This window comes from Persicimonas caeni (assembly GCF_006517175.1).
GTDB classification, from domain to species: Bacteria; Myxococcota_A; Bradymonadia; order Bradymonadales; family Bradymonadaceae; genus Persicimonas; species Persicimonas caeni.
Genome location: NZ_CP041186.1, coordinates 114785 through 1037530 on the forward strand (window position 1 = coordinate 114785; position 922746 = coordinate 1037530).

Annotated in this window: 680 protein-coding genes, 2 tRNA genes and 6 pseudogenes (2 of these 688 only partly in view); 327 read left to right on the forward strand and 361 right to left on the reverse strand. The window is 63.6% G+C overall.

Annotated features, from left to right (window positions below):
* Positions 1–8, reverse strand: a tRNA-Ser gene (locus tag FIV42_RS00490); it reaches 81 nt to the left of the window's first position.
* A gap of 300 nt (positions 9–308) precedes the next feature.
* Between FIV42_RS00490 and FIV42_RS00495 the strand changes: the two genes are divergently transcribed.
* From FIV42_RS00495 to FIV42_RS00525, 7 genes are all read left to right on the forward strand, one after another.
* Entirely contained in the window at positions 309–1565 is a 1257-nt protein-coding gene (locus tag FIV42_RS00495) for a porin (protein WP_168210298.1), read from the forward strand.
* A 56-nt stretch (positions 1566–1621) separates the two neighbouring features.
* Entirely contained in the window at positions 1622–5296 is a 3675-nt protein-coding gene (locus FIV42_RS00500; protein WP_141195765.1) for a CehA/McbA family metallohydrolase domain-containing protein, read from the forward strand.
* Between the two features lie 68 nt (positions 5297–5364).
* Positions 5365–6012 (forward strand): hypothetical protein, encoded by a 648-nt coding sequence (locus FIV42_RS00505; protein WP_141195766.1) that lies wholly within the window; start codon positions 5365–5367, stop codon positions 6010–6012.
* 333 nt (positions 6013–6345) lie between these two features.
* Positions 6346–8697 (forward strand): thrombospondin type 3 repeat-containing protein, encoded by a 2352-nt coding sequence (locus tag FIV42_RS31350; protein ID WP_222615349.1) that lies wholly within the window; start codon positions 6346–6348, stop codon positions 8695–8697.
* A 158-nt stretch (positions 8698–8855) separates the two neighbouring features.
* Positions 8856–10466, forward strand: a complete 1611-nt coding sequence (locus tag FIV42_RS00515; RefSeq protein WP_141195768.1) for a thrombospondin type 3 repeat-containing protein — start codon at positions 8856–8858, stop codon at positions 10464–10466.
* Between the two features lie 507 nt (positions 10467–10973).
* Positions 10974–12308, forward strand: a complete 1335-nt coding sequence (locus FIV42_RS00520) for a lytic transglycosylase domain-containing protein (protein WP_141195769.1) — start codon at positions 10974–10976, stop codon at positions 12306–12308.
* A gap of 155 nt (positions 12309–12463) precedes the next feature.
* Complete coding sequence (locus tag FIV42_RS00525) at positions 12464–14092, forward strand: acyl-CoA carboxylase subunit beta (RefSeq protein WP_222615350.1); 1629 nt, start codon at positions 12464–12466, stop codon at positions 14090–14092.
* A 166-nt stretch (positions 14093–14258) separates the two neighbouring features.
* Here FIV42_RS00525 and corA read toward each other — a convergent pair whose 3' ends face one another.
* The 3 genes from corA to FIV42_RS00540 are packed head-to-tail and all read right to left on the reverse strand — an operon-like array spanning position 14259 to position 17090.
* Positions 14259–15389, reverse strand: a complete 1131-nt coding sequence (gene corA, locus FIV42_RS00530; protein WP_141195770.1) for a magnesium/cobalt transporter CorA — start codon at positions 15387–15389, stop codon at positions 14259–14261.
* Positions 15390–16280: a ParB/RepB/Spo0J family partition protein gene (locus tag FIV42_RS00535; protein WP_141195771.1), complete on the reverse strand. Its 891-nt coding sequence runs from the start codon at positions 16278–16280 to the stop codon at positions 15390–15392.
* A gap of 12 nt (positions 16281–16292) precedes the next feature.
* A complete protein-coding gene (locus FIV42_RS00540; protein WP_141195772.1) occupies positions 16293–17090 on the reverse strand; it encodes a ParA family protein in 798 nt (265 codons plus the stop codon).
* Positions 17091–17300: 210 nt separating this feature from the next.
* On the opposite strand from FIV42_RS00540, the gene FIV42_RS00545 reads away from it, so the two are divergent.
* The 3 genes from FIV42_RS00545 to FIV42_RS00555 all read left to right on the forward strand — a co-directional run bounded on the left by FIV42_RS00545 (position 17301) and on the right by FIV42_RS00555 (position 19960).
* Positions 17301–17374, forward strand: a tRNA-Pro gene (locus FIV42_RS00545).
* Positions 17375–17554: 180 nt separating this feature from the next.
* On the forward strand, positions 17555–18961 hold the full coding sequence (locus FIV42_RS00550; protein WP_141195773.1) for a tyrosine-type recombinase/integrase: 1407 nt from the start codon (positions 17555–17557) through the stop codon (positions 18959–18961).
* 18 nt (positions 18962–18979) lie between these two features.
* Entirely contained in the window at positions 18980–19960 is a 981-nt protein-coding gene (locus FIV42_RS00555) for a hypothetical protein (RefSeq protein ID WP_141195774.1), read from the forward strand.
* On the opposite strand, the gene FIV42_RS00560 is transcribed toward FIV42_RS00555, so the two are convergent.
* The 3 genes from FIV42_RS00560 to FIV42_RS00570 form a co-directional block, all read right to left on the reverse strand.
* A complete protein-coding gene (locus FIV42_RS00560; RefSeq protein WP_141195775.1) occupies positions 19949–20371 on the reverse strand; it encodes a KH domain-containing protein in 423 nt (140 codons plus the stop codon). The genes FIV42_RS00555 and FIV42_RS00560 overlap by 12 nt on opposite strands.
* Positions 20372–20516: 145 nt before the next feature.
* Positions 20517–21041 carry an HNH endonuclease gene (locus FIV42_RS00565; RefSeq protein WP_141195776.1) on the reverse strand — a complete coding sequence of 175 codons (525 nt, stop codon included), beginning with the start codon at positions 21039–21041 and terminating at the stop codon, positions 20517–20519.
* Positions 21034–21327, reverse strand: a complete 294-nt coding sequence (locus FIV42_RS00570) for a hypothetical protein (RefSeq protein ID WP_141195777.1) — start codon at positions 21325–21327, stop codon at positions 21034–21036. The genes FIV42_RS00565 and FIV42_RS00570 overlap by 8 nt, the downstream gene beginning before the upstream one ends.
* 197 nt (positions 21328–21524) lie before the next feature.
* Here FIV42_RS00570 and FIV42_RS29905 point away from each other — a divergent pair, with 197 nt between their 5' ends.
* Positions 21525–21683, forward strand: coding sequence for a hypothetical protein (locus FIV42_RS29905; protein ID WP_168210299.1), 159 nt, complete (start codon positions 21525–21527; stop codon positions 21681–21683).
* Between the two features lie 176 nt (positions 21684–21859).
* Here the strand turns inward: FIV42_RS29905 and FIV42_RS00575 are convergent, their stop codons facing one another.
* The 4 genes from FIV42_RS00575 to FIV42_RS00590 all read right to left on the reverse strand — a co-directional run bounded on the left by FIV42_RS00575 (position 21860) and on the right by FIV42_RS00590 (position 25436).
* The gene (locus tag FIV42_RS00575) at positions 21860–22141 is read right to left on the reverse strand and encodes a hypothetical protein (RefSeq protein WP_141195778.1); all 282 of its coding nucleotides are present in this window, start codon (positions 22139–22141) and stop codon (positions 21860–21862) included.
* Between the two features lie 184 nt (positions 22142–22325).
* A complete protein-coding gene (locus FIV42_RS00580) occupies positions 22326–23714 on the reverse strand; it encodes a hypothetical protein (RefSeq protein ID WP_141195779.1) in 1389 nt (462 codons plus the stop codon).
* Complete coding sequence (locus FIV42_RS00585) at positions 23704–24120, reverse strand: SPFH domain-containing protein (RefSeq protein WP_141195780.1); 417 nt, start codon at positions 24118–24120, stop codon at positions 23704–23706. Before FIV42_RS00585 ends, FIV42_RS00580 begins: the two co-directional genes overlap by 11 nt.
* Positions 24121–24413: 293 nt before the next feature.
* Entirely contained in the window at positions 24414–25436 is a 1023-nt protein-coding gene (locus FIV42_RS00590; protein ID WP_141195781.1) for a hypothetical protein, read from the reverse strand.
* A 277-nt stretch (positions 25437–25713) separates the two neighbouring features.
* Between FIV42_RS00590 and FIV42_RS31355 the strand changes: the two genes are divergently transcribed.
* Positions 25714–25944: a helix-turn-helix domain-containing protein gene (locus tag FIV42_RS31355; RefSeq protein ID WP_222615351.1), complete on the forward strand. Its 231-nt coding sequence runs from the start codon at positions 25714–25716 to the stop codon at positions 25942–25944.
* 11 nt (positions 25945–25955) lie between these two features.
* Here the strand turns inward: FIV42_RS31355 and FIV42_RS00600 are convergent, their stop codons facing one another.
* From FIV42_RS00600 to FIV42_RS00615, 4 genes are all read right to left on the reverse strand, one after another.
* Positions 25956–26897, reverse strand: a complete 942-nt coding sequence (locus tag FIV42_RS00600) for a hypothetical protein (RefSeq protein WP_141195782.1) — start codon at positions 26895–26897, stop codon at positions 25956–25958.
* A 257-nt stretch (positions 26898–27154) separates the two neighbouring features.
* Entirely contained in the window at positions 27155–27853 is a 699-nt protein-coding gene (locus tag FIV42_RS00605) for a hypothetical protein (RefSeq protein WP_141195783.1), read from the reverse strand.
* A 15-nt stretch (positions 27854–27868) separates the two neighbouring features.
* Positions 27869–28297: a Panacea domain-containing protein gene (locus FIV42_RS00610; RefSeq protein WP_141195784.1), complete on the reverse strand. Its 429-nt coding sequence runs from the start codon at positions 28295–28297 to the stop codon at positions 27869–27871.
* 370 nt (positions 28298–28667) lie between these two features.
* The gene (locus FIV42_RS00615) at positions 28668–29429 is read right to left on the reverse strand and encodes a metallophosphoesterase family protein (RefSeq protein WP_141195785.1); all 762 of its coding nucleotides are present in this window, start codon (positions 29427–29429) and stop codon (positions 28668–28670) included.
* 322 nt (positions 29430–29751) lie between these two features.
* On the opposite strand from FIV42_RS00615, the gene FIV42_RS00620 reads away from it, so the two are divergent.
* Together FIV42_RS00620 and FIV42_RS00625 are read left to right on the forward strand one after the other, a co-directional pair.
* Positions 29752–30108 carry a hypothetical protein gene (locus FIV42_RS00620; RefSeq protein ID WP_141195786.1) on the forward strand — a complete coding sequence of 119 codons (357 nt, stop codon included), beginning with the start codon at positions 29752–29754 and terminating at the stop codon, positions 30106–30108.
* A gap of 43 nt (positions 30109–30151) precedes the next feature.
* Positions 30152–30784 (forward strand): hypothetical protein, encoded by a 633-nt coding sequence (locus tag FIV42_RS00625; protein ID WP_141195787.1) that lies wholly within the window; start codon positions 30152–30154, stop codon positions 30782–30784.
* Here the strand turns inward: FIV42_RS00625 and FIV42_RS00630 are convergent.
* The 23 genes from FIV42_RS00630 to FIV42_RS00740 form a co-directional block, all read right to left on the reverse strand.
* The gene (locus FIV42_RS00630) at positions 30781–30960 is read right to left on the reverse strand and encodes a hypothetical protein (RefSeq protein WP_141195788.1); all 180 of its coding nucleotides are present in this window, start codon (positions 30958–30960) and stop codon (positions 30781–30783) included. The two genes, FIV42_RS00625 and FIV42_RS00630, sit on opposite strands and share 4 nt — an antisense overlap.
* Before the next feature lie 4 nt (positions 30961–30964).
* Positions 30965–31288 (reverse strand): hypothetical protein, encoded by a 324-nt coding sequence (locus tag FIV42_RS00635; protein ID WP_141195789.1) that lies wholly within the window; start codon positions 31286–31288, stop codon positions 30965–30967.
* 101 nt (positions 31289–31389) lie between these two features.
* Positions 31390–32634 carry a hypothetical protein gene (locus FIV42_RS00640; RefSeq protein ID WP_141195790.1) on the reverse strand — a complete coding sequence of 415 codons (1245 nt, stop codon included), beginning with the start codon at positions 32632–32634 and terminating at the stop codon, positions 31390–31392.
* Positions 32619–33443 carry a hypothetical protein gene (locus FIV42_RS00645; RefSeq protein ID WP_141195791.1) on the reverse strand — a complete coding sequence of 275 codons (825 nt, stop codon included), beginning with the start codon at positions 33441–33443 and terminating at the stop codon, positions 32619–32621. The genes FIV42_RS00640 and FIV42_RS00645 overlap by 16 nt, the downstream gene beginning before the upstream one ends.
* Positions 33440–34348, reverse strand: a complete 909-nt coding sequence (locus FIV42_RS00650; protein ID WP_141195792.1) for a hypothetical protein — start codon at positions 34346–34348, stop codon at positions 33440–33442. The genes FIV42_RS00645 and FIV42_RS00650 overlap by 4 nt, the downstream gene beginning before the upstream one ends.
* Positions 34341–36689: a hypothetical protein gene (locus FIV42_RS00655; RefSeq protein ID WP_141195793.1), complete on the reverse strand. Its 2349-nt coding sequence runs from the start codon at positions 36687–36689 to the stop codon at positions 34341–34343. The genes FIV42_RS00650 and FIV42_RS00655 overlap by 8 nt, the downstream gene beginning before the upstream one ends.
* Positions 36689–37582 (reverse strand): hypothetical protein, encoded by an 894-nt coding sequence (locus FIV42_RS00660; RefSeq protein WP_141195794.1) that lies wholly within the window; start codon positions 37580–37582, stop codon positions 36689–36691. The genes FIV42_RS00655 and FIV42_RS00660 overlap by 1 nt, the downstream gene beginning before the upstream one ends.
* A complete protein-coding gene (locus FIV42_RS00665; RefSeq protein WP_141195795.1) occupies positions 37579–39945 on the reverse strand; it encodes a hypothetical protein in 2367 nt (788 codons plus the stop codon). The genes FIV42_RS00660 and FIV42_RS00665 overlap by 4 nt, the downstream gene beginning before the upstream one ends.
* Positions 39946–39981: 36 nt before the next feature.
* A complete protein-coding gene (locus tag FIV42_RS00670) occupies positions 39982–40224 on the reverse strand; it encodes a hypothetical protein (RefSeq protein ID WP_141195796.1) in 243 nt (80 codons plus the stop codon).
* A gap of 110 nt (positions 40225–40334) precedes the next feature.
* The gene (locus FIV42_RS00675; RefSeq protein ID WP_141195797.1) at positions 40335–40862 is read right to left on the reverse strand and encodes a hypothetical protein; all 528 of its coding nucleotides are present in this window, start codon (positions 40860–40862) and stop codon (positions 40335–40337) included.
* A gap of 22 nt (positions 40863–40884) precedes the next feature.
* Positions 40885–41871 carry a hypothetical protein gene (locus FIV42_RS00680; RefSeq protein ID WP_141195798.1) on the reverse strand — a complete coding sequence of 329 codons (987 nt, stop codon included), beginning with the start codon at positions 41869–41871 and terminating at the stop codon, positions 40885–40887.
* A 78-nt stretch (positions 41872–41949) separates the two neighbouring features.
* Positions 41950–42516, reverse strand: coding sequence for a hypothetical protein (locus FIV42_RS00685; protein ID WP_141195799.1), 567 nt, complete (start codon positions 42514–42516; stop codon positions 41950–41952).
* A gap of 9 nt (positions 42517–42525) precedes the next feature.
* Positions 42526–43074, reverse strand: a complete 549-nt coding sequence (locus tag FIV42_RS00690) for a hypothetical protein (RefSeq protein WP_141195800.1) — start codon at positions 43072–43074, stop codon at positions 42526–42528.
* Positions 43067–43342 carry an SAP domain-containing protein gene (locus tag FIV42_RS00695; RefSeq protein WP_141195801.1) on the reverse strand — a complete coding sequence of 92 codons (276 nt, stop codon included), beginning with the start codon at positions 43340–43342 and terminating at the stop codon, positions 43067–43069. The genes FIV42_RS00690 and FIV42_RS00695 overlap by 8 nt, the downstream gene beginning before the upstream one ends.
* Positions 43343–43345: 3 nt before the next feature.
* On the reverse strand, positions 43346–43786 hold the full coding sequence (locus FIV42_RS00700; protein ID WP_141195802.1) for a hypothetical protein: 441 nt from the start codon (positions 43784–43786) through the stop codon (positions 43346–43348).
* A complete protein-coding gene (locus tag FIV42_RS00705; RefSeq protein WP_141195803.1) occupies positions 43786–44133 on the reverse strand; it encodes a hypothetical protein in 348 nt (115 codons plus the stop codon). The genes FIV42_RS00700 and FIV42_RS00705 overlap by 1 nt, the downstream gene beginning before the upstream one ends.
* Positions 44134–44177: 44 nt before the next feature.
* The gene (locus tag FIV42_RS00710) at positions 44178–44417 is read right to left on the reverse strand and encodes a hypothetical protein (RefSeq protein WP_141195804.1); all 240 of its coding nucleotides are present in this window, start codon (positions 44415–44417) and stop codon (positions 44178–44180) included.
* A 113-nt stretch (positions 44418–44530) separates the two neighbouring features.
* Positions 44531–45451: a hypothetical protein gene (locus FIV42_RS00715; RefSeq protein ID WP_141195805.1), complete on the reverse strand. Its 921-nt coding sequence runs from the start codon at positions 45449–45451 to the stop codon at positions 44531–44533.
* A 121-nt stretch (positions 45452–45572) separates the two neighbouring features.
* Positions 45573–46670 (reverse strand): phage protease, encoded by a 1098-nt coding sequence (locus tag FIV42_RS00720; RefSeq protein WP_141195806.1) that lies wholly within the window; start codon positions 46668–46670, stop codon positions 45573–45575.
* Positions 46663–49056, reverse strand: a complete 2394-nt coding sequence (locus FIV42_RS00725) for a phage portal protein family protein (RefSeq protein ID WP_141195807.1) — start codon at positions 49054–49056, stop codon at positions 46663–46665. Before FIV42_RS00725 ends, FIV42_RS00720 begins: the two co-directional genes overlap by 8 nt.
* Before the next feature lie 3 nt (positions 49057–49059).
* On the reverse strand, positions 49060–50301 hold the full coding sequence (locus FIV42_RS00730) for a terminase large subunit domain-containing protein (RefSeq protein ID WP_141195808.1): 1242 nt from the start codon (positions 50299–50301) through the stop codon (positions 49060–49062).
* A gap of 6 nt (positions 50302–50307) precedes the next feature.
* Positions 50308–50709, reverse strand: coding sequence for a terminase small subunit (locus tag FIV42_RS00735; RefSeq protein WP_141195809.1), 402 nt, complete (start codon positions 50707–50709; stop codon positions 50308–50310).
* On the reverse strand, positions 50693–51097 hold the full coding sequence (locus tag FIV42_RS00740) for a hypothetical protein (protein WP_141195810.1): 405 nt from the start codon (positions 51095–51097) through the stop codon (positions 50693–50695). Before FIV42_RS00740 ends, FIV42_RS00735 begins: the two co-directional genes overlap by 17 nt.
* Before the next feature lie 102 nt (positions 51098–51199).
* On the opposite strand from FIV42_RS00740, the gene FIV42_RS00745 reads away from it, so the two are divergent.
* Positions 51200–52171: a hypothetical protein gene (locus FIV42_RS00745; protein ID WP_141195811.1), complete on the forward strand. Its 972-nt coding sequence runs from the start codon at positions 51200–51202 to the stop codon at positions 52169–52171.
* A 612-nt stretch (positions 52172–52783) separates the two neighbouring features.
* Here the strand turns inward: FIV42_RS00745 and FIV42_RS00750 are convergent.
* Positions 52784–53260, reverse strand: coding sequence for a phage tail protein (locus tag FIV42_RS00750; protein WP_141195812.1), 477 nt, complete (start codon positions 53258–53260; stop codon positions 52784–52786).
* Between the two features lie 209 nt (positions 53261–53469).
* Between FIV42_RS00750 and istA the strand changes: the two genes are divergently transcribed.
* Both istA and istB read left to right on the forward strand, forming a co-directional pair.
* Entirely contained in the window at positions 53470–55041 is a 1572-nt protein-coding gene (gene istA, locus FIV42_RS00755; protein WP_168210300.1) for an IS21 family transposase, read from the forward strand.
* A complete protein-coding gene (istB, locus tag FIV42_RS00760; protein ID WP_141195814.1) occupies positions 55028–55780 on the forward strand; it encodes an IS21-like element helper ATPase IstB in 753 nt (250 codons plus the stop codon). Before istA ends, istB begins: the two co-directional genes overlap by 14 nt.
* A 102-nt stretch (positions 55781–55882) precedes the next feature.
* Here istB and FIV42_RS00765 read toward each other — a convergent pair whose 3' ends face one another.
* The 4 genes and pseudogenes from FIV42_RS00765 to FIV42_RS31540 form a co-directional block, all read right to left on the reverse strand.
* Complete coding sequence (locus tag FIV42_RS00765) at positions 55883–56266, reverse strand: hypothetical protein (RefSeq protein ID WP_141195815.1); 384 nt, start codon at positions 56264–56266, stop codon at positions 55883–55885.
* Between the two features lie 145 nt (positions 56267–56411).
* Entirely contained in the window at positions 56412–57452 is a 1041-nt protein-coding gene (locus tag FIV42_RS00770; RefSeq protein WP_141195816.1) for a hypothetical protein, read from the reverse strand.
* 148 nt (positions 57453–57600) lie between these two features.
* A complete protein-coding gene (locus FIV42_RS00775; RefSeq protein ID WP_141195817.1) occupies positions 57601–58110 on the reverse strand; it encodes a hypothetical protein in 510 nt (169 codons plus the stop codon).
* Positions 58111–58250: 140 nt separating this feature from the next.
* A pseudogene (locus FIV42_RS31540) lies at positions 58251–58556 on the reverse strand (hypothetical protein); the annotation flags it as partial.
* A gap of 102 nt (positions 58557–58658) precedes the next feature.
* On the opposite strand from FIV42_RS31540, the gene FIV42_RS00780 reads away from it, so the two are divergent.
* Both FIV42_RS00780 and FIV42_RS00785 read left to right on the forward strand, forming a co-directional pair.
* A complete protein-coding gene (locus tag FIV42_RS00780) occupies positions 58659–59705 on the forward strand; it encodes a hypothetical protein (protein ID WP_141195818.1) in 1047 nt (348 codons plus the stop codon).
* A 619-nt stretch (positions 59706–60324) separates the two neighbouring features.
* Positions 60325–60933, forward strand: a complete 609-nt coding sequence (locus FIV42_RS00785) for an SHOCT domain-containing protein (protein ID WP_168210301.1) — start codon at positions 60325–60327, stop codon at positions 60931–60933.
* 350 nt (positions 60934–61283) lie between these two features.
* Here FIV42_RS00785 and FIV42_RS00790 read toward each other — a convergent pair whose 3' ends face one another.
* Positions 61284–61703, reverse strand: a complete 420-nt coding sequence (locus FIV42_RS00790; RefSeq protein ID WP_141195820.1) for a VOC family protein — start codon at positions 61701–61703, stop codon at positions 61284–61286.
* Between the two features lie 1115 nt (positions 61704–62818).
* Between FIV42_RS00790 and FIV42_RS00795 the strand changes: the two genes are divergently transcribed.
* Positions 62819–63634: a hypothetical protein gene (locus FIV42_RS00795; protein ID WP_141195821.1), complete on the forward strand. Its 816-nt coding sequence runs from the start codon at positions 62819–62821 to the stop codon at positions 63632–63634.
* Between the two features lie 399 nt (positions 63635–64033).
* Here FIV42_RS00795 and FIV42_RS00800 read toward each other — a convergent pair whose 3' ends face one another.
* Both FIV42_RS00800 and FIV42_RS00805 read right to left on the reverse strand, forming a co-directional pair.
* Positions 64034–65143, reverse strand: a complete 1110-nt coding sequence (locus tag FIV42_RS00800; protein ID WP_141195822.1) for a tetratricopeptide repeat protein — start codon at positions 65141–65143, stop codon at positions 64034–64036.
* 120 nt (positions 65144–65263) lie between these two features.
* Positions 65264–65578, reverse strand: coding sequence for a hypothetical protein (locus tag FIV42_RS00805; protein ID WP_141195823.1), 315 nt, complete (start codon positions 65576–65578; stop codon positions 65264–65266).
* 356 nt (positions 65579–65934) lie between these two features.
* On the opposite strand from FIV42_RS00805, the gene FIV42_RS00810 reads away from it, so the two are divergent.
* Positions 65935–66438: a PARP-type zinc finger-containing protein gene (locus FIV42_RS00810; protein WP_141195824.1), complete on the forward strand. Its 504-nt coding sequence runs from the start codon at positions 65935–65937 to the stop codon at positions 66436–66438.
* A 212-nt stretch (positions 66439–66650) separates the two neighbouring features.
* Here the strand turns inward: FIV42_RS00810 and FIV42_RS00815 are convergent, their stop codons facing one another.
* The 4 genes from FIV42_RS00815 to FIV42_RS00830 form a co-directional block, all read right to left on the reverse strand.
* Positions 66651–67496 carry an RIO1 family regulatory kinase/ATPase domain-containing protein gene (locus FIV42_RS00815; protein WP_141195825.1) on the reverse strand — a complete coding sequence of 282 codons (846 nt, stop codon included), beginning with the start codon at positions 67494–67496 and terminating at the stop codon, positions 66651–66653.
* Between the two features lie 274 nt (positions 67497–67770).
* A complete protein-coding gene (locus FIV42_RS00820; RefSeq protein ID WP_141195826.1) occupies positions 67771–68649 on the reverse strand; it encodes a hypothetical protein in 879 nt (292 codons plus the stop codon).
* Positions 68650–69463: 814 nt separating this feature from the next.
* A complete protein-coding gene (locus FIV42_RS00825) occupies positions 69464–70039 on the reverse strand; it encodes a hypothetical protein (protein ID WP_141195827.1) in 576 nt (191 codons plus the stop codon).
* A gap of 325 nt (positions 70040–70364) precedes the next feature.
* Positions 70365–71504, reverse strand: a complete 1140-nt coding sequence (locus FIV42_RS00830) for a hypothetical protein (RefSeq protein ID WP_141195828.1) — start codon at positions 71502–71504, stop codon at positions 70365–70367.
* Between the two features lie 334 nt (positions 71505–71838).
* On the opposite strand from FIV42_RS00830, the gene FIV42_RS30470 reads away from it, so the two are divergent.
* Positions 71839–73017: a hypothetical protein gene (locus FIV42_RS30470; protein ID WP_174769483.1), complete on the forward strand. Its 1179-nt coding sequence runs from the start codon at positions 71839–71841 to the stop codon at positions 73015–73017.
* A 95-nt stretch (positions 73018–73112) separates the two neighbouring features.
* Positions 73113–74063 (forward strand): hypothetical protein, encoded by a 951-nt coding sequence (locus tag FIV42_RS00840; protein WP_141195829.1) that lies wholly within the window; start codon positions 73113–73115, stop codon positions 74061–74063.
* Positions 74064–74149: 86 nt separating this feature from the next.
* Here FIV42_RS00840 and FIV42_RS00845 read toward each other — a convergent pair whose 3' ends face one another.
* Both FIV42_RS00845 and FIV42_RS00850 read right to left on the reverse strand, forming a co-directional pair.
* A complete protein-coding gene (locus FIV42_RS00845) occupies positions 74150–74692 on the reverse strand; it encodes a hypothetical protein (RefSeq protein ID WP_141195830.1) in 543 nt (180 codons plus the stop codon).
* Between the two features lie 103 nt (positions 74693–74795).
* Positions 74796–75521 carry a YebC/PmpR family DNA-binding transcriptional regulator gene (locus FIV42_RS00850; RefSeq protein WP_168210302.1) on the reverse strand — a complete coding sequence of 242 codons (726 nt, stop codon included), beginning with the start codon at positions 75519–75521 and terminating at the stop codon, positions 74796–74798.
* A 294-nt stretch (positions 75522–75815) separates the two neighbouring features.
* On the opposite strand from FIV42_RS00850, the gene FIV42_RS00855 reads away from it, so the two are divergent.
* From FIV42_RS00855 to FIV42_RS00865, 3 genes are read left to right on the forward strand one after another with little or no spacing between them, the layout of a single operon-like run.
* On the forward strand, positions 75816–75998 hold the full coding sequence (locus FIV42_RS00855; RefSeq protein ID WP_141195832.1) for a hypothetical protein: 183 nt from the start codon (positions 75816–75818) through the stop codon (positions 75996–75998).
* A gap of 5 nt (positions 75999–76003) precedes the next feature.
* Positions 76004–76183, forward strand: coding sequence for a CPXCG motif-containing cysteine-rich protein (locus FIV42_RS00860; protein WP_141195833.1), 180 nt, complete (start codon positions 76004–76006; stop codon positions 76181–76183).
* Between the two features lie 48 nt (positions 76184–76231).
* The gene (locus FIV42_RS00865; RefSeq protein WP_141195834.1) at positions 76232–76858 is read left to right on the forward strand and encodes a hypothetical protein; all 627 of its coding nucleotides are present in this window, start codon (positions 76232–76234) and stop codon (positions 76856–76858) included.
* A gap of 138 nt (positions 76859–76996) precedes the next feature.
* On the opposite strand, the gene FIV42_RS00870 is transcribed toward FIV42_RS00865, so the two are convergent.
* The 4 genes from FIV42_RS00870 to FIV42_RS00885 are packed head-to-tail and all read right to left on the reverse strand — an operon-like array spanning position 76997 to position 87235.
* Entirely contained in the window at positions 76997–77563 is a 567-nt protein-coding gene (locus FIV42_RS00870) for a hypothetical protein (RefSeq protein WP_141195835.1), read from the reverse strand.
* 14 nt (positions 77564–77577) lie between these two features.
* Positions 77578–79647 (reverse strand): hypothetical protein, encoded by a 2070-nt coding sequence (locus FIV42_RS00875; RefSeq protein WP_141195836.1) that lies wholly within the window; start codon positions 79645–79647, stop codon positions 77578–77580.
* The gene (locus tag FIV42_RS00880) at positions 79644–83168 is read right to left on the reverse strand and encodes a C-type lectin-like domain-containing protein (protein ID WP_141195837.1); all 3525 of its coding nucleotides are present in this window, start codon (positions 83166–83168) and stop codon (positions 79644–79646) included. The genes FIV42_RS00875 and FIV42_RS00880 overlap by 4 nt, the downstream gene beginning before the upstream one ends.
* Positions 83169–83182: 14 nt before the next feature.
* Complete coding sequence (locus tag FIV42_RS00885; RefSeq protein WP_141195838.1) at positions 83183–87235, reverse strand: hypothetical protein; 4053 nt, start codon at positions 87233–87235, stop codon at positions 83183–83185.
* 257 nt (positions 87236–87492) lie between these two features.
* Here FIV42_RS00885 and FIV42_RS00890 point away from each other — a divergent pair, with 257 nt between their 5' ends.
* Positions 87493–88578: a sodium:calcium antiporter gene (locus FIV42_RS00890; protein ID WP_168210303.1), complete on the forward strand. Its 1086-nt coding sequence runs from the start codon at positions 87493–87495 to the stop codon at positions 88576–88578.
* Between the two features lie 18 nt (positions 88579–88596).
* Here FIV42_RS00890 and FIV42_RS00895 read toward each other — a convergent pair whose 3' ends face one another.
* Entirely contained in the window at positions 88597–89904 is a 1308-nt protein-coding gene (locus FIV42_RS00895; RefSeq protein WP_141195840.1) for a hemolysin family protein, read from the reverse strand.
* Between the two features lie 109 nt (positions 89905–90013).
* On the reverse strand, positions 90014–90703 hold the full coding sequence (locus FIV42_RS00900; protein WP_141195841.1) for a porin family protein: 690 nt from the start codon (positions 90701–90703) through the stop codon (positions 90014–90016).
* Positions 90704–90897: 194 nt separating this feature from the next.
* Between FIV42_RS00900 and FIV42_RS00905 the strand changes: the two genes are divergently transcribed.
* Positions 90898–91455, forward strand: a complete 558-nt coding sequence (locus FIV42_RS00905; protein ID WP_141195842.1) for a hypothetical protein — start codon at positions 90898–90900, stop codon at positions 91453–91455.
* A 151-nt stretch (positions 91456–91606) separates the two neighbouring features.
* Positions 91607–93511, forward strand: a complete 1905-nt coding sequence (locus FIV42_RS00910) for an APC family permease (RefSeq protein WP_141195843.1) — start codon at positions 91607–91609, stop codon at positions 93509–93511.
* Here the strand turns inward: FIV42_RS00910 and FIV42_RS00915 are convergent.
* Positions 93463–94131: a glutathione S-transferase family protein gene (locus FIV42_RS00915; RefSeq protein ID WP_141195844.1), complete on the reverse strand. Its 669-nt coding sequence runs from the start codon at positions 94129–94131 to the stop codon at positions 93463–93465. The two genes, FIV42_RS00910 and FIV42_RS00915, sit on opposite strands and share 49 nt — an antisense overlap.
* A gap of 327 nt (positions 94132–94458) precedes the next feature.
* Complete coding sequence (locus FIV42_RS00920) at positions 94459–95604, reverse strand: heparin lyase I family protein (RefSeq protein ID WP_168210304.1); 1146 nt, start codon at positions 95602–95604, stop codon at positions 94459–94461.
* Between the two features lie 216 nt (positions 95605–95820).
* Here FIV42_RS00920 and FIV42_RS00925 point away from each other — a divergent pair, with 216 nt between their 5' ends.
* The 3 genes from FIV42_RS00925 (at position 95821) to FIV42_RS00935 (ending at position 98982) form a co-directional block, all read left to right on the forward strand.
* Entirely contained in the window at positions 95821–96009 is a 189-nt protein-coding gene (locus FIV42_RS00925; RefSeq protein ID WP_141195846.1) for a YqaE/Pmp3 family membrane protein, read from the forward strand.
* A gap of 442 nt (positions 96010–96451) precedes the next feature.
* Positions 96452–97822, forward strand: a complete 1371-nt coding sequence (locus tag FIV42_RS00930) for a hypothetical protein (protein WP_141195847.1) — start codon at positions 96452–96454, stop codon at positions 97820–97822.
* Between the two features lie 86 nt (positions 97823–97908).
* Positions 97909–98982, forward strand: coding sequence for a TIGR04552 family protein (locus FIV42_RS00935; RefSeq protein ID WP_168210305.1), 1074 nt, complete (start codon positions 97909–97911; stop codon positions 98980–98982).
* A 212-nt stretch (positions 98983–99194) separates the two neighbouring features.
* On the opposite strand, the gene FIV42_RS00940 is transcribed toward FIV42_RS00935, so the two are convergent.
* Complete coding sequence (locus FIV42_RS00940) at positions 99195–99728, reverse strand: IS630 family transposase (protein WP_246099076.1); 534 nt, start codon at positions 99726–99728, stop codon at positions 99195–99197.
* A gap of 11 nt (positions 99729–99739) precedes the next feature.
* Positions 99740–100264, reverse strand: coding sequence for a helix-turn-helix domain-containing protein (locus FIV42_RS00945; protein ID WP_168210306.1), 525 nt, complete (start codon positions 100262–100264; stop codon positions 99740–99742).
* 880 nt (positions 100265–101144) lie between these two features.
* Between FIV42_RS00945 and FIV42_RS00950 the strand changes: the two genes are divergently transcribed.
* The 5 genes from FIV42_RS00950 to FIV42_RS00970 all read left to right on the forward strand — a co-directional run bounded on the left by FIV42_RS00950 (position 101145) and on the right by FIV42_RS00970 (position 106863).
* Positions 101145–101936, forward strand: a complete 792-nt coding sequence (locus FIV42_RS00950) for a hypothetical protein (RefSeq protein ID WP_141195851.1) — start codon at positions 101145–101147, stop codon at positions 101934–101936.
* Positions 101937–102477: 541 nt separating this feature from the next.
* A complete protein-coding gene (locus FIV42_RS00955; protein WP_141195852.1) occupies positions 102478–104121 on the forward strand; it encodes a hypothetical protein in 1644 nt (547 codons plus the stop codon).
* Positions 104121–104927 (forward strand): hypothetical protein, encoded by an 807-nt coding sequence (locus tag FIV42_RS29910; RefSeq protein ID WP_168210307.1) that lies wholly within the window; start codon positions 104121–104123, stop codon positions 104925–104927. The genes FIV42_RS00955 and FIV42_RS29910 overlap by 1 nt, the downstream gene beginning before the upstream one ends.
* An 11-nt stretch (positions 104928–104938) precedes the next feature.
* Positions 104939–105418 carry a cupin domain-containing protein gene (locus tag FIV42_RS00965; RefSeq protein WP_141195853.1) on the forward strand — a complete coding sequence of 160 codons (480 nt, stop codon included), beginning with the start codon at positions 104939–104941 and terminating at the stop codon, positions 105416–105418.
* Between the two features lie 644 nt (positions 105419–106062).
* On the forward strand, positions 106063–106863 hold the full coding sequence (locus FIV42_RS00970) for an MOSC domain-containing protein (RefSeq protein WP_141195854.1): 801 nt from the start codon (positions 106063–106065) through the stop codon (positions 106861–106863).
* Between the two features lie 125 nt (positions 106864–106988).
* Here FIV42_RS00970 and FIV42_RS00975 read toward each other — a convergent pair whose 3' ends face one another.
* The 7 genes from FIV42_RS00975 to FIV42_RS01010 all read right to left on the reverse strand — a co-directional run bounded on the left by FIV42_RS00975 (position 106989) and on the right by FIV42_RS01010 (position 121173).
* Complete coding sequence (locus tag FIV42_RS00975; RefSeq protein WP_141195855.1) at positions 106989–109148, reverse strand: c-type cytochrome; 2160 nt, start codon at positions 109146–109148, stop codon at positions 106989–106991.
* Positions 109149–109252: 104 nt separating this feature from the next.
* On the reverse strand, positions 109253–111439 hold the full coding sequence (locus FIV42_RS00980; RefSeq protein WP_141195684.1) for a hypothetical protein: 2187 nt from the start codon (positions 111437–111439) through the stop codon (positions 109253–109255).
* A gap of 231 nt (positions 111440–111670) precedes the next feature.
* Complete coding sequence (locus FIV42_RS00985; protein ID WP_141195856.1) at positions 111671–115114, reverse strand: ComEA family DNA-binding protein; 3444 nt, start codon at positions 115112–115114, stop codon at positions 111671–111673.
* Between the two features lie 123 nt (positions 115115–115237).
* Entirely contained in the window at positions 115238–116449 is a 1212-nt protein-coding gene (locus FIV42_RS00990) for a hypothetical protein (RefSeq protein WP_168210308.1), read from the reverse strand.
* Between the two features lie 153 nt (positions 116450–116602).
* Positions 116603–116977: a hypothetical protein gene (locus tag FIV42_RS01000; protein WP_141195858.1), complete on the reverse strand. Its 375-nt coding sequence runs from the start codon at positions 116975–116977 to the stop codon at positions 116603–116605.
* Between the two features lie 217 nt (positions 116978–117194).
* Positions 117195–117785: a DUF938 domain-containing protein gene (locus tag FIV42_RS01005; protein WP_141195859.1), complete on the reverse strand. Its 591-nt coding sequence runs from the start codon at positions 117783–117785 to the stop codon at positions 117195–117197.
* 37 nt (positions 117786–117822) lie between these two features.
* A complete protein-coding gene (locus FIV42_RS01010; RefSeq protein ID WP_141195860.1) occupies positions 117823–121173 on the reverse strand; it encodes a hypothetical protein in 3351 nt (1116 codons plus the stop codon).
* Between the two features lie 342 nt (positions 121174–121515).
* On the opposite strand from FIV42_RS01010, the gene FIV42_RS01015 reads away from it, so the two are divergent.
* The gene (locus FIV42_RS01015; protein ID WP_168210309.1) at positions 121516–122889 is read left to right on the forward strand and encodes a nitrilase-related carbon-nitrogen hydrolase; all 1374 of its coding nucleotides are present in this window, start codon (positions 121516–121518) and stop codon (positions 122887–122889) included.
* Between the two features lie 28 nt (positions 122890–122917).
* On the opposite strand, the gene FIV42_RS01020 is transcribed toward FIV42_RS01015, so the two are convergent.
* Positions 122918–124408 (reverse strand): amidase, encoded by a 1491-nt coding sequence (locus FIV42_RS01020; RefSeq protein ID WP_141195862.1) that lies wholly within the window; start codon positions 124406–124408, stop codon positions 122918–122920.
* Between the two features lie 17 nt (positions 124409–124425).
* Complete coding sequence (locus FIV42_RS01025; RefSeq protein WP_141195863.1) at positions 124426–125421, reverse strand: archaemetzincin; 996 nt, start codon at positions 125419–125421, stop codon at positions 124426–124428.
* A 194-nt stretch (positions 125422–125615) separates the two neighbouring features.
* Here FIV42_RS01025 and FIV42_RS01030 point away from each other — a divergent pair, with 194 nt between their 5' ends.
* The 4 genes from FIV42_RS01030 (at position 125616) to FIV42_RS01045 (ending at position 129846) form a co-directional block, all read left to right on the forward strand.
* Positions 125616–127067 carry a flavin-containing monooxygenase gene (locus tag FIV42_RS01030; RefSeq protein ID WP_141195864.1) on the forward strand — a complete coding sequence of 484 codons (1452 nt, stop codon included), beginning with the start codon at positions 125616–125618 and terminating at the stop codon, positions 127065–127067.
* Between the two features lie 76 nt (positions 127068–127143).
* Positions 127144–128523 (forward strand): TolB family protein, encoded by a 1380-nt coding sequence (locus FIV42_RS01035; protein ID WP_141195865.1) that lies wholly within the window; start codon positions 127144–127146, stop codon positions 128521–128523.
* Positions 128520–129071: a hypothetical protein gene (locus tag FIV42_RS01040; protein WP_141195866.1), complete on the forward strand. Its 552-nt coding sequence runs from the start codon at positions 128520–128522 to the stop codon at positions 129069–129071. Before FIV42_RS01035 ends, FIV42_RS01040 begins: the two co-directional genes overlap by 4 nt.
* A gap of 262 nt (positions 129072–129333) precedes the next feature.
* Positions 129334–129846: a DUF4442 domain-containing protein gene (locus FIV42_RS01045; protein WP_141195867.1), complete on the forward strand. Its 513-nt coding sequence runs from the start codon at positions 129334–129336 to the stop codon at positions 129844–129846.
* A gap of 109 nt (positions 129847–129955) precedes the next feature.
* On the opposite strand, the gene sfsA is transcribed toward FIV42_RS01045, so the two are convergent.
* A complete protein-coding gene (gene sfsA / locus FIV42_RS01050; protein WP_168210310.1) occupies positions 129956–130687 on the reverse strand; it encodes a DNA/RNA nuclease SfsA in 732 nt (243 codons plus the stop codon).
* A gap of 139 nt (positions 130688–130826) precedes the next feature.
* On the opposite strand from sfsA, the gene FIV42_RS01055 reads away from it, so the two are divergent.
* The 9 genes from FIV42_RS01055 (at position 130827) to FIV42_RS01095 (ending at position 143425) form a co-directional block, all read left to right on the forward strand.
* Positions 130827–132983 carry a hypothetical protein gene (locus FIV42_RS01055; protein ID WP_141195869.1) on the forward strand — a complete coding sequence of 719 codons (2157 nt, stop codon included), beginning with the start codon at positions 130827–130829 and terminating at the stop codon, positions 132981–132983.
* Between the two features lie 28 nt (positions 132984–133011).
* Positions 133012–133512, forward strand: a complete 501-nt coding sequence (locus tag FIV42_RS01060) for a hypothetical protein (protein ID WP_141195870.1) — start codon at positions 133012–133014, stop codon at positions 133510–133512.
* A gap of 119 nt (positions 133513–133631) precedes the next feature.
* Entirely contained in the window at positions 133632–137465 is a 3834-nt protein-coding gene (locus tag FIV42_RS01065; RefSeq protein ID WP_141195871.1) for an Ig-like domain-containing protein, read from the forward strand.
* A 76-nt stretch (positions 137466–137541) separates the two neighbouring features.
* Entirely contained in the window at positions 137542–138699 is a 1158-nt protein-coding gene (locus FIV42_RS01070; protein WP_168210311.1) for an XdhC family protein, read from the forward strand.
* Positions 138696–139280 carry a nucleotidyltransferase family protein gene (locus tag FIV42_RS01075; RefSeq protein WP_141195873.1) on the forward strand — a complete coding sequence of 195 codons (585 nt, stop codon included), beginning with the start codon at positions 138696–138698 and terminating at the stop codon, positions 139278–139280. The genes FIV42_RS01070 and FIV42_RS01075 overlap by 4 nt, the downstream gene beginning before the upstream one ends.
* A gap of 8 nt (positions 139281–139288) precedes the next feature.
* Positions 139289–139801, forward strand: a complete 513-nt coding sequence (locus tag FIV42_RS01080; RefSeq protein WP_141195874.1) for a hypothetical protein — start codon at positions 139289–139291, stop codon at positions 139799–139801.
* 256 nt (positions 139802–140057) lie between these two features.
* The gene (locus FIV42_RS01085) at positions 140058–140522 is read left to right on the forward strand and encodes a (2Fe-2S)-binding protein (RefSeq protein WP_141195875.1); all 465 of its coding nucleotides are present in this window, start codon (positions 140058–140060) and stop codon (positions 140520–140522) included.
* Complete coding sequence (locus FIV42_RS01090) at positions 140519–142735, forward strand: xanthine dehydrogenase family protein molybdopterin-binding subunit (protein WP_141195876.1); 2217 nt, start codon at positions 140519–140521, stop codon at positions 142733–142735. The genes FIV42_RS01085 and FIV42_RS01090 overlap by 4 nt, the downstream gene beginning before the upstream one ends.
* A gap of 3 nt (positions 142736–142738) precedes the next feature.
* A complete protein-coding gene (locus FIV42_RS01095) occupies positions 142739–143425 on the forward strand; it encodes a hypothetical protein (protein ID WP_141195877.1) in 687 nt (228 codons plus the stop codon).
* 647 nt (positions 143426–144072) lie between these two features.
* Here the strand turns inward: FIV42_RS01095 and FIV42_RS01100 are convergent.
* A complete protein-coding gene (locus tag FIV42_RS01100; RefSeq protein ID WP_141195878.1) occupies positions 144073–145725 on the reverse strand; it encodes an amidohydrolase family protein in 1653 nt (550 codons plus the stop codon).
* A gap of 167 nt (positions 145726–145892) precedes the next feature.
* On the opposite strand from FIV42_RS01100, the gene FIV42_RS01105 reads away from it, so the two are divergent.
* Complete coding sequence (locus tag FIV42_RS01105) at positions 145893–146915, forward strand: metal-dependent hydrolase (RefSeq protein ID WP_168210312.1); 1023 nt, start codon at positions 145893–145895, stop codon at positions 146913–146915.
* Positions 146916–146934: 19 nt separating this feature from the next.
* On the opposite strand, the gene FIV42_RS01110 is transcribed toward FIV42_RS01105, so the two are convergent.
* From FIV42_RS01110 to FIV42_RS01150, 9 genes are all read right to left on the reverse strand, one after another.
* The gene (locus FIV42_RS01110) at positions 146935–151236 is read right to left on the reverse strand and encodes an AAA domain-containing protein (protein ID WP_168210313.1); all 4302 of its coding nucleotides are present in this window, start codon (positions 151234–151236) and stop codon (positions 146935–146937) included.
* A 119-nt stretch (positions 151237–151355) separates the two neighbouring features.
* Complete coding sequence (locus FIV42_RS01115) at positions 151356–152240, reverse strand: LysR family transcriptional regulator (RefSeq protein WP_141195881.1); 885 nt, start codon at positions 152238–152240, stop codon at positions 151356–151358.
* Positions 152241–152278: 38 nt separating this feature from the next.
* Positions 152279–153277, reverse strand: a complete 999-nt coding sequence (locus FIV42_RS01120) for a tetratricopeptide repeat protein (RefSeq protein WP_168210314.1) — start codon at positions 153275–153277, stop codon at positions 152279–152281.
* Positions 153274–155037 carry a serine/threonine-protein kinase gene (locus tag FIV42_RS01125; RefSeq protein ID WP_141195883.1) on the reverse strand — a complete coding sequence of 588 codons (1764 nt, stop codon included), beginning with the start codon at positions 155035–155037 and terminating at the stop codon, positions 153274–153276. The genes FIV42_RS01120 and FIV42_RS01125 overlap by 4 nt, the downstream gene beginning before the upstream one ends.
* A gap of 90 nt (positions 155038–155127) precedes the next feature.
* Positions 155128–156003, reverse strand: coding sequence for an EB domain-containing protein (locus tag FIV42_RS01130; RefSeq protein ID WP_141195884.1), 876 nt, complete (start codon positions 156001–156003; stop codon positions 155128–155130).
* Between the two features lie 119 nt (positions 156004–156122).
* The gene (locus FIV42_RS01135; RefSeq protein WP_141195885.1) at positions 156123–157223 is read right to left on the reverse strand and encodes a hypothetical protein; all 1101 of its coding nucleotides are present in this window, start codon (positions 157221–157223) and stop codon (positions 156123–156125) included.
* A gap of 68 nt (positions 157224–157291) precedes the next feature.
* Positions 157292–157921: a class I SAM-dependent methyltransferase gene (locus FIV42_RS01140; RefSeq protein WP_141195886.1), complete on the reverse strand. Its 630-nt coding sequence runs from the start codon at positions 157919–157921 to the stop codon at positions 157292–157294.
* 2 nt (positions 157922–157923) lie between these two features.
* The gene (locus FIV42_RS01145; RefSeq protein ID WP_141195887.1) at positions 157924–159837 is read right to left on the reverse strand and encodes a diguanylate cyclase; all 1914 of its coding nucleotides are present in this window, start codon (positions 159835–159837) and stop codon (positions 157924–157926) included.
* Between the two features lie 293 nt (positions 159838–160130).
* Positions 160131–160961 carry a CPBP family intramembrane glutamic endopeptidase gene (locus FIV42_RS01150; protein ID WP_141195888.1) on the reverse strand — a complete coding sequence of 277 codons (831 nt, stop codon included), beginning with the start codon at positions 160959–160961 and terminating at the stop codon, positions 160131–160133.
* Positions 160962–161065: 104 nt separating this feature from the next.
* On the opposite strand from FIV42_RS01150, the gene FIV42_RS01155 reads away from it, so the two are divergent.
* Together FIV42_RS01155 and FIV42_RS01160 are read left to right on the forward strand one after the other, a co-directional pair.
* Positions 161066–161842, forward strand: coding sequence for a hypothetical protein (locus FIV42_RS01155; protein WP_141195889.1), 777 nt, complete (start codon positions 161066–161068; stop codon positions 161840–161842).
* Positions 161843–161952: 110 nt separating this feature from the next.
* Positions 161953–162243: a hypothetical protein gene (locus tag FIV42_RS01160; RefSeq protein ID WP_141195890.1), complete on the forward strand. Its 291-nt coding sequence runs from the start codon at positions 161953–161955 to the stop codon at positions 162241–162243.
* 22 nt (positions 162244–162265) lie between these two features.
* On the opposite strand, the gene FIV42_RS01165 is transcribed toward FIV42_RS01160, so the two are convergent.
* Together FIV42_RS01165 and FIV42_RS01170 are read right to left on the reverse strand one after the other, a co-directional pair.
* Positions 162266–164866: a polynucleotide kinase-phosphatase gene (locus tag FIV42_RS01165; protein ID WP_141195891.1), complete on the reverse strand. Its 2601-nt coding sequence runs from the start codon at positions 164864–164866 to the stop codon at positions 162266–162268.
* Positions 164859–166286, reverse strand: a complete 1428-nt coding sequence (locus tag FIV42_RS01170) for a 3' terminal RNA ribose 2'-O-methyltransferase Hen1 (protein ID WP_141195892.1) — start codon at positions 166284–166286, stop codon at positions 164859–164861. The genes FIV42_RS01165 and FIV42_RS01170 overlap by 8 nt, the downstream gene beginning before the upstream one ends.
* Before the next feature lie 347 nt (positions 166287–166633).
* Between FIV42_RS01170 and FIV42_RS01175 the strand changes: the two genes are divergently transcribed.
* The 4 genes from FIV42_RS01175 (at position 166634) to FIV42_RS01190 (ending at position 170138) form a co-directional block, all read left to right on the forward strand.
* The gene (locus tag FIV42_RS01175; protein ID WP_141195893.1) at positions 166634–167431 is read left to right on the forward strand and encodes a hypothetical protein; all 798 of its coding nucleotides are present in this window, start codon (positions 166634–166636) and stop codon (positions 167429–167431) included.
* A 209-nt stretch (positions 167432–167640) separates the two neighbouring features.
* A complete protein-coding gene (locus FIV42_RS01180) occupies positions 167641–168498 on the forward strand; it encodes a hypothetical protein (RefSeq protein ID WP_141195894.1) in 858 nt (285 codons plus the stop codon).
* Between the two features lie 22 nt (positions 168499–168520).
* Complete coding sequence (locus tag FIV42_RS01185) at positions 168521–168880, forward strand: hypothetical protein (RefSeq protein WP_141195895.1); 360 nt, start codon at positions 168521–168523, stop codon at positions 168878–168880.
* Between the two features lie 142 nt (positions 168881–169022).
* Positions 169023–170138, forward strand: coding sequence for a transglutaminase-like domain-containing protein (locus FIV42_RS01190; protein WP_141195896.1), 1116 nt, complete (start codon positions 169023–169025; stop codon positions 170136–170138).
* Positions 170139–170161: 23 nt separating this feature from the next.
* Here FIV42_RS01190 and FIV42_RS01195 read toward each other — a convergent pair whose 3' ends face one another.
* Positions 170162–171112, reverse strand: a complete 951-nt coding sequence (locus FIV42_RS01195; RefSeq protein ID WP_141195897.1) for a class I SAM-dependent methyltransferase — start codon at positions 171110–171112, stop codon at positions 170162–170164.
* Here FIV42_RS01195 and FIV42_RS01200 point away from each other — a divergent pair.
* The 9 genes from FIV42_RS01200 to FIV42_RS01240 all read left to right on the forward strand — a co-directional run bounded on the left by FIV42_RS01200 (position 171096) and on the right by FIV42_RS01240 (position 184084).
* The gene (locus tag FIV42_RS01200; protein ID WP_141195898.1) at positions 171096–171506 is read left to right on the forward strand and encodes a hypothetical protein; all 411 of its coding nucleotides are present in this window, start codon (positions 171096–171098) and stop codon (positions 171504–171506) included. The two genes, FIV42_RS01195 and FIV42_RS01200, sit on opposite strands and share 17 nt — an antisense overlap.
* A 480-nt stretch (positions 171507–171986) precedes the next feature.
* Positions 171987–174620, forward strand: a complete 2634-nt coding sequence (locus FIV42_RS01205) for a LamG-like jellyroll fold domain-containing protein (RefSeq protein ID WP_141195899.1) — start codon at positions 171987–171989, stop codon at positions 174618–174620.
* A gap of 325 nt (positions 174621–174945) precedes the next feature.
* Positions 174946–175428 (forward strand): hypothetical protein, encoded by a 483-nt coding sequence (locus FIV42_RS01210; RefSeq protein WP_141195900.1) that lies wholly within the window; start codon positions 174946–174948, stop codon positions 175426–175428.
* A gap of 348 nt (positions 175429–175776) precedes the next feature.
* Positions 175777–176109, forward strand: coding sequence for a DUF6176 family protein (locus tag FIV42_RS01215; RefSeq protein WP_141195901.1), 333 nt, complete (start codon positions 175777–175779; stop codon positions 176107–176109).
* Between the two features lie 481 nt (positions 176110–176590).
* Positions 176591–177082, forward strand: coding sequence for a hypothetical protein (locus FIV42_RS01220; RefSeq protein ID WP_141195902.1), 492 nt, complete (start codon positions 176591–176593; stop codon positions 177080–177082).
* Positions 177083–177148: 66 nt separating this feature from the next.
* Entirely contained in the window at positions 177149–177823 is a 675-nt protein-coding gene (locus FIV42_RS01225) for a hypothetical protein (protein ID WP_141195903.1), read from the forward strand.
* 287 nt (positions 177824–178110) lie between these two features.
* Complete coding sequence (locus tag FIV42_RS01230) at positions 178111–179274, forward strand: HlyD family secretion protein (RefSeq protein ID WP_141195904.1); 1164 nt, start codon at positions 178111–178113, stop codon at positions 179272–179274.
* A complete protein-coding gene (locus tag FIV42_RS01235; protein ID WP_141195905.1) occupies positions 179274–181952 on the forward strand; it encodes an ATP-binding cassette domain-containing protein in 2679 nt (892 codons plus the stop codon). Before FIV42_RS01230 ends, FIV42_RS01235 begins: the two co-directional genes overlap by 1 nt.
* Positions 181949–184084, forward strand: coding sequence for an ATP-binding cassette domain-containing protein (locus tag FIV42_RS01240; protein WP_141195906.1), 2136 nt, complete (start codon positions 181949–181951; stop codon positions 184082–184084). Before FIV42_RS01235 ends, FIV42_RS01240 begins: the two co-directional genes overlap by 4 nt.
* Positions 184085–184844: 760 nt before the next feature.
* Here FIV42_RS01240 and FIV42_RS01245 read toward each other — a convergent pair.
* Complete coding sequence (locus FIV42_RS01245; RefSeq protein WP_141195907.1) at positions 184845–186038, reverse strand: GNAT family N-acetyltransferase; 1194 nt, start codon at positions 186036–186038, stop codon at positions 184845–184847.
* An 83-nt stretch (positions 186039–186121) separates the two neighbouring features.
* Here FIV42_RS01245 and FIV42_RS01250 point away from each other — a divergent pair, with 83 nt between their 5' ends.
* On the forward strand, positions 186122–187006 hold the full coding sequence (locus FIV42_RS01250) for an alpha/beta fold hydrolase (RefSeq protein WP_141195908.1): 885 nt from the start codon (positions 186122–186124) through the stop codon (positions 187004–187006).
* 128 nt (positions 187007–187134) lie between these two features.
* Here the strand turns inward: FIV42_RS01250 and FIV42_RS01255 are convergent, their stop codons facing one another.
* The 8 genes from FIV42_RS01255 to FIV42_RS01290 all read right to left on the reverse strand — a co-directional run bounded on the left by FIV42_RS01255 (position 187135) and on the right by FIV42_RS01290 (position 203524).
* On the reverse strand, positions 187135–187797 hold the full coding sequence (locus FIV42_RS01255; RefSeq protein WP_141195909.1) for a hypothetical protein: 663 nt from the start codon (positions 187795–187797) through the stop codon (positions 187135–187137).
* Between the two features lie 294 nt (positions 187798–188091).
* The gene (locus tag FIV42_RS01260) at positions 188092–188904 is read right to left on the reverse strand and encodes a hypothetical protein (RefSeq protein WP_141195910.1); all 813 of its coding nucleotides are present in this window, start codon (positions 188902–188904) and stop codon (positions 188092–188094) included.
* Between the two features lie 728 nt (positions 188905–189632).
* Positions 189633–191342: a hypothetical protein gene (locus tag FIV42_RS01265; protein ID WP_141195911.1), complete on the reverse strand. Its 1710-nt coding sequence runs from the start codon at positions 191340–191342 to the stop codon at positions 189633–189635.
* 613 nt (positions 191343–191955) lie between these two features.
* The gene (locus FIV42_RS30625) at positions 191956–195690 is read right to left on the reverse strand and encodes a thrombospondin type 3 repeat-containing protein (protein WP_222615352.1); all 3735 of its coding nucleotides are present in this window, start codon (positions 195688–195690) and stop codon (positions 191956–191958) included.
* 505 nt (positions 195691–196195) lie between these two features.
* Positions 196196–197206: a hypothetical protein gene (locus tag FIV42_RS01275; RefSeq protein WP_141195912.1), complete on the reverse strand. Its 1011-nt coding sequence runs from the start codon at positions 197204–197206 to the stop codon at positions 196196–196198.
* Between the two features lie 278 nt (positions 197207–197484).
* Entirely contained in the window at positions 197485–200481 is a 2997-nt protein-coding gene (locus FIV42_RS01280) for a hypothetical protein (protein WP_141195913.1), read from the reverse strand.
* Between the two features lie 134 nt (positions 200482–200615).
* Positions 200616–202421, reverse strand: coding sequence for an integrin (locus tag FIV42_RS01285; RefSeq protein ID WP_141195914.1), 1806 nt, complete (start codon positions 202419–202421; stop codon positions 200616–200618).
* A 257-nt stretch (positions 202422–202678) separates the two neighbouring features.
* Complete coding sequence (locus FIV42_RS01290; RefSeq protein ID WP_141195915.1) at positions 202679–203524, reverse strand: hypothetical protein; 846 nt, start codon at positions 203522–203524, stop codon at positions 202679–202681.
* 313 nt (positions 203525–203837) lie between these two features.
* Here FIV42_RS01290 and FIV42_RS30630 point away from each other — a divergent pair, with 313 nt between their 5' ends.
* A complete protein-coding gene (locus tag FIV42_RS30630; RefSeq protein WP_141195916.1) occupies positions 203838–205103 on the forward strand; it encodes a helix-turn-helix transcriptional regulator in 1266 nt (421 codons plus the stop codon).
* Positions 205104–205224: 121 nt separating this feature from the next.
* Positions 205225–206490: a helix-turn-helix transcriptional regulator gene (locus tag FIV42_RS01300; protein ID WP_141195917.1), complete on the forward strand. Its 1266-nt coding sequence runs from the start codon at positions 205225–205227 to the stop codon at positions 206488–206490.
* Here the strand turns inward: FIV42_RS01300 and FIV42_RS01305 are convergent.
* On the reverse strand, positions 206480–207727 hold the full coding sequence (locus FIV42_RS01305; protein WP_141195918.1) for a sterol desaturase family protein: 1248 nt from the start codon (positions 207725–207727) through the stop codon (positions 206480–206482). The genes FIV42_RS01300 and FIV42_RS01305 overlap by 11 nt on opposite strands.
* Positions 207728–208066: 339 nt before the next feature.
* The gene (locus tag FIV42_RS01310; protein ID WP_168210315.1) at positions 208067–209029 is read right to left on the reverse strand and encodes a transposase; all 963 of its coding nucleotides are present in this window, start codon (positions 209027–209029) and stop codon (positions 208067–208069) included.
* 320 nt (positions 209030–209349) lie between these two features.
* On the opposite strand from FIV42_RS01310, the gene FIV42_RS01315 reads away from it, so the two are divergent.
* Both FIV42_RS01315 and FIV42_RS01320 read left to right on the forward strand, forming a co-directional pair.
* Positions 209350–212889 carry a serine/threonine-protein kinase gene (locus FIV42_RS01315; protein WP_141195920.1) on the forward strand — a complete coding sequence of 1180 codons (3540 nt, stop codon included), beginning with the start codon at positions 209350–209352 and terminating at the stop codon, positions 212887–212889.
* A gap of 189 nt (positions 212890–213078) precedes the next feature.
* A complete protein-coding gene (locus FIV42_RS01320; protein WP_141195921.1) occupies positions 213079–213546 on the forward strand; it encodes a hypothetical protein in 468 nt (155 codons plus the stop codon).
* A 138-nt stretch (positions 213547–213684) separates the two neighbouring features.
* On the opposite strand, the gene FIV42_RS01325 is transcribed toward FIV42_RS01320, so the two are convergent.
* Both FIV42_RS01325 and FIV42_RS01330 read right to left on the reverse strand, forming a co-directional pair.
* Positions 213685–213864 carry an MBL fold metallo-hydrolase gene (locus tag FIV42_RS01325; protein WP_141195922.1) on the reverse strand — a complete coding sequence of 60 codons (180 nt, stop codon included), beginning with the start codon at positions 213862–213864 and terminating at the stop codon, positions 213685–213687.
* Between the two features lie 80 nt (positions 213865–213944).
* Positions 213945–215066, reverse strand: coding sequence for a citrate synthase (locus FIV42_RS01330; protein ID WP_222615353.1), 1122 nt, complete (start codon positions 215064–215066; stop codon positions 213945–213947).
* A 178-nt stretch (positions 215067–215244) separates the two neighbouring features.
* Here FIV42_RS01330 and FIV42_RS01335 point away from each other — a divergent pair, with 178 nt between their 5' ends.
* Complete coding sequence (locus FIV42_RS01335; RefSeq protein WP_141195923.1) at positions 215245–216474, forward strand: citrate synthase family protein; 1230 nt, start codon at positions 215245–215247, stop codon at positions 216472–216474.
* Here the strand turns inward: FIV42_RS01335 and FIV42_RS01340 are convergent.
* Together FIV42_RS01340 and FIV42_RS01345 are read right to left on the reverse strand one after the other, a co-directional pair.
* Positions 216463–218418 carry a hypothetical protein gene (locus FIV42_RS01340; protein WP_141195924.1) on the reverse strand — a complete coding sequence of 652 codons (1956 nt, stop codon included), beginning with the start codon at positions 218416–218418 and terminating at the stop codon, positions 216463–216465. The two genes, FIV42_RS01335 and FIV42_RS01340, sit on opposite strands and share 12 nt — an antisense overlap.
* Positions 218419–218574: 156 nt before the next feature.
* Positions 218575–218811 carry a hypothetical protein gene (locus tag FIV42_RS01345; RefSeq protein ID WP_141195925.1) on the reverse strand — a complete coding sequence of 79 codons (237 nt, stop codon included), beginning with the start codon at positions 218809–218811 and terminating at the stop codon, positions 218575–218577.
* A 261-nt stretch (positions 218812–219072) separates the two neighbouring features.
* Between FIV42_RS01345 and FIV42_RS01350 the strand changes: the two genes are divergently transcribed.
* Together FIV42_RS01350 and FIV42_RS01355 are read left to right on the forward strand one after the other, a co-directional pair.
* Positions 219073–219750 (forward strand): DUF2293 domain-containing protein, encoded by a 678-nt coding sequence (locus tag FIV42_RS01350; RefSeq protein ID WP_141195926.1) that lies wholly within the window; start codon positions 219073–219075, stop codon positions 219748–219750.
* A gap of 91 nt (positions 219751–219841) precedes the next feature.
* Positions 219842–220165: a hypothetical protein gene (locus tag FIV42_RS01355; protein ID WP_141195927.1), complete on the forward strand. Its 324-nt coding sequence runs from the start codon at positions 219842–219844 to the stop codon at positions 220163–220165.
* A 38-nt stretch (positions 220166–220203) separates the two neighbouring features.
* On the opposite strand, the gene FIV42_RS01360 is transcribed toward FIV42_RS01355, so the two are convergent.
* Complete coding sequence (locus FIV42_RS01360; RefSeq protein ID WP_174769484.1) at positions 220204–220434, reverse strand: hypothetical protein; 231 nt, start codon at positions 220432–220434, stop codon at positions 220204–220206.
* Between the two features lie 273 nt (positions 220435–220707).
* Here FIV42_RS01360 and FIV42_RS01365 point away from each other — a divergent pair, with 273 nt between their 5' ends.
* Positions 220708–222267 (forward strand): vitamin K epoxide reductase family protein, encoded by a 1560-nt coding sequence (locus FIV42_RS01365; protein WP_141195929.1) that lies wholly within the window; start codon positions 220708–220710, stop codon positions 222265–222267.
* Between the two features lie 22 nt (positions 222268–222289).
* Here the strand turns inward: FIV42_RS01365 and FIV42_RS01370 are convergent, their stop codons facing one another.
* Positions 222290–222988 carry a hypothetical protein gene (locus FIV42_RS01370; protein ID WP_141195930.1) on the reverse strand — a complete coding sequence of 233 codons (699 nt, stop codon included), beginning with the start codon at positions 222986–222988 and terminating at the stop codon, positions 222290–222292.
* Between the two features lie 232 nt (positions 222989–223220).
* Here FIV42_RS01370 and FIV42_RS01375 point away from each other — a divergent pair, with 232 nt between their 5' ends.
* Both FIV42_RS01375 and FIV42_RS01380 read left to right on the forward strand, forming a co-directional pair.
* The gene (locus FIV42_RS01375) at positions 223221–223703 is read left to right on the forward strand and encodes a deoxycytidylate deaminase (RefSeq protein ID WP_141195931.1); all 483 of its coding nucleotides are present in this window, start codon (positions 223221–223223) and stop codon (positions 223701–223703) included.
* 7 nt (positions 223704–223710) lie between these two features.
* Positions 223711–224283, forward strand: coding sequence for a TVP38/TMEM64 family protein (locus FIV42_RS01380; protein ID WP_141195932.1), 573 nt, complete (start codon positions 223711–223713; stop codon positions 224281–224283).
* A gap of 770 nt (positions 224284–225053) precedes the next feature.
* Here the strand turns inward: FIV42_RS01380 and FIV42_RS01385 are convergent.
* The gene (locus tag FIV42_RS01385; protein WP_141195933.1) at positions 225054–227375 is read right to left on the reverse strand and encodes a hypothetical protein; all 2322 of its coding nucleotides are present in this window, start codon (positions 227373–227375) and stop codon (positions 225054–225056) included.
* 65 nt (positions 227376–227440) lie between these two features.
* Positions 227441–228919 (reverse strand): phytoene desaturase family protein, encoded by a 1479-nt coding sequence (locus tag FIV42_RS01390; protein ID WP_141195934.1) that lies wholly within the window; start codon positions 228917–228919, stop codon positions 227441–227443.
* A 519-nt stretch (positions 228920–229438) separates the two neighbouring features.
* Between FIV42_RS01390 and FIV42_RS01395 the strand changes: the two genes are divergently transcribed.
* The 4 genes from FIV42_RS01395 (at position 229439) to FIV42_RS01410 (ending at position 234144) form a co-directional block, all read left to right on the forward strand.
* On the forward strand, positions 229439–229651 hold the full coding sequence (locus tag FIV42_RS01395) for a cold-shock protein (protein ID WP_141195935.1): 213 nt from the start codon (positions 229439–229441) through the stop codon (positions 229649–229651).
* A gap of 215 nt (positions 229652–229866) precedes the next feature.
* Complete coding sequence (locus FIV42_RS01400; RefSeq protein ID WP_168210316.1) at positions 229867–231657, forward strand: VanW family protein; 1791 nt, start codon at positions 229867–229869, stop codon at positions 231655–231657.
* A gap of 97 nt (positions 231658–231754) precedes the next feature.
* Positions 231755–233218: an MDR family MFS transporter gene (locus tag FIV42_RS01405; protein WP_141195937.1), complete on the forward strand. Its 1464-nt coding sequence runs from the start codon at positions 231755–231757 to the stop codon at positions 233216–233218.
* Positions 233219–233301: 83 nt separating this feature from the next.
* The gene (locus FIV42_RS01410) at positions 233302–234144 is read left to right on the forward strand and encodes a hypothetical protein (RefSeq protein ID WP_141195938.1); all 843 of its coding nucleotides are present in this window, start codon (positions 233302–233304) and stop codon (positions 234142–234144) included.
* Between the two features lie 917 nt (positions 234145–235061).
* On the opposite strand, the gene FIV42_RS01415 is transcribed toward FIV42_RS01410, so the two are convergent.
* Positions 235062–235622: a pentapeptide repeat-containing protein gene (locus FIV42_RS01415; protein WP_141195939.1), complete on the reverse strand. Its 561-nt coding sequence runs from the start codon at positions 235620–235622 to the stop codon at positions 235062–235064.
* Between the two features lie 130 nt (positions 235623–235752).
* Between FIV42_RS01415 and FIV42_RS01420 the strand changes: the two genes are divergently transcribed.
* The gene (locus tag FIV42_RS01420; RefSeq protein ID WP_168210317.1) at positions 235753–237192 is read left to right on the forward strand and encodes a tetratricopeptide repeat protein; all 1440 of its coding nucleotides are present in this window, start codon (positions 235753–235755) and stop codon (positions 237190–237192) included.
* A 12-nt stretch (positions 237193–237204) separates the two neighbouring features.
* On the opposite strand, the gene FIV42_RS01425 is transcribed toward FIV42_RS01420, so the two are convergent.
* From FIV42_RS01425 to FIV42_RS01435, 3 genes are all read right to left on the reverse strand, one after another.
* The gene (locus FIV42_RS01425) at positions 237205–239241 is read right to left on the reverse strand and encodes a carboxypeptidase regulatory-like domain-containing protein (RefSeq protein WP_141195941.1); all 2037 of its coding nucleotides are present in this window, start codon (positions 239239–239241) and stop codon (positions 237205–237207) included.
* Positions 239242–239329: 88 nt separating this feature from the next.
* The gene (locus tag FIV42_RS01430; protein ID WP_141195942.1) at positions 239330–240430 is read right to left on the reverse strand and encodes an NAD-dependent epimerase/dehydratase family protein; all 1101 of its coding nucleotides are present in this window, start codon (positions 240428–240430) and stop codon (positions 239330–239332) included.
* A complete protein-coding gene (locus FIV42_RS01435; protein ID WP_168210318.1) occupies positions 240430–241215 on the reverse strand; it encodes an SDR family NAD(P)-dependent oxidoreductase in 786 nt (261 codons plus the stop codon). The genes FIV42_RS01430 and FIV42_RS01435 overlap by 1 nt, the downstream gene beginning before the upstream one ends.
* Before the next feature lie 189 nt (positions 241216–241404).
* On the opposite strand from FIV42_RS01435, the gene FIV42_RS01440 reads away from it, so the two are divergent.
* Genes FIV42_RS01440 through FIV42_RS01450 form a run of 3 tightly spaced genes read left to right on the forward strand, consistent with a single transcriptional unit; the run spans position 241405 to position 245820 of the window.
* The gene (locus FIV42_RS01440) at positions 241405–244089 is read left to right on the forward strand and encodes an AAA family ATPase (RefSeq protein WP_141195944.1); all 2685 of its coding nucleotides are present in this window, start codon (positions 241405–241407) and stop codon (positions 244087–244089) included.
* Positions 244070–244966, forward strand: a complete 897-nt coding sequence (locus FIV42_RS01445; RefSeq protein WP_141195945.1) for a mechanosensitive ion channel family protein — start codon at positions 244070–244072, stop codon at positions 244964–244966. Before FIV42_RS01440 ends, FIV42_RS01445 begins: the two co-directional genes overlap by 20 nt.
* A complete protein-coding gene (locus FIV42_RS01450) occupies positions 244960–245820 on the forward strand; it encodes a mechanosensitive ion channel family protein (RefSeq protein WP_141195946.1) in 861 nt (286 codons plus the stop codon). Before FIV42_RS01445 ends, FIV42_RS01450 begins: the two co-directional genes overlap by 7 nt.
* Here the strand turns inward: FIV42_RS01450 and FIV42_RS01455 are convergent.
* From FIV42_RS01455 to FIV42_RS01470, 4 genes are all read right to left on the reverse strand, one after another.
* Entirely contained in the window at positions 245817–246617 is an 801-nt protein-coding gene (locus FIV42_RS01455) for a hypothetical protein (protein WP_141195947.1), read from the reverse strand. The two genes, FIV42_RS01450 and FIV42_RS01455, sit on opposite strands and share 4 nt — an antisense overlap.
* Complete coding sequence (locus tag FIV42_RS01460; protein WP_141195948.1) at positions 246618–247469, reverse strand: TIGR02147 family protein; 852 nt, start codon at positions 247467–247469, stop codon at positions 246618–246620.
* 119 nt (positions 247470–247588) lie between these two features.
* Complete coding sequence (locus tag FIV42_RS01465; protein WP_141195949.1) at positions 247589–248650, reverse strand: MXAN_6577-like cysteine-rich protein; 1062 nt, start codon at positions 248648–248650, stop codon at positions 247589–247591.
* A gap of 212 nt (positions 248651–248862) precedes the next feature.
* Positions 248863–249261, reverse strand: a complete 399-nt coding sequence (locus FIV42_RS01470) for a TIGR02266 family protein (RefSeq protein WP_141195950.1) — start codon at positions 249259–249261, stop codon at positions 248863–248865.
* 163 nt (positions 249262–249424) lie between these two features.
* On the opposite strand from FIV42_RS01470, the gene FIV42_RS01475 reads away from it, so the two are divergent.
* Positions 249425–250570 carry an acyl-CoA dehydrogenase family protein gene (locus FIV42_RS01475; protein WP_141195951.1) on the forward strand — a complete coding sequence of 382 codons (1146 nt, stop codon included), beginning with the start codon at positions 249425–249427 and terminating at the stop codon, positions 250568–250570.
* A gap of 27 nt (positions 250571–250597) precedes the next feature.
* On the opposite strand, the gene FIV42_RS01480 is transcribed toward FIV42_RS01475, so the two are convergent.
* A complete protein-coding gene (locus FIV42_RS01480) occupies positions 250598–250837 on the reverse strand; it encodes a hypothetical protein (protein ID WP_141195952.1) in 240 nt (79 codons plus the stop codon).
* A gap of 10 nt (positions 250838–250847) precedes the next feature.
* Complete coding sequence (locus FIV42_RS29920; protein ID WP_168210319.1) at positions 250848–251018, reverse strand: hypothetical protein; 171 nt, start codon at positions 251016–251018, stop codon at positions 250848–250850.
* 285 nt (positions 251019–251303) lie between these two features.
* Here FIV42_RS29920 and FIV42_RS01485 point away from each other — a divergent pair, with 285 nt between their 5' ends.
* Positions 251304–252752 (forward strand): MATE family efflux transporter, encoded by a 1449-nt coding sequence (locus FIV42_RS01485; protein WP_141195953.1) that lies wholly within the window; start codon positions 251304–251306, stop codon positions 252750–252752.
* Here the strand turns inward: FIV42_RS01485 and FIV42_RS01490 are convergent.
* The 4 genes from FIV42_RS01490 to FIV42_RS01505 form a co-directional block, all read right to left on the reverse strand.
* On the reverse strand, positions 252749–254674 hold the full coding sequence (locus FIV42_RS01490; protein WP_141195954.1) for an AAA domain-containing protein: 1926 nt from the start codon (positions 254672–254674) through the stop codon (positions 252749–252751). The two genes, FIV42_RS01485 and FIV42_RS01490, sit on opposite strands and share 4 nt — an antisense overlap.
* Before the next feature lie 117 nt (positions 254675–254791).
* On the reverse strand, positions 254792–256264 hold the full coding sequence (locus tag FIV42_RS01495; protein WP_141195955.1) for a tetratricopeptide repeat protein: 1473 nt from the start codon (positions 256262–256264) through the stop codon (positions 254792–254794).
* The gene (locus FIV42_RS01500) at positions 256257–257774 is read right to left on the reverse strand and encodes a tetratricopeptide repeat protein (protein WP_141195956.1); all 1518 of its coding nucleotides are present in this window, start codon (positions 257772–257774) and stop codon (positions 256257–256259) included. Before FIV42_RS01500 ends, FIV42_RS01495 begins: the two co-directional genes overlap by 8 nt.
* Positions 257775–257789: 15 nt before the next feature.
* Positions 257790–258413 carry a DUF2059 domain-containing protein gene (locus tag FIV42_RS01505; protein ID WP_168210320.1) on the reverse strand — a complete coding sequence of 208 codons (624 nt, stop codon included), beginning with the start codon at positions 258411–258413 and terminating at the stop codon, positions 257790–257792.
* A 339-nt stretch (positions 258414–258752) separates the two neighbouring features.
* Between FIV42_RS01505 and FIV42_RS01510 the strand changes: the two genes are divergently transcribed.
* The 5 genes from FIV42_RS01510 to FIV42_RS01530 all read left to right on the forward strand — a co-directional run bounded on the left by FIV42_RS01510 (position 258753) and on the right by FIV42_RS01530 (position 264284).
* Positions 258753–259682: a hypothetical protein gene (locus FIV42_RS01510; RefSeq protein ID WP_141195958.1), complete on the forward strand. Its 930-nt coding sequence runs from the start codon at positions 258753–258755 to the stop codon at positions 259680–259682.
* Positions 259683–259848: 166 nt separating this feature from the next.
* Positions 259849–261693 carry a hypothetical protein gene (locus tag FIV42_RS01515; RefSeq protein WP_141195959.1) on the forward strand — a complete coding sequence of 615 codons (1845 nt, stop codon included), beginning with the start codon at positions 259849–259851 and terminating at the stop codon, positions 261691–261693.
* Between the two features lie 232 nt (positions 261694–261925).
* On the forward strand, positions 261926–262138 hold the full coding sequence (locus FIV42_RS01520; RefSeq protein ID WP_141195960.1) for a cold-shock protein: 213 nt from the start codon (positions 261926–261928) through the stop codon (positions 262136–262138).
* Between the two features lie 187 nt (positions 262139–262325).
* Positions 262326–262967, forward strand: a complete 642-nt coding sequence (locus tag FIV42_RS01525; protein WP_222615354.1) for a trimeric intracellular cation channel family protein — start codon at positions 262326–262328, stop codon at positions 262965–262967.
* Positions 262968–263027: 60 nt separating this feature from the next.
* The gene (locus tag FIV42_RS01530; RefSeq protein WP_141195962.1) at positions 263028–264284 is read left to right on the forward strand and encodes a hypothetical protein; all 1257 of its coding nucleotides are present in this window, start codon (positions 263028–263030) and stop codon (positions 264282–264284) included.
* Between the two features lie 154 nt (positions 264285–264438).
* On the opposite strand, the gene FIV42_RS01535 is transcribed toward FIV42_RS01530, so the two are convergent.
* The 5 genes from FIV42_RS01535 to FIV42_RS01555 form a co-directional block, all read right to left on the reverse strand.
* Positions 264439–264963, reverse strand: a complete 525-nt coding sequence (locus tag FIV42_RS01535) for an SLOG cluster 4 domain-containing protein (protein ID WP_141195963.1) — start codon at positions 264961–264963, stop codon at positions 264439–264441.
* A 184-nt stretch (positions 264964–265147) separates the two neighbouring features.
* Positions 265148–265708 (reverse strand): protein N-terminal glutamine amidohydrolase, encoded by a 561-nt coding sequence (locus FIV42_RS01540; protein WP_141195964.1) that lies wholly within the window; start codon positions 265706–265708, stop codon positions 265148–265150.
* A 1162-nt stretch (positions 265709–266870) separates the two neighbouring features.
* Positions 266871–267404 (reverse strand): IS630 family transposase, encoded by a 534-nt coding sequence (locus FIV42_RS01545; RefSeq protein WP_246099065.1) that lies wholly within the window; start codon positions 267402–267404, stop codon positions 266871–266873.
* An 11-nt stretch (positions 267405–267415) separates the two neighbouring features.
* On the reverse strand, positions 267416–267940 hold the full coding sequence (locus FIV42_RS01550) for a helix-turn-helix domain-containing protein (RefSeq protein WP_168210306.1): 525 nt from the start codon (positions 267938–267940) through the stop codon (positions 267416–267418).
* A 564-nt stretch (positions 267941–268504) separates the two neighbouring features.
* The gene (locus FIV42_RS01555; protein WP_141195966.1) at positions 268505–268984 is read right to left on the reverse strand and encodes a DUF427 domain-containing protein; all 480 of its coding nucleotides are present in this window, start codon (positions 268982–268984) and stop codon (positions 268505–268507) included.
* 228 nt (positions 268985–269212) lie between these two features.
* Between FIV42_RS01555 and FIV42_RS01560 the strand changes: the two genes are divergently transcribed.
* Positions 269213–269983, forward strand: a complete 771-nt coding sequence (locus FIV42_RS01560) for an SDR family NAD(P)-dependent oxidoreductase (RefSeq protein ID WP_141195967.1) — start codon at positions 269213–269215, stop codon at positions 269981–269983.
* 77 nt (positions 269984–270060) lie between these two features.
* On the opposite strand, the gene FIV42_RS01565 is transcribed toward FIV42_RS01560, so the two are convergent.
* Both FIV42_RS01565 and FIV42_RS01570 read right to left on the reverse strand, forming a co-directional pair.
* Positions 270061–273825: a serine/threonine-protein kinase gene (locus FIV42_RS01565; RefSeq protein WP_141195968.1), complete on the reverse strand. Its 3765-nt coding sequence runs from the start codon at positions 273823–273825 to the stop codon at positions 270061–270063.
* 21 nt (positions 273826–273846) lie between these two features.
* Positions 273847–274269 carry a hypothetical protein gene (locus FIV42_RS01570; RefSeq protein ID WP_141195969.1) on the reverse strand — a complete coding sequence of 141 codons (423 nt, stop codon included), beginning with the start codon at positions 274267–274269 and terminating at the stop codon, positions 273847–273849.
* Between the two features lie 278 nt (positions 274270–274547).
* Between FIV42_RS01570 and FIV42_RS01575 the strand changes: the two genes are divergently transcribed.
* From FIV42_RS01575 to FIV42_RS01600, 6 genes are all read left to right on the forward strand, one after another.
* The gene (locus FIV42_RS01575) at positions 274548–275036 is read left to right on the forward strand and encodes an RNA polymerase sigma factor (protein ID WP_141195970.1); all 489 of its coding nucleotides are present in this window, start codon (positions 274548–274550) and stop codon (positions 275034–275036) included.
* A 7-nt stretch (positions 275037–275043) separates the two neighbouring features.
* Positions 275044–275880 carry a hypothetical protein gene (locus FIV42_RS01580; RefSeq protein ID WP_141195971.1) on the forward strand — a complete coding sequence of 279 codons (837 nt, stop codon included), beginning with the start codon at positions 275044–275046 and terminating at the stop codon, positions 275878–275880.
* Positions 275880–277967, forward strand: coding sequence for a caspase family protein (locus FIV42_RS01585; protein ID WP_141195972.1), 2088 nt, complete (start codon positions 275880–275882; stop codon positions 277965–277967). Before FIV42_RS01580 ends, FIV42_RS01585 begins: the two co-directional genes overlap by 1 nt.
* 221 nt (positions 277968–278188) lie before the next feature.
* Complete coding sequence (locus FIV42_RS01590) at positions 278189–279364, forward strand: LA_2272 family surface repeat-containing protein (protein WP_141195973.1); 1176 nt, start codon at positions 278189–278191, stop codon at positions 279362–279364.
* A gap of 101 nt (positions 279365–279465) precedes the next feature.
* Positions 279466–282942, forward strand: a complete 3477-nt coding sequence (locus tag FIV42_RS01595) for a DUF4215 domain-containing protein (protein WP_141195974.1) — start codon at positions 279466–279468, stop codon at positions 282940–282942.
* A 132-nt stretch (positions 282943–283074) separates the two neighbouring features.
* On the forward strand, positions 283075–284748 hold the full coding sequence (locus FIV42_RS01600) for a GAF domain-containing sensor histidine kinase (RefSeq protein WP_141195975.1): 1674 nt from the start codon (positions 283075–283077) through the stop codon (positions 284746–284748).
* A gap of 56 nt (positions 284749–284804) precedes the next feature.
* Here FIV42_RS01600 and gpt read toward each other — a convergent pair whose 3' ends face one another.
* Positions 284805–285317, reverse strand: coding sequence for a xanthine phosphoribosyltransferase (gene gpt, locus FIV42_RS01605; RefSeq protein WP_141195976.1), 513 nt, complete (start codon positions 285315–285317; stop codon positions 284805–284807).
* A gap of 90 nt (positions 285318–285407) precedes the next feature.
* Between gpt and FIV42_RS01610 the strand changes: the two genes are divergently transcribed.
* Both FIV42_RS01610 and FIV42_RS01615 read left to right on the forward strand, forming a co-directional pair.
* Positions 285408–286187 (forward strand): methyltransferase domain-containing protein, encoded by a 780-nt coding sequence (locus tag FIV42_RS01610; RefSeq protein ID WP_141195977.1) that lies wholly within the window; start codon positions 285408–285410, stop codon positions 286185–286187.
* A 72-nt stretch (positions 286188–286259) separates the two neighbouring features.
* Positions 286260–287069 carry an exodeoxyribonuclease III gene (locus FIV42_RS01615; RefSeq protein WP_222615355.1) on the forward strand — a complete coding sequence of 270 codons (810 nt, stop codon included), beginning with the start codon at positions 286260–286262 and terminating at the stop codon, positions 287067–287069.
* A gap of 24 nt (positions 287070–287093) precedes the next feature.
* On the opposite strand, the gene FIV42_RS01620 is transcribed toward FIV42_RS01615, so the two are convergent.
* Positions 287094–288563 carry a hypothetical protein gene (locus FIV42_RS01620; RefSeq protein WP_141195978.1) on the reverse strand — a complete coding sequence of 490 codons (1470 nt, stop codon included), beginning with the start codon at positions 288561–288563 and terminating at the stop codon, positions 287094–287096.
* Positions 288564–288763: 200 nt separating this feature from the next.
* Here FIV42_RS01620 and FIV42_RS01625 point away from each other — a divergent pair, with 200 nt between their 5' ends.
* Complete coding sequence (locus FIV42_RS01625; RefSeq protein WP_141195979.1) at positions 288764–289324, forward strand: DUF1360 domain-containing protein; 561 nt, start codon at positions 288764–288766, stop codon at positions 289322–289324.
* 13 nt (positions 289325–289337) lie between these two features.
* Here FIV42_RS01625 and FIV42_RS01630 read toward each other — a convergent pair whose 3' ends face one another.
* Together FIV42_RS01630 and FIV42_RS01635 are read right to left on the reverse strand one after the other, a co-directional pair.
* Positions 289338–289592 carry a hypothetical protein gene (locus tag FIV42_RS01630; protein WP_141195980.1) on the reverse strand — a complete coding sequence of 85 codons (255 nt, stop codon included), beginning with the start codon at positions 289590–289592 and terminating at the stop codon, positions 289338–289340.
* Between the two features lie 76 nt (positions 289593–289668).
* The gene (locus FIV42_RS01635; protein ID WP_168210321.1) at positions 289669–290688 is read right to left on the reverse strand and encodes an Acg family FMN-binding oxidoreductase; all 1020 of its coding nucleotides are present in this window, start codon (positions 290686–290688) and stop codon (positions 289669–289671) included.
* Between the two features lie 152 nt (positions 290689–290840).
* On the opposite strand from FIV42_RS01635, the gene FIV42_RS01640 reads away from it, so the two are divergent.
* Positions 290841–291230 carry a group II truncated hemoglobin gene (locus FIV42_RS01640; RefSeq protein WP_141195982.1) on the forward strand — a complete coding sequence of 130 codons (390 nt, stop codon included), beginning with the start codon at positions 290841–290843 and terminating at the stop codon, positions 291228–291230.
* On the opposite strand, the gene FIV42_RS01645 is transcribed toward FIV42_RS01640, so the two are convergent.
* Complete coding sequence (locus FIV42_RS01645) at positions 291221–292471, reverse strand: MFS transporter (RefSeq protein WP_168210322.1); 1251 nt, start codon at positions 292469–292471, stop codon at positions 291221–291223. The two genes, FIV42_RS01640 and FIV42_RS01645, sit on opposite strands and share 10 nt — an antisense overlap.
* Positions 292472–292608: 137 nt before the next feature.
* Here FIV42_RS01645 and FIV42_RS01650 point away from each other — a divergent pair, with 137 nt between their 5' ends.
* The 9 genes from FIV42_RS01650 to FIV42_RS01690 all read left to right on the forward strand — a co-directional run bounded on the left by FIV42_RS01650 (position 292609) and on the right by FIV42_RS01690 (position 303290).
* Positions 292609–293010, forward strand: a complete 402-nt coding sequence (locus FIV42_RS01650) for a BlaI/MecI/CopY family transcriptional regulator (protein ID WP_222615356.1) — start codon at positions 292609–292611, stop codon at positions 293008–293010.
* Positions 293011–293015: 5 nt separating this feature from the next.
* Positions 293016–293996, forward strand: coding sequence for a M56 family metallopeptidase (locus tag FIV42_RS01655; RefSeq protein WP_141195984.1), 981 nt, complete (start codon positions 293016–293018; stop codon positions 293994–293996).
* 19 nt (positions 293997–294015) lie between these two features.
* A complete protein-coding gene (locus FIV42_RS01660) occupies positions 294016–295344 on the forward strand; it encodes a TolC family protein (protein WP_141195985.1) in 1329 nt (442 codons plus the stop codon).
* Between the two features lie 4 nt (positions 295345–295348).
* Positions 295349–296998: an efflux RND transporter periplasmic adaptor subunit gene (locus tag FIV42_RS01665; protein WP_141195986.1), complete on the forward strand. Its 1650-nt coding sequence runs from the start codon at positions 295349–295351 to the stop codon at positions 296996–296998.
* A 33-nt stretch (positions 296999–297031) separates the two neighbouring features.
* Positions 297032–300172: an efflux RND transporter permease subunit gene (locus FIV42_RS01670; RefSeq protein WP_141195987.1), complete on the forward strand. Its 3141-nt coding sequence runs from the start codon at positions 297032–297034 to the stop codon at positions 300170–300172.
* Positions 300169–300672, forward strand: a complete 504-nt coding sequence (locus FIV42_RS01675) for a hypothetical protein (RefSeq protein WP_141195988.1) — start codon at positions 300169–300171, stop codon at positions 300670–300672. The genes FIV42_RS01670 and FIV42_RS01675 overlap by 4 nt, the downstream gene beginning before the upstream one ends.
* A gap of 246 nt (positions 300673–300918) precedes the next feature.
* Positions 300919–302094 (forward strand): serine/threonine protein kinase, encoded by a 1176-nt coding sequence (locus FIV42_RS01680; protein WP_168210323.1) that lies wholly within the window; start codon positions 300919–300921, stop codon positions 302092–302094.
* Positions 302095–302154: 60 nt separating this feature from the next.
* The gene (locus FIV42_RS01685) at positions 302155–302736 is read left to right on the forward strand and encodes a pyridoxamine 5'-phosphate oxidase family protein (protein ID WP_141195990.1); all 582 of its coding nucleotides are present in this window, start codon (positions 302155–302157) and stop codon (positions 302734–302736) included.
* 107 nt (positions 302737–302843) lie between these two features.
* A complete protein-coding gene (locus tag FIV42_RS01690; protein WP_141195991.1) occupies positions 302844–303290 on the forward strand; it encodes a rhodanese-like domain-containing protein in 447 nt (148 codons plus the stop codon).
* A gap of 19 nt (positions 303291–303309) precedes the next feature.
* Here FIV42_RS01690 and FIV42_RS01695 read toward each other — a convergent pair whose 3' ends face one another.
* The 3 genes from FIV42_RS01695 to FIV42_RS01705 all read right to left on the reverse strand — a co-directional run bounded on the left by FIV42_RS01695 (position 303310) and on the right by FIV42_RS01705 (position 306898).
* Positions 303310–305340 (reverse strand): Ig-like domain-containing protein, encoded by a 2031-nt coding sequence (locus tag FIV42_RS01695; protein WP_141195992.1) that lies wholly within the window; start codon positions 305338–305340, stop codon positions 303310–303312.
* A gap of 92 nt (positions 305341–305432) precedes the next feature.
* Complete coding sequence (locus FIV42_RS01700; RefSeq protein ID WP_222615357.1) at positions 305433–306389, reverse strand: DODA-type extradiol aromatic ring-opening family dioxygenase; 957 nt, start codon at positions 306387–306389, stop codon at positions 305433–305435.
* 236 nt (positions 306390–306625) lie between these two features.
* Positions 306626–306898 (reverse strand): hypothetical protein, encoded by a 273-nt coding sequence (locus FIV42_RS01705; protein ID WP_141195993.1) that lies wholly within the window; start codon positions 306896–306898, stop codon positions 306626–306628.
* A 149-nt stretch (positions 306899–307047) separates the two neighbouring features.
* Between FIV42_RS01705 and uvsE the strand changes: the two genes are divergently transcribed.
* The 4 genes from uvsE (at position 307048) to FIV42_RS01725 (ending at position 311392) form a co-directional block, all read left to right on the forward strand.
* On the forward strand, positions 307048–307929 hold the full coding sequence (gene uvsE / locus FIV42_RS01710; RefSeq protein ID WP_141195994.1) for a UV DNA damage repair endonuclease UvsE: 882 nt from the start codon (positions 307048–307050) through the stop codon (positions 307927–307929).
* Positions 307930–308028: 99 nt separating this feature from the next.
* Positions 308029–309138, forward strand: coding sequence for a TPM domain-containing protein (locus tag FIV42_RS01715; RefSeq protein WP_141195995.1), 1110 nt, complete (start codon positions 308029–308031; stop codon positions 309136–309138).
* A 100-nt stretch (positions 309139–309238) separates the two neighbouring features.
* Complete coding sequence (locus FIV42_RS01720; RefSeq protein WP_141195996.1) at positions 309239–309817, forward strand: LemA family protein; 579 nt, start codon at positions 309239–309241, stop codon at positions 309815–309817.
* A gap of 18 nt (positions 309818–309835) precedes the next feature.
* Positions 309836–311392 (forward strand): L-lactate permease, encoded by a 1557-nt coding sequence (locus FIV42_RS01725; protein ID WP_141195997.1) that lies wholly within the window; start codon positions 309836–309838, stop codon positions 311390–311392.
* Positions 311393–311440: 48 nt separating this feature from the next.
* Here FIV42_RS01725 and FIV42_RS01730 read toward each other — a convergent pair whose 3' ends face one another.
* The 3 genes from FIV42_RS01730 to FIV42_RS01740 form a co-directional block, all read right to left on the reverse strand.
* Complete coding sequence (locus FIV42_RS01730; protein ID WP_222615358.1) at positions 311441–317770, reverse strand: HAMP domain-containing protein; 6330 nt, start codon at positions 317768–317770, stop codon at positions 311441–311443.
* On the reverse strand, positions 317754–319418 hold the full coding sequence (locus tag FIV42_RS01735; protein ID WP_168210324.1) for a response regulator: 1665 nt from the start codon (positions 319416–319418) through the stop codon (positions 317754–317756). The genes FIV42_RS01730 and FIV42_RS01735 overlap by 17 nt, the downstream gene beginning before the upstream one ends.
* Positions 319419–319623: 205 nt before the next feature.
* Complete coding sequence (locus tag FIV42_RS01740) at positions 319624–321429, reverse strand: glycoside hydrolase family 88 protein (protein WP_141195999.1); 1806 nt, start codon at positions 321427–321429, stop codon at positions 319624–319626.
* Positions 321430–321712: 283 nt separating this feature from the next.
* Here FIV42_RS01740 and FIV42_RS01745 point away from each other — a divergent pair, with 283 nt between their 5' ends.
* Positions 321713–322786, forward strand: coding sequence for a squalene/phytoene synthase family protein (locus FIV42_RS01745; RefSeq protein WP_168210325.1), 1074 nt, complete (start codon positions 321713–321715; stop codon positions 322784–322786).
* Here FIV42_RS01745 and FIV42_RS01750 read toward each other — a convergent pair whose 3' ends face one another.
* Both FIV42_RS01750 and FIV42_RS01755 read right to left on the reverse strand, forming a co-directional pair.
* Entirely contained in the window at positions 322787–323626 is an 840-nt protein-coding gene (locus FIV42_RS01750; protein WP_141196001.1) for a tetratricopeptide repeat protein, read from the reverse strand.
* A gap of 27 nt (positions 323627–323653) precedes the next feature.
* A complete protein-coding gene (locus FIV42_RS01755) occupies positions 323654–324346 on the reverse strand; it encodes a hypothetical protein (protein ID WP_141196002.1) in 693 nt (230 codons plus the stop codon).
* 323 nt (positions 324347–324669) lie between these two features.
* Between FIV42_RS01755 and FIV42_RS01765 the strand changes: the two genes are divergently transcribed.
* Positions 324670–326334 (forward strand): ATP-binding protein, encoded by a 1665-nt coding sequence (locus FIV42_RS01765; protein WP_141196003.1) that lies wholly within the window; start codon positions 324670–324672, stop codon positions 326332–326334.
* 102 nt (positions 326335–326436) lie between these two features.
* Complete coding sequence (locus FIV42_RS01770) at positions 326437–328143, forward strand: cellulase family glycosylhydrolase (RefSeq protein WP_141196004.1); 1707 nt, start codon at positions 326437–326439, stop codon at positions 328141–328143.
* 246 nt (positions 328144–328389) lie between these two features.
* Here FIV42_RS01770 and FIV42_RS01775 read toward each other — a convergent pair whose 3' ends face one another.
* From FIV42_RS01775 to FIV42_RS01795, 5 genes are all read right to left on the reverse strand, one after another.
* Positions 328390–328686 (reverse strand): hypothetical protein, encoded by a 297-nt coding sequence (locus tag FIV42_RS01775; RefSeq protein WP_141196005.1) that lies wholly within the window; start codon positions 328684–328686, stop codon positions 328390–328392.
* A 103-nt stretch (positions 328687–328789) separates the two neighbouring features.
* Positions 328790–330280 carry a hypothetical protein gene (locus tag FIV42_RS01780; RefSeq protein ID WP_141196006.1) on the reverse strand — a complete coding sequence of 497 codons (1491 nt, stop codon included), beginning with the start codon at positions 330278–330280 and terminating at the stop codon, positions 328790–328792.
* Between the two features lie 568 nt (positions 330281–330848).
* Positions 330849–331916, reverse strand: a complete 1068-nt coding sequence (locus tag FIV42_RS01785; RefSeq protein ID WP_141196007.1) for an IS110 family transposase — start codon at positions 331914–331916, stop codon at positions 330849–330851.
* Between the two features lie 481 nt (positions 331917–332397).
* Positions 332398–333576 carry a hypothetical protein gene (locus FIV42_RS01790; protein ID WP_141196008.1) on the reverse strand — a complete coding sequence of 393 codons (1179 nt, stop codon included), beginning with the start codon at positions 333574–333576 and terminating at the stop codon, positions 332398–332400.
* Positions 333566–334081: a DUF4365 domain-containing protein gene (locus FIV42_RS01795; protein ID WP_168210326.1), complete on the reverse strand. Its 516-nt coding sequence runs from the start codon at positions 334079–334081 to the stop codon at positions 333566–333568. The genes FIV42_RS01790 and FIV42_RS01795 overlap by 11 nt, the downstream gene beginning before the upstream one ends.
* A gap of 508 nt (positions 334082–334589) precedes the next feature.
* On the opposite strand from FIV42_RS01795, the gene FIV42_RS01800 reads away from it, so the two are divergent.
* Positions 334590–336062: an HTH domain-containing protein gene (locus tag FIV42_RS01800; protein ID WP_141196010.1), complete on the forward strand. Its 1473-nt coding sequence runs from the start codon at positions 334590–334592 to the stop codon at positions 336060–336062.
* Between the two features lie 45 nt (positions 336063–336107).
* Entirely contained in the window at positions 336108–337283 is a 1176-nt protein-coding gene (locus FIV42_RS01805) for a hypothetical protein (RefSeq protein WP_141196011.1), read from the forward strand.
* Between the two features lie 199 nt (positions 337284–337482).
* Here FIV42_RS01805 and FIV42_RS01810 read toward each other — a convergent pair whose 3' ends face one another.
* The 4 genes from FIV42_RS01810 to FIV42_RS01825 all read right to left on the reverse strand — a co-directional run bounded on the left by FIV42_RS01810 (position 337483) and on the right by FIV42_RS01825 (position 342400).
* Entirely contained in the window at positions 337483–338706 is a 1224-nt protein-coding gene (locus FIV42_RS01810) for an IS256 family transposase (protein ID WP_141196012.1), read from the reverse strand.
* A gap of 269 nt (positions 338707–338975) precedes the next feature.
* Entirely contained in the window at positions 338976–340220 is a 1245-nt protein-coding gene (locus FIV42_RS01815) for a DUF4427 domain-containing protein (protein WP_141196013.1), read from the reverse strand.
* Positions 340221–340330: 110 nt separating this feature from the next.
* Positions 340331–341299 carry a DUF805 domain-containing protein gene (locus tag FIV42_RS01820; protein ID WP_141196014.1) on the reverse strand — a complete coding sequence of 323 codons (969 nt, stop codon included), beginning with the start codon at positions 341297–341299 and terminating at the stop codon, positions 340331–340333.
* Positions 341300–341386: 87 nt separating this feature from the next.
* Positions 341387–342400, reverse strand: coding sequence for a restriction endonuclease (locus FIV42_RS01825; RefSeq protein ID WP_141196015.1), 1014 nt, complete (start codon positions 342398–342400; stop codon positions 341387–341389).
* A 173-nt stretch (positions 342401–342573) separates the two neighbouring features.
* On the opposite strand from FIV42_RS01825, the gene FIV42_RS01830 reads away from it, so the two are divergent.
* The gene (locus FIV42_RS01830) at positions 342574–342858 is read left to right on the forward strand and encodes a hypothetical protein (RefSeq protein ID WP_141196016.1); all 285 of its coding nucleotides are present in this window, start codon (positions 342574–342576) and stop codon (positions 342856–342858) included.
* Positions 342859–343575: 717 nt separating this feature from the next.
* On the opposite strand, the gene FIV42_RS29925 is transcribed toward FIV42_RS01830, so the two are convergent.
* The 3 genes from FIV42_RS29925 to FIV42_RS01845 all read right to left on the reverse strand — a co-directional run bounded on the left by FIV42_RS29925 (position 343576) and on the right by FIV42_RS01845 (position 347430).
* Entirely contained in the window at positions 343576–344205 is a 630-nt protein-coding gene (locus FIV42_RS29925) for a hypothetical protein (RefSeq protein WP_168210327.1), read from the reverse strand.
* A 142-nt stretch (positions 344206–344347) separates the two neighbouring features.
* Complete coding sequence (locus tag FIV42_RS01840) at positions 344348–346309, reverse strand: hypothetical protein (RefSeq protein WP_141196017.1); 1962 nt, start codon at positions 346307–346309, stop codon at positions 344348–344350.
* Positions 346310–346632: 323 nt separating this feature from the next.
* Complete coding sequence (locus FIV42_RS01845) at positions 346633–347430, reverse strand: extensin family protein (protein ID WP_141196018.1); 798 nt, start codon at positions 347428–347430, stop codon at positions 346633–346635.
* 103 nt (positions 347431–347533) lie between these two features.
* Here FIV42_RS01845 and FIV42_RS01850 point away from each other — a divergent pair, with 103 nt between their 5' ends.
* The gene (locus FIV42_RS01850; RefSeq protein ID WP_141196019.1) at positions 347534–347824 is read left to right on the forward strand and encodes a hypothetical protein; all 291 of its coding nucleotides are present in this window, start codon (positions 347534–347536) and stop codon (positions 347822–347824) included.
* Between the two features lie 365 nt (positions 347825–348189).
* On the opposite strand, the gene FIV42_RS01855 is transcribed toward FIV42_RS01850, so the two are convergent.
* On the reverse strand, positions 348190–349566 hold the full coding sequence (locus tag FIV42_RS01855; RefSeq protein ID WP_141196020.1) for an AgmX/PglI C-terminal domain-containing protein: 1377 nt from the start codon (positions 349564–349566) through the stop codon (positions 348190–348192).
* A gap of 296 nt (positions 349567–349862) precedes the next feature.
* Between FIV42_RS01855 and FIV42_RS01860 the strand changes: the two genes are divergently transcribed.
* The 7 genes from FIV42_RS01860 (at position 349863) to pdeM (ending at position 359483) form a co-directional block, all read left to right on the forward strand.
* Complete coding sequence (locus tag FIV42_RS01860) at positions 349863–351026, forward strand: PAS domain-containing sensor histidine kinase (RefSeq protein WP_141196021.1); 1164 nt, start codon at positions 349863–349865, stop codon at positions 351024–351026.
* Between the two features lie 41 nt (positions 351027–351067).
* Positions 351068–351547 (forward strand): response regulator, encoded by a 480-nt coding sequence (locus FIV42_RS01865; protein ID WP_141196022.1) that lies wholly within the window; start codon positions 351068–351070, stop codon positions 351545–351547.
* 31 nt (positions 351548–351578) lie between these two features.
* On the forward strand, positions 351579–353600 hold the full coding sequence (locus tag FIV42_RS01870) for a response regulator (protein WP_141196023.1): 2022 nt from the start codon (positions 351579–351581) through the stop codon (positions 353598–353600).
* 124 nt (positions 353601–353724) lie between these two features.
* Complete coding sequence (locus tag FIV42_RS01875) at positions 353725–354789, forward strand: ligase-associated DNA damage response exonuclease (protein WP_141196024.1); 1065 nt, start codon at positions 353725–353727, stop codon at positions 354787–354789.
* A complete protein-coding gene (locus FIV42_RS01880; protein ID WP_141196025.1) occupies positions 354786–356432 on the forward strand; it encodes an ATP-dependent DNA ligase in 1647 nt (548 codons plus the stop codon). Before FIV42_RS01875 ends, FIV42_RS01880 begins: the two co-directional genes overlap by 4 nt.
* A gap of 4 nt (positions 356433–356436) precedes the next feature.
* Positions 356437–358851: a ligase-associated DNA damage response DEXH box helicase gene (locus tag FIV42_RS01885; protein WP_141196026.1), complete on the forward strand. Its 2415-nt coding sequence runs from the start codon at positions 356437–356439 to the stop codon at positions 358849–358851.
* The gene (pdeM, locus tag FIV42_RS01890; protein ID WP_141196027.1) at positions 358833–359483 is read left to right on the forward strand and encodes a ligase-associated DNA damage response endonuclease PdeM; all 651 of its coding nucleotides are present in this window, start codon (positions 358833–358835) and stop codon (positions 359481–359483) included. The genes FIV42_RS01885 and pdeM overlap by 19 nt, the downstream gene beginning before the upstream one ends.
* Before the next feature lie 252 nt (positions 359484–359735).
* Here pdeM and FIV42_RS01895 read toward each other — a convergent pair whose 3' ends face one another.
* The 15 genes from FIV42_RS01895 to FIV42_RS01965 all read right to left on the reverse strand — a co-directional run bounded on the left by FIV42_RS01895 (position 359736) and on the right by FIV42_RS01965 (position 375126).
* Positions 359736–361058 carry a serpin family protein gene (locus FIV42_RS01895; protein WP_141196028.1) on the reverse strand — a complete coding sequence of 441 codons (1323 nt, stop codon included), beginning with the start codon at positions 361056–361058 and terminating at the stop codon, positions 359736–359738.
* A 431-nt stretch (positions 361059–361489) separates the two neighbouring features.
* A complete protein-coding gene (locus FIV42_RS01900) occupies positions 361490–362344 on the reverse strand; it encodes a mechanosensitive ion channel family protein (RefSeq protein WP_141196029.1) in 855 nt (284 codons plus the stop codon).
* A gap of 111 nt (positions 362345–362455) precedes the next feature.
* On the reverse strand, positions 362456–363937 hold the full coding sequence (locus tag FIV42_RS01905) for an NHL repeat-containing protein (protein ID WP_141196030.1): 1482 nt from the start codon (positions 363935–363937) through the stop codon (positions 362456–362458).
* Between the two features lie 226 nt (positions 363938–364163).
* Positions 364164–365195: a hydrogenase expression/formation protein HypE gene (gene hypE, locus FIV42_RS01910; protein ID WP_141196031.1), complete on the reverse strand. Its 1032-nt coding sequence runs from the start codon at positions 365193–365195 to the stop codon at positions 364164–364166.
* A gap of 43 nt (positions 365196–365238) precedes the next feature.
* On the reverse strand, positions 365239–366324 hold the full coding sequence (hypD, locus tag FIV42_RS01915; RefSeq protein ID WP_141196032.1) for a hydrogenase formation protein HypD: 1086 nt from the start codon (positions 366322–366324) through the stop codon (positions 365239–365241).
* The gene (locus FIV42_RS01920) at positions 366321–366584 is read right to left on the reverse strand and encodes a HypC/HybG/HupF family hydrogenase formation chaperone (RefSeq protein ID WP_141196033.1); all 264 of its coding nucleotides are present in this window, start codon (positions 366582–366584) and stop codon (positions 366321–366323) included. Before FIV42_RS01920 ends, hypD begins: the two co-directional genes overlap by 4 nt.
* 47 nt (positions 366585–366631) lie before the next feature.
* Positions 366632–368935 (reverse strand): carbamoyltransferase HypF, encoded by a 2304-nt coding sequence (hypF, locus tag FIV42_RS01925; protein ID WP_141196034.1) that lies wholly within the window; start codon positions 368933–368935, stop codon positions 366632–366634.
* 2 nt (positions 368936–368937) lie between these two features.
* Positions 368938–369192, reverse strand: coding sequence for a hydrogenase/urease maturation nickel metallochaperone HypA (locus tag FIV42_RS01930; RefSeq protein WP_222615359.1), 255 nt, complete (start codon positions 369190–369192; stop codon positions 368938–368940).
* 92 nt (positions 369193–369284) lie between these two features.
* Positions 369285–370010 (reverse strand): hypothetical protein, encoded by a 726-nt coding sequence (locus tag FIV42_RS01935; protein ID WP_141196036.1) that lies wholly within the window; start codon positions 370008–370010, stop codon positions 369285–369287.
* 28 nt (positions 370011–370038) lie between these two features.
* On the reverse strand, positions 370039–370533 hold the full coding sequence (locus FIV42_RS01940; RefSeq protein ID WP_168210328.1) for a hydrogenase maturation protease: 495 nt from the start codon (positions 370531–370533) through the stop codon (positions 370039–370041).
* Positions 370511–371830, reverse strand: coding sequence for a Ni/Fe hydrogenase subunit alpha (locus FIV42_RS01945; RefSeq protein ID WP_141196038.1), 1320 nt, complete (start codon positions 371828–371830; stop codon positions 370511–370513). The genes FIV42_RS01940 and FIV42_RS01945 overlap by 23 nt, the downstream gene beginning before the upstream one ends.
* A gap of 21 nt (positions 371831–371851) precedes the next feature.
* On the reverse strand, positions 371852–372655 hold the full coding sequence (locus FIV42_RS01950; protein WP_141196039.1) for an NADH-quinone oxidoreductase subunit B family protein: 804 nt from the start codon (positions 372653–372655) through the stop codon (positions 371852–371854).
* Positions 372655–373512, reverse strand: a complete 858-nt coding sequence (locus tag FIV42_RS01955) for an FAD/NAD(P)-binding protein (RefSeq protein ID WP_141196040.1) — start codon at positions 373510–373512, stop codon at positions 372655–372657. Before FIV42_RS01955 ends, FIV42_RS01950 begins: the two co-directional genes overlap by 1 nt.
* Complete coding sequence (locus tag FIV42_RS01960; protein WP_141196041.1) at positions 373505–373954, reverse strand: Crp/Fnr family transcriptional regulator; 450 nt, start codon at positions 373952–373954, stop codon at positions 373505–373507. Before FIV42_RS01960 ends, FIV42_RS01955 begins: the two co-directional genes overlap by 8 nt.
* Positions 373951–375126, reverse strand: a complete 1176-nt coding sequence (locus tag FIV42_RS01965; RefSeq protein WP_141196042.1) for a 4Fe-4S dicluster domain-containing protein — start codon at positions 375124–375126, stop codon at positions 373951–373953. The genes FIV42_RS01960 and FIV42_RS01965 overlap by 4 nt, the downstream gene beginning before the upstream one ends.
* Before the next feature lie 188 nt (positions 375127–375314).
* On the opposite strand from FIV42_RS01965, the gene FIV42_RS01970 reads away from it, so the two are divergent.
* Together FIV42_RS01970 and FIV42_RS01975 are read left to right on the forward strand one after the other, a co-directional pair.
* The gene (locus FIV42_RS01970; protein ID WP_141196043.1) at positions 375315–377714 is read left to right on the forward strand and encodes an efflux RND transporter permease subunit; all 2400 of its coding nucleotides are present in this window, start codon (positions 375315–375317) and stop codon (positions 377712–377714) included.
* A gap of 170 nt (positions 377715–377884) precedes the next feature.
* A complete protein-coding gene (locus FIV42_RS01975; protein ID WP_168210329.1) occupies positions 377885–379123 on the forward strand; it encodes a multiheme c-type cytochrome in 1239 nt (412 codons plus the stop codon).
* A gap of 75 nt (positions 379124–379198) precedes the next feature.
* Here the strand turns inward: FIV42_RS01975 and FIV42_RS01980 are convergent, their stop codons facing one another.
* Both FIV42_RS01980 and FIV42_RS01985 read right to left on the reverse strand, forming a co-directional pair.
* A complete protein-coding gene (locus FIV42_RS01980) occupies positions 379199–380248 on the reverse strand; it encodes an MYXO-CTERM sorting domain-containing protein (protein WP_141196045.1) in 1050 nt (349 codons plus the stop codon).
* 98 nt (positions 380249–380346) lie between these two features.
* The gene (locus FIV42_RS01985) at positions 380347–381243 is read right to left on the reverse strand and encodes a DMT family transporter (protein WP_246099091.1); all 897 of its coding nucleotides are present in this window, start codon (positions 381241–381243) and stop codon (positions 380347–380349) included.
* 131 nt (positions 381244–381374) lie between these two features.
* Between FIV42_RS01985 and FIV42_RS01990 the strand changes: the two genes are divergently transcribed.
* The gene (locus FIV42_RS01990; protein WP_141196047.1) at positions 381375–382127 is read left to right on the forward strand and encodes a VIT1/CCC1 transporter family protein; all 753 of its coding nucleotides are present in this window, start codon (positions 381375–381377) and stop codon (positions 382125–382127) included.
* Between the two features lie 37 nt (positions 382128–382164).
* Positions 382165–382557 carry a thioesterase, FlK family gene (locus FIV42_RS01995; RefSeq protein WP_141196048.1) on the forward strand — a complete coding sequence of 131 codons (393 nt, stop codon included), beginning with the start codon at positions 382165–382167 and terminating at the stop codon, positions 382555–382557.
* A gap of 243 nt (positions 382558–382800) precedes the next feature.
* Here the strand turns inward: FIV42_RS01995 and FIV42_RS02000 are convergent, their stop codons facing one another.
* Positions 382801–383040 (reverse strand): hypothetical protein, encoded by a 240-nt coding sequence (locus tag FIV42_RS02000; RefSeq protein WP_141196049.1) that lies wholly within the window; start codon positions 383038–383040, stop codon positions 382801–382803.
* Positions 383041–383943, reverse strand: a complete 903-nt coding sequence (locus FIV42_RS02005; RefSeq protein ID WP_141196050.1) for an ATP-grasp domain-containing protein — start codon at positions 383941–383943, stop codon at positions 383041–383043.
* Positions 383944–384092: 149 nt separating this feature from the next.
* On the opposite strand from FIV42_RS02005, the gene FIV42_RS02010 reads away from it, so the two are divergent.
* On the forward strand, positions 384093–384635 hold the full coding sequence (locus FIV42_RS02010; protein WP_141196051.1) for a hypothetical protein: 543 nt from the start codon (positions 384093–384095) through the stop codon (positions 384633–384635).
* Between the two features lie 15 nt (positions 384636–384650).
* Here the strand turns inward: FIV42_RS02010 and FIV42_RS02015 are convergent, their stop codons facing one another.
* Positions 384651–385334: a hypothetical protein gene (locus FIV42_RS02015; RefSeq protein WP_141196052.1), complete on the reverse strand. Its 684-nt coding sequence runs from the start codon at positions 385332–385334 to the stop codon at positions 384651–384653.
* A gap of 297 nt (positions 385335–385631) precedes the next feature.
* Here FIV42_RS02015 and FIV42_RS02020 point away from each other — a divergent pair, with 297 nt between their 5' ends.
* Positions 385632–386345, forward strand: a complete 714-nt coding sequence (locus tag FIV42_RS02020) for a penicillin-insensitive murein endopeptidase (protein ID WP_141196053.1) — start codon at positions 385632–385634, stop codon at positions 386343–386345.
* 188 nt (positions 386346–386533) lie between these two features.
* Positions 386534–387400 carry a hypothetical protein gene (locus FIV42_RS02025; RefSeq protein ID WP_141196054.1) on the forward strand — a complete coding sequence of 289 codons (867 nt, stop codon included), beginning with the start codon at positions 386534–386536 and terminating at the stop codon, positions 387398–387400.
* A gap of 283 nt (positions 387401–387683) precedes the next feature.
* Here the strand turns inward: FIV42_RS02025 and FIV42_RS02030 are convergent, their stop codons facing one another.
* Entirely contained in the window at positions 387684–388709 is a 1026-nt protein-coding gene (locus tag FIV42_RS02030) for a M28 family peptidase (protein WP_141196055.1), read from the reverse strand.
* A gap of 123 nt (positions 388710–388832) precedes the next feature.
* On the opposite strand from FIV42_RS02030, the gene FIV42_RS02035 reads away from it, so the two are divergent.
* Positions 388833–389843 (forward strand): archaemetzincin, encoded by a 1011-nt coding sequence (locus tag FIV42_RS02035; RefSeq protein ID WP_141196056.1) that lies wholly within the window; start codon positions 388833–388835, stop codon positions 389841–389843.
* A 462-nt stretch (positions 389844–390305) separates the two neighbouring features.
* Here the strand turns inward: FIV42_RS02035 and FIV42_RS02040 are convergent, their stop codons facing one another.
* From FIV42_RS02040 to FIV42_RS02055, 4 genes are all read right to left on the reverse strand, one after another.
* Complete coding sequence (locus tag FIV42_RS02040) at positions 390306–390722, reverse strand: PilZ domain-containing protein (protein ID WP_141196057.1); 417 nt, start codon at positions 390720–390722, stop codon at positions 390306–390308.
* A gap of 97 nt (positions 390723–390819) precedes the next feature.
* On the reverse strand, positions 390820–391830 hold the full coding sequence (locus FIV42_RS02045) for a hypothetical protein (protein WP_141196058.1): 1011 nt from the start codon (positions 391828–391830) through the stop codon (positions 390820–390822).
* A 213-nt stretch (positions 391831–392043) separates the two neighbouring features.
* Complete coding sequence (locus tag FIV42_RS02050) at positions 392044–393156, reverse strand: hypothetical protein (RefSeq protein WP_141196059.1); 1113 nt, start codon at positions 393154–393156, stop codon at positions 392044–392046.
* Positions 393157–393539: 383 nt separating this feature from the next.
* The gene (locus FIV42_RS02055; protein ID WP_141196060.1) at positions 393540–395423 is read right to left on the reverse strand and encodes a receptor L domain-containing protein; all 1884 of its coding nucleotides are present in this window, start codon (positions 395421–395423) and stop codon (positions 393540–393542) included.
* A gap of 735 nt (positions 395424–396158) precedes the next feature.
* Here FIV42_RS02055 and FIV42_RS02060 point away from each other — a divergent pair.
* Positions 396159–397352 carry a DUF3095 domain-containing protein gene (locus tag FIV42_RS02060; protein ID WP_168210330.1) on the forward strand — a complete coding sequence of 398 codons (1194 nt, stop codon included), beginning with the start codon at positions 396159–396161 and terminating at the stop codon, positions 397350–397352.
* Positions 397353–397377: 25 nt separating this feature from the next.
* Here the strand turns inward: FIV42_RS02060 and FIV42_RS02065 are convergent, their stop codons facing one another.
* Positions 397378–398142: a metallophosphoesterase family protein gene (locus FIV42_RS02065; protein ID WP_141196062.1), complete on the reverse strand. Its 765-nt coding sequence runs from the start codon at positions 398140–398142 to the stop codon at positions 397378–397380.
* Between the two features lie 245 nt (positions 398143–398387).
* Here FIV42_RS02065 and FIV42_RS02070 point away from each other — a divergent pair, with 245 nt between their 5' ends.
* The gene (locus FIV42_RS02070) at positions 398388–399206 is read left to right on the forward strand and encodes a nucleotidyltransferase (protein ID WP_141196063.1); all 819 of its coding nucleotides are present in this window, start codon (positions 398388–398390) and stop codon (positions 399204–399206) included.
* Positions 399207–399225: 19 nt separating this feature from the next.
* On the opposite strand, the gene FIV42_RS02075 is transcribed toward FIV42_RS02070, so the two are convergent.
* From FIV42_RS02075 to FIV42_RS02085, 3 genes are all read right to left on the reverse strand, one after another.
* Complete coding sequence (locus FIV42_RS02075; RefSeq protein WP_141196064.1) at positions 399226–399738, reverse strand: hypothetical protein; 513 nt, start codon at positions 399736–399738, stop codon at positions 399226–399228.
* A gap of 196 nt (positions 399739–399934) precedes the next feature.
* Complete coding sequence (locus FIV42_RS02080) at positions 399935–400153, reverse strand: hypothetical protein (RefSeq protein ID WP_141196065.1); 219 nt, start codon at positions 400151–400153, stop codon at positions 399935–399937.
* A 159-nt stretch (positions 400154–400312) separates the two neighbouring features.
* Positions 400313–400699, reverse strand: a complete 387-nt coding sequence (locus FIV42_RS02085; protein WP_141196066.1) for a hypothetical protein — start codon at positions 400697–400699, stop codon at positions 400313–400315.
* Positions 400700–400991: 292 nt separating this feature from the next.
* On the opposite strand from FIV42_RS02085, the gene FIV42_RS02090 reads away from it, so the two are divergent.
* Complete coding sequence (locus FIV42_RS02090) at positions 400992–401459, forward strand: hypothetical protein (protein ID WP_141196067.1); 468 nt, start codon at positions 400992–400994, stop codon at positions 401457–401459.
* Between the two features lie 67 nt (positions 401460–401526).
* On the opposite strand, the gene FIV42_RS02095 is transcribed toward FIV42_RS02090, so the two are convergent.
* Positions 401527–403008: a diadenylate cyclase gene (locus tag FIV42_RS02095; protein WP_141196068.1), complete on the reverse strand. Its 1482-nt coding sequence runs from the start codon at positions 403006–403008 to the stop codon at positions 401527–401529.
* 237 nt (positions 403009–403245) lie between these two features.
* On the opposite strand from FIV42_RS02095, the gene FIV42_RS02100 reads away from it, so the two are divergent.
* The 3 genes from FIV42_RS02100 to gap all read left to right on the forward strand — a co-directional run bounded on the left by FIV42_RS02100 (position 403246) and on the right by gap (position 406158).
* On the forward strand, positions 403246–403620 hold the full coding sequence (locus tag FIV42_RS02100) for a DUF4398 domain-containing protein (protein ID WP_141196069.1): 375 nt from the start codon (positions 403246–403248) through the stop codon (positions 403618–403620).
* A gap of 76 nt (positions 403621–403696) precedes the next feature.
* The gene (locus FIV42_RS02105; protein WP_141196070.1) at positions 403697–404950 is read left to right on the forward strand and encodes an OmpA family protein; all 1254 of its coding nucleotides are present in this window, start codon (positions 403697–403699) and stop codon (positions 404948–404950) included.
* A 200-nt stretch (positions 404951–405150) separates the two neighbouring features.
* Positions 405151–406158: a type I glyceraldehyde-3-phosphate dehydrogenase gene (gene gap / locus FIV42_RS02110; RefSeq protein WP_141196071.1), complete on the forward strand. Its 1008-nt coding sequence runs from the start codon at positions 405151–405153 to the stop codon at positions 406156–406158.
* Positions 406159–406507: 349 nt separating this feature from the next.
* Here the strand turns inward: gap and FIV42_RS02115 are convergent, their stop codons facing one another.
* Positions 406508–407047 (reverse strand): helix-turn-helix domain-containing protein, encoded by a 540-nt coding sequence (locus tag FIV42_RS02115; RefSeq protein WP_141196072.1) that lies wholly within the window; start codon positions 407045–407047, stop codon positions 406508–406510.
* Positions 407048–407285: 238 nt separating this feature from the next.
* Here FIV42_RS02115 and FIV42_RS02120 point away from each other — a divergent pair, with 238 nt between their 5' ends.
* The 5 genes from FIV42_RS02120 (at position 407286) to FIV42_RS02140 (ending at position 413552) form a co-directional block, all read left to right on the forward strand.
* Positions 407286–407678, forward strand: a complete 393-nt coding sequence (locus FIV42_RS02120) for an encapsulin-associated ferritin-like protein (RefSeq protein ID WP_141196073.1) — start codon at positions 407286–407288, stop codon at positions 407676–407678.
* Entirely contained in the window at positions 407675–408484 is an 810-nt protein-coding gene (locus FIV42_RS02125) for a family 1 encapsulin nanocompartment shell protein (RefSeq protein WP_141196074.1), read from the forward strand. Before FIV42_RS02120 ends, FIV42_RS02125 begins: the two co-directional genes overlap by 4 nt.
* A gap of 110 nt (positions 408485–408594) precedes the next feature.
* Positions 408595–408948, forward strand: coding sequence for a hypothetical protein (locus tag FIV42_RS02130; protein ID WP_141196075.1), 354 nt, complete (start codon positions 408595–408597; stop codon positions 408946–408948).
* 93 nt (positions 408949–409041) lie between these two features.
* On the forward strand, positions 409042–410505 hold the full coding sequence (locus FIV42_RS02135) for a hypothetical protein (protein ID WP_141196076.1): 1464 nt from the start codon (positions 409042–409044) through the stop codon (positions 410503–410505).
* A gap of 14 nt (positions 410506–410519) precedes the next feature.
* A complete protein-coding gene (locus FIV42_RS02140; protein WP_141196077.1) occupies positions 410520–413552 on the forward strand; it encodes an AMP-binding protein in 3033 nt (1010 codons plus the stop codon).
* A 13-nt stretch (positions 413553–413565) separates the two neighbouring features.
* Here FIV42_RS02140 and FIV42_RS02145 read toward each other — a convergent pair whose 3' ends face one another.
* Positions 413566–414726 (reverse strand): alpha/beta hydrolase, encoded by a 1161-nt coding sequence (locus tag FIV42_RS02145; RefSeq protein ID WP_141196078.1) that lies wholly within the window; start codon positions 414724–414726, stop codon positions 413566–413568.
* Positions 414727–415073: 347 nt separating this feature from the next.
* On the opposite strand from FIV42_RS02145, the gene FIV42_RS02150 reads away from it, so the two are divergent.
* Positions 415074–415667, forward strand: a complete 594-nt coding sequence (locus FIV42_RS02150; RefSeq protein ID WP_141196079.1) for a hypothetical protein — start codon at positions 415074–415076, stop codon at positions 415665–415667.
* A 122-nt stretch (positions 415668–415789) separates the two neighbouring features.
* Here the strand turns inward: FIV42_RS02150 and FIV42_RS02155 are convergent, their stop codons facing one another.
* On the reverse strand, positions 415790–417145 hold the full coding sequence (locus FIV42_RS02155; protein WP_141196080.1) for a putative metal-binding motif-containing protein: 1356 nt from the start codon (positions 417143–417145) through the stop codon (positions 415790–415792).
* A gap of 1628 nt (positions 417146–418773) precedes the next feature.
* Between FIV42_RS02155 and FIV42_RS02160 the strand changes: the two genes are divergently transcribed.
* Both FIV42_RS02160 and FIV42_RS02165 read left to right on the forward strand, forming a co-directional pair.
* Positions 418774–419817 (forward strand): AgmX/PglI C-terminal domain-containing protein, encoded by a 1044-nt coding sequence (locus FIV42_RS02160; protein ID WP_168210331.1) that lies wholly within the window; start codon positions 418774–418776, stop codon positions 419815–419817.
* 229 nt (positions 419818–420046) lie between these two features.
* Positions 420047–422395 (forward strand): GspE/PulE family protein, encoded by a 2349-nt coding sequence (locus FIV42_RS02165; protein WP_141196082.1) that lies wholly within the window; start codon positions 420047–420049, stop codon positions 422393–422395.
* On the opposite strand, the gene FIV42_RS02170 is transcribed toward FIV42_RS02165, so the two are convergent.
* Positions 422392–422922, reverse strand: coding sequence for a DoxX family protein (locus tag FIV42_RS02170; RefSeq protein ID WP_141196083.1), 531 nt, complete (start codon positions 422920–422922; stop codon positions 422392–422394). The genes FIV42_RS02165 and FIV42_RS02170 overlap by 4 nt on opposite strands.
* Before the next feature lie 132 nt (positions 422923–423054).
* Positions 423055–429024 (reverse strand): tetratricopeptide repeat protein, encoded by a 5970-nt coding sequence (locus FIV42_RS02175; RefSeq protein WP_168210332.1) that lies wholly within the window; start codon positions 429022–429024, stop codon positions 423055–423057.
* 217 nt (positions 429025–429241) lie between these two features.
* Here FIV42_RS02175 and FIV42_RS02180 point away from each other — a divergent pair, with 217 nt between their 5' ends.
* Positions 429242–433006: a serine/threonine-protein kinase gene (locus FIV42_RS02180; RefSeq protein WP_141196085.1), complete on the forward strand. Its 3765-nt coding sequence runs from the start codon at positions 429242–429244 to the stop codon at positions 433004–433006.
* A gap of 209 nt (positions 433007–433215) precedes the next feature.
* Positions 433216–434193 (forward strand): transposase, encoded by a 978-nt coding sequence (locus FIV42_RS02185; RefSeq protein WP_141196086.1) that lies wholly within the window; start codon positions 433216–433218, stop codon positions 434191–434193.
* 294 nt (positions 434194–434487) lie between these two features.
* Here FIV42_RS02185 and FIV42_RS02190 read toward each other — a convergent pair whose 3' ends face one another.
* Positions 434488–434949 (reverse strand): hypothetical protein, encoded by a 462-nt coding sequence (locus FIV42_RS02190; protein ID WP_141196087.1) that lies wholly within the window; start codon positions 434947–434949, stop codon positions 434488–434490.
* 252 nt (positions 434950–435201) lie between these two features.
* Positions 435202–436854 (reverse strand): thrombospondin type 3 repeat-containing protein, encoded by a 1653-nt coding sequence (locus FIV42_RS31360; RefSeq protein WP_141196088.1) that lies wholly within the window; start codon positions 436852–436854, stop codon positions 435202–435204.
* Positions 436855–437142: 288 nt separating this feature from the next.
* Here FIV42_RS31360 and FIV42_RS02200 point away from each other — a divergent pair, with 288 nt between their 5' ends.
* On the forward strand, positions 437143–438390 hold the full coding sequence (locus FIV42_RS02200) for a GGDEF domain-containing protein (RefSeq protein ID WP_141196089.1): 1248 nt from the start codon (positions 437143–437145) through the stop codon (positions 438388–438390).
* A gap of 55 nt (positions 438391–438445) precedes the next feature.
* Here the strand turns inward: FIV42_RS02200 and FIV42_RS02205 are convergent, their stop codons facing one another.
* On the reverse strand, positions 438446–441217 hold the full coding sequence (locus tag FIV42_RS02205) for a cation-translocating P-type ATPase (protein WP_141196090.1): 2772 nt from the start codon (positions 441215–441217) through the stop codon (positions 438446–438448).
* 219 nt (positions 441218–441436) lie between these two features.
* Between FIV42_RS02205 and FIV42_RS30570 the strand changes: the two genes are divergently transcribed.
* The 3 genes from FIV42_RS30570 (at position 441437) to FIV42_RS02220 (ending at position 446377) form a co-directional block, all read left to right on the forward strand.
* Complete coding sequence (locus FIV42_RS30570; RefSeq protein ID WP_187027617.1) at positions 441437–443956, forward strand: hypothetical protein; 2520 nt, start codon at positions 441437–441439, stop codon at positions 443954–443956.
* Between the two features lie 195 nt (positions 443957–444151).
* Positions 444152–445333 carry a sphingomyelin phosphodiesterase gene (locus tag FIV42_RS02215; protein ID WP_141196091.1) on the forward strand — a complete coding sequence of 394 codons (1182 nt, stop codon included), beginning with the start codon at positions 444152–444154 and terminating at the stop codon, positions 445331–445333.
* Between the two features lie 141 nt (positions 445334–445474).
* Positions 445475–446377: a hypothetical protein gene (locus FIV42_RS02220; RefSeq protein WP_141196092.1), complete on the forward strand. Its 903-nt coding sequence runs from the start codon at positions 445475–445477 to the stop codon at positions 446375–446377.
* Here the strand turns inward: FIV42_RS02220 and FIV42_RS02225 are convergent.
* From FIV42_RS02225 to FIV42_RS02250, 6 genes are all read right to left on the reverse strand, one after another.
* Complete coding sequence (locus tag FIV42_RS02225; RefSeq protein ID WP_141196093.1) at positions 446370–449414, reverse strand: thrombospondin type 3 repeat-containing protein; 3045 nt, start codon at positions 449412–449414, stop codon at positions 446370–446372. The genes FIV42_RS02220 and FIV42_RS02225 overlap by 8 nt on opposite strands.
* A 113-nt stretch (positions 449415–449527) precedes the next feature.
* Complete coding sequence (locus FIV42_RS02230) at positions 449528–449980, reverse strand: CBS domain-containing protein (protein ID WP_141196094.1); 453 nt, start codon at positions 449978–449980, stop codon at positions 449528–449530.
* Between the two features lie 51 nt (positions 449981–450031).
* Complete coding sequence (locus FIV42_RS02235; protein ID WP_141196095.1) at positions 450032–450982, reverse strand: hypothetical protein; 951 nt, start codon at positions 450980–450982, stop codon at positions 450032–450034.
* Between the two features lie 73 nt (positions 450983–451055).
* On the reverse strand, positions 451056–451700 hold the full coding sequence (locus tag FIV42_RS02240; protein ID WP_168210333.1) for an outer membrane beta-barrel protein: 645 nt from the start codon (positions 451698–451700) through the stop codon (positions 451056–451058).
* A 107-nt stretch (positions 451701–451807) separates the two neighbouring features.
* A complete protein-coding gene (locus FIV42_RS02245) occupies positions 451808–453070 on the reverse strand; it encodes a pyridoxal phosphate-dependent aminotransferase (protein WP_222615360.1) in 1263 nt (420 codons plus the stop codon).
* 23 nt (positions 453071–453093) lie between these two features.
* Positions 453094–453687: a GNAT family N-acetyltransferase gene (locus FIV42_RS02250; protein WP_141196097.1), complete on the reverse strand. Its 594-nt coding sequence runs from the start codon at positions 453685–453687 to the stop codon at positions 453094–453096.
* A gap of 195 nt (positions 453688–453882) precedes the next feature.
* On the opposite strand from FIV42_RS02250, the gene FIV42_RS02255 reads away from it, so the two are divergent.
* On the forward strand, positions 453883–454491 hold the full coding sequence (locus tag FIV42_RS02255; protein ID WP_141196098.1) for a general stress protein: 609 nt from the start codon (positions 453883–453885) through the stop codon (positions 454489–454491).
* Positions 454492–454498: 7 nt separating this feature from the next.
* Here the strand turns inward: FIV42_RS02255 and FIV42_RS02260 are convergent, their stop codons facing one another.
* The 3 genes from FIV42_RS02260 to FIV42_RS02270 all read right to left on the reverse strand — a co-directional run bounded on the left by FIV42_RS02260 (position 454499) and on the right by FIV42_RS02270 (position 461042).
* Positions 454499–458752 (reverse strand): MopE-related protein, encoded by a 4254-nt coding sequence (locus FIV42_RS02260; RefSeq protein WP_141196099.1) that lies wholly within the window; start codon positions 458750–458752, stop codon positions 454499–454501.
* Between the two features lie 100 nt (positions 458753–458852).
* Positions 458853–459851: a hypothetical protein gene (locus tag FIV42_RS02265; protein WP_141196100.1), complete on the reverse strand. Its 999-nt coding sequence runs from the start codon at positions 459849–459851 to the stop codon at positions 458853–458855.
* A gap of 45 nt (positions 459852–459896) precedes the next feature.
* Positions 459897–461042: a BamA/TamA family outer membrane protein gene (locus tag FIV42_RS02270; protein ID WP_141196101.1), complete on the reverse strand. Its 1146-nt coding sequence runs from the start codon at positions 461040–461042 to the stop codon at positions 459897–459899.
* 97 nt (positions 461043–461139) lie between these two features.
* Between FIV42_RS02270 and FIV42_RS02275 the strand changes: the two genes are divergently transcribed.
* On the forward strand, positions 461140–461520 hold the full coding sequence (locus FIV42_RS02275; RefSeq protein WP_141196102.1) for a DUF2784 domain-containing protein: 381 nt from the start codon (positions 461140–461142) through the stop codon (positions 461518–461520).
* A 91-nt stretch (positions 461521–461611) separates the two neighbouring features.
* Here the strand turns inward: FIV42_RS02275 and FIV42_RS31275 are convergent, their stop codons facing one another.
* Positions 461612–462976 (reverse strand): thrombospondin type 3 repeat-containing protein, encoded by a 1365-nt coding sequence (locus tag FIV42_RS31275; protein ID WP_141196103.1) that lies wholly within the window; start codon positions 462974–462976, stop codon positions 461612–461614.
* A 280-nt stretch (positions 462977–463256) separates the two neighbouring features.
* Here FIV42_RS31275 and FIV42_RS02285 point away from each other — a divergent pair, with 280 nt between their 5' ends.
* Complete coding sequence (locus FIV42_RS02285) at positions 463257–464693, forward strand: protein kinase domain-containing protein (RefSeq protein WP_141196104.1); 1437 nt, start codon at positions 463257–463259, stop codon at positions 464691–464693.
* Between the two features lie 1854 nt (positions 464694–466547).
* On the opposite strand, the gene FIV42_RS02290 is transcribed toward FIV42_RS02285, so the two are convergent.
* The 5 genes from FIV42_RS02290 to FIV42_RS02310 all read right to left on the reverse strand — a co-directional run bounded on the left by FIV42_RS02290 (position 466548) and on the right by FIV42_RS02310 (position 472619).
* Positions 466548–466916: a response regulator gene (locus FIV42_RS02290; protein WP_141196105.1), complete on the reverse strand. Its 369-nt coding sequence runs from the start codon at positions 466914–466916 to the stop codon at positions 466548–466550.
* 76 nt (positions 466917–466992) lie between these two features.
* Complete coding sequence (locus tag FIV42_RS02295; protein WP_141196106.1) at positions 466993–468453, reverse strand: methyl-accepting chemotaxis protein; 1461 nt, start codon at positions 468451–468453, stop codon at positions 466993–466995.
* A 124-nt stretch (positions 468454–468577) separates the two neighbouring features.
* On the reverse strand, positions 468578–469489 hold the full coding sequence (locus FIV42_RS02300; RefSeq protein WP_141196107.1) for an alpha/beta fold hydrolase: 912 nt from the start codon (positions 469487–469489) through the stop codon (positions 468578–468580).
* Between the two features lie 181 nt (positions 469490–469670).
* Positions 469671–470444, reverse strand: coding sequence for an alpha/beta fold hydrolase (locus FIV42_RS02305; protein WP_141196108.1), 774 nt, complete (start codon positions 470442–470444; stop codon positions 469671–469673).
* A complete protein-coding gene (locus FIV42_RS02310; RefSeq protein WP_141196109.1) occupies positions 470445–472619 on the reverse strand; it encodes a response regulator in 2175 nt (724 codons plus the stop codon). It lies immediately after the preceding gene.
* 315 nt (positions 472620–472934) lie between these two features.
* Here FIV42_RS02310 and FIV42_RS02315 point away from each other — a divergent pair, with 315 nt between their 5' ends.
* The 3 genes from FIV42_RS02315 to FIV42_RS02325 all read left to right on the forward strand — a co-directional run bounded on the left by FIV42_RS02315 (position 472935) and on the right by FIV42_RS02325 (position 476561).
* Entirely contained in the window at positions 472935–474215 is a 1281-nt protein-coding gene (locus FIV42_RS02315; RefSeq protein WP_141196110.1) for an NAD(P)/FAD-dependent oxidoreductase, read from the forward strand.
* A complete protein-coding gene (locus FIV42_RS02320) occupies positions 474215–475363 on the forward strand; it encodes a 4Fe-4S binding protein (RefSeq protein WP_141196111.1) in 1149 nt (382 codons plus the stop codon). The genes FIV42_RS02315 and FIV42_RS02320 overlap by 1 nt, the downstream gene beginning before the upstream one ends.
* A gap of 439 nt (positions 475364–475802) precedes the next feature.
* Positions 475803–476561, forward strand: coding sequence for a hypothetical protein (locus tag FIV42_RS02325; protein ID WP_141196112.1), 759 nt, complete (start codon positions 475803–475805; stop codon positions 476559–476561).
* A 410-nt stretch (positions 476562–476971) separates the two neighbouring features.
* Here the strand turns inward: FIV42_RS02325 and tpx are convergent, their stop codons facing one another.
* The gene (gene tpx, locus FIV42_RS02330) at positions 476972–477469 is read right to left on the reverse strand and encodes a thiol peroxidase (protein WP_141196113.1); all 498 of its coding nucleotides are present in this window, start codon (positions 477467–477469) and stop codon (positions 476972–476974) included.
* A 378-nt stretch (positions 477470–477847) separates the two neighbouring features.
* Between tpx and FIV42_RS02335 the strand changes: the two genes are divergently transcribed.
* Positions 477848–479296: a multicopper oxidase family protein gene (locus tag FIV42_RS02335; RefSeq protein ID WP_141196114.1), complete on the forward strand. Its 1449-nt coding sequence runs from the start codon at positions 477848–477850 to the stop codon at positions 479294–479296.
* A gap of 196 nt (positions 479297–479492) precedes the next feature.
* Here FIV42_RS02335 and FIV42_RS02340 read toward each other — a convergent pair whose 3' ends face one another.
* The 5 genes from FIV42_RS02340 to FIV42_RS02360 all read right to left on the reverse strand — a co-directional run bounded on the left by FIV42_RS02340 (position 479493) and on the right by FIV42_RS02360 (position 488209).
* Positions 479493–480452: a PEGA domain-containing protein gene (locus tag FIV42_RS02340; RefSeq protein WP_168210334.1), complete on the reverse strand. Its 960-nt coding sequence runs from the start codon at positions 480450–480452 to the stop codon at positions 479493–479495.
* 41 nt (positions 480453–480493) lie between these two features.
* Positions 480494–482203 carry a serine/threonine-protein kinase gene (locus tag FIV42_RS02345; protein WP_141196116.1) on the reverse strand — a complete coding sequence of 570 codons (1710 nt, stop codon included), beginning with the start codon at positions 482201–482203 and terminating at the stop codon, positions 480494–480496.
* A gap of 36 nt (positions 482204–482239) precedes the next feature.
* Entirely contained in the window at positions 482240–485074 is a 2835-nt protein-coding gene (locus FIV42_RS02350) for a vWA domain-containing protein (RefSeq protein ID WP_141196117.1), read from the reverse strand.
* A 119-nt stretch (positions 485075–485193) separates the two neighbouring features.
* The gene (locus tag FIV42_RS02355) at positions 485194–485715 is read right to left on the reverse strand and encodes a metallophosphoesterase family protein (protein WP_141196118.1); all 522 of its coding nucleotides are present in this window, start codon (positions 485713–485715) and stop codon (positions 485194–485196) included.
* Positions 485716–485806: 91 nt separating this feature from the next.
* Positions 485807–488209, reverse strand: coding sequence for a sigma factor-like helix-turn-helix DNA-binding protein (locus FIV42_RS02360; protein WP_141196119.1), 2403 nt, complete (start codon positions 488207–488209; stop codon positions 485807–485809).
* A gap of 473 nt (positions 488210–488682) precedes the next feature.
* Between FIV42_RS02360 and FIV42_RS02365 the strand changes: the two genes are divergently transcribed.
* Positions 488683–489921 (forward strand): alpha/beta hydrolase family protein, encoded by a 1239-nt coding sequence (locus FIV42_RS02365; protein ID WP_141196120.1) that lies wholly within the window; start codon positions 488683–488685, stop codon positions 489919–489921.
* A gap of 28 nt (positions 489922–489949) precedes the next feature.
* Here FIV42_RS02365 and FIV42_RS02370 read toward each other — a convergent pair whose 3' ends face one another.
* From FIV42_RS02370 to FIV42_RS02390, 5 genes are all read right to left on the reverse strand, one after another.
* On the reverse strand, positions 489950–490228 hold the full coding sequence (locus FIV42_RS02370) for a hypothetical protein (RefSeq protein ID WP_141196121.1): 279 nt from the start codon (positions 490226–490228) through the stop codon (positions 489950–489952).
* 77 nt (positions 490229–490305) lie between these two features.
* Positions 490306–491604, reverse strand: coding sequence for a TRAP transporter large permease (locus FIV42_RS02375; protein ID WP_141196122.1), 1299 nt, complete (start codon positions 491602–491604; stop codon positions 490306–490308).
* Positions 491601–492659, reverse strand: a complete 1059-nt coding sequence (locus FIV42_RS02380) for a TRAP transporter small permease (RefSeq protein ID WP_141196123.1) — start codon at positions 492657–492659, stop codon at positions 491601–491603. The genes FIV42_RS02375 and FIV42_RS02380 overlap by 4 nt, the downstream gene beginning before the upstream one ends.
* Positions 492660–492708: 49 nt before the next feature.
* A complete protein-coding gene (locus tag FIV42_RS02385; protein ID WP_141196124.1) occupies positions 492709–493725 on the reverse strand; it encodes a TRAP transporter substrate-binding protein in 1017 nt (338 codons plus the stop codon).
* Between the two features lie 32 nt (positions 493726–493757).
* Positions 493758–494720 carry a TRAP transporter TatT component family protein gene (locus FIV42_RS02390; RefSeq protein WP_141196125.1) on the reverse strand — a complete coding sequence of 321 codons (963 nt, stop codon included), beginning with the start codon at positions 494718–494720 and terminating at the stop codon, positions 493758–493760.
* A gap of 204 nt (positions 494721–494924) precedes the next feature.
* Between FIV42_RS02390 and FIV42_RS02395 the strand changes: the two genes are divergently transcribed.
* Both FIV42_RS02395 and FIV42_RS02400 read left to right on the forward strand, forming a co-directional pair.
* Entirely contained in the window at positions 494925–495119 is a 195-nt protein-coding gene (locus FIV42_RS02395) for a Flp family type IVb pilin (RefSeq protein WP_141196126.1), read from the forward strand.
* 258 nt (positions 495120–495377) lie between these two features.
* A complete protein-coding gene (locus tag FIV42_RS02400) occupies positions 495378–495686 on the forward strand; it encodes a hypothetical protein (RefSeq protein WP_141196127.1) in 309 nt (102 codons plus the stop codon).
* 89 nt (positions 495687–495775) lie between these two features.
* Here the strand turns inward: FIV42_RS02400 and FIV42_RS02405 are convergent, their stop codons facing one another.
* The 3 genes from FIV42_RS02405 to FIV42_RS02415 all read right to left on the reverse strand — a co-directional run bounded on the left by FIV42_RS02405 (position 495776) and on the right by FIV42_RS02415 (position 503509).
* Positions 495776–496627: a hypothetical protein gene (locus FIV42_RS02405; RefSeq protein ID WP_146983761.1), complete on the reverse strand. Its 852-nt coding sequence runs from the start codon at positions 496625–496627 to the stop codon at positions 495776–495778.
* 78 nt (positions 496628–496705) lie between these two features.
* The gene (locus tag FIV42_RS02410; protein ID WP_141196129.1) at positions 496706–502114 is read right to left on the reverse strand and encodes a diguanylate cyclase; all 5409 of its coding nucleotides are present in this window, start codon (positions 502112–502114) and stop codon (positions 496706–496708) included.
* Positions 502115–502546: 432 nt separating this feature from the next.
* Complete coding sequence (locus FIV42_RS02415; protein ID WP_141196130.1) at positions 502547–503509, reverse strand: transposase; 963 nt, start codon at positions 503507–503509, stop codon at positions 502547–502549.
* Between the two features lie 306 nt (positions 503510–503815).
* Here FIV42_RS02415 and FIV42_RS02420 point away from each other — a divergent pair, with 306 nt between their 5' ends.
* Positions 503816–505504, forward strand: a complete 1689-nt coding sequence (locus tag FIV42_RS02420) for a class I adenylate-forming enzyme family protein (protein ID WP_168210335.1) — start codon at positions 503816–503818, stop codon at positions 505502–505504.
* A gap of 3 nt (positions 505505–505507) precedes the next feature.
* On the opposite strand, the gene FIV42_RS02425 is transcribed toward FIV42_RS02420, so the two are convergent.
* Positions 505508–506560 (reverse strand): YihY/virulence factor BrkB family protein, encoded by a 1053-nt coding sequence (locus FIV42_RS02425; RefSeq protein WP_246099092.1) that lies wholly within the window; start codon positions 506558–506560, stop codon positions 505508–505510.
* 55 nt (positions 506561–506615) lie between these two features.
* Between FIV42_RS02425 and FIV42_RS02430 the strand changes: the two genes are divergently transcribed.
* From FIV42_RS02430 to FIV42_RS02440, 3 genes are read left to right on the forward strand one after another with little or no spacing between them, the layout of a single operon-like run.
* On the forward strand, positions 506616–507611 hold the full coding sequence (locus tag FIV42_RS02430; protein ID WP_141196133.1) for an NAD-dependent epimerase/dehydratase family protein: 996 nt from the start codon (positions 506616–506618) through the stop codon (positions 507609–507611).
* Complete coding sequence (modB, locus tag FIV42_RS02435) at positions 507612–509186, forward strand: molybdate ABC transporter permease subunit (protein WP_141196134.1); 1575 nt, start codon at positions 507612–507614, stop codon at positions 509184–509186.
* Positions 509176–509826 carry an ATP-binding cassette domain-containing protein gene (locus FIV42_RS02440; protein WP_222615361.1) on the forward strand — a complete coding sequence of 217 codons (651 nt, stop codon included), beginning with the start codon at positions 509176–509178 and terminating at the stop codon, positions 509824–509826. Before modB ends, FIV42_RS02440 begins: the two co-directional genes overlap by 11 nt.
* Here the strand turns inward: FIV42_RS02440 and FIV42_RS02445 are convergent.
* Positions 509819–510241 (reverse strand): DoxX family protein, encoded by a 423-nt coding sequence (locus FIV42_RS02445; RefSeq protein ID WP_141196135.1) that lies wholly within the window; start codon positions 510239–510241, stop codon positions 509819–509821. The genes FIV42_RS02440 and FIV42_RS02445 overlap by 8 nt on opposite strands.
* 80 nt (positions 510242–510321) lie before the next feature.
* Between FIV42_RS02445 and FIV42_RS02450 the strand changes: the two genes are divergently transcribed.
* The gene (locus FIV42_RS02450) at positions 510322–511383 is read left to right on the forward strand and encodes a putative metal-binding motif-containing protein (protein ID WP_141196136.1); all 1062 of its coding nucleotides are present in this window, start codon (positions 510322–510324) and stop codon (positions 511381–511383) included.
* A gap of 96 nt (positions 511384–511479) precedes the next feature.
* Here FIV42_RS02450 and FIV42_RS02455 read toward each other — a convergent pair whose 3' ends face one another.
* On the reverse strand, positions 511480–512115 hold the full coding sequence (locus FIV42_RS02455) for an L-threonylcarbamoyladenylate synthase (RefSeq protein ID WP_141196137.1): 636 nt from the start codon (positions 512113–512115) through the stop codon (positions 511480–511482).
* A 10-nt stretch (positions 512116–512125) separates the two neighbouring features.
* Entirely contained in the window at positions 512126–512452 is a 327-nt protein-coding gene (yhbY, locus tag FIV42_RS02460) for a ribosome assembly RNA-binding protein YhbY (protein ID WP_141196138.1), read from the reverse strand.
* Between the two features lie 321 nt (positions 512453–512773).
* Between yhbY and FIV42_RS02465 the strand changes: the two genes are divergently transcribed.
* Positions 512774–515800, forward strand: a complete 3027-nt coding sequence (locus FIV42_RS02465; RefSeq protein WP_141196139.1) for a protein kinase domain-containing protein — start codon at positions 512774–512776, stop codon at positions 515798–515800.
* An 84-nt stretch (positions 515801–515884) separates the two neighbouring features.
* Here FIV42_RS02465 and FIV42_RS29935 read toward each other — a convergent pair whose 3' ends face one another.
* The 3 genes from FIV42_RS29935 to FIV42_RS02475 form a co-directional block, all read right to left on the reverse strand.
* Positions 515885–516040: a hypothetical protein gene (locus FIV42_RS29935; protein ID WP_168210337.1), complete on the reverse strand. Its 156-nt coding sequence runs from the start codon at positions 516038–516040 to the stop codon at positions 515885–515887.
* A 280-nt stretch (positions 516041–516320) separates the two neighbouring features.
* Complete coding sequence (locus FIV42_RS02470) at positions 516321–518387, reverse strand: sialidase family protein (protein WP_141196140.1); 2067 nt, start codon at positions 518385–518387, stop codon at positions 516321–516323.
* A gap of 114 nt (positions 518388–518501) precedes the next feature.
* Complete coding sequence (locus FIV42_RS02475) at positions 518502–519614, reverse strand: hypothetical protein (RefSeq protein WP_141196141.1); 1113 nt, start codon at positions 519612–519614, stop codon at positions 518502–518504.
* Positions 519615–519803: 189 nt separating this feature from the next.
* Here FIV42_RS02475 and FIV42_RS02480 point away from each other — a divergent pair, with 189 nt between their 5' ends.
* Entirely contained in the window at positions 519804–522638 is a 2835-nt protein-coding gene (locus FIV42_RS02480; protein ID WP_141196142.1) for an ATP-binding protein, read from the forward strand.
* Here FIV42_RS02480 and FIV42_RS02485 read toward each other — a convergent pair.
* Positions 522616–523395: a CvpA family protein gene (locus FIV42_RS02485; RefSeq protein ID WP_141196143.1), complete on the reverse strand. Its 780-nt coding sequence runs from the start codon at positions 523393–523395 to the stop codon at positions 522616–522618. The two genes, FIV42_RS02480 and FIV42_RS02485, sit on opposite strands and share 23 nt — an antisense overlap.
* Positions 523396–523437: 42 nt before the next feature.
* A complete protein-coding gene (ftsH, locus tag FIV42_RS02490; protein ID WP_141196144.1) occupies positions 523438–525462 on the reverse strand; it encodes an ATP-dependent zinc metalloprotease FtsH in 2025 nt (674 codons plus the stop codon).
* Positions 525463–525619: 157 nt separating this feature from the next.
* Between ftsH (FIV42_RS02490) and FIV42_RS02495 the strand changes: the two genes are divergently transcribed.
* A complete protein-coding gene (locus FIV42_RS02495; RefSeq protein ID WP_141196145.1) occupies positions 525620–526297 on the forward strand; it encodes a hypothetical protein in 678 nt (225 codons plus the stop codon).
* A 91-nt stretch (positions 526298–526388) separates the two neighbouring features.
* Here the strand turns inward: FIV42_RS02495 and rpsT are convergent, their stop codons facing one another.
* Entirely contained in the window at positions 526389–526661 is a 273-nt protein-coding gene (gene rpsT, locus FIV42_RS02500) for a 30S ribosomal protein S20 (RefSeq protein ID WP_141196146.1), read from the reverse strand.
* Between the two features lie 175 nt (positions 526662–526836).
* Positions 526837–529035, reverse strand: a complete 2199-nt coding sequence (locus FIV42_RS02505) for a hybrid sensor histidine kinase/response regulator (protein ID WP_141196147.1) — start codon at positions 529033–529035, stop codon at positions 526837–526839.
* 254 nt (positions 529036–529289) lie between these two features.
* Here FIV42_RS02505 and FIV42_RS02510 point away from each other — a divergent pair, with 254 nt between their 5' ends.
* The 6 genes from FIV42_RS02510 to FIV42_RS02535 all read left to right on the forward strand — a co-directional run bounded on the left by FIV42_RS02510 (position 529290) and on the right by FIV42_RS02535 (position 537030).
* The gene (locus FIV42_RS02510) at positions 529290–529832 is read left to right on the forward strand and encodes a hypothetical protein (RefSeq protein WP_141196148.1); all 543 of its coding nucleotides are present in this window, start codon (positions 529290–529292) and stop codon (positions 529830–529832) included.
* An 82-nt stretch (positions 529833–529914) separates the two neighbouring features.
* Positions 529915–530976 carry a DNA polymerase III subunit delta gene (gene holA / locus FIV42_RS02515; RefSeq protein WP_141196149.1) on the forward strand — a complete coding sequence of 354 codons (1062 nt, stop codon included), beginning with the start codon at positions 529915–529917 and terminating at the stop codon, positions 530974–530976.
* A gap of 12 nt (positions 530977–530988) precedes the next feature.
* A complete protein-coding gene (locus tag FIV42_RS02520) occupies positions 530989–532293 on the forward strand; it encodes a hypothetical protein (RefSeq protein WP_141196150.1) in 1305 nt (434 codons plus the stop codon).
* A gap of 23 nt (positions 532294–532316) precedes the next feature.
* Positions 532317–532754, forward strand: a complete 438-nt coding sequence (locus tag FIV42_RS02525; RefSeq protein WP_141196151.1) for a J domain-containing protein — start codon at positions 532317–532319, stop codon at positions 532752–532754.
* Positions 532751–535384 (forward strand): Hsp70 family protein, encoded by a 2634-nt coding sequence (locus FIV42_RS02530; RefSeq protein WP_141196152.1) that lies wholly within the window; start codon positions 532751–532753, stop codon positions 535382–535384. Before FIV42_RS02525 ends, FIV42_RS02530 begins: the two co-directional genes overlap by 4 nt.
* Positions 535381–537030 (forward strand): hypothetical protein, encoded by a 1650-nt coding sequence (locus FIV42_RS02535; RefSeq protein ID WP_141196153.1) that lies wholly within the window; start codon positions 535381–535383, stop codon positions 537028–537030. Before FIV42_RS02530 ends, FIV42_RS02535 begins: the two co-directional genes overlap by 4 nt.
* 837 nt (positions 537031–537867) lie before the next feature.
* Here FIV42_RS02535 and FIV42_RS02545 read toward each other — a convergent pair.
* Both FIV42_RS02545 and mgtE read right to left on the reverse strand, forming a co-directional pair.
* Entirely contained in the window at positions 537868–538974 is a 1107-nt protein-coding gene (locus FIV42_RS02545; RefSeq protein ID WP_141196154.1) for a hypothetical protein, read from the reverse strand.
* A 2-nt stretch (positions 538975–538976) separates the two neighbouring features.
* A complete protein-coding gene (mgtE, locus tag FIV42_RS02550) occupies positions 538977–540329 on the reverse strand; it encodes a magnesium transporter (RefSeq protein WP_141196155.1) in 1353 nt (450 codons plus the stop codon).
* Positions 540330–540524: 195 nt separating this feature from the next.
* On the opposite strand from mgtE, the gene FIV42_RS02555 reads away from it, so the two are divergent.
* From FIV42_RS02555 to FIV42_RS02575, 5 genes are all read left to right on the forward strand, one after another.
* Complete coding sequence (locus FIV42_RS02555) at positions 540525–541481, forward strand: TRAP transporter TatT component family protein (RefSeq protein WP_141196156.1); 957 nt, start codon at positions 540525–540527, stop codon at positions 541479–541481.
* Positions 541482–541543: 62 nt separating this feature from the next.
* Positions 541544–542542 carry a TRAP transporter substrate-binding protein gene (locus tag FIV42_RS02560; RefSeq protein ID WP_141196157.1) on the forward strand — a complete coding sequence of 333 codons (999 nt, stop codon included), beginning with the start codon at positions 541544–541546 and terminating at the stop codon, positions 542540–542542.
* A gap of 209 nt (positions 542543–542751) precedes the next feature.
* Complete coding sequence (locus FIV42_RS02565; protein ID WP_141196158.1) at positions 542752–543843, forward strand: TRAP transporter small permease; 1092 nt, start codon at positions 542752–542754, stop codon at positions 543841–543843.
* Entirely contained in the window at positions 543843–545912 is a 2070-nt protein-coding gene (locus FIV42_RS02570; RefSeq protein ID WP_222615362.1) for a TRAP transporter large permease, read from the forward strand. Before FIV42_RS02565 ends, FIV42_RS02570 begins: the two co-directional genes overlap by 1 nt.
* A gap of 166 nt (positions 545913–546078) precedes the next feature.
* The gene (locus FIV42_RS02575) at positions 546079–550437 is read left to right on the forward strand and encodes an FG-GAP-like repeat-containing protein (protein WP_141196159.1); all 4359 of its coding nucleotides are present in this window, start codon (positions 546079–546081) and stop codon (positions 550435–550437) included.
* Positions 550438–550445: 8 nt separating this feature from the next.
* Here FIV42_RS02575 and FIV42_RS02580 read toward each other — a convergent pair whose 3' ends face one another.
* Positions 550446–551027, reverse strand: coding sequence for a GNAT family N-acetyltransferase (locus tag FIV42_RS02580; RefSeq protein WP_141196160.1), 582 nt, complete (start codon positions 551025–551027; stop codon positions 550446–550448).
* A 410-nt stretch (positions 551028–551437) separates the two neighbouring features.
* Here FIV42_RS02580 and FIV42_RS02585 point away from each other — a divergent pair, with 410 nt between their 5' ends.
* Positions 551438–553003: an aldehyde dehydrogenase family protein gene (locus tag FIV42_RS02585; RefSeq protein ID WP_141196161.1), complete on the forward strand. Its 1566-nt coding sequence runs from the start codon at positions 551438–551440 to the stop codon at positions 553001–553003.
* A 206-nt stretch (positions 553004–553209) separates the two neighbouring features.
* On the opposite strand, the gene tnpA is transcribed toward FIV42_RS02585, so the two are convergent.
* The gene (tnpA, locus tag FIV42_RS02590) at positions 553210–553719 is read right to left on the reverse strand and encodes an IS200/IS605 family transposase (protein WP_168210338.1); all 510 of its coding nucleotides are present in this window, start codon (positions 553717–553719) and stop codon (positions 553210–553212) included.
* 461 nt (positions 553720–554180) lie between these two features.
* Between tnpA and FIV42_RS02595 the strand changes: the two genes are divergently transcribed.
* From FIV42_RS02595 to FIV42_RS02610, 4 genes are read left to right on the forward strand one after another with little or no spacing between them, the layout of a single operon-like run.
* Positions 554181–555644, forward strand: a complete 1464-nt coding sequence (locus FIV42_RS02595) for a hypothetical protein (RefSeq protein WP_141196163.1) — start codon at positions 554181–554183, stop codon at positions 555642–555644.
* 46 nt (positions 555645–555690) lie between these two features.
* Complete coding sequence (locus tag FIV42_RS02600; protein WP_390619382.1) at positions 555691–556257, forward strand: beta-lactamase hydrolase domain-containing protein; 567 nt, start codon at positions 555691–555693, stop codon at positions 556255–556257.
* Between the two features lie 39 nt (positions 556258–556296).
* Positions 556297–557565 carry a DUF58 domain-containing protein gene (locus tag FIV42_RS02605; protein WP_141196165.1) on the forward strand — a complete coding sequence of 423 codons (1269 nt, stop codon included), beginning with the start codon at positions 556297–556299 and terminating at the stop codon, positions 557563–557565.
* Positions 557562–559697 carry a transglutaminase TgpA family protein gene (locus FIV42_RS02610; RefSeq protein ID WP_141196166.1) on the forward strand — a complete coding sequence of 712 codons (2136 nt, stop codon included), beginning with the start codon at positions 557562–557564 and terminating at the stop codon, positions 559695–559697. The genes FIV42_RS02605 and FIV42_RS02610 overlap by 4 nt, the downstream gene beginning before the upstream one ends.
* 8 nt (positions 559698–559705) lie before the next feature.
* On the opposite strand, the gene FIV42_RS02615 is transcribed toward FIV42_RS02610, so the two are convergent.
* Complete coding sequence (locus tag FIV42_RS02615; RefSeq protein ID WP_141196167.1) at positions 559706–560605, reverse strand: hypothetical protein; 900 nt, start codon at positions 560603–560605, stop codon at positions 559706–559708.
* 196 nt (positions 560606–560801) lie between these two features.
* Here FIV42_RS02615 and FIV42_RS02620 point away from each other — a divergent pair, with 196 nt between their 5' ends.
* Positions 560802–561707, forward strand: a complete 906-nt coding sequence (locus FIV42_RS02620) for a YihY/virulence factor BrkB family protein (protein ID WP_141196168.1) — start codon at positions 560802–560804, stop codon at positions 561705–561707.
* A gap of 11 nt (positions 561708–561718) precedes the next feature.
* Here the strand turns inward: FIV42_RS02620 and FIV42_RS02625 are convergent, their stop codons facing one another.
* Complete coding sequence (locus FIV42_RS02625; RefSeq protein ID WP_390619386.1) at positions 561719–562636, reverse strand: AAA family ATPase; 918 nt, start codon at positions 562634–562636, stop codon at positions 561719–561721.
* 273 nt (positions 562637–562909) lie between these two features.
* On the opposite strand from FIV42_RS02625, the gene FIV42_RS02630 reads away from it, so the two are divergent.
* Both FIV42_RS02630 and FIV42_RS02635 read left to right on the forward strand, forming a co-directional pair.
* Complete coding sequence (locus FIV42_RS02630; RefSeq protein WP_141196170.1) at positions 562910–565366, forward strand: penicillin-binding protein 1A; 2457 nt, start codon at positions 562910–562912, stop codon at positions 565364–565366.
* Positions 565367–565411: 45 nt separating this feature from the next.
* On the forward strand, positions 565412–568891 hold the full coding sequence (locus FIV42_RS02635) for a serine/threonine-protein kinase (protein WP_141196171.1): 3480 nt from the start codon (positions 565412–565414) through the stop codon (positions 568889–568891).
* A 17-nt stretch (positions 568892–568908) separates the two neighbouring features.
* Here FIV42_RS02635 and FIV42_RS30475 read toward each other — a convergent pair whose 3' ends face one another.
* The 5 genes from FIV42_RS30475 to htpG form a co-directional block, all read right to left on the reverse strand.
* A complete protein-coding gene (locus tag FIV42_RS30475; protein WP_174769485.1) occupies positions 568909–570420 on the reverse strand; it encodes a hypothetical protein in 1512 nt (503 codons plus the stop codon).
* Positions 570421–570428: 8 nt separating this feature from the next.
* Positions 570429–571868 carry a FecR domain-containing protein gene (locus tag FIV42_RS02645; protein WP_141196172.1) on the reverse strand — a complete coding sequence of 480 codons (1440 nt, stop codon included), beginning with the start codon at positions 571866–571868 and terminating at the stop codon, positions 570429–570431.
* Positions 571865–572461, reverse strand: a complete 597-nt coding sequence (locus tag FIV42_RS02650) for an RNA polymerase sigma factor (protein WP_168210339.1) — start codon at positions 572459–572461, stop codon at positions 571865–571867. The genes FIV42_RS02645 and FIV42_RS02650 overlap by 4 nt, the downstream gene beginning before the upstream one ends.
* Before the next feature lie 281 nt (positions 572462–572742).
* Positions 572743–573798, reverse strand: a complete 1056-nt coding sequence (locus FIV42_RS02655) for a hypothetical protein (RefSeq protein WP_141196174.1) — start codon at positions 573796–573798, stop codon at positions 572743–572745.
* A gap of 717 nt (positions 573799–574515) precedes the next feature.
* Complete coding sequence (htpG, locus tag FIV42_RS02660; RefSeq protein ID WP_141196175.1) at positions 574516–576441, reverse strand: molecular chaperone HtpG; 1926 nt, start codon at positions 576439–576441, stop codon at positions 574516–574518.
* Between the two features lie 173 nt (positions 576442–576614).
* On the opposite strand from htpG, the gene FIV42_RS02665 reads away from it, so the two are divergent.
* Both FIV42_RS02665 and FIV42_RS02670 read left to right on the forward strand, forming a co-directional pair.
* Complete coding sequence (locus FIV42_RS02665; protein ID WP_141196176.1) at positions 576615–577184, forward strand: hypothetical protein; 570 nt, start codon at positions 576615–576617, stop codon at positions 577182–577184.
* Positions 577185–577265: 81 nt separating this feature from the next.
* Positions 577266–577907 carry a hypothetical protein gene (locus FIV42_RS02670; RefSeq protein ID WP_141196177.1) on the forward strand — a complete coding sequence of 214 codons (642 nt, stop codon included), beginning with the start codon at positions 577266–577268 and terminating at the stop codon, positions 577905–577907.
* A 126-nt stretch (positions 577908–578033) separates the two neighbouring features.
* Here FIV42_RS02670 and FIV42_RS02675 read toward each other — a convergent pair whose 3' ends face one another.
* From FIV42_RS02675 to FIV42_RS02700, 6 genes are all read right to left on the reverse strand, one after another.
* The gene (locus tag FIV42_RS02675; protein ID WP_141196178.1) at positions 578034–578678 is read right to left on the reverse strand and encodes an L-threonylcarbamoyladenylate synthase; all 645 of its coding nucleotides are present in this window, start codon (positions 578676–578678) and stop codon (positions 578034–578036) included.
* 92 nt (positions 578679–578770) lie between these two features.
* Complete coding sequence (locus FIV42_RS02680; RefSeq protein ID WP_141196179.1) at positions 578771–579559, reverse strand: sulfite exporter TauE/SafE family protein; 789 nt, start codon at positions 579557–579559, stop codon at positions 578771–578773.
* A 23-nt stretch (positions 579560–579582) separates the two neighbouring features.
* Positions 579583–581388: a translational GTPase TypA gene (gene typA, locus FIV42_RS02685; protein WP_141196180.1), complete on the reverse strand. Its 1806-nt coding sequence runs from the start codon at positions 581386–581388 to the stop codon at positions 579583–579585.
* Positions 581389–581558: 170 nt separating this feature from the next.
* Positions 581559–583799: a tetratricopeptide repeat protein gene (locus FIV42_RS02690; protein ID WP_141196181.1), complete on the reverse strand. Its 2241-nt coding sequence runs from the start codon at positions 583797–583799 to the stop codon at positions 581559–581561.
* A gap of 26 nt (positions 583800–583825) precedes the next feature.
* Entirely contained in the window at positions 583826–585739 is a 1914-nt protein-coding gene (locus tag FIV42_RS02695) for a serine/threonine-protein kinase (protein WP_168210340.1), read from the reverse strand.
* Positions 585740–585908: 169 nt separating this feature from the next.
* On the reverse strand, positions 585909–587711 hold the full coding sequence (locus tag FIV42_RS02700) for a transglutaminase domain-containing protein (RefSeq protein WP_168210341.1): 1803 nt from the start codon (positions 587709–587711) through the stop codon (positions 585909–585911).
* Positions 587712–588122: 411 nt separating this feature from the next.
* Between FIV42_RS02700 and FIV42_RS02705 the strand changes: the two genes are divergently transcribed.
* Positions 588123–593291, forward strand: coding sequence for a dickkopf-related protein (locus tag FIV42_RS02705; RefSeq protein WP_141196184.1), 5169 nt, complete (start codon positions 588123–588125; stop codon positions 593289–593291).
* Between the two features lie 89 nt (positions 593292–593380).
* On the opposite strand, the gene FIV42_RS02710 is transcribed toward FIV42_RS02705, so the two are convergent.
* Positions 593381–594937: an MlaD family protein gene (locus tag FIV42_RS02710; RefSeq protein WP_141196185.1), complete on the reverse strand. Its 1557-nt coding sequence runs from the start codon at positions 594935–594937 to the stop codon at positions 593381–593383.
* 5 nt (positions 594938–594942) lie between these two features.
* A complete protein-coding gene (locus tag FIV42_RS02715; protein ID WP_141196186.1) occupies positions 594943–595728 on the reverse strand; it encodes an MlaE family ABC transporter permease in 786 nt (261 codons plus the stop codon).
* Positions 595729–595975: 247 nt separating this feature from the next.
* On the opposite strand from FIV42_RS02715, the gene FIV42_RS02720 reads away from it, so the two are divergent.
* Entirely contained in the window at positions 595976–597892 is a 1917-nt protein-coding gene (locus FIV42_RS02720; protein WP_141196187.1) for a LysM peptidoglycan-binding domain-containing protein, read from the forward strand.
* Between the two features lie 10 nt (positions 597893–597902).
* On the opposite strand, the gene FIV42_RS02725 is transcribed toward FIV42_RS02720, so the two are convergent.
* The 3 genes from FIV42_RS02725 to FIV42_RS02735 form a co-directional block, all read right to left on the reverse strand.
* Positions 597903–598469, reverse strand: a complete 567-nt coding sequence (locus FIV42_RS02725; RefSeq protein ID WP_141196188.1) for a peroxiredoxin family protein — start codon at positions 598467–598469, stop codon at positions 597903–597905.
* A gap of 43 nt (positions 598470–598512) precedes the next feature.
* Positions 598513–599355, reverse strand: coding sequence for an MBL fold metallo-hydrolase (locus FIV42_RS02730; protein ID WP_168210342.1), 843 nt, complete (start codon positions 599353–599355; stop codon positions 598513–598515).
* Between the two features lie 85 nt (positions 599356–599440).
* Entirely contained in the window at positions 599441–599854 is a 414-nt protein-coding gene (locus tag FIV42_RS02735) for a hypothetical protein (RefSeq protein WP_141196190.1), read from the reverse strand.
* Positions 599855–600183: 329 nt separating this feature from the next.
* Here FIV42_RS02735 and FIV42_RS30575 point away from each other — a divergent pair, with 329 nt between their 5' ends.
* The 3 genes from FIV42_RS30575 to FIV42_RS02750 all read left to right on the forward strand — a co-directional run bounded on the left by FIV42_RS30575 (position 600184) and on the right by FIV42_RS02750 (position 606408).
* Complete coding sequence (locus FIV42_RS30575; protein ID WP_168210343.1) at positions 600184–602982, forward strand: thrombospondin type 3 repeat-containing protein; 2799 nt, start codon at positions 600184–600186, stop codon at positions 602980–602982.
* 138 nt (positions 602983–603120) lie between these two features.
* Complete coding sequence (locus tag FIV42_RS02745; protein ID WP_141196192.1) at positions 603121–605181, forward strand: serine/threonine protein kinase; 2061 nt, start codon at positions 603121–603123, stop codon at positions 605179–605181.
* Between the two features lie 21 nt (positions 605182–605202).
* Entirely contained in the window at positions 605203–606408 is a 1206-nt protein-coding gene (locus tag FIV42_RS02750) for a PEGA domain-containing protein (protein ID WP_141196193.1), read from the forward strand.
* Positions 606409–606420: 12 nt separating this feature from the next.
* Here FIV42_RS02750 and FIV42_RS02755 read toward each other — a convergent pair whose 3' ends face one another.
* Positions 606421–606708, reverse strand: coding sequence for a YbeD family protein (locus FIV42_RS02755; RefSeq protein WP_168210344.1), 288 nt, complete (start codon positions 606706–606708; stop codon positions 606421–606423).
* 101 nt (positions 606709–606809) lie between these two features.
* Here FIV42_RS02755 and FIV42_RS02760 point away from each other — a divergent pair, with 101 nt between their 5' ends.
* From FIV42_RS02760 to FIV42_RS02770, 4 genes are read left to right on the forward strand one after another with little or no spacing between them, the layout of a single operon-like run.
* The gene (locus FIV42_RS02760; protein WP_141196195.1) at positions 606810–607406 is read left to right on the forward strand and encodes a Maf family protein; all 597 of its coding nucleotides are present in this window, start codon (positions 606810–606812) and stop codon (positions 607404–607406) included.
* Positions 607387–608328: an RsmB/NOP family class I SAM-dependent RNA methyltransferase gene (locus tag FIV42_RS02765; protein WP_141196196.1), complete on the forward strand. Its 942-nt coding sequence runs from the start codon at positions 607387–607389 to the stop codon at positions 608326–608328. Before FIV42_RS02760 ends, FIV42_RS02765 begins: the two co-directional genes overlap by 20 nt.
* 1 nt (position 608329) lies before the next feature.
* Entirely contained in the window at positions 608330–608869 is a 540-nt protein-coding gene (locus tag FIV42_RS29945; RefSeq protein WP_168210345.1) for a hypothetical protein, read from the forward strand.
* 13 nt (positions 608870–608882) lie between these two features.
* Positions 608883–613043, forward strand: coding sequence for a serine/threonine-protein kinase (locus FIV42_RS02770; RefSeq protein ID WP_168210346.1), 4161 nt, complete (start codon positions 608883–608885; stop codon positions 613041–613043).
* Between the two features lie 22 nt (positions 613044–613065).
* On the opposite strand, the gene FIV42_RS02775 is transcribed toward FIV42_RS02770, so the two are convergent.
* Positions 613066–614457, reverse strand: coding sequence for a sigma 54-interacting transcriptional regulator (locus FIV42_RS02775; protein WP_141196198.1), 1392 nt, complete (start codon positions 614455–614457; stop codon positions 613066–613068).
* Positions 614458–615039: 582 nt separating this feature from the next.
* Here FIV42_RS02775 and FIV42_RS02780 point away from each other — a divergent pair.
* The 3 genes from FIV42_RS02780 (at position 615040) to FIV42_RS02790 (ending at position 626702) form a co-directional block, all read left to right on the forward strand.
* On the forward strand, positions 615040–624288 hold the full coding sequence (locus FIV42_RS02780; protein WP_141196199.1) for a type I polyketide synthase: 9249 nt from the start codon (positions 615040–615042) through the stop codon (positions 624286–624288).
* A 106-nt stretch (positions 624289–624394) separates the two neighbouring features.
* A complete protein-coding gene (locus tag FIV42_RS02785; protein ID WP_141196200.1) occupies positions 624395–624922 on the forward strand; it encodes an acetyl-CoA carboxylase biotin carboxyl carrier protein subunit in 528 nt (175 codons plus the stop codon).
* Positions 624923–625130: 208 nt separating this feature from the next.
* On the forward strand, positions 625131–626702 hold the full coding sequence (locus FIV42_RS02790) for an acyl-CoA carboxylase subunit beta (protein WP_141201261.1): 1572 nt from the start codon (positions 625131–625133) through the stop codon (positions 626700–626702).
* A 189-nt stretch (positions 626703–626891) separates the two neighbouring features.
* Here FIV42_RS02790 and FIV42_RS02795 read toward each other — a convergent pair whose 3' ends face one another.
* From FIV42_RS02795 to ltrA, 3 genes are all read right to left on the reverse strand, one after another.
* A complete protein-coding gene (locus FIV42_RS02795) occupies positions 626892–627419 on the reverse strand; it encodes a hypothetical protein (protein ID WP_141196201.1) in 528 nt (175 codons plus the stop codon).
* Positions 627420–627932: 513 nt separating this feature from the next.
* Entirely contained in the window at positions 627933–628229 is a 297-nt protein-coding gene (locus FIV42_RS30635; protein ID WP_222615316.1) for a group II intron maturase-specific domain-containing protein, read from the reverse strand.
* A 13-nt stretch (positions 628230–628242) separates the two neighbouring features.
* Positions 628243–629190 (reverse strand): group II intron reverse transcriptase/maturase, encoded by a 948-nt coding sequence (ltrA, locus tag FIV42_RS02800; RefSeq protein WP_222615315.1) that lies wholly within the window; start codon positions 629188–629190, stop codon positions 628243–628245.
* A gap of 759 nt (positions 629191–629949) precedes the next feature.
* Between ltrA and FIV42_RS02805 the strand changes: the two genes are divergently transcribed.
* Positions 629950–630573, forward strand: a complete 624-nt coding sequence (locus tag FIV42_RS02805; protein WP_141196202.1) for a hypothetical protein — start codon at positions 629950–629952, stop codon at positions 630571–630573.
* A 4-nt stretch (positions 630574–630577) separates the two neighbouring features.
* On the opposite strand, the gene FIV42_RS02810 is transcribed toward FIV42_RS02805, so the two are convergent.
* Positions 630578–631582 carry an MBL fold metallo-hydrolase gene (locus FIV42_RS02810; RefSeq protein ID WP_141196203.1) on the reverse strand — a complete coding sequence of 335 codons (1005 nt, stop codon included), beginning with the start codon at positions 631580–631582 and terminating at the stop codon, positions 630578–630580.
* 361 nt (positions 631583–631943) lie between these two features.
* Here FIV42_RS02810 and FIV42_RS02815 point away from each other — a divergent pair, with 361 nt between their 5' ends.
* The 8 genes from FIV42_RS02815 (at position 631944) to FIV42_RS02850 (ending at position 643084) form a co-directional block, all read left to right on the forward strand.
* Positions 631944–632372, forward strand: a complete 429-nt coding sequence (locus tag FIV42_RS02815; protein ID WP_141196204.1) for a PilZ domain-containing protein — start codon at positions 631944–631946, stop codon at positions 632370–632372.
* 49 nt (positions 632373–632421) lie between these two features.
* On the forward strand, positions 632422–633720 hold the full coding sequence (locus FIV42_RS02820; RefSeq protein ID WP_141196205.1) for a CDP-alcohol phosphatidyltransferase family protein: 1299 nt from the start codon (positions 632422–632424) through the stop codon (positions 633718–633720).
* A gap of 148 nt (positions 633721–633868) precedes the next feature.
* A complete protein-coding gene (locus FIV42_RS02825; protein ID WP_141196206.1) occupies positions 633869–634636 on the forward strand; it encodes a hypothetical protein in 768 nt (255 codons plus the stop codon).
* A gap of 173 nt (positions 634637–634809) precedes the next feature.
* Entirely contained in the window at positions 634810–635163 is a 354-nt protein-coding gene (locus FIV42_RS02830; RefSeq protein ID WP_168210347.1) for a hypothetical protein, read from the forward strand.
* Between the two features lie 1295 nt (positions 635164–636458).
* Complete coding sequence (locus FIV42_RS02835; protein WP_141196208.1) at positions 636459–637349, forward strand: transporter; 891 nt, start codon at positions 636459–636461, stop codon at positions 637347–637349.
* A 9-nt stretch (positions 637350–637358) separates the two neighbouring features.
* The gene (locus tag FIV42_RS02840) at positions 637359–638531 is read left to right on the forward strand and encodes a molybdopterin-dependent oxidoreductase (protein ID WP_141196209.1); all 1173 of its coding nucleotides are present in this window, start codon (positions 637359–637361) and stop codon (positions 638529–638531) included.
* A 65-nt stretch (positions 638532–638596) separates the two neighbouring features.
* A complete protein-coding gene (locus tag FIV42_RS31365) occupies positions 638597–642223 on the forward strand; it encodes an amidohydrolase family protein (RefSeq protein WP_141196210.1) in 3627 nt (1208 codons plus the stop codon).
* 297 nt (positions 642224–642520) lie between these two features.
* Entirely contained in the window at positions 642521–643084 is a 564-nt protein-coding gene (locus tag FIV42_RS02850; RefSeq protein WP_141196211.1) for a hypothetical protein, read from the forward strand.
* Here FIV42_RS02850 and FIV42_RS02855 read toward each other — a convergent pair.
* Entirely contained in the window at positions 643072–645930 is a 2859-nt protein-coding gene (locus FIV42_RS02855) for a glycoside hydrolase family 78 protein (protein ID WP_141196212.1), read from the reverse strand. The two genes, FIV42_RS02850 and FIV42_RS02855, sit on opposite strands and share 13 nt — an antisense overlap.
* A gap of 120 nt (positions 645931–646050) precedes the next feature.
* On the opposite strand from FIV42_RS02855, the gene FIV42_RS02860 reads away from it, so the two are divergent.
* On the forward strand, positions 646051–646920 hold the full coding sequence (locus FIV42_RS02860; RefSeq protein WP_141196213.1) for an ATP-binding protein: 870 nt from the start codon (positions 646051–646053) through the stop codon (positions 646918–646920).
* 89 nt (positions 646921–647009) lie between these two features.
* On the opposite strand, the gene mnmG is transcribed toward FIV42_RS02860, so the two are convergent.
* Positions 647010–648908 (reverse strand): tRNA uridine-5-carboxymethylaminomethyl(34) synthesis enzyme MnmG, encoded by a 1899-nt coding sequence (mnmG, locus tag FIV42_RS02865; protein ID WP_141196214.1) that lies wholly within the window; start codon positions 648906–648908, stop codon positions 647010–647012.
* Between the two features lie 278 nt (positions 648909–649186).
* The gene (locus FIV42_RS02870; protein WP_141196215.1) at positions 649187–651169 is read right to left on the reverse strand and encodes a lamin tail domain-containing protein; all 1983 of its coding nucleotides are present in this window, start codon (positions 651167–651169) and stop codon (positions 649187–649189) included.
* 132 nt (positions 651170–651301) lie between these two features.
* Here FIV42_RS02870 and FIV42_RS02875 point away from each other — a divergent pair, with 132 nt between their 5' ends.
* The 5 genes from FIV42_RS02875 to FIV42_RS02895 all read left to right on the forward strand — a co-directional run bounded on the left by FIV42_RS02875 (position 651302) and on the right by FIV42_RS02895 (position 660878).
* Entirely contained in the window at positions 651302–653356 is a 2055-nt protein-coding gene (locus FIV42_RS02875; protein WP_141196216.1) for an ATP-dependent helicase, read from the forward strand.
* Between the two features lie 139 nt (positions 653357–653495).
* Entirely contained in the window at positions 653496–654260 is a 765-nt protein-coding gene (locus FIV42_RS02880) for a DUF4159 domain-containing protein (protein WP_168211043.1), read from the forward strand.
* A 3-nt stretch (positions 654261–654263) separates the two neighbouring features.
* Positions 654264–656603, forward strand: coding sequence for a glutamine amidotransferase (locus FIV42_RS02885; RefSeq protein WP_141196218.1), 2340 nt, complete (start codon positions 654264–654266; stop codon positions 656601–656603).
* A gap of 181 nt (positions 656604–656784) precedes the next feature.
* Entirely contained in the window at positions 656785–660054 is a 3270-nt protein-coding gene (locus FIV42_RS02890) for a hypothetical protein (RefSeq protein ID WP_141196219.1), read from the forward strand.
* Between the two features lie 125 nt (positions 660055–660179).
* Positions 660180–660878 (forward strand): DUF72 domain-containing protein, encoded by a 699-nt coding sequence (locus tag FIV42_RS02895; protein ID WP_141196220.1) that lies wholly within the window; start codon positions 660180–660182, stop codon positions 660876–660878.
* 96 nt (positions 660879–660974) lie between these two features.
* Here the strand turns inward: FIV42_RS02895 and FIV42_RS29950 are convergent, their stop codons facing one another.
* From FIV42_RS29950 to FIV42_RS30640, 5 genes are all read right to left on the reverse strand, one after another.
* Positions 660975–663329, reverse strand: a complete 2355-nt coding sequence (locus tag FIV42_RS29950; RefSeq protein ID WP_168210348.1) for a hypothetical protein — start codon at positions 663327–663329, stop codon at positions 660975–660977.
* Positions 663330–663458: 129 nt separating this feature from the next.
* On the reverse strand, positions 663459–664226 hold the full coding sequence (locus tag FIV42_RS02910) for a hypothetical protein (RefSeq protein WP_141196221.1): 768 nt from the start codon (positions 664224–664226) through the stop codon (positions 663459–663461).
* 81 nt (positions 664227–664307) lie between these two features.
* Positions 664308–665336: a hypothetical protein gene (locus FIV42_RS30490; RefSeq protein ID WP_174769486.1), complete on the reverse strand. Its 1029-nt coding sequence runs from the start codon at positions 665334–665336 to the stop codon at positions 664308–664310.
* Positions 665337–665419: 83 nt separating this feature from the next.
* A complete protein-coding gene (locus FIV42_RS02920; protein WP_141196222.1) occupies positions 665420–666517 on the reverse strand; it encodes a hypothetical protein in 1098 nt (365 codons plus the stop codon).
* A gap of 163 nt (positions 666518–666680) precedes the next feature.
* Positions 666681–667646, reverse strand: coding sequence for a hypothetical protein (locus tag FIV42_RS30640; RefSeq protein WP_222615365.1), 966 nt, complete (start codon positions 667644–667646; stop codon positions 666681–666683).
* Between the two features lie 340 nt (positions 667647–667986).
* Between FIV42_RS30640 and FIV42_RS02930 the strand changes: the two genes are divergently transcribed.
* The 5 genes from FIV42_RS02930 (at position 667987) to FIV42_RS02950 (ending at position 672977) form a co-directional block, all read left to right on the forward strand.
* Positions 667987–668448 carry a hypothetical protein gene (locus FIV42_RS02930; RefSeq protein WP_141196223.1) on the forward strand — a complete coding sequence of 154 codons (462 nt, stop codon included), beginning with the start codon at positions 667987–667989 and terminating at the stop codon, positions 668446–668448.
* Between the two features lie 16 nt (positions 668449–668464).
* Positions 668465–668650 (forward strand): hypothetical protein, encoded by a 186-nt coding sequence (locus FIV42_RS02935; protein WP_141196224.1) that lies wholly within the window; start codon positions 668465–668467, stop codon positions 668648–668650.
* A 105-nt stretch (positions 668651–668755) separates the two neighbouring features.
* Positions 668756–669748, forward strand: coding sequence for a galactose-1-phosphate uridylyltransferase (galT, locus tag FIV42_RS02940; protein ID WP_141196225.1), 993 nt, complete (start codon positions 668756–668758; stop codon positions 669746–669748).
* Positions 669749–669766: 18 nt separating this feature from the next.
* Entirely contained in the window at positions 669767–671311 is a 1545-nt protein-coding gene (gene glgA, locus FIV42_RS02945; RefSeq protein WP_141196226.1) for a glycogen synthase GlgA, read from the forward strand.
* Positions 671312–671432: 121 nt separating this feature from the next.
* Entirely contained in the window at positions 671433–672977 is a 1545-nt protein-coding gene (locus FIV42_RS02950) for an acyl-CoA carboxylase subunit beta (protein WP_141196227.1), read from the forward strand.
* Between the two features lie 244 nt (positions 672978–673221).
* Here FIV42_RS02950 and FIV42_RS02955 read toward each other — a convergent pair whose 3' ends face one another.
* The gene (locus tag FIV42_RS02955; RefSeq protein WP_141196228.1) at positions 673222–673611 is read right to left on the reverse strand and encodes an endonuclease domain-containing protein; all 390 of its coding nucleotides are present in this window, start codon (positions 673609–673611) and stop codon (positions 673222–673224) included.
* 254 nt (positions 673612–673865) lie between these two features.
* Here FIV42_RS02955 and FIV42_RS02960 point away from each other — a divergent pair, with 254 nt between their 5' ends.
* Both FIV42_RS02960 and FIV42_RS02965 read left to right on the forward strand, forming a co-directional pair.
* Positions 673866–674291, forward strand: coding sequence for an MAPEG family protein (locus tag FIV42_RS02960; RefSeq protein ID WP_141196229.1), 426 nt, complete (start codon positions 673866–673868; stop codon positions 674289–674291).
* 85 nt (positions 674292–674376) lie between these two features.
* Entirely contained in the window at positions 674377–674634 is a 258-nt protein-coding gene (locus FIV42_RS02965) for a cation transporter (protein ID WP_168210349.1), read from the forward strand.
* A 74-nt stretch (positions 674635–674708) separates the two neighbouring features.
* On the opposite strand, the pseudogene FIV42_RS02970 reads toward FIV42_RS02965, so the two are convergent.
* Positions 674709–675032 (reverse strand): annotated as a pseudogene (locus FIV42_RS02970) (citrate/2-methylcitrate synthase); the annotation flags it as partial.
* A gap of 62 nt (positions 675033–675094) precedes the next feature.
* On the opposite strand from FIV42_RS02970, the pseudogene FIV42_RS02975 reads away from it, so the two are divergent.
* The 3 genes and pseudogenes from FIV42_RS02975 to FIV42_RS02985 form a co-directional block, all read left to right on the forward strand.
* Positions 675095–675724: pseudogene (locus tag FIV42_RS02975) on the forward strand (IS3 family transposase); the annotation flags it as partial.
* A 12-nt stretch (positions 675725–675736) separates the two neighbouring features.
* A pseudogene (locus tag FIV42_RS31370) lies at positions 675737–675928 on the forward strand (IS3 family transposase); the annotation flags it as partial.
* Positions 675929–675983: 55 nt separating this feature from the next.
* On the forward strand, positions 675984–677573 hold the full coding sequence (locus FIV42_RS02985; protein WP_141196232.1) for a hypothetical protein: 1590 nt from the start codon (positions 675984–675986) through the stop codon (positions 677571–677573).
* A 153-nt stretch (positions 677574–677726) separates the two neighbouring features.
* On the opposite strand, the gene FIV42_RS02990 is transcribed toward FIV42_RS02985, so the two are convergent.
* Positions 677727–678992, reverse strand: coding sequence for a citrate synthase (locus FIV42_RS02990; protein WP_141196233.1), 1266 nt, complete (start codon positions 678990–678992; stop codon positions 677727–677729).
* A gap of 174 nt (positions 678993–679166) precedes the next feature.
* Complete coding sequence (locus FIV42_RS02995) at positions 679167–681446, reverse strand: ArnT family glycosyltransferase (protein ID WP_168210350.1); 2280 nt, start codon at positions 681444–681446, stop codon at positions 679167–679169.
* A gap of 308 nt (positions 681447–681754) precedes the next feature.
* Here FIV42_RS02995 and FIV42_RS03000 point away from each other — a divergent pair, with 308 nt between their 5' ends.
* The 4 genes from FIV42_RS03000 to FIV42_RS03015 all read left to right on the forward strand — a co-directional run bounded on the left by FIV42_RS03000 (position 681755) and on the right by FIV42_RS03015 (position 685967).
* Positions 681755–684010 carry an RCC1 domain-containing protein gene (locus FIV42_RS03000; RefSeq protein WP_168210351.1) on the forward strand — a complete coding sequence of 752 codons (2256 nt, stop codon included), beginning with the start codon at positions 681755–681757 and terminating at the stop codon, positions 684008–684010.
* A 155-nt stretch (positions 684011–684165) separates the two neighbouring features.
* Positions 684166–685032, forward strand: a complete 867-nt coding sequence (locus FIV42_RS03005; protein ID WP_141196236.1) for a DUF5602 domain-containing protein — start codon at positions 684166–684168, stop codon at positions 685030–685032.
* A gap of 193 nt (positions 685033–685225) precedes the next feature.
* A complete protein-coding gene (locus FIV42_RS03010) occupies positions 685226–685702 on the forward strand; it encodes a hypothetical protein (protein ID WP_141196237.1) in 477 nt (158 codons plus the stop codon).
* Positions 685703–685706: 4 nt separating this feature from the next.
* A complete protein-coding gene (locus tag FIV42_RS03015) occupies positions 685707–685967 on the forward strand; it encodes a hypothetical protein (RefSeq protein ID WP_141196238.1) in 261 nt (86 codons plus the stop codon).
* A 34-nt stretch (positions 685968–686001) separates the two neighbouring features.
* Here the strand turns inward: FIV42_RS03015 and rlmD are convergent, their stop codons facing one another.
* Entirely contained in the window at positions 686002–687456 is a 1455-nt protein-coding gene (rlmD, locus tag FIV42_RS03020) for a 23S rRNA (uracil(1939)-C(5))-methyltransferase RlmD (RefSeq protein WP_141196239.1), read from the reverse strand.
* A gap of 74 nt (positions 687457–687530) precedes the next feature.
* Between rlmD and FIV42_RS03025 the strand changes: the two genes are divergently transcribed.
* Entirely contained in the window at positions 687531–688157 is a 627-nt protein-coding gene (locus FIV42_RS03025; RefSeq protein WP_141196240.1) for an AgmX/PglI C-terminal domain-containing protein, read from the forward strand.
* A gap of 7 nt (positions 688158–688164) precedes the next feature.
* Here the strand turns inward: FIV42_RS03025 and FIV42_RS03030 are convergent, their stop codons facing one another.
* From FIV42_RS03030 to ald, 8 genes are all read right to left on the reverse strand, one after another.
* Entirely contained in the window at positions 688165–689718 is a 1554-nt protein-coding gene (locus FIV42_RS03030) for a hydantoinase B/oxoprolinase family protein (protein WP_141196241.1), read from the reverse strand.
* Positions 689715–691766, reverse strand: coding sequence for a hydantoinase/oxoprolinase family protein (locus FIV42_RS03035; RefSeq protein WP_141196242.1), 2052 nt, complete (start codon positions 691764–691766; stop codon positions 689715–689717). Before FIV42_RS03035 ends, FIV42_RS03030 begins: the two co-directional genes overlap by 4 nt.
* A complete protein-coding gene (locus tag FIV42_RS03040) occupies positions 691763–693118 on the reverse strand; it encodes a Glu/Leu/Phe/Val family dehydrogenase (protein WP_141196243.1) in 1356 nt (451 codons plus the stop codon). Before FIV42_RS03040 ends, FIV42_RS03035 begins: the two co-directional genes overlap by 4 nt.
* A 226-nt stretch (positions 693119–693344) precedes the next feature.
* Complete coding sequence (locus FIV42_RS03045; protein WP_141196244.1) at positions 693345–694346, reverse strand: hypothetical protein; 1002 nt, start codon at positions 694344–694346, stop codon at positions 693345–693347.
* A gap of 11 nt (positions 694347–694357) precedes the next feature.
* Complete coding sequence (locus tag FIV42_RS03050; protein ID WP_141196245.1) at positions 694358–695269, reverse strand: hypothetical protein; 912 nt, start codon at positions 695267–695269, stop codon at positions 694358–694360.
* A gap of 127 nt (positions 695270–695396) precedes the next feature.
* Positions 695397–696188, reverse strand: a complete 792-nt coding sequence (locus FIV42_RS03055) for an anti-sigma factor family protein (protein ID WP_141196246.1) — start codon at positions 696186–696188, stop codon at positions 695397–695399.
* Positions 696189–696263: 75 nt separating this feature from the next.
* Positions 696264–696932 carry a sigma-70 family RNA polymerase sigma factor gene (locus tag FIV42_RS03060; RefSeq protein WP_141196247.1) on the reverse strand — a complete coding sequence of 223 codons (669 nt, stop codon included), beginning with the start codon at positions 696930–696932 and terminating at the stop codon, positions 696264–696266.
* Positions 696933–697333: 401 nt separating this feature from the next.
* Positions 697334–698449, reverse strand: a complete 1116-nt coding sequence (gene ald, locus FIV42_RS03065; protein WP_141196248.1) for an alanine dehydrogenase — start codon at positions 698447–698449, stop codon at positions 697334–697336.
* A 224-nt stretch (positions 698450–698673) separates the two neighbouring features.
* Between ald and FIV42_RS03070 the strand changes: the two genes are divergently transcribed.
* Positions 698674–699243: a nitroreductase family protein gene (locus tag FIV42_RS03070; RefSeq protein ID WP_141196249.1), complete on the forward strand. Its 570-nt coding sequence runs from the start codon at positions 698674–698676 to the stop codon at positions 699241–699243.
* A gap of 34 nt (positions 699244–699277) precedes the next feature.
* Here FIV42_RS03070 and FIV42_RS03075 read toward each other — a convergent pair whose 3' ends face one another.
* The 8 genes from FIV42_RS03075 to FIV42_RS29960 all read right to left on the reverse strand — a co-directional run bounded on the left by FIV42_RS03075 (position 699278) and on the right by FIV42_RS29960 (position 706639).
* Positions 699278–700276, reverse strand: coding sequence for a peptidylprolyl isomerase (locus tag FIV42_RS03075; protein ID WP_141196250.1), 999 nt, complete (start codon positions 700274–700276; stop codon positions 699278–699280).
* 8 nt (positions 700277–700284) lie between these two features.
* A complete protein-coding gene (locus FIV42_RS03080) occupies positions 700285–700485 on the reverse strand; it encodes a hypothetical protein (protein ID WP_141196251.1) in 201 nt (66 codons plus the stop codon).
* A 33-nt stretch (positions 700486–700518) separates the two neighbouring features.
* The gene (locus tag FIV42_RS03085) at positions 700519–701310 is read right to left on the reverse strand and encodes a hypothetical protein (RefSeq protein WP_141196252.1); all 792 of its coding nucleotides are present in this window, start codon (positions 701308–701310) and stop codon (positions 700519–700521) included.
* A gap of 21 nt (positions 701311–701331) precedes the next feature.
* On the reverse strand, positions 701332–701910 hold the full coding sequence (locus FIV42_RS03090; protein WP_141196253.1) for a hypothetical protein: 579 nt from the start codon (positions 701908–701910) through the stop codon (positions 701332–701334).
* A 14-nt stretch (positions 701911–701924) separates the two neighbouring features.
* Positions 701925–703295: an FAD-dependent oxidoreductase gene (locus FIV42_RS03095; protein WP_141196254.1), complete on the reverse strand. Its 1371-nt coding sequence runs from the start codon at positions 703293–703295 to the stop codon at positions 701925–701927.
* A 96-nt stretch (positions 703296–703391) separates the two neighbouring features.
* Positions 703392–704486, reverse strand: a complete 1095-nt coding sequence (locus FIV42_RS03100) for a hypothetical protein (protein ID WP_141196255.1) — start codon at positions 704484–704486, stop codon at positions 703392–703394.
* A 47-nt stretch (positions 704487–704533) separates the two neighbouring features.
* Complete coding sequence (locus tag FIV42_RS03105) at positions 704534–706363, reverse strand: M3 family oligoendopeptidase (protein WP_141196256.1); 1830 nt, start codon at positions 706361–706363, stop codon at positions 704534–704536.
* Positions 706364–706462: 99 nt separating this feature from the next.
* A complete protein-coding gene (locus FIV42_RS29960) occupies positions 706463–706639 on the reverse strand; it encodes a hypothetical protein (protein WP_168210353.1) in 177 nt (58 codons plus the stop codon).
* Between the two features lie 216 nt (positions 706640–706855).
* Between FIV42_RS29960 and FIV42_RS03110 the strand changes: the two genes are divergently transcribed.
* Entirely contained in the window at positions 706856–709855 is a 3000-nt protein-coding gene (locus tag FIV42_RS03110) for a fused MFS/spermidine synthase (protein ID WP_141196257.1), read from the forward strand.
* Positions 709856–710052: 197 nt separating this feature from the next.
* On the opposite strand, the gene FIV42_RS03115 is transcribed toward FIV42_RS03110, so the two are convergent.
* From FIV42_RS03115 to FIV42_RS03145, 7 genes are all read right to left on the reverse strand, one after another.
* Positions 710053–712260 (reverse strand): amino acid permease, encoded by a 2208-nt coding sequence (locus FIV42_RS03115; protein WP_141196258.1) that lies wholly within the window; start codon positions 712258–712260, stop codon positions 710053–710055.
* A 294-nt stretch (positions 712261–712554) separates the two neighbouring features.
* On the reverse strand, positions 712555–713331 hold the full coding sequence (locus FIV42_RS03120; RefSeq protein WP_141196259.1) for a hypothetical protein: 777 nt from the start codon (positions 713329–713331) through the stop codon (positions 712555–712557).
* A gap of 675 nt (positions 713332–714006) precedes the next feature.
* Positions 714007–715455 carry a sensor histidine kinase gene (locus FIV42_RS03125; protein WP_168210354.1) on the reverse strand — a complete coding sequence of 483 codons (1449 nt, stop codon included), beginning with the start codon at positions 715453–715455 and terminating at the stop codon, positions 714007–714009.
* Positions 715448–716191: a response regulator transcription factor gene (locus FIV42_RS03130; RefSeq protein ID WP_141196261.1), complete on the reverse strand. Its 744-nt coding sequence runs from the start codon at positions 716189–716191 to the stop codon at positions 715448–715450. The genes FIV42_RS03125 and FIV42_RS03130 overlap by 8 nt, the downstream gene beginning before the upstream one ends.
* Before the next feature lie 14 nt (positions 716192–716205).
* Positions 716206–719280 carry an efflux RND transporter permease subunit gene (locus FIV42_RS03135; RefSeq protein ID WP_141196262.1) on the reverse strand — a complete coding sequence of 1025 codons (3075 nt, stop codon included), beginning with the start codon at positions 719278–719280 and terminating at the stop codon, positions 716206–716208.
* Positions 719281–719312: 32 nt separating this feature from the next.
* A complete protein-coding gene (locus tag FIV42_RS03140) occupies positions 719313–720446 on the reverse strand; it encodes an efflux RND transporter periplasmic adaptor subunit (RefSeq protein ID WP_141196263.1) in 1134 nt (377 codons plus the stop codon).
* Positions 720447–720455: 9 nt separating this feature from the next.
* A complete protein-coding gene (locus FIV42_RS03145) occupies positions 720456–721721 on the reverse strand; it encodes a TolC family protein (protein ID WP_141196264.1) in 1266 nt (421 codons plus the stop codon).
* Positions 721722–721962: 241 nt separating this feature from the next.
* Between FIV42_RS03145 and FIV42_RS03150 the strand changes: the two genes are divergently transcribed.
* From FIV42_RS03150 to FIV42_RS03170, 5 genes are all read left to right on the forward strand, one after another.
* Entirely contained in the window at positions 721963–722628 is a 666-nt protein-coding gene (locus tag FIV42_RS03150; protein ID WP_141196265.1) for a PilZ domain-containing protein, read from the forward strand.
* Between the two features lie 109 nt (positions 722629–722737).
* Positions 722738–724192, forward strand: a complete 1455-nt coding sequence (gene mpl, locus FIV42_RS03155) for a UDP-N-acetylmuramate:L-alanyl-gamma-D-glutamyl-meso-diaminopimelate ligase (protein ID WP_141196266.1) — start codon at positions 722738–722740, stop codon at positions 724190–724192.
* 150 nt (positions 724193–724342) lie between these two features.
* Positions 724343–724807: a hypothetical protein gene (locus FIV42_RS03160; RefSeq protein ID WP_141196267.1), complete on the forward strand. Its 465-nt coding sequence runs from the start codon at positions 724343–724345 to the stop codon at positions 724805–724807.
* Positions 724804–725514, forward strand: coding sequence for a hypothetical protein (locus FIV42_RS03165; protein ID WP_141196268.1), 711 nt, complete (start codon positions 724804–724806; stop codon positions 725512–725514). Before FIV42_RS03160 ends, FIV42_RS03165 begins: the two co-directional genes overlap by 4 nt.
* 2 nt (positions 725515–725516) lie before the next feature.
* A complete protein-coding gene (locus FIV42_RS03170; RefSeq protein ID WP_168210355.1) occupies positions 725517–726254 on the forward strand; it encodes a lamin tail domain-containing protein in 738 nt (245 codons plus the stop codon).
* Positions 726255–726260: 6 nt separating this feature from the next.
* On the opposite strand, the gene FIV42_RS03175 is transcribed toward FIV42_RS03170, so the two are convergent.
* From FIV42_RS03175 to FIV42_RS03185, 3 genes are all read right to left on the reverse strand, one after another.
* Entirely contained in the window at positions 726261–727484 is a 1224-nt protein-coding gene (locus FIV42_RS03175) for an OmpP1/FadL family transporter (RefSeq protein WP_168210356.1), read from the reverse strand.
* Between the two features lie 207 nt (positions 727485–727691).
* The gene (locus tag FIV42_RS03180) at positions 727692–728936 is read right to left on the reverse strand and encodes an OmpP1/FadL family transporter (protein ID WP_141196271.1); all 1245 of its coding nucleotides are present in this window, start codon (positions 728934–728936) and stop codon (positions 727692–727694) included.
* An 87-nt stretch (positions 728937–729023) separates the two neighbouring features.
* Positions 729024–731528 carry an Ig-like domain-containing protein gene (locus FIV42_RS03185; RefSeq protein WP_141196272.1) on the reverse strand — a complete coding sequence of 835 codons (2505 nt, stop codon included), beginning with the start codon at positions 731526–731528 and terminating at the stop codon, positions 729024–729026.
* 287 nt (positions 731529–731815) lie between these two features.
* Between FIV42_RS03185 and FIV42_RS03190 the strand changes: the two genes are divergently transcribed.
* From FIV42_RS03190 to FIV42_RS03210, 5 genes are all read left to right on the forward strand, one after another.
* On the forward strand, positions 731816–732157 hold the full coding sequence (locus FIV42_RS03190) for a bactofilin family protein (RefSeq protein WP_141196273.1): 342 nt from the start codon (positions 731816–731818) through the stop codon (positions 732155–732157).
* A gap of 66 nt (positions 732158–732223) precedes the next feature.
* On the forward strand, positions 732224–732541 hold the full coding sequence (locus tag FIV42_RS03195; protein WP_141196274.1) for a bactofilin family protein: 318 nt from the start codon (positions 732224–732226) through the stop codon (positions 732539–732541).
* Between the two features lie 3 nt (positions 732542–732544).
* Positions 732545–733255, forward strand: coding sequence for a polymer-forming cytoskeletal protein (locus FIV42_RS03200; protein ID WP_141196275.1), 711 nt, complete (start codon positions 732545–732547; stop codon positions 733253–733255).
* A 190-nt stretch (positions 733256–733445) separates the two neighbouring features.
* Positions 733446–734024, forward strand: coding sequence for an orotate phosphoribosyltransferase (gene pyrE / locus FIV42_RS03205; RefSeq protein WP_141196276.1), 579 nt, complete (start codon positions 733446–733448; stop codon positions 734022–734024).
* Entirely contained in the window at positions 734011–734877 is an 867-nt protein-coding gene (locus tag FIV42_RS03210) for an alpha/beta fold hydrolase (protein ID WP_168210357.1), read from the forward strand. The genes pyrE and FIV42_RS03210 overlap by 14 nt, the downstream gene beginning before the upstream one ends.
* A gap of 66 nt (positions 734878–734943) precedes the next feature.
* Here FIV42_RS03210 and FIV42_RS03215 read toward each other — a convergent pair whose 3' ends face one another.
* Positions 734944–735963 (reverse strand): FHA domain-containing protein, encoded by a 1020-nt coding sequence (locus tag FIV42_RS03215; RefSeq protein ID WP_168210358.1) that lies wholly within the window; start codon positions 735961–735963, stop codon positions 734944–734946.
* Between the two features lie 296 nt (positions 735964–736259).
* Here FIV42_RS03215 and FIV42_RS03220 point away from each other — a divergent pair, with 296 nt between their 5' ends.
* Positions 736260–736955 (forward strand): hypothetical protein, encoded by a 696-nt coding sequence (locus FIV42_RS03220; protein WP_141196279.1) that lies wholly within the window; start codon positions 736260–736262, stop codon positions 736953–736955.
* A 173-nt stretch (positions 736956–737128) separates the two neighbouring features.
* Here FIV42_RS03220 and sctV read toward each other — a convergent pair whose 3' ends face one another.
* Positions 737129–739240 (reverse strand): type III secretion system export apparatus subunit SctV, encoded by a 2112-nt coding sequence (gene sctV / locus FIV42_RS03225; RefSeq protein WP_141196280.1) that lies wholly within the window; start codon positions 739238–739240, stop codon positions 737129–737131.
* 460 nt (positions 739241–739700) lie between these two features.
* On the opposite strand from sctV, the gene FIV42_RS03230 reads away from it, so the two are divergent.
* Positions 739701–740987 (forward strand): IS4 family transposase, encoded by a 1287-nt coding sequence (locus FIV42_RS03230; protein WP_168210359.1) that lies wholly within the window; start codon positions 739701–739703, stop codon positions 740985–740987.
* A 437-nt stretch (positions 740988–741424) separates the two neighbouring features.
* Entirely contained in the window at positions 741425–741970 is a 546-nt protein-coding gene (locus FIV42_RS03235; protein ID WP_141196282.1) for a hypothetical protein, read from the forward strand.
* Between the two features lie 248 nt (positions 741971–742218).
* On the opposite strand, the gene FIV42_RS29965 is transcribed toward FIV42_RS03235, so the two are convergent.
* Positions 742219–742953, reverse strand: coding sequence for a hypothetical protein (locus FIV42_RS29965; RefSeq protein ID WP_168210360.1), 735 nt, complete (start codon positions 742951–742953; stop codon positions 742219–742221).
* Between FIV42_RS29965 and FIV42_RS03245 the strand changes: the two are divergent.
* Positions 742952–743371: pseudogene (locus tag FIV42_RS03245) on the forward strand (transposase); the annotation flags it as partial. The gene FIV42_RS29965 and the pseudogene FIV42_RS03245 overlap by 2 nt on opposite strands.
* A 553-nt stretch (positions 743372–743924) precedes the next feature.
* Positions 743925–744458: a hypothetical protein gene (locus tag FIV42_RS03250; protein WP_141196285.1), complete on the forward strand. Its 534-nt coding sequence runs from the start codon at positions 743925–743927 to the stop codon at positions 744456–744458.
* A gap of 545 nt (positions 744459–745003) precedes the next feature.
* Here the strand turns inward: FIV42_RS03250 and FIV42_RS03255 are convergent.
* On the reverse strand, positions 745004–746296 hold the full coding sequence (locus FIV42_RS03255; RefSeq protein WP_141196286.1) for a hypothetical protein: 1293 nt from the start codon (positions 746294–746296) through the stop codon (positions 745004–745006).
* Between the two features lie 361 nt (positions 746297–746657).
* The gene (locus FIV42_RS03260; protein ID WP_168210362.1) at positions 746658–747797 is read right to left on the reverse strand and encodes a serine/threonine protein kinase; all 1140 of its coding nucleotides are present in this window, start codon (positions 747795–747797) and stop codon (positions 746658–746660) included.
* Positions 747798–747912: 115 nt separating this feature from the next.
* On the opposite strand from FIV42_RS03260, the gene moaD reads away from it, so the two are divergent.
* Positions 747913–748626, forward strand: coding sequence for a molybdopterin converting factor subunit 1 (moaD, locus tag FIV42_RS03265; protein WP_168210363.1), 714 nt, complete (start codon positions 747913–747915; stop codon positions 748624–748626).
* 98 nt (positions 748627–748724) lie between these two features.
* On the opposite strand, the gene rpoD is transcribed toward moaD, so the two are convergent.
* The 8 genes from rpoD to FIV42_RS03305 all read right to left on the reverse strand — a co-directional run bounded on the left by rpoD (position 748725) and on the right by FIV42_RS03305 (position 757712).
* Entirely contained in the window at positions 748725–750350 is a 1626-nt protein-coding gene (gene rpoD, locus FIV42_RS31280) for an RNA polymerase sigma factor RpoD (RefSeq protein WP_141196289.1), read from the reverse strand.
* Positions 750351–750771: 421 nt separating this feature from the next.
* Entirely contained in the window at positions 750772–751497 is a 726-nt protein-coding gene (locus tag FIV42_RS03275; protein WP_141196290.1) for a MerR family transcriptional regulator, read from the reverse strand.
* A gap of 94 nt (positions 751498–751591) precedes the next feature.
* The gene (locus FIV42_RS03280) at positions 751592–751879 is read right to left on the reverse strand and encodes an integration host factor subunit alpha (protein WP_222615367.1); all 288 of its coding nucleotides are present in this window, start codon (positions 751877–751879) and stop codon (positions 751592–751594) included.
* A gap of 296 nt (positions 751880–752175) precedes the next feature.
* A complete protein-coding gene (gene pheT / locus FIV42_RS03285) occupies positions 752176–754656 on the reverse strand; it encodes a phenylalanine--tRNA ligase subunit beta (RefSeq protein ID WP_141196291.1) in 2481 nt (826 codons plus the stop codon).
* Between the two features lie 51 nt (positions 754657–754707).
* Positions 754708–755739 carry a phenylalanine--tRNA ligase subunit alpha gene (pheS, locus tag FIV42_RS03290; RefSeq protein WP_141196292.1) on the reverse strand — a complete coding sequence of 344 codons (1032 nt, stop codon included), beginning with the start codon at positions 755737–755739 and terminating at the stop codon, positions 754708–754710.
* 133 nt (positions 755740–755872) lie between these two features.
* Positions 755873–756229 (reverse strand): 50S ribosomal protein L20, encoded by a 357-nt coding sequence (rplT, locus tag FIV42_RS03295; protein WP_141196293.1) that lies wholly within the window; start codon positions 756227–756229, stop codon positions 755873–755875.
* A gap of 18 nt (positions 756230–756247) precedes the next feature.
* Positions 756248–756445 (reverse strand): 50S ribosomal protein L35, encoded by a 198-nt coding sequence (gene rpmI, locus FIV42_RS03300; RefSeq protein WP_141196294.1) that lies wholly within the window; start codon positions 756443–756445, stop codon positions 756248–756250.
* A gap of 175 nt (positions 756446–756620) precedes the next feature.
* Positions 756621–757712: a fatty acid desaturase family protein gene (locus FIV42_RS03305; protein ID WP_141196295.1), complete on the reverse strand. Its 1092-nt coding sequence runs from the start codon at positions 757710–757712 to the stop codon at positions 756621–756623.
* 236 nt (positions 757713–757948) lie between these two features.
* Between FIV42_RS03305 and FIV42_RS03310 the strand changes: the two genes are divergently transcribed.
* From FIV42_RS03310 to FIV42_RS03320, 3 genes are all read left to right on the forward strand, one after another.
* Positions 757949–758386: a DciA family protein gene (locus tag FIV42_RS03310; RefSeq protein WP_141196296.1), complete on the forward strand. Its 438-nt coding sequence runs from the start codon at positions 757949–757951 to the stop codon at positions 758384–758386.
* A gap of 267 nt (positions 758387–758653) precedes the next feature.
* Positions 758654–760873, forward strand: a complete 2220-nt coding sequence (locus FIV42_RS03315) for a DEAD/DEAH box helicase (protein ID WP_168210364.1) — start codon at positions 758654–758656, stop codon at positions 760871–760873.
* Between the two features lie 43 nt (positions 760874–760916).
* On the forward strand, positions 760917–761471 hold the full coding sequence (locus tag FIV42_RS03320) for a hypothetical protein (protein ID WP_141196298.1): 555 nt from the start codon (positions 760917–760919) through the stop codon (positions 761469–761471).
* A gap of 235 nt (positions 761472–761706) precedes the next feature.
* Here the strand turns inward: FIV42_RS03320 and FIV42_RS03325 are convergent, their stop codons facing one another.
* Both FIV42_RS03325 and asd read right to left on the reverse strand, forming a co-directional pair.
* Positions 761707–763605, reverse strand: a complete 1899-nt coding sequence (locus tag FIV42_RS03325; RefSeq protein ID WP_141196299.1) for a class I SAM-dependent methyltransferase — start codon at positions 763603–763605, stop codon at positions 761707–761709.
* A gap of 256 nt (positions 763606–763861) precedes the next feature.
* A complete protein-coding gene (gene asd, locus FIV42_RS03330) occupies positions 763862–764710 on the reverse strand; it encodes an archaetidylserine decarboxylase (protein WP_168210365.1) in 849 nt (282 codons plus the stop codon).
* A gap of 271 nt (positions 764711–764981) precedes the next feature.
* On the opposite strand from asd, the gene FIV42_RS03335 reads away from it, so the two are divergent.
* The 4 genes from FIV42_RS03335 to FIV42_RS03350 all read left to right on the forward strand — a co-directional run bounded on the left by FIV42_RS03335 (position 764982) and on the right by FIV42_RS03350 (position 769548).
* Positions 764982–765170 carry a hypothetical protein gene (locus tag FIV42_RS03335; protein ID WP_141196301.1) on the forward strand — a complete coding sequence of 63 codons (189 nt, stop codon included), beginning with the start codon at positions 764982–764984 and terminating at the stop codon, positions 765168–765170.
* A 209-nt stretch (positions 765171–765379) separates the two neighbouring features.
* On the forward strand, positions 765380–767023 hold the full coding sequence (locus FIV42_RS03340) for a class I SAM-dependent methyltransferase (protein WP_141196302.1): 1644 nt from the start codon (positions 765380–765382) through the stop codon (positions 767021–767023).
* A gap of 90 nt (positions 767024–767113) precedes the next feature.
* Positions 767114–768493, forward strand: coding sequence for an OmpP1/FadL family transporter (locus FIV42_RS03345; protein ID WP_141196303.1), 1380 nt, complete (start codon positions 767114–767116; stop codon positions 768491–768493).
* 23 nt (positions 768494–768516) lie between these two features.
* Positions 768517–769548: an ATP-binding protein gene (locus tag FIV42_RS03350; RefSeq protein WP_141196304.1), complete on the forward strand. Its 1032-nt coding sequence runs from the start codon at positions 768517–768519 to the stop codon at positions 769546–769548.
* Between the two features lie 78 nt (positions 769549–769626).
* Here the strand turns inward: FIV42_RS03350 and FIV42_RS03355 are convergent, their stop codons facing one another.
* Complete coding sequence (locus FIV42_RS03355) at positions 769627–770010, reverse strand: hypothetical protein (RefSeq protein WP_141196305.1); 384 nt, start codon at positions 770008–770010, stop codon at positions 769627–769629.
* Between the two features lie 53 nt (positions 770011–770063).
* Positions 770064–771758, reverse strand: a complete 1695-nt coding sequence (locus FIV42_RS03360; protein ID WP_168210366.1) for a DUF4388 domain-containing protein — start codon at positions 771756–771758, stop codon at positions 770064–770066.
* 156 nt (positions 771759–771914) lie between these two features.
* On the opposite strand from FIV42_RS03360, the gene FIV42_RS03365 reads away from it, so the two are divergent.
* The 6 genes from FIV42_RS03365 (at position 771915) to FIV42_RS03390 (ending at position 777760) form a co-directional block, all read left to right on the forward strand.
* Positions 771915–773519 (forward strand): M61 family metallopeptidase, encoded by a 1605-nt coding sequence (locus FIV42_RS03365; protein ID WP_168210367.1) that lies wholly within the window; start codon positions 771915–771917, stop codon positions 773517–773519.
* Positions 773520–773532: 13 nt separating this feature from the next.
* On the forward strand, positions 773533–774264 hold the full coding sequence (locus FIV42_RS03370) for a tetratricopeptide repeat protein (RefSeq protein ID WP_141196308.1): 732 nt from the start codon (positions 773533–773535) through the stop codon (positions 774262–774264).
* A gap of 39 nt (positions 774265–774303) precedes the next feature.
* Positions 774304–775614 carry an ATP-binding protein gene (locus FIV42_RS03375; protein WP_141196309.1) on the forward strand — a complete coding sequence of 437 codons (1311 nt, stop codon included), beginning with the start codon at positions 774304–774306 and terminating at the stop codon, positions 775612–775614.
* Entirely contained in the window at positions 775611–776186 is a 576-nt protein-coding gene (locus FIV42_RS03380) for a response regulator transcription factor (protein WP_141196310.1), read from the forward strand. The genes FIV42_RS03375 and FIV42_RS03380 overlap by 4 nt, the downstream gene beginning before the upstream one ends.
* A gap of 117 nt (positions 776187–776303) precedes the next feature.
* Complete coding sequence (locus FIV42_RS03385) at positions 776304–776747, forward strand: FixH family protein (protein WP_141196311.1); 444 nt, start codon at positions 776304–776306, stop codon at positions 776745–776747.
* Between the two features lie 20 nt (positions 776748–776767).
* Entirely contained in the window at positions 776768–777760 is a 993-nt protein-coding gene (locus tag FIV42_RS03390) for a hypothetical protein (protein WP_141196312.1), read from the forward strand.
* Between the two features lie 18 nt (positions 777761–777778).
* On the opposite strand, the gene FIV42_RS03395 is transcribed toward FIV42_RS03390, so the two are convergent.
* Positions 777779–779902, reverse strand: a complete 2124-nt coding sequence (locus FIV42_RS03395; RefSeq protein WP_141196313.1) for a GYF domain-containing protein — start codon at positions 779900–779902, stop codon at positions 777779–777781.
* A gap of 236 nt (positions 779903–780138) precedes the next feature.
* On the opposite strand from FIV42_RS03395, the gene FIV42_RS03400 reads away from it, so the two are divergent.
* Positions 780139–780690, forward strand: coding sequence for a hypothetical protein (locus FIV42_RS03400; protein WP_141196314.1), 552 nt, complete (start codon positions 780139–780141; stop codon positions 780688–780690).
* Between the two features lie 72 nt (positions 780691–780762).
* Here FIV42_RS03400 and FIV42_RS03405 read toward each other — a convergent pair whose 3' ends face one another.
* The 5 genes from FIV42_RS03405 to FIV42_RS03425 are packed head-to-tail and all read right to left on the reverse strand — an operon-like array spanning position 780763 to position 784920.
* The gene (locus FIV42_RS03405; protein ID WP_168210368.1) at positions 780763–782133 is read right to left on the reverse strand and encodes a short-chain fatty acid transporter; all 1371 of its coding nucleotides are present in this window, start codon (positions 782131–782133) and stop codon (positions 780763–780765) included.
* On the reverse strand, positions 782130–782378 hold the full coding sequence (gene xseB, locus FIV42_RS03410; protein ID WP_141196316.1) for an exodeoxyribonuclease VII small subunit: 249 nt from the start codon (positions 782376–782378) through the stop codon (positions 782130–782132). Before xseB ends, FIV42_RS03405 begins: the two co-directional genes overlap by 4 nt.
* Positions 782379–782414: 36 nt before the next feature.
* The gene (xseA, locus tag FIV42_RS03415; RefSeq protein WP_168210369.1) at positions 782415–784163 is read right to left on the reverse strand and encodes an exodeoxyribonuclease VII large subunit; all 1749 of its coding nucleotides are present in this window, start codon (positions 784161–784163) and stop codon (positions 782415–782417) included.
* 26 nt (positions 784164–784189) lie between these two features.
* The gene (locus tag FIV42_RS03420; protein WP_168210370.1) at positions 784190–784582 is read right to left on the reverse strand and encodes a fluoride efflux transporter FluC; all 393 of its coding nucleotides are present in this window, start codon (positions 784580–784582) and stop codon (positions 784190–784192) included.
* Entirely contained in the window at positions 784579–784920 is a 342-nt protein-coding gene (locus tag FIV42_RS03425) for a hypothetical protein (protein WP_168210371.1), read from the reverse strand. The genes FIV42_RS03420 and FIV42_RS03425 overlap by 4 nt, the downstream gene beginning before the upstream one ends.
* Here FIV42_RS03425 and FIV42_RS03430 point away from each other — a divergent pair.
* Positions 784919–786712, forward strand: a complete 1794-nt coding sequence (locus FIV42_RS03430) for a S49 family peptidase (protein WP_168210372.1) — start codon at positions 784919–784921, stop codon at positions 786710–786712. The two genes, FIV42_RS03425 and FIV42_RS03430, sit on opposite strands and share 2 nt — an antisense overlap.
* Positions 786713–786815: 103 nt before the next feature.
* On the opposite strand, the gene grxC is transcribed toward FIV42_RS03430, so the two are convergent.
* Together grxC and FIV42_RS03440 are read right to left on the reverse strand one after the other, a co-directional pair.
* On the reverse strand, positions 786816–787076 hold the full coding sequence (gene grxC / locus FIV42_RS03435; RefSeq protein WP_141196321.1) for a glutaredoxin 3: 261 nt from the start codon (positions 787074–787076) through the stop codon (positions 786816–786818).
* A 239-nt stretch (positions 787077–787315) separates the two neighbouring features.
* Positions 787316–788521 carry an AgmX/PglI C-terminal domain-containing protein gene (locus FIV42_RS03440; protein WP_141196322.1) on the reverse strand — a complete coding sequence of 402 codons (1206 nt, stop codon included), beginning with the start codon at positions 788519–788521 and terminating at the stop codon, positions 787316–787318.
* Positions 788522–789176: 655 nt separating this feature from the next.
* On the opposite strand from FIV42_RS03440, the gene FIV42_RS03445 reads away from it, so the two are divergent.
* The 11 genes from FIV42_RS03445 (at position 789177) to FIV42_RS03495 (ending at position 803236) form a co-directional block, all read left to right on the forward strand.
* Complete coding sequence (locus tag FIV42_RS03445) at positions 789177–790025, forward strand: hypothetical protein (RefSeq protein WP_141196323.1); 849 nt, start codon at positions 789177–789179, stop codon at positions 790023–790025.
* Positions 790009–791478 (forward strand): tRNA lysidine(34) synthetase TilS, encoded by a 1470-nt coding sequence (gene tilS, locus FIV42_RS03450; protein ID WP_168210373.1) that lies wholly within the window; start codon positions 790009–790011, stop codon positions 791476–791478. The genes FIV42_RS03445 and tilS overlap by 17 nt, the downstream gene beginning before the upstream one ends.
* 126 nt (positions 791479–791604) lie before the next feature.
* The gene (gene ftsH, locus FIV42_RS03455; RefSeq protein ID WP_246099079.1) at positions 791605–793581 is read left to right on the forward strand and encodes an ATP-dependent zinc metalloprotease FtsH; all 1977 of its coding nucleotides are present in this window, start codon (positions 791605–791607) and stop codon (positions 793579–793581) included.
* Between the two features lie 67 nt (positions 793582–793648).
* Positions 793649–794521, forward strand: a complete 873-nt coding sequence (gene folP / locus FIV42_RS03460) for a dihydropteroate synthase (RefSeq protein ID WP_141196325.1) — start codon at positions 793649–793651, stop codon at positions 794519–794521.
* A 52-nt stretch (positions 794522–794573) separates the two neighbouring features.
* Complete coding sequence (gene cdaA, locus FIV42_RS03465; protein WP_141196326.1) at positions 794574–795452, forward strand: diadenylate cyclase CdaA; 879 nt, start codon at positions 794574–794576, stop codon at positions 795450–795452.
* Positions 795452–796429 (forward strand): CdaR family protein, encoded by a 978-nt coding sequence (locus FIV42_RS03470; RefSeq protein WP_141196327.1) that lies wholly within the window; start codon positions 795452–795454, stop codon positions 796427–796429. Before cdaA ends, FIV42_RS03470 begins: the two co-directional genes overlap by 1 nt.
* Before the next feature lie 171 nt (positions 796430–796600).
* Complete coding sequence (gene glmM, locus FIV42_RS03475; protein ID WP_141196328.1) at positions 796601–797974, forward strand: phosphoglucosamine mutase; 1374 nt, start codon at positions 796601–796603, stop codon at positions 797972–797974.
* A gap of 243 nt (positions 797975–798217) precedes the next feature.
* Positions 798218–798985: a pyridoxine 5'-phosphate synthase gene (locus FIV42_RS03480; RefSeq protein WP_141196329.1), complete on the forward strand. Its 768-nt coding sequence runs from the start codon at positions 798218–798220 to the stop codon at positions 798983–798985.
* Positions 798986–799330: 345 nt separating this feature from the next.
* Positions 799331–800890 carry an NAD(P)H-hydrate dehydratase gene (locus FIV42_RS03485; protein ID WP_141196330.1) on the forward strand — a complete coding sequence of 520 codons (1560 nt, stop codon included), beginning with the start codon at positions 799331–799333 and terminating at the stop codon, positions 800888–800890.
* 226 nt (positions 800891–801116) lie between these two features.
* On the forward strand, positions 801117–801905 hold the full coding sequence (locus FIV42_RS03490; RefSeq protein WP_141196331.1) for a hypothetical protein: 789 nt from the start codon (positions 801117–801119) through the stop codon (positions 801903–801905).
* Between the two features lie 83 nt (positions 801906–801988).
* Positions 801989–803236 carry a hypothetical protein gene (locus FIV42_RS03495; protein ID WP_141196332.1) on the forward strand — a complete coding sequence of 416 codons (1248 nt, stop codon included), beginning with the start codon at positions 801989–801991 and terminating at the stop codon, positions 803234–803236.
* 283 nt (positions 803237–803519) lie between these two features.
* Here FIV42_RS03495 and FIV42_RS03500 read toward each other — a convergent pair whose 3' ends face one another.
* The 3 genes from FIV42_RS03500 to FIV42_RS03510 all read right to left on the reverse strand — a co-directional run bounded on the left by FIV42_RS03500 (position 803520) and on the right by FIV42_RS03510 (position 806512).
* On the reverse strand, positions 803520–803963 hold the full coding sequence (locus FIV42_RS03500) for a hypothetical protein (protein ID WP_141196333.1): 444 nt from the start codon (positions 803961–803963) through the stop codon (positions 803520–803522).
* Between the two features lie 393 nt (positions 803964–804356).
* Positions 804357–805562 carry a DUF3078 domain-containing protein gene (locus FIV42_RS03505; RefSeq protein WP_141196334.1) on the reverse strand — a complete coding sequence of 402 codons (1206 nt, stop codon included), beginning with the start codon at positions 805560–805562 and terminating at the stop codon, positions 804357–804359.
* A gap of 182 nt (positions 805563–805744) precedes the next feature.
* Positions 805745–806512: a hypothetical protein gene (locus tag FIV42_RS03510; RefSeq protein ID WP_141196335.1), complete on the reverse strand. Its 768-nt coding sequence runs from the start codon at positions 806510–806512 to the stop codon at positions 805745–805747.
* A gap of 317 nt (positions 806513–806829) precedes the next feature.
* Here FIV42_RS03510 and trkA point away from each other — a divergent pair, with 317 nt between their 5' ends.
* Positions 806830–808188 carry a Trk system potassium transporter TrkA gene (trkA, locus tag FIV42_RS03515; protein WP_141196336.1) on the forward strand — a complete coding sequence of 453 codons (1359 nt, stop codon included), beginning with the start codon at positions 806830–806832 and terminating at the stop codon, positions 808186–808188.
* A gap of 6 nt (positions 808189–808194) precedes the next feature.
* A complete protein-coding gene (locus tag FIV42_RS03520; RefSeq protein ID WP_141196337.1) occupies positions 808195–809643 on the forward strand; it encodes a TrkH family potassium uptake protein in 1449 nt (482 codons plus the stop codon).
* On the opposite strand, the gene FIV42_RS03525 is transcribed toward FIV42_RS03520, so the two are convergent.
* The 4 genes from FIV42_RS03525 to FIV42_RS03540 form a co-directional block, all read right to left on the reverse strand.
* On the reverse strand, positions 809560–810663 hold the full coding sequence (locus tag FIV42_RS03525) for a hypothetical protein (RefSeq protein WP_141196338.1): 1104 nt from the start codon (positions 810661–810663) through the stop codon (positions 809560–809562). The genes FIV42_RS03520 and FIV42_RS03525 overlap by 84 nt on opposite strands.
* 190 nt (positions 810664–810853) lie before the next feature.
* Positions 810854–811687, reverse strand: a complete 834-nt coding sequence (locus tag FIV42_RS03530; protein ID WP_141196339.1) for a hypothetical protein — start codon at positions 811685–811687, stop codon at positions 810854–810856.
* Between the two features lie 84 nt (positions 811688–811771).
* The gene (locus tag FIV42_RS03535) at positions 811772–812623 is read right to left on the reverse strand and encodes a LolA family protein (protein WP_141196340.1); all 852 of its coding nucleotides are present in this window, start codon (positions 812621–812623) and stop codon (positions 811772–811774) included.
* Positions 812624–812709: 86 nt separating this feature from the next.
* The gene (locus tag FIV42_RS03540; RefSeq protein ID WP_168210374.1) at positions 812710–814005 is read right to left on the reverse strand and encodes a hemolysin family protein; all 1296 of its coding nucleotides are present in this window, start codon (positions 814003–814005) and stop codon (positions 812710–812712) included.
* 250 nt (positions 814006–814255) lie between these two features.
* Here FIV42_RS03540 and FIV42_RS03545 point away from each other — a divergent pair.
* The 17 genes and pseudogenes from FIV42_RS03545 to FIV42_RS03620 all read left to right on the forward strand — a co-directional run.
* Positions 814256–815482 (forward strand): annotated as a pseudogene (locus tag FIV42_RS03545) (MFS transporter); the annotation flags it as partial.
* Positions 815483–815634: 152 nt separating this feature from the next.
* Positions 815635–820401, forward strand: a complete 4767-nt coding sequence (locus tag FIV42_RS03550) for a chemotaxis protein CheB (RefSeq protein ID WP_141196343.1) — start codon at positions 815635–815637, stop codon at positions 820399–820401.
* 321 nt (positions 820402–820722) lie between these two features.
* Positions 820723–821256: a cytochrome c3 family protein gene (locus FIV42_RS03555; RefSeq protein WP_222615368.1), complete on the forward strand. Its 534-nt coding sequence runs from the start codon at positions 820723–820725 to the stop codon at positions 821254–821256.
* 105 nt (positions 821257–821361) lie between these two features.
* The gene (locus tag FIV42_RS03560) at positions 821362–824691 is read left to right on the forward strand and encodes a 4Fe-4S dicluster domain-containing protein (protein WP_141196344.1); all 3330 of its coding nucleotides are present in this window, start codon (positions 821362–821364) and stop codon (positions 824689–824691) included.
* 73 nt (positions 824692–824764) lie between these two features.
* Positions 824765–826213: an NrfD/PsrC family molybdoenzyme membrane anchor subunit gene (nrfD, locus tag FIV42_RS03565; protein WP_141196345.1), complete on the forward strand. Its 1449-nt coding sequence runs from the start codon at positions 824765–824767 to the stop codon at positions 826211–826213.
* Entirely contained in the window at positions 826206–827165 is a 960-nt protein-coding gene (locus tag FIV42_RS03570; protein ID WP_141196346.1) for a DUF3341 domain-containing protein, read from the forward strand. Before nrfD ends, FIV42_RS03570 begins: the two co-directional genes overlap by 8 nt.
* A 2-nt stretch (positions 827166–827167) precedes the next feature.
* Positions 827168–827794 carry a c-type cytochrome gene (locus FIV42_RS03575; protein ID WP_141196347.1) on the forward strand — a complete coding sequence of 209 codons (627 nt, stop codon included), beginning with the start codon at positions 827168–827170 and terminating at the stop codon, positions 827792–827794.
* A gap of 59 nt (positions 827795–827853) precedes the next feature.
* On the forward strand, positions 827854–829146 hold the full coding sequence (locus FIV42_RS03580) for a hypothetical protein (RefSeq protein ID WP_141196348.1): 1293 nt from the start codon (positions 827854–827856) through the stop codon (positions 829144–829146).
* A gap of 57 nt (positions 829147–829203) precedes the next feature.
* Complete coding sequence (locus FIV42_RS03585; protein ID WP_141196349.1) at positions 829204–830736, forward strand: c-type cytochrome; 1533 nt, start codon at positions 829204–829206, stop codon at positions 830734–830736.
* Between the two features lie 510 nt (positions 830737–831246).
* The gene (locus FIV42_RS03590) at positions 831247–832824 is read left to right on the forward strand and encodes a cytochrome c oxidase subunit II (RefSeq protein ID WP_168210375.1); all 1578 of its coding nucleotides are present in this window, start codon (positions 831247–831249) and stop codon (positions 832822–832824) included.
* A 76-nt stretch (positions 832825–832900) separates the two neighbouring features.
* A complete protein-coding gene (gene ctaD, locus FIV42_RS03595) occupies positions 832901–834571 on the forward strand; it encodes a cytochrome c oxidase subunit I (RefSeq protein ID WP_141196351.1) in 1671 nt (556 codons plus the stop codon).
* 87 nt (positions 834572–834658) lie between these two features.
* Positions 834659–835294, forward strand: coding sequence for a cytochrome c oxidase subunit 3 (locus FIV42_RS03600; protein WP_141196352.1), 636 nt, complete (start codon positions 834659–834661; stop codon positions 835292–835294).
* Between the two features lie 107 nt (positions 835295–835401).
* Positions 835402–835746, forward strand: a complete 345-nt coding sequence (locus tag FIV42_RS03605; RefSeq protein WP_141196353.1) for a cytochrome C oxidase subunit IV family protein — start codon at positions 835402–835404, stop codon at positions 835744–835746.
* A 52-nt stretch (positions 835747–835798) separates the two neighbouring features.
* Positions 835799–836833, forward strand: coding sequence for a heme o synthase (locus tag FIV42_RS03610; RefSeq protein ID WP_141196354.1), 1035 nt, complete (start codon positions 835799–835801; stop codon positions 836831–836833).
* Between the two features lie 57 nt (positions 836834–836890).
* A complete protein-coding gene (locus tag FIV42_RS03615) occupies positions 836891–837538 on the forward strand; it encodes a cytochrome c oxidase assembly protein (RefSeq protein ID WP_141196355.1) in 648 nt (215 codons plus the stop codon).
* A gap of 30 nt (positions 837539–837568) precedes the next feature.
* The gene (locus tag FIV42_RS29970) at positions 837569–837730 is read left to right on the forward strand and encodes a hypothetical protein (RefSeq protein WP_168210376.1); all 162 of its coding nucleotides are present in this window, start codon (positions 837569–837571) and stop codon (positions 837728–837730) included.
* Positions 837727–838527, forward strand: a complete 801-nt coding sequence (locus tag FIV42_RS03620; protein WP_168210377.1) for an SURF1 family protein — start codon at positions 837727–837729, stop codon at positions 838525–838527. The genes FIV42_RS29970 and FIV42_RS03620 overlap by 4 nt, the downstream gene beginning before the upstream one ends.
* A 631-nt stretch (positions 838528–839158) precedes the next feature.
* Here the strand turns inward: FIV42_RS03620 and FIV42_RS03625 are convergent.
* The 10 genes from FIV42_RS03625 to FIV42_RS03670 form a co-directional block, all read right to left on the reverse strand.
* Complete coding sequence (locus tag FIV42_RS03625) at positions 839159–839938, reverse strand: hypothetical protein (RefSeq protein WP_141196357.1); 780 nt, start codon at positions 839936–839938, stop codon at positions 839159–839161.
* Between the two features lie 393 nt (positions 839939–840331).
* Positions 840332–841345, reverse strand: a complete 1014-nt coding sequence (locus FIV42_RS03630; RefSeq protein WP_141196358.1) for an XdhC family protein — start codon at positions 841343–841345, stop codon at positions 840332–840334.
* 6 nt (positions 841346–841351) lie between these two features.
* The gene (locus FIV42_RS03635; protein WP_141196359.1) at positions 841352–843673 is read right to left on the reverse strand and encodes a xanthine dehydrogenase molybdopterin binding subunit; all 2322 of its coding nucleotides are present in this window, start codon (positions 843671–843673) and stop codon (positions 841352–841354) included.
* Positions 843674–843728: 55 nt separating this feature from the next.
* Positions 843729–845171 carry an FAD binding domain-containing protein gene (locus FIV42_RS03640; protein WP_168210378.1) on the reverse strand — a complete coding sequence of 481 codons (1443 nt, stop codon included), beginning with the start codon at positions 845169–845171 and terminating at the stop codon, positions 843729–843731.
* A 63-nt stretch (positions 845172–845234) separates the two neighbouring features.
* Positions 845235–846710 (reverse strand): hypothetical protein, encoded by a 1476-nt coding sequence (locus tag FIV42_RS03645; RefSeq protein WP_141196361.1) that lies wholly within the window; start codon positions 846708–846710, stop codon positions 845235–845237.
* A gap of 278 nt (positions 846711–846988) precedes the next feature.
* The gene (locus FIV42_RS03650; RefSeq protein WP_141196362.1) at positions 846989–847996 is read right to left on the reverse strand and encodes a hypothetical protein; all 1008 of its coding nucleotides are present in this window, start codon (positions 847994–847996) and stop codon (positions 846989–846991) included.
* Positions 847997–848236: 240 nt separating this feature from the next.
* Positions 848237–849292 carry a hypothetical protein gene (locus FIV42_RS03655; RefSeq protein WP_141196363.1) on the reverse strand — a complete coding sequence of 352 codons (1056 nt, stop codon included), beginning with the start codon at positions 849290–849292 and terminating at the stop codon, positions 848237–848239.
* A 1359-nt stretch (positions 849293–850651) separates the two neighbouring features.
* Positions 850652–851401 (reverse strand): outer membrane protein assembly factor BamD, encoded by a 750-nt coding sequence (locus FIV42_RS03660; RefSeq protein ID WP_141196364.1) that lies wholly within the window; start codon positions 851399–851401, stop codon positions 850652–850654.
* Positions 851402–851430: 29 nt separating this feature from the next.
* Complete coding sequence (locus tag FIV42_RS03665; RefSeq protein ID WP_141196365.1) at positions 851431–852792, reverse strand: putative metal-binding motif-containing protein; 1362 nt, start codon at positions 852790–852792, stop codon at positions 851431–851433.
* Between the two features lie 14 nt (positions 852793–852806).
* On the reverse strand, positions 852807–854105 hold the full coding sequence (locus tag FIV42_RS03670; protein WP_141196366.1) for a putative metal-binding motif-containing protein: 1299 nt from the start codon (positions 854103–854105) through the stop codon (positions 852807–852809).
* Between the two features lie 445 nt (positions 854106–854550).
* Between FIV42_RS03670 and FIV42_RS03675 the strand changes: the two genes are divergently transcribed.
* From FIV42_RS03675 to FIV42_RS03690, 4 genes are all read left to right on the forward strand, one after another.
* Positions 854551–855687, forward strand: a complete 1137-nt coding sequence (locus tag FIV42_RS03675; protein WP_141196367.1) for a hypothetical protein — start codon at positions 854551–854553, stop codon at positions 855685–855687.
* A gap of 33 nt (positions 855688–855720) precedes the next feature.
* Complete coding sequence (locus FIV42_RS03680; protein WP_141196368.1) at positions 855721–856875, forward strand: hypothetical protein; 1155 nt, start codon at positions 855721–855723, stop codon at positions 856873–856875.
* Positions 856876–857115: 240 nt separating this feature from the next.
* Entirely contained in the window at positions 857116–860595 is a 3480-nt protein-coding gene (locus FIV42_RS03685) for a VWA domain-containing protein (RefSeq protein WP_168210379.1), read from the forward strand.
* Between the two features lie 229 nt (positions 860596–860824).
* The gene (locus FIV42_RS03690) at positions 860825–864349 is read left to right on the forward strand and encodes a vWA domain-containing protein (RefSeq protein WP_168210380.1); all 3525 of its coding nucleotides are present in this window, start codon (positions 860825–860827) and stop codon (positions 864347–864349) included.
* Positions 864350–864355: 6 nt separating this feature from the next.
* Here the strand turns inward: FIV42_RS03690 and radA are convergent, their stop codons facing one another.
* From radA to FIV42_RS03705, 3 genes are all read right to left on the reverse strand, one after another.
* Positions 864356–865777, reverse strand: a complete 1422-nt coding sequence (gene radA / locus FIV42_RS03695) for a DNA repair protein RadA (protein ID WP_141196371.1) — start codon at positions 865775–865777, stop codon at positions 864356–864358.
* Between the two features lie 117 nt (positions 865778–865894).
* On the reverse strand, positions 865895–868150 hold the full coding sequence (locus FIV42_RS03700) for an OmpA family protein (RefSeq protein ID WP_141196372.1): 2256 nt from the start codon (positions 868148–868150) through the stop codon (positions 865895–865897).
* 226 nt (positions 868151–868376) lie between these two features.
* Positions 868377–868763 carry a DUF4234 domain-containing protein gene (locus tag FIV42_RS03705; protein WP_141196373.1) on the reverse strand — a complete coding sequence of 129 codons (387 nt, stop codon included), beginning with the start codon at positions 868761–868763 and terminating at the stop codon, positions 868377–868379.
* Between the two features lie 158 nt (positions 868764–868921).
* Between FIV42_RS03705 and FIV42_RS03710 the strand changes: the two genes are divergently transcribed.
* The 4 genes from FIV42_RS03710 to FIV42_RS03725 all read left to right on the forward strand — a co-directional run bounded on the left by FIV42_RS03710 (position 868922) and on the right by FIV42_RS03725 (position 874751).
* Positions 868922–869350 carry a hypothetical protein gene (locus FIV42_RS03710; RefSeq protein ID WP_141196374.1) on the forward strand — a complete coding sequence of 143 codons (429 nt, stop codon included), beginning with the start codon at positions 868922–868924 and terminating at the stop codon, positions 869348–869350.
* Between the two features lie 164 nt (positions 869351–869514).
* Complete coding sequence (locus FIV42_RS03715; RefSeq protein ID WP_141196375.1) at positions 869515–870450, forward strand: prolipoprotein diacylglyceryl transferase; 936 nt, start codon at positions 869515–869517, stop codon at positions 870448–870450.
* A gap of 22 nt (positions 870451–870472) precedes the next feature.
* Positions 870473–873445 (forward strand): heavy metal translocating P-type ATPase, encoded by a 2973-nt coding sequence (locus FIV42_RS03720; RefSeq protein WP_141196376.1) that lies wholly within the window; start codon positions 870473–870475, stop codon positions 873443–873445.
* Positions 873446–873602: 157 nt separating this feature from the next.
* Positions 873603–874751 carry an NAD-dependent epimerase/dehydratase family protein gene (locus tag FIV42_RS03725; protein WP_141196377.1) on the forward strand — a complete coding sequence of 383 codons (1149 nt, stop codon included), beginning with the start codon at positions 873603–873605 and terminating at the stop codon, positions 874749–874751.
* Here FIV42_RS03725 and FIV42_RS03730 read toward each other — a convergent pair whose 3' ends face one another.
* From FIV42_RS03730 to galU, 3 genes are read right to left on the reverse strand one after another with little or no spacing between them, the layout of a single operon-like run.
* Positions 874752–875294: an O-acetyl-ADP-ribose deacetylase gene (locus FIV42_RS03730; RefSeq protein WP_141196378.1), complete on the reverse strand. Its 543-nt coding sequence runs from the start codon at positions 875292–875294 to the stop codon at positions 874752–874754.
* 50 nt (positions 875295–875344) lie between these two features.
* Positions 875345–875950 carry a hypothetical protein gene (locus FIV42_RS03735; protein WP_141196379.1) on the reverse strand — a complete coding sequence of 202 codons (606 nt, stop codon included), beginning with the start codon at positions 875948–875950 and terminating at the stop codon, positions 875345–875347.
* A gap of 1 nt (position 875951) precedes the next feature.
* Positions 875952–876836, reverse strand: coding sequence for a UTP--glucose-1-phosphate uridylyltransferase GalU (gene galU, locus FIV42_RS03740; protein ID WP_141196380.1), 885 nt, complete (start codon positions 876834–876836; stop codon positions 875952–875954).
* A gap of 172 nt (positions 876837–877008) precedes the next feature.
* Between galU and FIV42_RS03745 the strand changes: the two genes are divergently transcribed.
* The 7 genes from FIV42_RS03745 to FIV42_RS03775 all read left to right on the forward strand — a co-directional run bounded on the left by FIV42_RS03745 (position 877009) and on the right by FIV42_RS03775 (position 887015).
* Positions 877009–877899: a J domain-containing protein gene (locus FIV42_RS03745; RefSeq protein WP_168210381.1), complete on the forward strand. Its 891-nt coding sequence runs from the start codon at positions 877009–877011 to the stop codon at positions 877897–877899.
* Between the two features lie 63 nt (positions 877900–877962).
* On the forward strand, positions 877963–878799 hold the full coding sequence (locus FIV42_RS03750) for a phosphatidate cytidylyltransferase (protein WP_141196382.1): 837 nt from the start codon (positions 877963–877965) through the stop codon (positions 878797–878799).
* Between the two features lie 54 nt (positions 878800–878853).
* Positions 878854–880572 (forward strand): RIP metalloprotease RseP, encoded by a 1719-nt coding sequence (rseP, locus tag FIV42_RS03755; RefSeq protein ID WP_141196383.1) that lies wholly within the window; start codon positions 878854–878856, stop codon positions 880570–880572.
* Complete coding sequence (gene tsaB / locus FIV42_RS03760) at positions 880569–881318, forward strand: tRNA (adenosine(37)-N6)-threonylcarbamoyltransferase complex dimerization subunit type 1 TsaB (RefSeq protein ID WP_168210382.1); 750 nt, start codon at positions 880569–880571, stop codon at positions 881316–881318. The genes rseP and tsaB overlap by 4 nt, the downstream gene beginning before the upstream one ends.
* Positions 881319–881488: 170 nt before the next feature.
* Entirely contained in the window at positions 881489–883267 is a 1779-nt protein-coding gene (locus FIV42_RS03765) for a hypothetical protein (protein WP_141196385.1), read from the forward strand.
* A 407-nt stretch (positions 883268–883674) separates the two neighbouring features.
* A complete protein-coding gene (locus FIV42_RS03770) occupies positions 883675–884910 on the forward strand; it encodes an amidohydrolase family protein (protein WP_141196386.1) in 1236 nt (411 codons plus the stop codon).
* On the forward strand, positions 884907–887015 hold the full coding sequence (locus tag FIV42_RS03775; RefSeq protein WP_141196387.1) for an ATP-dependent DNA helicase RecG: 2109 nt from the start codon (positions 884907–884909) through the stop codon (positions 887013–887015). Before FIV42_RS03770 ends, FIV42_RS03775 begins: the two co-directional genes overlap by 4 nt.
* 398 nt (positions 887016–887413) lie before the next feature.
* On the opposite strand, the gene FIV42_RS03780 is transcribed toward FIV42_RS03775, so the two are convergent.
* Both FIV42_RS03780 and FIV42_RS03785 read right to left on the reverse strand, forming a co-directional pair.
* Complete coding sequence (locus tag FIV42_RS03780; RefSeq protein ID WP_146983763.1) at positions 887414–888856, reverse strand: IS701 family transposase; 1443 nt, start codon at positions 888854–888856, stop codon at positions 887414–887416.
* A gap of 298 nt (positions 888857–889154) precedes the next feature.
* Positions 889155–890606: an IS701 family transposase gene (locus tag FIV42_RS03785; protein WP_449304753.1), complete on the reverse strand. Its 1452-nt coding sequence runs from the start codon at positions 890604–890606 to the stop codon at positions 889155–889157.
* A gap of 275 nt (positions 890607–890881) precedes the next feature.
* On the opposite strand from FIV42_RS03785, the gene FIV42_RS03790 reads away from it, so the two are divergent.
* Positions 890882–891394: a CAP domain-containing protein gene (locus FIV42_RS03790; RefSeq protein WP_141196390.1), complete on the forward strand. Its 513-nt coding sequence runs from the start codon at positions 890882–890884 to the stop codon at positions 891392–891394.
* Between the two features lie 37 nt (positions 891395–891431).
* Positions 891432–891965, forward strand: a complete 534-nt coding sequence (locus FIV42_RS03795) for a DUF1415 domain-containing protein (protein ID WP_222615369.1) — start codon at positions 891432–891434, stop codon at positions 891963–891965.
* 966 nt (positions 891966–892931) lie between these two features.
* Here the strand turns inward: FIV42_RS03795 and FIV42_RS03800 are convergent.
* From FIV42_RS03800 to FIV42_RS03810, 3 genes are all read right to left on the reverse strand, one after another.
* Positions 892932–893933 carry a hypothetical protein gene (locus FIV42_RS03800; protein WP_141196392.1) on the reverse strand — a complete coding sequence of 334 codons (1002 nt, stop codon included), beginning with the start codon at positions 893931–893933 and terminating at the stop codon, positions 892932–892934.
* Positions 893934–894214: 281 nt separating this feature from the next.
* Entirely contained in the window at positions 894215–895090 is an 876-nt protein-coding gene (locus FIV42_RS03805) for a M48 family metallopeptidase (RefSeq protein WP_168210385.1), read from the reverse strand.
* Between the two features lie 4 nt (positions 895091–895094).
* Positions 895095–896165 carry a DNA topoisomerase IB gene (locus FIV42_RS03810; RefSeq protein WP_141196394.1) on the reverse strand — a complete coding sequence of 357 codons (1071 nt, stop codon included), beginning with the start codon at positions 896163–896165 and terminating at the stop codon, positions 895095–895097.
* 179 nt (positions 896166–896344) lie between these two features.
* Here FIV42_RS03810 and priA point away from each other — a divergent pair, with 179 nt between their 5' ends.
* Positions 896345–898795: a primosomal protein N' gene (priA, locus tag FIV42_RS03815; RefSeq protein WP_141196395.1), complete on the forward strand. Its 2451-nt coding sequence runs from the start codon at positions 896345–896347 to the stop codon at positions 898793–898795.
* 99 nt (positions 898796–898894) lie between these two features.
* On the opposite strand, the gene FIV42_RS03820 is transcribed toward priA, so the two are convergent.
* The 9 genes from FIV42_RS03820 to FIV42_RS03860 form a co-directional block, all read right to left on the reverse strand.
* Complete coding sequence (locus FIV42_RS03820; RefSeq protein WP_141196396.1) at positions 898895–900007, reverse strand: hypothetical protein; 1113 nt, start codon at positions 900005–900007, stop codon at positions 898895–898897.
* A 101-nt stretch (positions 900008–900108) separates the two neighbouring features.
* Positions 900109–901497 (reverse strand): M12 family metallopeptidase, encoded by a 1389-nt coding sequence (locus FIV42_RS03825; RefSeq protein ID WP_141196397.1) that lies wholly within the window; start codon positions 901495–901497, stop codon positions 900109–900111.
* A gap of 9 nt (positions 901498–901506) precedes the next feature.
* Positions 901507–902652, reverse strand: coding sequence for a UTP--glucose-1-phosphate uridylyltransferase (locus tag FIV42_RS03830; RefSeq protein ID WP_168210386.1), 1146 nt, complete (start codon positions 902650–902652; stop codon positions 901507–901509).
* Between the two features lie 199 nt (positions 902653–902851).
* Positions 902852–903286: a T9SS type A sorting domain-containing protein gene (locus FIV42_RS03835; RefSeq protein WP_141196399.1), complete on the reverse strand. Its 435-nt coding sequence runs from the start codon at positions 903284–903286 to the stop codon at positions 902852–902854.
* A gap of 124 nt (positions 903287–903410) precedes the next feature.
* Positions 903411–904535 carry a quinone-dependent dihydroorotate dehydrogenase gene (locus tag FIV42_RS03840; protein ID WP_141196400.1) on the reverse strand — a complete coding sequence of 375 codons (1125 nt, stop codon included), beginning with the start codon at positions 904533–904535 and terminating at the stop codon, positions 903411–903413.
* 23 nt (positions 904536–904558) lie between these two features.
* Positions 904559–905053, reverse strand: coding sequence for a Fur family transcriptional regulator (locus tag FIV42_RS03845; protein WP_141196401.1), 495 nt, complete (start codon positions 905051–905053; stop codon positions 904559–904561).
* 10 nt (positions 905054–905063) lie between these two features.
* Positions 905064–906572 (reverse strand): SpoVR family protein, encoded by a 1509-nt coding sequence (locus FIV42_RS03850; RefSeq protein WP_141196402.1) that lies wholly within the window; start codon positions 906570–906572, stop codon positions 905064–905066.
* 4 nt (positions 906573–906576) lie between these two features.
* Positions 906577–907692 carry a DUF444 family protein gene (locus FIV42_RS03855; protein ID WP_141196403.1) on the reverse strand — a complete coding sequence of 372 codons (1116 nt, stop codon included), beginning with the start codon at positions 907690–907692 and terminating at the stop codon, positions 906577–906579.
* 85 nt (positions 907693–907777) lie between these two features.
* On the reverse strand, positions 907778–909841 hold the full coding sequence (locus FIV42_RS03860) for a PrkA family serine protein kinase (protein ID WP_141196404.1): 2064 nt from the start codon (positions 909839–909841) through the stop codon (positions 907778–907780).
* A gap of 476 nt (positions 909842–910317) precedes the next feature.
* Here FIV42_RS03860 and FIV42_RS03865 point away from each other — a divergent pair, with 476 nt between their 5' ends.
* Positions 910318–910974 (forward strand): endonuclease III domain-containing protein, encoded by a 657-nt coding sequence (locus tag FIV42_RS03865; protein ID WP_141196405.1) that lies wholly within the window; start codon positions 910318–910320, stop codon positions 910972–910974.
* A 4-nt stretch (positions 910975–910978) separates the two neighbouring features.
* Here the strand turns inward: FIV42_RS03865 and mce are convergent, their stop codons facing one another.
* A complete protein-coding gene (mce, locus tag FIV42_RS03870) occupies positions 910979–911392 on the reverse strand; it encodes a methylmalonyl-CoA epimerase (RefSeq protein WP_141196406.1) in 414 nt (137 codons plus the stop codon).
* 213 nt (positions 911393–911605) lie between these two features.
* Between mce and FIV42_RS03875 the strand changes: the two genes are divergently transcribed.
* The 5 genes from FIV42_RS03875 to FIV42_RS03895 all read left to right on the forward strand — a co-directional run bounded on the left by FIV42_RS03875 (position 911606) and on the right by FIV42_RS03895 (position 918652).
* On the forward strand, positions 911606–913792 hold the full coding sequence (locus FIV42_RS03875; RefSeq protein ID WP_141196407.1) for a TIGR04551 family protein: 2187 nt from the start codon (positions 911606–911608) through the stop codon (positions 913790–913792).
* A 3-nt stretch (positions 913793–913795) separates the two neighbouring features.
* Complete coding sequence (locus FIV42_RS03880; RefSeq protein ID WP_141196408.1) at positions 913796–914593, forward strand: fibronectin type III domain-containing protein; 798 nt, start codon at positions 913796–913798, stop codon at positions 914591–914593.
* Positions 914594–914685: 92 nt separating this feature from the next.
* Positions 914686–915633, forward strand: a complete 948-nt coding sequence (locus tag FIV42_RS03885) for a hypothetical protein (RefSeq protein ID WP_141196409.1) — start codon at positions 914686–914688, stop codon at positions 915631–915633.
* Positions 915634–915651: 18 nt separating this feature from the next.
* Positions 915652–917460 (forward strand): gamma-glutamyltransferase, encoded by a 1809-nt coding sequence (gene ggt / locus FIV42_RS03890; RefSeq protein WP_141196410.1) that lies wholly within the window; start codon positions 915652–915654, stop codon positions 917458–917460.
* Positions 917461–917476: 16 nt separating this feature from the next.
* Positions 917477–918652, forward strand: coding sequence for a serine/threonine protein kinase (locus FIV42_RS03895; protein ID WP_141196411.1), 1176 nt, complete (start codon positions 917477–917479; stop codon positions 918650–918652).
* A gap of 964 nt (positions 918653–919616) precedes the next feature.
* On the opposite strand, the gene FIV42_RS03900 is transcribed toward FIV42_RS03895, so the two are convergent.
* Both FIV42_RS03900 and FIV42_RS03905 read right to left on the reverse strand, forming a co-directional pair.
* On the reverse strand, positions 919617–920849 hold the full coding sequence (locus FIV42_RS03900; RefSeq protein ID WP_141196412.1) for an aspartate kinase: 1233 nt from the start codon (positions 920847–920849) through the stop codon (positions 919617–919619).
* Positions 920846–922746: the 3' portion of a zinc ribbon domain-containing protein gene (locus tag FIV42_RS03905; protein ID WP_168210387.1), read on the reverse strand. Its footprint extends 145 nt past the window's final position; the window shows 1901 of its 2046 coding nt (coding positions 146–2046); its start codon lies off the right edge, out of view — the gene reads right to left on this strand; it ends in the stop codon at positions 920846–920848. Before FIV42_RS03905 ends, FIV42_RS03900 begins: the two co-directional genes overlap by 4 nt.

The window sequence follows — 922746 nt, forward strand, 5'->3', positions numbered from 1 at the left end:
ACTCCTCCCAGGTCTGCGACCGGCCATCGGCGCGGTCAAACCCCGTGAGGGCCAGCGATTCTACATATGACCTGCCCCTCGTCAAGTCCATTTTGAGGATTTTTTGGGGAGGTTGGATGCGTCGTGCGCAACCAGCCTTTTAACCCACTGAAACAGCACGACATTCCGCCGACGAAAAATTTCCAGATACCGGATGCCGGATACCTGATACCGGATCACCAAGATGTAACACGCGCGAGTGGACGCCCTCCCCCGCATGCATGTATAACTCGCCGCGTAATGTTCAATCTTGCCGATTCGAGGAAGTGATGATGTCTCGACGCCGCACGCTCAATGTTTGTCTGTTTGGAGCGCTGGCCTCCAGCCTTTTCGCCCTGCCCGCCGCAGCCCAAGACACCGACTCCGAGGAAGATGTCCGCCCGGAGATGAAGGAAATGCTCGAAGACGACGAGGGCTCCGAGGCCCGAGGCATCGTCGTCAGTGACAATTTCCCGGGCGAGGATGATGAGGAGCCCGCCGGGTGGACCGTCGAGTTCTTCGGCTATCTGCGCACGCAGTACACGGCCATTCAAGACGATCCCAACCTCGAAGAGTTCGGCCGCAACGACGGATTCATCATCGCCGACGCGCGCTTTGGCTTTTTGGGCTACCTGGACAACGGTCTCGGCTTCGAGCTCGAAGTCGACGCCGGCGTGCCTCGCCCCACTGAAGAGGCCAACACCGCCATCGGTGAGGTGGTCACGCGCTTGCGAGACGGCTACGTGTTCTACCAACCGCACCCGCTGTTTCGCGCCTCCGCCGGTCAGTTCAAGGTCCCCTTCGACATCGAAGAGTTGCTCTCCACGGCCAATATCCTCTTCGTGGAGCGCTCGGTGGGAAGCCGCGGCGTCGAGGGCGTCGAGGGTCCCAACCGTGAAGGACTGTCAGTGGGCCGCCAGGTCGGTGTGCGCATCGACTCGGATCCGTTCTTCTTCGTGACCGAGGACGACGGCCCGGGCGTCAGCTACGCCCTCGCCGCGACCAACGGCCAGAGCGCCAATCGCAGCCTCAACGACAACGACCAGGCCGCCTTCTATGGGCGCGTCAACTTGCACTGGGGTGAGATCGCCCGGCTCGGCGGCGGCGCGTACTACAACGACCGCACCATCGGCGAGCTGCCCGACCTGATCGGCGAGACCCAGACGGGCTGGACGGCCGACCTGACGGTGGCCGCCGCCGGCTTCTCGCTTCTGGCAAACGTCGTGCAGGTCGAGTTCGAGCCGCCCGAAGAGGTCGGCGCCGAGCCCGCCCGCACCGGCTTGAGCTATCAGGCCCAGGTCGCCTACGAAGAGCCCTTCTTCGGGCTGCAGCCGGCTTACCGCTTCGCTTACCTCGACCCGGACACTGACCGCGAGGGCGCCGAAGCAGGCATCCGCTTCGAATCGCTGACCTATCACACCGTCGGCCTCAACTATAACGCCAAGACCTATCCGCTTCGATTGATGCTCAACTACACGATCACTGCCGAGGAGCAGCTCGAGATCGATAACGATCGCTTCGATGCTCTCGTTCAGGTAGAGTGGTAGGCCGAAAGCAAAGCATTACAAGCGGTTGAGCAACGCAGTACCCAAGCGAGCAGACGATGAACTCGACCAAACGTGGACTCTTTACAGCGATCGCCCTGGCCTTTTTGACCCTGGGCGGCGCCGCCATCTACACCGCCTGTATTCCCGACGGTGACTCCAAGGCGCAACTGCGCGCCAAGCGCGTCACCACGCGCGACGAGCTCATCGGCGGGCCGGTGGCCCTCGGAGAAATCGGCGACTACATCCTCGAGAACGACCAGATCCGCGTGGTGATCGAGGATGTCGGCTATGCGAGCGGTAGCGGTCTCTTCGGGGGATCGCTCATTGACGCCGACCTCATCCATCAGAACGCCAAGGGTGATATCTTCGGCGGAAACGGCAAAGACACCTTCGGAGAGTTCTTCCCGGCTTATTTCCTCGAGATGCTCGACCCCGAAGAGATCGAGGTCATCAACGATGGCAGCGACGGCAAGGCCGCCATCGTCGAGGTGCGCGGGCGCGGCGGCGAATTCGTCACCATGCTGCGGTTCATCAACCAGGCGATGATCAACAGCTACGACGCCGAACTCGGCAAGGTCATCCAGGGCGTGCCCGCCGACTCTGACGGCGAGCCGCTGGTGACGTTCTCGGTGCGCTACATTTTGGAGCCGGGCGCGCGCCATGTGCGCGTGGAGAGTACGCTCGAGAACGTCTCCGACAGCGAGCTCACCTTCCCCGATCGGGGCATCGTCTCGACGATCCAGTCGTTCATGGGCATCGACCTGAGCGGCTTCAGCGTGCCGCTCGGCGGCGTGCTCGGCTTCGGCAAGCTCAACAGCCTCTTCGTGCCCGAAATCGGCTACGATCTTCGCTGGGGTCTCGAGGACACTTACCGTACCCCGATTGAGTTGCCCGCCTTCCCCGGCAAGATCACCGACTTCATCGGCTCGTCGAACACCAACGGGACGAATTACGGGTTCATCGCCGGCGCCTCCGAGGAGCGCAACTTCGTCAACAACAAGAGCGACATCTACGGGGATACAGGCCCCGTAGATATGCTCCTGCTGTTCTATGCGTCGGGCTTTGGCGGCGTGCTCACCCACGACATGCCCGCCACCCTCGCTCCCAACGAGACCTTCACGTTCACCAACTACCTCATCGTCGGCGAAGGTGACGTGGCGAGCCTGGTCGACGAGGCGCTCGCCATCCGCGAGATCGACACCCAGCGTGTCGCCGGACGCGTCGTCGACGATCTCTCCGGCGAGCCGGTGGGCGAGAACGTGTCGGTGTTGATCTACCGGGCGCGCGAAGACGTCAGCGACCCCGCCACCAACGGCTGCACGGTCGACGGCGAAGGCTTCGAGGCGAAAAAGCCTCTGGTCTACAGCCAGGCGTTCACCAACAAAGAGGGCATGTTCGACTTCCGGCTGCCCACCGGCCACTACTGCTATCGCACCCGCGACAGGGGCCGCCCGCTCAGCGATTACGTGCACTTCGAGGTCGCAAACAAAGAGGTCATCCTGAAGCCGGAAGCCAAGGCGTACGCCACGATTCAAGCGCGCATCGTCGACCAAAATGGCACGCCAGTGCCCGCCAAGATCATGCTCGTGGGCACCCACGAGCATCGCGAAGGCATGCTCAAGCGCCACTTCCTGTTCGATCTGGAGGCCGGTGAACCCTGGCGCACCACGGACATGATTCCGGACACCGAGGATCCGGCCACGCGTAAGTACCTCGAGGCGATCGACTACGCCTCGGCCGATGGCATGGTCACCATGCACGCGCGCCCGAACACCTACGACGTCTACTTCAGCCGCGGCACCGAGTACGAACTGGTCAAGCGCGAGGGCGTCCAGCTCGAGCCGGGCAAGATCAAACGCCTCCAGATCTCGCTCGAGCGCCAGATGAATCCCAAAGGATACCTCAGCGGCGACTTCCACATGCACGCACGCGGCTCCATCGACAGCGGACTCGACTTCAACAGCCGAGTCGTGAGTATCGCGGCCGAAGGCGTCGAAGTTGTAGCCTCGACCGACCACAACCACGTGTCCGACTACCGCCCCTACATCTACCGCAACGAATTGCACCCCTGGCTCAACTCGGTGGTGGGCGTCGAGCTGACGACCTTCGAGTTCGGTCACTTCAACGCCTTCCCCCTCGACTACGAGGTCGGCAGCGTCAACGGCGGCGCGGTGCCCTGGCAGCGGCTTCCGCCCCAGAAGATCTTCGACGAGCTTCGCTCCCACGGCGCGGTCTCCGAGGAAGACACCATCATCCAGATCAACCACCCGCGCGATTCGATCCTGGGCTACTTCGGCCAGTACAACGTCGACCCGTTCACCACCGAAGTCACCCTGCCCTTCCAAGAGGCCTCCGGTCAGGACAAGCTCATCGCCACCCTGTCGACCTCGTCGGGCAACGCCTACATGCGCGACTGCCGCAAAGAGGACGTCGACTGTCGCGGCGACAAGGACTTCGAGAGCACCTTCAGCTGGGATTTCGACGCCATCGAGATCTTCAACGGAAAGCACCTCGAGCAGCTTCGCCACTACCGCATCCCCTACGGCGCCGGTGAGTGGCCCGAAGAGGTCTCCAGCAAGATCATCGAGACGGTGTGCACCGACGAATTCGCCGACGAGCTCGAGACCTACTGCGACGACAACGGCATTGACACCGACGCGTGCGAGCATCCGCTCGACGGCCACAGCATCGACGACTGGTGCTCGTTCGACCTCGACGAGCTACACGCACGCTACGGCAAGGGCGACGTGATGTGCGACGGCGACGAGGTCGCCTTCGCCGGCGCGCTCGACGACTGGTACAACCTGCTCAACTACCCGCGCTCGTTCGTGCGCGGCGACGACATGAACCCGGGCGAGCCGGTCTACAAGCGCTACACCGCCACCGGCAACTCCGACAGTCACACCGACGGCAAGCCCGAGTTCCGCCAGCCGGGCAGCCCGCGCAACTACTTCTACGTCGGCCACGACGACCCGGCCCAGATGCAGCCCGCCGAGCTGGCGCGCGCGCTCAAAGAACGCCGCAACATCGTGACCAACGGCCCGTTCGCCGCCATGAAGATCGCCGACGCTGGAGTCGGCGAAGAGATCAAAGTCGACGCCGGCACCGTCTCGATTGAGGTGACCGTGCGCGCGGTCGACTGGGTCGGCGCCGATCGCTTCCGCATCGTCGCCAATGGCGAACCGACCGAGATCGACGACGACGAGACACCCACCGAGTACGAGTTCGAGCTCGACGAAAACGGCGAGTTCACCACCACGGTGTCGGTCGACATCGAAAAGGACACCTGGTTTGTCCTCGAGGTCGAAGGCGACAACAGCATGTTCCCGGTCTACACCCCGCAGGAGATCCCTCAGGTCAACTTCGAGGCGGCGATCGGCAGCCTGGCCGGCTCGTTCGGCTTCGGCGGTTCGGTCGAGGGCCTGTCGCCCACCGAGGTCTTCCCGCTGACCCCGTTCGCCTTCACCAACCCCATCTGGGTGGTCTACGACCAGGGCGCGGACACCGACGGCGAGTTCACTCCTCCGGCACCGCCGCACCGCAGTTGCTCGCAGAACCAGTTCCAGCCGGGCGCGCTGTTGAGCGCCGACGACTTCAATAAGAAGAAGCTGCGCCTCGACGCGGTGCAGATGCCGTTCGAGGTCAAGCCGCACAAGCACACGCCGTTCGAGCGCGCCCCTGGTGCCCAGCGTGACGTGCGCATCCTCTTCGAGAACTGGCACACGCACTGAGCCGGCACACGCACTGAGCCGGCACACGTACTGAGCCGGCACACGCACTCAGCAGGACCCCGAGCGCTATGCTTCGTTTTCCGACCTCCGATTCGACTCCCGCCACCGCCAGGCGAGCCCTCGCCCTGGCGGTGGTCGCAGCGCTGGGGCTTGTCCTGAGCACGGCCCACGCCCACGATCTGCCCCAGGAGCGCACCGCTCTGGTGCAAGTCTCCAAAGACCGCGTGGAGGTCATGATCGTCTATCTCGAGCCGCCCGGAGCCACCGTCGATCTGCTCATGAAGCGCTTCGACCTCAACGGCGACGGCGCCCTGACCGGCCCGGAGGCGCGCCTGGCCGGCGGTGAGTGGATGCCCCGGGTGCTACGCGGCCTGCAATTCGAGGTCGCTGGCGAGAAACCGCGAGCTCGTGAACCCGAGATCAAGTTTCGCGTCGAGAAGAAGGGCTCGTTGTCGGCCGCGGTGTACGCGCGCTGGGACCTCGAGCCGCTCGACGCCGGGGAATCACGCACGGTCCACGTGCGAATGCTCCGACAGCCCGAGGTGGTCCCGACCGAGGTCACTTTCCAGAGCGCGTCGATGACGACCATCACCGACATCGCGCTGCCGCCTCGCTTCGGTGGCGCGCCTACCCGCCCCCTGCTGGCTTCCGGCGAGCAAGCTTCTGTCAGCGTGCTCGCCGTGCAAGCCCCGCCGTCGCCCGCGAAAGACGAGTGAGCGTTGCTTTTTTTGGCGATCCTCATTGACGAGGCGGCGGGCTTCCTTAGCTTCAAAAACAGAACGAATCACAGACAAATTGGTATGTGGGAAGCAGTCGGCCACCCCGGAGCCCTCGGGGGCTGAATACTGTTGTATGTGTCGTACGGCGCCACTGTGAGGCGATGGCCGCGACGTACTTCCCAGCGATTCGATGTTTGCTAATTCAGGGGAAGGCTGCGCCGTCCGTGGGGACGGACACCGGCGCCTAGCCTGATTTCAACACGCTCTTACACTCGAAGAGAGCAAGGGGAGGAACCAATGGTCAGGATGTCTCGGATACCGAGATGGTCGATGTTTGTATGTGTGTCAGCACTGCTGATGCTGGCGGGTTGCGCCGAAGACGCCGCGTTCAACAACGACGGCACCGGGCGCGCCAGCGACGGCCCGGACGCACCGTCACTCGAAGATGCCTCGTTCGACACGGGCTTAGCCCAAAGTGACACCAAAGAGGACACCGGGGGCTCGACGCCAATCTTCGAGGCCGAAGTCCCGGAGTTGGAGGGCGGAGGGACGCTCCCTGACGACGGTGACGGTGACGGAATCCTCGACCCCAACGACAACTGCCCGACGATCGCCAACCCGGATCAGACGGACACCGACGGCGACGGTCAGGGTGACGCGTGCGACGCGGACGACGATAACGACCGGGTCGACGACGTCGACGACAACTGCCCGCTGAATCCGAACCCGGCCCAGATCGACACCAACGGTGACGGCATCGGCGATGCCTGCGATCCGGACAACGATGGGGACGGGGTCAACAACAGCGGCGACAATTGCCCGAGCGTTGCCAATCCCGACCAGACGGATACCGATGGCGATGGCATCGGCGATGCGTGTGACGCGGACGACGACGGCGATGGAGTCAACGACAACACCGACAACTGCCAGACGAGCAGCAACGCCGACCAGACCGACACCGACAGCGACGGCCAAGGCGACGCGTGCGACTCCGACGACGACAACGACGGCGTCGACGACGGCGCCGACAACTGCCCGCTCGTCGACAACCCGCTACAGACCGACACCGACGGCGACGGCATCGGTGATGCCTGCGACAACGACGACGACGGTGACGGTGTCGACGACGGCGTCGACAACTGCGCCTATGTCGCCAACCCCGACCAGATCGACCTCGATGGCGACGGCATCGGCGACGTATGCGACTCCGACGTCGACCGCGACCACGACGGCGTCGACGACCCCAACGACAACTGTCCGGACGTGGCCAACCCGTCTCAGGATGACCGAGACGGCGACGGCATCGGTGATGTGTGCGATACCGACAACGACAACGACGGGATCGACGACGGCGCCGACAACTGCCCGACGACGGCCAACGGCTCGCAGGCCGACAACGACATGGACGGCACCGGCGACGCCTGCGACTCCGACGATGACAACGATGGCGTCGACGACGGCTCGGACAATTGTCCCATGGTCGACAACCCGCTGCAGATCGACACCGACGGCGACGGCATCGGTGACGCCTGCGACTCCGACGACGACGGTGACGGCGTCGATGACGGTTCCGACAACTGCCCGCTGGTCGCCAACCCCGGCCAAGCCGACTCCGACGGCGACGGCATCGGTGACGCCTGCGACAACGACAACGACGGCGACGGCACCGACGACTCGGTCGACAACTGCCCGGGCGTTAGCAACCCGTCGCAGAGCGACTTCGACGGCGACGGCATCGGCGACGCCTGTGACAACTGCTACGTCACGCCCAGCCAAGACCAGACCGACTCCGACGGCGACGGCGTGGGCGACATCTGCGACGGCGCTGACGCCGACGGCGACGGCTGGACCGACGCGATCGACAACTGTCCGACGGTGCCCAACAAGCACCAAGATGATTGGGACGGAGACGGTGTGGGCGACGCGTGCGACAACTGCCCGTCGGTGGCCAATGCCGGTCAGACCGACTCCGACGGAGACCTCATCGGCGACGCCTGCGAAGACCTGACGCTCTGCCAGGAGTTCTACGATGCCCGCGTCGACTTGTGGGACCAGTACCGCTGCCACGACTGGGGCGGCACCTCCACGTGTTGTGACGGTATCGACAACGACGGTGACGGGTTTGTCGACTTCGGGCCCGGCGAGTGCCAGAGCGAGTGCACCGACGGCATCGACAACGACGGCGACGAGTTGTTCGACGAGAACGACCCCGGCTGCGCCAGCCCCTGCGACATCTCGGAGAGCGACGACGTCACCGGCAGCCACCCGACATGTCTGCCCGGCGACAACGCCTGCGCCGACAGCAACGACAGTTGCGCTCGAGAGTGCTTGTTTGACGGCTCCTCGGGCACGGGCAACGACTACCGGTGCGACCCGATCCCCGGCTGTGACTGCTGGGGCTGCTGTGGCGGACGCCACCTGTTGACCAACGAGACGTGCACCGTCGACTACGGGTGCTACGACAACGGCACCGATGCCTGCTCGGGCTACGGCACCAACTGCAGCCAGACGACCTGTGCGCAAGCCGACGAGCAGTGCGACGGCATCGACAACAACTGCGACGGCCAGATCGACGAGGGCTGTGTGCCCGGCTGCATCGCCCGCGACGAAGTCTGCGACGGCTTCGACAACGACTGCGACGGCGTCGTCGACGACAACTGCTCGAATATGTGTGTGCCGTAACCAAGCTTGCGGCCGCGTCCGAAACTCTTGGCAGTATGCGGCCCCCACGTACTGAGTGGATCTGAACCAACAGCTGGAGGTGAGCGCGGCAGCGGGGGCTGTCGCGCTCACCCAGGCGGTTCCAGCACCAACTACTTTCGACGATTTTGGGGGAAAGAATGAAACGCGATAGCTATCGCGGTACCTGGATGATTGTTTGTCTCTTCACGCTCGTCACTGCGCTGGCCGCTTGCAGCGACAATGTCGAGGGCAGCGACCAAGGCGACCGCACCACCGGCCCTGACGTGGGCACCGACGTGGAGCTCGACACCGACCTGGTCGAAACCGACACGGGGGAGCCATTCGACTTCGGCGCGACCGAACCGAATGTCGATTGGAACGCGCGGCTCCCCGAACCCGCCGAGGATAGCGACGGCGACGGCGTCGCCGACGACGTCGACAACTGCCCGACGATCGCCAACGCGCCCCAGAAGGACCACGACGGCGACGGCGACGGCAACGCCTGCGATCCCGACGATGACAACGACGGGATCAACGACGCCTACGACAACTGCCCTTATAACGCCAACCCCGCTCAAATCGACACCGACGGCGACGGCCACGGCGACGCCTGCGACCCGGACAACGATGGCGACGGCCTCGCCGATGGCTCCGACAACTGCCCCAACGTGAGCAATCCCGACCAGGCCGACGCCGACAACGATGGCGTGGGTGACGCTTGCGATGCCGGTACGGATACCGACGGCGACGGCGTCAACGACGAGGACGACAACTGTCCGCACGTCGACAACCCGAGCCAAGACGACCTCGACGGCGACGGGATCGGCGACGCCTGCGACAACTGCGACTACCTTTCGAGCCCGAATCAGACAGACTCCGACGGCGACGGCGTGGGCGATATCTGTGACGGCACCGACTCCGACGGCGACGGCTGGGCCGACGGCTTCGACAACTGCCCCACGGTGCCCAACCTGCACCAGGAGGACTGGGACGGCGACGGACTCGGAGACGCCTGCGACAACTGCCCGTCGATCGCCAACCCCGCCCAGGCGGACGCCAACGGCGACGGCACCGGCGACGCCTGCGAGGGCCTGCCGCTCTGCGAGGACTTCCAGGACAATCGCCTCGACCTTTGGGGCCAATATCGCTGCCACGACTGGGGCGGCACCTCCACGTGCTGTGACGGCATCGACAACGACGGCGACGGCTACGTCGACTTCGGCGCCAACGAGTGTGGCACCGAGTGCACCGATGGTATCGACAACGACGGCGACGGCGTCTTCGACCAGAACGACCCCGGCTGCGCCAGCCCCTGCGACATCAGCGAGACCGCCGGAATCTCCGGCAGCCACCCCACGTGCATCGCCGGCGACAACGCCTGCGCCGACAGCAACGACAGCTGTGCTCGAGAGTGCTTGTTCGACGGCAGCTCCGGCCCGGGCAACGACGCGCGCTGTGATCCGTTCCCTGGTTGTGACTGCTGGGGCTGCTGCGGCGGCACGCACCTGCTGACCGGCGAGTCGTGCACGGTCGACTACGAATGCTACGACAACGGCTCGAGTGAGTGTGACGGGTTGGGTATCGACTGCAGTCAGACGCTCTGCGCGCAGGCCGACGAGCAGTGCGACGGCGTCGACAACAACTGCGACGGCCAGATCGACGAGAACTGCTCGGCCGGCTGCATCGCCCGCGACGAAGTCTGCGACGGCTTCGACAACGACTGTGACGGCCAAGTCGACGAAGAATGCGCACAAGTCTGCTCGCCGTGACTTTTTCTGCAGCCGAGGCGCAAACGGTCGCAAGGCCGCGCCTCGGCTGCATCAGCGATGACTTCCGGTCTTCTGGTTGAGCACTTTTTTGACAGTTTCTTCGACCTTTTTTTCTTTTAGCTGTTGACCTACTTCCCCATCTGCCTACTTTCCAACTAAGCAAGGGGACAATCCTTAATGATTCTAAGAATTTGCGCCACGGCGCTCGAGGCCGATTTCACCTCGTAACACGACGAGCAAATCGCGCCGACATGCCGCAGTATGTGGCGACAACAAGTGGACACGCGCTAGCGCCTGGGGGCGTTCCAGCCCGCCGAATTGGAGCTGGGACGGACTAGCGGCGAGGCTACCGGCATACTACCGGTAGCCTCGTTGTCCTTCTTGGCGGTAAAATTGGTGCGCGGGCATCTTGCCCTCTTAGTCAATCCGAACTGTTTTTTAGATCCATTTCCTGTTGAGCCCGTTTGTGTTTGTATCGAACACAATGTCCACTGACGGAATGATACGATGAAGCTGCTTCGATTCGTGGCACGGGTCACCAAGGGAATCTACGACATTCTGGCGACCTACCTACTCGCCTGGGTTCTCTTCTTCGCGCTGACCGCCTTCGGCTTCCACTTCGGCCTGGAGGCCGCCGCTCGAGCGTTGGGCTTCGACTCGCCGGACGTCTGGTGGCGGAAACTCGCCGGGCCGCTGGGCGAGACCGGCGTAGTCTGGTTCCGGCTGCTCGCCTTCGGCAGCTTGCACGCGGCCATCGTCTACTTTCTTCGTGGTCCGCTGGGCGTCATCCAAGAGAAGCTCGAAGCCGGCTTCGACCGCGTCGCCGACCTCTTCAAGTACATCACGCGCGAGCGCGGAAAGCTCCGCGTCGTCGGCCACATCGTCTTCACCCTCGTGGTGACGCTGCTTCTCGTCCCCTTCGTCCTCCAGCCCACGCTTGTGCCGCAATACACCACCGGCCAGGCGTGGCTCGAGCGCGGCGCCAACCTCGCCGACGGCACGGCGAGCCGGTTTGTAGCCGACTCGGTGGTCGGTCTGTACCGCAAGCTCTACGCCGATCCGGTCGAAGCCGAAGGCGGTGTATCGAGCGCCGAGGTCGACGCAGCTCAAGCCGCACACGACGCTCGCCCTCCCCTGCCCGATGATCCCGATGGTACCGACGGACCGACGACGCCCCCCATCCCCACCGGCGACCAGCCGCTGATGGACCGCTGGGACGACCAGATTCGAGGGGCAGCCGGTGGCGACCCGGTCAAATTCGCGCAAATCAAAGCGTTCATGTGGGTCGAGTCCGCCGGGCGCCAATTCGCCGTGAGCCACACCGGATGCAGCGGGCTCATGCAATTTTGCGCCGGCACCGCCCGCAGCCGCCCATATCGCAAGGTCTTCGGCGTCGGCCGCGTCTACACCTGCAACTGCGACGGCCCCTGCCGCATCGACCGCCAGACTCGCCGCGACATCGAAACCGGCATCGCCAATCCGGGCGAACTCGCCGACAAGTTCCCGTGTGACCTCACCGACGCCCGCTTCGACGCCGCCCGAAGCATCCGCGCCGGCGCCCTCTACATCGACCGGCTCTCGAAGCGCTTCGGCGGCAATCTCTACCTGATGTATATCGGCTACAACTCCGGCCCCGCCGTCGCAGGCGAGGTCTACAAACGCCTCGGCCGCAGCAACACCGCAAGCCTCGACGAAATCGAACTCCACCTCGCCGACGCTATGCGCCCCCACTACGGCGCAGGCTCCGAGCGCCGCGCCCGCTCGCTGCTGCGCACGCACCTTCCGAAGATCAAGCGCGCCTACGATCGCTACTACGAACCAACGACGCTTGCCGCAAAATAGGAGGCAGACCTTCCAGGTCTGGACCAGCGCTCGAAGCGCTGCCTCCAAATGCTCCCCTTGCCATTAAGTGAGCGTTTACTAACTTCACCTCAGGTGTTATATCCACCCACGTACGAATTGATCACATCTGATGCGAAGCCGAGGGAGACCTACCTATGGGCAAGGACAAGAAGAACGAAACGATGCGCAAGCTCGTCGAGGAGCTGCAGGAAAAGCGTGAGGACGCCCACCAGATGGGCGGCGAGCGGCGGGTGAACCGCCAGCACGAAAAGGGCAAAATGGACGCCCGCCAGCGCATCGACTACCTGTTCGACGAGGACACCTTTACCGAGTTCGGCCTGCACGCCTTCTTCCACTCCAACGGCAAGCCGATCTCGCAAGACGAGGTACGCTCGCCCGCCGACGGAGTCATCACCGGCTGGGGCGAGATCAACGGACGCGTCGCCGTGTGCGCCGCGTACGACTTCACCGTACTCGGCGGCTCGATTGGCGACGTCAACGAGGCCAAGGTCACCCGCTGCCGCGAGTTCGCGCTGAAGAACCGCGTGCCGATGATCTGGCTGATCGACTCGGCCGGCGCTCGCGTGCACGGCGGAAGCGGCATCGACTTCGATCAGATCACGCTCTTTAGCGGCTCGGGCTACCTGTTCCGCGAGCAGGTCACGATGTCGGGCGTGGTGCCCCAGATTGCCGCGATGGTCGGCCCCGGCGCTGCCGGCACCGCCTACGTGCCCGGCCTGGCCGACTTCGTGCCGATGGTCAAAGACACCAGCTTCATGGCGCTCGGCGGCCCTCCCCTGGTCAAGGCGGCCGTCGGCGAGGACATCGACGAGCAAGAACTCGGCGGCGCAAAGGTGCACAACAAGGAATCGGGCGTGGCCGACCAGATGTACAAGTCGGACGAGGAGTGTCTCGACGCCATCAAAAAGTACCTGAGCTACTTCCCGCAAAACTGCGAGGAGAAGCCGAAGGCCATCGAGTTCTCGGGCGACCCCGAGCGTGAAGAAGGCGGCGAGCTACGCGAAAAGCTCCTCGACGTGCTCCCCGAGAGCCGTCGTCGCGCCTACGACATGCGCACGCTGCTGAGCTACGTCGTCGACGACGGCGAGCTCTTCGAGATGAAGCCAAAGTTCGCCCGCCAGCTCGTCACAGCCTTTGCCCACATCGGCGGCCAGCAGGTCGGCGTCATCGCCAACAACCCAAAGTACATGGGCGGCGCGCTCGACAACGACTCGGCCGACAAGGCCGCGCGCTTCGTCAACCTGTGCGACTCGTTCAATATCCCGCTCGTCTTCTTCCAGGACGTGCCCGGCTTCATGGTCGGAAGCCGCGTCGAAAAGGCCGGCATCATCCGCCACGGCGCCAAGATGCTCTACGAGGTGTCGAAGGCGACCGTGCCCAAGATCACCGTCATCGTGCGCAAGGCCTACGGCGCCGGCTACTACGTCATGTGCGGCAAGGCCTACGAGCCCGACCTTCTGGTCGCCTGGCCCACCGCCGAGATCAGCGTCATGGGCCCCCAGGGCATGGTCGAGATCTTCGCGCGCGGCATGATGAACAAGATGGGCGGCGAAGTCGACGAAGAGGCCTTCGCCCAGCAGAAGAAGCAGATGGTCCAGATGATCGAGCCGCATATCGACATCTACAAGGTCGCCGGCCGCGGCATCATCGACGAGGTCATCGACCCGCGCGAGACCCGCGACTACATCCTGCGCGGCTTGAAGCTGTCGCGTAACAAGCACGTCGAGCGACCGTGGCGTAAGTCGGGCGTGCGCCCTGTGTAAACCAGGGGTAACTTAGGGCGACTAAGTCACTCGCTTTGCTCGCTAGTTACTAAGGGTAACTTAGGGCGACTAAGTCACTCGCTTTGCTCGCTAGTTACTAAGGGTAACTTAGGCAGCCACGCTCAACCCGGCTGCCTTAGTCCCCCTTAGTCCCCTTTAGCCCCCCTCAATCCCCCCACCCAATCCAACCCTTGCGCCAAAAGAACGCCACCAACGCCACCCCGATCGCGAACATCAACACCAGCACGAACGGATACCCGTACGCCCACTCGAGCTCGGGCATATTCCACTTGCTCGCCTGGGGATTGAAATTCATGCCGTAGATCCCGGCGATGAAGGTCAGCGGGATGAAGATCGTGGCGATGATCGTCAGGACCTTGGTGATCTCGTTTTGGCGGTGGCTCGAGATCGACAGGTGGAAGTCGAGAATCTGCACGCCCAGCGCGTGGTAGCTCTCGGAGAGTTCCGCGACGTGGGCGGCGTGGTCGTAGCAGTCGCCCAAGAACGGAATGACTTCCTCGGAGAAGACCGTCTCGGGGTGGCGCCGAAGCGTCTGGAGGATCTCGCGGTGGGGGGCGACGGCGCGGCGCAGGACCAGAAGCTGGCTGTTCATCGCGTGGATGCGCGTGATCAACTGGCGAGACGACGGCTCGAGCACTTCGGCTTCGAGTTCGTGGTAGGTCTCGGCGACCGCCTCGAGCACGGGCAGACCCGCATCGATGACCCGGTCGATGATCGCATAAGCCAGGTAATCGGCCCCACTCGTTCGAATCTGCCTTCGCCCCGACAGGATGCGGCTTCGAATCGGCTCGAAGTAGTCGGTGGGTCGGTCGGCGAGCTGGAAGGTGACGACGAAATTCGGCCCCACAAAGAGGTTCACCGGCTCGAGCTCGATGCGCTCTTCACGCCAATGAGCCATGCGCAAGATCAGATGCATGCGCTCGTCGAAGAACTCGAGCTTGGGCCGGTGCGCCGGGTTCTGGACGTCTTCGAGGGCGAGCTTGGGGATCTGGAACACCTCGCCGACGTGCTCGAGCAGACGTGAGTCACCGGTCCCCTCGACGTCGAGCCAAACGACGTCCCATTTTTCGAGGTATTGGGGAAGCTCGTCGAGCGTCTCGAGCTTCTGTTCGACATGATCGTCGGCGTTGTAGGCGAGCAGCCGAACGTCTGGCGGAGGGGCCTCGGGAAGGTCGGCCAAGAGGCCCGGAGGTGCCCCGGGCCGCGAGCGCATCAGGCGCGGCACGCGCATGTGCGACAGGAGTTGCGCCAGAATCTCCGACGGTTTCTCGGCCATCTACTCGATCCCGAGCCGGTCGAGCACCGCCTGCAAGACCTCGTAATCCTCGTAGAAGATCTCGACCTTCCCTTTGCCGTGCTTGTCGCGGAGCTTGACCTTCGTGCCCAGCGCGTGCTGCAGCTGGTTGGTGATCTGGCGGGTCTGCGCGTCGTCCCGGTAGGTCGGCTTCTTCTTGGGCTTCGCCTGCGCCTCGCCCTGCTCTTTCATCGACTTGGCGAGCTGCTCGGCCTCGCGCACCGACAAGCCCTTCTTGACGATGCGGGTAGCCAACCGAAGCGCGATGTCGGACGGAAGGCCCACCAGCGCGCGGGCGTGGCCGGCCGAAAGATCGCCGCTGGCGACCATGTCGCAGACCTTCTGCGGCAACGTGAGCAGACGCACCGAGTTGGCGACCGACGAGCGCGACTTGCCGACCTGCTGGGCGAGCTCCTCTTGGGTGAAGTCGAACTCCTCGAGCAAGCGCGCGTACGCGGCGGCCTCTTCCATCGGGTTGAGGTCCTCGCGCTGGACGTTCTCGACGAGCGCGATGGCATACGCCTCGGCGTCGGTCACGTCTTTGACCACCGCCGGCACCTGCTCCTCGCCGGCCATCTGCGCCGCCCGCCAGCGGCGCTCGCCGGCGATCAACTCGTAGCCGTCGTCGACTTGTCGGACGACCAGGGGCTGGATAACCCCGCTCTCCTCGATGCTCTCGGACAACTGGCGAAGCGCCGCCTCGTCGAAATCACGCCGCGGCTGTGACTCGGCCGGCTGGATATCCTCGACGGCCAGATACTGGTACTCGCGCGGATTGCCCCCCTGCTGCTGGCGCGGGATGAGCGCGCCGAGGCCTCGTCCGAGGGCACGGCGTCGTTGGCGGCTCGGTGTATTGTCGTTCGAATCAGTCATGAGTTGGTGAGTTTAGGCGCGAGCGGACACACCGCTCGACGGCCGGAAGTGGTTGCGATTCAGAAACTCTTGGGCCAAACGCCGGTAGGTCTTCGCCCCGCGCGAGCTGTCGTCGTACGAGATGATCGGCTCGCCGTACGACGGCGCCTCGCTCAAGCGTACGTTCCGCGGGATCTTGGTCTTGAAGACCAGATCCCCAAAGTGACGGTTGACCTCGTCGGCGACCTGCTCGCTCAGGTTGGTGCGCCCGTCATACATCGTCAGGAGCACGCCCTCCCAGGTGAGCGTCGGGTTCAAAAAATCTTGGACGAGCTGGACGGTCTCGCTGAGCATGCCCACGCCCTCGAGCGCGTAATACTCGGCCTGGATGGGCACGAGCACCGTGTTGGCCGCGGCGAGCGAGTTGATCGTCAACAGCCCCAGGCTCGGCGGGCAATCGACGATGATGAAGTCGTACTCGAGCTCGGCCGCACGAATCTCATCGCGCAAGCGGTACTCGCGCGTGTTGTGCGACACCAACTCGATCTCGGCGCCGGCCAAGTCGGTGGTGCTGGGCACCAGGTCCAGATTCTCCATGCTCGTCGGCATCGTGAGCTCCTCGAGGGCGACGTCGCCCATCAAAAGCTCGTAGGTCGACATCTCGAGCTGCGCACGGTCCACGCCCAACCCGCTGGTCGCGTTGCCCTGCGAATCCATGTCGATCAGCAGCACCCGGCAACCCTCGTCCGCCAGACACGCCGCCAAATTCACCGATGTCGTCGTCTTGCCCACGCCCCCTTTCTGGTTGGCAATTGCTACAACCTTGTTCACGTCTATGTCCCCATGCACTTCAAAAAAACCGCCATTTGCGCGATCACTATCGCGTCTGAGTGCCCAAACTTCAACACCGATTTCGGCACGCGAAACCAGCGGGAATTCCGCCGCACTCAACAATGTTTCGATAACGACTTGACAGCCGCTAGAACACGGGCTAAACAACGCGTCCCTCGTGGGAGACACCTCCCACCCAAGGGCACAAATCGGAGCGTGGCGCAGCATGGTAGCGCACTTGCATGGGGTGCAAGGGGTCCCCGGTTCAAATCCGGGCGCTCCGACTCGAAGAAACCCGCTAATCTTCAATAGGTTAGCGGGTTTTCTCGTTTCTTGCCCCTCCTCCGACTCCGGCCCAAACAACGATCTGACAAGTTATCTGCCAAGTTTCACTTGCAACCCTGGATCGACGGATAATAACCTAGAGTTCACGACTACGATTGATACGAATACGAGGGCCCGCCATGGGGAAAGCGATTGAACCCTGCATCTATCCCGTCAAAGCCACCAAGCGCTACCCTGCGGGCTTCCGCGTGCGGAAGGTCGTTGTAGATCAATGGGGAGAGCAACGGCAGATCACCGAGATCATTCGCCCGATCGACGAATCGAGCGAAGCGAAGGCTGAAGCGCTCGAGCAGGCGCGCGCCCTGGTTAAGACGCTCGAGCGCGACAAGAGAACCGGCCGAATCTTTCGACGCTTCGACGATCCTGTGAAGCGAGATCTCCCCAACGTCGGCTACGGAATCAACTGGAGCGAGTACACCCCCGAAGAGGCACTCGCGCTCAACCGCGAGCTCAAGGAAGAAGCGCTCGAGTATCAGAAGGACGCTGGCTCCGCCACAATGCGTGAGTTCGCCGAGGAGACGTTTCTGCCTTGGTACGAGGCCAACACCTCCAAGTCGAACTTCCAGAAGAAGCGCGCGGCTTGGAAGGCTGTTCTCGCGTATGACAAGGCCACCGCCGCCGGTCTCGGCCACCGCAAGTTATCGAGCCTCCGTCCGTCGGAGATCGACGATTTCGTGTCGTGGCTGGCCGGCCGCCAGAAGAAGGACGGCTCGTCGTACTACTCCAAGTCATCAATCAAAGGCTACTTCGCCGTGGTGCGATCACTGGTCAAGCAGTGGGCCGCCGACGAAGGCAAGGCCAACCCAGCTGATCCCGCGAAGCTCAAGACAGACCCTGCCAAGATCAAGGGCCGAAACAAAACCGAGAAGGTCGCTGGCGAGGGGCAACTCGCAAAGCTCGAGAAAGGCATCGAACTCGCGATCAGCAAGTCCCAGAAGCGCTATCTCTACTGCCGCGTCATCCTTCGGTATCTGCACCGGGTTCTGACGGGGACCGGGATGCGCGTGTCCGAGGCCCTTTTCCTCCGAACCGAGCATGTGGATTGGGACGGCGGCACCATCACGATTGAAGGCGCGGCTGTCGATGGGGTCCCCGGCCCAACCAAGACAGGCAAGAAATTAGGCGACCCCGCCAAGGGGGTGCGAGTCATTCCGATGTCTGAGGCCGTGGCCAGCACGCTTCGCGAGTGGCTCGACCTACGAGAGCAGTACGACTACCCCAGCGCAGACGAGTGCCCCACTATCTTTTGCACGATCGACGGCGGCTACTATACTGACGACCAGGTGCGTGACTACTACAAGCGCGCTCGCAAGATGTTCAACAAGCACACCGGCGGCGACCGACTTGAGAAGGCCATCACGCCCCATGACCTGCGTCACACGTTCAACGACCGCCTGAGAAAAGCTGGCGTGCCATCTGAGGTAAGGGAGGCCATCCTTGGCCACGCCGATGGCGAGACTAACCGCGGATATACAAATCCCAAGGCGCTCGAAGGCCGTGATGCCATTGAAGCCGTCACGAGTTAAGGGCCAGGACGAAGAGAAATGGAAACCTGCGCTTTCTGTCAGAAACGGCGATCTCTTGAGGAGAGCCACATCATCCCGAAAGCGGTCGGCCGCGCAGCCAAGAGGCGACTACTGGAGGAGCACCCGACATTTGTGACAACCTCGGGTGAACGAAATGTTCAGGACATCGACAAGCTCGACTTGCTGTGCCGGGAATGTGAGCGGCTACATGCAGAGCTCGGCGATGATCCGTTTCTACGATATTTGTTCCATCCATTTTTTGGGCAACCAGTTGGCCTATCGGCGCAAGAGAACAGCGAAAGGCTCGCCTTCATCAAGTACGGGGAGTGGCTGCGTCGTTTTGCCGCGTCGGTTTCTTGGCGAGTGATCGCCGCTGCGTCCAAGAGAGGGGAGCTCAGTGATGAATTCGGCCCTGCCGATCTGCGCCGAATCGGACGTGCGAAGCAAGTCTGGAAGCAGTACCTCAACGGCAGGCGAGATGATGTCGGCCCGTTCCATCACTACGCCCTCCCGCTGCATGTCGTCTTTGAATGGGAGCTGCTGGACGTTCAGCCTTCGAGCTACCTCAACCGGTTCTTGGGATTGAGCTTTCACACAGCGGTGAAGAGAGTCGCCGGCACTCTGTGCACCTATGTAAAGATGCCCCGCTTTATCTTCATCGGCAAAATTCATCCCACTTCCGCCACAGCGATTGACGTCTGCCCGCGAATACATGCAGACGGTACGCTGCGACTCGACGGGTGGCACACTCTACCCGAGGCATTGCTTCGCTACCTGAATGAGCAAGCAGAATGGCATAGTCAGGCCCACGATAATCCGCCTGAGTACTTCCGCGAGAAGAGCAAAGCTAACGCGCAAAGAGTTCTAAGAAAACGCACCCGCGATGAGATCTTCGACTCGGACGAAATTCGCCTGTTCGCCATGGATGAAGAGCTTCAACGGAACTGGACCAAAGCAAGTCCCCTTGGTTTGCAATCGGCTTCTGGGTCAGACCAGTAGTTCGACGCGACAACGAACCGAGTGCTTACCGGCCAACGCGCCGGCGAGAGCCTTGAGCGCCTCAATGACTCGTCCGCCCTTCCCCACCAGTTTCGGAGCGTCATCCGGGTGACATGTGATCTCGATGAGGTGAGTGTCCGATGTCGATACGAGCGCGACGTCGATGGCGTCGGGCTTCGAGACGAGACTCCGCACCCATAGCTCGATCGAGGCGCGAATCGTCTCAGCGGCAAGCTGGTCGGGCCGCAGCGCCTCTTTGTTTGTGCGATCATGCCTGTTGAAGAGAGCGAAGAGCACCTCGTCGAATTCTCGGCTGGCTTGAAGCCGGAGTTGGTCAAAGCGGTCCTGCCGGTCAACGTGGCGGTCCAGTTTGTCGAGGTGGCGTTCGATTCGTTCGTCGGTCGTCGTCATCGTCGTGTCCTGGTCGTTATCGTGGTTGCAATCGGTTGCAGTTGCAATAAGGGAAGGGGCGCCCGCCGAGGTTGGAGACCGATTCGGCCTCCCGGGCGCCCCCTTCACTTCTATCTGGTGAAGATCGGGGGGCGCGAATCCGGGCTCATTCTCCCCCCCACGTCTTGCCACGCAACGCCCGACTCATGGTCGAGCTGTCCACGCCGGCCGCGCGTGCGAGTTGGTTTACCGAGTAGCCCCTCGCGCGCCGGAGGCAGCGCATCGTGCTTACGACGCTCTGTGTGAGCTTGCCGCGCCTGCGATTCCTGTAGGCATCCCGCAAGTTGTCACCACGAGTACCGTACTCAAGGTTCTCGAGTCGGTTGTCGGCGGGGTTGTCGTTCGCGTGCAGAACGATTTGATCGTCTGGCCGCGGCCCTACGAATGCTTCCATGACGATTTCGTGCACTCTCGCGCGCGCTTTTCGGCCATCATGGCGAAGGGTTACCTGCGGATAGCCGTGCCCGTCGGTCCCCGTTCCGACCCATTGACTGCGGTGGGTCGACCACAAGCGGCCCTCCGAAGTGATGTAGTAGATCCCCTCGAATCCAGGCACGTGACGCACCTGTTCGCCCGGCTGGAGCTTGGCGGCGAGAGTCTTAGGGAGAGTGCTTCTGGAAAGATCATTCATCGTCGTACTCCTCGTTGAAGAGCGCCTGCAGTTCGTTATCGTCGAGCCCGTACTGGCGGCGCAGATACCAGCGCAGCTCGTTGTCTTCGTCGTTCTTCCGCTCGTTGTCGTTATCGAAGGCCTCTCGCACCATCACCGAAACTCGTCGCCGCGTGCGCTGCCCGTGCCTGTAGAGCTCGACGGTGCGGTGGCCGTGCTCTGTCCAGACCGCCTTCCGCTGCCACTCACCACTCTTGATCGACCAGACCGCGCCGTCGGTGCAGATGGCATAGTCTCCGCCGTGCACGAGTCGGCACTCCGCCGATGTCGGTGGGAAATCCTTCACTAGCGCCCCCCTTCGTCTAGGTGATGCGAGTCCATCATGCCGCGGCGCGCGAGCACCCAAGCGAGCACGTCCCGGCACTCAATGATCCAGTCGGACATTGTGCTCGTGCTGACACCCTCGTCTTCGGCAAGGTGGGTCTGAGGCACACCTTGGAGATCATGCTGGCCCCAGCGCCAAAGACGGTGCTCGTCGACGTGCTCGGCGGCGTCGAGAAGAACGGCGCGTACCGTAGCGAGGTGGTCCACCACTACGGGCTCGTAGGCCCCGACCGGCGGCATCGAAGTGTCAACGCGCGTCCCGAGCCGTTCGAGCTCTAGAAAAGCGGCCGTAGGCGAGGATACGCCGGGCACCTGCCATCGATCGGCCGCGTAACGGGCGAAAGCCGCGAATTCTTCGACCGACTGGAAGCGCGGCCGACGGCGGTAGATAGCCCGCTCGACCCGCCTCATGTCCACATGGGCATGATCGACTGCGGAGGTGTCGTCTTGGTATCTCACGACTCCACCTCATCGTTGTCGAGGAGGGATAGGTCGAGGCCACATCCCTTGAGCAGGTGGCGACGATCCGCGCGGAAGTTGCCCGTGCGATCGTACTGAAGCGGGCGGCGGGCAGCCCGGTTGTCCTCGAGCTTTCGCTCAAGCCGCTTGGGCATGCGCACGGCGCCTTTGCGGACAAGCTCGTCCCACTCCGCGTAGAGTTCGCGACGCTCACCCTCGAGTTCGAGCAAGCGCCGGTCTTCGGCAGATATTCTCGGTCGTTGGTCGTTTTCAGACATGGTCATCTCCTATTTCCTTTTCGTCAGCTTCGACGATCCGGGAGGAGCGACCACGGTTGGGCGGGGCCGGAATCCTTACGCGCCGTTCTGGGGCCTCGGTCCCAGAGTGGAATCGGCGCGCTGGATCAATGTTCTACAGCTATTCTGACATGGTTAGATCTCGAATCAAGGCCTTTTTCGAGAATCAATTCCAGTCGATTTCGTCGGGCGTCGCATCCGGGTGCTCGCCCCGGTTGACCGCCCGGCGGCGGCGTCTTTCGCGCCGGCTCGGCGGCGTTATCCGGCCGGTCTCGGCCCACCTAGATACCAGGGTGGCTCGCCATACAAGAAGATTTGCGTCTACACTTTTGTCAGCCCCCAAAAATCCAGTGGTGTAGTGGTGCTCGAGCACCGCCGTGAGCATGCTTACGGCGGCGTCGACGCCGCCGAGCAGCTCGATCGCTTCCGCTATCTCTTCGCGATACTTTGGCTTCGGTGGGCCCTGCATCTGGAAGACGCCGGTGGCCGGCCATTCGGCGCGCAGCCTCGAGTCGAGCTCGGCGGCCGGGTCCGCCGCGGGGGCGGGGGTTTGGGGGTGGGGGCCAAGACTCGCCTTCGACGCGATCTCGCTACGCTCGATCTCATCTTCGGCTTGGACCCTATGGTCGGGGGGGAGGGGGTCGTCAGAGGGCGAGTCGCCAGCGTGCGAGGCGTGAGGCGAAGCCGAGCGGCGACGCCGCTGGTGGGTGGGTGGTGAATCCTCATGGGGACCCTCATAAAGGCCATCATCGAGATCCTCATGTAGGAGACCGACAGATTCTGCCACCACCCCGTCAGATTTTGCCACCATACCGACAGATTCTGCCACCACCCCGTCAGATTTTGCCACCAGCATTTTGACGCTTGTCAGATCGGCAATCTCGAGCTCGTCGAGGCGTATTGACCAGCAGCCGGAAGCTGGCTTCACGAGGATGCCGGTATCGACCAGATCAGCGAGTGATCCGTCGATAGAGGGCCTCGACCACGGCAGCTTTCGAGCAAGCGCCCTCCGGCTGTCCCACGTCACGAGCCAGCCGGAGACCCGGTCCTGGTCCCTACGCTGGCATATGCCCCAGAAGATTTCTTGGAGGATGACGGCCTTTCGCAGTCCTTTGGACCCGCCGCCCATGGCATCGACAAGGGACGGGAGGATGGGGATGGAGGGAGCGTCGAGGACGAGGGGGGCGCGCGGCTGAACGCCGCCGACGAGCTCGTCGAGCGCCTCGTAGTCCACTCTGTACCACACCGTACGGTCGCGCGACCGGCGGTTGTATTCGCCGACGACCAGCACGCCGGCCTCGCGGAGCGACCGCGCCAGACGCTCGTTCGTCCGCTCTGACCAAAGCCCGATGTCGTCGGCCCACTGGGCGTGGGTCCGATAGGTCCACCAGGAGCCATCCTGCTGGGCATGGCTGGTCCGGGCCAGCCGATTTTTGCGCGCGTAGTAGTGCACTTGCTGGAGGAAAATGGCCTCTTTGCGGCCCAAGGCGTCGGCCAGCTTGGGGATGAGCATGCCGCAGGGGGCTTCGTCGACGATCCGTGCCTTACGAGTCATGGCGCCCCCCTTCGATGACTTCGAGGTCGACGCCGGCTCGGTGCTCCGACCGACGCTTGAGGGCACGCGGCCCCGTCTCCTCGGCGAGGATGCGATCGAGGCGACGAGCCTCTTGCTCGCGCCGCTCGATGAGGACGCTCGACAGGGATGATGCCCTCTGCAGTGCGTCTTGCGCGGACAGGTGCGGCCAGAAGGCGACGCGCCAGTCGCCGTCGTCATCCTTGAAGACCCGGAAGCCGGCCGCTTCCATGGTGAGCTTTTGACTGCTCCAGGCCGACCAAAAAAGCGTGTTGGGGGGCGCGTAGTACACCTCGCGCGGACCCTGCTTGGTGTCCACGCCTTGGGGCGCGCCGAAGTCGAGATTGAACAGGTAGCCGGTACGGCTACTCGATGGGTGGTCAGACATAGCGAATCCTCAATCAACGATAACGAGTTGACTGAGAATCTGCCGTCTGGGATGATGTGGGCGAGCGAGGGGCGTCTCGCTCAAATCACCGAGAAGGCGAATTCTCGGTATTTTTCGCCCGGCCAGCCTCTAACTGGTCGGGCTTTTTCCTTCTTGCCGGATTCACCAACCTACCTCGAAAAGCGGTTGGGGTCGCTGCCCCTCAGATGCGGGAGAGTCCGGCGCAAGAACGAGTTTATCGCCTGACGATCGCGATGCAACCCCATTTTTTAACGATTGCAATCGGTTGCAGTTCAGGGACTGAATTCAGCCTGTCCCTGTATCTTCTCGCCGGTCAGCGCTTTGAAGGTAACAAGTAGGCGCATGGGTCCGACGCGCCCTCCGTACTTCACCTCTCTTGCCTGCTCGGCGCCCATGAACGGGAGGTTGTAGTAGAACTTGCCGAACGGCACATGAGTCAGAAACGCCACGGTCTTCTCTCTTCGCAGACCAACCCTGCCAGCCTTGTAGTCGCCCTCGCGCACCCACTTTCGCGCAATGGCGTGATACCGGCCATATACCTCTAGGCCGAACTCAACCCGGCCCGGCACCTTCACGAACTCACCGTCATCGTCGACCAGGCTGAAGTACATCTCATAGCCGGACGCGTCTCTCGTCGTGGCAAAGTGCTTGACCCGCGCCGGCCGCACTGAGGCTAGCGCGGCGTCCAGCTTGCCCTCGAGCTCGGTGCACCCTTCGTGTCCCGGCTTCTTCTCTTGGCAGTCTCGAATAGCTCGGTACGCCTTGACGTATCGGCCCGCCGACAAGTGCGCCGTGGCATCCGTCATCTTCTCGTTGGCCTTCTCGAGAGCCTTCTCTTTCGCTTCGGACAGTCCCGTTCTCACGTTGGCCGCGAGTTCGTGATCCGGGTAGGTTCGGAGCCACTGCTCATACGCGCTTGGGGTGCCGCGAAATCGCGCCAAGTTGGCGGCTGTCTCGGCCGGCAGCTTCACACTGGCGGGAGAGCAGCTCGACTCCCCCCTGCACTCTACCGATGCGAAAACAGAATCGATCGGAAACTCATCTTCCCCGAATTTCTGAAAGCCAAACAGGGCTTCACCGTCCTCGTCTAGCGTCCCAAGGAAGCGGTGACTGGTCCCCCCGCTCTTCACCACAAGATACAGATCACCAGCAGGCTCGGTGCCACAGTCGACTTCACCCACTGACTCGCTGAAGTGGTCTTTTTGGCTTCCGTTGACTGTCTCGACGTGCCGTATCTTCTCGCACCTTAGAATTCGACTGCCTTTGACCTGAACCGTGTGTTTGTCGAATGCCATCGACAGTTCCACCCGGCCCTTTTGGCGGTCTAGTGGCTTCTCCTCAAAGGTGACATTCTGCTGCGTCATCGGCCGCGGCTGACTTGCGCAACTTGCCACACCGACAATCAGTACGATCACAGTGGTCCAGGTCTTCGCGCGTTCTCGCATTTTCTCCCTCCGCATCTTGTCGTTTTTGGTTACCGGCCCAATGTACCAAATCTGATACATACGTCCAGGCAACACCGCCCTACTCTCCCGCTCACGAGTTCGTATCACGATCACTCGCGCGGGAACGATGGCCGAAGATGTAGGCATAAAGGGGCGGAAGCTAGTCGCGGACAACGTCCGTCGGTTACGGAAGGAGAAGGGCCTGTCTCAGCAGGAGCTCGCCGAGCGCGCAGACATGCACCGCACCCACCTGGTGAAATTCGAGAACTACCACGTGAGCCCGTCGATCGACGTGCTGTTTCGGTTGGCCCACGCTCTTGGAGTACAGCCAGCTGCCTTACTCTCGAAAGACGACTGACGCGTCCGAGTTCATTCTTCAAATTCAACCGACGGCTCATTTCCGAGCGAGCCAAGAGTCCAAAGTGAGCCCTTACCGGAAAACTCACGGGATATGCTGAAGCCGATTGGCGCCGCGGAATCTCCGGTGACGCTGAGATTCGTGCACTCTTGAAATGTCCTTTCCACCAATTTTCGGAGCATTGGCGGTGTTTCGGTGCTGCTGCCGCTTTCCAGATACTCCTGGACACGTTTTTCAAGCGTCGACACCGCAATTTCCGCTGCGGCTTCTTTGTCGGTGATTCCGAAACCACGTAGGTAGATCGCGGCGTTGGCGATCACCATTTTCCCAGGCTCCACAACCGTGACCGCAATACAGCGCGAGGATTCATCTTTGGCCGTAGCTTGAATGAGGAGTGGCGAAGCATGTTGGATCCGCCCTTGTTCACTCAATCGCCTGAGAAACAGCCGCGAGTTGTGAGATATCCACAACGGGAATCCTCCGTGAGTTCCCATCATCGACATCGGGTCAACGTACTCGAACGCCGGGATAGTGCCGTTTTCATATGCTTCGTCAATTGCCCGTTGCGCGAAGTACATCTCAGCCAGCCATTCCACGTAGCTGTAGCCGCGCACTTGCTCGAATACATGCCTCCGAGTGACCCGAGCAAGAGGCAGCTCAAGTTCACGGCAAGCCATGTTCGTGAACCGCGAAACTTCCGGGTCCTGTGGTTGGGCGCGCCTGTCCGCACCCTCGTACTCCACCGCAAAGAGCGGTGACCACTCGTCGTCGATCACAACAAAGTTGACGTCTGAGTCTCCGAGGCGCGCCAGCCGATCTTCATCGGCGGTAGCATCGTCAAACAGGTACTTGAGCTTGGGCCGTGCGATCAGATGTGCCCGGTGCTCACCGGCCAGTGGCTCCAGAGTCTTCCAAATCTTGAACTCACTTAGGCTTCGCAGATTTCCCGCCATAACCGTCCCAATACGTAATCGCTATCTTAGTTCACGATGAGGTAAGACTACGGGCAATGCGTTCCTCGCGCAAGTTGCTGGCGGTGATGAGTGGATGTTACCTGGAAGACGCGAAATGGCCGAGCGGCACGCGTAGGCGCCACCCGGCCGGTAAAATACGGGAGTCTTGCGGCCCTCCAGTTGTTCAGCTCGCGAGAATGTGCCTTCGATCTGTCAAGTCAGAAGCGGACCTGTTCGAGAGTATGCCCTGGAGTTGCCTACTGGTCTCGTTTGGAGTCAAATACGAAGTGGTCTGGATCATACCAAAGGACATTCAGGTGAGGAGAATCTCCCGCGAAGAAGCCCCACAGACGCGTGGGACCATTGATTCGAAGTTGGACTAACTGATCGATCATATCGAGCTTTAATGCTTTCAGTCGGTCGTGCGCTGGCGTAACGATCTTATCGAGCGCAGTGAAGTGGTTGCTCCCTCTATCTCCGAACAAGATCTCATTCCACGTTCGCTGCTCAAACGACCTGAGCCGCTCTAGCAATTCGTCATACTGTTGTTTATCCAGCACAAACCCAAACTGGTCAGGTTCGGGATCCACCCTATGGAATCGCCACGTAGGCTTCTGATTCCTGATAACGTCGAACTCGGCATTGTCGGGAATCTTAGGCTGTTTTTCCGAACGCGGAACGATTTCGGAGGCGTATTTGGGACCCTGTTCCGATTTGAGAAAGTCTCGATAGGATTTTTCAACGCCTTGGATTTGCTCAAGGACGTTATCTCTTTCAGCCTTATACTGATCCAGGTCGCCCGGCTCGCCACCGTCCGCCAGCAAGCCGCTCCACTCGAGGAAGTCAGGACGTAGAGCTTTGTACGGCTCAATAAATGCACGAAAGCGGCTGAGTTCGTTTTCTAACGATCTGCACTTCTCAAAGAGGTCTTCGAGAATCCGGGGCAACTCCCCCACAACAACCTCGTCCACTCACAGAGAAGCGTAGTACTGTTGCATCGTCTCAAGAGAGATGGGCTTCTTGCCGCGCTCAGTAGGATCGAGTCCCTTGCGTGCCTCTTTCCACGGCAACTCTTGATGAGTGAGTTGACTGAGCCATTGACCGGATTTATCGCCATAAAACTTGATAACAGCGGTCACTGTCTTTCTTTCCTCATCCGTGAGGTTGGTACAGTCTCCTTCTTGCCACGAATCTACGGTAAATTGGCCAGCGTGCCAGTTATAAAGCTCACGCACGACAGGCCCGTTAATCCACGCCTCAATATCAGCGTCGAAAATTGGCTTTCCGTCCCATACCAGCGACCATGCTTGGCAGTAATAGACGAGCTTTTGGAGCTTCATCGTCGTGAGCTCCCCCGCTTCTTCTAAAATGCATGCAGCGACATCGTGTACGCTAGCCATGACAACCTCCGTGTTCCTCGTATTGGAGGTAAACTCGTAAAATGGCCGTTACTCCGTGGCCACAACTTGACATCCGTGTCAATTTCAAAGCGAAGGTAGGTGCGAACTTGACACCTGTCAATCTCTCTAGATTTGCCGGTTTCCGACCTCACTGGAGGACCTCGCTACCTCAATAAGAACAGAAATGTCGGAAACATTCCACCTTCCATGCCCATTCTGACAGCTTGAATCATAGAAGAACGATCGTAGCTCGAACGAAGTTTGCACCCTGGAAAGTTCTGAATGCTCTGCCGCCTCCATCTCAATGGTCGTCCTGTCGATTCTGAGAGTAGATCACGAAAACACGAAACTCTGCTTCGCGACAACCTGCTCAGACGCTGGAGCCATCCAGAGCGATCCGATTGCCCCGGTAGTTAACGATGCCAGCTTCGAGCTCAAATACACGACAATGGAGATGGCTGGCGTCTGCCCTGGTACTCTTACCGGCGGCCACAATCCAACCAACTCCGAACACTTCGCTCCAAACCGCCGAAACGTGACGGTGTCCGAACAGAAGCAAGTCGCACCGACCCGCCAGCGTGGCCAGCAGCTCGTCCGCGTCGACGAGTTCGAGCCCCAGATCTCGGTAGAACGGATGGTGGTGCAACATCACCACGCGGGTGTGCGGCGAACCCATCTCGAGATAGTCGGCGACCTGCATTCGCTGCGCGTACCCTATCTTTCCGCGGGCCAAGTCAACGGTATCGTTGGCGGCCATGCACGAGTCGAGCGCAATCAATTGCACACCGTTGATCTCCATCACGTAGGGATAGCCCGCCCTCGCCTTCGTCAGCTTCTCGCGAAACTCGAAGAATCGCTCCGGCCCGCCGTCTGACTCGACGTTCCCCCATAGCTTGTAGTCGTGGTTGCCCGGCATCGTCATCACGAGACGGCAGTGCTCTGCGAGCGGCGCCAGCGCTTCCCTGACAACCTCAAATTCCGACGCCTTGGCGCTGTTCACGAAGTCGCCAGTGATCACTATCGCGGCGTCCTGGTGGTGCCGCGTGATGTGGTCGACGATGTGCTGAAGGTTGCGGTACTCGGGATCGTCGCGGGTGGAGACGTGGAGGTCGGAGAGATGGATCAGCTTCATTTGATCTCCAAGAAATGGAAATGGACCCCGAAGGGTCCGTGACAGCAAGACAATATCGATCTCGTACCAGCGCCAGCCGAGATACGGCGTGGGGGATTGACGCTAAGCCGTCATGCTGCTGCGGCGGTTGCAGCATAGGCGGTCGACCCTGGTCAAGCCGACTCGGTAAGGAGCGCACATGTGTGCACGATATTCGTGCGTCCTGTTCCACCAGCTCGGTTGATCGCGCTGCGAGGGAGAATGATGTCGCGTAAATTGACGGCTCGCTTCTCTGCCTGCTAGCGTCTCGGCATTCACAAGACCCGACTGCGATGGGGGCACGATGAAGACAAAGGATATGGTTTGGCTGGGCGTTCTCGGCGTGTGCTTTCTGGTGTTGTTCGGCGCTGTGCTCGCCAGTAGCGACTGCAGCTTCGAGGCCCGACCGAGCGCGGGAGACGCGCAAGAGTTGTGCGAGGAGAGAATCAAGGCCCGCCTGAAGGCGCCGTCAACGGCGGAGTTCGGCACCGACCCGGTCATCGAGACTGAGGAGGACGGCACCAATGTGACGATCGAGTCTTGGGTGGACGCGCAGAATCCGATGGGCGCGATGCTCCGAAGCGACTGGACGTGTGAGGCCACGTACGATGAAGCTTCCGGGAAGTGGCGACTAGATGAGCTGAACCTACGTTCACGCTGACGTCTGGCACCTGTTGGTGCTGTTTGGGTGAAGGAGTAGAAGAGTGAAGGGATGTCTTGTAAACGTAGTTCTGATAGCTGTTATTTTTGGCGCGCTTGGATTTGCGGCAACTGAGCTCGAGCCGAAGATAACGGCAGCTTTGGTAGCGGGAGTTGCCACGGTACTCGTGGCTGTTTGGACTAAGTATCGCGAGACGATGCACGAAGTGGAAGTGGACCTTCGGAAGCGCAGAATCGAAGTCTACGAGAATCTTCTCGAAGTCATCTTCGATATGTACCGAAAACAGCAAAAAGACGAACCGGTTGATCAGGAGGGCCTAGCTGACCGAGTTGCCGCCTTCACACGCGACCTGACTCTTTGGGGAAGCGACGACATTGTACGGGCGTGGCAGGAGATTCAGTTGAAGGAATCGCACGGCGCATATGAAGGGTTCAACGAAGAACGCGTTGTTGACTTGGACAAGCTATTGCTCGCGATTCGGCGCGACTCAGGGCATCAAGACACCACACTTGGCCCCGGCGACCTCACGTCGCTCTATGTTACTGACGCTGTTCAATTGTTTCCGTCCATCATTGAACGTAGAAAATCGGCGTTCGAGTTGATCACTCAACGGCTTAAAGAGCGAGAGGAAACTGAACGCGCTCCTGACGAGTCTTCAGACGCCGGCGAAGACTAAGTGCCGCGCTGTACCCACCACTCCCCGACGTTCCCGCCGCAGTAGGCGGTGTACGCGCCGATGAGAAACCCCGCCGCGGTCGCGTCGAGCATCCCATTGAAGGCGAGCGCCACCCCGACACCGATCACCACCATCACGAGCAACAGCTTTCGACTCAGAAACTTCTTGAAGTTCATCGGTTCATCCTCCGGCAAATTTGAGTAGGAATTGAAGTGCGGCCATCGCGGCAACGATGCCACCGGCCCATTTCGCGAGTTTGAGCGCGAGGTCATCGACCTTCGTTTCGAGGATGTCGATGTCGGCGCGGGTTGCGTGACCGTCTGACTCCAGCCGACTGACCCTTTCGTCCAAGCGAATGACGTCGTCGAAGCGATCCGCCAGACGGTCGATGCGGTCGGGAAGCTCGGCGAGTGACACGAGGGCTTGCTCGACGGTACGAAGCCGTTCAGCATGGCTCTCGTCGCGTCGCTCCAGCCCCTGAACTCGGCGCTCTAGATCGGACATTGTAGCTCTCTCATCGGACACAGTTCGGCCCCGTCTTCGCAGTGGTGCTCAAAGTTGGTCGGTACGTCGAGGGATAGGTTGGTGTGGCGTGTTCTCTCAATTCAATAGAGCCCGTGAATTGATCGCCGCCACTGCATGAACCGCTCGACCTGCCGTCGTGAAAACGCACCGTCGAGCACAATCGGCATCGCCATCACGCCATCGACGTGAAAGCCGTTGTTGTAGCGCTTGCCCAAAAACACCCGCCAGTCCTCCGCAAGTGACGTAGCGCCGATGAACCATGAGCCTATCTCCGAGCCGTTCTTGAACAGCCGTAAATCGGCCCCGTCGTACCACGCAAGAACGTCCATCCACCCCGCATGGGCGTCGCTGATCGACCCGCCCAAATAGGTCGACCCGTCGTTGATGAATACGGCTATTTGATTGGTTGGCGCGCGCAGTTGAACGGCCTCGCCAGTCTGCGACTGCAAATCCATGAGCCAGTTGTAGTCAGATGCCGACGCCTGATCGACGGCGACCCCGAGCAGGAACCCTTCGTCGAGCGTCATCGGGTCGAACTCGGTCACCAAGTAGTCGTTCGAACCATCGAACTCGGCGGCGTGAACACCTGCCGCCACTGCGTCTCGCCGCATCAACGGTGCGTACGCCGAAGACGTTGCGAATGCCTTCGATGCCCCGTCTTCGTCCCAGGCTCTGACCACCACACCCTCGGGATACGCACCGATCCACTCGCTACCGTAGGCTTTGAGCGAAGGAAGCTGCTCGTAGGCCAAGTTGACGTAGCGAATCTCCTCGAGAGTCGCCGCGTAGAGCTCGCCCCGATCGCTGCCGCCGCTTTCGTTCCACTGGAATTCGAGCTTCGTCTTGAAGGCCGATGCGTTGCTGTCGTCGACGACAATGACGGCGCGTTGCCACGATGTAGACTCCCCGAATGAGAGCATCGCTTGCGCCTCCTGCGCTCCCGGTGCGTAGCCGTTGCGGCAGCCGTCGAGGGAAATCCTCAGATCGAGCGCTGAACCGAACGCTTCGAACACCAACACGAACGCCTCGGTGCCGCCGGAGGGGTCGAGCCCACCGATCTCAGCGCGAGAAGGCCGAATCGTCGTGTTGTAATCGTCGAGGTCGTCTTGGTTGGTCGCATTCTGTTGCGTCCAGGTGGTCGACGTGGTCCAGATTGGAATGGTCCAAACGCCGATATTGGTCTTGAGCCCCGACGTCGCAAAGCCGTGGTTGACGGCCTCGACAATGGCGTCGATACCGCGCTCATCAATAGCCTCTCCGTAGGTGTACGATGCCTGCCCAGGCAGCGTGATTGCTTGCTGTAGCTGAATCATGAAATGCCCCACGCGCTGAATCCGAGCATCCAAAGGTGCATGTTGCTCTTCATCGGAAGCCCTTCGTTATCGGCCGGCAGATTCGCGCCGTTGCCGCCGTCGTCATTCCAGCCGGAGTGCTCGGTGAAGGGATAGCCGGGGTCGCCGCCGTCGCCCTTCACCCACACCTCGACGTTCATGTTGATTCTGAGCGGCAACTCGGGGTTGTAGGCGCCGGTGAGGCCGAAGGATATCCTTGCGGGAACGGTCTCGACACTGGCGTCGAGAACTCGGTCCCAGGTCCCCTCCTGGTAGGCGAACGAAGTCCCGTCTTCCGATTCCTCGAAGAGCAAGAACATATTGCGAAGAACGTGACTCTCGGCGAGGAGATTCGTCGGCGTGTAGACCACGGTCTTGTAGAGCCATTCTGAGAGGCTGCCGCCCACCGTCGACCAAGACGTCTGCCCGTCGTCGATTTGCTGGGCTTCGGCCGAAAAGCGGATGACTCCCTTGGCCCCCTTCTGCTTGGAATCGGAGAAGGACTCAGCCTGAGCGTAGCGCCCGTAGTAGATCGGCAGGATGTCGGCGTAGACCTCGACCTGAGACAGTGACTGCCGAGGCGGAGCTGCCACTTCGTAGACATAGAGCGACTTGCTCGCGTTCGTGCCGTGCCAGTTCCAGTGATAGTCCCGGTAACTCCAGTCATATGGTGCGTTGTATTGCTCGCGGCCCAGGACAAGACATTGACGTCTCTGCGAGACCCGGTTGATTTCCGAAGCCATCTTTGACGGCGTCTGGCCCTTCGTCGGCTGCAGAGGCTTGATTTCGAGATCATCGATCATGCGTAGACCTCGCGGACTTCGAATGAGACAGGCTGGATGTAGGAGGCCACGAGCCGATACGCCTTGCTGTACCCGCCGACTTCGAGACCGGGCGACGAGACGTATAGACCCTGCCCCGACACGTTGGACTGGCGCCGCTGCGCGTCTGCGAACCTCCCCGAGAGGGTGTGGTTTCCATCCGCTCCGACGATCCCTGTACCGAAGCAACAAACCTCGTTCGCCTTGTGAGCGGGCGCGGAGCTCGACGACCCTTCGTCAAATGCGCCGGTTTGCTGGACCTTGAGCCGGTGGTTTGAGGCTCGGCTATCGATGTCGTAGGCGTTCAGCACCGCGTCGTGGTAGGTCCCATCCTTGACGTCGTAGACTTTGTCACCGGGGTTGATCGGGCAGCGGCTCTTGATCGCAAGATGCAGGTGCGAATAGCCGCCCTCACCACCTGCGGAAGTCAGGACTTCCGACGAGAGGTCATAGTACCACGAGGCCCATTGCCAATAGACTTCGTTGCCGCTCAAGACAGGCACGATCGTCTGCGTGCCCGACCCGCTGTCGGTCTCGAAGAAGGTCCGCACGTCGAGCCCCAGCCCCTGGTAGAGGGAATCAGAACCGATGTCGTCGAGGTCCGTGTTCGAGACCCTGCACAACAGGCCGCATTCGAGGCGCTGGAGCCCCGCCGGCACGAAGTACGGCGCTCGAAAGATCGTGAGCCAGCGACTCACCGAGCAATATGGCCGGATGTGGTCTTTCTGTGTGTCGCTCGACGATGACGTCTTGAAGTTGTGGACAATGTGGTTGCCCCGGTTCTGACGCACCCATCCGGCGTTGTCCTTCAGCCGGTTCAACAGAAGCGTATCGTAGGGTCGGTCGGGGTCGTGCCCCTGACCTTCCCACCATCTGAATTCAGGCATATTTATCCCCTTCATCGAGGGCGGAACCGAGAGTCCCGGCCTCGTCAGAAATGAATGCTGTGCGCCGCTCCGCGGCCTTACCGTGGTTGTAGTACGCGTTGCCGACAGCCGGATTGCTGTAGTCGTCGTAGTCAGCGAGACGGACGTAGAGCCTCTCGGTCGAACCGATGGTGTAGCCAATCCCCGAGACCGTCAGAGTCTTCGTCGAATTGTTCACCGCCGAAACCGTCAGGGACCCGGGGTCCTTGAACGAATGCCTTCCGCTTTCTTCGACGAGCACAATCTCGTCTCCGGCGGTGAAGCCTGTGTCTCCCGAGACGGTCTCGTAGTCCCCGGCCAGAACCATCTCGTCGGTGCTGGTGCTGTACGAAATGACTCGATCGGCCGGTGCGATGAGCATCGACGGATGGTCATTCATCGACCAGTTCACGAGAAGAACATCGACGTCGACGCGCTGGTCTTTGAACCGGAGCGTTCGCGCGATCACGAGGCCGATGAAGGTGATGTCGGTGTCGCGTGGGCTTACGCGACTCCCATCGGGGCCGATCAGCTCGGGACTGTCACCGGCGAGGTTGTCGGTGGAAACGGCGACCCACTGGAGAAGCTGAGGAACCCGGCCCCGTTCGCCCAATGAGCGGTAGCTATCGCGTGTATGAAGCGGCAGCACGCATTGAAGAACCGGCGGCGTCTCCCGGCGCTTCTTGCTTTGCTCGTCGAGCCAGATTTGGACTTCATCACGTCTGCTCTTGAACCTGAGCGACATGTCGAATTTGAACGGAGACTGGTTGCCCTGATAGTCGGTTCTGTTTCCGACCAACTGAGTTGAGGTCACTGCATCCGGCTCCGCACCGTAGGGTGTGCCTCCGAGCTTGGCTCGGACCTGAGCGTTCACCTCGTTCACTCGCCAATCAGTCTCGATCCGCTCCGGCAGCAGGTAGGCAAACGAGCCGGTGCCGTCATCGTTCGTCAGCTCTTCGATGGTCGAGTGAGTCCACGTCTCGAGATGGCGTAGCGCGAGCTTCCCTGCTTCGGTCGGGACAGGCCGGAAGCCGTAGGGAATCAGTAGCTGATTGAGAATCACGTCTTCGAGGCTGAACCGCTCATCCCAATTCAAGACGAGCCGATCGACCGGTGCCGGTACGGTGTCGATGCAACGCTTCCATGACTCGGCGTCGATCATGTCGACGGGGATCCCCATCCCCCACGACTGACCGAATACGTCGAAGACGAGATACTGACCGTCGACGACCGGGTTGTTGTCGGACGTCCCGCCGTTGGACAGCATCAGAGCAAGCGCGATCGCGGCGGCATGACCCTCGGGCCCGTAGATGGCCGAGAAGACATTTTGTACGAAAGTGTCAGCGGGTTGACCGTTGTCTTGCTCGCGAAGCAGGCAGAGCACCTCTCTGACCGTCTTGTCTCGGACCGGTGTCCCCTCTTCCTCGTCATGCGTGGTGAGGTCGAGCGGTACCAACGGAGTCAGGCTCCCGCCCTCCTGCCGGAAGCGGTAGAGTTGGTCTCCGACCTGAAAGACCTTCGACGATGACGACGTCGCCCAATCTGGCTCACTCCCTGAGTAGGACAGCGAGCCGCTGAGTTCCCCGTTCTTTGCGTAGTGGAGGTCCGTCGTGTCCCAGGGGTGGTCGGTGCCGCCCTCCGCCCCGTATAGCGTGACCAATGCGTCAGATCCGCCGATCTCAATCAAAGTCTGTTGGTCGTTCGAGCGGATGGAGTCGAGAAAGCCGTGCCAGACCCGCTCCTTCGTACCCCGGAGATTGTCGAAGAGGTACAGCCACAGACGTCGGTGCTTGTAGTACGGCGGCCGCCAGTAGACCTTGTCCCCCGCGAGGTGACTTTGCCCTGGTGACTCGGCGACATCCCGCCAGACGGTGCACTCGTGCTCGATGCCAGCCGATGAGACGGCTCGCACGTAGACGGTCTCGTCACCGATGTAGAGGTATTCCCCGGCCTCGGGGATGCGGGAGCTCGTGACGGTGATCGTCTGGGTCGAGCTGGTGACGTCGGCCGTCACGTACCCTTCGGCCCGCGGCGATGCACACAGCCTCTTGGTCACTGCCTCGGAAGCGACGAGCCGGAACGTGCCCGCCTGGAGCCCGAGTCCCCCTTCCCAGAAGTCGGCAGACCCGTCGATATTGTCGGGAATCATCTCCTCGGAGAGCGGCTGTGCTTCGACCCCGTAGCTCGGAACGAGGTCGCTATCTGGAATCCCCCAGGTGAACAGAGCGCCGAATGGCTTGTAGTCGTCGAGGTAAGGCACCCCTTCGATTTGAAGCCCGAGCGCGACGCTCTGAAACGCGGTATTTTGAGTGTTGAGAGCCATTATCCCACCCCGTAGTTGCCGATGGTCGGGTGACGCTCGACAACAAGGTCGATCGTCCAGAAGTCGGCCAGTTCGCCCCGCTCCTGGAGGGTCTCACCGAAGTCACTCGCGAATGCCGACTCGGCTCCGGCGTAGACGATCTCGAATGGATGAGAGGCTACTTCGAGGTCGTCTGCGCCTTCGTCGTGAATAAGAATCGAGTGCCGATAGGTCGACAGCCCGTGCTCCCACACATCAAACCAGAGATTCCCCTCGTCGCCCTGAGCGAGACGAGCAACTTCCGCATATCCGGGCTCGCTGACCTTGCCTTCATGGACATGCGCCGCCGGTATCCAGCCATAGCGAACGCGGCGGACCCTCAAAGAGCCCCATCGCGTGTTCTGGATGGTTCTCGAGGTGTGGCCAGGATTGCGGAACTGGATCTTCTTGGCGTTGCCTCGCTTCTTTCGAAAGCTAATCTCCGGTTCGAGCCAACATCCCGAGCGAGCGAGGTCGCCAACGAGCTCGGTGCCGCTGGTGAAACGGTTGGAGTCGGCCCCGGCGAACCCGAGCACATCCTTGAGCGTGTCGTCGAATGTGCCGTAGCTGAAGGCCCACCCGAAGTTGCTGACGGACCCGCTCGTCTTGACGAGCTTGATGCCCCCGTCGCTGAAGTCGCTCGACAATGTCGGTGTCGCGACCTGGAACTCGTAGTTTCCGGTCAGCACCCCGCCGTTGAGATTCCCTTCGATGACGTCGAAGAGGGACGGATACTCGGCGCTGAACTCATTTCGATAGGCGTAATAGATGCCCGCGGGAATCACGAAGAGGTAGACCGCGCCCGACTCGATGAAGCGAAAGGAGACGTTCTCGGCGAACTCGATAGGATAGAGCCACAAGTCACGTTTAATCATGCGCGACCTCCACCAAGTTGCAGACGTCGTCGGCGCTGCATGGCCGCATCGACGCGCCGCTGGGTTGCCACATTGCCGTCGAGCAGCGTGGCCCCTTGGAAGTTGTAGTTGTTGACCACGCGGGCCTCTCGACGTGCCTCTCGCAAGGCTTCGAGGTTGGCGCGCTTCATCGATTCAAAGGCTGCGCGCTGATCGATACCGGCACGAATCGACGGGGACGTGCTTCCACCACCGGCGGACCCGCCCGAGGCTCCCGATCCCGTCTTCACGTTGGGTGCAGTCCCGGCAATGATCCCGAACATGCCCGCGGCAACGCCGTGTTGCGCCGCACTCGCCCAGAACCCCGGATTCGCCGGGAAGAAATACGCGGCTGCGGCAGCAGCAGCGGCGGAAGCCGCTTCAAAGGCCGCCCGGATCGCGGCCTGTTCTTTGACTGAATCGCCTAGGATACCGGCGGCTGCACCTCCGGCCGTTGCCAGCGCATCGATACCGGCCGTCGTAGCATCAACGGCCTTGCCAAAGTCCCACTGCTTGTTGAAGGCTTCATCGATCGCGCCTGCCATCGTGCCGACTTCACTCGACAGATCGCCGACGAGTGAGACCTGCTCGGCGAGTCGGTCGTTGTACTGACCGATGAGGTCTGCCCCGGCCTGCGTGAACCCGCCAATCTCGAAACTGGAGGTCAGGGTCTCTCGTCTGGCCGCTACTGCGTCGAGAGTCTCACGCGTCCGTTCCCGGTGGCCTTCCAGCCACTCATCGTGCGTGCGCTTGATCTCATCGATCTCAGCGTCATATCGGGCCCGCATCGCCTCGATGGCTTTCTGACGATTCTCCTTCCGCCTCTCGGCTCGAAGGTCAGCCAAACGCTCTTGTAGCCGCTGTTGCGCCTCGAAGCGGATGTCGGCCTTTCGGCGCTCCATCTCCTCTTCGGAGAGCCCTTGGTCGGTCTCTGTGGCCTTTTCGCGAGACTCGGCTATCCGGTCCCATTCGTCGCCACGCTTGCGCAGTAGGTTGTTGACCTTGAGCGAGTAGAAGGTCCTGAGCTTCTCTCTTTCCGCCTCTGCTGCGGCAGCGTTGAGATCCTTCTGACGCTGGTAGTAAATCTCTTGCAGCAGCTTCTGCGTTTTAAGGTCGAAGCGCTCCTGTTCGGACTTTGCCTCGAGGATATCGCGTTCGAGTTCCGCGAGCTTGATCTTGGCGTCGAGGTTGGCGGTGGTGCCCACACGCTCGACTTGATAGCGTTCGCGAATTTCAGCAATACGGTCCTGCTCAAGCTGATTGACTCGTTCGAGCGCCGCCTCTTCACGAGCCCACCCGAGATTGCTCTCCTTGATGAGGCGTCGACGCTGGTCGGCTTGCCACTTTGCGCCCTTGATGAGCTTCTTTTGGAGATCGCGGCGAAACTCGTAGGAGTCTGTGTCGATCTCACCGGCGCCCTCTTCCCCTTCCTTCTTCGGGAGCTTGTCGATCTCCTTGCCGACGTCGCGAATCCGCTCCGGCGCCTTTTCCCATGCCTCGACGAACTCTTCGACCCAACCGGCGGCGCCTTCGACGGCCGTGGCCATGCCGCCGACAATCTCGTCGACACCCACAAGGTCGGAGAAGGCAACCTCCAGACGCTCCAATGAGGCGTCCAGACGACCGGCCGCCTTTGCACTCTCGGGCAGCCCCTTGGCAAAGCCGCGGGTCTTCTGGTCGAGCACGTCCAGGGCACGCGCGACACCTTCGCCCCGGTCGGCCATCCCCTTGAAATTCTGGATTTGAGCATCCGACAGGATGCCCATCTCTTTGAGGGGACCGAGGTCGCCGGTGATCGCCTGCCCGAGCGCCTTGGCGACTTCGGTGTAGTCCTTGCCCGACTGGTGAGACAGCGCGAGGATGCGGTTCAGGTTCTTCGAGGAGTCCTCGACGGTGTCTGTGCGAGTCGTCAGTTCGCGCATCGCGGCCGACAGTTCGGTGACCGACGCGCCGACGTCCTCGGAGACGTCGCGAATCTCACCACGCATCGACTCGAAGTGACCTTCGGCGACTTGGGCACCGAGACCGGTATTCTCGATCGACTGACGCAGGTCCCCCTGGACGGCCTGATAGTCGGCCAGCTTCTCGTTGAGCTCGATGGTCTTCTGGAGCCCCTGTTGGAAGAGCACAAGCCCGCCAGTGGCGGCCGCAAGCGGCCCGGCAAACTTGGTGACCGCCCCGCCAAGGGATCCGAACGAGCCGCCAAGGCCCTTCGTCGCGCCCTTGCTCTTGACCGCCTGGACGTTCCACTCGTCGGCCTCCTTGTTGAGGTCGCGGAACTCCCGGCGGTTGCGCCTCAGCCCATTCTCGACGTCCTTGAGCGCCGCGGTGGCTTTGTCTCGCACCTCGTAGTCAATTGTGAGTTCTTCATTTGCCATATGTCACGTCGGGATACCGGCCTTCTGGAGCATCTCTCGCGACTTTCGTTGTTCCTTCTCGTCGCGGAGCTGCTCGGTCTGGGCTTGGGCGCGAAAGTGATCGACCAGTTGGGCGACCTCTCGCATGTAGTAGGGCAAGTCGATGAGGTTGGTGCGCGGGGATGCCACCGGCTGATAGGGGCTCATCGGCGGCGGGTCGAGATAGACGCGGTAGGCGTCGTGCAGTCGAACGACGTCGGGGCGCACGTCCGTGTACTTGCAGCCGAACCGCTCACGGTGTTCTGGCGTATCTGGATGGCTGCCTCGGCAAATAGGGCACCGGCAGCCGTCGGCGTAGAGCAACTCCAGATACGCCCTCAGTCGTTTTTTTGGTCGACCGTCAGCGCGATGGTCTTGCGAATCTCACCGTACAGCGAGGCGATCTCGTGCGGCGGGATGTCGGCGAGCACTTCGAGCCGATCGGCCTTGGGGATGTCGTCCCACTCGGTCACCGGTTCGCCCTGCCGATCGCGGATGCCGTCGACCTTCATGATGTGGTCGTCGATGAAGTCGAGAACGGGCTCGACGTCCTTCGAGGTGATGCCGCTCTTGAGCGTGGTGAACTCGTCGAGCCACTCGTCACGAAGATCGTCGGGCAATCGAGCGAGAAGCTCCGCCGTCTTGATGTCGGCGGCGTCGTCGCTCTCGATGTAGGGTTCGAGCTCGTCGAACAGACGGGACTTCGCCCTGGACCAGTCGGTCCACTTCTGCTCGAACTCCGCCGCGTGAATCTCGATGTCGAGCAGTTCGGGGTGCGACGTCTTTCGGTACTTCAGCGTGATTTCGAGCTGCGAGACGTCAAAGGCTCCGGCCACGCGCTCTCGTTGTCCAAGCTGGTATGCCATAGGGGCACTCCGGGAGTCAGAATCAGGTGAAGGTGATGGACAGGCCGTCGAGGAACGTCAGCGGCACGTCGAAGGTGTAGTTGCTGCCCGCGAGGTTCTTGGCATAGGCGCCAAGCGCGCACCCGCTGCCGACGATCTCGATGGTGTCGGAGCCGTGCGACAGCGTAATGGTGAGCGTCCCCTTCGGCACGACGTTATCGGCGGGAACCTGCACCTTCGGCAGGATGTTGGTCATCTCCTGCGAGCGGGCCTTGAAAGTGGTCGACCCGCCGGGCTTGTTGCCGTTCGGAAGATAGAGCCCGACCTCGTCGACGGCGTTGTCGGCGGTGAGGTTGCGGTCTTCGTCGACCTCCATTCCGGTGACGATTTCCAAGGCAGTGATGTCGTACTGCGTGCCGTCGAGGTCGAAGACGATGCCCTGGACCTTAAAGCGGTCTTTGCCGCCACTGTAGCCCGTCGGGTTATTGATCGCGGTGGTCGCGGCCGACAGCTCCGAGTACAGGCCGGTTCCGCTGAACTGGACGCGCACGTCTTGGCCGTCCTCAAACGTGATGGTCGGTGTTCCGCGCACGCCCTTCACCAGTCGGATGAAGTAGTCGCCGGACTCGTCGTCGCGGATCGCCTCGTAGACTGTCATCGACGGCACCAGACTCATTGAGCGGCCGAAGGCGAGGTCGTATGTGACGTCCGTACTGGCGTTGACGGTCTCGGCGAGGTTGCACGCCTTGAACAGGTCGGCGAGCACCGACGGCGGCGGGTCACCGGCGGCCGAGTCCTTACCGACCAGATAGGTCGTAAACTGCACGTCCGTCTTCTCGCCGTAGCGAAGGATTTGGCCGCCCAGGCCGTCGGCGGTCTTCTCCTCCGGGCCGACTTCGACTACGGACTCTTGGATGGAGGGCTCGCCGATGATGCCCAGCCATTCGGAAGGGGTAGAGCCGGTAAAGGCGTCGTCGCCATAGGCCGGTTCGGCTTTGACGGCGAGGAGATGTCTGTCGGTGAGTGCCATATGTAGCCTCTAGGGGTGACGTGGGTGCGTTCAGGCGTGTGCAATCGATTGCACTTTCAGCGGGTGCACACGTTTGCATTAGTGCGGAATCTTCACGGCGACGTGCTGCGTGCATTCGATGAGCACGGCCGCTTCGCGATAGGTCTCGTTGTCCTGGTTGATGGGCGGCGATACGGCCGACCGAACGAGCTCGGTCTTCTGGATGACGTCGAAGTCGGTCACATGCTCGGTCAGCACGTCGGTCACCGCCCCGCGGTACAGCTCGGTGCGATGCCGCATCCAGTCCTTCATCAAGAGCTTGCGGCCGTTTCTGGTAGGCAGGTTGAACCCGGCCGGTTGCTTGAGCACGATCGAGACGGCGACCCGCGTGAGCTGGTTGTAGGTCTCGGCGGTCCCGTCCCCTGAGCCGCGGGCTTCGAGTTCGGACGGCTCGTAGACGATCGAACAGTACAGCTCCGGGCCGCCCAACTGTCGGAAGGCTTCGGAGATGGTCTCGTCGCCAACGATGTAGTTGTGCTCGTCCGGCACCGGCAGCGGGTACTCGGGCGTGTCCTTGGCGTCCAAGGGCGCCGGTAGCTCCGCCTTCACCACGGCCTCGATCCGGTCCGTCAGTTGGATGATGCTGTCGGCGATGGGTATTGGCATGAACGACTCCTACAGGTTGCTTCGCACGTCGCCGATACGAAGGCCCCGACGGGCCAGTCGCTGCTTCAGGCGGCGTTGCATATTCGTGGTCAGGCGCTTTCCGTGTGTGGGTCGCATAGCGAGCACGTCGCGCCCTGGAGACGGTTCGCCGAACGGCCCTTCGGTGTCTGTCGTCAGGCTGTAGGCGTGGTCGACGGCGGAGCCGATGCTCACCGACGTCCGTCCGACTCGGAAGATGTGCAGGTCGTGGTTCGGGTCGGTCAGCGACGGGTAGAGCTGCTCGAAGGTGCCGCCCTTCTGCCACCGGAGTAGGTCGAGGTGCCCGACCTTCATGAGCTTGTACGCTGCGTAGAGCGGCTCCTGCGAGTAGTCGGCCCACGGCCTGCCGCCGTGGCGGCCCTCGGTCGCAAACTGCTTCTTGGAGTGCGCCAACATGAACGGGTGAACCACCTCAGTTGCGAGGTCGGGCCATACCCGCTCGATGTGAAGGTCGTTGGTCACGCCCAGCAGCCGCGCGAAGGCGTCCTCGGTTCCGGCGCCGATGCGGACTTCAAGCATGGGTCAACCGCTCGATGAGCTCGGGCTTGTTTCCCGACGTGGCAAGGTCGCGCTCGCGAAGGTGCTCTTTGAGTTCGTCGACGGTCAGCTCTTCCAGGGCTTCGGCCGGACGGTCTTCGACCGGCACGTCTTCGATGAGCTGGAACCAGTCGGGATGCGCCTCGTAAAGATCGTTGGGAATCACCGCGTAGTCCCGGTGACCCTTGGGCTCTTCGCCCTTCTCGAGGACGAGTTGCATCTGACGAGTGATGACGACGTTCTTCGGCATGGGCTACCACCCTGTGAACCCGTCCGTGTCCCACCTTTTCGGGGTGGGGTTGGCCGGGTCGACGTTGGAAGCGATCTGATTCTCGGCTTTCTGGCTGTCTCCGAGGTCCTGTGGCGAGTCGCGCAGGGTCTTGCGAACCGAGCCCCACGTTTCCCACTGGCGGCGCACGTCGGCATCTGAGGCGTTCGTGCGCGTGAGGCTCTTGGCCGCTGCGAAGGCGATGATGCCGCTTCGCACGAGCTCGGACTCGTCGTCGCCCAACGTGGTTGGTTCGATGCCGTGCCGCGCCATGATGGCGTTGAGCTGGCCGGACGCCTGCGCGACCCACCGTTCGATCTGCGTCGTGTTCAGGGGCTCCGATGTCGCGTCCACATGCGCGGTGCGCTGCGGCAGCTCGTCGAGTACGTCCTGAGCAGTGACGCTATGCGTGGTGGACACGGTCATTACTGAGCCTCAATGAAGTCTCGGAGAGCCTGTTTGCGGTCTTCGGTGCCCTTCGGCGTGGGCTCCTCACGATGCTCGGCGAGGAAGCTGCCCATCTCGCGCCAGTCTTCACGCTCGAGAACGCCGCGGGCTTCGGCCACCAGTCGCTTCTGTTCGAGGTCATCGGTGGGCGGCCCCAGCTCGATGGCGTCCGGCGGGGTGTCCTGCTCACTGTCGTCGGTCGCCGGCGGGGTGTCGGGCCCCCCTTCGCGGTCCTGACTCGGTGGGTCGGCATTGGTCGCCGTCAGCTTCTCGAACTCCTCGAGAGTTACCCATTTGCCCTTATGCTTGCGGTATGTCTTACCCATGAAGGCCTCGTGTACTCTTGTGGTGATGCGTGTTTCTGCGTTGGTCAGTTCGGCAGTGCGGCTTTCGGCTGCAGCGTCGCCCGCACAGCGCAGTCCTTGGCCTCCAGCAGCTTGCGCAACGCCGCGGTCAGCTCCGGGTTACTCGGCAGTTCAGCTGCCAGCTCTTCGGCCAGTTCACAGAACGGACGAGAGACCGCCTGGAGGTGCTCCGGCAAGTGCTCGTAGGTGAAGAACTCGAGAAGGTGCGCGACCGACGGATGATGGTCTGTGGCTTCGTTCGCCATCTGTTGCTCCGGTAGTGTTGATGAGTGCGGCAGATGAAGAAGGGAGAGGGGGAGTCGAACCCCCTCCGAGGCTACCCGCTCCCTTGGTTCGGTGTGACGTCAGCCGCGGGGGCTTATGCGACGTCCTGGAAGGCGATGAAGAAGTCCGGGACGACAACGATGATGGAGCCGTGCACGATGCCGTGGAGCTTGCGCACGTTGTCCGACTTGACGTCCTCGGTGACGAACTCCATGTCGCTCCAGTCGAGGTACAACAGGTTCGCCGAGTTGTAGGCGCACGCCTGGTCGGCGTTCAGCCGCTTGACGTCGGCCGTGTCGGTGATGGCGCCGTTCTGATAGACGACGTCGTTCAGGATGACCCGCTGGACCTTGAGGTAGTCCTCCAGGAAGCTCGCGATCTGACTGGAGGTCGCGTACTTCCAGCCGGTCTGGCTCTGGAACTGGTCGTGGTCTTGAAGCTGGTTCTGTTTCGTGGTGCCCAGGTAAACCGTGTCGGCCAAGCTATCCTGCACGGCGCTTCGCAGGTCACCCAACGGGTCGGAGTTGGGGTCGTCCCAGGTCTCGCTCGCGCCCGCCGAGAGCTGACGGACGGTGACGTCCTGCGCGTTGGTCACGGCGGTGCCGCTACCGGACAGGATGGTGTTGAGTTCGAAGTCCTTCTCGAAAGCCGCCTGCGTGTCGAGGTGCGGGACGAAGCTCTCTTTGATCTTCTGGAAGAGCTGGTCGCCCTCTAGGCCGCGGGCGTACGACTTGTGATTCTGGATCTTCTGAATCTTGAAGTCGCGGTCGCTGACCGGGGTCCCCATCTCCTCGGACGTGGCGTCGAGCGCGCGGAAGCCCGACAGGCTGTTGGTGGCGACGATGGCCTGAAAGTCGAGGGACTTGATTTTCCCCTCGATGCCGGGGATGGCCGACTTCGGCACCTTCTGGCACATGACGTCGACCATGCTGGTCTTGAGTTCGCCCTCTTCCTTGAGGCCCTTGTAGACCTCTTTGGCGCGGGCGTCGTTGATTTGCGTCTGATCGAAAGGCATAGATCCTCCAAAGGACTGGAGGCCCCTTTCGTGGTCGTATCAATCGTGGTCGTGGGTGGAGCCGTGATTCACTGTTAAATGGCTGGTGGTACGGGTTAGCGGGCCTCGTCAGCCCTTGGGGCTACTGGTTCATCTCGAGCTCGATCGCTTCGAGCCGCGAGCAGTCGTGCTTCTTCATCAGGCTGTCGATCTTCTTCTCGTAGCTCAGGTTGACCGCCGGTGCCTCGGGGTCGCCCTGGTGACCGAGCTCTTCGGTCTTGAGCTTCGACAGCCGGGGGATCGTCTTGTCGTGCCCGGCGAGCTTCTCGAAGCCGGAGTTGACCTTGTCGACCAAGTTGGCGAGCTTCGACAGCTTGGCTTCGGCCGCACTCGTGTCGACGTCCAGAACGGTCGTGGTGCTGCCGGGCCCGGCGTCGCTGTCATCGGTCTCCGACTCGTCTTCGGAGGCGGACTCGTCGTCGCTGGCGCCCTCCTCTTCGGGCTCTTCGTCGGTGGCGCCGACGTCTTCGGTCTCTTCGGACTCGTCGACGTCGGGCTCGGGGTCTTCGTCGGCCTCCAGGGCGTCGAGACGAGCGGCCACCGAGTCGACGGTCTTACCCATCTGGTCGACGGTCTTGGTCAGGGCTTCGAGCTTCTTGAGTAGTTCTTCCATGTCATCTGCTCCCAGTTGGATGGAGAGTTGCGTGAGTGCGTCTTGCGACAGGTTGACGGCCAAGGTGTCTTGAATGGTGCCGATCGACTTCAGAAACGGGTCGGCCGTCAGCGACACCTCACGGATGACCGGCCCGAAGGACTCCCCGCTCTCGACGGTGTACTCGGGGACGATGCCCGCGGAGACGTACTTGATCTTTCCGGCGTCGATGGCCTTCTGAGCGTCTTCGGTGCGACTGAGCTTGACCCACACGCCGTTGAACCCGCCGTGCTTCGTGAGCTTCACGTCGTCGACGGAGCCGTCGCGCTCGGTCTTGGGTTGGTGCTCCCTCCAGATCGGTTGGCGGTAGGCTTCCCCGCCCCCTTCTCGAGCCTTCTGGTCGAAGTAGGCGTTGAGCCGCTGCGTCTCCGACACGAGATTGGTGAGGTAGTCGGCCGACAGCTCGATGGTGCGGCCGTGGTAGTCGATGGTTTCCCCCAGGGGGAGCACCTTGACCCACGAGGTGCGCTTGCCCTCCGCGTCGGCGAGCTTGATCCAGTAGTTGAGCTGTTCGGGTGCCTTAGTCATGGGCGGTGTCCTGCGTCAGCGTGATGACGTGGCGGAGGTAGGGGTCGGCGAAGCCTGTGACCTTGCTGCCGCCGGCGTCGAGCTCGGCGAGGATATCGCGGTAGCCCTGCTCCGCCGGCAAGATCGCGTTCATCAGGCACAGGCAGGTATCCGACGGCCCCTCGTGGTTTCGGTACGGCGGCTTGTCGCGCTGGTACGGCTTGGAGTTCAGGAAGTAGCGGCGGCCGTCGTTCTGGCGGCACGGCTCGCACGAGTCCTCTTCCATCACCGAGCTGAACTCCATGACGATACGGGTGTCCCCGATGCCGCGGGCTTCAGCCTCGTTGCGGATGCGCTGGACGATCTGCTCGCGCCCGTAGTTGAACGTTCGCTGGGTGTAGCGTTGGGCGTGCTTGGCAAAGGCGGACGCCGTGGGAATCTGAGGCTTGAGCTTCTCCGGGGCGTCCTCGGGGAGCTCCACCACGGCGTTGCTGTCCAAGTAGCTCTGCGTCACGTTGATCGCGTGCTGGGCGATCCGCTGGGCCTGCATGTCGATGTGGCGGTGGAACTGGTCAGACAGGCGCTTGAGGCCGTAGACCTTGTCGGGGTTGCCCGCCGACTTGGACACACGCGGCAGCGGCAGTTGGCCCTGCTCGACTTCGAGCGCCCCGAGCTGGCGGAGCTGTGCCGCGCTACCCTTGAGGGCCAGACGGTTGAGCTCGAACTTGATGGTATCGGCGTACCGATCGAGGTACTGATCTCGGACGGCCCGGCTCATGCGCATCAGTCGTTGCGGGTCCGAGACGTTGCGCGTCAGCTCGACGTACCGGTCACGATATTCGGCCGCGGTCTTTCTGAGCGCCCGACCGATCTCGTTGTTGCTCTCCAAGACCCACTTTCGCAGCTTCTCCGGGTCGTAGTTGAGCTCCGTCGGCCGCTCCAGTAGTACGAAGTCACCGACGCGGATGGCGCGTTCTGCGTGCGACTCACCGGGCCGCGGCGGCTCATGCGAGAACTGACTCTCTTGGTCGTCCGTCGCGTCTTCTTCGTCCCCGTCGGGGTTGGTCGGAGGCGTCTTGCTCTCGTCGACCGGAGCGAGGTCGAGATACTCTCGCACCTTGTTCTGGACCTCGGTGTCATTCGGGTCGATGAAGCCCGCCTGCGTCGCTTTGGTCAGATTCTCCAGCCAGTCGGGGTCCTTGGTATCCGAGCCCAGCGAGAACGTGAGCTTGGGCATGAACCGCGGATTGATCGGCGCGCCGAACGCGTTGCGGATGATGCGCGGGACAATGTGCTCGTTGATGAGCGCACACACCTGCTCGCCGAAGTAGCGGATACGCCGGATGTTCTCGACGTTGTCCTTGATTTCGGCGAGGTTGTACGTCCCGGTGTCCCCCAGCCCCACGAGTGAGCCCGTCGACTTGAGCGCGAGGCTGATTTGCTCGTCGCAGTAGCGGCGAAGGGCCTCGAAGTCGGGCAGGTTCCCGTTCGGGGAGATGCGCTCGTAGAGAAAGCGCCCGATGTAGACGATGGGATCGTCGGAGGCCGCGGCCGCCTCGAGCTCGGCGATGACCTTCTTGAGGTCGTCGGTGTCGGCCTTGCCCTCGGGGTCTCGAACGACGCCGGTGCCGTTTCCGTGGGACTCGGCAGCAGCCGTCTCGATCTGCGTGATGAGCTGCTTGATTTCGACCCAGCGCACCACCGGCCGAAGTGCCGATAGTCCCTCCAGGTCGAGCCCGATACCCGTCGAGTACAACAGCAGGTGCTCAGACGAGATCGTGACGTCCGGGAAATTGGAGCCGTCGTACTCGAAGGACGTACCGGCCCAGTCGCGCCCATCCTCGGTAAACAGCCACTTTCCGACGGTGCCCGGCCGACGGTACTTGAGCGCGTTGATGCCGCCGTCGGTGGCGTCAACGATCTCCCACAGGCTGAAGCCGTAGACGCGGTCGCCGAACGTCCAGCCCTTGAGGAAGTCCGACCAGTGCGACGGTCTGGAGTCGATCAGCGTGTGCTGGCAGAACTTCGCGTGGCGCTCTACACTCTTGCGAATGCCCGCCGGGGTCTTCTCGGGAACGACGAACGTCCACTGCCCGCTCGCAAGCCCCTCGTGGGTCGCGTCGACCGATGACTTGACCAGCGGATCGCTCACATACGTCTGCCACAGGACGCCGGGGTCGCCTTTGACGCCGCGGGCCCGATAGCTGAAGTCGGGCGTGTTGTCTTTGCCCCGCGGCAGCCCGCGCTCGTAGCGCACGTTCGGGTAGCCCTGCTCCTCGAGGTTCTGAACGAGCGTGAAGGCTTTGCCCCCGTCGATGACCTCCCACGCGGGGTTGTCGTCGGCCTCGTGCAGACGTTTGCACAGCTTGGTGACGCCGTACTTCTTGTGAAGGTCGGGAGCTCCCATTGGCTACCACTTTTTGGACATACGCCCGCGGTTCGGCAGCGTGCCGACCGTGGTGGGCTCGGGTTGGTTCTTCTTGACTCGGTACAGGCCGTCGAAGTGCTTCCAGGCAAGAGCGAGCGAGCAGACGCAGTCGTCGTGCAGGCCCTCCGGCGCCGAATACTTCACGCCGTTGCGGCGGTACTCGTACTCGAAGGTGTCGAGCTCGGCCTTGATCTCGTTGTCGGGAAAGCTCGTCTTGTGGCCCTGGATGGCCGTCGACAGCCCCTCCATGAGGTACTGCTTGGACTTCGGGGTAAACGTGTACCCCTCGAAGTTGCGGCCGTTGCGTTGCAGGTACTGAATGAGAACGTCGCCCACGCCGGTCGAGTCGACCAGTGCGTCGACGCCGTCGGTCAGGCGAACAATGGCTCGCTCGGTCGCTGGCCAGTCCTTCTGGAAGCGGTGGAACTCACAGACCTTGCCCTCGGAGTTCAGGGCGATGCCTACCGTCCAATCCGTCGAGCGTGCGAGGTCCCAGCCCCAGACGACCGGCGGGCCGGGGGCGAGTTGGGCGACGCAGTCGTCGATGGCTTTCATGCCGAACGGATTGCCGCCGTCGTCACTTGGCTCTGCGAGGTAGAGCTCCCGGAAGACGTGCTCGGGAAGCGCCTCTCGGGCGTCCTCGATCTCTTCACGAGGAATGATGCCCGCGTCGACCGCATCGTAGGCGGTGAGCTTGGCGTAGGCGTGTCCCTTGGCGCCCTGCTCTGCCCGGCGGCAGCCTTTGTAGAACCAGTTCGACCGGCCCTTGACGTTGCCGATGATGCGAATCGGCCCCTGCGTCGCCGTCAGCGTCGAGCGAACGGCCGTCCAGGCGTCCTCTTTGACGCGGGAGGCTTCGTCGATGACCGCGGCGTGGACGTCTTCGCCGTACAGCGAGTCGGGCTTGTCCGCCGACTTGAACCAGAGCTTGCCAGCGCCCTTGATGGCGATGGACTTCTCGGACAAGTTCTCGCGGTAGATGGCCCGCGGCAGGTACTTGCGCAGTCGGTCGAAAGCGATCTGCGCCTGTGAGCCAACCGGGGCGACCCACCACACGTTCTGTCCGTCCGCGCAACGCAGCGCCTGGACCAAGAGCCAGACGAGACAGCCAAAGGTCTTACCGGCCTTCGTCGACGCCTCGATCCACGCGTAGCGCGTCCCAGTGAAGATCGCCCGGCGCTGCTTGTCGTACAGCTCCGGGATCTGAATTGTTATCTCAGGCACGCCCCTTTACAACGACTCGGCATCGTCGCCCTTCTCCCACGGCACGTCGAGCTTGTAAGTCACTTCGCCCTTGTGTTCGGTGATGGTCCGATCGACGAAGTCGCCCTGGCTCTTGGCGAGCAACGTGGAGGCTTTGAGGCGGTCGGACATGGTCGCGTTGGGGTCATACATCACGCCCGTCCAGAACCGCTGTCTGTCGATCCTGTCGGCGACCAGCGGGTCTTCGTCGGTACGTTCGTCGATAGCCTCCTGAATCTGAGGTTTTCTAAGGTTCTCGTAGCCGGTCGACGAAAGGGTATCGTCGTCCCCGGAGTAGCCAGCGATCCTTGCGGCCTCAGTGGCATTGCCGCACGCCTTCCCCAGGTAGGCTTCGACAAACCGACGCTGTTTCTCAGTCAGCTTCGTCATCTTTGGGCTCGACGTCGTCATGGGTTACAAAGCAGCGGTTGTCGTCGATCTTGACCAGCGGTGCGGTCTTGACGGGACGGCCGTCGTCTACGGTGATGAAGTCGGCGGCGTCATAGGGGTTGTAGCGCACGGCCACCGGCAACGCGGGCTCGTCGTCTGGCTCGACCCAGCTCCCATGCACCTTGGCATGGACGTTCCGGCAGCCGGTCAATACGACGCGGTCGCGCATCTTCTCACTGACTCGGAACTGGGCCTTCTCCAGGAAGGCGGTTTCGCACCGGTAGATGACGCGCCCCTTCGTATTGGTCACGGAGAGCCCGCCGACGTGCAGGTTGTAGTGCACCCGCACCCATTGGCCGGGCTCCGGCTTCTGGTCGTAGTCGCCCATGGCACCCCTTGGGTATGAAGTGCAATCGATTGCACTCGTAAGTTCACGACCGGGTCGCTATGCTACGGCCCGACCAGGAAGCTCGAGATTTCAGGGAGAGGTATGCGCAAAATCGACGTGGAGGCGTGGGCACGCCGAGTCATCGACATGGTGCTTGAGGGAAACCGAGTCGAGGACAGCCGTGTCGAACTCAAGGCTCATTTTCCGGGGGACCACCCACACATCCCCGAAGACGTTCACGTCTTCAAGCACGCGCGGCAGTTGGCCGGACATGCGAACGCAGCTCGAGGTGCAGAGTTGCTGTGGTTATTCGGCCTCGACGACGAGGCAAACTGCATCACGGACGTGGCCACAGACAAACGCGAGCACTGGTACCAGCGCATCAGCTCGAAGTTCGAGTCACTAGTACCTGAGCTTCTCGAGTGCCTCACGATCGACCACGCTGACGGAGTGGTAGTAGCCTTCTATTTTGGGACGGAGCGGGCGCCTTATCTCGTCAATAATCCGAAGGGCGGACGGATTGACTATGAAGTGCCTTGGCGCGAGGACAATACGACAAGGACTGCCAAGAGACGCGATTTAGTCCGAGTTCTCGTGCCGGTGCAAAAGCTGCCTGGAATTGAGTTGCTTCATGGTGAAATTGAGATTCAAAGACGCTCCCAAGGTGGCGGCTTTCTAAAAGCGACGGCCAAGATCTACATTGAGCCGTTTCCTGGAGACAGCCTGTTCTTGCCTTTTCATCGGCTCCAGTTGATGACGTCGTTTATCTCTCCTGAAGAGCTGGAAAGTTGCACAGTTAAGTACGAGAATGCCAAAGTCGGCAAGTTACGAAGAGAGGTTCGATACGAGTCAGCGACCATCTCTTGTGGTCCAGCCGGCGTGCTAGTTTCAGGCCCTGGAGTATTCGAGTTTTGCCGACAATGGGAGTTCCCGAACAACTTGCCAGCCATTTCGAACGGGCCTTCGTGGATCAGGTTCCTAGCCACGCCATCACATCAAGACCGGCATGTGGAGGAAGAAAGCGAATTGCACCATCTCAAGTCCGAAGGAAACCGAGCGTACTGGCGAACATGAAGCGTGACCCCACCAAATCTGACAAGTTTTCTGACAAGCCCAAAAAAGACCACACATTAACGGACCAAAAGACCCCAAACCCGCCCAAACCCTCTAAAAGCGGACTTTTTCGCCGCCATGTGGGTACAAACGAGACGCCCAAGGCTTGCATGGGGTGCAAGGGGTCCCCGGTTCAAATCCGGGCGCTCCGACTTAGAAAACCCGACCGGCAACGGTCGGGTTTTTGCGTTCTTGCCCCACTCTCCCCACACCGTCACAACAAGCCCACCCGATAAGCGTAGCCGTAGGCGAAGCGCGCCGCACGAGGCGTAGCCGAGTGAGGCCTCTGTAGCCCCATCCGACCGGAGCGCAAGCGTAGGGAGGTTGGGGGGACAAATGGTGAACGCTCGACACGTGGTCGATCGCTCGACGTCACAACCTGGCTGGGCGTCGCAACGTGCGGGCGAATCGAAGATTGCCATTTCGATCGAAGCGGGTCGTTGGGAGATCGCCACACCGACCACGTGTCGAGGCGTCCCACGGCGCCCCGGGCCCTCTCCTCGCTGGCGCTCGGGTCGGACCCGGCTACAGCGGCCTCAGCAAACAGCGCTTCGGCGTCGCTTCGCCTGCGGCTCAGCTCATCTTACGACGTCGCGCGACCGCATGAAGTGGACATCGTCGGGGAATGTACTTCCCTTCCGACGCGGGGAGCCGGTAGTCGCCCTTGCGTTGGAAGACATGCTTGCCGAGCTTCTTCGGCACGAAGGCATGCTTGATGAGCTTGCGGCCGGAGCTCTTCTTCACTCGGACGCTGGTACCCTTTCGGATTTGTCGGGCGCCATCGTGCTTGAGGGGGATGGGCTTAGCGTCGACGTCGAGGGTGGCCCGCGGGTTCGGCCGCCGCTTTGCCTTGTGCCTCTTGAGCGAGTCTTTGACGCTGCTCGCCTTCAGTGCGACCTCTTGGCGGACCCCTTTGCTGATTTCGGTGCGTAGGCCGCGGGCCGTCTTGTTGATGGCCCGGACTTGGGCGTTGATGACCTTCTTCGGGTGAAGGTTTTTTATCTCCGCCCTTACGTCACGGTCAGTCGGTCTGGCAGTGACTGCGAACACAGGGTGTCACAGACCGGGGTAAGTGATCGTAGCTGGTTCGCCCAAAGTGACCACGGCTGGTTCGGCCAAAGTGATCGGCCCTGGTTCGGCCAAAGTGATCGCAAAATCGGGCGGATGTCGATGACCTGAAACGCTCAGACTGGGAGAATGCAGAGCAGATGGCTTTAGCCCCTGCTCTGGAGGACCCGATGAGCAATGAGAGGATCGACATGCATCGATTACAAGACCTGGTGCGGATGCACCGTGAGGGCGTTGGCTGCCGCGAGATTGCCCGCCTTCTAAAGATGAGTCCCAATACCGAGCGCAAATACCGCCACGCGCTCGATGAGGCTGGATTGCTCAAAGGCGAGCCTTCCGAGATCATCCCACTGGACGAGCTCAAGCAGGCGGTCGCAGAGCTCCTTCCGACGAGCACGCCGCCCCAGGAGACCTCCACGGTCGAGCCGTGGCGCGCACAGATTGAAGAGATGTACGAGCGCACGCGCTCACCCCGAGCCATCTGGGACAGGCTTCGGCTCGAGCACGCCGATTTCGACGGCAGCCTGTCCGCCGTCAAGCGCATGTGCGCCCGCATCAAAGCCGACAGAGGCCCACGTCCGCAAGATGTGGTCATTCGCGTCGAGACCGCGCCAGGAGAGATTGCCCAGGTCGACTTTGGCTATGTCGGCCGACTCTTCGACCCGATGAGCGGCAAAGTCAGAAAGGCTTATGCCTTCGTGATGGTCCTGGGCTTCAGCCGTCTGATGTACGTCGACCTGGTTTTCGACCAAAAGGTCGACACCTGGCTTCGCCTGCACGTCGACGCCTTCGAGTACTTCGGCGGCGTGCCCGAGACGGTGGTGCCGGACAATCTCAAAGCGGCGGTTGTGCGCTGCTATTTCGGGCTCAAGGACAAACCGGAGCTCAACCGAAGCTACCGTGAGCTTGCTCGCCACTACGGCTTTATGATTGACCCGACCCCGCCGTATGCCCCTGAAAAGAAGGGCAAAGTCGAGTCGGCGGTCAAGTACGTCAAATCAAACTTCTTTGCGCCGCGCGCCCTCGAGAAGCTCGACGAGGCCAAGGAGCAATTGAGCCTGTGGCTCGACCAGATTGCCAATCGGCGAGTCCACGGCACCACTCACAGGGTGCCCCGCGAGCACTTCGACGCTGAGGAGGCAGAAGCACTTAAAGCACTGCCGCCGACGCCCTTTGTGCCGGTGGTCTGGAAGAAGGCCAAGGTCCACCGCGACAGCCACGTCGAATTCGAGCGCCGGCTCTACTCGGTGCCGTTTCGGCTCATCGGCCAGACCGTCTGGATCCGAGCTCGAGGCGCAAGCGTCGATATCTTCTATGACGACGAGCTGTGCACCTCGCACAAGCGAAGCGGTCCCAGAAAGAGCACCCATGAGGCACACCTTCCTGAGGGGCGGCGCGATCTGCGCCACCGAAGCCGTCAGTGGTGGCAGGACAAGGCTGACCGGATGAGCCCGATCGTCGGCGAATATGTCGAGGAGGTCTTCGGGGCCGACGATGTCTTCAATCAGCTGCGCGCAGTCCAGGCGATCGTGTCGTACCTCGAGCAGTTCCCCGTCGAGCGTGCCGAGGGCGCCTGCCGAAGGGCTCGCGCTTTCGGAAACTACACCTATCAAGGCATCAAGCGGATTCTGGTGGAGGGCATCGACTTAGAGCCTGCCATCCCGCAGGCCGTCTACGTGCACGGCAAGCTCGCCCACCCGCGTTTTGCCCGAAATTTCGAGGAGCTGGCCCTGGCCGAGGAGGTCTACCATGAGCGCTCGTGATGATCTGGTCCCCATCCTCAAGCGCCTGCGGCTGTCGGGGCTTCTCAATACGCTGGAGCTTCGCGCCGAGCAGGCCGTCGACGACAAGCTTGGCTACGTCGACTTTGTCTATCGACTGCTCCACGACGAGGTGGAGCGCCGCGATGCCAATAAGCTGACGCGCTTGATTCGCCAGGCTGATTTCGAGGCCCACAAAACGCTTCAGGATTTCGATTTCAGCTTCAATCCCAAGATCCCACGCGAGCGGATCATCGAGCTCGGCACCACAAGCTTTGTCGAGCGCCAAGAAAACGTGCTCCTGGTCGGCCCGGCCGGCACGGGCAAGTCGCACATCGCCCAGGCGCTGGGTCACCGGGCCTGTCGAGCCGGCTACAAGACCAGGTATGTCGCCGCACATCAGCTTTTGAGCGAGCTTCGAGCAGCCCGCGCCGACCGCAGCTGGGACAAGCTGATGTACAAGCTGTGCGCGGTCGACCTCCTGATCATCGACGATCTTGGGCTGCGTCCGCTGGCCCAGGACGAGCCGGTCGACCTGTACGAGCTGATACGCCGCCGCTACGAGCAGGGCTCGCTCGTGATCACATCCAACCGCGCCATCGACGAGTGGTACGCCATGTTTGGTGACGCGCTGCTCGCCAGCTCGGCGATGGACCGACTGCTACACCACTGCCACGTCGTCACGCTCGACGGGCACTCGTATCGAAACCCGCCGTCGAAAGCCCGAGCCAAGACGGCCTAAACCCGATCACTTTGGCCGAACCAGCACCTTGAGGAGAACGACGAGAAATCGCCCATGACATCCGCCCGAAAATCGCGATCACTTTGGCCGAACTGAGCGCGATCAGTTTGCCCGTCCGTTGACACACAGGGAGTTCTTAGTTCGTCTGTCGGCGTCCGGGCGCCCGAAGGTCTGGTCTGCCCATGCTGTTACGTCAGGATCGTCTCCGTACTGCTCTCGGATGTACAAGGCGAGCGAGTCGTCAGGCTTCACGTCGTCGTCGCCGAAGGCTTCCTTGATGAGGACGTGCACGTAGCGCTGTGTACGTTTTCCGTGGCGCCACAGGGTCACTCGTGGACCGAGGGCGCCGGCGAAGGTCGACAACCGATTCGGGGAGGGTCCTTTGAGCGACCACACCTCGCCATCTCGAGAGATGACATAGTCGCCGTCGTAGCCATCGACGGTGGCGTAGTCGGCCGCGGGTAGTTCGTCGAAATGCTCAGCCACGAATACTCCAAGAAGCAGAAAGAGCCTCCGGATAGGAGGCTCTTTCACTCTCATTTTCTCTACGCGGAAAATGAGTAGGTGGGGCTTTCACTGCTTAGCCTTCTCTCGCTTCTGGAGAGCCGCGGAAGCAGTGTGGTCGGACGACCTATTTCTCACTTTCTGCGGTCTTCTCCCCTTTCTCGTCCGGTGTCAGCTTGATCCGCATCTTGTGCTGGCGATCGGTATTCTGTGCATAAGTGAAGTGGAATGTGTATTCACCTTCGGTGAGTTCCTTGCCGGAAATCGGGGTACTTAGAGTCATGTGGGTGCAACCGTACTGACTGCAGTCCAGAAGTGTTGGCGTGTTGTCGCCCAAGCGGCCCTTGAACAAACGTTTTCCATCTCGGCTTGCGATCAACTGCCAAGCCTTTCCATAGACTAAATGCTCACGACCTCGGACAAGGACGCGAACCCGCGGGATCTTGTCATCATCGAGGGTCTTCGGAGCGCCCACTCGCATGCAGACCTCGATGGTGACCCTATAGCTACCGCTAGAGGGCGCCTTGAGGCTGCGTCTTACGCATGCACCCTCCCGACTCCGTAGTTGGCTGTGCGGAAACGTCACATCCGCATCCAGGCCGTCCTCGAGAACGTAGAAGACGTCGTTGGAGGCCATGAAGTCTTGCAGCGCTGTCCCGGACTTTGGTGAACCAAGAGTGCTGGTATACACTTTCGAGCAGTCATCGAGAACGACCTGATAGTACTGTTCCTCCAAGCCACTGCTACTGTGGGAAATAGGCTTACTGAGCAGCTTTCCCTTCCGCCCTTGTAGCTTGTCATATGCCACGCCATCACCAACAAGCTTCGGCCGTTCACTCCAAAGCTGAAAGCCGTATTTCTTCAGGTCCTCTGCCTTATCGAACTTCACTAACTGCCCATCGAAGCTGTCGAGATCGCACTTGCTGCCAGCGTCGGCAGTCTTTGTAGAGTCGGCCGTGGAGCCGCTCGTGCCGGTCGAAGTCGCTGCGGTCTGCGAATCAGTGCTTGCAGGCGTCTTTTTCGTCGATTCCGACTTGTGGCAGTGATAGTCCGAGCCGTCATTCTTCGTGTGACAGCCCTTCTTGTCCTTGAGCCCTTCATGCGCGGACGCAGCCAGCGGCGCGCTCAGTACCAGGGCGCTCAGACCGGTTAGCCAAAGCTTCTGCATGTCCCCCTCCAGTGTGGGATTCGTGGCAATTCTGGCGGAGCGTGTCCGCCTAATATACGAGGGTCTTCGCGGCGATGCTAACAACGGCGGGGAAATTTTTCCAGCGGTTAAGATGCGTCTGTGAGCACCGGAGCGGCATCTTCGATCGTCACACGTGCAATCGATTTCGGTCGGCGAGCTCGCGCTCGACATATCGGCGAGCGGTTGCGATTCGACGGCTGGCCGTGGCGTTCGAGATATCCAGTGCCCGCGCCACCTTGGACTGCGTGGCGTCGAGGACGTCGACATTCGACCAGAGGCTCCAGGCTTCCTCCCCTCGAGCTCGCCCCACCCCGCCCTTATGCTTTGATGCTGTCAGTCGGTCACGGGCCGCATGGAACGCCTCGAGGATCCAATCGACGTGCCACACCAGCACCGGTGCCTCGACCCGGCTGTAATCCGGCGACGTCTGGACCCGGCAGCCGAGCTCGGCGATTTCGGCGTACACCTCAGTGAGCGAGCTAAGCCCGGGGCGGCCGTCTCGCCAGTGGTCGAGCACGATGCCGACGAAGAAGCCGAACTTGCGCGCGCTCTCAAACTGCGGATCACGCCGGTACAGGAGCGCAGATATCCAGTCAGGCTTGGCATGAATCGTAGCGAGTTGCTGGGACTGATACATGATGACCTCGTGCGTCTCGATGAGGTGGGTGGGGTGCGAATCAGAAGGGGGATCTCACTCGAGGGCCTCCACGTCTGCATCGGTGACGTAACAGCGGTTGTCGTCGATCTTGACCATGGGGGCTTCTTTGACCGGCTGGCCGTCCTGACGGTGATGAAGTCGCCGGCGACGAAGGGGTTGTAGCGCACCGCCACAGGTAGCTCCGGCTCCTCCTCGGGCTCGACCCAATGACCGTGCACCTTTGCGTGTACGTTGCGACACTCAGTCATCACCACGCGCTGGCGCATCTTCTCACTGACCCGGAACTCGGCGTCCTCGATGTAGGCGGTCTGGCACCGGTAGATGTCGCGGCCCCTCGTGTTGGTTACGGAGAGCCCGCCGATGTGCAGGTTGTAGTGCACCCGCATCGATTGGCCGGGCTCCGGCTTCTGGTCGTAGTCGCCCATGGCGCCCCTTGGGTTTGAAGTGCAATCGATTGCACTCGTAACTTCACGGCCAGCCCGCTATGCTACGGCCCAACCAGGAAGCTCGAGATTTCAGGGAGAGGTATGCGAAAAATCGACGTGGAGGCGTGGGCACGCCGAGTCATCGACATGGTGCTCGAGGGAAACCGAGTCGAGGACAGCCGTGTCGAACTCAAGGCTCATTTTCCGGGGGACCACCCACACATCCCCGAAGACGATCACGTCTTCAAGCACGCGCGGCAGTTGGCCGGACATGCGAACGCAGCTCGAGGTGCAGAGTTGCTGTGGTTATTCGGCCTCGACGACGAGGCACACTGCATCACGGACGTGGCCACAGACAAACGCGAGCACTGGTACCAGCGCATCAGCTCGAAGTTCGAGTCACTAGTACCTGAGCTTCTCGAGTGCCTCACGATCGACCACGCTGACGGAGTGGTAGTAGCCTTCTATTTTGGGACGGAGCGGGCGCCTTATCTCGTCAATAATCCGAAGGGCGGACGCATCGACTTTGAGGTGCCATGGCGTGAGGACAATACGACACGGACCGCAAGACGTCGCGATCTCGTATCGGTCTTGGTGCCGGTTCAGCGCTTACCTGATGCAGAAATGCTACTAGCTGCAGCCTCGGTCGGTCGACCAAAGGACAGGCTCGTTTTCTGTCTCGATGCTCAAATCTACCTGGAGCCGCTTGGCGAAGGACAAATCGTGTTTCCGTTCCACAGGATCCGATTAGAGTCCCCTGAGCTAGAATCCATTCATCTTTCTAGGTGGTCGCCGTATTTCGCATCAGCCGAGCCTGCAGGGGCATTCGGAGACGGCAAACATACCTCAATGGTAGATTGTCGCGGTCATGCGATTGTTCTGGGAGGACCGACGAGCATTGCGCTGAGACTCAAATGGTTCCCGACTGACATGGGGTACGACGTCTTCCCCGACAAGTTCGACGTAACGCTACGCCTGCAACCCTCAAGACTCGGGACCGATGTCGTTTTGCGTGCAACCTTCAGCAGCGAGCGCCCAATTCGGAACAAGGGGACAATTGCTCCCATCGCGCTTGATATCAGCGATTACGAAAATGCAGAACGCATTTGGATTGCCGAACCGACTAACTCTTGCGGACAAGCCCCATAACCTGACAAGTTTCCTGACAAGTCGAAGATCGGCATTTTTCGCGACCAACGAAGACCAACAAGCGCCGCCCAACCCCGCATAATGCGGGCTTCATCGGTCACACCAAGAAATTCATATCTAGACCCCTTGCTTGCATGGGGTGCAAGGGGTCCCCGGTTCAAATCCGGGCGCTCCGACTTAGAAAACCCGACCGGCAAAGGTCGGGCTTTTGCGTTCTTGCCCTCTCAAAACCCACAACAGGCCCACCCGATAAGCGTAGGCGAAGCCGAAGCGCGCTGGGAGCGCAGCGACCGAGTAGTCTTGGGCTGCGCCGAACGAGGCGTAGCCGAAGTGAGGCCTCTGTAGCCTCATCCGACCGGAGCGCAAGCGTGTGGCTCCTTGCGGGGCACGTGGTGAGGAGAGCCGTCAAGCCTACGGAAGTCCGCGCATCCTCTGCCCCCAACGGCATCAAAACTCCACTCAACCACGATTGCATCGACTCGCACAGCAGCCTACACTTCGAACATAAACCTTTTACTCAGGGCGGGCCGAGATGCCGTGGGCGACACTCCGTACAATGCGTGTTCGATCGCCGGACTGCATCACGTGCCAAATACAACGGATCATGTGGAGATTACTGATGGAAACCTTGATGATACTCTCGCTTATCGGGCTTGCGCTCTTCATCTTCTTTGGCGTGCGTTTCATTCATCGACGCAATGGCGGCGGCGCGACTGATAAAGAGTCCAAGGAACCTACAGGAGTTCGTCGGTTTCGCGAGCAGCACCAAGAGGCGGACGAAAGAATCATTGGCGCTGTCGATGCATGGATCGGAGAGATTTTCGAATTGAAAGCCTCCGATCAATTCACCGGCTCTTTGCTCCTCACCAACAAGCGTTTGGTTTTCGTCGGCACTTCCTTCCGTCTGGGCTCGGCGGACGCGGAGAGAACCCAGCAGATTTCTGTCGACAAGATCCGCACTCTGGATATTTCGGCCGACAAAGCGCTTCTCGCGCTCGAGGTAAATGACGAGTATGAGTACGGCATGCGAGACAATCCAGAAAACCGCGAGTTTCTAGAGTCAGTGAGGCGCGCGAAGTCGCAACCGTCCGCACCATCTCATTCGAGCTCCACCGGGGGCGCCGACCCGCTGGAGCAGCTCGAAAAGCTCAAGGGACTCCATGACTCAGGGGTGTTATCAGACGCCGAGTTTGAACAGAAGAAGCGCGCACTCCTAGAGAGAGTTTGATAACTCGCCCAGGCAATCAATCGCCATAAACGCATCGACAAGCCGCGCGTAGTCCTGCTCATCGACACAGCACCGGCAGTAATCGTCCATTGGCGTTCGCCGGTCCAGGACGAATACCCGATACAAGTCTTCGACAGCGGCTTTGCGTTCGTCGGTCATTGTGCTGCACATTCGTCGGCGCAATCCTCAGCTCTCGAAGTTGCAAGTCGACGTCCCCTCCAGGGGCTACCCATGCCTCAGCAAACAACGCATCGGCACCGCTTCGCCTGCGGCTCCGCTCATCCAAGAACGTCGCGCGACCGCATGGAGTGGGCTTCGTCGGGGAATGTACTTCCCTTCCGACGCCCCCATCACGTCGCAAAAAGCTGGTCCGGGTCCCGAAACGACTTGAACTCCAAGGCGTTGCCGCTCGGGTCCTGCACGAACATCGTCGCCTGCTCGCCTGGCTTGCCCTCGAACCGGGTGTGCGGCTCGATGAGAAACTCGACCTCCGCATCGCGCAACCGGTCGGCGAGTTCGTGCCACTTCTCCCACGCCAAGACGACGCCAAAGTGGCGCACCGGCACGGCGTCGCCGTCGACCTCGTTGGTGCGCGAGGCGCTCACCTCTTCGGGTCGCAGGTGCGCCGAGATCTGGTGGCCGAAGAAATCGAAGTCGATCCAACGCTCGTCGGTTCGGCCGACGCGGCAGCCGAGAACGTCCACGAAGAAGGCGCGCGTCGCCTCGAGGTCGGAGACCGGAAAGGCCAGGTGAAATGGTGATTCGGACATGTGTCTACTCCTTGCTCAGGTGTTGGGGCTCAGAACGCGAGCGCGTTGCCGGGCATAAACCGACCACGCCGCCGATCCGCAAGATGCTCCTCCCTGTGGCGCGTTTTCCAGCGCCATGGGGAGGTGTCGAGTGTTGTTCACGAGACGGAGGGGCGGGCCACATCGACCACCTGTCGAGGCATCCCACGGCGCCCCGGGCCCTCTCCTCGCTGGCGCTCGGGTCGGACCCGGCTACAGAGGCCTCAGCAGACGGCGCTTCGCCTGCGGATCCGCTCATCAAAAACGTCGCAGATGCGCATGGAGTGGACATCGTCGGGGAGTGTACTTCCCTTCCGACGCGGCTCGATTGGAGTTCTGGCCAATCCTCACCGCTGATGACATCGACACCCTCTAGGTACGTCGGGCAACAACTAACTCTCCGTCGACTTTGCGAAACTCGAAGTGATCCTCCTTCCCTAGGAATCGCGCAGTTGCCATAAATGCCGCGATGCGCACTGCTCTGGCCGTGGTATCAGTAAGAAGCCGCGTGACCTCACAGCACCTTACCCGGTGCGAATCGATGTCTGGGAATCCGGCTAACGCCTCTCTAACTCCCTCTTGAGCACCACGCAGCCACTCATTTGGGATCACGTTGAGAGACTCTGAATAGTCTTCAGAGTCGCATACGGTCACCTCCGCAAACATGCCTCTGCCATCTACCTGACGCCACAACCTGTAGGTTACAGATGTCATAGGAGCCTCGAAGAGGTACCAATAGTCCAAGTGCCGCCGGCAAAACAGCTGCCCCGGTCGAAGCGCGGTGAGCTTTACGGGACCAGAAACACTAAAAGAAAGCCTGGAGTGAGCAACAGAATCAGAAGAGCAAACACAGCAATAAACCAAATCAGCACCACAAAGACCCCAATGCGGACAAGCTTCTTCCGACGTTCCTGCTGCGCACTGCTTTCTGAATCTTGCTTTGCCATCGCTGCCGCTGACAGTGTTCTATGATTAGCGCGCCCCTGCAATTCAATGGAGTGTATTGAGTATACCCGCGCAGCGGCCTCTTGACCATCACGAGCAACGCTGTGCGCCGGTCGGCGTGATGGGAAGACTACTCGCATACGAGATACCTGATGCCACCGCTTCCCGTTGCCACAATCGAGCTTGAGCTCCCTGAGCCCATCGAAGACCTCGACGTCGACGACCTGGCGGAGTTTGTCGCACTTTCCCGATGGAAGGGTTTCCACGGTCAAGCTGAACTGTGGCCGCCACCCAATGTATATGTCGGTGGTTTTACGTCGTTTCCCGCCCCAGAAGACTGCACCGGCGGCTGGATACGCGGGCTGAACGACGGGAGGATTTTGATCGTCGGTCAAAGTGCACGTAGTAAGCGCGACAGATACGCTTGGATCGTCAGCTGGGATGGTGAACTCGACGCTGAGTTCATCGTCGGCGACGATTGGATGTGGGACGTGCTTGTGCTCGACGATGCATTTGTCGTCATCCACGACGATGAGCAAAGGGACTTTGCGGACATGAAGGGAATTCGCGCCTACGGATGCAACGGCGAACTCTTGTACAGCTACGAGCATGTCTTTGGGTGCTATGCCGCTTGCGCAACAGGGCCGCGCAGCTTCCTTTACGTGCCGTTCTTCAAAGACTCGGCATGCCATGTTGACCTCGATGCCGAGGGCACGGGCGAGACCTATTGGCCGATCCCAAAGAAGCTCAGGCTCCCGTTGGCGATTAGTACTGTCGGCGAGGTGACGTATTTCTGGAGGCCATACAACGACAGAGATGGCGTCTATCGCTGGAAACTCGGAAGCGAAGATTGTGAACGTATCGCCGATGCTCAGGACTGGCTCGCTGTGCGCGGTTTGACTGGCGGGCGCTTCTTATATCCGAGACAGGACAGTTACAACATCGTATATGCCGAGCGCTCCACCTAATGCGCAGAATGCTGGACACCTTCATGCACCGAACCTTGGCAGGTGGAGTTCGAGGGTGAGATGGTCGAGTGCCCGGCCTGTCACCGGTACTGGCTGCGGCCCAACACTTGAGCAACATTGGCCCGAGAAACCTGACATGGGGTGCAAGGGGTCCCCGGTTCAAATCCGGGCGCTCCGACTTAGAAAACCCGACCGGCAACGGTCGGGTTTTTGCGTTCTTGCCCTCTCAAAACCCACAACAAGCCCACCCGATAAGCGTAGCCGTAGGCGAAGCGCGCCGCACGAGGCGTAGCCGAGTGAGGCCTCTGTAGCCCCATCCGACCGGAGCGCAAGCGTAGGGAGGTTGGGGGGACAAATGGTCGACGCTCGACACGTGGTCGATCACACCTGCAAACCACCTTATCCCGAAGAATCGCCCAACCGCTCGCGCATCGCCGCCAGCTCGGCCCACTCGTCGTCGGACAACTCACCGAGCTTCTCTCGGGCCGCGTCGAGCGCTCCAGCGGCTTCCTCGAGCACTTCGACGGCCTTGTCGGGCTCGCCTGCTTTGACAAAAGCGTTGGCGCAATACGTCCACGTCTCGGGCGAGACGTTCACGTCGAGTGGCTTCGATGAGGACGCCAAACCTGTGGTCGCTTCGAAGTACCCTGCAGCTTCCTCGCGTGCGACCTCGAGCCACGCTCTGGCCGCCTCGCCGATTCGGCCGAGGTCTTCGAGGCATCTGGCGTACGACTCACGGGCGCCCAGGAGGTGCTCGTCGATGGCGAGAGCACGCTCGAAGTCGGCGCGCGCGGCGTCAAACTGGCCGCGTTCGGCCTGGGCGACGCCGCGTTGGTAGCAGGCTTGCGCATGCTGGGGGTCGATCTCGAGGGCGCGATCGAAGAGTTCGAGCGCCTCCTCGTGCTCTCCCTCGTCGCACAGCTCGATGCCCCGGTAGGTCAGCTCCCAGGATTCCGGAAGCAACGCCCCCGCCAACAACTGCTCGCTGGTCGCGGGGTTGGTTTCGCGCTGGTACACCGCCAGATTCCCGCCACTTTTGAACGATCTGGGGAACTTGCGCGTGTCCTTCGCCCAGCGAATCCGAAGCTCGTCGTCGTTCACGCCAATGAGCCCGATGTGGGACTCCTCGCCGTCGCGGCTGACCGTCAGACGCCCCACCTCGTCGTCCCACTCGATCTGGTACTCGTGCTTGGAGTGCTTGGAAATGTAGCCGGCGAACGACGGCCTGACCGGCCACAGCCGCTGCTCCTCGATGACCAGATGAGACTGATCGGTCCGCACCGGGCTCCCCTCGCGCGTCAGCGACTGCAATCGCCAGGCACCGAGCGCCGGCTTGGGGTCGAATGCCTCCATCTTCAAGGCACGCTTGAGCTGGGCGACCTCATCGGGGGTCAGCGCCGACATGGCGTTGTCGACCGAGATGTCTAGTTCCAGCGAATTGATGGCGTCAATGAGCTCGAACTTGCCCAGACCCAGCTCTGCTGCGAGTTGATATACACGCGTCGTCATTGAAGTTCCTCTCAGAAAGACCCGCTCATTGCGGCATGTCAGCGGTGCGACGCCTACCACGGCAGACGCGGCGTCCGAAAGTCATAGAATTCATTCGTCTTCAGATCCCGTCGCTTCGTCCTAGTTGTCCGAACGGAGCCCCCCTCTTGCGAACTCTGCACCGCCGGTGCGAGGCCCGATCACCCCTCTTGCAAACTCTTCAACGCCGGTGCGACGCCCGATCACCCCTCTTGCAAACTCTTCAACGCCGTTGCGGCGCACGATCACCCCTCTTGCAAACTCTTCAACGCCGGTGCGGCGCCCGATCACCCCTCTTGCAAACTCTTCAACGCCGTTGCGGCGCACGATCACCCCTCGTGCAAACTCTTCAACGCCGGTGCGACGCCCGATCACCCCTCTTGCAAACTCTTCAACGCCGTTGCGACGCCCGATCACCCCTCATTCAAACTCTGCAACGCCGTTGCGAGGCCCGATCACCCCCGCCGCAAAAATCGCGACGGCGTTGCCCTGTCGACAAACCCTTGCTGCAGGTCTTTACAAGAGGGGTTGATCGACGGGGCAAAGCCCCTGCAGACTTCGCAACGCCGTTGCGACGCCCGATCCCCCCCTCGCAAAAATCGCGCCGGCATCCGATCGACACCGCAACGCACGGGTCGGCTCCATCGTCGGGGAATGTACGTCCCTTCCGACGCCCTTCCCTTCTGACGCCTACCACTCTCTTACTTCTGGACGTCGACGCGATCCGACAGTACGACGGTGATTCTACAGTTCTACGACGGGAGATTTGAACCATGACGCAATCCATCATCGAAGCGGCGAAATCGAGCCGCTCCAAATGCGGCGAATGCAAAAAGAAGATCGACAAGGGCGAGCTGCGTTTCGGCGTGTACCAGGAGCGGTGGGATAGCTACCGATGGTACCACCTGGCCTGCGGCGCGGCCCAGGACCGCGAGGCCTTCCTCGAGGCTGCCGAGAAGTACGGGAAGCTCGAGAATCTCGACCAAATCCTCGAGGACGCCAAGAGCGTGGGCAAGGGGACCAAGACGCCGCGCGTCGAGGTCGCTCCCAGCGCGCGATCGAGCTGTGTGGTGTGTGAGGAGAAGATCGAGCCGAAAGGGACGCTACGCGGCGTGCTCTTCCGTGAAGTCGAACCGGACACCTGGCGCAAGGGATTCACCCACGTCGAGTGCATGACCCAGGTGTCCGACCTCGACCGTGAGGTTCTCCTCGAGCAGGTCCTGGAAAACTCGCTGCTGACGGACGAGCAAGCCGAGCAGGTCGTCGACGAACTCTGATTGAGTTCGAGACGAGGCGCGCCCAACGAGGCTAAGGATCACCCATACTCTTCGAAGTCGAGTGGTGTGACACCGAAGTGAGATTCAACCTTTCGGCGAGGATAGCGCCGCCAGATTCGGATGCGAACCCCGCAGGCGATGCAGCGCATCGTCGAGGAGTGAGCGCCGAAGCTGGTGGTGCTAGACCGGCGAAGGTGAATCGAATCTCGGTGTCACACCACTAGATCTTCATCGATCGCGGCGAGCGCCTCGTCTTCTTCGACCTGTTGCATCTCGAGCAGAAGAATGTCCGGGTCGACGTCGTGCTGCGGGACGTCGAATTTGCCGGTGAGCTCCGAATCGGGTTTAAGCTCACCGCGCTCGTACAGGTCCCACATCTCGTACCCATAGCGCAGCTCGTGCGGGGGGCGCCCGAACCTCAACGCGTCGGTGATGTTGGCGACGTCGCGCAGCAAGATTTTGCGCGCATGATTGTTGCGGGCGGCCGCGATGGACTGCGGAAAGTCGATGATGACCGGCCCATCCTCTTCGAGCAGCACGTTGAACACCGACAAGTCTGCGTGGACGACGTCTGCGCACAGCATCTTGACGACCTCCCTCAAGATCTGGTCGCACAACGCCACGCCGCGCTCTTTGTCGAGCGCACAATCGGCGATGCGCGGCGCGACCCCGCCGTCGGGTCCCTCGACACACTCCATGACCAGAACGCCGTCGACGAACGTGTGCGGCTTGGGCACGCGCACGCCGGCGGCGTACAGTTTCTTGATCATGTCTGCTTCGGCGGAGTTCCAGGCGGCCTCTTCCTGCTCGCGCCCGTAGCGACTGCGCTTGCCCATCGCTCGCCGGTCACGCGAATTGCGCACCTTGCGGCTTTCGGTGTACTCGGAGCGATTGCGAAACGAGCGCTTCTGCATGTCCTTGTAGACCTTGGCGGCGCGAAGCTCCCCGCCGGACTCGACCAGATAGACCTGCGCTTCTTTTCCGCTCAATAGCGGCCGAACGACGCTTTCAATCACACCGTACTCGATAAGCGGCACCAGCCGCGGTGGCATCCTCATAAGACTCCTAGGGGGAAGCAGAACCTCCGGCTAACGCACGTGTGCGCCCGTCGATTCCGCGAACACCCGGCCACCTACATGATTCGCCCCTCGCGCGCCATCGTAATGTAGCGATACTCAATCAGCCCTATCGACTACGTGTCGAGGTATCCCACGGCGCCCCGGGCCTCAGCAAACGTCGCATGGCCGCATGGAATGGGCTTCGTCGGGAAATGTGCTTCCCTTACCGACGGCCGACATGGTGTCTGGCACCGTGAGGACTCAGGATTTGGCCTTACGGGCTTGCGAGCGTGATGTCGCGTGACATGTCGGCGCAGACGTACCACTCGGCATCGTCGGCGAAAGCATGGACGAGCGCCGGGCAATCGAGAGTAGCAACCGCCTCGAGAAATGTCTTCGGCTCCTTCGACAGAGCCTCTTCAAGTGCGGCGCGAGCAAGTGACTGCTCGCAAAGGTAAAGCCAGAAATCTCCGCAGTGCAGGTGGTCGATGAGGTCCGTTGGTGTCACCGTCGACTCGACCTGCCAGTGGCGCTCTTCCACCTGTATCAAATGCGGCTCGAGCGTTGGGGCGTCGATCTTCGTTTCGCAAACTAAGAAGAGAGGAAAGAACGACGACAGAAGTCGCGCTAGTACCTCTTGCCTCGTTTGCTCGAAGCTACGCCTCCGCTTGCCCCACCAGGCGAAGAGCGGCCTCCTGAGGTGCCAGAGGCGCAGTGAACCACGCGCCCAACGATCTGTGTACTCGCCGATCAGCACGTCCGCGACCGAATTGATGATGTCGAGCCCTTGTCTTGCGTCCGCGTGGGGACAGCTAAACCACTCGATCGCCAGCGCCTTCAGTTCCGCGAGCGACATCTGGGGGATGCGCGCGAGGTCGTGCTGACTGCCACGAAGCTCGTAAAGCTGGGTGAGAGTCTGGATCAGGCGAGCCTTGAACTCATCGCACGCAGGTTCGATCTGCTCGCGGAGAACAGGAAAAACTCGACCGTCATCGGCACATTCGAGCTCGAAGGGAACTCCCTCGGCGTCAAACCCGGTATACAATCCAGCTTCGATCTCGGGCGGTTCATAGTACCCCCAGAGTTCTCGAGTCTCGAAGTGGACATCGAGTGTGCTGGGATCGTCGTCGAAAATGAACAGGGGTTTCTTCATTCGCGTTACCGGGCGCAAACCGGCCACGCAGCCGATCCGCTAGATGCTCCTCCCTGTGGCGCGCTTTCCAGCGCCATGGGGAGGTGTCGAGTGTTGTTCACGAGACGGAGGGGCGGCTCGACCATCGACCCCTTCACGAAGCGAATTGACCGGCCCAGGCGAAAGCGTGCGCAGGACGCGCAAATCCCTCGAATACCCGCATAAGCTAGGCTTCGTCAGGTCTCGTAGTTGCCAGCCGACGACCCTTCCAGAGCGCATGAACGGCCACTACGGCAAGCACGACGCTGAGAACCCAAACCGTGTAGCCGCCAATGACCACGTACATCGGCGTGTGGCAAACCTCGTTCTCCAAGGCTAACCGTCCGGCACATCGCACTCCGTGAACACTACGGATGGAGTTCGCCATCGAACCGGCATAACTCAGCGCCCAATAGCCAGCATACGCTGAGAGCGCGACGCCACCGAAGCAGAGCTTGGCGCGGCGAGCCAGGTTCACAGTGTCCGCATCTCTATCCATTCGTTGATCGAGCCAAAAGGAGTCCGCCCCCCTGCCTTGCAGGGACTGATGCTCCAACTCTAATTGACTGAAGCCTCGATTGCCACAGTTGGGAGCCGTGACCGGAGACCGGACACCGTGACCGGTGCCGGCCGTCGACTCGGCGCGCTGCGCGCGCCATAGAGGTGGGTGGGCGCGCATCTAGCTTTCAGGCTTTCCGTCCACCGGGACAAGCCCGGTGGGGCGGCTGCCTCGCCGAACTGCGAAAAAGAACCGCAGCTCAATCGTTGAGCGAACCAGGCCGCCCCCCAGAAGCCATCATGGACGAGGAATAAACCCGCCCTTGGGCTCGACCTGATAACAGGTGGGTATTTCGACGGGAACCGTGGTTGAGGGCACCAGCTTCGCATCGGCCGGGACCCGAACATAAATCCGGCGCAGAGGGCTTTTCCTTCCACATCCGTTGGCCCCCATTGACTCACATACGGGTACCGTCTTTGTCTGCTGGCACTGCTGCTCGGGATATACCGGGAAGACGTCTTTTTCGGCGTCGAGAAAGAAGTCGACCGTGACTGGCTCACACGAGGTCGTCTCGTAGGCGACCAACCAATGGTGACCGTCGGGGTCGACGAAGAGCGCCCCGAGCCCGTCGCCTCGGGCTCCTCCGGGCCGAACTCTGGTCAACGTTTGGCGTTGAATCGAAAACTCCCGGACATCGATGAGTCGTTTCCAGCCCCGCCCATACGCCTCACGTAGTTTTGTTTCGCGAATAAAGGCGTTCGACTCTTCCATGATGCGTCGCCCCTCTGCTCTCGTCGCACAACCTTCCGAGCCGAGCTCGGGTGGCCTCGGTTCAGCGGGAGCTTCGCTGTCGAGCACGTCTTCTTCGACCATGGGGCCGAGCTCGGGAGCTTCAGCCGGAGACTCTTCGTCGCCCGTGGCTTCTATCCCAGGGTCAGCGCTTTCGTCGGGGTCCGCCTGCTCGGATTGCTTCGTGTCGGTGGGTTCTCCAGCCGACGCCCGCGACTCCTCGGGAAGCCGATCTGCCCCCTTCCCGGTCGCTGAGCACGCCGCGAGGCAGAGAACCGTGAGCGAGAGGACGCAGCATTTCTTCCAAGTTCTCATCGAGCAGATCCTTTAGAAATCGTACGTTGCAACGATAGAGGCCCGTGAACCCTATGGGTACCACCGTTTGTCTTAGTGCTACAACGTCACCACCCTACCGCCTCATCTGCCGATACGCATCGGGGCCAAAATGGTGGATGGCAGCCCCTGCACAAGTGGCGGCCCCCGCCCGCGCTCGACATCGACCGCGCAACTCGTCGAGAACACCGTAGAGCGCCTCATAACCCTCCTGGTAAAAGGAGCAGGCATCGGGCGCGATACGCTCCGGGCCGGTCTCGACGCCGAACACGACCGGCGTGTGGCGCCACAGGTCGAGGTTCTGCTCGACGCCGCCGACCACGCCGTTGCCGTCGTGCGCCCCATGGAAGAACGACGGCTCGCCGTCACGGTTGGGGCGATTGTCGTAGTAGTTCAACACGGTGACGTAGTCCGTGGGCGCGTCCACCTGGTCGAGAAAACGACGCATGGGGGCGTTGTAATGGGCCAGGTCTGCGCCCACGTCGACCGCCAACGTCAGGTGCTGGCCGGTCTTCTGCTCGTAGGCGGCGAAGCTATCCCTGCACGAGTCCAAAATGCGCTTCCAGCGCGCGGTCCACTCGCGGTTGTAGCCGTTTGGGAGCCGCTCCTCCCACCACATGCCGGCGTGGGGTCCTTCGGTGACGGTGTGAGGCTCGATGTCGAAGTGGACCCCGTCGAAGCGCGCCTCGGCGTCGTCCGTGGCCAGATTGAAGTCGACGATGTCGCGACAAATCCGCACGGGCACCTTGGCGTTTTGCTCGCTCGCCAGCCAAATGGCCTGGCCGTCCAGGTACTCCACGGCGACTCCCTGCTGGTGCGCGCGCCGCAAAAAGGCGCGAAGCGCAGGCCGCTCATCCTCGTCGCCAATCGGGTCGTAGGTCACTCTTCGTAGCCGCGCCAATCGTCCGTCGTTGTTGTGATTGCGCGCCTCGAAGTACAGCCGGTCGACCGCCTGCGCCTCGCGTCCGTGTGGGGCACGCAAAAACTCGAACAGCTCGTCGGCCGCGCCATCAGCGTTCTCGATAAGCGCCTGTGCGTTCGGCGACTCGCTCCACAGCCACATCGCTCGCATTTGACCGGCCCGGCGCTCCCCGGACTGACTCGCCTGCACCTGGTTGGCCGGTGGCGACTGAGGCGTCGAGCAGCACGTCATTCCCCCACCCACCGCCAGGAGAACACAGCTCAGCGTGACGGCTTGGAAGACACGGGTCGGCATAGGTCGGCTCTGGATCGAAGCGGAGGAACGGTGATGAACGGGCGTGCTCCAAATGTATGCACGTCGTGCCGCTGCTTCCGAGGAGTCGACCGTTCTAGAACCCCGTCCGACCCACCTTCGAGCGTTTCGGCACCAAAACTGCACCGTCGACGACGAGGGGCACGACCAAAGACACGTAAACCACTGAAGATCCACACCTTTCACATCCTTAGACTGTTTTAGTTGTACCTTATGGCCTCGGGCGGGACGATATAAATGTCAACGATGACCGAGGTCGCTAGGCAGGTGGCCGAGGAACTCGATCTGCTAATTCGATGTGTCATGAGGGCAAACGATGAGAAACGGAACGAAATCTAGGCGACTGATGATGGTGGCTTGTCTAGCGGCGTCGGTGGCGTTGGCGGCTTGTGGCGGCGACGACAACCCTGCCGGCAATAACGCGAATCTCAGCGCCAACAACGGTGCGGACACAGGCGAGCCGGACACTGGTACCCCCGATGCCGACGAGCAGGATGCCGGCGATGAGGACGGCGGCGAGCAGGATGCCGGCGATGAGGACGGCGGCGAACAGGATGCCGGCGACGAGGACGCCGACGTCGAAACCTGCGAATTCGACGACATGCTCAGCCAGGCGGCCGACCTCGAGCTCGACGAGAGCGCCAACAGTTGGTCGCTACAAGCCGAGACCGGCGCGCAGATGCTCTCGCTCTGGATCGGCAAAGACGCCGGAGCGACGGGCACCGGCTCGGTCGACTTCGCAGACTCCCCGCTGGCCGACCAAGACAACGCGCTGGTCGTCGGACGAGGCTGTTCGTCGGAGGGCTGCGATGCCTACTTCATGGCGATCGGGGGCTCGATGGATATCACCACCTGGGATAAGGACACCGCCGGAAGCTTCGAAGCCGACATCTCCGACGTCGAACTGGTCGAGATTGCCGCGACAGCGAACGGCTTCGAGCGCGTCGACAGCGGCCTAACCTCGTGCATCGACAGCCTCAGCCTCACCGCGGCGACCGATCCGATGGACGCCTTTCCGGACGTCACCACCTGCGACCGCGACGGAATCACCACCGCTGGTGGAAACTCGGCGGTTCCGACCGATAGCGGCGCACTGATCGTCGAGGCGGCTACCGACGGCCAAGCCACTCAGGACTTCCTGTCGCTGCAGATCTATCCCGACCTCGCCGGCGCGGCGACCTCCGCAGGCACCTACCAGCTCACAGACTTTAATTACGCGACCTGCGAGAACTGTCTGCTGATCTACGCCGGCTGCGACGATCAGACCTGCCAGAAGACGTTTATCGCCGGCGAAGGCACCCTCGAGGTCACCAACGCCGGCACGGTCGACGGCGCATTCACCGCTGGAGAGCCGTTCACCGCGGCGCTGACAAACGCCAAGCTCGTCGAGGTGACCATCGACGCGAATTACGACACCGAGGTCGTCGAAGGCGGCGAGAGCTGGTGCATCAGCCAGTACTACTGGGACGGCGCGATTCAATCTCCCCTGCCCTGAGCCGCGGCTCATCGCGCCATCACACCGAGCGGTTCGTGGTGGCGCGTGTCTCACCACCGAATGTTCAACGCCTGAATTTTTTTAAAGAGGACACCATGAAGAATCTCCATGACAGAACGCAACATCTCTCCCCGCGTCTTGCGGGACTCGCCCTGACCGCCGCCGTTTCGCTGGCAGCAGTGGGATGCGGAAACCTCGACGAGCAGCACCTCGTCTTCGATACCCGGCAGCTCGCAGTAGGCGGGGACGCCTACCACGACGCGGTCAATGACGACGGCGATTGGATCAAGGTCTGCGACAACGACCCCAGCATGGATCCCTACGTCGAGTCGGAAGGCACGTTGGAGACCTGGGAGGAGTGGGCGCTCGACTGCATGAATGGCGGCGCGGCTCCGTCGCCAGGAACCGTCGGCGTCATCTACGAGTGCTCGACGACCGCCGAGGTGATGAGCGACACCGGCGATCGCACCGACCTTCGCGTCTTCCAAGGCGAGTGCAAGGAAGCCGGTGAAGGAACTCTAATCAAACACGCCACCAGCCTGCTGCCGACGAGCGAGCCCGTCGGCCGGACCGGCAGGGACGCGGACCGCGTGGGCGACTCTCGCACCGACTTGAAGCGCGACGACGGTTTCGACGCCTGGGGAAGCGACATCTACGTGTGCCGCGGAACCAATTGGTCGATGTTGGCCTCCAAAGGGGCCATCGCCTTCGACTTCTTCGAGAGCAAATGCCGACACGCAGGCAGCACGGTCATGCGCGGCACCGTCGAGCAAGGCCGTGCTCCGGCGCCCAAGGCACGAGGCATGGCCGGCCGTGGTGACGTCAGCGTCGGTCCCGCCGACGTGATCCACAAAGAGATCGAAAGGGGGAGCAAAAACGGAGAAGTCTGGTACAAATGCGTGGAGACCGGGGACGTTGTGTGGCACTCGGAGGGCATCCACGCCTACAATGACCTGGTCGCAGATTGCAACGCAGCCGGCGGGACCATCTCTACTGGGATCACCTGGTTCGGCGAGCCCTATATCACCAACGATAGTAGTTTCTAGTAGATACTGAGCTGAACCAAAGACCCGGCCGACATCGGCCGGGTTTTTTCGTTTTTGTGTTCTTGCCTCAGCTAATCCTCGAGCCCTCACCCCGTTCGCTTCTCGACCTCGTCGGGATGGATCTGCTCGCCGGTGATGACGCTCAAGGCGTTGGCCAGCGCTTCGTGCTCGGACGCGCCTCGTCCGCTGGCGGTCGCGTTGCTGTTCAGCTGGATTTCGGCGATCCAGGTGCCGTCGTAACGGCACCCGACGATATACGGCACGCTCTTGCCCTCGACATCGAGGAGGCCCTGGCGATACCCCTGTAGCGGCTGACGCGGTGCGAGCGCGGCGTCCGGCGGCAGGCCGGGCCGGTCGTCCGAGCCGAGCCTCCCCACATGGGTATGGCCAATCTGCGTAAAGCTGCCCTGCGAGGAACGGCCCTGCGAGTGGCCGCCCTGCGCTGCTTGTTCAGCGCCGCCTCCCAGATACTCGGCCATGCACGCAGCCCTGCAAAACACACCTGCGTCGAGGCGTAGCTTCTCGCTGCGCTTTGACTGCGGCCCGATGTCGGTCTCCATGAAGTCGACCGCGTCGAGCTTCCAAATCGGCGAGGCAAATTCAGTCCCACACTGTTTGCACGTCGGCATCTTTCACTCCATTTCGAGTCATCAAGTAAGCGCGCAAAACTTAGGAACACCAGGCACAATTGCCAGCCATGTCGCTCACTTGGCGACGCCCCCGTGGGGCGAACTACGCCACGCTCCAATTGGCGTAGGCCCCCTGCACGTCTTCGTGGTCGGTGATCTTCTCGAAGAAGCTCAGGAAGCGCCGCGCCTGCTCGGGCGACAGCTCGACGCGCTGGGTGGGCTCGAACATGGTCGAGGCGGTGTGTACGGGGTAGCCGGCCCGCTCCATTGCCCGGTCGAGTTGGCGCACGTCGGTCGAATCGCAGAAGATGCGGTAGGTCGGAACGCGCCCGTCGTCGCGGTCGCGCAAGATCGGGCCACGAAGCTCGTCGCCGCCCATCTCGATGACCTCCAACATGAACTGGTCCTCGTCATCGACATGGCGTGTGTCGACGCGAACGACTCCGCGACGCTCGAACTGCCATTCGACACAGCCATCGTCGCCGATATTTCCGCCGTGCGCTTCGAATAACTCCTCGAGCTCGTGACTCGTCCGACGCACGTCGTCCGTGATGGCTTCGACGAGGACGGCGATCCCGTCCGGCCCGTAGCCCTCGAAGATCACCTCCTCGTACGTCGGCCCCGCCACCTCGCCGACGCCTTGCCGTCGCGCGCGCTCGATGAGGCCCTCCGGCATATTCGCCTCCTCGGCGCGTCGCACCGCGTAGCGCAGACGAAAGTTATCGTCGGCCTCCCCTCCTTGCTCGCGTGCAGCCACTGCAATCTCGCGCTGCATCGTCGAAAAGGTACGGTCTTGCTCGGTCGTCGAATCGGTCGTTTCAGTTATCATATCCACCATGTGCGGCAGGAAACTGCGTGAGTCGAACGCTTCTTTTTCGATTGGGTCCGGTCTGCAGAGGCTAATCACGACCTCGGCGAACTCAATCGCACACTCGCTCATCAACCGTGCTCCAACCCGACTCCCCCCCCAGGCGTCGCATGGCCGCATAGAATGGGCTCCGTCGGGGAACCCCATGCCCTTACGACGCGCAGACAATACGCATACTTGACGCCCCTCGACTCGTCTGCAGATTCGACGTCCGAAGGCGTAGTTTTCGGTCGACACCGGCAAAGGAGAGTCACGATGGCAGACGAACAGCAACCGCAAGAGGAGCCCCAAGAGCGCGAAGCTACCCAAGAGGAGCTCGACCACCACGCGAACCAGCAGAACCCGAACAACGAAGCGCACAAGAAACAACAGGACAACCGCGCCGATCAGCTCAACCCCAACAACCCGAAATACCGCAAGTCTCGAAAGAAAGACTGACCACCATGCAAACCACCCTCACCGTGCAGTGCCCCTGGTGCTTCGAGCGACTCGAGCTGTGGGTCGACCCATACACCGCCGGCGAGTTCGTGCGCGACTGCGACGTGTGCTGCCGGCCGTGGCGAGTCTTCGTGGCGCGCGACGCATCCGGCCGCCTGCAGGTCAACGTGCAGCGGTCGGGTTAAGTCGACGACGCCCTCCTATTCACTCCGCTGGCCTGTTAGCATCCCCGCATGGACATCAACCTCATCGTCATCGCCCTCGTCTTCCTGGTCATCATCGCTGGCAGCATGGCCGCCATCGGCGCACTGGTCTGGCTGGTCAAAAGAGGCGGCTCGGCTGGGCCTGTGCCCGTGCCGATCGGACGAAACAGGGCCGCGGCTGAAGGCGAGCCGGTTCGCGACTGTGAGGTATCGGTGCGAAGTTATACGCGCCGAAGAGGCGTCGTGCGGGACACTCCGAACGACCACGAACTCGACTTCTATTTCGAGGCCGACGTCACTATCCCGCTGCCCGACGACCTGCAGCTTTATTGTTCACTTGGCCTCTACGGGCCGGCCGATATCCCTGGCGGACTCATGCTCGGCCTCGATGACCTCGAGCAGACATTTCGCGTCTACAGCAAAGATCCAGCCCAAACCCGCACCTTCTTCGACGCCCCCGACTTGGTCGACGCGCTGTGCGACTTGGCCTACGACGCCGACGAGACGCGCCTGCAGCCCGGCTTTCTCATCGTCAAGCTCGACGAGCGGCCCGCCCCCGACAAACGAAGAGCGATTCTCGACGGGCTCGCGCGCGCAGTGAAGGCGCTCGAGCAGCGTGATCGCGAACTTCATGCGGGACGTCGCGGACCCGCATGAAATGGGCTCCGTCGGGGAACCCCATGCCCTTATGACACGGAGCTACGGGGGTGGATATAGTTGGCCCATCATGGGAGGTCGGTTCTCGTACGTTCGCTCCGCCGCGGGGGCGGAGCCGGAACTGGGGGAGACTCTGCGTTACTCCGACGTCTGCGCATGCACCGCCACGTCGATCGACGCGCAGTCATCGGCCGCCACCCACTCGTTGACCAGCTCGCCGGCGACCGTGGCCGTCGGGGCGTACGGGTTGTGGGCGATGCTCACGAATAGCTCGTCGCCGCCGGTCTCGAGGCCCAGTTCGTAGTGATAGGTGCCGTACTGGTCCGGGGCGAGGCAGGCCTCGCCGGTCCACACGCCGTCGGTTTCCTGCAAGGGCACGCCCTCGGCGGTGTCGAGCGGGTAGAGGCTGCCGCGGAGCACGGCCTCTTCGACCTCGGCGGGGTTGCGGGGGGCGAAGGCGAACGTCACCGGGCAGCACTCGGCGCCGGTGTCCTGTCGGACCCGGTCTTCGCGGACGTAGGCGTCGCGCTCGGGCGGCGCGTCGTAGCCGGCGTCGCCCGATGGACCGCCCAACGTGGGCAGGTTGCGCTCCGGATTGTCCGGCGGGGTGACCGGCTTCTGGGAATCGTCCGGCGAGTCGTCGCCGCATGCGACTGCGCCGACGAGGAGCACCAAGACAATGCTACTGCTTACAAATCGTCTCATGGAACCGTGTCTCCTCATCGGGCCGTCTCTCCTGCGCCGCTGTCGAACGCGGGAAGCGGAATATCGCCGGGGGTCGTCTTGTCGCCAGTCGGGCCGGCCTCGCTCGAATGGGCGTTCAAGCGTTGCGCCACCTCGAGATAGATCTGATCGCGACGCTCGGGCTCGATATGCTCGTGCATCATGCGGTGCAAGCCGGTCTTTTGCTCGAACTCGTACGGCAAGAGCTCGGCGAAGGCGTCCTCGATGCCCAGCTCGTCGTTCTCCATCTGGGCTTTGGCTCGGCCGAGCAGCCTGATGAGCGACTTGCGGGTGATCGGACCGGGCTTTTTGCGCAGGTCGCGCACCGCGTACTCGAGCACCTCGCGGCTGGTCATCTCGCGCGCGTCGAAGGTCTGCAGCTCGACGGTGTGCCACAGCTTGCGCAACACGTTGGCGTCGGTCTCCTTGGCCAGCCAGCGCGCCGTGAAGTCGGCCGTGGCCGCCGGCGGCATACGTCGAAACACGATCGCAGCCACCTCCCGTACACGCGGGTCGGCGTGCTCCGGGATATGGGCGACCAGTCGAAGCGAGTCCGGCTCGCCCACGTTGGCGAGCGCGCCGAAGACGGGCCGCTGGTACGCCGCGCTCTTGCCGCGCACCTCTTCGAGGAGCGTGGCGATCTGGCTGAGCGCAGCCTGCTTGATATCTTGGTCGTGCGGCTTGCGCCCCGACATCGCTCCCAGCGCCAGCAACGACTGGCGAGCCATGACGCGCTCGCCCTTGGTCTTGCCGCTGGCTAGCGCGTTCGACCGCCCGCTCAGGTAGCTCGCAAGCTCCACGCCCACGTCGGAGCGGTCGATAAGGGCGAGCACCGCCCGGCTGCGCTCGATGGTGGGCGCGTTCTCGTCGCGCATCACGCCCTCCAGCGCCGCCTTGGCCTGCGGGGTGCGCGCGTTGCCGAGCGCGATATAGGCGCCCATGGTCGCCTCCGCGGGCAACTCGCCGCGCTTCATTTTGTCGATGACCGCGTTGGCGGCTTCGGGCTTGGCCTCCAGGAAGGTCCGCAGCGGAGGCCACGTATCCTTGATGCCGACCTCGTCGCTCGTGGCACGGGCGACGTATTGATCGACGGCCTGGTCGACCGTCAGCTTGCGCGCCTCGGCCAGCGCGGCGAGCTCGGCCTTGCTCGGAGGCTGACGCTCTTGGAGCGGAATCATCTGGGGCAAGAGGTCGGCCCACACATAGGCCGACTCCGCCGTGGGCGCGTCGTCTAACGTTGTCACGTCGTCGTCGGCGTAGGTCGCCCGCGTCGTGTGCTGCACCCGAGAGTGAGCGCCTTCGTACGAGGCTCGCGCCTCGAGGCTTTCGAACCAGGCGACGTCTCCGGGAACGACGAGTTGGTGGCTGTCGGTGACCCTTGCCACCGAGCCCGCACCCTGCGTCCACGGCTCGAAGGAGGTGATCGCCTGAGCGAGCGCGGGCTCGCCATTTTTCTGTGTCTGGGTCACGGTGGCCACGAACGAGCCGTTGGCGCCACGACCTCCGAGAGAGCCCTTGCCGTCGGCCGGCCACAGCCAGCCAAGCTCGTGCACCAGCGCTTGCTGCACGCGAGCGTAGCCTGCGTCCATGCCCTTTCGATGGGCAAAGCCGTCGATCCCGCAGTCCGGGCCCACGCGCACCAAGAACGGCGCACGAAGCTCGGCGTCCTCGACGATGGTATCCGCCTCGATGCTGGCGAAGCGGCCCAGTAAGACGCTCCCTTCCGGGTCGGTCGACAGCGCCCGCAGCTCCAGGCGCGCCCGGGTGGTCGCGCGCAGGTCGGTGCCCGCCTGCACCGGCACGTTCACGCCGAGACCGCTCAGATCGAGATCGGCCTTATCCTCGCTCACCAGGTCGTAGGCGAGTTGGACGCCCGGCGTAAAAGCACACCCGCGAGCACGCTCGCCCGACGCTCGAACACCTTCTACCAGATGGGCATGCTCGGCGCGCTCGACGGCCGCGTCGGACTGCGTCGAGGGCGCTGCGTAGTAGAGCCACGCGCCCGCCCCACCCACACAGGCGACGCCGGCCACGGCCAGGAGCCATTTGGTCTGTATCGTCATCATTCCAAGCTCTCGAAAATGGGTGTATCGACGTCGTAAAGCTTCCCTTCGGCGGCGGTGATCCCGTCGTAGGTCAACAGATTCCACTTGATGGAGAACCACAAGAAGTTGACCGCGGCGTCCACCGAGCCCGTAAAGAGCTTGAGCGCCCAGGGCACCGAAATATTGGTGTTGCCGCGGCGGCTAAACGGCTCGGCTTCGCCGTCTCGGTACAGCCAGTGGTAGATATTTTCGTAGACCGGCCCGATATTGAACGAGACGACGTTGAAGCCTGCCCCCAGGCAAAAGCCGGGGTTGTCGCTCGGCACGCAGCCGGTCAGGTTGAAGCCGGCGGCCGCGCCCATCTTGAGCGCCAGTTGCCAGCGGAAGAAGCGCTCCTTGGCGGCCGCGTCGAAGGTGCACAGGTAGGGCTTCTGGTAGTTCACGCCCAGCCGGCGCAGCGTCCCGTCGGGCATGTAACTCACCGCGCTGGCGTTCGGGTAGCTGGTGCTCAAGCCCGACTGAGTAGCGTTGTAGATGGCGTCGGAGTCGTACGTCGGCGCGGCTTCTGCGTCGTTGGACGCGAAGGCCACTGAATTCGACATCCAGCGATACTCGGTCTCGCTGCCCGTGAGGCATTCCGACCGGGTGAAGTTCGTCGCGCACTGGGGCTCGGGGTATTGGTAGGCGAGTTGAGCGCCCAGCCAGACCTCGTCGCCGCCGCGCTTTGCGTCGACCGCGTTCGCCTCGGCCTGGCTACTCAGCTCGGCGAGCCGACCGCCCTGCACGTTGCAGTTGCGCGCAGCCTCGCGGAACCCGGCCGGCTCGTCGACCTTCACCACACACGAGTCGGTGCCGATGCACGGATATTTCTGGTCCTCCTCGGGGCCGAATTGCAACTGCGCCTCGACCTCGACCGACGCGCCCACGGTGAAGGTGAACGTCACCAACACCGGCACCGGGCCGATCTGCCAGCGCCACTTGTAGCCCCAGCCGACGCCCAAGCCCATCTGGCCGCCGTAGCGTCCGGTCGTCCATTCGGTCGACGGGTTGCCCTGGTTGGCCCGCTCGAGCGCACTCTTGATGTCGTCCCACGGCGGCGCCAGCGTGATCTTGACCGGCGTGGAGGACGCTGTGGACGAATCGGCTGGGAAAGGGACCGACGAGCTCTCCGGGTCCATCGGGTCGATGAGTTGGAAGCCGAGCATCTCGGCGGTCATGCTCGTGCTGACCTCCTGGCCCGGGTTGCGGCTCAGTTGGTTCTCGAGGTCATAGGTCGACCGGCCGCTCTCCCCGTCGGTGCGGTTGCCGCCGTTGACCGTCTCCACGCAGTTGTCTTTGGCCTGCCCCTGGCAGTTGATCTCGGTGTCGTTGTCGTTGCTACCCGACATCTTCGCGTTGCCGGTCTTGGTGTTCTTTGAGCTGCCGCTAAATCCGGTCGTCGCGATCGGCTCGAGCGGGGTGACGAAGCGGTCGAGATTGACCTGCAGCACGCCCTCTGAGACCCGACAGCCGCGCAAGGTCTTACCGAAGACTTTGCGGGCATTCTCGGCGGCCGTCTCAGTGTCTACTTCTAGCGAGTACGCCGTGTGGTAGGTTTCGGGAGAATCCCAGTCCGGCGAGGAGGGGTCGGGGACGTATTCGCTGAGCGTGTAGTTCGGGGTGAGTTGCCGGGTGCAGTAGTCGCGATTGGGACAGGAATAATATTCGGTTCCCTGACGCGTCACGAAGGCGTCGCCGTCGTACTCGGGCCGGTCGTCCGACTCGATGCAATACAGCAGGCTGAACAGGCGCGAGTCTCCAGTGATGCGTACTCCCGACCCAAACGCAGTGAAGTAGCCTTTGATTTTCTCGGTGATCGGCAGATTCACCGACTGGGTCGTCCCCTCGGGACTCGGGCCCTCCAGCGGAACCTCGCCGAGCTTGTAGTGGAACAACTTCGAGGTGTCCCACGTGGCCTGTTTCGGAACGATGTAGACGGAGGCTCGCAGATTCTTGGGCCCGTAATTGGCCGTCGGTGACGATTGGCCGTCCTCCCAGGCCCCGCCGATCTCGACGTCTTCGGCCCAGGGGTTGAACGGGTTTTCCTCGTTGAGGTTCGCCACCGACCAGCTCAGGTCGACGGGCAGGCTGGCGTTTAGGTTCGACTCGGTGCGAATGGTCAGATCCGAGCGCGCCTCGATGTCGCCGGGCATGATATACGCGCGGCGGCCGACGTCGGGCTCGACAAAGTGGATATCGAGCCGCTTGGCGAATTCGCGCTGCTCGTAAAAGGCGATCAGATCATAGGTCCCGCTGGCGGCGTCGAAGAAGAAGTCCTGCGGGTTCGGCACGCATTCGGGAGTATGACTGGCGAGGTAATCGGCGCCGATGCGTTGCGGGTTGACGTCGACCTTGTGCCAGGCCGCCTGTCCTTCCATGTCGTAGGAGGCGCGCAACGCCGAGTTGAAGTAGTCATATTGCTGGCGAAACTCGCTCACCGACAGCCCCAGCTTTTTGGCGGCGTTGTCCTCGGAGACGCTCCTTCCATCGGCGCAATCCTGGGCGATGGGCCCTTGGTATTCGATGGTGAAGCGTTGCTCCTCGCCGACGGTCTCGGCCTCGTCGGGAACGATGTCGCGCTTGAACGCCACGCACCGAAAGCCCTGCACGAGCTTTTTGGTCTCTTTGTGCTCGTACTCGTCGCTGACCCAGACGACCACGCTCGAGGTCGGCGGCACGATCCCCCAGCCAAATTTGGTCCACAGTCTGATGGTGTAGGGCATCCCCGGATAGATGGGAATGCCCGGCCCGAAACCGCCGCCATCATGAATGTCGGGATGCGGCCGGGTATCGACGTCCACGCCTCGCAAAACGTTGACATTTCGCTGCGTCTGGGCGTCGTAGTGCGGGACGACATAGTCAAATTCTTGGTTCCCTCGGCGGGGACTGTACAGGGTGTACGTATCGAAGCCGCCCCACATGGCCACGTCCGTGGCGCTGGGGTTCTCGACACACTCCATGTCTAGGTTGCGCCGCGCGCGGCCGTGGCACTGGCGAGGAATACACGCGGTGCGGGTTTCGACCTCGATGGCCTCCTCGGCCGGCTGCGCGCAGGTCATCTCGACGGTGCTACCGGTGGCGGTGTAGGTCTTCTGGGTGCCGTCGTCGTTCGTGTCGCCGGCGCCGCAGGTGTAGGTTACCTCGAAGTCTTGCGCGCAGCTCGTCGAGTAGCGACACGTTAACGAGCCTGCGCACTCGTTGCGCAGCTGGTTGATCTCAGCGCTGTCGTTGGCGCCACAGGTGGCCGACTGGATCTCGATGGCGTAACGCTCCGTGATCCGCACGGTCGCACTGTCCCCGGCACGGCTGGCGTACTCCTCGGAGTTGGGTTCGAGCGACTCGGCAAAACGCCAGCCGACCTCGCCCTCGGGGCAGTCGATCGACTCGTCGAGCCCCAGGCGCGTGGTCGGACTGGAGTCGTCCGGCGCCGGGTCGTTCACGCACCCGGCGAGCCCTGCGCTCAACGCCGCGCCCAAGAGAATATACAAATATTGTCGTCGCATCTTACGTCCTGTGTTCATGGCGCCACGCACCGCAACACTACACATCCATCACCGCCGGCGTTGAAACCGGAGCCCAGTTGATTCGAACCGGCCCCCACCGAGCCCGAGCTAATGCCCTGGCACAGCGAGTAGTCGGGCGCCGAAGTATTCGCAGGCACGCCGTCGAGGCCGTCGGCCGTGCTGAACCCCGTGGGATACGTCCCGTAGGTTCCCGCGGCGCCGGCGTTATTCGGACCGACGGACACACCGCCCACCTCGCCCGCACCACCGCCGGCCTCGCCGGAGGCGACGAAGGCGTCTTCGCCGTTCGAGTCGGTCGCCCCGCCGCCCGAGCCGGCCGCGACGTCGTCGCCGCGGCCAAACTCGGTGCCGCCGCCTCCGGCGGGCACGACGAACGAAGCCGACGTGCTGCCGCTGACCTGTACGCTGGTCAGCCCGCCGCCACCGCCACCACCGCCGGTGAACGAGTCGCCGTCGCCCAGGCCGCCGCGGGTGTCGACGCCATATTTGGAGCCGATGCCCGGCGTGCCGCCGAAGTCGTAGACGACGCCGAAGTCTCCGCCCTGGCCGACCCATACGTCGATGACGTCGCCCTGGCTGACGCTGAGCGTGCCACTGACGTAGCCGCCCGCACCGCCCGGAGTGCCTCCGGTGCCGGGCCCGGGGCCGCTCGCGCCGTTGCCGGAGCCGCCGGCGGCGCCCCAGGCCTGTACGTAGACCTGTGAGCATTGGGCGGGCACGGTGAACGACCCGCTGACGGTGGTGCCGTCGGTGGTGGGCTGATCGACGACGAGCTTGCCCGCCCCGCAAGTGCCCGTGTTGCCCGCGCAGTTGCCCGAGCTTGCGCCACACTCGCAGTTGCTGGTCGAGCAATCCGTGTCGAGCGTACACGCCGAGCCCGCGCCGCAGCCGCCGCAAGACGAGCCGCCGCAGTCGACGCCGGTCTCGTCGCCATTCTGGATGCCGTCGCTGCACGAGGCTGCGCACGTGCCGCCCGAGCAGTTGCCTCCGGCACAATCACCGTCGGCGTTGCAGCTGTCTCCAATCGCGCACGTATTCGAGCACACCCCGCCGCAATCAGTGTCTGATTCGTCCTGGTTTTGCACGCCGTCCGAGCAGGTCGCCGTGGCGCACACATTGTTCAGGCAATAATTCGAGGTGCAGTCGCTGGCCGTCGAGCAGACTTGCCCATCAGCGCACCCGCCGCACGTCAGCCCCCCGCAGTCGACGTCGCTTTCGTCCTGGTTCAGGATGGTGTCGTCACAGGTCGGCGTGGCGCAGACGTCGTTGAGGCAATAATTCGAGGCGCAATCACCGGCGACGGTGCAGGCTTGCCCGTCGGTGCATCCACTGCAGTTCGACCCACCACAGTCGACGTCGGTCTCGTCCTGGTTTTGGAGCCCGTCATCGCACGTGGCCGATTGGCAGGTGCCGCTGACACACTGCGTGCTGCTCACGCAATCACTGTCTGTGTAGCATTGCTGGTTCTCCGCGCAGGGGCTACACACGCCGCCACAGTCGACGTCGGATTCGTCCTGGTTCTCGACGGTGTCCGAGCACGTGGCCGTCTCCGTCCACACACACAGCACCGTGATGTAGCGCCTGTTGTTCCGTCCGCTATCGCCGAACATGACCGAACAATCATAGCTGCCCATTTGACCGGGGTTGTAGGGATCCTCGACTGCACTCAGCGGCTGCTTGATGACCTCAGCGCTCCACGAGTCGGAAAAGGTCCCCAACGCCTTGTTGCCGGAGTCCCCACTCATCGTGAACTCCGAAGACACGCCATCTTTGACCAATGCCACCGTCACGGGGTCGTCGTCCGGCACGGGGGCGAGATCAAATTGATACTGAAAATCTGCGATGAGGGAGTAGGTCCCCTCTGGCGGGCATTCGACGTCGATGATGCCACGCACCTCCTGGTCGTCGTCCGCGGTGATCCCGGTATAGTGCTCGGTGAGGTCGGCGACACATTTCCCGGCGTCGTCGACCTGATATTTATACGACGCTCCAATCACGAACTGCTCGGGCGCCTCCGGCGTGTCTGACTGCATCCGGAACCTGTGCTTCACTCCGTCGAGACGGTAGCGGATGGTGACGCCTTCTTGTGGAAGCCGGTCGACGTTGACCACAATCGGTTGTCCAATCCGGCAGCGCCCGTCGATGCAATGGCCGGTGTCGCAGTCGGACGGTGCGACACACGCCGGGGTCGTGCGCTGATCGACGGTCGCCTCGCAAGGTCCGCACAGGCTCCCGCCGCAGTCGACGTCAGTCTCCTCGCCGTTCTTGGCGCCGTCGCGACACTGATTGGAACGGCAGATCCGGTTCTCGCCCTCCCCGTAGCAGGTGCCGCCCTCGCAATCCTCATCCACCTCACATCCTTTCCCTTCCGCGCAGGGCTCGCACTCGCCGCCGCAGTCGACATCGGTCTCGAAGCCGGCGTCGAGCACGCCGTTGGCACAAATGCCGCCGGTGACGTCGTCGGCGTTCTCGACCGCGATCCTGCCATCGGCCGGGTCGACGGTGGTCTTCGAGGTTCCGCCATTGGATTTGAAGGTCGCCGACTCGCGGGTGTCATTGCTGCCATCGGAGTCGACCCGTCGGACCGATACCGAGACCTCCTTTCCCTCGGGCAGATTCTCCACTTCGATGACCGACTCGCCATCTTCGTTGGTCGTGACCTTGACGGTGACGTCCGTGTCCGGGTCGCCGGAGCCTTCTACCTCCACCGTAACCGAGTAAAACACACCATCCTCGCCTGACTGCGTGGAGATGGCGACGCCATTGCCAGAACCCGACTTGTACGTAGTCGAGCCCCCTTCACGGAAGGTCACTTCGTCCTTAGACACATCGCCTTCCGGGTAGGCCGTGGTGGTGTAGTTGGGTCCGGTCCCGGTGATCCAGTCGAGGTTGCCGTCTGCGGGCGACCTGCCGCTACGCCCGCTTCCGCTTCCGACACCCTGGTTGGTCCGCACCTCGCCCTCGGCGTAGATCTCGATGGGGTCGCCGGGTTCGGGGGTCTCAACACCCTGCTTGATGAGCGTCTGGTTGATGATCGGCACGTTGGCGCCACAGCGCGGGCAGGCCGAGAAGCCCGGCACCACCCGGTTGCCGTCGGCCTCGAGCACCTCGCCGTCACGGATGCCGGTCTCTCGATCGCCGCGCGTGGCGACCACCGAGATCGACGAGTAGTTGATGGTGAACACACCCGAGTCGGGTGCGAACGGCGCCTTCAACTCGCCCAGGCGGTCCTCGACGGCCGAGAAATATAGCAGGTTGCCGTTCTCCGGGGTGCCCTCGTAGATGATGGGCTCGTCGTTATCGATCGACGGAATCTCGTAGCGCCAGGTATTGGCGACCGGGTTGATCTCGATGCGGCGTTCTTTGTCCGGAAAGTTGTTGTCGTAGATGCGCAGCCAGTAAACGTCGCCCTCGCCTTTGTAGTAGCCGATGGGCGTGACCGCGTGACCGCGCGCAAAGCCGGTCTCGGTGCGCTGGGCGATGGCGAGTCGGTAGTGCTTGTCGCTGTCGGGCTGGAGCGCCTTGGCCAAGAAGTGAAGGACGTCTTTGGCCGCATAGCGCACGTCGCCTTCGACCGCCGAGGGGACCGCCTGGGTTGCCGCCCAGTAGGCGAGCTCTTGTTGGAGCGCCGGGTTGCCGAAGAGCCGCAGGTCGGCGACCGTCTCACCGCCAAAATCCCGCGGGTCGAGCTCGCCTGCATGGAAGAGCAACGAGGTGACCGCGAAGCCCTCGCTTCGCCCCTCGTTCAAGGTGCCGTTGGTCGCGTTCATCCAGCCTTCGGCGACCGGGTTGAGCTCGCAGGGCAGCTCCCCGCCCAAACACACGTTCTCGGCGCCGAACATGCGCGCCACCAAGCTCGGAGTGAGCTGTGGGCCGGCCGACGCGCCCCCGAAATTCTCGAAGACGAAGGCGTCTTCCAAAAAGACGAAGCCCGAGTCGACCTGCCGCGGCACTTGCTTGGAAGAATCCGGGGAGGAGGAACAGGAGAGACCGGCTACAGCCAACGCGAAGGTCAGCAGACCGCGAATCCAAGCAGACTTCCACATATAACAACCCGAAAGCGCACATCGCAGAGGCGCCTGGGCGTCAATGCGTCGTGGGTTAAGAGTAACAAGGCTCTAAGTTCACCTTAGCCTATCACCACCTCAATCCGAAATCCTTTTTTTCTTGGTTCTCGTAAGGAATGCCGCTGCGTGCGCTCCTCACGGCATACCGACAGGTCAACGCCGCTTGCGCGGCTACTTTTGTAGGCGAGTACGCTCACGCCGCGTCCACGGCATCTCCTCACGACCTGTGCCCTTCCATGCTCGACTGGATCTTCAGCGCGCAATGGCCCCTGTGGCCGAGCATCGTCAGCTTTGCGATCGCCGCAGGCATCGTGGCATGGCTTGGCATTAAGATGGGGCGGCTCGCCCAGGTGCTCGCGCGGCGCACCGGAATGGGCGAAGCGTTGACAGGTGCGCTGCTGCTCGGGTTGTCGACGTCAATCCCCGGTGTGGTCGCGGTGGTGACCGCCGGCGTCAACGACCAGCCGGAGGTGGCCGTGTCGACCGGCCTCGGCGGCATCATCGCCCAGACGTCCTTTTTGGTGATCGCCGACCTGCTCTACAAACGTCACAACCTCGAGTACGACGCGACCACGCCCGACAACATGGCCACCGGCATGGTGCTCATCAGTATGCTGATGCTGGTGGTCGTCGCGCTCGTCAGCCCCGAAATCAGCGTATTCGGGATACACCCGGCGACAATCGCGCTGCCGCTGGCGTATTTGGGCGGCTTGCACGTGGTCAACCGCATCCGCAAAGCGCCGGGCTGGCTGGCGGTGCACAAAGACGAACACGACGCCGAGCAGCCCACCGACCCCGAGCGCATCCCGCCGCCCGAAGAAGCACACGGCGAGGACGCAACCTACACCCACCTGGGCAACGGCGCGCTCGCAGCTCGATTCGCCGTCGTCGCCGCCGTGGTCGCTCTATGCGGCTGGGTGCTGGCGCGCTCGGGCATGTCCATCGGCGCCGAGTTCGGCCTGGCCGACTCGCTGGTCGGCAGCCTGCTCATCGGCCAGGCGACCTCCTTGCCGGAGCTGCTCACGGCGGTGGCCGCGGTTCGCATCGGCGCACCGGTGCTCGCTATCGGGGATATCGTGGGCGGCAACATGTTCGACGTGCTCTTCGTGGCCATCGGCGACGTGGCCTACCCGGAGGGCTCGATTTACCACGCCGTCAGCGACCAATCGGCGTTCCTCGCCGCGATGGGCGTCTTGGCGACGACGATGCTCCTTCTCGGGCTGTTGCGCCGCCAGAAGCGAGGCTTTTTGCACGTGGGCTTCGAGGGAACGGCGATCTTCTTGGTCTACATCGGTGGGTACGTAGCGCTCTTTTTTTGGTGACGGGTCGCGAGCGGCAAGTTACTCGACAGGCGGCTCCGCCTGCTGCGAAGGCGTCGCGAGCACCTTGTCGATGCGGTAGCCGTCGAGGTCGACGATCTCGAAGCGCCACTCGCTCCACGTGACCGCCTCGCCGACCTTCGGCAGCCGGCCGAACTCCTTGATGAGCCAGCCGGCGAGCGTGTGATAGCCCTCCCCGCCGGTGAGCTTGCGCAGCTCGAGGCGCTCGCCGGCCTCGTCGACCGGCATGCCGCCGTCCAGAAGCCAGGAGCCGTCGGGGCGTCGCACCGCGTGCTGCTCGGGCGCTCGGTCGTGCTCGGCGAGCTCGCCGAAGATCACGCCGGTCAGGTCGCTCGTGGTCACCACGCCCATCAGGCTGCCGTATTCGTCGACGACCGCGGCCAGGTGCACCGGCGAGCGGCGAAACAGGTCGAGCACGCTCAGCGTGCTCATCGTCTCAGGGACGACCGGCACCTCCCTGACCACCGCGCGCAGGTCCAGCTCCTTGCCCTCGAGGCTGCGCTCGAGCAGATCCTTGGCCTGCACGACGCCCAACACCTCGTCGACCTTGCCGTTGCAGACGAGCACGCGCGAGTGGGTGGTGCTCCGCAGTTGCTCGCGCACGATCACCTCGTCGGCGCCCACGTCGATCCAATCGATGTCGGGCCGCGGGGTCATCACCGCCTCGACCGGCCGGTCGGCCAGCCGCATGACTCCCCAGATCATCTCCTTTTCAGCCGGCTCGACCACGCCCGCCTCGGCCGCCTCGTGGACGATCCCGCGGATCTCCTCGTCGGTCACCGGCGAGCGCTGCGACGGGCTGATGCGCAGGAGGCGCATCCCGAAACGCGTGGAGACGTCGAGCACCCACACCAGCGGGCTGACCGCGCGCGCCAGCGCCGACATCGGCAGCGCGACGGCCGCGGCGATCGACTCGGCGTGGCTGAGCGCGAGCCGCTTGGGCAACAACTCTCCGATGACCAGCGAGATGTAGGTGATGGCCGCGACGACCAGGCCGAAGGCGATCTCGTCGGCGCTCTCCTCGACCCACGCAATCTGCGCGAGCACGTCGCCCAGCGGCTCGGAGAGCGCGCTGCCGCCCACCGCACCGGCCAAGATGCCGATAAGCGTGATCCCGATCTGCACGGCCGACAAAAAACGGCCCGGATTCTCGGCGAGCTCGAGCGCGCGCCCGGCCCCACGCCGCCCGTTGGCCGCCATCGTCTTGAGCAGCGCCTTACGCGCCGAGACGATTGCGAGCTCCGACATCGCGAAGAAGCCGTTCAACACGATGAGCAGCAAGACGATGAGGATCTGGAAAATTAGCATAGGGGACGGGCATCAAGAGACAGTCACACACGCCGCCTCATATAACATAGGCATGAGCCCTGCCATTTTAGTGAATCGGAATACCAGCGCCAGTCCCCCGAATGTCGCCTCAGAGCTCGAAGCCGATATTGGCTACCGCTCGCCAGGTGCCGACGTCGCTGTCGCCATTGGTCGACTCGCGCAACAGGTCCTCCTCGAACGACGGCGCGAACTGCACGCGCAGGTCGGCAAAGAGCCAGTCGTAGCCGTACGAAAACCCGCCGGCCAACGGCACCGAGAAGACGTCGCCCGAGTCGCGCAGCGGCGCGGCGTCCTCGTCGGCGTTCTCGACCGAGTAGTGCATCCAGCTCGCCCCCGCCAGTAGGTAGGGTTGGAAGTCATACACCGGCGGCAGAAGCCCCAGCCGCAGCGCGGCGCTGGCGCCGTGGCCGACCAGCGACGCGTCGTCGGGCAGGCCGAGGGCGTCGAACTCGTTGGAGGTGCCCAGGTACGCGGCCTCGAAGCCCAGCCAGCTATCCGTGCCCACGAGCACGCGGGCCTCCCAGCCGCCGCCCGGGTCGACCACGTCGTTGACCTCATCGTTGAGGAAGCCGGCATAGCCGCCGCCGGCCGAGAAGGCGAGCCCGATGGGCAACAGCGACTCGTCGCGCGCGACCCCGGCGACCTCGGCCGGCTCCTCGTAGGGCTGGTCGATGGTGACGGCCTCGGACATCGGCGCGGCCTCTTCGCTGTCGCCCTCTTCCTGTGCCGCGACCGGCGCCGCGGCCAATATCGTGCCTACGACGATAGAGAATCCCATCCATAACGTGGTCTGCTTCATCACTGTCCCCCAAGCTTGCAAACGGAAAGTCATTGCTGCTGCAGTGTTAAAGCTAAAACTACATGCAGCGGGATCAAGCCCGAGAAACGCTCCAGCGTCGCGTGACGCTGTTGTCGATGGGCGCGCAGGTTGGTAGCCTCCCAGCCCATTTACGATCTATCTGGGAGGTTGAAATGATGTCTTCGCGCCCATCCACGCCCTTGCTGACCATCGCCTTGGCAGCCCTGCTGACCGTTGGCTGTAGCGATCCCGACTCCGGCTCGAGCTCCGGCTCAGACGCCGAACACGCCGACTCCAGCTCCTCCGACACAGGGTCGACCCTTTCGGACATCGACTTCCCCGATACCGAACCTTCCTCCGAAAGCGTCGGGATCCACGCCGACGTCGACGGCGCCTCGCAGAGCTTCGTGTACTACAGCGTGACCAAAGAAGACGGCAACATGGTCTTGTGGGCCAATGGAGCCGGCGGAGATTGGGAACTGACCCTCCCGGACGTCCAAGAGGGCACCTACAACTGCGGCGAAACCACGACCATCGAGCATTTCAACACGTACCACCAGGCCGACTTCATCGCGGGGACGCAGGGTAGCTGCACGATCCAGATCACCGAGGTTCGTACCGGTCGAATCGTCTCCATCTTCGGCCGCTTCGTGGCTGACTTGGTAAATATCGAAGATCCCTCCCAACACCTGCCGGTCTCCGCCAACTTCTACTTCGACTATCAGCAATAACACTCCCGGCGTCGCCAAAACTTCGACCAAACCGAATCAAACCATCGACATTACTATATGGACGAACCCACCACCTCCTCTTAGCTTTGATGGAGGGAGTTGACCGACCACCGTGGGAGATTCGCCCGGCGAATCGAGGGTTCGACCAGTCATGGCCAAGCTCAAGAAAAACCTGAAGCTTTTCGACGTCTACGCCATCAGCACCGGGGCAATGTTCAGCTCGGGGCTCTTCTTGCTGCCCGGCATCGCGGCCGCGCAGACCGGCTCGTCCATCGTGCTGGCCTATTTGTTGGCGGGCGTCTTGATCCTGCCGGCCATGCTCAGCATCGCCGAACTCTCCACGGCGATGCCGCGCTCGGGGGGAAGCTACTTCATCGTCGACCGCGCCATGGGCCCCCTGATCGGCATGATCGGCGGCCTGGGTACCTGGATCGCGCTGGTGCTCAAGAGCGCCTTCGCCCTCATCGGCATGGGCGCTTATCTGGGGATCTTCTTCGACGTGCCCATCGTGCCGCTGGCGGTCGCGCTCACCGTCGGCTTCGGCGTGCTCAACCTGGTGGGCGCCAAAGAGAGCAGCGGCCTGCAGAACTTCCTCGTCTCGGTGCTCCTCATCCTGCTCGGCGTCTTCGTCGCCCAGGGCCTCGCCACCCTCTTCTTCGACCCCACGGCGACAGCGAGCGCCGCGGGCGCGGCCGACGCGGGCGGCGAGTCACGAGAATTTCTGACCGACGGCATCGGCGGCCTGATGGCCACGGTGGGTATGGTCTTCGTCTCCTACGCCGGGTTGACCAAGGTCACCAGCGTGGCCGAGGAGGTCGAAAACCCCGACCGCAACATCCCCCTGGCGATGATCCTGTCGCTGGCGACGGCGACCACCCTGTACTGCGTGGGCGTCTACGTGATGAACGCCGTGCTCGACCCCGAGGTCTTCTACACCGACCTCACCCCGGTCGCCACGGCCGCCGAGGCCTTCAATAGCTGGCTCCCCGGCGATATCGGCGTGATGATGATGGTCGTGGCGGCCATCGCCGCCTTCGCCTCGACGGGCAACGCCGGGGTGATGTCGGCCAGCCGCTACCCCTTCGCGATGGCCCGCGACAAGTTGATGCCCCCGGCCTTCGGCGAGATCTCGGCCAAGGGGATTCCGGTGTGGGCGGTCATCGGCACCGTCGTCACCATGATCGTGTGCCTGGTCACCCTCGACATCGCCGCGGTCGCCAAGCTGGCCAGCGCCTTCCAGCTCATCCTCTTCGCGCTCATCTGCGTGGCCGTCATCGTCATGCGCGAGAGCAAGCTCGAGTTCTACCGGCCGGGCTTCCGCTCACCGCTGTATCCGTGGGTCCAGATCGCCGGCGTGCTCATCTCGGGATGGCTCATCTGGAAGATGGGTTGGCTGGCGGTGGGCTTTAGCCTCGCGCTGGTCGTCCTGGCGGTGGTGGCCTACAAGCTGTACGCCGCCGATAAGGTGAGCCGCCGCGGCGCCATCCGCCACGTGTGGGCGCGACTGGGTCGCACACGCCACCACGAACTCGGCCACGAGCTTCGCCGGGTCGCCTCCTACGAAGGGCTTCGCGACGAGGACGCCTTCAAGCGCCTCTTCGACGAGGCCATCGAACTCGACCTCGCCGGGCCAATGAGCTTCGAAGAGATGCTCGTCCACGCCTCCGACCTCCTCGCCAACGACGTCGACGTCGACACCTGGGATCTGATGGAGTGCTTCCTGGAGCAGAATCGCATCGGCATGATGCCCATCGAGGACCAGGGCGCGGTCCCGCACCACCTGTACCACGGGCTCGACGCGCACAAGATGCTCATCGTGCGCGTCGACGGAGGGGTCTCATTGGAGCTCGACGAGGCCACCACTCACGTGGCCTACGCCGGACGCATCTCGACATTCGTCTTCGTGCTCAGCCCCGACGACAACCCGGCGCAGCACTACCGATTCGTCTCCGAGATAGCCAACCGGCTCCACGGACAAGAGCCCTTCGACCCCAAACGGCCGCCCGTCTACATATCGAGCGACAACTCGCCGCCGCGGTCGACCGCGCGCTTGTAGGCCGGACGATTTCGCACCCGGTCGAGGTATGCGACGACGCGCGGATACTTCTTGCGCCACTTGTCGCTGGTGGTCAGCCCCTCGAGCGGGAAGCTCATCTGGATGTCGGCGGCGGTGAACGCGTCGCCGGCAAAGTAATCGTACGCTGAGAGCTCCTCCTCCCAATACCCCGCGTGCTGCTCGACGCGCGGGTGGATGAACTCGCCGCGCACGCCCTTGGAGATGAGCTTGACGAGCGGGCGCACCGGCCACGGCGACTCACGCGGCAACATCCCGAAGACCAGGTCGAGCAAAAGCGGCGTCATCGCCGAGCCCTCGGCGTAGTGCATCCAATAGCGGTAGCGCAGGTACGCGTCGGTGCCCTCCTCCGGGCGAAGCTTCCCGTCGCCGTGGACGTCGAGGATATACTCGATGATCGCCCCCGACTCGGCGACGGTGCGCTCCTCGTCGGAGATCACCGGCGACTTACCCAGCGGGTGGACCTTGCGCAGGCTGTCGGGCGCGAGCTTGGTCTTCGGGTCGCGCTTGTACTCCTCGATGGCGTAGTCGACCTCGAGTTCTTCGAGGAGCCAGAGGATGCGGTGCGACCGAGAGTTTTCGAGGTGGTGGACGGTAATCATATCGATGGCGTCGTCGTGTGAGGGTGGATGGCAGGTACGGCACGCTGTCTTGGATGCATATCACCGCCCCGCCGTAACGACCAACCGTCGCGGCGCCCCATATTCGGTGCGAGTGCTTCCAGCTCTCGCAGGCGAGGGCAAGATGCCCCCGCACCGAACACTTCGCGCGCTTTCGGTGCGAGTGCTTCCAGCTCTCGCTGGCGAGGGCAAGATGCCCCCGCACCGAACACTTCGCGCGCTTTCGGTGCGAGTGCTTCCAGCTCTCGCTGGCGAGGGCAAGATGCCCCCGCACCGAACACTTCGCGCGAAAGTCTTCCGTGAATTCACTTACGGGCGCGCAGTTTGCGGGGTGACGCAGTGGAGCCCGTCGGCTCCGATATGGTCGCCCTCGAGGCGAGAGAGGATGCGCACCGGCCCCATAAAGACCTCCAGGTGGTCGACGCCCTCGTCCAGCGACCGCTGGATGTCGTCCTCGTAGCGCCACGTCCCGTGGTACATCCCCAATTTGAGCATCGCGCCGTAGGGGTGGTCCTTGTTCTCCGGGTTCTCGAAGGTGTTCCCGCCGGCGCTGCTATAGTACTTCTGGCCGTTGATCCAAAACTCGGTCAGCCCCTCGCCGCCGCTCTCGGTGTCCCAGACGGTGTGCAGCACGAAGTCGTACCACTGGCCGGCCTCGGGTTTGACGTCGGTGATGGCGACCTCCCCGTCCATGCCGTCATCGGGAAAGAGGCGGTGCAAGACGAACTCGTCGCAGTCGCCCCCGGCGCAGCGCCCCTGCGGGTAGTCCGGATACTCCCTCGGGTTCCACACCCGCAGGTCGAGCGGGGCGGCGCCGTGGCCCACGTGGGCCTGCATGAACTTGGTGCTGGCGGTGTCTCCGGCCACGAAATCGGGCGGATAATAATACGACCAACTGATCCACTCCTCGCTTTTGAGCGGCTTGTCCGGCGCCCACGAGACGGTGTCGCCGGTGTGAAACTCGTACGACTCGTAGATCTCGGCGCGCAGGTTGCCCGCGTGGGAGGTCGAGTCGGGCGGCGACGGATTGCGCGGGTCGATGTAGAACCGCAGGCTCTTGGTGCCCGGCTCGCGCAGCCGGTCCTCGGCGCTCACCACCGAAATCGACTCCGGGTCGTGCTCGATATTCGTGCCCCAATGATGGTCGGAGAAGTAACTCCCCTCGATGACCCCGTCGTCCAGGTCCGTCCAGTCGTACACCCGCAAGCCGCGGCAATCCGGCGGGTCACTCGCGTCGGGCTCCTCACAGCCGGGCCCGCCGTCGACGCAGTCGGAGACGTCGGCCTGGGCACACCCGTCGCCTTCACACCCCGTGTCGACGGCCGTGTCGGACACGTCCTGCGCCGCCGCATCTTGCGGGGCGACGTCGCCCCCCGAGTCCTCGGCGACATCCGACACATCCGCGCCGGCTGCATCGAGGCCGCCCTCGCGCGCCTCGTCTGCGTCGCACGACATCGCGCCTCCGGCCAACAAGCCCAACCCCAAACACACCATCGACACCTGCCGACGAACACGTTGCGAACCAAAAACAGACATATGCAATCCTCCCAAATCAAAGCCATTCGAAGTTCGTGCAGCATAGCGCGAAGGCGCGAAGGCGTGAAGGTTGATACAACGCGCCTCCGCGGCAACAATTCGAGAGACGCGGTTCTGTAACCTAGGAGGTATCCCGTGAACAAAATCCTTCTCATCATTGTCACCATCTTGCTGCCCCCGCTCGGGGTCTTCCTCAAGGTCGGGCTGGGCAATCACTTTTGGCTCAATCTGATCCTGACCATCCTCGGCTACATCCCCGGGATTATTCATGGCCTCTGGATCGTCGCGCTCGACGGCGCGCGGCCTGCATCCGCGACGAGCTAAGTAACTGCACGGAGATCTGTCCTCAATCGGTGCGAGTGCTTCCAGCTCTCGCTTACGAGGGCAAGATGCCCACGCACCGAACCCTCAATCGGTGCGTGGGCTTCCAGCTCTCGCTTACGAGGGCAAGATGCCCACGCACCGAACCCTCTATCGGTGCGAGTGCTTCCAGCTTTCGCTTACGAGGGCAAGATGCCCACGCACCGAACCCTCTATCGGTGCGAGTGCTTCCAGCTCTCGCTTACGAGGGCAAGATGCCCTCCCACCGAACAAAGTGCCCCTGCCCCGGGCTTCGCCGGGGACCCCCCTTCCCTTACAATGGCCACCTCGAGTGCACCCCATCTGCACGAAATGATCATCTCGCGCGAACGCTGACGCCATACTCGGCGCGTAGCTTCGACATGTTGCTTTCAATGCTTTCAATGAATGTTGGAGACCAGATCCGATGCACACACCACGGACAAACGACCACGCCGAGCCTCGGCCGATGAGAGGCGACGGGATGCGCAGCCGCGCGCTGTCCACCGCCCTCTTCGCCATCTGCGTCGCCGTCGTTGTGAGCCTGGGCGCAGCGGGATGCAAGTCGTCGCCGCCGCCGGCCAACGACGCGTCTGCGCAGGCGACGACCGACGACGAGCCTGCCGCGCCTCGAGCCCAATCGCCTACCCAGGCTGACTCCCCTGACAGCGGGACCCCGCAGCCGACGCACGACTTCGAGATCACCGAACTCGCCGTGCTCGGCCCGGGCACGGACCACACGAGGATGCTGATCGCCAAGGTCTTCGAGCGCGTGGGCGACCGTCTGTTCTTCCAGCGCGTGGGCGAGCCCAACGTCGAGATCTGGACCACCGACGGCTCCCCCGAGGGCACCCGCAGCCTCCAGGACCTTCGGCCCCCCGAGACACGGCGGTTCGGCGACATCCACGTCACTCGGGTGCTCGGCGACAAGTTCATCTTCGAGGAGTCGCAGGGCAACGTGCCCGACGAATACGCCGTCTGGATGACCGACGGCACCCGCCAGGGCACCAAACTCCTCGCCGTGCTCGAGGACCCTTATGAGATGCGCAACCCCCATCCCCCGTCCCGCCACTTTGTCGAAAGCCGCGGCCTTGTCTTCTTTGTCGGCCGCGATGATGCGCACGGCGTCGAGCTTCGCGTCGTCGACAACCCGGGAGACGGCGAGCACCGCGTGCTCGACCTGGCGAAGGGTTGGAGGAGCAGCTCCCCGACCGAGGTCGAGGCGCTGGGCGACCGGGTCTTCTTCGTGAACGGCGAGGCGGGCGCGCCGAACGGCCGGGAGCCCTGGTCGACCGACGGCACCGACCAGGGAACCTTCATCCTGGCCGACATCGCCCCCGGCAAGTCGAGCTCCCTGGTCGAGGTCCTCGCCAACCTCGACGGCGTCGCCGTCTTCACCGCGGTCGGCAAAGGCGGCGCTCGGCAACTGTGGCGCACCGACGGCACCAAGCAGGGAACCTCCCTGCTCCACGCCTTCTCCGACCCCGACGTGTCGGTCGGCTCGCAGTCCTATCAACTCCGGATCGTCGACCAGAAGGTCTACTTCAAGGTGAACACCCCAGACGGCGCGCAGTTCTGGGCCTCCGACGGCTCCAAAGCGGGCACGGGCCCGGTCGATTCACTCCCTCCCGTCGAGAAGCCTGCCGACACCCTCTCGGACGACATGCTCGCTGCCTTGTGCCCCGGCGACTGCGCCGTCGACGTCAAACGCACCCAACGCATCGGCGACCGCCTCTTCGTCGACGCCGTAGTCGGCCCCGACGACAAGCGCGTGCGCAAGCTGTGGGTGATTCACTAGACGCTCCGGTGTTCGAAGCTGACAAACACCCGCCGATGGGTCAAAATGACCCGCCACTTCGTTGTCCTTGCCGTAAAGCCCGCGCTGTGAACTTTCCCTGGCATTCGCTCCATTCGATCATCGGCGGCCTCTCCGCCATCGACGTACCCCAATTGGACGTCGACGGCCGCGAGGGCGCCGTGGCGTTTTTGGCGTGTTACGGGTTCGACTGGGAGCTCGAGGCGCACCGCGACGAGGTCGAAAAGATCCGCCGGGAGGCGGTGGCGTTCATCGAAGGGGAGTTGCTCGACGCCGAGCGCGTGCCCGCCGAGATTCGCGAGCAGACCGACGTGCCCGAGCTGCTCGTGTGGGCGTCGTCCGAGCAGCCCTCCCCTCGCCGGCAGTGGACGTGCGCGCTGCTCCGGGTGATGCACACCGCGGCGCACTGCTCATCGTTCTTCAACGAGCGCTACGCCTCGCATATCCGCGAGCAAGTCTTGGCGCGCTTCGAGCCCCACCTGCACCTCGACGAGGAGGGCCTTCGGCTGGGCGACGACGACGAGGCGATCGCGCTGGTCGACTTCGAGATCAAGCCCGTCAAACCGGCGCGCTCGGTGCTCATGAAGCTGTTGCACAAGCCCGAGAACGTCGCCGCCGACGTCTTCGACCGCGTGGGCGTGCGCTTCGTGACCCGCGACCGCCTCGACGCGCTGCTGGTGGCCCACCGGCTGAGGCAGCAGAACATCGTCATGTTCGCGAACGTCAAGCCGAGCCGCTCGCGCAACACGCTCATCGACCTGGAGTGGTTCCAGACCGAGCTCGAGCGCCTCGAGGCCGCCGGGCCCGAGCTACCCGCCGATTGGCGCACCGCGCGCGACGAGCTTCGCCGCATCGCCGAGCGCGCCCCGGCCGCCGGCGGCACAGACGAGCGCAGCCACAACCCGTTCAGCTCGTCCACCTACCGGGCGATCCAGTTTACTTGTCGTCAGATGATTCGGGTGCCCGCGCCCAACGAAGAGCGCGGCGAGGTGAGGTTCTTCTTTCCCTTCGAAGTCCAGATCTTGGACGAGGAGAGCCACCGCCAGAGCCGCGCGGGGCGCGCCTCCCACGCCCGCTACAAGCACCGCCAGCGCGAGGCGGTGCGCCGCCGCGTGCTCGGCGGGCTGGTCGACGTCCTCTAAGTACAAGCACACAATTTCTGTGACTTACGAGAAGTGCCTGCTCCTATGAGCCTCCATGACAGTTGCAGCCGTTCTTGGTTCTTGGTTCTTGGTAAAGACGTCGAAGCATCGACCAAGAACCAAGAACCAACCACCAAGAACGGGTGCATGCTTCCCAGGCGATTCAGCGGCCGGAGTGCGACTCTTAAAGTACAAGACTTCCGTGTTTGCACTTAAGTGCAAACACGGAAGTCTTGGTGCTTTGAGCCAATGATCGATAGCACCTTATGGCGCAGTCGATTACAGCGATCGAAAAAGTCATTGGTGGCATCGACAAGCGCGTCGATGGTTTCAAACAGTTCGCAGTGAGTCACTTCCCGGCGCCAGTGCCTCCACAGCATCTCGATCGGATTGAGCCATGGTGAGTAGGTCGGCAGATACAGCAGCTTGAGTCTACCATTGCTCTGGTCGACGACGTGATCGATTTCCTTTTTTGAGTGCATCGCAGCGTTGTCCCAGACGACGTAAACGGTCTTGTCGGGGTGCTTGGTAAGTAAGGCTTCGAGCAGCTCACATGCCTCGATGCGTCGTTTGCGCCTTCGCACCAGAACGATGCAGTCGCCGGTCTGCCAGTTGACCGCGCCGAGTCCGTAGCGTCGGGTGGTGATGCCAGGCGTCGGAATCATGACCTGTTGGCCGACGGGCGACCACATGGCTCGAAGCGTGGGCAGCCAGCTGATGTTGAATTCGTCTGCGTAGTAGAGCACCTCGTCGTCGCCTAAGTTTTCTCGGGTGGCTTCAATCTGCGCTTTTTTACGCGGTACAACGGATCGGGGCTTGTGATCTTGTGCTGTGGACGGCGCAAAACGATTCCATTGTCGGCGAGATGCCGGCGAATGGTCTCGCCACTGACCTCGATATCGAACTCTTCGGCCATGAACTCGGCAAGATGCTCGAGCGTCCAGGTCGAAACAGACTGGTCCAGGGCACGCGGGCGGTGGCGCACCACCTCGATGAGCCGCTCGACAAACTCCTCAGTTACTTTCGATGGAGCACCGGTTCGAGGCCGATCTGCAAACCCATCAATGCCTTCATCGAGATATCGAGCAATCCATCTACCCACGGTCTGCTGGCTCATGTTCACGAGGCGTGCAATTTCAGGGGCAGACAGGCCTTGCTCGCCAGCGAGCAACACTATTTGGGCTCGCGTTCGCTCCCTGGCGACCTTGGCGTGGTGATAGAACTCGTGCAACTCGTTGATTTGCTCTTTTGCGAGCTGGATATGTTTGGCAGGACGTCCCATGATTTCGTCTCCGGTCAAGGTGGGGCTCATTCCCCAGCAAGACCCGAATCTAGACACCGTTTCTGCCAAAAATTATGTGATTGCACTTAAGCCTACGCATCGCTGGGAGCGCCCGATGCGGGCGGCGACCGTCTCGTGCATTATCCCCTCGAGGGCGACCGCCGCACGGTCGATGAGCTCGCTCATGCGGTGGACGCGCGCCTCGATCTCGGACCGCGAGGCGGGGTGACACGTCTGCAGGCGCGTTGGACGTTCAACAGCGGCGAGCGCGCGTGGTGGTCGCTCACCTTATGGTGCCCTCGCGCTCGCAGGGCCTCCCCCGATTTCACGAAGGCCTCCTGCGCGAGTTTTGGGCCTTTGTGAAACTCACGAAGCCCTTCCACGCGAGTTTTGGGCCTCTGTGAAACTCACGAGGCCTCCCCACGCGAGTTTTGGGCCTTTGTGAAACTCACGAAGCCTCCCCACGCGAGTTTTGGGCCTTTGTGAAACTCACGAAGCCTCCCCACACGAGTTTTGGGCCTTTGTGAAACTCACGAAGCTCTTCCACGCGAGTTTTGGGCCTTTGTGAAACTCACGAAGCCTCCCCACGCGAGTTTTGGGCCTTTGTGAAACTCACGAAGCCCTTCTGCGCGAGTTTTGGGCTTCTGTGAAACTCGCGAAGCCCTCCTGCGCGAGTTTTCGGCGTTCGTGAGTTTCACACAGGCTCCCCGCACGCGCGTTGCGCGATCGGGACCGGTCTTTTATGCTGCCGGTTATCGTTTTCACATTTGTGTAGGGGAAACGACCCGTAATCCCGGCGCCCCATGCGTGTTTCGCAAGAGGGCACCGCCGTTGATTTCTTTTCTGATTTCTTGATGAGGAGGATGTGATGCAGGGTTCGTTGAACAAGACTACGAAGAACAAGCTGGCGAATGGAAAGCAACTCGTGGCGATGGCCGAGGTCAATGGCCCGGCGGTGGCCGAGGACCTCGAGCGGCGCCAGAAAGGTGCCGATGGCCAGCGCTGGACGAAGACGCAATTCGAGACGCTCTTTGTCTGGATCGCCGGCCAGATGCAGGCGGCCAACGATCATCTCAAGAAGGCCGCGTTGAAATACGCGGCCGAGCAAGCCGACGATGCCAGCAACGCGACCATGCAAGAGTCGCTCGTCCACCGCCTGCGCACGGTGCGCAACACCGCCGGCGAGATTGTCGGCGTGGACAAGCTTCGCCAGTTCGGGCTGAACAACCAGCCGCCCCACGACCAAGAAGGCGTCATCCCCTACGCCGAAAACGTCGTCGAGTTGCTGCGCGCCAACCCCGACCCGGTGACAAATGACGTCGGCCTGACCTTCCAGAGCGTGCCGGTGGCCGACGCCCTCGAGGCCAAGCTCGTCGAGTACCGCGACGAGCGCACCGACGCCAACCGCGAGAAGCGCCAGCTGCAGCAGGCCAAGGCCGACCACGACCGCGCGGTCGACTACTGGGACGACATCTACCAGGGCGTGGCCAGCCAGCTCGAGGGCCTGTTCCGCCAGGCCGGCCGCCACCAGCTCGCCGACCGCGTGCGCCCGACCTGGGCGAAGTCGACCGGCCGCGAGCGCGCCGACGAAGACCCCGTCATCGACGCGGGCGACGAGCCCCGGGTCGACAGCGGCGAGTCGCCCCAGGTCGACGAGCCGGTCGAGGCTTGAGGCCTCTGGCGTAGGCCCCCAAGACCGAGCCCCCGGCGAGCCCCTGCTCGCCGGGGGCTTTTTCATTTATGAGACGTTGCGCGCAAATTGCTCGCGTTATGAACGTCGAAAAACGCTGTATACGTCCCACCGAGGGCCACTCAACAAAAACCCACGCAGAAATTTCGCGCCACCACAGGTCGATGCATCTTGTGCACCGTCGCGCGGCCGACGACGAAGCGTCGAATGTCGACAACCTCCCTCTTTTCTTTCCCCTTGACGCCCCGCCTCAGCAACCGCATTCGCACTTCCTCCGACGAAACCTGCAGACCCTCACCTCCTTGGCATGTGAGTTGCGTTCTTAAAGGGCCATGAAGACATCGGCGTAGCGAGTCGCTTCGCCACTTCAAACAACTTTAAGACTGCTCGAATACACTGCACTAAGTAATTCGGTGCGGGGGCATCTTGCCCTCGTCTGCGAGAGCTGGAAGCACTCCCACCGAAAGACGAAAGTGCTCCGTAATTGCACTTCAAGCCCGGCACCGCCGAAGGAAGCCCCCCGATGACGAAATACACTCGAATGGCATGGTTCGCCACGATCGCCTTGATTGTCCTATCCCTCGTCGCAGCGTGCGGCGATGGGACGGAAGATGACGGGCCCCTCGAATCGACGACAAATAACGGAGCCGACGCCGGCGACATCGACGGCGGAAACAACGACGCCGGCAACAACGACGGCGGCAACGCCGACGCAGGCAACAACGACTCCGGAAACAAGCAGGAGGAGATCGACCCCAACGAAGCCGAGCTGCTCGACCCCGCTGATTACAAGTACAGCAACGAGTACACGTTCACCCTGGACAACGTGCTGGGCGGCGTCGACGGGGTGACCGCGGCCGACGACCCGAGCATCATCTGCCAGAACGGCTGCGACGAAGACGTCATGGTCGACGGCTCGCTGACCCTGTACCCCATCGACAACGGGTTCGGCTGGAACGCGGTCGACTTCGTGGGCGCCATGCAGCGCCCCAGAGACGGGGTGCACGAGGAGGGATGGGTCGGCCCGCTGAGCGACGCCGACGGCAACCACCAGGGCATCGCGGTGGCCAACGTGCCCACGCTCAAGTACAGCGTCGGGCCGGGCCGCGGCCAGTGGTGCGCCGGACTCGGTGGCGCGATGGTCAAGTGCAAGACCGACCACTACGTGACCATGGAGCATATCCTGACGTGCCACGAGACGGTGCCGTACCTGAACTTCGACCCGGTCACCGGCCAGCCGACGATGTCGGACTACGAGAATTGCCCGCCGCTCGACGACAACCTGGACATGGATCCGCTCGAGCTCACCGAGTACATGTTCGACCTCGACGAGTCGAATATGGCTCAGAGCTCCGACTACACGATCTATCTGGGCGAGCACGAGGGTGAGTACAAGTACCTGTGGGGCAACTACGAGAAGCGCCCCACCGACGTCCGCCTGCTGGCGCACGTGCCGCTGCCGGACGAGTGGAAAGAGGCCGGGCGCACCTTCGAGGTCACCGAGGCCAAGCTGGCGATCGTGCACACGATCACGAACAACCCCAACGACAAGATCCTCATCGAGGACCTCGACACCGAGGTTCCGTCGGGACGCCTGCCCGGCTACGAGATCGAGCCCGACGGCCGCTGGGTCTCCACCCGCGACTGCTACGAGGGCGACGGCGACTTCATCCCCGCCGGCACGACCCTGCGCAACCCGCCGTACGCCGACACCGCTCGGTTGACCGAGGACCTGCAGGACGGCTTCACCAACGCCTGGTACACCACGCTCGACCGCGAGCCGTTCGTCAACGAGGGCACGGGCCATCGCTGGAGGCTCAAGGCGCCCAAATTCGGCCAGGACCTGCCCGGCGTCGAAATCCCGGTCGACGCGTGCACGCCCGCGCCCCTCAAAAAGGAGCAGATCAAGTACAGCCGCGGTGACCTGACCACCACCATCATCGACCTGCTCGCCGACCTCGAAGAAGGCGAAGGCACCCCGTTCTCGATGAGCACGGGCTTCGTGCAGCCGAACGCCGAGCAGGACATCGTCGCGGAGAACCTGACCGCCAACGGCGTGCGCTTGACCGAGGACCTCGAGCTGTCAGTCTACGTGAAAGCCGACCGCAAGCCGGTCCGCCTCTACAAGGCGGTGCTCTACCTCAACTACGAGGAAGTCACCGAGTGATGTCGCGCACCTTACGCCCCATCATGCTCGCGCTGGCGGCCCTCGCGGCCGCCAGCTGCGGCGAGCCCGCCCCGGAAGGAACCTTCGACAAGGTCGACCCGGCCCGCGTCGAGGATTATATCCGCAGCGACAGCCATCGGCGCCTGGTCTTGGAGGTCGACTACGTCAGCGGGCATGCGCCCTCCCCGGAGTCGATCGCCCAACTGGTCGACGGCCTCGACGGCCTGGTCGACAAGCCGGGCGGCGTCGAGGTGGTGCTCGATGAGGCGTTGGCCGCCGGCGGCGACGACGACGTGTGGACCCTGTCGCGAATCGACGCCGTCGAGCGCGACACCTTCGATCTGGACGTCGACGCCGAGACCATCAAGATGCACGTGCTCTTTTTGGACGGCCACTACGAGCGAGACACCGCCGACACCCAGATCCTGGGCTTGTCGTGGGCCAACCGCAACGTGGTGGTCTTCAAAGAGCGACTCGACGAGACCTGCGCCAACGACAGCGGCGAGACGCTTCGCCGCCGCGGCCTCGTCGAGAAGGCGTGCCAGCAGACCGAGCTGGCCATCTGGACCCACGAGGTCGGCCACGCCCTCGGCCTGGTCGCCAACGGCCTGCCGATGGTCGACGACCACCAAGACCCCGCCCACCCCCACCACGACCACAACGACGCGTGCGTCATGCACTGGGCCTACGACCGCGCCCAGGCCTTCGACGAGGTACGCAAGCGCGTCGTCGACGACGAAGACGCCCCCCCGCTGGGCTTCGACGACGCCTGCCGCGCCGACATCGCCGCGATGCGCGAGCGGTGACCGGCCGCCAGTTGGCATCCCCGTCACATGTCTACTATTTGATCGATCCCCGGCGGGTCCCACCACCATCGGCCTGCGCCGACGTCTTCGAGTGGGCAGCCCCCGGCAACCTCCTACCCAAAGGCGCCGAACTCGCCGTCATCGAGGGCGACCTGAACGACGACGAGATCGCGGTTGTCCGGCTGCGCTTTCCCGCCGGTTACGTCATGCCGCCCCACACCCACTCGTCGACCGACGAGCGCATCACCGTGCTCTCCGGCGCGGTCCACTTCGCCAACGAGGCCGAGTTCGACAAGCAGGCGTCCACGCGCATGGAACCCTTCTCCTACGTGCGAGCGCCGGCAAAGCAGCCACACTTTGCCTGGACCGCCGAGGGCGAGGAGACCGTCATGGAGATCGTGATGGATGGGCCCTTCGACATCACCTACGTCAACCCGGAGGACGATCCGCGGCGCGCCGTCGGCGGCGGGCCTGCCGAGGGCGAAGACTAGTGGGGTAAGTCCCTACCCGTGGCCGTGGCCACGGTCACGGTCAGTCGCCTTCATTTGGAGGCAGCGCTTCCAGCGCTGGTTGCATGAGCGTACGGCCTTGCAACCAGGACAAGATGCCCACGCACTGAACCGTCTTTCGGTGCGAGTGCTTCCAGCTCTCGCTGACGAGGGCAAGATGCCCACGCACCGAACACGTCACGCTGTCGTCTGTCGGTGCGAGTGCTTCCAGCTCTCGCTGGCGAGGGCAAGATGCCCACGCACCGTACACATCGCGCTGTCGTCTGTCGGGGCGAGTGCTTCCAGCTCTCGCTGGCGAGGGCAAGATGCCCACGCACCGAACACATCGCGCTGTCGCCTTTCGGGGCGAGTGCTTCCAGCTCTCGCTGGCGAGGGCAAGATGCCCACGCACCGAACCCCCTTTCGGTGCGAGTGCTTCCAGCTCTCGCTGGCGAGGGCAAGATGCCCACGCACCGTACCCCCTTTCGGTGCGAGTGCTTCCAGCTCTCGCTGGCGAGGGCAAGATGCCCACGCACCGTACCCTCTTTCGGTCACGGGGGCGATTGAGAGCTTCGGGAGTCTGGCGCTGTGAGTCCCTACGATCATACACTCCCGGAGACTTTTTACCTCCGAGCCCCGACCGCGCCATGAACGACATCGTCATCTCCTCGCTGCACATCTACCCCGTCAAGTCCGCCGCCGGCGTCGAGGTCGACGCCGCGCGGGTGACCGACCGCGGCTTCGCGCACGACCGACGCTGGATGGTCGTCGCGCCGGACGGCACGTTCATCACGCAGCGCTCGCATCCGAAGCTCGCGCTGGTGCGGCCGAGCCTGGGGGGCGGTGAGCTTCGCCTGGAGCGGGCGGGAGCGGCGCCCCTGGTCGTGCCTGCGGAGCTCGGGCGAGGCGCGGAGCTCGAGGTCGAGGTGTGGGGTGAGCGGTGTAAGGCGCTCGATGCGGGCGACGAGGCGGGTCGGTGGTTCGGTGAGGAGTTGGGCACTGACTGTCGGCTCGTGTTCATGCCCGAGTCGACCCGCCGCGCGGTCGACCCGAAGCATGGCGGCGCCGATGACATCGTCAGCTTCGCCGACGGCTACCCTTTCCTGCTCATCGAGCAGGCGTCGCTGGAGGACCTGAACGGCCGGCTCGACGCGCCGGTGCCGATGGACCGGTTTCGGCCGAATATCGTGGTCGACGGCGCCGAGGCGTTCGCGGCCGACGACTGGGAGCGGGTGCGCATCGGGAAGGTCGAGTTTCGCGTGGCCAAGCCGTGCGACCGCTGCGTGGTCACGACCATCGACCAGGCGACCGGCGAGAAGGGCAAGGAGCCGCTGCGGACGCTGGCGACCTATCGGCGCGAGGGGAGCAAGGTGCTCTTCGGGCAGAATCTGATCCAGCAGAATGAGGGCGTGGTGCGCGTGGGGGACCGGCTGGAGGTGTTGGAATAGTGGTCGAGTTGTTTGGAGGCAGACCTTCCAGGTCTGGTTGCAGGAGCGTGCGCTTTGCTTCCAGACCTGGAAGGTCTGCCTCCAATTTTTCGAAGTTGGCGAGAGCAGGGATGCACTCGCACCGATCACTCGAAGTTGGCCCGCAGATACGTAAACAAGTCGGTCAGCTCCTCGTCGCTCAGGCGCTCGCCCCAGGCGGGCATATTGCCGCGGCCTTCGATGATCGTGTGCAACAGTTGCCAGTCGGTCTTCTGCGCGAAGCGTTGGGCGAGCGCGGGGCCGAAGCCGCCCTCCCCTTCGGCGCCGTGGCAGTCGGTGCAGCTCTCCTCGGCGGTGGCGTTTCGGAACACCTCTTCGCCGCGCGTCGGCGAGCCTTCGCCGTGTAGGATGTCGTTGCGGCGGGCCCACTCTTCGTCGCGTGCGCCCTGGTATTCGACCTCGGTGCGCACCAGCTCGGTCAGATCGTCCAGGCGGCTAAAGGCCCACGAGTAGTCGGCGGCGAAGTGCGTGCGGCGGCGCAGCCGGCCGTTGGCCGGGTAGCGGTTGGCCTCGTTCATGTCGGCCGATTCGTGGGCGATGATCTCGTCGACGTCGAAGGGCTGCGGCTCGTCGCCCAGGGCTTCTTTGTAGCGCGAGCCGGCGTGCTGGTGGCAGCCGATGCAGTTGGTGCGCGCGTTGCCCTCGGCGTGCTCGATATACGGGTTGCTGCACCAGGTGGGCGCGCCCGGCTCGGGGTTCGTCGCCGCCAGCGCGGCCTGCAGGCTGGGCAGGTCCTCGAAGCGCGCGAGCACGTCGGCGTCGGCCTCGGTGTAGTCGACGACCACGCACATCTTGTAGTTGCTCCACACCGGGTCGAGCTCGCCGAAGCTGTCGGGGCGGTCGGCGCCGAAGTCGGAGTCGGGCGTGTCGCTCCACCACAGCGTGATCCACTGCCAGTGGCGAAGCTCCTTGGTCATGATGTGCAGGCCGGTCAGCCGGTAGACGCCGCCCGAGGAGGTGCGAATCGTGTAGATGTCGTTGGGGCCCGGGAAGGCGAGCTCGGTGGGGTCCTGCGGGGACTCGTAGGTGCGGTCGCCCTCCTCGTCCCACAAGGCGTTCTGGCCGGGGCCGATGCGCCGCTCGAGCGCCTCGGCGTCGGTGTCGTAAGCGGGGAGCTCGAAGCCAAAGCCCACGCGCGACCAGGTCGCCTTGATGAGCACGGTTCCGCCGGCAGACGGCAGGCCGACCAGGTGTCCGGCCTCCTCGGGGTCGAGCCCCTCCCACGGGTCGCCGGCGTCGGCTGGAAACTCATTCGCGAAACACGTCGAGAAGTTCTCGGGCGGGTCGACGCAGTCGTCGCCCTCGGCGCACCAGGTGTCGGCGAGCTTGTCGTCGCGGCAGGCCAAGATCTCGGGATAGTTGCGCATCATGTGCAGCACCATCGCCGGGCTGTAGACCATGCGCGCGATGCCGCCGCCTGCGGCCGACGAGCCGCTGAACTTGCTCTGGCGCGCCTCGGCGCAGCGCTGCTGCCAGTCTTCTTCGCTCTCGCCCTCGAATCGCTCGATCTCGCAGCCGTACAGGTCGAGCACCGCGTCGGTGTAGCGCCTCAGCGGCCAGCGGCTCGAGCGCTCGACGGCCGTGTGGTTGTAGTGGAAGGCGTCGCCGATCTGCACGTCCGACAGCGGCGCGCGGGCGAGCCGCTCCTCGTCGGTGAGCTGGGCGTAGGCGTGCTTGAAGATGCGGTTGATGTCTTCGACGCCGTACCAGGTCGCCCAGCGCGGGATCTTCGGGATTTCCTGGCCGTCGGGCAGCGTCAGGTGATCGCAGGTGGGCTGGCAGGTGCTCGTCGCTTCGTCCCAGGCGCACAGGCCGTCGACGTCCTTGGGCGCGAACGCTGCGCAGGCGTCGGCGTCGTCTTGGCGCGCGCAGCGGTCGATGTCGCGCGTCGAGACCTCGGCGGGACACTCGGGGAGCGCCTCGATTTGGTCTTGGAGGCCGAGCAGCGGGACGGGTTCGAGGACCTTGAAGGCCGACTGCCAAGCGACCTCGCGCCGGCGGCGCATGTTGGTCTTGAGCTCGGCTTCGGCGTCGACGGGGTTGTCGAGCAGCTCGCTCGCCGGCACGTAGGGGTCGGGCACGCCTACCAGGGAGCGGCCGAAGACGTCTTCCTTGCCGTTCTCGGAGCTGTCCCACGGAAAGCCGAGGGAGTCCTGCTCGGCGCGTGTTTGGTCGGCCCCGGAGGGGTTACACGCGGTGAGCAGGGCTGCCAGGGTCAGCAACAAAAATGTGGAGGATGAGCGCATACGGTTCTTGATGTGAAACAGTTGTGAGATGCCTTGCAGGTTCGCGGCCTCGGCCCCCGGCGCCTGCGCGCCGCCACCCCCGTGCGAGGCCCACTCGATTCGGATCACCTATTCGCCTTGTTTTGAAAGGGGGGATCCGATGCGGGGGTATTTGCCTCCGGTAAAAGACGTGCGGCAGTTAAGGGGGCTCTGATGGCGATTGTTATGTTGGCCTGCTGGGGCAGGCTGTTCCACTGTAGCCGCTCGTCCCAGGTTTTCCGGCGTCGCTGGCGACGTGCGGCGGTCATCGCCAGATAGTCTACGTGGCGAGTTGAGGAATCCGGTGGAGATTTTGTCACCTCGACCTTGAGGCTTCGAGCAGCTTTTCGAAAGGCGTTGCGAAAGGTGCTTGCGACCAGTACCGGCTGACGCATGTGGAGGTCGCCGGGTTCGGGCAAGTCGTCAGGAATCGACAGTCTAAGCCCTAGCAGGGCCGTTGAGGGCGACGCCTTATCAGCGGGATCACTGCCATGCGTCGGCGCGTCAGCGGCCTTATCTTGGCCTTGGATCGCAGCTGGCTCATCGTGCGCACCCAGCGTGGCTGGCGGCGGCATGTGAATCTCGATCTCTTTTCTGTAGGTCGGCGACGTCGACGAGGTGCATTCGCGGCGGAAGGGGCAGCCCTGGCAGGCTTGTGGGGAGCCGATGCGGAATCTGACGATCACACGGCCGCCGCGCTGGCGCATTCCGGACAGGCCCAGATAGGCGCCTTTCGCACAGCCGATCTGGCGGGTTTGAGCGTCATAGCTGAATCCATCGAGCCCACCGATGCGCTGCTCGACCTTTCGGGTGACACTCTGCCACCAGGCGTGCGATGCCTCGAAGCCGACGGCGAGCGAGGCCGGCTCCGGACGGCCTGCCGCTGGGGCTGCGTGGGGTGCGGGGGCACCGGTCGGCGCGAGCGGCAGCGTGTCGGCCGATTCGAGCTTGCGCGGCGCAGCCTCGACGTCGATAGGCTCGAGCTCGCCGAAGAGCTCGGCGCCCCTAATAGCCCTGAAATTGTGTAGCCAAACCCCCAGCGCCATCATGACCTGCTGGCCGGGCGCGCAATCCGAGTACATCTTCTCCAGATCCATGTGCCGATCGAGTCGGGCAAAGCCGTTTTCCTGGCGGCCGGCCCGGGCGTAGTAGGTGGTGACGACTTCTGCGGCCGGATAGGCCGTCGGGTCGAGATCGCAGGCGTAGACCTCGTACTGAAGCCCGTCGACAAAGCATCCGGCGCCGCGCTTCTTGCCGTCGGTCGGCTCAAAGCAGCTGACCACCAGCCTGGCCCGGGCGTCACCAAGCCAGTAGTCGCCCATTTCGGTCGCCCAGCGCTGGGGGCCGCTTCGGGAATCGTCGACCTTCTGCCATGTCTGCTGGGCCAGCTGAGCGCGCACCGCAGGATCTTTGAGCGGCTCGTAGTAACGAAGCCGGGTCAAAAAGTGCACCGGCGAGCGAAGCGCCGCGCGCAGCTGGGCAAACCCTCCCTGGTGGCCGTCGATGGCCAGAAAACACCGGCCGGGCTCGAGCCCGCGGGCGTTGGCCCATCGCTCTATCAGTGCCAGGCCCTGCGCAAAGTCATCGCTGAGCTGGCCGTTTCCGGCCGCATAATTCATCGCCAGATAAAGCCCGCTTCCCAGATGCTCCAAGATCGACGTCTCCATCTGGACGTCGGCGCGCTTTCGGCCCGAATAGCCCGGTTTGGCGCCCAAGCTGTCGACCCGACGGCGGGCGGGCGGGTACTCCTCGCCCTCGCACAGCGCCCGGCGTCGAAAAGGCTGCACGCGCCCATCGATGGCGAAGCCGTGCCAGGACTGCCCGGTGCAATCGCGCCACAGCACAGCCTCGTAGGCCGAAAAAGGCGCCGCCGGGGTCCATGCTCCGAGCAACTGCTCTTTGAATCGACACGCCATCTCCTCGGGAATGTCGCCCAAAACGCGCGACATCGATGCCTGGCTGCAAAGCCTGTCTCGCCCCCCTGCCGCTGCCAGGGCCTGCGACCACCCTCGGCCATTGACTTCGTCGAGCATCCCACGAAGCCCCGAGTACGTGGGCTGGGCGCTAAAAAAGGCCAGCCCCGCCAGCACCGCGTCGATAAACTGGTAGCCGCTTCGGTCGAGCCGAAACTGCTGCTCGATCTCGTCGAAAATGCCCTCACCGCGCAGATGCTCGCAGGCTACGATATACTCGTTGAAGTGAGCGGGCACTGCTCGCTGCGGCTCGGAACGCTCGTGATTTTGGAGGCTGACATTGAGGCGAGTGTCTGGCATGATCGTCTCCGGATGTAATGATTTCCAGGCTTTGTGCCCGGTTTGTTTTTGGTCGAACAAAATCATTACATCCTTTTTGTTTTCTTGACGATCCTCCCGATCGGTCGCCCCCCACGCCTCCTCGCTGATTCGGATCGAGTGGGCGAGGCAACGGGGGTGGGTATGGTCGGCTTAAAAACCGAATCGGGTCATTGAGGCGGTTGAGGCTGTAAGGCAAACAAAACCGAACTCCTACAATTGCTGGGCCAAGCGAATCGCGGCGTCCGAGGCGACGGCTTTGTCGCCGTCGGGCCCGGAGACGAGGAAGTAGATCCAGCCGTCGGAGCGGAAGTGCGGGAAGAGCGCGCGGGTCTTCGCCGGCATGTCGGTGATTTGATAGGTGTCGCCGGTGATGATGTCGGTCAGGTACAGGTTGGCCGTGTCGTTCTCGTAGTGGTGCGTGACCGAGTAGCGCTCGTCGAACGAGATATTCGCCTTGGCGCCCGGGGTGCACAAAAACTGGACCGGCTGGCTGATGTCGATGTCGTAGCTGCCCTGCGCGTTCGGGGTCGCGTCGACCTTGCGGATCATGTAGCCGAGCGCGTCGCCGTCGGGGCCGGCGAAGCGGCTGATGACCATCTTGCCGGACGGCGACAAGACCGAGTCACCCTCGTAGGGCGAGTCGACGACGACGGCTTCCTTTTGGGTCCACTCGGTTCCGTCGAAGACCATCGGCGAGAACTTCATCGTCGAGCCTTCGTAGAACGGCGCCTCGGGGTCTTCGCTGCCGCGGCCCGGGTCGCTGGTGAACTCGCTGTTGATGACGAAGTAGTCGCCGCCGTCGGTATTGACGGCCACGTGCTGGTACAGGTTGATGCCCTCGGCGTTGGTGCAGCCGGCTTCGCTGAAGTCGATGCCGTCTTCGATGGCGTCTTGCTGGGTCAGGACCGACTGGCCGCAGAGGCCGGCGCCGGCGCCCTGCATGATGAAGCCGTCGTTGTTGGGGAAGAAGCCCGGGTCGTACGAGCCGCGCACGCCGATATCTTCGCCGGTCACCAGGTCGGTGATGGTGGCGCGGAAGCCGTTTTTGTTGCCGCCGCCGTTGCCCACGAAGCGGCCGTCGGCCGACGAGCGCATCCAGTAAGAGGTGTCGAAGCCGAGGTCGCGGATCTCGACGACGCGGCTGTCGGCGACGGCCTCGTGGGCCCAGTCGGCCTTTTCGGTGTAGCCGTCCTCGAAGCAGTTGAGCGGGTCGGAGCCGGTGCAACCGAACATGTTGATGCCGTTCTCCTGGTTGCGCGCGCCCCAGCCGTCGAATTGCATGTCGTCGACGTGGTTTTCGAGCCACGGAATCGAGTTGGTCAGCCCGTAGCGGGTGCGCACGTCGTCGCAGGTCGCCGGGGGCGGCGTCTCGGGCAGGAACTCGTCGAGGTGGGCGAGGCCCTCCTCGGTGAACCACTTGTAGACGATGGCGAATTCACGCGCGCTCAGCGGCGGGTGGCTGCCCTTGGGCATGCTCACGCGCTGCAAAAACGCGCCGTACTCGAGGCCCCAGTCGGCGCCGTAGGCCTTCTCGAACAGCCTGGTGAAGAAGGGGAACTGCGCGCCGGCGGCCATGATGCCAATTTTGTAAGCAGCGAAGACGCTCTCTTCGTTGTCGTCGCGGCGCATGTAGTTGACGAGCTCGCGCGCCTTCTCGGGCGTCATCGACTCGACGTCGGCCTTCATGTCGATGCCGTCCTGGACGGCGGTCACGGTGCGCTTGCGCCAGCTCCGGAAGCCGAAGCGCGAGGTGGCGTGGCATTCGCCGCAGCGGCGGGTGCCCTCGCTCGACTCGCCGTCGGCCTCGTAGGGCGCGCCGAGGATGGCGAGCGCCTCTTTGGCGAGCTCCTCGCCGCTCAGCTCGACCTCGGGAAGCTCGGTCGGGTCGCCGGGCTGCTTGGGAAGGTCTTCCCACTCACAGGCGCCGTCGCCGGGGTTTTCCGCGCAGTGGCGGATGAAGTCCATCGCTTTTTTGTACTCCGAGTCGGCCCACAGCTCCTCGTTGAGCACGTCGTGGGCGTTCGGAGGCATCCAGTAGACGAATTCGAAGGCCTTGTGGCTCTCGGTCAACAGGGTCTCCCAGCGGGTGTCGGCGCCCTCGAGGCGGTCGAGCCAGGGGGCCTGGCCGCAGAAGACGCAGCCGCCGTCGGGGTTGTTGCGCGAGGAGTTGGTGCTCGGCGAGGTCCACTGGTCCATGCCGATGCGGTGGCAGCTCGTGCACGCGCTCGCCTCTTCGCTGACGAGGTGTCGGGGCTCTTCCCAGCCCTGGTCCTCGGCGTCGACGAGCTTGTAGGGGCCGTTGTAGCCCTCGACGAAGTCGGGGTGCTCGCCCATCTTCGGCACGACCGTGTTGCCGTCTTCGTCGACCGCGCCGTCGATCCACGGGGTGTGGATGAACGGGTCGGTGCTGTGACAGCCCTGGCACTGGATGCCGCCGTCGGGGCCGATGCCGCCCTCGATGCCGCCCCACAGGTCGCTCCACATCTGCGGCGACGCCTCGCTTTTGACGTTGTCGGCCGGGTGCGGGATCTGCATGCCGTCGTTCGACGGGCGGTGGGTCTCACCGTTGGGCAATTGGTTCTGGAAAAAGCAGGTCTGACCGGTGAACGGGTTGTGCCCGATCATCGCCATGTCGTTGTAGCGGCCCACCGTCTCGCGGTGCGACTTGCGGCAAAGGAGGACCCAGTGGGTGCCCTCTTCGTTGCGGGCGTGAGCGACGCGCGGGCCGTTGGCTCCGGTGCGAGCGTCGGGCTCGCAGTGGCTGTAGATCGTCTGAGGGTTGTCGCACTCGTCGACCCATTTGTCCTGGGGGACGCCGTCGACGGTCGAGGGAATGGGCGTGCCGACTTCGGTGCAGTCGACGGTGTTCCAGTCGGGCGGCGCGAAGCGGTCGCCCTGGGAGTCGGCGTACGCTTGGAGGTCGGCGATGGTCACCTCGCCGATGCCGTCGATGTCGTCGAGCTCCTCGATGTCCTCGAAGGTCCGGTCGTCGTCGGTGTCGAGCTCGCCGTCTTCACCGGCTCGATAGTCGATGATGAGCTGGGCGCGGTCGGAACGGATGCCGACGTCGTTGATAAGCTCGTCGAGCGTCAGCGTGTTGGCCACTGCCAGCGTGCCGGGGCCACCGCCGATGCGCTCGCCCCAGAACGGGATATCGCCCATCTCGGTGATGCAGGCTTCGGCGTAGGCCTGGTTGCTGACGATGCGCACGCCGTCGTCGTAGGCGTCGAATTTGCCGTTCTCACCCAGGCGGTCGAGCGCCTGGCGGATATCGTAACGCGCCTGGTGCACGATGCCGTTGCCGGCCTGGATGCAGACGTCGACGTAATAGGTGTTCTCGAGGCGCTCTTGGTACTGCTCTTCGGTCTCGCCCAAGAGGCTGTGGGGCGTGGTCGCGTTCTCGAACATCGACAGGTCGACCGCCGGGCCGGTGTAGACGTGGTCGCCGCGATTTTGGTTATGCGCGGGCATGTCGGGCGCCATCGACTTGCAGTCGAGGCTGTCGCCCTCGGCCAGGGAGCGCACGCGAGCGCGCAGCTTCTCGCCGCCTTGCAGATCACGGTTCAAGATGATGACGAGCTTGCTCTCTTGGGTGTCGTAGCCGAGCTGCGACTCCAGGGGCTTGCTCTTGTCGGGACCGCTACATGCTGCCAATCCCACTGCACTAACGAGGCAAATACCTGCCAAATAGCTGCGATGTGTCACGGGTTCATCCTTGTATCTTTCAACATATCTTTCAAAAAACGGAAAGCTCGGGCGCTCGGTCGCAGCGCCCCGTCAATATGCCTGGCATCCCTGGATTTCCCCGTCGCTGCGCTCGGCCTTCTGGAGGCAGTTGGCGGCGGCGCGCTCGACGAGGCTGCGCGTGGGCAGGTAGCACCGACCGTCATCACCGGTCTGGCTGATCCACTTGATGAGATGCGTGCGCCACGCCCACAGCACTGCTCCGCTGGGATAACCCGTGCTGTCTTCGTGGCTGTAGTCGTCGTTCCAGTTGAAGAAGCGCCCGCCCCACTCGGAGTTCTCCTCGAGCTCGACCAGGGCTTCGGGCGGGTCGGCCATGATGGCCTCGAAGCGAATCGCGGCCGCGGTCATGCACTTGCGCCCCGCCTCGGTGCCCTCGGAGTAGCTGTAGGTCGGGTTGTGACCGCCGGGCCACTTCTGCCAGAACTCGGTGCCGGAGAGGCGGAACGGCGCGTCGGTGCTGGGGTAGTCGTAGTCGGGAGCCGGAAGCTCGGGGTCGATGGTGATGACCGCGAGTTCGACGTCTTTGGCGGCGGCAAACGGGTCGGGTACGACTTCGGTGCCCTCGGACTCGCCGGCGGCGAACTCGAAGGTCTGCTCGAAGCGCTTGTCGTCGAAGGAGCCCGACACGCGGATGCTCAGCGTGTCCCAGCTGGGCAACGTGGCGAGGTCGATGGCCTCGGAGACGAACGTCGCGCGCTCGGCATCGTAGCTGAGTTCAGCTTGAAGCGGCTCGTCGGCCGCGGTGTCGCCGGTGAGAGCCCAGATCTTGGCGGACAGGGCCTCGTCGCCGGTCAGCTGTTCGAGCTGCTCGTCGGAGACGGCCGCCACGAGCCGGAACGACTCGTCTTCGGCGTCGGTCGAGGTGTCTGCGGCGTCCGCCGAGCCCGCGTCCGTCGAGCCTGCGTCCGTCGTCTCGTCTCCGGCGTCTGCGAAACCTGCGTCGGTCGTGCCCGTGTCCGCGGTGCCAGCGTCTGCGAAACCCGCATCGGCCGTGCCCGCGTCCGCGGCGCCGGCGTCGGCGTCGGCGAAGCCTCCATCGACCGAGCCCGTGTCCGTCGAGCCGGCATCGGCCTCAGAAACGGGATCGTCGAACGCCTCGTCGGCGACCAGCGTCAGGCTGACGAGCGGGCGAAACGCAGACGCCGTCGAGTCGCACTTGCCCGTGCAGGTCTGGGCACTGTCGCCGTTGTTGTTCGGAGCGTCGGTCTCGTCGCCGACGCAACCCGACGCGAGGAGCGCCACCGACAACGCGGCGGTCGCAGGAAAACGGAGCCAAGAAATAGCAGGAGGAGTGATCACAGGGGGGTCCTAACTCATTAAAAAACCAGACATGTAACTCTTAGAACACATCCAACATAGAACGGTCCGCCCGACATCACAACAGGCTTGCGCGATTCATTTTTCGGCGACGTAACACCGGTTGTCGTCGATTTTGACGAGGGAGGCGTGTTCGACGGGTTGCTGGTCGTCGACGGTGATGAAGGAGCCGGAGACGAAGGGGTTGTAGCGCACGGGGACGGGCAACTCTGGTTCATCGGAGGGTTCGACCCAGCGCCCGTGCACCTTGGCGTGCACGGTGCGACGCTCCCCGCTCACCACGCGCTGGCGCATCGTCTGGCTGACTCGGAACTCGGCGTCTTCGAGGTAGGCCGTGTCGCATCGATAGATGACGCGATTCTGGGTATTGGTGACTGAGAGGCCGCCGATATGGAGGTTGTAATGCACCCGCACCCACTGGCCGGGCGCCGGCTTCTGATCGTACTTGCTCATGCTGGGTCCCCTGCGAATCTCAGGGCCGTGGACGCTCGAATTTCCACACCAAGTACAGGGATGCCAGAGCACCCATTCCCCCAGAAGGGGTGGTCACCATGTGCGGCTGCGCCACTCCATTTGCCAAAGTGTGGGCAGTCTGCAGCAAGCTTGGCCGAGACGCAACCCCCAGGGTCGGGGCCCATCGGCTATGCCCCTAATTGTGGGAGTCCGACCATCAATGCTTCTTCCACACCAACATCCGATTATTCGCCGGCATCGCGCGATCGTCGATGAGCGTGAAATCGTGGCGATGAGCGAACGCCTCGATGTCTTCAAAGAGGCGGATGCCGCTATTGGGGTCGCGCTCTCGAAGCCAATGGTCGAAGCGCTCGTTGCTCGGCTCGAGGGGGCGGTCGGCGTAGCGAAACGGGCCGTAGAACAACACGAGCCCACCGGAGCGCAGGTGCGCTTTGGCATGGCCGAAGAGGCGCTCGGCGGCCTCGAGCGGGGCGATGTGGATGACGTTGGCCGAGAAGAACGCGTCGAACTCGCCCACCGGCCACGACTCTTCGAACAGGTCGAGGGCGACCGGCTCGCACACATTGTCGAGTGCGGCGTCATCTCGCCAAGCCTGCACGCTGTCGAGCGAGCCGGGGCGGTCGGACGGCTGCCAGACGAGATGCGGCAGGTGTCGCGCGAAAAAGACCGCGTGCTGACCGGTGCCACTCCCCACTTCGAGCACACGCTCGGCGTCGGCGAGCACCTCTTGGAGCACCTCCAAGATCGGCTCCTGGTTTCGTTGGCATGCTTGGGAAAATTGCTTCATCGCTTCTCTCCTCTAAATGGCGTTGCACGTCTCGACATCACTCGGCGGCGACAAACAAATCGAGCGCTGCCGTGCGCACGGCAATATCATCATCGCGGCGAAGCTGACGCAACACCTCGACCGTATCCGGCGGCCAATAAAAACGTGGGCCGACCACGGAGAGCAAGGCGACGCTCATCCGACGGAGGCGCTGGTCTTGCGAGTCGGCCATCACACCAGTGAGGGAACGCAAGACCGATTCATTCCGCGCACTGAGCACGGTGCTCGCATGGGATGAAAAGCGGCGGCTCAGCTCCGCCGGCGTCAGGTGTGTGTCGCGAAGGTCGTCGAGTAACTCGACCAGATCATCGTGCGCCGACTCGACTGAGTCCAACTGAAGCGCGGCGAGCCGAAGGCCGACGCGGAGCGCCGCCAACGTCGGATCTTCGGAGAGCTCCCGGTCCAAGTCGCGCAGGAGCGGACGAAGCTCGGAAGCCCACGGTTCGCCCAACTGGCCGAAGCGGGCGGTCAGTGCTTTGAGGCGTTGCCTCGCCGGCAGGTCTCGGTCGGCTTCGGCTTCGGGCTGGGCGTCGAGTTCGAGGGTGCGCAGTGTGCAGGCCGCACCGACGATGTGCTGCCGCACGTCGCCATGACGCGAGGCCCTCTCGAGAGCGCGCAGTCCTTCCCTCCAGCAGTCCGAGTCGAGGTCCGAGAGATGTTGCTCTCCGACGCCGGCAACTTTGTGGGGGTCGACCTCGGCCCAGCGCGCGAGTGCGGTGACGGCCGACGTCTGCGCGATGGGATCGTCGTGACGCGCGACCTTCAAGATGATGTCGAGATAACGCCGAGCATCGACGGTGGAGAAGCTCGCACAACTCTCCCAGACCAAGCTCGACGCCACATAGCGGTTACCGTCTTTTGCCAGCATCTCGACGATATCCCAGGCGCGCCCGAGGTGCAGCAAATTGCGGGCGGCGAGTCCGACCGCGATCTTGACGTCGCGGTGGAGGTCGCGCCCGTCGACATAGTCGAAGAGCAGTTCGACATTCTCCTTGCTCGGAAAACGAGACAGCAGTCGAACTGCCTCCTTCTCGACGGTTACTTTGAGACGGTCGCGCTCGAGGATCGTGCCGAGCAGCCGATGCACCGCAGCCAACGGTGCGTAGCTCGCGGCGCGGTGCATCGAGTACATCGCCACGCGCGCCCTGCTCGACCCCAGATGTTCGGCGAGCAAGGAACACGAGCGCGCCGGGCAATCGAGGTGCGAGGTCCCGTGCAGCGCCGCCTCGGCGATATTAACGTCGTCGGACGCGACCCACGGTGCGAGGTCCTCGAGACGGGTGGTGAGCAGCCTCGCCCTCACCCGCATCGCCGACGTTCGGTTCCAGGTCGAGTTGCCTTCATCGTCGATGAGCTGGTCGAGCAACTCGCCGTAAGCGCGCTGCTGTCGCGGCAACCATCGGAAGAAGCCATGGGTCGCCGGCACCACGTAGATGGTCTCGCCAGACAGGAACCGCCCCAGAATCGCGCGCTTCGTCAAATAGGCGTCGAGCAAGTCCTGGCGGCGCCGATGCACGTGTTGGAAGACCGTCCACAGCCGAATCGCGCTGCGGTCGCGACGAAGCACTTCCACCACCCGCTCGTCTCTGGTCTTAGGGTGCTCGAGCCAGAGGCCAATCGCGGTATGAGCCACGCTGTCGGGCTTGGCGCGCGTGGCCTTCTCGAGCAGCGACTGAATGACCTCCGAGTTCCAAGCGCGGCGACCGAGAGCACGCGCAAAGAGGAAGAGCAGCGAGTACTCCTCGCGCTCGACGGAGTCGCGCAGTGGCTTCTCGAGCACCTCGATGAGCGGCTCTTCCGCCCCACGCGGCAGACGATGCTCGAGGTCGACCCACAAATACCCCGACTGCTTGGCCAGCTGTTCGATGAGGTCCAAGGCCAGCGCAAAAATCTGCCCCTGCGGACGTGTCGCGTTGGCTTGAAGAAGGCGCACCGACAAATCACGGATGGGGGTTCGGGTCTGCCAGGAGGTGTCGCGTGCGTCGAAGGCGTACGCGATCACCGAAAAGAGCAGCTCGGCGTGCGCATCCTGGAAGACTGTCGGCGGGCATTCGGAAAGCGCGCGGTAGACGGCGCGTCTGACCGGGTCTTGGTCATTCTCGATCTTCTGGCAAAACTCGAGCACCTCCCCGACGCCGCGGCGGTTCAGGCCGGCACAGCGCACCAAACTACCGAGAGCGATAGCTCTCTCGCCTGCATCGGAAGCCCGGGTCGCCTCTTCGAGAACACACCGGGCCTCCTCCAAAGGAAGGTAGGCAGACAACTGCAGGCGTTGAATTGGGTCCGACTGAATGTCCTCCAGCTCCAACACTCGCCTGGCTTCGCGATGGCGAGCCTCATGGGGGAGCACCTCGAGGAGTGCCTGACTCCACGGCGCACGGGCCGCATCGAGTTCGCTGCGCGCGTGTTCGAGCAGCTCGGCTCGCTCGGACGGGGCGTGGGCGGAGAGCAGCTCGGCCAGATGGTCGGGGGACCGCCCGAGGATCCGGGCGAACTTGCGGCGATGTTTGGGGCTCAATGAGCGAATGGCTCCGAGTAGGCTCGACGGGAGCCCCCGCGCTTGGAGTCTCGGCACGTTCTTCTCGGAGGTGAGCAACTCGAAGGTCAGCTGCGGCACGCGACGGGCGAGCACACCGATGATAACCTCGAAGCCGAACGGAAGACTCTCGGCCGGCCCGTACTCGAGGGCGAGTTGCGCGATGTCCTCTGCGTGTTCGAGACACAAGGCCCCCACCGCCCGGTGATATCGCCGCCACACTGTCGCTGTTTGGGCGACACTCGCCTCCTCGAGACGCTCCCGTAGTGTCGCCAAGACGACGTCGGGATGGCGCATGGCCAATGACTTCCAGTTGGACACGGCGTACTCGTAGTTGACGAGCGCCTCGCGAACGGTCTGGGAACCACACGCCGGCAGCAGCACCATGGCGCGCGCTGGTCCAGCCTCGGCGAGGACCTTCGGGAACAGCGCCTCGGCCGCCTCCGTGCGCTCCTGCCGCACGATGCGACGCAGAAGACTGCGCCGTACCGCCGGGACCGCTCGTTCGTAGGCGTTCACGAGCGTGTCTGCGTCGCCGGCTACCCGCGCCAAATGTTTGGCAGCCGACTGCATGACCAGCGCCGAACCAGAGACCAGCGCCCGCCGAAGAGGCTCGACCCGCCCGGTCAACGAGGCGAGTTGCACAGCGAGGAATGACTCGAAAGTTTCACCGGCCTCCAACTCGGTGATGAGGCGGTCGATCTCGGAGCTGTCGGCATGCTGCTGAGCGAGCAAGCCCAGCACACGCATGCGCTCGTCGTGGCAAAGAGAATCGAATTGCTCGAGCAGCTTTACGGCGGAGGGGACGGACATATCGGACTCCGTTGAGTATCTCGTCGCCGCTTGCGAGGGCGCCCCCGCGAACCCGGCGGTTTGTCGAACGAATGAGTGTCGTGTCGGGTACACGTACCACAAGGAGATTCGACTGTCCCCTGAGATCGAGTCGACCAGCTGATGCACACGTTGGTGTGCGGGGAATTGCCAAGAATTTGCGGCAAGCCCTAAGTAACTTGCTATAGTCTTATAGACCCCTACTCGACTTCGGCCCGGTTGAAAGCTCGGACAGTGATGAGCACAAGCGCAGCAAAGAAGCCTTCTACGATTCGACTAATCGGCCTTGAGACACGCCCGTATCATTGGCTGCTCGCAGGGATTGTGCTGACCGCCATATCGGGGATGCGCTACAACGTCGCTCTGGCAGGCTGGATTGGGAGCGTTCCGTGGCTGATTTATCTGCGGCACACGGATGGATGGAAGTCGAGGCTGGTCTTCGCCGGGGTGCTTCAAGTCGCTGCATTCTTGGCAGTACTCAAAATCGTCACAGAGCCCCTGCCCTGGTTTTTTGCGCTGATGTTCTCGGTTCCGTCGGCCGTGATGTCTGCGGTGCTCTACGTGCTCTTCGAGTGGCTGCGCCGGCGGGCTGGTGACCGCTGGGGGCTGGCGATTTTCCCGGCGCTCGTCATCGTGTCGGAGTGGGCCTCGTCCGGGTTTAGTGAGATGGGAAGCTGGGGTGCGCTAGCCTACACCCAGATAGACAACCTGGCGTTGATGCAGACGACCTCGCTTTTTGGACTCTCGGGGGTGACCGGCTTGCTCGGCCTGACGTCAGCGATCATCGCGGTTGCGCTGGCTGAACCTGACGCTCGCTGGTGGCGTCGACCCGCCGCGGTGCTCGCCGCCGTCATCTTCTTGGCGCACGGCTGGGGAGTGTTCCGGCTCTTTCAACCGCTGGAGGGCCCAATCGTTCGTATCGGGACCGTGGTGAGCGATCTTCGCCTCGGGCCCGATGCGCCTCCCGACGACGCCGAGCTCGCCCGAGCGACCAATACGCTTTTCGAACGCACCGAAATTGCCGCCGAGCGTGGCGCCGATCTGATCGTGTGGAACGAGGGCGCGACCTCTGTCGATGCCGACGACGAAGCTGCTCTGCTGGAGCGCGGCCACCAACTCGCGCGCCTCCACGATGTCGATATCATCATGGCCTATGTCGTCCCTCGCGAGGGGATGGAGCAGTTCGAGAACAAATTCACCTGGATGACCCCCGAGGGGGGCATCGAAGACTATTTGAAGCACCATCCGGTGCCCGGTGAGGGTTCCATCAAAGGCGATGCCCCCTTCGTCGCCCACGACCGACCCTACGGCCGAGCTGCCGGAGCCATCTGCTACGATTACGATTTTCCGTCGATTGGCCTGCAGCACGCGCGATTGGGGGTCGATCTGGCGGTCGTGCCGTCGAGCGACTGGGAGGGCATCGACCCGTATCATACCGAGATGGCCGCCGTGCGGGGCATCGAGGGAGGTTTCGCGGTCGCGCGCTCGGTACGCCACGCCACCAGCGCAGTCTTCGACGCTCATGGTGTGGCGAGGGGACGCGCCCGTGACCGCGAGGGAGTGCACGTAATGGTCACTGCGGTGCCGGTCGAGGGCCAGCGCACGCTCTATTCGATGACCGGCGACCTCTTGCCGCTACTCGCCGGGCTGGTGGTGCTTAGCGGCGGTGTCATCGCGTTTCGTCGTCGGAACAACTAGTGGGGCGACACGCTCGCGCTCTCGCCAATCACTCTCCGCGGGTGGCGACCTCCACCCAAGGCTGCGCTCGCTCGAGCTGGCCGGCGAGCGACAGCAGCGTGCCGTCGGCGCCGTGTGGGCCGATGAATTGAGTGCCCACGGGCAGCCCTTCGTGGCGGTGCAGCGGCACGGACATCGCCGGGAGGCCGGCGGTGTTGGCGATGGGGGTCAAGCCGGCATAGGCGAACAGCGACTCTTCGATCTCTTCGAGGGTTTGGCCGGCGGCGTCGTACGAGCCGGTCTTCCAGGGAAGCTGGGTGATGGTGCTGGTCAACAGCACGTCGTGGTCGTCGAAGAAGTGGGTCATGTCGGCGGTCGCCACGTTGAGTTGCTGCCAGATGACCCACAGGTCCGCCGGGCTCATGCGGTCGGAGTGACGGGCCAGCCGAAGCGTGAGGGGCTCGACCATCGGGAAGCCGACGACCTGGGCGGCGCGCAACGCCGCCTCGAGTGTGCCCGGAAGCCGCAACAGGCGCACCACGGGCGCCGGGATTTCTTCCATGGTGTCGAGCTCGGCGCGCACTCTCTTCAAAAAGAAGCTCGCTCCCACCGCCCACAACTGACTGAAGGCGGCCCGGTAGGCGAGGCCGTCGATGGGCGGGGTGATTTCGACGACGTCGTGGCCCAGGTCCTCGCAATGACGCGCGGTCTTCTCGATGGCGGCGCGGCACGCCGGATGCAGCGCCTCTCCCAAGAAGTCCGTGAACATCACGCCCACTCGGAGCGGCTCGGGGTCGCATTGGGCGGCCTCGGCGCACGAGCGAGTCGCCGGCGGGCGCCACCGCGAGCCGGGGCTGACGCCGGTGGACAAGTCGAGCAAGAGCGCGCTGTCGCGCACCGTACGGCTGACGCAATGGTGCGACACGAACCCCTCGGGCACCTCGTCGAGAGCTTCGACGGTGAGCCCGCGGCTGGGCTTGAACCCGAAGAGTCCGCACGCCGAGGCGGGGATGCGAATCGATCCGCCTCCGTCGGCCGCGTGGGCCACCGGCACGATTCCGGCGGCGACCGCGGCTGCCGACCCGCCGCTCGACCCACCTGGCGAGCGTTGCACGTCCCACGGGTTTTTAGTGGGGCCGTAGACGATGGGCTCGGTGGCCGGCATCAAGCCGAGCTCGCTCATATTCGTGCGCCCGACGAGCAGGAGCCCCGCCTTCAGGTAGCGCTCGACCAACGGGTGCGTGCTCTGGGAGTCGTACCCGTCGAGGAGCCGCGAGCCCAGCGTCATCGCGTGGCCCTCCCACTCGAGCATGTCTTTGATCAGAAACGGCACTCCGGCCAGCGGACCGCTGGGCGCGTTCGACTGGCACGTCTGGCGCGCTTGGTCCACCCACGACTCGACCACCGCGTTCAGCCGGCCGTTCCACGCGTCGAGCCCTTCGGCAGCCGCGTCGACCAGTTCACTTGGAGAGACCTCGCCGTTACGTACCATCTCGGCGAGAGCGACGGCGTCGTGCTCGCGGTATTCTCGAAAGTCCATCGTGATGCCCCGTCTGCTCAATCGGTCTTCGGTTGATTCGTCGAAGCCCGCAATCGCACGAACTCGGCCTGCTCGACAAGTCCCTGCTCTGCATAAAACTCGGCGAGCGCCAAATAACGTCGATGAATATCGAAGCTGACGGCGTGGTGGAGCTTTCTGAGATCGACGGGACACAGGTGAATGGGCTGCGAGTCGGTCTCGTACAGTGAGTTGCTACCGTTCATGTTGCATTCGTAGTGCAAGCAGTGGGTGATACCGAACATGTGACCGGTTTCGTGGGACATCACTTTCATGCTGCGCAGCAAAATCATCCGCCGGCGGTCGTCTGCCGGACGAACACCGGGACCGGGGTCGTAGCGCGCGAAACTGTAGATGCCCACGCGGCCTGACAGCCGCGCCTGCCCGAAGACGAAGTTCCAGCCGTCCCCCGGCCACAAATCGGTCATTGTCAGCCCGAGCATCGCGTAGGCGTCATTCGGCAATCGGGTCTCGAGTTCGTCGAGCACGTCGGTCGTCAGCCACTGCTCCTCGCCGCCGAGTTGCCGCTTGGAGAGCTCTAGGCTCGCAGGGTCGAGCGGCTCCATGACTTTCACCGGCAAGCCGAAGTAGATGCGCCCGAATTCGGCCAGCGTCTCCATATCGGGGCTCGCCTCGGCGTCGAAGCTGCCGATCGGTTGCAAATACAGTGTTCGCCGCTCCTGTGTGACATCCTGGCGCTTGCGGTCGAGCCAGTCGGAGAAGCACTGCCTGGGCTCCTTGTGAATCGCTCGCCAATCGCCACCGCCAGGCTCGTCGAGCGGGGTGAACGCCGCGACGTCCACCACGCCAGATGCCCAATCATCGCTCCCCAACTCCGCCTCGGCCTCGGGGTCGCAGCGCTCCACGCCAGCGGCGAGCTGGGTTTCGGCGACGAACCACGCCGATACGGCTGCGACCAACACCACCGCCGAAGCGGCGAGGACGAGGCGTTGGTGGCGAACCCACCACGGCAAAAAGTCGGACGTGTCATCCATCGGCTTGCTCGATTCGAGGCACGGGGTCGGTGTGCGGGGGCAACGGTAGGACAACGGCGCGGGCTGACGGTTCCCCCATCTTGCGAGCTTGCAATTTGCGACAGTATGTTTTGTTACATCTACGAACGCAACGATGGCGCCAGATGGCAACACCGCGTAGTATGCCGGCAACTCTTCGAAAGCATGCAGGGACCATGGAAACACCACACGTCGACGTACTGATCATCGGAGCCGGCCTCTCCGGCATTTGCGCGGGCCACTACATGCAGGCGGAGTGCCCCGACAAGACGTTTACGATCTTGGAGGGACGCGACTCGCTTGGAGGCACCTGGGATCTGTTCCAATACCCGGGGATTCGCTCCGACTCCGATATGCACACGCTCGGCTTTTCGTTTCGGCCGTGGCCCGACCCGCAGGCCATCGCCGACGGGCCATCGATCCTGCAGTACCTGCGCGACACGGTCGAGGAGACCGGGCTCGGCGACAAGATTCGCTACAACCACCAGGTCCAGAAGGTCAGCTGGTCGTCCGAAGACGCGCTCTGGACGGTCACCGCGCGCCATCCCGACACCGGCGAGGAGTCGGTCTACACGTGTGACCTGCTCTGGTTTTGCACCGGGTATTATCGCTACGACCGCGGCCATATGCCCGAGTTTCCGGGCGCCGACCGCTTCGAGGGCGAGCTCGTCCACCCGCAGTTTTGGACCGACGATATCGACTACGAAGGAAAGAACGTGGTGGTCATCGGCAGCGGCGCCACCGCGGTGACGCTCGTGCCTGCGATGGCCGACCGCGCCGCCCACATCACCATGTTGCAGCGCTCGCCGAGCTACGTGATGAGCGTTCCCGAAGACGACGCCATTTCCGAGTGGGCGACGCGCGTTCTGGGCGACAAGATCGGCGCAGGTGTGACGCGCTGGAAGAATATCCTGCGGTTGATGCTCTTCTACCAATTCTCGCGTCGCATGCCGAAGCAAGCCCGCAAGTACATCACCGACCTGGTGCGCGAGACGATCGGAGACGTGGTCGACGTCGACACCCACTTCAACCCGAGCTACGACCCGTGGGACCAGCGGCTCTGCTTCGTGCCCGACGACGACCTGTTCGACGCGCTGCGCGAGGGCAAAGCCTCCATCGTCACCGACCACATCGAGAATTTCGACGAGACGGGCATCGTGCTGCGCTCGGGCGAGCACCTCGACGCGGACATCGTCGTCAGCGCCACCGGCCTCGAGATCGTCATCGCCGGCGGAGCGACCATCGAGGTCGACGGTAAGGTCGTCGATCCGGGCGAAGAAACGATGTACAAGGGCGCGATGCTCAGCAACGTCCCCAACGCGGTGATGTCGGTCGGCTACACGAATGCCTCCTGGACGCTCAAATGCGAGCTCATCAGCCAGTGGACCTGTCGTCTGCTCGAGCATATGGACGAGCACGGCTTCGACGTGTGCGTGCCGCGACTCCCCAAAGAAAAGGACGCAGACGTCCCGCTCATCGACTTCAACTCCGGCTACGTACTGCGAGCGCTCGACGAGTTGCCCAACCAGGGCGAGAAGCTGCCGTGGCGGCTCTACCAAAACTACATTTTCGACAGCGTGCTCTTTCGCTACGCGCCGATCGCGGACGACGCGTTGGTATTCGAGTGAGCACACCGTAGATCCAAATTGACCGTCGCTGCGTTGATAGTTCGTGTCACTCACGGACTATGGACGCAGCCCGGCCATGAACCACCACACTATCTCCTTCGTCCTCCTCGGCGTACTCTTCTGCCTCCCAAGCGGTGCGAGCGCCGAGTCCCCTGCCCTGCAGCGTTTGAGCCAAGCCGGCGACGAGATGCCCGGCGACGAGGTGCCCGGCGACGAGGTGCCCGGCGACGGACCGAGCATCTACCCGACCGTGTCGGCCGACGGCACGACCGTGGCCTTCATGTCCCAGGCGACGAACCTGGTCGACGTGAAGCTCTACGACGACGAGGTCCCCAAGCACCTACACATTTTCACGCGCGATTTGGCCACGGGCGTCGTCGGGCTCGCCAGCCGAGCCGCCGACGGTACGCCGGCCAACGCCCACGCGATGTATCCCGACCTATCCGCCGACGGCCGGCTGCTGGTCTTTGCCTCCAGGGCATCCAACCTCGTCGACGGTACGGAGGGTAAGGCGTGGCGAGTGTACGTGAAGAACCTCGAGACCGGTGCGGTCCAGCTCATCAGTCATCCGAATAAGGAAATGCGGGTCTTTTGGCCGCGCATCTCTGATAACTCTGATTATGTAACCTTTCTAACACATAGCGCCGAGGATCTTGGCGCGCCCGCGCAAATCTACCGCCACCACTTGCCGACCGGAGAGTTGCAGCCGGTCAGCAGTTCGAAGGACGGCGCACCAGGTGACGGCGACAGTCGCTACGCAGAACTCTCGGCAAATGGTCGGTATGTGGTCTTCGAATCGCAGTCGACGAATTTGGCCGACGTTGCCACACCGCACGGCGGCGTGTTCGTCAAAGACATGCAGACAGGCGCGGTCGAGTTGGTCGCGGCTCGCTCGCCGGGCGCAGGTTTCGAAAAGTGTCGCCCCAGTGTGTCGGCCGACGGTCGGCGCGTCGTCTTCTACGCCAGGACGACCGTGCGCACGCCCGATGCTCTCCCGGGCGTTTGGCAAGTCGCGGTCAAAGATCTCGACACCGACGAGATGCGCCTGGCGAGCACGAATGTCAAGGGAGAGCCAGCCAACGCGCGAAGCCACGGCGCCACGCTCTCGGCGGACGGTCGCTACGTGGCGTTTCAGTCCGACGCGAGCAACCTGCCCGGTCCTGGGCGCGTGCGCCGCTCTCCGTTTTATCTGAAAGACTTGAAGACCGGAAAAGTCGTACGGATCTCGCCTCATGTGCCGCGCAAGGAGGGAGAGCCACTCGGCAGCAGTGGAGTGAATCACGGCTTTGCCAGTCTTTCGGCAGACGGCTCGAAGGTCGTCTTTCACTCCGACGCGCCCATCGACTCGGACAGCAGACAAGCTCAGGTATATCTGTTCGAGTCGCAATGTTCGCCCAAACACGCTACCATGCGCCTCAAGTGCAATGATTTTGGCTCTAAGAGAGGTGTGGCATGAATAAGCAGCTTCTAGTGATGTCGATGGCGTTGGCTGCCTGCCTGGTCTTTCCGTCGTTCGCCGGCGCGCAGGACTCCGGCTCGGACGACGCAAAGAAGAAGTTCAGCGGGACCTACGTCCTCGCCAACAGCAAGAAGAAAGAGCGCAAGAAGATCAACAAGAAGATCGAGAAGCTCGTCGACAAGATGTCCTTCTACAAGCGCCCCTTCGCCCGCGGCGAGCTCAAGGATTCGACCGAGCCCTGCCCGAAGCTGAACGTGATCTTCAGCGGCGACGACATGGCGATCAATTGCGTGGGCAACGTCAAAGCGAAGTCGCCGGCGAACGGAAAGGCGGTCAAATGGGTCGATAGCGACGACGAGGAGATGCGTCTGTCTCAGAAGCTCGAGAAGAACCGCATGGTCCAGAAATTTCGCAGCGAGAACGGCCTGCGCACCAATATCTACCGTCTCAAAGACGGAGGAAAGAAGCTCGTAATCGACGTCAAGATCACAAGCGAGCAGCTTCCCCACCCGCTGGAATATCAACTGGTGATGCGCCGCAAATAATACTACAACGTCACTTCCGACGTGAGCGCCCTCGGCGAGGCCATGGAGCCGAGGCCAAGGCGCTGGCGCGCGGGCGATGCGGCTGAGCATCGTCGAGCGACGGCAACGCAGGCATCGGTTTCATGGATCGGCGAGGCGCCGCGAGGGAAGTGACGTTGTAGTAATATGCGCGCCTTCGCCCTTGACCTCCTCGCACCGATTCGTACCTTTCGCGGTCTGAAGGTACGAATCGGTTTTTTTATGACTGCAGGAGAACACGACCATGGCTACCGACCAAAGCACCGACGCCTCGATGGATCTTCGCGAGGGAGGACAAGCCTTTCGCAACCGCGTCATCAACCCGATGATGTTTCGCGCGTACATGCTCGTCAAAATGCCGGTGCTCGGGGTGACGGGGACGTACCTCGAGGAGATCGATACCCACCGATGCGTCGCCACCCTGCCCTGCGGCTGGACGACCAAAAACCTCTTTGGGAAGACGTTCAACGCGGCCGTGCTCGCCGCCGCCGAGACGGCCAGCGTGGCGCTTCTGGTGCTGCACATTCGCAACCAGGCTGCCGACGTCACCCCGGAGATGATCGAAATCGACGGCCGCTTCGGCGAGCCGGAGCTCGAAGAATTGACGATTCGGTGCGACGACGGCGATCGCTACGCCGACTTCGTGGCTCGCGCCAAAGCCTCCGACGAGCCCATCGAAGAGACGTTTACCGTCCATGCGCAGGATGCCCGCGGCCAGGCTCGCCACGAGGTCGACATTACCTGGCGTCTTTCCTGAGTAAACTTGTTCCGAACAGCATAGGTGCGGGGTCATCTTGCCCTCGACTTCGGTGCGGGGGCATCTTGCCCTCGTATGTGAAAGCAACGATGCACTCGCTCCTAAAAACCTAAAGCTCGACCGGCACTGCCGTGCCCCAACACAAGCCGTCCCGGTCGAGCGAGCAGCGCCGCGCGTACACCTCCACGCCCTGCTCCCTCGCCTCGACGAGCGCCCGATGCAGCTTCGGGTCGATGTCGGTGTCGACCTCCACCCGGTCGGCGTGCTCGCCCTGGACCAAAAAGCACAGCACAGCGCGTGTGTTCTCGTCGCCGGCGAGCTCTGCGAGCTCTTCGACGTGACGCCGCCCGCGGCTGGTGGGCGCGTCGGGAAAGCGCGCCACGCCGTCGGCGTCGAGACGCCCCACCGACTTGACCTCGAGCACCACCCTTCGCTCGCCGTCCTCGAGCCAAAAGTCGAAGCGCGACCCGCCGATGGTCTTCTCTTTTCGCCAATGGGCGTAGCCGGCGACCTCCTCGAAGACATCCGCCTCGAGCGCCCGGGCGACGAGCTTGTTGGGCAGTTGGGTGTCGAGCGAGACGAGCCGGCCGTCGACCACCGCGGCGACCGCCGAGTAGTCGGTCTTTCGATGCGGCGCGGGACGGTGGGCGAGCAACAGCGGCCGGCCGGGCACGAGCACGTCGAGCAGGCGGCCGCGGTCGGCCATATGGGCTTTGACCTGCTCGCCGTCGAGCTCGGCGATGACCACGAATTGGTTGGGACGCTCGACAAATCGCGCCTCGACGAGAGGCGCGCCGCCGCCGAGCGGGATGCGGGGCGTGGATGTGGGTGTATCTTTCATGGGTACATCTGGAAGGTAGCGTACACGATTGACTCGGGCCGAGCTTACCCTCACTGAGTGTGGTCTTCCAAGCTGCAACGGCATATACTCTCGGCACACTCTTAGCCCCTTGCCTCTACCTCACGGCACAGGTGATTCGATGCGATGTTGGACCGACGGCAACCGAAGCGTGTTCAGGGAAGGTCGACGCCTCGACTGGGTCAAAGACGGCGTCGCGCGAAGCCTCGACGGCTTCGACGAAGCCAGCTCCTACGGACCGTTCGACGCACTCGCCGTCCATCCTTCGAAAGACGTCGTATGGATTGGCGGTGACCGCTGCGCGACTTGGCGCGTCGACATGTCAACCGGCGAGCGAAGGCGCTTCGACACGACCGTCGCCGACCTCTGTTATGTGAACGAAGACGAAATATGGGCCGTCAGCGGCACCGATAGCTCGACAGGGGTGTCGGGTTCGCGAAGAATGCTTCGCTTTGGCGACAGTGCAGCGGCCGCCCCCACCGAGTTCGAGCTTCCCGCAACCCGGCCCGTGCGATGGCCATACGGGCCCGCCTACGCCTACGGCGCCGCTCCGGCCGACGGCCAGCGGCTTTCGCCCTTCGAAGAGATTCGCATCACGACCACGCGCCACGGCATCTGCATTGCTTCGTCGGGCGGTTTTATCTGGGGATTCCCCAACGACGCCGCTCCATTTGGCTGGCAGGTCGCGCCTGTCTACCAGGGGTGGCTCGTCGCCCGACTGACCGATGAAGGGGTGCTGGCGACCGCGCTTCAAAACGGACGCACCGGTGAGATTGTCCTCTTCGACCATGACGGCTGTTGGTACGACGCCTTCGACACTCAGTGGCGAAGCATTTCGCCCGCGGTGCCGGTCGTCGACGGTTACTTGGTGGGTTGGGACGCCGACAGCGCGCGCGTCCTGGCAGGCCACCCGATGCAGACGGTCATCGAGGGCGTCGTCGGCGCGCGCATCACCGATCTGGAGGTCGCCGACGATGGCAGCTTCGCCGTGTGGGTCGGCCCCGGCGAGCGCGGTAGCATACGTCGCAAAGACGGCCAGTGGGTGAGTCGGCGAAGTGAAGATATCTACGATGCCGACGTTCTGCGACGTGTCGCCGATCCCGTTGTTTCGCTCGCACGCTGGACTTGGGAGCGAATCGATGCCCCGTCGATCCCGGAGTTGTCGCCGGCGGTTCCAGATCCCGAGCGCACCGAGGAACTGGTCGAAACGGTTCGCCAAGCCCGCGACACCGACTCGCCCGCTACCCGCGAAAAGCTTTTGGCCGAGGCGAACCGGCAATTCCCCTGGCATCCATGGAAGGACGAAGACCTTCGAAAGCCGAAGGAAAGTGTCTACTGGCGTTTGATGCGCGAGACGGCGCCGCCGCGCCCGACTCGCCGCCAAATGCGTGCGCTCGCGGCGCGGTTGCTCGACCCCGACCTGTCGGACTTCGAGCACTTTCACGCCCGAGCTTGCCTGTCTGGCAGCCCCCACGCCGAGGTGGACGGCCGCGACGTCGACGACGTACTCGACTCCGCGCTACGTGGCCCCGAAGAGCAAGTGTCGATCTCGGGTCGCAACTACCGCGTCCGCCGCGCACGGCTCTCCGGTGCACTCGACAACTCGGGTGTACGGTGGACGGCCATTGTCGACTTGTTCGACGGCCCCACGATAGCGCTGGAGACGCAGGCATTGGCGCCCCAATCGCTCACGGGAGCAGTCGAATCGAACGCCGGGAAATCGACCGCCGAAGGCACAGTCGGCGAGGATCCCGTCTCGCGAGCGCGCCTGGAGGTCGACCGCGACGGAGACCATGCCCATCGCCTTATGGGCGAGTCTCGGGACCCGACGATGTGGTTCGAGTGTACGGCAAATTTCCGCGGGCTCGTGCTCCCCACGTGCGACCACGTCGCCGACGCCGTCGCGCTCGCCGCGCGTCACGTCGACCTGACTGGCTGGTATGCCGAATCGATCGACGGCGGCGTGCGCCTGTCGGTTTTCGAAGCCGACCTGCACCACCCTATGGCCTGTGAAAACCCCGCGCCCGATCCAGCCGCACACCAACTCATAGACCGGCTCGTTGTAGAAGACCTTCTGCTTATCGATCGCCCGTTCACCGACGACGAGCTTCGCACGATCCAGTGGGCCCTCTTCGCAGGGGGCTCGGTCGACGAGCGCGCCGAGTTGATCGAGGACGCGCTGTTCGAATTGGACGCCGTCGCGGAACTGTTCGGCACGACCGACGACTTCGCCCGAGTCGTCGCCGCCACGTTGGGCGAATTGGGAAGACATGACTAACTCACCGAAAGCCCCACCAAGCCAATCCGTGAAGCCCTACCGAGTGCTCACCTTCAGCTCGGTCGCCGCGCTGGTGCTCGCATCGCTCGGAGCTGCGCTGCTGCCGTACGTCATCATCGGCATGTTCGGCTGGTTGCTGTCGTTCGTCGCGCTCGTCTTGGCCTTTCGCGTGGCCCTCTCGGCCCTGCCATCGGGCGAACCTGAGCGCGAATCCGGGGACAATGACACAAGCGCTATCTTGCTGATTGTCGGTGGAGTGCTCCTCATGGCGGCGGCGAACGGCTCGCTCGGTCTTGCGGTTCCGCACATCTTGCGCCCCGAGAATTTTCGCGGCGATCCCCCCTCGATTGTGGTCTGGGGAGTGCTCGCGCTCGTCGGCCCATTCATGGTCACGGCAGGCGTGCGCCGCGCCGCCAAGTTGAACGACTCCCGCATGCTGGCCGTTTGGGCGTATTGGTTCAGCTATGCTCCTGCTGTGATTACGACCAGCCTGCTGATTGCTTTGCGGGGTTGGGGCGGGCGCACTTGAATGTAACAAATATGTTACGCATGAATACTCACGGTCTGCGATCGTCCTAGTGCACACGGATTTCCAGATCCGTGCACTAGTGTCAGACATTGTCATACGTAGCCTGGTCCGGAGCATTCATGTTGTTTAGAAGCACTCGTCTCGTAGCGGCGACCGCCGCTCTGACCGCCTTTATCAATGCATGCCAATACGACCCGCAGCACAATGAAAGCCCCGATGCTGGGCTCGATGCTGCGGCGTCGGTCGACGGCAGCGGTGACAGAGCGGCCGCGGCGGTTCAGACGCGCCGAAACGAGCTCTCCTCCGTGTTCCAGACGGGCGACCGTTGGACCTTCTTCGGCGGACTCGAAGACGCCCACGTCGGCCGCTCGGTCGGCACCGGTGACTTCAACGGTGATGGCTACGCCGATGCGCTGGTCTATCGGCGCGACCCGGCCAACTTCCGCACCTCCGTCGACCTCTACCTCGGGTCGGCCACCGGCTTGGCCAACACACCGGTGTGGAGCAACAACGACAATTATCTGAGCGCCGGGGCCGAGGCGGTGGCTTCGGCCGGCGACGTCAACGGCGACGGCTTCGACGATATCGTCACCGGCGGCGGGTCGATCCACGTCTACTTCGGCTCGTCGAGCGGCCCATCCAACTCGGCTGACTGGAGCTTCACGACGGGCCCCAGCACGGCGCTGGGCGGTGCCGCCCAGGCCGTCGCCTCCGCCGGCGACGTCAACGGCGACGGCTTCGACGATATCGTCGCAGGCAACCCGAGGGCCGACGACGGCGAGACCGACGAAGGCGTCGCGGTGGTCTTCTACGGCTCGTCGACCGGGCCGAGCTCTTCGCCGGACTGGACGATGCACATCGACGAAGCGGGCGCCGAGTTCGGCCACTCGGTCGCCTCGGCCGGCGACGTCAACGCCGACGGCTTCGACGACCTCATCGTCGGCGCGCCAGAGCATCCCGATTTTACCAACGAGCCCGGCTTTGCCTTCGTCTTTCACGGCTCGTCGACCGGTCTGCGCCCGAAAGCGCCGATGACCCACCCTGCGGACACGCTGTTGAAGGGTCCCGCCAATCACGGCATAGGTGACTCGGTCGCCGCGGCCGGCGACGTCAACGCCGACGGCTTCGACGACGTCATCGTCGGCGCCGAATGCTCCAATTCGTCGTGCAACGGCTTCGTGCGCGTGTACTTCGGCTCGAGCACGGGCCTTCAAACCGGCCTGTCGACCTACTGGTCAGAGTTGAGCCCCGCCCAAGACGCCCGCTTTGGCGCGGCGGTCGCCTCGGCCGGCGACGTCAACGCCGACGGCTACGACGACCTGCTCGTCGGCGCCCCCTACTACAGACCCTCGGGTCTCTTTGGAGACAGCGCCGGCGCGCTCTACGTCTACCTAGGCGGCGCCAACGGCGCGTCGCTCGGCTGGAAGGTCGAGTCGCCCGAAGACCACGCGCTGCTTGGCTCCACGGTCGCCGCGGGTGATTTCAACGGCGACGGCCTGAGCGACATCCTCGGTGGCGCACCGACCTACGAGGACACCGAGCCCAACGAAGGCGCGGCGCTCGCCTACTACGCCCAGCCGGTCCACGCGCTCGACGTCTCCGAAACCACCGACGAGAACACACCCATCACCATCCAATTGCGCGGGCGCGTTCCGGCAAACACGACGCCGACTTACGCCATCACCTCCTCTCCGACCGACGGTGGCGTTCTCAGCCAACTCGATCCGGCCGCCGGCACGGTGTTGTACACACCGAATACCGAGCAGACCGTCTATGACGAGTTCACCTACACCGTTTCGGACGGCACGACGACCTCCGGGCCGGCCACCGTGACGGTGCGCGTCGACTCGGTCGACGACCCGCCCGTGGCCAACCCCGACTCGGCGACGACCCCCGAAGGACAGAGCGTGCTCATCGACGTCATGGCCAACGACACGGACGCCGACGATGACATGGCTTACGTCATCATCCATTCCGTCGGCACAGCCTCCAACGGCACCACGTCGATTCAGGGTGACCAGATTCAGTACACGCCCGACAGCGGTTTCGTGGGCACGGACACCTTCGACTACACCATCGAGAGCAGCACGCTGCGCTCGCATCGCAAGACCGCGACAGGGACGGTGACCGTCGACGTGACGCTGGTCAACGGGCCGCCGAACGCGGTCGACGACTCGGCGACGGTCGACGAGGACCAGTCGGTCACGATTGACGTTCTCCAGAACGACTCCGACCCCGACGGCGACGCCCTGACCATCGATTCGGTCACGTCGCCCACGCATGGCCAGGCGGTCGTTCAAAACGGGCAGATTGAGTACACTCCGCCGGCGGATTACGCCGGCCAAGACACTTTCGACTACACCATCAGCGACGCGCATGGAGAGACGGCCACGGCGAGCGTCTCGGTGGCGGTGACGCCGATCAACGATGCGCCCGTGGCGGCCGACGACGCGGCCTCGACCGTTGAGGACACCGTGGTACTCGTCGACGTGCTTCAAAACGACGCCGATCCCGAGGGTGACTCGCTCTCGATTGTCAGCGTCGGCGCTGCGGCCAACGGCTCCGCCTCGGAGGTATCTGGACAGGTTCAGTACACGCCCAACCCCGACTTTAACGGCACCGACTCGTTCGCCTACACCGTGGGCGACGGCAACGGCGGCCAAGCGACGGCCACGGTGACGATCACGGTCACGGCGACCAACGACGCACCGACGGCGGCCGACGACACGGCCACGGTGGACGAGGACCAGTCGGTCATCATCGACGTGCTCGCCAACGACGGCGATCCGGAGGGCGACCCGCTCACCATCGACGCGGTCGGCGCGCCGACGAACGGCGTCGCCACCGCTCAGTCGGGGCAAGTCGAGTATGTGCCCAATGCCGATTTCTCCGGCAGCGACTCGTTCACCTACAGCATCAGCGACGGCAACGGCGGCAGCGATTCGGCGACGGTGTCGGTGACGGTCCAGCCGGTCAACGACCCGCCCACGCTGGTGGCGCCCACGCCGACGACCGACTTGTTCGTGGTGCTGGGAACCGAGCTTCGGTTTACGATCGCGGCCACCGACGTCGACGGCCCGCAGTTGGTCTACAACGTCGTGCCCCGCCCCACAGGCTCGTCGATGAACCGTCAGACCGGTGAATTTAGCTGGCGGCCGACGCCCGGCCAGCTCGGCCTGCATCCGGTCTCGCTGCACGCCTGGGACACCCGCTCGGTGCCGACGCAGCGAAATATCATGATCACGGTCGTCGAACCGGACGCCGACGGTGACGGTGTTCATTTCGATGACGACGACTGCCCCAACCAGGCAGGATCTGCGCCGAATGGTTGTCCCATCGACGGTGATGTCGGTGTGGACGCCGGAGCGGATGCAGGCGTGGACGCCGGAACGGATGCAGGTGGAGACACGGGCCCCGATGTGGGCGCGGACATCGGCCAAGACATCGGCCAAGACATCGGCCAAGATACCGGCCAAGATACCGGACAAGACATCGGACAAGACATCGGACAAGATACTGGACAAGATGTAAGCCAAGACGTCGGCCAGGATCCGGGCGAGGATGTCGGCGAGCAGGACACATCCCAGGGACAAGACACCTCCGGCGACGATGTCTCCCAAGCAGATGCCGGGACCGATGCCGAAGCCGACTCCGAAGTCGACTCCGGGCCGCAGCAAGACACCGGCTCCGAAGATGCCAGCCCCGAAGACACCGGCCCCGAAGACACCGGCTCCGAAGATGCCAGCTCCGAAGATGCCAGCTCCGAAGACACCGGCTCCGATACCGGTTCGAGCCCCGACGCCATGGTCGTGATCGAAAACCCGCCCCCCTCCGAGGGTTGTGCATGCGACACCTCGAACGGTACGCCCAGCGACGCGGTGCCGGCCGTTTTTGTTCTGCTCGGACTCGTCGGCCTGCGCATGCGCTCGACGCGCCATGCGCGGCTCGACTGAGCGATGCACTGGCGAAAGCCGCCCAAAGATGGCACCTTTGGCACGTCGTATCTCGTGTTGTTTGGATGGACGTGCCATGGCGTTGCTCGATCAAATCCTAGAAGCCTACGGCCCTCGCCGCCCGGCTGTGCTCGGCACGGTCGTCGACCTGCTCGGGTCGGGCTACCGGCGGCCGGGCGCGCGAATCCTCATCTTCGACGACGGCGGCCACGTGGGCGCCATCAGCGGCGGCTGCCTCGAAAAGGACGTCGCTCGCAACGCCCGCGCCTGGGTCGAAGACGGCCCCAAGACCGTGCTCTTCGACACGCGCTCGAACCGCTTCGAGCCGGTGGGCAAATACGGCACGGGCTGCGAAGGCGTCGTGCATCTCTTCTTGCAGCCGATGCCCTCACCGCCGTCGCCCTCACAACAAGGCCTCGACCCGCTCGCACAACTCGCCGAGCTTCGCGCGGCCGGCCAAGACGCGGTGCTCGTCACGGCCTACGCCTGCACCGACGACGACGCCCCGCTCGGCTGCGTCGCCGTGGTCGGAGGGGCATCACAGCAGTGGGCCGACGAGTTCCCGCACGCGCTTCGCCCCGCCCTCTCGCAAGCTGCCGAGCAAACGCTTCAAGACCAACGCACCGCCGGCCTCGAGCTCGAGCACGAAGGCGCCACCTGGCGCTTTTTGGTCGAGTACGCGCGCCCGCCGCTCGAGTTGGTCGTGGTGGGTACCGGCGCCGACGCCGCGGCGCTCGTGCAGGTCGCACGCCCCCTCGGCTGGCGCATTCGAGTCATCGGAACCGACCCGCTCAAGCTCGACCGCCCCGGGTTTGCCGGCGCCGACACCGTCTGCTTGACGAGCGCCGCGCAGGCCGCCGAGGTCGAGGTCGGCCGGCATAGCTACGTGGTGCAGATGACCCACCACTTCGAGCAGGACGCGCGCATGCTGCCGCATTGGCTGGCCTCGCCGGCGCCCTACGTCGGGCTTTTGGGGCCGAAGAGCCGCACGGCTCGGCTGATGACCCAACTGCACGAAGAAGGCGCGCTGCCCGACGCGGGCCAAATCGACAAACTCGCCACGCCCGTCGGGCTCGACCTGGGCGGCGAAGACCCGTACGAGGTCGCCGTGTCGATCGTCTCGCAGATCGTCGCGCGCAAAAACGGCCGCGACGGCGGCCCGTTGTCCAAGCGAAACGCTCCGATTCACGAGCCGCATCGAGTTCAGACGCACACCCGCGAGGTCGAATCATGACCGAGACGACACGCGCCATCATCCTCGCCGCCGGCGCCTCGACGCGCATGGGCCGACCCAAGGCGCTGCTTCGCGTCGACGGCCAGACGCTGCTCGAGCGCGCGGTCGAGCAGGCCCGAAAGGCCGGCGCCGAGCCGCTGGTCGTCCTCGGCGCAGACGCCGAACGTATCCGGCCGCACGTCGGCGACATCCAAGTACTCGTCAACCCGAACTGGCAGAGCGGCATGGGCACGTCCATCGCGTGGGGCATCAGCGCGCTGTCGGGGCAGACCGAGCGCGCGCTCATCGTCGCCGTCGACCAGCCGAACGTGGACGCCGAGTTGTTGGCTGAGCTTGTCGACGCTTGCGACGACACAGTCGACGCCGCGGCGACCCGCTACGCAAACGGTGTGGTCGGCGTGCCGGCCTGCTTCGGGCGAGCGTGCTTTGAAGCGCTTCGAGCGCTCGACGCCGACCGCGGCGCGCGTGACCTACTGCGCTCGGACGAGTTCGAAGTCGCCGAGGTCCCGACGGCGGACGCAGGCGTCGACGTCGATACGCCCGAGCAGTGGAGAGCTTTTCAGGAGTCCCAGGAAGCATGAGGCTATTTGTGAAATCAGTTCTCACTCTCTTTTGCGCCCTGGGCGCGCTCGCCCTCGCTTCGCCGGCGTCGGCTCAAACTGGGTCGAAACAGGATGCGTCGAAACAGGATGCGCCGTTTGATTTCGGCCCGAAGCCCGGCTGGCAGGTACTCTTCGGGCCGACCGGCGGCGGAAGCTTCGGAAGCCCCGGCGGGGGCGGCTTCGCCGGCGCCGAGTTGAGCGTCAGCCGGCTCGACGCCGGCTGGTGGCAAGGCGCCTACGTCGACGGCGTGTACGACTTCGGCCAGTCGGCCGCGCTCGTGACCGCCGGCCCGCAACTGGGCTACACGCTGCTGGGCGTCGACGGCGGAGTCGCCGCGCGCTTCGGCGACGACGGCCCCGATTGGGGCCCGCAGGCGCGCCTGATGTTCAGCGCAGGCTTCTTTAGCCTGTACGGCCGCTACGCCTATTTGCTCGACTCCGACGAGCATGTGGGTCAGGCCGGTGTGATGTTCAAGCTGCCCCTGTGGGCTGACGATTGAGGGGACATTCGGAGCGAGTGCATCCCTGCTCTCGCATACGAGGGCAAGATGCCCCCGCACCGAAATCGAGGGCAAGATGCCCCCGCACCGAAATCGAGGGCAAGATGCCCCCGCACCGAAATCGAGGGCAAGATGCCCCCGCACCGAAATCGAGGGCAAGATGCCCCCGCACCGAAATCGAGGGCAAGATGCCCCCGCACCGAAATCGAGGGCAAAAGGCCCTCGCGCCGAAACCAGGCAGACGATTGAGGTCGAGATGAAGTTCAAGGTCAACGGAAAGGAAGTCACCGTCGACGTCCCCGAGGACGTCCCGCTCTTGTGGGTGTTGCGCGAGGAGTTGGGGCTCAAGGGTACCAAGTTCGGCTGCGGCAAGGCGTTGTGCGGCGCGTGCACGGTCCACGTCGACGGCAAGCCTCGCCGCTCCTGTGTGATTGGCGCGGGCGACGTCGAGGGCAAGTCGGTCACCACCATCGAGAGCCTGGCCGACGGCGACGAGCTGCACGCGGTGCAGAAGGCGTGGGTCGAGGGCAACGTGCTCCAATGCGGCTACTGCCAGTCGGGCCAGATCATGCAGGCGGTCGCCCTGCTTCGGGCCAACCCCGAGCCGACCGACGACGATATCGACGCGGCGATGTCGGCCAACTTGTGCCGGTGCGGGACCTACCCGCGCATCCGCAAGGCGGTCCACCGCGCGGCCGAGTTGATGAAGGAGGACACATGAATCGGCGCGATTTCTTGAGAGTCTCGCTCCTCGGCGGCGGCGCGTTCTTGATGGGCGTGTCGTTCGCCGGCTGCGCCAATCCGGCCGTGCGCCGGATGCAGAAGACGGTCGAGTCGAACGGCGCCTTCCAGCCGAACGCCTATGTCACCGTCACGCCCGACGACCGCGTGCTCGTGGGTATCGGCAAGTCCGAGATGGGCCAAGGCGTGTTCACCCACCACGCGATGCTCGTCGCCGAAGAGCTCGAGGTCGACCTCGACCGGGTCGAGCCGTTTCACGCCGAGGCCGGCCCAGAGTTCCACACGCTCGGCATGCAGATGACCGGCGGCTCGACGTCGGTCAGCGACACCTACGAGCCGTTCCGTCGCGCGGCGGCCACCGCGCGGGTGATGTTCGTGGCCGCGGCCGCCCAAGAGTGGGGATGCCGCCCGGGTGAATGCGAGGCGCGCGAAGGCGCGGTCCACCACAAAAAGTCGGGCCGCACGCTGCGCTACGGCGAGCTTACCCGAGCGGCGGCGCAGCAAGAGATTCCCGACGACGTTGCGCTCAAGAAGCCCGAAGACTTCAAGGTCCTCGGCAAGCCCAAAAAGCGCGTCGACCTCCTCGACAAGGTCACCGGCAAGGCCGAGTTCGGCCTCGACTTCGAGGTCGACGGCATGGTCAAGGCGCTGGTGATTCGTCCGCCGGTCATCGGCCAACGCGCCAAGTCCTTCGACGCCGACAAGGCGCGCGCGATGCAGGGCATCGTCGACATCTTCGCCTTCGACCGCGGTGTGGCCGTCGTCGCCGAGAAGTACTGGCAGGCCAAGCGCGCCGCGCCCCACGTCGAGGTGCGTTGGGGCCGCTCGCCGCTCGAGAAGTTTAGCACCGACGACCTCCGCAAGGCCGCCCGCGAGCGCGAGGACCTCGACGACGAAGGCGTGGTCATGCGCCACGACGGCGACGTCGACGACGCTTTCGACGAGGCCGCCAAGGTCGTCGAGGCGAGCTACGAGGCGCCCTATCTGGCCCACGCGCCGCTCGAGCCGCAAAACGGCACCGCCTACGTCCAAAAAGACCGCGTCGACATCTGGGCGCCGGTCCAGTGGCAGTCGGCCGTCCAGGGCGACGTCGCCCGGCTGGTCGGCGTCGACCGCGACCAGGTCCACGTGCACACCACGATGCTCGGCGGCGGCTTCGGCCGCAGGCTCGTCATCGACTACATCATCGAGGCCGTGCTCCTCTCCCGGGAGCTCGGCAAGCCCGTGCAGGTCGTCTGGAGCCGCGAGGACGACACCAAGGGCGGCTACTACCGCCCCTTTTCACACACCCGCATGCGCGGGGCGCTCGACGCCAAGGGCAACCCGACCGCGGTGAGCTATCACTCGATGTCGCAGTCACTGCTCGACCTCGACGAGTGGCTCCCCACGATGCTCCCCGAGTGGGTGCCGCGGGTGACCAAGATGATGATGGCGCGCACGATGCAAAACGCCGTCGACAGCGACTCGCTGCCCAATGTCCTGGCCACCGAGGGCGCCTTCGACGCCAACTACAAGATCCCCAACTGGAAGGTCGCCTACACCCAGATTCATCTGGACGTGCCGGTCAGCTTCTGGCGCTCGGTGGGCCACTCGTTCAACGCCTTCGTCGTCGAGAGCTTCATCGACGAGCTCGCCCACGCCGCCCAGAAAGACCCGTACGCGTTTCGCCGCCGGCTGCTCGCCGACGACCCACGCAAGCTCGCGGTGCTCGACCGCGCCGCCAAGATGGGCGGCTGGGGTACCGCCCTCGACGATGGCTGGGGCCGCGGGATTGCGGTGCACAAGTCGTTCGGCTCGTACTGCGCTCAGGTCATCGAGGCGGGCGTCTTCGACGGCGAGATTCAGGTGCGCCGCGTCGCCTGCGCCATCGACTGTGGACTGGCGCTCAACCCCGACGTGGTCGCCTCCCAGATGGAGAGCTGCATCGCTCAAGGGTTGTCGGCGGCTATCTGGCAGAAGATCGACTTCGAGGACGGCCGAGTAGCGCAGGCCAACTTCGACACCTTCCCGTTTATCCGCATGCACCAGGTTCCGCAGATCGACGTCGCCGTGGTCGACAGCGACGAAGACCCCACCGGCGTCGGCGAGCCGGGCTTGCCGCCGGTCGCCCCCGCGCTGGCCGGCGCGGTCTTTGCCGCCACCGGCAAACGCCTGCGCAAAATGCCCTTTGTCGACGCGCTCGAGGAGGCTTGAGTCATGGATTTGTCCGCCACGAAAATCGGCGCAGCCGTCGCGCTCGTCCTGCTCACCGGAGCAGGCTTTGCCACGGCCGCCAACATGAAGGCTGCCGATAAGGAAGCCGCCGCGAAGGCCGAGCCGTTCACCAAGGCGCGGGACGCCGTCGGCGCGAGCCTGCAGCTCGCCCGTTTCGCCGCCGAGCCGCCCGACGAGAAGACCGTCGCCCGAGGCAAAGAGGCTTGGGGCGACGTCTACAAGGTGCTCATGTCGCCGCGCTGCATGAACTGTCATCCGTCGGGTGACCGTCCGCTGCAGACCGACGCGAGCCGCCCGCACCTGATGAATATCTCGCGCAAGAGCGTCGAGAACGGGCTCGAGTGCGCGACGTGCCACCAGGAGAAGAACGCCGACGAGCTCGGCGCCCCCGGGGGCCCGCCCGGCGCGCCTCACTGGGGCCTGCCCAAAAAAGAGATGCCGCTCATCTTCCAGGGCCGCTCGCCGCGCGAGCTCTGCGAGCAGATGAAACGCCCGGGCGACAACGCCTACAAGTCTCTCGACCAATTGATGCATCACGTCTCGCAAGATCCGCTGGTGTTGTGGGGCTGGGAGCCCGGCGGCGGGCGGACGAAGCCGCCGCTGTCGCACGAGGAGTTCGTCGCGGCGTTCGACGCCTGGGTGGCTTCGGGTGGGGCGTGTCCGGAGTAGGAGACATTCGCAACGCCTCCGAGAAAAATCTGTAGCCTTCCGAACGGCTCGGCGCGTGTCTCGGAGAAATCTCTGAGCTTCCGAGCCGCTCGGCACGTCTTTTTTCAAAATCTCTGGTCTTCCGAACGGCTCGGAACACCTCCGGTAATAATCTCTGGGCTTCCGAGCCGCTCGGATGACGAGCGAGGCTACAAAATGACGTCCGGCGAGCCTCGGATGATGTCCGAGACTGCAGAATCTCGTCCGGCGAGCCTCGGATGATGTCCGAGACTGCACAATCTCGTCCGGCGAGCCTCGGATGATGTCCGAGACTGCAGAATCTCGTCCGGCGAGCCTCGGATGATGTCCGAGACTGCAGAATCTCGTCCGGCGAGCCTCGGATGATGTCCGAGACTGCAGAATCTCGTCCGGCGAGCCCCGGTTGATGTGCGAAGCCCAAATCGACGACCAAGGCGCCGTCGCCTGACGCCACGGCCCATTACTACTACTTGGTCAATTTCGTGGCCCGCACCTGAGCGAGACCAGGGCCACGAGCGCGAGAAGGCATTCTGACAGCGATGCCGGTGCGCATCATGGAAGAATGACGCCGAAGCGATCGTGGTTCTGGGCCGCTCCAGGGCGGGTTCACCGAAAGTGACCAAGTAGTATTACCCACCCACCACCGACGGCAAATGCCGTCGCGCAAACGCGTAGGCGTTCTTCCACGCGATCTTCTCGACCAACTCGTCCACCCCGATTTGCTCGATCATGCGCGTGTGCCTGTACTTGCGAAAGAGACGGCGAAGGTCGTCGGCGAAGGTGCGAAAGTCGACCGCGGTGCTGTAGCGACTGACCGGGTCGATCATGCCGTCGAAGTCGCTGCCGATGCAGATGCGGTCCCAGATCGTGCGCTTGGAGGCTGGGCTCAGCCGGTCGTCGTCCATGATGACGTCGACCACCCCGAAGATCTGGTTGAGCATGATATGAGGCCACTGATGCTCGGGCACCTTCTGGAACGGCGGGACGCCGACGATGCGTTGGTCGAAGCTCACGCCGTACAGGCCCTCGGATTGGTGGACCATGCGCACGTCTTCGTCGGCGGTGTTCAGCCCCCAGGCGTAGAACGGGTTGCGGTGCCAGTGGTCGTTCTCATGCTCGGCGTTGGCAACGAGCTCTGACAGGTGGCGCACGCCGGTGTGCGCCGAGTGGCTCGAGATGACCGGAATCTTCGGGAAGCGCCGCCGCTCGCGCGCGCTCTTGTCGGCGTGGCGAGCGTTATAAGGCCGCACGACCTCGTTATAGTACTGCTGGCGGGTGCGCGGGCTCATGTGGCGGGTGTCGATGAGGATGCGTCGGCCGCCGCGGTCTTGCAGCGCGTCGTCGAGGTCGAGCAGTTCGCGCACGACCCGCAGCCCCAAGTCGCCGTCGGGCTCGAAGCCCTCGTGCATCCGCGGGCGCTGGTCCATGACCAGGTTCGCCAGGTCGATGAGGCTTCGGGCGTGGCCGCAGATGCCGTTGTCGAAGTGGTGGGCGAGCGTCAGGTAGAAGACGGGATGCTCGAGGTCCTTGAGGCGCCGGATGCGCTCGAAGATCGTCGCCTCGTCGACGCGCCTGCCGTCGGGCCCGATGCTGAAGACGTGTCCGCCCTCGATGGAGAGAAGCACCGCGACGTCGTCGCCCTGCCTGGCCACGCTCTCGAAGGTGTCCGGCCCGTCGACGAGGTGATAGCAGCCGTCGACCTCGCGCCGGCCCTCCTCGCTCGGGATGGGCACCTCGACGCGCTCTTTGTCGCCGTTTCGCCGGCGCAAAAAGTCGTACTCGCGCTCGAACTCCTCCCAGTAGTCGTAGTCTCGCGACAACAGGTGCTCGACGCGCTGCTTGCCGTACTTCAGGAAGGTCCGGTGGATCAGCGCGCGCACCGGCCCACGGTTTCGGGCCACACCGAGCAACTCGCGCGCGGCTGCAAAGGGCTTTCCGCGCACAAGCTTGGCTGCGCTCTTGGCGATGGTCACCCCCGAGACGAGCTCGAGCAGCTCGGGCACGAAATTGCCCACCTCCTCGTCACTCCCCTGAAAGAACCCCCGCTCGATGGGCGTGATCGACGCGAAAACCAGCCGCGTGTCGCTGTGGGCGAGCTGCGGAAAGCAGCACTGCGAGTATTGGGCGGCGCGCTTTCCCCGGCGCATATGCTCGAAGTTCGGCTCGTGCACATGCCAGGGGTGGAAGCGGTCGGGGTCGGCCTCCGCCTCGGGATCGTTGCGCAAGCGGTGGAAGCCGAACATGGTCGGGTGACAGTGCAGATCGGCGAATTGGCGTGCCATGGCGTAGATCCGTTGAAGATGGTGAACCCATGGCTCCAAATCTTCGTTCGCCTCGCGATCCATCAACCCCTGCCGGCGAGGATTCGGCGCACCTGACAAACCGGCGCGTGCATCCTAGATTCGTCTCGAATTAGCTGACGAGCTTGTAATTCCTGAGAGGCGACGACTTGGACTCCATCACGCAAGCCGCGCTCGGCGCGGTCATCGGCGAAGCAGTGGTCGGCCATAAGGCCGGCAAAAAAGGTGCTATCTGGGGCGCGGTTCTGGCGACGATTCCCGACCTCGACGTCGTGGTCAACCCGCTGCTCGAGACGACCGAGCAGATCGCGTTTCACCGCGGGCCGAGCCACTCGATCTTCTTGCTGGTGATTGCCGGATTCGGCGTCGGCTGGCTGCTCGACCGGCGCTACGGCGACTGCGATGCAGGGGTAAGCCGGCGCGACTGGGTGACGATGGCGTTGCTGGCGTTCTTGTCGCAGCCTTTTCTGGACGTGCTCACCTCCTACGGCACGTATCTGTTCTGGCCCATCAGTCGCAACCCGCACGCGTTCAGCTCGGTGTCGATCATCGACCCCATCTACACGTTTACGTTGCTGATTTCACTGGCGGTCGCCCTCTTCCCCAAGACACACCCCGCCTGGCGGCCGTGGGCGACGCGCATCGGTTTGGCGCTGTCGACCGGCTATTTAGGCCTGACGATGATCGTCAAGCTACACGTGGGCCAGGTTTTCACCGACGAGCTCGACCGGCAATCGATCACCTACGAGCGCTTCGAGGAGATGCCCGCCATCTTGAACAGTGTGTTGTGGGTAGGCATGGCCGACAGCGACGACGACGTCTACGTGGGCCTCTACTCGCTGCTCGACGACGACCGAGAGATCGACTTCCAACGCATCGACAAGAACAAGGAGCTGCTCGAGCCGTACCGCGGTGACGTGCGCGTCGAGCGCCTCGTGCGCTTCTCGCGCGGCCTCTACACCGTCTCGCCGACTGACGACGGCCTGCTGTACGAAGACCTGCACGTCGGGCGCCAGGACTTCTGGCTGAGCGACGACGCGCCGACGATCTTTCGCTGGGAGCTCGTGCTCGACGCGGACGGCCAAATCGAGGAGGTCCGCCGGATGCCCGAGCGCGGCGACATCAACGGCGACACGGTCGATCGGTATTTCGACCGGGTGCTCGGGGAGTAGAGGCAAAGGCGCATCACCCTCACTTGTCGACCAACTCGAGAATGTGCTCGACAACCTCGTCGGCTCGCTCGAGCCACATGCCGGGGGTGACCCGCGTGAGCGTCCAGCCTTGCCGCTGCCAATAGGCCGGAAGGTAGACGTCGCGCGCCAGCGGTTCGGGCTGACGCAAGAACTCGCGGCAGTCGACGCCCACGCGCCACGGCTCAGCGGGCCCGCGTCGCACCGCCAAGTCGAGGCGCTGGCTGCCCAGTCCGACGTCACGTCGCACACCGTAGCCTCGACGCTCTAGCGCCTCTGCCAGCTCATCACGCACGCGACTTCCCACCGCGCGAAGACCGGGCATCGAGAGTGCTTTCGGTCGGCTCCAGCGCGCCCCGCCTTGCCCCAGTTCGGCGGCCTCGGCGAGGACCGGCTCCACGCTTTGGCGGTCTGCGGTGACGTGGGCTCGCACGAAGCGCAGGTAGGCGTCGAAGATGCGCGGCCCCGGGTGCTTCGTGCGAGACACATCGAGGCGCTCGGGTCGAATGGACGTCACCAACCATAGCCCCAGACGAGCCCGGGTGATCGCCACGTTGAGCCGCTTATGACCACCGGCCAGGTTCAGCGGCCCAAATCGGGCATGAACATCTCCGCCCGGCTCGGTGGGCCCATACCCCGGAGACATGACGATGAGATCGCGCTCATCGCCCTGCACATTCTCGAGATTCCGAACGAATAGCTGGTCGACGATGGGCCGGCGCCGGTCACGTGCGAGCAATCGCGAGAGCGCATCGTCCGTGGCGGCTCGCTCTTCGAGCAGACGCTCGATCAACTCGGCCTGCTTCTGATTGAACGTGACCACCCCGACTGTGGGAGGCCTGTCATCGGGGCCCCGCACCGCCAGAAACCGAACCACGAGCTCGACGACCCGCCGCGCTTCGGCCACGTTTTGATTGTCCTCCCAGAGGCCGTCGACCGGCGCCCAATGAAGCCCCTCGATGTCGGCGCTGATCACCGGCCGGCTCGGCGGCGCCGTGACCAATTGGCCGCCATAAAAGGCGGTATTCGAAAACGCCACCAGCTCCTCGTGGTGGGATCGGTAATGCCAGCGTAGTGTGACACCCGGATAACAGGCGCGAGCCAGCGCCAGAATCGACACACTGGCCAACACCGAGCTGTCGTCGTCATCGGCCAACTCCGGGGCGGCCCGGAAGAAGTGACTGGGCGGCATCTGCTGGTCGTCGCCGGCAATCACCGCCGTCTCGGCACGCACCAGCGCCGGCAGCGCCGACTCGACCGGACACTGGCTGGCCTCGTCGAAGATGACCACGTCGAAGAGCCCGGCGCGCAGCGGAAACATCGCGGCCACCGACTCCGGCGAGCAACACCATACCGGGCGCACCTCGGAGAGACCGCGGTCCCAATACGCCTCGATGAGCTGGCGCAGCGTCATGCGGTTGCGCTTGCGCCGGGCCTGCTCGGCCAGCTTCCGCAGGTTGCGCCGGCGCGCCACGGCGGCCGCCGACTGACCCGACGCCCCTTCGAAGGCGTCGACCAGGCGCCCGTAAAACCGGGCGATGATGCCGCGGTCGGCGACCTGTTGGCACCGCGTCATCGCCTCGGCGAGGCGCCTGCGCTGGTCGGCGTCGACCAACGGCGCCTCGACTGCGCGCACGCTGCGCCCGTCGAGCCAGGCGTCGACCCAGGCCCGCTCGACGGCCAACTGCGCGTCGTGCGCCACACCGCTCCCCCCACCGGCGCCAGGTCGCCAATGCCGCAAGAACGCGCGCACCCAGTCCGGCCGCCCCGCCAGCACGCCGTCTTGTCTGGCGGCCTCCGCTGCCTCCTGGCGCGCCCCGCAGAATTCGGCGAGCAAATGCTTGGCCTGCTTTCGCCGTCCGTCGGCCGCAAGCTCGTACAGTTGGTCGCGAAAATCGGCGTGCAGCCCGACGGCCAACGCGTCCAAGCGCTCACCGACCTCTGCGAGGGTTCGCGCAAGTCTGCGGTCGGCCAACGCCGCCCTGAAAAACGGCGCTTGTGCAGGCGTTTCATCCTGCATGGGATCAATCGTCGGAAGGTCTGCGTAGGCCGCTCCGACCTCGCCCAACTCTGCGTGCACCTCATGGGCGCATTGCACACGCTCGTGCTGGGCCTCGAGCAGCGCGACGGCATCGTCGATGGCCGTCGGATCGCCGTCGAAGCCGAAGTCGAACAGCGGATTGTCGTCGGGGAGTTCGACCAGAAAGTCATGCCAGGCCAGCGCCGCGTCCACTAGCTGCGCTACGTTGACGGGCAGCGTCGACGTGCTCGCCAGCGAGGTGCAGCGATCGAGGATCTGGCCCGGAAGCCCGCGCAATCGCCAGTACTCCGGCAAAAAGAATCGATACCAATAGCTCTGCAACTCGGCGAGCCTTTCGAGCTGTGCCTGCCACTCCTCCAGGTCCTCCCGACTGGCCACGATCAACTCCACGGGCACCGCAGTGAGCTCGGCGCGCGCCCGTTTCAAGGCCGCCATGACGCGCTGCCACTGGCCGGTCGCCGTCTGGCCGCCCGTCCACACCCAGAACATGGCAAACTCGTCGACCTGTCGCGGCACGCCTTCCTCGAACAGGTCGAGCAGCGGCGCTGCTTGCTCCCACAGTGCAGCCTGCTCGACCGCCTGCCCGGGCGTCATCTGCGCGGCCGATTCGTCGAGCGCGTCGTATAGCTCCATCAGACGGCTGCAGCGCTCGAAGACGCCCTCGATCTGAGCGTCGTCGAGCTGGGCCCAATCGCCGCGCCACGCGAGCGGGTGAGGCGCGGCCAAGGTATGGGTCTCTGGGGCCATCGACTCGATGAAGGGCAGCTGTTCGCCGAGCTCGCCGCGCTCGATCGCGTCCGCCCAAGGGGCCAGGTCGGGAAGCTCGCGTCCGTCGTCATCCAGCGCGCGCTCGAGCAGCTCGGCCAGCCCCGGCCGGGCGGCTCCGTCGCCGGCCAGGCACGCGAAGGCCTCCTGAGCGGCCCGCGCCCGGCGCTCCAGACGCTCCATTGCGCGGCTGTGGTCGTCGGCCGCGGCTTCGAGTTGGCGCTGCAAGCTGCCGATGCCGACGGCCCCGCTGCTCATGCCGCGGTCGAGCGTCTCTGCGATGGCCTCGCACACTGCGTTTCGGTCGCGCTGGACGTCGTGGACCAGCGCCAGCGGCTCGCCCAGCCCCAGGCTCGTCAGCCGGTCGGCGACCACATCGAGGGCCGCGCGCTTCTGGCAAACGAGCAGCACGCGCTTTCCGCGCGCAATGCACGCCGCCAACAAATTGGTGATGAGCTGGGATTTGCCAGTCCCCGGCGGCCCCTGAACAATCAAGCCGCGCTCGGCAGCTGGATCAATGTCCGCCGCCTCCAAGTGACTCAACACGGCGTCCTGACTGGCGTCGGAGGGCAACACCTGCCATCGGCGCAAACCACCGAGCAAGGCCTCGTCGCCAGCCTTGGCGCCCTCGACCTCGACGCCCACCGGATCGAGGGTATTGAGCGAGGCCTCATCGACTAGCAGTAGGTCGCGCGCCAGCCCCAACTCGGCCGACTGAATCAGCCGATCGACCGGCGCGTCGAGCAACTCGTCGTAATCGAGCACGATGCTCGAGGCCGACAACGGAAACCGCCCCAACACCAGATGGTGGTGCAGCTCGAATCGGCCCGCTGACGCCTGCTTACTCGCCTCGGAGTCCCGCGGGGGCAGCAGCTCCAGGCTCGGCATCGAGGCTGGAGCCTGAATGTCGAGCCCGGCGTCGCTCAGATAGGCCACCAGCGCCTCCCAGGTGGGGGCGTCGACGGCAAGCCGACCGTCGTCGTCGAACTGCAGCAGCTCGCCGCGCGATAGCTGCACCCGCTCCAGGCGCGCAAGTGTTTGAATCAGCGGCTCGTTGACTTCCGGCAAACCGCGCGGCGACAGCGCCCAGCACAACCGCCCCGCCTCGGTTCGGTGCAGGCTTACCGGATACAACAGAAGCGGCGCGCGCAGCCACGTACCGTCGCCGCAGGCTCCCTCCACCACCGGCCAGCCTACCGCGAGATGGTCGGCGCCGGTCTCCATACGCTCCCGGCGAGCTGCCTTCGCCAGGCGGCCAATCTCCTGGTCTAGCTGCTCGTCGCGCGGTGCCAGCCGTACCGCATCGCCCCGCTCGTGGCCCAACACCTCCAACAACGCGTCCACCGCAGGAAGCCGCGCCAAGTCGAACGCGCCGGTACGGCTCGCGCGCCGCAGTCGCAGCGATCGGCTGCGCAGATTGACCGCCACAAAACGGTCGCGCAATTGTGCCAAGCGCGCGCGTACCCGCTCGCCCACTCCGTCTGTCACTACAGTCACACCGACTCTCTCGTCGTCCCGTACACGTCCATGGCCATGCTGCAAAACGAAGTGTGTCGGCCAACGCCGCGTTTGCGCAAGCCGCAATTGTTCGCGATGCTCCGAGTCATCGTAGCCATTCAGGCGTTGCGAGCCCGCAGGTGGTCGACGAGTGCGTCGTAGACCACGCGGATCGCAGCGCTGTTTCGCACCTCGCCGTGCATGGCGACCCAGAACGGCATGGCGCCGAGCATAAGCTCCGGCAAGACGCGCTCGACGTGCGAGTCGTCGGCGAAAAGGTCGACCTGGGCGCCGCCGATGCCAAGGCCGGCGCGGATGGCGCTCAGGTGGGCGAGGTAGCTGTCGGTGCGCATGCTGTAGTCGGTCGGCTCGGGGCTCAGGCCCATCTTGGCGAGCGCGGCGTCGACCTGGGTGCCGCGGTCTTCGCCGATGATGTCGTGGCCGGCGAGCTCGGCGACGCTGGTGGGGCGACCGCGCCGGTCGAGGTAGTCGCGGCTCGCGCACAGGCCGACCTCGGCCTCGCCGGCTTTGGTGCACACGATATCGAGCTGCTCGGGGCGAAAGAGGCGTACGGCGATGTCGGCTTCGCGCCGAAGCAGGTTCGACGCCTTGTTGTCGACGACGAGCTCGAAGGTCAGCTCCGGGTAGTCTTGGCGCAACGAGGCCAAGCACGGCGGCAGGATGTGCACCGCGACCGGCCCGCTGGCCGAGATGCGCACCGCCCCGCGCACCTCTCGCGTCAGACCGCCGGCGCGCCGAAGAAAGCCCGCCACGCCCTGCTCGACCTCGCGCGCCGCCGCCAACAAGTCTTGCCCGCGGTCGGTGAGCTCGAAGCCTCGAGCGTGGCGAATAAAGAGCGGCACGGAGAGCGTCTCTTCGAGCTGCTGCATCTGCCGGCTCACCGTCGGCTGACTGATGCCTAGCACTTCGGCCGCACCGGTAAAGCTCCCCTCCTCGGCGACCCGAAGAAAGGTCCGCAGCAGATTCCAGTCGATATCGTTCATGTGTCGTTAGAGCCTGCAGAGTTCGTATAGCGCCCGCTCTAGAACCGTCCCATCAACGTCGCTCCGCCCACGCCGGGCACGAGCGCGACCTCGTCATCTTCCATCAGCCAGAGGGTTAGCCCGGCGCCGACTCCCACGATGCCGACACTGGTCAGAATCCAGCCGGTGCGCCCGTAGTAGTAGGACTCGCGGGTCAGCTCGTCGTAGTCCGAGGGACGCTCGGGGACGGGCTCGTCGTTGCGGTAAGCAGCGAGGCGTCGGGCGTCGTAGGTGTCGAGTTGGGATTGGGCCGACTGGGAGGCGATCAGAAAGCCGCCGCCGGTCGCCAAGGCCGTCGCCCCTACCCCGCCGACAATCCACGGCCAAGCGATGGAGTCGTCGGCCGGAGCTACCGGCTGGAGCGGATAGACCATCGACAGGGTCTCGCCGGCTTCGACGCGCAGCACGCGTTCGATGGGGCGGTGATGGTCGGCCTCCAGGCGAATCTGGACGTCGCCGGGCTCGATCCGGAGGCGTACCGGCGTGACGCCGCGCGGCTCGGCTTCGTCACCGATGCGCACACGCGCCCCGGCCGGGTTCGAGTCGACGATGAGCACGGCCAGCTTCGAGGCGGCCGACTCGGGGGCGGACTCTTCGGCGGAGGCGTCGTCGCCGCTGCGGCGGCTGGCCAGAATCTGCTCCAAGTCGCCGATGCGTCGGCGCACAAGCTCCGCGTCGGAGGCATCGGGGGCGGCCTCGACGTAGCGCTGGTAGTAAGCGACGGCTTCTTCCAGGTCGCCCTGCTGTTCGTAGGCGTCGCCGATTCGGTACAGGATATTGGGCTCGGGAAAGATTTCGTACGCCCGCTCGAGCTTGGCGATGGCCTGGGCGTACTCCTCGGATTCGAAGGCGCCTTGCGCGGCCGTGAACAGACGCCCCAACTCGGCACGCTCGTCGGCGGACAGCTCGGCCAGGGACGGCTCGGCGGCCCAGGCGACCGACGGCGCGGCGAGCGCGACGGACAACAACAGCGCGACCATGCGACTGCGACGGCTCATCGACTCCTCAGCCATTCGAGTCCCTTGTCGAGCTTCTCTTCATCCTTGTTGGAATCGGACGCGGTCTCTTTGTCGCTTTCTTTCTCGCTCGCTTTATCGATATCGGACTGTCGAGCTGGCTCGTCCCGGGGCTGCTTCGGCGAGGCCTTCGGTTCGGGCTCGGAAGGCTTTTCCGGTTTCGAATCTTTCGCCGCGCTCTCCGTCGGCTCCGCCTCGTCGGCAGGAGCAGCAATCTCGGCGTCGTCGTCGGCCTCGTCAGCCGAAGCCTCCTCGCTCTCGGGCTCCACCACGTTCACGGCAGGTTGTTCTGTCGGCGGAGGAGTCGGCGAAGAAGGCTCGCCGGAAGGCTTTTGCTCGTCGGGCGACTTCTCCACTTGCTCCCTGTCGGTCGGCGCGGGCGACTCGGTCGGACTATGCTCCGTCCAAATGGCAATCCCCACGGCCGCTAATGCAAGAAGCACCGCAACAGCCACAAAGTAACGCCAACGACCATCTGCGTTCGCGTCTTCGGGCGCGTCGTCGACCTGGCGGATGCGTCCAGTGCTCGTATCTGCCGGCGGCTGACTCTCGGCGGGCATCGTCCACTGCTCGGTCTGGGCGTGCGCCGCGGCGCTGTCGTCCACGTCCTGCGCCATGGGCCGGGTCGGGTGCGGATCTGTGCGCCGAAGCAACTCGGCGGTCTCCGGGATCAGCCAACCCTCGAAAAAGGGGAGCTCCTCGGTGGTCTTGTCGGCGGTCCATGTTTCGGTGGGTGCGTCCAGCTCCCCCGTCTCCACCGTGGGAGCGTCGAGCGCGCTCATCCAGGGGCGAAGCGCCACCGCCGGTGAACTCGCCCCGTCGAGGCGAAGCGTGCCAAAGCCGTGCTCGTCGCGGATGGCGTCGAGGCGACGCAGGACCGCGCGCGCCGACTCGGGTCGGTCGGCGGGCCTTTTGGCCAACAACGACTCGACCAGCTCGACCAGCTCTGCAGGCACGGCATCGGCGGGCAGCACTTCGGCCAGCGAAGGGGGCGGCTCGCCCATGTGGCGAAGCATGATGGAGACGGGTGTGGGCCCTTGAAAGAGCGGCTGGCCCGAGAGCATCTCGTAGAGCAGCACGCCGACCGAGTATAGGTCGGTGCGGCCGTCGATGTCGGCGCCGCGCGCCGCCTCCGGCGCCATATACAAAGGACTGCCCACGACCTCGCCGGTCGCGGTCACCCGCCCGTCATCGTCGACCTGGGTGGAGCGCGAGATGCCGAAATCGACGACCTTGACCCCGAGGGTGTCGTCGGAGCGCACCGTCAGCAAGATATTGCCCGGCTTGATGTCGCGGTGGACGATGCCGAGTCGGTGCGGCTCGGTGAGCGCGGCGCAGACGCCGCGGGCAATTTCGATGGACAAGGCCGGATCGAACCGAAAGCGCGCCACCAGCGCGTCGAGGCCGACGCCGTCGACCATCTCCATGACGATGAAGTGCAGGCGCAACTCGGGGTCGACGCCCGAGTCGTAGACCCGCACGATATTCGGATGCGTCAGTTGGCTGACGATGTCGATCTCGCGCTTGAACCTGTCGAGGGCCTTTTGCGAGTCGCCTTCGTTGAGCTTGAGGAGCTTGAGGGCTACCGAGCGGTTCAGGTTCTGCTGAGTAGTCCGATAGACCATACCCATGCCGCCACCGCCGATGATCGCGTCGAGCCGGTACTTGCCCCCGATTTCGTAGTCGAGCAGTTCCTCGGGCGAAACGAGGACGCGACGTTGTGGGTTGGCAGATGATGCCATCGTTGGTGACCTGGACTCTTGCGACTTTATGCCCGCAGCATCATGCACGCCGCGAAATTTCGATGCAACACCACCGTCTCGGCTCGACTCTCAATTCGGATCGCAGCAGTAAAGCCCGCAGCACGACTCGCCCACGAAGCAATCCTCGTTGGTGTCGCAGGCAAAGGTGCACTCGTCGAGCTTGCACAGCCCGTCGGCGTAGCCTCGCAGGCCGCAATGGGCGTTCTCAGTGCAGGCGATGCCCCGGTCGGCCAACGCCTCGCAAGTGGTGTTCTGCTCGTTCGGAGCGCAGTAGACCTCCGGGGGCGCTCCGGACAGGGTGCGGCGAGTGACCGTCACCGGGTACGGCGACTGGCAAGTGTCGAATTTGAGCGGCAGGCAGTAGCCGTCGGGCAACTCGTTGCCGCTGAAGTTCATCGGCACGCACCGGCTCTGCGGCTCGCGGCACTCGCTGTCGGCGGCACACGAATCGCAATCACCGCGGCTGGCGACCGGCGTCTCCGTGCAGGTGTTGGTGGCAGGGTTGCACGAGTTGGAGCCGCACGCCGCGCGGTCTTCGACCGTGCACTCGACGCATTGACCCTCGTGACAGACCGAACCGTTGGAGTGATTGGAGCAGTCGGCGTCCTTTTCGCAAAAAGCGCAGTCGCCGGCCACGCAACGCAAGCCGCAGACACCGCCCGCCTCGCAGGTCGCCTCCACGCCCTCTTGCTCGCCGTCGGGGCACGGCTCACACCGCGTGCCGCAGGTTTGAGGAGACGTGTCGTCGACACAAGTGTCGCCGCAGAGGTGAAACCCGTCCGGGCAGCTGCACTGGCCTTCGTCGCACACCTGGTTTGCATCACATTGGCTGTCTTTGGTGCACCCGACACACCGGCCGGTGGACGGGTCGCAGACAAAACGGCCGCAGTCGATCTCGGCGTTTCGGCAGTCGCGCACGTCATCGGGCCCTACGTCAGCGGGCACGAGCTCAGCGCGACAGACACCATCGACGCAGCGCTCGCCGCGAAAGCAGTCAGACTGGCGAGCACACTGCCCGACGCCCGGATCACACGCACTCAGCAGGCTACAAACCAAGCCCAGGCTCAGTAGGCTCCACAATACTCTTGGGAGACTCCAAGCGCGCAGCCCATCAGGGACATCGTGGGACATTCTCCATCACTCGAACAGGGGAAGGTACAGGCGGCCGTGTCGAAGTCGATCGGCTCACAAAGACCATCGGCGAATCCGTCGGCGCCGCAGTCGGAGGCGTCGGCGCAGGAAGCTCCGTATTGAGTCACCGCCTCGCACGTGGTCAGCGTCTCGTTGATGGTGCAGAAATCGCCCGACACCCCGTTGACGCTCTGGCGGGTGACCTTGTTCGGGTAAGGTCGAGCGCAATCGGGCGCGGCCACCGGAAGGCAAAAGGCCTTCTGGCGCGGCGAGTCCTTGAACTCCATCGGCACGCAGGCGTGGTCGACCTTGCACTCGCTGTCGCTGACGCACTCCTGACAGGCCGTCAGGCTGCCGCGCTGGGTGTTGGTGCACTGGCCGGTAGACGGGTCACACGAGTTGCCGCCGCACGCCGAGGCGTCGTCGGGCGAGCACTCCGTGCAGGTGCCTTCCCAGCAAATCCCAGCGCCGTCCAAGTGACTGCAGTCATCGTTGGAGGTGCATGCGATGCACACTCCCCGATCATCGCAAGTCGACGCCGCCGGATCGGTGCAATCGACGTTGCTCGTGCATTGCACACAGGCCTTGGCGGTCTCGTCCCACTGGAACCCTTCGTCACACTCGACGCCGCACGCGCCGTCGGTGCAGGTTGCGGTGGCGTTAGGATGATCGGGACAAGGCTCGCATCGGTCGCCGCAGGTCTGGGGCGACGTGCTGTCGACACAAACGCCGGAGCACTCGTGGAAGCCCGTCTCACAGGTGTCGCCCTGGGAGCAGCCGTCGCCGGTACATGCGTCGCCGCCAACATCTTCTTGGCTGGTATCAGGGTCGCTAGAGACATCTTGGGAGGTGTCGGAAGCCCCGGCATCCGCTGGCTCGATAGGCTCGCAGGTGCCGTCGACGCACTGGCCGTTCTCGCAGTCGACGTCGACCACGCACTCCGGCTCCTCTTCCGACGACGAGCAGGCCGAAAAGGCAAGTGCGCACAGAAAACCACAAACGAGGGTAACCAGCCGAATCGACGCGAGTTTCACAAAAGCCTCATCAACAACAGACCGAAGGAGAAGGCATTGTGAAATCCCGGCCTTCGTGCGTCAAGCACTCAACTCGGTTCGGGCGACGACGCGCGCCGGTATTCGCCCACCAAATGGAAGCTCACGATGCTCGGCAGCCCGGGCAGGTCGACAAAATCGACGTCGACCGGCTCCCACTCGGAGGCCTCGAGGGCGTCTTGCAGCGGACGGCCCGGATGACACCCTCCCAGACACCGCTTCCAGACCGGGGTAACGAGCTGCTGGCAGCTGGCCATCCAGCGCTTCTCGTGGCGCACGTGCTCCATGATGAGCAGCCGGCCGCCCGGGCGCACCACGCGGTGCAGCTCGGCGAGCACGGCCTCGGGGTCGCGCACCGAGCACATCACAAACGTGCTCACGGCTGTGTCGACGCTGGCGTCGTCGAGGGGAAGGTCTTCGCCGAACGCGTCGATGCGCTCGACGTCGAGCCCAGCTTTGCGAGCGCGCTCCTCGCCGCGCGCCCACATCGTGTCGTCTGGCTCGATGCCCACCACACGCTCGATTTGTGCACGGTCATAGTGCGAGAAGTTCAGCCCGCTGCCGGCGCCGAGTTCGAGCACCGTCCCCCGCGCCTTGGCGATCAGACGCGCCCGATAAGGCGTCGCCTTGCGCAACGCCAAGTCGTTGACCAACGGAAAGAGAAAGTCTCCAAAGCTCATGCTCAAATCTCCCGATTCTCGGCGACCACTTGGGCGCGCCCGCCTCGTTTGGCCCGGTAGAGCAGCTCGTCGGCGCGCTGCAGCGCATCGTAGATGGAATCTTGGACGCGCATGCTCGTGACGCCACCGCTAAAGGTCACCGAGAAGTGCTCGCCGTCGTCGCTGACGAAATCGACGGAGCTGAAGACCTCGAGCGCGCGGGTCAGTTGAGCCTGCGCCGCCTCGACGTCCGGCTCGCGCAAGCCGATGACGAACTCCTCGCCGCCGAGACGCCCCACGACGATCGCCCTCGAAAGCTCTTCGCTCAGGCAGTTGGCGAGCTTTTGGAGGACGCGGTCGCCGACCCCGTGGCCCCAGGTGTCGTTGACCTGCTTGAAGCGGTCGACGTCGATGATCGCCACCTGCAAAGCGCCGCGGCCAGGCTCCTCGGCGGCCGCCTTCATGCAGCGCAACGTCTCGCGCCGGTTTGGGATACCGGTCAGCGCGTCAATGGTCGCCTCGCGATGGGCGCGCTCGTAGGACCCGGCCACCGAAAGCCGCGCGGCGAGCATACCGGCGGTCAATTCGAGCAGTGAACGCTGGCGCTTCTCGAACTTCGCCTTGCTGCTCGGTTGGACCAGAAGTGCGCCGAGACTCTGCCCCGAGTAGGTCAACTCGGCGATTTGAATCGGCTCGTCGATCTGGGAAACTCGCCGCGACGTATGCCACGTCTGCAGACTGGGCCGGTCACCATGGCTTGTATCGGCTCGCGGGATGATAATCTCGGGGAGCACCTCTCCGAGCAACGGGGCGAAGCTTCCATTGGCGCTCGTGATGACGGTCTGGTCATCCTCGCGCAGGGCGACTGCCAACCCGTCGACATCCACGAGGGTGGCAGCCGACTCCAAGAAGACGTCGGCGGTATCCGTGCGGTTGAGCGACGAGCTCTGCAGCGTCTTCTGCAACTCGAGCGCCGCCGACATCGCCTCGTGCTCACTGGCCAGCATGCGCTCGGTGCGCGCCCTCGATGCGAAGACGCCCAGCCAGTTGGCCAGCATTCCGACGAAGTCCTCGTCAGCCTGCTCGAAGGGGAGTTTGCGCGGCGTCAGTCGCGCGAAGCTGACCGTCCCGTAGAGCTGCTCTCCCACTCTGACGACCGCGCCGATATAGGCTTTAGGCCGAAAGTGGTCGTGGCAAGGATGGAGCAGTTCGGAGTTCCATTCGATCTCGTGGACGGCATAGACTCCGCCCGACTCGAGCGTATGAGCGCACAGCGTGTCGTCCAAATCGAAGGTGTCACCGACCTTCAGCGACATCGGCTCACGTGACCAAAAGTCGCGCACCGTCAACTCTTCGCCGCGAACGCTGCTCAAGATGCTCACGTCCATGTCGAGCATCTCGCCGGCCGCCTCGAGCGCGAAATGGACGACCTCCTGGAACGTGTTCCCCTCGTGAGTCGACAGCTCGTACAGCAGTTTGGTGTGCGCGAGCCGACGCGCCAGTTGATTGCGCACCCGGCGCAACTCCTTGTCGCGCTCGACCAGGTCGGTCACGTCGCGAATGATCCCCAGATAACCGCGCTTTTCGCCCGCGTCATTGAACAGCGGCACGGCGCGCGTTTCGCTCAGAAACGTGCTCCCGTCGCGTCGACGATACTCGATAAAGTAGGTCTGTGGCCCGGTCTGCGCATCAGGGTCGAAGTGCGCCCGCCCGGTTCGATTAAAATCTTCGGGATTGGCGTAAAAGAAGGCGGTCGACCGGCCCCCCAACGCCTTTCGCTCGTAGCCGAAAATCTCGACGAACCTGTCGTTGACGAATTGGATACGCCGTTCGACGTCGGCAAAGATGACTGCGTCGGGCAGGTGGGAGACGAGCGACTCGAAGAGCTCTTCGGTCAGTTCTCGGGTAACAACTGTGGTCTCTTCAGACAGGCTCATGATGCTTCTGCGACGCGACGGGCTTGATAGTTCTGAAAGTGGGCGGAGTCCACGACCGCAGGCCCCCTAAACCAGTTATCGCATCTCATTCAAACACACCACTTCGGGCCTCATTTGTAGCGAAACCGTTGATTTTATAAAAGCAAAACCTCTTGGAAAGTTTGACTTTAAGGGGCCTCAAAAGCATTTCAGTTCGACAGGCGTTTCCAGTTCTGCTCATTGAGCTCATCCGCCGCTTCGCCCCGCAGTTCCCATGCTCTCGAGCCCCAACACCACACCACCAGCGGCGTAGATCATGGGCGGCGCGTACAAGACGGTGGTTGCGCGTCCTGTCGCCGACTCATAACCCCCCAGCCGACCGCGACGACGGCGAGCGCCAAGGCAGCCTCCACGCCAAACTCGGCCCAGTTGGCGACATCGGGCACCAGCTCGCGCGCCACGTTGCCGACGCCGTGATACAGAATGACAGCAAGCACCGCGCGCCCCGTTTTGTTGTACAGCCAGGCGTAGACCGGCGATCCGACGACGAGCGCGGCAAAGAAAACGGCTCCCTCCGGCGTGACCAGGCCTAACTCGCTCTGATAGCTACCGGTCAAAAAGAAGAGCGGCACGTGCCAGAGCGCCCAGAACACCCCGATGACAAGCGACGCCCACACCACGGGCATACGCCGTTGCAGCGCCTCCTGGGCGTAGCCGCGCCAGCCGACCTCTTCGAGCGCGCCGAAGACAAAGCCTACGAGCAGGAAGACGAGCGGACCCGGCGAAAAGACTCCACCTCCGAGCGCTTCGGGGTCGAAGATAAGTGGGCCGCCTGCCAACACGAGCACCAAGCCGAACACCCACAGGTAACCTCCGGCAGACAGGGAGCGCGGGTCGAAGCAACGCCGCCAGTAGGCGCGCGCAGACCTATCGAGCCTCTCGTCCCAGCGTCCCGTGGCCACAAGTAACGTGGCGACGACCGCGGGACCGAGCCCTCCGAGGAGGGTCAACAGACCCAGCGGAAACGAATACATCCCCTCGCCGCTGAACGCCACCACGCCCAAAAAGAGATACGTCCACCCCATAGTTCCGAACAGGTAGAGCCAAGGCGCCGGCTGTTTGCCCTGCTGTATCTTTGTGCTCACGTCGTCGCTCCCAGTGGGATGCGAAGCAGCTTGACCGATGTCGTCATCCGTCTGATATTCCGCGTCATCAAAGTTCCTCTATGCGACTCGTCCCGAGCACTGCGATGACCGAAGTACAATCTACCGTCAGACCCAAAATCCACGCTCGAGTCGCCCGAGGCGCCGACTTGACCGCCCGCCAAATCGAACAAGCCTACGGAGTACGTGCGATGTCGGTGATGCTCAAGCCGCACGTCCGTGCGAGCGACGATCGTCGACACTTCGAGGAGACCGTGCGCAAGTCGAGCCATTGCTGCGTCATCGAACACGCCGAGCGTGTTGTCGGCATCATGGTTTCCGACCTCGAGCATCGCAACTGGGAAGAGCGCGGCTACTGGCTTGCGCACTTTCATTACGGCTTCATGGACCCGGGCTACCGCGGCGCAGGTCACTATTCCCGTGCGCTGCTCCGAGCATGGGCGGCCGAATTCGTGCGCCGACCGGCAGCCCCACGTTTCTTGTTCGGGTGTGCTTACTTGCCGAGCATGCTCAAGCTTTCGGCGACCTTCGGCCACGTCCACCTGCACCGGCCGGAACTGCAGGCGACTTCAAACCAGCGTCTGCTCGCCAACCTCACCGAAACGTTCTATGGCGACCGCGTCGACGCCGCCACCGGGCTAGCCGTACAGCCTACACGCCCCACCGAGCCGGCGCGAATGCCGTCGAGCCCATGGCTGGTCGAACGGATGAACCGCTACCTCGAAATCAACCCCGATTGGCTCGACGGATACGCCGTCCCCATCTTGGTGCCCATCACGCCGATGAACATGATCACCGGCTTCGTCAAGAATGCCGACGCGCGAACAACCTTCAAGCGCCTGTTCGCCAAGCGGAGGGGATGACCCTCCTCCACTCCGACACACGATCTCTCTTCGCCCTTGCACACACGAAGGCCGAGCTTTACCATCGAAGCTACCTTCTAGGCACCAACCACCGCAGCCGCGAGGCGACCATGGAACTGACAATGCCGGGCCTCTTCCCGTCGATGCTGTGGGTTTGGATTCTCGGCGCCCTCGCCTTTGGCGTCTGGCTTCTCTTCGATGAAAACCGCGAGACGCCGGTCAGCGATGACAATCAATTTCTAATTGGATTGGCCATCTTGGTCATGCTGACCGCGTCGAAGGTGGGCCACTACGGATTGACCACCGAGCCCGAGCAATGGCGCGTGGTTGACGAGGTCGTCACCGAACTGCCCGAAGCGGATGAGCCGAAATCGGTCTATTCGTGTGATTTGCAGTTTTGAATCCGACCACCAACGCCTCCGTCTACAATCGCGGGTCCACCGGTTCACTCTCCAGGGCGAGCACCCCGAATGCACATTCGTGAACCCGTCGAAGGGGCTCGCGCCGCACAAACCGCTCGAGCGACTCGTATCCGAGCGCGAACTCGCGAAACGCGAGCGAGCGCTTCTTGCCCACGCCGCGCTTTCGCAGTCGTTCCAGATAGGCCGGCGTGGTGTACTCCGGCCCGTAGATAATGCGCAGGTACTCGCGGCCGCGGCACTTCAACGCCGGCTGGACCACGCGTCCACGCTCGTCTCGGGTCAGGTAGACGAACGGTTTGACGACCATGCCTTCGCCGCCCTGCCCGGTCATCTCGTCCCACCACTCGACCCCGGCGCGCACCGCCTCTTCGTCGTCCAGCTCGACCACGCGATAACGCGTGCGATGCATCGACGGTGCTTCGTCGGTCCGCAAGTACTCGGCAATCTTCTCCATATGCCACACGTGCGACTTGTCGAAGTAGGTGTGGTCCTCGGTCGCCAAAATATGGAACGGCGCGAGCTTGATGTCGTCGAGACTCTCGACCGGCCAACAATAGTTGCGGTAGGCGTCGCGATAGCCGTCGACCATCTCGCCGCGCTCGCGAAGGCGCGTGTCGAGGCCTTTGACGTCGATGCCGCGTGCGGCGGTCTGTTCGATGAGGTCGACCGCGGCGCCGAGCGTGGCGTTCGCCGCCGCGCCAACCGGTGCATATTGCTGCTCCAGAAGCGACTGCGCCTTGACCGACCACGGCATCAACTCGGTGTCGAGGCAGACCCAGTCGGTCTCGAAGTCTTCCCAGAAGCCTGTCTCGGTCAGCGTCGAGTGCACGCGCTCGAGGAGCCCCTCTTCGTGAGCGTCATCGTTGAAGAACGGACGCCCGGTGCGCGTGTAGACCGTGCCGATGCCCACATCGACAAGTCCGAAGCGCTCGCGCACGACCTCTTCGTCGCGACACACCACCACGATGGCACGCGAGCCCATGTGCTTCTCTTCGCAGACCACTTTCTCGACGCCGTGCTTTCGGTAATAGGCAAATGCCTCTTCGGGCGCCTCCAGGTAGCCTTGGCGCTTCGTCGTGTGCGTCGGCGACATCGTCGGTGGCAGGTGGATGAGCCACTTCGGATGCACCGCAAACCTGCTGACCGCCTCGAGCGCCGCCGCGCTGTTCCCCTCGCGGATGGTCACGCTCGGCAGGAGCGTCGTGTCGATGCGAAGCTTTCCCGAAAAGTCCTGCACGTCGAGCACGTGGTCGGCAGCATGTTGCGCCGACAACTCGCCGTCGCGCGCGTTGTACTCGAGCGGGCGAATCGGGTCGCAGTGGACTGCGTTCGCCTCCACCGAGACGAGCTCGCGCTCGGGGTAGCGCAACGCGGTCAGCTCGCCGCCGAACACACACCCGGTGTCGACATTGATGGTGCGGTTGAGCCACTCGGCGCGCGGTACCGGCGTGTGGCCGTAGACCACCGTGGCGTCGCCACGATAGTCGGCCGCCCAGTCGTAACGAATCGGCAGGCCGAACTCGTCGGTCTCGCCGCTCGTCTCGCCGTACATCGCGAAGCTCTTGACCTTGCCCGAAGCTCGGCCGTGCATCTCCTCTTTGAGCCCGGCGTGGGCGACGACGAGTCCACCGTCGTCGAGCACCACGTGGCTGACCAGGTTGCGGATGAAGTCGCGCATCGACGCCTCGTAGGACTCACGCACCTCGTCGGGCAGGGCCTCGAGCTCGGCCACGGTCTGCTCCAAGCCGTGCTTGAGCTTGACGTTCTTGCCGCGCAGCTTTCGCAAGAGTTTGTTCTCGTGGTTGCCCGGCACACACAGGCCCGTGCCGTGCTCGACCATATTGCGCGTCAAGTCGAACGCGTCGAGCACCCGCGGGCCGCGGTCGACGAGGTCGCCCACGAAGACTGCTTTTCGTCCCTCCGGGTGGCGCCACAACTTGCGATATTGCGAAGCCGTTTCTTCGGCGAGCGCCTCGGCTTCGTAGCCGAGCGTTTGCAACAACGCCTCCAGCTCGTCGCAGCACCCGTGGACGTCGCCGATAATGTCGAACGGCCCCGTCTCGTGACGGTAGTCGCTCCACAGGGGGCGACGCTCGATGCGAACCCGGTCGACCTCCTCCGGAGACGAGAGCGTGTGGATGATCCGAAAGCCCTCGCGGCGAAGCTTTCCCAGCGAGCGGCGCATATCACGGCGCTGGTTGCTGATGACGTGGCCGCCAAAATCGCGGTCGTCTCGCTCCTCGTTGCGCTCGCGGCAGATGCGCTCGGGGATATCGAGCACAATGGCCACCGGAAGCACATGGTACTTGCGCGCCAGCGCCACCAACGGCCTGCGGGCACGCGGCTGGACGTTTGTCGCGTCGACCACCGTCACAAGCCCACGCTGCAAGCGCTTCTCGGCGATATAGTGCAACACGTCGAACGCATCTTCGGTCGCCTCCATGCTCGTCTCGTCGTCGGAGACGAGTCCGCGGCAGGTGTCCGACGAGACGACCTCGGTCGGCTTGAAGTGGGTCGAAGCGAAGGTCGACTTGCCGGCACCGGAGGTTCCGATCAGGACCACCAGAGACATGTCGGGGATATGCAGAGTCTTTTCATTCATTGTCTTCCTCCTCGACGCGCTGGAACACCGCCATTTGTGTCGGTGTGCCCACGCCATCAACCTTCTCGCCGATGCCACGGTAAGCGACCTTATAGCCGTTCTCGTCGGCGACGCGGTCCGCCCAGCCGGCAAACTCCTCGCGGCTCCACTCGAAGCGGTGGTCGCGGTGGCGCATATCGCCGGCGCTCATGTTTTCGTACTGCGTGTTGAACTCGCGGTTGGGCGTCGTCACCACCACGAGCCTGGGCCGCGCATGCTCGAACACCGTCTCCTCGAGGGTGGCGAGTTTGGGCGGGTCGAGGTGCTCGATGACCTCGACGAGCGCAGCGGCGTCGAAGCCCTCGAGGCGCCTGTCACGGAACAGGAGCGAGCCCTGATAGAGCACGACGCGAGCCTCTTGAAAATCGGGCCAACCGACCAGGCCGAGCTTTCGCGCCGCCCGTTCGAGCGACCGAAAGGAGACGTCGACGCCGACGATCTTTTCGAATTGTTTGTGTCGGCGAAGCCGCTTCATCAGCTTGCCCTCACCGCAACCGAGGTCGAGCACCGAGCGCGACCGGCTGTTGACGAGCACGCCCTCGACCGCGTCCATTCGCTGCTTGTTGAGCGGGACGCGTTCCTCGACGTCGTCGCCCTCGTCGGACTCCTCGCTCCCGGAAGGCGCGACCTCAGCCGCCTCATCCTCGTCGTCACCGAGTTCCTCGAGCGCCTCTTCGGCGAGACTTCGCTGATACTTCAGGTAACGCCGCGTGATCGTCTCCTGGCGAGGATGCTCCTCGAGCCACCCTTCACCGTGACGGAGCAATTTGTCGACCTCGTCGTCGCCCACCCAGTAGTGCTTGTCGCCATCGAGCACCGGCGCGAGCACATACACATGCGAGAGCATGTCCGTCAGGCGCTGCTCGCCGCGAAGCGTCACCGCGAAATACGACGACTCGCCCCACTCCCGAAACTCCGAATCGAGCGTGATGCGCTCGACCTCGACCTCGTATCCCAACGGCTCGAACAACTCACCGATGAGCTCGCCGTCTCCCGGACACGGCACCGCCGACAGGTGAACCTCCAGCGGAATCGCCGTCTCGGCGAGCTGCGGGCGGTCCTTGCAGGTGCCGCCCATCGCCGTGCCAAAGACCTCGCGCAGCGCCACGCTCAAGAACGACGAGGCTACATAAGGTCGGTCGTTCACATACTGCTCGAGCGTCCACGCCTCGTGGCGCACGTTCTCGTTGCCGCGCACGAGCTTGACGGGGTCCATCTCGAGCACCATCGCCGCGGTGCACTTCTCCTCGTTCGCCTCGGGGTAGAAGACATGCGCCTTTCCCGAGCCGATGTCGAAGGACTGCGCCCGCTGCGGGTGTTTGTAGAGCAAAAAGCCGAGGTCGGTCGCCGGCTGATACGTTGTCGAAATCGTAAGGAGCATCACACTCTCCAGCGTTGGGTTCCACACCGCCACGCACACCAATGCGCCGATGTCGCATCACGATTCACCCCGAGCTTTCTTGCGAAGTGACTCTGTAGCGGAGGCGCGATTCTGGCGACTGCCCGACCCAATGTCAAAGCAGACTTGAGCGATGAGTTTACAAAATAAAACTTATCCACACGACCACGTGCGCCTCGCCGCACTCAAATCCTTGGCCGTTCCCGTCAGTAGTCGACCGCAACCATCAAGAACACACCACTTGACCGTCACTCCACTAGACCTTCCATGCTGCGACGTTTAGTCTCTTATCCCAACGCGCCCCTATTGAGCCCATCACGAGTTGTCTCATGAAGCACCTGTTCGAAGATCGGCCCAGACAGGTACTCACGATCCTGGCGATCACCGGCCTCATGGTGTCCTGTGGAGAGTCTGGCTCCGGAGGGGACGGCTCATGGAAAGCGCCGGGCCGGAGCGCGGACGGGTGGAAGCAGGCCTTCCACAAAGACGGCGTGCGACTTACATGTGACACCGGTTATCAAGATGCGATCGACTCCGACGCTCCGCTCGTGCAGATCGACGAAACGACATTGGTAGTTGGCTATGAGCAGGTCGGCGACAACCAAAACCCCATCTTGATACGCTTCGAAGAAGACCAACAGGTCTATTGCCGTCGTCACGAGACCGAGCCGCCTGATGGGCGAGCGCTCGGATTAACCTGGGACGGCGACGACATCGCCTACGTGACCTACACCGTCGTCGGCGGAGGCAGCGCGCTCGAGGGGCGCCGTGGATGGCTAGACGCCTACGCTCCAGGGGCCATTCATGGCGGCGGGCCCAAGGTCAGCTACCTGGGACGCGTCAACATCACCGACGGCTCGCTGGAGGCGGGAAGCTTCATCATCGCGGTCAAGAGTGACCGCTCCGTCAACTCCCACCGCCCCGCCGGTGCGCCCAAGGTGCGCGACGACGGGCGCGTCGAATTCATCGGCGAGTCTGCCCACAAGCCGATCGACCCATCAGGACAAGCCTCGATGGACTGCACAGACTACCCGTTCGACTCGCGCTACGTCTTCGAGCCGCAGCTCGACACGCTTGTCTGCGCGAGCAGCACCAACTGTACGTCGAGCCAAGCCTGCGACCTGTAGGTTCGAGGACCTTCAACCTCACGTTCATGTACTACCGTCCGTTCCAAAAGCCAGACGCGTCCACGGAAGGTCTTTTGTTGGAAGTCCCTTCGGATGGACGATGGCGCGGCCGACCCGGCCTCTGCCTCGAATACTGCAATCGACGCCGCCCGGAGACTCGATGGGAGTTCTTTCACGGCTTACGTCTCGTGCACGACGAGCGGCCCCTGTTGTGGGGCCATATCGACGGGTGGTGGTCCTACGTAGACATATTGCGTTCCGAGGAGTCGTTCGACTCCATCATTCGCCCAATTCGCTCGCTGGATATCGAGCGCATCGAAGCAGCCAACACGTCGACTGATTCCGAGCAGGGTTGGCTGAAGTTTTTCGCGAATGAGCTACGCGACGCACCGGCTTCGCCGTTGCACGCCGGCAGTTGGTGGCTTCGTTATATCGAGCCGGTCGAGCCGACGCTTCGAGTCAAAACGACCGACGAGCCATGGGTGCCCAGCTTGCTACACCCCAAGCTGAGCCTCGAAGCCCCCTCGCTGGAGCAACCCGAGTCGTGCACCCAGCGTCAGGTCACCGGCGCGGTTTATGCTTTGCGCGCCCTCTCTGATGCAGATAGCTCACGGGTTCGAATGTGGCGCAAACGTCAACGACGCGGACGTCTTCCACCGTTGTTGCTGCTGTACGTCAGCGTGCTCGAAGGCTACCTATTGCTCGATGGCCACGATCGCCTGGTCGCCGCATGCGCCGAAGGAGATCTCCCACAATGCGTCGTGCTCGCCCCGCTGCATCGCGCGAAGCATTACCAGAGCCGAAAGCTCCAACAAGCCATCGAGTGCGAGGCGCTCAAAGTCTCCAAGCGACGCCCTTCCCCCCGCAATATCGACGGTGTAAACCGTGCGCTCATCGGCGCGTATTTGCCCGAGTCCTATCGCATTCGTACGCGTTGCTGGCCCATTCCAGGCGGTGTCGAGGCTTGGCGCGAGCAAGTCGCCAGCCGCTCGCAGACCGTCCGAACTGTGCTCGGCTGGAGAAACTCGCGCGACATGCTCGCAGCCGTCGCCCCTTACCTGAGCTAACCGAACCTGCGAGCAACACCTCATGAACGAACTCCTCGAAGACTGGCCCAAACAGGCGCTCATGCTCCTCGCAATCTTTGGCCTCCTCGCAGGCTTCGACTACTATCTTGCCAGTCGGGTCGACGACGCCGTCGCACAATTCGAAGCCCGAGCCGCCCAGGGACAATGCACACCCCCAAGCCCCTGCCGTCTCCAGCGCATCGAGTCAGACGTGTGCAATGCTTTCGTCGGCGATCGACTCTTCCCGACATTTTACGCCTGGCACCTCGCCGACAGCCTCGCAGGTCAGGTCCGCTCGCGAGGTGAATGCCGCCGCGGGCGCGACAACGTACTCGAGTACGTCGCACCGTCAGCCACACCGGAGCCGGAGCCGCGACCGTGACCGTAGCCGTGACCGTAGCCGTGACCGCACAAAGAAAGCCGCCCAGCCTTCCCTCTTCGGGCCCCTCCAGAAAGTCGAGTGACTCTCGGGCCTTCTTTGCCTAAGTTGTCCGCCGATATCTTCTCTCTCGACGGCCAACATCATGAACAACACCTTCGCCAGCCCGTTCGCCTCCACCGTGCTCACCGCCGCGTTGACCGCGTGCAGCCTCTTCGCTGCCGGTTGCCAGCACGAGCCCGAGACTCGCCAGTCCCCTGCTAAAGCCTCCGAAGTCGAGGCGTCTGCGGCGACCAAGGAGTCCGGAGAGGAGGAAGCCGCGGCCACCGAGCAAAAAGCTCGCCTCATCGAATTTCAGTACGAGGCGACCATCCAGCCCCGCGAGAAGACCAACGAGCAGGCAGGCCCGGTCGATATCTTCCTTCCAATCGCCCAAACGACGCCGGCCCAGGAAGTCTTGTCGGTCGAGGTCGACTCACCGGTCGAGGGCGAATTCGGCAGCGAAGAGACGTACGGCAACCGCTTCTGGCACGCGCGCCTCGATACGCTGCCCGAAGAGCCGCTGACCATCCGGATCTCTTACCGCGTGGAGCGCGAGCCCATCGTCCAAGACGATATCGCTGCGCGCGCCGGCAACGCCTACACCGACGGAGAGCGCGAGCGTATGGCCCTCTTCTTGAAGCCCAACAAGCGCGTGCCCGTCGATGGTGATGTTGTCGATAAGGTCATCGCCGACATCGACTTTGGCGAAGACGACACCTTGGCCGAGCGTGCCCGCAAGATTTACGACCACGTCGTCGATACGATGGAGTACAAGAAGGTTGGCACCGGCTGGGGCAACGGAGATACCTACTGGGCGTGCAGCGAGCGCTATGGAAACTGCACCGATTTCCACGCCCTGTTCACGTCGCTCGCGCGGCACGAAGAGATTCCGGCGCGCTTCGAGATCGGCTTTCCTATCCCGATGGACCGAGACGCCGGCAAGATTGGCGGCTATCACTGTTGGGTGAAATTCTACCTGCCCGACGTGGGCTGGACGCCCATCGACGCCTCCGAGGCCAAAAAGCACCCGGAGCTTCGCGACAAACTCTTCGGTGCCCACCCCGTCGACCGTATCCAATTTACGGTGGGACGCGACCTGCAGCTCGGCCCGGCGCATGACGCCGAACCGCTCAACTACTTCGTCTATCCCCACGTCGAGGTGGGCGACCAAGCGTATGACGGCGTCGAGACCGCCTTTAGCTTCGCCACGCCCGAATAATCCAAAGCGCCGAGACGTGCGCCCTAGTTCTCTTCAGCCGGCTTCTCTTCAGCCGGCTTGCGGAACTTGAGGGTCATGCGGTCGCTCTCGCCAATCGCCTCGTATTTGGCGCGGTCCTTGTCGCCCAGCCGATACGACGGCGGCAGCGTCCAAACGCCTTCCGGGTGGTCTTTGGTGTCCTTCGGGTTGGCGTTGATCTCGGACTTCTCGACGAGCTCGAAGCCCGCCTCTTTCGCCTTCTCGATCACATACGCCTCGGGCACGTAGCCCGTCTTGGCGCTCTCTTTGGCGTCGGCGCCTTCGGGCGCGCGGTGCTGGACGACGCCCAGGATGCCGCCCGGCTCGAGCACTTTGTACGACTCGGCCAACACCTCGTCCTCGATGCCCGAGTTGATGAAGCTGTGGAAGTTGCGGAAGGTCACCACCATGTCCGCGCTTCCGGGCTCACCCATGTCGACCTTTTGGCCGGGCTGCAACATGCCGAGCTCGACGTTCGAGTAGACCTCATCGCCCTGCAGCTTCTCCTCGTACGCCTTGTAGATGCGATTGCGGTAATGCTCCGGCTCCTCGGGCTTGGGCGCGAAGCTCGCGGCCACGAGTTCACCGTCGGTGAGCGTCGGCGCGAGCACCTCGGTGTACCAACCACCGCCGGGCCAAAGCTCGACGACGGTCATGTCGGGCTCGATGCCGAAGAACGTCAGCGTCTCCACGGGGTGGCGATACTCGTTGCGCGCGATATTCGCCTCCGAGCGATGCTCGCCGGTCGCCGCCTCTTCGATGAGCTTGGCGACGTCCTGCTCGCCCGCCTTTGCTTCTCCATCGCCCTCCTCGGCTTGTTCAGCCTCGGTCGTCTCTTGCGGGGCTTCTTGGCCCATCTGCTCCTGGGTGGGCTGCTCATCTTTTTGAGTCTGAGCGTCTCCGCCACCACAGGCAGCGAGGGCGAGGGCGAGTGCTGGAATGACCATTTTCTTCATCATCAAGTCTCCAAAAACCATCAAAGTTATCTGGCATGGCCCCGACGGGACCACGCTCTCGGGCTGTCTGATTCAATCAACCTGCCGCTTTGTAACACAAAAACTGCCAATTGCATGCAGGGGGGGCGGTATAGGCGGTGGCTGCATCCGCATCGACGGCGTAACCGGCACGCCCAAGCGCTCCTACTGCGTGCGCGACCCGCTCTCCTCCGCCCCCGGCGCGAGCGTCTGCCTGGAAGCCGCTTCGACCACCTACAACAACGGGTGTGCGCGCTTCGAGGGGCGCTTCAGCGCCATCGAGGCGTCGATCGTCGGCGGCAGTGACGCGCGCGTCGAAGTCTGCGCCCCCAGCGGCGACAAACGGATCGGTTGGCCAAACCCTCTCCCCCCTTAGTACTACTTGGTCAATTTCGTGGCCCGCACCTGAGCGAGACCAGGGCCACGAGCGCGAGAAGGCATTCTGACAGCGATGCCGGTGCGCATCATGGAAGAATGACGCCGAAGCGATCGTGGTTCTGGGCCGCTCCAGGGCGGGTTCACCGAAAGTGACCAAGTAGTATTAGGGCCTGTATGAAGATTAATTTGGTCGCGAATGACGGCTGAGTCTTGGTCCGTTTTTGCCCGCAAAGCCTCGACTTAGCGCTGCAAAGCCTACGTTTTCCGAACAAAAATGGCCTCAAAATCAGCTCGCCCTCGCTCGGGCATTTTTTTTCATACAGGCCCTAAAGAGTTCCGCCCGAGCATCTCCGGCCTGGTGCACCAAAAAACCGAGAATGTAGTTTGTGAGCAACATAAACTTCGTCTAAAGTGACTCAATAATTTGATATAAAATGAATCGTCGAAGGCGGGCGATACCCTGTTATTGGATTCGAAAATGCTCGATAGAAGTCGCTTGCTCACCGGTCTCCTCGCCGTATCGCTCGTTGCGTGCAGCTCGCCAGATGACAACTCCAAAAAAGAACTCGACGCGTCGACCGACACGAGCGCGGACGTCGGAACCTCGGACACCGGCGACGACGCCGACACCGACGAGTATATCGACCCCACCCTCGACACCGACGGTGACGGGGTCACCGACGTCGACGAGATTCGCAAGTGGGGCACCAACCCGCTGGTCAAAGACACGGACGGCGACGGCTTCGACGACTTCGACGAGATCGTGACCAAGGCGTTCGACCCCGAGGTCAACGCCCAGCAATTCAATCCGCGCGTGGCCGACGTGCCCGAGCTGCATATCGAGCTTCTGAACGCGCCGGCCGTCGGGCTCAACTACACCGAGAACTCGAGCACCACTCAAACAGTGGGCACCGAGCGCTCCACCCAGCGCTCCCAAGCCAATAGCCGCTCGTGGGGCGGCTCGCAGTCGCACGCCACCGAGCGCTCGCATACCTGGGGCGTGTCGGTGACCGCCGGTGCCTCGTGGTCCGACGGCGCATCGGCCGAGGTCAGTTACAACTACTCGGAGACCCACACCACCACCAACGAGGCGACCAACGAGTGGTCCCAAGAGCAGGCCACGGAGAACTCCCAGGCGTACGCTCGCATGGAGGAGAAGCAAAAGCAGACAGGCGTCGAGATCCAGAGCGGCTGGCTCGAAGTCGTGGTTCGGCTGTCGAACCCGAGCGACATCGCCTACGTGCTCGACGGGCTGACGCTGACCGCCTATCGTCCTGCCCCGGACGACCCGCTGGCGATCGACTCCATCGGCACGATGATCCTCACCGACACCCTCGACACCTTCGAGGAGACGGTGCTCTCACCAAATGACACCTTCGGGCCGGCCGAGTTCGCCATCAACTCCCTCGACCTCGACACGACCAAGGACCTGCTCGCCGGCTCAGAGAACCTCGTCTTCGCCCCGCTCACCTACTCGATGCGCGGCGCCGACAATATCGACTTCGAGCTCGCCTCCACCAATATCAACGCACGCACTGCACGCCTCATCATCGACTACGGCGTCGACCGCGAGCGCGAAGATTACCGTGTGGCCACGGTGCTCGACCAAGAGAACCCGGGGGTGACCGTCGCCGACGTCTTCAACGACTTTTTGCGCATCCCCTACGAAGAAGGCACCTCCGACTGGCGCTTCGGCGACGAGACCGACACCCGCGACTCGTTTACGGGCGTCACCTCGGTGCGCGACCGCGCCATGAGCGCCGACAAGACGAGCTACTGGATCGTCACGCACACCCGCACCGTCGACAGCGGCGCGCGCACCGTGACCGACGTACACAACCTGGTCCTCGACGACTACGACTTCTCGAATATCGAGCTGCAAAAAGGTGATGTGCTGCACCTAGTCTACGTCGAAGACGTCGACCGCGACGGGCTGGGGCTTCGCACCGAGCTTCTGCACGGCACCGACCCGGAGAACGCCGACACAGACGGCGACGGACTCTCCGATAGCTTCGAGTTGGCCGGCTGGGAGGTCGACGTCGACGGCACCACCGTGCGCTACGTGTCCATCCCGACCGAAGCCGACACCGACCGCGACGGCATCAACGACGGCCAGGAGTACACCGACGGCACCAACCCGGCCGAGCCGCTCCCCGACGGCTCGCCCACGGTCGACACGCTCGACGTGAGCTATGACGGCTTCAACGCCACCGTCGATTTCGCCGTGAGCAGCGAGTTCGACCAGGTCGCTCGGGTTGAGGTTGACTGGGGCGACGGCTCAGCCGTCGACGAGGTCACCGGCACCGACATGACCACCGGAAGCGCCACGCACACCTACTCTGCGCTGGGCAACTACACGGTCACGGTGACCGCCTACGATCGCTTCGGTTTGCCGAGCGCGGCGTCGACGACGACCGCCTCCATCTTCGTGCCCGACCCGACGGCGCTCTACATGAACTTCGATGGGAACACCGACAACCAGCGCGGCTCCAATCCCCAGCTCGCCTGGCAGAGCGTGACCTACGGCGCCGACCGTCACGGCATGGCCTCTCGCTCGCTCGATATGGAGGGGGGCGGCACGGGCTCCTACCAACTCGTTTCGTTCAACGACTCGCCGACGCTCAGCGGCAGCTTCACCATCTCTGCATGGGTTTACGCTCAGGGTTTCGGCGCCGGCAACGGAAATGGGGCGAACCGCCTGATGGGCCAGGATTACTGGTTCAACCTCTACTCCGACGACACCGGCATAAGCTTCGGTGGGGGCGAAATCAGCGGCGGCAGCCTGCCTGATTCGGTGAAGGCCGACTCGAACACCAACTTGAGCCAAGACACCTGGTACCATTTCGCCGGCGTGGTCGAGGACCTCGGAAACGGCACCTCCGCGGTGCGGCTCTACGTCGACGGCTTCTTGCAGGACGAGCACATCGCCAACAGCGTGTTCGACAGCCCGCCATCGTGTCACTTCTACATCGGCCCGTGGGCGCAAAACGACTGCACGGGCACCGACGCGCGCCAGTTCGACGAGTTCCGCGGCCTCATCGACGATGCACGTGTCTACTCCCGCGCCCTGACCGACGCCGAGGTCGAGATGCTGTACATCGCCACGCCGTGAATGGGTGCAGGCACTGCGCCGATCACATATTCGAGCACATGTGATCGGCGTGCCTCAATCCCCCGAGGCAAGCCTCGGGGCTGCACGGGCGCCCCAAACGACGGGGCGAGCTCCGCGGGCAGCAAGCGGCCGCTCCGCCTCGAGCCTTTCTCCACGCACAACCAGCGCGATACTTGTTCGGTGCGGGGACATCTTGCCCTCGCCTGCGAGAGCTGGAAGCACTCGCTCCGAAAGACGAAAGTCCTCTGTGATTGCACTCAGTTGCCACAACCCCGCCTATCCCGGACACTCGTCGCACTCACGAACCATTGCCCCGAGGCGACCGATGTCTCAACCACAGAACCAATCCGCGACCATGACCCTCTGGATCATGTGGGGCGCGATGTTGTTCGCACTGATAATGTTCGGAGTAGTGCTCTTCGTCCTCACCCAGAACAAGGACGGTTTCACGCCTCCGGAGCCCGACTTGATCCAAACGCTTACAATCACCTTCAGCGGGCTGTCGGTCGCCGAACTCGGTGCCATCTACTTCCTGCGCAAGCTCACGTTCTTCAGCAAGCTGAAGTACCACGCGTTCGAGAGCCTCGACGAGTTGCGCGACGGCTACAAGACGGCGAGCATCTTGTCGTGGGCGTTTTGTGAAGCGATCGCCATCTACGGCTTCGTGTTGGGAGTGATGACCTACGACCCGACGTACTACCTGTATTTCGCGCCCCCGGCCGTCCTTCTCTTCTTACTGCTGCGCCCTCAACTGGGACGCTACGAGAAGGACTTCAAGTGGGGCGCCACGAGAAGGACTTCGAGGTAGCCAATTTGAAGGCGTCCGAACCTACCACGTGGTAGTTCGCCAATATCCGAGCAGCCGCGCCACCTCGGACACGTTGCGTGACCAGCCCCAATCTCCTTGCGACGCCTTCGGTGGCCTGCTACCCATGAAATACCCAATCTGAACGATTCAGAACTATGAACACGACAAGCACACTGACCTGCTGCTGTATAACCTGCCGCGAACGCGGCGAGGCGAGCGGGTGTGCGTGCTAAGATTGGTCGACTAGGAAGCCAACACGAGCCCCGCCCGACACTTCGGACGGGGCTTTCGGCGTTCATGACAGTCCCTCCGACAGCGCGGGCGGTCTCATCACGAACAGGAGGAGCCATGCTTGAAGTCTCATTCAAACGCGTCAAACCGGGAAAGGTCGACAAGCTTCGCGCTTGGATGCGCGAGTTGATGGAGCGTCAAGACGAGGTCGTCGAGTCTTTCGAGCAAGAAGGTGTACGCCAGGAGATGGCCTGGCTCCTGGAGGATGCAGACGGCCATATCTTTGTCTACGCCATCGAGGCCGAAGACCTCGACAAGGCTCGCCAAGCCTATCGCGAGTCGACGCTGTCCATCGACCTCGAGCACCGTGAGGTGCTCCGCGATACGCTAGGAGAGCGCGTCGAGCCGGACTTACTTTATACGAACCATATTGCCCAATGGAGCGGCTGATTTCTGCCCGCGTAGCTCCGCTCCGGTGCAGCCCCGCGGCCTTGGCCCGGGGGGGATTGAGGCGCAACCACCCAATCGACCCCCGGTGTGGGTTGTCATGAATCATCGATGCGGACTCATCAAGACTGCCCCGGATTGCGAATTTGATGCGACCGAAATCGTAGAAAGTTCAGGAACCCCACGGTTTCCCCCGAGGCAAGCCTCGGGGCTGCACGGGCGCCCCAAACGACGGGGCGAGCTCCGCGGGCAGCAAGCGGCCGCTCCGCCTCGAGCCTTTCTCCACGCACAACCAGCGCGATACTTGTTCGGTGCGTGGGCATCTTGCCCTCGCCTTCGGTGCAGGGGCATCTTGCCCTCGCCTTCGAGAGCTGGAAGCACTCGCTCCGAAAGACGAAAGTCCTCCGTGATTGCACTCAGTTGCCACAACCCCGCCCATCCCGGATACTCGTCGCACTCACGAACCATTGCCCCGAGGCGAACGATGTCCCAAGAACAAAACCAATCCGCGACCATGACCCTCTGGATCTTGTGGGGCTCGATGCTGAGCAGCGTGTTCATATACGTGGTCGTGCTCTTCGTCATCTCCCAGAACAAGGAGGGCTTCACGCCTCCCGATCCCGGCCTGATCCAAACACTGCTCATCGCCTTTGGCGCCGTCTCGGTCGCCGAAGCCGGCGCCATCTTCTATCTGCGCAAGGTCACCTTCTTCAGCAAACTCGAAGACGGCGCGTTCGACACGATCGACGAGCTGCGCGACGCTTACAAGACGGCGAGCATCCTGTCGTGGGGGTTGAGCGAGTCGGTCGCCGTCTTCGGGCTGGTGTTGGGCGTGTTGACGCGCGACCCGATGTACTACCTTTACTTCGCACCGCCGGCCATCGCGCTCTTCCTTCTGCTCACCCCGAAGCTGGGCCGCTACGAAGAGCAATGGAAAGCCAAGCACTCGAAGCCGTCCACGCCGACGACGTGGTGAGGCTCTAGGCGCACCTCGAAGACCATCGAAGCTAGCTCATCCGTCCTCCCTTGTCTGACGAACACCATGGACCACGAACAGACCAAAGAGCCCGTCCACCGCGACGATCGACTCGTCTTTCGCGTGGAGGGCAATCAGAACGTCACCGGCATCGTGATCATTCTTGTGGGCTTCTTTTTCATCGCCTTCGCCGCCCTCTTCTGGGTCGGCGGCGATGCGACCTCCTGGGGGCTGTGGACAGTCGGCGGCTTGGGAGTAGCCCTCGTCGTCGCTGGGGTTTTCTTGTCGGGCCGGTCGGCCGAGCACGATTACGTCGACCTGATCAACCGGCGACTCGAAATCGGATCACAGACGTACCCGCTCGATGATATCGGCCTGGTCGTCCTCACCGATGACCGCGCCAAAGACCGCGCCCCGGGGGCGAGTTCGTATAGCCCACGATGGTACATTCATGTCGTGCCGAAGCCCGTCGACGTCTCCGTGCTCGGCGAGCACCTGTTCCCCCTCGAGCTGCCCGAGAACACCGCCAAGCGCCGCGAACTCGTCCACGAAGAGCTCTCGAACCTATGCGGCCACCAGCCCCTTCGAGTTGCTTATGTCCGCAGCGAAAACGCCGCGCGCCGAGCTGCTGAAGTATTGGCGGCGAGCGCCCACTGTCCGCTACTCGAAACGTCGAGCGCCACCGACGCCTCGGCCCAACTCCACGAACCGACCGAGCCCGCTCGAGTATGGGCTCATTAACCGTCTGACAACGCCGGCAACCCCACCGTAAGATCGAGATCATGAACAGACTCTCTGCCCCCGCCCTGCCCCACAGACGTGAGGGTGTCAGACACCATGTAAACAACGTTGATCCTGCTGCTCGACCCGGGCTCTCTCGGTGCCCTGCGCGCCCTTCATGGTCAATTCGTCTATACCCTGAGCCACACGTACGCTAGCGCATGGCCAGCCCCCACAGCAGGTTGAGCCCTTGACTCCCTTCTTGGTACGCTCCCGCAGATTTCTGGCGAAGACATGGAGTCATAAGTTTGATCTTTTCACGCACCACGCGAGCCATCGAGGCTGACCTTCACGGCGCCTCGAAATATTGGCTGGTCTGCCTGGTACTGATGTGCGGGGCGGTGGGTTGGTGGGGCGTGGGTGCGCGCGTGTCGGTGTGGGAGACGAGCGATGCCGCCCGCGTCGAACTCGTTCACGGCCCCACCGTCGTGCAGGCGCCGGAGGCTGGACGGCTTTCGATGTTCGAGATGCAGGTTGGGAAGCGCGTCGCGCAAGGCGACGCGCTGGCGTCGCTCGAGGTGGAACAGCAACGGTTGCACGGCGAGCGCGTGCGGGCATCCATCGCGGCGGCGCGCGCTCAAATCGAGGCCGTCGATGCCGAAATCGCCGCGCTCGATGAGCTTCTCTCCGGTGGGGCCGAGGCTGCGCAGGCGCGCGCCCGGGTCGTACAGAGCCAACTAAAACGCGCGGAGCTGGCCGTTGAATTTGCCGAGCGTGAAACGGCACGCGTCAGGCAGTTGCAGAAAAGCGGCGTCTCCGCGCCGGTCGAGCTCGATGAGCAAGAGGCGGCGCTCGCCCGGGCGCGAACCGAGCGTGAAGAGCTCGCCCGCGCGCTGCACAGCCGCCGCTGGGATGCCAGCGCCACGCGCGCCGAGTTGCGCGCGCGTCGAGAGCGTGGACGCCGGGAGCGCGCCGAACTGCGGGGAACGCTGGGCGAGCTGGAGGGCAAGATGGCTGAGCTCGACTACGAAATCGAGCGGCACACGATTCGCGCGCCGATCACCGGGCGCCTCGGCGAGGTGCGCGAGTTGCATGTCGGCGCGGTCGTCTCGCGCGCCCAACAGTTGGGGACCATCGTGGGCGACGGCGAACTTCACGCCGTCGCTTTTTTCGAGCCCTCCCAAGTCCTCGGGCGACTCGAGGCAGGCAAGACGGCTCGCGTCGAATTGCATGGATTTCCCTGGCCCGAATTTCCCGTCTTGCGCGCCCGAGTCACGCAAGTGGCGGCCGCAGCCGACAACCGAGACCGCACCCGCGTCGAACTCGCGCTCATCGACCCTCCTTCCTCCCTCCCCCTTCGCCACGGGCAGCCGGCTCGCATCGAAGTACGCGTCCGCGAACAGTCTCCTCTCGACTTGTTGCTGCGTAGCATTGGGATGCACTTGCGGGGCGTCTCCGCGGTAGCACAGTGATGCCCTCTCCGACTCACAAGACTCGCTTCTTTGTACCGGAGGTCATCCAGACCTCCGCGATGGACTGCGGACCTGCCGCGCTCAAGGCGCTGTTGGAGGGCCACGGCATCCTCGTTGACTACGAGAAGCTGCGCAGCGCCTGTCAGACCGATGTCGACGGGACATCCATCGACAGCCTCGAAGAGTTGGCCGTGACGCTCGGGCTGGACGCCGAGCAGGTGATCGTGCCCGTCGACCACGTCTTGCTCGACGGTCACCAGGCGCTTCCTGCAATTGCGGTCGTCACCCTACCGAGTGGGGACACCCACTTCGTCATCGCCTGGAGAAAGCAGCTCGGCAGGGTTCAGATGATGGACCCCGCCTCGGGGCGCCAGTGGGTGCGGCCCGAGGTCTTCGAGCGCCAATTATATGTGCACACGATGGCCGTTGATCCCGCCGCCTGGCGAGATTGGGCGGGGAGCGACGACTTTTTGGACCCGTTGCATTCGCGCATGAGCGCGTTGGGCATTCCGTCCGACACGGCCGCCGCATTGCAGGCGTGGGCGCTAGAGTCGCCGGGTTGGCAGCGGCTGGCTGGCCTCGATGCCGCCGTCCGCTTTGCCGCGAAGCTCGCCGAGAGTTCTCGCCTCAGCGGCCAGGATAATTCGAAATTGGTGGAGGTGATGGCGGGACGCTCTGATGAGGCGGGCGCCTCCCCCGAGGAGTTGATCCCGTCGGCCTATTGGACCGCCCAAGCAGCGCCAGACGACCCGGACCTGATCCTGGTGACCGGAGCGGTGCTGGTGAAGGTCAACGGGGTCAGGACCGCAGAGTCCGAGCCGCTCGACGACGAGGCCTCCACCGCACTCGCCGACGTGCTCGAAACCGGCGAACGCGGCGTCCTCCTGCGCCTCTGGCAGATACTCGGCCGAGGGCGCTGGACTTATTTGGTGGCGGCGATGCTGGCGGTCGTTGCGCTCGCCGCCGGCACGGTCGCCGAGGCGATGGCCTTCCGTGGCATCTTCGCGGCCATGGAGCGCCTCGATGTGATGGAGCAACGTCTCGGATTGGTCGCGGTGATGTCCGCGCTCTTTGTGATTCTCCTTGGACTCGAGCTTAGCCTCACCGGGCTCCTGTTGCGCGTGGGCCGCCGCCTCGAAGTCACCTTGCGCCAAGCCTTCTTCGAGAAGTTGCCGCGCCTCGGCGACCATTATTTTCGCAGCCGGCCGGGGTCCGACCTCGCCGAGCGCGCACATAGCTTGTACGCCATTCGCCACCTCCCGGAAGTCTTGGGACATCTCGGACTGGCCGTTGTGGAGCTGGTCATGACGGTCGCTGCGATCTGTTGGCTCTATCCTGCCGGTTGGCTCCCGGCCGTGCTTGCGGGGTTGGCCGCGATGGTCATCCCGCTGGTGATGCGGCCATGGCTAACCGAGCTCGATTTGCGTCGGCAGGTCCACGAGGGCGCGATGTCCGGCTTTTATCTCGACGCGACCCGCGGGCTTCTGCCCATCCGGGCCCATGGCGCGCGCCGCAACGTCCAGCGCGAGCACGAGAGCCTCGCATCCGAGTGGGGACGCGCGGTGCTCGCCTATGTGCGCGGGCTTGTCGGCTTTGAGTTGGCAAGCAACCTGCTCATCACCGGGCTGATCGTCTGGCTGGTGCTCGACTTCGCCTTACAGCCCGAACAGCCGGTCGGCGTTCTCGTGGTGGCCTATTGGAGCCTGAAGCTACCGATGCTCGCCCGGCAATTGGGCCAAATGGTGCGCACCTATCCTGCGCTGCGCAATACCGCCAGCCGTCTACTCGAACCGCTCGGCGCCCGAGATGTCCACCCGCCGCTGGATGCCCTCAAAGCGTCCGCGAAGTCCGACGCCAATTTCGCATGGGGCCTCGAATTCGACGACGTCTCCGTACGCGCCGCCGGCCGCACCATTCTCGAGGATATCAACGTCGAGATCGGCGCCGGCGAGCATGTCGCGCTCGTGGGTCCGTCGGGAGCGGGCAAATCGAGCTTTCTGGGGCTGATGCTCGGCTGGTACGCCCCCGCGAAGGGCCGCGTACTGGTCGACGGCGAAGAGCTCGACCACGCTCGGCTAGTCCGTCTGCGCCACCAAATCGCCTGGCTCGACCCCGACGCGCACCTGTGGAATCGCTCCCTGTGGGATAATATTCGCTACGGCTGCTCCCCCGATGAGCAGCCGCTCGGCATGGACCAAACCTTGGCGGCGGCTCGGCTCGAGGAGGTCGTCGAGCGGCTCCCGGAGGGGCTGAGCAGTTGGGTCGGCGAGGAAGGCGGGGTGCTCTCGGGCGGCGAGGGGCAACGGGTACGCCTGGCGCGCGCGCTGCAACGCCAACGCCCGCCGCTGGCCCTTTGTGACGAGGCGTTTCGCGGCATCGATGGCCAAACGCGCCGCCAACTCCTCGGCGAGCTTCGCGCCTATTGGGCCGACTCGACGCTGCTCTTCGTCAGCCACGATGTCGAGCACACCCTCGCGTTCGACCGAGTGTTGGTCTTCTTCGACGGCCAGATCATCGAGGATGGTGACCCCGACGCGTTGGCCGCCCAGGAAGGAACCATTTATGCCAAATTGCTCGAGCGCGAACGCCAGGTAAAAGCGCGCCTTCTCGGGGAGGATGAGGAGGGCTGGACGCCGGTCGAATTGACCGACGGCTCCATCCGAGGAGGCTCGGCATGAACGCGCGCCTGCGAGAGGCCATCTGGCCGACCCATCGCGTCGACGAGGCGCTCGACAGTCTGGGTCGTCATTTGGGCTGGGTACCTGACCACGCGCCACGCACACAGACCTTCGCTGCCGCGGAAGAAACCGACCGCAATGCCTGGATCGGCTCGATTGGCGAGCGCCTCGGCTTGGATGTAGAGCCGTGCCAGACCTCGGTGAGCGAGGTCGGCGAGGCGCTGCGCCGTTGCGTGCCTGCGCTGGTCCGGGTTCCCCACGTCGATGGGTACTCCGCTGGCGGCTATTTGGCCGTGGTCGGGACCAGCGTGAGGGGGCTGCGCGCTCTCACCATGCGCGGCTCGGTTGTATCGGTGCCGGTGGACGCAATAGCCGATGCCCTCGTTAGGCCCCAGGTGCGCGACGACATCCCGGTCTTGCAGCGTGCGCTCGAGTTGACCGAGTTGAGTGGAGCCAAGGTCGAACGGCTGGCCCGCGTCATGGCCGAGGAGCAACACGCCTCCGACCTGTTAGAGCTGGGCTGGCTGGTCCGCCCTGCCCTCGGCCAAGCCCCCGCCCGTCACCTGAGAAGACACGGCGTCTGGGGCCACCTCGCCCAACTTCTGGTCGCCCACGGGTTGGGCTACGCCGGGGTGATTGGGGCGTGGTGGATTCTCGGCCAACAGGCCCTCGGCGGATCCATTGACGCGGGATGGATGTGGCTATGGGGCTTGATCGTCCTGGCGTTGGTGCCCCTGCGGGTTATGCAGATCTGGGCGCAGGGCCAACTCGGCGTGGGCGTCGGGTTATACCTGAAACGACGCCTCTTGCTGGGGCTATTGCGCCTCGACCCCGACGAGGTCCGCGAGCGCGGCTCGGGTAGTTGGCTGAGCCGCGTCATCGAGTCCGAGTCGGTCGAGCAGTCGATTTTGGGCGGCGCGATTACCGCCGTGACAGCGGTCATCGAACTCAGCATGGCCTGCTTCGTGCTCGGCGCCGGCGCGGGCGGCTGGCCGCACGCCTCGATTACGATCGTCTGGGGCCTGCTGCTCGCCGCGATTGGCTACGCTTACGCCGGCCGGTTGAAGTCGTGGACGCGCGAGCGGCTCGACTTGACCCGAGAGCTCGTCGAAAGCCTCGCCGGCCAGCGCACGCGCCTCGTCCAGGAGCACCCAAAGCGATGGCACATGCGCGAGGACAACCTGCTGCACGCCTATCTCGGTGCCAGCCAATCGGTGGACGACGGCGACCTGAGCTTGGTCGCCGCCGGCGGCCGGGCCTGGTACGCCGTCGCTCTCCTCGCGCTCATGCCCTGGCTGGCCGACGCCGGCATCGGCGCGCTGGCCGTCAGCGTCGGCGGGATCTTGCTCGCCGGCGCGGCGTTTCGAAAGCTCGTCTCTGCAGGCGTCTCCCTGATCGGCTTCTGGGTGGCGTGGGGCGAGGTTAGGGAGCTCTTCGGCGCGGCGGCGAGGCCTCAAACGCAGGGACTTCTGGAGGCGCGCGTCGCCGCCGGCAGCCAGGCGCGTCGCGCGGACACCCCGCCGACATCCCTCGTGGCGCGAAACCTCTCGTTCTCCTACCCGGGTTCGCGCCGGCCGGTGCTGACGGGCTGCTCGCTCGAACTGGCGGAGGGAAACCGCTGGGTCATGACCGGTGCATCCGGCGGCGGAAAGTCGACGCTGGCCAAGATACTCGCCGGCCTGCGACGCCCGGACGCCGGTCTTTTGTTATGGCGGGGCTTCGATCCTTCGGCCGTAGGCGAGGAATTGTGGCGCCGCTACGTGACTCTGGTCCCGCAATTCCACGACAACCACGTCATGAGCGCGCCCCTCGGATTCAACCTGTTCATGGGTGGAAATTGGCCGCCCACCCACAAGGAGTGGGCGCGAGCCCAACAGATCTGCGCCGACCTGGGCCTCGATGCCGTCATCGCCAAGATGCCCGGCGGCTTCCAACAGATGCTCGGCGAGCGCGGCTGGCAACTCTCCCACGGCGAGCGCAGCCGTCTTTTCGTCGCCCGCGCGCTCATCCAAGCCCCCGACATCTTGATTCTCGACGAGAGCTTCGGCACGCTCGACCCCGCCACGATGCGCCGAGCCTTGGACGCCCTCGACCGCCACGCACGCGCGGTCATCCTGATCGCGCATCCTTGAATTGCCCACAAAAAAGCCCCACCAGCCTGCACAAAGGCGGACTGGCGGGGCCTTCTCTGAATCTATTTCGCCGAATTACTCGAACCTCGCGGAATTCCCCGCGCCTTTGCGTCCGATATAACCCGCTTTGACATTCGTCTTCACTTTCATCGTGAGTCTCCTTTGTAGCAAACAGAATCCACCAACCTGCGCAACGGCAGGATTGCGAGGCTTTCCCTGACGCTACTTGGCCGGCTTAGAGCAACTCGGCTCTGGTGCCCGGCTGCGACGCAGTCGATCGGGTTCCGCGTCCAATTGCACCGGCTTTGACATTGGTTTTAGCTTTCATCGTGAGTCTCCTTTTTTGAATAGAGTCCACCAACCGGCGCAAAGGCTGGCTGGCGGGGCTTTCCCTTGGCACCATTTCGCCGAATTACAGCAACTCGGCTCTGGTGCTCGCCTGCGACGCAGTCGATCGGGTTCCGCTTCCATATGTACCGGCTTTGACATTGGTTTTGGCTTTCATTTCAATTCTCCTCTTACACGTGAATTACGCTACGCCCAGTCAGGCGCAACACCAATACCCTACCAGCACTTCGTTGTAGGGCTTCAACAGAAGCCTATCCGCCCCGCCCCCTCTTCGTTAGAGTCAATTCGTCTATACCCACACGCAGCGAAGCTCGCCCAACAGATCAGCGCCCGGAGATAGGCAAGCGGAGGCGCCGTCGAGCCCAGTTGCTGCGCTCACGACCCTTTGCCCAGCGGGGACCGATGCACCAACCTAGAAATAATCCGACAACGGCATATAACACCCACGCCCCGCCAACCTGCACAACGCCTGCGCCACGTGCGCCCCGCCATGGGCGAGTCCGGTGCGCATCGCCGCCGACGCGGTCACCGACCCGCTGAGCATCTGAGCGAGCGCGCGCACGTCGACTGATAGCTCCGCCGGCGCGTCGACAGCCTCGGCGTGCGTCACTCCGCCGTCGACGCTCACTCGAAATACCCCCGCGTTCCACGCGCAGAAATCGTCACGCACGGCGACGTTGAACGCGAGCCCTTCGTCTGCCTTCAAGCCACTCAGCGCCGAGGCCACGTCGACCACGCGAGCGTGCAACGGATGGGGGTGCGCCACGATGAAATTCGTCCACTCCATCACGAGCGGGTCGTCGGCCGGAAGCTGTAGGCGCACTGTGTCGACTTGGCCGGCGAAGTGGTTCATAAAGCCGAAGATATCGAGGCGTCCGGCAGGCGTGGAGAACGCGTAGTCGAGCACCGTCAGATGCTCCGAGTCGCCATCTCGCTCGAGCTTGATCACGACGTACGCACGCTTCATCGCGAAGACGAACCGCGGGCTATTCTCGAGCCAGGGAGGCCCTTCGAGGATGCGCGTCCAGTCGTCGCGAACGCCCTCGTCGCGTGCCATCGTAAAGTTGTAGTTCGCGGCCCATTTTGCGTAGATGTCGCCAATCTGCTCGAGCGACTCCCCTTCGAGTTCGACGCGCTCGATGGCAGGCGGCGAGTCGAAGCGGGCAAAGCGCTCGACGGGTAGTTCGAAGAAGAAGCCGTTGGAGACCGTCTCCCATCCGAAGCGCCGGTAATAGCGCGTGTCGAAGGGGTACTCGAGACACCAGGCAACGCCGTCGTCGCGAAGCGTCTCGAGCCCATGCGCCAACAGCGCACGCACGTGGCCTCGCCGCCGGCTCGCCGCCGCCGACACCACGCTGGCGAGCCCGCCCACCGTCGTCGCCTCACCGTGCAAATACATCTCGAACGGATACCACGACGCCGAGCTGACGAGCTCCCCGTCATCGAAGCGGCCCCACTTGTACGGCAGCGACGCCTCGTGAACCTTCTGCACCTCGGTGTTCCTCCAACTCACGTTGTCTTGAAACGCGATTTGGCGAATGCGGTAGAGCGCGTCGAGATCGTCTTCGGTCAGCCTTCGGATGGAGCAACTGGAATCGGTCGACATAGATGCCTCTTGAGATGCCACTTGGACACAGAACTCGAGTCGCCTAGGCTAGAGCACACACCCAAGACCGACAACGACTAGTTATGGACAAGCTCACTGCCCCCGCCCTGCCCCACTGGCTCGACACGATGCTCCCCTTCGAGCGCTACTGCGTGCGCGTCGACGACCGCACTATGCATGTCATGGAGTACGGCGAAGGCCGCCCGGTCCTCATGATTCACGGCAACCCCACCTGGGGCTTTTTGTGGCGCAAGGTCGCCGCCAAGCTCGACCCCAAAGAGTATCGCTGCATCATGCCCGACCTGGTCGGCCTGGGCCTCTCCGAAAAACCCCACGACCCTGAGGCCCACACCCTCGAGAACCACGCCCGGTGGATGGGCGAGCTCGTCGACGCCCTCGATCTCGACGACGTCATCCTCGTGGTGCAGGACTGGGGCGGGCCCATCGGCCTGTTGGCGATGGCCGAGCGCGCCGAGCGCCTGGGCGGCATCGTCCTGGGCAACACCGTCGTCTCCGAGCCCAAAGAGGGCTTCAAGCCCACGCTGTTCCACAGGTTCTCGCAGATGCCCATCGTGAGCGACCTGGCCTTCCGCGTGCTCGGCTTCCCGCAGGTCGCCCTCGGCATCGCTCAGGGCGACCGCAAGAGCATCTCGGGCGAGATCGCCAAGGCCTACCGCTGGCCTCTTCGCTCCCTGTCGAACCGCGCCGCCCCGCTGGCGCTCGCCCGCATGGTCCCCGACACCATGGAGCACCCGTCCGTCGCCCCGCTGCAGCGGGTGCGCGAGTTCTTCACCGACACCGACGTGCCCGTCCAAGTTGTGTGGGGAACGAACGACCCGGTCTTGGGCCGCGTGCTCGGCTGGGTCAAAAAGCTTCGCCCCGACGCGCCTGTGTGCGAGACCCGCGCCGGCCACTTCCTCCAAGAGGAAGTCCCCGACGACCTCGCCGACGCGGTGCGGGCCATCTGACCGGCGACGCATCGAACTCATCGCTTCGGGCGCCGGCCCAAACCAAAAAGCCTCTCGTGCGCCCGCAGCATGGAGCCACGGGCGAACAAAAGGCTTTCGTCGGTTCCTGCGAACGTTTCCGAGAGGCTTCAGTCGTAGCGCAGGGTCATGTAGATTTTAGGGTCGTCGAGCTTGTCGACCTTGGCCAGCCAATCGCCTACGGCCTCGGCGCTCAGGTCGACCGAAGCGATGTCGGTGAAGTCGACGTAGGCGATCTCGACGCCGTCGACGCCCTCTTCGAGCCACTCTTGATTCATGTCCTGGACGCTAAAGAACTCGTAGGTCGCCTCGTCCGGGTCGTCGCTCGGAAAAGGCACACCGGCCGCCAACACGGCGCACGAAAGCGGGCCGAACGACGCCAAGTAGACCTCCGGTTCGTCGAACTCGTAGTCCGCCAACAGCGGCACCTTGGCGGCGAGGTCGCTCCAAAAGGCCTCGGGCGCTTCTTCGACCTCGGCCGCCGCATCCTGGACCGCCTCGACGCTCACCTCCGCCGGACACCCCCACGTGCTCGCCATCACCGCGGGCACCCCGAAGATGACCTCGAAGGCATACAACGCCATCTCCGGGTCCTCCGCATGATCGGTCGCCGAGTCGCCCGGCACGATCATCTTGATGTTCGTGCCGTGCTCCTCGTTGAGTTGCTCGACGGCTCCCAGAATCTCCTCGGCCTGCGCACCGGTCAATTCGCCACCGGTGTCCACCGCATACCCCGCCGCGACCACGCCTGTCGTCTCTTCGCAATAGAGCATCTTCGTTCTCCCTCACTCGGGTCATGTTGACTGTGCGAAACACACTACCCCAAAGCAGAGCCTGCGCCAACGGCTTGGACAAATTAACCATTCCCCCACGCCCCCCGCCGTGCTGAATTGCCCCTTCGGGAAAGAGGCTTGGGGGCCGAGGGGCGCGCGGTGCTTGGGCCGCGCGCCCCAAGAGGCAGACGCAGCAAGCCGACGAACCTCAGCACCACAAAAACGCCCCGCGACGCTCGAGCGTCGCGGGGCGTTTTTGATCAACAGAGGACCGTCTCTCTACCTATGCATCGCTCACGCCTCGCTGGGCTCGACGACCACGTCGTCGGCGGCGGGCTGGGCGGGTGTATCGGGCATGTCGGGTGTGTCGGGCTCGACGGGCACCTGCGGCTCGTCGAGGCCCACCGCGCGCCGGGTCGTCGGGCGCACCCGGTCGGCCAGGTCGGCGCGGCCGGCCATGATGAACAGCGAGCTGAGCTGGCCGGCGACCCCGCGGTAGATGCGCTCCCAGCGGGCGACCACCGCGTCGCGCTCGAGCATGACCTGCTCGGTCTCGCGCGTCTCGGTGCCCAGAGCGTCGAGCGCACCGGCGAGGTTGTCGTGCACGGCGACGAACTCCTCGCGCATCTTCGCCGAGTCGAACACCGCGCCGAAACGCCCCGGCTCGTTTGCCGGGTACTCGTCGAGGCGGTGGACGATATTGTTCAGCACGGCGAGCAGTTCGTTAGCCTGCTCGGGGGTGGTCGAGGGGATGCCGTACTTGGTGAGTGCTTCTTCGCCGAGTACCGCTCGGGTGTGGTCGCGTCCGGCCATGATCGCCGCGCGACCCTCCGCGACATACTGGTCGCGCTTGACGCGCGCGGCGGAGTCTTGTGCAGACTCGTTTGCATAGCGCAAATCGAGCTGCTCCATCAGTTCGGTCACATTCATAAGCAGCTTCACGCCGGCCTTGGCCATCGTGGTAAGCTGCGAACCTTCAAAACCTTCCAGTCCGTCGAGGTCACCTCCCAACTCGGCGGTAACCTGCGGGGCGTGGACCCGGCCGGCGTCCGCGACGATGCGCGCATGCTTGACCCGGTTGACGATTTGTACGCTTAGTTCAGACATCACAGTCTCCTTGGATCCGAGATCCATCTTAAGGGTGGTAAAGAACGCTCCTCTTCCACCACGCTCGTCGAATCTCACGCGCCGTAAGACGCGGAACGACCCCTCCGAACAAGTGTGACGTGATGCTCTGACCTTACCCGGTGGCCCAAAGGGACACAAGAGGCTGATTTTCTCCACCGGAGCAGCTCGTTCGACTTCTCGGCAGAATCTCTCTGCGTCCGAGCCTCGACGAAGCCGGCTGGGGGGAATCTCTCTGCGTCCGAGCCTCGATGAAGCCGTCGGCCCAGAATCGCTGGGCGTCCGAGCCGCTCGGAAGCCGTCCGATCCTGCAAAGACAGGTGCAGCCCGGCTCGGCTGGCGAGTAAGTCTGCAGAGAGACGTGTGGTGCAGCTAGGCTCGGGTGTGAGGCTGCAGAGAGACGTGCGGTGCGTCTCGGAAGCAGTGCGAGGATGGAGCGTGACGTGCCGAGCCGCTCGGAAGGCGTGCGAGGAAAATCTCTGGCCTTCCGACGGGCGCTGCTCGCCTGCAAGGCTTACGAATCGAACGCCCTGCAGGGATTACACGTCTGCTATTGAGGTGGAACTACTATTGATGGGCGGACGATCAGATACGTTTGCGCGTGGCGGTCGCCTTGCAGATAAGCCACGTGGCTATTGGCGTATTGCACCGCCTCGCGCAAACGCCGCGCGTCGTCCGCCCTTCAATAATCACTCCTTCAATAGCGGGCGCTACGGACGCACCCGATTCACATAAACAGCGCCCGCCCGGCTGGCCGATTGATCCGTCATATCGCCATTCACACCCACGGCGCCGCCCGACTCTTGAGCGGCCCCCACGAAGAGGTGCTGGCCCGAGCCGCTACACGCCAGGCTGGTACCATAATAATGGCTATTCCCGGCGTTGGGTGCCTTCATGTAGGGGAGCGGCGACCAGGTACCCGAGGCATCGCGCTCGTAGAGGAAGACGGCGCCGGAGCGCAGGCTCGCGGTCGATGTGCTCGGATCGGGGTTCAAGCCGAGACCGGCGCCCGATTCGAGGACGGCAGCGACGGCGAGCAGATCACCATCGGCGTCGAGGGCGACTCTGCTGCCAAATTGGCTGTTTTGCTCCAAGGGATGGCTGGCTTTGATGTAGGCCTCCTCGGTCCACGTACCGCCCGTGCGCGTGAACACGTAGGCCGCCCCGGTCGCGTTGGTCCCCTCTCTCGTCGCCCCTACCACCAAGCGGTCTCCCGACAGGTGGAGCGACGATCCGAAGTTAGCGCCCATGAAGGCGTTCGACGCCTTGATATAGTGCTCGAGGGTCCAGTCGCTGCCGCTGCGTCCGTAGACGAAGACCGCGCCCGACTGTGCGGCCGACGTATCCATCATGTCCCCGCCGATGCCGGTCGCGCCGCTCGACTCGTAGGCCGACGAAATGACCATCGTGTCGCCGTCGAGGTCCACGTTCGACCCAAAATAGCCGTTCTGGGTGGGGTTGGGCGGCTTGATATAGTGGGTCTCGGTCCAATCGCTGCCGTTGCGCTCGAAGACATACGCAGCCCCGATCTCGAGCCCGGTATTGTCGTCGGGGTCGGGGGCGCTCGCCGACGAGTCGCTCTTCTCGGTCATGGCGCCCACCACGAGGGTATCGCCGCTCAAGGCGATCGCGCCGCCAAACAAATCCCCGTCATCGAAGTTGGACGACGTGAGGGTGGCCTGCGCGGTCCAGGTATCACCGCTGCCGGTGTAGACGTGCACGAGCCCGCCCAGGGAATCACCCACGACGAGGGTATCCCCGTCGACGTCGACGCTGACTCCGAAACCATACCCGCCGGTGCCATTTGGCCGACCACCGCCCACGTCGGGCTTCAAGACCGCAGATTGAGCCCATGTCGAGCCATCCCGCTCGAAGACGTAGACCGCGCCGAGCGGAAGCCTCGCCGGCTCCCCGACGAAGAGGGTTTGTTCGTCGTCGGACATCGCCACGGACATTCCGAAGTACGCGCCGGCCTGCTGCGTGTCGGCCTTGAGGTACGCCTCTTGGTAGGTGTCGCAATCGACGCCGAGGGTGGCAAAACACGCGTCGTCGACGCCGCACACGGTATCCGGCCCGGACGCGTCGGCCCCCGCGGGGCTGACCTTGCCGTCGGCACACGCCACACACGCGCCCGCCTCGACACGCTCGTTCTCGGCGCAGAATTCCGGCTGCTGGGTGCCGGTGTCCGCCGTCGCGTCCTCGTCGCCGGCGTCGCTGCCGCCATCAGGGGTCGAGCCGGTATCCTCCTGCGGATTGGACGTGTCGGTCGAGCCGGCGTCACCGGCCGCATCACCTGTGCTCACGTCAGCGCCCGCGTCGAGCGCCGGGTTCTTCTTGGAGTCGTCATCATCGGAACACGCGCCCGCCGCCAGGGCGAGCACACAGAGCAACACACAGCCAGTCATTCGATACTTCTTCATTCGAACTTCCTCTCACGATGCTTCAAAGGGGAAAAAAATACGCCGCTCGCCCGCGTCAGGGATGACGCAAAGCGAGCGGCGCAGAAGAGCAGAAGTCGAATGGGGGGGGTATGGCTAAATTGTCTATGGGAAGGAGGGCGAATCGAAACGCACGCCCTGCAGGGATCACACGCCTGCTATTGAGGTGGAACTACCATTGATGGGCGGACGATCAGATACGTTTGCGCGTAGCGGTCGTCTCGCAGATAAGTCACGTGGCTATTGGCGGATTGCACCGCCTCGCGCAAACGCCGCGCATCGTCCGCCCTTCAATAATAGCTCCTTCAATAGCGGGCGCTGCTCGCCTGCAGGGCGTGCGAATCGAACGCCCTGCAGGGATCACACGCCTGCTATTGAGGTGGAACTACCATTGATGGGCGGACGATTAGTGACGTTTGCGCGTGGCGGTCGTCTTGCAGATAAGCCACGTGGCTATTGGCGTATTGCACCGCCTCGCGCAAACGCCGCGCATCGTCCGCCCTTCAATAATAGCTCCTTCAATAGCGGGCGCTGCTGCTCTGCAGGGCGTGCGCCTCGAAAACGCACGCCCTGCAGGGATCACACGCCTTCAACCTCAAGGCGTCAGCTTCCCGGACGTATACATCCACTCATCGATCGGCCAGACGGACATGTCGCAGGGATCGGTGGCTCCCATACCTTGCACCACGCTCGACGGCGCGGCGTTGAGGCACCCGCCGAGCACCGCCGGCCAGTCCATGGGCTGGCGACGCCGATCGTCGGGCTTGTTGACGTTAGCGCCCAAGAAGTCCAGGGAGGACTCGAGCTTGTTCCTGTCGAGGCCGGGCACCTCGTGCTGCGGCCTGTGACAGGTCAGGCAGAACTCGTTGCCGGTGTCGTCGGGGCGCTGCGCGTTGTGCGACAGCGCGGGCAGGTCGAGCTTGTCGTCGCGCAGACACTGCGGGGCGGACAGATCGCGGTGCACCTTGTCGACGCACACGAGCCCCGAGGGCTGCGGCGGCAAATCGGTGGGCCGGTCGTGGGAGCCGAAGGCGAGCTGCTCGCAGCGCTCGACGCCGTTGTCGTCGACGAGCGTGCCCAACGCCAGGTTGCAGATGAACTCGCCGAGTTGGGTGTCGTGCACGCCGTGTGAGAAGTCATCGGAGTCGCTCAAGGCGTAGATGCGGAATTCGTCGATCCAGCCGCGGAAGGATTCGCGCGGGGCGGGCCAGCCGGGGGAGTCGAAGTTGGGGCCGGGGTCGCCGACGGCGAACCACGACCAGCCGCCGAGCCCGTCGTAGTCCATTCGGAAGCCGCTATCGGGCGCAGTCCCGCCGGTCCAGTCCCACGCCATGGACGCGCCGACGGGCTCACCGTCGACGTAGACCTGCATCTTGCGCTCTTGCGTGGCGGCGTCGTCGTAGACCTTGACCGCGAAGTTGAAGTAGCTCTCGCGGGTCAGCCCCTGCGCTGTCAGGGAGACCCGCCTAATGCGCGACCCTTGCGGGGCGGCGGCGTTGTAGGCGACGGCCTCGGCCAGCGACACACCCACCCACGAGTCGTTGGGCCAGAAGAAGACCGTGCGCACGGCGTGCGGGTCGGGATCTCGCCAATCGAGCCAGATGGAGTAGAGCCAGTCGCGGTGGCCGGTGTTCTGGTAGCCCATGTCGATGAAGTCGTTGCGCCCGTCGAGGTATAGGCCCTTGCCGCGCACGCCGCCCAGGGCGACCGGCTCGACGCGCGCCCCGCCGCGCAGGCGCAGCTCGGAGGGCGGCTCGTTGGCAAAGGGCGCCCTCGCCGGGTAGGCGGTGGAGGCATTTTGCAGGCGCGGGGTTTGGCGGAACTTGAAGTCGGGCCCATCTCCGACGGGCAGCCCATAGCGCATCGAGTTGAATTCCTTGTTTTCCGCAGGCACGAAGCCGTCGAGCGGAAAGTAATTGGTACCGTACTTGATATGCGGAGCGTTCATGTGGGCGACCACGAACGCGTTGTCGAACAGGTACTCGTCGAAGACCACCTCGGCCATATGCTCGGTGCGGCTGGAGAATCGCCAGACCACGTCGAAGGGAAGCAGCGGCGAGTAGGCTTCGAAGTAGTTGAGCACGTGCTCCAGAGAGTTGATCTCGGAGGTCGTCGACGGTCGGATCACCAGCGGGTCGCCTTGATACAGCGCCATGGCGAATTTATAGAGCGGGAAACCAATCTGGTTGTTCCACGGCGCTTCGCCGCCCGTAAAGTCGGTCGGGTTGAGCAGGTTGTCCATCACCACGATCTTGCCCTGGGTCCACGCACCTAGCGCGACCACTCCGTTGCCGGCCGCCGAGGGGTGTTGGTCCGGGTAGAAGGCAAACGCCGACGATTGCCCGGGGTATTGCCCCTGGGCGTACCAGGCCTCACGAAAGTCGTTGGTTTGAGCGAAGACGATATTTTTGCCCTCGCGATCAATCCAAGGGTAGCCCCCGATGATGGTGTCTCCGGGCGCGATGACCTCGCCACGCGAGTCGAGGAAGGCGCGGGTGCCGTCATCGAGCACGCGCGCTCCGTGCGCCAATCCGTAGTCCCCGGCGCGCGGATCTTCGGCCAAGCAGCTCAACGGCTTGAACAGCGTGAAGGCGTCGGCCTGACAGGCGTCGGAAGCTGGCGCGATGGCATATTGCAGCCCCTTCTGTTGTCCCATATTGACCACCAGCAATCGCCCGTCCGAGGTCGTCACCGGCTCGAAGAAGCTCGCGTGGAGGCTCTCGTCGCCATTCCAGGTGATGTTCTCCTTGCCCGGAGCGATGCATCCGGGCGCCGTGCACGTGGCCTGGCAATCATCGGTGATGGTCACAACGTCCGAATGCGCCTGCCCGCTGTGGAAGTCGGTGGGCTCGTCCCTCATCCACTCCTCGAGCCTCACACCTGCGGGCGTTCTCGGGAAGACGTGGGACCTCGCGTTCGGGGTCTGAGGATCTTGGACGAACACCGTGATGTTGCTCGTTCGGATCTCCCATTTGGAGCCCACTATCCCGGTGGTGGGAAGCGCGGTGGTATGCACGTTGCCCATGATGGTCAGATCGTAGCAGTTGCCCTCATGAACTACCCCTGCGATGCGAGCCTCACAAGGCCGTGGGTTGCGCTGCATCGTCAGATCCGTGCCGGGGACCTTGCCTCCACCGGAGACATCGCACAGCGCCAGTGACCAGACGGGCACCGCGTGGCCGTTGGGATACAACTCGAGGTTGGTGTCGTTGGGATTGAACAACACATGCGATTGATAGGCCGTCTCGTCGAGCACGGGTTGCCCGCCGGGTCCGATTTGGCTGTCGTCGTGCATCGCCTCCGGGCGCATCGTCAGAAGCGGGAGCCAACCCCACCCCGGCCGAAAGTACAACCGGCCGTCGTTGGTCGATCGCGCGTAGGGGACGACCTGGGTGCGCCCGGCAGCGTCCACCCCGTCTGCGGTGAGTGCCGGCGTGGTGACGTCGTCGATGGGCAGACTAAGCGCATCGAGGTACGGGTCCGATTGGGTGAGCGAAGCGTCCAGGCCGGCAATGGCCGTCGAGATGCCGCGCGTGATGCTCGGCCTCGGCGGGGCGAAGCGATTGACGCAGTCATCGATCGCGCTGTAGTCGCTCGGCGAGCACTCGGGCACGGCGATGCGCATGGCGTCCTCGCTGAGCCTGCCGGGGCAGGCGTCGCCGCGCTCGTCGCCGTCGCTGTCTTCTTGTTGGGGGTTGGCGATCTCGGGACAGTTGTCGCAGGGGTCGCCCAGGCCGTCGCCGTCGGTGTCGAGTTGGGCCGGGTCGTAGACCTGCGGGCAGATGTCGAAGATGTCGGCGGTCCCGTCACCGTCCATATCCTCGATCTGGCCGTCGCCGTCGGCATCCGGGTCGCACGCGTCCCCGATGGTGTCATAGTCCAGGTCGTATTGAATCGGGTTTGGCGCATGGGGGCAGTTGTCGCAGGCGTCGCCATGCCCGTCCGTGTCGGTGTCGGTCTGGGAGGGATTAGGCGTGAGCCAACAATTGTCATTGGTGTTCAGCCACCCGTCGTTGTCGACGTCCGGGTCCTTTCGCCCCCCGTCGTAATAGCCACTCGACCGGCAGGTGCTCCGCAGGTAAGGGCCCTCGCAGCAATACCCCGACGTACCAGGATACGGCTCGCTCATGTCACAGTGCAGCGAACAGTCCACGGCCAAGCAGGGTTCTGGCTCCTCGTCATCGGGGGGCGGCTCGGACTCGAGCGCGCCATGGAGCTTGGAGGATGGCGAGTCTCCATCGGTCGCCTCGCCGCAGCCGAAGAGGCCGGCCGCCACGAGGCCCAACAGGAGGCAAGTTTGGAGTGTGAGTCGATATACCGAGTGGTGCATGATTCTCCCGTCGCGCTGAATGAGCAAGTCGCGCCCCCTTGATGAGCCGCGCCCGTATCGTCGACATATGTCGACACATTTATGATCCGTGAGACACTGATTAGCGCGCGGGTGGGAGAAGCGGAATGGTCAGATTGTCTAAGGGTTCCGATGTGAAGGCGCTGCAGGGATCACACGCCTTCTATTGAGGTGGAACTACTATTGATGGGCGGACGGTCAGAGGCGTTTGCGCGTGGCGGTCGTCTTGCTGATAAGCCACGTGGCTATGGGCGCATCGCACCGCCTCGCGCAAACGCTGCGCATCGTCCGCCCTTCAATAATAAATCCTTCAATAGCAGGCGCTGCTCGCCTGCAAGGCGTACGAATCGAACGCCCTGCAGGGGGCAGACGCCTGCTATTGAGGTGGAACTACTATTGATGGGCGGACGGTCAGAGGCGTTTGCGCGTGGCGGTCGTCTTGCCGATAAGCCACGTGGCTATTGGCGCATCGCACCGCCTTAGACGCTCAGTTCGTCCACTGCCAATCGCAGCCGAAGGCCTTGCACTCCTGGCTGAAGTTGCCTTCCTGACCGGGATACTCGCCGGTCAGGTCTTCGCAACGGAGCGGCGTGCGTCCCTGGCAGTACTCCTGCCCATTGTTGTTGCCCAGTGAGCAGCCTTCGCGCGACTCGCATTCATCGACGGGTATGCTCAAGCAGTTGAGCTCCATTGCTGGTCCCGGCCCGCAGAACTCAACTCCGGACCCGACCGCGTTTTGAGGCCCGCACAGACTTCCAAGCGAGCTGTTGGCCCAGTACGCACAGCAACTGGGGTCGGTGCTCTCGCAACCGGTCTGGGACTGAACGTCAAACTGGCCGCAGTCGAGCATGTAGTCTTGCGAGGGAGCCGAGCACTCGCCTTCGGTGGGCCCGTTGTAGGCGCAGCCATACAACGTGCAGGCGACGCGCGCGTCGGGCGAAGTGAACCACTCGCATTGAATCGGCGGGTTCGTCGCCGGCTGAGCGCAGGTAAAGCTGTCGCCCTGACCCGAGGCCTCGCAGCCCCTGTCGGTGCAGACAGTCTCGTCTTTGATCGACGCGCAGTCAGTGTACTCGGGCGTGCCCTGACACTCTTGCGTGGCGTTGTCGTACGAGCAGCCGGGCGTGTTGTTGCACACCTGCGGGACGCTGGTCCCCATATTCTCGATGCCTCGGCAGCTCGAGTTGCCCGTGCAATACGACGGGGTCGTGCCGGTGTCTTCCTCCACGTCCTGGCCTACATCGGCGGTGCCGGTGTCCTCGCCGCCGGTATCCTGGGCTTCGCCCGTATCCCGAGCTTCGCCGGTGTCGTCGGTCCCGCCGGTATCCTGGGCTTCGCCGGTGTCTTCGCCCACGCTCGTGTCGTTGGCGGTGGAGGTGTCCGACGTCGCGTCGGCCAGCGTGTTGTTTTGGGTGGTGTCTTTGTTGTCGTCGTCATCGCTGCAGGCGCCCAGCACGAATGCCAGGGCGACCAAAAACATCAGGGTGTAGCGTTTCATCGTCACTCCTTGTCGAATTGGTTGATTGAGATTTCCATTCGCTGGTGTTGGAATCCCTTGCTTTTTGGCAGGGCCCCTCCGTCGGCCTTCGCTTCGCTACGGCCGACACCTCCCCTCGCGCTGCAAAGCGCGCGGGGGAGGGGGATTGCATCTCTGGATCACATGTCTTTCCTGCAGTCCCCTTCCCCAGCGCGCCTTCCAGCGCATGGGGAAGTGCCGAGCGCCTTCTGCGAGGCGAAGGGGCCCTCTGAGCCGGCAAGGGACTGCACTTCTCGACCTCACAGCAACTCGATATGCTGCTGCTGATGGATATGCGCCGCCTTGCGCGTCCCCTTGCCGTTGCCGCTGACCGACGCATTCGCACCCGAAGGCCACACGATCGTCGGCCCGCCGGAGACGGGCATCACCGTGGGCAAGAAGCCGCCCATGCCGTCGCCGAACACGACCGTCGAGCCGCTGGAGCCCTTAGAAGTGACCACGAGGTCTTCGAGGCCGTCGCCGTTGAAGTCGCCGCTGTCCAAGATCAGTACCTCGTCGCCAGCGATTTCGGCCGGGAACGCGGCCTGCACCACACTGACGCCGAAGCCCGATGTGCTTCCGCTCTCGTCAGACGACGAGCGCGAGTGGGTTCCCATGGCGTAATGGTCGTATTTGATGCCGTTGAACGTGGTGAAATGGGGGCCGTCCTGGCGGGACGAGTCGCCGAGCACGTTCGTCTCCGGGACGCTCCCGCCCGCGACGAAGATCGGGTTTTCGTGCGAGACCGGCTCCGCGTCGATGAGCACGTCCAGCGGCGGGTCGCCGTCGCCGGTGCGCACTTGCAAGCCGCCGTCGGTGTGGACGAGGACCAGCGGCTGAGCGGCCTGCTCGGCGGTCAAATCAGCGAGGGCGTTGGCGCTGTCGCTATCACCTTGGTCGGAGAAGTCCGGGACCACGGTTCGAGCCGGAGGCAGGATCACAGTCTGGGAGGCGGTCGGAGAGATGTCGAACTCGGGACCTTCCGTCGCAAAGCTCACCGGCTCGGCGCCGATGGCCGCGGCGAGTTGGCTCGCGGTGACCGTGAACGTGCCGGCGCCCTGTTTGTTTCCGGAGCCGGAGTCGCCCTCGGCGCCGAAGTCGATGATCACCGTGGCGATGGTCAGCGTCATGTCTTGGGCTTCATCGTCGTCACCCTTGTCCTCGCCCTCGGCCGAGGTGAGCACCACGCCGGTGTTGGGGTCGCCGGTGTCGAGGTTCAGCAGGCCGGGCTCGGAGATGGCACCTCGAGCGCTGACCTTCCACACCGCGTGGGTCGCCGAGTCGTGGTCGATGCCGGCGAGGATCATCGCGGCGTCGTCCTGAGCCGTGGCGCCCGGCGCGTCGACGATGATGGGCGGTTGGGTTAGGTCGAAGACGAGGGGCACCCCGTCGATGAGGATGTCGCCGTATTTGTCGACCGCCCAGGTCGCGCCGGTCTCGCCGGGGACGAGGTTCACGCCCCAGCCATTGCGGGTGGGACGACTCATCGGGAGAGCGCAGGCAGTGGCGTCGGAGCACTCACCGGTGAGCGCTTCGAGCTTTTGAATCTGCAAGGTTCCGTCGGAGAAGACGCTGGTGAGCACTCTATCACCCATGCCGGCGCCCACTGCCTGGGAGGTATCTTCGGCGACGAGCGGTCGCACCCGCGTGACCGGCGCGGCGGCGTCAGCTTCGACCGTAATCCCTATCCACTCGACCTCGCACGGGTCGCCCGACGTGTCGATGCTTCTCTTCTCGCGGCGGTATTTGGTCCGATTCGGCCCCGACCCCTTGCGGCGTCCGAGGTGCACGTAGCGTCCCTCGCTACTATGCAAGGTGGAGCCGGCTCCGGGTACTAGCTCGACGCCGTCGGGCATGGCCAGTTGGGTGACTGCGCCGGTCAGGTTGCCTTCACTGTCGACGGCGAGCAGATGCAGCGCGTCGCCGTCTGCCTCGGAGTTCGTCTGGACGACCACCCGGCCGGAGACCTGGGCGGCGTGCTCCAACGTAAAGGGCCACTGCACGCTGGTCAGGGTGGCGGTCAAGGTCTCCGCCGTCCCGGAGAGCGGAATCAACGAAAAATTGCCCCGCTGGTCGACGGTCCATGCTCTGCCGCGGTTGGCGTCGAGGTCACCCACTGGGCCATCGTTGACGAGCAACCCGGCGAGGCCGGCTTTGACGTCGGTGGCGGGCGTGCCGCCGAGCACGTCGAGTTCGGTTTCCAGCGAGACTCGCTCGGCGCCGGCGGCGTCGGCGAGGCGGACGACGGCGATGGTGTTGCGATTGGTCTTCGCCAGGGCGCGGGCCGACATTCTGATTTGACCGCCCACTTCGGCCGTGCCGACCTGCACGCCGAGCATCTCGGTCAGCCACGGGCCTTCGTACGTGCTGCTGTCGAGCGTGACGGTCTCCGAGACCACGATGGTTTCGGTGTAGACGGTCTGGCCACCCAAGAAAATGCCCTCATCGTCGTCGTAAGCCCACCACATCGCGCCGAAGCCGGTGCCGAGTCTCGCGATTTCGATGCCGCTCATCGCCACAGCGTCAGGGCTGACGTTGAAGGTCTGGTCGACCGACACTGACCCATCGGGTGATACCGTGAACATCTCGACCGCGGTGCCATCCTCGCTCGCCATCACACCGGCGACGAAACGCCCGTTGGCCGATTGCTTGACCGCGTAGCCCATGCCGCGCGCGGTGTATCCGGCGGGGAGCGCGACTGTATCGCGCGCTTCCTGCATGTCGGTGAGTTGCGAGACCGGCAGGTGCCAGTGGATACGCGCCTCGAGCTGCTGGCCGGTGTTGTCCTCGAGGATCAGGTCCTCCGGGCCGACCTGCTCGTCGTAGGTACCGTCGGGCTTGGTCAGCCCGCTCAGGGTCAGCTCACACAACTCCCCTTCCCCGTCGGTCGTGCAATTGAGGCCGTCGACGGCGAGCTCCGGCGTGCCGGCGTGGGTGCGCCCACGGCGCATGGCGACGCGGTCGCCGAATTGGTCGACGGCGGGTGTGTCGTCGCAGCGCAGCTGCATGGTGAGCGAGCTGGGATCGACGTCGGTCGGGAAGGTGCGCGGCGAGACGGAGTCGACGACGCAATTGGCGGCGACTTCGCCGCCGGTGTCCCGGTCGCCTGTGTCCGTGCCGGCGTCTCGATCGCCGACGTCCTGTTCGCCGGCGTCGACCAGTTGGCCAGCGTCGGTCTTGGGGTCTTCATCGTTTTCGAATGGGCAGCCTGTGGTGAGCAGGCCGATGGCGAGGATGGTGGTGAGTTTGGTTTTCATGGGTGTGTTTCTCTTGTGTGTTTCTAAGTTGAAATCCCTTGCTTTCTGGCAGGGCCCCTCCGTCGGCTCAGCTACGCTTCGCCGACGGAGGGGACCCCGCAAAAAGCAAGGGACTCCGAATCGAACAAGCCCTATCAACGCGCAATCCGCTGCATATACACCGCCCCCGCCTTACCGGCGCTGGTGTCGGTCATATCGCCGTTGATTCCGCCCGAGCCGCCACTCTCGTGGTGTGCGCCCACGACCAAACGGTCCGCGTCGGCGCTGATCGCCAACGACTGACCAAAGCGCTGCAGCCCGTAGGAGTTGGGCGCTTTGATATACAGGTCGTGCGTCCAGGTGCCGGCGTTGCGGGTGAACGTGTAAGCCGCGCCCGAGTCGGTGTGGCTCTGCTGGAAGTTGGTCATATTGCCATTGAGCCCGGCGGCGTCGCTCCCCTCGAGCACCGCGCCCACGGCGAGGGTATCGCCGCTGGCGCTCAGGTCGATCGACTGGCCGAAGACGGGGTTGTAGGAGGACACGTTGTTGGGCGCCTTGATGTAGACCTGCTGGCTCCAACTCGTGCCGGCGCGGGTGAAGACGTAGACCGCGCCGGTGCGCAAATCGTCCAGGTTCTGATCCGCGCCAACACCGCTGTCACCGCTCTTCTCGCCAGGGGCGCTCACCGCAAGGGTGTCGCCGGCCAAGGCGAGCTTGTAGCCGAACGAATCGTTGCGTCCGGCGTTCGACGCCTTGATATAGGCCTGCTGCGCCCAGCTCTGCCCGTCGCGGGTGTAGACGAAGACCGAGCCGGCGTCCTCGAGGTTGTTGTTGGAGGCGTCAGCGTCGACCCCGGTCGAGTCGCTGTCGTCCTGGCGCACACCGACGGCGATGGTGTCGCCGTCGATGGCCACGGAGGCGCCGTACCAGTCCTCGTGGCCCGCGTTCGCGGCCTTCAAATAGGTGCTCTGGGCCCACGCGCCCTGCGCGTCGCGCTCGAAGACGTAGGCCGCCCCGGAGTCGGGAGCTTCGTCGTTGGTCCCGTCGCCATCAATGGTGCGTGTCTTGCTGTCCTCTTTGAACGCGCCCACCACGATCGTGTCGCCGTCGATGTCCACGGCGTTGCCGAACTCGTCTTCGGTGCCGGCGTTGGAGGCCTGCAACATGGTGGTTTGGATCCAGTCGCCCTGGGCGTCGCGGTCGAAGACGTACGCCGCCCCGGTGGAGCTGGCCACGCCGGTCGCGCCCACTACGATCGTGGCGCCCGAGATGGCCACCGAGGTGCCGAACTTGTGTCCTTCGTCGTAATTGTCGGCGACGAGCGCCGCCTGCTGCGTCCACGTGGTGCCGTCGCGCTCGAAGACGTAGGCCATGCCCGAGCGGAAATTCGGGATCTCCGTGGCGGGCTCGTCCCAGAACGCCCCGACGACCAGCGTCTTGCCGTCGGCGCTCAGGTCGACGGCGTTGCCGAAGAAGTCTTGGGCGTAGGGGGAGTCGGCCTTGATATAGGCTTCTTGATAAGCCTCACAATCGACGCCCAGCACGGCGTAGCAATCATCGTCGGTGAAGCACTCGGTGTCGGGGCCAGTCGGGTCGTCGCCCGCTGCGTTGACCGTGCCGCTGTCGCACGCCACGCAGGCGCCGGCTTCCACGCGCTCGTTTTCGGCGCACAGGGCCGGACCGGTGTCTTCTGGACCGGTGTCTTCGCCGCCCGTATCGACTGCCCCGGTGTCCTCGGTGCCCGCGTCGTCGGCTGCGGCATCTTCGCTGCCCGTATCTTCGGCCCCCGTATCGTTCGAACCGGTATCTTCGGCGCCGGCGTCCGAGCCGCCGGTGTCGGCGAGCGTGTTGTTGGTTTGCTTCTTGTCGTCGTCGTCACCTCCACAGCCGACGACCGGGGCGGCCGCCAGGGTCAACGCAGCGACGAGGGTGATCGGACGGATTGCACTCCTAAACTTCATTTCATTCTCCGAATGTAAACGAGTCCCACAACATGATTCGTATTGAAAATGATGTGACCACATCGGGGGCACGCATCGGAATAGTCATTTCGTCTACCGAGACAAAACAATGGAATTGCCAACACTTACACACCTCGCAAAAAGCCCTCACCGGCATCAACCAGTGAGGGCTTTGGGCGTGGCCGAGCTAAGAACTGCCTCGCGAGGAGTGTGAGCACGAGACGTTCGAGCAGGGCTGGCCAACTTGAACTCGCAGTTTACAGGTTGCTCGTCTCCAGACGCTGCTGCCAGCCGAACAGGGCCTTGCCGCTGGTCGAGTTGAAGTACTGGCAATACAGGTAGCGGCCCTTGGGGAAGTCCTTATCCTCGTAGTCCGTCTCCTGGTACAGCTTGCGGTTGACGCAGAAGCCAAGCTGGGTCTTGCCCTCGGCCTCCAGCTTGTCGCGCCACTTGCCGCCGCGCATCGAATTGCTCCCCTCGGCGCACTCGTAGCCCTCGCCCTGGTCGTGGTTGCACATGAGCATGAAGTAGTATGGCTTCATGCGGTCCATGCTGTACGGGTACATATTCGGGTTCTTGATCATGCCCGCGCTCGGGTCGTCGGCGTAGACGCACTGGACTTCCCATTTGTTGGAGTTGCCGAGCTCCTTGTATTTGGCCGTGTCGACGGTCAGCGCCACGCATTGCTCGGGCTCCATGGCGCCCAGATAGCAGCCATTGGTCATCTCGACCGGCTCGCGCTCGAGGAAGCCGGTGCGATCGTCGGTCTTCATGCCCTGGGTGAACTTGTACTTGGCGACCTTGCCGTACTGGACATCCTGGGGCTTCAGGTCTGGGATGCACGACAGCATCTTGTTGGGAAGCTCGGGGTTGGGCTCCGGGTCGGGGACATTAGAGGCTTCGGCCGCCTCGCCCTCGGACGCGCTCTCGCCATCGGACGCGCTCTCGCCATCGGATGAGGTCTCACCACCGGACGCGCTCTCGGCGCTCCCCGAAGCGCCACCGGAAGTCATCTGCTTGAGCACCGACGAGCAACCCGCCGTCGACAAGGCGACTGTGGCCACCAACAAAACCAGACCAGCTTGTTTACGCACGTTCATCATTCCTACCTCTGAAGTTTGCGGTCGCCGAACCGGCAGTCACCGTCGCCCGGCATTGACGTTCTCGAATCTTCCTTGGCGAGGAGGACGAACGATGCCGCCCGCTCTCGCGACGGCACGGACTAGACCACGGCATCGCGTCGAATCGGAATGGTCAATGCGTCCATCTGGTTAAGGCGTCTATTTGGTCAAAATGTCTATCTAGTTAATCCGTCTAACTTCAACGGATGGAACTGGGCTCTGCCGACGCTCCCCCGTTAAATGAAGGTAGTGTAAATAGTGATAGCACTGTTCCGTCCGAGAGCTGACAAAAACCATGAGCAACGTCGTACGCGCAGCACACGCAGCTTATATCCTCGAGGGCAACGAGGAGGAATGGCTCGAGAATCTGACTGGCGTCATGGCCCCCCTATTGGACCGGGGCCGTGGCTTTGTGGGATTTCGCTGGAGGAACATGCCTTCGGGCGGAGTACGCGCAGACAATTTCGCGCTGGTCGGCGGGCGCCCCGGGGACCACGAGATGCTGCACAGCCTGCACGCCAATCTCGACCGCACGCGCGCCTCGCTGGCTTATCGAGCGCCTTACACGTTTCGGTCGCTCTCCGAAATCGCCACGGAGCACCCAACTCTCGTCGAACTCGGCGAAGACCGAGACATGCAGCAGATCGCCCATGCGCGCGAGTTGCTCGACTTCGAGATGCTGCGCGTCGACGACGCCGATGGACAGGGCTGGATGTTTTCGGTGCTGCGCAAGGACTTCTGCACGATTCCCGCGCGCCGCCGTGATGTTTGGGAGCGGGTCGGCGCGCACATCGCAGCGGGCGCACGGCTTCGGATGAAGCTGTCGAAGCCCGATCTCGACGGGGCGGCGGCGGTATACGACGGCGCGGCGAAGACGTTGAATATCAACGAGCCGAGCCTGCAGCGAAAAGACCGCCGGCATCGGCTCATGGAGCTCATCGAGGCGCGTCAGCACGCTGAAGACATTGCAGGCAACTCGCCCCTCGAGGCGCTGGATCTGTGGGGAGGTCTCGTCGATGGCCAATGGTCGCTGCTCGACGTCGTCGACTCGGACGGGCGCACCTACACGGTGCTGCGCGAAAATCCGTTGAGGGTACGCAGCAGCGTCTCGCTGACCGAGCGGGAGCGCCAGGTCGCCTGGCTCGTCGGCCGCGGCCACCACGTCAAATTGGTCGCCTACGAGCTGGGGCTGTCGGCGTCGACCATTCGATCGCAGCTTCGCTCGGCGCTGCGCAAACTCAACCTCGACGACCGCAGTTCCCTCTGCCGACTGGTCGCCAACATCACGGCGCCGGACACGGTGACCTCGCTCGACGGGCTCGGCGTGCTCGCCCTCGCCGAGGCGCCGGTGCATATCCCCGAGTCACTCACCGACGCCGAGCGCGAGGTGGCCCGCCTCCTGTACGAGGGGCTCTCCAACCGCGAGATCGCCGAGCACCGCGGCACGGCTACGCGCACCGTGGCCAACCAACTCGCCTCCATCTACGCCAAACTCGGGGTCGCCTCGCGAGACGACCTTGTTCAACACCTCGCCGGCGGCCCGGCGCACGAGCCGGCGTAGGCCCTCATCTCCGGTGTTGGTGATGCTTGAGTCTCCCGCCCTCCCCTGTTAACTTCGCGGAACATTATCAAAATAATGTTAATGCGAAGTCAAAGTTATAGCAGGTAGAGGAAATTCGAAGATGAGCAACGCAGTCACCGCGGCTCACACGGCGTACATGCTCGACGGGAACGACGGGGAGTGGCTGGAGCGGCTGACGGAGTTGATGGGGCCCATGTTGAGCCGTGGGCGAGGTCTTCTGGGGTATCGCTGGCGCCGTTCTGCCGACGGCGGAGTGCGTGTCGGCGAGTTGTATGTGGCCGGAGGCAAGCCCGGTGATGAAGAGATGCTGCGCGAGCTCATCGCGAACCTCGATACCACCCGTGCCTCGCTCGCCTACGGCGCTCCGTATAGCTTCCGTTCCTTGTCGGAAATTGCGCAGGAACACCCAACTCTGAGCGACCTGACTGACGACCGCGACATGCAGCGTATCGCTCACGATCGTGAGGTGGTCGACTTCGAAATGCTGCGGGTCGACGAATCGGATGGACGCGGCTGGATGTTTACGGTGTTGCGCACCGAGGTGGGCGGGATTGTCGCGCCGCGGCGTGCACTTTGGGACCGCGTACGCGCCCATATCGCCGCCGGTGCCAGGCTTCGGATGCGTCTGGCCAAGCCGGATCTCGACGGCGCCGGGGCCGTGTACGACCCGACGTCGGGAAGGCTCGACGTCAACTCCAGCGAGATGAGGACCAAAGCACGTCGCCGCCGGCTGTTGGAGCTCATCGAAGCCAGGCGGCACGCCGAAGAGCTTGCCGAGAAGAACCCGTTAGAAGCAATGGATCTGTGGCAGGGGTTGGTCGATGGGCGCTGGTCGCTGCTCGACGTAGTCGACACCGATGGACGTGCGTTCACGGTGCTCAAGGAGAACCCGCTGCAGGTGCGAAGCCGCGCCGCGTTGAGCGAGCGCGAACGCCAGGTCGCTTTTCTGGTCGGTCGCGGCCATCACGTCAAACTAGTCGCCTACGAACTGGGCCTGACGGCATCGACGGTGCGCTCGCAGCTGCGCTCGGCGCTTCGCAAACTCAACCTCGAGGACCGCAGCGCACTGTGTCGTCTCGTCGCAGATATGTCCCAGGCCGGCGCGGCGACTCGTGTCGAAGATGTTGGCGTATTGGCCCTCGCCAAAGCACCTTTGAAGATCCCCGAGTCGCTGACCGACGCCGAGCGCGAGGTCGCTCAATTGGTCTACAAAGGGCTAACCAACGGTGACATCGCCCGGACACGAAGCACAACTACCCACACTGTGGCAAACCAGCTCGCCACGATTTACCGCAAACTCGATATCAGCTCGCGCGACGAGTTGATGCAGTGTTTGGCAGGCAGCGGCGAGTCATTCATGAGTTGAGAGCGCCGGTCGCTCTCGCCTCGGGGTGGGCACGCGGAAGTCGGTTGAGCCATACGAGCATGACGCCGAAGAGCCCCGCCGCGGCTGCGGAGGCAGGCATCGTCCACGGTGTCGACCAGGTCAGCCAAGCGATGATGGGCACGCCCAGCACGAGGCGGGTGGCCTCGAGCGCGAAGGCCCACCGCTTGAGTTCGAGCAACCCGCCGACGCTCGTCACGGCCACCAGCAACAAGACGCCCAGCGCGGCGGTCTTCGGCCAGGCCAACTGCCCTTCGAACATCAGAAAGGCGGAGGTTCCGGCGGCGATGAGCACGAAATTCGCCCCCACATACCAATCGATGATTCGCGGCAGCGTTGTCTCGTACTTGGGCCGAGCGCCTGCCTTTACATCGGGCACCTCGACCGAGCCGCCGAGGTCCTCGGGGCGCCACTCGGGCGGGCCGAAGACGAGCTTGAGCTTGTCGCGAAGACGGCGCGCACCGCGCACCAGGTGGAACATCTCGACCCATTTGACCACGTTGACCCACAACGGGTTCCAGCTGGCCACCGGCTTGACGGTGCCGTAGACGACCGCGTCCTCCTCGGGCTCGAAGGTGCCGAAGAGCCGGTCCCAGATGATGAAGATGCCTGCGTAGTTCTTGTCGATGTACTGCGGGTTGACCCCGTGGTGGGCGCGGTGGTGTGAGGGCGTGTTGAGCACCCACTCGAGCGGGCCGAGGCGGCCGACCGACTCGGTGTGAATCCAGAATTGATACAGCGTGTTGGCTGTCGTCGAGGTCAGATACATCACCGGAGGAAAGCCGAGCAACGCCAGCGGGATGTAGAACACCCAGGAGACCAGCGGGATGTACCAGCTTTGGCGAAGCGCGACGGCCAGATTGTAGTCCTCGCTCTGATGGTGGACGGCGTGGCCCGCCCAGATGAGGTTCATGCGGTGCCCGGCGCGGTGAAACCAGTAGTAGCAAAAGTCGACCCCCACGATGACGCCGACCCAGCCGAGCACCGACGAAGTGCTCACCTCCCAGAAGCGCCCGTACTCCCAGACGAGCGCATACGCCCCCAGCCCCAACAACTTGGCAGCCGCACCGGTCACGAGGCTGCCCACCCCGCAGCTCAAGTCGGTGATGGCGTCGTGGAAGCGATAGCTGTCCTTCCCTTGAAGGCGAGTCGCCACAAGGTCGATGCCGATGAGCACGAAAAAGACCGGCATCGACAAAGCGATGAGTATGGCATCCATGGTTGCCTCGGTTGGTGATTGGCGCGTCAGTTCACCACTCTACCAGATAAACCCGATTGGCGACGAGTCCACCACCGGCCGCAGGTGTCAGACACCATGTCACCCAGCATTTATGGGCATCACAGGGCGTCCTAAGGAAGATTCAGCGCGATTCCTCTATCGTAATGGGGTCACTTTCGGTCGCCGCGCGATACACCCACGCACATTTCCGCACAACAACGGCCCATTTCCAGGTAGAAGAGCAGCGACAGTGAGGCCGAAGACGCACTTCGGCAGACTCGCAGCGCGGAAAGCTCGAGTAGTCGGGGGGCAATGGCTTGGACAGCGAATTGGGGGGCCTCAGTTGAGGTGAGACGGTGGCTCGCGGCGGATATCGCAGCTGCCGCCCACGCAGAACTGGCGGCCCGGCGGAATGGTGCCGTCGGGAAATTCGACCTCCGACTTGCCCTCGCGCCACTTTCCGACCGCCGTCCGGTATCGGTCGACGAGAAGGCGTCGGTCTTCGCGGTACTCCTGGCGCTGCTTGAAATCGCCGCCGTGGCACAGCGGGCGCGGCGCCTTTTTCGACTTCCTGGGAGAATCGCTCCACTTCACGCTGAGCACCTTCTTTGGCCCAGGGCACGGCACGGTGCGCAGTTTGGCGAGTTCGCCAGCGTGTGTGTGACACTCGTCGACGATCTTTTGGTGGTAGGCGTCGTCGTCGAGGTTCTGCCACTGCGGCAGCTTGGCCATTTCGAGGGCGTACCGCTCGGTGGCCATCTCGATGAGCTCGGCTTCGGTCTTGTCTTTGTTCTTCCGTTTGCGCTTCTCCGCCCAGTACGTCTTGCGGTTGACCACCTCGCCGACCATTGGCTCGCCAGACTTGTGGATATCCCACGAGCACAGCCCCGGCCACTGCTTCGGGTGGTGCACGAGGTTCGATTCACTTGGGTTGCACACGATGTAGCGTAGACGCTGGAGCATCGCCTCGTCGGTCAGGACCTTGGTTGCGGTGTAGCGACGCTCCCAGAAGGTGCCGGTGCGGTTGCGTAACTTGTTGATCTTTCTGGCCAGCTGGCTCTGGAAGTCGCGCATGAACAGATGCATCTGCAGCGAGCGACAGCGCGCCAGGATGTGGAAGTGGTTGGACATGAAGCAAAAGGCGAAGATTTCGACCCCGTACATCCAGGCGTATTTGGACAGCAGCCCCAGGATGATGGCGTTGACCTGCTCTTCGGGCAAAAGCGCATAGATCTGGTGCAGCGTGCGGTTGCCGAGTTCGTAAATGGCGTCTTTTTCTTGGTTACGCAGCGGGTGTCCCATGTGCCGTGCTCCGTGAGTGGATGAAGGTTCATCTACAGCCCTCATTACGGTTTTCGGCAAAAGGGGGCGATTCGTTGCGTGATTGGGCGAAATTTCTTGGGAAGACCCGAGAGGCGATCGCGCACAAGATCGTGCTCCCAGGCGCATGAAACCTCACCCACACGGTGTCTGACACCGTCTCGAGGGTGGGGCGAGTTCGGGGTGGATTTTCTGTTTCGAACACGGTGCCTGATACCGGTGCGTGTGCCGGTGCGTTTGCCGGAATTGCGGGCAGGTTCAAAATTGACAATGCGTGGGCGATTTCGGACATTAACGGAGTCATGTCTGCTTCTCCCCCTGACATCGTGTTTTCCATCGGTCCGTTCAACCTCTATGAGCGAATCGGTCGCGGCGGCATGGGGGAAGTGTGGCGCGCGGTGCACCGGTCCAGCGGCACACCGGCCGCGCTCAAGGTTGTGACCGCTGAATACGCCCGCGACGAGGCCTTTCGCGAGAGCTTCCACCGCGAGGTCCGCGCGATGGCCCGCCTCGACCACCCCTCCATCGTTCGCGTCTTCGACTACGGGCGCATCGACGCGCACTCCGCCGGCGCTTGCGACGGCGCGCTTGTCCAAGGAAGTCCCTACGTCGCCATCGAATTGGCCCCGGATGGCTCGCTCGCCGACATCATGCAGCGGGGCTACGCTTGGAGCGATGTGCGCCAGATCTTGTTGTCGGTGCTCGACGCGCTCGCCCACTCCCATGCCCGCGGCCTGCTCCACCGCGACATCAAACCCGACAACGTCCTCGCGGCGCGCCACGGCGGCGAACGTCACTGGAAGCTGACCGACTTCGGCATTGCCCAATCGATCGATGCCATCGACGTCGACCAGCCCGACGCCCTGGTCGGCACGCCCGTCTACATGGCCCCCGAGCAGTTCTCGGGCACCTGGCGCGACTTCGGTCCGGCCACCGACCTGTATGCGCTAGGCTGCATGGCCTACCAACTCGTCTGCGGCCACCTCCCCTTCGACGCATCCACGCCGCTGAAGGTCGCCTTCATGCACCTGAACGACCCCCCCGCGCCCCTCGATCCCCGGTTCGAGGTTCCCACGGGGCTCGACGACTGGATCGGAAGGCTCCTGCAAAAGGACCCCTCGGCTCGATTTGAAAAGGCCGCCGATGCTGCACGCGCGCTGGCCGAATTGAGCGGGGGCTCGAGCGACACCCTCAAGACCATCGCCACGCAGGCAGCGCCCACCGTAGTCGCCCCCGGTATCCCCACACTGCCGACCCCACCGCCGATGACAGGCTCGGGGCCCACGCGCATCTCGAACCCGGAGCTTCAGGAGCTATTAGCCGACGCCGACCGCCACGCCCACCGGGCCAACCAGGTGCCACCGGGGTCGAGCCACCCCTACGAGCCCGACTGCGTCCCCCTCAATTGGCGGCCCAGTTCGACCCCGCAGCCCCATTCTCTCGTCGGCGTCAGCCCACGCCTGTACGGGCTTCGCGCCATCCCGGTGGTCGGCCGTGAACCGCAACGCGACCAACTCTGGGAGGCGTTGCGCAGCGTAGCGAAAGAGCGACGCCCGCGCCTCGTAGTCCTCGACGGCCCCAGCGGCTGCGGCAAGTCGTGCTTGGCCCAATGGCTCTGCGAGCGCGCCGATGAGGTGGGCGCCGCGAACACCCTGCGCGCTACCCACAGCCCAGAATGGAGCCCCAATGACGGCCTGCGTGGAATGGTGACGCGCTGGGCGAATTCGAGCGGTCTTTCGGACGAAGAGACCCGTTCTCGACTCACCAAGCTCTTGGACGTGGCCGACGACGAGCATTACCGCTGGCTCGTCGACGACTTGACCGGCCTGGTGTGCGGTGCAGATGCCGAGACGGTCAACCTGGCCGACCAGATTCAAGCAGTCTTCGAGGTGTTGCGACGCCTCGCCAGCCCTCGCCCGCTGGTTGTCTGGCTCGATGATCTGCAGTGGGCGGAGTCCTCCATGCGCCTACTCGAACACATTGGCGCCCACGCAGACACCCAGATGCCCGTTCTCTTCTGCGCGACGGTTCAATCCGAGGCCCTCGCCGAGCGCGACGTCATGGCCGACCGACTCGCGGCGCAACTCGAGGCTTCGCACGCGCAGCTTATCGAACTCGAGGCGCTGAGCTCCTCGGAGAACCGCGCGCTGATCGACGAGTTGCTCCAGCTCGACGAAGCCCTCGCCCAACGCGTGGCACGCCGCGTGGCCGGCAACCCGCTCTTCGCGGTGCAACTGGTCGGGGATTGGGTCGAGCGCGGCTGGCTCGTCGCCGACCAGCGCGGGTTTCGACTTCGCGAGGGAGTGCACGCCGAGCTTCCCGACGATTTGCACACCGTGTGGGTCGAGCGTATCGAGCGCGTGCTCGCAGGTCGCCCCTCCGACGACACCACCGCGCTGTGGCTGGCCGCCCTGCTCGGCCGCGACGTCGACGCCCAAGAATGGGGGAAAGCCTGCTGGCGCGCCGGCGTGCCTGCTCGCGCGACCCTCTTCGAGCGCCTCGTCGAGCTCAAGCTCGCCGAACGCCTCGACTCGGGCTGGCGCTTCGTCCACGGCATGCTCCGCGAAAGCCTGCTCCGCCAAGCCCGCGCTGCCGACGGCTGGGCGAAGCTCAATCGCCAAACTGCCGCGGCACTCGAAACCCTCGCCGACCAGGCCAACCGCCCCGACCTGGCTCCACGCATCGGCCGCCTGCTGCTTCGGGGCGGCGACACCGAACGCGCCATCTCTTTCTTGAGCGCCGGAGCCAAGTTCTTGCTCTCCCGCGATGACTTCGTGGCCGCTGAGGAGCTGGTCGACCTCCTATTCAGCGCGTGCGACGACGTCGGTGATGCGGCGCTCGCCGCGCGCCTCGAAGGAGAGTTGGTACGCGGGAAGCTCCTCTCGGCCACCCGACGCATCGAGCAAGCGGTGGCGCTCTCGGAGCGAGTGTACGCTCTGGCCATCCAACAAGGTTGGAAGCGGATTGCCGCCGACGCCCTCGCGCTTCGCTGCAAAATCGAGCAAGTCGCCGGCCGTCTGCGCGGCGCGGCGTTGTACGCACGTCGCGCCCTCGATATCTACAAAGACATCGGCGACCGCGAAGGCGAGGTCCGCGCTCTGCTTCGCCTCGGTGACAATGGCTCCTATGTCGGCGAACACGAAGAGGCCGTCGAGTACTACCGGGCGGCGCTGCAACTGGCCGACGAACTCGGACTCGTGCAGCTCCAAGCGTGGTGCCGGTGGGGCATTGGGTACTGCCTGCAACAGACGATGCGCCTGGACGAGGCGCGCGAGCATCTCGAAGTTGCCCGTGAACTCTTCGAAGCCGCCGGTCAGCCTCGCAACGAGATGAGCGTGGTGGCCGGACTCTCCGATCTGGACCGACACACAGGTCACTACGCCCGCGCCAAGGAGCGTGCGCTGCGCGTCTACCGATTCATGGAGGCCCGAGGTGGCTCGCTGATGATCCCCTCGCTCAATGTCGCGATGATCTACTTTTACGAAGGGGATGTCGCCCACGCCATCGAGTGGACGAGGCGCGCCGAAGACCTCGCCCCATCGATGGACCGAGGCTGGACGATGCTCCATCTGCTCCGGCTCGCGATTGCGACCTACCAGGGCGACATAAACCCGTGGGAGACGCGCTTCGCGATGTTGACCGCCACGCTCGAAGAGTCCGGCTTTGTCGACATCGACCTGCCCCTGATGCTCGAGCGCGTCGCCCAGGAGGCCGTCAGACATCATCATGGAGCGCACGCGGCTCAGGCGCTGACCTTGGCGGCCGACCTTTGGGAGCAGACGCATATCCTCGAACGCGCCCACCAAGCCCGCCAACGCGCTGCCTCGCTGGCGCCTGCCTGAGCTTTTTTCACGCTATCTACCAAGAAAATACTTGCCGTCGGTCGACCGGTGTACACGCTTATGACGCGGTGCGTCAGACCACTTGTGACGCACCGCGTCATAAGCTAAGCTTTTCGTGTTGCTGCACGAATTGCGGCACACATAGCGGCGCAGCAGCGCCCTAGAGTTGTTCCTGACAAGGAGTACGAGATGACGCAGTTACGTCTGTCGAAGTTCGAATTCTCGAAGAAAGGTCTGGCCGAATTGCAGGAAACCCTGCAGGCCAAAGGCGAAGAGGTCAGCGACCAGAGCACCCGGCTGCGCAAGCAGTTCGAGCAGCGCTCTTCGATGGTCGCCGGACGGCTGCTCGACGTTTCGCTGGAGCGTTTGTACGACGCTGGCGCCACTACTTTGTCGACCGCTGCCAATTGGCTCGACAAGGTCGCCGTGGCCCGTGAGGGTGCCGAGCAGTTGCGCGAGAGCGCCAAAGCGGCCGAAAAGGCCAAGACCGCAATTACGCTGCCGCCAATCGAAAACTACGACGACCTGAATGTCAAAGAGGTCAACGAGGCTCTCGGTGGGCTGTCGGCCTATGAACTCTTCAAAGTTCGGCGCTACGAAGAGGCGAACAAGAATCGCGTGACGGTGCTTCGCGAGATCGAGCGCCTCACCAACTGAGATCGCGCCACTTACAGCGCACACTAAGGTCAGAAATGCTCACGCGGGGTGCATGACCGGGGGCGGCGCCCGTCGCAGCATTGTTGCGACGGGCGCCGCAGCTTCTTGTGGCCGCGACCGACCGGACAAGTTGTTTGTCTATTCGGCAGCAGGGTGCCACTCGAGCAGCCGCACCTCGACCGACGATTCGTCGCCGAGCAACTGCTCGAGCTTGCTCGGATCTTGGCCACGATAGTGGAACGGATAAACCACGTCCGGCTCGAACGCACGGATGCACTCGGTGGCCTCTTCGACAGGCATGGTGTACGGCAGGTTCATGGTCACGGTCCAACATGGTGTCTGACACCATTTCGGCACGCCGCGAACACGGTGTCTGACACCATGTTCGCGGCGACACTTTAGCCATAGATCTCGCCCACATATGCAGACCGAGGCCTAATCAGACGGTCCTCGGCGGCCTGCTCCATGACGTGCGCCGACCAGCCGAGTATGCGACCGGCGGCGAACGCGGGCGTAAAGAGTTCGCGCGGCAGCCCCACCGCCTCGAGCAACACGGCCGTGTAGAATTCGACGTTGGCCTTGAGGTTGCGCTCCGGGTAGCGCTCGGCGAGCACGCGCTCGGCGGTCCGCTCGACCGCGCGGGCCACCTCCAAGCGCGCTGCTGTCTCGCCGGTGACCGACAGTTCGCTCAGTGCCCCCTCGAAGACCGCCGCGCGGGGATCGCGGACGCGGTAGACGCGATGGCCCATGCCCATGATCCGCCGGCCCGCCGCGAGCTCGGCGCGGATCCACTCTTCGGCGCGCTCGGGCGAGCCGATCTCGTCGAGCATGTCGAGCACCGGCCCAGGCGCCCCGCCGTGCAGGGGGCCTTTGAGGGCGCCGACCGCGCCCACCACCGCCGAGACGAGGTCTGATCGCGTCGAGGCGATGACCCGCGCGGTGAACGTCGAGGCGTTCATCCCGTGGTCGGACACCGTCACCAGATACTTCTCGAACGCGCGGGCCACCGACGGGTCGACCTCCTCTCCGACGACCATGGCAATGGCATCGGCGACATGACCACGTGAGGCGCTCGGCGCAAATGGAGCCTCTCCGGTCTGCTGCCTCCACCACAACGCGTTGATCACCGGCACCGCCGCCGTGACGGTCAGTGCATCCTCGACAAGCTCACCGCTCGCCTCCAGCCCGGCGAGGCCGGCCCGCAGGGCATCCATCGGCTCAGATAGTCTGACCGCCGGCGAGCCTTCGAGCCGGTCGAATAGCTCGACGCGCAACCGCCCCAACTCCTCCTGAACCTCCTGGGACGACAAGTCCGTCCCCCACAGCAGCCCGGCGACCGCTTCGAAGCCGCGCTCGCCGGCGAGGCGCTCGACCGGGTAGCCTCCGATGATCAACTCGCCTGCTCGACCGTCGACCTTGCTCAATCGAGTCGCCACGGCGACCACATCGGCCAGGCCACGCGCGACCATCTCTTCGTTCGTCTTCGTCTCGTTCGTCTTCGTCATTTTTCCAGTACTCATTGTTTCCTCCTCAAAGTGAAGGCTTGGCGTCAATCGCGAAGCCATCTTCGAGCGGGAAGTTATGTGCATCAACGTTGATTGACGAATCAACACACTGTGCGGACGATAGGCGTCGGCATCTACGAAGCCACCGAATTTACGAAGTCATCGATATTGACGAAACAGGCGGAGAGAACGCGTGAAGCTATTCGACTCGAAGGAAGCAGCGGCCTACCTGGGAGTGAAGACGTCGACCTTGTACGCCTACGTAAGCCGCGGCTTGCTCGATAGCGTGCAGGCAACCGACGACTCGAGGCGCAGGCAGTACCGCAAGGCCGACCTCGACCGCCTCAAGCAGCGAAGCGACGCTCACGCGGGTGAGTCGGCGGCGGCCGCCGGGGCGTTGCGTTGGGGGGCACCGAGTCTCGACACAGCCATCAGCGAGATCACCCCGGCCGGCCCCAGCTACCGTGGCCGCACGGCCCGGGGGTTGGTTCGTGAGGGCTATGCATTCGAGCAGGTCGCCGAGTTGCTTTGGACCGGGACTCTCCCCGAGTCGCCCCCGACTTGGCCGATGGCCGACGTCCGACCCAGTCAAAGGCATGAGGAGCCCGTGGCCGACGAAGAGCGCCCGCTCGATCGGATGCGCCTGGCGCTCATGCACACAGAAATGGCCGACCTGGCCCGCTTTGGGACTACGAAGGAGGCCAGACTCGAGTGCAGTCGGCGAATCATCATGGCGCTCGGCGCGGCGTTGGTCTCCGCCGCCCCGTCACCTCGAGACTCGCACGATGAGGAGAGTGTCGCCGCACGCCTCGCCCGCCATCTGGCCACGCCCGAAGAGGCAGTCATCCGGGCTTTCGACACGGCGTTGATCGCCGTCGCCGACCACGAACTCAACGCCTCGACCTTCGCAACGCGCGTAGCCGCCTCGACCGGCGCCGGGCTCTATCCGTGCGTCGCAGCAGGCCTGGCGACCGCCACTGGGCCGCGCCACGGCGGCGCCTGCGATCGCGGCGAAGCCCTGATCGACGAAGTGCTGCGCGAGGGTTCGGCGCGCAAAGTCATGCTCGCCCGGCTGCGTCGCGGAGAGCAGACGCCCGGCTTCGGTCACCCGCTGTACCCACACGGCGACCCTCGTTGGAAGATGGTCGTCTCTCGACTTGGACCCACCGCCGCCCCAGAAGTGCTCGACGCCGTCGACGAATTGGTCGACGTCGCCGACCAGATGCGCCTCGGTCCCCCCACCGTCGACCTGGCTCTGGCGACTCTGTGCCGCGCGCTCGGACTGCCCAGCGGCGCCGCCGCGGCGCTCTTCGCGCTGGGCCGCACGGCAGGCTGGATCGCCCATATCTTCGAGCAGCAAGAACAGGGCTTTCTCCTGCGACCACGCGCGCACTACGTCGGCGTGCGGCCTCTACCGCAGTGAATATCGCGACGTGTGATATGGCACGAACCACTCCCACGGCTGGCGAATCAACCGTTTGAGCAAGATGAACGCCAGACTCCGCGTCTGTCGGAAGGTCACCTGGCGGGACTCGAGGCCCATCGACATGGTCAGCAGGAAGCTGATGAGGAAGTTGAAAAACCCGATGCCGATGACGCCCAGCGCCGCGACAGTGGCGACCTCGGCGGTGATCAGTTGTGGCGCGGCGTAAATCGCCATACCCACGTTTGCCGACGAAAAAGCGATGTGTCGAATGTCGAACGGCAGGCCCAAGATGATGCCGATGGAGCCGGCGCAGCCCAGAAAAAAGCCGAGCGCGACATTGCCGTTGATCATCGCCAAGTTCTTGGCCACGAAGGCGGCGAGCTTCTGGCGGCGGTCGCCCAGAAACGCCAGCCCGGGATGGTTCGCCAGTCGCTGCTCGATATCCGCATAGATCACATGGTTCTGGGTGGCGCCGGCGATGACTCCGGCCAGGAACAAAAAGACGCCGGCCACGCCGGCATAATAGAACGCCCCGGACTCCCACGGGTGCACCGAACCGAGCAACTGGGCCGCCTTCGCGGTATCCGCAGCCGGCATGCTCAGCCAGTGGTCGAGCCCGTAGCCGATGAGCCAGGCGACCGGCACCGCACAAATCAAGTTCCCCAAAAACGAGACGAATTGGCTGCGCCACGCCAAGATGATGACGTCGGCGACGCCCTCCAAAGCCCCCTGCTCGCTCGCCGCCTCGTCCATTTTGCGGGCGATGGCCGGAGCGAGCACCGCCGGCTGCTTGGTCGCCAAGATCGAGCCGGTCAGGTACAGCAGCACAAAACAGACTGAATAATTGATGCTGAAAGCGAGCGCTTCGGCCGCCAATGACAGGGGCAACTTGTCCAAGAAGACCTTGATGAACGCGAACACCGCCACGATCGCGCCGCCCTGCATCGACGCACGCAAGAACGCCCAATAACCGCGCTTGGAGTCGGTGATATATTTCTGACCTTTGCGCGCGCTCTCCTCGGTGATCTGGAAGGCGAGCAGGTCGGCGCTCTCCTTGACGAGCCGGCTGACGCTGTTGGCGGTCTGCGTCGATTCGACCAGCGAACGGAACAGACGCACCGAGCACTGCACGAAGTCACGCTTGCTCTGCGGATGGACCAGATGCGCGAGCAATTCGAGGCGGTCGAGTTGCTGGAGCAGGCGTCGCGACAGCGCCGTCAACCGCAAGCTCGTGCCATAAATCGCCTTGTTGTCGCGCAGATACAGCACAATATCGCGGCACTGGCGAATCTTGGCGAGCAGTTTCCGAAAACTGTCGTCACTTCCCGGCCCGGCGCGGTGGTCCTCCAAGAACTCGTGCGCCTCGATGCTCAGGTCCAGAAAGGGAGACTCGTAGTCCTCGACCTCGTAGAGCTTGGCGTTGAGCTCCTCGTCGATACCGAGCGCGCCGATTCGCTGCGCGAGCCCCAGCACCGCGCCGAGCAGCTCACGGTCGGCGTGGCCGGCCGCGTCGTGCTCGTCGACCAGGAGCGCCAAGACCGCGGCCCACGACTCCTCCGAGGCGTCCAAAACCCACTCCCAATCATCGGAGCGGTAAAAGATCGCTCGGATATGGCCGCGTACATCGTCGGGATGCTCCCTCGCCGGCAACGCCCGACGCGCCAGCCGGTTGCGCAGCTCCTTAAAAACGCTGACATCCGCCAAGATCCCACTCTCGGCCAGCGCGTGAACCAGCCGGCTTTCGCGCAAAACCTGGCGCACGGCCACTTCTAAGGCTGCTCTTTCGGGCTGAGCATTTTGCAGAACATCAACGAGTTCGCGAAGCGCCCCATCGGTCCCTTCTTCGGACTCCGCGGCCGCTTCTCGCAACACATCGACCACTCCTCGAAGCGCCTCGGTACCGCTAGACACCTCGAAAACGTGTCGAATCTCGTCATACATGCAGTCTCCAGTAGCCAACTCAACAACTCTTCACGACCTCGCAGGTCGACGACACTCCCATGATGTCGTCGACCACCATGTAGAAGTTACCCAAGAAACTGATGCTATCCACCATGGTCGAGGTGCAGAGCGGCGCTTCGACTGCTCGGCCCGGCCTCAGATCTCGGCGACCGGGCGCACCGTCCAGACCTCGCGGCCCGTCTTGAGCCGCTTTTTGTCGATGACGACCTCGGCCCCCTCTTGCATGGCCTGCTCGTGGATCTCGTTTTCGTCGGCGGGCTCTCCGTCGCAAAACCCGATGGGGCGGTCGGAAGCCGGGGATTTGATCATGACCTGGAACTCACCGTGGTCCCACTTGGTCTGCGTCTCGTTGCTGTGCGGCTCGATTGTCATGCCATTCTCCTGGAGGTCCAAAGGGGTCGCTCCGACACCGTCTCGCGGCGTGCATCGACCCAGAGTTTACAAAAGAACACTTATCAAGGCGCCCCGAACGGGCATTCTGCAGCTCGGCCTTTTATACCTGAACAAATATTCACATCAACCCTCGAACGCAAGTCGACTTGCGGCGGTGGACATCTGAGGCGTCGCTGCCCATACTGCGCGCCTCGATTGGCCCGTTCGTCGTATTTGTCGACTGTTTGCCCCAGCTTTTTTATGTCTGATAAGTCTCGCATCGTCTCGCCATTTCCCCGCCACGGCTATGTCCGCAACGAAGAAGGTCGACGCACCAAAGTGCCCGAAGGCTGGGCGCTCCTGGAGCCCGGCGACGCCACCATCACGCGGCGCGTCAAAGAGGCGGGTCCGTCCTGGACGGTTCAAGAGAAGAAAGGGCGGCGCACCTACTCCAAAGGGGTGTGGGCGCCCGCGGAGACGATCGAGCGGGTCAAACGCGAGGTCGAGCAGATGCGCTCGACGCCCGAGTACCGACGCCGCCGCGAGGCCGACAAAAAGCGGCGCGAGGAAGAGCAGCGCGCCTACAAGCGTCGGTTTCGCCAGGCGGTCCTCGACTTTTTGGCCTTCGACGACGAGTACGCCGAGCTGGCGCAGCAACTCGCCGACGCGGTCACCGAGCACGCGGTGCCCGTCGGCAGCGGCACCGTCGCGCGCACCAAGCGCATTCCCCTGCCCCGCCGCGCCGAGGCGGCGGTGATCGCCTGGATGCGCCACCAGACCACCGCCTACGACACGATGACCATCGCCCGGGTCAAGGGCCGCCGGCGCGAGGTGCGCCGAAAGCTCGCCGAGCGTTCGCGAAAGCTGCTCGAGCGCTACCGCCGCGGCGAGCCGCTCGACGCCGACGACTGCCCGCTGCAGAAAGCCCTCGACGCCTGAGAAAACCGGCTGCTTACTTTGACCCCGCCGTGTCGAGGTTGTTAGTCTGGGGGAGCACCATCAAATGCACTTCATTTACACATAGGACTCCATGGAAAGCCTCGAGGAAATCGAAGCCGCACTCGAAGATGACCCGGTTGACATCGAGACCTTCAAAGAAGGCGCCGTCCTGCTGACCCAAGACGGAGACTGGCAGGCGGTCGAAGCCTATTACATCCGCCAGCTCCGCCGGATCAACGACCTGGACGAAGACGAGATCAAGTTTCACCTGTGGTACCAGCTCGGCCAGATTTACGAATTCAGGCTCGACGCCCTCGAGAAGGCCGAGCAGGCCTACCAGGTCGCCTTGGCGACCGAGCCGGACAACCACGAAGTCGAGCAACGGCTCATCCACGTGCAGAACCAGCTCGACTGAGTAACCTCGCCAGCTGACTCCCGCCTCAAACTGCCCCGTCAGGCCCGGTCGCGGATTTCGCCGTGGCCGGCCTGCGCGGCACAATTCGCACAGCAATACATCTCCCCGTCGACCTCATTGCCGTGGCCGATGATGCGCACGCCGCACGTGCCGCAATCGGGCGCCAGCTCGTCGACAGCGCACTCGAAGCAGTCGAAGACGTACTCGTCGCCTTCGTATTCGATGATCAACGGCTTGTCGTAGTCGTTTCCGCAGACTTGGCATTCCATGCGCAACCTCCCCTGATTGAGTCTGTTTTCCAGTCGCGTTCGATCGGTCGCTCGAAACCCAAAGATGGGTACGAGAGCCGAGAGCGCAACACTCTTCCCTCGCCAGCTCAACAACTTGCAGCGAGCCCGTCGGGTTGAACCGATCGGTGGTAGCACTACCTTCGTACAAGAGGCTGCACCCTTCGCATCACGGCTCGACTGTTTGACAAAGCCAATTAGTTGACAAAGCCACTTATTTGACCAAGCCAGTTATTTGACCAAGCAGGGGAAGTCATGTCCGACGACAATCATGGCGGCATGGGAGAACGCGGTGTGTCACGACCGATGGCACACGGCTCCGGCGACCACGACGGCGGCGACGGCGGCGACGGCTCGATGAGCCCGGGCCAGCGCGAGAAGATGCTCCACATGCACCACAAAAAGACGCTGTGGTGCTACTGGACCGTCATCCTGCTCGGCCTGTGGACCATGAGCGCCCCGTTTACCTTCGGGTATCTGGGCGAGGCGGCCGATCTCGGCCGCGAGGTCTGGATGAGCGACAACGTGCGCATCTGGGGCATGGTCGCCAGCGAGATCATCAGCGGCCTCGTTCTGGTCGTCTTCGGCTGGCGCTCCCTCAAGCCCGGTCGGCCCATCAGCCAGTGGATCTGCTGCTTTGCGGGCATCTGGCTGAGCGCCGCCCCCCTGCTGCTATGGTCCCCCAACGCCGCGGCCTACCTCAACGCCACCGTCGTCGGCGCCCTGGTCATCGCCCTGACCATTCTCATCCCGGGCATGCCCAACATGATCATGTACATGAAGATGGGCGGCGACCTCCCCAAGGGCTGGTCGTACAACCCGTCGAGCTGGGCGCAGCGCTCGGTCATGATCGGCCTGGGGTTCCTCGGCTGGCTCGTCTCACGCTACCTGGGCGCCTTCCAACTCGGCTATATCGACCACATGTGGGACCCCTTCTTCGGCGAGGGCTCGCGCAAGGTGCTCATGTCCAATATGAGCCACATGTGGCCCATCTCCGACGCCGGCCTGGGCGCCTTCTCGTACACCTTCGAGTTTCTGATGGGTTGGATGGGCGCGCCCAGCCGCTGGCGCACGATGCCCTGGATGGTCACCTTCTTCGGCATTCTGGTCATCCCGCTGGGCCTCACCCACATCCTGCTGGTCATCTCCCAGCCGGTCATCGTCGGCTATTGGTGCACCATGTGCCTGCTCGCCGCGGCCATCATGCTGCCGATGATCCCGCTCGAGGTCGACGAGGTCATCGCCATGGGCCAGCACGTCAAGCGCCGCGTCGACGCCGGTGAGCCGTTCTGGAGAGTCTTCTGGAAGGGTGGCGACGCCAGTGAGGCGGGCCAAGACGAGCGCAGCCCCGAGTTCATCGAGTTTCACGACCGTCCCCTCGAGGTGACCAAGGCCGCCTTCTGGGGCATGAGCTGGTCGTGGTGGCTCGCCGCCTGCACCGCCATCGGCATCTGGCTGATGTTCGCGCCCACCGTCTTCGGCTTCGAGAAGACCATCCCGGCCGACATCCACCACCTGGGCGGCGCCCTCATCGTGACCACCAGCGTCATCAGCATGGGCGAAGTGATCCGCCGCGGGCGCTACGTCAACCTGCTGCTCGGATTGATCGTGGGTGTGGGGCCGTGGCTCTTCAGCGGCATCGGCGTGACCGCCAGCATCCTGGCGAGTGTGGCCGGCGCGCTGGTCATCGGCCTGTCACTGCCGCTGGGGCCGATTCGCGAGAGCTACGGAAGTTGGAACAAGCGCATCAGCAACGATCCCACCGACACGCCCAGCCCGTCACGCCATGCCGGGGCCGAGCCCCAGCACGCGTGACGGACCGCAAAACTGGCGCTGATCACTGCTTGGTCAGCGTCAGGATCGCCTCGTGGGTGGTCACGTCGGTGCGACGAAGCTGCAGCGTGTCGCCGTCGACGCAATACTCGAAGTTGCCGACCGCAAACCCGCCGTCGTCGGCCAGGGCGAGGATATTGCTCGTGTCGTCGACGGTGTAGGAGCCCGGGTCGCGCACGAAGACGTCGTGGCCGTAATTGAGCTCGCACGCGTCACCCGCCTCGACACCCTCGTCGTCGATCTCGTTGTCGGTGCAGCTCTCGCCTTCGTTGAGGCACGCCTTCGGAACCGTCGCGTCGAGCTCGGTGTCGAACGCGAAGTTGTTGACCGTAAAGCTACCGTCGTCGGCCAGGGTCAAATCACCCGCCGGCGACACGCTCACGGCGATATCGACCGGCTCACACTCCGTGTAGCGAGGCAGCGTGCTCGGCGTCACACACCCGCTGGACAACGTCCAGGTGCCGACCAGGTCCCCGCCGCAGGCCGTAAACTCGATCGCCTCGCAGGTATCGCCCGTCGCCGTCACACCACCGCCACCGCCGCCGGTGTCCTCGGTCGAGGTGTCGGTGCCGACATCCGCCCCGTTATTGTTCGTGGTACCGGTATCAGAGACGTTGTTGCTGTCTCCGTTGTCGTCGTCGCCACAGGCCGCACAGGCCAAGAGAATCGCCAACACAGCCACCAAACGCGTCGCATTCTTCATCACACAGTCTCCTCGTCAGAGCCAAAAATCGATCTATTGCACGTACCCAGAGGTTTAGCACAAACGCGCGCGCAGATCAGATTTTTTAAGGCCTGCGGCCGCGCCGCACGCCGTCGTCAAAATGCAACTGTCGGTTTCGCCCTCGGTCTCGTAGGATGCGCCAAAATCGAGTCATGCAAGACGTCGCAGTCCCCCAGCAAGACGTCGTAGTACCCCAGTTGGAAGTGAGTAGATGAAAGAGAAGCACGTCAGTATCCGTATCGAGCAGTGCCTGGCCCTGGCCAAGGCCTCGAATTGCCCCCGACGCAAATTCGGCGCCCTGTTGCTCGACCCCGAGCGCAACGTCGTGTTGATGGACGGCTACAACGGCGGCCCGCGCGGCGGCGGCCACCTGTGCGGCGGCGAGTCGTGCCTGCGCGACGACAAGAACGTCGAGTCGGGCACCCGCATGGAGATCGGCTGTCACCACGCCGAGATGAACGTCATCTGCAACTGCGCCGCCTCGGGCGTGTCGACCCGCGGCGCCTGGATCTTCGTGACCGGCGAGCCGTGCATGATGTGCGCCAAGCTCATCCACCACGCCGGCATCACCAAGGTGATCGTCGTCGGCGGCGGCTACGCCGGCGCCAACGGCGTGCAGTACCTGACCTCCCACGGCGTCGACGTCCAACCGGTCGACGGCCCCCAGGACCCCCGCGTCACGGTGATGACCTGACCTCTTTATGTCCGAAGACGTCTTAAAATACTGGCGACTCGCAGCGCTGGTCGGGGTGGGCGCCGCGCTCTACTTCGCCGGCACCCACCCCGAGCTGCAGCCGTATTTCGAGCTCGATTACCTGCGCTCCCTGGCCGACCAGGCGGGGATGGCGGGCATGGCGACCTTCGTGGGAGTCTTCGTCGCCGGCTACCTCATGCAGATCCCGGGGATGATCTTCGTGGTCGCCGCCCTCCTCGGCTGGGGACCCATCGCCGGCGGGCTCATCGCCTTCGTCGGCGCCCTCCTCGCCTCGGTCGCCAACTTCTGGGCCGTACGCGCCGTGGGCGGCTCGCTGCTCTCCGAGGTCGAGAACGACTGGGTCAAAAAGATGCTCGGCAAGCTCGACGACCACCCCGTGCGCACGGTCGTCGTGCTGCGCACCTTCTTCTTCATGAACCCGGTCATGCACCTGCCCCTGGTGCTCTCCGGGGTCCCCTTTCGCCCCTATATCATCGGCTCGCTGGTCGGTCTCATCGCGCCCATCGCGGTCATCTCGCTGTCGCTCGATACGGTGATGGCGTGGCTGAATTTGGGATGAGTTCGGGAGGGTTGGGAACTAGTCGCGCGACCTCTTTTCGGTGCGAGTGCTTCCAGCTCTCGCCTTCGAGGGCAAGATGCCCACGCACCGAGCCTTCTTTCGTGTAGTTACTTCAATGCGTGCGACGCACGATTGGTGGCCTTGCAGAAGAGGGGCGCTATTTAGATGGCGTGCAGTGGACCTATTGTTGGCCTTGCCGGAGAGGGGCGCCATCTAGATGGCGTGCGGTGGACCTATTGGTAGCCTTGCAGAAGAGGGGCGCCATCTATTTGGGGCGCGCTGAACAACGCGCGATAAGGACATAAGGGCTGCGAGTTGCGGCGCATTCGTAGTTGTGGACCGAGAAAACCCGGCTGCCGCAAACCCAAACGCCTCGACGGAGCTGCCCCCATGTCCTTAACGCCCGCAGTTCAGGGCGCCCTATTTAGATGGCGCACCGCCTCTGCAAGGCCACCTCTCCACACAACTCGAACCACCTCTCCACACAACTCGAACCGCCTCTGGGCCTCCGCAACTCACCTCTGGGCCTCCGCGAGTCACCTCTGGATCCCGGCGATCGACCTCTGGACCCGCGCAATCCATCTCTGGACCCGCGCCATCTTTCTCTGGACCCCCGTCGAGTCATCTCTGGACTCGCGCGCGCTTTCTCTGGACCCGCGCGATCAATCTCTGGAGCCCCGTCGAGCAATCTCTGGGACTCCGCGAGTCATCTCTGGAACTCCGCGAGTCGTCTCTGGGCCACGGGGAGCAATCTCTGGGCCCCGCACAGCTCATTCGAACTCGTTTTCGACCACCGTGGGCGACTGTCGCACGGTCCCGTCTTCCTCCACGAAGAGCTCGAGCTCGACGGTGTGCTTCTCGGGCGTCGACGGGTCGAAGTCGTGCTCGGCGCGCAGCGTGGCGCGTGCCTGCGGGCCGGTCTTGCCGTTCGTCTCGTAGGTGTACTTGAAGTACATCGGATCGGTGTGCTGCATGTTGAGCAGGCGTAGCGTCTGCTCGAGGTATTTGTCGGCGCGCGGTGCGGGCTCGATCTTGGCGCCTTCTTTGGGCACCTCTTCGCTGCTCACCAACGTCTGGTCGGTGCCGCCGGGGAAGACGTAATTGTCGAGGCTCACCGGGAAGCCGGCTGTCTTCTTACCCCCCTTTTGAGCCTCGTCGGCGCAATGCCACGGCTCGTACACATCGTCGGCCGAGCAGTCGTGGTAGCGCTGCTCGGACATGAAGTACGCTTGCGCCCCATCGGCCATCTTGCGCAAGACAAACCGCGCCTCCGTCGCCTTCGAGCGCTTGATGTACTGGAAGAATTGCCAGGGCAGATAACCCATCCAGGCGCTCGGTCGCACCTCAGTGCGCGCCACGAGCCCGTCGGCGGTCGGCTCGGCGACCACGACCATCTCGTCGGCCAAGCTCGGATCGAGCTCCATGCCCGAGACCGCCGACACCATCGCCGCGAGTTCGAGGTGCAGGCCGAAGTCGGTCGACGCAGCTCCCGCCCGCGCGGCCATCCCGTCACCAGCGGACGGCTGTCCGACCTGACGCATCAACGTGGCCATCCGCTCTTCGGGGATCGCGCTCGTCGCCACGGCGAGGTAGGGCCCGCGCATGTAGACCTTGGGGCCGGCGCCGCCCATGTCGGCGACTTTCACGTCGTCGCCGCCCTTCTCTTCGTCGCCGCCCTTCTCTTCGTCGCCAACAGTGCGCTTCGAAAATGAGGTGGGCGACCCGGCCTGCGCGAGCGCGGTCTCCAGAAGCGCGAGCCACTTCGACGGCGTCTCGGCGTCGGTCGTCTGCACCACCGTCACGAGCCCCACCTTCCCGCGAAAGTTGAGCGGGTCGTTCGGGTTCGCCCCCGCGTCGATGCGGTAGGCCGCCAGGGCTGCGTGTCCGGTGAGCTTCGAGACGAAGTCGCGCTGCAGCTCGAAGTCCGACTGCGCCATCTGGCTGACCATCGCGTTTACGCTGCCGAGTTGGGCGCGGTATTGCGGCTTCAAGGCCTCGACGATTCTCGACCACAACTTGTCGGGATGCGCCTGGATGCGCACCAGCGCGAGGTTGTCTTTGGCTGCCTCGCCGTTACTTACCTCGCCGTTACTTACCTCGCCGTTACTTACAAGCCCCGTCCAATCGGCCTCGGCGTCGGGCGACAGCAACTCCACGATCTTGGCGCTCGTCGCCTCGTCGAAGCCGATCCACCCGGTCGCTTCGACCTTGTCGGCGTCGTAGCGCATGCCCATGCCGAACCCCTGGAAGCTGTCGACGAGCTTCGTCTTCACTGCGGTGTCGAGCGGCCCGCGTTGGTCGAACAGCGCGCCGATGCCCGACGCGCGCAACACCCCCTGCAAAATCTCAGTCCTCTTCTTTACGTACACGCCCACCAGCGCCTCGTTGGCCACGGCGTTACGATAATTCTTCCAGCCGGCGGTCTCGGTGAGCGCGTCCGCCTCCTCCAAACGCACGAGCTCGAGCAGCGCCTCCAAGCTTCGCTCGGGCGTTTGCGCCTTCATCTGGGCCGGGTTGACCAACACCCGGCCGCCGTCGAAAAGCCAGGTCGACTCGCCGTTGCGGTAGTAGGTCACCCCGTCCTTTTCGAGCTTGTCGGAGTCGGCGCCGGTGAGCTTGGCCACGCCCTTGTTGAACGCGTCGACGCCGGCGACTTCGGCGATGATCACCCCGGACTGGTCGCCCAAGGCGTCTTGGAGCAGCGCGATGGCCACGGGCCCGTCGGCCAGCAGGCCTTTGGCCCGCCAGGCCTCGGCGTCGAGCAGGTACTGGCCGTTCTGGCCCACGCGCATCTCTTTGCGGACCTTGTCGCCCAGCGACCGCGACGGCATCGCCTCGTCGAGCGCGGCCAACGTCGCATCGAAGCGCTCGCCGGCCTCGGCAAAATCAGTCGCGAAGGCCACCGCCAGTAGCTTCTCCTGAGGCAGGTAGGCGAGGCTCTCGGCCAGGCGCTCCGCCGACGACTTCGCCGGCTTCTCGGCCGGCACGTCCTCGTCTTTGGCCTGCTTGCAGCCCACCGACAAGGCCCCCAGCGAGACGACCATCACCGAGAACAAAAGTAGAAAAACCAGTCGAGCTTTCAGTACGCGCATTCGAACTCCCTTCACGTCAGCGTTCAATCAGTGGGAGTTTTCGTACCGCAAATGGGCCTGCGGAGCTACCCGCGATAGATGGTGTCGGCCACGCGCACCCCGCCGAGCGCCACCGCCAGCGTGCTCTGACCCGGAAAGACCGTGTCGCCGACCAGATACAGCCCGCCCTCGACCTCCACCGGCCACATTTGCCGGTAGTTGTGCAGCCCCGCGCGCCGGGGGATGCCGCCCACGAAGCCGTCCTTGCGGTTGGTGAAGCGCGCGAAGGTGCGCGGGCTGGCGGTCATCTCGAAGACGACCGCCTCGGCGATCTCGGGCGCGCGCCGGGCGAGCAGGTCGCGCATGCGCCCCTGGATCCAACTGATATACTCGCCGCGGCGATTGGGCTCGAGCGCCAGGAGCTTGTGCATATCCACGTGGGTCGACACGGTCGCCACGCGTTGGGCGTCGGGCGCGCGATTCGGCTCGTCGGCGCCGCCCACCGAGCAGAAGATATGGTTGCCCTCGATAAACGGCTCGCCCAAGTCGCCGACCATCTCGACGTGGTACGACTTGGTCGGGATATCGGCGTCGCCGTCGATCCCCAGATACAGCATCGCCGCGCCCCACCCGCCGGCGACGCGCTCGGCCAACCCGGCGAGCTTGGGGTGCTCGTCGACCGGCCGCCCGAGCATCTCGGCGACGTTCTGGGGCAACAGGTTGGTCACGACCTTGTCGGCGAGAAGCTCGCGGCGCCGGCTGACGACCTTCCAGCCCGTCCCCTCGCGCTCGAGGCGGGCGACGGCGTCGGCGAAGAAGACCTGCCCGCCGAGCGCCTCGATGGTGTCGGTCAGCGCGAACGCAAGCTCGCCGATGCCGCCGCGGATGTGGCCGGTGCCCCGGAAGAAGTAGTCGATCGCGCCCAGCGCGAACGGCGCCTCGGCCTCGTCGGCCGACGCCTGCACGGTGATCTGGCAGACCGCGTCCAAGTAGCTTCGCAGCGGGCCGAAATCCCACAGTTCCCAGCGGCGCAACACCTCGCCCACCGACTTGCCCACGATGGGAACCAGCGGCAGGTACTTCGGCGAGCGCCCCAGGTGGCGAAAGAGCGCCCCGGCGCTCAGCGGCGGCAGCAGCGTCGGGTCGTCGAACAGCTCCCACAGCGCGTCGGCGACCTTCTCTTGCCAGGCGAAGAACTTCCGCAGCCGTTCTTTGGGCGCGCCGGGCAACTTGCAGAAACGCTCGATAAACCGATCGCGATGCGGCGGCACGTCGAGCTCGAAGCGCCCGGTGCGAAGCCGGACGACCGGGTCGAGCTGCTGGAACTCGACGTCGAGATCGTAGCGATCCATCCACTCGCGAAAGAGCTGGCCCTCGCCGAACCCCGAAAAGAGCGTCGCGCCCGCCTCGAAGCGGTACCCGCGTCGCTTGAACGTACTGGCGCACCCGCCCGGGTAGGTAAGCCGCTCGAAAAGCGCCACTTTCGCGCCCGCCTCGGCCAACCGAAGGGCACAGGCGAGCCCTCCGAAACCGGCCCCGATTACTGCTACGTCGACTCGTTCCACGCTGGTTGCCACGTATATGGTGTCACTGAATATATGGTGTCACTGATGAGAGAGACCCAACCTTCGTCCCTGGTTGAGACGCACGAACTGAGATGCACGAAGCCCCCGCGAGAGTGCGCACCAAATGATCGTTTCGCGGTGGAGCGAGTCACACTGTGAGCGGAATAACGCGCGGGGAGGAATAGCCTGCGGCCTTCGTTTGCTTAATCGGTGCGCACCTGCTAGACAGATGTAGCAACCGGCGAGATGGTTCTCGCCAATGATTCTCGAGGAATGCCTAAGTTGATTTATTGAGCACCGGTTTTTTCACGCACGTCCGGAAGCACCTTGGACCGCAGTACTTGTCCGACCTTCCTCTGTAGATTTGCCTGAACAAGACTGGTCAGCTTCGATCTGAGCTGGCGCGTCTGAGAGAACCGAATGTCCGCAGTGGCGGGCGTTCCAACATCGCGATCGATTCACCGTGTTGGCGGACCGATCACTTTTTAAAACGAAGCATCGAGCACAAGAGGACAGAGAATGTCGAACAGAGTTCAAGGCAAAGTTAAGTGGTTCAACGAAGACAAAGGCTACGGCTTCATCGAGCGTCACGACGGTGGCGACGATGTCTTCCTCCACTTCAGCGCGCTCAACCAGAGCGGCTTCAAGACGATCGCGGAAGACGCCGAAGTCGAGTTTGAAGTCGAGCAAGGCCCGAAAGGTCCGAAGGCCGCCAACGTGATTCAGCTCTGAGCTGACCACGGCGACAGCCGATAGATAGAGAGAAGCCCCGACCGTTCATTCGGTCGGGGCTTTTCTTTTGCCCTCCGCTCGCCCTCCCCCGCCACTTTTGCAGATCTTTGCAACATCTTCTGCGTTGATTCTCCACATGCCCGTCATCGTGCAGGCAAAGACGCCGGGCATCCTTGATTCGAATGCTGATTGGAATCATCGCACGGAGAACACAAGTGGCCCGCAACACCTCTAACCAACAAGAGCCGACACGCCTGGCCTCCGCCGTCCACGCCTTCAAAGTCGCCGCGGTGACGGCCCGCAGGCTCGTCCAAGACACGCTCGACCCCACGCTGACTCGCCACCAGAAGCTCGCCCACGCCGACACGTGGCCGGTCGTCGCCGAATCGATCAGCCCCATCTGGACGAACGAAGCCCCCGGCGAGTGGGAGTTGGAGGCGGGCAAGGTCGAGAACCTGCGCCAGGCCGCGCGCCTGCTCGACGGGCTCGTCATTCCGGCCGGCGACGTGTTCAGCTTCTGGGCCCAGATCGGGCGCCCCACCCGGCGTCGCGGATTCGTCGAAGGCCGCGAGATCTTGCAGGGCTGCGTCGTCCCCTCGGTCGGCGGCGGGCTCTGCCAGTTGTCCAACGCCCTGTACGACGCCGCCCAGCGAGCGGGCTTCGAGATCGTCGAGCGCCATCGCCACAGCAAGATCGTCCCCGGCTCGATGGCCGAACAAGACCGCGATGCCACGGTCTTCTGGCCCCATATCGACCTGCGGTTTCGAAGCGAACGCACCTTCAAGCTCGAGGCGCGACTGACCCGCGACGCGTTCGTCATCCGGCTGCGCGCGCTCGGCACCCCGGTCTACGAGACGCCGGCGAAGACCAAACCCGAGCCGCACGAAGAGGCCGCACAAGCACGCCCCAACACCCACAAAAACTGCCTCAACTGCCATAAGGTCGAGTGCTTTCGCTACTGGAAGCACCGCAAGCTCGCCCGCAAGCCCGGCGCGCGTACTGCATTCTTGCTCGACAGCCATTGGCCCGAATTCGACGCGTATATCTCGCAGTCGGCGCAGCGATCTGACTTCGCCTGCATCCCGCTGCCTGGCCGCGCGCTGCGAAACCCGCGCTACGCCTGGCGCCTCGACGGCGTGCACGACGTGCGCCACGTGCTGGGCCTGACGGCGCTTCGCGGCCTGCACACCCGCGCGCTGCGAGCCCAGGGCGCCGAGCGCCAACAGGCGCTGCTCGACTGGGACCGCGCCCTGGCGCAAGTCTACGCGCAGCACCTCGACCCACGCGTCACGCGCGTCGTCGTCTCGCAAAATCTGCTGCCGTTTTTGTGGCAGGCCGGCCACCTGCAGGGCCGGCACGTCGACGTGCTCGTGACTCGTTTCCCGGTGGCCGAACTGCATCGCCGCCTCGACGCGGCCGCCAAGATCCACCCGCAGAGCCCGACGCTCGGCGACTTCCGCGCCCCCGAAGCGCTCGCCGAGGCCGAAGACGCCGCGCTGGCCTACGCCGACAAGCTCATTACGCCCCACAGCGCCATCGCCGAGCTCTTCCCGCGCAAGTCCGTCCACCTCGCCTGGCATCTCCCGCAGGCGCAACCACGCTCGCGGCGGTCCCAAGGCCGCCCCACGATCGTCTTCGCGGCGAGCACCGTCGGCAGAAAGGGCGCCTACGAGCTTCGCGAGGCGCTCCGCGGCCTCGACGTCGACCTGCGCATCCTGGGCCGGGAACTCGAAGGCGACGGCTTCTGGGCAGGTCATCGCACCAGCAAGTGCGGCGAGGACTGGCTCCGAGACGCCGACGCGGTCGTGCTCCCGGCGCACGTCGAGCACCAGCCGCGAGTTTTGCTCGAGGCGGCCGCGGCCAATATCCCGGTGTTCGCCAGCCGCGCCTGCGGGCTCGGAGGCGTCGACGGCGTCGAAGAAGTCCCGGTCGGCGACGCCGACGCGCTCCGCGCTGCGATCGTCGCGCACCTCGAGCTGCTACGAGCCTCATCCTCGGCTGCGTGACGGGACGGTTGAGCATTTGACCGATCGGAAATATGCTGCGGCTCGCGCTGGTTTGGTTGTCGCACCAGTGTTTGTTTCCAGCCGCAGAGCCGCCTCAATGAGTCGTTCCGATCGCACGCCCGTCTCGCCTTCCGACAGATCCGCTTACTCCGAACAGGTGAGCCCGTTCACCGTGCTCGCCATCGCCATCGCCTCGGCGTTCATGGCGATTCTGGCTGCAAGCAGCGCCAACGTCGCCTTGCCCGCCATCGGCGACGCGCTCGGCCTGAAGGTCACGGTGCTGCACTGGATCGTGACCGCCTACATGATCGCGTTCATGGTCGCCATCCCGGCCGCTGGCTGGCTGGCCGACCGGCGCGGCGCACGCCCGGTGATGCTCGGAAGCCTCGGATTATTCGGGATCGGCTCGCTCATCTGCGCGCTCGCCCCCACCTCCGAAATGCTCATCGCCGGTCGTATCGTGCAGGGCTTCGGCGCCAGCGCCATCATGCCGGTGTCGATGATCTTGGTGACCGCGGCGTTCCCGCCCGAGCGGCGCGGCCGCGCGCTAGGAATCTGGCTCGTCGGCGCCGTCGTCGGCCCCATCCTCGGCCCCACCGTCGGCGGCCTGCTCGTCGAGTACGCCACCTGGCATTGGGTCTTCGGCATGAACGTGCCCCTGGCCGCCCTCGTGCTCGCCTACGCCGCCATGAAGCTTCCGGCAAAGGCCGAACGGGACACCTCCAGCAAATTCGACGCGCTCGGATTCGGCTTGCTCGCCGGCGGCGGTATCGCCTCGGTGGTCGCCCTGGCTGAACTTCGCGGCGAGAGCCTCCCGCCGGCCGTGCACGTAGCCATCGGCGTGGCCGGCGTCGTCCTCCTCGCCCTGTTCGCCTGGCGTCAGATGAACGCCGAAAACCCACTCTTCCCGCGCGAAGTGCTCCAAGACGGTAAGATCCGCGCCGCCCTCACGCTGACTGTGGTCCGCTCGGTCGCCATGTTCGGGCCGATCTTCTTGCTCCCGGTGATGCTCCAAGAGGTCATGGGCTACGGCGCCAAGGACACTGGCCTGCTCATCGCCGTGGGCGCCATCGCCGTGGGCGTCTGCTCGCCTGTCGCCGGCCGCGCCATCGACAAGATGGGCCCCCGAAAGCCCGCCATGGTGGGCGTCGTCCTGCTCGCCATCTCGATGTGGGCCTGGCACGACCTCGGCCCCCAGAGCACGATCTGGACGATCGTGTGGCCGCAGATCATTCGCGGCTTCGGCCTCAGCCTGCTCATCAACGCGCTCACCGTCACCGTGCTCAACCGCTCGCCGGAAGGCCGCTCGGGCGGCGGCGCCTCGGTCCTGTCGCTGACCAACCAACTCTCCGGCGCCGTCGCCATCGCCGCGCTCAACGCGCTCGTCGCGCTGGGCCTGCACCAGGCCGGCCTGGTCGACACGGATTTGACCGGTTCGATCGCCGCCGCCAAGGCTTTCGATGCCGCGTTCGTGGTATCGGGCGTGATCTGCGCGTTTGGATTAGTACCGGCATTTTGGCTACCGTCGCGGCTCGAGACGGCGACGTCCCACGAGTCGTAAGTCGGCCGCCAGGCAAGCTGGCAGCCGGCGTCGCCTCATATCGAACGCTGACTTCAACGCCCCTAATGTTGCGAGAACACACGATGCTGAAAGTCTGCCCCCTCCGCTTTGCGTCGGTCAGTCTTCTCGCGTTCATCGCCGCTGGATGCAGCACTCCCAAGCATACCGAGCAATCGGCCCGGCAGACTCCCCCAGTACGCGTCATCCCCTTCGAAACGGGATTCTTCCACACCAAGCTCCCGCGCTTCGAATTATCGGACGGCGCCGACCCCACTCGCTACCGACCCTGCCGAGTGACCATGCACGGGGGCCGCGTGTTCGAGTTTAGCTACGACGAACGCAACCGATTGAGGCGCATCGAGCGCATCGACGAGAACGTGCCGAAGAGCGCGCGCTTGAGGTTCGACTTCATCTACGGCGCAAGTGGCCATTTAACGAAGCAGAGCGTCGACGTGGGATTGGATGGAACCGAGGAAGACTACGTCCTCATCGACGACGAGCGCGCCGCGAACGGTGAATTGAAGCGGCGTCGATTCGACACCGACGACGATGGGAGCCCCGACGCCAGCGCGGAGTACGAGTACGACGATGCGGGCCGCCTCACTCTGTTCGCCTTCGACAGCGATCTCGACGGCCACGTCGACACCGTCCATCGTCACCAATACGCCGCCCACGGCAGCCTCACGCGCAGCGAAATCGACAAAGACGCCGATGGAGACGCCGACGAGGTCGTCACCTATCGCTACGATGCGCAGGGACGGCTCGAATCGCAGCTCAACGTCGACCTGCGCGCGCTCGAAGAGGAGCAGCAACGCGCCGAGGATGCTGCAGACTCGTCGGACCGCGCCGGAGAGACCAGAATTGTGGCCGTCACGAAGCCTGCGCGCATCGAGTATCAGTACGTGTACGATTGTCCCAACAAGTAAGAGCAACCAAGACGCCCGGTCGCCTGGCTGAACGTCGCCGCGGCCTGCTCGAAGGCGGTGTACGAGTTTCGCCGCGGCAACTTCGCCCCCCAGATCGACGGTTCCAAACAGGATGTTCGGCCGGCTCCGTGACCGTGACCGGACACCGGCTCCGTGAACGTGACCGTGAACGTCTGATCATCCCACACATCTCATTTGCCGATGCGGAGCCGGGGCTTGCCCACTTGTTTTGCTAAGCAGGGGTTGGTCGGCGTTCAGGAATCGCACGCCCGACCCCAAGGCGAGCCTTGGGGCTGCACCGGCGAGGGCTCCGCGGGCAGCAAGCAGCCGCTCCGCGTGCCGCAACACGGTGCCTGACACCTCGTCGACGCCATCCCGCACATCTTTGTTGATGCGCTGCGTTGACGGTCGGGGCGCGGTCGTCCCCGGCCGCCGGGGTCCGTCTCGGGCCCCGCACGTGTTTGAGCAAGGCGTGTGCCTTGCCTCAGACACGCGACAACACGGCGCCTGACACCGCGTCGACGGCTCCGTGATCGTGATCGTCGTCGTGATCGGCGGTTGTTGTTCGCGGCGAGACAAACGGCCGATCACGATCACGACGACGATCACGGCCGCACAACACGGTGCCTGACACCTCACCGTCAACCCACTTCGTGGGCCTCGATGGACGGGTTCGCCGACCACAACACGGTGTCTGGCACCTCGTCGTCGCGGGGTCCGTCTCGGGCCCCGCACGTGTTCGGGCAAGGCGTGTGCCTTGCAAAAGACACGCAAGCTGGGGCGGGGACGCCCCAGGGCGGGCGGGGACGCCGCGCGCCCCGACCCGGTTGTTCACCTCCGCCATTTGTGTTGGATGGTGAGCCGTGAACGTGACCGTAACCGACTCCGTGACCGCAACCTGTCGTTCCTTCCCGCCTCTACTCCACCTCCAAACCGTACTTGTAGAGCAGCCCCTCCAACGCCCCACGCGAAAACTTCGCCCCTTCGACGCGGTTGCCCTCCGGATCGATCGAAAACCCGTACGCCCCACGCAAATCCGCCTCCTCGAGCACCGTGCGCTCGAAGCTCGCCCCGCTCAGGTCGCACTCGGTGAGCGCGGCCTCGCGAAGGTCCGCCTCGACGAAGTTCACCTCCACGAGAGAGCACCCCGCAAAGCTCGTCTTCGGCAGCTTCATGCGCCAGAACGACGCGTAGTTCAGCAAGCACTCTTCGAAGCCCACCGCCAACGCGAACTCGCTGCACTTGCTGAAGTCGACGCCCATCAGCTTGCAGTGGGCGAACTCGACGCCCTGCAGGCGGGTGCCGTCGAGGTCGACCATGCTCAGGTTGCAGCCTTCGAAGGTGCAGTCGACGAAGGCGACGCCGCCCAGGTCACTCTCGGTGAAGTCGCAGCCTTCGAAGGTGCACTCGTAGCACTCGCCGTCGAAGGGGCGTTGGCCGCTGTAATCTTGTTGCTCGTAGGTTTCGCGGGTGGGCATTTTCGGGTCCTTTGGATTGGGAATGTCGTGCGGGAACGTAGCGAATCAGCCCTCTCTATGCGACTATAGTCGGGAATGTCTTCGCACCATTTCTGTCATCTGGCTTTGTAATTTGGGGAGAAGTCCCACCATGGCTCGACGCATCTCGTTTTCGACCATCTGCATTCTCGTGCTCGTGCTGGCCGGCTGCGCGACCACGCCGCAGAGCGCCGACGAGGCTACGGCGCTCCAGGCCGATCCCGCCGCCAAAGACTACCGCCATTTCCAATGCGACCACTCGTTCCAGTCGTGTGGCCACGTGCCGTACGAAGAGCTTCTCGCGAACTGCAAGTTCGAAGACGCCGAGGCGTGTCGCGTGCTCGGAATGGCGTATCTCGACGGTCCCTTGGCCACCGACGCCACGCGGGCACGTACCTTCTTGCGGCGAGCCTGTGAGTTCGACAGCCCCCAAGCGTGCCATAACCTCGGCGAGGTGCTCGTCGGGCAGAATGCGCCCGATGAAGCAGCAAAGCTCCTCACGCGTGCCTGCAAGGCCGACGTCGCCCCAGCCTGCGCGAGCCTTGCCGATTTGCTTCGCGACCGAAAGAGCGTCGACGGCTGGCAGGCCACTGCGCTGTTGCACTACCGAGACGCATGTCAGGCGGGCGTGGAACCCGCGTGCACCGCACTCCTCGAGTTCATGGAGAAAGACACGGCACAAGTGATAGAGCAACTGCAACAGCGCTGCGACAGCGGCCAACTGCGCGAGTGTGCGGTACTTGGCGCCCTCTACCACAACGGCGTGGCAGTCGAAGCCGACAAGGAGCGCGGGTTGGCGTTGCTCGAGAAGGCATGCAACCGGGGCGAACAACTCGCCTGCCAAGAGCTGGGCGTTATCGAGTTCAACGCCCCTTTCAAAGGCGGCGACGCCGACTCGGTAGACGTCAGCGGCTTGATTCCGCCGCTCAAACGCGCCTGCGAGGCTGGTTCGGGATGGGCCTGCTTTCGCCTCGGGCTCTTCCACCATCGAGGCATGGGCGTGAGCGCCGACGTCGACAGGGCACTCGAGCTGTACGAGGCCGCGTGTCAGGCCGATCACACGCAAGCCTGCAATACGCTCACCGAACTCCTCCTTCAGGGCGGACACGGGGTGACCGCTGCTCCCAAACGCGCCGCGAAGCTCTACCTCGACCGCTGCCACGGCGGCGATCTCGACGCTTGCTACTCCTTTGGCGCGCTCTACCTGCACGGGCAGCATCTACCCAAAGACCTCGACCACGCCTATAACGTCTTCCGCGCGACGTGCGGACGCGGCCACGGCGACTCGTGCACCAGCCTCGGCGTGATGCACGCGGTGGGCCAAGGCGTGCCCCAAGACTTCGAGAAGTCTCACAAGTTCTACAAAATGGCCTGCGACGAAAACCACGCGATGGCGTGCGCCAACCTCGGCAGCCTCTACATGCTCGGCGATGGGACCGAACAGGATCTGGACGAAGCCAAGCGGCTGTTCGAGTTCGCCTGCGAGCGTGGTGAGAGCCAGGGATGCATGCGGCTGCAAATGATCGAGCAGATGAAGGCGAGTCAACAGTAAGCGAGCTTAGCGTCAGCGCCCGCGCTTCTTCACCACCACCGAGCCACGCTCGATTTCGGTCGAGAAGCGCCCCTCGCCCTCCCGGTCGATCTCGAGTTCGACGGGCACGCCCTGCTGGCCGCGGATCTTTTCGACGACCTCGTCGAGGCGCAGGCCGTCGACCGGCTCGCCGTCGACGGCGAGGATGACGTCGCGGGCTTGGAGGCCGAACTCGGCGGCCGGGTGGCCGTCCATCGTGTTGCGGATGACTACGCCCTTGTCGGTCTTCATCAGGACCGCACCGATGCCGTGGAATTGCATCGCCTCGCCGGGCTTCTGCTTGCGGATCTGGACGTCGCGCGTCGTCGCGCCGCCGGGGCCGACCGACACGCCTGCCGAGACGGTCGACAGGTAGCCCTTTTTGGCGACGCGAAGGCTTCGCCGGCCGGGGGCGACGCCGTCGATGTCGTAGCGCCCCCGGGCGTCGGTACGCGTGCTGTTGGCTTGGAAAGGCGAGGTGGGGTCGAAGATCATGACGCTCGCGCCGGCGACGGGCGCGCCGGTCTTGGCGTCGGTGACTTGGCCGGTGACGCGTCCGGCCTCACCCACGCGGATGGTCACCCCGGAGGTCTCCGATCCGGCGCGCACGACCACCGGCTCGGAGCTCGCCGAGGCGTAGCGGTTGGTCTGTACGCGGAACCAATAGGTGCCGGGCCGCAGCGAGTCGAAGCGAAAGCGACCGGACGAGTCGTTGACCTTCTCGAGGCCGGCGCTACGCGGCCGGTAGGGGCGCGGGCCCTTCGTCTCGATGGCCTCCACGCCCACCGTAAAGCTGTTGACGGGCCGGCCGTCGGGGCCGACGACGCGGCCGCTGACCGCGCCGCCGGCGCGTAGCTCGAGGGTCGATTCGGCGCCCACGGTCACGTGGGTGGGCCGCGAAAGCTCGTAGTGCTGGGAGATGGCGGTGGCGGTGTAGCTGTCGTGCTGCGGGTTATCCCACTGGAAGCGCCCGTCGTCGTCGGTGCGCAGGAACTTCCAGCGGCCCTGCGGGGGCCGAAGCCGTACAAATGACGAGGCGACCGGCTCGCCGTTCGGGTCGACGACGCGGCCGAAGATGCCCTTGGCAGCCTCCATGACTACGTCGACCGAGGTCGGCTCGTCGGCGGCGGCTTCGACGGCGTCGATCTTCTCGGTGCGGTAGCCCGAGGCGGTCGCCTCGAGGATGAACGTGCCCGCCGGGACGTTGTGGAAAGCGTAGGTGCCGGACGTATCGGCGGTGACCTTGCGGCTCCTGGCGAGCGGGCCGCCTCGCAGGACGAGTTCGGCGCGCACCGGATTGCCCGCCGTGTCAACCACCTCACCGTAGACGGTCGCACTCGGGGCGAGGTCGATGACCAGGTCCTCGAGGGTCTCGCCGGGCTCGAGGTAGAGCTCGCGGCTCTCCGCCAGCGCGTGCTCCTTGGCCTCGACGAGCAGGCGCAGGCGACCCGGGGCGACCTTGTCGAGGGCGAAGCTGCCGTCCGCCCCCGACTTGGCGACGCCGTCGGTCACGAACGGGTCGAGCCGGCCGTCGAGGCCGTCGGCGGACAGGTAGTAGATGCTGATATTGGCGTCGGAAACGGCCCGACCGGAGGCGACGATGCGCCCGCTGACTTCTGCCGGACGCCGCAAGACGAGCTCGAGGCCGGCGACGCCGGCGTCGCTGTCGTCGGAGAGCACCACCTCGACACGTCGCACGGCTTCGGGCCCGGCGCTCACGAAGTCGTCGGCGCGCGCGTCGAGCCGGTAAGCCCCCGGCTCGAGCTCCTCGAGGCGGAACTCGCCGGCCGCGTCGGTCACCGCGCTCGCGCCGTCGGTGGTGTCGACGGTGGCGCCCTCGATGGGCCGCCCGGTGGAGTCAACGACCCGCCCGGCGATGAACGGCGTCCCCGGCGCCTCGGCGGGGGCTTGTTGGGCGTTGTCGAGCTGATTCGAATCGGCGTTTGGAGCGTCGGCGCTCCACAGCCAGTAGAACGTCAATGCAGCGACCGTGCTGAGCAGCAAGGCGGCGATAATGTGCGTCTTTTTCACGTCGGATCCCGCAGGATTTGCAGTGCTTTACCCGCGGACACGATAGCAGGCAGGGAGCCTGCGGCAAGCCACAAAAGCTCGCTCGGCTCTACCAAGGCCGCTGCTCGTTCACTTCGAGCCACACGTCCGGATGGAACGCGGCGAGTTGCAAGATCCGGTCGAGGTCGTCGTGCAGCGAGCGCCAGGGGCTCCAGCCGAGCCGTTCGCGGGTATGTGACAGGTCGAACTCGAAATGCTCGCCGGCAAATTCGATCATCCACGGTTGGATAAAGCGCCGCTTTCCCACCTGACGGGCCCCGGCCCCGAGCACCTTGGCCCCCAGGTAGGCGAGCGCCCGCGGGATGCGCTGCAGGGGCAGGTCCTTGCCGTAGAACGCCTGCGCCGACCGGTCGTGAATCTCGCGATAGGTCACCGGGCTCTCCTGGCCGATTAGAAAGCGCTCGATTCCGCGCCCCCCGAAAAACTCCTCGAGCGCCATCTCGAAGGCACGGCTGACCTCTTCGACGTGCACGTAAGTAAGCCCGCGGTCGGTCGGACCGGGATAGAAGTACTTCTCGAACGAGCGACTTCGCACCAACTCGATCTGTTTGAAGAGCGGCACGAGCTCGCACAGGTTCGAGTAGACCCCGGCGAGCACGAGCTCGACCGTCGCTCGCTCCAGGTTCGCATCGCGAATCACGTCCTCGGCCTTGATCTTGAACGCGGGGTAAGCCCACGCGCCCAGCCGCGGGCTGTGCTCGGTGAGCGCCATGCCCGGCTCGGTGGGCGCCATCGACGCCATGCTCGACGCGTACAGAAGCGGCACACCAGCGGGCACACGCTCGTCGATGCGCTGCAAGAGGTGCTCGAGCGCGTGATGGAGCCTGTCGTAACGTCTGTCGGGTTTGTTCTTGAAGTCGTAGTGCGCGGCCAGGTGGATCACGCCGCGCAGCCTCGAAAACTCCGCGTCGGGAATGGCGTCCCACAGCTCGTCGATCTGGCGCGTGTCGCCCAGGTCGGCCTGGAAGAGCTTCTCGCGGCATAGGTCGTCGTCGCCCATATGGCTTCGGATCGGGTCACCCGGGCGCAAGTCGACGCTCAGCAGGCGATAATTCGGGGCGAGGCGACGCCGGAGTTCGGTGCCGATGAAGCCCTGCGCCCCCAGGATGAGCACGGTGTCTGCGTCTTGCTGCGATGTGGTTTCAGCCATTACGATTTGGAGTATCCGTCAAAACCAGGAATCAATTTCGTCTTCAGCGGTTTGAGCAACTTCTCGGACAGCTCGGGAAACTCTTGGAAGAACGTGGCAGCGAGCCGATTGCCTAACCCCGGGATGATGACGCCCTCGCGATTGTCGAGGCAGCGCTCGATCGCCTTGGCGACCTTGTCGGCCGACATATGCGGCACGATGGACGACTTGCCGGCGGTCGCTTCGGTCTCGGTGGCGCCCGGCAACACGATGCCAAAATGCACCCCGCTCTCGTCCATCTCGACGCGCAAGCTTCGCACCAGCGCTAAGAGCGCGGCCTTCGACGCCGCGTAGGTCGCGTTGGACGGAAAGGGCATCAACGCTGTGAGCGAGCCGACGAACACAGCGCTGCCGCCGCTCGCTTCGAGCAGGGGCATCAGGCTGTGCAAAAGCGTGACCGGCGCCATGTAATTGACGCCCAGCTCGTACTCGATGTCGTCCATCGTCGAGTTGTCGAACAACTTGTCGTTGGACATGCCGGCATTGAGCACCAACGCGTCGACGTGCTCGGTGCGCTCGACGAGCGTCGAAGCCGCCTCGGCGGCCAGCTCGACGCTCGACAGGTCCGCCCCGAGGTGCTCGGCGGTGGCCCCCTGCGCGTTGATCTCGTCACACAGCGCAGCGAGCTTGTCCTCCGAGCGCGCCAAGAGAATTAGACGGCGGTTCGGACCGGCGAGTCGACGTGCGGTCGCCGCGCCGATGCCGCGCGAGGCGCCGGTGATGATGATCGTTTCGAGTGTGTCCAAGGTGTCTACTCCAGTGGCTGGCGATCGCCATAGTTCGACCAACACCACCAACATAAACACGACTACCGTGGAGGGCTTGGAGGCTTGGAGGACATTTGTGCCTTCCTGCTCAAACGTCAAAAAATTGCGCCTGGCGGCGTGCGGTGGTAGTTCGGGAGATCATTGCGTTTATCCGGCCCGAGCTGCTCCATGACGTCGCGTCTCTTCATCCTGCTCGCCCTCTTGGCGACTCTCCTGGCGGGCCCCTCTGCAGGCTTCGCCCAGGGAATTGAAGGCCCCGCGGCCGAGATCACCCGCGAGACGCAACGCCAACTGCGGTCGTTCTCCGAGCAGAAAGCGAATGTCCTCGAGCGAATCGACGCGCTGGCCGAGCAGCCCACGGAAAAGGAGCGCCGCTCGGAGGTCGACCCCGTCTTCGACGATCTAGTCGAGCTGCGAGCACGTGTGCACGAGGAGTTTCGCGAGGCGCTCGTCGAGGCGAAGGCGGCCGACGAGCCGGTCCGCGAGGCCCGCGCCGCGCTCGAGGCGGCCCGCGCCGACCTCGAGGTGGAGCGCTCGCGCGAGGAACAACTCGGCGGCTCGCCGGTCTGGAAGGAGCGCGTCGCAGCGGCGAAGGCCGAGGTCGCCGAGAGCGAACGTGAGCTCGAGCGCGCCAGAGCCGTTCACGAGGCGCGTCAGGAGCGCGTGCGGGAGTACCGCTCGCATATCACCTTCTTTCCCGAGACCATCTCGCCGCTGCTCGAAAAGATCAGCGCGCCCAAACGCGCCGAATTCTTCGCGATCGACGACGAAGATAACTGGCGTGAGGCCACCCTCGGCGTCAAAAACGGGCTTCGCACCATCACGGCACGCGCTCACGGGCGCTGGGAGCAACTCACCAGCGTCGACACGACGTCGACCGACGTGTGGAGCTGGCTGTGGGGGCTCGTGTGGCGCCTGGCGGTGTGGCTGGCGCTCGCCAAGCTCTTGGTGCCGCTCATCCCGGCGATCACCGAGGGGTTGCTGCGGCGACGCTGGCTTCGGCGTCACGCCACTTTTACGATCAATATCGCCGAGCTGTTGCGCGCCCTGGCCCGTCCCCTGGCATTCTTTTTGGGCATGGAGTACGTGGCGGCCTACGTCGCCCAGAGCTTCGCCGAGTTCGAGGGGCTCGTCTGGATCATCGACGCGGTGGTCATCTACTGGGTCGTGGTGGCGGCGGCCAAAGTGCTCGTCTTGCCCCGGTCGCATCGACGCCAGCAGGGTCACGCTTCGGCCAGCGCGTTCGACAACCTCGACGAAGACGAGGCCGCGGCGATCTCCGACCTGCTCGTCATCGAACTCGACCGTGCCAAGAAACTCGTACGCAGTGTGCGCGTGGTGGTCGTCTTCTGGCTCTTGTCGGCGTATATCCCCGACTTCGTCGAGCCGCTGACCGGCATCACCGTCATCTGGTGGCTCGTCGACAAGGTCGCCGTGTGGGGCTTTGTGGGCGTGGTCTACTGGGTGCTGTCGCAGTGGAAGGACGATATCGCCTCGGTCTTCGAGCGACTGGCCGGCGACGGCTTGCGGCGGCCCGTCGAGTTTGTCCACGAGCACAAGGACCGGCCGTGGGGCGTGCTCGTCATCGCGGTCGCCTCGCTGTACGTGCTCTTCAAGGAAGTTGGCATCATCGCGCGTCGCTTCGTGCTCAACACCCAATGGTTCAAGCGGGCGAGCGCGTTTGCCTTTCGCACCAAGATCGAGCTGCGCAACCGCGAGCGCGTCCAAAATGACGGCGGCCAGCCGCTCGACGCGAAGAGACTCCCCCAGGACTACCGCGAGGTGTTTGAAGACCGTGCGCTCGTCGACGAGGCCTACCGAATCGACCGTGGCACCTACACCGCAGACGTCCTCGCGCGCTTCGAGCGCTGGAAGGCGGCGCGCCGCCAAGGCTCGGTCATCGTGTCGGGCGAGCCGGGTGTGGGCAAGACGACGTTTCTGAACGGCGTGAGCGCGAAGCTCGCCGAGGCCACCGAGTGGCCGATGGTCCGGGGTCGCATCGACGAGAAGCTCGAGAGCCGCGAGGGCGTGCTGGACTTTGTCGCCGAGCTCTTCGAACTCGACACCACGCCGAGTAGCTCCGACGAGCTCATCGCGCAGCTGAACGAGCTCGAGCCGCGCGTGGCGCTCGTCGACGACTGCCACCACGCGTTCACCCGTCAAATCGAGGGCTTCGACAGCCTCGAGACGCTCCTCGACATCGTCAACCTGTGCGACGAAGCGCACTTCTTCGTGCTCACCTTCAACGGGTTCACCTGGAGCTATATCAACCGCATCGAGGCGCGCGAGCACTACTTCGGCCAGGTGCTCACGCTCGAGCCGTGGTCCGAAGAGGACCTCGAGCGCATGATCGAGACGCGCACCGCGCACACCGACTACCTGCCGAGCTTCGCCGACCTCGTCCACGACCAAGTCGACCACGCCGACTACTTCTTCGAAGTGGTCAAGACCGCCAATGGGTACTTTCGCTACCTGCACGAGTTTAGCGGGGGCAACCCGCGCGTTGCGATGCTCTATTGGCTGCGAAGCTTGCGGCCGACGGGCGACGCGAAGACGCTGCAGGTGAGCCTGTTTCGCCGGCCGTCGACCGCCGAGTTTTCGAGCTATACCGACGACCATTGGTTCGTGCTCGGCGCGCTCGCCCAGCACGGCGAGCTCGACGTCGACGAGCTAGCCACCGTGGTGAACGTACCTCGAGGCTTCTGCAACCTTGCGGTCGACTACTTCGCCGAAGCCGGCGTGGTCGACCTCGACCCGGAGAGTCGACGGGCGCGGCTCACCCCGCTCTTCTTGCGCCAGGTGCTCCGCCAGTTGTCGAACTCGAATTTTCTGTATGGGTACGGGAACGGGTGACGCGATGTTCACGCACATGACGGCATACGCCCTGCTCGCGCAGGCGACGCCCGAGGCCCAGGCGGTCATCCAGACGCTGCAGATGATCAACCTCGGCAAGGTGTTGACCGCGGCGGTGATCATCGCGCTCGCCTACGGCCTCAACCACCTCGTTGACAACACCATCGAGCGCTTCAGCGAGGGCGTGGCCCGACGCAGGCTCGTGCTCAAGAAGCTGTCGAGCTTCGCCAAGCTGAGCATCTTCGTGGCCGCGTCGTTTCTGGTGGTCGTCACGTTTTTGGCCGGCAAGGAAGAGGTGCTCCTGGGCGTGATGGGCACCCTGGGCCTGGCGGTGGGTTTTGCGCTCAAAGACACCGCCTCGTCGATCATGGCGGGCATCTTGATTCTGGTGGACCGCCCGTTCGGCGTCGGCGACCGCATCTACTTTGGCGAGGTCTACGGCGAGGTCAAAGAGATCGGCCTTCGCGCGGTGCGCGTCCGCACGCCCGGCGACGAGATGGTCTCCATCCCGAACAACAAGTTTCTGACCGAAGCGGTCGCCTCGGCCAACGCCGGCAGCCTCGACATGCTCGTGGGCATGCAGTTCTACATCGCGGTGACCGAAGACTTCCAACTCGCCAAAAAGCTCGTCTACGAGGCGTGCGTTACCTCCAAATACGTCTTCTTGGAGCGCCCGGTGAATATCCTCATCGAGGACGTCGCCCGCGACTCGGCGTTCACCACCGTGATCACCTGCAAGGCCTACGTCATCGACACGCGCTTCGAAAAGGACTTCATCACCGACGTCACCGAGCGGGTCAAACGCATGTTCCGAAAGCACGACATCCAGGCGCCCTACGCCCGCGAGATGATGGTCGAGGAGCCCGAGCGATGCTGACCCTACTGCCGACCGTGCTGGCACAAGCGACCCCCGACGCCACGGCTTTGGCCCAGGCACTGCAGTCGATCGAGTTCGACAAGCTCCTGCACGCGCTGGCCATCGTAGCGGTCGGCTACACGCTCAACCGCCTCATCGAGACGAGCCTGGAGCGTCTGGGCAAGCAGGTTCCCAAGCGGCGGCTGTTGCTCGAGCAGGTCTCGAGCTTCACCCGGCTGAGCATCTTTGTGCTGGGGACGTATCTGGCGGCAGCGACCGTGCTCGAAAACCAGAAGAGCGCCGCGCTCGGCGTGATGGGCACACTGGCGGTGGCGCTGGGCTTCGCGCTCAAGGACACCGTCTCGTCGGTCATGGCGGGTATCTTCATCCTCGTCGACCAGCCCTTCCAAGTCGGCGACCGCGTGCGCTTCGAGGGGTACTACGGCGAGATTAAAGAGATCGGGCTTCGCTCGGTGCGCCTGCAGACCCTCGACGACCACAGGGTCTCCATCCCGAACAACAAGTTTTTGACCGAAGCGGTCGCCTCGGCCAACGACGGCGACCTCGACATGATGGTCGAGATGAAGTTCCACGTGGCGATGAGCGAGGACGCCGACCTGGTCAAAAAGCTCGTCCACCGCGCCTGCGTGACCTCCAAATATGTCTACCTCGACAAGCCGGTGGCGATGCGGGTGCGCGACGAGGAGGTCAGCTACACGTTCGTGACGACGGTGACCTGCAAGGCCTACGTCATCGACGCGCGCTTCGAGAAGGCCTACGTCAGCGACGTGACCGAGCGCGTGAAGCTTGCCTTTCGGCGCCACGGCGTGCAGTCGCCGTATGCGCGCACCGCCGAAGTCATGGCTGAATCCTAACCGGCGTCCGCCTCGGCATCGCCGGCGTCGGCCTCGTCGTCGGACGAATCATCATCGACATCGCCGTCTGCTAGCTCGTCGGTCTCGTCGGCTTGCAACTCACCGTCTTCGTTGGCGTCGCGGAACAGCGCGGCCGAGCGCTTCATGTTTTCGCGGAAGCTGTCGAGCAGGTCGCTGTTGTTGTCGGCGTCGATCAGGATCTCGGCGTCGCCGTCGGCTCCGTCGAGCTCTTCGGCCGCGAGCCATTCGTCGAGGGCGAAGGCGACGAGCAGCGGCTCGCGGCTGGCCGACAGGGTGAAGTCGCCATCCATGCGGAAGGTGTCTTTGTAGTCGTCGCGGACCACGAAGGGCGTGCCGTCGTAGGAGCCGCGCACGAGCACCGACAGGCCGTCGAGCTCGGCGGGCACGCCCGCGGGCAGGCTGTCGAGGTCGGACTCGGCGAAGCGAAGCTCCATGCGGCAGTAGCGCGTCGCCTCGCTGCTGAGCATGTCGAGCGCGGGGAACTCGCGGCCCGAGATGAGCTCGACGGCGAAGGCCTGGTCGTAGTCGGTCTCGTCGCTCCCCGAGCAGTTGGCCGCCTCGCGCAAGCGAAGCTCGTCGAAGACCAGCCATGCCTCGGTGATCTCGATGCCGCTGGCGAGCGTCAGTGCCCCGCGCTGCTGGCCGTCGTAGCCGGAGAACTCCACGGTGACGTCGGACGTCTGCGGGTTTCCAACTTCGGTGCCCACGCAGGCGCCGATGAGGCTCAGTGCGCCGATCACCGCTAGCAGATTGACAAGATTTGGTGCTGCTCGCATTCAGTCGTCTCCAGATACGTCGTCAGGCAAAGAACTCAGGGGGAAGAGCTGGGTGTTGATCTGGAAGACCACCTGCGGCTCCTCGTCGCTGTCGCACAGCTCGAAGACCAGCTCGCGAAACGCGTGCACGCGCTCTTTGAGTTCGCCGATGGTCTCCGGCGAAATGCACACCGTCATCGCCGCCAGGTCGCGGTACTCACGCGGGATGATCTCGATGGACTCGCCGGCGCGCTCGAGCATCTGGCGGTGGTAGTTGGCGATGGCCAGCGAGCGCACCTCGTGCTCGGTCGTCACGCTCGCCTCGCCGCGCACGAGCGTTCCCGAATCCTCGCGGACCACAAGCCCCAGATCCAGCAGGACTTCGAGGGCCGTCTCGGCCTGCTCCGGCTCGATGTTGGGGGTCAACTGACCGGCAATCCAGGCTGGATCCTCGTCGAAATCGGGCCGCGCGACCATCTCGCGAATCGCCGGGTAGTACCAGTGCGAGAGGTAGTCGAACATCGCCTGGTCGATGCGCCGCGCGGTGCGAAATCGGCGGCTGGCGGCCAGCTTCTCGAAGGCGCGGTTGCGCTCGCGGTCGGTCTCGGCCTGGTCGAAGTCGATGAGCAACCGAAAGAACTGCGTCTCCTCGGCATTGAGCTCGAGCGCCTTGGCGAAGTTTTCGACCGTGTCGCCGATATTGCGCTCCCCGCGCATCACGTGGCGCAAAAAGCTCGGAGACGACAACCCTGCCTTGCGCGCGAAGTAGCGGTACGAAAAGGCCGAGGTATTCGCCTTGGCCGCCTCGTAGTACGCACGCAAAAACGCGCGGTAGTCGAGGAAGTCGAAGATGTTGGGTTTCCAGTCACTCATGGGCGTACTCTCAGTTCTTCGTCAGAGTACGTAGAAAACCGCCGCCGAACAACCTCGGCGGCGGCTTTCTGTACTCGGGGCGAGTACGAGTGCGTGCTCAGTGAATGGAGGAGGAGCGGTCAGCCCTCGATGCACACCGGCGTTTCACCTCCGCCGGCCTGATTGTCCTTGGTGTCGCAGGCGTACCCGTCGCGGCAAGAGCCGTCGGCGCCGCAGCGAAGCAGGCAGGTCCCGCCGGCTTCGTCGACACAGGCGCTGCCGGCCGGACAGTCGGCGTTCGACGAGCAGCTCGTGCTGCAGGTGCCGTCGGGGAAGTCGCCTCCCTGCAAGCAAACGGAGCCGTCAGCACAGTCGGCGTCGTCCGCACACGAGCCACCGACCACGTCGCCCGTATTGCTCACCGCGTCGCACTGGGCGTTGCCCTCGGGGCAGACGCACTGGCCGGAGGTGCACTGCTCGCCGGGGAAGCAGTTGAGGCCGCATTCGCCGCAGTTGGCGACGTCCGACGAGAGGTCGACGCACTGGCCATCACAGGCGACCTGGCTGCCCGAGCACGTCAGGGGCTGGCAGGAGCCCGAGACGCACTGCTCGTCGCCGGCGCAATCGTTGCCGCATTGCCCGCAGTTGTTGACGTCGCTCGACAGGTCGACGCAGGTGTCGCCGCAGCTGACTGTGCTGCCCGGACACACACACGCGCCCGACTCACACGCGGCGTCGGCCGCGCAGTCGTTGCCACACTGGCCGCAATGCTGCGGGTCGCTGCTCACGTCGACGCACGTGTCGCCACACTGGGTCGCCCCATCGGGGCACTGACACGCCCCCGAGACGCACTCGCCGGCGCTTCCGCACGACTCGCCACAGCTTCCGCAGTTGTTCGGATCTGCCGACAGGTCGACGCACGTGTCGCCGCACAGCACCAGGTTTTCGGGGCAGCTGCACGTCCCGCCGGTGCAATCGGGCTCGGTGACGTCTTCGCCGGCACCCGTGTCGGCGCTCGTATCGGCGGTCGCGCCTGTGTCGTCGGCGTCGGTTCCGCCGGTGGCGTCCTGTGTCAGGCTTCCGTTATTCGTGCCTTGGCCTCCGGTGGCTACCTCCTCGGTGCAACTGACCGACATCATCAATACGACCGACCAAACGAGCGCCGAAATCATCGACGTTGCGCGACTCTTGCTCAGAAACATGGCTCTCTCCACCTCTCAAAAAAAATCAATCAAGCTCTCACGTTAGGATACGAAGCCATCAGGCAAGCTTCAAAGGTTTAGGCCCCCAATTCAGGAATCTCCGTACTCGGGTTGTGTACGGATTCACCGGATGCACTTCGACCTCCAAACAAGAGAACGGCCGGCGGAGACAATCTTCGCCGGCCGATTCTCTGTGGTACATGTATCGACGCTCACTCGGGATGGAAGATCGGCTCGCGATTCTCGAGGAATTGCTCGAGGCGGTCGCGGTCGGCGTCGTCGAGATCGACGAAGCGCGCGCCAAAGCCCGGAAGCGTGCCGTTTTGCAAGTCGGAGACCGCGCGCTGCCAGCACACCTCGGCTTTGACCTCGACCAAATCCTCCTCGCCGGGCAATTCGAAGACCAGCTCGATCGTTTCGCCAATCGATAGAAGCTCGTGGGTCGCCACGAAGAGGCCGCCTTCGCTCATATTGTCGGCGAAGCCCACGTAGAGGTTGGAGTCCGAGTGCATCGACACCGCCACCCTCACGCGCTTGCGGTCGCTCTCGCGACGATTGATAATGACCTCGCTTTCCTCACCACCTAAACCAGCAGCCCATGAATCTGACATTGGCGCCTCACGCAATCGGTTGAATACAGCTCATCCATGTTCGAGCCACCACAAAAAGGCAGCAAGACCACCCTAAGAGTGCCATTTTTCGAGCCCCACCTCAAGCACGACAACCGAGCCATAAGACACTACGAGAATACAGCCAACTGCGCAGGATAACACAATGAGTTTCTACGAAAACTTTCTATCTGAAACCCACAAAATGTTCCGCCAGACGGCCAAGCGATTTGCGCTCGACGAGATTCGACCGAACGCTCACGCGTGGGAGGAGGCCGGCGAGTTTCCGCGCGATCTCTATAAGAAGGCGGCTGACGCCGGCATCCTGGGCGTGGGCTTTCCGGAGGAACTCGGCGGCAGCGGAGGCGGCCCCATGGCGGGGGTGATGGTCATCGAAGGGCTGATGCACGGCGGGTCGACGGGCGTGGCCGCGGGCCTCGGCTCCCTGGGCATCGGCTTGCCGCCGGTCGTGCAGAGCGAGGACGAGCGGCTCATCGACGAGTTCGCCCGCCCTGCCCTGGCGGGCGACAAGATTTGTGGCTTGGCGATCACCGAGCCGAATACAGGCAGCGACGTGGCCGGAGTGACCACCCGCGCCGAGCTCGACGGCGACGAATACGTGGTCAGCGGCGCCAAGATGTTCATCACGTCGGGCGTGCGCGCCGACTTTTTGACCACGCTCGTGCGCACTGCCGAAGACAAGCACGGCGGCTTGAGCTTTCTGGTGGTCGAGACCGACCGTGAGGGCGTGACCCTCTCCGAGCCGCTCGCGAAGCACGGCTGGTGGGCGAGCGACACCGCCGAGATCGGCTTCGACGAGGTGCGCGTACCCAAGGAGAACTTGGTGGGCAGCGAGGGCGGCGGGTTCGTAACGCTCATGCGCAACTTCCAAAACGAGCGCCTCGCCCTGGCCGCCTACGGCGTGGCCACCGCCGAGCTCGCCTACGAGGAGTCGATGAAGTACGTGAAGGAGCGCGAGGCCTTCGGCCGCCCCATCGTCGGCTTCCAAGTCACCCGCCATAAGCTCGTCGACATGCACACGCGGATCACCGCCGCGAAGACGTTCCTGTACCAGGTCGCCAGCCGCATGGAGGCCGGCGAGTACATCGTCAAAGAGGTGTCGATGGCCAAGAATATCGCAGCCGAGCTCGCCGTCGACGTCTGCTACGAGGCGGTCCAGCTACACGGCGGCATGGGATATATGCGCGAGTCGCTCGTCGAGCGTCTGAGCCGCGACGCGCGTCTGTTGCCGATTGGTGGGGGGACTCAGGAGATTATGAAGGAGATTATTGCGAAGCAGATGGGGATCTAGGGGTTTGGGGGTTTGGGAACTGCGTGACTACTCGGGAGGTTGGGGTTCGGTGCCTTCGTAGCGTGTGTTCAGGAGGCGCACTTCGTCGAAGCGGAACAGCTCCTTGAGCACGCGGTCGGCCTGACGGTCGCTCTCGAACTCGCGGGCGAAGAACTCCTCGCCCGCGGCGTTATAAAAACGCAGCACCGCCTCGTCACGCTCGATGAGCGAGACCTGTGCCATGTTGACGCGGAAAGTACCAAACTTCGCCCAGGCAGCAGCGGTCATCGGCGGCTCCTCAGGTGTCGGAGTCGTCTTGTTCGTCGTCTTGCTGCGCTTGTTGAGCCTGCGCTTGTTCAGCCTGCTCCTTCTCGGCCTCCTCGAGCATCTCCTCGACCTCGTCGACGTGCTCGGGCTCGAGACCCTCGACCATCTCGCCCAGCGCGCGGCGCGCTTCAAAGGTGGTCATTCGCTGCTTCTGAAACTCGACACAAATCAGGCACATACGGTGCTCCTGGCTAGAAACGTTGCTTCGTGCGGGTCTGAGGCCTCACTCGTGCCCCTGCTGCTAACCGCACGTGTGTACTTATATCATCGACGCCTGCGCGAGTCGATCAACTGCGGTGGAGAGGCGAGGACGGTGACGGGGACGGTCACCGTCCCTCCCCAAATCCCCGCTTGCAGTCCCCCATGATTTGATTCATACCGCCAACCGGAAGCAACCACGCCTCACCCCAGCCGCACGAGCAGCACCGTGGCCAACCCCCGAAATATCGACGCAACCGAAGGCGACCTGGTCAAAAAGAGCCTTTTGATCGCCTGGCCGGCGGTCTTGCAGGCCATCTTGGTCAACTTCTACGCGTTCAACGATTTCTTCTTCATCGGCCTGCTCGACAACCCGGCGGCGACCGCGGCGCTGTCGGCGTGTTTTGCGATCTTGGTGGTCAACTACACGCTGCTCAACATGATCGCGACCGGGTCGACCACGCTGATTGCGCAGTATTTCGGCCGGCGCCAGAAGGACAAGCTCGCCTCCATTTTGAGGCAGGCGATCACCAGCGAGATCTTGTGGGGCGCGCTCATCGGGCTGCTGGGGCTGGCGCTGTTGCCGCTCATCATCTCGATGTCGAACGTGACCCCGGCGGTGGGCGCCGAGATCGACGGCTACCTGTCGGTCATCTACTGGACCTCGCCGTTCTTCGCGCTGATGCTGGTGGTCATCGGGGCGTTCCGGGCCTGCGGGAACACGCGCGTGCCGCTAGTTTTGGAGGTGGCGAGCCTGCTCATCAACGTGCTGCTCAACTACCTGCTCGTGCTCGGCCCCGGCCCCCTGCCCTCCCTGGGCGTCGCCGGCGCGGCGGTGGCGACCGGCGTGAGTCGCGGCATCCCCGGCGTTATCGGGCTATGGCTCATCTTTCGCGGCGGCCTCGACGTCGACCTGCACCGCGCCGAGGACGGCGAGCGCAGTTGGCTGCCCACGCCGAAGGTGCTCGGGGCGATGTTTCGCATCGGCATCTTCTCGTCCATCTCGGGGGCGATCTACGGCACGGTCTACTTCATCCTCAATCGCATGGCCGGCGAGATTGGGCCAGCGGCGCAGGGGGGCCTGGGCGCAGGTCTTCGGGGCATCGAGTGGATCGGCTTTGCCTTCGGCGACGGCTTCTTTGCGGCGAGCATCGCCATGGTCGGCCAGAACCTGGGGGCCGACAAACCCAAGCGCGCGTTCAAGGGCGCGCTGCTCAACGCCGGGTTGAGCGCGCTGAGTTGCCAGCTCGTCGGCTTTGGCTTTCTGCTCGCCCCCGAGCAGCTCACCGCCATCGTCACCGGCGACCCGCAGACCTTGGCCTACGGCGCCGAATACGTGCGCACCATCGGCTGGGTGATGTGGGCGGTCGGCTTCGAGATGGCGATGTACGGCGCATTCGTAGGCGCCGGGCAGACCCGCGTGACGATGGCCATTTCGGGCACCGCCAACCTGCTGCGCGTGCCGCTGGTGGCTTGGTTCTTGTTCGGCCCAGAGATGTTCGGTGAGGGAGTGCTGTGGAGCTTCACGGGGCTTGCGGACGCTCCACCCATCGTGGGCACCTTCTCGGCGATCGCCAACGCGATTGCGATCACTGCGGTGCTCAAGGCGATCGTGTTCACGATCTATCTGCTCTGGCGGCGCGGCTTTGCCGAGCGCGTCGATGTTTTCGCAAATTAGAGCGGCTCGGCCTCGTCGGCCCACGCGCTCACCCAGGTGCCGCGCTGCTCGACGGCCTCCAAAAAAGCTGCGTAATACGGGTGGGTGCTCAGCGTGGCGCTGTCGCCGATGACCAGCAAGAAGCGCCGGGCGCGCGTCAGGGCGACGTTCATGCGCCGGGTGTCCTTCAAGAAACCGAGCTGCCCGTCCGGGTTGCTGCGCACCAAGTCGACCACCACGGCCTCCTTCTCGCGCCCTTGAAACCCGTCCACCGTGTCGATCTCGACACCGGGAACGTCGTCCAAGAGCTTGCGAAGCCGGCGCACCTGCGCGAAATACGGCGAGATCACGGCGATATCGTCGGGGGAGACGCAGCGGCTGACCAACCGGCGCACCTCGGCGGCGGTGCGCTCGGCCTGGGCGGGGTTCGAGCTGCTCGGATCTTCTTCGCTGCGCTCTTCGTCCCAGCCCTTGCCGGCGGTGTCGACGAAGACGAGCGGCCCGGTGCGCACCGGGTCGGCGACCACGCCGTCGAGCTCGTCGAGGGTGTGCTCGACGACCGCGTCGGCGGCGACGAGTTGGCCGTCGTATTTGGTCTCGGAGGGAAAGGTCATCAGGCATTCGTGCATGCGGTGCTGCACTTCGAGCATCACCGCCTCGTCGCTGAGCCGCTCGAAGAGCGTCACGCCCAGCCCCTCGCGCTCGGCCTCCAGGTCGATGACCGTGGGGGCGAGTTGGTGCGGGTCGCCGGCCATGACCACCTTGGGCGCGCGCAAGAGCGCGACCAGCGCGATGGGGTCGGCGGCCTGGGTCGCCTCGTCGAGTACGACCAGGTCGAACTCCTCGTCGTCGAGCAACTTCGAGTCGGCGCCGGCGGCGGTCGCGCAGATGACCGGCGTGCGATCGATGATGGCACCCTGCACCCGGCGCAGGTGGCCGCGCGCATCGCCCCACAGGTTTCGCATCTCGCGGTACATGCCGGCGCGCTCGGCGCGGCTCAAACTCCCGCGCGAGCTCTTGCCTCGTGAGCTTCGAGCGTCGATGCGTCGGCGAATCTCGCGCGCCTCGTCCATCCACTTCTGGGCGAGCTTGTAGTCGTGGGTTGCCTCCAAGAGCGCGTCGAGCGAGCGCGCCTCGACCGACGGGGCAACGCGCGCCGGATGGCCCAGGCGCACCACCTCCACACCCGCCTCGATGAGGCGCTCGGCGAGGTTGTCGACGGCGGCGTTGCTCGCCGCGGTCACCAGCACGCGCTCGCCGCGGGCGACGGCCTGGCGCACTACTTCGACGAGGGTGCGCGTCTTGCCGGTGCCCGGCGGGCCGTGCACGAGGGCGACGTCCTCGGCAGACAGCGCCTGCTCGACCGCGCGTCGCTGCGCCTCGTTGAGCTCTTCGTCGAAGACGCTCCACTCCGGCGAGCGACGCCTCTTGGGCTCGTGGGCCCCGAAGAGCACCTTGCGAAGCTGGCCTTGATCGGAGACCTTCGCGGCTTGTCGAAACGCGGCCACCGCGCGCTCGCCGCGGTCGAAGGTCGTCTGAGGGGCCTCTTGGTCGAGGTGGAAGGTGTCGCCAAAGAGTCGGTCGGGCACGTCGCCGTCGACCATGACGCCGAGGCGGCCGCCTTTGCGCCGGGCGATGACCGCCTGGACCGCGTCTCGCTCGGTGGGCGACTCACGCCACAGGACCACGGGCGAGCCTGGTCCTGCCCGGAAGCCGTCGAGCGCGTCGGGCTTGCGCGGCGCCAGCCAGAGCATCATGCGCTCTCCGGGGGCCGCGGCGGTCTCCTCGACCTCGAGGTTCGCCAGGGCGATGCCCTGCTCGACGCGCTCGTCGAGGGTCGTCTCGGCGCGCTCCTCGAGGTGGCGTCGGCGACACGTCTCGCGCTCCTTTCGCCAGAGTTCGGCGAGCTTTTCGAGCTGCTTGTCTTCGTGTGGGTCGCTCATGGAAATGAAGATCAGAGAGGAAGGTTCGCTGCACCAGCATCAACACCGGCGGACGATCCTAAGGGCGAGGCGGCTGGGCTCAACGCAACTGGCTGGGCTCCACGGAACTGGCCGGGCTCAACGCAACTTCATGAGGAGCTCGCGCGCGGCCGCCTTGGCCGCCGGCGTCCCGCGCTCGCCGACGAGCACGCTCGCTTTGTGGACCATCCAGATCAGGTCATCGTCGCCCAGACCGAGCTTCTCGACCGTCTCGAGCACCCGCGCCTGATGATGCTCGAACGCCTCCCAGTCCTCCTCGGCGGCGCTGCAGGTCATCAGCCCGGCGTGAACCAGCGGCTCGCGCGGGCCGAAGCCCATCTCGGCAAATCGCTCGGCCACGTCCAGAAAGAGCCGCTTCGCCGCGGTATAATTGCCGACACCGATCTCGACGAGCGCCAAGTTGAACCGCGCAATGTGCAGGTTGCGATCGTAGGCGGGCAGCCACAGGATGATGGCCTGCTCGAAGAAACGACGCGCGTCGTCCCAATCCTGCCGGTCACGAGCGATCTCGCCCAGCGAGTTCAGCGCGGCGGCTTCGGTGGTCTTGTGGCCCGCCTCCTGGGAGATGTCGCGCGCCCGGGCGGCACAACTCTCCGCCTCGGCATGATCGCCTTGCATCAACCAGGCATAGGACATCTGCGACAAGACCACCGCCATCATGAACGCGTCGCCGATCTGCTCGAAGCTGCGCAGCGACGCCTCGAAAAACTCGAGCGCCTCTCGAAGGTTGCCCTGCTCCATTTCGAGATGGCCGCGATGCATGCGGCTGGAGGCCAGCCCGGAGTCGTCGGCCGCGAGCGCGTATTGGGCCGTGGCGTCCTCGAAGGACTCACGGGCCTCCTCGAGGCGGCCTTCGTCACGGAGCATCTGACCATGGATGAGGGCGGCGTTGCCGCGCTCGGAGGCCCAGTCGGTCCGCTCGAGCACCTGCCGACTGCCGTCGAGGAGGCGCAGCGCGCGTCTGCGCTGCCCCTGGATCTGCAACAGACGTGCGCTGCGCCAATCGTTCTGTGCGCGGCGGGGGTCGTCAGAGGGGAGTTCGAGCTCGTCCATCAATCGCTGACGTTCGTCGAGCACGGCGTGCGCCTGCTCGTAGGCGCCGTCGGCGTACGCCTCCTTCTCGACCATCAACAGCGGCTCGAGCGCCTCCTCGGAGCTTCCGGCGGCGAGCAGGTGGTCCGCGCGACGCCGTGCGACGCCTGCGGACGAGTCGCCGGCCACGCTGAAGAGCGCGTTGGCGCACATCGTGTGGTACTTCTTCCAAGCAGGCGTCCCGCGCACCTTGTCGACCAGCGCGTCGACCAACTCGCGATCGACGAAACGCCAGCCGTCGGCCACGCGCTCGGCGAGGCCGTGGCTGACCAGGGCATCGACGAGCCGGTCGCTGGCGTCGAATCCGGCCAGACGGCAGGCAGCCTCCCACTCACGGGTGCGCACCATCGGGCCCAGCAGCGCCGCGATCTTCAAGCTCGGCAACGCCTGGCGCGACCCCTCCTCGGGGAGCTTCGCTGCAGAGATGACCCCTTCGAGTTTTTCGACGTTCTCAGACACTCGTCACCTGTCGGTCACGCAACTCATTCGCCTCATCGTCTCGGTCGAGGCGCTCGAGTTGTTCACATGCAAAGTCGACCATCTGCTGATGGGCTTCGGGACGTTCTCGGGCATCGACGAGCTCCAAGGCGCGCTGGGCCATCCACGCCAGGTCGGCGTGGGCGGCGTCCGTCTCGTCGACCATCTCCAACGTCTTGGCGTGCAGCTTCTCGAAACCACTCCAGTCACCCTCGCCAATCGCACAGGTCATCAGCCCGGCGTAGACCAAGGGGAGCCGCGCGTCGAACCCGACAGCCGGATATCGTTCGAGCAACTCCGCCAGAATCGGACGCGCCTCGGAGAAATGGCCCGCGCCGATCTCCACCAGCGAAATATTGTAGCGCGCAATATGGACCGTGCGAAGCTCGGCGGCCTCCAAGATGGCGGCCGCGCGCGCATAATGCTGCTTGGCGGCGTCGAACTTATCCTCACTGCGCGCGATTTCACCGAGGGTGATCAACGCCGACGCCTGAACGGGCTTGTGCGACGATCGCCGAGAGGCCTCGAGCGCTTCCGCCACCGTCTCCTTGGCTTGTTCGATATCTCCGGACGAGCGCCAAATGGTGGCCAGCAACAATAAGATGCTGCTGATCATGAAATCGTCACCCAGCCTTCGAAACGTCTGCAGCGCCTTGGTGAAGTAGCCTTTCGCCGAGTCGTGATGCCCCGCCGCCAACTCCAGATAGGCGAGGCTCGCCCTGCTGGTCGCCAACCCGCGGTCATCGCCACTGGCTCCGAAGCTTGTCATCGCCTCCTCGAAGCACTGGCGAGCTTCATCTTGGCGCCCCGTATCGCGCAGGATACGACCGTATAGCTGCGCGGCACTGCCATGCTCGGAAGGCCACTCGGTCTGAATCAGGATCTCACGACATTCCTCGATGAGTCGCTGGGCCCGTTCGACATCCCCGTTGTTGTAGACGAGTTCGGCACGACGTCGAGTATTCTGAGCTCGGCGGGGATCTCGCGCGTCGGCACCGAGATGATCGAGCAGGCGTTCGCGCCGATCGAGCAGCCGATGCGCCTCGTCGGCGTCACCGTCGAGAAACGCCTCCTCTTCGGCGAGGAGAAGCGGCTCGAGCGCCTCTTCGTATTTGCCGGCTCGCTCGAGGTGGTCGGCTCGCCGCCGGGCCACCCCGGCGTGCCGGGCCGAATAACGTTCGAAGAGCATTTGCGCGCAGGCGGCGTGGTGCGCCTCCCAGCGGCCCTGCCGACGGGCGATCTGCTCGAGATCGTCGAGCAGTTCGTCGTCGAGAACCAGGCATTCGCCGTCACGACGCAGCAATTGACCCTCAGTGAACCTTGTCGTCCACGTCTCCGACCACGGCACGCCGGCCACCTCACAGACGGCGCGCCACTCCGAGATCTCGACCGGAGATCCCAGAGCGGCGGCCACCTCGAGGCCGAGCTGCATCTGCTGCGTACTCTGTTCGTCGGCGTCTATCGTCGCTGCAAGTCGGGAAATGAAGTTCATCGGGCTCCGTGGACGTTACTTGTAGCCCTTTTCCTGCAGGCGCTTCTGGACCTTTTGGGCGATCTCGCGGCCCCACTTCTGGCCGGCCATCTGCGACTCGCGCGTGATGATGGGGAGCTTTTTGACGTAGCTCTTGCCCGCGGGCGACTCGAAGAACTTGATGAGGGCCTTGATTTCGTCGTGGGTCAGGTGCTTGTCGTAGATCGGCACGATGATCTCGACGAGGCCGTCTTTGTTGATGTCCTTTCGGAACTCGTCCCAGAACTCCGAAGGCACGTTCGGCGCCGACATCTTGAACTGGGCGATCATTTGGTCGACGACCTGCAGGCCGAGCTCGGCCGAGCCGGTGATTTCGAGGAGCTTGCGAATGTCCTTGCGTTTGGCCGACTCACCTTTGCCGCCCGACTCGCCCGACTCTGCGGCCTCGGCCGCTTCAGCAGATTCTGCCTCCGAGTCAGCCTTCTCGCCCTCTTCGTCGGCCGAAGCTTCTTCCTCTTGTGCTTTTTCCCCTTCAGCCGACGCCTCCTCTTCGACCGCGGGACTCGACTCGGCCGTCGCCTCACCGCCCGATTCGCTCTTCGACGAATCGCACGCCACACCTGCCAGGCTCAGCGCCAAAACCATTAACGTGACAACCACTTTTGACTTACACAGCAAAGCACTCATTTCGCTCTCACTCCCACGGGGCAAAAGTACAGACGCCAGTTTTTCGTGTTTGGGTCTTTCGGTTTCGGGCACTTTAAAGGGATCGGCTGTAATTGTCGAAGGTCAGTGACATTTTCGTCACATGAAGTGCGCGCCCCCTTTGGATTTTTGGGGAGGTTTGGCTATGCTGTGGCGCACGCAGCCAAAAGTATTCGACTGCCGTCGTGATCGAGGTGGTCCTCTGGTATCTGAGAGGACGACTCTATCCACCACCGCAGCCTGCGACATATCTGTAGAGCCCCCCATCTTCTTTTGCCACGGTAAGGACAAAGTATGAGCAACGACTGGTCAGACGAGCCCGGGTCCAACGACGGATTCGGCCACGAACAATCCCCCTGGGAGAGCCCCAACACCACCGACCCCGGCGAGCCGAGCGCGAGCTGGGAGACCGATCCGAACAACTACGACCCGGTGCCGATGGGCCCGGCAAGCATCACCGACGTGTTCAACAACCTGGGCACGGTGATGAGCCGCTCGCTCAACTCGGGCGTCGTCGGCGCCTTCGCCGCCCTGATGATCGGTCAATTCGTCATCTCCATTGGCGGCATGATCGCCGTCTTTGCGACGACGGTGGGAATCGGGGCCTTGACGGGCGGCGACTCCGACTTGGCCGCCGCCAGCATGGGCACCGGAATGTTCGTCGGCTTTGGCGCCATCGCGCTGTTCTCCATGGCCGTCCAACTGGTCCTGGTGGGGCTCTTCAACCCCATGCGCACGGCCCTGTTCGAAGGCCCGCAGCCGCATCACGGCTTCGGCTGGTCGCTGAGCAAAGCGACCGAGAATATCGGGGCCATCTTCGTGGCCGGCGCCGCCTACGTGCTTCTCGCGCTGCCGGCGGTCGGCCTGGCGGCGCTTATCGACCCGCTGGCCGCCTTGCTCTGGGTGCCGGTCGTCCTGGTCGCCCTCTTCTTGCTGATGCCCACGATGTACTACGCGGCCACCGGCCACGGCGTCGTCGGCTCGTTCACCAAGGCGTTCTCGACGGTCACGAGCAACCTGGTGCTCTTCATCCTCTTCTTCGTCACCGTCTTCGTGGCCTCGTTGGTGCTCGGTTGCGTCAACGCCATCCTCAACTTCATCCCGATTCTGGGTTGGCTCGCCAGCATGGCCATCGGCATCTTCTCCAACTACCTCGGCTGGGCCTTCTACGTGTCGACGCTGAGCACCGTCGAGTCGCACGAATTGGGTCGCCCGATGCAGTGACACTCGCGCAGTCGCATCCCCGTCGAACCGATTCGCCGGCCCCGCCATTTGTGGGGTCGGCGAAATTTTTATTTGCAACCATGCTTTACGCTTCAAACGCGAGCTACTACGGGTAGCTCACTCATAACTCTAACAAGTCCACTCTTTCGCAGTGCGAGTCCGAACGATGTCCGAGCAAAAGAGAGTCAACGTCGTCCCCATCGAGCCGCCGCCTGAAGATCAGCGCGCGGCACGTCCCCTGCGCTTTGCCGACGAAAGCGAAAAGAAGACGCGCTACCACATGCCCCGCGCGCTCGAATCGAGCTCACCAGTGGGTTATCGCGAGCGGGTCTGCTTTAGCCAAGAAGAGGCCGACCAGGTCGTCGAGCTGTTGTCGCTGGCGCGGCCGACCCAGTTTATCGAGCCCGAAGCACCGGTGACCGACGGGGAGATGTTCGAAGAGACCGCCCTCGGCGTGGTCACCTCCCGCCAGTCGACGAACTACCGCGGCCACAAGCAGATCACGCTCGGCCCGGAGGATTCGCGCAAGATGAACGTCTTGCTACACCGGCTCCGCGGCTGCGAGGCTGCCCCACTCGACGGCGCCGAGTACACCCACGTGGTGTTGTCGCGCCCGTATCGCACCGCGTTCACGCTGTTGTTGACCTTTGTGGGCCACCTGCCGTTCATCAGCCCGCTGACGGTGCTCAAACGCGCGCTCGACAAGCGCTTCAAGCATATCGACGACATCCCGACCATCGGCTACCTGCAGCAGTTGCATATCGGCATCTTGGCCGACGCCATGGAGCGCGCCGCGCCCATCGCCTCGGCGGGCAAGCGCAAGGCGCAGGTCTTCTCGGCCCCTTTCGCCGGTGACAACGCCGGGCAAAACACGCGGGTCATCCGCCAGATTGAAAAACTGGCCGGGCTGACGATGGCCGACCGCGCCAAAGGGTGGCGCGTGGCGCTTGTGGGCCAGGTGGGAACGGTGCCCGACGAGGAGCGCCCGTCCATCGCTCCCGACCTGTACCGCAAAATCGGCGCCAACATGCTCGCGTTTCGAAGCGAGCGCATCCAACCCGGCGTCAACGCCGAGGAGAGCGCACCCGAGGCGTATCAACAGCGCCAGGAGATGGACGTCCCCGACGAATTGACCGTCATGGCCGGCCGCGCCGCCTACAACGCGTTCGTGCACTGGACCGACTGCGACCGCGAGCACAGCAAGGACTTGCTCCTGTTGGAGCGCATTGACGTGCTCACGCCCAACGGCAAGCGGCGACTGCGCGAGGTGCGCGACGCGCTGGGACAGGTCACCGAGGAGGTCATCGACGGCATCCCCACCTGGGCCGATTTGCTGACCGGCAAAGCGCTGAGCCGAAACGCCGCGCGCGGCCGCAAGGCCTTCGCCCTGGCCGGCCAGCGCATCTACGTGGGCGGACTCGACCGCAGCGAAGTCGCCGCGGCCGGCCTCGACTGGAACGTCGCCGTGCGCGCCACCGGCGCCGCCGCGGCTCGAAGCGCGCTCGTCGCCGAGCTCATGGGCTGCATCGACATCCCCGAGGGCTGCGACCTGCTCGCCGGCATCTGCTTGATGGCCGGGCCGGTCAACCAGAACGATATCGGCAAGGAGTTCTTCGGCCACGACGACCTGTTGTGCGGAGAGTTTCCCGACCGCGACCCCACTTCGCTTCTGGTGTGGACGCTCAAGGCCAAAACGGTCGCCGACCCCATCGGCAACGAGGAGCAACTGTTGAACGCCAATCGCAAGGGCGCGCTGGTCGACCTGCGTCCGGGCCCGCACGAAGTCGTCGCCATCAAACGCGGCGACCGCCTCGTGCCGTTTCGCAAGCGAGGTGACCAAGCCGGAGGTGACCCATCCGGAGGTGACCAATTCGGAGGCAATAAGATCAGCCGCGAGCGCGCCTTCCACGATGTCGACAATTTCGTGGCCAGCGACGACGGCCAGCCCATCGAGGGCAACCGCGGCGAGCCCTGGCCCAGCGAGTGGGCCTCGCAGCCGGTTTTCGAATAGATGGCCCCTTAGACCGGCCGGGCCGGCGAGTCTGTTCGACCGAAAATGTCACACGAATGGCACGCTGGGCGGGTCCCGGCGGCGCGGACCTCATTTGACCTCGTCAATATCGACTGGTAAAAAGAGGGCGCTCACGGAAAATCCAAGAGCACTTTGTATGGCCAAGCCAAAGTGCTGAGTTGCATGGGGTGAGGCCAATTATTTGATTGCAGGATGAGAACAAGAGGACAGAATGTCGAACAAGATTCAAGGTCGAGTGAAGTGGTTCAACGAGGACAAAGGTTACGGCTTCATCGAGCGTGACGACGGCGGTGAAGACGTCTTTCTTCACTACAGCGCCCTGAACCAGAGCGGATTCAAAACGATCGCCGAAGATGCGGCAGTCGAGTTCGAAGTCGAGCAAGGCCCCAAAGGCCCGAAAGCCGCCAACGTGATTCAGCTATGAGCGGATTTCGGCGTTCGACGCCATAGATAGATTCGCGCCCCTCGTGGGCGCGTCTCGAAAGAAAGCCCCGGCCCCTGCGGTCGGGGCTTTTTTGTGCGTGCATTTTGTGAGCGATTGTGAGGTGCTTGCCTCCGGCTTTGACCTAGTGTTACGGGCGCGTCGGGTCGTCTTTTCGCAAGGAGTGCACGTGGACTGGCTGATTACCCTGTTCGACTATTTCGGCATCGTCATCTTCGCCATCAGTGGTGCCCTGGTCGGTGGCCGCAGGCGCATGGACCCGGTGGGCTTCGCCCTGGTGGGCACGGTCACCGGCGTGGGCGGCGGCACGCTGCGCGACCTTGTGCTGGGCGTGCGCCCGGTATTCTGGGTCGAGGACCCCAGCTATATCATCGTGTGCGTGGTCGCCTCGGTGGCGACCTATTTTGCGACCAGTCACATCTCCTCGTTGCGCCGCGCGCTGGTGTGGGCCGACGCCGTCGGCCTGGCCACCTTCGCCGTGCTCGGCACCCAGGCCGCCCTCGCCCAGCAGGTCTCACCGGTCATCGCCGTGGCGATGGGCGTGATGACCGCCACCTTCGGCGGCATCGTGCGCGACGTGCTGTGCGACGACGTCCCGCTGATCCTGCGCCGCGAGATCTACGCCACCGCCGCCCTGGTGGGCGCGGTGGTCTACGTCGGCCTCGACTGGACGGGCCTCGACCAGACGCTCGTCATGGCCGCCGGCTTCGCCGCCGCGCTGTCGGTGCGCGCGTTCGGCATCGTCTTCGGCGTGCACGGAAGCGACGCGGGCACCGGCGCCGGTACCGGTGAACTGGCAGCCGCCGAATAGCGCGTCGCCAGACAGGTCGCCCGAGGAATACTCGCCGCAGCGCACACCATTCTAACCACCATGCTCCGAACCAAGCTCCAGATCGGCCTGGCCGCCCTCCTCACCTTCGTCATCTTTTTGGGGAACTACCGGCTGCGCGCCGTCGACGTCGAGGCCTATCGCCCGGGCCACACAGGCCCCGACGTGCTCGCCCAGCTCGACGCGCTCGACGACGCCCTCGACGAGGGCGCCGCCGAGTCGATGCAGGAGATTTTTCCGGAGGGCTACGTCTTCACCTGGGCGCTCTACGGGCTCGCCTGGGTGCAAGTCGGCATGAACGAGCCGCCGCACAGCGAACTGCGCGCGCGGGCCGTCGCCGAGGCGCGACGAGCCGTCGACGCCATCGACTCGGGGCAGGGAAAGGCCCCGTTCGTCGACCATACGCTGCTTCGATGGGGCGCCTTCTACAACGGTTGGCTCGCCCGGCTTCGCGGCGGGGTGCTCGTGATCGACGAGCCGGCCTCCGCAGGCGAGGTCGAGGAGTTCGAGCGACGATGCGACCTCATCGCCGACGCACTGCGCGCGAGCGACACGCCCTTTCTCGAGTCCTACCGCGGCGGGACTTGGCCGGCCGACACGGTCGTCGCCGTGTCGGCGCTTCGCCTGCACGACCACCTCTTCGAGCCCCGCTACACCGACGTGATCGACGCGTGGCTTGCCAAAGCCGACACGCGCATGGACTCGAAGACCGGCCTCATCGCCCACCGAAGCCACCCCGACACCGGTGAGCCGACGGTCTACGCCCGAGGCAGCAGCCAAGCGCTCATGCTTCGCTTCCTCATCGACATCGACCCCGAGCTCGCCCGAGAGCATTACGCCGTGTTTCGCCAGAGGTTCGCCGACGTCCGCGCCGGCATGGTGCCCGGCGTACGCGAGTACCGAAAGGGCCGCGACGGCCCCGCAGACGTCGACTCGGGCCCGATCTTGCTGGGCTACTCCGGCCCGGCCACGGTCGTCGGCATGGGCACCGCGCTCAGCTTCGGCGACCGCGCGCTCGCCGAGCCGCTCCTGCGCGGCCTCGAACTCGTCGGCACTCCGCACACTTGGGACGGTAAGAAGCGCTACACCTTCGGGCTGCTGCCCGTCGGCGAGGCCTTCGTGGTCTGGTCGAAGACCGCGCAGCCGTGGGTCTCCCAGGTCCCGCAGGACATGGAATTCGAGCCGCTCATGAGCGACGGATGGCTGTGGCGCTGGCACCTGATCTCGCTCGCCCTGGTGCTCCTCATCTGGCTCGGGGTGTACTTTTTGTGGCGTGGTCGGAAGCTCGACACGCCTTAGGGCCTGTATGAAAATATATGCCCGAGCGAGGGCGAGCTGATTTTGAGGCCATTTTTGTCCGTAAAACGTAGGCTTAGCAGCGCTAAGTCGAGGCTTTACGGGCAAAAATGGACCAAAACTCAGCCGTCATTCGCGACCAAATTAATTTTCGTACCTAGAACCACTCCTGCAACAACGCCATCGCCTCGTCGACCGAGTCGACGCCAAAGACTCGGTCTTCCTCGCCGGGAAACCGCTCGCGCCGGTCGACCTTGCGGTCGGCCATCTCACCGCTCCACCCGTCGGTGCGAAAGGCGATGATGCGCCGGTCGTAGATCCAGGCAAACGCGATCTCACACAGCGTGCCCGCCCCGCCGCCGATGGCGATGACCGCGTCCGATTGGGCGACGAGCGCGTTGCGCATATGCCCGAGCGGCGTGGGGATGACCACGTCGACAAACTCGTTGGCCACCGCGGCGTCGGTCGTCGGCAAGATGCCGACCATGTCGCCCGCCTCGTACGCCGCGCTACTGCGCGCGCCGCGCCCGGCGGCCTCCATGATGCCGCCCTTGCCGCCGCACACGATGCGATAGCCGGCGTCGACGAGCGCGCGGCCCAGGTCTTCGGCGAGCTTTGCCTTCGGAGAGTCGACGGGCAACGTGCCGTCGCCGATGATGGAGACTGTCGGTTTACGGGTCATAATACTCCCAGTTAGTACTACCTGTTCACTTTCGTGGCCCACATCTTAGCGAGGCCGGGGCCACGAGCGCGAGAAGGCATTCTGACAGTGATGCCGGTGCGCATCATGGAAGAATGACGCCGAAGCGATCGTGGCACTGGGCCGCTCCAGAGTGGGTTCATCGAAAGTGAACAGGTAGTATTAGTCACTCTTGGCTCCCAAACCGACGCCGCATCGCCGCCGCGTCGAGCACCTCGCCGACAAAGTCGGAGTCCATGTCGATGAACCGGTCGAGGTTCATCCCCTCGTCGGGCCGAAAGATGGGCGCCCACTCGGGCGGCGGCGCCTGCCAGTGGCCCTGAGCGTCGCGCATATGTGAGCGGTCCGACGAGAACGTCTGCAGAAAGACCCCCGCGGGCACTACCCGAAACTGCGGCTGGAACGGCTCGGGCACGGTCGCGCCGAACGGAAAGGTCGCCTGCCACCAGACGGCGAACGGCACCGGCGCGCCGACGAGCGTGTCGAGGTCCCACACCATCGCCTGCGGGCCGGAGGCGTCGACCAGCACCACGTGATAGTCCCAGACCACCGGCGCGCCCTGCTCTCTCGCGGCCCGCTGCGCCCACAACGCGCACGTCCGGCCGGCGTTCGAGATGAACACCACCGAGGCGTCCCCGTCGGCGAAGCCGCCGTCGGCGCACAGCTGATAGATATTCTCCTCGCAGTAAAACGGTTGGTAGCGCGGGTTGGAGGTCGGCGTCGTCATGGCAGCGAATATACCCACAATGCCGCAACCGGTCACCCGCAACGGAGCGCCAGAATTCGGGCGCCACGAACCAAAGAGGTGGGGCCGGAGTCGTGACTGCAAGGTTCGCGGCTCCCAACAAGTCGCGCAAAATACGAGGCGCGACGTTCCGGGAACTCGACAAACGCCGCAAAGGTCCGTCTGAAAGGTTCGATGAACAGATCATCTCGCGATTCGACCCTCAAATTTGGAGCCGATGGGCCTTCAAGCCGAGCCTCGAGGCTCATTTTTTGGGCTACGAAACGTTGGATCTACAACTCGTAGCTCGGCTGTGATGTTCATTGGGCGTTTGGCGTGCAACTCGAGGTTCGGCTTTTGTGTCCATTGGACGTTTGGCGTCGAACTCCGGCGGAACTCTTTGGTCCATCGAATATTTGGAATGAAGCTCCGGCCCGTTTTTTGGTCGTTTGGACCTTTTGTTGAGGGCGTGGAGGAACATGGAATCGAACCGCCCGGGTGGTCGAGGTGCTCACCTCGACCACGTGCGGGGCCCGAGACGGACCCCGGCGGCCGAGACGAGGCCGTCGCAAAAGCCTTTGGAGGCAGGGCATCTTGCCCTGGGAGCAAGGCCGCACGCTGCTGCAACCAGCGCTGGAAGCGCTGCCTCCAAACGACGGCGACCCTTTGCGACAGCCTCGAGACGGCCGCGCCCCGACCGTCAATGCGGCGCATCAACTAAGATGTGTGGGGTCGTGAGACGGAGCCGGTTGCGGTCGCGGTCGCGGAGCCGGTCGCGGCTCACCATCCAACACAAATGGCGAAAGCGCACAACCCGGTCGGGGCGCGCGGCTTGGCCGGGGCGCGGTCGTCTCGACCGCCGGCGGTGCCTCTGGCCCGCCGTACATGGACGACTGCTGGGAGGTTTCGATCTGTAGGCATTGCCGACTCGCGGCGATGCCCCCGGCGGCCTCCGCCGCCTGCCCCCGAGCGATGCCCACTCGCTCCGAATCATCGAGGAGGCGTGGGGACATTCGAGTTTGGTGGCCTTGCAAGCGAGCGACGCCTGCTACATAGGGCGCCCTGAACTGCGGGCGTTAAAGACATAGGGGCTGCGTGTTGCGAGAGGTTCCAGGTTGCCGACCTGCGAATCGGAACCACCTCGCGACTCGCAGCCCCTATGTCCTTAAGTGCAAACACAGAAGTCTTGGTGCTTTGAGCCAATGATCGATAGCACCTTATGGCGCAGTCGATTACAGCGATCGAAAAAGTCATTGGTGGCATCGACAAGCGCGTCGATGGTTTCAAACAGTTCGCAGTGAGTCACTTCCCGGCGCCAGTGCCTCCACAGCATCTCGATCGGATTGAGCCATGGTGAGTAGGTCGGCAGATACAGCAGCTTGAGTCTACCATTGCTCTGGTCGACGACGTGATCGATTTCCTTTTTTGAGTGCATCGCAGCGTTGTCCCAGACGACGTAAACGGTCTTGTCGGGGTGCTTGGTAAGTAAGGCTTCGAGCAGCTCACATGCCTCGATGCGTCGTTTGCGCCTTCGCACCAGAACGATGCAGTCGCCGGTCTGCCAGTTGACCGCGCCGAGTCCGTAGCGTCGGGTGGTGATGCCAGGCGTCGGAATCATGACCTGTTGGCCGACGGGCGACCACATGGCTCGAAGCGTGGGCAGCCAGCTGATGTTGAATTCGTCTGCGTAGTAGAGCACCTCGTCGTCGCCTAAGTTTTCTCGGGTGGCTTCAATCTGCGCTTTTTTACGCGGTACAACGGATCGGGGCTTGTGATCTTGTGCTGTGGACGGCGCAAAACGATTCCATTGTCGGCGAGATGCCGGCGAATGGTCTCGCCACTGACCTCGATATCGAACTCTTCGGCCATGAACTCGGCAAGATGCTCGAGCGTCCAGGTCGAAACAGACTGGTCCAGGGCACGCGGGCGGTGGCGCACCACCTCGATGAGCCGCTCGACAAACTCCTCAGTTACTTTCGATGGAGCACCGGTTCGAGGCCGATCTGCAAACCCATCAATGCCTTCATCGAGATATCGAGCAATCCATCTACCCACGGTCTGCTGGCTCATGTTCACGAGGCGTGCAATTTCAGGGGCAGACAGGCCTTGCTCGCCAGCGAGCAACACTATTTGGGCTCGCGTTCGCTCCCTGGCGACCTTGGCGTGGTGATAGAACTCGTGCAACTCGTTGATTTGCTCTTTTGCGAGCTGGATATGTTTGGCAGGACGTCCCATGATTTCGTCTCCGGTCAAGGTGGGGCTCATTCCCCAGCAAGACCCGAATCTAGACACCGTTTCTGCCAAAAATTATGTGATTGCACTTAAGTAACTGCACGGAGATTGTGCGGGAAAGCTCGGCGAGCAATCGGCGGCAAGCACAAGGAGACAGCCCGCAGGCGATGCCAGCGGCATCGTCGAGGGATGGCGACGCAGTGATTGGCGTCGAGAGCCGCCGAGATGACCGGCAGAATCTTCGTGTAGTTACTTAATTGCTTATGTAGCAGGCGTTTCTCACATCGAGGCCCACACAGCGCAGCTACCACGGTCGATTGACCCCGTGAACGTGACCGGTGCCGGACACCGTGACCGTGGCAGAGGCGCACAAACGAGTCGGGGCGCGCGGCGTCCTCGCCCGCCCCAGCTTGCGTGTCTTTTGCAAGGCGCACGCCTTGCTCGAACACGTGCGGGGCCCGAGACGGACCCCGGCGGTCGAGACGACCGCGCCCCAACCGTCAATGCGGCGCTTCGACTAAGATGTGCGGGATGGTGAGCCGCCCCCGCGACCGTGACCGCCCCCCATCACCCCCCCTTAAACGGCCCCTCAATATCCGATGTGATCCACCCGCCGTAAAACCCACCTTCCTGCGCGGCGACCTCCTCGCCGTCGACGGTGCAGCGGTCCATCTTGCCCGGATAAAACGCCACGTAGTCGGTCAGGTCGTCGAAGGCGGGGGCCGGCGAGGGGTAGGTCCAGGCGGCGTTCTCGGCGTGCTCGCCGTCGACGTCGACGTGGTAGTAGGCGGCGTGGCCTTTCCACTCGCAAAATGTGGAGCGTTTGGAGCGCTCCAAGAACTCCATGCGCACGTCTTCGGGCGGAATGTAGTAGGTGGGCGGATGGCTCGTCTCGAGGATCCGCAGGGCGCGGTCGGTCTCGGCGATGACCTCGCCGCCAAACTCGACGGTGATGCGGCGCCGACTCTGCTCGAGGCGTGGCGGGCGCGGGTAATCCCAGACGGATTCGGCGGGACGACCGGATTCTTCGGTTGGCAATGGCGACATCGGTGACTCCGTAGGTGGGTCGTAATCTGCCGACAACTCACTCGAAAGATGGGCACGAGCGCGTCGGTTTCTGCCGCAACGGGCGGTATTTGCCGTATAATGGCGAGAAATTCGTGACAGTCTTGTGACAAGGGGTTGTCGGCCGCCGAGAAGCGTATAGCTTGTGGGCGCTCTAGAAATGGGCAGTTCGATGACCCATAGCACCAAATTGACTTGAGGGAGTTTTTGATGGCACGACTCGACGAAAAGATTGCGATCATCACCGGCGCCGCCGGCGGCATTGGCGCGGCGACGGCCGAGAAGTTTTTGCAGGAAGGAGCTAAAGTGATGCTGGTCGATCTCGACCAGGACAAACTCGACGAGACCGCCGCGTCCCTCGACGCCGGCGACCGTGTCGCGACGTTCGCGGCCGACGTGAGTGACCCCGAGCAGGTCGCCGGGTATGTCGACGCCTGCGTCGAGCAGTTCGGCGGGGTGGATGTGCTGTTCGCCAACGCGGGCACCGAGGGCAAATTCGCCCCGCTGACCCAGGTCGACTTCGAAGCCTTCGATCGCGTCCAGAAGGTCAACGTGTACGGGTGCTGGCTCGGCATCAAGCACGCCGCCCCCAAAATCGCCGAGCGCGGCGGCGGGAGCATCATCATCACCTCGTCGGTCGCCGGCATCGTCGGCTCGGCGGGCCTGGGCCCCTACGTGACCAGCAAGCACGCCGTGGTCGGCCTGATGAAGACCGCCGCCCAGGAGTTGGCCGGTGTGAATATCCGGGTCAACACCATCAACCCGGGCCCCATCGCCAACCGCATGATGGAGTCGATCGAGCAGCAGGCCTCCCCCGAGGCGCCCGAGGCCGTCCACGAGGGCTTCGAGCAGCAAGTGCCCATGAAGCGCTACGGCCGCAACGAAGAGGTCGCCAACATGGCGCTGTTCCTGGCCAGTGACGAGAGCACTTACTCCACGGGCTCGCAGTTCGTCGTCGACGGTGGCTTCACCTCGATGTAGCAGCAAGAAGCACCGCAGCCGGCGGAGAACAACGTCCCGCCGGCTGCACGTCCCACCTGAAACACCCCTGCAATCCTCTACAACGATACGAGTTCTGCCCGGTGCAGGACGCGCGCGAAGCCCGGCATATACAATTGGGTGATCCGCGCCGGCCTGACGATGCCCTGGTCTTCCATCCAGGCCCGGCTCGCTTCGACGAGCTCGGCGCCGCGCGCTTCGTCGACGCCGGTGTGACACAACAGCTCGCCCAGCCGGGAGGTCATGGTGATCTCGCACAGCTTCATGTCAATCGCGGAGGCCGCCTCGATATGAATCTCGAGGGTGTCGATGCACTCGCGCGCCTCGCCGGCCACCGCGTGGGCGCAAGCTTCGAGCATGCCGGCCCACAGTTGGACCATCCGGCTGTCCTCGCGGCGAAGCTTGCGCACAAGCCGCCTCAGGCGGCGAACAGACGGTCCCTGGCTGCGTCCCTCGTCGGCGGCCGCGGCGACCAGCCGCCCCTCTTCCCAGAGGTGCGAGCCGAGCGTCGAGCGCGCGCCGCGCAGCATGGGGCTGCGGGTAAACTTGCGAATCTCTGCCTCGTGGGCGGCCAAGAACGCCTCTGCCCTCCCCTCGTAGATGGCGACCTTGCTACGAGCGGCAAAGTGGAACCAGTGCTGCAGGTGCACCGTGTCCGCTGAGGGCGTCCACGCCGCCGACTCGAGTTCGTGGCGGGCACGCCCCGGGTCGTCGACGAACAGAAAATACGACGGCGCCGAGGCGCCAAGCGTCGTCAGCACGAGGCGGTCGTTGCGCCGGCGCGCGTCTCGGGTGATCTCCTCGAAGTAGCGTGTGCCGCGGCGCACCTCGCCCAGGTGGCGAAACGAGAACATCAAGAAGAGCCGCGCCGAGTTGACGATATACTGGTCGCCCGCCGACTCCTCGACGAACCACCCAATCGCCTCCTCGAGCACGTCGACGGCCGCGCAGAATCGATCGGCAAAGAAGCAGATGATGCCCCACTGGACTGCCAGATAGTGGTCGACCCAGGGGTCGTCGAGCCCCTCAGCGAGGCGGCGCGCGCGAGTCAACAGCTCTTCGGCCTCCGTGATTGCACGCGTAGTCGATGCGCTCGACCGATAACTCGCCTCGGTGGCCAGCGCGCAGGCCAACTGACGGTCGTCGCCGTAGCGAAGCGCCAGGCGAAGCTCACGGTTCTGGAAGTCGAAGCCGCGCAGCGTATCGATCGGTGCCAGGCGCCGGGCGAGCGTCGAGAAGATCTCGAGGCGCCGCAGCATCGGCTCGGCGTCGGGTCCTTCGTGGCGACGGCGGCGCAGCCCGAAGAGCGAGAAACGAAGGCGGTTCAACCCGATGCGCGCCATCGTGGTGAGCGTGCTCCCCAGCGGAGCCACGCCCACGCTCTGGAGCACCTCGTCGACGAGCTTCAGCCCCCGGTCGACGTCACCGTTGGTGATGAACTCGGCGGCTGCCCGATGCCGAAGCTCGAGGCGACGGTCCGGCGGGACGTCGTCGAGCGCGTCGAGGTAGAGCTCGGCGGCCTCGATGCCGTGGCCGGCGTTGCTCAGGGCGTCGGCGAGCGCCAGGCGAAGGCGACGCGCGTCGGCGGGGGCGTGCTCGGCGATGTCGAGCGCGGTGCGATAGAGCTCGGCGGCGCGCTCGAAGGCCATCGCCTGCGAGGCCCTCTGCGCGGCTTGGGCCGCAAAGTCGGCGGCGCGGCGGGACTCGCCGGCCCCGTCCAGGTGGCGCACCATCAGGTGGGGCCGCTCGGCGGCCTGCCCCGTCGCCTCGAGGGCGTCGGCCAACCTTTTGTGCAGCGAGGGGCGCGCGCCCGGGTCGAGGTGCGCGGCGACCGCCTCGCGGATGCGGTCGTGATAGGCCTCGACGAGCGACTGGCCGGCGCGGTTTTCGAGGCGCAGCAGCATCTCGAGCTGGGCGTGACGGGCAGCTTCGAGGCCGTCGGCAAAGCCTACGCCCAGCGCATGCGCCAAGACGTCGATTTCGAGCGGCACACCAGCCAGGGAGACGAGCTCGATAAGCCCGCGCACGGCACCAGGGACCGTGTGCACGCGCTCGAGGAGCATTTTTTCGAGGGCGATCTCGCCGCTGACTTCGTCGCGGCCGCCGTGTTGGACGAGTTGGTGGACGAAGAGCGGGTGGCCCTGGGTCTCGCGCACGAGTTTGTCGATCTCCGAGCCCTCGCCCACGCCTAGCGAGCTGGCGAATTCGGCGACCTCGTCGTCGCTCAAGTTCTCGAGGCGAAGCTCGAGCAGGTGGTCGGCGAAGCCGTACTTGTCGAGCGTGCGGCTGGGACGCCGCGTCATCAAGAGCAACATCGGCGGCGCGTCGGGCGGCGACATCAATTCGCCGAGCAGCGCCAAGCTGTCGGCGTCGGCCCACTGCAAGTCGTCGATGACGACCATCAGCCGGCGCTGGCGGGCGACGCGTGCGAGCAGCCCCTTGAGCGCCGCAAAGCCGCGGCGGCGAAGCTCGCGCGGGTTGCGAATGCGATGCGCCGACTCGAGGAGCGCGCGCACCTCGTGGACCTGTTCGAGCACCGGGAAGAGCCGCGCCAAGGCGGCCACGTCATCGGTGAGCAAGTCATCAACCCCGTCGACGCGCTGCAAAAAGTGGCTGAGATCGTCGACGACGCGATCGACGCCCTTGTAGGGCACCATCTCGCGCTCGTAGCAGCGACCGTACAGGAGCAACAGGTCGTCGTTGGATGCCTCGCGCAGGTCGACGAAGCGACGGACGAGCGCGCTCTTGCCCACCCCGGCCTCGCCGACGACCATCACATTGGCCGCAGTCCCCTCGCAGACACCCTGCCAGGCCCGCTCGAGCACGCCCAACTCGGACTCGCGCCCCACGAAGAGCGCCGAGCGCCGTGGCGGTCCGGCGGCGCTTGTCGCGGGCGCATCTGCGCCCAGAAGGATGCCCAAGATCTCGTCAGCCGACGGCCGCGCCTCGGGTTGAGGCGACAGCAGGCGGTCGCACAAACGGCTCAACTCCGGGGTCTGCGACGACGCCTCCACGGCGGACTCGAAGACTCCTCGATGCTTGGCCTGGATGACCTGGAGCAGATGGCCGGTGAACGGTAACTCGCCGCACAACACCTCGTAGAGCATCACGCCCACGGCATACAGATCGGAGGCCGGCCCCAGCTCCTTCTCGAGCGCCTGCTCCGGAGACATGTACGGAACGGTGCCGCTGAACCCACCCTGCTCGGCGGGTCGGAAGCGCAGCCCATCGAGCTCGGCGATCAAGCCGAAGTCGAGCACCACCACCCGCCCCTCGGCGGTGACGAGCACGTTCGACGGCTTGACGTCGCGGTGAACCCGCCCAGCCTTGTGGAGCGCGTCGAGGCCGCGCACGAGTTGAGCGAGCACGTCGCGGAGCCGCGCTTCATCGAGGGAACCGTCGGCGGGCCCATGCCAGCGACTCTCCACGTTGATCGGCGAGCCGGTGTCGAAGACGGCCGCGTCGGAGTCGAGCGTGGTGAGGAGTTGACCGGTGTCCAACAAGTCGATGCTGTCGCGGCTGCCGCGCACATAACGTCGAAAGTCCGCCCCCTCGACGAGATCCATGGTGAAGAACCACAACTCCCCCTCGCTGTGTAGCTCGCGCAGGTGGATCAGATTGGGGTGCTGGATATGCTCGAGCGCCCGAAACTCCTGCTTGAACTGGTAGAGCTTGCGCCCGCTGAGGTGATGCAGCGTCTTGAGGGCGACGCGCGCGCCGCCGCGACGGTCGATGGCCTCGAAGACCATCCCCATGCCGCCCTCGCCGATCTTGCGCACGACTTCGAAGCGCCCCCCGACCAACTGCTGTCCGACCTGGATCACGACGCTCTCTGTTCGGTTCTCTCAGTTCAAATTACAACCGCGCTCTTGGGCTTCCTGGGCGACAACCTGGTAAGCGGTCGAGGTGCCGGCCTGGGCGAGCGTGGAGGTGGCCGCGGCAACGCCCGCGACGTCTTTGACGTCGTCGTCATCCGAGAGCAGGCCGACGACAAGACTTACAACGCCGACGCCGACCGAGGCGAGGTAGACTTTCTCGTATTTCTCCAGGGTCTCGCGGTACTCGCGACACTCCGCGGCGGTCGCCGGCAAGAGGGGGCCGTAGCCCACCCCGGTGGCCATCGGGCTGTAGTCCGCGGTCTCCGAGTAGTTCACCACGCGCTCGACGGGAATCATCTCGGGCTCGGTAGTCGCGCAGCCGAACGGCCCGACGGCAGTCGCGATCACGACACCTATCCCCAAAATGATGCGCCAGGTTCGTGATCTCATGACAAACCTCCGGAAGACTCGCTCCAACAGTGGACTCCGAACCACTCCATTCAAGCGGACACGCCCGCGCGCATCAAGAGCCGAGCCGAGATCGGCTAAACCAATGAGCAAACGAACGAAACGCACAAGATTGTCACGTGCGTTGCTGCGCAACTTAACGTATTTAATCCCTCCCTTGGAAGCGCTCCCACACTTCCTTCGAAGAAAAAGTAACACCTTTGCCGGCCTCCGGTGTTTGACCTTGTGAGAGCCGCGAAGAGAGCCAAGAAGTACTCCCGATGGCGATTGACACGAAAGACTATTACGAACGCTACGGTCCGATGGTCCTGCGTCGTTGCCGCGCGCTGTTGCGCAACGAGGACGATGCGCTCGATGCGATGCAAGAGACGTTCGTCAAGGTGCTCGAGAACGAAGAGCGCCTGTCGGACGACGCTCCGTCGAGCCTGTTGTACCGCATGGCGACGAACGTGTGTCTGAATCGCATCCGCGCGGCGTCGCGGCGCCCGGAGGTGGCCGCCAACGAGCTGGTCTACGAGATCGCTCAACTGGGCGACGCCGGCGGGCGCACCGAGGCGCGGAACTTCCTGCACCGGATCTTCCGGCGCGAGAAGGCATCGACGCGCCAAATCGCCGCGCTCTATTGGCTCGAAGACCGCACCTATCAAGAGGTCGCCGACGAGGTCGGCATGTCGGTCTCCGGGGTGCGAAAGCGCCTGCGGCAGTTGAGGCAATCGCTGGAGCGTCAGGGACTGGAGCTACGAGGGTAGATCGACGATGAGTGACGACGACCACAAAGAGGCCGGAGCAGGCCCCGACCTGCTGCTCGAGCGCGTGGCGCTGGGCGAGGCGACCGACGAGGAGCGACGCGCGTTGCAGGCCAAGCTGGCCGAGCGCGGCGAAGACCTCGACGAGCGTCTGGCCGCGCTGCGCTCCTCCGATGAGGAGATCTTGGCGGAGTATCCCGCCGAGATGATGGCTGCGCGTATCGACGCGCGCCTCGACGAGCGACGCAAGGCCAAGGAGCGCGAGGCGCGACGGCCTAGCCGCGGCGGCTGGTATGCGGGCCTGGGCGTGTTGGCGACCGCGGCGGTGGCGGCGTTCTTCGTGCTGAATCTGCCAGGAGAGCAGAACACGGGACCGGTCGTCGCAGGCGACCAGTACACGGACCGAAACGGTGAGACGGTGCGCCTCAAAGGCGCCGAGCCCAAGCTCATCGTGTGGCGCAAGTCGGGCGAGGAGCCCGAGCGCCTGAGAGCCGGCGCGACCGCCGGCGAAGGCGACGTGCTCCAGCTCGAGTACAACGCCGCCGGCGCCGCCCACGGCGTCATCGCCTCCATCGACGGCCGCGGCGTGGTCACCCTGCACTACCCGGCGGCTGCAGACGGCAGCACGAAGCTCGACGACGGGGTCGTCGCCCTCGGCCACAGCTACGAGCTCGACGACGCGCCCGACTTCGAGCGGTTCTTCTTCGTCACCTCGAACGAGCCCGTCGACGTCGCCCGGGTGACCGGGGCGCTCGACGCACTCGTCGCCTCCGGAAAAGCACGCGCGGGGCTGCCCGAACTGCCCGAAGGCACCCAGCACACTGATTTCGCCGTGGAGAAGCAATAATGTCGCGGTCTACTTGCCTGACTATGAACCTCTTCGTCCGACTTGCCCTCGTGTGTGGCGGCCTCGTGTGTGGAGCCGCTCCGGCCCTCGCCGCCGGGGATGAACCCACCCAGCGCTACGTACTGCTGGTCGCAGCCAACGACGGCGGCAAGGAGCGCGTCAAATTGCGCTACGCGGCCACCGACGCCCAGGCGCTCGGCGAGGTGCTCGTGCAGATGGGCGGCGTGCCCGAAGGTAACACCGAGCTTGTCGCCGAGCCGTCGCCGAGCGAGCTCACCGACGCGATCGCCAAGCTCGAAAAGAAGATCGCCGCCCAAAACGCCAAGGGACGGCGCACCGAGCTGCTCTTCTACTACTCGGGCCACTCCGACGAACGCGGCCTACTGCTGGGTGAGAACCGCTACGGCTACCGCAGCTTGCGCCGCAAGCTCGACAAGATCCCGGCCGACGTGCGCCTGATCATCTTGGACTCGTGCTCCTCGGGAGCGCTCACGCGCACCAAAGGCGGCAAGCGCGCGCCCGCTTTCCTGACCGACCAGGCGAGTGAGGTCAAAGGCCACGCCATTTTGACGTCGAGCTCTCAAGACGAGGCCGCCCAGGAGTCCGACGCCATCGGCGCGTCGTTCTTCACCCACTTCTTGGTCTCGGGGCTTCGCGGCGCGGCCGACGCCAGCGGCGACCGGCGCGTCACCCTCAACGAGGCGTACCGCTACGCCTTCGACGAGACCCTGGCGCGCACCCAGAACACCCGCGGCGGCGCCCAGCACGCGGCCTACGACATCCAGATGACCGGCCACGGCGACCTCGTGCTCACCGAGCTTCAGAAGACCAACGCCACGCTCGTCATCGACGAGAAGCTCACCGGGCGCGTGTGGGTGCGCACTCGGGACAACCGATTGGTCGCCGAGGTTACCAAGCACGCCGGGCGTGCGCTCGAGTTGGGGTTGGCCAGCGGCGCCTACAAGGTGCAACTGGCCGCCCACGGCAAAGCCTACGCGGCCGACGTGAGCCTGACGAAGGGCAAAAAGGCGACCGTCGGCGCCGACGCCTTCGAGATGATCGGCACCGAGGAGACGGTGCTTCGCGGCGACGTCTCACCGGCGCGCCCCGAGCCCATCTTCTTCGGCATCGACTTCGCTCCCGGCGTGGGCACCTCGTCCGTCGCCCCCGATCGACCGCGCAAGATCTCGTTCAATATCGTCGGCGGCATGAGCGGCGGCACCGAGTGGTTCGAGCTCGCCCCGGCGCTCAACATCGACAACGGCCCGGTCAGCGGCGTACAGATCGCCGGCGCGTTGAACTTGGACACCGACGAAGTCAACGGCGTGCAAGTCGCCGGTGGTCTGAACTTGAACCGCGGCACGACCCGCGGCGTGCAGTTCGCCGGCGGCGTCAACGTCGTGCCCGACTTCGCCGGCGTGCAATTCGCCGGGGGACTCAACCTGGCGACGGGCGACGTGGCCGGCGTGCAAGTCGCCCCGGCGAATTTCGCCCGCAAGCTCGACGGGCTGCAACTCGGCGTGCTCAACATCTCCGAGGGCCACGTCGACGGGCTGCAACTCGGCGTCATCAACATCGCGCCGACCGCCGACGCCGGCGTAGGCCTACTGGGGATCTACTGGGACGGCTTCGTCCAGCCCGAAGCGGTGGGCAACTCCGAGGGCATCATGTTCACGGGCATCCGCCACGGCGGCGGGCCGTTCTACAACGTCTACTACGTCGGCACCCGCGCGCTGGTCGACGGCGGCGGGCCGCTCGCCTACGCGCTCGGCTTCGGCTGGCACACTCAACTCGGCGAGCGCTTCGAGTTCGCGACCGACCTGACGTTTGGCAACGTGCTCGGCGAAGGGGGCGATTGGAGGGCTCAAGGGAGCCTCGCGAGCCTCCGGCCCACGTTGTCGTACGCGGTTTTCGATGGGGTGACGGTCTTCGGCGGCCCGACGGCCAATCTGATGCTGTCCACCGGCGACGCGGACCGCGACCCGACGACTTGGGCGCCCACGGTCGCTTGGGAGCTCACCGACAGCGATGCGGCCAATCGAGTGGCGCTGTGGCCCGGGTTTACGGCGGGGTTGCGGTTCTTCTGAGGGTTGGCCATGGCGGTGGCCTTGCAGACCAGCAACACCTGCTACTTGGGGCGCCCTGAACTGCGGGCGTTAGGGGGTTGCTTTTTTCAGACAACCATCATTTCCAAATAAAAGTGACGCCTATCTGGGGCTGCGGTGTTTCACCTTTCGAACGGGCGGCGATATGTCGCCCACACAAATATCCAGGTAAACCGAGTCTCATATATACCCCGGAGTACGTAATGAAACGTCTTTTGATTTGCACCATCCTCGCCCTCCTCACCTTCAACGTATCGAGCGCATTCGCCGAAGAGTCTGCCGAAGAAGTTGCCGAAGAATCTGCCGAACAAGAGGAGAAAACGACCACCGAAGAAGAGCCCATCGCCATCGGCTTCGACCTGCTCCCCTACGTGGGCACCTCGAGCGCCGCGCCCGACCGACGACGCAACGTGTCGTTGAACCTGGGCGGCGGCTTGAGCGGGGGTATCAACTCGTTCGAAATCGCCGCGGGCTTCAATATCGCCACCGGTGAGGTGCGCGGAGCGCAGCTCGCCGGCGGGTTCAACATCGACGGCGCCGACGTGCGCGCCGCGCAGTTTGCCGGCGGCTTCAACGTCGTCGGAGGAAGTGTCGATGGGGTACAGGCCGGCGGCGGCTTCAACGTCACCGGCGGCGACATCAACGGCGTGCAGGCCGCAGGCGGCTTCAACGTCACCGGCGGGGACGTCGACGGCGTGCAGGCCGGCGGCGGCTTCAACGTCACCGGCGGCACGATCGACGGCGCCCAGCTCGCCGGCGGGTTCAACTTGGCCGGGGAAGGCGTCGACGGCGTGCAGATTGCGCCCATCAACATCGCCGGCGGCCATGTCGCCGGCGCCCAGATCGGCGTCATCAATATCGCCAAGTCGGCCGACGCCGGTGTGGGCATCATCGGCATCTACACCGACGGCTATGTGCAAGCCGAAGCGCTCGGCTCGGACGACGGGCTGATGATGGGCGGGATCCGCCACGGCAGCGGCTCGTTCTACAACGTCTATTACGTGGGCACCCGCCCCTTCGCAGATGAAGGCTTGCCGCTGGCGATGGGTCTGGGCTTTGGCTGGCGCGCCGAGATTGGCAGCCGCGCCGAGTTCTCCATCGACCTGATGGGAGCTTCGGTCACCGGCGGCGGCGAAGACTTCGACTGGGACGACAACTACAGCCTCATCAAGCTTCGCCCGATGGTCTCGGTCGACCTGGTCGACGGCCTCGCCCTGTTCGGCGGCCCCACCGCCACGGTGCTCCTCGACGGTGACACCCAGAATACCAGCGTCGACGACCTGGCGCTCCTCGGCGGCTGGGAACTCGCCGACGGCGAGGGCGACGAGCCGTACGTGGGCATCTGGCCCGGGTTTACCGTGGGCGCGCGGTTCTTCTGAGGAGCCTTGGCGCCTGGCGGCGTGGGTCGCGGGTTGCTTTGGCCAGGCGAATCGGCCATCCTTCCGATGTCTTTTACAAACAGAGATATCGGAGCAGAGCGATGGACGACCGTGTCGTAAATAGAGGAAAATTGTGGGCGGGAGTCGCCGCCGTGGCTGGCCTGACGCTGGTCTCGGCGAGCGCCTCGGCCCAGACGACCATCCCCGGCGGCAACCTGGGCAACCAGACCTGGACCCAGTCGAATAGCCCCTACATCATCCAAGGCGACGCGACCGTGCAGGCGGGCGCGACCTTGACGATCGAAGCCGGCGTCGAGGTGCGCTTCTCGACCTCCGACAACCTCGGCTCGGGGCGCGACACCAGCCGCCCGGAGTTGACCGTCGCCGGCAGCATCGACGTCAACGGCACGGCCAACTCGCCGGTGGTGTTCCGCTCGAACGTGGGGAGCAACGCCGGCAGCTGGTACGGCATTATCCTGACGTCGACGACGACCTCTGCGAGCTTCGACCACGCACGTGTCGAGCACGGCGTCGACGGGCTGACCACCGACGCTCCCGGCACGACGTTTACCGCCAACCACCTCATCTTGCAGAACAACTCCTCCGACGGCCTGGTCATCGACGCGGGTACCCCGTCGCTGAACGACGTCGCCACGTTGAACAACGGGGCCAAGGGCGTCACCATCGCCTCCTCTGCTGCGGCGACTCTGACCCGCCTTCGCTCTAGAGGTAACTCGAATGGCATCAGCATCACCCAGACGTCGGCGACGCCCCAAGACACCGTCCTCGACTACGCGACCGTCTGGAGCAACAGCGGCGACGGGGTCTACCTGGGCGGCTCGGGCAGCTACAGCCGGTCGGTCAAGGTGCGCAATAGCATCGTGGTCGAAAACGGCTTGGACGGCATCGAGAAGTATTATTACTCGGACTCGTCGGTCGACATCACCTACAGCAACGTGTGGGGGAACGGCGACGATTACGACGACACCTCTCCGGGCACCGGCAGCTTTGGGTGCAACCCGCTCTTCGTCTCGCCGACCGACGCCACGCTGACCGAGCGAAGCCCGGCGCGCAAAAGCAGCGATGTGGGGACCGACCTGGGAGCGCTGGCCTACGCGGGAGCTCCCACTCCGGGACTCTACGGCACGTTGTGGGAGGACACGGTGTTGGACGCGGCAGGCAGCCCGTACACCATCGACGGTGACCTGGCCGTCGGAGAAGGCTACACGCTTACCATCGAGAGCGGCGCCGAGCTTCGCTTCAACGCGGGCGACACGATGCAGTGTGGCCGCGACAGCAGCCTCGGCGAGCTCAAAGTCGACGGAACTCTGGTCGTCCAGGGCACGCTGTCGACGCCGGCGGTGCTGCGCGGCGCGAGCACCTCGTCGGGCGCCTGGTGGGGTATCGACGTGCGAGAAGGCGGCACGGCCAATATCAGCGGCGCCGATATCGCCAACGCGGTCAACGGCGTGAGCCACAACTCCTCGACCACGCTCCAACTGTCGTATACCGACATCCACGACGGCTCCGGAGCAGGCATCGACCTCTCGCGGGGAAGTGCCATGCTCGATGGGGTCAAGAGCTACCGCAACTCCAAAGGCCTGCAGGTCGATTCGGCAGCTTGGTTCGAAGCGACCAACATGGTGTTGGCCCAGAACCAAAACGGCGTGCAAGTTACGCAGACCAGCAGCACGCCACAATCGTCGACCATCCACAGCTCGACGATCGACGGCAACTCGGGTGACGGCGTCTACCTGGGCGGCAGCGGCTCCTATTCGCGAAGCCTGAAGATCATCAACTCGAATGTTACGAATAACGGGTTGGACGGCATCGAGAAGTACTATTACTCGGACTCGTCAGTCGACATCACCTACAGCAACGTGTGGAGTAACGGCGACGACTACGACGACACATCGGCCGGCACCGGCTGCATCAGCGCCAACCCGTTTTATACCGACACGGCCAACCTCGACTACAGCTTGATGATGGGCAGCGTGTGCATCGACGCCGGTGACGGCGCCACCGCCCCCGACCACGACGCCCTGGGCAACGCTCGCCCGGCCGACGGCGACGGCGTCAACGGAGCCGCCTATGATATCGGCGCCTACGAGTACGGCGCGGCCAGCCAGTGTGGCGACGGCAACACGGGCCCCGGTGAGGTGTGCGACGACGGCGCCAACAACGGATCGTACGGCTATTGCCTGAGCGATTGCTCGGGGCTGGGCGCGCGCTGCGGCGACGGCACGGTGCAGTCGAGCCACGAAACCTGCGACGACGGCGCCGACAACGGCTCGTATGGCTTCTGCAACAACACATGTGACGGCCAGGCCGCCTACTGCGGCGACGGCACCGTCAACGGCAACGAGACCTGTGACGACGGCTCGAATAACGGCTCGTACGGCTACTGCCTGGGCGACTGCTCCGACATGGGCCCGTATTGCGGCGACGACACGATCAACGGCAACGAGACCTGCGACGACGGCTCGAATAACGGCAGCCCCGGCTACTGCAATGCCAACTGCACCGGCCAAGTCGCCTCGTGTGGTGACGGCCAGGTCCAATCGGGCGAGGCGTGCGACGACGGCGCCAACAACGGCCAATACGGCTACTGCGCCGCCGACTGCTCGGGCCCCGGGCCGAGCTGCGGCGACGGCACCGTCAACGGCAACGAGGCTTGCGACGACGGTAACCTGAGCAACACCGACGACTGCCTGAACACCTGCGAGGCGCCCACCTGCGGTGACGGCTACGTGCACGCCGAGGTCGAAGAGTGCGACGACGCCAACAACGACAATACCGACGCGTGTGTCGAGGGCTGCGTGGCCGCGGTATGCGGCGACAGCTACGTGCACCAGGGAGTGGAGGGATGCGATGACGGTAACGACGACAATACCGACGGCTGCACCGATGGATGCACCCTGGTCAGCTGCGGCGACGGCCAAGTCCAACCCGGCGAAGAGTGCGACGACGGCAACTCGAGCAACCTGGACAACTGCCTGAACACCTGCGTGCGCTCGAGCTGTGGCGACGGCCACCAGCAGCCCGGCGAGGCGTGTGATGACGGCAACGACGCCGACAACGACGCGTGTCTGTCGACCTGCCGTAACGCCGCCTGCGGCGACGGCATCGTCCACGACGGCGTCGAGGAGTGCGACGACGGCAACGGCTCGAACACCGACAGTTGCCTGGTCACCTGTGAAGCCGCTACGTGCGGCGACGGCTACCTAGAGGCCGACGTCGAGGAGTGCGATGACGGCAACACGGACAACGGCGACGGGTGCAGCAGCGCATGTGTCGTGGAAGCCGGCGACGACGTGGGCACCGGCGGCGACGCCGGCACCGGAGCCGACGCGGGCACCGGCGGCGACGCAGGCATCGACAGCGACGCCGGCGGCGCCGATGCAGGCACCGGCGGCGACGTCGGCGACGGCACCGGCAACGTCGACCAAAACGCAGGCGCGGCCGACGAAGGTTGCGGTTGCTCGTCGACCTCTGACTCTCCCGCTCCCGGCAACGCGGTCTACCTCGGCCTGGTCGTCCTCGGGCTGGCCGGCGCGCGGCTTCGCCGCCGCCGTTGAGCCAGCTCCTCGAGAGCCGACCCAACCTTGGTCTCTAAGCGAGCGTGCCGACAATTCAACGGTTGACTCCCGCGGGGAACCCTCCCCGCGGGAGCGACCAGAATTGCTCACTGACCGGCGCCCTGCTCGCTTATGGACACCACTGCACTCGTTCCAGCCTATACACCCCCGCAGCCGGCCAACGAGAAGGCGCGGCTGCAGGCCCTCGAGCGCTACAAGATCCTCGACACCGCCCCTGAGGAAGCGTTCGACAATATCGTGGAGGTCACCACGATCATGTTCGATGCGCCCATCGGACTCATCACTTTCCTCGACGAGAGCCGTCAATGGTTCAAGGCCAGGCGCGGCATCAATCTGACGAGCAGCGAGCGGCGTATTGCGTTCTGCGCCTCCACCATCTTGGAGTCGAACGGCTTCATCGTGCCCGACACCCTCGACGACCCGCGGTTTCGGTACAATCCGTTCGTCTCAGGGGCGCCGTTCTTGCGGTTCTACGGCGGAGTGCCGCTGGTGTCGGCCGACGGATATGCCGTCGGGTCATTGGGGGTCGGAGACGTACGGCCACGCCACAATTTTGGCACCGAGCAACTCGACCGCCTCACCAAGCTCGCGAAGCTGGTCATGGATCAGGTCGAATTGCGCCTGCTGCAAGCACGTCTGCGCTCTGAGAAGCAGAAGCTACAATTCGCCATGACCAATGCGGGCATGGGCCATTGGATGTGGGATACAAGCTCCGACGACTTCGAGTTACCCAACACGATCGCGTCGCTGCTCACCCGCCACGACCACCCCGTGAGTATCGGGCTGCACGAGGCCCCGGAGGACTTCCTCGAGTTGGTCCATGGCCACGACCGCGCTCGTATCCGTCGGCTGTTCATCGAGCTGAGACACGAGCGTGTGCCGATTTCGGCGACCTTTCGCATCGTGCTGCACGACGAGGTCTATTGGGTGGAGGTCAGCGCCGACTACTCACCTGACGACCCGCAATTGATCATCGGCACCGCCCGCGACGTCACAGATACCGAGAGGCTCAGAAACCAGGCGCTTCGCGCCGACCGATTGCACGCTCTGAGCCGGCTGGGCGCCGGGGTGGCCCACGAGATCAACAATCCGCTGTCGGTCATCTCGACCAATCTGTATCTGCTGGCCACCTGGTACAAGCGAAACCGCGAATGGGTGACCGAAAAAGACCGCGAGTACGTCGACAAGCTCATCAGCATGGCCCAGCGCGGCGCCGAGCGCGTCGAGCACGTGGTCGACGCGATGCTGGAGTTGAGCCGCCCCGAAGAGACGGGTGAAGAGCGCACCGACCCGCGCGCAGTGCTCGAGTCGGTCGTACACCTGGTCCAGTCCGAGGTCCCCCCGGACTGCGCGCTGCACGCCGACCTGGAGCAAACGCCCACCGTACGCGGTCGGGCGAGCACGCTCACGCAGGTTTTCGTCAGCTTGTTGGTCAACGCCATCGACGCGGTCGAGTCGAGCCCGCCGCGCCCCGGGGGGCACTCCATTTCCGTCAAGAGCCGCACTCAGGGTCTGGATCGAGTGCTCATCGAAATCAGCGACACGGGCCCGGGACTGGGCGCCGAGCAGAGCGCCCAGATCTTCAACCCGTTCTTCACCACCAAGTCGCCCGGCAAGGGAACCGGGCTGGGGCTGGCGATTGCCCACAGCATCGTCGACTCGCTGGGCGGCGAGATCACCATCGAGACGTGCAACGGCTACGGGACCTCGGCGCGCGTCTCTCTACCGGTGGACCGACGTCCGCTGGCGGCGAAACCCACCGAGAACCGCCCATTTCTGCGCTGATTCGCGCGTGGGACGCTCCGTTCCAGATGGACGGCGTCTCCCGAACCTGCCACGGCTCAATCGCTCTCGTCTTGCGAACCTTTGCGGGCCTTGTCCGCGAGCGGCACCGCAAAGTGCAGCTCGGTGTCCCAGGGGAAGCGAATCCAGGTATCTTGTGAAACCTCCCGCACGCAGGTGTCGACCAGCGGTCGACCTTTGGGTTTGGCGTATACGGTGGCGAAGGTCGCCTTCGGCAGGCACTCGCGCACGGTGCGAGCGGTCTTGCCCGTATCGACCAGGTCGTCGATGAGGAGCATCCCCTCCCCGTCGCCTTCGGGCGCCTTGAGCACCTTGGCCTGCTCCGTCTGTTGCTGGCCCTGCTCGCCGTGGTAGCTCACCACGCAGATCGTATCGACCAGACGAATGCCGAGTTCGCGGGCGACGATGGACGCCGGGATGAGCCCGCCGCGCGTCACCGCCACGATGCCCTTGTAGGCGTCGCGGTCGAGCAACTCCTCACAGAGCCGACGCGCGTCTCGGTGAAACTCCTCCCAAGAGATATACAGGTCTTTGTGGTACTGCGGGCTCACTGACTCCTCCGGTCGCAAAGTGATCGCCCGGGCGGGCGGCGGTTACTCTTCAAATAGTGCGCGAGTTCGCAGGAGACAAGCGAGGTTCACGTGAAGGCCAAAGAGACTCGAGGAAAGACTGCGCAGGGGCGGCTTCGTCTGCTCGACGACTACCTGGCGCGCTACGAGCGCGACCTTCTCGCGAAGCCTGACGATGCAGTCTTCGTCGACGTCGGGTTTGGCGAGTATCCGTGGACGACGCTCGAGGCTGCCAGGGCGTTTCGCGAGCTCAACCCCGAGCTTGCCGTCGTCGGGGTCGAAAACGACGCGCGCCGCGTCGAGAACGCCCGAGAATATGCCGACGCCGATACGCGGTTTGTTCTAGCGGGCTTCGAGCTCGCCGACACCATCGAACGCCCTGCCCGCCTGGTGCGCGCGATGAACGTGCTTCGTCAATACCCGTTCGACGAGGTCGACGACGCGCGCAGGCGCTGGTCGCAGGTGCTTTGCGGCGGAGGTCTGCTCGTCGAGGGAACCTCCGACAAGCACGGCCATATCCTGACCGCCTGGCTCTTCCGCCGACGCGGCGAGGAGGCCGAGCGCGAGGCGCTCGTCTTCGCCACCGACTTCGAGCGCGGGTTCGCGCCGATGATGTTCCGCGACTGGCTGCCTCGCGATATCCGTCGAAAGGCGCAACCCGGCACCGCGATCCGCGACTTTTTGGACACTTGGACCGAGGTATTCGACGAGGTGCGCGCCGAGGGAATCCGCCAGCCCGTGCAGGCGTTCGAGGCGAGCGTCGAGCGCCTCGCTTCGTGTCGCGAAGACGCCGTGGCCGATGCCTGGATGGCATCTCACGGCCACCTTGTCTGGCGCCCCCACCTGGCTTAGCGCCCCCTTGACGCCGAAGTCCAAAACGACCAACCTCGCGCCGCTCACATTCCCCGCACCCGCTGTACCGAAATGACGAAGTCGAACGACCTGCTGAATATCTACTCGTGGAACGTCAACGGCCTTCGCGCCTGCACCCGCAAGGGATTTGTCGACTGGCTGCACGGCTCCGACGCCCACATCGTGGGGGTCCAGGAGATCCGCGCGCTCGAAGAGCAACTCCCCAAGAAGGTGCGTGAGCCCGAGAACTGGCACACCCACTTCTTTCCGGCGGCCTCCAAGAAGGGCTATAGCGGCGTGGGGCTCTTCTCGACGGTCGAGCCCGATCAGGTGCTCACCTCGGTCGACGAGGAGCGCTTCGATCGTGAAGGCCGCGTCCAGATCGCCCAGTACGGCAAACTGAAGGTCCTCAACGTCTACTTCCCCAACGGAAGCGGCAAGAATCGCGACCTGAGCCGCATCCCCTACAAGCTCGACTTCTACAACCACCTGCTCGACATGCTCCAGCCGGCGGTCGACCGCGGCGAGCGCATCATCGTGATGGGAGATTTCAACACCGCCCACAAAGAGATCGACCTGGCGCGGCCCAAGGACAACACCGAGACGAGCGGATTCCGGCCCGAGGAGCGCGAGGCGTTCGAAGATTGGCTCGACGCCGGCTGGACCGACACGTTCCGTCATTTCTGTGACGAGCCCGAGCGCTACACCTGGTGGACCTACCGGGGCAACTGCCGCGAGCGAAACGTCGGCTGGCGCATCGACTATGCGCTCGCCTCGCCGGCTGCGATGGAGTTCGTCGTCGACGCCGACATCCACCACGACGTGATGGGCTCGGACCACTGTCCGCTGAGCGTCACGCTTCGACGCGACGTGCTCGGTTGAGCGAGTTCCACAGACTGACGCCCGTTATTGGACCAACAGGTATGCGATCGCATCCCGGCTCGGATCGTACACCGCCACGTGCGGGGTACGCGTCGCGTCGAGCGCGATGCGCGGGTAGAACGCGCGGTCGACGCCGGGAAGCTGGTGGTGCTCCCACTGCGCGCCGTTCCAGCGTGCGTAGTACAACGGGTTGTCGGTCTGGGTGGCACCCTGTGCCATGTAGACGACGTGAGGGTCGCCGAGGGAGTCGACCGCCACATCCGGCGAGTAGCCGTGGGCGGGATCGGCGACGATGAGATCGTCTCGCCAGGTTTGGGCCTCGCGTCGAAGCAGGCGCAGCCCGTCGTTGGTCTCCTTGTGGTAGGCCACGACCGGCTGGTTGGCTGCGTCCACGGCCATCCCGTGCACCTGAGAGACGCCCTGCCCCACGGTTTCGTACGCCCAAGTTCCCGCGTTGCGCTCGGCCAAGACCACTGTCTTGTCGAGACCAATATGGAACGAGGCGACGGGTCGACCGTCGCTGGTCGCGTCGAGGTTGACCCACACGGGCGGATTCTGCGCGGGAAGCGTTAGGTACTCGTCGCTGCGCTGCCCCTGCGCGTTGTGGGTGGCGTAGAGCACCTCGGCGCCGTAATCGATCAACGCGACCATGTGGATGGTCCCCTGATCGTCCGCCACAATGTCGACATAGCCCACCGATCCCGGACTCGCCAACAGGCTGTGCGACTGCCATCCCGACTGATCTCGCCAAAAATGAGTCAGCATCTGGTAGCGCCCCACGATGATATGAGGTGTGTCGTCAGGCGCGTAGGCCATCCGGATATTCGTCGACAAGCTGTTGGAGACCGATCCCACTTCTTGGCTCAACCACTGCCCGTTGATCGACTGTGCGAATTCGATCTTGTCGGTGTCTCCGTCCACAAACGCGATCGCCGGCGCGCCGGTGGAGTCGACCGCGATGTCGAAGCGGTTGTGGCTGTACGAGACGCTCGAGAAGCTGTCTTGCTGGGTGACGCTGTTGCAGCATGCGGGCACGCACACAGGTTCCCGGTCGTGGCACCGCCCGCCATTGGCACAATCATTGTCGGAGAGGCAGCCGACACACTGTCCGGTGCTCGGGTCGCAGACCCCGTCGGCGCAGTCGACGCTGGCGCAAGGGTCCGTAGAACCGCTATCGGCGTCTGATGCGCCGCTATCTTGCTGTCCGGAGTCCGAACCCGAGGGGCCTGAATCCGCCCCCGTGTCGAGCAGGGCGGCGTCCAAACGCGTGTCAGTGGCCGTGTCGGTCGTGTCGAGGCTGACGTCTACGCCGCCGTCGGAAGCGTCGGAAGCCCCGCTCCAAGTGTCGCGGCCGGTCTGCTCGTCGTCATCCCGCGCATCCTCCTCAGTCTGGGCAGCATTCTGCGGACCGATATCACCCGAGGCACACGCGCTCGCGCCAAGCGTCCATACCATCGAGACAACGAATAAGACGACAATCCGGAGTGACTTCACGGGACGCTCCTCATCGAAGGCGCGGAAACAGCTGATTGGTGTGGCAATGTCTTGGAGGAAATGTACCAAGCCGCCACCTCCCCGGCAAACTGCAGAAGACCTGCGCGCCCCCCGAGTCGGTGTTTAGCTTTGCATTGACGCACTCGATCCGCGGAAATCTCCGCCACACAAAGCTCCATCGACAGCCTGTGGAACCGTCTATGACCACTCGAGCGCACGAGTCCGGAACCCTCGACAACCGAAACCAAGCCAATCGCGAGCAGAAGAGAAACCCGGAGTGGACAGGGGAACTCGGACGAGAGCCCCTGCCGCTAAAGGGCTACGCCGCCCTGCTCTCCATCTACGGCACCGGAGTCACCAGCATCTTTAGCTGGGCGGTGCGCAACGAGCGCACGCTCGACAAGGTCTCCTATGCAGACCTCGTCGTTTTGGCGATGGGAAGTCAGAAGCTCGCGCGAATGGCGAGCAAGGATCGTGTGGGTACGCTCATTCGTCAGCCCTTTACCGAATACGACGGCACCGACGGCGCGCTGCCCGGCGAGGCGAGCGAGAGCGCACGCCGCGACCGAGGCCCGCTAGTCCAGGCAATCGGCGAGCTGCTGTGCTGCCCGTACTGCACCACAACGTGGGCGGCGACGGCGGTCTTCGGCACCTACTTGGCCAACCGCAAGCTCGGGCGCACGCTGGCGATGTTTCTGTCGACGGTCGGCATGGCCGACGTGGTGCAACGGCTCTACCACGACGTGCTCAGCCACAGGTAGCCACTGAAATCGTCTACAGCGAGCCGTCTTCACCGTCGGCGCATTCACCGCGCTCGGCCAACTTCTCCTTGGCCTTGCGCGACTTCCACATGCCGACGCCGACCATCGCCGGCGCGACGAAAAAGCACAGCGGACACGTCGCGCCGATGAGCGCCAGCGAGCCAGCGCCGAAGACACCGACGCCGATGCCCATCTTGATATTGCGCTTGCCTTCGGCGAGCTGATCTTCGTACGAATCCCAATTAACCTTCAGCGTGCTCTCACTCATCGCAAAAACTCCTTCTTTTCGTTGTTTCTCGAAGTAAACGGACGAGTAGAAGAAGTCATTCCCGCACCTCGAACAATCATTGGTTGCTGGCGATCAACACCTCGGAGACGGGACGCCGCGGCGAGCGCTTCTCTTCACGCTCGGCGTGGCCAAGTCGGAAGGCTACCTGCGGCACCTGGTCCGTAAACTCGAGCGACGAGATGAGCTCCTCTTTGAGCTCGGGAAGCTGCAAGACTTGGTTCATCGGCTGCATCGCCAGACCGAGCGCCGCGGCTTCGAGCCAGATACGCTCGAATACTTGCCCGCAGCGAATCTGCGCGCGCCGGTCATGGTCGTTCGAACAGATGAACGCAAAGATGGGCGCACTCTCGAAAGCACGCGCGTCGGTCTTGGCCGTGCCCTTACCCATGTCGAGATATGTCACCGCGAACTTGCTGATCTTGGCCATCAGCCATGAGTTGCCGAACGCCCCTTCCCCGATCCAGTGACCCAGCTCTCGGCGCCACTCGGGGTCGGCGAATTGGAGCGCATCGGCGCGCAGCGTCAGCTCTTCGATGCGCTGACGCTTGGCTTCGTCGGCGAAGAGGCGCAGCTCGACGTCATCCTCGGCCACACAGGCGGCGAGCGCGACGACCTCCTCGTCAGTGACCGGTGTGCGATCGTAGGGTTGGTGGTTGGTCTGGCGAACCTTGATGGCCTCGAAGTGTTCGGCCGACCGAACGTCGGAAGACTCGCCGGATGCCGAAAACTCGACGACCGCAGCAAGTGTCTCGTCGGACGACTCGGGCATGTACCGGGTGGTATGCCCCAAACCGAAGTGCTCGGCGGCGACCAACAAGTTTTCCAGGGCGCAGCCCAAGCTGACGTACAGCTCACGTTTGTCGGCGTCGGCCACCTTCAGCCATCGGCTGGTGTCGGCGAAAAGACGCACTCGATTCCCCTCGACGGCGAATTTCCACGGCTCGGAGTTGTGGCTCGACGGAGCGAGCGCGGCATAACCGAGCAGAAACCGAAGTTTGTCTTCCAAGGGTCGATCGACGGGAAACGCTTCGGCGTCGATCTCCCAAGGGCTCGAAGTGGGTTCGTACGGTGTCATGGCAGTTCTCCTCGAAAAAGTTATCTTCGAGGGGCAAAGTACGCGCATGACGTCGAGCGACAATCCATTCGGGCGCTTTGCTTTGACGAGATCTTTCGAGTGTGATTTTTTGGCGCTGTCAGCACGAGACTTCAGCAAGGACCGATGTACCGATGACTCCCGAAGAACCGACCCCCTACGACCTCATCGGCGGCGAAGAAGGCGTGCGGCGCCTGGTCGACCGCTTTTACGACTTGATGGACGAGCTCGACGAAGTCACCGCGCTGCGCGACATGCACGCCAAGAGCCTGAAGGTCTCGCGCGAGAAGCTGTTCATGTTCATGTCCGGCTGGCTCGGTGGCCCGGCGCTGTACGTCGAAAAGTACGGCCATCCCATGCTGCGCGGGCGGCATATGCCGTTCGCCATCGACCAAGAGGCGCGCGACCAATGGATGCTGTGCATGAGCCGCGCGCTCGAGGAGACGGTCGAGGACGAAGACCTGCGCCGTTATATCGACGTGTCGATCGGCCGTGTCGCCGACCATATGCGCAATCAGTTCTGAGTGCGTTTGCCGTTCAGCTCGACCAGCGGCAGCAAGCCCGCGAGCACCAGCCAGCCTGCCCCGCCGACGACCACCGCGACCACCAGGAGCTCCGAGAGCACCGGCCAGTGATCGACGCCGGCGTCACCGGCGACCAGGGACAAGCCGGCCAAAAGGCCGGTAAAGCCGAGTCGTCCGGCCAAACTCTGGATAGACAGGTAGGTGGCGCGCTCCTCCTGGGGGATGCGCGGCGTCACCGCCGCGTTGAGCGGCGCCTTGTACAGACCGCTGGGCACCCCGCGAAGCAGGATCAAAACGACCACCGCAGCGTGCAGCACCAGGGCCATCGAGCCGATGATGGCCAGCTGAATCACGGCCGCCAACAGGAGCGTGCGCCCCGTGCCGAGACGCTTGTCGATGCGCGCGCTCCGACGCGCAAACCATGCACCGATGAGCGTGGCCACCGCCATATGCGCGCCGGCCGCCAGCGCAGTGTGCTCGCCCAGTCCCACTTGCGTGCCGAGCACGTCCAGATAGGGCTGATAGAACTCGTAGGGCACATGGTTGATGACGACCGCGAGCACGGCAAAGCCGAAGAGCCAGGCGAGCTGCGGCTGTTTGAGGTGGGCCAGGCAGTGGGCGATCTGGTGGACGAAGTCGCTGGCTTCTGCCTCTCTGTGCTCGGGCTCTGCAAAGGAGAAGACAAGCCCCAGGGCCACGACGGCCGTCAGCGCGCTCGCGCCGTAGGCGTAGCTCAAGTCGACGGAGGCGACCGCCCCGCCCAAGAGCGCAGCCGCGCCCGTCGCCACGAGCGAGTTGCGGGCCACGATCGCCTCGCGCTCCTCGTACTCGACGGCGCGACCGAGCGTGGCCAGCGAATCGTAGTGAAACGACGTGTCCGTGCCGCTGTTGAAGGCGATACCGGCGGCCAAGAGCACCTGGGCGAGCGCAAACGCCGCAAATCCCGCCCCGAAAAAGAAGAGCAGATACGCCGCGATCAGCAAAACCGAGGAAGTCAGAAGCGTGGTGCGCCGGCCCACTCGGTCGGAGAAATAGCCAGACGGCACCTCCAAGAGCACCACCGCGGCATAGTAAACCCCCTCGAGTTGCAGGACACGCGACAGCGGCAGGTGGGCGCCGAAGTACAAGAAGAAGACCGGCATCCAGAAGAACGCGTTGAAGAACGCGGCGTACCACGGGTAGAGGCGGATATTCCGCTCCATCCGTGTGATCGCGCCTTGGGTCGCGTGGTCGTCGGTCATCGAAACCCCGGATTCGTCGTCGCCTCGAGGGCACATGGAACCAGCCCGTTCGAAGTACCACGAGCCAAAACCGATTGACAATCGGTTCTTGGCTCCATACCGTCTCAATCCCGCTTGGACGCACTTGTGGAGCTACAATGAACGCCGACATATCCAACCTGGGTGAACTCGAAATGGCCGTGCTCGAGTACGTGTGGGAGCACAAAGAGAGCGACGTCAAGACGGCGCATCGCGCCATCGGCGAAGCTCGCGGCATCACCCACAATACCGTGCAGTCGACGTTCAAGAGGCTGTGGGAGAAAGGCCTGTTGCGCCGCCACAAAGATGGACACGCCTACATCTATGCCCCGCGCGTGAACCGGCGTGAGTTGACCGAGATGATGGTCGGTGACCTCGTCGACCAGGTCGCGGGCGCCGAGATGAACGTGGCGCTCGAGGCGTTCGTCAACCTGGCCGACCGCGCCGGAGAGGAGACCCTCGAGGCACTCGAGGCGCTCGTCGCCGCGCGCCGTCAGGCTCAAAACGAGCGAGACGAGTAAGAGCCATGGTGTATTTGGGATGGTTACAACTCGCGCTCATCATCGTCGCGGCCGGCGCCTTGCTGGGAGCGGCCCTGGGAGGCCTGGCTTCGAACCGATGGTTCGCGCGCCTCGAAAAGGTCGCCCCACGCCCTCGATTCGCCCTGCTGACGGCACTGGCGCTCATGCCTGCTGCGCTCGGCGCCCTGGCGCTGGGCGTCTCGTTTGCGCCCTCGGTGCTCGACGCGCTGGGGCTCGTCGCCGATCACTGCGGCCACCATGGCGGACACGCCTTCCATCTGTGCTTTATCCACGGTCACCCGCCGGCCGCCTCGCCGCTCGTCCTCGGCGCGGCGCTCGTGATCTCGTTGTGGTTTTTTGCCGGCTGGAGTGAAGAGCTCGAACTGGTGCGTGCGACGCGCGCCTGGGGTGAGCGGCTGCTCCAACTCGGCCACTACGATGATGATATCGACGGATGGACGGTCGCCAGCGAGCGACCTGTCGCCGTCACTTACGGGCTTCTCGAGCCGAGAATCTGCGTCTCCGAGCGTCTGCGAGAGGTGCTCTCGCCTGCGCAGTTCGAGGCCGTCTTGGCACACGAGCGCGCCCACGCCAAACGATTCGACTCGCTCGTCAAACTCGTGGCGCGCATGAGCGCCCGATTGCACTTCCCTTTTGTTCGCCAGCGCCTGCTCTCCGAGCTCGATCTCGCGAGTGAGCAGGCCTGCGACGAAGCCGCCGCGGAAGCCGTGGGCGACCGATTGACCGTCGCCGAGGCGATCCTGACCGTCGAGCGCTCCTTCGAGGGCACGCCTCCGCCGGCCTCCGCCCTGGCCTTCGGCGCCAAGCCCCTCGAGCGACGCGTCCGCGCCATGCTCGAAGGCAACTGGCGGCGCCCCTCGTGGCTGTCCCTCACTGTTTTCGGCTTGCTCGGAGCAGGGTTGCTTCTGACGTCTTACGACCTACTCCACCACACCATCGAGAGCCTTCTCGCGCTGGTATTCTAGCCTTCCCGCCGTCACAAATATGTCTCCGTTCTCCATTCAAGCCCTGCTTCGGCAAGACGCGCCCGTAAAACCGATCGCCGCTCGGTCTTTTGCCGTCACCGTACTCGCGGTGCTCGTCTGTGCGGCTCCGACCGCCACAGCCCAAGAGTCGACCGAAGCGCCCTCGCTCACCGAGGAACAGGCCATTCGCCTCGCACTCGAGCGCCCTGCCCTGTCCGATTCGTGGGAGGCCCAGGTCGCCGACGCAGAGGCTGCCGCGCTCACTGAAGGAGCCTGGCCCAACCCGGAGGTCGCCTACACGCGCGAGCAAGTCTTCGAGGATGCGGAGACCGTCTCGGAGAACGTCATCGTGCTGGAGCAGACCCTGCCCTTGTCTGGGCGGCGAGGCCTGCTCGCCGAGGCTGCCAAGACACGCGCCCGAGCCACCCAACTCGAGACGCGCGCCCACAGACGTCTAATCGAAGCTCACGTGCGACGGGCGTTTTATCGGGTCCTCGAGCTGCAGCGGCGAACGAAGGTGCGTGCCGAGTGGTTGGAGCGCATGGCCACGTTCGAAGACCAAATGATCCAGCGCGTCGAGGCCGGCGAGAACGCGCCGTTCGACCTGCAGCGCCTTCGGGCCGAGATCGCCCAGGTGCAGGCGTCCAACTCGGTCGACGAAGCCGCGCTGGCACGCCGGCGCGCGGCGCTGGCTGCCTTGCTCGGCCGCGGTCCCGGTGAGGTCGACGTGCAGGTGACCGGCAACCTCGCCCCCAAACGGCTCCCCAATCAGAGCACCGTGCGCCAGAGCGTCGAGCGCGTACCGGAGGTCGCCGCCGCCCGAAAGCAAGTCGAGGCCGCCGAGCTTCGCACCCGGGCCGCCTCCCGCTGGTGGGTGCCCGAGCCCACACTCGTCGGCGGGTACAAAGGCGAAACCCTCGGCGACGCCCAATTCCACGGCTTCGTGCTCGGCATCGGGCTCGCCCTGCCGGTCTTCAACCAGCTCGAGGGGGAGCAGATGGCCGCCGAAGCCGCGCTCGTGCGCGCCAAGAGCCGCCAGGAGCTCCTCGAGCAACGCCTTCTGGCCGAGCTTGCAGGCATCGCCGCCAAAACGCGCAAGCTCTCCGAGACGGCCGAGAGCTACCGCGAAGACGGCGTCGAGCGCTCCGAAGAGTTGCTAGACCTCGCCCGGCAAGCTTACGACGCCGGCGAAATCGACATCGACGCGCTCATGAACGCTTACCGACGCGCAGTCGACTCACAACTTCGGCTCCTCGAGCTCGAAGCCGGCGCTCGCGCCAGCAAAATCGAATGGCAACAGATTGCCGAATCCATCACGGCTCATCCCTCCACGAGCGAGGACGAGTAGTCGAATGCAGATACGAACGAATCAATTTGTCGCGGTATGTGCTGCGTTGCTCATCGCGTTAGCGTTGGCTGGCTGTGAGGACGATCACGGCCACGAGCACGGGGACGAAGCCGGTCACGGCCACGGAGACGAACACGGCCACGGAGACGACCACGGTCACGAGGACGAACACGGTCACGGCCACGGCGAGAGCGACCGGCCGACGCACGTGGTCACGCTTTTTGGCGAGCACACCGAGCTGTTCGTCGAGTTTCCCGCCTTCGTCGCCGGCCACGGCTCGGAGTTTGCGGCCCACTTTACGACCCTCGACGACTACCAGCCGGTGCGCGAAGGCAAGCTGTCGGTGGTGTTGACCAGTGAGGGGTCACCCGGCGAGCGCTGGGAGGCCACCGAGCCCGCACGCCCCGGCATCTTCACGCCCACGGCGACGCCCAAGTACGTGGGCGAGCGCAAGCTCTTGCTCGTACTGCAGACCGACGAGTTCACCGAGCGCTTCGACCTGGGTGAGCTGCAGGTCTTTGACGCCAAGGAAGCGGCCCGCGAGGTCGACATCGACAACCCCGAAGGCGATATCTCGTTTCTCAAAGAGCAGCAGTGGAAGGTCGACTTCAACGTCGCGCCCGTCGCTCGCCGCAAGATGCGCCCGTCGGTGCCGGTCAACGCCACGATCCGGCCGTCGGCCGACGGTGAGGCGGTCGTCACCGCCCCCTTCGACGGTCGGCTCGGCGCCCCCAAAGAAGGCATCCCGCAGGTGGGCCAGCCGGTCGAGGCCGGCCAGATCGTCGCCTACGTGGTGCCGAGCCTGGGCGCCGGTGAGATTTCGCAGCTTCGCTCCGAGCTCCGCAAGGCAAAGGTCGAGCTCGGCCGCGCCGAGCGCGAACTTGCGCGCATCTCAGGCCTCGTCGACAGCGGCGCGCTGCCCCAAAAGCGGCTGACCGACGCCGAGAGCGCCAAGGCGCTCGCGAAGGCCGAGGTCGAGCAGGCCCAGCAGCGCCTTCGACAATACCGAAACCTCGAATCTCGTGGCGGCGGCGCCAACGGCCGCATCGCCATCCGAAGCCCCATCGACGGGACCATCGCCCAGCGCAACGTCGTCGACGGCGGGTTCGTCTCGAGCGGAGACGAGCTCCTGCGCGTAGTCGATCGCTCGCAGCTGTGGCTCGAGGCGCACGTCCCCGAGGCCGACCTTCCTCGCATCTCGGCGCCCACCGGCGCCTGGTTCGAGCCGGCCGACGACCAAGCCCCCGTCGAGGTCGACATCGACGACGGCGGCGAACTCGTAAGCTTCGGCGAGGTCATCGACCCGCAGACGCGCACCGCGCCGCTTATCTTCGCGCTCGCCGAGGCCGACGCCCGCCCGAACCTGCGCATCGGCAGCTTCGTGCGCGCCCACATCTTCAGCGGAAAGCCCAAGGAGGTCGTCGCCATCCCGTCCTCGGCGGTGCTCGACGAAAAGGGCCTCGACGTCGTCTACGTGATGGTCGGCGGTGAGTCCTTCGAGCGGCGCACCGTGCGCCTGGGCATACACGACCGCGGCAGGGTCGAGGTCCTCGACGGCCTCGCCCCGGGCGAGCACGTGGTGAGCCAAGGCGCCTACTACGTCAAACTCGCCAGCACCGCGACCGGCGCGGTCGGCCACGGCCACACCCACTGAGCCGTTCCATTCAGTAAGACCACTGAGCAACCCATGATCGACGGAATCATCAAATGGTCGCTACAGAACCGCTTCTTTGTGGTGCTCGCCGCCGCGGTGCTGTTCGTGTGGGGTTCCTGGCAGGCGCTGACGATGCCCGTCGACGTCTTCCCGAACCTGACCGCGCCCAGCGTCACCGTCGTCGTCGAGGCGCACGGCAAAGCGCCCGAAGAGGTCGAAAGCCAGATCACCTACCCCATCGAGACCGCCCTCAACGGCGCCACAGGCGTGCGCCGGGTGCGCTCGAATACCGGCATCGGCAACGCGGTCATCTACGCGGAGTTCGACTGGGGCACCGACATCTACCGCGCCCGCCAGATCGTCAGCGAGAAGCTGCAACTGGTGCGCTCCCAGCTGCCGCCCGACGTCGACCCGCCCACCATGGGCCCCATCTCGTCGATCATGGGCGAGATCATGTTCGTCGCGCTCACCTCCGAGGAGCACACGCCCATCGAGCTTCGCACCGAGGCGGACTGGGTGGTGCGCCGGCGGCTGTTGGCCGTGCCGGGAGTCTCGCAGGTCATCCCGCTGGGCGGCGGCGTCAAGCAGTACCAAGTCCACGCCGACCCGGCGAAGCTGTCGGCCTACGGCATCGGGCTCAACGAAGTCGCCGACGCGCTTCGAGAGACCAACGAGAACGTCTCGGCGGGCTTCTACCGCGAAAACGGGCGCGAGTATCTCATCTACGGCCTCGGGCGCATCGAGCGCCTCGATGATATCGAGAAGACCGAGCTCGCCGTGCGCAAGGGCCAGCCCATCACCGTGGGCGATATTGGCGAGGTCCGGATCGCCCCGGCGCTCAAACGCGGCGAGGGCTCGTTCAACGGCCAGGACGCCGTCATCATCGGCATCCAAAAGCAGCCCGACGCGAATACCCTCGAGCTCACCGAGCGCCTCGACGGGGTGCTCGACGGGGTCGAAGGCTCGCTTCCCGAGGGCATGACGCTGCACCGCCACATCTTTCGCCAGGCCGACTTCATCGACATCGCCGTCGACAACGTGGTCCACGCCCTGCGCGACGGCGCGATTCTGGTGGTGCTGATCATCCTGATCTTTTTGGCGAATCTCCGGGCGACCGCGATCACCATCACGGCGATTCCGCTGTCACTTTTGGCTGCGGTCATGGTGCTCGACTACTTCGGCGGCTCCATCAACACGATGACGCTGGGCGGCATGGCCATCGCCGTGGGTGCGCTCGTCGACGACGCCATCATCGACGTCGAGAACGCAGTGCGAAGGCTGCGCGAAAACGCAGCTCGCCCGCCCGACCAACGCCGCCCCACCCTCGACATCATCTACGAATCGAGCGTCGAGATTCGACCCGCCATCGTCTTCGCGACGTTGATCATCGTGCTCGTCTTCTTGCCGCTCTTCTTTCTCACGGGCGTCGAGGGACGCCTGCTCGAGCCGCTCGGCATCGCCTACGTCGTGTCACTGACCGCGTCGCTGGTCGTAGCGCTCACGGTGACGCCCGCGCTCTGCTACTACTTGCTGCCGGGCACCAAAGCGATCGAGCAGAACGAGGAGAGCCGCGTGATGCGCGCGCTCAAGCGCGGCTACGAGCCCCTGCTGAACATCGCCCTGCCCCGCTGGAAGATGATCACGGCCGCCTCGGTGGTCGCGCTCGCCTTCGCAGGTTGGGGGCTGGCGCGCTCCGGCCAAGCCTTTTTGCCGGAGTTCAACGAAGGCACGCTCACCGTCAGCGCGGTCACGCTGCCGGGCACCTCGCTGGAGACCTCCGACGAGATGGGCGAGCGCATCGAGAAGATCATGCTCGAGCATCCGGAGGTCGTGTCGACCTCCAGGCGCACCGGGCGCGCCGAGCTCGACGAGCACGCCCAGGGCGTCAACGCGGCCGAGATCGACGTGAACCTGCAGATGAAGGAGCGCAGCCAGGAAGACTTTTTGGCCGCGCTGCGCCAAGACCTGAGCCAGATGCCGGGGATGAATATCACCATCGGCCAGCCCATCAGCCACCGCATCGACCACATGTTATCGGGCACCCGCGCCAATATTGCGGTGAAGATCTTCGGCTCGAACCTCTACGAGCTTCGCCGCCTGGCCCAGGAGGTCAGTCTGGTGATGGAGGGGGTCGACGGCGTGGTCGACCTGAACGTCGAGCAGCAGATGGACATCCCGTTTTTGCTCGTCGACTTCGACCGCGACGCGATCGCCCGCCACGGGCTTCGTGTGAGTGAGGTCGCCGAGACCATCGAGACCGCCTTTCGCGGCCACGAGGTCTCGCGGGTCATCGAAGGCCAGCGCGGCTTCGACCTATTGGTCCGCTACCCCGAGAGCGCCAAAGGGAGCGTCGAGGAGGTCCGCCAAACCCTCATCACCACGCCCGGCGGCGCCCAGGTGCCGCTGCACGCGCTCGCAGAGGTTCGCCGCGACCGACGCCCCAACCGCATCAGCCGCGAGAACGTCCAGCGCAAGATCGTGGTGTCGAGCAACGTCGCCGGCGCTGATCTGGTGGGCGTCGTCGAGCAGATTCGCAGCCGCGTGGGCGAACAGGTCGAGCTGCCCAGCGGCTACCACATCGAGTACGGCGGCCAATTCGAGAGCGCCACGCAGGCCTCGCAGACGCTCACGGTGCTCACCGGCGTGGTCATCGTCGGCATCTTCTTGCTCTTGTTCATCTCGCTGGGCTCGGGCCGCGACGCCCTGCTCGTGATGGCCAACCTGCCGCTGGCGCTCATCGGTGGCGTGGTGGGCGTCTACGTGCTCGACGGCGTCTTGTCGGTCGCCTCCCTCATCGGCTTCATCACCCTCTTTGGAATCGCCACCCGAAACGGCCTGCTGATGGTCTCCCACATCCGCCACCTGCACCTCGAAGAGGGCGTGAGCGACGTGTGGCAGGCGGTCAAACAGGGCGCCATGGAGCGACTGGCGCCCATCTTGATGACCGCGCTCGCCAGCGGGTTGGGCCTCATCCCGCTGGCCCTCAAAGCCGGTGAGCCCGGCAGTGAGATTCAGGCCCCGATGGCCATCGTCATTCTCTTTGGGTTGGTCTCGTCGACCGCCCTCAACATGATCGTCGTCCCCGCGCTGTACCTGCGCTTTGGCGACATCGCAGCCAAGAAGCATTCGTTCCCCCAACAACCCGAGACAGCTTCTCGAGAGGAGTCACCATGAAAGCACGTATCCTGACCATTCTTTGCCTGGCACTCACCCTCGTGGCGGTCGGTTGCGACAAAGCGCGAGCCGACAACCACGCCCACGACGAGGCGAACGCCGAGGCGCCGGCTGAACAGAAAGCTGGAGACGACGAAGAGGCAAAGCCGGAGGAAGCCAAACAGGAAGAGGCTAAGCAAGAGGAAGCCAAACAAGGAGAGCTCGAGCAGGTCGAGGTCGCCAAGGCCGGCCAGAAATTCGATCCTGCCATTCAGGCCGAGCAGCTTCCGGCCGGCGCCTGGTACTGCGACATGGGCACCGTGCACTGGGCGGCGATGGAGAAGCCCGAAGGCGGCAAATGCCCCGAATGCAACATGGCGCTCAAGCAGCACGACCCGGGCAAGCTCGCCGAGCAAAAAGAGAAGGCGGTCGAGGCCAAAGAAGACCACGGCCACGAGCACGGCGAGGGTGACGACCACGGTCACGAGCATGCTGAGGGCGACCACGGTCACGCACACTGAACCGGACTCCCCCCCCTAGTGGTGTGACACCGAGATTCGATTCACCTTCGCCAGTCTAGCACCACCAGCTTCGGCGCTCACTCCTCGACGATGCGCTGCATCGCCTGCGGGGTTCGCATCCGAATCTGGCGGCGCTATCCTCGCCGAAAGGTTGATTCTCACTTCGGTGTCACCCCACTCGCGGGCTGTCGCATTTGCGCGCAGACAATCTATAATGGCGTCACACGCAGCCTTCTCGAGGACGCCATGTCGATGATTTGCGCAAATTGCGGTGCACACTCGGACGCCCAGGACGCCTGTGAGTCCTGTGGCCAGTCTCCCCTGCTGCGGGAGCGTTACGTACTGCGGCAGGTGCTCGGCGAGGGAGCCTCCGGCACGACCTACTTGGCTCGAGACACCCAGGCCGCCGTCGACGTCGCGATCAAGGAGCTGGCGTTTCACCGGGTCGACTCGTTCAAGGCGCACGAGCTCTTCGAGCGCGAGGCGGCGGTGCTGTGTCGACTCGACCATCCGGGCGTGCCGTCGTTCTTCGACCACTTCGCCGCCGGCGAAGGCAAGGCGCTCCGCTTCTATCTGGTCATGGAGTTCATCGAGGGACACTCTCTCGAAGAGGAGCTCTCGCAGCGCCAATTCGACCAAGAAGAGGTGCTGGCGATTCTCGAGGAGCTCGGCGAGGTGACCGGCTACTTGCACTCGCTGTCGCCGCCAGTCATCCACCGCGATATCAAACCGTCGAACGTCATGCGCCGCGCGGACGGCTCGCTGGTCCTCATTGACTTCGGCTCGGTGCGCGACGCGCTCGAGCCCGAAGACGCCGGCAGCACCATCGCCGGCACCATCGGCTACATGGCCCCCGAGCAGCTGCGCGGGTTGGCGACGCCGGCGAGCGACGTGTACGCGCTGGCGACGTGCGCACTGCACCTGTTGACGCGAAAACCGCCCGTCGAACTGCTAGACGCGCAGAACCAACTCCGTTGGGAAGGGCTTACAAAACAGTCTGCGGCGCTGACCCACCTGCTCGAGCACATGCTCTCGGGCGACCCGAGCGCGCGCCCCGGCGATGGCCATGCGCTCGTTCGCACGGTCCAGCGCGCCCGCCAGGCGCCGCGACCACAGCCCAAGGCCTCACCGGTCGAGCATCGGGAGCGTCGCCAGGGGCGTAAGGTCGTCCTATTCGCCGTCTTGGGCGTCGTTTTGATGGTCCTCGGGATGGCTCTGTCAGGTTGGCTGCTCATGTCGGGGACGCCCGATCCGCCCTCGGATGCCTTTGCGCCGCCCAAGCTCGACTTCGAACCGGTCCCCACTCCCATCGAGGCCAACAGGCCCTTCGAGAGGAGGCCCCCCGACATCGGGCACATCGAAGTGCCGACGCTCGAGCGCGACGATGCCTCTCACGAGGGCACAGGCGCGCCGCGCCGTTGACAATCGCCTCTCGGCGCGCACTTTGGGCGTGTCGAATGAACATAAAACAGCGAGTTTGCCATGCGTTACGACGACCTCGACGGACTGCTCGAGCATATCTGGAACTATATCGAATCGGGGGTCATCGATCGCGCCAACGCGATGACCACGCCGGCGTTTGCGACTGCGGGTCCCGAGGGCCCGAACGTGCGCACCGTCGCGCTGCGCCGGGCCAATCGCGGCAGCCGAGCGCTCATCTTCCACACCGACGCGCGCTCGAATAAGATCAGTGAGCTCGAGGAGACGCCGAGCGCGGTCTGGATGGGCTGGGACGCCGACAGCAGCGAGCAATTCCAGCTCAGAGGCCGCACCACCATCCACCGAAGCGACGAAGTCGCCGCGACCATGTGGGCGTCACTTCCGGACGACGAGCTTGCGTTTTACTTCAAGCCGAAAGCCCCCGGCACGCCCGCCGAGGCCCCCGGCTCGGGGATCCAACCCGGCGCCATCGACGAAGCCGAGGCGCGCCGAAACTATGCGGTCGTGCGCACCGTCGTCGACGAGATCAAGTGGCTCTACGTGGGCCGTGACCCCGAGGAGGAGCGGCAGGCATTCTACCAGTGGGATGGCCAGGTGTTCTGCGGCGAGTGGGTGGTGCCCTAAACTGAAGCTCTAGAGTAGACCTTCGAGAAATTTCTTCGGCCCTCGATTGTTTACTCGAAGACAACACGGTTTCTGGCAGTAAGAGTTTCTAGCAGTAAGAGATGACAATGAAGATTCGTTTCGTATCCGGTTGGCTCGCCACACTCGCCTGCATCGCCCTCTTGGCGGCGTCTGGCTGCTCCAGCAAAAAGGAAGCCTCGGCCGCCGAGCCGACGAAAAACACCGGGCAACAGGCAGTCGAAGAATCCGGCACGCCCGAGTCCGGCACGCCCGAACCTGGCAAGGTCGACGGCGAAACGGCGCGCCAGTTGGTCGAAGACGGCGCCGTTCTCCTCGACGTGCGCACGCCCGGCGAGTACCAGTCGGGCCATATCGACGGCGCGGTCAATATCCCCATCCAAGAATTCGGACAGCGAAAAGACGAGCTCAAAGAACTCGGCGAACCGCTCGTGGTCTACTGCCGCAGCGGTAACCGCAGCGCTCACGCCGCCAACGCCCTCGAAGATATGGGCGTCGACAAAGTCTACGACCTGGGCGGCATCGGCAGCTGGTGAGCTCCGTTTCCGTTCGGCCCTACTGGCTTGATTCCACCGTCGGGAGCACGACCGGCACGAACGAGCCCCACACGTACTCTTGCATCGATCCGCTGCCGAGTTCCCCGTCGACGCCCCATCCGCTGCAGTAGGCGTAGCCCTCTTCGTCGAGCGCGCACGTGAACTTGTAGCCGCCGGTGATTGCGCTCGCTTCGGCGAGGCCGCGCAGGCGCGTCGGTTCGGTGACGGGTACAAACCCGGGGCTGGTCGGGTCGCCGTGAAAGTCCTCTCGCCAGCAATACGGTTTGCCGTCTCGAATGGCACAGGGATGATATCCGGCGGACACCGCCGTGTAGCTGACCGGGTCTTCGTGCAGGGACACCGGCCACGAAACGCTGCGAAAGCTCGTGATCACGTCCCCTCCGCTCGAATAGATGGTCCGGCCGAGTTGGTAGTCCACGTTACTCCCCCAACAAAAGATCTCTCCGTCGTCAGCGAGCGCACAACTAAAGTCGTCTCCGGCGCGCACTTGCTCGAATGAGCGGCTTTGGGTGACCACCCACGGCTCGGCGCTCGACGCCAAGTCGGTGCTGGCGAAGGTGAATTTGGGGGTCGCGCCAATCTCGCCATAGTCATTGTTGCCCCAACAGTATGTCGCTTGGCCGTCTGTGGTGATCGCACAGGTGTGCTCGGCCGCATCGATCGCTCGGAAGCGCAGCCCGCCGACGACCGGCGACGGGGTCACGCTATCATCGGTGTGTCCAATCCCGAGCCGTCCGTCCGCCCCACTGCCCCAACACCATGCGTTACCGGCGAGGTCGAGGGCGCAGGCGTGCTGGAAGCCCGCGGTGATGGCGACGAACTTCACATGAGTTTGCACCGCGGTGGGTTCGGTGTGGCGACTGCGAGTGCCGTCACCAAGCTGGCCGTGTTCGTTGGCGCCCCAGCACCATGCGCGTCCATCGGCGTCGAGTCCGCACGAGAAATCTCCGCCCGCCGACACGCTGGTGAATCGGTGACCGCCGACAACCAACGTTGGCACGGCGCGCGACGTGAGATCGCCGGTGCCGAGCTGACCTCTCAGGTTCAGCCCCCAGCACACGGTGTAGATATCGTATATCCCGCACGTGTGACGCCGCCCCGAGTCGATACTCGAGTAGACGCCGACGACCAACACATCACGCTCGGCGCTTGCGCCGTGCGCCGACGCCCTCACTGAGACGGTGCCGAGGGCTTTCCCGGTCGCCAGACCCGTAGCCAGGCCAGCGGCATCGACCTCGAGAAGCGACGGGGCCTCGCTCTCCCAGTTTACGGCGACGTGGTCGAGTTCGATCTCTCCGCCGGGCCCGAGCACGCTCGCCGTGATCTCGAGCGTCTCACCGCGGTGTACGCGCCAACGCTCGGCGTCGAGGCGGATCTGGAGGTCGGCGTAGCCGCCCACCTCGACCCGTGCGGCGGCGGACTTGCCCCCGACGACAACCGCGATTTCGGTCACCCCCGGCCGCAACGCAGCGAAGCGACCGTCGCCGAGGTGCTCGAGGACTTGGTCGTCGTCGCTCGACCAGTTGGGCGCCCAATCGTCCGGATCGAGCTCGTTTCCGAGCACGCCGGTCAATTGGAGAACCGGCTCGACAACCACGCCGGGTCGAAAGGTATCGTCGACGCCGGCTATCGCGACCGACTCGAGGGGCTCGTACACTTCGACTTCACAGCGACCGGTGTCGCCGTCGGCGACCGCCTCGATGACAGCCTGACCTGCGCCGACCGCCTCGACCACGCCTTGCTGGTCGACACGAGCCACCGCCGGGTCGGTGCTCCGCCATAAAATGTCCGGATTGTCGACCTCTTCGATGGCCGCATCGCGTGCGTCAGCCTCGATGGTGGCCTGCTCGCCGACCGCCAGACGCAGCTTGGCAGGGCTCATCCAGACATGTTCGACATCGTAGAACGGCCCCAGGTCGGGCGCGCCGTTGGAGTCCTCCGCCCCTCCGGCGCCGGGGGCGCCATCAGAGGGCGCCCCCGAACACGCAGCGACAAAGCAAACCAACAAAACCAGCGTGTAGATTCTCATGCTCTCTCAGCCCCTGATCTGGCTTAGATTGACCTTCCACAAGATCTACAAGATCAGGGACTGACATGCCACTTCGACCGACCTGCACGCATTCAACCGAACTGCACGCACCGTCGGCTCAGGTTGCCGAACTCGAAACCCTCGACCGGAAAGCTGGTGCTCACCTCGTCGACGCTGGCCGCGCCGGCGGCGACGAGGATCGGCTCGAAGTGCTCCACGGTGGGGTGCGCGATGCGCAAGCCCGGCGCGTGGTTGCGATAGTCGATGAGTTCGTCGAAGTTGCGCTGCGCCAAGGTCTCGGCCGCCCACTGGTCGAACTCGACGGCCCAACTCTCCGGCGAAGACCGCTCGCTGAAGTCGATTCGGCGCAGGTTGTGCACCAGCGAGCCGCTTCCGAGCAAGAAGATGCCCTCGTCGCGAAGCGGCGCCAATTTCCGACCCAACTCGAAGAGCGCCTTCGGCCCGGCCTGGCTGGGCAGTGAGATCTGCAGAATCGGGATATCGGCCGCCGGCGCCATGTGGACCATCGGCACCCACACGCCGTGGTCCATGGCCCGGTCCTCGCGTTGGACCGGTTGTTTCTCACCGAGCAACGCCGCCACGCGGTCTGCGAGTTCAGGGGCCGCGGGCGCGTCGTACTCGACCTCGTAGAGCTCTTTGGGAAAACCGTAGAAGTCATACATCAACTCGCGCCGCTCGGTCGTCCCGATCGACACCGGCGTATCTTGCCAGTGTGCCGAAATCACCAGCATGGCGCGCGGCCGGGGCATCTCGTCGGCCCAGCGGCGAAGGTCGGCGCCCTTCTGCTTGTCGAACACGAGCGTGGGCGCGCCGTGCCCCACGTACCCTACAGGCATCTTGCCGGACGCCCTCGCGCCGGCTTCGTCGGTCTTCTCACTGCTCTTACGGCTCATCTGTCCTCCCCGGATCTTCGCGGTCGGGCGGTCGCAACCGACCACACCCGCCACGCCTGCAGCGCCCGCCAAGCCCATCAGGCCTGCCAGCACTTGGCGCCGCGAGAAATCATTATCGTCTTTTCGGTCACTCATCGGGCACGTCCACATCGAATTGCATCGTTCACACGAACAATGTGGCGCGATGCTCGCCGGCGGACAAGACCGCGAGACGAAACAGGCTGTTGTCTGTGAGTGAACAACTGCGAGCGAACAACAACTAAGAGCTTCGGCGGGCGCCGACATCGGTGGGAAAAGCTCGACACAAAAAAACGCAGGCGGCGCCGGCGTAATCGACCGCGCCACCTGCGTTGAAAACCGGGTTACTCGGCTTACTCCTCTTCGGCAGCCTCCTCTTCAACGGCCTCTTCGGCCTCTTGGGCCTCCTCTTCGACCGCCTCTCCGGCTTCCTCAGTCTCCTGTTCAACCTCTTCTCCAGCTTCCTCGAGCTCTTGCTCGGTCTCTTCGATGGCGCCCTCTTCCTCAACTTCCTCTTCTTCCATGACGCCTTCTTCCTCTTGCTCGGGCTGCTCACACGCGGTGGTGAAGCTGAGGGCTCCTAGCATCGCGAACAGCATCATCAACGCTTTCAAAGTCTTCTTCATGGCTGTCTCCTTATGGCTTTGGTGACAAATCCCCCCTTTCAGGCCCGAAGTTAGACGTGTGGCGCTACCTGACAAGCGAGCGCACCTTGTCTGCGACTCCTTGCATCACACATTTGTTAGGAGGATTGACGACCCATGAGGAGACCCGCATGAAGTTGCGCTACATCGGCTACGCGTGCATCAACCGCACACTCGACTCGACCACTGGACGCACGCTCCGGCTCGGCAATCTCACCGCGGAGTACGTGGCCGAGATCATCACCGAAAACCTGTCGAACCTGCGTGAGATCCTCGCGTGGAACGTCGATCACGACCTGAAGATGTTTCGCATCAGCTCGAGCGTCATCCCCTTTGCCTCCCACCCCGAGTTCCCCCTCGACTGGCGGGCGCACTTCGTCGACGAGCTCGCCGAGATTCGGCAAATGGCCGAGCAGCACGAGCTGCGCCTATCGATGCACCCAGGCCAGTACACCGTGCTCAACTCCAAGAAGAACGACGTGGTCGAGCGCGCCATCGCCGAGATCGATTATCACGCGCGCTTCCTCGACGCGGTCACCCCGCGCGGCGGCGACATCATCATTCACGTGGGCGGCGCCTATGGCGACAAAGACAAGTCGCGGCAGCGCTTCGCCGACAACTTCACCCGCCTATCCACAGCCTCGCAGCGCCAACTCATCATCGAGAACGACGACACGGTCTACAACGTCGACGAGGTGCTCGAGCTGTGCGCCGACATCGGCCGCCCGCTGGTCTTCGACATCTTCCACCACCAATGCAACCCGGCCACCGAGGACTGGCGCGACGACCTGGTCGGCCGCCTCGAGGAAGTCGTGGCGACCTGGCAGGACCGCCCGCCCAAATGCCATATCTCGACCGGGCGCGAGGGCACCCGCACCTCCCACGCCGACTACATCTCGGCCGAGGACTTCGAGACTTTCGTCGGCTTGATGGCCCAGGTCGACGGCGACGCCCCCTTCGATCTGATGGTCGAGGCCAAGGAGAAAGACAAAGCCGCCCTGCGGCTTCTGTAAGCGAGTACGCCGGCCCGCTTGTGACCCGGCAGGATTGGTCGTATCCTCCCCGTGCTCTACCTCCACAAATCGGATGGACCTCGCGCACGGTGAACGCCCATGAGACTCGCCCTCCAGCTCGCCTTCGTCTCGCTCATAGCCCTCCTCGCTGCTCCGGCTGTCGCGATGTCGGTCGAGGACGTGCCGAACCCGCGCAACGCGAACTCCTGGGTCAGCGACACCGTCGACATCATCGACGCGGACCAAGAAGCGCATATCAACCAGACGATCGGCCGCCTCGAGCAGGAGACCGGCGTCGAGATCGCGGTGGTCACCGTCGAGCAGGTCGACACGCCCACGCCCAAGGATTTCGCCACCGAGCTGTTCAACTATTGGGGCATCGGCAAGGCCGACACCAATAACGGCCTGCTCGTCTTGCTCGTCCGCGGCGAGCGCCGCCTCGAGATGGAGACCGGCTACGGCCTCGAGTCGGTGCTCACCGACAGTTGGCTCAAACGCATGCAGGTCCAGACGATGATCCCCTACTTCAAGCGCGGAGATTATGGAGAGGGGCTGCTCGTCGGGGTGGGCGCCTGCGACGACCAAATACGCGAGCGTCTGAACAACCCGTCGCCCGCCGGTGGCCCTACGTCGGATTATGGAGCTTCGAACACCGACGACCGGTACTACACGCCGACCAACCCGGAGCCCAAACGGCAGTGGCCCTTCTTCCTCGCTCTCGGCATCGTGGCCGTGGCGGGCGCGGGCATCGGCAGATACATCTACAAAAAGAACCGAACCTGCCCCAACTGCAATATCCGCATGCAGATGGTCCCCGACATCGACGACGACGAGCACCTCGACCGCGGCCAGAACACAGAAGAGGCGATCGGCTCGGTCGACTACCTCGTCTTCTTCTGCGAGCAGTGCGACTTCGACCGCATCTTGCGCAAGGCCAAGATGTTCTCGGGCTACACGCGGTGTCGCTCCTGTGGCTACAAGACGATGGACGTCGACACGACGACCGTCGAGCACGCGACGACCTATTCGACCGGCCGCAAGCGCATCACCGAAGACTGCACCCATTGCCCGCACCACGCGGTTCGCTACGTGACCATCCCGCGCCGGCCGCGCTCGAGCTCCTCGAGCAGCAGCAGCAGTAGTGGCGGTGGTGGCGGCGGCTTTGGAGGCGGAAGCTCCGGAGGCGGCGGCGCCGGCTCGAGCTGGTAAGTGAGCAGCCTCGACGGCTCGCATTTGGAGCGAGTGCATCCCTGCTCTCGCACATGAGGGTCGCACCGAACCAAATAGAGAAGAACCAAACGGAGCCCACGTGACCGACAAGATTGACTACGAGGACGTCGACGACATCATCGCCACCGCCGAGCGTCTGCGCGCAGACGCCGAGGACGACCTGACGCCCCAGGAACTCGCCGACATCGGCGCCGAGCTGGGCATCCCCGCCGAGTACGTCGAGCAGGCGCGCCAAAAACTCGAGGCGCGCCGCGCCAAACAGGAGCGCGACGCCAAGCGCCGCGAGAAACGCCGCGCCAAGATTGCACTCATCGCCGGCGCGGTCATATTGAGCGCAGGCGCCATCTTCGGACTCTGGTCGTACAGCTCGCTGAGCGGGCTGCGCGACGCTTATGCCCTCGTCGAGCAGCAGCGCGCCCAGGTCGACAACGTGCGCGACCGCAAGGCGGCCATCGAGCGCCAATTCGAAGGTCGCGAGCCGTCGCTGGAGAAGGACGCCGAGCTCATCGGCGCTCAAAACCGGCTGCGCGTCGAGATCAAACGCCTCAACGAAGCTGCTGCTCACTACAACCGACAAGCTCGCGGGTTCCCAGCCTCGCTCTGGACGGGCTCGGAGGAACTCCCCGAGCAGGTCGAGATGGCATCGACGACCCACTGAGCCCAGCCGGCTGTTGCCATGAACTTCCTGGACGCCCTACTCGCCGCCCTGCCCATCCTGGTGGTCCTCGCGCTGATGGTCTTCGCCAAGCGCTCGGCCGCCCTGGCCGGCGCCTTCGGCCTGCTCACCAGCGTGGTCCTCGCCGCGACCTACTTCGACCCCGGCACTGCCGCCGCCCCGGGCCTCGTGCGCCCGCTCGTCGGCGCCGGCGCCGAAGCGGCGTTTACCGCCGGGACCATCCTCTGGATCATCTTCGGCGCGCTGTGCATCTACCAACTCCAACAAAAGACCCACGCCCTCGAGCAGCTCCGCTCGGCGCTGAGCTCCCTGTCGGACGACCCGCGCATCGTGGTCATCTTGGTCGCCTGGTTCTTCGCGCTCTTTAGCGAGGGCGCCGCCGGCTTCGGCACCGCGGTCGCCCTGTCGGCGCCCTTTTTGGTCGGCTTCGGATTTCGCCCCGCCGACGCGGTCGTCATCACCATGCTCGGCCACGGCATCGGCGTGTCGTTTGGCGCAGTCGGCATCCCCACGCTGGCCCAGGCCGAGCTCGTGCCGTTCGACGGCGACGCCATCTCGGTGCCCACGGCCACCTTCCACGCCCTCATCGGCTGGGTGATGCTCGTGGCCATGCTGCGGGTGGCCACCGGCGACGACGAGCCGTCAGAGAGCGACACAGATCCCAAGCCCCATATTTGGCGGTGGGCGGCCGTGGCGGCAGCTTGTTATCTGGTGCCGATGTACGTCATCGCCCGATTCGTCGGCCCCGAGTTGCCTACGCTAGGTGGATCGTTGGCCGGAGGGCTGCTCTTCGTCGGCCTGTATCGTTGGTTCGGAGGAAAGAAGGAGGCCGAACAGGGCAATGAAATGGACGCGGCCAAAATGGAGACGGGCACGGTGCTGCGAGCGGCGGCGCCCTACTTGGCCGTCATCGCACTCGTCCTGCTCACTCGCCTCGTCGCTCCCATCGCCGACACCCTCGGCGCGGTCACCTGGTCGTGGTCGCTCTGGGAGCGCTTCGAGGGGAGCATGCAGCCCATCTTGCACCCGGGCACGATCCTCATCGCCGGCTTCCTCATCGGCGCCGTCGCCCAGCGCGCCACCGTCGAGGAGGTCAAGGACTCGACCCTCGAGGCGCTGCGCCAACTGCTGCCCGTCGCCCTCGCGCTCGGCGCGATGCTCGGCCTGTCGCGCGTGATGGCCCACTCGGGCATGATCGAAGCCCTGGCCGCCTTCACCGCCGTCGCCGCCGGCAGCGCCTGGCCCTTCTTCTCGCCGTGGGTCGGCATGCTCGGCACCTTCGTGACCGGCTCGGCGACCGCCTCCAACATCTTGTTCAGCGAGTTCCAGCTCTCGACGACGACCCGCTTGTCGATGCCCGCATTGACGCTCTTGGGCACCCAAAACGTCGGCGCCGCCGTCGGCAGCATCGTCGCCCCCTCAAAAATTATCGCCGGCGGTGCCACGGTGGGCATCGCCGGCGAAGAGGGCTCCATTTTGCGCCGCCTGATCGGCCCGGCCGCGCTCTATATCGGGCTTACGGGCATCATGGCGCTCGTGGCGGTGTATTTGTTGTGAGGGGCGCGACCGCTCACACACTCCGCCCGCGCCCTAAACCCGAGGCGCTCACCGCACTTCCCCCTGCTCCGTCCATTCCGACTCCGCCAAACGAACCCGAAGCATCGCGACCAAATGCTCGGCGTCGACGGGTTTGGTTATGTAGTCGGTCGCCCCGGCGTTCAAGCACTTCTCGCGGTCTCCCATCATCGCCTTGGCGGTCAGCGCGATGATCGGAAGATTGCTGAAATCCGAGCGCGAGCGAATCCGACGCGTCGTTTCGTAGCCGTCCATGCCCGGCATCATGATATCCATCAAGACCAGATCGACGCCTTCGAGTTTGGACAGCCCTTCCTCCCCGCTCTCGGCGAATATGACCTCGAGGCCGTGCTCTTCGAGGAGCGCGGTGATGGCAAAGATATTTCGCACGTCGTCATCGACGACCAAGACGCGCTTTCCGTGGAACTCCGGCCCCCCTCGCGACGTCTCTTTGATAACCCTCGCCCCCGCCTTGGTCAGCCACTGGTCATCGCGATGCAACAGCATCGTGGCCTCGTAGAACAGGTGCTCGGCCGTGTTCGTCAGGCGCAAGAGGACGTGCTCGCCCAGTCTGCGGAGCACACCGGAGTCGGCCGGCTCGACTTCATCGCCACAGAACAAGACCATCGACGGGCGATCCAACCTGTTCTGCGCGGAGAGCGCGGCGATGAACCGATCGACATCATCGGTGAGCCGCTCGACCGGGGCGGCGACACAATCGAACGATTCTCCCTCGAGCTGGCATGCCGCCTGCGCGAGCGTCGGCACATGCACCGTCTCGACGTCGCCGTTGCCAAACTTGTCGGGCAACACCTGGAAGTCGGCGCCGACGACGAGCAGGCGACGCTCTGCGCGGTCGACGAAGCTCCGGAGTCGCTCGACGACCTGCTCGAGCTCTGTGTCATCGGCGCTGCGCTGCACGGTCGACCAGGCGCGGAGGCTCGGCCTTGGCTGCAGGCTCGACTCGTTGAGGACCAAGCACGCGGGCACATGACGGATGCGAGGGTCGTGCTTGAACTGGTCGAGCAAGACCCGCCCGTCCATGTCGGCGAGCGCCGTGTCGATGAGCAGCGCATCGGGCGTGACCTCCGAGATCATGGCCCGCGCGTCCGAGCCCTCGGAGGTGAGTACGCATTTAAAGCCCGCCGCCCGCCCCGCCTCGACCAGGCGACGCGAGAGCGACTCATAGGAGGCCACGATCAACACCACGCGGTCGCCCACGCCGATATCGTTGCGGTCGTCCCGCGGGGGCCGCGACGTGCCGAGATCGACGGCCATCTTCATGTGGTCGCCGGCGTAATGGTTGCTGGGCGCCACCTCGTCGAGGGTCGAGGAGCGCTCGGTGCGCTGCGCGCTTCTGTACAGCCGCGGCAGGTAGAGCCGAAACGTGCTGCCGACGCCAGGTTCACTCTCGACGCTCAACTCGCCGCCGAGCAGGCGCACGAGCTCTCGGCTGATCGACAGCCCCAGCCCGGTGCCCGCATATTTTCGGCTGGTGCCCCCGTCGGCCTGCTGGAACGCCTCGAAGATGATCTGCTGCTTCTCCTCGGGAATGCCGATGCCGGTATCCTCGACCTCGAAGCAGATCACCTGGTCGGCCATCTCGAGCGACTCGCTGCCGTGCTCCCACTCCTTGGGCCGCGCCTCGCGCGCTCGAAGCGTCACGCTGCCCGACTCGGTGAACTTGATGGCGTTCGACAGCAGATTTCGCAGCACCTGGCGAAGGCGCATATCGTCGGTAATCATCACGTCCGGAAGCTCGGGCTTGATGTCGACGAAGAGCTCCAAGCCGCGCTCTTTGGCCAGTTGGCGGAAGCTGCCGTCGACGTACTCGTACAGGTCTTCGAAGCGCACCTCGCGAACCTCCACGGTCATGGTGCCCGATTCGACCTTGGCCAAGTCGAGGATTTCGTTGATCAGCGCCAGCAGGTCCGAGCCTGCCTGGTGGATGGTCGTGGCGTACTGAACCTGGCGGCTGTCGAGGTTGTGCTCGACGTTCTCGGCGAGCTTTTTGGACAAGATCAGCAGGCTGTTGAGCGGCGTGCGCAACTCGTGGGACATATTCGCCAGGAACTGAGACTTGTACTTCGAGGTCAACGCCAGCTGGCCGGCCTTCTCCTCGAGCTCCTGCTTGGCCATCTCGACCTCACGGTTTTTGCGCTCGACCTCGTCGCGCTGGGCGGTGAGCTGCTGGGCCTTGTGCTCGAGCTCCTCGTTGGTCTGCTGGAGCTCTTGCTGCTGAGCTTGCAGTTCCTGCGCCATCGCCTGTGACTGGCGCAGCAGCTCGTCGGTACGCATCGTCGCCTCGATGGTCGCGATGACGATGCCCAAACTCTCGATGAGCTGATCGATAAAGGCGATTTGAATGGCGGTGAAGTCCTCGAAAGACGCCATCTCGATGACGCCTTTGACGTCGCCCTCGAACAGCACCGGGACCACGACGATATTGAGCGGCGCGGCCTCGCCGAGCGCCGAGCCAATGACGACGTAGTCGCCGGGCACGTTCGAAATGAGGATGCGCCGCTTCTCGAGCGCAGCCTGGCCGACCATGCTCTCCCCCAAGCGATACTCGTTGGCCAAGTGCTTTCGGCGGTTGAACGCGTAGGAGGCAAACAGCTTCAGAATCGGCTCGTCATCCTCGTCGGTTTGCATCATGTAAAAGGCGCCGTGCTGGGCCTCGACGGTCTGGGCGAGCTCGTCCAAGACCTGGCGGGCGACCGTCATCAGGTCGCGCTGGCCCTGGAGCATGCGGGTAAAGCGGGTCAGGTTCGTCTTGAGCCAGTCCTGCTCCTCGTTGACCCGCGTGGTCTCGGCCAGCGTGCGAATCATCTGGTTGATATTGTCCTTGAGCTCGGCGACCTCGCCTCGCGCCTCGACGTCAATCGTTCGCGTCAGGTCACCTTTGGTCACCGCGGTGGCGACGTCGCCAATCGCGCGAACCTGTCGGGTCAGGTTACCGGCCAGCTCGTTGACGTTGTTCGTCAGGTCTCGCCAGATGCCGGCAGCGCCCGGAACGTCGGCCTGACCGCCCAGCTTACCCTCGACGCCGACGTCGCGCGCCACGCCCGAGACCTGGTCGGCGAAGGTCGACAGCGTGACGATCATGTCGTTGATGGTTTGGACCAGCGCGTAAATCTCGCCCTTCGCGTCGAGCTGCAACTGCTGCTTCAGGTCACCGTTTGCGACCGCGGTCACGATGCGAGCAATCCCGCGGACCTGCTCGGTGAGGTTACGCGCCATGACGTTGACGTTGTCGGTCAGCTCTCGCCAGGTGCCGCTGACCCCTCGGACCTCGGCCTGGCCGCCCAGCTCACCTTCGAGGCCGACCTCGCGCGACACACGCGTCACCTCGTCGGCGAACGAGCTCAGCTGGTCGACCATCGTGTTGATGGTGTTCTTGAGCTGCTGAATCTCGCCTTTGACCTCGACCGTAATCTTTTGCGACAGGTCGCCGTTTGCGACCGCCGTGGTCACGCGGGCGATATCGCGGACCTGGTCGGTCAGGTTCGAGGCCATCATGTTGACGTTGTCGGTCAACTCCTTCCAGATACCGGACGCACCGCGCACCTCGGCCTGTCCGCCCAGCTTACCCTCGACACCGACGTCGCGGGCGACCCGGGTCACCTCGTCGGCAAAGGAGCTGAGCTGGTCGACCATGCCGTTGATGGTGTTCTTGAGCTCCAAGAGTTCGCCGCGCACCTCGACGGTAATCTTTCGGCCCAAGTCACCTTGCGCGATCGCCGTGGCGACCTGCGAGATGTCGCGGACCTGAGCGGTCAGGTTCGAGCCCATCAAGTTGACGTTGTCGGTCAACTCCTTCCAGATGCCGCGCGCGCCCTCGACTTCGGCCTGGCCACCCAGTTTACCCTCGGTGCCGACCTCACGGGCGACTCGGGTGACCTCCTCGGCAAACGAGTTGAGCTGGTCGACCATCGTGTTGATGGTGTTTTTGAGCTCGAGAATCTCGCCTCGCGCGTCGACGACGATCTTCTTTCGAAGGTCACCTTCGGCAATCGCCGAGGCGACCTGCGAGATATTACGGACCTGGTCGGTCAGGTTGGTCGCCATCGAGTTGACGGCGTCAGTGAGGTCGCGCCAGGTGCCGCTGACCCCGCGAACGTCGGCCTGTCCGCCCAGCTTACCCTCGACGCCGACCTCACTTGCCAGTCGGGTGACCTCGGCGGCGAACGAACTGAGCTGGTCGACCATCGTGTTGACGGTGTTCTTGAGCTCGAGAATCTCGCCTCGCGCCTCGACCGTAATCTTTCGGGTCAGGTCACCGTTGGCGACCGCGGTCGTCACCCCAGCGATGTCACGCACCTGGTTGGTCAGGTTCGACGCCATCAGGTTGACGTTGTCGGTCAGCTCCTTCCAGATCCCCCGAACACCTTCGACTTCGGCCTGACCGCCCAGCTTACCTTCGACGCCGACCTCACGCGCCACACGCGTGACCTCGGCGCCGAACGCGTTGAGCTGGTCGACCATGTTGTTGATGGTCTCCTTGAGGTCTTGGACCTCGCCGCGCGCGTCGACCGTAATCTTTTTGGACAGGTCACCACTCGCGACCGCGGTGGCGACCTCGGCGATATTTCGCACCTGGTTTGTCAGGTTGGACGCCATCGAGTTGACGTTGTCGGTCAGCTCCTTCCAGATGCCCGACACGTCGTGGACCTGCGCCTGGCCGCCCAGCACACCCTCGGTGCCGACCTCGCGCGCCATTCGGTTGACCTCGTCAGCAAAGGAGCTGAGCGAATCGACCATCGCGTTGATGGTGTTCTTGAGCTGCAAAATCTCGCCGCGCACCTCGACGGTAATCTTCTTGGACAGGTCACCGTTGGCGACAGCGGTGGTAACCTCGGCGATGTCACGCACCTGGTCGGTCAGATTGCGGCCCATCGTGTTGACGTTGTCGGTCAGCTCCTTCCAGATGCCCGACACGCCTTTGACCTCCGCCTGGACGCCCAGCGTCCCCTCCGTACCGACGAGGCGCGCCACACGCGTCACCTCCGCCGAGAAGTGGTTGAGCTTGTCGACCGTGTCGTTGATCGTGTTTTTGAGGGCTTGGATCTCGCCGCGGGCGTCGACGGTGATCTTTTTGGACAGGTCACCCTCGGCAATCGCGGTGATGACCTCGGCGATATTTCGCACCTGGTTGGTCAGGTTGAGCGCCATCGAGTTGACGTTTTCGGTCAACTCCCTCCACACGCCCGACACGCCGCTAACCTCGGCCTGTCCGCCCAGCTTACCCTCGGTACCGACCTCACGAGAGACCCTGGTCACCTCGTCGGCGAACGAGCTGAGCTGGTCGACCATCTTGTTGATGGTGTTCTTGAGCTCGAGCATCTCGCCTTTGACCTCGACCGTAATCTTCTTGGAGAGGTCACCTTCGGCAATCGCGGTCGAGACTTCGGCGATATTTCGGACCTGACTGGTCAGGTTCGACGCCATCAGGTTGACGTTGTCGGTCAGCTCCTTCCAGACGCCCGAGACCCCACGGACCCGCGCCTGACCACCCAGAATACCCTCACTACCGACCTCACGCGCGACACGGGTGACCTCGTCGGCAAACGAGCCGAGCTGGTCGACCATGGTGTTGATGGTGTTTTTGAGTTCGAGAATCTCACCTTTAACCTCCATGTTGACGGTCTTGGTGAGGTCGCCCTGAGCAACCGCTGTGGTCACGCGAGCGATCTCGCGCACCTGCGCGGTCAGGTTCGAGGCCATCAAGTTGACGCTGTCGGTCAACTCCTTCCACGCCCCGCTGACTCCGGGCACGTTGGCCTGCGCGCCCAGCTTGCCCTCCATGCCCACTTCTTGAGCCACACGCGTGACCTCGGAGCCGAAGGTCGCCAGCTGCTCGACCATCCCATTGACGGCGCGTGCGTGGCGAAGAAAGTCGCCCTGCAGGTGCGTCTCGGCGTGGTCGATATCGACCGTCTGAGTCAGATCACCCTTGGCGACAGCGGTCACCACTCGCGCAATCTCGTCGCTGTGAGACGTCAGATCGTCGATCGTCTCGTTGACCGAGAAGACCAGCCGCGACCAGTCGCCCGACGATCCGTTGCCGCGCACACGGCGCTCGGTACGCCCCTTGACGCCGACCTCCTCACGCACCTCACCGATCTCTTCGACCAACCCCTCGGCATGCTGGGCGATCTCGTTGAACACCGTGCAGATCTCGCCGTCGAGCCCGGTCATCCGGTCGGGCAGACGCGCCGAAAAGTCGCCGCGTTGGAACTGTCGAAGCGCAGCCAGCAGCTCGGCTTTGTCGAGTTGATCGGCGCTGGTTTGCATGGTGGCGTCGGACGTGGGTGCCATTTGACCGCCGTCGGCTTGGGTGGACTCAGAGCTCGTTGTCATGATCGATTCCTCGAAGAATGCGCTTCAGTTCGTCTGGACGAGCAGGTTTGACAATGTGGGCGTCGAAGCCGGCGGCCCGGGAGCGCTCACGATCACGTGAGCTTCCAAATCCGGTCATGGCGATGAGCCGTGGGGTCGACTCGCGAAGGGTCTGGCGCACTTGGCGTGCGGCCTCATACCCGTCGACGCCGGGCATGCCGATATCCATGAGGACGACGTCCGGACGCTGCGCGACGACGAGCTCGACGCCCTCTTCGCCGCTCTTCGCGTCCGTCACCGTGTGCCCCCACGTCTCGAGAAGCATTCGCATCGGTTCGCGCACGTCTTGGTCATCGTCGACGAGCGCAATACTGAGCGGAGCATACTGCGGACTCTCGACCGCCTCCTTCTCCGCGCTCGGACCGCCGTCTTCGGCCGCCGATGCCTCGGTCACGAGCGGTAGACTCACGACGAATTCGCTCCCCGTCCCGGGTCCGTCGCTGCGCACGTCGACCGTGCCGCCGTGCATCTGCACGAGCCGGTGCACGAGCGTCAGCCCGAGGCCCAGCCCCTGGCCGTCGGTCTTCTCCTGGGTGAACAGCTCGAAGATGTGGTCGATGGCCTGCGGCTCGATGCCTCGCCCGTTGTCGGCGACCCGCAGGTGGGTTTGTGTCGACTCGGCGGTCAGCTCGACCTCGATGTGTCCGTCGGCCTCGGTGTATCGCACCGCGTTGCTCAAGAGGTTGGCGACGACTTGAATGAGCCGGTCGCGGTCGCCGTGGACCCACACCGGTGACTCCGGCGAGCTTATCTCGACCGCATGGCCGCGATCGGAGGTCGACAAGCACACGCTCTCGACGGCGTGTTCGACCGCCTCGCGCAGGTCCATTTGGCACTTGTCGAGGGCAATCTTGCCTTGCGAGATTCGCGAAATGTCGAGCAGGTCGTCGACCAAGCGTGTCAGATGATGGATCTGACGATTCATCAGCGTATGCGCCCCGGCAAACCTATCGTCGGGCACGTCGAGCGCGCCGATGAACTCGAGGCCTGCCACGATGGACGCCAGCGGGTTGCGAAGCTCGTGGCTGAGAATGGCCAGAAACTCGTCTTTGCGCCGATTCTCTTGACGAAGCTGCTCCGTCTCCCAGCGTCGGCGCTCTTCGGCCAGCTGCTGATCGTGTTCGCGGCGCTCCATCTCGCGGAGCCTGACCTGGTGGCTGCGCACCTCTTCCGTGCGCTCTTGGAGGGCGACGAAGACCGACGCCTTGGCTCTCAGCACCTCGGGCACGATCGGCTTGAACATGAAGTCGACCGCGCCCAGCCGGTAGCCGCGCAACACCTCGTCGTCGTCGCGTTCGTAGGCGGTGATGAAGATGATGGGGACATGGGCGCTGCGGTCGCGGCTTCGAATCAACCGGGCCGTCTCGAAACCGTCCATCTCGGGCATCTGGACGTCGAGCAGGATCAGCGCAAAGTCTTGCTCCAGCAGATGGCGAAGCGCCTCTCGCCCGGACTGCGCCTTGACGATCCGCCGCCCCAGGTCGCCCAACGCCACCTCGACTGCGGTCAGGTTGGCGGGATCATCGTCGATGACCAGAATATCGCGCACTTCGGCCTCACTGGCCTCACTCAAAGTCTCCGACAGACCTTCGCTGTTCCCTTGCGACATCCGAACCACCATCCGAATCATGAACTACAATAGAGTCAGGATTGGAGGTTCAGGCCAGCAGATCAACGGCACCAACGCATATTTTGCGCGATTTTAGGACTTCCCGGCGGTCCTTTTTATAGCTCTTTGCCCATTCGACAACGACAGGGGCGCGCCGGAGCCGCTCGTACGCAACACCTGCACGCCCCGTCACATAACCAAGCCTTTACAGGCACTTACCAGACCCGCCACCTTCACACGTCGCATCCCCCACGAGGTTGAATGGGAAGCTGCGCTCTCGGTTGGCGAGCTCGAGTCGATCCGCCGCGTTTTTATGAGGAGCTACATGGCGTAAAAAGTCGACTGCGTTGTACATCGCCGACAGGTGGTGCTGGGTGAAGTCGATGCGAATCGACTCGTCGTCGAGTCCGCGGCCGAACCCGCCGTTGGCGGCTTCGGGGTTGCGCCACGGCCAGGTATTCGACGGGCGATGCTGGAAGCTGAGCTGCAGCGCGGCGGTGCGGCGCACGATGGGCGCGCAGCGGCGCGCGATCCCTTCGTCCTCACGGCCGAGCTCGGCGCAGATGGTCGTGAGCGCCTCGAGGCGCGTCGGCGAGATGGAGAAATCGCCGTCTCGGCCTTCGTAGGCTCCGGCCACCACCGGGTCGTCGTCGAGCGTGGCCGACGTGGCCAGCATATGGTCGAGGTCGCGGTGCCAGACCCAGTCGAACTGCTTGTTGTCGCAGTCGCGGCGGTGCTCGCGAATCGTGTAGGCGTTCCACTGGTTGACGAACCGGTACTCCGTCGCCGGCATGTTGCGCGGCTCGTCGCGCAGCATGAACTCGAGCCCCTTGCGGCTCACGTCGCACACCGGGATATCCTCGAGGAAGGGCCGCGCGCGGTGCAGCGCGAACATCGCTTCGCCGGGGTAATAATCAGAGTCGAAGTCGGGGGCGAAGACCTCGCCGTTCTGGTGGAAGCTCTCGAATTTGCCCGTCTTCGGGTCCTGGGCCAAGTAGATATAGTTGGCGATCTGCTGCATCAGCTCGAGGTTGCTCGTGTCGCCGGTCAGCCGGGCGTGCTCGGCCAGGGCCAGCAGCCACAGCCCCGCCCCGCCCAGCTTGGCCTTGTTGTTCCACGGCTCGACCACGAAGCGAATCGTGCGCCCCTGCTTCTTCTCGGTGCGGCTGTGGCCGACGATCCAGTCGAGCGCGTACTCGCCGAGCTCGCGCAGCTTCTCGTCGCCGGTCAGCCCGTAGGCTTGCATGATCGACCAGCTCGAGCCGGCGTGGCGCAGCAGGTTGTACTCCTCGTCGACGTACTTGTCGCGGTAGGGATTGTACTCGTAATAAAAGCGCTTCTGCTCCTCGTCGCGCATCGTCTCGAACCACTTGGCGGCGCGGTGCACGCCCTCGGTCAGCGTCTCCTCGTCGATCTTGGCGTGGCGCTTGCGGTGGTAGCGAAACTCGGAGACCTCGCCGTCGCGCAGCACGAAGCCGCGCACGTCGTGCACCTGCACCGGCGTCTCGGCGCGCATATAGTCGGCGTCGCGTGACTGGCGCCGATAGACGTGCGGCAGCAGCGCAATCGCCTCCACCGACTCACCGGGGCGAACGCCGGTGAAGTCGAGCGGCGTGACCGCCTCGTGTGGCGCCCGGCGAATCACCAGTCCGTCGACGGTCGGACGGTAGGTATCCATGGCGTCGACCGCCGCCCACGGCTCCTTGTCCCCGCGCGGCGTGAGCCACTCGGCGGCGTAGACGCAATCGTCGTCGGGCGCGCCCATGTTGAAGCGGTGGGCGACCGCCTTGGCGAGCGCCTCTTCGGCCTCGGCGCCGGCCATCGAGCTGCGCTCTTCGATGCCGTCGCAATAGCTTCGAAAGACCACCAGGCCCTCGCCGTTGGCGGGCTGCTCGGCCTTGTCGAGCTCAGTCGACAGCAACTCGCAAATATTGGCAGCCTGCGCGGTCTGCAGGCGCTGACACGGGTCGACTTCATTTTGATGGCTGACATACCGATCGCATCCCCCCAACGATGCTATCGCAAGCCCGAAACAGACGACTGCCATACCGCGGACATATCCCCCCGACATACCTTCCCCCTGGTATTGGAAGTGGTTGATTGTGTAGCTCGAACGCTCTCGATGAAATGTAAGCGAGCCGCGCGCTCGCTCAAGGGGTGGGCGCCAAAGGAGTGGGCGGTTGGGCGACTGTTTACGCGCCCAGCCTTATTCCAACACGTGGAGAATAGACGGCGCATCGCATAGCCCCTAGGTTAACCAGACCATAACCTTACCGAGCAAACGAGAGGAGATGATGAGCACCGCGCCGAGCACCAACCTGCAGAAAAGCCCACCGCCCCCGCCGGCCCTCCGCGAAGAGGACGAGGCCTGGGCGTTTTGTTGGCACAGCCTGGTACAGGTCTCGCGCACGTTCTCCAAGCCCATCGAGCTTCTGCCTGCCGAGCTTCGCGCCGCGACGACCTGCGGCTACCTGCTGTGCCGCATCGCCGACACCGTCGAGGACGACCCGAACATGTCGCAGAGCGCACGCGACGAGCTGTTTACCGCGTTCCTCGCGGTGCTCGAAGACGGCGAGTCCCCCGCGCGTTTTTGCCAACTGGCGCACTCGCTGGAGGCCGACGCGCCTGAATTCGAGCTCGCCACGAACCTCGACCGCGTCCTGCGCGTCTTCGAGAAGCTCCCCGAGCCGATGCAAAGGGTGTGCGTACAGTGGACCGGCGAGATGGTGCGCGGCATGAGCCTGTACGGCCACCGCCAGCCCGGCGCCAACGGCGTCGTCACGCTCAACACCGTGGCCGACCTGGAGCGCTACTGCTACTTCGTGGCCGGCACCGTCGGCCGGCTCTTGACCGGCCTCTTCAGCCACGCCATCGACGACTTGAGCCACGAGCGCTTCACCCGCATGCACCAATACGCCGAGAGCTTCGGCCTCGGCCTGCAGATGGTCAATATCCTCAAGGACCAGACCGACGACTTGACCCGAGGCTGGTGCTTCATCCCGCAGACGCTGTGGCGCGCCCACGGGCTGACCCCAGCCGACATGCTCGACGAGACCCGTCACGACGACGCCCGGGCCGCCGTAGCGCCCGTCTTCGACACCGCCCGCGAGCACCTCGACGCCGCCCTCGAGTACACACTCGCCATCCCCGCCGAGCAGACCGGCATCCGCCTCTTCTGCCTGCTCCCCTTGTGGATGGCCGTGCGCACCCTGGCCGTCGCCGACGGCAACGAAGCGATGTTCGTCGCCGACGCACCGGTCAAGATCAGCCGCGACGAGGTCGGACGCCTCATCGCCTCGGCGACCCAACATGTCGCCGACGACGCCGCGCTGCGCGAGCAATACGCCAAATTGTGTAGGGTTGATTGATCAGAACCGCGAGCGAAACCCGACGCTCCATCCTTCCCCGTCGGCGCTCACGCTCACCTGGGCATCGCTGTCGCTCCCGCTCGACACGAGCCAATAGATGCCCAGGCCCGTGACCGCCGTGCCCAGAATGGCCGACGACAACGCCACGGTATTCAACGTGTCGCCGCGGTCACGCCGGTCGAGCGCCTCCTGGCGAGTGATCGCGCTCACCGACCCATCCGACGCACGCTTCGACTCGTCGAGCCCCTGCTCGACCGCATCGTACTCCTCCTCGGCCAACAACCAGAGCCCCGCGCTCGCCCCCAACAACACCACGCCGCCGGCCGTCGTGCTCCACCCGACCACGGGCGACATCCCCGACTCGGGCGGCTCCACCGGCTGAACGACCTCCTGCTCTTTCCCCTCCCCCTCTGCCTCCCCTACTTCCTCACCCTTCTCCTCACACTCCCCCTCCAACTCCTCGAGATACTGCTCCGCCTTCGCATTGATGAGCTTCGCAGGCGGCTCGTCGACCGCCGGGGCCGTCACCACCGACAGGTAGGCTTTGCGCGCCTCGTCGCACCTCCCCAGCTTCTGGTACGCACGCCCCAGGTTGAGCCACGTCACGTTGAGCTGTCCCAGCTCCAGCGACGCCTCCAGCAGACCGGCCGCCTTCTCGTAGTCCTCGGCCAGAATCGCCTCGACGGCCGACTGGTTGAGCTTGACCTGGTCGTCACTCGGGTTGGCCTGGGCATATTTCTCGATGGGCTGCTGCGCGAAAGACGCGCGCGGCAGGCCCACGCCGGCCGCGACCAGCGCAATGGCGAGGGCGGTGTTTTTGACTCGTTCGACACGATACATGGGGTTCCTTCTCGTCGCGGGGGCTGGCTAGCGGGTGCAAGCAGGACTCTGGGCGCCGGCGTTGTCGCAGTTGAGCTCGACCTCGACGCCTTCGATGGCGTCGGCGAGGTGGCCGAGGCGGCACTCGAGCGTGTCGAACTGCTCGCCTGCAACGGTGCCTTTGGGATACCCGTCACAGGCGTCGAGACAGTCCTGCGGGGTGTCAAATTGCCGGTTCCCGCCCGTGCAGGTGTCCATCAACTGGAAGCAATAGGAGAGGCATTTGCGGTCGGTGTCACCGCAGAACTGCACGCCGCGCGCCGAGGCGTGCGGGCAATGCGTGGAGGCGTCGCTGGCGGCCGCCTCGAGGTGATAGGCGCGACACTGCAGGGTGTTGCCGGTGGTGTCGCCCTCCTCACCGTTGGTCGGGTAGGTCCGGCACACCTCCATGCACTCGGGCTTGTCGCGGAAGGTGAACAGCGCCTCGATCTGGCTCGACGCACATCGCTGCAAAAAGGTGTCGCAATAGTCCGAGCACTGCTGCTCGACCTGCGCCTCGTCCGCACACAGCCCGGCCCGACACGTCAGCCCGTCGCCGCAATCGGCGTCCTCCGCACACTGAAACTGGACACGCTCGATGCCCAGGTCGCTCGAACACCCCGGCGCGACCAGCCCCCACCCCACGAGGACCACGAGCCACACGCCGATACGGCTCCAACTGCTCGACTGCTTCGACTTCACCAAGGGTTCCTCACGTTGCACGGACGACAAACCACGCTCTGATTCACTGGTCCTCCATACTACATCAATACCGCCGCGGCGCGAGCCCAAACCCCAGCCCCAGCCCCAGCCCCGCGACCGCACCCGTGTCCGTGTCCGCGACCACACCCGTGTCCGTGTCCGTGTCCGTGTCCGTGTCCGTGTCCGTGTCCGTAGCCGTACCCGTGTCCGTCCCCGTACCCCCACCAAAATGTTTACTTGCACCTGTGCCTCAGTGTTCTACCTTTCATCGAACCTCGCTCCGGGGGCGCATTCGACGACCACGACCCATTTCCGTGTCCTCTATGACCCCGTCCAAATCACAGCATCCACTGAACTTTCGTCGGCTCTTCGAGTCGGCGCCCGAGCCCTACCTGGTGCTCGACCCCGACTTCACCATCGTGGCGGTCAATGACGCCTACCTCGAGGCCACGCTGACCGAGCGTGACGCCATCGTCGGCCGGCACATATTCGACGTCTTTCCCGACAACCCCGACGACCCCGAGGCGACGGGCGTGGCCAACCTTCGCGCCTCCCTCGAGACGGTGCGCCGCGACAAGGTCGCCGACACGGTGGCCGTGCAAAAATACGATATCCGCCGCCCCGACGGCTCCTTCGAGACGCGCTACTGGAGCCCGCGCAACTCGCCGGTCTTCGACGACGACGGCGAGCTGTGCGAGATCATCCACCGCGTCGAGGACGTCACCGAGTTGATGCGGCTCAAAGAGAAGGAGAACTCCCTCGAGTCGAGCGTCACCGAGATGGAGGCCGAGCTCTACGATCGCAGCCAGGAGATTCAGCGCAAGAATCGACGCCTCGAAGAGATGGCCGAGCTGGCCCGGCGCGAGAGCCGCAACAAGGACCAGTTTTTGGCCATGCTCGGCCACGAGCTTCGCAACCCGATGGCGGCCATCTCCACGGCGACCTACGTGCTCAAGGATGCGCGCGACCAGCAGGCTCCCAACGAGCGCCTCGACTGGGGGCTCGACATCATCGAGCGCCAGTTGAAGCACCTGTCGCGCCTGGTCAACGACCTGCTCGACGTCGCGCGCATCAACGAGGGGCGCATCGAGCTGCAGCGCGAGCCGGTCCAGATCAACGAGATCGTCCGCGGCGCCCTCGAAATCGCCCGCCCCCTAATTAACAAGCGCAACCAGTCGCTCGACATCTTCCTGAGCGACGAGCCCGCCACCGTCATCGGCGACACGACGCGCTTGACGCAGGTCGTCTCCAACCTGCTGAACAACGCCTCCAAATACACCCCCAAGGGCGGCCACATCGCGGTGGGCGCCGGCGTCGAGAACGGCCTCCTCTTCGTCGAGGTCACCGACAACGGCAAGGGCATCGACGCCGAGCTTTTGCCCCACGTCTTCGACATGTTCCGCCAGGCCGAGGTCTCCATCGACCGCTCTCAGGGCGGCCTGGGGCTGGGGCTCACCCTCGTCAAAAAGCTCGTCGAGATGCACGACGGCACGGTCCAAGCCAGCAGCGAGGGCGAAGGACGAGGCAGCCGCTTCGTGGTGCACCTGCCCCTGGCCAGCGAGGCCTCGACCCCGCTCGACAAGACCGCCGGCGACGAACCCACCGGCCGCGCCCAGCGCGTCCTGGTCGTCGACGACAACACCGACGCCGCCGCGTCCCTGGCGATGCTGCTGCGTGTCGACGGCCACCAGGTCGAGGTCGCCCAGGACGGCGACGAAGCCGTCGACCTCGCCGAAAGCTTCTCCCCGCAGGTCGTCCTGCTCGACATCGCCCTGCCCGACTACGACGGCTACGAGGTCGCTCACCGACTGCGCCAACACACCTCGGCCAACAGCCTCTCGCTGGTGGCCGTCACCGGCTACGACGACGCCAGCGACCGTCGCAAGAGCGACGAAGCCGGCTTCGCCTACCACCTCGTCAAGCCGATCAATCACAAGCGGCTGCGCCAGGTCCTCCAGTGGATCTCCGAAGAGGGCCAGACCACCTGACCGCCCACCTAAAGCGCTGACTCGACTGGGGAATGTTACGCCCGCGCGACGACTACATGGGTCGCACAATTACGTGGTTGCAGTCCCCAAGCTCCGGTCGTCATGCGAAAAGTCAGTCTCGCGTACATCTCGTCGCTCCTCCTCGTCACCGCCGCCCTCGCCGGCTGCGCGTCGAAGTCCGACGTCGCCGAACAGAAGCCCGCCGAGCGCGTCGAGCACGTCACCCAATACGAACAATACGACAAAGTCGAAATCGCGCTGCCCCCCGGCGAAGCCGACGCCACCGCCAAATTCGTCGAGCCCGACGGCGACACCGTCGTGGTGGGCGCGTTCCCCGACGGTAGCGACAAAGATGGAAATCGTCGCCGCGTGCGCTTCACGCCCGTCGAAGTCGGCGGCTACGAATACACCATCGTCGAGGAAGGCGGCTCGGTCCTGGCCGAAGGCGAGTTCCGCACCGTCGCCTCCGACCACCCCGGCTTCGTGCGCGTCGACCCCGACGGCGGCTTCCCCGGCCTCGAGTTCGACGACGGCTCGCCGTTCATGCTGCTGGGCGAAAACCGCATCAACATCTACGACCCCACCTGGAACTACGAAAAGAAGGATATCCGCGAGTACGTCGAGTACATGGCCGACAACGGCATGACGACCCTGCGCGTGTTCGTCTTCTCGGACTGCGAGCACGAAGAATCCGACGACGGCCAGCAGCCCGGCTGCCTCGAGCCCGAGGTGGGCGAATTCGACGAGGAGGTTGCCCAACGCTTCGACGAGATCTTCGAGGCGGCCGAAGACGAGGGCATCTACGTGGTGTTGGTCCCCTGGGCCATCGGCTTCTCCCCCGAGCCCGACACCTGGAAGAGCTGGGCGGACAACCCCTACAACGTCGAGCGCGGCGGCCCCGCCGAAGACCGCTTCGACTTCTTCGACGACCCCGAGGTGCGCGAGCAGGCCTTCGAGCGCATCGAGTACGTCGTCGACCGCTGGGGCTACTCGCCGAACCTCTTGGCCATCGACCTGCTCAACGAGCCCGAGTGGGACGGCGAAATCGCCGAGACCGCCTGGACCCCGTGGGCCCGCGACATGGCCGCGCGCCTCGAGCGCATCGACCCCTACGACCACCTCGTGACCGTGGGCCCGGTCGGCCTGCACTGGAACGTCGAGGGCGACGAGACCAAGTGGTGGGCCGACGAAGCCAACGACCTCGTCCAATGGCACCGCTACGGCCCCGACATCTACAACGTCCACGACCTCGCCGCCGAGCTGACCATGCGCGTCGAGCAGACCCGCCGGTACGGCAAGCCCATCTTCTGCGGCGAGTTCGCCTACGGCGGCGAAGGCAAGCCCTACGACCACACCCAGGTCGGCATCTGGAGCCTGACGATGTCCGGCGCCGGCGCCCTGGCCCACAGCGCCCCGCAATTCAACGTCGACAGCGACCACCCGATGACGCCCCAACGCGCCCGCCACTTCGCCGTGCTCGACCGCTTCATGAAGCCGCTCCTAACCCGCGCCCCGCTTCGCGCCGACGACGTCGTCGAACACCCCGACGGCACCAAACGATGGACACTGCGCGGCGAGCGCGCCGTGGCGCTGTGGCTTATGGACGACCGCAAGTCGTACGGCGAATCGGTCACCGACACCACCGTCGACCTCGAGCTACCCGCCGGCCGCTGGAAGGTCGAATGGGTCGACGACGTCACCGGCGAAATCGTCCACACAACCACCGTCGGCACCTTCGGCGAGGCCGTCGAGCTGCAGGTCCCCGAATTCGAACGGCATATCGCCGCGCGGCTGTGGAAGGTGGCATAGAGACGTACGCCTTGCAGAAGGCCCACGCCCGCTATTGAAGTAATTATGATTGAAGGGCGGACGACTCGTGGCGTTTGCGCGAGGCGATGCGGAAGGGCCATAGCCACGTGGCTTAGCTGCAGGACCGCCGCCTCGCGCAAGCAGAGCGAATCGTCCGCCCTTCAATGTTAGTTCCACGTCAATAGCGGGCCTACCGCAGAACGACATCCAAGCCGACATCACCCGCCTCGAGGACGGCCGCTTCGGCTACTTTCTCTTCCGCGGCACAAACGTCGAATAGCCCCCGCTCACCCTCGTCTGCGCGCGCTTTGTTCGGTGCGTGGGCATCTTGCCCTCGTCTGCGAGCGCTGCAAGCACTCGCTTTGTTCGGTGCGTGGGCATCTTGCCCTCGTCCGCGAGCGCTGCAAGCACTCGCTTTGTTCGGTGCGTGGGCATCTTGCCCTCGTCTGCGAGCGCTGCAAGCACTCGCTTTGTTCGGTGCGTGGGCATCTTGCCCTCGTCTGCGAGCGCTGCAAGCACTCGCTTTGTTCGGTGCGTGGGCATCTTGCCCTCGTCTGCGAGCGCTGGAAGCACTCGCTCCGAAAGAGGCCGGCCGGGGGCACCGCCACGAACCGGCAATGCCTACACCGGAGCTTTCAAACGCACATCACCCCCCATGCCCTCCAACAACCTCCTCAACCTCCTCCCGCTGCTCCCGCTCCTCCCGAACAACCTCCTCCCGCCCCTCCTCCGAGAAATCAAAGACATACTCCTCACCACGCCCAACCTTCGACCGCGGACCGATATGGTCCTCGATCTGCCGAGCCGTCCAAACGAGCTCGTCGAAGGAGTGACCCAGCGCGATGCGCCGGGGGCCGGCGTCGAAGCTGTAGACGTACAGGGCGTCGAGCGTGTTCGGTTTGAAGTCGAGCCTGACGTCTTCGAATTTGTCGTAGGGGATGAAGGCGACGGACTCGAGGCCGAAGCGGCCGCGGCGATGGGTCAGGCCGCTGTTGTCGATCGAGAGTTGCTCGTGGAGCACGAGGGCGCTCAGCTCGCGCCACAGGTGCTCGGCGGCGCCGACCGCAAAGGCGAGCAGCAAGAAGACGGCCAGCGGCACGAGGATCCCGAAGATGGTGGTCCACCCCGTCAACGACACGCCCACGGCGATCGAGCCGGCGATGAGGGCCAGCGAGCCCAGCAAGAGCGCGCTCATGAAGAGCACCGCCACGCCTCTCTCGGCGCTCAGCCCCGGCCCGGGCAATTCGAGGCGAACGCCGTCGGGGATGTCGACGCGCTCGATGGCCGAGCCCTCGGGAAGCGCCGGCGACGCGTCGGCGCGCAGCGCCTCGGCGAACTCCTCTTGCGTGCGGCGTCGGTCGGCCTCCTCGGCCCCGCTGCGGCCCGGGCTGGACGCACGCGGCGAGTCGGCGGGGAGTTCGGCCATCCACGCGTCGTGCGCCGCATACGCCGGATTCTTGCCCACCGCCGCCTCACCGCCGGGCTCGTACCCGCCGCGGACCAGGCGCAAATAGGCGCCGACCTTGCGCTCCAACCAGGCCAATTCGCCGTTGTCGCCCACATCGAAGCCCAGCGCCCAACTGCTCTCCGACGCCAGCCCCTCGCCGAACACCCACCGCCCCCGGTCATCCTCGCCGGTGATATGCAGCCCCTCCCGCTCCAACTGCTCGGCCAACTCCGCGTGCTCGCCGTCCATCCGCGCACGCACCTGCGCAGTGGCGATGCGCGCCGAGGGCAGATAGACCGACTCGACCGCCCGCTCGACGCGGTGAGCCGCCGAACCGGAGGCGACCCGCTCGAGCTCGACCACCCCATCCTCGATGATAAGCCGCTCGGGCGCCGGCCCGGCCCTCCCGCTCGCGACCCACCCGAGCAAGAGCACCGAAAGCACGCCGAGCACCGCAGCGACCGCGGGCGACCAGAGCGCAACGCTCCCCACCCCGCCCAGCAACACGATCGCCTCCTTCCAGGGCGACCGGTGCTCGAAGCGAGGGCAATACACCTCCAGACGCCCCGGCGTCATCGTGACCTCGCAGTGAGGCATCGCCTCGAGGTGCTCGTTCGCCGCACGCCAATCCGCCCAGAAGGCTTTCCAAGCGGCCGGAGAGTGGTCGGGTTTTGCGGATTCGTCGCTCATGGGTCGAGCGGGGAGCTTAGATCATCGTCGATGGTTACGGTAGGGCGTCTGAGCGAGACACACAGGAGCGCGGCCAGCTTGGCCGCCTCCGGTCGCCGAGTGCGGGCATCGCCCGCCGAGTCGGCCGGACCGCACGACGAGGACCAAACGACGATCGACCCCTGCTACGGGCAACACCCCAGGGGTACTCGGTCGCTGCGCTCCTATGAAGAAGAAGGTCAAGAGCAGAGTGGTTCGTTCCAAGGGGCCCTCGTCTTTTGAGCTTCTAGCCCCCGGCAACACCGGTTGTGTCGTCCGGAACCCCCGTATGTTCGGAGATCTCCTGCGACAAGTCTGGGTGAATGCTCATGGGGGGCATTTATCTAAATCGGGTCGTAGCAAAAGTGCCGACCACGCTCCTATTTGGACCTCGAGGGCCAAGATAAGTTCTGGTCATGCGGGTGGACTAATCTCCCAGTGGAACTCGGCTGGCTTGAGCCGGCTCACGAAGCGACGAGAGTCTCTTCCCGACCAGGTCGTCCCACGCTGTTCACGGACTCGCCAGCTGGCGCTCCGAGTCAGGTGGACGTCACGACCCTCTTAGCACTGTCTTTTCTGCGTTGTAGTGTTCTCCTCGTTTCCAGATGGACAATAAGATCGACGCGAGCTTCCGGGCGATGGTCAGCCGGGCGATCTCCCGGTCCATCCCGTCATCGATCAGTGCAGCCTCATGTGCGCCCCATGCCGGGTCCGTCGTTGCGGCCGTCACTGCGGCGCCTTTGATGATATCTTTGAGCGGCCGGCTGTACTTGTTGTTGAGCCCCATCGTCTGGCCATTGTTCTTTCGCTCGAGGCCTTTTGCTCCTTGCCTCCAATCTGACGTGCTTCGATGCACGACAGCCAATCCGACATACTTGAAGAACTGGCGCTTGCCTCGAAACCGATGGGGGGTGCGCACCCAGCCGATGGTCGCGGCAGCTCGCTTATCACCGAATCCCGGGATGCTCTTGATCCATTCGAAGGCATCGAAGCGCCGAGCCTCAGCGATCATGTCTCGAAGGGCCTCGTCGACCAGTTCATCGAGCAGATCAAGCTGGACATAGAGTCGACGCCCTCGCTGTTGGATGCCGCGCCCTGGAAGCTTCTTGAGCAGTGTCTCGCGAGCCTTTTGATCACATGTGTAGCGCTCTTTGGCGTTTGTCCGAACACCGTAGCCGTCGAAGAGCCCGCATAAACGGTTTTTAATGCGCACTCGATCCGAGATGACCTGCTGATAACTCTTGACCAGATGGCGAATATCACGGCTGCTATGGGAGCCATGGTACACTGGCTTGAGGAATCCACCGCGGAGCAGATCAGCCAGGGTCTCCGCATCGATTTCGTCACTCTTGTCATCTTCGGCAATGAGCTTGTTTCGTCTCGGGTCACACACCACCAGCTTGTCGACAAGCGGATGCAGCGTATCCCACATCCAAGCAGCGTACGGAGACTCTTCAAAGGTCATGTGCACTGTACCGGGGATGGCCATGACCTGCGTCGACAGATTCTCTGCGCTGGTGTGGCCGACCCACTTGCTTACCGTCCTCCCTTGCTCGTCTTTGACCACAACGGTTGAGGTCGACTTGTGAATGTCTGCGCCAACGTACATAGTACTCATCACGCCTCCTTTTGGGTGAATGGTGGATTGGAATCGCAACCACACCGTACACCCTTCAGGGGGCGTTCTTCGATCCTATCTCCCAGCGCGCTCTCCGCCACCACCCGAAACTCCCCAGGCTCCGCGTCGGTAATCACAATCGGCGCATAGCTATCATCCGAGCTATCCGGCTCCAGCCGAATCTCAGTGTGCCGCCAGTTCCCGTCGGCCAATTGCTCTTTCTCGCTCCGATACACCTTCACCGTGTACTCGGCTCCGAGTTCCGCATCGTGAATATCTCGATGCTGCGCCAACACGACCTTGCCGTTGCGCGTGCTAGGCTTTGAGCACCGTCGCGTTCTTGTCGTCCTCTTCGGACATTTCGACTGACATCTACTGCTCCCCAGTACGTCTCAGTGAACGGGGGCAGCATCTCGCCAGCATGGAGTGGGCGCAAGCGCCATTTCTGGCGCGCCGCGCTGCCAGCCCACCTTACGCATAACTACGACAACGCATCCTCGACCGAGTCATCCAAAAGCGTGAGGCGGTCGTATGCCGTAATCTGATGGATGCGCGCTCGCCGATGCAGTGTGCCCCATATCTTGATGTGCCGGTTTGCAAAGTGGGCCTGGCCGGCCGTGGCGTAATCTTCGGCCTTCAGGTTCACCCGGGCAGTCAGCAGATCGTCGCCATCTTGCAGCCGAAGCGTGACCTGGCCCTGCGGCCGTCCGTCACTCCCCGGCGAGCCCGACAACTCGATGACCGTCCCGATGAACGAACTCTCTTCTGCCTCCCGTTGAGGACGCAGGCGATTGGCCAACTGCTCGACCACGTCGAAGTGCTCGGAGCGCAGCTCGACGCATGACGCGGGGGCATCGACGGGACGTCGTCGGGCTGCCCAGTGGGACGCGACGGTGAGCGAGGAGGTTCGCCCCGCCGGCTGCATCTCGAGAAGCGCATCACATAAGTTGGCGCTCAGGCGCTGTTCAGCGGGGCTTTCGAAGAGCGATTCGATCTCGTCGCGGTTCGTGCGAGTCACCAGCGCGTCGAGCGCTTTCATCAGCGATCCAGTGACCTTCCGAGTGAACGGCTCCGGAGCGAGGCGCTCGCCGTTTTCATCGGTCAAAGCCAACTGTTCGTCGCCCAGCTCCACAGGAACAGCGTCCAACGGGCAAATCACACGCGCTATGAAGCTCCCCGGCTCACTGGCGATTCGGCACGCCTTGATGAAGGTCGACGCTTCGGCCCTGCTAAGCCGCGCGTAATATGCTTGCGGATCCACGACCGAGCACGCCGAGGCGAGCAAGGCTTTTCGGGCGCCCCCGAAGAGGTTGAGGCCATCTTCGATGAGAATCGTCCCGTCGGCGACCGACGGGTCGTCGACTCGAAAGCGCACGACATCGGCCGGGCCGGTCAACAGGTCGTTGAGGACCTGCTCGGCGGCGCGCTCCTCGTAGCCGGCGATGTCGCTAATCGCCTCGGCCATACGCCGATACTGATGCTCGGGAAACTCCGGCGTCATCGGCACGACGACTTCCTGCCCGTCCCCATCGCGCCGAAACACGGCCACTTCGTCCGGCAAATCGGGAACGCGACGCCAGTCGTTCGCCAGCAGGTACTGACGAACGTCGGCCGCCTGCACCTTCTCGACGAGATGTCGGTCGAGACCTTTATAGCTCATTGCCGATCTCCTCGTAGCGTGACGCCTTGACCATCAGCGCGCGCAACTGCTCGGGCGAAAACACCTGCACCTGAGGGATCTCGATGCGTCGACTCGTCTCGTTATCGACCTCTTCGGCCCCTCGCAGGCTGTACCAATAACAACATCGACGCGCGACCAATTGTTCGGCCCCAAACTCCAGCCATTCGTCCTCGTTGGCCGGCAGCACCAGCACAACGAGCAACCGCGGTGTCTGCGAACGCTCGCGTAGCTCGTCGTAGTTCTTCATCTTGAGGTCGAAGACGACCTGACCTTCTCGAATTGTAGCGTTGGAGGTTGCTTTGAGCTGCAAGTCCAGCACGGGCGAGTAAACTTTCGAATCTTCGGCGAGCTTCCCCTTCGCTCGAATGGTTACGTCGATACTGTCGCGGTCCTTCGACACACGATCGCACGAGAACGCCGTCTTGCTGGCGACGGCGTGCACGTACGCGTAGCTGAGTTCTTCCTTGATGTCGTTGGTGCTCAACACGCTTCGGGCTTCACGCTGGGGTCTAGCCGACAACCGAGGCTAACTCGCCAAGGCCGGCGAGTCGAGCGAAACGCGAAGCACCTACAACAACGCCAACACCACCGGCGCCGCCGTCTTGACCACCGGCCACGCCTCCTCGGCGAACCACTCCAAGGCGTCGACCCCCGCTACGGGCAACGTCCGGCTCCCTCCGGTCCCCTCCCTCGCCCGCAGCTACAAGTTCCGTAACACCCGCAAGGGGTTCGAGACCGTCGACCCCGCACAAAACCACCTCTCGACCACTCGAAGCCACACCCACAACAGCTCGAAGCTGTCGGACTGAGCGAGCCCCCTCAACCCCGGAACCCCTTGTGGGTGAAAGAGAGCTTATAGCTGCGGGCGAGCATGGAGGCGGAGCCGACATGCGTTGCCCGTAGCGGGGATCGCCCACCTTCCCACTAGCAATTTCACCCAATATCACCGACAGTACCCCGTAAGAACACCACCCACGTTCAGGGGACGCCCGATGGCCGACGAACAACCCACCTTCGACGCCTATATCGCACCGCTCTTCGAGCTGCTCGCCGAGCATCCCGAAGGGCTGACCACAAAGCAGGCCTACGACAAAATCGCCACCCGCATCGGCCTCACCGAGAGCCAATGCGAGGAGCTCCTGCCCAGCGGTCACCAGCCAGTTCACCACAACCGCATCGGTTGGGCTCACGACCGTCTCAAGCGGGCCGGTCTCTCTCACAGCGTCAAGCGAGGCACTTGGGCGCTCACGCCGCAAGGGCGCGCAGTGCTCGACCATTACGACGGCACGGTTCCCGACGACCTGGCCGAAGCCCTCGCCAGGCCGCGCAGCCACGAGCTGCCCGAAGACGTCGTCGCGCTGGGCGCGCTGCAAAACGATGGTGGACAACCGGCTTTGGTCGAAAGCCCAGATGAAGAACTGGTCGAAGAAGCGCCCACGGAGACCTTCACGGTCGCCGAAGCCACAAAAATCGTCCTCGCCGACGCCGGCGAGCCCCTGCACTACGCCGAGATCACCAGGCGCATCATGGACCGCGGCCTCTGGACCACAGACGGCGCGACTCCCAAGGCGACGGTCGGCTCCGTGCTCGCAGTCGACATCAAAAACAAGGGCGAAGCCTCCGACTTCATGCGCACGAAGCCCGGCTACTACGACCTGAACCGAGACGGCCTCGAGAGCACCTCCGAAGTCGACATCATCGAACCCGACGATACCGCCGACACGGACGCAACCGGCCTGAGCTTCGACCCGTTCTCGTTCACCGACGCCGCCGAGCGCGTCCTGCAGGTCTTCGCCGACCGCGAGCCGATGCACTACCGCGACATCACCGACCGCGCCCTCGACCTGCGCCTGCTCGCCACGGAGAGCACAGACCCGTCGAGCACGATGTACACGTCGCTCCACCAGGAGACCAAACGCCGCAAAAACCGAGGCGATACGCCCCGCTTCGACCTGCTGGGCGACGGCATGGTCGGCCTGACCCGCTGGAACCAAACCGGCCTGACCGCCTACATCGAGGCCCACAACGAAAACGTCCGCCGCCGCCTCCACGACCAACTCCACGAGATGGACCCGACCGAGTTCGAAGAGCTCGTCGGCCAACTCCTCGTCGCCCTCGGCTTCGTCGAAGTCCACGTCACCACCCGCCAAAACGACGGCGGCATCGACGTCCGCGGCACCCTGGTCGTCGGCGATGTCATCCGCACCCGCATGGCCGTCCAGGTCAAACGCTGGAAGTCCAACATCCAGACGCCCATCGTCCAACAAGTCCGCGGAAGCCTCGGCTCACACGAGCAGGGCCTGATCATCACGACGAGCGATTTCAGCGCAGGAGCACGCAAGGAGGCGGAACGGCCCGATGCGGTTCCAGTGGGTCTTATGGACGGCGAGCAGTTGGTTAAGCTGCTCGTGGAGCATGGGCTCGGGGTGGAGAAGGATGAGTTGAATTTGTTGCGGTTGGGATAGCGAACGCAGCGAGGTCCCCCCACTTAAGAAGTATTCGAGGCAGTAATGGAGTTCAAAGTAAGCTACTACGACGCGGCACAGCGCGAGATTCTCGAAGCGCATGAGAAAAGCCCTTCAATCAACCGGCTAGTTCAACGGGGGTTGGAAATCTCGGCTGATGAGCTAATGGTTCATACGATGTTCTCAGAACAAATGAACGAAGATGGATTCCGAACCTACGAAGAGCTAGCTGCACAGGCTGGCTCACGTGTTGGCTGGTTTGAAAGTTACTTTAATTTCGGCGAGGACGGACTTTTCGCCCATCTCCCGCCTTCACGGGTGGAAAAGCGACTCACGCAAGGAATAGGTGAAGGAATCGCCATCATCGCAATGAATCGAATCTATGACCTAACTGAGGCTGACTGGGAAAGGATAGGCGAAAGAAACGACTCCAAGACGTTGGACCATCAATACGAACTGGCCAGCACAGGTCAACGTTTCGTCCAAGTTGAGGGCAAAGGCACCGTTCTCGGCCTCGATGGATTCGGACGAAAGACCGCGTCGATCTCACGGGCGAAATCCAGTATTCTCGCCAAGAAGGAGGAAAGCAGTAGCCCGATAGAAAGTGCCCCTTGCGACCGTTTTGGGGTCATCACTGCAATTCCTTCCGAACCCGGTGCCATACCAGACGTCTATCTCATCGACCCAGCAGGCGTCGCTCCCGATATAGCTCCACAAAAATACAAACTTCTTAGTCGGCTCTCTTACTATGAGCGACGACTTTCGTATGTGAGCAAATTTCACTTTCTAATGGTGCTCCGCAATCGTATCAACGCAATCCACGACAGCGAACAATTCGAAGACCTCGATGGCATCAAGCTTGTAGGGCAGGATGGTACACCATTCGGTTTCCCTCAAACTCGCGACTCGCTAGTGACAAGTCGCGGTGGTGAAGTATTTGGGCGCGTTCTACCAGTCTCTCAAGAGGAAGCGCTCTTTATTGGGTTCGAACAAAGACTTTTCTACACGTTGATTGGCCAGTCGTTCCAAGACGTGAACTCGTTCAAGATACACCGCCACGAGGTTGTGATTGATACTTTCGTTACGACAACAATTCCCGGAGCAGATGGCCGCTCGAGACTACGAGTCAGAGGGCGAGCACACCTAAACTCGGCAGGAATTGCTTTCGGCCAGGTAGATCTGTCGCGTCCGTATTCGAGACGTTACTTCAGAAAGTCATAACTAAGCGTCTCGAATGGTCAATGTACCATAGATTTGCGTCTTCAACCCGAGAACGCTTTAGTCGCATCAACGTCTGACGCGTACCGCTCGATGGAGTTATCTCAGCCACACATCCGCGAATTGAGTTTTCCCGCGCTACGGAATAGGTCAAGTCCCAAACTCTGTGTAAATCGCCTTCCGCTGGCGTGACTCCTCTACGTCATTCTGCTGCTGCTTCCATCAGTTGATTCTCGCCTTCGCGCGGAGCCTTCCAGGCCCAGTATTCGTCCATGTCGAAGTAGCGCCGGCCGGTCGCCCATTCCTCGTGCTGCTCCATCAGATACGCCCCCACAAGCCGCCAGGCTGACCGGTCATTGGGAAAGATGCGGATGACCTTCTCGCGGCGTCTGATTTCGCTGTTGAGCCGCTCGACCATGTTGGTGGTGCGAAGCCTCACCCGGTACTTGTCGGGCAGCCTCAAGACCGCCGTGGCGTCTTCGAATCCCAGCTCGAGCGTCTCCAGGGCCTTGTCGGCCTTGCCTTCGAGCTCGGCGCACAGCTCGTTGAACGCCTCCTTTGATGCTGCGACGTCTTCGGCCTCGAAGATGTCGTCGAGGCCCTTGCTCATCTGGCCGTGCAGGCTCTTCGGGGTCTTGTCGAGGATGTTTCTACGAAAGTGCGTCTGACACCGCTGCCAGCTCGCGCCCTGGAAGCACTCATGCACCGCGTCGACCAGTCCCTCGTGGGCGTCTGAGACCACGAGCTCCACGCCGGAAAGTCCGCGGCGATTCAGCGAACGGAAAAACTCTTTCCAGCTCTGATTGGTCTCCGAGTTGGCGATCGACAGCCCCAGAATCTCACGATAGCCGTCTTCGTTGACGCCCACCGCCACGAGCGCGCTGGTCGGTCGGATGGCGCCATTTCGCCGTACTCGCACTTGGATGGCGTCGACCAAAACAAACGGATAATTTCTGCCCATCAGCGTGCGCTCGGCCCAGGCTTCGACCTTTTCGTCGAGCGCCTCGCAAAGACGGCTGACGGTCGATCTCGAAAACTCATGGCCGCACAACTCGTCAGTGATGCGTTTGACCTTGCGGGTGGACACGCCGTTGACGACCATCTCCATCATCGCCAGCACCAGCGCCTTTTCGCTTCGCTGATAGCGGGTAAAAATCGCCGTCTCGAATGTCCCGTCGCGGTCACGTGGCACCCTCAGCGTCATCGGCCCCACACGCATCGTAAACCCGCGCTCGTAGTGGCCATTGCGGTAGCCTTTGCGCTCGTCGGTACGCTCGTGTTTCTCGGCCTCCAGGTGCTCGTCCATCTCGGCCTCGAGCACCTCATTGAGCACCGCTTCGACCAGCTTGCGCATGGCCTCGTCTCGGTTGCCCAGAATCAAGCCTTGGATGATTTCGCCGTCGATCGTAACCTCAAACTCGCCCATCGTCTTCACCTCGTTAGAACCTTTTGGTTTGGTCACTAAAAAGCCTAACGGAAGGCGGTGGGCGTTTTGCAACTGCCCTTATCCCGACCACATCGGCCGGACTGGATTCACACAATTATTGGGGCACAACTTGCACCGCATGTCGACGGCGAATGACGTCGCCGAATTTAATAAGCTGCTGAGAGTTAGTGTTTATCTGTGAGCTTCAACACTGATTACCATCCGCGTCTGGATGACGGTATTCAGTGGATCGCAGGAACACGAAGAGACTAAAAGTCCTCTTCATTATGCGCATAATTCAAGTAAGCGCTCGAGAGCATCGATGTTCCGGTGTAGAAAGGAACGGAATTGGGATCATTCGACATAAGAACAGAAAAGTAGGTTGCCGATTCACCAAACTCCTTCTCCACAAGCTCTGCTAGTTGCTGGGTCATCTGCTCTCTACGCCCAAGACTGTAAAAATCGGGATACTCCATCAGGTTTACCAGGTATCGCTCACTAGCGCTGATGGATATTCTTCCGTCTTCCATCATCAAGGCCCGTACTAGCTCCGAAGTGTTGTCATACAGCCACAACCAGCCCCCCCCGAGTTCCCCCATTGGAGGTTGCCCTCCGCTGAGCTCCGGTAGGACCTGCTCTACAAGTCGATCGAAACGCGTTCGAATCTGGCGCGCTCGTGATTCCTCCAGTGTGAAGTACGGCTCGAGCGAAATCTTACTGTGCTCGATGGCGGTCTCAACACTCTCTGGGGTCACCAGTTCGTGTGGATCCGGAAAGCGATCCGCGATCACAATGAAACTAAAGAGCTCTTTCGGCAGCTGGTGAGTATCTACGAGCCACAGGATATCGTGAAGCAGCCGGCGAGCATGATTCTCCGTGCGAACGATAAACCCCACTTCGTGCTGTAGCTGTTCGAAGCGGAGCCCAAAGCCTGATAGCTCATCGTAAGATGTCGCGGCTGGCATTGAGCGCTCGGAAGGCAGCCGCCATTCTCGCTCATGGGTCCAATCGAGTGGCCGATCACGAGTAGGGTTGTAGGCTACGTATCTATACTGCTCGCGCAAAGGCAGCGCAGATTCGGGAAACACTCGTGCACCGTCTGTTCGCTTTCGAGCCCTTTGTTCGTCTGTTAGCCCATAGATGACGGGGCGTGCCCCGAGGGCAAACAAGTCTTCCTTCTTGAACATGACTCCAAAAGTGCTCATGTGTTCGCCGCGTGCACTGCGGTCCTCTCCGGCAATCAGAAAGGCAGCAAGCGGCATTTCTGAAAAACAAACTGCCGGTCGCGGCCCGTACACCGTTCTTCTGCCGTTCCGAATTGACCATGTGGGAAGAACCTCTTGCGAACGAAGGATGTGGCGCAAAAGGAAGAACGGTGACAGCACCCAGTCCTCCACCAAATTCCCGAAAGACCACTCCTCCGGCAATGTAGTTGCGCCATCTGACCTCAGGTCAACGCTGCGCACGAAATGGACAAGTCGCTGGGAGAGATCAAAGCGTCGGCTGTTCTTCATAGGGGGCTCTCAGACTGGCTCGTTCCCACGAAGGAGCACGTAACTACTCAGCGGGAAAAAAGTGTCAGTCGCCATGTTGCTTGGCAGGAGGAATGCGCAATGGATCGGCATCAGGCTCCACTTCCGTGATCGGGCAGCTTGTTGATGAGTTCCTTCAATAGGTCCATTGGATGGGTTGATTGTGAACCTGTTTCCACGACTTCACTGGTGCTTTCCTCTCCAAAGAAGCGCTGCGCTAATTTCTGCTTGACCGATGTACGCTTATCGTCGGGGAGATCTGCCAAGAATGGCCCAAGAGCGATGAGTTCCAGTTCCGTCCTTCGAAACTGCAACTCATCTTTGCGTGAGTTTGAAGCCTGCTTGCCTGCATAGCCGGTAAAGAGGAGTATCGCCGTCGAGAAGAAGACACGGCGCGCGATTCCCATCCACGCAACTGTTTCCGGAACTGCTGTTTCTGTCGATGGCCCAGCAGCCGAAAACACGACCACAGCAAAACCAATTAGCCCCAAGAATCCAAGCACAGCCAAAACGTGCCACCAAAAAGCACTTCTCCGCGCTCGGTTTGCGGCATCTTGATACCCCCGTGCAAGTGCCGGCGCCCCAATATATCCAAGAGCTTCCTTGGCGTCTTGCTGATACTTCATGAGCTTGGCAACACGGTTTCTCCCGTCCTGGACTAACTCATCTAGCGCGTGTAAGCCCTGCAAGACTTCTCTTTGAAGAGTCTCGTCGTCAGAATCCGTCAATCCTCCGAGCATTTCGCTCCGACGATGTCGATCCGGCCCACGGACCTGCTGGCGGTTTGGCTCATATGCGCCCCATGCGATTTCCCCCTCGATGCCAGCGGTATGTAGAACAACACTTAGTGCTTTACCGATTGCAGACGGGATCCAGTCTTCAACTCTAATAACGCCTTCGAGTGACTCATCGTTCGCCAGGAACGCCCAATCAATCCGTTGTGGGTTATCATCTTCAGCTTGAACAAATCGAACTTCGGCTACTTTCGTTCCATCCTCTAAAATGTCCCATTTCCCGCTACGCGGACTATTTGAAAACTCGCTGCGACTAACACTGTACATCAAGACCGCTCCCATTGTTGCGGTAGTTCACCAACCGCGCAGTATTCTCCTGGGGAAATGTTTCAGTAGGTGAGAATGATGAGGGGGTTAACCATCAGCAGCCTCCTCCACCGCCTCCGGAATAAACACCCGCTTCAGCGGAATCACCGCCTGATACTTCGAGCTCAAATCGTCGTAGTACCGCAGCACCAAGTCCAAGAACTCCTCGCCGTCGATCAACCGCAGGTTGCTCCGCGTCGCCGCAAACTGCGTCGCGTCCCGGCTGAACCCGCCGAGGGTCACGAATAGCCCGACCTCTGACGCCTCGACCGTCCCGTACAACGACGACACCTCCGCAATCCCAACCGTCCCGGACGTGCTCTTGACTTGGACCTTTATGATGGGCGGCTCGATGCCGAGCTCGTCGCGGTGGGCGATGACGTCGATGCCGCCGTCGCGTGAGTCGCGGGTGGTGCGGGCGTGGTAGCCCATAACCTCCATGAGGTTGGCGACGAAGGACTCGAGCGGGTGGCCTTTGAGTTCGGCTTCGATACGCTTTTGGACGAAGTCACGGGTGATCTGCTCGACCTCTTCAGCCACGAGCGAGACGCTGTCGTCGTCTTCGGTCTCGCTGACGAGCTCGCGGCCCTCGAGCGCGGCGAGGTATTCTTCGGCGTAGTTTTGGACCTGGAATAGGCTCATCGCTGAGCCGAGCTCGTAGAGCGCGCCCTGGGAGAAGTGGGTGCGCGAGACTTCTTTGAGCCACTCGACTTCGCGTTGGTGCGGGTAGCCGCGCAAAAAAGAAGGGTCGTATCGGTAGTCCGACTTGATGCGGCCAATGTGGATCTTCTTGGTGATCTTGGAGGGGTAGAGCACGATTTCGTCGCGCTCCATCTCGTGCAGAAACCGATAGAGCATGCCGGCCTTGACCGGGATCGCACCGTCCTTTTCGTCGGGGAAGACATCGCCGAAGCGCGCTTTGAAGGCAGTGCGGGTCGCGGCGAGTTCGGCCAGGTCGCCCATTTGCGGCCAGCCAATGCCGATACGGTTTTGTTGGCGGAAGAGTCTATCGGCTTCGCCGGAGCGGCCTGCGTGCAGGCCCCAGCAGATGACGTCGGACACGGTACGGCTCCTTACTAAAGCCCCCTGGGGGAGCTACTAAGTTGGTCGGTGCGACTATCCCCAAAAATGTGGGATTTTGTTTGTGTGGAAGTGTAGTGGGAGGTTGAGTTTGGTGCAAGAGGCGCGTCGGGTGTTTGCGCTTTGTCGCACGTGGCGGGCTCTCGAAGCGCGTCGTGCGGTCCGGCCGCCTCGGCGGGCGAGCCCGCGCTCGTTGGCCGGAGGCGGCCAGGCTTGCCGCGCTCCTGGAGTCGCTCGACGACGCGTTCGTGGTCGTGGTCGTGGTCGTGGTCGTGGTCGTGGTCGTGGTCGTGGTCGTGGTCGTGGTCGTGGTCGTGGTCGTGGTCGTGGTCGTGGTCGTGGTCGTGGTCGTGGTTGTTGTCGTTGTCGTTGTCGTGTGGGCCCTGCAAGGCCGTCGACTCGAGATGAACGCCCTGCAGAAGGCCCGCGCCCGCTATTGAAGTAGTTAGGATTGAAGGGCGGACGACTCGTAGCGTTTGCGCGAGGCGGTGCGGGTGGGCCATAGCCACGTGGCTTAGCTGCAAGACCACCGCCTCGCGCTGTTTCGGGGGGCGTCGGCGTAGCTTTTTGAGGCCCCCCATCCGCCTCGCGCTGTAAGGCGCGCGAGGCACCTTCCCCGTGGGGGAAGGGATGTCCTTGCGGAGAGCAAGGCGTGGGTTTCTGGGGTCAACCCCGGCCAGAAGGCCGTAGCGACGGGCTGGGGTCATGTTTGGAGCGGCAGAGGTCGCAAAAAGTGTGGCCTTGGGTGCCGCGGCGCGGCGCTCGGCGACAGAATTTCCGGCCTTGGGTCATGATTCGCGCGGCAGAGGTCCAAAAAATTATGACGTTCGGTCGGGTTCCGAGGGGCCCGAGCCCGAATTTTTTCGGCCTCGGGTCGGAAAAGTTCGGGCTCGGGCCCAAACTTTCCGGCCTCGGGTCACACCTTCGAGCAATTTTTTGCGACGCTTACATGACCACGGGTCACGCTTGGAGCGATTTTGCGCGATTGATCATGACCAAGGGTCACGTTGGAAGGGACCTGGGCCGCTCTTGGCGCGAGCTGAGGCCGGACAAAAAGAGACTTGGGGTGCTTTGCGTCCGACCCGAGGCCGGAAAGGAAGGGGCTCGAGCCCCTTTTTTCCGGCCTCGGGTCTGCCTGGGAGGCGTTGGAGGGGGTGTTATTCGGTCACCGGCACCGGGTCGGCGTCGGGGGTGACGTCGGTGTCGACCGGCTCGTCGTCGGCGTCGTCGTCCTGGTCTTCGATGACTTCGCCGGTGTTCGGGTCGATCTCGGGGTTGGTGCCGCGGCGCTTGATGTAGGCGGCCACGCGCTCGTTCTGCTCGATGACCGGGGCGAGGACCCGGTTGCGCTCGTCGGGCTCGTGGAGGAAGTGGGCGCAGACGACGAAGATGAGCTTGGCGAACTCCTCCTGGGCGACCGCGAGGGCGGCCTTGAAGTCGGAGAAGGGGACCTTCTTCACGTCGGTCGCCTTGAGCTCCTCGCCGAAGCGGGTGTTGAGGCGCTCGAGGTTGTCGATCATGGGCGTGGTGCCCAGCAGTTGGAGGGTGTCGGCGTAGTCTTGGCGCACACGGGTGAGGAACTCGTCGACGGTGACGTGCTGCTCGTCGAAGGTCTGGGTGATGATGCCGTGCACGCCGTTGGGAAGCAGGTCTTCGAGCATCTCGCGGGCGGCCGTCTTGTGCTCGGAGTCGCCCTCCATCTGGGCGAAGCCGTCGACGTTGCGGTAGACCAGGCCGAGGTTGCGGTCGACCTGCACGTCGCGCGCGGCGGCCTTCTGGCGCGCCACGGGGCAAAGTGTGATGCGAATGGAGGGAGTGTATTTGGGTGGGGGGGGTGGGCGTCAATGGGGGGCTTGATGGCCGGCGGAGGCCGGCCGGGGGCATCGCTGCGGACCTGCAACGCGTCCGTAGCGACGCCCCTGCCCTCCCCTACTCCTCGCAACTCGACGCATTATTCTCGGCGACCACATACGACACCGATTCCACCGACTCCTCGAGCCAGGCGACTTCGCAGCCGGGGAGTGAGGCGTTGTCGCGTACATACAGGCCCTGGTCGACCGAGAGCAGGTTGCTCAGGCCGCGCAGGTCGGTGAGCGTGGCGTTGGTTTCGATGCGTAGGTGGCCGTCGACGTTCGACAGGGCGCCGAGGCCGTCCATCGTCTGCAGGCGTTCGTTCGACGAGACGGTCAGGTCGCCGTCGACGAATTTGAGGCCGGCGGCGAAGTCGATGCGCGACAGGCCGTTGCCCTCGACGGTGAGCCAGCCGAGGCGCTCGACGCGGTTCATGCCGGTGAAGCGCTCGAGGGCCGGGTTCTCGCGCAGCTCGATGCCGCCTTCGACCGTCGCGAGGGCGCCGAGGGCGTCGATGCGTGACAGCTTGGGGTTGAATCCGATGTGGATGACGGCGTCGACGGTGATCTCGCCGAGTCGGCGGACGTTGGCGAAGCCGTCGAGGGCGGTCAGTCGGGGGTTGTTCTGCACGACGAGGCCGCGCGGGAGGCGCGCCAGGTCGTCGAAGCCGTCGATGGAGGCGAGCTTGGCGTTGTCTTCGATGCGCACCTCGCCGTCGAGCACGGCGAGTTGGGTGAAGCCGTCGATGGTGGTCAGGGCGTCGTTGCCGCGCACGAGCAGGTCGCCGTTGATGCGCCGCACGGGGGTGTCGCCCAGCGATTGGAGCGCGTCGTTGCCCTCGACGTGCAGGTGGCCGTAGGTCTCGTCGGGGATGGTCGGCGAGCACAGGTAGTTGGGGGTGTCTTCGTAGTCGTCGGGCAGCTCGGCGTCGAAGCCGAGGCTGTCCTGGCCGAGCGTCTCGATGCCCCACAGTTGGGCGACGTCGGTGAGCGCGGGGTTGTCGGTCACGCGCACCGGGCCGCGCACAGCGACCTGCTCGCGGAGGCCGGCCAGGGACTGCAGCTTGGGGTTGTCGCGAAGCTCGACGCGGCCGAGCTCGTAGAGGTCTCGAAACGAGCCCAGGTCGGCCAGCCCGGTGTTCTCGAGCACGACCTCCGCCAGGCAGCTCACCCGCGTGAGCGCGGTGACGTCGGTGAGCTGCGGGCTGTTGCGCACCTCGAGGGCGCCGGTCATGAACTCGAGCGACTCGAAGCCCGCCACGCGCGACAGCTTGGGGTTGTTGGTCAGCCGGATATCGCCGTCGATGTCGGTGAGGCGGCGAAAGCCGCGAATCTCTTCGAGGCTGGCGTTGTCGTCGACGATCAGGTGCGGGTCGATGGGCCCGTCGCCGCCGCGCGACTCGGGGGGCTCGTCGGCGATGCCGCTCGCCTGCGGGCGAGCCGACGGGCCGCGGTAGTCGGCCAGCAGTTGCAGCCGGTCGAAGCCGGCGATGGTCTCGAGCGCGCCGTTGCGCTCGATGTGGATGTCGCCGGCGACCTGCGACAGGTTCGCCGGCCCCTGCACCGCGACGAGCGACGCGTTGCCGACGACGTGATAGTCGCCGCCGATGCGCGCCACCGAGTCGAGCCCGGCGTCGGTGCGAAGGCGGTCGTTCTGCTCGACCACCAGGTCGCCGTTGACCTCGGCCAGCCCGCTCAACCCGCTCAGGTCCTCGAGGTCCGTGCCGCCGACGCGCACGTCGCCGAGCACGTGAATCTGGTTGGGCGCCTCGAGCAGGCGGATGCCCTGGAAGCCGCGGTCGACGAAGAGATTCCCGACGATCGTCACGCAATTGGCCCGCTCGGCGTCCATCTGCGAGCGCAACGCCCCGGCGTCGTCGGGCAGCACGAACGACCCGTCGATGCGCGCCTCGGCGCAATCGCCCTGGGTCGTACCCGAGCCCGCCCCGGGCCCGTCGGAGGGCACGTCTTTGTGCCCGAGGTCACCGCAGGCGCACACAAGCGCCGCGAGCGCAAAAACACTGGCCGTTCGTCGCATCATTCATTCCCCAAAATAGTTCAGTGAGCAGTCGTGGGTGTTGGTGTTTGTGTCGACGTGGTGGGGCTGGGTTTTATTCAATTGCGTGGTCGAGGTGCGCGCCCCGACCAGTTCCCCACTTCCCCACTTTCCCACTTTCCGCGACCGCGACCGCGACCGCGCCCCGTAGTTAAAACAGCAACGCGCTCGATAGCTTCGACACGCTCCGATCGAGCCAAACGGGCAACATCGACCCAACTCGCAGCATCGACCTCACTGCAGTCAAACGGCGGGGCGCGGTCGCGGGCGCGGGCGCGGTCGCGGTCCAGACTTGGCGTGTGCGCCGCTTACGACTCCTCGAACGAGGGGTCCCCGTTGAAGTAGACCCACCAGCCCATGTCCAGATGAAAGTGGTCGTCGTGGCCGGGGGCGGGTGGGACGAGGGCGCCGCGGAAGACGCGGTCGCGTTGGAGTTCCTGGGCGAGGCTGCGCAGGAAGACGGCGTGTTTGCGGTTGAAGCCGCGGCCGAGCTTCCAGTGAAACAGGACGCTCACCTCGAACTCGTCGGCGGCGCGGCCGAGGTCTTGTTTGCGGTCGGGTAAGGCGTCGAACTCGAAGCCGGCGACGTCGATGGCGTTGCCGAAGGCGTGCTCGCTCAGGATGAACTTGCGGGTGCGAATCGTGCGGCAGTTGTAGGTGCCGAAGTGGATGATACGGGACGGGGGGCGGCCGTAGACTTCGCGGCCGACGCGGGCGGCGATCTTTTCGAAGCGTTGCAGGTGGGGTTTGAAGTGGCGGTTGATTTGGACCGGGCGCGTGTAGCCCAAGGTGTCGCCGCGGTAGGTGACGAGCTCGACGTCGGGGCATTTGAGGCCGCGGCCGGGGACTTCGACGGCGACGCGAGAGCGGGTGTCCAGCGGGTATGGGTCGCGGTCGACCTGGCGGCGCAGCTTGCGCCACCAGCGCTTGGCGCTGCGGCCGAGTTGGTCGGGGCTTCGGGAGCGGCCGACGTCGCGCACCGCCTGCGAGCCCTGCTCGACCACGAGGTCGGTGCGTGGCCAGCTCTTCCAGACGTAGGCCGCGCCCGCCAGGCCGGCTGTGCCGGCTAGAATGATTCCCCACAAGACGATTGTCCGCGCTCGCATGTTGTCTGCCTCCGGCTGGTCCTGATTCGAGTTCTACCTACAGAAGGTGACACCGGGGTGTGCAATGGAGGGGGAGGCGATGTGCCGTGGTGGAGGCGTTTTTGTGCAGAAGATGTGCGGCCGTGCGGCTTTGAGTCCGCGGGGCACCTACTATAGTCGCTACTACCCGCTCTACGCCGAATACCAGTTGCCCACCGGCGAGATGCTCGTGCGCGCGCTGCCCGAGGGTGTGATCGACCCGGGAGGGCGCATCACGGGGTTTGTGTACTTCGAGGACCTCGAGTCGATCGAGCCGACGCCCGACCGGGTGACGTTTCGGTACGTATTGGTCGACGCCGAAGCGAATAGGCGCTTTGGGGTCGTCGAGATTCCGTTTGACGTGGTCGAGGATTGAGGTTGCAGGATGGAGGCTCTGTAGAGCGCGCACGCCCGGTATTTCGGTGCGAGTGCTTCCAGCTCTCGCTGACGAGGGCAAGATGCCCCCGCACCGAATAACACGAGGGCAAGATGCCCCCGCACCGAATAACACGAGGGCAAGATGCCCTCGCACCGAATAACACGAGGGCAAGATGCCCACGCACCGAGCAACACGAGGGCAAGATGCCCACGCACCGAATAACACGAGGGCAAGATGCCCACGCACCGAATAACACGAGGGCAAGATGCCCTCGCACCGAATAACACGAGGGCAAGATGCCCACGCACCGAATAACACGAGGGCAAGATGCCCACGCACCGAACAAGTGGCAGGCGTGTGATTCACTGCACCCCAGTGAACACGAACGGATAATTGATCACGCAGATGCCGCCGTCGGGGCGCTCGAAGCGCAGCCGGCTGATCTCGCGCTCGATGCATGACTCGACGGGCCGGCTGTTCATCGTCGACGAGGCGATCGACGCGCTCATGACCTTGCCGTCGAGGCCGATCTTCCATTGGGCGATGATCTTGCCGTGCAGGTCGGGTTGGCGCTGCAGTTGGCGCTCGAAGCAGTATTTGATGGCGCTCGCCTTGGCGCCGACGACCTTGCGGATGTCGCCGCGGTCGCAGAAGTCGCCCACCTGCGGGGTGCGCTTTTCCAGGTGCGCTTTGACCTCGCGGGCCTCCTTCCTGTCCAGGTGCGCGCCGGTCGACGGCCCGCCGCTGCCCGGCCCGCCGCCGGTGTCGATGTGGCCGAGCCCGTGGATGCGGCCCTGGCCTTCGCCGCCGCCTCCGCTCTTGACCCCGCGGATGCTCAGCCCGCTCGTGCCGCGGCCGACGCGAAGCTCGTCGTCGCCGCCTCCGAAGGCGACGTCGGCCTTCGATGAGATGCCGTCGGAGGTGTCCATGAGCTTGGCGATGGCGCCCTGGCCCAGGCGTGCCTCGCTCAGGAGCTTGTTGACGCCTACCTCGCTCGGGTCGACCTCGTCGACCATCTCGCCGTCGTCTTTGGGGACCTTGCTGTCGACGACCTTGTCGGGCTCGCCGAAGGTGCCCTCCTCGCCGCCGGCTTTCTTGCCGCTCGTCTCCTCGGAGGGCGGCTCCAGTTTGTCTTCGTCGAGCGGGTCGGGGACGTCGTGGACGTGGACTTCGGCGAAGCCTCCGATCGCCTTCAGGCCGTCGAGCTCGGCGCTCGGCTCGTAGGTCAGGAACGCGGTGAGCAAGACGGCGCCGTGGAGCAGCGCGGCGAAGGCGACCATGGCGACCAGGGGCATCTCGACCGAGGCCCAGCCGCGGCCGGCGACCGCCTCGCGCCCCTCGATGACCTGGAAGAAGAGGTGGACGTCGCCCAGGCGAAGCCGGCCCCAGTCGCCCGTGGCGAGCTTCATCTCGTAGATCTGGGCTGCGCCCTTGTCGGTGCGCGCTTTGCCTGTGGGCCAGGCGCGGTCTTGGGCGACGAGTTCATCGATGTCCCAGTCGTGGTCGTCGACCTGCATGACGCCGGCGATGCGGTCGCTGAAGCGGACGGTGTAGCCGTCGGGGGCGCGCTCGAACATCTCGAAGACGTCGGGCAGCCCCGGGGCGAGGACGCTGAAGTCGTTCTTGTCGCCCTGCCCCACGCGGACCACCGGCGAGCTCATCTGCGAGAAGGTGCGCTCTTCGAGGATGGTGCTGCGCCAGACGATGACGACTCTCAAACTGTGGGATTGCGGATGCACGGTGGGGCTCCTCGCTAGGAATCAGGTTCATTCATCAGGTTCATTCGTTGGACAGCGACCTGCTGAAAAAGTTCCACGTCAATAGCGGGCGTGTGGGCTCTGCAACGCCGTCGACGCCCCCGGAATAGTGCCAATTACCCGATCGTTTTTGGCGCGCAATCGGGACCAACCCAAAGTTGCGAGTTTGTCCCCCAATCTCGTGCTAAATCGAACGATTTGTGCTAAGAGTGTGGGCGCGCCGCTCCATCCAGCGGAAAATCCACCCCACATGCCCGCCTCGACGAGGAAAGAAGCGAGTGAACGATCAGCCCAAAAATGCGCGCAATTGCCCGGCGCCGGAAGCGACCAACGCCAACGACACGGCGTACGCGGCCGCGCACCTCGAGGCGATCTTCGAGTCGGTCGTCGACGGGGTCATCACCATCGACAGTTGCGGGTATATCCACTCGTTCAACCCGGCGGCCGAGGGCATCTTCGGCTACGCGGCTGACGAAGTGGTCGGCGAGAAGATCAATATGCTGATGCCGCAGCCGTTTCGTCGCGAACACGACGCCTATATGGAGCGCTATCAGGAGACCGGCGAGAAGCGCATCATCGGGATCGGCCGCGAGGTCAAGGGCCTGCGCAAGGACGGCAGCGTCTTTCCGCTCGACCTGGCCGTCAGCGAGTTCTGGGTGGGCGACAACCGCTTCTACTCGGGGATCGTTCGCGACATCACCGACCGGCGCGAGGCGAGAAAAGAGCGCGAGCGGCTGATCCAAGAGCTCGGGCAGAAGAACGCCGAGCTCGAGCGATTCACCTACACGGTCTCGCACGATCTCAAGAGCCCGTTGATCACCATCAAGGGCTTTTTGGGGATGCTCGAGCAGGACATGAAGGCGGGCAATTACGATCGCATGAGCTCCGACATGGTGCGCATCGCCAACGCCGCCGACAAGATGAAGGAGTTGCTCGACGAGGTCCTCGAGTTGTCGCGCATCGGCCGGGTGGTCAACCCGTCGGAGTGGGTCGACCTCGAGGAGTTGGCCTCCGAAGTCGCCACCCTGCTGTCGGGCCCCATCGAGCAGAATGGCGTGACCGTCGAGATCTCGCCGGAGTTGCCCACGGTCTACGGCGACCGGATTCGCCTCCAAGAGGTGCTCCAAAACCTCATCGAGAACGCCATCAAGTTCATGGGCGACCAGGACGAGCCGAAGATCGTCATCGACTCGTACCGCGACGAGGACGAGGTCGTGTGCTGCGTGCAGGATAACGGCATCGGCATCTCGCCGGACTATCTCAAGAAGGTCTTCGGTCTCTTCGAGCAGCTCGACCCCACCAAACAGGGCACCGGCGTCGGACTCGCTCTGGTCCACCGGATCATCGAGGTCCACGGCGGGCGCATCTGGGTGGAGTCGGCAGGAATTGACGAAGGCTCTCGGTTTTGCTTTACGTTTCCGCCAGACAAGACGCGCGCCTAAACAACGCCAACAACCGCTGACCGTCTCTCATGAGGGACCAGATGTCCGAACAAATCAAAACTCCGGCCGAACCCCTGCGCATCCTCTTTGTCGAGGACAATCACGACCACGCCGAATTGGTCATGCGCAGCCTGGAAGACCACCGCGTGGCCAATCAAATCACGCACGTCGACAACGGCGAGACTGCGCTCGACTACCTGCTGCGCCGCAAGGAGTACCAGGACCCGGCGACCAGCCCTCGGCCGCACGTGGTCCTGCTCGACTTGCGCCTGCCACGCGTCGACGGGCTCGATGTGCTCAAGCAGATCAAGGCCGACGAGAAGCTTCGGCGCATCCCGGTGGTCGTGCTGACGACCTCCGACAAGGAGAGCGATATCGCTCGCGCCTACGACCTCAACGCCAACGCGTATCTGGTCAAGCCGATCGATTTCTCCAAATTTGTGGAATTGCTGCGCGACCTCGGGTTTTTCTGGCTGGCGTGGAACCGACCGCCGGAAGTGCCCAACGGTGAGAGTGACTAGCACTGTCGTACCCGTACCGAGTTGTACCATCATGGTTGAAATCATCGTCGTCGAAGATGAGCTGGCCCACGCCGAGCTTATCCGCCGCGCCTTCGAGACGCGGGCGGACGAGTTCGAGGTCGAGGTCGTCAGCAGCTTGGCCCGAGCGCGAGAGCGCCTGGCCGAGACGACGCCGGACCTCGTCATCACCGACCTGATGCTCCCCGACGGCAGCGGCATCGACCTGATCCCCGGCGAGGACCAACGCGCCGAGTACCCGGTGGTCGTGATGACCAGCCACGGCGACGAGAAGGTCGCCGTCGAGGCGATCAAGGCGGGCGCGCTCGACTACCTGGTCAAGAGCGCCGAGACGCTGTCGACCATGCCGCATATCGCCGAACGCTCGCTGCGCGAATGGAACCAGATGCACGAGCTCGAGCGCACCCAGCAGCAGCTGTTGCACGCCCAGAAGATGGAGGCCATCGGCAACCTGAGCAGCGGCATCGCCCACGACTTCAACAACTTGTTGATGGGCATCACCGGCTGCACGGACCTTGCGCTGGGCAAGCTCGACGAAGGCAACGACGCGCGCCGCTACGTCGAAGAGATCAAGAAGGCGGCGCTTCGCGGCGCCTCGCTGACTCGCCAACTGCTCGCGTTCACCCGCAAAAAGGAAGTCGAGCCCCGCGTGGTCGAATTCAACGAGGTCGTCGCCGAGGCGAAGAACCTTCTGCGCCCCGTGCTGAGCGAGGACATCAGTTTCGACGTCGACTTGAGCGACGCGCGCCTGTACGTGCGCTGCGATCCGGGCCAGATCGAGCAAGTGCTGGTCAACCTGGTGGTCAACGCGCGCGACGCCATGCCTCAGGGCGGCCAGGTGCGTGTGTCGACGACGAGCGTCGAGGTCGACGAAGCGGGCGCTCGCCGCCTGGGCGAGGTCCCGGCGGGCGAGTATGTCGTGCTGTCGGTCGCGGACAACGGCACCGGCATCGATCCCGAGACGCTCGAGCATATCTTCGAGCCCTTCTACACCACCAAGGACGTCGGTCAGGGCACCGGCCTGGGCTTGTCGACCATCTACGGCATCGTCAAGCAGGTCCGCGGCGAGATCGTCGTCGACAGCGAGGTCGGCCGCGGCACCACGTTTCATATCTACCTGCCGCGCACCGACGAAGAGCCCGAGCAGCTCACCCAGGCGCCGACCCACGACGTCGAGGGCAACGGCGAGACGATCCTGGTCGTCGAAGACGAGTCGCTGGTGCGCCTGACCGTGCGCGGCTACCTCGAGCGCGGCGGCTATCGGGTGGTCACCGCCAAAGACGGCGACGAGGCGCTGGCCATCGCCGGCGGCGCCGCGCAGTCCATCGACGTATTGCTGACCGACATGGTGCTCCCGGGGCTCAAAGGCCCGGATATCGTCGAGAAGGTGCGCGGGCATCACCCCGACATTCAGGTGCTCTACATGTCGGCGCACTCCGCCGAGCAACTGCTCGCCGACGCCCGCCTCGACGCGGACGCCGACGTGCTCCAAAAGCCCTTCACCGAAATCGACCTGCTCACCGAGGTCTACCAACTGCTCCGCGCCGAGCCGTCCGTTGCGATTGAAGACGCGGCTGCAGATGCGCCTACCCAACTCGACGAACGACGCGAGCGCTCCCAGGCAGGGCTGTTGTTGGTCGAGGACCACGACACGGCGCGCTGGACCATCCGCGAGTTGCTGCAGGACGAGGGTTATACCGTCTATGAAGCCGCCGACGGCGCCGCCGCCGTCGAGGTCTTCGACGCGCACGCCTCGGAGATCGACCTGGTCATCTCCGACATGCGCCTGCCCGACGTCGCCGGCACCTCGTTGGTCGGCGAGCTTCGCCAGCAGAAGCTAGACAAGCAGAAGCGCGACATGGCGGTGATCTTCACCTCCGGCAAAGACGCCGACGACCCCAAGGTGCGACAGGCTGTCGGCGCCCCCCACACGACCTTCCTGGGCAAGCCCGTCGACTTCGACGGCCTGCTCGACACCGTCGAGCGCATGCTCGAGGCGCTGGCCAACGACCAGGCGCGTAGCGCCGCTCAATAGCCATCCATCCGAAATAGCGCCCCCCTCCGGACCGTTGTTCTGACGGTCCGAACGCTACTCCTCTGCCCTCTTTCGCATCCTACTCACGACGCCCATCGCTTCTCCGCGCACACGGCGCCCGTCGATGACACAAGAACTACGTCAAACGCCCCTGCTCCGCCCGGCCCGAGGCGGCCTGTACTGCAAGGTGGGGGGCTTTTATATCGATCCGGAAGAGCCGGTCGACACGGCCGTGATCACTCACGCCCACAGCGACCACGCGCGCCCGGGCCACCTTATCTATTACGCCACGCGCGAGTCGCTGCCGCTGCTCGAGCGCCGCGTGTGGACGGCCGAGCAAGCCGCGTCGCCCGACGAGCCGCGCCCGCATATCCAGCCGGTCGAGTACGGCGAGTCGTTCGTGCTCGGCGAAGCCAAAGTGTCGCTGCACCCGGCCGGCCACCTGCTCGGCTCGGCGCAGGTGCGCGTCGAGCACGAGCGAGATGGAACGAGCGAGGTCTGGGTCGTCTCGGGCGACTACAAGCGCGGCGAAGACCCGACGTGCAGGCCCTTCGAGCCGGTCGAGTGCGACGTCTTCATCACCGAGGCGACCTTCGCCCTGCCCATCTACCGCTGGAGGTCGACCCGTGAGGTCGTCTCCGACATCTACGATTGGTGGGAGGAGAACCGGCGCGAGGGGCGCACCTCGGTGCTCTTCGCCTACTCGCTCGGCAAGGCCCAGCGCGTGCTCGCCGAGCTGACGCGGTTCACCGACCGGCGCGTGCTGCTGCACGGCGCGCTCGTCGATTTCGTCGACCTGTACCGCGACGCGGGCGTCGAGATGCCGCCGACCAAGTACGTCACCGAGATGGACACCTCGACCGACTTCTCCGGCGAGCTCGTCATGGCGCCGCCGTCGGCGTTCGCGTCGAGCTGGATGAAGCGCTTCGGCGACTACCGCACCGCGTTCGCCTCGGGCTGGATGCGCGTTCGCGGCATCAAGCGCCGGCGCGGCTACGACACAGGCTTCGTGCTCTCCGACCACGTCGATTGGCCCGAGCTGCTCCAGTCCATCGAAGACGTCGGCGCGCGGCGCGTGCTGGCGACCCACGGCAAGACCGAGGCGCTGGTGCGCTACCTGCGCGAGGAGCGCGGGCTCGACGCCTGGGGCTTGGAGTCCGCCTACGTCGACGGAGGACCCTACGCATGAGACGATTCGCCGACCTGTACGACGCGCTCGACATGACGACGTCGACCAACGCCAAGGTGGCCCACCTGGTCGACTACTTTTCGCAGGCCCCGTCCGAAGACGCCGCCTGGGTCATCTACTTTTTGATGGGCCGGCGCTTCAAACGCCCGGTCACCACGACCCAGATGCGCGAGTGGACCTACGCGCTGGCCGACGTCCCCGAGTGGCTCTTCGACGAGAGCTACTACAGCGTGGGCGACCTCGCCGAGACGATCTCGCTGGTGCTCGACGCGGCCGGACTGCTGCGCCCAAGCGACAACAAGAGCGACAACAAGAGCGACAAGGATGAGGAGGACCAGGAAGACCTGCCGCTGACCGCCTGGGTCGAGCGCCTGCTCACGCTGCGCGACCTCGACGAGGAAGCCCAGAAGGACGCGGTCACCGGCTGGTGGACGAGCCTCGACATGCGCGGGGTCTACCTGCTCAACAAGCTCTTGATGGGCTCGATGCGCGTGGGCGTCTCGGCGGGGCTGGTCACCCGCGCGCTGGCCAAGTTTACCGGCCACGACAAGGCGACCATCTCGCACCGTCTGATGGGCCAGTGGGAGCCGTCGGCGGAGTTCTTCGCCGGGCTGCTCGCCGAGGACACCGCCGACGCCGACCGCTCGCGGCCCTACCCTTACTTCTTGGCCTCGCCGCTCGAGCAAGACCCGCAGGAGCTCGGCGAGCCCGAGGACTGGCTCATCGAGTGGAAGTGGGACGGCATCCGCGGTCAGCTCATCAAGCGTGACCACCAGGTCTTTTTGTGGTCGCGCGGCCAGGAGCTCGTCACCTCGCGTTATCCCGAGCTCGAAGAGGCGGCGCAGTTTTTGCCCGACGGCGTCGTCATCGACGGCGAGATCATGGCGTGGGAGGACGGCGAGCCGCTCCCCTTCTCGAAGCTGCAAAAGCGCATCGGTCGAAAGCGCGTCACCGCCAAGCTGCGCGAGGAGATCCCGGTCGCCTTCGTCGGCTACGACCTGATGGAGTATGAGGGCGAGGACGTGCGCGAGCGCCCCATCGAGGAGCGTCGCGAGCTGCTGGAGAGCTTCTTTGCGAGCACCCACGAGCGCTTTCGCCTCTCGGAGATCGTCGAGGCCGCCGACTGGGAGACCTACGCCGAGCTGCGCGAGACCTCGCGGGAGCGCAAGGTCGAGGGCTTTATGCTCAAGCGCCACGGCTCGCCGTACCGCACCGGGCGCACCCGCGGCGACTGGTGGAAGTGGAAGGTCGACCCGTACACCATCGACGCTGTCTTGATGTACGCCCAGGCGGGCCACGGCCGCCGCGCGAGCCTCTACACCGACTACACCTTCGGCGTGTGGACCGACGACGGCGCGCTGGTGCCCATCGCCAAGGCCTACTCGGGCTTGTCCGACAAAGAGATTCGCGAGCTCGACTCGTGGGTGCGCTCGAACACGCTCGAGCGCTTCGGCCCGGTGCGCTCGGTCGAGACCGAGCACGTCTTCGAGATCGCGTTCGCCGGCCTGCGCCCCTCGAACCGGCACAAGTCGGGCATCGCGGTGCGCTTTCCGCGCATCGTGCGCTGGCGCCACGACAAGGCTCCCTCGGCCGCCAACACGCTGGGCGACGTCGAGGAGTTGCTCGAGTTCCACCACGGCTGACTCCATGCACCACGCACTCACAACTTGGTTTACCGAGCACGTCGGCGAGCCCTACGGCTTCCAGCGCGCCGCCTGGGAAGCGCACGCCGCCGGCGAGAGCGGGCTCATCCACGTGCCTACCGGCGCGGGCAAGACCTACGCGGCTTACCTTCCGGCGCTCTCGGAGGCCATCGAGGGCAAGTCTCGCGGATTGCGGGTGCTCTATATCAGCCCGTTGCGGGCGATGAGCCGCGACCTGGCCGCCGCGCTCACCGCGCCCGTCGAGGACCTCGACCTCGACGTCGACGTGGAGACGCGCACCGGCGACACCTCCTCGTCGGTGCGGCGGCGCCAGCGCAAGAGCCTGCCGAACGTGCTGGTGACCACGCCCGAGTCGCTGTCGCTCTTGATGAGCTACGCCAACGCCGAGAGGCTCCTGGGCGGCGTCAAGACGGTCATCGTCGACGAGTGGCACGAGCTCGTCCACACCAAGCGCGGCACGCAGGTCGAGCTCGGCCTGGCCCGGCTGCGGCGCTGGGCGCCCGAGCTCAAGACGTGGGCGCTGACCGCGACGCTGTCGAACGTCGACGAGGCCGCGGAGGCGGCCGCGGGCCGCGGGAGCGCGCCCACGATCATTCGCGCCGACCTCGAGCGGCCCATCCACGTCGAGACGGCCATCCCCGAGCATATCGACGCCTTTCCGTGGCACGGCAATTTGGGGCTGAAGATGCTCCCGGCGGTGCTCGACACCATCGAGCGCGGCCGCTCGACGCTCGTCTTTACGAACACGCGCTCGCAGGCCGAGCAGTGGTTCCACGCCATATTGGAGGCGCACCCCGAGCTCGCCGGGGCCATCGGGCTGCACCACGGCTCCATCGACCGCAAGCAGCGCGCCTTCGTCGAGCAGGGGTTGAAGAGCGGCGAGTTCGAGGTCGTCGTGGCGACCTCCTCGCTCGACCTGGGCGTCGACTTTTCGCCGGTCGACCGGGTCGTGCAGATCGGCTCGGTCAAGGGCATCGCCCGGCTCATCCAACGCGCCGGCCGCTCCGGGCACCGGCCGGGCGCGGCGTGTCGGGTGCTGTGCGTGCCCACCAACGCGCTGCAACTCTTCGAGTTCGCCGCCGCCCGCCGCGCCGTCCACGCCGGCGAGCTCGAGCCGCGTCGCTCGATGCAAAAGCCGCTCGACGTCCTCGCCCAGCACCTGGTCACCTGCGCGCTGGGCGGCGGCTTCGAGGCCGACGCGCTCTTCGACGAGGTGCGCGAGTCGGTCGCCTACGCCGAACTCACCCGCGCGGAGTTCGACGCCGCCCTGGCGCTCGTCGAGCACGGCGGCGAGACGCTCAAGAACTACGACTTCTTCCAACGCGTCGACCATGTCGACGGCCGCTACGTCGTCGAGAGCCAGCGCGTGGCGCGCCACCACCGCTCGAGCATCGGCACCATCACCTCCGACCCGTCGGTCCAGCTGCGCTACACCAACAACAAGCGGCTGGGCACCGTCGAGGAGTCGTTCATCTCGCGCGTCAAGAAGGGCGACCGGTTCGTGTTCGCCGGGCGTGTGCTCGAGCTCGTCCACTTTCGCGACCTGAAGGCCTACGTGCGCCGCGTCGACGGCTCGCCGACGCGCGTGCCGCGCTGGATGGGCGGCAGGCTCCCCATCTCGACGTCGCTCGCGAGCGCGCTTCGCCACACCCTCGAGCAGGTGCGCGACGACCGCCTCGACACCCCGGAGCTCGTCGCAGCGCGCCCGCTCATCGACGCCCAGCGCGAGCTGAGCGCGCTGCCCGGCGCGGGCACCCTGCTTGTCGAGCGCATGGAGTCGCGCGAGGGTCACCACTTGTTTCTGTACCCCTTCGAGGGTCGGCTGGTGCACGAGGGCCTGGCGGCACTGTTCGCCCTGCGCCTGGGGCGCGTCGAGCGCGGCACCTACACGCTGTCGGCCAACGAATACGGCGTCGAGCTGCTCAGCCCCGAGCCGATTCCCTTCGAGCGAGCCGTCGAAGCCGGCCTCTTCGACACCGCCAACCTGCTCGACGACGTGCGCGAATCGATCAACGTCGGCGAGCTCGCCAAGCGTCAGTTCCGAAGCGTCGCGCGTGTGGCCGGGCTGGTCTTCGACGGCTACCCCGGCTCGCGCAAGACGAACCGCCAACTGCAGGCGAGCGCCGGGCTGCTCTACGACGTCTTCGACCGCTACGACCCCGACAACCTCTTGCTCGACCAATCGCGCAAGGAAGTCCTCGAGCTGCACTTCGAGCAGACCCGACTCGCCGACACCTTGCGCCGGCTGGCCGACGCCGAGTTGCAGGTCGTCGACGTGCCGCGTCCCACGCCGCTAGGGTTCCCGCTGCTCGTCGAGCGCACGGCCGCGCAACTGTCGACCGAATCGCTCCGCGAGCGCATCGAACGGATGAAGAGAAAATGGATGCAAGTCGACTAGATATCGACCTCGCAGGCGAGCGCCTGGTGCTGATGGGCGAGCGCGCCATCTGGTGGCCCGAGCGTCGCACTCTGCTGGTCGCCGACGTCCACCTGGGCAAAGAGGAGACGTTTCGCCGCCAAGGGGTCCCGCTGCCGCGCGGGGGCCTCGACGAGACCCTCGACCGGCTCACCGCCTGCGTCGGGGCGACCGACGCCGAGCGACTCGTGGTGCTGGGCGACCTCGTCCACGCCCGCTCCGGGCTGACCGACGAAGTGGTCGCCAACGTCGGCGACTGGCTCGACGGGCTCGGCGCCGAGCTCGTGCTCGTGCGCGGCAACCACGACCGACACCTGACCGACGCGACGTCGAGCTGGCAGATGGAGGTCGTCGACGAGGTGCTCGTCGAGGGCCCGTTCGTGCTGGCGCACGAGCCGGTCGAGGATGGGCACGGCTATGTCTTGGCCGGACACCTGCACCCCACGGTGCGCCTGCGCGCCGGCGGCGACACGCTTCGACTGGCGTGTTTTTGCTTCGACGAAAAGGTGGGGATGCTGCCGGCGTTTACGCCGTTTTCGAATGGGCCGGTGCACAAAAAAGCCGCCGGGCGGCGGCTCTTTGCGGTGGCTGATGGGGAGGTGTTTGGATTGTAGGTCGGCGGTTCGTTTTTTGCTGCGATGGTCGCCTTGCGGAAGAGTCACGCCATCTATTTGGGGCGCGCTGAACGACGCGCGATAAAGATTTTGGGGCTGCGTATCGCGACGGCGTCTCGACTCGCTGCGCTAAAAGGCTGCGTTTTGCGGAGGCGTCTCAACTCGCAGCCCCTATGTCCTTATCGCGCGTTTTCCAGCGCGCCCCATTTAGATGGCGCTTCTAATCTGCAAGGCGACCGTCACCGAACTCACTCACGCCGTCGGGTCGACAATCCGACCCATAAACAAGATGCTGCCGGTCTGATTGTCGCGAATCATGAAGATGAACGGCTTGTCCGCCCGGAACTCCACGGGAGTGGGCGGGACCGACGTTTCGCCGACGACGACCGCGGTGGCCGCAGCCGCCTCGGTGCCCTCTTCGTCGACCGCCACGAACGCTTTATGTACCACGTCGGTGATGGCCAGGCCGACTTGGCCGGTCATGCCCGAGAAGTCGGCGTTCTGGAACGGCGCGACCATGCCCATGTCCTGCAGGATGCCGGTGAGCATCAGCGGGGCTTCGAACTCGAATTTGGGGAAGGTCAGCTTCACGCGCTCGCTGGCAAGCGCCGCGTCGACCGCGTCGAGCTTGGACGCGTCGAAGCTACTTTCGAAGGTCGCCAGGTCGTCGGGGAGGATGACCAGCATGGAGACGTCGCCGCCGTCGTACGGAAGCTGCACGGCCCGGTAATCACCCATGTCGGCGTAGGGGAACTGGGCGGTCTGCTGCATCAGATCGGCGGTGACCGTCGAGCCGTCGCGCAGCGTGAAGTCGCCCTGCGAGGTCATCTGCTCGTCGAACGCGCTCAGCCAGGAGGCCTTGAAGTAGATGGCGTTGGTCAGCACCAGACGCGTTCCCTGGGTGATGGTGCCCTGCGGCAGCAGGTTCTTGATGCGGTCTTCGGTCTCGTCCTCGACCCAGGTGTTGATCGTCTGGCGCGACGCCTCGGTCTCTTCGATGAAGTCGAGTGTGCGCAGCCCGGCGCCGTAGTTGACCGCGAGCGTGTCCAGAAAGTCGGACTCGAAGTGGTAGTCCTTCTGGCCCCAGATGGAGTTCGCCACGCTCAACTGGAACGGCTCGGACTCTTCGTTGACCGGCTCTTCGGCCAGGTCCATCAGGTGCAGATCGAGCCAGTTGAACGCCGGGTGAAGCCGGTCCTGCGGCAGGTCGTAGTGCATCACCTGCGCCATCTCGGTGGCCGTGTCGTTGCGCGCGCCGGCGTAGGTCATCGCCAGCGCGATCGAGATGCTGTGCGGCGAGTAGAAGATATTGTCCTCTTCGTCGGCCACCTCGGCGTACAGGTCGAGCGCGAAGGCGGTGTTGCCGTCGACGAGCGTCTCCTGGTCCGCCTGCGGCACCTGCGGATTCGTCAGCCGCTGCTTGTCCGAGCGCGCCTCGCCGAAGTCCGACGGCGCGTTGTTGTTGGCGTTGTTGTCGGCGGGGTTGTCGTCGGCCGCCCCGCCGCACGCCGCCGAGGAGGCCGCGAGCGCCAGGCTCAACAGAAGAGTCGCGAGTTTGTTCATTTGGGCATTCATCGTCGTACTCCGAATTCGTGGTCGGGTTCGGAACCATCCAATCGTTACGCCCGAGATTGTTTGCACGACACGTGCCAACAACAAAACCGCCTGTGCGCGGCGCACAGGCGGTCGGTCTGTCGAGGCGTTTGAGATTTCTTGATACGCCCTCAGAAGTTTGAGGTGCGTTTTGTGTTGTTCGGTGGCCTTGCAGAGTAGTGACGCCTGCTACATGGGGCGCCCTGAACTGCGGGCGTTAAGGACATAGGGGCTGCGTATCGCGACGGCGTCTCGACTCGCTGCGCTAAAAGGCTGCGTTTTGCGGAGGCGTCTCAACTCGCAGCCCCTATGTCCTTATCGCGCGTTTTCCAGCGCGCCCCATGTAGATGGCGCTTCTACTCTGCAAGGCCGCCGTCATCGACAACTCAACTGCAAGGCCGCCGTTAACGACATTACGCCGCCTGCGGCGACTCGACCTCGTGCAGAAAGACGTCTTGGGCGGGGTACGGAATTGAGATGCCCTCTTCGTCGCAGCGAAGCTTGATCTGCTCGAGCAGGTCGGCGCGTACGCCCCAGTAGTCCTCGTTCTTGACCCACGGGCGCACGTCGAAGTTGACCGAGCTGTCGGCGAGCTCCTTGACGCGTACCACGGGCGCGGGCTCCGAGAGGACCTTATCGTGCGAGGTCAGGATCTCCATGAACAGGTTCTTTGCCTGCTTGATATCGTCGTCGTAGCCGATGCCGGCGACCAGGTCGATGCGGCGAAGCTCCGCTTCGGTGAAGTTCGTGATCGCCTTGCCCCACACCTGCGAGTTGGGAATCGTGATGATCTTGTTGTCGCCGGTGTTGAGCACCGTCGACACGAGCGTCATGTCTTTGACGGTGCCCTCGATGCCACCGACCTGCACGTAGTGGCCGGTGTCGAACGGACGGTAGAAGAGGAGCAAGAAGCCCGCTGCGAAGTTCGACAGCGTGTCCTTGAGCGCGAAACCGATGATGAGACCGCTGGCGCCCAGACCGGCGATGATCGCGGCCGTGTCGACCCCGAGCGTGTCCAGCCCGACGATGACCGCCAAGATGATGACGGTCTTGCGCGTGACGTTGATGATGAAGTTCTTGAGCAGCGGCGACGGCTGCACCTTCGAGCGGTCGATGCCCTCCTGAACGATGCGTCCGACGATGCGGGCGAGGATCCAGCCGGCCAGCAGAATCAGTAAGAAGACGCCGAATTTGACGGCGAGGTCGAGGCCCTCGGTCACAATCCAGGCTTGGATGGTTTCGGTGGAGAGTGCATCCCAATTAGGCATCTGTCGCTTCCTATACTTCGATGTTGATGTGTCGGTCGATGTTTGGCGGCATAACCGCTAGCACGAGGATGCGCGAACAATCAATTGAGTCTGCGGAGATGATGACCTGACTCACGGCGCCGGCAAGGTGAGCAAGAACAAGTCGGCGGCGTCGCCCGAGGCCGCCCAATGGTCGTCGGTGTCGAAGTCGGCCGTTCCCTCAAAGCTGCCGAAGACGACCGGCGCGCCCTGTGCAGTCACAGCTACGGCGTCGGCTCGGACCTCGTCGGCGCCGCCATAAGACTCACTCCACAGGTAGTCGCCCTCGGAGTCGAAGCCTGCCGCAAAGGCGTCCTTGCCGCCCCTGCTGCGGTGGTTGAGGCCGCCGAAGTAGGCCCTTCCCTCGAAGGTTCCGACCATGCTGATATTGTCTTGGGGGCCGACGGCGACGTCGTGGGCGCGGTCTTCCATGCCGTTGTCCCAATGCCCTCCGTAGTGTTCGCCCCACTGAAACTCGCCGGTGCTGCCGTCGAAGCGAATCACGAAGATCTCTTCATCGTTATTCGTCTCCGCCAACAAGCCGTTCCCGTTGCCGAAGTGCAGCCTCAAGTTGAAGTACCCCACGGCTATCACATTGTCCTGAGAGTCGACGGCCAGCCCTGTCGTGACATCGTCGAACTCGTCGCCGAAGTTCTGCCCCCATACGAAGTCGCCATCAGCGGTCCACTTTGTGACAAAGCCGTCCGGCGTGTTCTCGCCCAGGCGAACGCCGTCGCCAAGGTCGATTTCCGCGCGAAAGGAACCGCCGATGAAGATATTGTCTTGGGAGTCGACCACGATGTCGCGGCCCACGTCGGGCGCGCGGGCACCGACGCTTTTGCTCCACAGATGACCGCCTCCCGTATCGAGCTGGAGCACAAAGCCGTCCGAGTCAGTCGCGTGATCAGAATCGGTGGCCAGCTCGCCGCCGCCGAAGTCGACAGCATGCACGAAAAGGCCGGTGACGAGCACGCGGTCCTGCGAGTCGACAGCGACCGCCCGTGCGCCATCTTCGCCCGCTGCGCCATAATGATGACTCCACAGGTGTGCACCGTTCGGGTCGAATTTGGCGACGAAGATGTCCGAAGCACCTGCACTGGTGACGGCGCCGCCGCCGAAGTCAGCCGTATCGCCAAACTCGCCGACCAGTACGATGTTATTCTGTGAGTCGACCGCCAGCCCGTGGCCCATGTCGGCGGCGCTGCCTCCGAAGCGCTTGCTCCACAGGTGGTTGCCGTCGGCATCGAACTTCGCCAGGAAGACGTCGCCCTCGCCGGCGCTGGTGAGCGCACCGCCGCCCAGGTCGAGCGACTGCGTGAAGTTGCCGGTCACGAAGATATTGCCCTGCCCGTCGACGACCACGTCGCCGGCGCGCTGGGCACCGTCGCCCTGGATGTGCTTCCTCCAAGTCGGGGTCTCAGGCCCTTCCGTATCCGCGACGTCTTCGGAAGAGATGTCTGGAGTGGTGTCGAGGTCCGACGCGTCCGAGGCATCGTGTAGATCCGACGCGTCAGTGGCGACATCGTCCGGCGAGGTGTCACCGTCCGATGCATCGCCGACGGAGGTGTCCGCCACGGAAGAGTCGCGAGACGAGCCGGAGTTGTCGTCCGAGCAGCCGGTTGAGGGAAGGGTCAACACACACGCGAGGAACAAACAATACCACTGCGACTTTTGGAGAAACAAAACTCACCGCCATTTCGCTCAGATATACAATTATCTAATCAACACAAGGCGCCGAGTGTACGAGAATAGGCCCCCCGACTCAAACCAAACGAAAAGTGTGGCGGCTCGGCTCTAAGCCTCAACAGATGCGCGGCAGTTGCTCCCCGCTGAGGAGGTCGAGCACGCGCCGCGTACCGAAGGCGTTGCGCCCCACCACGAGCGCGCGGTCGTCGCCCGTGACCTCGCCGATGACGCGCGCCTTCTCGCCGGGCGCGAAGCCACGCATCACCTCCGCGGCGCGCGCCGCGTCTTCGGGCGCGACGAAGGCGACCATGCGCCCCTCGCAGGCGACGTAGAGCGGGTCGAGCCCGAGCATCTCGCACGCCCCGCGGACCACCTCGTCGACGGGGACCGCGTCCTCTTGAATCTCGATGCGCCGTCCCGCGGAGGCGGCGATTTCGTTGAGGCAGGTGGCCAGGCCGCCGCGGGTGAGGTCGCGCAGGCAGCGCACCGAGATGCCTGCGTCCAATAGCGCGTGGACCATCGCGACGAGTGAGGCCGAGTCGCTCTCGATGGGCGCCTCGAACGCAAGCCCCTCGCGGTGGGCCATCACGGCGACGCCGTGGCGGCCGACGTCGCCGCTGACGACGATGGCGTCCCCGGCCTCGACCGCCGACGGGTCGACGCGCAGCCCCGACGCGACGACGCCCACGCCGGTAGTGTTCAGGTAGATACCGTCGCCCTTGCCCCGGTCGACCACCTTCGTGTCGCCGGTGACGATGCGCACGCCGGCGGCGTCGGCCGCGTCACGCATCGAGCAGACGATGCGCCACAGTTTCTCCATCTCGAGGCCCTCCTCGAGCACGAAGCCGACGCTCAGGTAGCGCGGCCGCGCGCCGGCCATGGCGAGATCGTTGACCGTGCCGTGGATGGCGAGCGAGCCGATGTCGCCGCCCGGGAACTCGAGGGGCTTGACGACGTAGGAGTCGGTCGTCATGGCGAGGCGGCCGGCGTCGAGGTCGAGCACGGCGCTGTCGTGGGTGCTCTGGAGGCCGATGCCTTCGAACGCGGTCTTGAAGACCTTGTCGATGAGTCCTTGCATGAGGCGCCCTCCTCCGCCGTGGGCGAGGAGGATGCGGGGGTAGTCTTTGATGGGGAGGGGGCAGGGCATTTGCTTGGGTTTGGGGGTTTAGGGGTTTGGGGGTTCAGGGCGTCTAGAGGTTTCTGAACTTGTAGTAGGCGGCGCATGCGCCTTCGGTCGAGACCATCGGGGCGCCGAGCGGGTGCTCGGGGGTGCAGTTTTTGCCGAATGCGGGGCACTCGCGCGGTTTTTTCACGCCGCGCAGGATCTCGCCGGCGATGCATTCGGTCGATTCTTCGGTGGGTTCGTCGGCGAAGGCGAACTTGGCGTCGGCGTCGAAGGCGGCGTAGTCGGCGCGCAGCCGGAACCCGCTCGTCGGGATGGAGCCCAGCCCGCGCCAGTCGCGGTCGGCGACTTCGAAGACATCTTCGATGACTGACATCGCCGCCGGGTTTCCGCCCTCGCGAACCGAGCGGACGTATTGGTTCTCGCACTCGGAGCGGCCCTCCTCGAGCTGCGCGATGCACATGTCGATGCCCTGCAACAAGTCGAGCGGCTCGAAGCCGGTGACGACGATGGGCACGCGGTGGCGCGCGGCGATGGGGGCGTAGGCTTGCGTGCCCATGACCGTGCACACATGGCCGGCGGCCAGGAAGCCTTGGACGCGGTTGTCGTCGGCGGCGAGGATCGCCTCCATCGCCGGGGGGACGAGGACGTGGGAGACCAAGAGCGAGAAGTTGTCGAGGCCGCGGCGCTTCGCCTCTTTGACGGCCATGGCGTTCGCCGGCGCGGTCGTCTCGAAGCCGACGGCGAAGAAGACGACCTGTGCGTCGGGGTGCTTTTCGGCGACCTCGACGGCGTCGAGCGGCGAGTAGACGACGCGTACGTCGCCGCCGGCGGCTTTGACCGACAAAAGGTCGCGCCCCGAGCCGGGCACGCGCAGCATGTCGCCGAAGGAGCACAAGATAACGCCGGGGCGCGCCGCCAACTCGAGCGCGCGGTCGATGCGCTCGACGGGGGTAACACAGACCGGGCAGCCCGGGCCGTGCACGAGCGTGATTTCGTCGGGGAGCATCTCGTCGATGCCGAAGCGCACGATGGCGTGGGTCTGACCGCCGCAAATCTCCATGATGGTCCACGGGCGGGTCACGCGGCGAGCGATCGATTTGGCGAGTGTGCGCGCAGCTTTCGGGTCGCGGTATTCGTCCAGGTACTTCATTCGGAGCCTCCGGCGCGGTCGGGATCGAGCTCGTCGAGGTCTCCGATTTCGTCGAGGTAGGCGAAGACGCGTTGCGCCTCATCCTCGTCGACCGTGCTGATGGCGAAGCCGACGTGGACGATGACGTAGTCGTCGACCTGGGCTTCGGGGACGTAGGCCAGGCAGACCTCACGGAGGGTGCCGCCGAACGAGACGCGGCCCATCCGAAGGGGCGCTTCGGCCTCGATGGAGACAATTTTTCCGGGGATGCCTAGGCACATTAGTTTTGGTTTGGGGGTTTGGGGGTTTCGGGTTTGGGGTCTTGGGGCTACGTGTTTCGAGAGGTGGCGACGATGGCTTGGCCGACGGCGAGTCCGCCGTCGCCAGCGGGGATGCGCTGGGGCCAGTAGACGTCGAAGCCGGCGTCTTGGAGGCGAGACGCCGTCTCGGTGAGGAGCAGACGATTTTGGAAGCAGCCGCCGCCTAGCACGACGCGCTGCAGGTCGTGACGGCGGGCGACGTCGACGACGGCGCGCGCCAGCGTCAGGTGGAAGCCGCGGGCGAGCGCGGCAGGCGACTCGCCGGCGTCGAGGGCGTCGACCATCCGGCGGATGGTGGGCCGCCAGTCGATGCTCTCGCCTTCGAGGGGCGCATCGAAGACCGGCCCCTCGGCGACCGACTCGGCTTCGAATTGCAGCATCATGGCCGCCTCGGCCTCGAAGTCGTTGTGCTGGCACAGCCCGAGGAGCGACGCGACCGCGTCGAAGAGTCGGCCGGCGCTGGTGGTCTCGACGCAGCGAAGGCTGCGCAGCAGCATCGCGGCCAACGTGTCGAGCTCTATGCTGTCGAAGGCGGCGCGGAGCGAACTCACGCGGTCGAGCGGAAGCTCGTCGAACGCCTCCGACAAGACGCCCAGCGCCGAGCGCCGAGGCTCTCGGGCCGCCGCCTCGCCGCCTGGCAACCGAAACGGATACAGGTGCGCGACGCGCTCGAAGTCCGACCGCGAGGCGCGCAGGAACTCACCGCCCCACACGGTTCCGTCGCCGCCGTAACCCGTGCCGTCCCAACTCACGCCGAGGACTTCGCCGTCGATGTCGTGTTCGGCTATCACGGCGGCGACGTGGGCGTGGTGGTGCTGGACTGCGTACGTCTCTGCGCCGCTCTCCTGGGCAACTCGCGTCGACTGATAGTCGGGGTGCATATCGTGGGCGACGACGCTCGGCGCGACGCCCTGCAGCTCGGCGAGGTCGTCGAAGAGCGCCTCGAAAGCCTCGAGCGCCTCGACCGTGTCGAGGTCGCCCACGTGCGGCCCCAAGATAACCTCGCCGTCTCGCGCGAGGGCGACCGCGCTCTTGAGGTGGCCGCCGGCGGCGAGCACGACCTCCGAGGAGTCGACCGTGGTGACGGGCTGGTTCGCGAGGGCCTGTTTCGCGACGACCTGGTTTGCGACGACCTGGGGCGCGTAACCACGGGCGTAGCGAAGCACCTGCGGCGCACCGAGGACGACCTGGACGACCGAGTCTTCGACCGGGCGCGCAATGGGACGGTCGTGGTCGAGAAACCAATCGGCGATGCGGTGCAGTCGCTGCACGGCTTCGGCGCCGTCGGTGCAGATGGGCTCGGAGGCGCGGTTGGCGCTCGTCACCACGACCGGACGCCCGAGGTCCGCGAGCAGAAGATGATGCAACGGCGTGTACGGAAGCATGACGCCGATACGCGGGTTGTCAGGGGCGACTGCCCTCGCAAGCAAGCCTTGCGGGGCGTCGGAGCGACGCTCCAGTAGCACAATGGGTGACCCACTACCCAGCAGCGCTTCGGCCTCGACGCCGCTCACCTCGCAGACTTCGCGGACCATGTCGAGCGACGGACACATCACCGCGAAGGGCTTTTTGCCGCGCTTCTTTCGCTGGCGAAGATTGCCCACCGCCGTCTCGCTCGTCGCGTCGACGACGAGGTGGAATCCGCCCAGGCCTTTGACGGCGACGACGTCGCCTTCGCCGATGGCCTCCTCGGCAGCGCGAAGGGCGGCGTCGCGCTCGGCGAGCACCGCACCCACGGCGTCTCGCCAGTAGAGCTTCGGTCCGCAGGCAGCACAGGCGTTCGGTTGGGCGTGAAAGCGTCGGTCGAGCGGGTCGTCGTACTCGGCCTGACACGCCGCGCACATGTCGAAGCCGCGCATCGTGGTGGTCGCCCGGTCGTACGGAATCTCTTGGATGATGCTAAAGCGCGGGCCGCAGTTCGTGCAGTTTGTGAACGGATAGCGGTAGCGCCGGTCCTGCGAGTCGAAGACCTCCCGGCGGCAGTCCTCGCACGTCGCCAGGTCGGGGAGCACGGACGTCGTCCCGCCCGTGTCGTCGCTGCTTCGGATGACGAAGCCCTCACCCCCCAATGGGTCACAATGGGCGACCGAGACCCCGCTGATATCAGCGTGTGGCGGGTGCTCGCTCCTCAAACGCCGGAGCCCGAGCTCGACGGCGTCCTCCTCGCCCTCGAACTCGACGTCGACGCCCGTCGAGTTGTTGCACACCCATCCGCCGAGGCCCAGGTCGTGAGCGACGCGATAGACAAACGGGCGAAACCCCACGCCCTGCACCGCGCCATCCACGTGGATATGTACGCGCTTGCGGGGCATGGCTAGTCCTGTACCTGAATGGACTCCAAGACAATCTCTTGCGCCAACGGATCGGACTCGTCAGTCATCTCGACGACTTCGAGCTCGGCATCCTCGGCCACGTGGCCCTCGGTCGCCTGCTCGAAGTGCTCGCGGAAGTGCTCGCCGGAGATATGCGCCAGCGCGCCGATGCGCACCTTGACGCCGACCACGCGCGACGCCTCTTCCTGGGCGGCGATAAGCTCGATCTTGCGCAGCAAGTCTCTCAACAGGGTCATTTCGTGCATCGAAGGGTCCTCCCAAAAGGTGCATACAGTCAGAACGACGCTCCAAGACGTTACGCACGGCGGTGGCCGCCGCAAGGACGGGGTCACCACCAGTTTTCGGGCAGGGCGTCGGCGGTAGCCGGCACGTCCTGCGACTCGTCTTCCGGCTTATCGGGCGAGTGGAGCGTCGGCGCGACCGGCGCGAGCATGGCCATCAAGCCGGTGAGCTTGGCGATATAGGCCGACACCTCGTAAGCGTGGTGCGCGCGGACGAAATTGACTCGGAGCGTCCCATCGGCCAGCTCGATCTTGGAGGTCTTGTAGCGGAGCTTGAGCAGCGCCGACTCGATACCCGCACGCCCGAGCACTTCGCGGGCGAGCGACGGATTGTCGGCCTTGATGACGAAGGCATCGTCGAGCGGCGCCGAGCCGACCTCGACATCCTGTGCGCCGAGGAGCTTGGTCACCTTCGAGCCCACGCCCTCCTCGGTGAGCGCGAAGCCGGGGAGTAACTTGTCGGATTTGATGACGTAGGTCGCGTGACCGCTCCCACGCGAGTCGGCCTCGCCGAGCTTGCGGAGCCGATTCCCATGCTTGTCGCGCGCACCGATAGGCTGTCGCTGGTGTCGCCCGAAAACCCGCACCGACACGTCCATGCCGCGATAGGTCCCCGCGACTCCCCTGCCGAGGAACGGCCCGCTCCACTCGAACTCGAGGCCGAGCTCGTCGGCCAGCGGCTGCCATTCGTCGCGGCTGTCTTTGTAGTTCAGCCAAATCCAGCCGATGACGAGCCAGACGGGGATGCTGATTAGGATGAAGAGTTCGAACATGGCGATACCGCAAGTTTACAAAATGGCCTCAAGGCGCCTCGCTCGCGCCACTCCCTACCTCCGAAGCAACCTCGCCGACGACCTCTTCGACCGCCTCTTCAACCGCCCCCGACAAGCCCTCCCCATGCGAAAAATCCGCTCCCTCTATGCCATAGAGTACAAGCCTCGGCGGCAACTCGCCAAGCGCGCGGCCGAGTTCGACTGCCTGCGCCAAGCCAAACGCGTGCGACGAGCATGTGGCGAGCACCTCGTCGGCGAGCTGTTCTTCGAGGAGGTCGACGCGGCGAATCGTTCCAGCTGGTTGGCCCGAGGAGGTGGCGTCGATGACGAGGACTTCTCTGCCCTGCCACAGGTCCATGAGCGACGCGGCTTCTCCGGAGTGCTCGACCAACTCGACGCCGTCGAGAGCTTCGTCGCGAAGCTGGTCGACCACGGCGAGTCCGGCGGCGTCGTCCTTGCGTTGGCGGTTTCCGATGCCGATGACGAGCGTGCTGGTCGCCTCACTCTCCACGAGACTCTCCACGATTGATCTGCAGGTTCAAAAAGTGCGTGGCGCACGAGATACACGGGTCGTAGTTGCGAATCGTCTGCTCGCAGCGCCACTGAAGTTCGTCTGAGCCCATCGCGATATTGCGCTCGACGACGCCGCGCAGGTCGTCTTCGATGGCGTATTGGTTTTGCGAGGTCGGCGGGACGATGCGCGCGTCGGCAATGGTGCCGTCGTCGGCGAGTTCGTAGCGGTGGTAGAGCAAGCCGCGGGGGGCTTCGGTGGCGGCGTAGCCGACGGCGGCGTGCAGCTCGATGTCGGGGGCGGCGTTGTCGGGGGCTTCGTAGGCGTCGAGGATGCGCAGCGCTTCGTCGCAGGCGAACAAAACCTCGACGGCGCGCACGAGGATGCTCTTGTACGGGTTCTTGCAGACCTTCTCGAGGCCGGCGTCGGCGGCCGCCTGTTGGATCCAGTCGGGCAGTCGGTCGCGGTTGAGGTTGTAGCGGGCCATCGGGCCCACAAAGTAGCTACCGTGGCCTTTGTGCACCGAGTAGAGCGCGGTGGAGTGCTCGAGGTGTTGCTCTTCGAAGTGGTCGTCGTAATCGTGCACGCTGATGTCGAGGCCTTGGCTCGAGACGACGCGGCCCTCGTTGAACGGATACTCGTCGGGGTGCGACAAGGAGACGAACTCGATGTCGCGTTCGTAGTCGGGGAAGTCGAGCGTAGCCGCCCACTCGAGGGTCTCTTTGGCGAGCTCGCGGGCCTGTCTCATCGTCTCGGCGAGTTGCCGGAGCTCCTTCGGCCTGGGGAGGCGATAGAAGCCGCCGACACGCACGTTGATGGGGTGGACCTCGCGACCGCCGAGGGTGGAGACGAGCTCGTTGCCCGCCTTCTTGAGCGCCAGGCCTCGCTTGACGACCTCGGGGTGGTCTTTGGCCATCTCGACGGCGCCCGCGTACCCCAGGAAGTCGGGCGCGTGGAGCATGTAAATGTGCAGCGTGTGGCTCTCGATCCACTCGCCGCAGTAGATGAGCCGACGAAGCTCGCGGATGCCCGGCTCGATGTCGACGCCCAGCGCGTCCTCCATCGCGTGCACCGCGCTCATCTGATAGGCGATGGGGCAGATCCCGCAGATACGCGCGGTGATGTCGGGCGCCTCGACGTAGTCGCGTCCGCGCAAAAGCGCCTCGAAGAAGCGCGGCGGCTCGAAGATCTCGAGGCGCACCTCGCCGACGTCGTCGCCGTCCATCTCGACGTAGAGTTTGCCCTCGCCTTCGACGCGGGCGAGGTAGTCGACTTGGATGGTGCGGGTGTTGTTGGTCTCTTTTGGCATGAGATGGGTGGTCGACTTGTGTCAGGGTTCTTGGTTCTTGGTTTTTGGTTCTTGGTCGCTCAGCCGAGTTGTGAAGCTTCGGAATTCGGGGGCCCACGCGTTGAACGTTCGCAACGCGCGGGTGATGTCGCGGTCGTCGCATCCCAACTCTCGCCATTGCTCGGCGAGGGCGACCAGATTCGGGGTCTCCATCGGGCCGTAGCAGCCGTAGCAGCCGCGGTGGTACGAGGGGCAGATGGCCCCGCAGCCGGCGTGGGTGACCGGGCCGAGGCACGGGATGCCCTGGGCGACCATGACGCAGGCGGTGCCGCCGAGCTTGCATTCGACGCAGACGCTGTGATTGGGGATCTGGGGCTTTCGGCCGTGCAAATAAGCGGTGAGCACCTCGACGAGTTGCTTTTTGTTGATGGGGCAGCCCTGCAACTCGAAGTCGACCTCGACGTGGTCGGCGATGGGCGTGGAGGTTGCGAGCGTCGAGATGTAGCCGGGCTCGGCGTAGACGATGTCGAGGTAGTCGCCGACGTCGGCGAAGTTACGAAGCGCCTGCACGCCGCCTTTGGTGGCACAGGCGCCGATGGTCACCAAAAATTTCGACTGGGCGCGCACCTCTTTGATGCGCTCGATGTCGTGGGCGGTGGTCACCGAGCCCTCGACGAGGGAGACGTCGTAGGGGCCTTCGAGTTCGCCGCGGGTCGCCTCTTTGAAGTAGGCGATCTCCAACTGGTCGGCGATGAGCAGGAGCTCGTCTTCGAGGTCGAGCACCGAGAGCTGGCAACCGTCGCAGCTTGCGAATTTCCAGACCGCTAATGTCGGTTTGTGAGTCATCAGATCTCCCGGACATCGAATAGGTGGCTCACCTGGTCGTACGAGAAGACCGCGCCGTCCTTGCACACAAAATAAGGACCGTATTGGCAGTGGCCGCAGTGGCCGGTGGCGCACTTCATGTTGCGCTCCATCGACACGTAGATATCCGGGGCTTGCACGCCACGGTCGAGCAGCTCGCGCACGCTGAACCGGAAGACGACCTCGGGGCCGCAGACCATCGCGACGGCGCCTGCGAGGTCGAAGCCAATGCAGTCGATGAGCTCGGTGACCACGCCGACTTCGCCGCTCCACGGCCGGGTGCCGTCGCGGGTGAGCGCGTCGACGGTGAGCATCACCTCGATGTCGTCGCGGTCGCGAAGCGCCTCGAGCTCGTCGCAATAGAGCATCGTGTCGGGCGAGCGCGCGCCGCAGAGAAGCGCGAGCTGGCCGTAGTCCGAGCGATGGTCGAGCAGGTACTCGAGCGCCGGGCGCAGCGGCGCGAGGCCAATGCCGCCGGCGATGAGGACGACGTCGCGCCCCCGGGCCTCTTCGACGGGCCAGGCGGTGCCGAACGGGCCGCGCACGCCGACGGTATCGCCCACGCCCAAGTCGACCAGAGCGCGGCTCACCGCGCCGACGGCGCGCACGGTGTGCACGACCTTGCCGGGCTCATTCGTGCGGCTGAACGAAATCGGCACCTCGCCCACGCCAAAGGCGTAGAGCATCGTAAATTGGCCGGGGCGCCCACGCACTGCGGCGCCGTCGACCGGCTCGAGTTCGAGCGTGCGCACGTCGGCCATCTCGTCAGTCACGCGCACCACGCGGTGAGCGACGGGGAGCATCGGGTCTTTGTTCGGAACTAAGGTATTGTCAGCCATAGACGTCGAGCAGCTGAAATCGAGTGGCTTGCAGGCGTTTGGCCATCACGGCGCCGAAGCGCTTATAGATCTCGCAGCCGAGCGCCGGGTCGGCGTCGAACTCGGCGCGCACCGCCTGGCCGTCGACGCGCACCGCGGCGCAATCGCGCAGGCAGACGGCGTCGAACTTCCAGAAATGCGGCGGGAAGAGCCACGACACGCCCAACACGTCGCCTTTGGTGATCGTCGTGATGACGTGCGGCCCCGAGGGCGAAGCGACCTCCAGGGCGACGCGGCCGCGGGTGATCACCCAGAAGTCGCGGGCGGGCTCGTCCTGGCGAAAGATGGCGTCGCCCTCGGCGAGCTGGACGCACTCGGCGTGCTTGGCGAGCTTGTCGAGCTGCGCCTCAGTCATGCCGTCGAAGAAGTGCTCGTGGAGCGCGTCGTGGATCTCGGTGCTCATCGGCCGGCCTCGGGTCGCGTGTTCGGTGAAGTGTAGTCCTTGTCGGTGCTCGCGCGGATGGCGGCGGCCTCTTCGGTGATGTCGATGCCCACCGGACACCAGGTGATGCAGCGCCCGCAGCCTACGCACCCGCTCGAGCCGAATTGGTCGTACCAGGTCGACAACTTGTGGGTCATCCACTGGCGATAGCGGCCCTTGTTGGTCCTTCGAACCGACCCGCCGTGCAGGTACGAGAAGTCGAGCGTAAAGCACGAGTCCCAGCGCTGCTCGCGCTTGGCGACCTTGCCGGTCAGGTCGGTAGAGTCCTCGACGGATGTGCAAAAGCAGGTCGGGCAGACGAGCGTGCAATTGGTGCACGTAAGACATCGCTGGGCGACGTCGTCCCAGCGTGGATGCTCCGGGTTGTCCTGCAGCATCTCGCGGATGCCGTCGGTCTCGAGCACACGCCCCATGCTCGCAGCGGTCTGCTCGCAGATTTTGTCGACACGCGTGCGCTCTTCGTCAGTCGCCTGGCGAGTCGGCAGCCGGTCGACGAGCGCCCTGCCCGCCTCGCTGGCCGCTTCGACGACGAAGTGATGCTCGCCGTCTCCGTCACCTCCCAGCACTTCGGTGAGCGCGATATCGAAGCCGGCCTCGGCGCGCGGCCCGGTGCCCATCGACGTGCAGAAGCACGTGCCGCCGGCTTCGGCGCAGTTGACCACCACCACGAAGAGCGAGCTTCGCCGGGCGGCGTAGCGCGGGTCTTCGTAGGCGTCCTGGGTGAGCACGCGGTCGAGCACGCCAATGGCCGACAGGTCGCAGCTCCGCACGCCGACGAACGCGTAGCGCTCGCGGGGCATCGGCGCAGGCTCGAAACGTACCGAGCCGTCGTCTCGTTGCTCGATTTCGACGAGGGTTTGGCGCGGCGGGCGCAAAAATCGCTTCCAAGCGGTCGGTCCGACATTGTAGGCGAACACGGCCTCGTCATCGCGACGCGCGAGCCGGTAGGTCGCCGCCTCCTGCTCGTCGGTCCAGCCGACCGGGAGGTCGTCTTCGCCGTCGATGTGCTCGTAGACAATCGCCTCGTCGCGGATCGTCGGCCCGACGACCTCGAAGCCGTCGCCTGCGAGCACCTCGAAGAGTGCATCGAGGTCAGCGCGAGCCAGGATGTGAGCGGTCGTTTGCGTAGACATGGTCCTCCCGAAGGCGGGGCATCCGAAGCGTAGCGAAACTACACACCCGATTCTCGGCACCAAATGCCCGGCCCTAAAGGCCAACATGCTCAGTCCATCAGTCAACGGAGTTGCCCCAGAGCTTACAATACTCTTGGAGATTCGCACACGACTGATAGAGTGGCGCCGACCTCTGCTGTATAGGTTTTATGAGTTCACTTCTCGACAGACTCGCCGACACGATCGTCGAACACCGCTGGATCGTTCTCGGCATTCTCCTCCTGGTGACCGCCGTCATCGGCGCCGGGTTGCATCGGCTGGAGACGAATTTTTCGGTCGATGAAATCCACGGGCTCTCCGGGGCGCAACAACAAGCGCTCGAAGAGGTGCGCGAGACCTTCGGCGCCGACGAGCGCACTCTGGTCGTGCTAGTGAGCGCCGACGATATCTTTCGACCGGCCGCCCTGGCCTGGATCCGCGAGGCGTCGCGCTCCCTCAAAGACCTCGACGGAATCGCGCGCGTCGAGAGCATCACCGAGACGCCCGTCCCGCAGGTCAAAGACTCGCCGCGCGGCGATAACACGCTCGGCAGCACCGACCCTCCGATCCCTTCTCCTGCGAGCCTCACGCCACCGAGCTTGAAGGAGATGCTCTCGCGCCTCGCCAAGGGTGAAATTCGCGCCGGACCGGTGCTGGGCGACGAGCCCATCGACGCCGCCGGCGCCGAGCGTCTCCAAGATGCGCTCTCCGACGCACCGCTCATTCGCGAGCGCCTCGTCTCGCCCGATGCCGGCTCCACGCTGGTGGTCGCCCAGCTCGACGAGGACGTCGAGAGCAATGCAGACGTCGCCGAGGTCGTCTCCGCGCTGAACGATTGGCTCGCAGAGCACCCGGCGCCCGAAGGCGTCGAAGTACGCCCGGCCGGGCTGCCGTATATCAACGCGACGATCATCGAACGCATGAAGCGCGACCAGACGATCCTGCTCCCGGGCTCGCTGTTGCTCGCCCTGCTCTTGCTCTTCGTGGCGTTTCGCTGGTGGCCGGCCATCTACTTGCCCGTGGTCGCCGTGGTGTGCTCGGCGATCATGATCGTCGGCGCGATGGGGTGGCTTGGGGTGCCTGTCGACATCCTGAACAATATCGTGCCGGTGATGGTCGTCATCATCGGTATCACCGACGCGATTCATCTGGTGCATCGCTACGGCGATTACCTCGACGAAGACCTCGTCGACGCGAGCAAAGATACCTTTCGCTCGATGGCGGTGGCGTGCTTTTTGACCTCGTTCACCACCGCGGTCGGCTTCGTGTCGCTGGTCGTCTCCGAGACGACGGTGCTGCAGCGCTTCGGGCTCGTGGCGGCCGGCGGCGTGGTCTTGGCCTACGTCGTCATCATCACTCTGGTGCCGGCGATGCTCCCGGCGGTGGGCCAGCCGCCCGAACGCGTGCGAAACGCGAATACCTCGGGCAAGCTGAACGCCTTGCTCGAGCGCATGGCCGACATGCACCTTCGCAGGCCGTGGGCGGCGACGGCGGCCTTCTTGGTGCTGGCCGCTCCGGTGGCGATTTACGGGGTGACGCAACTCGAGGTCGACAACGCCGTGCTCGACCAATTCGACCCGAAGGACGAGATCTACCAGACCGTGCGTCGCCTCGAAGCCGAGGGGTTCGGGGTGCGCACGATGGACGTGGTGTTCCGCAGCGCCGAAGACGAGCGGCTGCTGCAGCCCGACTTTCTCAACCGCCTCCACGCGTTCGAAAAGTGGGCCGACGAGCAGCCCGGCGTGCAGCAGACGAGCGGGCCGACCGAGCTGCTCCACGAAATCTGGTACCTGTCGACGGGCAACGAGACCGCCCGCGGGCGCGACTTCACCGACGCGGACACCGTCGATCAGTTGCGGCTCTTGGCGGGGGCGTCGGGGCGAAGTCCGCTGCAGCGCCACCTCTCGTCGGACGGCGAGGTCGCTCGACTCGAGGTGAGCGTCAAAGACGTGGGCGACCAGGCCACGTTGACGTTGGCCGAAGACCTGCGCAACCGCGCCGAGGAGAGCGTCGGTGCGCTCGACGGCGTCGAGGTCGCGGTCACCGGCCGCGCGCTGATCAGTTCGCAGGCCATCGACACCCTGATTCGCGACCTGCTGGCGAGCCTCGCCCTGGCCTTCGTCGTCATCTTCGCGTTCATGTCCCTCGTGTTGCGAAGCGTTCGGCTGGGGCTCGTCAGCCTGCCGGCGACGGTGCTCCCGCTGTTGGTCACAGCCGGATATATGGCGTTTCGAGGCATTCCGCTCAACGCGGCGACCGTGATCATCTTCTCGATCAGCATCGGACTCGCCGTCGACGGCGCGATTCACGTGCTGGCGCGCTTTCGCGAAGAGGCCGGACGAGGCGAAAGTACAGACGAAGCGCTCCGCCATGCCGTCCAAGGCACCGGCGAGGCGGTCATTTTGATGTACGCCGCGCTCATCCTGGGCTTCGCGCTCATGCTGACCAGCTCGTTCGTGCCGGTGCGCCGCTTCGGCGAGCTTGTGAGCATCACCGTGCTCACCTGCTTGTTCTCGACACTCGTGTTGTTGCCGCCGCTGTTGAAGTTCGCGTGGAAGGACGACTCGTAATGTTTCGCCCTAGTGCAACAAGGCGTTGCAACAGGTTGAACCGCGGTCGCACTCGAACACGTCGCGCTCGTCGTAGCGGCATGTGTCGCGTTGGCTCTGAATTTGCACTGTCGCCTTGGCGGAGAAGTAGCTGCCAGCCAGTTTCCAGTGCAGAGAAAGAGCCAGAGATAATGCGATACCTTTCGATCCTGCTGACCGTGGCGGTGTTGTTGTCGAGTGCATGCGACAAAGAAGAGGCCCAGCCCACGGCCGAGCCTACAGCGCCCACCACGGCCGCCCCTACCTCATCCAAGGCCGACGAGACGAGCGAACACGGCTCGCCGCACGCCGGCATCGACATCGACGACCCGCAATCGTGCAAGGGATGTCACGGCACGATCTACGAGGAGTGGACCGAGAGCATGCACAGCCGCGCGCACCACGATAACGACCCGATTTACGGGTCGATGCGCGCGCTGCGCATGAAGAAGCAGGGGGAGCATATCGCCGAGAAGTGCGCCAAGTGCCACAATGCACGCTCGCCCGACCAGCCCGACACTGTGGCGGGCAAGGCGGGTGTGTCGTGCGCGACGTGCCATAACGTGGCCGCCGTCGAGAGCGCGCCCGGCAAGGTCGGCGTCGACGCGCTGACCTGGGAGGAAGGCAACGTGATGCGCTCGAGCCGCGACCTCGAGCCCGGCGCCTCGCCGGTGCACGGGACGGGCAAGGCCTTGCCCGCCATGCAAGATGGCGTCACGTTGTGCATGTCGTGCCATAACGCCACGAAGACGCCCACCGGCGCGCCCGCATGCACGACCGGACCGGAGTTTCGCGAGCACGGCGGTGATGAGACCTGCGTGAGTTGTCATATGCCCGAGGTGGAGGGCCCTGCCGGAGCAGTCGGCCGGCAAGACAAACACGCCAGCCACCAATTCCTTGGCCCACACCGCGCCTGGTACCAGAACGACAAGAGCATCTTGGAGTCGGCGGTGGCGATGTCGGCCGCGTTCGGAGACGACGGGCTGACGGTCACACTCGCCAACAAGAGTGTGCACGGCTTCCCCAGCGGGTTCCCCGGTCGGCTCGCGGTGGTCAAGGTCGTCGGCAAGGACAAGGACGGCGAGGTCGTCTGGCAGAACTTCACCGACAACCCCATGGCGGAGCACCCCGACTCGGTGCTCAACAAGGTGTACCACGACGCCAACGGAAAGCCGGTGCCGGCGCCGTTTTCGAAGAAGATGGTGCGTGATACGCGCCTCGGGCCCGACGAGACCCGCATGGTGACCTACGAGGTGCCCGCCAACGTGGCCTCGGCCGAGATCAAGCTCATTTACCGGCTCTTGCCGCCCAAGCTCGCCAAGTTGCTCGAGATCGACGACCGCGTGGAGGCGACGCCGAAGGTCATCGCGACGACCTCGGCCGAGCGATAAGAATCGGCGACAACAAAAAACGACGCCGGGGCACGAAGCTCCGGCGCCGTTTTTTGTAACGGAAAACTCGAGTGCTCAATCGCGTCGGCGAAGGCCGACGAGGCCCAAGAAGCCGAGCATCAACGCGGCCAGCGCGCCCACCGGGCCGCTGTCGCCGGTGCTCGAGCAGCCCGCGCTCTCGGAGCTTCCGCCGTCCGACGACCCGGCACCGCCGCGGTCGACCGACGAGGAGACCGCCTCGCGCTCCTCGTCCGACGAGCCATCTTGGCTGTAGCCGTCGTCGCTACCAACTGCACCGCCTGCGCCGATCCAACGCTCGATGTCCGGGGGCAAGCAGTACTTGGTCGACTCTGAGCTCGTGCCGGCGTCGGGGCTGCTCGTCTCGCAGTTCATGCCCCCGTCGGGCGTCGAGGTACAGGTTTCGACCGTACCGCCGTCGTCATAGTCCTCGCCGGGAAGCGTGTCGCAGACCATGTCACCGGAGCACTCGCTGTCGGAGGTGCACTCCTGCTCGATGAGCTCGCAGTAGAACTCGCCGGTGCCCGAACACGAGCAATTCTCGTCGTCGGTGCTGCTGCCGGCGTCGACGTATGCGGAGCCGTCACCGTCGGAAGAGCCTCCCGAGCCGGTGCTCCCACCGGTGCTGCATCCACAGACCTCGGACTCCTCACACGTGAAACCCGGGCCGCAGTCAGCGTTGACCTGACACGGCGCGAGGTACGGCGGCACACAATAGCCCTCGGTCTCGGTGGTACAACTCGCATCGGCCTGCGTGCCGGCGTCGCAGTCGGTGCCTTCTTCGCACGTCGCCCAGTCCCCGCCGGAACACGTCTCATAGGTGACCGTCACACACACGAGATCCGGGTCGCAGTCGGCCGCCGAGGTGCACGATTCGGGCGGCGCAGGGACACATTCGCTCCCGGTCGTCGACTCGCAACTCGTGTCGCAGTCCTCGCCCGGCGCGCACGCTCCGGCGCACGGCGCCTCGTAGGTCTCGCACACGAATCCTTCGCCGCAATCGGCGTCGGTCGAACATTCGGTCTCCGCAGACGCGAGCGCCGGCACGCCCAGCGCGACCACCAGTGCGGCCACCGCCAACAAGCCAGATGTCTCGGTACGTTTCAAAGCAATTCTCCTCGAAAGACTTGGGTCAATTTGTGTTCAGCACGACCCAGTATAACGGTGAGGAGATCGCGATGAAAATGTTTTGTAGCGGCGGTAGCTCAGACCATACGAATGAGCGCGACACCGGCGACCATGAGCGCCGCGCCGATCAGCCTGAACAGGATGTTCTTTTCCTTGAAGACGAGCCAGCCCACGACCACGCTCACCAACATGCCGGCGCGCTTGATCGAGACGACGTAGTTGACCAGCGGGGTCGTCTGGATGGCGTGCATCTGGAAGCCGGCCATCGCCCCGGTCAGCAGGCCCGCGCCGGCGAGGCGTACCCATTGGCCACGAAGCTTCTGCAGCGGTTTGTCGACCCGGAGGGCGACCACCGGGGAGAACACGAGGGCAAACCCTACCGACAGCGCGGTCAGGTAGAACGCCGGCGACGACTCGACGACCGTGATCTTCTCGACGGTCGCCGAGATACTCCACAAAGCAGCGACGATGAGCATGAGCACCGCGCCGCGGTTGCGCGCCAGAGAGGTGAGCGGCTCGAAGATGCCGCCCATCCCCTTGCGCACGTTGAGGACGTAAGCGCCCAGCACGATGAGCAAGATCCCCACCAGCCCCAACCCCTGCGGGACCGCGCCGAGCACGACGAATTCGACGCCGAGGATGAACACGGGCGTGAACGCCACCAACGGCATGACCAGCGAGATGTCGGAGAGCTGAATGGAGCGAACGAAGAGCGGCCAAGCGATCAGGTTGACGCCCAGGCTGACCGAAAAGGCGAGCCAAAACTTCGTCGACACCTCGGGCATCCCGCCAACAGCGAGCATGCCCAGGTAGACCGGCAGCGAAAAGAAAAAGATGCCCCAGGCGACCAATTGCTTGTCGGCGTCGGGCAGCACGCCCTTCAGATAAGCGGACTGCACGCCATAGAAAAAGGCGGTCAGCACAGCAGGCAGGAACCAGTTCTCCAACGCCGGATCTCCGTCGACGAGTCGCATGAGCAAACGGTGGACACGAAGATAGCACCTCGTGGTGCAGGTAAAGCGCGCACAGACCTGAGGCTTGCCAACGGGGGCGTCGGGTGCAATTTTCCTTCCGATAATCCCAAACCGACAGGACGGGAAGACCGTTGGCCGACAAATCCACAGATCTCGAACACAGCCACGAGCCTGAAGACGTTCGCGATCGCCTCGAGGGCGAGCACGAGCATAGCTACTTGGGAGACGCCGTTTTGGGCGCGATCGACGGCGCCGTGACCACCTTTGCGGTCGTCTCGGGCGTCGCCGGCGGCGGACTCGCAGGCGGCGTGGCTGTCTTGCTCGGCTTCGCCAACCTGCTCGCCGACGGGTTCAGCATGGCGGTGAGCAATTACGAGAGCACCGCCAGCACCCAGCAGATGGTCGAGCGCCGACGCCGCCAGGAGCAGCGCCACATCGAACACGCCCCCGAGGGCGAGCGCGAGGAGATCCGCCAGATCTTCAAGCGCAAGGGATTCGAGGGCGACCTGCTCGAGCGCATCGTCGACACCATCACCGACGACCGTGAGCTGTGGATCAACACGATGCTCTCCGAGGAGTACGGCCTGCAACTCGAGGGGCCCTCGCCGTGGAAAGCCGCGGCGACGACGTTCGTGGCGTTCCTCGTCATCGGCTTCTTGCCACTGCTGCCCTTTCTGCTCACCGGGCTCTCTCCGGAGCAGACGTTCATAGGCAGCGCGGCCGTCACCGGCGTCACTTTCTTGGGCATCGGCCTGCTCAAAGGCTACGTCACCGAGGAGCCGCTGTGGCGCTCCGGGCTGACCACCCTGCTCGCCGGCGGCGGCGCCGCCACCCTGGCCTACCTGACGGGAAGCTGGCTCAGACAATTCGTCGAAACGATCTAGCGATTGATTTTCTAGTTAAGAGACCGAGGAGAGACAGATGACCACACAGCCGAACACCCACCTGAATATCGACCCGAAACTATGCGGCGAGCCCGTCGAGCTCGACGAGGGCCGCGCGAAAGTCCGCTTCGAAGCGACCCAAGAGATGGCCGTCGACGAACGCGGCTTGGTCCATGGCGGCTTCGTCTTCGGCCTCGCCGACTACGCCGCCATGCTCGCCGTCAACGACCCGAACGTCGTGCTGGGCGCCGCCGACTGCAAGTTCACCGCGCCGGTCACAGTCGGCCAAGAGGTCGTAGCGACCGCCGAGGTCACCGAAGAGAAGGGCAAAAAGCGCGTCGTCGAGGCGAGCGCGATGGTGGGCGACAAGAAGGTATTTCAGGCGACGTTTACGACGTTCGTGCTCGAGCAGCACGTCCTCGACGCGTGATCCTTCTCCCCCCAGCTCCGCTTCGCTTCGCAGGGGGCTATCAAAGGGGAGGTTCCGCCCTTCGGGCTCTAAGTGCATTCACGGAAGACTTTCGCAATATTTGTTCGGTGCGGGGGCATCTTGCCCTCGTCGGGGAGAGCTGGAAGCACTCGCACCGAAATCCGAAAGATTTCCGTGTTTGCACTAGATGGAGTAGGCTTTGATTCGAGCACGGCGTGCGCCACCTGAACGTCTAGCCTTCGCTTACTCTTCCGGCTCATCACGCCAAAAGAACAACCTCGCCACGAAAACAGGGCCTCCGACCATCAGGTAATACGCCACCCCGTATAAAGACCAATGCGCCCAATTGACGTAATCATCCCCGTAGAAGACACCGCCGGGATTGTGCTGCCAAGCAATGTACATCACGAGGGCGGCCGCCGGCAGCCCTAATAGCGACGCACAACCGGCTGCTTTTTTGACCCGCAGCTTCTTCTCGCCCACTTATGTTCCCTCCTGCCCGAGCTCTGCAAAGAACTCATCTTCATCAACTCGTTCGGGAAGCCCGGACACTTGCCCGTCGCCGACCTCGACGACCAACCACTCGCCGTCGACGGTCCGCGCCACGTCCATGCTGAAAAAACGACTGTCGATCCGATCGGCAACCTCGCCGAACCGGTCGACGGGCACCTCTAGCGCCGAGGGATAGTCCGACTCGTCCCAGTACGGCGCCAGGCTCACGAGTCTGCCGTCGAAGAAGAAGAGTCGATACTCGAGGACCGACGGGGCATCCCCCTCGTCGACTGTCGGAAGCGTCTCGAACTCGACATAGCGACGCAGCACCAAGCCGCCTTCGAGTTCTCCGCCCTGAAGCTCGATGAAGCGACGTACCACCTGCAGAAGCCTCTCCGTATCCGAAGCGCTCGGTACAAAGCACGCCTCGTCCCAATAGTGCTTCTGCGACTTCACGTAATCCTTGACGATGATGGCAGCATCACCAAACGCCGAGGCGGCGTCGCAAATATCTGCGTCCGAGTGCTCCGCCCCTTCGAGCCAGACCGTCTGCGGCGTCACCCCCTCGAGGACCCCGTAACTCTCCGGCAGGTAGTGACAGTGCCGGTACTGCTCCGGCGAGTTGACCAGCATATAGCCGCGCGCTTCGAGCGCGCCGTAAAGTCGGCGGTATTGAGCTGGCGAGAGCATCCAGCCTCGATAAACCGCCTCGACTGCGGGCTCTTGGCGCTGCGGTGGCGTGACCTCGGCAAAAGGCTTGCCGGACATCTCCAGCCCCTCGAAGTCGATCAGATGGCACGCGTCGACGACGTCCCGCGCGGCGGCAAATTCACTGGCATAGACGGCGTCGGCGCGGCGACGCTCGAGCGGATCAGAGCAAAAGAAGATGTGCATGATATCCCCTGTCGTGGCGGATGTTGGTGGGCTCGAAGATAGCGGCCCGCTACGCGCATGGCCAGCGGGTCGAAACCGTGAAGGTAGAAAGCTACGCCAGCGCGGGGTATGCTGCGCGCATCCTCCGTTGACGATCACTTGGGGACCGCATGAATACCGACCAACTCGACATGAAGCTATGGCCGCATGTCGTCGTCGATGCCTGGCTCGCACCGGCGGCCTCCTTTGGCGCCATTTTCGGGCTCCTCATCCTCAATGAGAGATACGTCGGCGCCGCCGCCATGAACGTGCCGGCCGCCGAACTGTGGCCATATGTCATCGGCGCCATCGTGGCGGTCGGATTGGTACGCACGCTCAACCTTCGCTCCTGGTCTCAAAACTACCGATTGAGCATCGACGAGGAGACCCGCACGCTCGACGACGGCGAGCTGACGTGCACCTTCGACGACATCCGTTCCGTCGCAGAACTCCCCGGCGGCTACCTTCGAGTGGCCACGCCAGGTGGAGACATCTTTATCCCCGGCTTTGTCGATGGCATCGAACAGGTGCGCGAGACACTGTCGAACGTGCAGCGTATCGAAGACCAAACATCGGGCGTGGCAGCTATCCAGGAGTTGTGGCGGCGCTACGACACCTGGGTGTGGTTGGTCGTCTTGCCGCCAGCCATCAGCTTGTTGGTGAAGATGACCTGAGCAACGAGGTTCCCCTCACCAAGCCATCATCGCCTGCGCCACCCAAACCGCCGCGTCCCGCAGCGGGGGCACCAGGAAGATCAAAAAGAAGAACGCCACCGGCGCCACGATCATCCACCCCACTCGCATCAACTTGAGGCCGGCGCCGGCGACGGGCTCGGGCGGCCAGTTCTCGGTGTCGCGAAATGCCCAGTAGGTGCCCTGCTCCGGCTGCCAATCGAGCGACCAGAACGCGCCGGCGGCGCCGTACAGGAACGACGAGGCGAAGAGGTTCGCCGACCAGGTGTAGGGATACGAGCCGTCGCGAAAGTACAGGTAGATATCGTACGACCAGCTCGCCGAGAATAACCAAACCGCCGCGGCCACAAGCAGATGACCGACCGCGCGCTCCCCACGCGCCACTTGCCACATGATCGCCACGCTCGCCGGGGCCGTGGTGTAGGCGAGGATCGCCATGAAGCTCGCGTCGACGTAGTCCCAGGTGACGTCGCCGGTGTACGGGGCCATGACGTTGATGCCGATGAACGCCACCACGAAGAACGCGAGCCTCCACGGCGCGAGTAGGAATCGCCAGTAGTCGCGCCACGCCCACTCGAAGTCGGCGCGGTTGGGCAGCCAGTAGGCAAACGCGATCAGGCAAAAAAGAGCCCAGAAGGCGATATACGACTCGGGCCAGGTCGTCAGCGTGTCCCAGTTCATTGACGTTCGGGGGTCGAGGATGAATTCGTGGTCTGCCGAGTATAACACTACGTTCGGTTCGATTTCATCCGCACTACTTCTCCCCCGTGGGGGAGGTGACTCGCGCGCCTTACAGCGCGAGTCGGAGGGGGCACCAACAACTCACCACGCCTCGTCATCACAGAATCTGCACGAACTCACAACGCTTGCGGCACGACCCCGCCATCTCATCTCCCAACGCTCGAGCTAGCTTGTACTTCGACCGAAAGAAGACAAAACTGACTGGAGGCAGTTCGCCGCCGAAAAGGGTGATACTCGATGAAACTCGTTCCCTCGAAAGGCATTATCGTGCTCTTCGTCTTACTACTCCTCGCCGCCGTTCACTCGGGCAACGACGTGCTTCGCCTGTTCGAATCCGACGCGCCCAGCCGGAGCGCGGGCTCGACCTCGGCGGGCGAACTCGTCGACGGAAAGCGTCTGCCGAGTCACGGCGAGAACTTCGTGACCTACTCGCGATTCGGCTCGCTCATCGGGCGCACCTGCGTACCCGACGATGTCCGCGAGGTGGCTCTCACCGCCTACGCCACACTCGCTGCAGACATGCCCGATACCACGTTCACCTACGGCGAGACCGCCTGGTGCTGGGGCGGCGGCCGGCTGCGGCCGCACCGCACCCACCAGAACGGACTGTCGGTCGACTTCATGGTGCCGGTGGTCGACGAGGCGGACGAGCCTGCGAGCTTTCCGGCCTGGCCGTGGACGAAATTCGGCTACGGCGTCGACTTCGACGCCTCCGGCAAGGGAGACGGGTTGAGCATCGACTTCGACGCCCTCGCCGCACACCTGCTGGCGCTCGACGACGCGGCTCGGGAGCATGGCGTAAAGATTCGCCGGGTCATCTTCGCCCCAGATCTTCGTGGTGAACTCTTCCGCGCGAAAGGCGGCCAAGAGGTACGCCGGCGCATTCGGTTCATGCCCGGCAAGGCGTGGGTGCGTCATGATGAGCACTACCACGTCGACTTCTCGCTATAGATTCGGTGCAAGTTCATCGATGGTTCGTTTCGCCCTCTTCAATCACCTGACTTTGGTGCACCGAGATGATCATCATCTCCATTTGCGAGAGCCGGTGACCCGACAACGAAGGGCCGTTGAATCCTCCGGCGACCTCTGCCACTCTCGAAGTCTCAATCGCCCCCAACACGACAGTCCTCGGGGAAGCAATGGACGACCTGCGGCCGCATCGACTCGCGTATATCCTGCTCATCACCGCCACCACGCTCCTATTCGCCGCACCGGCGACCGCTCAGTGGCAGAGTCATTCGAGCCAACGCTACAAGTACAAGGTCAACGTCCCCGAAGAGTGGACCGCCACGCCTCGAACGGAGCTGTCGACGGCGTTTCGAGAGGACGTATCCTTTACCCTGGTGTCGGGGGAAGGTGAGCACGCCGCCGATCTTCGCTCACGTGTGGCCATCGACCGCCTGTTCCAAGAGGACGCACAGGACGTCGAGGGAATGCCTCCGTTCGCTCTGGCGGTCACCATCGGCCTCGATCGCTTTGACGAGCCCGACCACGACGTCAACTTCAATCGCGCGCAATTCTTCGAGAGCATGCGCGAGTCAATCGAGGCAAACTCGGAGATGTGGACCCACCTGGTCGACTTCGGTGAGCCGCTGCCCGAGTTCGACGGCGACGCCATCTGGGTCGACACCGAATCGCTGCAGCTCATCTTACCGCTCGAGCTCGAAACGGCAGCCGGCGAGCCCGACCGAGGATTCATCTGGTACAAAGTCGGACGTCGCTATGTGGTCGTCCTCCAGTTGCTGATGCCGCAAGAGGACTGGGATTCGCGGCCCGAAATTCGCCGCCAGCTCTTCGACTCCTTCGAGCTGTATCCATCGCAGGTGGTGCCGCGTTCGGATTCGAGCCTGGTGGGCGGCCCGGGAGCGCCATATCGCAACTTCGGCTTCCTCCTCGGCGCTGCGTTTGCGCTGTGGATCGCCTGGAAGATGGTTGCGAGTTGGATGGGAGCACAAGAGGCGGCGCTGGCGGGTCCCCAGAAGGAGGCCGGAGAAGAATCGGAGTGATGAGCTATGCGTCTGCGCGGGGAGTGGCCCTCCGGAGTGGGCCGGAGCCGACACGCCCAGCCCATCAAACCACAACCGTCTTCTCGACGATTTCGGCGAAATCTCGATGGCTCATGGGAGGTCGAATGGAGCGGAGGGGGAGGTAGACCGAAGCCTTACGCTCCGAGACTTCCGGTGGCGTCTGCACCTCGGAAGGCTCCGTATCGAACGAGACAAAGAACCCTTCTACATACCTCAGGCGTTCACTTCCTGGCCAGTAAGCCCTCGGCGCGGATTGTGCGCTTCATTCCTTCGCCCACTCCCACACCACCGGCTCCAGGCCGTCGACCACCCGCGCGAACCTCTCGTAGTCGAGCGAGTCGGGCGTGTCGGTCTCCTTGTGGTAGTTCGTGTTCCGCAAAAACGCGGTGTCGGTGACCATCAGCGCCGGGTAGTCGGCGTTCCAGAATGGCATGTGGTCGGAGAGGTCGATGCCCGAGAAGCCCTCGGGCGCGGCGAGTCCTTCGGAGGGAAACTTTGCCTGCTCGCGAAACACGGCGATGCTACGCCGAAGCTCGGCGCGGTTGCCGAGCGAGGAGACAAACGCGATGAAGTTGCCGCGGTCGGGATAAAAGTATTTGAGGAAGGAGTGGTATCGCTGGCTGCCGGGGGCGTCATCGTAGTAGCCGAGCATCTCGAGTGACATCATCAAAACGATGTTGTCGCCTCGCTCCCTTGCATTCTGGGCGTGCACATGGCTGCCCATATTTTCGGTGCGAAAGAACGGCGGCTCCTCGTTGACGAAGAGCACAAACCGAATGGTGCGGGCGGGGGTGCGCTCGGCGAAGCGCCGGGCGAGTTCGACGACGCCGGCGGTGCCGCTGGCGTTGTCGTCGGCGCCCGGGTTGGTGTGTTCGGCGTCGTAGTGCGCGCCGACCACTATCACCTCGTCGGGTCGCGTCGCCCCCTCGCGCTCGGCGATGATATTGCGCGCGCCCTTGGCATTCTCGACCTCTTCGAAGGTCACCTCGTAGCCGATACCCTTCAACTCACCGACCAGATACGCCTCGGCGCCTCGATATTGTTCGACGTTGGTGAAGTTACGTTCGGGATAGTCGGCAGCGAGCACCTCGACGTGGGTGCGAAGCCGCTCGGAGAGCGCGCGCTGCTCACCGGTGAGCTCGGGTAACTCGCCCTCGTAGGAGTCGCCGGGCATCCAAGACAAAAAGACCGCCACGCCGGCCATCGCGATTAGCAGGACCGCCACGCCGAGCGGCACGCGGTACAGCGTCTTGAGCCACTCGCGGCGATCTTCTGGAAAAAGCTTCATTCGGGCCATGTGTCGCCCCACCCATTTGGTGTGTTGTTTCGACACAGTCTATACGATTCATGGAACTGCTTCCATCGACCGTTGTCTAAATGGGTTCAGCCGCGAACTCGAGGAGACGAGCCGATGAATGAAGAAGCGTTCCTGCCCTGGTACACACGCCGCCCGAAGCTCCTGTTCGGGTGTTTTCTCGTCGTCTTTTGCGCTGTGAACGCCTGGATCTTTTACTACGAGTACCAGTTCGTTCAACGCGAGGCCGCCGAGCGCACGGCGGTCGCCGTCGACGAGGCGCGGCCCGAGGCGGTGAGTTTTTGGGAGAACGACGGCAGCTTCACGCTACTCGGCGACGCCAAGCCCGGCGAGTGGCGAGCGCGGTTTGCCGAGCACAAACAAAGCTTCGAGGACTGGGTCGAAGGTCCGCGGCAGCACCCCAGCGAGGGGCGCAAGACGATCTATTTGCAGCCAATCGGCTCGTTCGAAGATTCCGGGCTCGATCTCGGAAAGCTCGCGGCATTTGCCGAGATGTATTTTCGCATGCCCGTGGCGGTGCGCGCGCCCATCGACCCGGCCGAGCTCGAGTTTCGACGCCGAAAGAACCCCCATTTCGGCCAGGAGCAATGGCTTACCGAGGATCTGCTATCGGAGCTGTACGACCGGCTTCCCGACGACGCCTACGCGATGCTCGGGCTGACGATGACCGACCTGTGGCCGGGCGATAGGTGGAACTACGTCTTCGGGCAGGCGACCTTCAGCGAGCGGGTCGGCGTCTACAGCTTCGGGCGCTACGACCCGACGTCGCGCCTGTCGCACGCGGCGCCCTACGGTCTAGACCGGCGGAAGACGATGATGTTGCGAGCCATGAAAATCCTGACCCACGAGACCGGACACATGTTCGGCATCCGCCACTGCCTGCATTACGAGTGCAACATGAACGGCACCAACTCGCTTCGCGAGCTCGACGAGCAGCCGTTGCACCTGTGCCCGGTTGATCTGCGCAAACTACACGCGGCCACCGGGTTCGACCCGGCGGCGCGCTACCACGACTTGGCGGGGTTCTACGAGCGGCGCGGCCTGCACGAGCAGGCGCGGTTTGCGCGTCGACGGTCTCGGCTCGGGCAGGAGCGCTCGTCGCGCTAATGGTGTGACACCGAAGTAAGATTCAACCTTTCGGCGAGGATAGCGCCGCCAGATTCGGATGCGAACCCCGCAGGCGATGTGCTGGGAGCGCAGCGACCGAATGCCCTTGGGGTGCAGCGCATCGTCGAGGAGTGAGCGCCGAAGCTGGTGGTACTAGTCCGGCGAAGGTGAATCGAATCTCGGTGTCACACCACTAGTTGCTTCGCGCTACGGCCCGGCTCTGTTAATCTCGCGTCCCTGAAAACCCAATCAATCAGGGCGGATACCGATGCAAGACACCAAAGCCATTCTACACCGCGCGGCGCTTGTGAGATCGCTCACGAGCAGGGTTGGCCCAACGATTACGCCAAGGCCGCCGCGCGGAGGCTCATACAGCTACAGTCCGAGACGTATCCGGAGCTTTCAGGAGTGTTCGATCGACCGGTGCGCTTCGAAGGACTCTGGCGAGCCCTCCCCTTGCATTCACTCGTCGTCGGCAAATAGCAACGCCGAGCGCAGCTCGATGAACTCGGTGATCCGGGCGATGGCCTCGTCGCTGATGGTCACGAATTGCACACCGAAGCCCTTGTACTCGTCGGGCTCCTCGCCGGGCTCTTCGCGCAGCCAGGCGACGCGGCCGATGGCGCGAAGCGGCTCGTCGAAGGTGGGCAGTTTGAAGACGAGCTTGAACTCGGTGTCCCGGGGCAGAAGCTCGTCGGTGGCGATGAAGAGGCCGCCGTCGCTGATATCTCCCGACATGGCCTTGTGCTGCTCGCCGTCGTAGGAGAACGCAACCTTGACCTGGGCGCCGTGGCGCTCCTTTCGGCGCTGGTCGTCTACAAATAGGTCGCCGTCGAAGTAGACGTCTTCCCATTCAATGTCGTCGAACTCGTCGTCCATGGTTGCGTGCCGGAGGTGCAAAAGGTTTGAGTTTCGCGCGTATACCGGAAAGGCAGTATAGCGCGAAAGTGCGCTCGGGTTAACAGAATTCAAAGAATCAGAAACTCCACCCCAGGCTCAAGCCGGGCAAAACGACGCGTTTGTTGAATTTGGCGGTGGTCAGCGTGGCGCGCAGCAGGAATCCGCCGTCGGCCTGATATTGGTAGCCTGCCTGCGCAAACCCGGTGATCGCCCCGGCCGTTCCGGTCAACACGCCGTCCTCGCGCGCTTTGAAGCTGGCGGCGACCACGCCGAGTTGGACGAGCAAGCTGTGATGGCCGCCGAAGAAGGTCGTCGTGGCATAGACCGGAAGCGAGGTGAGCTGACCTGTGCCATCTCCGACGAGAAAGTCGAACTCGCCCTCGGAGTGACCTATCCCAATCCCGACGCCCAGGTCGTATTCGATCCCCCAGAACGTCTCGTCGATGTGAAAGAAGCGCTCGTAGTTGAACGTGGAGGCCCCACCGTGGCCCACGACCTCGAGATAGAGGAGGTTAGGGCGTCGTCCGCGTACGTCGGTGGACGTCGGGGCGGACGTGTCGGGCGCCGACTTCACGTCATTTGTGGTGTTGGGCTCGGAGGGTTCTTCAGGCACCCTCGGTCCGTTGGGCTCGTCGGATGTCGTCAGCGCGTCGGTCTCCTCGGCGCACGACGCGTCGATCTCGGCGAGGTATTGATCGGCCTTCTTTTCGACCAGGTGGGGCGCCGGCTCGGCGACTGCCGGAGCGTCCTTCGCTTTGGTCAGCGCAGCGCGCGCCTTCTCGCAGTTGCCCAGCTTTTGGTAAGCGCGGCCCAGGTTCAGATACAGAATATTGAACTCGCCGCGAAGTACCGCCTCCTCGAGCTGGGCGACGGCGCGGGCGTAGTTGCCCTCGACGATATTCTCGACGGCGCGGTCGTTGAGTTCGAGTTGGGCGTCGGAGGGCGCGGCCGGAGCTTCATTGTGCGCGGGTCGAGCGTCGTCCCCGGATTCTTGAGCCGACGCAGACGCGCTGACGGCCAGCATCAGCGCGATCCCGATGACCCCGCAGGTGCTCACTTTGCCAATTCGGCGAGCCGAGTGGTTCACGTCTTTCCTCGAGTTGGTAGAGCCATGTCGCTGCCCCCAGTCTAGCGCACATCGAGGGGATCGCTCCAGTTTTCTTCTGCGCCCGCACGAGCTTGTGACAAAACTTGTGACAAAAAAATGAGCCCGGCTCCCACGAGAGGAGCCGGGCTCGGCCGCCCACGTTACCGTAGTCGGTAGACCGGCGGGCGTCGGTAGGTGTTGTGAAGGGCTCAATCAGTCGAGGTCGTGCAGCACGTCACGGCTGCAGCCGTCGATGTCGCCGTCTTCGAGGCACTTGGGCAGCTCGATGTCGCCATGTTCATCGTCGTCATCGTCGCCTTCCTCGATGTCGTCACCGCCACCGACGTCCACGCAGATCTCTCCGCAGCCGGCAGGCGGCACGGTCACGTCGACCTCGCAGGTCGTGGCGTTTCCGTCGTTGACGACGTCACCGCCGACCTCGAGGCCGTCGACGAGCGTGTCGACGAGGCAACTCTCGAGCTGGGCGTGGTGCAGCACCAGGACGTCGCCCATCACTTCGACCAGCGACGGCAGCCACAGACGCTCCATCTCCGGATTGCGCTCGATTTCGAGGTCGCCGCCGATGCTTTTGAGCCACGGCGCGCTCACGCCTTCGAGGCTTCCGTTGAAGTGGACGATGAAGTGGCCGTCGACGTGGACCAGCTTGGGCAGGCACAGGAATTCGAGCCCGTTGCTATGCTCGAAGATGAACTTGCCCCAAATGGTGGTGAGCATCGACAGGTCGAGATCGACCAGCTTGTTGACGCCGGCGAAGATGACGTCGTGGTTGACCGTGGTCAGCCACGGGAACAAGGCGGCGGTCAGCTCCGCGTTGTTGAACACGTGCAGGTAGCCGCCCACGTAGCGCAGCTTAGCGAACTCGACGCTCTCGAGCTTGTGGTTGCCTTCGACGACCAGTCCCTGGCCGACGTGAGTCAGGCCTTCGAGAGCGACCGCCGATTCGAGATCGGCGTTGTCCGAGATCGCCAGGTAACCCGACACACTTTTGAGACCTGCGAGCGCGCTCAGGTCAGTGATGCCGGCGGTGTCCTGGATGAACAGATGCCCCCGAATACGGAAGCAGTCCATGTTCGCATAGGCCTGAAGGTCGGCCTGGCTGCTGATGCGAACGCTGTGGTCGATGAGTTGGCAGCTCGTCGAGCTGCCGCCACTGCCGAGCGCCCCACCCTGTGAAGACGAGGTCGGTGTCGTCGGCGAGTCGACGGGTCCGGTCGTGCCAGCTTCGCCACAACCGACGATGCCGCCGACCAACAATGCACATAGGATAGAAAACAGACTAGCCAATCTACTGATTTGGTTTCTCACTTCGTACTCCCCTCGGGTACGGCAGCAAAGGATGGACAGGCAAAGCGGGTCGACCCAGCTCCCCCGAGCGGGTCTCATCGCTTTCCATCCGACAATTCCCCCGATGCCGCTCGCACCCGACTACTAAGTTCTGAGTAAACGAACAGCGATTGTTCAGCCACCGCGCGTCCGCGGTGTGTGCTGATGTCCCCGAAAGGGCGACACCGTCGCACATGGAGGCCTCACCAACCAATGTAAGGAGAACCCATTGCTTTTAAAGGGTTTAAAGTTGGTTTTCGGCAGATTCATGAAGCTCGAAACGGGCACAAGAAATGAAAACGGCCGGGGCGAGTGCCCCGGCCGTCAGTGCCGCATAGCGGCGAGTGTCTAGCCTCGGTTACCGATTAACGGCGAGGCATCGGAGTGGCCTGTCCTCCAAGCGGGCACTCGTATTGGTTATTGATGCCGTCGAGCGTCGACGCAAGGCGCAGCATCTGCTGGCGGTCGAGGCTGGCCAGCGCCATGTTGACAGCATTGATGAGGCGGCCTTCCATCGACGGGTAGTTGACGTCATCGTGGCAGGCATTGAGCAGCGAGGCGACCGCGTGGCGAAGAAGGATCTTCGCGCCACCTTCGATGCCGGGGCCGCCGCCGTAGTTGAGCGCGTCGAGCAGCGAGTCGCCGCTGAAGCCGCTCAGCTCGCTCGGCAGGGTAAAGACCGACCCGAGGGTCATGTCGTAGCTGTACTCGTCACACCAGGCGTTGGTGTGGTTTTTCCAGTAGCCGGGCGTGCACGCCTCGAATTCCTCGTCGTCGTCATCGTCGTCATCGTCGTCGTCATCGTCGTCGCCATCGCGGCAGTACTTGTCGACGCACTTCTTGTACTTGTAGTAGACGCACTTTTTGTACGCGTAGCCGCTGTATTCCGAGCAGGCCTGCTTCGCCTTCTCTTTGCAGCGCTCTTCGCACGTCATGTCGTCGTCATCGTCGTCGTCATCGTCGTCGCCCGGCATCTCGCAGTACTTCTCGACGCACTTGCGATACTTTTTGCGCACGCACTTCTTGTACTTGTAGCCGCTGTACTCCGAGCAGGCCTGCTTCGCCTTCTCTTTGCAGCGCTCTTCGCATGTCATGTCGTCGTCATCGTCGTCGTCGTCATCGTCGTCGCCCGGCATCTCGCAGTACTTCTCGACGCACTTGCGATACTTTTTGCGCACGCATTTCTTATACTTGTGGCCGCTGTATTTTGAGCAGGCCTGCTTCGCCTTCTCTTTGCAGCGCTCTTCGCACGTCTTGTCGTCGTCATCGTCGTCGTCATCGTCGTCGCCGGGTGGCGGGCAGTCCTTGCCTTTGCACTCGCAACGGTCACAGGCTTCGGTCGAGCACCAGGACGGCGGGTGGATCGTCGGGCTTTCGCACATCGTGTTGTTGCCCTGAACGATGGTCTGTCCGCCGATATACTCGATGCCCTTGATGAGCGCGCGGATATGACAGTTCGACCAGACGTGGTTGAACAGGATCTCGACGTTGCCCTTGACCTTGTCGAGGTCACGCAGGTCGACCTTGACCAAGTTCGGGTTGCGCTGGATTTCGAGCTTGCCGCCAATGTACTCGAGGTTGGGCGCCAGGATAGCGAGCAGGTCGCGGTTGAAGTGGACCAAGAAGTCGCCTTCAACGCGCTTGAGCTGCGGCAGGCACAGATACTCGAGCGGCTCACTGTGTTCGAAAATGAACGTGCCGCCGACGTACTTGAGGCACGGCAACTTGAGCTTGGTCAGCGCATCGTCACCGGCGAAGATGACGTCGCCGCCGACTTTTTCGAGGCACGGAAGATCGACCTCGACCAGACTCTGGTTGTTGAAAATGTGCAGATAGCCGCCGACCTCGTCGAGCTCGGGCAGGCGAATCAGCTCGAGGGCGTGATTGCCCTCGAAGACCAGGCCTTCGCCGGTTTCCTCGAGGTTCGGTAGAACGGCCGACTTGAGCGCGGTGTTGTCGGCGATGCCGATATAGCCGGTCACCGAGCGCAGTCCGCTCAACGCGTTCAGATCGACGATATTCGTGGAGTTCTGGACGAACAGGTGCCCCTGGACGTCGAAGCATTCCAGGTCGACGAAGGGCGCCAGATCGCTGCGATCGTTGATGTTGACGGTCTCATCGATGGTCACACACGTGGTGTGGCCCATCTCGCCGTTAGTGGTCGTCGAGTCGTTGGGCTGTGGCGTCGAGTCGTCGACGTTACCACAGGCGGCAGTGGCGGCCATCATCAGGGCCAGCATTCCTGCCATCCAAATAGAATTCCAGCTTTGGCGTTTGTGCTTCACGATAATTCCCCCTTGAAGCGCGAGTCGCCCACAATGGACTCCCCGTCATCGGAAGCACGCTCTTTCCCCCGAGCGGACATCCCCCCGAATCACTGTCTCGAGAAGCTGGCTGACTCTGGCTTCACAGATAAAGAAGCAGTTCAGTTAGCGGTACATCTCAGTACATCCAGATCCTGCCAGTACGCCAGTTACTGCAAGCAGTTCACATTGCTCTCTCCCTCCTCGAGGCCCGAGCCTTCCATCCGCCTCACCGCCCCCAAAGCGGTCAGTTGATGACATGTGCGAGATGGTGGTCGGCCTCCCCTGGTTGCGCGTTGCGTGTCTGTCCTCTGGTAACCTGCCGCCATCACCAATCAATGTGCGACAGGGTCACCATCTTCACGACAGTGTGCTACATTGTCACCCTCTACCAAACCAACTTAAGGGAAGCCTCAGATGATTAAAGGGGTCGGAAAAAACTTTGTCGGATTGCCCGACCTTTTCGTTCGAGGTCAAACTATCTACAATGGCCGCGCGACGGCATTCTGAGCGGCATCGAAGCCCGCGCCCGGCTCATTTTTGCGGGAAAATGATACTCCGCAAAGGTACAGATTTCTTTGTTCTTTTTCGTTTTTCGCTGCAATGTCGCTGACGCGATTTCCCAATTTGGTCATCGCCTCCCATTGTAGCTTGCCGCCACGATTTCACCTCAAGGTCTCTATGAGCACCTCCCCTTCCGACGCCGACTTCTACACGAACTTGGCCCCGTTCCCACGGTTTGCGGACGTGACTGACCTGTCGCGTTATCAACCTGCACCGGACTCTTGGCGTGTGGTGGTGACCGATGTGCGGGGTTCGACGCGTGCCATCGAGGAGGGGCGCTACAAGGAGGTCAACGCGCTGGGCACCGGCTCCATCGTCGCCACGCTCAACGCGGTCGGTGAGCTCGATATCCCCTACGTCTTCGGGGGAGATGGCGCGACGCTGCTCATTCCGGCGAGCGTCGAAGCGCCGGTCGAGAGTGCCCTGGCCGGGGTGGCCAAGCTCGCCGAAGACTGCTTCGACATGGATCTGCGCGTGGGAATGGTGCCCGTCGCAGAGGTCCGCCGCCGCAGCGCCGAGGTGCTGGTGGCACGCTACGAGGCTTCCGAAAACGTCTCGTTGGCGATGTTGACGGGAGGTGGCGCTGAAGTCGCCGAAGAGCTCATCAAAGACGTCGATGACGGGGAGAACTACCGCATCGAGCCGGCCGAGGGCGATGCCTCGGAGTACGCCTCGCTGCTCGAGGGCTTCCACTGCCGTTGGAACTCCATCGAGAGCCGAAACGGCACCACTCTTTGCGTGTTGGTCGTCGCCCTCGGAGAAGACAGCGCCGTGCGCCACGCCACCTACGCGCGTGTGCTCGACGAGCTCGAGGCGGCCGGTGGGCTGCAGGCATTGCATCCACTGTCTCGCGACACGCTCGACCTGGCCACCGAGGCGTCGGCGATGAGCATCGAGGCGCGCCTGAGAACCGGTCGCAAGGCCGGCTTCAAGTACCACACCTACGCCACCAAGACCGCGCTGAGCACTCGCGTGGGCAATTACCTGATGCGCACAGGCAGGCGTGTCGGCGACTTCGACGGCACCGCTTACCCGCGCGAGGTGATCGCGAACGCCGATTACCACAAATTCGACGACGCGCTTCGCATGGTGCTCGACGTGAGCGACGAGCAGCGCCGGCGTATCGAGTCCTGCCTCGCCCGGGAGCGCGAGCGCGGCCAGCTCGCCTACGGGCTGCACGGCTCGGACAGCGCGCTGATGACGTGTCTGGTCTTCGACTTTCAGGGGCGCCACGTCCACTTCGTCGACGGCGCCGACGGCGGCTACGCCATGGCGGCCAAGCAACTCAAGGAGCAGCTTCGTACCGGCTGAGGGAGCATCTCGGCGCCACTGCTCGTCAGTCCTTCTTCGGAGCGCTCAGATCGATCTCGTAGAGCCGAAACGCAGGCCGGTCGGGGTAGACCTGCTTGAGCACGGGAATCGAGACATTGTAGACGGGAATGTCATGGGCGGTCTTGCCCTTGGCACCGCCTTTGTGGGCGTGACCATGGAAGACGACGCTGGCGTCGTAGTGATTGATCGGGTCCTCCAAGCGGCTCGACCCCAAAAAGGGGAAGATCTCGGGAGGCTCGCCTTCGACGGTGTCGCGAATGGGCGCGTAGTGCAGCAAAACCACCCGATGCTCGGTGTCGAGTCGCGATAGCGCCGTCTCCAGCTTGAGTGACTCTTCGACGGTCACGTTGATGAAGTCACGCAGCTCACGCTCACCAAACGGGTGCACCGACCGGGTGCCAAAGCCGCCGCAGAACCCACGCACCCCGGCAAAGCCCACCGAGCCGACCGAGGCGCACTCGCCGTCGAGCACGTCGATGCCGCCGTCTTCGAGCACCTCCATCAACTCCTCGTGGTCGTCGCTGGCCAGGTCGTGATTGCCGAACACCGCCAACACCTTGGTCGAGCGCGCGTGGTCGTGGACGTCGTCAATGAGCATCTTCGCCTCTTTGGTGCGGCCGTGGTCGGTCAAGTCGCCACACAAGAGCAGCACATCGGCGGCTTCGGAAGCCTGTGCGAGTAGCTCGCGCAGCTCGTCTCGCTGCCCACGCCCATAGTGCAAGTCTGCCATCGCCGCGATCCGCAGCGTCTCGTTGGAAGTCATCGCCATCCCCGGCTCTCGAGTCGAATACACAACGCACCGACGAATTTACGCGCAGCCACCGACGAGACCAAACCGGCGACGTCCAACAGCGCGGGCCAGCCATCGACGCCAGCCCCGCCCATGTACGCCACCTGCGCGAGGCGATAGCTGCGGCCGTGCTTATAATTCGGGCGTGTGGGGTGAGCCCCAGCGCCGCTCGATGCGACGTCTCGGGTGACACCCTTCGAAGTCCACTAACCACGAGGTCTTTCATGACGCTAGATCACGAGCCCGGCGAGGGCACCATTCCCAAGGAAGGCATCGCTGTGGCGCACGACGCCATGGAGGCGTTTCACGACGCGGGGGTTCCCTTTTTGGTCGGGGGCGCCTATGCGCTGGCGGTGTACACGGGTATCGAACGCTACACCAAGGATTTTGACGTCTTTGTGCGCGAGTCGGACGTCGAGCGCGCCCTTCAAGTGCTGTCCGACGTGGGCTTTCGCACCAAAATGGAATCGGAGATTTGGATCGCCAAGGCGTTTCGCGGCGAGGAATACGTCGACCTGATCTTCAACTCGGGCAACGCCCGCACACGGGTCGACGACAGTTGGTTCGACTACGCCGTCGAACACGACGTCTTCGGCGTCTCGGCGTTGATCTGCCCGCCCGAGGAGATCATCTGGTCGAAGTCGTACATCATGGAGCGCGAGCGCTACGACGGCGCCGACATCGCCCACATTTTGCGTGCCTGCGGAGACGATCTCGACTGGGAGCGCCTGCTAGAGCGCTTCGACGATCACTGGCGGGTGTTGTTGAGCCATCTGGTCTTGTTCGGGTTCATTTACCCGGCCCAGCGCGACATCATCCCCTCGGAGGTGATGGCCCACTTGCTCGACCTGGCCGAGCAGGAGACCAGCGAGCCGCCCCCGGAGACCAGAATCTGTCGCGGCACGCTCTTGTCGCGCTCTCAATACGGCGTCGACGTGCAGATGTGGGGCTGCTTGGACGCGCGCATCGAGCCGCACGGAGAGTTGACCGAGGCGCAGGCGCGCGAGTTGTCGCCGCCCTTCCGCCCGCCGCAACGGCCGTAAGTCCCCTGCAACCAACTCATCACGCGTCGTCGGCGACGCAGCGGTACTCGCCGCGGCCTTCGCCGGCCACGCACTGCTCGTCGGCGGTGCACCGCTCGCACGGTGAGCCGTCGCAGCCAGGTCCAAGGCCGCCACCGTCGTCACCTTCACAGTAGGTCGTGGGCACGCAGTGCCCCAGAAAGCAGACATGGTCGTCGATCGCGCAGCGGCCCTCACACGTCTGGGTGCAGAAGCCCTGCTCGTCGTCCTCGACCTTGTACTCGAAACAGATGGCTGAGGAGCACTCCTCGGGCCCCTCGCACGGTTGGCCGAAGGTCTCGGAGACGGCGAGCACGGTTGCATCGGCGCCGCTGCGGGCGTCAGCTCGCGCACCGGCGTCCCCATCCTGGGGCAGCTCCTCGACGACACTGGCATCGAAGCCGGGATCGGCGGGCACGGCGCCGATGCGCCCCTCCTCGTGACAGGCGCCCAAGGTGACGAGCGCCAAGCTCAATGAAGCTATCCATCCTGCAGTCGTGACACGTGCGTTCATCAGAACCTCCCCCAAAGCCAGTGGCATTGCTTATGGTGGAAGGTAAGACCGAGGCGCCGGTGCAACAAGACGCTGCCGACTCGACCAAGACGCTGCCGACTCGACCAAGACGCTGCCGACTCGACCAAGACGCTGCCGACTCGACCAAGACGCTGCCGACTCGACAAGAGTCGTCTCCGCGGGACGGCGGCACATGCTACTCGGGGTCGGCGCGGCAGGTATGCACGCTACCGCTGCCCCCGCAGACCTCACACGGGTCTTCAACCCAGCGAAACCCGACATAGCGCCCCTTTCCCGCGCAACCTGGGCAGGTATCGGTCTCGGTGTCGACCTCCCCGTCAGGGTCGACAAAGTAGACCGGCTCTTCGTCCTTGAGGACATCGCGAATGTAATCAGAAAGGCTGATCTTCATCATCTCCCGCTCCCCATCTCAGCGAGCCCCGGGCACCTAATCTCCACCGATCACGCCGTCGATCCTGATGGACTGCGTCAATCTGATGGACTGCGTCAATGCGGAAGCTAAACACAGTCGGGTAGCTTTCTTGCCGAGACCATCCGGTTGTGCCCGTCACTCTCAGGGACACACGATGCTACGCGGATGGGGCGGCGGGTTGTCGACCACGCCGTCACAGTCATCGTCGACGCCGTTGCACACCTCGCGCCCCGCGTTTCGAAGGGGGCACTCGCACCCGTCGACGATCCTCTCCGCGTTGGCGTCGCCCCACCCGGGACGGCATGCGTAGCGACACGTCCCTTCGGGTGAACACCAATGAGCCGTGTTGGGCCGCTCGGGACAGTCGGCGTCGTCGCCACACTCGCGCTCGCCGCCCTCCTCGGCCTCGCCTCGCTCCTCGTCGCCGCGCTGGACCGGTGCGACCGGCTCATGGGCAAACGAGACCGGCGGCATCATCCACCCCACCACGCCCAGCCCCACCAACACCACATACAGTTCGACACGCATGATTGACCCTCCTACACAAGCTCTCCAACGATTCGGTCTGCCTAAGCAACTGCACCGAGATGGTGCAGTTGCTCGAGGCTCTCATTACGGTTTTCGGCAAATTTTCCAAATCGTTGCGTGTGCAGGCGCAAAATCGGCGCTGCAGGGCCACGCAGGGCGGATTTTCTCTGTTCGTTGACACCAGGTGAGCGCGTTTAGTTTATGCAACGACGGGATTGTATGACCTGCAAATGCCCCCCGCCGGTTGATTGGCCGCGCTCATCCCACCTTCGCCAACGCCGCAGAGGACGCCATGACGAAGTTTCCCTCGCTCGAGACGATGAACCCCTACGAATGGGTCGAGGCCATGCGTGTGTTCCGCGAGGAACTCGTCGACGACGCCGCGTCCATCCTGGACGTGCGTACCCGACCCGTTCACGCCGCCCCGGCGCTACAAGAGCTGCTCGATCGCTATCAGCGCCTGGATACGAACGCTCAATTTTCCGAGGAAATGGCCGACGGCGAGCACACCATCGAGGTGCGAGATTTCGACGACGCGCTGGTCTTTTGGGTCTACCCCACCCAGGAGTACGAGTCGCTCGTCTACACGCGCTACGACTACTGGTGGTTCGATCACCGAGGGCTGGGCCCGCGGACCCGTCGACGCCACGAGATCCACTGTGCGGCGATCATGCGCGTGGTCGAGTTGCTCCCGTGGGCCAACGACGACGATCTGCTCGAACTGGCCGCCATCGAGATGGGGTCACGCGCCGGCGAGTGAGGCTACTTGGGCGGTGGGAAGCCCTGACTCAGAAGGCCAAGCCAGAAGGCCAAGCCAGAAGGCCAAATCAGAGGGACGGCCCTCCGCCGGTGCGCCTTGCTTCGGGGCCGATATCGAGGTGAATTTTGATCTGAGGCGGCTTCTGACCTTTGTGGCGCACGTGCTGGGGGAGAACGAGGTTCTTTTGCACCGTCTTCGAGGCGGTCAGCTCGTCGACCTGAATCGGCTCGGTGCTCAACTCGGTGACGTAGCCTTCCAAAAAGCTGGGGACCAGCACCTCGACCCGCCCCGGCTTCGTGATCACCCGGTCGAGTTGATATCCCTGGGGCAACTTGCCCTGGATGCTGGCTTTGACGGGCAACTGCACTTTGACCAGCTTGTGCGCCTTGAGTCGCAGGCTTCGCGGCTCGATATCGGTCACCGACACACCCGCCGGCTCGTTGAGGTGGTCATCGCCCAAGCTCAACTGCACCGGCCCCTCCTTGATCTTGCCCATGTCGACCGAGATCTTGAGCTGCGACGGCTCGATGCGGTCGAAGGTGCGCTCGGAGCCGCTCAGCTCGACGCGCGCCTTGATCGGCTTGGGATCTTGCAGATACCAGCTCGACTCCAGTCCGCGGTACTCGATGGGCACCTCGTAGGTGCGCTGGACGGTCTCGACCCGGTAGGCAAACAGCACCCACAAAAGTGACGCGATGCCCAACGAGGCGAATTTCAGCCCGACGTTGCGCGTGGCCCAACGCGGCCAGATCGCCCGGCGCTGACCGACGCCTTCATGGCGGGCAAAGCGTTCGATCTCTCGGCGCAACTCGGCCGCCGAGGCCACTTCGACCAAGTCGCCCTCACGCGCCACGCTGATCGTACCGCGCTCCTCGGACACCACGATCACGAATGCATCGCAGCGCTCGGCCAACCCCAGCGCGGCCGCGTGGCGAGTGCCTCCCGGCCCCACCCTGCTCAGATCGGTCGACAGCGGCAAATGCACCGCAAATTTGGCCATGCGCCCCCCGCGCATCACCACCGCCCCGTCGTGACCGGCTGTTTTGGGGTGAAAGATGCTCATCAGCATCGGCACGCTCACCGCCGCGTCGGCCTCAATGCCGCCATGCAGGTGGACGTCGAGAGATTCACGCCCCGGCAACACGATCAGCGCGCCCATCTTCTGGCCGGCGAGCTGGTCGACCGCCTCCACGAGCGTATCGACGCCGCCCAGCTCGACGCCAGACTGCTCGCGCTCCCACCACGTCATCGTGCGCAAGCGTTCGAAGAGGCGGCGGATATCGTCCTGAAACACAATCACCAGCGCGACCACGATCGCCGTCAACCCCACCTGGAACACCATCGAAGTCAGGTACAGGTCGAGCAGTTGCGCCAGCGAGTAGAGCACCGCCACGGTGGCTATCCCGAAGCCGACCACGCGCGAGACTCGGTGACGAAGCCAAGCGAAGACGGCGTAGACCAGCGTTGCGATGACCACCACGTCGATGGCATCGGCCGCGCGCAAGTTCACCGCCAGGGCCTCAAAATACGTACGGAACGATTCGATCATGATCCTTCGCTTTTCAACGACAACGCGAGGTGTGCGACGAGCAGACGGAGCTTCGGATAAGCAGACGGAGCCTCGCGAGGCCCGCCGCGCACGAACACAACGCGCGAACGGAGCAGCTTCATTCCACCCCGCCCACCGTTTCCCCTTGCATCCCAAACACTTGTCACCCCTTGGCAGTGATTAACTTCGTGGGTGCGGGTGAGCAATCAACGGGAACGTAGACGAAGGAGGAGCTGTATGCAGCGATTACTTTCGATTCCGATCGTGGCGCTCGCCCTGGCCATCTTGCCGATGGTCGGCTGCGCGACAGCCGACTCGACGCAGGTCACGGCCAAGGATTACGCCAAACCGCGCGAGACGATCCGCGCCGCTCAGGAAATCGGGGCGAACACCATCCCCCAGGCCAAGCTGTACCTGAGCTATGCGGTCGACGAGGTCAACAAGGCCAACCGCTATCTCAAGAAGGGACAGAACTATGAGGCGCGCCTGTCGTTGGCACGAGCGCAAGCCGACGCGGACCTGGCGCTGACGCTGGCCAAAGAACGACGCATGGTCCAGCAAGTGCGCCAGATCGAAAACCGGATCGAGCGCCTGGAGAACCAGATCGAATGACGCCGCCGCTCGGCTGGTCGGCCTCGGGCCGACTGGCAGTGACTGACGGCACGAGACTGACGACCAGGAGGACGTTGTGAGATTACTTCATCGCTTCAAGTTCGCCGGCCTAGTGGCCGCGCTGAGCTTAATGCTGGGCGCATGCGCGACCACCTCGCCGCCCGAGCAACTCGTAGAAGCCCGCGCAAGTTATCAAAAAGCTCAACAGAGTAACGCCGCCAAATACGCGCCCACCGAGCTGGCACAGGCCAAAAAGGCGCTCTTGACTGCCGAGAAGCAGTTTCAAGAGACGGGCGACGAGGAGATTACGCGCACCCTGGCGTATATCGCCAAGCGCCGCTCCCAAGAGGCCATGGCCCAGGGTAAGGTCAACTTTCTGGTGACCACCCGCCAGGCCAAGCAAAGCGAGCTCTTGGCGCGCACCGAGTCGATGCGCGAGCAGTACCAGCGCCAGTTGATTCGCCAGCGCCAGATGGCTCAGATGAACGAACAACAGCTCGAGCAGAAGCGCCAAGAGCTCGAGCAGGCTCGAGAGGAGCTCGAAGACCAGGGCATGACCGCCGAGCAGCTTCGTCAACGCGAGCGCGAATACGCAGCCGCCATCTCGAAGCTCGAGGTCGAAATCGAGCGGCGCAAGAAAGCCGAACAACAACTGCAAACGGCCATGAACAAACTCGAGGATATCGCCGAGGTGCGCCAGGAAGATGGGCGCGGTCAGGTCATCACCCTCGACAACTCGGTACTCTTCGAGGTCGGCCAATCCGAACTGCTGCCCAACGCGCGCCAGCGCCTCAAGCAGGTCGCTGACGTGCTCCAGATGCAGGAAGATCGAAAGATCGTCATCGAGGGCCACACCGACGCCCAGGGCTCCGACCAACTCAACCAGCGCCTGTCACGCGAGCGCGCCCAGTCGGTCAAAGACTTTCTGGTCTCGCGCGGCGTCGATGCCAGTCGTGTACAGACGGTCGGCTACGGCGAAGACCGTCCCATCGCAACCAACCGCACCGTCGAAGGACGCGCCATGAACCGACGCGTCGAGATCGTCTTGCCCACCGCGGAAGCCGTTGGTGGCGGTCCCGACCAACAGAAGCAACAACAACAGCGAGAGCAAGACGAGCAGATGCAGCAGCAAGAAGACATGGAGATGCAGCAACAGGAGCAAGAAGGCATCGAAATGCAGCAAGACCAAGAGGGCATGGAGATGCAACAAGAAGACATGGAGATGCAGCAGCAAGAGCAAGAAGGCATCGAAATGCAAGAAGAGGAAGGCCAGGCCCCCGAGCAGGACACTGAAGCCGACGAATTCGAAGTCGACGACTTTGGTGAGTAATCAGCGCCGTCCTCTTGTTCGCGCCCCCGGTGACTCGCGTCGCCGGGGGCTTTTTTAAATTCTGAAACGCCTCCCGACGCCGGAGTTGATGAGAAAAGTCGCGCGCTTAGGCTCGACGTGTCGCCGAAAACTCGATCACCTCACAACTCAGCTCCCCACAAGCGCACTTCCCATAACCGGAATCAACCAGGAGACACACCATGGCCATCAAAGTCGCCATCAACGGTTTCGGCCGCATCGGCCGCCTCGCCTTTCGTCAATTCATGGAGGCCGAGGACCTCGAGGTCGTCGCCATCAACGACGTGAGTGACCCCGAAAACCTCGCCTATCTGTTACGCCACGACTCGGCCCACGCCTCGCCGAGCGTCGACGTTGGCACCAGCGAGGGCAAGCTTCACTGGGGCGATCAAACCATCAAGTTTCTCAGTGTGCGAAGCCCCGCCGAGTTGCCTTGGTCTGAGCTGGGAGTCAACATCGTGCTCGAAGCGAGCGGCGTGTTCACCAACCGCGAGGACGCGGCCAAGCACCTGGAGGCCGGGGCCAAACGCGTCATCGTCAGCGCGCCGGCCAAAAACGCCGACATCACACTGTGCATGGGAGTCAACGAGGACAAGTACAACCCCGAAAAGCACACCGTTTTGTCGAACGCTTCGTGCACGACCAACTGCCTGGCCCCAGTCGCCAAGGTGCTCGACGACCAATTCGGCATCGCCAGCGGCTTTTTGACCACCGTGCACGCGGTGACGTCGTCGCAGACCATCGTCGACCTTCCGCACAAAAAGTGGCGGCGCGGCCGTGCCGCGATGACCTCGATTGTGCCGACGACCACCGGCGCCGCGGTGGCGACGACGAAGGTCTTGCCTCAACTCGAAGGCAAGATGGACGGCTTGGCGATGCGCGTGCCGGTGGTCAACGGGTCGATCATCGACTTCGTCGCGCGCACGGAAGGCCCGGTGTCGGTCGACAGCGTCAACAACGCGTTTCGCGAGGCCGCTCAGTCCGAGCGACTTCGCGGCATCCTCGGAGTCAGCGAAGAAGAGCTCGTCTCCAAGGACATCATCGGCTCGCCCTACTCGGCGCTGATCGACGTCGCCTCCACCAAGGTCTTGAGCGACGACACCGTCAAAGTCCTGGCGTGGTACGACAACGAGTGGGGTTACGCGCGACGCTGCGTCGATCTGGCCAGTTATATCGCCCAGCAAGCATAGGGCCTGTATGAGAATAAATGCCCGAGCGAGGGCGAGCTGATTTTGAGGCCATTTTTGTTCGTAAAACGTAGGCTTAGCAGCGCTAAATCGAGGCTTTGCGGGCAAAAATGGACCAAAACTCAGCCGTCATTCGCAACCAAATCAATTTTCATACAAACCCTAACGGTGGCCATCGGCACGAAGCTGCGTAGCTTTGGATGCAACCCCCACAGTATCAACAACGGAGACAACGATGCTCAGCGCGAGTTGGATGATTTTGGCCCTGGCGGTGCTCGTAGGCGTGGTCGTATTTCTCGATATTCAAGAGCACCGCAAAGAGCAGCGGCCATAAGGCGTTCGCGGGCTCGGCTCAGGCAACCGCGCGCACCGGAACGTCGGGGAGCTCGCCCTCGAGGCTACTCCAAGGCACCTCGAGCGTCTCGGTGCGCGCTCCATTGGGGTCGATATACACCCGACGCAATTCGCTCAGGCAAACCACGACGTCTTTGTGATTCTTGCGCGCGAAGTTACTCGCGACCTTGAGCGCCTTGCGTCGCGACAATTTCGAGGAACACTCGAGCGGAGCGACGATTTTTGGGGCCCACTGGACCAAGATTTCGGGGTCGGTCGGCGCGTCGTGGCGTGCGATTTCGACACGCTGGGCGCGGCGCACCTCCTCGTCGTCGATATCGAGCGCCGTCGCAAAGCGCGCCAACACACGCTCGTCGGGAAAGTCCGCCTCGCCGCGCTCGATTTCGCACAGGCGACGGCAACCCTTGGTCACATTCTGATAACCCGCCGCGTGTGCACATTCCTTGCGCGACATTCCGTGCCGGGCGCGCGCCTCGCGAAATAGCTCGGCGAGCGTGGGCGCATCTTCAGTCTGTTTCTTTCGTCCGAAAAGCCACATGGGTAACTCCCGTCGCGTTGAACGCGTGAACGATAACGACTGACTGCCATCCGAAGAATTACAGTGTTATCAAGAATTTACACCCCACTAACGACCCACCCCGATCGGTTATTCTGCTAACACCAAAAAATTACACCCGCCCCCTACCTACCCCCTTCCTTCCCCCCTCCTATCCCTTGACCTCCCCTCCCCCGTGCCCATCACTTTCGAAGTCCCATATTCGCACAACGGAGCGCTCATGGCCAAAAACAGCAATCAACTCCACGAAGCTGTCGAGGCACTCGACCCGGAGACGATCGACCGACACCGCGCCATCGTCTCGTTGGTCGAGGAGTTCGATGCCATCGACTGGTACCAGCAGCGCATCGACGCCACCGACGATGAAGAGCTCGCCGCCATCCTCGCCCACAACCGCGACGAGGAGCGCGAGCACGCAGCAATGACGCTCGAGTGGTTACGGCGACGCGACCCGGGCCTGGACAAAGTGCTGCGCACTTACTTGTTCACCGAGGGCAGTATCGTCGACCTCGAAGAGGAGGAGGAGGAAGGCGGCTCGAGCGGGCACGCCCGTCCTCGCAGCGGCGGCGACGGTTCACTGGGCATCGGCAGTCTGCGACAGGAGCGATCATGAATGACTTGTTTCGAGAGCGCGCGCCGATCACCGAGGAGGCTTGGCGCGAGATTGAAGAGGAAGCCGTCCGCGTGCTCAAGCGCACCCTCGCCGCCCGCAAGATCGTCGACTTCTCCGGCCCCCACGGCTGGAAGAAGTCCTCGGTCGACCTGGGGCGCGTCGAGCCATTGAGCGACGCCCCGCAGGCAGGCACCGAGGCCAACATTCGCAAGGTTCAGCCACTGGTCGAACTCCGCGTCCCCTTCGAGTTATCCCGACGCGAGGTCGAAGCGGCCGGGCGCGGTGCCGAGAACCCCGAGCTCGAACCTGTGACCGACGCGGCCCGTAAGGCGGCCTTGGCCGAAGACCGCAGCGTATTCCACGGCTTTCGCCAAGCAGGTATCGATGGAATCTTCGAGGTCAGCGCGAGGCTCGAGTCCTCGGCCTCGCCCGGCTTCGAGAATTATCCCATCATCGTGGCCGAGGCCCTCGACCGGCTGCGTATCGAGGGCGTCAGTGGGCCCTATGCCATTGTGCTCGGCCGCGATTGCTACACCGGGCTGTCGACCACCCATATCGACGGCTACCCGGTCATCGAAGACGTCAAGCGCATGCTCGACGGTCCTGTGATCTGGGCGCCAGGCGTCGATGGCGCCGTCGTCACAAGCCTTCGCGGCGGCGACTTCGAGCTTACCGTCGGCCGAGACTTCTCCATCGGCTACCTGAGTCACGACGTCGACAAGGTCCAACTGTACCTCGAAGAGAGCTTCACCTTCCGCATCCTCGCCCCTGAAGCGGCCGTTCCACTTCCTACCGTCTGCAAGTAGCCGCCAGCGTGGGTGTATTCAGAGAAATGTCGCTTTCCATTTTGTCTTGAGCTTCGGGTCCGTTACAGTAGGGGGGAGTGTTCCATTTTATGTTCCCCTGGATACCTGCGATGTTCGAGCGCTATCCACTTATAGCCGTTGCCCTTCTGTTCGGTCTCCTGACGGCGTGCGCCAGCGGTGACCCACCGCAATCCTCCGGCGGAGAGGACGGTGGCACGCTGATCGACGAAGATACCGATAATAACAACGGCGTCGAACCGGACGCCGGCGATGTGGGCGAGCCCGATGTCGAAAAGGATACCGGACCGACCTATCGGCCTCCGGAGTTCTACCACTCGACCTCCGGCGGAGGTCTGACGACCTCCGGCGAGTTCAAGTTACAGATGAACTTCGGCGCGCCCATCCCCCGAGGGACTTCCTCGAACAGCGAGTACCGCCTCCGGTTCGGGCCGGTGAGTCCTTGAGAATCTTTTTTGGCGTCACGCAGTGCCAGACCGTCAGCCGAAAGGCTGACCGAAGAAAACGCTAGCCAGTGAGATGGGCTAGCAGGAGAAGCTATGAAGCTCAGAAGTTTGATTTTGCTCGTTATTTTGTTGTTGGCTGTGCCGTCGGCGGCCTCGGCAGAAGTCCCCGGATATTTTCCGGTACAGGCCTACCTGACCGACTCGAGCGGCGTGCCGATCGACGGCGACGTCGACTTGGAGTTCAACATCTACGATGCCGCCACCGGCGGAGCGGTGCTCTTCAGCGAAACGCAGACGGTGCAGGCCAATGCCGGCGCGTTCACTGCGTACCTGGGCACCAACAGCGAGCTCGACCTGAGCCTCTTTAGTGACAGCCAAGATCTCTTTTTGGGCGTGACGGTCAACAACGGTGACGAACTCACTCCCCGCCAACGGCTGGCCACAGTGCCGTTTGCCGCACGCGCCATGAGCGCGGCGAGCGCCGACGACGCCAAGACCCTCGACGGCCGACCGGCGACCGACTTCGAGCCGATCACCTACACGGCAGCCGCGCCGCTCGAGATCGACGCCAACAACCAAGTGAGCATCACGACCACCTGCGCTACCGACTCCATTCTCAAGTGGACCGGCAGCGCCTGGGAGTGCACGCCCGACGCCCAACTCACCGCCACGGGCGCCATCGAGCTCAACGGCAGCACCATCGGACTGGTCACCTGCCCCAACGGACAGGTCCTCAAGTCTGACGGCACTAACATGGCCTGTGCCGAGGACGCCGACACGACCTACACCGCCGGCAACGGTTTGAGCCTGGCCGGCGGCGCCTTCGCCGTCGACTACACCTCGACGCAACGGCGCGTAAGCGGCGCGTGCAACGGCACCAACGGTCAAGACTACATCACCGGCATTCTCGCCGACGGCACGGTCGTCTGCGGCACCGACTCGGATTCAGGCGGCGATATCACCGCCGTCAACGCCGGCGACGGACTCGCCGGTGGAGCCGCCAGCGGCGCAGCGTCGCTTCGCGTCGCTGCCGGCGGCATCGCCTCGTCGATGCTCCAGGACGGCGCGGTCACCTCCGCCAAGCTCGCCAGCGGCGCGGTCACCTCGGCCAAAATCGCCACCGGCTCGGTCACCAACACCAAGTTGGGCGCAGGCGCCGTGACGAGCGCCAAGATCTCCGACGGCACCATCACCGGCAGCGACATGGCCGCCGGCACCGTGGGCTCGCGCGAATTGGCCACCGGCGGCGTCACCAACTCCAAGTTGGCCAACGACGCGGTCACCTCTGCCAAGATCTCCGACGGCGCCATCACCAACGCCGACATCTCGAGCACTGCCAGCATCGACGCGAGCAAGATTAACTTCGGCTCGAGCGGCACGACGACGACCACCACCTTCGGCACCTTCCGCCCGGTCGCTATCTGCCCCGTCGGCGGCAATGATGGGCCCCCGTGCAACGGTGCTCAGCCCGGGACGTTCTGCGAGGCTGACAACAGCGAACTCGACGGCACCCTGGATAACTGCAGCGCCTTCGACTGGTACTTCCGCACCAACTAAAACGTCACCTCTCCATGTCCGACAGCAACCGCAAGTCGTTGCCGGTCCCCAGGGTACTTCGCCGCGTGGGGGCCGGCGCCAAAAACGCGCTGACAATCCTGAAACGAGGCCGGCTGGGCGCCCCCTACCGCGCCTCGTTTGACGTTGTGCGCCAGGAGCGCACCTACGCGCTGCGCCACTACCACGGTGACGACAGCGTGGAGGCGGTCGCCCCCGTCTTGCTCGTCCCGCCGTTGATGGTCACCTCCGAGATCTACGACATCTCGCCGGAGTTGAGCGCCATCAACTTTTTGGGCGCCAACGGTATGGATGTGTGGCTGTGCGACTACGGCAACCCGCTGGCCGAAGACGACGGCCTCGAGCGCACCCTCGACGACCATATTCTGGCCGTCGACGACGCCATCGAGACCGTCGCGCGCGAGACCGGCCAGAAGGTCCACCTGCTCGGCTACTCCCAAGGCGGCATGTTCTGCTACCAGGCCGCCGGCTACCGGCGCGCGAAGGATATCGGGTCGATTATCACCTTCGGCAGCCCGGTCGACATCCGAAAGAACCTGCCGGTCAGAGTCCACGACGATATCGCCGCGCGCCTCATCAAGGTCGCCCGTCAGGGCCTCAAGGGCCCCATCGAAGACCTCGACGGCCTTCCCGGTTGGCTCACAAGCCGCGGGTTCAAGCTCCTCAACCCGCAAAAGGAGCTGGGCCAGATCCTCGACTTCTTCGGGCTCCTGCACGACCGCGACGCCCTCGAGCAACGCGAGCCCAAGCGCCTCTTCTTGGGCGGTGATGGGTTCGTGCATTGGCCCGGCGAGGCGCTCCGTGACTTCATCGACCAGGTCATCGTCCAGAATCGCATGGCCTCGGGCGGCTTTGTGGTCGACGGGCGCACCTTTAGCCTGTCGGACATCGACGCGCCCATCCTCTACTTCGTCGGCCAGCGCGACGACCTGGCCCGTCCGGCGGCCGTACGCGCCATCGAACGCGCCGCGCCCGACACCGAGACCCACGGCGTCGACATCCCGGCGGGCCACTTCGGCCTCGTCGTCGGCTCCACCGCGATGGGCACCGTCTGGCCCACCGTCGTCGACTGGGTGCGCTGGAAGGCTGGCGCGGCCGACGACAAGCCCGAGTTGCTGCGCCCGCAAGCCGAACGCACGCAGGACGACGCCAAGCCGGTCGACCCGCAGTCGAACGACGACTCGAATACCCGCATGCTCTACGACCTGGCCACCGAGCTCGCCGACGGGCTGTGGCACAAGCTGGGCGACGTCTCGCGCGACTTCAGCAATATCGTCGACACGGTGCGCTGGCAGCTACCGCGGCTGGCCCAGCTCGAAAACCTCGACGACGGCCAGCCGGTCAATATCGGCCTCGCCCTCGAAGAGCAGGCCCACGCCATCCCCGACAAGACCTTCTTTTTGTGGGACGGACGCGCGTTCACCTACGCGCAGGCCAACCGCCGCGTCAATCAACTGCTGAGCGCCATGGTCGACGACGGCGCCAAGCCGGGCCAGCATATCGGGGTGTTGATGGACAACCACCCCGACCTGTTGACTGCGGTAGCCGCCATCAACCGCCTCGGCGCGGTGGCCGTCTTGCTCAACTCCGGGCTCCGCGGCGTCTCGCTGACACAAGCGCTCGAAGCCGCCAACGTTGAGTGGCTCGTGTGTGACCCCGCCCACGTCGACACCTCGCGCACAGGCTTCGACGCCGGCCCCATCGGCGTCCTGGGCGCCCACGACGAGGACCGCCCACTTCCCGACGACGTCATCGATCTGGAAGCCAACCTCGACCCACAGGTCGACGCGCCGCCCGAGGGCATCGAGGCGAACGCCGGCCTGGCCGGCGACCTGGCCATGCTCATCTTCACGTCCGGCACCACCGGGCTCCCCAAGCCCGCCAAGATCACCAACCGGCGCTGGGCGATGGCCGCACTCGGCGCGGCTGCCGCGTGCATGCTCTCGCCCAAAGATACCGTCTACTGTGCCCTGCCCCTGTATCACGCCACCGGCCTTTTGGTCGGCTGCGGCGGCGCGCTCATCGGCGGCGCTCGCCTGGCGCTGGCGCGTGAGTTCTCGGTGCGTCAATTCTGGTCGGAGGTGCGCCGCTACGGCGCCACGGTCGTCTTCTACGTCGGCGAGATGTGCCGGTATCTGGTCAGCGCCCCCGAGCAGCCCAACGAACACCGCCACCCGGTGCGCATGTTCGTCGGAAACGGCATGCGCGCGGAGGTCTGGAACAAGCTAGTCGATCGATTCGGGCGCGTCCGCGTGCTCGAATTCTACGGCTCGACCGAAGGTAACGTCGTCTTGGCAAACTTCGGCGGCGAGAAAGCGGGCTCGGTGGGCCGTCCCCTGCCGGGCACCGACGAGATCACGCTGGTGCGCTACGACGCCGCCTCGGGCCAGCCGCTGCGCGACGACGCCGGCCGGCTCCGAAGCTGCGGCGACGACGAGCCCGGGCTGCTGCTCGCGCGCATCTCCGACAGCCACCCGCTCGCCTACTTCGACGGCTACCTCGACGCCGAGCAGACCGAGCAGAAGATCATCCGCGACGGCTTCCACGACGGCGACGCCTGGTTCAACACCGGCGACGTCTTGCGCCGCGACGCCGACGGCGACTTCTGGTTCGTCGACCGCGTCGGCGACACCTTCCGCTGGCACGGTGAGAACGTCTCCACCCAACAGGTCGCCCAGGTGCTCGACGAGGCCTCCTTTTGCAAGATGACCGTCGTCTACGGCGTCGAGGTCCCCGGCTACGACGGCCGCGCAGGCATGGCCGCCATGGTCCTCGACGACGACGCCGAGTTCGACGGCGACGCCCTCTTCGCCCTCGTCGACGAGCACCTCTTTCCGGCCGCCCACCCGCGTTTTGTGCGCCTTGTGGACGCGCTCGAGCACACCGACAGCTTCAAGTTCATCACCACCACGCTTCGCGACGAAGGGGCCAATCCGACCGCGATCGACGATCCGATTTACGTCTACGACGCCGACGCTCGGACCTATCGGCCGCTCACGCCCGACGCGTGGGTCCCGGAGGGGCTCTAACCGTATAACACCCTCAGTCCACCACCCTCTGCTTCAACCATTCGCGAATCTCCCCGATATAGTCGAACCGCCCGAAATGCGCCAAATGACTCCCCGAGAACCAGCGGATCTCCGGGCAGTCCCAGTGCTCCCAAAGGGCGAGCACCTGGGCGGGGCGCACGATGCGGTCGCCGGCGGCGCCCACGATAAGGACACGGTCTTTGGGCACGCGTAGCTCGTGGCTCAGCGGGCTATGCACCGCCCACGCCTGACGAAACCCCTCCAGGTCGAGTCCCGACGCCTCGGCGCTCTGTCGCTGCGGGTGATTCTGGCCGTGCCACCACAGCAAATCGGAGAACGACGACGGCGCGATGACCGGCACCACGAAGTCGAAGTCGTCCGACACACTCGCCAGCAACGAGGCGGTGTAGCCGCCCAGGCTGATCCCCATCAACCCGATGGGGCCCTCGGCGCCGTGGCCGCGAAGCCAGCCGATGAGGGTATGCACGTCGAAGACGGCCTGGCCGAAGGCCTCGTTGGTGCGGCGAAGGTCGCGGCTGGGGAACATCTGGCCGGAGAAGAGCGCGCCCTGGGGCGTGCGCGGGCCGTGAAAAGGCAGCGTCATCAGCGCCACGTCGAAGCCATCGCGGTACAGACACGAGGCTGCGAAGATATGCTCCTCCATCCACAGGCGCCCGCCGCACCAGCAGTGAAGACACAGGATGGTGGGGTGAGCGCCTTCGCGGTGACGCCAGATGCGCGCGGTGCACATCTCGTTGGGCGAGTGCTCGCCGTAGTCGTCCACAAAGGCCGGGTCGAAGGTGTGATACCCGCTCTCGAAGCTCACCTCGAGGCGCTCGCCGCCGGGAATGTCGCCCAGGTGGCGCACCATGAACGGCCCGCCCTCGCCGCGGGTCTCGAAGAAGCCCTCGGGCTCGTCGAGCAGGTGCGCGTCGGCGTAGGTGTCGCGGATCTGCTCGATTTGGGTGGAGACGTCGCCGTCGAGGTCGGGGCGACTCTCCGACAAGAAGAGGCGCTCCATCAGGTTGAGCGCGGCGCGGTCGACGAGCGCGCCGTTCCAGCTGAGCACGCGTTGGAGCATGCCGGGCGTCCACGGCTCGTGGTCGTCGAGCCCGGGCATACCATCGTCGAAATCACGGTCGAGTAGATCGTAGGGTTGACTCGGAGCGTCCATATCGCCCCCTGCGTAAGAGTTGGTTTCCTCCCAGAAGATAAACGCTACTGCCTCGACTGCATCGATTAGAACAGGCGGCCGCACCGGATCATTCACCCCCCTTTTTGTTCCGGTGGGGGTCGTCGCGGTTGCAGATGTGGCTAAGTTGTCACTACAGCCCGATACACGAACAGGGGAAAGAGCACTCACACACCGCGACGCCGGCGCATTGACGGCATGGGGAGCCGTGCGTCGGCCCGGTCGACGCTGATGCGGGGGAACACATCCAGCGCTCGGTGTCTCAGGCACGGGTGAGGGGTTCGTGCGGGATACGATTCGACGAAACAACGCACCTAGGGAGGTGGCGAATGATTTCTGAGGACCTGTACCGCGACGTACTGCCGGACTGGACCCGGCTGCGTATGCTCGAAGAAGCCGAGGACGAGGCAGCCGCCGAGTTGCTCGTCGCGATTACGCTTCTGGGCGACGAGGCCAACGACGGGGATACCTACACGCGGCTCAAGCAGATGTGGCTCGAACTTCTAAGCGGTCACGACGAGACCGCCCGGGCCGCGCTGGCCGCGCATATCGACACCTCGCACGACCGCGTCCAGAGCCTGTTCGACCACCCGCACGCCTTTGGCATCCTGCTGGCGTCGGCCTGCAGCCGGCTGCGCTCGCCGATCACGCAGTTCCACGTGATGTGCCTGTTCTGCGTGACCGTCTTCGCATCGGGCCCCGACGAGCGCCAAATCGAGCTGTGCTATCGTATCGGCAGGAAGTTCGGCATGGTCGAGGGGCGCGTCGAAGAGCTGTTCGGGCGCATGTGGGCCGCCTATCAAAACGTCACCGCGCAGGCCAAGGGGCTCGACTACGCCCAGGAGTACACCGCGGGCACCCACTGGCGGCGCAACGCGGCCGACTTTCGAACGTCCAATCCGTTCCAGAAGCCGGCAAGATAACGAGTCACAGTTGCAGTACGCCGACGGGGAGCCGGGTCGCACAGACGCCCCGGGGGGAGACGCCTGCGACCACGGCTCCCCGTCGGTCGATTCATCCTCGGTCAGCTCTTACGCTGCCGAATCTACGGTGTGTAATTGGCACACTTGTCGACGAAGACTTCGTCGGTCGAAGTCGTGTCGTACCAGACACAATACTCGAACAGGGTGTCCGGCTGGGGGTCGCTGCGCCAGTCGATATTCTTGAGGTTGAACAGGCCGTGGCCCCACAGATCTTCGAGGGCGTTGTAGCGGTCCTGGGTCAGGAAATCGAGCAGCCGGTCGTCATAGAACGCCGCGTCCATCTCGCTTTCGGTGATGGGGCTGTCGACGTCGCTCGACACATACAGCGCCGCGCACAGGTCGTTCGACCCTCCGCGCTTCTCCATCCAACAATCGGCGATCACCAGTGACATCTCGTAGATGTCGTTGGTCAGCGGCTCGTGATTGGGGACCGGGTCCGAGTTCGAGATCTGGACCGGCACCCCGCAGAAGCCCTCCAGCGTGCAGCCCTCTCCGGACGGACAATCGTCGTCGCCGTAGTTGGCGTTGGCGTCCCAGTGGCGACACTCCACGCAGCGCTGCGCGTCGGAGTCGCAGTGGCCCAGGTCGCCCGAGCAGGTATTCACCGCGCAGAAATCACCGGTGCACACCCCGCCGTCACAGGCGAAGCCCTCGAGGCATTCGGCCGCATCGGTGCAACTCTCGCCCTCGACCCGACGGCACTCCGAGACCGTCGTATCGCAGCGCGCGCCCTCACCGCACTCGCCGTCTCGCTGGCACGGCCCTCCGATGGCGACCACACACCGGTCGGTGGTCTCGGTGCCCGTGCAACTGGCGTTCTGCTGCGAGCACTCGTCGATCGTGCCGTCGCAGTTGTCGTCGACGCCGTTGCACGCCTCGGCGGCGTCCGGGTTGATCAACTCGTTGGTGTCGTCACAGTCGTCGCCGGTGCTCGGGCAGTCGGTGTTGCTTCCCGCCACGCCGAACCCGTCGCCGTCGGCGTCGGTGCAGTCGCTCGGACACGGGTTGTCGATGCCGTCGCAGTCATCGTCGGTGCCGTTGTCGCACACTTCCTCTTGGCGCGGGTTGACGTTCGGGTCGGTGTCATCGCAGTCCGGCCCCAAGCACCCTTCCCCGTCGCCATATCGGTCGCCATCGTGGTCGATGCAGTCCTGCTCGCAGGGCTCGTCGCCCTGCCGACAGTCGTTGTCCCGCCCGTCGCCGCACACCTCCTCGGCGCCCGGATAAATCTCGGGATCACTGTCGTCGCAATCCGACCCTTTCTCGCACTGCGCGCTCAGCCCGAGGTAGCCGTCGTCGTCACGGTCCTCGCACGCCTCTTGCTGGGTGTTATTTCCCTCGACCAGCGGCTCGTCACTGCCTTCGGCGCAGCCGGCCGCCAAAAACAAAATGGCAATCAGTGGGTACAAACGGCGCATCTTTCGTTCCTACGGTAAATCTCTTTGGTGACCAATACAGCCACGACGATAGCATTTTGGTTGTCGGGGGGCCACACAACCGTGATCACCGGCGGAGCGCAAGGCCGCGCTCGAGTGGGTCATGTGTCGGGTTGGGGTTCTTGTCATGACAAACTGCGGGTCGACGCGTCGAGTTGACCTACCGAGCTTGCAGAACCCCGGCGGCGAGCGTGGAGTTGGCGTTCTGGAGACGCAGAACCCCGAAGCGACGCGGCCAGATGGCGTTCTGGCGTCGACAAACCTCGGACCGACGCCGCTAGATGGCGTACTCGTGTCGACAAACCCCGGCGCGACACGCCCAGTAGGTGTTCCAACGGGATACAAACACCATTTCGACATGTAGAGTTGGTGTTCTGACGAAACAGAAACACCATTTGACGTCTAAAGTTGGTGTTCTGGAGACAAAAAACCCCGACTCGCCGCGGCGAGTCGGGGTTTTGCGTGTCCAGTGCGAGCGAACGCCTCGGAGTTATGCCTCGACGGGCTCGGCGTCCGCCTCGGGGTCGCTGACCTGCAGGCCGGCGACGCGGTCGCGCGAGCGCTCGAAGAACGACGTCATTTTCTGGTCGAATACCGTCTCTTGAACGTGTGCCTCTCCTTTTTGGGGCCACCCGCGTGTTTTTGGGGCCACCCGCGTGGCCGTGTTGATGTACGTCCCCCCTTGCGTGAACAAGGGTCCCCATATGCTGCGAAGTGAGCCCATTGTGGGGGATGAGGCAAGTGGGCACGGTCACGGAGCCGGTCACGGGTGCCGGTCACGGAGCCGGTCGCCGGTCGCCGTGACCGCGACCGTCTCACCATCCAACACAAATGGCGAAAGCGCACAACCCGGTCGGGGCGCGCGGCTTGGCCGGGGCGCGGTCGTCTCGACCGCCGGCGGTGCCTCTGGCCCGCCGTACATGGACGACTGCTGGGAGGTTTCGATCTGTAGGCATTGCCGACTCGCGGCGATGCCCTCCCGGCGGCCTCCGCCGCCTGCCCCTGTACCATTTTGAGAGCCCACTCGCTCCGAATCATCGAGGAGGCATGGGGACATTCGAGTTTGGTGGCCTTGCAAGCGAGCGACGCCTGCTACATAGGGCGCCCTGAACTGCGGGCGTTAAGGACATAGGGGCTGCGTGTTGCTAGAGGTTCCAGGTTGCCGACCTGCGAATTGGAACCACCTCGCGACTCGCAGCCCCTATGTCCTTAATTGCTTATGTAGCAGACGTTTCTCACATCGAGGCCCACACAGCGCAGCTACCACGGTCGATTTACCCCGTGACCGGTGCCGGTGCCGGACACCGTGACCGTGGCAGAGGCGCACAAACGGGTCGCGGCGCGCGGCGTCCTCGCCCGCCCCAGCTTGCGTGTCTTTTGCAAGGCGTACGCCTTGCTCGAACACGTGCGGGGCCCGAGACGGACCCCGGCGGTCGAGACGACCGCGCCCCAACCGTCAATGCGGCGCATCGCCTAAGATGTGCGGGATGGTGAGCCGCGACCGCGACCGTTCCCTTGACCGGAACTTTTCTCGCCGTCCGTTGTCTCTCCTAGTGTACGCCACATTGACCAAGGCCTTCGATGGCCAACAAGCCCCGGGAGAGGCTGCCATGACCACTGCTGCTATTGACCCGAACCTCCTTGCGCAGGCGCTCTCGCGCCCCAAACCCGTCGACACCGAGACGGCGCCCTACCTGGGCGTGAGCGCCTTTTTCCACGCGGCGTTTTTGCTCCTGGCGATGATCGTCCCGCCCGGCGCGGCCACGATGGAGCTCGACGGCGTCTCCGAGCAGGACCGTTTCGTCGAGATCGCCACGAGCCCGATGCAGGACATGCCGCAGCCCGTCGAGCCGACGAGTAGCTCGTCCGAGGGCGGCCCCGACTCCTCCGAGCAGGCCGCCAAACACGCCGGCGCGGAGGGCAAGGCGGGCGCGAAGGAGGCGGCCGACACCGGCAACCGCATGGCCATCGAGGGCGCGCCAGACGACCTGCCGCCCGAGATCGCCCAGCGCCGCGACCAGCGCATCGCCAGCGCGGCCGGCGTCGAGGCGATCTTCAACAACACGCAGAGCGCCTGGGCGGGCACCGGCGAGCGCACCGTGGGCACGCAGGCCATCACCGCCCTGGGCAACCTCGACGGCCACGAGCCCGGCGCATCGAGTGGGTTCGGCGGGCTGGGCGTGCGCGACTCGGGGCGCGGAAGCGGCGGCGACGACACGAGCTTCGGCATGGCCGAAGTCGACACCAACGGCCCCGGCGGAGGCGGCGACGGCGACGGCTCGGGCCCGCCGCGGGCCGCGATCGCCGAGCGCGACAACAAGCTTCCGCCGGTCGTCCCCGGCCCGCCGGTCGTCGAAGGCCCCCTCGACAAGGAGATCATCCAACGCGTGGTGCGCCGCCACCGCCGCGAGATCTCGTACTGCTACGAGTCCCAACTCCAGCAAAACCCGCGCCTCGAGGGCCGCATCGTGGTGAACTTCAAGATCGCCTCGAACGGCCGCGTCGTCGCGGCGATGACCAAGTCGACCACGATGAACAACCGCCGCGTGGAGAGTTGCATCGCCAACAAGATCCGCCACTGGAACTTCCCCGCCCCGTCGACCACGGGGCTGGTGTCGGTCAACTACCCGTTTCGGTTCACCCCGCAGAACTAGGCAACTACACGAGCGTTTCTCATGATTCGTTGCGGGGGCATCTTGCCCACTTCGGTGCGTGGGCATCTTGCCCTCGCCTGCGAGCGCTGCAAGCGCCGCGCTCGCCACGCCCGTCCCCGACCAATTCGGGCCTTGCGCCCAGTGAGCATGCGGTCGATGATACATAGGCTGAGGACGACCTCACCCACCACAATCAGCGGCTCTCTATTTGTTAGTCTGGAGCTTCGGTATGCCCGCAGAACACGCCTCGCATATGCACGTCACCTTGGGCCTGGTCAGCGGACAGAACCGCGTCGGCTATCTCAAGAAGTTCGACCCGGCCGCCTCCGATCTGTTGCTCATCTGCCCGCGAAAGAACGCCGAAGGTCGCGCCGTCGACGTCGAATTGGCCGTGCCCGCGCATGACCTGTGCTTCGTGGCGTTTCACAAAGCGGTCGGCGACGACGACGGGCACACCGAGGAGCGAGACGACCGCCCCGACTTCTGCGTGCACCTGCCGGGCAGCCGAAAATTCGTGGTCACCGCCGATCCCGACGCGGTCGACCGCAAGCCGGGCTTTTTCGCCGATCCCATCTCCCACTACAGCTGGTTCGAGCGCATCTTCTTCTACGCGCACGGCATCAACGCCGTCGAAGATATGGCGCCGCTGGGCTCCCTGCTCGTCGCCGCGGGCGTGGTCCCGCCGGATGCCATCAAAGACGGGCTGCGCGAGCAGGCTGCACTGCAAAATACGCCGGTCGGCCAGATCTTGGTCGAGCAGGAGGCAGTCACTTCGGAGGCGGTTGAAGAGGCGGCGACTTTGCAGGAGCAGTCTGCGGCCGAGGCCGAGAAAAACCCGCGCTCGAACCGGCGCCTGCGCCTGGGCGAGGTCCTCGTCGACGCGGGTTTGGCCACCGAGCAGGACATCGAGGATGCGCTGGCCGAGCAAAAGCGCCGCCGCGGCATGCGCCTGGGCCAGGTGCTCGTCGAGATGGGCATCGTCAGCGAGCGCGAGATTTCGGAGACGCTCGCCAAGAAGTTCAACCTCGAGTTCGTCGACCTCAACGACCGTAAGATCGACCCCGAGGCCGCCGACGAGGTGCCGCTGGACATCATCGAGCGCTTCGAGTTGGTGCCGTTGAGCACGAGCGACACCGAGCTGGTGCTGGCGATGGCCGACCCACTCGAGATGGAGCCGCTCGATTTGCTTCGGTTCTCGCTGGGCAAAAAGATTCGCGAGGTCGTGGCCACGCCCTCGCAGATCGAGCGCCTGTCTCACCACTATATCGAGCAGCGCGCACGCGACGAGCGCGCCGCCGAGCTCGAGGCGATCTTGCAGGAGCTGCACGCCGAGGCCGAGCGCCACGTGCGCACCAGCGACGCCGACGTGCGCCTCGACGACACCCAGGACGGCGCCATCGTGCGGATGGTCAACCAGATCATCATCGACGCCTTCCGCCGCGATGCCTCGGACATCCACATCGAGCCCAACGGTGAGGAGGCGCCGGTGCAGGTGCGCTTTCGCATCGACGGGGTCTGCGAGACCTACCGCGAGATCCCGGCGGCGCACCGCGCCCCGCTCGTCGCGCGCATCAAGATCATGGCCAACCTCGACATCACCGAGCGCCGAAAGCCCCAGGACGGCAAGATCAAAGTGCAGGTCGGCTCACGCAAGCTCGAGCTGCGCGTGGCCACCGTCCCCACGGTCAATCGCGACGAAGACGTCGTACTGCGCATCTTGGCCAGCGGCGACGCGATGCCGCTGGAGCAGTTGTCGTTCAGCGACGAGAACCTGCGCGAGCTCAGAAAGGCGGTGCAGACGCCCTACGGCCTGATTCTGGCGGTGGGGCCGACCGGCTCGGGTAAGACGACCACGCTGCACGCGCTCCTGGGGAGCATCAACAACGTCGAGCGCAAGATCTGGACGGCCGAAGACCCCGTCGAGATCACCCAGGCGGGCCTTCGCCAGGTGCAGGTCCACCCCGACATCGGCTTCACGTTCGCCAACGCGCTGCGCTCGTTTTTGCGCGCCGACCCGGACGTCATCATGGTCGGCGAGATGCGCGACAAGGAGACGGCGACCATCGGCATCGAGGCGTCGTTGACCGGCCACCTGGTCTTCTCGACGCTGCACACCAACAGCGCCCCGGAGACGGTCACCCGCCTGGTCGACATGGGCCTCGACCCGTTCAGCTTCGCCGACGCGCTCGTGGCGGTGGTCGCCCAACGCCTGGCGCGCCGGCTGTGCGTCAGTTGCCGCGAGAAATACGAGGCGAGCGACGACGAGCGCAACGAGATCGCCGAGTTGCTCGGCGAGGATCGACTCGCCGAGCGCCTCGACGGAAGGCCGCTGACGCTGTGGCGAGCCAAAGGCTGCTCGCTCTGCGACCACAAGGGCTACCGCGGCCGCGTGGGCATCCACGAACTCTTGCTGACCAGCGAAGAATTGCGCCAGGCGATTTACCGGCGCCAGTCGGTCGACGATATCCGCCGCGTCGCGCGCGAGTCGGGGATGCGCACGCTCATCGAAGACGGCGTCGAAAAGTGCCTCGACGGCATCACCGACCTGAGCCAGATCCTCGCTGTGTGCAGCCGCTAACGCGCCCGAATGGCGACCCTCGCCCGCTTGTCGGTGTACTCGCGCGCCCAGCTCTCGTAGCCGACGAAGGCCAACCCGCTGAGGCAGAAGATCGGCAAGAGCGCATACCACGCCGGGTCGAAGGCCAGGTGGGTATAGGCCGCTCCGATCATGATGATGCCCAGGTAGCCGGCCGCAAAAGGCGCGGTCTGCGGGATCACCAGAAGGATGGCGGCGATGAACTCGGACGCCCCGATGAAGTACAGGAAGTCTTCGGAGTAGCCCCACTCTGAGAAGCGGTGGAGCACGTCGTGGAAGTCGGCGAGCTTTGGGATGCCCGCCAGGATATAGACGACCGACAGCGAGATCGACGCGGTCCAATAGCCCACAGTGCGCGACCTCTTCCACCACGGCAACTTCGCCGCCGACGAGGTCGAGACCTGGTCCTCACGTCTGACCGACTCGGCGCGTATGAAGTAGACGAACAGCGCGGTCAAGAAGGCCACCGGGACTGCAACGAACAGGGCGATGATATCGATCGCTGGCATGATGCACCTCGCATCCTCTCGGGAAGATTAAACAACTAGCCTCCCAGATAAGATGAAATACAAGCCGGCGCCGTTACATCGGCTCGGTCGATAGCCCCCATTGAAAGAGCCAAAGCTCGTGGAGAGAAAGGTTCAGGGGTTGCCGCGGTAGATTTGGATGGGCTGCTGGCCCTGTCGATAGCGCGAGCCGCCGAGTCCATGGCCCAACCCGCGCCCGCTCGACACGTTGTAGCGATAGCTGTCGTAGATACGGCTCTGGTCGAAGAGAGTTCGACTCAACCAGCGCCCTTGACGCATCGCACCGACGCCCTTCGAGAGTAGAGTCGCCAGGAAATCATCGCTGGATTCGACCAACCCCTTGATGCGAGGGCTATCCTGGGCTGCTCGCGCCAACGTCCGCGCGGCCGCGTCTTCGTCGCCGGCACGCTTGTAGGCCAGCGCCAAGGTAATCAGGAACTCCGAGCGCTTATAACTCGAGGCCGCCACAGCCTGACGACTGAGCATCACTGCCTTTTTGGCGTCGCCTCCGTTGAGCGCCAGGTTCAACGCGCGGGCGTTCAGCAATTCGTCGAGCCCGCGCATGCTGCCGCCGCGCAGGCGCTCGTAGTGGTGCGCCATGACATACCAACGCTCGGCGCGCTCGAGCAGACGTGCCTCGACGAAGAGCCGCCCGACCGCCTCGACCCACTGAGATTCGTCGATCAGATGAGGCGCATCCAAGAACCCCGGGACCGTGCGGTCGAAGAAGGCCACGCCCCAGCTTGCCTTATCGGCGGTCAGCACCGCGTTAAGCGCCAGGTGCAGCGGGTGGCTCCACGACTTGCCCGAGACGCTGGGCAAGCGAATCAGTCGCTCGAGATAAGCCTCGGCGAGGGGCATTTGGTCAGCCTGGAGCGCCACAGAGGCCACCGAGCCGAGTACATTGGCGTCGGCCTGACGCCCCACCAACCCGCGGTCGATATCCTCCTTGGCGCCTTTCTGGCCGCTGGCCAAGCGCCACAAACCACGAGCCAGATATGAGCGACGCAGCTTTCCGCCCTCGGCGAACGCGCGCTCGGCCATCGCACCGCCGAGCTCGAGGTGGCCGGCCAAGGTGTACTCGTACGATAGGCCCGCCGCCTCCAACTCGGGGTTCGCCGCCCGATCAACCGCGAGACGCAGATAGCGTTTGGCATCGTCGTAGCGCCCGATATGCGCGTTGGCATCGGCGAGTTGGTGCAGGGCGTCGGTCGACAACTCTTCGAGGGAAAGTTTGGGAGCGACCACCCGGGCGGTCTCGACGTCGAAGTCGTAGGCGTTCAGCTTGCGCACCAACTCCAAGACGGCAGTGCCCGACGCCGAAAAATCGTCGACGTACTCGCCGATGAGTTGGCGACCCCGCTCGACGTCGCCGGCGCGAAACGCCACCAGGATCTCAGTGCGCCGCACCCGCGGATCCTCAGGCCGCGCCTCGCGATACGGCTCGAGCAACACGTCGGCCACCTGCGGGTCGACCTTCATGACCGTGTAATCGATGGAGTTTTGACCCAGCTTGCGCCCCAGCATGCCGAGTTGACGCCAATACAGGGGCATCAACGCCTCGACCGTCTCGCGGTCGCCGACAGTCGCCGCCGAGACGATGGCCTTTTCGAGAATCTCGCCGGTCTGGTAGGTCTCGGCCGTCTCGCGCGCCACCTGTGCGGCCCGCTGCTCGAAGCCGTGATAGTCGAGCGCCTCGATGAGCGCATCGACCGAGAAGTTGTCGCGGCCCAAATACGTCTTCCAGATGTCCACGATCTTCTCGACGCCCTTCTCGTCTCCCCGGGCGTTGTAGATGCCCAGAAGCTGCCTGAGCAGATACTGCTCGTCGCGCGAACCACGGCGTATGTCGAACTGGCGGCTACCCGGGCGCCCGACCATTGCATCGATCGCGTCGAGGACGAACGCCTCCGCCTCCTCGTAGCGCCCCTCTAGAATCAGATCTTGGGCATGATCGCGGATCTGGTAGCGCGTCCACTGTCGGGCCTCGAATGGGTCGTCGTGCTCGACGGGCTCCGCGTCGTACACCCCTGCCAAACGCTGCGAAAAACTCTCGACGTAACGATGCTCGCGCACCGACTCGGGCAACTCGTCGATCAGGCCGCGCACCTCGGCGACGTAGCCGGACGCCGCCAACAGCGCCATGCCGCTGATGAGTGTATTTCGAAGGTAATGGCGCTCGGTTTTGCCGACTTCGGTGACCTCGTCCGCGGTATGGCGCAGGTACGCGAGCGCGGCCCGCACGCCGCGGCGATGGAGCAAATCGGCCACATATGCCTGCCCGAGCCGGTTGGAGTTGGGATCAATCTGGGCGACGCGCTCGGTAATCGACGAGTAGAGGTCGACTCGGCCAAAACGCATAAAATCGATGATCGGCGGCAGGCTGTGGCGCGAGTACGACGAGCGCATCGAGCCCAACAGCCACTCGGTGACCGAGCGCGAGATCCCCTGCTCGTGGCCTGTCGCCAGTTGGAGCGAGGCGATATGCGACGTGCTCCCGTTGTTCGTGCGCTGCAAGATCCCGAGGGCGCGCTCGGGTTGGCCGTTGTGCAGATAGTAGTCGACCAAGAAGGTGTCGAGGCCACGCTCTTCGGTCTGGAAACGCTGCCCCTCGAGCTTGTCGACGATGGGTGCGAGCCGATCGACCGCGGCGAGTTCATCTGCGTAGGTCATCACCAGACGCCAACCATAACTGACGTCGCCGGCCTGCAGACGCTCCTCGATGAGCGTCGCAATCACCTCGTAGCGTCCGTTGTCCCGCAGGGCACGAAACATCTCGCCCCAATGGGCCCCCTGCTTGGCCATCTGTTTGACCCGCGCGAGAACCGCGTCGGCCTTCTCCCCGCTCAGATGATCGGCCAAGCCTGCCGACGCCTTTTGCTGGGCGAACGGGCTGTTGTCTCGCTGGGAAGCCTCGATCGCCAGGTCCTCACGGCCCACCTTTCTGAAGGCGGCGACCATGTCGTCGTAGACGCGCGCGCCGTAGTGGGTGGTATTCGCTGCACTGAAGAAGTCTTGAATCGCCCCTTCGTAGTGGCCCTGATTGACCAAGAAATTGGCCCGCGCGATCAACGCCGAATAGCTGCGATAACTGCTCGCCTTGCGTACCGCCCGGTCGTAGGCCGTCGCCGCCAGCTTCTCACCGCCGCGATGCTCCAGAAACTCGGCCAACTGCAGCCATTTGTACCCCGAATCGTAGCGGTCATCGTCCAGGTACTCGTTGAACAACTTCCACGCCTCCTGGCGCTTGCCCATATACCACAGGGCTCGGGCGTGATCATATTTGAGGCTCAAGTCGTCGTTGGTCGGCGGCAGTTGCTCGACGCGATCGATATAATGCCTCCACAGCCCACGGTCTTTGAGGCCGCTCAGGTCAATGCGGCGATCGTGCGGGCGCAGATACTGATGCTGCCCCAAAAACTTGGAGTAAAAGTCGGAGGTGAGCTCCAGGAAGTCGTCGATGCGCCCATTCTTGAGGTAAATCCCGCCCAGACCGCTCCCCACGTCCTCGAGAATCTGGCGGTGCACGTGAGCATCGAGTGAGGCATTCTGATGGTACGCGAGCGCCATCTTGTAGAAGCGCTCAGCCTGGTCGTGCTGATTGAAGGCGAAGAACTTCTTGGCGACCGCCAAGATGGCCTGGTTCTTTGCTCGCGTCTCCTGGATGTAGCGGTAGAAGACCTGCTCGGCCGCGTCGGCGCGCCCGCGCTCTAGAAGAAGCTCGGCATAGTCGAACCAGGTGGCCGACTCCTGGGGGTACTGGCTCAGGCAGCGAACCAGCGACTCCTCGGCCAGCTCGGACATATTGCGCTGCTCGAAGAACGCCGACGCCTTCCGATATGCCGAACTGCGCCCGGACGACTGCTCCAGCGCCTTCAGATAGAAGTCGCGCGCCTTGTCACGATGCTTTCGGGCCGAGGCGGCGCTTGCAGACTTCTCCTCGAGGTAGAGCCCGTAGTGCTGCTCACCGGCCAAAAAGAGCATCCACGCCGAGGCCTCGCCGCTGGGGTAAGCCTTGTGAAACTGCTCGAGAAACCGGCTGCGCATCTCGGTGCCCGAGAACTCGTGGTAGATGCTCTCGAATAGCTGAGTGCGCAAGTCCCGGTACTGGGCGTCGTCCCAAAGCGCCAAGGCCTTGGCGTCTTTACCCATCTCCAAGTACATGCGTGAGAGCATGCCACGATAGCGTCCGCCGCGGTTGCCCGGCGCGCCGATCATCTTCTCGAGCAGCCACACCTTGCGCGTCTTCTCTTCGGTGGGCTGTAAGACGTACCAAAGCCGCTCGAGCTCGTAGAACTGCGGCGAGGAGGTGTCGACGTATTTCTCCAACACCGCGTCGTACTTCTCCATCTCCCCGTTGGACACCGCGATACTCGCCGCTTCGACGTACCCGCTGTCGTCGCCCTGGTCACCGGCGGCCACATACAGGTCGAAAGCTTCATTGCGCCCGAACTGCCGACTGACGAAATGCGCCAGGTCGATGACTTGGTAGCGGCTGAGCTCTTTGGAGTCGGCCAGCTCCAGCAACATCTTCAACGCGCGGTCTCGTTGACCGTCATCGACCATGATCTCGGCCAGATACATCGCCGTGCGCGTGTCTTCGGGGTGCTTTTTTCGATAACCGTCGAGCACCTCGACAGCCTCGTCGCTCATGCCCGCTTGCTGCAGAAAACGCGCTGCCGACTGCACGTCCCAACTGTTGGTGCGGTCGCTCTCCAAATAGTTGTTCAGGGCACGCACCGCTTGCTTCTTCTTGCCCACTTTCAGCGCGATCCGGGCCAAGTCATACCACCAGTTGTGGCGGTCGGGGTGCTTGTCGAGGGCGCGCTTCATGTAACGGTAAGCCAGCTCGTACTCACCTGCTTCGCTTGCCCAGTCGGCGACGTACCAGATCGCCGTATCGCGCTCCGAACCGTTCAGGTAATTCTCGAGGATAGCCTGCGCGCGCTTTTTATCCCCGCTGCGCAACGTGTCCTTGTAGAGCCGCTCGACCATGTAGCGCGAGGCCGACCCGCTGGCGACCGCACGCTCGGTGATATCCTGAGACAACTGCTGCAGGTGATAACGCGCCGCGACCCGGCGCACCGAATAGTAAATATTGTCCTTGCGATGCTCGCGCGCGTCCTGCAGGGCGAGGTCGAGGTAGTAGAGCAGGTACGTCTTGCCGCGCTCGCGATCGTCGGGCTCGCCGGTGGCCAGCAGCCGATTGGCCAGGTCGAGATACAGGTCGACGTTCTGTCGGGTCTGCGCCGACGACATCAGCCCCATCGAGCGCTCGTATAGCTCGACGGCCAAGGCGTCTTCCCGCTCCCCGTCATAAAACCGGGCGACCTTGCGCAGCCGATCGACCGGATTGGCGTAGCGGCCGCCTACCTGGAGGTACTCCTCGAATTTCTGGCGCGCTTGGCTCTTCTGCCCCGTCTTCCACAAGGCCACCCCGTAGAGAAAGTCGACGCGCCGCTCCGAGTAGCGGTTGGTCTGCTCGTCGGGCGCCGGCGAGGCGCTCAGCGACTGCAACTGCGCGAGCATCTCGTCCCACTGGCGACGACTGTAGTAGTGGTCGGCCAAGCTCAACATATCCGAGCGGATCAAGGCGTTCGACGCCGAGGGATGGTCGGGGGCAAGCCGCGCAATCTCGAGACGAAGTTCGAGGCGCTCGTCGACTTTGGAGTAATCGACCTGCTCGAGCGAGCGGACGAGTGCGTCGAGGTACTCGCTGTCGGAGACCACGTCCGACTCGAGCTTGCGCACTTTGCGGTAGACGATGACCTGTTCGGAAAAATTGCCCAGGTGGCCCAGCGCTTTTCCGAGCAGGTAGCCCGACTGCGCCTTTTTGTAATCAGCGTCGAACATCGTTTGCGACAGCCGGTACACCGAGTTCCAACGCCCTTCGGCTTCGGCTCGCTCGGCGGCCACCATATTCAGACGCATCGACGCGTCGCGCTTGTCCTGGCGAGCTTGGGCGACCTTCTCGAGACGCTCCGCCTCGGTAGCCGGGCCCTGAGTGGCCGGGCCCGCGCAGGCCGAGCACATCGAGACGAAGGCCAGCGAAACCAGGAAGTGTCCGGATCGGAAGTCAGTCATTGAGCGAGGCCGCCTATCAACCGTTTGGTCTGAAAATGCGCCAGACCAGATTGAATAAAAAAGACCCATTACACAAGGCCCGCCTTGGCACAGATTGCCGAAAGCGTCGTCAATACGATAGCTTCGGGTATTGTCGGCCTCGCCAAGTGGGGTTAGCTTCCAAATCAAGCACTACTCACCACCCATCGAATTCCGCAGTGAGCTGCGAAGCGCGTCTATGGCGATACCTCTGGGACCATTCGACCTACTCGAGCCGCTGGGAAGCGGGGGCATGGGCGCGGTGTGGCGAGCCGTGCACCGCGAACAATCGATCCCGGTGGCCGTCAAGGCGCTGAGCGGCGAGTCGGCGCACGACCCCGATTTTCGTGCCGAATTCGCCCGCGAAGTGCAGGCCGTCGCCGGGTTGGCCCATCCGGGGATCGTGTCGGTGTACGATTATGGGATCATCCCCGAGGCGACCGCGGCGGCCTCCGACGGCGCGCTGGTCGCCGGAAGCCCCATGCTGGCCATGGAGTTGGCCGATCGCGGCGCGCTGACCAACCTGAACCTGATTCCCAACTGGGCGGCACTTCGCGACCTGTTGCTCCAGCTGCTCGACGCGCTCGGCTACGCCCACGCACGCGGCATGATTCACCGCGACGTCAAACCGACCAACATCTTGCTGTCGTCGACCCCAGCCGCTCACGTGCGCTACAAGCTGACCGACTTTGGCATTGCGCACGCCCTCGACCCGTTTAGCAGCCAGACCACTCAAGAAAACGGCATCTACCGAGGCTCGCCGGACTATTCGCCTCCCGAGCAGCTCGAGGGAACCTGGCGCGACTACGGCCCCTGGACCGACTTGTATGCGCTGGGATGCGTCGCCTACGAGTTCGCCTCGGGCAGGCCGCCGTTCATGGAGCAGAACTTCGTCAAGCTGGCCATGTGCCACATGGAGCAGGCGCCGCCGCCGATCGAGCCGCGGTTTGCACTGCCGGACGGCTTCGAGCGCTGGGTGATGCGCCTGCTCGCCAAGAAGCCGCGCAAGCGCTATCGCCGCGCCGCCGACGCCGCTTGGGCGCTTCTGCAACTGACGCCGGTGCTCGACTCCGCGTTCGACGGGGGGAGCGCGTCACCGCGCCAGCAGGGTCGAGCCCCGAGGCAACCGGCGCCGCTGGCACACGGTGACCAAGACAGCGTCGAGCTGGGGCCGAACACCGTCGAGTGGGCCGATGACGAGCCTGGGCAGGCGCACTCGGTCGATGAATCCATCGGCGAGATGCCTACGGTGCGCCTGCCGGAGAACCAACAGGGCCAGACCGAACCGCGTGGGGACCGCGAAAGACCCGACCAACGAACGACCTGTAAGGAGACGTCTTCGCCGAGCGATGACGCCATGATCAACCTGTCGATTCCGGAGCGCGCCTGGCAGGACGCCAGCGGCGGGAAGGGTGTCGGCAAGGAGTTGCCGGAGCCGGTAGCAGGATTCGAGTCATCGCCACCGCCGTTGCCACCGACCTGGCGGCGCGACACCCAGCGAAAGCCCGACACCCACCTGATCGGCGCAGGCCTGAACCTGTTCGGGCTGCGCGAAGTCGAATTCATCGGCCGCGAGGCCGAGCGTGATGTGGTCTGGGACGCCCTTGGTGAGGTCATCGAGACGGGAACACCGCACGCAGTGCTCATCCGCGGCCCCTCGGGCACCGGCAAGAGCCGCCTGGCCCAATGGATGTGCCAGCGCGCCCACGAGGTCGGCGCCGTGACGGTCATGGCCGCGAGCCACAGCCAACAATCGCAGCCGCTCGAGCCGCTGCGCCGTATGCTCGAGCAACCGCTGAGCACCTGGGGGATGAGCCCTCGCAACGTGCATCAGCGTGTGTGCGAGACGATCGACACCCTCTTCGAGCTCGACGCGAGCCAAGAAGAAGCTTACCTGCTCGACTACACCGCCCGTGGCGTCACCGAGTTCTTGCGTCCGAGCGTCGCCGAATCGGCCCAACTGGATGGTCCGCCGGTGGACTTTCGCACCAAGCGCGAGCGCTACGCGGTCATCGCCCGCTTTTTGCAGGCACTGGCCAAGCGCCGCCCGCTGATGCTCTGGCTCGACGATGTCGCGTGGGCGACCGATGCAGTGGGCCTCGTCGAGTATTTGCTCGAGTCGAACCAACAGGTGCCGGTGCTCTTTTTGATGACCGCGCGCGACGAGTCGTTGATCGAGCGCCCGGCGATGGCCGATCGACTCGACGCCCTCGCCCAAGAAGATGCGGTGACTCCGCTGGAGCTCGGCCCACTGCCGTCGCCCAACCACGCCGAGCTCATCGAGCACTTGCTCACGCTGAGCCCGGACCTGGCCTGGCAAGTCGAAGAGCGCACCGCCGGCAACCCACTCTTTGCAGTGCAACTAGTCCGCGACTGGGTCGAACGCGACGTGCTCGAGCCGTCGGCGCACGGCTTCACGCTGCGCGAAGGCGCCGATGCGCCGCTTCCCGACGACCTGTCTGCGCTGTGCCAGGAGCGCATCGAGCGTTTTCTGGACAAGTACTATTCGGGGCGAAAGGACGAACTGCGCCAGATCTTGGAGGTCGCGGCAGCGTTGGGGCGCGAGGTCGACGAGGTCGAGTGGCGCTCGGCGTGCAAGAACCTGGGGCTGGCGATTCCCGACGGGCTCGTGGCCGAGATGGTCAACCAGAAGCTCGCCCATCGCACCCCAGAGGGCTGGGCGTTTGTCCACGGCGCGCTTCGCGAGGTGATCGAGCGCGGCGCGCGCAACGCCGACCGCTGGGGGTACCACCAGCAGAACTGCATCATCATGCTCGACGAGCTGTATGGGCTGGAGACTCCGGGCATCTGGAAGCGCTGGGGTGATCACCTCTATAGCGCCGGTGAGCTCGAGGACGCCCTCGAGCCGCTGTTGGCGGCGGCCAACGAGGCGCGCCAGGCCGCCGATTGCCCCACCGGTCTGGAAGTGCTCGACCGCATCGACGAGATCTGCGGCCAGCTCGGTCTGAAACACGACGTGCGCCAAGTGCGATCGTGGCTGCAGCGGGCGAACCTGTTGCGCCAATACCGCCACGCCCACGACCCGCAGCGGGCGCGGGAGTTGGTCGAGCAGGCCATGCAGGTCGCCCGATCACGCGGCTGGCTCAGCGAGTTGGGCATCGCGTTGCTCGAAGAGGCGCGCACGCTGGCGCATAACGGCGACTTCGCGGCGTCGCTCGACTCGTTCGAGTCGGCGCGGTCGATTTTCGAGGAAAACGGTATGCGCGAGGAGGCTGTCACGACGCTGTTGAGCATGTGCGCCGCGCAGCGCCGCGTGGGTCAATTCAGCCGGATGCGTCAGACCCTTCAGCAGGCACGCTCGCTTTGCGCGTCGCACGACAAGCGCCACCGCGCGATGGTCCACGAGCGGTACACACAATATTACCTGGACGGCCCGCAAAAGGACCTCGAGCAGGCACGCATTCACGCGGAGCGCTTTTTGGTGGCGGCGCAAGAGCACCTGTCGCCGGTGAGCCAGGCGAAGGCGTGGGGCAATCTGGGTGAGATCAAACGGCTGGAAGGCAATCATGAAGACGCGCTGGGCGACTATCGGCGCGCTTACGCGCTGAGCAACGGCGTGGGCGCCATCAAGCTGCCGTGTTTGTGCTTGCACAATATCGCCATGACCCAGTTCGAGATGGGCCACCTCGATGAGGCACGCCGCTGGTTCCGCGACAGTCGAATCTGCATGGAGAAGAACGACTTCCAGCTCTTCGTGGCCGTTCCCATTGTGGGACTCGCCGCCTGTGAGGCGACGCGCGGGAGGTGGGAGTCGGCCCGGTCGCTGTTCGAAGCGGCGCTGGAGCGAATGGAAAGTCGCACCAATTTCGTGCGCGACCTCGCCGTGTTGGCCGAGTTCCTCGGCAAGACGGCCGCCGAGGCCGGACACGAAGAGTTGGCCAGACAAGCGTTGGCGCTGGCACGCGAGCACTGGGAGGTCAAAGAACCCGGGCGCCTCACCTAAACAGAAATCGCCCCCCGATCTCGCCCACCCCCAACACGGTGTCAGACACCATGTTGTCCAGCTCTCATGCGCCTTTGAGCGCGATCTCGTGCCCCCGATCGACCCGCTGCCTCACAAAAAAAATCACCTAATCACGCAACGATTCGGGCAATTCTGCCGAAAACCGTAATGAGGGCTGTCGATGAACCTTCACCCACGGAGACTGGCAGATGGGACACCCGCTCAGGCAGCAAGAGAAAGACGCTATCTACGAGATTGTGAACCGCACTCAGCACCAATTCCACGGGCTCTCGCCCGACGCCGACGAGGTCGTCAACAAGATCATCCTGGGGCTTCTGGCCAAATATGCCTGGATCTACGGGGTCGAGATCTTTGCGTTTTGCTTCATGTCCAACCACTTCCACATCCTGGCGCGCTGTAAATCGCTGCAACTTCACCTGTTCATGCGCGACTTCCAGAGCCAGATCGCCCGCAAAATGAACGCGCTTCGCGGCCGCACAGGCACCTTCTGGGAGCGCCGTTACACCGCCACCAAGGTGCTCGACGACGACGCGATGATCGATCGACTTCGCTATACCGTGTGTAATCCCTGTGAGTCGGACCTGGTGAGCCATCCGAAGAAGTGGCCGGGGCTGTGCTCCTGGCAGATCCACGACAACGGTGAGCCACTGGTGGGCGAGGTGGTCGACCGTGAGACGTACTGGCGCGAGAAGCGAAAGAAGAAGAACGAGGACAAGACCGAGGCAGAACTCATCGAGATGGCCACGGTGCGCTACCCGCTGGAGCTGGCCAAGCTGCCGAAGTGGGAGGACATGGATGACGAGGCCTACCACCAGAAGATGCGAGAAGAGTGCCACAAGCACGCCGGCGAGCTGGCCAAGAAGCGCTGTCGACCGTGCCTGGGAAGAAAGAAGGTGCTCGCTCAAAAGTGGTCGAGCCGCCCCAGAAACCCGAAGAAGGCGCCGCGCCCGCTGTGCCACGGCGGTGACCTCCAGCAGCGCGAGGAGTATCGCCAGCAGCGCTGGGACGTGACCGACGACTACCGAAAAGCAGTCGGAAAGTGGCGTGAGGGCAAGACCCAGGTCAAACGTATCGAATTCCCTGAAGGCACGATCCCGCCCGGCCATCAGTTTTGCTACGGTCGCAAAGGTGAGTTCAACATGACCGTGCCGCAACTGCGGTCCTGAGACGACGTCTCGTCGTCCATCCCAGAAGTCCCAGCCATCGTACCCCACCCGGTCTCGTCATAGGTGACGTGAACCCGCCACAGTGCATCTTCGCAAGTCCGAGTCCGCCACGGACCGAAATGATACGGCGCAATCCGCCAAGAGACCCGGAACAGACACGACGTCCCCCCTCTCGAGGAAACTAGAAAGGTTACATCATGCCCATTCAACGTAACGATAGGACTCCAATCCCGCCGTGAACCGCATGAAACCTGCCCCACATGGTGTCTGACACCATTTCCGGGGGCACATTATTTATGGGGCGATTAGCATACGCCGTGAGTTGACGGTGTACTCTTGGTGAACCTCGTCCCCAGCATTGGTCTCTCCGCCGATATCCTTCCAAAACGGCTCGAAGTCGTACGACGAGTACAGCTTGGGCTCGATATCGCCCCACTGCCGGTCCTCGATGACTTCGCGAACCTCAGGTATTTTGTAGGTAGGCAGGCGCAGCGTAATGACGTGACCCAGCCCCAGCGAGCCGGTCCAAGAGACGATTTCGACGCCCTCGGGCGGAAACGCCTCCTGAAATCCATTCTCCTTGAGTTGCTCCTTGAACGCGACCAGACTCTCGGCCTTCTTCTGGTGCAATACCAGCGTCACGAACGTCGACGGGTTGTGCTCCTGCGTCTGAGCCGGCGCGCCCGCCAGCGTAGCGACCGCGCTCACCACCAGACACACCAAAAAGAGGCTGACGATTCTAGATGAGTGAGTCATGACGCCCTCGACCTTCTCATTGGGTTGATTCGCCCGAATCGTCTCATATTGCCTCGCCGTAAACAATCGTAGCCTCCCCCTGCGCCCTGCTACGCCGCCAACACGGTGTCTGACACCGTGATTAAAATGAAATATCCAACCCGCCAACATGGTGTCTGACACCGTGCGGGGAGAGCCCAGAGCACCACGAGCCGACCGTCACGGTCGGCTCGTGGCAGCATCGCACCCAAAATGTCTGATGCTAAACTTGGCTCACGCGTCTCGCAGCGCGACCAGCCAATCGCGCAACTCTCGAAGCAAATCGTAGGCAGTTTCTTGATAGGTGCACTCCTGCACCCAGTCGTCGTTGTCCGGCGTACCGTTGGCTGCACACCCGTCGAGCTTCGGAAGCAGGTCGTTTTCGACCTGGCGGATGGCCGCGTCGATCTGCGCGGTCTTGCCGGTGCGCAGCGCCGCGTCGACTTTGTTGGCAATCGCACGCAGCTTGTTCTTCAGTGCGCCACAACCGCCACCGACTTTCCAAGCACCCGCCGGGATGTCGCACAAGGCGTCTTCGACAATGTCGACCGCCCCATCGATGGTGTCGTCTTCCATGCCATTGCAGTTGTTGTCGACACCGTCATACGGGATCTCTTGGGCGTCCGGGTTGATGGCCGGGTCGTAAGGCGCGCAGTCGGCGTCGTTGTCCCAGCCGTCACCATCGATGTCAGGGTCGCATTCGTCGCCCAAACCGTCGCCGTCGAGGTCTTCTTGGGCGGGATTGTAGCTCAACGAGCAATTGTCAGCACCGTCTTCGACCCCGTCCCCATCATCGTCCGGATCACACGCATTACCCTGCCCATCACCGTCAAAGTCGAGTTGGTCGGGGTTGGCCACGGTCGGGCAATTATCGGCGTCGTCTTCGACCCCGTCGTTGTCGTCATCAATGTCGCACACGTCGCCTTGACCATCGCCGTCCAGATCTTGCTGCCCCGGATTGTAACTCGCCGGACAATTGTCTACCGCGTCGTCGGCGCCGTCACCGTCGTCATCCGAGTCACAAGCGTCGCCGAGGCCGTCGCCGTCCGCGTCGAGTTGCAGGGGATTGGGCGTGTGCGGACAGTTGTCCGCCGAGTCAGCCACCCCGTCTCCGTCGGCATCGGACGTACCCTGACGCGTCGTGCACTCTTTCTCCGGTCCATAGCTCACCGCCCCGTACTGGTCGTAGTGCGCGATGCGATAGGTGTACGTCGTCCCCGGCTGCAAGCCACTGTCGGAGTAGTGTTGCGAGCCCCACCAGAAAGTCGTGCGCACGTCCTGCCAACGCGTTGACCCCGGATCTTGTCGCTGCAGCGTCATGTGACTGTAGTCACTGGGTCGAGGCGATAGACTCCACCACACGTACAACGAACTCTCGTAATCGGGATAGTCGGGGTAGCAGCCTCGAATGGCGACCTCTTCCGGGGCGCTGTTGCCGCCGTCAGGAGCCACCTCGAGCGCCCAGTAATCGCTGGGTCGATACGTCGTCACACCCAGCTTCGAGACATAATAGGTCTTGTACGAGGAGTTGAAGCGTACCCCGTCAATCACCACCGTGTTTTTCGTGTAGTTGTTGTCTTCAAAGCTGACTTCAAACTGGTAAGTCCCCTGCCAGCCACTGTAGACGTACAGCCCCGAAAACCGTGCCGTGAACGTCTCGCCAGGTGAAACGGTCTCCCACCGATACTCCGGCGCCCACTCGATGCGGTCGTAGGCATCGTAGTCGGCGTTCGCGAACACCTTGACCTGATTGTAGTAGGTGAAGTCCCCGCTTCCTCCGTTCTTGAGCAAGACGTAGACGCTGCTGGTTGTGGCGGCCTCTGCCGCGACGGGCAGTAAAATGGCCGCGGCAAAAACAAGTACAACGAGATGCTTCAGGCGCTTCATTTAACAGATTCCCAATTCAAAAAGAGTCAACTACTCGGCCGGCCCCTTACAACCCCTCGAAAAGGAACGTAAATTCGCCGGAGACTTCACACGCACATAGAACCACACGCACTTACCTCTCGCCCTCGCCCCTGTCAACGCCAACAGCTCTCGACTCCTCTCGCTCCCCAGAGATCGTCACACAATCTTTTCGTACCCAGCTTTTCTCGGTGGGCCGACTCGGCTAGCCTGTAGCCGATTCTCCGGCTAGACGTCAGTCGAGCCGTACCGGCATGCAGTAGCTGCGCTATGAACCTCGCGTTTTTCGGCCTCGAGTTTTGCTTGGTAAGCGCCCTCCTCTTGGGGGCGTATCGCCTGAAGTCTCGACTCGGGATGAGCGCGGTGGTCGCGGTGGTGGCAGCGATGCAGCCGTTCCAGGCGGTGCTGGCGGCCAGCTATTTCTGGCCGGTGGGTGACGGGCTCTATATCAATCCGGCCTCGTCCATTCTCTTCGCGGGCAATCTGTCGATTCTTCTCTACGCGTTTGCGCGCGATGGCGTCATCCAAGCGCGCACAGTCCTCTATGCCGTGCTGCTGGGGAACCTCGTTCCCAGCGCGTTGGGCGCCTTGCTCAGCTGGCACGCCTCGGTCGTCGAGCCGATGAAGCTCATGGAGCTGCCGCCCCAGCTCTTCGAGCGCGGCCTCATCGCCTCCATCGTCGGAATCATCTTACTGTATTTCGACCAGATACTGGCCGTCCTCTCCTTCAACTGGTTGCGTCGAAAGCTACCGACCGTCCCTATCGCAGTGCACCTGTCGGTCGCACTGAGCGCAACGCTTGCCTTCGACACGATTGCGTTTCTGTCGATTCTGTTCTGGGACAGCCCGAACTATGAGCAATTTTTGGTCAGCGGACTGGTCTCCAAGACGCTCGGCGGGCTCGCCTTCGGCATCGCCTGGGGCGCGTATCTGCAGAATCACCACGCCCCCGAGAACAGTTCATCTCGCCAACTCCTCGACGTACTGCTCTTCCAAGAAAACCTCAGCGAGCTTCGCGAAGCGGCCACCACCGACCCGATGACGGGCTTGCTCAACCGGCGCACCTACAACCTGATGGTCGGTAAGTTGCTCCAGCGGCAAGCCGGCGCAAGCTCAGACCGCTTCTCGATCGTGTTGATCGACGCCGACCGTTTCAAGCAGATCAACGACACTTTGGGCCATGCCGAGGGCGACCGCGTCCTCGAGCAAATCGCGGCGACGGTGCGTCAGGCCATCCGCGAAGGCGACCACGCCTTTCGATTAGGCGGTGACGAATTCCTCGTTCTGCTCCCCGACTCCGGTCTCGAGCAAGCCCAAGATGTCGCCCGGCGACTCAGTCGCTTCGAGTTCGACCATCCCGACCTCGACCACCCGGTCACCCTGACCATCGGGATCTCGGCCTACCCCGACGACGGCGTCACCCGTGACGAGCTATTCGACGCCGCCGATCGCCGCCTGTACGACGGCAAGACCAGCGGACGCAATCGCATCGTGACTGGAAAGAACAAGGCGATCTAACTGCGCCCTGAACGTCGAACGCCCTGCCGAAACCGAGGTGTCCGTTCACCACCGGTCATCCCCGGATGCCCCGGATGGCCAGATAGATCTGGCCGACAATCAGCGGCACGAGGCTCGCCACGCCGATGATGGCCCAGCCGGTCGCACTCGGCACCGTGACTTCGAGGATGCTCGCCAGCGGGCCGAAGAAGATGGCCAAAGCGAGCATGCCCAGGCTGACGACGAACGCGCCCCAGATCCACTTATTCTTGACGATGTCGTTATCGATGAAGCCGGTGTCGTCATCGCGCATGTTGAAGACGTGCAGCAAGCGTGAGAGCGACAGGGTCAGAAATGAGACGGTCACCGCCTCCTCCTGCGACATGCCAAAGCCCTGATATGCCGTCAAAAATGCGCCGAAGATCGTCCCGGCGATGACCACGCCGTAGGCGGCGATGACGCCCCAGTGAAAGCGCTGCAAGAAGGGCTCTTCAGGATCTCTGGGCGGATGCTCCATCTCCTGGCCGCTTCCCGGCCCCACCCCGATGGCCAGCGCGGGAAAGACGTCATTGATCATGTTCAGGTACAGAATCTGGAGCGGCAAGAGCGGCAGCGGCAACCCGAGCACGGCGGCGACACCGACGGCGATAATCTCGCCGACGTTGCCTGACAGCAGGTAAATGACGAATTTTCGGATGTTATTGAAGATGATGCGCCCTTGCTCGACCGCGGCGACGATGGTCGAGAAGGCATCGTCCAGGAGCACCATATCCGCCGCCTCGCGGGCGACCTCGGTGCCGCGCTCGCCCATCGCGATGCCGATGTCGGCGCTCTCCAGAGCAGGCGCGTCGTTAACGCCATCGCCCGTCATCGCAACGATCCGACCGGCATCTTGGTGCAGATCGATCAAGTTGAGCTTCTGACGCGGACTCACTCGCGCGAAGATCGAGGTCCCCAATAACTTCTCTTTTTGCTCGTCGGAAAAATGCTCGGGGTCGGCGAGTTCGTCACCGCGGACCACCTGGGGGTCCTCATCGTCGACCAGGTTCACCGCGTGGGCAATATGTCCGGCGGTCGCCGGATGGTCGCCGGTGACCATAACGACCTGAATGCCAGCGTGCCGGCAACGCTCGACCGCCTCGGGCACGTCGCTTCTCGGCGGATCGACCAGGCCGACCAGACCGAGCATACACAGCCCCTCGTAGGGGTCGACGTCGCTCGAATCGGCCGTCTTGCTGGCCACGGCGAGCATGCGAAGCCCGTCGGCGGCCGCCTGTTGGTTGCGCTCCTTCCAGCGCTTGCGCGACTCGTCGTCGAAATCCTTGCACTCCCCGTCGGCCATGTAGCTCGACGCTGCGTCGATCACCGCCTCGGGTGCACCTTTGACGGCGACGAGCATTCCCTCGTCGGTGTCGTGGAAGGTGGCCATCATCTTGGTCTCGCGCGAAAACGACTCCACGCGATCTTCGGGCATCTCATCAGTCAACTCTTCGCGCGCAAACCCGGCACGCTGCCCCAACTCCAACAGCGCCACCTCCATCGGGTCGCCGCCGGCCTCCCCGCTGTCAGCGTCGTCCATGTCGGCCGTATTGGCCAACACCGAGGCGATCACAAGTCTGCGAAGCACCTCGTCGTCGTGCACGTCGACCTCTTCGCCGCCACGCTCGAAGCGCAGCCCCTCGCCCTGTTTGTCGACGTCGACGCTGCCGCTTTCGAGTTCGTAGCGCCGCGCTCGCATTCGGTTTTCGGTGAGCGTGCCCGTCTTGTCGACGCAGATCACGTTGGTCGACCCCAAAGTCTCCACGGACGAGAGCCGGCGCACCAGAGCATTGCGATGGACCATGCGCCACATGCCGCGCGCCAGCGCGATGGTCGCCACAATGGCCAAGCCCTCGGGGATGGCAGCAACCGCCAACGCGATGCCGGTCTCGACCATCAAAAAGAGGTCGCGCCCGGCTAAGATCCCCGCGCCGACCACGATCGCGGCGACGACCAGCGTCACCCAGACCAGCCGCCGGGCCAGCTTGTCGAGGCGCTCTTCGAGCGGCGTCTGCTCGGCACCGGCGGCAGCGACCATGCCTGCGATCTCGCCGATTTCGGTCTTCATGCCCGTCGCGACGACGACGCCCTTACTGCTACCGCTGGCCACAGCCGTACCTTTGTAGGCCATGGAGTGACGCTCGGCTAACGGACTGTCCGTGTCGGCAGCCTCGACGCGCTTTTCGACCGGCACCGATTCACCGGTGAGCGCCGACTCGTCGATAGACAATTCGGCGACGTCGACCAGACGCAGGTCGGCGGGCACAACGTCGCCGCTTTCGAGGGCGACCACATCCCCGGGGACCAACTCACGCGCCGAGATCGTCTCTTCGGTGCCCTCGCGAATCACCTCACACTCGATGTCCTCGAATTCTTGGAGCGCCTCCATCGAGCGCACCGCGCGAAGCTCGGTGACAAACCCGATGATGGTGTTGATGACAATGACAGCCGCGATGGCTGCGGCCTCGATATAATCGCCGAAGATCAGCGCCACACCCGCCGCCACAGCCAACAAGAGCACGACCATGCTCTTGAGCTGGTCGATGAGCACACTCCACATCCCGCGCCGCTCGAATTGGCGAAGCTGGTTGGGGCCATATTCGTCGCGGCGGCGCTCGCTCTCTCCGTCCGACAAGCCCTCGGCAGAGCTATCGAGTTCGTCGAGCACGTCGTCGGACGACTTGGCCCACGGAGTCTCCACGACCGGCTCGCTTCCCTCGGAAGGCTGCGGCCCCTGCTCGGAGCTCTGCTCGTCAGCACTTTCCTGGCCGCCGTAATCCGGGTGTTCTGCTGCGTCTGTAGTTGTCATGAGACTCGAAAAGCTGGTGGGACAGAAATCAGTAGCAATATGATCACAACAAGCTGTTCTTGAAGCCGCGAACCTCACAGCATCCTCATCTTCCACCAAAAAAACCGACTTCTTGCCCCGCGTGTCGTCTTTGAGTATCCTAGGGACAGCCTTTAATCACATCACAACGCCAGGAAGCGGTCCGCCATGTATCGGTTGATCAGGTCGGCAACATTTCTCATGTGTCTCTGTACGGTCCTCTTTGTCGGCTGTGCCGAATCGGAGATCGCCAAAGGAACCCAGGGCAACCCCGACGCCGAGGACTCCGGCAGCGATGCGGCAGTCAGCGATGCCGGCGTCGACACCTCCGACACCGAAACGCCATCGGATACCGACGACTCGGGCGGCGAAGACACCGCCAAGGACGCCGGCGTCATCGCATACGAGGCGTGTGCGCTGAACGAAGAAGGCCCCTGGGGAGAGTGCGCCGAGGACGGCACACTTGCCTTCGGCACGGTCCACGCCGCCGAGACAGTCACGCGCCTGCTGCGCGTCGACAATACCGGCAGCACCGAACTGATGGTCAATGAGGCGACGATTGCCGATGCGAATTTCACCATGCAGCCGCTGCGCTACACCGACGAAGCCGAACCAACCTCCTCGGACGAGACGCTGCCGGCCGCCCTTGCCGCCGGCGAATCGCTCTTCTTCGAGGTCAGCGTCACCGGACCCGGCCAAGACGCCGCCTTTGGCGCTGACGCCCTCGAGCTACTGGTCGACGTGGGAGCCGGCGCCGACGAGACGATCTCGGTACCACTGTCGGGTAGCTTCGGCCTCTGCGGCCCTGGCACGGCCGATTGCGACGGAGACATGAGCAACGGCTGCGAAGTCGACACGGCCACCGACACCGCCAACTGCGGCGCCTGTGGCACCCGGTGCGTCTTCGACAACGCCACCGCCGCGTGCAACGCAGGCACCTGCGAGATCGATTCGTGCAGCGGCACCTACGATGATTGCGATGGCGACCCGACCAACGGCTGCGAAGCCAACCTCAACAGTCTGGATCACTGCGGCACCTGCGGCGACGTGTGCGACTACGAGAATGCCACCGAGCAATGCGCATCGGGCAATTGCACCTTCGAGGCATGTGAGGGCGACTTCGCCGACTGTGACAGTGATCTGAGCACCGGCTGCGAGATCGACACCTCCTCGAACTTGAGTCACTGCGGCGGTTGCAACCAGGCATGCTCCTTCCCCAACGCCAGCTCGATGTGCAGCTCCGGCAGCTGCAGCTTCGTCGACTGTCTGTCGGGCTGGGTAGATCTGAACGGCAACACCGCCGACGGCTGCGAATACCAATGCACCGTCCAGAGCTCCGACGACGCGCCCGACGCATCCGGCGTCGACGCCAACTGCGACGGCATCGACGGCGAGATCGCGCGCGGCATCTTCGTGTCGACCAACGGATCGGACTCCGCCTCGGGCACCATCGACGCCCCCCTGGCCTCCATCGGTGCCGCCCTTTCGCTGGCGCAGTCGACCAGCGGCCTCGACCACATCTATGTGGCCACCGGCCAATACGACGAGCAGGTCACCTTGGTCAGTGGCGTCTCGATCTTTGGCGGCTATGACGAGGCGAGCAACTGGATGCGCACCGGCTCGGGCACGAGCCGTATCTTCTACCCCGGAGGCAGCGGGCGCATGATCGCGGTCAAGGGGATCAACATCAGTTCGCCGACGGTGCTCGGCATGCTCGACATCGCCACGGCCGACGTGACCGGCGGCGGCGGACAGTCGAACTACGCAGTCTACTGCCACACCTGCGACGCACTGACGATCCAGAACACCAAGGTCACCGCCGGTGCGGCGTCCAACGGCGACGCTGGCAGCGACGGCACCAGTGGCTTCGACGCCTTCGGGCGAGGCTACGATGCCAGCCCTGGCGGCAGCGGCTCGTGCGACGGCGGCGGTTACGGACGCGGCGGCTCGGGCGGCAGCTCGGGCTGCGGTCGAAGCGGCGGCTCGGGCGGCCGTGGCGGCTACGAAGGCAGCAACTCCGGAGTCGCCGGCTCGCCGGGCAACTACGGTATCTCGGGCGGCTATGCCGGCTCGTCGAGCGCCGGCGACGGCGGCCCGGGCGGCATGGGTACCGATGGGGCCAATGGAAGCAACGGTCAAGGCGGCTCGGGCGGCCAGGTCCAGAGCGGCTACTGGGTCGGCAATAGCGGCGCCGACGGCGCCACCGGCGAGCACGGCAACGGCGGCGGCGGCGGCGGTGGCGGTGGCGGCCAGGGTGGTTTCTGGGTCAACGATGGCTCGGGCAACGGCGGCGGCGGCGGTGGCGGCGCCGGCTGCGGCGGCCTCGGCGGCACCGGCGGCCAGGCCGGCGGCACCTCGTTTGGCCTCTTCTTCGTCGAATCGACCGGCGTGACCCTCGAAAATAACGTCATCGCGTCGGGCAACGGCGGCAATGGCGGTGCAGGCGGCACCGGCGGCTTCGGCAGTGGCGGTGGCAACGGCGCCAACGGTGGTCAGTACTGCACGAGCGAAGTCGGCGCCGGCGGCGCCGGCGGCGACGGCGGCGACGGCGGCAACGGCGGCAACGGCGGTGGCGGCGCGGGTGGTAACTCCTATGGTATCTACCGCGTCAACACCAACTTGAACCTGCCGGGCACCAACACCATCAGCACCGGCCAAGCTGGCCGCGGCGGCACGTCCTCGGGCAATCCGGGCTCCGACGGCGTCGCCGCTCGTTACTGATGCGGCGGTTTCCATCACGCGGTTGTCAAAGCTCCACCCCTAGTAATCCCCGTCGTTCGTGCCCATGTTTAAAGACTGCAACGCACTTAACGACGGGGATGCTCCTGACGTGAACGCGGCCCGTTCGCCGCGGTCCACTCACGCCGGGAGCGATCATGGGGGAAAGGCTCGAACGCCAGCCTTTGGAGCTTTCCAATGCGAGAGTTCGGAATCGCAAGCATCGTCTTGCTCTTGACGCTGACCTCGGTCAGCAATCCTACGATGCGGACGGGGGAGTCCGCACAGGATAGCGTCACAGTCGACACCATCGACCACCGCCCGGTCCAGGAGACCTTGCGGGTGTTGACCTACAATGCCTTCTTGCGCCCCCCGCCGATCGGCTGGGGCGACAAGACGGCGTGTCGCGCCGAGCAGATCTCCCGCCGGTTGGCCAACGAGCCCATCCCACGTGATATCATTGCGCTGAACGAGACGTTCGACCGCGACCGGTTGGACACGCTCGCGACCAATTTGCAGGAGCGTTTCCCGTACCAACTTCTCGGCCAACCCGAGTCGCGTGGATTTCGCACCAACGGCGGCCTGTCTCTTATGAGCCGCCATCCCATCGAGCACTCCGCCGCCCACACCTTCGAGCGCTGCAGCGGTGACTTCAACGATTGTCTGGCCACCAAGGGCTTTCTGTGGGCGTTGGTGCGCGTATCGAACAACCTCAAGGTCAACGTCATCGTCACCCACATGAACTCCGGTGGGGACGAGAGCGCGCGCAGAGCCCGGGCCAGCCAACTCGCCCAGATCCAGCGCTTCATGGACTCTCAGCCGATGCTCGACCGGTGGCCAACCGTGTTGATGGGAGACCTCAACGTCAACGGGCTTCGCTGGCGGCCGCGCCACCCCGAGTCGGGCGACCTGACCGAATATGCCACGGCGATGGCGCAGCTAGGCAACACGTGCGCGCAGTGCGAGACGGCTGCTTGCTTCGCCGCCTGCCGTCCATTTCCGGTCGACGCCTTCCGCAGGCACACCGGCAAATGGTCCTTCGATGCCGCCGGCACCCGTCAGGCGAGCACCTACAACTGCAGCGGGCAGAATATGGCTCCTTGCACCGACCTCAACGTCGGCGAGCAGTGGCGCGAGCGCATGCGCCTGGATTACGTGCTGCATTTCGGACCGCCGGCGCTTGTCCCCGACATGGCCGTCGAGGTGCTCAACGCGTCGTCGCTCGACTTCAAGAACAACGTGTGCGGCACGACCTATCTGTCGGACCACCAGGGCGTCGAAGCGACCCTCGAGATCCGGCGCGAGCCCGACTTAAACGCCGCGTTTGTGCCCCCATCCCGCGCCCACAATCTTGGCCAACAAATCGAAATCTCTCGGTAAAATGCACGCGCAAATGTCAGTCGCGCTTGCGTGGCAGGTATGCGACTGGCAGACTGGTCGAGCAAGACGACTGCGCTGACGACCGCCGGCCTCTGTCGTCCGGCGGCACGCGCCCTCTTTGCTCCGACGTGGCCAGACTCCATGTATCACGCCGATCCCACATTCAATCGCGTTTTGACGGTGTTCCTCGAGCAGGACCATGCCAGCCTGACCCCGTCATTCATCGCCTATGAGCTCGATCTGACGTCGCGCGCGGCCGAGCAGTTGCTCGATGAGATGGTCAAGCGCTCCTTGCTCGATCTCGATTTCGACGACAACGGCCAGCTCTACTACACGGTGAGCGCGGACGCGAAGTTCGAGATCGAGCAACGACGCGAAGAGCAACGAAGAGAGGCGGCGAGCGTCTCCCGCGCACCGCAGGTGCAAGCGCACGCTCCCCGAAACGACTGGCGGCAGCCGCACGGTTTTGACGGCGCCGTCGGCTCGGCCGCCCCGCAGGCACCACCGCGCGTGCAGCAGCCGCCCTACCGGTCCCGCCGCCAACCCGCCCCTGATGCTCAATCGCCCGACGGCTGTGACGGCACCGCCGGCTACCCGTCCGACTCATGGGACACCGACGGCGCTGCGATGACATTGGCGGATGGTCCCTGGGAGCCGACGCAGCCCCATCGTCCCCCAGCGCACCACGACGGGCGGCGTCGCCGCGAGGGCGAAAGTCATCATCACGGCCAGGACCTCGTGCGCTACCAGCAGCGCGACCTGATGACGCACCGGCAGGCTGACCCGATGGTCGCCGCCCTACTGAGCATGCTCTTTGTGGGGACTGGCCAGATCTACAACCGTGAGGTCGGCAAAGGCCTGGCGATGTTCGTAAGCTGCGCGGTCCTCTGGCTCTTCTCGATGGGCTGGATCGTCAACGTCTGGGCGGTCGTCGACGCCTATGGCGTCGCCGCCCGCAACCGCCTGCGTAACGACCGGATGCGCAACGACCGGATGCCCAACGACCGGATGCCCAACGACAAGGCGCGCACCGAACTCACCTGACTGCGCCTCCCCCTTCGCCTTTCGCCTCGCCCGTGGGGCGCCGCCGCGACGCCCAAACCCACCCGAACAACGCCAGCAGCGCCAGCGCACCTTCAGCCGGTGCGCCGGTGCTATTACACCCACAGCCGCCGGCTTCGCTGACGAGTTGCGGACAACCGCTCTCCGTGGTCCCGATTTGACGAGGGCACTCGTCGTCGACGTCGGCAAACTCGTCACCGTCCGTGTCATCATCGCATTCGTCGCCGAGCCCATCGTTGTCGAGATCGATCTGCTCGGGGTTGCCAATCAACGGGCAGTTGTCGTCGGCGTTGACCAACCCGTCGGCGTCGGCATCGTCGTCACAGGCGTCGCCCACGCCGTCGCCATCGACGTCGCCCTGCTCTTCGTTGGGCAGGTCGAGGCAATTGTCGGCATCATCGTTGACACCATCGCCGTCGACGTCGGCATCACACAGGTCCCCCTGACCGTCACCGTCGAAGTCGGACTGGTCCGGGTTTACCACCAGCGGGCAGTTGTCGAGATCGTTTTGGTGGCCGTCGCCATCGGTGTCGCCGTCGCAGACATCACCGACGCCGTTGCCGTCCGCGTCGGCCTGGTCTGCGTTCTCCACGATCCGACAGTTATCCTGGTTGTCGCCCACACCGTCGCCGTCCGAGTCCTCGTCGCGATAATCGGGCGTGCCGTCGCCGTCGGTGTCGACCGGCGCGGTCTGCAGGTCGTCGTCGCCGGCTTCGTCAGCGTCGCTCACGCCATCACCGTCCGAGTCGTCGTCGAGCGCGTCGATCGTTCCATCTGCGTCGGTGTCACGAGGCGCTGCGATGTCGCCAACTTCGTCCCAATCGCCGATTCCGTCCGAATCGGTGTCGGGGTCCATCGGGTCGAGCCCCACAGGCGTTTCGACAAGGTCGGCGAGTCCGTCATTGTCCGAATCGTCGTCGCAGGCATCGCCCTGCCCGTCGCCGTCGGCGTCGCTCTGGTCGGGGTTTTCGACCGTGCGGCAGTTGTCCTCGGCATCGGCCACTGTGTCGTCGTCCGAGTCGTCGTCACGATAGTCAGGCGTGCCGTCGCCGTCGGTGTCGACCGGCGCGGTCTGCAGGTCGTCGTCGCCGGCTTCGTCGGCGTCGCTCACGCCGTCACCGTCCGAGTCGTCGTCGAGCGCGTCGATGGTCCCATCGGAGTCGGTGTCGACCGGCGCGTGGACCGCGCCGAGCTCCTCGCCGTCGAGGATCCCGTCGCCGTCGGTGTCCGGGTTCGAGGAATCGAGGCCCAGCGCGCTCTCACCGCCGTCAGGTGCCCCATCGGCGTCCGTATCGTCGACGTTGACGGTGATGTCGACATCACGGGTCACCTCGAGGTTGCCATCCGAAGCGACCAGCGTCGCCACCCAGGTGCCGCCGTCGGCGTAGCCCGGTGTCCACGAGAAAGCGCCCGTGGAGGCATCGGTGCTCGCCGAAGACGGAAGGCCCCGAACAGCGTAAGTGATCGCGTCACCATCAGCGTCGTTCGCGGCGAGCGCAAACGTCAGCGCCTGGCCCTGCTGGGCGCTCAGCGGACCACTCGGCGTCGGCGAGACAAACTCGGGCGCGTCGGCCAGCGGGCGCACCGTGATGGTGACCGTGGCGGGGTTCGAATCGGAGGTGCCGTCGTTAGCCACATAGGCAAAAGAGTCCGAGCCGGCATAGTCGGCATTCGGCACGTACTCGAAAGACCCGTCGGCGTGGAGCGTCAGAGTGCCGTGGCTAGGCGAGGCATGCGTCGCAGCGGTCAGTGTATCGTTGTCGCCGTCGGTGTCGTCGACCAGCAGGCCCTGGACGGCGCTCACCGTCAGCGTCCCGTCCTCGTCGACCGAGTAGCTGTCGTCGTTCGCCACCGGCGCGGGATCGCCTGCATCACAGACACCGTCACCATCAGCGTCAGGACCGTCGTTGGCCGGGTCGGCATCGCTCGCCGAACCAAACCCATCGACGCCCACCGAGCAGTCGTCGCACGAGTCGAGATCCTCGTCGCCGCATACGTTCGGGTCGAGCGAACTCGGATCCGTGCCGTCGTTTCGTCCGTCATTATCGTCGTCGGCATCACCGGCGTTGCACTGGCCGTCTCCGTCGGTGTCAGTGCCGTCGTTATTCGGCCGCGAATCGGCGCTCGAGCCGAAGCCGTCGACGCCCACCGAGCAGTCGTCACACGTATCGGCATCGCTGTCGCCACATACCGTCGGGTCGAGCGGTTGCGGGTCATTCGAATCGCTCACACCGTCGTTGTCGTCATCAGCATCGCACGCATCGCCCTGCCCGTCCGAATCGGTGTCGGTCTGCGAGGCATTGCTCACCGATGGGCAGTTGTCGTTCCCGTCGGTGATTCCGTCTCCGTCGGCGTCCAACGAGAACCGAACCGCCGTGCTCGCTTCGGTCGGCGGCGCGGCCACGCTGTTCAGGTAAGCAGTCGCCTCGGTGCCGGCGGCGTTCTCAACCCCGACGGTATGGCTCCCGCTGTCAGCCTGGGCGTCCATGAAGTGGATCTCGATGAGGTTGGACGTCTCGTGCAGGTGCAACTGCAGGCTGACCGTCGCGGTCGTGTTGCTGAAATGCTGGATATCCAGAAATTCGAGCACAAACGTGCGACTGGGGGCGCTGCCAACGGTCTGGTAGCGAATGCTTCCCCCCTCGGGCGGGTCCAGGTCTTCCCACCAGAGTGCGATGAGATTATTCGGATCGCCCGAGTCGGGCAGGCTGTCGCCCGAGCAGCAACCGCTGTTGGTCGAACTCCCGTCGAAGGTCACGAAGCCGTTCGAGCCCACCCGAAGACTGGTGTACGTCGTACCGTAAAACTCGAACCCAAACCCGATGGAGATGCTCGACGAAATGGCATCGTCGCTCAGCGACACACTGGTCGGGGAGCGCAGCAAGATCGGAGAGTAGGTTGGACCTCCCGGATCGGAACTGTGGGCAACGGAGTAGGACTGAGCAGAGGCAGCGGTGGCACTGGCAGCGACCGCGAGGAATGCGCCGAGCGCGATGAGCTTCGTAATGTGGCGGTACAACGTGGAACTCCCGTACAACTACTGCACTGCGATAGGGAAAACAGCGAGATTCAAAGAATTTCTCGCTCCACGTTAGCAGCCCGAGGGGCTTGGCTCAAACTGGAAGGGTTCCATTATGGGCGACGTCGGCGTTCGGCGAGGTTTTCGCTCGAGACCACCCGAGCCAGGTTGGTCATTTCGCTGGCGAAATACCCCACGATATCGTCGAAGGCGATGATGCCGACCAGCGCGTCGTTACGGTCTACGACGGGCACTCGGCGAACTCCGTTGGCGCGCATCGTGCGAAGCACCGTCTCGAGGTCGTCCTCCTCGCGCACCAAAATGATCACGTCGGTCATGATGTCGCCGACGTTCAGCCGCGAGACGTCGCCTCCCTTGGTGGCCACCCCGGAGATAACGATATCGCGATCGGTGAGCATGCCGATGGGAAAGTCGTGGCCGTCTTTCTTCTTGATGACCACGAGATCACCGACGTGCGAATTGCGCATGCGGATGGCGGCGTCGACGATGCTCAACTCGCGCTGTGCAGTCTTGACTCCTCGCGTACAGAGTTTGCCTGCGTCCATGGCTCCTCCGGTGGTGGGGTGCTCGAAAGACGTCACACCACGTGAAGATAATCACGCCTGGGGACGCTCCAACGTCGACTGCTCGGGCATGGCGCGTCTGCTGATGAGCCGGCCTGGAAAGCGTGAGTTGCACGACATGACGTGCGTGATGGCGTTGGTGTCGTACTCGTCGCCCGAAGAAAAGTGGTCGAAGTAAGCATTGAGCTTGTGAACCCGGTCGACAGGCGCGTCGACTGCCTGCAGACCGACCGACACCCCGTAGTTGGTGAACCGAAACTTGGTGTGCGGCATATGCGGGTGGCGCGAAAAATAGCCCGGCGGCTCGATCCACATCGAGTCGAGCGTCTGCAGCGACCGCTCGCGCTGCACGCGCGCCCACGGCTCGTCGGGGTAGAAGTGACAGATCCAAAGCATCATCCCCAGCGCCAGGTCCTGGGTGATGTCGAGGTGCGGGTATTGTCGCTCGACGATGGCACGCATGTCGGCGATCTCGGTGTCGAGGCAACCCGCTTTGGCGTCCGATTCTTGGAGCATGCGGTAGACCACGTAGCCGTGGAAGGCGTCGAGCGCGCCGTAGCCGTAGCCTGGATAGCGCCCCGACAAGTCTTCCTTCATCTTCCAGACGACCCCTCGATCGGGTCGAACGAAAGCCTCGTGGACCTCGCGGACTAGCGCAATGGCCTGATCTTGGTACTCGGGCTTGTGACGGCCGAGCTCGTGCAGCGCGTACATCCACATCGCCAAGTAGTGATAGTACTGCCCGTCGCGATCGGGCTCCTCACCGATACGCAGCCCACGCGGCCGGCCCAGCACCCGGTCGACCTGAGCGACCACCCACTCGGCCTCGTCGAGATAACGCCGCCGCCCCAGCTCTTCGTACAACGACACCAACAAGACCACGCCGAACGCATCGGTCCACAGGTAGCGAAGGCCGTTGGGCCAAATCTTTTGTTGGCGCATCCAAGCCAACTTGTCGAGAACCCAGTCGATCTCGCGTAGCATGAGAGTTCCTCGGGCAGCGTTCGATCACAATTTACTACCACTTGAATCTCGGCCGCAGCCGTTTTGCGTCAAATCAGAACTCCCTGCGCACGAAAAACTGAGCCTGGCCGGCCACCTCGTACTCCGTCTCAATAGCGCGGCTGCCGTCGAGCGCGAGGGTGGGCTGGTGGTGATGCCCTCCGGGTCCGGGACCATGGACCGGCTCGCCCATGGTAAACACGCGGATATTGCTGCCGAGCTTGAGGCCCCACAGGTCGAGTTCACCACCGACGCCGACAAACGCGGCAGCCAACAGCTTGGTCTCGGTGGCCGTCTCCATGGAGATCTTGGTCCACTCGGGCCCGACTCCGGCTTGGATGTAGGGAGAGATGATGAAGTCGGGATACAGTCTCAGCCCGGCAGCGCCCAGAACGGTCGCCGACTGGCGGTCCATCCCCGAAGCAATGACCTCGCCGATGGCGTGATAGTAATCGAGAGACAGCTCGGCGAAGAGATACTTGCCGAAGTCGGCCGTGCCGAATAGCCCCACGCCGTCCATCCGGCAGTCGTCCCAGGTCAAAGTGCCTTCCTCGGTCACCTCGCGGAACCCGTAACCGCCCACACGTGCTCCCGCGCCCAGTGTGATGGTGTCGTCGTCTGGTTTCTTCTCGGCGCTCGCAGGTGCTGCGGCAAGAAATGTCAGAGCGGCGAGCATCCCAACAAAAGCGTGCATGCGCATCCTAGCCTCCATGAAGCAGTCGTGTGTCGAGTCTTCATGGAGTTAGTCGCAGCAGACTCTCATTTTTGTGCATCGCCGCTCGACATTTTTTCGACAATTGCTGGCGCTTAGCCCGAAATCATCTTCTCGAGGCGTTCCAAGCCCGCTTCGAGCGACGGTTGAGGCGGGCCGAAGCTAAAGCGCACGTGGTTGCGGAATCGGCTGGGCCGCCCCGCGCGGCGCTGGCCCGGGTTGACGTCGAAGAACTCGCCGGGCACGCAAATGATCTGGTGCTCGAGACACTTCTTGAAGAAGTCCATGCCGTTATTCATGCCGTCCGGCAGGTTCGACACGTCGCCCCAGACATAAAACGTGCCGTCGGGCGGCCGCTCGATCTTGATGCCCATCGCGCGCAGCCGCTCGACGAGCATGTCGCGCTTCGAGCGGAAAGTGTGCTGGATCGCCTTGACCTCGGCGCGGGTGTGCTCCTCCTCGAGAAGCGGCACGGCCGCGCGCTGCAACGGCCGACTCGCCCCACCGTCCAAAAAGCTGCCCGCGCTCGACAGCCGCTCGATGACCTCCGAGGGCCCCAACGTCCACGAGACGCGCCAGCCGGGGTAGCGCCAGCTCTTGGTCAGCCCGTTGACGATGACCACCGGGTCGCGCTCGACATCTTCGACGAAGCGCGCGGCGGTCGCGTCGGCCGGCGAGCCGTTCCAGATATAGTGGCTGTAGAACTCGTCGAGGATGAGCGTGCAGTCGAGCCGGCGGCCTAGCGCCACCCAGTCGTTGAGCTCTTCGCCGCCGATGAGCTTGCCGGTGGGGTTGCACGGGTTGGAGAGCAACAGCGCGCCCAAGCCTCGCCCGAGCACCTCTTCTTCGAGCTCTTCGACGCTAAAGTCGTAGCCGCGCTGCGGGTCGAGCAGAATCGGGATCGAGGTAAACAGGCGAAACAGCCCCAACAGCTCCTCGTAGGCGGTGTAGTCGGGCAGAAAATGCCCCAAGTTGATCGTCCCCAGCGCCGCCGCCACGCGCGTCAGCCCGGCGCGTCCGCCGCCCGAGATGCACACGTTCTCGGCGCTGTACTGGCTGGGCATGCCCCGTCGATATAGCCGATTGTAGTGGTCGGCGACCGCGGCGCGAAGGTCCCACAGACCGGCCACGGGCGCGTACTCGTGGTCCTCTTCGTAGATGCCGATCGACTCGATGCGCTCGGGCGCATGCGGGATGACGCCCGTCTCGGGCTGGCCCTGGCCGAAGTTGGTCCATCCGGCATCATCGGGGCGATAGCCGTGGCGAGCCGCCTCGGTCATCACGTAAATCACGCCGGTCTTCGGCACCTTACGAAAGGCTTCGATCGACCCGTCCAAATCTAGCTTTACTGCGTTCACTGCAACTCTCTGGCTCTGTAATTCTATGAACGAAGCGATGTTTGCTGGTCGCTGTCTGCTGGCCCGGAGTGGTCCAGCGTGATGTCTAGAGTTATCACAGGACCGGCTCGTTCGATAACTTCGGTGGGCCCAATTTGCTCGAAAAGTGTGCGCATGCGGTGATTGGTCGTAAAACAATCGGCCCGAAAGGCCTCGATGCCCCGCTCGCGCGCTGCCCTCACCAAATAGCTCAACAAAAGCCGCCCCAGGCCCAATCCCTGATAGTCGTCTATGACAGTCACGGCCACCTCTGCAACCTCCGGCTGGTCTTCATAGCGCACAAAACGCGCCACTCCGATCCCCTCCTCTTCGCCGCCCGGGTGCTCGACCAACGCGCCGACAGCGACGTGATTGTCACGGTCCACGTCGACCAAATACTCGAGCTCTCGGCCTGACAAACGGGGCTTGGTCGCCAAGAAGCGCTGGTAGCGCGATCGATCGGAGAGCCGCTCGAAGCCCTGGGCGAGTAGATCCTGGTCTTCGTGTCGCAGGGTACGCACCACCGCCTGGGTGCCGTCGCCGAGTGTCTCTCGTGCAACAAACCCATCGTCGATGGCATAATTCGCGTGCTCATTCATGGTCCAACCTCCCGTTAATTGCAGCAGCGCCCTGCTCGATCTCGAAAACCTCACAGTCTTGCTGCCTGCCACGTAGCAAGAATTCACACGCTGCTCCGATATTCCAACTCGGCGGCGCAGATCACGTTGAAGTGAAGTCGACTGGAGTTATTTTGCCGATGAGACTTTCCCCGAACTCTCGAGGCGAGGAACCTCATGACCACGTTGATTGGGCTATATGACGACCCTGAAGCCGCGCAACAGGCGATGCTCGATCTCTCATCGGAGGGCTTCGATCGCCGCCACATCACCACCAACACCCGCGCCAGAGAGGCGTCGGCCAAGGTGACGGTGACCACCACCGAGGATCGCGTGCAGCAGGCCTCCAAGCTTTTGTGGCAAAACGGGCCGACCGACGTGCGCCGCGAGGAAGGTCAGCCTCCCGAGCATGGTCCCCGAGCTGATCGCGGAGAAGATGGCGCGGTGGGCAGTAGCCGGCCTACGGCCAACGCCGTCGAAAAGTCGGGCGCCTCCGGTCAGATGCGCCCCGCAGGCAAAGGCGGGCCGGCGGCAAGCGAACTCTTTCGCGAGCACGAGCCCTCGTTCCGCGAGCATTTTCGCAGCCACGGTGGCAGCTCCGAAACCTACGACGAGTATCGTCAGGCGTACATGGAAGGGACGCGCCTGGGCACCGACTTCCAGTCACGCGACTGGAGCGAAGTCGAGCAGGAGGCGCGCCGTCGTTGGGAGCACAACCAGCACCCCCAGCCGTGGTCGAAAGTGCGTGACTACGTCAAGCACGGCTGGGGGGCGGTCGATCGTTAGCCGATCGTTAGCCGTCGGTGTTGTTGACCGACGCGTGGGTGACGCTGTCACGCAGGTTGCCGAAGCGAATCGCGTCGAAGTCGAATCCGGTGTTCAGCCCCTCGTGCAGCGACATGTGCATCCAGTTGATCACGTCGTCTTCGGGGGTGCTGGCTACATCGACAAAGCCGCCGTCGGCCGCGCGCGGCCAGCCGCTGGGGAGCGTCGGCAGCGTGTAAGCATCGGTAGCCCCGTCGGTATAGACCGTCCACAGCGTGTGATAGATCGTGCGCTCGCTGTCGTCGGTGCCACAGCCGGAGTACAACTCGGTGATCTTCTGACGAATCGTCGAGCGCGTGTAGTGCGGGTTGGGGTAAGCGCCGCCGGCGAGTGTCTGCGCGCTGAGCTGACGGCCGTTGAGGGTCAGTGGACGAATCGGGATATAGTCGTCGAAGTTGAGCGTGCCGCCGGTCCCGTCAATCAACGAGGGATCGCGACGCGCGACGATGCTCGCACCATTCTCGGTGCCCGCAGGCGCTGCCGTCGGGTCGTTGACGTAGGCGGCGACGCTCGCGCCCATGTACTCGATGTCGGTGAACATGCCGCTGGCGGCCACAGTGCTCACGTTGTCGATGGTGAACGACGTCTGCGACGCGGTGCCAATCCGAAGCCCCATCAAAAAGAGGCGGCCGGCGCCGAGCGCCAGGTTCGCATCGTTCTTGCTGTCCCAATCCCCTGCCGTCAGGCAGAAGACGTCACTGTCGCTGGGCGCATTGCTCACGTTGCAGGTGACGTTGTCGGTCAGCGTGTTGGTCATGTCGATGTCCACGCCGCTGGTCGTCGAGTTGCCGTCGACCGTCTCGGCGCGACTTCCAATCTTCTGGAAATCCAACGTCTGCAGAATCTGGACGATGTCACCGCTCGACGCGTCGCTCAACGTGGACTCGCCGCTGATACCCGTCAGGTAGCGGTCGCCGTACTCGAGCGGCGCCGAGCCGTACGACTTCTTGTTCACCGAGCCGACAAACAAGCCTAAATACTGATCGGGGATATAGACGTTGTCGGGCAGGTTCATGCTACCGACCAGCCCGTTGCCCGATTGGTAACAGACGTTATCGGCGAGCAGCGTGCTCAGGTTGAAGTCCATGATCTGGTCGATGGTCACGTCGCCGAGCATGAAGCCGACGTCGAGATCACCGCCGGTGCTGACGCTCGTGAAGTCTCCGTCGTACTTGCGGGTGGCCGTGGCCGGATAGACCTCCTCGAGGGGCAAGACCAGGTCGGACGCATCGATGTCGACCATCGTCATGTAGGCGCGTCCGGTCGCCCCGGCGGTCACCGTCACCGGCGCGTCGAGCGCGCTGGCGAAGTCTTTGAATTCGACGTAGCCGTTGGCGTCGGTGGTGCCCGTGTTGGCGCCGTTGGCCGCCCCGCCGTAGCTCGTGGTGTAGGCGGACGTATTCTCGGTCTGGCCAATCATCACGTGGGCGTTGGCGATGGCCGTGCCGTCCTCGGATTTGACCACGCGCACCCGCACGTTGCCGTCGGTGGCGCAGCCTCCGGCGCCTCCGTCGGTGTCGGTCATCGGGCTGGCAAACGCCACGCTCACCTGCGTGGCCATCTGCACTGCCTGCCCGCTGCATGAATCATCGACCGACACGGTCACAGTGGCAGACGCAACTCCCGAAGACGACGGCGGCGTCAGCGTCGCCCAGTAGGTGTTCCCACTCGAGCTGACCGTCGACAGCGTGCCCGCGCTGGTCGTCATCGTGACGTTGGCGCCCGAGATGGGGTTGCCGTTGGCGTCGACCAGGTCGAGCACGATCGCCGACTCGGCGTTGGTTCCCGAGGTCAAACATCCGCTGGTCGCGGTGATGGCGCTGCTGGTGTCGACGCCGCTGCAGCAACTCTCGTCGGCCTGACCGTCACAGTCGTTGTCGAGTCCGTCGCAGGTACTGCCGGACTCGTCGCTCATGTAGTCGACGGGCTGCTGACAGTTTCCGTTGGCGTCGCGAGTCGCCGTAGCGCAGACACCGTTGGAGCTTCCGTTGTAGTCACACGGGCATCCTTCATCGACCACGCCGTCGCAGTCGTTATCCAACCCGTCGCAGCTCGTCTCACTCGCCTCGTAAGTCGACGGCGCCTGACAACCTCCATTGCCGTCCGAGCTTCCGCTCGAGCACACGCCGACGGCCGAGCCGTTGTAGTTGCACCCGCAACCCTCGTCGACCTGACCGTCGCAGTCGTTGTCGAGCCCGTCGCAGCTCGCCTCGGTCGCCTCGTAGCTCGACGGCGCCTGGCAAGAGCCGGTGCCGTCGTCGGTGCCCGCGCTGCACACGCCTGTCGACGTGCCGTTGTAGTCGCACTGGCAGCCCTCGTCGGTTTGACCGTCGCAGTCGTTGTCGACGCCGTCGCACGTCTCGGTGCCCGGCGTGATTTCGTTCGAGCAACTTCCCCAGTTGCCTGACGAGCAAGTCTGGGTGCCCGACTGACATTCGCCGACCCCAGCGGTGCCCGAAGGTCCGCTGTAACACGACTGCGTCGCGCCGTTCTGGCAGGTGCAGCCCTCGTCGGTCTGCCCGTCACAGTTGTTGTCCACGCCGTCGCAAAGCTCGGTCGAGCTGTAGTCGCTCGGAGCCTGACAGGTGCCTGTCGAATCGATGGTGCCGCCCGAGCAGACGCCGTCGGAAGCCCCGTTGTAGTCGCACTGACAGCCGACATCGGCGACGCCGTCGCAATCATTGTCGAGCCCGTCGCAGCTCGTCTCCGTCGCCTCGTAGTCCGCAGGCTGCTGGCAAGTGCCGTTCGCACCGATCGTCGAACCGGCGCAGACCCCGTCGGTCGAGCCGTTGAAGTCGCACGCACACCCCTCGTCGACCACCCCATCGCAGTCGTTGTCGAGCGTATCGCAGCTCGTCTCCGTCGCTTCGTAGGTCGAAGGAGCCTCGCACCCGTTCGGCCCGACATTTCCGCCGGAGCAAACACCGACGGCCACGCCGTTGTAGTTGCAGCCGCAGCCCTCGTCGCTCTGACCGTCGCAGTCGTTGTCGAACCCGTCGCAGCTCGTCTCCGTCGCCTCGTAGTTCGCAGGCTGCTGGCAGGTACCGTTCGCATCGATCGTCGAGCCGGCGCAGACCCCGTCGGTCGAACCGTTGAAGTCACACGCACACCCCTCGTCGATCACTCCGTCGCAGTCGTTGTCGAGTCCGTCGCAGCTCGCCTCGCTCGCCTCGTAGCTCGCCGGAGCGCTGCAGTTGCCGGCGTCGTCGATCTGACCGTTGGCGCACACGCCTTCGCTCGAGCTGTTGAAATCACACCCGCAACCCTGGTCGACCGTTCCGTCGCAGTCGTTGTCGACGCCGTCGCCGCACGTCTCGTCGCTATCGGGGGTCACCTCGTTTTCGCACGTACCCCAGCCACCGCCCGAACACGTCTGGGTGCCTACCGCACACTTACCGACCCCTTGGGTGCCCGAGGGCCCGCTGTAGCACGACTGGGTGTCTCCATTGGCGCAATCACACCCCTCGTCGACCGTGTCGTCGCAGTTGTTGTCCACGCCGTCGCACAGCTCGGCCGCCCCTGGATAGGCGGTATCGTCTCCGTCGTCGCAGTCGGTGTCGGTGCAGCTATCACCGATGCCGTAGCCGTCGCCGTCCTCGTCGAAGCAGTCAGCGCACACGGTCGAGGTGGGGATGCACTGTCGGCCGGCTTGGTCGTCCACGCTGCGGCTCATCGTGCACTCGTAGCCGTCCGGGCAGCTTCGCAGGTTGCAGGGGCGCGAGCAGAAGTTGCCGTCCGGGTGCGGGATGCAGTTGCTGTCACTGCCGGGGCAATCGGCGTCGACCGTACAGGTGTCGGTGCAAAGCGGAGCGTCCGGAAAGCAAAGCGAGGTGCTCGGGTCATTCTGCAGCGGCTCACAGATCCAGCCGTCGCCACACGCCGCGTCGTCGGTGCACTCGACGGTGCACACGTCTCCGTCGGGCCCCGGATAGCAGTAGCCCGACGCGCAGTCGGCGTTCGAGCTGCACGGCTCTCCGTAGTCGGAGCCGGCGTCGCCGCTGTCGGCAGCGTCGTCGACATCGCCCGAGTCTCCGGAGTCAGTAGCATCTCCCAGAGCGTCGAAGACGTCGGCGACATCGCCGGCGTCTTCGTCTGTGACAGGTGATTGTGCAGTCCCGTCGAAGCTACAGCTCGACAGAGTCAATGCGACCACACCGACGAACACGACCAACCACTGCCGACCGTTACGGCCCACAGCGAACTGCGCCAACCAGCTATCCATCACGACCTCGCGAATCCGACGCACCGCGCCGGAGCAGAGCCAACCAATTTGTCTAAAAGCGTTGCTGTATTCGCAAGGCTAGCAGATGGGGGGCTGCAACTCAACGCTGCAGGGCGTCAGACCAGGTGCGCTTGAGTTCGCGGATGGGATCGATCCACTCGGAGCGGAGCATCTTGTCGGGTACGTCGATCTCGAACTCGAGGGGCTCGTAGCCGCGGGCGAGCGCGTCCGACTCGACGGCCAGGCGGGCAGGATGCTCGTGGTCGCCCAGGCGTTCGAGCGCCTCGGCGATTTCGCGCGAAATCGTATTCGCGAGTTGATGCAGAGCCTCACGCGCACCTCCCCACACGGTATTTGGCACCGTGCCGAAGATCAGCCGTGGTGATCGACTGATCACGTGGATCCCGTGGCGCCCGGAGGCCACGAAGCGCCCGATATTGTGCCGCGCGTCGTCGATGAGCACCGCCGCGCGACAAAACCCGTCCTTGCCACACACCGGCGCAAATTCGGGCAGCTTGAAGCTCGAATCGAACGGATTGCGGCCAAACTGCGAGGAGACGAGCTCACGCACGTGGTGGGGAAAGTCGCTCGCCAGCTCCTGAAACCCCTCCGGGTCGAGCAGTTGGTGGGCTACTTTAGCGTAGTCGGTGCGATAGAAAATCCGAGGGTGATCGATGTAGGCCAGGTGGTCCTCATCATCCTCGGCGGCCGGCGGCCCCACCAGGGTGGCGAATCCGGGGATCTCGGTGGCGATGCGCCAGATACGCCACGGATAGCCGTTCGTCCAGATGCGCATGTGAGCGTCCAGCTCGCGCTCCAACGACTCGTGGCGCATCCCCCAGATCAGCTCGAAGACCCCCGGCTTGACCAGATAATACTCGCGGTGGCCGAAATCGAGGTCGAACGACAAGAGCGACGCCGGCGCTCGCTGGAGCATACGCCGCGCGTCCATCAGCCAGTTCCACAACACCTCGTCGGCGTCCCACACCACCTCGTCGAGGCGAACACCGCACTCGCGCACGAGGCGGCGGCCGGTCAGGTAGAGCTCCTCACCGTACTCTGAATGGGACAGCGGGATGTCGAGGTAGGATCGAGTCACAGCGGAATTCGCTTCCAGGAAACGCGAGAATCAGAGACGCGCCAATCAAAAGGCTTCGCCGATACTAAGATAAAACCCAGTCCCCTCGGGCGACAAGCCGAAGTCGGCGCGCACGTTGACCCCCTCGCTCTCGTCGACGGCGAGCCGCAGCCCGGCCCCGGCCGACCACAGCAGATTGTCGACCGACAGCGGCGAGTCGTCGCCGTAGACCTCGCCAATGCCGCCAAAGCCCGCCAGCCGAAGGCGCCACAGCGGCGGCGTTCGGTACTCGGCTTGCGCGAGCAGCATATTCTTGTCGCGATAGCGCCCCTTGAACAACCCGCGCAGCCGCTTCTGGCCGCCCAACTTGGCGAGCTTGTAGAACGGAACGTCGCCCACATGGCTCTCCCACATGCCCTGGAGCGCCAGCACCTGTTGATGGCCGAGATCGACATAGTGACGCCCGTCGAGCCGAAAGCGGGTGTACGAGAAGTCGCCGCCGAGTGCCTCACTGTAGCGGAGCACCGAGCCCTGAACGTACGACCCCTCGGTCGCAGCAAACGAGTTGTCGCGTGTGTCCCAGGCGAAGTTCACGCCCACCGCCGACAACAGTCCACCGTCGCTCCCCACCACCGAGTCCGAGCGCAACAGCCCCTCGGTCTGGGCCACGATGCTTCGCCGGGCGAACTCGTAGTCGACGCCCAGGTACAAGTGCCGACTCAACACACGGCGCCGGATCGACGTGCTCACCACGAACGCCGTCGCGTCGAATCGCTCCTCGTGGTGGTCGGCCACCTGGGCGCCGATGCCGTAAAACGAATTGGGCCACTTGAGCAACGACACCGACGCTTTGACGTTGTAGGCTCCCCCATCGAGGAACAAATTCGGCGAAAGGTTTAAGAGCCACTGGTCGTTGAGTGTGTAGGCCCCGGCCGCGAGCACGCTCGAGGTGCGGTCGTCGGGCTGGTCGAGGTCGGGCCGCACGAGCAGGAGCCCGAAGCCGGCAAATGTCAGGCTGGTCTCCGGCGTGTAGGCAGCCACCGGAAAGCCCTTGAGCTCGATGTCGGAGCCCGCCTCATCAGGCGCCTCCACATTCGCCGCCACGTCGGCGTCGGCGGCATAAAGCGGCGGGCTCGGCAGAATCACAGAACACACACACGTAATGACGACGAAGACAAGCACCCGCATACGGCGGGTCGACGTCGTTCTCATTCGAACCTCGGGCTAGGCTGAGCTGGCAAGTCGCACATATACAACACCACACTAACCGAACGACAACCCACTGTAAAACCTACAGTTTACCCACACCATGCTCTACAAGCTCGGCGCCGAAATCATCGTCGTCCTCCACCTGGCGTTCATCCTGTTCATCATCTTCGGCGGGCTGCTCGCCCTGCGTTGGCCCCGCGCCTCGTGGGTACACCTGCCCTGCGCCCTCTACGGCGTGCTCATCGAATGGGTGGGTTGGGTCTGCCCGCTGACGCCCTGGGAGAACGCCCTCCGGGAGCGCGCCGGCGGCGAAGGCTACGAGGGCGACTTCATCGAGCACTACCTCTTGCCGATCATCTACCCCTCCGGCCTCACCCCCACCGTACAGCTCGTCCTCGGCGCCCTCGTCATCGTCGTCAACGTCGCCATCTACGCCTTCGTCATCTGGAAGTGGCGCAAAGACAAGACCTCCCAAACGTAAAAGGGCGGCACGGTGGCCATCGCCACCGTGCCGCCCAAACCCAACTCTCGAGGCCTCAAGACTTCAAGACTCGAGACTCAAAACTCGAGACTCACGCCTCACGCCTCCACCGCCGCACACGCGCCACGCCGAGCAGAAGCAACAGCGCAGCAGCTTGTCCGAACAGACGCATCGGCGAAGCGTCGGCTGCGACCGAGCAACCTTCGTCGGTGCCGCTCGAGCCGTTGTTGTTCTTGCGCACCACGATGGTGTTCTCCGGGTCGCACACGTCGCCGAGGCCGTCGTTGTCGATGTCCTCCTGACCGGCGTTGGACGTGAACGGGCAGTTGTCGAGCTCGTCGTTGAGCCCGTCGCCGTCGCTGTCACCGTCACAAGCGTTGCCGGTACCGTCACCGTCGCTATCGTCCTGGTTGGCGTTGGGAACCAGCGGGCAGTTGTCATTGCTGCCGACACCGTCACCATCGGCGTCCATATCGCAGGCGTCGCCCACGCCGTCGTTATCCATGTCGTTTTGCTGCTCGTTGGACACGCTCGGGCAGTTGTCTTCGCCGTTGATCACGCCGTCGGAGTCGGAGTCGGCGTTCGGATCGCCCGAGACCCAAGCTGGCGAGGGATAGCCCCCCTCTTGCGAGGCGCGCTGACCGACCTGCTTGATCCAATCCCCCCAGCCATACACGGCCGAGTAGACCGACGACCGGCAACCTGCAGCACCACGCGACAGAGCACCGAGCACGCGACCTTGCTGGTCGATGGCCGGGCCGCCCGAGTCGCCCTGGCAGGTTCCCTCGTCGCCCAAGAATTCCTTGTCTTGCACCGAGGTGTACGTCGGGCACTCCGAGCCTTCGCACTGGATGCTCAGCCCTTCGAGGATGCGCCGCACGCCGGCGCCTTCGCCGCTGCCGGTGTGGCCATAACCGATGGCGGTATACCCTTCGCCTCGCCGTACCGGGCTATCGAGACGCGGCGGAATGGGCACGGCCTGCGAATTGGGGATATTCGACGACAGGATGACCAGCGCGATGTCTTCGTTGCACATGTCGCCGGTGCCGTCGGGAATGACGATCTCTTTGGCCCGCGTGTAGTTGCCGGCGTCGCGAGTCAGGTACGGCTCGGTGGTCACGAACAGACTCGTCGCCGAGTACTTCGCCCCGAAGTTCGTCTGCCCGCAAATGACCTGCTGACTCTCCACGCGCGCCACACAGTGTTGGGCGGTGAGCACCAGGTTCGGAGCAATGAGAGTACCGCTGCAAATCCCGCCGCTGGAGGTCGAAAACAATCCGACCGCCGCGGGGTGAGCCGAGTCACGCTCGCCGCCTTTGATGGCTTGGCGAACCGTGGCCAATTCCTGCTCTTCGTGCGGTTGCTCCACACAACCGCTCAGCGTGCCGGCCGCCACCGCGGCGACGACCAGTCCAATCAACCCATTGACCGAATAGCGTAGTGCATCATGCGCCATAAATTTGCTCCATCCCTTTGTTAGACATTTCGTCTTTCACAACCCAAAACATCTCATCCCATCAACAACGCACAAACGGCCTCCCCCGAAGACGCTCCCACGTTAGGATTTCTAACGGTTCATAGACCATGCAAGAAGCTTTCCAGTTAGAATCCTTACACCGCACCGATCGCCGATGATCGCCACGTGACACGCCGTGATCGCCCTTGAATTCGCCAGCAGCTCCAACTACCTATGGGAGAGTTCTAGCCGACCTCCTCTCCGGGGATGCGAGATCGCGATGGGTACCACCAAAGGCCATATCCTTGTTGTCGACGACAGTGAGATGAACCGCGACATCCTTTCGTTTCGCCTCGGCGAGGCGGGCTTCGAGGTGTCGACGGCCGTCGATGGCGCCGACGCGCTCGACAAGATCCGGCAGGGCTCCTACGACCTGGTCCTGCTCGACATCGTCATGCCGCGCATGTCCGGGCTCGAGGTGCTCGAGCATATCCGCAACGAGCAGGCGCTCATCGACCTGCCCGTGGTCATGCAGACCTCCAAGAGCGACAGCAGCACCGTCGTCCAAACCCTCAAGCTGGGCGCCAACGATTACGTGGTCAAAGGCATGGAGTTCGAGGTGCTGGTCGCCCGCCTCGAGACCCAGCTCGACATCCAGAAACGCTCCCGACTGTCGCGAAGCGGCGGCTACTCGAAGCTCTCGGGCAGCAAAGCCTCGCGCAAACGCGCCCACCGCTACTACTGCGGCCAGTGCAAGAGCAGCCTGAACAAAGAGGATATCACCTGCTCGGTATGCCACCGCGAGCGCCCCGGCGAGGGATGGGGCAAAGTCGAGAACAGCGCGTTCTCACGGCTCGGCTCGATAATCGGCGAGCGCTACTTCTTGAACCGATTCATCAGCCTGGGCGCCGCGGCCACGGTCTACCAGGCGCGCGACCTCGACCTGAACCGCGAGTACGCCGCCAAGCTCGTCAGCCTCGACGACCTGCCCGCCGGCGTCAGCGCCAGCGACATCCGCGAGCGTACTCGCCGCGAGGTCGAGGTCATGTCGAAGCTCTCCAACCCCCACGTGGTCAAGATCTACGACGTGGTCGAGGTCGAAGAGGACGTCTTCGCCCTCATCCTCGACTTCGTGCACGGCCACAGCCTCGAGCGGCTGCTCCAACAGGCCGGCGGCAAGCTCGACCCCGCCAAGGCCCTCGACATCGCCCGCCAGATCGCCCAGGGGCTCTACGAAGCCCACTGCCTGGGCATCGTCCACTGCGACGTCAAACCCGAGAATGTCATGGTCGAGAAGCTTCCGCTGCGAGGCTACTTCGCCCATGTGCTCGACTTCGGCATCGCCGAAATCCTCGACTACGCCCGCTCGAGCGGCGAGTACGTCGGCACCCCGCTCTACAGCGCCCCCGAGCAGATCCGCGAGGACGCCAGCGTCGACCTGCGCACCGACATCTACGGGCTGGGCGCCACCCTGTACCACATGGTCGCCGGCGAACCGCCCTTCCCCGCCGACAACGCCATCGACGTCCTCAAGATGCACCTCAAGGCCCCCGTGCCTCGCCTGGCCCCCGCTGGCCACGAAGAATCACGCCTCGGCCTCGTCGACGAGATCCTGACGCGCATGCTCGCCAAGAACCCCGACGACCGCTTCGCCGACTTGTCGGAGTTTATCGAGTATGTCGACGCGATCGCGCCGTTGATGTTGCGGGTGGAGTAGGAGGTGTTCGAGGGTGGGGGCCTTGCAGGTCAGTCACCTCAACCCCTCCGCCTCGCTGCGCTTCGGCACCTCCCCTTCGGACAAACGACGTCCGTGGGGAGGCAATGGTTGCTTCGGCAGAGGTGGTCGTTCGTTGGTGCCCCCTCCGACCTCTTGCTCCAACAAACACATGTGGTTGTTGAGGCAACCATTCGCCCCCACGGCCGCAGTACCAGGCCGAAGGGGGGCAGCCGCCGCAGGCGGCGGGGGGTTGAGGCTGCGAACCGGCAAGGCCTACAAGCTCGAACCAAACCCCAAACTCCGGCTCAAACGCTTGTCTGACTAGGCATTTTGTACTCTTCAGTCCGGGTGAGACGAGTTATCGTCCACCGTACGGAGTTCGAGGCTTCGACAGTGTTCGAGGAAGCGTTGGATGCTGGGGTGGTAGGCGTCGTAGATACTTGCACGGAGAGGTCCTACCGGGTCCTCGATCACTACACCGACGGCGCGGCCTGCACCGCCCGTCCACCGCCGATCAGGTAATTCTCTGAGGAGTTCGTTGTTCACGGGGCTCCTGCTCGGTCGTCGCTGGCAATGAGCTTTTCAATCGCTGCGCACGCGGCCTGAGCATCATCGATGGCAAGGATATACTCGTGCTCGCGCGACGCCCCTGAACCCGGAGCCTCGCTCCCAGTGCGAGCAGTGAGGTCAATCTGAACGTGTCCTGCCCTTGGAGCAAGGGCTGAAATGCACTTTGCAGCGTGCAACTGACTCGGTGACAACTCGACAGCCTTGAAGCGGTCGGAAATGATTACACGCCGATTCGTTACGACATACCGCCTTGTAGCGAGCCGCAATGGCAAGACGACCAGCCTTCGTATGGCTGGGTACGCACCGAACAGAGCCCCCAAACCAAACAAAACCTGAAAAGTCACAGCTATCGGATGGTCGGGGAAAAACTGTGGCAGGATGACCAGTGCGCTGTACGAGGCGATAAAGGCAGTGAAGAGCGAGAATGGAATCCCCAAAAGGTCACGCCAGAAGAAGACAAACCTGCACTGCGGACGCCCCTCCCAGACAACTTCCTCGTGGTCCTGAAGAATTATTTCTCTCGTGCCTCGCATCGCCGCCCCATGTCCTAAATTGGAAGAGATGGTTCGAACGTATCAGGTTGCGGTCAGGTGCGCCAAACCCCTCTGAGTTTCGTTTCAAAGGCGGTTCGCCGGATATGATGCCTCCGGCGACGTAGGTCACACTTGCTGGGGCATGCGACGCGCACCGTAACGGCATGGGGTTCCCCGACGAAGCCCAGCCCATGCGGCTTTGCGCTCCCAAGGCGACCATCGGGAGCCGCGCCGAAGCGTCGTTTGCTGAGGCTTCGGTAGCCCGAGGCGACTCGAGCGTAGCGAGACGAGTCCCGGGTGAGGGTCAACGTGTCCATCACACCCTCTGGGCAACATGCAATGCCACAATTCTCCCGCGACGCACGCCTTGATGATTCGCCACGCCCACCCCTCGGACTCGCTACGCGTCGCCCGGGGCTACCGAGGCGCCGCGAACGGCGCGGCGCGCGCTCGCTAGCGCTCGCTTGTTCGAGGGGGGTGGCCTTGCAGGTCAGTCACCTCAACCCCTCCGCCTCGCTGCGCTTCGGCACCTCCCCTTCGGACAAACGACGTCCGTGGGGAGGCAATGGTTGCTTCGGCAGAGGTGGTCGTTCGTTGGTGCCCCCTCCGACCTCTTGCTCCAACAAACACATGTGGTTGTTGAGGCAACCATTCGCCCCCACGGCCGCAGTACCAGGCCGAAGGGGGGCAGCCGCCGCAGGCGGCGGGGGGTTGAGGCTGCGAACCGGCAAGGCCTACAGAACCAGAGAACTCACCCCTCCAAAAACTGACCCATCGCCTGCAACAGGCGACCGATATTGACCGGCTTGGTCTCGAAGGCGTCGCAGCCCGTCTCGAGCGCCTTGGTGCGGTCGCTCTCGAGGGCGTGGGCGGTCAGCGCGATGATCGGGATGTGGGCCGTCGCCTCGTCGCCCTTGAGCGTGCGCGTGGCTTCCCAGCCGTCCATGACCGGCAGGCTCAGGTCCATCAGGACCAGGTCGGGTTGCTCGGCGTGGCATTTCTCGACGCCTTGCTTGCCGTCGGGGGCGATGATGACCTCGAAGCCGCGGCGCTGCAGGCGGCGGGCGAGCATGTCGCGGTTCATTTCGTTGTCTTCAACCAACAAGATCTTGGCAGTCATAGCGCTCTTCTTGGGTACAGCTTGGATTTAGGTGCTTCCTATATCGATCGAATCTATTCGTGATGTCCGGGATGAATCAGGATGCCTCGGCCCGCGCGGACGCGGTCGGGAGCGACTCGAGCTCCGGCCCGTCGGCCTTTTCGCCCAGGCGGAAGCTGTCGACGAGCTCCCTCAACGTCTCGCTCAACTCGGCGAGCTCGGAGGCGGCGGTGGTCACCTGTCGGATGCCCGACACCCCGTGGGTCACCAGCGTGGCGAGGTCTTCCATGGCGCGGTTGACTTCGCCGGTGTGCTCGCGCTGCTCGGTCGTCACGACCTTGATGTCCAGGGCGGCCTCGGTGGTGTCTTCGGAGCGCACCAGGCCCTCCTGACACGCCGAGGCGGTCGCTCGGGTCGAGCCGTGGATATCGTCGACCAGCGACTTGATGCTGCCGACCGAGTCCTTGGTGTTCTCGGCAAGGCGGCGCATCTCGTTGGCCACCAGCGCAAAGCCCTTGCCCGCCTCCCCGGTGCGCGCGCCCTCCAGGCTGGCGTTGAGCGCGAGCAAGTCGGAGCGGTCGGCGATGCTTCGAATCAGCTTGAGAATCTCGGTGATACGCTTGCTCAACTGGTTGAGCTCGTCGATGCGCATGCCGATCTGGCGGTTCTGATCGCGGGTATCCTCGGCGGCCTCGAACACCAGGTGCGCGCGCTCGGCGATGGCGTCGGCCGATTCCAGGAGCTCCTCGACGGTGCGCTGGGCCTCGCGGATGCGATCGGCCTGGTGCAACGCCGACGACTCGTGGGCGTGCAGCACCTGCAGCATCTCTTCGGTCGACGAGGCGACCTGGATGGCGCTGTGGGTGATCTGCTCGACCAGGTGGCGCAGGCCGGTGACCATCTCGTTGAAGGCGCTCGTCAGGTCGCCCTCGCCTTCGACCGACGAACTCAGGTCGCCGTGGGCGATCTCCTCGGCGCGCCCGGCCAGGTTGCGCAGGTTCGAGACCATCAGCCCGAAGGCGTCGCCAAGCTCGCCGGGCAGCTCCTCGTCGAGCGCCGGGTTGTAGAGCTGGTCGTTGGCGATGATGTGGGCCTTGACCGTCAGCCGACGAAGCTGGTTGGTCAGCTCGGCGAAGCTGCGGTTCAGGTCGCCCTGGCTCGAACTCGTGGGCAGGTCGACCGCCGACAGCTGTCCGGTCTCGAGCACGCGGTCCTGCATGCCCCGAACCCCGATATAGCCATTGGCGAGCTCGGTCGCCTCCTCGCTCAGGAGCCGAAGCTGGGTCAACAATTGGTTGATGGCGGTCGCCATGCGACCGACATCGCCCCCTTTATCGACCGTCAGCCGCGGCTGGGCCAGATCGCCGGCGGCGAGTCGGCCCAGCGCCTCGGTGACCTGGTCGAACGGCAGGAGCACCTGTCTTGCGTACATCACCACGGCCAGCCCCACCACCAGCAGCACCGCCGCGGCCACGTAAGCTTCGTGCCAGATAGCGACACCGACGGCCACGACAGTGAGCGCGCCGATGGCCATGGCGAGTTGTTTCCACGTCTGCATCAGTCTGTTCCAGAAGTTGCCGGGTCGAAACAAGCGAACAGCAGCCGGGCCCCCCGGCAGGGGCCCGGCTCGCAGTCGGAGCTGACTGGCTATGAGTGTGGGGGCCAGTCAATCATGTGGCTCCTTAGAGTCCGGCGATGAAGCCGTCGATATTCGACGCCGTCTGCGCCGGGTCCTCGACCTGCAGGTAGTGACCGGCACCACCGAAGTAGGTCAACGAGGCGTTCGGAATGGGGTCGACGACCAGCTGCTGGAGCAGCCCCGGCGTCATGAACGGATCGTCGGAAACCATAACGAGCGTCGGGGTTTGAATCTGCCCGACCATATCAGCGAAGTCGGCCTGAGTCCAAGCGTCGAGCGACTGGCGAGAAGCCTTGGGCGTCACCGTCGCGGCGCTGGCGAGCAGGTGGTTCAGGTCGTCCTGAGCCAGGTCGACCGACGAGATCGTGAAGATGAAGGCCTGCAGCTGCGGGTCCTCGGCCGAGGCCCAGAACAGGTCGTAGAACTGCTGGGGCAGCGGGAAGCCCGAGGCGGGGACCGGCGACATCAGCACCAGGCCGCTCAGGTCGGAATCGTTCTTGGCGGCGAACTTCTGAGCGATCGCGCCGCCCATGCTGTGGCCCACGAGCACGTAGTCGGTGGCGCCGGCGTCAGCGACGACCGCCTCGACGTCCTTGAGGTAGTTCTCGAGCGAGTGACCGCCGTTGGGCTTGTCCGAGTCGCCCGTGCCGCGAAGGTCGGGCACGATGAGACGATAGTCGGGCCCGGCGAGCTCGCCGATCAGGTTGTCGTACACGGTGCCGGAGACCGACCAACCGTGCACGAGCACGATGTCCTGGGCGCCAGAGCCGATGACCCGATACGCGATCGTCTTGTTGTCTTTGGTCGTCGCGAAGTGCGTGACCGCGTCATCGGCGCTCAGCGCCTGGCCACGGGTGGTCACGCCACCGTCGTCGGGCGACATCGCCTCGCTGCAGCCCACAAGGCCGGCGAGAGAAATGACCAGCAGAAAAAACATCGATTTGAGAGTCTTCATCTTACATCCCCTTCACACAATTAATGCTCGAGATTCGATTCCATCAGTCCCATCAGGCTACGTCATCCATCCTCCTGCGCATTGGCCGATACAACGGGCGTCCGCTTTGTCGGGCCGGCCCTAACCCAAGGGCCGGCCGCGGATCACCCACTCGTTCGAGCCGGAGAACCCAACCTCCGGCTCAACCATTCAGAAAGCTCGACAGCAGCTCGGCCGTCTCGTCGGTGCGCTCGACCTGGATGTAGTGGCCGGCGCCCGGGATATGGGCGATCTCGGCGTTCGGAATCGGGTCGGCCACGGCCGCCTGCAGAAACTCTTGGGGCAAAAACGGATCGTCGCTCGCCACGACCAGCGTGGTGGCGGTGATGTCGCCCAACTGGTCGCTGAAGCCACCTTCGGTCCACGACACGAGCGCCTGCTGGATGCACGCAGTCGGGATCTTGGCCGCGTCGTCGAGCAGGCGCGACTTGCTGCCCTGGGACAGGTCCAGGCAGGCCATATCGAGGATGGCGCCCTGGCTGTCGCGGTTCTGCCCCGAGTTGTAGAACAGGTCGTAGGCCTCCTGGGGAAGCTCCATGCCGCTGGCGGGCACGGTGCTCAGCAGGAACATGCGCTCGACGCGCTCCGGGTAGGTGGCCGCGAAGAGCTGGGCGATCTGGCCGCCCATGCTGTGGCCCACCAGTGCGAAGCTGTCGGCGCCGGCGTCGTCGGCCACCGTGCGCACGTCCTCGACGTAGTCGGAGAGCTTGTAGGAGTCGGCGTCCTTGGACGACTCACCGGTGCCGCGCAGGTCGACCACGATCATGCGGTAGGCGCTCTTGTCGAGCTTCGGAATCAGGTCGTTGTAGACCGCCCCCGAGACCATCCATCCGTGAACGAACACGACGTCTTGGTCGCCCTCGCCGATGACACGGTAGGCGATATCTAGACCATCTTGGTTCTGTACTTTCGGCATCTACTCCTCCTGTTGGGGTTGAGATCTCGGTACGGTTTTAGTTGTCGCTGCTATCGGCTCGCCGTCGGACGGCCGCTCTTCTGGGGCGTCGGCCTGCTCGGCCTGCGCGCCGGTGACTGCCAAAACTTCCTTCAACACTTGATCAACGGAGCTGACATTCTTGCTCAAAATTCGCTCGACGGACTTCTGCAAACGGGAGTGCTGGGCGTCGTCGAGGTCCATGGCGGTGACGACCACGATGGGAATCTCTTGCCAGCGCGGCTCCTGGCGCATGATCTCGGCGACCTCGAAGCCGTCCATCTCGGGCATCATCAGGTCGAGCACGACCACGTCGGGGATCTCCGAGTCGAGCATCTCGAGGGCGGCCGTGCCGTTCTCGGCGGTGCGCACCCGCCAATCGGCCCGGCGCAGGTGCCGCGCCATGACCTCGCGCACGTCGTCCTCGTCCTCGACCACCAGCGCCGTGCCGCCCCGCTCGGGGTGGAAGCGCGCCAAGACCTTGACGAGTCGGTCGCGTTGGATCGGCTTGACCAGATAGTCGGAGGCGCCCAGCGCATAGCCGATGCTCTTGTCGTCGATCATGGTGACCATCACCACGGGAATCGACTCCAGGTCGGCCTCGGCCTTCAGGTTCGACAACACCGACCAGCCGTCACGGCCGGGCATCATCACGTCGAGTGTAATCACGTCGGGGCGCTTGGTGCGGGCCAGCTCGACGCCCTGGTCGCCGTTGAACGCCGAGATGACGTGGAAGCCGCGCGGCCCCAAAAAGCGGCGCATCAACTCGTGGACGTGCGGGTCGTCGTCGATGACCAGCACCGTGGGACCCTCGCCCGAATTCGACAGAAAGTCGGCGCTCAGGTGGGGGATTTCCATCGTCGCCGACGGCTCGGCCAGCCCCGACCGGTGCTCGGTGGGCAGCAGAATCGTGAACGTGGTCCCCTCTCCCAGGGTGCTCTGGACGTCGATCGTGCCGCCCATCATCTCGCAGAAACGCTTGCAGATGGTCAGACCCAGGCCGGTGCCGCCATGTTTTCGGGTCGTCGATTCGTCGGCCTGGGTAAATGGCTCGAAGAGCCGGTCGATGCTCTCCGGGTCGATGCCCATGCCGGTGTCGCGCACCTCGATGCGCACCCCCGGCATGCTGTTGACCACCGCCTCGGCGGTGCTCAGCTCGATGACTCCCTTTTCGGTGAACTTGGCGGCGTTGCCCACCAGGTTCAAAAGCACCTGCTTGAGCTTGGTGCGGTCGGTGACCACCTCGCCGCGGCGTCGGTAGCTGCGCTCGAGGTCGTTGTCGTTCTTGGCCACCAACGGACGCACCGTGTCGATGACCTCGTCGACCAACTCGGCCAGGTCGAAGGCGTCCAGATGCAGGTCCATCTTGCCGGCCTCGACCTTCGACAGGTCGAGGATGTCGTTGATGAGCGCCAACAGGTGGTTGGCCGAGTGGTGGACCTTCTTGAGGTCGCTCTGGATGCTCTCCAGCGGGAGCTCGGCCGGGTTGGAGGCGCCGAAGTCGAGGTCCTCCTGGATGAGCTCGGTGTAGCCGATGACCGCGTTGAGCGGGGTGCGCAGCTCGTGGCTCATATTCGCCAAGAACGCGCTCTTGGCCCGGCTGGCCTCCAGGGCGCGCTCTTCGGCCTCGCGTCGCTCCTCGACCTCTCGCTGCAGCCGCTCGTTGGTCTCGACGAGCTGGCGGGTGCGCTCCTGGACGCGCATCTCGAGCTCGTCGCGCGCCTGGCGAATCTCCTCTTCCATCTCCTTGCGCTCGGAGATGTTCTGGATGGCCACCAGCGAGCCCCACTGCACGCCGTCTTCGTCGTGCATCGGCTTGGCGCTCACCAGCGTCCACACCCCGCCGCCGTCGTTGTGCTGCCAACGGTGGTCGAACATCTCTTCGACCCCCTCTTGGCGGCGCTTGAGGTTCTGGCGGGCGCGCTCGGCCCACTCTTCTTCCATGAAGTCGAAGAGCATATTGCCGACCATCTCCGGGCGGCTGTAGCCGAGCATCTTCGCCATGCTTTCGTTGGCGTAGATGATCTCGCCGCCCAGGCGGACGACCAAGATTCCGTCGTTAATGGTTTCGACAATGGTGGCGAACGGTAGGTCTTCGTGCGCCGTTGGGTGCTTGGCGTCGTCTGCCGACGCCGAATCAGACTGAGTACTGCTCATAACTGCGAAAAACCCCTCAGCCCGATTGGATCATCTTCAACACACCGGGCAAGGACACCTCAAGACGAACCTGTCAAAAAAAGGTGTCATATGTAGGCAGAAGGTAACTGTCAGTCACTATGCAGGATCGACCCGCCAGATGCAAGTATTGCGTCTGGTCGCGCGCTTGTCCGCGGGGGCGGCTTTTGCGACACTCTCGCCCGTGGTTTTGAATCTAAGACAAGCCGAGTCGCGTCCCCAAATCGAGTCGGACAAGTGATCGATCAGCGATTGACGGCTCCTGTCGACTGTAGTCTCCACCCAACGTGAGTCCCCATGCATTTCGTCATCATCGGCAACGGCGTCGCCGGCATCGAAGCCGCCTTCGCCATCCGCGACCGGCTCGGTCCGGGCGAGGCCAAGATCACGGTCATCAGCGACGAGACGGACTACTTCTTCTCGCGCACCGCCCTGATGTACGCCTACATGGACAAGCTCGACCGGCGCGACCTCGAGCCGTACGAGCGCAAGGTCTACGCCCAAAAGCAGATCGAGCTCGTGCGCGGCCGCGTCGTCGACCTCGACGCCGCCGAGGCGAGCTTGCGCCTGCAGGACGGCAGCACCGTCGCCTACGATCGCCTGCTGCTGGCCGTGGGCGCCAAGCCGCGCATGGTCCCCTTCGCCGGGCTCGACGAGGTCGAAGAGGGGCTGGTGCACTTCGTCTCCATGCAAGACCTCGACGAGTGTGAGCGGCTGACCTGGTCGACCGAGCGCGCGGTGGTCGTCGGCGGCGGCCTCATCGGCGTCGAGCTCGTCGAGAGCCTGACCCACCACGGCGTCGAGGTGACCTTCTTGGTGCGCGAGCCCTGGTTTTGGCCCGCCGCCCTGGGCAAGGAAGAAGCCGAGATCGTCGCCGAGCATATCCGCGAGCACGGCGTCGACCTGCGCATGGAAGAGGAGATGAGCGAGATTCAGGTCGACGACGCCGGCCGCGTCAGCGGCGTGCGCACGAACCTGGGCGACGAGATCCCCTGTCAGATGCTCGGGGTGGCCATCGGCGTGCAGGCCAACGTCGAGTGGCTCCAGGGCGTGAGCACCCCGCCGGCGATCAACCGCGGTGTCATGGTCGACCGCTCCTTTCGCACCACGCTGCCCAACGTGTGGGCCGCCGGCGACTGCGTCGAGGTGGACGTCGGCCGCCGCCCTGGGTTGGTGGAGACCATCTGGTACTCCGCCAAACGCCACGGCAAGCTCGCCGGGCTGAGCATGGCCGGCGAGCGCGTCGAGTATCACCCGCCCCTATTCTACAACAGCACCAAGTTCTTCGAGCTCGAGTTCACCACCGTGGGCGACTGCGTCGACGTCGCCGACGGCGCCACCACCCTGTTTCGCAAGATGCCCGGGAAGCCTATCAGCCAGCGCATTGTTGCCAACGAACGCGGCGAGGTCATCGGCTTCAACATGCTCGGCTCGCGCTTCGACCACCGCGTGCTCGAGCAGTGGATCCACGACCGGCGCGACCTGGCCTGGGTGCAACGGCACCTCCAAGAGGCCCAATTCGACGTCGAGTTCGGGCGCGTGCCGCTTTCGAAGATGGTTGAAAAGGAGATCGCCTGATGCGCCAAAAAGGAACCATCGGCTGGCTCAAGCACGACATCACCCACCGCGGCGTGACCGCCTGGGCGCTGTCGGCGGCGCTATTCGCCTTCTACGTCATCCTCTACTGGACCGACTGGCTCGACCCGGTCGCCCAGGCGCTGCACCTGGGCAGCAAGTGGACGCTGTACGGGCTGCTCTACACCATCGCGATCACCGCCGGCGGCATCTACGTGATGCGCAAATACCGGCACAACAAATACCAGATCGTGCGCACCACGGTGATCATCTTCGTGCAGGCCACCCTGGCCTTCTCGGTGCCCCTCATCCTCAAATTCTTCAACCAGCCCGAGGTCTACTTAAGCTACCTCTGGCCGCTCAAAATCGAGTACTTCTACCCGTCGACCATCGCCAGTTGGCCGTTGCCGTTCATCATCTGGAGCATCGCAGGCTCGCTGCTGATGGTCCCGCTCCTGGCCACCTTCTTCGGCAAGCGCTGGTATTGCTCGTGGGTGTGCGGCTGCGGCGGGCTGGCCAACACCGCCGGCGACCCGTTCCGCCAACTGTCGAATAAGTCGAGCGCGGCGTGGAAATTCGAGCAGTACTCCATCCACATCACTATGCTCTTGTCGTTCGTGGTCACCGCCGCGGTGGTCGCGAGCTTCTTCATCGGCGACAGCAGCCCGATGCTCCAAAGCGCCGCCGGCGAGATGCAGTCGGCCTACGGCTTCGTGGTGGTGGCCATCCTGTCGGGCATCGTGGGCGTGGGCGTCTACCCCATCGGCGGCACCCGCGTGTGGTGTCGCTACTTCTGCCCGATGGCCGCCGTGTTGGGCCTGGTGCAAAAGAAGGGCAAGTACCGCATCACCGTCAAAGACAACATGTGCATCTCGTGCGGGCTGTGCTCCAAATACTGCGAGATGGGCATCGACGTGCGCGCCTACGCCCAGCGCAACGAAGACTTCACCCGCGCCTCGTGTGTGGGCTGCGGGCTGTGCGAAGAGGTGTGCCCCCGCGGCGTGCTCCACCTAGAAAACTCCGACAAGCCCCGAAGCGGCCCCCAGCCGCTGACCATCGACGCGCTGGTCGACGAGAGCTGGAAAGACCGGCACGTGTCGCCCCACGCCGAGGAGAAGCAAGAGTCGGTGATTTCGGTGAACTGGAACTAAGTGCATCTTAGCCTTTCCTTCCCCCGGACTCCCTCCGCTAGCGCTACGGTCGCCCGGGGCTACCGAGGCCTCGCGGACGGCGCTCGGCGCGGCTCCCGATGGTCGCCTTGGTGGGCATCCGCGGGTGCCGCCCTAATCGGAGCGAGGGCATCTTGCCGTCGTGCTAAGCGAGCTTAGCGAGCGCGCGCCGCGCCGTTTGCGGCGCCTCGGTAGCCCGGGGCGACCGAAGGGAGTCCCGGGAGCCTCAACAACCAATCACCCCTTGTGGGCAAGCCCGGCTCTTTTCTGCTGCGCCCTCTCCTGCTACATTCGCCCCTACGTCAACCAAAACTCGTTGGAGGAGGTTCTTCGGCCTCTCCGGGGTAATGATGGGCCCGCGTGGCCATTGTGGAGTCGAGGACGGAGTTCACCCTCCAACCCGAACGCAGGAGCAATGTCTATGTCTACTCGCCAGTCTGACCGTGATCTGATCAACGCCGCCCAAGAAGCCCAGCAGAACCTCGAGCGCGTCCCCCTCGACGGCCACGCCCAGGACCTGATGGTCATCGCCCTCGCCCTGTTCGCTCAGGTCGAGGCCGACATGACCGAGGTCGTCGAGAAGGTCGACGCCGAGTCGGTCGAGGCCTCCGAGAGCCACGTGGCGCTCACCGAGGCCGAAAGCGCCGCCGACGCCGGCTACGGCGACGTCTACGACACCCTCGTGCTCACCCACCGCCACCGCCGCCTGGGCCGCCGCGACCGCAGCGCCACCCACATGCAGGCCCTCGAGCGCTACCTCGACGGCAACAGCGCCTCCGACTTCAAGGGGCGCGCCCGCGCCGACAAGGTCACGATCATGAAGAAGGCGCTCGACTACGTCGACGAGTACACCAACGACGGGCTGGTGCCCGCCGAGGTCATCGACGACGCCGTCCAGGCCCACCAGGCCTTCCGCGACGCCTACGACACCTGGCGCGCCGAGGGCGCCGACGTCACCGACGCGCGCAATATCGCCGACACCGTGCGCCCCGCGGCGCGCGCCAAGTACACCTCGGCCCGCGAGGTCGCTCAGGCGGCGTTGCGGTTGAGTGGGACCGAGCGGCCGATTTCGGACTATTGCCCGTCGTTGAGTGAGATCAAAGGAGGCAGTCCTGCGCCCACGGATACCGACGCGGACCCGGCTCCCGCCGACGACGTCGACGAGCCCGTCGAAGCTTGAGCGACCGACCTCGTCTTCTCGGCTGCGGAGAAGCGCTGGTCAGACCGTCTACTTCGTCTTCTCTGCTGCGGAGAAGCGCTGGTCAGACCGCCTACTTCGTCTTCTCCGCTGCCGAGAAGTGCTCCCAGGACCGCCTACTTCGTCTTCTCTGCTGCGGAGAAGTGCTTCTAGGACCGCCTACTTCGTCTTCTCCGCTGCCGAGAAGTGCTTCTAGGACCGCCTACTTCGTCTTCTCCGCTGCCGAGAAGTGCTCCCAGGCCTGCCAACTTCGTCTTCTCCGCTGCGGAGTGAACGAAGTAGGCCATCCGTCGAGCACCACTCTTCTACACCAAAGCGCCGGTCGGGCATCCGACCGGCGCTTCTTTGGTTACGAGGGCAAGATGCCCCCGCACCGATTGAGGGAACGTCGATCACCCCACATGCGCCAAAGCCGCCTCATAATCCGGCTCCTCGCCGATCTCGGCGACCTGCTCGGTGTGCACGACCTTGCCGTCGGCGTCGAGGACGACGACCGCGCGCGACAAGAGTCCGGCGAAGGCGCCGTCGGCGATCTCGACGCCCCAGGCGGTGCCGAAGTCGCTGCGGAACGTCGACATGCCCGCCACGCCCTCGATGCCCTCGGCGCCGCAGAAGCGCTTGTGGGCGAACGGCAGGTCGGCCGACACGCACAGCACCTCGACGCCGTCGAGGTCGGCGGCGCGCTCGTTGAACTCGCGCACCGACGCCTGGCACACGCCGGTGTCGATGCTCGGGAAGATGTTGAGCACGATGAAGTCGGCGTCGACGTCCTCGAAGCTCACGTCCTGCAGGTCCGTATTCGTCAGCGTGAACGCCGGCGCGGCTTCGCCGACCGCCGGAAGCTCGCCCACGGTTTGAATCTCTTCGCCGCCCAGTGTGATCGTGGCCATATCCATTCTCCTGATTCAATCGTTGTTAAAGTGACAAATTCGCCCGTCCTGTGTGCCAGAGGAGGGACGTTCAATCAACTGTGGCCTTGCAGGTTCGTCACCTCAACCCCTCCCCCCTTCGGGGACCTCCCCTAAACGGCAAACAGCGCCGTTTGGGGAGGAAATGGCTGCTCCAATAACCACATGTGGCTATTCGGCCGACCATTCGCCCCCCAAAGCCGCAGGCGTGGGGGGCAGGCGCGCCGTCCAGCGCCGGGGGGTTGAGGTCGCGGTTCGGCAAGGCCTTCCGAAGGCATCCCCCGCCGAGCGTTGACTTCCCGCAACGTTGTGGTCTACACCCTGAGTCGTTTGCAGAAATAACGGACCAGAGGACCTATCATGCGCAAATATTTCGTGTTTTTGGCAGCCGCTTCGCTCCTGGCAGCGTGCGGCGGTGAGTCGACTGAAGACAAAGAGTTGGTGATCGACACCGACGCGGGCACCGACACGAGCGTCGAGCACGAGGGGCCGACCTTCCCCGAGGTGTGGGGCGCGCCGGTGCTCGAGGACGAGAACCCGGCCACCGACATCGTCGAGGTGACGCTTCGGGCCGAGGAGAAGACGGTCACTCTGGCCGACGGCCTCGACGTCGACATGTATACGTACAACGGCAGCTTCCCCGGCCCGATCCTGCAGGCCCAGGTGGGCCAGACGGTGATCGTGCACTTCGAGAACGCGCTGCCCGAGGAGACCACCGTGCACTGGCACGGGCTGCGCATCCCCGACGAGATGGACGGCAACCCGCGCATCCAGAACCCGGTCCAGCCCGGCGAGTCGTTCACCTACGAGTTCGTCGTCGAGGACGCGGCCTCCTACTGGTACCACCCGCACGTTCGCGAGAACGAGCAGATCGAAAAGGGCCTGTACGGCCTGTTCATCGTGCACGGCGAGGACGAGCCGGAGTTCGACCGCGAGCGCTTCCTGACCATCGACGACATCCTCATCGACCAGAACGGCGATCTGCCCCCGTTTTTGCAGTCGCACCCCGAGATCATGCACGGGCGCAGCGGCAACGCGCTGCTGAACAACGGCTCGCTCGACGTGGTCAGCTTCTCGGTCGACCAGAACGACGTGGAGCGCTGGAGGCTGGTCAACCCGGCGAACGCGCGCACCATGAAGCTCGAGCTCGAGGGCGCGAGCTGGCGCGTCATCGGCACCGACGGCGGCCTGCTGCCCGAGCCCTACGAGACCGACCGCATCGTGCTGCCCGTGGGCCAGCGCTTCGACGTCGAGGTCGTCTACGACCAGCCGGGCACCGTCACGCTCAACTCGATGGTCCTCGTGCGCAACGACGCCGGCGAGATCGTCGAAGAGGCCTTCCCCATCTACGAGGCCGAGGTCGCCGCGAGCGACGCCGAGCCGCGCACGGTCGAGCTCCCCGAGGTCACGCTGCCCACCGCCGAGCCCACCCGCTCGGAGACCATCGAGTTCGACGTCGGCCAGGATACGTTCGGAAACACGGTGTGGATGCTCAACGGCAAGGCGCACTCGAACGACCCGCTGTTCACCTTCGGCTACGGCGAAGTCGTGCGCATCAAGCTGCGCAACAACGCCGGCCCCGAGCACCCCTTCCACCTGCACGGCAACTTCTTCACCGTCGTCAACGACGGCCGCGCCTGGACGAACCAACCCGGCCTCAAAGACACGGTGCTGGTGCCGGGCATGGACGAGGTCGAGATCATCGCCTACTTCGACAACCCCGGCCAATGGATGGCCCACTGCCACATCCTCGAGCACGCCAAGCTGGGGATGATGTCGGAGATCATCGTCGAAGATCCTGCTGAGTGACGGCAAGGTTCACCACGGGGAGCACTGGGGCACGGGGAAGGGCATTTTTGTTCTTCTCCGTGCCCTTTTGTGCTCTGTGGGAGATTCGAGGACGGCAAGGTTCACCACGGGGAGCACTGGGGCACGGGGAACGGCATTTAAAGCATTCTTTTGCCTTTCTCCGTGTCCCTGTGTCCCCCGTGGTGAATCTCACCTTTTACCAATCAACCCGCGTCGAGATACCCGTAGCGGTGAAGCCGACCGAGGTCGTGGCGCCGGCGTCGGTTTCGAAGTCGACAAACTGGAGGGTCAGACCCGTGGCGAGGAAGACCGCTCCGCTCGAGTAGAAGATGACCGAGCGGGTGTAGGCGGCGTCGGCGTCGGCTTCGAGTTGGCGGGCGCGGGTGAGGTTGCCGGCGTTTTGGGCGGCGGCGATGTCGTCGGCGCGGCCGACGGACATGGCGTCGTTGACGAGGCCGGCGCCCAACAGTGCGCCGCCCAGGCCGATGCCGCCCCAGCTCGCCCACGTCTGCCACTCGGGGCGCGCGGGCTCGACGTCGGCGGGGGCTTCGACGGTCTTGTCTTTCTGACGCTTTACGGTGATGGGGCTCAACGAGACGCTGACCTTCGTGGTCTGGTCGGGCTCGATCTCGGCGGTCTCGGAGGTCGCCTTGAAGCCGCCGGCGCTCACCTCGAGCTTGTGCGAGCCGACCTTCAGGTCGGTGCGCACCGGGCATGCCATCGCCTCGCCGCCGTCGATGCTCACCTGGGCGTGCTCGGGCGAGCACGACACGGCCAGCGTGCCGGTGTCGACGCAGGTGTCGAGGCCCTCGATGCCGGCGCTGGCCTTATCGAGGATCTCTTCGTCGACCTTCTTGCGGCCGAGTAGCGCGCTGTACTCCTTGCGCGCCTTCGCGCAGCGGCCCCACTTGCCGTAGGCGCCGGCGATGCTCAGCGAGATCTTGGGGTGGTCGATGATGCGCCGGGCGCGCTTGAGCTCGATGATGGCGTCCTCGTACTGCTTCTTTTCGAGCAGACGGCCGCCCTTGTCGAGGTGCGCCTGGAAGCGCTCGAGCTCCTCTTTGGAGACATCCTGGGCGAACGCGCTCGACGCGCCGGCGCCGAGCAACACTCCGGCGAGCACGACCGTGCACAGGCGCCGGGTCAATGCAGACATATTCATCTCAGACCTTCTCACTCAACGGCTCATTCACCGGCTCATTCACCGGGCAGGTATTGGTCGACCATCTTGTCGATGTCGGTGCCCTTGTCGTCTTCTTTGGGGGCTTCTTTGGGTTCAACTTGTTCGGGCTTGCGGACTTGTCGCTTCGCAGACTCGTCCGGCGTGGCCTCGAGCGCGACCGTCACAGTCGACTCGCTGTCGGCGCTCAGCTCGACCTCGCCGGCCTGGTAGCCGTCGAGCTCGAGGCGGAGCGTCTTGGGAAGCTCGTCGGGCGCGAACTCCACGGTCACGCCGGTCTTGCCGAGCACCTTGTTGTCCGCCCAGACCATCGCGCCCGAGGGCTCGCTCTGGAGGGTGAACTCGAGGGGCTCGGCCTGCTCTTCGACCTGCGGCGAAACGGCTGCGGGCTCGGGCGGGTCGGGCTGTTCGGGGGCCGACTGGGGCGTCTCGGGTTCGGCGACCGCCTGCGGCTCGTCGACCGGCTCGCCCGTCGAGGTCTCGGATGATTGATTCGACATCCAGACGTACCCGCCCGCGCCGATGACGAGCGCGGTCAGCAAAAAGAGCGTCACTTGCTTACCCACGCCCACGGTGGCGCCGTCGGCGTCCTTCGGCGCGGGCTTGGGCGCCTTCGACGGGTTGGGGATCTGGACGCCCGTCTTCACCCGACCGAGGACCTCCGGCTTGTCAGCCAGTGTGGGGGACGTCTCGTCGGGGGCGTACTCTTCGGCCTGCGGCGCCTCGCGCAGCATCTCGAGGTCGCTCTCGCCGACCTCCTGGCCCAGCTTCTCGAGCATGCTCGGGGTAGTGTCGGGCGCGGGCGCGGGCACTTCGCCGGGCGACAGCTTCAGGCCGGCCGGCGTGGCCTGGCGGGCGGCCTCGAGCGCCTCGTACATCTCGTCGGCGTTCTGGTAGCGGTCGGCCGGGTGTTTGCGCGTCGCCTTGCGAATCACCTCGCCCAGCGGGGTCTCGGCGATCTTCTGGGGGATGCGCACCGGCTTTTTGAGCTGCTGGAGCAGGGTCTGCGGCGCCCCGTTGCCCTGGAAGACGCGCTGGCCGGTGAGCATCTCGAGGAGCACGAGCCCGGCGGCGTACACGTCGACGACCTGCGGGTTGCTGTGCTCCGCCTGCAGCAGGGTCTCGGGGGCGATATACGACGGCGTGCCCGAGATCATGCCGGTGGCGGTGATGTCCGACTCCTGGGAGTTGGCCAGCTTGGCGATGCCGAAGTCGAGCAGCTTGACGTGGTAGTCGCCGCGGCGGTTCTTCATGACGAAGACGTTGCCCGGCTTGAAGTCGCGGTGGATGACGTCCTGGCTGTGGGCCTCGGCGAGGCCGTCGAGCATCTGCAGGCCGATGTCGATGGCGACGCCCGCTTCGAGGGGCGCCTCGCGGGCGATGAGGTCTTTGAGCTCCTCGCCGTCGAGCATCTCCATGACCAGGTAGAGCACGCCCTCGTCGGTCTCGCCGACGTCGTAGACGCGCACGATATGGGGGTGGTCGAAGCGGGTGGCCACGTCGACCTCACGCATGAAGCGCGCGGCGAAGTCCTCCTTGGCGGCGATATGCGGGTGCAGCAGCTTGACGGCCACGTCGCGGCCGGTGCGGATCTGCTCGGCGCGCATGATCACGCCCATGCCCCCGCTGGCAAAGGTGTTGCCGAGCTTGTAGCGCTCCTCGATGACCTCGCCTGGGCGAGGCAGGTGCGCCACGTGCTGCTCTTTGGTCTCGGTCTCGTCGCTCATGCTTGGATACTGGCTAAGGATGCTGGCTAAGTGACTTCACTGGTAGGTAAAGCCGACCAAAAAGATGTCCCCGTTGTTGTCCGACGTCAGGCCGCCCTGCCCGAAGTCGATCCCGTTGCGATGCACGCCCGCCATGACGGGGACGCCATCGGAGGTGAACAGCGCCGAGGAGACCTGGTTCGCGTCGTTGGTCCCGTAGAAGTCGCTCCACTCGAGCGCGCCCGACTCGTCGAAGACGGCGGCGAAGATATTGGTGTCGTAGGTCGCCTGGCTCGTCACGCTCTGGCCGCCGAACTCGACCGTGCGGGTGAAGTCACCGGCGACGAACACGTTGCCCCACGCATCGACCGCGGTCGCCACGGCCATGATCTGGCCGTTGACCTTGCGGCCGATGACTTCGCTCAATCGGTGGGCTCCGGCTGAATCGTAGCCGACCAACACGAGGGCCTGATCGCCGCTGCTACCGACGAGTCCACCGCCAAAATCGACCGTGTCGAGGATCTGGCCGGCGAAGAACACCCGGCCGAGCGGGTCGACGGCGATGGCCGTGTCGTTCGCCGGCATCTGGAGGCTATGGCCGAACGATTTGCTCCAAGTGTGATTGCCGCTGGCGTCGAGTTGCACCAACACCGCGCCGCCCTGCGCCAGCGTACCACCGCCGAAGTCGACCGCGGAGTCGGTCATGCCGGCAAAGACCACCCCGCCCTGCGGGGTCGTGGCGAGGGTCCACACGGCATCCATATACTGGCCGCCGAAGCTCTTGCTCCAACGATGGTTGAACGCCGAATCGAAGCTCGCCACGAAGATGTCGCTCATCCCGCCGAGGGCGCTGCTCGTCAGGGTCGAGCCGCCCAGGTTGATCGAGCCCTCGAAGTTTCCGGCCAAAAAGACATTGCCCGAAGCGTCGATCTCGAGTTCGACCACGGTCACCGGATCTCCCGATGAGTAGGTGATCGTGTGGTGACTCACATAGTTTCCGCCGGCATCGAAGACGGCCAACACGGCTGCGCCGTTCGAGCCGGTGGTGACCTGCACCCCATCGAGCAGGAAGTCGCCGAACGCCGAGCCGACGACGACCGTCCTGTCGGCCGGATCCACGGCCAGCGCATGGATATTGAAGTTATGTTGCTCGGCGAGGGTCTTGCTCCAGCGATAGTTGCCGGCGGCATCGAAGCTGGCCAGCCACGTTCCGTAGTCTGGCTGGCTACCGCCGAACTCCAATTGGTCGGTGGTCTGCCCGCCGATGACCACGTTTCCGGAGGAGTCGGCGGCCATGGCCATGACGCTGTCATGTTGATACGAGGCAAAGCTCTTGCTCCACTGCGTCGCCGGGCAGCGTGACGCGCAGTTTTGCCAATGGCCCATCGGGTTGAGGATGGCCGTGGCGGTGCAGGACACCTGGGTTTGGCAGAAGTTCAGGCACGAGAGCTGTTCGTCCCCGGCGCAAATCTCGGCGCCGTCGTCGCACCCTCCGCAGAAGGACCCGCCGCAGGTGCTCGTCTGACAGGCATCGTTGAAGAAGCTGGCGTCGCAGCCGGCCCCGAAGCCGTCGGCGCTGAAGCTCACCTCGACATCGTTCGACGACCCGTCGGCCAGCTCGACCGAGCTCGTATGACTCCCCGCACGCGACGGCGAGCAGTAGGCGAGCATATACGTCGCGCCGATGCGCGCGATGATGGCGTCGGCCACGGCCTCCAGGTTTGTGCTCAGCGACGGGACGTCGGTGTCGGTGACCCAGCGGTCGTCCCCGAGCAAGGTAGCCAGCTTGGTGCGGTCCTGGGCTGCGCCCTGCAGCGCGACGCCCATCGTCTGCACCGTGGGCGTGTCGGGGCTCTGCGCATCGTAGGCGCGTGCGTCGTCGACCTCGGCGGTCACGGTCGCCGCGTCGGCGTAGCCGGCGGTGTCCTGCCCGGCGCTCAAGACGACCAGGTACCCCGAGGTCGCCATGCCCTGCTCGCTCACGTCCATCGCCTGCTTTTGATGACTCTGGAGGTTGCCGATGGCGGTGCTGACCGCGCCGTTGAGGTTGGTCGCGCCGGTGTCGAGGCCCGTCAGGGCGAAGGCATCGCCCAAGAAGGCCTTGATTCGCACGCTGTCGCGCAGGGGGAGTTGCTTGGTAGAGATAAGCCCATTGGAGCCGTCGAAGAGTTCGACGCCCACCCAGACGTTGGTCACCCCGGTCTGGGCCACCAGCTTGTCGATGAACGCTTCGGCGGCGGCTTGGAGCTCGGCTTTGTGGCTCTGGGCTTGGCCGGACAGGTCGATCAGCAGCGTCACGTAGACGCGATGCGCCCGGTCCTGCAACATGCTGCTGGCGGGCTGGACGACCAGGTTGCTGCCGTCCTCGGCGATGACGAACGAGGTCTCGTCGAGGTCGGCGACCGGCGCGTTCGTGTAGCAGTCCTCGGCGGCGAAGAGCGTGGTCACGGTCGCAGGCTCGGCGCCCGCGCCCCACAGCGGGGACAGACGTGTGCACGGCGCGGGCTCGACGTCGGCTGCGTCGGCGTCTGCTGCGTCGGTCGCGTCGGTCGTATCGGCGGCGTCAGTCGCGTCGCTCACATCGGCGGCATCGGCCACGTCGGAGACGTCGCTCGCGTCGAGCTCATCGGCGTCCGAAGCGTCGGGGCCGACATCGGCCTCGGAGGTGTCCGACCCGGCGTCGAGCGCGGCGGCCGTGCGGTCGACGCAGACGCCTCCGCCGCGCACCAGAAGCCCACCACTCTGCACGCAGGTCTGTCCCCCCTCGCAGTCGTCATCGGAGCTGCAATTCGACGCATCGGAGAGCGTACAGCCGGAGACGAGGCTCGCCGCGGCCACCACCACGAGGATCAAAAGATGGACTCGCGCCCACAACATCTTGCACACACACATCGTTCTTGTCCTTAGGAGAGAGCTTCGGCCGCGCCAGGGAGGAGCAGCCGATCTCAGCCATCAGAGAATGCGCACAAGATACAGAACGGGAGTCCTATGTACCAGTGAATTATGGGAGTTTATTGCTTGGCGCCGAGGCGTGCCCGCGGGCCCAGATGGATGCGCTCCATCTCGAACTCGCCGGTGTCTTCGTCGACGTAGAGCAGCGCGGCGAAGCGTTGGTCGTGGAAGCCCACGCGGCCGCAGGCGCCGGGGTTGATCCACAGGGCGCCCTTGACGCGGCCGACCACCGGGATGTGGCTGTGGCCGCAGATGAACACGTCGGGCCTCTCGCGGGCGAGGAGCTCGCGGGCGGCTTTGCGGGGTCGGCTGGGAGAGCCGGCGATGTGGCGCATGGCCACCTTGCGGGGGCCGACGTCGAAGACGACCTCTTCGGGGTAGAAGCGAAGCTCGCCGCCGTCGATATTGCCTTTGACGACCTGGACGGGGGCGAGTTCTTCGAGCTGGTGGACGACGTCTTCGGTGCCGATGTCGCCGGCGTGAATGAGAAGGTCGACGTCTTTATCGCGGAAGACGTCGACCAATTCGGGGTCGAGCCACCCGTGGGTGTCGGAGAGAATGCCGAGAGTGATGTTGCCCATGCTTATTTCGTCGAGCTGCGAGACCTGTCAGAGGTGACGTACTTGTGGCGTGACACCGAGATTCGATGCCACACCACTAGTCTCGCTCGACTCATCGAGCAAGTCGGATGCGGTCGCGCTCGGCGACGTGGCCGTGTTGCTCGTAATAAGCCTCGAGCAAGTCGAGGATGCGCTCGGGGGTCTCGTCGAGCTCGGAGCTGCGCGCCAGCTTGACGATCTCGCGGTCGCGGCTGGACATATGCTCCAGAATCTCGGCGTCGCTGCCCTCGGGCACGTACAGCGAGTCGGGCAGCCGAAGCAGGCGACCCTCTTCGGCGCTTCGCGTCAGCGAGCCGAAGACCGCCGAGTCCGAGCCGCCGTAGCCGTACTGAGAGCGCAGCTCACTGCGGACCTCGCGGGGGTAGGCGGCGCCGTAATCGCCCACGATCTGGCCGATGGCGGTGCGCAGCACGTGCTGGCTCTCGCTGCCGATGTCGCGGGCGACGAGTTCGCCGGGGCCGCAGACGACACGGTCGTCTTCGCGAAGCAGGCCCCACAGGAGTCCGGAGCCGTGGTCGCGAATCGACAGGGAGCGCGCCTCGGGCAGGTCGGCCAGCTCTTCGAGCAGGTCGTTGCACGACATGGGCGTGCCGTCCTCGGGCAGCATGTCGTGGACGGCGTCGAGCAGGCGACGACGGCGGTTTTCGCTCAGGCCCACGAAGTCGAGGTGCACGAAGCGGTTGTTGCCCATGTTGAGCGAGAACGGCGCCGACAGCAGCGTCGTGTAGATCGACATACGGTGGTAGTCGATGCCCTCGGGCAGCCGGTCGATGACGTCTTCGACGGTGAGCGGGTTCTGAGCGTCGGCCAGGACCGCTTCGACGCGGTCGGCCAGGGTCTTGCCGCTCTCCTCGAAGGTCTCGGCGTGGGCGACCAGGTAGGTGTTCTTGAAGGTGAGCACCTCCGGGTGGCGGCTGAGCGAGTCCTTGAGCAGGTAGGGCGTCAGGCCCTCTTTGGCCAGGCCGGCGTCCTCGAGCTCGCCGAGCAGGTACTTGGTGCTGATCTGGCCGGTCTCGCCTTCGAGCCGGTCGACGCACCACTCGACGACCTCGTTGAGGGTGTCGCGGCTGACGGGCAGCGCCGAGGCGTGCACGTAGGTGCCGCGCTCGATGGTGTAGATGTCTTCGTGGCGGTGCAGCAGACCGTTGAGCGCGCGCTCGCTGATCTCGTCGATGCCGTGCTCGTGCTCCTCGCCGACCTCGAGCCGGTCGAGGATCTCCTGGGCGGTCATGGGACGCGCCGCGTCCTCGAGGACGTTGGCCACGTGGTCGCTTCGACGCGCCCAGGGGTTGCGCACCGGGCCGGTCTGGCCGATGTCGACCTCCCAAACAACCCAGAACAGCTTGGCCATGGCCTGACGCTCGAGCTGGATGCCGGCACGCCGGGCGAAGTTTTTGATCTGGTCGTAGGGCAGCGTGGCGCGGCCGGTCTCGACGATCTCGTCGCGCAGGGTGCGCAGCTTGGTGTCGATCTCGCTCTGATGCAGCGGCGTCAAGAAGACGCCCTGCCAGATGCGGTAGTCGGTCTCGCCGGCGATATGCAGCGCGAACAAAACCTCGCGCAGATTCTCGATGTCGATATTGTCGCGGATGAGCTCGACGGGCAGAAGCCCGCCGGCGGTCTCGGTCGCCTCGACCAACGGCTCGACCAACACCTCGGCTTCGGGGCCGAAGCGGTGGGTCAGCGACTCGACCAGGGTGTCGAAGCGCGCCTGGATGGCCTGGAAGCTCACGCCGTAGTCGTCGCCAATCTCGCCGAAGGTATCGCCGGCAAAGAAGCGACGCTCGACGATGTCGCGGTCGTTTTCTTCGAGGCTGTCGAGCGCCTGGTCGAGCAACTCGTCGATCGACTGCGGCCGACCGCGCTCGCCGAATAGGTAGGCCTCGAGCCCCTCGTTGGCGATGGTCTCGAGGATCTCCTCGACGCGGTTGAGCGTCTTGGGGCCGAAGTTCGGCAGCCGGCTCAGCTCGCCGCGCTCGAAGGAGGCGACGAGATCGCCGATGGAATCGTAGCCCACGCTCTCGAAGGCGCCGCGTGCACGAGTGGGCAGCACGCGCAGCACGCGCTCCCAGGGCTCGTCCATGCTCACGCCCATCTTGTCGAGGCGGTCGCTCAGTAGTTGCGTCTCGCTGGCCTCACTTAGTCCATGGGCGTCGAACTCGAGCTCACGCTGGGCGCGCACCTTCAGGTCGCTGATGACCTCGATCTTTTTGGCACCCACGCCGCGCGCATCGCGCAGCTCTTTGTCGCTCAGCTCGAGCAACTCGCCGACCGTGCCCACGTGGAAGCGCTCGAGCACGTTCTGAATCAGACTCGGCGGATTGAGCACGCTGACCGGCACGTAGAACGCACCCTCGGGGACTTCGCCGCCGTGAGCGCCGTTGCCTTGGATGTGAAGCGAGCGCTCCTCGCGTGAGGACCCGCCGCTGCTTGACTGCTTATCGCTGGCCGTCATCTCAAAAATCACCTGTGTGAGGAAACTACCCGTGCGGGCTCAACTCCAGTGGGAAGCATGAACATCCCAGCCCATACAAACCCTTCTGTGTAAACCACTAACTCGCCGTAAATAGTCCGGGTTCGCACCGGCGGACGACGAGTTGCGACCTCACCCGTGGGGCCGGATACCCGACGATCTCCATTGACTTATCAATACCGTATCTTCAGCGTCTCGACCAGACCCTTTTTAAATTTTCACCACCAACAAGACGAATACAATGGCTTTCCATAAAAGTGGGTATTGGCACCGTTCGCAACTCTCGGGCGACTACAACACTAAATTATTAACACCGACGGAATCGTCGCACCCGTTAGGGTAGGTCTAAGTTGTGGATGCAGCGTCGCTCGGCGGTGGCTGAGAGCGTTGAGAATCGCCTCCGATGTAGGTAAGTTGTGGCCCACTTGATGCCACGTGACCCGTGAGGCTTGCCGATGATGCGTCGATTATTTGTAGTTTTGCTCGCCCTCGCCCTGTCCAGCGCCGCCTGTGGATCGGAGCCGTCCGAGCAGTCGTCCGACACCGGCCTCAGCCCGGATGTGGGCGCTGACGCCGGTGACGTTTTCGGTGCCGACGCCGAGGTCGACGCCGGTCCCACTCTGCCCGAGCGACCGTGGCCGGTCGACGAGACGGGCCCCTACAAGGTGGGATTCACCGAGACCTACATCACCTACGAGGCCGAAGGCACCGACGAGCCGCGCAATCTGCGACTGGCCGTGTGGTACCCGACCCTCGACACCGACGGCGAGACGGCCGTCTACTACAACCTGTTCGGCCGCCCGGAGGTCTCGCTGGGAGCCAGCGTGGCGCTCGAGGAGCCGGCTCCCCTGCTGGTCTTCTCGCACGGTAACAGCAGCCTGGCCGAGCAGAGCTTCTTTATGACGGAGTTCTTCGCCAGCCATGGCTGGATCGTCGCCTCCCCGGACCACACCGGCAATACGCTCCGCGACACCCAGGGCGCCATCGACCTGACCGCCGCGGTGTTTCGCCCGCAGGACGTCAGCGCCGTCATCGACCACATGCTCGCCCTGCCCGACGACGACCCGCTGAGCGGACTCGTCTCCGAGGAGCACATCGCGTTGAGCGGCCACAGCTTCGGCGGCTTCACCACGTTGGCGAGCTCGGGCGCCGGCTTCGCCGTCGACGAGTTGCTGGCCGAATGCGAGCAAGAGCCCACTGATTTTTGTGAGATTTTCAACGGCAACGACACCTGGACCGACCTGTTCCGCGCCGGCTTTCTGGACGAGCGCATCAAGGTCGCCATTCCGCAGACGCCGGGCGGCTACGAGGCGTTTCGAGACGGGTTGGCCGACATCGATACGCCCACGCTACTGTTCACTGGCGGCATGGATCGCACGCTTCCGAACGAAGAAGAAGGCGACCCCATCTGGCAGGCCATGCAAGGCAGCCAACACATCCGCATCAACCTGCCCAAGGGCGGCCACTTCACCTTTTCGAATATGTGCACTCTGTTGAGCGGCATCGACCAGATCGACAACGACGGGTGCAACGAGGAGTTCATCGAACCCGAGGCGGCCTTCGACATCATCAACGCCTACTCGCTGGCCTTTGCCCGCTACCACTTGTTCGACGACCAGTCCGAGGCCGACCTGCTCGACGGCTCCCGCGCGCCGTATGACGGCATGGAGATGAGCTTCAAACCCGCCGAATAAACCGGTCCGGACTGCCGAGTGGATATGATTAGTTGTCGAGGGATTTCGGCCGCGGCAGCGAGATACGCTTGTTCTCGCCGTCGCGGCTCTCGATCTCGACGTTATCGGCGGTCACCGTCACCGACCACTCCTTCTTGGTCAGCCGCTTGGCGTGCTCGAGCGCGCTCTGCAATTCCCCGATAAAATCGTCATCGGTCAGACTCTCCAAGTACCCCTTGGCCTGGTCCTCTTGCGAGGTCTGCAGGGTGCTCACATCAGCCGTCTGGACGTGATCGCCGCCCTGCTCTCGTGGTGTCGTGTTGGACATAATGCTTCCTCCCATCTTCATAGTTGAGTGGGACGACGTGAGGGAGTCTCCCCCCGATTAGCCCCCTGACGAGCTACTTAACCGCCGACTAACAATCTGACGAGTGTCAAGGATAGGTCTTCCCAGAATGTGATCACGAGGAGGGTTCCCAACAACAGGAACAGGAAAGGAAGTGCGGTCCGGTACAGGTAGACCACCGGCTTGTCGAAGGCCAGCGACGAGATAAACAGGTTCAGCCCCACCGGCGGCGTGATGTAGCCAATCTCGAGGTTGGCCAAGAAGATGATGCCCAGGTGGATGGGGTCGACCCCGTAGTCGGCGGCGATGGGCGTAATCAAGGGCACGACCACCGCGATGGCGCTGAAGATGTCCATCATGCAGCCGACGATGAGCAAAAAGACGGTCAGCACGAGAAGGAACGTGGTGCGATCGTCGATGTACTGACGGATGAATTCCAAGATCTGCATCGGCACCTGTTCCTGGACCAAGTAGTTGGTCAGGCCCATGGCCACGCCCAAGATGACCAGGATCGCGCCGACCATCACCATCGTCTCGTAGATGACCGAGGCGAGGTCGGCGCGGCCGGAGTCGTCGGGCAGCAGGGTGATGTCTTTGAGGATGAACACCTCGACGATGAGCACGTAGAGCGCCGCGATGGCCGAGGCCTCGGCGATGGTCACAAACCCGCCGTAGATGCTCACCAGCACCACCACAGGCACCATCACCTCCCACTTCGCCTCCCACAGCGCCGACAGCGCTTCCTTGGGGACGAACTCGATGCGCTCGACCTCAGAGCGTTTCGACACGATCATCGCGTAGATGCTGAGCACCCCGACCATCAACGCACCGGGCAGAATGCCGGCCACGAAGAGCTTGTCGACGCTGGCCATGGCCACGATGCCGTACAAGATGATGGGCAGTGATGGTGGAAACAGCAGTCCGATGGAGCCGCTGGCGGTGATCAGGCCGTGGCTAAACCGCTCGGGATAGCCATCTTGGACCATCATCGGAAAGAGCAGCCCTCCCAGGGCCACGATCGTTACGCCCGAGGCGCCGGTGAAGGTGGTGAAGAAGGCACACGCGGCGATGACCACCACCGCCAGGCCGCCCGGCATCCAGCCGAGCACGGCGTTGCTCACGTTGATGAGCCGGTCGGCTGCTTTGCTCTTGGCCATCAAGAAGCCCGAGAGCGTGAACAGCGGAATGGTGATCAGGTGCGGGCTCGTGGCCAGCTTGTAGTGCTCTTCGGTCAGAACGACGATGCCCGTGTCCGACATCGCAAAGAGAACGAGCGCCAGGCCGGCGAGCACCGCGAAGAGCGGGGTCCCCAGCACCGCCAAGACGAGCAAGATGATGCCGATGATGACGAGTGTCATGCGGCCTCCTCTTGCGGCTCGGCGCTCGGAGACGCACCTTCGGTCGCTTCGTCGTCAGGATATGCGAGGGTTCGCTGGGCCGACTCGATGGCGCGCATCACGAAGTGAAACGCCAGAAGGCCCCAGCCGATGGGAAAGGCGAGTTGGAAATGCCACTCTTTGGCCCACGGGATCAGTTGGCGGGGATATTCGAGGCCGATGCCGACGAGGTCCCAACCCGACATCGCCAAAAAGACGCAGACGATGGCGGCCACAAGGCCGGTCACCATCTGGACGACATGCTCGGCGCGGCCTTTGAGTAGCGTCCCGACCGCGTCGATGGTGATGTGGTTGCGCTGGCGGGTGGCCATCATCGCGCCGAGAAAGCCACTGATGATGACCAACTGGCGCAGCAGCACGTCGATCCAGTGAAACTTCAACTCGTCGATGATGGCGATGATCTTTGCTGCCAGTGAGCCCTCTTCGGGCGGTCCTCCAATGGGTTCTTCGGGCGCTTCTGCCGCGGTCTGTCGCGGCTGTGCGTCGGAGTCGGCGTCGGCCGGCGCCTCGGCAGCCTCATCCTGCTCGCCGGTGCTCTCGTCCTCGCCGCCAAATCCACCGCCAAAACCGCCGCCGAAGCCGCCCGCTTCGTCACCGGCTTGTGCTTCGGTCTTCTCGTCGGTCTCCTCTTCGATCTCCTCGGCGGGCTCTTGCGTCTCGCCGCCGAACCCACCGCCGAAACCACCCGCGCCGTCATCAGGCGCGTCCGCCTGATCAGTCGGCTCTCCAGCCTCGTCAGCCCCGTCGCCGAACCCGCCGCCAAATCCACCGGCGAAATCTTCGGCTTCTCCGTCTTCAACTGTGTCGTCCTCGACGGGCTCGTCCGCTTCGGCCGACTCGTCCTGTGCGACCACCGGAGGGCCGCTGGTCATCAGGTGAGCCTGCCACGGGATGAGCACGTTTCGGTAAAAGACCGTGTAGGCGGCGAGCAGAAGCATCGCCAGCACGGAGGCGACGAGAACCCACTTCTCGACGCGCAGCAAACCTGCTTCGAACTTGAACAGCGGTTTTAGCATGGGCCCAAAGTAAAGCGCCCGCCGAGGATCGACGGGCGCAAAAAGTGGTTTAGCGAGCGGCCTTCAAGTGCTTCATCATCTCGTCGACCAACTCCTTCGGGAAGAGCTTGCCGGTCAGCTCCTCGCGCGTCTTGTCGGCGATCTTCTTCCACTCGTCGAAGTCTTTCGGCTGAACTGCTTTGACGCCGGCCTTCTCGATCGTCTTCATCGCCTGCTGGTTGTCCTTGCGGATCTGGGCGAGCAGGTCCTTGCCCTCGGCCCTGAAGGTGTCCATGACGATTTTCTGATGCTCCTCGGAGAGCTTGTTCATCGCCTTTGCGGTCACCACGACCCCACCGATGACCACCGCCAGGCGCATGTTGGTGACGTAATCGGCCTTGGTGTACCACTGCAGCGCCACCGCGCCGTACGGCGAGTTCAAGAAGGCGTCGATGACGCCGGTCTGCAGGCTGGTGAGCACGTCGGGCACACCCAACGGCACGGCATTGACGTTCATGACCTCCATGACCCCCTTGGTGATGGGGTCGGTGTTCCACACCCACGGGGTGGTCTTGTGGAGGTCTTTCGGCGTTTGGACCGGCGTTTGGGTGAACAGGTAGTTGAAGCCGACATCTCCCCAGGTCAACAGTTTAAATCCCTTGTCGGCGAGCATCTTCTCGAAGGTGCCCGACATCTTATCGCGCACGTAATCGAGCTCCTTATGGTTGCGGAAGGTCAACGGAAGCTGCAGGACGAGCATCTTCTTGTCGATCTCGCCCAGCCCCACACTGGTGACCGCGCCACCGTCGAGCTGACCGGTGCGCATCTTACGCACCATCGCCGACTCGTCGCCCATCACACCTCCCGGATACAGTTTGAGGGTGACCTGGCCGTCGGTCTTCTTCTCGATCTGGCGCTTGGCGTCCTCGAACGACTTCATCCAGCTCGAGCCCTTGGGGGCCAGCGTGGCGATCTTGAGGGTCTGCTTCTCTTCGGCCGACACCGGGCCTACGCCCACCATCAGACCCACGAGTGCGACGAGCACCGTGAGGCCGAGACGCTGAATCGTTCCTGCTCTGCTATCCATGCTCACTCCGTGGGGCTGAGTAAAAGAGGAACTCAGTAAAAGAGGTCGTCGACGCCCTGCAGCCAGAACTCCGCTCGCCGCTTGGCGATCTCGTTGTTGAGGCGAAGCTTTGGATGTTTCGAGGCGTCTGCTTCGAGCACCTCGGTGAGCAAACGCTCGAATAACTCACGGTCCTGTACCCCGGGCGCCGTGGCGTAAAAGCGGGCGTACAACGCGGGAATCAACAGGTTCTTATCGCCGTGCTGGCGCATCGCTTGCTCGAAGTACTTTTTTGCCAGATCGGGGTTGCCACCGAACATCGGTGGACGACTTCCATAATAAACACCGAAGAACAGGGGGGCGCCCGAGTAGAAGAAGCCAGGCTCGAGTTCGACGACGCGCTTCATGATCGCCTCGACGACGGGAAGCGCGGCGACCATGTCGGTATTCGACTGCGCCAAATTCGCCGCCGAACCCCAACCGTAGCCGGTCCAGAAGAGGCCGGGGACGTCCTCTTCGTCCATCTCCTTCAAGAGCTTCTCGACCTTTTCGAGATTCAAATCGGTCGCCGCCTTCTCGAACTCCTCATCATCGAGCAGACGCAGCCCATAGCGGTGCGACTTCATGTAGTGGAGGACGGCGCGCTGCATGACCTCGTCGATCTCCTCGCTGCTCGCGCCGGCCGCCTGCATGCGCATGATGTCTTCTTCGAGGAAAGCGAACGAATACGAGAAGTAGCCCTTGGCGAGCATGCGAAGCAGCTTGCGGTTGTCGGGGGCGCTCTCGAGGAAAGTCTCCAAGGTCTTGAGACTCGCCGGCATCGCCTCGCGCGCAAACTGCGGGTCGGGCTCGCTTTCCAGGGCCGTGCGCCCTTCCCAGAGCACGTCGGCCGTCTGGTTGACGGTGATCTTCTGGAGACTGCAGCCGGAGAGAAGAGCCATGGAGAGTAGCGCGCACCCGACCACCAACCACCTCGGGCCGTGGTGAACGCCCATGTCGAAGCACCAGTCCATCATCGAGTCCTGCTCCCGTGAAGCACTCGGCGTTGCCAAAGTGATGCGGACCACCGAGGTAGTCGCCCACTTTCGTAAAAAATTGTGGAGTGCCCGGATTATGGCAGCACACTTTGTGCGGCGCAAGCCTCGGCGAAGCGTTCGAGATGTGCTATGATGGCCAGCGTTGTTTAGACACTTCACCCACTCGAGAGCACGAAGGCAAAAATGGACTGGCCATTTTCTAAGCACTTCAAAACCTTCGACGATGACACCAGTGGCGCCACTGCCACCGAGTACATCATCCTGCTCATCCTCATCGCGTGTGTGATCATCGCGATTGTGAAGATGTACGGATCGACCGCCTCGAAGAAGTACAAGACGGCGAATGACACCGTGCGTAAAGAAGTCACGATCGATTGAGGCCAGTCTCGAGCTGAAGAGCCCTGCCCGGCTCATCTCTTATTCGGCGATCTGGTGGGAAGAAACCCGCGCGCTTCGTGGTTGGTCTGATGTCGAGTTGCCAACGAAATACCCTTGTTTAGGTTGGTGCTGCAGCATCGACTGACCACTAATTGATAACGGTTTTCAAAATCACGCTTGACACCTTTTTGAAATTCGATATCAATATCGTGTCCAAAGGCCCTCTTGTCCGAGAGCCCCTCAAGCGCCGGAGCAGTTATGAGCATCGAACGATTCCTGGGAGTACTCGCCGCAGACGAAGCGGACAGCCGTATCGAATTGGTCCAAGTGGCCGAGCCCGGTATGGTTCCGACCCTCGAGCTTCGGTTCCAGCGGCACGGCGGTGATCTCGGGTGGATGACTCATAAGCGCATGCGCCTGGCGCCGGGTCAAATCGGCGACCTTCGCGAGGCGATGAACTTGATGGATCCGGACGCACGCGACGCCAAAATCAGCGCCACCGAGAAGGCGAGTGCTCACTCGCTTCGCGTGGTCGGCGCCGAGGACACCGAGCGCAGCTCGGGCTAATCGCGCGTTTCTGCTCCAACGAAAAGACGACGTAAAAACGAGGCATCTGTCGACCAGACAGATGCCTTTTTTGATCTCTGCAGTTGGGCCTACTCTCCATCAGTGGCCGGATTGACGCTCCGGGGAGGCCGGATGATCTGACGAGACGGTCTCAGCCCCTCCGCCGGACGGATAATGCGTTGTGACGGTCGCAATCCCTGGGCCGGCCGAATCAGCCCGCGCGGCGGCTCGAGGCCTTCGGGCGGCCGGATGAGGCCACGCGGCGGGTCGAGTCCTTCAGGTGGACGGATGATGCGGTCGTTGTCGGCAAAACGACCCGCGTTGAAGTTGGGTAAACCGAGGCGGCGTTGTTTCAGCAGCGCCAACGCTTCGACGAGCAACTCGAAGTCGAACTGGAGGTCGCTCGGCACAGTGGCGCCTTCAGCTTTCTCGAACTCGAGGCCCAACAAGGCGAGTCTGGTCTGCAGGATGTCGAGAGAACTGACCACCTGCCGGGTGCGCTCGGCTTCCTCGGCAAGGCCGAGCCGGTTGAAGCCACGCCGCACCTGCCGAAAATCATCGCCGAGCACGTCGACCTCACGCTCGAAACGCCCGAGCACTTCGGGCGGCACGGTGACCTGCTCGCCGGGCTCGATTTCGGCGAACTGACGTTCGACCTTTTCGATGGCGGACTCGAATTTGACGGTGCGCTCTCGGGCCTGGTCGAGGGCCGTTTGGACCTGCTCGGCGAGCGCGGTCGCGCTCATTCGGTCTCCAGAGTCGAAGGGACTGATGACGAAGACGTCGTTGGGATCGACGGTTTGACCGGTCCGCGGGTCGACCGGGCGGGTGTCATCGACGTCGACCGGTTCGGCCTGACCCGGCTCGGCGTTGCGCTGGCCGGGATTGATCACGCGAACCTGCGCGTGCGCCCAAGCCCCAGTCAGAAGTATTGCCATCACGGCGATTATCGAAACACAGCTGCGTCCACTCATCGCGCCCCTCCCCCAGTCGAACGTGGAAAGTCAGTACAGCGGGCACTATGAATGTGACGCCGTGTCCGTGCATGACAAGGCCACCTCGACCCGGTTCCGGCCGCCTTCCTTGGCGCGGTACAAGGCTTCGTCGGCGCGATTGAGCAACGAGTCGACGTCCTCATCGGCAGGCGTCAGCTCGGCGACGCCCAGGCTGATCGTCACCGACACCTCGCCGCGGTCGGTGACGATCGAAGCGTCTGCCACCGCGGTCCGCAGCCGCTCCGCCACACATTGGCTCGCCTCGTCGAGTGACGTCTCGGGCATGATCACCACGAACTCTTCACCGCCGTACCTGCCGATGGTGTCCGTCTCGCGCAGCGCGTCATCGCAGCGGTGGGCGACGGCGCGCAGGATTTCGTCACCGATGGCGTGGCCGTAAGTGTCGTTGACCTTCTTGAAGTGATCGATGTCGAGCATGATCGCTGACAACGGCTTGGCGTAGCGGCGGGCACGGGAAAACTCGGCTTCGGCGACCTCGAAGAGTCGGCGACGGTTTGGAAGCCCGGTGAGGTCATCGAGGATGGCGAGTCGCTCGACCTGGGCAAATAGGCGGGCGTTTTCGATGGCGATGCCTGCTTGCCCTGCCAGTGCCAGGGCGAGCTGGACATGGTCGGGGCCGTAGGCGTCGTCCTCGTCGCGCTCGAGTAAGATCATCCCGGCCAACTGCTCACGCGATACGATCGGCACGCCCATCCACGAGTAGCCCTCGTCGGCGTGGCTGAACGTGCCTCCCAGGTCGTCGCCATCCGACGACACCTGCGGCTCGACCGTCTCCATGACGCGCTCGATGCGAGGATCGCCAAAGATCCATTCGGACGCTTCGCCCACCGTCGCCCCACCATCGCCCAGCTCGACGAACAGTTCGAGCTGATCGCCGTCGAGCAAAAACGCCACGGCACGATCGGCGACAACGAGCTGCCCGACCCCCTCGAGGAGACGCTCCAAGACCTCGGACTGATCGAGCGTGGAGGTCATCGCGGCAGTGGTGTGGCGAATGACCTCGGCGAGCTCGCGCTTCTTGCGCTCCGACTCGATGTCGACCTCGAGCTGGGCGGCGCGTGCGGTTTCCTGGGCGATGCCGATATGACTCGAGATCGCCATGAGAATCTCGGCATCGTCGGGAGCAAAGACGCCCCTGGCGATACGACTGTCGACGTAGACCACGCCCAGGAAGCGGTCTTGAATCTGGACAGGTCCTGCCATGATGCTTCGCAGGTTGTGGTGCACGGCGCTCGCGCTCGAGAGCACATCGCCCTCGTCCGAGCCCGTGCTCACGATGGAGCGCCGCTCGCGGCAGACGCGCTCGACGACGCTGCTCGAGTAGTCGCCGCGGTCGCCCAGGTCTCGCCCGCGCACGTCGCGCCCGGCGATGACGTCGAGTTCGTCGATACGCTCGCCGCCAAAAAGGAAGGCACGCTCGGCGCCGAAGATCCGGACAATCTCGTCGAGCGCCACGCGAGCCTGCTCGCGCGGGTCGAAGACCGTGCCCGAAGCGATGGCCACTTCCATCAACGAATCGAGATAGCGCTCCAACTTGAGCGACTGCGCATCCGTCGAACCCTCGGAGGCCGAATGCGAGTGCCCGCGTGAGCGCGAGGTGGTCGTCGTCGACGAGCTCGGATCGACATAGAACTCGAATTCGTTGCGCACGTCCCGGGCGCGATGGCTCCAGCCGTACTCGGACGCCAGTGAGTGGGCGTAGCGCGCCCGGCGCAGCGCTGCACGCTCGTTCCCCTGTCTCTTGAGCCGTCTCGCTCGACGAAGCGCCACCTCGAAGTTGCCCCAGGGACTGTTGGCCAAATCGGCGACCTCGTCGGCCCGGCTGAGCAACCACCCCGCCCTCTCATCTTGCCCGTTCAACGCCTCCCAGTCGGACTGGATGACATACAGGTGCGTGGCGTATTTGGGGGTATCGGCGGCCAGCTTCAACTCGTCGAGCGCTTCGAGAAAACGTGCGCGAGCGGCTCTTTGGTCGAACTCGCGCGCGTACCGAAACTGGTCGAGGCGCAGATAAGCCTGGTAGATGTAGAAGCGCCGGATCTGGTGGGGCGAGCGGTCTGGGACGAGCTCGAAGCGCTTCCATTTTGCCAAGAGCTTCTCGACATCTTTACCGCGGTTGCCCAACTCGTAGTGGACGGCCAACTCGTAGCCTACCGCGCTGGCTTCGCCCAAACCGACCTGAACTCGCCCCTCTAGCAACCGGCGAGCTTGTTCGACGAAGGCGTGCGCCTCGATGCCTTTTCCGCCCCAGGCACGAGCTGCTGCCTCCAGATACAACCCATAGACCCGCTCCATGTGGACCAGCTCTCCGTGACAGGCGGTGTCGTCGGTGCGCTCCAGAATCTTCTTCCCCCACGAGCCTGCCTCGTGCACGAAACCGCGGTCGAGAAGAAGGCCTCCGAGTTCGCCACACACGGTGACGTACTCCCAGAGCTCGAGCCACAAGCCGTGCTCGCGAAGCGTCTGGCGGAGCAGTGTTTCGGCGCGGCGCGCGTCCCCCGAGAACTCGTACGTGGTCGACTCGAACCATCGAGCGCGAGCGAGTACCTCGCGGTCGTCGAGAGCCTCGGCGATCTCGATGGCGCGTGTGGCGTACTCTTCAGCCGTGGCATGCCGGCCCAAAATGGCGAGTACGGCGCCGTAGGTCGAAAAAGCCTGCGCCTTCTCGGCGCAGTCGGGTAGCCGACGGGCGATGCGCAGCGCGCGGATGACCAGCCCTCCCATCAGGTCGTAGTCGAGACGAAAGAACGCGGTGATCGCGCCGATCTCGTACAGATGGGCCCGAAGACGCATTGTAGCACTGGCGGCGGCGTCGTGAGTTCTCGCCTTCGAAGGAAACCTCGCCGCAAGCCAAGCCATCAGCCATGCGAGCACGGTCCCGAAGCCGCGCGCCGCGGTGGTCGTGGGCATCTTGCCGTCGACATGGTCCAGGGCGAGTTGGATCTGCGCCCAAGCCTCGTCCATCTCGAGCACTGCCATGTAGACTCGAGCGATGCGCGCGTGCAGACGAGCGCGCTCCACATCGCTGGACGCGAGCGCGACAGCGTTTTCGAATAACCGGATGGCCTCCGAGACCCGCCCTGTCGCCGCGCAAGCTTCGCCGAGCGCGCGAAGGAGCTGCGCGTCGACTTCGCCCGGCGAGTGAAGGCGCGCGGTAAGGAGAAAATTGTAGGCTTCCTCGAAGGCGTGCTTGCGAAGGGCGAGCAAACCAGCATGGAGGTTTGTCTCGTAGACCCGTTGGCGATTCGAGTCGACCTGGCCGTTGGCGTAGTGGCGCGCCAGCGAGAAGAGATGGGCGTCACCGTTGGCCTGCGAGTCGTCGAGCACCTCGGCGATTCGCTGGTGGACGGCGCGACGAGACGATTCGTCGAGCTCGTCGGCCAAGGCACTGCGAATGCGTCGATGAACAAAGGCGTAGATATCCTCTTTCACATGCTCGACGAGCCGCAACTGGATTCCATGGGCAACGGCCTCGCTGACGCCGCCTTCGTCGACGCCGCTGTACTCGCTGCAAAGGCCGATATGGAAGTGCTGCCCCTCGATGGCGGCGGCGCGTAGCACCGAGCGTGGCTCGTCGCCCAACTCTTCAATGCGGCGCAGCATCAGGAGAGTGACGTCGGCGGGCAGATCCAAGGAGGCGAGCCCGGCGGTGTCGACCCACCAGCCGTCACGCGTGGGGCGAAGCACACCGGCCTCGAGCATGCTGAACAGGTACTCGCGCACCGCAAGCGGAACCCCTTGAGTGCGTGCGGTGATCTGGCGCACGACGCGAACAGGTAGGCCATCCCCACCCAGCTCACTGGCGACCAATTCGGAGACGGCCTCTTCGTCGAGCGGACCGATACGAAGGTGCTGGAGGGGCAAGTTGGCGACGTCTTCGAGAAACGCCTCCGGACCGCTGTCGGAGTCGGGCGCTTCGGTGGCGGTGAGAACGAGCAGCAAGTGGTGGTTCTGCACGCGCGCGGCGACCTGACGTAGCACCTGTAAGCTGGCGTCGTCGATGTGCTCGATGCCATCGACCACGAAGACCATCGGCCAGTCGGCAGTCGCAAGCTGCAAAAAGAAGGAGGCGGTCGCCTCGGCAAAGCGCGTCGGGGAGCCTGAATCCTCGGCGACAAAGCGCTTGGAAACATCGGGCAGGTCGAAGGCGCTGGCGGTCAATTGAGCCAGCAAAGGCATGTGCTCTTGGCTTGCCTGCTCGATATGGGAGGTCCAGGCCGACAGGTCCTGTGGGTCGAGGTTTCGCAGGATCCGTATGAAGTTCTCGCCGGCGCGTTGGACAGCGCCGAAAGGGGTCTTGGGGGTCTGAGCGCAGCGAACGGACAAGGCAAAGGCCGAACTGCCGCTCTCCTGGGCTAAAAATTCGTCGACGAGCCGCGAGGTGCCTGCGCCGGGCACGCCGGTGAGCCAGCAGATATTGCCGCGGCCGCTGCGCGCCTGGAGCCAAGCCGATTCGAGGCGGCGGCACTCGCGGTGGCGACCGACGAGCGGGGTCGAGTGGTGGCGTTGGCTGCGTTCCTCGCGGTGGCCAAGTTCGAGGGCATCACCGTCGGCATATGCGGCGTCGAGTGAGTCGAGGCGCTCCAGATCGGCCACGAGCGCGGCGCACGAGCCGTAGCGGTCGTCGGGGTCTTTGGCCAACAACTTTTCGATGATGTGCGCCAGCGCCGGTGAAATTTCGGGGACCATCTGACGCACGGGCGCCGGCTTGTCGACGGCGTGTTGACGTACGAGTTCGGCAGGCTCGGCGGCGTCGAACGGCGGACGGCCGGTGGCACATTCGTAGAGGACGACGCCGAGGGAGTAGAGGTCGGAGCGCGCATCCACGGGGCGTTGGAGCATGCCGGTTTGCTCGGGCGCGCTGTAGCGCAGGGTGCCGACGACGGCGCGGTCGGGGTCGACACCGGTGGCGCGCGCAGCGAAACCGAAGTCGATGAGTTTGACGGCGCCGTCGCCGGCGCGCAGCAGGATATTACCCGGTTTGATGTCGCGGTGGATGACGCCGTGGCGATGCACCTCGCCGAGCGCTGCGGCCAGCGTGCACGCGATATCGACGACCAGCGTCTGTCCGAGCGGCCCTCGCCGGTCGATCGTGTCGGCCAACGTCGCCCCGTCAACGAACTCCATGATGAGGTATGGGCGTCCTTCGCGCGTGGTCTCGCCGGCCTCGATGATGCGGGCGAGCCCCGGGTGTGAGAAGCGGGCGAGGACGGCGGCCTCGGTGCGGTAGCGCAGCGTATGGCGGGAGGCGTCAGCGTCGGTGATATGGCGGCGCACCTTGACCGCGCAGACTTCGTCGCCCATGCGCGCCCGATACACCGCGCTGTGAGCCCCGCGGCCGACCTCTTCGAGGAGGTCGACCCCGGGGATCTCCAAGGACTCGACGATGTCGTGCGTCGCCGTCTGAGACATGGCGCGAGATACACAAATCGGTGGAACCCCAGCGTCACGGGGGTGACGAAAGGAGTCGATTTCTACTTGGCTCGATTGCTTGAACAGCGCCTACCTTACTTTCATTCGGCCAAAGATGCCAATGGCATGTCACAAAATCGCAACATCCGCGCTCCCTCCAACAGGTGTCAGACACCGTGTTCTCCCCGTAAAATGCGCCTCCGAGCGCGGTCTCGCGCACAATCTCCCTTCGACGCGCAAGCAACTCTCGTGCGAAACCGCCGTCGAATTGCGGCGTGATGAATGGTGTTCGCTTCGAGGCGCTAGTTTCGCGAACCAATTCGAGATTTTGGGGCTTGAAGGCCGCGCCGCCGACACAGTTGGGCAGAGTCGCACCTGCGGATGCACGACGGGGCGGAATACGATGGCTGGCACGGTAAATGGGGGGGCGGCTCAATTGAGCGACGGTGGCAGCTCGCGGCGGATATCGCAGCTGCCGCCCACGCAGAATTGGCGGCCCGGCGGAATGGTGCCGTCGGGAAATTCGACCTCCGACTTGCCCTCGCGCCACCTGCCGACCGCGGTTCGGTACCGGTCGACGAGAAGGCGTCGGTCTTCGCGGTACTCCTGGCGCTGCTTGAAGTCGCCGCCGTGGCACAGGGGCCGAGGCGCCTTTTTCGGCTTCCTCGGAGAATCGCTCCATTTCACGCTGAGCGCCTTCTTTGGCCCCGGGCACGGCACGGTGCGCAGTTTGGCTAGTTCCCCAGCGTGTGTGTGACACTCGTCGACGATCTTTTGGTGGTAAGCCTCGTCGTCGAGCTCCTGCCACTGCGGAAGCTTGGCCATCTCGAGGGCGTACCGCTCGGTGGCCATCTCGATGAGCTCGGCTTCGGTCTTGTCCTTGTTCTTCCGTTTGCGCTTCTCCGCCCAGTACGTCTTGCGGTTGACCACCTCGCCCACCATCGGCTTTCCGCTCTTGTGGATGTCCCAAGAGCAAAGCCCCGGCCACTGCTTCGGGTGGTGCACGAGGTTCGATTCAGACGGGTTGCACACGATGTAGCGTAGACGCTGGAGCATCGCCTCGTCGGTCAGGACCTTGGTCGCGGAGTAGCGGCGCTCCCAGAAGGTGCCGGTGCGGTTGCGTAACTTGTTGATCTTTTTGGCCAGCTGGCTCTGGAAGTCGCGCATGAACAGATGCATCTGCAGCGAGCGGCAGCGCGCCAGGATGTGGAAGTGATTGGACATGAAGCAAAACGCGAAGATTTCGACCCCGTACATCCAGGCGTATTTGGACAGCAGCCCCAGGATGATGGCGTTGACCTGCTCTTCGGGCAAAAGCGCATAGATCTGGTGCAGCGTGCGGTTGCCCAGCTCGTAAATGGCGTCCTTTTCCTGATTTCGCAGTGGGTGTCCCATGGGTGCCGTGCTCCGTGAATAGATGAAGGTTCATCAACAGCCCTCATTACGGTTTTCGGCAAAAGGGGGCGATTCGTTGCGTGATTGGGCCAAATTTCTTGGAGCAACACGGGAGGCGATCGCGCGCAAGATCGCGCTCACAGGCGCATGGAACTTAACCCACACGGTGTCTGACACCGTGAGTTTGGGGGGAGATTTTGGGGACACTTTTCTGTTTCGCGGAATGGTCTGGCTCGCGTCCTTTGACACCACGCCCGCCGGCAGTACCCTTTGCGCGACGCCACACTACTTATGGAGACCGGCCCCATGGAGAAGAGCCGCACAAACGCTGGAAAGGATACCCTGCTTCGCGCCGGCAAACGCCTCTTGAAGGTGGGCCTCGACAGTCGGCTCGTCCGCGACGTGGTCTCTGCACCCAGAGGCGCTCCGGACGTACTCGCCGAAATTGTGCGACACGGGTTGAGTGTCAAAAACGTGCACGCCATTCACGCCGCTCAGCACCCCGAGCGCCTGGCGATGGTCGACGAGCACCGTCAGGTGACTTACGCGCAGGCCAACGACGAGATCAACCGGGTGGGGAACGCGCTTCGCAACTCCTTTGGCGTCAAACGCGGCACGCCCGTGGTTCTGATGATGGAGAATCGGGTCGAGTACCTGACGTGTTGGTTTTCGCTGTTTCGCATTGGCGCCTCGGGTGTGCACGCCAGCTACCGAATGACCGCCGAGGAGCTCGGCTACCAGGTCGACCACAGCGGCGCGCGCATCTTGTTCGTCTCGCCCACATCGCTCGAGGCAGCGCGCGAACTCGACCGCACCCGCGACGACCTCGACCTGACGATTATCCTCGTCGGCGACGAGACCCCGCCCGACGGCGTGCTCGGCTACGCCCACGTGATCGACCAGGCTTCTTCCGAGTTCGCCACGCCCAGCGGACGCCGCGTCTCCAAAGACGAGAGCCAAAATATCGTCTACACCTCGGGAACGACCGGCCAACCCAAAGGCACCGTGCGAAACTTCACCAAGTACGGCTTGCTCGAGTTTACCCGCCTGCTCGACCGGCTACCGCTTCAAGCCGGCGACCGCCACCTCGTGGTCGCGCCCGTCTACCATAGCGGCGGACAAGTCTTTACGCTTCTCAACAGCGCCCTGGCCGCGACGCTCGTCTTGCGCCCTCACTTCGACGCCCAAGACACCCTCGAGCACCTATCCAGCGAGCAAATCAACACGGTTTTCATGGTCCCTACGATGATCCGCCGGGTGCTCGACCTACCCGACGACGTCCACCGCCAAAACCCTACGCCCACCCTTCGCGGGCTGATTTCGGGGGCCGCCCCCTTCCCTCGCGTGCTGCGAGAGCGCGCCATCGAGCGCTTCGGCGCGAGCACCGTCCACGACTTCTACGGGGCGACCGAGCTCGGTTGGGTCACCCTCATCAACGGTGAGGAGATGCGCGAGCGCCCAGGAAGCGTCGGGCGCCCGCTCGCCGGCCAAGAAGTGCGCATCCTCGATGACGACATGAACGAGGTGCCGCGCGGTGAGGTGGGAAAGATCTGGGTGCGCAATCAACACGCCGTCAGCGGCTACCTGCATGATCGCAAGGCCTCCGACGAGATTCGCGCGGGTGACTGGGTCACCGTCGAAGACCTCGGCTACATCGACGAAGACGACTACGTCTATCTGGCGGGGCGTGCTCGCGACATGGTCATCTCCGGCGGGGTCAACATCTACCCGGTCGAGGTGGAAAACGTCCTCGCCCAACACCCGTCCGTCGACGACGTCGCCGTCATCGGCGTGCCTGATGAGGAGTGGGGAGAAACGCTCGTCGCCGTCGTCGTCCCTGCAAACGACACGCTCGACACCGATGTGCTCGAGGCGCATGCCCGCGAGCACCTGACCGGCTACAAGGTGCCCAGGCGCTGGGTGACCACCGACGCTATTCCACGCAATCCGACCGGAAAGATCCTCAAAAACGAACTCGAGCGCCGATACTCCTAGCGTTCAGCTCTTCGCCGCGGCGCGGTCCTGACGCGAGTTTCGCTCGACGTGAACCGCATCCGGTTCCGGCTCGATGCGATCGCCCAAGTGCCGCGCCCAGACCTGAGTGAACTCGGCGCCCCAAAAGAAAATCTGCGCCGAGAAGTACACCCAGAACAACAGCGCCACCAGCGAGCCGGCCGCGCCGAAAATCGACGTGGTGCTCGTATGCGCCAGGTATAGGCCGATCAACGTGCGCCCGATGGAGAAGAGAAACGAGGTCAACGCGGCGCCAATCCAGACGTCGCGCCACTGGATGGTCACGTCAGGCAAGATTTTGAAGATGGCCGCGAAGAGCCCGGTCAAGAGGGCAAACCAAACTACGAAGTTCGAAAAATCGGCCAAAATAGTGGGTACCGGAAAGAACTCGCCAAAGAAGCGTCCCAGAGCCGCCAATGCGGCGGTCACAACCATGGACGCGAGTAGCAGCAAGCCGATCACGATGACCATGACGAAGGGAAGCAAGCGCATCCGAATCCACCCCTTGATACCGATATTCGAGCGCGGCCGAACGTTCCAGATCATGTTGAGCGTGTCTTGTAGGGCCAAGAAGAGCCGGTAAGCTCCCCAAAACAGCGTCCCGAAGCCGATGACCGTGGCCAGCACGCCCGAAGTGGTATCTTGCCACCGCTCGACGAGGGTGAAGACGTACTCGCTGGTTTCCGGACTGACGAACCGGTCGAGATCCGCGGCAATCTCGGCCAACGCGACATCATCACCGAAGATGAACCCGGCGATCGCGGTGGCGATGATCAGAATCGGCGCCACCGAAAAGATGGCATAAAACGCAATCGAAGCTGCCAAACGGGCGGCGTTATCGCGTGTGTACGCCTCGAAGGTCTCCCGGAGGATGGTCCAGGCAGTTTTTAGCCGTTGCCGGTTCGTCATGAGCAAACAATGTAGTGAATTGGGGCACAGAACCGTGAATAACGTAAACGGTAGATGCTCAGTGTCCAACTCGATTCTGACCGGGTGTTCGGCATCATTTGCACCCTCTGGGTGATTGTGTAAGTTCATCGCCACCGAAGCGAGTCCAGCAGCCCTACCACCTGCGACAAAGAGGCCGGCGACGATGAAGATCGAGGGTAAGACCATTGCAGTGACCGGCGCCGGCGGGTTTATCGGCGCGCGTGTGGTCGAGTGCGCCGTCGAACGCGGGTTGAAGGTTAAAGCGCTCGACATCGACCCAGCGGGAGCCCGACGTGCCGAAGGGCTCGGTGCCGAGACGGCGATTGTGGGCGGCGTCAACGACGTCCAAGCCGTTGCCGAGCTCTGCGAGAACGCCGACATTCTCATCCACACCGCCGCGCTCATGAACGAGAGTGGCGACATGCAGGAGTTTCGCCACGTCAACGTCGAGGGCTCTCGACTCGTGGCCCAAACTGCCGCCGAAGCGGGGGTCAAACGCCTGGTCCACCTGTCGTCGGTGATGGTCTATGGGTTTCACTACCCGCCGGAGGTCGCCGAAGATGGGCCCAAGCGCGGCGAGGGCAATCCGTACTGCACGACCAAATACGAGAGCGAAGGAGCGGTGCTCGACCACCACCGCGACCGTGATCTCGAGGTGACCGTCCTTCGGCCCGGCGACGTCTTCGGCCCCGGCTCCAAGCCGTGGGTGGTGCGTCCCGTCGAGTTGATGAAACAGGGTCTCTTCGTGCTGCCCGACGGCGGCAACGGACGCATCGACCCGACCTACGTCGACAACCTCGTCGACGCCATCTTTTTGGTGCTCGAGAAGGACGCCACCGGCACCGTCTTCAACATCACCGACGGTCATAGCATGCGCACCCGGGATTTTTTCGGCTACCACGCCCGTTGGCTGGGCAAGGGGCGCATCCTGACTCTGCCCTCCAAGCTCTTGCGGCCCGTGTTCAAAGCCGTCGCCATGGGGTTCCGTATGCTCGGCTCCGAGCCACCGGCGACCCCCGACGCCATTGGCTTTTTGAATCGGCCCAACGCCTACTCGAACCGCAAGGCGCGCGAGATGCTCGGCTACGAGCCGCGAGTGAGCTTCGACGAGGGTATGAGCCGGGTGCGCGAGTGGCTCGAACGTGAGGACATGCTGTAAATGAAGTCGTCGACAAGCAGTCGCAGGGGAATGGCAAGCCGCTCGGTATGGGCGGTGACCCTCGTCTTGATGACGATCCTGCTCCTTCCGGCGGCATCCCCCCTGGAGGCCGAGCCGAGTCCGTCGAAGGTGGCCGACCAACCTTTGGTTGTGCTTGCTGCAGCGAGCATGGCCGATGTGCTTCCGGCCATCGGCGCCCAGTGGGAAGCTGAGCGTGGCCAACCGGTCAAGTTCAGCTTCGCGGGCAGCTCACGTTTGGCTCGCCAGATCATCGACGGCGCTCCAGGCGACGTCTACGTGTCGGCCAACAGCCGCTGGATGCAGCGGCTCGCCGACGAAGACGACCTCGCCGACGGCACACGACGCCAGATCATGTCGAACGACCTTGTCTGGGTGGTGCCGCGTCACACGTCGAGTCCGCCCTCCACTGCGTCCGCCGTCACCCCGTCCAAGATTCGACGACTCGCCGTCGCCGGCGAAAGCGTGCCCGCGGGAATCTACGCCGATGCCGCCCTGGCGGCGACCGATTTGGCCCCGAAGATGTCGGACAAACTCGTGCGCGCTGACAACGTGCGCGCCGCCCTCGAGTGGGTGGCGCGCGGCGAAGTCGACGCCGGTATCGTCTATCGCACCGATGCCCGCGCCGAGCCCGAGGTAAAGGTCGCGTTCACCTTCGAGCCCGAGACTCATCCGACGATTGCCTACGAGGCCGCCGCGCTCGCCAAGAGCGACCAAAAGCAGGCTGCGGACGCCTTTGTCGCGTACCTCGACAGCGCACCTGCACGAGACGTCTTCACCAAGGCCGGGTTCTCCCACATGCCCACGGTCGGCACCGGTGCCGACGCCGAGTTGGGCTCCGAGAGCTTCGCCAGCGACCCGCACCCGACCGTCGATGTCTGGTCGGCCATCCGCCTGAGCTTGCTGGTGGGTCTGTGGTGTGCTCTTTTGGGTCTGCTGCCGGCCATCGGTCTCGGGTGGCTGCTCGCGCGTCGCCATTTTCCCGGCAAGTCACTCGTTTCAACGCTGACGCTCGCCCCGCTCGCGCTACCGCCTGTGGTCACAGGCTTTCTGTTGCTGCGTTTGTTCGGGCGCGAGGGCTTGATCGGCGGCTTCTTAGCTTCGGTGGGCCTCGAAATCCCGTTTTCGACCGCAGGGGCGATGATCGCGGCGTTCACCGTGGGCCTTCCGATGTACGTCTTGGCGGCACGAAATGCCTTCGAGGCGGTCGATCGAGAGTACGAAGAGGTCTCGCTGACGATGGGGCACGCGCCGCTGCAGACCTTCTGGCGGGTGACCTTGCCCCTGGCGGCTCCAGGTCTGGCCGCCGGCGCGGTGTTGATGTTCGCGCGCGCCATTGGTGAATTCGGCGCGACGACGGTGCTCGCCGGCAACCTCGAAGGGGAGACACGCACCATCTCGCTGGCCGTCTACACCCTGCTCGAGTCCCCCAGCGGCGCCGAGTCAATCCAGGTGTTGGTGGGAGCGAGCATCGCGCTGTCGTTTTTGGCGATGCTCGGCTACGAGCGCCTCTCGCGCTGGCAGCGCCGGCGCACGGAGGTACGCAATGATGGCTGACACCTCGTTCGATACCATGCTCGATGTCGACATCACACTGCGCCGCGGGCGCTTCGAGTTGGCCGCACAGATGCGCACCCAGGTCCACCGTGTGGCGATCGTCGGCGCCTCGGGCGCGGGCAAAACCTCGCTGCTACGCGTGCTCGCCGGCCTTGAAGATGGTGTCAGAGGCCATGTTCGGTTTGGCGAAGCCACCTGGCTGGACAGCGCCGAGGGCATCGCGCTGCCTGCATGGCAGCGCGGCATCGGGTGGGTGCCACAGCGCGCCCTGCTCTTTCCCCACAAGGATGTCCGCGCAAATTTGCTCGATGGCGCAAGCCATGATGCGCCTGAGGCGGTCGCCGGGATGCTCGGCATCTCAGACCTGCTCACACGCCGCCCTCGCAACCTTTCGGGCGGCGAGCGTCAGCGCGTGGCGCTGGGGCGTGCGCTGCTGCGTGAGCCAAAGCTCCTGCTTCTCGACGAGCCCTTCTCGGCTCTCGACCGCAGCCTGCGCGGCGACGTTGCCGACGCGGTGCTCGACTACTGCGACGCCCGCACGATTCCTATCGTGCTGGTGAGCCACGACGAGCGCGACGTCGAGCGGGTGGCCGATGAAGTGTGGGAGCTGTCTCAAGGACAACTCGACCGCATCACTTGAGGTGCTCGTCGACGCTGTACTTGCCCGCCCCTAAAAAGAAGATCCCAAAGAACGTAAATGCCGCTTCCATCGCGTGGGAGTAGCCGCGGAACCCATCGCCGTTGACGTAGTGCCACAGCGCGGCGACGACCATGGTGCACACGAGCAGCAGCGCGGCCGGGCGAGTGAGCAAACCGAGAATGAGCAAGACTCCGCCACCCAGTTCGGCAAACGCAGCCATAAAGCCCCAGAACTCGGGGTAGAAGCCGATGCCGCTGACCGCCTCGAGGCGTGCGCCGAGCCCGGCCCACTTATCGGGTCCTCCGACCATCTTGGGCCAACCATGGGCGATGAAGCTCACCCCTAGTCCGAGCCGCATCACCAGCAGGCCAAAGTCCTTGTAGTCTTCGAGAAAGTCGAGTTTGAGCGCTTTCATGGGGTATATTCCGTATGGTAAGCTCGCCGTTCCTGACAGGTGCAAATAACCGGTGTGCTTAGCCGTCGCAAGGATTTTCGATGATGTGGCAACGCGTTCGAGCTTCGCTTCTGATTCTCTCTCTAGTCGCCGTCGGCTGCTCCGACGACACGAGCGGTGGCGCAGGCGACGACTGTCCGGCCGGCGAAGAGCGAAACACACTGACCGGGGCGTGTGAACGCGTCGACCCAGGGTTGGATGCAGGCGACACCTCCACAGATACATCGACGCCGGACACATCGAGCGCGGACGTCGGGGTCGATTCGAGCACGCTCGAAGATACCACACCGGACGCCCCCTCCTCGGATACGGGCGAGGACACCTCCCAGTGCCCCGATCGCGACGGCGACGGAGCCAAAGACCAAGCGTGCGGCGGCCAAGACTGCGACGACAACAACACCGCGGTCGGTCCCAACGCCCCCGAGCTGTGCGACGAGTACGACAACAACTGCGACGGTCAACTGAATGAGGGGCTGCAGTGTCAGTTTTATGCCCATTCGAACGACCACCTGTACGAGGTCGACCCGTTCGAGAAGACGGCCACGCAGTTGAGCACAGTCCCCAATCTGTTCGACATGGACACCCACCCGGACGGCACGCTCTACGGGATTACCTCGAGCGCGCTGCACGAGTTCGACACCAACACCAATTCGTGGGTGCTCATCGGCCAACTCGGCGTAAGCGGCACGCCCAACGGTCTGGCCATCAACAACGGCGGAACGGCCTATATGACGGCGAGCAACGACGTCTACACCGTCGACCTGTCCACGGGCGTGGCCACGCACCTCGGCTCGATGGGCGGGTCGTACAACTCGAGCGGCGACTGCGTGGTCAACAAGGACAACTCGCTATACATGAGCTCGAACCACAATATCGCCGGAGACGCGCTGGTGCTCATCGACGGAACCACCGGCCAAGCACAAGATATCGGGTTGATGGGGTTTTCGGAGGTCTACGGGCTCACCGCAGCCTGGGGAAGGATGTTCGGGTTGACCGGCTCGGGCCAGCTCATCGAGATCAACAGCGGCACCGGGCAGGCCGCGTTGGTGCACACGTTCCCGAGCATTATGTGGTACGGGGCGGCGAGCACGCCGGCGCGGTAGCTCCAAAGTCACCACGGGGGCACGGAGACCACGAAGCTTTTATTGACGCTCCTCTCCGTGCCCCCTGTGCACCCCGTGGTGAATTTCTTTTTTGCGCTAGATAAGCTCGACGTACTCCAGGTCGCCCACCGGGCCTTTACCCTTGCGGATGAGCTGGGGGTGGTCGCCCGAGAAGTCGATGACCGTCGACGGCTCCGGAAACACGTAGCCGCCGTCGATGACCAGATCGACCGCATGGCCGTACAACTCCTCGATGGTCCAGGGATCGGGAATCAAGTCGCCGTCGGAGTGCGTGGCGCTGGTGGTCGCGATCGGGTTGCCCAGCCGCTCGACGATGCGAATCGGGATCGGGTTATCCGGCACGCGGATGCCCACCGTCTTTCGCTTGTTGAGCATGACCTTGGGCACCAGCTTGGTCGCCTGCAACACGAAGGTGTAGCCCCCAGGCAGCATGCGGCGAAGGGTGCGGTAGGCGTAGTCGCTCACGTGTGCGTACTCGGCGATATTGCTCAAGTCCCGGCAGATGAACGACAGCGGGGCGTGGTCCGGCGAACCTTTGATCTCGGCGACCAGCCGGTGGAGCTTCTCGACGGCATGCTTGTTAAAGATGTCGCAGCCGATGCCGTAGACCGTGTCGGTGGGATAAGCCACCAGACCACCATCTTTGAGCGTATCGACAACTTGGTCGATTCGGCGCGGCTGGGGATGCTCGGCGTTAATCTGCAAAATCATGCTGGAGTCCTCAGGACGGCAACGAGATTTCCGGGTTCTCGGGATGCGGTTTATAAAACAGCAGCATCTTGCCGATCTTTTGAGCCAACTGGGCGCCGGTGGCGTCGTGGAGTTCTTGGGCGACCTCGTCCATCTCGTCGGCTTCGTGAACTTTGACCTTGATGAGCTCGTGGGCGAGAATCTGCGCCTCGAAGTTCTCGATGAGATTCGAGCTGATACCGCGCTGGCCAACCATCACGACGGGATTGAGGCTGTGGCCCAGCGAGCGCAGATGGCGCCGCTGCTTGCCTGTCAGCTCGGGGCTGAGGCGTTCGACTAGACTTTTCTGCTCGTTCATATACCTTCCAATGCTGGTGGATTAACACTCTTGCACGCGTCCGCTATCGTGTCGAGCCACGTCGAGCGGCTCTTAAACGGGCGCAGAAGCGTATCGTTACCGATAGTTCGCAATATGCGGTAGGGCTGTTATCATCCCTCCGACCTTCGGTTCAAATATGAACCGCGGTCCGAGAAACCAAAGGCACAACAGATCCAACTCGTTGGAGACGAATAGGTGAAAGTCTGTCCAGAGTGTCAAGCGCGTTTTGATGGTGGCGAGACGTTTTGTCCGCATGACGGGTCCAAGCTCGTCGATGCTCGGGAATTGTCTCCCGGAGAAATGACCGGACTCGACTTGGCGGGCCAGGTCCACCTGGAGCGCCTCGAGTTCTCCGATGTCCTCGCCGAGCGCTACGCCGGCAAACTCATCGGCTCGGACCAACCGGTGCGTGTGACGGTGTTCAACCAGGGGTTTGTGCCGGACCAGAGCCGAAAAGAGGCCTTCGAGGAAGCTCTCCAAGCCCTCGGCGACACGCTGCCGCCCGAGATCTCGAGCGTCCACTCCGTCAACTTCGACTCCGACACCCCGTTCGTGACCGAAGATGCCCCCCGGGGCCCGAGCCTCAAGACACTGCTCGACGAGCGGAAGGCGCTCGACTGGAAGGTCGCCGTGCGCCTGACGTGCTCGTTGGGCCGCGCGCTGCACTACCTTGCCGAGCGCGGAGTCATCCATGCGGGAATCCACCCGCAGGCCGTCTTCATCAGCAAACTGCAAGAGGGGCGCATCCAGCTTGGCGAGTGGGCCCACGACATCCTGTGCCACCCCGAGCGCCCGCTCGACCTGGCCGAGAAGAACCCCGACGGCTTCTTGGGTTATGCAGGGTACTTGGCCCCGGAGGTCATCCGCGACGCCTCGGATGCTGACGAGAAGAGCCTCGTCTATGCGATGGGCATGCTGTTGTACGAGATGATCGCCGGAAAACCGCCGTTCACCTCGAAGAACCCGGCCGATGCGCTCAAGCGTCACCTGCATGAAAAGCCGCTCAAGTTGTCGATCGCTCGCGGTGGCGCCGGATTGCCCGCCGACATCGACGACATCCTCGACATGATGCTCATCAAGGCCGCCGAGCGCCGCTTCCAAAACCCGGTTGCGGCGATCAGCGCACTGAGTTCGTTGCTCGACGAAGCCCCGAACGAGTTGGCCCCGGAGTTGTCCGCGGCCGACGCTCCCGTCTTCGAAAGTGCGCCTGTCGCCTCGAGCGAAGACGAGGCGCCCGAGGAGAAGGCGGACGAAGCCGCAGACGACAAGCAGGACACCAAAGAAGAAGCCGCCAGCGAGGCGGACAACAAGAAGACGATGATGGGCCTGCCGTCGGTCGCGATTGCCGACGAGAGCGAGCAAGAGGACGAGCAAGAGGAAGCCGAGAGCAAAGAAGAAGAGGCATCGAGCGAAGACGAGTCCGAGTCGCCCTCGATCATCATCGACGACCCGGAGCTTCGAGACGGAGACGATGCGAGCGACGAAGCGGAAGTCGAGTCGGTCGACAGCGCCGAGAAGAAGACTCTGATGATGGGCTCGTTGGCCGACTTGGAAGAGGCCGAGAAAAAGGCGAAGGAGGCCGAAGGTTCCGACGAAGACGATGCTTCTGACGATAAGGATGCTTCCGAGGAAGAGAAGGCCGACAAAGGTGAAGAAGCCTCCGACGAGAAGGAAGAGTCGGGCGGCACCAAGCCGATGGGCACCGTCGACGACGGCTGGGGTGAGATCGCCGACGACGTCAAAGGTAAAGAGGACGCGGAGGAGACGGATACGGCCGAGGACGACGCCGAATCGAGCGACGTGTCGGACGACGACGCCGAAGCAGAGACCGACGACGCCGAGGCAGAGACCGACGACGCCGAGGCAGAGACCGACGACGCCGAGGCAGATGGAGCCTCGGATGAAGAGGAGTCCGAGGAAGAAGCTTCCGAGGCAGATAAAGAGGACGAGAAGGAAGAAGAAGACACTCCGTCGATCATCATCGACGAATCTGTTGCGGAAGAAGCCGAGGACGCAGAGGCGTCTGATGAGTCCTCCGAGGCGGGCGACAAGTCCGACGAGAAGGACGACAAGGACGAAGAAGCCGACGATGAGGCGGAGGCGTCAGAAGATGATGCTGAAGAAGCCAAGCCGAAGACGAATATCGGCGAGTTGGGCTTCGTCGAGACGGCCAACGACGGTGGCCAAGAGTTTGGCGACGACTGGTTTAGCGGCGGCACCGATGATGTCTGGGACGACGCGGCCATCTCGGAGCATCACGAGCGCTCCGAAAACCTGCGCAAGTACCTCACCATCGGCATCATCGGCTTTTTGGTCGTCGGCTCGATCGGATTGTACTTCTTCTTCGAGAATTACGAAGGCGAGCCTCAGGAAGGCGAAAATGTCGCCGAGACCACCGAAGAGACCGCCGAAGGGGTCGACGTCGACGCGCTTCGCGCCGGTTTCGACAAAGCCTTCGACCGTGGACAGCTCATCCGCCCCATCTCGGACAGCGCCGTGAGCTTCCTCGAGAAGCTCCAAAAGAACGCCAAGGGCGAGCCCGCCTACGAAGAGGCGCGCAAGAAGTTTGTCGAAGCAGCCGAAAAGAAAGCGCGCGAGGTGGAAGGCAGCGACCTTCGTCATGCGCGCGACCTGTCGGGCTACGCAGCTCAGTATGACCCCGACAACAAAGAGCTCCAAACCTACAGCGACGCATTGCACAAACGCTATATTGCGGGTGAAGGCGACGCCGGCGCGAAGCAAGACGAGGCAGCCACAGCCGACGCCGACGCCGACGCAGGGGCGACCGGCGACCAAGATGCCGCCCAGCAAGCTCGAGAAGAGCAAACGACCGAAGCATCGGCCAGCACGGCAAAGCCCGAGCCGAAGCAGCAAGCCGGCCAGCGCGACGACCAGAAGAAGCAGGAGCCCAGCCGCGGCTCCACCGCCAAACGCTCGAACGACAGCGCCAAGAAGAAGGAGGAGCCGACGCGCTCGTTCTCGCAGATTCTTCGCGAGGCGAAAGCAGCAGCGGCCAACAATCAGGACGACAAGGCCATCAAGCTCTTCCGAGAGGCTATCTCGCGCTCGCCGTCGAACCCGGTGGTCCACGCCGAACTGGGCGACCTGCTCTTCCACAAGTCGGCCTACTCTCAGGCGCTCAAGCACCACAAGAAGGCCTCGAACTCGAGCCCGGGCAACGCGGGCTACGCCATCAGCCTCGGGCGCACCTACTACCGACTCGGCCGCTACCAGGAGGCGCACGACGCTTGGGAGCGCGCGCTCAAAAACGACCCGAACAACAAAGTCGCCAAGAAGTATCTAGGCTTGGTCAAGAAGAAGCTCTGAGTCCACCAAATAAACGAGAACGAAAAAAGGCGCGCTGGCATTTTTGCCGGCGCGCCTTTTTGGCGTCTGGATGGTCGTCGTCACTCAAAGCTGATGCTCCAGTACGATGGTTTTGTCATCGTCGAGAATGCGGCAGCGTTGCTGCAGCTGGCGAAAGTCGACTCCGAGCGACTGGCGGTTCTGCTGCCAGTAGCGAAGGAGCGCGCGTTTCGACTCGACGCGAGTGCGTCCGGAGAACACGATGCCATTCGAGTAAGGGTTCTGCGTGCCGTTGCTGGCGTTGATGTACGGATTACTCGAGACGTGGTCCGAACCAAATACTTCTTGAATTAGCTTGATAACCCCATGGGAACCTCCTCGGTTAAATGTGGCGCTTAACTATGAGGCGCGTTCCCAAATGTCAAGACGAGACGTGACATATCAAGGACTTCGGGAGGATTCTCGGAGGCAGCACGTCGTGCACTGGTAGCAAAGCCAAGCCTGTGATCGACCAACGCTTGAAACGCTGCCTCCGTAGTCCCTACTCGAGGTGCATGACTCCATCTGTGGTCGCCGCCCACAGTGTCGAGCCGCGAAGGTGCAGGCCGCGCACGGGAGCGTCAACAAAGCCGTCGGCCAGCGGCTGCCAAGACTCGCCGCCGTCGGTCGACACGAGCACGCCCTCTTCCCATGTGCCGAGCAAGAGGTTCGGCCCGTCGGTCACGAGCGCCGACGGGGTGACCGATGCGTCCGGCGAGCGCACCACGGTGCGCCACGACTCGCCGTTGTCATCGCTCTTTCGAAGGTGCATGCCCGACGCAGTCATGGTCAGCGCGAAGAGCCCCTGCTCTCCCCTGGCGAGCCAGGCGCGCTCGGCATGCAGGTAGCTCGAGTCGAACGGCTGCTCGAGCGAGCCGCGCGCCCAACTCTCACCGCCGTCGACCGAGCGATAGAGGCCATCCTTGGCGACCACAAGGAGCAAACCGTCTTCGGCGTGCGCCGCGTAGACCGGCGGCGCTTGCCGGTAGTCGTAGTCCTCGGGCAACTCTTCGCCGATGCGATTCCAGTCGCTCCAGTGCTCGGCTCGGTTCTCGGCCAGAAAGAGACCGCCGCCAACGGGCGTCGATCCGCCGCGCCCCGACAAGATTCGTGGCGCGAACGAGACGAGCAGCGAGTCGTCGTAGCCCACGACCGACGAGGCCGTGCCCTCCGAGAGCGCGACCGGCTCGCCCATCGCCCAGCCATTGTGGCCCGGACGAAGCGCGACGAAATCGCCGGTCTGAGTGACCATGAAGACCGCGTCGTGGTGAGCCAGAATCCTGGCGCCGCGGTGCTCACCGATAGGCTGCAGCTCCCATCGCTGCGCGTCGGTCGACCGGAAGATTCGACCAGCTTCGGTGAGTAACCAGTAGCTGTCGGCAGTGTCTGCAAAGTCGGCCACCGGACGACGTGTCGGGCTAATCTGCTCCCACGCGTCAGTCGCGAAGTTCAGCCGCTGCAGGCCGTGGTCTCGCACTGACGAGACCACCTCGCTCCCGTCCGACGCGAGCAAAAAGCTCTCGGCGTCGTTCATGCCGCCGAGATACTCGACCTCAACCCTGCCACCGGAAGCTTCGGACAAGTCGATCGACATCACGTAATTCCACGGTTCGAGTGGCCCGAAGACCAACGCATCGCCGTGGATGACGGCCTGTCGCGCCGGCTGATCAGTCATGACGTCGAACGTAGCCCCGTTGTCCGTTCGCCATACGCCTGCCTCGGAGGTCGCGTAGATGGAGTCGGCGTCGACGTGCAGTTGCTTGGCGCCAACGGCGTGTGACTCCGGGGTCTGCGCCGGTGTCCAATCGAGCGTCTGGGCATTCTTGAAGAAGAGCCGGCCCGCGTAGTGGCCTTGAGAGAGGACCATCGTCTGACCGAGCACCGCGAGATCGACGGTACCAGCCGGCAGCGTGTCGTCGACGAGCGTCGCCTGATCCCCCGAGACGCGAAAGAGCGTCGAGGTCTGCCCGAGCGCGCCGGCCACCACGTACAATTCGCCGTCGAAGACGCGCGCGGCGGTGAGTTCGCGGGCGTCCAAAGCTTCGCCACTCTCGAGCTGAAAGTCGAAGGGCTGCCAAGATGCCCCTCCGTCACTCGAGCGCAAGGGCTTCGGCCCCACCAAGATCAGGTCGCCTTCGTGAGCGACGACATCGATGATCTGCGAGACGATGAGCTCGTCGGGCAGTTCGACACGCGCCCAGGAGTCGCCGGCATCGGATCGCCACAGAAAGCTGTCGCCGCGAGCGTCGGTCTGGGTGGCGAAGAAGTGTCCGCCGGCCGCCCACAAACCTGTGAACGTTCCGCCAGCAGGTCCCAGCACCCCACTCCACTCGGCATCAGCGGCAAGCGCCGGGTCCGACGCCGTATCGTCGGGGTCGGAGTCGGTTTGGGAATCTCGCGGGCGGGATGTCTCGTCGTCGGATTCTTGCGAGGTCGCGCCCTCCTCTTGCGAATGGGGCGCCGGGTCCGGACTTGGCGACGAGTCGGCCGCCTCCCCACATCCGGCCAGCCAGAGGCCGGAGGCGAGGAGCATCACCAAGAGCTTGGTTGTGGTCTGTCGAGCAGTCATCCATTTCTCCATTTCGTCGGTCACATGAACATTTCGGGACAGAGCTTCTGCCCTCCATTCAAGCGTGACGACCCGGCTGCTGAGCCACAACGAAAAGCGTCTGAAAGAACCGCGTCACCGGGCGAGTCGACCTGAAATCGAGGCCTGTGGGTCGACCTTCTCCCACTGCGAGGAAGCGGCGGAGAGCTGGAGCACTCGAGAGTGACTCGTGGCGACGACCATGCGCTCGCCGACGACGCCGAGTTGCAGAGTCTGGATGATCGACGGGTCGAGGGACGGAAGCGCGTGGACCGACTGATCGGCGAGCGATACCGCCGAGACCTCGCCCGACCGATTCGCCACGACGAGCTCGTCGCCGAGCAGCGCGCCGGCCTCGCCGCCATGAATTGACAGCTTATCCCAGTGATTGTCTTCTCCACCTGTGAGCCAGACACCCGAGGTCGTCATCACCGCGACGCTCTCGCCCCACTCGAAGAGCTGGGGAGGCAACGTGCCCTGGACCTCGGGCACAGCCTGCCAGGTCTCCCCGGCGTCGTAGGAGACCTCAATGGTGCCGTAGCGGGTCGCACGCACCGACATCTCCTCGCGCGGCATATAGTCGATAATCATGAACATATCGTTTCGGATATACTCCCAGTCGAGCTGACGCCGCTGCCACAACTCGATGCCGGTCGGCGAGTTCGGCTCGACCTCGTGAAAGGCATAGATTCGGTCGCGAAGCTTCTTGAGGTGGGTGATCTGACCGGAGCCGTCGAACCAATCTGGATTGAAAGCCTGCCACTGAGGATCGTCGCGCTGCCGGCGCCAGGCGCCCTGCTCCCGTGTGCTTAACAGCAAGTCGTACTCGGTGGTGACCACGCTCGTCAGAACCAGAAGGGGGTCACGACGGAGCGGCTCCGGAAGCTGCACTTCCGACCATGTACCGTCTACATCGAGGCCGAAGAGCTGCACGCCCTCGTCCGTATGATAGGTGACGAAGAAAGCCTCCCCGTCGGCGCCGGCGAAGATGGATCGGTAAGACCCCGCGAGCGCGGCGTCCGCGTCTTGTTCGCCGATGTCTCGCATGTCTGCATCGCCAGCGTCTCGCTCGGACGACTCCGCATCAGACCGACCTGCGTCAGCCAATTCGGCCTGCGCAGACGAGCCGCCGCCACAAGCCGCCGTGGCGAGGCTGCACACGAGGCAAAGAAGGCCGACGAGCTCCCCACTCTTTCGGATCTGCAACATCGCTTCTCTCCGTATGAATTCCGTCGCGATTATATGTATCAGTTCGCCGCCCCCAGCCCCAAACAAAAGGGCCTGAAACCGTCTGAAACTTTGTGGCCGAAAGTCCATAAAACTGAGAAATTGCGCACGTCATTGCTCCACGACGTCGGCGCGTTATCATGAGCGCCAAGTATCGAGACTGGAGAGACGGTGAGCTACGCGACACGCCTCAATCAAACCCGCGCACAGTTATTCGGAAGAGAGTCAGAGCTCGACGAGGTCTTGGACGCTCTGGACGAGGGCTCTGGATATGTGGGCATCTACGGTCCACCCGGCGTCGGAAAATCCGCCCTGGCGAGGCGTGTAGCAGCCGCCTGGATCGCGCGCGATTGCGAGGTGGCCTTTGTCGACGCACGTGCGACCGGCGACTTCGACACGCTGCTCGACGCGCTCGTCCACGCCTTGTCGATGCCGCCGGTCGCCGAATTCGAGCGCGAGGAGGTCTTCGAGCAGTTGACGCGCGCGCTTCGGGAGCGTTCCGAGATCTTGGTGGTGCTCGACGACGTCGAGAGGGTGCGCCCGCAGGTCGCCGCCTTGCTCGCTCGGCTGCAAGCCGCTCCGGGGCTGCGGGCCGTGGTGACCTCGCGCGTGCCCGTCGAAGGCGTCGAGCTGCTCGCCCTGCCCCTGAGACCGCTCGAGGAGGACGCAGCCGTCGCCCTCTTCGAGGCCCGCGCACGTCGCGCTCGGCCCGAGTTTCGCGCCGCGCAACTCGAAGAAGGCGCTCTGCGCACTCTGATTCTACAGCTCGACCACCTTCCGCTCGCCATCGAACTCGCCGCCGCGCGCCTGGCGATCATGACGCCGCAGGCGCTGCTCACGCGCCTCGGTGAGCGACTCGGCAAGCGCTTGCAGTTGCTTCGGCCAGGTCACGCCGCCGGTGCGCGCGCGCCGATGGCGCTCGAAGAGGCGATCGCCATCTCCTGGGAGATGCTCGATGACGTCCAAAGGTGCGTACTCAGCCAATGTGCCGTCTTCGAGGGCGGCTTCGAGCTCGCCGCGGCCGAGGAAGTCGTGGCGATCGACGACGAGAAGTTATGGGTGGGCGATGTATTGCAGTCTCTCGTGCTGCAATCGTTGCTCGTCACCAGCCACGACGAGCCTACCCAAGAGATGCGCTTCACACTTCTCGAGAGCATTCAAGAGTTCGCCCTCGCCCATGGCGACGACACACAGCTCGAAGACGCGCGCCGACGGCACAGCGAGCACTTCTACGAGCGCGGTCGAGCGTGGGCGGCACAAGTGCGTGGTCAGAGTGGCGAGGCCGCCCTCGCCTGCCTTATCGGCGAGTCAGCCAATATCAACGCCGCCTGCGAGCGCCTGGCGCCTGCCAAGGCGGCCGCGTTGACGCTGACGCTCGAGCCGACCTTCGAGGTTCGCGGCCTGCTCGGTTCCTATCTGGAGCGCATCGATGCTCGGCGCAAAAAGTGTGAGAGGAGCGACGGCGTATGGCCTCACGCCCGCGAAGCGATCACGCGAGCGCGACTCCTCAGCCTCGCCGGCCGACTTCAGGAAGCGCTCGCGGAGATAGAGCCTGCGCTAGAAAGTGCAGCACCGAGCACACCGCTCCGCCCTGAAACGCTCCTACAGCGTGGTCGAATCCTGAGAGCCCTCGGGCGTTTGCAAGAGGCTCGCGTTGATTGGAGTCGCGGCCTGGAAGAGTGCGAAGCGCCCTTCTGGCGATTTCAGTTGCAGAACGAACTCGGCCTCCTCGAGCTCAACCGCGCCCGCTTCGGTACTCCGAGAGCCGAAGACGAGGAGGACGCCCTCGCCAAGGGGGCCGAGCTTCTGGCCGAGGCGTACGAACTCGCCTGCAGACACACTCACGCCCTCTACCGCGCTCGACCGGCGGTCGGCTGGGCGCTCGCGCTCCACGAGACCGGCGAGACGGCCCGGGCCACACGTCTCCTCGCCGACGAACTCGAAAGGCAAATCGACGCCGGCTACCGAAACGGCGAGCTCCTCTGCCGCCACCACATGGCGATGCTCGAATTCTATGCCACCCACTACGACCGCGCCCTCGAATTGGCCGACGAAGTCGACCATGGGCTCGCCCAGGCAGGGCTGACTGCCAGAAGAGCGCGCAACTTGTCGTACGCAGCGATCTACGCCAACGCCGCCGGCCGCCTCGACGAAGCCGCCGACTTCATCGCCCGTGCGCTCGACGCCGCCGCACTGAGCGGCCAAGAGGTCACCGCCCTCGTCGCCGACGTTCAGGGTCTGATGGTCGCCTGGGAGCGAGGCGACGAAGACACCATGCACGCCCACCTCGATCGTGGCCGCAGGACGGCCGACTCGGTCGGATCGCCGGGCCACGCCGCGTTTCTCGACGCCTACGAGGCGTTTCTTCTGGCTGCCGACGGTCGCCTCGAGACAGCCCGGGAGCTCGGCGAGTCCGCCATCGAACGCCTGCGCACCGCCGCCGAGTACCGTGGCGAGCGCGGCGACCACGTCGCCCGCGCCTGGGCGGCCACGTTGGAACTCTCGGCAACTGATATCCACCTCGAGGCGGGACGCTGGAGCCGCGTCTACGAGGCACTCGGCGCCGTCGACGGCCTCGCCGACCTCCCCGAAGACGCACTCACCGCCGTGGCGCGCCGCCACGCGCAGCTAGCCGCCGAGCGCGCGCGCGCCGACTACGACCTTCCGGAGGCCCCACCGTCACAGGTACTGCGTATCGGTTCCGACGGTCACACCTTCCAGCTCGGCGACCACGACCCGGTCAATCTGTCGAGCCGCGCCCCACTTCGACGCGTGCTCGGCGAACTCGTCGAACGCGCGTCCGCCGGACGACCCTCGGCCGACGTCGACGCCTTGGTCGCCGCAGGCTGGCCGGGCGAAGCACTCGAGCCGACCTCGGCTGCCAACCGCGTCTACGCCACGATTCGCATGCTCCGAAAGCAGGGCCTCGACGGCATCATCGTGACCGACGATGACGGATACAGATTGGCGGAAGGCGTTTGGGTCAGGAGTGAACCGGACTCATGAGCTCTTTGAGAAGCGACTCCCAGTCGATCGAGCTCAACGTCTGCGTAATCTTGTCGTCGCTCAAGGCGGCGCGCACTCGCGGATCGGCGAGCGTGACTGGATAGTAGTCGTCGACGACGGCCTGCATGAGCGCGGGGTCGTCGGTGAGCATGGCGATGGCGTCCTTGCGCAAAAAATCGGCCGCGCGGGGGTGGTCGTGCAAGACGCGCTCGCGGTCGAGTTCGTCGGCGTAGTAGCGAACCTTGAGCGCGGTGTGCAGCTCGGAGAGCTCGGGGAGCTGCCAAGGGGCGAGGATATTGTGCTCGATGACGAATTCGGTGGCGTGGCCGCCGCGAAGCCCCATGGCGTTCGACGGGTCGAGCTTCTCGGCGGGTACTTGCAACAGCGCGAAGACGGTGAGCACGAAGTAGATGAGAAGTGTGCCCTTGATGGCGCCGATAGTACCGCCGCCGAGCTTGTCGAGAAGGGTCAGATGCTCGCTGGTGGCGTGCATGGCGCGCACGATCAGCCAGCCGGTCAGGGCGACCGCCACGTAGATGAGGATGCCGGCGACAAAGAGCGAGGTCGCCTCGACCACCGGGCGCGACAGTTCGGTGTCGGCGAACATGATGTCGCGCACCATCACCGCACCGTACGGAGCGCCCACGACGGCCAAGACAGCGGCCGCCACGCGGCCGACCTGCGAGACCGCGCCGGCTCGCCACCCCAAAAAGATGGCCACGGCGAACAGGAAAATGGCGATTATATCGACGGTCATCGACTTCTACGTCCCACCGACTGCCCCTGGTGGGCAGCGGCCTTATTCAGAACCCGCGTCCTCGGCACTCTCCGGCTCGGAGGTCGGCTCTAGCTTCGACTCCGGAGCGGCGGTGCCGCGGGCGGTCGAGCGCGGCTCGACGTTGCCGTCAGCCGCCTTCTCGAAAGGAAGAACTCGGCCGAGCATCTCGCCGAGTTCGTCGCCCTCGAGGACTTCGTTCTCTTTGAGGTGTTCGGCCATCTCTTCCAAAAGATCGCGGTTCTTCTCCAGAATCGCAACCGTCTTGCCGTACAAGTCGTCGATGAGCTCGTGGACCTCGCGATCGATAGTGATGGCAGTGTCCTCGGAGTACTCCTTGCCGGCGAAGGGGTTCATGCCGCCTTTGGAGTCGTCGCCGTAGCTGACGTTGCCGAGTGTGTCGCTCATGCCGTAGTCGCGCACCATGCGCTTGGCGATGTCGGTGACGCGTTGCAGGTCGTTGGCCGCGCCGGTGGAGATGTCACCGAAGATGATCTGCTCGGCGGCGCGACCGCCCAGAAGCCCGCAGATCTTGTCGCGAAGCTCGTTGCGGGTCATCAAATAGCGGTCCTCGAGAGGCACCTGTAGCGTGTAGCCCAGCGCGCCGATGCCGCGCGAGACGATGCTGACCTTGTGGACCGGGTCGGCCTCCTCGAGCGCGCCGGCGACGATGGCGTGGCCCGACTCGTGGTAGGCGACGATGTCCTTCTCTTTTTCGTTGAGCCGGCGACTCTTCATCTCCAAACCGGCGATGACGCGCTCGATGGCCTCTTGGAAATCGGTCATCTCGACGGCGTCTTTGCTCTTTCGGGCAGCCATGAGCGCCGCTTCGTTGACCAGGTTCGCCATATCCGCCCCCACAAAGCCCGGGGTTTGGGCAGCGACGATGCTCAAGTCGACGTCGTCGGACACGACAATCGAGCGGGCGTGCACCTTCAAGATGGCCAGGCGACCGCGCTTGTCGGGCCGGTCGACGCCGACCTGGCGGTCGAAGCGTCCGGCGCGAAGAAGCGCCGGGTCGAGGATCTCGGGCCGGTTGGTCGCCGCCAGCAAGATGACGCCGCTTCGAGAGTCGAAGCCGTCCATCTCGACCAGAAGCGCGTTGAGCGTCTGCTCGCGCTCGTCGTTGCCCTGATAGCCACCGGCGCCGCGTTGCTTGCCGATAGCGTCGAGCTCGTCGACGAAGATGATGCACGGCGCGCTGTTCTGGGCCTGCTCGAACAGGTCGCGCACACGGGCTGCGCCCACGCCGACGAACATCTCGACGAAGTCCGAGCCGCTCAGATTGTAGAAAGGAACGTCGGCTTCGCCGGCGACGGCGCGCGCCAAGAGCGTCTTACCGGTACCCGGCGGGCCCACCAGCAGCACGCCCTTGGGGACCTTGCCGCCCAGGCGGGTGAACTTTTCGGGCTCCTGCAAAAACTCGACGATCTCGGCGAGCTCGGCCTTGGCCTCCTCGCAGCCGGCCACGTCGTCGAAGGTCACCCCTGTGCCCTCTTCTTTGTAGGCCTTCGCCTTGCTCTTGCCGAACTGCATGGCCGGCGAGTTGGGCCCGCCCATGCCGCTCATGCGGCGCATGAAGAAACTCCACAACAAAAAGAGCACGAACAGCGGCGCGATCCAGATCCAGAAAAACGACCCGTCACAACCCGGATCGTACTGAGCTTCGACCTCGACGTTGTTCTCGTCGAGCAGCGGCACCAGCGATTCGTCGTCCTCGACGCGCACGGTGCGCCAGACGTCGAACTCCTTGTCGGTGCCCTCCCTGGCTTCTTTGAGCGCCTCTTCCGTGGGCTCGGCCAGGATAATCTTTTGTTGCTCTTTGAAGGTGACCGACTCGACCTTGCCGGCGGTGACCTTCTCTTTGAGCTCGCTATAGGGGATAACCTTCCCGGCAGGCTGCTGCAGCTGGTGGATCACCAGCATGACGCCCAGCACGAGGAGCAGCAAAATCCAGGTAAGGCGGCTAGAAAAAAGCCCCTGGTTTGGCTCTTCGTCCGGATTCGGGGGGCGGTTTTGGTTGGGCCCGCGATTTTGCAGATTGTTCATCAACTACTCCATTGAACTTGCCGACCGGCGAGCACAACTTAAGACCTGGACACCGCGTGTCAACGCCGCACAACACGCATCCAAGCACAGCCCCGGCTTGCCACACTGGCATATCATACTGCTGCAAAGACATTTGAAACCGGACGCCGATGCGCGCATGATGGAACAACGAAGGTCGAACCTCCACCTGAAGGCGATTCCAATCATGGCGCGACTGCATTTCTGGCGGCCCAGTCTCCTGACCGCATGCACCTGCTGGCTCCTGCTGGCCGGTGCAGGCTGCGCGGCGAGCGACGACGCCGAGTTCACTATCGGCAGCGTCGAACGCTACGAAGAATGTCTGACTACTGCCTCGCCGATACGCCCGAAGATGCTCGCCGCGCGAGAGCGCGTCAACACCATCGGGGTGTTCATGCAGACCGACCACCGGCTGCCATCCGTAAGCGATCTGGTCTACCTCGAGGTCTACCAACCGAAGCTGGTGCGCTCGCGGCTGGGCGAGCCGTTCGAACTGGCTGACCCGCTCGAACTCGAGGACGACGAAGAGTTCGACGAGCCGCCGGTCATCCGCGGGGTGATCGCCTTTTCGGAGACCTGTCCCGAGCTCAAAGAGACCTTCGCCCTGCGAGGCACCGTCGTCTTCAACCAATTGGGGGCCGAGAACGGCGCTATCGTCCAGGGAGAACTCGTCGACGGGGTGATCGTAAGCACGCGCGACGAGAACGTCGTGGCGCGTGATGTCACCGGCTCGTGGGAGTTCACCGTCGATACACGCCGGCCGAATCAGTACTTCCCGAGCTACCGCGAAGAAATTCCCCGCGGGCCGCTGCCCTGAGCGAGCGCCTGCAGACCAGCCAAAAAAAATCCCGCGGTCAAAACCGCGGGATTTTCTTTTCGGTGCGCCTCGAAACGAGGTCGCGCGAGCCTTACTCGCCCGACTGCGCTTCGCTGAGTCGCTTGGCAAGTCGCGAGACTTTGCGCGACGCGCGCTTCTGCGGGATCACGCCCTTGGACACAGCGCGGTCGTAGGTCGACTCGACGTTGCGCAGTTGGGTGGTCGCCGCTTCGAGATCGCCGTTTTCGAGCGCCTCGCGGAACTTGCGGGTCTGGGTGGTCAGGGTGCTTCGAACACCTTTGTTGCGCATCCGACGCTTGGCGTTCTGGCGCATCCGTTTTTCGGCAGACTTATGTGTCGGCACGATGAACTCCTTCTCTCAGCTCTGTGGGTTCGCTCTTTCGCTTTTTCGAACGGGCAGATGCCCGTGACAATTTCACATCTGCCCCGGCGTCCAGAACGACGAGGCCGTTTATGGAACGGAGTCCACTAGCACCGCCTTCCCAAAGTGTCAAGGTCGTGCATATCAAAGCTGGCCTTCAGGCCGCGCAGACGCCGGCGACGACCTCGCGGAACTCCTTGATGTCGAACGGCTTGAGGATCACCGGCCGGTCGGTGGTGCGCACGAAATCGTTGCTTCGCTGGGTGAACGTGCCCCCGGTGACAAAGACCATGCGTTGCTCGAGCGCGGGGACATGGTCGCGAATATGCTCGTAGACCTCGACGCCACTGACGTCGGGCATGAGCAAATCGCAGATGACCACCTCGAAGGACGTGTCGCGCTCGAGCAAATCGAGCGCCTCGCGCCCGCTGTGGACGGCCACCGGCTCGAATCCCGAGCCGAGCACGCGCGCGACCGTTCGGCAAACACCGGGCTCGTCGTCGATGATGAGCGCCCGCCCCAGATAGCCCTCGGTGCTCACGGGCGTCTCGAACTCGCGAGAAGGGTCGGCCTGCCGGGTCGATGCGGGCAACAGGACCCGGAAGATGGACCCCTGCCCCGGCGTAGTCTCGAAGCCGATCTCACCGTCGTGATCGCGCACGATATTGCGGCAGATGAACAGCCCGAGACCCATGCCTTCGTCTTGCCCCTTGGTCGAAAAGAACGGGTCGAAAATCCGCGTCTTGACGGCGTCGGCGATCCCCTCGCCCGTGTCGGCCACTTCGACGACGACCTGGTCTGCGGCCTCGTCGTAGCGGATCGTCACCCGAACCTCGTTCTGGTCGACGGCGCCCTCCGGAATGGCCTGAGCCGCGTTGACCACCAGGTTGAGGAAGACCTGAGCCAGGTTCGCCTCGTTGGCCTCGACCGCCGGCACCTCGTCGAAACGGGTCACCAACTTGGCTCGGTGGCGCAGGTGATTGTCGGCCATCTTGAGCGCCGACTGCATCAACTCGCATACGTCGAGCGGCCCGACGAGCTTGGTCTCGGGCGCAGAAAACGTCCCCAGGTCGGCCACGATGGTGCGAATGCGGTCGGTTCCCTCGCGGATGTCCTCGAGCGCCTCCACGAGATCTTTGTGACTCAGAAAGTCGGTCCTGCCTTCGCCGGCCCCATTCTTGCGGTATTTGCTGGTGCGACTGAGCAAGAACTCGGTGTTTGAGTGGACGTAAGCCAGCGGGTTGTTGATCTCGTGGGCGACCCCGGCCGCCAACGTGCCCACGGCGTTCATGCGGTCGAGGTGCATCATCTTGCCCTGCACCTCTTTGCGCTGAGTGACGTCGCGCACCAAGCAAAAGCAGGCGTCGCGACCGTCGTAGGCACCATGCGTGCCGGTCACCTCGGCGACGACCATCTCGCCGTCGGCGCGCAAAAAGCAGTATTCTTTGTAGGGGATGTCTTCGCCGGCGCAAATCTGGTCGAGCAACTCACCGAACTCGGCGCGCTCGTTACTGGCGACCAAGCTCACGAGCATCGAGGAGAGCAGCGCCTCTTCCCCCTCGTAGCCCAACATCTTACGAAACGCCGGGTTGGTCGCCACCACCTTACCTTTGCGGAACACCACGATGCCGTCCGGTGAGTGGGCGATCAGACTCTTCAAGCCTTCCTTGCTGCGCTGCAGCGCTCGGTCTTTGGCCGCGCGAAGTTCGGCTTCGATCCGACGCTTGACCTCTTCTTCGCGGCGTACCCGTTCGACCAACCAGCGTTGCAATCCTGCGTTGAGCACGAAGAGTTGCGGCAGCAAGATCACCAAGGCCAGCAATCCGATGAGGTTGGTCAGACTCTCCTCGTCGACCTGCATTTTGGAGACGAACTCCACGCCCATCGCTTCGGCCGCGGTGTACCCGGCCACCAGCGCAAAAGACGCGGCGATCCACCCCACGCAAGAGCGCCAACCGCCGAAGATGTAGCCAATGACCGGCACGAGCGGCAGCCACTTGAGCGTGGGAGCGTCGACCCCGCCCGTGTCGTAGGCCACCGCCGCCAACAAGGCCATCAGAATGAAGGCGAGCGCGTTTCCGCCGAACGTCACGCTGCGATGCTTGAGGCACAAATAGAGAATGGGGCACACGAGGACCGAAGCGCCCAGGTACATCAGCGCAAAGCTGATGTCGTCGAGCAGCCACGCGATGCCGCCGAAGATGGGTCCCCACACGCAGACGGCGAGTGCCGAAAGCACGAGCACACGCGCACGCAACCCCTCGATACCCGTGCTGTTTCGGTGATTGGCCGGCAGAAGCCTGTCGACCCAGGGATGGAAAATCAGGGGATTGGAGGCACTACTATCGTTTCCCACAGCACAATCTCGAACATCAAAGAAGGGGAACGACCGCCCAATCGACTCGTTGGCGAGGCAGACGTTGCGTCCGTGCGCTACAAGAGCGCGAAGCCCCTAGAGAATAACAGACAAATTACGTTTCAAAAAGCAGAAGCCTCGATGCTCACGTGGAGCTTTCGCCTCCTGACGCAACCTTTTGAGACGACCAAGACTCGAAGCGCCGGGGCGTCTTGTGGTAAGAGCGAGCCATGAGACGGTTGACGCATAGTTTGATGAACGCACACTCTCGGGGCGCCCTATTGAGATGGCGAAGCGCGATCCTGCTCGGGCTGCTGGTGCTCTGCGCCGGCTGCGGCCACTACGGCTTCGCCGAGGCGAAGGCCCCGGGGCACAATCGGGCCAACTCGGTTGTTTCAGACTCGGTTGTCTCGGTGTGGACGATTGCAGCGCCGGCCGACGAAGGCATCGACTCCGCCCGACTGACTCGTGCCTTGGTCGGCGCGCTCGAGAGGCGAGGCCAGGCCGCGCGGTGGCAAGCCGACGCACGAGGCGTGTCGATTCGCTGCTCCGTCTCTCAGAGCGAGGTCGAGAGCTTCAACGAGACCCTCTTTGGTCGGGCGACAGTCCGCTGCCACGTCGCCCGGGCGGACGCGTCCGTCGACGACATCGAGGCGAACGGGCGCTACACCGCCTCGACCGGCCCGGGAGCGACGGCTCTCGTGGCGGGCCACGCCCAAATCCAAGAAGCGGCCGCGCTCGACGCGCTCGAGGCGGTCGCCGATACGATTGTGCGTCGTGGTCTTACCACCGAGTGAATCGCTCGCTCTTTTGTGCTAACTGGTAGTGCTCTCGACGCCGCCTCGCTGACGTAAACTAATGGGCTCGACGAAGTGAATCATGGGAAAGAAACTCGACAGCGCACGTAACTTCTTTCGGAAGCTCAAGAAGAGCGAGCCCGCCCCCGTCTATTTTGTGTGGGGTGAAGAAACCTACATGCTCGACGAGGCGGTCGACGCGATCATCGAGCACGCCGCCCCCGGCGGAACCAACGACTTCAACTTCGACTCGTTCCACGGCCGCAACACCAGCGGCGAGTCGATTGTGTCGGCTTGTGAGATGCTGCCGATGATGGTCGAGCGCCGGCTGGTCGTCGTTCGCGACGCCCAAGAGCTGCCGATGTCCGAGCTCGAGCAGCTCGGCTCGTATCTGGACGACCCGTCGCCCACGACCTGCCTGATCGTCCACGCGCGCACCGCGCAGAAGAAGCTCGACGGGCGCAAGTCGATCGTCAAAAAGCTCAAGAAGGCAGGCGTAAGCTGCGAGTTTGCGAGCCTCTACGAGAACGAAGTCGGCGAGATCCTGCACAAGCAGGCCGGCCGGCGCGATCTGCGGCTGACGCCGGCGGCGACCGCCTACCTCATCGAGGCGGTCGGCACCGACCTCGCCTCGCTCGACAAGGCGATGGACAAGCTCGATTTGTACGTCGGCCAGTCCGACCAATCGCCGCGCCACGTCGACGACGACGTGGTGCGCGAGGTCGTCGCCGACACGAAGGTGCGCTCGGTCTTCGACCTGACCGACGCCTTGGGAGATCGCAAATTCGAGGAGGCGCTCAAGATCTTGGACAGCATGCTGCTCAACGGTGAGCCGCCGCTTCGCATCCTGGCGATGATCGCCCGGCATTTCCGCATCGTCGCCAAGCTGCACGACCCGTCGGTGCGAAACGAGAGCCGCAACAACAAGGCGCGCGCCGTGGGTGTGGTCCCCTACTTTTTGAAGGACTACCAACGCCACGCGTCGAAGTTCTCCCCGCGCGACATCGAAGCGATTCGCGGCCGGCTGCTGGAGGTCGACACCGCGCTCAAGTCGAGCGGACTCGATGACCGAACGGTCATGGAGCGACTGCTGTACGATATCTGTTTTCGAGCCAACAAGTCTTCGAGTCGCGCTCACGGCTGACGAGGAAGATCGGTGGAGCACTGGACCCGACATCACCGCGCGCTGCTCAACGCGCTTCGAGCCGACGAGCTTGTCCCCAAGCTGGTCGCGCGGCTCTCTTTGGAGCGATGCGCTGCGCGCCCCGACGACGCTCGCCTGCTGCGCGACTGGATCGCCTCGCTGCGTCGAGACGCCGGCTGGGAGGTCCTCGAGCCACAACTCGACCGGCCGCGCGCCTTCCCCGACGCCTGGCGCCGCGCCGTCGAGGCGGGCTTCTCGCCGCGCACCGACCACCACCACGCCCTGCTCTTCGAGCGCTTCTGCAACGATCTGGTCGCCCAACAGGACATGGAGGTCGCACGCTACGCCTGGGGCGAGTGCATCGATGCGTGGCTCAGGGTCTTCGCCTCCGATTATGTCGACGATCTTCTCGAGACGTTATCGGCCAAGCAGGACCACGTCCGACAGACTCTGTTGCTTCGCCTGCTCGACACACGTGAGGCCGAACTCGTCGAAGCGTTTCGACTCGACGGCGCTCGCGACGGCGACGACTTCGACCGCCGCCGCGCCATCTTTGGGTGGGAGGCGCTCGAGACCCTGCAGAAAAAGCTCGACGAGTCCTCGGCCGAGCACCCGGCGCTGTCGTGCCTGCGCGATCAGGTCGACCAAGCCTGCATCCGGCTGCGAAACAAGCTCGTCGGTCGATTCGACGCGATGATGGACGCCGTCGACCTGTCCGAGGATGACGCCGAGGCCGTCGTCTATCCGTTCCAGTGGATCCGCGAGGTGTGCACCATCGTGCCCATCGACGCGCGCATCGCCGCACGCGTCGTCGGCGCCGCGGTCGACATCGGCTGGAAGCTGCGCAAACTCGAAGTGGACGACGCCGACGACTTGATGAGCGAGTTGCTCGTGCTCGCCAGCCCCTTCAACGAGCAATTGTGCGGGTTTATCGACAGCGGCGAGGCCTTCGGCCACAACTCGACCTGCGCGGACTTCTTGGTCTTTCAAGGCGAGCAGCAAAGCTCGGGCGCGCGCCGCGAGAAACACTTCGAGCGTGCGCTCGAGATGTGCCCGGGCCACCGCAACGCCTCGATGATGCTGTCGTACGAGAAACTGCGCGAGGTCAGCGATCTGTTGCTTCGCATTCGCATGATGCCCGCGGCGCTCAAGCTGTTGCCCGGCGCCTCCGATCGCGTCGGCACGGTCTTCGAGAGCGCCACCGAGTTGCTCGACGACGCCGAGGCGCTGTTCCCGTCGAACGAAACCATCGCCGAGTACCGCCACGAAATCGTGGCCGAAGCCGAGCGACTGGGCACCTCGCTCGAGGCCGAATAAATGGACTGCAATGGTGACCAACCATGAGCGATGAACGCGACGCACAAAACCCGTTCGACCGGCTCGGCGTCGACCCAACGATGACCCCGGAGCAGCTCACCGAGCGCCTGCGCCGGCTCGCCCAGCGCCTGCCGCCCGACGAGCGCGACGAGGTCCGCGCGCTGTGGCGAAAGCTCACCCTCAAGGACTCAGAGCGCGTCAAGTGGGCCTTCCTCGCCCACCCACGCAGCGACGAAACGCCCGCCGAGCCCATCGACGAGTTGCGCGGGCGCGTGCCGCCGCTGGTCGACCGGCGCGACCCGCCGCCCCTCGAAGCCACCGTCTCCGACACGCTCCTGGCCTTCGGCTGCCCCTCCGCGCCCCCGGAGACCGTCCGCCCCGAGTCAGGCTTCACATCGATGGCAGAGGAAGGTCGATCGGCCCGAAACCAAGAACCAAGAACCAAGAACCAAAAACCATGATAGACCGACCCGTCGGCATCGATCTCGGCACCACCAACAGCGCCATCGCCCTGCTTCGGCCCGAAGGCGACGACCTGCTCTTGTATCAGGATCGGCTCCGTCGAAAGACCTTTCCGTCGATGGTCGGCTGGGAGCCTCAAAAGGAGGATTTCATCACCGGCTACGAGGCGTGGAATCGGCGGGTCATGGAGCCGCAGCCGGTGGCTTCGATCAAGCGCAAGATGGGTACCCAGCAGCGCGTCGCGCTCGGCCCCCACGAGATGCTCCCCGAGGAGGTCTCCTCGAAGATCTTGGAGAGCCTCGTGGGCGACATGCGCGCGTTTCTCGGCGATAAGGTCGACGCCTACCAAGACACGCACAAGCTGGAGGTCAGCCGCGCGGTGGTCACCGTGCCCGCCTACTTCGACGCCCCGCAGATCGAGGCGACCAAGCGCGCAGGCGAGCTCGCCGGGCTCGAAGTGCTCGGCCTGCTCCAGGAGCCGACCGCCGCGGCGATGTACTACGCCTGGAAGCACGGCATCGGCGACGGCAACTTCTTGGTGTACGACCTGGGCGGCGGCACCTTCGACGTCTCCATTATCCGCTCGCTGATGGGCGAGTATCAGGTGCTCGCCATCGACGGCGACAACTACCTGGGCGGCGACGACTTCGACCGCCGGCTCGCCGAGATGTTTCGAAAGCACCTGGTCGACCAGGGCTACGAGCTCGACCTCGACGTGGCCAACAACGACGACGACCGCGTGCGGTTTACGCTGCTCGAGCGCGTGGCCCGCGAGGTCAAAGAGGCGCTGACCACCAGCGAGTTCCAGTACGTCGGCCGCCGCGACCTGTTCGAAGACCAGGCCGGCCAGCCGGTCACCCTCGACATGGAGGTGGGCCGCGAGGAGTTCGAGGAGCTCATCGAAGACCTCATCGACCAGTCGATCGAGGCGTGCGAACGCGCGCTCGACCAATCCCGTGAGCAGGCCGAAATCGGCCTGTCTGACATCGACTACGTGCTGCTGGTGGGCGGCTCGACGCACGTCCCGCTCGTGCAGCGCAAGGTGTCTGAGGCTCTGTGTGGCGGCAAGGACGGCGAGGACGGCGCGCGCGCCGAACGCCCGCTCATCGACGAGCCCGACACCTGCGTGGGGCTGGGCGCGGCCATCCACGCCGCCAACCTGTCGGGCGTGACCTGGATCGAACGCGAAGACGACGCGACGCGACGGCTGACGCTCACCTCACCGCTGTCGACCCGCCAGAGCTCGACCCACGTCGTCGGCCGCCTCGAAGGCGACCTACCGAACGGCATTCACTCCGCCGCGCTCATCGGACCGGGCGGTACGGTGAGCGCCGTTACCCGAGTGCGCGAGCGCACGGACGAGGACGACCAGACAAGCCTCGACTTCGAATTCGACGCCGTCGAGCTGGGTGATCCCAGCCGCCACGACTTCACCCTCGACTTCTGCGACGACAACGGCGACGACCTCGTCTCCTTCGAGATCTTCTTGAAGCGACTCGACGCCGAGGCGCCCTACCGGCCCACCGGCAGCGCGCTGTCGAACCCGACGGTGCTCGCCAAGGACATCTACTTGGAGGTCGCCAGCGACGGCGCCGCCGAGCGCTTCAAGCTCCTCGAGCGCGGCACGAGCTTGCCCGCCGAGCGAAGCTTCCAGTTCTACACCGCCGACAAGTCCGGCGCGGTCTTGTTGAGGCTGTTCCAGAACCGCTACCCGATTCGCACGATTCACTTGGACGTGCCCCACGACACCGAGGTGGGCACGCCGGTCGACCTGACGGTCAAAGTCGACGAGTCGATGACGATGGTCGCCACCGGCGAAATCCGCGGGCAGACCTTTTGGGCGCAGATCGAGCCGCCGCCCGAGCGAAAGATGCGCGACTGGGCCGAGATCGAGGATCTCCTCGATGCGGCCGAAGAAGTGCGCGAAAAGCTGTGGGGCCTCGAGGCAAAGCTGTACGCCAAGAAGGTCGACTCGCTCCTGGCCGGCATCCGCGAGACCGCGCGCACCGACCCCGACAAGCTGCAGGTGCTCGTGCGCCGGCTCGAGGGCGAGCTCGAGGATTATCGCACCCGCGACGTCGAGCTGACGCCGGCCTACTCGCGCTTCCAGACGCTGCTCAACGCCATCAAGCGCGTGGTCTACCGCGGCGACGACAGCCAGCCCCTGGGCCGCACGCTCGACGACTGGCGCGCCCACCTGAGCGAGGTCGAGGCCAACGCCGACGCCGCCTGGCGCGCCAAAGATCAAAAGGCGTGGAGTCAGGTCTTCGATCAGGTCCAGGCGACCTGGGAGAGCCTTGCCCAGGAGGAGTATCGCTTCACCGCCACGAACACGCCCGAGTACGTCCAACGGCTGTATCTGGGGCTGAGCCGACGCATCGAGGAACTCAAAGAGACGCTCGACGAGTTCGCGCTCGCCGGCAACCCCGAGACCGCCAAGCTGCAGCGCCGCGAGATCATGCATATCCAGGCCGAGCTCGAGGACAACGTCGAAGAGCCCCTGTACGAGCTCGACCCGCAAGACAACCCCGGCGAGCTCAAGCCCAAGCTCGCCCGCTTGGCCGAAATCTTGGCGCGCCTCGAAAAGCGCGTCGACGAACTGCCCACTCTGGGACTGGTGCGCCGATGAGCCCGATTGCCGACACAGACACTTCGATGGCGACGACGCCCACATTTGCCACCCTCGAGAACGAGATCGACGGGGTCGTGGCCAACGCGCGCATCTCGTTCGCGCTGACCACCGCCCAACGCGCCGCCGAGCACGGCGAGTGGTCGCGCGCGGTGGAGTCGCTCGAGAAGCTCGCCGAGAAGTTGAGCACCTGGGACGTCCCCCGCGAGGCGTGGTGTGAGTTGCTCGTCGCGGCCGCCTGGTACGCCGTGCGCGGCTCGAACGTCGCCGCGCTCACGCCGCTCTTCGAAGGCTTCGCCGAGCGCGCCTGGCCCGGTCCCAAACACGCGAAAGACCGCCAGTCGATGCCCTGGGAGTTGCAGGAGGCCTTCGACGAAGCCGATCGACGCGGCCGCTACGACGCCGGCCACAGGCTCGGCCGCCTGGTCACCGCCCTCTACCCGAGCTGCCCCCTGGGGAGCTACGCCACGGCGCATTTCGCCGAGCGCAACGCCCAGATCCACGGCCACAACGTCGACACCGCCGAGGTCGCCGCCGACTTCGAGCAGGCCGCCCAACTCGCCGACGCCCTCGACATGCCGGCGACGAAGGAGCGCGCCCTGCTTCGGGCCGGCGCCCTGAGGCTTCGCACGGGGACGGGACGCGAGCGCGGCCGGGAGCTGATGCGCGAGGTCGACCCGGCCCACTTCGACCGACCCGACCGCCTCTGGTACGCCGTCGGCATGGCCCACAGCCCCTTTTGGCTCGACCGCGTGCGTGCCGCCGACGCCGTGCTCGCCGTCGCCGAGCAAGACGCCGATCCCGACCAAAAACCCGCGCGCGACACGACCGACACCGCCGCATACCTACTCGACTGCGCCCCCATCGAGCTCCAACCCCTCGAAATCGACCGCTTCGAGGCCCTCGCCGACGCACTCGGCGGCCAGGCCAAGGAGCTCAAGCTTCGCTCCCACCTCGAAGGCATCGCCTCGGCGCCGGCCACCCAGGCCGGCGAGGCGGCCGATATCTTGGCGCAATCCTACGGCGACGACGCCACCGACGCCGAGCGCGCCCAGATCGCGTTTTGCCGGGCCGCGAGCGATCTGGTGGCCGACGGCGAGCACACCGGCCTCGACGAAGGCACGGTCGAGCGCGTCCGCAACGCGTTCCCCGTGGCGGCCAAGGTCCTCGAGGTCCTCGAGCCCGCCGTCCGAGCGGACGCCCCCAAGCTGGCCACCGCGTTGGGTGAGCTCGAGGGACTCTTCCGCAAACGCGGGCCTGCGAAACGCAATCTGGGCGCGCTCGGCCCCATCGCCCTGCTCTGGCCGCACGTCCTCCCCTTGCTGCGCGAGCTTCGCGACGACGAAGACGTCGACCCGACGACGGTGCGACGCATCGAAGCCTCCACCAAGGAAATCCTCACCCGCTGGCTCCCCAAGGCCGCCACCCCGGGCTACGGATGGTGGGCCCTCGCCGCCAACCTACTCACCCACGACCTCCCCGACGCCGCCGCCCAGGCCGCACGCCGCGCCCTCGACCACGGCGAATCGGTCGGCGACGACCTCGAACGCCGCGTCATCGCCGCCATACTCGACCGCGCCGTGCGCGGCGGTGAGCCCGAGGCGATGCTGGAGTGGTTGGAGGTGGCGGAGGCGTTGAGGCCGTGAGGCCGCTGAGGGCACGGAACCACGTTCCCCGACGAAGCCCATTCCATGCGGCTCTGCGCTGGCCTCGACCAGCGCTGGAAGCGCTGCCTCCGAACTCGACGCGATCGGCAGTTCGGCTCCAGAACCACGCTCGTTAACACGACCCCCAAATCGTAGTTTGTCCGCTCAAATAGACGTTCGGGCTCTGCAGAATGTTCGATACGAACACCTTGCAAGGCCGCGGCGCTATTTGGGCAGACAAACGACAATTTGGGGGTCGTTTTGTTGGGGCGTTTGGGTGGTTGAAGCGAGGAAACGGGGTCAGCCCCCGTGTTTCTGGGCTGGGGCTCCTCGTTCAGTCGGGCTCTTTCGCTCGAAGGTGAGTCGACCACGTTCGGGGGCCGAGACGGCCCCCGAACGTGGTCGAGCCGCGAACGGTTTCAGACATCGTACTTCTCGGTCAACTGCCCCCGTAATCGTGGTCGTGGTCGTAGCCGTGGTCGTAGCCGTGGTCGTGGTCGTGGTCGTAGCCGTAGCCGTAGCCGTGGTCGTGGTCGTGGTCGTGGTCGTGGTCGTGGCCGTGGTCGTAGCCGTAGCCGTGGCCGTGGTCGGCTGTTGCAGTTGTCAGCGGTCACACAGCCGATCACGATCACGGACGGAGCGTACTGCGCTCCGAGCCCCGAAATGGTGGCAGACACCGTGCTTCTCGGCTCTGCGCTGGCCTCGACCAGCGCTGGAAGCGCTGCCTCCGAACTCGACGCGAGCGGCAATTCGGTTCCAAAACCACGCACCATAACACGACCCCCAAATCGCAGATTTGGGGGTCGTTTTGTTGGGGGCGTCTGGGTGGTTGAAGCGCTAAAATCCCTTCGGCAGGTGCTTTAGCGCCGCCTCGAGCCCCTCGACGGCGCTCTCCTCGGCCGCGCACGCCTTCGTATAGGTGCGCCACAACTCCTGCAAATCGTCGCGCGTAAGCGCCCCGCCCTCTTGCCGGCCCTCTCGCCAGCTCACCAGGTGCTCGGCGACCTCCTCGTAAGCATCGGCGGCCTGGCCGAGCGCCTCTTCGACGGCCTGGCGGGCGTCGAGGTCGAGGTCCGAGCCCGACAGGAAGTCGGCCGACCAGACCGGCAGGCGGCGAGCGGCGGCGTGGCGGGCGCGCACCAGCCCATCGATGTGGGCGAGGACCCAGCGGCGGAAGGGGTCGCCCTCCCGCCAGTCGGTGTCCTTCTCGCCGAAGCTGTCGAGGAGTCCCAAGAAGGACTCGAAGCCGCGCAGGCCGGGGGCGTAATTGTCGCGGGTCTCCTGGCTGAACTCTTTGTGCTGGCGAGCGTGCTTGGCGACCCAGCGCAACACGCGTTGGCGCTGGCGGGTGTGCGACGAGGCCCACTCGGGCGCCTCGCCCGGCCGGGCGATGAGCATCCAGTTGTTGAAGGAGGGGTCGTCGCCCTGGAAGTCCTGCAGCCCGGTCACGTCGACCGTGGCGATCTCGCGGCTGCCCGCGCGGATGACCTCGAGGGTCTGCTCGCGGGGCTCGAAGCGGTAGCCGACGACGAGCACCGGCCCCAGCGGCCCGCCGGCGCCCAGGGTCACCACCGGGCGTCCGCTGGCGATCTCGAATTGCAAGAGCTTCCAGAAGTCGTTGCGGCCGATGCCGTTGAACTCTTTGACGTCCCAGCCCGAGTAGTAGCTGAGCGACTCGAAGGGCCCGTAGTTGCAGATGAGCTCGCCGAGCGCCGAGAAGGCTTTGGGGTCTTCGAGCTGATTGTACTCGGGCTCGTAGACGTAGTTTTTGAAGGCGACCGCCGACACGGCCAGCAGCTCGTCGAGGGCGAGCGCGTCGGGCATTTCGTCGGCGAGCACGTAGGACATGATGGCGTGGACGCCTTCGACGAGGCCGACGAGGCCTTCGGAGAGTTCGAACGGGGTGATGTCGACGCGGGCTTGCGTCGGAAGTGTGGTGTGCATAGTCAGACCAGATATTCGATGAAGACGGTTGCCAGCCCCAAAAAGGCCAGAAACCCGGAGACGTCAGTAAAGGTGGTCACGAGCACTCCGCTTCCCATGGCCGGGTCCATGCGGAGCGCCTTGAGCATCAACGGGACGGCTGCGCCGGCCAGGCCCGCAATCGACATGTTGACGAGCATCGACAGGAACAAGACGAGCCCCAAAAAGGGCATGCCCTTCCACGCCCAGGCGACCAGCCCGGTGAGCAGGCCGATGCCTGCGCCCACGATGATGCCGATGCCCACCTGCTTGAGCACCGCCGACATCCCGTCGTTATAGTCGAGCTCGCCCAGCGCGATGCCGCGCGTGACGACGGTGAGCGTCTGGGTACCGCCGTTTCCGCCCATGCCGGCGACCACCGGCATGAAGGTGGCCAGGACGACGACCTCCGAGATCGACTTTTCGAAGAGCCCGACGACATAGGCCGCCAAAAAGGCGGTCAACAGGTTGAGGATCATCCACGGGAAGCGCTTTTTGACCGAGTGGGTCACCGGCGCGTAGACGCGGTCTTCCTCGGAGAGGCCCTGCATCAGGTACATGTCCTCGGTCGCCTCCTCTTGGAGGACGTCGAGGATATCGTCAACGGTGACCACGCCCAACAGCTTGAAGTTGTCGTCGACCACCGGCACGGCCAGCAGGTCGTAGCGCGCGGTGATGTCGGCCACGTCTTCCTGGTCGTCGGTGGCGTACACGGCGATGGGGTCGGGCACCATCAGGTCTTTGACCGGGCAATCGGGGCTGGCGACGATGAGCCGGCGAAGCGGCACCACGCCCAAGAACGTGCCCGTCTCGTTGACCACGTAGATGTAGAAGATGAACTCGCTGGTCGACCCCAGGCTGCGGATGATGTCGATGGCCTCGTCGGCGCACACATCCTCCTGGATGCGAATCATCTCGCTGGTCATCAACTGACCGGCCGACTCGGCGGGGTAAGCGCGCAGGTGCTCGATGCGCTCGCGCTGCAGGGGCGTGAGGCCGTTTAGAATTTTTTCGACTCGCTCGTCGTCCAGCTTGGAGACGACGAAGACAGCATCATCGGGCGCCAGGCGGTTGATAATCTGGCTGATGCGCCCATCGCCCAGGTTGCTCAGCAGCTCGACCAGGATGTGCTCGGGCAGCTCGCTGAGCGTCTCGGCGGCGAGCTGGCGCTCGAAGAGCACCGTGGTGAGCTGCTTTTGCTCGGCCGGGCTCAGATAGCCGTACAAATCGGCGATCTCGGCGGGGCGAAACCGCTCGAGGATGCGCACCACGCGCTCGGTCGCCCCGTGGCGGAGCAACTTGCGCAGCATCTCGATTTGGGTCTGATTGACGGACATCTCGGTCACTCACGACGGCAGTTGGCGTGACCATAAGGCAGCCAATGGTTCGCGTCTACATCACTTCGGTGCGCGCTCGTGGCGCCCGCTTCTCCTATAAACGCGAGTCTTTACCGTGACAAACGAATGGACTATGGTTTCAAACATCATTTTGAAACAAGAAACCCCAACTCCCCCACGGCTTAGGAGTGGTAGATGAGTATTGTGAACCGTGCCTCTGGCATCGTTACGTCGATGGTCGTTTGTCTTGTAGCGCTGTCGCTTGCCAGCGGTTGCGCCGCCGACCGCAAGTCGGCCTTCAAAGATGGTGACCAGGGCAAGCAAACCAAGGTCCAGGGCGATTTCCTCCAGACGCTCGAGAAAGCCGAGTCCCACTGGCAGAACCGCAAAGACCGCAAGGAGCTCGAGAAGGCCATCTCCCTGTGGGAGAAAGCGGTCAACATGGATGCGGCCGGGCTGAGCGAGCAGGAAAAGACCGACAAAAAGGCCGAAGCGTACGAGCGATTGGCACGCGCCTACTACTTCCTGGCCGACTCGCACATCCGCCTCGAGGGCGACGACGAGAGCGCCAACGAAGAAAAGATGATGAACACCTTCGAGAAAGGTGTGACCGCAGCCGAGAACGCCATCAAACTGCGCGACCCGGACTTCGCCAAAAAGGTCGCTCAGGGCGACGCGTGGATGAACCACGTCAAAAAGGCCGACGAGGCCGCCATCCCCGGCCTGTACTGGTACGCCACCAACCTGGGCAAGTGGGCGCTGCTCGAGGGCATCGCCACCATCCTGGCCCGCAAAGACGACATCAAGGCGACCATGGAGTTCATCTGCGAGAAGGATGAAGACTTCTACTACGGCGCCTGCCACCGCTACTTCGCGGTCTACTGGACCAAAGTCCCGTTCAGCAAGGACGCCGCCAAGGCCAAAAAGCACTTCGACAAGACCCTCGAGATCGCGCCCAACTACCTGGCCACCAAAGTGCTGATGGCCGAGAACTACGCGGTGCTCACCGAGGACAAGGAGCTCTACAACAAGCTCGTCAAAGAGATCATGGCGACTCCCGACGATGCCGTGCCGGCCATCTCGGCGGAGAACCACTACGAGAAGATGAAGGCCGAGCGACTCGAGAAGACGGTCGACGATCGCTTCAAATAAACACACGCAGAACGGCCGCGGATTTGCGGATGCGCTGACTATCGACGTTACGGAGATTTAAAATGATGAAACGAGTCTTGCAGCTATTCGTCCTGCTCTTGGTGCTCGGCGTGGGCTTTTCGGCCGCCGCGGAGGACAACAAGAAATACACGCTCAACCTCGGCACGGTCGCCCCTCCGGGCACCCCGTGGTCGAAGCAGCTCAAGTCGGTCAAAAAGCGCATCGAAAAGGCGTCGAAGGGCCGCATTAAGGTCAAACTCTTTTTGGGCACCGCCGGCGGCGAGAAGAGTATCGTGCGCCAGACAAAACGCGGCGAGCTGCAGGGCATGGGCGTGTCGGCCGGCGCCATGGCCACCCTGGTCCCTGAGATGAACGTCTTCGAGCTTCCCTACCTGTTCAGCAGCGCCAAGGAAGCCGACAAGATCATCGACAACCACCTCTACACCCCGGTCCAAGAGCTGCTGCGCCAGTACGGCTTCGAGTTGTACCTGTTCGGCGAGAACGGCTACCGCAACTTTGCGGCCAAAGGAAAGTGCATCGAGAAGCCCCAGGACCTCGCCGACCTGAAGATGCGCTCGCAGGAGTCGTGGGTCCACGAAGAGATGTACCGCGCGCTCGGCGGCAACCCCGTGCGCATCGCGGTGCCCGAGACGCTGCCCGCCCTGCAGACCGGCAACGTGCAGGGCTTCGACAACACCCCGCTCTTTGCGTTCGCGGCGAGCTGGTACCAGGCGGTCGATCACTGGACGGTGAGCAACCACATCTATCAGCCGGCTCTGGTCGTCTACAACAAGGCCTGGTTCGACAAGCTGCCCGACGACTTGCAGAAGGTCCTGCTGGCCGAACGGAAGAAGGAGACCGAATACGGCCGCAAGCTCGTGCGTGCGCTGCAGCCCAAGCTGGTCAAAAACCTCAAGGCCGCCGGCATGACCGTGTGCGAGCTGGACTCGAAGCAGAAAAAAGCGTTCGCCAAGGACGCCAAGAAGGTCCACGAGCTCTTCCGCAAACGCGCCGGCAAGAAGGGCGCCAAGCTCCTCGATATCGTGCAGAAGCACAACTGAGTGGCTGATTGGCAGGGATGTGAACGAATGTCGACCATCGGCTCTTTGCATATCCCTGCTTCTACGACCTGTTTTTAGTTCTTGGTTTTTGGGAAAAACCGGCAACTTGCCCAAGTCCGAAGAAACAAGAACCAAGAACACGCCAACTAGCAAGACAGTCAATCAGGCAGAAGCTCGACAACTGCCCCGCACTTCACAGACGTAGAGCAATGACAAGCGAAGAGTCCTCCCTCCAGCCGGAGCATCCCGAGCTGGCAACCGAGGCGTTTGAAGGCGACGACCGACCCTTGTCGGAGTCACTCGGTTGGTTCGGCAAACTCGACTTGGCCGTCTTTCAAGTCGAGGTCGTCGTGGTCGTGTTGGCGCTGATCATCATGAGCGTCATCGTGTTCACCGATGTCGTCTACCAGTTGACGCTGGGCGTCGTGCAGGGCCTCGAGTCCGACCCCGGAAAAGCCTGGGGCACCATCGCCGGCGTAGGAGCGTTCATCTGGGCGATGGCCTTCGCGACGACCTCACGCAAGACCGGACACTCGCGCGAGGCCGCCAAGAATATCACCCAGCGCCCCTTCTGGGTGCGCGTGGGGCTGGCCAGCGCGTTCTTAGCCGCCTCGTTCGGCGTGGCGCTCAGCTTGGTCAAGTTCGACTCGTCGACGGTCTACCGCATCGTCACGCTGCTGCTGGCCATCCCGGTGATTCGCCACTTCTGGAAAGAAGGCTACAAAGTCCGCACCGGCGTCTTTATCGGCGCGGTGGTGCTCGCCGTAGGCATGATGGGGAGCCTCCCCGAAGGCTACTCGTGGGCGCAATCTTACGGGCTCTTCTTGCTGCTGTGGGTCGGCTTTCTGGGCGCGAGCATCGCCGCGCGCGACCGGCGCCACCTTCGTATCGACTTGATGCGCAAGTTGTTGCCGCCCAAATGGCTGCCTCACTTCAACGCACTCTCGTATCTGGTCGCCGCCGGCTTCACGGCGGTCGTGTGCTACCTTGGCTTCATCTATCTGTTCGGCGCCGACAGCTCCTACATGGTGCCCATCTGGGACGTCCCGGAGTGGCTGCCAGCCTCGATGGCCGAAGAGGTCAAGACCTTCCCTATCCCCGATGACGCCCCCATCACCACGCGCGTGCTGCACGTCGTCTTCTCGCCGAGCCCTCCCGGCACCGTGCCCGACTGGCTCAAAGTCTTGTCGATTCCGGTCTCCATGGCGTTGATCGTCATCCGTTTTGTCGGCCACAGCGTGGCCTTCGGGATGATGGCGATTCGCGGTGAAGAGTACGAAGAAGCCACGGAGGCGCACTGATGAAGCGCGACGCGACGAATACTCGGAGGCAGACCTTCCAGGTCTGGTCCAGCGCTGGAAGCGCTGCCTCCTATTTTGTGACCTCTCTGCTCTGCTTGCTCTTTGCTACGTCGGCGTTCGCCCAAGAGGGCAACGTCCAATCGCTCGAAGAGATGATGGGCGAGGTCGAAGCCGAAGGCACCGTCGGCGAGCCGCCGTCCGAGCAAGCTGCCGACGAACAAGCTGCTGACGAACAAGCAGGTCCCGGCAACGTCCAATCGCTCGAAGAGATGATGGGCGAGGTCGAAGAGGAAGGCGCGGTCGAAGTGCGCGACGTCGACGACGTCGAGACAGCCGAACAAGCCGAAGGCGACCCCGAGCAGGCCAACGCGCCGCCGGAAACCGCCGACGACGAAGCGCCCAAAGACGAAGGCATGTCCATCTGGTTCTACCTGGGCATCCTCGGCATCATCGTGGGCATGATCGTGCTGGGCGCGCCGCTGTACGTGCTCATCGGCAGCCTGACGATATATTTGCTCTTCGTGGGCGGCATCTTCGACGACTTCGCGCTGCTCACCTCCATCATCGAGCAGACCCGCGGTCTGTCCGACCAGACGGTGCTCCTGGCGATCCCGTTCTTCGTCATCTCCGGCGCGATCATGACCGAGGGCGACATCGCCCAGCGGCTCATCGACGTGGCCGAAGCCGCGTTTGGCAAGCTGCCCGGTGGCCTGGCCATCTCGGCGGTCTTCGCCTGCGCGTTCTTCGCGGCCATCTCCGGCTCCTCGCCGGTCACCGTCATCGCCATCGGCTCGATCATGTACCCGGCGCTCGTCGAGAAGGGTTACCCGTCGAAGTTCTCGATGGGCATCGTCACCTCCGGCGGCAGCCTGGGCATCCTGATCCCGCCGTCCATCCCGATGATCGTCTACGCCATCGTCGACCCCACGGGACTCAAAGATCCGGTGGGCTACGCCCTGTCGACCACCGGCGGCGGCGACGCCAGCGTCAAAGACCTGTTCATCGCCGGCATCGGGCCGGGCTTGCTCATCGCCGGCATCATGGGCGGCTTTGCGCTCGTCGTGGGCATGAAAGACCGCGTCGAGACCACTGACTTCGACTGGAAAAAGCTCGGCCATGCGCTGCAAGACGGCGTCTGGGCGCTCTTCTTGCCGGTGCTCATCTTGGGCGGCATCTACACGGGCATCTTCACGCCCACCCAGGCCGCCGCCGTGGCGGTCATCTACGCCATCATCGTCGAGTTCTTCATCCACCGAAGCCTCGAAATCAAAGACGTACCGCGCATCTTCACCGACTCGGCGCTCTTGATGGGCAGCCTTCTCATCATCATGGCGCTGGCGCTGGGCTTTAACCTGTATCTAGACCGCGCCAAGATCCCCGAGATGGCCGTCGAGATGATCCTCGATATGGAGCTGACCATCTGGCAGTTCCTCATCATCGTCAACGTGCTGCTGCTCATCGCCGGCTTCTTTATGGAGATTCTGTCGGCGATCATGATCCTCGTGCCGCTCCTGGCTCCGGTGGCCTACGGCTTGGGCATCCACCCGCTGCACATGGCGATCATCTTCATCGTCAACTTGGAAATCGGCTACCTCACCCCGCCCATTGGTCTGAACCTGTTTGTGGCCGGCACGCTCTTCAAGAAGGGCATCGGCGAGGTCGTCAAATCGGTCTTGCCGTTCATGGCGCTTATGCTCGGCGCGCTGATGCTCATCACCTACGTGCCGACCATCAGCCTCGGACTGGTCAGCCTGTCGAAGGGCGGCAGCTTCTTCGTCCCCTTCCCCGAGGACCGCAAAGAGGCGCCCGAAGAGCCCGGCGCATCGCCTGAAGAAACGCCGGCCGACACCGCGGCCGAAGGCGAGCAAGCCGCCGAGGCAGAGCAAGAGCAACCCGAGGGCGTCAAATCGCTCGAAGAGCTCATGGGCGAGGTCGAAGACGAAGGCGCCGTCGACACCCCGCCCTCCGAGGACTCGGAGGAGGACGGCGGTGGCGTCAAGAGCCTCGAGGAGATGATGAACGAGGTCGAAGAGGAAGGCGCGGTGGGCAAGCCACCGTCGGAGGAGTGAGGCTCCGGGGCGTGGAGCAACGTCAAAAAGATGTCACTTCTTGCTCGTAGCCTATCGGTTACAATACGGTGACGCTTGGCGCGGCCAGAATCCGTCAGAACCTGCGTCACAGATTCGAACACGCCTCACCAGTGGAAAGAGACTGCTCGAGCAAGAAGTCACCTTCATGACCCCTCTAGTGCGCCCGTTTTTGAGCTCCAAGCTCCATCGCCCCTCCTTCTTGGCCCTTTTGATGCTGGTCGGCCTCACCGGTTGTTCGTCGGGCATCGAGCAAGGTCACGAAGGCCCTGATACAGGGACTGCTCACCTCGACTCCGGCAAACTACCTCGGGCGACGCCCATCGAGCGTAGCCCAGCGGAGTCAGGCGCTCCCGTAGCCTCTGGCACGGCCCCCACCACCGAGATCATCGCGGCACAGAGCAGCCTGTTATTCGGCTCCGAACAAACCGTGATGCAGGAACACGGCTTTCGCCGTGTGATCGCTGCGGATATCGACGGCGACGGCGATGAAGACGCGCTCGCTGCATCCGGCGAAGACGATACGGTGGGGTGGTACGAGAACACCGACGGGGCCGGAACCTTCGGCCCGCGGCGCGTGATCTCGCAGGCGACCGACAACGCGTTCGATGTAAGCGCCGCCGACATCGACGGCGATGGCGACCTCGACGTCGTCTCGGCCTCGAAGAACGACCACAAGGTCGCCTGGTACGAGAATACCGACGGGGCGGGCACGTTCGGGGCGCAGCAAGTCTTGTCGACGCGCGAGTACGGGGTCGAGGACATCGACGTGGCCGATATCGACGGTGATGGTGATCTGGACGTCGTCTCGGCGGCGACCACGGACAGCGAGATCCATTGGTTCGAGAACACCGACGGCCAAGGCACGTTCGGACCGGCGCAGATGGTCCGGATTATTGCCGAGAACGTCAAATCGGTGGACGCCGCGGACCTCGATGGCGATGGCGACCTCGACGTCGTAGCCGCCTGCGATGCCTACGTCATCTGGATGCCCAACGACGGCTCGGGCGGATTCGGCAGCCCGACGACGCTGTCGTCCAGCGTCACCAACGCTACGGGGGTGCGGGCGGCCGATCTCGACGGCGACGCCGACTTGGACGTGGTGGTGTCCGTCTTTAACGACGACACGGTCATCTGGTTCGAGAATAACGCCGGCACCTTCGGCACCGAGCAGGTCATTTCGTCGGTCGCCGACGCGCCCACCTCGGTCGCGGTCGACGACATCGACGGCGACGGCGACCTCGACGTACTCTCCTCGTCGTATTACGACGACACGATCGCGTGGTACCCGAACAACGGCAGCGGAACGTTCGGCCCCCAGCAGGTGATCACGACCGCCGCCGATACCGCCTGGGCCGTTGCCACGGGCGACGTCGACGGCGATGGCGACCGCGACGTGTTGTCAGCCTCCCCGGCCGACAGCAAAGCCGCCTGGTACGCCAATTCCGGCGCGGGCGCATTCGGCGCGCAGCAACTCATCTCGGCGCCTGTCTCCATCGAGCCGACTTCGGTGCAGGGCGCCGATATCGACACCGACGGCGACGTCGACCTGCTGGCCGTGTCGCCGCGGGCCAACGAAATCATCTGGTTCGAGAATACCGACGGCAGTGGCACTTACGGCGACCGGCGCGTGATCACGACATCCGTCGACGAGAGCTACTCGGTGCACGCCGCCGATCTCGACGGCGACAGTGACCTCGACATCGTGGCGGCATCGGAGAACTCGAACTCCGTCGCCTGGTTCGAAAATACCGACGGCCAAGGCACCTTCGGCGCCGCGCAGACCATCACGACCTCGCTATTTCAGGCGAGCCGGGTCCACGCTGCCGACCTCGACGGCGACGGTGACCTCGACGTGTTCGCCGGCTCGGGAGCGAGTCGCGACATCGTGTGGTTCGCCAATACCGACGGCGCCGGCACGTTCTCCTCGGCCGCCCAGGTCTCGCGCGACCCGTGGGGCGTGACCGGTCTCGACGCCGCTGATCTCGACGGCGACGGCGACCTCGACATCGTCTCCGCCTCGGACAAGGACGACACCATCGCCTGGTACCCGAATATCGACGGCACCGGCACCTTCGGGACCCAGCAGGTCATCTCGTCGACTGCCGACCGCGCAACCGCGGTCGACACGGCTGATATCGACGGCGACGGCGACCTGGATGTCGTCTGGAGCGCCGATGTGCTCGCCTGGCACGTCAACACCGACGGTGCGGGCACCTTCGGCCCCCAGCAGACCATCTCCTCGGCCCACAGCCGCGCCTCATCGGTCCGCGCGGCCGACTTCGACAACGACAACGACATCGACGTGCTCGCCGCCTGGGAGTACGCCGACAACGTCGTTTGGCACGAGAATACCGACGGCGCGGGCGCATTCGATACGCAGCGAGAGTTGACCGCGTCGGTGGACGGAGTCACGTCCGTGGCCGCCGCAGATATTGACGGCGACGGCGATCTCGATGCGATCTCGGCGTCGGCCAACGACGACCGCGTCGCCTGGTTCCCCAACCTGACGATTTGCGCCGACGCCGACGCCGACGGCACCTGCGACGGCCTCGACGGCTGCCCCAACGACGCCAACAAAACGGCGCCCGGCACGTGCGGCTGCGGTGTCACCGACACCGACTCGGACGGCGACGGCACCGCCGATTGCAATGACGACTGCCCCAACGACGCCAACAAAATCGACGCGGGCATCTGTGGCTGTGGCACCGCCGACACCGACTCCGACGGCGACGGCACCCTCGACTGCAACGATGGTTGCCCGAGCGACGCCACCAAGACCGCGGCTGGTGTGTGCGGCTGCGGTGTCGCCGACACCGACTCGGACAACGACGGCACCCCCGACTGCAACGACAACTGCCCCAACGATGCCAACAAAATCGACGCGGGCATCTGTGGCTGTGGCACCGCCGAAACCGACTCGGATAGCGACGGCACCCCCGACTGCAACGACAACTGCCCCAACGATGCCAACAAAATCGACGCGGGCATCTGTGGCTGTGGCACCGCCGAAACCGACTCGGATAGCGACGGCACCCCCGACTGCAACGACGTTTGCCCCAACGATGCCAACAAAATCAACGCGGGCATCTGTGGCTGTGGCACCGCCGACACCGACTCCGATGGCGACGGCACTGCCGACTGCAACGACGCCTGCCCGACTGACGCCAACAAGACCGCCGCCGGTATCTGTGGCTGCGGCACTGCCGACACCGACTCGGATGGCGACGGCACGCTCGATTGCAACGACAGCTGCCCCTCAGACTCCAATAAGACCGACGCCGGCGTGTGCGGCTGCGGCGTTGCTGATACCGACACGGACGGCGACGGCACCCCCGATTGCAACGACAGCTGCGTCAACGACGCTAACAAGACCGACGCCGGCGTGTGCGGTTGCGGCGTGGCTGACACCGATTCGGACAACGACGGCACCCCCGACTGCAACGACGCCTGCTCGAGTGACCCCAACAAGACTGACGCCGGCGTATGCGGCTGTGGCACCGCCGACGTTGACTCCGACAGCGACGGCACGCTCGACTGCGACGAGACGTGTATCAACGACCCGAGTAAGACCGAGCCTGGCATCTGTGGCTGCGGCGTGGCCGACGACGATACCGACAGCGACGGGCTGGCCGACTGCGAAGAGACGAGCCTGGGAACCGACCCGAACGTGGCCGACACCGACGGCGACGGCCTCGACGACGGCACCGAGCAGACCAACGGCACCGATCCCACCGCCGCGGACACCGACGGTGACGGCCTCGACGACGGCCTTGAAGCTCAGCTGGGCACCGACGCCACGCTGACCGACACCGACGACGACGGCATCGCCGACGGCGACGAAGACACCGACCAGGACGGCGTGACCAACCTCGACGAGCTCGCCATGGGCACCGACCTGTTGGTGGCGGACACCGACCAGGACGGCGCCGACGACGGCGCCGACAACTGCCCGACGGTGGCCAACGGCGACCAGACGGATTCAGACGGCGACGGCGTGGGCGACGCTTGCGCCGAAGACAGCGACGGTGACGGCTTTGCCGACGCCCTCGACAACTGCCCCGCCGACGCCAACCCCGCGCAGGTCGACACCGACGCCGACGGCTCCGGCGATGTATGCGACGACGACGATGACGACGACGGCGTGCTCGACGCCGACGACGATTGCCCGCTCGAGGAAGGCGCGGACGTCGACAACGGATGTCCGGTCGAGGGCGACGCAGGCGCCGATGTGGGGCCGGATGTCGGCCCTGATGCGGGCATGGACGTCGGCACCGATACCGGCGCGGATGCAGGCAGCGATGTGGGCGCTGATGTCGGCGCGGACACCGGCAGCGACGCCGGCGCGGATAGCGGCACGGTCGTGGTCATCGAGAACCCGACCGACGACGAGCCTGAAGGCTGCGGATGTGCCAGCACCTCGGGTGCTGACCAGCTCCCCGGCAATTTGCTGTACGTGTTGTTGGTCTTCGGGTTTATCTGGAGAGGACGCGCCTCGCGGCGCTGAGGTGCTGCTCAAGCACCGTACATCTGGCGCCAATCGTAGCTGAAGTGCGCGTCGAGGCGCTTCGAGTAGCGCACGCACTGAGCGAGGTAGTCGAAGAACGAGAACGCCTTGAAGCTGTGCTCGACCCAGCGGAACCCGCGGGCCTCGTAGAAGCGGCGCGCCAGGGCGTTCTCTCGTACGACCCACAACGTGGCGGTGTCGTAATTGGGCGCAAGCCACGGCAACACGACGTCGAGCAGCGCGGTGCCCACGCCCTCGCCCCAATGCTCCGGATCGACATAGAGAGTGTAGATCTCGGCGGCATCTTCCATCCGGCTGCGGTCCGGTCCTGCCTGGCAGAACCCGACGATTTCTCCGTCGAGTTCGCCGACCACGGCGAGTTGGCTGCCAAAGTTGCGCGCGATGATGCGCTTCCAGCACGAACGGCGCTCGTCGACCGACAGCTTCTCGAGTTCGGAGGCGGGAAAGATGTCGCTATACGCCGCACGCCACGAGCGCACGTCGAGCTCGGCGATCTCTTGGGCATCGGATGCGCGCGCAGTGCGTACAATGATCCCGTCACGTCGATTGGCGTCGAATGCTCGGCTCATAGCTACCTAACTGCTCGCAAAAAGTAGCGGAATCGCAGGAGTTTGTGCGTTTGACATTTTGTTAACACGTTTGTTCGAAGGTTCCTTCCCAAAAGTACTATTTAGGCGGACAAACTACGATTTGGGGGTCGTTGTTTTGGAACGTGATCGGTCTTTGAGGGCTATTTAAGCGAACAAACTACGATTTGGGGGTCGTTCCTCTGAACCGTGGTCGGTCTTTGAAGGTTCGAGAACCGACCACCGTCGATATCTCGACCCTCAAATTGTTGTTTGTCCGCCCCAATAGCTCTCAGCAACCCTCCACTTCCGGAAGAGCCCTCCCCGATAAACCGTTCCCTCCTTGCCATTCCGACTGACGAGTCACATACTCGCCCTGTCGCTCATACAATCCGCAGCCGAGGTCACCTCTCATGTCCGCATCTGCCGAATCGTATCCCACTCCGGGGACCTTTTCGCCCGCCACTGGTGCCGAGCTCGAGCCGGTCGAGCAGACCCACGTCGACGAGGTCAAAGACACCGTCGAGCGCGCTCGCGCCGCCCAGAAAGAATGGCGGCTCACCACGCTCCACGAGCGGGAGGAGGCGATGCAAGCCATCGCCAGGCGTGTACTCGAGCGGGCTGACGAAATCGTCGAGATTATCTCGCAGGAGACAGGTAAAAACCCCTCCGAGATTCTGGTCAACGAGGTCTCCGGCATCGCCGAGTATGCAAAGATAGCCGCCAAAGAAGCGAAGGCGGCGCTGTCGCCGGTGAAAGTGTCGATTTCGAAGATCGCATACCCGGGTAAGAGCGCGACGGTCGAGCCGGTGCCCCGCGGAGTCATCGGCATCATCGCCCCGTGGAATTATCCCCTGTCGATTTTCTACAAGCCGCTCTTCCCTGCTCTTTTGTCGGGGAACGGCGTCGTCTTAAAACCCTCCGAGTTTACGCCCAGAACGGGCGCGTGGCTCGTCGAGCAGTGCCAGGCGGTGCTCCCCGAGGGGCTCGTTCGAGTTGTCCAAGGTGGCGGCGAGGTGGGCGAGGCGCTCATCGAGTCGGGGATCGACGGGCTGACGTTCACCGGTTCGGTGGCGACCGGAAAGAAGATCGCCGCGCGCTGCGGCGAGTTGTTGATCCCGTGCTCGGTCGAGCTCGGCGGCAAAGACGCCGCCATCGTACTTGCCGACTGCGACCTCGACCGCACGGCAATAGGCATCGCGCAGTGGGCGCTGCACAACTGCGGGCAGAACTGCGCGGCCATCGAGCGGGTCTACGTCGAAGACGCCATCGCGGACCGATTCGTCGAAAAGCTCGGCCAGATTGTCGAGAAGGTGCGCGTCGCGGGCGAAGGCGAGCTTTGCGAGATTGGACCCCTTCAAAACCACCAGCAACTCGACATCGTCGAAGCCCACGTGCGCGACGCCCTCGACAAGGGCGCCGAGCTCGTGACCGGCGGCGAGCGCACCGGAAGCGGGTTGGGTTACCGGCCAACCGTGCTCGATCGCTGCACCGCCGAGATGGAGGTCGTCACCGACGAGACCTTCGGGCCGGTCATCGCGGTGGTGCGCGTCCAAGACGCCGACGAGGCGGTCGACAAGGCCAATGCGGCGCGCTATGGGCTCAACGGTTCGGTATGGACGAAGAACCTCGCCCGCGGCGAGGAGATCGCACGCCGGCTCGAAGTGGGCGTGGCGCTCGTAAATAACCACGCCATCGTCGGCTCGATGGCCAACGTGCCGTGGACCGGCGTCAAAGACACCGGCACGGGCGTAGCCGCCAGCCGCTTTTCGTACCACACCTTCGTGCGCCCGCGGACGGTCTTCATCGACAAGTCGAGCAAGCCCGACCCGTGGTGGTTCCCAGCCAACGAAGATCTGCAAGAACTCGGCGAGACGCTCGTCGACTTCTCGCTCGGCTCACTCACCTCGGTCCTTCGCCTGGCGAAGGTGGCAGGCCGGCGGGTGAAGGCGATTCAAAAGCTCGCGAGAGGTGACTGAGCCATCAAGAACCGACCACCTTCGATATTTCGGTCTATTTGAACGGACAAACTACGATTTGGGGGTCGTTGTTTTGGAACGTGGTCGGTTTTTGAAACTACAAGAACCGACCACCGTCGATATCTCGACCCTCAAATTGTTGTTTGTCCGCTCTAATAGCTCTCAGCAACCCTCCACTGCTATCGACGGCTATTTGAGCGGACAAACTACGATTTGGGGGGCGTCGTTTTGGAACGTGGTCGGTTCTCAGGGGTCTCCTCTTTGGTTGTTGGCGGCTTCTTGTGGCACTCGCCCTTGAGGCTTTCGAGATGATCGACGGTCTTGCCCGAACGATGGTTATCTTTCTGATGGACCACGTATTTCTTGACGAAGCCTACCTGGCGCGGACCGACGCTGAACGCTGACCAACCATCTTGCCACTCGAGCTCGGCTGTCTCGTAAGGCAAATTTGCCCGCGCGTCATTCCAAGCCTCGACGGCAGCAGCCTTCAACTTCTCGGCGGCGTCGTCGACGGATACAGACGGGTTCCAACTGAAAAATGAATGAGTATGATTCCACGCAGAGTTCACGCAAATCGGCACAAGCCCTAGCTCTCTAGCAGCGTCGCGAATTGCACGATGCGCAGTCTTCTCAAGGTCGCCCTTGAGAATGTTTTTGCGGTTCTTCGTACTCCAAACAAGGTGGATAAATATCTGCCAAAAACTATGTGTAGCCATCTCGTTCTCGCTATTCGTAGGTAAATGTTCAGGGCACATCTCCGGTGCCCGCCTACTACTGTTTTCGACAAAATCGGCGAGTTTGTTGCGTATTTGCCTCAAGAAAATGAGCGGTACGACGCTCAGAGGCGCACGACGTGCGCACGATCGCGAAGTTCCCTCAAACGGAGTCTCTGTTCATCGTCGGCCATTTAAGCGGACAAACTTCGATTTTGGGGGCGTCGTTTTGGAAGGCGGTCGGTTTTTGAGATCTATTTGGGCAGACAAACTACGATTTGGGGGTCGTCGACTTGGAACGTGGTCGGTTTTTGAAACTACAAGCACCGACCACCGTCGATATCTCGACCCTCAAATTGTTGTTTGTCCGCTCTAATAGACGTTGAATCGCGGCAGCGGTTGTCTACGTCTATAAAAGAGATATCCTACAAGGACACCGACTCCGCTCACCTCGAGAGAGACCGATGCACAACCGTCGCGCCACACTCATCGCGGTCTCACTGCTGCTCTCGTGCTGGACGTTCGGCTGCCAGACACCGCCGCAGCCCGTCAAAGAATCGGGGTGGGAAGCCAACGCCGCCAGCGCGGCTAACGCCGAGCCGACGCCCGAGGTGCGTACGGCGCAGCGCGGCCACCAGACGGGGAATGCCGTCGTCGCCAGCGCCATGGAGACGCTCGTAGCCGCCAAGGAAAACGCAGGGGGCGGACCGCTCGAAAAGACGCCGGCTCCGGTGGTCGCGGTCGCCAATGTGGAGGCTAACGCCGACTTGACCGAGGTACCGGGCCCCGAGGCCAGCGCCGCCGATGTCGCCCGTTGGTTGTCGACGGCGCACCGCCAGGGCAAGTCGGGCAAGTGGATCCAGCGCAAGCTCAACCGCTCGAAGCCAGACGAGCTCGACAAGAGCCGCATCTACTGGACCACCGGCGACTATGATGGCGACGGCCAGGGCGACCTCGCCGCGGCGTTTTATGCCGAGTGCAAGGACATCGACTGCCACGGCCCCGGCCGTTGGAGTGTGGGCGTTGTGTGGGGAAGTGGCGGCTGGAGCCAACTGGCCAAGTCGGAGCGCTTTGCCCCCGAATTCATCGGTCCGGCCGATATGACCGGAGACGAACACCCCGAGCTCATCTTCACGTTCGAGAAGTGCGGCGCGCATACCTGCTACGAGAATCTGCAGGTCTTGAGCGCCCACGGCCAAAAACAGTTCCGCCAAGTCTTTCGGCTTGGAGACGAGGTCAAAGCAGGAGGCGCGAGAGGGCTGCCCCAGAAGGTCGAGTTGGTGCGCTCTAACGACGACCAGTTGCCTCAATTGAAGGTATCCGGCGGGCTGGTTGGCTCGGCCGGGGCGGGCAACTTCCAGCGGGTCGCCCACACGATGTGGGCGTGGGACGCGAAGAGCCAGCAGTTCGAGCACGCGGCCACGCGCTGGGCCCCCTCCGATCTTCGCCTGCACCGTTTTCACGATGCGGTCGTGGCGCTCGAACGTGGTAACCTGAAGTCCGCCAAAGAAGACCTCGACGAAGTGATTCGCAGCGATGCGCTGCGCGAGCTCCCCGTCGACGCCAAGCCCGACCCGAACTTTGCAAAGACCCTGCGCACCCAGCTTGGGTTCACGGCGCGCTTCATGCTCGCGCGCATCGCGCTCCAAGAGGGCGACAGCGCTCGCGCCGACCGCATTGTCGAGGAGCTCGAGGCGACGGCGCCGAAGAGTCCTGCGACCGAGGCCGCCCGGACTCTGCAATCAACCTGGGTCGAGACGCGCTCGGTGCCTCGCGCCTGCCAGGCCGCGGCACAACTCTTTCCCGCGACCGCTGCCGACGATTGGGTGCTCGATGCTGTGGCGCTCGGCTACAACGCGCCGGTGAAGTTCACCGACGACTTCGATCGGGGGTTATGTGCCGGCCTCGTAGCCCCCGAGGGTGTCTGAGGGCTGTTCTTCGATTGTTCGTTCCCGTCTCGAACGTACCTTTCGGATGGACCAAACGCCTACGCGACACCAGCGCGTGGGCTTCATCGATACATCGCACTATCGGGAGGACGTCATGGAAGAGCGCATCGAGATCAACGACCAGATCACTGTCGGCAGCCAACCCTCCAAAGACGACATCGAGAAGCTTGCCCAGCAGGGATTCAAATCGGTCTTTAACCTGCGCGCCTTTGGCGAAGACGAACAACCCATGCAGCCCGACGAGGAGGGCAAGGAAGTCAAAGGCTGCGGCATGGAGTACCACCACATGTCGGTGGTGCCCGACGAGATGGACGAAGAAATGGTCGACCAGTTTCGCGAGGAGATGGACCGCGCGCCCAAGCCGGCTTTCGTCCACTGCAAAAGCGGCAAGCGCTCCGGCGCGTTCACGATGATGAAGATCGCCTCCGAGCGCGGCATGAGCGGCGAGCAGACCCTGGAGGAAGCGGAGCGGATGGGCTTCGAGTGTGATACCGAGCGACTCGAGAGCTTTGTCCGCGACTACGTCAACAGCCACACCTCCAGGGGCGGCTCGGGATGGGCCACCGGCGAAGAGGTCGGCCCGCGAGTCTAGCTTTCTGCAAGGCGTGGTCTTCTGCTAAGCTGGCGGGCGATGAAGTCCCACGCCAACAAGCAGTCTCTGAACGAAACTTGGCGCGAGCGCCTGCGCCGCTGGATGCGCCCTCCCCGACGGCTCACCTTTACGACGTCGGGCAAGTACTTTGTCGCACTGACCATCGGCATCGGCTTTGGCGCCATCAACACCGGCAACAACTTGCTCTTCTTGCTGCTGGGGATGATGCTCTCGCTCATCATCGCCAGCGGCATTTTGAGCGAGGCGGTCATCCGCAGGCTTCGCGCCACGCGCTCGGCGCCCAAGCGCCTCTTCGCCGACACCCCCGCCCCGGGCAACTTCACCCTCGAAAACCCCTCGAAATTTCCCTCGCTCAGCGTCGAGGTGTGCGAGCGAAACGCCACCGGTGAAGTCGGCCCGCTGGCCGGCCAAGAACTGGGCCCCAAGCGGATACCGTGGTGGAAGTTTTGGCGGCTTCGCAACCGCGAGGAGACCGATTACGGCGAGCCGGTCGCCAAAGCCTACACGCTGCGCATCGACGGCGACGATCGCCACAACCTCGAGGCGCGCTACCTGCTGCCCAGACGCGGGCGTTACCGGCTGCCGGGCCTCGATATCGTCACGCGCTTTCCGTTCGGACTCTTCGAGAAGCGCCGCGAGCTCGACCAGCCCGACGAGGTGATCGTCTATCCGGCGCCAGTCCGCGTCGAAGACTGGATCACGAGCGTTCACGCGCGCTTCGGCGACGTGCCACAGAACAAGCGCGGGTCGGGCGAAGAGTATTTTGGGCTTCGTGACTATCGGCCAGGCGAGGACCAGCGGCTCATTCACTGGAAGAGCTCGGCAAGCCGCGGCGAGGTCGTCGTGCGCGAAACCGAGCGCCAAGAACAACGAAGCGTCGAGGTTTGCTTGCTCAACTGCACCGGCGAGCCCGCCCAACGGCGCCACCTCCTCGAGCCCGACTTCGAGGTGGGGCTCCGCCGCGTGGCAGGCCTGCTCATGGAGCTCCTCCGACACGGCTATCGCGTCGGATTGCGCACGCTCGATACGGCCCACCCGCCCACCGAGGAGGCGAGCCACCTCGATCGGATGTTGTCGACCCTGGCGGTGACCGAATTGCGCGACCGTATGCACCCGATGGAGCTGCCCAAGCGGCAGTCCGAGAGCGTCGGTCGCATCCTCGTCGGACTCGCCTCGGCCGTGGAGCGCAGCGGTGGCGGCTTCGATCTGGCGCTCGACTTCGACGGCATCGAGTTGCCCGCCGAAACTAACGAGACCATTCCTGGCGAGACAGGCGAGGCGGCATGAACCTGGCACTTCGAAAGCGCCTGGCGGGGCTCCACAAGCTGAGCATCTACGCGGTGATCGCGATCGCCTTTTTGTGTGTCCTGGCCGGCGGTGGCGTCGGACCGCTGATGGCTGTGGTCTTTGCGGCAGGCCTTCTGGTCAGCTGGTTTGTCGACAAGGCCGGCCTCATCGACCAGTCCTTCGGCAAGTGGTGGAACCTTCTGATTCTGGGGTTTGTCGGCGTCACCGCCCTCCAACTCGTGGCCACCGACGAGAGCATCATCTCGGCGGCGATCCGCTTCGTCCTCCTGCTGACACTGGTCAAGTTCTTCGGGCGCTTCTCACACCGCGACGACCTGCAGATCTACGCGCTGAGCTTTCTCATCTTCGCCTCGGCGACTGCGGTCAACGAGGGCGTCACCTACGGGATTTTGTTCGGCTTTTACGTGCTCGCCGGCACCTTCAGCCTGGCGCTATTCCACCTCAACGTCGAACTCGACGACAAGCCGAGCGTGCGAGGCTCTGGGCGAACCCCCTTCGACCGCACTTACGTCATGGTTCTGGGCGCGATCAGCGTGCTGATCTTTGTGTCGAGCCTGATGATTTTCTTTGTCTTTCCGCGCGTCGGCCTGGGCTTCTTCGTCACCCAGTCCCGTGAGCAGACCTCGGTGACCGGTTTCTCCGAGTCGGTCGACCTCGGCTCTCACGGAAAGATTCGGGACAACCCTGAAGTCGTCATGCGCGTCGAGTTCCCGGAGGGCCGCCCCAACGACTACCAGACGCTGCACTGGCGCACGATGACCTTCGACCGTTACGACGGCACGAGCTGGTCGCGCACCCTCAAAGAGACCGAGAAGTCACTGCCGCGAAGGCAGAACGGCTATCAATTCAACAAGGTCTTGGGCGAGTGGCGCGCCGGGTTCAGCGCCAAGGCACAGCCGCAGGTCCTGCAGATTTACCTCGAGCCGATCGGCACGAACCTGCTGCCGCGGCTGTGGCCGACCGGCACGGTGTCTTTTGGCAACGGCGACCTTCGCATGCCCTGGAACCCCAACTCGGGCAGCCTCACCGTGGACGCTTACGGTGACCTTCGCCACACCGTCGAAAGCGAGGTGGGCGTGCCCTATTCGCAGACCGTGCTCGGAAAGCCCGACCCGGTGAAGCTTCGCGAGCAGACCTTCGCTTCGCGGCGCCGCGGCCCCGATCCGCGCTACCTACAGCTCCCCGAGCTCTCCGAAGAGTTCTACGCGCTGGTCGACGAGGCGACCGCCGGCGCCCGCACGCCCTACGAAAAAGCCGAAGCTGTGATGGAGCATCTGGGGGAGAACTTCCAGTACACCACCGACCTGCCACCGGTCGACCAGGGGCGGCCCATCGAGAGTTTCGTCTTCGAGACCCAGCGCGGCCACTGCGAGTATTTCGCGACCACCGGCGTGCTCATGCTTCGCGCAGCCGGCGTCCCCGCGCGGCTGGTCAACGGGTTTTTGGGCGGACGCTGGAACGGCGTGGGCGGGTATCTGAGCGTGCGCCAAGGAGACGCGCATTCGTGGGTCGAAATCTACGTGCCCAATTTTGGCTGGACGCCCATCGATCCGACGCCGGCGGCCGACGTGTTGCCGATGCAACCCGACCCCTTCACTCAATGGTACCGCGACAGCTACGATGCGCTTCGGCTCAACTGGATGAAGTGGGTCATCGAGTACGATCTCGAATCTCAAATCGAGCTGTTCAAGAAGGCCGGCCAGTTCTTCGCGCCCAAGCCCGAGAACCTCGACAGAGGCGACAAGGAGGCGAGCAAAGATCGCTCCTTCGACCTCGATGGGGCGTACGTTTTGTACTTGTTGGGGCTGTTCGTCTTGGCAGCGCTCTTTTGGTGGCTGATAAGGCGCTGGTTTGGCCGCGAGAGCGGCGTGCACGCCCTATTCGAGCGCATCGAGCGCGCCGGCAAGGCCGCCGGTGTCGCTCGAGCGCCCGATGAGGGGCCTGGGGCCTATCTCGAGCGGCTCGGGCGTGCATTTCCGCCCGCGGCGCGCGAACTGGCGGCGTTTCGCCAGCGGTACCTGGCTGCGCGCTTCGGTGGGCGCTCCCCGGGCGCCCGGCAAATGCAGGGGCTCGGGGAGCTAGTCGCCAAGATTCGCAAAAAGCTCAAGTAGGGGGTTCGTCAAGCGGGCGGACCGGCCGGCTGGCAGGTCAACTCCTCGCCGAGTTCCTCATCCTGAACCAAGAAGTCGTCGTTCTCGTCGGTGAACGAGTAGCAGCCACGGCAATCAGCATTGGCGTTGACGTCCCAGTCTCCCTGTACGCCGATATTGACCAGTGTGGCGCCGTTGCCGGTCACCTGGACCTTGCCGAACACCTCGCAGTTCGTGGCGGTAAACTCGTTTGACTTGACGTTCAGATCGCCTTGGATGCGACAGAACGAGATCGCCGAATTGTTCGAGTTGATGCCAAACTCGACGTTGCCCGTCACGGTCATGCCACGGATGCGCGCGTGGTTCGACTGAATGGTGATCTTGCCGTCGATGATCGTCTTGTCGGGACCGTTTCCGTACAAGGTAGTCCGCTCGGCGTCGACGTTGACGTCGCCGACGATTGGCTCGCCGTCGGTCTTCTCGTTGAACGTGACGACCGAGCCGCTCTCGGTCTGGGGCACCTCGGCGTTACCCTCCTCGTCGGTGTCGGCCTCGCGAATATCGGTGCCGTCTTCTTTGGGCGGGTAGCAAATCACGTCGACGACCTCGCCGTCGGCGACGATGACGTCGGCCTGGGCATCAGGGTCGTCGCAATACTGCCCGCCCTGCTCCTTCGCCTCCTCGAGATCGACGCAGGTCGTGTCGACGTCGACGCACTCGTCTGGATCACCGGTGACGATAATATTGCTATCAGTGGTCCCGGGAGTGGTTACCGTCGTGGTGTCACTTCCGTATTCTGTCTGAGAACCATCTCCCTCTTCGACCGTCCAACCTCCGTTGGTCGTCTCATCAGCGCCACATCCCGCCGAAAGCAACGCGATCGCCCCGATAGCCGCGCACAACAGCGCACTATTCGCCTGTTTAAGCATGATTCATCTCCTAGCCCGATCAATTAAATCAGGCCACTTTTTGTATACGAAAGACTCGTAAAGTCAGTATGACCGAACGGTTCACAGGATGCAAACAAAGGTCACAACTCGCCTCATGGGCTGAGAGTTTGTATTTGCGCCTTATATTCTGCAGCGTAGCTGTATTCCGTCACTAACGCTTTGCAGGAGAGTGACCATGGGCCGAGCCAAAAAAGGATTCGAGACGCTCAAGAAGACGTTCCAAGAATGGAAGGAAGACGACGCTCAAACTTGGGCGGCGTCGGTCGCTTTCTACACGATGTTCTCGCTGGCGCCCCTGCTCGTCCTGGCGGTGGCGCTCGCCAGCTTCATCTTCGGCGAGCGGGCTGCGCGAGGGGAGCTCGTCACCCAGATGGAGACGATGGTCGGCCCGGGTGGAGCGGAGACGATTCAGACGATCTTGGCCAACGCCAGCGGCCCGGGCGGGGGCGGCGTCATCGCCACGATCATCAGCGTCGCTTTGTTGCTGCTCGGCGCCAGCAAGGTCTTCGGCGAACTCCAAAAAGCGATGAACCGCATCTGGGATGTGCGCAGCGACCCCAATGAGGGCTGGCGAGGTGCGGCGCGAAAGAGGCTGACCGGCTTTGCGATGGTGCTAGGCATCGGCCTGTTCCTGTTGGCAGCCATCGCCGCGAGCACCTTCTTGTCCAATATCCAACAATTCGTCGGCGAGGTTCCAGGTGGGCCGGTGGTGTGGACGGCGCTCAACTTCGTGGTGTCGCTGCTCATCATCGGATTTCTGTTCGCCGCACTCTTCAAATACGTGCCCGACGTCGAGATCGAGTGGTCCGACGTCTGGTTCGGCGCAGGCATCACAGCCGCGCTTTTTGCGCTGGGGAAGTTGGCGCTGGGGATTTATCTATCGCACGCAAGCGTGGGCTCGGCCTACGGCGCGGCCGGCTCGCTGGTGGTCCTGTTGGCGTGGATCTTCTACTCGGCCCAGATCTTCTTTTTCGGCGCCGAGTACACGCAGGTGCACGCCAAACAGCGCGGACGGAGCATCCAGCCCAACGAACACGCGATTCATGAATCCGAATTCGAGGCGGCCCAGCCGAGTATGTAAACCGGCTCACCTCAGGTCGGGGTGGGCACCTCGGAGACGAGCTCTTCCATGACCATCTCGGCCTGGTCCTTGTCGCCGTCGCCCGCCGACCCTGCGAGCGCGAGTCGGTGGGCAAAGCACGGCACGAAGAGCTCTCGCAGGTCGTCGGGAATGCAGAAATCACGGCCTTGAACGAGCGCCCAAGCACGCGCGACGCGTGCCATCGCCAGCGCACCACGAGTACTCACGCCGATGCGAACGCGCGTGTCGCGGCGCGTCTTATCGACCACCTCCATCAGATAATCGACTAGCGTCTCGTCGAGGCGCACTCGCGCGGCTTTTTGCTGCAACGCGCGGAACTCACTGACGTCGAGCGCCGCCTCGAGTTCGTGCACCGGCTCGGCCAGCCGACGCTCCAACAGGATTTGGCGCTCGATCCGACGCGACGGATATCCGATCGACAACCGCATCAAGAACCGGTCGAGTTGGCTCTCGGGCAGTGGGTAGGTCCCGTGATGCTCGAGCGGGTTCTGGGTCGCGATCACCAAGAAGGGATCGGGCAACTGGTGTGTGACGTTGTCGACGCTGACTTTGCCCTCGCTCATCGCCTCGAGCAGTGCAGACTGTGTGCGAGGTGTGGTGCGGTTGATCTCGTCGGCGAGGATGACGCCGGCAAAGAGCGGCCCCGGCTTGAAGTCGAAGTCGCCCGTCTCCGGCCGATAAACCGACACGCCGATGATGTCGCTGGGCAAAAGATCACTGGTGAACTGAATGCGCTGGAAGCTCAGCCCCATGCTCCTGGCCAGCGCCAGCGCCAACGTCGTCTTGCCGACACCGGGCACGTCTTCGAGCAGCACGTGCCCGCCTGCGAGCAGACAAGCCAGCGTGTAGCGCACCACTCGGGTCTTGCCTTGGAAGACGCTCTCTACGTTTGCTTGCAAATCGGTCAAGCGATCGAGCGAGACTGTTTCGACGGGAGGACTCTGCGACTTTGTAGAGCTTTGCACGATGGACCGCGATCTGGTTCTTGAAACGACGACAACCGGAGTATAGGCGCTGCAAGCCGACGACTAAAGGCCAATCGGCCACAAGACCTCGACAACCCGAACCATCCGTGTTCAAATCCCCCCGCGAAGTGCAGCACTCGGAATGTCTCCGACATTCATAGGGTTGCACCCAACCAGTGCTCCAAACATGCCTCACCAGACTAGCGGTAGTGCAACATGGCCCGAAACCGACGTAGTTCAGGGAAGAAGCGCGGTAAGAAGAAAAAGGGCGGCTTGCTCGGAAAGCTTTTCAAGTGGCTGATCCTGCTTGGCATCATCGGCGCCATTTTGGGCGGCGGTGGCGTGGCCGGCCTCTTTTACTACTACGGGCGAGATCTGCCCGAGCTGCTCAAACGCGAAGATTACCAGCCCAAGCAGCTGTCGCGGGTCTACGCCTCCGATGGCGAGCTCATCGGCGAGTTTATCGCCCAGGACGGTCGGCGCACCGTGTTGGCGATGGACGAGATTCCCGATTACGTGCGCTACTCGTTCATGGCGGCCGAAGACGCCGACTTCATGACCCACGAGGGGATCGACTACTTCGGCATGGCGCGCGCTTTCTACTACGCGGTGCGCTACGACGCCGGCCTCAAAGGCACCTCCACGATCACCCAGCAGGTCATCAAAAACCTCGTGCTCACTCCCGAGCGCAAGATCGAGCGAAAGATCAAAGAGATCATCCTTGCGCGTGAGCTCGAGAAGAACCTCACCAAAGAGGATATCCTCTACCTGTACTTGAACACGATTTACCTGGGCCACGGCAACTACGGGGTCGAGGAAGCCTCACGCTTCTACTTCGGCAAGTCCGCGCGCGACCTCGACATTCACGAGGCTGCCGTGCTCGCCGGGATCACCCAGTCGCCCGAGCGGCTGTCGCCCAAAAAGCATCCCGAAGAAGCCAAGAAACGTCGTGCCTATGTGCTCGAGCAGCTGTGGAAAAAGGGCTTTATCGAGGAAGCGACCTACCGCGAGGCCGACAAGAAGCCCATCGAAACGGTCCCGTACCACAAGAGCTACCCGCACGTGGGCAAGGCGCCCTACTTCGTCGAGCACGTCCGCAAACTCCTCGTCGACAAGTACGGCCCCGAGAAGGTCTACACGGGCGGCCTGCGCGTGCACACCACGCTCGATTTGGACAAGCAGACTGCCGCAAAAGGCTCGCTTCGCGAGGGGCTTCGGGTCTACGACGCTCGCCGGGAGTATTACGAGCCGGTGCGAAAGCTGAGTGGCAACAAAGTCGACGCGTTTATCGCCAAACAGGCCAAGGCGCTCGCCAAGAAGGGTCTGAGCAAGGGCAAGGTCTACGAAGCCGTCGTCGTCTCGGTCGACCCCAAAACAGAACTCGTCAAGCTGAACCTCGGCGACGTCCCTGCGCGGCTATTGCTGCGGCCGAAGTCGCGGATCTTGGGTGAAGGCAAAGATCGCAAGACCGTCGACGAGAAGTTCGAGCGCGGGCACGTGCTCGAGGTCATGCCGTTGGCTGTCGAGCCCGACGACGAGGGTAGCGTGCCGGTCGAATTCAAGCGCGGGCCCGACTCCGCGCTCGTCTCCATCGACCCGAAGACACGCGACGTCGTGGCGATGGTCGGCGGCTATTCGTTCGAGTACAACGAGTACAACCACGCCACCCAGGCCAAACGCCAGACCGGCTCGACCTTCAAACCGTTCGTCTACGGGGCGGCGCTCGCCTCGAAAGGCGTCACTCCGGCGACGATTTACTTGGACAGCCCGGCTGTCTTCAAGCTCGACGGCGGCAAGAGTTGGTCGCCGAAGAACTCCGACGGGCGCTGGCGCGGGCCGATCCGAGTGCGCGAGGGGTTGGGCGCGAGCCGTAACGTCGTCGCCGTGCGCATCCTGCGCGACATCGGCCTCGAGAAAGCGACCGAGTTCGCCAAGAAGATCGGCATCAAGAGCCCGATCGTTCAAAACTTCACGATGGTCATGGGCTCCAGTGAGATCACCCCGCTCGAGATGACCAACGCCTACGCCACCTTCGCCAGCGGCGGCTTGTACGGCGAGCCGCGCTTCATCACCCGCGTCGAGACGGCCAACGGTGAGACCGACACGTTCGAGACGCGCATCGAGCGCGTGCTCGCTCCCGAAGTCGCCTACATCATTTCCGACCTGATGACGGCAGTGACGATGGGCTACGTCGACAGCAGCGGAACCCGCCGCGGCGGCACCGCCGGTGCGCTGCGCAAGGGCTTCGACCGTCCGTTTGCAGGCAAGACCGGCACCACCAACGAGAGCCGCGACGCCTGGTTCATCGGCTTTACGCCGCAGTATGTCGCCGGCGCCTGGGTCGGCTTCGGCGACAACAGCCCGCTGGGCCCCAAAGAGTATGGCGGGCGCGTCGCCGGTCCCATCTGGCGCGACTACATGAAGATCATCCACGAGAAGCTCGAGGTGAAGAAGTTCGAGCCGCCCTCTTCTGGCATCTCTACGGCCACCATCGACCCGGCCACGGGTAAACTCGCCCGCCAAGACGGCGTCGAGGAGGTCTTCTTGTCGGGCACCGCGCCGACCACCTATGCCCCCGTCAATCAGGGCGGCGAAGAGGACGACTTTCTGATGAATCAATTTGGCACGTCGGCCAACCCCGAACAGGAAGGCGAGCAAGAAGCCGCTAACTAGCATCATCCGCTCCACCGCGACTGAGCGCCCCGTTTCGAGCAGCACATGAGCAGTCCCCCCAAACTCGGCCCGTTCGATCTGCAGCATCCCCTAGGCAGGGGCGGCATGGGGGAGGTCTGGCTCGCCCGGCGCCAGCCGTACGGCGAGGAAGTCGCTGTCAAAGTACTGACCAGCGAGGCCGCCCGAAACGAGCGGTACCGACGCGCTTTTCGCCGTGAAGTCCAGGCGATGGCGCGCCTCGACCACCCTCATATCGCGTTGATCATCGACAGGGGCGTCATCGACGAGCAGGCAAGCCGGGCTTCCAAAGGTCATTTCGTGGCCGGCTCGCCGTTTCTGGCCATGGAGTACGTCGCCGGGCCGACATTGAGCGGCCTGACCGGCAAGCTCGATTGGACTCAACTGCGCCAGATTCTGCTCCAACTACTCGACGCTCTCGCCCACGCCCACGCGCTCGACGTGGTCCACCGCGATCTCAAGCCGAGCAACGTGCTCGTCGACACCAGCGCCAAAGGCCTATCGGTTCGACTGGTCGATTTCGGCATCTCCGCCGGGTTCACCGACGAGCTTCCCGAGTCGACCGGTGAGCAGACGACGGGGACGCCCAAGTACATGGCGCCCGAGCAGATTCTGGCCAAGCGACGCGACCAGGGCCCCTGGACCGACCTGTACGCGCTCGGCTGCCTGGCTTGGAAGCTATGCTGCGGCGAGGCGCCCTACCCCGGCGAGCCCGAGGAGATTCTGCGCGCTCACCTGAGCGATCCGCTGCCCAACTTTGCGCCCGAAATGACCCTGCCCGATGGCTTCGGTGCGTGGCTGACACGTCTCCTCGCCAAGCATCCCGGCGAGCGCTACCGCCGAGCGGCCGACGCCGCCCACGCCCTGCTGGCCCTGGGCGAGGTGGCCGCTGCCGATGGGACGTCTACCCCCCAGAACATGTTTGCCGGGCCCGACGACCCCACCGTCACGATGCACACACTGGCAGCGGTGTCGGCGACGCTTCGCTTCGACGTCGACCGCAAGCGGTTGGCCGATGCGAAGGCCTCCGAGGCGATCATGGAACGGCCGCCTTTGCCCGAGAGTTGGCGCGTGGCCGAGCCCCTTCGCCGCGCGTCTCGCGCGGGGGCGGCCAGCCTGGGCATGTACGGGCTGCGCATCATACCGGTCGTCGACCGTGACGAGGTGCGCGACACCCTTTGGGAGCACCTGACGCAGGTGGTCAACGAGGGCCGCACACGCGTGACGCTGCTTCGCGGCACAACCGGCAGCGGCAAGACTCGCCTGGCGCGCTGGTTGGCGCGCCGCGCCCATGAAGTCGGCGCCGCCGATGTCCTGGAGGCGACCCACAGCCCCACGGGCAGCCCCACCGACGGCTTGCCGGCGATGCTCGCGCGCCGGTTGCAGTGTGTCGGGTTGGCGCCCATGGAGACCTTCAAGCGTGTGCGCAAGCTGTATCAACTGCTCGGTGCTGAAGGGCGAGCTGCTATCGTCGAGCCGGCGGCGGTCTCCGAACTCATCAACGAGCACTCCGAAGGCTTGCTCGAAGAGGACTCGGCGGCCTACCAGTTCAGCAGCGTTCGCGAGCGCTACGCCATCATCTCGCAGCTGCTGCGTCGCCTGGCCGAGCGCCGACCGCTCGTGATTGTGCTCGACGATCTGCAGTGGGGTCGCGAAGCGCTCGGGTTTGTGCGCCACGTGCTCGATTTGGCTGCCGAAGAGGCGATCCAAGCGCACGTGATCGCCACCGTGCAAGATGAAGCCATCGAGGGCGATGCCGCGCTGCAGGACAACCTGAAGAACCTCGAACAGAACGACCGCGTCGCCTCGTGTCGGCTCGGCCCGCTTGCCGAAGCCGATCAAGCCGAGCTCGTGGGACGTTTGCTGCGCCTCGATCCTGCGCTGGCTACCGAAGTGGTCGTGCGCAGCGGGGGCAACCCGATGTTTGCCGTCGAGACCGTCGGCGACTGGATCATGCAGGATCTGCTCGAGCCCGGGGCCGAAGGCTTTCGACGCCGTGAGGCGCAGAAGGCGAGCCTCCCGCAGAACCTCGAGCAGGTCTGGGAGCAGCGCCTGGCCCACTTCTTGGACCGGTTTTTCGCCCAGAGCCGCGGAGCCGCGCGCACGCGACTCGAGATCGCAGCCGTATTGGGCGGCGACGTTTCAATGGATGAGTGGCAGGCGATCTGCCGCCTCGAGGCCGTGCCCACTGTCGACCGGCTGCTCGATGCCCTCTTCGAGCACGGCCTCGCGCGCCGCACCGACGAGGGCTGGTCGCTGGCGAGTCAGGTGCTCGTCAAAGTCCTGCAGGACACGCCCCGATTGCGCGAACATCACCTCCGTTGCGCCGAGGCGCTCGAGGCGATGTACCCTGCGCGAACGCGTGGGCTGCAGCGCCGGCTGGGCGAACATTTCGCCGCCGCCGGCGAGGTCGACCGCGCCCTCGAGGCGTTGAAGTTGGCGGTCACCGACGCGATCGACTTTGGCGACCTCGACAATGCACGCACCGTCTTGGAAATGCGAGAGCACCTCACCGAGGCCGCCGGACTCGCCGACGATGACCGCCGCCGGGTCCAAAACTGGCTGCTCCGCGAAAAGCTCGAACTCAAAGAGGGGAACTTCGAGGCAGCCTCAAAACTCGCCCAAGAGGCGCTAGAAGTCGCCACACGATGCGGATATGTCTACGAGCGCGGGTTCGCGCTGACCGAGCGCGGGGTGCTCTTGTCGCATACCGGCGAGCGCGCCGAGAGCCTCGAGTGCTACCAAAAAGCCGCTGCCATCTTCGAGCAACTCGGCGAGCGCAATCGCCTCGCCCGCGCGTTGGGCGAGCTGGCGGTGGGCTATCAGGCCAACGGCGACATCGATGAAGCCATCGCCTCGATGCTCCGCGCCGCCAAACTCTTCGAAGAAGACGGCAACCTGTCCATGCTCGCCCAGTGCCAGGTGCATCTGGGCGGATTCTTTGCAGGGATCGATGACTTCGACCGCGCCGAAGAATCCCTCGAGCGCGCCCAGCAGCTCACCGAGCAGCTCGGCAATCAGCGCCTGCTCGGCGAGTGCTATTTCTACCGCGGCGAGGTCCACCGAGTACGCGGCGAATTGCAGGAAGCGCGACGCTGCTTCTTGAACAGCGTGGCCGCCTACCAGCCCATCGACCGCTACAACCCGATGCTCGCTCGCCTCGGGGTGGCCGTCGCCGAACTCCAACTCGAAAATTACGCCCGCGCCGAAGCTCTGTACGAGCGGCTGCTGCGCCAATTCCGAGACGCCGGCGTCACGCACTACGAGTGCTTCGCCCTACTCGGCCTCGCGTGCTGCGCCGCCCACCGCCACGATTGGCAGACGTGGGACAAGCTGACCCAAAAGCTCGAAGAAAGGCTCAGCTCGGCGCGCATCGTCGACCACGCCCTCTACTCGCTGGCCGAGGTCGCCGCGCGGTTGACCACCGAGGCTGGCCAAGACGAACGCGCCGCCTTCGCAGTCGCGCTCGTCGAGGAGCAGCGCGACGCGCTCGGCCTCGACGACTAGTGGCCCCAAAGGCGCTCCTAAAGCCGCATCCCCACAAAAAAGCCCGGCCACGTCCACACATCCGCGGTCCCGCCGCTGTCGACCTTCGTGGCAAACCCGCTGTCGGCGAACGAGAGCACTTGGCCCGAGCCGTCGATCGGCTCGCTGGCCAACATGTTGGCCGAGACGCCGCCATAAAGGGCGAAGCGGTCGCCGACGGGGAGCCCCAACGTCAGGCGAAATTGGCTGAGCACGCCGGCACTCGTGCGGCTTAACGAACTGACGCCATGGACCATCGCGTCGACCTCCAGGTAGAGCGAGCCCACCGGAAAGTGTCCGCCAAGGCCGACGCCGATCGCACCGAGCCCCTCACCGAACGGCGAGACGCCGCCGGCCAAGATCCAGTGCAGGTACTTGCTGCCGTGTTGGACGCCGAGGCGCATCAGACCGAGTTCATCGGCCCAGGCGCTCAGGTACAGCGGCCGATCGTAGTTGATATTGACCAGGCCTATCGAAACGTCACTCTCGCTGGCCACGTTCAAGAGGCCGATTTGGACGCCGTCGACCTTGCGCCCCACGTTGAGCAGCCCGGCCTGCAGGCCCGCGACGTCGCCGGCCACGTTGAGAAACGAGCCCTGCAGCCCGTCGACCTTGCCGGCGGCCACGTTAACGCCCGTAGCGAGTTGCAAACCGTCGACCTCCCCCGCCCAGTTGAACCCGAGAGCGAGCTGCGCCCCGTCGAGCTCCCCGCCGACGATATTGCCGCCGAGCACCGCCTGGAGCCCACGCGCAAACTCGCGATTGATATTGAGGAGGAAACCGACTTCGACCCCGTCGAGGCCGGCCTGGTACCCCACGACATTGAACGAGTAGGTCGCGACGATGTCGCCGCCGGGCGGCGCCGGATGCTCCAACCAGGGAATCAACGACGCATGCAACGGCACGGTCCGATACACCGGCTCCGGCTCCGCGACCGGTTCCGTTTCCGTGACCGGCTCCGGCTCCGCGACCGGTTCCGGCTCCGTTTCCGTGACCGGCTCCGTTTCCGTGACCGGCTCCGTCTCCGTGACCGGCTCCGTCTCCGTGACCGGCTCCGTCTCCGTGACCGGCTCCGTCTCCGTGACCGGCTCCGGCTCCGCGACCGGCTCCGTTTCCGTGACCGACTCCGTAGCCGTCGCCGAAATCAACCACGCAACACGACTCGCCGCGTTGCGAATGGCTCCTTCGTCCGCCCCCGATGCAAGCGCGAGCGTCGAGCGCTCCTCACCCACCATCAACGTCAACTCACACGCCCCCACCCCGTCGGGCGCCCACGAAAGCCGAATCCTGGCCCCATCGGCCGCTTCGCCGCGTTCCAACACACGACTCTGCGGCACGCGCGAGGCGACCGACTCGGCGAGTAGCTTCGCGTCGTCCTCCGAGGCGCACTCGCGGCTCGTCTCGAACGCGATGGTCGTCGACTTACCCTGAGCGTGCGCGGAGAACGCGCATACCGAGGCTGCCAGCACCGCGAGCGCAGCCAGAGTTCGTCTTGCTTGTCTCGCAATCACCCCCGGTCTCATTGCTGCACCTCGCATCCGGGTTCGGGCTCCCCGGTCTGCTCGGCGATCTTGCATAGTTCTCGCCGCGCGGTGGGCGCGGCCACGTCGGTCGGCCAACGCTCGACGAAGGTTCGCAGGTACGGCGCCGCTCGGCCCGGACTGTTGAGCCGGTGCAGGTAGATATGGGCGAGGTCCAGGTGGACCGACGCCGCGATCGGGTGGACGGGCGGGAGGCGCTCCAAGAGGCTTCGGTAATAGCGCACCGCGTCGTGGTACTGGCCCTTTCGGGTTGCCCGCTCGGCACGAGCGCGGAGTCGCTCGAGGTCGGGCGGCAAACGCCGCTCTCTCTCGGCCGTTTGAGCCTTCTTAGGCGCGGGCTGCACAGCCTTTCGAACGCCGGCGTCCGGTCGCTCGGGGGCACGCTCCGCGCGGGCTTTTCGGGGTGCGCGTTGCCGCTCGGGAGCCTTCTCGGCCCGTGCGAGCCCCTCGAGTTTGGCCATATGCTCGTCGGCGTCGACATAGCGTGACAACGCCGCGACGCGCGCTTCGGGCATGGGACGCGCCTCGAACTCGGCGTCGATCTCATGCTCGGCGGTCAAAGTCGTCGACGCGCCGTCCTGGCGGGCGACCTCGACTTCGCCAGCCAACACACCAGCTTTCGGACCCTGCTCGTCGGCCGACACGTAGAAGACGGTACCGACGACGCGCACCGAAAAGTCGGGCGCGTCGACGCGCAGCGTTTGGTCGGCGGCGGGGACGAACTCGACGAGGAGTTCACCCCTCTCGAGCTCGAGCACCAACTCTTTGTCGCCCGACAGCGACCACTTGGCGTCCTCACTTGCGAAGACGTCGACCTGCGGGGATCTGCTCTCTTGCTGGGTGAGCCGAGCGAGCGCTGCCTCGCCTTGCTCTTCGCTTTGTTCTCGGACTTGCTCTCGCCCCCGTTCTTCGCCTCGCCCGTCGGTCTGTTGCACGACCGACCCGCCGCCAACAGGCGACCGGACAGCGCTCTCCTCGGAATTCTGGAGCGCCCAGAAGACGCCCAGCGTCAGGAGCACACCGGCAGCCAACCCGATGACGGCGGGCAGCCAGTTTCTGGAGCTCTCGCTATACGAAATCTCTTCGTCGGGGGTCTCGGCCACCTCGTTGGGTAGCTGCTCGTCGTTTTCGGCGCCCGTCTTGGCGCCGGACTCGACCGGCGCGGACTCCGTCGGTCCCTCGATGCGCGCGGCGATCCCCTCGAAGAGTGCGTCGGCGTACGCCGACTCCTCGGACGTGTCCCACGCCGAGGCCGACCCGAGCAGGATACCCAATCGCTCGTAGTAGTCGCGGCAGGTCGCGCACGACTCCAGGTGACCTTCGATGGCCGCCGTCTCGGCGCCGATAAGGTCGCCTCGGCGGTAGCGGTAGGCCTGCTGGCGGACCTGCTCGCAGCTCATGTCGCGTGTACGGCTCATGACGACTCCTCTGCGTGCGAGGCCTCCAAAAAGGTCCGCAAGCGCTCGCGGGTGCGGCGCACCCGGGCCGCGACGGTGTTGATGGACGTATCGGTCAGCTCGGCGATCTCGCGCAGCTTGAGCTCTTCGACCTCGAACAGGATGAACGCCTCGCGACTCTCCACCGACACCTGGTCGAGCACGGCGTACAAAGCCTTGACCTGGTCACGCGCCTCGATCTTCGACAGCGTTCGCGCGTTGGCCCGAAGCGGCTGCAACTCGGCGAGTTCGACGGTCTTCTTGCGCTTGCGCAGGTGGTCGATGGTCACGTTACGCGTGACCCGATAGAGCCACGTCTTGAAGCTGCTCTCCTGGCGAAAATCCCCCAGCGAGCCGTGCACCTGCACAAAGACGTCCTGGATGAGATCGTCGACCTCCGGACGCGGCCCGACGAGTCGGGCGATATTGTGGCGCACGTAGGGAAGAAACTCGTCGTACAGGCACCGAAACGCCTGCATGTCACCCTCGGCTGCAGCCTCGACCCAGTCGGCGACCTCGCCGGATCGCTCCGGCGAGGTCTCCTGACTTGATGAGGTCTGCGATTCCGCTTTCACGTGCCGGCTCGATGCGAGTGCTGCCATGGGGGCTGTGATAGCGAAGATCATGATGAACCGCCTCAGTTTTGGCAATGGTCTTTGAAGGGTAACTAAGCCGCTCGCTTCGCTCGCTGGTTACTTAGGGTTACTTAGGGTTACTTAGGGTTACTTAGGGTTACTTAGGGTTACTTAGGGTTACTAGGGGTTACTTAGGGTCACTCAGCTCCACTTAGTCACCCTTAGTCCCTCTTAGTCACCCTTAGTCACCCTTAGTCCCTCTTAGTCCCTCTTAGTCACCCTTAGTCCCCCTTACACAACCCACTCGCGCACGACTCACCCGCGGCGCAATCGGCGCTCGACACGCACTGGGGCGACTGCTCGTGGCCCGAGATGCAGAACCCGCTCTCACAGGTTGCTCCCGAGCCGCAGTCGGCGTCGCAGGTGCACGCCTCACGGCAGCGCGCGTTCACGCAGGTCAGGCCATCGGCGCAGTCGGCCGACACTTGGCATTCGGGCTGCGGGCGGTGGTCGGGCACGCAGCGCCCCGAGTCACACCACTCGTCGGAGGGGCAGTGGGTGTCGTCCTGGCAGCCGCGCCGGCAATAGCCGTTCTCGCACGAACCGCTCGGACAATCGTCGTTGTAGACACACTCGGAGCCGCCCTGCGGGTCGGGCGCGCAGTAGCCGCTCGAGCAGACGTCGCCGTGGGCGCACTCGCTGTCGTCGGTGCACGCAAAGTAACACGTCGCGTCGATGCACTGGCCGTCGGGGCCGCACTCGTTGTCGAACACGCAGGTGGTCTCGTCGCCGCACACCGGCTGCTCGCCGGTCGCGTCGGGGCAGCCGGCGTTGTCGTCGTCGGTGCCCGTGCCGTCATCGGTGCCGGGGTCTTCGTCGGGCCCCAGGCAACGGCCGGCGTAGCAAACCTCGTCGGCGGCGCACTGGCTCGAGTTGAAGCATTCGGGCACCACGCAGCGCCCCGACAGGCAGAACTCGTCGACGCTCTCACAGTGATAGTCCTCGGTGCACTCGGGCGATTCGGTACGGTCGACACATTGGGAGTCGACGCAGATCTCACCCGAACTGCAGTCGGTGTTTCGCAAACACTCGTCCCCCGAACCGATGTCATCACCCGTATCGGTGTCAGTGTCGGTGCCCGCGTCCGGCGAGATGTAGTCGTCGCGGTGCTCTGGCGGGCAGCACAGCCCGTCGATGCAGACGTCGTCGCCTGCGCAATCGGCGTCGACGGCGCACCAAACGGCTTCGCCCTCGCCCTCGGAGGTCTCGATATACATGCAGGCCTGCGCGAAGAGCAGCAGACAACAACCAGCAAAGAGTAGGATCGTGCGTTTCATGTTCGGCCTCGGCGTTATCAGTCACACAGTCATTGTTCACTCAGTAAACGACCCCCTGTTGGGTCCTTCACTGCGTTGTTGGGTCCTTCACTGCGTTAGTCGTGACGGGGCCGATTTTTTGTGCATGGAAAGTTATTTTTTTTTGGCGCGAGCGTCGAATGAGCTCGTCACCTCTTGCCTTGGTAGCAGGACCGCACGTATCACCAACCAGCGCTGGAAGCGCTGCCTCCAAAAGAGACTCGCGCTCGCACGGACCTCGAGGCTCATCCAAATACCCTTTCGGGGTATTTTCGCGGACCTCCAGGCCCGCCTTACACCCATCAAGGGGCACTCGGATGCAATTTTGCGCCACCAAAACCGGATTCGGGGGCAGTTTTTTGTGTATCGAGGTGCGTCGGAGGCCGGCAGTGGGGCCCTCCATCGGCTTGGCGCGCCGCCAAAATGCCACCGGAGGGCACTTTTTTCGACAACGTGGGCCAAAAAATGCCGTCGACCCCGTCTCGCGTCTGCCTCGACCTCCAAGAAAATGGCATCGATCGGCACTCGGACGGCGCGCGGCGACGTTTGACTGCCATCGACCCCGCCTCGGCGAGCCCCGAGGCTCAAATTTGCAGGGTTTGGGTAGGGTTTGGCCGCCGTCGCGGGGGCAGAAAACGCCCGCGACGGCGGCCAATTAGCGGGCAAGCTGCCCGCGCTCCTACTCACGGCGCTGACGCCTCAGCCCATCAGGTCGACCATCAGCTTGTTCATGCGCTTGACGAAGGTCGCCGGATCTTCAGGCTTGCCGCCTTCGCTCAGGATCGCCTGGTCGTACAGGACCTGCGTCCAGTCGCCGAAGCTGTCGTTGTCGGTCTCGCCGGTGAGCTTGGCGATGATCGGGTGGGTGGGGTTGAGCTCCAGGACCGGCGCGAAGCCCGGGCTGAACTCGCCGGCTTTCTTGAGGATGCGGTCGAGGTTGGCGCTCACGCCGCCCTCGCCTGCCACCAGGCACGCCGGCGACGAGGTCAGACGCTTCGAGACGCGCACGTCCTGGACGCGCTCGCCCAAGGCATCCTTCATCTTGGCGATGAGGCCTTCGAGCTCTTCGGGGGTCTCGTCTTTCTTCTCGGCTTCGTCTTCCTCGTCACCCTCCTCGTCCTTTTTGTCGAAGTCGAGATCGAGCTCGCCGATGGCGACCGACTGCAGCTCGTGGCCGTCGAACTCGGCCAGGTGCGAGGTGACCCACTCGTCGACCGCGTCGTGCAGGAGCAGGACCTCGACGCCCTTGTCGCGGAAGACCTCCAGGTGCGGGCTATTCTTGGCCGCGGCGAAGGTCTCGGCGGTCACGTAGTAGATCTTGTCCTGGCCGTCCTGCATGCGCTCGACGTACTCGGCGAGCGAGGTGGTCTGGGCAGGCTCGTCGTCGTGGGTGGTGGCGAAGCGCAAGAGCTTGGCGACGCGATCGCGGTTCTTGTTGTCTTCAACCACGCCCTCTTTGAGCACCGGGCCGAAAGCGTTCCAGAACTGCTGGTATTTTTTGCTCTCTTCGCCGTCCTCGGCGAGCTCCTCGAGCATGTCGAGCACACGCTTGATAGCGGTCTTGCGCATAGCGGCGACGATGCGGTTTTCCTGCAAGAACTCGCGCGACAGGTTCAGCGTGAGGTCGTCAGAGTCGACCACTCCGCGCACAAAGCGCAGGTAGCGCGGCATGAACATCTCGGCGTCGTCCATGATGAAGACGCGCTTGACGTATAGCTTGATACCGTGGCGCTTGCCCTCGTAGTTCGTGTTCATGTCGAACGGGCGGCGACCCGGGACATAGAACAACATATTGAACTTCAGGCGCCCCTCGACCTTGCTGTGCGTCCAGGTCAGCGGGTCCTCGAAGTCGTGGGCGACGTGCTTGTAGAACTCTTGGTATTCCTCGTCGGAGATCTCCGAGCGCGGGCGCACCCACAGGGCCGAGGCCTGGTTGACGGTTTCGAATTTCTCGCCCTCTTCCTCCCCCTCTTCATCCTCGCCCTCGGCGGGCATCTCGATGGGAAACGAGATGTGGTCGGAGTATTTACGCACGATGTGGCGCAGCGTGCTCCCCTCGGCGAGCTCGGCGTCGTCCTCGGTCAAGTGGATGGTGATCTCGGTGCCGCGATTGGGCTTCTCGATGGGCTCGATGACGTACTCGCCCTCGCCTTTCGACTCCCAGCGCACGCCTTCTGACGCATCCAGGCCGGCGCGGCGAGTGCGAAGCTCGACGTTGTCGGCGACCATGAACGCCGAGTAGAAGCCCACGCCGAATTGGCCGATGAGCATGGCGTCGTTCTTCTCGTCGCCCGACAGGGCCTCGATGAACTCGCGGGTGCCGCTTTTGGCGATCGTTCCGATATTCTCGGTCACCTCGTCGCGGCTCATGCCGATGCCGTTGTCGGCGATGGTGATCGTCTTGGCGTCGGCGTCGTAGGTGACCCGAATCTTCAGATCGGTGTCCCCCTCGAAGAGCTCTTCGTCCTCGAGCGCGGCGAAGCGCAGCCGGTCAATGGCGTCCGACGCGTTCGAGATGAGCTCGCGCAAAAAGATCTCTTTGTTGCTGTAGACCGAATGAATCATCAGCTTCAGAAGCTGGCTGACCTCGGCCTCGAACTGCTTGACCTGCTTCGTCTCACTCATGATTTCGTACTCCTGTACTCCATGGGGTGCGGTTCCAGAACTGGGTTTTTGCGCGCCACAAGATAGGCAACGAAGCGCATATGTCCAGCGTCCCGGGCCGCTCACTTTTGTCGCCTCGGCGTTTCGGTATAATGCCGCCTGTCTCGAACAGCTCGATTCCGCCGAGGATGGCTATGCCGTACCGCAAGACTGGACTGCTCGCCGTTGGTTTGTTCTTTGTCGTGTCTGCCGCAGGCTGCGGCCCCGACCGCTTTAACGGCGCCGGATGCACCTCCGACGACGACTGCCGACTGGGCCGCGTCTGCGCCGAAGGCATGTGCGTCGACCCGAGCACGCTCGACCAGTTCATCGACCCCGCGCCCTTTGTCGGCGGATGGGATATGCGCGTCTCTGGCACCTTGGTCGAGCCCGACGGGCGCACGCTCGAACTCGAGAACCAAGCCTTCACCGTCGATATTTTGGCAGGCACCGAGGAATCTGACTCCGACCTCATCGTCGAAGTCGGCTTCTGCTCGCTGCCCGCCGACCTCACCAGTGAGAGCACTTTCGAGCTGCTCGACCGCCCCTGCGAGGTGAGCCGCGACGAGACGACGGCGACCTACCAGATTATCCGGGGAAGCGGGACGCTCTCGCAGGAGGGGCAACTCAACTTCACCTACACCGGCGACGCCGAAATCAACACACCGGGCCAGCCGAACCAGAGCTCGAGCTTCGACCTCGTCTTCGAAGGCTCGCAGCCATAGCCCCACAGCTTTCTTTAGTCGCGGCGCGCTTTCGGTATAATGCGCCGCGTCACCCAAATAATGTTCGTTCCGAGGTTGGCTGTGCTCTCCCCCAAGTCTGGTCTATTCGCCTTATTCATCGCCACCGGTTCTCTGCTGCTCGCTTCTGGCTGCGGTGTCGACCGCTTCAATGACGCAGGCTGCGTCTCCGACGAGGAGTGCCGATTCAGCCGCATCTGCTTTGAAGGCACGTGCGTCGACCCCAGCGGCGTCGATCAACCCGTCGAGCCCGATGCCGGACCCGACGCGGACGCCGACGTCGACGATCCCGAGCCGGACACGCCGACGGAGCTCAATTTCATGGGTCAGTGGGAGACCAACGCGACCGGACAGGTCACCCAGCCCGACGGTCGCGTCGAGGAAGTCGACGAAGATCGCGTCATCGTCGATATCCGCGAGGGAATCGACTCGGATTTGACCATCCGTATGCTCGACGCCGAAGGGTTCTGCCCGCTGCAGGCCAGAATCCTCGACGCCAACTCCTTCGAGTTGCTCGACGTGGGCTGCATCAGCGACCAGGGTGACTTCATCATGACCTACGAAGATGTCATTGGGCGAGGCCAAGTGAACCAAGAGGGCATCTTCAACATGACCCTGCAGGCGACAGTGGTCGGTGAAATGGAAGGCCAGCCCGCCTTCAATGCCTACCTCGATATCGCGTTCATCGAAGGTGAACGCCGCTGAGTTGCCTCCTCGCGCACACTTAGGCCCCGAACACCAAAAGGCCCCGAACACAAAAAAGCGCTGCGCAGGAATCTCCCTGCGCGGCGCTTTTCGTTTTCTCACCAGACGTCTTCGAAGGCTTTCGCCTTAGGCGCTCAGCGTCTCGGTAATCTTCTCGGCAGGCACGTGCCCGTCACGCACGACCTTGACCTCACCATTCTTGACCTCGACGACGGTCGAAGACGGCCCGGCGTTCAGATCACCGGCGTCGATGAATAGTCCGATCCGACCGAAGAAATTCTGACGAATCTGCGCCGGCGACGTCTCGCCGTGCTTGTTCTCTTTGTTGGCGCTCGACACGTAAATCGGCCGGCCCAGCTTCTCGACAATCTTGTGGCAGAACTCGTCGTCGGGGATTCGAATACCGACCTTGCCGGTCGCCTTGACCAAGATCTTTCGCACGTCCCGCGGGAGATCGCGCCGCGCGTCGAACCGGATGGTGAGCGGCCCGGGCCAGAGCGATTTGATGAGTTGGCGAGCCTTCGGGTCGATGTCGTCGGCGACGTCGTCGAGCATCTTCTCGTCGGCGACGAACACGAGTGACGGCGCCTTGGAGACGCGTCGTTTGGCCTGCATGACGCCCATGACCGCGGCCTCGTCGGCCAAGTCGGCGATCAGTCGATACTTGCCGTTGCACGGCAGGCAGACCACGCCGCCGTCCTCGAGGACGTTGACGATGTGTTGGAGCTTGTCGGAAGAATTGGTGGCTTCGTCGTACTTGATGATGTCCACGTGCGATCCGTCTGGAAGGGAAGGATTGGAACGGGCTCTCGTTACACGCTACCTCAGTATACGACTTTGTCTGCGGATTTCCATTCAGGACCTCATCCAAAAACAGAAGCGAGCAAACCAAACACCCCGAAGAACTTGAGCATGGAGAAGAAGACGATGACGATCAGCAGTCGCCTCACCCACGTGGCCGCGTTTTCGCTCTCCACGGCGAATTTGGCCGCGGCCCAGGCGCCCAGGCTCTGACCGACGGCCATCATTGCGCCATAGACCCAGTTGACCTGGTCATTGAGCACGAACACCAGCAACGCACCGGTGGTAAAGATGGCCGCGATCAACAACTTGATCGCCGTCGCCTCGACCACGTTATAGCCCACACCGAGCACCAACGCGGCGAGCAAGAGCACGCCGACGCCGGCCTGGATAAACCCGCCGTAGGCGCCGATCACGAAGAACAACGCCAACAACCACCACTTGGGCCGCCCCTCGGGTAATTCGGACTGCTCGCGGAGCCAACGCTTCGGGTTGACCAAGATCACCAAGAGCATCGACGCCATGACCACGCCGATGGCCGTCTCCATGCCCTCCGGGCTCATGCTCGCGGCGATTGCCGCGCCTACCAACGAACCTAAGACCGTGGGCACAATCAGCCAGAGGCTGCCCTCGGTGCGCAGCTTACCGCCGCGACGAAGGGTCTCTAAGCCCACAAAGCATTGGAGAATGACGCCGACGCGGTTGGTGCCGTTGGCGACGGTGGCGGGGAGGCCCAGAAACACCAGAAGCGGCAACGTGACGAGCGAGCCGCTTCCAGCGAGGGTGTTGATGACGCCAGCAAGCCCGCTGCCGACGAACACCAACAAGTAGATATACCAAGCTTCATCCATAGCGGACGTGCAGGTCTAACAAATCATTTCTTGGCGGCTTTGCGTTTGCCGTGGTGAAGGATGTTCTTGCGTACCCGGATCGACTCGGGAGTGATCTCGACATACTCGTCGGGCGCGATGAACTCGATGGCCTTCTCCAGAGAAAATCGCTTCGGCGGCGTCAAGATCAAGGCATCGTCACTGCCCGAGGCGCGCACGTTGGTCAGCTTCTTGCCCTTGCAGGGGTTGACCACCAGCTCGTTCTCGCGGCTGTTCTCGCCGATCACCTGCCCGCCGTAGACATCTTCGCCGGGGCCGACGAAGAGCACGCCGCGCTCCTGCAGGTTGTACAGCGAGTAGGCGGTCGTCTCGCCCTTCTCCAGCACCACGAGGGGGCCGCCGCGATAGCGCTCGATGTCGCCGCGGTACGGGCCGTACTCGTGGAAGTTGGTGTGCATGATGCCGGTACCGCGCGTGTCGGTCAGAAACTCCGAGCGGTAGCCGATGAGGCCACGGGCGGGCACCAGAAACTCGATGCGCTGCGATCCGTCGTTGTTCTGGGTCATGTGGGTCATCTCGCCCTTTCGCTCCTGGAGCTTGCGGATGACCGTGCCGGCGTAGTCGGCCTCGACCTCGATGACGACCTTCTCGATGGGCTCGAGCTTGTTGCCGTTTTCGTCGGTGCGAATGATGACCTCGGGCTGCGAGACTTGCAGCTCGTAGCCCTCGCGGCGCATCTGCTCGAGCAGGACCGACAGGTGGAGCTCACCGCGCCCCGACACCTTGAAGGCCTCCGGGCGGTCGGTGTCCTCGACGCGAAGCGCCACGTTGTGCTCGAGCTCGCGGTCGAGGCGCTCGCGGATCTGACGGCTGGTCAGGTACTTGCCCTCGAGGCCGGCGAACGGGCTGTCGTTGACCATGAAGATCATCGACAGGGTCGGCTCGTCGATCTCGATCATGTCCATCGGCTCGATGTGATCGGGGTCGCAGATCGTCTCACCGGGAAGGATCGCCTCCATGCCGGTCACGGCACAGATCTCACCGGCGCCGATCTCGTCGCGCTCGACCTTCTCGAGGCCTTTGAAGCCGTACAACTTGGTGATGCGCGCCTTGCTCGTCGAACCGTCGCGGCGTGCGATGACGACATTGTCGCCGACTCGCATCTTGCCCGAGAAGACGCGGCCGATGGCCACGCGTCCCAGATAGTCGTCGTAGTTGAGCGTGGCGACCTGCATCTGAAGCGGCCCCTCGGGGTTATCCTTGGGCGGCGCGATATGCTCCAAGATCGCCTCGAAGAGCGGCTCGAGGTCCTTTTGCTCTTCGCCAAGCTCGTGCATCGCAAAGCCGTTGAGGCCCGAGGCGTACACGATCGGAAAGTCGAGCTGCTCGTCGTTGGCCTCCAGATCGACGAACAGGTCGAAGACCATGTCCAAGACCTCGTCGGGGCGCGCGGTGGGCCGGTCGATCTTGTTGATCACCACGATCGGCTTGTGGCCGAGCTGCAGCGACTTTTTGAGCACGAACTTCGTCTGGGGCATCGGGCCTTCGAAGGCGTCGACCAGAAGGAGCACCGAATCGACCATCTTCAAGACACGCTCGACCTCGCCGCCAAAGTCGGCGTGGCCGGGCGTATCGATGATGTTGATCGTGGTGTCTCCGTGCTCGATGGCGGTGCACTTGGCCAAAATCGTGATGCCGCGCTCGCGCTCGAGCTGGTTGGTGTCCATGGCACGCTCGGCCAACTCACGGTGAGCGGCCACCGTGCCGGACTGCTTGAGCATCTCGTCGATAAGCGTCGTCTTGCCGTGGTCGACGTGCGCCACGATCGCGATATTTCGAATGTCTTTCATGGGTTTACTACAGGGGGTCTCGGGGTTTGGGGTCTCGGGGTCTAGGTACAGCACCCCAGACGCCGCCCCGGGTTATGCGAGGATATGGCGGCAAGTCAACCGTGATGTGCAGGAGATTATTCGGAAAGGGTAAAAAAAATGCCCTCGAGAATCGGGGCACCTTCCCCCGATCACCCCACCGACAGGTTCAGCTCGTTGCGCAGCGTGCGATAGCGGTCGCTCACGGCGTACTCGGCGAGCGCCTTCATGCGCTCGTCGACCGAGCGCAGGCTGAGCGTTTGCGGTTCGTTTTGCAGGTAGTCTTGGGCGACCTTCAGATCATCGCAGTAGATGAAGCCGACGCGATTGGCGGTATCTTCGACCGACTCGAGCCAAGTACCCAGGTCGATATTGCCGTCGTTGGCCATCACCTTGCCGACCGCATGCTGCAATCGTCCGAGGTCATCGCCCTTGATATTCTTGCGCAGGTCTTTGAAGGCGCGCTCGGAGTGGTCGTCGCGGTCGAACTCGAGCTCCGGTTGGACCAGCGAGGCGGCCAGCAAGAAGAACGCCTGCAGATCCGACAGCGGACGAATCGCGGCCAGATAGAACGGGGCGAGGAACAAGAAGAGCTGCTTGCCCACAATAAACGCGATATGTTTTTCGCGCCCACTCCCCAGTAGCTCATCGCCGACAATCATCCCCTCGGGCACCAGCGCGCCGTTGATGAGGCCGCGCTGGTCGCTCTTGCGCCACAACTCCGGCAGGCGATCGTAGCCCAGTGATGCACCGATCTGCTTGTAGAGGTTGTTGAACGCGAGTTGCTCTTTAAACTTCACTCGATCTCGGCGACCGAGCCCGTACTTGCGACGACTCTCGCCGACCCACTGCACCAGCGCCGGCTTGATGGTGCCGAACACCCGCGAGACGTCGTTCTGCATCTTCGTGCTGAACACGAAACGCTTGAGCAGGTCCATGGTCAGCGGCCGCTTGGGCACCTTGACCATCGGCGACTCGAGCTTGTTGACGAAGCCACGGGCTTTGTCCCCGAGGCTCCCGCCCAAAAAGTCGTAGGTGCGCAGGTAGATGAACGCCGGATCGATCTCTTTTCGGCGCAGGTGGACGCGACCGATGCGATCGAGGGTGTCGATGCGTGACGGATCGAGGCGGCGAATGGCGTGCAGGTGCTCGAGCGCGAGGTCGCTATGCTCCGGCTTTTTCTCGGCGAGTTCGGCGACCTGCTCGTGCAGCTCGATTTGCTCGGGCAACAACTCGGAGGCCTGCGCGTAAGACATCAACGCCTCGTCTTCACGCTCGAGGTGGTTGATGTAGAGGTCGCCGAGCTTCTGCCACAATACCGTCAGCAGCTTGGCGTCGGGCTCGTCGAGGTCCTGGTTGGCTGCAATGAGCTGCAGGTAGGCAGCCTCCAGACCTTCCCAATCTTTGGCGTCGACCAGAAGTGAGGTGACCTCTTTGAAAGCGTCGAGGCGCGTGGGATCGAGATCGAGCGCCTTTCGAAAGCCGGCGAGTGCCTTCTCGGGCTCCCACAGCTCCTGACGGGCGACCTTGCTCGACTCGATGAGCCAATTGGCCTTCTCCTGGTCCTCCTCGGCGAGGCGGTGCAGCGTGAAGTAGGCACGGCTCAGACGTCGCCAGTCGCCGAGTTGACGCGCCACGCTGGCGATCGACTCGAGCGCGCGCTTGTTCTCGGGGTCCTCGGCGAGCGCCTCTTCGTAGGTGTCGAGCGCGCGCCACGGGTCGTTGAACTTCTCTTTCCAATCGTCGCCCATCGCCACGAGCGCCATCGAGCGCGCGCGTGCGTTGTCGAGCGACTTGATGAGCTTGCGGCGTACTTCGATGACATCGGCCGGCTCGCCGACGGTGCCGACCACTCGCAAGAGCCCGGTGAGCGCGAGTTGGTCGTCCTGAGCCTGCTGCAGCGCCTTCTCGTAGGCGTGACGCGCCTTTTCAGCCTCATCGCTGCTCTCGTAATGCGCGCCGAGCTTACGGTACGCCCAGCCAAGTTTGGCGGCGTCGAGCGCTTGTTTGTGATGAACCAGCATCGAGCGCAGCACCTCGGCGGCGCGCGCCTCTTTGTCGAGAGCGAGCAAGACCTCGGCATAAGCCTCGATCACCTCGAGATTGCGCGGGTCGAATTCGTAGGCATTCTCGTAAGCCTCGACGGCCTCGGCTTCTCGATCGAAGGCACGGTGCAGGTCGCCCAACTGGCGGTACATCCAGATATTCTCGTCGAGGTAACGCGAGGAGTCGGGATGCTTTGCAGCCTCCTCGAGCATCTTCGTCGCAGCGTCGAACTCGCCCGCCTCTAGCTGGGCGGCGACGTCGGCCTTGAAGCGCTGGAAGTCTTCCAGGGCTGGGGTGGGCGTAGCAGTCGATTCAGCAGCGTCGTTGACCTGGTCGATGTCCGACATCGTCTCCGTCCGGGAGCGGGAAGCAGTCACTTGGCGACTAACTCGATGATTTTAGAGGAACGGGCACTCACGTCAACGGTCCGGCGCGCGCGAACCTCGCCAGATTGCTTCAAAACCAGCCGGCGACGCCCCGTGCGCAACCGCAGCGTGTGGCGCGTTCCTCCGCCAATCTTGCGCCCGTCGACGTACAACGTGCCCCATGGGATCACACGCACCTCCACCGAGCCGTAGCTCGGCTTGGTGTCGGGAACCTCGACCTCCTCTTTGGCCGCGGGTTCGTCCGCCGGGGCCGGCTTATCTGCCTGAGAGTCATGGGGAAGATCAGCTGGATTGTCTGGCTTTGCGGGTGCTTTCTCACCGCCCTCGTCGTCGACCGGTGCGGATTCGCCAACCTCAGCCTTCGCCGCTTCTGAGGGCTGCGGCTGCGCGTTGTCGGCCTCGGCCGGCGCTGCCTCCTCCGTCTCCTCCATCTCCTGAGCCGCGGCCTGCTCGGCCTCCAACGGCCGAGCCGGCGATGTCGAGACGAGTGTCGACTCTGCGGACGTCTCGACGCTTCGCGCCGGCGCCGAACCCGCCGCCCCCTCGTGCGACACGAGCACCCACACACCGAGACCACTCAGCACGAGGACCGCCGCGACCGCCGCCCACCACACCGGTGAGAGTTGCCTGGAGACCTCCCTCCCCTTCGAGGAAGCAGACTCGGGCACGGCCTCCTCGGTCGTCTCGCCTCGCTTTTTGGCAAGCTCGGCGGTCGTCCCGTTTCCGTGGGCGTCGAGTTCCGGCCGGGCCGGATTCGGCACGGCCATCGTCGCCATCGTCTTCTCGGCAGGGTCGTCGTCGAACTCGAGTGACGTCGAAGTGATGCCCTCGGCTTGCACGGCCTCATTCCCCGGCTCGGCCTGATTCCCCGGCTCGACCGGCGCGTGCGCCGCCACCTCGTCGAGGGGGCTTTCATAGAGATCGGCGTCCGGTGCCTGAGTCAGCTCGACGTAATCGTCGATGACACCGTCTACCGCAGGGCTCTCGCCCGACGCATCGGGCTGTCTGCCCAGCGCACTGGGTGACGAGCTTACAGGCAATCGTGCAGTGCGCGCGAGCGCCTCGGCGAACTCGGCCACCGAGTCAAACCGGTCGTTGGGGTCCTTTGCGAGAGCCTTGAGCAAGACTTGCTCGAACTCGTCGCCGATGGGCAAGCCGGGGTGAAAATTGCGAACTGGCTCGGGCCTCTCGGCGATTTGGCGCCCGGCGATCTCCATGGCGGTGCCCTCTTCGAAGGGCGTGCGGCCAGTGAGCATCTGATACGCCGAAATCGCCAGCCCGTACATGTCGGTGCGCCCGTCGATGCCCCGGTCGCGAATCTGCTCGGGGGCCATGTATTTGGGCGTACCGATGACGGTGCCGGTGCGCGTCATCTCGCTGACGGTCAATATGCCTGCGCGCACCACCTTGGCGATGCCGAAATCGATCACTTTGACGAACGAAGAGTCGCCACCGCGCTCGATGATCATGATGTTGTGCGGCTTGATGTCGCGGTGGACCAGCCCGATCGCGTGGGCCTCCTGCAGGCTCTGGGCGGCCTGCTCGATAATATGGACGGTGCGCTCGACGCCCAGGGTGCCCTGCTCGCGAATCAGGCTGCGCAGGTCGGTCCCATCGAGCAACTCCATCGCCAAAAAGAGGAGCCCGAGTTCCTCGTCGCGACCAAAATCATACAAGATAACGCTGTTCGGGTGGGTCAGACGCGAGGTCGTCTTGGCTTCGGTACGGAACCTGGTGACGGTCGCTTCGTCCTCACAAAGGTGTGGAAAGAGCACTTTGACGGCGCACTTGCGCCCAACGGACAGTTGTGTTGCCTCGAATACTGCTCCGTAGCCACCTTGGCCAAGGCGCTTGTCGAGCCGAAATCGTCCACACAGGGTCTTTCCCTGCAACTCTTCCATCTTCACGGCGCACCGCCTCGCGTTCTGGGCGTCCCCCGCACGACACATACAACGCAACCGTGCCACGGCAGCGTCGGGACAGTCAGCTTGGTATTGTTTCTTTGTTACGACGTACTTCGATCAATAACACGTTCGACCGCTCAGCGGAAGGGTGCGGCGGATGGGCGGGTCACTCGGCGCGAGCTGGCTGGTGCTCGTCGTCGCCGGCGTAGGTGAGGATGACCGACCAGCGACCGATCGTCACGCTGTCGGGGATGGAGAGTTGGCCCTGGAAGCGGCCGCCGGTGTCGGTGCGCAGCGTGCCTAGCTCGATCGTCGCTTGTTCGGACTTCGAACCGGGCGGCGCCAACATGACTCTGACCTCACGCTTCGCCAGCGGCTGGCCCTGCTGGGTGAACAAGCTTCCGGTCAAGCCCAGCGCGTTCCCCCGAAAGACCTCGGAGGTATCGGCCTCGACGTCGATAATCACCTTGGCGCGCCTGTCTTGCTCTTCGTGCCTCTCGGAGGCCTGCGACGCATCCGATTCGGCCTCCTCGAGATGGGGAGCCGCGCCCTCCATGGCATGCTGCTTGGCCGCATCTGCCATTTCGGCCATCTCGCCGCCAGGAGTCGTCGGACCGTCGCCCGGGGTGGAGGCCTCGCCCGCGGAGTCCGCGCCTGAGGCGTCCGACGAGTTCGATTCGGCGCCCTCCTGCTCGGCCTCGCCGACCTCACCGCCCCGCTCGCGCATGCGGTCGAGCTCGTTTTGGTAATTGGGCGGCTGGGGCAAGTTGTCTTGGCCGGCGTCGTGCACGGTTCCGCCGGCCTGGCTGCTGTAGTTGAGCTCGTTGGCCGCCCCGCCCAGATCGATGCGCCTCCAGCCCGTCTTCGGCCAGTAGACCTCTACGAAGGCATGCGCCTCGTTGTAGATGTAGCGCGTCGAGATGCCCAGGGCGCGCGCCGATATCAAAAACGCCAGGCTTCGGTGCCGACACACGCCGACCTGCTCTCGACTGAGCGAGGCGTACAGGTCCTTACCACGCAATTTGTCGGGAAATTTGCGCCCCTCGAAGTTGCGATAGTACTCGACCAGCCCTGTGAGAGCGTCTTTGGGCCGCATCTGCCTGGAGATGCCCAGCGAGTCGAGCACATTGGCGGCGACCGTGTTCACCGACGACGGGAGCGCCGGCGTCCTGTTGGCTTCACTTTGAGACCGGCTCAGATCACTCCAGTCGATGTCACCGAAGCTCCCGTTGAAGTACGCCTTGGGCACGGCGAGCTTGATGTTCAGCCGAAGAAGCCCCGCCTTTTGAGGCACCACATAGAAGTTGTGGGCCCGGTCGCGCTCGAAGCGCACCGAGGTATCGGGCTCGGCCTGCACCTCGAGGATGCGCTGCGAGGGGGCCACGCTGGGCAGCGGGTGGCGCTCTCCTTTTTTGGCACGCACCAAAAACGACCCCCAGAAGGTCTCTTCCCCAGCTCTGGGGCCGCCGCCTTCGACTGCCACGCGACGGTAGCGCCCCTCGTCGAGAGCGAGCAAATAGTCGCCGGCGTTGTACTGGACTTTGTTTTGGACGACGACGCGTTTGTAGGGAACGACGCTCGGCTCGAAATTCGCGTAGTAATCGAGCTGGTCGACACGGTCGGTTCGGTCGTCGAGCTTGCTCGATTGCTGTCGTGGGTCGAGCGGGCCGTACGGCGTCGAGGTGATACCGGGGTCGACGGGGCCGTCGGCGCCAAAAATCACCTCGTCCTCCCCCGGGTTGACCGACAGACCGGGCGGCTCGCCGGGAGCGCGTGCGGGTTGACCGGACGGTGGCTTCGCGGTGGAGGGCGAGCCCGAGGCGGCCGACGAGGCGGTACTGACGTCGACATCCCACGGGTTGAAATACTCGTGGAGGACGACATCTTCGTTGGACTGCGCCCATACCGCCGTCGCCGTCAGTATGATGGCCGCCGCCCCGGTCATTTTTGCGATGCGTCGTCCGAGCATCGAATCACGCCTGTGTCGGTGAGTTGTCTCGCCCCACTCGTATAAGTGGTCGCCGCCGGCCCATTGTTCCTCAAAGCACCAGATTTCGCCACCGCTGATGATTCGGCGCCCGACAATTCGACGCACGATGAAGGGGAGGCTGGGCCCAAAAACCCCGGCAGCGTCGAACTGTGCCCCAAAAAACCACCATTTCATTCTTGGATTCTTTCAGCGGAAGTTGCTAGAGTCTGCCACCGTATCTTTCGAGAAAAAATATGGAATTGGAGCTCGGCCTCGATGCCGGGCGCAGTCAGTTCGAACGAGCCAAGAGTCGACGATTCCGCCGCTTTTTCGAACCGACGCAGGTCTCTAAAAAGGACTGGGTGATGAAGCGGCTGACTGTACTTCTCTCTTCTGGCGACGTTTGTCTTTTTGGTCGCGTGCGGTGGCGATTCCGGAGGGCAAAAGCAAAAAACTGACGAAGCAGACACCGATCTGACGGCGGATGCAGGTGACGATGTCGAGGACAACGACGCCTCCGACCAGCGGGTCTTCCAGGCATGCTCGCCAGACCCGGAGCTCATCGCGCAGCGCGCGAACTGCCAGATCGACGACGATTGCCCCTGCGGCGCCTACTGTGATTTGGGCGTTTGTGTGGCCGACTGCTCGTCGGATGGCGACTGCGGCGACGGCGAGGCATGCGACCCGTTTGGCAGGTGTCGCGGCGAAGACGCCGTTGGTACGCTGCAACTTCCGTCGGATGTTACCGGCGGGCAAGTCGACTTCACTCTCAACCAATTGGCGCTGCAAGCAGACACCGCTATTGAGGTGAGCATCAAGGTCGGCGAGCACGACGTGCCCCGAGCCCGCGTGGCTGGACGCAACGGCGCCCAGGTGCGCTGTGCTGACGGCGACGAGTTCAGCGACGAGTGTGAGTTGGAGGATCTGGAGGCCAACACGCAGGTCACCGTGGAGGTGCAGCGAAACTCGGTGGACGCCGAGAGTGAGGACGTGGCCGAGGTTACGGTGCATAGCCCGCAAGGCTCCGACAGCATCTCACTTCCCCGCCCGGATCAGCTTCCCGGGTATAAACCTGACGGCGAGCGCAATCTCGCCGGCCCCCTGCAGGGTGTCTACAGCGGCCATATCAAGCTCATCGGCGTCGGCTCGACAGCGAACGCCGGTCTCGATGAGCCGGCGACTCCCATGCAAATGAACGCCAGCGCGACAATCTGGGAGACCGGCGCCGGTGATGTGGTCGTCGCCATCGATGATCCCCTCGGTGCGCTGACCAGCCAAGCTCAGTTGATCGGCCAGGTGACCCTCGGCGCCGATGACGACGCCGATGGCATCGTCGACGGCACCGCGGCCTTCCCGGTACACCCCTTCGCAACCAGCACGGTGGCGGGACGCACGACGGAAATCATCGCCGCCTTCGACGCCGAAGTACGCACGAACACGGCGCCTAGGACGCTGAGCATGCGCATCACACAGCGCTTCGATGGCTCGGGCACCTCGACCGCCCTGTCAGCCCGCTGGCTCGTCGAACTGCGGCGCACGACCGACGTAAGCGACGTCGCCCCCGAAATTCCCGCGGATGTCACGGTGTCCTACGACCCAGCGAGCCGGCTCGGCGACAACACTCCGTGGCAAGACGCCTTCGAAGCCACCCTTGGCACCTTTGGCTACGCGAACTCCGACGCCGCGCTGGCGAGCCGATACTCCTCCTGGCTGCTCCGAGGGGGGCAGGCCCCCGCACAAATGTGCGACGCCGGCGCCGACCGCGCCCGCATTGAAACCCAAGTCGCGCGCAAGTGGACCACAGTTGACGGTATGACAAAGCAGGCCCAACCACGCGGCTACCCGCTCGACGGCCGGCTGTTTCAGCCGATGATCAATGGCAATTCGAAGCTGCTGCTGACCGACATCATCGACGCCCCCGACGCCCTCGGACCGCTTCCGGGCACCGACGGCGGCATCCCATGCGCATTCGCGTCGATGCAGGGCGAATTAACGGTCGACGCGGACTTCTTTGGTGCAGCAGAGACATCCAGCGCTGCTACCGGGGTGACCTCGTATTGCCAGATTCTGCAACAGAACACCGGCTGCGAGATCGTCACGTCGAGTTATACATTCGATGAAACCGTCAGCATGAATATCAAGGGCCCGATCGACAAGCCGGGCTCGATTCGAGTCTTCGGAGAAGTCACCGCCGTGTGCAAGCTGCCGAGTGTCCAGCCGACCTGTGCGGAGCAAATCGCCTGTCTCGAGCCGGCCGACAACACCTCGCCGGGCGAGTATGAGGGCAGCTTCTTCAGCACGACGACGCTGCCTACGTTCGGCTCGTCGACCTGCGCGTCGACCACTCGCACCGCCACCATCGACTTGGACGCCTCGGCCGCCACCAGCGACGAGGCCGTTGGTGACAAACTCCAAACGTGCCTGTCGGAACTCGAGGTGCTGGCAGACGCGCCGGGGACGCCCTCCGGTGAATTCGGAGTTGGCTTCAACGAGCTGTACGGCAGTGCGTCGTGCATCGACGTGGCGCGCCTGCTGACCAGCTTGGGCGTACAGACCGAGGCTTGGCGAGGCGAGCAGGCGCTCCGCACCGTCGACCTCATCTACCCCGCGGCCTACCAGAATCGGCTGCTGGCACGCTGGCTCGAGCTGCACGCGATGCTCTCTACCTACGGCAGTGACGTCTCCAAGCTCGCCGATGTCTTGCAGGCCGACCCGCTTCCCGGTGATGCGCCGCTTCCCGACCAGCAAAGGCTGCTCGACACGATGTTGAGCGGCTGGGATTTGTTGATGGCGCAACATATCCAAGCATCGCTCTTGGAGGCCCCCGGGGATGCGTTGGTAACGCCGGACTACCGATTCCACCGCTTCGGAACCACCGGAGACAGCACGGGCGAGCAGAACAAGGCGCTGGCGGCGGTCTTGCTGACGACCCTCGACCGCCAAGCGGGTTTCGTCAACGCGACCATCTCGAACAGTGCCGGGGAGGCCGAAGAGGAGCGACTCCAGCCTCTGGCGCGGTTCGTGCCGCGCAGTGTCTTCGCCCAAGCGTTGGCCGCCCACTTGTATCGCCGAGCCCTCGACGCCGACCCCAACCTGGCGTGGAAGGACCAGTACGAAAGAGCCGCCAGCCGCTTCACCAAGACCATCGGCCAGCTCCAGCAGACCTTTGCGAGTGTCCACTCGGGTGAAAACCCGCTAGGCATCGACGACACCGATCTGCCGCTGTACTTCCAGGCCAGCGACCGGGAAGGCGCCGACGCGCGCTTCTCGGCGATCAGCCGTTTTATCGCCGGTGACCCGACCAATCTCGACGCCTGGGCGCCGGTGATGGTCCAGCGGGCCCAAGATGGCATCGAGGCGCTGCGGACCGCATACAAAGCCGAGCACGAGCGCAAAGTGCGCGAAGCACGCGCCGAGCGCGACCTGACGCGATGGGTCGATGACGTGCGCGACGAGTACAACGCCGTGTTGCGCGATTATTGCGGCCCGTTGACCGGCTCACCGGTCGAGGACGCCAACTTCAATGCGGCGACCTGCGCGCTGAACAGAGACGACGCCTCCTGCACGTTGGACACTGTGGCTTGGTACCGCAGCTGGGAGGCCGACGACGTCATGGGCCGCATCTGCGTGGCCGACGCGCTCCGAGAGAGCACGCTCGACGGCGACGTCGGCTTCGCGTTCGACCGCGTGCGCCAATGGACCGCGACATGCCTGGGCTCCTCGGGCGCCACCAGCGGCGCGGTGACGCTCGAAGACTGCGCCAACACCGCCGACACCAGTTGCTTGATTTGCAACGCCGACACCAGCGTCGAGGAGTTACCGCTTGAAGCCACCTCGCTGGATCTGGTCCTTCCCGGCTCCCTGGCGAGCATGTCCAAAGATGCCGTCGAGGACTGGCAGGCCATCAAACAGGACTGCCGTAGCAGCTTCCCGCAGATGCGATTGAACGTGCCGCTGCCCAGCTCTCCGTTGGAGACGCCCGGTTGTGTGCGCGGCTCGCTGGGCGAAGCACACCTCGATGTGGTCGCCGCCGTACAAGACATCGAGCAAGCACGCGCGGCCCTCGCCGAGCACAACGAAGCCTACGACATCGCCATGGAGTCGTGCTTCATTCTGCAGGAGGCCAACGACGAGCTTCAGGCTGCGCGCGATTCCCACCAACAGAATATGCAGGGCCTGCGACTGGCCAAAGGCATTGCCGACGGGGCCGCGGCGGCCGCTTCCGGCGTCAAAGATTGCGCGGGCTTCGTGCAAAATACCGACCTGGATAATCCCGTCGAGGCCATCAAAGATAGCGGCGCGGCGGCAGCGGGTTGCGCAGCCGCCGGCGTCGAGACGGTGGCCAATATTGCCAGCATCGCGCTGGAAACCGAGATGGAGAACGCCCAGCAGCGCCATGAAAACTTGGTCGCCGGGATCGAGCAACAAGCCGAGCTCGACATCTGCTTCAACGACGCCAAGCAAGAGTTGATTGGCGCGAAGACCGCGGCGATCGAGCTCGAAAAAGCAGTCTTCGAGATGCAGCGCGCTCGCGCTCGCGTCGCCGAACAGACCGCCGACGCTCAGCGCGCCTGGGAAGACGGTTACTCCTACCTGGCCGAGATTGCCGAATTTCCGGTGCCGTCGGGTGCAGGTGAGCCTTGGATCAACGAGGAGATCGACGCGTACGTGCGCGACTACACACTGGCACGACGCGCCACCTTCCTGGCCGTTCGCGCCGTCGAATACGAGTTCCAGCAGTCCCTCGAACTGCGACAGGCGGTCATCGAGGCGAAGGTGCCGAACGACCTTCAGACTGTGCTCAATGAGCTTTGGACGACTTCCGGGACCAGATCAATCAACGGCAGTCGACCGACCGAGCTTCTGACGGTGCTCAGCCTGCGCGACGATATCCTTCAGCTCGGCGACGAGAGCGCGTGGCCCGACGCCTTCCGACCCATGAGCCCCGCGCAGCGCCTCAAGACGGTGCTCGGCGCCGAGGCCTACGCGGTCTACGACGACGAAGGCAGCTACGCCGGCCAGCGCATCCCGTTTACCATCGCGCCGCTGGGCGCGTTGGGCTTCGAGACGCGCGGGGTGCCGATCTACTCGGAGAACGACTGCGCCGAGCGCCTCTGGTCATTGAACGCCTCGGTCGTCGGCGACAACCTCTACGAGGGCTCCGATACCACGTTCGTGCGCATGGACGTGCTCAAGAAGAACACCTTCTTCAGTCAATGGTGCGGCGCGCCCCCCGAAGGAGCCGAGCGCTTCCAGGTCGCCTCGGTGCGCCCCTCGCGCAACCTGTTCCGTGAGCCCGGCCTCGGCGAAGGTGTCGGCGGCGAATTGGGCGTCGAACAAGGCGTGACAGCCTTCTCGCGAGCGCGCATTCAGGCGTTCCTTGGCGTCGACCGCGCCGAACTCGAAGACCCGCAGTACGCCAACGGCCAGACCAGCGAGTTGGCCGCACGCGGACTGTATGGCGAGTACTCCATCTTCATCCCCGCCGACGTGATCAGCCGCAACGGTAGCCAGGGGCTGGTCCTCGACCGAGTCGACGACATCCTTTTGCGCCTCGACTATCTCTCCGTGGCCAACTGATCACCGCACGACTCACACCACCACACAGCAAAGCCCCGGATGCGCGCGCATCCGGGGCTTTTGTCTTGGTAGGCGTTGCGGTCGCGAAGTTACGGCGAGGGCACCCCGGTCGTGGTAATGATCGCCTTCAAGTCCTCGTCATCGAACTCGAGGCCGACGCCCAGAAAGTAATCGCGGCGCTCTTCGTTGAGCACGTCGTCGACGCCGCCCATGATATACGCATACTCGAAGAACTCGTAGGTCGCGAAAGCGCGAAAGCGGGGGTTGCGGTCGACCGAGAAGTCGAACACGTCGGTCTGAACCTGAAGGTCTTGCCCCTCACCGAACAAGAAGTCGGCGCCCAAGCCGCCCGAACTCTCCATGATGCCGAAGCGGCCGTACATCATGAACCACGGCGTGGCCTGCCAGCCGCGAGCGAGCTGCGCGCTGAACTTGAAGTCGTCGGTCGTGGTGACGGTGGTCTCGCGGTACAGCGGATCTTCGGCGCTCGAGTCGGTGGTGTTGATATCCTCGCGCACGATGCTCGTGTTGCCGCGGAAGTCGTCGATGAGTTGCAGCAAATAGTATTTGTCGGGCTCGGGCTGCAGCTTGACGCCCACGACATTTTTGAGCTGCTCGTGCTGGATATGGTACTCGGAGCGCAGTTGGACAATGGTCTTGAGCCGGGTCAGCCGGCCGGTGAACTCCTCGGCGTCGGCCAAGATACGCTCGGTCTTCTCGGCGATGGTCGGGCTGTTGACCAGCGCCCCCAGCGTCCCCTCGCCCTCGTTGACCTTGTCGGTGATGTCTTGGACGTTCTGAAGGCTGTAGTTGAGCGAATCGAGCGTGGTCTGCAGCCGCGAGAGCGTGCCGCGAAGGGTGCCCAGGCCCGCCTGCAGGTCGCCCGAGGACTGGCCGATGATGAACTTGACCTCTTGGACGACGGTGCGCGCGTCCTTGATCATGTCGTCGAGCGACTCAGTGCCGGTGCGCGTAAACTGGGCGACGTCGCGGCTGATCATCTCGGCGTTGGCCACGATGCGACCCACGCGCTCGCTATTCGAGCCGACGAAGGTGCGCAACGTGCCCAAAATCTCCTGCAGGTCGGCCAACAGCTGCTCGATCTTTTGCTGGCCCTGCTCTCCGCCGAACACTGCGGACAACGACTCGGTGATTTGCTGGATATCGGCGGTGATTTCGTTGAACCGCTCGAACAGCTCTTCGGGCCCCACAGGCTCGACGACGTTGTGAATGCGGTCGCCGTCATCGAGCACATCGCCCTCGGTGCCCGGCGTAATCTCCAAAAAGAAGTCCCCGATGAGGCTCGCCTGCTTTTTGGCGACCGTCGCCCCGTTTTTGTACCGGCCGGTGGGCTGCTCGATCCCCTCGTACAGCTTGATGTCGCGGTCGATGGCGACGTCCACACGCGCCTCGGCGCCGGCTAGCTCGATCGATTTGATCTGGCCAATCGGGATCCCCGCCATCATGACCCGCGAGTTGACCGCCAGTCCGGTGACGTCGTCGAAGTGCGCGTAGACGGTGTAGCTATCCTCTTCGGAAAAGGAGACGCCCCCGGTCAACTGCACGATCATAAAGATCGTGCCCACGATGCCGGCGAGCACCAACAGCCCCACCTTGAACGGCGTTATGACATTTTTGAGCTTCATCTACTTCAATCCCACATCAGCACCGTGAGGACGTAATCAATGCACAGGATCGACACGCTGCTTACCACCACGGAGGACGTCGTCGCCTCCCCAACCCCTTTGGCGCCACCTGACGCATAGAATCCTTTGTAACAGCCAACCAGCGCGATGACCATCCCGAAGGCCGCTGCCTTGATGCCCGACTTGAGCAAATCGGCCGGCTCGACGAAGTCGCGAATCTCGGCCACGAAGATGCCCGGGTCGACGCCGAGGACGTGCACTGTCAGGAAATACGCCGCCAAGATACCCACCAGATTCGACAGCATGGTGAGGACCGGCAGCATGATGATGCTGGCGAAAAGGCGCGGGGTGACCAGGTACTGGATCGGGTTGACGGCCATGACCGCCATCGCATCGATCTGCTCGGTCACCCGCATCGTGCCCAGCTCGGTGGTCATCGAGCTTCCCGTACGGCCGGCGACCATCAGTCCGGCGAGCACCGGTCCGAGCTCGCGCACCAGCGACACGGCCACCGTGCCGCCGACGAGGGACTCGGCATTGAACAGACTGAACGCGTAGTGCGACTGATACGCCAGGACCAGCCCGGCAAACATGCCGGTCAGCAGCACGATCGGCAGGCTGCCGACCCCGATCGTCTCGAGCGCCTGGAACCAGATGCGCAGCCGATATGGCGGTCGAAACGCCCACACGATCGCCTCGACGAGCATGATGACCACCTGGCCAAGCTCCTCGACGAACCCAATCGCGGCGTTGCCAATGGCCTCGACCCCGGCCTTTAACTTAGCGAGCATGCAATTCCATCAGGACAGAACTTCTACGACTGGCCAGGACCGACGGTCCTCGCCTCTTCCCACGGGTAGCACAGGTAGGGTGCCCGTGCAAAATTTGATGGGTCCCTCCCCGATTCGGGGAGGTGCCTCACGTAGTTCGCAAGGTGGAGGGGGCCTCGGCAAGCCAAACTTCTGACTAACTGCATTTGTATCACCACCTACCGCGCAGTATCATCCCCGCGCAAAGAACCTCTCACACAAGAAGTCCATGAAGTTGCCGTACGCTAAGCTAAGCCTCTTTATCGCTTTTGTGGCGTTGTCTCTTTCCTCTGCCGACGCCTTGGCGCAAGAACAGATGGCCGAGGCTGGCGCCGACGCGCCCTCGGCGGTCGACGTCGCCGTGGACTCGATTCACGAGGCGACCACCACCGCCTTCGACGCCTCATCGGACAAAACGCGTGCCGCTGGCATCGGCACCGAGGAGGGCACGAAAGATTACGAAGAGGTCACCAAGCTCGAGGAGCTCGAAGAGCAGACGCTCGACGCGGTGCTGGTGGGAAACGACAACGAGTTCGACTCGCAGCTCCTGGCGCCGTTTCGCGGCAGCTTGAGTTCGTTGCACGAAGATCTGGGCTACGTCGCCGAGTTGCACCAACTGTCGGGCATGCCACCGGCGGGCTCGAAGCTGCTCGATGTCGAGGCGGTCCGGAAGCGCTTCGAAAATACTCAGGTGCTGGGGCTGACCGAACACAACCAAGCGACCGTGCGCGCTTACCTCGACTTTTTCGACGGGCGAGGAAAGCCGATTCTGGCCGGCTGGATGAAGCGCATGGCGAGGTACGCGCCGCTCATCAAAAAGACGCTGCGTGAAGAAGGCTTGCCCGAAGACCTCATCTACGTGGCCATGATCGAGAGTGGCTTCAGCCCATGGGCGCGCTCGCCGGCCAACGCCGTAGGTTTGTGGCAGTTCATCCGCTCGACGGGCCGCTACATGGACCTGCGCATCGACGCCTACGTCGACGAACGACGTGACCCGGTCAAGGCGACCCGCGCGGCCGCCCGTTACCTGACCTACCTGCACGAAAAGTTCGGCTCCTGGCCGCTGGCGCTCGCCGGCTACAACGGCGGGCCGGGCCTGGTAGCCAAAACCATCAAGAAGCACAACTCGAACAACTACTGGTTCATCTGCCGCCAAAAGGGCATGTACAGCGAGACGCGTCGCTACGTGCCCAAGGTCATCGCCGCGGCGCTGGTGGCCAAAAACGCCGACATCTTCGATCTCGACATCCTCGACGAGCACGACGCCTGGGACTTCGACGTGGTCGAGGTCGACCCGAAGACGCGCCTGAGCCTGGTCGCCCGGGCCGTGGGAACCGATGTCGATACTCTCGAGGAGCTCAACCCCGAGCTGCTCCGCAACTACACCCCGCCCGGCAAGAGCAAATATGAGCTGCGCATCCCGGCCGGAACGACCAAGAAGTTCGTCGAGAATTTCGACAAGGTGAAAACCGAGGAAGGCGCCGATCACGTCACCTATCGGGTGCGCTTCGGTGAGTCGGTCAGGATGATCGGCGAGCGCATGGAGGTGCCGCCGCGCGTGATTCGGGCGGCGAACGGCCTCGACCAGGACGAGCTCCCACAGTTCGGCCAAGAGATCGTCCTCCCCAAAAAGGCGCTCGGCACCTGGAAACCCCGTAAGAAGAGCAAGTCGAAGAAGGTCATTTTGCTGCCTTCCAAAAAGTTCGACCACCCCAAAAAGAAGCGTTACTTCTACCAGGTCAACGACGGCGACACCCTCGAGGCGATGGCTCGCGGGCTAGGCGTCAAACCAGCCGACATCGTCATGTGGAACGACCTCGACCCCACCGCCCATCTCAAAGAGGGCCTCTACTTGCAGATCTTTTTGCCCGAGGACAAAAAGGTCGACTCGCTGGCGCTGGCCGCAGGCGAAGAGGTCAAGCCCATCGTCATCGGCAGCAACGAGCACAAAGCCTACAAGCGAAAGAAGAGCCGCGGGTCGGGACGCGGCCGGCGCTGGCACCGGGTGCGCTCGGGCGAGAGCCTGTGGCTCATCGCCCGCAAGTACCGGGTGACAGTCAAAAAGCTCAAGCGGTGGAATCGCCGCCTTCGCCGCAGCAACACGCTGCAGCCGGGCCAGAAGATTCTGGTCTACCCGGGAAGGTAATTCGGGATGGCTAGAGCAAGGCCTCGATAAGTTGCTTGGCCTCGGGGCGCGTCCAGTCGTACTCGTTGACGAAGCGCGCCACGATGCGCCCCTGCCGGTCGATGATGTAGGTCTCGGGGATGAACTCGGTGCCGTAGGCTTGGCTGCTCTGGCCAGCGGCGTCCCACAACACGGTCATGGCGCTGCGCTGGCCAGGCAAGAACTCGTTCATGAACTTGTTGATATCCTGCTGCTCGGGATCGAGACTGACCGCGACCATCTCGAGGCCTCGGTTTTTGTACTGTCGGACCAAGTTCTCCATGCTGGGCATCTCGCGGCGGCACGGCTCGCAGAAGCTCGCCCAGAAGTTCAAGAAGATGACCTTGCCGCGAAAGTCCGACAGCGACATCTGCTGGCCGGTGTCGACGTTGGGCAGCTGGAAGTCGGGCGCGGGCCGGTCGACCCACTCCCCCTGAAGGTCGACCACGGCTTCGGCGACGCCTTCCTTTTCGGAGAGATCCCAAGGCGCCAACTGCACTGCCACAAAGGCAGCGACGGCGGCTCCCAACACGACCATTTTCACATACTGACTGTTCATCGACTTACCTATCGCAGCGTACTTGTCACACCACTAGTTCGGCTCACCATCGGTTTCGAAGTTCGCGAACGGTGCGAAATACCGCTTCGTCGCGGGTTTCGGATTCTTCTCGCTCCTCTTCGAACACGTCGGCGTGCTCGTCTTCGAGGGCGCGCACGAGTTCGGGGTCCGAGTAGCGGAAAAACGGGCTGTAGCGTCGCTCGGTGCCGAGCGTGGTCAAAAAGATCTCGCCGGCTTCGTTCTTCGCCCTCGCCTCCTCGAGCAACTCCTCGGCACGCTCGTTGTCCGGCTCGAGCGACAAGGCGAACTCAAGGTCGCGCACCGAATAGTCGTGGCCCGGATAAAAGACAACCTCGTCGTCGAGTTCGCTCAAGACCGAGGCGAACGTGCGATAGAGGACCGACGGGTCCCCGCCGAATTTGCAGTTGCCTGCGCCGGCCACGAAAATCGTGTCGCCGCAGAACAGATGCTCGCCGCCAAGCAGGCTGATATGGCCCGGCGTGTGTCCGGGCGTGTCGAGCACCGTCAGGCTCGCCTCGCCCACCTCGACGCTATCGCCGTCGGCCAAGCGACGGTCGATGCTCCTAGATTGCTGCGCCTCGATGCGTTCGCTGTCGCCGGCCCCGGCAACGAGGCGCGCATTCGGGAAGCGCTCGAAGACGGTGTCGTTGCCGCCGATGTGGTCATGGTGGAAATGCGTGTTGACGACGAGTTCCAAATCGAGACCGTGCTCCGAGATGTGCGCCACGGCCTGTGCGCCGTCGATAGGATCGATCAGCGCAGCTTTCCCGGCGGCATCGTGGACCACATAGAAGAAATTGTCACTCACTTCGCTGGCGATGATGTCGACTTGCATTTGGTTCGGCTGGCTTTGGCTCGATTGCATGGGAAGGCCTCGTCGCTCGGTCTTGTTCACGTTATCGGGCATCGCGCTGCCATAATAGGTTCACAGCCCTGAAGAACAACCGTCGTTACAGAATCTGGCAGCCGAGCCCGAGCAAATGAGCGCGCAGACGCCGCCGATATCGTGCGGGCATCTGCTCGGCGTCGATCCACACGGCCGCCTCGCCCGCATCGTGGCCGAGCAGTGAAAGCCAGCGCGCAGCCTCATCGACGCGCCCCGGCAGATGCCACACGCCCGAGATGACCCACGCGTCGACAGGCAAACGACGACGGGTACAAAAACGCACAATCCTACGCAGACGTTCCGGGCTCAGCGCATCTCCGAGCGTTGCGTCCGCAGGGATGGTTCGACAACGGATATCACCCAAAGTGACCCCGATGACGACACCTTCGACGGAAGGCAAATCTCCGTCGAGGTGGATGCGCGGCGACGGCGGGGGTTCGATGAGCTTTCGAAACAGTCGCGCGATGGGCGTCAACATGAGTTTTCCGGGTCATAAGATGAGTTCAACCTCCACTATGGTTTTCGGCAAAATTCACCCAACTGTTGCGTCAGCCCGAGCAAAAACCCGAGCCCACCCCCGCCAATCCCCAACAAAACCAACCCCTTAGAAACTCGACCGGCGCATCCAGTTTCTGTTCCAACCTTATTGTACTAGCACCGCGTAGCGTGTTAGGATGACTCCTAGCGATTTACTGTTAAATTTCTTCGCTCATGAGTCATTCCGCAGACCTATCGATGGCGGACACCGAGTCAGCAACTTCGCCCACATGCGCCGAGACGACGCACGGTGGGCCAAAGCGGGTGCAGATGCGTATTTTCACAGCCCTCGCCGTAGTCGCCAGTTTCACACTTACCGGCTGCTTCTTGGACTTCGAACAATTCGACGAGCGCCAGGCGCCCATCTCCGACGCTGGAGATGTGTCTGGAGACGATGTCGCTCTGCCCGACGGCGACCTGCCTGACGGCGGCGACGCCGGCGACACGTCGGACACCTCGGAGTCTCCCCTGGTCATCGGAAGCAATTGCAGCAGCGATGCTGACTGCGGAGCCGACGGACTGTGCCGCGATGGATATTGCACCATCGCATGCGCCGCCGAGACCGAGTGCCCCGACGGTAGCTCGTGTCACGTGCTCGGCGACGAGTCGCTGTGTCTGGCGGACTGCGACGCAACCGCGAGTTGTGACGGGGTTGCCGGACGCGACGACCTGTCGTGCGCCATGGTTGCCAGCGACGCCGAATTCGGCGCGACCCCGCGCGGCCGCCGCGCTTGCGTGGCCGACTCCGACGCCGACAGCGTCGCAGATAGCGTCGACAACTGCCCCAGCACGGCTAACCCGCTCCAGCGCGACCGCGACGGTGACGGTGACGGCGATGCCTGCGACAATGAGCCGCTCTGTCACGCATCGGCCGGCAGCGGACTGCTCGACTACGGCACGACTACCTACGAAGCGATCAACTACACGATCCCCGAGACGACCACCCTCGACTGGCTGCCCATTTTGGGCGGCACCGATGCCGAGGGAAATCAGGTCTCGTCGATGGCAGTCATCGATCGCGCCGCCGGCACCTGGGCGGACCCCGCCGACCTGCCCTACGCAGCCTCAGGTCGCCTGGTGTCGCAAACCTCCGGCGAGCGCTACGTCGTCACCCCGGGCGTGCTGCAGACCGGCGAGCCCGAATTTGGCGAGTATATCCTCGTCGAGCGCGACGGCACGGCCAGCTTCGGCCCGGACTACTCGCTCGAATTGCACGACAAGACACTCGCCTCGACCGGCCTCGACCGACTGGTAGTGCACGGCTACTCCGAAGACACCTCCGCGGTTTCTAACACCTGGGAGATTCGACGCTACGATCCCGCCTCCGGCTATTGGGTCACCCGGCATGCCTCCACCGACTCCGATCGCGTCAAGTGGCATGTCACCCGCGACATGCAGGGCAATCTCATCTTCTACTCGAAGATCCAGCCCTCGATCAGCGTGATGCGCTTGGTGGTGATCGACCCGGAAGGCAACCGCTTGCAAGCATCGAACGTCGCCCTCCCGTCGCGTGAGCCGCCTGCGACCGGTCAATTCGACCCCTTCATCGTCCCCGGCCCGGGCAACGTCGTCTACGCGTTCGACCGTGCGGTGGGCTCGGCGGTGCGCATCGATTTGGAGAGCGGCGCTATCGCCCGAATCAACGAATTCGACCTGAACTTGGACACCAACGAAGCGAATTTCGTGGCCGTCCCGGGCTCTCCGAGCTTTATCTTGGTGCAGCGCTCCACGATGGACTCGACCCAACTGAAAGCCAGCGAGTACTTCTTGCCGTGTCTTCCGGGAACCGACGCACGCGATGAAGATGGTGACGGCGTGGGCGATATCACCGACAACTGCCCGATGGTCGCCAATCCCGACCAGAAAGACGCCGACAACGACACGGTCGGAGATGAGTGCGATCCCGATGCCGATAACGACGGGATTGCCAACAACGCCGACAAGGCGATTGCCGACGACGGGGTCACCGAGATCTCCTACGCCCTGGACACGGACAACGACGGCACCGACAACGAGAACGACGACGACGATGACAACGACGGCATCGTCGACACCGCCGATCGGATGCCGCTCGACACCGACAACGACGGGCTGCACAACGGCCTCGACAACGATGACGACGCCGACGGCTACAGCGACGCCGAAGAGAGAAACGCAGGCACCGACAACCTCGTGGCGCTGAGCTTTCCCGGCGTAGGCACCATCTCCTGGGTCCGTGAGACAGACTCGGGCCGCAGCGTCGAGTACGCGCCGGTCACCAGCACCAGCAACCCGACGGCCCTGTCGGTCGCCAATGGCGGGGCGCCTTACGAGCCGCGTTTCGTCGACAACGGCGCGCAGTTCTTTGCGTTGGCCGGAGAGCCGGGCGCGGCCACCGCTGTGCACCTGATCTCGACCGACCCTAACGCGACGGAGCCGGTGCAGACCTTCGAGCTGGGCGTGACGCTTCGCGGCGCCGCGCCGGCCGAGGGTGGACTCAACGACGGAGCCCTGGCGACCGTGGTCGCCGCTCACTCGACCACCGAGGCCCCCGATCAGTGGCAGTTGTCGCAGATTAGCGTCACCGACCAAGTCGCCACGCCCCTCGTCACAATGTTCGGCGAGGTCTGGTCGCCTAACCCGGCGGCCGGCACCATCGGATTCTTGGCGGCCCCCGCCAATTGTGAGCCCTGCGTGACCGGTTACGTGGTGGCCTCCAGCGGCGGCACCCCGCAGGAGCTCAGGTCGGGGGTGAACAATCCTGTGAAGTTGCGTTATGATGGCTCGGTCGCCCTGATGGTGGCCGACGCTTCGGACGGCGAAGGCACCTCGGGCTTCATCTACTCGAGTGGGCGCACGCGCGAGGTTCGCCCCGAAGGCATCACCGAGGTCGACTCGCTGGAGCGCTTCGGCAGCGAAGGCCACCTGGTGCTGTCTGGACGAGCCAGCAGCGACGAGGCCTTTTCGCTTTGGCTGTACAACGCCCGTGCACACCGCTGGCACCAGGTGCTGTCCGATGGCGACAATCTGGTCGAAGTCGACTGGATCGGCGCGGTGCCGCCGCCCCCTGAGCAACCGGAACCGCTTTGAGATGGTTGGTCAGCAGATTTGACGAAAGTTTGAAAGCACGGTCGTTAGTGGTACACCTAGTTTAGTCCATACATGTTCGAATCGTCGGACGAGCAGCCTCCTGCCCGGGGCCGGCGCCGAGGGCGATGTTGAGAAGGCATGACTGAAGAGCAGCCACAAAAGTTCGGCAACTACACCCTCCACAAGCTTATCGCGCGTGGTGGTATGGCCGAGATCTATCGAGCCACGATGCCTGGCATCGGCGGCTTCGAGAAGACCGTGGCGATCAAGAAGATCCTGCCGCACCTGGCTGAGAACGAAGAATTCATCACCATGCTCAAGGATGAGGCCAACATCCTGGTGAGCATCAGCCACTCGAACATCGCGCAGGTCTACGACCTCGGTAAGATCGAGGACACGTATTATATCTCCATGGAGTACGTCCATGGGATCGACCTGTCGCACGTGATCAAGTCGCTGCACAAACGCAGCGAGTACCTGCCCATCGAGCACGCCGTCTACATCGGAAGCTGCATGTGCGCCGGCTTGCACGCCGCGCACACCAACACCGACAAGCAGGGCAACCCGCTCAACATCGTCCACCGCGACGTCAGCCCGCACAACGTCATCATCAGCTACGCGGGCGACGTCAAACTGATCGATTTCGGGGTGGCCAAAGCGGCGGTCAAAGAGAGCCACACCCAGATGGGCGTCATCAAGGGTAAGCTTCTATACATGGCTCCCGAGCAGGCGATGGCCAAAGACCTCGACGGTCGCGCCGACCTGTTCGCCGTGGGGCTGTGCATGTACAAGATGCTCACCCACGAGCTGCCCTTCCGCGGCGAGAATGAATTCCAGATTTACAACAACATTCTCTCCAAAGAGATCACGCCGCCCAAGCAGCTCAACCCGCAGGTGCCCGAAGAGGTCAATCAGATCGTGATGACCCTCCTGCAGCGCGACCCCGACAAGCGCTACCAGGACGGCTACTCCGCCAAGCAAGACCTCGAGCGCGCACTGCACAATGTGGCGCCGGGCTACACCGTCAACCGGTTGAGCCGCTTTATCGAGGACAACTTCAGCAAAGCGGCGCAGCAACAGCAGCAAAACGCTCAAGACATCTCCGGACCGTCGGGCGTGGCTCCACAAACCCCGTCGGCCAACTCGGTCGGCACCGGACAACTGCAAAGCGGCGACGATATCCCCGAGCTCGAACTCGAGCCCGAGGGTTTCGACAACGCCAACTCCGGGCGCGAGCGTGTGCCCGCCGGCGGACAACCCAACGCGAACTCCTTTGGCGCCGAGCCGCCTCCGCAGCCGCCTTCAGCCGGTCCGCAGGGCAATTTCCGAACACAGACGAACAGCGAAAAGAGCACCGGCCAGCTCAATGCCAAGCAGTTGGCTCAAGGCGCCGAGGCAGACAAAAAGAGCGGACCGCCGACGGCGGTCTACGCCATCGGCCTGCTCCTGTTGGTCATTGTCGGCTTGGTCGTCTACGGGATCATGTTTGCCGAGACATCGACGACCACCGAGCAGCCTGCGGAGACAGCCAACGCTCCGGCGCCGAGCGCCGAAGAGTCGGCGCCCTCGCCCACCGTACGCGTCAGCCTCGACTCGGAGCCCACCGGCGCCAAGATCGTTCGCGGCGAGGATACGTTGGGCACGACACCGCACGAGTTGACGCTCATGCGCAGCGACGAGCCGATCACCCTGGTTTTGCGCAAAGAAGGCTTCGCCGAGACCGTCTTCCAGATCATTCCCGACTCCAACCTCGATCAGACCATCGAACTCGAGCCCGGCGAGGGTGAAGAGGCCGGTGAGCCGAGCGCCGAGCTCAATTTCGAGGTCGAAGAAGGCGACGGTGAGGAGGCTGCCGTCGAGGATGACGCCCCGCGCGACGACGTCCAACGCGACACGCCCGAGCCCAAAGAAGAGCCGCAAGAGGCGCCCGCGCCTCCCAAAGAAGAGAAATCCGAAAGCACGAGCGCTTCGAAGACTACGCAGAAACCTGCCCCGGCGAAGCCCGAGCCCAAGCCCGAGCCCAAGCAAATGCCCGTCGACGACGGCGCATCCGGCCAAGCTCCGCCGCCGGCTGACGACGCCCCCTCGCTGTTCGACGACGAGCCGTCTGAGCCCGCCAGCGCCCCCAAGCCCAAAGAGCAAGGCGGCGGTGGCGAGAGCGAAGAGAAGTCCGACGACATCATCGATCCCTTCGGGTAATTTTTATTACGAGTCTGTTCCATGAAGGGTAGCACCATCCGACAACGCCGAATCACCTCGCTCCTCACCGCCATGGCTGTGTGCTTTAGCGTCACAGCCATCGTCGCCCCTCCCTCGCCTTTTGTGGGCGAGGCGACTGCGCAGTCGAAGGCCGATATCGAGCAGGCCAAAAAGCGATTCCGCGCAGGCAAGAAGTTCTACGGCGAGGAGAAGTTCTTGGAGGCCGCGCAAGCGTTCTACGAGGCCTACGAACTCTCGGGGCGAAGCGAGTTGCTCTACAATGTCGGACGCTCCTACTGGAAAGCCAAAGAGCTCAAGAAGGCCGAGAAGTTCTTGCAGCAGTACCTCAACGAACTTCCCGACGCGCCTAACGCCGACGAAGTCGTCGAGTCGATTATCCAAATCCAAGAGGAAATGGCCGCGCAGATGGCCAACGTGGAGGTCAAAGCCTCGCGAGCGGGCGTCGACATTGTGGTCGACAAAGAGCCCGAACCACGCTGCCAGACGCCGTGCACCGTTTCACTGCTGCCCGGCGAACACACGTTGACCGCTCGCCTGGACGGCATGAAGCCGATCACGCGCACGATCACCATCGAGGCCGAGCAACAATCGAGCGTGCATTTCGATCTACCTGGCCGTCTGCAGATATCGACGGACCAACGCACGGGCACCGTCAGCGTGCCGGGCGTCGGTCAATTCTCACTGCCTCTCTCGCAGCCAATCGCCCTGCCTGCCGGCACGCACACGGTCACCGTCGCCGGTGAAGATGCGCGCTGGTCTGGCGACATCGAGGTCGTGGGCGGCGATGTCACGCGCATCCTCGTTCCGCTCGGCGGAATCGACGGCGGCGCCGGTGACATCAACCTGCTGCGCACGGCTTCCTACGGCCTTGTGGGGGCCTCGGCAGGCTTCCTTGTCGGCGGCATTGTTTTGGGAATGCAAGCCAGCGATGCCCACGCCGCGCTCGACAGCCAACAGAAGGCACTGGGCGGCGTCGACCCCGACTTGGTCGAACGCGGTCAGAGCGCGCAATCTGGCGCCAACTGGATGTATGCACTCAGCGCCGTCTCCCTGGCATCGGGAGCCGGGCTCTTCGCTTGGGATTTGTACGGAGGGGGGTCTTCACAAGAGGAAGAAATCCCGCCGTCGAAGCCGAGCCCCAGCCCGAAGCAAGACAACGAGCCTGGAGAAGGCGACGATGACTTGCTCGGAATTGGCTCGAACTAAGTACAGCCGTACTCACAGTACAAAACGCGCGGCGTCCAACTCGCGAAAGCCTGCGTAGATCTCCAACACGCTCTCGGCGTCGCTGACCTCGACTGAGACCGTCACCGACAGGTGCTTGCCTCCAGAACTCTCACGCGTCGACACGTCCGGTTCGGCGCCATCACCCAGCGTTTCATTGACCACTCGCACCACGCTCTCGAGAAACTCGTCGGAGTTGGTCCCGATCACTTTGAACGTGTAGGGTCCGGGAAAGGAATGAACTTCATTGAGGCGGTCGAGCAGCATTGAGCGTTTCGTCATGTTGTTTTTCTCGATGCTAGAGCTTGAGTCCATAAGTTTCCGCCGAGCATACCCGACGGGGCTGCCACAACAAGTAACATAAACTCTGGAGCAAAAAACACATGGGCCTTTCGCTTGTCCTCGCCTCCGGTTCACCCTACAAACGCCAGCTGATGGAGCGCCTCGGGCTGGCCTTCGAAACCTTGTCGGCCGACGTCGACGAATCGTCGCTCGCCGACGAAGCTCCCGAAGAAACGGCGCGCCGCCTCGCCCACGCCAAGGCAAAGGCCGTGGCCGCCGAGCGCCCCGAAGCATGGGTCTTGGGCGCCGACCAGGTCATCGCCCTCGACGGGCGCCGGTTCAGCAAGCCAGGAAGCGACGAGGGCGCACGACGCCAACTCGCCGCGCTCAGCGGAAAGACCCACCGGCTGATTACCTCCGTGGCCCTGCTGACGCCCGACGAGGAGCTGTTCGAGTCGACGGCCGAGTACCAGATGCAGATGCGCCCGTTGAGCGAGGCGGAGATTGCCGCCTATGTCGCCGAAGACACCCCCACGGACTGCGCCGGCGCCTACAAAATCGAGGCTGGCGGAATCCGACTCTTTCGCGCACTGCGAGGCGACGACTATACCGCCATCGTCGGCCTCCCGCTGACCCACGTTTGGCACCTCCTCGAGCAGGCGAAGTTTTTCGAAGCATATGACGCAAACACTCAGTAATTCCGACGCGTTCGCGCGCTACCGGCCGATCATCGACGACTGGGAGGCGTTCTGTGATGCGCTAAAGCGCCCCCTGCCGACATGCGTGTGGACGAACACGTTGCGCACCACGCCCGAGCGCTTGGCCGAGTGGATGCGCGCCGGCGGCTTCGACCCCGAGCCGCTCACGTGGTATCCGGGCGCCTTCAAGCTGGCGCACGACATCAGCCCGGGCAACCGGCTGGAGTACGTCGCCGGGTTGTACCACGTCCAAGAGGAGGTCTCGCTGGTGCCGCCGGCGCTCATGCATGTCACCGCCGACGAGCGCGTGCTCGATCTGTGCGCCGCTCCGGGCAACAAGACCGCCCAGCTCGCTGTGGCGATGCAAAACCGCGGCACTCTCGTGGCCAACGACCGCAACGTCTACCGCCTGCGCGCCCTGCGCCGGGTCATCGACCGGCTCGGGGTGGCCAACACCAGTGTGACGGCCTATGATGGAGCGAACTATCCGCGCGAGAGCGGCGAGTTCGATAAGGTGCTCGTCGACGCCCCCTGCAGTTGCGAGGGAACCTCGCGCAAGAACCCCGAGGTGGTCCACGCGTCGTCGGTCGACTATTTTAATCGCCTTTCGGGCACCCAACGTGCCCTGCTTCGCCAAGCGGTGCGACGCTGCCGAAAGGGAGGCCTCATCGTCTACTCGACGTGCACGTATGCGCCTGAAGAAAACGAACTGGTCGTCGACGACCTGCTCGAAGAGTTCGGCGCGCACGCCTTGAGGCTTCTGCCTGCGCGCATCGACGGGCTGGCATCCTCGCCGGGCATCACCCGGTGGGACGGGCGTCAATTGTCTGAAGAGTTGACCCGAACTATGCGCCTTTGGCCGCATCAAAACGACACGGGCGGCTTCTTCGTCGCGCTGCTCGAAAAGACCGCCGAGGTATGATGTGAGTGACCTCGAAAAAGACGCCTCCGCGACCGAATCCACCCGCGAGGTGCTGGAGCGCCTCGTCGAGTTCGTCGACCGCGATCCGTGGCTGACGCTCGTCGAAGAACGCTTTGGAATCTCGAAGACAGCCTTCGACGCCTATTTTGTGGTGCGCCCGAACAAGAGGGGCTTGAACTTGGTGCTGCGCGACCATCGGCCGCCCGAGCGGCCCGAGCCGCAGATCATCGGCATGAGCTTCCTGCGCACGCGCATGCGGTTTCCGAAGCTGACCACCGCGGCGGCGATGACATTTGGGCCACTGGCCACGCGCAATGTCGTGGCCCTCGAACAATCGCAGGCCGATCAATTCTTGAGCCGCGAGCCCTTCGAGTTGAGTGCCGCGCAGGCACAAATGTGCACCGACACCGGTTATGTACTGGTGCGTATCGAAGACGTCTTCATGGGCGTCGGACTCTATCGCGCCGAAAAGGGCACGGTACAGAGCCTGCTGCCCAAGGCGTGGACGTTGGCCGACGACGAGTCGGCCTTCGAGAACTGAGTTGGTTTTAGTGATGAACCGTCCCGTGGAAAATGACCACTCATTCGAGCTGACCGAACGCTACGAGCTCATCCGCACGGTCGGACGTGGGCTGATGGGGGTGGTCTTCGAGGTGCTCGATCGGGAGACGGGCCAGGCGGTGGCCGCCAAGCTGCTGACGCATGTGCAGCCCGTCGACCCGGATCGGTTTCGCCGCGTCTTCGAGGCGGTCGGCCGCCTCGATCACCCCCACCTGGCACGGCCCTTCCAACTCATCGAGCACGACTCGTCCGACTATTTCGTCGAGCAGTTCATCGACGGCAGCGACCTGCTCACTTACCTGCGCCAGCCGCCGACCTCCGAGGAACTCGAGGCGCTACAAAACCGCGAGGCGCAGGCAGAAGAAGGGCTCACCGACACCGACGAGATTCCTCCGAGCGGGCCTATCGAGCTCGACCCGGACTTCGACCCCGAGACAGGCGAGACCAGCGGCGAAACTCCGTCGGCGCACGCGGAGGATGAATCGGAAGACTCCATCGAGTTGATTCCGCCGACCCAGAAGGCCGAGTCAGCCGGCCACACGGTCGAGCTCGTCGACATGATCGACGAAGCTTCGATGACCGGCGACGAAGGTTCGGCCGCCGAGATCATCGAGCAAATCGCCTCGGAGAGCTCGGAGGTCCAGGGGCAGACGCTCGATCTCGTACTGCTGCGCCTCGAGCGCGTCCTGCCCCAGCTCGTCGATGCGCTCGAGCATCTGCACCGGTTCCGAAAGCAACACGGCAACCTCAAGCCGACTAATATCCTCGTCGACCGCAGCGGTCGCTGTCTGCTGACCGACTATGGGCTTCTCCAGGAGCTGGAGTTGCTCGACACGGACGAGCCCCCTACCGCGGTGCCCGTCGACGATGACGAGGTGAGCTCGGACGAGACGGTCGCCGGCGTGGTCGTCGCCCCCGGCCCACCTTCCGAAGACGCCCTCGCCACGGCCTACGCCTATCGAGCCCCAGAGACGCTCCCGCTCGACGAGGCGAGCCCCCGTGGCGATCTCTATGCCCTGGGCTGTGTGCTCTTTGAAGCCATCAGCGGGCGGCGCCCCTTCGACGGCAGTCCCGAAGAGATTCGACAACAGCAGTTGGAGTCGGAGCCCGCCTCGCTCTCCGAGATCGAGCCGCATTGCCCCGCTTCCTGGGCTGACCTCATCCATGGCCTGCTCGACAAGCAACCTGCACGTCGCCCATCGCTGGCCGACGTGCGCGACCTGGTCGAGTACTCCGAGTCGTACGCGGTGGGCATTCCACCGTCGGCGGTGCCCGAACAAGAGTTCTTCTTCGGGCGCTCCGAGCTCGTCGACGACATCTTGGCCGAGGCCAAGCACTGCTATCAGCGAAAGCGCCTGGGGGTCTCGATCTTGCGGGGACCGGCGGGCGTGGGCAAGACCGCCATTTCGCAGGCCGTCTCGTATATGGCCTCGCGCCGAGGCTGGTTGGTGCTGACCGGCAAATGCTACAACCGCGAGTCGCTCATCTATCAGGGGTGGGACGAAATCGCGGCCCAGCTGGCCAACATCTTTCAGGAGCTGCCCGAAGAGCTTCGCGCCAAGGCCGACGCGTGCCGTCGCCAGGCGTCCTCGCTCTTTCCGATTCTTCGCTTCGAGGACGACCCGCCGCCGCGCGACATCTCCCGGCTCGAGGCCATCGACAGTTTTCGCAACCTGCTGCGTCGCCTGTCGAGCCAGCGCCCTCTTTTGCTGCTCATGGACGACCTGCACTGGGCGAGCTGGGACACCTCGGCGCTGCTACTCGATCTGATCGGCGAGCCGCACGGGCTTCGCTGCACCGTGTTGGGCACGTGGCTCGACGACCAGGCCGACGAGCATCACCCTCTGCTCGAGTGGATCGACACCGCCCCCGCCTCGGTACGATGGCTGGAGGTGACCGGATTCTCGAAAGACGAAGCGCGCGAATATGTCATCTCGGCCGGCTCGCACCTGTCACTGCAGGACCAGCGCCGCGTCCTCAAGCGTGGCGAGTTCAACCCTCTTTTGCTCGAGGAGTTGATTCACGAGACCCGCTCGGCTGCGCCCGACGACGAAGAGTCCACCGCGCAACAACTCGTGCCCGACGAAGGCGCGCCGGTGACCGAGAAGCTCACCGAGGTGCTCGAGAGCCGCATCGAAGCGCTGTCCAGACGCGAGCGCTTTGTGCTCGAGGTACTCTCGGTCGCCTCCATCCCGCTGCCAGGCGCGATCATCTCGACGATCCTCGACGAGGAATTCCACAGCGCAAAGTCGGTCGAAAACACAGCGCGCGATTCCATCAACCGCCTCCTCGAGACCCGCTTCATCGAAGCGGTCGAGTCGCACCACTGGGACATTGCCTACACCGTCTCACACAACATCTACCGCAGCCTCATCTTGGGTAAACTGCGCGACCAGCGCTACGCCCATCTTTGCGGCCGCATCGCCGACGGGGTGCGGCGCTGCTGGCCGGCAGCCGAAGAGTTGCGCTTCGAGTATCTGCTGCGCGCCGGACAAAACCGCGATGCGGCCGATTCTGCGATCCGCGCGGCGTCTGCCGCCGAGGCGCGCTTCGCCTACAATCGTGCGGCCAAGCTGTGGCGTTGGCTCAGCGATCACGCCGGGCTGACCAGCCTGTCGCCCGATACCGACCCCGTCGCCGAGCATGCGCGCTTGGAATTCTTGGCCCACCGGTACGCCGATGCGGCGAGCCTTTACCATGAGGCCGCCGGAAACGTCGAACCGAGCCTGCGTCGGGCCACGCTGCTCAGGCAGGAGTGTGAAGCCAGCGTGCGCGCCGCCTACCATCCCCAGGCGCGTGAGGCGCTCGACCGGGCATTGTCCACCGTGGGCGAGAATTACTTTCGTGGCGGGCTCTTCTCGCGGCTCGCCGAGGTCAAAGATCGCGCCGTGGCGGCGACCAGTCGCTGGTCCGACGACATCAGCGAGGCATCCGTCGACGCCGCCGATGACGCCGAGTCGATGCGCGCCGACATCTACCGGCTCGCCCTCGATATGGCCGACCTGCTCGACCCGGCCAAAGTCGAGCCCATTCGCACTCGCCTGGCGGTCTTGGCCGAGAAGACCGGCGACGCCCAGTTGATGGGCCTCGACCGGCTCTTTCTGGCCGGCCACACCTCCGAGCAGGCGCCCTCGCGCAAGCACCAGCGCATCCTGCAGTGGCTCGGCGACGCCGCCACCCTCTTCGAGCAGGCCGCCGATTGGGAGATGCGCGGGCTGACCGAGATCGCCATGGCCAACCAGTATCGGCTCGTCGGCGAGTTCGAGCGCAGCGAGGAACGCCTGGTCATGGCGGCCAAATACTTTCGTAGCTCGGCCAAGTCCGAGTTGCGCCAACGCTACCTACTCAAGTTGAAGTACGCCGACCTGTTGCTCGCCAAGGGGCAACTCGACGATGCCGAGTGGGTGGGCCGACAGCTCCTTCACTTTTGGCGCGCCGATCGTTACGTGGCGTTTCGTGGCTATCAAATCCTCATCCCCTGCTTTTTGTGCTCCGGACGCACCGCACTGGTCGAGCACCTGCTCGAGCAGTGCCGCAATCTGTTGGACAAGACGCCGACCAACGCGGCGAAGGTGTGGGTCGAGCGTATGAGCGCCCAGCTCAACATCGCACTCGGACGCCCGGAGGTCGCGGTGGGCCAGCTCGACGTGCTCACCGAGCAGGTGCATCACAGCCCGATGAACCGCGACCGTACCACCACGACGATGATCCGGCTCAGCCTCGGCCAAGCACTGGCGGCGCTGGCCGAGCGCGAACTCGCGCTCATCACGCATCGCTCGACCGAGACGCTGATACGCCTCAAATCGGTGGTGGGCAAACTGCAGAGCCATCGACAATCGACCCCGCTGGCCACTCGAGCCGCGATTTACCGACTGGTCGCGCGTTACGAGTTACTGCGCGGCAACGCCAAAAGGGCGCTGCGTGCTCTCGACCAGAGCGTCGATCTACTCGTCGCCTACGATAACCCCATCGAGCACGCCAAGTGCCTCGAGGCGCGCGGGGTGATCTACCGCGCCATGGAGAGCTTCGATGGGCCGGCGCTCGTCGACCAAGCACACGCCGTCTACGCGCACTTCGGCGCCCGCCTGCCGTTATTCATCGAAGGCTGGCCGGTCCCCTCCCGCTATTCACGGTTGAACAAAGACGAAGATTGACGACAACGACCCCCGCCGTCACTCACTTCAGCTCGTGCTTCTTGAGCAACTCACGCATGTGGTAGCGCGTGATGCCCGATTCGCGCGCCGACTTCGAGATATTACCGTCGTTCTTCTCGTAGATCCGGTCGAGATAAGCGTACTCGAATTGGTCGAGAAGGCGCTCCTTGGCCTCTTTGTACTCGAGCGTCAGGTCGACATGCAGCGACGCGGAGTCTTCGTCGTCCCCGGCGCTCATCTGTCGGGCGGGCGCACTCGCCATCGGCTTCTGGCCGGTGAGCTGCAGGTCGGAGCGCTCCACCGTCGAGCCCGAGCAGAGGCTGGCCGCACGCACGATCACGTTCTTGAGCTCGCGTACGTTGCCTGGCCAAGGGTGGGCCATCAACGCATCTCTGGCCTCGGCGGTCAGGCGCACACGCTGGCGGTCGGGCCGACGCTCGGCCACCTCGTCGAGAAAATGCTCGACCAAAAGCGGGATATCTTCGCGCCGCTCGCTGAGCGGGGGCAGATGCAACTGGATGACCGACAGGCGAAAGTAGAGGTCCTCGCGAAAAGTCCCCTCGTTGACCATCTGGCGCAGGTCCTTGTTGGTCGCGGCGACCACGCGACAATCGGAGCGAATGGTGCGCGCACCGCCGACACGCTTGAACTCGCGATTCTCGAGCACACGTAGCAGCTTGGGCTGCAGCGACAGGTCGAGCTCGCCGATTTCGTCGAGAAAGAGCGTGCCTCCCTCGGCCTGCTCGAAGGCCCCGGCGCGCTTTTCGTGCGCCCCTGTAAACGCCCCCTTTTCGTGACCAAAGACGTACGACTCCATCAAGTCACGCGGGATGGCCGAGCAGTCGAGCACCACGTACGGCTTCTTGCGCCGACGCGAAGCATCGTGAATCGCGCGGGCGATACGCTCCTTTCCGGTGCCGGTCTGCCCTTCAATCAAGCAGGTCAACTCCGACGGCGCGACCTTCTCGAGGGTGGCAAAGACCTCGCGCATCGCCACCGACCGACCAATCACTCCCTGAAAGTGCTCGTCCGGGCTGAGCGGGATCTCGACGACCTCGTCGACCGGCTCGAGCTTCAGCGTCGTGTTGCCCGCCCGGAACGTGGCGTTGGGCGTCAGATAGACCTCACGAATGCGACACCCGCCCAGCTTGGTGCCGTTGGTCGAGCCACAATCACGCAACAAAAAGCCCTCTTCCTCGGCGCGGATCTCGAAGTGCGTCGAACTGATCGACTTGTCCTTCAGAAGGATGTCGTTCACCGAGGCACGCCCCGCGTACACCTTGCTCTTGCTAATCTCGAAGCTCTTCCCCTCGTCGGCGCCCTCGAGGACCACCAACCGCCCCTTGCGCAGTTGACGCGACGTGGCGCGATCGTTGACGAAGACCGTGCGGATACCCATGTCCCCTTTAGCCATCTTGTTCCACCCTCTCGAAATAGGCGCGAGATACTGTTCGGTTGATAGGGGGAGGTTAGCACCGGGTAGAGATGGTGGCAACTGGATTGTCCACCCGTCACTGGGCTCGAGTCAGGCGCCGCAAACCCACAACTACAATCACAACACAAAAACCCACCAACCGCTTTGCACATAAACCGCTCGGTAAACCGCACGTTATATGCAAAACTCGCACAACAATGGAGCAAACCTTATCCAACCCAACGACCCAACTGGAGTTCTCCTACACCACCACCTCATCCCTCCTGACTGAACCCTCACTCACCGCGCACGCACGTGGTGACTGAATACTCACTCATCCGGTGACTGAATCTTCACTCATTTTTCTTCTGACCAGCGGGTCACTTTTGTTGAAATCCAGACAGGGGATTCGCCTTGCGTAACCTTGATTATTCCGCTATTGCCTTTCTAGGTTTGCAGACATGCACCGCACGAAAAGAGACGCCTTTCAACTGAATCGGCGTTCATTTTCTTTGCAGACAACACAGGCACGAGAGATAGACGACGCCCCCCATAGGGCGCCAAAAAGCCACAGGAAGCGACATGACACGTAAGTCTCGTTCCGAGCAAATCGACGGCCGCAAGGCGATTGCGATCGTCGGAATCGGGGCCCGGATGCCCAAAGCGCAAAGCGCGCCGGCGTTCTGGCAGAACATCCTCGACGGCGTCTACGCCATCGAGGAGGTGCCTCGCGATCGTTGGAATCCCGACCTGTACTTCGACGCCGACCGCGACGCCCCCGACAAGACCTACAGCAAAATTGGCGGCTGGATCACCGACTTCGAATTCGGCCGCAAGAAGTATCGCCTTCCGCCGTTGGTCGTGCGCAGCATGGATCCCACCCAGACGCTTTGCCTGGAGGCGGTCCACGAAGCGCTCGACGACTCGGGCTATCTCGACAAGGACTTCGACCGCGAGCGTTGCGCCGTCATCCTGGGCAACGCCATGGGCGGCGACCTGCGCGACCGCACCAACCTGCGCGCTTTTTATGCCGAGATCGAAGAAGCGGTGCGCATGACGCTCCTCGAAACGGCGCGCGGCCAGCTCGACGACACCAAGATCGAACAGATCGTCGACACCCTCGAGAAGAGGTTCAAAGACGAACTCCCCCCCATCACCGAAGACGCGATGCCCGGCGAGTTGGCCAACGTGGTCGCCGGACGCGTGGCCGCGCTGTTCAACCTGCGCGGGCCCAACTTCGTGACTGACGCGGCGTGCGCGTCGAGCCTGGCGGCCGTCGAAGCGGCCATCCGCGGCCTGCAAACCGGCCAATTCGACATGGCCGTCTCGGGCGGCGTCGACCGCTGCATGGGCGCGCCCACCTTCGTCAAATTCGCCAAAATCGGCGCTCTCAGCCCCGACGGCTCGCGGCCCTTCGACGCCGACGCCAACGGCTTTGTCATGGGCGAAGGCGGCGGCGCAGTCATCCTCAAGCGTCTCGAAGACGCCGAGCGCGACGGCGACAAAATCTATGCCGTCATTCGCGGGGTAGGAAGCTCCTCGGACGGCAAGGGCAAAGGCATCACCGCGCCCAACCCGATTGGCCAGAAGCTGTCGGTGCGGCGCGCTTACGAAGAAGCAGGCTACGGGCCTAAGTCCGTCTCGCTCTTCGAGGCCCACGGCACCTCGACGCCTGTGGGCGACCCGGTCGAGGCCAACAGCCTGCTGAGCGTCCTCGGTGAAGACGACGGCCCGCTGGGCGCCGACAAAATCGGACTGGGCAGCGTCAAGTCGATGATCGGCCACCTCAAGGCCGGCGCCGGCGCAGCCAGCATGGTCAAGGTCGCCTTCGCCCTCAAGCACCGCATCTTGCCGCCCACGCTCAACGTCGAGACGCCCAACCCGCGCATCGAAATGCAGGGCACCCCGCTTCGGCTTCAGACCGAGGCCGAGCCCTGGGAAGTGCGCGACGGCATGCTTCGGCGCGCCGGCGTCAGCGCCTTTGGCTTCGGCGGCACCAACTTTCACGTAACCCTCGAGGAGTACGATCCCGAGGGCAGCACTGGCGGCACGTTCGTCAGCCATAACTCTAATAAGCAGACGACCCCAACCGGGGCTGGCGCCCAGGCAGGCGCGAACACCGCGCCTGCCGGCCACGCCTCGAAGGCAGATAACCAAGTGCATTCCGACGGCATTTTGATGTTCGCCGGCGACTCGGAGGCCGACGTCCAGTCGCACTTCGAGTCCTTTGCCGCAGACTTCGACTCCGACGGCCTCTCGGCGACCCGCTCGTGGCGACTCGGCCTGGAGAACCCGTCTGTCGCCCTGCCGGAAGGCGCCGCGCGCCTGGCTGTCAGCTACGACTCCGAAGACGGACTCGCCAAGAAGATCAGCCGCATCCGGCGCGCCTTCGAGCGCGGCCGCGGCTGGAAGATTCTGGCCAACCAGGGGATCTTTCTGAGCGGCGAGAACGCCGACGGACGCCTCGCCATGCTCTTCCCCGGCCAAGGCGCTCAATACGTGGGCATGCTCGGTGAGCTTCGCACCCGTTTCCCGGTCATCCAGGAGACGTTCGACGAAGCCGACCGCATCATGGAACCGATCTTGGGGCGCAAGCTCACCTCGATCATCTTCCCCGAGGGCACCGACCTGAGCGACGACGAGGCCAACGAGCTGCTTCGCCAGACCGAGGTGACCCAGCCGGCCGTGCTCACCGTCAACATCGCCCTTCTGCGCCTCTTCGAACAGTTCGGCATCCAGCCCGACCTGGTCGCCGGCCACAGCCTCGGCGAGTACGGCGCTTGCATGGCCGCCGGCGTGATGTCCTTCGAAGACGCACTTCGCACCGTCGCCGCCCGCGGCACCCAGATGGCCAAAGCCACGCCGATGAACGGCGACAACGGCTTGATGGCCAGCATCTCCGCGCCCATCGAAGAAGTCGAAGCGACCCTCGCCAAGGTCGACGGCTACGTGGTCTGCGCGAACAAAAACTGCCCCAAGCAGACCATCATCGCCGGCCTGACCGACGCGGTCCAAAAGGCCGTCGAGCTCTTCGAAGAGCAGGGACATATGGTCCACATGCTCAACGTGAGCCACGCCTTCCATACCAAGGTCGTCGCCGCGGCGAGCGAGCCGCTTCGCGAGCACCTCGACACGGTTGACATTCACACCCCGAAGGTGCCGATTCTGACCAACGTCACCGGCGACTTCTACCCCACGGATCCCAACGAGATCCGCGACCTTCTGGCCGAGCAGCTCGCCTCGCCAGTCGAGTACATCAAGCTGCTCGAGAATATGTACGAGGCCGGCGCCCGCGTCTTCGTCGAGGTGGGCCCCAAGCGCGCCCAGACGACGTTCGTCGACGCCACGCTGCGCGACCGCGACCACCTGTCGACTTACACGAACCACCCGAAAGAAGGCGGCGTCGCCTCGCTCAACAACGCCCTCGCACAACTGTGGGCGCACGGCGTGTGGCAGCGTTGCCGTCGCGTACAGGGCGGGGTCACCGAATCGCAGCCCGAGCAAGCCGCCGCACCCACTGCTTCGCATAGCCGCGACGAGATCCTGAGCACCATGCTCCAGGTCCTGTGCGACAAGACCGGTTACGACCCCGACGAAATCGAGTTCGACTTCGAACTCGAGGCCGACTTGGGCATCGACACCGTCAAGCAGGCCGAGATCATGGCCGACGTCCGCGAGGGCTTCAGCCTCCCCAAGGACGAAGACTTCCGCCTCGCCGACTACCCCACGCTCGACCGTATGGCCGACTACGTGGAGCAGAAGCTCGCCGAGGCCGGACCCGCAGCCGAGCCTTTGGAGCCAGGGCCCGCAGCCGAGCCTTTGGAGCCAGGGCATCTTGCCCTGGAGCGAGAGCCAGATGCACTCGCACCGAAACAAGATGCACTCGCACCGAACAACGCACCCGCTGCTTCGCATAGCCGCGACGAAATCCTGAGCACCATGCTCGGCGTCCTGTGCGACAAAACCGGCTACGACCCCGACGAAATCGAGTTCGACTTCGAACTCGAGGCCGACCTGGGCATCGACACCGTCAAGCAGGCCGAGATCATGGCCGACGTCCGCGAGGGCTTCAGCCTCCCCAAGGACGAAGACTTCCGCCTGGCCGACTACCCCACGCTCGACCGCATGGCCGACTACGTGGAGCAGAAGCTCGCCGAGGCCGGACAGCCCGCCCCGTCTTCGGAGGCAGGGCCCGCAGCCGAGCCTTTGGAGCCAGGGCATCTTGCCCACTCTTTGGAGGCAGGGCATCTTGCCCTGGAAACAGACCAAGATGGTCTGTCTCCAAATCGAACAGACCAAGATGGTCTGCCTCCAAAGCAAGCCGCCGCCCCCGCTGCTTCGCACAGCCGCGACGAAATCCTGAGCACCATGCTCGGGGTCCTGTGCGACAAGACCGGCTACGACCCCGACGAAATCGAGTTCGACTTCGAACTTGAGGCCGACCTGGGCATCGACACCGTCAAGCAGGCCGAGATCATGGCCGACGTCCGCGAGGGCTTCGCGCTCCCCAAAGACGAGGACTTCCGGCTGGCCGACTACCCCACGCTCGCCCGCATGGCCGACTACGTGGAGCAAAAGCTCGCCGAAGCACCGGCCGAAAGCCAGCGCGACGTCGTCGTCGAGGCTCCGCGCGCCGAAGCTGCACGCCAGACCACCGAGGGAGCGACTGAGCACCTCCCCGCCTCGTCGCCCACGCGCAAGTACGAGCCCGTCCAGCACGATATCGCCGCCAAGGTGAGCATCACCGGCACGGCGCTCGGACTGCCCGGCCTCGAAGACATGTTCGACGAAGAGGCCGTCGACCGCCTGCTCGCCGGCGACAATTTCATCGGTGACATCCCGATGGATGTCCGCCAGGAGATGGTCGACAAGCACATCACTCGCCTTCAGAAGCACAAAGACGGCGGCGGTGAGCTCGTCGCGGTCGAGGACGTCGCCGAGGTCATCAAGCTCGCCGGCCGCGGCGGCGACGACTTCGACCTCGAAGAGTGGGGCATCTCCAAGCGCATGATCGAGCAGCTCGACCGCACCAGCCAATTGGCGATTGCGGCGGGCATCAACGCGCTTCGCGACGCCGGGCTGCCGCTGGTGCCGCGCTACCGCGAGACCCGTAGCGGCAAGAAGCTGACCATCGGCTGGCAGCTCCCCGAGAAGCTCGGCGACGAGACCGGCATCATCTTCGCCTCGGCCTTTGCCGGCGAGGACGCCCTCATCGAGGAGGTCACCAAGCGCTGGACGCAGGAGGACTACCAGTTCAACCACCGCTTCTTGGTGCGCGTGCTGGGCATCGCCAACTCCCGCTTCGCCGAGCTAATCGGCGCGCGCGGTCCGAACACCAAGATCAACAACGCCTGCGCGTCGACCACGACCGCCATGGCGATGGCCGAGGACTGGATCCGCGCCGGGCGCTGCAAGCGAGTGGTCGTCATCAGCGCCGACGACGCCAGCGGCGACACCTTGATGGACTGGGTGGGCAGTGGCTTCTTGGCCACCGGCGCCGCCACCACGCAGGAGAAGGTCGAAGACGCCGCCCTGCCCTTCGACAAACGCCGCCACGGCATGATCATCGGCATGGGTGCCGTCGGCCTGGTCATCGAGGAAGAAGGCCTGGCCGAAGCCCGCGGCGTCGAGCCGCTGGCCGACATCATGGCCACGCACTTCGTCAACAGCGCCTATCACCCCACGCGCCTGCAGGTCGACCACATCGCCGGCGAGGTCGGAAAGCTCATCGAGCGCGCCGAGGGCGACTTCGAGTTCGACCGCAGCGACATCGCCGACAAGACGGTGTTCGTCTCGCACGAGACCTACACCCCGGCACGCGGCGGCAGCGCCGACGCCGAGATCTCGGCCCTGCGCGACAACTTCGGTGACAAAGCCAACAAGATCGTCATCGCCAACACCAAGGGCTTTACCGGCCACGCCATGGGCGCGGGCATCGAGGATGTCCTGGCCATCAAGACGCTCCAGAAGCAGCGCGTGCCGCATATCGCCAACTTCAAAGAGCCCGACCCGAACCTGGGCGACCTTCGCCTGAGCCAGGGCGGCGAGTACGACGTCGACTACGCACTCCGCCTGGCCGCCGGCTTCGGCAGCCAGCTCGCCCTGGCCCTGCTGCGCTTCCGCGCCCGCAATGAAGACCGCGTCTTCGACGAGGTGCGCTACAACCAGTGGCTGGGTGAAGTCAGCGGCTTTGCTCACCCCGAACTTTCGGTCGAGGAGCGCACCCTTCGCCTCGTCGAAGGCCAGCCCGAAGACAACCCGACCCCTCCCGGCGGCGGTGGCGGCAAGCCCGTCGAGCAACCTTCGGAGGCAGCGCTTCCAGCGCTGGAAGCCAGCCCTGGAAGGTCTGCCTCCAAAGCTCCAGCGGCGAGCCCTGCATCCGACGTCGACTCGTCGACCTTCGACCCACGTCCCATCGTCGTCGAGGCGCACACCGCCGCGGCCTACGACCTCATCGAGATGCAAGGGCGACTGTCGGGTAAGAACGTCGTCATTCTGGGCGGCCCGATGCTCGTGACCAACACGATGCGCCGCGCCGCCGAGCGCTGCGGCGCCACGGTGCACGTCATCGAGGACAGCGCGAACCGCAGCCCGCTCGACACCAACGAAGACACCGTCTGCAACTTGCTCGACGAAGAGGCCATCGCGCGTGAGTTCGACGCCATCGGACAGGTCGACGGCATCATCAACCTGCTCGGCTACGGCCGCGAGACCGACGACGCCGACGCCGTCTACCGCGCCGCACGGGCGACCTATCATGTCGCGCGCGCCTGGCAGACGCACCTGAATGCTCAGCCTTCGGGCGACCAGCTCTTCGTGTCGGTCACCGGCATGGGCGGACGCCTCGGCTTCGACCGGTCGACCACCCCGCTGCCCCTTTGCGGCTCGGTGTGCGGCCTGACCAAGTCGCTCGGCCGCGAGTGGAAGGACGCCGCGGTGCGCGTGGTCGACGTCGCACGCGAGGGCTTCTACCCCGAGCTCGGCCTGCAGATTCTGTCGGAGGCTTGGGCCGACGCCCCGTCGCTCGAGCTCGGCCTCATCGGCGGCGTGCGCTACGTGCCGGTCATCGTCGACGCCGAAGCCCTCGCCGGCCACGGCTCGACCAACGCCTACGCGCCCACCAAAGACTCGGTCATCGCCGTCATCGGCGGCGCCAAGGGCATCACCGCCGAGGTGGCGGTCGACCTGGCCGAGCGCTTCGGCTGCAAGCTCGCGCTCGTGGGTCGCTCCGAGCTGACCCACCCCAACCCGCTCGGCATCGATCTCGACGCCGAAAAGGAGAAGGCCAAGGGACGCATCGCCGCTCGCGGTGAGCGCGTCACCCCGGTCAAGGTCAAGCAGGAGCTCAAGCCGCTTCGCTCCCAGATCACCATCGCTCAGAACCTCGAGCGCATTCGCAAGGCAGGCGCTCAGGTCGACTACTTCTCGTGCGACGTGGCCGACCTCGACAGCGTCGAAGTCCTCTTCGACCGCATCGAGTCGCGCTTCGGCTCGGTCGACGGCGTCATCCACGCCGCCGGCGTCGAGGAGAGCAAGCTTCTGGCCGACAAGGACGTCGAGAGCTTCGACCGCGTCTTCCGCGGCAAGGCCCTCGGCGGGCTGAACCTGTGGACCGCGCTGAGCAAGCGCGACCCCGAGTTCTTCATCGCCTTCTCGTCGGTCGCCGGCCGCTTCGGCAACGAAGGCCAGGTCGACTACAGCGCGGCCAACGAGGTGCTGAACAAGCTCGTCGCCCAGATCAACGCATCGGGCGCGGCCAAGGCGCTCACCATCGACTGGACCGCCTGGGGCGAGGTCGGCATGGCCACCCACGGCTCGATGGCGACCATCCTCGAGGCGCGCGGCGTCGAATTCCTGCCGCCGCATATCGGCGCGCCCATCGTCGGCGACGCCATGGAACGCGGGCTGACCGGCGAATACCTGGTCGCCGGCGAGCTCGGCGAGATGGCCGGCGAAGCCGTGCTCGAGCGCTCGGCGCTCACCGGCGAGCAGGTCTTGGAGACCAACGAGATGGTCTTCGTCGACCGCATCGCCGAGCAGGACGCCGACCACGTGGTCGTCGAGCGGGTCTTCGACCCCGAGCGCGACTACTTCCTCAACGACCATGTCTACCAGGGCGTGCCGGTGCTTCCGGGCGTCATGGGCTACGAGTTCATGGTCGAGACCGCCAACCAACTGGTCGACGGCGACGTCCTCGAGCTTCGCGACGTCAAATTCGAGCGCGCCGTCAAATTCCACCACGGCGAGCCGCTGCGCCTCATCGCGACCGCCGAGGTCGCCGAGCGCGCCGCCAAGCACGCCACCGTGGACGTCAAACTCGAGACCGTGCGCGAGGCCAAGACCGGCCGCACGCTGCGCAAGCAGCACTTCACCGCACGCGTGACCATCGGCAGCGGCCAGACAACCCGGCCCCAGCCGATCGTCCTCGACCCGACCGCCGAATTCGAGGCCGGGCCCCACAAGCTCGACATCTACCGGCGCTACTTCCACACCGGCTGCTTCCAGGTGCTCGAAGAAGTGCCGCACGTCGGCGAGAAGGTCGTCATCGGCTACGGACGAAAGCCCACCGGCCGACTGACCGCCTCCCAAAACGGCCACGTCTTCGTGACCGACCCGATGGTGCGCGAGATGGCGCTGCAGACCGCCGGTCTGTGGGGCATGAAGAATAACGCGCTCAGCTACCTGCCGCTGGCCATCGGCCGCTCCATGCAATTCGGCGTCGCCCAGCCCGGCGAAGGCATCTGCATTCGCTGCCGCCACCGCGACGACGCCTCCGAGCACGCCATCGCCTTCGACGTCGAGATCCTGACCCAGGACGGACGTCTGCTGCAGGTCATGGAGAAGGTCGAGCTCATCGGCCACAGCGTGCTCGCCGAAGACGAGCAGTTCGGCGACTTCGAGTTGCGACGCATCACCACCCGCCGGCTGAGCTTCCCGGAGGCCGAGCTTCTGGTGAACGACCTCGGCCTCGACATCGACGACGTCCTCGCCGACAGCGAGCGCGGCGCTTACGAGCGCCTGCGAAGCGAGACGCGCCGCGCCGAATGGCTCGCCGCGCGTGTGGCCGCCAAGGACCTGGTGAGCTGCCACCTCCGCAACTTCTTCGGCGTGCGCCCGGCCCTGGCCGACATCGTCATCGCCAAAGACGAGCACGGCGCCCCTTATGTCGAGCTTCGCGGCGACGCCCCGACGCAGCTTTCGGGGGTAACGTTGCCCAATATCAGCATCACGCACTCCAACGGCGTGGCCATCGCCGCGCTGGCGGGCCCGAGCCGCGCCGGCAAAGTCGGCGTCGACCTCGAGCTCATCGAGCAGCGCGACGACTCGTTCGCCAAGAACTACTTCTCGGCGACCGAACGCGCGCTCGAACTGCCCGACGTCAACGCGTCGGGCGACGCCCGCTCGGTGCTGCTGACGACGCTTTGGAGCGTCAAAGAATCCGTGAGCAAGGCGCTCGGCCTGGGCCTGCACCTGAACACCGGTGAGGTCAGCGTCGAGGGGCTCGAGGCCCGCGGCGACACCATCGTCGCCGACGTCGCCCTGAGCGGCCGCGCCCAGGAGGCGTTCGACGCGCTGTCGGGCACGGGCCTGGAAGTGCGCGCCGAGGTCGACGGCACCTTCGCCTTCGCCAGCGCCTGGCTCGAGTTGGGCGGCGAGGCGACTCAGACGGCGCCGACTGCCGAGCCCCAGGCCAAGTCGTCCGATGTTCCCGAAAGCTGGGTCGACGTGGCGGCGGTGGCAGCTCTCTTGAAGCACAAAGGACTCTTGGAGCGCGCCGACTTGGGCGAGTCGAAGGTCCGAGGAGAGAAACTCTCGCCTTGGAAGCAGTGAGGCCAGCATTTGGAGGCAGCGCTTCTGGCGCTGGAAATTTCGGAGGCAGCGCTTCTAGCGCTGGTCCAGACCTCGAAGGTCTGCCTCCTAAAGAACGGGACGAACGATGATTTACTTAGTCGAAATCGAAGGTCAGGAAGACCTCAAGGTCGAGCTGTCCGAGACCAAACGCGGCGTATGGACCGCCTCGGTGGGCGACGGCGAGCACGGCCGCTCCGTCGACCTCGAGATGCGCGGCCGCGCAAGTGACGGCGCCTATCTGTTTGCCATCGGCGGTCAGGTAAGAAAGTTCCACCTCGATAAGAACTGCACCAAGTACTTGCTCGACGACGGCGAGAAGGTCTCGCGCTTCCAGGTCGAACGTGCCGGCGAAGTGGTCCTCGACCACGACCGCATGTACGACACCGAGTGGGAAGTGCATATCGAGACCCTCGAGAGCAACATCACGGGCATCGTGCTCGAGGTGCTCGTCGAGCCGGGCCAGAAGGTCAAAGAGGACGAACCCGTCGTCATCGTCGAGGCGATGAAGATGGAGAATACTCTGACCGCCCCGATGGATGGCGTCGTCAAAGGTGTGCGCGTCGAGCCGGGTCAGACCGTGTATGCGGGCGATGCGCTCGTGACGTTTGAGTAGCGAAAGAGGTTCGTGAATCGAGCGCTATTTGCGCGGACAAACTACGATTTGAGGGTCGTTTCATTGCGGCTCTTGTGACGAACCAGGCAACACCCAAATTGTAGTTCAGCGCGTAGTTCAGCGCCCCAAATAGCGGGCGTCGCGAACCAAGAGCACCTCCATAAAGGAATGCAACCCCCAAGCGGGAGCCGAAGATATGAGCACCGACATGAACCTTGGACAGACGTCGAGCGAACAGAAGGCTGAGGAGCCGAAGGCCGAGCAGGCCGAGCAGCCCAAACAGCCCAAGCCCGACCAACGCGAAGCCATCGTCGAGAACCGCCGCAAGGTCAGCGTGGCCCACGCGCGCCTCGAGCGCCTCTTCGACGACGGCACCATGGAGGAGATCGGCGGCGAGGTGACCCACCGCGTGCACGACTTCGGCCTACAGGACAAGCAGGCCCCCGGCGACGGCGTCGTCACCGCCTGCGGCTTGGTCGACGGCCGGCCCGTCTACGCCTTCGCCCAGGACCGCACGGTCCTCGGCGGCAGCCTCGGCCAAGCCCACGCCCAAAAGATCACGCGCCTCCAAGACCTGGCCATCCGCGCCGGCGCCCCGCTCATCGCCATCAACGACTCGGGCGGCGCGCGCATCCAAGAGGGCGTCGACGCGCTGGGCGGCTACGGCGAGATCTTTCGCCGCAACGTCCAGGCCTCGGGCGTCATCCCCCAGATCAGCCTCATCGCCGGCCCCTGCGCCGGCGGCGCGGTCTACTCGCCGGCCCTGACCGACTTCGTCGGCATGGTCGAGGGCTCGAGCTTCATGTTTTTGACCGGCCCCAAGGTCGTCAAAACGGTGACCTTCGAGGACATCACCGTCGAGGAACTCGGCGGCGCGACGACCCACGCCTTCAAGACCGGCGTGGCCCACTTCGCCTGGAAAAACGATGTCGAGGCGATCGACAACGTGCGCAAGCTCCTGAGCTACCTGCCGTCGAATAACCGCGAGCACGCCCCCTTCGTCGAGCCCGAAGACGACGTCGAGCGCATGGACCCCGCGTTCCACGAGATCGTGCCCGACGACACCAGCCAGCCCTACGACGTGCGCAAGCTCGTCAACCTGGTGGTCGACAAGGAGAGCTTCTTCGAGGTGCACCAGCACTGGGCCAAAAACGTCGTCGTCGGCTTCGGCCGCCTGGGCGGCCACGTCGTCGGCATCATCGCCAACCAGCCCGCCGAGCTCGCCGGCGTCCTCGACATCGACGCCAGCCGCAAGGCCTCGCGGTTCATCCGCACGTGCAACGGCTTCCACATCCCGATCATCAGCCTCGTCGACGTCCCCGGCTTCTTGCCCGGCCGCCAGCAAGAGCACGCCGGCGTCATCGACCACGGCGCCAAGCTCCTATACGCCTACTGTGAAGCGACCGTCCCCAAGCTGTCGGTTATCGTGCGCAAGTCGTACGGCGGCGCCTACATCGTCATGAGCTCGAAGCACGTCGGCGGCGACATCAACCTGGCCTGGCCCCACGCCGAAATCGCGGTCATGGGCGCCAAGGGCGCGGTCGAAATCCTCAACCGCCGCGACATCGCCGCCGCCGACGACCCGGACGCCAAAAAAGACGAGCTCATCGGCGAGTACGAGGAGAAATTCCTCAACCCGTCCATCGCCGCCCAACGCGGCTACCTCGACGCGGTCATCGAGCCCCACGAAACGCGCCGCAAGCTGTACCGCTACCTGCGCGTGCTGATGAACAAGCGCGAGTGGATGCCGCCCAAGCGCCACGGCAATATCCCGGTCTAAACTCGGCGGAAGCGCCGACTTTGGAGGCAGACCTTCGAGGTCTGGACCCAGCGCTGCTAGCGCTGTCTCCACAACAAATCCAGGCATAACCCTAATCGGCATAACCCTAACAAGAGAGCCGCCCCCGACTCTGTCGGTGGGCGGCTTTTTTGGTTATCCGCTCGGATCTGGTGAACGCCCTCTCATGCGTCATGAAAAGCGCCGCCAGGCGAGCAGGCCCAGGGCCACACCCACGGCCAGCAAGTCGACCGGCGCCGTCGGCTGGCCCGTCGCGGCACACCCCGAATCGTCGCCGCATTCGACCGTCTGCTCGTTGTACTCGGCGCGGACGTCGAGGACGCCTTCTTGCTCGCCGGCGCTCCAGCCCACCGGAAACTCCACGTAGGTATAAGCCTCGTTGTTCTCCGACGCCGGACGCGTAAAGAGCAGCTCACCCTTGTCGCCTGCCTGAAAGACGACCGGCTCGGCGCAGCTCTCCCCACACTCGAGCTCGACGAACTCCACGGCTTGGTCACACTGGTTGTCGATGGTGACCTCGAGAGTCTCACACGACCCCGGATAGACCTTCACACAGTCGGCCAAACCGCCCCGCTCGACCACCGTGTCACAACTCGCAGGCTGTGAGCAGGCAAAGCTGACTGAGGACGCAAGAACGGTGCCCCCGAAAAAGACGACGCCCCCCGCCCACCAACCACGTCGAAACAGTGTCTTGTTCATGCTGGCACCTTTCTAGTCCGATTTCGCCTAGTCTTGTCCGAGTTCGTCACGCGCCCCCAACTATCGCCGCCCCAAATGTCGAGCGGTGCCGGAAGCTCCCCGTCGCTGATTGCGACTGGTTGCAGTGTCTGCTTGCCTTCTCGCGCTGTCAAATCCGGCAAAACTTGGCGGCCAGCCGATCGACTCTCGGTGGGCAGAAACGTGGCCGAAAACGATCCCATATCTAACTGGGCGCGGGTGCCCGGGCCTTGAAACGCATTCACAGTGGTTCTTCGAGTTTCGGTGCGAGGCCATCTTGCCCTCGTCTGCGAGAGCTGGAAGCACTCGCTCCGAAGACGTTTCGGTGCGGGGGCATCTTGCCCTATTTGTTCGGTGCGGGGGCATCTTGCCCTCGTCTGCGAGAGCTGGAAGCACTCGCTCCGAAGACGGTTCGATAGGGGTAGGGACCCCCGGTTCACCGGGCGCCCCTCCCTCCAAACCGTACGTGCGGATTTCCCGCATACGGCTTTCCAGTCAGCGGGTTCCTTTTCGTAAGGACTCGAGTTCCAGCCGTCGGGCTTCGGCCATAAAGAAAAGCCCGTGGTTGGCAAAATAGGCGTTGGGCCATCGCACATTATCGGTGTGATTGGTGTGGCCCGAGATCTTGAGGCGCTTGCGCAGAATGGCGCGCAGTCGCCTACGGATCTTGCCGTCGAGGCTGTCAAACACGTTGAAATAACTGTGCTTGAAATATTCGTACCATCCGCGGACGGTGCGATTGATCGCCTCGATGATGGTAGCCAAGCTGTGGCCACTGGTGCGCGGGGTCAATTGCCGAATCCGGTCAAAGAAACCTCCGTTTGGCCTTCTTGCTCGGGTACTTGTTCCCGCGCTTGAAGGCGTAGCCCAGAAAGTCGAAACTTCCCTCGGACTCGTCGACGAGTTGGGTCTTCTCCGGATGTAGCGTCAGTTCGTTGGCTTGCACCCACTTTCTGACCACGTCGAGCGCCTTGTCGGCCTGCTCTTTGTCCCGGCATAGAATCACAAAATCGTCGGCGTAACGCACCATCTCAAACCCTTGCTCTTCCATCAGGTGGTCGAGCGGATCGAGAAAGATATTTGCCAGGAGCGGGCTAATCACACCGCCCTGTGGCGTGCCTCTGTGGGGCTTTTGGCTTTCCCCTTGGTCGACGACCTCGCAGGTAAGAAAGGCATTGATGAGCTCGAGAATGCGTCCGTCTGAGACCTTCTCCTCCACGCGCGCCATGAGCAAATCATGGTCGATCGTGTCGAAGTACCCCTTCAGGTCGGCATCCACCACCCACCGATAACCTTGCTTGAGAAGCCCGTCGACGCGTCGCAGCGCATCTTTGGCTCCCCGTTGAGGTCGAAAGCCGTAGGAATGACGAGCAAAATCTCGCTCGTAAATCGGCTCCAGTACCATCTTGAGCGCCGTCTGGACGATCCGATCCTCTACGGTCGGAATCCCCAGCGGTCGCTTCTCGGCTCGACCCGGCTTGGGTATCCAGGTTCGCCTGACGGCTCGGGGCACATAGGTCCCCTCTTTGAGCACGCGGCTCAGTCGCTTCAGGTTCGACTCGATGTGTCGCTCGTAGTCGGCGATCGTCATCTCGTCGACGCCTGCTGCTCCGTCGTTGGCTTTGACTGCATCCCATGCGCGGATCAGCGTGGCCTCCCGATAGACTTTGTCAATCAGGCTGAACCACTTGCCTCCTTTGACGCCCCTTTCGAGCGCCTCGAGCATCCGGTCGGTCCAGATCGCTGGTTCCACCCATGTCCATTGGGTCGGGGTGTCTTCGACTTGTTTAGTCCCGCAGGACACTGACGTCGATTGGTCTTCCATCGCTCTTTTCCTTCCTGATTCCACTTTCCTGCATCCCTTCGCTCCACCTGCTTTCCCAGGTTTCCTCGCTACTACGAATGCTCTGACTTCTGCCGGCGTCTTTTGACCCGTCGGCAGATCTCCTGGATTCATCTAGACAGCCACTAAGAACCATTCTGTCTCCAACCACCATGCACTCCCATCGCGTCACCGTGTGTTCCTTGGTGCGCGTGGCTTCCTTCGAGCGTACGCTCCTGTTTCGTTCCCTCGAACCGAGCCGTGTCTGTTCGGGGCCGTGGGCTTTGGGGTACGGGTTTTGCCCTTCTCCCGTATCTGTTTTACCGCTCGTCGGCATCCGGGCTTCGCCGACCGCACATAGGCTCGCCGAGTGCCTTTGGCTGAATCGAGTTCGCTTTCGCTACGGACTGGTTCTTCGTTACCTCGGTTGCTTCCCACCCCGCCTCGCGGCGACGCAGTTACCTTCAACTTCGGGGCGGAACTTGCCCCGGATGGACTCTCACCATCGCGCTGTCTAAACTCTCCAGCGCACGTGCGGGGGCATCTTGCCCTCGTCTGCGAGAGCTGGAAGCACTCGCTCCGAAAACCGCCGGCGTCCCATTACAAAAACCGCGTGTTTGAATCGCATATTGGGCTCACCTATAGTCCCCCTGTCGCAACTCATCCCCCATGGTCTCGGAGGGAGCCACCATGCTCGCAGTCCCCAAGAAGTATCTATTCATCGTGGTCAGCGTTTTGTTCGCCGCGGCTCTCACCATCCCCGCCTCGGCGACGGCTTGCAGCTTCCCCCCTCCGAATGAATTCGCCGTCGAAGACGGTCCGGCTCCCAACGATGTCGCGCTGCCCAAAAAGCCCGAACTCTCCGTCGATCTGATCAAACGCGGCCGGGCTCCGGAAGGGAGCCATGCGACCTCGTGCGACGACATCGGCCAGCTCATTTTGCGGGTCGAACCAGTCGAACCGTCCGTCGGCTACGAATTGAAGGTCCTGGGCGGCGAGATGCCGCAGCCGAACTTCTGGATGCCCGACTATTTGGTCGAGTTCGACGCGGACGGCACGTTCCTCGTGACCTGGATCGACGGCAACGACGACGCCCAGGAGGCCTTCGACTTCACCGTCGTCGCCACCCCGGTCGATCGCTGGGGCCGGCGCGGCCCGAGCTCCGACCCACTGCACATCACCCACGCCGGACGAAGCGGCGCAGCCTGCTCGGTCGCCCCGGGTAGCCTCACCGGCTCACCGCAGGCGCCGCTCTCCCTGGCGGTTGTGGTGTCGCTCGCCGCTGGATTGCTCGTCCGCCGAAAACTCGGCTGACACCCTACGAAAGCCCCACACTCCCCCCGGGAAGCGGCACGTGAAACCGATCGCGCGCTCTCTCCTGCTCCCTCACAAGCCCCTGCAAACGCTCGGCGCCCTGGCGCAGCGGCTCGTCGGTCAGGTCGAAGGTGCCCCAGTGCATCGCCGCGAAGTGCGCGGCACCCAGGTCGTCGAAGGCCTGCAGCGACTCCTCGGGGTTCATGTGCTGCGGACGCATGAACCAGCGCGGCTCGTAGGCGCCCACCGGCAGCATGGCGAGCTCGATCTCCGGGTAGACCTCGCCGATGACCTCGAAGCCGCCGAAATAGCCCGAGTCGCCCGCGTGGTACAGCGTGTGCGTCCCCTGCAGCACCCACCCGCCCCACAACGCCTTATTCGTGTCGGCCAGCCCCCGGCGATGCCAGTGCTGGGCGGGCACGAGCGTCGCGTCGACCCCGCCGAAGTCGACCGCAGTCCACCAGTCGACCTCCACCACACGCTCGAACCCGTCGGGAATCACGCTCCCGAGCCCCAGCGGAACGACCACGGTCGTATCCGACCCCTGCTCGGCCGCCAGGCGCTTGAGGCTCGCGCGGTCGAGGTGGTCGTAGTGGCCGTGGGTGATGAGCACCGCGTCGACGTGCGGTAGTTCCTCGACGTCGAACGGCGTGGGCGCCTTTCTGGGCACGAACGCGCTCGCCCCTCCGAACACGGGGTCGACGACGGCGCGAAAGCCGTCGAGCTCCACCAAGAAGCTCGCGTGGCCGATCCAGAGCACCTTCGGCGACGGCATCCCGGCGAAGTCGTCGAGCGCGGTGGGGATCGGCTGCAGCGGCTCTTCGCGCTGCTTTTCGTCCGCCCACGGATTCGAGCTCAACTGCCACTTGAGTAGGTCGATGGGGCTGCCGGGGCTGACGTTGCGCCAGGGGTTGAAGAACTTGCCCCCTTCGCAGTGCTCGGCGAAGTAGACGAGGTCGTCGTCTTTGAGGTGGGCGGGCGGTTTGATGATGTGGGTGGTTGGGTTCATGGGAGTGAAGTTAGTGGGTGTTTATAGGTTCGGCAATTTGAGATCCCTTGCTTTTTGCTGGGGCCCCTCCGCCTCGCTTCGCTTCGGCACCTCCCCTAGCGCTGGACAGCGCGCTGGGGAGGGAGATTGCAGGCAAGTGCCTCGGTTCAAACGCGCAATCCCCCTCCCAGGGCCGCCTTTCAGGCCGCGGGGAGGTGCCGGCGAAGCAAAGCTGAGCCGGCGGAGGGGACGCTGCGAGAAGCAAGGGACTACACTCCCCGAGCAAAAAACTTGCCCCTCCCCAATCTCTAGCTAAACTCCACATCGAAGCCAGCTTTTTCGGTGCCAAGGACGGCGCCGCCACAACGACACGGAGTCACCGATGCTTTCCAACGTATTTGAGCGCGCTCTCGCAGACGAAAAGACCAAGCAAAAGTCGATGTCCATCGCCAGCGGCCCCGGCGCCCCGATGTTCGAGCCGGGCCCGACCACCCGGATTCGCCGCGCGCCGGTGCGCGCCATCGCGTCGGTGACCGTCGACGGCGGCCCGCGTGAGATCTTCGGCCAGGTCCTCAACGTCAGCCCCGGCGGCTGCCTGCTCAAGACCGAGGCGACCATGGAGACGGGCACGCTGGTGGACATGAGCATCACCGTCATCGGCGACGGCTTCCGCGCCCGCGTCGACTGCAAGGGCGTGCTGCGCCGCCGCGAGGAGTCGGGCACCCGCAAGCACTACGGCGTCGAGTTTCTGGCGGTCGACTCGCAGGACAAGCAGTCGCTGCAGTGGCTGTACGCCCAGGCGATGCGCTGAGGCGCCACGCCCGTTTACTCAAGGCGCACAAGGGTTTATAACACGCGCCATGAACTGGATCGGACTCATCGACACAACGCGACACACCCGCCAGGCGCCCCCCGGGCGCGTCGTGGCGGGTTTGTCTCTTCTCGAGCGCGCCGTGCGGCTGTGCGCGGTCAAAGACTGCTCGCACGCCGTCATCGCCACCACCGCCGAGTTCGCCGAGGAGGTCGAGGCGATCGCCGCCGACATCGACTTCGGCATCGAGCTTCTGGTCCGCCCGGTCGACGACGACGCGCCCACGGCGGTCATCGCCCAGACCGCCGACACCATCGCGCCCTTCCTCGACACGGTCGACGGGGTGATGTTCGTGCGCTCCTCGACGGTCTACGACCGCGGGCTCGTCCACGCGTTCGACGGCGATGAAATCCCCGAAGGCATCGCCGTCGCCAGCACCGAGCTCGACGAGCTCGCCGACCTGCTCGAGACCCGCGCCGATGTGTGGCCCGAGATCGCCGAGTACTGCGCCGGGCACACCCACCGAGACATCGCCGAGCTCGCCGCGGTCGCCGACAGCACCACGACCGACACCGACAAATGGCAGGTGCGCGTCGAAGACGCCCAGAGCGCCGACGGCGCCGCGCTTCGGCTGTGGAGCGGGTGCAGAAAGGACGTCGACGGGATCGTGTCGCGCCACCTGAACCGCTACATCAGCCTGAGCATCAGCCGCGCGATCGCGGCCACGGGCATCAAGCCCAACCACATCTCCATCGTCACCTTCAGCCTGGGCGCGCTCGCGGCCATCTTCGCGGGCATCGGCGGCTACTGGTGGTTCGTGCTCGCCGGGATCACCTACCAGATCAACTCGGTGGTCGACGGCGTCGACGGCGAGCTTGCGCGGGTCAAATACGAGTTCAGCCTGCTCGGCGAGTGGCTCGACACGCTGAGCGACGACAACAAAGACGTGCTGTTCTATGCGGGCTTGGCCATCGGCGCCTGGCGCACCTGGGACTTCCCCATCGACGGCTTCGACGCGACGACCTGGCTGTGGCTGGGCGGCATCGCCGTGGCCGGCAAGCTCGTGTCGATGGTCGCCTACTACACCTGGCTCATCGCCAACAAACGCGGCGACCTGCTCGCCTTCGAGTGGAGCTTCGAGGACGACGACCAACGAGAGGCGTCGGCCCTCTCCTCGGCGCTGGCCAACCTCAAATACCTGACCAAGAACGACTTCATCGTCTTCTTCGCGATGGTCCTGAGCTTTCTGGGCGTCCTGCCCTACTTCCTCTTCATCGTCGCCCCCGGCCAATTCTTCATCGCCGCCAGCGTCACCCTCCAACGCCTGCAGCGCCGCCGCGCCGGCTGAGCCTGCGCGCGCGTGTTGACACCGCGCGCGCCCATGGGGCAATCTCCTACGTACCTGTTTCACAATCTGTCGTTGGGGGGCCAGCCACCGCCGGCCCGTGATCCCAATCGAGCACGAACTTTCCATTCGAGCACGTAAGGAGACACGTATGACGATCGGTAAACGAGACGCACGATTTTCGAAAGAATCCAAGGCCGCTTGCACCAACGCCCGCGGCGTCACCCTCGACGGCGGCGCGGATGTGGTGCGCAACACCGTCCTCGCCTATGTCGAGCCCATCTTCGCCGAATTCGATTCGGCCATCAGTGCCGAAGACCGCGCCGAGACCAAGCTGAACGCCTCCGTCGTCAAGATGGAGCAGGTTGAAGCCGAGGCCGGCCGTTCGTTCGCCGCGATGCACTCGGGATTGCAGACCGGGGTCGCTTTCGCCCACGCCGCCCCAGACCGCACGGATGTCGACGTCGACAACCTCGAAAACTACCTGGACGCCATGTCGCCCAGCGATTTTCGCCGGCTCAGCCGCGCCGAGACCTTGGTCCAATTCGAGCGCACCCACGGCTATCTGGGCGACTTCCTGCCCACCGAGCTCGAGTCGCGCATCAAACCACTGGCCGACGACACCCTCGCCAAACTCAAGGCCATGGCCGACGAGCAGGAGCAGTCGAACGCCGAATGGCTCCAGGAGCAGGCCGATTTGGAGACGGCGCGCAACAAGGCGAAGGAGGCCTACGTCACATTGCGCGACGGCATGGCAACTGCCCTGCGCATGGTGGGCATGCACGAGCGCCTGAACCAAATCGTCAAGCCGCTCCATCGCGCACTCTATGCGACGAGCGGTTCCGACGAGCCGAGCGAACCGGCGGAGCCGGCCGAGCCTGTCGCGCCGAGCGATCCTGTGCCGGTCCCCAACGAGTAACCCCCTCCTTGCCTCGGGGCAGCCCCGCCCCGAGGCATCCACAACCTTCACCCGGCTCTCGCGCCCCCCTTGCAAAAGCTGCATCGACATCGCCCCGCCCTCGCAACCCTCCTGCGAAATGTGCAGCCTCCCTAAAGCTCCCTCGCCGCGCCCTCACAATTCTCGCGACGGCATTGCCCCTTCCGATCACCCCGCCTGCGAACTCTGCATCGACGTTGCTCTTCTCGATCATCCAGCCTGCGAACACTACATCGGGGTTGCACTTCTCGATCATCCAGCCTGCGAACACTGCATCGACGTTGCACTTCTCGATCATCCCACCTGCGAACTCTGCATCGGCGTTGCTCCTCTCGATCATCCCACCTGCGAACTCTGCATCGGCGTTGCTCTTTCCGATCGCCTTGGCGTCGAACTCTGCAAGGGCGTCGTTCTTCTCGATCCCCCCGGCGTCGAAGTCTGCAAAGGCGTTGATCTTCTCGATCCCCCCGGCGTCGAAGTCTGCAAAGGCGTTGATCTTCTCGATCTGACCTGCTCCAAACCTTGCAAGAGAGTCGCCCCATCCGATCGAGCCGCATCCGACTTCTGCGGCAGCGTTGCCTCGAAAGACCCCGGCGGGTTCACGAGGCCGTCGCACAAGGTCGCCGTCGTTTGGAGGCAGCGCTTCCAGCGCTGGTTGCAGGAGCGTGCGGCCTTACTCCCAGGGCAAGATGCCCTGCCTCCAAAGGCTTTTGCGACAGCCTCTTCACCCCGCCGGTGAATCAGCCTGTCCAGCTACCCAGGCGACCAAACGCCCCAAGACCCCGGCGGGTTCACCCCGCCGGTGAATCAGCCTGTCCAGCTACCCAGGCGACCAAACGCCCCAAGACCCCGGCGGGTTCACCCCGCCGGTGAATCAGCCTGTCCAGCTACCCAGGCGACCAAACGCCCCAAGACCCCGGCGGGTTCACCCCGCCGGTGAATCAGCCTGCGCAGCTAATGCGAGGCGGCCAACCTCCCACAAGAGCCACGACTCACGACCCACGGCCCACGACTCGAGACCGGCGCGCAGCGCCCCCACGACGACATAGTGATGCGTCTGCCGACAAAATTCGCCGGCATGGGTGCTGCGGATTGGCTTGTGATTGTGATCGGTTAACGGGCTAGGCCCGCCCCGTTTTGAAGCCACCTCGGATGGGTCATACGCTGGGCGCATGCCCACCCCGACGCCACGACCTACTAGCTACGACGACGCCGCTGTGGCACTCCTCATGGCACAGGTCCATCTTCACGCCACATCTGAACTTCGACGCAGCAACAAACCCGCACCGGGCAAATCCGACCGTTTCGCCACAAGGACGAAACTGCCGGCTCGGCCTCCGCCGAGCGCGTCGAAGAAGTACCGTCCAACTTCTCCTCGAAGATACGCTCGCTACGAAAGCTCTGTTTTGCGGATCGGGAAACCGTTCCGCCACAGTCCGAGCCCACCGGCTCAGCCACCCGGGGAGTGAGCCAAAACCAACTCCGACCCACCCGCCCGTTTCAAATTTGTGGGGAAATTCGTGCGCACGATACTTCCACCCCTCATTACGGTTTTCGGCAAAAAGCAAAAATTGTTGCGTCTTTTTTGCAGATCATGCCCTGAGAGGGCGTACGGGGCGAATTTTTCTAATCGCGCTGATGTGGTGGCGGGGAAAGTCAGCCTTGCAGCGATTCGCGATCAAGCCCGCTACACATCCCCAGAACCGCCCTGTCACACACAATTTTCTCAAGATCTACATGACGCGCCCTCGCGTTTTCTATACGGTGTGGGCGTTGTAGTTGTTTGACGTCGATTCTATCGCGCATGCCCTCAAAACACCGACAATTCGCCGCGCCCCTGGCCGCCGCCGTGGCGTTCTTGGGGCTCTGTTGGGCCACGCCGGCCTTCGCCGGGGCCTGGGCGCAAGAGGATCGCGGGCTCTACGTGCAGCTGTCGGTCGCCGGCGAGGTGGCCGGCGAGCAGTACAAGGAGACCGGCGAGACCTTCCAGCTTTTGAGCGAAGACGACGAGGGCGACTTTCGGTCGCTCGGCTCGTTTTTGTACGCCGAGTTCGGCGTGCTCCCTTCTTTGACGATGGTCGCGGCGACCGCCTACCGCCACGTGGAGCTCGACAGCGTCCAGGTGCGCAGCACGGCGCGCGGCTTTGGCGATTTCCAGCTCGGCGCGCGCTACCAGTTCCTCGACGAACCGCTGGTGATGTCGGCCTACGTGGGCGCGAAATCCCCCACCGGCTACACGCCCGACCCGCCCGAGCTTCGCAGCGCGACGCTGGGCAACGGCGTGCAGGAGTACGAGGGGCGGCTGCTCGTGGGCAAGAGCTTTTATCCCGCGCCCGTCTACGTGTCCGGCGAGGTCGGGTTTCGGCTGCGCGGGGCGCGGCCGACGGCCAACGGGGACCGCCTCGATTATCCGCCCGAGATCCCTTACTTCCTCGAGATTGGCTACGGTCCCACCGATTGGATCTGGCTGCGCGGGGTGGTCGACGGGGTGTGGGGCACCGGGGACCCGGTGGCCATCGAGGGCGTCTCGCTGACGCCGCTGACCCAGCGCTACACCAAGGTCGGCCCGAGCGTCATCTTTAGCTTCCTCGACAACTATCAGCTCCAGCTCAATTACACGTATACGGTGCTCGGAGTGAACGCCCTGAAGAGTCAGCAGGTGAGCCTCGGGTTCGCCGTCGACACCACGCTGTAGGCAGTGACCATGACCACGCGACGTGACTTCCTCAAAAAACTCGGCTCCGGCGCGGTGGCGCTGGTGGGCGTGCAGTTTTTGTCGGGTTGCGAGGAGTTGGTCTTCGAGTCGAAGGTCGCCGGGGCGCCGCTGTCGTTTATGACCCCGGCCGAAGACGGGTCGTGGTACTGGCAAAGCGGCAACGGCATCGCCAAGGACGACGCGCCCGACATCGCCCCCGAGGACTGGACGCTGAAAATCCGCAACAACGGAAACCGCGTCGGCGGCGTCAGCTTCGCCGACCTGCAGGCCCTGGCCGACAACGGCGAGTCGCTGTCGTATTGGAAGACGATGCGTTGCGTGTACGGGGCGTATGTGGGCCCGGCGGCGACGACCTTCGTGGCCAACGGCATCTTCACGGGCATCCCGCTGCACCGCGTGCTCGAAGAGGCGGGCGTCGACCCCGACGCCAACGCCAAGCTTCGCGTCTTCGGGGCCGATGGGTTTTCGAGCAATATCCCCATCGGACGCGCCTTCGACGCGGGCCCCTCTCCGCTCGCGCCGCTGCTCGCCTACGAGCTCAACGGCGAGCCCATCTCGCGGCTTCGCGGCGGGCCGGTGCGCCTGGTGATTCCGGAGACCTGGGGCTACAAGAACGTCAAATGGCTCGACGCGCTCGAGGCGACCCCCTCGGACGCCATCTTCGGCACCTACGAGACCGAGCGATTCAACCCGCAGACCAACCCTTCGGTGAGCGCCGAGACCCAGCGGCGCATCGACGACCCCGGCCAGATTTCGCTGGCGAGCGTGGTCTCCGACCCCAACGCGGTGTCGGCGACCCTGAAGGGCCCCGACGTAACCATCGCCGGGGCGAGCTTTGCGGGCGGCCAGAAGATCGTCGACGTGCAGGTCGCGCTCGACGACGGGCCGTTTGAATCGGCCCAGCTAAAAGGCTACGAAGAGATGCTCGACGCGCTCAGCCCGGCGCAGCGCGAGCTGGCCGCCGAGTGCGCCCAGCAGAGTGAGGACTGGCCCTTTGTGGGCGTCTGGAGAACCTGGACCAAGACCTTCTCGGGGCTGGCCCCGGGAGATTATATCGTGACCATTCGCGCACGCGACGACGCGGGACAGGCGCAGTCTGGCGACACAAGCCAGCCGCTGGTCATCGCCCCCGAAGTGCGCGTGCCTTTTCGTGTTACCTGAAGCAATCGCATGACCTGAAGCAAACGAGTTCCTAGAACACTGTGTTGTCATACAACGGACTAGCAATGAAGCCTGGACTAAGAAGATTACCGGCCCTCCTTGTGGCCCTGCTGCTCATCGGCGCAGGCTGCTCGGATGACCCTGCAAATAATAACAACGGCGACATGGACGCCGGCGACGTGCTCGTCGACGGCGACGACATGGACGCCGGTGACGGCGGCCACGACGGCGGCGATGCCGACCCGGACGCGGACAGCGACGGGGGCACGCAGACCGACAACCTGGTCGTGTGTGAGAACACGCTCGACGCCCCGCCCGCCGACGCAGCCTGCGGTACCACCAGCGGCACGAACAGCTTCGTGATGCTCCAGGGCGAGGTGCTCGCCGGCGACACGATCTACGAGAACGGCCAGGTCCTCATCGACCGCAGCTCGGGCAACGCCACCATCGCGTGTGTGGGTTGCGACTGCGGCGACGAGCCCGACGCGGCCGACGCCACGGTGGTGTCGTGTCCGTCGAGCGTCATCTCCCCGGGCCTCATCAACGCCCACGAGCACCTGGGCTGGGGCGCCGGCGAGCCCAAGCCGCACGGCGACGAGCGCTACGACCACCGCCACGACTGGCGCGAAGGGCTTCGCGGCCACGACGAAATCCGCAGCGGCGGCAGCGACTACAGCGACCAGGCAGTCCTGTTCGGCGAGCTTCGCCACCTGATGGGCGGCGCGACGAGCATCGCCGGCTCGGGCGGCGCGGACGGCTTCTTGCGCAACATGGACCGCAACAGCGAAGGGCTGAACACCAGCGTCGACTACGAGACCTTCCCGCTGGGCGACACCAGCGGCACGCTCATCGCCGAGGGCTGCGGCTACCGCGACATCCCCGGCGACTCGGTGCTGGCCAACGGCATCTACCTGCCGCATATCTCCGAGGGCATCGATGACGAGGCCCAGAACGAGTACACCTGCCTGTCGGCGACGACCGGCGGGGGCAACGACGTGGTCGAGGACAACACCTCGGTCATCCACGGCATCGGCCTGACCGCCGCGGATATCGCCGACTTCGGCGCCAGCGGAGCCGAGCTCGTCTGGTCGGCGCGCACCAACATCGACCTGTACGGCAACACCGCCGACGTGGTCACCTACGACAAGTACGGCGTGACGATCGCGCTGGGCACCGACTGGGTGCTGAGTGGCTCGATGAACATGCTGCGCGAGCTGGCCTGCGTCGATTACCTGAACCAGAACCACTACAACAGCTACTTCACCGACAAGCACCTGTGGCAGATGGCCACCGCCAACGGCGCCCAGGCGCTGGGTGTGGGCGACCAGGTCGGCACCCTCGCCGAGGGCTACGTGGCTGACATCGCCATCTTCGACGCCTCCGATCGCTCGGCCTACCGGGCGGTGCTCGGCGCCGGCGTCCAGGACGTCCAGCTCGTGATGCGTGGCGGCGACGCCATCGTCGGCCAGCCCAACCTCATCCAGGCGCTCGTGGACAGCGCGAATATCGGCGACTGCGAGTCGGTCGACGTGTGCGGCGACGACCGGCTGGTGTGCGCCCAGAACGACACCGGCTACAGCTGGTCGGACATCCTCGGCGCGGGCTCGAGCTACGACGCGTTTTACTGCGACGCACCGCCCAGCGAGCCGTCGTGTGTGCCGATGCGCCCCGACGAGTACACGGGCATGAGCTCGGCCACCGACCAGGACGGCGACGGCGTCGACGACAGCGAGGATAGCTGCCCGACGATCTTCAACCCCAAGCGCCCCCTCGACGGCGACACTCAAGCCGACTTCGACGGCGACGGCATCGGCGATGCCTGCGACACCTGCCCGCTCAACGAAGGCGAGACCTGCGACCCGTTCGACCCGAACGACCGCGACGCTGACGGCACGCCCAACGACACCGACAACTGCCCCGCGGTCGCCAACCCCGACCAGGCCGACAGTGACTCGGACGATATCGGCGACGCATGCGACGCGTGCCCCGACTTCGCCAACGCCGGCGGCACGGGCTGCCCGGCGACCATCTACGACATCTGGGACGGCACGGTCGAGCAAGGCGCGAAGGTGCTCATCCAGGACGCCATCGTCACCGCAGCCGGCGACAGCGGCGTGTTCATTCAGTACACCTCCGACGCGGCCGACTTCGACGGCGTCCCCTACAGCGGCGTCTACATTTACATGCCCGACTACTCGCCGATGCCCGCGCGCGGCGACCGCGTCGACGTGTCGGCGACCGTCTCCGAGTTCGGCAGTGAGCCGCAGCTCTCCGACCCCGACATGATCACGGTCAACTCCAGCGGCAACACGCTGCCCGCCCCGGTGGTCCTCGACGCAGCCAGCGTCGCCACCGGCGGAGCCAACGCTGATCACGTCGGCGTGCTCATCCGCGTCGAGAACCTGACGGTGGCCTCCGCGCCGAACCAGTACGGCGAGTTCGAGGTCGACGGCGGCCTGTTGGTCGACGACCTGTTCTACGAGATCACCCCCGCCCCGGCGGCCGGCGACACCTTCAACGCGCTCGTGGGCGTGTTGAACAGGGGCTTCGGCAACACCAAGCTGACCCCGCGTGACGAGAACGACGTCATCATGGGCCCGCCGACCATCGAGGACTTCGGTCCGGCGCAGGCCTACCTTGAAGCAGGCACCACCGACGTGCCGGCGCCCGGCCTGACGGTGACGCTCAACCGCGCTCCGGCGCAGACGACGACGGTCGACCTGACCTACTCCGACTCGACCATCATCGACGGACCGGCCACGGTGGACGTGCCCGCCAACCAAGACAGCGTCCAGGTCAGCCTCTACGCACTGGGCGCGGCCGGAAGCTCGGCCGACGTGACCGCCACCCTCACCGGCACCTCGATGACGGCGACCGTCACCATCTACGACGACGCCAGCGTGCGCGAGGTCGTCGACCTAACCCCGGCCAACCAGACGCTGCAGCTCGACGCCACCGGCACGGCGACCGTCGTGCTCAACCTGCCGGCTCCGACCGGCGGCCAGGTGGTCGACATCTCGACGGTGGGTGAAATCTCGGCGCCGAACACGGTGACCGTGCCCGCCGGACAGATGAGCGCCGACTTCACCGTGACCGCCGCGTCGGTCGCCGGTACGGGCATCCTCACCGCCCAGATCGGAAACTCGGCCGCCACGGCCAACGTCGACGTGACCGCCGGCCCGAGCACCCCGTGCCTCATCATCGGCGAGTACGTCGAGGGCGGCAGCTTCAACAAGGGCATCGAGCTGTTCAACTGCGGCACGACCGACCTTGAGTTGTCCGACTTCGGCGTCTGTCAGGCCAACGGAAGCGGCAGCGAGTGCGACTCCGAGCTGATCCTGCCGAGCCAGTCGCTCGGAGCAGGCGCGGTCTACACGCTGTGCCACCCGAGCGCGTCGTTCTCGTGCGACAACTCCACCGGCATCATCAACCACAACGGCAACGACCGCTACGTCATCTACCAGGACGACGACGGCTCGGGCGCCTTCGAGCCGGCCAACGACACGGTCACCGACGCCTTCGGCGAGACGGCCGTCGACCCGGGCGAGGCGTGGAAGGACAAGACCTACCGCCGCTGTGACTTCACCCCGTACTACGGCCAGACGACGTTCGACGTGCTCGACTACTACACCGAGCACGCCAAGGACGACGTGAGCCACTTCGGCACGGAGCCGACGGCGGGCTGTCCGTAAAGCCAATTCGGAGCGAGGGCATCTTGCCCTCGTCGGCACGAGATGCACTCCCTCCGATAGAACATCAGCCGGCAAGTCCGGTTGCCACGTGGTCTCCACACACTGGCAACCGGACTTGCCGGCTGACTCTTTTCTTGCCCACCACTTGCCTCGCCAGACCCGCCTTCCCCCGTCATCCCGCGCACTTAGCCACCTCCAGCCCAACGACACCTTTGTTGGCATGATTCTCGCTTGTGTATGTGCACCTCGCACGACATCGCACATATACAAGCGTTCGAATTACGCTGGAGATACAAAATGAAATTTCTGAAAACCGTCATTATCGCCCTCGCCCTGGTCTTCGGCGCCGCGAGCACCGCCACGGCCGAGTACCTCCCCAACGCCAAGAGCCAAGCCGAGCAGGTCGACAGCCTCGACCTGATGGTCAAGTACCTGGGCGAAGAGTCTTATATCCCGAGCCGCCTCGAGCTGCGCCAGATCTCGCCGGACCCGGTCGCCGACCTCGTCGAGATCGCCTCCGGGCGCTACAAGACGCAGCTTCGCAACCGCGCCGTGCAGTCCCTGGCGCTGTACCGCAGCGACGAGCGCGCCGTGCAGACGGTCGAGGCGATGCTCGAGAAGTTCAAGCCGGGCGACGCCCTGCTGCCCGGCGTCATCGTGGCCTACGCGCAGATGACCGGCGAAGAAGGTGTCGAAAAGATCGAGAAGTTCGCCGACCACAAGCGTCAGGACGTGCGCATGGCGACGGTCGTCGCGCTGGGTCGCTTCGGCGGCATGAGCGGCTATGAGTTGCTCGGTCAGCTCGCGGAGACCGAAGAGCATCCGGTGATCAAGCAGCGCATCGAGAATTATGTGCGGTAGAGGCTGGGGTTTGGGGGTTTAGGAGTTTGGGGGTTTAGGGATTTGGGGGTTCGATGGCACGCTAAGTCATAAGTGCCAGAAGAGAGTTTGATGCGAGCCGGTCCGTCTTGGGCCGGCTCGTTGTTTATGGTGACCTTTCCGCGGAACGCTTCGGGAATGACGAGGGTCGCTTCGGCGGTGGGCGGGATTTCGACGGTCAGTCGCAGCACATCGCCGTCCACCGTCCAGCTCGACGCGATACGACCACGCACTGAATCGTACGACGCCTCGGCGTGGGTGAGGCCTTCGCATGGCTTGGGGGCGAGGGTGAACCGACGGAAGCCGGGGGCGCGCCAGTCGGGCTGGATGCCGGCGACCCATCCGTACAGCCAAGCGCCGACGGCGCCGGGGGCGAAGTGATTGAAGGAGAGCATGCGCTCGGAGCGAAACGAGCCGTCGGGCTGGATATTGTCCCAGTGCTCCCAGATGGTGGTGGCGCCGTGTGAGACTTGCAGAAGCCATTGGTGGTCGGGGTTGAGCAGCAGCCGATAGGCGTGCTCGGAGTTGCCGTGCGCGCTGAGCACGTCGCACAGGTGCGGCGTCCCCAAGAAGCCGGTGCGCACCTCGTAGTCGGAGGCCTCGACGAGTTCGGCGAGTGTTGCTGCCGCGGCGTCGCGCTCCTCGTCGGGGAGGAGCTCGAAGGCGAGCGCGAGCACGTAGGTGGTCTGTCGGTGGGGCGTGAGCCGTCCGTTTCCCTCGTAGAAGAAGTAGCAGAACGCCTCGGCCGCGCGCCGGTGGTGCTCCCGGTACTCGGCGGCCTCCTCGGTGCGGCCGAGCGCCTCGGCCATACGCGACAAGAGCAGCGCGCTGTAGGCCAGGTAGGCGGTCGGGATATACCGGCGCGATCGCAGAATCGAGCCGTTCATGCCGTCACCCGGGGCGAGCCAGTCGCCGAAGCCGAATTGGTCGCTGGTGAAGTAGCGAAGGTGGCGCCACGTCTCCTTTCGGTGCGCGCGATCCAAGAACCAGATAATGTCGGTGGGCCGGCCAGTCCTGGAGAGGCGCAACTCGAACAGCGCGCGCATGCTGTCGAACGACTCCTCGAGGATGCGCGTATCGCCGTAGAACTGGTACAGCGTCCAGGGGACGACGATCGCAGCCTCGCCCCACCCTACCGATCCGTTCAAATGAAAGAGCGCGAAGTACTCGTCGAACAGACCTTTCTCGTCGCCCGGGCGGCGGTCGAGGGCGTTGCGTACCACGCGGCGTAGCATGTCGCGGCGGTCGGCGAACGCGTCGGGGACGACCATCGGTACGAGACCGTCGGCGTGCTGATCGACGCGCAGATCACGCAGCCAACGCGTCAGGAAGGCCGACACGTCCATATTGAAGCAGGCCGTGGGGGCAAAGACCTGGATATCCCCCGTCCAGCCCATGCGCTCGTCGCGTTGCGGGCAGTCGGTGGGCACGTCGAGGAAGTTGTCGCGCTGGGACCAGACGATGTTGTCGAAGAGCTGATTGACCCGCTCGTCGGAGCACCGAAAATGACCGGTAAACTCGAGGTCGGAGTGGACGACGATACCGGTCAGGTGGCCGAGTGAGGGAGGCTCGACGAGCCCCTCGACTTTGACGTAGCGAAACCCGTGGAAGGTGAAGTGAGGCTCGAACTCCTCGACGTCTCCCGTCCCGGCCAACACGAAGGTATCGGTGGCCTCGGCGGTGCGAAGGTTGCGGTTGTAGAAGTTGCCGTCGGGGTCGAGCACCTCGCCGAATTGGAGCTTCACCGCGGTGCCTGCAGGCCCCTTCGCCCGAAGACGGGCCCACCCGACCATATTCTGCCCAAAGTCGAAGACGGTCTCGCCGGCCGGTGTGTGCAAGATCTCGACCGGCTCGAGTTCCTCAATCGCCCGGACCGGCGCGCTGCGGGGCGCGGTGAGCACCGTCGGATCGATAGAGCCGGTGCGGACCTCTTGCCAATCGCGGTCATCGAAGCCGGCACAGTCCCAGCCAACCTGCCGGGCGCGGGCGTCGTAATGTTCGCCGTCGAAGATATCGCTCGCGCGGATCGCGCCGGTCGACCAGCGCCACTGTCGATCCGTGGCGATCGTCTCGGTACGGCCGTCGTCGTAGGTGACCTCGAGCTGGGCCAGAAGCCCGAGTCGGTCGCCGTAGACGTGGCGCGCGTTGATGTAGGAGATGGAGCCCCGGTACCAGCCATCGCCCAGGATCGCTCCGAGGACGTTGTCGCCCTTCTGGAGGAGGTCGGTGACGTCGTAGCACTGGTACTGCAGGCAGTCGTCGTAGGAGGTCCAGCCTGGTGTGAAGAGCTCGTCGCCTACACGGTTTCCGTTGAGCCGGGCCTCGTAGAGTCCGTGAGCTGTGACGTAGAGGCGAGCACGGCGGACATCGCCGGTCAGAACGAAGGACCTGCGCAGCATGGGCGCCTCGGCTCGCTGCTCGGGAGAGACGTCTCGGTCGGGCTCGATGAGCGAGGCCGTCCACTCCTCCGGGTGGAGCAGCCCCATCTCGAACCAAGCAGGCGCAGCCCGCTCGCTGGCCTGGCCGTTCTGGTCCCACACGCGCACGGACCAGTGGTAGCGCCGGCGCGACTGCAAACGTGGTCCTGCGTAGGTGGCCTCGATTTCGTCGAGCGACTCGACACGCCCCGAGTCCCACAGGACGTCGCCCCCGTCGAGGTCGGCGGCGCGGTGAGCGACTCGAACTTGGTAGGCGCTCCCATGGACGCCCTGCCCCGTCGACTGCAACTGCCAGCGCAAGCGCGGGCGAGCGACATCCAGCCCCAGAGGATTTTCGAGGTGCTCACAGCGAAGGTGGGTCACATGAACTGGCGGGGTGTGCTCGGGCATGACTCCTCCAAAGTTACGATTCCCGCGAGGTCAAACACCACACCGCTGATTGCCATCGTTCACAGGCATTGCTAACCTCCACAGGCGAACTCCCTTGCCTTTTGAAGTTGTGCCTCGACGATGACTGCGCCTACCTCTTTGGACCAATACAACCAGCCCTGTGAGCAGTGCCACGAGAAGCGCTACATCATTACGCGCCGTGGTGATCGCGCGGTCGCCAAGACCTGTGAAGCGTGCTTCGACACCTGTCCGGCGTGCGACGACGAAGAGTTCATGCACGTGACCGACGAGCGCGGCTACAGCTACGTGAAGCGCTGCGCGCTGTGCGGCACGCTGAACAAACGCATCGAGGCGTTCAACGAGGCGCGCATCCCGGCGCGCTACTACCACCTGACGGCGGCGATCGAGCACTTCAAGACCAACGGTTCAGACGGCAAGCCTATCGGCAACCTGCAGCAGGTCAAGCTGCGCCTGCACCGCTGGGTCACCGGCTTCAGTCCGGGCGAGAAGGGATTTTTGCTCTACGGCGCGGTGGGGACGGGAAAGACGCACCTGCTGGCGGCGATCGTGCGTCACCTGACGCTCGAGAAGGGGATCGCGAGCCGGTTCATCGAGTTCACCCACCTGTTGAGTGAAATCCGCGAGCAGTTCGACCAGGGCCGCGGCGAAGCCGACATCCTCGGGCCGCTGTCGGAGGTGCCCGTGCTGGCCATCGACGAGCTCGGCAAGGGCCGCAACAACGCCTGGCAGCTGTCGATCATCGACGAGATCATCTCCAAACGCTACAACCGCGAGCTGACTACGCTGTTCACGACCAACTACCCGGTCGACGAAAACGCCACTGGCAAGCTCGACCCCAACTCCGACGACTTCCGCAAGCTGGCCACCCAGGAGACGCTGCGCGAGCGCATCGGCGAGCGTATCTTCAGCCGGTTGTATGAGATGTCGACGTTTATCGAGCTGGACGCGCCGGACTACCGCAAACGCTAACAGCGGGGATTCACCACGGGGAACACAGGGGGCACGGAGAGAGGCCAAAAGATGCCTTTCCCCGTGTCACCGTGCTCACCGTGGTGAAACTATGCTGTTTTCTTGAGGTGGATCAGGATGGCCGAGATGGCCGCCGGGGTGATGCCCTGCACGCGGGAGGCCTGCGCGACGGTGGTCGGGCGGACCTTGCTGAGCTTCTCGACGACCTCATTCGACAGGCTGTGGATGTCGCTGTACTCGAGCTCGCGCGGGATCTTGGCCTCTTCCATCTCGCGGCGCTTGTCGACCTGCTTGAGTTGGCGGTCGATGTAGCCTTGGTATTGGACCTGGATCTCGATCGCCTCGATGACTTCATCGCTCAGGGCGTCGAGGTCGAGCCCCGGCGCGAAGCGCGCGGCGACGGGCTTCAGATCTTCCATCGAGTTGTCGGGGCGCTTGAGCAGGTCTTCGAGGGTGACGCCGTTGCTGGCGGTGCCCACGCCCTGCTCTTTCAAGTAGGCGTCGTTTTCGGCCGAGCCGCCGATCATGGTGTCGGCCAGGGCCTTGCGGGTCTCCTCGATGGTCTGCTTTTTGTGCTGGAACTTCGCCCAGTGCTCGTCGCCGAGCAGACCGAATTGGCGGGCGTACTTCGACAGGCGCCAGTCGGCGTTGTCTTCGCGAAGCAGCAGGCGGTACTCGGCGCGGCTGGTGAACATGCGGTACGGCTCGTCGACACCTTTGGTGACGAGGTCGTCGACCAGCACGCCGATATAGCCTTCGTCGCGGCCCAGGATGAACGGCTCCTCGCCGCGGATATGCAGCGCGGCGTTGATGCCGGCCATCAGGCCCTGGGCGGCGGCTTCTTCGTAGCCGGAGGTGCCGTTGATCTGGCCGGCCAGGTAGAGCCCGCGCACGCCGCGAAGCTCCAGGGTCGGGTCGAGCTGGATCGGGTTGACGCAGTCGTACTCGACCGCGTAGCCCGGCCGCATGATCTCGGCGTTCTCCAAGCCCGGGATGGTCTTCAGAATCTTCATCTGAACGTCGAGCGGCAGGCTCGTCGAGATGCCGTTGGGGTAGATCTCGACGGTGTCGAGCCCCTGCGGCTCCAAGAAGATCTGGTGCTGCTCTTTGTCGGCAAAGCGCACCACCTTGTCCTCGATGCTCGGGCAGTAGCGCGCGCCGATGCCCTCGATCTGGCCGGTGAACATCGGCGAGCGATCGGTGTTCTCGAGGATGACCTTGTGGGTCTCTGGGTTGGTGTAGGTGATGTAGCAGGAGACCTGCTCGAGCATCTCGGGCTCGTGGTAGAACGAGAAGCGCCTGGGCGGCGTGTCGCCGGGCTGCTCTTCGAGTCCTTCCCAGTCGATGGTGCGCGCGTCGAGGCGCGGCGTGGTGCCGGTCTTGAGGCGGCCCATCTCCAGGTTCATCTTCGAGAGCGTCTCGGCGAGGCCATAGCTCGCCTCGTCGCCGGCGCGGCCGGCCTCGAAGTTGTCCATGCCCACGTGGCACAGCCCGCGCAGGAAGGTGCCGGTGGTCATGACCACAGCACTGCACTCGTAGAAGACGTTCAGGTGCGAGATCACCCCTTTGACGCGAAGCTCTCCGCCCTCCTCGACGATCTTCATGTCCTCGACACGACCCATCTTGATGTCGAGGTTGGGCGTGTTCATCAACTCTTCCTGCATCGCCTTGCGATACATACGCATATCGCACTGCGCGCGGCTCGAGCGCACCGCCGGGCCCTTGGAGGTATTGAGCCGCTTGTACTGAATGGCAGCGGCATCGGCGACCTTACCCATCACGCCGCCAAGCGCGTCGACCTCTTTGGCCAGGTGACCTTTGGCGACGCCGCCGATGGCCGGGTTGCAGCTCATGTGGCCGATGGTGTCGATGTTCATCGTCAGAAGCAGCGTCTGCAGGCCCATGCGGGCCATGGAGCTAGCAGCTTCGGAGCCGGCGTGGCCGCCGCCGATGACGATCGCGTCGTATTTTTTGGGATGGGTAAGCATGGGTCGTTTCTCAATCCGGTTAAACGCAGAATCCGGTCAAAATGCAGGAATGCCTCGATCTGCAACGACCGAGGCATTCCGAACCTTCCACGAGGGCAAGATGCCCCCGCACCGATTACGAGGGCAAGATGCCCCCGCACCGATTACGAGGGCAAGATGCCCCCGCACCGATAACGAGGGCAAGATGCCCCCACGAGGGCAAGATGCCCCCGCACCGATTACGAGGGCAAGATGCCCCCGCACCGATTACGAGGGCAAGATGCCCTCACGTCGAAGCCTCACTGAATCGGGGCACAGCTCACGTTGGCCACGCCGGGGCTACCAAAGTCGCCCGAAGTATATGCCGAGTCGGCCGACGTCGCGTCGCAGAAATTCGCGTCGGAGTCGTTGCTCTGGGCCACGTTTGTAGCACCACCGGTGTAGGCGTCAATGCTCAGCTGCTGCGAGGCGCCCGCGGTCGGCTCACCGTAATAAGCCTCGTCGATGACGGTGCCGTCTTGCAGCTCGAGGCTGATGACGAGCCCGGCGCTTCCCGGGCTGTTCTTGAGCGGGCTGTCGTCGAGCAAGTAGGCGTTCTGGATGCCGCCGTTCAGCGAGCTGTCGGTGTCCGCAGCGAAGACCACGTAGCCGTTGGCCGGGATGGTGGCCGTCGGGTTCTCGACGACGAAGCTGTCCTGGCTGTTGCCCGTCTCGTTGTCTTTGATCACGAGGGTGAACAGCGTCAGCTCCTGGTCGGTGGTGTTGTAGAGCTCGAGATACTCGCCGTCCGAGTCGCTGATGGCGCTCGGGTTGCCCATGAACTCGGTGAAGATGATGTCGCCGGGGCTCGGCAGCGTGCCAGTGACCGCTTCACAGACGCCGGTCAGGCAGTACTCGGCGTCCGTGCAGTCGACTTCTTGAGGCATGAAGTCGCAGTACGGGTTATTGAAGCGCGAGACCTGGCAATCGGCGGTGTCGAGCGTGTACTGGACGGCGTTGCCGTCGGCGTTGCAGAAGTCGTCGGGCTTCTGGCAGGTCACGTCGGCGCAGGCGTCGGCCGCGCACGGCGGGTTGGCGGCTCCGGGGGTGCCGAATTCGCCGTCGTCGCCGTAGGTCGAGTCGAGTTCGGGGCACCAGTCGGCGAAGTCGTCATTGTCGGTGGCGTTCGGGTCGAGCTTTCTCGACTTGCCGTCGAGCGTGGTGCCCGCCTCCCAGAAGACGCGGTCGACGATCGCGCCGTTGGAGTCGAGCAACTCGATGTAGTCGGAGTTGTTGTTCAGCGTGATGCCTGCGTAGACGTAATCCGGGGTCACGGTGCCGTCGTCGGCCGGGTCCGCGCTGCTGGCGAAAACGAGGCGTGCGTCGGCGGCGAACGCCGGCGCCGAGGTCAGCGCGTGCTCTTCGACAGTGCCCGTGGACGTGCCGCTTCGGATGGTCCAACCGCTCAGGTCGATGGCCGAGCCGCTGTCGTTGACGACTTCGAACCACTCGTCCCCGCTCTCGTAGCTGCCCGCGGCGTTCGCCATGATCTCGACGATCATCGCGCCACCCGTCTCGGTGACCGTGTCGGTGCAGGTGCCGGTGCTCTCGTCGCAGGTGCCGCCGACGTAGTCACAGTTGTTGTAGGTGATGTCGTACGAGCAAGTCGCGCTGCCGTCTTCCTCGTTGCAGGTGCCGGTGTCGGCGTAGACGATGCCGGTGTTGCCGTCACACTCGGGCGCCGGGGGCGTATCGCACGCTTCGGCGTCGCACGGGCCGGTCAAGCAGGCGCCGTCCTGGCAGCCGTGCACGCACTGCTGGGCGGGCGAGACGCGGTCGTAGGAGCACTCGCCGGCGCCGCAGGTGCCGGTGGCCTCGTACTCGACGAGCTCACCGTTGCCCGAGCACTGGGCCGCGGGCGGCTCGTCGCAGGTGACGTTCTCACACGGGTCGGGGTTGCAGGCGCCGTCGGTGCAGCCTGCTTCGCAGGTCTCGGTGTTGACCTCGGGGTATGTGCAGGTCTGGGCGTCGTCGCCGTCGCACACGCCGCCGTAGGTGACCAAGTCGTCGCCATTGCACTGGGGCTCGGGGATGTCGGTGCAGTCGCTGTCGGCCGAGCACGCCTCGTCGCTGACCACCACGCAGTTGCCGTCCGATCCGCAGATCTCGTCATCGGCGCAGTCGGAGTTGACCACGCAGGAGTCATCTTTGCCGGTGGAGGGGTCGTCCGCGGAGCATGCCGAAAGCCCGAGCGCGAAGACGCTCGCGGCGATTAAGAGAAGACTACGTGTACTGCACTTCATCACCTTTCTCCTACAAATAGAGAGTCATTGGCCAATACGGCTTCAATCCCGCGGCCAAACAATTTAAGGTTTGCCAAGACATTGGCAGTCATACTGAAATGCCCGGTCGATCTCAACTGGATATATAGACTTATGATGAACCTGAACCTCGGCATGCTCAACCCGCAGCAGCGGGAGGCGACCACCCATATCGACGGCCCGCTGCTGATTCTGGCCGGCGCAGGTAGTGGCAAGACGCGCGTGATCACCACGCGCATCGCCTACCTGATCACCCGGGGCATCGAGCCCAAGTCGATCTTGGCGGTGAGCTTCACCAACAAGGCGGCCACCGAGATGCAGGAGCGCGTCGCCCAACTGACGGGCGACAAGCTCGCCCAGCAGACGTACCTGTCGACCTTCCACAGCCTCGGCGCCGATATTTTGCGCCAGGATATCGACGCGTTGGGCTTCAAGAAGCCGTTTACGATCCTCGACCAGGGCGACCAGCAATCGGTGATCAAAGACGCGTTCAAGGAACTCAAGCTCGACCCGAAGGTCGTCGACCCGCGCCGGATCCTGAGCCTGATCAGCAAGGCAAAGATGGGCTTTTGCGAGCCCAAGGAGCTCCCCGAGCTCAAGCACGACCCGCTGATGCCCTACGCCCAGAAGATCTACGGGTTCTATACCGGCGCCCTCAAAGGGTTGAACGCCGTCGACTTCGACGACCTGATCTGCTTGCCGGTCGTCCTCTTCAAGGAGCACGAAAAGGTACGCCAGAAATACGCGCGCCGCTTCCAGTACGTCATGGTCGACGAGTACCAGGACACCAACATGACCCAGCTGCTCTTCTTGCGCGAGCTGGTCAAAGACCACATGAACCTGTGCGTGGTGGGTGACGACGACCAGAGCATCTATGGCTTCCGAGGCGCGGTCGCCGAGAATATCCTGGAGTTCGAGAAGCAATTCGAAGGGGTCAAGGTCGTCAAGCTCGAGCAGAACTATCGCTCGACGAACAATATTTTGCGCGCGGCCAACGAGGTCATCGCGAACAATTCGGTGCGCAAGGAGAAGGCGCTGTGGAGCTCGAAGGGCGACGGCACGAAGCTGCGCTATGTCGAGTGTGAGGACGAGCGTGAGGAGGCCGAGTTCGTCGCCGCCGAGATCGAGCGCTACAAGCTCAAATACGACCTGCGCTACCGCGACTGCGCGATTCTGTACCGCGTCAACCCGCAGAGCCGGCTCTTCGAAGAGGCGCTTCGCACCTACCGCATCCCGTACACGGTGGTCGGCTCGACCGAATTCTTCGACCGAAAAGAGGTCAAAGACTTCGTCGCCTACCTGAAGGCGTGCGTGAACCACAACGACGAGGTGAGCATCCGCCGAGTCGTCAACGTGCCGCCGCGCGGCATTGGCCCAACCCTGCTCGAGCGCATCAGCGACTTCGCCCACGAAGAAGACATCAGCTTCCACCTGGCCCTGTGCAAGATCGCCGACGATCCGTCGCACGTGCACGGCATCGGATATGCGGTCTCGGAGAACATCGCCGATTTCATCGACATCCTCGACACGTTCAACGAGAAGTTCGAAGAGGCCGAGGACGACCCATCGATTCGCATGGCCGAGATCAGCCGCGAGGTCCTGAAGCGCACCAACCTCATCGACCACATCCGAAGCGTCGAGAAGAACCCCAAGATCGCCCGCCGGCGCATCGACAACGTCGACGAGATCTTGTCGTCGCTCTCCCAGTACCAAGACGCCGGAGGCGACTCGCTCAAGAGCTACCTCACCCGCATCACCCTCGACCGCAGCGACCCTGGCGAGGACGAAGCCGAAAAAGAGGGCGTGCGCATGATGACGCTGCACTCGTCAAAGGGTCTCGAGTTCCCGGTTTGCTTTTTGGTGGGCATGGAGGAGGGTTACCTGCCCCACGGCCGCAGCCTCGACGACCGTCAGGGCTTGGCCGAGGAGCGCCGGCTCTGCTACGTCGGCATCACCCGCGCCAAGGAGCACCTGACGCTCACGTCGGCGGCCATGCGCAAGCGATACGGCCAAGAGGAAGACCGCGAGCCGAGTCGTTTCTTGGAGGAAATCCCCGAGGAGACCATCGAGTGGCAGCGCGCCGAGTCGTCGGTGAGCCTGGCCGAGAAGCGTGAGGAGCAGAACCAGAAGTATCTGTCGGCGCTGAAGTCGGCGATCTTCGACGACTAGTGTCGCCGTTCGCGAGAGCAGTGATGCGCTCGCACCGAACTGCTCTCGGCCACAAACCACAAACTCCTTGGAATGCTGCACCATCGAGTCCATGTTGAAGGTGTTGACTTGTCCGGTCTTGCCTTTACAACACGGCATCATGAACAGACGTGACTTCTTAAAAGCGGCGGCCCTCGCCGGGCTCGGGGCTCTTGTCCCCGGGCGCGCTTTCGCGATGGGCGAGGACGCCCACTTTACGATCGCCAAGCTGCAATACGCCGAGAGCGGGTGGGACCCGCGGCCGTCGGCGCTTCGTCGGCTTCTGTTGGAGGTCGAGAAGCGTACGAGCATCAAGGTCGATACCGACGTTCCGGCGGTAAATGGTCTGTCGGCGGATATGTTCGAGCATCCGTTCCTGGCGCTGGCGGGCGACTCGAAGTTCGACCCGCTGCCCGACAAGATGGTCACGAACCTTCGCACCTACATGAAATCGGGCGGCTTTCTGATGGTCGACTCGGCCGAGGGCGTGCCCGACGGGCCGTTCATGAAGTCGGTCGAGCGTGAACTCGGACGTATCCTGCCCGACAAGAAGCTCGCGCCCATTCCTAAAGACCATGTCCTCTACAAGTCGTTCTACCTGATCGACCAGCCTCTGGGCCGGGTCAAGGTCGCCTCGCGCATGCGGGCGATCTTCGATGAGGACCGCCTGTTGGCGGTGGTGTGTCCCAACGACCTGATGGGGGCGTGGGCGCGCGACAACTTCGGCAACTGGCGCTACTCGGTCAGCCCGGGCGGTGAGCAGCAGCGTGAGATGGCCTTCCGGTTGGGCATCAACTTCGTGATGTACGCGCTTTGCATCAACTACAAGGCCGACCAGGTGCACGTGCCGTTCATCCTCAAGCGTCGCCAGTGGAAGGTGGACTGACCCATGTTCGATTTCGGGGATTATAACGCAGGGGATCTGCTCTGGCTGGGCGATTGGAGCCCGACCTGGGTGGCGATCTTGGCGATCTTGGGCGTCGTGGTCATCGGCATCAGCGCCTACGACCTCAGAAACCTCGCCGCCCACCGGCGTTGGACGCTGGTGGGGCTGCGCGGCATCGTCTACGCCGTGGCGGTCATGCTCCTGTTGGAGCCGGCGATCGACCTCAAGCATATCTCGAAGGTCAAAAACGACGTCGCCGTGCTCGTCGACACGAGCCGTTCGATGGGGCTGAAGGCCGGCGAAGATGCCGACGAGACGCGTTTCGACCGCGCGAGTGCGGCACTCGACGAGATGAAGCCGCTCTTCGAGCGCACCAAAGAGGACCACAACTTCCACTTCTACGCGTTCGGTGATGACGTCCGTCCCTCGTCTCGAAACGCGCTCGCCGGCGCCAGGCCCAACGAGGATGCCTCGGATCTGACTGGCGCCATCGAAAAGATGCGCGAAGAACTCGACGTCGAGAACTTGGGCGGCGTGGTCGTCGTCTCCGATGGCATCGACACCGGCGCCATCGGCCGGCGCATCAAGCGCGGCGAGGATGTCGACGAGGCGACGCTCGACCTGCTCGAGGAGCTCGACAGCCCAGTCAACACGCTCGCCGCCGCCTCTGAAGAGGGGCTGCGCGACGTGGCCGTGGCCCGCGTGCTCCACGACGACTTTGCCTTTGTGCACAACAAAGTCAGCATCGACGTCGATCTGCAGGTGGTGGGCATGGAGGCGACGACGTTTCCGGTCCAGCTGCGCCGCGAGGGCGAGCTTTTGCAGACCCGCCAGGTGAGCATCACGCCGGACAAGACCGACTACAAAGTTTCGTTCGAGCTGGTGCCCGAGCGCATCGGCAAAGAGATCTACACCGTCTCGGTGCCCGAATTCTCGGGCGAAGTGCTCACCGAGAACAATATCAGCCACTTCCTGCTCAACGTGATTCGCGACAAGATTCGCGTGTTGCAGGTCGTCGGCCGACCGAGTTGGGACGAGCGATTCTTGCGTCGCCACCTCAAGAAGAACCCGAATTACGACCTGATCAGCTTCTTTATCTTGCGCACCGACCAAAACGTGCAGTTGGTGCCCAACGACGAGCTGAGCCTGATCCCCTTCCCCACCCGGGAACTGTTCGAAGAGGAGCTGGGAAGCTTCGACCTGGTCATCTTCCAGAACTTCAACTTCGGGCCCTACAACATGCGCCACTACCTGTCGCGCATCGCAGGGTTCGTCAAAGATGGCGGCGGCTTTATCATGACCGGCGGCGAACTCAGCTTCGCCAGCGGCGGCTACGCCCGCACGCCTATCGAAGATATCTTGCCCGTCTACCTGCCGCCGGTGGGCCAGTCCGACAGTGTCATCGATCTGGAGCATTTCCGCCCGAACCTGACCAAGGCGGGCCTGCACCACCCGATCACCCAACTCGCCTTCGATCCGCAGTCGAACGTCAAAATCTGGAGCGAGCTTCCCAAAATGCGCGGCACCAACATCGTCACCGGCGCCAAGCCGGACGCTACGGTGCTGGCGACCCATCCGAACCTGACCTTCAACGGCAAACCGATGCCCGTGGTGGCGGTCTCGGAGAAGGGTGACGGGCGGGTGATGTCGCTGACCTCCGACTCGACCTGGCGCTGGGCGTTCGAGAACGTCGGCAGCGGCGGCACCAACCGCGAGTATCAGGTCTTTTGGAACAGCGCGATTCGCTGGCTCATCAAAGACCCCGAGCTCAAGCTCATCGACGTCGAGGTTCCCGAAGATGTCCACGCTCCGGGTGAGCCGCTGGACGTGACGGTGCGTATCTCCAACCCGGACTATACCCCGGCCAAGAACACCAAAGGGGTGCTCAAGGTGCTGCGGCGCCCGCTCTCCGAGCCTCGCGCCGAAGAGCTTCCGGCCCAAGAGCTTGTCGAGACGATCGAGTTCCATACCGACCACAGCGGCGAGGCCGCCGTGTCGGTTCCGGTCTCCCAGACCGGCGTCTACGAGCTTGTCGCCCAGGCCTCGACGAAAGCCGGCGAGCTGAACGACCGCGACATCTTTTTGTCGGTGCCGGACGTCAATGAGTTTCGCCAAATCATCCCCCGCGACAAGTTGCTCGCCTCGTTGGCCGAAGCCTCCGGCGGCCACCACGCGGTCCTGCCCGACTTCGAAGCCTCCTCGCTTCGCTTCGAGCCCCCCAGTTATGTGAAGGTCAATCGGCGAAAAGTCATTCAGCTGTGGGACAGCTTTGTGCTCTTTTTCGTCATTCTGGGACTTCTGGGAACCGAGTGGACGCTCAGGCGCCACTGGGGCCGGATGTAAACGCGTGCGGCGATTTTCGCTGCGAAAGTTGAGACAATTGATTCTCTGCGATACATTGGGCACAGCAAATTTGCCCTGTTCAACGCGTCTGATCGGCAGAGACTGAGCGGTGCCCTCTAAGGCACCCGCCGGTGGTAGTTCCACCGTCAGAGGCAGTGAACCCAGTGCTCGAGTAGTCCGCATGGGAGAGACTCCCGAAGTCGTAAAAATCGCTTGCCCGGGTTGTGAAACTCAGTTCCGACTCAAGCCCAAGAAAGGGCGGCTGCCGGAAGGCCCTGTTCCCTGCCCCAAGTGCGCCGAGAGCATTCCGGTCGTCGAGGAGAATATTCGGCGCAGCGACGTGCAAAAGCGGGAGAGCGATGCCCCGCAGGCGCATGTCTTCGACACGCCCGGCGCCTCCGGCTCGCAGCGACAGCGAACTGGGACGATGGCGGGCTCACCGGTCAAGACGCCTCATCGCCTGGACGCCGTCGACCCCGACGACGAGTTCGATGACTTGGTCGTCAGCCCCGGCCTTTCGGATAGCAACCCGAAGTCGACCTTCCTGGGGATGGGGTCGGCCCTCCCCGCGATCAACGGCTCGAGTGGTCGCCGCGACAAAACCGCGGTCGTCGATGACGAACTCCTCGAGAAAATTCGCAGTGAGTCGAGCGTCGTCGAGGACGATGACGACAAAGAGAAGAAAGAGCGCCGAGCCCCGTCTTCGAGCGACAAAGAGCACGACCCGCTGCGCGACACGGCCGAGCGCGAAGATGTCTTCAAGCGCAAGACCTCCGAGAACAAGGCCATCAAGCCCGAGGACCTCATCCAAGCCGAGGAGTTGAAGGAGGAAGGCGAGGAAGACGACGCCGACGCAGATAAGAAGAGCAAGAAGGAGAACAAGCAGGCGCCGGGGCAGATGGTCTTGGGCAAGATCAAGATCAAGAAGAAGCTCAAGCGTCGCTCCAAAAAGCCGATTGGCGCCCGCGCGGCCAAGCCTGGCGAGACGAAGGACGACTCGAAAAAGCCTTCGCTCTCGGCGCTGCTCAAGAAGGCGCGAGATCGAAAAGGCAAGCTCAATATTCCGGCGCCGAAATCAGACGACTCGACGGGCAGTGGAACGCCCGCAGAGGCCAGTGATGATCTCGAACGCGCTCTCGATGACTTGGCCAGTGAGACCGCGCGCGCTATCCGTGCGGAGGCCGGCGCCGACTCGACCAAGACCGCAGAGCCGGACGAGAAGGATCAGACGCCGCCGCCCTTCGACACCGGCGACTCGACGATGATCGAGTTGCTGCGACGCCGGGTCGCTGAGGATCAGCAACCGGGCGCGGCCAGCGAGCGCCGTGGCAGCGGCTATATCCGTCTGCCGACCGCCGAGATTCAAGACGTCCTCGGCCAGGGGACCTACCGGCTCCGCGTCGAAGACATCGTCTACGAACCCATCGACAAAAAAGGCCTGACGCAACTGGTCAAGCGGGGCGTGCTGCTCGGTGCCGAAGAGATCGCCGATTTCGACGGCGATTGGATGCCAATTGCGGACCACCCGGTCTTCAAAGAGCTTCGTCGCAAGATGGCGCGCGAAGCCCACGACTTGTTGAAGCAGTACGGCGGCGGCGATTCCGGGTCCACCGAGGCAGACGACGCCGAGCTGCCGGCGCCGCAGGCCGACCTTCCGGCGCCGCAGGCCGACCTTCCGGCACCGCAGGCAAGCCTGCCCAAGCCAACCGAGCCGAACGCCGACGGTTCCTCGGCCGAGCTCGACTTCAGCGGCATACCCACCCTCGAGGCCGAACTCGAAGAGGAAGCAGAGCAAGCTGCTCGTGAACTCTTCGCCGACGATGAGGAGGACGCCGAGGATATGGCCGCGCCTCCGCCGATGCCGGGACCGCAGCCGCAAGACGACGCCCCGAACCTCCAAGACGAGGCCGACGATGGCTCGGTCCAGCTCGACTACGATGCGCTGGGGGTCGACGAAGAAGACGTCGAATTCGAGGAATCCGTACCGGCAGCCGAAACCGGCTCGCACCGCGCAGCTGGCGGCGGGTCGATGCGTACCTGGCTACCACTGCTCACCGCAGCCGTGGTCTTGGGAGGGATCGCCGCCTTCGCTTTCTCGCCGATGGGCCGTCCCTACGTGGACAATCTCTTGGGTGAGGAGGCGTCGACCGACGACACTCCAAAGCCTGCTTCGACCAAGGCTGTGAGCGTTGAAAAAGAGGAGAAAAAAGAGAGCGCGAAAGTCGACGAAGCGATCGACGAGGCGACCTCGAGCCTGCACGCTGCGCTGGCCGTCGATCCTAACGATGCCACCTTGCAGGAACAGGTAGCCGGCCAACTCGCCGATGAGGGTGAGCATGTCCGCGCGGCCAAAATCCTCGGGGTGCTGTGGCAAGAGCGGCAGGATGACGCAGACTTCGCCGCGCGCTACGCGAACGCCTTGTTGGCAGCCGGAGACCACGCTCGAGCCCGCGCCATCGCGATCGACGGCGTGCAACTGGGCGAGAACAAGAACGCATTTGCCAAGCTCTTCGCCAAAGCGATCCAAGAAAATCCGGAGCTGCGAGCTTACGAGGTCGTCGACGTCGCTCTCGGTGAGCATGCAGACGGCGCCAATGCGGAGTCCGAGGGCAAGCGTGTGGTGCTCGAATTGACCAAAGGCGACGCACACTCCTTCACCTTCAAGCCGTCTCAAGCCGGCTGGGAAGAGGGTTGGCGTTCGAGCATTGCCTCCTGGCGTTTGTGCCAGATCATGGCCTGCAACTTCGAGGTGCCGCACAGCCAGCCGGCACGTCTCGACAAAGCCAGCTTCGACAAGCTCGGCATCGAGGGACCGGCGTCCTCGCGCCTGTCGCGGCTCAACTGGGTTACCGAAGATGGCAAGCAGTACGTCTACGGCGTGCTGCAAGCGGCCGTCGCCGAGCCGGCTCGCTTCCCCATCGAAGACACCGACGTCTGGCGTGGATGGCTCCTCCCGGGCAGTTCCGCGGCGATGGACGCCCCGGCAACAGAAGCAATCTCGGGTGTCGAGAATCGCTTCCAGGCGCCCCTCGAGGCTCAACTGGGCGACACGCCCCTGGCCGAACTGGCCGGAGACCTGTCGACGGTGCTCGTGTTCGACTTTTTGACCAACAACTGGGACCGCTTCCGTGGCAATCCCGACCAGTGGGGCACGAACCTGCACCTGGTCGACGGCTCGCTGGTCTCGAAAGACAACGGCACCGCGTTCCAGCCTCGCGCCTCGACGCGTGTAAAGGGGCGGTTCCGCTGGACGAGCCGTTTCAGCCAAGACACGATCACCTCGCTGCGGTTGATGGATCCGAAGCTTGTCTCCGACAAGCTCTTCCCGAAAGCCTCGGCGGCCGAGAAGGCCAAGCTCGAGGTGTTTTGGAGCCAGCGTGACGAAGTGCTCGAGCGAGCCGATTCGCTCACCGACGTCCACGGCGCCAAAGAAGTGCTTGCCTTCGAGTAGTTTGGCGCGTATGTGCTTAAACGAATAAGCGACGCGAAGCGGCCCGCCCACGACGGCGTCGGGCCGTTTCGCACTCTGAGAAATTTTTGTACTTCGGAAGTTCCGAAAAGAAAGAGAACGAAGCCATGGGCAAGATTTATTACGGCTGTGACGAACTGGCACGCGGCTGGGAGCACTACTTCAAGCAGTGCAACGCACTCGAAGTCGACGTCGAATCGTTCGACGCGCCTCCCAAGCTCGCGACGCTGAACCGCTGGCGAGTCGACTCACCGCGTGGCTTTTGTTTTGTGCTCGACGTCGATCGTGAGTTCACCGACGCGCTCGTCGCGCTCGGAGACCGCGGCGCTGACAAGCTCAATGACCGCGTGCGCCGAGGATGGGAGACGACGATGGAGCGTGCGCACGCTCTGGCTGCGAAGGCCGTCATGATCAAGACGCCGCCGGAGTTCACCCCGGGAAGCGTGTCGCGTACGCTGCTCGAGAAGGTCTCGCAAGAGCTGGTCAAAGACGCCAAACCGGCGGTTCTCTGGGAGAGCCAGGGCCCCTGGCAGATCCAAGACACCCGCGACTTCGCCCAAGATATCGGGCTTGTGTACGCCCACGACCCGTTTATTGCCTATCGTGAAGAGATTCCCTTCACCCACGGCGACGCCTGCTGGGTGTTGACCGAACGCGCCGGACTGCGACGCAAGTTCGACCAGTTCGACATGGAGACCCTGATTGATTGGTCCGACAACTACGACCGTGCTTTCGTTCTTCTGCGTGGCCGCTTCAAGTGGGAACACGCCAAGGAGCTCAACGTCGCGCTCGAGTATGCCGAATAAGCCGGCCTGAATTAGGCAGCCAGACGCCAGAGAAAAAGCCCCGCCGGCATCGAGCCGGACGGGGCTTTTTTGATATTCGACTACTCGCTCACTCGATCACTCCTCCAGCATCCCCTCCTCTCCTTGCTGTTCGGGCTGGATCTGCTGGTCCTGCTGGAGCTGTTGGTCTTGCTGCTGTTGACCTTGCTTTTGGTCTTCAGCGGGACCACCACCAACCGCGGGCTGCTCGACCTTTTGCGACATCTCGTTGATCACGCTCGAGGTGTCGGTGAAGAACTGCTGCACTGAGTCCTTCTGCGCGGCGAGCGGCTTGTTGGTGTCGATCTTCTGAGCCATCTGATCGAGCTGCTGGACCTGGCTTTGGAACTCAGCAAATTGCGGTTGCTGCTGCATCGACTGAAGAATGTTCACCGTCGACTGCACACCCTTCTGGAGATGCTGAGGGTGCTCGTAGACGCTCTTGCTGTCTTGGAGCTTCTGAGCAATCTGCTGCAACTCTTGGCTTTGCTGCTGGACCTGTTGGGGATCCAACTGCTGTTGAGCCTGTTGGCCTTGCTCCTGCTGGCCTTGTTGTTGCTGGCCTTGTTGTGGCTGGCCTTGTTGTTGCTGGCCCATCTGCTGCTGTTGGCTCTGCGCCTTTTGGACCTGCTGGGAGAGGGTCTCGAAGGAGTTACTCAGCAGCACGAAGCCGTTGCTGGTGTAGCCGTTATGAACTTCACCGGCTTTCGTGTCTTTGGCCCATTGCGTGAAGTACTGCAGCTTTTGTTGGGGCTGCATTTCTTGCTGGGCTTGCTGCTGTTGGCCCTGTTCCTGCTGGCCTTGCTGCTGTTGGCCCATTTGCTGCTGGTCTTGTTGTTGACCCTGCTGCTGTTGACCCTGTTCCTGTTGGCCTTGCTGTTGTTGCCCCTCGGTCGGACCACCGCCGACGGCGACCTTCTGTGACATCTTGTCGATCACATCCCCCGTCTGAGTGAAGAACTGATTGAGCGAGTTCTTCTGAGCAGCGAGCGGCTTGGTCGCATCGATCTTTTGCGCCATCTGGTCAATCTTGTTGACCTGGCTCTCGAGACCGGAGAACTGCGGCTGCTGCTGCATCGACTTCAGGAGGTTGACCGTGGTCGTGACGCCTTGTTGGAACTGCTGCGGGTGTTGGTAGACATTTTTGTTGTCTCCGAGCTGCTGGGCCACCTGCTGCAACTGCTGGGTGTGCTGCTGGATCTGCTGCTCGTCCATCTGAGCTTGCTGTTGGCCTTGCTGCTGTTGCCCTTGCTCTTGCTGGCCCTGCTGCTGTTGGCCTTGCTCCTGTTGGCCCTGCTTCTGGACCTGCTGGGCGAGGGTGTCGAACGAGTTGCTCAACAGCACGAACCCATTGCTCGAGTACCCGTGGAACGACTGACCGGGCTGCTCATTCTGAGCCCATTCGTTGAAATACTTCAGCTTGTCCTGGGGCTGCATTTCTTGCTGGGCCTGCTGCTGTTGGCCTTGCTCCTGCTGGCCCTGCTCCTGCTGGCCCTGCTGCTGTTGGCCTTGCTCCTGCTGGCCCTGCTGTTGCGGGCCGCCGCCGACCGCGAGCTTCTGGGAGATCGTATCGATCGCCTTGCCGCTTTCGGAGAAGAAGCTCTGCAGTGAGTTCTTCTGCGCAGCGAGCGGCTTGTTGGCGTCCATCTTGGCGGCCAGATCGTCGAGCTTCTGCGACGGTTGTCGCAGGTCGCTGAACTGCGGCTTGTCCTGCATGGTCGACAGGATGGTCGACACCGTTTGAGCGCCGACTTGGACCAGTTGCGGGTGCTGATAGATATTCTTGTTGTCGCGAAGTTGTTGGGCCACCTGTTGGAGCTTCTGGCTGTGTTGTTGGACCTTTTGTAGGTCCTGCTGGCTCATCTGCTGCTGACCTTCTTGTCCCTGCTGCTCACCTTGCTGCCCTTGTTGCTGCAGGATTTGGCCCTGCTGCTGGAGCTGCTGGGAGATGGTGTCGAACGAGTTACTCAGCAGGACAAAGCCGGTGCTGGCATACTCCGGATACACCTCGCCGGGCTTTTCGTTCTTGGCCCAGTCCGAGAAGTACTGCAGCTTTTGTTGGGGCTGCATGGCCGTCTGGCCCTGTTGTTGCTGGGCCATCTGCTGCTGGTCCTGCTGGGCCATTTGCTCCTGGTCCATCTGCTGCTGGCCCATCTGCTCTTGGTCCTGCTGGGCCATCTCCTCTTGGTCCATCTCCCCTATGGGAGGTTGTCGGACCTCGTCCTGTTGAGCAGCTTGCTCTTGCTCCTGGTCGTCGAAGATGCCCTCTTCGGTTTCTTCTTCACCGAGTTGGGCCTCTTCTTCGGCTTCGACTTCGACGCCGGGCTCTTGTTCGAGCTCGGCTCCTTCCTGCTCGGGTTCGCAGGCAAGGCCGAAACCGGCCAACGCCAATGAACCTAGCAATGCTGCGATCTTACGTTGGAGACTGCTCATGAGACCTCCGTTCGTTAGTATCTAACCTCCGAGTGAGCGCCACCTCCGCCCTTGTGCACGGCGTCGATGACCTCGTCTCCGGTCCAAATGTACGGACGCGGCAGAACTCGGGAATGAAAAGTACGACTTCTATTGGCCCTGCTGGCCAGGACTTTGCTGGGACTGCCAGGTCTTTTCGGCCATCGCGCGGACCACGTCCGAGGATTGCTTCAAGAACTGGCGCACCTGCTTGTCCTGGGCGGCCACGGGCTGGTTGACGTCAATTTGCTGGGCCGAGTTGTTCAATTGCTGCACTTGGCTCTGCAACTCGGGAAAGCGCGCCTGTTGAATCGAGCCGATGGTGCTGGCCGCAGCCAGCGACGCTTGCTTGAGAATCTGTGGGTGTTGTGGAATCTGGGAGTTCTCCTCCAGCCTGAGCGCGAGGCTACGCAACGCCTGCTGCGACTGCTGGAAATTCGAGCTCTGGCTGACCGTCGTCTGCGTCGGACCTCCGCCGGCCTGCGCGCCCGGCCCCATCACCGGTTGATTGGCAATGGTGTTCAGCGAGCTCCACAACAGGTTGAGCCCCTTGCTGGCATGCTCGTGGCTGATCTGGACGTCCTGTTGTTGAGAGACCTCCGAGAACTGGAGGAAATGGCGAACGTCGTGGGCGCCAATACCCGCGATGGGACCGCCGCCGATTTGGCGAATTTGCTGCTGATTTTGCAGGATCCCCTGCTGCTGGACACCTTGTTGCTGGAGTCCCCGCTGTTGGGCTTGTTGCGGCTGCTGGATCTGTTGCTGTTGCTGGCGTTGTTGCTGTTGCGCCTGCTGTTGTGAGACATCCTGGGCTGCTGCCGTTCCGGCGAGGCCCATCGCAGCGATCACAACTGCTGCCTCTTTGAACCAACTCTTCATAACGACCTCGTGCGTCGAAACTGAAAACTCTCGGTGGGCGACGGGCTCGCTGGCGCGGCGGCCGGCGAGCCCGGCGCTGCGCTATTCTTGCTTCTGCTGCTGGCCTTGGTTTTGCTGCTGGCCTTGCTGCTGTTGACCTTGGTCTTGCTGCTGGCCTGGCTGCTGCTGACCCTGCTGAGGCCCGCCTCCCACGGCACCGACCTGAAGATTCTGCGACATCTGATCGACGACTTGAGCGCTGGCCTTGAGGAAATCGCGCACCTGAGTAGCCTGGGCGACAATGGGCGTATTGATGTCGAGTTGCTGGCTCAGCTCACGCACCCGATCGATCTGATCGGAAGCATCGGGCAGGCCGACTTGCGACATTGCGTCGAAGAGACTGACCGTCGACATCGCCGCGTTTCGCATCAGGAACGGATGCTGGATCACGTTGTCGGTCTCCTCGAGTTCGAGGGCGATGTTGCGAAGTTGACGCTGCTGCTTTCGGATGGTCGCCAACGCATTGTAGCCCTGTGGGCTCACCTGAGTGGGAGCTCGCTGCCAGCCGTATTGCGGCGCGGGCCCGCCTCCCTGCGGGGAGCCGTACTGGGCTGGACGCTGGAGATTTGCCTGATCGATGATCGCGTCCGTGGCCGCCCACAACATGTACAGACCCGTGCTCGCCGTCTTGTGGTTGACCAATTCGATGTTGTCGACGGTGTCGGCCCACTGGGTGAATTGGCGAATCGAGGCGACGCTCGTCGGGCCGCCACCGATGGCCTGGTACTGTTGTTGCGGTACGAACTGCTGGCGCTGTTGGAGCTGTTGCGGCTGCTGGTACTGCTGGCCGAATTGCTGCTGCGGTTGTTGGAACTGCTGTCGGGGTTGCTGCTGGCCGAATTGCCGCGGCTGTTGAAACTGCTGCTGCGGTTGTTGGAGTCGGCGTTGTTGTTGCTGTGTCGGCTGCTGGTTCTGCTGAGCTTGGCCTTGTGCTTGTTGTGCTTGCGGTTGCTGGGCTTGCTGAGTGCCCGGCTGACCTTGTTGAGCCGCCGCTTCTCTCTCGCAGCCCACCGCCCCGGCGAGGGCCAGTGCTGCGAGGACGCCGACGGCGCGTTGGGTCCAGAGCTTCATAAATCCTCCTTACTTCGATGGTTCAGATGGCTTGGCTGGCCGAGATGCGCTCCTTGTGGCTCGATCACTGAGTTGTGGCTCGATCACTGAGCGCTCTCATCCTGCTGCTGTTGCTGCTGGCCCTCCTGTTTTCGACCCTTTTGCTGCTCCTGCTCTTGCTGCTGTGATTTCTGCTGGGGTTGCTGGAGCTGGTCTTGCTGGAGGGGGCCGCCGCCAATGGCGCCCTGGACCTGCTGGGGCGAATAGGCTTCAACGACATCGGCTGCTTGGTTGAAGAATTGCTTGACCTGTTTGTTTTGGGCGATGACCGGCTTGTTGATGTCGATTTGCTGGGCCGCTTGGCGCACCTGCTGGATCTTTTGGGTCGCCTGCGGGTTATAGCCCGGCTGGAGGACCGCCATGATATTGGCCGCCGACAGCGCCGCGTTTCGCAAGATGCGCGGGTGCTGGTCGGCCACCGCGTTCTCCTCGAGCACGCTCGCCAGCTGGCCGAGTGCTTGTTGCTGCTGTTGGATCTGCTGGACGCCCATCGGCCCATACTGCTGCATCAGCCCACCGTAGACGTTGCGCTGCTGCACCAACGTGTCGAGGGTCGAGCTCAACAGACTCAGCCCTTCACTGGCATGTTCGTGGTCGACACGCCCCTTGGACTGCGAGGTCGCCGAACTCCACTTGCCGAATTGTTGCAGTTGCTGGGCTGCACTCACCGGCTGCATGGCGGGCTGCCCCATGAAGCCCTGTTGACCAAATTGGCCAAACTGCGACTGCCCATAAGGTGGTTGGGCGAAGGGGCGCTGGGCGAATGGTTGCTGTTGAAATTGCGGCTGCCAGCCATACTGGGGCTGCCAACTCGGTTGGCCGTACTGTTGGGAGTAGTAGGGTTGCTGTTGGAATTGCGGCTGCTGCTGGAATTGCTGTTGAAAGTACGGTTGGGGCTGGAACTGTTGGCCGTAGTAGGGCTGCTGTTGGAATTGCGGTTGCTGGAACTGCTGCCAGCTCGGTTGTTGAAACTGGGGTTGATTGGTCTGAGCCCACTGTGGGCTTTGCTGGAACTGCTGGGTGCGCTGAGTCTGAGGTTGTGCCTGCGGGTTTTGCGCGTCACTGCTGCCCTGGGCAAACGCCGTCGCGGTCACCGCGACGCCGACCACGAGGGCAGCCAATATTTTGAACCACCGTTTCATCTTGCCTCCGTTGGTTACGCCTTATCGGGGGCCTACGAACAACCCCCCATGATCCCGTCCGAGGACAGAGCAGGTCGGGAACACCCACTGAGCGTGGTCCCGACCTGCTCCCCCTCCAAACAGTCACGCCGGCAACGGATGCCGGCGTGGTGTGTGGTGACGGTTACTGGCTGATGCCTTCGTCTTGCTGTTGTTGCCCCTCGGTGGGTCCGCCACCGGTGGCCTGTTGCAGGTTTTGCGACATCTGGCTGAGCACCTGCTCGGCCTGATTGAAGAAGTCGCGCACCTGCTGTTCCTGTTGGGCCAGTGGTTGGTCGACTTGGAGCTGCTCGGCGCTCTGCTGCAGGTTTTGAAGCGGTTGATTCAACTGTTGGTCGAGGTTGACCTGTTGGGCCATCGACGACAACAGGTTCACCACGTTGTTGGCCGCTTCGTTAAACGCCTGGGGCTGGTTTTGCTCTTCGGCTTGCTGCAGTTGGCTGAGCGACTGCTCGAATTGTTGCTGTTGCGTTTGCATTTGTTGCTGCGCGGCCTCGTCCTGCTCGGGACTCGGCCCGCCGCCGACCTGCTCGCCCTGTTGGGGCTGTTGCCCGTCGAATAGCAAGATCACGCCTTCGACCGCGCCACCCAGACGCTCCGAGCCTTCGCGCACATAGTCTTGGTCGACCTGCGCTTGCTGCTCCTGCTGGTTCCACTGGCTGAACTCTTCGACCCCTTGCGCATCTTGGGTCTCTTGGGTGGCTTCGAACTCACCGGTGCCCGGGGCCTCGCCCAGGACCTGCCCGGCGCGGTCAGCCTGCTCGCCCTCTTCTTCAAAGACGCCGTTTTGGTCTTCGAAGATTTGATCGCCTTCGCCGCCCTCACCGAGCTCGCCCAGCTCCTGCTCGGCTTCATCGCCAAGCTGGCCGAACTCTTGGCCGGCCTCCTCCAGGCCCTGCTCGGCCTCTTGGCCAAGCTGCTCGGTTTCTTCGATGGCGCTGATTTCGCCGGTCTCGTCGTAGGCGCCCTCGTCGTCATCGACCGCCGCCGCGACCCACCAGACGACGAGCGCCACGGCGACAATGCCGACGATGACCCACACCCAACCGGCTCGATTGCGTGAACTACGTCTTCTTTGTGTATCTGCCATGTCTCCTCCTCCAAACTGCAAAGGCACGCCCTGTGCTGAAACTTCTCAAGCTAGGTATCGCAAGAGCCGACCTACGCTGGCCTGCCCCACGGCATACTCGACGCGCCACATTGCCAACATAGACACATGGCGGTGCCGCCAAGGGATGCTGTTGACGCTAAATCTCAAAAGCGGGGACATAACTCGTTGAATATTTCTCCGGGCCGTGTTTATATACTCTCTTGTTGAAAACGCGGCCCCCGTCAGGCGCCGCGTGGAAGCACGTGATTATCTTTTCCGGACGGTTTTGATTGTTTCTTGTGAGACAACAACCAATGTCCATAGCAAGAGCTGTGTAGATATGTCTGACAGAGTCACCTTCGAAGACGAGATATCGGCACTCGAGGCTAAGTTAGCGCGCGCTCGCGACGAGCTCGACGACCTCGAGCAACGCTGGAGAGCCTACGACCTGAAGACCCAAGAGACTCGCCAGGCGTTGGCCAACCTGCGGCGCACCTTGCGTGGCGAGCTTCCCGACGGCGAAGAACAAGGTGTGGCCAGCCAGATCGACAAAGTGGACATCAACCCCGACAGCGGCCGTCCGGCCCGCGGGGCGCGTCGCGATCAGATCGAGCAGATCTGCAAGCGCATCGGGCGAACTCAGGAGAGTTTTCGCACCGTCGATGTGCTCAATGTGCTCGAAGATATTGAAGGCGAGCTGACTGATGGCATGAAAAGCTACACCTACGCCGTGATGACCACGCTTCAAGAGGAAGGCGTGGTCGACAAAGTAGGCCGCGGTCGTTGGAAACTAGCAAGTTAACGAAGGGAGATTTCTTATGGCGTCCAAAAAAGACCGCGATCTCGACAAAGTGGTTGAAAGCATTGAAGCCAAACTCGAGACTTTAGAAGAAAAGCGTGAAGAGCTTCGTCATCAGATTGAAGTCAAACGCGCCCAGATCCGTGAGTTGAACCACACGCTGTCGATGGTTCGCGAACTCGAGGAGCAGCTCGCCGAGGGCTGACACCTGCGGTTGCACTCTGGGGAGCGCTCCTTTATAGAAGACGGCGTTAGCGCCGACATACGCGCCGGTGCGCCGCGACGATCGTCGACCTGGAGACGCTCCTACATGCCGATGCTTCGAAAAGACCCCATCGCCGGGCGGTGGGTTATCATTGCCACCGAGCGGGCGAAGCGTCCTCGTGAATATCAAGTCGATACGGAAAGCTTGCCCAGCGGATTCTGTCCGTTTTGCGCCGGCAACGAGGACTCGACTCCGGACCCGGTCGCGATCTACCCCAAGGGCGCAGACCAAGACTGGTCGGTGCGCGTGATCCCCAATAAATTTCCGGCCCTGCAGACCACCGGCGAGCTGACCCCGCACACTGAAGGCGTCTACGAAGGCCTCGCGGGCGTCGGCGCGCATGAAGTGATCATCGAGGCGGCCGAGCACGTCTCCGATCTGGCCGCGCTTCCCGTCGACCAGATCGCCACGGTGCTGCGCGCCTGGAAGGACCGCATCAACGACCTGCGCAACGACGAGCGCCTCGAGTGCGCCGTCGTCTTCAAGAATCACGGCGCGGCTGCCGGCGCCAGCCTCGAGCACACTCACAGCCAACTCATCGCCCTGCCGATCATCCCCAAACGCCTCTCCGAGGAACTGGTCGGCTCCAAGCGCTACTACCTGGCCCACGACCGCTGCGTCTACTGCGACATCGTCGCCCAAGAACTCGACGAGGGCACCCGCGTGGTCTGCTCCGACGACAAGGTCGTGGCACTGACTCCGTTTGCCTCACGCTTCCCATTTGAGTTATGGATTCTCCCGCGTGAGCACGACCCATGGTACGAAAACTCCGACGACGAACTCTTTGCGAGTGTCGCCGCGGTACTCAAGCGGGTGCTCCAGAAGCTCAATCGGGCCCTGGATAGTCCCCCGTTCAACCTAATGCTTCACTCGGCGCCGTTTCCCGACGGGGACGACGTCTCCCACTATCACTGGCACCTCGAGCTGATCCCCAAGCTCACCAAAGTCGCCGGTTTCGAGTGGGGGACTGGGTTTTATATCAACCCCACCTCGCCGGAGAGCGCCGCCGAACATCTACGCGAAATCGAAATAGACTGACTGCCGAGACGAAGACATATGGAACTTGCTCAACTGATTCGAACCGCCAGCGCCTCGAAGCCGAGCGCCGCCGACACCCGCGACATCCTCTTCGCCTCCAGCGAAGTGGCGCCCTTCTCCAAGACCGGCGGACTGGCTGACGTCGCCGCCAGCTTGCCCAAAGCGCTGACCGGGCTGGGACATCGCGTCTCCATCATCACGCCGCTGTACAGCCACCTCGACCCCGACGAGTTGCACCTGAGCCGACGCATCAAGCCGCTGTCGGTGCCCCGGCTGGGCAAATACCGCAACAAAGTCGAGGCCACCGTCTGGGAAGGCCGCACCGAAGGCGGCGTGCGCATCTTCTTTGTCGAGCAGGACGACTTCTTCGGCCAAGAGGGCAACCTGTACGGCTACGAAGACAACGACTACGAGGACAACCCGGCCCGGTTCTCCTTTTTCAGCCGTGCGATCATCGAGTTCGCCCTGCAGTTCAGCGTGCCGGTTGACGTCATCCACTGTAACGACTGGCACACCGCGCTCGCCCCGATCTATCGCGACCACTACTACTCCGAAGAGTTGGCCGACGTGGGCGTGGTGCTCACGATCCACAACCTGGCCTTCCAGGGCAGCTTCGACGCCGAGGCGCTCTCGCAGACCGGGCTGCCCAAGAAGTTCTACAAGGCCGGCGAGCTTCGCCAGGACGACGGCATCAACTTCTTGCAGGGCGGTATCGTCCACGCCGACCAGGTGACCACGGTCAGCCCGACGTACGCCGAAGAGATCCAGAGCGCCGAGGGCGGCTTCGGCCTCGAAGAAATCCTGTCGGGCAACGCCGACAAGCTCAGCGGCGTGCTCAACGGCGCCGACTACACGGTCTGGTCGCCCGACATCGACCACTATATCGAGGTGCAGTACGACCTCGAGCGCCTCAACGGAAAGCGTCGCAACAAAGCCGAGCTGCAGCACCGCTTCGAGCTGCCCATCCGCCCCACCCTGCCGATGCTGGCGTTCGTGGGCCGATTGACCGAGCAGAAAGGACTCGACCTGCTGGTGCCCGCCGTCGAGAAGCTCGTCGACAGCTTCGAAGACGACCGCGACGGCTTCCAGATGCTCTTTTTGGGCGAAGGCCACAACAGCTACGCCGACAAGGTCAAGGCGCTGGCCGAGAAGTTCCCCAAGCGCATCGCCGCCCATATCGGCTACAGCGAGGAGCTGGCCCACAAGATCCAGGCCGGCGCCGATTTGCTCGTGATTCCAAGTCGCTACGAACCCTGCGGATTGACGCAGCTGTATGCGATGAAATATGGAACACTTCCGATCGTCCACGCCACCGGTGGCCTGGCCGACACGGTCGTCGACCCCAAGGGCGACGAGGAAGAACTGAGTACTGGCTTTATCTTCGAGGACTACGACGAAGACGCTCTCAGCGAGACGATCACGCGGGCGACCAAGCGCTACCGCAACTACCGCAAGTGGCGCCCGCTGGTCGAAAACGCCATGAAGCAAGACTTCTCGTGGGGAAGCTCGGCACGCCAGTACATCGATATCTATAACAACGCCCTGAACCGCGGGCAGGAGTAAAAGAGTAGGTGAGTAAGAGGGCGAAAAAGTAAAACGCAACGAGCCGATCGCGCTCGACATGTTGCCGCTTTTGCTCTTTTGCCTTTTGCTCTTTTGCTTCTTCGCTTCCGAAGGAACAGACATGAGTGACACACGAGAGAGACTCCAGCAGCTCAACGAGCAGGCCGAGAAAGGCGGCGGCGAGCGGCGCATCCAACGCCAGCACGACGCCGGCAAGATGACCGCTCGTGAGCGCATCGACCTGCTGATGGACCCGGGCACTTTCGTCGAGCTCGACAAGCTCAAGACGCACCGGTGCACCGACTTCGGGATGGAAGACAAAAAGATCCCGGGAGACGGCGTCGTCACCGGCTACGGCAAAGTCGACGGGCGCACCGTCTACGTGTTCGCCCAGGACTTCACCGTCTTTGGCGGCAGCTTGAGCGGCGCGTATGCCGAAAAGATCTGCAAGGTCATGGACCTGGCGACCAAGTGTGGCGCTCCGGTCATCGGACTGAACGACTCGGGCGGCGCGCGCATCCAGGAGGGCGTGCAGAGCCTGGCCGGCTATGCCGACATCTTCCACCGCAACGTGCAGGCCAGCGGCGTCGTCCCGCAGATCTCGGCGATCATGGGCCCCTGCGCCGGCGGCGCGGTCTACAGCCCGGCGATCACCGACTTCATCTTCATGGTCCAGGACACCAGCTACATGTTCATCACCGGGCCGGACGTCGTGAAGACGGTCACCAGCCAGGAAGTGAGCAAGCAGGAGCTGGGCGGCGCGCACGTGCACAGCGAGAAGAGCGGCGTGTCGCACTTCGAGAGCGCCAACGAAGAGGAGTGCATCGCCCAGATCCGCGAACTGCTGTCGTTCATCCCGTCGAATAACGCCGAAGACCCGCCCTTTGTCCCCTCGCAGGACGACCCGAACCGGCGCGACGAGAAGCTCAACAGCATCGTGCCGGAGAACCCCTCGAAGCCGTACGACATCACCGAGATCATCGAGACGGTCGTCGACGACAACCACTTCTTCGAGGTTCAGTCGCAATACGCCCCCAACATCGTCGTCGGCTTCGCCCGCCTGGGCGGCCACGCCGTGGGCATCGTGGGCAACCAGCCGAGCCACCTGGCCGGCTGCCTCGACATCGACACCAGCCTCAAGGGCGCGCGCTTCGTGCGCTTCTGCGACGCCTTCAACATCCCATTGGTGACCTTCGTCGACGTACCCGGATTCCTGCCGGGCGTCGACCAGGAGTACGGCGGCATCATCAAGCACGGCGCCAAGCTCCTGTACGCCTACAGCGAGGCGACGGTGCCCAAGATCACCGTCATCACCCGCAAGGCCTACGGTGGCGCCTACGACGTGATGAGCTCGAAGCATATCGGCGCCGACATCAACCTGGCCTACCCCACCGCCGAGATCGCGGTTATGGGCCCCGAGGGCGCCATCGACATCATCTTCCGCCGCGAGCTCGCCGAGGCCGACGACCCGGCCGCCAAGAAGGACGAGTTGGTCGACAAGTACCGCGAGACCTTCGCCAACCCGTTCAAGGCCGCCGAGCTCGGCTACATCGACGAGATCATCGAGCCGGTCGACACCCGACCGCGCCTGATCCGCTCGCTCGAGATGCTGCAGAACAAGCGCGTGGATACGCCGCCCAAAAAGCACGGCAATATTCCGTTGTAATGGGCGATTTGTAATCCCTTGCTTGCTGGCAGGGCCCCTCCGTCGGCTCAGCTATGCTTCGCCGACACCTCCCCGCAGGCTGAACAACGCCTCGGGGAGGGGATTGCATCTCTGAACCGCTTTCCTTTCCTGCAATCCCCCTCCCCAGCGCGTTTTCCAGCGCGAGGGGAGGTGGGGGCTATAGCGTAGCGAAAGCCCCCGGAGGGGACCTCTCAACCGGCAAGGGATTCCAACTCGAACTCCCCTACTCCCCCCCTTCTCCTTCCGCCTCCCCCTCCAACACCTCCAAAACCTCCTCCAGTACCTTCTCGATCGACCCAAACACATCCGCTGCCTCCACACGCACGATCTCGACATCGTGCACGTCGCGCAGATACGCATCACGCTTCTGATCCCACGCCTGGTTCGACGGCCGTCGATGACACTGTCCATCAACCTCCACGACGAGCTTCTCCGAAGTGCAGTAAAAGTCGACGATGTATGGCTGCAAGATGTGCTGCCGGCGAAACTTGTAGCCGCCGAGTTGCTTGCGCCGCAGCTTCGCCCAGAGCTTTGCTTCGGCGTCGGTGGGATTCGAGCGCATCTGGCGCGCTCGGCGCAGTAGTTCCGGGTATCTCGGCTTCGGAATGGTCATTTCTGCCTCCGAGTGATGGTCTTTGTTTGCCTCACTACGGTTTTCGGCAGAGATGAGGAAAATGTTGCGTGGCTTTTCCGCAGATCGGGGTTTGGCGGGCGTGAAAGGCGGATCTTTCTTGTCGTTTTGTGATCTCAACTCGGAGCGTATCGCAAAAGATCCGCCGCAGCCGCAGTATCGCGCTTGGCACTTCAACGCCCGGCGTTTTGATTCAAGAGAGTCGATCGGCAGTCGCCCCTCTCCGGAGAACCGCCATGACCATCCCTGTCTGGGTCCTACTCGCCTTCGCCGGCTGGACGCTGCTCATCCTGATCACCAACGTCGGCGTGTACCGTTGGGGACGGATCCTGACGCGTCGCTCCGAAATCGGCGACTTGCAGGCCTACAATCTGGAGGGACACTCCGACTGGTACAAGCGCTCGATGCGCGCGCACGCCAACTGTGTGGAGAATCTGCCCGTGTACGGCGCCATCGTGCTGGTGATCGTCGTCGCCGGCCTCGACGCGCCCACGCTCGACGTCCTCGCGCTCGTGTTCATGGGCGCGCGGGTGATCCACTCGCTCATTCACTTGAGCTTCAAGCAGACCAATATCGTCACGAGTTTCCGGTTCACATTCTTCCTCGTCCAGTTCGTCTGCATGGTGTGGATGAGCATCTATGTCGCCCTCTACGCGACCTGACAGCGGCCGGAGGGTCTTGTCCTGCGTCCTTGCGCGCCCAAGCTCTACAGTGCGCCCACTTGTCCCGACCCGATGGAGGCTAACCGTGCAAGAAACTCGCGAGATTGAAGTCGTCGAGCTGGATAATCGAGACACCGCGGCTCACCTGGAGAATGTCCTGGCGCAGATGCCCGGGGTCAACGAAGTCAACGCCAACCCGGAGACGCGGCTGGTGTGGGTGACCTTCAATCCGACGCTGCAGACCGCCAGTCGCATCTACGAGAAGATCCAGCGCGAAGGCTGCTCGGTGTCGTTTCGTCCGCGCGCGTCCGGCGCCCAACAACGTCCGGGGCGCCTGCAATAGGCGATGCCCGCCCCAACGAAAAAAGCCCCCGCGCCAATGAGCGCGGGGGCTTTTTTGATCATCCGATCACACGATCAGCGCTCGCTGATGGGCGTGACCTCACGCTTGTTCTCGCCGATGTAGATCTGGCGCGGACGGTGGATGCGCTGCTCTTCGTCGTCGCGCATCTCTTTCCACTGGGCGATCCAGCCCGGAAGGCGACCGAGCACGAACATCACCGTGAACATGTTGGTGGGGATGCCCAGCGCGCGGTAGATCGTGCCGCTGTAGAAGTCGACGTTCGGGTACAGGCGACGCTTGACGAAGTACTCGTCTTCGAGGGCGACCTGCTCGAGCTCTTTGGCCAGGTCGATATGCGCCTTGAGGCTGCGGCCGCTCGTGCAAAGCTCCTCGAGCATCTCGATGACCTTCTGGTGCACAGACTCGTCGGACCGCAGACAGCTCTAAGAGTGCCAATCACGCTGTTCGTACCCTTTGCTTGGTGATGCTGGTCAGCCGCAGTGGCTACTACGCCTGGCGCAACCGAAAGCCGTCGAAGCGATCCCGTGCAAACGCAGCCTTGCTCGAGCATATCCGGCGTATCTTCGAGGCATCGAAGGGACGCTACGGTGCCCGGCGAGTGCTGCGTGCGCTCAAGCTCGAGGGCCACCAGGGCGGCAAGCACCGCGTGGCTCGGCTGATGCGTGAGAACGGCCTGTTTGCCCGTCGTCGTAGAGCGTTTCGTGCGACCACTGATTCAAAGCATGCCTATCCGGTGGCCGACAACGTGCTCGACCGGGACTTTGAGGTCGATTCTCCCGATCAAGCATGGGTCGGCGACATCAGCTACATCCCAACTGCCCAAGGTTGGCTGTACTTCGCGGTGCTCATCGACCTGTACTCGAGGCGTGTCGTTGGTTGGGCGATGAGCAGCCGCATCGACCAGAAACTGACACTGAGCGCGCTTCGTATGGCACTGGCGCAGAGACAGCCGGACAGGGGCTTTATCCACCACACAGACCGAGGCTCACAGTATGCGGCACACGCCCATCAGGACGAGCTTCGACGGGCTGGTGCCATCGTCAGCATGAGCCGCAAGGGCAGTTGCTGAGACAACGCGCCCAGCGAGAGCTTCTTTTCGACCATCAAGACCGAGCTGATTCACGAGAGGCGATTTGAGACCCGAGACGAGGCCAAAGGAGCCATCCTGCGCCACCTGATGTGGTACAACGCGCACCGACTTCACTCCTCGCTCGATTACCTGTCACCCATGCACTTCGAGAGTTTGCAATTGACCGACCGAAAGGCGGCGTAGACCATGTAGCCCACGTGTCCGAAAACCGGGGTCATGCCAAGCTACGGCGGACCCAATGGAGAAGGTTGTGATCTCTAAGAAACCTTGGCTTCTCGTAAATGGACTTGTGCTCGCTGTGAGCCTGGCAAACTGCGACCAAGACCGGGCAAACGATTCTGATGTCGCCGTTATCGGCGACGCGGGCGAAGACTCGGGGGCGGGTGGCGATGCTGCTCCCTTTCAGGATGGAGGTGGTGACACCGCGAGCGACACTGATAACGACGTCGTTGAGTTAGATGTAGATCCAGATGCGACGGACGTCAGTCACGCACCGCCACCGTGGCTGGAAGGAGCGGAGAACCGCTGCGCGCCGACAAGTGTCCGAGTGCCCATTGAGAAGCTGCGGGCTGTGTCGTTGCCGGAACCGCTCGGCGATACTCCGCGACAAGTTTGGAGCACCCAGGCGACCTGTGTGCGGGATGGGAAGTTCGATGAAAAGTCATCCGCACTCGCGTACTTTACGGTCAATGGCGAGAAGCGTCCCGTGGTGGTGACGTCCGTGAGCACGCACAGCGGTGTTACCCCCTCGGACAGACTGGCTGCGATTGCCTTCGTCGACGCTCAGACCGGCAACCTCCTGAGTTGCCACGAGTTCGAAGAGCCGCTGCAAACTCCCGAGCCCAAGCTCGCCGTCTCGTCGAATCCGGAGCGGTACTGGCTTTACACCGAGACCATTCGCGATGCCCACGACCAGGTGCCCACGCCCATGTTCATGCTGCGAAGTGGCACCTACGATGGAGAGACCTTCACGAAGCAGATTGTCGACCCGGGCTCCCCTAATATTCGCCCGAATCTCATCACGCCCAACGGGCAGTGGTTGATGGGGTTCGACAACGAATATCTGGTGAGCTTCGATGCGCTAAACGGCGAGGTGTTTTGGGCCAAGCACGTCAGAGAACTCTGGCCGGATGCCGGACCTCGCGCGACTCTATTCAACGCCTACATCAAATCCGACAATGAAGTCTTCATTTCGATCGACTCGGGCGACTCTTATGGAGTGTTGTCGGTCGATGAGTGCGGGAACGCGAAGCTTGTCAAGCAAGGCACCGGTCGAGGCGCCAACGTGCAAAGGCTGTCGGAGTTCGATCTCCTGGTGGTGTCACGTGGAGGAGATCGCTACTTCGAGAGTTATCGTGACGATGTCAGAGTGCACGTCGAAGAGTGTCCCAGCGCAATGACCTACACCCCAGGAGGGCAGAGCTGTCTGCACTGGGGCATCGCCACAGCGAGACTCACTACCTTCGGGTTCGACGGGCGCGACCACCGCGAAGTCGAGCTGCCCTCGCTGGTCGACTACCGCTACGGCCGCTACCAACTCGGCAGACTCTCAGCCAATAACGGCACCACTCTGGTGCATCGAACAATCAGTGAGACTGGAGACCCAAGCGGCACACAGTCGAGTCTCCTCATGGTGGACCCGGAGTCCGGCGAACCCAAAACAGTTATCCCCTACCCCAAGCCCGGAGAGACCGTTTCCAAGCCGCTGCTCACTTCGGGCGGGATGATGATCTTTGTGTCGGATGGTGAACTATACGGCTTCCAGACGAGTCTTCCCGGCCTGGCAGCAATACCCAACCCGCGAGGGATTGGGGGGGGGCGGAAATGAGAACCGAGGTTGGCTCGACGCCGTATCCGATTAGGCACCATCGAGAGGACTTGGAGGCCGAAGTGCTTAAAGACTCAGGGGTTGCTAGATCGGAAAAAGGCCGCCCGGATTGCCCGGGCGGCCTTTTCTCGTCTACTCAATCACTCGATCACGTTATCGCTCGCTGATCGGCGTGACCTCACGCTTGTTCTCGCCGATGTAGATCTGGCGCGGACGGTGGATGCGCTGCTCTTCGTCGTCACGCATCTCTTTCCACTGGGCGATCCAGCCCGGAAGGCGACCGAGCACGAACATCACCGTGAACATGTTGGTGGGGATGCCCAGCGCGCGGTAGATCGTGCCGCTGTAGAAGTCGACGTTCGGGTACAGGCGACGCTTGACGAAGTACTCGTCTTCGAGGGCGACCTGCTCGAGCTCTTTGGCCAGGTCGAGCGCCGGGTCTTCGACGCCGAGCTCGGGGAGGAGCTCGTCGGCGGCCTTTTTGAGGATCTTGGCGCGCGGGTCGAAGTTTTTGTAGACGCGGTGACCGAAGCCCATCAGACGCACGTCCGAGGACTTGTCTTTGACCAGGTCGATGTGGTCTTCGAGGGAGCGGTCGGCCTCGCGGATCTCTTCGAGCATCTCGATGACTTTCTGGTTGGCGCCGCCGTGAAGCGGGCCCGAAAGCGCGCCGATGGCGCCCGAGATGGAGGCGTACAGGCTCGAGCCGGCGCTGCCGATCATGCGCGCGGTCGACGCCGAGCAGTTCTGCTCGTGGTCGGCGTGCAGGGTCAGAAGCTTGTCGATGGCCGTCTCGAGGACCTCGGAGACGTTGTAGTCGCCGTCGGCGTCGCCGAACATCATGTTGGCGAAGTCGCCGGCGTAGCTGGCGTCGGTGTTCGGCGCGACGTAGTCCTTGCCCGCGGTCTTGCGGTAGCCGTAAGCGGCCAGCGCCTTCATCGAGGCGAGCAGGCGGATGATGTCGGTCTCTTCGTCCGAGTCGTCGTCGTAGTACTCACCGAGGCAGGCGACCAGGGTCTGGGCGACCGTCATCGGGTGAGCGGTGTTCGGAAGGCTCTCGAGCACGTTGACGACGCCATCGGGGAGCGTGGCGTGCTCGGCCAGGCGGCCTTTGAAGGTGTCGAGTTCTTCCTGGTTGGGAAGCTTGCCCCACACCAGCAGGTACATCACCTCTTCGAACGAGGCGTTCTCGGCCAGGTCTTCGATGGCATAGCCGCGGTAGCGCAGCACGCCTTCTTCACCGTTGATGAAGGTGATGGCGCTCTTGCACGAACCAGTGCTGCCGTAGCCGGGATCGTAGCTGATGACGCCGGTGGTACCCCGAAGCTTGCGGTTGTCGACACCGCGCTCGCCTTCGGACCCCTCGACGACGGGGAATTCGTACTCTTCACCATTCAGAACCAACTTCGCGTCTGCCATATGCGATCTCCGTCTCAGCAGTAAGATTTTTCCAACGTACGTGCGCCTGGGTGGCGCTCAGTATATGAATCGCCGCCTGAGCGGCGATTTTTCCCAGATTTCAGGGCGACAGGAACGTAGCAATAATGAGCTAAAAATGGAAGGGCCGCCCTGTGATCTGGATCATGCCGTAGTTCAAGGCTCGACCCGCTGTGGATCGTCCTCGGCGCACGGCACTTTGACGAGAACGAACTTCAGGTTCTCGTTGTGTGTAACACAGGCTTTATTCTTGAAGCGTTCGGGCAACTCGCGCTGGAATCCTCCGCGGAAACGCGCGCCTTCCATAATGCCGTAGAACGTCCCGTTGCCCACTTCCTCGAGGAAGTGCTCGAAGTCATCGTCGTCTCGAATGGGGATGACCTCGTTTTGGGTGTAAAACGTCTCACCTCGCCAGTTGAGCTTGTAAGCAATCGCCGGCTCTTCACAGTAGCGTTTGAACCGATGTGAGCCGGGAGGGCCGTCGGTACGCGTGCACTGGGAGTAGTAGGCATCCCACACGCCCTTCTGGCTCCACGTAGAACTAATCCCGGGCATGTAGACGTCCAGACAAAAGACCGCGAAGCCCAAGCCGGACGCCAAAATGGCCGCCAAGCTTAGACGCCGAACCAAGCGGTTTCGTGTCAAAAAGAGTGTGATGCCGAGCATCGCCGGTACGCTGACCCCGAAGATCGCCCAGCGGAAGCCCGAGTCCCAGGCGGCGTCCCATTTGCGGTCGTACTTGTAGGTGAACAGGTTTTTGAGCACCTGCGGGTCGTGCAAAATGTCCCACAGCACGATGCCGAAGATGCCGATGCCCACGAAGTACAGCGGCCAGGGGTGCGGAAGCTCGCGATCGAGCGCGTCGTCCAGGGTGATGGCGATAAGCATCGCCAGCGCCGGGACCACCGGGAAGATGTAGTGGTGGAATTTGGTGCTCGACAGGGTGAATAGGGTGAAGGCGATCGTCGCCCATAGGATCAGCATCAAGGTCGCGCGACCCCGATCGTCCTCCATGTCCAGGCCCTTGCCCGAAAAGAAGTGGCCCAACGCCGCGGGCAAAAAGGCGATCCACGGAAAGAGGCCGTAGCCTAGCCAATGCAAAAAATGCTCGAAGCTGCCGGTGTCGATCTGGTGCACACCGCTGGCCAGGCGCTTGAAGTGGTCGTGGACGAAGAAGCGGTTCCAGAAGCCCTGCGTGTGCCGGATGAGCATCGCGGCGTACCACGGAAAGGCGACCGCCACGAAGATGGGCAGGCCGATATGCAGGTCGACCTTCTTGAGCATCCGCCACTCGCGGGTGATCAGGATGTAGAAAAAGAGGATGGCGCCGGGCAGCATGAAGCCCAAGAGGCCCTTGGCGAGTGAGGCCAGGCCGATAAAGACGTAGAAGGCGAGCAGGTAGACCCGCCGGCGCTCGACGACCGGGCGTGCAAACGCCAGGTAGAGCGCGGTGCCGAAGCAGGTCGTGTAGATCGCCGCCTGCGTGGGGCCCCAGATAAACCAGCCGTTGAGGTCTTTTGCGAGGGTCGAGCCGCTGACCAAGATGACCACCAGGAGCACCAACAGCGGCACCCACAGCACGCCCAAGCCCCCGAGCGCGAACCGACGCCGAAGCGTCTGGGCCCGATCGCTCTCCTCACGCCCCTTCCATAAGCCCCATAGCAGCAGGCCGAAGCCCACGCCCAGAAGCGCTCCGCCAACGGCGATGCCCTGCCAGGCCGGCGACGTAAACGACTGCATGAATGGGTTGGGGCCACCTCGCCAGCGCGACAGGCCCACGAGCACCAGCGCGATCTGCGGCACGCACACCAGCGCCATCCACCCGAAGGCGAGTACGTAGGAGAACTTGTCGGCCGGACGATCTTTGTCCTTGCCGAACATCGCCATCATGAAGAAACACATCGCGACGGTCATCAGCCCCACAAAGGGCATGTCGGTCTGTGCCTGCCGGCTCAAAAAGAACCAGAACGGCGAGGTGCCCAACACCGCGGCCATCAAAAAGCCGGTGCGGCGCTTGAAGACGCTCGAGCCGAACGAGTAGGCGAGCAAAAGCCCCAGAATCCCCACCAACGCCACGCCGATGCGGATGCCCCACTCCGAAAACCCGAAGACTTGCATCCCCATCGCCATCATCCACATCAAGAGGATGGGCTTGGAGTAGAAGTAATTGCCTTCGCGGTTGCCGGCGCCGTCCTCCCAGTGGCTCCCCCACCAGGTGCTGATCCAGTCGTTGCGCTCCAGAATATTGCGCGCGACTTCGCCGTAATGGACCTCCCAGGGGTCCCACAGCCCGAAGCTTCCAAGCATCGGGATGAACACGATGACGGCCGCGGCCAACACCACCCAGCGGTCTCGCCACCAGGGCTTGGTATCCGGCTCGAACCACTCGAGCTCGGTGATAGGCGTACGTTTGGAGTTCTCGTTTTTCGAACTCATAGGTCGGTCACTGCGATATATGCGTGGCGGAAATCGAATCGTCCATTCCCGCATCGTTTTCGGGTGTTTGGGCGCGACAGAATGGGTCGGCCCCTATCTTGGCCAAAGTGTTACCATTAGTGGGGGGCACAATTCCACTGCCCTCGTGTCCGGAGCGGCCACTGCTTGCTGGATGTCGCGAGTGTCGGTAAGATGCGCCCGCTGTCTGCCACCTCGAAAATTTCAAACGCTATAGCAAGGGGGCCGGTCTGATGTATTTCGATACGCGTCGTCTTTTTCTCGTTTCACTCGTATCTATCTCTGTTGCGATGTCGACCGCCTGCGCGGATCCGGCGGAATCGGAGGACGACCAATCCTCGCAGCCGGATGTGGGCGTGGACGCGGACACCGGTACAGACGCCGGCAGCACCGACACGGCGCCGGACGTCGAACGACCGGCCCGTGAAGACTTCGCCTTCGTCGAACTTACCGCCGGTTACCAGCTCACCTGTGCGCTCGATGCATCCAACCAAGCCTACTGCTGGGGCAACAGCGGTTGGGGAGCGTTGGGTGACTCGAGTGTCGATCAGAGCCGCCCGTCCCCGGCCGCGCCGGGCTACGCCTTCACCGACTTGGCCACCGGCGTGAGCCACACCTGCGGCATCACCACCGACGGCCAGATGCTTTGCTGGGGCAACAATCACTACGGCCAGATGGGCCAGAGTCCCACAGCCGGCGGTTGGGGCCCCACCGAAGTGTTGCGCTCGCAGCGCTTCGTCGACATCGCTTCCGGCGAGACCCACTCGTGCGCGATCGCCGAGGATGACAGCCTTCACTGCTGGGGCGGAAACGAAAAAGGCCAGCTCGGCGGGTCGACCGGCTCGAATGGGTGGGGGTTCGTCGAGGTCGACAGCGGGCACGCATTCCAACAACTCGCCCTCGGCGGGCTGTTCAGCTGCGGTCTCGACAGCCAAGGCAACGCGTATTGTTGGGGCGATAACTCGGCAGGCTCACTGGGCGACGGGTCGACCCGAAATAGCAGCTCCCCGGTCGCCGTCACCGGCGGGCATCAATTCACCACGCTCGTCGCCGGATACTACCACGTTTGCGGTATCACCGCCGACTCGAAGACCTACTGTTGGGGGTGGAACGGCGACGGCCAGGTCGGCCACGCCGACTCGGTGGCAGGCGCCATGCCCACCCCCACCGAGGTCGCAGGTGGCCACCAGTTCGTGACCCTCGCCGCCGGCGCCCAGCACACCTGCGGGGCAACCGCCGACGGAACAACGTATTGCTGGGGCGGCAATACTCGAGGGTCGCTGGCCCACCCGGACGTCTCGTTCGAGACCAGCACCCCCAGAAAGGTGTCCGAAGACAAGCGCTTTGCTTGGCTCGAAGCGGGCATGTTCCACACATGCGGCGGCGGCTTTGACGGCAAGATCTATTGCTGGGGTGCCAACTTCTACGGCGAGCTCGGCGACGGCCGCGCCATCGACGTGCTCGAGCCCGCTCGCGTCGACACCGAGCACGCCTTCGAGGCGGTCTATGCCGGCTTCGAGAGCACATGCGCGAAGACGAGCGCCGGCGAGTTGTACTGTTGGGGACGAAACGACCGCGGCCAACTCGCCGACGGCAGCTGGAAGTCTCGAAGCAGCGTCGGCCGCGCCGCCGAATCGCACACCTTCGACTCCGTCGCCCTCGCCTCCCAGCATTCCTGCGGACTCGCGCAAAGCGGCGACGTGTACTGCTGGGGCCAGAACTACTACGGCGAATTCGGCGTGCAGACCGCCGAAGACTGGTACGACGCGCCTGTGCTCGTCCATGACAGCGGCGACTGGACCACGGTCGTGGCCGGCGAGTACCACCACTGCCTCCTCGACAGCTCCGGCGACGTATGGTGCGCGGGGCGAAATGACGAGGGACAGGCGGGCATCGGCCAGGCGGCCAACCAAACCTCACTCGCCAAGGTCGACCTCGACGCGACGTTTGGCCACCTGAGCGCCGGCCCCGAGTACAGCTGCGCAGTCGACGACAGCGGCCAGCCCTACTGCTGGGGACTCAACGAATTCGGCGTGCTCGGAGACGGCACCGAGACCAGTCGCGCCTCTCCCACCGCTGTCGACACCTCGGTCGCGTTCGAGCACATCGTCACCGGGGACTGGCACAGTTGCGGCCTCGACTCCGATGGCCAGGCGTATTGCTGGGGCAACAACTGGTTTGGCCAACTTGGACTGGGCACGCCCGACGGATATCAACGCCGCCCCGTTGCGGTCGTCGGTGAGCACACGTTTGCTTCGCTCGTCGCTGGCAAACGTTTTACCTGCGGGCTGACACCGGCCGGCAAGGCGTATTGCTGGGGCGGCAACTTCGCCGGCCAACTCGGGCTGGGCACTCAAGACGGCAGCGTGCGCCCGGCAGCGGTCACTGGTGGCCACACCTTCCAACAACTCGCCGCCGGGAGCGCCCACATTTGCGGCTTGACCACCGACGACACATTGTACTGCTGGGGCAAGGGCTCGTACGGCCAACTCGGCGATGGCGAACGCATCATCGCCTTCGAGCCGGTTGCGCTTCAAACCGATTGATCTCGCACGTCGCGGCGACGCTCGCGTCAATTGCCGACAAAAGTCTCGGCAATCTCGTTGAACCGCTCTGCCAAAACCGCTATGATAGGGTTAACTCTTTTCGAGAGACAATTTGGCGAGCGGTAGGGATGCCGCGTAGTGATTGGAGGTCGGCGATGATTCGTTCTTGGCAGCTCTTTGTGTGTGTGTTTGTCGGGTGCATGGTGACGTTTGTTGGCACAGCTCTGGCCGGTCCGCCTAAGAACTTGACCGAGTTTGGCCCGTCGCTGTCGATGGGCGACGGCAACATTCGCGCCTTCTCGACGGTCAACCCGTCGGGCAAGCCCATCCGCATCGGCGTGGAGTTCGACGGCGCGGCCTTCCAGAACCTTCCGACCGCCGCCAGCGACGGCAAATGGGAGTACGACGGCCACACCTGCTGCGGCCACGAGCACGTGCTCCAATTCCCCAGCAACGCGGTGGCGACCCCGTTCAAATGGGCGATGGTCAACTGGAACCCGGGCGGCCACATCCCTCCGGGCGTGTGGGACCTGCCCCACTTCGACTTCCACTTTTACTTCATGGAAGAAGCCGAGCGCTACAATATCACCGCCGGCATCTGCGATGCCGCCGCGCCGGGCACGCTCATTTCGTGTGAGGCGTTCCAGAAGGGCATGAAGCCCCTGCCGGCCGACGAGCAAGTCCCCGGCTACATCAACCCCGGCGCCGTCGAGGCGGGCATGGGCGCCCACCTCATCGACCCGACCTCCCCCGAGTTCAACGGCGAGACGTTCACGCGCACCTTCTTGTACGGCGCCTGGGACGGCTCGCTGAACTTCATGGAGCCGATGATTACCGTGGCCGAGTTGCAAAAGAAGGAAGCCGAGCACTGCACGCCCTACCCCACGCCCGAGGCGATGCCCGAGGCCGGCTTCTACCCGACCGAGTACTGCACGCGCTACGACGACAAGAACGATCTGTACTACGTGTCGCTGCAGGCGTTTAAGTGGTTCCCCAAGTCGGACGGAATTCTGGGCAACTGAGCGGCTGTTTCTCTCCTGTCCGGCGCCGCCGAGTGTTCCGAAGTGCACTTCGAGGCTCGGCGGCGCCACCTTCGGTCCCGTTCCCCCGGGAAATAATTGAAATCTAGCGTCAAAACCAAGCGCGCTTGACGCAGGATCGCACGCAGAACTATAAACGTGTGTAGTAGGTAGGACTTCAAGCGGAGATTTGTCTGTGTCAGACCCTAAAGAGATCCTGGAAAGACGGCTCGACGACGTAGCCGAGAAGCAGGATACTCGCGGCCTCCATTTCTTTTTGCAGATCGGCGGACACGACGACCCCAACGGGTTGACCACCCTGCAGATTGCGGGGTCGGGTTGGACGCTGCTGAGTTGGAAGCGCCCCGACGATACCGAGCTGTACAGCGTGGAGCTTGGCCAGGCCGACCTGGTGAAGTTCTACATGCTGCTGCGCCAACACCCGTTCTGGGACGCTTCGCCCGTGCGCCGCAAGCGCGAAGAGGGCGAGACGAATATCCACATGCGCTTTGCCGACCAGGCCAAGGGCACCTACAGCGCGCTGCAGTTTTGGGACGGCGACATCGACGAGTTCCCCGTGCTCGGGTATCTCCTCGAGCCCCTCGTCAAGCTCGTGCGCCTCATCTCGAACGATGAGATTCCGCTCCTGACCGTCCAGAAGAAGGCATCGTGAGCCGATGACTTCTCGGGCGACAAGCATAGTCCCCTCCCTCTCTTTTCTGGCGACGCTACTCGCGCTGGCCCTCTTGGCCGGCGCTTGTGACGATCCCCCCAAAGCCCCCGAACCGTCGATCAACGTCAACGAGAAGCAAAAAGAGCTTCGCGACGAGGTCGGCGAGGTCCAAACCGAGGCCAAAGAGCGCGCCGACAAGGTCGAAGCGCAACTCCCCGAACAAGACAGCGGCGCCGCCAAAGACGACGCCGCTCCGTCCCAGTAATCCAGACAAGTAACCCTGACAAGTAGCCCTGACGTCAGCGCAGTACCGCCACCGTCTCGATATGCGAGGTGCGCGGGAACATATCGAACATCGTCAGTGACTCGACTTCCCAGCCGCCGTTGGTGAGCGTCTTGAGGTCGCGGCCCAGGCACGCCGGGTCGCACGAGACGTACACGATTGCTTCGAGATGCTGGTACTGGGCGAGCTCGTCGCAGACCTCCGAGGCGCCCGCGCGCGGCGGGTCGAGCAGGACGAGGTCGAAGTCGTCGACCATCTCGTCGAGCGGCTCGACAAAGCCTTCCGACAAGTCGGCGACGCGGAAGCTGTAGCCGTCGAGGCGGGCGAGCTTGGCCAAGCCCTTGGCGCTCTCGATGGCGGCCGGGTTGGCCTCCAGGCCGACGAAGCGCTCGACGCGATCCGGCAGCGCGAACGAGAAGTTGCCGTTTCCACAGAACAACTCGATGACCGAGGTCGCGCCGAGACGGTCGATAATCCCGCTCACCTCGTCGACGAGTTGCCCGTTCATGTCGCGGTAGCTCTGGCGGAAATTTGCCGAGGGCACATGCGCGGCGTCGACCGGCGGGCGAGCGAGCACCTCTTCACCGTCGACGGTGATGTCGCCGAAGACGACGTCTTCGTCCTCGCCGACCACACGCAAGCCGCGCACCGTCGGGTTTTGGTCGAGCGTCTGCAAAAAGGTCTTGAGCGACGGGGGCATCTTGGTGCGCAGGTTGCGCTCGGGCATCAGGGTGACCACCACGCTCTCTTCGTCGGCGGTCTCCAAGATGAAGTCGCAGTCGCCCACGTCGCGAAGCGCCGGCTCGAGCGCGCGACGCACCTCGTTGAGCAGCCCGTCGGTGATCAGACAGTCGTTGATGTCCAGAAGCTCACTGCTGTTGGCCCGGTAGAAGCCGATCTTCCAGCCCTGCCCTTCGCCGGCGGGCGCGCGGTGGAAGGTCACTCGGCTGCGGTAGCGGCGGTCTTCGGGAGCGGCGACCACGCGCGCCTCGGGAAGGTCGAGCTTGCTGATACGCGAGATAGTCTGCCATGCAGCCTCGGTCTTCAGTTCGACCTCGTGCTCGTAGGTGGTGTGCCAGAACTGGCAGCCACCGCATTTGGGAAAGTACGGGCACTCCGAGTCGACGCGCTCCGGAGAGGCCTCCACGATCTCGACCACCCTGCCCTTGGCGTACGACTTTTTGAGCTCGACGAGCTCGATGTCGACCACTTCCCCCGGAAGCGTCGTCGGCACGAAGACGATGCGGCCATCTTCGAGATAGCCGATGCCGTCTCCGCCGTGAGCCATTCTTACGATTTCGATTTGTTGTTGATCTTTCATAGTGTTCGGGCTCATTGCCAACTGAACGATTACTCGGTCGTCGTGTATTAGGTGAGGCCCGTACGCGAAGCAACACCAAAACTTGCGAGGAGTTGGCTGGCAGTGTATCTTCCGCTCGGGACAACTGTCCTCGCCGAATGCTAACCGCATGCAATTAGGGGCCAAATTCCGGCTGTGCCCTCGCACACCGGCAGTGGCAACATCGAAGTACCGGATAAACCAGTATGAAGTCCATGTCGCGCCTGCTTTTCGTCGCCTTTCTCATCGCGAGCGTCTCCACTGCCGCCTGCAGCTCCTGTGAGTCGTGCTCTGCGGAGAAAGACCAAGAGAAGACTACTGCCGAGCCCGACGCTGCAGAGGCCGAGGAAGCCGACGTGGTCGAGGATACTCGCGCGGAGATGCTCGAAGAGGCCACCGAGAAAGCCGAAGAAGCCGGCGACACGGCCGCGTTCAACATCTCGCAGAAGGCGCGCTTCATGGCCGCCGAGCTCGAGGGGATGCAGAAAAAGACGGTGGAGGCGCCCAAGGTCAAGCGCGCGCCCCAACCCAAAGATACCGGCAAGATCGACGCAGCCGGGGTCAAGCGCGTGCTTCGCAACAATCAGGGCGTGTTGCAGAAGTGCTACGAGCGTGCGCTCAAAGCCGACCCGGCGCTCATGGGCCAGGTGGTGTTGACCATTCGCATCGGCTCCGGCGGCGAAGTCGCCATGGCGAAGGCTCGAAGCCAAGAAATCGGCGACCGCAGCGCGCTCAAGTGCATGGAGCGTGAGGCCAACAAGTGGCTCTTCCCCGCTCCGCAAGGCGGCACGGTGCTGGTGAACAAAAAGTACCGCTTCACCCCGCAGAACTAAGAGAATCCTATTCTGGCGACTCGGCGCTTCCCCAGGCGCCACCGCCGGGCGTCTCGATGACGATTTCATCGCCCGGCTCGACCTCGACGGTGCACTTGTTGGCCAGTCGAGTCTCTTCGCCGCCGCGACGAAGCAGGTTTCGCCCGGCGCGGCCGCCCTCGCCTCCCGCAAGGCCCCAGGGCGCGCGATCGCGCCGCTCCGTCATCAGCGTCACCGTCGCCTTCGAGTCGAACGCGTAAGCGCGCACCACGCCATCGCCACCTCGGTAGCGCCCCTCTCCACCCGATCCACGGCGCACCGCGTAGGTCACCACCCGAAACGGATACGCATGCTCGAGCGCCTCGACCGGCGTGTTCAGTGTGTTGGTCATGTGGGTGTGCACGGCGTTCGCGCCCTGGTAGCCCTCTCCGGCTCCACTGCCGCCGGCGATGGTCTCGTAGTAGGCAAATGACTCCGAGCGCCCATTGCGTGTGTCGGTGCCGCCGATCATCACGTTGTTCATCGATCCGCACGAGGCCGCCGGCATGCGCTCGGGCAGCGCCTGGGCGAACGCGCCGATGACCGTATCGGTGATGCGCTGACTCGTCTCGACGTTCCCGACCGCCACCGCCGCAGGGTACTCGGCGTCGACCAGCGAGCCCGGCTCCGTCACCACCTCGACACATCGCATGTAGCCGCCGTTCGACGGCAACTCCGCCGGCGCCAGGCACCGAAAGACGTAGAGAACGGCCGAAAGCGTGACGGCACGTGGCACGTTGACCGGGCCCTCGGTCTGGCCGTCGGTGCCCGTAAAGTCGACGGTGGCCTGCTCGCCGTCGATGGCGAGCCGACATCGGATCGTGAGGGGTCCGTGGCCATGGCCGTCGTCGTCGAGGCAGTCTTCGAAGCGCCACTCGCCATCGGGAAACTCGCCGATGATGCGGCGCATGAAACGCTCGCTGTAATCCTGGAGCGACGCGGCCGCCAAAAGGAGTTCGTCGCCACGAAGCGCGAGTTGGTCCCGGAGACGCTTAATACCACGTAAGTTGGCGGCGATCTGCGCGCGCAGGTCGCCCTTGCGCTCTTCGGGTGTGCGGCTCTCCGACGCGATCTGGGCGGCGAGTTCTTCGCTCCAGCGCGTCGGCGCGATGCGAATCCCCTCCTCTTCGATGCTGTGCGAGAGCGGCAGGCTGCCGGGTGTGATGCCGCCGACATCGGCGTGGTGGGCGCGGTTGGTCACGTAGAAGCGAATCTCGCCGGCGTCGTCGAAGACCGGTGAGACGACCGTGATATCGGGCAGGTGCGTGCCACCTGCATACGGGTCATTGAGCACGACGTGATCGCCCGGGCCCATCTCGACCGCCTCGATGGCGGCGCGCACCGACAGCGGCGTCGCGCCCAGATGCACCGGGATATGAGCGGCCTGGGCGACCATCTCGCCACTCGCGTCGAAAATCGCGCACGAAAAGTCGCGGCGCTCTTTGATGTTGGGCGAGAAGGCCGAGCGCATCAGCGCAACACCCATCTCCTCGGCGATGGAGGCGAAGAGGTGGCGAAAAATCTCGAGTTCGATCGCGTTCATGAGACCTCCTCCTCCGGACGATGATGGGTCAACAGAAGGTGGCCTTTGATGACTTCGACACGCCAGTCGGGCGGCACGAGCGTTGTGCTGCTAAACTCGGAGATTACCGCCGGCCCCTCGAACACCTCGCCGTCGTCGAGCGTGTCGCGCTCGATGATGCGGGCTTCGAAGGTACCCGACTTGAAGCCGACCTGCGCGGTTTCGTGCTCACCCACGCTCGAAGCGCTGTCTGCACCGGAGTCGGCATCACCGTCGGTGAAGCTGAATGTCTCGGCGGGCACGAACGCTTTGAGACGCAGCGTCACAAGCTCCACCTGGCGCCCCTCGGCACGGTAACCGTACAAGCGCTCGTGGCGCTCCTCGAAGGCCTCGGACGGGTCTGAGAAGCGCCCGTCGTCGGCCGACCAATCGACCGGCACACTGATTTCGAAGCTTTGCCCCTCGTAGCGCAGGTCGAGCGACCACTCGAGTTCGACGTGTTCGTCTTGTTCTTGTGGGTCTTGCAGGTCTGAGTGTGCACGCTCCTCGAGCGCACGAAGCTCGTCGCGCATCTGCCGGCGAGCCTTCTGGTCGTCCAGAAACGCGCTCAGCGGCCGCAAAAAGGTCTTGCTGTAGAGCCTCTGGGAGTCGGCGTTGAGCATGCCGAAGGCAGATAGCAGCCCGGGGTGCCGCGGCACGAGCACCCGCCCGATGTCGAGCGTGGAGGCAAGTCGACAGGCATGCATCGCGCCGGCGCCGCCGAAGGCGACCAGGCAGAAGTCGCGCGGGTCGTAGCCCTTCTCGAGCGAGATCGCCTTGATGGCGCGCACCATGTTGGCGTCGGCGATGTCCAAGATGCCCTGAGCTGTCTGGTCAGCGTCGAGGCCGAGCTCTTCGGCGAGCCGCGCAATCGCCTCTTCCGAAGCGTCGCGCTCGAGCGTCATGCGACCGCCCAAGAATCGATCGGGTCGAATGCGGCCCAGGTGGACATGGGCGTCGGTCACCGCCGGCTCGTGCCCTCCGCGACCGTAGCACGCCGGCCCCGGGTCCGCCCCGGCGCTTCGAGGACCCACACGAAGCGCTCCGCCCGGATCTGCGTAGGCGATGGAGCCGCCGCCTGCGCCCACCGTGTGGATATCGATGACAGGCACGTGAATCGGCAGTCCGCCGATTTCTGCCTCGCTGGTGAGCAGCACCTCACCGTCGCACAGGCTCACGTCGGTCGACGTGCCTCCCATATCGAAGGTGATGATGCGCTCGATGCCGATCTCACGTGCGGCCGACAGCGCACCGACCACCCCGCCGGCAGGGCCCGAGAGGACCGTGTGCACCGGATACTCGGCCGCAAAGTCGATCTCGGAGCGCCCACCGCTCGACTGCAGAATCTCGATGCGGCTCGCCTCGACGCGGCCCCTGAGCGCTTGCAGGTAATGCGCCATGACCGGACCGACGAACGCATTGACCGAGGTCGTCGAGGCGCGCTCGAATTCTCGAAACTCGCGAATGATGTCGTGGCTCAACGATACGTGCGCATCGGGGAGAGCCTGGCGAATCGCGCGGCCGAGTTCCTCTTCGTGCTTCGGGTTGGCGTAGGCGTGCAGCAGGCAGACGCTTATCGCCTCGTAGTTCTCCTCGGCGAGCTCGGAGATGATTCGCTCCAACTCGTCGCCGTCGAGCGCCTCGAGCACTCGACCGTCATAGCCAACACGTTCACTGACACCGTAGCAATCCTGCCCGTCCACCAGGGGCGGCGGCAGCTCGATGTGGAAGCGATACAGATCGGGGCGGTTTTGGCGCCGGAGGAGGAGCAGGTCCTCGAAGCCGTCGGTCGTCACGAACGCCACCCGGGCGCCCTTGCGCTCCAAGAGCGCGTTGGTCGCCACCGTGGTGCCGTGAACGATGTGGGGGGTTTGGGCTGACTCCGAATCGGCGACGACGTGCGCGACGCCGTCGCCGATCGCCTCGGAGGGGTCCGAGGGAGTCGAAAGGAGCTTGTGTAGGCGCACTCGACCCGAAGGCTCCCGCAGAATGAGATCTGTGAAAGTACCTCCGGTGTCGACTCCAATCATGGGAAGACGCCTCGCTCGGTGTAGACGGCGTTGAGACGGTTGAGCGCCACGGCGAACGCGGCGGTGCGGTTGTCGACGCCATGCTCACGGGCAAACGCGCGCATCTCGTGATACGAGCGCTTCATCATGAACAGAAGGCGACTGTCGACCTCTTCGAGCTGCCACGACTCCGAGCGCTTGTTCTGAATCCACTCGAAGTACGACACGACCACGCCGCCGGCGTTGGCCATGACGTCGGGGATGACCTCGATGCCGCGCTTCTTGAGGACCTCTTCGCCCTTGAGCGTCGTCGGGCCGTTGGCGGCCTCGACGACCAGCTTGGCGGTGAGCTTTTTGGCGACCTCTTCAGTGATCTGCAATTCGAGCGCGGCCGGGATGCAGATATCCGACTCGATGCTCCAGAAGTCGTCGTTGTTGATCTCTTCGGCGCCCGCGTAGCCGCGAATCCCGCCCTCTTTGTTGACGTGATCGATGAGCTTGCGCGGGTAGATGCCCTGCGGGTTGTAGATCGACCCGGTGTGGTCTTGCACACCCACGAGCACCGCGCCCAACCGGCTCATGATCTGAGCGGCGTGGCTGCCCACGTTGCCGAAGCCCTGCAGGATGTAGTTGCAACCGTCGAGGCGCACGCCGCGCTCGTCGGCCCACTCCTGGATGCAGTAGACGACGCCCTGGCCGGTGGCCTTCTCACGCCCGCGGCTGCCGCCCGAGGCGAGCGACTTACCGGTGACGATGCGCTTCTGGGCGTTCTTGTCGATCTGGTTGTGGGTGTTCATGTAGGTGTCCATCATCCAGACCATGATCTGGCTGTTGGTCCCCACGTCGGGCGCCGGAATGTCGTATTCCGGACCGATATTGTTGCCCAAGTCGTGCACGAAGCGGCGGGTGATGCTCTCCAACTCGCGTTTGGAGTGCTGCGCCGGGCTCAGGCGAATGCCGCCCTTGGCGCCGCCAAACGGCACCTCGAGCAGCGCGCACTTGTAGCTCATGACCGAGGCGAGCGCCTTGACCTCTTCGAGGGTGACGTCGTGGTGGTAGCGAATGCCGCCCTTGTACGGTCCCAGAATATTGTTGTGCTGGATGCGGTAGCCAGTGAACAGCTTGAACCGCCCATCGTCCATGCGCACCGGGAAGTTGACGATGACCTCGTTCTTCGGCTCACTCAAAATGAGTCGCACGTGGTCGGCGATGGGCACATGCGGCACCGCACGGGCAACCTGCGCCTGGTGGGTCCGGTAGAACTGCGCTCCACCCGGATCTTCGGTGTCGGCCAAGACGACCTCACTACCTTCGGTTAAATCACTGACGGATTTGGCGGCGCTTGCTTCGGTGACTGCTTCTTCGCTGGACATGCTACAAGTTCCTCGCCACAAAGGGCTTCGCTACAGATGGGGGTTAAGATTTTCAAGTTTTCCTTAACAACGCCCTTCGGGCCCGTCAAGAACTCGAAATCCCCGTTCGAAAACCACCCCATCTCGGGGGGTTAGACGGTTAAAGTTATCAGAACACTCACACAGGCCAACTGCCTGTTATATCAAGCATTCTATGTGCTGAGACGCCCACCCTCAAATAATCGTCTCAGTTTTGTGCGTCGCCCCCGCCGGCATCTGCCTCACCAGCGCCAGCATCGCCCTGTTCGGCACCGTCCTCACCCGCTTGTTCGTCCTTGTCGGGCGCTCCATCAGGAGCAGGCGCCGCGGCATCATAATTCGGCGTAACGCCCTCGATGAGCCACTTCGGCACCGTGTCGACCGGGCGCACCAGATCGTAGACAACCCGCGCGCTCTCTCCGGAGTCGTTCGTGAGGAGGGCGACCACCCGTGCTTTCTTCTGGCCGCTATAATCGATCGACTGAATATCGACGTCGCCGGTGCGAAAGACCTCTTTTTGCTCGCGCACGAAACTTCGGAACGCATCGACATTATTCTGCTGCGTAAACCCGCTACTCATGTGTCGATAGGCGTTCTCGAAATTGCCACCGCGAAGCTGGCGGTGGAAATCGAGCACCTCGACGGCCGGAGGCTCGGAGCTGATGTCACGCGTCCGCGTCTCGAACTTGAGCTCGTCCACCAGAAACGTCTGCGCTTCGTCTTCTCCTCGGCTGATGATTTCGAGCATCGCCACCAGCTTCTCTGTGCCCGCCGGCGGCGCGAAATCCAAGGTCATCTTCCAGCGCGTCGGCTGGTCCATATCCTTTTTCTCGACCGACACGTTGCTCAACCGGCCGGGACCCGCGACCAGAAAGCGCTCGTACTGACTCAGAGTGCTCTGGAGGTCGTCGGCCGAGACCTCGGCCCGGAGCGCATCGGTCATTTTGGCGCGAGCCGCCTCGACCTCGCCCTGAGCCAAGTCATTGCCGAACTCGGTGCTGAACTTCCCAGCCTCGACCGACAGGCGAGCCTGATCGTACAGATCGCCGCAACACGACGCGGTCTTCCAAGTCCCCACGGCGAGCAGACCGCCAATGATGAGCACGATGACGCCGCAGCCAATACCGAGCCACTTGAGCCAACTCTTTCCAGACCCACCGCCGTCTTCCGCGACGAAATCGCTCGGGGGCTTGAACTCATTGAGTGCCATAACCGAATCCTCTACAGAGTGACGAAGTGGGCCACCGGGCCCTCTTTGACCTGAACCACATAGGGCATCGACGGCTCGTAAAGCTCGCCGTCGAGCACGTAGCCCCCGGTCCAATCGATGTGAATTCTCTCGAACGCCTCGGCGCCGGAGTCTGAGCGCAAAAAGCGCGGCAACGCGCGTGCCTTGGCCACCTCACGAATCAACTCGGCGCTCGAGTTCCCCATTCGAAAGCTGATATCCCGCTCTTCGAGCAAGTGCAGGCCGAGCCAGGAATGCTTCAAGCTGCTGGCGAGCAGAAAGCCGATCGAGTCGGCCCGCGGGCGACCGTCGACGGCCACGCGCGCCTTCACCGGCTCGAGTGCACTGGTGCTCTCCAAGAGCATCTCACGGGCGATGCGGCCGAGAGTGGAGCTCACCGCTCCCACCGTAGATGCCCCGGCACGATGGTAAGCTTCGAAGAGACGGTAGAAAAGCCCCGCTCCGAATGAAAACCCCAACTGGGCCGACGGCTGCGCCGACGAGGTGACCTTGAGCGTGGGAAGTAGGCGGCGGTTGAGGTTGCCGGCGAGCAACGCACTCTTGAGGCGCCGAAAAGTCTTGGGTTCCAATGCGGGCGCATCGAGCGCGTCGGCCACCCGGGTGAACTGGCCGGCGCGCATCACGAAGAGGCGCAGCGGCGTGGGGTGTGTGCGAAAATGGCGGCGGTGGGTGCTGAGCACATCGGCCACCAGCCGGTCGTCACCGACGACGGCGACCACATCGACCTCCTGGTCGAGCAGGCGCCCCAGCGAGGCCACCTTGGTCTCGTCCGGCGCCGCGGGTACGTAGACCCCATCGGCAAATACAGTCTGATCGAACCCTGCAATGGCAGAGTGTTCGGTGATGACTCCGACTTTCGGATCGCTACTGGGTCGCCCTGGCATCGAAGCTCCTTCGAGAAACGCGGTTCGACGCGAACAGACGTATCGCCAAAAAAGCCCTGAAGCAAGCCGCCACCTCGATCGCTGGCTACTTGCTGCAGGGCTCTTTGTGCAGGATTCGGTCTGGTGTTCAGTGCGCGAGCGAAGTGCCCACCAATTCGAGAAGCTCCTCTTCGGGTAAGTCGCTGGTCATCGTGTAGGTGATGCCGTCGTCTTGCAGCACCGCGACCTCGTACCCTTTGCTGTTGAGCACTGCGATGTCGCGACCGGAGACTTTGCGGATTTTGTCGCCGGGGACTTTAAAGTCGTCGCCGTGGAAGATCATGACGCTGAGACGGGCGCCATCGACATCGTACAAGGCGTAGGCAGCGCGGCGGTTATTGACGTGGGCGATGCGACCGCCGATGAGTCGAGCCTGGTTGGTGCTGAAGGTGGGGAGACGTACCGGGAAGTCGACCTTTCCGCGGAACCATCGGGCCACCTCGCGCGGCTGCGGGCCGGTGACCTCGATGGGGAAATCACCGCTATGCCACTCGATGGTGTTCTCGACCACCGGGATCTGCTCGCTGCTCGCCGGGGTGACGGTGGTGATTTGGGGCAAAAACCAGACCACCAGCGCGACGGTGGCTGCCAGCGGGGCGCCGACCATCGCAAAGCGCATCACCGGGCCTCGACGCTCGTCGCGTCGCACCTGGCGCTCGACCTCGTCGATCCCTTCGAAAATACGCTGGCGCAGAGCCTCGGGGGCCTTTTCCTGTCCCAGCACATCCTTGAACTGCTCTTTAAAGCGGATCTTCGAGTCTACTTCCGCCCGGCACCCGTCGCACTCACGCAGGTGCATCTCGATTTCTGCTCTCTCTCGGTCGCTGAACTCTCCGTCCACATAGGCGTCCGAAAAGAGCTGAAATTCTTGGCAATTCATCGCTGTCCTTCTCCAAAAGGTCTATCCGCGTGCGGCCCACCGGGCTCGCAGCAGACGGCTGCTCACCACCGAGGCTCAGCCCTGGGCGCGTCGGCGGCGATACTCCTCGAGATTCGTCGTATTCGAGTCGGCCTCTTCTTCTTTGTCGGCCGCGTCTTCCGTGACAGTGATGTAGCCTTCCCTGACGGCATACTCCTCGAGTTTCGCCTGGAGCATGCGACGCCCGCGGTACAGACGGCTCATGACCGTACCGATGGGACAATCCATAATCTCGGCGATCTCTTTATAGGCGAAGTCCTGCAGGTCGGCCAAAAGTACGACCATGCGGAAGTCGACTGGAATCGTCTCCAGCGCGTTCTTCACCTCGTCGCCAAACATCTTGAAGTACAAATTCTCTTCATCTTGATTGAAATCGTCGATGAAGGGATTGCGCTCGGGGGCCTCGGCGCGCTCCTGAAGGGGACGATAGTCGTCGTCGACCAAGTACTCCTTGCGCTTCTTCGACTTCCGATACCTGTTGATGAAGGTATTGGTCATGATCTTGAAGAGCCAGGCCTTGCAGTTGGTCCCGTTCTCGTACTTGTCGAAGTAGCGATACGCCTTGAGCATGGCCTCTTGGACGAGATCTTCTGCATCTTGCTCGTCCTTGGTCATGCGTAGAGCAGTGCCGTACAGCGCATCCAGGTGAGGAACCGCCTCGCGCTGAAATGCTTCGTCCTTCTCCGATCGCTTTTTTCCGAACATGTCGTCTCTCGGTTATTGCGCAGAATGACTGAGCTAGTCAGTTGCACCCATTTTGAGCAGTCACTGAGTACAACTTCAAAGGTCGGCCATTCTATTTCATGAACTTCCGATAAGGGGCGAGATTTTTTTGCGATCTCTCGCCCTGCTGTCACAACAGTTGTACGAAAACATGCACGAAAAGATTCAAATAAACGGGGATGTGCGCCTTGCAGAGTACGAAACGCTATTTGAACGGACAAGAAACAATTTGAGGGGCGTTCAATTCACCCTATTTGAGCAGCCAAGAAACAATTTGAGGGTCGTTCAATTCACCCAAATGGACGAACCGAGCGACCCTCAAATTGTTGTTTGTCCGCTCAAATAGACGCTACGCCCCTGCAAGGCACACGCCTCGGGTCAGATTAACCGAGCACGCCGTCGACCGACGCGTACTCCTTCTCCAAGCTCTCGGCCACGGCCGGGTGGGTGATGTGGCCGCCGTAGGTGTTCAGGCCCTTGGCGAGCACGTTGTCGGCCTTCATGGCCGCCTCGAGGCCGCCGTCGGCGATCGTCAGCCCGTAATTGAGCGTGGCGTTGTTCAGCGCGAACGTCGAGGTGCGCGGCACGGCGCCGGGCATGTTGGCCACGCAGTAGTGAACCACGTCATCGACCACGTAGGTCGGCTCGTCGTGGGTGGTCGGGTGGCACGTCTCGATGCAGCCGCCCTGGTCGACGGCGACGTCGACGACGACGCTTCCGCGCGGCATCTCCTTGAGGAGCTCGCGGGTGACCAAGTGGGGGGCTTTGGCGCCCGGAATGAGCACCGCGCCGATGACCAGGTCGGCGCGAGCCACCTGATCGGCGATGGTGTCGGCGTTCGAGTGCAGCGTCTGAATGCGGTTGCCGAACACCTCTTCGAGGTAGCGCAGACGGTACAGGTCGATGTCGAGGATCTTGACGTGAGCGCCCATGCCCACGGCCATCGTCGCCGCGTGGGTGCCCACTGTGCCTCCGCCGATGATGACGACGTTGCCGCGAGCCACGCCGGGCACGCCGCCGAGCAGCACGCCCTTGCCGCCGGCCTCTCGCTCGAGGCAGCGTGCGCCGACCTGAATCGACATGCGGCCGGCGACCTCACTCATCGGCTCGAGCAGCGGAAGACGACCGTCGGGCAGCTCGATGGTCTCGTAGGCGACCGCGGCGATCTTCTTGTCGATGAGCACCTCGGCCAGCTCCGGCACCGCAGCCAGGTGGAAGTAGGTGTAGACGATTTGGTTTTCCTGCATGCGATCATACTCGGCCGGCAGCGGCTCCTTGACCTTGATGATCATCTCGGACTGCTCCCAGACCTCGTCGGCGGTGTCGAGGATCTCGGCGCCCGCATCGACGTAGGCCGAGTCGGGGATTGCGCTCCCCTCGCCTGCGCCCTTCTGGACGACGACGCTGTGGCCGCGACGTACGTATTCGCGGACTCCGGCAGGCACCAGGCCAACACGGTACTCGTTGTTCTTGATCTCTGTAGGGACACCGATTTTCATTGTCTCGCTCCGTTTCTGCGCGCCTCGCGGACCCTCGTCCTGCTCAGCCGACCTACCAATGTTAACCACTTGTTACGTTTACGTTCTTCGAGCATCTGTATAGCGAGACAAAACGTGGTGCGCAACGTCACAAATACTCACAAAAGCCTCGATTTTTTCCAGATCAGCCGCTACACGTATCCCCGTCACAACCCCCAAACCCCTAAACCCCCAACCCCCTAGCCATGAATACACGCGAAGCCATTTTGTCCCGTCGCACGGTCCAACGCTACACCACCGAGCCCATCCCCGAGGGATGTATCGAGCGGGCGCTCGAATGTGCCATCCGCGCGCCCAACCACAAATTGAGCAACCCGTGGCGCTTCACCCGCATCGGCCCCGAAACTCGGGCGCAGATTGTCGAAGTAGGCGTCACGCTCAAGCGCGACAAATGCGAGGCGCAAGGACTGGAGCTCTCCGAACAGAAGGAGGAGTTGATCCGAGCGAAGCTGGGCAACTCGCCGGAGGTCATCGTCTTCTCGCAAGTGCTCGACGACGACGATTTTCGACGCAAGGAAGATTACGCCTCACTGGCGTGCGCCATCCAGAACTTCATGCTGAGTCTGTGGGATGAGGGTGTGGGCTCGAAGTGGGCCACCGGCAGCGTCACTCGCCACCCGAAGACCTACGAGCTCCTGGGAATCGACGCGGAGCGTGAAGAGATCGTCGGATTCGTATGGGTCGGTCACTCGAGCCAGGAGCTGTTCGAAACTCCGCGGCAACCGCTCGAAGAGGTCTATCGGGAACTCCCCTGAGGCACTCCGCCGAGCCTCTCTGTCGTCGACTGAGCTACTTGTTGAGTTCTTCGGCCTGCGAGATGATCTCGGGATAGGTCAGCAGATGAACGTCCTGGGCCCATTTCTCGAAGACTTCGCCAAAGCGCGCCTGGCGTTTCTGCCGAAGCAGACGCCAGCGCGCCACTTCACGGACAGGCTCGGCCTCGGCAACCTTCGCCGGCATGGTGCCCTCGACGAGGATCAGATGCCAGCCGAAGCGCGTTTCGACCGGCTCGGACAACTCGCCAAAGCGTTCCTGCCGCGCGAGCTTGGCGGACGCTTCACGAAACGGCTCGACCACGCGGTTCCACCCTTTCGGTAACTCACCGCGGGCCTCCTCGGCCGGAAACGCCAAGTGCAGGTCGACCTGCACCTTCAACGGGTCCGGCAGCTGGTCGGCGAAGCGTTCCTGCGCGCCGAGCAGATCGAAGATCGTAGGGGCGTCGGGAAGTTCGCCGCGAATGGTCTGGAGCCACGTCTTGGACTGCTCCATCCACTCGGCCACTTTCTTTTTGGGAGCCTTCTTCTGCTTGTCCGGCGGCACGAGCACCACCAAGTGGCTCGCTCGGATACCTGGCGGGTGGCCGACTTCGGCTTCGACGGCCTCGACGGCGCCCGCGAGCTGCTCGTCGGTGATATCGTCGACGGTGACCTCTCGTTCGACGTGGGCTTCGAGCAGTTGGCGGACCATGGCGCGCTTCCTTGCCAGCGTGAGTTCGGCGTCGTCGACGAGCCCACGCTCGAGCGCAGTAGCGACCAAGACTTCACGCTCGATGACTCGCTCGAGCGCCTCCTCACGCGTAAGACTCGGGTGCTCGCGCCAATAGCTCTCGAATTCATCGACCGAAATCTTGCGGCCATCGACCTGGGCGACCGCCTCGGCGGTGTTTGCCTTCTCGGCGGCTTGGAGTGCAGCGGCACTGTCGGGATGCACGACCTCTTGCTCACCGCAACCGACGCCCGCCACCCAAAGCAGCGCCCCCAGCCCCAGCGTCCTCCACCATGTCGACACCGCCCTACTCACTGCGCCTCCTCACGTCGCAACAACACCGCCATCTTTCCCAACTCCGAGCCGGCTCGCAGCACGAAAAAACCGATGGCGAGGACCGCAAAGCCGGCTACGTAATCCTTCTCGGCCAGGAACTCGATGCACTGATAGAAGAAGACGACGCTGCTGGCCAAAAGTCCGAGTCCGAAAATCTCGTAGACGAGTGATCTCATAATTTCGTCGGCCCTCAGAAACTCACAGTGGTGTCAACCCAGCGCCCATGCAGCGGCGGCGACGCCCGAGGCCGCCAAGCCCCAGAGACTCAACCGCACCAAGCTCGCCCGCCGCCCACCCTCGAGCATTCCGCTGATCGTGCGCGAGAGCTTGCGCACGTCGTATTCGAGGTTCATCAGCGGCACGAAGAACATCGTGTACGCGGCGACACACCAGGCGAAGAACGAGAAGAGCCCGATAAAGGTCCTCGCCGCCTGCGGCCGATCCGCATAACTCTCGGCTATCTTGGCAGCTATCGTCGGATCGTAAAAGGCCGCGTATTGCGTGATGAGCAACAGGGCGATCAGGATCACGCAGCGCACGACGAAATAGAACGGGTAGATCCCGTCGACGCTCTGCGCATCGTCGGAGTCGGCGGCGTCGATATGCCCCACGGTTTGGGTACGCGCCGCCCCGGCAGCCGCCACGCCCACGTAGGCGGCCATCGTCACCCCGATTCGCAGCATACTAAAGCCCTGCTCGAGCTCGATGACGCTTCGCTCGGGAAGCAGCACGACGCCGGGCACGAAGCAGATCGGGAAGACAAGCAAAGTGAGCACCGGCACACGGAAGAGCGCACCGGGTACCAGCGCGACCAGCGGCACCATATAGGCCATGGTCGCCAGCGCGTTGTGGTCGGTGAACTGGAACTCGTCGAGCAGCGGCAGCGAGAAGAGCTGCGCCCACAGCGACACGCCCAGCACCAAGACGAGGTAAGCCCAAGCACTCCCGCCAGAGAGGTGCTCGGGCTTCCAGCCCACTTGTTGGGTCTGCTCGTCACGCATGCCTGATGGGGTGGCGCGGGGTTATTGGACGCGCCAGATGGCGTGCTTGGCTTCGCCGTCGCGAATGAAGTCGATCCGGACCTTGCTCACCTCGCCCAAGAGCTTCCAGGCGTTGAGGTAGTCGTCGGGCTTCTCCATGCGCACCCCATTGATGTGGGTGACGATGTCGCCCGGGACCAGCTGCGGCGCGACCGCCTCGGCGGCCGAGCGCTTCATGGCCGTGATCTCGAAGCCCTGGAACTTCCCGTCGGCGCGCGACGGGCTCACCTTCACCATCGTGAGCGCAAAGGGAGGCCCCTTGTCGATAAAGCGGTCGAGCTCGGCGCGCGAGACGACGGCTCCCGCCTCAGCGGCGTCCTCGCCGTCATCGCCGCCGACAGCCTCCTCGGCTTTCTGCTCACCGTCGGTCTGCGCCGAGCCCAACTGGACCTCGGGCCCCTTGGGGAGCGGCTTGGGAGTGTCCTCCTCGGCCGACGGTGGCTGCCCCGAGACGCTCTCGGAGGCTGCGTCCGACTCTTTATCGGCACTCGAGCTGCTCGCGCAGCCGGTCCACACCAGGCTGACGGTGACTAGAAGCAACAGAAACTGCTTGCTGAACATGAAGTTCTTCTCGCTTAATTCTCACAGACCAGCTCGAGCATCTTCTCTTGGCTGGTAAACTTGAACTCTTCGACGTCGTATTCCTCGGCCTTCTCTTGCTCGACGGCCTCGATTTGACGCACGTCGTCGTAGTCGACCGCTTCGACTTTGCGCTCGTCGAGCGTCGAACGCAAGCGGCCGACGATCTCATCGGTGCTGGCGGTCTTCTCGCCGGGCGCGACGGGAAACCCGCCGTCCAAGTAGGCCAAGATCTCGTCACAACCCTGCTCGCCGTCGGCCTTGGCCTTGCCGACCAGGCCGTCGGAGGCCTGACGGGCCCAACCGACCACGAAAGTGTCCCACATCGGATCGTCGCTGTCGGGGTCGTAGACCATGTAGCGCGGCCGGTCCGGATGAGCCTCCCACGGCTCGTCGACGGTGGCGAAGCTTCCGCTCCACTCCGGGTCGACCGGCAGGCCGATGGTAGGCTCGATGCTGTCGCCGATGGCGAAGACGACCGTGTCGCACTCGAGGGTCTCGTACTCGTCGAGCTTCTCGAGCCCAACCTTGCCGTCGTCGCGCTTCGTCAGGCGAGTCTTTTGGCAGGTCAGGCCGGTGACGTTGCCCTCGTCGTCCACCTCGATGGACTTGGGGCTGCGCATAAAGCGCATGCGGAACTTCGTCGGGCTCTCGGTCTCCAGCGGATGGTCGACGAAGCGGGTCAGCGCTTTGTAGACCTTCTCGGGATCTTGGCCGACCGCCTCCATCGCCGGGGCGATCTGGTCGAACTCGGCCTGGAGTTGCTCGGTGTCGATGGCGGCGCTGACGATGCGAAGCTCTTTGTTGGTCGTCTTGCGCTCGGCCGGGCCGCGTCGGGCGACGGCGGTGACCGACTCGACCTTCTTCTCGCAGGTCAGCCAGTGCACGATGTCGAGGCAGACGTTTCCGAGGCCGACGACGCACACGTTCTGGCCGACGTCGAACTCTTGCTCGCTGAACGGCGGCAAGGAGTTGTAGTGGTACACGAGGTCCTTGGCGTGGAAGACCGAGTCGGCGTCTTCACCGGGAAGCCCCAGCCATTTGGTGCCCTGCGCGCCGACCGCCACGACCAGCGCGTCGAAACCCAACTCGCGGATCTCGTCGAGCGTGATGTCGGCGTCGATGCCCACGCTCACGTTGCCGAAATAGGTGACCTTGTCGTCGGCCAAGATCTTTCGGAACAAGGTGCGCAGGCCACGCTTCATCTTGTATTTGGTGGGGTAGATGCCGAACTCGGCCAGTCCCCCCGGCTTGATGTCGCGGTTGATGATAACCACGTCGTGGCCGGCTTCGGTCAACTTAGCGGTCGAGTACAGGGCGGCTGGACCCGCACCAATCATCGCAATCGTGTAGCTCTTCTGCGACATGAGATCTCCAATACTTCGTTAGATTGCTCGAGGCTTCCGAGCAGAAAACGCCTCGTCGCTTACAACATTCCCGGGCAGCAATACAGCCCGTGAGCCTTATTTGTCAGGCTTGAGCTCGTCGAGTTCGGCCATGTACGCGGTCATGATCAGACCGGCGGGATTGACCGCAAACAGGCCGAAATACGGGCCGGGGGCGATCGAGTCGGTCAGCGACTCGCGCAGCTTCTTGCGCTCCTCGGGCGACAGCTTCTTCCAGGTCTCGAACGACCCTTCGGGCATGCGCGCCAGGGCGACGGTGCCCGGGCCTTGCATGATCGTCATCAACCCGCCCAACGCGGCCATATCGCCCGGATTCGGTTCCTGTCCGGCCTTCTTGCGCTTTTCGGCCTCGGCGACCGCCTTTTTCGCCTCGGCGAGGTTCTTTTTGTACTGCTTGGCGATCTCGGGGCGCTCTTCGAGCATGCGCTTGGCGACCGCGTCGGAGTTCGCATCCTTCAGCTTGCGGTTCGACTTGGTGATGGTGTCCGACGCGGCGACGACCCCGCCGATGCGCATCAGCCGGCCGTAATACTTTTCGTAGCCGCCCTCCTCCTCGCGCACCTTCTTGTCGAACGCCTCCATGACGGTCTTGGCCGCATTCATCCACTTGGCGCTCTGGCCGATGGCCTTGAGGTTGCCGGTGACCGATTCGTCCTTCTTCTTGTTGAGCTCCTTCATCTTCTCGAACTGCTCGACCCAGTTTTTGTAGGCCGGGTCGGACTTCCACTCTTCGACGAACTCGTGGTGCTCGCGGATATCCTTTTTGGTGAGCGGCTCGTTGATGTAGGCGCGAATCTTCTCGACGTCGAGCGCGTCTTCCTTGCGCTGGCGCGCCTCGCGCTGGATGTCGGCACTCCCCTCGCCATTACCGCTCTCAGCGCCACCCAGAGGCCCACCGGACCCCGAGCTTCCCGAGCCGCCCTCCATCTCCTCGATCATCTCGGCGATGTCTTTGAGCCCATTCTCCTCGGCGAATTCCGAGCCCTTCTGGATCATAAAGAAGACCGCGCCGCCGGCGCAAAACATCAGCAGCACCGTCAGGCAGCCGCATCCGGCGAGCACTTTGCCCCACGGAAACCCGCTCCCGCTGCCGCCCGACGGCGGTTGCGTGGCAGGCGAATAGACTTGCTGGTCGTGCGTCGGCTTGTTCATGGCGATTTTCCTCGACTGATCTCAAACAATCATGTGTTTTGGCGCGCTCACTCTTCGACGAGCGCAATAAACTCGGCGACGTCTTCACGCACCGACGCGGCGGCTTCGCGCCAGAAGTCGGGCTCGGTCAGATCCGCGTCCAGATAACGCTGGCCGATCTCCTCGGCGGTCAGCCGCCCGGTGTCGACGAGCAACTGGTCGACGACGTCGGCGTAGGCCGGCCCATCCTGACGAGCGCGCTCGTAGACGGCCCGCGAGAAAAGATACCCGAACGTGTACGGGAAATTATAGAACGGCAGCCCGGTGATAAAGAAGTGCAGTTTCGAGGCCCAGAAGGTCGGGTCGACCCCGCTGACGCCCTCACCGAAGCCCTTCCCGAAGATGTCGGTGGTCAGCTCGGTGAGCTGATCTTCGTCGAGCTCGCTGTGCTCGCGCACCGCGTGCATCGCCCGCTCGAGCCGAAAGCGCGCCGGAATGTCGAGCAAGAAAGCGACGCCACGCTGCAGACGCTCGTCGAGCAGCCGAAGCTTCTCGGCGCCCTCGGCGCGCTCGAGCGCGGCCGACTCCACGAGCACCTCCGACAGCGTGCTCGCCGTCTCGGCCAGCCCCATGGGCACCTTGCGCTCGAAGGCGCCCAGGTCGCGCATCAGCCAGCCGTGGTAGGCGTGGCCGAGTTCGTGCGCCAGCGTCTGCACGCCGCCGGGCGTGCCGCCGAAGGTCATGAAGATGCGCACCTGGCCCGACACCGGAAAACCGGTGCAAAAGCCACCTTGCGCCTTGCCGGGCCGGTCCTCGGCCTCCACCCACTGGTCGGCGAGCGCCTGCTGGTAAAAGCCGCTCATGCGCTCGGAGAAGTCGGACACCTGATCGACAATGAAGCGCTGGGCTTGCTCGTAGGAGATCTTCTCGTCGCTCGTCTCGCCCACCGGCGCGCTCAGGTCGTACCAGGCGAGTCGGTCGACGCCGAGCAGCTTGGCCTTGGCGTGCATGTAGTCGACGAGGACGTCTTGGAACTCGTCGGCGGCCTCGAACATCGCCTCGACGGTGGCGCGCTCGACCCGGTTGGCCTGCAGCGGCATGGTCAACTCGTCGCCGCCGCGGCGGGTGTAGAGCGTGCGCTCCGAGCCGATGATGGAGTTGAGGATCATCGCCAACTCGGGCGCCTTCTCGCGCCAGGCGACCTGCAGCCCCTCGAAGGCCTTCTTGCGGACGTCGCGCTTGGGATTGCTCAACAGGTTCTTGGCCTGCCCCACCGAGACTTTCTTGGTGCCGGTGCCCTCTTCGTCGGGCACGACCACCTCGATGCGCGCGCTGATGCGGTCGTAGAGCTGGCCCCAGGCGTGCAATCCATCTCGGTTGAGGTCGACGGCCAGCGACTCGAGTTCCGGCGACATCGCCTGCTCGGCGTCGCGGCGGATCTCGCGCAGGTACAGGCTGCAACGCTCGAGGTTCGGATGCTCGACGAGGCTCGCGAAGACCTCGTCGCTCACACCGCGAAAACGCGCCTCGACCTCGACGCGCACCGAGCGAAGCTGCGTCTGGATGCTGTTGAGCCGCATCGGCAGGCGCATCGCCTTCGGCTCGTCGGTGTTGGTGACGGCCACGCAGTTGGCGAAGGCGCCCGCCTCGCGCGCTCGGTCCTGGATGCGCTCGCTCTCCTCGATGAACTGCACCCACTGCTCGAGCGGCTCCCCGCTCAGCTCGTCGAGCTCGGCGAGCGCAGGAAGCTTCTCGACCTGCGCGACCAGCGCGTCAATATCGCCCATCAGCGCGGTGATCGCTTCGTCGAACTCGTCGGAGTCGGCGCCGCCGGGGAAAATCACGTCGAGATCCCAGGAGGGATCGGGGGTCGGGAAGCCTTGGATGTCGTTCTTCATGTGTGGGTGCTCGCTTGCGAGGGTGAGAAGGTGTGCGCCGCGCCAACATACTCACCCCACCGGGCGCTTGCAACGCCTCGGCGTCGATTCACCCACGCCTCAGGCCGAGCGCATTTTGCGAAACCCCATCAAGAACAGGTTGACGACCACCGTCAGCACGATGCTGCCGATGAGCGAGCCCACCAGCGAGATCTCGAAGCCGATGGCCTCCCCGATAAAGTAGAAGATGAGCACAAACAGAACGATCAATCCGATCGATACGCCGATACCACGCATAAGCAACACCTCTGGTTCGGGCAGACTGCGAAAGTGCTCCACCCTGCAGTGCCAAAGCTGCCAACTCGGCCCGAACAATCAAGCCCGGGGCCGTCGAGCCCATCGCGGCCCTACACAGATCCCCCAAACCACCGTATAGTGTGCCGCGCTCGCACACCGAGCTGCACCACGCAGCCCTAACGCCACGCAATCACTACCATTTCCGAGGGTGCGCCGTTGTACCGCATCGTCTTTCTATTTTTCTTCCTGTCGGGATTTACCAGCCTGGTCTTCGAGGTGTTGTGGGAGCGCATGCTCATGCACATCTTCGGGTCGACGAGCTTCGCGCTGAGCACGCTGCTGACCGCGTTCATGGCGGGGCTGGCCCTGGGAAGCTATATCGGCGGGCGCGTGGCCGAGAAGCTCAAGCGCCCCTTGCTGGTCTACGGGCTGCTCGAGGGGAGCATCGGCGCCTATGCGCTGGCGGTGCCCCTTATGCTCGACCTGCTCCCGTCGGTCTACGGGATGATCTTCGATCACTTCATCGAGGATTTCTACGTCTTCAGCCTGCTTCGCTTCGTGGCCGTCTTCGCCATCTTGGTCATCCCCACGACCCTGATGGGCGCCACCCTGCCGATCGTGAGTCAGTGGGTCTCTCGCCACCAGAAGATGTTCCAGGGCGGCATCGGGCTGCTGTACGGCACCAACACCTTCGGCGCGTGCATGGGCACGCTCTTGGCCGGCTTCATCCTGCTGCCGAGCTTCGGGCTCTCGCTGACCAACACGGTATTCGCCTTTTCGAACTTCGCGCTGTGCGCGCTGGTCTTCGTCGCCGCCAAGATGGGCCTGAGTGACCTCAAGCCGGGCGAATTCGTCGACCGCGCCGAAGACGTCGAGGAGCTCGACGAGCTCGAGGGCGCCTCCGAGACGAGCGACAAGATCCCGCACTGGGCCGTCTGGACGGTGTTCGGCCTCTTCGCCCTCGCCGGCGGCATCTCGATGAGCTACCAGGTGCTGTGGACACGCGCCTACGTCATCATCCTGGGCAGCTCGACCTACTCGTTCACCGTCATTCTGACCGCCTTCCTGGTCGGCCTCGCCTCGGGTAGCGCGGCGATTTCGCCCTTCTTGAAACGCATCAAACGCCCGGTCTTCTGGCTGGGGCTGACCCAATTCGGCGTCGCCGCCAGCGCGACCGCCGCGTTCTTCGTGCTCGATCGCCTCCCGGTGTGGCTCTTCGAGCGCTTGCGCGACGATGTCGGCGGGACCACCGAGATCTACGCCTACTACTTCTTCTTGGTCGGCGTGGTCGTCCTCATCCCCACCTTCTTGCAGGGCATGAGCTTCCCGCTGGTCATCCGCACCGCGGTCCACGAGCGCACGAGCTCGGGCAAGCTCGTGGGCACGGCCTACGCGTTCAACACCGCCGGCTCGATCATCGGAAGCTTCGCCGCCGGCTTCATCCTGATGCCCTGGCTCGGCCTGAACACCGCCATCGCGGTCATCATCGCCATCAACCTGTGCGTGGCGGTGAGCCTGGCGGGGCTCGAGTCGTGGCTGAACCCCAAGCGCAATCGCATCATCGCCGTCGCCCTGGCGGCCACCGTGGCGGTGTCAGGCTACGTGTTCGCCCCGCGCATCGACCCCATCGCGCTGACCCGCGGCATGTTCCGCGTCTACTGGGCGCGAGAGCTGTTCACCCCCGAGAAGCTCGCCAAGGACGACCCCGAGCTCGTCTTCTACGAGGATGGCCTCACGGCCACGACCACCGTCGAAAAGCGCGGCGAGCTCGTCACGCTGAAGGCCAACGGCAAGCCCGAGGCCTCCGACGGCGCCGACATGGCCACCCAGGTGCTCGTAGGCCTGATGCCCTTTGTGGTGCGCTCGGGCGACCCGAACCTCGAGATCCGCAACGAAGAGGCCGTCATGGTCGGCTACGGCAGCGGCGTGACCGCCGGCGGAAGCCTGCAGTGGCCGCTGAAGCACCTCGAGGTCATCGAGATCGAGGCGGCGATGTTCGAGGCGTCGAAGTTCTTCGATCACGTCAACCACCGCCCCCTCGAAGATCCGCGCACCAAGGTCATCGAGAGCGACGGCCGCAATTACCTCGAGTACACGAACAAGACCTACGACGTCATCGTCTCCGAGCCGTCGAACCCCTGGATCGCCGGGGTCAGCTCGCTCTTTACCGTCGAGCACTTCGCCCGCGCCAAGCGCCACCTCAAGCCCGGCGGCGTCTTCGCCCAGTGGGTCCAGCTCTACGAGCTTCGCCCCGAGAACGTGCGCCGCGTCTTCGCCACCTTCTTGGAGGTCTTCCCCCACGTGCACGCCTTCAGCTCGATGCCCAAGGGGACCGACCTCATCCTCATCGGCAGCGACGACCCCATCCCGTTGCCCCCCGGCGGCTACGAGCGCGCCTGGGAGATCGACAGCGTGCGCAAAGAGCTGCAGCGCGTGGGCATCCACCACCCCGACGAGCTGTACGGGCTGATGTTCATGAACCAGGCCGAGCTCGAGGAGTTCGCCGAGGGCGCCGAGCTCAACACCGACGACAACGGCCTGCTCGAATTCGAGGCCCCCAAAGACCTCATCCTCTACAAAGAGGGCGAGGAGTTCTTCGCCGACCGCTACTACCGCCGCGACGTCTACGGCGACATCCGCCCCTACCTGACCGAGTGGCCCGACGGGCAGGCCTGGACGCCCGAGCGCGTCGGCAGCCTGGCGCGCGCCGAGTGGCTCGGCAGCAAGAGGGCCTACGCCAAAAAGCTGCTCGAAGACGCCGGATTCGGCACCGTCGCCGACCTGCCCGAGCCGATGGCCCCGCCCTACGATGCGCTCGAAGAGATCCACCTCGTGCTCCACGCCTCCTCGCTCGACATGGACGAGGCGATGGTGCGCACCTGGCCCGTGCCGCAGTCCGACTTCCACAAGATGGCCATCGACACCATCAGCGGCGGCAAGGAGACCCAGGCGATGATGTATCTGGAGAGCCAAGCGACCCCGCCGCGCGGGGGCTACGACGGCGAAAAGGGACTCTTCTACGCCTACCTGCTCACGAAGCGACGCTACTACAAGCACGCCCTCGAGCAGCTCGACGGCCTCGAAGAGGACGGCGACGAAGAGATCGTCGAGAGCCTGCCGTACCGGCTGTTGCGCGGCTTCGTGGAGACGAAGCGCCTGCACATGAACAAGAGCTATCGGGCGTACTTGGAGGCGGGAAAGTCGTTGGTGGAGTAACCATGGGATGGCGAGAGGTACGCCTTGCAGGGTTTCGACGCCTTCCCCCAGCTACGGTCGCGCTACGCGCTCCCTTCGCAAGGGGCTATCAAAAAGGAGATTCCGCCCTTCGGACTCCAGGTGGTGCAGGCCCGGGTTCTAGCAAGGCCTTCGCCACCTGCGACTCCCTGGCAACTCGCGCCGAAAACGACGCCGACTTACGACAACAAATCCGCGTCCCCCGTCGAACACACGATCAGCGTCGTCGGCAACCCCTCCACGAATTGGCTGTACGCCTTGTGGAACCCTTCGGCGCGGTCGCCCGTGGGCGGTTTGAAGCCGAGCATCACCAGGTCGGCGTCGCCCGAGGTCTTTTGGAGCTGCGAGGCGAAGTCGCCGCTTTCGAGCACCAGGTAGTCGGCGTCGAGGCGCGCGGCGTCGAGCAGCTCCTCGAGCTTCGCCTCGGCCTCGGCGGTCGTCTCGCCGTCGTCGAGCATCTTGATGAGCCGGATCCGCGTGCGCGTCCACTCCCAGTTGTGGGTGAGCAGATATGCCAGGATGACCATCAGCGAGCCGTTTCGCTGGCCGCGCCACCAGATGTCGATGCGCTCGGGCTCGTCGGGCAGGCCGTGGTCGACCAGGATCACCTGGCTCAGCCCCAGCTCGTGGGCGACGCGCAACTGGCGGGCGAACTCCTCGTAGTCGCGCGGCCGTCCCGGCCAGCCCGACACGATCATGTTCGGCTTGATGGGGCCGATGGAGTGCGCCTGCAACAACACGCCCAGACCCTCGCGAAACGAGGGGCTGACGACGACTTCGACGTAGGCCTGGATGTTGTTCTGGTCGACGTACTCCTCGATCTCGGCCTGCACCTTGGCGCGCTCTTCGAGCTTTTCGTGCACCCGCCCCTCGATGACGTTGACCAGCGTGGTGATGCCGCGGCCGCGGCCCAGCCAGTTGGCGATCTGGGTGAGCGTGAGCCGCGTCTTGGGGTTGCCCGACAAGACCAGCGCGGTGGGCCGCCAGTTTTTGGGGTGCTGCTCGTAGGTGTCGAGCTTGCTCAGGTTGTTGCGCACCCGCTCGTAATAAAACCCACGGCGCGCGTCGCCAAAGGTGCTCTGGAGCACGCGGCGCGAGATGAAAAAGTAGATCCCGGTGACCAAAAAGAGCGACACGATCGCGGCCATCGGGTTGATCAGAAACGCGGCCACCAAACACCCGATGCCGCCCACGAGCCCCGAGCCCCAGTGGAAGAACTTGAAGCGCGGCCGAAACGACGGGTTGCGGCTAAACTGCTCGATGAACGCCGCGGCGTTGGTCATGCCGTAGGCGAACAAGAAGAACATCGTCAGCACGACCGCCACCGCGTTGAGCGCGCCTCCGCCGCCGCCCGAGCCGGCCACGAGCAACACCACGATGCCCATGCCGAAGCTCAGCCACAGCCCGCGCCGCGGCTCGTCGCCCTGCGGGGTGCCTTTGGCGAAGAAGCCGAGCCCCGGAAAGATGTCGTCGCGGGCGAGCGCCTGCAGGATGCGCGGCGCGCCCAAAAGCGAGCCGATGGCGCTCGACAAGGTCGCCGCGAAGACGCCCGCGATGACCATGAACGCCAGCGGGCCGGCCTGGTTGAGCAGCGAGCCGAACGGGTCGTTGATCAGGTTCTCGCGCAGCGTCGAGCCGCCCGAGACGATGATGTTGAACAGGTAGACCAAAAAGCCCACCCCGATCGCGGCCAGCGTGCCGCGCGGGATCGAGCGCTCGGGCTCCTTGAGGTCGCCCGACATATTCACTCCGGCGTCGATGCCGGTGACCGCCGGGAAGAAGACCGCGAACACCACCCAGAAGCTCGTCCCGTCGGTGTAGGCCGACTCCCAGTTCGCCCGCGCGATCTCCATGTCGAAGTCCATCACTCCGCCCACCAAAAACGAGCCGATGCTCATCACCAAGATCGACAAGACGACGTACTGGGTTTTGATCGCCCAGCTGGCCCCGACGTAGTTGATGATGAACAGCACCGTCAGAGTCCCCAGCCCGATGGGCAAGAAATATGGCAACGCCTCGGGAAAGGTGGTCGTGAGCGCCTCGACGAAGCCTAGGATGTAGAACGGGACCGCCAGGGCCTGCGCGAAGAAGAGCGCCACGCCGATCGCCCCGCCGAACTCCGGGCCGAGCGAGCGCGAAATCAAAAAATACGCCCCGCCGCCCTCGACGGTCGTGTTCGTCGAGATCGCCGAGATCGACAGGCCGGTCAAAAACGTGATCGAGGTCGCGATGACCAGGATCAAGATCGCCGAACCCATGCCCGCCTGCCCGGTCACGAACCCCGAGCGCATGAACATGATCACGCCCAGAATGGTCAGGATTGACGGCGTAAAAACGCCCCCAAACGTGCCGAACTGGTTGGATGTCTTTTCGACTTGGTCAGCCATGGTGTCTCCAAATGGGTGCTACGGACCAAGAATGGCACCCATAGAGTAATCGCGGGTGGTGCGTCAACGCAGAGCGGACGTGCGCACGGTGGCAGACACCATGTGGGCCTCGATGAGAGGTGATTCTCTCACTGAGGAGTCTAGGTATGAGAAACGCCTGCTACATAAGCAATTAAAGACATAGGGGCTGCGAGTCGCGACGTGGTTCCAATTCGCAGGTCGGCAATCTGGAACCTCTCGCAACACGCAGCCCCTATGTAGCAGGCGTGCGATCTCTGAACGGCATACACCAGCTCACGCCCCGACGGGCTCCTCGTCCTCGGTCGGGTTGACGTCGGGGTCGGCGTCAGTCGGAGCGGCGTCGCCGGACCCGTCGATCTGGCGCAGGCGGGTGGCCAGTTGGTCGGCCAGGTCGTCGCGGCCGGCGAGCCGGTAGACGCGGTCGGCCAGGTCGGCGGCCAGATCGAAGACCGCGTCGAAGTTGGCCAGCGCGCGGTCGCGTCTGTTGTAGGCGCTGATGAGCTCTTGGCGCTCGGCCTCTACCTGGGCGATGTGGCCGTCGAGCTCGTCGAGGGCGGGCTGGAGCACGTCGGCGACCGCCTCCGTACGCACGCTGACGCCCAGCGCGTTGGTCGCCTCGGCCGGCTCGGTGCGCATCAGATGCACGGCGTTGCCCACGAATTCGCTCAACTCGCTAGGCGTGCGTGGAGTCTTACCGGCGAGGCCATACACCGACACACGCTCGACGCCGAAGGCCGACTCGATGGAGGGGCGCGTCTGGACAGCGAGGCCGTACAGCTGGTCGACGGCGACGTCGCGTTCCTCACGGGCCGGGTCGTCGTCTTGCATCTCGGCGGTCAGCTCGAGCGCGGCCTCGCGCACGATTTTGGCCTGGCGATCGAGCTCGTCGGCCGTCTGCTCCTTCATGCCGATAAGCAGGTCTACGTACTCGGGAGAGACGCGAGTCTGCAGGTCCGGGCGAACCGAGTCACGGTTCGACAACAACACGTCGCGCAGTAAGCTGCCGCGACGCAAGCGGCTCACGGTCTTCTGGGTGAACTGATTCGTCATCGCTGCTCCTGTGGGTTTCGGTGATGGGTTGTGGTGAAAAATGCACAAACACCACGAGCAGCAGGGTGGGTCGATCGACACGGAGCCGGTGCACGAGGTGCGAGGGCGTCGTCCCGACGCGCTCGTGCCCATGTCCCGAGTGCATGCCCTAGGTCCTGTCGAACTGATGGCCTCCGACCAGGTGATCGCGCACATTTTCGGCCGAGGCATGCCTTTGCACCCGGTGCAAACGCATCCTCCAGCGGAAACGATGCTCTTACACCAGGGCCAAGGCCGTCATCTGAGGGAGACGGCGCATTCGCACCTGAAACATCGCCTCGCCTCGCTCGGCTCGACGCCTGCGCACGTGGCACAGGGCCTTCGTGTCACCAGACCAACGGGATTACACTCCCACCACAATACTGCTCGTAGTTCGCCCAAGATACGCCAAGAGCGTCGTGTGCGTCTAGTGAAGCCTCGGAGACGTAACGCACACGGTCTCTGACACCGTGTCCGCCTGCAACCTGGAACCTCTCGCAACACGCAGCCCCTATGTTTTTAACGCCCGCAGTTCAGGGCGCCTTATATAGCAGGCGTGCGATCTCTGAACGGCGTACACTCCCAAGCTCTGAACGGCGTACACTCCCAAGCTCTGAACGGCGTACACTCCCAAGCGAGAAACTCTCGCATTTACACTCAGTCGACCGCCCGGAACCGCAATAACCAGTGCGCCCCGCCCGGGCCGGCGACATACTCGAGCGCCCCGCCCTGCTTGCGCATCAATTTCTCGGTGATGAACAGCCCGAGTCCGTGGCCGGCCCGGGAGTCGGCGGCGAAGGGGACGAAGAGTTCGGAAGGATCGGCGTCGATGCCGTCGCCGTCGTCCTCGATGTGAACGACGACCTGGTCGACGGGGCCCGAGGTGCCCAGCGGCTCGCGGACACTCTCCAAGCGCACCGAGAGCGTGCTCGCGCTGCTATGACGCACGACGTTGCTGAACAGATTGTCGAGCACGCGCGCGCAAGCCACCTTGTCGCCTCGCACCGCCCAGCGCGCGTCGCCGGGGTCGAACTCCACGCGGACGCCGGCCTCGGCGAGCCGGCCGGCGAAGCGCTCCAGGCTATCGGCGACGGCGGCGTCGAGCGCGATGCGCGCCGAGATGATCTCTTCGGATTGGGTGCGCGCGGCGCGCAGCAGCCCGTCGTATAGCCCACTGAGCCGGCGGGCGTCGGCCAGGGCGCGCTCGAGGGCCTCGCGGTACTCTTCGGGGCTGCGCTCGCGGCGCAGGGTCAACTCGAGCTCGCCCTGCAGCGCGGTCAGTGGGGTGCGCAGTTCGTGGGCGGCCTCGGCGATAAAGCGGTTCTGGACCTGCACCATCCGGTTGAGCCGGCGCACGAGGTCGCGCACCGTGGCCGCCAGGGCGGCGAGTTCGCTCGGGGCGGAGTCGGCGACCGCGAGCTGGCGCTCGAGCTCGGCGTCGTCGAGGTCGGCGGCGCGCTCGGTGATCTGCTCGCAGGTCGCGCTCAGCGCGCCCAGGTCCGTACTCAGCCGCCGCGACACCAGCCACGCGGCCAGCAACACCACGCCCAACAGCACGAGCGCCAACAGCACCACCACCCAGGCGGTCCGATACACCGACGCGTGCACCATCTCGTCGTGCACGCCGGCCACGAAGACCAGCGGCGAACCGTCGGGGCGCCGGGCGACGAACCACGCCGCGCGCAGCCGAGGCTCGGCGAGGGCGTCGGTGTGAAAGAGACGCTGGTCCCCCAGCTTCAACTTGTCGGTGCACCAACTCCGAGGCACCCGTTGGACGGTAATATTGTCGGTCGCGGCCAACACTCGGCAGTCGGCGTCGAAGGCCAGCGCGTACTTGTCGGCGATCTCGCCGCGCAGGGTCGGCAGCGTCACCGACATGTCGTGGACGTGGACGCCGTGCTCGAGCTCGCTGATCACCCCATCGGCCTCGGTCCGCGCGATCTGTAAGAGCAATTGGCCGGTCTGCTGGTGAATCTGGACGTGGAAGGTGTAGAGCAGCCCGGCGGCGAACAAGAGGATGGCCAGCCCCGTGATCCAGGTCACGGTGACCATGACGACACGCTGCATCGACGGACGATCGGCTGATGGGCGCCGGGAGTCACTCATCGTCGTGCTCCTGCTGCTCGTCGAGTTCATCTTGTTTGGTGAATTCATCCTGGGGACGCAACCGATACCCACGCCCGCGCACGGTCTGGATGACCGACTCGGCGTTGTCGGCGAGGTCGTCGGGGTCGAGTTTGTTGCGCAGGTAGCGCACATAAACATCGACGACGTTGGTAGTCGGGTCGTGCGACATCCCCCAGACCCGATCGAGGATGCGCGCCCTTCCGAGCGTCTCGCCGCGGTGCTTGAGGAAGTGATCGAGCAGCTCGAACTCGCGGCCGGTCAGCTCGAAGTCTTCGCCGCCGCGCGACACCGAACGGCTGCGCAAGTCGACCCGGGCGGAGCCGACCTGCACCAGGTGAGGGGCGGTGCCCGTGGTGTGGGCGCGGCGGGTCTGCGCGCGCAGCCGGGCGAGCAACTCCTCGAAGCTGAACGGTTTTTCGATGTAGTCGTCGGCGCCGGAGTCGAGGGCGAGCACCGTGGCGTCGACGCCGGTGCGCGCGGTGAGCATGATCACCGGGGCGCTCATGCCCGCCTCGCGCCAGTGGCGAAGCACGGTCAGCCCGTCGGCGTCGGGCAGCATCCAGTCGAGTAAGACGACGTCGTAGGGCTGGGCCAGGCCCTGCGCCTCGGCGTCGGCGGCCGTCTCGCACAGATCGACCTTGTAGCCCTCCTCGCGCAACCCGCGATAGAGGAACTGCCCGACGCGTTCATCGTCCTCGACTATCAGTACCAGCATCTACGTCTCACGTTTTACTCAGTCTGTTGCTCGCGACCACTGCGCTTGATCAGGCGCGCATACAGCGTCGGGACGACCACCAGCGTCAGCAGCGTGCTGGTGACCAGCCCGCCGATGACCACGGTGGCCAAAGGCCGCTGCACCTCCGCGCCCACGCCCGTTTGCAACGCCATCGGCAAGAAGCCAATTCCGGCGACGAAGGCGGTCATGAGCACCGGCCGGAAGCGCTCCTCGGCGCTCTTGTGGGCGGCCTGGTGCGCATCACCCGTCTCCTTGTGCAGCTCGCGGGTGCGGCTCAAGAGCACGATGCCGTTCATCACCGCGATGCCAAAGAGCGCGATGAGCCCGACGATGGCGCTCATCGAGATGGGCAGGTCGCGCAGCCACAAGATGATGATCCCGCCGCTGGCGGCGACCGGCACGTTCAAGAAGATGAGCAGCGCGATGCGCCAGCTGCGAAACGCTACATACAGCACGCCCAGAATCAGAAACAAGACGATCGGCACCGACACCGCGGTGCGCGAGGCCGCCGCGCGAAGCTGCTCGTATTTGCCGCTCCACTCGACCCAGTAGCCGTCGGGCAAGTCGAGCGCGCCGACTTTCTCCTGAGCCTCTTGGACGAACCCGCCCAGGTCGCGGCCGCGCACGTTCGCCTGGACGATGAACCGGCGGCTGTTGGCCTCACGCTCGATGATCGCCGGCGAGGTGACCTCGCGCACGTCGGCGACCTCGCCCAGCGGAATGGAGCCGCCCTGCGGCAAGGTGATCGGCAGGTCGGTGAGCGGGAAGTCATTGCGGTAGTCGAGCTTGACGACGATGGCGTCGCGGAATTGGCCGCGGCGCACCGTGCCCACCGAGGTGCCGCGCTGGATGCCGGCGACGACGTCCATGACGTCCTCGGCGACGAGTCCGTAGCGTGCGAGCTTGGCCGCGTCGAGATCGACCTCCAGGTTGGGCACACCCTCGATGGCCGGCGGGGTAACGTCGGCCGCCCCGGGCACCTCTTCGAGGGTCGCGGCGATCTGCTCGGAGATATCGATCAGCGTGTCGAGGTCCGGCCCAAAGACCTTGACACCCACGTCGCTCGTGATCCCCTCGAGCATCTCGTTGAAGCGCATCTCGATGGGCTGGGTGAACGTGAGCGCGGCGCCGGGGGCTTCGGTTTCGAGGCGCTTGGAGATCGCGTTGACCAGGCCCTGTTGCGTCTGGGCGGTCACCCACTCGTCGCGAGGGGCGAGCTTGACCAGGATATCGGACTCCTCGAGCCCCATCGGGTCGGTGGCCAGGCCGGGCGCGCCGGTGCGGCTGGCGACGCGTTCGACCTCGGGGAACTCGCCGATGATCTTTTCGATACGCGTGGCCTCTTCGAGCGCCTTATCGGGGCTGATGGACGGCACGCGTGCGGTCTGCACGACGATATCGCCCTCTTGCAGCTGCGGGACGAACTCGATGCCCATATTGATCGCCAGGACCGCGCTGGCCCCGAAGGCGCCCACCGCGGCGAGCACCGGCACCAGGGGCTTGCTCATGGCGTGGTCGAGCACCGGCTCGTACAGCCGACTGAGCTTGTCGGCCAGCCAGGTCTTGTGCTCGCCTTTGGGCTCGATGATCAGCGAGGAGGCCGCGGGCACGTAGGTGTACGAGAGCACCAAGGCGGTCGACAGCGCCAGAAGCACCGTCAGCGCCATCGGGCGGAAGAGCTTCCCCTCCACGCCCCACATCGTCAGGATGGGGATATACACCAAGATCAGAATGCCGACCGCAAAGAGCACGGGCCCGGCGACCGTCTGCGCCTGCTCGACCATGGCCTGGCGGCGCTGCTTTTCGGTCAGCTGCTTGCCCAGATGCAGCGCGACGATGCTCTCGACGACCACGATGGTGCCGTCGACGATCAGGCCGAAGTCGATCGCGCCCAGCGACATCAGGTTGCCCGTATAGCCGAGCGCGTTGAGCCCCAGAAACGCTCCCAGCATCGACAACGGGATCACCGAGGCGACGAGCAGACCGGCGCGGATATCGCCGAGCATCAACAGCAAGACGAGGATCACCAGGACGCCGCCCTCGATGAGCGACTTGGTCACCGTCGACAGGGTGTTGCCCACGAGTTTTTTGCGGTCGTAGACCACGCCGATCTCGACGCCTTCGGGCAAGATCTGTTCGACCTCCTCGATGCGCTCGCGAATCTCGTCGACCACGCTGAGCGCGTCGGCCCCCGACAGGAGTTGGGCGACGGCAAAGAGCGCCTCGCCCTCGGCGTCGGCCGATCCGAGCCCGACGGTCAGTGCGCCGGCGTCCTCGATGGTGGCGATGTCGCGCAGGTAGACCTCGTCGTCTTCGGTGGGCACGGCGATGGCGCCGAGTTCGTCGGGGGTCGCCGGGTTGGCCAGCGCGCGCACCAGCACCTGCTCGGGCCCGCCGATGATCGCGCCGCCGGCGGTCAGCCCCAGGCTGCTGCGAATGGCCGCCTGCACCTCGCCGACGCTCACGTCGTGGGCGGCGAGCTTGTAGGGGTCGAGGCGCACGTGCAGTTGCGGCTCGCCGCCGCCCCAGGCGTTGACCTCGACGATGCCGTCGACGGCCAGCAGCCGGGGCTGGATGTCGCGCTTGAAGATGCGGTCGAGCTCGTATTTGGTGTGCCGATCGCTGCTGACCGTGAACTGGAAGACCTCGCCTAGACCAGTAGCCGGCGGGCCCAACTCGGGCTGGCCGGCGGCCTCGGGGATGGCGTCGCGCGCGCCGTCGAGGCGCTCTTTGACCAGCTGACGAGCGTGCCACAGGTCGGTGCCGTCTTCGAAGACCACCGCGATCGACGAGATGCCCGTGCGCGACAGGCTACGCAGTTCGGTGACCCCGGGCACACCGCTGAGCTCGCGCTCGATGGGCAAGGTCACCAGAAGCTCGGTCTCTTCGCTGGCCATCCCCGGCGAGGCGGTGACAACCTGGACCTGCACGTTGGTCAGGTCGGGGAACGCGTCGAAGGTCACGAAGCGCAGCGAGAAGATGCCCAGCGCGGCAAACGCCAACACGCCGATGAGCACGAACATGCGGTGCTGGACGCTCTTTTCGATCGTTTTTTCGAGAAGCCACATACTGATTTCCTATCCGGCAGTGTTCCGGGCAGCTATTGGAGCGCAAGTTGGCTCTTGAGCAGGAAGGTGCCGCGCGAGACGACTGGCGTGCCGGCCTCGAGCTCTTTGGAGAAGACGAGCAGCCCGTCGCCGAATTGGCCGCGCTTGTCGACGGCCACCGGCTTTGGAAGGCCCTCCGAGGCTTTGACGAACACATGGGGCTCGCCCTGCAGCTCGGTGACCGCCAACCGGGGCACCAGCACGACGCCTTCGGGCGCCGGGATGTTGAGGGTGGCCAGCCCCGAGGCGCCGACCATCAACGAGGTGTCGCCCTTGCCTCGAAAGTCGCCCTTGCCTCGAAAAAAGTGCGACTGGGTGCGCGAGCTGGAGTCGAGCGCGGCTTCGCGGCGCACCAACGTCAGCTCGACGGGGGCCGCGCCCGGCGCGGCGGAGTCGGGCTCCCACTGCAGCGAGTAGGTCCCCTCGGTGCGAGCGAGCAGCCGCTCGGGCACCTCCACGCGCAGCTCGGCGCGCGACATGTCGAGGAGTTCGATGCACGGCGACTCGGCGCCGTACAGCCCGCCGGGCTTACACGAGATGTCGCACACGCGGCCGTCCATGGGGGCGACCCAGCTCCAGCCGTTGCCCGACTCGGAGCGAAGCTGCTTGTTTTTGCGCACACGGAGCTGACGGCGCACCGAGTTGAGCTGAGCGCGCGCCTCGGCGGCGGCGAGCTCGGCCTCCTGGACCGCGCGCATGGCGACCACACCCGCCTCGAGGTCCTCGCGGCGCTGCTCGACGTATTTCTCACGCTCGCGAACCACCCGCGCCAACTCGGCGGCAGTCGCCTCCAGGTCTCCCAGCTCGGGGCTGACCAGCGTGGCCAGGGCGTCGCCGGTAGCCACGCGCTCCCCGGGAGCGACGTGCCACTCGACGAGCCGCGCGCGCACCGACGGGCCGAAGCGATAGGAGTTGTGCTCGGCCATCACGACTTCGCCGGGCAGCCGGGCGAGCGTCGCCTCGTCGGCTGGCTCGGCGGCGCTGTAGTCGAGTCGTTGGGCGATGGTCTGCTCGGCGGAGGTATCGGGAGCGGCCTGGGCGTTTACCTCGACCGCGTCGCATCCGGCCGCGCCAGCCGCCAGAGAGGCGACGAACGAGCCGGCGATGAGCATCTTCGTTGGTTTCATGGGAAAGCCTCAGCGATCTTGGTCGTCGGCGAGCCAGCGCTGCATGGCCTCGGCTCGCATGTGATTGGTCTGGATCTGTGCGCGCAGCATCAACAGCTTGTGATAGGCCTCGTGCAGGTCGCGCCGGGCGCGAATGACCCGGTCGACCGACACGCGCCCGCGGTCGACGGCGGCGTCGAGCATCTTCTGGCGCTTTTCGAGGGGGGCGAGGTAGTCGTCGTTCAGGCTCTCGAAGGTCGAGACGGCCGCGGAGTAGCGATCGGCGCGCGCGGCGAGGCCGGCGCGTAATTGCTCCAACTGCCAGTCGCTCTCGGCGCGCGCGGCGATGGCGGCGGCCTGGAGTTCGTCGGCCTCGGGCGCGGCGGGATTGCCCAGCGGGATGCTCAGGCCGATGACACCCTGCGCCCAATACTCGTCGAAGCCCACGCTGCGCATCCCGGCGCCGACGGACAGCTCCCACGGGGCCTGCGCCCGGGCCGCCTCGGCCCCGGCGAGGGCGCTCTTTTGGCGAGCTTGGAGTGCTTTGACCGAGGGAAATTGGTCGACCTTGGAGGCGAGCGCCTTCCAGGGGTTGGAGGCGGCGACGTTCTTGGAGGGCTTGTGCTCGACTTCGACCGAAGCCAGCTCGCACCGGCCGCCGAGCAGGCGCGCGAGCTCGGCGCTGGCTGCGTTGGCGCGCTGGCGCGCCTCGAGACGCTCGGCGCGAATGCGCGCCAGCTCGGCCTCCATGTCGGCGACGTCGATGGCCGCGATCTGCTGCTTTTCGAGCGCGTCGCGCAGCGGGTCGAGATCGGCGGAGGCCTCGTCGACATAGGCGTCGAGGTGCGCCGCCTCGAGCGCGTAAGTCCACCAGTCGAGATACGCCGACTGCACCGCAAAGACGTACTCCCAGCGGTGCTGCTCGACCTGGGCCCTCGCCTCGTCGCCCAACGCGGCGTACTGCTCGCGTCGAAGCTCGGCCAACCGGCCCAGCTCGACCGTCAAGGCGACGTCGGCGGTATACTCGTTGAGCTCGGAGGCCCCGGACGTCGAAAACTCCGGCACCACGTTGATATCGAGGCTTCGCACCCGGCCGGGCACCGATTGGCGCGCCTGCGCCATGCCCTCGACCAGCGCCTTATGCGCTCGTTGAGGTCCCGCCTCGTACACTCGATTGGCCACCTGGGACACGTTGCCCGGCTGCAGCGCCGTGTCGGCCGGGCACTCGGCCGACGCATTTGCCGAGGCAAACGTCAGCCACGCCAGGACCGCCAACGACCACGTCCATTTGCGCATAGGTTCTTCTCCATCTCGATTCTACGACAGCGGCGTCCAACACCGCTGTGTCGACATGAACGAACCTATAGGCGCCCCCTGCCCGGCGTCTTGAGCGCGTAGATTAAAGTTCTCTCATCTATTCGCGCACGGCCTTGCAAATCGCGGGCGCAATCGACCTTCCCCTCCCGCCCGGTCTTTCCTATGATGGTCGGGCGACCTACTTCCACCAACTACCTTCCGCCACGCACGAGGGCTGTCGATGAGCGCCAAGACCCAGCGACGCGAACCGCGCATCGAGATTTCGATCCCGGTCACCCTGCAGCTTCCCGACGGGGAGCTCGACTACACCATCAGCAACGCGTCGTATCGCGGGGTGTTCATCTCGTGTCCCGAGCCGTTGCCGCTGCGCAAACTGGTGCGCTTTCAGACCCAACTCGACGTCAACGACGAGCCGCTGCAGATGCTCGGCCTGGTCGCCCATACGGTCAACCCGACCGAAGCGCGCGAGAACGGCGAAACGCCGGGCATGGGCATCCAGCTCTTCTCGGTGGGCAAGGAGACGCGCGAGCGCTGGCGCGATTATCTGACCGCGCAGTACGAAAAGGATCCGGAAGCGCGCGACAAAGTGCGCGCCCTCGACGTCGGCAAGGTCACCGTGCACATGCGCACCATGGACCAGCTGCGCACGTTCGCCGGGCGCGACCTCGAGCAGGGCAGCATCTTCGTGCGCACCTCCGAGTTGAGCCCCATCGACTCGACGGTCATCTGCGAGATCGTCCACCCCGAGCGCGACGACGCCTTCGGCCTCGAGGCGCGCGTGGTCGACGTCAAAGAGACGCCGCGGCGCGAGCGCGGCATGCGCCTGGAGTTCTTGGCGCTCGACGAGGAACAACGCCAGCAGTTTGCGGCGTTTATTGGGGAGTAGTGGGTTTTCGGTGCCCCCTCCGCCTCGCGCTGTACGGCGCGCGAGGCACCTCCCCCACGGGGAGGAGCGCAAAGCCGGGCAATCTCTCAAGCCAAGACGGAGCCTCACCTTGACCGCTGAAGCCAAGCGTCCGTTTCCCGACCTTCCCGAAGACATCCAGACCATCCACATCATCGGCATCTGTGGCACGGCCATGGGTAGCCTGGCGGCCATGCTCAAAGAGAGCGGGTACACGGTGCGCGGCAGCGACGCCGGCGCTTACCCGCCCATGAGCACCTGGCTTGCCGAGCGTGGCATCGAGATCATGCAGGGCTACGACGCCTCCAATCTCGACTGGGACCCGGACCTGGTGATCGTGGGCAACGTGTGTCGCGCCGAGTACGCCGACGCCGCCGAGATGCGCCGGCGCGGCCTGCCGCACCTGAGCCTGCCCGAGACGCTCAAGCACTTCTTCTTTCGCGACAAGCGCACGCTCGTGGTCACCGGCACCCACGGCAAGACGACCACCAGCAGCATGCTCGCCTGGATCATGGCCCACGCCGGGCGCGACCCGGGCTTCATGATCGGCGGCATCACCGGCAACTTCGGGTCGAATTACCGGCTGGGCGACGGCGAGATCTTCGTGCTCGAAGGCGACGAGTACGACACCGCCTACTTCGACAAGGTCCCCAAGTTCTGGCACTACGACCCGTTCCGGGCCACGATCAACAACCTCGAATTCGACCACGCCGATATCTACGAGGATATCGACGAGATCGAGTGGGTCTTCGAGCGCATGGTCGACATGATTCCCGAGGAGGGGAGCCTGTGGGTCAACGGCGACGACCCGCGCGCGATGACGGTCTCCGAGGGGAGCAAGGCGCCCAGGCGCACCTTCGGGCTCGGCGAAGACAACGACCTGTTCGCCCGCGACATCGAGTACGGCTCGCCGACGACCGCCGAGGTCGTCTACCACGGCGAATCGCTCGGCCACTTCGCGCTGCCGTGCGTCGGCGAGTTCAACGTGCGCAATATGCTCGGCGCGACCGGCATCGCGCTCGACGAGGGGGTCGACCTCGACGTCATCAAGGAGGCGCTGTCGACCTTCGCGTCGGTCAAAAAGCGCCAGGAGTTCATCGGCGAGGTCAACGATATTCGCGTCATCGACGACTTCGCCCACCACCCCACCGCCGTGCGATCGACGGTCGAAGCGCTTCGCAGCCGCTATCCCGACCGTCGCCTGTGGGCGATCTTCGAGGCAAAGAGCAACACCTCTCGCCGCAAGGTCTTCCAGAACGACTACCCGCCGGCGTTCGCCAAAGCCGACTTCGTCGTCCTGTCTAAGCCGTTCCAGAAGAAGGACAACCTCGCCCCGGAGGAGCGCATCGACATCGACCAGATGGCCGAGACGATTCGCGATCTCGGCCCCGAGACCACGCTCATCCCCGAGGTCGACGACATCGTCGACTACGTCGTCGAGCGCGCCGAGCCGGGTGATATCATCGCCGGACTTTCAGGCTCGGCCTTCGGCGGGCTGCATCAGAAATTGGTCGACGCGCTCGAAAAAAAGTGGAGCGACGCATAGGCCCATGAACACTGGCCGAGCCGGCGATCTCGACGGCTCGGCTCGCCCACCTTTTTTGCCTCTCCACGCAACAAATCGCCAGATTTTCCGATAACCGTAATGAGGGCTCCGGTGAGTCTTCATCCACAAACGGTGACGGAGGATCGTGCGATGCAGCCAACACATATCCAACCCATAAGGGCGCTCTTCGCCGGCGCCCTGCTCTGCCTCGCCCCCGTGGCGGCGACGGCGCTCGACGACCCGTGTGAGCGCCGCGACGAGCGCGCCAACTCCGCCGAAGACGCGTCGCTTCGCACCAAGGCGTCGCGGTTTGCGCCGCGCGTGGCCGTTCGGATCTGGTTTCAGACCCAGGACGACCGCAGGGACGCCGCTCGGGCGTGGCCGAACGCGGTGACCGCCGCGCCTGTCCCTGCCCCTGCGCCCGCCCCGGACCCCGCGCCACTGTACCGCGACGCCGACCGGGTCCAGCCGTTCGGCTGGCAGGTCGGCGTACGGTGGAATTTAGTCGAGATGGCCGAGGCGACCGACCTGTTGGAGCCGAATATCCCGGAGCTCACGCCCACCGAGTGCCTGCGCCGAATTGAAATCGATGACTTTGCCGGAGAAGAAGAATGAAACTCATTTCGAGAGACTTCGGAGGCAGCGCTTTGAGCGCTGGAGCAGACCTAGAAGGTCTGCCTCCAATATTCGCCCTTCTCGCGTTGGTGCTCCTCGCGTGGCCCACTAATGCTGCCGGACAAGCCACGCCGAAGGCGGTCGCGTCTCAACTCGCGAGTGAGCCGTCGGTCGCTCAGACCCGAAGCGCCGCCCTGCGCGCCAACGGTTATAGCCGAGGCGATCTCGACGAGTGGTCGTCGCGAGCCCGCTGGTCGCACCTGCTTCCCGACGTCGAGGGCGAGGTCGCCTGGCTCGACCAGCGCGACAAAGAGGCGCGATACCGCGAGGACCTCGAGACTGCCGAGACGGGTGCGATGTACCGCGACAGCGCGCGCAACGACTTCGTCGACGACACGCGCCTGCGCACCATCTACGCCGTCGAGCTCGAGTGGGACCTGTCGGGGCTCATCTACGACAAGAGCGAGCCGACGATCGCCCGTGAGGTGCGAAGGCGGCGCGACGCACGGCGCGAGCTGCTCGTCGAGGTGGGCGAGGCCTACTACCTGCGCCGACGCTACCTCACCGAGCTGATTCTGACGCCGACGACCGAATGGAAGAAGCGCATCGAGCTTCGCCTGGAAGCCGACCGCCAGACCGCCCGGCTCGACGCGCTGACCGGCGGATGGTTCTCGCGCGCGCTCTCCAAGGCGCGACAGGAGGACTGACGATGAGGGCGACAGAAGACTTCGTCAGGTATCTCGCCGCGCTTGTCGTGCTGTGGGTGACCGGATGCGCCGACCCGCCTGCTTGGAGTTGCAGTCGCAGCTCGGAGTGCCCCGACGAGCAATTCTGCCGGGTCGGCGAGTGTGTGCCGGCGGTGGGCTTCGTACAGCAAGACGCCGCGGGTGCGGACACGGCAGATGTGCAGCTCGCAGGTTGTGAACGCGGGGAGTCGCCCGCCGAAGGCGAGCTCGTGCTTAACGAAGTGCTCGTCAACGTGCCCGGCGGCGACTCTGGAGACGCCAACGGCGACGGGGTGCGAGACGCTTACGACGACGAGTTCGTCGAGGTGGTCAACCGCACCGAGAAGGTGCTCGACATCACCGGCGTGAGCGTCAGAAACGGCTCGGCCGACAAATTCGTCTTCGGCCCCACCTGTCTCGAGCCCCGGCAGGCGGCAATCGTCTTTGGCGGCGGCATGCCCGCCGAACAAGACGACATGGTGGTGCGCGTGGCCCAGTCGCGCTTTGCCTTCGGAAATAGCGGCGGCAGCGTGGTGCTCGCCGGTCCCGGCGGTGAGGTCTGGGGGGCGATCAATTACGAAAACGCCCCGGCCGAGGCGCTGACATTGTCACCGCAGCTCGACGGGGCGCAGTTCGTGCCGCACAGCGAGATTTCGGCCGACCGGCTGACCAGCCCCGGCAGGTGTGCCGGGGGCCAGCGATTCGCCGACGGATGTGAATAGTGGAGCTTACTCGTAGCCCCAGCCGACGTTGGCGGTGAATACATGACCGATGGCATTGTAGATTCCGCGCGGGCCGATATCGTTGCGGATCTCACGCTCCATCACGTCGACCAGTTCGTAGGCGGCATCGACGCGCCAGTTTTCCATGAATTTGTAGCCTGCCCCGATGGAACCGGCGATGCGGTCATTGCCGGGCAACGTCGCGTTGACCGTTTCGTCGGGGATCGGTGAGCGGTCATAGGCGACGCCCAATCGAACCGGAATGGTCGGTGTGACGTCGTATTGGCCGCCCAGGCGGAACGCGAAGGCGTTCTCCCACCTGTTCTCGAGTTCGAAGCCCGAGATTGCCTCCTCGTCTCCCTGGGTGTCGATCTCGACGTCGATGACGTCGAAGGTATCCCAGATGGTATAGCCCACCTCGAACTGCAAGAAGAGCTTGTTCCACTGGTAACCAACGCCGGCGTGGAGGGCATCGGGAAAGGTGATGTCGGCCGTGCCGGTGTTGTCGCGGAAGGTCGAGTAAAACGGCGTGTCTTCTTCGCCCTCGAAATGCACCTCGGCATCCTTGTACTCGACGTTGAATCGGCTGCGATACTGCGCGCCGAAGGTCAAGTTGTCGGTGGGCCGGTACATCACGGCGGCCACCCCGCCGAAGCCCCACCCGTCGCCGCCGAGCTCAGTCTGGACAAACTGATCTTCGGTCAGCTGCACGTCTCGGTGCAGCTCGACCCAGCTGTAGACAATTTGCGCACCGCCGGCGATGGAAAGGCCGGTGTCTCCGATCTCGTAGGCCAAGTTGGGGTTGGCGCTCAGCGTGGCGATCTGGACGAACTCGTTGACCTCACGTCCGCGCCAGTCGTTGGGCCAGTCGACGGTCAACCCGTAAGGTGCCGTCAGCCCAAAGCCCATACCGGCCGACAGATTCTCGCTGAGGGCGTACTCCATATGAAAGTTGGGCAGCGGGAAGATGCCGAACTCACTGTCGGTCTCCGCATCGCCGTTTTCCCCCTCGAACGGCTTGTAGTCAATTGTGGGGATGATGAGCGACGAGCCCGCGTAGACCTTCAAGCCGTCCCTGAAGGCCATCGCCGCCGGGTTGTAGTAGCTCGAGTTGGGTTCGTCGGGGTTGGCCACCCCGGCGTTGACCATCCCGACCGCCGTCCCGCTTTGCGTCGTCTCTTGAAATCCCGCCCCGAAAACCGTTTGCGGTACTGCCAGAGCAATGGTCATCAGAACGGCTGCACCAATCCGTTTCACACAGATCATTATCGTCTCCCTCCCAAAGGCAACCGAACGTCTGGCTATGTAATGCTAGGTATGACTTGAACTTAGGTGCGGGGTGGGGAGAGGTGAAGGGGGAAGTGTGACAGGAGAGGAGGGATGGGCGATTTGTGACGCCCCCCGCGCGAGGCGGCGGGGGGCTGTATGCTCGATCAATCAGAACCCGTAGCCCACGTTGATGGCGAACAGGTTCGCCGTGGTGCTGTAGGTGCCGTTGGGGGCGCGCTCGTTTTCGATCTCACGCTCCAGGGCCTGCACGATGGAGTAGGCGACGTCGGTGCGCACGCCGTTCCAGGTGTAGCCCAGACCCAACGAGCCGACGAGGCGGTCGTTGCCCGGCAGCGACGCGTTCACCGTTTCATCCGGGATCGGAGTCATGTCGTAGGCGAAGCCAAGGCGCACCGGCAGGTTGTCGGTGACCTCGTACTGGGCGCCCAGGCGGAAGGCCATGGCGTCTTCCCAGTTGTTCTCGATGGTCAGCGCGTCGAGCGCCTGCTCGTCACCGCCGGTGTCGATCTCGAGGACGAGCTCGTCGTAGGTCGACCAGGTCGTGTAGTTGAAATCGAAGGTCAAAAACAACTTGTCGAGCTGGTAGCCCACGCCCAGCGCGAACAGGTCGGGCAGGTTCATCTCGGCGGTGCCCGGGTTGTCGCGGAAGGTGCTGTTGAGCGGGGTATTCTCTTCGCCTTCGAAGTGAATCTTGCCGTCGTCGAAGTTCAGGCTGACCCGGCTGCGGTAGTTGAAGCCGATCGTCAGCTCTTCGGTGGGCTTGTACATCAACCCGGCCGCGGCGCCGACGCCAAAGCCCTCACCAGCCAGATGCGCTTCGGCGAATTGATCGTCGCGAAGCAAGATCGACTGGCGCATCTCGACCGACCCGAAGACCAGCTGCGCACCTGCGGACACCGACAGATCGACGCCCGGGATCTTGTAGGCGAGGTTGGGGTTGATATTGGCCGTCTGTAGGTCCTGGCTCTTGATGTTGGTGCGACCGATCCACTCGTCCGGCCAGGCAATGCCGAGGCCGTACGAGAAGGTCAGGCCCGTGCCGAACGACAGGCCGGTGTCGGCGATGTTGTTGTAGGCGATGTGGGCGTTGGGCGGCGGGAAGGTCTGCGCCTCGGTGCTGATCTCGGCGCCGCCGTCGGCCGGGGTGTACGTGGTGCTGGGCAAAATGATCGTGTCGCCCAGGTAGATACGAAACCCGTCGCGAAAGCCCATGCTCGCCGGGTTGTAGTAGCTGGCGTTGGGTTCGTTGGGGTTGGCCGCGCCGGTATAACCCATGGCGGTGGCCGTGGCGCTATGGCCGGTGTTCTGGAACCCGGCGCCAAGCGCTGTGCCGGGCACGGCGATGAGGCCGGCGGCGAGCAGCGCTGCGGAAAAACACTTCGAAGACTTCATCTTTGTATCTCCTATCACAAACTTTCTTCCAAAAATTGGGGCTCGAGCGCCCGCCGCAGCTGCTGCGGCGGGCTTATCTGCCGTCTCTTAGAGTCCGCAGGCGCTCTCCAACTCGCTGGGAAGCGCGGCGTCGGAGGTCAACCCGCTCGAGAGCCAAGCAGCGATCTGGTCGAGCGCGCACTCGGCTTCGGCGTTGCCATCATCCAAGAATCCGTGATCGACACCCGAGAAGGTCGTGTCGTCGAGCGACACGCCCACGGCCGTTGCCAGCCGCTCGGTTGCCGAGTTCGGAATGGTCGCATCGTCTTGGACCATCTGGATGAGCATCTCGTTGCTCGGCAGGTTGGTGCCCTCGTCGACGGTGAATTCGTCGGCGCTGGGATCGTAGGTCACCGGCGAGAGCGGCTCGGCGGCCACGTGCGGGGCGAACGTCCAGGGGTCACCCGGCTCGACGATCCACTGCAGGAGGTTGATGGTCTGGAAGAAATCGAAGGTGCCCGGCTGCAGGTCGCCCGGAAGCTGGGGAAGAATCTGTTCGGAGAGGCTTCCCTCGAGCAAGATGCCGGTCAGCTTGGCACCCGGCGCGGTCAACGCGGTGACGTTGACGTCGCCGTCAGTGGCCACGAAGTTCACGCCGATGAGCGAGCCGAGGCTGGCGCCGGCGTAGCCGATGCTCGTCTCGTCGATCAAGTCGGTGCCGGCATCGGCGTCGAGCGCGTTCTCGAGCCCGTCTTCTTTGATGACCTCGGTGAGCACGGCCAGGTCGACGACGGCCTGCAAGAAGTTGTTCTTGGTGGCGATGGCGTTGGCCGTGAGGAACAACTCGCCGGAGGAGGCGCCGTCCGGCGTACGCGCGCCGTGCAGCGGGAAGTCGAGCGAGACGGTGGCAAGGCACTCTTCAGCCAGTCGGTCGGCATACACGCCGGTGGCACCGGCAGCCTCGCCGCCGAGGCCGTGGCCGAGGATGACCACCGGGTACGGCGCGGTGCAGTTCGCGTCCGAGGGGACGGTGATCTGGACCGGCACCGGCTGCGTCGTCGGCGTCTCGAGCAGCCCACCGGGCGCGCTCGGGTCGATGAACCACTGGGTGGTGTAGGCGGCCTGGCGCTGGATCAGACCGACGTTGGTGAAGTCGGCCGGATCGGCCTCGGCGGTAGTCGGGTCGGCCGTGGCCGACGGTGAGCCGCCTTCGTTGGCCAGCGCTTCGGCCTTGGCGTTGAGCTGCTGCTGGTACTCGGTGGCCACGTCGGTGTCGAACGCCCAAGCAATCGAGATCTCGGCGCGGTCGCCGTAGCCAATCGTCAGCGCCGCAAGGAAGAGCTGCTGGTAGGCCTGGCGGGCGTCTTCGAGAGCTTGTGCCTGCTCGTCGCTCAACTGCTCGACGGTGCTCGCGCCATCGGCGAAGACCGGGTTACGGCTGCGAAGGAAGACGAACGCCGAGCTCGGCTTGAGCGACAGGCCGGCGGTGTCCGTGATGTCGGTGGTCGCCAGGCCGGCGGTGGTCACGCCCTGGACGAACGGGCTGCCCGTGGGGCCGAACGTGATGGCGCTGAAATCCTCGTTGTACTCGAGGAAGTAGCGATCCTCGGGATACAACTCGGGCAACTGCCCGGGCACGTAAGCCAGCGGCATGCTGGTGGGAGTGATGGTCGCCGGGTCGAGCGGGTTGGTGCTCTGAATGGGCAGCCAACCGTCGGCCGTGATCGAGAAGCCGTCGCGGCTGTTCAACTCGGTGATCACGGCGGTGGTCAGGTCATCGGCGTCATCGGGAAGCGGCAGGCCCACGTTGCCGTCGTCACCGCGGATGAACTCGTTGGGGAACGGCACCACACCGGCGGTCGGGTCGAACACGGCGAACGGGTCGAGGGCAGTGTGCCACTGAGAGGCCGCCAGGATATTGGAACGCTCGGCGCCGTTGGCAATCGCCGCATCGACGACCGGCGAGAGGAACTGGCGGAGTTGCTCGAGCTGAGCGGCCTCTTCCGGGCTGGCCGCCTGAGCGAGCAGGTCGTTGGTGATGTTGCCCTCTTCGTCCACCAGCGGCTGACTGGACAACGCGAAGAACAGCGTCTGCGCGGTCACGAGGGGGTTGCCGTCGGTATCCTGAATGTCACCGGTGAGCACGTAGCCGTATTGGGTGCCCAGTTCGAGCGGCTCGGCGGGGGTGATCACGATTTCGTTGGCGTCGGCATCGAAGGCCACGCTGCCGATGTCGAGCATCTCGGCGCCCGACTCGGTCAAGCGAAAGAGCATCGCGTCTTCAGCCGCCAGCGTCTCTGGATCGACCTCACCGGTCACCGGCACGGTCAGCGGCGTCGACGGCAGCCATCCGTGCAGCGTGTCCAGATAATCGTAGAAGTCATTCTGTGCCGACGGAGTTCCGTCGCCCAGGTTGGGCAGCGTGCCGTCGTCCTCGAGCGCCAGATCACTCGGCAGCGGGATCGCGCCGGTCTCGGAGTCGAACACAATCTGATTGCGCTCGACGTCGGGGTCCTGCGGGATATCCGGCGCACATGCGCTGGCTACCATCATCATCACAAGGGCCACCGCGCACGCGCGCAACCGCCCCACTCTGCTCGTCTTTGTTCGCATTATCGTCTCCACGGCTCAAATAGGTGATGCACTATTCAACCAATGCGACATCAATGGAGTCTCCCCCGGAAAAACTTTGCCGCTTACCTTGGTTCAATTCGTAGTAGCCGGAATATATAAGATATACGAGCAGAAACAAGCGATTTCGACAGATGGATGAGATACTCGGCGGGGGAAATCTTGAACCGATACGATTTCAGTGTTAACTACAAGCGCGTCTTGCGGCGCATCGAACCCACCGACAATCAAGTCCACCACATCAACTTTTTGTGTAGGAATCTAGACTGATGGCTCCAGCAGATAGCTGTACGATTGGCCCCCAGATTACCGTTAGCGGTCGGCTCACCGGCGACCAGGAAGTGACCGTCCAGGGCACCATCGAAGGGACCGTCGCGCTCGATAACCAACTGACCGTCGACGAGGGCGGTCGCGTCGTCGCCGACGTCGAGGCCGACACCGTGGTCGTCCAGGGTTATCTCGAAGGCGACGTGGTCGCTCGCGAGGTGGTCCAACTGCTCGCCGGCTGCACCGTCACCGGCAATATCCGCGCCCCGCGCATCAACATCGAAGAAGGCGCCCGGTTCCGCGGCAACATCGATATGGACGTGGCCATGCCCGCCACCGAGTAGTCACGGGCCAAGCCCCCACCCATTCTGAGAAATACCGACTCAATTTTTTAAGGAGTACGCTACACCATGGCTGACACTGTTATTGGAAGTGGAATCGTCATCGACGGAGAGATCTCGGGCGACGCGCCCGTCGTCGTCGAGGGAACCGTCAAAGGCCGCATCGCGCTCGACGCGATGGTCAACGTCGCCGAAGACGGCGTCGTCGAGGCCGACATCGAGAGCGCCGAGGTCGAGATCAGCGGCAGCGTCACCGGCAACATCGCCGCCGGCGACCGCGTCGAGATTCGCCCCGAGGGCCGCGTGGTCGGCGATATCCGCTCGCCGCGCATCCTGATTGCCGACGGCGCGAGCTTCAAAGGTCACATCGACATGGACGTGGAATAAACCATGGCAGATCCGACAATCATCGACGCCGGCACCCGTATCGACGGACGCATCGCGGGCGATGCAGACGTTACCGTCCAGGGTCGGGTCGACGGCGAAATCGAACTCACCGAAACTCTCACCGTGGCCGACGGCGGCCTGGTGACGGGCACGATCAACGTGCGCGAAGCGGTCATCGAGGGCGCCGTCAGTGGTGACATCGTCGCCGGCGAGCGTATCTTTCTGACCGCGACGGCCCGGGTGGTCGGCACGCTCGAAGCCCCGGCCATCCAGGTCGACGACGGCGCCCAGTTCTCCGGTGAAGTGACCATGGATCTCGAGGGCGCAGCGCCTGCCGCTGCAACCACGCGAACCACAACGACACGCACCACCACGACTCCGGCTCGCGCAGCGACGCCCGCCCCCAGCCGCGCCCCGGCTCGCCCGGCGGCAGGCACGAGCGCAGGCGCTAGCAGCGCCCCGGCGGCTCGCACCGCGACCACGACGACGACCACCACGACGACGACCGTCGAGGAGGAGAGCGAGGTCGAGGAAGCCGAGGAAGTCGGCGCCGAGTCCAGCGAGGCCGCAGAGGCCGACGTCACCGACTTGAGCAAGCGCGAACTGCAGGATCTGACCGTCAAAGAGCTCCGCGAGGAGCTTCGCGAGCGTGACCTGCAGGTCAGCGGGACCAAAGACGAGCTCATCGAGCGGCTTCAAGAAGCCGGTGACTGATTACTAAGGGTTACTTAGGGTTACTTAGGGTTACTTAGGGTTACTTAGGGTTACTAAAGGTTACTTAGGGTTACTTAGGGTTACTTAGGGTTACTTAGGGTTACTAAGCTGCCTTAAGTAACCAGCGAGCGAAGCGAGCGACTTAGTTTCCCTAAGTTCCCCTTAGTAGCCCGAACCAAAGAGCTACAATATGGCTAAAGAGCCCGAATTGAGAACGGATCTGGCCGATCTACTGTGCGAGCGGTCGGTCAAGACCGGCGACTTCGAACTCGCCAGCGGTAAGACCGCCTCGGTCTACGTCGACGTCAAAAAGACGGTATTGACCGGCCATGGTGCCACGTTGGTCGGCCGCGGCCTGTGGCAATTGGTCCAACACGCCTCGGCCGAGGCTTCTGGCGTGGGGGGACTCACGCTGGGAGCCGACCCGCTGGTGACTGCCATCTCGATGGCGGCCTGGGAAGAGGGTCGCGATCTGGCGGCGGTCATCGTGCGCAAAGAGGCCAAGGGTCATGGCACCCAACAGTACCTCGAGCGCCCCGACAGCCTGTCGGAGGGCGACGAAGTTGTCGCCATCGACGACGTCATCACCACCGGCGGCTCGACGCTCGACGCCATCGAGCGCATGCGTGACGCCGGCCTGGTCGTTCGCCATGCCGTCTGCGTGGTCGACCGCGAAGATGTCGGCGCCGAGCGTCTGGCCGAGGCCGGCGTCGAGATGCACCGTCTGTTCACCCTCTCCGAATTGCTCGAATTCAGTGGACAGAAGTAGCTTTCTCAGCGCCGAAGACGGCACCCAGATTTGGTACGGTACCGCCGGCACAGGCCCGGCCATCGTGTTGTGCGATGGTCTGGCCTGTGACGGTTTTATCTGGCCGTACGTCGTCGACGAATTCGTCAACGCGCACACCATTGTGCGCTGGCACTACCGCGGCCACGGGCAAAGCGACGCCCCCGAAGACCTCTCCACGCTCAATATCCCGCAGATGGCGCGCGACCTCGACGCGGTGCTCGACGCCCTCGAGCTCGACTCGGCGGTGCTTGTGGGCCACTCGATGGGCGTGCAGGTCATCTTGGAGTATTACGGGCTCAATCCCGACCGCGTCGCCGCGCTCGTTCCCATCTGTGGAAGCTACAAGCGCCCGCTCGACACCCTCTACAACACCGACTTTTTCGGCCACGCCCTGCCCCACCTGATGCGCCTGGTCGAATCGGTGCCCGAAGCCTCCCAGACGTTCTGGCAGACGGTAGTGCCGAGCAAGTTCTCCTACATTCTTTCGATGGCGACCGCCGTCAACACGCGACTCGCCCGCGGCGTCGACTTCATTCCGTACCTGGAGCACGTCGGCGACATGGATATCCGTGTGTTCCTGACGTTGTTGAGCGCTGTGGCCGAGCATTCGGCCGAAGATGTGCTCGAACGAGTCGATGCGCCGGCGCTGATTATCGCCGGCGAAAAGGATGAGCTCACCCCGCTCTTCCGCTCGGAAGAGATGGCCGATCAGATTGCAGACAGTGAGCTGATCGTGCTGCCGGGCGGCACGCACGTCGGACCGATCGAATTGCCGGAGTTGGTCAACGGCGCGATCGAGAAGTTCTTGCGAAAGGTCGGGCTGGGCACATAAAAGGCAGCCCTCGCCGGTGTGAACTAGCGAGGGCTGCCTCTTAGATGGCGCTGGATGCGCAGCCTTTTAAATCACGACAAGTCGGAACAGTTGCTGGCCCATCAGCAGCAGATCCCCGTCGTCGACCTGCGTCTCGCGGCGAATACGGCGGTAGGTGCCGTTGCTGCTCCCGAGATCTTCGAGCACGGGCTTGCCGTCTTCGCGACCCACACGCGCGTGCTTGCCGGAGACGAAGCCGTCGTCGCGGAACAAAATGTCGCCGCTCTCGCGTCCGAGGGTGACGTCATCGTCGCCGAGTTCGAAGGCGCGGCTGACGATATCGGGGCCTGCGACCAAGCAGAGTCTGCCCCAGTAGCCGTTAGCCGGGCTTCCTGCGACCTGGGTGTCCCCTTCGCCGAGCGTCTCGATGACCGCAGGCGCTTCGTCGATGAGCTCGAAGCGAAGCAGCTCCTGGCCCATCCGAATCATGTCGCCGTGCTCGAGCTCGACCTTGTTGCGGATGCGAACGAAGACGCCGTTGAGGCTGCCTTCATCACGCACCTTGAAGCCGTCGCCGGTAAACGCAAACGTGGCGTGCGTCGGCGACAGGAAGGGGTCACTCGAGAGTGCTTTCTTTTCGCTGTCTCGCCCGAGGGTGTGCTCGCCGGAGGTCAGTGCAATTTCGGCGCCTTCGGATCCGTCGGGGCGGATGACGATGAGCCGGCCGACCACGTCGCTCTCGGGCGAAGGCGCGGGCTCTTCGGCGGGCGCGGGGGCTTGCGCAGCCTGAGGCTGAGACGGTTGGGCCGGCTGAGATTGGGCTGGTTCGGATGGGGCAGGCGCAGACTGCACTTGCGGCTCCGGCTGTGACTGCGCCGCGGCCTGTGTGGCCGGCTGAGGCTGAGCCGCCGCGCTGATCGCGCCACCGCACGCACCGCAAAACTTGAAGTTGCTCGGCACCGTCGTCCCGCAATGCGGGCAGTCGATCATCTCGGGCGTCGCCTGCTTCTTGGGCGCCTCTTCAGGCTTGGGCAACGCAGAGCCACAGCCCAGACAGAACTTGTACTCGTCTTCGTTTTCACGACCACAATTCTTGCAGTTGATCACGGCACCACTCCGTAGGATGTCTTCGCGTGCAGGTGCGCCCGAGCCGTCCCTCGGGCCGCCCAAAGTGGTAACAAGTCTTTGCAAAGACCGCAACTCTGCGATGAGGGAGCCCCCAGATTGTACGCACATCTGCAGCCGTGTTTATGATACAGTACTACGGGGACAATCGGGGAGCTTTCGAACATTTTTCAGGCCCAAATATCATGGAACGACTAGGCTTGCGACATGTGGGTGTGGCGACGCTGATCTCATTGGGACTCCTGGTGGCAGCATGTGCCAGCACGCCGGAGGTGGGCGTGCGTCCAGACTTCGAGCAGCGACACGTGCCGCGCGTAGCGGTGGCGCCCTTCTACTCGATGGGCACCTTCAGCTTGCCGGCCGACGAGCTCGACGAGGCGCTTCGCTCCAGCGAAGAGGCCGCGATTCAAGCTCTCGAGGCCGACGGCTTCGAGGTGGTCGGCCCGCGTGCGCTCCGGCAACACCTCGCCGAAAACGACGCGGCAAAGGCCTTCGACGAGGGCGTGCTGTTGCGCAGTGAGTTGAGCAACTACTTCGAACCGGCTCGAGACGCCGGCCGCCCCTCCCTGGAAGTCGCCACCATCCAAAAGCTCTACAAGGAGGGGAAGCTGCCTGCCGAAGCGCTGCTATTCGGCGAGGTCGTCTACCACACGCGCACCGAGTGCCGGGTCGACCCGACCCTCTACAACGACCACGCCGATATCGCCGGTGCCTCTCAAACGACCGAGGAGGCCGGCTCGCCATGCATCGTCAGTCACTTTCAGGCCAAGCTCGTCTATGCCCCCACCGGCGAGACGATGTGGTTCAACCGCAAGCTCCTGCAGACCAACACCGGCGAGGCGAGCCTCGAAGCCGCCCGCGCCAACCTGACCGAAACGGTCGGCCGCACGTTGAGCGGACCGGAGGGATTGCGCTCGTTTGGCGGAAAGACACGCACGGCGGCGCTCGACAGTGACGACGAGAAGGATAACTGACTTAGAGTGGTTTGGTGGTTGAGTGGTTTGGTGGTTGAGTGGTTGAACTCGTCCGCTCTGTCGAGGGACCTGCGCAAAGAGACCGCCAGGCAGGAGCGGTTCTGGTCGCGACGCCCTGCAGCCAAGAAACCACTCAACCACTCAACCACTCAACCACTCAACCACTCAACCACTCAACCAAGCTCGATCCGACCAATCGGCTGGATCTTCAGCGCCGGATCGAGCTCCTGATACGACAACACCACAGCTTCGGGCATCTCGAGCGAGACGAGCTTTCGCATGTAGCGGCGCACGCGCTGGTCAGTCAGGATGATGGCGTCGCGTCCGGCCTGCACGTCCGACTCGACTTGCTGGCGCACCGCACGCATGAGCTTCTGAGTGACGTCGGGAGGCAAGGCCAGGAAGTTGCCCTCGTCGGTCTGCCTGATGGCCCCAGCGACCGTCTCTTCAACTTCTCGGTCCACCACGTACACAATCACACTGCCGTCGGTTCCGGCGTACTTGTGGGTGATGTAGCGGCTCAAGCCGGCGCGCACCTCTTCGGTCAGAGCGACCGGATCTTTGATGCTCTGGGCGCGATCGGCGAGCACCTCGAGGATGCGCGGCAGGTTTCGCAGTGAAATGCCCTCCTCGGCCAGCCGCCTCAAGATCTCGGTCAACTCGGGCAGCGCGATAAGCTTGGGCACGACCTCTTGCACCGTCGCCGGATACGGTCCCTCGAGTTGGTCGAGCATCTGTTGGACCCCCTGCAAGCCGACGAAGTCGCTGGCGTTCTCCTCGAGCGCGGCGGTGAGCCGCAGCAACACGTAGCCGGCGACGTCCCAGGTGGTATAGCCCGCAGACTCGACCGTGTCGGCATCAGCGGCGTCGATCCAGGCGGCGGGCTGGCCGGTGACCGGGTGTCGCGTCGGTTCGGCGGTGATCTCGAAGACGGACAGGCTCTCGGGGTCCTCGTTCGCCAGATGCCTTCCGGCGGGCACCTCGGCCGAAGCGACGGGCACCTCGTCGATGCTGATGACGAAGCCACGCGCCGGACAGCGCCGCGAGCCGGTACGTACGCGCACACCAGGAACCTTGACGCCGAGTTTGTGGAAAACCCCTTCGCGCATCGACGGGATCATGTCGCGGAGCCACGCTTCGCGCTCGCCGTCCATCTCGGCCGACAGCGCGCTGCCGATTTCCAGGCTCAGCGGCGTCACCGCCGGGATCATCGCCCTAGCCTGGCGGGCGCCCGACTTGGCCTCGTTTTCGACCTCCTCGACCTCCTGGACCTCAACCTCCGACAACGCTCCAGATCCTGCCGTATCGACGCGCATCAGTCCCCATGCAGCCAGACCGACGACGCTTCCCATCATCACGAACGGCACTGTTGGCAGCCCCGGAATGATGGCGAGCAGCCCAAGCAGACCGGCGGCGATGGCGATCGCCTTGGGCTGGGCGATGAGCTGGGTGAAGATATCGCCGCCCAGGTGGTCGACACCGTCGTCCTCGGAGGCAACGCGGGTGACGATGATGCCGGCGGTGGTCGAGATGAGCAGCGCGGGAATCTGACTGACGAGGCCGTCACCGATGGTCAGCAGCGTGTACGTCGAAGCCGCGTCAGCTGCCGGCATGCCATTTTGCAAGATACCGATGACCATGCCCGCGATGATGTTGATGGAGGTGATGATCACGCCGGCGATGGCGTCGCCTTTGACGAACTTCATCGCGCCGTCCATCGCCCCGTACAGTTGGCTCTCCTTTTGAACGAGCGCACGCCTGCGCCGCGCTTCGTCCAAGTCGAACGCACCGGCGCGCAGATCAGCGTCGATGGACATCTGCTTGCCGGGCATCGCGTCGAGGGTGAAGCGCGCGGCGACCTCCGAGACACGCTCGCTGCCCTTGGCGATGACGATGAACTGGATGAGCGTCAAGATCAGGAAGATGACCGCACCCACCACGTAATTGCCCTGCACCACGAACTCGCCGAACGACTCGATGACCTCGCCGGCGTCGGCGTGCAACAGGATGAGCCGTGTCGACGAGACGTTGAGCGCCAGGCGAAAGAGCGTGGTGATCAGCAACAAGGCAGGAAACGCGCTGATCTTGAGCGCGCTCGGGATATACAAGCTGACCATCAGCAGCGTCACCGCGATGGTGATATTCAGCGTGAGCAAGAGGTCGAGCAAGAAGGTCGGCAGCGGCACGATCATCATACCAATGATGCCGACCACCAAAAACGCCAGACCGAGGTCGCTGTAGTTCGTCAGGAATTGCTTGAGTCCGCCAGTTCCACGCGCCGCCATCTCATCTCCATCGTGTCGACCAGATTCGGGAGGCATCCACACACCCCCTCATTACGGTTTTCGGCAGAGATGGCCGATTCGTTGCGTACTTTTTTCAAAAAAGATCAAAAAACCGCCCCAGAAGGGCTTCTGGAGCGGTTTCCCGAACGCAATTCTCTGTTCACGCCTTGCCAAGAAAAAGGCCGCCGGGCGATTTCGCCCGGCGGCCTCTAAGAATCGGAATCGATTACTATCGCATTCCTAACCCGTCCCCCCGCGCTCCGCGGTTGAAACAGGCGCATGGGCACGACTTGATTTCCCGTTATCCAGCAAGTAGCCCGTGCTTGTAGACAAGCTTATAGAAGGTCGTGACCCATGCGTGATCGTTTAAGCCCAAAATCGGCCTGAGAGCATTGAAAAAGGCCATCGAACCTGCTCTGCTCGTGGTTGCTTAAGACTACGACAGAACATGGAGGTTCAGATGGCCCACGGACAGGGTACTCAGCTTCGCGATCTTCTTGCAACGCTCATTCACGAAACGCTCGACGAAAGCCTGGCCAAAGCGCTGGGCGTGGTCGAACGCGAGCGCAAAGTCGACATCGTCATCTTCGTCTGGTCGCTGATCCTGGGTTTTCCGACCGGCGCCAAACGCACGCTCAGCGCGTTGCGGCGCTCTTTCGAGCAAGCCAGCGGCCAGCGGATGGCCTCTTCGTCTTTCTACAACCGATTTACGCCCCAGATGACCAAGCTCCTGGAAAAACTGGTCGAGCATGTGCTGGCGGTCCGCAGTGGCCCGGCCAACAGCTACCAGGGCCGTATGATCCAGGGCTTCGAGAAGCTTCTGGCGCTCGATTCCACGGTTGTACGCCTCCACGACATGCTCCAAACAGTCTACCCAGCCTGTCCTGACGGTCAGTCGGCCCTCAAGCTGCACGTGGTCATGAACGTGCTCTCGGGCAGTCCGGGGCGGGTCAAACTCTCCGATGGCACCACCCACGATCAGGGCGTTTGGACCAGAGTCGGCAGTTGGGTCAAAGGCTGCCTGCTCTTGTTCGATCTGGGCTACTGCAACTTCCATCCGTTTCACCGCATCGACCGCCAGGGCGGGTTTTTCGTCTCGCGGATGAAGTCGAACGCCAACCCACTCATCGTTGAAAACCTGACAACCTGCGCCGGTCGAAGCATCGACCTTGTCGGCCAGAAACTCCAGGACGTCGTCGGCCGTCTTCGCCGCAGAGTGATCGACGTCGAGGTCGAGCTGCCGGTCAAACTCAGAAGGTACCGCGGCAAACAGCGCCAGATCACCCGCCGCTTCCGCATGATCGGCATCCGCAACGACAACACCGGCGAGTACCACTTCTACGTGACCAATGTCGGCCAGGAACGGCTCTCGGCCGAGGATGTCGGCCACATCTACGCGCTCCGGTGGCAGGTCGAGCTGCTGTTCCGCAGGCTACGCTCGCACGGCCGACTCCATCAGCTTCCGACGCAGCAAGAGCACATCGTCAAGGCGCTGATCTGGGCGTCCATTCTGGCGGTGCTCGTCTCACAGAAGCTTCTGTGGGCGATGCGACTTCGCGACCGCGGACGACACCTACCGGCGCTGCGCTTCCAGGAGGTCTTCGAGTCGTACGCACGCGCTATCCTCGAGGAAATGGTCGCGCATCGGCGAACGAGTAAGCTCGACCTGTTTGACCTCATCTATCACGAGGCGGTCGACCCGAACCTCGACCGGGTGCGCTCCTTCGACATATTGGATGCTGCGTAGGAGGACTTTGATGACGGTTTCAGCCAGTAACTACGCGGGTTTGCGCTTAAACGAACACGCATGGGTCGTGACCCCAAACGGACTTGTAGTAGAGGTATGGATGCTCAGGTCCCAGTTATCTCGCTCGCATAGCGTAGCTTTGGAAGAGCTCGAAGCACCGCGGCCCCACTCGTTGCCGACGACATTCGACCACAGCACTGAGTGCACCAACGACTCCCGCCAGACTTGCACGAAGTGCTAAACCGGTACCAGTGACGCCTACAAACATCAACCCAAGGCTCCTCAAGAACACCTCCTAACCGTCCTTAAAGCCACAAACCCGCTACACTTGACACCTCCCCCCAACAGCAGCACAATCAATTCAATGCCTCTTAAATAGGGGGGGCATCTGCCTACTAGCGCAGACGCATTTTATTTTCATTCACGTGGAGTATCGAATGTTGAAGATGAAAAAACGGAGTCTCTCTTTTCTTTTGTTCGCGACGAGCACCCTGCTCTCCAGTACTGGTGCTGCAGCCACAATTGCCTGTGAGGATGCCGTCGGCGACATGTGGTTTGATGTCTATAATGGCAACCCCTTCAGCTACTATACCGCCGTTACGGTCGTCACCCCCTGGGGTACGGTTTCCGACCATGAGGAAGGAGACTATTTGAACGAAGTCAACTTCTCCAACTGTCCGACGATGTCTTACCCTTGGCAGTATATGTGCGAAAAGAGCGCCGAAACAGAGGGGTATCCGACAATGTCTGGGAGTCACCGTCTGGAGACGAGTCTAGCTTCTGATGGGTCGACGACGAGTATCGAAGCCACTGTCGAACTCGATGGGTGGACTAACCCGATTCTTTTCAGTCCGACTTCTTGTAGTGAGTACGAAGACGGATGGAACTATATCATCCGTGGCCAAGTGCCGGCTGCTTTCGGTGGGAGTTACAATGTTACAATCAAGTATTTGGCCGTCCCCCATGAAGTTGAGTCCCTATGACTCCTGAGCGATTCAGCCACGAGACTCGTGGCTTGTAGTCTTGAGTCACTATCGCAGCCCAACAGCCTCGGGGCGACTTTCGGCAAATGTAGCGCCAGCGGTCACGTCAATCTCTCAACACGGCCGCCAAGACTCTATGGTCAGTCTTGGCGGCCTTTAGGTACGTCTTCTCTTTCCGATGCAACTTGGGGATACGAACTATCCGAGGTTCATGACCTTCCGAGTCAGTATCTCGCCGTCACCCAGCCTTACTGAGCGGCGTCGAACACGCAGTACTCGGTGCCGTCGAAGTCGGTGCAGACGCCGCCACGATCGGTGCAGTCAGCGCCGTCGCCTTCGCAGGGAACTTCGCAGTAGCTGTTGTCGTTGCAGCGACCCTGGGTTCCGTCTTGGAACTGACAGTCGGCGTCAGTCGCGCAGGACGGGCTGCAGAGACCGAGAGGCGATCCATCCTGGTCCAGTTGGACGACGTTGCACGAGAACTCTCCGGTATCACCACGGAGGCAGTCGGTGTTCTCACTGCACAGCGGCTGGCAAATGCCAATGGTGCCACCCTGACCGTCATCTTGTCCGCCGCAAATCGCTTCCAAACCGCAGCCGGTGGTCGGACCATACTGAAGTCCGTAGTTGCAGAAAACCGCGAGGCAGAAGCCACCATCAACGTTGGTGTTGCAGAAGCCACCACCCTGCTCGGTCACCGACGGATCCGGACCGCCACAGTCGGGGTTGTCGGCGCAGGCACCGCCCAGATTGTCCGGGCTGTAGGAGCAGTACTTCTGACCATCCTCGCCGGCGCCGAGGTACGGATCGACACATTCTTCGTCAGCGCCACACTCCGTGGCGTCCGTGCACGGAGTCGCACAACCGAAGTTGATCTCGACTTCGCCAGCGGCGCAGTCGGCGCAGGCTTCGATCTCGGTGGTGCAGCTGTTGCGGAAGCAGTTCGGGTCTTGGCTGTTCTCGCAGTTGTCGTTGGTGCGCATCGCCGACTCGGAGTGCGAGAGGAGCTGGAAAGAGACGTTTCGCTGGATCAAAGACCGAGGGCTTCACGGCGTCGAGTACGGGGTCAGCGACGCCCACCAGGGACTGGTCAATGCAGTGCATGAATGCTTCCAGGGCGCGAGCTGGCAGCGATGCCAGACGCACTTTCGCCGGAACCTCAGCGACCGCACGCCCAAGCGCCACCAGGACGCGCGGCACGGGGGCTTAGACCGCATCTTTAAGGCCGACGATAAGAACGCTGCTCGCCAGGCTTTCAACGAGCTGGCCGCCGAACTCGAAGGCAAGGCCGACAAGGCTATCGAGATGCTCGAGCTGGGCATGGAAGACGCCACGGCCGTACTCGACCTGCCGGAGAAGTATCATCGCAGGCTGCGCACCACGAACATGCTCGAGCGGCTCATCGAGGACGGTATCTGAAGATGGAAGAATGCTACGACTGGAAGCGGGCGAATCACACCCAAGAGGACGCGCTTTTACCAGCCGCTGAGTGAGGAAAAGAAGTCAGCCTGCGGAGAGCGAATTTACCCAGTCGATCGGACTTGATCCCGCTAGAAATTTCCGAACGTCCATGCTCTACTCCTCAATCAATTGAAAAAATCAAGTGTTCGAGTTCTCGTGCCGTTGATTAACTGGGCATACGTTTGGATGTGACTCGTTGCGGCTTAATGCATCGAGTCGAACACTCGTTGCCGACGACATTCAACCACAGCACTGAGTGCACCAACGACTCCCGCCAGACTTGCACGAAGTGCTAAACGGGTACCAGCAACGCCTACAAACATCAACCCAGGGCTCCTCAAGAACACCCTTTAACCGTCCTTAAAGCCACAAACCCGCTACACTTGACACCTCCCCCCAACAGCAGCACAATCAATTCAATGCCTCTTCAATTGGGGGGGGCACCTGCCTACTAGCGCAGACGCATTTTATTTTCATTCACGTGGAGTATCGAATGTTGAAGATGAAAAAACGGAGTCTCTCTTTTCTTTTGTTCGCGACGAGCACCCTGCTCTCCAGTACTGGTGCTGCAGCCACAATTGCCTGTGAGGATGCCGTCGGCGACATGTGGTTTAATATCTATAATGACAACCTCTTCGGCTACTATACCGACGTTACGGTCGTCACCCCCTGGGGTACGGTTTCCGACCATGAGGAAGGAGACTATTTGAACGAAGTCAACTTCTCCAACTGTCCGACGATGTCTTACCCTTGGCAGTATATGTGCGAAAAGAGCGCCGAAACAGAGGGGTATCCGACAATGTCTGGGAGTCACCGTCTGGAGACGAGTCTAGCTTCTGATGGGTCGACGACGAGTATCGAAGCCACTGTCGAACTCGATGGGTGGACTAACCCGATTCTTTTCAGTCCGACTTCTTGTAGCGAGTACGAAGACGGGTGGAACTATATCATCCGTGGCCAAGTGCCGGCTGCTCTCGGTGGGAGTTACAATGTTACAATCAAGTATTTGGCCGCCCCCTATTATTGACTCCTGAGCGATTCAGCCACGAGACTCGGCGCTTGTAGTCTTGAGTCACTATCGCAGCCCAACAGCCTCGGGGCGACTTTCGGCAAATGTAGCGCCGGCGGTCACGTCAATCTCTCAACACGGCCGCCAAGACTCTATGGTCAGTCTTGGCGGCCTTTAGGTACGTCTTCTCTTTCCGATGCAACTTGGGGATGCGAACTATCCGAGGTTCATGACCTTCCGAGTCAGTATCTCGCCGTCGCCCCCAGTTAAGTTGCGTAATTGAGGACGGTCCTCCGTACTCGTAATTCCTTCGTGCCCCAGCGATCTTGCTTTCATCTTCACGTTTCGCGCCAGAAAGGTAGAAGCCTTGGCGGAGCATGAACCTTGCGAAAGATGTTCGCTGCAATCCCTCTCAATTCAACGCTCCCCTGTAGGTACCAGGCTGTCCGCGTTGGACCCACACGCGCAAGAAAAAAGAAAAAAGAAAAAAGACCGCCGGGCGAAGTCGCCCGGCGGCCTCAATCGTTTGAGTGGTTACTCAAACGAAGGTTGTATCCGACGCCTTACTGAGCGGCGTCGAACACGCAGTACTCGGTGCCGTCGAAGTCGGTGCAGACGCCGCCACGATCGGTGCAGTCAGCACCGTCGCCTTCGCAGGGAACTTCGCAGTAGCTGCTGTCGTTGCAGCGACCCTGGGTTCCGTCTTGGAACTGACAGTCGGCGTCAGTCGCGCAGGACGGGCTGCAGAGACCGAGAGGCGATCCATCCTGGTCCAGTTGGACGACGTTGCACGAGAACTCTCCGGTATCACCACGGAGGCAGTCGGTGTTCTCACTGCACAGCGGCTGGCAAATGCCAATGGTGCCCCCCTGACCGTCATCTTGTCCGCCGCAAATCGCTTCCAAACCGCAGCCGGTGGTCGGACCATACTGAAGTCCGTAGTTGCAGAAAACCGCGAGGCAGAAGCCACCATCAACGTTGGTGTTGCAGAAGCCACCACCCTGCTCGGTCACCGACGGATCCGGACCGCCACAGTCGGGGTTGTCGGCGCAGGCACCGCCCAGATTGTCCGGGCTGTAGGAGCAGTACTTCTGACCATCCTCGCCGGCGCCGAGGTACGGATCGACACATTCTTCGTCAGCGCCACACTCCGTGGCGTCCGTGCACGGAGTCGCACAACCGAAGTTGACCTCGACTTCGCCGGCGGCGCAGTCGGCGCAGGCTTCGATCTCGGTGGTGCAGCTATTGCGGAAGCAGTTCGGATCTTGGCTGTTCTCGCAGTTGTCGTTGGCGCAGGTCAGCATCGCCTCGAAGGCGTCTTGGGCGTCGCGGGTACCATTGGCCAGACACTCGGAAACGCAAGCGTTGGTCTCACAGGTGTTGTAGCAGTCGAAGACCTCGGAGCAGGTCGCGTTGCCGCTCGGAAGCTCGTAGCAAACGCTGTCGCCCGACTGGAGCTCGATGCATTCTTCGGGAGCGGTGCAATCGCTGTCCGCGGAGCAGATGGCCAAGCACTCGGTGTTGCCTTGCTGGTCGATCTGAACTTCGAGCTCGCCCTCGGCGCAACCGCCACCGGTGCCGCCGTCGTCGTCGGTGCCAGCATCGTTGTCGTTGTTGCCAGTGCCGGTACCGCCAACGCAACCACCCTGCTGGCAGGTCGCGCCAGCTTCGGTGCACTCGTCGTCGGTGCTGCATGCCGGATAGCAGCCTTCTTCACCATTGACCACAAGGCTGACTTCGCCCGAGGGGCAATCGTCGCCGCCACCTTCATTGTTGTCATCGCCACAGGCGACGCCGAAAACCGAGACGCCGGCGATCAAACAAAGCGCGGCGCAAAGTCTAAAAATCGTGTTCATCGTCCTTACCTTAATAAGTTGACTAACCTCAGCAAAACCAAATGCAGCCACCGTAAAGTCGCGGCCAAACCTCAATGCTCTCCCCCACCCGTCGACGAACAAGAGGCTCAAAGCCCCTGAAATTGCGTCACTTTCACGTGGGTGACACAAAAAATTCGCTTGCTCGTCGAGCGTTGCAACTCTACCGAACGAAAATGCAGAGTCAAGCGCACCCACATTATCGCACAAAAATCGACCTCTGAAGGCCCTCAGAGGCAGAAAAGGGAGCGCCTTTGGCGGCGCTCCCTCAAAAATCACTCATCCAATTGTGAGCATTCAGCGGACAGTGAAGCAGTCACACATCCATCAATAAGCGACAGTGTCAACACATCGGCAAGTTGAGATCGGCGTCGTGCGCGCGGCTCAGGTAATGAGCATCAGATTCATCATGGGTCGCGCCGGTCGAAGCAATCACTGTGAACAGCGCGCGCATACACATCATCAGGTAGAGCATCATGGCGTTGTTGCGCCCAGCGGGCGAGTTGCCATGCTTGGTCGGGTCCATCATGGCGCGCGACCACTCGGTGGTGGCCGCGTTCTCCAAGGCAACCTTCTCCATCTCGGCGCGCATGGCCTTCTGAATGGCCATCTCGAGCGCCTGGATCATCTCGGGCGCCGAGTCAAAGCGCGTCTCGGGGCGCTTGCTCAGCGTACGCATGATGACTTCTTCGAATTCGGGTGAGATCGCCGGGTTGACCTCGCGCGGGCGCACCGGCTCGGCGTGGGCATGCGCCTCGAGTAGCTCGCGCGGCGTGGCTCCGTCGAACGGGCGCTTGCCGCAGGCCGCTTCGTAGAGCATGACGCCCAGGCTGTAGATGTCGCTCGAGAGCCCCACGCTGTCGGGGTCGGTGACTTCTTCGGGCGAGATATACGCGGCGGTTCCGGCGATCTTGGCGCGCTCTTCTTGGCTGAGCGGCTGGTCGGCGAAGCGTGCGAGCCCGAAGTCGATGATCTTGGCGACGTAGCGTCCACTATGCGGAGTGATCAGCACGTTGGCCGGCTTCATGTCGCGGTGGACGACGCCGTGGCGGTGTGCGTGAGTGAGCCCGCGAAGGATGTCGGTGAACAGACAAGCGAGCTCCATCTGGTCTGCATGCTCGGCCTGCGACTTCATCCACTCTTCGAGCGTGACGCCCTCGATATACTCCATGACGTAGGCAAGGTGCCCGTCAATCTCGAGGATCTCGTGAAAGCGCACCACGTTTTGGTGACGCATACGCATCATGATGCGCGCCTCGCGGTAGAACTTTCTGCGCTTGCTCGGATCCGCCAAGAGGTGTGGGTGCAGCACCTTGACGGCCACCTTCGAGAAGGTATCGCGGGGGCGAGCCTCGTAGACGTAGCTCGTGGCGCCCTTGCCGGCAAAGCCGTTGATGACGTAATTGCCAAATGTATCGCCGTAGCGAAGCGTCGGCTCGGGCTCGCCTGGCTCGAGACGCGGCTTTCGGTGAATCGCGGTCATCAAAACCCTCCATGGTTTCGACCAATGCAGTCGCATCCGTGCGACGTGTGAGGTCATGATGCCGCAGAATCAGAAGGTGTCAAAAAATTCGTTCAGGAACCGAGGCGCCACGCTTATGAAACTACAAATCAAATATTTTGCCGGCCTGCGCGAACGCTTCGGAACGGCCGAAGAAACCATCGAAATCGACGCGCACGCCCCCACCGTCGCCGACTTGTGGCGAGCCCTCGAGGGAGCCCATCCGGAGATCGGACGCATGAAGAAGTTCGTTCGCGTGGCGGTCAACCGCGACTTCGCCGACGAGACGACCCGGCTCGCCGCCGACGACGAGATCGCGTTGATCCCGCCGGTGTCCGGCGGCGCGGGCGAAGAGCCACGCTCCGAAGACGAGCCGACTGAACTCGAGGACCCGACCGGGGCCTTCCGGATTACGCTCGAAGCGCTCGACACCGACCGGGTGCGCACGCATGTCACCCGCCCCGAGGCCGGCGCCATCGTCTTGTTCGAGGGCGTGGTGCGCGACCACACCGGCGACCATGACGTCAGCCACCTCGAGTACGAAACCTACCTGGAGATGACCCTCGACAAGCTCGTGCAGACGGGCGAGGAGGTCGCCGAGAAGTGGGAGCAGTGCCAAATTGCCATCCATCACCGCTACGGGCGCCTCGAAATCGGCGAGAAGGCGGTCGTTATCGCCGTCTCCAGCCCCCATCGCGCCGCGGCCTTCGAAGCGTGCCAATACGCCATCGACCGGCTCAAGGAGATCGTGCCTATTTGGAAAAAAGAAGTCGGCCCCGACGGCGCCGAGTGGATCGGCATGGGGCCATAGGACTAACAATTCACCACGGTGAGCACGGGGACACGGAGAACTGCTCAAAGAAAGTAGTCCCCCGTGCTCCCGGAGGTCTCCGTGGTTAGTGCGCGGTTTTAATTTTCGTAAAAGATCTTCAGATCGGCCGCTTTTTCGGGCTGGCGCAGCTTCTGGAGCGCCTTCGCTTCGATCTGGCGGATACGCTCGCGTGTCAGGTTGAAGTCTTGGCCGACCTCTTCGAGGGTGTGGTCGGTCTTCTCGCCGATGCCGAAGCGCATGCGCAAGATCTTCTCTTCGCGCGGGGTCAGCGAAGCCAGCAGCGACTTGGTCTCGTCTTTGAGGTTCTGGGTGAACGCTTCCTCGGCCGGGTCCGCAGCCTTCTCGTCTTCGATGAAGTCACCGAGTTGACTGTCGTCCTCGTCGCCCACAGGGGTCTCGAGGCTGACCGGGTGGCGCGAAATGCGCAGCGCCCGGCGCACCGAGTCGATCTCCATGTCGAGCTTCTCGGCGATCTCCTTGGCGTTCGGCTCCCGGCCGAGTTCCTGCTCGAGCTCACGTGAGGTGCGCGAGATGCGGTTGATCGTCTCGATGAGGTGCACCGGGATACGGATGGTGCGCGCCTGGTCGGCGATAGCTCGTGTAATCGCCTGGCGGATCCACCAGGTGGCATAGGTCGAGAATTTGTGACCACGCTGATACTCGAACTTCTCGACTGCGCGCATCAGCCCGATATTGCCCTCTTGGATGAGATCCAAAAAGTGCATGCCGCGGTTGACGTACTTCTTGGCGATGGAGACGACGAGCCGCAAGTTAGCGCGGATCATCTCGGCCTTGCCCCGGTCGGCGCGGCGCTCGCCGGCCTTGATGAGCAGCACCTTCTCGATGAGCTTGTCTTTGGGGAGGTGGAACTCCTGCTCGATCGACTCGATGATCGCGCGTGACGACTCGACGACCTGGCGGGTCTGCTCGAGATAGCGCTCGTCAAAGGGAAGCTTCGAGAAATTGATCTCCTCGCCGGCCCGCTGCTTTTCCATCAGCTCTTCGAGCTCCGCGCGCCGCACGTAACAGCGACGGTAGCGATCTTCGATGCGCCTCTCGCAGCGTTGGATATTATCCATCGCGTCTTTGAAGCGGTTGGCGATCTCATTGAAGAAACGCTGCGAGAGCTGGGCGCCGTGGATCGATTCGACCAGCTTTTCCTGAGCGGCGTCGAGCTTTTTGCGCGCCTTGTCGAGCTTGGCGTCGTCGGCTTGCTGCTCGGCCAGGTCGACGAGCTTGTCTTGCGCCTTGCACACCTTTTTGTAGGCGGCTTCGACGCGGTCGAAGCGCGCGAACACCTCCGGTGCGACAGGCATGTCGCTGTCATCGGCGCTGGGCGTATACTCGTCGAAGACCTCACGGGCGCGGGCGCTGCCGTCGATGAGGCGCTCGGGCAGCTCCAAGATCATGCCGATGCCGGCGGTGCTGGTGACAATGATGTCGAAGCACTCTTTGCGCCCCGCCTCGATTTCCTTGGCGACGGCGACCTCACCGGCCCGGTCGAGCAGACTCACCTCGCCAATCCCCTTCAAGTACATCTTGACCGGGTCGAGATCACGCCAAGACTCCACACGCGTGCGATTGAGGCGGTTTGCCTTTCGTCGCTTCTTGCGCTCGGAGATAAGATCCTCGCGTTCCTTCTCATCGGCAACTGCCTCAGAACCCGTCCCGTTTGCGTCCATCACCTGCGATCGCTCCGTCATGTCTTCGCCCTGACCTTCGAGAAGCCTCGGATTCTCGTCACACCCATGACACCGATGTCATAGGCTGTGAAAAATTTACACCGCTCGCACCCGTTCCCGAGCCCTGTCTGTGCGACAGGCATTGCATCTGCGCGCTGGCCGGCTCTTCGACGTACAACCGCCCAAAAGCTGCCTCGCATCGATGCCTATCCGGGTTTCTACACATGCAACATGCAGCAGCAGCATCTTCTTCCGGCCCCGGATAGAGACCTGGAGAACCTTATCGAACCTCCAGATAAGCCGGAAGAAGTCTCACTCGCCACGATCAACGTGCAAAATGCGTGCACATCCAAAAAATTGCGTCGTGATCGACAAAAAAATAGGCCACGGCATGGTCGCCGCAGCCCTCTACTTCAAATCGATTTGTCGGAATCCGCGTAGGTCATACGGGCCTCTGCGCGGCGCGCGCCAAGCCCTGGAGCTGCTCGCGCAGCCCACGGACGATTCGCGGATCGAGTCCGCCTCGGCTCTTCTCGGCGAGCTTGTCTTCGAGCCCAGCGATGGTCTGGTTCGCTTCGGCCAACTCGACCTCGAGACTTTCGACGGTCTCTTTGGAAGCGGCCAGCTCGACCTCGAGGCTTTCGATGGTCTCCCTGGAATCGGCTAGCTCGACCTGGAGCGTCTGGACGGTCTTCGTGGACTCGGCCAACTCGACCTCGAGTGCTTCGATTTGCTGGCTCTGTGAGGCGAGTCGGTCTTCCCACATGTCAGGCTGCGAGTCGACCTGCTCGTCGACACGCGCGCTCAGCTCCTCGACTTCGTCGCGAAGCCGGGCATTCTCGGCCTCGAGCTCCTCTGCCCTACCATCATCGGCCACCACGTCTGCGTTGGCGTAGCAGGGCTTGCCTTCGCGCTCGAGTTCGAGCTGGCGACGCGCGCCGGCGATGGTGAACATCTCGTTATACAGAAGGTCGCGAATCTGGACGATCAGCTCGATATCTGCGCGCTGATAGACCCGCTGACCGCTGTCGGTCTTATCGGGGTCGAGCACGTCGAACTCGCTCTCCCAATAACGCAACACGTACGGCTCGAGATCGAGCAGCTTGGCGACCTCGCCAATCTTGAAGTACGTCTTGTCGGGGATCGTGATCGCGTCCAGTTGACTCATCCAAAAACTCCTGCACTGCGCGAAGCTCGACAGCGTTAACGTCTACAACCATTTACTCGACAACAGCCATTCACTCAACTCATCCGAGCAGCTCTCAGGCGTCGCCGTTCAGCTCGTCTTTGAGCACCTGGCTGACCTTGAACCGAAGCACTTTGCGCTCGGGGATCATGATCTCGACGCCGGTGCGCGGGTTACGACCCACACGTTCTCCTTTGTGGCGCACTTCGAATTTGCCGAAGCCGCTGACCTTGAGCTCCTCGCCTTCTTCGAGCGTCTCTTTGATCGTCTCGAGCACGGTGTCGACGTAGTCGGAGGCTTCCTTCTTGGTCACACCAACGGTTTCATAGACAGAGTCCACCAATTCGTTCTTGGTCATCGTCATGGACTACTTCTCCTGTCTTTAAAAATTTCAATAAGTCACTGAAAGATCGCACTGATCAGCGAGCAGTGCGGTCCCCCGACCACCCGTCAATCAACCACGCATTTTGTAGCCGTATCAGATCATTTATTCAAGGAGCAAGATTGAGAAGGCGGCGAAAATGCTCAGTAATTACGTGGAGGTCGCGAGGTCGAATGGCGCAGGAATCGAGGGGCGGGAGGGCGGCGGGGATGCCGGCTGAGGGAGAAGAGAATACGGGACGCGGCGCCGGGTCATAGCGCCGCGTCCCGTTGTTCAGATCAACGCAGGGTCGCGCCGACTTCGCCTTCGAGCCAGTCGACAAGCAGATTATCGGCTCGCTCGACGTCTTCGTCGGTGAGCGTCTTCTCGGACGAACGGTAGACCACCGACAGCGCCAAAGAGCGCTTGCCTTCGGCGACCTGCTCACCAGAATACACGTCGAAGAGCTCGACCGATTCAAAGATCCGACCGAACTCGTCGTTCTCGGTCGCCAGTCGCTCTACGGCACCCTCGAGATCGGCGTAGTGCGCGTCGAGGTCGTACAAGAGCGCAAAGTCGTGAGTGACGGCCGGGTAACGTGACAGTGCGGTATAACCCATCTCGCGTCGGCCCAGCTCGAACAAGGCGTCGAGATAGACTTCGGCCACGAGCACATCCTGCTCGACGTCGAGTTCGGCGGCCACCGCCGGATGCAGACGACCGGCGCGAGCAATCAAATTGTCCCCGCCGCTCCACTCGGCCTGCACGCCCGGATGCAAATACGGCTCCTGCTCCGAAGGCACCTGCCACTCGAGCTCACCGGTGGCAAAGGGGCGACAGATCGCTTCGATGACGCCTTTGAGATCGAAGAAGTCCCACTCGCTGTCGCCACTCCAGTGCTGCTCTTTTCGGCCGCTCATCAAGAGCGCCAGCGTCGGACGTTCTTCGTCGGGGAAATAGCGCCGACCAAACTCGAACAGCGTAACATCGTGGGTGCGCTGGGCGAGGTTCGTCTGCAGGTTGTCCAACAAACCGGGCACAAGCGTGGTCTGCATGTGACGGTCGCTGGCGATGAGCGGGTTCGCGAGGTCGACCGTCTCGCGGCGACGATCGCCTTCGGCGAGGCGCAGCACGTCGAGATCTTCGGGTGACATGAAGCCGTAATTGACGACCTCGAATAGACCGAACGAGAGCAACTGAGTACGAATTCGATTGCGCACGTCACGGTCGGGCCGCGACACGATGGTCGGACGCTCCTCGGCGTCGGGACGAATCGTGTGGGCATATCCCATCGACGAGCGCGGGAGCTGCTCGGGGATATTGTCGTAGCCGTGCATCCGCGCGACCTCTTCGACCAGATCGATCGGCCGCGTCAGGTCGGGTCGGTACGTCGGGATCGTGCACGCCCAAGCGCTATCCTGCTCGACGAGCGCGATGCCCAGCGCCGTCAGGTGCTCTTCGACCGCCTGCTCGGTGAGGTTCGCCCCCAGAACACGCTCGCTCAGCCCCTTGGCGAGCACGGTCGTCGCCGGCTCGGTGACGCCTTCGCTTGTGGCTTCGGCGATCCCTGCGCGCACCTTCGGCTCGGCGCCGAGGTGCTCCTGGGCCTTCACCATCAAGCGCACGGCACGCGCCAAGGCCTTCGGAAGCCCGGCAGGGTCGATGCCGCGCTCGAAGCGATGGCTCGAGTCGGTGTGCAGCGAGTGGCGCTTGGCGCTCTTTCGCACGGTCGTCGGGTCGAAGTAGGCGCATTCGATGAGGATGCGGGTGGTCTCGTCGCCCACCTCGGTCTCCTCGCCTCCCATCACGCCGGCGATCGCCACGGGGCGTTCGCTGTCGGCGATCACGAGATCGGCCGGATCGAGCTCGTACTCGTTATGGTCGATGCCGACCATCGTCTCGCCCTTTCCTGCCCGCCGCACGCGAATTTCGGGCCCCGACAGCTCGTCGAGGTCGAAGGCGTGCAGGGGCTGGTTGAGTTCCATGAGCACGTAGTTGGTCACGTCGACGATATTGTTGACGCTGCGAAGCCCCACTGCGGCCAGTCGCGCCTTGAGCCAGGCTGGGCTCGGGCCGACTTTGACATCTTCCATCACCGCGAACAGGTAGCGCGGGCAGCCATCGGCGTCCTCGACCGTCAGCGGGGCGGCGTCGGTAGCCTGGTCGCCCTCGCCTTCCCACGGTGCAGCGCCGCCGAAGGATTCCGGCGTCTTCAATTCGCGGCCGTACAGCGCGGCGAGTTCGCGGGCCACGCCCATATGGCCGAGGCAGTCGGGGCGATTGGGCGTCAGGTCGATCTCGATGACCACTTCCTTGAGGTCGAGGGCCTCGAACACCGGCCGTCCCAACTCGAGCGTCTTGGGCAAGAGCAAGAGCCCGTCGGACTCCTCCTCCAGATCGAGCTCGTCGGCGCTGCACAGCATGCCGCTCGACATCTCCCCGCGCACCTTGCGCGAGACGATCTCGAAGTCGACGCCGGGAGGGCTACTGCCCGGAAGCGCCAAGGGCACATAGTCGCCCTCGCCCATATTCTTCGCCCCGCAGACGACCTGCGTGAACTCATCGGCGCCGTAGTCGACGTCGCACAACACGAGTTTGTCGGCGTTCGGGTGCTCGCGAATCTGATCGATACGGGCCACGACGATATCATCGGCGCCCTCGCCCAATCGCTCGACGCCGTCGACCTCCAGGCCGGCCATCGTCAGACGATGGACGACCTCATCGACAGCGAGTCCGTCGAGATCCACCCACTCTTGGAGCCAGTTCCAGCTTACTTTCATTGTAGTTCTCTTGAGTCTTGAGTCTTGAAGTCTCGAGGTTTCGGCTCATGGCTAGAACTGCCTCAAGAACCTCAGATCGTTCTCGAAGAACGTGCGGATATCGTTGATCCCCAGCTTGAGCATGGCGATACGCTCGACGCCCATGCCGAAGGCAAACCCGGTGTACTTGTCCGAATCGACGCCCACGGCCTCGAAGACGTTCGGATCGACCATGCCGGCGCCCAGAATCTCGAGCCAACCGGTGTGGCTGCACACACGACAGCCTTCGCCTTCGCAGAAGATGCAGCCCACGTCGACTTCGGCGCTCGGCTCGGTGAACGGGAAGTAGCTCGGCCGGAACCGAACGGGGGTTCCCGGCCCGAAGACGCGCTCGGCGAAATGATGCAGCGTGCCCTTCAGATCGGCGAAGGTGACGTCCTCGTCGACCAGAAGCCCCTCGACCTGGTGGAAGACGGGGCTGTGAGTCACGTCGGCGTCGCAGCGGTAGACCCGCCCCGGTGAAATGACGCGCACGGGCGGCTCGTAGGCGAGCATCGTGCGCACCTGCACCGGCGAGGTGTGGGTGCGCAGGAGGCGGCCATCTTCGAGCACGAAGGTGTCCTGCATATCGCGCGCCGGGTGGTCCGGCGGGAAGTTGAGCGCCTCGAAGTTGTAGAAATCCTCTTCGACTTCGGGCCCTTTGGCCACGTCGAAGCCCATGTCGGCGAAGACCGAGATAAGCTCCTGCTCGACCTCGGCCAGCGGATGTCCGCCGCGCACGGCGGGCGTGCGCGCCGGCAGGGTCACGTCGATCCGCTCACTCTGCAGCCGACGCTCCAGCTCGGCCTTCTCCAACGCGTCGACGCGCGCCTCGAAAGCCTGCTGGATGGTGCCCTTGGCTCGGTTAGAGGCCTGGCCGGCGGCCGGCTTCTCCTCGTTGGGAAGCTCACGAATCAACTTCATGAGCTCCTGGACTCCACCTTTGCGGCCCAGGTAACGGTTTTTGATCTGGATGGCGTCTTCTTTGCGCTCGGCGCCCTCCAACTCTCCGACGGCTTCGTCGGCGAGCTGTTCCAATTTGGTTTCGAGTTCCGACACGTTCATCGAGTGCCTCGGTTTGGTACGGTTCGAATGCGAATCGCGGTTTACAAGAAACGACGACGCCCCGCAACGAGATTACCGGTGCGGGGCGACGCGAACTTTCGATGCAGGCTGAACAGCTCAGCCCGATGTAGGCTTAGCCCAGAGCTTCTCGCGCCGTCTCCACGACCTTGGTAAAGCCCTTGGGGTCAAAGACGGCCATGTCGGCCAGAACCTTGCGGTCCAGCTCGACGCCGGCTTTGTTCAGCCCACCCATCAGCTTGCTGTAGCTCATGCCGTTCTGGCGTGCGGCCGCGTTGATACGCGTGATCCACAGGCGACGGAACTGGCGCTTGCGCTGACGGCGGTCACGGTAAGCGTAGGCCCACGCACGGTGGACGGTCTCTTTGGCGTTTTTGTACAGACGACGCCGACCACCGTAGTAGCCTTTAGCGGCCTTCAAGATCTTCTTGCGGCGGCGGCGTGCTTTGGTTCCTCGTTTGACGCGCGGCATTAGGGCACCTCGTTAAAATTACTTGTAGGGCAGCAGTTGCTTGATGCGCTTGGCGTCGGCCTTGGTCAGGTAGCCGTCTTTGCGCAGGTGGCGCTTACGCTTGCTGCTCTTGTGGGTCAGAATGTGGTTGCGAAAGCCTTTGCGATACTTGACCTTTCCACTCTTGGTCACTTTGAATCGCTTAGCGGCGCCGCGATGTGTCTTCATTTTCGGCATAGCTTCCTCTCTTTGCTGGGCGACCGGAGCCGCCCATCTATCTCAATCTCATGCGACTAACGAGCGTCGTAGCACAATCGTTCCCGGACCGGGACCGAAAACGGGTGAGAGTGACTACCGGATTGACTCGAAAATATCAAATGCTTTTTTATTTGTGCCTCTCCAGCCCCCGACACTACCCGTTTGGCCGGCCAAAGCGCTTGAGCGTGCGGTAGTGGGAACGCACCGCCTCCGAGAAGGTCTCGTGGACATTGTAGGGGACGTCGAACTCGCGCGCCGTGCGCTCGACGATGGGTGCGATCGCCGGGTAGTGCACGCTGCAGACGCGCGGAAACAGATGGTGCTCGATCTGGAAGTTCAACCCGCCGATATACCAGTTCAGGAACTTGTTATCGCGCGCGAAGTTCGCGGTGGTGCGCATCTGGTGGATCAGCCAATGCTCTGCGATCTCGTCGTCCGCGTTCGGCTCGGGGTGCTCGGTCTCCTCGACGACATGGGCGAGTTGGAAGATCACGCCCAAGATCAGCCCTGCAGTGAGGTGTACGGTCAGAAAACCGATCAAGAATTGCCACCAGGCCAAGTCGAGGACCAGCAGCGGCACCGCGATGGTGTAGCCGTAGTAGACGAGTTTGGTGACCACCAAAATCACCCACTCGCTCGCCGGATGGCTCTTGTCTTTATACGGCCCCAGGTCGCGCTGCAGGAAGTACTTGTAATCCTTGACGAAGACCCAAAAGAAGGTGGCCAGGCTGTAGGCGGCGAAGGCCAACACGTGTTGGACGCGGTGGATCCAGTGATGGTCGGTGTGCGGTGACAAACGAATGAACGGAGCGACCTCCAGATCTTCGTCGTGACCGTGAATATTGGTGTAGGTGTGGTGGATCACATTGTGAGTGATCTTCCAGATATAGCCGTTCGCCCCGAGCAGATCGAAGCTCAAGCCGAGCCATCGATTGACGGCCTTGTTCGACGAATAGGCCCCGTGCAACGCGTCATGGGAGATCGAAAAGCCGATGCCCGCCATCCCCACGCCCATCACGAAGCACATCGCCCACATCGCCCACAGCGGAAGTAGGCCACTGATAATTAAGCCGTAGGAACCAAAGTAGAGCCCGAACAGCACAAGCGTCTTCACGATCATCGCGCCATTGGCATGTTTCGACATGCCCCGCTCCTTAAAATAGGTGTCGACGCGTGTTTTGACCGCCGTGGCGAAGTCGCGATTGTCTCGATTGTCGAAGGTGACCTTCTGTGAGCTGGAGCTCATTACTGCCTTTTAGCGAGAGGAGACCTAGATAAGTGGTAGGAAGAAAAGCGCCCCCAATAACGCGTCTCGAAACTACCGAGACAGGCGATCATCTCGCCCGTGTACACGATAGAACACTCGGGAGGATATATAATGTCACTTTTATTTGACAGTGGAGTGCTCCGGGCAAGGCGATGACCTTGCAGCAAGCGAGTTGAGCGGTATGCTGGGGCCGACCTCGAATCAGGACCAGCCTTATGCTCTCCAAAGTCTTTCGCACCATCCTCGAGACGAGCGCCGAAGCTTCGGCGGCCAACGGACCGTCCTTGAACCTGTTGCGCGAGGTTTGGCCCACGCTGTTGGGCGAGCCGCTGTGTCATCGCACACAACCAACGGGCTGGGACAACGGCGTGCTGACGGTGGGCGTGGCCAGCGAGCACTGGCTCCACGAAGTGCGCCGCAACCACCGACGCATCCACGGCAAGATTCAACGATTGCTGCCCTGGCCGGTCGACGAATTGAAATTTGTCGTCGAGTCGCTCCCCCCGGCGCCGAAGGCAGCGCGCGCTGCGTCGCAAGACGCGCCGCAGAGCAGCGAGGTCGACGAGAGTGTGCGCCAGGATCTCGATCGCCTCGACGCCTCCACCCGCGAGATCATGCTGCGCATCCGCGGCCACCTCGAGCGCGACGACTGAGCCATTGTCGACGGGGTTTGTTCGCCGACCCGACTTGCGCCATCTTCTTAGTTCCTATATTGAATGCGTGACGCTGCCGGCCTGTGCACCTACGCCGGTCCGGCAGGTCGTTCGCAAATGTATCGCCTGCCGGGTCCTGACCCACAAAACGAAACTCTGGCGCATTCGCCTCCAACGTCCGCAGCGTGCGGGCGTCGGGCCTCGTCAAGTCGATATTTGCGACCGGCCACACGTAAACAAGCAAGCCTCTATCGCACACGTGAGAGCATGGTAGAAACCACCTCTGAGAAGTCCTTTGACGATTTTTACTTGAGCGACGAAATGCTCAAGGCCCTGCGCACCGTCGGCTACAAGCGCCCCACTCCGGTCCAGGCTGAGTCTATTCCTCTCATCCTGGCGGGTATCGACCTGATCGTGCAGTCTCAGACGGGTTCGGGAAAGACCGCGGCGTTTGCCATTCCGACGATCGAGATGCTCGAGCCCAAGCCGGGCCGCATCGACGTGCTGGTACTCGCCCCCACTCGCGAGTTGGCCAAGCAGGTCTGCAAAGAGTTCGAACGATTGGGGCAGTACAAAGACCTGTCGGCCACGGCCATCTACGGCGGCGCCTCGTACGAAAAGCAGTACAAGGCGCTCGAGACCGCCCAGATCGTCTCGGCGACCCCCGGTCGCTTGCTCGACTTGGCCAAGCGCGGATCGATCGATCTGAGCAACCTGCGCATCCTGTGCCTCGACGAGGCCGACGAGATGCTGTCGATGGGCTTCCGCGAAGAGCTCAACGCCATCGTCGACTTTCTGCCCGAGGAGCGCCAGTCGCTGCTCTTCTCGGCCACGGTCAACGAAGATATCAAAGCGCTGGCCAAGGGGATGCTCTACTATCCGGAGTACATCTCGCTGTCGGGCGATCAGGTCGCCGCCGAGGCGGTCGAGCACGTCTACTTCCGCTGCCGCGGAGTCGGCCGCGAGCGCGATCTGCTCAAGGTGATCGAATACGAGAAGCCTGAAAGCGCGATCATCTTCGCCAACACCCGCGACGATACGTTCACCGTCACCAAGTTCTTGCAGCGCCACGGCTACCGCGCCAAAGTGCTCAACGGTGATCTGCCCCAAAAGCAGCGTGAGAAGACCCTCGGCGAGATGCGCGAGGGCAAGGTCGACTTCATTGTCGCCACCGACGTTGCCGCACGTGGCATCGACATCACCGACCTTACCCACGTCATCAACTACACGCTGCCCCAGTCTGCCGAAGTCTACGTGCACCGCACCGGTCGAACCGGGCGCGCCGGCAAATCTGGCCGCGCGGTCAGCCTGGTCTCCCCGGCGGAGATGGCCACTCACTTCGATATCATGTCGCTGTACGACATCGACATCACCCATCGCGAGTTGCCGACCGCCGACGAGATCGTCGAGGCCCAGGAACGAGGCCGCCTCGGAGAGTTGACCAGCCAGATCATGGAGCTGTCGCGCATCCCCTACGGCGGCAAGCTCGGCATGGCTCGCCAACTGCTCGAGACGACCAACGGCGAGGATAACGACGAGCGTGTTCAGATGCTCGCGCGCCTCCTGTCGCTGGGTGAAGCCGTCGTGCGTGACCCGAAGAAACGCGACGCCGTCACCGGACGCGCCTTCCTGAAGTCGGCGTCCCCGCTGGCGCCCACTCCGGAAGCCGGCCGTCCCGAAACGACCAAGCAGGAGCCGACCAAAAAGGAAGCGCCCAAGCAGCCCGAGCCGAAGAAGAAAGAAGAGGAAGCCAAGGCCGCCGAAGCAAAGGCCGCCAAAGAGGAGAAGGCGCCCAGAAAGGAGCGTACGCGCAAGCGTGAGCGCTCCGTCGAGAAACAGCCGGCCGAGCAAGCCGTGGCCGTCGAGGCCGAAGCGGCTCCGGCTCCGGAAGAGACCGAGCGGCCCAAGCGGCGTCGTCGGCGCTCGCGCGGCGCTCAAAAGCGCGGCGAGACGAAGACCGAGGAAAAACCGACGACCGAGGGTAAGAGCGGCGCCAAGCGACGACGATCGCGCGGCAGCAAGTCACGCTCGCGTAGCAGCAAAGGTCGTAAGAGCCGCAGCAGCAAAGGTCGCAAGAGCCGCAGCAGCAAAGGCCGCAAGAGCCGCAGCAGCAAAGGCCGCAAGAGCCGCGGCAGCAAAGGCCGCAAGAGCCGCAGCAGCAATGGTCGCAAGAGCCGCAGCAGCGAGTCGCGCCAGACCAAGCAGTCCCAATCGAAGTCGACCGAGTCGAAGCCGCAAACTCCGAGCTTCCCGGTCTCCAAGATGTACATGAACGTCGGACGCGACCACTTCGACGACGAAAAGGAGCTTCTCGACATGATCTGCTACATGTCGGGATTTGCCCCCGAAGACTTCGGCGATGTCTCCGTGCAGAGCAGCTATAGTTTTGTGCAGGTGCGCGAAGACTATTTTTATGACATCATCAAGGCGATGAACAATCAGGAATGGAAAGGCGTTAGCCTTACCGCCGAGCCTGCACGCAAGTAGACGTGCCGGCCGGCGACGGTTCTCGAACCACGGAGACTGGTTTATGGGTTTTGGCAAATCGTGCGGTCGCGCAGCAACTCTCATCGCCCTGATGCTGGCCGTAAGCTTGGCGTTTGCCTGCGAAGAGTCCGAGACGAAGAAGGACGAGCAGGCGACCGACCCGAATATGCCCCCGGCACAGGTCGACCTGCCTTCGCCTCCGCCGGCCTCGGCGTTCAATATCCCCGAGAAGAACGACGACGGCACGCTTCGCGTCGAGGGGATCATTCAATACAAAGACAAGCACCTGGAGAATCGGGTGCGCGTCAAAGGGGTCGTCACCCAGATTCTGGGTGACTGCGACCCCAAGAAGGCCAAGAAGACCGGCGAGCCTTGCCCGCAACCTCACTACATCATCCAAGATGAAGAGGGAGCGGAAAAGGAGCTCATGGTCGTCGGTTTCGACCGCGAGTTCTTCGAGAAGGCGAAGACCAAAGTCGGCGAGACGCATACCTTCGAGGGCACTTACAAACAGATGGCCCAGCAGTTCGTAAACTCCGAGAACGGACTCTTGCTGCTCGACAAGATCGGCGAGGTCAGCGTGCTTGAAGAGAAGTAAGAGAGCGAAAGAGCGAAAGAGCAAAGAAGCTAAAGAGCAAAGAAGCGAAAGAGCAAAGAAGCTAAAGAGCAAAAAAGAGGAGCGGGCGCCCAGCTGGGTCGCCCGCTTCTCTTTTACTTCTTTACTCTTTTACTTTTTCGCTCTTTTACTTCTTTACTCTTTTACTTCTTCGCTCTTTTACTTCTTCACTCTTTTACTTTTTCGCTCTTTTATTTCTTCACTGTTACTCTCCCGCCTATTTGCGCCCTTTGGGCGGACGTTTCTGTGCCTGCAAGATGATCCGCGAACTCGCCGGGCCCAGGAATTGACCGCGGTGGTGGAGCTCTCCGCTGACCTCGCGCACGGCGAAGCCGGCCGCTCGCAGCAGTTGAACGAGCTCGTGCAGCGAATAAATCCGAATGAACGTGTTCTGCTCGAGCGGAGGCGAGCCGTCTTCGTAGATAAACGATCGCTTGGTGTGCAGCACGCTCGTGCGGTGGTCGAGTTCGACCTCTTCGAGGAAGACGCAGTCGACGCCCTCCCACCATAGGCGGTGAGGCATCTTGGTGACGATGTGGTCGCGATTGAGCACATCGATGAGCAGACGCCCACCCGGACGAAGCGCGCGGTGAATCCCGCGCAGCACGCGGAAGTTGGTCTGGTCGTCGAAGTAACCGAACGAGGTCTGCCAGATGAAGCAGGCGCTAAAGATCCCCTCGAAGGAGAGCTCGCGCATGTCGCCGTGGATGAACTTGATCGATAGCGACTGCTTTTGAGCCTCGTTGAGCGCCTTCTGCAACAGCGGCATCGACAGGTCGAGGCCGGCGACCTCGAAGCCGCGCCGAGTCAACTCGATGGAGTGGCGGCCGAAGCCACACGCCAGGTCGAGAACGCGGTCGTTTTCACCAAGGTCGAAACTCTCCTCGATAAAATCGACTTCGCGCTTGGTCTGCCGGTGGATGTCTTTGGGCAGCGTGCGCAGGTACTCTTCGGTGAAAACCTTCTGGAACCAAGTGTCGCGAGGGGAACGTGGCTTTTGAGGCTTCTTTTTCTTCTTCTGCTCACGCGCCTGCTTGCTCTCGTCGAGCAACTCTTGAACCAGCCCGCTCAGCTCGGCGTCCTCCTCTTGGGCGGGGCCGGGCTTGGCTGCGCCTTGGCGCGGTGGCTGCTTCTTGGCCGGTTGTGCCTTGCCTTGTTGCTGAGGGCCTTGCTGCTGAGGGCCTTGCTGGGGCGGACGCGCCTCACGGTTCTGAGGCGGCGGCGTCGGCCGCGGCGGCGGCTTGACTTCGTTGGCGTCTTCGATCGCTTCGCTGTCGAGTTCGAGTTCGACCGCTTCAGGTTCGATCTCGGGAAGATCGTCATCGACTTCGGCGGTGTCGGCCTCGTCGTCGACCACGGCTTCATCGCTCAGCTCGACGACATCACTCTCTTCTTGTTCGAGTGCCGGCTCGTCAGCCGTGGCAGCCTCTTCGCCCTCATCGACCGGGACTGCTTCGACTTCCGCTTCACCATCCTGAGAGGGAAGCTCGACCTTACCTGCACGAAGCAGTGGTCCCCCCTCTTTCCATCGGGTCGTCAAAACACGCGGAGGAAAGACCAACACATCCGGTGAATGGCTGTGGTCGAGAAGCAGCTCCGACTCGTCGAATTCTTCGGCTTGGACCTGACGCTCGAATTCGCGCCGATCGATCGCGGTCATCTGGATGGTCTTGACCATCTCTTGGCGGTCGTAGCCGACCTCCTCGTCGGCAGGCGGCTGCTGAGCACCGGCCTGATCCGCAGGCTCGTCGCCGTCTTCAGGCGAGGGGCGTGCTTCGGCGTCCATGACCACTGTCGAGGTGAGTTCCTCGTCGCGCTCATTGGCCTGAGGTGCCACTCGCTCACCCGATTGAGCCTCGTCGGCGTCGGGTGGGTCAGACTGAGCAGTCTCGGTGTGGGCTTTGCGACTCGACTTGCGCCCGGACAGGATCGCCGCCGAGGGAACTCCCTCGCCGCCCTGGTCTTCGGCGGCCGAATTGGCAGACCCACTCTGGTTGGGCACGCGAAATTCGGGCATCTCACGAGTCAGCGCGTCGAGTTCGTCTTCCGCCTGTTGGTCCGGCGATTCTTTGGACTTGGATTCGCCGGGGGGGATCTCCTCGGTAAGCTCGATCACGTCGCTATCTTCGTGGAGATTGTCCCCTCGTCCCGCGGTTTCATCAGCAGACTTCGGCACAGATTCAGGCTCCTCGTGCGGTGACTCGATCAAGTTCGATCAAGGGTCTCGCCTGCTGTCACGCACAAGCTCGGCACAGACCGAGCCCGCGCGGGGGCGGGCGATACAAAAACACGGATCGAATGCCCCAGAAGTGTAGCGCACCCCTTGCGGTCTCACAAGTCTTTGGGTCCGCGAAAATTGCGCATTGCCCGCGCTACTCCACGCCCCCGAGGAATTGACCCATCTTGAGATGCTGGCCGGTGGCGAGTGTCGGGTCGAAAGCAAAGTCGGGGTGTTCGATGAGCACGATGACCGTCGAGCCCAGATTGAAGAGTCCCAGCTCGTCGCCGTGGTCGATGGCCACCGGCTCCTCGAGTTCGAGTTCGCGCCGACGCCGAAAGCGGTGGTTGGTCTCGATGTCGTGAAACGACACGCCGATGCGGCCCACGCAGGTTGCGCCGACTTTGCACACGCCCACTTTGCCCAGCTTGGGGTTGTCGATATACGAAATCAGGCGTTCGTTGACGGCGAACAGCTCGTCGATATTGCGCACCGCGAACGAGTTGACCGGGAAGAGGTGTCCCGGGATATAGCTGACGTTGGAGATATCGCCGCTCACCGGAGCGTGGATCCGATGGTAGTCGCGCGGAGACAGATAGATCGTGGCGTAGTGTCCGCCCTCGAAGACGTGGCGGTATTTGCCGCTGTCCACCAGATCGACCAGACGGTAGTCGCGCCCTTTGGCCTGAATGAGGGTATTTTCGACGATCGGGCCGAAGTTGCTCAACACCCCGTCGACCGGCGAGACGGCCTGAGCAGCGTCTCGAGTCGCGACCGGACGCGCATCCCCGCGCAGTTTGCGGGTAAAGAAGGCGTTGAGGCTCGGATACGCGTCGGGCTCCTGCTCCGATTCGGTCAAATCGACCCCGGCAAAATCGGCAAACACGCGGTTGACCGTGCCCTGGAGCGCAGGAGGAAGCTCGACCTCGGAGACCGAGCCGAAGGCGCGGCTGACGAGGTTTTTGGGGAGCAATTTCAGCGCCTGGACGGCGATACGTTCCATGACCATATCGTGACTCACTTCTTCGACGGTGATGGCTTGGGGCGAGGCGATTCGTGCGCGTGCCGCTCAATCGCGGCGACCTTGCATCGACACGGCCGCCTTGTCAATTCGCCAGCAAGGCTTGTCATTTCGCCAGCCCAGCCTGTCGATTCGCCGGCAAAGCAGGCGTTCGACGCTTGACGCGACCGGGCTGGGACTGACAATGCGTATGTGGAGGGGACTCGTGCATTCACCGGGCCCCGACCGTTTTATCCCTGAACAGGGAGGATGTATGAGACGCACCGAGTTGACCAAACAGACAGCCCGCCAGAAGGGCTACGCCGCCATGGGCTCGGCTTCGCTGACCGTGTTGTTCGTCTTCATGGTTTCACCGTGGTTTCTGCTCGCCGGTGGCCCGGCGACGGCCTGGCTGACTTACCGTTGGCTTCAGTATCGTGCCGAATGGGGCCTACGGTTTTGACTTGATCGCACGGGCCCATTCTCCTCGGCCCGTCGTCCCCCTGCCCCACACCCTCTTCTTGCGACGGGTTGCTCGCTCACATTGCGCGACTGCACACCTTCTGCCTATAATCGCGGCGGAACTGAATCTGACAGAATGATTGCCAAGTCCGTGCGCCTACCCGACTTGTCTGCGATGAGTCTCGCGCGCGCGCCGCGACCTTGAGGCCGATGAACCGATATTTTGGAACGCATACGCTCGACGGCGAATGGCACGCCCTTCTCCCACGCTACCTTCTTCTTGGTGACCGCATCCGCGGCAGCCGCGTGCTCGACATCGGTTGTGGAACCGGGATCGGCTCGTCGCTGCTGCTCGAGTTGGGCGCCGAGTCGGTCAAGGGCGTCGACCACCGCCCCGAGATCGTCCAACTCGCCAAGGTCAAACACGACAAGCAGGGCCTAGATTTCCACGTCATGTTCTGGGAGGAGCTCGACTTCCCCGACGACAGTTTCGATGTGGTCGTCTGCCTCGACCCCGCCTCGCCGATCACCGATCCGAACCTCCTCATGGAGGTGCGTCGGGTCCTGCGTGACGGCGGCGAGTATATCTGCGCGCTCGAGCGCACGAAGGTCGCCGGCATCGAAGGCTTGCTGCCTCGCTATGGCTACACTAGCGCGGCCGACCAGGTGTCGATTGGTCAGTCGAACAACCGGGTGCCGCAGATTGGCGAATTGTCGACCTACTTCAAGACGGTCGTGAGCTTGGTCCAACGCCCCCATGTTAGCTACGTGTTCGAGCCCGAGAGCCCGCAAGGCGGCGGAGAGATTCCCGACAGCGAACAGATGCGCCGCGTGCCCGATGACGGTGCCGAAGGCGGGATTTGGCGCTCCGAGCAGAAGCCAGGCGCGGACTCCGGCCCACGCCGAGCCGGCCAGTGGGTCCCCGTCGACAGCCATTTGAGCTCGGACGACGCCGAAGTGGCCGCCGTCGAGATCTTCTTTTGCGGTGACGACCATCTTCCGCCGCCCCCGCTTCGCGAGATTCGACTGCCGTATTACAACATCGTCGAGCGCCTCGAGCAGGTCATCGGTGATCTGCAAGTCCGCCAGCGCCTGGGCGGCGAGCCGTCGTCCTTCGACGAGGTGCTCGACGAGCCGGCGCCGCCGATCGACGAGGACAGCCGGACCACGGACGAGTTCGAGGTCGATGGCGATTGGGACGATATGCCCACGGGTGTGCGCAAGCGCCCGACCCGGCCGCCCAGCGCCGAGCCGGCGCGCGTGGTCGAGCTCGAGTCTCAGCTCAACCATTTGACCGAGCTGTATCAACAGGTTCGCCGCGACTTCGACCAGATTTTGCATCAGACCAAAGCCGCGATCACCGAGCGCGACGAGTATATCGATCACCTCGTCCAGAAGGTCCACGAATGGGAGGATCGCCTCGACGAGGATCTCGTGCCGGAGGACGCGACGAGCGAAACCGGCACCAACGAATTCTCTGAGACAGCTACGACCAACGTCTTCAAGGTCTCCGAACTGCGAAACGAGGACGACCAGCCGTTGCTCGATGAGCTAGGATCCTCGGAGTCGGACGGCCTCGACGAGGATTCATCGGAAGCCGAAGGCCTCGACGAAGACTCCTCCGAAGCCGAAGGGTTGGACGAGGACTCATCGGAAGCCGAAGGTCTCGACGAAGATTCCTCCGAAGCCGAGAGCGACGAGACCGACGAGACCGACGAAAGCGACGAGAGTGACGAGAGTGACGAGAGTGACGAGAGCGACGCGGCCGAAGAGAGCGACGGCGACGCCGACTCGGATGAGGAAAGCTCCGACTCGGACGATTCCGAAGAGAAAGTCGAAGAAACCACCGAATAATCAGGCGTGCACGTGAAAGACGTATCCGAGTTGTTCCCACATTCTCTTCGAAAGGCCCGTCAGACGGTATTGGTATTGGCGTCAGCTGCGATGGTCCTGTCCACGAGCACTGCGGCCTTCGCTGCAGGATTCGAAGTTCCGGAAAATACCACCAAGTCGGTGGGCCGCGGCGGCACCGGTGCGGTCAACAAGCGTGACCCGAGCGCGCTCTATTTCAACCCCGCGCTGCTCGAACGCGCTCGGGGTGCTCAGGTGCTTCTCAACGTCAACCTGCTCAACCTGAACCTCGAGTTTCAACGCGATCCGTTGGTCAACGAGGAGAACCGGCGAAATCCCAAGCTCGAGTACGATGCGATCCGCAATCAAAGCGGGTTCTTCCCGGCGCCCTTTTTGACCGCGAGCTGGGATCTGGGAATCGAGAATCTGACCATCGGCGCGGGTCTCTTCGGACCCAGCGGCTACGGGCAGCGCTGCTACGGCAAGCTTACCGACAGCGGCTGCGATGTCGACGAGGACAACGGCGGGCGCTACATGATGGTGGGCACCACCCTCATCGAGGCCTTCGCCTCCCTAGGGGCAGGCTACCGAATCGAGCTTCCCTACGGCGATCTGAGCGTCGGCGCCAGCGCTGCGGCGACCTACCTCGACAGCGACTTCACCCTGGTCATCCATGGTGGCACGGATCGCGAGAACTGGGAGGATCCCGAAAACGATGCGGTCTTTCGCGGCAACGGGCTCAGCGATTGGGCGTTGTCGGGCACCTTCGGGCTGGCTTATGACATTCAGGGGTTTCGTCTGGCTGCATCCTACCGTCCGCCGATCTCCTGGGAGGCCGAGGGCACCGCGGAGTTGACGCCTGCGCCCTCGAATAATCTGGGCGAGTTGACCGACGACGGTGTGACCCTTCGCACCGAGCAAGCCGGAGTGCTTCGCATGGGCTTCGGCCTCGAAGCCGGCGAGCACCCGGGTGACGCCACCCGGCCGCGCTATGACTTCGAGTTCAATATGGTCTGGGAAGACTGGTCGCGCGTCGATCGATTCGAGATCACTCCTCATGGCAAGCTCAAAGTGCTCAACGCCGAGACCGACCTCGGCACGCTCTATCAGGTCAAGGGCTACGAGGACACCTTCAGCTTCCGCCTGGGCGGCAGCTACGCGTTTAACGACTGGTTGACCGGCCACGCCGGCGGCTACTACGAAACGGGCGCACAAGCCGAAGAGTACACCAACCTCGACTTCGTCAGCTGGAACCGCTACGCCGGTGGACTCGGCGCGACGTTCAACGTCGTCGACGGGTTCGACTTCGATGTCGCCTACATGCACGTGTACTCTCCGGAGCGCCACGTCGACGAAGGTGAGATTTACAAGCAGAGCCTCTCGGAGACCGAGGGTGGCACGGCGCAGAACACCGGCACGTGGAACTCGAGCTTCCAGTTGGCCAGCTTCGGCGTCACGTATCGCTACGACTGAGTTCCTACGACAGATCCAAGACGTTGACTTCAAAACCGCGAAATCCATTTCCCGGCGGCCTATTGGTCCTCGGGCCCGACGGTCGAATCATCGAAGCGCCAAGCTTCTTTTTCGACCTGCTCGAGATCGACAACCGAGCGGCGACCTCGATCTATCACCTCTTCGACCCGGATGACCCGCCCTACATGAGCTTTTCGAGGGTGGTGCGCCGGGGCAACGGGGTCATCGAGTACCACGTGGCGGTCAACGGCAGCCTGGGCGGCAGCAAAGGCTTTCGCTACTGGAGCCTGCCGGCGGTCGAAGGCAACAAGCAGGGGCGCGCCTCGACGTTCTATATCACCGACGAGAGCGCGGTCATCCAGAGCTTCGAATGGGAGCGTCGGCGCGTGCGCCGCGAGATCTTGCGCGACGTCCAGACCGTCGTCGCCGATTTCCTCAACCAGAAGCTCTCCGGAGTACGTGCGCTCGCCGAAGTGCTACGCGACGTCCCCGAGGCCGCCGAAGAGACCGGCGTGCGCATCGTCGGCGCGCTCGACGAGTTGCGCGCGGCCGTCGCCGAAATGGGCCGCACCTCGATGGTCAACCTCTTTGGCACCGCCAGCGATCAGCCGCTTCGCGTGCTCGAATTGGCCGACGTCTTCTCGGCGTGGAGCCGTGGAAAAACGCCCGTGCAGTGCCGTGTCAAAGAGGCCGACGAAGAAGCATTGATTTCGGCGGGTTTGCTCGAGGGAGTCCTCTTGCCGATCGTGAGCAACGCCATCGAAGCCAGCCACGGCAACGAACCGGTCAACATCTTCGTCGAGCAGATCGACGAGGCGATTGTCGAGTTTCGTATCCGCGACAAAGGCACGGGCATGCCCAGAAGCGCGCGCGAGCGCTGCGAAGACCCGTTCTTTACTACCAAGGCCGGACACCTCGGCTTGGGCCTTACCAACGCGAGCGAGTTTCTACAGCGAGTGGGCGGCGAATGGTCGTTCGAATCCACGTCGAGGGGAACGACGGTGAAAGTGCGTTTGCCGTTATCGTCGGGCGACGAGTTCCTGCGAACAGCTTAGGGGAAGGATTGAGGGAGTGACGGACCGCGGGCTCGAGAAGCGACGCGAACGCCGCTCTCTGATTCAATTCCGCACCGATCAGTCCCCCACCAACGCGTGGACACTGTCGGCGATCCGGGTGCGATACTTGCGCATGATCGCCTGGGTGAACCCGAGCGTGGTGCTGCCGTCGGTAGCGACGTGCCAGAAGTAGCCGGTGTTCCCCACCGGCTCGGAGACAAACGTCGTGTCGCTCGACTCCAGCACGACGGACTCCAGTGGACCGTCGCAGTCGAGCGTGGGCACGAGTTCTTCGAGGTGTCGGAAAAGCTCGCTCTGGAAGGCGTCTGCGCCTGCAGCGCCGGCAGCATCCTCCGCCGTCACACATGCCAACTGCATGCCCGATTCGAGTTCGACGATACTCGCCAACTTACAGCCGGGAAGCTTAGCGGAGAGGTCTTCGAGTACGGTGAAGAGGTCCATGGATGGGGGCTCGTGGTCTCGGGTCTCGAAACTGCTTGACTGAGTTGAGTCGGTTAGGCGTCACGCGATTGGAGAGCCTCGCCGAGGCGCTCGGAAAACTGACGCATGAGCACCAAGACGACGCCGAGGCTCGCATCGCGACCGACGACGGCGAAATGATACTGCTCGGTGCCGGCGATGCGACGCACCACCACGTAGGCATCTGCGAGCGTAAGCTGCATCTCCTCGGCATGGGCACCACGATCGAGAGCGGAGGCGATTCGCTGCGCGCAACTGACCGTGCTTAGCAGCTTCTCGCTGACGGCGTGCGGGTCGTGCTTGCCTGCCTGAGAGGTCTCCACGAAGCTCGCCTCGGCATCTTCGCCCGGCCCGGTTAGACCGGTGACCCGTAGCTTGGCGCACTCGTCGACAAAATCCTCCAGCGCGGCGATCAACGATGTCTTGGGTGTCTGCACCGGAGACGCCAGATTCGACGCGACATCCTCGAGCACTTCCGGCCCGCTCGCCTCGTCGCCCAGAGACTGACCACCGTCGGCCGCCACCGAGGCTTCGTCGAAGCCAAGGCTCTCATCACCTGACACTTCAGACTCGGACACTTCAGACTCGGACACTTCAGACTCGGACACTTCAGACTCGGACACTTCAGACTCGGACACTGCAACGAGCTGTGGCTCGCTTTGCTCCTCGACTTCGGAGACCGAGCTCTCTTCGAGCGCCTCACTGATGGAACTCTCATCCAAGCCCAACGGCTCGGGCTCGGAGATCGGTTCGTCTGCCTCCGGCTCTTCGAGCTGGCTGTCAGCCTCGAACACATCCGCACTTTCGAGCGCCTCCGAGCTCGCCATGCCGATCTCTTCGAGCTCCTCCTCGGTGAAAAACGAGTCCCCGGTGAGGCGATCGGTGTTGTCGTCGCCGGTCGAGTCGGGATCGACTTCAGCGCTCTCTTCGTCCTCGTCTTCGGAGACCTTCTTGAGATCGATCTCGGCGGACTCGCTGGGACGAAAGCTCGAAAACGGCGTGCCGTCGTTCTCGCTCGACTCCTCTTCGTCGGCGCTGCTCGCCTCGGCCAGGCGCATCTCGTCGGCGCGTTTGACCGCTTCGAGCAACAGATCCTGCCAGCCGACATGGATCGTGGGCTCGTCGTAGTCGACGTCCGACTCCATGAAGATGTCGCCCTGGCGAAGCGCCAGCATCCGGTAAACCGCCTCGGGCCCGTCCTCACCGTCGAACTCGGCGTGGACGAGATCACCGCGGTCGAACACGATCTTGCCGCGATGCTCTTTGTGCTTGAGGTGCAGCAAGGTGGTGCGCTTGGCCAGACACAGCATCTGGATGATGTCGGTCAGCTCGAGATCGGAGAGCATCCCTTGGAAGCCCTCCTTTTCGTCGAGCAGATCGAGCGCCATGTCGCGCAGCTCGCTGATGTTGAACGGCTTCTCGATGTAGTGGGTGATCCCCATGCGATCGGCAAAGCTCTCCACGCGACCCGAGCCAAAGGAGGTCATGATCACCACCCGGGCGTCCGGGGCGATCTCCTTGGCGCGCAGGATCAGCTGGAAGCCGTCGACTTTGCCGGGCATTTTAATGTCCGACACGAGCAAATCGACGTTGCCGCCTTTGAGGATTTCCATGCCCTCTTCACCCGAGGGCGCCGTGATGACCAAAAGGTCATCGCGCTCCGGAAAGAGGTTCTTTTCGAGAGCCCAGAGTAGGTGCTCGTCTTCGTCGACTATCAGAATGCGATGCATGTGCTCGTCGGCGTCGGATCGGGGCAATAAGCTTGACATTCTTGTGTGTTTCGACGGTTTATATAACCACGGTTCTGCGAGAGGAACAAGCTTGCATTCCGAATGAGAACGCGTCGCTTCAAGGCAGCTTTCCGACCCCCGACGGCCCGACGACTTATGCACTTCCCCCGATCGCGGCACAGCATGTGCGCCCCGGCAGGCTTCGGACTGCTGGTGCTCATGGTGGTGCTATGCGGGTGTCAGGGGGGGCAGAAGGTGGCCGACGAGTCCACCTTCGAGCGGATGGTGGGTTCGGCGCCCGGCTCTCCCGAGGCCGCCCCTGAGAGGCGTCGCGGGGCGTTGTGGTATCAGATCGAGGCGAACTCGACCCGCTTGGAGGTGCACGTTCGCCTGCTCGATCCCCCCGATCGCGCCTCGTTCTTCCTGCCCGGCCCGTGGGCCGGCCGCACCGACTTCGCCGACAATATCAGCATCCAGGGAGCCAGTTCGAACGACGGGCCCGTCCCCTTTACCATCAGCCGCAGCGACGGGCGTATCGACGTCGAGTCCGACGACGCCGAATGGATCCAGCTCGATTACGCCGTCGCCCTTCGCCACCAGTCCGACGAACGTGCGCGTTTCCACCCTCGCTTTGCCGATGGTGTTGCCTTTGCCTATGGCCCTGCGTTCATCGTTCTGCCGAGCGAACAGATCTCGCGCCAAGTGAGCGATATCCCCATCGAAGTGCGCGCGCCGAGTGATTGGCGTCTGCTGGCGACCTGGCAGCATATTCGAAGCGCCCAATCACAAGCAGTCGAAGGCTCGTCGGTGCACGGGTTCATGGCACCGACTCCCGGCGCCCTGCGAGACGCGTTCGTCGCGGCCGGAGCCGACATCGAGCTGTACCGACCCGAGAGTGTCTCGGGCGACTCGCAGCTCACGGTTGGATTTGCGCCGGCGATGGAGGTCGACCGTCAGGAGTATGGCGAGCGCATCGCTCAGCTCGTGCGCGCCTACCGCCAACGCTTCGGCGATCTAGGTCCGGCGACCGCCTTTGTGCGCCCGCTCGAGGAAGCCAACCCCAGCCGAAGACGCGGCGTGGGCCGCCGAGGCGGCTTCGTCGTCGAAGTCTCCGAGACCCAGCCCCTCGATTCAAAGACCCTGCTGCTGCTGGCTCACGAGGCGTTCCACCTGTGGAACGGTCATCACCTCACCCCGGAGCCGAGCGCCGAGCAAGCCACGCGCTGGTTCAAAGAGGGTGTGACGCACTATCTTGCGCTCAAGACGCTCGCCGAATTGGGGCTCTTGTCGCGCGAAGAGGTCTTGCGTGAACTCTCGCGCGCGGGCAGCTACTACCAGCGCAACCCGGCCGCCCGACGTCGCAAGTCTTCGACGGCCGATCGCGCGCGGCTTCCCTACGACAAAGGCGTATTGCTCGCCGTCGCCCTCGACGCCACGCTGCTAGCCGACAGCGAGGGACGCGTGGGCCTCGACGACTGGGTCCGCCATCTGATCGAGCAAATGGGCGATGCAGGCAACGCCTACGACGCCGAGGATTTGCGCTCGACGCTCGTCGAGGTCGCCGGCACGTCGAGTTCTCGGGCCGCCAAGCTGTGGGACGAGCATGTCGCCGGAGCCAAGCCCCTCGAGCCCGCGCGCGTCTTCGAACGCGCCGGACTGCACTGGCTCGAGAGCTCCGAGCAGTCCAAAGCGCGACTCCTGCCGGTCAAGCGTGACAAGAGCCCTTTCGGGCACATGTTCCCGGCAGACACTTCTCAATGACCCCTCAAAGACTATGGACGACACCACCATCGACCCGCAGACACCTCACAACTCCAAGCAGCCGCGCCGCTCGATCGAGGATAATTACCCGGAGTACCTCGAGCATGAATACGGCTATGCCTACGAGGTGGCCGATGTGATGTCGCAGGCGGAGATCATGCGGCACGAGGAACTATTGCACGCCGACACCGCCACGCTCGAGGGGCTCGAACTCGACAGCCTCGATGACTTCCAGAAATGGGCGGTAGCCCGTGCCTGGCGCCGGCTCGGCGATCACGAACGCTTCCTCGACGTCAGCAAGCAGTTGCTCGACTCCCAGAAAGAACACCCGGTCGTCATCTACTCGGAGATCTCACGGTGGGTCGCCCAAGAACTCGCCGGAGCAGACAAGCTCGAGGACGCCAAAGACCTACTCACGAAGCACCTCGCGCGCTGGGACTCCGACGTGCAAGCCCGTGAGCTGATGGGGATCGTCGAGTTCCTCACAGCCGAGGGCGACGACTCGACGCTACGACAACTCGCGGACGAGTATCCCGCCGACGCCGAGCTTCGCTACGAAATTGCCGAGGACCTCTGGCGGTTTGGAAAGCACCGCGCCGCCGAGCGGTGGCTCGATGAGGCTCGACAGGCGGCCGAGCAGTCGGGCGATGAGGCCGCGTTGGTCGATATCGAGCTGCTCGCCACGCGCATCGCCAACGCCCCGCTGGCCAGCAGCCAGCCCGAGGAGCATTCCGAAACGCAGTAGACGGGGTCCGCCCACCAGGGCCCCCGCCGGTTTCAAGTTATGCAGCCACAGTCTCAGATCACAGCGCGCGGATTGATCCGGTTGCGCTGGTTTGCCATCGCCGGGCAAATTCTCACCATTGCGCTCTCCCGGCTGGTGCTGTCGTTGCCGGTGCCGCTCGTCGAACTGGGCGGGGTGATCGCCTGCGAAGTTGGCGTCAACCTGCTCGCGATTTATCTCAACGGGCGCAAACCCGAGCAGAGCTCGCTGCAACTCGGCCTCTTTCTAGGCATCGATTTGCTCATCCTCACCGCCCTGCTCTACCTGACCGGCGGCCCGCTCAACCCGTTTAATTTTTTGTACGTCGTCCACATCGCCCTCGCCGCAGTGACCCTCGAGCCCAAGTGGACCTGGAGCTTGGGCCTGCTGTCGATGGGACTGTTCGGACTGCTCTTCGTCGACCACCGCCCTTTTCCCATGGCGTCGGGCCCGATGACCACGGGTGCCATGGAGCACGGCCACGCTCACGGCACGCTCAACTGGCACGTCAAGGGGATGTGGTTCGCCTTTGTCGTCGCTGCAGCTACCATCACCTTCTTCGTCGGGCGCCTCGCCCGAGAGCTCGAAGCGCGCAACAAGCAACTGGCCGCGGCGCGCGAGAAGTCGCACCGCGCCGAAAAATTGGCCGCCCTGGCAACCCTGGCGACGGGCGCCGCCCACGAGCTGGGCACTCCACTTTCGACCATCGCGGTGGTCTCCAAAGATCTGGAGTACGAAGCCGAGCAAAGGGGCGAAGAGAGCACGCTGGTAGAAGACGCGCGCCTGATTCGCGCTCAAGTCGACCGCTGTCGCCAGATCATCGACCAGCTCGCCTCCGACACCGGTCAGACTCTTGGAGAATCGGCGCGCGCCGTCCAATTGACGGAGGTAGTCGACGAGGCGATCGGGGAGATCGATGACGTCGACCGGCTCACCTTGGACATCCCTCCGCGGCTGGCCGAATCAGTGGTCTACGGTCCGAAGCGCACACTGGTCCACGCGGTGCGCGCGCTGGTCAAGAACGCGCTGCAGGCCTCCCCGTGCCACACTCAGGTTCGGCTTAGCGTAACCACCCGCGAGGAGAGTTACTGCTTCGAGGTCATCGACCACGGCCCGGGCATTCCGGCCGAGCACCGCGCGCGTGTCACTGAGCCGTTTTTTAGCACCAAGGAGACTGGTGAGGGCATGGGACTCGGCCTCTTCTTGGCGCGAAGTGTCGCCGACACGCTCGGCGGCGATCTTCGCTTCGAGGACGCCCCCTCCGGGGGAACCCGAGCCGTGCTCGAGCTTCCCCTCGAGAAGGTCTCCCGCCCCCAAGGAGCACGCGTATGAAGGACCCTGTGGACGCCGCTGAAGGTACCGACGAGATTGCCCCGACCATGCTCTTAGTCGACGACGACGACATCTTCCGTCGCCGACTGAGCCGTTCGATGGAGCGCCGAGGATTCGAGGTCTCCGCGGCAGCCGATTACGACGAGGCCATCAACCTGGCGATGGCGCAACCTCCCGAAATGGCCGTGGTCGACCTGAGGCTGCCCAGAAAGAATGGCTTGGAGTTGGTCCGAGATCTGCTCGAAATCGAGCCGACCATCCGTGTGGTGATGCTCACCGGTTATGGCAGCATCGACACCGCCGTCGACGCCACTCGCCTCGGCGCCGTCAATTTCATTCAAAAACCCGCCGATGCCGACGATATCTTGGCGGCCTTCGACCGCGGCGAAAAGCCCCCGCTGTCGGAGAGTGATATCGACTACGACGCGCCCTCACTGGCCCGCGTCGAATGGGAGCACATCAACCGCGTGCTGGCCGATTGTGGTGGCAACATCTCCGAAGCCGCTCGCAGGCTGGGCATCCACCGACGCACGCTGCAGCGAAAGCTCAACGCCAAACCGCCCAGCGAATAACGCGGCGCATAGGGAGATGATCTAGATCAGGGGGGTGCGACAACTTGCCACATTCGATCTGAGGCCACAGTCCATACTCTGGGGGACGTACACAATCCGCCTTCGAGAGGTAGCGACATGGCCAACAAGAACTCCACACTCACCCACCTCCTCTTTGTCTTGCTGGTCGCTGTGACCGCATTCTCCGTGGCATGCGGCGCCAGCGACGACGACGAACGCAACAACGCGGACGAAGACGCCGCGCTGGTCTCCCAGTCAGGCCACTTCGAGGCACACCTGAGTCCCACGCCTGCCTCGCCAGTCACCGGTGAGAACACGCTCCACATTCACTTGATGGACCCCGAGGGCAACGACCTAACCGGGGCGTCGCTGGCGGTCGAGCCCTGGATGCCGGCTCACGGCCACGGCTCCCCCGAAGAGCCGGTCGTCGAGGAGGGGAGCGACGGGATGTATACCGTTTCGAACCTCGTCTACAGCATGCCGGGCCACTGGGAAGTACGTATCGATATCACCCACGACGACACGAGCGACCGCATCGTCGCCGAGTTTGACGTGCAATAACGCACAAGAGGAAGGCTCCCATGACAGACTCTACCCACGCCCGATGCAGACCAGGAGCGCTGCTACTTGGCTTGCTCGTCGGGCTCACAGCCTTGGCCTCACCGGCGCTCGCTTCCGCACAGGCCTGTTGCACGGCGACCGGCGCCGGTGAGTTTTCGGTCGTCGGCCGCTGCCAAGATTCCGTACTCGCCACCCAACTCACGTACCAACGTGGCGCGGGAAGCTTCTCCGACGACGGAGACTACCGCAGCCTCGACCACGCTCAGGTCAACGATTTGATCGTGTCGGTCGGGGGCGGGTTTCGCCCGTTTCACCAGCGCCTGCAGGTTTACGGAAGTGTGCCGTTGCGCCTGCAACACCGCTCCTTCGAAGCGACTGGAAGCGATCTACGCCTGGGTCCGGGCGACGCAGCCGCGGCAGTTCGGTGGACGGCGCTCCAAGATAGCATGGGTGAGATATCACTCGACGCGCCAAAGTCACTCGTTCCCTTTCTCGACCTGTACGCCGGCCTGAAAGTCCCCACGGGTCGCGCGCCCGAGGACACGGTCGCGACCACCGGCGCCGACATCACCGGCGACGGCGCCTGGCAACTGATGACCGGCGCCAAGGTCTCGAAATTTCTCGACACCAAGCACGTACTCGGCGCCCAGGCGTCCTACAGCCATCGCCTGGCGCGCACTATCGAGAAACCGGACGGCGGCACCACCGACTTCGCGCCGGCCGGTGAGGTGGACCTGCAAGTCAGCTACTTGCATATCCACGACTTGTTCTGGTCCTGGGGGCTCAATTCGAGCTTCAAATTTGCCGGCGAGACCGTCGCAGACGGCGAACCGGTGCCCGACAGCGAAACACGTAGGCTTCGCTTCGGCGGGCATATCACCCACGGCTTCGAATTCCCGTTCTGGGAGGCGACACTGTCAGTATCGGCAGACGCCTGGTGGAATGGGGCGAGCAGCAATGTGCCCTTTGTAGGGCCGGCGGCATCGCTCACGCTCCGCCGCCAGTTCCTTTAAGAGCAGTCGCGCCGTAGCTCACTGCAGCACAAACGGCGCGCGCATTTTCTGGCTCGAGCCGTCGAACGACGGAAAGCGCCAGCGGCCGCGGTGCGAGTTCATGCACTTTTCGAACTCGGTGTGGCGAATGCGGCTGGGCTCGAGGGTGAAAGCGCTGATGCGCCCGCTGGGCTCGACGGTGAGCGTCACGTAGATCTTACGGGCGTCGAGGGGCGTGCCGCGCCGTGAATGGCGCTGACGGCAAATCCCGACGCTCTTGCGCACGGTGCGGATGCCCTGGCTGATCTGCTTCCGGGTCAGCTTCATGCCGCCGCTGCCCGCCGACTTCTTCTGGCGAGCCTTGAGCGTGTCGGTCGGCCGGTAGATGGGATCGCTTCGCTCCGAAGAGAGCGCGCTGAGCGAGCTGAACGCGTCGCTCTTGCCGGCGAGCGGCGAGTCGAGCTTGGTCTTGGCAACCTTTCCGTCGTCGAGGCCCTTGCGAAACGAGTCGTCCGAGGAGCCCTTCTTCTGCGCCGACTTGAACGCATCGTCAAGCGATGGGCCGTCGTCTTTGATCTTGGGGCCGCGCACGCGCTTCTTCGACGTGCCCGTCTTCTTGTTCGAAGCGACCTTGGTCGGCTCTTTTTTCTGGGGAGCCTCCTCGGCCCCCTCCTCTTTGCCGACGTTCTGGCTGTCGAGCATCATGATCTTGTTCTGCTCGTCATCCGAGTAGGTGCGGATGACCAGCTCGTCGTCGTCATCTTGGTTCGTCTTCTTTTTGACGACCTTCTTCTCGGGCTCGACCTGGCTGGCAAAATAGATGGCCGTGCCGGTCAGTCCGCCGACGATCAGGATCGCGGCGGCGACCAGGGCCACCTTTTTGCCTCGGCCCTCTTTTTGGATGTTGTCGAGCTGAATGAGCAAGCTGCCGGTGATGCCGGACGTCTCCGTCTTGCTCGGCTTGCTGACCTTGCCCGACTCGGAGCTAAGCTCGGGAGCGTCGGGGAAAAACGGGATGTGGTCGGAGTCGTCGGGCGCTTCGGCGTCGTCGGCGTCAGCTGGCTGCGCATCGGCCGTGGCCGCACCGGCGGTACTCGGCCCGTCGAAATCAGCGAACAACCCGCTATTTTCGCCATCGTCCTCCGGCTCGTCGAAGCCCGGGGGCTCGTGCGAATCGCCCATCGGAAGCGTCGGCCCCAAAGCGTCCGCAGCATCGCTCTCGAAGGGGTCGTCGCCACGGTCAGGCTGTCCGGCCTGGGCCGTCTCGGCTGCATCGGTGGATTTGGTGGACGAGTCGAGATCCGCCGCTTGTGCCGATCCTCCGTCGGCGGCCAGCGAATCATCGAGCAGCGGCTCATCAGCGGCGATCTCTTCGGACGGCTCGGCGGCCTCGTCTTTGGCGTCGCCCTGCGTTTTGAGTCGTGCCCGGAGCTTGGCGAGGCGGTCCTTCTGCGCCTCTTCCTTTTGCTGCTGCGCTTGCTGAGCCTCTTGTTCTTGCTGCTCCTCTTGCTGAGCCTCCTGCGCGGACGCTCCGCTCGGCTCGTCTTGCTGAGGTGCTTCCTCCTGCTGCAGCGCATCCTCTTGCTTCGGCGCCTCCTCCTGCTGCGGCGCCTGCTGCTCCGGCTCTGGTTGGGCCCGCTCTGGCTGGACAGGCTCTGACTCCGCCTGCTTGGCAGCAGCCTTTTTCTTCTTCTCTTCTTCCAGCCGCTTTTTGAAGTCCTCAGGCTTGACCGCCTGGAGAGCTTGCGACACGCCCAGCGTCTTGCGGCGCGGCTTGATTTGTTGGCCTTTACTCAGCGCCGCGCGAAAGGCGTCGACCTGCTTGACCGGCTTCCAATCGGAGAACGAGTCGGTCCATACATAACACTCGTCGCCGAGTTCGCCCGAGGCAAAACGCTGCTCGAGGACGCCGAAGGCGAACGGGCCAAAACTCTGGCCGTTGACCGAGTAGTGCCATTGAACCTGTCGCGGATCGAAGGCGGATTTTGCTGGAGAGGGCGGTGGCGCGCTCTGTGCGTCAGAGGCGCGCCGCGAGGGCACCGTCTGCTCACGCACGGTGATTACGTTGCCGCATTTCTTGCAACGCACCTTTAGGACTTTGCCGCGAACCTTCTCGTCGGCAATGCCATACTTGGTGTTGCAACTATCGCAGTAGAATTTCATACGGTGTGGGAGCCTTCGACAGGCCGTGCGTCAAAACTTGCGCTAGACACTACTTTTTACGCCGCCGTTTGACAAGCGACGGTGCGCATTTCCTCGCAGGACGGGGGCCTCGTGTGATGCGCCCCTTCGACATCCGTCACTTGCATCGACTGGATTGACGTTCATCTTGTTGACACCATGAAGGTGGAGAAGTTCCACCTTCGAAGTTAACCGCGACCCGAACACACCGAAAGATGATGTACCCATCCATACCGCGCCGAGTCTCGCTGCTCACCGTCTTCGTCGCCACCTTCCTGCTCGCCGCTTGCGGAGACGGAGGGTTGGCCTCGTTCACCATCACCGAAAAGAGCCAGGAGGTGACCGTCGAGGGCAGCGCCCTAGGCGGCCTGCCCGTCGAAAACCCGTTTGGCGAAGCGCTCCAGCTCAACGTCGACCTCGAGCAGGAACTCGAAAGCCGCGACGCCACCGGCGCCAGCGGCGTCTTTCTGCAAGATCTCGACCTCGAGATCACCGACGCCGCCATGCCCGAGGGCGACAGCGACGACTTCGACTTCCTCACCAGCCTCGAGATTTACGCCAACGCCGACGGCCTCGACAAAAAGCTCGTGGCGATCATCGAGGATGTGCCCGACGGCAAACAGAAGATCTCGCTGGACACCAAGAGCAACGTCAACCTGAAGCCCTATGTCGAAAGGGGCATGAAGCTGCAAGCGACCGCGCAGGGAAGCGCGCCCGATGACGATACGTCGCTGCAGGCGATCGCCGTGATCCGGATTGAAGTACTGTAATTCGCCGAACGCCGGGCCTTGTAGGTACGTAACCACGACCTGCAAGGCCTCGCTTTCTAGAAAAAAGACAAGTTAGAAAAGGTACAACAGCAGCATCATCACCGGCCCGGTCACCAGCATCACGAAGCCGGTGTAGCCGATGATGTCCTTGGCTCTGAGCCCCATGATGCCCAACAGCGGCAAGGCCCAAAACGGCTGGAGCATATTGGTCCAGGCGTCGCCGTAAGCGAGCGCCATGATCGCTTGTTGCGGGGGCACGCCGAGGGTGTCGACCGCCTGCATGATTACGGGCCCCTGCACCGCCCACTGCCCGCCGCCCGAGGGCACGAAGAAGTTGACGATGCCGGCCGACAAGAAGGTGAAGATGGGGAACGTGTCGGCGTTGGAGATATCGACGAAGAACTGGGCGATTTGCTCGATGAGCCCACTCGCCTCGAGCAGCCCCAGAATGCCGAAATAGAACGGAAACTGCAGAATGATTCCCGCCGCGCCTTTGACGCCGTCGACGATCGCGTTGACGTAACTCGACGGCGAGGGGTGCAGCAAAATGCCCAGCGTCAAGAAGAGCAGGTTGATCGAGTCGAGGTTCCAGCCGCCGATGCCCTTCTCGGCGAAATAGTAGACCAGCACGCCCACGAGCAGCCCGCCAATGACCAGGTTGAGAAGGCGAGTGCGCTCGAGCACCTCGACCGCCGTTTTGGGCGGCGGCAGGTCGGTACTTTCGGCGTCGGCCTCCTCGAAGCTGTCGAGGGGGTACTGGACCATCTTGTCCGCGTCACGAGGCATCAGGCGCCAGAAGAGAAGCGGAATCAGCACCAGAAGCGTGCCGATGACGGTGATATTGAGCGTACCCAGCAGGGTCTCGCTGATCGGGATGACGCCGACGGCATCGGCCAAAAAGTGGCCCTCCTCGGCCACCTTGAGCGGCGCCGAGCCCGAAAAGCCGCCGTGCCACACCAGAAAGCCGGCATAGCCCGCAGCGCCTAGCAGCGGGTAGTGCACCGGCTGGCCGCGCTTGGCGAAGGCGCGGCCCATCTCGCGGGCCATGAAGGCACCGGCGATCGCGCCCAAGCCCCATTGAATCAGACTCGCCGCGCAGGCCACCAACGACACGACGACCACCGCGGCCCCAGGCGTCTTCGCCACCCCGGCGAACCTCTCGATGGCCGAGCGCACCGGCTTCGACAGCGCGAGCGCGTGGCCGGTGACCAGCACGATCACCATCTGCAGGGCGAACTTCATCAATCCGGTGCCGTAAAACGCGCCGAACCACCCATCGGCCAACGCCTCCAGACGCTCCGGAAAGCTCAGCTCGGCGACGGCTTCGCCGAACACGGCGGCCAGCACCAGGGTCAGCACGGTCAGGAGCACGGCGAGCACGAACGGCTCGGGCACGTAGCGCTCCGACAACTCGCTCAACTTGTCACCGAACGCCTGTATCACCCGTCGTCTCCTTGCGTGCTCTCGAGGCCGTCGATGATCGCTTTGACCTGCATCTCGGTGTTCTCGATCTTGTCGCGGCACACCGTGATCAGCTTCGAGGCGCGCTCGACCTTGAGGGCCAGCTCGTCGAGGTCGACTCCGTCGTTGTCGATCTCGTCGAGCAACGACTCGAGCTCCTCCATCGCCTGGGTGTAGCGAATCTCGTCGGCGTTGGGCTCGCTGGTATTCTTGTCGGCAGTTGTCATGAGCTTCCTCGTGTGGTGCTACAGTCAGTCAGACAGTCACTGGGATTCGTCAGTATCTTGGTTGTCTTCGGCACGACGCACGGTCACCTGGCCCTCGGCCAGACGCACGTCGAGATCGGTGTCGAAGGGGACGTCTTCGGGGCGAAGAGCCACACCGTCGGGAGTCTGCAGGATCGCAAAGCCGCGCTCGAGGACGCGCTGCGGGTCGAGCAGGCGCAGCCGGCGGGCATGCTCCTCGATACGCCGTTCCTGGTCGGTGAGCGCCTTGCCCGCCGCGCGCTTGAACCGGCGCATCATCCCGTCGAGCTCACGGCTCTCTCGCTGAAAGCGGCGCTCGAGACGCTCGCGCGACAAGCGCCTTTGGCCGAAGTCGAGCTTCTGGCGCTCGGTCCCCAACCGCGCCAGCGCCGCCGACGGGATCGCACGCTCGAGTCGGTCGAGCTGGCGCGTCGCCTCGGCGAGGCAATCTTTGACCGCGTAGGTCACGCCCGAGCGCACCCGGTCGAGTCGCTTGGTCTCGATCTTGAGGCATCGCTCCACGGCGCGCTCGAGGCGCACCGACGCCTGGCGAAGCCGGAGCATCTCGTCTCCAGCGGAGTCGACCGCCCGCTCGGCGATGCGCGCGAACAGTTCCTCGACCCGCTCCATGTAGTCTTGGACACGCGACACACACGCGTTGGCAGCTGCGGTCGGCGTCTTCTGCGAATCGGAGACGAAATCGAGCAAGCACTGGTCGCGTTGGTGGCCTACGCCGGTGACAATCTTGAGCGGGTGCTCGCACACCGCCTTTCCGATCGCGTCGGTGTCGAAATAGGCGAGATCGGAGCGCGACCCTCCGCCGCGCACAATCACCACCACATCGAAGTCATCGGCGCGCCCGGCGAAATAATCGAGCGCGCGCAGCACCGAGGGCTCGGTGCGGCTTCCCTGCACATTGGCGTCGTGCACGGTCACTGCGAAGCCCAGGCCCGAGCGCTCGAGTTCGTGAACAAAATCGTTGTAGGCATCGCTCTCGTAGCTGGTGATCAGTCCGACCCGCAACGGGCACTTGGGCCAGGGAAGCTTCTGGTTTTTGTCGCGGATGCCCCGCTTTTCGAGCGCCTTGAGGATGCGCTCGCGGTTTTGATGAATCTCACCGGTGGTATAGGCGGGGTCGATGCCTCGCACGACGAATTGGTACGAACCATGAGGCGCGTACAGATCGACGCGCCCCGACAAGCGCACGGCGAGCCCATCGCGAAGGCGGATGCTCTCGGGTGCGTTCTGGAGCGCATCGATAATCTTTTGTCGGTCGTCGCCAAACGCCACCGCCCGAATCCGCGCGACCGGATCTTCGTCGGGGGAGAGCCGCTCGACGAGCTCGAAATAGGCGTGGCCGCCGGGGCGGTTGCGGTCGTAGCTCTGCACCTCGCCGACCAACCACACGTCGTCGGAGAACTTGTCGCGAATCGCGCGCCGAGCCTCCTCGTTGAGCTGCGAGATCGAGTAGGTCCCCTCGGGCACCCGAAGCGGACCGCCCTGCCCCGGCCCGTCGGAGACGAGTTCGTCGATCGGCTGCAGGTTCTTCTCGCAGTAGCTACGAAGCGCCTGCGAAATCTTGAACTTGTGGTTGGCCAGCTTGCCGATGACATGGTCGGCATGCTTCAGCGGCACGTACCAATTCTTGGTGCCCCCGTCGAACCAACGACCGGGCAGCGAGCGCACCACGGGCAGAAGGCTCGCATCGTAGGGGAAAATGATGCAGATGCGCTGCGCTTCGGGTTCGATGTCGAGAAGTCGTGACACGGGTGCGGGGTCTTGGAGGTTCGGATTTAGGCTGCAGCTCTCGCGATGATGTACCAGCCGAGGATAAATGCAATCAGCCCGCCGACGACGCTGCCCCCCAGGTAGATGCCGGCGAGGACGCGTTCGCCGGAGCGCCACATCGTCATGGCGTCCGCCTCGAAGGTCGAAAAGGTCGTAAACGCGCCCAGAAAGCCCGAAAAGGTCAGCGTGCGCAACTCGGGGCTTGCCCAATCGGCCGTCTCCACGCCTGCGCGGGCCATGCCGATGAGCAAACAGCCCAACAGGTTGACCGTGAGCGTGCCCCAGGCGAAGCCCTCCTCGCCCGTGTGCCCGTAGATCCACTCGGACAGGCCGGTGCGCGACAACGCCCCGAGCGCGCCGCCCAGTGCGACTAGCCCGATTTTGACCCACAGGTTCATCCCTCCTCCGGAATGCAGGCGTTTTGCTCTTCGCCGAAGCATTTGCCCTCACCGCCGACCGCCCCCCCGATGCACGGAGCGCACGTCTCGGCGGTCGAACACTCGGCGTCGGTCTGACACGTATCGCGGCAGGTGTACTCGTAGCATACCTGCTCGTCGGGACAACTCACCGTGGCGTTGCACTCGGCAGTCTCCACACAGCCCGACAAAAGTGCGCACAAAAGTGCCAGCACACACCACAACAACGCGCTCGTCGATGCCTTCGCCTCGACATCACCTATGGCGCTGTCTACATTGCACGCGATTAGATCATATTTGATGACTGGTGTCTGGACCATGCTACGCGCGCCCATCGTTCTGCTGCTGAATCTGCTCAGGTTACTCGGCTACCTCTGGTCGAGCTTCTGGTTCAAGTTAGGGTACTTCTTTCGGCGTAAAAAGAAACTCTATCTCGAGCTGAAGCTGGAGAGCAGCTATGCCTTCGGACCGAAGACCGGCTTGGCGGCCCTGTTCCAGCACAAGCCTTCACTGCTCGAACTTCGCAAATCCATCGAACGCATTCGCGAGGACGACACGGTCGCCGGTGTGGTCATCGTGCCCGAGTCGACGGCGATGGGCCACGGTCAGCTCGCCGAGCTCAACCGCCTGCTCGACTCGCTTCGTGAGGCCGGAAAGCACGTGGTCGGTCACGCGCAGATGCCGCTGACCCGCGACTACCTGCTGCTGACCGCCGCCGACGATATCTTGCTCAGCCCCGCCGGGCGCATCTACTCGTTCGGGCCACGCTTCGACCAGAATTTTGCGCGCGAGGCGCTCGACAAGATCGGCGTCATCCCCCAGTTCATCCATATCGGTGAGTTCAAGACCGCCTCGCATCGATTTATCCACGAGGAGATGACCCAGGCGCAGCGCCTGATGATGCAGTCGCTCTACGACAGCTTCAAGCGAGTGCTCCGCGATCGCATCGGTGAGCGACGTGGGCTGTCGCACGAAGAGGTCGAGACCTTCTTCGAGCAGGCGCCGCTGGATACGCGCCACGCCTGGCGCGCCGGCTTCGTCGACGGCGAGGTTTTTCGAGAAGTCATCGGCGACTGGCTCGACGACCCGCAACACTCTGCCCCCATCGGCTATATCGAGCGCGCCCACAAGCGTGACGGGCGCGAAGGCGAGGAGGAGATGAAGCGGCACGCCAAGGAGCGAACCAGCATCATGGTGCGCGCCAAAGACCACCTCGACGCGCTGCCCAAGCCATACAAATGGCAGCCCCTGCTTCGCCCCAAGCGCCGCTTCGCGGTGCTCGACCTCTCCGGCATGATCGTCATGCCCAACATGACCGTGCCGGGCCAAGGTTCGGTGGTCATCGACCCACATGAGGTCGTCCCGGCCCTTCGGCGCATTCGCGAGAACCGTCGCTATGCCGGCGCCATTTTGCATATCAATTCGCCGGGAGGGAGCGCGCTGGCGAGCGACATCATTTGGCACGCCATCGAGCAGCTTCGGCGCACCAAACCCGTGATCGCCCAGTGTTCCGACGTGGTCGGCAGTGGTGGCTACTATTTGGCGGTAGGCGCCGATCAGATCATCTGCGAGCGTCAGACGATGACCGGCTCGATCGGCGTGGTCACCGGCAAAATGTCTGCCCCGGGAACCCCGCAAAAGCTGGGACTCAACGTCGAGTCTATCTACGAGCACGACGCCGATCGTTTCACCAGCCTGACCACCCCGTTGAGCGACCAGATGATGGAGCGCATGGACGACGACGCACGCAACTTCTACAGGCGTTTTCTCCAGCGCGTCGGCCAGGCCAGAAAACTACCCCGGCGACGCCTGCATCGCTACGCACGCGGACGCGTCTACCTCGGGGAGGCGGCGCTCGAGCGTGGTCTGATCGATGAGATTGGAGGGCTCGACACGGCCATCGAGCGATTGGGCGAGTTGTGCGACCTCGATCCCGACGACACCGAGGTCACGTTCATCGGGCACCGAAAAGAGAGCCTGCGCGGCGCGCTGACCGGCCAGCTGCAAGCCCAAATGCCGAGCTGGATGGCCGACGTCTTCGAGCCGGCCATGATCGCCGCGCTCCTCAAGCGCGACCCGGTGCTCGCTCTGATGCCGTGGAAGGTGGAGTAGGTTCCCACAACAGGCCCGAGCCCGTAGGGCGGTCCCTCCGCCTTTGATAGCCCCCTGCGTAGCGCAGCGGAGCTGGGGGGAACTGGGGGACTCAAAACGACAATCAAGCCTCACCATCGAGCATTTTCTGCAGCTCGCCCGAATCCCGCAACGCTTTGACGTCGGTGAACCCACCCACGGACTGACCGTCGATGAAAATCTGGGGCACGGTGCGCATCCCCGTCTCCTCGACGAGCTTCATGCGCCGCTCCGGATCGTTGGTCACGTCGATCTCCTCGTACTCGACGCCCATCTCGTCGAACAGCCGCTCGGCCATGTTGCAGTACGGGCAATACGTCGTCCGATAAATCTCTACCTTCGCCATGGCTGCCTCTCCTATCTGGTACGTCTGGGCTGGTACGTCTGGTCTCTTACGGCCACGTGCGCGTCCGCGCTCTAGTGATCCACGTGTAACATAAAAACTAACTAACCAGCGCAAACCCACTTTTCAACCCTCATCCTCCCTCTTCTTACCCCATCCTCCCCCTTCTTCCCCGCAAGAAACCAAAAAACCGGCGACTCTTCCGAGCCGCCGGCTTTCTAGTTGTTCTCTCTACCCGATGCTTACTCGATACCCGAGAAGACGAACGGATAGTTAATGATGCAGATACCGCCGTCGGGCTTCTCGAAGCGCATGCGCTTGATGACGCGGGTGATGCAGCTCTCGACCTTGCGGTTGTTCATCGTCGAGCTGGCGATCGAGGAGCTCATGACCGAGCCGTCGAGGCCGACTTTCCACTGAGCGATGATCTTACCCTTGAGGTCGGGCTTCATCTGAAGCTCGCGCTCGAAGCAGTACTTGATGGCGTTCGACTTGGCGCTGACGACGCGGCGGATGTTGCCCTTGTCGCAGAAGTTACCAATCTTGGGCGTTCCGCGGCTCAGCTTGGGCTTGACCTTGCGCGCCTTCTTCTTGCCGATCTTGGCGCCGGTACCTTTACCGCCGCCGGTGTCGACTTTACCGAGGCCGTGGATGCGACCGAAGCCTTCGCCACCGCCACCTTTGCCGACGCCGCGCATGCCCATACCGCCTGCGCCGCGACCGACGACCAACTCACCGCCCTCGCCGCTCATGGCGACGTTCATCTTGGCGTCGAAGCCTTCCTGGTTGCCGAAGATGTTCTTGAGCGGGCCGGCGCCGAGCATTTTCGAGCCGAGCGCCTTGTTGACGCCGATATTCTTGACGTCGACCTCGTCGACCATCTCACCGTCGACCTTCGGAATCTTCGACTCCGGAATGTCGGTGTCGGGATCGCCGAACTTGCCCTCTTCGCCGCCGGCTTTCTTACCGGTGGTGTCTTCTTCGGGCTCTTCGGTCTCCTCTTCCTCGAGCGGATCTTCGACGTCATCGACGGCGAACTCGACGAAGCGGTCGGGAATCTCTTGATTCTCGAGCTCCATACCCGGCTTCCAGGTGAGCATCACGCCGACCAAGAATCCGATGTGCAGGATAGCGGCGAGCGCCACCAAACCGACGACCGGGCCTTCGAACATCCCGGTGAAGCCGCGTCCGGCGACCTTTTCCTTCTGGTTGACCAGTTGGAAAAAGACGTTGACGCTGCCCAGCCGAATCATACCCCAGTCGCCTTCGCGCAGGGTAAGCTCGTAGACATCCGCCGAGCCTTCCTCGGTGCTTACCGAGTCGGCGCGAGTGGCCTTCTTCTCCTCGATAGCCTCATCGAGGTCCCACTCTTCGTCGTCGATCGACAGCGAGCCGTCGACTTTATTGGTAAATCGGACCCGATATCCATCGTCCTGCCTCTCGAACATTTCGAAGTTCGCGGACAGGCCCGGGGCCGGAACCGAAAAAGCATTATTTTCGTCCTCACCAACCGTGACGACGGGGTCACTCGTCTGGGTATAGGTCTTCTCTAGAAAGACCGTCCCATTCCAGACGATAGCAACTCTGAGACTATGATCGTTTTTCACCAGATGCTCCCTGAGCAAAACCGCTCTCTGGGCGGTCGCGTCTCACATTTGACCTGCCTCTGCGAAAGTCCCAACTGCGCGCCCATATCGGCACATTTTCAGCAGAACCGCAGAAGTGCAACGCAACATACTTAGTCGACTGTATAGCGTCAAGCCGCGCGGTTACTTACGACAGGCAACTTACTGAACCGCGCACATTTTCTGAAGTTTTTTAGGCTTCCCACGTCATAATTGCGGGTTGGGCCGTTATCTCCTACTTTCGTGTATATGGCGACACCCAAATCACAATTGCGTGACATCGGCTCGCCAGCTTCCACATGTTCCGACACCGAGAACGGCTTCGAGTTCCATGATTTTTTCAAAAAAAATCAACGCGCCCCATTTAACCACGTTTGGCGACATTGTGCTACATATGGGTTGGGGAATTCTCGTGTTGTCTCTCCTACTCGTCGGCTCTCCTCGCGCGCACGCGCAAGATGGTAAGGACCGCGGGTGGGTGCGGCAGTTCGATTCGGTCACCGTCGAGAAGGTCAAGCCCACCGATCTCCCCCAGACGACCAAGCCCGGCGCCGACACGATCATCCGAACCGAGAGCGACGAGCTTCCCAAGCCGGTCACCAAAGAGGGGTTGCGCAAGATCGTCGAGCACCTCGACAAGCACGTCGTCCAGGTCGTCTCGGTCCAGACGCCTCCCAAGCCGTACAGGCAGGTGCCGATGGTCCACCATGGCCACGCACTGTGGGTGACACCGCCCAACGGCGGAGCTCCGGTGCTCGTCTCTCCGCTCAGCTGGCTCAGGGAGGCCGACGAGGTGTTCATCCTGCCTCAGAAGGTCGCCGGCGAGGTCGACGTCGAGACGAGTTGGAAGAGTCGCAGGCGCTCGTTGGCGTCGGTGACCGCGGGCAACAAAGGCGAGAAGTGGCTCGACAAACACAGAGACAAGCTCGTGGCGGTCGAACCGCACCGGCCTGACAAGCACCGCAATCTCGTCATCTTGCTCCCGGACGAAGGCCAGATCACTGCGCCCTCGACTGGCATCGAGCTCTTCGACTACGAGAACAAGGCGCTGTTTCGCCTTTACGGCTTTAGCCCGTTTTTCGGGAAGTCGCTCACCCAGACGACGATGAAGCCGACTCACCCCGAAGATCGCGCCCTCGCCTTCTACTGGCAGACCGCCTACCCGGCGATCTTGGGCGCCCCACTCGTCTCCCAAGACGGCAAGCTCGTGGCGATCAACACGTTTCGGCACCCCAAAAAGGAAAAGCTCTTCTTGGCGATCCCCACAGGGGCGATCGCCAGTTATCTGACGCCCGATGAGGAGAGTGAGGATGACAAAAAGCAGTAAGTTGCTTTTTGGAGCCCACTCCGGCGACTTCGCTTCGCTAAGCCGCCACCTCCCCGACCCGGCGAATGGTCTGCTCGTCGCCCTGAGCGGCGGACTCGACTCGACCGTGCTCCTCGATCTTCTGCGCCAGTGGGCCGCCAAAACCGGCGCCGAGCTCGCCGCGGTGCACGTCGACCACCAACTGCGCCCCTCGTCAAAACACGACGCGGCGTTTTGTCGCCGCTTATGTCACCAGTGGGGCATTCCGCTCGTCCTCGAGACCCTCGATATCGCCCGAGACGGCTCCACACAGGAGAGCGCGCGTGTGCAGCGCTACGCAGCGATCGCCCAGGTCGCTCAGCGCCTGGGCCTCGGGGCCGTCGCCACGGCGCACCATGCCGACGATGCGCTGGAAACGGCGCTGCTGAATTTTCGCCGCGGCACCTCTTCGGGCGGGTTGGCCGCCCTGCTCTCGAAGACGGAAGCGCCGATCCCCGCCTGGCCCGATCTCGAGCTCGTCCGCCCGTTGGTCGAGGCACCCAAGGCTCGCATCCACCAATACGCCGAAGCTCGAGGCCTCGAATGGGTGAACGATCCCACCAACCTCGAGGGGAGCTACGAGCGCAACCGCCTGCGCCACGATGTTCTGCCCGGGCTCACCGACGACGGCGCTCTGCTCGCGCCCATGCTCGCCACCCTCGAAAACCTCGCGTCCGAGCGCGATGCGCTCGAAAGCATCGCCCGAACGTGCCTCGAAGGGGCACGTCTGGCCTCCCCCGACGCCGAAAGCATCGCGCTCGACTGCGCGCCGCTTCGCAAAGCACCTCGCGCGGTCGCCATGCTCGTCCTCCAGCGCGCGACCCACGCGCTCCCTGCCGAGGTCGCCCTGACTCGCGAGCATCTGCAGGAGGTGCTCGACGCCATCGAGTCCGAGACATCTCTCGATCTTGCCGTGCGTGGCGCCCATGTGAGCATCGAGCGCGGCTTTGTCATCGTGGAGGTCGCCCGGGGCCGCGGCGGAAAGCACCTTTTCACTCGCCAAGCGCATCCCATCCCCATCGCGGCGGCCAATCTCGACGGGACCAGCAATCTCGACGAGACCTCGGCCCGGGATGGACAAGTGCCGTGGTTTGGCACCACGCTACGCTGGAAGGCCAACCAATCAGTCGATAGCCTGGTGGTTCGCGGCCCTCGCCCCGGTGATCGACTCGACGCGCGCGGCCTCGACGGCCACAAGCGTGTCGTCGACGTCCTCAAGGAGGCGGGCGTGCCTCGATCTTTTCGCTGGCGTTGGCCCTGCCTAGTCCATCAGCAAAAGGTCGAGTGGATTTGTGGGCTGCGTCAGGCTACAAGAGAGGATGACACACCACCTGATACGCGCACTATCCGCCTATTTTGGGATCTGGAGCCGGACTCAGTCTTCAATCGAGTTGTCGGCCAAACGACCAATTGCTTTGACTTGCAGTATTTTTGAAATAATCCGCTGACAGCGTCCATTTAGTCAGCGTGCAACATAGAGGGCACGGCGCTGCTTGCGGCGGCGCCCTTTCGGGTCGTACACTCCCTCGAGTCCTAAGTTCAGCAGCCGAGGATTTACAAAGTGCTAAACAAAGTACCATTACGCGCCTGGATCATCTGGGGCGTTCTTATTGTCTTGGGCATCATCGTCTTCCAGATCCTCACCGATCGCACCGGTGATTCCTCTCAGGTCAAGTTCAGCGAGTTTCGACAAGCTGCGCAGGCCGGTGAGGTCGAGTCCGTCAAGATCAAGGACCTGGAGGTCACCGGTGAGTTCACCGAGGACTACGCCGAGAAGGAGCACGACGGCAAACAAGCGTTCAAGACCGTCGGGCCGGTGGGCGAAGACCTGCAGGACATCCTGATGGCCAAGGACGTGACGTTTAGTTTCGTCAAGTCCGACGAGAACAGCCTATGGCGCCACCTCTTGGTGACAGCCATCCCGCTGTTGATCCTCGTGGTGGTACTCATCTTCATCATGCGCCAATTCCAGGGTGGAAGCGGCAAAGCGATGACGTTCGGCAAGTCGCGTGCTCGGTTGCTCAACGAGAGCAACAACAAGATCACGTTCAACGACATCGCCGGCATCGAAGAGGCCAAAGAGGAACTCCAGGAAGTCGTCGAGTTCCTCAAGAACCCCAAGAAGTTCACCCGCCTGGGCGGACGTATCCCCAAGGGCGTGCTCCTGATGGGCAAGCCGGGTACCGGTAAGACCCTGCTCGCCCGCGGTGTCGCCGGCGAGGCAGGCGTGCCCTTCTTCTCGATTTCGGGTTCGGATTTCGTCGAAATGTTCGTCGGCGTCGGCGCCAGCCGCGTGCGTGACCTGTTCGAGCAGGGCAAGAAGAACGCGCCGTGCATCATCTTCATCGACGAGATCGACGCCGTCGGCCGCCAGCGCGGCTCGGGTCTTGGCGGCGGTCACGACGAGCGCGAGCAGACCCTCAACCAGCTTCTGGTCGAGATGGACGGCTTCGAGTCGAACGACGGCGTCATCCTGATCGCCGCGACCAACCGCCCCGACGTACTCGACCCGGCGCTGCTTCGCCCCGGTCGCTTCGACCGTCGCGTGGTCGTCCCGCCGCCCGACGTGCGTGGCCGCGAGCTCATCCTGCAGATCCACACCCGCCGCACCCCGGTGGCCAAGGATGTCGAGCTCGAGAGCATCGCACGCGGCACCCCCGGTTTCTCGGGCGCCGACCTGGAGAACCTGGTCAACGAAGCTGCCCTTCTGGCCGCGCGTCGCAACAAAGACCGCGTCGAGCTCGAGGACTTCGAAGACGCCAAGGACAAGGTCATGATGGGCGCCGAGCGCAAGAGCGCGGTCATCACCGACGCCGAAAAGCGCGTCACCGCCTACCACGAAGCAGGCCACGCGCTCGTCGCGCTCCTGCAGGAAGGCACCGACCCGGTCCACAAGGTCACCATCATTCCTCGCGGCCGCGCGCTGGGCGTCACCCAGCAGCTTCCCGAGGAGGATCGCCACACCATGCGCCGAGACTACGTGCTCAAGCGCCTGGCGGTCATGATGGGCGGTCGCGCCGCCGAACTGGTCGTGTTCGACGAGATCACCACCGGCGCCGGCAACGACATTCAGGTCGCCACCGACATGACCCGCAAGATGGTCTGCGAGTGGGGCATGAGTGACCGCATCGGCCCGCTGGCCTACACCGACGGGGACAACAACCCCTTCCTCGGTGGCAACGGCGGCATCACCAGCCGTCCGTACAGCGAGTCGATCGCCAAGGAGATCGACGCCGAGGTCAAGCGCATCGTCACCGAGCAGCACGACCTGGCTGTCCAGCTGCTGCGCGACAACATGGATCTGCTCGAGCTGATGGCTCAGGCGCTCCTGGAGTTCGAGGCCCTCGACGCCAACGAAATCCAGATGCTTCTCGAGGACGAGAGCCTCGAAGGGATTCGCGAGGCGCGCGAGGCTCAGAAGAAAGAGCGCGAAGAGCGCGAAGACGAGCGGGTTCCCAAGACCGGCTACAAGACGAATATCAAGGACAACAAGAACAAGGGCGCCATCGGCAACCTTGCTCCGTCCGCAAATTCGTAACGCCTTGCACCGACGAGGCGCGGTCGGCCGACCGCGCCTCGTTTTCTGATCTATCTCTGAATTGCTGATGTCTTTTTACGCCACACCCACATCTCGCCCCGCTCTGCCGTCCGTGAAGGTCGGCGACCGCACGCTCGCCTTCGGCGGGCGTTTTTACGTGATGGGCGTTCTCAACGTGACGCCCGACTCGTTCTCCGACGGCGGGCAATTCTACGCCGCCGAAGACGCCATCGCCCGTGGCGTGGCGATGTGGGAGGCGGGCGCCGACATCATCGACGTGGGCGGCGAGTCGACCCGGCCGGGCGCCGACCCGGTGCCGGCCGACGAGGAGCTCGCGCGGGTGGTGCCTGTCATCGAGGCACTCGCCGAGCGGACCGACGCCGTCTTGTCCATCGACACCTACAAGGCCGCCGTCGCCCGGGCCGCCTGCGAAGCCGGCGCCGGGATCATCAACGACATCAGCGGCCTCGGCTTCGACGAGGGGATGGCCCAGGCGGTCGCCGACACCGGCACCGCGCTGGTGCTCATGCACACCCGCGGCACCCCCAAGACGATGCAAAAGGACATCGATTACGACGATGTCGTCGAAGATATCCGTGATTATTTTGCCGAACGCCTCGCGCTGGCGCGACAGGCCGGCATCGCCGACGACCAGGTCATCCTCGACCCGGGGATCGGCTTTGGCAAAACCGTCGAGCAGAACTACCGGCTCATTCGCGACCTGCATCGCTTCTTCGACCTCGGCTGCCCACTGCTGTTGGGCACCAGCCGCAAGAGCTTTATCGGCAAAGTCCTCGACAAACCGGCCGACGAGCGTGTCTGGGGGACGGCGGCGACGGTGGCCTGCGGGCTGTACGCAGGCGCCGATATCGTGCGCGTCCACGACGTCGCCGAGATGGTCGACGTGGTCCGCATCACCCAGGCGATCGCCGCCGACTAGACCCCCGGCCAAAAATTGGCCTTAACAGTCCAGAAGTTGTATAGATCAGCTCATGGAGCAGCTTCTCGACATATTTCGCGTCGAAGGATGGAAAGACGCGCTCCTGCTGTTGCTCGACGCGGCGATCGTCTACTTCGTCATCTACCGCATCCTGCTGCTGATCAAGGGGACCCGAGCCGTCCAGATGCTCTTCGGGCTCGTGGTCATCATCATGTTCTTCGTGATCAGCCAGGAGCAGTACCTGAACCTGGCGACGACCCACTGGTTCATCGAGCGGTTCATCGCCAACTTCATCATCATCGTCGTGATCATCTTCCAGCATGACATCCGCCGCGCCCTGGCCCAATTCGGGCGCACCTCGCTCTTGGCGGGCACGCGCGCCTTCGAGGAGACCCAGGTCCTCGAGGAGATCATCAAGGCCTCGGTGATGCTGTCGAGCCGCAAGATCGGCGCATTGGTGGCCATCGAGCGCGAGGCTGACCTGAGCCACTACACCGAAGAAGGCATCAAGATCGACTCGGTGGTCTCCAAGGACCTCCTCTTCAGCGTGTTCGTGCCCGAGCACCAAAACCCGCTGCACGACGGCGCAGTGGTCGTCCAGAAGGGACGCGTCACCGCCGCGGGCTGCTTTTTGCCGCTGACCAACAACCCGCGCGTCGAAAAGACGCTGGGTACTCGCCACCGCGCCGGCATCGGCCTGACCGAGGACACCGACGCGGCGGTCGTCATCGTCAGCGAAGAGACGGGCATCATCTCGATCGCCTACGGCGGCGAGCTGTACCGCGACCTCGACGCCAACGAGATGCGTGACCTTCTGCAGCGCATCTTCAGCGCCTCGCAGGTCAACCAGCGCGGCTCGGGACTCATCGATAGCTTCCGCGAGCAGCGCGACACCGACGAGCCCGTCGGCGCCAAGGAGGCCCGCGACTGATGCTCGAGACCCTCGACCGCATCATCCGGCAGACCTTCGTGCGCAACCTGCACCTGAAGGTCATCGCCCTGCTGCTGACCCTGGCGCTGTACCTGTGGGTCAGCGTCGACCGCGAGGTCGAGCGCACCCGCTATGCGCCGCTTCGCCTCGACGTGCCCTCCTACATGGTCTTGGTCAACGATCCCCCCAACCGCGCCGCCGTGACCGTGCGCGGCAAGTGGTCGGACCTGGCACAACTGGAGTCGGCCGAGCTCGACAGCATCCGCCTGGAGGTCGACCCGTCGATGGGCCGCAGCGGACGCATCTCGTTGACCCCCGACATGGTCGACCTGCCCCCCGGCCTACGCGCCATCGACATCGAGCCCAACTTGGTGCAGTTTCGCCTCGAGGAGAAGCAGCGCAAGCGCGTGACCGTCCGCCCCAAGATCGTCGGGCAGCCCGAGGCCGGCTACGATTTCAAGGAGGCCAGCGTCACCCCCGAGGCCGTCGAGGTCTCCGGGCCGGCCAACTCCTTGGATGAACTCGCCTCGGTGGGGACCGAGCCGATCAGCTTGAGCGGCCAGCGCAAGTCGTTTACCAAGCAAGTGCGCCCGCGCATCGACGACCCGCTGGTCGATTTCCACCTCGACCGGCCTCTCGAGGTCACCGTGCGCCTCGATGCCCAGGAGGTCGAGCGCAAATTTGAGGACGTCAAGGTGGTCCCCTCTCACCACGACGGCGCGCTGGTCACCTCCATCGAGCCGACCCACGTCGACATCACCGTGCGCGGGCCCAAGGCCGTGGTCGACGAGGTCGCCAAAGAGGAGCTGCTCGCATCCGTCGACTTGTCCGACCAGTCCGCCGGCCGCAGCACCACGGTCCTCAAAGAGGTTCAGATTCACAACGTGCCCAGCGGAGTTCAGATCATTCGAAAGCAGCCCAACACGTTCCGCATCCGCATGCATCCCAAGGAGCCGGCGCAGCAGGCCAGGGATTGAACGATCCCGGTCTGTGTCGGCCCGAGCGACATCTCGAGGCTGCTCTACTTGCACCGCACCTCACCGGCGTCGAACTTCAGTAGTAATCAAAAGCATTTACCGATAAACGCACACGTATTATCAACGAGCACTGCTTCTGTCGGATGTTTCCGACTGTCATAGGATTGAGTTATGACCGAACGAAAGCTTTTTGGCACCGATGGTATCCGCGGTGTCGCCAACAAATATCCGATGACGCCTGAAGTCGCCGTCAAGCTCGGCCAGGCGATCGCCCACCACTTCAAGAAGGCCTCGCAGCGCAACAAGCCGCCGGGCCATCGCACGCGCATCCTCATCGGCAAGGACACCCGCCTGTCGGGCTACATGTTCGAGTCGGGGCTGGCAGCCGGCATCACCAGCATGGGCGCCGACGTCCAACTCGTCGGCCCGCTGCCCACCCCGGCGATCTCGTTTTTGACCACCGGCATGCGCTCCGACGCCGGCATCGTCATCTCGGCGAGCCACAACCCATTCCAGGACAACGGCATCAAGATCTTCGGCTCCGACGGCTTCAAGCTGCCCGACGCCGAAGAGGCCAAGATCGAGGAGATGGTCCTCTCCGACCATCCGCCCGCGGTCGACTCGACCGCCATCGGCAAGGCCACGCGTATCGACGACGCCACCGGCCGCTACATCGTCTTTCTCAAGAACACGTTCCCCAAAGATCTGACCCTCGAAGGGGTGCGCGTGGTCATCGACTGCGCCAACGGGGCCGCCTACAAGGTCGCCCCGGACGTGCTTCGCGAGCTTGGCGCCGAGGTCTTCGCCGTGGGCAACACCCCCGACGGCACCAACATCAACCTCGAGTGCGGCAGCACCCACCCGCAGGCGACCATCCAGCGGGTGCGCGAGACCCGCGCCGACATCGGCATCTGCCTCGACGGCGACGCCGACCGCGTCATTCTGGTCGACGAAAAGGGCAACATCGTCGACGGCGACAGCATCCTGGCGCTGGCCGCCCTCACCATGAAGCAGCGTGGCCTGCTCGCCAAAAACACGATGGTGGCCACCGTCATGAGTAATATCGGCCTCGAGATCGCGCTCAAGCGCCGCGACATCAAGGTCGAGCGCACCAAGGTCGGCGACCGCTACGTCGTCGAGAATATGCGCAAAAACGGCTACAACCTGGGCGGCGAGCAGTCCGGCCACCTGATCTTTTTGGACCACACCACCACCGGCGACGGCATGCTCGCCGCGCTGCAGGTCCTGGCGATCCTGCAGCGCGAGCAGCGCCCGTTCAGCGAGCTGAGCAAGGTGATGACGCCCTTCCCGCAGGTGCTGGTCAACGTGAAGGTGCGCGAAAAGCCCCCGCTCGAGACCCTCGAGAGCTTCCAGACCCAGATGGGCAAGATCGAAGAGGAACTCGGCGACGAGGGCCGCATCGTCGCGCGCTACTCGGGCACCGAGCCCAAAGCCCGCGTCATGGTCGAAGGCCCCGACGAGCCCACCGTACGCGGCTACGCCGAGGAGCTCGCCGCGTGCATCAAGCGCGACATCGGCGCTTGAGTTCGAGGGTTGGATTCTTGTAGGCCATGGGTGATGGCCTTGCAGGTGCGCAACGCCTGCTATTAGGGGCGAGGCCTGAACGACTGCCTCGCGTAACTACAATTTGAGGGTCGTTTCAATCACCACAAGAGCCGCATCGAAACGACTCCCTAATTGTTGTTCCGCGCGCAGTTCCGCGCCCCTAATAGCTGGCGTCACCCTCCTGCAAGGCGCCCAACGAAGCCATCACTCAGGAGCTCTACGATGTCCAGCAATCGCCCAAGACTCGGCGTCAACGTCGACCACGTCGCCACCATTCGTCAGGCGCGTGGCACCCACTACCCCGACCCGGTCGCCGCCGCCTCCATCGCGGAGCTCGCCGGCGCCGACCAGATCACCATTCACCTGCGTGAAGACCGGCGCCACATCCAAGACCGCGACGTCGAGGTGTTGCGCCACACGGTCGAGACGCGGCTGAACCTCGAGATGGCCGCCACCGAGGAGATGCTCGAGATCGCCTGCCGCATCCGCCCCGACATGGTCACCCTGGTGCCCGAAAAGCGCGAAGAGCAGACCACCGAAGGTGGCCTGGCCGTCGTCGAAAACCGCGAGCGCCTCGCCGAGTACTGCGAGCGCCTGCGTGAATCCGGCGCCTACCTGAGCCTGTTCATCGACCCGGACCTCGCCCAGATCGAAGCCAGCGCCGAGCTCGGCGCCGAAATCGTCGAGCTGCACACCGGCGACTACTGCGAAGCCGCCAGCGAGTTCACCAACAAGCTCACCCCCGCCGAATTCGACCGCGACGCCGAGCTCCAGAAGCTCGTCGACGGCGCCAAACGCGCCGCCGAGCTCGACCTCGTCGTCGCCGCCGGCCACGGCCTCGACTACAAAAACGTCCTCGACGTCGCCGCCATCCCCGAATTCGAGGAGTTCAACATCGGCCACTCCATCGTCGGCCGCGCCGTCCTGGTAGGCTTCGAACGCGCCGTCCGTGAAATGATCGACGCGCTCGCTCTGGGCCGAAACGGTTGAGACCAGCGATATGTTCACCACGGAGGACACGGGGAGCACGGGGAAAGGCCTCTCTTCTTCTTGCTCCTCCGTGGCGACCATCACGCATCGAACCCTCACAGCAAAGCACAGCCTTTGCCTTTCTCCGTGCCCCCCGTGCCCCCTGTGGTGAACCCCTATGGCGACCATCACGCTTAGAACACTCACAGCAAAACACAGCCTTTGCCTTTCTCCGTGCCCCCCGTGCCCCCTGTGGTGAACCCCTATGGCGACCATCACGCTTAGAACACTCACAGCAAAACACAGCCTTTGCCTTTCTCCGTGCCCCCCGTGCCCCCTGTGGTGAACCCTTACGAGGAGATCCAAATGAAACTCGTCACGCCCGAGCAAATGCGCGAGATGGACCGTCGCACCATCGAAGAGGTCGGCATCCCCGGCATGGTTTTGATGGAGCGTGCCGCCCTGGGCGCCGTTCAGACGTTGTACGAGCACTTGCCTCAAGGCGCGCTCGGCCAGATTGGCTTTCTGTGCGGGGGCGGCAATAACGGCGGCGACGGCCTCGCCATGGCGCGCATGGTCGCCAACGACGGGTATGCGCCCGTCGTGGTGATGATGAGCGACCCCGACTCGATGCAGGGCGAAGCCGCCCAGAACCTCGAGATCGTGCGCAACCTCAACATCCCGATCGTCGAGCTGGGCGATTGCGAGCCCGACGAGGTGTTCGCCGCGCTCGACGATCTCGGCTACTGCCTGGCGTGGTGCGACGCGCTGCTGGGTACCGGGCTCGATCGCGACGTCGAGGGCCGTTACGCCGAGGCGATCGAGTTTTTGAACCACCAGCCGTTTGTGTTCGCCGTCGATATCCCCAGCGGCGTGCACGGGCGCACCGGCCAGAAGATGGGCGTGGCGGTCGCGGCGGACGCCACGGCGACCTTCGGGGCCGTCAAACAGGGCCAGGCGCTCTACCCGGGCCGCGATCTGTGCGGCGATCTGCACGTGATCGATATCGGCATCCCGCCGTGGGTGATGAGCGAGGTGGGCCGCTCGGCCGACCTGCTCGACGAGGCGTGGACCTTTTTGCGCATGGCGGCCCGGCCGGAGGACTACCACAAGGGCAAGAGCGGAAAGCTCCTGATCTTAGCCGGCAGCCACGAGAAGACCGGCGCCTCGCTTCTGGCCACCCGCGGTGCGCTGCGCTCGGGCGCCGGTCTGCTCACCGTGGGCACCCACGAGGCGGTGATCCCGCACATCGCCTCCACGATCAACGAGGCGATGGCCGCCCACATGCTCTCCGACGTGCCCGACGAAAACTGTGAGGAACGCCTGCGCGAGTTTCTGCAGGACATGGACGCCGTGGGCATGGGCCCGGGCATCGGCACCTCCGACGGCTCGCGCCAGGCCCTGCACGCCGTGCTCGAAAGCGACGTCGACGCCGCCGTCTTCGACGCCGACGCCCTCACCCTGCTCGCCAAAGAAGACGACTACGCCAAGCTTCGCGGGTTCGCCCAAGACGCCACCGTCGTCCTGACCCCGCACCCGGGCGAAATGTCCCGTCTGTGCCGCTGCGAGATCTCCGAGATCTTGGCCGATCCCGTCGGCAAGGCGACCGAACTCGCCGACGAGACCGGCGCCACGATCGTGCTCAAGGGCGCGGCCACCGTCGTCGCCTCCCCCAACGGCCGCGTGGGCATCAACAGCACCGGCAACCCGGGCATGGCCACCGGCGGCGTGGGCGACGTGCTCACCGGCATCCTCACCGCACGACTGGCCGAAGGAAGCGAAGCGCCCTTCGACGCCGTGTGCCTGGCGGTGTATGCTCACGGAGCGGCGGGAGACCTCGCCGCCCAGGAACTCGGCGAGCGCGGCATGGGCGCGGTCGATCTTGCAGAAGCCCTGCCGCAGGTGTGGAAACAACTCGCCGAATAATGCCCCTCGAGCGGCTCGAGACAGGCATGGGTCACCTGCAAAACCTGCCGAGCCTTGTCTCTTCAGTGATTTTCACGTATCAGCAAGTATATCCAATCGCGACAGTTCGACCCCGACAACGCGTTCTGCGAGAGATCACCTCGATCTCGAGGCGACCGTTCGAAAGCCGAATTTTTGACCGATTGGTCTTCATTAAGTCTGAGTACTGAACCTGAGGAGTCTCGAGATGAATTCGAAGTTGATCACGTTGTTGCTCGTCGCTTTTGTCGCGTTCCCCCTGGCCGGATGTGATAAAAAGGCCGAAGAAGGCGGTGAGAAAGCCGGCGAAGAGCAGGCCGCTGCTGAGGAAGCCGGCGACGAAGAAGCCAAAGGTGAAGAGGAGGCCAAAGAAGAAGAGGCCGCCCTCACCGCCGAGCAGTTCGCCACGAAGCTGACTCCGACCGCCTGCGAGGCGATCGACCAGTGCAAGAACGAGAAGATCAAGTCCGCCACCAGCACCATGGTGATGTTCGCCGGCGGCATGATGGCCATGAAGGACAAAGAGCTCGCCAAGAAGCTCGAGCCGATTGGCAAGAAGCTCAAAGAAGAGAAGCGCTACTACCTCAACGAAGGTGAGTGCAACACCGTCTTCGGTGCCTTCACCCAGGGCTCGGGCTTCGACCCGAAGGCCCTGACCGCCAAGGTCGGCAAGACCATCGAATTCGACGCCGCCAAAGCGCAAGAGTGTCTCGACAACATGAAGTCGATCGACGCGTGCGAAAAAGAGGTCAAGCTCGAAAAAGAGCTGAAGATGCCCGAGATCGACAAGGTCATGAAAGAGGCCAACCTCGAGCAGAGCCTGGCCGCGTGTGAAGCCGCCATCGTCGGTAAAGTCGCCGAAGGTGAAGCGTGCGAAGAGGCCTACGAGTGTGCCGGCGAAGACATGAAGTGCTCGGCCGCCAAAGACGCCGAGCCCAAGGAAGGCGAAGAACCCAAGAAGACCTGCCAAGCCAAGATGGCCAAAGCCGCCAAATAATTGGCTTTTGACCAGCCCCACGTAGGTCTTCGCAGCCCGATGCCATCGTCAGGATGAGCCGTAACGTAGTAGTAAAGCGCGTCATGAACTGGATGAGCATCGGGCTGCTTTTTGCCCTTGTGGCAGCCTGCTCCGATCCCTACGAGGAGACAGGCCCCGCCGACCTGATCGAGGTCGGCCAACTCTGCACGCCGTCGACCGACGGCTGCCCCGACACCACCCGCCTCGAGCGCACCAGCGCCCTGGGCGCCAACCGCCTCGACTTCAAATTATCCAACGAAGGCGACGCGGTCGCCGAGATCTCCGTGGCGGCGCTTCCGCCCGCCTCCGCCCCCGCCTCCGACGTCGGCGACGCCGGCGACACCGGCCCGAACTTGCCCGCCGTCGAACTCGTCTCTCGAAGCTACACCCTCGAACCGGGCGAATGGATCGCCGATCGCTTCGTGCAGGAGGCTCTCTTCACCCGCGCCGCCTTCGACATCGAACTGCGCTGCGACGGCTGCACTGCCCGCCTCGACTACGCCCTGGGCTCCGAGCCCCTCGAATGCCGCGCCGACGACGACTGCAGCGGCGGCTGGCTCTGCCGCGAATCCGTCGGACGCTGCGTCGAATGCCTCGACGACAACGACTGCGCCGAAACCCAGACCTGCTCGCTGACGACCTACCGCTGCGGTCCCGACGAAGCCAGCGGCTGCGCCCAAGCAAGCCCCGGCGCCCCCCTCGACGCCCCGGTTCCGCTCGCTCTGGGCGCGCTGCTTTTATGCGCACTCCTCCTTCGCCACCGCCGCCACGCCCCCCACCTCCTCGCCCTGCTCGCCGCCGGCGGCATTTTCGCCACAGCCTCGACCGCCCGCGCCGAGCCCCCCCGCGCCGCCTTCAACCTGGGCGTCGGCTCACGCTTCCTGACCGGCGAGCTCGGCGCGCAGACCGAGCGCGGCATCGGCATCAGCGTCTCCCAGGAGCTACGCACCACCTACTTCGGCGGCCGCGTCGAGCTCGGCGCCAGCTACTTTTTGACCACCCAGGACGCCCCGCCGCTCTCCCACGAACTCGAGATGTACTCGGTCGCCATCGGCCCGCAGGCCTATATCCCCGCCGGACCTTTCCAGCTCGTCGTCGGCCTCGACTACCGCCACGTCGGCCTCGTCTCCAACAGCCTCGTGCGCTTCACCGGCCCCGACGTCAACTACGGCGCCGCCGGCGGCTCGGTCGAAGTCCGCTACCGCCTCGCGCCGCTGGAGCTCATGCTGCGCGGCGGCTACCACCCGGTCTTCGGGCTCGACAGCGCGCTCTTCTCGATCGATCTGGCGGTGGGATTGGCGGCTGAATAGCTGCCTTCGGTTCGTCCCCGCCCCCAGCTTGTGTGGTCGTCCACCGATGGCCTTGCCGAAAAGTAGCGCCATCTAAATGGGGCGCGCTGGACAACGCGCGATAAGGACATGAGGGCTGCGAATTGCGGCGCCCAGCTTGTTGTGAGCAGCGCCACTCAGGCCACGGCGACCCGAACTCGCGAACATGCAACCCCTATGTCCTTAACGCCCGCTGTTCAGGGCGCCCCATCTAGCGGGCGTTGCTTCTCTGCAAGGCCTCCAGTGTTGCCCGACCGCGGTCCTCTCACGCGTCTGCCCGATCTGCCTCGCTGCCCTCCCCTTCAATCGAACTCACTTCCAGCTCACGCACTGCCAGCGCCCAATCGGTGATGGCCACGAAGAAGCCCGTGACAGCCATAACCGGAAGGTCGAAAAAGAACGTGCCAAGCCACGCGGTTTCTGAACTCCCACTGCGACTCGCCCCGAAGAGCTCGATGGCGTAAGCGAACTTCAAGACCGCAAAGGGACCCAAAATGCGCAAGAGGCCAACCACGACGGCCTTTTTCGTTTCTCCGTGGTGGAAATGGAGAGAGGGAGCCCCCAAACCGAAGAGGCCGAGCCCCAGAAAAAACAGTGGCTCGGAGGCATAGCCGGTCACCAGCAACGCCAAAGCCGCGCAGTCAGCTAAGAACAGCTGCCAACCGTACCAGCTGACTTTGCGCTCCGAATACTGCGTATCGGTGTTCATGTGTGCCCCTCATCAGTTCATAGGGTCCGCTCGGCATGCGATCGTGCTGTGGTTCGTCTTATAATTGCAACTAATCGGCTCAACACGGACAAGGCGTATATTTATTCGAATGCGGTTGCACGATTGACCGCTCGTCAAGACGTCGTACGTCGACCACGCGGGGTCGATAAAAATAATCCACGTGAAGCAATTGCCTTAGCAACAGCCACATCTCACGCCCCTCATTGTTCCACGTGGATCATGCAGCCCACGACGCTTGCGCACGAGGACAAGATGTTCTCGCACCGAAAAAGGGGCCGACCGAGGCCCCCGCTTGTGTGGTCGTCTAGCGACAGCCTTGCAGGACAGTAGCGCCACCTAAATGGGGCGCTACTCCTCGGCAAGGCCTCTCGCCTACTGCTCCTCCGTCGTCTCCTTCGTCTCCCCCTCTTTCGTCTCCCCCTCTTTCGTCTCCCCCTCCAACGTCTCCTCCAACGCGTCGGCCTTCTGGCGCAGCTCTTTGGCCTTCGCCTCGGCCTCGGCGGCCTCCTTGCGCATCTTTTGGAGCTTTTCAGCCGGCGTGGGCTCGGGGGCTTTGTCGGGCTCGATGAGGGTGTACTTGAAGGTCAAAAGCAGGTTGTTCTGGATTTGGGTGGCGTCCAACAGCTGCGGATCTTTGAGCACGTTGAGCTTGTAGTTGACGCCCAGCCACTCGACGACGGCCATCTCGAGGCCGGCGTGCAGGCCCCAGCGCATCAGCTCGAGGGCGTCGCGGTCCTGGTCGTCGTTGTTCAAGAAGGGAATCAGCGCGCTGGCGCCGGCGCGGTAGGTGAATTTGCCCGAGCCGAGCTTGCCTTCGACGCCGGTGAATCCTTCGAGGCCGCCCTGGTAGACGTTGTCGAGCTCGACGAGTTCGATGACGTCGGTGGCGTCGTCGTCCTTGTTGGCGATGACCCCTCTCGCGAAGGTCTCGCGGGCGCCGGCGCCCAGGCGGATCTTCCAGGTGATCTTGTCACCACGCACCGGCTCGGCGAACACGCCGACCGACTCGTTGAGCGTGAGCGGCTCGAAAGACTCGGACAGCTCCACCTCGGTGACGCCGGTCAGCGTCTGGGTGGTCCCGTCGAGCCTGGCGATCGCGTAGTCTTTGGGCTCGGCGGTCACGATCGTGGTGTCGAACAGGCTCGACTCGAGGTTGAACCGAGCGAAGGGGCCGAGCCAGTCGAGGGCGAAGTAGTTGTAGAGGCTCTCGTAGTCGATCTGGTCGTTGCTCTTGACGAAGCGCTCCAACGACGGAGTGCGCGCCCAGCTCTCGTTGACCGTGAGCGTGTTCTGCCACAGGTTCCGCCCGTGGATATACTCCAGGCCGCCGGTGACCCCGAGGCTGAACAGCGTCGAGAAGCCGTCGATCTCGCCGACGACGTCCTCGTTCTGGGTCACGCTGACGCTCGCCGCGGTCGACAACGTGGCGTCGAGATTCTCTTTGTCCTTCTTATTTTTGACCTGCTCGGAGGTCACGTACTGGGTGACGTCCTCCGATTTGACCTGCGCCTGCGCCGTCGCTCCGGCGAACAGCCCCCCGACAATAACTCCCGCAAAAAGGGCCCTGCGGCCCGCCATCGTACTTCTCATCTCGATGCCTCAATGTTGAACTAAGATTTGTCGCGGGCGCGACCCTAGGCAAAAGAAAAGGAGCAGACAACCGAAACCCTCGGCCGCCGCTCCTCAACGCTGTCGCACTCTTTTTCTCTCTTACTCTCTCACTTCTTTACTTTTTTACTTCTTTACTCTTTTGCTCGCTCTCAGCTCTTGTCGCGCAACGCCCGCAGCCGCTTTTTGAGCTCGCGTTTGCTGATGACGCGCGCCTCGACGAGCAGCTCGCTGACGACCTGGATGACCTCTTTTTGGTAGGCGACGCGCCTCTCGAGGCGGCGAAGCTGCTTTTCGTGGGCGCTCACGATCTCTTGGAGGGTGCGCTCGCGCGGCTCCTCACCCTCCTCTTCGTCGAACAGGTCGAACTCGTCGGAGTCGCTCTCGCCGGTCTCCTCTTCGTAGCGGCTGAACACGCCGCTGACCTGCGGCTGGTCGAAGCCCCAGGCGCCGCCGCCTCCGGACGAGAGGTTGGGGTCCGAGCTGACCAGCTCCGGCCCCGACGTCGGCGAGGCCGGCGAGGCCAGGTCGTCCTGGTCGTCGGCGCCGTCGAGAAACGAGTCGAAGTCGTCTAGCGCGCGCGTAATCGGCCCGCCGTGGCTGTCGGTCATCGAGTTCGACTTCGTGCTGGCCTTATTGTTGTTGGCCTTCTTCTTGGTGATCCCAGCCATCGGCGCGTCGGCCCCCGCCGGCGCCTCGGGCTCGTTCGAGGCCTCCGAAGCTTCACTCTCGTCGTCGAGATCGATGTAGTCGAACTCGGCGGTGACGGCGACGTCGCTCAAGAGGACCTCGTCGTCCTCACCGCCTTTGTTGGCCGCTTTTTTGGATTCTTCAAGCACGTCAGCTTCCAATGTATCGTAGATGGACTCGGAGTTGCCGTCGCCCCGGGCGCGGGGTTCGTTTTCGCTCTGCTCGTCCATAGAGTCGTGTCACCGTGGGCGGATTAGGCAAGTTGAGGTTCCGCGAGCTGCAGCGTACTCCAGCGCTCTAATACCGCGATGACGTCGGCCCGCGTCCCCCGTAATAGGACTCGTCTGACGTCATTCTGGAGTACCAAAGATTTCACACATCGATGTTAAAATCAACGCGATTGCTGTTGTTTCAACCCGCCGAGCATTGTTGAGAAAAGAGCCACGAAGAATACAGTCGCAGGCATTGGCGAAGTTGCCAGCGGTGCTGATTGTGATACACCAGCGTTTGGTACGACACTCAGCAGTGCAGCGGTCAGGACGGCTTTATGAATATCGTCATCGTAGGCATGGGAGAGGTCGGGCGCCACATCTCGGGCGTCCTGGTCGGCGAGAATCACAACGTGGTCATCGTCGATCTCAACGAGCAGGCGTTGTCGGCGGCCGAGGAGACGATCGACGCGATGGTCCTCAAGGGCCACGGCGCCAACCTCGACACCCTGCGCGAGGCGAACGCCGGCACCGCCGATCTGTTCGTGGCCGTCAGCGACAACAGCGAGGCGAATATGCTCGCGGCGATTCGAGCCAAGAAGCTCGGGGCGACCAAGACGATCGCGCGCGTGAGCGACCCCGCCTACTTCGAGTCCCACCGGGGCATCGTCGCCGGCATGATGGGCATCGACCTGGTGATCAACCCCCAGGCGCTCATCGCCCTCGAGATGCACAAGATCGTGCGCAGCATCAACGCGGTCGCCGTCGAGGACTTCGCCGACAACCGCATCGAGATGATCCAGTTGCCCGTCGAAGACGTCACCCTGGCGATCAACCGCCCGCTGCGCGACGTCAAGTTGCCGTCGAATACACTTATTGCCGCGCTCATTCGCAACCACGAGCTGCTCGTGCCCGGTGGCGACGACGCCATCTTGCCCGGCGACGAAATCCTGGCCGTGGGCCGCATCGACCAGATTCCGCAGGTCGAAAAGCTCTTCAAGCGCGAGCGGCGCAAGTTCACCAAACGCGTGGTCATCGTCGGCGGCAGCCTCGTGGGCAAGAACCTGGCTGCTGCGCTCGCCGAAGACGGCATCGAAGTGCTGCTCATCGACAAGGACCGCGACCGCTGCGTCGAGCTGAGCCACCAGCTGCAGGACGTGGTCATCCTGCACGGCGACGGCACCGACGTGCACCTGCTCGAAGAGGAGCGCATGGACCACATCGACGCGTTCGTGGCCGTCAGCGGCGAGGACGAGGTCAACTTGATGGCCAGCCTCCTGGCCAAAGACCTGGGCGCCGACCGCGTCGTCGCCATGGTCCACAAGCCCGACTACGGCCCGATCATCGAGCGGCTGGGCATCGACTCGTTCTTGAGCCCGCGCCTCGAAGTCGCCAAGCAGGTCCTCAAGTACGTGCGCGCCGGCGAAGTCGTCGGCATCACGCCCATCCTCGAGGGCCAAGGCGAGTTCTTGGAGTTTATCGCCCCCACCGACGCGCGTATCGTGGGCAAGCCGCTCAAAGACGTCGACTTTCCCAAGGGCGCCAATATCTGCGCGGTGGTCAGCCAGCGCGGCGCGCTCGTCCCCAGCGGTGAATACGTCATCGAGCCGGGCGACCGCGTCGTGGTCTTCACCATCCCGAAGAACCGACGCGCCGTCGAAAAGGCATTCCAGAAGCCCCGCTTCGGCATTCTGTAGGTCGTTATGAATTATCAACGCATATCGCGCCTCATCGGCATCCTGCTGGTCGTCCTGGCCGGCTGCATGCTCACGAGCGTGCCGTGGTCATGGTACTACAACGAGCCGTCGACCATCTGGGCGTTCGTCTACAGCGCCGGGATCACCGCCGCCATCGGCGGTGGCGCCTGGTGGTACGGCCACCACGACAAGGGCACCATCTTTCGGGCCGAGGCGATCGTCGTCGTCGGGCTCAGTTGGCTGCTCTTGGGCGTCTTCGGCGGGCTCCCCTACATGTTCGACGGGGCGTTCACCAACCCGGCTGACGCCTACTTCGAGGCCATCTCCGGGTTTACCACCACCGGCTCGACGGTGCTCACCGACATCGCCGGGCAGTCCTACGGGCTACATTGGTGGCGCACGCTGACCCACTGGCTGGGCGGCATGGGCATCATCGTTCTGTTCGTGGCGATCTTTCCGCAGCTGGGCGTCGGCGGCAAATTTCTCTTCAAGTCCGAGGTCCCCGGCCCCATCACCGAGGGGCTCAAGCCCAAGATCAAATCGACCGCCTCGATGCTGTGGTGGATCTATGTGGGCTTTACCGTCACCGAGGCGCTCATCTTGAAGGGCTGGGGCATGACCTGGCACGACGCCTTCACCCACTCGTTCGCCACCATGGCCACCGGCGGCTTCTCGACCAAAAACGGCAGCGTCGGCGAGTTCGACTCGGCCTTCGTCGACTACACCATCACCCTGTTCATGATCTTCGCGGGCATCAACTTCGGGCTGTATTACGAGTTGTTTCGCGGCAAGGCCAAGTCTTTGCTGCGCGACCGCGAATTCTGGACCTACCTGGGGCTCGTGGGCGTGGCCACGCTGATGGTGACGATCAACATCTACGACGCCGTCCACGACACGATCGCCGACAGCTTCCGCTACGCCATCTTCCAGGTCGTCGGAGTGGTGACCACCACCGGCTTTGGCACCGACAATTTCGACGTCTACCCGCCCCTGTCACGCCTCCTGCTCGTCCTGTTGATGTTCGTGGGCGGCATGGCCGGCAGCACCGCCGGCGGCATGAAGATCATTCGCTTTATGGTCGTGGTCAAAGCGATCTACGGCGAGGTCTACAAGACCTTCCGGCCGCAATCGGTCATGGCCGTGCGGGTGGGACGCTCGGTCATTCCGCAGCGCACGGTGATGGCGATCTTGGGCTTTTTTGCGGTGGGGATGCTCGTGTTCGGCCTGTCCAGCCTCTACATGGCTGCGATGGGCCTCGACATCGTCACGGCGACCACGTCGGTCGCCGCCACGCTGTTCAATATCGGCCCCGGACTCGCCAGGGTGGGTTCGGTGGAGAACTTCGCGTTCATTCGCACCGACGGCAAAATCCTACTCAGCCTCTGCATGATCTTTGGACGCCTCGAGTTCATGACTCTCCTCGTCCTGTTGCTTCCTGAGTTCTGGAAGCGTTAGCCCCCCTTCGGGGCGCAGGCCCAAAAAGATCTCGCTGGTGTAGACGACCGGCTCGTCGCCGGCGTCGACGGTGAGCTTGCGCTCCAGGTCGATGTCGGCAGCCAGCGTCTTGCCTTCGCCGATGGCCACCAGCACCACACCGGCGCCCTCTCCTTCGAGCGAAAAGTCAGCTTTGGCCTCATCGGCGTCGAGCTTGCCCTCGGCCGAGGCGCGCAGCGTCTGACGAACTACGCCGATGCGGCGCTCGCCATCTTCGATGACACCCACGAAGCGATTGTCGATGGTGACCTCCCCTTCGGCGCTGACACCGGCTTTGGGCTCCTCGACCATCATCGGCCGCTTGTACGACCATGTATCGCCGGGGTTGACGTCCCCGTTGAAAAAGCGCGGGGTCAAAAACGTCTGGGCGTCGCGCACCAGGTAGAGCATGCGACGCGCCTGCGGGTTGGGGACCTCTCGCCATTCGAAGTCGACCGGCTCGCCGTGTTTGGTCACAAACATGCGCGTGACCGAGCCACGAAGCAGCTCTTCGACCTGCGAGGTGATCCCGGTGCCGATCGTCTGGCCGTCGCCGGCGGTCACTTCAGCCTGCGCGCGGTCGTAGCTGCGATCGATGGCGAGGACGCCTTTTTGGTCGAAGCGCCCTTCTTCGGCCGCGTCGACCTCTTCATGAAGCCCCAGCTCGATCACCGTCTGCATCACGCCCGTATCGTCGCCGGCGCCCTCGCGCCGACTCTTCTGGCGAAGGGTCAGCTCGACGGGACGCGACTCGAACGGAGCGAGCACGAGTTCGACCGGCGCCACTTCGGCGTCGACAGCCTCGTCGGCAATCTCCAAGGGACGCATATCGGACAGGACGGGTCGCTCGCCGCCGGCCACGTCGACATCGTCTTGAGGCTCGAGCGCCAGGTAAAAACCGACGCCCATCAGGGCGAGAGCGATCACAAAGAGGGGAAGCAAGCGCTGGTGCTTGCCTTTGGACTCGCCACCGTCAGTGGAAAGATTGGACTGCTCAGTCAAGGTGTTACCGCCGGTCTACGTAAGTCAGATTTGCGACCCGTTGTGTAATACTCCGTATCGCGTGCGTCAATCTGACCGTTACTGCCAAAGCTCCCACCCCAGCCACAATGCGGCCCCGAGGAGGCACAGCATCACTAGGATGTACGTGCCATCAAAAGCGGCGAATCCGTCTACGAATTCCATTCATCCACTACAGATCGACGGCTCGGGCGAATGCCTCGACCCGCGCGCGAACAAGGGAACGTGCTTCGAGCAAGGCTTCCTGTGAATCGACACTCGTGCCCAGGCAGGTGAGCACGGCCTCGTAGCGATCGGGCTCGACGCCCAGCTCGGCCGACGGACCTTTGCGACGGCTCGTCTCGAGCCCCTCGCCGGGCTGGACCTGCCCGAAGATCCCGTCGTCGTCGGCGTAAGGCCAGTCGCGCTTGAGCTCGAAATAGTCGGCCGCGGCTTCGATGGCCTCGGGGCGCTGCAGGCATCTGGCCGGCGGGTCCATCCCGTTTTCGTCTGCGGCGAGCGCGAAGAGCTCCCACACGAAACGCACGTCGGTGATGACGAGCCCGTACAGGTAGCTATCGGAGACGGCTTGCAGCACCAGAAGCTTCTCGCGCGCGCCCAACAAATTATGGGTGGCGCACAGATAGTCGTCGCAGGTCTCCCGGTCGTAGACGCCGCAGTCGCGCCCGTCGAGGCCGTCGTTCTGCAGCGGATGGACGAGGCAGCCGACCTTGAAGGACTCGGGCGGGTCGTCGGGGCGCTCCTGCAGGCCCAGCAGCCCCAAAAAGGGACAGTTGGGGAGCCCCGATAGGAGTTTTTCTTCGGCGCGCGTCTCCTCCCATTTGGCCCGAAACGCACGAAGCGACTGCTCGTCGTCGACCCGCGCCTCGTCGAAGAAGGCGCGGGTGCGGCGTGAGAGTCGCTCGAGCGTGGCCGCGTGGGAGTTGTCGCGGCGGTTGTACATGCCACAGCACGCTCCGCAGCTCTTCTCGGAGTCGGGGTGGCATAGGATCTTGGGAGGTTTCACTTCGTCCTCGGTCCCCGAGACCCCGAGGCGAGCCTCGGGGCTGCACGGGCGCTGGCTCCGCTGGGGGCGAGCCCCGCTCCACGATTAATCTTCGGAGGTATCGGCGCTTTCGGTCGAGCTCTTGGACGAATTGGACGAGGTCGACGCGCACTTTTTCTGCGGGTTGAGCACGCGCGCGCCCTTGGGGACTTTGAAGTTGAACCCGCTGTCGGGCAGGTTCTTGTTGATCTTCGCCTTGTTGAACTCGATCTGGTTGGTGTTGCCGTACGGGTCGTAGATCGTGGTCTGCTCGACCTGGAACGTCTTGGGATCGAGCTCGAAGACGAGCTTGGTGTACTTCGAGGTCGGCTCCTTGGGCACCAACTCGAGCACCGGCGCTTTGGCCGTCGAACTGTCGGCGAACGAGACGTTGAACTCTTTGAGCAGGTTGCCCTGGCCCATCAGGAACTTGAGGCTGGTGGGCAATTGGCTGCTCGCCAGGCACTTCTTGAAGACCTGCTTGAACTCGTACTCGTAGATCCAGAAGCTCTCGCCATCGCTCACGAGGACCTTTTTGCGGCCTTTGCCGTCGTCCTTGTAGTAGTCCCAGCGCATTTTGCCGGGCTTCTTGAAGTAGACGCGCCCCTGGCTCTTCTTTTTGGAGCCGGCGGCGACGTCGGTGTAGGTCTGCTGGAAGTGGGCGTGGTAGTCCTTGGTCTTCTTGTAGAACTTCTGCACGCGCTTGGCGACGTCCTCGGCCGACATGTCGGCGGGTCCCTCGCCCTTGGTTTCCTTGGCCTGCACCGGCGAGCTGACCGTCACGACGTGCTCGGCGCTGGGGCTGAGGCTGACCGCCACGCCCAGGGTGACGACACACGCTCCCATGGCAAACTTGGAGAGACTCTTGCTGCCGAAAATTCGGGCGATGCGTCCGGACTTTTTCGTTGATTGCTTCATCTATCGTCCACAGGTTTCGAAGAACACGATACGAGTGCGTATCCAGTCATTCTGACGCGCGGGATCTCAATTTATGCAAAAGAGGGTCAACCGACGAGTTCCTCGCGCTCGAGGTCGGCGTCGGAGAGTTGCTCGATGAGCACGGTGATCACGCGCTTGGGATCGGCGTCGAGCACGCGAAAGCGCAGCCCTTCCCACAGCACTTCGTGGCCCGGCTCGGGCACGCCGCCGGCCTGAGACATCAAGAAGCCGCCCAACGACTCGTAGTCGGGGTGCTCGGGGAGCTCGAGGGTGAAATACTCCTCGATCTCGTCGATGGGCACGCGGGCGTCGGCGCGCACCGAATGGGCCCCAAGGGGCACCATCTGGGACGGCTCGACGTCGTACTCGTCTTGGATATCGCCGAAGATCTCCTCGATGATGTCCTCGAGGGTGATCAGACCGGACGTACCGCCGAACTCGTCGACCACGATCGCCATATGCATGCGCTCGGACTGAAACTCGCTCAGAAGCTCGGCCACGCGCTTGGTCTCGGGCACGAAATACGGCCGGCGCAGGTAATCGCGCACGTGAAACTTCTCGGTGCGCCCGCTGGCCATGACCGCCAAGACGTCCTTGGCGTAAAAGAGCCCGACGATCTCGTCGACGTTGCCCTCGTAGACCGGCAGACGGCTGTGGCCGCAAGCGACCAGGGTCTCGATGATCTCTTGGAGGTTCATGTCCATCGAGATCGACACGATGTCGGTACGCGGCACCATCAGCTCGCGTACCAGCGTGTCCGAAAACTCGAACACAGAGCGCAGAAGGCGCTCGCGATCTTCCGAGAAACTTCCCTCGCGCGCGCCCAGATCGATCATGTACTCGATGTCTTCGGCGGTCACGAACGGCTCGGCCTGCGCGGAGCTCGACCCAAAGACCGAGACCACGCCGCGGGCCATCTTGGTGAAGACGAAGGTGATCGGATAGAGCAGCAGATACGGCAGCAAGAAAGCGGTCATCAGCGGACGCGCGATCTTGTGGGCGCTGCGCTTGCCCAGCGTTTTGGGCGAGACTTCGCCGATGGTGAGCACCAACAGCATGCTCACCCCGACGGCCGCAGCAATGATCCACCGGATATCCGCCCCTTCGAGCAGATCCAGCGCGGCGTGCGTCGCCAGCGCGGCGGCGGTCAAGTTGACCAGGGTGTTGGCGATCAACAGTGCGGTGAGCACACGAAACGGCCGTCGACGCCAGATGCGAAGCGCGAGCGAGCTCTTCTCTTCGGCGAGCTTGCGCGCTTGGGATTCACTTAACGAGGTGAGGGCTGTTTCGGTCGCCGAGAACCACGCTGAGCCAAGTAAGCACAGCAACAGCCCGACGACCTCCGGTAAAACGGATTCCAAAATGGTTCGACCACTCGAGTACAATGGCGGGGTCAGCTGGGCTGCGCCCCGGGGGAACCCGACGCGGGTATCCACCAACTCTAATTATAGGATCACCCCGCCGTGTTATTCCACATCATCAAGCTAATCAGCAGGGCGACAAAATATCGGTGAGTCAGCCCGCTAATGTCAAGAAAAGTCGCCCGGGAATACTGCGGCGCCTTGGCACGCTGTCGCAGGTGCATTATAGGAACCCAGTTCTTCGGTCTTCCGACGATTATCACTCATGTCGAAAAAACGCCCAGTACTCAGACTCTTCCCGGTCCTGCTACTCAACTTGATCGGGTTTGCCATCGCCATCCCGGTGCTGCCGGCGCTGGCGAAGGATCTGGGCGGTGATGCCGTCGACATCGGCTTTTTGTACGCGATTCAGGCCTTCGGCCAATTCGTCATGGCGCCCGTGTGGGGCGCCATCTCCGATCGCTTCGGGCGCAAACGCACGCTGATCGCGACTTTTGTGACCGCCGGCATCTTCGAGTTTCTGACGGCGCTGACGCCCACCCTCTGGCTGTTGTACGTGCTGCGCCTCTTGGTGGGCATGTGCGCCGGCAACGTCGCGACCGCATCGGCGCTCATCGCCGATGCGACCGACGCCGAAACACGCAGCAAGGGCATGGCGGTCATCGGGATCAGCTTCGGCGTCGGATTTACCGTCGGCGCCGGCCTGGGCGCGGGCATCAGCACGCTCGAACAAGCCGGCCCAGGTCTGCTCGGAAGCGGCCTGCCCTTTGCCGTGGCCTCCGGCATCTACCTGCTGACGACCCTGCTGGGCATCGTCCTGTTGGTCGAGCCGGCCAAGAGCGCAGACGCTCGGCGCCAGAATCGCGTCCAGGTCGGCTTGCGCGCCATCGCCGACACGCTGCAACGACGCCCGGTGGCGATCATGTGCACGATCTTCTTTTTCTACACCCTGGCGATCACCATCTTGGAAGGCACCTTTTTTGTGTTCGCCGACGCCGTCTTCGGCTGGGAAGTCAAAGAGGTCGGCTTCGCCTTTGCCGGGCTGGGTCTGCTGATGGCCCTCGTCCAAGGCGGGATCGGACGCATCTCGGCGAAGATTGGCGACCGCAACATGGCGGGGATCGGGATCTTTCTGCTCGCCGTCGGCCTCGCCATCGCCCCGACCGTCAAGGTCGCTGCCTTTTTGGTTGGCTTTTTGGGCATCGCCACCGTCGGCCGGGCGCTTGTTCACCCCGCGCTGCTCTCACTCACCTCCGAGTTGAGCGAGCGTTCCGACGAAACCGGCAAGCTGATGGGTGTCTTGCAGTCCTTTGGCAGTCTGGCGCGCATTATCGGCCCCGGGCTAGGTGGCCTGATCTTCCAATACGTCGCCATCGAGGCGCCGTTTTGGATCGCCGGGTTCCTCCTCTTCCTCGCCGGCATCTGGTGGTTGGGCGCGACGTCCTCGGAAATGGGCGCCGCCGCCGAGTCGACCTGAACGTCCTTTCTGAGAAATTGCGCCCTCACCCCAAGGGTTTTCTTCCGTGCAGTAAGTGACGTCGACGCGCAGTCGCTATCGAGATATTTGCCAACGACGGCGACCACCACTATCGTCGCGGCCAAGTCGACTCGATCATTGGGAGAGTATTCTTGGGCACGGAGACTGACACCACGGCGCCCTCGCCGGCATACACGGTTGTGGGCATTGGCGCCTCGGCGGGAGGATTGACGGCTCTGCGCGAGCTGCTCGAAGGCATGTCATCGGAGGCACCTGTCGCGCTTTTTGTCGTCCAGCACCTCGACCCGTCACAGCACAGCCAACTTCCCGAAATTCTGGCGCGGTCGACCGACCTGCGTGTCGTGCGCGCTGAAGACGGCGCCTCCATCGAAGAGCATACCGTTTATGTGTGCCCTCCCGGCGTCGAGCTCGGCGTCGATGAAGACCTGCGGTTGCGCCTGACTCCTATTGACCGCGACCGGCGCCCCCCGCGGCCTATCGACCACCTCTTCTCGTCCCTGGCACGCCACCTCGGCCCACGTGTCGCCGGAATCGTGCTGACAGGTACCGGCAGCGACGGCACCATCGGCCTTCGCCGGATCAAACAAGCGGGCGGCTTGAGCATCGCTCAAGACCCGGACACCGCCGAATACCGAGCCATGCCCGCCAGCGCCATCGAGTTGGGCGCCACCAATCAGATCTTGACGATCTCGCAGATGCCCGCCGTCCTCGAGCGCTTTGCCGAGCTGCCGACCGATTTGCTCGAGCCGACGGTCTCAGACGCCCGAGAAGTCGAGCCGCGCACCGAGCCTGACGACGAGGCTCTCGCGCAGTTGTCTTCGTTGTTGGCCCAGACGACTCAGTTTACCCTCGACAATTGCAAGCGCAGCACCGTGCGACGCCGCGTCGTTCGACGAATGGCGCTCGCCGGCTTCGAGGACTTCGACCGGTACATGAACACGGTGAGCGATGATCCTCGCGAGCAACAGGCGATTATCGACGATCTGTTTATCGGCGTGACCGAGTTCTTCCGCGATCCGGAAACGTTCGAGGCCCTCCGAAACGAGGTGATCGACCCGCTCGTCGAGCAGGCCGCCCCCGCAACGACGCTGCGCGTCTGGGTCGCCGGGTGCGCCAGCGGCGAAGAGGCCTACTCGCTGGCGATGCTCTTTATAGAAGCGCTGGACAAAGTCCCGCAGAAGAAGCTCGACCTGCAGATCTTTGCTACCGATATCGACCCGGAGGCCATCGAGATCGCCCGGCGGGGCGTCTTTCCCCCCAGCATTGCCGAACAAGTCGACGAGGCGCGGCTTCAGCGCTTCTTCATCGCCGAGCACGGGGCTTATCGGGTGCGCCCTCAGTTGCGAGATCACCTCTCGTTCGCGGTCCACGATCTGACCGAGGATCCGCCCTTCGCGCGCATGGACCTGGTGAGCTGCCGCAACGTGCTCATCTACCTTCGCCCCGCCGCCCAGCAGCGTGTCTTCGAGCTGCTCCACTTCGCCCTGCGCGACGAAGGCGTCCTCTGTTTGGGCGCTTCAGGGGCGATCGCCCGAGGCAAGCAACTCTTCAAGCCGCTCTCGGAGCGCTGGAAGCTGTACACCAAAGTACCGAACAATCACCGCACCTCGGGCCTCACCCTGAGTGCGCGAGAACCTTTCCGAATCCCGTCATCTACGTCCCCGTCGCATCGCGCCCCCTATCCCCGGCGACCGGGCCACACCGAGATGACCGACGTGCAACGAGCCCTGCTCGACGCACGCGTCCCGCCTAGCCTCGTGGTCGGCGCCCACGGCGAGATCCTCTACTCTCACGGCCCGCTCGACCCGTATCTGCAGTTTCCGCAGGGGGCGCCGCGCATGGAACTCATGTCGGTGCTTCGCCCGGAGCTGACGGCGCGGGTGCGTTCTGCGGTCTCGCGCTGCCGTCGCGAAGCCCAGACCACCAAGGTGACCGCGCGTCCCGACGCCGATTCGACCGATCGCGTCGAGATCACTGTAAGCCCCGCCACGCAACTGGGTGAGGGCCAGCTGATCGCCACCTTTGAAATCCTCGCCCAAGCAGATCAGGCGCCCGTCGAGCGGCTGCCCCCGCAAGACCGGCCGCTCGTCGACCAACTCGAGCGCGAGCTTCAGACCACGCGACAAGATCTGCGAAATACCGTCGCAGATCTCGAGACCGCCAATGAAGAGCTTCGCGCCATGCACGAAGAGTCGACGGCGATGAATGAAGAGTTGCAGTCGGCCAACGAGGAATTGGAGGCATCGTCCGAAGAGCTGCGCTCCCTCAACGAAGAGTTGGGCACTGTCAATGCCGAGCTGCACCACAAGGTCGAGCACGTCGAGCAGATCAACAATGACCTGTCGAACTTCATCGCCAGCACGCAAATCGCCACGCTATTTCTCGACGAGCAGCTGCATATCAAGCGCGTGACGCCTTCGGCCTGCCAACTTCTTCGCCTCTCCGAGACTGTCCAAGGAAGCTATGTGGGAGACATCGCCCGCGAGTTGCTCCAAGAAGGTCTAGTCGCTGACGCCCAAGTGCTCCTCGATCGTCTCGAGCCTCGCGAGCGCGAGATCAAGCTCAGCGACGGGCGTTGGGTCGTTAGACGCGTGCTGCCTTATCTGACGGACAATCGGCGCATCGAGGGAGTGGTCGTTACCTTCATCGAGATTACCCAGCTCAAGCAGACCACCGAGCGGTTGAGCGCGCGCGAGCACCAACAGACGGTTATCGCCAAGCTCGGGCTGCACGCGCTCGAGGAACCCGACCTCGAGATCTTGCTCGACCAGATCGTGCGCGAAGTGCAGCAGACGCTCGACACCGACATGTGCAAAATCCTCGAGCTTCGTCCCGATCAAGATGAACTGTTGCTCCGCGCAGGCGTGGGCTGGAGAGAGGGGCTGGTGGGCCGAGCCACCGTCGACACCGGACGTGAGTCGCAAGCCGGCTTCACTCTGCGCTCCTCACAGCCCGTTATCGTCGACGATCTGTCTCGTGAGAAGCGCTTCTCGGGCCCCCCACTGCTCCATGACCATGATGTGACCAGTGGCATCTCGTGCACCATCCGCGATGGCGACGGGATCTACGGGATTATCGGGGCACATACGCGTGATCGACGCAAGTTCACCACCGAGGACACCGTCTTCTTGCAGGCGATCGCGGCGGTGATCGCCGCCGCCATCGCCCGCCACTATTCCAAAACGCAGCTCAAACTCGAGACCGACATCGCCAAGACGATCGCCTCGAGCGGTGCAATCGACGACCTCTTTTATCAAGTCCACGCCAAGTTCGACGAACTGCTCGACGTTCCCGTCGGCGAATTGTGGTGGAAAGAGAGCGAAGAGGACGTGCTGACCTGCCGACTCGAGTCAGTCCAGGGCTCACCGCTCGACGAGGATTGCCTCTACAACTTCTGCCGTGGCGAGTTCCGCCCGGGTGAAGGCCTCATCGGGCGGGTCTTCGAGAGCAGCAAACCGGAGTGGCTCACGCGCTTGGACGCGCCCTCCCAATTCGTGCGCCTCGATGCGGCCGAGCAACTCGGATTGCAGAGCGGTTTGGCCGTCCCGGTCATCGTCGCTGACACTGTCTGCGGGGTCATGGCGTTTTTCTCGACCGAGCCCTTGGTACCCGACGCCGCGTTTCTGCAGGGCCTCGAGTCGACCGGACGCGCCATCGGAGAGTTTGTGCGCCGCCAGCGCGTCGAGGCGGCGTGGAGACGTGAGGAACACCGCTACGCCCAGATCTTCGAGCAGGTCGGCGTGGCCTTGTGGGAAGAAGACTTCACCCAGGTCAAAGAAGCGATCGACCAGATGCGAGCTAGTGGAATCGACGACCTGGAGGCTCATTTCAAGGAGCACCCCGAAGTCGTCGACGAGTTGATCGCCAAAGTCGACATCGTCGACGTCAACCCCGAGACCGTCCGCCTGTTCGGCGCGTGTGACAAGGCGCAGATGCTCGAGTCACTCTCTCAGATTGCCCTGCCCGAAACGCGGCGTGCGTTTATCGCGCAGTTCCTCGCCTTGGCTCGCGGCGACACCTTCCTCGCCGCCGACACGCGGGTGCAGCGCCTCGACGGACGTCCCCTCGATGTGACGTTCACCGTGCGCTTTCCGCCCTCCGAACGCGAACTCGACCGCGTCTTGGTCTCGCTCATGGACATTACCCGCCTCAAGCGTGCCGAAGCGCAATTGCGCGAGGCGAGCCAGCAGAAGGACAATTACTTGGCCATGCTGGGGCACGAGCTGCGCAATCCCTTGGCCGCCGTACGCACCGCCGCCGAGACCCTGCACTTACTCGACGGCGACAATCCCAAGATCACGCGCATTCAGGGAATCTTGGACCGTCAGACCGCCCACATGGCCAAGTTGCTCGACGGACTCCTCGACGTGTCGCGGATCGTGCGCGGTAAAATCGCGCTGGAACGCGACCGCGTCGCGCTCGATCAGTTGTGTCGACGCGTGCTCGACGACCGTCAGCACGCCATCGAAGAGCGCGATTTGACTCTGCACACCGCCCTGCCCGACGAGCCGATCTGGATCGACGCCGATCCCGTGCGGCTGACCCAAGTGGTCGACAACCTCGTCTCCAACGCGGTCAAGTATACCGAGGCCCCCGGTCAGATCTCGGTTGGCCTTCGCGCCGAGAATGACCAGGCCGTCCTCGAGGTCGCCGACACCGGTGTGGGCATCGCCGCCGAGCTCCTCCCCCACGTCTTCGAGCCGTTTCGCCAAGCCCAGCAAAGTCTCGACCGCACCGCCGGCGGCCTCGGCCTGGGCCTCGCCTTGGTCGAGCGGCTCGTCGAATTGCACGGCGGCACCGTCGAGGCCTACAGCGACGGCCACGGCCACGGCGCCCGTTTCGTCGTTCGACTCCCCCGGGCCACCTCCGACGAAGCGAAGCCCAGAAAAAGGGAATAAACTCCCGACATTCCCTCTAGTCAAAGCCATCCGGATTTGGTACCCACTTATCGGCGCACACGGAGCGAATGAATCGTGATTCATTTCGCCCCGTTGACCACGCAATATTTTCGGTCAGTGTGCATTTTTTTCGCTTGCTGGAGTCCCCCCGGTAACCATCTTGGAGCCGCTGGATAGGGGCCCGCAATAGGCGCTACGAGCGCTGTAAGTATTTATTGACAAGCCGTTCCAGTGATGGGATAGAAGGGCCGGTTTTCGACGGGCCCGCGCGCAATTGGCGATGCGTCCCGCGCCAGCCTGATGTCGTCACCTGGAGTCAGCATGCATGTTCCCATGAAGACCCGCTTCCTCTCCGCACTCGGAATCCTCGTTCTCGCGCTGCTTATTGGCTTTGCCGCGTGTGTTAACCCTCGTGAGGGATACGCACCCGAGCAGCCAATTGCGTTCAGTCACCAACTGCACGCAGGCGTCAACCAGATTCCGTGCCAATATTGTCACGTGAGCGTCGGCGAGAGCCACAAGGCCTCGATTCCCGGCGTGAACACCTGCATGAATTGTCACAGCCAGGTCTCCGGGCGTACCCCCGAGGGCAAGCGCGAGATCCAGAAGATCCGCAACGCTTGGAAGACCGGCGACCCGATCGACTGGGTCAAAGTTCACGACCTTCCCGACCATGTGCGCTTCAGTCACCAGCCCCACATCATGGCTGGCAAAGACTGCACCGAGTGCCACGGTCAGGTGAACACGATGGACGTGGTGGCCACGCAAAACGAGCTCAACATGGGCTGGTGCGTCAACTGCCACCGGCAGCCTGAGAACAACGCGCCCATCGAGTGCTTCACCTGCCATTATTGAGGTCCGAGAGGAATCGATTCCGCTGGAATCTGATCCGGCAACTCATCACACAGTCGAGCGGGCCGATTTGCAGTGCCCCTCGACGCAACAAGCAAGATTGTCGTCATGAGTAAGAAGCCTAACGCCTCCGATCTCCCGAGACACGCCAAGACTGACCCCGGCGCGGAGATCACCATGCGCTCCCGCCAAGACGGCGGGGTGACGGTCAGCTTTTCGGATGGTTCCGATGATCTGAACGTGTCGCGTCGCGAGTTCATGCGCATCTCGGGTGTCGCAGCAGCCACCGCCGCCATGGCGGGCGCTGCATGCCGCAACCCCAAAGAGTACGTCTCCCCTTACGTCGACCGGCCCGAAGAGATCCGTATCGGCAAAGGGAACTACTACGCCACGGTCTGCTCGGGTTGCTCGACCGGCTGCGGCGTGCTCGTCGAGACGCGCGCGGGTCGCCCCATCAAGATCGAGGGTAACCCGGACCACCCGGTCAGCCGCGGTGGCACGTGTGCGCGAGGCCAAGCCTCCTACCGTCGCCTGTACGACCCGGATCGGCAGAAATCGCCGCTCAAGGTCAGCCAGGACGACCGTCACCAAGAACTCGACTGGAAGACGCTCGACCAAGAGGTGATCAACTCCCTCGGCAAGGTCAAGCAAGGCGGCAGCGTCGGCATCTTGACGACCACGCTGACCGGCAGCGCGCAGGCCGCGCTCATCGACCAGATCACCGGTGCGGTCGCCAACGCCAAGCACTACACCTACGACCCGCTCAACTCGCAGGCGCTGACCATGGCCAGCGAGTTGGCCTACGGCAACGCCCATGTGCCCCACTATCGCATCGACCAGGCGGACGTCATCGTCTCGCTGGGCAGCGACTTCTTGGGCACCTGGCTGTCACCGGTCGAGTTCACCAAAATGTTCTCGAGCCGGCGCAACCTGGCCGACTTCGAGTACGGTGAAAAGCACGACCAGACCCCCGACATGTCGCGCCTGGTCGCCTTCGAGGGTTACCTGACCCTGACGGGCGCCAACGCCGACGACCGCTACCGCGTTCGCTACACCGACCTGCCCTACGTGGCGCTGGCCCTGGCCAACGTCGTCGCGCAGAAGAGCCCGGCCGGTAACTCCGCGATTCGCGGCGCGCTCAAGGCGTTCACGCCCGAGGCCGTCGCCAAGACGACCGGCGTGCCCGCCGACGTGTTCAACAAGTTGGGCGCCGAGCTGCTGCAGAATCAGGGCAAGAGCCTCATCATCGCCGGCGGCAACGCCAGCGCGACCGACAACGGCATCGAGCTCGAGACCGCCGTCGCCCTGCTCAACTTCCTTTTGGGCAACGTGGGCAAGACCGTCGAGCGCGACCGCCCGAGCCGTCAGGTAGCCGGTGGATTCGGCGATCTGGCCACCTTGGTCGAGGACATCGAGGCCGGCAACGTCGACGTGCTCATCATCGACCGCGCCAACCCGGTCTACTCGGCTCCGCCCGAGCTCAAGATCGCCGAGGCCATCGACAAAGTTCCGATGGTCATCAGCACCAGCGACCGCGTCGACGAGACGGCGGTTCTGGCCGACTACCTGGCCACCGGCACCCACGAACTGGAAGCCTGGGGCGATTCGAACCCCTTCGCAGGCGTGTACTCCATCCAGCAGCCGGCGATTCGGCCGCTGTACGAGACCCGCGCTTTCGAAGAAAGCCTGATGGTCTGGTTCGGCCAAAGTGGACTCGTTCCCGCGCTCGAGCCCTTCTTGAAGGCTCCCGACGCACCGAACACGAACCGTCCGGGCAACGCCCCGACCCACGACGCCGGCGCTTGGTACCGCTTCCTGCGCAACCACTGGCAGCAAGACCTGTTCCCGAAGGCCGACACCTTTGCTGATTTCGACGCCTTTTGGGAGTCGGTGCTTCGCGAGGGTGTCTGGGTGCAGTCGACCTACCAGCCCAAGCCGGCCAACATGAACGTGGCGGCAGCCCTTCAGGCGCTTCCCAAGCAGCTTCCCAAGCCCAAAACCCGCAAGCCGGGCGACCTGGGCAGCAAAGAACTGCACATGTTCGCCAGCATTCCGCTGGGCGACGGTCGCCTTGCCAACGACGGCCACCTCCAGGAGCTTCCCGACCCGATCAGCAAGCACACCTGGGGCTCGTACGTCTTGGTCAGCCCGAAGACCTTCAACGACGCCGGTCTCGAGCTGGGCGACATCATCAGCATCACGGTGAAGAACGCCGGCCAGACCTACACGCACAACTTCCCGGTGATCATGCAGCCCGGCATGCACGACGACGTCGTGGCCATTCCGCTGGGTTACGGACGCACTCGCGCCGGCGTGGTCGGCTCCGATATCGGCGCCAACGGCTTCGAATTCTCGACGGTCGTCGAGAAGCGCCAGATTCTGTCGGGCCTCGAAGCCGCCTTGAAGAACACCGGCGAGAACGAAGAACTGTCGATTCCGCAGGGCGGGCACGTCATCGACCTGCACAAGCGCCCCTACATGGCATCGACGACCCTGGCCGCCTACCAAAAGGACCCGGAGGCGGGCGTGCACGCGCACCCGCCGCTCAAGGACCTGTGGGAGGACCACGACTACGGCAACCTCAAGTGGGGCATGTCCATCGACATGACCAAATGCACCGGCTGCAACGCCTGTGTGACCGCTTGTCAGGAAGAGAACAACGTGCCGGTGGTCGGACGCCAAGGCGTCATTGAAGGCCGCGAGATGCACTGGCTTCGCATCGACCGCTACTACATGCTCCCCAAGACCGACGAGGTCCACGAGGAGCGGCACAGTCCAGTCGGCGATCCGATGTACGCCGAGCATCCGTACATTGCCTTCTCCAAATACATGGACAACCCGCGCGTGCTGATGCAGCCGATGCTGTGCCAGCACTGCGAGAACGCCCCTTGCGAGACGGTCTGCCCGGTCGCGGCGACCATGCACAGCTCCGATGGCCTCAACCAGATGGCCTACAACCGCTGTGTCGGTACCCGCTACTGCGCCAACAACTGTCCGTACAAGGTGCGTCGATTCAACTGGTACAACTACTCCGAAGACCGCAGCGACTTCTTCCTGGCCCGGATTTTCCCGGAGATGGAAGAGCACGCACGACTCAACGTCGAGGAACCCCTGCCCCTGGGCATGAACCCCGACGTGTTGGTGCGCAGCCGCGGTGTCATGGAGAAATGCACCTTCTGCGTGCAGCGCATCCGACAGGCCAAATGGCAGGTCCAGCGCGAAGGCCGCAGCGAACTACGCGATGGCGACGTCGTCACCGCCTGTCAGCAGGCGTGCCCGGCCGATGCCATCAAGTTCGGCAACCTGCTCGACGACCAGGCCGTGGTGGCCAAAGATCACCGCTCGCCGCGCGCTGTATCTCCGCTGGAGGAGGTCGGCACCGAGTCGTCGATCGCCTACCTGTCGAGTGTCTGGAACACCGACACCGATAAGGCTTAAGGACGGCGCGCACTTTTTGGAAGTAACGCGCAATTTGTGATTGTCGTATTCTCTCGCTCGAAAGAGTTCAGGCATGGAAAGTAGCGAACTCACCGGACTACCGCACTACCACGAGGGCGAAGGCCCCTTGGGTGGCCCGAAGGGCAAACGCGAGCCGCTGGTAACCGGCAACAAGACCTACAGCGACGTCTCAGACGACGTGGCTATTCACACCGAACGCTTCCCCACCAAGATGTGGTGGGCGGCGTTCATCCCCTCGGTCTTGCTTTTGCTGGTCTTCTTGGCCGGCCTCGCCTTCGACGTCCTCGTGGGTGTCGGCACCACCGGCATCAACCACCCGGTCGGCTGGGGTGTCTTCATTGTCACCTTCGTCTTCTGGATCGGTATCGGTCACGCAGGAACGCTGATTTCAGCGATTTTGTTCCTGTTCAATCAGACCTGGCGAACGGCAATTAACCGTTCTGCGGAGGCCATGACCATCTTCGCGGTCATGACGGCGGGTATCTTCCCGCTGATGCACACCGGTCGGCCCTGGTTTGCCTACTGGCTGTTCCCGCTCCCCAACGGGCGTGGACCGCTGTGGGTCAACTTCAACTCGCCGCTGTTGTGGGATGTCTTCGCCGTCTCGACCTACGCCACGATCTCGATCGTGTTCTGGTACATCGGCCTGATTCCCGACTTGGCCACCCTTCGTGACCGCGCCAAGCACCCGCTGCGCAAGAAGCTTTACGGCGTGCTCAGCTTGGGTTGGACCGGCGGCAACCGCGCCTGGCGTCACTACGAGTCGGCCTACCTGATGCTGGCCGGCCTGGCGACTCCGCTGGTTTTGTCGGTGCACACCATCGTTTCGTTCGACTTCGCCGTCTCGGTCATTCCGGGCTGGCACACCACGATTTTCCCGCCCTACTTCGTCGCTGGAGCTATCTTCTCCGGCTTCGCAATGGTGCTCACGCTCACGATCATCATGCGTGTGGTCTTCGACTTGAAAGACTACATCACGATGAACCACATCGAGGCGATGGCCAAAGTCGTGCTGCTGACCAGCATGGTCGTCGGCATCGCGTACGCCACCGAGTTCTTCATCGCTTACTACTCGGGCACCACCGGCGAGCGCTATCACTTCGGCAACCGTATGTTCGGCCCCTACATGTGGTCGGCGATTCTGATGTACGGCCCCAACGTCTTGTGCCCGCAACTGCTGTGGTTCAAGAAGATTCGCCGTAACATCCCGGTGCTGTTCGTCCTGTCGATTCTCATCAACGTCGGCATGTGGTTCGAGCGCTACGTCATCACCGTGTCGTCGCTGCACCGTGACTATCTGCCGAGTTCGTGGGGCGTATACAACTTCAAGATGACAGACTTCATGCTCCTTTGGGGCTCGTTCGGCATGTTCATGACGCTGTTCCTCTTGTTCTGCCGCGTACTGCCGACCATCACCATCTTCGAGGTCAAGGCAGTCATGAACCACGACAAGGCCGTCGACCTGGCCAGAGAGAGGAGGAAGGAGGCCACCCGTGGGTAACAACAAAGACGAAAAGAAAGAGCAGGAAGAGCAGACTCCCGAAGAAGAAGAGCAACAAGAGGAAGAAGAGCTGGCTGCGACCGGCTCCGAAGCCTCCGAAGACGAGGAGTCCGACGCCGACGACGACGCTTCCGACGAGGAAAGCACCGAGGGCGACGACGCTTCCGACCAAGAAGACACGACCGAGGACGACGAGTCGTCCGAAGATGCCTCCGAGGAGACGACTTCTGACGAAGAAGACGCTTCCGACGAGGACGCCGACGAAGAAGTCGGTGCCGCAGGCGCCGCCGCTCCGGCCGAAGAGGCCGACGAGGACGCCGACGAGGAGAGCGAAGTGGCTGAGACTGAAGAGCAAGCCGAAAAAGAGGCCGCAGACGCCGAAGCAGGCGCGGCCGACGTCGAGGTCGACTCGACCGGCGAGCCGATTTCGGTGCACACGCTCGAGGGCGTCGCCGCCTTCTTCGAGCACCCCAAGCACCTCTTGGCCGCCGCGACATATGCACGTGACTCCGATTACGAGGAGTTCGACGCCTACTCGCCCTTCCCCATCCACGGGATGGACGAAGCGATGGGCCTGGGTCGCTCCTGGATTCCCTGGGTGACCTTCGGCGCCGGCGTGACCGGCTTCATCTTGGCCAACGCGCTGCAGTTCGGCACGATGACCTTCGACTGGCCGATGATTATCGGCGGCAAGCCTTTTGCCCCGTGGCCGTCGTTCGTGCCCATCATGTTCGAGCTGACCGTGCTTTTGGCTGGTGTGACCACCGCGGTGGTTATGCTCAAGGCAGCCGGCTGTTTCAAAAAGCCGATGATCATCGACCCCAGCATCACCGACGACCGGTTCGTGCTGTGGATCTCGGCCGAAGACAACAAATTCAACGTGGACGAAGTCATCGATTTCCTCGAAGACCTCAATCCGCTGGAAGTCCGCAAGATCGTCAAGGACGCGTAACCATGCGTAACGCGAGCAAAAAGACATTGACAGTGCGCGCCGCGGTCGTGCTTTCGGCCTGCGCGCTCCTCAGCGCCTGCGTCGAGGTGGGTATCCCGGCCGATGGCGACAAGCCGTGGGGCGAACTCAACCCGATTCAGGGCATGCACAGCACGCCCGATTACCGGGACCAGGAGGCTCAGCCGCGATATGACGGCCAGCCCCCCGGCATGCGCACCCCGCCGCCGGAAACGGCGCCGGTGTCGTATCGGCCCTTCGCCTATCACGACGCGCCCGACGAAGCTGCACAGCTTCAGAACCCGGTGCCGATCAACGACGAGACGCTGCGCTACGGCAAGCTCTCCTACGACACGACCTGCGTGGTCTGTCACGGCGAAAAGGGTCAGGGCCAGGGCTACGTGGTCGGCGAGCAAAAGTATCCGCTGCCGCCGAGTCTGACGACTCAGCGCGCCCGGAACATGACCGACGGCCAGATTTACTACATCATCACACACGGCCAAGCCCGTATGTGGAGCTATAAGAGCCAGCTGTACCCGATCGAGCGCTGGGCGGTGGTCAACTATGTGCGCGCCTTGCAGCGTGCCGACTACCCGGAACCTCAGGACCAGCAACTCCTGAGCGAGAAGTAATCCGAGCGCCCAGTTTGGCGGCAGTATCTGAATTCGAATGAGTTAGCGAGGCGAAAGCCATGGCTGCAGCACAACACGATCACCACGATCTGACACCCCCGAAAAAGGTCGAGATCGGCAAAAATTTCTACGTCATCGGGGCCGTCCTCGCCGCGATCGGAGCGCTCGCCTTTTTGGGCGGACTCTTCGGCGGCATGGCGAATCGCGCGTGGCAGGGTTATATCATCGGCTGGTGGTTCATCTTGAGCCTCAGCCTTGTCGGGCCCTTCTTCATCGCCACTCAGTACCTGAGCGGCGCCGGATGGAGCACGTCCATTCGCCGCGTCGGCATGGCGCTGGGCTACGGCCTGTTCCCGGCGGCCGTCTTCGGTCTGCTCGGACTGCTCGGCATCCACGAGCTGTACCACTGGTCGCACGCCGAGGCTGCCCAAGACCCGATCCTGGCCAAGAAGCTCGGCTTCTTGAACACCCCCGGGATGGCGTTCACCACCGTGGCCGCGTTCATTCTGTGGATCGGTGGCTTCTGGATGATGCGTCGCACCTCGGTCAAGCAGGACGAGACCGGCGATCCGAAGGCGTACGATCGGGGCAAGATCTGGAGCGCCATCTTCGCGGTGTTCTTCACCGTGGGCTTCTCGTTCATGACCTGGTACTGGATCATGTCGCTCGAGGCGCACTGGTTCAGCACCATGTTCCAGGTCTACACCTTCGCCGCCGCCTTCCAGGCCGGCCTGGCGCTGATGACCATCATCATTCTGTACCTGCGTGACGAAGGCTACTTCGGCTCGTTCATCAGCCTCCAGCAGGTACACGCGATGGGCAAGTTCGTCTTCGCCTTCACCGTGTTCTACGCCTACATCGCCTTCAGCCAGTTCCTCCTCATCTGGTACGCCAACATCCCCGAGGAAGACATCTGGTTCGTCCACCGCATCGAAGAAGCCGGTGGCTGGGGCTGGTTCATCGCCATGTTCACGGTCAAGTTCATCATCCCGTTCTTCGCGCTGCTTCCGCGCGACAACAAGATGAACAAGTACAACGTGCTTCGCTACACCTGCTACGGCCTGGTTTTCACCCTGGCCTTCGAAATCTGGTGGTGGGTCGGCTTTGCCGAGCACCATGGCGAAGTCCACGTGGTCGCTCCCTGGCTCGAGATGCTCATCACCGTCGGTTTTGCCGGTATCTTCATGATTGCCGTCGCCAAGGGTCTGACCTCGGCGAACCTGGTGCCCATCAAAGACCCGTTTTTGCACGAGTCGATGCCGCACCACGACCACGGCGAGCTGCCCGAGCCCGAGGTCGGGGTCGAGGATATGCCCCAGGCCGATGATCGCAAAGTTGACCGAGAAGACTGATCTCGACACCCACAGGATGGCCCGTTTGGCGGCAATCCCTTCGTCGAAGTAAAAACCATGAAAGACGAAACACTCGCAAAAATTCTTAAAGTCGCCCTCATCGTCGGAGGCATCTCCGCGGTGGCGCCGATGGTCAGCGCTCAAGGTATCGGGGTGCGTGAGCTCCAGAAGATGATGGTGCCCACCCCCCAAAAGATCGAGCGTGGCGAAACGCTGTACGAGCAAAATTGTGCGGCGTGTCACGGCGAGAAGGGACAGGGCATGGCCAACGTCAAGCTGGCCGATGCACCCGGCAAGACGTTCCAGACCACCGATTTGACCGAGGCGAACTATCGGTATGGTGGTGGACCGCTGCAGGTCTACAACGCGATCACCTATGGACTCGAAGAGGCCGTGGCTGGACAACAGCCTGCCGCCGACGCTCAGGCCCCCGCGGCCCAGCAGCCGACGACTCAGGCTCCGCCGCACCCCAAGTTCCAGCACCTGCCCTATCAGTCGCGCTGGGATATCGTGCACTACGTACGCAGCCTGGGCCCGACCGGCGAGATGACCGATCCGACCGCGGTGGTCGAGAAGGCTCGGGAGCGAGCCGTGAAAGGTGTCTGCGACGAGGAGATCAAGGCCTCCATCGCCGACAAGGTCGCCCCCAAGGGTCAAGAGCAGTTGGACAAGGGCGCCGAACTCTACGCCCAGCAGTGCGTGTCGTGCCACGGCGAGAAAGGCGCCGGTGACGGCCCCGCTGCAGGTGCGCTGCAACCGCCTCCGCGTAACTTCGTCGGCGCCAAGCGCGAAGACTACACCAACTCGCCCAGCCCGCTGGGCATCTTCAACACGCTGCAGCAAGGTATCGAAGGCACCTCGATGGCCTCGTACGCCAACCTGTCTGAAGACGAGTTGTGGGCGTTGACGCACTACACCCTCTCAATCGTGCCCGATGACGTCGAAATTGAGGCCGGTGAAGAGCAAATCGTCGATGCATGCCGCGCCCTGAGCGCCCCCGAGAAGCCCGAGGCCATTCCGGTCGACGTGGCGATGAAGGCGCTGATCAAAGATCAGGTCGAAGAGCGCGTCATCCGCCTGACAGAATACGGCGCCCCGCGCATCAACCCGGCTGCCGATCCGCAGGCCGGCCAAGACCTGTACGTCGAAAACTGCGTCTCCTGCCACGGAGTTGCCGGAGCAGGCCGCCTCAAGGGGCCCTACGGCGCGCAGCCGCCCTACTTCTACATGAAGATCGATCGCCTGGTTCCGGCCATGGCGGGCGGAAGCACCGAGGAGTTCGCCGAGCGCTCTTACGCCGGCGTCCACGCCACCCTGCCGAGCATGACCCCCGCGTCGATGCTCTCCAAGAAAGAGTGGCGCGATCTGCACGCATACGTGGCCACCTTCGACGGCGAAGGCAAAGATCAAGTCATCGTGGAATCGCCCGAGGCCACCGATCAGGGAGCCACACCCGAGGGCGCTCCCGCCGCAGGTGAAGGCCAGGGACAGCAGCCCGCTCCGCAGCAGCCTGCCGATCAGCAGGGCCAGCAGCAGCCGGCCGAGCAGCAACCCGCTGGCGGTGCACCTCAGGGTACGCCCGACCAGTAAGATCAGCTGATCTCCGAACCGAGGCAGCCTGGCGATCCAGGCTGCCTTTTTTTGTGAAATGAGGCCCGTCTGGACCCGCAACATTTGCGCAATTTTGCGCAAATCTTGCGAATCGGGGAATACGCGCTCCATCGGGCAGAGTCTGCCCTTGCCTACCCTAGATCGGGGTTGACTTTCCTCACGGGCTTATGCACCGTTAGCACGCCAGAAATGGGGACTTTACAATGTATAAGGCAATCACCTAATCGTCTCCATGACATCGATCATATCGGCCCGAAAAAGGCCTGCAAAACCTGCGGGGTCAGATGCACGTTTTTCCGGCCCTCAGAACGAATGAAAGATCGACTGACTTTTGCCACGCAAAGGTGGATTGACGGCGCTGACCTGTTGTTGACCAGACTGTTTCTGCAGCTCGCCGAACCTCCACATGCCGAAGTAGAAAATACGATGAGCGTCCACACAGATCCGACAAGACTCCGTAAAGCCCTCCTTACCGTTGCCGCCGTACTCGTGGCGATATTGCTCCCGGTGGTGGCATTCGCCATCCCCGGCTCGGGCGACTTCGTTGCTCTCGAGTCACCCAGCGCGCGTGACATCACGGGCCTCTACAACATCATCGCCAAAATCTGCTTGGTGATTCTGATTATTGTCGAGGCCGTGCTGTTCGTGGCGATTATCAAGTTCCGCCGACGCTCGGAGGACGAGCAGCCGGTGCAGAACCACGGCAACCTCAAGCTCGAGCTCGGCTGGACCCTGGCGGCGATCGTCGCCCAGGTCTACATCGGCTTCATCACCATCGACGTGATGTTCGAGGTCGAAACGATGCCGGAGACGGAGATGACCGTCGAAGCGATCGCTTATCAGTGGGACTGGGAGTTCCGCTATCCCGACCACGGCGGCATCGTCCACGAGGACTTGGTCGTGCCGGCCAACACCAACATCAAGCTGGAGGTCACCTCGCGTGACGTCATCCACTCGATTTTCATGCCCGAGTTGGGCGTCAAAATCGACGCGGTGCCCGGTCGATTCAACTACTGGTGGTTCAACGCCGACGGGCCGGTCAACGCGACGGGCATCGCCGGACGTACCACCCAGCAGCCCGAGCGCATCGAGCAGGTGACCACGCGTCCGGACTGGTGGAAGTACTTCACCGGCGAGTTCTTGCCCGAGCCGGGTGAGAAGTTCTACGAGCCGCCCCAGCAAAACGGTGGTTCGAAGCTCGAGCGCCGCGTCTCCTACCTCGGTGCGAGCCGCGATGCGACGACCTCGCCGTACGAGAAGTACAACGCCACCGAGTACCGCGGTATGTGCACCGAGCTTTGCGGTAAGGATCACTGGGACATGTACTTCCGCACGGTCGCCATGACCAAGTCGGACTTCGCCCAGTGGCTCGAAGACAAGAAGACGGGCGGCACCGGCGAAGTCGACGGCGCTCAGATTTACACCAAAAACTGCGCGTCGTGCCACGGCGCCGAAGGTCAGGGCACCCCGGGGACCTACCCGCCCCTCAAAGGCGCCAAATGGACCACCCAAGAAGACATGCAGCGTGACCACATCAGCGTCGTGCTCAACGGCCTCCAAGGCGAGATCACCGTCCTGGGCCAGACCTACAACGGCGTCATGCAGCCCTTCGGCCAGAAGCTCAACGACGCGCAGGTCGCTGCGGTCGTCAACCACGAGCGTACCAGCTGGGGCAACAACGGAGGCGAGGTCTCTGAAGAGCTCGTCGCCGAGGTTCGCGCCGAGCTTGGCCTGCCGCCCTTCCCGGCCGGTGGCGCCGAGCCCGTGCCGCAAGACGAGCTGATGAAAGTCGGTGACCGCGTGTACGGCGCGTGTGTCAGTTGCCACGGCGCCGATGGCGAAGGTCTCGACGACGTGCGCAGCCTGGCCAACAACCCCACCGTCATCGGTGACGTGGCTCAGACGGTCGCCGTACTCCACGGCGCCGAGGGTCACCCGGCCATGGGTAAGCCGCTGAGCGCGCGCCAACTGGCGGGCGTGCTGACCTACATGCGCAACTCGTTTGGCAATGAGGCCAGCGCGGTACAGCCCGAGGAAGTCGAGCGCATCCGCACTGAATTGAAGTAATTATTTTTAGACGCAAGGCGTAGAGCATCCGGAGCAGTTCTCCGAGAACACCGGACCTTTTGACGAGCGAAGTAATATGGGCACTCACAGTAAATACGGCTACCTTTCTCCGCTGACGGATAAGGCCAGCAAGTCGGCACTCCACTATGTCAAGGAGTGGTTCTACACCACCGACGCCAAGCGCATCGGTGTAATGTATACCCTCTTTGGCCTGATGATGGGCTTTCTGGGCGGGGTTCTGTCGATCCTCATCCGGCTCGAGCTTGTTCAGGCGGGCCCCGACTTCATGAACGCGGAGTTCTACGCCACCCTGCCGGGCATGCACGCGTCGTTGATGATCTTCTTTTTCATCATCCCGCTCTTTACCGGCGTCGGTAACTTTATCGTACCGGTTCAGGTGGGCGCGCCCGACATGGCCTTCCCCAAGCTCAACTTGGTGGGCTTCTGGCTGCTGCCTCCGGCGGCGCTCATGGCGATCAGCTCCTATTTCCTGACCGCCCCCGGCTTCGGCTGGACCGGCTATCCGCCGCTGTCCAACTCCATCTACTCGCCGCAACTGGGCGCCGACTTGTGGATCATGGCGGTCATCATCGTCGGTACGAGTTCGACGATGGCCGCGGTCAACTTCCTGGCGACCGTCTTCAACATGCGCTGCAAGAACATGACGTTCTTCCAGATGCCGCTGTTCACCTGGTCGGTCGTCGTGACCAGCTTCCTGATCCTCGCCTCGACCCCCGTGCTCACCAGCGCGCTGCTCATGCTTCAGCTCGAGCGCACGTTCCCGGGCGCGTTCCAGTTCTTCGCCCCCGAGGGCGGCGGTGACCCGATTCTGTACCAGCACTTGTTCTGGTTCTACTCGCACCCCGCCGTCTACATCATGATTCTGCCCGGCTTCGGCATGATCAACGAGATCATCCCGACCTTCTCGCGCAAGCCGATCTTCGGCTACGCGGTCATGGCATGGTCGATGGCGGCCATCGCCGTGCTCGGCTTCGTGGTCTGGGCGCACCACATGTTCACCACCGGTATCGCGCTGAAAGTCCGCGTGGGCTTCATGTTCCTGACGATGCTCATCGCGGTGCCCACCGGCATCAAGATCTTTAGCTGGCTGGCCACCCTTTGGGGCGGCAGCCTCAAGTTCGACACACCCATGCTCTACTCGCTGGGTTTCCTGGCGATGTTCACCATCGGCGGCCTGTCGGGCGTCGTGCTGGCGTCGGTGCCCGTCGATATCGAGCTTCACGACACTTACTATGTCGTCGCTCACATCCACTACGTGCTCGTGGCCGGCTCGGTGATGACCATCTTTGCGGGACTCTACTACTGGTTCCCGAAGATGACCGGGCGCATGTACAACGAAATGCTCGGCAAGGTGCACTTCTGGCTGACCGCCATCTTCATCAACGTCACCTTCTTTGGCATGCACTACATGGGTGTCAAAGGCATGCCGCGCCGCTACTTCGACTACGACCCGCAGTTTGAGATGCTCAACGTCGTCTCCAGCGTGGGCTCGTTCGTGCTGTTCGCCGCGCAGTTTATCTGGGTCTTCAACTTCCTTTGGAGCCTCAAGTACGGCAAGGAAGTCGGCAAGAACCCGTGGAAGGACGGCACGCACCTGGAGTGGCACACCACCTCGCCGCCCCAGCACCACAACTTCCCGGAACCTCCGGTCTGGACGCCGATTGTGCGTCACCACGGCCCGCACCGCGAAGCCGACGAGCTGACCGAGCCGGTGCCGGCAGAATAAGAAGTATATTGAATCTTTGAATTGACCGACTGTACTGGCGCTCCGCCCCGACGGCGGAGCGCGCCGAAGACGTAAACAGGTTTAGACATGGCAACGCATCAAGCCACCGAGGCCGCACCGAATACCGGTGCCGAATCGTTGGGGGTCACCAACGGCAAAATCGGCATGTGGACCTTCCTCGTCATGGACGCCATGACGTTTGCAGGGTTCCTGGCCGGCTACGCCCGCCTTCGCTGGTCGCCCGAGAGCGGCTGGCCCAACCCCTATACCGAATTCGGCGTGATCGGCATTCAGCTGACCGCCTTCAACACCTTCGTGCTCATCTGCAGTAGCGTTTCGATGGTCCACGTGCTCTCGGAGACCATCCGAGGCAACATGGACCGCGCGCGCAAGTGGATGCTGGCGACCATCATCGGCGGCCTCATCTTCGTGGGCATTCAGGGCTACGAGTGGACGCACCTGATTTTGGATAAATGGCCCTACTTGGTCGGCGGCGAGGGGGTGGACTACAACACCAACTTCGCGTCCACCTTCCTGAGCCTGACCGGCTTTCACGGTCTGCACGTGTCCGTGGGTGTGATCTACAACCTGATCATCTACCTGGGCATGAAGCGCGGCAAGATCGGCAAGCACAACTCCTCGATCATCGAGATCGCCGGGTTGTACTGGCACTTTGTCGACCTCATCTGGATTCTGGTCTTTACGTTTGTTTACCTCATCTGACGCCACTTCATCGGAGGCAGACCTTCCAGGTCTGGTACCGGGGCGCCAAGCCCCGGCTCCGACGTACCGGCCCGGAACGAAACATCCGAAACCTTCGGTTTTAGAAAATGCAGACACTCGAAGAAGTTGAAGAAAAAAGCTGGTTCGGCATCTCGTGGCTCAAGGCCGACTATATGTGGGTCTGGGTCGCCCTGCTGGTGCTGACCATCGTCGAGGTCATCGTGCCCGAACCCCAGCTGATCGGACTCGCCGAGTTCCCGGATCTGCTGTTTTTCGAGGCGCGCACCCTCCAGGTCATCTCCCTGATCGTGTTGGCCATCGTCAAGACGTTCCTGGTCGCCTGGTACTACATGCACCTTGTTAGCGAGCGCCCCTCGATTATCTTGATTGCGTGCGCTCCGTTCATCTTCTCGGTCTTTTTGACCATCGGCCTGTTCCCTTGGCCGGTATAAGCGCTGCGAGGTGACGGGAGGCACGCTCCCCGAGCCAAGCAAGGACGAACCCATGGGCAGTGTCACAACCACAAGCAACTCGGCCGGCTCCATCGGCCAAAAGGCGCTCGATTACTACCGGCTGGTCAAGCCGGGCATCTTGCGCCTTTTGGTGGTCACCGCCTTCTGCACCATGCTGGTAGCAGCCAGAGGCATGCCTGACCTGTGGCTGGTCTTCTGGACCATCTTGGGCACGGTGCTCATCTGTGGCAGCGCCAACGTGTTCAACATGGTCTGGGATCGCGATATCGATCCCGTCATGAAGCGCACCCAGGAGCGCCCCATCCCCCAGGGCCGCATCGATCCGCAAAACGCGCTCATCTTTGCCGGCGTGCTCGGCTTCTCGGCCGTGCTCATCCTGACCTACTTCGTCAATCCGCTCGCCGCGCTCATGGGCATCTGCGGTCACGCCTACTACGTGATCATCTACACCATGTGGCTCAAGCGACGCACGCCGCACAATATCGTCATCGGCGGCGGCGCAGGCGCCTTCCCCGCCCTCATCGGTTGGGCGGCGGTCACCGGCGACCTGAGCATGACGGCCTGGATCATCTTCGCCATCGTCTTCCTGTGGACCCCGCCCCACTTCTGGGCGCTCGCGCTCTACAAAGACGTCGAGTACCACAAGGCCAATATCCCGATGATGCCGGTGGTGCGCGGAAAGCACGTCACCAAGTTCCAGATGCTGCTCTACACCGCGCTCCTCTTGGGCGCGACCACGCTCCTGGCGATCGTCGGCATGATGGGCATCATCTATCTCGTCGCCTCGGTCGTGCTGGGCGCCGTGTTCGCCTACATGTGCATCCGCACCGCCTTCGACACCACGGACAAGTGGGCCAAGCGCACCTTTGCCTACTCGATTCTGTACCTCGCCCTGCTCTTCGGGGCGATGTCGGTCGACAGCTTCAACACCCACCACTTCACCGAGCACCGCTACCTTGCCGGCATCGAGCAGCAAGCCGAGCGGATGCGCGCGGAACAAGACAAGGAAGAGCTGCGTTCTCTGCATAACGGGGAATTGCCGGCTCCCAAGACGTCGCAGCAGTAATCTGCAGCGCGACGTCGACTCTGTAGTCAATCAGCTAGCTGAACGTGAAGAATAGCCATGGCCGAGCACCAAGAACAGACGACTCCCAACGACGTCAACGAGTCTGCTGAGCCCGCGCGCCCGACCCAGGAAATGGTCGAGAACAACAAGCGCACCGGCAAGAAGATGCTTGCCTTCATCGCGTTCATGTTCTTGGTCGCCGCGGCCTCGATTCCCCTCTACCGCATCGTCTGCGTCGCCATCGACCCGGGCGGCTCGTCGTGGCAAAACGGCGAGACCGACTCGTACGAAGGCGTCACCGTCGACAAGTCGCGCAAGGTCAAAGTGCGCTTTGCCGCCGAGGTCAACCGCCAGCTGCCGTGGCGCTTCGAGCCCACCGAGTACAGCGTGACGGTCCACCCTGGCGAAAAGCGCCTGACCAAGTTCGTCTCGGAGAACCTCGACGGCGCTCGCGCCATCAAGGGCCAGGCGGTCTACGACATCAACCCGCCCGAGGCCGGCCAGTACTTCAAAAAGATCGAGTGCTTCTGCTTCACCGAGCAGACCCTCGAGCCGGGTGAGCAGGTCGACATGCCGCTGTACTTCTGGTTCGACCCGGACATGCCCGACCACATCAAAGAGATTACGCTGGCCTACACGTTCTTCAACGCCGATACGTCGCGAAAGCGTGCCGGCGAGACTGCCGCCATCACACCCGGCAAGTAATCAGCCCCGGCAAGTAGTGGAGGTCTAGAGATGTCCGACAACGTCGAGCAGCACCCGCAAGGAAGCACCGAGGGATTCACCGAGCCGTCCGAAGACGTCAAACGGCGCAACCGAATCACCGGATTCGTCTTCATGTTCATCATCTTCGGAATGATCGCGCTCGCCATGATCGTGCGCGCCTACGGCCAGTGACTCAAAAGACTTCCCGCCGCTTTCAACTCCGCTTCTGGCCCACTCTGGGCACCCTGGTGGGCCTCGCCATCCTGATCAGCCTGGGAACCTGGCAGCTCACCCGCTACCTCGAAAAGCTCGACCTCGAAGCCCAACGCAGCGAACGCCTCGACGAAGACATCGTCGAGGTCGAGTCGCTCGACGCCTTCGAGGCCAACGCCGGCGCCTACAACGCCGTGGCCGTTCGCGGCCGACTCGATCCCCGCTACACATTTCTGTTCAAACACCGCGTACACGACGGTAAGCCGGGCTACTGGCTCGGCGGGGTCCTCCGCTTCGCCGAAGGCGACGGCGGCGTCCTCGTCAATCGTGGCTGGGTTCACCGCGAACACGCCGCCGAGGTCGCCAAGCAGGCCCCTCCGACCCAGACACGCACGTATCTCGGCCTCGTCCACGCCCCCAACCGCATCGTCGCCGACACGGCAACGCGCCAGGCGCTCGAGGCGGGAGAGGTCGAACTGCAGAACAACGTGGTCGAGTGGGACACCTACGACCTCGAAGCCATCGCCGACGCCTTGCCCTACGAGACGCCCGCCGACCCGATGATCGTCGTCCTCAGCCCCGAACACTCCCGCGAGCCCTACCCGATTGCGAGCTTCGACTACGTCACCGAGCCGTACCTGACCTCCGAGCGGCACCTCGGCTACGTCCTCTTTTGGTACGCCACCGCCATCGCGCTGCTGTCGATGTACCTGGCCGCCGGCTTCGGCTACCTGGGCTCCTCGAAACGCCCGCCCCGCCCGGATGCGGACGCCTGACCGTCCCCTCCGGCCCCCGACTTGCGTAGCGTGCTTCGGTACGCGAATTGTTCGGTGCGTGGGCAAATTGCCCTCGTCTGCGAGAGCTGGAAGCACTCGCACAGAATGCACGCGACGGGTTCGGTGCGTGGGCATCTTGCCCTCGTCAGCGAGAGCTGGAAGCTCTCGCACCGAACACATATCGCGAAAGTCTCCCGCGAATCCATTTGGGTGTTCCCGCTTTGGTTGCAGGCCTTGCTGGCTAGCGGCGCCCGCTATTGACGGCGCCCCCAACGGCGGGCGCGAACTACGATTGAGGGGCGGACGAGCTGTAGCTCCCGAGCGAGGCGGTCGTATGGACGACGAGGCACGTGGGCTTTGCTTTCCCACTTGGAGACAGCCGCATGGGTCACATCGAGCAGGGCGGTCGTACACAATCGAAAGCCGATAATCATCACCTGGGACCTTCCTGTGAATCGGCCCCAACACGCCATTCCTGAGTTTTTGACCCCATCGGAGCCTTGAGCGCGACAGTTCTCGTGCCGGAGAACCTCGCGGCCGAGCATACCGCAGGCCCACGCCAACAAAAAAAGACGCCCCGCTCACGCAGGGCGTCTTCTTCTGAGTCATCCATCCTCGACAACCGACGAAGCTACGCCTCCACCGGCTCGACCACGTCGTCGCCGGTCGCGGGGGCGTCGCCCGCCTCGGGTGGCTCGGCCTTGCCCTGCGAGCTGCGCATCGTCGGGCGTACGCGCTCGGCGAGGTCGGGGCGGCCGGCAAGCAGGTACAGTCCGCTCAGAACCTGCGCGGTGCCGCGGTAGGTCTGCTCCCAGCGCTCGACGGTGGCGTCGCGCTTGGCGCGGGCGGCGTGGGCCTGGCGGGTCTCCTCGTCGACCGACTGCAGTGCCTGTTCGAGGGAGTCGCACGCACTCTGGAGCGCGCCGACAATCTTCTGGGTGTCGACGGTGTTGCCAAAGATGTCCTGCTCGACGCGCGGGTTCTTCTCGAGCAAGTGCATGCTGTTGCGCGCGAACGTCAGCAAATCGTCGGGCGCCGACGGCGGAGTGGACGCGAGCCCGTATTCGTCGGCGGCCTCTTCGTCGAAGGCGGTCTGCACGGCCCCGCGTCCCTTGTACATGCGGTCGCGAAGTTCACCGACCTGGGCGTCTCGCCGGTCGCGCGCCCGACCGTCGTCGGCCATCTCCTCGGTCAACTCGAGCTCGGTCTGGCTCATCTCGACGGTCATCGCCTCGAGGCGCGCCATCAATACCTCGGGCAGCGCCGCGAACAGGCCATCGATATACGAGTCGTACGAGCTGTACTTCTGGTCCAGCTCGGCTTCGACATCCGCCTGATTGACGCTCACTGACGACTGCACGAAACGATTCCACTGGACGCGATTGGCGACCTGGGTGCTGATTTCTGCCATAACATCCCTCCAAGGTGTTAGGGTGTACCCACAGGGAGCGCACGACGCCGGAACGGCGTTCGCGCCGAGCGCAGACGCCTCGCCTACGGCTCCCAAACCATGTTGCTTCCAAGTAACCCGACTATAGAAGCTCCCGGATGACCTCGCCACCCCGGATCGCGATTTTTTCGCCGAACTTGCCTTCCGGCTCACAAAGATGGCCTCGGATTTTTCTCCCGGGCCTTCTTTGTCAGCCAGAAGCCCTGGGAGAAACCGCCGAGGCCTCGTTTGTCACAAAGAACGCCTCTCCGGCCGCGCCCGACCGTTCGGCGAGAGAAAGATGGTGTGGGAGATTCTCGGCAGACGATCTTTGGCAGCAAGAAGGCTCGGGAGAAAAATCCCGGGCCTTCTTTGTCAGCCAGAAGCCTCGGGAGGCTGCGGGCGAGCGGGTTTGGCGTGCGGGAAGAGGGTTTCGCGCTCTCGGAGCAGCTCGGCGGCGATGCTGATGGCGATTTCCTCGGGGGTGTTGCTCGTCATCGGGAGCCCGATGGGCGCGTACACGCGCTCGAAGAGCGCCGGGTCGACGCCGGCGGCCGCCAGATCCTCGCGGATCTTGGCGAGCTTCGCCTCGCTGCCCATCACGCCGACATAGGGGAAGGGGCCGTCGAGGGTGCCCAGAAGCGCGCGCACGTCGCCGGGTTGGCCCATCGTCATGACGATCACGTGGGTGAGCTCGGGGTGGTCGATGTGCTCGCCGGCCTCGGCGAAGTCGTCGACGGCGACCTTGTAGCGGGCGTGGTCGTTTTCAACGAAGGTGAAGACGTCGTCGCGGGTGTCGAAGATGGTGACCTCGTAACCCAGATTCGCGAGCACGCGCGACAGCGCCAGCCCACAGTGGCCGCCGCCGATGATGGCGGCGCGCTTCCAGTTGAGGAGCTGCTCTTCGTAGAGCCAGGCGCCCTCATCTTGGACAAGCCGAATGGGCGCACGCTCGCGGCTGATGGTCGCTTCGTCGACCAACCGCACGCCAAAACTGCCCACCTGAAGCAGCCCCGGCTCGTCGCGCTCGAGGCGCGCGACGACCTCGCGCAGCACCTCGAGGTCGCGGTCGGGTTCACATACGAAATAGACGTTGGTCTGATGGCCGGCGCAGATGAGGCCGGACTTGTCGCCCTTGCCCTTCGCGCGGTGGTAGAGCACCTGAAAGTCGGGCGCGAAGTCGCCCTCCGAGAGCGCCTCGACGCCCATCTCGCTGATGTCGGCCTCCATCACGCCGCCGCCGATGGTGCCGCCGGTGGTGCCGTCGGGGCGAACGAAGATCTTGGCGCCGCGCGTGCCCGGCGAATGGGCCGTGTTGTCGGCCACCAGCCCCACAAAGGCGGGCTCGCCGGACTCGAGATGTTCGAGAAGTGTCGTCCAGAACTGCATACTGCCCTACTCCGCGACGATGGGCGCGGCCGATTCTTCGTCGGTGCTGCTCACGCTCGTAGCGTCCCCGCCGCCGAGCACGTGGCCGTGCAGGCCCATGAGCACCTTTTCGGGGGTGATGGGCGCGTCGAATTCGTAGTCACGTTCGGCAAACGCGCGCATGGCATCGCGAATGGCGAAGTACACCCCGATGCCGTACATCAGCGGCGGCTCGCCGACGGCCTTCGAGCCGCGCGGGCCCGACGGGTTGTCGATGGTGCGCATCTTGACCTGCATGTCGTCGGGGAGCGCATAGACGTCGGGCGCCTTGTAGGTCGACAGCGCGTTCGACAGCAGCCGCCCCTCTTCGTCGTAGGCGAGCTCCTCGAGCGTCATCCAGCCCAGGCCCTGGGCCAGGCCGCCTTCGATCTGGCCCAGGTCGACGACCTCGTTGATCTGGCGGCCCAGGTCGTGGACCACGCGCACCGTGTCGATGTCGTAGCGCCCGCGCAGACAGTCGACCGTCACCTGGGTGATGGCCGTGCCGTAGACGTGATAGGCGAACGGGCGCCCCTTCTCCTCGTCGGTGTCGAAGTGGATGCCCGGCGTGGCGTAGAAGCCGTGCGCCGACAGGCCCACGCGGTTGATATAGGCGTGGTTGACCACCTTCTCCCAGGTCCAGTCGGTCTCCTCACCGTCGACGAGGACCGTCTCGTCGACGATGGAGATCTGGTCGGGCTCACAGTCGATCTCCGGGGCGAGCATCGTTCGGAAGCGATCCAAGATCTCGTTCGTCGCCAAGATGGTCGCGTTGCCGTTCAGGTCGGTCGTCGCACTCGCCGCGCTCGGCGACATATTGGCGATGCGGGTGGTGTTGGTCGACTCGATCTTGCAGCGCTCGCGCGCAATGCCGAACTCGGCGGCGGCGATCTCGGCGATATTCGTCGTCACGCCCTGCCCCATCTCGACGCCGCCGGTCGACACGCTCACGCTGCCGTCGGTGTAGATGTGGACGAGCGCCGACGCCTGGTTCAAAAAGATCTTGGTGAACGAGATGCCAAAGCAAATCGGCATCACCGCCAGACCCTTCTTGGTGGTGTCGTGGCTGGCGTTGTACGCCTCGACCGCCTCGCGCATGCCGGCGAGGTCGAACGTCTCGACCGCGTCGTCCCAGCAGGCCTTGGCCTGCGCACTCTCGACGGTCTGGCCGTACGGAAAGACGTCGCCGTCGGTGAGCAGGTTTTCGTACTGGAGCTCCTCGCGGCCCATGCCCATCGCCTCGGCCGCCTTGGCCAGCGCCGACTCGACCACGAACATCGCCTGCGGGCCGCCGAAGCCGCGAAACGCGGTGTGCGGCTGCAGGTTCGTGCGACACGGCGCCGCGTAGATGCGCGCGTTGGGAATGGCGTACGAGTTGGTCGCGTGAAAGAGGCTGCGCTCGAGCACCGCGGTCGACAGGTCGGCCGCCGCGCCCGAGTTTTGGTACATCTTGCAGTCGAACGCCTCGATGGTGCCGTCCTCGCGCAGGCCGATCTTGAAATCGGCCGAGTACGGGTGGCGCTTTCCGGTCATCTGCATGTCGTCGAGGCGATGCAGCACCAGCTCGACGGGCTTTCGCAAGATGCGCGCGGCCATCACGACCATGCACGCCCAGTGGGTCGCCTGGTCTTCCTTGCCGCCAAAGCCGCCGCCCAGGCGTTTGACGTCGATCTCGATCTTGTGGTGGGGCACCCCGCAGATGCGCGCACACGACTTCTGGACCGCGTACGGACTCTGCGTCGACGAGAAGCACTTGACCCGGTCGCCCTCCTCGGGGATGGCGCGCGCCCGGTTCGTCTCCAGATACAGGTGCTCCTGCCCGGCAATCTCGCACTCGCCCTCGACGATGACATCACAATTCTCGAAGGCGGCGTCGACGTCGCCCAACGAGAAGGTGCGCGGCGTGTCGATAAAATGCCCCTTGGCGTGCGCTTCGCGCGGGTCGACCACGATCGGAAGCTCGTCGACCTCGATATCGACCAGCTCGACCGCCTCCCGGGCAATCTCGGGCGTCTTCGCCACGACAAACGCCACGGGCTGCCCGATATAGCCGACCTTGTCCTCGGCGAGCAGCACCTCACCCTTGAGAATCGGCCCGATTTCGTTTTCGCCGGGGATATCCTCGGCGGTAAAGACCGCCACCACCCCATCGGCGGCGAGCGCGCGGCTCACGTCGAGCTTGCGAATGTCGCCGTGGGCGAACGGGGAGCCGACGACGGCGGCGTGGAGCATCCCGTCGGGCGCCGGGTTATCGTCGACGTAGAGGGACTCGCCGCGGGTGTGAAACGGTGCGTCTAGGTGCTTGCTCATGGGGTTTGGGGGCTCGGTTTTCGGGGTTTCGGGATTTCGGCGACGGCGCAGAGAGTCAGCTTGCCAGCTCGGCAAAGCGTACGCGCTCGGGGTAGCACTCGGTGAAGTGCGCGATCAGGAACTGGCGCACGAGCAAGCGCTTGTAGTCGGCGCTGCCCCGTACGTCGCTGATCGGGCTCGCCTCGCCCATCGCAATCTTCGTCGCCTCGCGCACTGTGTCGCAGTCGATCGTGCGGCCCACCAAAAACTCGCAGGTCTCCTCGAGATACAGCGGCGTCGGCGCGACCCCGCCCATCGAGATGCCCACCTCTTCGATGACGCCATCCGCGCTGGCTTCGCAGCGAAACCCGCTGCAAACCGTGGCGATGTCGAGCGCCTTTCGCTTCGACAGCTTCTCGAAGTTGATGCGCGTGGCGTCGGTCCCCTCGGGAAAGACAATCTCGGTGATGAGCTCGGCGGGACGCCGGTCGAGGACCTTGTAGTCCAAAAAGAAGTCCTTCATCGCGACTTCGCGCTCGGCCTCCCCGTCGCTCAGCACCAGCCGCGTGCCCAGGGCGAGCAGCATATTGGTCATGTCGCCGATGGGAGAGGCGTTGACGATATTTCCGCCCAGAGTCGCCCGGTTGCGGATATGCAGCGAGGCGATCAGGAACATGAAGTCGTCGATGCGCGGGATGAGCCCCTGGATGCCCTCGTCGGCGCGAAACTCCTCGAAGGTCGTCAGCGCGCCCACGCGAAACTCGCCTTTCTCGCGGCGGACGCCACGCATCAACGGCAGGTGATTGAGCATCTTGACGCTCGCACCGGGGATGCGCTCGCCCTGCTGGACGTAGATATCGGTGCCGCCAGCGACGAAAAAGTCGGTGATGTCCCCGTCGTGCTCGAGCTCGGGCGCTTCGATCTGGCGAAGGCGCTCGGGCATCTCCGTGAAATAGGCGGGAAGCATCTCGGCGTCGACGAGCGCGCTGACGCGATCATCGGCGGCCCAGATATCGGCCCACGGGCCGCTCTCGCCGAATTTGTCGACCAGGCTCTCGCTGGCGCGGTTGATGGAGGCATAGCCCGTGCAACGGCAAAGGTTGCCGCTGATGGCTCGCTGCATGCCCTCCAAAGTCGGCTCGCCCTGCTCGGCCATCAGGTACCAGGTCATCGAGACGATAAAGCCCGGCGTGCAGTAGCCACACTGGGTGCCGCCGAAGTCGACCACCGCCTGTTGAACGGGCGACAGCCCCTCGAGGTTGATGCCCTCGATGGTCACCACGTGCCGCCCCTGCATCTCGCCGAGCGGAACAAGGCACGAGGTCACCGGCTCGTAGCGTACGCCGTCGCCGTCGAGGCGCCCGATGAGGATGGCACAGGCGCCGCAGTCGCCCTCTTTGCAGCCCTCTTTGGTGCCGACCAAGTGCTCGTGTCGGCGCAGGTAATCGAGAACCAAAAGCCCCTGCGGGGCGTCGGTCGATACAAGTTGGTCATTCAGCCAAAATTCAGTCGTCGCCATGGTTATCCGTGAGCGAGAGATTCCGATGCTTTTTTGCACGCCGACGACCATAACAAACGGGGTTTAGAAGCGCCACCGTACGCCGGCCATCGCACCGCCGCGAAGCGGGGTCGCCTCCAAGCTCACGGCGGCATCCGACGGGCGCCGCTCGGGCGACACAAGACGCCACAAGCCCCAGCTCGCCAGACCGAGGCCGGCGGCGATCGAGCCGTACCCGGCGACGCGAGCGACAGTCACCTCGGACTCGGCCTGCTCGAGCTCGGCCTGGTCGGCGAACGTAATGACTGTGACGCCATCACAATCGGCCGCGCTCGTCCCGTAATCGGTGTCGGGCGAGCACTCGACCTCGAGGGCGCGGTTTTCGGCCGCCAGCGCCACCCAGGTGCCCACGCCGACCACCGCGACGCCGCCGCCGACGAGCGACCAGCCCAGCCAATCCGTCTCGCCGGCGTCGTCATCGACCACCGGAAGCTCACCGTCGCCCACGTTCTGGCGGTATTGCGGCAACACCCGCGCCAGCCCACGGCTGATGGCCCGCTCGTCGGTATTATCACTCCAGACCGCCTCGCCATGCGACTCCACGCGAACGAAGAGGATGGACTCCTCTGCTTCGGTGGCCGCCGAGCGGGTCACGCCCAGCACCCGCGGCGCACCGCTCCAGAACGCGACCAGCCGAAGATACGCCTCGGCCTTGCGACGCTGGCGATAGTCACCGCTGGTCATGACCACCGACAGCGGGTCCTCCGACGACACCGGCGCGACCACCTTTTGCCCCTCGGCGAGCTCGAGCTTCCACACCGGCGCCGTCGACCCACCACAATCCATCGTGACCATGTACTCGACGCCGGCGGCGACCGGATAGGGCCGCTTCTCGACCGGACTTCCGTTGATGAACGCGGTGCAGTCCTTGCCGTCGATCATCTCGACCTCGAGGGTGGCGCCCCCCTTGGCGAGCTCCTTTCTCTGCTCTTTGATGAACCGAATGATTGTGGGCGGCGAGGTTGCCGCCGACGGCTCCAGCCCCGGCAACGACTTGACCAAGAGCTGCGCGACGGCCTTGGCATTGTCTTCTTGGCCGAGGTTTTTGTACGCCCGAATCATGACCAAACCGGCCTGATAGATCTGGTCGGCAAAGTCAGGCCGCCTGGCCAAGACCTCAGGATTGGCCATCCCCATGTCGAACACCGGCGACAACTTGGCGATCGCGGCCTCGTTGCCCTTGTAGAAGAACTGCTCGACGCCGTCGGCGATGACGTTCGCCAGCCCCGAGAACTTCGAGGCCACCGCCGCCCGCGGCACAGCCACCTTGCGCTCATCGAGCACCGCCTCGAGCCGATCGCCCATCATCACGTCGAACCTCGCCCCGTCCAGAAGCCCCGACACCGTCTGCATCACCCCACCGGAGTGCGCCCCCTCGTCGAGCGCGACCACCGCCACCCGGTGCTGCACCTCATCATCCGCAGCCACCGGCGGCGCCGCGACGACGACAGCCGGCACGAGCCCCGCCACGGCGACCAATATCCACATCCAAATCTTCATCATCATCTCGTCCACCTAAGAGTACAGTTGTTCGTGCCCCTCATTACGGTTTTCGGCAAAAAGCCCCAAATCGTTGCGTACTTTTTGAAAAAAGTTTTGCTCTACACACAAAAATCGGCCCGTGAACACTGTCACGGGCCGATTCTTGGAATGCTGCGAATTGTGGTTCTCTGTTTGGATCTTTCGGGCGGGATGAGTGTTCACCGAGCCCTTATGGAGTTCGAAACGACCTCGATGCGAGCGCTTCTAGCTCTCGATGAGCCGGGCGAAGTCGTGGTTCAGGAGCCTCCACAGTACTTGTCACCAGTCGGACCGCCACACGAGATACTGCCGGGACATTGAGCGCCGAGAGAGCAAGCGTAAGAACATCGGTCTGTAAGCGTCCCTACCTGCTCACAACGTCCATCGTCCTGCCCCGAAACCCCACAGTCCGCATTCGACGCACAGGAAGTATCCTGGACCAAATCCACCACCGCTTCACACGTCGTCATCGACTCGACGATACCGCAGTAGCTATCCTCCGGTGCTCCCGACACACTGGCGCGAGTAATCACCACCGCTCCGTAGGGACGACTACACCCACTCGACACCGTCTTCAAACAATACCCATCCGGCAACGCCGTCCCATCGAAATTCATCTCGATGCACGCATGGTTCGCCACACACTCACTATCCGCCTTGCACTTCCCACACGTCCCGACCGTGCCACGCTCGGTCTGCGTGCACGTGTTCGTCGCCGGGTCGCACGAGTACTCACCACACGCCGTCTCATCGTCGACCGTACACTCCACACACGTTCCACCGGCACACACCCCGGCGCCATCCACGCTCGCGCACTGACTGTCGTCGTCGCAGGGCACGCACTCGTTGCTCGCACTGCACTTGGCCGCCCCGGGCGCATCACAATGCCCGTCGCTCAGGCACTCCACACACTTGCCTGCGCCGACATCGCATACCGCAGAGTGGCACTGGCCGTCTTCATAACAGTCCACACACTCGTTGCTGGGACTGCATATCCCGATCGTGCAGTCGCCATCGCGCAGACACGCCACGCACTCACCGCTCGCCTCGTCGCACACCGGCGTCGGATGGGCGCACGTCTGGCCGCACGGGCCACTATCGGGCTCCACGTCTTCTTCGACATCCTGCGGGCGGGTGTCCTCGGGGCCCGAGTCGGCCGCGTCGGGCGTGAGTTCGGCGTCGGAAGCGTCCGCGCTCGTCACCTCTGCGTCTCGCTCCTGGACCGTTCCGCCGTCGAAACAAGCGGCGAGGACCAGGCAACACATGCAAATGACGCCGAGGAGTGCTCTTCGTGTGCTCGCAGACATGTCATTCATCCTCAAAAGCAACTCGTCCCCCTCGCGCGAGGACGAAAGATTGTCGTTCAACCCACGCTACGGATTGGGCGAAGTGAAAGAAATGCGAGGCGGTGACTCCTTTCGGCCAGCCAAGGCTCTCGGTCAAAACACAACTCTGAGCCGAGTCTTTACCCAGCGAACAGCGCCTTTCGATATGGGGGTCACTGCTCAAGAGCCTCCACAGTACTCGTCTCCCGTTGGCCCATTACATGTTCTACCCGACGGACAGTCATCACTAGTACCACAGGAGTAGGTGCAGCGATTTGAAAACGCCCCCACCGTTTCACATCGCCCATCTCCTCGATTAACGGCGCCGCACTCGGAGTCGTTTCCACCGGCACATTCAGTACTATCGAGAAAATCACGAACTGCCTCACAACTCGTAACAGATTCGGCAATTCCGCAGTATTCGTCTTCGGGGGCACCTGACAGGCTTGCACGAGTAATCACAACCGCTCCGTAGGGACGACTACACCCACTCGACACCGTCTTCAGACAATACCCATCCGGCAACGCCGTCCCATCGAAGTTCATCTCGATGCACGCATGGTCCGCCACACACTCACTGTCCGCCTTGCACTTCCCACACGTCCCAACCGTGCCACGCTCGGTCTGCGTACACGTGTTCGTCGCCGGGTCGCACGAGAACTCACCACACGCCGCCTCATTGTCGACCGTACACTGCACACACGTGCCGCCGGCACACACCCCGGCGCCATCCACGCTCGCGCACTGGCTGTCGTCGTCGCAGGGCACGCACTCGTTGCTCGCACTGCACTTTGCCGCCCCGGGCGCATCACAATGCCCGTCGCTCAGGCACTCCACACACTTGCCTGCGCCGACATCGCATACCGCAGATTGGCACTGGCCGTCTTCATAGCAGTCCACACACTCGTTGCTGGGACTGCATAGCCCAATCGTGCAGTCGCCATCGCGCAGACACGCCACGCACTCACCGCTCGCCTCGTCGCACACCGGCGTCGGATGCGCGCACGTCTGGTCGCACGGGCCACTATCGGGCTCCACGTCTTCTTCGACATCTTGCGGGCGGGTGTCCTCGGGCCCCGTGTCGGCCGCGTCGGGCGTGAGCTCGGCGTCGGAAGCGTCCGCGCTCGTCACCTCGGCGTCGCGCTCCTGAACCGTTCCGCCGTCGAAACAAGCGGCGAGGACCAGGCAACACATGCAAATGACGCCCAGGAGTGCTCTTCGTGCGCTTTCAGACATGTCATTCATCCTCAGAGGTAACTCGTCCCCCTCGAGCGAGGACGATAGATTGTCGTTCAACCCACGCCACGGCTGGGGCGAAGTGAAAGAAATGCGAGGCGGTGACTCCTTTCGGCCAGCCAAGAATCTTGATCTAAAATACAATTCTGAGCCGAGCCTTTACCCAGCGAACAGCGCCTTTCGGTACAGTTACGCTGTTCAAGAGCCTCCACAGTACTTGTCGCCAGTCGGACCTGCACACGAGATACTGCCGGGACACCTCGCTCCCGTAGTGCATGAATATGTGCAGCGGTTGGACAAACCTAGAACGGTTTCGCAACGACCATCAGACTCTCCATTCAACCCACACTCCGCGTCAGTTCCATTCGGACATGCGACGTTATCAATGAGATCAAGTACAGCATCACAAGTAGTTACTGATTCATTTACGCCACAATAGTTTTCACTAGTTGCCCCAGATAGGCTCTCGCGGTCCACGATACCCGTGTAAGGCTCCACACACCCACTCGACATCGTCTTGAGGCAATACCCATCCGGCAACCCCATCCCCTTGAAGTTCATCGGCACACACCGATGTCCCGAACCACACTCACTGTCCGCCTTGCACTTCCCACACGTCCCGACCGTGCCCCGCTCGGTCTGCGTGCACGTGTTCGTCGCCGGGTCGCACGAGAACTCGTTGCACGCCGCCTCATTGTCGACCGTACACTGCACACAGGTCCCACCGGCACACACCCCGGCGCCATCCACGCTCGCGCACTGACTGTCGTCGTCGCAGGGCACGCACTCGTTGCTCGCACTGCACTTGGCCGCCCCGGGCGCATCACATTGCCCGTCGCTCAGGCACTCCACACACTCGCCCGGGTTGGTTTTGCACACCAGCCCGGTACCGCACTGGCCGTCTTCATAGCAGTCCACACACTCGTTACTGGGACTGCATATCCCAATCGAGCAGTCGCCATTGACCAGACACGCCACGCACTCACCGCTCGCCTCGTCGCACACCGGCGTCGGATGCGCGCACGTCTGGCCGCACGGGCCACTATCGGGCTCGACGTCTTCTTCGACATCCTGCGGGCGGGTGTCCTCGGAGCCCGTGTCGGCCGCGTCCGGCGTGAGCTCGGTGTCGACCGTATCCGAGACATCCTCGCTTTCGACGCCGGTATCACGGCTGTCGTAGTTGCCAGGGTCACTGCAGGCGGAAGAGAAGAGAACAAACAAACATCCAACAATCAGCGTCAAAACAGGCGCAGTTCTGCCAAGCATAGCTCCGTCCATTCGGCAAATTTACGTGAACTCCCCCCGTCGCATGTAGCGGGACTACGGGGATTCATCTGTGATGGTACCCGCGTAGGATACTCAGAAGCGCAGCTCGAGTTCAACCCCCATCCCGCCGTTCGCGTCGAACGTCGCGCGAAGCTCCGGCGAGGTGACCTGGGAAGTTGCTCGCGCCGGGGCTTCGGCGCCAGCCAGGCGGTAGATGCCCCAACCAAGTGCGCTGATGCCGACGGCGCTCAAACCTGCGCCGACAACGCGGTAAGTCGTGACGCCCGTACGCTTCTGGTCGAACTGCTCGGCGCTCAGTTGGCTATAAGCATCGACGCCTGCGCAACCTGACTTGTCGGCGTTCGACTGATTGGAGCAGCGCAATCTCTCGGCTTCTCCCTCGGCATAGACCAACGAGGCGATTCCTCCGGCGACCAGAGCAGTCCCGCCGCCGACGAGCGACCAGCCGAAGACGTCGGCCTCGCTTGTGGTGTGGTCTTCGCTCTGGGCGAGTTGCTGGCGCAGACGCTGCTCGAGCACGGCGACGTTTTCGACATCGGGAGCGCCGGCCAGCTGATCGCGGTAGTCATCGAGGACGTCGAGGGCGAGTTGTAATTCCCCCATCTTCTCGAGCACGAGAATGCGCCGGTGGATGAAGCGAGGCTGGGGTTCGGCGCGGTAGGCCAACTCGAGCAGCTCGAGCGCCTCGTTATATTTACCGACCTGCTCGGCCTCCATGGCTCTCTGGAAATGCCCGTCCGCTGTGGGCCCCGCGGCAAACGCCAAACCGGCAATCAGCAGACCAGCGATGGTCAACATCAAGATTCGCATGTATCGCAACATGATATTTCAACTCCGCACTGTGAAGAGGCTCACTGGCATTCTTGGGTTCGCTGAACGACACTGCTGTCACACTCGTACCAGGAACAGGAATCTAAGGCGCAGTTCGTACCAACTGATGAACAGATCTGGTAATCCCCCGTGGCACCGCACCCCCAGAGGTTATTCGAGACCCAGCCGGCAGTTCCCGTACATTGCTTACCCACGTTGAGTTGCTGACAAGAGGCCCCGGTATTCGTCCACCGGTAGTCGATGGTGCCATCGCAGTCGTAGTCCCAATCCTCAACTTGGACTGCATAGGGATCTGGGCCCATAGGTTGGTCAAACCAAGCCGTTTGACCTGGATAAGCGTCTGCAACCGCGTCGTTACAGTCGGTTGAATTCCCTCCACCAGGTCGAACGTCGGTCCAAGTCGCAGTGGACGTGCCACATCCGGTTGACGCGGTAGGCATCGTGCAGGACGGGCGCCCACCAGAAGCACCAGCGGAGAAGCCATCGCCATCACAGTCGATGTACCAAGTCTTGACGTCGACTGCTGTACTGTCATCGACGCGCCCATCGCAGTCATTATCCACGCCGTCGCCACACATCTCGTCGGCATTTGGGTGAACCGCAGCGACCGTGTCGTCACAATCACCCGCGTTTTCGCTGCTCAAGTAACCATCTGGCAGTGTGCCGTCCGTACAAAGCGTCTGCACACCTCCCGTGGTGTAGCCGTCACCATCCGAGTCGACATAGCCGCTCACCGAAATGTATTTTGCCGAATCGTTATCATCGCAATCAGTATCGTCGCTGACGTAGCCCGAGGGCGGTTCACAAGCGATTGTCGAGACGCTGGGATCGCCAAAGCCATCGCCGTCGCTGTCGGCAAACCAAGTGGGAGCATCGACGGCGTCATCCTCATCGGTCGCACCATCGCAGTCATTGTCAATCCCATCGCCGCAAAGCTCATCGATGGGGGTTCCGGGCGTCGCGTTGCATGATGCGGTCTGGTCGTCGATGCACTCATACTGACCTGTCGCCTGACAGGCTCCCACGCCGACAGTGCATTCTCCGGACAAGAACCCATTGTCGACCTCACCGTCGCAGTCGTTATCAACTCCGTCACACAGCTCAGCGGTTGGCTGACAGACGTCTTCGGCACGCACATCTAGAGCGACATCATTCTCGCGCACATCTAGATGCGCGGTATCTTCGGCGGCTACCGTAGTATCTGTTGTGGCGGCGTCCTCCTCATCGCTGTCTCGAGATGACTCGCCGTCCCGGACGTCGCTGGCATAGACTGCAGCGTCGGTTTGACGGGCGTCACTTCCCGCGTCGAAGCATCCCCAAGCCGCCCACAGCATGACTTGCGAGATCGTCAAAAGTCGCAAAACACTCCAAAATCTTTGCATAGCTCGGCCCTCCCTTAGTGGCACTCTTGAGTCTTGGAAACGACACTGTCGTTACAGTACGACGGGTTGAAAGAGCAGTTCTGGTAATCCGCGGTCTGCCCACAAGACGGCGTATAGTCAGCGACCCAGCCTGAGCTGTCCTCGCTGCTAAGTCCGCAATTGCCGCAACTAGCGCCGTCGGAAGTGAATCGCTTGTCGACATACCCATCGCAGTCGTAGTCCCACTTTTCGTTGTAGTTCGCGCCAGTCATTGGTCCCGAGAAGTAGCTCGTCTGACCCGGGAAGGCGTCCGCCATGTCGTCGTTGCAGTCGACGTTGCTTTGAGACGTCGGACGTGTCTGGGTCCAGTCAGGGTTCGTCGTCGAGCAGCCAGGGTTGACGGTCGGTTTGTCGCAGGAGAGGACGCTGGCGACCGTATCAGCCGCAAACCCATCCCCATCGCAGTCGACGTACCAGGTGACCGCATCATCCGCAGTGGACTCGTCGGTGGTTCCGTCGCAGTTGTTGTCTTTGCCGTCGCATACCTCGGTGATGCTGGGGTTTGCGGAGGCGTCCGCGTCGTCACAATCACCGGCCCTTTCGGAGGCCACGTAGCCGTCGGGCAGTGTGCCATCGGTGCATAGTGTCTGCTCGCTGCCTGCCGTATAACCGTCGCCGTCTTGGTCGGCCCATCCGCTGACGAGCGTATACAAACCCGCGTCAGTGTCGTCACAATCGGTGTCGTTGGCGACGTAGTCGGCGGGCTGCTCGCAGGCCGTCGTCGAGACGGCCGCATCGCCGTAACCATCTCCGTCGCTGTCGGCGTACCAGGTCGCCGCTCCGGGCGCGTCCTCTTCGTCGGTCTCACCGTCGCAGTCGTTGTCGACTCCATCGGAGCAGACTTCGTCGGCCGGCGTCCCCGGCGTGGCGTTGCATTCGGTGGTGCCGTCCTGCGCACACACGTATGTTCCGTCGGACTCACACGCGCCCACGCCCACCGAGCAGGACGTGCCCAGGTCGAAATCCTCGTCGACCTCGCCATCGCAGTCATTGTCCAGCGCGTCACACAGTTCGACGCCTCCGTTCGAAGGCTGACACGATTCGACGTCCTCCTGCGTCTGGCTGTCCTGCAACTCGGCGTCCCGCTGCGACTCGCCATCGGTCCCAGTATCCACAGGCTGCTCCGCATCTTGCGGGTCGGCGTCCGGTAGGCTGCCGTCTTGCTCGGCCAGGCCCCCCGTGTCCTTGTCCTTGTCGACGATCGCTCCTCCGTCGAAGCAGGCACCCGCTCCCAGGCACCAGATCCAAATACACAGCAATCCCAGTCGTCTCATTACTCGTCCTCGACTCCACGAAGATGTCTCGTTTGCCTCAGTAATGGGGGCGGAGCCACTGACCAGGCACGACCGCCCCTCTCATTACGGTTTTCGGCAGAGCACCCCGATTCGTTGCGTCTTTTTTGGAAAAAACTTTTCAGCCCGCGAACAAAAACGGCAACAACCCCCTGAGCTCACGCACTTTTTCAAGATCCAAAAAATCTTGGATCATTTTCGTTTCTCTGTTTGGCTCGAAGCCGGATCATGGCAGGTCGAGCTGGGGCGGGACGACGGCGGTCGACCGCGAGGAGTCCCCAGAAATGACGGTTCTGTTTCCACGGCGGAGGGGTGGCGTGACGGGTGTATTCAGATTAGACGAGGAAAATTGTGGAAATAGCCACGAATTTTTGACAAGGTAGGGGTTAGGTTTTCACTAAGACTGCCAATCCTTGGGATGATGTAGATGGAGATTCGAGCAATGAACCGGTGGGCGCTGTTGTGTATCGCGCTGTGCCTTGGTGCAGCAGGCTTGAGCGGATGTTCCGACGACGACGACACGAACAACGTCACGATCGATCCGAACCCCGACACGTCGACTCCCGACACCCGCCAGCCGGATACGGGCGATGTGGGGGAGGACGTCGCTGAGGACGTCGGCGACGACGCCACGGATACGGACGACGCCGGAGGCGACGCGGACACCGGCGAGCAGGTCGGGGATCTGTGTGAGGTGGTCAATGACCTCGGTCTGATCGAGGCCAATGGCGGTGCGACAGCTACCGGCACGACCTCGGGAGGCACGAACCTCATCAACCCGTCGTGCGGCTCGGATGACGTGCGCGAAGTTGTCTATCAGTTCAGCGTCGACGCACCGGCGCGCGTCACTGCCCAGGTGCAGTCCCAAGACACCGACAACTGGACGCTGGGGCTCTACAGCGGCGACTGTGACAACCCTCAGCGCGTCAAATGCGAGGACGTCAACGCCGACGTCTTTATCGCCGAGCCGGGCGTGACCTACTTCCTGTCGGTCGAGCCGCGTGACGTCGAGGACGCTTCGTTCTCGCTGTCGCTTTCGATGACTCAAATCGCCTGCGCGCCCATGGGCTCGACCGAGTGCGACGGCGAAAGCGTGGTGCGCTGCGAGAGCGGGTTCACCGAAGTCACCTACAGTTGCGCCTACGCCTGTGACAGCGGCGCCTGCGGTGCCGATATCTGCGACAACGCCATCGAGGTCACAGGCGCCGGCTCGCACAACTTCACCGGCTCGTATACCGGTTATGGAAACGACTTTAACTTCCAGAACCGCGACGACTGCACCAGCGCCAGCGTCGGCGTCAACACGCCGGGCCAAGACCTGGTCTTCTACCTGCCGGGCCTCAGCCAAGGTCAAACCTTGACGATTGACGCCGCTGCCGACGACTTCCAAGAGGGAATCTTCGTCTTCGAAGGCGCCTGTTCCCAGCAAGCGCCCTGTGCTGCCGGCAACCTCGTCGTCAACGGAATCCTCGACTGGACCGTCGACGCCGACGGCGACTACTACGTGGTGGTCGACCTTCTCGAGCAGCAGACTGGCAACTTTGACATTACGATTACCCGCTAAGCGAAAGCCTCAAACGGACTTCAGGATTTAGCCGTGACCAAGTCAACCAAGCTCGCATTCGTCTGCATCTTCGTGCTGCTCTTCGCCGCCTGCGGTGATGATGGCGACCTCAACAACGGCCCGGGCATCCCGCCCGCCGATAGCGGTACCGGAGAAGACACGGGCGTCGACGCCGACATGGGCGTCGACGTCGGCCCCGATGCTCCCGACCCCGACACCGGCGATCCCGATACTGGCGATCCTGACACCGGCGGCACCGACGCAGACACCGGCACGCCGGCCGAGGGCGCGAGTTGCACGAGTCCCACGGATCTGGGCAGTCTGGCGGCCGGCCAAGAGCACGTATTCGACACGAGCCTGCTCGAGCCGGCGTCGACACTCGACACGAGCTGCGATCTCGGCTCGACCGGCTCCGGGGTGCGCGTGTTCGCCCTCCAGGTCGACGTCACCTCCCGCGTGGAGTTCTGGACCAGCTTGAGCCCCTCACGCCTCGACCTGCGTGATGGCGGCTGCTCGAGCCCCACCGAAGTCATCACGTGCACCGACGGCGGCACCTACACCGCCACACTCGAGGCAGGCAAGACCTACCATCTGGCCGTCTGGGGCGACTTCAATGTCGGCGACTTCCAGATGCGCGCCAACGTCCAAGAGGCCCTGTGCAACCCGAGCGAGCCTAACTGGTGTGACAGCGGCGAACTCAACGAGTGCAACCGCGGCACGAGCATCAACACCTACGCCTGCGCGGCGAGCACGTGCGCCGACGGGGCGAGCTGCAGCGGCGATGCCTGCTCGGCGGCGACCGCCGTCGATTTGTCGGCGGGCACCGCGGTCACCGTCTCCGGCGACACCGGCGGCTACACGGGCACCTGGACCTCCAATCAAATGACCAACTGCGGGTTCAGCCAGGGCGCCAGCGGACTCGACACGCCGTATGCCGAGATGTTCTTCGAGGTCAGCGGCCTGCAACGAAACGACCAGCTCGTCGTCGAATCAACCAGCCAGGGCGACTACGCGTTCTTCGTGCTCGACGCCTGCGGCGCCACCGAATGTTTGGCGGCGGTCGACGATTCCGACACCGGTGCGCAGCGCCTCGACTGGCGTATTCCGCAAGACGGCACGTACTTCGTGGTGATCGAGTCGCTCGCCGCCGGCGATCGTTCGTTCGACTTCGAGTTCAGCACACAGTGATGCCTCCCGACGAGCAGTGAGTGGGATTTTCTGCCGGTTGAGCTTGAAATGAGAGCCAGCAACAATTGTGTATTCGCACACAAGTTGCTACAATGCCTTTTGGGTCAGCTCAATTGATTATGGCAGGTTTCCCTCTCACTGCCCCATTCGCCTCCTCGAGGCGTAAGGGCAAGGGTGGCGGCAATGAATCACAAAGGCGTTATAGGCGTATTCACGAGCTCTCTAGCGCTCGTTATGGCAATGGGTGCAGCGTCTCCGGCGATGGCCGCCGGTGAGTGGAAGGCTCCAGACGTCACGATCTTTTTGGGACCCGACTTCGTCGATGACGGGCAGACCGACAAGGGCGGCCCGACGATGAACGAGACCATCTCCAACTACTACTTTGCTGGAGATTGCACCTACGACCCGGTAACGCTAGAGCCGTCTGACACCTGCGATCGTCTGCGTTACGGCTTGACGATGTATCGGGGAGCCGACGAAGACCTGGCGAATAACCCCGGCTACTGCCCCACCCCCTACGCCGCGCTCGTCCCCCCGCAAGAAGACGGCGGCGGCAAGCTCATCAACGACGGCGAGCCGTACAAGATGTCACAGCTGCAGACCGATGCGGGTACCGCCTACTGCAGCGACTATTCTCAGCGCACCTACGGCACCTCGATGCTGGCCTATCGAGACTACCGTTTCGGCACCGAGCTCGGCACCAACTGGCCCGATCGCCCGCAGCTCAGCGTGACGATGATCGAAAAGCTTCCGCAGACCAACGACACCACCCAAGATCAAGTGCGTGAGTCGCTGTTGGCGGCTTGTGAGCTGTACGAAGGCAACGGAAACCAGCATCTGTCGATGCCAACTTGGGTAATGCTCTCCCCGCTTGCGACGGATGACGCGACGCTTTACGGAGGCATGCTCGCCGCGGCCGGCGGCACAGGCCAGTGCTGCTACGCCAGCACGCTCGGCGGTACCTGCGACCCCAGCGATCCGACTCAGGTGATCGACATGTGCGATCACCTGCGTCAACTATCGTCGGGAACTGCCGTGCACACCGAGTCGAAGCTTCGCTCTGAGATCACCGCTGACCGCTACGCTTGCACGGCGACCGGTCAGCCGGCGGGACCGGGTGCGATGCAAAATAGCAACTTCAGCGATATGAAGTGCCACCTTCAGGGCAGCCCGTGCGACGACAGTGTCGCCAACCCCGCCCACTTGTGGCCTATCTTCTCGTGCATCCAGCTGCGCCCGTCGAATATCCCTGCCGACCAGCTCTCGGTAGAGTACTGTGGATTGATCGATGGCCAACCCATCGACTCCACCCATGGCGACAAAGACGGCGACGGTTGCATCACGCTGACGCCCGGCAACGGCATCGAGTTCGTCGACGAGAACAAGAACCTCTACTACTTCACTCGCGGCGGCAGCGAGCTCTGCCAGAGTATTGGCAGCGGCGACTCGTACACCACGGTCACCTGCCCCAACCTCAATAAGTTGTGCGATCTGAACGACGGCAGTCAGTGCTCGCTGGGCCGGATTGCCTGCATCAACGACCAAGAAGTGTGCGAGCGCTTCCCCGGCAACGACAGCTGCGACTCGGTTGCCTGTGGCAAAGAGTCGATCCACCAGACCGGACTGGTGCAGCCCAACGTGCAGTTCGTGGTCGACCGCTCCGGCTCGATGAGCGGCGACCGGTGGACCTCGGCCAAGGCCGTCACCAAGAACCTGGCCAGCTGGAGTTACAAGGGCAGCGGATGCGACGACGACGGCCAGCACTGTGACCGAGTGCGTCTGGGCGTACACTTCTGGAGCTCGTACCCTGCTTATGCCTACGGCGCCCAAGAGGACCTGACCGGCACGATGGTCGAGGATGCGTTCGACGACAACACGCCGAACGGCGGCACCGACTTCCACGTGGCCGCCCAGCAACTGCGAGACGAGACGGCCCTGCAAGACGATAATCGGCCAAACACCGGCGTCTTCGTGACCGACGGTATTCCGAACCACGCCTTTACGACTCGCGAAGCTGTCCGACTGCTGTGTGACATCAAAAAGCGCCCCGGCTCGCCGGTGGCGACCTACGCGGTGGGCTATCAGGATGGCAACCAGAACCTGAACTCATTGGTGGCTGCCGCCGGTGGCACGGGATCGTGCTGCTTTGCCGGCGATGGCACCTGCGACACCGAGCGCGAAAAGTCACCCTGTGACATGTACCAGTACGAGTTGGATAACGGCGCGCGTATCGTCACCGAGTTCGAGACGTGGCTGCAAACCCACGGCACGCTCAGCTACTCCGCCTGGGTCGAGATCACCGACTCGCACGAATCCCGCGGCCACACCACGGACGCTTACCGAACCGGCACGGTCGCCGATGACCTGGACATGGTCTACGACGTGGCGGCCTTCGCCTACGACCACTTGGTCGGAGATCCCGACACGATCGACTGCGCATCGAACTCGGGCGACCCGAACGCGACCTCGGCAAACCCCGGTGCGTTCTTCCGCTACATTCTCTGTGAGATGGAACCCACCCTCTCGCACGTGGTGCGCCAGCGCTACGACGACAACAAGCTTCCCGATGAGTACGGCTCTCTGGCCGACTACTGGAAACTCAAGCGAGTCGACGACGACTCGGCGTTCCTCGACAACAACTACGTATGCACCGGCGCGAAATTCGCCGACGACCAAAACGCCCTCTACACCGAGTTGCAGGGCATCCTGTCGAATATGGAGTGCACCTACCCGCTGTCGCTTCTCGCCGACATGGATAGCGCCCCCGAGTGGCCCGATGCCACCCAGGTCAAGCTCTACCTGCCGGGATTGGGTGACGTGGTCCCCGTGCCGCATATCGACGACACAGCCGCGCAAAGCGACTTCCGAGACAGCTTGTGCACCCTCGGAATCGCCAACTGTGACAACTATTTGGACGATGGTTGGAGCTTTGCCAACCAGGGCCGCACCGCTATCAAGCTCTCTGCAGAGTTGTGCGACTTGACCAAGACCCCGGATGTTCAGCGAGTGACCACCCAGGTCTGCCGCATGTGCAACCCCGACTTGGTGGGTACCGCCTGCGACTACGTCGCCTGCACGCCCGACGCGCCGCCCGCGAGCCCGACGGTGGGTGACACTGCCTACACGGCCGCCGGCGAGATGTGCGCCTGGAAAGAGTACCCCTGCCCGGAGAACCCGGACCGTACCTGCAGCGGATGGACCAAGACCGGCCGCTGCGGCATGGGCGCCTACGCCTGTGACGAAGACGGCTTCCCGTACTGCGACCAGAACCGCAGCCGGATGCCCGAGATCTGCAACAACGTCGACGATGATTGCGACGGCTCCATCGATGACCTGGCGGAGAACCTGGAGGAGTGGGACGATCCCCAGTACAGCATCGCCGGCGAAGAATACGATGGTTGGTACTGCAGCTACCGTGATTCGTGCACTTGTCCTCCGGGCCACACCGACTCAATCGGCGGCACCAAAGCCGACGGTCCGGACGAATTCACCCGGATGATGGAGCACCAGCAGCAGAACGGTCTGTGCCAGTGTGGAGAGGGCATCGTCACAGGCGGCAACACCGCCTACGAGCCCACCCGCACCTGGGCGCCCGACGAGCCCGCAGGCGAGCCCCAGGCCGCTTGTTCGGCGAGTGGGGATAACGCGCCCACCGGTCTGGGTGCCGCGCTTGTCGCCCTGCTCTTTGGTCTTGCCGGTTGGCGCCGGCGTCGCAACTGACGCCCGTTAAATCATCACAAACGAAGCAAGAGCCCGGAGGCTGTAGTCCTCCGGGCTTTTTTGTGTTTGAAGGCTCGAGAACTGTGGCAAGCCCCCCAAAAAAGATCTGTTGTGTGCTTGCAGGGGAATACAATCCCCACTAAGCTGACGATGTCACATACTCAAATCAAAAAAGTATATTTTTTTACTGATGCGCACTGCAGGCGCATCGACGACACAGGGTCAGAAAATGGGGAATCAACGTTTCAAGCAGACGCTCTTGGGGGCCGTCACGCTGGGCACCTTCCTAGCATTTGCCCCGAGTGCGCACGCAGACGGGGAGTGGAAGGCGCCGGACGTCACGATCTTGTTAGGCGCTGATATCTTTTCGGGAGGCCAGACCGACAAGTCAGGCCCGATGCTCAACACGACGATCAGCAACTACTGGGAGGATGGGGCGTGCACCTACGACCAAAACGGTGTGCCCAGTTCGGACTGCGATCGCTTGCGCTTCGGCCTGACGATGTTTCGTGGCCCGAATACGTCAAATAACATCTGTCCGGACCCGATCGCGCCGCTGTCACCGCCCCAAGAAGACGGTGGCGGCCAGCTTACCACGGGCGGCCCCTACCACGTCGCCCAACTCCAGAGCGACGCCGGTGATCTGTATTGCGACGATTTCAAGCAGCGGACCCTCGGCGAGGCGATGCTCGAGTATCGAGACAATCGCTTCAACAACGAATTGGGTACGAACTGGCCTGACCGCCCCCAATTGACGCTGCAACTCATCAAGAACCTGCCACAGACCAACAATGCCACCCAGGACCAGGTGCGCGAAGCACTCTTGGCCGCCTGCGAATTGTACCAAGGCAATGGCGGCCAACATCTCTCGTTGCCGACCTGGGTGATGACCTCGCCGCTGGCTGACGCCGACGCGGAGCTGTTCGGGGGCATGCTCGCAGCAGCCGGGGGAACCGGGCAATGCTGTTACAAGCCGGCATTTGCGGGCAGCTGCGATCCGACCGATTCGAGCCAGACGCTCGACATGTGTGAGCATCTGCTCGAGCAGAATAGCAGCGGGATCGTCCACACCGAAACGCGCCTTCGCAGCGACATCGACGACGCGAAGTACAATTGCACGGCCACCGGCAAGCCTGCTGCGCCCGGTGCGATGAAGCACGACAAGTTCAGCGACATGAAGTGTAACTTGCAGGGAAGCCCCTGTAGCGGCAACCACCCCGGAGAGCCGGCCTATCTGTGGCCGGTGTTCTCGTGCATCCAGCTGCGCCCGTCGAATATCCCTCCCGACCAGCTCTCCGTGGAGTACTGCGGTGAGATCGACGGCGAGCCCATCGACGCGTCGCACGGCGACAAAGATGGCGACGGCTGCATTACGCTGACGCCGGGCAACGGCATCGAATTCGTCGATGAGAACAAGAATCTCTATTACGTGTCGCAAGGCGGCAGTTCGCTTTGCCAGAGCATCGGTAGCGGTGACTCGACGATCAACGTCAACTGCCCGAACCTCAACGAGCTTTGCGACCTGAACGACGGCAGCCAGTGCACGCTGGGTCAATACCAGTGCATCAACAACCGACAGGTATGTGAGCGCTTTCCGGGCAACGACAGTTGCGACTCGGCCGCCTGTGGCCAGGAGCAGGTCCACGACGTCGGCCTCGTGCAGCCCAACGTGCAGTTCGTGGTCGACCGCTCCGGCTCGATGTCTGGCAACCGTTGGACTTCGGCCGAGCAAGTCACCGAGAACCTGGCCACCTGGAGCTACGAGGGGGCAGGTTGTGAGGACGACGGAACCTATTGCGACAAAGTTCGCCTCGGCGTGCACTTCTGGAGCTCTTACCCGGCCTACGCGTACGGGGCTCAGGAAGACATGACGGGCACCATGATCGACGACGCCTACGACGACAACGCTCCCAGCGGCGGCACCGCGTTCCACGTCGCCGCCCAACAGCTTCGTGATGAAGCAGCGCTGCAAGACTCGACGCGGCCCAACGCCGGTATCTTCGTGACCGATGGTGCGCCCGACCAGGCGTTCACCACGCGCGAAGCGGTACGACTGCTGTGTGACCTGAAGACGCGCTCCGGCTCGCCGGTGGCCACCTACTCGGTGGGCTATCAGGACGGCAACCAGCAGCTCAACTCGCTCATCGCCGCGGCCGGCGGCACGGGCAGCTGCTGCTTCGCCAGCGATGGTACCTGCGACACCGAGCGTGAAGCTTCGCCGTGCGAGATGTACCGCTACGAGCAAGACAACGGCCAGCGCATCGTCAACGAGCTCGAGACCTGGCTGCAGACCTACGAGCCGGTCTGGTACGCCGGTTGGCGAGAAATCGTCGATTCGCACGCGGCCCGCGGGCACACCAAGGACTCGTATCGCACCGGTACAGTCGCTGATGATCTCGACATGGCGCTCGACTTCTCGATGTTTGCGTACGCCAACCTTGTGGGGAACCCCGACAACATCGACTGCGATTCGAACGCCGGCAACCCCAACGCCACGGGCAGCAACCCGGGCGCCTTCTACCGCTACATGATTTGCGAGATGGAGGACACATTGTCGTATGTCGTCCGTCAACGCTACGACTGGGGCAACGACAGGGCTGAAGAATACGACAGCAGCGAGTATACCGCGCTCAAGCGCGTCCAGGACGACTCGGCCTTCTTGGACAACGACTACGTGTGCACCGGCTCGAAGTTTGCCGACGATGAGAACGCGCTCTACGCCGAGCTGCAGGCCATCTTGTCGAGCATGGAATGCACCTACCCGCTTTCACTGCTCGACGGCATGGACTCGGCGCCCCAATTCACCGACGCCACCCGCGTCAAGCTGTACGTGCCGAGCCTGGGCACTGTCGTTGACGTGCCGCACACCGATGACACCGATGCACAGCGCGACTTCAAAGACGAATTGTGCAACCTGGGCATCGCCAACTGCGCGAGCTATCAGGATGATGGCTGGAGCTTTTCGAACGAAGGACGCACTTCCGTCAAGCTGACCCCCGAGTTGTGTGACCTGACCAAGACCGACCTCGTCGAACAGCTGACCACCCAGGTCTGCCGCATGTGCGACCCCGATCTGGTCGGCACCTCCTGTGACTACGTCGCTTGCACGCCCAGTTCGCCGCCGTCGAACCCGACCACCGGCGACACCGCCTACACGGCCGACGGCGAGATGTGTGAGTTCACCGAGTTCCCCTGTGCGGACAACCCGGACGATACTTGCAGCGGATGGACCAAGACCGGTCGCTGCGGCATGGGCGCCTACGCCTGCGACGCCGACGGCTTCCCCTACTGCGAGCAAGTTCGCAGCCGGATGCCCGAGATCTGCAACAACGTCGACGACGATTGCGATGGCTCCATCGACGACCTTTCCGAGAACCTGGACGAGTGGGACGAGCCTCAGTACAGCATCGCCGGCGAAGAGTACGACGGCTGGTACTGCAGCTACCGCGACACCTGCACCTGCCCTCCGGGTCACACCGACTCGGTCGGCGGCACCAAAGCCGACGGCGCAGACGAGTTCACCAAGATGATGGAGCACCAACAGCAGTACGGCGAGTGCCAGTGTGGTGAGGGCATGGTCTCGGGAGAGAACACCGCCTACGAGCCCACCCGCACCTGGGCGCCCAGCAAGCCCGAGGGCGAGCCTCAGGCCGCCTGCTCGGCGGCCGGTGACAACGCCCCCACCGGCTTGGGTGCAGCGATCGCCGCCCTGCTCTTCGGCTTGGTTGGCTGGCGACGACGCCGCGACGGCTAACGCCGATTAGCTCAAGACGTCTTTTCCGAACACGGCACGGATGACGTCGGCGAGCGTGCGAGCGAAGTCGAGCTTGAAGCCGGCAAAAGGCGTGTTGTCCGGCGTGGAAACCTCTTCGATCTCGGAGACGTTTCCACGCGGCAACACGCCTCGCTCGAAGCCCAACTTCTTTGCCTCTCCAAGGCGCGCCAGCGCCTGAGTCACCGCGCGGACCTCGCCGGTGAGCCCCACCTCTCCAAACGCCACCGTATTCGACGGCACACCTCGATCGAGGTAGCTCGACAAGATCGCCACGGCGATCCCCAAGTCGGCCGCCGGCTCGGAGACCCGTGCGCCACCGGCGACGTTGACGAAGACGTCGTGGCCGGCGACTTTGAGCCCGGTGCGCTTTTCAATGATATTGAGCAGCAGCATCACGCGGTTCTGATCGACGCCGATGCTGGTGATGCGTGGCGGCCCGTAGTTGCTCGGGCTGACGAGCGCCTGGATCTCGACGAGCAGGGGTCTTGTCCCCTCCACAATCGGCACGACTGCGCTACCAGAAGCTTTCTCGGGGCGCTCGGCAAGGAACATGGCCGACGGGTTCAACACCTCGTGCAGGCCCGAGCCGCGCATCTCGAACACGCCGATCTCGTTGGTCGAGCCGTACCGGTTCTTGACCGCCCGCAGCACCCGGTAGTTCATGCCCGGCTGGCCCTCGAAGTACAGCACGGTGTCGACCATGTGCTCGAGTACCTTGGGCCCGGCGATGGCGCCCTCTTTGGTGACGTGGCCGATGAGGACCGTGGGGATATTGAGTCCTTTGGCCAACTGCGTGAGCGCGCTGGTGACCTCACGAAGCTGCGCGACACTCCCCGGTGACGAGGTCAGACGCTCGGTCGACAAGGTCTGGATGGAGTCGACCACAAATAGATCGGGCTTCTTGTCGCGCAGGCGCTTCTCGGCGCGCTCGAGGATCGTCTCGCCGACGACCCACACGTTGTCGGCGTCGATGGTGAGCCGCTCCGCACGCATCCTGAGTTGGGAGAGGCTCTCCTCACCCGAGACGTACAGAACGTCCAGCTCCCGCTCGGCGAAGTGGCCTGCGACCTGCAACGACAGCGTCGACTTGCCGATACCCGGATCGCCGCCCAACAAGACGACGCTTCCGGGCACGAAGCCCCCGCCGAGGACCCGGTCGAACTCCGAGATGCCGCTGTGGACGCGGTTTTCGTCGGTAAACTCCACCTCGCTCATACGCACCGGCTCGGCGCCGCCCTCGGCGCCGTAGCCCGCCTTGGCGCTGCCACCCGACGGCTTGTCGTTGTCCCCTCCACGGATCTCCTCGACGAGCGTGTTCCACTCGTCGCAGCCCTTGCACTTGCCGCCCCACTTGTGGTGTTCGTGACCGCAGCTCTGGCACACGTAGATCGTTCTTGGCTTTGCCATCGTTCCTCCAAAAGACCACGGAAAGGGCCACAAGAAAAGCAAGTGGGCGAGCCACTCGCACTGAACACAGGTTCAGCACTTGTAGCTCGCCCACTCGAACGGCGTCAAGCGACCGAATTATTTCTCGTCGCCCTTCTCTTCGAGTCCCTGGTCGACAATGCGGAACTCGACGCGTCGGTTCAACGAGCGGTTGCGGTCCGAAGCGTTGGGGACCAGCGGCTGGGACTCGCCGAAGCCTTTGGCCTCGATGCGCTCTTGGCTGATGCCCTGCTCGATGAGGTACTTGCGCACGCTATCGGCGCGACTCTGTGACAGCTCGAGGTTGTAGTCCTCGGCGCCCACGTCGTCGGTGTGGCCTTCGATGCGAAGCTGCTCGATACGCGGGGTCTCCAGAAGGACCGAGGCGACCTGGTTGAGCACATCGTAGGAGCGCGGCAGAATCTTGGCCTTGCCCGTCTCGAAGAAGACCTTCTGCTTGATGCGGATACGGTCTTCCTGAACCTCGACGAGCTTCTCTTTGGGCTCGGGCTTGAGGGTGATCTCGAGCTGGAGCTCTTTGTTGCTGGCGACCTCGGCGTCACGACCGCCGGTCAGAAAGCCCTCGGCGCTGGCAGCGACGGTATAGTCGCCGGCCGCGACTTCTTTTTCGAACTTGCCGGTCACGCCGGTGGTCACTTCGACGGCGTCCGGTCCGGTCAGCTTGATGGTCGCGTTCGGAATCGGATTGCCCTCTTGGTCGATGACCGTGCCGCCGACGGTGCCCTGCTTGGGAATCGGGTCGAGCGAGACAGCCAGCTCGACCTGGCCCTCCCCGTCGATCATCTGGCGCGCTTCCGTTGCGTGGTAGTCGGGATGGCTGACCTTGATCTGGACTTCTTTGCCCGGGTCGAAGCCGTACGAAAGGAAGGTTCCCTGCGGGCTGGTAGCCTGCGGGGTCTTCTTGCCCTCGACCATGTAGCGGATCACCGCGCCGCCGATGGGCTCGCCGGTCTTCTTGTCGGTGACGGTGCCGACGATGAAGCCCTGCGGGGGCATCTTCTCGACGACCTTTTCCTTTTCGACGACCTTCTCGACGTACTCGATCTTCGGCTCGGGATCGATCGCCCAACTCGCGCCGACGATCATTTGCCAGGGCGGCGTCACCGGAATGCCATTGACGTCGGCGCCGGTCAGCCCGATGTCGACGCCGGCGGTCAGACCGAGGTTCTCGATCGGCTCACCGCGCACGCCCAAGCTCAGCGTGTCGGGGAAGGCAGCGAAGCCCTCGTCGGTCAGACATGGCAGTGTGGCCGCCTCGGCGCACACCCCGGCGTCCGGGTTGACCGGCACGTCGAGGTTCCACGCCAAAAACGGCGAGACGTAAGGCAGCGCGTACTCGAAGCCGAGGCCGAACTGCAAGTAGTCGTAGGCGCTGATATTGTGCGCGAAGCGCTCGACGCGGGTCGGGCGCAGCCCGTCGGGCACGAGCGACGAGCTGTTGTCGAACAAGAATCCGAAGTTGAAGTGTGCCGTCAGCGGCACCTTCTTGCCGTTGGCCTCGGGCAAAAACTCGCCGAGCTCGGCGGTCGCGAGCATGCGCGGCCGGAAGCTCGTAGCGCTGGCGTCGAGTCCCGCCGAGGAAAACCCGGTCGGGAAAAAGACGGTCATGTCGCCGGCGACGTGAAAGCCGGGCTGCGGCACATAGTGGCCGCGAACGCCCAGATGAACGTCACCCTGGGCGAGCATGGCCTGCGGTCGGCCGAACGTGTTGACGTTGTTGGTGGCCCGCACGCCGATATTGGCCGACAGGTATTCGAGAATGGTCGCCTGGAACAACAAGTTCCCGCCGACGAACTCGTTTTCGTCCTGGTAGCGAATGACGTCGGAGCCCTTGGTGAAGTTTCCAAGGAAGCCCACATGGTAGGTGTTGGGCTTGCCGGCGATCGCCGAGGTGATGTGCTGGAAGCCGCGCGCGCCCTCGATGTTGATGCCGGGAGCGGCAAAGCGGGTATCGTCTTCGGCCGAGGCGTCGCCGGCTTCGGCGTCGGCAGGCGCTTCGACGGTCTCGGAGCCCTCTTCGTCGCTGGCAGCCTCCGGCTCGGTCGTCTCTTCAGCCGGCTGGGTTGCCTCGGCTTCGCTCTCGCCCGCGTCCTCGGCCTCGGGGGGCGCTTCGGGCTGCTCGGGCTCGGTCGGCTCCTCTTGGGCAGGAGCTTCGGGCTCGACCTCCTCGTCGGTCGGCTGCTCGGACTCCAAATCGTCGGCGGTAGGAAGCCCCTGCGCCGAAACGCCCGCAGGAGCGGCGGCCAGCGCAACGACCGCTGCAAACGCCAGGGCCTTTAGCCGCGCCGAGATGCCGGCGGTTCCATGCTTCCCTTCGAAGTCACGACCTTTCATCCACATACTCCCTTCGCCGCTGTGCCCGGATCTAACAGGTTCGAGCGGCCAGCAAGACTCGTCTTACGCAAAGATCTAACGTCCCTCAGTGCTAACTGGAGTTGGCACGCAGGTCAAGAAACCGGCGCGCCCATTAAAACGGGATCGTCGTCGCATCGCCAGCGCAGGCTCATTTCTCCAAAACGCGCCTAAGATTAGGACGCGCGAGCAAATTAGGAAAGCGGCATCAAAGATCGTAGTAGGATCCGTAACCGAAACCGCCGGGCGTGCCGTTTTCCCAGGCGTTGTTCAGCGCCCATTGAGCGGCGCTGGGCCCCATCCCCACAAAGAGCGTGTAGAACATGACCGGCGAGCGCATCACCGGCGGCACGCCCCAGGCGCGTTGGACCTGCACGAGGGCTTCACACAAACGCCACCAATACCACAGCCCCCACACCCCGCAGGTGAGCACGGTCAACAACAGCTCGCGGCGCCCGTCGAACTCCTCGAGGCCCAGCCCGCGGTTGATGTCGCGTGGCAGCGCGAAGAACACGAACCACACCGCGTAGAGACAACAGGTGAGGACCGAGAGCCACAGCATTTGGATCGGATGTCGGGTTTCGCCACGTTGCATGGTCGTGCTCCTGAGTTATCGGAAGCCCTCGCCAAGTAGTTTTACCGAAAGCTCGTGCATTGCAACACCGCCATGGAACATCGGCCGGATGCGCTTGTCTGTAAGTGTGAACTTATTCAACAGCGAGCCCATACAATAACGAGAAAGGAGATGTCCCGATGCGAATGGTCCCAATGCTGATGTGTTGCGGCTTGATCTGCGCCGCAAGTGCCTGCGGCTACCTCGACGATGATATCACCATGTCGGACGAAGAGTTCGAGGCCAGCTTTGGCAGGATAGCGGGGGGACAATCGCTCGGCGGTTACGGCCGAGGCTACACTCGCGGATGCGGCATTGGCATCGGAACCGCCAGGGTGCTTGGAGGCCACGGAACGCTCGGCCAGCCTCACGTTCACCGCCGCCCCGACTCCGTGGTGCTCGAGATGGGTCCCACCCACATTACCGCCTCCGTCGCCCAAAGTGCAGCCGGCAGCGCGCGACTGGCGGTGCTCGACCACGAGCAGGACAGCTCCCCCATCTATTCAGCCGGCGAGCTCGACACGTGGGGCGACTACCTCGAGGCCGAGCTGCACCGCGCGAGGCGCTGAAGGTAATTCGAAGAAAGAGCAAATAAACGAGCGGCCTCGTCCGTTAGTAGGCTCGACCCAATGTTGAGGTAATAGCGCAACTGCGGTAGGTGTGCCGCATGGCGTTATGCCCGATTTGCTCGGGTTCGCCTCACTCTGGATGAGAATTACGCTCGGAGCTGATTATGAACATGCTTGCCGCCCTGCCCTATTGGCAATTTGGGCCGTGGACGCTAGTCGAAAGCCTGCCCATCATCGATAAACCCCTGCAGGTTCACTCCTTCGGCATGCTGGTGGCCATCGGTCTGATCGCCTGTTTGACGGCGGCCAGTTGGCGCGGCGAGAAGAAACTCGGCGTCAGCGGTGAATCGGTCCAAAACTTCGGCATCTTCCTGATCATCTTCGGGTGGATCTTCTCGCACATGTTCAACGTGGTGTTCTACGAGCCCGAGAAGCTCGCCGAGAACCCGTGGATCCTGTTCGAGGTATGGGGCTCGATTTCGAGCTACGGCGGTCTTCTGGGCGGCATCATCGCCGTATTTATCTGGAAGGCGACCCACAAGGACATGGACCTGCTCATGTGGGCCGACCACGCTGCTTGGTCCATTCCGATCGCCTGGTTCTTCGGGCGCATGGGCTGCGCGTCGGTTCACGACCACCCGGGCGCCATCGCACCGGAGAGTTGGCCGCTGGCGTTCCAGTTCCCCGACGGCACCATCCGCCACGACCTGGGCTTTTACGAGATGATCTGGTGGGCCGTCATCGTCGCCGCCGTCTTCTGGTTCGACCGCAAGCCGCGGCCCAAAGGCTTCTTCTTGGGCCTCGTCTTCATGATGTACGCCCCGGTGCGCTTCATCCTCGACTTCATGCGCGTGTGGCCGCAGTCGGCCCGCGGCGACATCGACGTCAACCCGGTGGTGGGCTTTTTCCTCGACCTGTTGCACGTCCAGCCGGAGGTCTACACCTACGGCGGCGACGCGCGTTACCTGGGTCTGACCCCCGCCCAATACGTCTCCATCGGCATCTTTACGGCAGGCTTGGTGATCTTCTTGAAGGTCAAAGACAACCCTCCGATGGAGTGGAAGCAGTTCAAGCGCAAGCCACGTGACGAACAGAAGTAACCAAGCGCGCAACGGTACCTTGATGACAACATTGCAGTTCAACGTGGAGGGGATGACGTGCGGCAAGTGCAGCTCACGCGCCGAGAACGCCATCCTCGAGTTGGGTGATTTTCCTCGCGTCGAAGTCGACCACGAGACCAACAGCGCCACTGTGGACCTCGGGGACGACTCCGGCCAAGACCACGAGGCGTTGGCCGCAGCCATCACTGCCGCGTTGACCGAAATCGGCTATCCCGCCGAGCGTTCCAACGAGGAACACGCCGAAAGTGCTCCCCCCGATAACGACGACGAGGCCCAGCCGACCACGCTGACCTTCGACGTCGAAGGCATGACCTGCGGCAAGTGCAGCTCGCGAGTCGAAAACGCCATCCTCGAATTGGGCGATTTTCGCCGCGTGGAGGTCGACCACGACCAAGATCGCGCCGTGGTCGAGCTCGACGCCGCTGATGACCTCGACGTCGACGCGCTGGCGGCGAAGATCGCCGAGGCGGTCGGGGATGTGGGATATCCCGCAAAACTGAAAATTGGGGCGACGGATTCCGCAGACCCGGTGCCGGATTCCGCAGACCCGGTGCCGGATTCCGCAGACCCGGTGCCGGATTCCGCAGACCAGGTGCCGGATTCCGCAGACCCGGTGCCGGATTCCGCAGACCCGGTGCCGGATTCCGCAGACCCGGTGCCGGATTCCGCAGACCCGGTGCCGGATTCGGTTGCCGAAAAAGCTACCGCCGACGACGGCGCCGAAGTGCGCTTTGACGTGGGTGGGATGACCTGTGCGTCGTGCGTGGCGAGCGTCGAACACGCTCTCGAGGATGTCGAGGGTGTGGCTGGCGTACGCGTGAACTTTGCCACCGAGCGGGCCTCCGTCCGGCTCGGCAAAGACCGCGCCGACGACTCCGACATCGAGCGACTCAAAAAGGCGATTGAAGGCGTCGGCTACGAAGTACGCGACGTCGAGGCGCCCACCGCCGATGCGAGCGCGGTCGCCCAGGCCCCCGCCCCGGCCGAGCAGCAGCGCAGCCGCATGAGCGAGCGCCGCGAAGAAGAGGCGCGCGAGTGGAAGCAACGCTGGGTCACCGGCCTGGTGCTCACCGTGCCCATCCTGTTCATGCAAATGGGCCCGATGTGGTTCGACTTCATGCTGTCGGGCACCGCAGAGGCGTGGCGCCTAGGCCTGCTCGGCTACCTGACCACCATCGTCTTCGCCTACGTCGGCAAGCCCTACCTCGAGGGCGCGTGGAAGAACCTCAAGCATTTCCGCGCCAACATGGACACCCTCATCGCCATGGGTTCGTCGGTCGCCTGGGGCTTCTCGATGGTCGTGGCCGTCGCGGCGCTCTTTGGCACCACCATCGCCGAGGGCGAAGTCTACTTCGACGGCGCGGCGATGATCCTGACGCTCATCTCGGTCGGAAAATGGCTCGAAGCGCGCGCCAAGGGTAAGGCCGGCGCCGCCATCGAGGCGCTCCTCGACCTGGCCGCATCGACCGCACGGGTGCGACGAGGCAGCGAATGGGTCGAAGTCCCCGTCGCCCAGCTCCAACACGGCGACGAGATGCTCGTCAAACCGGGCGAGAAGATCCCCACCGACGGCGTCGTGGCCGAAGGACGCGCCGACGTCGACGAGTCGATGCTCACCGGCGAATCGGTGCCCGTGACCCGCGAAGAAGGCGACGAGGTCATCGGCTCGACCATCAACACCGACGGCCGCCTCGTCGTGCGCGCCACGCGCGTCGGCGGCGAGACCGCCCTGGCTCAGATCATCGAGCTCGTCGAGCGCGCCCAGGAGTCGAAGGCCGACATCCAGCGCCTCGCCGACCGCGTCTCCTCGGTGTTCGTACCCGTGATCATCGTCATCGCGATCATCACCTTCGCCGCCTGGCTCATCTGGGGCGCGAGCCTCGCCACCGCCGTGCTCCCGGCGGTCGCCGTGCTCATCGTCGCCTGCCCCTGCGCGCTCGGCCTGGCCACGCCCACCGCCATCATGGTCGGCACCGGCAAGGGCGCCAATATGGGCATCCTCATCCGCGACGCCCAGGCCCTCGAGCAAGCGCGCGACCTGAACGCGGTGGTCTTCGACAAGACCGGCACCCTGACCACAGGCCAGATGGGGGTCACCGACGTACGCTCGCGCATCATGGAAGAGGAGTTCCTGCGCCTTGGAGCCTCCCTCGAGGCCCCCAGCGAGCACCCCATCGCCGAGGCGATCGTGCGCCACGCCGAAGAGGCCGGCATCGAGCTCGAAGAAGTCGACGAGTTCCGCTCGGTCGCCGGCGACGGCGTCGAGGCGGTCATCGGCGGCCGCGAGCTTCGCATCGGCAAGCCCTCCTGGATTCTGGGCGACGACGAGGCCAAGCACACCGACGAAATCCTCTCCATGCAGAAGGACGGCAAGACCGTCGTGGCATTGGCCGAGGGCGACCAGCTCCTGGGGCTCTTCGGCGTGCGCGACGAAATCAAGGAGGAGTCGAAGAAGACGGTCGCCTGGCTCGAGAAACGCGACGTCGAAGTCTGGATGATCACCGGCGACAACGAGGCCACCGCGGCCGCCGTCGCCAAAGAGATCGGCATCGCCCCCGAGCACGTCAAAGCCGGCGTTCGCCCCGAGGACAAAGCCGACGCCGTCAAAGAGTTGCAGCAAGGCGGCAAGCGCATCGTCGGCATGGTCGGCGACGGCATCAACGACGCCCCTGCGCTGGCTCAGGCCGACCTGGGCATCGCCATCGGCACCGGCACCGACGTCGCCATCGAGTCGTCCGACATCACGCTCGTCTCCGGCGATATCAAAGGCGTGCGCCGAGCCGTCGAGCTGTCGCGCAGCACCTACTCGAAGATCAAGCAGAACCTGTTCTGGGCCTTTGTCTACAACACGCTTCTGGTCCCCGTGGCCGCCTTCGGCTTCCTCATCCCGGCGATGGCCGCCGGCGCGATGGCGCTCTCCAGCGTGAGCGTGGTGAGCAACTCGCTTCTGCTCAAGCGCCGCAAGATTGCGTGAGCGTGACGTCCACGCACCGCTCTTGTTGGCGCCCATTATTAGCGCCCCGTAGTTAGCGCCCCGCAGTTGAAGCTGCGGGGCGTTTGAGCTTTACCCACATATCTAGCGGTTAAATTTGGTTCCGAGCGAGTCACTTCCCGGCGAGCGAGGCCAAATCATGACCACCGAGCAGCAGAAACCGACAATCGTGATGACCGGATGTAGCGGGTTCATCGGCGAGGCGCTCATCGAGCGTCTGTCGGACGATTATAATATCGTGGGGCTCGACGTGGTCGGCCCGCCCGAGGGTGACGTCGACTTCGTCGAGTTCGACATCACCTCCGACGACAGCGTGCGCGAGGGCCTCGGGCATGTGCGCGACGAATACGGCGACACCATCGCCTCGGTGATCCACCTGGCAGCGTTCTACGACTTTTCGGGAGCGCCCAGCCCCAAATACCAAGAGATCACCATCGAGGGGACCGAGCGTCTGCTCGACACCCTTCAGGACTTCGACGTCGAGCAGTTCATCTTTACGAGCACGATGCTCGTTCACGAGGCGTGCGAGCCGGGGCAGCGCATCGACGAGGACTCGCCGCTGGAGGCCAACTGGCCCTATCCCGAGTCGAAGATCGAGGCCGAACAGGTCATCGAGGAGCACCGCGGCGACATCCCGGCGCTGATCTTGCGCATCGCCGGCGTCTACAACGACGAGGGCAACTCGCCGCCCATCGCCAGCCAGATCCGGCGCATCTTCGAGCGGCGCGTGACCGCCAACGTCTACCCGGGCGACCTGAACCGCGGCCAATCCTTTTTGCACCTCGACGACCTGGTCGACGCGGTCGACGCAGCCGTCGAGCGCCGCGAGACCCTGCCCGAGCACCTGCCCATCTTGCTCGGCGAGCCTGTAGTCATCGGCTACGGTGAGCTCCAGCAACTCATCGGCCAAGAGCTACGCGACGGCGGCTGGAACACCCTTCGCGTGCCCAAACCCCTGGCCAAGGTGGGCGCGTGGATCCAAGACCGCACGCCCATCGCCGGCGACCCGTTCATCAAGCCGTGGATGGTCGATCTGGCCGACGATCACTACGCGCTCAACATCGACCGGGCGCGCAAATACCTGGGCTGGGAGCCCAAGCGCAGTCTGCGCGACACGATCCCCAAGATCATCGACTCGCTGCGCAGCGACCCGCTCGCCTGGTACGAGCGCCACGACTTCGAGCCGCCGAAGTTTTTGGAGGAAAAAGAAAAGGAACGCCGCGAGCATGCAGGCGTTCCCAGTGGCCCCAAGAGTGAACCCGAGGGACAAGAGCGACCGCGCGCGTGATTACATCAACGCCCTTTCGTACTCCTGAAGGTCGTCGACCGAGAACAACACCATCCGCACCTCGTCGAAGGTGTCGGGGTGGTTCTCCAAAAACTCGCGAATCGTCTCGATGGCCACCTCGGCCGCCTCTTCGATGGGAAAGCCGTAGGCGCCCGTCGAGATCGACGGGAACGCCACCGTCTTCAGCCCGTGCTCGGCGGCCTGCTCGAGGCTGTGGCGGTAGGCATTGGCGAGCAACTCGTACTCGCCTGCATCGCCTCCCTTCCAGACCGGCCCGACGGTGTGAATGACCTTCTCGACTGGCATGTTGCCGGCGGTCGTCGTGACCGCCTCGCCGGTCGGAAGCTTCGCGCCGCCCATCTCCTCGCGCACCTTCTTGCACGCCTCGAGAATCTCCGGACCGCCCTTTCGATGAATCGCTCCGTCGACCCCGCCGCCGCCCATCAACGACGAGTTGGCCGCGTTGACCACCGCGTCGACGCGCTGGTTGGTGATGTCGCCCTGGACGAGCCGGAGCGTCGTACCGTTGACTTCGACGTGCATGCTTCCCTCCTGATGGTGTCGTATTCGCTATTGTTGTTCTTGTGAGGTTTTTACGGGGAGGCCGATTGCAGCAAGCCCAACTCGACGTTCGCATACGGCTCGCCCGAGCGCAGCACGTGGATGCGTTCGGGAAGACCGGCGACGCCGAGCTCACCGGAAAGCCGAAACTCCCAAGTGTGCTCGCCCGACTTAGCCGTGATGCGCCGGATGCGGGCCAAATCGCGGCTCAACGCGACCTGAGGCGAGTCGCCCCACACGTACACGAAGTGGCCGTCGAGCGTCTCGATCTTCGTGCGAGACGTGTCGATCTTGCCCACGTGCTCCTGCAGGGCCGTGATCGGCTCCTTGGCGGTCAGAAGCGCGTAGACCACCTTCCAGGGAAGCGCGCCGCCGGCGCCGAGCGCCAACGACGCCTCGCCGCGAGTCGCGGGCAACTTCAGCCCCGTGGACTCGCCGAGCCCCACGCCGGACTTGGCGTAGCTGGCCAAGCTGCCGGCGGTGACGGTGACCGTGATGTCGAGCTTGGCCTTCGACGCCTCTTTACGAAGCGCCTGTTGGCGTTGCTTGGCCGTCTTCAGGGGCGGCACGGCCGCAGACGCAGCCGTGCTGCCAAAGAGGAGCAGCGCCGAGACCAAGATCGTCACCCAACGACGCACCTTAGATATCTCCCTTCTCGAACTTGCGGCGCAGGTACTCTTTGAGCTTCTCGCCGATCTCTTCGTGGCGCAGCGCGTAGCTGATATTCGCCGTCAAAAAGCCGAGCTTGTCGCCGATATCGTGGCGCATGCCGGTGAACTCGTAGCCCACGATGGCCCGCTCGCGCGCCAGGCGCGACAAGGCGTCGGTGAGCTGGATTTCGCCCGACTCGTCGGGCTTGGCCTCGGCGAGGTAGTCGAAGATGATCGGCGGCAGCAGATAGCGGCCGATGATGGCCAGCTGCGACGGTGCAATCTCCGGCTCGGGCTTCTCGATGAGCGTGCGGATGCGGTGCAGGCCCGGCGCCCACGATTCGCCGGCGACGATACCGTAGCGATTGGTCTCCTCGGCGGGCACCTCCAGCAGGCTGACGACCGCCTGGCCGTATTTCTCGAACACGTCGATCATCTCACGGGTGCACGGCGGGTCGCTCGAGATGATGTCGTCGGGCAGGAGCACCATGAAGTGCTCGTCGCCGATGACCTCGCGTGCGCAGTAGATGGCGTGGCCCAGGCCGAGCGGCTTTTTCTGACGCACGGCGATGGTGCGGATCATCCCGCTGATCTTTCGCACCTTCTCGAGCTCCTCGTATTTGCCGCGCTCTTCGAGCAGCTTCTCGAGCTCGTAGTGGTAGTCGAAGTGGTCTTCGATGCCGCCTTTGCCGCGGCCGGTGATGAAGACGACCTCTTCGATGCCCGACTCGATGCACTCCTCGACGATGACCTGAATGGCGGGCACGTCGACGATGGGCAGGAGTTCTTTGGGTACCGACTTGGTCACCGGCAGCAGACGTGTTCCGAAGCCGGCCACCGGAATGACGGCCTTGCGTACCTGTTTGGTGTTCATGTTGTATGGTCCGTTTGGGTAACTATTACTCGGCGACGATACCAACCGCGCGACAAAAGTAAAAAGTGAACGAGCAAAAAAGTCATTTGGCTCTCCTTCACTCCTCTATGCCTTCGCTGCTATAACGTCGCGAGCGCTACAGTTCATGCCTTCTCGAGACGGGAAGCTTACGATGCAACAAATCCTCATCGCCTGCGGGGACGTCGACCTCCTGCGCAAGATTGTCTCGGACCTGCCCGAGGGCAAGTTCAAACCGATTGCGACCAAGACAGGCGCCGGCATCGCCCAAAAAATTGCCGGGCGCAACGTGCCTGTGGCCATCGTCCACGAAGAGCTGGCCGACGGCACCGCCGCCCAGTTGTGCGGCCAGCTTCGCCAACAGGCGGACGGGCCCAATATCTTGTGGCTGTCGAGCGACACGCCCCCGGCCGAAGGCCCCTTCGATCGCGCCCTGAAATATCCGGTGCCCGGGCCGGTCTTCCGCAACGCGCTCGGCCAACTGGTCGACACCTCGGCGGGCGCCCAAGACCTGGAAAAGTGGCGCCTCTTCTACCGCGAGCTCAACGCGCGCCTCGAGCCTATCGAGCAGCAGAGCTACTTCCAGATTCTGGGCATCCCCAAGGACGCGCCGCACCACCGGTTGGTCAAGGCGTACGACCTGCTCAGCCAGCGCTACCACCCGGACCGCTACCGCCAATATCGCCACGAGAAGTGGGGCAAGGCGATCCACGAAAAGGCGACAAAGCTTTACAAGGCGATGACCGAAGCGTATCAGGTCTTGGCCGACCGCAAGCTGCGCGCGGCCTACGAGGACGCCATCAAACGCGGCGAGCTTCGCCTGAGCGCCGAGGATCAAGCCGGCAAAGACACCGGCCCCAAATCGCTGGTCGACATCGGCGAGACGGCGGCCTCCAAGAAGTTTTTGAAGCTCGCCCAGAGCGACATCGCCGGCCAAAATTTGACCAGCGCGCTCCAGAATCTCAAATTTGCTAAGAGCATGGAGCCGAATAACACGGCCATTGCAGACAAGATCGCCGAAATCGAACAGAAGCTAGGCGGCTAGCCTCTCGACACCGGCCCGACGGCGCGCCCCGAGCGCGCCCTCCTCTCCACCGACGTCGTATCCATGGAAAAAAAGCGTTCCAATCTCGTTACGCGGGTGCTCACGGCGATCGTCGCCATCCCACTCTTGTTGGCGATCATCTTTATGGCGCCGCCATGGGGCACGTTCTTGCTGGTGGCCTTCGCCGGCATGGCCTCGGTGTGGGAGTACTGCAGCATCACCTACGGCGACGAGAATCGCCTGGCCAAGGTCGTCTCGGTGCTGGTCGCCGCGGGCATCTCCGCGGTGCTCTACTTTGTGTCCGAGTGGTTCGTCGAGGCCACCGCGGTCGCTTTCTTGCTGATTTTCATCGTCTTTTTGTTCAGCTACGACGACCAGGAACGCGTCAGCCACCAGATCGGCTCGAGTATCACCGGAATCCTGTACGGCGGAGTGGTGTTGACCACACTGTCGCTGCTCGTGCGTGATGCGGGCATTGCGGGGCCCTACTGGATTTTGATGGCCATGGGCGTGACGTGGGGCTCGGATACGGGCGCCTACTTCGCGGGCCGCGCCTTCGGAAAGCACAAGCTGTACGAGGCGGTCAGCCCCAACAAGACCATCGAGGGCTCGCTGGGCGGCATCGCCGCGAGCATCGGCTTTGGGTTTTTGTTCAACTACCTGTTTTCCTTCGACGCGGCATGGACCAGCCTCGAGGTATGGCAGGTGCTGGTGATGGCGATTCCGGCCAATATCTTGGCGCAGCTCGGCGACCTGAGTGAGAGCCTCATCAAACGAGCTCACGGCATCAAGGACAGCGGAAATATCCTTCCGGGTCACGGCGGCATGCTCGACCGCATCGACGGTCTGATCTTCGCCTCGCCCTGGTTCTACATCTTCTTTACTCATTTCGTGCTCTAAAGCGGCGCCCATGCGCGCCTCGGGCGCGACGGCCAACCCGGCACACGATCGCTCATGAGTTTCGTCTATTTCATCATCCTCATCGGTGTCCTGATCTTCGTCCACGAGTTGGGACACTTCATCTTCGCCAAGCTCTTCGACGTGAAGGTCTTGCGCTTCTCGATCGGGATGGGCCCGACTCTGGTCAGCTACACCAAAGGCGAGACCGAGTACGTGATCTGCGCGCTGCCGCTGGGCGGCTACGTGCGCATGCTCGGCTACGAGCTGGGCGAGGTCGAAGAGATTGCCGACGAGGACCGCGATCGCGCGTTGATGATGAAGCCCATCTGGCAGCGCTCGCTCATCGCGCTGGCCGGCCCGGTCTTCAACCTGATTCTGCCGGTGGTCATCTACTTCGTGGCCACCATGGCCCAGGGCACCGCCCCGCCGGCGGTCATCGGCGAGGTCTTCGCCGAGACGCCCGCCGCCGAAGTCGGCCTGCAGCCCGGCGACAAGGTCGTGGCCATCGACGGCGAGGAAGTCACCTACTGGCACGAACTCTCCGAGACCATCGGCGAGTCGTACGGCCGCGAGATCGACGTCACGTTCATCCGCGACGGTGAGCGCCACGAAGTCCGCGTCGAGCCCGAGACCAAGCGCACCACCGACTTCATGGGCCTGCGCGAGCAGACCTACGGGATGCTCGGCATCCACCTGCAGCCCCACGGCACCACCGTGGGCATCTCCAACCCCGACTCGCCGGCCGCCAAAGCCGGCCTGAAGACCTTCGACAAGATCGAGGCGGTCGACGGCGAGCACGTCGAGCGCTTCGACGAGGTCGAGTCGAAGGTGCGCCAGAGCGGCGGCGAGCCCCTCGACATGGTCGTGCTGCACCGCGTGCCCGTCGACCCGGGCTACGCGCGCTTCTACGCCCAGCAGGTCGACGAAATCACCGCCTCGGCCACGAAGACCGACGACGGCTACGAGCTCGGCCTCGAGCCCGCCGAGATGTTCGTCGCCAAGGTCGAAGAGGACTCGCCGGCGGCCAAGGCCGGCCTGCAGACCGGCGACAAGCTCGTCGCTCTCGACGGGCGCGAGCACTCCAACTGGAGCCTGCTCAACCGAAAGATCACCAACGACGTCAACGAAAAGATCGTCGAGCTCCAGGAAGAAGGCGTCGAGGATATCGAGGTCGAGCCCGAGTACGAGCTCAGCTACGAGCGCGACGGCGAGACCGTCACGACCACGCTCGCCCCCGAGGTCACCAAGTTCAAGGGCCAGGGCAACCAGGAGCGCTACCGCGTTTATATCGGCTGGGGTCACATCTCCGAGCGCGTCGCCGCCCCCGAGGTCGCCTTCCCCTTCTTCCCCCGGATGGCCTACGCCGCCGAGGTGAGCGTCGAGCAGACCTGGGAGTTCTGCGAGATGATCGTCATGGGCTTCGTGCGCATGGCTCAGGGACGCGTCAGCCTCGACAACCTGGGCGGCCCGATCATGATCGGCGAGCTCGCCGCCGAAGCGGGCAAAGCCGGCTGGCAGCCCTTCTTGCAGATGATGGCGCTCATCAGCATCAACCTGGGCATCATCAACCTTTTGCCCATTCCGGTGCTCGACGGCGGCCACTTGCTGTTGTACGCCCTCGAGGCGGTCAAGCGCGGGCCTCTTAGCTACCGCACCCGCCAAATCGCCGCCTATATCGGCATCGCCATGATTGTGTTCTTGATGGTCCTGGCGTTCAAAAACGATATCGAACGCAACTGGGAAGACATCGCGGAATGGATCAACCAAGAATGAGTAGTACCGAACAGAGCTGGCGGCGCGTGCTCGCCATCGACACGGCCACGCGCACCCAATCCCTGGCCTTGATGGACGGCGAGACCGTCCTCGAGCACTCGCAGCGCAAGGTGAAGTTCAACCACGGCAGCACGCTGCTGAGCCACCTGAACCAGACGCTCGCCGAGCACAAGCTCGAGGTGGGCGACCTCGACCTCATCGCCGTGGGCGTGGGTCCGGGAAGCTTCACCGGCCTGCGCGTGGGCCTGGCCATCGCCAAGTCCCTCGCCCGCGCCGAGGATATCCCCATCGTGGGCGTCTCCACGCTCGCCGCCCTGGCCTACCCGGTGGCCATCGGCCACCAATTCGCCGCCGTCTGCCCGATGTACGACGCCCGCCGCCAGGAGGTCTACGCCGGGCTATACGCCTACGACGAGTCCCACCTGACCCAACTCGAGCCCGACCGCACCGCCTCACCGGCCGCCATGCGCCAGAAAATCCTCGAGCTGGCGAGCTCCTCGCGCCCCGTCATCATCGTGGGCGACGGCCCGCGCAAATACGACGAACTGGCCGACTGGGACATGCCCGACGTCAACTGGGAGACCCCCGACGTCACCCTCATGCCCGCCTGGGCCGACGGCCCCTCGGCGGTCGGCCTCGCCCAAATCGGCCGCCAAAAAGCCCAACACGGCCACCTCGCCGACGTTGCCTCGTTGGAGCCGAATTATATTCGGCCGACCGATGCCGAGTTGAACTACAAGGGTTGACTCTAAAAATTCTGCGATTTTGCTTGTATTCAACGCCCGCAACCGTTAATTTCCCCTCAAAATGCCATGCTCGCCAATTGATCCCGACGGCGAAGCCACTTCGTACGTGGCCGCGACATGTGTTTTTGCGGCCAGCATCACAATGAATCATTCAATTTGAGGGGAATCCCATGAGAGCAGTAAAGAAGAGCCTGCTAGCGCTGAGTTGTGCCGTCATTACGGCGGGGACCGCCTGTGGTCCGGCTACCGACGATGACACTAACAATGGCCAGTTAGAGCCTTCGGCCGACTGCAGCGAGGCGCCCGAGTTGACCCCCGAGATGGTCAACGGCGGCAAGACGCTCGCCGGCGGGTCGTGCTACCGGGTCAACACCCGTATCACCGTCAACGACGGTACGCTGACCATCGAACCTGGCGTGGTCATCGAGTTCGCCGAAAATGCTTATATGCAGGTGACCGCCGACGGGCGCATCAACGCCGCCGGCACCGCCGACGCGCCCATCTTCTTCACCGGCGTCGAGCAAATCCGCGGCCACTGGCGAGGCGTCCTCGTCGAGACGAACAGCACCGACAACGCCTTCGATCACGTCGTCATGGAGTACGGCGGCGGCGACAACTGGAGCGGCGCCGGCAACTCGCTGGTCATGCTTCGCGTGGTCGGCAAGCTCAAGATCACCAACTCCACGTTCCGCGAGTCGGCCAACTGGGCGCTGCAGGCGTACAAAGAAGCCGACCTGAGCGGCTTCGCCGACAACACCTTCGAGAGCAACGAGACCCCTGCTTGGCTCTCGCCCGACCGCGTCAGCGACATGGCCGGCACCTCCGAGTTCGTCGACAACGACAACCAGTACGTGCAGGTCAGCTTCAGCAACGGCGCCTCCATCACCGCCGACGGCACCTGGAAGGACGTCGGCGTGCCCTATCGCATCAGCGACCGCACGTTCATCAACGCCGAGTGGACGCTCGATCCGGGCGTGACCGTCGAGAACGAGGAAGAAGTTCAAATCCTCGTGAACACAGACGGCGGCGTGATTCGCGCCCTGGGCGAAGAGGGTAACCCTGTGACGTTCCGCGGCGTAGAGGCGCTTCGTGGCCATTGGCAGGGCATCGAAGTTGCCTCCAACACGGCCGACAACCTCTTCCAGCATACCGTCGTCGAGCACGGCGGCGGCTATCTGTGGAGCGGCGACCCCAGCTCCTACGGAGCCCTGCGAGTGGTTGGAAAGATGGAGATCGTCGACTCGACCTTCCGCGAGAACGCCAACTACGCGCTCAAGGCTTTCGAGCAATCCGACCTGCGCGGCTTTGCCAACAACACCTTCGAGAACAACGACGTCCCGATGTGGATCGCTCCCGACCGCGTGGGCGAGATGGCCGGCACCTCGCAGTTCACCGGCAACGACGAGCAGATCGTGAAGGTCTCGCACACCAACGGTGCCAGCGTCAGCACCGACCAGTCCTGGAAGGATGTGGGCGTGCCCTACCGCGTCGTCGATCGCACCTTCGTCAACGCCGCGTTGACCATCGAGGCGGGCGTGACCGTCGAATTCGGCGAGGAAGACGAACTCCACGTCGAGGAAGAAGGCTCGCTCATCGTCGCCGGCACCGCCGACAACCCCGTGCTGATCACCGGCGTCAACAAGGTCGAGGGCTACTGGCACGGCATCGGCTTCAAGAGCAACTCCACGGCGAACAGCATCTCGCACGCCACCATCGAGTACGGCGGCTCGAACGCCTGGAGCGGCAACACCAACAACCAGTCGACCATCTTCCTCGCCAAAGGCACGCTCGACCTCGAGTCGACCGCCATCAACTACAGCGAAGGCCACGGCATCTACATCGCTGACGGCGCCGCCATCAGCAGCTGCGAGGGCGTGACGTTCGACGGCAACGTCAAAGAAAACGTCTTCAACGACAGCTCTCCGGAAGCTGCCTGCAACCTGATTTGACGCATCGAGAATCGCGGCCCCCCAGCTCCGCCTACGGCTACGCAGGGGGCTATCAAATCGCCTAACGCCCTCCGGGCTCGCAATCCGCGGGCCCGGCTCCATCCCCACCATACGCCTCTCGCACCGTACCGCCCTGACGCTCGCGTGGCGTACACCTTACTTCTACCGATCCCCTCACCACCTGGAGCCCTTGGGCGGAATCCCCATTTGATAGCCCCCTGCGAAGCGTAGCTTGATAGCCCCCTGCGAAGCGTAGCTCGATAGCCCCCTGCGAAGCGTAGCGGAGCTGGGGGGGGACGACGTGGCGCTTTTGATCGTCATAGACGCGATCCCCACACGCACAATTGAATCCGCGCCCGAGGTAGTTTACCAAGAAGGAGGACCCATCCTCGCCTCGGGAGCCAGCGTTGAAGAAAACCACCTACATTTTCGGACTTCTGCTCGCGCTAGCCGCCACCACGAGCGCCTGCGACAAGCAAGAGAAACCGACCGACCAGGTCGCTACCGAGGAAGAGACGGCAAAGCCCGACGAGCACGCCGGCGCCCAAGGCGACGCGCTGCAGGGCGACTGGAAGGCCCACGACGTCCACACCCACCTGTCGCCCTACGCCTACCCGGTGGCGATCAAGGTGATGGACGACAACGGGCTGTACCGCATGGTGAATATGAGCGGGGGCGGAAGCCCGCGTTACCGCCAGGCGAACCTGGCCGAGGCCGACAAATTCGACGGGCGCATCGCCCTCTTTTTCAACGTCGACTGGGAAGACGTCGACGACGCCGACTTCGGCGAGTCGACCGCGGCGGCGCTCGAGACGGCGGTCGAGCAGGGCTTCGCGGGCTTGAAGATCAGCAAGGCGCTCGGCCTGGGCGTCAAGACTGAGGACGGCGAGTTGCTCGCCGTCGACGACCCGCGCCTGGCGCCCATCTGGGAGAAGGCGGGCAAGATCGGCATCCCGGTGGGCATCCACACGAGCGACCCGAAGGCCTTCTTCGAGAAGCCCGGCCCCGAAAACGAGCGTTGGGACGAGCTGAAGCTCGCGCCGAGCTGGAGCTTTTACGGCGAGGAGTACCCGTCGCGCAAAGCACTGCTCGACGCGCGTGACCGCATGGTGGCGAGCCACCCGTACACGACCTTCATGCTGCTCCACTTCGCCAACAACCCCGAGGACATCGACTACGTCGACCGGCTCCTCGACGAGCACCCGAACGTCATCGTCGACGTCTCCGCGCGCCTGGCCGAGATCGGCCGACACGCCCCCGAGAAGGTGCGCAAACTGTTCATCAAGCACCAGGACCGCATCCTCTTTGCCACCGACCTCGGCCTGCGCGCTCGCCCCACCGAGCAAGGCCTGCAGTACCGGCTGACTCTGGGCAGCATCAGCAAAAAGCCGCCCACCCTCGAGGACGTCGCGGACTTTTACGACAAGCATTGGCGTTACTTCGAGACGGACGAAGAGGCCATCGAGCACCCGGTGCCCATCCAGGGCGACTGGAAGGTCCACCCGATCGACCTCCCCCGGGAGGTCCTCGACAAACTCTACTGGAAGAACGCCGAGCGGATTATCTTTGCGCCGTGGCTCGGCCGACGAGCTGCCACTAGCGTCGCCGACCGGGCGAGCGCGCTGATCACTCAAAGCCAATGAAGATCGAAGCTGGTCGTTTCAACCTGACCTTCGAAGACGAACCCGTCTCGAAGCTGACTAAACTGAGCGGCATCGGCCCCAAGACCGCCGAGCGCCTCGAAGAGCGCGGCATCTTTACGCCCGCCGACCTGCTCTTGTTCATCCCGCGCAAGTACCGCCCGCACTACCGCCACATGCCCGGCGCCGAGATGGTCAAGAGCCGCGCGGCCCACGCCGAGTTCTTCGGCCAGATCGTGCGCGTCAATATCCCGCCCAAGCGAAGCCGCGCGCCCGTCGAGGTGCTCCTCGACGTGGGCGGCCACGAGTTCAAGCTCATCTGGTTCAACATGAACCGGCGCGGGTTTACGAGCATCTTCCAGAACGGCAAGTGGCTCGAGGTCGACGGCAAGATCGACTGGGACCGCGGGCTTCCCACGCTCGCCCACCCGAGCTTCGACGTCGTCGGCTCGTCGCCTCCCGCCCGCCCCGAGCCGAGCGTGCGCATGGAGCCGGTCTACAAGTCGATGGAGGGCATCAACGACTCGGCGGTGCTCGGCGCCATCGAGGACGCCGCCAAGCGGCTGTTGCCGCTGGCCGTCGACGTCGTCCCCCGCACCATTCGCGAGCGCCTGGGGCTGCCCACCGTGCGCGAGGCCCTCGAGACGATCCACCTGCTGCGCGAGTTCGACGACGCCGACAAGTTCCGCGACGCGCTCACCCGGGCGCGCCACCGGCTCGTCTACGAGGAGTTCTACACGCTGCAGCTCAAGCTCGCCGAGGACTATATCACCGAGCGTCGCGCGGCGAACGCGCCTCGGTGCACCGAGCGCGACCTGGGCCGTGAGTTCGTGCGCAACCTGCCGTTCACGCTCACCGGCGACCAGAAGGACGCCATCGCCACCATCGCCCGAGATCTGGGCGAGCGCGCGCCCATGCGTCGTCTGTTGCAGGGCGACGTCGGCAGCGGCAAGACCGTGGTCGCCTATATGGCCGCCGCCATCGTCATCGGAAGCGGCCGCCAGGTCGCCATGATGGCGCCGACCGACATCCTGGCCAAACAGCACCTGCGCGGGGCCCAGGAGATGTTCGAGGGCCTCGGGGTCAACATCGCCCTGCTCACAGGCTCGCAGAGCACCAGCGAGCGCAACGCGGTGCTCGAGCGCCTCGGGCCGGCCGACGGCCGCGCCGAGCAGAGCCTCTTCGGCGACAAAGACGGCCGCGTCGACCTGGTCATCGGCACCCACGCGCTGTTCCAGGACGACGTCGCCTTCGACGAGCTCGGCCTGGTCATCGTCGACGAGCAGCACAAATTCGGCGTCGAGCAGCGCCAGGACCTGCTCGCCAAGGGCGAAGACCCGCACCTGCTGGCGATGACGGCCACGCCCATCCCGCGCTCCCTGGCCCACGCGGTCTTCGGCGACCTCGACCTGACGGTCATCCGCGAGAAGCCGCCGGGCCGAAAGCCCATCCGCACCTTTTTGCGCGACCGCTCCCGCGCCCCCAAGGTCTACGACTACGTGCGCCAGCGCATCGAGGAGACCGGCGAGCAGGCCTACTTCGTCTACCCGATGGTCGAGGCGAGCGAGGCGGTCGCCGGGCGCCGAAACGTCACCGACTCCGCCGAGGCGCTGGCCAACGGCCCGCTGTCCACGCTGCGCGTGGGCATCTTGCACGGACGCATGGACGCCCAGACCAAAGACCGCACGATGCAGCGCTTCGCCGACGGCGACATCCAGGTCCTGTGCGCCACGACCGTCGTCGAGGTGGGCATGGACGTCTCCAACGCCACGGTGATGGTCATCGAGAGCCCCGAGGTCTTCGGGCTGAGCCAGCTCCACCAGCTACGCGGCCGCGTCGGTCGCGGCAGCGCCGACTCGATGTGCATCCTGCTCGCCGGCTACGGGCTCACAGACGACGCCGAAGAGCGCCTGACCTCGTTCTCGTCGACCGACGACGGCTTCGAGCTCGCCGAGGTCGACCTGCAGATCCGCGGCCCCGGCGAGTTTCTGGGCGTCCGCCAGGCGGGCCTGCCCGAGTTCCGATTCGCAGACGTATTGCGCGACGCGCACTTGCTCAAAGAGGCGCGCCACGACGCGCGCCGGGAGTTGTTGGGAGATGCCGGCTGACTCGGACGCAGGCCAATTTGGAGGCAGGCCGATTTGGACGCAGGCCCAATTGGACGCAGGCCAATTTGGAGGCAGGGCTTCTAGCCCTGGATCAACGGACGACGGCCTTGCAGAGGCTTCGGCGCCATCTATTAGGGGCGCCTGAACTGCGGCGCGGCCATTAATGAGTCGTGTCCGCGAACCACATGAGCTCAATGACGCGTGTCCGCGAACCACATGACATCAATGTTCTCGGGTCCACAAACCACATAAGCCACACCGAAGGAACACTCTAATTGCCGTTCCGCGAGGGCGCTTTTCAGCCCTCGCCCCTAATCTGGAGTTTCGCCGAATTTGTCGGCGTTTTCTTCGGTGCGAGGGCATCTTGCCCTCGTAAATTGGGCCGAAGGTAGGCCGTTTCAGGCCGCCTTGCGAGCCCCATCGGCCCCTGGCGGCGCGTGTCGGGCCAGTTGAGTTGTCTGTTTTTCGTAAACCCGGTCGTCAGACCGGGTTTGCCATAATTGTTCTTGCTCCATCTGGCGGTGAAATGCCTGGAGCATGTCGACGAAACTGATTGTCACTTTGTGCGGATACCACGGGGCCAGATAGCGCGCCCACCATATGTCTTTGAGCGGCTGACCATGGTCGAGATACCACAGCACCACAAAGCTGTAGCACAGCATTCCGAATGGAACCGTGCGCTCCGAGGCGATCGGCCGCCGCTCGATAGGAGCCTTGGGCCCGTGGATCGTCGAATCTGCAGGTTCGTCTCCTTGAGCGAATCCGTTTTGGACCTCCTCGATGCCCATGTACTGCTTGCAGTCACGGTAGCAGCTCTCCAGCGACCACCGCAGGCTCTGCGGAATCAGGACTTTGGGGCCCGAGCAGCCCGGCCGGCTTCGAAAGTAGTAGTTATCTTCGAGTCGTCCGCTCGGATCGCGAGTGATGACGACGGTCAGCACGCGATCCTTCCCGGCGCTCTTCCACTGAGCCTCAAATGTTTTGATCCAAAGCTGCAGTTGTTGACCATAGATGTAAAGGATTTGCTCTTTCCACGGCAGCTGGGGATCCTCAGCGAGCTCGGCCAACGATGGGAGCCGCTTGCCCCAGATGCGTCGGCGTCCCGGCCCCGGCGTTTGCTCGACCTTGGCATCAAAGAGAGCTGCATTGGCTTTGAATCGGCCGACCATCTCCATGTTATCGTCCAGGGCCGAAAAAACGGTCCTGTTGACGTAGTCGTTGTCGCCCACGACGACAAAATGGGCCTCGAGCCACCAGCTTCTCAAGACTGCGAGCATCTCGGCAAAAAGCTGGGGGCGGCTGCAATAGGCCTCAGGCGGACACAGCTTACGGGTGCGGTGCAGACGAAACAGCAACGGAACGGCGATGCCGCCGCTGTGCATGAAACCGACCGGGACCCAAACTGCCAGCGTCACAAATTGAAGACCCCAGCAGAATGCCGACTTGCGCACCCTCTTGCCGGTGAGGGTCGAGCGCATCGGGTCTCGATGGATTCCGGCGCCCATCACAAAGGGCCCAGTGCGCCGGCAAACAGTATCATCCACAAGCACATACACCGTTTGTCCGAGTCGGGCCTTCAAAGCCAACGCCAGCAGATGGCCGAGCTCATCCAGGCTCCATTTGGCCCGCGAAAAGAACCGATAGAATATCGAGAAATGTTTGGGCTCACCGTCCGGTTTCATCCTCAGCCCCGGCATAAAACGGCCGGCGCGCAACAGGTTACTGATGCATCGCCTAGATTCACATCGGATCCAGGCCAACATCAGGTAACTAAAGTTGTCGTAAGTCGGGGTGCTGAAGGCCGGTCGAAACATCTCGATGAGGGCTTTGATAGAGGCCATTGTCGAGCCAGGGCTTGGACGGTTGGACTGCTTGGTGTACGCAACCCTAGCAACCACCTCCAAGCCCTTCTTATTTTCATTTCGACCACTTATGCCACGTACCTACTAATCGCTGAGCATACTAGACGCGCCAACTCAAGGAGTGCCGCCTGAAAAGATGGCGAAACTCCAGATTAGGGCCTTTGGCGCTAATAGACTAGAGTTTCGCCATCTTCGACAGCGATTCTATAGGAGCCAGGGCATCTTGCCCTGGTAGATTACAAAATTAATGGCCTCTTTTGAGGCTTGTTTTAGGGATTCAAGCGGCCATTGTGAAAAGCTTTTGCTGATTCGGCCGCTCGAAGCCCAGAGACTGCAGATAATTTTCGTCGAAGCCGTGCTCAGGCGGGTTCGTCCATAATTGTTCATGCTCCATCTGACGGCGAAACGCTTGGAGCATGTCGCCAAAGCTGATGGTGGTCTTATGCCGCCACCACGGCGCTAGAAATTTCGCCCATTTCAGGTCGCGAGCCGGTTGCCCATGTGCCAGATACCACCGCACGACAAAACCATAGGCAAGCATGACAAAAGGGCCGGTGCGTCTGGATGCTCTGGGGTCGGCGTCCACGGGAGCTTGCGGCCCAGGCCGCTTTCGGCGATGGGTTTTGGCTGGCTTGCCGCGGTGGATAAAGCCGCTTTGGATGTCCTCGAGGTGCAAGAGCTGTTTGGCATCTCGAAACGTCATCTCCAGCGTCCAGCGCCGACAGATCGTCGTGAAAAAATCCTGGACTTCGGCGTCTGCTTCAGTGCGAAAAAAGCAGCGGTCGTCGTAGGTGCCGGTCGGATCGCGGGTGACGAGGATCGTCAAGACCCGTTCCTTGCCCATGCTCTTCCAGCGGGCCTGATACGTCTTGACCATCAGCGTAACCGTCCGGCCGTAGACGACAAGCTCCATGTGTTGCCAGGGGACCGAGGCGTCCTGAGCGAGTTCTTTGGGCGTCTCGAGGCGCTTGCCCCAGATGGGTCGCCGCCCACGGCCGGTGTGCTCGGGGCGTTTGTGTTGGTAGAGGGCGGCGTCAAAGCGCATCGGAGCCGTCAAAATGATGTTCTGGTCGAGCACGGCGCCGACTCTTTTGCAGGCATACTCGTCATCGACGCACAGCTCGAGTGGGCGCGTCGGCCACCAGCTTCTCAAGACCTCGAGCATCTCGACGGCGAGCTCGGTACGCCTCTTCCACTTGCCTTCGGGACAGGTCTTTTTGCTGCGGTAGAGCCGAAAGAGCACCGGAATCGCCACGCCCCTTGCGTGGACGAATGGACACGGCACCCAAACGGCGAGCACCACGAAATTGAGCCCGAAGCTAAAGCGTACACGATGCCGACCTTGCTCGTAGCTGACCTGCAGCGGGTCGTAGTGGAAGCCTGCGCCGAGTACCATGGGTCCGCTTCTGCGACACAGAGTGTCGTCGATCAAGATGGTCACCGATTCGCCAAGCCACGGCTCGAAAAGCCCAAGCATCAAGTGCCCCAGCTCATCGGTGCTCCACTTGGCACGGCTGAAAAGCCTGTAGAAGCACGAGAAGTGCTTGGCCTTGCCGCGATCAGTGGGATAGAGCTGGGGCATATGAAAGATGGCTCTGAGGCAATTGGAGATCCAGCCACGCGCCGGATTCATCAGCCAGGCCAGCATAAGAAACTGAAAGTTAGCGAAACTGGGAGCCGAAAAAGCGCTGCGAAACTGAGCGATGAGCGGAAGAATCGTCGACGTCATGATGTTTGGGAGGTGCGGGTTTTGAGACAGCTCGGTGGTTTTTGGCGAATTCACCAACCTGTCGAGAAGCCCGTTTTATTTTCCCCTTCCCGATCAACGTCTTGCGCTGCATCTAACCGATGGCCTCTCGAACCTCCGTATCAATCGTTACCGTCTGAAAAGATGGCGAAACTCTAGCCTAATAGCGGGCCTCACTAACCCGCAAGTCCATCAACGAAGCAGCCCCTAATAGCGGGCCTCACTAACCCGCAAGACCATCAACGAAGCATCCCCCAATGAAATACGCACTTCTCATCCTAGCACTCGTCCTCACCGTCACAGCCTGCCAAACCATGGGTCAGCGCACGGTGACCACCCAGGGCGACATCCCCAAAACGCGCACCTCCGGCAACCCGCTGGCCGACTGCACAAACACCACGACCCGCCGGGTCGTCGAGCTCGCCAACGACGCGCGCGATGACGAGGGTTTGAACGAGCTGTACTGCGACCGCGCCCTGGCCCGCGTCGCCCAACGCCACGCCCAGGACATGTGCGACCACAACTACCTGTCGCACACCTCCCGCGACGGGCGCACGATGGTCGACCGCGTCGACGAGGCCGGCATCGACTACATGGCCCTGGGCGAAAACGTCGCCATGGGCCAGCGCACCCCCGAGCGCGTCCACACCGGCTGGATGGACAGCGAGTACCACCGCGCCAATATCCTCAACGACATGTTCTCGCGCCTGGGCGTCGGCTACGTCGAATGCGGCGGCCAGCCCTACTGGGTGCAGGTATTTGCGAATTGAGTGCAAACACGGAAGTGAGAATTCGATGGAAGACGTAGTGACGAAGACACGCCGCTGGCTCGAAGACGCGGTCATCGGCCTGAACCTGTGCCCCTTTGCACGCGCGGTCTACGTGCGCGACGAGGTGCGCATCGCCGTCGACGAGGCCCGCGGCTTCGAGGACGCGATCCGGCGCGCCCTCGACGAAGCCGACCGGCTCCTGCAAGCCGCGCCCGACGACATCGCCACCACGCTCGTCGTCTTCCCCCACGCGCTGAGCGACTTCGACGAGTTCCTCGACGCGGTCGACGCCGTCGACGAACTCATCGAGCGCGCCGGCGCCGCGGGCATCCTGCAGCTCGCCCACTTCCACCCCCAGTACCAATTCGAGGGGACCGAGGCCGACGACCTCGAGAATTTCACCAACCGCGCGCCCTACCCCACCCTGCACCTGCTGCGCGAGGCCCAGATCAGCGAGGGCGTGGCGAGTCACCCGAACCCCGAGGCGATCCCCGAGCGCAATATCGAGGTGCTCGAGGAGTTGGGCGAGCTCGAGGTCCACAAAATGTGGGATCGGTGGTCGACGGATTGACCCGAAGGCTCGGCCGAGAGGGGGTCGACGGCACTCGAACGTCGCTGCGCGCCGTCTGACTGCCCATCGATGGCACTTTTTTGGACCTTTTGGCTCAGCTAAGACCCATGCGACGGCATTTTTTCGGCCCTCTGGCTCGAAAAAGTGCCGTGCCGGGGCACTTTTTTGTGCCTCGACCTCCAAAAAATGCCCTTCGAGGGGTGTCTGTTGGACCTTCCGTGCCAAAAAAATGCCTCCGACAGGGGGTTCGGAGGCGCGTCATCGCGTTCGAGTGCCATGCGAGGGGGGTTCGCTGAACCTCGAGGTCCGCCAGACACCCATCGAGGGGGGCGAGCGAGCCTCGAGGTCCACCAGACACCCATCGAGGGGGCTAACGATTGCTCATAAGTCCGAATGCCGGATGAGGTCGACTCGAATCCGTGAACATGAACCTGCACGTGCACGTGAACGGTCTTTTCGACTGCATTCAACCTCAAAACAGCAACTGCGCTCGAATCAAGCGCATGCGGTCACTCGAATTTTCGAGCAGTTCTCTGTCTCACTGCTGGTTTAACTACCGTTCACGTTCAGGTCTGATCATCCCACACATCTCATTTGCCGATGCGGAGCCGGGGCTTGCCCACTTGTTTTGCTAAGCAGGGGTTGGTCGGCGTTGAGGAATCGCACGCCCGACCCCAAGGCGAGCCTTGGGGCTGCACCGGCGAGGGCTCCGCGGGCAGCAAGCAGCCGCTCCGCATGCCGCAACACGGTGCCTGACACCTCGTCGACGCCACCTTGCACACCTTTGTTGATGCGCTGCGTTGACGGTCGGGGCGCGGTCGTCCCCGGCCGCCGGGGTCCGTCTCGGGCCCCGCACGTGTTCGAGCAAGGCGTGTGCCTTGCTTAAGACACGCAAGCTGGGGCGGGGACGCCCCAGGGCGGGCGGGGACGCCGCGCGCCCCGACCGGCAATCGGGTTTCACGTGATTCACTGCACGGTCAGGTCGCCCGCGTTCGCCGGCTGGTAGCCGTCGCTCGAGCCGCCGGTATCCACAAAATCGCAGTAGGTCCAGGTCTGCCCCCCGTCGCCCGAGAAACGGAATGCATAGTCATAGCTTCCCGCCGTCGACGGCGCGGTGACGTCGCCCTGGTACTCGTCGTTGTTGTTGTTGGCGTAGTCGAAGCCGGGGTTGGGCTGCACTTCGTTCCAGGTCCAGCTTGTGGCCGTGGTCGGATCGGAGCCGTCGGGGCCCACGCCGAGCTCGGCGATCAGCGTGGGCGCCGTAAAGGCGCTCGTTTGGCCGGGGGCGTCGGTCTGCCCGGCGATATACAGCTGACTGTAGGCTATGTCGGTCGCGCCCGGGGCGAGCGTCATCGTCGACGGCCACTGCAGCCCGCACCAGCCGAGGGTGTAGGTCGGGCAGTCGCTGCCGCCCACGCAGTCGCTGTCGCGACAGTCGGCGGCGCCGTCGCCGTCGTTGTCGGTTGTGTCGTCGCAGCACAGCTCGGTGGCCGGCACGCAGGCGCCCGCGCTGCACATGTCGCCGCCGGTGCAGGCGTCGCCGTCGTCGCAGCTCAGCGAGTCGTCGTTCGTGTAGACGCACGTGCCGTCGTCGCAGGTGTTGACGGTGCAGGCGTTTCCGTCGTCGCAGTCGGTGTCTTCGGTGCACTCGGGCGGCGCGGCGTCGACTTCGGCGTCCTCACCGACGTCTTCAGACGTATCGACGGCGTCGGTCGCGTCCTCGCCGGTGTCTTCGGGAACCGCCGTGTCGGAGGTGTCGGAGGCGTCGGGCGTCTCGTCTGCGTCGGAAGTGTCGGCCTGCGAGGTGTCGGTCGGCCCGGTATCGGCCGGTCCGGTATCGACTTGCGAGGTGTCGGCCTGTCCAGTGTCGGCGGGAACCTGGTTATTGGCCCCGTCATCGTCGTCGGAACACGCGGCGAGGGTCGAGCTGACGAAGAGAACAACAAGAATTCGCGTGAGTGTCTTCACTGGCTTCCCACTCCTGACGGAAATTAAAAACGTCCTTGCCCGTCAGTATCATACCACAACCAAGTGCAGACACGGAACTTTTGTACTTTAAGACTCGCATTCCGGCTGTTGAATCGCCTGGAAAGGATGCACCCGTTCTTGGTGGTTGGTTCTTGGTTCTTGGTCGATGCTTCGACGTCCTTACCAAGAACCAAGAACCAAGAACGGCTGCAACTGTCACGGAGGCTCACCGGAGCAGGCGCTTCTCGTAAGTCACAGAAGTGGTGTGCTTGCACTTAGACTCACAGCGAAGATGTCATCTCCTGGTATCGTTGCCGGTGCACGTCGCGCTCGACCACCGCCTGGTCGAGCCTCTCGATGGCCTGGCGCGCGTTTTGGGCGCGCTCTTCGGGGTTCGGGTGCGACGACAGAATGGCCGGCGGCTGGGGCTGCTTGGCGAGACGCTCGAAGAAGGCGACGTAGCCGCTGGGCGAGTAGCCGGCGTCGACCACGAACTCCATGCCCACCTCGTCGGCCTCGCGCTCGTCGTCGCGGCTGTGCTTGAGCAAGTAGCCCTGGGCGAGCAGGTCGATGGCCATCTGCTCGAGCATGCCGGCCTCTTCGCCCAACGCCAGGCTGGTGAGCGTGGAGATGCCGTAGACCGCCACCATGCGCTCGGCGATGTGGCGCTGGGTGACGTGGGCGACCTCGTGGCCGAGCACGGCGATGAGTTCGGCCTCGGTCTCGGCGGATTGGAGCAAGCCGGTGGTCACGAAGATATGCCCGCCGGGGATGGCAAAGGCGTTGATCTCGGGGCTGCGGATGACGTGAAAGTCGTAGTCGATGCCCTCGGGGCGTCCCTCGGCCGCGGCGACCACCTTCTGGCCGAGCTGCGAAACATAGCGAGACACCGGAGAGCCGGTCACCGGCTGTGACTCGGCGAGCACCTGGCGAGCCATGCGGTCGCCGAGTTGCTCCTCTTGGCGGGGCGGCAGAACCACGTTGGTCGCCGTCTCCTTGACCGACTTGCCCGCCCGTTTGAGCGCCTCACCGGCCTTCTCGAGCGACTCGCGCCCCTGCTCGACGCGCTCCTGGTCCACCTCGTCACAGCCGACCAGCCCAAGCCCAACAAGCCCCGACGCTACCAATACGACCAAAACTGCACGCAATAACCGCATAACCTCAATCCCCTTCACCACGCTCGTTCTCCGCGAGCCACACAACAAACCGTTCGACCTGCGACAACCCTTCGTCGGCCACCGCGCCCTGTTGCGAGGCGGCCTCGAAGGCCTCCCAATGTGGCCAGAACCGCCCACCATCGTAGGCGTCGACCACATCGGGGTGTAAGTAGTAATCACGACATACCGTCTCTGTATTGCCCAGCGCCTGGGCCGTCTGGCGCACCGCTTCGCGCAGCATCTCGTCGCGCTCGTCGGCGTCTTCGGGCGGTCCGTACTCCAGCAAGAACTCGGTGAACCTGCGCGTCGCGCCCCACGTGCGGAAGTCCTTGGTCGAGCACTCCATGCCGCAAATCTCTTCGAGATAAGCGTTGACCTCGTCGGCGGTCACCCGGCGCGTCTTGCCGTCTTCGAGGTAGGTGAAGACGCGCTCGCCGGGCGTCTCGTGCAGCCGGCGCACCTGGCGCGACAGGCGCCGGTCGCGCACCACGATCTCGTGCTCGACCTCGGACTTTCCGACGAACTCGAAGCGCACGCTGGTGGTGTTGACCTCGACGTGCTCGGCAAAGAGCGTGGCCAGCCCGTGCGAGCCGTGCTCGCGCAGGTACTGCTCGTTGCCTATGCGCAGCAGCGTGCGATCGAGCAGCGTGATCACCACGGCCAGCGCCCGCTCGCGGCCCACCTCATTGGCGCGCATGGCCCGGTCGCACGCCTCGCGGATGGCCGGGAGCTTGCGCGCGAACTGGACCAGGTGGTCGAATTTGACCCGCCGGCGCACCTCCTCCCAGCGCGGGTGGTAGATATACTGCTTGCGCCCGGCGGCGTCTCGCCCTGTCGCCTGCACATGCGCGTCGGGGTTGGCGGCGATCCACACGTCGGTCCAATCGGGCGGGATCGTCAGCGCCTTGATGCGCGCCTTCTCGGCCTCGTCGTGCAGGTGGCTGCCGTCCTCGGTCATGTAGGTAAACCCGCGCCCCCACCGCTTGCGCTCGTAGCCGGGCGTGGTCTCGGTCACGTAGTGCAGCCCCGCCTCTTGGGCGCAGGCCGCGTACTCGGAGATGCGATCTTCTTGCACCGCTAAACCCCTCGAATCGGGAAGGAAAGCCGCTTGTCGACGGGCGGCCTTCGCGTTCGACGCCGCCCTCTTGAATTATGGACGCGACGGCGCAGAAATCCCGCCGCGGCGATTGCGTCCCGGGCGCGGGTCAACTAGTCTCGGGGGGCGCTCATCTCCCCCGATTTTCCCGCTGACACGTGTACGCCCAAGTCGCCGTAGACATCCCCCTATTCACCGCGCTGACCTACGCGATCCCGGACGAACTCGACGGTTTGATCGAGCCCGGCCACCTCGTGCAGGTGCCGTTTCGAAACCGCTCGAAGACCGGTCTGGTGGTCTCGGTCGACGAGACGCTCGAGGACGAGTCGATCGCCTCGAAGGTGCGCGACATCGTCGATCTGGTCGACACCGAGCCCCTGCTCGACGAGCGCGGCGTGCAGTTCTTGAAGTTCATCGCCGACTACTACCTCGCCCCTATCGGGCAGGTCGCGCGCCTGGCCCTGCCGTCGTTTGTGCGCCTCGAGGGCATGAAGCACTACCGGCTCGTCGACGGGGCGAGCTCGGCGACCGTCCACGACGACGACCTGAAGGCCGCGGCGGCCATCCTCGAGGAGAGCGACGAGCCGGTCGCGGTCAAAGACATCAAAGAGCGGATCAAGGGGATGACCTTCCGGCGACTGTCCGACCTGGAGACGGCCGGGTTCGTCGAGGTCTCCTACGAGGAGAAGGACGCGCGCGTCAAAGTGCGCACCGAGAAGTTCTATCAGGTGGTCGACCCGCCCGGCGAAGACGACCGCATCGGCAGCAAGCAGGCGCGCATCCTCGAGATGCTCGAGGGCGAAGAGAGCGTGTCGCTCACTGATATCCGCGAGTCAATTTCGAGCCCGTACAGCAGCCTGAGCGGCCTGGAGGAGCGTGGGTTCATTCGCGTCTGGGAGGAGGAGGTCTACCGCGACCCCTTCGAGCAGGAGCCGGTCAGAAAGCCCGAAGAGCACGTGCTGACCCTCGACCAGCAACAAGCCCTGCAGGCGATCGGCACGGCGCGACAGGCCAACTCGTTCCAAGGCTTCGTGCTCCACGGGGTCACCGGAAGCGGCAAGACCGAGGTGTACGTGCGCGCCATCCGCGCCGAGATCGAGCAGGGAAACCGCGCGCTGGTCCTGCTGCCCGAAATCGCGCTGACCCCGCAATTCGTGGCCGTCTTTCGCGGCCACTTTGGCGAGAAGATCGCCGTGTTGCACTCGGGGCTGACCCCGGCGGAGAAATTCGACCAGTGGCGGCGCATCAAGCGCGACGAGGTCGAGATCGTCATCGGCGCGCGCTCGGCACTGTTCGCCCCGCTGACCAACCTGGGCATCATCGTCGTCGACGAGGAGCACGACACGAGCTTCAAGCAGGGCGAGGGCCCGCGCTACCACGCCCGCGACATGGCGCTGGTGCGCGGCAAGCTCGAGAACGCGCGGGTGGTCCTGGGCAGCGCCACGCCGTCGCTGGAGTCGTACCACAACGCCAAGAGCGGCCGGCTCAAGTACCTGCCGATGCCCGACCGCGTGGCCGACCGGCCGATGCCCGAGGTCGACATCGTCGACCTGCGCGACAACGACGGTGCCCCGCCCGGCCCCTCCGACGTGCTCTCCTACCAGCTCGTCGGCGCCGTCCAGGACACGCTCGCCGAAGAGATGCAGGCGATCTTGTTCCTCAACCGGCGAGGCTTCTCGCCGTGCGTCATCTGCCACGCGTGCGGCCACGTCTTCGAGTGCGTCAACTGCGACGTCTCGCTGACCTACCACCGCCGCCAAGAGTCGCTTCGCTGCCACCACTGCGACTACTCGATTCGCATGCCCGAGTCGTGCCCGGAGTGTGGCGACCAGAAGATCAACCGGCGGGGCACCGGCACCGAGAAACTCGAGGGCCACCTCAACGAGCTCTTCCCGCGCGCCAATATCGCCCGGCTCGACCGCGACACCAGCGGCGGAAAGAACCTGCGACGCACCATCAAGGCGTTCCGCCACGGCGAGATCGACCTGCTGGTGGGCACCCAGATGGTCACCAAGGGCCACGACTTTCCCGGCGTGATCACCGTCGGGGTGATCATGGCCGATATGAGCCTGAACTTTCCCGACTTTCGCGCCGCCGAGCGCACCTTCCAGCTGCTCACGCAGGTGGCCGGACGCGCCGGGCGCGGCGAAGATCCGGGGCGGGTCTATATCCAGACGTACAACCCCGAGCACTACAGCCTGCAGGCCGCGCGCGAGCACGACTTCGCCTCGTTCTCCGAGCGCGAGCTCGCCCTTCGCCGCGAGCTCGCCTACCCGCCCTTCGGCCACCTCATCGCCATCAAGTTCGAGGCGGCCAGCGAGGGGCGCTGCATCCAGGCCGCCCGCGACTACGCCACCGCCGCCAGGCGCGTGCTGCGCCAAGACGAGAAGCTCGGCCAGAGCGTCTTTATGCTGGGCCCGGCCATGGCGCCCCTGAGCCGCCTCAAGGGCAAGTCGCGCTGGCAAATCCTGCTCAAGAGCCGCTCACGCGCCGACGTGCGCAAGCTGGCCATCGCCATGCTCAACGGCGTGGCCCACTTCGAGCCCAACAAGTCGCAGCACCGCGACGTGCGTATCGTGGTCGACGTCGACCCGGTCAATATGCTGTGAGAATCCCGACGATGTAGAACGCCAAAAGCCCCCGCCGGATGCGATATCCGGCGGGGGCTTTTTGGGGTCTAGCGGGTTGGTCTAGCGGAACACGTTGGCTTACATGCCGGCGTCTGCTTCGCTGGAACCGGCGTCGGCGTCACTGCCGCCGTCTGCGGGGATCTCGCAGGTCTCGCCGCCCGTCTCTGCGACGCACGTCGCCGACTCGGCGCTGTACGAGCAGCTCAGGCCGTCGGCACACTCGGCGCCGCCCTCACACGACTCGCCCTCGGCGCGCGGCTGTTCGCAGTTGCCGCTGCCCTCGGCGTCGCACCACAGCCCCGGCTTGCACTGCATCGACTGCTGACAAGCCTCGCCCGCGGCCAAGTGGGGCGCACAGGTGCCGTCCACGCAGGTCGAACCGGGCCCACACATCTCGCCGGCGCTGCACGAAGCGCCCGCCGCCGCGTAGCTGACCGATGCCACACAGGTCGACTCGATTCCACACACCAGCCCCTGCTGGCACAGGTTGTACTGGAAGTCGCAGGCTTCGCCTTCAGCGCGCGATTGCTCGGCCACACAGGTGCCTTCGTAGGTCTGCTGGTCGTACACGCACGCCAGGCCATCGGCACAGTCGAGTTCGTCACACGACTCGCCTTCCTGAGCCATCGTCGGCTGGGGCGCGCACTGACCGTAGCAGGCGTCGGTGGCGCTGTAGTCGCAATAGCCCGTCTGGCACGCCTCGTCAGTCAGGCACGGATCTCCTTCGGCCTGCTGGGCGATAAACATGGCTTCGCAGGCCCCGCCGGCCTCGACCGCCGACTGAACGTCGGTGATCGCCGGGCAACTCGAGGCGAACGAGCGAATCGAGTTCAGACACTCGGTGGCCTTGGCAGAGTCAAACTCGATGCGGCCGGCATCGATGGCCACGGCGGTGCTATCTTCACCAGCATCGGCCATGAACAAGTCAGCCAGGTTTGCTTGGCACTCCTGCTTGTCGGCGTAGCGCCCGAGGTAGGCGATGTAGAAGGGAGCCTGCTTTTCGGGGCAGTCGTAGATCGCCGTGCAGAGCAGGTCCACATACTCATCTTGAGCGGACTGGGTGAATTCGGCGTAGGTCTGCGTTTCTCCGCCACCACCTCCGCCACCGCCTCCGCCACCACCATCATCACCACAACCGGTGATCGCGAGGCTCAACGCACAACCAACTGCAAATGCATACTTCCAGTTCATCTCAAATCTCCTTTCATTGTCGAAACAGCAACTCCAAGGGGTAACAGGATGCCCGGGGGATAACAAATTTTTGGGCAGCTCGAGGCGCTCGATGGATCGACTCAGAGCAAGTCGAGCGCGCGCGCCAGAAAGGACGCCATCTGGTCACGGGTCACGGGTGAATCGCCACAGTAACGGCCACCACCACACCCGAGCGTCACCCCCGCCTGGGCGATGTTGTTGGCGTTTTGCTCCCAGAACTCACCGTCGTCGTCGGAGAAATAGTCTCGGCTCGACTCGGGAAAGCCGAACGCGCGGTCCAAAAACGCCGCCATCTGGCCGCGCGTGATGGGATCGTTGCCGCAAAAGCCGTCGTTGCCGCATCCGTGGGAGATGCCGGCTTCGGCGAGGCGGTTTGCGTCGGCTTCGAACCAGGCGCCATCGTCGTCAGAGAAGTAGTCTCGGCCGGCAGCCGGAAGGGAGAGCGCGCGGCTCAAGAAGACCGCCATTTGGCCGCGCGTGACCTCCGCGCTGGGGCAGTACAGCGGGCGAAGCCCTCCCTCGCACCCCTGGGTGATGCCCTCGCGGTAGATGGCCTCGATCGCCGGTTCGTGGGGATTGCCGTCGTCGTCGGCGAACGTGCCGTCGAAGCTTCCGTACATCTTCTCGATGCCGGCGATGTCTCCGGCGCTCAGTCCCGAGCGATTGCTGCTGAACGTCGAGCCATCCGAGCGGCGCACGATCGTCGGCTCGCCGTTTTCGGAGAAGGCGTACGAGTCGTAGTGCATGATCGAGCCGAGATCGTACGCACCGATGTCGAGTCCGCCGTAGCCCTTATCGGCGTAGGTCTCGAAGGCGTAATGCTTGTCGTCGGGGATATTCTCCCAGAGGATGCGCACGTGGTCATCGCGGTCGGCGCGCGATTGCTCGTGCCACAACCCCACCGTGTGCCCAATCTCGTGGATCACCGAGCCGGTCGTGCAGTTCTCGTCGAGCCACACATGCTGCTGAGAGCCCGTGCGCCCGACGGTCGCCAGGCAGACGCCGTCGCGCGGTGCGAAGGTCACGTAGGCAGCTTCGTCGGTGCGCTCGACGAAGTCGACCGGGGTATGCTGCTCCCAGTGCGCGATGGCGTCGTGCACTCGCGCCTGATCAGTCAGGTTGGGGTCGATGGTGTACGGAACGCGAGCGTCGGGCCAAAAGGCCGCGCTCTCGCGAGAGGCGAGTTCCTGGACCCGAATACGGTACGGCCCCACTTCGTCGGGATCGATTTCTTGGAGGAGAGACGGCTGGAGGAGCATGTCGCCTTCGGCGACGAGAAGCCCGTCGACCTCTCGATAGGCAACCATCCGCCACGGCACCGCCGGCTCTCCGGCGGCGTTGGGCTTCATGACCACGCCGTAGCGAATGTCCTGGCCCGCCGCGTCCGTTTGGTCGGACTGCGGCGGACCACATGCGACGACAGCAAGGCTGAAAAGGGCGAGCGCAATTGTAGTCTTCGAGCAACACATGCGCTCTGTTTACAAGAGACCGCGCTGCTTGACCAGTCGCTCGAGGCGCTCGCGATTGTCGTCGAGGTCTTCGCGGCGTTTGACCGGCTGGAAACGCGACTCGTCGCCCGAGGCGGGCACCTCGACGAACGTCGTCTTCAGAAACGCGGACAGCTCTCCGGCGAGCCGCTCGAACTGGATGACGGTGTCGCCGTCGACATTCTTGTCGACCACAAACCACGTCAAATCGAAGTCATCGTCGAGCGCGTCGGCGTTGAACATGAACGTGTTGGTGTTCAACAGCTGCAGGTCCTCTTTGAGCGAAGCATCCGGCAGACGGAAGTGCTCGACGACCTGCGGCTCTCCGTCGACGCGCGCCACGAAGCCGCCGACCTGGCCGGGCTTCTTCTGGACGGCCTCGACGGTCATCTGCGCGCCATTGTTGGCCGCGTCGACGTGCATGCCCACCACCAGCGGATCGATCGTGGCCAGGACGTTGTCGACGTTGGACATCAGCAGGTATTTGCCTCCGTCCTCGCGGAACTTCTGCAGCGCGCTGCGCCCCACGGCCGACGGCAGGTCGCCGTGTCCGGGTGCATAGAACGAGACGTCGTCGCCCTCGCGGAAGAGCTCACCTTCCGGCGTGAGGCGAATGCTGACGTTCTGGTTGAACTGAATGAGCTGATTGTCGTCGAGCCCGAAATAATCGTGCTCGGCGAGGTGCTCGTCGGTCTTGTCGTCGGTCGCGAAGCTGTTCATCAACAGCATCTTGGTGCCGCCGCCGTGCCGGCGAACGTCGAGCGCCTTGAGCCCTAAGAACGACAGGTCGTCGAAGACGTTGACGCAGCCTTTGACCACACCACCAAAGCGCGTCGCCATGCCGCCGTTGAGCACGACGATTCCAACCTCGCCGTTGTCGATCGCCTCTTGGCCCAGCGCGATAAACTCCCGAGCTTGTTCGGAGTCACGGTCCGGAAGCACGCGGACGTCGTCGTCCGCAGGCACTTCCACCGTCTTGTCGAGACGGTTGCCTTCGCCGCTCAACTCACCGGCCAAATAGGCGCGACGCAACTCGAGAAACTCGTCCGCGTCGAAATGATTGCGCTCCAAGACCTGACGCTGTTCGTCCGAGATCTGCTCCCACAGCTCCTCTGCCGACATTTGTTGCTCAGTCATATTCTCTTCCAAGTGTTCAAAATTGTGTGACATCCAGTCGTAGTCGAACGACGTGAAGATGCCGTGATGCTCTTGTGAAAGTCGCGCAGCAAACTATTCACGAGTCGCCCCGTGTCACGCCGCGCGCCCTGATCGTCTCGGATGGTTTGGGATAGAACGACGGAAGGAACAGTGCAAGCTGCTTCCCGTTTGCTCGGAGCTACTCACGCACCGATAGCGTGTAGGAAGCCGCCTTGGAAGCGCTCACGCTCACGTAGTAGATCCCCGGGGCCAGCGATGCGCTCAAACTCGCCTTCGAACCTGATTGCGAGGACGCGGCGAGTTCGCGGCCGGTCGCGCTGGTCAGCACCACACGACCGCCCACCTCGGCCTTGGAGAATTCGACCGTGAGGCTGACTCGCGCCTTCTCTGTGAGCTTGAAATAGGACCAGTCGACCCGATCGGCCGGGGGCTTTAGGGAATCGGACTGATTCGAGGGGAAGCCAATCTTTCGGGCTTGCATGCGACTGGCATCGGAGTCGCGACTCTTGGCGTCGAGGTCTGCCGGGAGCATGCCCAGAGTACCAATGAGAGCGACCAGCGCGAGGACACATATCTCGTGCGAGTAGAATGCTCGTCGAAAAAATGCCCGCATCGTTGGCCTCGTCGCTGATTGTCCGTACCGACTCACTACAGATGAGACGTCCCGCGGGACGCCATCATTCAATGGCAGTATAGCGAGAGTCGAGACGTGATACGAGCGAAAGACCTATTTATTCCTACTGAGCAACCTCGGGGATGGCCTTGGGATGAGCATCGACGCCGACGGCCTCCCGAATATTCGCCCAACCGTTCTCTTTGCACGCACGCTCGAGGCCGCGGTTGATGCGTCGAATCGCGCTGGGACCTTCGTAGATAAAGCCGGTCCAAACCTGGACCAGGCTCGCCCCTGCACGAATCGTCTCGAGGGCGTCCTCGGCGGTAAAGATGCCGCCAACTCCGATGATCGGCAGTCGACCTTCGGTCAGCGTGTAGATGCGGCGGATCAGCTCGACCGAGCGCTGCCGAACGGGTCGACCGGACACACCGCCGGGGCCGAGTTCGTCTTGACCCGGCGTGTGCAAATCGTCGCGCTCGATGGTCGTATTCGTCGCGATGATGCCGTCGATATCACACGCGTCGATCACCTCGAGGATGTCGTCGAGTTGTCCGTCGGTGATGTCGGGCGCAATCTTGAGCAAGATCGGGCGGCGCGCCACGCTCTTTTGGGCGGCCATCTCGGCGTTGATTCGCTGCAGGTGGGCCAACAATTCGGTCAGCGGCTCTTTGTTCTGTAGCTCGCGCAGCCCCGGGGTGTTGGGGGAGCTGACGTTGACGACGAAGTACCGCGCGAAGTCGAAGAGCCTGCGAAAGCTCTTTTCGTAATCGGCAGGAGCTTCATCGAGCGGCACCACCTTGGTCTTGCCGATATTGACGCCCAGGAGCGGCTCGATGCGCTTTTTGGCGAGCCTAGCAGCCACCACCGAGCTTCCGTGGTTGTTGAAGCCCATGCGATTGAGCAACCCGCGGTCCTCGGGGAGTCGAAACATGCGAGGGCGCTCGTTGCCGACCTGCCCTTCCCCGGTGACCGTGCCGATTTCGACATAGCCAAAGCCCAATGAGGCCAGCTCGTTGAAGTGCTCGGCGTTTTTGTCGAAGCCGGCGGCCAAGCCCACGGGATTGTCGAACTCGAGCCCCCACATCGTCTGCTCGAGTGAAGAGGTGTGCACACAACACCACCGCTTGACGATAGCGCGCACAAACGACAACCCCAGCGCCACGCGCAACCACTTCATCACAAAATGGTGCACCGACTCGGGGTCGAATCGAAAGAGAATGGGACGAACGACTTTTTTATAGAGCACGGCAGTTCAGATCATCGACCGCGCTAACGCCGACACGGTGAGCAGACACCTCGAAGCCAGACCGTGGCGGTCTCGACGACAAATTCGGTGTCATCCGCGTGTAGCGTGCGCGAGGTCGTGATCAGCTGTTGGAGGGAGTCCGACTCGAGCTGCACGTCGAAAATCTCGCCGCAGTGGTCACACACGGCGTGGTGGTGGGGCTCGACGGTCGGATCGAAATAGGTCTGCCCGTCGTGGGCATTGATGCGTGCGACGATGCCGACATCCTCGAAGAGCTCGAGCGTGTTGTAGACGGTCGCCAGCGACAGGCTGGGCACCGTGTCTTCCAGACGCCCAAAAATCTGCTGGGGCGTCATATGCTCGGGCTCCCCGTCAAACAGTTCCAGGATCGCTTTGCGCTGCGGCGTGAGCCGATAACCAGCGCTCTTCAGCCGCGAGAGGCCCGCGTCGAGCGCGCCGCCACTCATCTGCTCGGCGGTGCTCGACGCGGTCGCTACGGTTGTATCGGTATCACCCATGACTCTGCCCTCAGATGGGCTCGTAATCGAACGCGGACTGCTTGTGGTCGGTGCCGTCGTAGGACAGCAACACGCCCTTGTCGTCGGAGATCGTCTCGATGTTGACCGGCCGCTTCCAGACTCGCTGCAACGCCTCGAGCACCCCTTGGGCGTAGTCGAGACGAAGCGGCGTGCCGTCGAACTTGTGGTGGAGCAGAAGCTCACCGCGGTTCTTGAAGTTGCCGTCCTTCACGTAAATGAAGGGTTGGCCAAAGTTTGTCAACTGAGTCAACAACTTCTCTTTGATCTTCTTGAACTCGCGGCTCTCGATCTCCCAGTTGCCCGTCTTTCGGTTGTAGCCGAAGGTGAACATCTTGTTCTCGCGGGCGAACTCCTCGGTCATGAACTCGTCGATGAAGGTCACATCGTTGTAGAGCTTGCGAACCTCGAAGATCTTTTTGCGCCCGAGGCCGAGCTGCTTGTCCCAGTTGGACTTGCGCTCCAAATCGTCGACCTCGTCCCACTCTTTGCCGAACTTGCCTTTGTTCCAGCGCTCCTCGATGTCGCGGTACAGCGCCACGCCCAGCTTGTAGGGGTTGAGCTGGCCCTGGCCGCTGAACATGACCTTGGAGTTGATGTCGGCAAAGTCGATGATCTCGGCGTCGGTCAACACCCGCTCGGTCAAGATCTTGGAGTGCCAGTAACTTGCCCAGCCCTCGTTCATGATCTTGGTCTGGCCCTGCGGGGCGAAGTAGTACGCCTCTTCGCGGATGATCGACAAGATGTCGGCCTCCCAACCCTCCAGCGGCGCGTGCTCGAGCAAAAAGAGCATCACGTCCTTTTCGGGATCGGGCGGGAACTTCTTGAGCCGCTCGGCCTCCTCTTGGAGCTTGCGCTTCTGCTCTTCGATGTAGTCCTGCGGGTTGATGTACTCATCCATGTAGTCCTTGGCCTTGAACTTGGGGATCTCCCGCGCTCTCGGCTCGTCATCATGGTCGCGCTCCTTTTTGCGGCGACGCTCGATGAACGGACTGTAGTAATCGATGAGGTTATCCAGCGACAGGCAGGTGTCGATGAAGTCCTCGACCTTCTCGATGCCGCGCCGGTCGACGTAGCGGCGAATCCGCGCGCCGTGGTTGGCCATCTCGTCGACCATCTTTCGATTGGTCTTCGAGAAGTAGTAGTTGTTCTTGAAGAAGTCGACGTGGGCGTACACGTGGGCGATGACCGTCTTCTGGTCGACTAGGTTGTTGCCCTCGAGCAGATAGGCGTACGAGGGGTCGTTGTTGATGACCATCTCGTAGATCTTCGACAGGCCGTACTCCGAGCTCTTGGAGAGCTGCTCGTACTCCATGCCGAAGCGCCAGTGCGGATAGCGCGTGGGGAAACCGCCGTAGGCGGCGATTTCGTTCATCTGCTTGTAGTCGACCATCTCGAAGATCGTCTCGAAGAAATCGAGCCCGTACTCCTCTTTGGCGACCTCGCGGATCTCCTGGATGATGTCACGCAGGTGCAGCGGGATTGTCTTGACGGTACGCATATGCTTAGAGGCCCTTGCCCAAAAATTCTTTGATCGAGTCGTAGATCGCGTCGCGGTTCTTGATCTCCGAGAGCGTGACTCGCTCGGTGCCTTCAAAATGCTCGTCGAGGTCCTTGATGAACTGCCCGGAGCCGTAGGGTGACTCGACCTGGCCGTAGCAGAACATGTTCGCCCGAGGAAGCACGCCCTCGTTGAGGATCTTCATACACTCGGCGGTGTCATCGACCGACCAGTTGTCGCCGTCGGAGAAGTGGAACGGGTAGACGTTCCATTCCTCGGCCGGATAGTCCTTCTCGAGGATCTTCATGCACAGCTTGTAGGCGCTCGAGATCATCGTGCCGCCCGACTCCCGGGTGTGGAAGAAGGTGTGGCGGTCGACCTCTTTGGCCGTGGCGTCGTGGATGATGTAGCGGCTCTCGATGCCTTTGTACTGGCTTCTGAGCCACGTATCGATCCAGAACGACTCGATGCGCACGATCTCTTTTTGCTCGTCGCCCATCGAGCCGGAGACGTCCATCATGTACAGAATGACGGCATTCGACTCGGGAAGCTCGGTGACCTTCCAAGAGCGATAGCGCACGTCCTCTTTGGTCGGCAGAATGACCGGGTTGTCCGGGTCGTAGTCGCCCAGCGCCATCTGGCGCTTCAACGCTTCCTTGTAGGTCTCTTTGAAGTGGCGAAGGCTCTCAGGACCGGTGCGTCGCAGGCCGCTGTACTTCTCGCGGATCGTCTCGATGCGCTTTTTGCCGCGCGGCTCGATGTTGGGAAGCTCGAGCTCCTCGCCCATGATCTCGGCGAGTTCGTCCAACGGGACATCGACTTCGATGCCGTGCTCGCCCTCTTCGCTGCCGGCCTCGCCGCCCTGGCCCGGGGCCTGATCGCCCTGGCCGATGACGTCACCCGGCTCGCCCTCGCCCTGGCCGACGCCGCCGGTATTCTTATCGCCGTAGCGAAACCGGGGGATGTCGATGCGCGGGATGGGCACCTTGACCACGTCTTTGCCCTGCTTGCCCGTCAGCTCGCCCTGGCTCATGTATTTGCGCAGGTTGCGCTTGATCTTGCCACGCACGATCTGCTTGAAACGGCGGTGGTCCTGCTTGATTTTATTCAGTTCAGTCATACGCCTTTCAGGCCTCAAACCAGATATGACACGGCGCAGCGCGCAATGAGAGTCGCGCTGCGCCGGCGTCGGAAACTACCTCACCTCAGTCTTCCTTTTTGGAATCACCGCGGGCGAAGATGCTGGCCACGAAGTTGAGAACGTCGGTGGCCGACTCCTCGTTGTAGCCGTAGTGCTTGATGAGCCGCTGCTTGACGATGTCGATCTTCTCCTGGGTCTCTTTGTCGACCACGTTGGAGACGACGCTCGCCAGCTTGATCGAGTCCTTCTGGTCCTCGAACAACTTGAGCTCGAGAGCTTTGTGCAGCCGCTCGTTGGTGTCGAACTGGAACTGGTTGCCCTCGATGGCCAGCGCACCGATGTAGTTCATGATCTCGCGGCGGAAGTCGTCCTTGCGACTCTCCGGGATATCAATCTTCTCCTCGATGGAGCGCATCAGCCGCTCGTCGGGCTCCTCGTACTGTCCGGTGTACTTGTTACGCACCTTCTCTTTCTGGGTGTACGCCTTGACGTTGTCGATGTAGTTGGCGCACAGCTTGCTGATGGCCTCTTCGTCGGCCGAGATGGCACGCTGGACCTCGTTTTTGACGATGTCCTCGTACTCCTGCTTGACCACGCCCAGAAGCTCTCGGTAGCGGTTGCGCTCCTCTTCGGAGTTGATCAGACCGTGGTTCTTCAAGCCGCCTTCGAGCTCGTTGAGCACCAGGAAGGGGTTGATGGAGCTGTCGGTCTTGTCGGTGACCAGCGCGTTGGACAGCTTGTCCTGGATATAACGCGGGCTGATGCCCTCCAGACCTTCGCGCTCGGTCTCCTTGCGCAGCTCTTTGACGTTGTCCTGGGTGTAGCCCGTGAGCGTCTTTCCGTCGTAGAGCTTCAGCTTCTGCAGAAGCGTGAGATCGTGCTTTTTCGGATCTTCGAGACGCGTCAGAACACCCCACATGGCCGCCATTTCGATGGTGTGCGGCGCGATGTGCTTGCCCTTGACCTTCTCGTTGTTGAAGTCCTTTTTGTAGATCTTGATCTCTTCGGAGTACTTGGTGATGTACGGGATGTCGATCTTGACCGTACGGTCGCGAAGCGCCTCCATGTACTCGTTGTTCAGAAGCTTGCGGTACTCCGGCTCGTTGGTGTGGCCGATGATCACTTCGTCGATGTCGGTCTGCGCGAACTTCTTGGGCTTGATCTTACGCTCCTGCGTAGCGCCCAGAAGGTCGTACAGGAAGGCAACGTCGAGCTTGAGAATCTCGACAAACTCGATGAGGCCTCGGTTGGCGACACAGAACTCACCGTCGAAGTTGAACGCGCGCGGGTCGGAATCCGAGCCGTAGACCGCGATCTTGCGGTAGTTGATGTCACCGGTCAGTTCGGTCGAGTCCTGGTTCTTCTCGTCCTTGGGCTGGAAGGTACCCACGCCCACACGGTCCTTCTCGCTGAACAGAAGGCGGCGCACTTTGACGTGCTCCATGACGCGCGTCCAGTCGCCGCTGTAGTGCTTCATCAGCTCTTTGAAGATGAAGCGGCTGGCCGGGTTGAGCTCGCCGTCGATACGGATCGGATAGCGATTGCCCTCCAGGCCCATCTCTTCGATGGCCTTGTCGCGCCACTCGACCGGGATGAGCTTGAGCGGCTCATCGTTCATCGGGTCGGCCATCTCTTCTTGGCCGCCGGTCAGGTGCTGCAGCTCCTCGGGCATGGTCCACGAGAACGTGAAAACTCTGCCGGAATCGCTGCGCGCATACTCTTCGAGGCCGCGCTTGAGCAGGCGTACGATCGTCGACTTGGAGCTTCCGACCGGACCGTGCAGCAGGATGATACGCTTCTCGGTGCCATACTCGTTGGCCGCCGACTTGAAGACGTTGACCAGCCGCATCAGGGGAATGTCCAGCCCGTAGATCGCGTCGTGGCCGCCGTTGATCGGGTCCTCGAAGAACTTGTACTTGACGATCTTTTTCTTGTTGTCGATGTACTCTTCGGTCCCATACGACAGGACCATATCGTACAGGCGCTGGTAGGCGGTCCGCACGATATTGGGATCTTCGCGCACCTCATCGAGATAGTCCTCGAAGCTGCCCTCCCAATGGAGGTGCTGGTACTCCTCGATGTTTTGGTGGCTTCCAATTTTGTGAAGCAGGCTCTGTTTCGGGCTCATAAAACGTCTCTCCTAACACCTTCCGCTGGCGGAACGTTCACCGATATGTATCAGTCTCGTCCGTTGACGAAGCTTATTTGATCGATCGCGATATCAATTCGTACTTGTCTCGGTTTTGTAGCAGCGACATGTAGCATCTGGTGGTATCCTAAGAAAGCACTTGGGGTCCGTCCAGCGTGCACGTCGCGTCCTCTTCATCTTAGGGCAGGACGCGGCCACAAGGAAATTTTCCCACGGCCACGACCCGACCGCCTCCTCGTCAGGTCTAACGCCCACGATAGAGGCATTCATTCCGGAGATATGATAGGGCGGCTTGAACGTGTGCACTCCCCGAACAGAGTCAACTGGCGCCGGGTCGGGCTGTCGGTCACTGATACTGCCGCCTGCCCCGATCATGTTACGTAAAGACTGCACAGAAGTGAACCAGTCTTACGTCAAATAAGAGCCCGTCCACCGACGCGATTATTCCGCCTGCCATGGCCACAGAAATCCCCTTTATTCTCGACACGTTATACGCACACCACGGTCGCATGGAGTACGAGGGCCCCGACGACCTTCTCGGGGTGTTGGTGCGCACCATCTTGAGCCAGCAGACCACGCGCCACAACTGCACGCGTGCCTTCGACAACCTCATCGACACCTATTATGGCGACTGGGCGCGCATTCAGAGAGCCCCTCTCGAGGACATCGAGGAGGTTATCGCCGTGGCCGGACTCGCCGGCCAAAAGGCGCGGCGCATTCAAGCCGCGCTGCAGCGGCTCGACGAAGAGCGCGGCGAGCATTCGCTCGAGTTTCTGCGCCAGATGCCGGTCGACGAGGCTCGGGACTACCTCACCTCATTCAAGGGAGTGGGGCCCAAAACCGCCGCCTTTACGCTGATGTACGCAGCCGGAATGTCTGCGTTTCCGATGGACACTCATATCCTGCGCATCGCCAAGCGGCTGGGATGGATCGACGAGTCGACCTCGAGCGGCCAAGCGCACCGACTCATGGAAGAGCGTATCCCCGCTGAAGAGCACTACTCGGCGCACATGGTCTTGGTGCGCCACGGACGCGCCATTTGCCACGCCCGCAACCCCGACTGCCACGCTTGTCCAATCCGAGCGCAGTGCCCCAGCGCGCAGTCGGCGTAAGCGATCACTCGTGGTCTTCCTTGCGCTGGGTCAACTCGAAGAGCACGCCGCCGGTATCTTTGGGGTGCATGAAGGTGATGAGCTTTCCGTGGGCCCCGTCGAGCGGTTCATCGCTGAGCAGCCGAATCTGGTGCTCGGTCATGCGCGCCCGTGCCCCTTCGATGTCGTCGGTGCCGGCGGCGATGTGGTGAATACCTTCGCCGTACTTGTCCAAAAAGCGCGCCACCGGACCGGTGTCGTCCAGCGGCTCCAAGAGTTCGAGCATCGACTCGCCGAGCCGAAAGAACGCCACTTTGACGCCCTGCTCTTCGACGACATCGGTACCTTCGAACTCGAGGCCGAGCGCGTCACGGTAAAGCCCCATCTTCTCGTCGATAGAGCGAACGGCGATACCAATATGGTCGATTTTGTTGAGCATGGTCCGTGAGGGTTTAGAGGTCTAGGGTTGACAGTCTGGATACGAGGTTTTGAGGTAATTACCGCAGGGTGGGCCCGGCTGGCCAGCTTGACACTGAAAAAATCACCATGCTACTCCACCCAATCCAAACTAGTGCACGGATCTCGCACGAATTACGCGGTGAATCAATTCTTGGACGGGCGCAAATCTTGGACGCCTTCGAACGGATTTTGAATGGATAGCTCACTGATATTCCGCTCGCTACTCACTGCGCTTCTGGTGTGCGCCGGTACCTCCTCCGCTCTGGCCCAACAGGCGCCTGGCGACGAGCCTGCCGCCGAGGAGCAGCCTGAAGAGGAGGCTGACGCTCCCAGCGACGAGCAGGCCCAGCCGGCCGAGGCAGATGAGCCGGAGCAAGAAGAGGCCGACCAGGCTGCCGAGCAACAGGAGCAAGAGCAGCCTGCTGCTCCCGACACAGGCGAGCAGGCCCAGCCCGCGGGCGAAGGCGAAGCTGACGAAGACGAAACCGGCGAGCAGGAGGACGCTGCGCCCGAGGCAGCCGAGCCGCCGCCGGCTCAGCCCGTTCAGCCCGCCGAACAGCCGCAGCAGATCGAGGCTCCCGAGCCCTCCGAGGACGCTCAAGAGAGCCCCATCTCCGATCTGGCCAATGGCGATGCTGACGAAGAGTTCGTCCCCCTCGAGGATATCGAGGAAGGCGTGCTCGAGAGCATCACCCCGGCCGAAGTCTACCCCTACGTCGACTGGAACGGATATTTCCGGCTGCGCAGCGAGGTCAATGTCGGCTTCGATCTCGACACAGGCGGGACCTCGGCGGTGCCGCCCCCCGTCGACGAATTCGTCAGCCCGAATCCGGAGACCACCGACCCGGTCGAAGAGGAAGCAGACACCCTCTGGACGACCGATATGCGGCTTCGCCTCGAGCCGACCATCAACATCACAGAAGCGCTTCGGCTGCATATCGAAGCCGACATCTTCGACAATGTCGTGCTGGGCACTCAGTACGACAACCCCGACTTTTTCGGCGTGGCCAACGGTGTCGAGGACAGACCGCCGGTCATCCGCGTCAACGAGGCGTGGGGTGAGGTCGATGCTTTCTTCGGCACGCTCCGAGCCGGCCGCATGGACGACCCGTGGGGCCTGGGCATCTTCAGCGACAGCGGCGACTGCCTCGACTGTAGCGTCGAAAACCCGATCGACCGTGTCGCCTTCACCACCCAGATTTGGGAAGTCTACACCCGCCTGACGGTGGATTTCCCGAGCGAGGGCCTGACCACCGAGCCGCTGCTCTTCGCTGGTCAAGCCTACGACATCGGCCAAGCCGACGATGTCGACCAGTATACGATTTCGATTTTCCGAAAGCCGGTGACCCGCGAGGACCGTGAGCTGCAAGCTCACCGCCTCGAAGTCGAGAAGAAGCCGGTGTTCAACGGCGGCGTCTACTTCACCTACCGCAACCAGTCGGGCTTTTTCAGCCCGAGCACCGCGGCCGGTCAAGACGTCGGCGAGACCGAAGCCCTCGACCAGGGCTTGCTGGTCTACCGGGGCATGGAATTGTACGTGCCCGACGTATGGTTCGAGATGCTCTACAACCCCGAGCCGGATATGCTCGTGCGCCTGGCGCTCGAGGGCGTGGGCGTCTTCGGCAGCGTCGACAACTCGACCCGTGAGGCAGTTGGCGTGACGGACAACGACCAGTCGGTCAACTGCTTCGACGACGACGAACGCTCCAACAACGAGCAGGTCTGCTCCAGCCAGGGCACCGGCGCCGAGCGAGAGTCCGTCTCCAAGGACATCACCGAGTTCGGCCTCGCCCTCGAAAGTGAACTCTACTTTGGCGGCCCGGTGCGCTTTGGCCTCAACGGCGGCTTTGCCACCGGCGGTCCCGAGGCCAATTGGGGCTTTACGGTCGACAACAACGGCAACATCGTGCCCGCCAATGGCGCCGGGCTCGACTTCTACCGGTTCAACCCCAACTACCACGTCGACCTGATCTTGTTCCGCGAGGTCATCGGCACGGTCACCAACGCCTACTACGGCAACCCGTGGGCGCAGATTCGCTTTCTGGAGACGCCCAGCAGCCGCATGGAGCTGCAGTTCGACGCCATCGTCTCGGCGGCCATGGATTCGGCCGGAACGCCCAGCGCCATCATCGAAGATGGAGAGTCGGTGGAGGGCAACAGCATGCTCGGCCTCGAGCTCGACGCGGCCACCCGCTACATCGAGACCGACCACTTCCGCGCCGAAATTGAAGGCGGCATCCTCTTTCCGTTCTCGGGTCTCGGTGCCCGCACCGGCGGACGCCGTCTCGTTCCCGTGGGAGACGATCCTGTCGACATTGGCGCCAATGTCGATCCGAGCATCGCTTGGACGGTCCAAGGGAACCTCTTCTGGACGTTTTGAGCCGTGAATGACAATTCTGCCGTCGCCATCGCACGCGCGCTCAGCTTGGCCGGACTGCTCTTCGGCCTGGCCGGCTGCGCGGCGCTGCGAGCGCCGGCAGAATTCACCCCCGCCAAGGCCCCCTCCGCGGCCGCCCTCCCCTTGCACATCGAGCCCGTCGAAGGTCGTCCGAATGGCCTGGTGTTGCGGTTCACCTGCGCTTGCGAACTCCCCGATGATGGCTGGCTCCAACTGCTCCGCGCCCGGGGCGACGAGACTCCGCAACTCTTCCGAAATATTCGATTCAATGCTCGCCTTCGCGACCGACTGACCGGCGCTGGGCTCGAGCTTTTGGACCGCTCGATCGACACCCAACCGACGCACTATCAACTGCGGGTGCGCGCCGCGCACGACGACGCGCCCGGGCAGACACTCCAAGTCTCTGCTCCGCTGGTCGTTCGATGGCGCACGCCCCCTGCTCGACCTGCAGAGCTGCAGGCCCATAGTCATATCGCCGGGACCGTCGAGCTGCGCTGGCTGGCGCCGGCAGACACCGGTGCGCTGATTTTTCGGCGCAATGTCCTCGACTCCAGCGCGCGCTGGGAGCGTCTGGCGCGTGTCGGCCCCTCGGCGCAGGGTGTCTTCGTCGACCGTCAGGTCGAGCCCGCCGGCGTTTATGCCTATCGAGTCGCTCTGGCCATCGACACCACTAGCACTGTACAGTTTGGTCGTCCGTCGGAGGAACTCTACGTGACCGTCCACACGGCCCCCGTGGTGGATGCCCCCTCCGATGAGGCTCGACAAACGCCGTCTGGTAGCTAGCTTGGGGCGTTGATAGCCCCCTAGCGCGGATATTCTCTTTCGACAGGCAACCGACCGTGCCAAGAAATCTTACGAGCGTCGCGAGCAAGTCGATGGCAAAGCTTCGCAAGAACTACGAGGAGATCTACCAGTCTCTGAGCCGGGTGGAATTGCAAAAGGGGATGCGCAGCCTCGACCAGCTCGATCTCGGTGATCTATTCGACTACGATACCGACTTGTGGCTGGGCTTTTACACTGAAGAGGGCATCGAGATCGCTCTGGAGCGCTACGGCGTGCTCGACGACATTCGCAAGCGTGGCTTCAAGAAGCTCGAGCTGGAGGTGCGCATGGACGACCCCGACGAGCATATGTTGCGCATTTGGAGCGCCCTTCCCAAATGTAGCGAGCCGCTGCTGGAGTTGGTCGTCTCTCGAAACGCCATGCATTTCGAGTCCGAGTTGGGCGATCAGATTGGCCAACCCTACACCCCTGTGCTGACCGTGCAGTGGTTGCTAATGCAAAACCCAACCGAAACCTTTGCCGCCGACCGCCTGCCTCTTCCCGGGCAAAACTACCCTGGCCTGGGGGTCGGCGAGCAGGTGATGGAGATTTTGCGCAACGCCTGTCGGCGCCTGAACCTCGGCGGCCTGGTCACCATCCCCGCGCACTTTCACAACGCGGCGATGTACGGGGTGACGTTTCACTATATCAATCCCGACGCCGAAGCCACACTGCGTGCCCTCGAGCGGGACGTGCTCCGACGACTCGACGGCTCGCTTGCCAAGGCGAGCTGGGCGGTCGAGTGGAAGATGCTCGTCGATCGCAACAGCGAGCACGCCGAGCCCTTCGAGTGGTTTCACGAAGCGATGCTCTTTCCGATCAGCGAACCGCTCACTGACTACTTCAAAGGCGGCGCCTATCGAAACGAGGTCAAGCAGCGTCTCAAGGCTCAACAATTCGAGCTCTTTGAAGATGCGCTGCGACGTAATATGGCAGCCCGCGGTATGGAGCCGTTCGATCGGGCCCGCGTCGATGCGTGGCTCGAAGAGATCTTTCAGTAGTCCTCAGGAGAATTGTCGATGCAGTCCCTTACGACCGCATGCACCGTTCTACGCGTTCTGCTCATCAGCGCGCTGCTGGCCACGCCCGTCGCCGGCATCGCACAAGAGCAGCCAAATACACAAACCGCCCAAGGCGGACAAAAGACCGAGCGCGCCCGAGCACCGGCGGTGCACTCGGCGCGTGGGATCGTGGCCACCGACCACCCTCAGGCTTCGGCGGTGGGCGCGCGCATCTTGGCCAACGGTGGAAACGCCGCCGATGCGGGCGCTGCTGCGCTCTTGGCCAACGGCGTGCTCAATCCGTTCGCCTCCGGCCTCGGTGGCGGAGGGTTCTGTCTGTACCGCCCTGAAGACACGGGCAAAGTTCACGTGATCGACTTTCGGGAGAAAGCCCCCAAGAAGGCCACGCGCGACATGTTCGTGGTCGACGGGGAACCGGTGCGCGAAATGCAACTTCGCGGCGGCAAGGCGTCGGGGATTCCCGGCGAACCTGCAGGCCTCTGGGCGCTGCAAAACCGCTTTGGCTCTCTCGAGTGGAGTCAGGTGGTCGATCCCGCCTACAAGCTCGCCAACGACGGATTTTCCGTCGGCGGACTGCTCGAAAAACGCCTGGACTCGAAAGCTGACGACCTCGAAAAACATCCCAAACTCGCCGCGCTCTTCAAACAAGACGGCGAGTGGGTCGACGAGGGCGACACACTCACCCGCCCGGGTTTGGCTAAGACCCTGAAATTATATCGAGATGAAGGACCGATCGTCTTCTACCACGGCAAGATCGGCGAGGCGATTGTCGAAGACGTCAATGAGGCGGGCGGCATCTTCAGCAGCGCCGACCTGACCAGCTACAGTGTCGTCAACCGCGAGCCGATCACCGGCACGTACCGCGGCTATCAAGTCTTCAGCATGCCGCCGCCCTCCTCGGGCGGAACTACGCTGGTTGAAACCCTCAACATCTTAGAGGGTTTCGAACTCTCCGAAGACGAGCGCGACGCCAAATCGCTGCACTTGGTCATCGAGTCGCTCAAGCACGCGTTCGCCGACCGTGCGCGCTGGTTGGGCGACACCGACTTCGTCGACGTGCCCGTGGCGCGCCTGACCTCCAAGGAGTACGCCAAGGAGCTTCGCCAAAAGATCAAACTCGATGGCGTGCTCCCCTTAGAGGAGTACGGCAGCCACCGGCAAGTTCCCGACGACAGTGGCACCACGCACGTCAGCGTGATCGACGAGGCGGGCAACATGCTCGCGTGCACCTCGACGATTAACACCAGCTTCGGCTCCATGGTCTTGGTCGACGAGTACGGCCTGATTATGAACAACGAGATGGGTGACTTCACCGCCATGCCTGGCAAGCCGAACAACTACGGGCTGATCGGCACGGGGCAGAATGCCGTGGCGCCCGAGAAGCGCCCGTTGAGCTCGATGAGCCCGACGCTGGTGCTGCGCGATGGCAAGCCTTACCTTGCCGCCGGAGCGAGTGGCGGCCCCACGATCATCACCGGCACCCTGCTCGGTCTGATCAACATGGTCGACTTTGGCATGACACCCGCCGAGGCGATCGCCGCCCCCAGAATTCATCATCAATGGCGCCCCGAAATGCTCTTCACCGAGCCCAGCGTCGAAGATCAGGACAGGCTCCAGGAGTTCGGTCACAAGCTCAGGCTCGGGCCGGCGTTTAACAGCGTACAGATTGTGGTACGCCATCCTGACGAGACCCTGACCGGCGTGAGTGACCCGCGCAAAATGGGCCGTCCGGCCGCCGAGCCGGCACCGACGGAGGCGCCCAACAAAGAGCCCGCCGAACCACAGGCTGAGACAACCGAGCAGTAACCCCAGGGAATCAGCGATGACCAACCTGCAAGGAGGCACCCTCGCCCTCGAGCACCGCTACGACGTGCTCGAACGCGCCGACCGTCACGGCTTTATTACGCTGTACCGAGGCCGCCAAGACCCCTTCGACAAACAGGTCTGGGTGAAAGCTTACGACGGTCTGGTCGACGTCGGCGCCGGCCTCGAGCTCTTCGATCGTCTCAAGCAAGCGTCCCAAATCTCCAGCGCGCTCGACGCTGACGGAGTGTTGCGCATCATCGACTACGGCGAGCTCGAAGGAGGCATTCCCTTCGTGATCTCCGAGCGCACCGACGCCCAGCCCCTCGCAAACCACCTGGTCGAAGAGGGAACGCTGAGCGCGGAGGCGACCTCGACCTTGTTGACTCGTCTGGCGCAGATTCTGGAGCAGGCGCACCAAAAGGGAGTCGCTCACGGGTCGATCTCACCGCGTTGGATCTTCGTCGATGGCGACCGCTACGACGAGGCAGCGTTGGGTCATTTTCAACTCGCGCTCACCGTGCGCGAGATCCTGGACACCGAAAGCGCAGTGATGACCGCCGAGGCGGTCTCCGCCTTCCCTCCCGAGATGTTCGCGCAGTCTGATACGGACGACGAGCCGCCGAGCTTCGAGCCCGTGGGTGACGTGTGGGCGATGGGAGTACTCGCCTACGTGGCGCTAGTGGGTGTGCATCCGTTTTTTGAAGACGAGGTCGATGCCAGCGAGGGGATCTTGCGTCTGAGAAATGACGCCCCTCGACCGCTTTCCGAGCTCGGAGTCGATCCGGCGATCAGCGACGTGATCGACCGAGCGCTCCAAAAGGATCCGAGCGCTCGGTTTTCGAGCGTCACCGAACTCGCCGACACCTTCGCGCATGCGGTGGGTATTGACCGGGCCCTCGAGTCGTCGGAGAAGGCAGCCCCCGAGGCTGTCGAGGAGACCTCGCAAGAGGCGCTCTCGTCACCCGTGAACGAGAACCCCGCCTCCCCGTCGCCGATTGCACGACGCTCGCTCGACGAGCCGGCTGAGCGCCCCCCAGGACCATCTGATCGCCTCATGACCCTGGTGATCGTGCTCCTCGTTTTGACCAACCTGGCTTGGCTCTTCTACGTCACTGGCTTTATGTCCGATGACACCGCGTCTCAGACTTCTCCGAATAAACCAGCGAGCACCTCTGTTGTAACGGATGGATAGAGGTTTCATACGTGCCCCGGCTTGCCGGCGGGGGGCGTCGCCGCAGGGCGCAGTGAGCCAAACGGGAAAAAGTGATTCCGTTTGCTGCCCACGGCTTGAATCCGGTCGCAGTGGAATTAGGATTCCGCAAGCCGGGTTATAAACACGGCGAGTGACCCACGGCTCGAATGACACCGGTTGAATTACACCCGGGCGCCCAAGCGCTCCTCCCGCTTGCGTGGACCCTTTTGCAGTCCTTCAAATGAGCGGTTCCTGAAAGTTTTTCGCTGCAAATCATATTTTAAATAGCTCGCGCCGATTGGAATAGCACTCGGTTTCGGAGTCGTTGAACGGGTAGCCGAATCAGGCCGATCAAATTTCTCGACAGTGCGACGAAGAAAAAGTTACAGTCTTATTGACAAATTACAGTAAAACTGAAATAACATTGACGTACTCGCTGTTTACAGGTTAAGAATGAGGACAAGTTCTGCGGCTTTTCGTGTGCGAGGTAGGTTGCATCATTTCAAGACACATTCCCTGACTCTTTCCTGAATTCCTTCCAGGAATCTCTCCAAGGATCCTTCCAGCTTACCTTGCACACGAAAGGCCACAGGATCCCCGCCGGCGCCACTCAGGCGCCGGTTTTTTTTGTGCTCAGACACTATGCGCACACAGCGAGACGAGAAATGCTCATACCAGCGGAGCAAGCCCGGCGCGCAATATCCAAGCAATCGACGCGCATGGAGGCAGCGGTGAGCCGATCGTCTACAGGAGCACGATCGCGCGCCGATTACAGTATTTATAAAAATGGAATCAATTTAATTACAGTCGTACTGTAATTGCGCGCCAGCGCGATGTCTCATTGGGAAAAATCATGCGCTGGCAATTCTCTGATCTCGCCCCAGCAGCGATCGCTTGGTCGAGCAAGGTGAAGGCGCGATATTCTGAGCAGAAGGAAACAAGCAGCCAAGTGTGGCTGTAGGGCTCAGGAATCTGCTTCGAGGGAGGGAGCGTGATGGGCGGGTTTAACATCCATCGAGATAAACAAGTCATGAAGCGCCCCTAATGCACGCTTCACATCAGCCGTCTGGATAATCCACGAGAGCCGAGACAAGCTAATGGCGAGGCTCAAAGGTTTAATCCCCGCCTCTTTGACGACCTTGTGGCCCTGACGCACCCACCGGGTTTGTCCACCGATGCCTTGACCGACCACACTGACAAGTCCGGCTCGCTCGACCGTGACATCGTCACCGAGGGCTCTCAATTTGGCCGAGATGTCCTCGAGGTCATGAACATTTTCGGTGTCGAGAAAGAGCTCACACCGTTGCTCGGGCGTCCATTCGCAGACCACGCAGTCGCGCTCACCGAGCAAGGCGATAACCTCATCGGCCGACTCACCGGCCTGAATATGTACTCCGCGTTCGATGTGGCTGACTGCGACGGCAGGTTGGCCCATCTCGGCACGCTCGACGCGCTCATGAAACCCGTCGGGGCGCACGACTGTGCCGCGCGTTGACGGCGAGTGCGTCTTTCGGGCATAGAGCGCGATCTTGGCTCGGCGAGCAAACTCGACGGCCTGTTCGTTGAGTACACGGGCTCCCGAGCGCGCCATTTCGAGCATTTCCTCGTGGCTGAGCTCGAGCAATTGCTTCGCCGACAACACCGCCCGGGGATCGGCGCTGAAGACGCCTTCGACGTCGCTATAGATTTCGCAGGCGTCTGCGCCTAGCGCTGCCGCGAGGGCGACGGCCGTCGTATCGCTTCCGCCACGACCCAACGTGGTCACTTCGCGCCGATAACTCGTGCCCTGGTAGCCGGCCACGATCACGATGCGCCCCAGCTCGAGCTCATCTTGAACGCGAAACGGTCGCACATCCATGATGCGCGCGTTCGAATGGTTGTGGGTGGTGATGATACCGCATTGCGATCCGGTCAGGCTGACCGCTTCGTAGCCTCGCTCCTGGATGGCGATCGACAGTAGCGCCATCGAAATGCGCTCGCCGACCGACAGGAGCATGTCGAGCTCGCGTCGCGAGGGGCTGCCGGCCAGTTCGCGAGCCATCTCGAGCAGCTCATCGGTCGAATCGCCCATGGCAGAGACGACCACGACGACGTCGTGGCCGGCCTCGCGCGTGGCGACGACCTTGTCGGCTACCGCACTGAGGCGCTCGAGATCACTGAGTGACGATCCACCGTATTTTTGAACCAGAATGCTCACTGAACCACTTTGAGAACGAGCGGGAACGCGCCAGCACACAACACCAAAAGCAATCCGCCGAGGACCAGTAGCATGACGGCCATCGGCGCCGCAAATACCACGCCTGCGGCCAATGCGCCGCCGGCGAGCGCGCTCATCACAAAGAAGCTACCACTCTTGAGTCCACCGGACAGCGGCAAGAAGGCGGCGATCAGGGTGAGCAATCCGACACCTGCCGGTGCGCCCATCGCGATCTGCTCGACGAGTTGTTCGCTGGGACCGGCGACATAGCCGTAGCCTCCAGCGCCCAACAAGAAGAGCGCGCCGAGCACACCGAAGATGACCTGGACTGTCCCGACGAGCTTCTGCGTCGGATCGTCTTGCTGCGCGACCGGCTGCTGTGGACCCGTCGTCTGTTGGGGATTGGCCGCCTGAGCCATCTGCTGGCCTGCGACAGGCTGCTGCTGGCCAAAGCCTTGCTGCATCTGCTGCTGCCCCGTGTGAGGCTGGAAATGCTGTTGTCGACCAGCTTGGGGCCCAGCTTGCTGCGGCTCGAAGTGCTGTTGTTGCTGTCGGGCCGGTTGCCCGGGCGGCACTTGTGTCCCCGACGCCGGTGTCTCTCCGAAGCTGTCGATGGACGGCTGGGAAGGTTCAGACGCGCCACCTTGCGCCATCGGATCGACCGGCTCGACGTCGTTGCTCAGGTCGAACTGCTGGCCGGCAGAGCCCTGCTGATCGATCGGAAAGATCGGCTCGTCGTCGGCTTCGCTGGACTCGACAAACGCTTGGATGCCGCTGTCTTGTACGTCATCCTCGACAAACTCTTGGATCGAACCGCCCGCGCCACCCGACATACTTTGAGCGGCTGCTTCACCAGAAACGACGCCGGTATCGCCCAATGCCAGTTCGAGTTCATCGTCGCTGAGGTCGCGCTTTGGCAGCTGTGATGGCTCGTCCTTGTCGGCCGAAGACGAAGGGATCGGAAAACTGGTCTTTCCGCCGCCAAAGCTAGGCTTTCGCTCCCGCTGCGGCTCTTCTAGCGGCTCGACCTGGAGCTCCTGCGGCTCGGGATCGAGTTGCTGTTGCCTCTTGCCCGGCGAAGGGATCGAGAACCGCGGGCTCGAGGGCTGCTGGGAGCGTTGCTGCTGTGACTGTGGTTGCGGCTGTGACGGCGCCGACGGAGCGCCCTTGTCAGTGTCACCGGCGGCCGGCTTGCTCTTCGAGCGCAGCTTGCTGAGCAGTTGTTTGCGTCGATCCGACTGAATGCGCTCCTCGAACTGGGCGAGTTCGTCGGGCCCGAGCGCCTGGGTAGCATCGTCGTCCTGTTCGAAGGGCGGCTCCGGCTCTTGCTCGGCGGCCTCAGCTTGCTGCCGCTTCATTTTGGCCTCTTCGGCCGCCGCGTGCATCGCCCTGACTTGCTCGAGTTGGCTTCGATCGACCTCGCGGGTCGAGTCTTCGTCGATCTCGTCACGGCTCATTCCCATGAGCGTGCCGTGAATGGGCCCGGAATCGTCGGTGGTGGTCTTCGAAAAACCGCCGGCCCCATGTTTGCTCTCGAAGATGGCGTCGGCCAACGCTGCGCCCGCGATTTGCGTGGCGCTGTCGTTGCCCTCGCTGCTCTCTTCGTCCAATCCCCAGGCGGATGCGAAGTCTTGCTCGCCGCCCTCGCTGTTGGGTGACGGCAGACCGAACGCGGTGGCGTGTGTGCCACGCCCGCTCGAGGAGTCCTCTTGCTGAGAGTCGCCGCCCAAGGCGGCCCCGAGATCGAGATCGGAGACCACCCGCGTCGAAGCGTCGGTCTCCGCCGCGGTCTCCTCGGTGACCATCGACGGTGCGGTGCTCTCAGACAGCCCTTCTTCTTTGCCTGCAGCCGGGATGCCGAACAGAGTGCTGCGGTTTCGCTCTTTGGTGGGTTCGT

Bases quoted from the DNA above. Each gene is read 5' to 3' on its own strand.
- FIV42_RS02115 (WP_141196072.1), bottom strand. From the start codon at position 407,047: ATGTGGCTTTTCGGACGAAAGAAACAGACTGAAGATGCGCCCACGCTC.
- FIV42_RS02710 (WP_141196185.1), bottom strand. From the start codon at position 594,937: ATGAAGCTCAAAAATGTCATAACGCCGTTCAAGGTGGGGCTGTTGGTG.
- mgtE (WP_141196155.1), bottom strand. From the start codon at position 540,329: ATGTCCGTCAATCAGACCCAAATCGAGATGCTGCGCAAGTTGCTCCGC.
- FIV42_RS02255 (WP_141196098.1), top strand. From the start codon at position 453,883: ATGACCACGTTGATTGGGCTATATGACGACCCTGAAGCCGCGCAACAG.
- FIV42_RS00505 (WP_141195766.1), top strand. From the start codon at position 5,365: ATGCTTCGTTTTCCGACCTCCGATTCGACTCCCGCCACCGCCAGGCGA.
- FIV42_RS02395 (WP_141196126.1), top strand. From the start codon at position 494,925: ATGGACTGGCCATTTTCTAAGCACTTCAAAACCTTCGACGATGACACC.
- FIV42_RS31275 (WP_141196103.1), bottom strand. From the start codon at position 462,976: ATGGCGCATGATGCACTACGCTATTCGGTCAATGGGTTGATTGGACTG.
- FIV42_RS02385 (WP_141196124.1), bottom strand. From the start codon at position 493,725: ATGGATAGCAGAGCAGGAACGATTCAGCGTCTCGGCCTCACGGTGCTC.
- FIV42_RS03745 (WP_168210381.1), top strand. From the start codon at position 877,009: ATGCAACAAATCCTCATCGCCTGCGGGGACGTCGACCTCCTGCGCAAG.
- FIV42_RS03780 (WP_146983763.1), bottom strand. From the start codon at position 888,856: ATGGCCTCTATCAAAGCCCTCATCGAGATGTTTCGACCGGCCTTCAGC.
- FIV42_RS02135 (WP_141196076.1), top strand. From the start codon at position 409,042: ATGAAGCTCAGAAGTTTGATTTTGCTCGTTATTTTGTTGTTGGCTGTG.
- FIV42_RS02445 (WP_141196135.1), bottom strand. From the start codon at position 510,241: ATGAAAGCGCTCAAACTCGACTTTCTCGAAGACTACAAGGACTTTGGC.
- sfsA (WP_168210310.1), bottom strand. From the start codon at position 130,687: ATGAAAGATACACCCACATCCACGCCCCGCATCCCGCTCGGCGGCGGC.
- FIV42_RS01085 (WP_141195875.1), top strand. From the start codon at position 140,058: ATGAAGTTCAAGGTCAACGGAAAGGAAGTCACCGTCGACGTCCCCGAG.
- FIV42_RS02315 (WP_141196110.1), top strand. From the start codon at position 472,935: ATGCATTTCGTCATCATCGGCAACGGCGTCGCCGGCATCGAAGCCGCC.
- uvsE (WP_141195994.1), top strand. From the start codon at position 307,048: ATGAAGTTGCGCTACATCGGCTACGCGTGCATCAACCGCACACTCGAC.
- pheS (WP_141196292.1), bottom strand. From the start codon at position 755,739: ATGAACGTGTCGGAACTCGAAACCAAATTGGAACAGCTCGCCGACGAA.
- FIV42_RS00620 (WP_141195786.1), top strand. From the start codon at position 29,752: ATGAAGACAAAGGATATGGTTTGGCTGGGCGTTCTCGGCGTGTGCTTT.
- FIV42_RS01735 (WP_168210324.1), bottom strand. From the start codon at position 319,418: ATGTCGCAAGGGAACAGCGAAGGTCTGTCGGAGACTTTGAGTGAGGCC.
- FIV42_RS03605 (WP_141196353.1), top strand. From the start codon at position 835,402: ATGCAGACACTCGAAGAAGTTGAAGAAAAAAGCTGGTTCGGCATCTCG.
- FIV42_RS01870 (WP_141196023.1), top strand. From the start codon at position 351,579: ATGGTTGAAATCATCGTCGTCGAAGATGAGCTGGCCCACGCCGAGCTT.
- FIV42_RS03125 (WP_168210354.1), bottom strand. From the start codon at position 715,455: ATGAGTGACTCCCGGCGCCCATCAGCCGATCGTCCGTCGATGCAGCGT.
- FIV42_RS03785 (WP_449304753.1), bottom strand. From the start codon at position 890,606: ATGACGTCGACGATTCTTCCGCTCATCGCTCAGTTTCGCAGCGCTTTT.
- FIV42_RS01945 (WP_141196038.1), bottom strand. From the start codon at position 371,830: ATGCCAAAAGAGACCAACAACACCCGCACCATCCAAGTCGACTACCTC.
- FIV42_RS03170 (WP_168210355.1), top strand. From the start codon at position 725,517: ATGAGGGCGACAGAAGACTTCGTCAGGTATCTCGCCGCGCTTGTCGTG.
- FIV42_RS01570 (WP_141195969.1), bottom strand. From the start codon at position 274,269: ATGAGATCACGAACCTGGCGCATCATTTTGGGGATAGGTGTCGTGATC.
- FIV42_RS03875 (WP_141196407.1), top strand. From the start codon at position 911,606: ATGGATAGCTCACTGATATTCCGCTCGCTACTCACTGCGCTTCTGGTG.
- FIV42_RS01785 (WP_141196007.1), bottom strand. From the start codon at position 331,916: ATGAGTACTATGTACGTTGGCGCAGACATTCACAAGTCGACCTCAACC.
- FIV42_RS02750 (WP_141196193.1), top strand. From the start codon at position 605,203: ATGAAGGGTAGCACCATCCGACAACGCCGAATCACCTCGCTCCTCACC.
- FIV42_RS02570 (WP_222615362.1), top strand. From the start codon at position 543,843: ATGAAGCGCGACGCGACGAATACTCGGAGGCAGACCTTCCAGGTCTGG.
- FIV42_RS00590 (WP_141195781.1), bottom strand. From the start codon at position 25,436: ATGGCATTCGACAAACACACGGTTCAGGTCAAAGGCAGTCGAATTCTA.
- holA (WP_141196149.1), top strand. From the start codon at position 529,915: ATGGGAAAGAAACTCGACAGCGCACGTAACTTCTTTCGGAAGCTCAAG.
- FIV42_RS00740 (WP_141195810.1), bottom strand. From the start codon at position 51,097: ATGGGCGACTACGACCAGAAGCCGGAGCCCGGCCAATGGGTGCGGGTG.
- FIV42_RS01885 (WP_141196026.1), top strand. From the start codon at position 356,437: ATGCACCACGCACTCACAACTTGGTTTACCGAGCACGTCGGCGAGCCC.
- trkA (WP_141196336.1), top strand. From the start codon at position 806,830: ATGAATATCGTCATCGTAGGCATGGGAGAGGTCGGGCGCCACATCTCG.
- FIV42_RS02235 (WP_141196095.1), bottom strand. From the start codon at position 450,982: ATGCTACGCGAGATCGACTGGGTTCTCGACAAGTTGGCTTGGATGCGC.
- FIV42_RS03260 (WP_168210362.1), bottom strand. From the start codon at position 747,797: ATGACCGCGATTCACCGAAAGCCGCGTCTCGAGCCAGGCGAGCCCGAG.
- FIV42_RS00830 (WP_141195828.1), bottom strand. From the start codon at position 71,504: ATGCCGACCCGTGTCTTCCAAGCCGTCACGCTGAGCTGTGTTCTCCTG.
- FIV42_RS01330 (WP_222615353.1), bottom strand. From the start codon at position 215,066: ATGAGTACTGGAAAAATGACGAAGACGAACGAGACGAAGACGAACGAA.
- FIV42_RS01640 (WP_141195982.1), top strand. From the start codon at position 290,841: ATGACTCCCGAAGAACCGACCCCCTACGACCTCATCGGCGGCGAAGAA.
- FIV42_RS02095 (WP_141196068.1), bottom strand. From the start codon at position 403,008: ATGATCGAATCGTTCCGTACGTATTTTGAGGCCCTGGCGGTGAACTTG.
- FIV42_RS03365 (WP_168210367.1), top strand. From the start codon at position 771,915: ATGCACTTCCCCCGATCGCGGCACAGCATGTGCGCCCCGGCAGGCTTC.
- FIV42_RS03310 (WP_141196296.1), top strand. From the start codon at position 757,949: ATGCTCTCCAAAGTCTTTCGCACCATCCTCGAGACGAGCGCCGAAGCT.
- FIV42_RS02870 (WP_141196215.1), bottom strand. From the start codon at position 651,169: ATGAAGTGCAGTACACGTAGTCTTCTCTTAATCGCCGCGAGCGTCTTC.
- FIV42_RS00555 (WP_141195774.1), top strand. From the start codon at position 18,980: ATGGAAACCTGCGCTTTCTGTCAGAAACGGCGATCTCTTGAGGAGAGC.
- FIV42_RS02350 (WP_141196117.1), bottom strand. From the start codon at position 485,074: ATGTGTGTGTGCAAGATGTTGTGGGCGCGAGTCCATCTTTTGATCCTC.
- FIV42_RS03470 (WP_141196327.1), top strand. From the start codon at position 795,452: ATGCTCGAGACCCTCGACCGCATCATCCGGCAGACCTTCGTGCGCAAC.
- FIV42_RS02275 (WP_141196102.1), top strand. From the start codon at position 461,140: ATGCTCTACAAGCTCGGCGCCGAAATCATCGTCGTCCTCCACCTGGCG.
- FIV42_RS02695 (WP_168210340.1), bottom strand. From the start codon at position 585,739: ATGGAAGAGTTGCAGGGAAAGACCCTGTGTGGACGATTTCGGCTCGAC.
- FIV42_RS02645 (WP_141196172.1), bottom strand. From the start codon at position 571,868: ATGAGCCGTACACGCGACATGAGCTGCGAGCAGGTCCGCCAGCAGGCC.
- FIV42_RS00955 (WP_141195852.1), top strand. From the start codon at position 102,478: ATGACGAAATACACTCGAATGGCATGGTTCGCCACGATCGCCTTGATT.
- FIV42_RS01035 (WP_141195865.1), top strand. From the start codon at position 127,144: ATGAACCACCACACTATCTCCTTCGTCCTCCTCGGCGTACTCTTCTGC.
- FIV42_RS03700 (WP_141196372.1), bottom strand. From the start codon at position 868,150: ATGAAAGGTCGTGACTTCGAAGGGAAGCATGGAACCGCCGGCATCTCG.
- FIV42_RS02160 (WP_168210331.1), top strand. From the start codon at position 418,774: ATGACCACTGCTGCTATTGACCCGAACCTCCTTGCGCAGGCGCTCTCG.
- FIV42_RS03670 (WP_141196366.1), bottom strand. From the start codon at position 854,105: ATGAGACGACTGGGATTGCTGTGTATTTGGATCTGGTGCCTGGGAGCG.
- FIV42_RS02270 (WP_141196101.1), bottom strand. From the start codon at position 461,042: ATGAGAACGACGTCGACCCGCCGTATGCGGGTGCTTGTCTTCGTCGTC.
- FIV42_RS00695 (WP_141195801.1), bottom strand. From the start codon at position 43,342: ATGCCGAAGAACGTCGTCATCACTCGTCAGATGCAACTCGTCCTCGAG.
- FIV42_RS03275 (WP_141196290.1), bottom strand. From the start codon at position 751,497: ATGAGTCAACTGGACGCGATCACGATCCCCGACAAGACGTACTTCAAG.
- FIV42_RS00875 (WP_141195836.1), bottom strand. From the start codon at position 79,647: ATGATGACGATACAGACCAAATGGCTCCTGGCCGTGGCCGGCGTCGCC.
- FIV42_RS03315 (WP_168210364.1), top strand. From the start codon at position 758,654: ATGGTAGAAACCACCTCTGAGAAGTCCTTTGACGATTTTTACTTGAGC.
- istA (WP_168210300.1), top strand. From the start codon at position 53,470: ATGCATCGATTACAAGACCTGGTGCGGATGCACCGTGAGGGCGTTGGC.
- moaD (WP_168210363.1), top strand. From the start codon at position 747,913: ATGAAACTACAAATCAAATATTTTGCCGGCCTGCGCGAACGCTTCGGA.
- FIV42_RS01765 (WP_141196003.1), top strand. From the start codon at position 324,670: ATGACCCCGTCCAAATCACAGCATCCACTGAACTTTCGTCGGCTCTTC.
- FIV42_RS01810 (WP_141196012.1), bottom strand. From the start codon at position 338,706: ATGGGCGAGTTTGAGGTTACGATCGACGGCGAAATCATCCAAGGCTTG.
- FIV42_RS00770 (WP_141195816.1), bottom strand. From the start codon at position 57,452: ATGCAGAAGCTTTGGCTAACCGGTCTGAGCGCCCTGGTACTGAGCGCG.
- FIV42_RS00560 (WP_141195775.1), bottom strand. From the start codon at position 20,371: ATGACGACGACCGACGAACGAATCGAACGCCACCTCGACAAACTGGAC.
- FIV42_RS02585 (WP_141196161.1), top strand. From the start codon at position 551,438: ATGTCCGCATCTGCCGAATCGTATCCCACTCCGGGGACCTTTTCGCCC.
- FIV42_RS03015 (WP_141196238.1), top strand. From the start codon at position 685,707: ATGACTTCTCGGGCGACAAGCATAGTCCCCTCCCTCTCTTTTCTGGCG.
- FIV42_RS01685 (WP_141195990.1), top strand. From the start codon at position 302,155: ATGCGTTACGACGACCTCGACGGACTGCTCGAGCATATCTGGAACTAT.
- FIV42_RS02560 (WP_141196157.1), top strand. From the start codon at position 541,544: ATGATGAAACGAGTCTTGCAGCTATTCGTCCTGCTCTTGGTGCTCGGC.
- FIV42_RS03130 (WP_141196261.1), bottom strand. From the start codon at position 716,191: ATGCTGGTACTGATAGTCGAGGACGATGAACGCGTCGGGCAGTTCCTC.
- FIV42_RS02165 (WP_141196082.1), top strand. From the start codon at position 420,047: ATGCCCGCAGAACACGCCTCGCATATGCACGTCACCTTGGGCCTGGTC.
- FIV42_RS00535 (WP_141195771.1), bottom strand. From the start codon at position 16,280: ATGACTGATTCGAACGACAATACACCGAGCCGCCAACGACGCCGTGCC.
- FIV42_RS00715 (WP_141195805.1), bottom strand. From the start codon at position 45,451: ATGCCTTTCGATCAGACGCAAATCAACGACGCCCGCGCCAAAGAGGTC.
- FIV42_RS01575 (WP_141195970.1), top strand. From the start codon at position 274,548: ATGGCGATTGACACGAAAGACTATTACGAACGCTACGGTCCGATGGTC.
- FIV42_RS02665 (WP_141196176.1), top strand. From the start codon at position 576,615: ATGCCGTACCGCAAGACTGGACTGCTCGCCGTTGGTTTGTTCTTTGTC.
- FIV42_RS01630 (WP_141195980.1), bottom strand. From the start codon at position 289,592: ATGAGTGAGAGCACGCTGAAGGTTAATTGGGATTCGTACGAAGATCAG.
- FIV42_RS01770 (WP_141196004.1), top strand. From the start codon at position 326,437: ATGCGAAAAGTCAGTCTCGCGTACATCTCGTCGCTCCTCCTCGTCACC.
- FIV42_RS01245 (WP_141195907.1), bottom strand. From the start codon at position 186,038: ATGTCGACCGATTCCAGTTGCTCCATCCGAAGGCTGACCGAAGACGAT.
- FIV42_RS02630 (WP_141196170.1), top strand. From the start codon at position 562,910: ATGGCCCGAAACCGACGTAGTTCAGGGAAGAAGCGCGGTAAGAAGAAA.
- FIV42_RS01690 (WP_141195991.1), top strand. From the start codon at position 302,844: ATGAAGATTCGTTTCGTATCCGGTTGGCTCGCCACACTCGCCTGCATC.
- FIV42_RS03805 (WP_168210385.1), bottom strand. From the start codon at position 895,090: ATGCGGTTATTGCGTGCAGTTTTGGTCGTATTGGTAGCGTCGGGGCTT.
- FIV42_RS01415 (WP_141195939.1), bottom strand. From the start codon at position 235,622: ATGCCCACCCGCGAAACCTACGAGCAACAAGATTACAGCGGCCAACGC.
- FIV42_RS01375 (WP_141195931.1), top strand. From the start codon at position 223,221: ATGAAAGAGAAGCACGTCAGTATCCGTATCGAGCAGTGCCTGGCCCTG.
- FIV42_RS01880 (WP_141196025.1), top strand. From the start codon at position 354,786: ATGAGACGATTCGCCGACCTGTACGACGCGCTCGACATGACGACGTCG.
- FIV42_RS03145 (WP_141196264.1), bottom strand. From the start codon at position 721,721: ATGCGCAAATGGACGTGGTCGTTGGCGGTCCTGGCGTGGCTGACGTTT.
- FIV42_RS01875 (WP_141196024.1), top strand. From the start codon at position 353,725: ATGACACAAGAACTACGTCAAACGCCCCTGCTCCGCCCGGCCCGAGGC.
- FIV42_RS02290 (WP_141196105.1), bottom strand. From the start codon at position 466,916: ATGACTGCCAAGATCTTGTTGGTTGAAGACAACGAAATGAACCGCGAC.
- FIV42_RS02995 (WP_168210350.1), bottom strand. From the start codon at position 681,446: ATGAGTTCGAAAAACGAGAACTCCAAACGTACGCCTATCACCGAGCTC.
- FIV42_RS02200 (WP_141196089.1), top strand. From the start codon at position 437,143: ATGAACCTCGCGTTTTTCGGCCTCGAGTTTTGCTTGGTAAGCGCCCTC.
- FIV42_RS02035 (WP_141196056.1), top strand. From the start codon at position 388,833: ATGAATGAAGAAGCGTTCCTGCCCTGGTACACACGCCGCCCGAAGCTC.
- FIV42_RS03505 (WP_141196334.1), bottom strand. From the start codon at position 805,562: ATGGCGGGCCGCAGGGCCCTTTTTGCGGGAGTTATTGTCGGGGGGCTG.
- FIV42_RS01000 (WP_141195858.1), bottom strand. From the start codon at position 116,977: ATGAGCAAGTACGATCAGAAGCCGGCGCCCGGCCAGTGGGTGCGGGTG.
- FIV42_RS01550 (WP_168210306.1), bottom strand. From the start codon at position 267,940: ATGGGACGTCCTGCCAAACATATCCAGCTCGCAAAAGAGCAAATCAAC.
- FIV42_RS03600 (WP_141196352.1), top strand. From the start codon at position 834,659: ATGGCAACGCATCAAGCCACCGAGGCCGCACCGAATACCGGTGCCGAA.
- FIV42_RS02960 (WP_141196229.1), top strand. From the start codon at position 673,866: ATGACCATCCCTGTCTGGGTCCTACTCGCCTTCGCCGGCTGGACGCTG.
- FIV42_RS02060 (WP_168210330.1), top strand. From the start codon at position 396,159: ATGAGCACCTCCCCTTCCGACGCCGACTTCTACACGAACTTGGCCCCG.
- FIV42_RS00910 (WP_141195843.1), top strand. From the start codon at position 91,607: ATGGCCAAGCTCAAGAAAAACCTGAAGCTTTTCGACGTCTACGCCATC.
- FIV42_RS01355 (WP_141195927.1), top strand. From the start codon at position 219,842: ATGGAAAGCCTCGAGGAAATCGAAGCCGCACTCGAAGATGACCCGGTT.
- rpmI (WP_141196294.1), bottom strand. From the start codon at position 756,445: ATGCCGAAAATGAAGACACATCGCGGCGCCGCTAAGCGATTCAAAGTG.
- FIV42_RS03650 (WP_141196362.1), bottom strand. From the start codon at position 847,996: ATGTGTTGCCTGGTCCTCGCCGCTTGTTTCGACGGCGGAACGGTCCAG.
- FIV42_RS30570 (WP_187027617.1), top strand. From the start codon at position 441,437: ATGTGTCTCTGTACGGTCCTCTTTGTCGGCTGTGCCGAATCGGAGATC.
- FIV42_RS00720 (WP_141195806.1), bottom strand. From the start codon at position 46,670: ATGACTAAGGCACCCGAACAGCTCAACTACTGGATCAAGCTCGCCGAC.
- FIV42_RS29965 (WP_168210360.1), bottom strand. From the start codon at position 742,953: ATGCGCACCAACGACAACTGCGAGAACAGCCAAGACCCGAACTGCTTC.
- FIV42_RS03645 (WP_141196361.1), bottom strand. From the start codon at position 846,710: ATGAAGATTTGGATGTGGATATTGGTCGCCGTGGCGGGGCTCGTGCCG.
- FIV42_RS02145 (WP_141196078.1), bottom strand. From the start codon at position 414,726: ATGGACGCTCCGAGTCAACCCTACGATCTACTCGACCGTGATTTCGAC.
- FIV42_RS03430 (WP_168210372.1), top strand. From the start codon at position 784,919: ATGCTACGCGCGCCCATCGTTCTGCTGCTGAATCTGCTCAGGTTACTC.
- FIV42_RS01530 (WP_141195962.1), top strand. From the start codon at position 263,028: ATGCTCCGAACCAAGCTCCAGATCGGCCTGGCCGCCCTCCTCACCTTC.
- FIV42_RS30575 (WP_168210343.1), top strand. From the start codon at position 600,184: ATGCGTATTTTCACAGCCCTCGCCGTAGTCGCCAGTTTCACACTTACC.
- FIV42_RS01800 (WP_141196010.1), top strand. From the start codon at position 334,590: ATGGCCGACGAACAACCCACCTTCGACGCCTATATCGCACCGCTCTTC.
- FIV42_RS03775 (WP_141196387.1), top strand. From the start codon at position 884,907: ATGAAGATCGAAGCTGGTCGTTTCAACCTGACCTTCGAAGACGAACCC.
- FIV42_RS02205 (WP_141196090.1), bottom strand. From the start codon at position 441,217: ATGACAACTACAGACGCAGCAGAACACCCGGATTACGGCGGCCAGGAA.
- FIV42_RS01680 (WP_168210323.1), top strand. From the start codon at position 300,919: ATGTCGATGATTTGCGCAAATTGCGGTGCACACTCGGACGCCCAGGAC.
- FIV42_RS01460 (WP_141195948.1), bottom strand. From the start codon at position 247,469: ATGAGTGACTGGAAACCCAACATCTTCGACTTCCTCGACTACCGCGCG.
- FIV42_RS02620 (WP_141196168.1), top strand. From the start codon at position 560,802: ATGGGCCGAGCCAAAAAAGGATTCGAGACGCTCAAGAAGACGTTCCAA.
- FIV42_RS02030 (WP_141196055.1), bottom strand. From the start codon at position 388,709: ATGAAGCTTTTTCCAGAAGATCGCCGCGAGTGGCTCAAGACGCTGTAC.
- FIV42_RS00980 (WP_141195684.1), bottom strand. From the start codon at position 111,439: ATGCCAGACACTCGCCTCAATGTCAGCCTCCAAAATCACGAGCGTTCC.
- FIV42_RS01195 (WP_141195897.1), bottom strand. From the start codon at position 171,112: ATGAAGAAAATGGTCATTCCAGCACTCGCCCTCGCCCTCGCTGCCTGT.
- FIV42_RS01715 (WP_141195995.1), top strand. From the start codon at position 308,029: ATGAGACTCGCCCTCCAGCTCGCCTTCGTCTCGCTCATAGCCCTCCTC.
- FIV42_RS02950 (WP_141196227.1), top strand. From the start codon at position 671,433: ATGAGTGACACACGAGAGAGACTCCAGCAGCTCAACGAGCAGGCCGAG.
- FIV42_RS03400 (WP_141196314.1), top strand. From the start codon at position 780,139: ATGTACCCATCCATACCGCGCCGAGTCTCGCTGCTCACCGTCTTCGTC.
- FIV42_RS02875 (WP_141196216.1), top strand. From the start codon at position 651,302: ATGATGAACCTGAACCTCGGCATGCTCAACCCGCAGCAGCGGGAGGCG.
- FIV42_RS02770 (WP_168210346.1), top strand. From the start codon at position 608,883: ATGAACCGTCCCGTGGAAAATGACCACTCATTCGAGCTGACCGAACGC.
- FIV42_RS01430 (WP_141195942.1), bottom strand. From the start codon at position 240,430: ATGGCTGAAACCACATCGCAGCAAGACGCAGACACCGTGCTCATCCTG.
- FIV42_RS00610 (WP_141195784.1), bottom strand. From the start codon at position 28,297: ATGGCTAGCGTACACGATGTCGCTGCATGCATTTTAGAAGAAGCGGGG.
- htpG (WP_141196175.1), bottom strand. From the start codon at position 576,441: ATGAGTGAGACGAAGCAGGTCAAGCAGTTCGAGGCCGAGGTCAGCCAG.
- rseP (WP_141196383.1), top strand. From the start codon at position 878,854: ATGAGTTTCGTCTATTTCATCATCCTCATCGGTGTCCTGATCTTCGTC.
- FIV42_RS00575 (WP_141195778.1), bottom strand. From the start codon at position 22,141: ATGTCTGAAAACGACCAACGACCGAGAATATCTGCCGAAGACCGGCGC.
- FIV42_RS03725 (WP_141196377.1), top strand. From the start codon at position 873,603: ATGACCACCGAGCAGCAGAAACCGACAATCGTGATGACCGGATGTAGC.
- FIV42_RS01360 (WP_174769484.1), bottom strand. From the start codon at position 220,434: ATGGAATGCCAAGTCTGCGGAAACGACTACGACAAGCCGTTGATCATC.
- FIV42_RS03615 (WP_141196355.1), top strand. From the start codon at position 836,891: ATGGCCGAGCACCAAGAACAGACGACTCCCAACGACGTCAACGAGTCT.
- FIV42_RS01555 (WP_141195966.1), bottom strand. From the start codon at position 268,984: ATGTCGCCATTGCCAACCGAAGAATCCGGTCGTCCCGCCGAATCCGTC.
- FIV42_RS00865 (WP_141195834.1), top strand. From the start codon at position 76,232: ATGGACATCAACCTCATCGTCATCGCCCTCGTCTTCCTGGTCATCATC.
- FIV42_RS02230 (WP_141196094.1), bottom strand. From the start codon at position 449,980: ATGGACGCAGGCAAACTCTGTACGCGAGGAGTCAAGACTGCACAGCGC.
- FIV42_RS02860 (WP_141196213.1), top strand. From the start codon at position 646,051: ATGACTGCGCCTACCTCTTTGGACCAATACAACCAGCCCTGTGAGCAG.
- FIV42_RS01470 (WP_141195950.1), bottom strand. From the start codon at position 249,261: ATGTCAGATTCATGGGCTGCTGGTTTAGGTGGTGAGGAAAGCGAGGTC.
- FIV42_RS00495 (WP_168210298.1), top strand. From the start codon at position 309: ATGATGTCTCGACGCCGCACGCTCAATGTTTGTCTGTTTGGAGCGCTG.
- FIV42_RS01075 (WP_141195873.1), top strand. From the start codon at position 138,696: ATGACCGAGACGACACGCGCCATCATCCTCGCCGCCGGCGCCTCGACG.
- FIV42_RS01030 (WP_141195864.1), top strand. From the start codon at position 125,616: ATGGAAACACCACACGTCGACGTACTGATCATCGGAGCCGGCCTCTCC.
- FIV42_RS03340 (WP_141196302.1), top strand. From the start codon at position 765,380: ATGAACCGATATTTTGGAACGCATACGCTCGACGGCGAATGGCACGCC.
- FIV42_RS03095 (WP_141196254.1), bottom strand. From the start codon at position 703,295: ATGTCGCAGAAGAGCTACACGATTGCGATGATTGGTGCGGGTCCAGCC.
- FIV42_RS00975 (WP_141195855.1), bottom strand. From the start codon at position 109,148: ATGCGCTCATCCTCCACATTTTTGTTGCTGACCCTGGCAGCCCTGCTC.
- FIV42_RS02450 (WP_141196136.1), top strand. From the start codon at position 510,322: ATGATGTGGCAACGCGTTCGAGCTTCGCTTCTGATTCTCTCTCTAGTC.
- corA (WP_141195770.1), bottom strand. From the start codon at position 15,389: ATGGCCGAGAAACCGTCGGAGATTCTGGCGCAACTCCTGTCGCACATG.
- FIV42_RS00820 (WP_141195826.1), bottom strand. From the start codon at position 68,649: ATGAAGAAACCCCTGTTCATTTTCGACGACGATCCCAGCACACTCGAT.
- FIV42_RS00885 (WP_141195838.1), bottom strand. From the start codon at position 87,235: ATGTGGAAGTCTGCTTGGATTCGCGGTCTGCTGACCTTCGCGTTGGCT.
- FIV42_RS02190 (WP_141196087.1), bottom strand. From the start codon at position 434,949: ATGACTCACTCATCTAGAATCGTCAGCCTCTTTTTGGTGTGTCTGGTG.
- FIV42_RS01275 (WP_141195912.1), bottom strand. From the start codon at position 197,206: ATGAAACGCTACACCCTGATGTTTTTGGTCGCCCTGGCATTCGTGCTG.
- FIV42_RS01790 (WP_141196008.1), bottom strand. From the start codon at position 333,576: ATGAGCTATAAAGGTCTCGACCGACATCTCGTCGAGAAGGTGCAGGCG.
- FIV42_RS01325 (WP_141195922.1), bottom strand. From the start codon at position 213,864: ATGAACCTGCCGTACACCATGCCTGTCGAAGAGGCCACCGAGTGCATC.
- FIV42_RS03715 (WP_141196375.1), top strand. From the start codon at position 869,515: ATGAACATGCTTGCCGCCCTGCCCTATTGGCAATTTGGGCCGTGGACG.
- FIV42_RS01125 (WP_141195883.1), bottom strand. From the start codon at position 155,037: ATGGCATCATCTGCCAACCCACAACGTCGCGTCCTCGTTTCGCCCGAG.
- FIV42_RS01845 (WP_141196018.1), bottom strand. From the start codon at position 347,430: ATGCGAGCGCGGACAATCGTCTTGTGGGGAATCATTCTAGCCGGCACA.
- FIV42_RS02055 (WP_141196060.1), bottom strand. From the start codon at position 395,423: ATGGCAGGAATGCTGGCCCTGATGATGGCCGCCACTGCCGCCTGTGGT.
- FIV42_RS00815 (WP_141195825.1), bottom strand. From the start codon at position 67,496: ATGAGGATGCCACCGCGGCTGGTGCCGCTTATCGAGTACGGTGTGATT.
- FIV42_RS01725 (WP_141195997.1), top strand. From the start codon at position 309,836: ATGAACTTCCTGGACGCCCTACTCGCCGCCCTGCCCATCCTGGTGGTC.
- FIV42_RS03830 (WP_168210386.1), bottom strand. From the start codon at position 902,652: ATGACTGAGCAACAAATGTCGGCAGAGGAGCTGTGGGAGCAGATCTCG.
- FIV42_RS02990 (WP_141196233.1), bottom strand. From the start codon at position 678,992: ATGGCAGACGCGAAGTTGGTTCTGAATGGTGAAGAGTACGAATTCCCC.
- FIV42_RS01950 (WP_141196039.1), bottom strand. From the start codon at position 372,655: ATGACTCACAAACCGACATTAGCGGTCTGGAAATTCGCAAGCTGCGAC.
- FIV42_RS01815 (WP_141196013.1), bottom strand. From the start codon at position 340,220: ATGAAGAACAGCCGACGCTTTGATCTCTCCCAGCGACTTGTCCATTTC.
- FIV42_RS02760 (WP_141196195.1), top strand. From the start codon at position 606,810: ATGGGCCTTTCGCTTGTCCTCGCCTCCGGTTCACCCTACAAACGCCAG.
- FIV42_RS01650 (WP_222615356.1), top strand. From the start codon at position 292,609: ATGAACGCCGACATATCCAACCTGGGTGAACTCGAAATGGCCGTGCTC.
- FIV42_RS01865 (WP_141196022.1), top strand. From the start codon at position 351,068: ATGTCCGAACAAATCAAAACTCCGGCCGAACCCCTGCGCATCCTCTTT.
- FIV42_RS02470 (WP_141196140.1), bottom strand. From the start codon at position 518,387: ATGACTGCTCGACAGACCACAACCAAGCTCTTGGTGATGCTCCTCGCC.
- FIV42_RS03820 (WP_141196396.1), bottom strand. From the start codon at position 900,007: ATGAACTGGAAGTATGCATTTGCAGTTGGTTGTGCGTTGAGCCTCGCG.
- FIV42_RS03195 (WP_141196274.1), top strand. From the start codon at position 732,224: ATGGCTGACACTGTTATTGGAAGTGGAATCGTCATCGACGGAGAGATC.
- FIV42_RS00855 (WP_141195832.1), top strand. From the start codon at position 75,816: ATGGCAGACGAACAGCAACCGCAAGAGGAGCCCCAAGAGCGCGAAGCT.
- FIV42_RS03320 (WP_141196298.1), top strand. From the start codon at position 760,917: ATGGGTTTTGGCAAATCGTGCGGTCGCGCAGCAACTCTCATCGCCCTG.
- FIV42_RS01615 (WP_222615355.1), top strand. From the start codon at position 286,260: ATGACGAAGTCGAACGACCTGCTGAATATCTACTCGTGGAACGTCAAC.
- FIV42_RS03685 (WP_168210379.1), top strand. From the start codon at position 857,116: ATGGGTGCAGCGTCTCCGGCGATGGCCGCCGGTGAGTGGAAGGCTCCA.
- FIV42_RS02690 (WP_141196181.1), bottom strand. From the start codon at position 583,799: ATGTCGGACATCGACCAGGTCAACGACGCTGCTGAATCGACTGCTACG.
- FIV42_RS01100 (WP_141195878.1), bottom strand. From the start codon at position 145,725: ATGGCACGCCAATTCGCCGATCTGCACTGTCACCCGACCATGTTCGGC.
- FIV42_RS30470 (WP_174769483.1), top strand. From the start codon at position 71,839: ATGAGAAACGGAACGAAATCTAGGCGACTGATGATGGTGGCTTGTCTA.
- FIV42_RS03060 (WP_141196247.1), bottom strand. From the start codon at position 696,932: ATGTTCGGAAAAAAGCGATCGGAGAAGGACGAAGCATTTCAGCGCGAG.
- FIV42_RS01370 (WP_141195930.1), bottom strand. From the start codon at position 222,988: ATGAAGAATGCGACGCGTTTGGTGGCTGTGTTGGCGATTCTCTTGGCC.
- FIV42_RS00700 (WP_141195802.1), bottom strand. From the start codon at position 43,786: ATGACCGTGTCCACCACGCATAGCGTCACTGCTCAGGACGTACTCGAC.
- FIV42_RS29910 (WP_168210307.1), top strand. From the start codon at position 104,121: ATGTCGCGCACCTTACGCCCCATCATGCTCGCGCTGGCGGCCCTCGCG.
- FIV42_RS01580 (WP_141195971.1), top strand. From the start codon at position 275,044: ATGAGTGACGACGACCACAAAGAGGCCGGAGCAGGCCCCGACCTGCTG.
- FIV42_RS01955 (WP_141196040.1), bottom strand. From the start codon at position 373,512: ATGGCTGACAATACCTTAGTTCCGAACAAAGACCCGATGCTCCCCGTC.
- FIV42_RS02220 (WP_141196092.1), top strand. From the start codon at position 445,475: ATGTATCACGCCGATCCCACATTCAATCGCGTTTTGACGGTGTTCCTC.
- FIV42_RS01055 (WP_141195869.1), top strand. From the start codon at position 130,827: ATGCGATGTTGGACCGACGGCAACCGAAGCGTGTTCAGGGAAGGTCGA.
- FIV42_RS02790 (WP_141201261.1), top strand. From the start codon at position 625,131: ATGAACCTTGGACAGACGTCGAGCGAACAGAAGGCTGAGGAGCCGAAG.
- FIV42_RS00795 (WP_141195821.1), top strand. From the start codon at position 62,819: ATGCCACCGCTTCCCGTTGCCACAATCGAGCTTGAGCTCCCTGAGCCC.
- FIV42_RS01665 (WP_141195986.1), top strand. From the start codon at position 295,349: ATGCAGATACGAACGAATCAATTTGTCGCGGTATGTGCTGCGTTGCTC.
- FIV42_RS02250 (WP_141196097.1), bottom strand. From the start codon at position 453,687: ATGAATGAGCACGCGAATTATGCCATCGACGATGGGTTTGTTGCACGA.
- pyrE (WP_141196276.1), top strand. From the start codon at position 733,446: ATGGCTAAAGAGCCCGAATTGAGAACGGATCTGGCCGATCTACTGTGC.
- FIV42_RS00890 (WP_168210303.1), top strand. From the start codon at position 87,493: ATGCTCGACTGGATCTTCAGCGCGCAATGGCCCCTGTGGCCGAGCATC.
- FIV42_RS02840 (WP_141196209.1), top strand. From the start codon at position 637,359: ATGACCACGCGACGTGACTTCCTCAAAAAACTCGGCTCCGGCGCGGTG.
- FIV42_RS01895 (WP_141196028.1), bottom strand. From the start codon at position 361,058: ATGAATGCCCAAATGAACAAACTCGCGACTCTTCTGTTGAGCCTGGCG.
- FIV42_RS01200 (WP_141195898.1), top strand. From the start codon at position 171,096: ATGACCATTTTCTTCATCATCAAGTCTCCAAAAACCATCAAAGTTATC.
- grxC (WP_141196321.1), bottom strand. From the start codon at position 787,076: ATGGCGAAGGTAGAGATTTATCGGACGACGTATTGCCCGTACTGCAAC.
- FIV42_RS03845 (WP_141196401.1), bottom strand. From the start codon at position 905,053: ATGGGTGATACCGATACAACCGTAGCGACCGCGTCGAGCACCGCCGAG.
- FIV42_RS00810 (WP_141195824.1), top strand. From the start codon at position 65,935: ATGACGCAATCCATCATCGAAGCGGCGAAATCGAGCCGCTCCAAATGC.
- FIV42_RS02575 (WP_141196159.1), top strand. From the start codon at position 546,079: ATGACCCCTCTAGTGCGCCCGTTTTTGAGCTCCAAGCTCCATCGCCCC.
- FIV42_RS01440 (WP_141195944.1), top strand. From the start codon at position 241,405: ATGACGTCGCGTCTCTTCATCCTGCTCGCCCTCTTGGCGACTCTCCTG.
- FIV42_RS03635 (WP_141196359.1), bottom strand. From the start codon at position 843,673: ATGAGCAAGCACCTAGACGCACCGTTTCACACCCGCGGCGAGTCCCTC.
- FIV42_RS01695 (WP_141195992.1), bottom strand. From the start codon at position 305,340: ATGAGAATCTACACGCTGGTTTTGTTGGTTTGCTTTGTCGCTGCGTGT.
- FIV42_RS02465 (WP_141196139.1), top strand. From the start codon at position 512,774: ATGACCGGACTCGACTTGGCGGGCCAGGTCCACCTGGAGCGCCTCGAG.
- FIV42_RS02985 (WP_141196232.1), top strand. From the start codon at position 675,984: ATGGAGAAGGTTGTGATCTCTAAGAAACCTTGGCTTCTCGTAAATGGA.
- FIV42_RS02780 (WP_141196199.1), top strand. From the start codon at position 615,040: ATGACACGTAAGTCTCGTTCCGAGCAAATCGACGGCCGCAAGGCGATT.
- FIV42_RS01140 (WP_141195886.1), bottom strand. From the start codon at position 157,921: ATGAGCTTTGGAGACTTTCTCTTTCCGTTGGTCAACGACTTGGCGTTG.
- FIV42_RS03440 (WP_141196322.1), bottom strand. From the start codon at position 788,521: ATGTTCGAGAGGCAGGACGATGGATATCGGGTCCGATTTACCAATAAA.
- FIV42_RS03490 (WP_141196331.1), top strand. From the start codon at position 801,117: ATGAATTCGAAGTTGATCACGTTGTTGCTCGTCGCTTTTGTCGCGTTC.
- FIV42_RS02885 (WP_141196218.1), top strand. From the start codon at position 654,264: ATGTTCGATTTCGGGGATTATAACGCAGGGGATCTGCTCTGGCTGGGC.
- FIV42_RS01780 (WP_141196006.1), bottom strand. From the start codon at position 330,280: ATGAGCGACGAATCCGCAAAACCCGACCACTCTCCGGCCGCTTGGAAA.
- FIV42_RS02535 (WP_141196153.1), top strand. From the start codon at position 535,381: ATGAGCCCGATTGCCGACACAGACACTTCGATGGCGACGACGCCCACA.
- FIV42_RS00600 (WP_141195782.1), bottom strand. From the start codon at position 26,897: ATGGCGGGAAATCTGCGAAGCCTAAGTGAGTTCAAGATTTGGAAGACT.
- FIV42_RS02720 (WP_141196187.1), top strand. From the start codon at position 595,976: ATGAAGTTGCCGTACGCTAAGCTAAGCCTCTTTATCGCTTTTGTGGCG.
- FIV42_RS01445 (WP_141195945.1), top strand. From the start codon at position 244,070: ATGGGTACGGGAACGGGTGACGCGATGTTCACGCACATGACGGCATAC.
- hypD (WP_141196032.1), bottom strand. From the start codon at position 366,324: ATGAAGTACCTGGACGAATACCGCGACCCGAAAGCTGCGCGCACACTC.
- FIV42_RS03180 (WP_141196271.1), bottom strand. From the start codon at position 728,936: ATGAAGTCTTCGAAGTGTTTTTCCGCAGCGCTGCTCGCCGCCGGCCTC.
- glmM (WP_141196328.1), top strand. From the start codon at position 796,601: ATGACCGAACGAAAGCTTTTTGGCACCGATGGTATCCGCGGTGTCGCC.
- hypF (WP_141196034.1), bottom strand. From the start codon at position 368,935: ATGCCCCGCAAGCGCGTACATATCCACGTGGATGGCGCGGTGCAGGGC.
- FIV42_RS02795 (WP_141196201.1), bottom strand. From the start codon at position 627,419: ATGAACAAGACACTGTTTCGACGTGGTTGGTGGGCGGGGGGCGTCGTC.
- asd (WP_168210365.1), bottom strand. From the start codon at position 764,710: ATGGAACGTATCGCCGTCCAGGCGCTGAAATTGCTCCCCAAAAACCTC.
- FIV42_RS01285 (WP_141195914.1), bottom strand. From the start codon at position 202,421: ATGAAGTTTAGGAGTGCAATCCGTCCGATCACCCTCGTCGCTGCGTTG.
- FIV42_RS00860 (WP_141195833.1), top strand. From the start codon at position 76,004: ATGCAAACCACCCTCACCGTGCAGTGCCCCTGGTGCTTCGAGCGACTC.
- FIV42_RS01965 (WP_141196042.1), bottom strand. From the start codon at position 375,126: ATGTCTACGCAAACGACCGCTCACATCCTGGCTCGCGCTGACCTCGAT.
- FIV42_RS00500 (WP_141195765.1), top strand. From the start codon at position 1,622: ATGAACTCGACCAAACGTGGACTCTTTACAGCGATCGCCCTGGCCTTT.
- FIV42_RS01450 (WP_141195946.1), top strand. From the start codon at position 244,960: ATGCTGACCCTACTGCCGACCGTGCTGGCACAAGCGACCCCCGACGCC.
- FIV42_RS03585 (WP_141196349.1), top strand. From the start codon at position 829,204: ATGAAAGACGAAACACTCGCAAAAATTCTTAAAGTCGCCCTCATCGTC.
- FIV42_RS03190 (WP_141196273.1), top strand. From the start codon at position 731,816: ATGGCTCCAGCAGATAGCTGTACGATTGGCCCCCAGATTACCGTTAGC.
- FIV42_RS02075 (WP_141196064.1), bottom strand. From the start codon at position 399,738: ATGAACGCACGTGTCACGACTGCAGGATGGATAGCTTCATTGAGCTTG.
- FIV42_RS00790 (WP_141195820.1), bottom strand. From the start codon at position 61,703: ATGTCCGAATCACCATTTCACCTGGCCTTTCCGGTCTCCGACCTCGAG.
- FIV42_RS01175 (WP_141195893.1), top strand. From the start codon at position 166,634: ATGAAGCACCTGTTCGAAGATCGGCCCAGACAGGTACTCACGATCCTG.
- FIV42_RS03380 (WP_141196310.1), top strand. From the start codon at position 775,611: ATGAAGGACCCTGTGGACGCCGCTGAAGGTACCGACGAGATTGCCCCG.
- FIV42_RS03030 (WP_141196241.1), bottom strand. From the start codon at position 689,718: ATGAACGCGATCGAACTCGAGATTTTTCGCCACCTCTTCGCCTCCATC.
- FIV42_RS03005 (WP_141196236.1), top strand. From the start codon at position 684,166: ATGATTCGTTCTTGGCAGCTCTTTGTGTGTGTGTTTGTCGGGTGCATG.
- FIV42_RS03655 (WP_141196363.1), bottom strand. From the start codon at position 849,292: ATGTCTGAAAGCGCACGAAGAGCACTCCTGGGCGTCATTTGCATGTGT.
- FIV42_RS01090 (WP_141195876.1), top strand. From the start codon at position 140,519: ATGAATCGGCGCGATTTCTTGAGAGTCTCGCTCCTCGGCGGCGGCGCG.
- FIV42_RS01235 (WP_141195905.1), top strand. From the start codon at position 179,274: ATGCCCTCTCCGACTCACAAGACTCGCTTCTTTGTACCGGAGGTCATC.
- gap (WP_141196071.1), top strand. From the start codon at position 405,151: ATGGCCATCAAAGTCGCCATCAACGGTTTCGGCCGCATCGGCCGCCTC.
- FIV42_RS02820 (WP_141196205.1), top strand. From the start codon at position 632,422: ATGAACTGGATCGGACTCATCGACACAACGCGACACACCCGCCAGGCG.
- FIV42_RS00880 (WP_141195837.1), bottom strand. From the start codon at position 83,168: ATGCGACGACAATATTTGTATATTCTCTTGGGCGCGGCGTTGAGCGCA.
- FIV42_RS01045 (WP_141195867.1), top strand. From the start codon at position 129,334: ATGGCTACCGACCAAAGCACCGACGCCTCGATGGATCTTCGCGAGGGA.
- FIV42_RS02715 (WP_141196186.1), bottom strand. From the start codon at position 595,728: ATGCTCGCTAAGTTAAAGGCCGGGGTCGAGGCCATTGGCAACGCCGCG.
- FIV42_RS00850 (WP_168210302.1), bottom strand. From the start codon at position 75,521: ATGATAACTGAAACGACCGATTCGACGACCGAGCAAGACCGTACCTTT.
- FIV42_RS00680 (WP_141195798.1), bottom strand. From the start codon at position 41,871: ATGGCACTCACCGACAGACATCTCCTCGCCGTCAAAGCCGAACCGGCC.
- FIV42_RS03235 (WP_141196282.1), top strand. From the start codon at position 741,425: ATGTTGAAGATGAAAAAACGGAGTCTCTCTTTTCTTTTGTTCGCGACG.
- istB (WP_141195814.1), top strand. From the start codon at position 55,028: ATGAGCGCTCGTGATGATCTGGTCCCCATCCTCAAGCGCCTGCGGCTG.
- FIV42_RS03675 (WP_141196367.1), top strand. From the start codon at position 854,551: ATGGAGATTCGAGCAATGAACCGGTGGGCGCTGTTGTGTATCGCGCTG.
- FIV42_RS01975 (WP_168210329.1), top strand. From the start codon at position 377,885: ATGCGATACCTTTCGATCCTGCTGACCGTGGCGGTGTTGTTGTCGAGT.
- FIV42_RS03055 (WP_141196246.1), bottom strand. From the start codon at position 696,188: ATGAATTGCCAAGAATTTCAGCTCTTTTCGGACGCCTATGTGGACGGA.
- FIV42_RS01900 (WP_141196029.1), bottom strand. From the start codon at position 362,344: ATGCCTAATTGGGATGCACTCTCCACCGAAACCATCCAAGCCTGGATT.
- FIV42_RS00840 (WP_141195829.1), top strand. From the start codon at position 73,113: ATGAAGAATCTCCATGACAGAACGCAACATCTCTCCCCGCGTCTTGCG.
- FIV42_RS02785 (WP_141196200.1), top strand. From the start codon at position 624,395: ATGATTTACTTAGTCGAAATCGAAGGTCAGGAAGACCTCAAGGTCGAG.
- FIV42_RS03510 (WP_141196335.1), bottom strand. From the start codon at position 806,512: ATGGACGAGCAGAGCGAAAACGAACCCCGCGCCCGGGGCGACGGCAAC.
- pheT (WP_141196291.1), bottom strand. From the start codon at position 754,656: ATGAAAGTAAGCTGGAACTGGCTCCAAGAGTGGGTGGATCTCGACGGA.
- FIV42_RS03855 (WP_141196403.1), bottom strand. From the start codon at position 907,692: ATGACTGAACTGAATAAAATCAAGCAGGACCACCGCCGTTTCAAGCAG.
- FIV42_RS02855 (WP_141196212.1), bottom strand. From the start codon at position 645,930: ATGCCCGAGCACACCCCGCCAGTTCATGTGACCCACCTTCGCTGTGAG.
- FIV42_RS02140 (WP_141196077.1), top strand. From the start codon at position 410,520: ATGTCCGACAGCAACCGCAAGTCGTTGCCGGTCCCCAGGGTACTTCGC.
- FIV42_RS02300 (WP_141196107.1), bottom strand. From the start codon at position 469,489: ATGAAGACTCTCAAATCGATGTTTTTTCTGCTGGTCATTTCTCTCGCC.
- FIV42_RS01155 (WP_141195889.1), top strand. From the start codon at position 161,066: ATGACCGAAGTACAATCTACCGTCAGACCCAAAATCCACGCTCGAGTC.
- FIV42_RS03090 (WP_141196253.1), bottom strand. From the start codon at position 701,910: ATGTTCAGCAAGCAGTTTCTGTTGCTTCTAGTCACCGTCAGCCTGGTG.
- FIV42_RS02015 (WP_141196052.1), bottom strand. From the start codon at position 385,334: ATGAACTGGGACACGCTGACGACCTGGCCCGAGTCGTATATCGCCTTC.
- FIV42_RS03375 (WP_141196309.1), top strand. From the start codon at position 774,304: ATGCAGCCACAGTCTCAGATCACAGCGCGCGGATTGATCCGGTTGCGC.
- FIV42_RS02735 (WP_141196190.1), bottom strand. From the start codon at position 599,854: ATGTTGACGCCCATCGCGCGACTGTTTCGAAAGCTCATCGAACCCCCG.
- FIV42_RS01820 (WP_141196014.1), bottom strand. From the start codon at position 341,299: ATGTACAGTGTTAGTCGCAGCGAGTTTTCAAATAGTCCGCGTAGCGGG.
- tsaB (WP_168210382.1), top strand. From the start codon at position 880,569: ATGAGTAGTACCGAACAGAGCTGGCGGCGCGTGCTCGCCATCGACACG.
- cdaA (WP_141196326.1), top strand. From the start codon at position 794,574: ATGGAGCAGCTTCTCGACATATTTCGCGTCGAAGGATGGAAAGACGCG.
- FIV42_RS00725 (WP_141195807.1), bottom strand. From the start codon at position 49,056: ATGGGAGCTCCCGACCTTCACAAGAAGTACGGCGTCACCAAGCTGTGC.
- FIV42_RS02170 (WP_141196083.1), bottom strand. From the start codon at position 422,922: ATGCCAGCGATCGATATCATCGCCCTGTTCGTTGCAGTCCCGGTGGCC.
- FIV42_RS01935 (WP_141196036.1), bottom strand. From the start codon at position 370,010: ATGTTCGAACTCTTCATCCTAATCAGCATCCCCGTCTGGCTCGTCATC.
- galU (WP_141196380.1), bottom strand. From the start codon at position 876,836: ATGAACACCAAACAGGTACGCAAGGCCGTCATTCCGGTGGCCGGCTTC.
- FIV42_RS02530 (WP_141196152.1), top strand. From the start codon at position 532,751: ATGATAGACCGACCCGTCGGCATCGATCTCGGCACCACCAACAGCGCC.
- ggt (WP_141196410.1), top strand. From the start codon at position 915,652: ATGCAGTCCCTTACGACCGCATGCACCGTTCTACGCGTTCTGCTCATC.
- FIV42_RS01065 (WP_141195871.1), top strand. From the start codon at position 133,632: ATGTTGTTTAGAAGCACTCGTCTCGTAGCGGCGACCGCCGCTCTGACC.
- FIV42_RS02260 (WP_141196099.1), bottom strand. From the start codon at position 458,752: ATGGATAGCTGGTTGGCGCAGTTCGCTGTGGGCCGTAACGGTCGGCAG.
- FIV42_RS01205 (WP_141195899.1), top strand. From the start codon at position 171,987: ATGCTCGATAGAAGTCGCTTGCTCACCGGTCTCCTCGCCGTATCGCTC.
- FIV42_RS01220 (WP_141195902.1), top strand. From the start codon at position 176,591: ATGTCCCAAGAACAAAACCAATCCGCGACCATGACCCTCTGGATCTTG.
- FIV42_RS03825 (WP_141196397.1), bottom strand. From the start codon at position 901,497: ATGTGTTGCTCGAAGACTACAATTGCGCTCGCCCTTTTCAGCCTTGCT.
- FIV42_RS01395 (WP_141195935.1), top strand. From the start codon at position 229,439: ATGTCGAACAGAGTTCAAGGCAAAGTTAAGTGGTTCAACGAAGACAAA.
- FIV42_RS03185 (WP_141196272.1), bottom strand. From the start codon at position 731,528: ATGCGAACAAAGACGAGCAGAGTGGGGCGGTTGCGCGCGTGCGCGGTG.
- FIV42_RS03035 (WP_141196242.1), bottom strand. From the start codon at position 691,766: ATGATTGGAGTCGACACCGGAGGTACTTTCACAGATCTCATTCTGCGG.
- FIV42_RS02725 (WP_141196188.1), bottom strand. From the start codon at position 598,469: ATGAACAGTCAGTATGTGAAAATGGTCGTGTTGGGAGCCGCCGTCGCT.
- mnmG (WP_141196214.1), bottom strand. From the start codon at position 648,908: ATGCTTACCCATCCCAAAAAATACGACGCGATCGTCATCGGCGGCGGC.
- FIV42_RS01250 (WP_141195908.1), top strand. From the start codon at position 186,122: ATGGACAAGCTCACTGCCCCCGCCCTGCCCCACTGGCTCGACACGATG.
- FIV42_RS01190 (WP_141195896.1), top strand. From the start codon at position 169,023: ATGAACAACACCTTCGCCAGCCCGTTCGCCTCCACCGTGCTCACCGCC.
- FIV42_RS01265 (WP_141195911.1), bottom strand. From the start codon at position 191,342: ATGAAGAAGTATCGAATGACTGGCTGTGTGTTGCTCTGTGTGCTCGCC.
- FIV42_RS02595 (WP_141196163.1), top strand. From the start codon at position 554,181: ATGCACAACCGTCGCGCCACACTCATCGCGGTCTCACTGCTGCTCTCG.
- FIV42_RS03610 (WP_141196354.1), top strand. From the start codon at position 835,799: ATGGGCAGTGTCACAACCACAAGCAACTCGGCCGGCTCCATCGGCCAA.
- FIV42_RS31365 (WP_141196210.1), top strand. From the start codon at position 638,597: ATGAAGCCTGGACTAAGAAGATTACCGGCCCTCCTTGTGGCCCTGCTG.
- FIV42_RS01005 (WP_141195859.1), bottom strand. From the start codon at position 117,785: ATGAAGCAATTTTCCCAAGCATGCCAACGAAACCAGGAGCCGATCTTG.
- FIV42_RS03625 (WP_141196357.1), bottom strand. From the start codon at position 839,938: ATGGCAGAAATCAGCACCCAGGTCGCCAATCGCGTCCAGTGGAATCGT.
- FIV42_RS01510 (WP_141195958.1), top strand. From the start codon at position 258,753: ATGAGCAACGACTGGTCAGACGAGCCCGGGTCCAACGACGGATTCGGC.
- rlmD (WP_141196239.1), bottom strand. From the start codon at position 687,456: ATGCGGTTAGCATTCGGCGAGGACAGTTGTCCCGAGCGGAAGATACAC.
- FIV42_RS03705 (WP_141196373.1), bottom strand. From the start codon at position 868,763: ATGCAACGTGGCGAAACCCGACATCCGATCCAAATGCTGTGGCTCTCG.
- FIV42_RS02070 (WP_141196063.1), top strand. From the start codon at position 398,388: ATGACGCTAGATCACGAGCCCGGCGAGGGCACCATTCCCAAGGAAGGC.
- FIV42_RS02390 (WP_141196125.1), bottom strand. From the start codon at position 494,720: ATGATGGACTGGTGCTTCGACATGGGCGTTCACCACGGCCCGAGGTGG.
- FIV42_RS01930 (WP_222615359.1), bottom strand. From the start codon at position 369,192: ATGACCCTGTTGAGAGACTTGCTGCGCAAGATCGAGCTTATCGCCGCC.
- FIV42_RS02340 (WP_168210334.1), bottom strand. From the start codon at position 480,452: ATGTCTGCATTGACCCGGCGCCTGTGCACGGTCGTGCTCGCCGGAGTG.
- FIV42_RS02185 (WP_141196086.1), top strand. From the start codon at position 433,216: ATGGGACACCCGCTCAGGCAGCAAGAGAAAGACGCTATCTACGAGATT.
- FIV42_RS03720 (WP_141196376.1), top strand. From the start codon at position 870,473: ATGACAACATTGCAGTTCAACGTGGAGGGGATGACGTGCGGCAAGTGC.
- FIV42_RS02825 (WP_141196206.1), top strand. From the start codon at position 633,869: ATGACGATCGGTAAACGAGACGCACGATTTTCGAAAGAATCCAAGGCC.
- FIV42_RS03690 (WP_168210380.1), top strand. From the start codon at position 860,825: ATGGGGAATCAACGTTTCAAGCAGACGCTCTTGGGGGCCGTCACGCTG.
- FIV42_RS01480 (WP_141195952.1), bottom strand. From the start codon at position 250,837: ATGACCGCTGCTGCCTGGGCGAAGTTTGGTACTTTCCGCGTCAACATG.
- FIV42_RS02775 (WP_141196198.1), bottom strand. From the start codon at position 614,457: ATGGCTAAAGGGGACATGGGTATCCGCACGGTCTTCGTCAACGATCGC.
- FIV42_RS00920 (WP_168210304.1), bottom strand. From the start codon at position 95,604: ATGTCGTGCGACGCAGACGAGGCGCGCGAGGGCGGCCTCGATGCAGCC.
- FIV42_RS01540 (WP_141195964.1), bottom strand. From the start codon at position 265,708: ATGACGACGCCGACCTCCAACCCGCGCTACCAACCGTTTTACTGCGAG.
- FIV42_RS03835 (WP_141196399.1), bottom strand. From the start codon at position 903,286: ATGCGGGCATTTTTTCGACGAGCATTCTACTCGCACGAGATATGTGTC.
- FIV42_RS01095 (WP_141195877.1), top strand. From the start codon at position 142,739: ATGGATTTGTCCGCCACGAAAATCGGCGCAGCCGTCGCGCTCGTCCTG.
- FIV42_RS00655 (WP_141195793.1), bottom strand. From the start codon at position 36,689: ATGGCTCTCAACACTCAAAATACCGCGTTTCAGAGCGTCGCGCTCGGG.
- glgA (WP_141196226.1), top strand. From the start codon at position 669,767: ATGGAACTTGCTCAACTGATTCGAACCGCCAGCGCCTCGAAGCCGAGC.
- FIV42_RS00550 (WP_141195773.1), top strand. From the start codon at position 17,555: ATGGGGAAAGCGATTGAACCCTGCATCTATCCCGTCAAAGCCACCAAG.
- FIV42_RS00745 (WP_141195811.1), top strand. From the start codon at position 51,200: ATGCGCAAAATCGACGTGGAGGCGTGGGCACGCCGAGTCATCGACATG.
- FIV42_RS02580 (WP_141196160.1), bottom strand. From the start codon at position 551,027: ATGAGCCGAGCATTCGACGCCAATCGACGTGACGGGATCATTGTACGC.
- FIV42_RS01700 (WP_222615357.1), bottom strand. From the start codon at position 306,389: ATGAGTGACCGAAAAGACGATAATGATTTCTCGCGGCGCCAAGTGCTG.
- FIV42_RS00525 (WP_222615350.1), top strand. From the start codon at position 12,464: ATGGGCAAGGACAAGAAGAACGAAACGATGCGCAAGCTCGTCGAGGAG.
- FIV42_RS02420 (WP_168210335.1), top strand. From the start codon at position 503,816: ATGGAGAAGAGCCGCACAAACGCTGGAAAGGATACCCTGCTTCGCGCC.
- FIV42_RS02765 (WP_141196196.1), top strand. From the start codon at position 607,387: ATGACGCAAACACTCAGTAATTCCGACGCGTTCGCGCGCTACCGGCCG.
- FIV42_RS03390 (WP_141196312.1), top strand. From the start codon at position 776,768: ATGACAGACTCTACCCACGCCCGATGCAGACCAGGAGCGCTGCTACTT.
- FIV42_RS00775 (WP_141195817.1), bottom strand. From the start codon at position 58,110: ATGTATCAGTCCCAGCAACTCGCTACGATTCATGCCAAGCCTGACTGG.
- FIV42_RS00710 (WP_141195804.1), bottom strand. From the start codon at position 44,417: ATGGCGAACGAAGCCACAGACCATCATCCGTCGGTCGCGCACCTTCTC.
- FIV42_RS02475 (WP_141196141.1), bottom strand. From the start codon at position 519,614: ATGTTGCAGATCCGAAAGAGTGGGGAGCTCGTCGGCCTTCTTTGCCTC.
- FIV42_RS02310 (WP_141196109.1), bottom strand. From the start codon at position 472,619: ATGAGCAGTACTCAGTCTGATTCGGCGTCGGCAGACGACGCCAAGCAC.
- FIV42_RS02285 (WP_141196104.1), top strand. From the start codon at position 463,257: ATGGGTACCACCAAAGGCCATATCCTTGTTGTCGACGACAGTGAGATG.
- nrfD (WP_141196345.1), top strand. From the start codon at position 824,765: ATGGAAAGTAGCGAACTCACCGGACTACCGCACTACCACGAGGGCGAA.
- FIV42_RS00635 (WP_141195789.1), bottom strand. From the start codon at position 31,288: ATGTCCGATCTAGAGCGCCGAGTTCAGGGGCTGGAGCGACGCGACGAG.
- FIV42_RS02025 (WP_141196054.1), top strand. From the start codon at position 386,534: ATGGACGACCTGCGGCCGCATCGACTCGCGTATATCCTGCTCATCACC.
- FIV42_RS02610 (WP_141196166.1), top strand. From the start codon at position 557,562: ATGAACCTGGCACTTCGAAAGCGCCTGGCGGGGCTCCACAAGCTGAGC.
- FIV42_RS01750 (WP_141196001.1), bottom strand. From the start codon at position 323,626: ATGTATCGTGTCGAACGAGTCAAAAACACCGCCCTCGCCATTGCGCTG.
- FIV42_RS03045 (WP_141196244.1), bottom strand. From the start codon at position 694,346: ATGGCACTCAATGAGTTCAAGCCCCCGAGCGATTTCGTCGCGGAAGAC.
- FIV42_RS01365 (WP_141195929.1), top strand. From the start codon at position 220,708: ATGTCCGACGACAATCATGGCGGCATGGGAGAACGCGGTGTGTCACGA.
- FIV42_RS03750 (WP_141196382.1), top strand. From the start codon at position 877,963: ATGGAAAAAAAGCGTTCCAATCTCGTTACGCGGGTGCTCACGGCGATC.
- FIV42_RS03630 (WP_141196358.1), bottom strand. From the start codon at position 841,345: ATGCAGTTCTGGACGACACTTCTCGAACATCTCGAGTCCGGCGAGCCC.
- FIV42_RS02805 (WP_141196202.1), top strand. From the start codon at position 629,950: ATGCTCGCAGTCCCCAAGAAGTATCTATTCATCGTGGTCAGCGTTTTG.
- FIV42_RS02635 (WP_141196171.1), top strand. From the start codon at position 565,412: ATGAGCAGTCCCCCCAAACTCGGCCCGTTCGATCTGCAGCATCCCCTA.
- FIV42_RS03175 (WP_168210356.1), bottom strand. From the start codon at position 727,484: ATGACCATTGCTCTGGCAGTACCGCAAACGGTTTTCGGGGCGGGATTT.
- typA (WP_141196180.1), bottom strand. From the start codon at position 581,388: ATGAAAGACATTCGAAATATCGCGATCGTGGCGCACGTCGACCACGGC.
- FIV42_RS03160 (WP_141196267.1), top strand. From the start codon at position 724,343: ATGCAGCCAACACATATCCAACCCATAAGGGCGCTCTTCGCCGGCGCC.
- FIV42_RS03500 (WP_141196333.1), bottom strand. From the start codon at position 803,963: ATGAACACCGATACGCAGTATTCGGAGCGCAAAGTCAGCTGGTACGGT.
- FIV42_RS01315 (WP_141195920.1), top strand. From the start codon at position 209,350: ATGTCTGCTTCTCCCCCTGACATCGTGTTTTCCATCGGTCCGTTCAAC.
- FIV42_RS02215 (WP_141196091.1), top strand. From the start codon at position 444,152: ATGCGAGAGTTCGGAATCGCAAGCATCGTCTTGCTCTTGACGCTGACC.
- FIV42_RS02120 (WP_141196073.1), top strand. From the start codon at position 407,286: ATGGCCAAAAACAGCAATCAACTCCACGAAGCTGTCGAGGCACTCGAC.
- FIV42_RS03580 (WP_141196348.1), top strand. From the start codon at position 827,854: ATGGCTGCAGCACAACACGATCACCACGATCTGACACCCCCGAAAAAG.
- FIV42_RS02375 (WP_141196122.1), bottom strand. From the start codon at position 491,604: ATGACACTCGTCATCATCGGCATCATCTTGCTCGTCTTGGCGGTGCTG.
- pdeM (WP_141196027.1), top strand. From the start codon at position 358,833: ATGGATGCAAGTCGACTAGATATCGACCTCGCAGGCGAGCGCCTGGTG.
- FIV42_RS01025 (WP_141195863.1), bottom strand. From the start codon at position 125,421: ATGGATGACACGTCCGACTTTTTGCCGTGGTGGGTTCGCCACCAACGC.
- FIV42_RS03165 (WP_141196268.1), top strand. From the start codon at position 724,804: ATGAAACTCATTTCGAGAGACTTCGGAGGCAGCGCTTTGAGCGCTGGA.
- FIV42_RS01320 (WP_141195921.1), top strand. From the start codon at position 213,079: ATGACGCAGTTACGTCTGTCGAAGTTCGAATTCTCGAAGAAAGGTCTG.
- FIV42_RS03085 (WP_141196252.1), bottom strand. From the start codon at position 701,310: ATGCGTGACGAGCAGACCCAACAAGTGGGCTGGAAGCCCGAGCACCTC.
- FIV42_RS01115 (WP_141195881.1), bottom strand. From the start codon at position 152,240: ATGAACGATATCGACTGGAATCTGCTGCGGACCTTTCTTCGGGTCGCC.
- FIV42_RS03420 (WP_168210370.1), bottom strand. From the start codon at position 784,582: ATGAACCTGTGGGTCAAAATCGGGCTAGTCGCACTGGGCGGCGCGCTC.
- sctV (WP_141196280.1), bottom strand. From the start codon at position 739,240: ATGGCGGCGCGTGGAACTGGCGGACTCAAGCAATTCCTGACGAACTAC.
- FIV42_RS01625 (WP_141195979.1), top strand. From the start codon at position 288,764: ATGACCACTCGAGCGCACGAGTCCGGAACCCTCGACAACCGAAACCAA.
- FIV42_RS30490 (WP_174769486.1), bottom strand. From the start codon at position 665,336: ATGAAGCTCTGGACCCAACGCGCCGTCGGCGTCCTCGCAGCACTGGCC.
- FIV42_RS00870 (WP_141195835.1), bottom strand. From the start codon at position 77,563: ATGAGACGATTTGTAAGCAGTAGCATTGTCTTGGTGCTCCTCGTCGGC.
- FIV42_RS02455 (WP_141196137.1), bottom strand. From the start codon at position 512,115: ATGATTTTGCAGATTAACGCCGAGCATCCCCAGCCGCGCCGAATCGAC.
- FIV42_RS00645 (WP_141195791.1), bottom strand. From the start codon at position 33,443: ATGATCGATGATCTCGAAATCAAGCCTCTGCAGCCGACGAAGGGCCAG.
- FIV42_RS02335 (WP_141196114.1), top strand. From the start codon at position 477,848: ATGCGCAAATATTTCGTGTTTTTGGCAGCCGCTTCGCTCCTGGCAGCG.
- FIV42_RS02355 (WP_141196118.1), bottom strand. From the start codon at position 485,715: ATGGGCAACATCACTCTCGGCATTCTCTCCGACACCCACGGGTGGCTC.
- FIV42_RS02080 (WP_141196065.1), bottom strand. From the start codon at position 400,153: ATGATGAAGATCAGCCTTTCTGATTACATTCGCGATGTCCTCAAGGAC.
- FIV42_RS02415 (WP_141196130.1), bottom strand. From the start codon at position 503,509: ATGGGACACCCACTGCGAAATCAGGAAAAGGACGCCATTTACGAGCTG.
- FIV42_RS01020 (WP_141195862.1), bottom strand. From the start codon at position 124,408: ATGGACTTTCGAGAATACCGCGAGCACGACGCCGTCGCTCTCGCCGAG.
- FIV42_RS02065 (WP_141196062.1), bottom strand. From the start codon at position 398,142: ATGGCGATGACTTCCAACGAGACGCTGCGGATCGCGGCGATGGCAGAC.
- FIV42_RS02100 (WP_141196069.1), top strand. From the start codon at position 403,246: ATGCAGCGATTACTTTCGATTCCGATCGTGGCGCTCGCCCTGGCCATC.
- FIV42_RS02380 (WP_141196123.1), bottom strand. From the start codon at position 492,659: ATGCTAAAACCGCTGTTCAAGTTCGAAGCAGGTTTGCTGCGCGTCGAG.
- FIV42_RS01300 (WP_141195917.1), top strand. From the start codon at position 205,225: ATGAGCAACGCAGTCACCGCGGCTCACACGGCGTACATGCTCGACGGG.
- FIV42_RS03665 (WP_141196365.1), bottom strand. From the start codon at position 852,792: ATGCAAAGATTTTGGAGTGTTTTGCGACTTTTGACGATCTCGCAAGTC.
- FIV42_RS01585 (WP_141195972.1), top strand. From the start codon at position 275,880: ATGTCGCGGTCTACTTGCCTGACTATGAACCTCTTCGTCCGACTTGCC.
- FIV42_RS00615 (WP_141195785.1), bottom strand. From the start codon at position 29,429: ATGAAGCTGATCCATCTCTCCGACCTCCACGTCTCCACCCGCGACGAT.
- FIV42_RS03790 (WP_141196390.1), top strand. From the start codon at position 890,882: ATGAAATACGCACTTCTCATCCTAGCACTCGTCCTCACCGTCACAGCC.
- FIV42_RS02425 (WP_246099092.1), bottom strand. From the start codon at position 506,560: ATGAACTTACACAATCACCCAGAGGGTGCAAATGATGCCGAACACCCG.
- FIV42_RS00690 (WP_141195800.1), bottom strand. From the start codon at position 43,074: ATGCTTGAAGTCCGCATCGGCGCCGGAACCGAGGACGCCTTCGCGCGG.
- FIV42_RS03070 (WP_141196249.1), top strand. From the start codon at position 698,674: ATGAATACACGCGAAGCCATTTTGTCCCGTCGCACGGTCCAACGCTAC.
- FIV42_RS01635 (WP_168210321.1), bottom strand. From the start codon at position 290,688: ATGACACCGTACGAACCCACTTCGAGCCCTTGGGAGATCGACGCCGAA.
- FIV42_RS02835 (WP_141196208.1), top strand. From the start codon at position 636,459: ATGCCCTCAAAACACCGACAATTCGCCGCGCCCCTGGCCGCCGCCGTG.
- FIV42_RS02895 (WP_141196220.1), top strand. From the start codon at position 660,180: ATGGGCAAGATTTATTACGGCTGTGACGAACTGGCACGCGGCTGGGAG.
- FIV42_RS01215 (WP_141195901.1), top strand. From the start codon at position 175,777: ATGCTTGAAGTCTCATTCAAACGCGTCAAACCGGGAAAGGTCGACAAG.
- FIV42_RS00970 (WP_141195854.1), top strand. From the start codon at position 106,063: ATGAACGACATCGTCATCTCCTCGCTGCACATCTACCCCGTCAAGTCC.
- tnpA (WP_168210338.1), bottom strand. From the start codon at position 553,719: ATGGCTACACATAGTTTTTGGCAGATATTTATCCACCTTGTTTGGAGT.
- FIV42_RS02930 (WP_141196223.1), top strand. From the start codon at position 667,987: ATGTCTGACAGAGTCACCTTCGAAGACGAGATATCGGCACTCGAGGCT.
- FIV42_RS02815 (WP_141196204.1), top strand. From the start codon at position 631,944: ATGCTTTCCAACGTATTTGAGCGCGCTCTCGCAGACGAAAAGACCAAG.
- FIV42_RS01040 (WP_141195866.1), top strand. From the start codon at position 128,520: ATGAATAAGCAGCTTCTAGTGATGTCGATGGCGTTGGCTGCCTGCCTG.
- FIV42_RS29960 (WP_168210353.1), bottom strand. From the start codon at position 706,639: ATGCGTGGTATCGGCGTATCGATCGGATTGATCGTTCTGTTTGTGCTC.
- FIV42_RS01520 (WP_141195960.1), top strand. From the start codon at position 261,926: ATGTCGAACAAGATTCAAGGTCGAGTGAAGTGGTTCAACGAGGACAAA.
- FIV42_RS02295 (WP_141196106.1), bottom strand. From the start codon at position 468,453: ATGCAGACGTGGAAACAACTCGCCATGGCCATCGGCGCGCTCACTGTC.
- FIV42_RS02555 (WP_141196156.1), top strand. From the start codon at position 540,525: ATGAGTATTGTGAACCGTGCCTCTGGCATCGTTACGTCGATGGTCGTT.
- FIV42_RS01995 (WP_141196048.1), top strand. From the start codon at position 382,165: ATGACCACACAGCCGAACACCCACCTGAATATCGACCCGAAACTATGC.
- FIV42_RS01590 (WP_141195973.1), top strand. From the start codon at position 278,189: ATGAAACGTCTTTTGATTTGCACCATCCTCGCCCTCCTCACCTTCAAC.
- FIV42_RS02370 (WP_141196121.1), bottom strand. From the start codon at position 490,228: ATGTCCAACACGACACCACGAGAGCAGGGCGGCGATCACGTCCAGACG.
- rpoD (WP_141196289.1), bottom strand. From the start codon at position 750,350: ATGACGGAGCGATCGCAGGTGATGGACGCAAACGGGACGGGTTCTGAG.
- FIV42_RS01985 (WP_246099091.1), bottom strand. From the start codon at position 381,243: ATGCGACTCGTCGACGGAGATCCGGCGTTGGAGAACTGGTTCCTGCCT.
- FIV42_RS01535 (WP_141195963.1), bottom strand. From the start codon at position 264,963: ATGACCCGTAAACCGACAGTCTCCATCATCGGCGACGGCACGTTGCCC.
- FIV42_RS01475 (WP_141195951.1), top strand. From the start codon at position 249,425: ATGAGTTTCTACGAAAACTTTCTATCTGAAACCCACAAAATGTTCCGC.
- FIV42_RS03230 (WP_168210359.1), top strand. From the start codon at position 739,701: ATGGCCCACGGACAGGGTACTCAGCTTCGCGATCTTCTTGCAACGCTC.
- FIV42_RS02565 (WP_141196158.1), top strand. From the start codon at position 542,752: ATGACAAGCGAAGAGTCCTCCCTCCAGCCGGAGCATCCCGAGCTGGCA.
- FIV42_RS02325 (WP_141196112.1), top strand. From the start codon at position 475,803: ATGTCTACTCGCCAGTCTGACCGTGATCTGATCAACGCCGCCCAAGAA.
- FIV42_RS29950 (WP_168210348.1), bottom strand. From the start codon at position 663,329: ATGAGCAGTCTCCAACGTAAGATCGCAGCATTGCTAGGTTCATTGGCG.
- FIV42_RS03040 (WP_141196243.1), bottom strand. From the start codon at position 693,118: ATGTCCAGCGAAGAAGCAGTCACCGAAGCAAGCGCCGCCAAATCCGTC.
- FIV42_RS03555 (WP_222615368.1), top strand. From the start codon at position 820,723: ATGCATGTTCCCATGAAGACCCGCTTCCTCTCCGCACTCGGAATCCTC.
- FIV42_RS01385 (WP_141195933.1), bottom strand. From the start codon at position 227,375: ATGCGCGTACTGAAAGCTCGACTGGTTTTTCTACTTTTGTTCTCGGTG.
- FIV42_RS00585 (WP_141195780.1), bottom strand. From the start codon at position 24,120: ATGTCTGACCACCCATCGAGTAGCCGTACCGGCTACCTGTTCAATCTC.
- FIV42_RS00515 (WP_141195768.1), top strand. From the start codon at position 8,856: ATGAAACGCGATAGCTATCGCGGTACCTGGATGATTGTTTGTCTCTTC.
- FIV42_RS02680 (WP_141196179.1), bottom strand. From the start codon at position 579,559: ATGGATGAAGCTTGGTATATCTACTTGTTGGTGTTCGTCGGCAGCGGG.
- FIV42_RS00520 (WP_141195769.1), top strand. From the start codon at position 10,974: ATGAAGCTGCTTCGATTCGTGGCACGGGTCACCAAGGGAATCTACGAC.
- FIV42_RS30630 (WP_141195916.1), top strand. From the start codon at position 203,838: ATGAGCAACGTCGTACGCGCAGCACACGCAGCTTATATCCTCGAGGGC.
- FIV42_RS03730 (WP_141196378.1), bottom strand. From the start codon at position 875,294: ATGCACGTCGAAGTCAACGGTACGACGCTCCGGCTCGTCCAGGGCGAC.
- FIV42_RS03000 (WP_168210351.1), top strand. From the start codon at position 681,755: ATGTCGACCGCCTGCGCGGATCCGGCGGAATCGGAGGACGACCAATCC.
- FIV42_RS00845 (WP_141195830.1), bottom strand. From the start codon at position 74,692: ATGCCGACGTGCAAACAGTGTGGGACTGAATTTGCCTCGCCGATTTGG.
- FIV42_RS02040 (WP_141196057.1), bottom strand. From the start codon at position 390,722: ATGGACGACGAGTTCGACGACATTGAATGGGAAGACGTCTACTTCGAC.
- FIV42_RS02400 (WP_141196127.1), top strand. From the start codon at position 495,378: ATGAGCATCGAACGATTCCTGGGAGTACTCGCCGCAGACGAAGCGGAC.
- FIV42_RS01500 (WP_141195956.1), bottom strand. From the start codon at position 257,774: ATGAACTTCATTTCCCGACTTGCAGCGACGATAGACGCCGACGAACAG.
- tpx (WP_141196113.1), bottom strand. From the start codon at position 477,469: ATGGCCACGATCACACTGGGCGGCGAAGAGATTCAAACCGTGGGCGAG.
- FIV42_RS02240 (WP_168210333.1), bottom strand. From the start codon at position 451,700: ATGCGCATGCACGCTTTTGTTGGGATGCTCGCCGCTCTGACATTTCTT.
- FIV42_RS02130 (WP_141196075.1), top strand. From the start codon at position 408,595: ATGTTCGAGCGCTATCCACTTATAGCCGTTGCCCTTCTGTTCGGTCTC.
- FIV42_RS01840 (WP_141196017.1), bottom strand. From the start codon at position 346,309: ATGATGCGACGAACGGCCAGTGTTTTTGCGCTCGCGGCGCTTGTGTGC.
- FIV42_RS02175 (WP_168210332.1), bottom strand. From the start codon at position 429,024: ATGACTGACTTCCGATCCGGACACTTCCTGGTTTCGCTGGCCTTCGTC.
- FIV42_RS02850 (WP_141196211.1), top strand. From the start codon at position 642,521: ATGAAATTTCTGAAAACCGTCATTATCGCCCTCGCCCTGGTCTTCGGC.
- FIV42_RS00685 (WP_141195799.1), bottom strand. From the start codon at position 42,516: ATGCCAATACCCATCGCCGACAGCATCATCCAACTGACGGACCGGATC.
- FIV42_RS01410 (WP_141195938.1), top strand. From the start codon at position 233,302: ATGCTGAAAGTCTGCCCCCTCCGCTTTGCGTCGGTCAGTCTTCTCGCG.
- FIV42_RS01160 (WP_141195890.1), top strand. From the start codon at position 161,953: ATGGAACTGACAATGCCGGGCCTCTTCCCGTCGATGCTGTGGGTTTGG.
- FIV42_RS02345 (WP_141196116.1), bottom strand. From the start codon at position 482,203: ATGAGCGACGAGACCGAGACCAAAGAGCAGCACGTGGCGCACCTGCCT.
- FIV42_RS30625 (WP_222615352.1), bottom strand. From the start codon at position 195,690: ATGCACCACTCGGTATATCGACTCACACTCCAAACTTGCCTCCTGTTG.
- FIV42_RS00800 (WP_141195822.1), bottom strand. From the start codon at position 65,143: ATGACGACGCGTGTATATCAACTCGCAGCAGAGCTGGGTCTGGGCAAG.
- FIV42_RS00945 (WP_168210306.1), bottom strand. From the start codon at position 100,264: ATGGGACGTCCTGCCAAACATATCCAGCTCGCAAAAGAGCAAATCAAC.
- FIV42_RS00660 (WP_141195794.1), bottom strand. From the start codon at position 37,582: ATGATTAAACGTGACTTGTGGCTCTATCCTATCGAGTTCGCCGAGAAC.
- FIV42_RS00565 (WP_141195776.1), bottom strand. From the start codon at position 21,041: ATGAATGATCTTTCCAGAAGCACTCTCCCTAAGACTCTCGCCGCCAAG.
- FIV42_RS01455 (WP_141195947.1), bottom strand. From the start codon at position 246,617: ATGCGAGCAGCACCAAATCTTGTCAATCTGCTAGCGGTGATCGGCGCA.
- FIV42_RS03860 (WP_141196404.1), bottom strand. From the start codon at position 909,841: ATGAGCCCGAAACAGAGCCTGCTTCACAAAATTGGAAGCCACCAAAAC.
- ftsH (WP_141196144.1), bottom strand. From the start codon at position 525,462: ATGAACAATCTGCAAAATCGCGGGCCCAACCAAAACCGCCCCCCGAAT.
- FIV42_RS31360 (WP_141196088.1), bottom strand. From the start codon at position 436,854: ATGAAGCGCCTGAAGCATCTCGTTGTACTTGTTTTTGCCGCGGCCATT.
- FIV42_RS03395 (WP_141196313.1), bottom strand. From the start codon at position 779,902: ATGAAATTCTACTGCGATAGTTGCAACACCAAGTATGGCATTGCCGAC.
- FIV42_RS02010 (WP_141196051.1), top strand. From the start codon at position 384,093: ATGAATACCGACCAACTCGACATGAAGCTATGGCCGCATGTCGTCGTC.
- FIV42_RS02910 (WP_141196221.1), bottom strand. From the start codon at position 664,226: ATGAAGAGTTGGTTCAAAGAGGCAGCAGTTGTGATCGCTGCGATGGGC.
- modB (WP_141196134.1), top strand. From the start codon at position 507,612: ATGAAGTCGTCGACAAGCAGTCGCAGGGGAATGGCAAGCCGCTCGGTA.
- FIV42_RS02410 (WP_141196129.1), bottom strand. From the start codon at position 502,114: ATGTCTCAGACGGCGACGCACGACATCGTCGAGTCCTTGGAGATCCCC.
- FIV42_RS00780 (WP_141195818.1), top strand. From the start codon at position 58,659: ATGCGAAAAATCGACGTGGAGGCGTGGGCACGCCGAGTCATCGACATG.
- FIV42_RS01595 (WP_141195974.1), top strand. From the start codon at position 279,466: ATGGACGACCGTGTCGTAAATAGAGGAAAATTGTGGGCGGGAGTCGCC.
- FIV42_RS02305 (WP_141196108.1), bottom strand. From the start codon at position 470,444: ATGCCGAAAGTACAGAACCAAGATGGTCTAGATATCGCCTACCGTGTC.
- FIV42_RS01645 (WP_168210322.1), bottom strand. From the start codon at position 292,471: ATGACCGACGACCACGCGACCCAAGGCGCGATCACACGGATGGAGCGG.
- FIV42_RS02880 (WP_168211043.1), top strand. From the start codon at position 653,496: ATGAACAGACGTGACTTCTTAAAAGCGGCGGCCCTCGCCGGGCTCGGG.
- FIV42_RS02615 (WP_141196167.1), bottom strand. From the start codon at position 560,605: ATGCTTAAACAGGCGAATAGTGCGCTGTTGTGCGCGGCTATCGGGGCG.
- FIV42_RS03370 (WP_141196308.1), top strand. From the start codon at position 773,533: ATGGACGACACCACCATCGACCCGCAGACACCTCACAACTCCAAGCAG.
- FIV42_RS01380 (WP_141195932.1), top strand. From the start codon at position 223,711: ATGTCCGAAGACGTCTTAAAATACTGGCGACTCGCAGCGCTGGTCGGG.
- FIV42_RS01920 (WP_141196033.1), bottom strand. From the start codon at position 366,584: ATGTGCCTAGGCATCCCCGGAAAAATTGTCTCCATCGAGGCCGAAGCG.
- FIV42_RS01490 (WP_141195954.1), bottom strand. From the start codon at position 254,674: ATGAGCGACCCACACGAAGACAAGCAGCTCGAAAAGCTCGCCGAACTC.
- FIV42_RS03280 (WP_222615367.1), bottom strand. From the start codon at position 751,879: ATGACGATGACCAAGAACGAATTGGTGGACTCTGTCTATGAAACCGTT.
- FIV42_RS01660 (WP_141195985.1), top strand. From the start codon at position 294,016: ATGTCTCCGTTCTCCATTCAAGCCCTGCTTCGGCAAGACGCGCCCGTA.
- FIV42_RS03765 (WP_141196385.1), top strand. From the start codon at position 881,489: ATGAGAGCAGTAAAGAAGAGCCTGCTAGCGCTGAGTTGTGCCGTCATT.
- FIV42_RS02495 (WP_141196145.1), top strand. From the start codon at position 525,620: ATGATGGAACAACGAAGGTCGAACCTCCACCTGAAGGCGATTCCAATC.
- FIV42_RS03150 (WP_141196265.1), top strand. From the start codon at position 721,963: ATGAGCGCCAAGACCCAGCGACGCGAACCGCGCATCGAGATTTCGATC.
- FIV42_RS30640 (WP_222615365.1), bottom strand. From the start codon at position 667,646: ATGGCAGATACACAAAGAAGACGTAGTTCACGCAATCGAGCCGGTTGG.
- FIV42_RS01675 (WP_141195988.1), top strand. From the start codon at position 300,169: ATGAAAGCACGTATCCTGACCATTCTTTGCCTGGCACTCACCCTCGTG.
- FIV42_RS00580 (WP_141195779.1), bottom strand. From the start codon at position 23,714: ATGACTCGTAAGGCACGGATCGTCGACGAAGCCCCCTGCGGCATGCTC.
- FIV42_RS01775 (WP_141196005.1), bottom strand. From the start codon at position 328,686: ATGCCCACGCACCGAACAAAGCGAGTGCTTGCAGCGCTCGCAGACGAG.
- FIV42_RS03135 (WP_141196262.1), bottom strand. From the start codon at position 719,280: ATGTGGCTTCTCGAAAAAACGATCGAAAAGAGCGTCCAGCACCGCATG.
- ctaD (WP_141196351.1), top strand. From the start codon at position 832,901: ATGGGCACTCACAGTAAATACGGCTACCTTTCTCCGCTGACGGATAAG.
- FIV42_RS02655 (WP_141196174.1), bottom strand. From the start codon at position 573,798: ATGAAACGCACGATCCTACTCTTTGCTGGTTGTTGTCTGCTGCTCTTC.
- FIV42_RS03200 (WP_141196275.1), top strand. From the start codon at position 732,545: ATGGCAGATCCGACAATCATCGACGCCGGCACCCGTATCGACGGACGC.
- FIV42_RS03865 (WP_141196405.1), top strand. From the start codon at position 910,318: ATGGCCACAGAAATCCCCTTTATTCTCGACACGTTATACGCACACCAC.
- FIV42_RS31350 (WP_222615349.1), top strand. From the start codon at position 6,346: ATGTTTGTATGTGTGTCAGCACTGCTGATGCTGGCGGGTTGCGCCGAA.
- FIV42_RS00705 (WP_141195803.1), bottom strand. From the start codon at position 44,133: ATGGGTAAGACATACCGCAAGCATAAGGGCAAATGGGTAACTCTCGAG.
- FIV42_RS03485 (WP_141196330.1), top strand. From the start codon at position 799,331: ATGAAACTCGTCACGCCCGAGCAAATGCGCGAGATGGACCGTCGCACC.
- FIV42_RS03345 (WP_141196303.1), top strand. From the start codon at position 767,114: ATGGTCCTGTCCACGAGCACTGCGGCCTTCGCTGCAGGATTCGAAGTT.
- FIV42_RS02365 (WP_141196120.1), top strand. From the start codon at position 488,683: ATGATGCGTCGATTATTTGTAGTTTTGCTCGCCCTCGCCCTGTCCAGC.
- FIV42_RS01515 (WP_141195959.1), top strand. From the start codon at position 259,849: ATGTCCGAGCAAAAGAGAGTCAACGTCGTCCCCATCGAGCCGCCGCCT.
- FIV42_RS01070 (WP_168210311.1), top strand. From the start codon at position 137,542: ATGGCGTTGCTCGATCAAATCCTAGAAGCCTACGGCCCTCGCCGCCCG.
- FIV42_RS03335 (WP_141196301.1), top strand. From the start codon at position 764,982: ATGAGACGCACCGAGTTGACCAAACAGACAGCCCGCCAGAAGGGCTAC.
- FIV42_RS03535 (WP_141196340.1), bottom strand. From the start codon at position 812,623: ATGAAGCAATCAACGAAAAAGTCCGGACGCATCGCCCGAATTTTCGGC.
- FIV42_RS00785 (WP_168210301.1), top strand. From the start codon at position 60,325: ATGGAAACCTTGATGATACTCTCGCTTATCGGGCTTGCGCTCTTCATC.
- FIV42_RS02600 (WP_390619382.1), top strand. From the start codon at position 555,691: ATGGACCAAACGCCTACGCGACACCAGCGCGTGGGCTTCATCGATACA.
- FIV42_RS01225 (WP_141195903.1), top strand. From the start codon at position 177,149: ATGGACCACGAACAGACCAAAGAGCCCGTCCACCGCGACGATCGACTC.
- FIV42_RS01210 (WP_141195900.1), top strand. From the start codon at position 174,946: ATGTCTCAACCACAGAACCAATCCGCGACCATGACCCTCTGGATCATG.
- FIV42_RS03850 (WP_141196402.1), bottom strand. From the start codon at position 906,572: ATGCGTACCGTCAAGACAATCCCGCTGCACCTGCGTGACATCATCCAG.
- FIV42_RS02150 (WP_141196079.1), top strand. From the start codon at position 415,074: ATGATTTCTGAGGACCTGTACCGCGACGTACTGCCGGACTGGACCCGG.
- FIV42_RS01165 (WP_141195891.1), bottom strand. From the start codon at position 164,866: ATGAATGAAAAGACTCTGCATATCCCCGACATGTCTCTGGTGGTCCTG.
- FIV42_RS02485 (WP_141196143.1), bottom strand. From the start codon at position 523,395: ATGACCGTCGATATAATCGCCATTTTCCTGTTCGCCGTGGCCATCTTT.
- FIV42_RS01170 (WP_141195892.1), bottom strand. From the start codon at position 166,286: ATGCTCCTTACGATTTCGACAACGTATCAGCCGGCGACCGACCTCGGC.
- FIV42_RS01145 (WP_141195887.1), bottom strand. From the start codon at position 159,837: ATGAGCCTGTCTGAAGAGACCACAGTTGTTACCCGAGAACTGACCGAA.
- FIV42_RS03050 (WP_141196245.1), bottom strand. From the start codon at position 695,269: ATGCCAGGGCGACCCAGTAGCGATCCGAAAGTCGGAGTCATCACCGAA.
- FIV42_RS03250 (WP_141196285.1), top strand. From the start codon at position 743,925: ATGTTGAAGATGAAAAAACGGAGTCTCTCTTTTCTTTTGTTCGCGACG.
- FIV42_RS02890 (WP_141196219.1), top strand. From the start codon at position 656,785: ATGGGAGAGACTCCCGAAGTCGTAAAAATCGCTTGCCCGGGTTGTGAA.
- FIV42_RS03355 (WP_141196305.1), bottom strand. From the start codon at position 770,010: ATGGACCTCTTCACCGTACTCGAAGACCTCTCCGCTAAGCTTCCCGGC.
- FIV42_RS29970 (WP_168210376.1), top strand. From the start codon at position 837,569: ATGTCCGACAACGTCGAGCAGCACCCGCAAGGAAGCACCGAGGGATTC.
- folP (WP_141196325.1), top strand. From the start codon at position 793,649: ATGTCTTTTTACGCCACACCCACATCTCGCCCCGCTCTGCCGTCCGTG.
- FIV42_RS03080 (WP_141196251.1), bottom strand. From the start codon at position 700,485: ATGAGATCACTCGTCTACGAGATTTTCGGACTCGGACTTTTGGCCAGC.
- FIV42_RS00930 (WP_141195847.1), top strand. From the start codon at position 96,452: ATGCACACACCACGGACAAACGACCACGCCGAGCCTCGGCCGATGAGA.
- FIV42_RS01960 (WP_141196041.1), bottom strand. From the start codon at position 373,954: ATGAGCACCGAGATCCACGACGCGCTCCACGAGCACTTCTTCGACGGC.
- FIV42_RS03115 (WP_141196258.1), bottom strand. From the start codon at position 712,260: ATGGCTGACCAAGTCGAAAAGACATCCAACCAGTTCGGCACGTTTGGG.
- FIV42_RS03480 (WP_141196329.1), top strand. From the start codon at position 798,218: ATGTCCAGCAATCGCCCAAGACTCGGCGTCAACGTCGACCACGTCGCC.
- FIV42_RS03025 (WP_141196240.1), top strand. From the start codon at position 687,531: ATGAAGTCCATGTCGCGCCTGCTTTTCGTCGCCTTTCTCATCGCGAGC.
- FIV42_RS02440 (WP_222615361.1), top strand. From the start codon at position 509,176: ATGATGGCTGACACCTCGTTCGATACCATGCTCGATGTCGACATCACA.
- FIV42_RS02730 (WP_168210342.1), bottom strand. From the start codon at position 599,355: ATGCAATCGAGCCAAAGCCAGCCGAACCAAATGCAAGTCGACATCATC.
- FIV42_RS02125 (WP_141196074.1), top strand. From the start codon at position 407,675: ATGAATGACTTGTTTCGAGAGCGCGCGCCGATCACCGAGGAGGCTTGG.
- yhbY (WP_141196138.1), bottom strand. From the start codon at position 512,452: ATGAACGAGCAGAAAAGTCTAGTCGAACGCCTCAGCCCCGAGCTGACA.
- FIV42_RS03425 (WP_168210371.1), bottom strand. From the start codon at position 784,920: ATGGTCCAGACACCAGTCATCAAATATGATCTAATCGCGTGCAATGTA.
- FIV42_RS00900 (WP_141195841.1), bottom strand. From the start codon at position 90,703: ATGGGATTCTCTATCGTCGTAGGCACGATATTGGCCGCGGCGCCGGTC.
- FIV42_RS01260 (WP_141195910.1), bottom strand. From the start codon at position 188,904: ATGTCTGAACTAAGCGTACAAATCGTCAACCGGGTCAAGCATGCGCGC.
- FIV42_RS01010 (WP_141195860.1), bottom strand. From the start codon at position 121,173: ATGTCCGTCCCCTCCGCCGTAAAGCTGCTCGAGCAATTCGATTCTCTT.
- FIV42_RS01420 (WP_168210317.1), top strand. From the start codon at position 235,753: ATGGCTCGACGCATCTCGTTTTCGACCATCTGCATTCTCGTGCTCGTG.
- FIV42_RS02155 (WP_141196080.1), bottom strand. From the start codon at position 417,145: ATGCGCCGTTTGTACCCACTGATTGCCATTTTGTTTTTGGCGGCCGGC.
- FIV42_RS02320 (WP_141196111.1), top strand. From the start codon at position 474,215: ATGCGCCAAAAAGGAACCATCGGCTGGCTCAAGCACGACATCACCCAC.
- FIV42_RS02430 (WP_141196133.1), top strand. From the start codon at position 506,616: ATGAAGATCGAGGGTAAGACCATTGCAGTGACCGGCGCCGGCGGGTTT.
- FIV42_RS03255 (WP_141196286.1), bottom strand. From the start codon at position 746,296: ATGAACACGATTTTTAGACTTTGCGCCGCGCTTTGTTTGATCGCCGGC.
- ald (WP_141196248.1), bottom strand. From the start codon at position 698,449: ATGAAAATCGGTGTCCCTACAGAGATCAAGAACAACGAGTACCGTGTT.
- hypE (WP_141196031.1), bottom strand. From the start codon at position 365,195: ATGCCCTGCCCCCTCCCCATCAAAGACTACCCCCGCATCCTCCTCGCC.
- FIV42_RS01465 (WP_141195949.1), bottom strand. From the start codon at position 248,650: ATGTTTCTGAGCAAGAGTCGCGCAACGTCGATGATTTCGGCGCTCGTT.
- FIV42_RS03305 (WP_141196295.1), bottom strand. From the start codon at position 757,712: ATGAGCTCCAGCTCACAGAAGGTCACCTTCGACAATCGAGACAATCGC.
- FIV42_RS02020 (WP_141196053.1), top strand. From the start codon at position 385,632: ATGAAACTCGTTCCCTCGAAAGGCATTATCGTGCTCTTCGTCTTACTA.
- FIV42_RS01185 (WP_141195895.1), top strand. From the start codon at position 168,521: ATGAACGAACTCCTCGAAGACTGGCCCAAACAGGCGCTCATGCTCCTC.
- FIV42_RS31355 (WP_222615351.1), top strand. From the start codon at position 25,714: ATGGCCGAAGATGTAGGCATAAAGGGGCGGAAGCTAGTCGCGGACAAC.
- FIV42_RS02360 (WP_141196119.1), bottom strand. From the start codon at position 488,209: ATGACGGCCAGCGATAAGCAGTCAAGCAGCGGCGGGTCCTCACGCGAG.
- FIV42_RS03575 (WP_141196347.1), top strand. From the start codon at position 827,168: ATGCGTAACGCGAGCAAAAAGACATTGACAGTGCGCGCCGCGGTCGTG.
- FIV42_RS01730 (WP_222615358.1), bottom strand. From the start codon at position 317,770: ATGACAACGAGCTCTGAGTCCACCCAAGCCGACGGCGGTCAAATGGCA.
- FIV42_RS29905 (WP_168210299.1), top strand. From the start codon at position 21,525: ATGCTGGCCCCAGCGCCAAAGACGGTGCTCGTCGACGTGCTCGGCGGC.
- FIV42_RS01970 (WP_141196043.1), top strand. From the start codon at position 375,315: ATGAGTTCACTTCTCGACAGACTCGCCGACACGATCGTCGAACACCGC.
- FIV42_RS02545 (WP_141196154.1), bottom strand. From the start codon at position 538,974: ATGCACACCACACTTCCGACGCAAGCCCGCGTCGACATCACCCCGTTC.
- FIV42_RS00675 (WP_141195797.1), bottom strand. From the start codon at position 40,862: ATGGCATACCAGCTTGGACAACGAGAGCGCGTGGCCGGAGCCTTTGAC.
- FIV42_RS02180 (WP_141196085.1), top strand. From the start codon at position 429,242: ATGGCGATACCTCTGGGACCATTCGACCTACTCGAGCCGCTGGGAAGC.
- FIV42_RS02090 (WP_141196067.1), top strand. From the start codon at position 400,992: ATGACGAAGTTTCCCTCGCTCGAGACGATGAACCCCTACGAATGGGTC.
- FIV42_RS02005 (WP_141196050.1), bottom strand. From the start codon at position 383,943: ATGCACATCTTCTTTTGCTCTGATCCGCTCGAGCGTCGCCGCGCCGAC.
- FIV42_RS02525 (WP_141196151.1), top strand. From the start codon at position 532,317: ATGAGCGATGAACGCGACGCACAAAACCCGTTCGACCGGCTCGGCGTC.
- FIV42_RS02085 (WP_141196066.1), bottom strand. From the start codon at position 400,699: ATGCGTGTCGAACTGTATGTGGTGTTGGTGGGGCTGGGCGTGGTGGGG.
- FIV42_RS29920 (WP_168210319.1), bottom strand. From the start codon at position 251,018: ATGACCACCTTTGAAGCGCGCCGCGCGCTGGGCGAGATGGTCGAGGGT.
- FIV42_RS03710 (WP_141196374.1), top strand. From the start codon at position 868,922: ATGCGAATGGTCCCAATGCTGATGTGTTGCGGCTTGATCTGCGCCGCA.
- FIV42_RS02955 (WP_141196228.1), bottom strand. From the start codon at position 673,611: ATGACCATTCCGAAGCCGAGATACCCGGAACTACTGCGCCGAGCGCGC.
- FIV42_RS00735 (WP_141195809.1), bottom strand. From the start codon at position 50,709: ATGACGAAGCTGACTGAGAAACAGCGTCGGTTTGTCGAAGCCTACCTG.
- FIV42_RS01255 (WP_141195909.1), bottom strand. From the start codon at position 187,797: ATGCTCTATTGCGAAGAGACGACAGGCGTGGTCGCGGCGGGGTATGCG.
- FIV42_RS01670 (WP_141195987.1), top strand. From the start codon at position 297,032: ATGATCGACGGAATCATCAAATGGTCGCTACAGAACCGCTTCTTTGTG.
- FIV42_RS03640 (WP_168210378.1), bottom strand. From the start codon at position 845,171: ATGGCGACGACTGAATTTTGGCTGAATGACCAACTTGTATCGACCGAC.
- FIV42_RS03895 (WP_141196411.1), top strand. From the start codon at position 917,477: ATGACCAACCTGCAAGGAGGCACCCTCGCCCTCGAGCACCGCTACGAC.
- mce (WP_141196406.1), bottom strand. From the start codon at position 911,392: ATGCTCAACAAAATCGACCATATTGGTATCGCCGTTCGCTCTATCGAC.
- FIV42_RS01240 (WP_141195906.1), top strand. From the start codon at position 181,949: ATGAACGCGCGCCTGCGAGAGGCCATCTGGCCGACCCATCGCGTCGAC.
- FIV42_RS02700 (WP_168210341.1), bottom strand. From the start codon at position 587,711: ATGCTCGGACGACGCATCGCAAAAATGACCGGGGCGGCGGCCATCATA.
- FIV42_RS02755 (WP_168210344.1), bottom strand. From the start codon at position 606,708: ATGACGAAACGCTCAATGCTGCTCGACCGCCTCAATGAAGTTCATTCC.
- FIV42_RS01600 (WP_141195975.1), top strand. From the start codon at position 283,075: ATGGACACCACTGCACTCGTTCCAGCCTATACACCCCCGCAGCCGGCC.
- FIV42_RS03520 (WP_141196337.1), top strand. From the start codon at position 808,195: ATGAATTATCAACGCATATCGCGCCTCATCGGCATCCTGCTGGTCGTC.
- FIV42_RS01405 (WP_141195937.1), top strand. From the start codon at position 231,755: ATGAGTCGTTCCGATCGCACGCCCGTCTCGCCTTCCGACAGATCCGCT.
- FIV42_RS00905 (WP_141195842.1), top strand. From the start codon at position 90,898: ATGATGTCTTCGCGCCCATCCACGCCCTTGCTGACCATCGCCTTGGCA.
- FIV42_RS00895 (WP_141195840.1), bottom strand. From the start codon at position 89,904: ATGCTAATTTTCCAGATCCTCATCGTCTTGCTGCTCATCGTGTTGAAC.
- FIV42_RS01745 (WP_168210325.1), top strand. From the start codon at position 321,713: ATGAGCACCGCGCCGAGCACCAACCTGCAGAAAAGCCCACCGCCCCCG.
- galT (WP_141196225.1), top strand. From the start codon at position 668,756: ATGCCGATGCTTCGAAAAGACCCCATCGCCGGGCGGTGGGTTATCATT.
- FIV42_RS00650 (WP_141195792.1), bottom strand. From the start codon at position 34,348: ATGCCTGAATTCAGATGGTGGGAAGGTCAGGGGCACGACCCCGACCGA.
- FIV42_RS00915 (WP_141195844.1), bottom strand. From the start codon at position 94,131: ATGATTACCGTCCACCACCTCGAAAACTCTCGGTCGCACCGCATCCTC.
- rplT (WP_141196293.1), bottom strand. From the start codon at position 756,229: ATGCCGCGCGTCAAACGAGGAACCAAAGCACGCCGCCGCCGCAAGAAG.
- FIV42_RS03885 (WP_141196409.1), top strand. From the start codon at position 914,686: ATGGCAAAGCTTCGCAAGAACTACGAGGAGATCTACCAGTCTCTGAGC.
- FIV42_RS03360 (WP_168210366.1), bottom strand. From the start codon at position 771,758: ATGCATCGCATTCTGATAGTCGACGAAGACGAGCACCTACTCTGGGCT.
- FIV42_RS01280 (WP_141195913.1), bottom strand. From the start codon at position 200,481: ATGAAAACCAAACTCACCACCATCCTCGCCATCGGCCTGCTCACCACA.
- FIV42_RS03495 (WP_141196332.1), top strand. From the start codon at position 801,989: ATGAACTGGATGAGCATCGGGCTGCTTTTTGCCCTTGTGGCAGCCTGC.
- FIV42_RS01805 (WP_141196011.1), top strand. From the start codon at position 336,108: ATGGAGTTCAAAGTAAGCTACTACGACGCGGCACAGCGCGAGATTCTC.
- FIV42_RS03560 (WP_141196344.1), top strand. From the start codon at position 821,362: ATGAGTAAGAAGCCTAACGCCTCCGATCTCCCGAGACACGCCAAGACT.
- FIV42_RS00630 (WP_141195788.1), bottom strand. From the start codon at position 30,960: ATGAACTTCAAGAAGTTTCTGAGTCGAAAGCTGTTGCTCGTGATGGTG.
- FIV42_RS02745 (WP_141196192.1), top strand. From the start codon at position 603,121: ATGACTGAAGAGCAGCCACAAAAGTTCGGCAACTACACCCTCCACAAG.
- FIV42_RS01560 (WP_141195967.1), top strand. From the start codon at position 269,213: ATGGCACGACTCGACGAAAAGATTGCGATCATCACCGGCGCCGCCGGC.
- FIV42_RS03120 (WP_141196259.1), bottom strand. From the start codon at position 713,331: ATGACGAATCAGTTCACCCAGAAGACCGTGAGCCGCTTGCGTCGCGGC.
- FIV42_RS01290 (WP_141195915.1), bottom strand. From the start codon at position 203,524: ATGATGAACGTGCGTAAACAAGCTGGTCTGGTTTTGTTGGTGGCCACA.
- FIV42_RS01655 (WP_141195984.1), top strand. From the start codon at position 293,016: ATGGTGTATTTGGGATGGTTACAACTCGCGCTCATCATCGTCGCGGCC.
- FIV42_RS00825 (WP_141195827.1), bottom strand. From the start codon at position 70,039: ATGGTCGAAGAAGACGTGCTCGACAGCGAAGCTCCCGCTGAACCGAGG.
- FIV42_RS02935 (WP_141196224.1), top strand. From the start codon at position 668,465: ATGGCGTCCAAAAAAGACCGCGATCTCGACAAAGTGGTTGAAAGCATT.
- FIV42_RS01705 (WP_141195993.1), bottom strand. From the start codon at position 306,898: ATGAAGAAGACTTTGAAAGCGTTGATGATGCTGTTCGCGATGCTAGGA.
- FIV42_RS03385 (WP_141196311.1), top strand. From the start codon at position 776,304: ATGGCCAACAAGAACTCCACACTCACCCACCTCCTCTTTGTCTTGCTG.
- tilS (WP_168210373.1), top strand. From the start codon at position 790,009: ATGACAAAAAGCAGTAAGTTGCTTTTTGGAGCCCACTCCGGCGACTTC.
- FIV42_RS01350 (WP_141195926.1), top strand. From the start codon at position 219,073: ATGTCTGATAAGTCTCGCATCGTCTCGCCATTTCCCCGCCACGGCTAT.
- xseB (WP_141196316.1), bottom strand. From the start codon at position 782,378: ATGACAACTGCCGACAAGAATACCAGCGAGCCCAACGCCGACGAGATT.
- FIV42_RS01310 (WP_168210315.1), bottom strand. From the start codon at position 209,029: ATGGGACACCCGCTGCGTAACCAAGAAAAAGACGCCATTTACGAACTC.
- FIV42_RS02605 (WP_141196165.1), top strand. From the start codon at position 556,297: ATGAAGTCCCACGCCAACAAGCAGTCTCTGAACGAAACTTGGCGCGAG.
- FIV42_RS03100 (WP_141196255.1), bottom strand. From the start codon at position 704,486: ATGAACAAGCCGACGCACGACCAGCAAGTCTATTCGCCTGCCACGCAA.
- FIV42_RS02510 (WP_141196148.1), top strand. From the start codon at position 529,290: ATGAACGCACACTCTCGGGGCGCCCTATTGAGATGGCGAAGCGCGATC.
- FIV42_RS03660 (WP_141196364.1), bottom strand. From the start codon at position 851,401: ATGTTGCGATACATGCGAATCTTGATGTTGACCATCGCTGGTCTGCTG.
- FIV42_RS01305 (WP_141195918.1), bottom strand. From the start codon at position 207,727: ATGGATGCCATACTCATCGCTTTGTCGATGCCGGTCTTTTTCGTGCTC.
- FIV42_RS03140 (WP_141196263.1), bottom strand. From the start codon at position 720,446: ATGAAACCAACGAAGATGCTCATCGCCGGCTCGTTCGTCGCCTCTCTG.
- FIV42_RS01345 (WP_141195925.1), bottom strand. From the start codon at position 218,811: ATGACAATCGAGCCGCACAGCAACGAGACGCAGACCAAGTGGGACCAC.
- radA (WP_141196371.1), bottom strand. From the start codon at position 865,777: ATGGCAAAGCCAAGAACGATCTACGTGTGCCAGAGCTGCGGTCACGAA.
- FIV42_RS02920 (WP_141196222.1), bottom strand. From the start codon at position 666,517: ATGAAACGGTGGTTCAAAATATTGGCTGCCCTCGTGGTCGGCGTCGCG.
- FIV42_RS01340 (WP_141195924.1), bottom strand. From the start codon at position 218,418: ATGTATGACGAGATTCGACACGTTTTCGAGGTGTCTAGCGGTACCGAG.
- FIV42_RS03105 (WP_141196256.1), bottom strand. From the start codon at position 706,363: ATGAAGAACGACATCCAAGGCTTCCCGACCCCCGATCCCTCCTGGGAT.
- FIV42_RS02810 (WP_141196203.1), bottom strand. From the start codon at position 631,582: ATGAACCCAACCACCCACATCATCAAACCGCCCGCCCACCTCAAAGAC.
- FIV42_RS01120 (WP_168210314.1), bottom strand. From the start codon at position 153,277: ATGAGCCGTCGCAGTCGCATGGTCGCGCTGTTGTTGTCCGTCGCGCTC.